The 916,032-nt window shown below is 68.4% G+C and carries 853 protein-coding genes, 4 tRNA genes, 1 other RNA gene, 10 pseudogenes and 1 riboswitch (2 of these 869 only partly in view); of the genes and pseudogenes, 452 read left to right on the forward strand and 416 right to left on the reverse strand.

Annotated features, from left to right (window positions below; genetic code table 11):
* Both K8O92_13845 and K8O92_13850 read right to left on the reverse strand, forming a co-directional pair.
* A protein-coding gene (locus K8O92_13845; GenBank protein UAK34815.1) for a YbdD/YjiX family protein crosses the window boundary here: on the reverse strand, window positions 1–242 show its 5' portion. It extends 19 nt beyond the left edge of the window; only the first 242 of its 261 coding nucleotides appear in the window; its start codon is at window positions 240–242; its stop codon lies off the left edge, out of view.
* Entirely contained in the window at window positions 239–2,497 is a 2,259-nt protein-coding gene (locus tag K8O92_13850; protein UAK34816.1) for a carbon starvation protein A, read from the reverse strand. Before K8O92_13850 ends, K8O92_13845 begins: the two co-directional genes overlap by 4 nt.
* A gap of 203 nt (window positions 2,498–2,700) precedes the next feature.
* On the opposite strand from K8O92_13850, the gene K8O92_13855 reads away from it, so the two are divergent.
* Genes K8O92_13855 through K8O92_13865 form a run of 3 tightly spaced genes read left to right on the forward strand, consistent with a single transcriptional unit; the run spans window position 2,701 to window position 5,851 of the window.
* Window positions 2,701–4,014: a sugar ABC transporter substrate-binding protein gene (locus K8O92_13855; protein ID UAK34817.1), complete on the forward strand. Its 1,314-nt coding sequence runs from the start codon at window positions 2,701–2,703 to the stop codon at window positions 4,012–4,014.
* The gene (locus K8O92_13860) at window positions 4,011–4,946 is read left to right on the forward strand and encodes a sugar ABC transporter permease (GenBank protein UAK34818.1); all 936 of its coding nucleotides are present in this window, start codon (window positions 4,011–4,013) and stop codon (window positions 4,944–4,946) included. The genes K8O92_13855 and K8O92_13860 overlap by 4 nt, the downstream gene beginning before the upstream one ends.
* A gap of 50 nt (window positions 4,947–4,996) precedes the next feature.
* Window positions 4,997–5,851 (forward strand): carbohydrate ABC transporter permease, encoded by an 855-nt coding sequence (locus K8O92_13865; GenBank protein ID UAK35685.1) that lies wholly within the window; start codon window positions 4,997–4,999, stop codon window positions 5,849–5,851.
* A 61-nt stretch (window positions 5,852–5,912) separates the two neighbouring features.
* On the opposite strand, the gene K8O92_13870 is transcribed toward K8O92_13865, so the two are convergent.
* Together K8O92_13870 and K8O92_13875 are read right to left on the reverse strand one after the other, a co-directional pair.
* Window positions 5,913–6,329, reverse strand: coding sequence for a glyoxalase (locus K8O92_13870; GenBank protein UAK34819.1), 417 nt, complete (start codon window positions 6,327–6,329; stop codon window positions 5,913–5,915).
* A gap of 10 nt (window positions 6,330–6,339) precedes the next feature.
* Window positions 6,340–7,176: a helix-turn-helix domain-containing protein gene (locus K8O92_13875; protein ID UAK34820.1), complete on the reverse strand. Its 837-nt coding sequence runs from the start codon at window positions 7,174–7,176 to the stop codon at window positions 6,340–6,342.
* A gap of 171 nt (window positions 7,177–7,347) precedes the next feature.
* On the opposite strand from K8O92_13875, the gene K8O92_13880 reads away from it, so the two are divergent.
* Both K8O92_13880 and ychF read left to right on the forward strand, forming a co-directional pair.
* Window positions 7,348–8,271 (forward strand): zinc-binding dehydrogenase, encoded by a 924-nt coding sequence (locus K8O92_13880; protein UAK34821.1) that lies wholly within the window; start codon window positions 7,348–7,350, stop codon window positions 8,269–8,271.
* A gap of 252 nt (window positions 8,272–8,523) precedes the next feature.
* Window positions 8,524–9,624, forward strand: coding sequence for a redox-regulated ATPase YchF (gene ychF / locus K8O92_13885; protein ID UAK34822.1), 1,101 nt, complete (start codon window positions 8,524–8,526; stop codon window positions 9,622–9,624).
* Window positions 9,625–9,685: 61 nt separating this feature from the next.
* On the opposite strand, the gene K8O92_13890 is transcribed toward ychF, so the two are convergent.
* From K8O92_13890 to K8O92_13900, 3 genes and pseudogenes are all read right to left on the reverse strand, one after another.
* Complete coding sequence (locus tag K8O92_13890) at window positions 9,686–11,221, reverse strand: hypothetical protein (protein ID UAK34823.1); 1,536 nt, start codon at window positions 11,219–11,221, stop codon at window positions 9,686–9,688.
* 494 nt (window positions 11,222–11,715) lie between these two features.
* Window positions 11,716–12,663 (reverse strand): hypothetical protein, encoded by a 948-nt coding sequence (locus K8O92_13895; protein ID UAK34824.1) that lies wholly within the window; start codon window positions 12,661–12,663, stop codon window positions 11,716–11,718.
* 117 nt (window positions 12,664–12,780) lie between these two features.
* Window positions 12,781–14,100, reverse strand: a pseudogene (locus K8O92_13900) (IS256 family transposase).
* Between the two features lie 749 nt (window positions 14,101–14,849).
* Between K8O92_13900 and K8O92_13905 the strand changes: the two are divergent.
* The 6 genes from K8O92_13905 (at window position 14,850) to K8O92_13930 (ending at window position 22,990) form a co-directional block, all read left to right on the forward strand.
* On the forward strand, window positions 14,850–16,220 hold the full coding sequence (locus K8O92_13905; GenBank protein ID UAK34825.1) for a tetratricopeptide repeat protein: 1,371 nt from the start codon (window positions 14,850–14,852) through the stop codon (window positions 16,218–16,220).
* 321 nt (window positions 16,221–16,541) lie between these two features.
* Window positions 16,542–17,141, forward strand: a complete 600-nt coding sequence (locus tag K8O92_13910) for a DUF6508 domain-containing protein (protein UAK34826.1) — start codon at window positions 16,542–16,544, stop codon at window positions 17,139–17,141.
* A 230-nt stretch (window positions 17,142–17,371) separates the two neighbouring features.
* Window positions 17,372–18,931, forward strand: coding sequence for an FAD-dependent monooxygenase (locus tag K8O92_13915; protein ID UAK34827.1), 1,560 nt, complete (start codon window positions 17,372–17,374; stop codon window positions 18,929–18,931).
* Between the two features lie 434 nt (window positions 18,932–19,365).
* Window positions 19,366–19,725: a hypothetical protein gene (locus tag K8O92_13920; protein ID UAK34828.1), complete on the forward strand. Its 360-nt coding sequence runs from the start codon at window positions 19,366–19,368 to the stop codon at window positions 19,723–19,725.
* A gap of 955 nt (window positions 19,726–20,680) precedes the next feature.
* On the forward strand, window positions 20,681–21,130 hold the full coding sequence (locus K8O92_13925) for a transglycosylase SLT domain-containing protein (GenBank protein ID UAK35686.1): 450 nt from the start codon (window positions 20,681–20,683) through the stop codon (window positions 21,128–21,130).
* 210 nt (window positions 21,131–21,340) lie between these two features.
* Window positions 21,341–22,990 (forward strand): hypothetical protein, encoded by a 1,650-nt coding sequence (locus tag K8O92_13930; protein ID UAK34829.1) that lies wholly within the window; start codon window positions 21,341–21,343, stop codon window positions 22,988–22,990.
* A gap of 163 nt (window positions 22,991–23,153) precedes the next feature.
* Here K8O92_13930 and K8O92_13935 read toward each other — a convergent pair whose 3' ends face one another.
* Window positions 23,154–23,492 (reverse strand): VOC family protein, encoded by a 339-nt coding sequence (locus K8O92_13935; protein ID UAK34830.1) that lies wholly within the window; start codon window positions 23,490–23,492, stop codon window positions 23,154–23,156.
* Between the two features lie 13 nt (window positions 23,493–23,505).
* The gene (locus K8O92_13940; protein ID UAK34831.1) at window positions 23,506–23,667 is read right to left on the reverse strand and encodes a ribbon-helix-helix protein, CopG family; all 162 of its coding nucleotides are present in this window, start codon (window positions 23,665–23,667) and stop codon (window positions 23,506–23,508) included.
* Window positions 23,668–23,752: 85 nt separating this feature from the next.
* Here K8O92_13940 and K8O92_13945 point away from each other — a divergent pair, with 85 nt between their 5' ends.
* The 8 genes from K8O92_13945 (at window position 23,753) to K8O92_13980 (ending at window position 30,726) form a co-directional block, all read left to right on the forward strand.
* Window positions 23,753–25,147 carry an ATP-binding protein gene (locus K8O92_13945; GenBank protein UAK34832.1) on the forward strand — a complete coding sequence of 465 codons (1,395 nt, stop codon included), beginning with the start codon at window positions 23,753–23,755 and terminating at the stop codon, window positions 25,145–25,147.
* A 25-nt stretch (window positions 25,148–25,172) separates the two neighbouring features.
* Window positions 25,173–27,122: a VWA domain-containing protein gene (locus tag K8O92_13950; GenBank protein ID UAK34833.1), complete on the forward strand. Its 1,950-nt coding sequence runs from the start codon at window positions 25,173–25,175 to the stop codon at window positions 27,120–27,122.
* 110 nt (window positions 27,123–27,232) lie between these two features.
* The gene (locus tag K8O92_13955) at window positions 27,233–27,544 is read left to right on the forward strand and encodes a hypothetical protein (protein ID UAK35687.1); all 312 of its coding nucleotides are present in this window, start codon (window positions 27,233–27,235) and stop codon (window positions 27,542–27,544) included.
* Window positions 27,545–27,986: 442 nt separating this feature from the next.
* Entirely contained in the window at window positions 27,987–28,379 is a 393-nt protein-coding gene (locus K8O92_13960; GenBank protein UAK34834.1) for a hypothetical protein, read from the forward strand.
* A complete protein-coding gene (locus tag K8O92_13965; protein UAK34835.1) occupies window positions 28,369–29,202 on the forward strand; it encodes a hypothetical protein in 834 nt (277 codons plus the stop codon). Before K8O92_13960 ends, K8O92_13965 begins: the two co-directional genes overlap by 11 nt.
* A gap of 29 nt (window positions 29,203–29,231) precedes the next feature.
* Window positions 29,232–29,675: a roadblock/LC7 domain-containing protein gene (locus tag K8O92_13970; GenBank protein UAK35688.1), complete on the forward strand. Its 444-nt coding sequence runs from the start codon at window positions 29,232–29,234 to the stop codon at window positions 29,673–29,675.
* A gap of 11 nt (window positions 29,676–29,686) precedes the next feature.
* Window positions 29,687–30,058: a hypothetical protein gene (locus tag K8O92_13975; protein UAK34836.1), complete on the forward strand. Its 372-nt coding sequence runs from the start codon at window positions 29,687–29,689 to the stop codon at window positions 30,056–30,058.
* A gap of 83 nt (window positions 30,059–30,141) precedes the next feature.
* Entirely contained in the window at window positions 30,142–30,726 is a 585-nt protein-coding gene (locus K8O92_13980) for an NAD(P)H-dependent oxidoreductase (GenBank protein UAK34837.1), read from the forward strand.
* Between the two features lie 34 nt (window positions 30,727–30,760).
* Here K8O92_13980 and K8O92_13985 read toward each other — a convergent pair whose 3' ends face one another.
* Window positions 30,761–32,050: a methyltransferase domain-containing protein gene (locus tag K8O92_13985; GenBank protein UAK35689.1), complete on the reverse strand. Its 1,290-nt coding sequence runs from the start codon at window positions 32,048–32,050 to the stop codon at window positions 30,761–30,763.
* On the opposite strand from K8O92_13985, the gene K8O92_13990 reads away from it, so the two are divergent.
* Window positions 32,007–32,225, forward strand: coding sequence for a hypothetical protein (locus tag K8O92_13990; GenBank protein UAK36118.1), 219 nt, complete (start codon window positions 32,007–32,009; stop codon window positions 32,223–32,225). The genes K8O92_13985 and K8O92_13990 overlap by 44 nt on opposite strands.
* Before the next feature lie 4 nt (window positions 32,226–32,229).
* On the opposite strand, the gene K8O92_13995 is transcribed toward K8O92_13990, so the two are convergent.
* The gene (locus tag K8O92_13995) at window positions 32,230–32,535 is read right to left on the reverse strand and encodes a hypothetical protein (GenBank protein ID UAK34838.1); all 306 of its coding nucleotides are present in this window, start codon (window positions 32,533–32,535) and stop codon (window positions 32,230–32,232) included.
* Window positions 32,536–32,663: 128 nt separating this feature from the next.
* Window positions 32,664–33,146: a MarR family transcriptional regulator gene (locus K8O92_14000; protein UAK34839.1), complete on the reverse strand. Its 483-nt coding sequence runs from the start codon at window positions 33,144–33,146 to the stop codon at window positions 32,664–32,666.
* 57 nt (window positions 33,147–33,203) lie between these two features.
* Between K8O92_14000 and K8O92_14005 the strand changes: the two genes are divergently transcribed.
* Entirely contained in the window at window positions 33,204–34,676 is a 1,473-nt protein-coding gene (locus K8O92_14005; protein UAK34840.1) for an MFS transporter, read from the forward strand.
* A 211-nt stretch (window positions 34,677–34,887) separates the two neighbouring features.
* Here the strand turns inward: K8O92_14005 and K8O92_14010 are convergent, their stop codons facing one another.
* The gene (locus K8O92_14010) at window positions 34,888–35,874 is read right to left on the reverse strand and encodes a WYL domain-containing protein (protein UAK34841.1); all 987 of its coding nucleotides are present in this window, start codon (window positions 35,872–35,874) and stop codon (window positions 34,888–34,890) included.
* An 85-nt stretch (window positions 35,875–35,959) separates the two neighbouring features.
* On the opposite strand from K8O92_14010, the gene K8O92_14015 reads away from it, so the two are divergent.
* Entirely contained in the window at window positions 35,960–36,604 is a 645-nt protein-coding gene (locus K8O92_14015; protein UAK34842.1) for a TIGR03086 family protein, read from the forward strand.
* Between the two features lie 195 nt (window positions 36,605–36,799).
* Here the strand turns inward: K8O92_14015 and K8O92_14020 are convergent, their stop codons facing one another.
* From K8O92_14020 to K8O92_14035, 4 genes are read right to left on the reverse strand one after another with little or no spacing between them, the layout of a single operon-like run.
* Window positions 36,800–37,774: a glycine betaine ABC transporter substrate-binding protein gene (locus K8O92_14020; GenBank protein UAK34843.1), complete on the reverse strand. Its 975-nt coding sequence runs from the start codon at window positions 37,772–37,774 to the stop codon at window positions 36,800–36,802.
* The gene (locus tag K8O92_14025; GenBank protein UAK34844.1) at window positions 37,771–38,535 is read right to left on the reverse strand and encodes an ABC transporter permease; all 765 of its coding nucleotides are present in this window, start codon (window positions 38,533–38,535) and stop codon (window positions 37,771–37,773) included. Before K8O92_14025 ends, K8O92_14020 begins: the two co-directional genes overlap by 4 nt.
* Complete coding sequence (locus K8O92_14030) at window positions 38,532–39,731, reverse strand: ATP-binding cassette domain-containing protein (GenBank protein UAK34845.1); 1,200 nt, start codon at window positions 39,729–39,731, stop codon at window positions 38,532–38,534. The genes K8O92_14025 and K8O92_14030 overlap by 4 nt, the downstream gene beginning before the upstream one ends.
* A complete protein-coding gene (locus K8O92_14035) occupies window positions 39,728–40,375 on the reverse strand; it encodes an ABC transporter permease (protein UAK35690.1) in 648 nt (215 codons plus the stop codon). Before K8O92_14035 ends, K8O92_14030 begins: the two co-directional genes overlap by 4 nt.
* A 196-nt stretch (window positions 40,376–40,571) precedes the next feature.
* Between K8O92_14035 and K8O92_14040 the strand changes: the two genes are divergently transcribed.
* The 3 genes from K8O92_14040 (at window position 40,572) to K8O92_14050 (ending at window position 43,407) form a co-directional block, all read left to right on the forward strand.
* On the forward strand, window positions 40,572–41,165 hold the full coding sequence (locus K8O92_14040) for a CHAP domain-containing protein (GenBank protein UAK34846.1): 594 nt from the start codon (window positions 40,572–40,574) through the stop codon (window positions 41,163–41,165).
* Between the two features lie 228 nt (window positions 41,166–41,393).
* A complete protein-coding gene (locus K8O92_14045) occupies window positions 41,394–42,515 on the forward strand; it encodes a hypothetical protein (GenBank protein UAK34847.1) in 1,122 nt (373 codons plus the stop codon).
* A 178-nt stretch (window positions 42,516–42,693) separates the two neighbouring features.
* A complete protein-coding gene (locus K8O92_14050; GenBank protein ID UAK34848.1) occupies window positions 42,694–43,407 on the forward strand; it encodes a DUF1906 domain-containing protein in 714 nt (237 codons plus the stop codon).
* 81 nt (window positions 43,408–43,488) lie between these two features.
* Here the strand turns inward: K8O92_14050 and K8O92_14055 are convergent, their stop codons facing one another.
* Both K8O92_14055 and K8O92_14060 read right to left on the reverse strand, forming a co-directional pair.
* Complete coding sequence (locus tag K8O92_14055) at window positions 43,489–43,848, reverse strand: hypothetical protein (GenBank protein ID UAK34849.1); 360 nt, start codon at window positions 43,846–43,848, stop codon at window positions 43,489–43,491.
* A gap of 129 nt (window positions 43,849–43,977) precedes the next feature.
* Window positions 43,978–44,778 carry a hypothetical protein gene (locus K8O92_14060; GenBank protein UAK34850.1) on the reverse strand — a complete coding sequence of 267 codons (801 nt, stop codon included), beginning with the start codon at window positions 44,776–44,778 and terminating at the stop codon, window positions 43,978–43,980.
* A 253-nt stretch (window positions 44,779–45,031) separates the two neighbouring features.
* Between K8O92_14060 and K8O92_14065 the strand changes: the two genes are divergently transcribed.
* Window positions 45,032–46,330: a mannosyltransferase gene (locus tag K8O92_14065; protein ID UAK35691.1), complete on the forward strand. Its 1,299-nt coding sequence runs from the start codon at window positions 45,032–45,034 to the stop codon at window positions 46,328–46,330.
* 34 nt (window positions 46,331–46,364) lie between these two features.
* Here the strand turns inward: K8O92_14065 and K8O92_14070 are convergent, their stop codons facing one another.
* On the reverse strand, window positions 46,365–46,664 hold the full coding sequence (locus K8O92_14070) for a 4a-hydroxytetrahydrobiopterin dehydratase (GenBank protein UAK34851.1): 300 nt from the start codon (window positions 46,662–46,664) through the stop codon (window positions 46,365–46,367).
* A 50-nt stretch (window positions 46,665–46,714) separates the two neighbouring features.
* Window positions 46,715–46,891: a hypothetical protein gene (locus K8O92_14075; GenBank protein ID UAK34852.1), complete on the reverse strand. Its 177-nt coding sequence runs from the start codon at window positions 46,889–46,891 to the stop codon at window positions 46,715–46,717.
* 231 nt (window positions 46,892–47,122) lie between these two features.
* On the opposite strand from K8O92_14075, the gene typA reads away from it, so the two are divergent.
* The 5 genes from typA to K8O92_14100 all read left to right on the forward strand — a co-directional run bounded on the left by typA (window position 47,123) and on the right by K8O92_14100 (window position 53,299).
* Complete coding sequence (gene typA, locus K8O92_14080; protein UAK34853.1) at window positions 47,123–49,021, forward strand: translational GTPase TypA; 1,899 nt, start codon at window positions 47,123–47,125, stop codon at window positions 49,019–49,021.
* Between the two features lie 657 nt (window positions 49,022–49,678).
* A complete protein-coding gene (locus K8O92_14085; GenBank protein UAK34854.1) occupies window positions 49,679–51,655 on the forward strand; it encodes an ABC transporter family substrate-binding protein in 1,977 nt (658 codons plus the stop codon).
* On the forward strand, window positions 51,652–52,539 hold the full coding sequence (mshB, locus tag K8O92_14090; protein UAK34855.1) for an N-acetyl-1-D-myo-inositol-2-amino-2-deoxy-alpha-D-glucopyranoside deacetylase: 888 nt from the start codon (window positions 51,652–51,654) through the stop codon (window positions 52,537–52,539). The genes K8O92_14085 and mshB overlap by 4 nt, the downstream gene beginning before the upstream one ends.
* A 167-nt stretch (window positions 52,540–52,706) precedes the next feature.
* On the forward strand, window positions 52,707–52,865 hold the full coding sequence (locus K8O92_14095) for a hypothetical protein (GenBank protein ID UAK34856.1): 159 nt from the start codon (window positions 52,707–52,709) through the stop codon (window positions 52,863–52,865).
* Window positions 52,862–53,299 (forward strand): hypothetical protein, encoded by a 438-nt coding sequence (locus K8O92_14100; GenBank protein UAK34857.1) that lies wholly within the window; start codon window positions 52,862–52,864, stop codon window positions 53,297–53,299. Before K8O92_14095 ends, K8O92_14100 begins: the two co-directional genes overlap by 4 nt.
* Window positions 53,300–53,343: 44 nt before the next feature.
* Here the strand turns inward: K8O92_14100 and K8O92_14105 are convergent, their stop codons facing one another.
* Entirely contained in the window at window positions 53,344–54,870 is a 1,527-nt protein-coding gene (locus tag K8O92_14105) for a PH domain-containing protein (protein ID UAK35692.1), read from the reverse strand.
* 83 nt (window positions 54,871–54,953) lie between these two features.
* Complete coding sequence (locus K8O92_14110) at window positions 54,954–55,451, reverse strand: PH domain-containing protein (protein ID UAK34858.1); 498 nt, start codon at window positions 55,449–55,451, stop codon at window positions 54,954–54,956.
* Window positions 55,452–55,907: 456 nt separating this feature from the next.
* On the opposite strand from K8O92_14110, the gene K8O92_14115 reads away from it, so the two are divergent.
* From K8O92_14115 to pruA, 4 genes are all read left to right on the forward strand, one after another.
* Window positions 55,908–58,523 (forward strand): bifunctional FO biosynthesis protein CofGH, encoded by a 2,616-nt coding sequence (locus tag K8O92_14115; protein UAK34859.1) that lies wholly within the window; start codon window positions 55,908–55,910, stop codon window positions 58,521–58,523.
* 348 nt (window positions 58,524–58,871) lie between these two features.
* On the forward strand, window positions 58,872–59,195 hold the full coding sequence (locus K8O92_14120) for a ferredoxin family protein (protein UAK34860.1): 324 nt from the start codon (window positions 58,872–58,874) through the stop codon (window positions 59,193–59,195).
* An 8-nt stretch (window positions 59,196–59,203) separates the two neighbouring features.
* Window positions 59,204–60,313 carry a succinyldiaminopimelate transaminase gene (gene dapC / locus K8O92_14125; GenBank protein UAK35693.1) on the forward strand — a complete coding sequence of 370 codons (1,110 nt, stop codon included), beginning with the start codon at window positions 59,204–59,206 and terminating at the stop codon, window positions 60,311–60,313.
* A 137-nt stretch (window positions 60,314–60,450) separates the two neighbouring features.
* Entirely contained in the window at window positions 60,451–62,088 is a 1,638-nt protein-coding gene (gene pruA / locus K8O92_14130) for an L-glutamate gamma-semialdehyde dehydrogenase (protein ID UAK34861.1), read from the forward strand.
* An 11-nt stretch (window positions 62,089–62,099) separates the two neighbouring features.
* On the opposite strand, the gene K8O92_14135 is transcribed toward pruA, so the two are convergent.
* Window positions 62,100–62,963 carry an oxygenase MpaB family protein gene (locus tag K8O92_14135; protein UAK35694.1) on the reverse strand — a complete coding sequence of 288 codons (864 nt, stop codon included), beginning with the start codon at window positions 62,961–62,963 and terminating at the stop codon, window positions 62,100–62,102.
* A gap of 167 nt (window positions 62,964–63,130) precedes the next feature.
* Between K8O92_14135 and K8O92_14140 the strand changes: the two genes are divergently transcribed.
* A complete protein-coding gene (locus K8O92_14140) occupies window positions 63,131–63,763 on the forward strand; it encodes a TetR/AcrR family transcriptional regulator (GenBank protein UAK34862.1) in 633 nt (210 codons plus the stop codon).
* Window positions 63,764–63,768: 5 nt separating this feature from the next.
* Here the strand turns inward: K8O92_14140 and K8O92_14145 are convergent, their stop codons facing one another.
* Together K8O92_14145 and K8O92_14150 are read right to left on the reverse strand one after the other, a co-directional pair.
* On the reverse strand, window positions 63,769–64,485 hold the full coding sequence (locus K8O92_14145; protein ID UAK34863.1) for a class A beta-lactamase-related serine hydrolase: 717 nt from the start codon (window positions 64,483–64,485) through the stop codon (window positions 63,769–63,771).
* A gap of 183 nt (window positions 64,486–64,668) precedes the next feature.
* A complete protein-coding gene (locus tag K8O92_14150; GenBank protein UAK35695.1) occupies window positions 64,669–65,520 on the reverse strand; it encodes an oxygenase MpaB family protein in 852 nt (283 codons plus the stop codon).
* A gap of 136 nt (window positions 65,521–65,656) precedes the next feature.
* Between K8O92_14150 and K8O92_14155 the strand changes: the two genes are divergently transcribed.
* From K8O92_14155 to K8O92_14170, 4 genes are all read left to right on the forward strand, one after another.
* Window positions 65,657–67,075 (forward strand): acyl-CoA synthetase, encoded by a 1,419-nt coding sequence (locus tag K8O92_14155; GenBank protein UAK34864.1) that lies wholly within the window; start codon window positions 65,657–65,659, stop codon window positions 67,073–67,075.
* Between the two features lie 33 nt (window positions 67,076–67,108).
* The gene (locus K8O92_14160) at window positions 67,109–67,498 is read left to right on the forward strand and encodes a PPOX class F420-dependent oxidoreductase (GenBank protein UAK34865.1); all 390 of its coding nucleotides are present in this window, start codon (window positions 67,109–67,111) and stop codon (window positions 67,496–67,498) included.
* A 150-nt stretch (window positions 67,499–67,648) separates the two neighbouring features.
* Window positions 67,649–67,963: an antibiotic biosynthesis monooxygenase gene (locus K8O92_14165; protein UAK34866.1), complete on the forward strand. Its 315-nt coding sequence runs from the start codon at window positions 67,649–67,651 to the stop codon at window positions 67,961–67,963.
* Window positions 67,964–68,380: 417 nt separating this feature from the next.
* Window positions 68,381–69,097 (forward strand): helix-turn-helix transcriptional regulator, encoded by a 717-nt coding sequence (locus K8O92_14170; GenBank protein ID UAK34867.1) that lies wholly within the window; start codon window positions 68,381–68,383, stop codon window positions 69,095–69,097.
* Between the two features lie 298 nt (window positions 69,098–69,395).
* Here the strand turns inward: K8O92_14170 and K8O92_14175 are convergent, their stop codons facing one another.
* Window positions 69,396–69,794, reverse strand: a complete 399-nt coding sequence (locus tag K8O92_14175) for a GNAT family N-acetyltransferase (GenBank protein UAK34868.1) — start codon at window positions 69,792–69,794, stop codon at window positions 69,396–69,398.
* Between the two features lie 53 nt (window positions 69,795–69,847).
* Entirely contained in the window at window positions 69,848–71,044 is a 1,197-nt protein-coding gene (locus K8O92_14180; GenBank protein UAK34869.1) for an IS110 family transposase, read from the reverse strand.
* A gap of 776 nt (window positions 71,045–71,820) precedes the next feature.
* On the opposite strand from K8O92_14180, the gene K8O92_14185 reads away from it, so the two are divergent.
* Window positions 71,821–72,351 carry a CYTH domain-containing protein gene (locus tag K8O92_14185; protein UAK34870.1) on the forward strand — a complete coding sequence of 177 codons (531 nt, stop codon included), beginning with the start codon at window positions 71,821–71,823 and terminating at the stop codon, window positions 72,349–72,351.
* 233 nt (window positions 72,352–72,584) lie between these two features.
* On the opposite strand, the gene dapD is transcribed toward K8O92_14185, so the two are convergent.
* Window positions 72,585–73,532 (reverse strand): 2,3,4,5-tetrahydropyridine-2,6-dicarboxylate N-succinyltransferase, encoded by a 948-nt coding sequence (gene dapD, locus K8O92_14190; GenBank protein ID UAK34871.1) that lies wholly within the window; start codon window positions 73,530–73,532, stop codon window positions 72,585–72,587.
* 95 nt (window positions 73,533–73,627) lie between these two features.
* Here dapD and dapE point away from each other — a divergent pair, with 95 nt between their 5' ends.
* The 6 genes from dapE (at window position 73,628) to K8O92_14220 (ending at window position 80,070) form a co-directional block, all read left to right on the forward strand.
* Window positions 73,628–74,731 (forward strand): succinyl-diaminopimelate desuccinylase, encoded by a 1,104-nt coding sequence (gene dapE / locus K8O92_14195; protein ID UAK34872.1) that lies wholly within the window; start codon window positions 73,628–73,630, stop codon window positions 74,729–74,731.
* A 126-nt stretch (window positions 74,732–74,857) separates the two neighbouring features.
* Window positions 74,858–75,667, forward strand: coding sequence for a TIGR00730 family Rossman fold protein (locus K8O92_14200; GenBank protein UAK34873.1), 810 nt, complete (start codon window positions 74,858–74,860; stop codon window positions 75,665–75,667).
* Window positions 75,661–76,233, forward strand: coding sequence for a TIGR00730 family Rossman fold protein (locus tag K8O92_14205; protein ID UAK34874.1), 573 nt, complete (start codon window positions 75,661–75,663; stop codon window positions 76,231–76,233). The genes K8O92_14200 and K8O92_14205 overlap by 7 nt, the downstream gene beginning before the upstream one ends.
* 1 nt (window position 76,234) lies before the next feature.
* Window positions 76,235–78,004, forward strand: a complete 1,770-nt coding sequence (locus tag K8O92_14210; protein UAK34875.1) for a long-chain-acyl-CoA synthetase — start codon at window positions 76,235–76,237, stop codon at window positions 78,002–78,004.
* Between the two features lie 246 nt (window positions 78,005–78,250).
* Window positions 78,251–79,135, forward strand: coding sequence for a dihydropteroate synthase (folP, locus tag K8O92_14215; protein UAK34876.1), 885 nt, complete (start codon window positions 78,251–78,253; stop codon window positions 79,133–79,135).
* Window positions 79,132–80,070 carry a glucosyl-3-phosphoglycerate synthase gene (locus K8O92_14220; protein UAK34877.1) on the forward strand — a complete coding sequence of 313 codons (939 nt, stop codon included), beginning with the start codon at window positions 79,132–79,134 and terminating at the stop codon, window positions 80,068–80,070. Before folP ends, K8O92_14220 begins: the two co-directional genes overlap by 4 nt.
* Window positions 80,071–80,093: 23 nt before the next feature.
* On the opposite strand, the gene K8O92_14225 is transcribed toward K8O92_14220, so the two are convergent.
* The 9 genes from K8O92_14225 to sigE form a co-directional block, all read right to left on the reverse strand.
* Window positions 80,094–80,429 (reverse strand): hypothetical protein, encoded by a 336-nt coding sequence (locus K8O92_14225; GenBank protein ID UAK34878.1) that lies wholly within the window; start codon window positions 80,427–80,429, stop codon window positions 80,094–80,096.
* A 217-nt stretch (window positions 80,430–80,646) separates the two neighbouring features.
* Entirely contained in the window at window positions 80,647–81,723 is a 1,077-nt protein-coding gene (locus K8O92_14230) for an XdhC family protein (GenBank protein ID UAK34879.1), read from the reverse strand.
* Window positions 81,724–81,821: 98 nt separating this feature from the next.
* Entirely contained in the window at window positions 81,822–82,175 is a 354-nt protein-coding gene (locus K8O92_14235; protein UAK34880.1) for a hypothetical protein, read from the reverse strand.
* Window positions 82,176–82,198: 23 nt separating this feature from the next.
* On the reverse strand, window positions 82,199–82,726 hold the full coding sequence (locus tag K8O92_14240; GenBank protein UAK34881.1) for a hypothetical protein: 528 nt from the start codon (window positions 82,724–82,726) through the stop codon (window positions 82,199–82,201).
* Between the two features lie 524 nt (window positions 82,727–83,250).
* A complete protein-coding gene (locus tag K8O92_14245; protein UAK34882.1) occupies window positions 83,251–84,108 on the reverse strand; it encodes a hypothetical protein in 858 nt (285 codons plus the stop codon).
* Between the two features lie 52 nt (window positions 84,109–84,160).
* Entirely contained in the window at window positions 84,161–84,577 is a 417-nt protein-coding gene (tatB, locus tag K8O92_14250; protein UAK34883.1) for a Sec-independent protein translocase protein TatB, read from the reverse strand.
* 33 nt (window positions 84,578–84,610) lie between these two features.
* A complete protein-coding gene (locus K8O92_14255) occupies window positions 84,611–86,143 on the reverse strand; it encodes a trypsin-like peptidase domain-containing protein (protein UAK34884.1) in 1,533 nt (510 codons plus the stop codon).
* Between the two features lie 10 nt (window positions 86,144–86,153).
* Window positions 86,154–86,543: a hypothetical protein gene (locus K8O92_14260; protein UAK34885.1), complete on the reverse strand. Its 390-nt coding sequence runs from the start codon at window positions 86,541–86,543 to the stop codon at window positions 86,154–86,156.
* Between the two features lie 61 nt (window positions 86,544–86,604).
* Window positions 86,605–87,222, reverse strand: a complete 618-nt coding sequence (gene sigE / locus K8O92_14265) for an RNA polymerase sigma factor SigE (GenBank protein UAK35696.1) — start codon at window positions 87,220–87,222, stop codon at window positions 86,605–86,607.
* A gap of 323 nt (window positions 87,223–87,545) precedes the next feature.
* Here sigE and K8O92_14270 point away from each other — a divergent pair, with 323 nt between their 5' ends.
* From K8O92_14270 to K8O92_14280, 3 genes are all read left to right on the forward strand, one after another.
* Window positions 87,546–88,184: an O-methyltransferase gene (locus K8O92_14270; protein UAK35697.1), complete on the forward strand. Its 639-nt coding sequence runs from the start codon at window positions 87,546–87,548 to the stop codon at window positions 88,182–88,184.
* 88 nt (window positions 88,185–88,272) lie between these two features.
* Window positions 88,273–88,506 (forward strand): hypothetical protein, encoded by a 234-nt coding sequence (locus tag K8O92_14275; protein ID UAK34886.1) that lies wholly within the window; start codon window positions 88,273–88,275, stop codon window positions 88,504–88,506.
* 239 nt (window positions 88,507–88,745) lie between these two features.
* Window positions 88,746–88,976: a hypothetical protein gene (locus tag K8O92_14280; protein ID UAK34887.1), complete on the forward strand. Its 231-nt coding sequence runs from the start codon at window positions 88,746–88,748 to the stop codon at window positions 88,974–88,976.
* 59 nt (window positions 88,977–89,035) lie between these two features.
* Here the strand turns inward: K8O92_14280 and glgC are convergent, their stop codons facing one another.
* Complete coding sequence (glgC, locus tag K8O92_14285) at window positions 89,036–90,292, reverse strand: glucose-1-phosphate adenylyltransferase (protein UAK34888.1); 1,257 nt, start codon at window positions 90,290–90,292, stop codon at window positions 89,036–89,038.
* Window positions 90,293–90,417: 125 nt separating this feature from the next.
* Between glgC and glgA the strand changes: the two genes are divergently transcribed.
* Window positions 90,418–91,584 (forward strand): glycogen synthase, encoded by a 1,167-nt coding sequence (glgA, locus tag K8O92_14290; GenBank protein ID UAK35698.1) that lies wholly within the window; start codon window positions 90,418–90,420, stop codon window positions 91,582–91,584.
* A gap of 9 nt (window positions 91,585–91,593) precedes the next feature.
* On the opposite strand, the gene K8O92_14295 is transcribed toward glgA, so the two are convergent.
* The 9 genes from K8O92_14295 to K8O92_14335 form a co-directional block, all read right to left on the reverse strand.
* Entirely contained in the window at window positions 91,594–92,406 is an 813-nt protein-coding gene (locus tag K8O92_14295) for a methyltransferase type 11 (protein ID UAK35699.1), read from the reverse strand.
* Window positions 92,407–92,469: 63 nt separating this feature from the next.
* Window positions 92,470–92,637: a DUF3117 domain-containing protein gene (locus tag K8O92_14300; protein UAK34889.1), complete on the reverse strand. Its 168-nt coding sequence runs from the start codon at window positions 92,635–92,637 to the stop codon at window positions 92,470–92,472.
* 141 nt (window positions 92,638–92,778) lie between these two features.
* The gene (locus tag K8O92_14305; protein ID UAK34890.1) at window positions 92,779–93,372 is read right to left on the reverse strand and encodes a DNA-3-methyladenine glycosylase I; all 594 of its coding nucleotides are present in this window, start codon (window positions 93,370–93,372) and stop codon (window positions 92,779–92,781) included.
* The gene (locus K8O92_14310) at window positions 93,369–93,689 is read right to left on the reverse strand and encodes a DivIVA domain-containing protein (GenBank protein UAK34891.1); all 321 of its coding nucleotides are present in this window, start codon (window positions 93,687–93,689) and stop codon (window positions 93,369–93,371) included. The genes K8O92_14305 and K8O92_14310 overlap by 4 nt, the downstream gene beginning before the upstream one ends.
* A 123-nt stretch (window positions 93,690–93,812) precedes the next feature.
* A complete protein-coding gene (locus K8O92_14315) occupies window positions 93,813–94,952 on the reverse strand; it encodes an Mrp/NBP35 family ATP-binding protein (GenBank protein ID UAK34892.1) in 1,140 nt (379 codons plus the stop codon).
* 19 nt (window positions 94,953–94,971) lie between these two features.
* Complete coding sequence (locus K8O92_14320; GenBank protein ID UAK34893.1) at window positions 94,972–95,838, reverse strand: lytic murein transglycosylase; 867 nt, start codon at window positions 95,836–95,838, stop codon at window positions 94,972–94,974.
* 112 nt (window positions 95,839–95,950) lie between these two features.
* On the reverse strand, window positions 95,951–97,405 hold the full coding sequence (locus K8O92_14325) for a lytic transglycosylase (protein ID UAK34894.1): 1,455 nt from the start codon (window positions 97,403–97,405) through the stop codon (window positions 95,951–95,953).
* An 85-nt stretch (window positions 97,406–97,490) separates the two neighbouring features.
* A complete protein-coding gene (locus K8O92_14330) occupies window positions 97,491–98,135 on the reverse strand; it encodes a DUF1003 domain-containing protein (protein UAK34895.1) in 645 nt (214 codons plus the stop codon).
* 85 nt (window positions 98,136–98,220) lie between these two features.
* A complete protein-coding gene (locus K8O92_14335) occupies window positions 98,221–99,501 on the reverse strand; it encodes a CBS domain-containing protein (protein ID UAK34896.1) in 1,281 nt (426 codons plus the stop codon).
* 62 nt (window positions 99,502–99,563) lie between these two features.
* Between K8O92_14335 and K8O92_14340 the strand changes: the two genes are divergently transcribed.
* From K8O92_14340 to K8O92_14350, 3 genes are read left to right on the forward strand one after another with little or no spacing between them, the layout of a single operon-like run.
* Complete coding sequence (locus K8O92_14340) at window positions 99,564–100,520, forward strand: CoA ester lyase (GenBank protein ID UAK34897.1); 957 nt, start codon at window positions 99,564–99,566, stop codon at window positions 100,518–100,520.
* Between the two features lie 12 nt (window positions 100,521–100,532).
* Window positions 100,533–101,024 carry a magnesium transporter gene (locus K8O92_14345; GenBank protein UAK34898.1) on the forward strand — a complete coding sequence of 164 codons (492 nt, stop codon included), beginning with the start codon at window positions 100,533–100,535 and terminating at the stop codon, window positions 101,022–101,024.
* 4 nt (window positions 101,025–101,028) lie between these two features.
* Entirely contained in the window at window positions 101,029–101,610 is a 582-nt protein-coding gene (locus tag K8O92_14350; protein ID UAK34899.1) for a suppressor of fused domain protein, read from the forward strand.
* Between the two features lie 12 nt (window positions 101,611–101,622).
* Here K8O92_14350 and K8O92_14355 read toward each other — a convergent pair whose 3' ends face one another.
* On the reverse strand, window positions 101,623–102,699 hold the full coding sequence (locus tag K8O92_14355; protein UAK35700.1) for a magnesium and cobalt transport protein CorA: 1,077 nt from the start codon (window positions 102,697–102,699) through the stop codon (window positions 101,623–101,625).
* A gap of 75 nt (window positions 102,700–102,774) precedes the next feature.
* Between K8O92_14355 and K8O92_14360 the strand changes: the two genes are divergently transcribed.
* The 4 genes from K8O92_14360 to K8O92_14375 all read left to right on the forward strand — a co-directional run bounded on the left by K8O92_14360 (window position 102,775) and on the right by K8O92_14375 (window position 107,188).
* Window positions 102,775–103,629, forward strand: coding sequence for a PHP domain-containing protein (locus tag K8O92_14360; GenBank protein ID UAK34900.1), 855 nt, complete (start codon window positions 102,775–102,777; stop codon window positions 103,627–103,629).
* Window positions 103,626–103,892, forward strand: a complete 267-nt coding sequence (locus K8O92_14365) for a hypothetical protein (GenBank protein ID UAK34901.1) — start codon at window positions 103,626–103,628, stop codon at window positions 103,890–103,892. Before K8O92_14360 ends, K8O92_14365 begins: the two co-directional genes overlap by 4 nt.
* Before the next feature lie 24 nt (window positions 103,893–103,916).
* The gene (locus K8O92_14370) at window positions 103,917–105,485 is read left to right on the forward strand and encodes an FAD-binding protein (GenBank protein ID UAK34902.1); all 1,569 of its coding nucleotides are present in this window, start codon (window positions 103,917–103,919) and stop codon (window positions 105,483–105,485) included.
* A gap of 515 nt (window positions 105,486–106,000) precedes the next feature.
* Window positions 106,001–107,188 (forward strand): NADP-dependent malic enzyme, encoded by a 1,188-nt coding sequence (locus K8O92_14375; GenBank protein ID UAK34903.1) that lies wholly within the window; start codon window positions 106,001–106,003, stop codon window positions 107,186–107,188.
* A gap of 16 nt (window positions 107,189–107,204) precedes the next feature.
* On the opposite strand, the gene K8O92_14380 is transcribed toward K8O92_14375, so the two are convergent.
* From K8O92_14380 to K8O92_14395, 4 genes are read right to left on the reverse strand one after another with little or no spacing between them, the layout of a single operon-like run.
* A complete protein-coding gene (locus K8O92_14380; GenBank protein ID UAK34904.1) occupies window positions 107,205–107,921 on the reverse strand; it encodes an ABC transporter permease in 717 nt (238 codons plus the stop codon).
* A complete protein-coding gene (locus K8O92_14385; protein ID UAK34905.1) occupies window positions 107,918–108,583 on the reverse strand; it encodes an ABC transporter permease subunit in 666 nt (221 codons plus the stop codon). Before K8O92_14385 ends, K8O92_14380 begins: the two co-directional genes overlap by 4 nt.
* A 9-nt stretch (window positions 108,584–108,592) precedes the next feature.
* Complete coding sequence (locus K8O92_14390; protein ID UAK34906.1) at window positions 108,593–109,741, reverse strand: ABC transporter ATP-binding protein; 1,149 nt, start codon at window positions 109,739–109,741, stop codon at window positions 108,593–108,595.
* A gap of 11 nt (window positions 109,742–109,752) precedes the next feature.
* Window positions 109,753–110,802 carry an ABC transporter substrate-binding protein gene (locus tag K8O92_14395; protein ID UAK34907.1) on the reverse strand — a complete coding sequence of 350 codons (1,050 nt, stop codon included), beginning with the start codon at window positions 110,800–110,802 and terminating at the stop codon, window positions 109,753–109,755.
* A 75-nt stretch (window positions 110,803–110,877) separates the two neighbouring features.
* On the opposite strand from K8O92_14395, the gene K8O92_14400 reads away from it, so the two are divergent.
* The 3 genes from K8O92_14400 (at window position 110,878) to K8O92_14410 (ending at window position 114,418) form a co-directional block, all read left to right on the forward strand.
* Complete coding sequence (locus tag K8O92_14400) at window positions 110,878–111,771, forward strand: transporter (GenBank protein ID UAK34908.1); 894 nt, start codon at window positions 110,878–110,880, stop codon at window positions 111,769–111,771.
* A gap of 443 nt (window positions 111,772–112,214) precedes the next feature.
* The gene (locus K8O92_14405) at window positions 112,215–112,922 is read left to right on the forward strand and encodes a PadR family transcriptional regulator (GenBank protein ID UAK35701.1); all 708 of its coding nucleotides are present in this window, start codon (window positions 112,215–112,217) and stop codon (window positions 112,920–112,922) included.
* Between the two features lie 11 nt (window positions 112,923–112,933).
* Window positions 112,934–114,418 carry a DHA2 family efflux MFS transporter permease subunit gene (locus K8O92_14410; protein UAK34909.1) on the forward strand — a complete coding sequence of 495 codons (1,485 nt, stop codon included), beginning with the start codon at window positions 112,934–112,936 and terminating at the stop codon, window positions 114,416–114,418.
* Between the two features lie 42 nt (window positions 114,419–114,460).
* On the opposite strand, the gene K8O92_14415 is transcribed toward K8O92_14410, so the two are convergent.
* From K8O92_14415 to K8O92_14440, 6 genes are all read right to left on the reverse strand, one after another.
* Complete coding sequence (locus tag K8O92_14415) at window positions 114,461–115,087, reverse strand: Uma2 family endonuclease (protein ID UAK34910.1); 627 nt, start codon at window positions 115,085–115,087, stop codon at window positions 114,461–114,463.
* Between the two features lie 100 nt (window positions 115,088–115,187).
* A complete protein-coding gene (locus K8O92_14420) occupies window positions 115,188–116,801 on the reverse strand; it encodes a molybdopterin-dependent oxidoreductase (protein ID UAK34911.1) in 1,614 nt (537 codons plus the stop codon).
* 172 nt (window positions 116,802–116,973) lie between these two features.
* Window positions 116,974–118,767 (reverse strand): long-chain fatty acid--CoA ligase, encoded by a 1,794-nt coding sequence (locus K8O92_14425; GenBank protein ID UAK34912.1) that lies wholly within the window; start codon window positions 118,765–118,767, stop codon window positions 116,974–116,976.
* Window positions 118,768–118,885: 118 nt separating this feature from the next.
* Window positions 118,886–119,803, reverse strand: coding sequence for an alpha/beta hydrolase (locus tag K8O92_14430; GenBank protein ID UAK34913.1), 918 nt, complete (start codon window positions 119,801–119,803; stop codon window positions 118,886–118,888).
* 12 nt (window positions 119,804–119,815) lie between these two features.
* Window positions 119,816–120,664: an SDR family oxidoreductase gene (locus tag K8O92_14435; protein UAK34914.1), complete on the reverse strand. Its 849-nt coding sequence runs from the start codon at window positions 120,662–120,664 to the stop codon at window positions 119,816–119,818.
* The gene (locus tag K8O92_14440) at window positions 120,661–122,190 is read right to left on the reverse strand and encodes an NAD(P)/FAD-dependent oxidoreductase (GenBank protein UAK34915.1); all 1,530 of its coding nucleotides are present in this window, start codon (window positions 122,188–122,190) and stop codon (window positions 120,661–120,663) included. Before K8O92_14440 ends, K8O92_14435 begins: the two co-directional genes overlap by 4 nt.
* A gap of 157 nt (window positions 122,191–122,347) precedes the next feature.
* Between K8O92_14440 and K8O92_14445 the strand changes: the two genes are divergently transcribed.
* From K8O92_14445 to K8O92_14470, 6 genes are all read left to right on the forward strand, one after another.
* A complete protein-coding gene (locus K8O92_14445; protein UAK35702.1) occupies window positions 122,348–122,893 on the forward strand; it encodes a TetR/AcrR family transcriptional regulator in 546 nt (181 codons plus the stop codon).
* 207 nt (window positions 122,894–123,100) lie between these two features.
* The gene (locus tag K8O92_14450; protein ID UAK34916.1) at window positions 123,101–125,125 is read left to right on the forward strand and encodes an NERD domain-containing protein; all 2,025 of its coding nucleotides are present in this window, start codon (window positions 123,101–123,103) and stop codon (window positions 125,123–125,125) included.
* Window positions 125,126–125,343: 218 nt separating this feature from the next.
* Window positions 125,344–125,607: a hypothetical protein gene (locus K8O92_14455; protein ID UAK34917.1), complete on the forward strand. Its 264-nt coding sequence runs from the start codon at window positions 125,344–125,346 to the stop codon at window positions 125,605–125,607.
* Between the two features lie 764 nt (window positions 125,608–126,371).
* Entirely contained in the window at window positions 126,372–129,056 is a 2,685-nt protein-coding gene (locus tag K8O92_14460; protein ID UAK34918.1) for an ATP-binding cassette domain-containing protein, read from the forward strand.
* Window positions 129,053–129,829, forward strand: a complete 777-nt coding sequence (locus K8O92_14465; protein ID UAK34919.1) for an ABC transporter ATP-binding protein — start codon at window positions 129,053–129,055, stop codon at window positions 129,827–129,829. Before K8O92_14460 ends, K8O92_14465 begins: the two co-directional genes overlap by 4 nt.
* Before the next feature lie 59 nt (window positions 129,830–129,888).
* Complete coding sequence (locus K8O92_14470) at window positions 129,889–131,133, forward strand: ABC transporter substrate-binding protein (protein UAK34920.1); 1,245 nt, start codon at window positions 129,889–129,891, stop codon at window positions 131,131–131,133.
* Window positions 131,134–131,249: 116 nt separating this feature from the next.
* Here the strand turns inward: K8O92_14470 and K8O92_14475 are convergent, their stop codons facing one another.
* The 6 genes from K8O92_14475 to K8O92_14500 form a co-directional block, all read right to left on the reverse strand.
* Window positions 131,250–135,041: a multifunctional oxoglutarate decarboxylase/oxoglutarate dehydrogenase thiamine pyrophosphate-binding subunit/dihydrolipoyllysine-residue succinyltransferase subunit gene (locus K8O92_14475; protein ID UAK34921.1), complete on the reverse strand. Its 3,792-nt coding sequence runs from the start codon at window positions 135,039–135,041 to the stop codon at window positions 131,250–131,252.
* Window positions 135,042–135,165: 124 nt separating this feature from the next.
* Window positions 135,166–139,038: an ABC transporter ATP-binding protein/permease gene (locus K8O92_14480; GenBank protein UAK34922.1), complete on the reverse strand. Its 3,873-nt coding sequence runs from the start codon at window positions 139,036–139,038 to the stop codon at window positions 135,166–135,168.
* A 52-nt stretch (window positions 139,039–139,090) separates the two neighbouring features.
* On the reverse strand, window positions 139,091–139,873 hold the full coding sequence (locus tag K8O92_14485) for an ABC transporter permease (GenBank protein UAK34923.1): 783 nt from the start codon (window positions 139,871–139,873) through the stop codon (window positions 139,091–139,093).
* Window positions 139,870–140,859 carry an ATP-binding cassette domain-containing protein gene (locus K8O92_14490; GenBank protein UAK34924.1) on the reverse strand — a complete coding sequence of 330 codons (990 nt, stop codon included), beginning with the start codon at window positions 140,857–140,859 and terminating at the stop codon, window positions 139,870–139,872. The genes K8O92_14485 and K8O92_14490 overlap by 4 nt, the downstream gene beginning before the upstream one ends.
* Window positions 140,856–141,587, reverse strand: coding sequence for a hypothetical protein (locus K8O92_14495; protein UAK34925.1), 732 nt, complete (start codon window positions 141,585–141,587; stop codon window positions 140,856–140,858). The genes K8O92_14490 and K8O92_14495 overlap by 4 nt, the downstream gene beginning before the upstream one ends.
* Before the next feature lie 115 nt (window positions 141,588–141,702).
* The gene (locus K8O92_14500) at window positions 141,703–142,737 is read right to left on the reverse strand and encodes a glutathione S-transferase C-terminal domain-containing protein (protein ID UAK34926.1); all 1,035 of its coding nucleotides are present in this window, start codon (window positions 142,735–142,737) and stop codon (window positions 141,703–141,705) included.
* Between the two features lie 38 nt (window positions 142,738–142,775).
* Here K8O92_14500 and K8O92_14505 point away from each other — a divergent pair, with 38 nt between their 5' ends.
* Window positions 142,776–143,570 carry an enoyl-CoA hydratase/isomerase family protein gene (locus K8O92_14505; GenBank protein ID UAK34927.1) on the forward strand — a complete coding sequence of 265 codons (795 nt, stop codon included), beginning with the start codon at window positions 142,776–142,778 and terminating at the stop codon, window positions 143,568–143,570.
* Between the two features lie 92 nt (window positions 143,571–143,662).
* Complete coding sequence (locus tag K8O92_14510) at window positions 143,663–144,910, forward strand: long-chain fatty acid--CoA ligase (protein UAK34928.1); 1,248 nt, start codon at window positions 143,663–143,665, stop codon at window positions 144,908–144,910.
* A gap of 7 nt (window positions 144,911–144,917) precedes the next feature.
* Here the strand turns inward: K8O92_14510 and K8O92_14515 are convergent, their stop codons facing one another.
* Entirely contained in the window at window positions 144,918–145,664 is a 747-nt protein-coding gene (locus tag K8O92_14515) for a tyrosine-protein phosphatase (protein UAK34929.1), read from the reverse strand.
* 414 nt (window positions 145,665–146,078) lie between these two features.
* Here K8O92_14515 and K8O92_14520 point away from each other — a divergent pair, with 414 nt between their 5' ends.
* Window positions 146,079–146,561, forward strand: a complete 483-nt coding sequence (locus tag K8O92_14520; GenBank protein ID UAK34930.1) for a TetR family transcriptional regulator — start codon at window positions 146,079–146,081, stop codon at window positions 146,559–146,561.
* 46 nt (window positions 146,562–146,607) lie between these two features.
* Window positions 146,608–147,786: an amino acid deaminase/aldolase gene (locus K8O92_14525; GenBank protein ID UAK34931.1), complete on the forward strand. Its 1,179-nt coding sequence runs from the start codon at window positions 146,608–146,610 to the stop codon at window positions 147,784–147,786.
* Here K8O92_14525 and K8O92_14530 read toward each other — a convergent pair.
* Both K8O92_14530 and K8O92_14535 read right to left on the reverse strand, forming a co-directional pair.
* Window positions 147,756–151,136: a hypothetical protein gene (locus K8O92_14530; protein ID UAK34932.1), complete on the reverse strand. Its 3,381-nt coding sequence runs from the start codon at window positions 151,134–151,136 to the stop codon at window positions 147,756–147,758. The two genes, K8O92_14525 and K8O92_14530, sit on opposite strands and share 31 nt — an antisense overlap.
* Window positions 151,137–151,246: 110 nt before the next feature.
* The gene (locus tag K8O92_14535; protein ID UAK34933.1) at window positions 151,247–153,040 is read right to left on the reverse strand and encodes a DEAD/DEAH box helicase; all 1,794 of its coding nucleotides are present in this window, start codon (window positions 153,038–153,040) and stop codon (window positions 151,247–151,249) included.
* Window positions 153,041–153,102: 62 nt separating this feature from the next.
* On the opposite strand from K8O92_14535, the gene K8O92_14540 reads away from it, so the two are divergent.
* Together K8O92_14540 and K8O92_14545 are read left to right on the forward strand one after the other, a co-directional pair.
* Window positions 153,103–153,957 (forward strand): carbon-nitrogen hydrolase family protein, encoded by an 855-nt coding sequence (locus K8O92_14540; protein ID UAK34934.1) that lies wholly within the window; start codon window positions 153,103–153,105, stop codon window positions 153,955–153,957.
* A 12-nt stretch (window positions 153,958–153,969) separates the two neighbouring features.
* Entirely contained in the window at window positions 153,970–154,593 is a 624-nt protein-coding gene (locus K8O92_14545) for a phosphoribosyltransferase (GenBank protein UAK34935.1), read from the forward strand.
* Between the two features lie 6 nt (window positions 154,594–154,599).
* Here the strand turns inward: K8O92_14545 and K8O92_14550 are convergent, their stop codons facing one another.
* From K8O92_14550 to K8O92_14570, 5 genes are all read right to left on the reverse strand, one after another.
* Window positions 154,600–155,124: a gamma carbonic anhydrase family protein gene (locus tag K8O92_14550; protein UAK34936.1), complete on the reverse strand. Its 525-nt coding sequence runs from the start codon at window positions 155,122–155,124 to the stop codon at window positions 154,600–154,602.
* Between the two features lie 57 nt (window positions 155,125–155,181).
* Window positions 155,182–155,997 (reverse strand): ESX secretion-associated protein EspG, encoded by an 816-nt coding sequence (locus tag K8O92_14555; GenBank protein ID UAK34937.1) that lies wholly within the window; start codon window positions 155,995–155,997, stop codon window positions 155,182–155,184.
* A complete protein-coding gene (locus K8O92_14560; GenBank protein UAK34938.1) occupies window positions 155,994–157,280 on the reverse strand; it encodes a hypothetical protein in 1,287 nt (428 codons plus the stop codon). The genes K8O92_14555 and K8O92_14560 overlap by 4 nt, the downstream gene beginning before the upstream one ends.
* Window positions 157,273–157,641, reverse strand: coding sequence for a hypothetical protein (locus K8O92_14565; protein ID UAK35703.1), 369 nt, complete (start codon window positions 157,639–157,641; stop codon window positions 157,273–157,275). The genes K8O92_14560 and K8O92_14565 overlap by 8 nt, the downstream gene beginning before the upstream one ends.
* A 100-nt stretch (window positions 157,642–157,741) precedes the next feature.
* The gene (locus K8O92_14570; protein ID UAK34939.1) at window positions 157,742–158,458 is read right to left on the reverse strand and encodes an alpha/beta hydrolase; all 717 of its coding nucleotides are present in this window, start codon (window positions 158,456–158,458) and stop codon (window positions 157,742–157,744) included.
* 106 nt (window positions 158,459–158,564) lie between these two features.
* Between K8O92_14570 and K8O92_14575 the strand changes: the two genes are divergently transcribed.
* Window positions 158,565–159,476, forward strand: a complete 912-nt coding sequence (locus K8O92_14575) for a hypothetical protein (GenBank protein UAK34940.1) — start codon at window positions 158,565–158,567, stop codon at window positions 159,474–159,476.
* 102 nt (window positions 159,477–159,578) lie between these two features.
* Here K8O92_14575 and K8O92_14580 read toward each other — a convergent pair whose 3' ends face one another.
* The gene (locus K8O92_14580) at window positions 159,579–160,565 is read right to left on the reverse strand and encodes a YafY family transcriptional regulator (protein ID UAK34941.1); all 987 of its coding nucleotides are present in this window, start codon (window positions 160,563–160,565) and stop codon (window positions 159,579–159,581) included.
* 97 nt (window positions 160,566–160,662) lie between these two features.
* On the opposite strand from K8O92_14580, the gene K8O92_14585 reads away from it, so the two are divergent.
* Window positions 160,663–161,811, forward strand: a complete 1,149-nt coding sequence (locus K8O92_14585) for an epoxide hydrolase 1 (GenBank protein ID UAK34942.1) — start codon at window positions 160,663–160,665, stop codon at window positions 161,809–161,811.
* Window positions 161,812–161,990: 179 nt separating this feature from the next.
* On the opposite strand, the gene K8O92_14590 is transcribed toward K8O92_14585, so the two are convergent.
* Complete coding sequence (locus K8O92_14590; protein UAK34943.1) at window positions 161,991–162,686, reverse strand: hypothetical protein; 696 nt, start codon at window positions 162,684–162,686, stop codon at window positions 161,991–161,993.
* A 206-nt stretch (window positions 162,687–162,892) separates the two neighbouring features.
* Here K8O92_14590 and K8O92_14595 point away from each other — a divergent pair, with 206 nt between their 5' ends.
* Window positions 162,893–164,065, forward strand: coding sequence for an acyl-CoA dehydrogenase family protein (locus K8O92_14595; GenBank protein ID UAK34944.1), 1,173 nt, complete (start codon window positions 162,893–162,895; stop codon window positions 164,063–164,065).
* Window positions 164,066–164,074: 9 nt separating this feature from the next.
* Entirely contained in the window at window positions 164,075–165,199 is a 1,125-nt protein-coding gene (locus K8O92_14600; protein ID UAK34945.1) for an acyl-CoA dehydrogenase family protein, read from the forward strand.
* A gap of 40 nt (window positions 165,200–165,239) precedes the next feature.
* On the opposite strand, the gene K8O92_14605 is transcribed toward K8O92_14600, so the two are convergent.
* Window positions 165,240–165,674, reverse strand: coding sequence for a hypothetical protein (locus K8O92_14605; GenBank protein UAK34946.1), 435 nt, complete (start codon window positions 165,672–165,674; stop codon window positions 165,240–165,242).
* A gap of 289 nt (window positions 165,675–165,963) precedes the next feature.
* Here K8O92_14605 and K8O92_14610 point away from each other — a divergent pair, with 289 nt between their 5' ends.
* Window positions 165,964–166,248, forward strand: a complete 285-nt coding sequence (locus K8O92_14610; protein UAK36119.1) for a hypothetical protein — start codon at window positions 165,964–165,966, stop codon at window positions 166,246–166,248.
* An 88-nt stretch (window positions 166,249–166,336) separates the two neighbouring features.
* A complete protein-coding gene (locus K8O92_14615; protein ID UAK34947.1) occupies window positions 166,337–167,167 on the forward strand; it encodes a GNAT family N-acetyltransferase in 831 nt (276 codons plus the stop codon).
* Here K8O92_14615 and K8O92_14620 read toward each other — a convergent pair.
* The 3 genes and pseudogenes from K8O92_14620 to K8O92_14630 form a co-directional block, all read right to left on the reverse strand.
* Window positions 167,164–168,870 (reverse strand): serine/threonine protein kinase, encoded by a 1,707-nt coding sequence (locus tag K8O92_14620; protein ID UAK34948.1) that lies wholly within the window; start codon window positions 168,868–168,870, stop codon window positions 167,164–167,166. The two genes, K8O92_14615 and K8O92_14620, sit on opposite strands and share 4 nt — an antisense overlap.
* 3 nt (window positions 168,871–168,873) lie before the next feature.
* Window positions 168,874–170,667 (reverse strand): serine/threonine protein kinase, encoded by a 1,794-nt coding sequence (locus K8O92_14625; GenBank protein ID UAK34949.1) that lies wholly within the window; start codon window positions 170,665–170,667, stop codon window positions 168,874–168,876.
* 441 nt (window positions 170,668–171,108) lie between these two features.
* Window positions 171,109–171,933, reverse strand: a pseudogene (locus K8O92_14630) (serine/threonine protein kinase).
* A 123-nt stretch (window positions 171,934–172,056) separates the two neighbouring features.
* Between K8O92_14630 and K8O92_14635 the strand changes: the two are divergent.
* From K8O92_14635 to K8O92_14670, 8 genes are all read left to right on the forward strand, one after another.
* Window positions 172,057–172,827: a deoxyribonuclease IV gene (locus K8O92_14635; GenBank protein ID UAK34950.1), complete on the forward strand. Its 771-nt coding sequence runs from the start codon at window positions 172,057–172,059 to the stop codon at window positions 172,825–172,827.
* Between the two features lie 503 nt (window positions 172,828–173,330).
* Window positions 173,331–174,263, forward strand: a complete 933-nt coding sequence (locus tag K8O92_14640) for a TauD/TfdA family dioxygenase (protein ID UAK34951.1) — start codon at window positions 173,331–173,333, stop codon at window positions 174,261–174,263.
* Window positions 174,264–174,394: 131 nt separating this feature from the next.
* The gene (locus K8O92_14645; protein ID UAK34952.1) at window positions 174,395–175,615 is read left to right on the forward strand and encodes a CoA transferase; all 1,221 of its coding nucleotides are present in this window, start codon (window positions 174,395–174,397) and stop codon (window positions 175,613–175,615) included.
* A complete protein-coding gene (locus K8O92_14650) occupies window positions 175,612–175,779 on the forward strand; it encodes a hypothetical protein (GenBank protein UAK34953.1) in 168 nt (55 codons plus the stop codon). Before K8O92_14645 ends, K8O92_14650 begins: the two co-directional genes overlap by 4 nt.
* Entirely contained in the window at window positions 175,776–176,696 is a 921-nt protein-coding gene (locus K8O92_14655) for a hydroxymethylglutaryl-CoA lyase (GenBank protein ID UAK34954.1), read from the forward strand. Before K8O92_14650 ends, K8O92_14655 begins: the two co-directional genes overlap by 4 nt.
* 74 nt (window positions 176,697–176,770) lie before the next feature.
* Window positions 176,771–177,547 (forward strand): ABC transporter ATP-binding protein, encoded by a 777-nt coding sequence (locus tag K8O92_14660; GenBank protein UAK34955.1) that lies wholly within the window; start codon window positions 176,771–176,773, stop codon window positions 177,545–177,547.
* Window positions 177,548–177,581: 34 nt separating this feature from the next.
* The gene (locus K8O92_14665) at window positions 177,582–180,110 is read left to right on the forward strand and encodes an FtsX-like permease family protein (protein ID UAK34956.1); all 2,529 of its coding nucleotides are present in this window, start codon (window positions 177,582–177,584) and stop codon (window positions 180,108–180,110) included.
* A 178-nt stretch (window positions 180,111–180,288) separates the two neighbouring features.
* On the forward strand, window positions 180,289–180,765 hold the full coding sequence (locus K8O92_14670; protein UAK34957.1) for a DUF1801 domain-containing protein: 477 nt from the start codon (window positions 180,289–180,291) through the stop codon (window positions 180,763–180,765).
* A gap of 42 nt (window positions 180,766–180,807) precedes the next feature.
* Here K8O92_14670 and K8O92_14675 read toward each other — a convergent pair whose 3' ends face one another.
* Window positions 180,808–181,965: a VWA domain-containing protein gene (locus tag K8O92_14675; GenBank protein UAK34958.1), complete on the reverse strand. Its 1,158-nt coding sequence runs from the start codon at window positions 181,963–181,965 to the stop codon at window positions 180,808–180,810.
* A gap of 517 nt (window positions 181,966–182,482) precedes the next feature.
* Between K8O92_14675 and K8O92_14680 the strand changes: the two genes are divergently transcribed.
* Window positions 182,483–183,682, forward strand: a complete 1,200-nt coding sequence (locus tag K8O92_14680) for an IS110 family transposase (GenBank protein ID UAK34959.1) — start codon at window positions 182,483–182,485, stop codon at window positions 183,680–183,682.
* 17 nt (window positions 183,683–183,699) lie between these two features.
* On the opposite strand, the gene K8O92_14685 is transcribed toward K8O92_14680, so the two are convergent.
* From K8O92_14685 to K8O92_14695, 3 genes are read right to left on the reverse strand one after another with little or no spacing between them, the layout of a single operon-like run.
* Complete coding sequence (locus K8O92_14685) at window positions 183,700–186,027, reverse strand: DUF5682 family protein (protein UAK34960.1); 2,328 nt, start codon at window positions 186,025–186,027, stop codon at window positions 183,700–183,702.
* Entirely contained in the window at window positions 186,024–187,124 is a 1,101-nt protein-coding gene (locus K8O92_14690; GenBank protein UAK34961.1) for an AAA family ATPase, read from the reverse strand. Before K8O92_14690 ends, K8O92_14685 begins: the two co-directional genes overlap by 4 nt.
* A complete protein-coding gene (locus K8O92_14695; GenBank protein UAK34962.1) occupies window positions 187,121–189,991 on the reverse strand; it encodes an SWIM zinc finger family protein in 2,871 nt (956 codons plus the stop codon). The genes K8O92_14690 and K8O92_14695 overlap by 4 nt, the downstream gene beginning before the upstream one ends.
* Window positions 189,992–190,427: 436 nt before the next feature.
* On the opposite strand from K8O92_14695, the gene K8O92_14700 reads away from it, so the two are divergent.
* The 4 genes from K8O92_14700 (at window position 190,428) to K8O92_14715 (ending at window position 194,333) form a co-directional block, all read left to right on the forward strand.
* On the forward strand, window positions 190,428–192,872 hold the full coding sequence (locus K8O92_14700; protein UAK34963.1) for an AAA family ATPase: 2,445 nt from the start codon (window positions 190,428–190,430) through the stop codon (window positions 192,870–192,872).
* Window positions 192,873–193,002: 130 nt separating this feature from the next.
* On the forward strand, window positions 193,003–193,368 hold the full coding sequence (locus tag K8O92_14705; protein ID UAK35704.1) for a hypothetical protein: 366 nt from the start codon (window positions 193,003–193,005) through the stop codon (window positions 193,366–193,368).
* A 281-nt stretch (window positions 193,369–193,649) separates the two neighbouring features.
* Entirely contained in the window at window positions 193,650–194,039 is a 390-nt protein-coding gene (locus K8O92_14710; GenBank protein ID UAK34964.1) for a YchJ family protein, read from the forward strand.
* 18 nt (window positions 194,040–194,057) lie between these two features.
* Window positions 194,058–194,333, forward strand: a complete 276-nt coding sequence (locus K8O92_14715; protein ID UAK34965.1) for a SelT/SelW/SelH family protein — start codon at window positions 194,058–194,060, stop codon at window positions 194,331–194,333.
* Between the two features lie 21 nt (window positions 194,334–194,354).
* On the opposite strand, the gene K8O92_14720 is transcribed toward K8O92_14715, so the two are convergent.
* Window positions 194,355–194,579, reverse strand: a complete 225-nt coding sequence (locus K8O92_14720) for a zinc ribbon domain-containing protein (GenBank protein ID UAK34966.1) — start codon at window positions 194,577–194,579, stop codon at window positions 194,355–194,357.
* 418 nt (window positions 194,580–194,997) lie between these two features.
* Here K8O92_14720 and K8O92_14725 point away from each other — a divergent pair, with 418 nt between their 5' ends.
* On the forward strand, window positions 194,998–196,593 hold the full coding sequence (locus tag K8O92_14725) for a carboxylesterase/lipase family protein (protein ID UAK34967.1): 1,596 nt from the start codon (window positions 194,998–195,000) through the stop codon (window positions 196,591–196,593).
* Window positions 196,594–196,742: 149 nt separating this feature from the next.
* On the opposite strand, the gene K8O92_14730 is transcribed toward K8O92_14725, so the two are convergent.
* Genes K8O92_14730 through rfbD form a run of 3 tightly spaced genes read right to left on the reverse strand, consistent with a single transcriptional unit; the run spans window position 196,743 to window position 199,673 of the window.
* Window positions 196,743–197,822, reverse strand: a complete 1,080-nt coding sequence (locus K8O92_14730) for an NDP-sugar synthase (protein UAK34968.1) — start codon at window positions 197,820–197,822, stop codon at window positions 196,743–196,745.
* Between the two features lie 46 nt (window positions 197,823–197,868).
* Entirely contained in the window at window positions 197,869–198,765 is an 897-nt protein-coding gene (locus K8O92_14735; protein UAK34969.1) for a glycosyltransferase family 2 protein, read from the reverse strand.
* A gap of 11 nt (window positions 198,766–198,776) precedes the next feature.
* Window positions 198,777–199,673 carry a dTDP-4-dehydrorhamnose reductase gene (gene rfbD / locus K8O92_14740; GenBank protein UAK34970.1) on the reverse strand — a complete coding sequence of 299 codons (897 nt, stop codon included), beginning with the start codon at window positions 199,671–199,673 and terminating at the stop codon, window positions 198,777–198,779.
* A 148-nt stretch (window positions 199,674–199,821) separates the two neighbouring features.
* Between rfbD and K8O92_14745 the strand changes: the two genes are divergently transcribed.
* The 3 genes from K8O92_14745 to K8O92_14755 all read left to right on the forward strand — a co-directional run bounded on the left by K8O92_14745 (window position 199,822) and on the right by K8O92_14755 (window position 203,479).
* Window positions 199,822–201,315 carry an LCP family protein gene (locus K8O92_14745; protein UAK34971.1) on the forward strand — a complete coding sequence of 498 codons (1,494 nt, stop codon included), beginning with the start codon at window positions 199,822–199,824 and terminating at the stop codon, window positions 201,313–201,315.
* A 3-nt stretch (window positions 201,316–201,318) separates the two neighbouring features.
* Entirely contained in the window at window positions 201,319–202,041 is a 723-nt protein-coding gene (locus tag K8O92_14750) for a TIGR03089 family protein (GenBank protein UAK34972.1), read from the forward strand.
* A 136-nt stretch (window positions 202,042–202,177) separates the two neighbouring features.
* Window positions 202,178–203,479 carry a cytochrome P450 gene (locus K8O92_14755; GenBank protein UAK34973.1) on the forward strand — a complete coding sequence of 434 codons (1,302 nt, stop codon included), beginning with the start codon at window positions 202,178–202,180 and terminating at the stop codon, window positions 203,477–203,479.
* On the opposite strand, the gene K8O92_14760 is transcribed toward K8O92_14755, so the two are convergent.
* Window positions 203,480–204,181: a response regulator gene (locus K8O92_14760; GenBank protein UAK34974.1), complete on the reverse strand. Its 702-nt coding sequence runs from the start codon at window positions 204,179–204,181 to the stop codon at window positions 203,480–203,482. It abuts the gene before it with no gap.
* A complete protein-coding gene (locus tag K8O92_14765; GenBank protein UAK35705.1) occupies window positions 204,178–205,683 on the reverse strand; it encodes a GHKL domain-containing protein in 1,506 nt (501 codons plus the stop codon). The genes K8O92_14760 and K8O92_14765 overlap by 4 nt, the downstream gene beginning before the upstream one ends.
* 89 nt (window positions 205,684–205,772) lie before the next feature.
* On the opposite strand from K8O92_14765, the gene K8O92_14770 reads away from it, so the two are divergent.
* A complete protein-coding gene (locus K8O92_14770; GenBank protein UAK34975.1) occupies window positions 205,773–207,236 on the forward strand; it encodes a cation:dicarboxylase symporter family transporter in 1,464 nt (487 codons plus the stop codon).
* Between the two features lie 114 nt (window positions 207,237–207,350).
* Here the strand turns inward: K8O92_14770 and K8O92_14775 are convergent, their stop codons facing one another.
* The gene (locus K8O92_14775) at window positions 207,351–207,566 is read right to left on the reverse strand and encodes a DUF4287 domain-containing protein (protein ID UAK34976.1); all 216 of its coding nucleotides are present in this window, start codon (window positions 207,564–207,566) and stop codon (window positions 207,351–207,353) included.
* 192 nt (window positions 207,567–207,758) lie between these two features.
* On the opposite strand from K8O92_14775, the gene K8O92_14780 reads away from it, so the two are divergent.
* Window positions 207,759–209,228 (forward strand): NAD(P)/FAD-dependent oxidoreductase, encoded by a 1,470-nt coding sequence (locus K8O92_14780; GenBank protein ID UAK34977.1) that lies wholly within the window; start codon window positions 207,759–207,761, stop codon window positions 209,226–209,228.
* 47 nt (window positions 209,229–209,275) lie between these two features.
* Here the strand turns inward: K8O92_14780 and K8O92_14785 are convergent, their stop codons facing one another.
* The 7 genes from K8O92_14785 to K8O92_14815 all read right to left on the reverse strand — a co-directional run bounded on the left by K8O92_14785 (window position 209,276) and on the right by K8O92_14815 (window position 215,812).
* Window positions 209,276–210,202, reverse strand: a complete 927-nt coding sequence (locus tag K8O92_14785) for a cation diffusion facilitator family transporter (protein ID UAK34978.1) — start codon at window positions 210,200–210,202, stop codon at window positions 209,276–209,278.
* A 75-nt stretch (window positions 210,203–210,277) separates the two neighbouring features.
* Window positions 210,278–211,498, reverse strand: a complete 1,221-nt coding sequence (gene manA, locus K8O92_14790; protein ID UAK34979.1) for a mannose-6-phosphate isomerase, class I — start codon at window positions 211,496–211,498, stop codon at window positions 210,278–210,280.
* A complete protein-coding gene (locus tag K8O92_14795; protein ID UAK34980.1) occupies window positions 211,498–212,700 on the reverse strand; it encodes a tobH protein in 1,203 nt (400 codons plus the stop codon). Before K8O92_14795 ends, manA begins: the two co-directional genes overlap by 1 nt.
* A gap of 118 nt (window positions 212,701–212,818) precedes the next feature.
* Window positions 212,819–214,195, reverse strand: coding sequence for a phosphomannomutase/phosphoglucomutase (locus tag K8O92_14800; protein ID UAK34981.1), 1,377 nt, complete (start codon window positions 214,193–214,195; stop codon window positions 212,819–212,821).
* Between the two features lie 51 nt (window positions 214,196–214,246).
* Window positions 214,247–214,636, reverse strand: a complete 390-nt coding sequence (locus K8O92_14805; GenBank protein ID UAK34982.1) for a DUF3499 domain-containing protein — start codon at window positions 214,634–214,636, stop codon at window positions 214,247–214,249.
* 313 nt (window positions 214,637–214,949) lie between these two features.
* The gene (locus K8O92_14810) at window positions 214,950–215,429 is read right to left on the reverse strand and encodes a metallopeptidase family protein (protein UAK34983.1); all 480 of its coding nucleotides are present in this window, start codon (window positions 215,427–215,429) and stop codon (window positions 214,950–214,952) included.
* Window positions 215,430–215,578: 149 nt separating this feature from the next.
* Window positions 215,579–215,812: a WhiB family transcriptional regulator gene (locus K8O92_14815; protein ID UAK35706.1), complete on the reverse strand. Its 234-nt coding sequence runs from the start codon at window positions 215,810–215,812 to the stop codon at window positions 215,579–215,581.
* Between the two features lie 536 nt (window positions 215,813–216,348).
* Between K8O92_14815 and cofD the strand changes: the two genes are divergently transcribed.
* The 13 genes from cofD to lpqB all read left to right on the forward strand — a co-directional run bounded on the left by cofD (window position 216,349) and on the right by lpqB (window position 229,915).
* Window positions 216,349–217,302, forward strand: a complete 954-nt coding sequence (gene cofD, locus K8O92_14820; protein ID UAK35707.1) for a 2-phospho-L-lactate transferase — start codon at window positions 216,349–216,351, stop codon at window positions 217,300–217,302.
* Window positions 217,299–218,645 (forward strand): coenzyme F420-0:L-glutamate ligase, encoded by a 1,347-nt coding sequence (locus tag K8O92_14825; protein ID UAK34984.1) that lies wholly within the window; start codon window positions 217,299–217,301, stop codon window positions 218,643–218,645. Before cofD ends, K8O92_14825 begins: the two co-directional genes overlap by 4 nt.
* A 37-nt stretch (window positions 218,646–218,682) precedes the next feature.
* Window positions 218,683–219,201 carry an NUDIX domain-containing protein gene (locus tag K8O92_14830; GenBank protein UAK34985.1) on the forward strand — a complete coding sequence of 173 codons (519 nt, stop codon included), beginning with the start codon at window positions 218,683–218,685 and terminating at the stop codon, window positions 219,199–219,201.
* Window positions 219,202–219,396: 195 nt separating this feature from the next.
* Window positions 219,397–220,644, forward strand: a complete 1,248-nt coding sequence (locus K8O92_14835) for an alkane 1-monooxygenase (protein ID UAK35708.1) — start codon at window positions 219,397–219,399, stop codon at window positions 220,642–220,644.
* The gene (locus K8O92_14840) at window positions 220,641–220,814 is read left to right on the forward strand and encodes a rubredoxin (GenBank protein ID UAK34986.1); all 174 of its coding nucleotides are present in this window, start codon (window positions 220,641–220,643) and stop codon (window positions 220,812–220,814) included. The genes K8O92_14835 and K8O92_14840 overlap by 4 nt, the downstream gene beginning before the upstream one ends.
* Window positions 220,811–220,993, forward strand: a complete 183-nt coding sequence (locus K8O92_14845; protein UAK34987.1) for a rubredoxin — start codon at window positions 220,811–220,813, stop codon at window positions 220,991–220,993. Before K8O92_14840 ends, K8O92_14845 begins: the two co-directional genes overlap by 4 nt.
* 40 nt (window positions 220,994–221,033) lie before the next feature.
* A complete protein-coding gene (locus K8O92_14850; protein UAK34988.1) occupies window positions 221,034–221,654 on the forward strand; it encodes a TetR family transcriptional regulator in 621 nt (206 codons plus the stop codon).
* Window positions 221,655–221,809: 155 nt separating this feature from the next.
* A complete protein-coding gene (locus K8O92_14855; protein UAK35709.1) occupies window positions 221,810–222,982 on the forward strand; it encodes an alkane 1-monooxygenase in 1,173 nt (390 codons plus the stop codon).
* A 55-nt stretch (window positions 222,983–223,037) separates the two neighbouring features.
* Window positions 223,038–224,522, forward strand: coding sequence for an adenosylhomocysteinase (ahcY, locus tag K8O92_14860; GenBank protein ID UAK34989.1), 1,485 nt, complete (start codon window positions 223,038–223,040; stop codon window positions 224,520–224,522).
* A gap of 145 nt (window positions 224,523–224,667) precedes the next feature.
* Window positions 224,668–225,315 (forward strand): dTMP kinase, encoded by a 648-nt coding sequence (locus K8O92_14865; GenBank protein ID UAK34990.1) that lies wholly within the window; start codon window positions 224,668–224,670, stop codon window positions 225,313–225,315.
* Between the two features lie 69 nt (window positions 225,316–225,384).
* Window positions 225,385–226,071 carry a response regulator transcription factor gene (locus K8O92_14870; GenBank protein UAK35710.1) on the forward strand — a complete coding sequence of 229 codons (687 nt, stop codon included), beginning with the start codon at window positions 225,385–225,387 and terminating at the stop codon, window positions 226,069–226,071.
* A 44-nt stretch (window positions 226,072–226,115) separates the two neighbouring features.
* Entirely contained in the window at window positions 226,116–228,095 is a 1,980-nt protein-coding gene (locus K8O92_14875) for a HAMP domain-containing protein (GenBank protein UAK35711.1), read from the forward strand.
* On the forward strand, window positions 228,092–229,915 hold the full coding sequence (lpqB, locus tag K8O92_14880) for an MtrAB system accessory protein LpqB (protein ID UAK34991.1): 1,824 nt from the start codon (window positions 228,092–228,094) through the stop codon (window positions 229,913–229,915). Before K8O92_14875 ends, lpqB begins: the two co-directional genes overlap by 4 nt.
* 108 nt (window positions 229,916–230,023) lie before the next feature.
* Here lpqB and K8O92_14885 read toward each other — a convergent pair whose 3' ends face one another.
* Together K8O92_14885 and K8O92_14890 are read right to left on the reverse strand one after the other, a co-directional pair.
* Window positions 230,024–230,410: a VOC family protein gene (locus K8O92_14885; protein UAK35712.1), complete on the reverse strand. Its 387-nt coding sequence runs from the start codon at window positions 230,408–230,410 to the stop codon at window positions 230,024–230,026.
* The gene (locus tag K8O92_14890; GenBank protein UAK34992.1) at window positions 230,410–230,706 is read right to left on the reverse strand and encodes a metalloregulator ArsR/SmtB family transcription factor; all 297 of its coding nucleotides are present in this window, start codon (window positions 230,704–230,706) and stop codon (window positions 230,410–230,412) included. Before K8O92_14890 ends, K8O92_14885 begins: the two co-directional genes overlap by 1 nt.
* Before the next feature lie 163 nt (window positions 230,707–230,869).
* Between K8O92_14890 and K8O92_14895 the strand changes: the two genes are divergently transcribed.
* Window positions 230,870–231,514 (forward strand): ComF family protein, encoded by a 645-nt coding sequence (locus K8O92_14895; GenBank protein UAK34993.1) that lies wholly within the window; start codon window positions 230,870–230,872, stop codon window positions 231,512–231,514.
* A gap of 227 nt (window positions 231,515–231,741) precedes the next feature.
* Window positions 231,742–232,428 (forward strand): ribosome-associated translation inhibitor RaiA, encoded by a 687-nt coding sequence (raiA, locus tag K8O92_14900; protein UAK35713.1) that lies wholly within the window; start codon window positions 231,742–231,744, stop codon window positions 232,426–232,428.
* Between the two features lie 160 nt (window positions 232,429–232,588).
* On the opposite strand, the gene K8O92_14905 is transcribed toward raiA, so the two are convergent.
* From K8O92_14905 to K8O92_14915, 3 genes are read right to left on the reverse strand one after another with little or no spacing between them, the layout of a single operon-like run.
* A complete protein-coding gene (locus tag K8O92_14905) occupies window positions 232,589–233,113 on the reverse strand; it encodes a zinc-dependent metalloprotease (GenBank protein UAK34994.1) in 525 nt (174 codons plus the stop codon).
* A gap of 47 nt (window positions 233,114–233,160) precedes the next feature.
* Window positions 233,161–233,598, reverse strand: coding sequence for a hypothetical protein (locus tag K8O92_14910; protein ID UAK34995.1), 438 nt, complete (start codon window positions 233,596–233,598; stop codon window positions 233,161–233,163).
* Between the two features lie 10 nt (window positions 233,599–233,608).
* Window positions 233,609–234,310 (reverse strand): helix-turn-helix domain-containing protein, encoded by a 702-nt coding sequence (locus K8O92_14915; protein UAK34996.1) that lies wholly within the window; start codon window positions 234,308–234,310, stop codon window positions 233,609–233,611.
* 307 nt (window positions 234,311–234,617) lie between these two features.
* Here K8O92_14915 and K8O92_14920 point away from each other — a divergent pair, with 307 nt between their 5' ends.
* Window positions 234,618–235,910, forward strand: coding sequence for an acetyl-CoA C-acyltransferase (locus K8O92_14920; GenBank protein ID UAK34997.1), 1,293 nt, complete (start codon window positions 234,618–234,620; stop codon window positions 235,908–235,910).
* 64 nt (window positions 235,911–235,974) lie between these two features.
* On the opposite strand, the gene K8O92_14925 is transcribed toward K8O92_14920, so the two are convergent.
* The 7 genes from K8O92_14925 to K8O92_14955 all read right to left on the reverse strand — a co-directional run bounded on the left by K8O92_14925 (window position 235,975) and on the right by K8O92_14955 (window position 243,140).
* Window positions 235,975–236,145 carry a hypothetical protein gene (locus K8O92_14925; GenBank protein ID UAK34998.1) on the reverse strand — a complete coding sequence of 57 codons (171 nt, stop codon included), beginning with the start codon at window positions 236,143–236,145 and terminating at the stop codon, window positions 235,975–235,977.
* Between the two features lie 145 nt (window positions 236,146–236,290).
* Complete coding sequence (gene bluB, locus K8O92_14930; protein ID UAK35714.1) at window positions 236,291–236,911, reverse strand: 5,6-dimethylbenzimidazole synthase; 621 nt, start codon at window positions 236,909–236,911, stop codon at window positions 236,291–236,293.
* Between the two features lie 115 nt (window positions 236,912–237,026).
* Entirely contained in the window at window positions 237,027–238,283 is a 1,257-nt protein-coding gene (locus K8O92_14935) for a fatty acid desaturase (protein ID UAK34999.1), read from the reverse strand.
* A 133-nt stretch (window positions 238,284–238,416) separates the two neighbouring features.
* Complete coding sequence (locus K8O92_14940; GenBank protein UAK35000.1) at window positions 238,417–239,820, reverse strand: fatty acid desaturase; 1,404 nt, start codon at window positions 239,818–239,820, stop codon at window positions 238,417–238,419.
* Window positions 239,821–239,865: 45 nt separating this feature from the next.
* The gene (locus tag K8O92_14945; GenBank protein ID UAK35001.1) at window positions 239,866–241,023 is read right to left on the reverse strand and encodes a ferredoxin reductase; all 1,158 of its coding nucleotides are present in this window, start codon (window positions 241,021–241,023) and stop codon (window positions 239,866–239,868) included.
* Window positions 241,024–241,147: 124 nt separating this feature from the next.
* Window positions 241,148–241,711, reverse strand: coding sequence for a hypothetical protein (locus tag K8O92_14950; protein UAK35715.1), 564 nt, complete (start codon window positions 241,709–241,711; stop codon window positions 241,148–241,150).
* Window positions 241,712–241,721: 10 nt separating this feature from the next.
* On the reverse strand, window positions 241,722–243,140 hold the full coding sequence (locus K8O92_14955; GenBank protein UAK35002.1) for a wax ester/triacylglycerol synthase family O-acyltransferase: 1,419 nt from the start codon (window positions 243,138–243,140) through the stop codon (window positions 241,722–241,724).
* A gap of 953 nt (window positions 243,141–244,093) precedes the next feature.
* On the opposite strand from K8O92_14955, the gene secA reads away from it, so the two are divergent.
* Together secA and K8O92_14965 are read left to right on the forward strand one after the other, a co-directional pair.
* The gene (gene secA / locus K8O92_14960; protein ID UAK35003.1) at window positions 244,094–246,958 is read left to right on the forward strand and encodes a preprotein translocase subunit SecA; all 2,865 of its coding nucleotides are present in this window, start codon (window positions 244,094–244,096) and stop codon (window positions 246,956–246,958) included.
* Window positions 246,864–247,451, forward strand: coding sequence for a nuclear transport factor 2 family protein (locus K8O92_14965; GenBank protein ID UAK35004.1), 588 nt, complete (start codon window positions 246,864–246,866; stop codon window positions 247,449–247,451). Before secA ends, K8O92_14965 begins: the two co-directional genes overlap by 95 nt.
* Before the next feature lie 6 nt (window positions 247,452–247,457).
* Here K8O92_14965 and rsgA read toward each other — a convergent pair whose 3' ends face one another.
* The 3 genes from rsgA to K8O92_14980 form a co-directional block, all read right to left on the reverse strand.
* Window positions 247,458–248,339, reverse strand: a complete 882-nt coding sequence (rsgA, locus tag K8O92_14970; protein ID UAK35005.1) for a ribosome small subunit-dependent GTPase A — start codon at window positions 248,337–248,339, stop codon at window positions 247,458–247,460.
* A 116-nt stretch (window positions 248,340–248,455) separates the two neighbouring features.
* Window positions 248,456–249,748, reverse strand: a complete 1,293-nt coding sequence (gene aroA, locus K8O92_14975) for a 3-phosphoshikimate 1-carboxyvinyltransferase (protein UAK35006.1) — start codon at window positions 249,746–249,748, stop codon at window positions 248,456–248,458.
* Between the two features lie 218 nt (window positions 249,749–249,966).
* Window positions 249,967–251,475: an aldehyde dehydrogenase family protein gene (locus K8O92_14980; GenBank protein ID UAK35007.1), complete on the reverse strand. Its 1,509-nt coding sequence runs from the start codon at window positions 251,473–251,475 to the stop codon at window positions 249,967–249,969.
* Window positions 251,476–251,641: 166 nt separating this feature from the next.
* On the opposite strand from K8O92_14980, the gene K8O92_14985 reads away from it, so the two are divergent.
* Complete coding sequence (locus K8O92_14985; protein ID UAK35008.1) at window positions 251,642–252,430, forward strand: SOS response-associated peptidase; 789 nt, start codon at window positions 251,642–251,644, stop codon at window positions 252,428–252,430.
* Between the two features lie 171 nt (window positions 252,431–252,601).
* On the opposite strand, the gene K8O92_14990 is transcribed toward K8O92_14985, so the two are convergent.
* Window positions 252,602–252,916, reverse strand: coding sequence for a hypothetical protein (locus K8O92_14990; GenBank protein UAK35009.1), 315 nt, complete (start codon window positions 252,914–252,916; stop codon window positions 252,602–252,604).
* 73 nt (window positions 252,917–252,989) lie between these two features.
* Window positions 252,990–253,484: a Cys-tRNA(Pro) deacylase gene (gene ybaK, locus K8O92_14995; protein UAK35010.1), complete on the reverse strand. Its 495-nt coding sequence runs from the start codon at window positions 253,482–253,484 to the stop codon at window positions 252,990–252,992.
* A 296-nt stretch (window positions 253,485–253,780) separates the two neighbouring features.
* Between ybaK and K8O92_15000 the strand changes: the two genes are divergently transcribed.
* From K8O92_15000 to K8O92_15015, 4 genes are all read left to right on the forward strand, one after another.
* Entirely contained in the window at window positions 253,781–254,413 is a 633-nt protein-coding gene (locus K8O92_15000; GenBank protein ID UAK35716.1) for a sigma-70 family RNA polymerase sigma factor, read from the forward strand.
* A 20-nt stretch (window positions 254,414–254,433) separates the two neighbouring features.
* Complete coding sequence (gene rsrA, locus K8O92_15005) at window positions 254,434–254,700, forward strand: mycothiol system anti-sigma-R factor (GenBank protein UAK35717.1); 267 nt, start codon at window positions 254,434–254,436, stop codon at window positions 254,698–254,700.
* Window positions 254,701–254,942: 242 nt separating this feature from the next.
* Complete coding sequence (locus K8O92_15010; GenBank protein ID UAK35011.1) at window positions 254,943–255,158, forward strand: biotin/lipoyl-binding carrier protein; 216 nt, start codon at window positions 254,943–254,945, stop codon at window positions 255,156–255,158.
* A gap of 22 nt (window positions 255,159–255,180) precedes the next feature.
* The gene (locus tag K8O92_15015; protein UAK35012.1) at window positions 255,181–256,695 is read left to right on the forward strand and encodes a histidine kinase N-terminal domain-containing protein; all 1,515 of its coding nucleotides are present in this window, start codon (window positions 255,181–255,183) and stop codon (window positions 256,693–256,695) included.
* Between the two features lie 554 nt (window positions 256,696–257,249).
* Here the strand turns inward: K8O92_15015 and K8O92_15020 are convergent.
* Together K8O92_15020 and K8O92_15025 are read right to left on the reverse strand one after the other, a co-directional pair.
* Complete coding sequence (locus K8O92_15020; protein ID UAK35013.1) at window positions 257,250–257,504, reverse strand: WhiB family transcriptional regulator; 255 nt, start codon at window positions 257,502–257,504, stop codon at window positions 257,250–257,252.
* A 253-nt stretch (window positions 257,505–257,757) separates the two neighbouring features.
* Window positions 257,758–258,702: a diacylglycerol kinase family lipid kinase gene (locus K8O92_15025; GenBank protein ID UAK35014.1), complete on the reverse strand. Its 945-nt coding sequence runs from the start codon at window positions 258,700–258,702 to the stop codon at window positions 257,758–257,760.
* A 222-nt stretch (window positions 258,703–258,924) separates the two neighbouring features.
* Here K8O92_15025 and K8O92_15030 point away from each other — a divergent pair, with 222 nt between their 5' ends.
* Window positions 258,925–259,317 (forward strand): hypothetical protein, encoded by a 393-nt coding sequence (locus tag K8O92_15030; protein UAK35718.1) that lies wholly within the window; start codon window positions 258,925–258,927, stop codon window positions 259,315–259,317.
* On the opposite strand, the gene K8O92_15035 is transcribed toward K8O92_15030, so the two are convergent.
* From K8O92_15035 to K8O92_15060, 6 genes and pseudogenes are all read right to left on the reverse strand, one after another.
* Window positions 259,296–260,069: an endonuclease V gene (locus K8O92_15035; GenBank protein ID UAK35015.1), complete on the reverse strand. Its 774-nt coding sequence runs from the start codon at window positions 260,067–260,069 to the stop codon at window positions 259,296–259,298. The genes K8O92_15030 and K8O92_15035 overlap by 22 nt on opposite strands.
* Window positions 260,009–260,527 carry a GNAT family N-acetyltransferase gene (locus tag K8O92_15040; GenBank protein ID UAK35016.1) on the reverse strand — a complete coding sequence of 173 codons (519 nt, stop codon included), beginning with the start codon at window positions 260,525–260,527 and terminating at the stop codon, window positions 260,009–260,011. The genes K8O92_15035 and K8O92_15040 overlap by 61 nt, the downstream gene beginning before the upstream one ends.
* The gene (locus tag K8O92_15045) at window positions 260,524–261,129 is read right to left on the reverse strand and encodes an acid phosphatase (GenBank protein ID UAK35017.1); all 606 of its coding nucleotides are present in this window, start codon (window positions 261,127–261,129) and stop codon (window positions 260,524–260,526) included. Before K8O92_15045 ends, K8O92_15040 begins: the two co-directional genes overlap by 4 nt.
* Before the next feature lie 48 nt (window positions 261,130–261,177).
* Window positions 261,178–261,714, reverse strand: a complete 537-nt coding sequence (locus tag K8O92_15050; GenBank protein UAK35018.1) for a nitroreductase family deazaflavin-dependent oxidoreductase — start codon at window positions 261,712–261,714, stop codon at window positions 261,178–261,180.
* 40 nt (window positions 261,715–261,754) lie between these two features.
* Complete coding sequence (locus tag K8O92_15055; protein ID UAK35019.1) at window positions 261,755–262,984, reverse strand: PQQ-binding-like beta-propeller repeat protein; 1,230 nt, start codon at window positions 262,982–262,984, stop codon at window positions 261,755–261,757.
* A 264-nt stretch (window positions 262,985–263,248) separates the two neighbouring features.
* Window positions 263,249–264,838 (reverse strand): annotated as a pseudogene (locus K8O92_15060) (DEAD/DEAH box helicase).
* Between the two features lie 392 nt (window positions 264,839–265,230).
* On the opposite strand from K8O92_15060, the gene K8O92_15065 reads away from it, so the two are divergent.
* From K8O92_15065 to K8O92_15075, 3 genes are read left to right on the forward strand one after another with little or no spacing between them, the layout of a single operon-like run.
* The gene (locus K8O92_15065; protein UAK35020.1) at window positions 265,231–266,088 is read left to right on the forward strand and encodes a hypothetical protein; all 858 of its coding nucleotides are present in this window, start codon (window positions 265,231–265,233) and stop codon (window positions 266,086–266,088) included.
* A gap of 57 nt (window positions 266,089–266,145) precedes the next feature.
* Window positions 266,146–267,201 (forward strand): alpha/beta hydrolase, encoded by a 1,056-nt coding sequence (locus K8O92_15070; protein UAK35021.1) that lies wholly within the window; start codon window positions 266,146–266,148, stop codon window positions 267,199–267,201.
* Window positions 267,202–267,228: 27 nt separating this feature from the next.
* Entirely contained in the window at window positions 267,229–267,930 is a 702-nt protein-coding gene (locus K8O92_15075) for a ferritin-like domain-containing protein (GenBank protein UAK35022.1), read from the forward strand.
* Between the two features lie 6 nt (window positions 267,931–267,936).
* On the opposite strand, the gene K8O92_15080 is transcribed toward K8O92_15075, so the two are convergent.
* Complete coding sequence (locus tag K8O92_15080) at window positions 267,937–268,773, reverse strand: helix-turn-helix transcriptional regulator (protein ID UAK35023.1); 837 nt, start codon at window positions 268,771–268,773, stop codon at window positions 267,937–267,939.
* A 102-nt stretch (window positions 268,774–268,875) separates the two neighbouring features.
* Between K8O92_15080 and K8O92_15085 the strand changes: the two genes are divergently transcribed.
* Together K8O92_15085 and K8O92_15090 are read left to right on the forward strand one after the other, a co-directional pair.
* The gene (locus K8O92_15085; protein UAK35024.1) at window positions 268,876–269,415 is read left to right on the forward strand and encodes a YceI family protein; all 540 of its coding nucleotides are present in this window, start codon (window positions 268,876–268,878) and stop codon (window positions 269,413–269,415) included.
* Between the two features lie 275 nt (window positions 269,416–269,690).
* Entirely contained in the window at window positions 269,691–269,918 is a 228-nt protein-coding gene (locus K8O92_15090; protein UAK35025.1) for a DUF3107 domain-containing protein, read from the forward strand.
* A gap of 79 nt (window positions 269,919–269,997) precedes the next feature.
* Here the strand turns inward: K8O92_15090 and K8O92_15095 are convergent, their stop codons facing one another.
* Window positions 269,998–270,663, reverse strand: coding sequence for a TetR/AcrR family transcriptional regulator (locus tag K8O92_15095; protein ID UAK35026.1), 666 nt, complete (start codon window positions 270,661–270,663; stop codon window positions 269,998–270,000).
* 182 nt (window positions 270,664–270,845) lie between these two features.
* Here K8O92_15095 and K8O92_15100 point away from each other — a divergent pair, with 182 nt between their 5' ends.
* From K8O92_15100 to K8O92_15115, 4 genes are all read left to right on the forward strand, one after another.
* Window positions 270,846–272,117: a DUF3152 domain-containing protein gene (locus K8O92_15100; GenBank protein UAK35027.1), complete on the forward strand. Its 1,272-nt coding sequence runs from the start codon at window positions 270,846–270,848 to the stop codon at window positions 272,115–272,117.
* Between the two features lie 225 nt (window positions 272,118–272,342).
* Complete coding sequence (moeZ, locus tag K8O92_15105) at window positions 272,343–273,527, forward strand: adenylyltransferase/sulfurtransferase MoeZ (GenBank protein UAK35028.1); 1,185 nt, start codon at window positions 272,343–272,345, stop codon at window positions 273,525–273,527.
* Between the two features lie 91 nt (window positions 273,528–273,618).
* Window positions 273,619–274,470 (forward strand): TIGR02569 family protein, encoded by an 852-nt coding sequence (locus tag K8O92_15110; protein UAK35029.1) that lies wholly within the window; start codon window positions 273,619–273,621, stop codon window positions 274,468–274,470.
* A gap of 349 nt (window positions 274,471–274,819) precedes the next feature.
* Window positions 274,820–275,986 carry a CHAP domain-containing protein gene (locus K8O92_15115; GenBank protein UAK35030.1) on the forward strand — a complete coding sequence of 389 codons (1,167 nt, stop codon included), beginning with the start codon at window positions 274,820–274,822 and terminating at the stop codon, window positions 275,984–275,986.
* A gap of 290 nt (window positions 275,987–276,276) precedes the next feature.
* Here K8O92_15115 and K8O92_15120 read toward each other — a convergent pair whose 3' ends face one another.
* The 4 genes from K8O92_15120 to K8O92_15135 all read right to left on the reverse strand — a co-directional run bounded on the left by K8O92_15120 (window position 276,277) and on the right by K8O92_15135 (window position 279,191).
* Complete coding sequence (locus tag K8O92_15120; GenBank protein UAK35031.1) at window positions 276,277–277,482, reverse strand: MFS transporter; 1,206 nt, start codon at window positions 277,480–277,482, stop codon at window positions 276,277–276,279.
* 277 nt (window positions 277,483–277,759) lie between these two features.
* On the reverse strand, window positions 277,760–278,302 hold the full coding sequence (locus K8O92_15125; protein UAK35032.1) for a hypothetical protein: 543 nt from the start codon (window positions 278,300–278,302) through the stop codon (window positions 277,760–277,762).
* 152 nt (window positions 278,303–278,454) lie between these two features.
* Window positions 278,455–278,760: a hypothetical protein gene (locus K8O92_15130; GenBank protein ID UAK35033.1), complete on the reverse strand. Its 306-nt coding sequence runs from the start codon at window positions 278,758–278,760 to the stop codon at window positions 278,455–278,457.
* 29 nt (window positions 278,761–278,789) lie between these two features.
* Window positions 278,790–279,191 (reverse strand): hypothetical protein, encoded by a 402-nt coding sequence (locus K8O92_15135; protein UAK35034.1) that lies wholly within the window; start codon window positions 279,189–279,191, stop codon window positions 278,790–278,792.
* A gap of 163 nt (window positions 279,192–279,354) precedes the next feature.
* Between K8O92_15135 and K8O92_15140 the strand changes: the two genes are divergently transcribed.
* Window positions 279,355–280,230 carry a helix-turn-helix domain-containing protein gene (locus K8O92_15140; GenBank protein UAK35035.1) on the forward strand — a complete coding sequence of 292 codons (876 nt, stop codon included), beginning with the start codon at window positions 279,355–279,357 and terminating at the stop codon, window positions 280,228–280,230.
* Window positions 280,227–280,433 carry a DUF397 domain-containing protein gene (locus tag K8O92_15145; protein UAK35036.1) on the forward strand — a complete coding sequence of 69 codons (207 nt, stop codon included), beginning with the start codon at window positions 280,227–280,229 and terminating at the stop codon, window positions 280,431–280,433. Before K8O92_15140 ends, K8O92_15145 begins: the two co-directional genes overlap by 4 nt.
* A gap of 123 nt (window positions 280,434–280,556) precedes the next feature.
* Here the strand turns inward: K8O92_15145 and K8O92_15150 are convergent, their stop codons facing one another.
* Window positions 280,557–280,976: a hypothetical protein gene (locus tag K8O92_15150; GenBank protein ID UAK35037.1), complete on the reverse strand. Its 420-nt coding sequence runs from the start codon at window positions 280,974–280,976 to the stop codon at window positions 280,557–280,559.
* A 214-nt stretch (window positions 280,977–281,190) separates the two neighbouring features.
* On the opposite strand from K8O92_15150, the gene K8O92_15155 reads away from it, so the two are divergent.
* The 6 genes from K8O92_15155 (at window position 281,191) to K8O92_15180 (ending at window position 285,440) form a co-directional block, all read left to right on the forward strand.
* Window positions 281,191–281,721 (forward strand): DUF3558 domain-containing protein, encoded by a 531-nt coding sequence (locus K8O92_15155; protein UAK35719.1) that lies wholly within the window; start codon window positions 281,191–281,193, stop codon window positions 281,719–281,721.
* Window positions 281,722–281,736: 15 nt separating this feature from the next.
* Entirely contained in the window at window positions 281,737–282,120 is a 384-nt protein-coding gene (locus tag K8O92_15160) for a hypothetical protein (GenBank protein ID UAK35038.1), read from the forward strand.
* A 277-nt stretch (window positions 282,121–282,397) separates the two neighbouring features.
* On the forward strand, window positions 282,398–282,928 hold the full coding sequence (locus tag K8O92_15165) for a DUF3558 domain-containing protein (GenBank protein ID UAK35039.1): 531 nt from the start codon (window positions 282,398–282,400) through the stop codon (window positions 282,926–282,928).
* Window positions 282,929–282,943: 15 nt separating this feature from the next.
* Window positions 282,944–283,327, forward strand: coding sequence for a hypothetical protein (locus K8O92_15170; GenBank protein UAK35040.1), 384 nt, complete (start codon window positions 282,944–282,946; stop codon window positions 283,325–283,327).
* A complete protein-coding gene (locus K8O92_15175) occupies window positions 283,327–284,661 on the forward strand; it encodes a hypothetical protein (protein ID UAK35041.1) in 1,335 nt (444 codons plus the stop codon). Before K8O92_15170 ends, K8O92_15175 begins: the two co-directional genes overlap by 1 nt.
* A gap of 11 nt (window positions 284,662–284,672) precedes the next feature.
* Window positions 284,673–285,440, forward strand: coding sequence for an ESX secretion-associated protein EspG (locus K8O92_15180; protein UAK35042.1), 768 nt, complete (start codon window positions 284,673–284,675; stop codon window positions 285,438–285,440).
* Window positions 285,441–285,604: 164 nt separating this feature from the next.
* Here K8O92_15180 and K8O92_15185 read toward each other — a convergent pair whose 3' ends face one another.
* Both K8O92_15185 and K8O92_15190 read right to left on the reverse strand, forming a co-directional pair.
* A complete protein-coding gene (locus K8O92_15185; protein UAK35043.1) occupies window positions 285,605–287,086 on the reverse strand; it encodes an MFS transporter in 1,482 nt (493 codons plus the stop codon).
* A 179-nt stretch (window positions 287,087–287,265) separates the two neighbouring features.
* Complete coding sequence (locus K8O92_15190; GenBank protein ID UAK35044.1) at window positions 287,266–287,937, reverse strand: FCD domain-containing protein; 672 nt, start codon at window positions 287,935–287,937, stop codon at window positions 287,266–287,268.
* Window positions 287,938–288,110: 173 nt separating this feature from the next.
* Here K8O92_15190 and K8O92_15195 point away from each other — a divergent pair, with 173 nt between their 5' ends.
* The 6 genes from K8O92_15195 (at window position 288,111) to K8O92_15220 (ending at window position 296,063) form a co-directional block, all read left to right on the forward strand.
* Entirely contained in the window at window positions 288,111–289,256 is a 1,146-nt protein-coding gene (locus K8O92_15195; protein ID UAK35720.1) for an MFS transporter, read from the forward strand.
* Between the two features lie 353 nt (window positions 289,257–289,609).
* Window positions 289,610–291,073, forward strand: coding sequence for a NarK/NasA family nitrate transporter (locus K8O92_15200; protein UAK35721.1), 1,464 nt, complete (start codon window positions 289,610–289,612; stop codon window positions 291,071–291,073).
* 28 nt (window positions 291,074–291,101) lie between these two features.
* The gene (gene nirB, locus K8O92_15205; protein ID UAK35045.1) at window positions 291,102–293,627 is read left to right on the forward strand and encodes a nitrite reductase large subunit NirB; all 2,526 of its coding nucleotides are present in this window, start codon (window positions 291,102–291,104) and stop codon (window positions 293,625–293,627) included.
* A 64-nt stretch (window positions 293,628–293,691) separates the two neighbouring features.
* Window positions 293,692–294,093: a nitrite reductase small subunit NirD gene (gene nirD / locus K8O92_15210; GenBank protein ID UAK35046.1), complete on the forward strand. Its 402-nt coding sequence runs from the start codon at window positions 293,692–293,694 to the stop codon at window positions 294,091–294,093.
* Between the two features lie 6 nt (window positions 294,094–294,099).
* Window positions 294,100–295,341: a uroporphyrinogen-III synthase gene (locus tag K8O92_15215; protein ID UAK35047.1), complete on the forward strand. Its 1,242-nt coding sequence runs from the start codon at window positions 294,100–294,102 to the stop codon at window positions 295,339–295,341.
* Window positions 295,338–296,063 carry a sirohydrochlorin chelatase gene (locus K8O92_15220; GenBank protein UAK35048.1) on the forward strand — a complete coding sequence of 242 codons (726 nt, stop codon included), beginning with the start codon at window positions 295,338–295,340 and terminating at the stop codon, window positions 296,061–296,063. The genes K8O92_15215 and K8O92_15220 overlap by 4 nt, the downstream gene beginning before the upstream one ends.
* Window positions 296,064–296,244: 181 nt before the next feature.
* On the opposite strand, the gene K8O92_15225 is transcribed toward K8O92_15220, so the two are convergent.
* The gene (locus K8O92_15225) at window positions 296,245–297,009 is read right to left on the reverse strand and encodes an NAD(P)H-binding protein (GenBank protein UAK35049.1); all 765 of its coding nucleotides are present in this window, start codon (window positions 297,007–297,009) and stop codon (window positions 296,245–296,247) included.
* A gap of 468 nt (window positions 297,010–297,477) precedes the next feature.
* On the opposite strand from K8O92_15225, the gene K8O92_15230 reads away from it, so the two are divergent.
* Complete coding sequence (locus K8O92_15230) at window positions 297,478–300,333, forward strand: toll/interleukin-1 receptor domain-containing protein (GenBank protein UAK35050.1); 2,856 nt, start codon at window positions 297,478–297,480, stop codon at window positions 300,331–300,333.
* A gap of 39 nt (window positions 300,334–300,372) precedes the next feature.
* Here the strand turns inward: K8O92_15230 and K8O92_15235 are convergent, their stop codons facing one another.
* Entirely contained in the window at window positions 300,373–301,386 is a 1,014-nt protein-coding gene (locus K8O92_15235) for a helix-turn-helix domain-containing protein (GenBank protein ID UAK35051.1), read from the reverse strand.
* A 141-nt stretch (window positions 301,387–301,527) separates the two neighbouring features.
* On the opposite strand from K8O92_15235, the gene K8O92_15240 reads away from it, so the two are divergent.
* On the forward strand, window positions 301,528–302,439 hold the full coding sequence (locus K8O92_15240; GenBank protein UAK35052.1) for an NAD-dependent epimerase: 912 nt from the start codon (window positions 301,528–301,530) through the stop codon (window positions 302,437–302,439).
* A 22-nt stretch (window positions 302,440–302,461) separates the two neighbouring features.
* Here K8O92_15240 and K8O92_15245 read toward each other — a convergent pair whose 3' ends face one another.
* Entirely contained in the window at window positions 302,462–303,343 is an 882-nt protein-coding gene (locus K8O92_15245) for a sigma-70 family RNA polymerase sigma factor (protein ID UAK35053.1), read from the reverse strand.
* A 239-nt stretch (window positions 303,344–303,582) separates the two neighbouring features.
* On the opposite strand from K8O92_15245, the gene K8O92_15250 reads away from it, so the two are divergent.
* From K8O92_15250 to K8O92_15265, 4 genes are all read left to right on the forward strand, one after another.
* Window positions 303,583–304,755 carry a beta-lactamase family protein gene (locus K8O92_15250; protein ID UAK35054.1) on the forward strand — a complete coding sequence of 391 codons (1,173 nt, stop codon included), beginning with the start codon at window positions 303,583–303,585 and terminating at the stop codon, window positions 304,753–304,755.
* Window positions 304,756–304,789: 34 nt separating this feature from the next.
* A complete protein-coding gene (locus K8O92_15255) occupies window positions 304,790–305,236 on the forward strand; it encodes a DoxX family protein (protein UAK35055.1) in 447 nt (148 codons plus the stop codon).
* A gap of 49 nt (window positions 305,237–305,285) precedes the next feature.
* Window positions 305,286–305,795 carry a carboxymuconolactone decarboxylase family protein gene (locus tag K8O92_15260; GenBank protein UAK35056.1) on the forward strand — a complete coding sequence of 170 codons (510 nt, stop codon included), beginning with the start codon at window positions 305,286–305,288 and terminating at the stop codon, window positions 305,793–305,795.
* A 269-nt stretch (window positions 305,796–306,064) separates the two neighbouring features.
* On the forward strand, window positions 306,065–307,042 hold the full coding sequence (locus K8O92_15265; GenBank protein UAK35057.1) for an esterase family protein: 978 nt from the start codon (window positions 306,065–306,067) through the stop codon (window positions 307,040–307,042).
* Between the two features lie 18 nt (window positions 307,043–307,060).
* Here the strand turns inward: K8O92_15265 and K8O92_15270 are convergent, their stop codons facing one another.
* Window positions 307,061–309,241, reverse strand: a complete 2,181-nt coding sequence (locus K8O92_15270; protein UAK35058.1) for a hypothetical protein — start codon at window positions 309,239–309,241, stop codon at window positions 307,061–307,063.
* 508 nt (window positions 309,242–309,749) lie between these two features.
* Between K8O92_15270 and K8O92_15275 the strand changes: the two genes are divergently transcribed.
* Window positions 309,750–310,079, forward strand: a complete 330-nt coding sequence (locus tag K8O92_15275; protein ID UAK35059.1) for a TfoX/Sxy family protein — start codon at window positions 309,750–309,752, stop codon at window positions 310,077–310,079.
* Between the two features lie 6 nt (window positions 310,080–310,085).
* On the opposite strand, the gene K8O92_15280 is transcribed toward K8O92_15275, so the two are convergent.
* Together K8O92_15280 and K8O92_15285 are read right to left on the reverse strand one after the other, a co-directional pair.
* Window positions 310,086–311,789: a metallophosphoesterase gene (locus tag K8O92_15280; GenBank protein ID UAK35060.1), complete on the reverse strand. Its 1,704-nt coding sequence runs from the start codon at window positions 311,787–311,789 to the stop codon at window positions 310,086–310,088.
* A 188-nt stretch (window positions 311,790–311,977) separates the two neighbouring features.
* The gene (locus tag K8O92_15285; GenBank protein ID UAK35722.1) at window positions 311,978–312,628 is read right to left on the reverse strand and encodes a TetR family transcriptional regulator; all 651 of its coding nucleotides are present in this window, start codon (window positions 312,626–312,628) and stop codon (window positions 311,978–311,980) included.
* A gap of 242 nt (window positions 312,629–312,870) precedes the next feature.
* Here K8O92_15285 and K8O92_15290 point away from each other — a divergent pair, with 242 nt between their 5' ends.
* Window positions 312,871–313,329: a nuclear transport factor 2 family protein gene (locus K8O92_15290; protein UAK35061.1), complete on the forward strand. Its 459-nt coding sequence runs from the start codon at window positions 312,871–312,873 to the stop codon at window positions 313,327–313,329.
* Window positions 313,330–314,141: 812 nt separating this feature from the next.
* Window positions 314,142–314,573, forward strand: a complete 432-nt coding sequence (locus K8O92_15295) for a nitroreductase family deazaflavin-dependent oxidoreductase (protein ID UAK35062.1) — start codon at window positions 314,142–314,144, stop codon at window positions 314,571–314,573.
* A 21-nt stretch (window positions 314,574–314,594) separates the two neighbouring features.
* On the opposite strand, the gene K8O92_15300 is transcribed toward K8O92_15295, so the two are convergent.
* Entirely contained in the window at window positions 314,595–315,005 is a 411-nt protein-coding gene (locus K8O92_15300; protein ID UAK35063.1) for a hypothetical protein, read from the reverse strand.
* A 263-nt stretch (window positions 315,006–315,268) separates the two neighbouring features.
* Complete coding sequence (locus tag K8O92_15305) at window positions 315,269–315,922, reverse strand: TetR/AcrR family transcriptional regulator (protein UAK35064.1); 654 nt, start codon at window positions 315,920–315,922, stop codon at window positions 315,269–315,271.
* 74 nt (window positions 315,923–315,996) lie between these two features.
* Here K8O92_15305 and K8O92_15310 point away from each other — a divergent pair, with 74 nt between their 5' ends.
* The 4 genes from K8O92_15310 (at window position 315,997) to K8O92_15325 (ending at window position 320,335) form a co-directional block, all read left to right on the forward strand.
* Entirely contained in the window at window positions 315,997–316,590 is a 594-nt protein-coding gene (locus K8O92_15310; GenBank protein ID UAK35065.1) for an ester cyclase, read from the forward strand.
* 321 nt (window positions 316,591–316,911) lie between these two features.
* Complete coding sequence (locus tag K8O92_15315) at window positions 316,912–319,236, forward strand: LuxR C-terminal-related transcriptional regulator (GenBank protein ID UAK35066.1); 2,325 nt, start codon at window positions 316,912–316,914, stop codon at window positions 319,234–319,236.
* An 11-nt stretch (window positions 319,237–319,247) separates the two neighbouring features.
* A complete protein-coding gene (locus tag K8O92_15320; GenBank protein ID UAK35067.1) occupies window positions 319,248–319,457 on the forward strand; it encodes a transposase in 210 nt (69 codons plus the stop codon).
* A gap of 431 nt (window positions 319,458–319,888) precedes the next feature.
* The gene (locus K8O92_15325; GenBank protein UAK35068.1) at window positions 319,889–320,335 is read left to right on the forward strand and encodes a cupin domain-containing protein; all 447 of its coding nucleotides are present in this window, start codon (window positions 319,889–319,891) and stop codon (window positions 320,333–320,335) included.
* A gap of 89 nt (window positions 320,336–320,424) precedes the next feature.
* Here the strand turns inward: K8O92_15325 and K8O92_15330 are convergent, their stop codons facing one another.
* Complete coding sequence (locus K8O92_15330; protein ID UAK35069.1) at window positions 320,425–320,904, reverse strand: hypothetical protein; 480 nt, start codon at window positions 320,902–320,904, stop codon at window positions 320,425–320,427.
* Window positions 320,905–321,305: 401 nt separating this feature from the next.
* Between K8O92_15330 and K8O92_15335 the strand changes: the two genes are divergently transcribed.
* Window positions 321,306–322,025: a hypothetical protein gene (locus tag K8O92_15335; protein UAK35070.1), complete on the forward strand. Its 720-nt coding sequence runs from the start codon at window positions 321,306–321,308 to the stop codon at window positions 322,023–322,025.
* 304 nt (window positions 322,026–322,329) lie between these two features.
* On the opposite strand, the gene K8O92_15340 is transcribed toward K8O92_15335, so the two are convergent.
* Genes K8O92_15340 through K8O92_15385 form a run of 10 tightly spaced genes read right to left on the reverse strand, consistent with a single transcriptional unit; the run spans window position 322,330 to window position 327,723 of the window.
* Window positions 322,330–322,635, reverse strand: coding sequence for a gas vesicle protein K (locus tag K8O92_15340; GenBank protein UAK35071.1), 306 nt, complete (start codon window positions 322,633–322,635; stop codon window positions 322,330–322,332).
* Window positions 322,628–322,867, reverse strand: coding sequence for a gas vesicle protein (locus tag K8O92_15345; GenBank protein ID UAK35072.1), 240 nt, complete (start codon window positions 322,865–322,867; stop codon window positions 322,628–322,630). Before K8O92_15345 ends, K8O92_15340 begins: the two co-directional genes overlap by 8 nt.
* On the reverse strand, window positions 322,864–323,658 hold the full coding sequence (locus K8O92_15350) for a GvpL/GvpF family gas vesicle protein (protein UAK35073.1): 795 nt from the start codon (window positions 323,656–323,658) through the stop codon (window positions 322,864–322,866). Before K8O92_15350 ends, K8O92_15345 begins: the two co-directional genes overlap by 4 nt.
* Complete coding sequence (locus K8O92_15355) at window positions 323,655–324,089, reverse strand: gas vesicle protein (GenBank protein ID UAK35074.1); 435 nt, start codon at window positions 324,087–324,089, stop codon at window positions 323,655–323,657. The genes K8O92_15350 and K8O92_15355 overlap by 4 nt, the downstream gene beginning before the upstream one ends.
* On the reverse strand, window positions 324,086–324,418 hold the full coding sequence (locus tag K8O92_15360) for a gas vesicle protein (protein UAK35075.1): 333 nt from the start codon (window positions 324,416–324,418) through the stop codon (window positions 324,086–324,088). The genes K8O92_15355 and K8O92_15360 overlap by 4 nt, the downstream gene beginning before the upstream one ends.
* A 28-nt stretch (window positions 324,419–324,446) precedes the next feature.
* Window positions 324,447–324,677 (reverse strand): gas vesicle protein GvpG, encoded by a 231-nt coding sequence (locus K8O92_15365; protein UAK35076.1) that lies wholly within the window; start codon window positions 324,675–324,677, stop codon window positions 324,447–324,449.
* 4 nt (window positions 324,678–324,681) lie between these two features.
* Window positions 324,682–325,443, reverse strand: a complete 762-nt coding sequence (locus tag K8O92_15370; GenBank protein ID UAK35077.1) for a GvpL/GvpF family gas vesicle protein — start codon at window positions 325,441–325,443, stop codon at window positions 324,682–324,684.
* A complete protein-coding gene (gene gvpA, locus K8O92_15375; GenBank protein ID UAK35078.1) occupies window positions 325,443–325,853 on the reverse strand; it encodes a gas vesicle structural protein GvpA in 411 nt (136 codons plus the stop codon). The genes K8O92_15370 and gvpA overlap by 1 nt, the downstream gene beginning before the upstream one ends.
* Window positions 325,850–327,004, reverse strand: coding sequence for an SRPBCC family protein (locus tag K8O92_15380; protein UAK35079.1), 1,155 nt, complete (start codon window positions 327,002–327,004; stop codon window positions 325,850–325,852). The genes gvpA and K8O92_15380 overlap by 4 nt, the downstream gene beginning before the upstream one ends.
* 5 nt (window positions 327,005–327,009) lie before the next feature.
* On the reverse strand, window positions 327,010–327,723 hold the full coding sequence (locus tag K8O92_15385) for a hypothetical protein (protein ID UAK35080.1): 714 nt from the start codon (window positions 327,721–327,723) through the stop codon (window positions 327,010–327,012).
* Window positions 327,724–328,034: 311 nt separating this feature from the next.
* Between K8O92_15385 and K8O92_15390 the strand changes: the two genes are divergently transcribed.
* Window positions 328,035–328,490: a VOC family protein gene (locus K8O92_15390; protein ID UAK35081.1), complete on the forward strand. Its 456-nt coding sequence runs from the start codon at window positions 328,035–328,037 to the stop codon at window positions 328,488–328,490.
* A gap of 88 nt (window positions 328,491–328,578) precedes the next feature.
* On the opposite strand, the gene narI is transcribed toward K8O92_15390, so the two are convergent.
* From narI to K8O92_15455, 13 genes are all read right to left on the reverse strand, one after another.
* Entirely contained in the window at window positions 328,579–329,337 is a 759-nt protein-coding gene (narI, locus tag K8O92_15395; GenBank protein UAK35082.1) for a respiratory nitrate reductase subunit gamma, read from the reverse strand.
* Window positions 329,334–330,014, reverse strand: a complete 681-nt coding sequence (gene narJ / locus K8O92_15400) for a nitrate reductase molybdenum cofactor assembly chaperone (GenBank protein UAK35083.1) — start codon at window positions 330,012–330,014, stop codon at window positions 329,334–329,336. The genes narI and narJ overlap by 4 nt, the downstream gene beginning before the upstream one ends.
* Window positions 330,011–331,729 carry a nitrate reductase subunit beta gene (gene narH, locus K8O92_15405; GenBank protein UAK35084.1) on the reverse strand — a complete coding sequence of 573 codons (1,719 nt, stop codon included), beginning with the start codon at window positions 331,727–331,729 and terminating at the stop codon, window positions 330,011–330,013. The genes narJ and narH overlap by 4 nt, the downstream gene beginning before the upstream one ends.
* Window positions 331,730–331,971: 242 nt before the next feature.
* Window positions 331,972–335,655: a nitrate reductase subunit alpha gene (locus tag K8O92_15410; GenBank protein UAK35085.1), complete on the reverse strand. Its 3,684-nt coding sequence runs from the start codon at window positions 335,653–335,655 to the stop codon at window positions 331,972–331,974.
* A gap of 587 nt (window positions 335,656–336,242) precedes the next feature.
* Window positions 336,243–336,926, reverse strand: a complete 684-nt coding sequence (mtnC, locus tag K8O92_15415) for an acireductone synthase (GenBank protein ID UAK35086.1) — start codon at window positions 336,924–336,926, stop codon at window positions 336,243–336,245.
* Complete coding sequence (locus tag K8O92_15420) at window positions 336,923–337,498, reverse strand: cupin (protein UAK35087.1); 576 nt, start codon at window positions 337,496–337,498, stop codon at window positions 336,923–336,925. The genes mtnC and K8O92_15420 overlap by 4 nt, the downstream gene beginning before the upstream one ends.
* A complete protein-coding gene (mtnA, locus tag K8O92_15425) occupies window positions 337,495–339,141 on the reverse strand; it encodes an S-methyl-5-thioribose-1-phosphate isomerase (protein UAK35088.1) in 1,647 nt (548 codons plus the stop codon). The genes K8O92_15420 and mtnA overlap by 4 nt, the downstream gene beginning before the upstream one ends.
* Before the next feature lie 78 nt (window positions 339,142–339,219).
* Entirely contained in the window at window positions 339,220–339,561 is a 342-nt protein-coding gene (locus K8O92_15430; protein ID UAK35089.1) for a DUF1330 domain-containing protein, read from the reverse strand.
* Window positions 339,562–339,732: 171 nt separating this feature from the next.
* Window positions 339,733–339,903 carry a hypothetical protein gene (locus K8O92_15435; GenBank protein ID UAK35090.1) on the reverse strand — a complete coding sequence of 57 codons (171 nt, stop codon included), beginning with the start codon at window positions 339,901–339,903 and terminating at the stop codon, window positions 339,733–339,735.
* A gap of 611 nt (window positions 339,904–340,514) precedes the next feature.
* Window positions 340,515–342,257, reverse strand: a complete 1,743-nt coding sequence (locus K8O92_15440; GenBank protein UAK35091.1) for an NTP transferase domain-containing protein — start codon at window positions 342,255–342,257, stop codon at window positions 340,515–340,517.
* Window positions 342,258–342,339: 82 nt separating this feature from the next.
* Entirely contained in the window at window positions 342,340–343,095 is a 756-nt protein-coding gene (locus tag K8O92_15445; protein UAK35092.1) for a VOC family protein, read from the reverse strand.
* Window positions 343,096–343,149: 54 nt separating this feature from the next.
* On the reverse strand, window positions 343,150–343,461 hold the full coding sequence (locus K8O92_15450; protein UAK35093.1) for an MGMT family protein: 312 nt from the start codon (window positions 343,459–343,461) through the stop codon (window positions 343,150–343,152).
* Window positions 343,462–343,465: 4 nt separating this feature from the next.
* A complete protein-coding gene (locus K8O92_15455; protein UAK35094.1) occupies window positions 343,466–344,287 on the reverse strand; it encodes an alpha/beta hydrolase in 822 nt (273 codons plus the stop codon).
* On the opposite strand from K8O92_15455, the gene K8O92_15460 reads away from it, so the two are divergent.
* Together K8O92_15460 and K8O92_15465 are read left to right on the forward strand one after the other, a co-directional pair.
* On the forward strand, window positions 344,222–347,746 hold the full coding sequence (locus K8O92_15460) for an ATP-dependent helicase (GenBank protein UAK35095.1): 3,525 nt from the start codon (window positions 344,222–344,224) through the stop codon (window positions 347,744–347,746). The genes K8O92_15455 and K8O92_15460 overlap by 66 nt on opposite strands.
* Before the next feature lie 43 nt (window positions 347,747–347,789).
* A complete protein-coding gene (locus K8O92_15465; protein ID UAK35096.1) occupies window positions 347,790–351,713 on the forward strand; it encodes an ATP-dependent helicase in 3,924 nt (1,307 codons plus the stop codon).
* On the opposite strand, the gene K8O92_15470 is transcribed toward K8O92_15465, so the two are convergent.
* Entirely contained in the window at window positions 351,670–352,083 is a 414-nt protein-coding gene (locus K8O92_15470) for a hypothetical protein (GenBank protein UAK35097.1), read from the reverse strand. The two genes, K8O92_15465 and K8O92_15470, sit on opposite strands and share 44 nt — an antisense overlap.
* 621 nt (window positions 352,084–352,704) lie before the next feature.
* Between K8O92_15470 and K8O92_15475 the strand changes: the two genes are divergently transcribed.
* Both K8O92_15475 and nudC read left to right on the forward strand, forming a co-directional pair.
* Window positions 352,705–353,760 carry a potassium channel family protein gene (locus tag K8O92_15475; protein ID UAK35098.1) on the forward strand — a complete coding sequence of 352 codons (1,056 nt, stop codon included), beginning with the start codon at window positions 352,705–352,707 and terminating at the stop codon, window positions 353,758–353,760.
* 46 nt (window positions 353,761–353,806) lie between these two features.
* Window positions 353,807–354,712 (forward strand): NAD(+) diphosphatase, encoded by a 906-nt coding sequence (gene nudC / locus K8O92_15480; GenBank protein ID UAK35099.1) that lies wholly within the window; start codon window positions 353,807–353,809, stop codon window positions 354,710–354,712.
* A gap of 43 nt (window positions 354,713–354,755) precedes the next feature.
* Here the strand turns inward: nudC and K8O92_15485 are convergent, their stop codons facing one another.
* Entirely contained in the window at window positions 354,756–354,986 is a 231-nt protein-coding gene (locus K8O92_15485) for a mycoredoxin (protein ID UAK35723.1), read from the reverse strand.
* 218 nt (window positions 354,987–355,204) lie between these two features.
* Between K8O92_15485 and K8O92_15490 the strand changes: the two genes are divergently transcribed.
* The 3 genes from K8O92_15490 (at window position 355,205) to K8O92_15500 (ending at window position 358,265) form a co-directional block, all read left to right on the forward strand.
* Window positions 355,205–357,352 carry an ATP-dependent DNA helicase UvrD2 gene (locus K8O92_15490; protein UAK35724.1) on the forward strand — a complete coding sequence of 716 codons (2,148 nt, stop codon included), beginning with the start codon at window positions 355,205–355,207 and terminating at the stop codon, window positions 357,350–357,352.
* 112 nt (window positions 357,353–357,464) lie between these two features.
* A complete protein-coding gene (locus tag K8O92_15495; GenBank protein UAK35100.1) occupies window positions 357,465–357,803 on the forward strand; it encodes a hypothetical protein in 339 nt (112 codons plus the stop codon).
* A gap of 177 nt (window positions 357,804–357,980) precedes the next feature.
* Window positions 357,981–358,265: a WhiB family transcriptional regulator gene (locus K8O92_15500; protein ID UAK35725.1), complete on the forward strand. Its 285-nt coding sequence runs from the start codon at window positions 357,981–357,983 to the stop codon at window positions 358,263–358,265.
* Window positions 358,266–358,416: 151 nt separating this feature from the next.
* Here the strand turns inward: K8O92_15500 and K8O92_15505 are convergent, their stop codons facing one another.
* From K8O92_15505 to K8O92_15515, 3 genes are all read right to left on the reverse strand, one after another.
* A complete protein-coding gene (locus K8O92_15505) occupies window positions 358,417–359,760 on the reverse strand; it encodes an AarF/ABC1/UbiB kinase family protein (protein UAK35101.1) in 1,344 nt (447 codons plus the stop codon).
* 51 nt (window positions 359,761–359,811) lie between these two features.
* Window positions 359,812–360,684 (reverse strand): hypothetical protein, encoded by an 873-nt coding sequence (locus K8O92_15510; GenBank protein UAK35102.1) that lies wholly within the window; start codon window positions 360,682–360,684, stop codon window positions 359,812–359,814.
* A gap of 85 nt (window positions 360,685–360,769) precedes the next feature.
* Window positions 360,770–362,182 carry a zinc-dependent metalloprotease gene (locus K8O92_15515; GenBank protein ID UAK35103.1) on the reverse strand — a complete coding sequence of 471 codons (1,413 nt, stop codon included), beginning with the start codon at window positions 362,180–362,182 and terminating at the stop codon, window positions 360,770–360,772.
* Between the two features lie 127 nt (window positions 362,183–362,309).
* Here K8O92_15515 and K8O92_15520 point away from each other — a divergent pair, with 127 nt between their 5' ends.
* Complete coding sequence (locus K8O92_15520) at window positions 362,310–363,335, forward strand: PDZ domain-containing protein (protein UAK35104.1); 1,026 nt, start codon at window positions 362,310–362,312, stop codon at window positions 363,333–363,335.
* An 18-nt stretch (window positions 363,336–363,353) separates the two neighbouring features.
* On the opposite strand, the gene K8O92_15525 is transcribed toward K8O92_15520, so the two are convergent.
* Window positions 363,354–363,935: a hypothetical protein gene (locus K8O92_15525; protein ID UAK35105.1), complete on the reverse strand. Its 582-nt coding sequence runs from the start codon at window positions 363,933–363,935 to the stop codon at window positions 363,354–363,356.
* A gap of 210 nt (window positions 363,936–364,145) precedes the next feature.
* On the opposite strand from K8O92_15525, the gene K8O92_15530 reads away from it, so the two are divergent.
* Window positions 364,146–367,151 (forward strand): UPF0182 family protein, encoded by a 3,006-nt coding sequence (locus K8O92_15530; protein ID UAK35106.1) that lies wholly within the window; start codon window positions 364,146–364,148, stop codon window positions 367,149–367,151.
* A gap of 122 nt (window positions 367,152–367,273) precedes the next feature.
* Here K8O92_15530 and K8O92_15535 read toward each other — a convergent pair whose 3' ends face one another.
* Window positions 367,274–367,819, reverse strand: coding sequence for a transglycosylase family protein (locus tag K8O92_15535; protein UAK35107.1), 546 nt, complete (start codon window positions 367,817–367,819; stop codon window positions 367,274–367,276).
* Window positions 367,820–368,329: 510 nt separating this feature from the next.
* Here K8O92_15535 and K8O92_15540 point away from each other — a divergent pair.
* Window positions 368,330–368,403, forward strand: a tRNA-Met gene (locus K8O92_15540).
* Window positions 368,404–368,496: 93 nt separating this feature from the next.
* Here K8O92_15540 and K8O92_15545 read toward each other — a convergent pair.
* Genes K8O92_15545 through K8O92_15560 form a run of 4 tightly spaced genes read right to left on the reverse strand, consistent with a single transcriptional unit; the run spans window position 368,497 to window position 370,251 of the window.
* Window positions 368,497–368,826, reverse strand: coding sequence for a nitrile hydratase subunit beta (locus K8O92_15545; protein UAK35108.1), 330 nt, complete (start codon window positions 368,824–368,826; stop codon window positions 368,497–368,499).
* Entirely contained in the window at window positions 368,823–369,533 is a 711-nt protein-coding gene (gene scnC, locus K8O92_15550; GenBank protein UAK35109.1) for a thiocyanate hydrolase subunit gamma, read from the reverse strand. The genes K8O92_15545 and scnC overlap by 4 nt, the downstream gene beginning before the upstream one ends.
* Window positions 369,530–369,829 (reverse strand): nitrile hydratase subunit beta, encoded by a 300-nt coding sequence (locus K8O92_15555; protein ID UAK35110.1) that lies wholly within the window; start codon window positions 369,827–369,829, stop codon window positions 369,530–369,532. The genes scnC and K8O92_15555 overlap by 4 nt, the downstream gene beginning before the upstream one ends.
* Window positions 369,826–370,251 carry a nitrile hydratase subunit beta gene (locus tag K8O92_15560; protein UAK35111.1) on the reverse strand — a complete coding sequence of 142 codons (426 nt, stop codon included), beginning with the start codon at window positions 370,249–370,251 and terminating at the stop codon, window positions 369,826–369,828. The genes K8O92_15555 and K8O92_15560 overlap by 4 nt, the downstream gene beginning before the upstream one ends.
* A gap of 645 nt (window positions 370,252–370,896) precedes the next feature.
* Between K8O92_15560 and K8O92_15565 the strand changes: the two genes are divergently transcribed.
* Window positions 370,897–371,703 carry a VOC family protein gene (locus K8O92_15565; GenBank protein ID UAK35112.1) on the forward strand — a complete coding sequence of 269 codons (807 nt, stop codon included), beginning with the start codon at window positions 370,897–370,899 and terminating at the stop codon, window positions 371,701–371,703.
* A gap of 325 nt (window positions 371,704–372,028) precedes the next feature.
* On the opposite strand, the gene K8O92_15570 is transcribed toward K8O92_15565, so the two are convergent.
* Both K8O92_15570 and K8O92_15575 read right to left on the reverse strand, forming a co-directional pair.
* On the reverse strand, window positions 372,029–372,694 hold the full coding sequence (locus K8O92_15570) for a response regulator transcription factor (protein ID UAK35113.1): 666 nt from the start codon (window positions 372,692–372,694) through the stop codon (window positions 372,029–372,031).
* A gap of 1 nt (window position 372,695) precedes the next feature.
* Window positions 372,696–373,862, reverse strand: coding sequence for a histidine kinase (locus tag K8O92_15575; protein ID UAK35726.1), 1,167 nt, complete (start codon window positions 373,860–373,862; stop codon window positions 372,696–372,698).
* A gap of 215 nt (window positions 373,863–374,077) precedes the next feature.
* On the opposite strand from K8O92_15575, the gene K8O92_15580 reads away from it, so the two are divergent.
* Window positions 374,078–374,998 carry a sterol desaturase family protein gene (locus tag K8O92_15580; GenBank protein ID UAK35114.1) on the forward strand — a complete coding sequence of 307 codons (921 nt, stop codon included), beginning with the start codon at window positions 374,078–374,080 and terminating at the stop codon, window positions 374,996–374,998.
* 233 nt (window positions 374,999–375,231) lie between these two features.
* Here K8O92_15580 and K8O92_15585 read toward each other — a convergent pair whose 3' ends face one another.
* The gene (locus K8O92_15585; protein UAK35115.1) at window positions 375,232–376,038 is read right to left on the reverse strand and encodes a nuclear transport factor 2 family protein; all 807 of its coding nucleotides are present in this window, start codon (window positions 376,036–376,038) and stop codon (window positions 375,232–375,234) included.
* Between the two features lie 222 nt (window positions 376,039–376,260).
* Between K8O92_15585 and K8O92_15590 the strand changes: the two genes are divergently transcribed.
* Window positions 376,261–377,610 (forward strand): TIGR01777 family oxidoreductase, encoded by a 1,350-nt coding sequence (locus tag K8O92_15590; GenBank protein ID UAK35116.1) that lies wholly within the window; start codon window positions 376,261–376,263, stop codon window positions 377,608–377,610.
* A 432-nt stretch (window positions 377,611–378,042) separates the two neighbouring features.
* Here K8O92_15590 and K8O92_15595 read toward each other — a convergent pair whose 3' ends face one another.
* Both K8O92_15595 and K8O92_15600 read right to left on the reverse strand, forming a co-directional pair.
* A complete protein-coding gene (locus K8O92_15595) occupies window positions 378,043–378,888 on the reverse strand; it encodes a MerR family transcriptional regulator (GenBank protein UAK35117.1) in 846 nt (281 codons plus the stop codon).
* 88 nt (window positions 378,889–378,976) lie between these two features.
* Window positions 378,977–379,186: a hypothetical protein gene (locus K8O92_15600; protein UAK35118.1), complete on the reverse strand. Its 210-nt coding sequence runs from the start codon at window positions 379,184–379,186 to the stop codon at window positions 378,977–378,979.
* A 290-nt stretch (window positions 379,187–379,476) separates the two neighbouring features.
* On the opposite strand from K8O92_15600, the gene K8O92_15605 reads away from it, so the two are divergent.
* Together K8O92_15605 and K8O92_15610 are read left to right on the forward strand one after the other, a co-directional pair.
* Window positions 379,477–380,022 carry a lipocalin family protein gene (locus tag K8O92_15605; protein ID UAK35727.1) on the forward strand — a complete coding sequence of 182 codons (546 nt, stop codon included), beginning with the start codon at window positions 379,477–379,479 and terminating at the stop codon, window positions 380,020–380,022.
* A 155-nt stretch (window positions 380,023–380,177) separates the two neighbouring features.
* The gene (locus K8O92_15610; GenBank protein ID UAK35119.1) at window positions 380,178–381,500 is read left to right on the forward strand and encodes a DNA photolyase family protein; all 1,323 of its coding nucleotides are present in this window, start codon (window positions 380,178–380,180) and stop codon (window positions 381,498–381,500) included.
* A 13-nt stretch (window positions 381,501–381,513) separates the two neighbouring features.
* Here the strand turns inward: K8O92_15610 and K8O92_15615 are convergent, their stop codons facing one another.
* Window positions 381,514–382,113, reverse strand: a complete 600-nt coding sequence (locus K8O92_15615; protein ID UAK35120.1) for a hypothetical protein — start codon at window positions 382,111–382,113, stop codon at window positions 381,514–381,516.
* Between the two features lie 673 nt (window positions 382,114–382,786).
* Here K8O92_15615 and K8O92_15620 point away from each other — a divergent pair.
* The 3 genes from K8O92_15620 to K8O92_15630 all read left to right on the forward strand — a co-directional run bounded on the left by K8O92_15620 (window position 382,787) and on the right by K8O92_15630 (window position 385,124).
* The gene (locus K8O92_15620) at window positions 382,787–383,167 is read left to right on the forward strand and encodes a hypothetical protein (GenBank protein ID UAK35728.1); all 381 of its coding nucleotides are present in this window, start codon (window positions 382,787–382,789) and stop codon (window positions 383,165–383,167) included.
* 22 nt (window positions 383,168–383,189) lie between these two features.
* On the forward strand, window positions 383,190–383,990 hold the full coding sequence (locus tag K8O92_15625) for a PIG-L family deacetylase (protein UAK35121.1): 801 nt from the start codon (window positions 383,190–383,192) through the stop codon (window positions 383,988–383,990).
* A gap of 804 nt (window positions 383,991–384,794) precedes the next feature.
* Window positions 384,795–385,124 (forward strand): hypothetical protein, encoded by a 330-nt coding sequence (locus K8O92_15630; GenBank protein UAK36120.1) that lies wholly within the window; start codon window positions 384,795–384,797, stop codon window positions 385,122–385,124.
* A 656-nt stretch (window positions 385,125–385,780) separates the two neighbouring features.
* On the opposite strand, the gene K8O92_15635 is transcribed toward K8O92_15630, so the two are convergent.
* From K8O92_15635 to K8O92_15645, 3 genes and pseudogenes are all read right to left on the reverse strand, one after another.
* Complete coding sequence (locus K8O92_15635) at window positions 385,781–386,815, reverse strand: hypothetical protein (GenBank protein UAK35122.1); 1,035 nt, start codon at window positions 386,813–386,815, stop codon at window positions 385,781–385,783.
* Window positions 386,816–386,860: 45 nt separating this feature from the next.
* Window positions 386,861–387,237, reverse strand: a pseudogene (locus tag K8O92_15640) (transposase).
* 240 nt (window positions 387,238–387,477) lie between these two features.
* Complete coding sequence (locus K8O92_15645; GenBank protein ID UAK35123.1) at window positions 387,478–388,077, reverse strand: TetR/AcrR family transcriptional regulator; 600 nt, start codon at window positions 388,075–388,077, stop codon at window positions 387,478–387,480.
* Between the two features lie 63 nt (window positions 388,078–388,140).
* Here K8O92_15645 and K8O92_15650 point away from each other — a divergent pair, with 63 nt between their 5' ends.
* Entirely contained in the window at window positions 388,141–388,545 is a 405-nt protein-coding gene (locus K8O92_15650; GenBank protein UAK35124.1) for a hypothetical protein, read from the forward strand.
* Window positions 388,546–388,563: 18 nt separating this feature from the next.
* Here K8O92_15650 and K8O92_15655 read toward each other — a convergent pair whose 3' ends face one another.
* Window positions 388,564–388,974, reverse strand: coding sequence for a hypothetical protein (locus K8O92_15655; GenBank protein ID UAK35729.1), 411 nt, complete (start codon window positions 388,972–388,974; stop codon window positions 388,564–388,566).
* 467 nt (window positions 388,975–389,441) lie between these two features.
* Between K8O92_15655 and K8O92_15660 the strand changes: the two genes are divergently transcribed.
* Window positions 389,442–390,224, forward strand: coding sequence for an SDR family NAD(P)-dependent oxidoreductase (locus tag K8O92_15660; GenBank protein UAK35125.1), 783 nt, complete (start codon window positions 389,442–389,444; stop codon window positions 390,222–390,224).
* Between the two features lie 18 nt (window positions 390,225–390,242).
* Complete coding sequence (locus K8O92_15665; protein ID UAK35126.1) at window positions 390,243–390,725, forward strand: hypothetical protein; 483 nt, start codon at window positions 390,243–390,245, stop codon at window positions 390,723–390,725.
* Window positions 390,726–390,733: 8 nt separating this feature from the next.
* Here the strand turns inward: K8O92_15665 and K8O92_15670 are convergent, their stop codons facing one another.
* Together K8O92_15670 and K8O92_15675 are read right to left on the reverse strand one after the other, a co-directional pair.
* Window positions 390,734–391,123, reverse strand: coding sequence for a lipocalin-like domain-containing protein (locus K8O92_15670; protein ID UAK35127.1), 390 nt, complete (start codon window positions 391,121–391,123; stop codon window positions 390,734–390,736).
* 29 nt (window positions 391,124–391,152) lie between these two features.
* Window positions 391,153–391,644 (reverse strand): DUF5519 family protein, encoded by a 492-nt coding sequence (locus tag K8O92_15675; GenBank protein ID UAK35128.1) that lies wholly within the window; start codon window positions 391,642–391,644, stop codon window positions 391,153–391,155.
* Window positions 391,645–391,746: 102 nt separating this feature from the next.
* On the opposite strand from K8O92_15675, the gene K8O92_15680 reads away from it, so the two are divergent.
* A complete protein-coding gene (locus K8O92_15680; GenBank protein UAK35129.1) occupies window positions 391,747–392,121 on the forward strand; it encodes a helix-turn-helix transcriptional regulator in 375 nt (124 codons plus the stop codon).
* Window positions 392,122–392,247: 126 nt separating this feature from the next.
* On the opposite strand, the gene K8O92_15685 is transcribed toward K8O92_15680, so the two are convergent.
* From K8O92_15685 to K8O92_15715, 7 genes are read right to left on the reverse strand one after another with little or no spacing between them, the layout of a single operon-like run.
* Window positions 392,248–392,991, reverse strand: a complete 744-nt coding sequence (locus K8O92_15685; GenBank protein UAK35730.1) for an alpha/beta fold hydrolase — start codon at window positions 392,989–392,991, stop codon at window positions 392,248–392,250.
* Between the two features lie 20 nt (window positions 392,992–393,011).
* Window positions 393,012–394,274 carry an FAD-dependent oxidoreductase gene (locus K8O92_15690; GenBank protein UAK35130.1) on the reverse strand — a complete coding sequence of 421 codons (1,263 nt, stop codon included), beginning with the start codon at window positions 394,272–394,274 and terminating at the stop codon, window positions 393,012–393,014.
* Complete coding sequence (locus K8O92_15695; protein ID UAK35131.1) at window positions 394,262–395,242, reverse strand: MBL fold metallo-hydrolase; 981 nt, start codon at window positions 395,240–395,242, stop codon at window positions 394,262–394,264. The genes K8O92_15690 and K8O92_15695 overlap by 13 nt, the downstream gene beginning before the upstream one ends.
* Window positions 395,200–396,132 carry an aromatase/cyclase gene (locus tag K8O92_15700; protein UAK35132.1) on the reverse strand — a complete coding sequence of 311 codons (933 nt, stop codon included), beginning with the start codon at window positions 396,130–396,132 and terminating at the stop codon, window positions 395,200–395,202. Before K8O92_15700 ends, K8O92_15695 begins: the two co-directional genes overlap by 43 nt.
* The gene (locus tag K8O92_15705) at window positions 396,129–396,383 is read right to left on the reverse strand and encodes an acyl carrier protein (protein UAK35133.1); all 255 of its coding nucleotides are present in this window, start codon (window positions 396,381–396,383) and stop codon (window positions 396,129–396,131) included. The genes K8O92_15700 and K8O92_15705 overlap by 4 nt, the downstream gene beginning before the upstream one ends.
* Before the next feature lie 24 nt (window positions 396,384–396,407).
* The gene (locus tag K8O92_15710) at window positions 396,408–397,622 is read right to left on the reverse strand and encodes a ketosynthase chain-length factor (GenBank protein UAK35134.1); all 1,215 of its coding nucleotides are present in this window, start codon (window positions 397,620–397,622) and stop codon (window positions 396,408–396,410) included.
* Complete coding sequence (locus tag K8O92_15715; GenBank protein UAK35135.1) at window positions 397,619–398,887, reverse strand: beta-ketoacyl-[acyl-carrier-protein] synthase family protein; 1,269 nt, start codon at window positions 398,885–398,887, stop codon at window positions 397,619–397,621. Before K8O92_15715 ends, K8O92_15710 begins: the two co-directional genes overlap by 4 nt.
* Before the next feature lie 199 nt (window positions 398,888–399,086).
* On the opposite strand from K8O92_15715, the gene accD reads away from it, so the two are divergent.
* Together accD and K8O92_15725 are read left to right on the forward strand one after the other, a co-directional pair.
* The gene (gene accD, locus K8O92_15720) at window positions 399,087–400,772 is read left to right on the forward strand and encodes an acetyl-CoA carboxylase, carboxyltransferase subunit beta (protein ID UAK35731.1); all 1,686 of its coding nucleotides are present in this window, start codon (window positions 399,087–399,089) and stop codon (window positions 400,770–400,772) included.
* Window positions 400,773–400,782: 10 nt separating this feature from the next.
* The gene (locus K8O92_15725) at window positions 400,783–402,132 is read left to right on the forward strand and encodes an acetyl-CoA carboxylase biotin carboxylase subunit (protein UAK35136.1); all 1,350 of its coding nucleotides are present in this window, start codon (window positions 400,783–400,785) and stop codon (window positions 402,130–402,132) included.
* A gap of 59 nt (window positions 402,133–402,191) precedes the next feature.
* Here K8O92_15725 and K8O92_15730 read toward each other — a convergent pair whose 3' ends face one another.
* The 3 genes from K8O92_15730 to K8O92_15740 all read right to left on the reverse strand — a co-directional run bounded on the left by K8O92_15730 (window position 402,192) and on the right by K8O92_15740 (window position 404,239).
* Entirely contained in the window at window positions 402,192–403,022 is an 831-nt protein-coding gene (locus K8O92_15730; protein ID UAK35137.1) for an AfsR/SARP family transcriptional regulator, read from the reverse strand.
* A gap of 219 nt (window positions 403,023–403,241) precedes the next feature.
* The gene (locus tag K8O92_15735) at window positions 403,242–403,913 is read right to left on the reverse strand and encodes a class I SAM-dependent methyltransferase (protein ID UAK35138.1); all 672 of its coding nucleotides are present in this window, start codon (window positions 403,911–403,913) and stop codon (window positions 403,242–403,244) included.
* Window positions 403,914–404,035: 122 nt separating this feature from the next.
* Window positions 404,036–404,239, reverse strand: a complete 204-nt coding sequence (locus tag K8O92_15740; GenBank protein UAK35139.1) for a hypothetical protein — start codon at window positions 404,237–404,239, stop codon at window positions 404,036–404,038.
* A 464-nt stretch (window positions 404,240–404,703) separates the two neighbouring features.
* Between K8O92_15740 and K8O92_15745 the strand changes: the two genes are divergently transcribed.
* Window positions 404,704–405,534, forward strand: coding sequence for a mycofactocin-coupled SDR family oxidoreductase (locus K8O92_15745; GenBank protein UAK35140.1), 831 nt, complete (start codon window positions 404,704–404,706; stop codon window positions 405,532–405,534).
* A 137-nt stretch (window positions 405,535–405,671) separates the two neighbouring features.
* The gene (locus tag K8O92_15750) at window positions 405,672–406,052 is read left to right on the forward strand and encodes an STAS domain-containing protein (protein ID UAK35141.1); all 381 of its coding nucleotides are present in this window, start codon (window positions 405,672–405,674) and stop codon (window positions 406,050–406,052) included.
* 42 nt (window positions 406,053–406,094) lie between these two features.
* Here the strand turns inward: K8O92_15750 and K8O92_15755 are convergent, their stop codons facing one another.
* The 7 genes from K8O92_15755 to K8O92_15785 all read right to left on the reverse strand — a co-directional run bounded on the left by K8O92_15755 (window position 406,095) and on the right by K8O92_15785 (window position 415,604).
* Window positions 406,095–407,156 (reverse strand): DoxX family protein, encoded by a 1,062-nt coding sequence (locus tag K8O92_15755; protein UAK35142.1) that lies wholly within the window; start codon window positions 407,154–407,156, stop codon window positions 406,095–406,097.
* Between the two features lie 483 nt (window positions 407,157–407,639).
* Entirely contained in the window at window positions 407,640–408,494 is an 855-nt protein-coding gene (locus K8O92_15760) for an alpha/beta hydrolase (protein ID UAK35143.1), read from the reverse strand.
* An 85-nt stretch (window positions 408,495–408,579) separates the two neighbouring features.
* Window positions 408,580–410,331 carry an amidohydrolase family protein gene (locus K8O92_15765; GenBank protein ID UAK35144.1) on the reverse strand — a complete coding sequence of 584 codons (1,752 nt, stop codon included), beginning with the start codon at window positions 410,329–410,331 and terminating at the stop codon, window positions 408,580–408,582.
* 4 nt (window positions 410,332–410,335) lie between these two features.
* On the reverse strand, window positions 410,336–411,985 hold the full coding sequence (locus K8O92_15770) for an acyl--CoA ligase (GenBank protein UAK35145.1): 1,650 nt from the start codon (window positions 411,983–411,985) through the stop codon (window positions 410,336–410,338).
* Between the two features lie 16 nt (window positions 411,986–412,001).
* Window positions 412,002–413,072 carry an NAD(P)-dependent alcohol dehydrogenase gene (locus K8O92_15775; protein UAK35732.1) on the reverse strand — a complete coding sequence of 357 codons (1,071 nt, stop codon included), beginning with the start codon at window positions 413,070–413,072 and terminating at the stop codon, window positions 412,002–412,004.
* Window positions 413,072–414,229, reverse strand: a complete 1,158-nt coding sequence (locus tag K8O92_15780) for a beta-lactamase family protein (GenBank protein ID UAK35146.1) — start codon at window positions 414,227–414,229, stop codon at window positions 413,072–413,074. Before K8O92_15780 ends, K8O92_15775 begins: the two co-directional genes overlap by 1 nt.
* A 7-nt stretch (window positions 414,230–414,236) precedes the next feature.
* The gene (locus K8O92_15785) at window positions 414,237–415,604 is read right to left on the reverse strand and encodes an NAD(P)-binding domain-containing protein (protein UAK35147.1); all 1,368 of its coding nucleotides are present in this window, start codon (window positions 415,602–415,604) and stop codon (window positions 414,237–414,239) included.
* Window positions 415,605–415,814: 210 nt separating this feature from the next.
* Between K8O92_15785 and K8O92_15790 the strand changes: the two genes are divergently transcribed.
* Complete coding sequence (locus K8O92_15790) at window positions 415,815–416,435, forward strand: TetR/AcrR family transcriptional regulator (protein UAK35148.1); 621 nt, start codon at window positions 415,815–415,817, stop codon at window positions 416,433–416,435.
* Here K8O92_15790 and K8O92_15795 read toward each other — a convergent pair whose 3' ends face one another.
* A complete protein-coding gene (locus tag K8O92_15795) occupies window positions 416,436–417,341 on the reverse strand; it encodes a hypothetical protein (GenBank protein UAK35149.1) in 906 nt (301 codons plus the stop codon).
* A gap of 297 nt (window positions 417,342–417,638) precedes the next feature.
* Between K8O92_15795 and K8O92_15800 the strand changes: the two genes are divergently transcribed.
* Window positions 417,639–418,394 (forward strand): DUF6319 family protein, encoded by a 756-nt coding sequence (locus tag K8O92_15800; GenBank protein UAK35150.1) that lies wholly within the window; start codon window positions 417,639–417,641, stop codon window positions 418,392–418,394.
* 1 nt (window position 418,395) lies between these two features.
* Here K8O92_15800 and K8O92_15805 read toward each other — a convergent pair whose 3' ends face one another.
* Genes K8O92_15805 through K8O92_15815 form a run of 3 tightly spaced genes read right to left on the reverse strand, consistent with a single transcriptional unit; the run spans window position 418,396 to window position 420,970 of the window.
* The gene (locus K8O92_15805; GenBank protein UAK35151.1) at window positions 418,396–419,928 is read right to left on the reverse strand and encodes a GGDEF domain-containing protein; all 1,533 of its coding nucleotides are present in this window, start codon (window positions 419,926–419,928) and stop codon (window positions 418,396–418,398) included.
* The gene (locus K8O92_15810) at window positions 419,928–420,494 is read right to left on the reverse strand and encodes a hypothetical protein (GenBank protein UAK35152.1); all 567 of its coding nucleotides are present in this window, start codon (window positions 420,492–420,494) and stop codon (window positions 419,928–419,930) included. The genes K8O92_15805 and K8O92_15810 overlap by 1 nt, the downstream gene beginning before the upstream one ends.
* Window positions 420,491–420,970, reverse strand: a complete 480-nt coding sequence (locus tag K8O92_15815; GenBank protein UAK35733.1) for a pyruvoyl-dependent arginine decarboxylase — start codon at window positions 420,968–420,970, stop codon at window positions 420,491–420,493. The genes K8O92_15810 and K8O92_15815 overlap by 4 nt, the downstream gene beginning before the upstream one ends.
* 260 nt (window positions 420,971–421,230) lie before the next feature.
* Here K8O92_15815 and galK point away from each other — a divergent pair, with 260 nt between their 5' ends.
* The 3 genes from galK (at window position 421,231) to K8O92_15830 (ending at window position 424,579) form a co-directional block, all read left to right on the forward strand.
* A complete protein-coding gene (gene galK / locus K8O92_15820) occupies window positions 421,231–422,349 on the forward strand; it encodes a galactokinase (protein UAK35153.1) in 1,119 nt (372 codons plus the stop codon).
* Window positions 422,350–422,597: 248 nt separating this feature from the next.
* Window positions 422,598–424,310: a sodium:solute symporter family protein gene (locus K8O92_15825; GenBank protein ID UAK35734.1), complete on the forward strand. Its 1,713-nt coding sequence runs from the start codon at window positions 422,598–422,600 to the stop codon at window positions 424,308–424,310.
* 11 nt (window positions 424,311–424,321) lie between these two features.
* On the forward strand, window positions 424,322–424,579 hold the full coding sequence (locus tag K8O92_15830; GenBank protein ID UAK35154.1) for a hypothetical protein: 258 nt from the start codon (window positions 424,322–424,324) through the stop codon (window positions 424,577–424,579).
* Between the two features lie 235 nt (window positions 424,580–424,814).
* Here the strand turns inward: K8O92_15830 and K8O92_15835 are convergent.
* Together K8O92_15835 and K8O92_15840 are read right to left on the reverse strand one after the other, a co-directional pair.
* Window positions 424,815–425,270, reverse strand: a pseudogene (locus tag K8O92_15835) (SRPBCC family protein).
* A gap of 141 nt (window positions 425,271–425,411) precedes the next feature.
* Window positions 425,412–426,608: a helix-turn-helix domain-containing protein gene (locus K8O92_15840; GenBank protein UAK35155.1), complete on the reverse strand. Its 1,197-nt coding sequence runs from the start codon at window positions 426,606–426,608 to the stop codon at window positions 425,412–425,414.
* A gap of 234 nt (window positions 426,609–426,842) precedes the next feature.
* On the opposite strand from K8O92_15840, the gene K8O92_15845 reads away from it, so the two are divergent.
* The 4 genes from K8O92_15845 (at window position 426,843) to K8O92_15860 (ending at window position 429,877) form a co-directional block, all read left to right on the forward strand.
* Window positions 426,843–427,319: a DNA-directed RNA polymerase subunit beta gene (locus tag K8O92_15845; protein ID UAK35156.1), complete on the forward strand. Its 477-nt coding sequence runs from the start codon at window positions 426,843–426,845 to the stop codon at window positions 427,317–427,319.
* Window positions 427,312–427,650, forward strand: coding sequence for a hypothetical protein (locus K8O92_15850; GenBank protein ID UAK35157.1), 339 nt, complete (start codon window positions 427,312–427,314; stop codon window positions 427,648–427,650). The genes K8O92_15845 and K8O92_15850 overlap by 8 nt, the downstream gene beginning before the upstream one ends.
* A 151-nt stretch (window positions 427,651–427,801) precedes the next feature.
* On the forward strand, window positions 427,802–428,476 hold the full coding sequence (locus tag K8O92_15855; protein UAK35158.1) for a hypothetical protein: 675 nt from the start codon (window positions 427,802–427,804) through the stop codon (window positions 428,474–428,476).
* A 555-nt stretch (window positions 428,477–429,031) separates the two neighbouring features.
* Window positions 429,032–429,877: a hypothetical protein gene (locus K8O92_15860; protein ID UAK35159.1), complete on the forward strand. Its 846-nt coding sequence runs from the start codon at window positions 429,032–429,034 to the stop codon at window positions 429,875–429,877.
* A 343-nt stretch (window positions 429,878–430,220) separates the two neighbouring features.
* Here K8O92_15860 and K8O92_15865 read toward each other — a convergent pair whose 3' ends face one another.
* On the reverse strand, window positions 430,221–430,556 hold the full coding sequence (locus tag K8O92_15865) for a hypothetical protein (protein ID UAK35160.1): 336 nt from the start codon (window positions 430,554–430,556) through the stop codon (window positions 430,221–430,223).
* Between the two features lie 536 nt (window positions 430,557–431,092).
* On the opposite strand from K8O92_15865, the gene K8O92_15870 reads away from it, so the two are divergent.
* Entirely contained in the window at window positions 431,093–431,539 is a 447-nt protein-coding gene (locus tag K8O92_15870; protein ID UAK35161.1) for a DNA-directed RNA polymerase subunit beta, read from the forward strand.
* A gap of 305 nt (window positions 431,540–431,844) precedes the next feature.
* The gene (locus K8O92_15875; GenBank protein UAK35162.1) at window positions 431,845–432,159 is read left to right on the forward strand and encodes a hypothetical protein; all 315 of its coding nucleotides are present in this window, start codon (window positions 431,845–431,847) and stop codon (window positions 432,157–432,159) included.
* Between the two features lie 969 nt (window positions 432,160–433,128).
* Here the strand turns inward: K8O92_15875 and K8O92_15880 are convergent.
* The 5 genes from K8O92_15880 to K8O92_15900 form a co-directional block, all read right to left on the reverse strand.
* The gene (locus K8O92_15880; GenBank protein UAK35163.1) at window positions 433,129–433,926 is read right to left on the reverse strand and encodes a hypothetical protein; all 798 of its coding nucleotides are present in this window, start codon (window positions 433,924–433,926) and stop codon (window positions 433,129–433,131) included.
* Between the two features lie 97 nt (window positions 433,927–434,023).
* Window positions 434,024–435,613: a PepSY domain-containing protein gene (locus K8O92_15885; GenBank protein UAK35164.1), complete on the reverse strand. Its 1,590-nt coding sequence runs from the start codon at window positions 435,611–435,613 to the stop codon at window positions 434,024–434,026.
* 222 nt (window positions 435,614–435,835) lie between these two features.
* Window positions 435,836–436,426 (reverse strand): hypothetical protein, encoded by a 591-nt coding sequence (locus K8O92_15890; GenBank protein ID UAK35735.1) that lies wholly within the window; start codon window positions 436,424–436,426, stop codon window positions 435,836–435,838.
* A 115-nt stretch (window positions 436,427–436,541) separates the two neighbouring features.
* Complete coding sequence (locus K8O92_15895) at window positions 436,542–438,200, reverse strand: acyl-CoA synthetase (GenBank protein UAK35165.1); 1,659 nt, start codon at window positions 438,198–438,200, stop codon at window positions 436,542–436,544.
* A gap of 176 nt (window positions 438,201–438,376) precedes the next feature.
* Window positions 438,377–440,002 (reverse strand): acyl-CoA synthetase, encoded by a 1,626-nt coding sequence (locus tag K8O92_15900; protein UAK35166.1) that lies wholly within the window; start codon window positions 440,000–440,002, stop codon window positions 438,377–438,379.
* A 252-nt stretch (window positions 440,003–440,254) separates the two neighbouring features.
* On the opposite strand from K8O92_15900, the gene K8O92_15905 reads away from it, so the two are divergent.
* On the forward strand, window positions 440,255–440,857 hold the full coding sequence (locus K8O92_15905) for a carboxymuconolactone decarboxylase family protein (protein UAK35167.1): 603 nt from the start codon (window positions 440,255–440,257) through the stop codon (window positions 440,855–440,857).
* Here K8O92_15905 and K8O92_15910 read toward each other — a convergent pair.
* The gene (locus K8O92_15910) at window positions 440,825–441,328 is read right to left on the reverse strand and encodes a winged helix-turn-helix domain-containing protein (protein UAK35168.1); all 504 of its coding nucleotides are present in this window, start codon (window positions 441,326–441,328) and stop codon (window positions 440,825–440,827) included. The two genes, K8O92_15905 and K8O92_15910, sit on opposite strands and share 33 nt — an antisense overlap.
* Window positions 441,329–441,769: 441 nt before the next feature.
* Between K8O92_15910 and K8O92_15915 the strand changes: the two genes are divergently transcribed.
* The gene (locus K8O92_15915) at window positions 441,770–442,795 is read left to right on the forward strand and encodes a phosphatidylinositol mannoside acyltransferase (GenBank protein UAK35169.1); all 1,026 of its coding nucleotides are present in this window, start codon (window positions 441,770–441,772) and stop codon (window positions 442,793–442,795) included.
* Between the two features lie 393 nt (window positions 442,796–443,188).
* Here the strand turns inward: K8O92_15915 and K8O92_15920 are convergent, their stop codons facing one another.
* The 5 genes from K8O92_15920 to K8O92_15940 form a co-directional block, all read right to left on the reverse strand.
* Window positions 443,189–444,544 carry a cytochrome P450 gene (locus K8O92_15920; GenBank protein UAK35170.1) on the reverse strand — a complete coding sequence of 452 codons (1,356 nt, stop codon included), beginning with the start codon at window positions 444,542–444,544 and terminating at the stop codon, window positions 443,189–443,191.
* 65 nt (window positions 444,545–444,609) lie between these two features.
* Entirely contained in the window at window positions 444,610–446,562 is a 1,953-nt protein-coding gene (locus K8O92_15925; protein UAK35171.1) for a hypothetical protein, read from the reverse strand.
* Between the two features lie 619 nt (window positions 446,563–447,181).
* Window positions 447,182–448,396 carry an IS110 family transposase gene (locus K8O92_15930; GenBank protein UAK35172.1) on the reverse strand — a complete coding sequence of 405 codons (1,215 nt, stop codon included), beginning with the start codon at window positions 448,394–448,396 and terminating at the stop codon, window positions 447,182–447,184.
* Between the two features lie 395 nt (window positions 448,397–448,791).
* Window positions 448,792–450,021 (reverse strand): acyl-CoA dehydrogenase family protein, encoded by a 1,230-nt coding sequence (locus K8O92_15935; protein ID UAK35173.1) that lies wholly within the window; start codon window positions 450,019–450,021, stop codon window positions 448,792–448,794.
* A 33-nt stretch (window positions 450,022–450,054) separates the two neighbouring features.
* On the reverse strand, window positions 450,055–451,446 hold the full coding sequence (locus K8O92_15940) for an acyl-CoA dehydrogenase family protein (protein ID UAK35174.1): 1,392 nt from the start codon (window positions 451,444–451,446) through the stop codon (window positions 450,055–450,057).
* 308 nt (window positions 451,447–451,754) lie between these two features.
* Between K8O92_15940 and K8O92_15945 the strand changes: the two genes are divergently transcribed.
* A complete protein-coding gene (locus tag K8O92_15945) occupies window positions 451,755–452,378 on the forward strand; it encodes a Uma2 family endonuclease (protein UAK35175.1) in 624 nt (207 codons plus the stop codon).
* Window positions 452,379–452,531: 153 nt separating this feature from the next.
* Here K8O92_15945 and ftsX read toward each other — a convergent pair whose 3' ends face one another.
* From ftsX to K8O92_15970, 5 genes are all read right to left on the reverse strand, one after another.
* Window positions 452,532–453,437 carry a permease-like cell division protein FtsX gene (gene ftsX / locus K8O92_15950; protein ID UAK35176.1) on the reverse strand — a complete coding sequence of 302 codons (906 nt, stop codon included), beginning with the start codon at window positions 453,435–453,437 and terminating at the stop codon, window positions 452,532–452,534.
* A complete protein-coding gene (ftsE, locus tag K8O92_15955) occupies window positions 453,437–454,126 on the reverse strand; it encodes a cell division ATP-binding protein FtsE (GenBank protein UAK35177.1) in 690 nt (229 codons plus the stop codon). Before ftsE ends, ftsX begins: the two co-directional genes overlap by 1 nt.
* Before the next feature lie 226 nt (window positions 454,127–454,352).
* On the reverse strand, window positions 454,353–455,213 hold the full coding sequence (locus K8O92_15960) for a mechanosensitive ion channel family protein (protein UAK35178.1): 861 nt from the start codon (window positions 455,211–455,213) through the stop codon (window positions 454,353–454,355).
* On the reverse strand, window positions 455,214–456,329 hold the full coding sequence (prfB, locus tag K8O92_15965) for a peptide chain release factor 2 (GenBank protein UAK35179.1): 1,116 nt from the start codon (window positions 456,327–456,329) through the stop codon (window positions 455,214–455,216).
* 505 nt (window positions 456,330–456,834) lie between these two features.
* Window positions 456,835–457,695 carry a helix-turn-helix transcriptional regulator gene (locus K8O92_15970; GenBank protein ID UAK35180.1) on the reverse strand — a complete coding sequence of 287 codons (861 nt, stop codon included), beginning with the start codon at window positions 457,693–457,695 and terminating at the stop codon, window positions 456,835–456,837.
* Between the two features lie 143 nt (window positions 457,696–457,838).
* On the opposite strand from K8O92_15970, the gene K8O92_15975 reads away from it, so the two are divergent.
* Window positions 457,839–458,435, forward strand: coding sequence for an NAD(P)H-dependent oxidoreductase (locus K8O92_15975; GenBank protein UAK35181.1), 597 nt, complete (start codon window positions 457,839–457,841; stop codon window positions 458,433–458,435).
* 58 nt (window positions 458,436–458,493) lie between these two features.
* Window positions 458,494–459,279 (forward strand): histidinol-phosphatase, encoded by a 786-nt coding sequence (gene hisN / locus K8O92_15980; protein ID UAK35182.1) that lies wholly within the window; start codon window positions 458,494–458,496, stop codon window positions 459,277–459,279.
* A 357-nt stretch (window positions 459,280–459,636) separates the two neighbouring features.
* Here hisN and K8O92_15985 read toward each other — a convergent pair whose 3' ends face one another.
* The 3 genes from K8O92_15985 to K8O92_15995 form a co-directional block, all read right to left on the reverse strand.
* Window positions 459,637–460,521 (reverse strand): alpha/beta hydrolase, encoded by an 885-nt coding sequence (locus tag K8O92_15985; GenBank protein UAK35183.1) that lies wholly within the window; start codon window positions 460,519–460,521, stop codon window positions 459,637–459,639.
* A gap of 366 nt (window positions 460,522–460,887) precedes the next feature.
* Window positions 460,888–461,751, reverse strand: coding sequence for a hypothetical protein (locus K8O92_15990; GenBank protein UAK35184.1), 864 nt, complete (start codon window positions 461,749–461,751; stop codon window positions 460,888–460,890).
* A 541-nt stretch (window positions 461,752–462,292) separates the two neighbouring features.
* The gene (locus K8O92_15995) at window positions 462,293–463,270 is read right to left on the reverse strand and encodes a hypothetical protein (protein ID UAK35185.1); all 978 of its coding nucleotides are present in this window, start codon (window positions 463,268–463,270) and stop codon (window positions 462,293–462,295) included.
* 188 nt (window positions 463,271–463,458) lie between these two features.
* Between K8O92_15995 and recQ the strand changes: the two genes are divergently transcribed.
* From recQ to smpB, 4 genes are all read left to right on the forward strand, one after another.
* Window positions 463,459–465,342 carry a DNA helicase RecQ gene (recQ, locus tag K8O92_16000; GenBank protein UAK35186.1) on the forward strand — a complete coding sequence of 628 codons (1,884 nt, stop codon included), beginning with the start codon at window positions 463,459–463,461 and terminating at the stop codon, window positions 465,340–465,342.
* Between the two features lie 73 nt (window positions 465,343–465,415).
* Window positions 465,416–466,495 (forward strand): metallophosphoesterase, encoded by a 1,080-nt coding sequence (locus K8O92_16005; GenBank protein UAK35187.1) that lies wholly within the window; start codon window positions 465,416–465,418, stop codon window positions 466,493–466,495.
* A 67-nt stretch (window positions 466,496–466,562) separates the two neighbouring features.
* On the forward strand, window positions 466,563–466,805 hold the full coding sequence (locus K8O92_16010) for a hypothetical protein (protein UAK35188.1): 243 nt from the start codon (window positions 466,563–466,565) through the stop codon (window positions 466,803–466,805).
* A 56-nt stretch (window positions 466,806–466,861) separates the two neighbouring features.
* The gene (gene smpB / locus K8O92_16015; GenBank protein UAK35189.1) at window positions 466,862–467,335 is read left to right on the forward strand and encodes an SsrA-binding protein SmpB; all 474 of its coding nucleotides are present in this window, start codon (window positions 466,862–466,864) and stop codon (window positions 467,333–467,335) included.
* 230 nt (window positions 467,336–467,565) lie between these two features.
* Here the strand turns inward: smpB and K8O92_16020 are convergent, their stop codons facing one another.
* Window positions 467,566–468,864: an ABC transporter substrate-binding protein gene (locus K8O92_16020; GenBank protein UAK35190.1), complete on the reverse strand. Its 1,299-nt coding sequence runs from the start codon at window positions 468,862–468,864 to the stop codon at window positions 467,566–467,568.
* Between the two features lie 11 nt (window positions 468,865–468,875).
* On the reverse strand, window positions 468,876–470,189 hold the full coding sequence (locus tag K8O92_16025) for an ABC transporter substrate-binding protein (protein ID UAK35191.1): 1,314 nt from the start codon (window positions 470,187–470,189) through the stop codon (window positions 468,876–468,878).
* A 436-nt stretch (window positions 470,190–470,625) separates the two neighbouring features.
* On the opposite strand from K8O92_16025, the gene ssrA reads away from it, so the two are divergent.
* Window positions 470,626–470,996, forward strand: a transfer-messenger RNA (tmRNA) gene (ssrA, locus tag K8O92_16030).
* A 38-nt stretch (window positions 470,997–471,034) separates the two neighbouring features.
* Here ssrA and K8O92_16035 read toward each other — a convergent pair.
* Both K8O92_16035 and K8O92_16040 read right to left on the reverse strand, forming a co-directional pair.
* On the reverse strand, window positions 471,035–472,204 hold the full coding sequence (locus K8O92_16035; protein UAK35192.1) for a site-specific integrase: 1,170 nt from the start codon (window positions 472,202–472,204) through the stop codon (window positions 471,035–471,037).
* A 4-nt stretch (window positions 472,205–472,208) separates the two neighbouring features.
* Window positions 472,209–472,733, reverse strand: a complete 525-nt coding sequence (locus K8O92_16040) for a helix-turn-helix domain-containing protein (protein ID UAK35193.1) — start codon at window positions 472,731–472,733, stop codon at window positions 472,209–472,211.
* Window positions 472,734–472,884: 151 nt separating this feature from the next.
* On the opposite strand from K8O92_16040, the gene K8O92_16045 reads away from it, so the two are divergent.
* From K8O92_16045 to K8O92_16090, 10 genes are all read left to right on the forward strand, one after another.
* The gene (locus K8O92_16045) at window positions 472,885–473,106 is read left to right on the forward strand and encodes a DNA-binding protein (protein UAK35194.1); all 222 of its coding nucleotides are present in this window, start codon (window positions 472,885–472,887) and stop codon (window positions 473,104–473,106) included.
* Entirely contained in the window at window positions 473,106–473,621 is a 516-nt protein-coding gene (locus K8O92_16050) for a hypothetical protein (GenBank protein UAK35195.1), read from the forward strand. The genes K8O92_16045 and K8O92_16050 overlap by 1 nt, the downstream gene beginning before the upstream one ends.
* An 11-nt stretch (window positions 473,622–473,632) precedes the next feature.
* The gene (locus K8O92_16055) at window positions 473,633–473,920 is read left to right on the forward strand and encodes a hypothetical protein (protein UAK35196.1); all 288 of its coding nucleotides are present in this window, start codon (window positions 473,633–473,635) and stop codon (window positions 473,918–473,920) included.
* An 18-nt stretch (window positions 473,921–473,938) separates the two neighbouring features.
* Window positions 473,939–474,289, forward strand: a complete 351-nt coding sequence (locus tag K8O92_16060) for a hypothetical protein (GenBank protein ID UAK35197.1) — start codon at window positions 473,939–473,941, stop codon at window positions 474,287–474,289.
* Between the two features lie 17 nt (window positions 474,290–474,306).
* Complete coding sequence (locus K8O92_16065; protein UAK35198.1) at window positions 474,307–474,612, forward strand: hypothetical protein; 306 nt, start codon at window positions 474,307–474,309, stop codon at window positions 474,610–474,612.
* A gap of 170 nt (window positions 474,613–474,782) precedes the next feature.
* Complete coding sequence (locus tag K8O92_16070) at window positions 474,783–475,964, forward strand: AAA family ATPase (protein UAK35199.1); 1,182 nt, start codon at window positions 474,783–474,785, stop codon at window positions 475,962–475,964.
* Between the two features lie 206 nt (window positions 475,965–476,170).
* Window positions 476,171–476,377: a hypothetical protein gene (locus tag K8O92_16075; protein ID UAK35200.1), complete on the forward strand. Its 207-nt coding sequence runs from the start codon at window positions 476,171–476,173 to the stop codon at window positions 476,375–476,377.
* On the forward strand, window positions 476,374–476,874 hold the full coding sequence (locus tag K8O92_16080; protein UAK35201.1) for a hypothetical protein: 501 nt from the start codon (window positions 476,374–476,376) through the stop codon (window positions 476,872–476,874). Before K8O92_16075 ends, K8O92_16080 begins: the two co-directional genes overlap by 4 nt.
* 129 nt (window positions 476,875–477,003) lie before the next feature.
* The gene (locus K8O92_16085; protein ID UAK35202.1) at window positions 477,004–477,846 is read left to right on the forward strand and encodes a phage major capsid protein; all 843 of its coding nucleotides are present in this window, start codon (window positions 477,004–477,006) and stop codon (window positions 477,844–477,846) included.
* 46 nt (window positions 477,847–477,892) lie between these two features.
* Window positions 477,893–479,497, forward strand: a complete 1,605-nt coding sequence (locus K8O92_16090) for a phage tail protein (GenBank protein UAK35736.1) — start codon at window positions 477,893–477,895, stop codon at window positions 479,495–479,497.
* A gap of 109 nt (window positions 479,498–479,606) precedes the next feature.
* Here the strand turns inward: K8O92_16090 and K8O92_16095 are convergent, their stop codons facing one another.
* Together K8O92_16095 and K8O92_16100 are read right to left on the reverse strand one after the other, a co-directional pair.
* On the reverse strand, window positions 479,607–479,768 hold the full coding sequence (locus K8O92_16095; protein UAK35203.1) for a hypothetical protein: 162 nt from the start codon (window positions 479,766–479,768) through the stop codon (window positions 479,607–479,609).
* On the reverse strand, window positions 479,765–479,929 hold the full coding sequence (locus K8O92_16100; protein UAK35204.1) for a hypothetical protein: 165 nt from the start codon (window positions 479,927–479,929) through the stop codon (window positions 479,765–479,767). Before K8O92_16100 ends, K8O92_16095 begins: the two co-directional genes overlap by 4 nt.
* A gap of 183 nt (window positions 479,930–480,112) precedes the next feature.
* On the opposite strand from K8O92_16100, the gene K8O92_16105 reads away from it, so the two are divergent.
* From K8O92_16105 to K8O92_16130, 6 genes are all read left to right on the forward strand, one after another.
* Window positions 480,113–480,859 (forward strand): helix-turn-helix domain-containing protein, encoded by a 747-nt coding sequence (locus K8O92_16105; protein ID UAK35205.1) that lies wholly within the window; start codon window positions 480,113–480,115, stop codon window positions 480,857–480,859.
* 275 nt (window positions 480,860–481,134) lie between these two features.
* Entirely contained in the window at window positions 481,135–481,788 is a 654-nt protein-coding gene (locus K8O92_16110) for a type II toxin-antitoxin system RelE/ParE family toxin (GenBank protein ID UAK35206.1), read from the forward strand.
* A gap of 39 nt (window positions 481,789–481,827) precedes the next feature.
* A complete protein-coding gene (locus K8O92_16115; protein ID UAK35207.1) occupies window positions 481,828–483,015 on the forward strand; it encodes a helix-turn-helix domain-containing protein in 1,188 nt (395 codons plus the stop codon).
* A gap of 342 nt (window positions 483,016–483,357) precedes the next feature.
* Entirely contained in the window at window positions 483,358–484,251 is an 894-nt protein-coding gene (locus K8O92_16120) for an aminoglycoside phosphotransferase family protein (GenBank protein UAK35208.1), read from the forward strand.
* Between the two features lie 287 nt (window positions 484,252–484,538).
* Window positions 484,539–485,720: an MFS transporter gene (locus K8O92_16125; protein UAK35209.1), complete on the forward strand. Its 1,182-nt coding sequence runs from the start codon at window positions 484,539–484,541 to the stop codon at window positions 485,718–485,720.
* Window positions 485,721–485,826: 106 nt separating this feature from the next.
* Window positions 485,827–486,693, forward strand: a complete 867-nt coding sequence (locus tag K8O92_16130) for an alpha/beta hydrolase (protein UAK35210.1) — start codon at window positions 485,827–485,829, stop codon at window positions 486,691–486,693.
* A gap of 118 nt (window positions 486,694–486,811) precedes the next feature.
* Here the strand turns inward: K8O92_16130 and K8O92_16135 are convergent, their stop codons facing one another.
* Window positions 486,812–487,561 (reverse strand): SDR family oxidoreductase, encoded by a 750-nt coding sequence (locus K8O92_16135; GenBank protein UAK35211.1) that lies wholly within the window; start codon window positions 487,559–487,561, stop codon window positions 486,812–486,814.
* Window positions 487,562–487,662: 101 nt separating this feature from the next.
* On the opposite strand from K8O92_16135, the gene K8O92_16140 reads away from it, so the two are divergent.
* Window positions 487,663–488,550 (forward strand): helix-turn-helix transcriptional regulator, encoded by an 888-nt coding sequence (locus K8O92_16140; GenBank protein ID UAK35212.1) that lies wholly within the window; start codon window positions 487,663–487,665, stop codon window positions 488,548–488,550.
* Window positions 488,551–488,569: 19 nt separating this feature from the next.
* Here the strand turns inward: K8O92_16140 and K8O92_16145 are convergent, their stop codons facing one another.
* A complete protein-coding gene (locus K8O92_16145; GenBank protein UAK35213.1) occupies window positions 488,570–489,337 on the reverse strand; it encodes an EamA family transporter in 768 nt (255 codons plus the stop codon).
* Window positions 489,338–489,504: 167 nt separating this feature from the next.
* Between K8O92_16145 and K8O92_16150 the strand changes: the two genes are divergently transcribed.
* A complete protein-coding gene (locus tag K8O92_16150; GenBank protein UAK35214.1) occupies window positions 489,505–490,293 on the forward strand; it encodes a hypothetical protein in 789 nt (262 codons plus the stop codon).
* A gap of 118 nt (window positions 490,294–490,411) precedes the next feature.
* On the opposite strand, the gene K8O92_16155 is transcribed toward K8O92_16150, so the two are convergent.
* From K8O92_16155 to K8O92_16165, 3 genes are all read right to left on the reverse strand, one after another.
* Window positions 490,412–490,825 (reverse strand): DUF4158 domain-containing protein, encoded by a 414-nt coding sequence (locus tag K8O92_16155; GenBank protein ID UAK35215.1) that lies wholly within the window; start codon window positions 490,823–490,825, stop codon window positions 490,412–490,414.
* Window positions 490,826–491,062: 237 nt separating this feature from the next.
* Complete coding sequence (locus tag K8O92_16160) at window positions 491,063–491,248, reverse strand: hypothetical protein (protein UAK36121.1); 186 nt, start codon at window positions 491,246–491,248, stop codon at window positions 491,063–491,065.
* Window positions 491,249–491,269: 21 nt separating this feature from the next.
* Entirely contained in the window at window positions 491,270–491,437 is a 168-nt protein-coding gene (locus K8O92_16165; GenBank protein UAK35216.1) for a hypothetical protein, read from the reverse strand.
* A 281-nt stretch (window positions 491,438–491,718) separates the two neighbouring features.
* Here K8O92_16165 and K8O92_16170 point away from each other — a divergent pair, with 281 nt between their 5' ends.
* Together K8O92_16170 and K8O92_16175 are read left to right on the forward strand one after the other, a co-directional pair.
* Complete coding sequence (locus tag K8O92_16170) at window positions 491,719–492,114, forward strand: hypothetical protein (protein ID UAK35217.1); 396 nt, start codon at window positions 491,719–491,721, stop codon at window positions 492,112–492,114.
* A gap of 84 nt (window positions 492,115–492,198) precedes the next feature.
* A complete protein-coding gene (locus tag K8O92_16175) occupies window positions 492,199–493,104 on the forward strand; it encodes a universal stress protein (GenBank protein ID UAK35218.1) in 906 nt (301 codons plus the stop codon).
* A gap of 3 nt (window positions 493,105–493,107) precedes the next feature.
* Here the strand turns inward: K8O92_16175 and K8O92_16180 are convergent, their stop codons facing one another.
* Window positions 493,108–493,563 carry a hypothetical protein gene (locus K8O92_16180; GenBank protein UAK35219.1) on the reverse strand — a complete coding sequence of 152 codons (456 nt, stop codon included), beginning with the start codon at window positions 493,561–493,563 and terminating at the stop codon, window positions 493,108–493,110.
* Window positions 493,564–493,717: 154 nt separating this feature from the next.
* On the opposite strand from K8O92_16180, the gene K8O92_16185 reads away from it, so the two are divergent.
* Complete coding sequence (locus tag K8O92_16185) at window positions 493,718–494,680, forward strand: helix-turn-helix domain-containing protein (GenBank protein ID UAK35220.1); 963 nt, start codon at window positions 493,718–493,720, stop codon at window positions 494,678–494,680.
* An 81-nt stretch (window positions 494,681–494,761) separates the two neighbouring features.
* Complete coding sequence (locus K8O92_16190) at window positions 494,762–495,376, forward strand: dihydrofolate reductase family protein (GenBank protein UAK35221.1); 615 nt, start codon at window positions 494,762–494,764, stop codon at window positions 495,374–495,376.
* Between the two features lie 20 nt (window positions 495,377–495,396).
* Here K8O92_16190 and K8O92_16195 read toward each other — a convergent pair whose 3' ends face one another.
* Complete coding sequence (locus tag K8O92_16195; protein ID UAK35222.1) at window positions 495,397–495,837, reverse strand: MarR family transcriptional regulator; 441 nt, start codon at window positions 495,835–495,837, stop codon at window positions 495,397–495,399.
* 83 nt (window positions 495,838–495,920) lie between these two features.
* Between K8O92_16195 and K8O92_16200 the strand changes: the two genes are divergently transcribed.
* Window positions 495,921–497,093 (forward strand): MFS transporter, encoded by a 1,173-nt coding sequence (locus tag K8O92_16200; GenBank protein ID UAK35223.1) that lies wholly within the window; start codon window positions 495,921–495,923, stop codon window positions 497,091–497,093.
* Here the strand turns inward: K8O92_16200 and K8O92_16205 are convergent.
* Together K8O92_16205 and K8O92_16210 are read right to left on the reverse strand one after the other, a co-directional pair.
* Complete coding sequence (locus K8O92_16205; GenBank protein ID UAK35224.1) at window positions 497,090–498,010, reverse strand: hypothetical protein; 921 nt, start codon at window positions 498,008–498,010, stop codon at window positions 497,090–497,092. The two genes, K8O92_16200 and K8O92_16205, sit on opposite strands and share 4 nt — an antisense overlap.
* A gap of 71 nt (window positions 498,011–498,081) precedes the next feature.
* Window positions 498,082–498,597, reverse strand: coding sequence for an ester cyclase (locus tag K8O92_16210; protein ID UAK35225.1), 516 nt, complete (start codon window positions 498,595–498,597; stop codon window positions 498,082–498,084).
* A 128-nt stretch (window positions 498,598–498,725) separates the two neighbouring features.
* Here K8O92_16210 and K8O92_16215 point away from each other — a divergent pair, with 128 nt between their 5' ends.
* Entirely contained in the window at window positions 498,726–499,517 is a 792-nt protein-coding gene (locus K8O92_16215) for a DJ-1/PfpI family protein (protein UAK35226.1), read from the forward strand.
* Here K8O92_16215 and K8O92_16220 read toward each other — a convergent pair.
* Together K8O92_16220 and K8O92_16225 are read right to left on the reverse strand one after the other, a co-directional pair.
* Window positions 499,498–500,046: a thioredoxin family protein gene (locus tag K8O92_16220; GenBank protein ID UAK35227.1), complete on the reverse strand. Its 549-nt coding sequence runs from the start codon at window positions 500,044–500,046 to the stop codon at window positions 499,498–499,500. The two genes, K8O92_16215 and K8O92_16220, sit on opposite strands and share 20 nt — an antisense overlap.
* A 105-nt stretch (window positions 500,047–500,151) precedes the next feature.
* Window positions 500,152–501,090, reverse strand: coding sequence for a serine/threonine dehydratase (locus K8O92_16225; protein ID UAK35228.1), 939 nt, complete (start codon window positions 501,088–501,090; stop codon window positions 500,152–500,154).
* A gap of 561 nt (window positions 501,091–501,651) precedes the next feature.
* Here K8O92_16225 and K8O92_16230 point away from each other — a divergent pair.
* Both K8O92_16230 and K8O92_16235 read left to right on the forward strand, forming a co-directional pair.
* Window positions 501,652–502,146 (forward strand): hypothetical protein, encoded by a 495-nt coding sequence (locus tag K8O92_16230; GenBank protein UAK35229.1) that lies wholly within the window; start codon window positions 501,652–501,654, stop codon window positions 502,144–502,146.
* A gap of 90 nt (window positions 502,147–502,236) precedes the next feature.
* Window positions 502,237–503,037: a helix-turn-helix domain-containing protein gene (locus K8O92_16235; GenBank protein ID UAK35230.1), complete on the forward strand. Its 801-nt coding sequence runs from the start codon at window positions 502,237–502,239 to the stop codon at window positions 503,035–503,037.
* On the opposite strand, the gene K8O92_16240 is transcribed toward K8O92_16235, so the two are convergent.
* The 3 genes from K8O92_16240 to K8O92_16250 form a co-directional block, all read right to left on the reverse strand.
* Window positions 502,965–503,369, reverse strand: a complete 405-nt coding sequence (locus tag K8O92_16240) for a VOC family protein (protein UAK35231.1) — start codon at window positions 503,367–503,369, stop codon at window positions 502,965–502,967. The genes K8O92_16235 and K8O92_16240 overlap by 73 nt on opposite strands.
* A 54-nt stretch (window positions 503,370–503,423) precedes the next feature.
* Window positions 503,424–503,837 (reverse strand): arsenate reductase ArsC, encoded by a 414-nt coding sequence (locus K8O92_16245; protein ID UAK35232.1) that lies wholly within the window; start codon window positions 503,835–503,837, stop codon window positions 503,424–503,426.
* Between the two features lie 413 nt (window positions 503,838–504,250).
* Entirely contained in the window at window positions 504,251–505,162 is a 912-nt protein-coding gene (locus K8O92_16250; protein UAK35233.1) for a DUF2236 domain-containing protein, read from the reverse strand.
* Window positions 505,163–505,273: 111 nt separating this feature from the next.
* On the opposite strand from K8O92_16250, the gene K8O92_16255 reads away from it, so the two are divergent.
* The gene (locus K8O92_16255; GenBank protein UAK35234.1) at window positions 505,274–506,020 is read left to right on the forward strand and encodes a Sir2 family NAD-dependent protein deacetylase; all 747 of its coding nucleotides are present in this window, start codon (window positions 505,274–505,276) and stop codon (window positions 506,018–506,020) included.
* A 27-nt stretch (window positions 506,021–506,047) separates the two neighbouring features.
* Here K8O92_16255 and K8O92_16260 read toward each other — a convergent pair whose 3' ends face one another.
* Complete coding sequence (locus K8O92_16260; protein UAK35235.1) at window positions 506,048–507,346, reverse strand: FAD-binding protein; 1,299 nt, start codon at window positions 507,344–507,346, stop codon at window positions 506,048–506,050.
* Between the two features lie 54 nt (window positions 507,347–507,400).
* Window positions 507,401–508,081: a TetR/AcrR family transcriptional regulator gene (locus tag K8O92_16265; protein UAK35236.1), complete on the reverse strand. Its 681-nt coding sequence runs from the start codon at window positions 508,079–508,081 to the stop codon at window positions 507,401–507,403.
* A 117-nt stretch (window positions 508,082–508,198) separates the two neighbouring features.
* On the opposite strand from K8O92_16265, the gene K8O92_16270 reads away from it, so the two are divergent.
* From K8O92_16270 to K8O92_16300, 7 genes are all read left to right on the forward strand, one after another.
* A complete protein-coding gene (locus K8O92_16270; GenBank protein ID UAK35237.1) occupies window positions 508,199–509,698 on the forward strand; it encodes an MFS transporter in 1,500 nt (499 codons plus the stop codon).
* Window positions 509,699–510,443: 745 nt separating this feature from the next.
* Window positions 510,444–510,806, forward strand: coding sequence for a DUF190 domain-containing protein (locus K8O92_16275; GenBank protein ID UAK35238.1), 363 nt, complete (start codon window positions 510,444–510,446; stop codon window positions 510,804–510,806).
* Window positions 510,803–511,099 (forward strand): fluoride efflux transporter CrcB, encoded by a 297-nt coding sequence (locus tag K8O92_16280; GenBank protein ID UAK35239.1) that lies wholly within the window; start codon window positions 510,803–510,805, stop codon window positions 511,097–511,099. The genes K8O92_16275 and K8O92_16280 overlap by 4 nt, the downstream gene beginning before the upstream one ends.
* 47 nt (window positions 511,100–511,146) lie before the next feature.
* On the forward strand, window positions 511,147–512,790 hold the full coding sequence (pgm, locus tag K8O92_16285; GenBank protein ID UAK35240.1) for a phosphoglucomutase (alpha-D-glucose-1,6-bisphosphate-dependent): 1,644 nt from the start codon (window positions 511,147–511,149) through the stop codon (window positions 512,788–512,790).
* Complete coding sequence (locus K8O92_16290) at window positions 512,780–514,393, forward strand: MFS transporter (protein ID UAK35241.1); 1,614 nt, start codon at window positions 512,780–512,782, stop codon at window positions 514,391–514,393. Before pgm ends, K8O92_16290 begins: the two co-directional genes overlap by 11 nt.
* 356 nt (window positions 514,394–514,749) lie before the next feature.
* On the forward strand, window positions 514,750–515,451 hold the full coding sequence (locus tag K8O92_16295; protein ID UAK35242.1) for a thioredoxin domain-containing protein: 702 nt from the start codon (window positions 514,750–514,752) through the stop codon (window positions 515,449–515,451).
* A gap of 515 nt (window positions 515,452–515,966) precedes the next feature.
* A tRNA-Ala gene (locus tag K8O92_16300) sits at window positions 515,967–516,039 on the forward strand.
* Between the two features lie 221 nt (window positions 516,040–516,260).
* On the opposite strand, the gene K8O92_16305 is transcribed toward K8O92_16300, so the two are convergent.
* The gene (locus tag K8O92_16305; GenBank protein ID UAK35243.1) at window positions 516,261–517,163 is read right to left on the reverse strand and encodes a YbaB/EbfC family nucleoid-associated protein; all 903 of its coding nucleotides are present in this window, start codon (window positions 517,161–517,163) and stop codon (window positions 516,261–516,263) included.
* A 142-nt stretch (window positions 517,164–517,305) separates the two neighbouring features.
* Between K8O92_16305 and K8O92_16310 the strand changes: the two genes are divergently transcribed.
* From K8O92_16310 to K8O92_16320, 3 genes are all read left to right on the forward strand, one after another.
* Window positions 517,306–517,611 carry a hypothetical protein gene (locus K8O92_16310; GenBank protein UAK35244.1) on the forward strand — a complete coding sequence of 102 codons (306 nt, stop codon included), beginning with the start codon at window positions 517,306–517,308 and terminating at the stop codon, window positions 517,609–517,611.
* Between the two features lie 62 nt (window positions 517,612–517,673).
* Window positions 517,674–518,672 carry a hypothetical protein gene (locus tag K8O92_16315; protein ID UAK35245.1) on the forward strand — a complete coding sequence of 333 codons (999 nt, stop codon included), beginning with the start codon at window positions 517,674–517,676 and terminating at the stop codon, window positions 518,670–518,672.
* A gap of 1 nt (window position 518,673) precedes the next feature.
* Window positions 518,674–518,934: a hypothetical protein gene (locus K8O92_16320; protein ID UAK35246.1), complete on the forward strand. Its 261-nt coding sequence runs from the start codon at window positions 518,674–518,676 to the stop codon at window positions 518,932–518,934.
* Window positions 518,935–519,778: 844 nt separating this feature from the next.
* On the opposite strand, the gene K8O92_16325 is transcribed toward K8O92_16320, so the two are convergent.
* Both K8O92_16325 and K8O92_16330 read right to left on the reverse strand, forming a co-directional pair.
* Window positions 519,779–520,120, reverse strand: coding sequence for a helix-turn-helix domain-containing protein (locus K8O92_16325; protein UAK35247.1), 342 nt, complete (start codon window positions 520,118–520,120; stop codon window positions 519,779–519,781).
* Window positions 520,120–520,530, reverse strand: a complete 411-nt coding sequence (locus K8O92_16330; GenBank protein ID UAK35248.1) for a type II toxin-antitoxin system RelE/ParE family toxin — start codon at window positions 520,528–520,530, stop codon at window positions 520,120–520,122. Before K8O92_16330 ends, K8O92_16325 begins: the two co-directional genes overlap by 1 nt.
* A 646-nt stretch (window positions 520,531–521,176) precedes the next feature.
* Between K8O92_16330 and K8O92_16335 the strand changes: the two genes are divergently transcribed.
* Entirely contained in the window at window positions 521,177–521,821 is a 645-nt protein-coding gene (locus K8O92_16335) for a dihydrofolate reductase family protein (protein UAK35249.1), read from the forward strand.
* Between the two features lie 136 nt (window positions 521,822–521,957).
* Entirely contained in the window at window positions 521,958–522,773 is an 816-nt protein-coding gene (locus K8O92_16340; GenBank protein UAK35250.1) for a DUF1206 domain-containing protein, read from the forward strand.
* 45 nt (window positions 522,774–522,818) lie between these two features.
* On the opposite strand, the gene K8O92_16345 is transcribed toward K8O92_16340, so the two are convergent.
* Window positions 522,819–524,183: an FAD-dependent oxidoreductase gene (locus K8O92_16345; protein UAK35251.1), complete on the reverse strand. Its 1,365-nt coding sequence runs from the start codon at window positions 524,181–524,183 to the stop codon at window positions 522,819–522,821.
* A 231-nt stretch (window positions 524,184–524,414) separates the two neighbouring features.
* Here K8O92_16345 and K8O92_16350 point away from each other — a divergent pair, with 231 nt between their 5' ends.
* From K8O92_16350 to K8O92_16370, 5 genes are all read left to right on the forward strand, one after another.
* Window positions 524,415–525,662 carry a cytochrome P450 gene (locus K8O92_16350; protein UAK35252.1) on the forward strand — a complete coding sequence of 416 codons (1,248 nt, stop codon included), beginning with the start codon at window positions 524,415–524,417 and terminating at the stop codon, window positions 525,660–525,662.
* A 149-nt stretch (window positions 525,663–525,811) separates the two neighbouring features.
* Window positions 525,812–526,708 carry a metal ABC transporter substrate-binding protein gene (locus K8O92_16355; GenBank protein UAK35737.1) on the forward strand — a complete coding sequence of 299 codons (897 nt, stop codon included), beginning with the start codon at window positions 525,812–525,814 and terminating at the stop codon, window positions 526,706–526,708.
* Window positions 526,705–527,439 carry a metal ABC transporter ATP-binding protein gene (locus tag K8O92_16360; GenBank protein UAK35253.1) on the forward strand — a complete coding sequence of 245 codons (735 nt, stop codon included), beginning with the start codon at window positions 526,705–526,707 and terminating at the stop codon, window positions 527,437–527,439. The genes K8O92_16355 and K8O92_16360 overlap by 4 nt, the downstream gene beginning before the upstream one ends.
* 27 nt (window positions 527,440–527,466) lie before the next feature.
* Window positions 527,467–528,351 carry a metal ABC transporter permease gene (locus K8O92_16365; GenBank protein ID UAK35254.1) on the forward strand — a complete coding sequence of 295 codons (885 nt, stop codon included), beginning with the start codon at window positions 527,467–527,469 and terminating at the stop codon, window positions 528,349–528,351.
* A gap of 88 nt (window positions 528,352–528,439) precedes the next feature.
* Window positions 528,440–529,519, forward strand: coding sequence for an ADP-ribosylglycohydrolase family protein (locus K8O92_16370; GenBank protein UAK35255.1), 1,080 nt, complete (start codon window positions 528,440–528,442; stop codon window positions 529,517–529,519).
* Between the two features lie 299 nt (window positions 529,520–529,818).
* On the opposite strand, the gene K8O92_16375 is transcribed toward K8O92_16370, so the two are convergent.
* Window positions 529,819–530,439 carry a TetR/AcrR family transcriptional regulator gene (locus K8O92_16375; GenBank protein UAK35256.1) on the reverse strand — a complete coding sequence of 207 codons (621 nt, stop codon included), beginning with the start codon at window positions 530,437–530,439 and terminating at the stop codon, window positions 529,819–529,821.
* Between the two features lie 78 nt (window positions 530,440–530,517).
* Between K8O92_16375 and K8O92_16380 the strand changes: the two genes are divergently transcribed.
* Window positions 530,518–531,948, forward strand: coding sequence for an MFS transporter (locus tag K8O92_16380; protein UAK35257.1), 1,431 nt, complete (start codon window positions 530,518–530,520; stop codon window positions 531,946–531,948).
* 232 nt (window positions 531,949–532,180) lie between these two features.
* Here K8O92_16380 and K8O92_16385 read toward each other — a convergent pair whose 3' ends face one another.
* The 6 genes from K8O92_16385 to K8O92_16410 form a co-directional block, all read right to left on the reverse strand.
* Window positions 532,181–533,095: an esterase family protein gene (locus tag K8O92_16385; protein ID UAK35738.1), complete on the reverse strand. Its 915-nt coding sequence runs from the start codon at window positions 533,093–533,095 to the stop codon at window positions 532,181–532,183.
* A 147-nt stretch (window positions 533,096–533,242) separates the two neighbouring features.
* The gene (locus K8O92_16390) at window positions 533,243–533,635 is read right to left on the reverse strand and encodes a DUF6463 family protein (protein ID UAK35258.1); all 393 of its coding nucleotides are present in this window, start codon (window positions 533,633–533,635) and stop codon (window positions 533,243–533,245) included.
* Entirely contained in the window at window positions 533,635–534,180 is a 546-nt protein-coding gene (locus tag K8O92_16395) for a TetR/AcrR family transcriptional regulator (GenBank protein UAK35259.1), read from the reverse strand. Before K8O92_16395 ends, K8O92_16390 begins: the two co-directional genes overlap by 1 nt.
* Before the next feature lie 60 nt (window positions 534,181–534,240).
* Window positions 534,241–534,783 carry a hypothetical protein gene (locus K8O92_16400; protein ID UAK35260.1) on the reverse strand — a complete coding sequence of 181 codons (543 nt, stop codon included), beginning with the start codon at window positions 534,781–534,783 and terminating at the stop codon, window positions 534,241–534,243.
* Window positions 534,780–535,226: a DUF4281 domain-containing protein gene (locus tag K8O92_16405; protein ID UAK35261.1), complete on the reverse strand. Its 447-nt coding sequence runs from the start codon at window positions 535,224–535,226 to the stop codon at window positions 534,780–534,782. Before K8O92_16405 ends, K8O92_16400 begins: the two co-directional genes overlap by 4 nt.
* A complete protein-coding gene (locus tag K8O92_16410) occupies window positions 535,223–536,134 on the reverse strand; it encodes a hypothetical protein (GenBank protein ID UAK35739.1) in 912 nt (303 codons plus the stop codon). Before K8O92_16410 ends, K8O92_16405 begins: the two co-directional genes overlap by 4 nt.
* Window positions 536,135–536,292: 158 nt before the next feature.
* Between K8O92_16410 and K8O92_16415 the strand changes: the two genes are divergently transcribed.
* Both K8O92_16415 and K8O92_16420 read left to right on the forward strand, forming a co-directional pair.
* Window positions 536,293–536,946, forward strand: coding sequence for a MerR family transcriptional regulator (locus K8O92_16415; protein ID UAK35262.1), 654 nt, complete (start codon window positions 536,293–536,295; stop codon window positions 536,944–536,946).
* A gap of 58 nt (window positions 536,947–537,004) precedes the next feature.
* On the forward strand, window positions 537,005–537,571 hold the full coding sequence (locus K8O92_16420; GenBank protein UAK35263.1) for a type 1 glutamine amidotransferase: 567 nt from the start codon (window positions 537,005–537,007) through the stop codon (window positions 537,569–537,571).
* Between the two features lie 9 nt (window positions 537,572–537,580).
* Here K8O92_16420 and K8O92_16425 read toward each other — a convergent pair whose 3' ends face one another.
* Window positions 537,581–538,252: a TetR/AcrR family transcriptional regulator gene (locus K8O92_16425; protein UAK35264.1), complete on the reverse strand. Its 672-nt coding sequence runs from the start codon at window positions 538,250–538,252 to the stop codon at window positions 537,581–537,583.
* A gap of 111 nt (window positions 538,253–538,363) precedes the next feature.
* Here K8O92_16425 and K8O92_16430 point away from each other — a divergent pair, with 111 nt between their 5' ends.
* The 3 genes from K8O92_16430 to K8O92_16440 all read left to right on the forward strand — a co-directional run bounded on the left by K8O92_16430 (window position 538,364) and on the right by K8O92_16440 (window position 540,977).
* Window positions 538,364–539,509, forward strand: coding sequence for an acyl-CoA dehydrogenase family protein (locus tag K8O92_16430; protein ID UAK35265.1), 1,146 nt, complete (start codon window positions 538,364–538,366; stop codon window positions 539,507–539,509).
* A gap of 146 nt (window positions 539,510–539,655) precedes the next feature.
* The gene (locus K8O92_16435) at window positions 539,656–540,120 is read left to right on the forward strand and encodes a DUF4442 domain-containing protein (GenBank protein ID UAK35266.1); all 465 of its coding nucleotides are present in this window, start codon (window positions 539,656–539,658) and stop codon (window positions 540,118–540,120) included.
* A gap of 527 nt (window positions 540,121–540,647) precedes the next feature.
* Window positions 540,648–540,977: a transglycosylase family protein gene (locus K8O92_16440; protein ID UAK35267.1), complete on the forward strand. Its 330-nt coding sequence runs from the start codon at window positions 540,648–540,650 to the stop codon at window positions 540,975–540,977.
* A 207-nt stretch (window positions 540,978–541,184) separates the two neighbouring features.
* Here the strand turns inward: K8O92_16440 and K8O92_16445 are convergent, their stop codons facing one another.
* The 8 genes from K8O92_16445 to K8O92_16480 all read right to left on the reverse strand — a co-directional run bounded on the left by K8O92_16445 (window position 541,185) and on the right by K8O92_16480 (window position 548,321).
* Complete coding sequence (locus K8O92_16445; protein ID UAK35268.1) at window positions 541,185–541,925, reverse strand: SDR family NAD(P)-dependent oxidoreductase; 741 nt, start codon at window positions 541,923–541,925, stop codon at window positions 541,185–541,187.
* On the reverse strand, window positions 541,922–543,118 hold the full coding sequence (locus K8O92_16450; protein UAK35269.1) for a thiolase family protein: 1,197 nt from the start codon (window positions 543,116–543,118) through the stop codon (window positions 541,922–541,924). Before K8O92_16450 ends, K8O92_16445 begins: the two co-directional genes overlap by 4 nt.
* Before the next feature lie 84 nt (window positions 543,119–543,202).
* Window positions 543,203–544,252, reverse strand: a complete 1,050-nt coding sequence (locus K8O92_16455; GenBank protein ID UAK35270.1) for an ABC transporter ATP-binding protein — start codon at window positions 544,250–544,252, stop codon at window positions 543,203–543,205.
* Window positions 544,249–545,061, reverse strand: a complete 813-nt coding sequence (gene modB, locus K8O92_16460; GenBank protein ID UAK35271.1) for a molybdate ABC transporter permease subunit — start codon at window positions 545,059–545,061, stop codon at window positions 544,249–544,251. The genes K8O92_16455 and modB overlap by 4 nt, the downstream gene beginning before the upstream one ends.
* Window positions 545,058–545,834: a molybdate ABC transporter substrate-binding protein gene (gene modA / locus K8O92_16465; protein ID UAK35272.1), complete on the reverse strand. Its 777-nt coding sequence runs from the start codon at window positions 545,832–545,834 to the stop codon at window positions 545,058–545,060. The genes modB and modA overlap by 4 nt, the downstream gene beginning before the upstream one ends.
* A 6-nt stretch (window positions 545,835–545,840) precedes the next feature.
* On the reverse strand, window positions 545,841–546,239 hold the full coding sequence (locus K8O92_16470; GenBank protein UAK35273.1) for a helix-turn-helix transcriptional regulator: 399 nt from the start codon (window positions 546,237–546,239) through the stop codon (window positions 545,841–545,843).
* 87 nt (window positions 546,240–546,326) lie between these two features.
* The gene (locus K8O92_16475; GenBank protein ID UAK35274.1) at window positions 546,327–547,025 is read right to left on the reverse strand and encodes a hypothetical protein; all 699 of its coding nucleotides are present in this window, start codon (window positions 547,023–547,025) and stop codon (window positions 546,327–546,329) included.
* Between the two features lie 48 nt (window positions 547,026–547,073).
* Complete coding sequence (locus K8O92_16480) at window positions 547,074–548,321, reverse strand: helix-turn-helix domain-containing protein (protein UAK35275.1); 1,248 nt, start codon at window positions 548,319–548,321, stop codon at window positions 547,074–547,076.
* A 272-nt stretch (window positions 548,322–548,593) separates the two neighbouring features.
* Here K8O92_16480 and K8O92_16485 point away from each other — a divergent pair, with 272 nt between their 5' ends.
* From K8O92_16485 to K8O92_16515, 7 genes are all read left to right on the forward strand, one after another.
* Window positions 548,594–549,730 (forward strand): alpha/beta fold hydrolase, encoded by a 1,137-nt coding sequence (locus tag K8O92_16485; protein UAK35276.1) that lies wholly within the window; start codon window positions 548,594–548,596, stop codon window positions 549,728–549,730.
* 167 nt (window positions 549,731–549,897) lie between these two features.
* Window positions 549,898–551,286 carry a lipase family protein gene (locus tag K8O92_16490; GenBank protein ID UAK35277.1) on the forward strand — a complete coding sequence of 463 codons (1,389 nt, stop codon included), beginning with the start codon at window positions 549,898–549,900 and terminating at the stop codon, window positions 551,284–551,286.
* A 140-nt stretch (window positions 551,287–551,426) separates the two neighbouring features.
* A complete protein-coding gene (locus K8O92_16495; protein ID UAK35278.1) occupies window positions 551,427–552,791 on the forward strand; it encodes a glutamine synthetase family protein in 1,365 nt (454 codons plus the stop codon).
* On the forward strand, window positions 552,772–553,518 hold the full coding sequence (locus K8O92_16500; protein UAK35279.1) for a gamma-glutamyl-gamma-aminobutyrate hydrolase family protein: 747 nt from the start codon (window positions 552,772–552,774) through the stop codon (window positions 553,516–553,518). The genes K8O92_16495 and K8O92_16500 overlap by 20 nt, the downstream gene beginning before the upstream one ends.
* The gene (locus K8O92_16505; GenBank protein ID UAK35280.1) at window positions 553,515–554,876 is read left to right on the forward strand and encodes an aldehyde dehydrogenase family protein; all 1,362 of its coding nucleotides are present in this window, start codon (window positions 553,515–553,517) and stop codon (window positions 554,874–554,876) included. Before K8O92_16500 ends, K8O92_16505 begins: the two co-directional genes overlap by 4 nt.
* Before the next feature lie 20 nt (window positions 554,877–554,896).
* Entirely contained in the window at window positions 554,897–555,661 is a 765-nt protein-coding gene (locus K8O92_16510) for a 3-oxoacyl-ACP reductase (protein UAK35281.1), read from the forward strand.
* Window positions 555,662–555,972: 311 nt separating this feature from the next.
* The gene (locus K8O92_16515; GenBank protein UAK35740.1) at window positions 555,973–557,256 is read left to right on the forward strand and encodes an MFS transporter; all 1,284 of its coding nucleotides are present in this window, start codon (window positions 555,973–555,975) and stop codon (window positions 557,254–557,256) included.
* Between the two features lie 154 nt (window positions 557,257–557,410).
* Here K8O92_16515 and K8O92_16520 read toward each other — a convergent pair whose 3' ends face one another.
* Together K8O92_16520 and K8O92_16525 are read right to left on the reverse strand one after the other, a co-directional pair.
* Window positions 557,411–557,788, reverse strand: a complete 378-nt coding sequence (locus tag K8O92_16520) for a hypothetical protein (protein ID UAK35282.1) — start codon at window positions 557,786–557,788, stop codon at window positions 557,411–557,413.
* An 84-nt stretch (window positions 557,789–557,872) separates the two neighbouring features.
* Window positions 557,873–558,442 (reverse strand): TetR/AcrR family transcriptional regulator, encoded by a 570-nt coding sequence (locus K8O92_16525; GenBank protein UAK35283.1) that lies wholly within the window; start codon window positions 558,440–558,442, stop codon window positions 557,873–557,875.
* Between the two features lie 97 nt (window positions 558,443–558,539).
* On the opposite strand from K8O92_16525, the gene K8O92_16530 reads away from it, so the two are divergent.
* Window positions 558,540–558,977 (forward strand): hypothetical protein, encoded by a 438-nt coding sequence (locus K8O92_16530; protein UAK35284.1) that lies wholly within the window; start codon window positions 558,540–558,542, stop codon window positions 558,975–558,977.
* 77 nt (window positions 558,978–559,054) lie between these two features.
* On the opposite strand, the gene K8O92_16535 is transcribed toward K8O92_16530, so the two are convergent.
* The 7 genes from K8O92_16535 to K8O92_16565 are packed head-to-tail and all read right to left on the reverse strand — an operon-like array spanning window position 559,055 to window position 572,311.
* The gene (locus K8O92_16535; protein UAK35285.1) at window positions 559,055–559,858 is read right to left on the reverse strand and encodes an SDR family oxidoreductase; all 804 of its coding nucleotides are present in this window, start codon (window positions 559,856–559,858) and stop codon (window positions 559,055–559,057) included.
* Window positions 559,859–559,868: 10 nt separating this feature from the next.
* Window positions 559,869–560,831 (reverse strand): DUF1702 family protein, encoded by a 963-nt coding sequence (locus K8O92_16540; GenBank protein ID UAK35286.1) that lies wholly within the window; start codon window positions 560,829–560,831, stop codon window positions 559,869–559,871.
* Between the two features lie 33 nt (window positions 560,832–560,864).
* Complete coding sequence (locus tag K8O92_16545) at window positions 560,865–561,359, reverse strand: flavin reductase family protein (protein UAK35287.1); 495 nt, start codon at window positions 561,357–561,359, stop codon at window positions 560,865–560,867.
* The gene (locus tag K8O92_16550; GenBank protein UAK35288.1) at window positions 561,356–562,552 is read right to left on the reverse strand and encodes an RnfABCDGE type electron transport complex subunit D; all 1,197 of its coding nucleotides are present in this window, start codon (window positions 562,550–562,552) and stop codon (window positions 561,356–561,358) included. The genes K8O92_16545 and K8O92_16550 overlap by 4 nt, the downstream gene beginning before the upstream one ends.
* Entirely contained in the window at window positions 562,549–564,561 is a 2,013-nt protein-coding gene (locus tag K8O92_16555; protein UAK35289.1) for a CRTAC1 family protein, read from the reverse strand. Before K8O92_16555 ends, K8O92_16550 begins: the two co-directional genes overlap by 4 nt.
* Window positions 564,558–565,988: an aminotransferase class I/II-fold pyridoxal phosphate-dependent enzyme gene (locus tag K8O92_16560; GenBank protein UAK35290.1), complete on the reverse strand. Its 1,431-nt coding sequence runs from the start codon at window positions 565,986–565,988 to the stop codon at window positions 564,558–564,560. The genes K8O92_16555 and K8O92_16560 overlap by 4 nt, the downstream gene beginning before the upstream one ends.
* Window positions 565,985–572,311, reverse strand: coding sequence for an SDR family NAD(P)-dependent oxidoreductase (locus tag K8O92_16565; GenBank protein ID UAK35291.1), 6,327 nt, complete (start codon window positions 572,309–572,311; stop codon window positions 565,985–565,987). Before K8O92_16565 ends, K8O92_16560 begins: the two co-directional genes overlap by 4 nt.
* 443 nt (window positions 572,312–572,754) lie before the next feature.
* Here K8O92_16565 and K8O92_16570 point away from each other — a divergent pair, with 443 nt between their 5' ends.
* Window positions 572,755–573,309, forward strand: coding sequence for an ester cyclase (locus K8O92_16570; GenBank protein ID UAK35292.1), 555 nt, complete (start codon window positions 572,755–572,757; stop codon window positions 573,307–573,309).
* Window positions 573,310–573,333: 24 nt separating this feature from the next.
* On the opposite strand, the gene K8O92_16575 is transcribed toward K8O92_16570, so the two are convergent.
* Window positions 573,334–574,062, reverse strand: a complete 729-nt coding sequence (locus K8O92_16575; GenBank protein ID UAK35293.1) for a TetR/AcrR family transcriptional regulator — start codon at window positions 574,060–574,062, stop codon at window positions 573,334–573,336.
* Between the two features lie 1,123 nt (window positions 574,063–575,185).
* On the opposite strand from K8O92_16575, the gene K8O92_16580 reads away from it, so the two are divergent.
* From K8O92_16580 to K8O92_16590, 3 genes are read left to right on the forward strand one after another with little or no spacing between them, the layout of a single operon-like run.
* Window positions 575,186–575,383, forward strand: a complete 198-nt coding sequence (locus K8O92_16580; protein UAK35294.1) for a hypothetical protein — start codon at window positions 575,186–575,188, stop codon at window positions 575,381–575,383.
* Complete coding sequence (locus K8O92_16585; protein ID UAK35295.1) at window positions 575,380–575,556, forward strand: hypothetical protein; 177 nt, start codon at window positions 575,380–575,382, stop codon at window positions 575,554–575,556. Before K8O92_16580 ends, K8O92_16585 begins: the two co-directional genes overlap by 4 nt.
* Before the next feature lie 17 nt (window positions 575,557–575,573).
* A complete protein-coding gene (locus tag K8O92_16590) occupies window positions 575,574–575,753 on the forward strand; it encodes a hypothetical protein (protein ID UAK35296.1) in 180 nt (59 codons plus the stop codon).
* Here K8O92_16590 and K8O92_16595 read toward each other — a convergent pair.
* From K8O92_16595 to K8O92_16610, 4 genes are all read right to left on the reverse strand, one after another.
* Window positions 575,750–576,151 carry a PaaI family thioesterase gene (locus K8O92_16595; GenBank protein ID UAK35297.1) on the reverse strand — a complete coding sequence of 134 codons (402 nt, stop codon included), beginning with the start codon at window positions 576,149–576,151 and terminating at the stop codon, window positions 575,750–575,752. The two genes, K8O92_16590 and K8O92_16595, sit on opposite strands and share 4 nt — an antisense overlap.
* Before the next feature lie 54 nt (window positions 576,152–576,205).
* Window positions 576,206–577,405 (reverse strand): MFS transporter, encoded by a 1,200-nt coding sequence (locus K8O92_16600; protein ID UAK35298.1) that lies wholly within the window; start codon window positions 577,403–577,405, stop codon window positions 576,206–576,208.
* Between the two features lie 100 nt (window positions 577,406–577,505).
* On the reverse strand, window positions 577,506–578,255 hold the full coding sequence (locus K8O92_16605) for an SDR family oxidoreductase (protein UAK35299.1): 750 nt from the start codon (window positions 578,253–578,255) through the stop codon (window positions 577,506–577,508).
* A gap of 64 nt (window positions 578,256–578,319) precedes the next feature.
* Complete coding sequence (locus K8O92_16610) at window positions 578,320–578,691, reverse strand: hypothetical protein (protein UAK35300.1); 372 nt, start codon at window positions 578,689–578,691, stop codon at window positions 578,320–578,322.
* A 572-nt stretch (window positions 578,692–579,263) separates the two neighbouring features.
* On the opposite strand from K8O92_16610, the gene K8O92_16615 reads away from it, so the two are divergent.
* From K8O92_16615 to K8O92_16625, 3 genes are all read left to right on the forward strand, one after another.
* On the forward strand, window positions 579,264–580,622 hold the full coding sequence (locus tag K8O92_16615; GenBank protein ID UAK35301.1) for an N-acetylmuramoyl-L-alanine amidase: 1,359 nt from the start codon (window positions 579,264–579,266) through the stop codon (window positions 580,620–580,622).
* 95 nt (window positions 580,623–580,717) lie between these two features.
* Entirely contained in the window at window positions 580,718–581,752 is a 1,035-nt protein-coding gene (locus K8O92_16620; protein ID UAK35302.1) for a GTP-binding protein, read from the forward strand.
* Between the two features lie 184 nt (window positions 581,753–581,936).
* Window positions 581,937–582,128, forward strand: a complete 192-nt coding sequence (locus K8O92_16625; protein ID UAK35303.1) for a hypothetical protein — start codon at window positions 581,937–581,939, stop codon at window positions 582,126–582,128.
* Here the strand turns inward: K8O92_16625 and K8O92_16630 are convergent.
* The 4 genes from K8O92_16630 to K8O92_16645 form a co-directional block, all read right to left on the reverse strand.
* Window positions 582,118–583,140, reverse strand: a complete 1,023-nt coding sequence (locus K8O92_16630; protein UAK35304.1) for an AraC family transcriptional regulator — start codon at window positions 583,138–583,140, stop codon at window positions 582,118–582,120. The two genes, K8O92_16625 and K8O92_16630, sit on opposite strands and share 11 nt — an antisense overlap.
* 140 nt (window positions 583,141–583,280) lie before the next feature.
* Window positions 583,281–583,715, reverse strand: a complete 435-nt coding sequence (locus K8O92_16635; protein ID UAK35305.1) for a molybdenum cofactor biosynthesis protein MoaE — start codon at window positions 583,713–583,715, stop codon at window positions 583,281–583,283.
* On the reverse strand, window positions 583,702–584,796 hold the full coding sequence (moaCB, locus tag K8O92_16640; protein ID UAK35306.1) for a bifunctional molybdenum cofactor biosynthesis protein MoaC/MoaB: 1,095 nt from the start codon (window positions 584,794–584,796) through the stop codon (window positions 583,702–583,704). The genes K8O92_16635 and moaCB overlap by 14 nt, the downstream gene beginning before the upstream one ends.
* On the reverse strand, window positions 584,793–586,028 hold the full coding sequence (locus K8O92_16645) for a molybdopterin molybdotransferase MoeA (protein UAK35307.1): 1,236 nt from the start codon (window positions 586,026–586,028) through the stop codon (window positions 584,793–584,795). Before K8O92_16645 ends, moaCB begins: the two co-directional genes overlap by 4 nt.
* Before the next feature lie 174 nt (window positions 586,029–586,202).
* Between K8O92_16645 and moaA the strand changes: the two genes are divergently transcribed.
* The 4 genes from moaA (at window position 586,203) to K8O92_16665 (ending at window position 589,705) form a co-directional block, all read left to right on the forward strand.
* Window positions 586,203–587,261 (forward strand): GTP 3',8-cyclase MoaA, encoded by a 1,059-nt coding sequence (gene moaA, locus K8O92_16650; protein ID UAK35308.1) that lies wholly within the window; start codon window positions 586,203–586,205, stop codon window positions 587,259–587,261.
* Entirely contained in the window at window positions 587,254–587,496 is a 243-nt protein-coding gene (locus K8O92_16655) for a MoaD/ThiS family protein (protein UAK35309.1), read from the forward strand. The genes moaA and K8O92_16655 overlap by 8 nt, the downstream gene beginning before the upstream one ends.
* A gap of 258 nt (window positions 587,497–587,754) precedes the next feature.
* Window positions 587,755–588,468 (forward strand): YciI family protein, encoded by a 714-nt coding sequence (locus K8O92_16660; GenBank protein UAK35310.1) that lies wholly within the window; start codon window positions 587,755–587,757, stop codon window positions 588,466–588,468.
* A 1-nt stretch (window position 588,469) separates the two neighbouring features.
* Entirely contained in the window at window positions 588,470–589,705 is a 1,236-nt protein-coding gene (locus K8O92_16665) for a sigma-70 family RNA polymerase sigma factor (GenBank protein UAK35311.1), read from the forward strand.
* Between the two features lie 4 nt (window positions 589,706–589,709).
* Here K8O92_16665 and nadE read toward each other — a convergent pair whose 3' ends face one another.
* Window positions 589,710–590,534, reverse strand: a complete 825-nt coding sequence (gene nadE, locus K8O92_16670; GenBank protein UAK35312.1) for an ammonia-dependent NAD(+) synthetase — start codon at window positions 590,532–590,534, stop codon at window positions 589,710–589,712.
* Between the two features lie 22 nt (window positions 590,535–590,556).
* Entirely contained in the window at window positions 590,557–591,162 is a 606-nt protein-coding gene (locus tag K8O92_16675) for a TetR/AcrR family transcriptional regulator (protein ID UAK35741.1), read from the reverse strand.
* A gap of 144 nt (window positions 591,163–591,306) precedes the next feature.
* Between K8O92_16675 and K8O92_16680 the strand changes: the two genes are divergently transcribed.
* The 5 genes from K8O92_16680 (at window position 591,307) to K8O92_16700 (ending at window position 597,377) form a co-directional block, all read left to right on the forward strand.
* Window positions 591,307–591,876, forward strand: a complete 570-nt coding sequence (locus tag K8O92_16680) for an NAD(P)H-dependent oxidoreductase (protein ID UAK35313.1) — start codon at window positions 591,307–591,309, stop codon at window positions 591,874–591,876.
* A gap of 391 nt (window positions 591,877–592,267) precedes the next feature.
* Window positions 592,268–592,501 (forward strand): redoxin NrdH, encoded by a 234-nt coding sequence (locus K8O92_16685; protein UAK35314.1) that lies wholly within the window; start codon window positions 592,268–592,270, stop codon window positions 592,499–592,501.
* Window positions 592,502–592,584: 83 nt separating this feature from the next.
* The gene (nrdI, locus tag K8O92_16690) at window positions 592,585–593,046 is read left to right on the forward strand and encodes a class Ib ribonucleoside-diphosphate reductase assembly flavoprotein NrdI (GenBank protein UAK35315.1); all 462 of its coding nucleotides are present in this window, start codon (window positions 592,585–592,587) and stop codon (window positions 593,044–593,046) included.
* Entirely contained in the window at window positions 593,001–596,414 is a 3,414-nt protein-coding gene (gene nrdE / locus K8O92_16695) for a class 1b ribonucleoside-diphosphate reductase subunit alpha (GenBank protein UAK35316.1), read from the forward strand. The genes nrdI and nrdE overlap by 46 nt, the downstream gene beginning before the upstream one ends.
* Window positions 596,415–596,555: 141 nt before the next feature.
* Complete coding sequence (locus tag K8O92_16700; GenBank protein ID UAK35317.1) at window positions 596,556–597,377, forward strand: SAM-dependent methyltransferase; 822 nt, start codon at window positions 596,556–596,558, stop codon at window positions 597,375–597,377.
* Window positions 597,378–597,482: 105 nt separating this feature from the next.
* On the opposite strand, the gene K8O92_16705 is transcribed toward K8O92_16700, so the two are convergent.
* Window positions 597,483–598,475: an LLM class F420-dependent oxidoreductase gene (locus K8O92_16705; GenBank protein ID UAK35318.1), complete on the reverse strand. Its 993-nt coding sequence runs from the start codon at window positions 598,473–598,475 to the stop codon at window positions 597,483–597,485.
* A 280-nt stretch (window positions 598,476–598,755) separates the two neighbouring features.
* Between K8O92_16705 and K8O92_16710 the strand changes: the two genes are divergently transcribed.
* Window positions 598,756–599,220: a hypothetical protein gene (locus K8O92_16710; GenBank protein ID UAK35742.1), complete on the forward strand. Its 465-nt coding sequence runs from the start codon at window positions 598,756–598,758 to the stop codon at window positions 599,218–599,220.
* 213 nt (window positions 599,221–599,433) lie between these two features.
* Here the strand turns inward: K8O92_16710 and K8O92_16715 are convergent, their stop codons facing one another.
* From K8O92_16715 to K8O92_16730, 4 genes are all read right to left on the reverse strand, one after another.
* Window positions 599,434–600,381: a TauD/TfdA family dioxygenase gene (locus K8O92_16715; protein UAK35319.1), complete on the reverse strand. Its 948-nt coding sequence runs from the start codon at window positions 600,379–600,381 to the stop codon at window positions 599,434–599,436.
* A 176-nt stretch (window positions 600,382–600,557) separates the two neighbouring features.
* On the reverse strand, window positions 600,558–601,448 hold the full coding sequence (locus K8O92_16720; protein ID UAK35320.1) for an ABC transporter permease: 891 nt from the start codon (window positions 601,446–601,448) through the stop codon (window positions 600,558–600,560).
* On the reverse strand, window positions 601,441–602,298 hold the full coding sequence (locus tag K8O92_16725; protein ID UAK35321.1) for an ABC transporter ATP-binding protein: 858 nt from the start codon (window positions 602,296–602,298) through the stop codon (window positions 601,441–601,443). The genes K8O92_16720 and K8O92_16725 overlap by 8 nt, the downstream gene beginning before the upstream one ends.
* Window positions 602,295–603,377: an ABC transporter substrate-binding protein gene (locus K8O92_16730; protein ID UAK35322.1), complete on the reverse strand. Its 1,083-nt coding sequence runs from the start codon at window positions 603,375–603,377 to the stop codon at window positions 602,295–602,297. The genes K8O92_16725 and K8O92_16730 overlap by 4 nt, the downstream gene beginning before the upstream one ends.
* Window positions 603,378–604,040: 663 nt before the next feature.
* Between K8O92_16730 and mgtE the strand changes: the two genes are divergently transcribed.
* Window positions 604,041–605,405 (forward strand): magnesium transporter, encoded by a 1,365-nt coding sequence (gene mgtE / locus K8O92_16735; protein UAK35323.1) that lies wholly within the window; start codon window positions 604,041–604,043, stop codon window positions 605,403–605,405.
* A 156-nt stretch (window positions 605,406–605,561) separates the two neighbouring features.
* Here mgtE and nrdF read toward each other — a convergent pair whose 3' ends face one another.
* Window positions 605,562–606,524: a class 1b ribonucleoside-diphosphate reductase subunit beta gene (nrdF, locus tag K8O92_16740; protein UAK35324.1), complete on the reverse strand. Its 963-nt coding sequence runs from the start codon at window positions 606,522–606,524 to the stop codon at window positions 605,562–605,564.
* 517 nt (window positions 606,525–607,041) lie between these two features.
* Between nrdF and K8O92_16745 the strand changes: the two genes are divergently transcribed.
* Entirely contained in the window at window positions 607,042–607,434 is a 393-nt protein-coding gene (locus K8O92_16745; GenBank protein UAK35325.1) for a hypothetical protein, read from the forward strand.
* Window positions 607,435–607,449: 15 nt separating this feature from the next.
* On the opposite strand, the gene K8O92_16750 is transcribed toward K8O92_16745, so the two are convergent.
* From K8O92_16750 to K8O92_16785, 8 genes are all read right to left on the reverse strand, one after another.
* Window positions 607,450–608,412, reverse strand: coding sequence for a dioxygenase (locus tag K8O92_16750; GenBank protein ID UAK35326.1), 963 nt, complete (start codon window positions 608,410–608,412; stop codon window positions 607,450–607,452).
* 80 nt (window positions 608,413–608,492) lie between these two features.
* A complete protein-coding gene (locus K8O92_16755) occupies window positions 608,493–609,311 on the reverse strand; it encodes an ABC transporter permease (protein ID UAK35327.1) in 819 nt (272 codons plus the stop codon).
* Complete coding sequence (locus K8O92_16760; GenBank protein ID UAK35328.1) at window positions 609,311–610,129, reverse strand: antibiotic transporter; 819 nt, start codon at window positions 610,127–610,129, stop codon at window positions 609,311–609,313. Before K8O92_16760 ends, K8O92_16755 begins: the two co-directional genes overlap by 1 nt.
* On the reverse strand, window positions 610,126–611,112 hold the full coding sequence (locus K8O92_16765) for an ATP-binding cassette domain-containing protein (GenBank protein ID UAK35329.1): 987 nt from the start codon (window positions 611,110–611,112) through the stop codon (window positions 610,126–610,128). Before K8O92_16765 ends, K8O92_16760 begins: the two co-directional genes overlap by 4 nt.
* A complete protein-coding gene (locus K8O92_16770) occupies window positions 611,109–624,413 on the reverse strand; it encodes an amino acid adenylation domain-containing protein (protein UAK35330.1) in 13,305 nt (4,434 codons plus the stop codon). The genes K8O92_16765 and K8O92_16770 overlap by 4 nt, the downstream gene beginning before the upstream one ends.
* Before the next feature lie 198 nt (window positions 624,414–624,611).
* Window positions 624,612–625,073 carry an AMP-binding protein gene (locus tag K8O92_16775; GenBank protein ID UAK35331.1) on the reverse strand — a complete coding sequence of 154 codons (462 nt, stop codon included), beginning with the start codon at window positions 625,071–625,073 and terminating at the stop codon, window positions 624,612–624,614.
* 138 nt (window positions 625,074–625,211) lie between these two features.
* Complete coding sequence (locus tag K8O92_16780) at window positions 625,212–626,300, reverse strand: ABC transporter substrate-binding protein (GenBank protein UAK35332.1); 1,089 nt, start codon at window positions 626,298–626,300, stop codon at window positions 625,212–625,214.
* Between the two features lie 49 nt (window positions 626,301–626,349).
* Entirely contained in the window at window positions 626,350–627,156 is an 807-nt protein-coding gene (locus K8O92_16785; protein ID UAK35333.1) for a VOC family protein, read from the reverse strand.
* Window positions 627,157–627,461: 305 nt separating this feature from the next.
* Between K8O92_16785 and ctaD the strand changes: the two genes are divergently transcribed.
* From ctaD to K8O92_16830, 9 genes are all read left to right on the forward strand, one after another.
* Window positions 627,462–629,204, forward strand: coding sequence for a cytochrome c oxidase subunit I (gene ctaD, locus K8O92_16790; protein UAK35334.1), 1,743 nt, complete (start codon window positions 627,462–627,464; stop codon window positions 629,202–629,204).
* Between the two features lie 139 nt (window positions 629,205–629,343).
* A complete protein-coding gene (gene serB, locus K8O92_16795) occupies window positions 629,344–630,561 on the forward strand; it encodes a phosphoserine phosphatase SerB (protein ID UAK35335.1) in 1,218 nt (405 codons plus the stop codon).
* A gap of 95 nt (window positions 630,562–630,656) precedes the next feature.
* A complete protein-coding gene (locus K8O92_16800) occupies window positions 630,657–631,079 on the forward strand; it encodes a protease inhibitor I42 family protein (GenBank protein ID UAK35336.1) in 423 nt (140 codons plus the stop codon).
* A complete protein-coding gene (locus tag K8O92_16805; protein ID UAK35337.1) occupies window positions 631,079–631,888 on the forward strand; it encodes a peptidyl-tRNA hydrolase in 810 nt (269 codons plus the stop codon). The genes K8O92_16800 and K8O92_16805 overlap by 1 nt, the downstream gene beginning before the upstream one ends.
* 136 nt (window positions 631,889–632,024) lie before the next feature.
* Window positions 632,025–632,858, forward strand: coding sequence for an ABC transporter ATP-binding protein (locus K8O92_16810; protein UAK35338.1), 834 nt, complete (start codon window positions 632,025–632,027; stop codon window positions 632,856–632,858).
* A gap of 49 nt (window positions 632,859–632,907) precedes the next feature.
* On the forward strand, window positions 632,908–633,744 hold the full coding sequence (locus K8O92_16815; protein ID UAK29689.1) for an NUDIX hydrolase: 837 nt from the start codon (window positions 632,908–632,910) through the stop codon (window positions 633,742–633,744).
* Between the two features lie 114 nt (window positions 633,745–633,858).
* Complete coding sequence (locus K8O92_16820) at window positions 633,859–634,635, forward strand: enoyl-CoA hydratase/isomerase family protein (protein ID UAK29690.1); 777 nt, start codon at window positions 633,859–633,861, stop codon at window positions 634,633–634,635.
* A 37-nt stretch (window positions 634,636–634,672) separates the two neighbouring features.
* Entirely contained in the window at window positions 634,673–635,650 is a 978-nt protein-coding gene (locus K8O92_16825; GenBank protein ID UAK29691.1) for a methyltransferase domain-containing protein, read from the forward strand.
* 151 nt (window positions 635,651–635,801) lie between these two features.
* Window positions 635,802–637,025, forward strand: coding sequence for a class I SAM-dependent methyltransferase (locus K8O92_16830; GenBank protein ID UAK29692.1), 1,224 nt, complete (start codon window positions 635,802–635,804; stop codon window positions 637,023–637,025).
* Window positions 637,026–637,051: 26 nt separating this feature from the next.
* On the opposite strand, the gene K8O92_16835 is transcribed toward K8O92_16830, so the two are convergent.
* Both K8O92_16835 and K8O92_16840 read right to left on the reverse strand, forming a co-directional pair.
* The gene (locus K8O92_16835; protein UAK29693.1) at window positions 637,052–637,408 is read right to left on the reverse strand and encodes a hypothetical protein; all 357 of its coding nucleotides are present in this window, start codon (window positions 637,406–637,408) and stop codon (window positions 637,052–637,054) included.
* A 150-nt stretch (window positions 637,409–637,558) separates the two neighbouring features.
* Window positions 637,559–638,866, reverse strand: coding sequence for a PQQ-binding-like beta-propeller repeat protein (locus tag K8O92_16840; protein ID UAK29694.1), 1,308 nt, complete (start codon window positions 638,864–638,866; stop codon window positions 637,559–637,561).
* 230 nt (window positions 638,867–639,096) lie between these two features.
* Between K8O92_16840 and K8O92_16845 the strand changes: the two genes are divergently transcribed.
* Both K8O92_16845 and K8O92_16850 read left to right on the forward strand, forming a co-directional pair.
* Window positions 639,097–639,846, forward strand: a complete 750-nt coding sequence (locus K8O92_16845) for an acyltransferase (protein UAK29695.1) — start codon at window positions 639,097–639,099, stop codon at window positions 639,844–639,846.
* Window positions 639,847–639,961: 115 nt separating this feature from the next.
* Window positions 639,962–640,507, forward strand: a complete 546-nt coding sequence (locus tag K8O92_16850; protein ID UAK29696.1) for a DUF1697 domain-containing protein — start codon at window positions 639,962–639,964, stop codon at window positions 640,505–640,507.
* A gap of 10 nt (window positions 640,508–640,517) precedes the next feature.
* Here the strand turns inward: K8O92_16850 and K8O92_16855 are convergent, their stop codons facing one another.
* The 3 genes and pseudogenes from K8O92_16855 to K8O92_16865 form a co-directional block, all read right to left on the reverse strand.
* Window positions 640,518–641,771, reverse strand: coding sequence for a glycosyltransferase family 4 protein (locus tag K8O92_16855; protein ID UAK29697.1), 1,254 nt, complete (start codon window positions 641,769–641,771; stop codon window positions 640,518–640,520).
* Window positions 641,772–641,896: 125 nt separating this feature from the next.
* Window positions 641,897–643,417 (reverse strand): annotated as a pseudogene (locus tag K8O92_16860) (glycoside hydrolase family 57 protein).
* A 14-nt stretch (window positions 643,418–643,431) separates the two neighbouring features.
* Entirely contained in the window at window positions 643,432–644,250 is an 819-nt protein-coding gene (locus tag K8O92_16865) for a class I SAM-dependent methyltransferase (protein ID UAK29698.1), read from the reverse strand.
* 267 nt (window positions 644,251–644,517) lie between these two features.
* On the opposite strand from K8O92_16865, the gene K8O92_16870 reads away from it, so the two are divergent.
* From K8O92_16870 to K8O92_16890, 5 genes are all read left to right on the forward strand, one after another.
* Window positions 644,518–645,303: an electron transfer flavoprotein subunit beta/FixA family protein gene (locus tag K8O92_16870; GenBank protein ID UAK29699.1), complete on the forward strand. Its 786-nt coding sequence runs from the start codon at window positions 644,518–644,520 to the stop codon at window positions 645,301–645,303.
* Between the two features lie 38 nt (window positions 645,304–645,341).
* On the forward strand, window positions 645,342–646,298 hold the full coding sequence (locus K8O92_16875; protein ID UAK29700.1) for an electron transfer flavoprotein subunit alpha/FixB family protein: 957 nt from the start codon (window positions 645,342–645,344) through the stop codon (window positions 646,296–646,298).
* Between the two features lie 156 nt (window positions 646,299–646,454).
* Entirely contained in the window at window positions 646,455–647,015 is a 561-nt protein-coding gene (locus K8O92_16880) for a DUF4365 domain-containing protein (GenBank protein UAK29701.1), read from the forward strand.
* Between the two features lie 170 nt (window positions 647,016–647,185).
* Window positions 647,186–648,166, forward strand: coding sequence for a hypothetical protein (locus K8O92_16885; protein ID UAK29702.1), 981 nt, complete (start codon window positions 647,186–647,188; stop codon window positions 648,164–648,166).
* Window positions 648,167–648,275: 109 nt separating this feature from the next.
* On the forward strand, window positions 648,276–648,641 hold the full coding sequence (locus tag K8O92_16890; GenBank protein ID UAK29703.1) for a hypothetical protein: 366 nt from the start codon (window positions 648,276–648,278) through the stop codon (window positions 648,639–648,641).
* An 88-nt stretch (window positions 648,642–648,729) separates the two neighbouring features.
* On the opposite strand, the gene K8O92_16895 is transcribed toward K8O92_16890, so the two are convergent.
* Complete coding sequence (locus tag K8O92_16895; GenBank protein ID UAK29704.1) at window positions 648,730–649,587, reverse strand: LysR family transcriptional regulator; 858 nt, start codon at window positions 649,585–649,587, stop codon at window positions 648,730–648,732.
* Window positions 649,588–649,699: 112 nt separating this feature from the next.
* Here K8O92_16895 and K8O92_16900 point away from each other — a divergent pair, with 112 nt between their 5' ends.
* From K8O92_16900 to K8O92_16910, 3 genes are all read left to right on the forward strand, one after another.
* A complete protein-coding gene (locus tag K8O92_16900; GenBank protein UAK29705.1) occupies window positions 649,700–650,992 on the forward strand; it encodes an NAD(P)/FAD-dependent oxidoreductase in 1,293 nt (430 codons plus the stop codon).
* Window positions 650,993–651,270: 278 nt separating this feature from the next.
* On the forward strand, window positions 651,271–652,098 hold the full coding sequence (locus tag K8O92_16905) for a GNAT family N-acetyltransferase (protein UAK29706.1): 828 nt from the start codon (window positions 651,271–651,273) through the stop codon (window positions 652,096–652,098).
* 50 nt (window positions 652,099–652,148) lie between these two features.
* Window positions 652,149–653,132, forward strand: coding sequence for a 1-acyl-sn-glycerol-3-phosphate acyltransferase (locus K8O92_16910; GenBank protein UAK35743.1), 984 nt, complete (start codon window positions 652,149–652,151; stop codon window positions 653,130–653,132).
* A 136-nt stretch (window positions 653,133–653,268) separates the two neighbouring features.
* Here the strand turns inward: K8O92_16910 and K8O92_16915 are convergent, their stop codons facing one another.
* Window positions 653,269–653,649 (reverse strand): hypothetical protein, encoded by a 381-nt coding sequence (locus tag K8O92_16915; protein UAK29707.1) that lies wholly within the window; start codon window positions 653,647–653,649, stop codon window positions 653,269–653,271.
* A gap of 262 nt (window positions 653,650–653,911) precedes the next feature.
* Between K8O92_16915 and K8O92_16920 the strand changes: the two genes are divergently transcribed.
* The 4 genes from K8O92_16920 (at window position 653,912) to ligA (ending at window position 659,711) form a co-directional block, all read left to right on the forward strand.
* Complete coding sequence (locus tag K8O92_16920; protein ID UAK29708.1) at window positions 653,912–655,141, forward strand: cysteine desulfurase; 1,230 nt, start codon at window positions 653,912–653,914, stop codon at window positions 655,139–655,141.
* Window positions 655,141–656,256: a tRNA 2-thiouridine(34) synthase MnmA gene (gene mnmA / locus K8O92_16925; GenBank protein UAK29709.1), complete on the forward strand. Its 1,116-nt coding sequence runs from the start codon at window positions 655,141–655,143 to the stop codon at window positions 656,254–656,256. Before K8O92_16920 ends, mnmA begins: the two co-directional genes overlap by 1 nt.
* A 114-nt stretch (window positions 656,257–656,370) precedes the next feature.
* The gene (locus K8O92_16930) at window positions 656,371–657,441 is read left to right on the forward strand and encodes a methionine synthase (protein ID UAK35744.1); all 1,071 of its coding nucleotides are present in this window, start codon (window positions 656,371–656,373) and stop codon (window positions 657,439–657,441) included.
* 155 nt (window positions 657,442–657,596) lie between these two features.
* On the forward strand, window positions 657,597–659,711 hold the full coding sequence (gene ligA / locus K8O92_16935; GenBank protein UAK29710.1) for an NAD-dependent DNA ligase LigA: 2,115 nt from the start codon (window positions 657,597–657,599) through the stop codon (window positions 659,709–659,711).
* Window positions 659,712–659,985: 274 nt separating this feature from the next.
* Here ligA and K8O92_16940 read toward each other — a convergent pair whose 3' ends face one another.
* Both K8O92_16940 and K8O92_16945 read right to left on the reverse strand, forming a co-directional pair.
* The gene (locus K8O92_16940; protein ID UAK29711.1) at window positions 659,986–660,339 is read right to left on the reverse strand and encodes a hypothetical protein; all 354 of its coding nucleotides are present in this window, start codon (window positions 660,337–660,339) and stop codon (window positions 659,986–659,988) included.
* A gap of 66 nt (window positions 660,340–660,405) precedes the next feature.
* Window positions 660,406–661,611 carry a Uma2 family endonuclease gene (locus K8O92_16945; protein UAK29712.1) on the reverse strand — a complete coding sequence of 402 codons (1,206 nt, stop codon included), beginning with the start codon at window positions 661,609–661,611 and terminating at the stop codon, window positions 660,406–660,408.
* 93 nt (window positions 661,612–661,704) lie between these two features.
* Here K8O92_16945 and K8O92_16950 point away from each other — a divergent pair, with 93 nt between their 5' ends.
* From K8O92_16950 to K8O92_16975, 6 genes are all read left to right on the forward strand, one after another.
* Window positions 661,705–662,583 (forward strand): hypothetical protein, encoded by an 879-nt coding sequence (locus K8O92_16950; GenBank protein ID UAK29713.1) that lies wholly within the window; start codon window positions 661,705–661,707, stop codon window positions 662,581–662,583.
* Complete coding sequence (locus tag K8O92_16955) at window positions 662,580–662,927, forward strand: DoxX family protein (GenBank protein ID UAK29714.1); 348 nt, start codon at window positions 662,580–662,582, stop codon at window positions 662,925–662,927. Before K8O92_16950 ends, K8O92_16955 begins: the two co-directional genes overlap by 4 nt.
* Window positions 662,928–663,050: 123 nt before the next feature.
* Window positions 663,051–663,845 carry a methyltransferase domain-containing protein gene (locus K8O92_16960; protein UAK29715.1) on the forward strand — a complete coding sequence of 265 codons (795 nt, stop codon included), beginning with the start codon at window positions 663,051–663,053 and terminating at the stop codon, window positions 663,843–663,845.
* A gap of 84 nt (window positions 663,846–663,929) precedes the next feature.
* Entirely contained in the window at window positions 663,930–665,174 is a 1,245-nt protein-coding gene (locus K8O92_16965; GenBank protein UAK29716.1) for an ATP-binding protein, read from the forward strand.
* A gap of 20 nt (window positions 665,175–665,194) precedes the next feature.
* Complete coding sequence (locus K8O92_16970; protein ID UAK29717.1) at window positions 665,195–665,518, forward strand: hypothetical protein; 324 nt, start codon at window positions 665,195–665,197, stop codon at window positions 665,516–665,518.
* A gap of 31 nt (window positions 665,519–665,549) precedes the next feature.
* Window positions 665,550–666,137 (forward strand): GNAT family N-acetyltransferase, encoded by a 588-nt coding sequence (locus tag K8O92_16975; protein UAK29718.1) that lies wholly within the window; start codon window positions 665,550–665,552, stop codon window positions 666,135–666,137.
* On the opposite strand, the gene K8O92_16980 is transcribed toward K8O92_16975, so the two are convergent.
* Window positions 666,101–666,751, reverse strand: a complete 651-nt coding sequence (locus tag K8O92_16980) for an amino acid-binding protein (protein UAK29719.1) — start codon at window positions 666,749–666,751, stop codon at window positions 666,101–666,103. The two genes, K8O92_16975 and K8O92_16980, sit on opposite strands and share 37 nt — an antisense overlap.
* A gap of 315 nt (window positions 666,752–667,066) precedes the next feature.
* Here K8O92_16980 and gatC point away from each other — a divergent pair, with 315 nt between their 5' ends.
* Together gatC and gatA are read left to right on the forward strand one after the other, a co-directional pair.
* The gene (gatC, locus tag K8O92_16985; protein UAK35745.1) at window positions 667,067–667,366 is read left to right on the forward strand and encodes an Asp-tRNA(Asn)/Glu-tRNA(Gln) amidotransferase subunit GatC; all 300 of its coding nucleotides are present in this window, start codon (window positions 667,067–667,069) and stop codon (window positions 667,364–667,366) included.
* Window positions 667,363–668,850, forward strand: a complete 1,488-nt coding sequence (gene gatA / locus K8O92_16990) for an Asp-tRNA(Asn)/Glu-tRNA(Gln) amidotransferase subunit GatA (GenBank protein UAK29720.1) — start codon at window positions 667,363–667,365, stop codon at window positions 668,848–668,850. The genes gatC and gatA overlap by 4 nt, the downstream gene beginning before the upstream one ends.
* 130 nt (window positions 668,851–668,980) lie before the next feature.
* Here the strand turns inward: gatA and K8O92_16995 are convergent, their stop codons facing one another.
* The 3 genes from K8O92_16995 to K8O92_17005 are packed head-to-tail and all read right to left on the reverse strand — an operon-like array spanning window position 668,981 to window position 671,662.
* Entirely contained in the window at window positions 668,981–669,427 is a 447-nt protein-coding gene (locus K8O92_16995; protein UAK29721.1) for an SRPBCC domain-containing protein, read from the reverse strand.
* A 55-nt stretch (window positions 669,428–669,482) separates the two neighbouring features.
* Window positions 669,483–670,850: an alpha/beta hydrolase gene (locus K8O92_17000; protein ID UAK35746.1), complete on the reverse strand. Its 1,368-nt coding sequence runs from the start codon at window positions 670,848–670,850 to the stop codon at window positions 669,483–669,485.
* 20 nt (window positions 670,851–670,870) lie between these two features.
* Window positions 670,871–671,662, reverse strand: coding sequence for a hypothetical protein (locus tag K8O92_17005; GenBank protein ID UAK29722.1), 792 nt, complete (start codon window positions 671,660–671,662; stop codon window positions 670,871–670,873).
* A 168-nt stretch (window positions 671,663–671,830) separates the two neighbouring features.
* Between K8O92_17005 and K8O92_17010 the strand changes: the two genes are divergently transcribed.
* Window positions 671,831–673,078: a sensor histidine kinase gene (locus tag K8O92_17010; protein UAK29723.1), complete on the forward strand. Its 1,248-nt coding sequence runs from the start codon at window positions 671,831–671,833 to the stop codon at window positions 673,076–673,078.
* 78 nt (window positions 673,079–673,156) lie between these two features.
* Entirely contained in the window at window positions 673,157–673,822 is a 666-nt protein-coding gene (locus K8O92_17015; GenBank protein UAK29724.1) for a response regulator transcription factor, read from the forward strand.
* Between the two features lie 6 nt (window positions 673,823–673,828).
* On the opposite strand, the gene K8O92_17020 is transcribed toward K8O92_17015, so the two are convergent.
* Window positions 673,829–674,734, reverse strand: coding sequence for a hypothetical protein (locus K8O92_17020; protein UAK29725.1), 906 nt, complete (start codon window positions 674,732–674,734; stop codon window positions 673,829–673,831).
* 266 nt (window positions 674,735–675,000) lie between these two features.
* Between K8O92_17020 and K8O92_17025 the strand changes: the two genes are divergently transcribed.
* Window positions 675,001–676,785 carry a protein kinase gene (locus tag K8O92_17025; GenBank protein UAK29726.1) on the forward strand — a complete coding sequence of 595 codons (1,785 nt, stop codon included), beginning with the start codon at window positions 675,001–675,003 and terminating at the stop codon, window positions 676,783–676,785.
* A gap of 10 nt (window positions 676,786–676,795) precedes the next feature.
* Here K8O92_17025 and K8O92_17030 read toward each other — a convergent pair whose 3' ends face one another.
* The 3 genes from K8O92_17030 to K8O92_17040 form a co-directional block, all read right to left on the reverse strand.
* Window positions 676,796–679,288 carry an ABC transporter permease gene (locus K8O92_17030; protein ID UAK29727.1) on the reverse strand — a complete coding sequence of 831 codons (2,493 nt, stop codon included), beginning with the start codon at window positions 679,286–679,288 and terminating at the stop codon, window positions 676,796–676,798.
* A gap of 199 nt (window positions 679,289–679,487) precedes the next feature.
* On the reverse strand, window positions 679,488–680,195 hold the full coding sequence (locus K8O92_17035; protein ID UAK29728.1) for an ABC transporter ATP-binding protein: 708 nt from the start codon (window positions 680,193–680,195) through the stop codon (window positions 679,488–679,490).
* Between the two features lie 53 nt (window positions 680,196–680,248).
* The gene (locus K8O92_17040; GenBank protein UAK29729.1) at window positions 680,249–680,557 is read right to left on the reverse strand and encodes a hypothetical protein; all 309 of its coding nucleotides are present in this window, start codon (window positions 680,555–680,557) and stop codon (window positions 680,249–680,251) included.
* Between the two features lie 158 nt (window positions 680,558–680,715).
* Between K8O92_17040 and K8O92_17045 the strand changes: the two genes are divergently transcribed.
* The 3 genes from K8O92_17045 (at window position 680,716) to K8O92_17055 (ending at window position 685,019) form a co-directional block, all read left to right on the forward strand.
* Window positions 680,716–682,026, forward strand: coding sequence for a histidine kinase (locus K8O92_17045; GenBank protein ID UAK29730.1), 1,311 nt, complete (start codon window positions 680,716–680,718; stop codon window positions 682,024–682,026).
* Between the two features lie 70 nt (window positions 682,027–682,096).
* A complete protein-coding gene (locus K8O92_17050; GenBank protein UAK35747.1) occupies window positions 682,097–682,786 on the forward strand; it encodes a response regulator transcription factor in 690 nt (229 codons plus the stop codon).
* 64 nt (window positions 682,787–682,850) lie between these two features.
* Window positions 682,851–685,019, forward strand: a complete 2,169-nt coding sequence (locus K8O92_17055; protein ID UAK29731.1) for a protein kinase — start codon at window positions 682,851–682,853, stop codon at window positions 685,017–685,019.
* Window positions 685,020–685,035: 16 nt separating this feature from the next.
* Here the strand turns inward: K8O92_17055 and K8O92_17060 are convergent, their stop codons facing one another.
* From K8O92_17060 to K8O92_17090, 7 genes are all read right to left on the reverse strand, one after another.
* Window positions 685,036–685,434, reverse strand: coding sequence for a rhodanese-like domain-containing protein (locus K8O92_17060; protein UAK29732.1), 399 nt, complete (start codon window positions 685,432–685,434; stop codon window positions 685,036–685,038).
* Window positions 685,431–685,979, reverse strand: a complete 549-nt coding sequence (locus K8O92_17065; GenBank protein ID UAK29733.1) for a cysteine dioxygenase family protein — start codon at window positions 685,977–685,979, stop codon at window positions 685,431–685,433. Before K8O92_17065 ends, K8O92_17060 begins: the two co-directional genes overlap by 4 nt.
* Before the next feature lie 179 nt (window positions 685,980–686,158).
* Entirely contained in the window at window positions 686,159–687,376 is a 1,218-nt protein-coding gene (locus tag K8O92_17070; protein ID UAK29734.1) for a cytochrome P450, read from the reverse strand.
* A gap of 411 nt (window positions 687,377–687,787) precedes the next feature.
* Window positions 687,788–688,747, reverse strand: coding sequence for an SRPBCC domain-containing protein (locus K8O92_17075; GenBank protein UAK29735.1), 960 nt, complete (start codon window positions 688,745–688,747; stop codon window positions 687,788–687,790).
* Complete coding sequence (locus K8O92_17080) at window positions 688,744–689,067, reverse strand: metalloregulator ArsR/SmtB family transcription factor (protein UAK29736.1); 324 nt, start codon at window positions 689,065–689,067, stop codon at window positions 688,744–688,746. The genes K8O92_17075 and K8O92_17080 overlap by 4 nt, the downstream gene beginning before the upstream one ends.
* A gap of 67 nt (window positions 689,068–689,134) precedes the next feature.
* Window positions 689,135–689,722, reverse strand: a complete 588-nt coding sequence (locus K8O92_17085) for a TetR/AcrR family transcriptional regulator (protein ID UAK29737.1) — start codon at window positions 689,720–689,722, stop codon at window positions 689,135–689,137.
* Between the two features lie 181 nt (window positions 689,723–689,903).
* Entirely contained in the window at window positions 689,904–691,034 is a 1,131-nt protein-coding gene (locus K8O92_17090) for a Gfo/Idh/MocA family oxidoreductase (protein UAK29738.1), read from the reverse strand.
* 120 nt (window positions 691,035–691,154) lie between these two features.
* Here K8O92_17090 and K8O92_17095 point away from each other — a divergent pair, with 120 nt between their 5' ends.
* The 3 genes from K8O92_17095 to K8O92_17105 all read left to right on the forward strand — a co-directional run bounded on the left by K8O92_17095 (window position 691,155) and on the right by K8O92_17105 (window position 693,311).
* On the forward strand, window positions 691,155–691,490 hold the full coding sequence (locus tag K8O92_17095; protein ID UAK29739.1) for a YciI family protein: 336 nt from the start codon (window positions 691,155–691,157) through the stop codon (window positions 691,488–691,490).
* The gene (locus K8O92_17100; protein UAK29740.1) at window positions 691,487–692,704 is read left to right on the forward strand and encodes a sigma-70 family RNA polymerase sigma factor; all 1,218 of its coding nucleotides are present in this window, start codon (window positions 691,487–691,489) and stop codon (window positions 692,702–692,704) included. The genes K8O92_17095 and K8O92_17100 overlap by 4 nt, the downstream gene beginning before the upstream one ends.
* Window positions 692,705–692,816: 112 nt before the next feature.
* A complete protein-coding gene (locus tag K8O92_17105; GenBank protein UAK29741.1) occupies window positions 692,817–693,311 on the forward strand; it encodes an SRPBCC domain-containing protein in 495 nt (164 codons plus the stop codon).
* Between the two features lie 73 nt (window positions 693,312–693,384).
* Here K8O92_17105 and K8O92_17110 read toward each other — a convergent pair whose 3' ends face one another.
* Complete coding sequence (locus tag K8O92_17110; GenBank protein ID UAK29742.1) at window positions 693,385–693,537, reverse strand: hypothetical protein; 153 nt, start codon at window positions 693,535–693,537, stop codon at window positions 693,385–693,387.
* Window positions 693,538–693,703: 166 nt separating this feature from the next.
* Here K8O92_17110 and K8O92_17115 point away from each other — a divergent pair, with 166 nt between their 5' ends.
* The 6 genes from K8O92_17115 (at window position 693,704) to gatB (ending at window position 699,464) form a co-directional block, all read left to right on the forward strand.
* Window positions 693,704–694,594 (forward strand): hypothetical protein, encoded by an 891-nt coding sequence (locus K8O92_17115; GenBank protein UAK29743.1) that lies wholly within the window; start codon window positions 693,704–693,706, stop codon window positions 694,592–694,594.
* Window positions 694,595–694,676: 82 nt separating this feature from the next.
* A complete protein-coding gene (locus K8O92_17120) occupies window positions 694,677–695,711 on the forward strand; it encodes a 6-phosphofructokinase (protein ID UAK29744.1) in 1,035 nt (344 codons plus the stop codon).
* A gap of 101 nt (window positions 695,712–695,812) precedes the next feature.
* Window positions 695,813–695,965 (forward strand): hypothetical protein, encoded by a 153-nt coding sequence (locus K8O92_17125; protein UAK29745.1) that lies wholly within the window; start codon window positions 695,813–695,815, stop codon window positions 695,963–695,965.
* Between the two features lie 73 nt (window positions 695,966–696,038).
* Complete coding sequence (locus K8O92_17130; protein UAK29746.1) at window positions 696,039–696,482, forward strand: hypothetical protein; 444 nt, start codon at window positions 696,039–696,041, stop codon at window positions 696,480–696,482.
* A gap of 36 nt (window positions 696,483–696,518) precedes the next feature.
* The gene (locus tag K8O92_17135; GenBank protein ID UAK29747.1) at window positions 696,519–697,895 is read left to right on the forward strand and encodes an alpha/beta fold hydrolase; all 1,377 of its coding nucleotides are present in this window, start codon (window positions 696,519–696,521) and stop codon (window positions 697,893–697,895) included.
* Window positions 697,896–697,952: 57 nt separating this feature from the next.
* Window positions 697,953–699,464, forward strand: a complete 1,512-nt coding sequence (gatB, locus tag K8O92_17140) for an Asp-tRNA(Asn)/Glu-tRNA(Gln) amidotransferase subunit GatB (protein ID UAK29748.1) — start codon at window positions 697,953–697,955, stop codon at window positions 699,462–699,464.
* On the opposite strand, the gene K8O92_17145 is transcribed toward gatB, so the two are convergent.
* From K8O92_17145 to K8O92_17155, 3 genes are all read right to left on the reverse strand, one after another.
* On the reverse strand, window positions 699,394–700,401 hold the full coding sequence (locus K8O92_17145) for an SMP-30/gluconolactonase/LRE family protein (protein ID UAK35748.1): 1,008 nt from the start codon (window positions 700,399–700,401) through the stop codon (window positions 699,394–699,396). The two genes, gatB and K8O92_17145, sit on opposite strands and share 71 nt — an antisense overlap.
* Before the next feature lie 101 nt (window positions 700,402–700,502).
* A complete protein-coding gene (locus K8O92_17150) occupies window positions 700,503–701,135 on the reverse strand; it encodes an NAD(P)H-binding protein (GenBank protein ID UAK29749.1) in 633 nt (210 codons plus the stop codon).
* Window positions 701,132–702,025, reverse strand: coding sequence for an EamA family transporter (locus K8O92_17155; protein UAK29750.1), 894 nt, complete (start codon window positions 702,023–702,025; stop codon window positions 701,132–701,134). Before K8O92_17155 ends, K8O92_17150 begins: the two co-directional genes overlap by 4 nt.
* Window positions 702,026–702,166: 141 nt before the next feature.
* Here K8O92_17155 and K8O92_17160 point away from each other — a divergent pair, with 141 nt between their 5' ends.
* On the forward strand, window positions 702,167–703,054 hold the full coding sequence (locus K8O92_17160) for a LysR family transcriptional regulator (GenBank protein ID UAK29751.1): 888 nt from the start codon (window positions 702,167–702,169) through the stop codon (window positions 703,052–703,054).
* A gap of 108 nt (window positions 703,055–703,162) precedes the next feature.
* Here the strand turns inward: K8O92_17160 and K8O92_17165 are convergent, their stop codons facing one another.
* The gene (locus tag K8O92_17165) at window positions 703,163–704,269 is read right to left on the reverse strand and encodes a PQQ-dependent sugar dehydrogenase (GenBank protein ID UAK29752.1); all 1,107 of its coding nucleotides are present in this window, start codon (window positions 704,267–704,269) and stop codon (window positions 703,163–703,165) included.
* Window positions 704,270–704,389: 120 nt separating this feature from the next.
* Between K8O92_17165 and K8O92_17170 the strand changes: the two genes are divergently transcribed.
* Window positions 704,390–705,265 carry a DoxX family protein gene (locus tag K8O92_17170; GenBank protein ID UAK29753.1) on the forward strand — a complete coding sequence of 292 codons (876 nt, stop codon included), beginning with the start codon at window positions 704,390–704,392 and terminating at the stop codon, window positions 705,263–705,265.
* Window positions 705,266–705,359: 94 nt separating this feature from the next.
* On the opposite strand, the gene ilvD is transcribed toward K8O92_17170, so the two are convergent.
* Both ilvD and K8O92_17180 read right to left on the reverse strand, forming a co-directional pair.
* On the reverse strand, window positions 705,360–707,201 hold the full coding sequence (ilvD, locus tag K8O92_17175) for a dihydroxy-acid dehydratase (protein UAK29754.1): 1,842 nt from the start codon (window positions 707,199–707,201) through the stop codon (window positions 705,360–705,362).
* A gap of 414 nt (window positions 707,202–707,615) precedes the next feature.
* Window positions 707,616–708,110, reverse strand: a complete 495-nt coding sequence (locus K8O92_17180) for a PH domain-containing protein (GenBank protein UAK29755.1) — start codon at window positions 708,108–708,110, stop codon at window positions 707,616–707,618.
* Between the two features lie 425 nt (window positions 708,111–708,535).
* Between K8O92_17180 and K8O92_17185 the strand changes: the two genes are divergently transcribed.
* The 3 genes from K8O92_17185 (at window position 708,536) to ilvC (ending at window position 712,199) form a co-directional block, all read left to right on the forward strand.
* A complete protein-coding gene (locus K8O92_17185; GenBank protein UAK29756.1) occupies window positions 708,536–710,470 on the forward strand; it encodes an acetolactate synthase large subunit in 1,935 nt (644 codons plus the stop codon).
* The gene (ilvN, locus tag K8O92_17190) at window positions 710,467–710,970 is read left to right on the forward strand and encodes an acetolactate synthase small subunit (GenBank protein ID UAK29757.1); all 504 of its coding nucleotides are present in this window, start codon (window positions 710,467–710,469) and stop codon (window positions 710,968–710,970) included. Before K8O92_17185 ends, ilvN begins: the two co-directional genes overlap by 4 nt.
* 227 nt (window positions 710,971–711,197) lie before the next feature.
* Window positions 711,198–712,199 (forward strand): ketol-acid reductoisomerase, encoded by a 1,002-nt coding sequence (ilvC, locus tag K8O92_17195; GenBank protein ID UAK35749.1) that lies wholly within the window; start codon window positions 711,198–711,200, stop codon window positions 712,197–712,199.
* Between the two features lie 69 nt (window positions 712,200–712,268).
* On the opposite strand, the gene K8O92_17200 is transcribed toward ilvC, so the two are convergent.
* Entirely contained in the window at window positions 712,269–712,556 is a 288-nt protein-coding gene (locus tag K8O92_17200) for a hypothetical protein (protein UAK29758.1), read from the reverse strand.
* A 459-nt stretch (window positions 712,557–713,015) separates the two neighbouring features.
* Here K8O92_17200 and K8O92_17205 point away from each other — a divergent pair.
* Together K8O92_17205 and K8O92_17210 are read left to right on the forward strand one after the other, a co-directional pair.
* Window positions 713,016–714,010: pseudogene (locus tag K8O92_17205) on the forward strand (acyl-CoA thioesterase).
* A gap of 133 nt (window positions 714,011–714,143) precedes the next feature.
* A complete protein-coding gene (locus tag K8O92_17210; GenBank protein UAK29759.1) occupies window positions 714,144–714,614 on the forward strand; it encodes a hypothetical protein in 471 nt (156 codons plus the stop codon).
* A gap of 85 nt (window positions 714,615–714,699) precedes the next feature.
* Here K8O92_17210 and K8O92_17215 read toward each other — a convergent pair whose 3' ends face one another.
* Window positions 714,700–715,302 carry a GNAT family N-acetyltransferase gene (locus K8O92_17215; protein ID UAK29760.1) on the reverse strand — a complete coding sequence of 201 codons (603 nt, stop codon included), beginning with the start codon at window positions 715,300–715,302 and terminating at the stop codon, window positions 714,700–714,702.
* A complete protein-coding gene (locus K8O92_17220) occupies window positions 715,299–716,639 on the reverse strand; it encodes a hypothetical protein (protein UAK29761.1) in 1,341 nt (446 codons plus the stop codon). The genes K8O92_17215 and K8O92_17220 overlap by 4 nt, the downstream gene beginning before the upstream one ends.
* A gap of 189 nt (window positions 716,640–716,828) precedes the next feature.
* On the opposite strand from K8O92_17220, the gene K8O92_17225 reads away from it, so the two are divergent.
* Both K8O92_17225 and K8O92_17230 read left to right on the forward strand, forming a co-directional pair.
* Entirely contained in the window at window positions 716,829–717,320 is a 492-nt protein-coding gene (locus tag K8O92_17225; GenBank protein UAK29762.1) for a DNA-directed RNA polymerase subunit beta, read from the forward strand.
* A 306-nt stretch (window positions 717,321–717,626) separates the two neighbouring features.
* Window positions 717,627–717,923 (forward strand): hypothetical protein, encoded by a 297-nt coding sequence (locus tag K8O92_17230; GenBank protein UAK29763.1) that lies wholly within the window; start codon window positions 717,627–717,629, stop codon window positions 717,921–717,923.
* 79 nt (window positions 717,924–718,002) lie between these two features.
* On the opposite strand, the gene K8O92_17235 is transcribed toward K8O92_17230, so the two are convergent.
* The gene (locus K8O92_17235) at window positions 718,003–718,728 is read right to left on the reverse strand and encodes a type II site-specific deoxyribonuclease (GenBank protein UAK35750.1); all 726 of its coding nucleotides are present in this window, start codon (window positions 718,726–718,728) and stop codon (window positions 718,003–718,005) included.
* A 611-nt stretch (window positions 718,729–719,339) separates the two neighbouring features.
* Here K8O92_17235 and K8O92_17240 point away from each other — a divergent pair.
* Complete coding sequence (locus tag K8O92_17240) at window positions 719,340–720,212, forward strand: restriction endonuclease (protein UAK29764.1); 873 nt, start codon at window positions 719,340–719,342, stop codon at window positions 720,210–720,212.
* Here K8O92_17240 and K8O92_17245 read toward each other — a convergent pair.
* A complete protein-coding gene (locus K8O92_17245; protein UAK29765.1) occupies window positions 720,206–721,396 on the reverse strand; it encodes a DNA cytosine methyltransferase in 1,191 nt (396 codons plus the stop codon). The two genes, K8O92_17240 and K8O92_17245, sit on opposite strands and share 7 nt — an antisense overlap.
* A 497-nt stretch (window positions 721,397–721,893) precedes the next feature.
* The gene (locus K8O92_17250) at window positions 721,894–723,258 is read right to left on the reverse strand and encodes a cytochrome P450 (GenBank protein UAK29766.1); all 1,365 of its coding nucleotides are present in this window, start codon (window positions 723,256–723,258) and stop codon (window positions 721,894–721,896) included.
* Window positions 723,259–723,385: 127 nt separating this feature from the next.
* Here K8O92_17250 and K8O92_17255 point away from each other — a divergent pair, with 127 nt between their 5' ends.
* Window positions 723,386–723,853 (forward strand): NUDIX domain-containing protein, encoded by a 468-nt coding sequence (locus tag K8O92_17255; GenBank protein UAK29767.1) that lies wholly within the window; start codon window positions 723,386–723,388, stop codon window positions 723,851–723,853.
* A 38-nt stretch (window positions 723,854–723,891) separates the two neighbouring features.
* Here the strand turns inward: K8O92_17255 and K8O92_17260 are convergent, their stop codons facing one another.
* Both K8O92_17260 and K8O92_17265 read right to left on the reverse strand, forming a co-directional pair.
* Complete coding sequence (locus tag K8O92_17260) at window positions 723,892–724,911, reverse strand: Gfo/Idh/MocA family oxidoreductase (protein UAK29768.1); 1,020 nt, start codon at window positions 724,909–724,911, stop codon at window positions 723,892–723,894.
* A gap of 10 nt (window positions 724,912–724,921) precedes the next feature.
* Window positions 724,922–725,956 carry a LacI family transcriptional regulator gene (locus K8O92_17265; GenBank protein UAK29769.1) on the reverse strand — a complete coding sequence of 345 codons (1,035 nt, stop codon included), beginning with the start codon at window positions 725,954–725,956 and terminating at the stop codon, window positions 724,922–724,924.
* Between the two features lie 243 nt (window positions 725,957–726,199).
* On the opposite strand from K8O92_17265, the gene K8O92_17270 reads away from it, so the two are divergent.
* From K8O92_17270 to K8O92_17315, 10 genes are all read left to right on the forward strand, one after another.
* Window positions 726,200–727,096: a sugar phosphate isomerase/epimerase gene (locus K8O92_17270; protein ID UAK29770.1), complete on the forward strand. Its 897-nt coding sequence runs from the start codon at window positions 726,200–726,202 to the stop codon at window positions 727,094–727,096.
* Between the two features lie 14 nt (window positions 727,097–727,110).
* Window positions 727,111–728,118, forward strand: a complete 1,008-nt coding sequence (locus tag K8O92_17275) for a sugar ABC transporter substrate-binding protein (protein UAK29771.1) — start codon at window positions 727,111–727,113, stop codon at window positions 728,116–728,118.
* A gap of 18 nt (window positions 728,119–728,136) precedes the next feature.
* On the forward strand, window positions 728,137–729,177 hold the full coding sequence (locus K8O92_17280) for an ABC transporter permease (GenBank protein ID UAK29772.1): 1,041 nt from the start codon (window positions 728,137–728,139) through the stop codon (window positions 729,175–729,177).
* Window positions 729,174–729,956, forward strand: a complete 783-nt coding sequence (locus K8O92_17285; protein UAK29773.1) for an ATP-binding cassette domain-containing protein — start codon at window positions 729,174–729,176, stop codon at window positions 729,954–729,956. Before K8O92_17280 ends, K8O92_17285 begins: the two co-directional genes overlap by 4 nt.
* Window positions 729,957–729,976: 20 nt before the next feature.
* Complete coding sequence (gene iolC / locus K8O92_17290; protein UAK29774.1) at window positions 729,977–730,915, forward strand: 5-dehydro-2-deoxygluconokinase; 939 nt, start codon at window positions 729,977–729,979, stop codon at window positions 730,913–730,915.
* 276 nt (window positions 730,916–731,191) lie between these two features.
* The gene (locus K8O92_17295) at window positions 731,192–732,079 is read left to right on the forward strand and encodes an aldolase (protein UAK35751.1); all 888 of its coding nucleotides are present in this window, start codon (window positions 731,192–731,194) and stop codon (window positions 732,077–732,079) included.
* Window positions 732,080–732,164: 85 nt separating this feature from the next.
* On the forward strand, window positions 732,165–733,055 hold the full coding sequence (gene iolB, locus K8O92_17300) for a 5-deoxy-glucuronate isomerase (protein ID UAK29775.1): 891 nt from the start codon (window positions 732,165–732,167) through the stop codon (window positions 733,053–733,055).
* A complete protein-coding gene (gene iolD / locus K8O92_17305; GenBank protein ID UAK29776.1) occupies window positions 733,052–734,893 on the forward strand; it encodes a 3D-(3,5/4)-trihydroxycyclohexane-1,2-dione acylhydrolase (decyclizing) in 1,842 nt (613 codons plus the stop codon). The genes iolB and iolD overlap by 4 nt, the downstream gene beginning before the upstream one ends.
* 511 nt (window positions 734,894–735,404) lie before the next feature.
* Window positions 735,405–735,608: a cold-shock protein gene (locus tag K8O92_17310; protein UAK29777.1), complete on the forward strand. Its 204-nt coding sequence runs from the start codon at window positions 735,405–735,407 to the stop codon at window positions 735,606–735,608.
* Between the two features lie 119 nt (window positions 735,609–735,727).
* Window positions 735,728–736,252, forward strand: a complete 525-nt coding sequence (locus K8O92_17315) for a helix-turn-helix transcriptional regulator (GenBank protein ID UAK29778.1) — start codon at window positions 735,728–735,730, stop codon at window positions 736,250–736,252.
* An 8-nt stretch (window positions 736,253–736,260) separates the two neighbouring features.
* Here K8O92_17315 and K8O92_17320 read toward each other — a convergent pair.
* Window positions 736,261–737,066: pseudogene (locus K8O92_17320) on the reverse strand (nucleotidyltransferase domain-containing protein).
* 51 nt (window positions 737,067–737,117) lie between these two features.
* Window positions 737,118–738,308, reverse strand: a complete 1,191-nt coding sequence (locus K8O92_17325; protein UAK29779.1) for an MFS transporter — start codon at window positions 738,306–738,308, stop codon at window positions 737,118–737,120.
* A 92-nt stretch (window positions 738,309–738,400) separates the two neighbouring features.
* Between K8O92_17325 and K8O92_17330 the strand changes: the two genes are divergently transcribed.
* Window positions 738,401–739,327: a LysR family transcriptional regulator gene (locus K8O92_17330; GenBank protein ID UAK35752.1), complete on the forward strand. Its 927-nt coding sequence runs from the start codon at window positions 738,401–738,403 to the stop codon at window positions 739,325–739,327.
* Between the two features lie 343 nt (window positions 739,328–739,670).
* Here K8O92_17330 and K8O92_17335 read toward each other — a convergent pair whose 3' ends face one another.
* A complete protein-coding gene (locus K8O92_17335; protein ID UAK29780.1) occupies window positions 739,671–741,380 on the reverse strand; it encodes an alpha/beta fold hydrolase in 1,710 nt (569 codons plus the stop codon).
* Between the two features lie 73 nt (window positions 741,381–741,453).
* Complete coding sequence (locus K8O92_17340) at window positions 741,454–742,008, reverse strand: TetR/AcrR family transcriptional regulator (protein UAK29781.1); 555 nt, start codon at window positions 742,006–742,008, stop codon at window positions 741,454–741,456.
* Between the two features lie 143 nt (window positions 742,009–742,151).
* On the opposite strand from K8O92_17340, the gene serA reads away from it, so the two are divergent.
* The gene (gene serA / locus K8O92_17345) at window positions 742,152–743,750 is read left to right on the forward strand and encodes a phosphoglycerate dehydrogenase (GenBank protein ID UAK29782.1); all 1,599 of its coding nucleotides are present in this window, start codon (window positions 742,152–742,154) and stop codon (window positions 743,748–743,750) included.
* Between the two features lie 253 nt (window positions 743,751–744,003).
* Window positions 744,004–745,011 carry a 3-isopropylmalate dehydrogenase gene (locus K8O92_17350; protein ID UAK29783.1) on the forward strand — a complete coding sequence of 336 codons (1,008 nt, stop codon included), beginning with the start codon at window positions 744,004–744,006 and terminating at the stop codon, window positions 745,009–745,011.
* A gap of 300 nt (window positions 745,012–745,311) precedes the next feature.
* On the opposite strand, the gene K8O92_17355 is transcribed toward K8O92_17350, so the two are convergent.
* Window positions 745,312–746,493: an MFS transporter gene (locus tag K8O92_17355; GenBank protein ID UAK29784.1), complete on the reverse strand. Its 1,182-nt coding sequence runs from the start codon at window positions 746,491–746,493 to the stop codon at window positions 745,312–745,314.
* Between the two features lie 202 nt (window positions 746,494–746,695).
* On the opposite strand from K8O92_17355, the gene K8O92_17360 reads away from it, so the two are divergent.
* The 4 genes from K8O92_17360 (at window position 746,696) to K8O92_17375 (ending at window position 749,379) form a co-directional block, all read left to right on the forward strand.
* Window positions 746,696–747,469, forward strand: a complete 774-nt coding sequence (locus K8O92_17360) for a fumarylacetoacetate hydrolase family protein (GenBank protein UAK29785.1) — start codon at window positions 746,696–746,698, stop codon at window positions 747,467–747,469.
* Window positions 747,470–747,482: 13 nt separating this feature from the next.
* Window positions 747,483–748,967, forward strand: a complete 1,485-nt coding sequence (gene gltX / locus K8O92_17365; protein ID UAK29786.1) for a glutamate--tRNA ligase — start codon at window positions 747,483–747,485, stop codon at window positions 748,965–748,967.
* 121 nt (window positions 748,968–749,088) lie between these two features.
* Window positions 749,089–749,160: transfer RNA gene (locus tag K8O92_17370), tRNA-Gln, on the forward strand.
* A 146-nt stretch (window positions 749,161–749,306) separates the two neighbouring features.
* Window positions 749,307–749,379, forward strand: a tRNA-Glu gene (locus tag K8O92_17375).
* Between the two features lie 1,060 nt (window positions 749,380–750,439).
* On the opposite strand, the gene K8O92_17380 is transcribed toward K8O92_17375, so the two are convergent.
* From K8O92_17380 to K8O92_17390, 3 genes are all read right to left on the reverse strand, one after another.
* The gene (locus K8O92_17380; protein ID UAK29787.1) at window positions 750,440–750,619 is read right to left on the reverse strand and encodes a DUF5302 domain-containing protein; all 180 of its coding nucleotides are present in this window, start codon (window positions 750,617–750,619) and stop codon (window positions 750,440–750,442) included.
* Window positions 750,620–750,759: 140 nt separating this feature from the next.
* Window positions 750,760–751,260, reverse strand: a complete 501-nt coding sequence (locus K8O92_17385; protein ID UAK29788.1) for a PPOX class F420-dependent oxidoreductase — start codon at window positions 751,258–751,260, stop codon at window positions 750,760–750,762.
* Window positions 751,261–751,293: 33 nt separating this feature from the next.
* Window positions 751,294–751,995 carry an IclR family transcriptional regulator gene (locus K8O92_17390; GenBank protein ID UAK29789.1) on the reverse strand — a complete coding sequence of 234 codons (702 nt, stop codon included), beginning with the start codon at window positions 751,993–751,995 and terminating at the stop codon, window positions 751,294–751,296.
* Window positions 751,996–752,165: 170 nt separating this feature from the next.
* Here K8O92_17390 and leuC point away from each other — a divergent pair, with 170 nt between their 5' ends.
* The 3 genes from leuC (at window position 752,166) to K8O92_17405 (ending at window position 755,039) form a co-directional block, all read left to right on the forward strand.
* The gene (gene leuC, locus K8O92_17395; protein ID UAK29790.1) at window positions 752,166–753,587 is read left to right on the forward strand and encodes a 3-isopropylmalate dehydratase large subunit; all 1,422 of its coding nucleotides are present in this window, start codon (window positions 752,166–752,168) and stop codon (window positions 753,585–753,587) included.
* Between the two features lie 39 nt (window positions 753,588–753,626).
* Window positions 753,627–754,235 (forward strand): 3-isopropylmalate dehydratase small subunit, encoded by a 609-nt coding sequence (leuD, locus tag K8O92_17400; GenBank protein UAK29791.1) that lies wholly within the window; start codon window positions 753,627–753,629, stop codon window positions 754,233–754,235.
* Window positions 754,236–754,391: 156 nt separating this feature from the next.
* On the forward strand, window positions 754,392–755,039 hold the full coding sequence (locus tag K8O92_17405) for an HU family DNA-binding protein (GenBank protein ID UAK29792.1): 648 nt from the start codon (window positions 754,392–754,394) through the stop codon (window positions 755,037–755,039).
* A gap of 203 nt (window positions 755,040–755,242) precedes the next feature.
* On the opposite strand, the gene K8O92_17410 is transcribed toward K8O92_17405, so the two are convergent.
* From K8O92_17410 to cofC, 3 genes are all read right to left on the reverse strand, one after another.
* Window positions 755,243–756,205 carry an NUDIX hydrolase gene (locus tag K8O92_17410; GenBank protein UAK29793.1) on the reverse strand — a complete coding sequence of 321 codons (963 nt, stop codon included), beginning with the start codon at window positions 756,203–756,205 and terminating at the stop codon, window positions 755,243–755,245.
* Window positions 756,202–758,373, reverse strand: coding sequence for an RNA degradosome polyphosphate kinase (locus K8O92_17415; protein UAK29794.1), 2,172 nt, complete (start codon window positions 758,371–758,373; stop codon window positions 756,202–756,204). Before K8O92_17415 ends, K8O92_17410 begins: the two co-directional genes overlap by 4 nt.
* 71 nt (window positions 758,374–758,444) lie before the next feature.
* A complete protein-coding gene (gene cofC / locus K8O92_17420; GenBank protein ID UAK29795.1) occupies window positions 758,445–759,128 on the reverse strand; it encodes a 2-phospho-L-lactate guanylyltransferase in 684 nt (227 codons plus the stop codon).
* Between the two features lie 31 nt (window positions 759,129–759,159).
* Here cofC and K8O92_17425 point away from each other — a divergent pair, with 31 nt between their 5' ends.
* Together K8O92_17425 and K8O92_17430 are read left to right on the forward strand one after the other, a co-directional pair.
* Window positions 759,160–760,155: an NAD(P)-dependent glycerol-3-phosphate dehydrogenase gene (locus K8O92_17425; GenBank protein UAK29796.1), complete on the forward strand. Its 996-nt coding sequence runs from the start codon at window positions 759,160–759,162 to the stop codon at window positions 760,153–760,155.
* A gap of 87 nt (window positions 760,156–760,242) precedes the next feature.
* The gene (locus tag K8O92_17430; protein ID UAK29797.1) at window positions 760,243–761,346 is read left to right on the forward strand and encodes a D-alanine--D-alanine ligase; all 1,104 of its coding nucleotides are present in this window, start codon (window positions 760,243–760,245) and stop codon (window positions 761,344–761,346) included.
* A gap of 321 nt (window positions 761,347–761,667) precedes the next feature.
* On the opposite strand, the gene K8O92_17435 is transcribed toward K8O92_17430, so the two are convergent.
* Window positions 761,668–762,183 carry a DUF3515 domain-containing protein gene (locus K8O92_17435; GenBank protein ID UAK35753.1) on the reverse strand — a complete coding sequence of 172 codons (516 nt, stop codon included), beginning with the start codon at window positions 762,181–762,183 and terminating at the stop codon, window positions 761,668–761,670.
* Window positions 762,184–762,481: 298 nt separating this feature from the next.
* On the opposite strand from K8O92_17435, the gene thiL reads away from it, so the two are divergent.
* Genes thiL through K8O92_17455 form a run of 4 tightly spaced genes read left to right on the forward strand, consistent with a single transcriptional unit; the run spans window position 762,482 to window position 765,652 of the window.
* Complete coding sequence (thiL, locus tag K8O92_17440) at window positions 762,482–763,756, forward strand: thiamine-phosphate kinase (GenBank protein UAK29798.1); 1,275 nt, start codon at window positions 762,482–762,484, stop codon at window positions 763,754–763,756.
* An 11-nt stretch (window positions 763,757–763,767) separates the two neighbouring features.
* Complete coding sequence (locus K8O92_17445; GenBank protein UAK29799.1) at window positions 763,768–764,451, forward strand: uracil-DNA glycosylase; 684 nt, start codon at window positions 763,768–763,770, stop codon at window positions 764,449–764,451.
* A 51-nt stretch (window positions 764,452–764,502) separates the two neighbouring features.
* The gene (locus tag K8O92_17450) at window positions 764,503–764,730 is read left to right on the forward strand and encodes a hypothetical protein (protein ID UAK29800.1); all 228 of its coding nucleotides are present in this window, start codon (window positions 764,503–764,505) and stop codon (window positions 764,728–764,730) included.
* Between the two features lie 58 nt (window positions 764,731–764,788).
* Window positions 764,789–765,652, forward strand: a complete 864-nt coding sequence (locus tag K8O92_17455) for an alpha/beta hydrolase (GenBank protein ID UAK29801.1) — start codon at window positions 764,789–764,791, stop codon at window positions 765,650–765,652.
* Window positions 765,653–765,659: 7 nt separating this feature from the next.
* Here K8O92_17455 and K8O92_17460 read toward each other — a convergent pair whose 3' ends face one another.
* From K8O92_17460 to rpmB, 3 genes are all read right to left on the reverse strand, one after another.
* The gene (locus tag K8O92_17460) at window positions 765,660–766,448 is read right to left on the reverse strand and encodes an enoyl-CoA hydratase/isomerase family protein (protein ID UAK29802.1); all 789 of its coding nucleotides are present in this window, start codon (window positions 766,446–766,448) and stop codon (window positions 765,660–765,662) included.
* 32 nt (window positions 766,449–766,480) lie between these two features.
* Window positions 766,481–767,011, reverse strand: a complete 531-nt coding sequence (locus K8O92_17465; protein ID UAK29803.1) for a GNAT family N-acetyltransferase — start codon at window positions 767,009–767,011, stop codon at window positions 766,481–766,483.
* 101 nt (window positions 767,012–767,112) lie between these two features.
* Window positions 767,113–767,304, reverse strand: coding sequence for a 50S ribosomal protein L28 (gene rpmB / locus K8O92_17470; GenBank protein UAK29804.1), 192 nt, complete (start codon window positions 767,302–767,304; stop codon window positions 767,113–767,115).
* 334 nt (window positions 767,305–767,638) lie between these two features.
* Here rpmB and K8O92_17475 point away from each other — a divergent pair, with 334 nt between their 5' ends.
* Window positions 767,639–769,423 carry a DAK2 domain-containing protein gene (locus tag K8O92_17475; GenBank protein ID UAK35754.1) on the forward strand — a complete coding sequence of 595 codons (1,785 nt, stop codon included), beginning with the start codon at window positions 767,639–767,641 and terminating at the stop codon, window positions 769,421–769,423.
* Window positions 769,424–769,426: 3 nt separating this feature from the next.
* The gene (gene recG, locus K8O92_17480; GenBank protein UAK29805.1) at window positions 769,427–771,709 is read left to right on the forward strand and encodes an ATP-dependent DNA helicase RecG; all 2,283 of its coding nucleotides are present in this window, start codon (window positions 769,427–769,429) and stop codon (window positions 771,707–771,709) included.
* Window positions 771,710–771,786: 77 nt separating this feature from the next.
* On the opposite strand, the gene K8O92_17485 is transcribed toward recG, so the two are convergent.
* Window positions 771,787–773,250, reverse strand: a complete 1,464-nt coding sequence (locus tag K8O92_17485; GenBank protein ID UAK29806.1) for an MFS transporter — start codon at window positions 773,248–773,250, stop codon at window positions 771,787–771,789.
* Between the two features lie 175 nt (window positions 773,251–773,425).
* Between K8O92_17485 and sigJ the strand changes: the two genes are divergently transcribed.
* Window positions 773,426–774,361 carry an RNA polymerase sigma factor SigJ gene (sigJ, locus tag K8O92_17490; GenBank protein ID UAK29807.1) on the forward strand — a complete coding sequence of 312 codons (936 nt, stop codon included), beginning with the start codon at window positions 773,426–773,428 and terminating at the stop codon, window positions 774,359–774,361.
* Here sigJ and K8O92_17495 read toward each other — a convergent pair.
* Together K8O92_17495 and K8O92_17500 are read right to left on the reverse strand one after the other, a co-directional pair.
* Window positions 774,340–775,761, reverse strand: coding sequence for a short-chain fatty acyl-CoA regulator family protein (locus K8O92_17495; GenBank protein ID UAK29808.1), 1,422 nt, complete (start codon window positions 775,759–775,761; stop codon window positions 774,340–774,342). The two genes, sigJ and K8O92_17495, sit on opposite strands and share 22 nt — an antisense overlap.
* A 216-nt stretch (window positions 775,762–775,977) precedes the next feature.
* Window positions 775,978–776,151 carry a DUF1737 domain-containing protein gene (locus tag K8O92_17500; GenBank protein UAK29809.1) on the reverse strand — a complete coding sequence of 58 codons (174 nt, stop codon included), beginning with the start codon at window positions 776,149–776,151 and terminating at the stop codon, window positions 775,978–775,980.
* Window positions 776,152–776,388: 237 nt separating this feature from the next.
* Between K8O92_17500 and K8O92_17505 the strand changes: the two genes are divergently transcribed.
* A complete protein-coding gene (locus K8O92_17505; protein UAK29810.1) occupies window positions 776,389–776,760 on the forward strand; it encodes a nuclear transport factor 2 family protein in 372 nt (123 codons plus the stop codon).
* 363 nt (window positions 776,761–777,123) lie between these two features.
* On the opposite strand, the gene metE is transcribed toward K8O92_17505, so the two are convergent.
* Window positions 777,124–779,424, reverse strand: a complete 2,301-nt coding sequence (gene metE, locus K8O92_17510) for a 5-methyltetrahydropteroyltriglutamate--homocysteine S-methyltransferase (protein UAK29811.1) — start codon at window positions 779,422–779,424, stop codon at window positions 777,124–777,126.
* A 134-nt stretch (window positions 779,425–779,558) separates the two neighbouring features.
* Window positions 779,559–779,747, reverse strand: a riboswitch (cobalamin riboswitch).
* Between the two features lie 380 nt (window positions 779,748–780,127).
* Here metE and K8O92_17515 point away from each other — a divergent pair.
* The 3 genes from K8O92_17515 to coaD are packed head-to-tail and all read left to right on the forward strand — an operon-like array spanning window position 780,128 to window position 784,630.
* Window positions 780,128–783,532 (forward strand): pyruvate carboxylase, encoded by a 3,405-nt coding sequence (locus K8O92_17515; protein UAK29812.1) that lies wholly within the window; start codon window positions 780,128–780,130, stop codon window positions 783,530–783,532.
* Window positions 783,529–784,092, forward strand: coding sequence for a 16S rRNA (guanine(966)-N(2))-methyltransferase RsmD (rsmD, locus tag K8O92_17520; GenBank protein UAK29813.1), 564 nt, complete (start codon window positions 783,529–783,531; stop codon window positions 784,090–784,092). The genes K8O92_17515 and rsmD overlap by 4 nt, the downstream gene beginning before the upstream one ends.
* A gap of 52 nt (window positions 784,093–784,144) precedes the next feature.
* The gene (gene coaD, locus K8O92_17525; protein UAK29814.1) at window positions 784,145–784,630 is read left to right on the forward strand and encodes a pantetheine-phosphate adenylyltransferase; all 486 of its coding nucleotides are present in this window, start codon (window positions 784,145–784,147) and stop codon (window positions 784,628–784,630) included.
* A 34-nt stretch (window positions 784,631–784,664) separates the two neighbouring features.
* Here coaD and K8O92_17530 read toward each other — a convergent pair whose 3' ends face one another.
* The gene (locus tag K8O92_17530) at window positions 784,665–785,183 is read right to left on the reverse strand and encodes a GtrA family protein (GenBank protein ID UAK29815.1); all 519 of its coding nucleotides are present in this window, start codon (window positions 785,181–785,183) and stop codon (window positions 784,665–784,667) included.
* 387 nt (window positions 785,184–785,570) lie between these two features.
* Here K8O92_17530 and K8O92_17535 point away from each other — a divergent pair, with 387 nt between their 5' ends.
* The 11 genes from K8O92_17535 (at window position 785,571) to K8O92_17585 (ending at window position 797,121) form a co-directional block, all read left to right on the forward strand.
* A complete protein-coding gene (locus K8O92_17535) occupies window positions 785,571–786,317 on the forward strand; it encodes a DivIVA domain-containing protein (GenBank protein UAK35755.1) in 747 nt (248 codons plus the stop codon).
* Between the two features lie 98 nt (window positions 786,318–786,415).
* A complete protein-coding gene (locus K8O92_17540; GenBank protein ID UAK35756.1) occupies window positions 786,416–787,045 on the forward strand; it encodes a DUF177 domain-containing protein in 630 nt (209 codons plus the stop codon).
* Window positions 787,046–787,097: 52 nt separating this feature from the next.
* Window positions 787,098–787,280, forward strand: a complete 183-nt coding sequence (gene rpmF / locus K8O92_17545; protein ID UAK29816.1) for a 50S ribosomal protein L32 — start codon at window positions 787,098–787,100, stop codon at window positions 787,278–787,280.
* 22 nt (window positions 787,281–787,302) lie between these two features.
* On the forward strand, window positions 787,303–788,016 hold the full coding sequence (rnc, locus tag K8O92_17550) for a ribonuclease III (protein ID UAK29817.1): 714 nt from the start codon (window positions 787,303–787,305) through the stop codon (window positions 788,014–788,016).
* Window position 788,017: 1 nt separating this feature from the next.
* Window positions 788,018–788,878, forward strand: coding sequence for a bifunctional DNA-formamidopyrimidine glycosylase/DNA-(apurinic or apyrimidinic site) lyase (gene mutM, locus K8O92_17555; GenBank protein UAK29818.1), 861 nt, complete (start codon window positions 788,018–788,020; stop codon window positions 788,876–788,878).
* A 64-nt stretch (window positions 788,879–788,942) separates the two neighbouring features.
* Window positions 788,943–789,524 (forward strand): dihydrofolate reductase family protein, encoded by a 582-nt coding sequence (locus tag K8O92_17560; GenBank protein UAK29819.1) that lies wholly within the window; start codon window positions 788,943–788,945, stop codon window positions 789,522–789,524.
* Window positions 789,525–789,551: 27 nt separating this feature from the next.
* Window positions 789,552–790,589, forward strand: coding sequence for a PHP domain-containing protein (locus tag K8O92_17565; protein ID UAK35757.1), 1,038 nt, complete (start codon window positions 789,552–789,554; stop codon window positions 790,587–790,589).
* A gap of 104 nt (window positions 790,590–790,693) precedes the next feature.
* Window positions 790,694–792,238: a substrate-binding domain-containing protein gene (locus tag K8O92_17570; GenBank protein ID UAK35758.1), complete on the forward strand. Its 1,545-nt coding sequence runs from the start codon at window positions 790,694–790,696 to the stop codon at window positions 792,236–792,238.
* Window positions 792,239–792,325: 87 nt separating this feature from the next.
* Window positions 792,326–793,435, forward strand: a complete 1,110-nt coding sequence (locus K8O92_17575; GenBank protein UAK29820.1) for a winged helix DNA-binding domain-containing protein — start codon at window positions 792,326–792,328, stop codon at window positions 793,433–793,435.
* A 363-nt stretch (window positions 793,436–793,798) separates the two neighbouring features.
* Window positions 793,799–794,995 (forward strand): glycosyltransferase family 4 protein, encoded by a 1,197-nt coding sequence (locus K8O92_17580; protein UAK35759.1) that lies wholly within the window; start codon window positions 793,799–793,801, stop codon window positions 794,993–794,995.
* Window positions 794,992–797,121, forward strand: a complete 2,130-nt coding sequence (locus tag K8O92_17585) for an amylo-alpha-1,6-glucosidase (protein UAK29821.1) — start codon at window positions 794,992–794,994, stop codon at window positions 797,119–797,121. Before K8O92_17580 ends, K8O92_17585 begins: the two co-directional genes overlap by 4 nt.
* A 369-nt stretch (window positions 797,122–797,490) precedes the next feature.
* Here K8O92_17585 and K8O92_17590 read toward each other — a convergent pair whose 3' ends face one another.
* From K8O92_17590 to K8O92_17620, 7 genes are all read right to left on the reverse strand, one after another.
* Window positions 797,491–797,946 (reverse strand): DUF350 domain-containing protein, encoded by a 456-nt coding sequence (locus K8O92_17590; GenBank protein ID UAK29822.1) that lies wholly within the window; start codon window positions 797,944–797,946, stop codon window positions 797,491–797,493.
* A gap of 64 nt (window positions 797,947–798,010) precedes the next feature.
* Complete coding sequence (locus K8O92_17595) at window positions 798,011–799,177, reverse strand: glutathionylspermidine synthase family protein (protein UAK29823.1); 1,167 nt, start codon at window positions 799,175–799,177, stop codon at window positions 798,011–798,013.
* Window positions 799,178–799,963 carry a hypothetical protein gene (locus K8O92_17600; GenBank protein ID UAK29824.1) on the reverse strand — a complete coding sequence of 262 codons (786 nt, stop codon included), beginning with the start codon at window positions 799,961–799,963 and terminating at the stop codon, window positions 799,178–799,180.
* Between the two features lie 31 nt (window positions 799,964–799,994).
* A complete protein-coding gene (locus K8O92_17605) occupies window positions 799,995–800,273 on the reverse strand; it encodes an acylphosphatase (GenBank protein UAK29825.1) in 279 nt (92 codons plus the stop codon).
* A complete protein-coding gene (locus K8O92_17610) occupies window positions 800,273–800,740 on the reverse strand; it encodes an OsmC family protein (protein UAK29826.1) in 468 nt (155 codons plus the stop codon). Before K8O92_17610 ends, K8O92_17605 begins: the two co-directional genes overlap by 1 nt.
* Window positions 800,741–800,842: 102 nt before the next feature.
* Complete coding sequence (locus K8O92_17615) at window positions 800,843–801,469, reverse strand: MBL fold metallo-hydrolase (protein UAK29827.1); 627 nt, start codon at window positions 801,467–801,469, stop codon at window positions 800,843–800,845.
* Window positions 801,466–802,551 carry an S-(hydroxymethyl)mycothiol dehydrogenase gene (locus tag K8O92_17620; GenBank protein ID UAK29828.1) on the reverse strand — a complete coding sequence of 362 codons (1,086 nt, stop codon included), beginning with the start codon at window positions 802,549–802,551 and terminating at the stop codon, window positions 801,466–801,468. Before K8O92_17620 ends, K8O92_17615 begins: the two co-directional genes overlap by 4 nt.
* A gap of 229 nt (window positions 802,552–802,780) precedes the next feature.
* On the opposite strand from K8O92_17620, the gene K8O92_17625 reads away from it, so the two are divergent.
* Window positions 802,781–803,206 carry a DUF1707 domain-containing protein gene (locus K8O92_17625; protein ID UAK29829.1) on the forward strand — a complete coding sequence of 142 codons (426 nt, stop codon included), beginning with the start codon at window positions 802,781–802,783 and terminating at the stop codon, window positions 803,204–803,206.
* Window positions 803,207–803,264: 58 nt separating this feature from the next.
* Here the strand turns inward: K8O92_17625 and K8O92_17630 are convergent, their stop codons facing one another.
* Window positions 803,265–804,941 (reverse strand): hypothetical protein, encoded by a 1,677-nt coding sequence (locus tag K8O92_17630; GenBank protein ID UAK29830.1) that lies wholly within the window; start codon window positions 804,939–804,941, stop codon window positions 803,265–803,267.
* Window positions 804,942–805,371: 430 nt separating this feature from the next.
* On the opposite strand from K8O92_17630, the gene smc reads away from it, so the two are divergent.
* Entirely contained in the window at window positions 805,372–808,992 is a 3,621-nt protein-coding gene (gene smc / locus K8O92_17635) for a chromosome segregation protein SMC (GenBank protein ID UAK29831.1), read from the forward strand.
* 198 nt (window positions 808,993–809,190) lie between these two features.
* On the opposite strand, the gene K8O92_17640 is transcribed toward smc, so the two are convergent.
* Entirely contained in the window at window positions 809,191–810,108 is a 918-nt protein-coding gene (locus tag K8O92_17640) for an NmrA family NAD(P)-binding protein (protein UAK29832.1), read from the reverse strand.
* A 106-nt stretch (window positions 810,109–810,214) separates the two neighbouring features.
* Between K8O92_17640 and K8O92_17645 the strand changes: the two genes are divergently transcribed.
* Complete coding sequence (locus K8O92_17645; protein UAK29833.1) at window positions 810,215–810,988, forward strand: TetR/AcrR family transcriptional regulator; 774 nt, start codon at window positions 810,215–810,217, stop codon at window positions 810,986–810,988.
* Between the two features lie 129 nt (window positions 810,989–811,117).
* On the opposite strand, the gene K8O92_17650 is transcribed toward K8O92_17645, so the two are convergent.
* The gene (locus K8O92_17650; GenBank protein ID UAK29834.1) at window positions 811,118–811,507 is read right to left on the reverse strand and encodes a DUF2237 domain-containing protein; all 390 of its coding nucleotides are present in this window, start codon (window positions 811,505–811,507) and stop codon (window positions 811,118–811,120) included.
* Window positions 811,508–811,709: 202 nt separating this feature from the next.
* Here K8O92_17650 and ftsY point away from each other — a divergent pair, with 202 nt between their 5' ends.
* From ftsY to trmD, 13 genes and pseudogenes are all read left to right on the forward strand, one after another.
* Window positions 811,710–813,209 (forward strand): signal recognition particle-docking protein FtsY, encoded by a 1,500-nt coding sequence (gene ftsY, locus K8O92_17655; GenBank protein ID UAK29835.1) that lies wholly within the window; start codon window positions 811,710–811,712, stop codon window positions 813,207–813,209.
* 396 nt (window positions 813,210–813,605) lie between these two features.
* Window positions 813,606–814,785, forward strand: a pseudogene (locus K8O92_17660) (ammonium transporter).
* A gap of 5 nt (window positions 814,786–814,790) precedes the next feature.
* Window positions 814,791–815,129 (forward strand): P-II family nitrogen regulator, encoded by a 339-nt coding sequence (locus tag K8O92_17665; protein ID UAK35760.1) that lies wholly within the window; start codon window positions 814,791–814,793, stop codon window positions 815,127–815,129.
* Window positions 815,130–815,214: 85 nt separating this feature from the next.
* Window positions 815,215–817,674, forward strand: coding sequence for a [protein-PII] uridylyltransferase (locus K8O92_17670; GenBank protein ID UAK29836.1), 2,460 nt, complete (start codon window positions 815,215–815,217; stop codon window positions 817,672–817,674).
* Window positions 817,675–817,841: 167 nt separating this feature from the next.
* A complete protein-coding gene (locus K8O92_17675; protein UAK35761.1) occupies window positions 817,842–818,126 on the forward strand; it encodes a hypothetical protein in 285 nt (94 codons plus the stop codon).
* A gap of 104 nt (window positions 818,127–818,230) precedes the next feature.
* Entirely contained in the window at window positions 818,231–819,790 is a 1,560-nt protein-coding gene (gene ffh, locus K8O92_17680; GenBank protein UAK29837.1) for a signal recognition particle protein, read from the forward strand.
* Between the two features lie 189 nt (window positions 819,791–819,979).
* Window positions 819,980–821,074 carry an amidohydrolase family protein gene (locus K8O92_17685; protein ID UAK29838.1) on the forward strand — a complete coding sequence of 365 codons (1,095 nt, stop codon included), beginning with the start codon at window positions 819,980–819,982 and terminating at the stop codon, window positions 821,072–821,074.
* 54 nt (window positions 821,075–821,128) lie between these two features.
* On the forward strand, window positions 821,129–822,112 hold the full coding sequence (locus tag K8O92_17690) for an LLM class F420-dependent oxidoreductase (protein UAK29839.1): 984 nt from the start codon (window positions 821,129–821,131) through the stop codon (window positions 822,110–822,112).
* 49 nt (window positions 822,113–822,161) lie between these two features.
* Window positions 822,162–822,899: a class I SAM-dependent methyltransferase gene (locus tag K8O92_17695; GenBank protein UAK29840.1), complete on the forward strand. Its 738-nt coding sequence runs from the start codon at window positions 822,162–822,164 to the stop codon at window positions 822,897–822,899.
* A gap of 397 nt (window positions 822,900–823,296) precedes the next feature.
* Window positions 823,297–823,725 carry a 30S ribosomal protein S16 gene (gene rpsP, locus K8O92_17700; protein UAK29841.1) on the forward strand — a complete coding sequence of 143 codons (429 nt, stop codon included), beginning with the start codon at window positions 823,297–823,299 and terminating at the stop codon, window positions 823,723–823,725.
* A gap of 94 nt (window positions 823,726–823,819) precedes the next feature.
* Window positions 823,820–824,062, forward strand: coding sequence for an RNA-binding protein (locus K8O92_17705; GenBank protein ID UAK29842.1), 243 nt, complete (start codon window positions 823,820–823,822; stop codon window positions 824,060–824,062).
* Window positions 824,063–824,587 carry a ribosome maturation factor RimM gene (rimM, locus tag K8O92_17710; protein UAK29843.1) on the forward strand — a complete coding sequence of 175 codons (525 nt, stop codon included), beginning with the start codon at window positions 824,063–824,065 and terminating at the stop codon, window positions 824,585–824,587.
* A gap of 70 nt (window positions 824,588–824,657) precedes the next feature.
* Complete coding sequence (gene trmD / locus K8O92_17715; GenBank protein ID UAK29844.1) at window positions 824,658–825,365, forward strand: tRNA (guanosine(37)-N1)-methyltransferase TrmD; 708 nt, start codon at window positions 824,658–824,660, stop codon at window positions 825,363–825,365.
* Between the two features lie 73 nt (window positions 825,366–825,438).
* Here trmD and K8O92_17720 read toward each other — a convergent pair whose 3' ends face one another.
* Complete coding sequence (locus K8O92_17720) at window positions 825,439–826,452, reverse strand: LuxR C-terminal-related transcriptional regulator (GenBank protein ID UAK29845.1); 1,014 nt, start codon at window positions 826,450–826,452, stop codon at window positions 825,439–825,441.
* Here K8O92_17720 and K8O92_17725 point away from each other — a divergent pair.
* The 12 genes and pseudogenes from K8O92_17725 (at window position 826,389) to K8O92_17780 (ending at window position 839,859) form a co-directional block, all read left to right on the forward strand.
* The gene (locus K8O92_17725; GenBank protein ID UAK29846.1) at window positions 826,389–828,023 is read left to right on the forward strand and encodes an AMP-binding protein; all 1,635 of its coding nucleotides are present in this window, start codon (window positions 826,389–826,391) and stop codon (window positions 828,021–828,023) included. The two genes, K8O92_17720 and K8O92_17725, sit on opposite strands and share 64 nt — an antisense overlap.
* 2 nt (window positions 828,024–828,025) lie before the next feature.
* A complete protein-coding gene (locus K8O92_17730; GenBank protein ID UAK35762.1) occupies window positions 828,026–829,648 on the forward strand; it encodes an AMP-binding protein in 1,623 nt (540 codons plus the stop codon).
* A gap of 105 nt (window positions 829,649–829,753) precedes the next feature.
* Window positions 829,754–832,126 carry an RNA-binding transcriptional accessory protein gene (locus tag K8O92_17735; GenBank protein ID UAK35763.1) on the forward strand — a complete coding sequence of 791 codons (2,373 nt, stop codon included), beginning with the start codon at window positions 829,754–829,756 and terminating at the stop codon, window positions 832,124–832,126.
* Between the two features lie 26 nt (window positions 832,127–832,152).
* Window positions 832,153–832,986, forward strand: a pseudogene (locus tag K8O92_17740) (hypothetical protein).
* A 321-nt stretch (window positions 832,987–833,307) separates the two neighbouring features.
* Window positions 833,308–833,649 (forward strand): 50S ribosomal protein L19, encoded by a 342-nt coding sequence (rplS, locus tag K8O92_17745; protein UAK29847.1) that lies wholly within the window; start codon window positions 833,308–833,310, stop codon window positions 833,647–833,649.
* A 98-nt stretch (window positions 833,650–833,747) separates the two neighbouring features.
* Window positions 833,748–834,509 (forward strand): signal peptidase I, encoded by a 762-nt coding sequence (gene lepB / locus K8O92_17750; GenBank protein ID UAK35764.1) that lies wholly within the window; start codon window positions 833,748–833,750, stop codon window positions 834,507–834,509.
* A gap of 48 nt (window positions 834,510–834,557) precedes the next feature.
* On the forward strand, window positions 834,558–835,343 hold the full coding sequence (locus K8O92_17755) for a ribonuclease HII (protein ID UAK35765.1): 786 nt from the start codon (window positions 834,558–834,560) through the stop codon (window positions 835,341–835,343).
* A gap of 46 nt (window positions 835,344–835,389) precedes the next feature.
* Window positions 835,390–835,695, forward strand: a complete 306-nt coding sequence (locus tag K8O92_17760; protein UAK29848.1) for a DUF2469 domain-containing protein — start codon at window positions 835,390–835,392, stop codon at window positions 835,693–835,695.
* A gap of 101 nt (window positions 835,696–835,796) precedes the next feature.
* Window positions 835,797–836,153 carry a YraN family protein gene (locus K8O92_17765; GenBank protein UAK29849.1) on the forward strand — a complete coding sequence of 119 codons (357 nt, stop codon included), beginning with the start codon at window positions 835,797–835,799 and terminating at the stop codon, window positions 836,151–836,153.
* On the forward strand, window positions 836,153–837,661 hold the full coding sequence (locus K8O92_17770) for a YifB family Mg chelatase-like AAA ATPase (protein UAK29850.1): 1,509 nt from the start codon (window positions 836,153–836,155) through the stop codon (window positions 837,659–837,661). Before K8O92_17765 ends, K8O92_17770 begins: the two co-directional genes overlap by 1 nt.
* A gap of 8 nt (window positions 837,662–837,669) precedes the next feature.
* Complete coding sequence (gene dprA / locus K8O92_17775; GenBank protein UAK35766.1) at window positions 837,670–838,881, forward strand: DNA-processing protein DprA; 1,212 nt, start codon at window positions 837,670–837,672, stop codon at window positions 838,879–838,881.
* A gap of 54 nt (window positions 838,882–838,935) precedes the next feature.
* Complete coding sequence (locus K8O92_17780) at window positions 838,936–839,859, forward strand: tyrosine recombinase XerC (GenBank protein ID UAK29851.1); 924 nt, start codon at window positions 838,936–838,938, stop codon at window positions 839,857–839,859.
* Window positions 839,860–840,009: 150 nt separating this feature from the next.
* Here K8O92_17780 and K8O92_17785 read toward each other — a convergent pair whose 3' ends face one another.
* The 3 genes from K8O92_17785 to K8O92_17795 all read right to left on the reverse strand — a co-directional run bounded on the left by K8O92_17785 (window position 840,010) and on the right by K8O92_17795 (window position 841,961).
* Window positions 840,010–840,924, reverse strand: coding sequence for an IS982 family transposase (locus tag K8O92_17785; GenBank protein UAK29852.1), 915 nt, complete (start codon window positions 840,922–840,924; stop codon window positions 840,010–840,012).
* A 176-nt stretch (window positions 840,925–841,100) separates the two neighbouring features.
* Complete coding sequence (locus K8O92_17790) at window positions 841,101–841,289, reverse strand: hypothetical protein (protein ID UAK29853.1); 189 nt, start codon at window positions 841,287–841,289, stop codon at window positions 841,101–841,103.
* 153 nt (window positions 841,290–841,442) lie between these two features.
* Entirely contained in the window at window positions 841,443–841,961 is a 519-nt protein-coding gene (locus tag K8O92_17795; protein ID UAK29854.1) for a GNAT family N-acetyltransferase, read from the reverse strand.
* 169 nt (window positions 841,962–842,130) lie between these two features.
* Between K8O92_17795 and K8O92_17800 the strand changes: the two genes are divergently transcribed.
* Window positions 842,131–842,817 carry an FHA domain-containing protein gene (locus K8O92_17800; protein ID UAK29855.1) on the forward strand — a complete coding sequence of 229 codons (687 nt, stop codon included), beginning with the start codon at window positions 842,131–842,133 and terminating at the stop codon, window positions 842,815–842,817.
* Window positions 842,818–842,864: 47 nt separating this feature from the next.
* Here the strand turns inward: K8O92_17800 and K8O92_17805 are convergent, their stop codons facing one another.
* The 3 genes from K8O92_17805 to K8O92_17815 form a co-directional block, all read right to left on the reverse strand.
* On the reverse strand, window positions 842,865–843,530 hold the full coding sequence (locus K8O92_17805; protein UAK29856.1) for a S1 family peptidase: 666 nt from the start codon (window positions 843,528–843,530) through the stop codon (window positions 842,865–842,867).
* 199 nt (window positions 843,531–843,729) lie between these two features.
* Window positions 843,730–843,981, reverse strand: a complete 252-nt coding sequence (locus K8O92_17810) for a hypothetical protein (GenBank protein ID UAK29857.1) — start codon at window positions 843,979–843,981, stop codon at window positions 843,730–843,732.
* Between the two features lie 249 nt (window positions 843,982–844,230).
* A complete protein-coding gene (locus K8O92_17815) occupies window positions 844,231–845,631 on the reverse strand; it encodes an MFS transporter (GenBank protein ID UAK35767.1) in 1,401 nt (466 codons plus the stop codon).
* A 117-nt stretch (window positions 845,632–845,748) separates the two neighbouring features.
* On the opposite strand from K8O92_17815, the gene K8O92_17820 reads away from it, so the two are divergent.
* The 5 genes from K8O92_17820 (at window position 845,749) to K8O92_17840 (ending at window position 850,525) form a co-directional block, all read left to right on the forward strand.
* Window positions 845,749–846,486, forward strand: coding sequence for a TetR/AcrR family transcriptional regulator C-terminal domain-containing protein (locus K8O92_17820; protein UAK29858.1), 738 nt, complete (start codon window positions 845,749–845,751; stop codon window positions 846,484–846,486).
* Window positions 846,487–846,629: 143 nt separating this feature from the next.
* Window positions 846,630–847,361 carry an acetoacetate decarboxylase family protein gene (locus tag K8O92_17825; protein UAK35768.1) on the forward strand — a complete coding sequence of 244 codons (732 nt, stop codon included), beginning with the start codon at window positions 846,630–846,632 and terminating at the stop codon, window positions 847,359–847,361.
* Between the two features lie 547 nt (window positions 847,362–847,908).
* Entirely contained in the window at window positions 847,909–848,274 is a 366-nt protein-coding gene (locus K8O92_17830; GenBank protein UAK29859.1) for a DUF202 domain-containing protein, read from the forward strand.
* Window positions 848,271–848,627 (forward strand): DUF202 domain-containing protein, encoded by a 357-nt coding sequence (locus K8O92_17835; GenBank protein ID UAK29860.1) that lies wholly within the window; start codon window positions 848,271–848,273, stop codon window positions 848,625–848,627. The genes K8O92_17830 and K8O92_17835 overlap by 4 nt, the downstream gene beginning before the upstream one ends.
* The gene (locus K8O92_17840; GenBank protein UAK29861.1) at window positions 848,624–850,525 is read left to right on the forward strand and encodes an MBL fold metallo-hydrolase; all 1,902 of its coding nucleotides are present in this window, start codon (window positions 848,624–848,626) and stop codon (window positions 850,523–850,525) included. Before K8O92_17835 ends, K8O92_17840 begins: the two co-directional genes overlap by 4 nt.
* Window positions 850,526–850,612: 87 nt before the next feature.
* Here the strand turns inward: K8O92_17840 and K8O92_17845 are convergent, their stop codons facing one another.
* The 4 genes from K8O92_17845 to K8O92_17860 form a co-directional block, all read right to left on the reverse strand.
* Window positions 850,613–851,098, reverse strand: coding sequence for a hypothetical protein (locus K8O92_17845; protein UAK29862.1), 486 nt, complete (start codon window positions 851,096–851,098; stop codon window positions 850,613–850,615).
* Window positions 851,099–851,274: 176 nt separating this feature from the next.
* Window positions 851,275–851,787: a DUF1990 domain-containing protein gene (locus tag K8O92_17850; protein UAK29863.1), complete on the reverse strand. Its 513-nt coding sequence runs from the start codon at window positions 851,785–851,787 to the stop codon at window positions 851,275–851,277.
* 180 nt (window positions 851,788–851,967) lie between these two features.
* Window positions 851,968–852,501, reverse strand: a complete 534-nt coding sequence (locus tag K8O92_17855) for a M23 family metallopeptidase (GenBank protein ID UAK29864.1) — start codon at window positions 852,499–852,501, stop codon at window positions 851,968–851,970.
* Window positions 852,498–852,779: a hypothetical protein gene (locus K8O92_17860; protein UAK29865.1), complete on the reverse strand. Its 282-nt coding sequence runs from the start codon at window positions 852,777–852,779 to the stop codon at window positions 852,498–852,500. Before K8O92_17860 ends, K8O92_17855 begins: the two co-directional genes overlap by 4 nt.
* A gap of 381 nt (window positions 852,780–853,160) precedes the next feature.
* On the opposite strand from K8O92_17860, the gene rpsB reads away from it, so the two are divergent.
* The 5 genes from rpsB (at window position 853,161) to K8O92_17885 (ending at window position 857,544) form a co-directional block, all read left to right on the forward strand.
* Window positions 853,161–853,973 carry a 30S ribosomal protein S2 gene (gene rpsB, locus K8O92_17865; GenBank protein ID UAK29866.1) on the forward strand — a complete coding sequence of 271 codons (813 nt, stop codon included), beginning with the start codon at window positions 853,161–853,163 and terminating at the stop codon, window positions 853,971–853,973.
* 96 nt (window positions 853,974–854,069) lie between these two features.
* Window positions 854,070–854,894, forward strand: a complete 825-nt coding sequence (tsf, locus tag K8O92_17870; protein UAK29867.1) for a translation elongation factor Ts — start codon at window positions 854,070–854,072, stop codon at window positions 854,892–854,894.
* A 194-nt stretch (window positions 854,895–855,088) separates the two neighbouring features.
* A complete protein-coding gene (gene pyrH, locus K8O92_17875; GenBank protein UAK29868.1) occupies window positions 855,089–855,817 on the forward strand; it encodes a UMP kinase in 729 nt (242 codons plus the stop codon).
* A gap of 50 nt (window positions 855,818–855,867) precedes the next feature.
* On the forward strand, window positions 855,868–856,425 hold the full coding sequence (frr, locus tag K8O92_17880) for a ribosome recycling factor (protein UAK29869.1): 558 nt from the start codon (window positions 855,868–855,870) through the stop codon (window positions 856,423–856,425).
* 192 nt (window positions 856,426–856,617) lie between these two features.
* Entirely contained in the window at window positions 856,618–857,544 is a 927-nt protein-coding gene (locus tag K8O92_17885; GenBank protein UAK35769.1) for a phosphatidate cytidylyltransferase, read from the forward strand.
* A gap of 9 nt (window positions 857,545–857,553) precedes the next feature.
* On the opposite strand, the gene K8O92_17890 is transcribed toward K8O92_17885, so the two are convergent.
* On the reverse strand, window positions 857,554–857,898 hold the full coding sequence (locus K8O92_17890) for a lipopolysaccharide assembly protein LapA domain-containing protein (protein ID UAK29870.1): 345 nt from the start codon (window positions 857,896–857,898) through the stop codon (window positions 857,554–857,556).
* A gap of 124 nt (window positions 857,899–858,022) precedes the next feature.
* Here K8O92_17890 and rlmN point away from each other — a divergent pair, with 124 nt between their 5' ends.
* Window positions 858,023–859,132 carry a 23S rRNA (adenine(2503)-C(2))-methyltransferase RlmN gene (gene rlmN, locus K8O92_17895; protein UAK29871.1) on the forward strand — a complete coding sequence of 370 codons (1,110 nt, stop codon included), beginning with the start codon at window positions 858,023–858,025 and terminating at the stop codon, window positions 859,130–859,132.
* 6 nt (window positions 859,133–859,138) lie between these two features.
* Here rlmN and K8O92_17900 read toward each other — a convergent pair whose 3' ends face one another.
* Window positions 859,139–859,525: a DUF5997 family protein gene (locus K8O92_17900; protein ID UAK35770.1), complete on the reverse strand. Its 387-nt coding sequence runs from the start codon at window positions 859,523–859,525 to the stop codon at window positions 859,139–859,141.
* Between the two features lie 153 nt (window positions 859,526–859,678).
* Here K8O92_17900 and K8O92_17905 point away from each other — a divergent pair, with 153 nt between their 5' ends.
* Entirely contained in the window at window positions 859,679–860,599 is a 921-nt protein-coding gene (locus K8O92_17905) for a LysR family transcriptional regulator (protein UAK29872.1), read from the forward strand.
* Between the two features lie 63 nt (window positions 860,600–860,662).
* Here K8O92_17905 and K8O92_17910 read toward each other — a convergent pair whose 3' ends face one another.
* Both K8O92_17910 and K8O92_17915 read right to left on the reverse strand, forming a co-directional pair.
* Entirely contained in the window at window positions 860,663–860,977 is a 315-nt protein-coding gene (locus tag K8O92_17910) for a hypothetical protein (protein ID UAK29873.1), read from the reverse strand.
* 102 nt (window positions 860,978–861,079) lie between these two features.
* A complete protein-coding gene (locus tag K8O92_17915; protein UAK29874.1) occupies window positions 861,080–861,349 on the reverse strand; it encodes a DUF2631 domain-containing protein in 270 nt (89 codons plus the stop codon).
* Window positions 861,350–861,495: 146 nt separating this feature from the next.
* Between K8O92_17915 and dxr the strand changes: the two genes are divergently transcribed.
* From dxr to K8O92_17940, 5 genes are all read left to right on the forward strand, one after another.
* Window positions 861,496–862,635 carry a 1-deoxy-D-xylulose-5-phosphate reductoisomerase gene (dxr, locus tag K8O92_17920; GenBank protein ID UAK29875.1) on the forward strand — a complete coding sequence of 380 codons (1,140 nt, stop codon included), beginning with the start codon at window positions 861,496–861,498 and terminating at the stop codon, window positions 862,633–862,635.
* A 166-nt stretch (window positions 862,636–862,801) separates the two neighbouring features.
* Window positions 862,802–864,001 (forward strand): site-2 protease family protein, encoded by a 1,200-nt coding sequence (locus tag K8O92_17925; protein UAK29876.1) that lies wholly within the window; start codon window positions 862,802–862,804, stop codon window positions 863,999–864,001.
* Between the two features lie 131 nt (window positions 864,002–864,132).
* Window positions 864,133–865,290, forward strand: a complete 1,158-nt coding sequence (gene ispG, locus K8O92_17930; protein ID UAK29877.1) for a flavodoxin-dependent (E)-4-hydroxy-3-methylbut-2-enyl-diphosphate synthase — start codon at window positions 864,133–864,135, stop codon at window positions 865,288–865,290.
* A 67-nt stretch (window positions 865,291–865,357) separates the two neighbouring features.
* The gene (locus K8O92_17935) at window positions 865,358–866,221 is read left to right on the forward strand and encodes a GNAT family N-acetyltransferase (GenBank protein UAK29878.1); all 864 of its coding nucleotides are present in this window, start codon (window positions 865,358–865,360) and stop codon (window positions 866,219–866,221) included.
* Between the two features lie 66 nt (window positions 866,222–866,287).
* Complete coding sequence (locus K8O92_17940) at window positions 866,288–868,075, forward strand: penicillin-binding transpeptidase domain-containing protein (protein UAK29879.1); 1,788 nt, start codon at window positions 866,288–866,290, stop codon at window positions 868,073–868,075.
* 209 nt (window positions 868,076–868,284) lie between these two features.
* On the opposite strand, the gene K8O92_17945 is transcribed toward K8O92_17940, so the two are convergent.
* The 16 genes from K8O92_17945 to K8O92_18020 form a co-directional block, all read right to left on the reverse strand.
* A complete protein-coding gene (locus K8O92_17945; GenBank protein ID UAK29880.1) occupies window positions 868,285–869,286 on the reverse strand; it encodes a hypothetical protein in 1,002 nt (333 codons plus the stop codon).
* 119 nt (window positions 869,287–869,405) lie between these two features.
* Window positions 869,406–873,338, reverse strand: coding sequence for an IPT/TIG domain-containing protein (locus K8O92_17950; GenBank protein UAK29881.1), 3,933 nt, complete (start codon window positions 873,336–873,338; stop codon window positions 869,406–869,408).
* A gap of 324 nt (window positions 873,339–873,662) precedes the next feature.
* Window positions 873,663–873,968 (reverse strand): hypothetical protein, encoded by a 306-nt coding sequence (locus K8O92_17955; GenBank protein UAK29882.1) that lies wholly within the window; start codon window positions 873,966–873,968, stop codon window positions 873,663–873,665.
* Window positions 873,965–874,402, reverse strand: a complete 438-nt coding sequence (locus K8O92_17960; protein UAK29883.1) for a hypothetical protein — start codon at window positions 874,400–874,402, stop codon at window positions 873,965–873,967. Before K8O92_17960 ends, K8O92_17955 begins: the two co-directional genes overlap by 4 nt.
* Complete coding sequence (locus K8O92_17965; GenBank protein ID UAK29884.1) at window positions 874,399–874,620, reverse strand: hypothetical protein; 222 nt, start codon at window positions 874,618–874,620, stop codon at window positions 874,399–874,401. Before K8O92_17965 ends, K8O92_17960 begins: the two co-directional genes overlap by 4 nt.
* Entirely contained in the window at window positions 874,617–875,705 is a 1,089-nt protein-coding gene (locus tag K8O92_17970) for an N-acetylmuramoyl-L-alanine amidase (protein ID UAK29885.1), read from the reverse strand. Before K8O92_17970 ends, K8O92_17965 begins: the two co-directional genes overlap by 4 nt.
* Window positions 875,706–876,580: 875 nt before the next feature.
* Window positions 876,581–877,180 (reverse strand): hypothetical protein, encoded by a 600-nt coding sequence (locus tag K8O92_17975; GenBank protein ID UAK29886.1) that lies wholly within the window; start codon window positions 877,178–877,180, stop codon window positions 876,581–876,583.
* Window positions 877,165–878,010, reverse strand: a complete 846-nt coding sequence (locus K8O92_17980) for a hypothetical protein (GenBank protein ID UAK29887.1) — start codon at window positions 878,008–878,010, stop codon at window positions 877,165–877,167. The genes K8O92_17975 and K8O92_17980 overlap by 16 nt, the downstream gene beginning before the upstream one ends.
* A complete protein-coding gene (locus K8O92_17985) occupies window positions 878,010–878,324 on the reverse strand; it encodes a hypothetical protein (GenBank protein UAK29888.1) in 315 nt (104 codons plus the stop codon). The genes K8O92_17980 and K8O92_17985 overlap by 1 nt, the downstream gene beginning before the upstream one ends.
* A complete protein-coding gene (locus tag K8O92_17990; GenBank protein ID UAK29889.1) occupies window positions 878,324–878,902 on the reverse strand; it encodes a hypothetical protein in 579 nt (192 codons plus the stop codon). The genes K8O92_17985 and K8O92_17990 overlap by 1 nt, the downstream gene beginning before the upstream one ends.
* Window positions 878,903–879,052: 150 nt before the next feature.
* On the reverse strand, window positions 879,053–879,829 hold the full coding sequence (locus K8O92_17995) for an ESX secretion-associated protein EspG (GenBank protein UAK29890.1): 777 nt from the start codon (window positions 879,827–879,829) through the stop codon (window positions 879,053–879,055).
* A 105-nt stretch (window positions 879,830–879,934) separates the two neighbouring features.
* Window positions 879,935–881,095, reverse strand: a complete 1,161-nt coding sequence (locus K8O92_18000) for a hypothetical protein (protein ID UAK29891.1) — start codon at window positions 881,093–881,095, stop codon at window positions 879,935–879,937.
* Window positions 881,092–881,538, reverse strand: coding sequence for a hypothetical protein (locus K8O92_18005; GenBank protein UAK35771.1), 447 nt, complete (start codon window positions 881,536–881,538; stop codon window positions 881,092–881,094). Before K8O92_18005 ends, K8O92_18000 begins: the two co-directional genes overlap by 4 nt.
* Before the next feature lie 75 nt (window positions 881,539–881,613).
* Window positions 881,614–882,183: a DUF3558 domain-containing protein gene (locus K8O92_18010; protein UAK29892.1), complete on the reverse strand. Its 570-nt coding sequence runs from the start codon at window positions 882,181–882,183 to the stop codon at window positions 881,614–881,616.
* Between the two features lie 206 nt (window positions 882,184–882,389).
* Window positions 882,390–882,602, reverse strand: a complete 213-nt coding sequence (locus K8O92_18015; GenBank protein ID UAK29893.1) for a DUF397 domain-containing protein — start codon at window positions 882,600–882,602, stop codon at window positions 882,390–882,392.
* Window positions 882,599–883,447 (reverse strand): helix-turn-helix domain-containing protein, encoded by an 849-nt coding sequence (locus K8O92_18020; GenBank protein UAK35772.1) that lies wholly within the window; start codon window positions 883,445–883,447, stop codon window positions 882,599–882,601. Before K8O92_18020 ends, K8O92_18015 begins: the two co-directional genes overlap by 4 nt.
* A gap of 285 nt (window positions 883,448–883,732) precedes the next feature.
* On the opposite strand from K8O92_18020, the gene K8O92_18025 reads away from it, so the two are divergent.
* Both K8O92_18025 and K8O92_18030 read left to right on the forward strand, forming a co-directional pair.
* Entirely contained in the window at window positions 883,733–884,194 is a 462-nt protein-coding gene (locus K8O92_18025; protein UAK29894.1) for a DNA-directed RNA polymerase subunit beta, read from the forward strand.
* Complete coding sequence (locus K8O92_18030; protein ID UAK29895.1) at window positions 884,191–884,619, forward strand: DUF4254 domain-containing protein; 429 nt, start codon at window positions 884,191–884,193, stop codon at window positions 884,617–884,619. Before K8O92_18025 ends, K8O92_18030 begins: the two co-directional genes overlap by 4 nt.
* A gap of 18 nt (window positions 884,620–884,637) precedes the next feature.
* Here the strand turns inward: K8O92_18030 and K8O92_18035 are convergent, their stop codons facing one another.
* Window positions 884,638–885,135: an FABP family protein gene (locus K8O92_18035; protein UAK29896.1), complete on the reverse strand. Its 498-nt coding sequence runs from the start codon at window positions 885,133–885,135 to the stop codon at window positions 884,638–884,640.
* 152 nt (window positions 885,136–885,287) lie between these two features.
* Between K8O92_18035 and K8O92_18040 the strand changes: the two genes are divergently transcribed.
* Window positions 885,288–886,607: a TIGR03118 family protein gene (locus K8O92_18040; GenBank protein ID UAK29897.1), complete on the forward strand. Its 1,320-nt coding sequence runs from the start codon at window positions 885,288–885,290 to the stop codon at window positions 886,605–886,607.
* Window positions 886,608–886,656: 49 nt separating this feature from the next.
* Here K8O92_18040 and K8O92_18045 read toward each other — a convergent pair whose 3' ends face one another.
* From K8O92_18045 to K8O92_18055, 3 genes are all read right to left on the reverse strand, one after another.
* Entirely contained in the window at window positions 886,657–887,157 is a 501-nt protein-coding gene (locus K8O92_18045; protein ID UAK29898.1) for a hypothetical protein, read from the reverse strand.
* A gap of 40 nt (window positions 887,158–887,197) precedes the next feature.
* A complete protein-coding gene (locus K8O92_18050) occupies window positions 887,198–888,256 on the reverse strand; it encodes a MerR family transcriptional regulator (protein UAK29899.1) in 1,059 nt (352 codons plus the stop codon).
* Window positions 888,257–888,361: 105 nt separating this feature from the next.
* Window positions 888,362–888,640 carry a helix-turn-helix transcriptional regulator gene (locus K8O92_18055; protein UAK35773.1) on the reverse strand — a complete coding sequence of 93 codons (279 nt, stop codon included), beginning with the start codon at window positions 888,638–888,640 and terminating at the stop codon, window positions 888,362–888,364.
* A gap of 143 nt (window positions 888,641–888,783) precedes the next feature.
* Between K8O92_18055 and K8O92_18060 the strand changes: the two genes are divergently transcribed.
* The 3 genes from K8O92_18060 to K8O92_18070 all read left to right on the forward strand — a co-directional run bounded on the left by K8O92_18060 (window position 888,784) and on the right by K8O92_18070 (window position 890,698).
* Entirely contained in the window at window positions 888,784–889,527 is a 744-nt protein-coding gene (locus K8O92_18060) for an SDR family oxidoreductase (protein UAK29900.1), read from the forward strand.
* 160 nt (window positions 889,528–889,687) lie between these two features.
* Window positions 889,688–889,984: a hypothetical protein gene (locus K8O92_18065; GenBank protein ID UAK29901.1), complete on the forward strand. Its 297-nt coding sequence runs from the start codon at window positions 889,688–889,690 to the stop codon at window positions 889,982–889,984.
* Window positions 889,985–890,155: 171 nt separating this feature from the next.
* On the forward strand, window positions 890,156–890,698 hold the full coding sequence (locus K8O92_18070; GenBank protein UAK35774.1) for a DUF4254 domain-containing protein: 543 nt from the start codon (window positions 890,156–890,158) through the stop codon (window positions 890,696–890,698).
* Here the strand turns inward: K8O92_18070 and K8O92_18075 are convergent, their stop codons facing one another.
* The 3 genes from K8O92_18075 to K8O92_18085 form a co-directional block, all read right to left on the reverse strand.
* On the reverse strand, window positions 890,699–891,196 hold the full coding sequence (locus tag K8O92_18075; GenBank protein UAK29902.1) for a hypothetical protein: 498 nt from the start codon (window positions 891,194–891,196) through the stop codon (window positions 890,699–890,701).
* Between the two features lie 91 nt (window positions 891,197–891,287).
* Window positions 891,288–892,676 carry an APC family permease gene (locus K8O92_18080; protein UAK29903.1) on the reverse strand — a complete coding sequence of 463 codons (1,389 nt, stop codon included), beginning with the start codon at window positions 892,674–892,676 and terminating at the stop codon, window positions 891,288–891,290.
* Window positions 892,677–892,852: 176 nt separating this feature from the next.
* Window positions 892,853–893,722: a helix-turn-helix domain-containing protein gene (locus K8O92_18085; GenBank protein UAK29904.1), complete on the reverse strand. Its 870-nt coding sequence runs from the start codon at window positions 893,720–893,722 to the stop codon at window positions 892,853–892,855.
* Window positions 893,723–894,311: 589 nt separating this feature from the next.
* Here K8O92_18085 and K8O92_18090 point away from each other — a divergent pair.
* From K8O92_18090 to K8O92_18100, 3 genes are all read left to right on the forward strand, one after another.
* Window positions 894,312–894,983 (forward strand): PAS and ANTAR domain-containing protein, encoded by a 672-nt coding sequence (locus K8O92_18090; protein ID UAK35775.1) that lies wholly within the window; start codon window positions 894,312–894,314, stop codon window positions 894,981–894,983.
* A 374-nt stretch (window positions 894,984–895,357) separates the two neighbouring features.
* Entirely contained in the window at window positions 895,358–896,425 is a 1,068-nt protein-coding gene (locus tag K8O92_18095) for a terpene synthase family protein (protein UAK35776.1), read from the forward strand.
* 143 nt (window positions 896,426–896,568) lie between these two features.
* Complete coding sequence (locus tag K8O92_18100; GenBank protein UAK35777.1) at window positions 896,569–897,831, forward strand: diguanylate cyclase; 1,263 nt, start codon at window positions 896,569–896,571, stop codon at window positions 897,829–897,831.
* A 90-nt stretch (window positions 897,832–897,921) separates the two neighbouring features.
* Here K8O92_18100 and K8O92_18105 read toward each other — a convergent pair whose 3' ends face one another.
* On the reverse strand, window positions 897,922–901,344 hold the full coding sequence (locus K8O92_18105; GenBank protein UAK29905.1) for a protein kinase: 3,423 nt from the start codon (window positions 901,342–901,344) through the stop codon (window positions 897,922–897,924).
* Between the two features lie 367 nt (window positions 901,345–901,711).
* Between K8O92_18105 and K8O92_18110 the strand changes: the two genes are divergently transcribed.
* Together K8O92_18110 and K8O92_18115 are read left to right on the forward strand one after the other, a co-directional pair.
* Window positions 901,712–902,092, forward strand: a complete 381-nt coding sequence (locus K8O92_18110; GenBank protein UAK29906.1) for a DUF1304 domain-containing protein — start codon at window positions 901,712–901,714, stop codon at window positions 902,090–902,092.
* Between the two features lie 416 nt (window positions 902,093–902,508).
* Entirely contained in the window at window positions 902,509–903,030 is a 522-nt protein-coding gene (locus K8O92_18115; protein ID UAK29907.1) for a DUF4254 domain-containing protein, read from the forward strand.
* A 195-nt stretch (window positions 903,031–903,225) separates the two neighbouring features.
* On the opposite strand, the gene K8O92_18120 is transcribed toward K8O92_18115, so the two are convergent.
* Window positions 903,226–903,834, reverse strand: a complete 609-nt coding sequence (locus tag K8O92_18120) for a DUF4126 domain-containing protein (GenBank protein ID UAK29908.1) — start codon at window positions 903,832–903,834, stop codon at window positions 903,226–903,228.
* A gap of 54 nt (window positions 903,835–903,888) precedes the next feature.
* Complete coding sequence (locus K8O92_18125; protein ID UAK29909.1) at window positions 903,889–904,899, reverse strand: LLM class flavin-dependent oxidoreductase; 1,011 nt, start codon at window positions 904,897–904,899, stop codon at window positions 903,889–903,891.
* A 118-nt stretch (window positions 904,900–905,017) separates the two neighbouring features.
* On the opposite strand from K8O92_18125, the gene map reads away from it, so the two are divergent.
* The 5 genes from map to K8O92_18150 all read left to right on the forward strand — a co-directional run bounded on the left by map (window position 905,018) and on the right by K8O92_18150 (window position 908,845).
* Window positions 905,018–905,881, forward strand: coding sequence for a type I methionyl aminopeptidase (gene map, locus K8O92_18130; protein ID UAK29910.1), 864 nt, complete (start codon window positions 905,018–905,020; stop codon window positions 905,879–905,881).
* 41 nt (window positions 905,882–905,922) lie between these two features.
* A complete protein-coding gene (locus K8O92_18135) occupies window positions 905,923–907,461 on the forward strand; it encodes a cobyric acid synthase (protein UAK35778.1) in 1,539 nt (512 codons plus the stop codon).
* Window positions 907,462–907,588: 127 nt separating this feature from the next.
* Window positions 907,589–907,837 (forward strand): AbrB/MazE/SpoVT family DNA-binding domain-containing protein, encoded by a 249-nt coding sequence (locus K8O92_18140; GenBank protein ID UAK35779.1) that lies wholly within the window; start codon window positions 907,589–907,591, stop codon window positions 907,835–907,837.
* Window positions 907,834–908,226 (forward strand): type II toxin-antitoxin system VapC family toxin, encoded by a 393-nt coding sequence (locus tag K8O92_18145; protein ID UAK29911.1) that lies wholly within the window; start codon window positions 907,834–907,836, stop codon window positions 908,224–908,226. Before K8O92_18140 ends, K8O92_18145 begins: the two co-directional genes overlap by 4 nt.
* 55 nt (window positions 908,227–908,281) lie before the next feature.
* Complete coding sequence (locus tag K8O92_18150; protein UAK29912.1) at window positions 908,282–908,845, forward strand: alpha/beta hydrolase; 564 nt, start codon at window positions 908,282–908,284, stop codon at window positions 908,843–908,845.
* Here the strand turns inward: K8O92_18150 and K8O92_18155 are convergent.
* Window positions 908,825–909,895, reverse strand: a complete 1,071-nt coding sequence (locus tag K8O92_18155) for an alpha/beta hydrolase (GenBank protein UAK29913.1) — start codon at window positions 909,893–909,895, stop codon at window positions 908,825–908,827. The genes K8O92_18150 and K8O92_18155 overlap by 21 nt on opposite strands.
* A gap of 298 nt (window positions 909,896–910,193) precedes the next feature.
* Between K8O92_18155 and mqo the strand changes: the two genes are divergently transcribed.
* The 5 genes from mqo to K8O92_18180 all read left to right on the forward strand — a co-directional run.
* Window positions 910,194–911,708, forward strand: a complete 1,515-nt coding sequence (gene mqo / locus K8O92_18160; protein UAK29914.1) for a malate dehydrogenase (quinone) — start codon at window positions 910,194–910,196, stop codon at window positions 911,706–911,708.
* A gap of 19 nt (window positions 911,709–911,727) precedes the next feature.
* Window positions 911,728–912,183, forward strand: coding sequence for a GNAT family N-acetyltransferase (locus K8O92_18165; protein ID UAK29915.1), 456 nt, complete (start codon window positions 911,728–911,730; stop codon window positions 912,181–912,183).
* A 135-nt stretch (window positions 912,184–912,318) separates the two neighbouring features.
* On the forward strand, window positions 912,319–914,343 hold the full coding sequence (locus tag K8O92_18170; GenBank protein UAK29916.1) for a magnesium chelatase subunit D family protein: 2,025 nt from the start codon (window positions 912,319–912,321) through the stop codon (window positions 914,341–914,343).
* Window positions 914,344–914,571: 228 nt separating this feature from the next.
* Complete coding sequence (cobO, locus tag K8O92_18175) at window positions 914,572–915,186, forward strand: cob(I)yrinic acid a,c-diamide adenosyltransferase (GenBank protein UAK29917.1); 615 nt, start codon at window positions 914,572–914,574, stop codon at window positions 915,184–915,186.
* 91 nt (window positions 915,187–915,277) lie between these two features.
* A protein-coding gene (locus tag K8O92_18180; protein UAK29918.1) for a cobyrinate a,c-diamide synthase crosses the window boundary here: on the forward strand, window positions 915,278–916,032 show its start. Its footprint extends 778 nt past the window's final position; the window shows 755 of its 1,533 coding nt (coding positions 1–755); its start codon is at window positions 915,278–915,280; the stop codon falls past the right edge of the window.

Here is a 916,032-nt window from a genome sequence, read left to right on the forward strand (position 1 = left end):
GGATTGCGATCCGCTTCCGCATGCCGCTGCCGCCAGTACTCCCGCTCGGTCGGGATCGCGCAGCCCGGATGCCTGCGCCGCAGGTGCGCGACGTAGCGCTGGTAGTCCTGCCCGCCGAGGATCGAGTTCCACCACCAGACGGCCGCTCGAACGCCGTGGCGGCAGGCGTGGGCCGCGGCGCGCAGCCGGGTGCCGACCGGTCGCACGGACCGGTCGGCACCCGAGGTCGCGGAGTCGCTCATTGCGCGTGGACGTGGGCCGCGCCGGGGGCGCGCACCTGTCCGGTCGCGATCAACTCGTCCCACTGCTTCTGGACTTCCTTCTCCGCCGCGGTGGCGACGAATCCGCTGGGCGCGAAGATCTTCGACGGCTCCTCCGGCGTCTCGGTGGTCGTCGTCTCGCCGGAGCGCCATGCGCGGTAGGCCACCACAGCTCCGACGATCGCCACGATCAACACCAGCACCGCGAACACGATCGACAACGTGCCCTGGATGAAGGTATTGCGCACGATCGCGTCCATATCGTCCTGGGTCTTCGCCGTCAGGCAGAGTTTGCCTGCCTCCTGGGCGGTCTCGCAGATGCTGTGCTGCTTCCAGTATCCGAGCTTCGGATCGTCGGAGAAGATCTTCTGCCACGACGCCGTCATGGTCACCACCAGATCCCAGGCCAGCGGAATGCCCGGAATCCAGGCCCATTTGGCGAGGCCCTTCTTCACCACGATCACCAGCACCACGGTCAACGCCATGGCAGCGAGCAACTGGTTGGCGATGCCGAACAGCGGGAACAGCGTATTGATGCCGCCCAGCGGGTCGGTGACGCCCATCAGAAGGATCGAACCCCACGCGCCGACCACGATCGCCGAGCACAGCCACGCGCCCACCCGCCAGGACGGGTCACGGAATTTCTTCGCGGGCCCGCCGAAGTTGCCCAGCGCGTCGGAGAGCATGAACCGCGCCACGCGGGTGCCCGCGTCGATCGTGGTGAGGATGAACAGCGCCTCGAACATGATCGCGAAGTGATACCAGAAGGACTTCATGCTCGCGCCGCCGAGGAACTGGTGGAACACCTCGGAGATGCCGACCGCCAGCGTCGGCGCGCCGCCGGTGCGGGAGATGATCGTCGATTCGCCGACGTCACTGGCCGCCTGGTTCAGTTCCTCCGGTGTCACCGGGGGACCGCTGAGCCCGAGACCGTTGGTGTAGGCCGCGGCCTTCTCCGCGGTTCCGCCGGTGAGGCCCAGCGGCGCGTTCATCGCGAAGTACAGGTGCTGGTCGATGATGGAGGCGGTGATGATGGCCATGACCGCGACGAACGACTCCATCAGCATGCCGCCGTAGCCGATCATCCGCGCGTGCGATTCCTTCTCCAGCAGCTTCGGCGTGGTGCCGGAGGAGACCAGCGCGTGGAAACCGCTCAGCGCGCCGCAGGCGATGGTGATGAACAGGAACGGGAACAGCGAGCCCGCGAAGGCCGGGCCGGTGCCGGTGGAGGCGAAACTCGACACCGCGGGCGCCTGCAGCACCGGCAGCGTGACCAGGATGCCGACCGCGAGCAGCACGATGGTGCCGACCTTCATGAACGTCGACAGGTAGTCGCGCGGCGCCAGCAGCAGCCACACCGGCAGCACCGAGGCGAAGAAGCCGTAGGCGATCAGCAGCCAGGAAATGGTCACCGGTGAGAGCGTGAACCAGTCCGCGCCCCAATCGGTTTCCGACACCCAGCCGCCGCTCACGATGGCCAGCAGCAGCAGGCCGAACCCGATCGCGGAGACCTCGCCGACCTTGCCGGGCCGCAGGAACCGCAGGTACACACCCATGAACAGCGCTATCGGAATGGTCATGCCGATCGAGAAGACGCCCCATGGGCTGTGCGCGAGCGCGTTGACGACCACCAGCGCGAGCACGGCCAGAAGGATCATCATGATCACCAGGACGCCGACGATGGCCGCCCAACCGCCGATCACGCCGAGTTCGTCCCGGGCCATCTGTCCGAGACTGCGACCGCGTCGCTTCATCGAGACCCACAGCACCAAGTAGTCCTGCACCGCACCGGCCAGCACCACGCCGACCACGATCCAGATGGTCCCGGGCAGGTAGCCCATCTGCGCGGCCAGCACCGGGCCGACCAGGGGACCAGCGCCCGCGATGGCGGCGAAATGGTGCCCGTAGAGCACCCGCCGGTCCATCGGCATGTAGTCCTTGCCGTTCTCCAGGATCTCGGCGGGCGTGGCCAGGTCGTCGCGCGGTTCGACGACCTTTCGTTCGATGAACCTGGCGTAGAACCGGTAGGCGATGACGTAGGTGGACACCGCTGCGATCACGATCCACACCGCGTTCACCGATTCGCCCCGCGATATGGCGAGCACCGCCCAGGCTATGGCGCCGAGTACGGCGATCCCGGCGAAGATCAATTTCTTGGCCGGGGTGATCGGGGACTTGTCGACCACGCCGACGGGCGGCAGATCGGGATCGGTCCGCAGATATTCGATTGTCGCCATCGGCCTACTCTCCTGTAAAACGCGCAGGATCTTGCTGAAACACGTGACAACGTATCCGATCGGTGCGCGCCGCCGTGCCGATTCCGGACGCCGGACGGGCACCGTGAAATATTGTTCATGTGTCGGCCGTCACCACGTGATTGCCGAACGTATGCTGCCATGCGGTTCGAGGAGTTCCACATCCGCCCCGGAGGAGGGCTGTGTTGCGTGCGAATCCCGTCGCCCGGGTCCGTCGCCGGACGGTGCTCGGGTCGGCGCTGGCCGCCGGGCTGCTGGCGAGTGGCGGTTGCGGTTCCGATGACGACGCGCTGACCTTCTTCTTCCAGGCCAGGCCGGAGGAGGCTCGGGTCCGGCTGAAGATCATCGACGAGTTCCGGAAACGGCACCCCGGCATCAGGATTCGCACCATCATGTCGGGACCGGACCCGCTGCAGCAGATGCTCACCTACTGCGCGGGCGGTAAGTGCCCGGACGTACTGATGGCCTGGGAACTGCTGTATTCCGGCCTGGCCCAGCGCGGCGTGCTGCTGGACCTGAACACGCTGCTCGACCGCGATCCGCGCTACGCCGCCCAGCTCCGCGCCGACAGCTACTCGGCGCTGTACGACACCTTCGCCTACGCCGGTGGGCAATACGCGCTGCCCGAGCAGTGGTCCGGGGTGTTCCTGTACTACAACCGGGAATTGTTCGAGCAGGCTGGGCTCACCGCGCCCGCGCGCTGGCGTGACGCCTGGTCGTTCGAGGAGTTCCTGGCCGCGGCCAAGGCGTTGACCGGGACGGATTCTTCCGGGCGGACCCGGTGGGGCTTCGTCGACGCCTGGGTGCCGTACTTCTCGGCGGCTTGCTTCGGCATGAACAACGGCGCCGAATGGTTCTCACCCCCGGTGAACCCCACCAGGACGAACCTCGGCGATCCACGCTTCGCCGAAGGATTCCAGTTCTACGCCGACCTCGCCGTACGCCACCGCGTGGCCCCGAAAGCCGCCGACACGCTCTCGGTTTCGGCCCCCGACCTGTTTCGTCGGGGACGGGCGGCGATGGCGCTGGGCGGGCACTGGCTGTATTCCGAATTCGCGGGGCACGACGATCTCGCCGTCGATGTCACGGTGCTGCCGGTCGGCCCGCACGGCGGACCCGGCGCGATCACCGACGTCGGCAGTACGGGCCTGGCCATCGCCGCGGACAGCCCGCGCATCGAACAAGCCTGGGAGTTCGTGAAATTCGCGACCGGGCCGGTCGGGCAGGCGATCATCGCCTCCTCCGGCCTGTTCGTCCCGGTCCTGGAATCTGCGATGCGCTCGCCGGGTTTCGCTGCCGCGCATCGGGAGATCCGCAATCTCGAAGTGTTCACCGACGGCCCGTCCAGCTCTCGTCCCCTGCCGGTGACTCCCGCCTGGGGCAAGGTCTCCGCCTTGCTCGAGCGCGGCTCCAATCGGGTGCTGCGCGGCGCCGCCACGGCCGCGTCCCTGGACGGACGCTTCGCCTCCGATGTCGACGCGCTGCTGGACACGCCATGAACCGGGCACGGCGGTCGCGAACCGCGAGCATAGACCTGCGCGGCGTCGCTTCGCGCTTGGCGCGACAGCGGGAACGAGCGGGTTGGGCATTCGTCGCGCCCAATGTGGCGGCGGTCGCGATTTTCCTGTTGTTCCCGTTGGTATTTTCGCTCTATCTGAGTTTCCATTCGTGGGACTTGTTCGGCCCCATGCGTTTTGTCGGTCCGGACAACTACCGGCGGCTGTTCGCATCCGACCCGTTGTTTCTCATCGCGCTGCGCAATACGGCCGTTTTCACGGTGCTGACCTCAGCGCCCACGATAGCGATCGGACTAGCCGTCGCCGCCGCGCTGAATCGAAAGCTGGCCGGCATCGGTATATTTCGCACCATCGCGTTTCTGCCGCTGGTCGCGTCGGCGGTCGCCATGGCGGTGGTGTGGCGGTTCCTGTTCACCGACGACGGATTGCTCAATGTCGCGCTCGGCTGGATCGGCATCGACGCGGTGCCCTGGCTCACTCACCCCGACTGGGCGCTGGTCTCGCTCAGCATCGTCACAGTGTGGAAGAGCGTGCCGTTCGCGACGGTCATCCTGCTCGCCGCCATGCAGGGGGTGCCCGAGACGCTCTACGAGGCGGCGAAGATCGACGGGGCGGGCGCGCTGCGGCGGTTCTCCGCGATCACCCTGCCGCTGATCCGGGGGCCGCTGTCGTTCGTCTTCATCATCACGATCATCAACTCGGTGCAGGCCTTCGACCAGGCCTACGCGCTGACCGGCGGCAACGGCGGACCGGAGACGGGGACCTACCTGCTGGGGATCATGCTGTTCCAGAACGCGTTCGGCTTCTACGAGGTCGGGTACGCCTCCGCGCTGGCCTGGGTGATCTTCGCGCTGCTGTTCCTGCTGACGCTCGTGCAACTGCGGATGGCCCGGCGGGCGGAGGTGCAGCAGTGAACACCTACGAGGTCGTGCTACGCGCGCTGCCGGTCCGGCGCGATCGCGTGATCGTCGCGGCCGGCCGGGCCGACCGGGCGATCGTGCGGCGGGTACTACGCGGGACCGCGGCGTATGCGGTGCTGGTCGGCATCGCGTGGTGTGCGCTCCTGCCGATCCTGTGGGCGGTGTCCGGCTCGCTGAAACGCGACGGCGAGATCGCCGACGCCGCCTTCCTTCCGCAACGGCCGCAGTGGTCGAACTACGGAAAGGTCTTCGACCTGCTGCCGATGGGGCGGATGCTGCTCAACACCACGATCTACGCGCTGTGTGTCACGGCGGGGCAGGTCTTCTTCTGCTCGCTGGCCGGGTACGCCTTCGCGCGCTTGCGGTTTCGTGGGCGCGACATGTTGTTCCTCGCCTACTTGGCGACGCTGATGGTGCCGTTGACCGTGACCGTGATCCCACAGTTCCTGTTGATGCGGGCGTTCGGCTGGGTCGACACCCCCTGGGCGATGATCGTGCCCGGCCTATTCGGCAGCGCGTTCGGCACCTATCTGATGCGGCAGTTCTTCCGCACGCTGCCCGAGGAACTGGAGGAGGCCGCCATCCTCGACGGCTGCTCTACGTGGCAGGTCTACTGGCGGGTCCTGCTGCCGCACACCCGCCCCGCCTTGATGGTGCTCGCCGTGCTCACCTGGATCACCGTGTGGAACGACTTCCTCTGGCCGCTGGTCATGATCCAGCGCGAGGATGTCGCCACCGCGACACTGGGTCTGGTCCGGCTGCAAGGCCAGTACCACACCCAGTGGCCCATTCTGATGGCCGCCGCGGTAGTCATCCTGCTTCCGCTGCTGGTGATCTACGCGATCGCCCAGCGCGCGTTCATCCGCGGCATCGCGATGTCGGGGCTCGGCGGGCGCTGAGGGGTGCCGCGGGGCTCGGGCCAGCCCAGCGGCAGGTGACGGACGGGCGTTGCCGGTCGCGTCAGGCGCCCCAGTAGGTGCCGAAGCTCCACAGGTTGCCCTCTGGGTCGCGGACCGTGAAGCCGCGCGAGCCGTAGTCCTCGTCGCGCAGGCCACGGACCACCTCGGCGCCCGCGGCGGTGGCCCGGGCGAACAGGACGTCCGGTTCCTCGCAGACCAGGTACACCGAGTCGGTGCCGGTCGGGCGGCTGCCGAACGGTCCATCGTCCTTGCCCGCCGAGCCGAACATGATGCCGCCGCCCAGCGGCCAGCGCAGTTCGGCGTGCTCGACGATCGACGGGTCGTCGTCGCGGGCGTAGAGCGCGGCTTCCCGGAAGCCGAACGCCTCGACGAGGAAGGTGGCCATGGCGCGGGCATCGCGGAAGGTCAGCGTGGGCCAGACGGCGGTGCGGGTGCTGGTTTCTGTCGGATTCGTCATGCGCCCATCGTCATCCGGCGAACTCGTCGGTGGCTTGTACGGATGGAACCTCCTCGGCCAGCCAGCTCGTCGGGCTCGTGCCCGCCAGGTCGGCGAAGTCACGATCCAGATGGGCCTGGTCGTAGTACCCGCAGGCGGCGGCCACCTGGGCGATGGTGATGTACGAGGGTGTATGCGCGAGAATCCGGCGCGCTCGTTCGAACCGGGTGATCCGCGCGGCGAGCTTCGGACTCAAGCCGAACTCGCGGTTGAACCGGCGCGTCAGGTGCTGCCTGCTCCATCCGATCTCCTCGGCCAGCGGACCGACCGCGACGCCTCCGCCAGAATCGACCACGGTGCGCCACGCCCAGGCCAGTTCGGGACCGACCGCGCGATCCGGGTCGGCGAGCGCCGAGAGCACCCGATCACAGGCGGAGAAACGTTCCGGCCAGGTCGGCGCGTATTGCAACCGCTCCCACAGCTCCAAGCCGACGGGACCGACCACGTCGGAGAATTCGACCGTCGTATCCCACAGCGCCGCCGCGGGCAGCCCGAACAGGGTGCGGCATCCCAGGGGCGTCAGCTCCACGGCCACACCTTCCTGGTGACCGTTGTGCGCGATCAGCGCCGTGCTCGCCTGCAAGCCGCTCAGCACACAGCGGTAGTCCTGCGGAGATTGTCGCGGATCGGTCTGCTCGACGACATCGATCGTCGGGCCGATCGCGACGATGAAAGTCATGTGCCGAGAGGGCAACCCGCGATGGATCGACGCGGCGAACCCGGACATGCGATACCCGATGTAGCGGTCGATGAACGCCGCGAGCACCGGTGCCGGACGCGCCGTCACCACCTCCGTGGTCGGCTCCATAGGGGTCACGCTACGCCGGGGGACCGACATCGCAAGGTGAGCAGGGCTGACACGACATCTCTCCACCGATACCGGGCAACGGTGAGATGTACCACTACAGCGCGTAGTGGACTGTGGTAACCCGCTGCGCGCCGGTTACCGTTGCGCCTCCTAACGATTTCTGGAGGTGCGATGCGGCGGGTGCAGTACGAGCGCAGCGGTGGTCCCGAGGTGCTCGAGCTCGTCTCGGTCGAGGTCCCGACGCCAGGGCCGGGTGAGCTGCTGGTCCGCGTCGAGGCGGTCGGGGTGACCCTGCCGGTGGTGCGGAAGGTGCGTGAGCGGCGCGAACCCGTCGCGCTGGGCGGTGAGATCGCCGGTGAGGTGGTCGCGGTAGGCGAGGGCGTCGACCGGTACACGCCCGGCTATCGAGTGACCGGCCTGGTGTTCGGGCACGGCTATGCCGACTACGCCCTGCTTTCGGCGGCCATGGCCTCGCCGATTCCCGACGGAGCGTCGGCGGTCGACGCGGTCGCGCTGGTGCGCAGCGGTCTGGTCGCCCTCGGCGCGCTGGACGCCGCGTCTCCGCGGGAGGGCGAGTCCGCCCTGCTCACCGCCGCCGCGAGCGGCGTCGGCCACCTCGCGGTCCAACTCGCCCGGGTGCGCGGCGCGGCGCGGGTGGTCGGCGCGGTGTCGGATCTGGCGAAGGCGGAGTTCGTGCAGAAACTCGGAGCCGACGACGTCGTCGAGTACCGCCAGGAGTCCTGGGGCGCTCCGGCCGACTATGTGCTCGACGCGGTCGGCGGCGACCTGCTCCCGCCCGCCCTCGCCGCCCTGGCCCCGGGTGGACGGTTGGTCGCCTACAGCTCCGGCGGCGGCACCGTCCAGGCATACGACCTGCTCACCGGCGCGAAATCGGTGATCGGCTTCCAAATGGCCCGGATCGCCCAGGGACAACCCGAGCTGTACGAGCACTGGCGGCAGGAACTGTGGCAGTACTTCGCCTCCGGCCAACTACGCCCCGCCGTGCACGCCGAGTTCCCCTTCGAGCAAGCCGCAGCCGCCCACACCGTCATCGAGCAACGCGCCAACCTCGGCAAAGTCGTCCTCATCCCCTGAGGCGCGACCGCGAGTGGCACGACCGCGGCGAGCTTCGCTGTGCTGTGCCACTCGCGCTATCGGGGCCGGTTGATCGCCGGTGGCGCGGGTCTGCTGGCCGGATCACCGTGTGTCGCGGGGTGCGTGATGAGGCGGTATCGGTTCGAGTATTGAGCGGTGTCCTATCCGCAAGACGTCCCTGCTGGTGACGATGCTTGCCTTCGGGCAGGCGCGGGGGAGCGGGGTCGGTGCGCCGCGTAGACTCTCTTCCTCGTGAGTCTCACCCTCGGAATCGTCGGCCTGCCCAACGTCGGAAAGTCGACGCTGTTCAACGCGTTGACCAAGAACGACGTGCTCGCCGCGAACTACCCGTTCGCGACCATCGAGCCCAACGTCGGCGTCGTCGCGCTGCCCGATCCGCGGCTGAACAAGCTGGCCGAGATCTTCTCCTCCGAGCGGATCGTGCCCGCCACGGTGTCGTTCGTCGACATCGCGGGCATCGTCAAGGGCGCCTCCGAGGGCGCGGGCCTGGGCAACAAGTTCCTCGCCAACATCCGCGAGGCCGACGCGATCTGCCAGGTGGTCCGCGTGTTCGCCGATGACGATGTGGTGCACGTCGACGGCCGCGTCGATCCCGGCGCCGACATCGAGGTGATCGAGACCGAACTCATCCTCGCCGACCTGCAGACCCTGGAGAAGGCGGTCGTGCGGCTGGAGAAGGAAGCCAAGGTCAAGAAGGAGCGCAAGCCGGTCGCCGACGCCGCCAAGGCCGCGCAGGAGATCCTCAACAGCGGCACCACCCTGTTCGCCGCGGCCGACAAGGTGGAGACCGAACTGCTGAAAGAACTTTCGCTGCTCACCACCAAGCCCTTCCTCTACGTCTTCAACGCCGACGAGTCGGTGCTCACCGACGAGGCGAAGGTCGCCCAACTGAAAGCCTCCGTCGCCCCCGCCGATGCGGTCTTCCTCGACGCCAAGGTGGAAGCCGAACTCCTCGAACTCGACGAGGAGTCCGCCACCGAACTCCTCGAATCCATCGGCCAAACAGAACCCGGCCTGCACGCCCTGGCCCGCGCCGGCTTCCACACCCTCGGCCTGCAGACCTACCTCACAGCAGGCCCGAAAGAAGCCCGCGCCTGGACCATCCACCAGGGCGACACCGCCCCGAAGGCAGCGGGCGTCATCCACACCGATTTCGAACGAGGCTTCATCAAGGCCGAAGTCGTCGCCTTCGACGACCTGGTCGAAGCGGGTTCCATGGCCGCAGCCAAAGCCGCGGGCAAGGTGCGCATGGAGGGCAAGGACTACGTCATGGCGGACGGCGACGTGGTCGAATTCCGAAGCGGAGTAGCCTCACCGTCCAAGAACAAGTAGCGCTCGCGGACTGGTGAGAGGCCCGCCTATCGGGAGCCGAACCCGTCCGCAATCGGTAGCGCTACGGTGACGACGCCTCATCGATGACCCGGATTCGGTGGTCATCGAGGGGGTATCCGTTCTCCCCCTCGATCCGAACCGCCTCGATCTTGGCCTTCATCTGTGGATCGACACCGTTCATGAAGTGCCACTGATGTTCTGGCGGCTTGCCGTCCACCCAGTACTCGCGATTCATGTGCGAGATGGCGAGCTGTCGACGCGCTTGTGTTTCGTAAGTCCGTTCCCGCAGGGGCTGAATCTCCAGCCCGGCAGTTTTGACCTCGTGCCACACCCGGCCTTCATCGGTGACGATGTCGACCTCGCTAGTCAGCCGTGCGCCCATCGGCGCCCGGACGTCGACCTCGGCACCGAGATCATGAATGTTGTCGAGCTTCGCGGCCATCTGGACCTCGCCCTCGATTCCTTGGACGCCGGTGTGGTTTCCCTGCAGGACGGAGCGAATAACCGACGTGTCGGCGTCTGCAGCGGCAGCCTCGTCCGCGAGTGCGGTGACGCGGTCACGGGTTGCCTCGAGTGCGGCCTGCCAGCGATCCGCGCCCTTGTCCAACAACTCCGGCGAGCGCTCCACCAGTGCGTTCAACCGGTCCTGCACCGTGTCCAGATAATCATGCGTACCCTGGATCAGCTCAGGAAGCGGCCGAACATCCCGACTGTAGATGTCGGCAATCCAATCGGGAGCATCGTCGCCCTTGATGGCCGACAGCGTTGCCTGCCGCATCCACTGGTCGGTGTTGTTCACCGCAACGCTGTCCAGGTTCTGCTGGGTCTTCGGCGAGTGCACGTAGGCGTCGGCTTCCCGTCTGGCGAGCCAGTCACCGACCTCGGGAGGATACCCGGCTCTTTTCAGTTCGGTCAGGGTTCGCCGCAGCATTGCCTGGTGAGTACGTTCCTCGGGCGCGCGCCGACACTCCTGGTACCGCTCGTACAGCTTCCTTTCCGCCTGTTCCAGCATCTGCGGCGAGACACCGCGACTCTCGATACGCGCGAGTGCCGGCCGGAGACCGTCGGGGAACGCGGCCGTGTCGGCCCGCGGCGGCACCGCGTCGGCCCGGCGAAACCGCTCGATGAGGCCCACCTTGTCAGCCCACCGGGCGGTCTCGGCCTCCGCGCTCGTCATCGCTCGCTGAGCACGCGCACTCAGCAGGTAGTCGTCCACCTGGCCGCGCGCTGTCGCGCGCGCTACGTCCGCCGGCATACCCTCCCGGGCCAGCTGCTCCGACCGGTCGGCGAGGAACTCGCGGCGTAACTGCGCTTCCCGTTCCGCGGACAGCCGTTCGTAGCGCGCCAGCACCGCCAGCTCCGCGTGCCGCGCAGTGTCAGCCCTCAATCCCGAATCGTGAACGCGGGCAAGCAGATCCCCGATCGCGTCCGGCCCGTCGCTGGTGCCGGTGGGCGCATCACGATCCGCGAATGTTCCGTGCCCGAACTTCGCATCCGCAAGCATCCGATCCTGGTGCGTTAACTCTTGCTCCACGTCCCGCACGACACCGGTCGTCTCGACGGACCGTCGCTTGGCCGCCCAGCCGGCCTCGAACATCCGCTCGGACAGCTGCGCGCTCAGTGCCCGATACGCGTCGGCGATGCGTTCGCCTTTCACACCCTCTACTCGAGCACACTGCGGCGCGGCCCATTCTTCGCCGCTGGGAAGCCGGTCCAGTTCGTCGACGGCGCTGGCCGGTCAGCGACCCACGGTCAGTCGTGAGGTCGCGCTTCGACGTAGTACTCGGCCGACAACACCCGCACCCCTGCTGCGGTGTCGAGACCAGCATTCCGGGAATGGCTGCGGGGAGGGCGATTCGTTCGGCACTTCGATGTTTTCCGAGGCCGGGGGACGGCGACCGCCTGTGCCGAAGCCTCTCCTGCGGTGCAGAGCAGGGCGCCCGAAAATCGGCATGGGCGCGCACTCGAGTTCGCTAGGTCAGCCGGGTGATGCGGCGGGAGTACGCCGTATCCTACGGAGCAGAGATTGTTTTGCTTCGGAACGGAGATATTGTCAAATCCGGTGGATGAGTCGTTCGATAGTAGCCGCTGTCAGCGGAACTTGGTCCAGATGAGAGGGTCCTGCCAGCCTGGTCGATCATCCATCCATCCGGTGAAGGCCGCCAGGACCGCGTCACGGGAATCTGTGGTGGTCTGGAAATGGTCGTCCGGGCTGCCGTTGCGGTATTCCAGGTCGAAAGTGTTGTCTTGGTGTCGGTAGGTTTGGATGTAGACCTGCTCGGCGTTGAGTCGCTCGAGGATCAGGAAGTTATTGTTCGGTGCGGCCAGCTCCGACAACAGGGTCGATAGCGTGTGCTTCGATGGGTCGTCTTTGCAGACGCCGTTTTCGCTCATTGCGCGCCATGATGCCCCGGCAGCAGGTGCTGAGCCGGGCGGGCCCAGCAAGAATCCACACAGCGGGATCTCCAACGCCTTCTCCTCGTCAGGATGAGCGCAGCCTTCCAGGGTGTATCCGAAGAATGCCCGCAACGCCTCTTCGCCCAGCGCCAGCGGGTGGAACGGCAGCGGGTAGTCCTCGACGGGATGATGTCCGTCCCAGTAAGGTTGCTCGAACGGTAGCGGCTTTCCGATGTCCTCCCGCACGCCGTCGTCAGGGGACAAACTCAGCGACCTGATCAGTGTGTGGTCCTCCCACGCCGCGAAGGCCAAAGAGTCGGTCATGCTGAACATCGAGTGTGCAAAGACCCGTCGCCCCGGTTTCGGGTCGAGCAGATGAAGCGGGAGGGTCGAGGGTCTATGGGTGGACACTTCGGCGCTGTAGACGATCCGCACACCGGGAAAACAACCGAGATAGACCAGACCCTCGGCTGGAAGCCCGAGTTCACCGAGCAAACCATCCTGGGCCGCTTCGATCGACCGGCCCGGGAACAATTGTGCAATCGCTTCACCGGCCGCGTCCCGGTCGAGTGCAGGCTCGGACCGCAGCACTGTGATCGGGTCCTGGTCGGCATGGACGAGCATCGCGGTCTTCGCCCCCATCGAGTCCTCCCGAGTTCGATGCGGAATTTCGCATCCCGGCCGAAACCGTTTTTCATGAGCGTTTGCGCCCAGAATCAGGTCGGGGAGGAGTGTTGTCAAATCCTCTGGATGACAGTTTCAGGCGACCTCTGTTGTGGTGGCGTAGGTGGCAGGGTCGGTGACTGTTGGCTCGGGTGTTACAGAGGTCGGCCGTTGCAGCAGTTTGCCCTTGTGGAACAGCGCGCCGTTGCGGACGAGGGCGACCGGGTGCGGGGCGTTGACTGCACGCCAGCGGGCTTGGGCAGCCTCGATCAGCTTGTAAGCCATAGCCATTCCGGCCGAGCGGGAGCCGGGTCCCTTGGTGACTTTGGTTCGTAGTCGCACGGTGGCGAAGGTCGACTCGATCGGGTTCGTGGTGCGCAGGTGGATCCAGTGCTCTGCCGGGTATTTGTAGAACTGGAGCAGCACGTCGAGATCGTCGACGATCTTGGCGACGGCTTTCGGATACTTCGCGCCGTAGTCGATGTCGAAGGCTTTCACCGCGATTTGCGCTTTGTCGATATCTTCGGCCATGTAGATGTCCGTCATAGACGCGATCGCGCCAGGATGCGCCGATTTCGGCAGGGCGGCAAGGACATTGGCCTGCTTGTGGAACCAGCAACGTTGCTCACGCGTTTGCGGGAACACATCCCGCAGCGCTTTCCAGATCCCCAGCGCCCCATCACCGACTGCGAGCACAGGTGCGGCCATGCCGCGACGACGGCAATCACGCAGCAGATCCGCCCAGGATCCGGTGGATTCACGGTAGCCGTCGGTGAGCGCAACCAGCTCTTGCGGCCGTCGGCACGCACCCCGATCATGACCAGCAGGCACAGTTTCTCCCGTTCGAGCCGCACCTTCGTGTGGATGCCGTCCACCCACAGGTACACGTAATCGGTGCCCGAAAGGTCCCGGGCGGCGAAGGCACGAGCCTCGTCTTGCCATTGCCTGGTCAGCCGGGTGATCGACGCCGCCGACAGGCCCGCACCGGAGCCGAGGAACTGCTCGAGCGCGGGACCGAAATCTTCGGTGGACAGCCCCATGCAGATACAGCAGCGGCAGCACCTCGCTCACCTGCGGCGACTTCCGCGCCCACGCGGGCAGGATCGCCGAGGAAAACCGTTTACGGCTACCAGTTTCCGGATCGACGCGCTTGTCATTGACCCGCGGCGCTTTCACAGTCACCGCCCCGGCGGCGGTCAGCACCTGACGTTCGTTGTGATAGCCGTTGCGCACCACCAGGCGGTGGCCGTTCTCGTCGAGCTCGTCGGCGAACCGCTCGATATGCGCGGCGACCTCCGCCTTCAACGCGGCCTCGAGCATCTTGCGAGCACCGTCACGGACAATCTCATCCAGCAACGACCGCCCGAAACCGTCGCCGTCGTTGGATCCTGCCCCGCCGTGAACTACCGTGAGCACGGGCGTACCTTCCTAACCAGCGTTGGCGCGCTGGCCTTGATCAACTACATGTTCCCAAGAAGATCATCCACCGGGAAGGTCCGCCCTCCACCGGGGTCATTTACAGGTCTTGATCATTGCTCTTCGGAACGCGACTCGGTGTATGGGCAGGGGGTTTGACGTGCCGATATGGGATGTCAATATGGTCGAGTTCCGCTTCAACGTTTAGTCGGGCCGACCCGCTGACGAGACCGTGGATGTCGGGGGAGCATAGACAACGAGGTCGCGCCTGCGAACCAGGCCGGTATGCGCACCGCCAATGCGCTGAGGGGTCCGTGGGGATGGATCTGCAGCAACAAGTAAGGGGAAGGAGTCCCACTGTGTGAGCGTTTGCCGCACTGCGTTGATCCGTTGGAGCACAGTCGCATACCAGTTGCGCCCAAGTAACTCGAGGGCTTCCTCGGGAGAGCGAACTCGATCCCGTACAGTCCGTGCCAAGACTGTCTCGGCGGGACCGGACACCTCCGGCATGAGCTCGCTGCCGCGCTGCGCATGATCGGCAACCAACCGGTGCGGCCCGAGCGGCCCGGGGGCAGACTAGAGTACGGTCATCCGCTGGCGTGTTCTGGCCTGGCGGCGCGACTCTCGGATGTGTGGTATTGATTGCATCAGCGGCCGGACACGTTTGTGTCCGCCGGGTTCGCGAGCTGATTTCATGACTGTATCGCAACATTGGTGGAGGTCGGATTGATGCGGTCGATAGAGGTTTGATGGACGGCGACCTCGACGAAAACGTTATTTTCGTGGCGATGCCCGGCACTATTCGCGGTGAAAACGCCAAATGGAAAAATGTCGGTCAAATCAAGAAACACTTGTACGAGCGGGTTGCCCGGAAGGTCAGCGAGGTGACCGAAGTCGAGTACAGGTTGCGAATCGAGGTGGATGAGGACCAACCGGGCAACATTCACCAGTCGATGTTCGGAGCCGCTTTGCGCGCACCGGTGTACATCGCCGACCTGACCGGGCTGAACGCGAACGTCTATCTCGAGCTGGGTGTCCGGTGGGCGGTCAGAGACAGCGTGACGATTTTGACCTGCCAGAGTCTCGAGGACGACCTCGCATTCAATGTCAGTCCGAGCAAGGCCGTGAAGTACAGCAACGATCCTGAAGAGTTGGAGACCGCCGCCAAGCGGATCGCGGACATGATCATCAAAGGGCTCCGCCAGCCGGAATACGTGGACAGTTTGGTGCGTCAAAACGCCGAGCTGATAACCATGGACCGCCGCGAAGTCGAAGAACTCCGCGCGGAGAACACACGATTGTCCCAACAACGCGGCGACGACCTCGTCGCTGCCGCCCGTAATGCAAGACACAACGAGCGGATCGAATTGCTGCGCCAAGCTGTCGCAGTCAACCCCGCCAACCTGCAGGCGTACTTCCTGATGGGCGAGTCGGCGTTCTCCGCGAGCGATTACGACGAGGCCATCCGCCACTTCACCGAAGTAACGCGACTCGATCCCTCCTTCGCCCCGGCGTGGCGGCAACTCGGTGTCGCGCAGAGCAGACAAGGGGCACTCGATCTCGCGATCGATTCGATACGTCAGGCGGTCGTCCTCGACCGCAACGACGCCGAAACATACTCGATCCTCGGGGGGATCTTCCGTCGGAAGGCGCGCAGGCACTACGAGACCACCCGACAGTACGACGCCGCTACGCTCCAGCAAGCGCGGGATGCGTACGCCAAGGCGGGCGGGGTCGATAAAAACAATACCTATCCTCTGATGAATGTCGCTCGACTCGATCTCCAACTCGCTGGGACCGACGAGAGCAAGCTGGAGGAAGCGCTCGCCCAATTCGACGGACTGGGCCACTTAGCACGATATAGCGCACAATCGGAAGGCGATAAGGACGCGTGGAAATGGTTCGACCTCGCGGACGCCATGGCGTTTACCGGACAGACCGAAGAAGCATTGGCAGCGGCGCGCAAAGGTTTCCAGAAGTTCGAACAACCGCACCGAGCATCGGTCGGAGCGGCTGCGGCGGACCCTCTCCAAGACATCTTGAACTCCACGCCACTACCCACGGCCATCGGGTCGGCTGTTCGTGCACTGATATCCGCGTACCGTGCAGCGACGCCGTAGTAATTCGCACTATAGCCCGGCTTGCCGTGGCGCCGTCGCGGGCAATCAGCTTCAGACCAAGTTTCGGAGACTGACCGGCATGGAGTATCCGCCGTTTTCACATCGGAATCGCAGCGCGTCCCGCCCGGAGTGGCTGGACCGTTGATGCCCAGGGTTGGCCGTCGGATGCCGCCTGCGCGTAGCGCGCCCGTCGGCCCGGGCTGCCTACTAGGCCGGAGCTTATCCGGCTGGCAGGGCTTCGACGGCGGCTGGCCAACGGACACAGAGCGTTCGTAATCCCTGTGGCAGAGTATCTTCCACGCGAACCGAAAGAAGAGAGCCGTGGCCGGATGGTGGAAAAGGTTGTTCGGCAGGAGCTCCGAGTACATTTCTCCCGGATACACCGAGGAGGAGATGGCCCGGATAAAAGCTCAGTTCGAGGAATTCAACCGCAAGGTGCGGCAGGCGGAGGACGAATTGCGCGCCAACCCTTACCAACCCGACCCGAGCGAGAATCCCGCTATCGAATCCGCCCTCCGCGCCGCACGGCCGGAAGCATGGCAGCGACTATGGTCCGCAGTCGACGAAGTTCTCAGGGAGGACCCGCAGTCACAGGCGAGTTGGCGGTTCGAGAATTCCGACGGCTCCCTGTCGATGCCCCACGTCGACTACAGCGACGCGATCCAACTTATGACCCAGGCTGTCTGTGAAGTCGACGCGATAGTCGGCTTCCCATGGATGAAATGGGACTTCAGGAGTGTCTACCCCGGTGGTCGGGGCCTGGATACCGCACCGGTCGCCGATGCCGCCCGCGTGCTCACCGCCGTGGTCCGTGGCGAGCGCTTCAGCGATGGCACAATCCTGGCGGCACTCGGCGACGGCACCCTGCCATCCGCTCTCCAACGGCTGCGGACGTGGTACGAGCAGCAAGAGAATCATTGATCCCCAATTGGCGGAGCGGAGACCGGTTGTCGCCATGGTCTCGTTCCGCGCGAATCAGGCGTCCACCGAGAAGTAGGGCAGAGGATGGAGCGCGTTATGCCGCTGTATCCGCGGGCCGGTGGAATCTTTCCGTTCTCAACATATAGCGCACCGGGGGGCTTGCTGCAAGGCCCGGGTCATGCCGCAGAATCATCGGCCGAAGCTAGAACCTGCAGAAATTGGAGTAGCGAGTGACGGATACCGATGTGATCATCGTGGGCGCCGGACCGACCGGTCTGATGCTGGCGGGTGAACTGTGCCTTGCCGGAGTGCGGCCGCTGGTGCTGGAGCGGCATCCGCAGCCCCGTGACACTCCGAAGGCCAGCGGTCTCGGTGGGCGGATCCTGCACTTGCTGCGCTACCGGGGCCTTCTGGACCGATTTGAGGCGGCCAGCAGCGACCCGCACCTGGCTCCCCGCTTTCCGTTCGGCAATATTTATCTGGACTTCACACATCTGGCAGATCCCCCGATGCGGGCGTTGCCGATCCCGCAGCTGGAAATCGAGCGACTGCTGGAAGAACGCGCACGCGAACTCGGCGCCGAGATCCGTCGCGGACACGAGGTGGTCGGGGTGCGCCAGGACGACGCCACGGTGACCGCGGACGTGCGCGGGCCGGACGGAACCCACCAGGTGACCGCCCGGTACCTGGTGGGCTGCGACGGCGGGCGCAGCCGGATCCGTGACATGGCGGGAATCGAGTTCCCCGGCGCCACATATCCAGAGGTCAACAGGCTGGCCCAGGTCGCCGTGCATGATTCGGTGACTGTGCTCGACAACGGCGATATCGACGTCCCCGGGCTGGGCACGATCCATGCGGGTTTCACGCGGACAGACCGCGGTGTGTTCGCGTTCGCGGTCAGCTCCGGGGTTCTGTTCCTCCAAACCACCGAAGACGAGTCCACCGAATACGACGACGACGAGCCGCTGACTCCGACCGAGCTCGGAGACAGCATTCGCCGCGTGCTCGGCGCGGATCTGCCCTTGGGAGAACCGACTCGGCTGACCCGCTACACCTTCAAGGATCGGCAGGCGCAGCGATACCGCGACGGGCGGATCCTGCTGGCCGGCGATGCGGCCCATCTGTTCCCCGCCACAGGCACGGCGCTCAATGTCGGCATGCTCGACACGGTCAACCTCGCTTGGAAGCTGGGCGCCGACATCCACGGCTGGGCGCCGGCCGGTCTGCTGGACACCTATCACGACGAACGCTACTTCGCCGGTGCACGGGCGCGGCTCCAGACCCGAGCTCAGGTGGCACTGCGGCGCGGACACGACCCGGCGGCCGAAGCGCTTCGGCAAGTCTTCCAGGAGTTGCTCGTCGACGAGCCGGCCTTGCGTCGTATGGGCGCCCTCGTCGGCCACACCGACATTCGATATCCGATGCCGGGTTCCCACCACCACGCCTTGGCCGGCACGTTCGCACCCGACCTCACGTTACACACCGACCAGGGCTTCACCAGTGTCGCGGAACTCATGCAGACCGCACGGCCCGTCCTGCTCGACCTCACCGACCGTCAAGACCTCCGCGAGATCGCCCGAGACTGGCGGCATCGGATAGACATCCACACCGCCAAAGCCGACAACAGAACAGCCGATGCCCTGCTGATCCGTCCCGACGGCCACGTCGCCTGGGCCGCCACCGTCGACGAACCCGCCGACACCGCCGCGCTCGCGCTGCGAGAAGCGCTCTCCTCCTGGTTCGGCGCACCCATGAATTCGACAGAGCCGATCATCGATCGGCCATCCTGAGCGGACAGCCGCCAAGAGAACACACCGCTCGACGCTGTCACTGACGAACAACCCGTGATGCCGACGGTGCGGGCCGGTAGTTTCGCCGCGCCCGCACCGTTCGGTCACGTGACTCGAGGTGTCGGCATCGGCGATGGCGAACCTGAGTTATGTGGGCTACTTCGGATCATGCACTCGTTCAGCGAGATCCGCGAGGGGATCCGCATCGCAGCCCGCGTGGCGTCGAGCCGGTCAGCCGGGCTGTGGAGGGGAACGTGTTCGGCGTCGGCGGGAAGGGATGCCTGTTCGGCCGGTGCGGAAGCGAGCAGTTCGAAGGGCCGTAAGCGAAGGCTCGCCCGGCGAACTCGCTTGCTGATTCGCTATGAGCGGTACACGGGGAAGAGTGCGTCGGCTCGGATTGACCTCAACTGGCCTTGATGTTCGAGGATCGAGGGATGAGCATTCTGTTTCACAACACCATGCGGATCACCGAAGGTCACCTCGAACAGTTCGAGGCGGCTGTGCAGCGGGCGGTGGCATTCGTCGAGGAACATGGCCCGCAGCTGATGGTGCAGGTCTTTCTCGACGAAGAACGCGGCGTGGCCCACAGCTTCCAGCTCTATCGCGACTCCGAAGCCGTGCTCGCGCACTGGAAGATGTCCGATCCCTACATCAAGGACGTCATGGCGCACTGCGAGGTGCAGTCGTTCGAGACCTACGGTGAGATGTCCGACGAGGTGCTCGCCGGCCTGCGTTCCGGCCCGGCCGGCGAGGCGACGGTACGGCCACTGCTCACGGGTTTCACCCGGTTCTGACCTTCGTCGTTCAGGTCGCGCAACGTTCGGCTACGAACCTCTATCTGTGCAGTAGCGCGTTGTGTTCGCCGAGCCAGGACTGCCACCGAACCCCGGGCAACCGTCGATGCACCGCATCGATGAAACACTTCGCCCCGGAATGTCGCGCGCCGCAGAGTGATGTCGAGGGGGATGAACCTCTCGCAGCGCAAGGCCGCTATCTACTCCCATGGGCGGGAAAAGTCCATCCCCTGCTGCGCGATACTCGTGAGTGTCCGAAGTGGCAGGCCGCGCGGGGCCTCATGAGGTTGATCAGGCGTGAGGTGATGATGCCGGTGTTCGCAGAGCCGACCGGGAGCGGCGTTCCCGAGGTCCAGGTGCCTCGATGAGCCCGGAACGCTGGGTGGTGAAGCTCGACCCACCCACTGGCGTGCGCCCCTGGTTCATCGAGTTCCTCGCGGCGGCGCGGGAGGCAATTCAGACTTCCGCGGATCTGCTGGCGACGGGTACGCCTTCGCAGGCCCCGGATATGCTGAAGTTGTTGCGCGATGAGAAGCTCATCATCGGTGACGAGGACAACTCGGCCTTGGCCAAGGGCTACGCCGAACGCGCACGCGAGTTCAGCGACCTCAAAGAGGAAATTCATAAGCAGGACGCCAACGTCGACCTGTCCGCCTACGGCGCATACGACATCTCGAGCGGCACTTTCGTGGCGGTCAAGCAACACGTCAAAGCTTTGCAGGATGCGCTCAGAGATATCACTGGCCCGAGTCCTGGCAAGGAGTTCATCGACCTCGACCTCGAGTTCAGGCTGGCGAACACCGTGCTGCGGACGATCGACAAGGTGCACGACGAGATCGAGAAGGCCAACGACCGCGTGCAGGCTCACGCGAACGACATCAAAGGTTCCGTGCCGACACACACCCCGGCCTACACTCCGGCGTCAGCGCCCCGTAACTACGTGCCGAGCAACTACATGCAGCGCAGTTATACGCCGGATTCGAGCTTCGTGCCCGCCGCGACGGCCGCCGACTACTCCCGCTACCAGGGCAACGTCTCGGTCGACGCCGCCATCGAGGGTGCGCTCGACGCGCTGGGTATCACCGATCCAGTGGCCCGCGAGTACTGGAAGCAGGGTTACCGGGTCCTGATCCAACGGGAATCGGGCAATGACCCCAACGCGGTCAACAACTGGGACAGCAACGCCGCAGCGGGAAGAGCGTCCAGGGGGCTTACGCAGACCATCCCCAGCACCTTCCAGGCCTACCACGTGGCCGGAACGTCCAACAACATCCACGATCCGGTGGCCAATGTGGCCGCCAGCATGAACTACGTCATGGAACGGTACGGCGTCTCCCGAGACGGTCACGACCTCCAAGAGAAGGTCCAGCAAACGAACCCGCGCGCTGCCGCGAAGGGCTACTGAGCCGAGTTCCGTCCCGGCGTCGACCGGCGCTGCCGGGCGGCCGACCCCGACCGCCGCGATTGCTCGTCGGGTCGAACGACTTTCGATAACGAGTTATCTTGTCGGTCTCCGGTCCAGGCGATCGACCGGTTTCTCGGAAGAGGTCGACGGCCGAGGAAGCTCTGGCGCGCTGCGTCTGGAACACTCGATCGTCGGAAAGGTTCTTTGCTGATGTTCCGTCGTTTCACGACCCAGGCGTCCCCCGGGGCGCCGCCGGTGGATGACCTGGTGGCAGGCGCGCTGCCGGACCGGGTGCAGATCGCGCACGAACGGTTGGCCCACCAGGACGACCCGGCACTACTGGAAGCACTGTCGGAGCGTGAGCTCGCCGCCTCCCGCGAGTTGGCCGAGCTCGTGCGTGACTACGAACGCCACGAGAAGCGGGCGCGTATCCAGGCGGCCGCCGATGCCGCGGAGCGGGTGCGGCGCACGGCCGCCGAGTTGGCCGAGCGCGAGGCTGCCGACCTGTTACGGGCCGCGCAGGCGATCGGTGAGCAGCGGCACAGCAGCAGTCCGCACGCGAAAGTGGCTCGCCTGCACCAGCGCAAGCCGCGGGTGCTGGGGCTGCTGGCCGGGGTGGTCGCGTTCTCGATGCTGTTCTCCGCGGTCACGGTGCAGCAGAACATCGCGCCGACCGGCGGCGCGAGCAATCCCATGTTCTGGCTGTCCTATGGCTTGGAAGCGCTGATCAGCGCGGTACTCGTCGCGTTGATGCTGTCCACCGGGGATACCGCCGAGTGGGGGGTGATCGATCGGTTGTGGCAGGTCTACACCGTCGAGGGCGTCTTGCTGACGGCGAGCATCGCGCTGAACACGTTCCCCTACTTCAGGACAGGCGACCTGGCCGGGATCGGTATCCACGCGATCGCACCGATCATGATCGGCGTCGCGCTCGTCACCCACCGGCTCGTCGCCGAGCGATACGGGCGGGCGATCGAGCAAGCGACCGCCGCCGTGCCCGACCATGAAGATCTCCAGGAACGACTTGCGGCGCTCACTCAGGTCGGAGGGGCCGGGAACCAGATCCTGCCGAGCATCCTCATGGAGCCGCCTGCGACCGCTCGCCGGGCCGGGGAGCCTTCCAGCGCCGAACAAGCTCCGGAGGCCGCGGCTGTGGCCGGGCAGCACCCCGGCGCAGATCCGCAACAGGACCGGACCACCGCGGTCGAAGCGGGACAGCCATCCGCCGATGAAGCCCGAGCAGCTGCGACCACCGCTGTGCCCGCGCCCGAACTCACCGAGCTGTGGCTGGCCACCACACCGTTTCCGGCGGTCGAGCGGTCTGCCGCCGGTTCCGGGTCCGGTGCGCACCCGCCCGCCGAGTCCAGCCCGGACGAGGCGGTTCTCGACGCGCGGTTGGCGGCGGCGGTGCGCCAGACGCTCGACCGCATCCGCTTCAGCAGGCAGCCGGAGCCGGCCGAGCGGCCGGTGGAGCATCCGACCGCTGCAGCGACCGAGCCGAGTGCCTCTGAAATCGCGGAGACGGCCGACGAGCACGGTGCACGACATGAGTCTTCCGAAGCCCACTCCGAGTCGATTGCCCGTGACGTGGCGCAGGAGGTCACCGTGCCCGGCGCCGACTCCGAGCATGTCGTGCGCTCGGAGACCGTTGCGCCGAACGGCCGTGCGCTGGAGCCGATCGGCGCGGGCGTGGCTCAGCACTACGCCCCCAGCGGGGACGACAACGGTCGTCCGGCGCGGATGGAGCAGGTAACGCCGGTCGTGGCCGTGGACAAGGCGCCGATTGTGGAGGAAGCTGCCGCAACAGCGGCCGCCACAGCACCGCGCGTGGTCAACGAACGGCAGCTCACCACCCGTTAGCCCGCACGCCGCAGCGATACCCGTCTGACTTTCGAAGGCGGTCGGCGACAGCGCTGCTCCGCGGGTTGGCGCTGCATGGTCGGGGTGGTTCTGCATGCGAGACGACTACCCATGCGGAGGCTTGTCCGCTGTGGTGGTCTCTCGTGACCGGCGCCGAGCGATCTCAGCCCTGAGCCTGCAAACTCCACTCGCGCCCGTCGGGATCCCGCACCGTCATTTCCTTTGTCCCGTAATGGGTTGCCTCGAACGGTGCGACCACTTCGATGTCGCTGTTCGGCTGGAACGTGTCGGCGTCGGTGACGGTGAGTACGAGTTGTGTCCGGGGGCTCTGATAATTCGGCACTTCGGCGATGAAAACGTAAGGTCCGTCCCCGTTGCGGAACAGGCCGGAGTTGTGGTCGGTGGTGAACTCCGGCTCGTAGCCGAGGGCTTGGAAGAATCTCGCCGTCTTGCCCCAGTTGTGCGTCTCCACGTGCACGCCTTCGATGCCCGTCGTCGTCATCAACGCCTCTCCTTCAGTCCTGATCGTTGTCTTGGGCGTCGTCCAGGTAGGCGCGCAACGCGTCCGCGACCAGTGCCGACAGGGACGTGCCCGACTCGATGGCGCGGAACTTCACCTGCTTGATCAGCCCGACCGGCAAGTACACGTTGAACTGCTTCACTTCCTCGTCGCCCACTCGTCGATGCTAGCATGCTAGTAAGCTAGCGTGCGCGGCACTTTTGCGGTCGACCCGGCGGCGGAATGGCCGTAGCGTCGAATTCGTGAAAGTTCCCGCACACCTGCCCACGACCGCGGGCGAGCTTCGTTCGGCCGGGCACCTGCCGCGTGGCGTGAAAACCGAGATCCGCGAGAACCTGCTGGCGCTGCTGAGTTCCGGCGGCGACCCGTGGCCCGGCATCGTCGGGTTCGACCGGACGGTCGTGCCGCAGCTGGAGCGCGCGCTGCTGGCGGGGCACGATGTCGTGCTGCTCGGTGAGCGCGGCCAGGGCAAGACCCGTCTGCTGCGTTCGCTGGTCGGTCTGCTCGACGAGTGGACGCCCGTGATCGCGGGCGCCGAACTGGGCGAACATCCGCTCGACCCGATCAGCCCGGCCGGTCGTCGGCTGGCCGCCGAACTGGGCGACGACCTGCCCGTCGCGTGGCGCCATCGCTCGGAGCGGTACGCGGAGAAGCTGGCCACGCCCGACACCTCCGTCGGTGACCTGATCGGTGACGTCGACCCGGTCAAGGTGGCCGAGGGCCGCAGCCTCGGCGACCCGGAGACCATCCACTTCGGGCTCGTCCCTCGCGCGCACCGCGGCATCGTGGCGATCAACGAACTGCCCGATCTCGCCGAACGCATCCAGGTCGCGCTGCTGAACGTGATGGAGGAACGCGATATCCAGGTCCGCGGCTACACCCTGCGGCTGCCGCTGGACGTATTGCTCGTCGCCACCGCGAATCCGGAGGATTACACCAACCGCGGCCGGATCATCACCCCGCTGAAGGACCGGTTCGGCGCGGAGATCCGCACGCATTACCCGCTCAGCGTGGCGGCCGAGGTGGCTCTGGTCCGCCAGGAGGCCGGGCTGGTTGCCGAGGTGGGCGATCCGCTGATCGAGGTGCTCGCTCGCTTCGTGCGGCAATTGCGCGAGTCGTCCGCGATCGACCAGCGGTCGGGGGTGTCGGCGCGGTTCGCCGTCGCCGCGGCCGAAACCGTGGCGGCGGCGGCGTTGCGCAGATCCGCGGTGACCGGCGAGAGTCCCGCCGTGGCCCGTCCCGTCGACCTCGAATCCGTCCCGGCGGTGTTGCGTGGCAAGCTGGAGTTCGAGTCCGGCGAGGAGGGCCGGGAGCAGGAACATCTCACCCACCTGCTGCGCCGCTCGTTCTCCGAGACCGCGGGGGCGTTACTCGGTGGTCTGAACCTGCGTCCGCTGGCCGAGGCGGTCGGTGACGGCCATCTGGTGACCACCGGCGAACGCGTGCCGGGCGAGCAGGTGCTGTCGGCGCTGCCCGAACTGCCCGTCCTGCACGAAGTCGCCGCACGGCTCGGTGTCGACGCCGCCGATCCGCCGTCCCGGATCGCTTCGGCCGTCGAGTTCGCTTTGGAGGCGCTCTACCTGGCGCGTCAGATCGCGAAAGACTCCGACGACGGTGTGGCGGTGTACGGCCGATGACCGCGGTGGCTTCCGGCGGGGCGTCGTGACCGCTTCCGATCGCTACTCCTACGGGCCCTATCACGACGGACCCGATCCTTTGGCGCCCCCGCTGGACCTGCGAGAGGCGCTGGACCGGATCGGTCGCGACGTGATGGAGGGAAGTTCGCCGCGCAATGCTCTGCAAGAGTTGCTGCGGCGCGGCACCCGCACCATGCCGGGGCTGGAGGAGCTGACGCGCCGGCTGTGGCAGCGCCGTGCGGAGATCTCCCGGAGTCACCGGCTGGATGGTACTTTGCAACAGGTCCGGGAACTGCTGGAAGAGGCGCTGGACGCCGAGCGCCGCGTCCTGTTCCCCGACCCCTCCGACGACGCCAGGTTCGCCGAGGCGCAGTTGGACGCACTGCCGTCGAGCACGGCCGCCGCCGTCACCGAACTCGCCGAGTACGACTGGCGATCCGCGACCGGCCGCGAGAACTACCAGAAGATCCGCGACCTGCTCGGCCGAGAGCTGCTCGAATCGCGCTTCGAGGGCATGAAACAGGCCTTGCAGAACACGACGCCCCAGGACGTCGAGCGGGTCAGGCGGATGATGTCCGACCTGAACGACCTGCTCGCCGCCCACGCGCGGGGCGAGGACACCCAGAAGCGATTCGCCGAGTTCATGGCCGAGCACGGCGAATTCTTCCCGGAGAACCCACGCGACACCGAGGAATTGATCGACGCGCTCGCGGCCCGCGCCGCCGCCGCGCAACGGATGATGAACTCGATGTCCGAGCAGCAGCGCGCGGAATTGTCCGAGCTGATCGGCCAGGCGTTCGGCGACCCGGGCATCGCCCAGCAGGTCGCCGCGTTGGACGCGCATCTGCGGGCGCTGCGCCCGGGCGAGGACTGGACTTCCGGGCGGCGTTTCCGCGGCGAGGACCCGCTCGGTCTCGGCGCGGGCGCGCAAGCCCTACAGGACCTCGCCGAACTCGACGCGCTCGCCGAGCAACTCGGCCAGTCCTACGCCGGTGCCCGGCTGGAGGACATCGACTTGGACGCGCTGGCTCGCCACCTCGGGGCGGATGCGAGCGTGGACGCGGCCCGGCTGGCCGAGCTGGAACGCGAATTGCGCGAGCAAGGCATCTTCGAGCGGGCGCAGGACGGCTCACTGCGATTGACGCCCAAGGCTTTGCGGCGGCTCGGTGAGGTGGCGTTGCGTGATGTCGTCGGGCAGTTGCGGTCTCGGCGCGGTGAGCGCGACACGGCCCTGGCCGGTGCGGCAGGTGAGCCGACCGGTGGCTCCCGGGCTTGGCGCTTCGGTGACACCGAGCCGTGGGACGTGTCGCGGACCGTGCGCAATGCCGTGCTGCGGTCGGCGTCCACGGGCAGCCGCCGGGTAACGCTGGATGTTTCCGATGTCGAGATCATGGAGACCGAGCGGCGGTCCAGGGCCGCCGTGGCGCTGTGCGTCGACACGTCCTGGTCGATGGTGCAGGACGGCAGATGGGTGCCGATGAAGCGCACCGCCCTCGCGCTGCACCACTTGATCGGCACCCGCTTCCGTTCCGACGCGCTGAGCGTGATCACCTTCGGCAGGCACGCCACGACCGTCGACATCGGCGAACTCACCGCGCTGGAAGGCGTCTGGGAGCAGGGCACCAATCTGCACCACGCGCTGCTGCTGGCCGCGGCGCACCTGCGCAGGCACCCGGACGCGGTGCCCGTCGTGCTGGTCGTCACCGACGGCGAACCGACCGCCCATCTGGAACCGGACGGTGAGGCGTACTTCAACTGGCCCCCGGAGCCGCGCACGCTGGCCGTGACGATGGCCCAGGTCGACGCATTGGCCAAACTCGGCGCGTCGGTGACGGTATTCATGCTCGGCGACGATCCGCGACTGGGCGCGTTCGTCGACTTGGTGGCCCGCCGCAGCGGCGGACGCGTGGTGGCTCCGGACCTCGACGGTCTCGGCGCCGCCGTGGTGAGCGACTATCTGCGGGGCCGGCGCTGACGGTTCGGCTGATCCTCGAGGGGAATGGCCTGTGCGGGAAAGGCTCCGGACAGCGAGGTCGTTGGCTCTACACTGAGCGCGTGGCTTTTCGTCGGGTCGTCGCAGTGTCCATGTTCGCCTTGCTGGCTTCGCTCGGCGCTGCCGCCTGCACGGCGGAAGGCCCCGGTACGAAGACCGATTGCACCGTCACGGGATGCACGGTGACGTTCGACCGGGGTGTGGACGCGAAAGCCAGCATCCTCGGCATCGAAACGAGACTCGTTGCTGTGAACGGGAATCTGGTCACTCTCTCGGTGGGTGGCCAGGAGGTCACGGTCCCGGCCGGGGAAACCCAATCCGCCGACGGGCGCACCATCACCGTGCAGGAAGTGACCGGCGACAAGGTCGTGGTCAAGATCGCCACGGGCCTCACCGCGAACTGACCTTTCGTCCTACGGCGCCGCGGCCGAGTCGGCGTCGACCCGGACCGGGCGGGTCTTCTGATTGCTGCGTGGTGACTGTCGGGCGGACCGTCCGGCCTTGCCCAGCGAGCAGCGCACCGCGCGAGAACTTGTACTCGGTGCGGCGCATGTTCGTGCGTGAACCTGCGCAGTCGTGTCGCGAAAGTGGCACCGGAGCATTCGAGCGGCCGTAGCGAGGACTTATTGTGGTCGGCTCCGGTGCGTCGACGTGGAAAAACCGAAAGGTATTGAATACCAACAGGTATTGAATACCAACAGGTATTGAATACCAAAAGGTCTAATTCGACCCTTTCCAGGGCAAATGGTTTTTACCGGAAATTTCTCCCCCGATTTGCTGTACACGCCCACTGCCCGTGTGTAGCGTCTGGAAACCGTAAACCCCTCACATGACAAGTGGTGGCGCGTGATCGGTATCGACGGCTGTCTCAAACGCATCATGGATATTCCCGGTGCGCGCAGTGTGACGCTCGTGGACGGCGCGAGCGGTCTGGCGATCGCCGCGGACGGCAGGCACGATCTGGTGGACGAGCACGAAGATGCCGCGGCCACAACGGATGTGGTGCGGGCGGTGCTCGCCTGCCCGGCATTGTCGACCGGCGGCGACGGTGACGACGTCACCGAGATCATCGTGTGCGGAACTCGCGGATATCACCTGCTGAACCTGGTGAACGGCGACTTCGACGGGCGGCTTTTCGTGCACGTGCTGTTCGACGACGACACCGGGAATCTGGCGATGGCGCGATTCCAGCTCCGTGGAATTCTCGACGAATTGGCCGAGGACGCTCATGAGCCCTGAACTCGCGGTGGAATTACGGCGACTGGAGAAGGAAGGGAGTACGGGCGTGCTGCACGCGGGCGACGGCGCGTTCCATCTCGCCGGAGGCGCGATCGTTTCCGCCGACTGCCGTCGCACCACGGGGCTGGACCGGCTGGTGGTCGAGGCGGGCGTGGCGACCGCCGAGGACTGGCGGCGCGCGAGAGCGGGAGATCCCGGCCGTGTGCTGGGAAGGCCGCGGCTGGAAACCCTGGCGATGCTGTCGGTCTTCGACGCCGCCTACTTTCTGCTGGCCTCACCCGCCGTCCCCGAGTTCCGGCCCGCGCCGCCGCACTGGCTCGCCCCCGTATGCCACATCACGCCCCGGGTTCTCGTGCAGGAGTGCGCGCGACGCGGCGACCCGGAATCCGGGCCGTGGCCCGCGGAGCTGGTCGACCGCGTCCCCGTGGTGCCGGTCCGCAGGGTGCGGCGGCGGCGTGTCGTACTCACCGGGGGCCAAGCGGAGGTGCTGGCCGCCGCCGATGGCCGGCGCAGCGTCGCGGGCATCGGGCGTGAACTCGGCCGGACGACCTATGGATGCCTCGTCGCGGTGCGCGACCTGACGGCAGCGGGGCTGATCGAGCCGCCCGTACCGGCGTCCGCGCCGACGGCGGCCGAGCCGGTCGTGCCCGGGCCGGTGGCCACGGAACCCGAAGCGGCCGCACCCGTGATCGCCCCGCCGGGTCGGCTTCCCCGGCGCCGTGGGCGGCACGCGGCCGCGCCGATCCCCGCCGCCGATCGCCCGGAGCCGCCGGACCGCGACTTGCTGGTCCGCCTGCAAGCGGCTTTGGAGGAACTCGCGTGACCACGCGAAAGAAATTGCTCGGCGATTGGATGGGAAGGTTGACCAAGGTGGCGATGTCCGGACCCGAACCGAACGCGGCGGTGCTCACGGAGCTGAAGGCACTGCGCGATCGTGTCCCTCGGCTGACCGGCGCGCTGGTGGCATCCAACGACGGCTTGCTCGTCGCACACGATCTACCCCCGCAGATCGAGCCCAACGGTATGGCCGCCATGGCCGCCTCCCAGCTGTCGCTGTCGCACCGGCTGGCCAGCACCGCGCACGGCGGCGGGTTCAACGAGGTCGTGGTGCACGGCACCGGCGGGCACGTGGTGATCTACGCGGCCGGCTGGACCTCGCTCACCGTCCTGGCCGCCCCCGAGGTGAACATCGGCCGATTGCATCTGGAATCCCGTCCGGCGGCCCGCGCGATCGCCGACTTGCTGACGCCGGTGGCGACCGACGCACGAAGCGAACAAGCCACGAAAACCAACTGAAAGGAACAACTATGTCCAATATGGATCTGGCGCTCAAAGACATGATGGTGATCGACGGTGCGATCGGCGCCGCCGTGGTCGACTACAACAGCGGCATGGCGCTGGGCATGCTCGGCAGTTCCAAGTCCCTGGATCTCCAGGTGGCAGGCGCGGGCAACACCGAGGTGGTGCGGGCCAAGCTGCGGACCATGGACCAGCTGGGGCTCAAGGAGGAGATCGAGGACATCCTCATCACGCTGTCCGGCCAGTACCACATCATCCGGCCGATGACCGGGCGCAAGTCCAAGGGCCTGTTCCTCTACCTGGCCCTGGACCGGGGCCGGGCGAATCTCGCGTTGGCCCGGCACCGCCTGAAGGGGATCGAGGAGGATCTGGAGGTCTGATCGGCGAGAGAGCCGATTTGACATGAACCTTGGTTCAGGTTCGACGCTGTTCTCGGTATCGCACGCGTCGAAGGGAACCGATCATGTCCGACCATCCGCTCCAACTCGCCGTGATCATCGGCAGCACCCGTGCGGGCCGCTTCGGCCCGACCGTCGCGAAGTGGTTCGCCGAGCATGCCGACCGGCGCGACGACGTCACCGTCGACGTGATCGATCTGGCCGAAACCCCGTTGCCGGAACGGCTTTCCAGCAGTCCCGAGCCGCAGGCGGCGCGGGCGCTGGCAGCGGTGGGCCCCCGACTGGCCGCGGCGGACGCCTTTGTCGTGGTGACACCCGAGTACAACCACAGCTATCCGGCGTCGGTCAAGAACGCCATCGACTGGCATTACATCGAATGGCGGGCCAAGCCCGTCGGGTTCGTCTCCTACGGCGGCATCTCCGGCGGCTTGCGCGCCGTGGAGCATCTCAGGCACGTGTTCGCCGAACTGCACGCGGTCACCGTGCGCGACACGGTGAGCTTCCACGACGCGGGCACGCGGTTCGATTCGGCAGGGAAACCGACGGATCCGCAAATGCCGGTCGCCGCGGCCGATCAACTGCTCGAACAGCTGGTCTGGTGGGGGCGGGCGCTCCGGTCCGCGCGGGCAGAACGTCCCTATATCGCGTGACTTCGCGGTTCGGGATGTGCCGACCGGAGCGCGCTCACGGGATCATGCGGTAGAAGCGCCAGAAGCCGAAATCCTCGATCGGCAGCACCTCGATATCGGCGAAGCCCGCTGAGCGTGCGTAACGGCGCAGGGTGTCGTGGCGCATGACGGTGCCGGTGGCAGCCGAGCCGGGATGCGCGCGGCCGTCGGGCAGGCAGATCAGCAGGCTGAATCCGTACATCAGCCGATCGACGTCATCCGCGGGCGCCCGGAACTCCGGCGCCACTGCTTCGTCCATGACGACCACCGCGCCGCCGGGACGCAGCGCACGACGCATCGCGGCCAGCACCGGCACGGGGTGGGGCAGATCGTGCAGGCATTCGAAGGCGAAGATCGCGTCGTAGGCCTGCTCGCCCAAGGCGGTCGCGGCGTCGGCGCGGTGGAACCGCACCCGATCCGAGAGCCCGGCCGCGGCGGCGTTGCGGTTGGCCATGTCCACCGACGGCTCGTCGATGTCGTAGCCGTCGACGGTCAGGTCCGGGTAGGCCCTGGCCAGCGCGATGGTGGACCAGCCGCCGCCGAAGCCCACGTCGGCGGCCCGTGCTCCCGGCCGGGACAGCGTTTCGGCGAGATCCGGTACGCCGGTCAGCGCGGCGGCGAGCCGTCGCTCGAACCAGGGCCGGTTCATATCCGACTGGGCTTCGCGCATGTCCGTGCCGAACTCCGACCATCCAACGCCGCCGCCGTCCCGATAGGCCCGGATCAGCGCCGGTGACTGCACCGCCGCGGCGGCCAGCATGCGCGCCAGCGGCGCCAGATAGTTCAAGCTGGTGGGATCCGTGAGCACCTCCGCGGCGCCGGCGGGCAGTTCGAACCGGCGGTCGGGCGTGACGGTCAGAATCCCGGCGGCGGCCTGTTGTTCCAGCCATTCGCGGGCGTAACGCTCGTCGCCGCCCGCGCGTGCGATCAGCTCTGCGGCATCGGCGGGACCGTGGTCGGCCAGCGCTCGATACCAGCCCATCCGGTCACCCAGATGGATCGCCAGCAGGTCGATGGCGCCCAGGGCCGACGCCACCAGACGGTCGGCGAATCGCTCGGCGGTGGCCGCGTCATCGCTCACGTCAACGTCATCGCTCACGTCAACCTTCTTTCTCGTCGATACCACCTGTCGGTCGGGAATCGCCGAGTCGTCCGCGGGTATTAACGGCACGGCGTCCTGGTCCGCTCGGACGCAGGCGCCGCATTCGCCGGTCCGGCCGCGGGATCCGGCGTACGCTGTGCGGCGACGAAAGGACTCCACGATGCGAAAAATGCTCGCGGCGTTGGTGATCGCCGGATCGTTCATGGCAGGGGGCGCGACGATCGCGCACGCGAATCCGCCGTCGCAGCCTCCGACGCCACTGTGCCTGGTAGTCGGCGGAGCCATCTGGGTGGTGCGCAACAGCATCGACCCCTATGGTCTGTCGCAGGATCCGCTCGCTGTCGCATTGCGTAACGCGCACCAGCAGGTCTGCGGCTAGGCGTCTACCTCAGACCGTGCCACCGGTTCTTCCCCCACTCGCGCAACTCAGGACTGACGGTCAGCACCGGCAGGAGCAGAATCAGTCCGATCAGGGTCAGGTAGACCACGAGTTCGCCCACGATCTGCACGACGGTGGGGAGGGCGAAGGGAACGGCCAGCACTCCCAGGGCTATCGCCAATGGGTAGGCGTCGGCTTGGGCTGCGGTGACGGCGGCGAAGGCCAGCCCGCCCGCGAGAAAGAAACCGACCAGTGCGACAAGGTAGTTGTCCCACCACGCGGTTCCCTTCGGCTGAGGTGCTTTTCGCATGCGGGGAGCCTAACGCCGAGCTCGCGGCGACAAGGGCAAATTGTGAGCATCCGGTTCGGCCGGGGACGAAGTGGCCGCACTCGCCGTGTCGTCGAGCCATGCTTCGGCGAACATCAGTCGATCGTGCGTCACTCCATGTGCGGCGGGCGCGGCCAGGGATTGTTCTCCCGGTCCTCGACCGACTGGTTGAATCGCGCGATCAGCTCGCCGAATTGATCGACATCGGCGTCGGTCCAGTCGGCCACCACCGCGCCGATACCTTGACGGCTCTGCTTGCGGTCGGAGGCCAGCAGTTCCAGCCCTTTCGCGCTGGCACGAATCTTGCGAGCGATGCCTCCCTCGGGGTCGGGCACCCGATCGACCAGGCCCTGTTTGAGCATGGCTCCGACTTGACGATTGATCGTGGAGATGTCCAGTTGGAAGGCTTCGGACAGCTCGCGCAGACTCAGCGGTTGGTCCAGTTCCAGTCGCGTCAGGATCAGATACGCGGAGCGGTCGAGTCGGAAACCGGGACGGCGTAGCAGTGCGGCGGGGAAGTGCCTGGACAGCAGGGAGAGTTCGAAGGCCAGGCGGCTCAGCGCCGCGTTGCCGCCGGAACCGGAATCGGACATGACCTCACTATGTCGCGTGCGTCACGCCGATTCCAAATTGTGCACCATACACATGATATGTACCGTGCATATGTGAGTGTAGCTGCCGACGCGACTTCGACCGTCTCAGGTCCGGGGGATCGGCGCCGTCCCGCGCCCGCCCTGCTCATCGCGACGCTGGGCATGGTCGGTGTCGTGGTCTCGCTCATGCAGACCCTCGTCATTCCGATCATTCCGTCGTTGCCCGCCCTGCTGAATACGTCGGCGTCCAACGCGTCCTGGGTAGTGACCGCGGCGCTGCTGGCGGGCGCGGTGGCGACCCCGATCAGCGGCCGCCTCGGCGACATGTTCGGCAAGCGCCGCATCTTGTTCGCGAATCTGCTTCTGATGGTCGCCGGTTCAGTGGTCTGCGCGGTGTTCTCCACGCTGCTGCCCGAGATCGTCGGGCGCTCGCTGCAAGGTGCGGCGGTCGGGGCCATTCCACTCGGCATCAGCATCATGCGGGACGAACTGCCCGCCGAGCGGGTCGGTTCCGCGATGGCGATCATGAGCGCCACGCTCGGCGTCGGCGGCGCGGTCGGCCTGCCGGTCGCGGCGGCCATCGCACAGCACGCGAATTGGCACATGTTGTTCTGGACCTCCGCCGTCCTCGGTGTCGTCTGCGCCGCATCGGTTTTCGCGTTCGTCCCGGAGTCGCCGGTGCGCACGCCCGCCCGGTTCGACTTCGGCGGTGCGATCGGGCTGTCGGTGGCGCTGCTCGCGCTGCTCGTCGCGATCACGAAAGGCGCGGATCGGGGTTGGGCCAGCGCGCCGATCCTGATGCTGTTCGCGGTGTCGGTGGTGGTGTTCCTCGGTTGGGGCGCTTTCGAACTGCGGCAGCGTTCGCCGCTGGTGGACCTGCGGGTGTCGGCGCGCCCGAGGGTGCTGTTCACCAACGCCGCGTCGATCGCCATCGGATTCGCGCTCTACGGCATGTCGCTGACCTTCCCGCAGCTGCTGATGGCGCCGGAACAGACCGGATACGGCTTCGGGTTGTCCATGGTCGGCGCCGGGTCGGCGCTCGCGCCCACCGGTTTCGTGATGATGCTGCTCTCGCCGGTGTCGGCGCGGCTGTCGGCGAAACGAGGCCCGAAGGTCACCCTCGCGCTCGGCTCGGCGGTGATCGCCGTCGGCTATCTGTGCGCGGTGGTGTTGATGAACAGCGTCTGGGAGATCGTGCTCGCCTCGGTGATCGTCGCGGGCGGCGTCGGCCTGGCCTATGCGGCGATGCCCGCGCTGATCATGGGCGCGGTGCCGATCACCGAGACGGCGGCGGCCAACGGCTTGAACTCGCTGATGCGCTCGATCGGCACCTCGACCTCGGCCGCGGTGATGAGTGTGGTGCTGGCGCACATGACCATCCAGTACGGTCCGCATCTGCTGCCCTCACGCGACGGGTTCCACACCACCTTCCTCATCGCGATGGCGGCGGCGCTGGTCGCGATCGGCCTGACCGCGTTGATTCCGATGCGGAAGACGGCCGACGCGGCCACCACTATCGGGCATTCCTGATCCGGGACGGGCACCGATCCAGATCTGCCTGTATCGGCTGCCACATACGCGCCCGCTGATCTGTGAGCGGAGCCCGGCTCCTTTTCGCGCGAGCGGTGACTCCAGCAACAGCCGATGGCCTCCGCGCATGCTGCCGCTCTCCCCCGGCGCTAGGCCGAAGGCCTCGCAGCGAGGCGACGCCGTATGCCCCGCAGCGTGCCCTGGGCCGTGTTCATCGCTCCGGCGAGTCAGGGGCGGCGACGGCATCGGTATACCGGCGACCGAGGGTGCGAATGTGGGCGACGAGTTCCGGCGGTCCGTCGACGCGGAAGTCCATCATCAGCATGGACAGGTAGATGGCGATCGTCTCCAGCGCGTCCGCGCCGGTGTAGAGCACGCAGGTGTCCGCGTCCACGGCCTCGACCACGCCCACGGCGGGATTGATCCGGGCGATGACGGTCTCGGCGGGCGCGAGCACGGTGACCCGGGCCCGCACCTTCCAGCCGGTGGTGGCGATATGGCGCATGACGAAGGCGACCAGATCGTCGTCGGGCAGCGAGCGCGCGGCGAAACGGCGAGAACTCGCATCGGCGCGCAGGATCCCGGCCACCGCGATCGCGCGCCAGGAGTGGTCTGCCAGGCTGTAGGCGACCAGATACCAGCGGCGCTGCCAGTTGATCAGCCGATACGGTTCGATCTCGACGGAGGATTCGGTCGCGGCTTCGGTGATCCGGACCGTAGCGCCGTCGCGGATGGCGCCGGCCAGCGTGGTGAGCACGGCGGCGGGAACGGGCGCGTCCGGCTCTCGCGATCCGGTCGTGGCCGGACCGATCGCCGTCGCGTTCAGCAGCGCGGATACCTTGCGCTGCAGGCGTTTGGGAAGGATCTGGTCCAGCTTGCCCAGTGCTTTCGTGACGTGCTCGGCGATGTCCGCGATGCCGGTGGAGCCGTCCTCGGCGAGCCCTACCGCGACCGCGACGGCCACCGCTTCGTCGTCGTCGAGCAGCAGCGGCGGCATGGTCGTGCCCCGGCCGAGCCGGTAGCCGCCGATCGCGCCGCGTTCGGCGTGCACCGGGTAGCCGAGCTCGCGCAGGCGCTGAATGTCATGGCGCAGTGTGCGATCGGTGACGCCGAGACGCTCGGCCAGCTCGCGGCCGGTGTGCGCGCGGTCCTGGAGCAGCGTGAGCAACCGCAGCAGGCGCGTAGAGGTCGACGTCACTTTTTCTCCTCAGAAATTAGGAACGAAAATAGCCTAATGCGCGCATAGGCTGATGTCACAGCGAAAAAAACCGAAAGGCTACGACATGAACGCCACCAGCACCGCCGCCATCACTTTGCGCCCCGTTTGGCGGGACGTGCTCGCCGAGTCCTATCGAGCACTGGAGAACGTGGTCGCGGGGGTGCGGGCGGATCAGTGGCACCTGCCCACCCCCTGCTCGGAATGGGATGTGACGCAGGTGGTCCAGCACGCCGCGGGAGACCAACTGGCCTTCGCGGAACTGCTCGGTATCGGCGACGGTCCGGCCTACAACCCGTTCGAACCCTCCGGTGTCATCGACGGCGCCCCGTCGGAGCTGGTGCGCGCGGCGATCGAGCAGACTTCGACCGCCTGGGCAACGGTCCGCGACGCCGACGAAAGCGTGGCGACCCCACTGCCGCACGGCCCGCTCGCCACCCCCGTCGCCGCCGTGATGTGCGCGCTGGACGCCGCGGTGCACGCGTGGGACATCGCGATCGCGACCGGTCAGCCGTCGCCGCTGACCGACGAGCTCGCCGCGCACTTGCTCACCGCGGCGCGGGCCATCCACCCGGCGCCCGGCAGTGGCGAGGCGGCCGAAATCGTCGAGCCGTTGCGTCAGTGGGGCGCGTACGCCGCCATCGTGGACGGCCCCGCCGACAGCGCCGCCGTCGCGAGTCTGCTGCGTTACCTGGGTCGCGACCCGCGCTGAGCGCCGGGGTCGACCGAGCCGGATGCGGGGCTCACCTGGGAGTCCCGCAGGGCGCGGACTGGGACGCGACCTCGGTGTGGTCGGCGAACCGGCGACGGTCGATTCGCCGGCAGGCGGTCGTCCGGCATCGAGCGCCTGTCCCGTGTCGTCCGGCTGAGCGGACGCGGGCCCGGCGCGCAGACCCGAGGACCCGGCTCAGCGCGCGGTGACGAACCCCTGGGCGATCATCCAGTCCCGCGCCACCTCGGCGGGTTCGCGTCCGTCCACGTCGACTTGGCGGTTGAGCTCGGTGATGGCCTCGTTGGTGAGGCGCTGCGAGATCGGCGTCATGACCGCGGCCACCTGCGGATGCTCGTCGGCGAAGCTTTTGCGCATCACCAGCGCCGCGTTGTACTTCGGGAAGAAGCCGCGATCATCCTGCAACAGCACCAGATTCAGCGCCGGGATGCGTCCGTCGGTGGCTGCGACGGAGCCGAAGCGGCACTGCTTGCCGTCGGCGGTCGCCTGGTAGACCACCGCGTCCTGCACGATCCGCTTGCTCACTTTGCCCGCGTCGATCTCGTATTTGCGGACCAGGCCCGGAAACCCGTCCTGGCGGACGTTGAACTCGGTGCCGACGCAGATGGACGCGGCGGCCGGATCGGCGGCGGCCAGTCCCGCGTAGTCCGACAGCGTGCGCACGCCGGTCTCCTGAGCGGTGCGCGCGCTCATGACCAGTGCGTAGGTGTTGTTCATCGGCGCCATCGCCGTCCACACCATGCCGTGCTCGGCGAGGTCGGCCTCGCGCACCGCCTCGAACTGGCCGATCTCGTCGGGCACCGGCGTCTCGTTGCCGAGGTAGTTGATCCAACCGGTGCCGGTGTACTCGTAGGCGAGGTCGATCTGCCCGTGCAGTTGGGCGTCGCGCACGCTGTTGGAGCCTTGGATGTTGGTCAGGTCGCGTACGTCGGCGCCCGCCGCGGTGAGGGCGAATTCGATGAGATACCCCAGGATGTTCTGCTCGGTGAAATCCTTCGAGCCCACGGTGATGCGCACGCCGTCCAGTTCGGGGATCGGGCCGATGCTGCCCGGCCCCACCCGCAGTGGCACCGCGCCGCCGGACTCGAGTCCGCAGGCGGCCACAAGCGCCAACCCGAGCCCGAGCGTGAATACCCGCCACACCCGGGTCATTCGAGCCCCCTCGGCCCGAGGAATTCCTCTGCGAGCGCGCCGAGCCAGTCCACCAGCAAGGCCAGTGCCACCGCGAGCACCGCGCCGACCACCAGGGTGACGTTGTCGCGCAGCTTGTAACCGGTGTCGATCAGGATGCCGAGTCCGCCCGCGCTCACCAGGAACGACAGCGTCGCGGTGCCGACCGCGAGTACCAGCGAAGTGCGCAGCCCGGCCAGGATGTAGGGGACCGCCAGCGGGAATTCGATGCGGCGCAGCACCGTCCCGGCCGACATCCCCTGTCCGCGACCGGCGTCGACGAGCGTCCGGTCCACCTGCTGGTAGCCGAGGATGGTGTTGCGCAGCACCGGAAGCAGCGAGTAGAACGCGATCGGCGCCACCCCGATCCAGAAGCCCGTGGTGCGGGTGGCCAGATAGAACAGCACGATCAGGCCGATAGCCGGTGCGGCCGCGCCGATGTTCGCGACGCCCACGAAAACCGGGGCCGAGCGGCGGAACCCCGGTCTGGTGAGCAGGGTTCCCAGCGGGACGCCGATCGCGACCACGATCAGCACCACGGTCGCGGTGATCAGTACGTGCTGCCAGGTGACCGTCGCGACGTTGCCCGCGTTCAGACTGGCTTGCTGCGTGACAGTCAGGTCGCGGGCGAAGGCCCACACCAGCACGCCCGCGGTGAGCGCGAGGACGAGCACGGGCTGCACGACCAACCGGATGCGCTCGCCTCTGCGCTGGGTGACGGGCGCCGCGGTAAGGGCGGTCATGGTGCGCCGTCCGTCGCGGCGGCGTCGGCTCCGTGCTCGGTCCGCAGCGCCGCCAGGTGGCCGACCAGGGTGTCGATGCTGATCAGCCCGGCGTATTCGCCGCGCGTGCCGGTCACCACCGCGGTCGCGCTCCGCTGGGTCAGCAGCGCCTCGAGCGCGTCTTGCAGGGTGGATTTCAGCGACAACGTCTGCGTCACGGGCGATCCGAGGTCGCCCAGCGAGTCGGCGTGCGCGAGCTGCGCGGCCGAGACCCAGCGGCGTGGACGGCGCTGACCGTCCAGCACCAGTGCCCACGGCCGGTCCCGGTCCGCCAGCGCGGCGCGCAGCGCCTCGGCCGGGTCCTGCTCGGTGGCGGTGGGGCAGTCGCCTAGTTCGACGTCCTGGACCCGGGTCAGCGTGAGCTGTTTGAGCGAGGCGTCCGCGCCGACGAAACCGGCGACCGCCTCGTCGGCAGGGTCGGCCAGTATCGCGGCGGGCGTGTCGTACTGCAGGATCCGGGATCGGTCACCGAGCACGGCGATGCGATCACCGAGTTTGACCGCCTCGGTGAAATCGTGGGTGACGAAGACGATCGTCTTGCCGAGTTCGCCTTGCAGGCGCAGCAACTCCTCCTGCAGCAGTCCCCGGGTGATCGGATCCACCGCGCCGAACGGTTCGTCCATCAGCAGCACGGGCGGGTCGGCCGCCAGCGCTCTGGCCACTCCGACGCGCTGCTGCTGGCCGCCGGAGAGCTGGCGCGGATAGCGGTCGCGGAAGGTGTCCGGGTCCAGACCCACCAGCTCCAGCATCTCCTCGACCCGCGCCGAGATACGCCGCCGGTCCCAGCCGATCAGGCCCGGCACCGTCGCGACGTTCTTCGCCACCGTCAGATGCGGGAACAGGCCCGCCTGCTGGATCGAATAGCCGATGCCGCGCCGTAGCCGATCGGGATGGATCGTGGCCGCGTCGCGGCCGTCGATCGTGATGGTGCCCGCGGTCGGCTCGATCAGCCGGTTGATCATCCGCATGGTGGTGGTCTTGCCGCAGCCGGACCGACCGACCAGGACCACGATCTCACCGGCCGGGATGGTCAGCGAGACGCTGTCCACGGCCGGATCACGCTGGCCCGGATAGTGTTTGGTCACCGAGTCGAGCACGATCTCCACACCGGAGACGACGGATCCGGCGAGCTGGCCACGGTTTTCGGTCTCGGTCACGCCAGTCCCCTCGAAGTGGTGAGTCGTCCGATCAGGACGTAGATCCCGTCGAGTACGAGGGCGAGCACGACGACGAGGATCGTGCCGACCAGCGCCTGCGGCAACGCGTTCGGACTGCCGAGGCGGGCGAGCCCGGAGAAGATCAGATTGCCGAGCCCGGGACCTTTGGCGTACGCGGCGAGGGCGAGAATTCCCATGATCAGCTGGGTGCTCACCCGCATTCCGGCCAGGATCGCGGGCCAGGCCAGCGGCAATTCGATCCGGGCGAGGACCCGCAGCCGGTTCATCCCGACTCCCCGAGCCGCGTCGGTCACGGCCGGATCCACCGAAGCGAGTCCGATGATGGTGTTGCGCATGATCGGTAGTAGCGCGTACACCACGAGCGCGGTGATCGTCGGCGCGACACCCAGGCCGAGGACCGGGATCAGGAGACCGAGCAGCGCGAACGACGGAACGGTGAGCACCGCGCCCGCCAGCGCGGAGGCGATCGCGGAGCCGAACGGGCTGCGGTAGACCAGCACTGCGACCAGCACCGAGACGACCGTGGCCAGCAGCACCGATTGCACCACGGCCGAGACGTGCAGATAGGAGTCGACCAGCAACTGATGTCGCCGGTGCACGAGGAATGTCCACAGCGTGTCCAGGGCGGTACCTCCCCATCGGCCGGCCTATCCGGAGACTAGCGCGGTTTCCCGGCGCCGTAGGCGATTTCGGCTCGCGCGGGCTGCCCTCGCCTCGGTTCGCGCAACCTTACGGGGTGTCGCCGGGAACCGTTCGGGGCGCTCGGACGTCGAACATATGAGGTCGGGAACGACATCGCACTGAGGAATCGGGGGAACGATGACACGACAGCTCGGCTCGGCGCGGTGGATCGGGCTCGCGTTGGTGGTGCTCGGTGTGGCCGCCGCCGTCGCGGGCGGCCTCTGGTGGCAGGACCGGGCGGACCGCGCGGCCGCCGTGGGGGAGCGCCTCACCGAGTTCCCCGATGTGGACCGTTCGGCTCTGGATGCGGCTCAGGCCGGGATCGTCGCGGTCGCCGAGCGCGAGTTCGCCGATCCGGGCGCGGGCACGAAATACGCGGAGGGAGTCGAGGAGGCGTGGTGTGCCGATTTCGTCAGCTGGGTGCTGCGCGAGGCGGGTGTGCCGCTGGCCAACCCGAATTCGGGCTCTTGGCGGATTCCTGGTGTGTACACGTTGCAGGAGTACTACGAGAGCGTCGGCCGGTTCGTCCCGATCGGGTCGGATTACCGACCGCGTACCGGTGACGTGCTGCTGTACGGGGAATCCAGCCCGTTCGGCCAGCACGTGAACATCGTCCTGCAGGCCGAGGGCGGCCGGGTGACCACGATCGGCGGCAACGAGTACGACGAGATCCGGCTTTCCCGCTTCGCGCTGGAGGACGTGCCCGGTGTGGTCGGTTTCGGACGATTGTGAAGCTCGCCCCACCTAGCGGAATCTGTCCGATATGCGCGTGAAACCGCGCGCCCGATGGTCCTACGATGGAGGCGGCGGCGCCCGGCAGCGCCGTCGCCGGTCCCCGCCCTGCTTCCCCCTCATCGGCAGGACGGGGATCCCGGGCCGAAGGAGCGCGCTCCCGGGTGGGACAAGATCGGTCGCGTAGCGTGTCGGGTGTCCATCGAGAGGTGAGGGTTCCGGGAACTGATGCATCCGACCGACGAAGCGGCTGGCGCGCCTGTCTGGATCGACTACGCGGAGTTCGGCGAGCGTTTCGTCACGCACGCCGTGAACGCGGCTCGCATAGAGTCCGCAGTCTCCGGCATGACGGGTCGCGGCATGACCATCGGCCCGGTCTCGATCGGCCCGGCCGGACTCGCCGGTTTCGTCGCCGAGGGCAAGGTCGGCGCCCCACGCGTCCTCGACCGCGGTCCACGGGTGACCTTCGAGGTCACGATCCCGGTGTCGCTCACGCTGAAGGTGCTGCTCGGCGGCCGGAAGCTGCGACTGGAGGCCAGGGTCGAGATCGATCTGACGCTGCACGCTCGCACCGCCGAACCCGTGCTCATCGTCATCGACATCCCGCCGATCACCCAGCGCGACATCAGCTTCGTCCTGCGCGCCCAAGCGGTGGAGTCGGCGTGGGAGTGGCTGCTCGACCCGATCGCGGGGGTGGTGCAGCGCGAGGTCGCCTCCCGGGTGAACGCCATGCTGGCCGATCCGCACACCCGCCGCAACCTGGTCTTCGACATCGAGGCCATGGTCGCGGGCAGACGATCGGGGCATCGGCACAAGACCGTGTTCGACTGGATCGGCTACGGCGAGTTCGGTCATCGGTTCTTCTCCCGCATCGTGACGCGCGAACGGGTCTGCGACGTGGTGGAACGGTTGGCGGGCCGGCCGATCGAGGTCGGCCCGCTGCGGACCGGCCCCGGAGCCGTCGTGACCGTCCGGGGAGCGGTGCGGATGCCGCGCCTGGCGGACCGGTCGGCCGACCCGGTCGCATTCGACCTGACTCTGCCGGTGAGCCTGGACATCACGGTGGACGTCCTGAAAGCCAATCGCTACAGCGCAGACCTCGAAGTGCCGTTGGTGCTCACCGCACGAGCCGCCGACACACTGCGCGTGGTGATCGATGTGCCGCCTCCGGACCCGGCCGACATTCGCATGGAGTTCACCGCCCACGGCGCGCGTGCGGCCGCCCTCGGTGCCCTCGCCCGGATGAAGAAGCAGGTAGTGGCGCAGGTGGCGGCGGTGATCCACAAAGAGTTGGCCGATCCGGACATGCGCACCATCGACGTCGCCGCGCGCATCGACAGCGTCGCCTGACCGCATCTCCGTGCGCACTGTGTGGCAAATGTGAAACCTGTTTCTCCTGGGTCTAGCGGTTCCAATGTGAATGTGGTGAAATGAGTTCACGTTCGAGGCTCCCGGCGCGCGCTGAGGTTTGGGGAAGGCGCGCCGGGCACGCTGCCATCCAGGTCGGGGGTGCGCGAAGGAGTCCACGATGCGTTCCATCTCGGTATCCCGGCGTGATCTGTTCGTCTACGCGGCCGCCGCGGCCTTCGTCGGCGCGGCCGCCGCGGCGGCTCCCGCGTCCGCGCGGCCCTCGCTCGGCACCCTGATCGATTACGCCGGCGGCGTTCCGTCGGCCACGGCGATCCGCGACGCGGGGCATATCGGCGTGATCCGCTACGTGTCCGATCGCAGGCCCGGCGCCGAGTGGATGGCCGGAAAACCGCTGCGCTCGGCCGAAGTCGATGACCTCAAAGCGGCGGGTCTGCACATCGTTTCGTGCTACCAGTTCGGCAAAGGGCCGACCGCGGATTGGCGCGGCGGGCTGGAGGCGGGCAAGCGGCACGCCGAGCGCGGGCTCGCATTGCACCGCGCCGCCGGCGGCCCCGACAACGTGCCCATCTACGCGTCCATCGACGACAATCCTTCTCCCGTCGATTTCGCCACCATGATCGCGCCGTACCTGCTGGGCTGGCAGGCCGTGCTCGGCAAGGAGAACACCGGCGTCTACGCCAACACCCCGACCATCGAGCTGGCTCGCACCGCGGGATTGTGCTCCTGGTATTGGCAGCACAATTGGGGCACGCCGAAGGGGTTCGTGCACCCCGCCGCGCACCTGCACCAGTTCGAGATCGACAAGCGATCCATCGACGGGGTGGGGATCGATGTGAACAATGTGCTCACACCCGAGTACGGACAGTGGTGAAGTACGGACAGTGGTGAAGAAGGAACTCGCAGTCTTATAGACGGACTCCGCGACGGTCCGCCACCGTCTTCATCGGCTCACCTACGTCTGGCAGTGGCTCATCGGTGCGACGCGCAAGTCGGGCTCGTCGTCGGGGACGACCCGCAGGGTCGGGCGGCTGTCCGGCGCTTCGTGGTCGCCCAGCCAGGAGAACAGCGACCACCGGGACAGGCCGGAGAACGCGGAACCGAGGCTGGCGAACGAGAACGACGAGATCGCCGACCCGAACGATCCCACGGAACCGATCGACAGCACCGAGCCCACGCTGCCGATGGACAGGATCGAATAGGCCGACCCGATCGACAGGATCGACCCTTCCGAGCGGATCGACAGGATCGAGCGGTGCGAGCGTCGGCTTCGGATCGAATGACCGGTTCGTTTCGAACGATCGATGGTCGCCATAGTTAGCGGTCTACCACAGTCCGGACAGCTCGTGTGGCAGCGCGGCGGATCCGTTCGAGATCGTAGGGCGAAGTCCCGGAACGACCGAGGGCGGCGACCCCGATGGAGTCGCCGCCCTCGCCCGAGGACTCAGCCTACGGTGAAGAACCCGAGCGTCGGCAGGAACGAGCAGGTCCGTGCCTCGGCATCGCCGGACTTGGTGGTCAGCGAGCCGGAGACGACCGCGACGACGCGGCCGAAGCCCGTGTCGGCGATCGCGGACAGCGTGGCGGGCCCGTCCGGGTTGATCTTGGCCTCGTCGGTCAGCGGCAGGACGCCGGACTGGCGGGTGTCCAGGTTGAGCCACTGCACCGTCATCGGCGGGTTCTGCACCGGCGTCGGCGCCTTGGTGCCGAGGGCGGTGAAGACGAAACCGGTCTGACCCGCCTGCGGGCCGGGCGGCGGCAGCGTGGCCGGGCCGGGCACGGCCAGTGCGGTGCCCACGGAGTCGGCGGTCGGGCTGATGCAGCCCTTGCCGATGGTCGGGTAGAGGAATTGCGCGATCACCGGGCCGTCCTGCGGCACCTCGGGGCCACCGCCACCGCTGCCGTCCAGGAAGGTGATGATCCGTTCCAGCGTGGATTTGATCTGCGGCGGCAGGTTCAACGTGGCCAGCAGTCTGCGCGCCTGGTCCAGGATGGCCGACTGGGGGCCCGCGATGCCGGCCGGGCCCGCGATGTCCGCGGGGCCGGCGATGGCGCCGACGATGGCTGGGGCCAGGGCGGCCAGGGCGTCTACCGGCACGCCTTCGGGGACCATGGGGACGCTGTAGGTGGTCGCCTCGGGGGCGGGCGCGGGGGCCGCGATTGCTGTCGTCGGCGCGGCGAGCGAGGCACTCGCCGCGATGGCGAGTGCGGTCAATGCGATCCGCGATCCTCGGGTGCGAAGCACTGGTCTGGCCGTCCTTACCTCGGGTACATCTGGTTTCGATTGCTAAAAGCCATCGTTTCGGGGGTCACTCTAGGGACATTGCGGCTATGTGTACAGCCGCGCGTCCCGAAAGGGCGCTGTGGACGATCAGTGTGAGCAGAACATACCGCGCCTTGGTGTTACTGGTGTGAAAGTTGATGCAAATGTTATCGGTGGTTCGAGGGTGGAACCGACCGGATTCGCGCTGCGGTTAATCTAATCCGTGCCGTCCGCGTTGTCGCCAGAACACCCAAGTCCGGGCGCGCCGAACCGACGCACCGCACTCGAGCCGAAAGCCAGCGATTTGAATCGTCACCTCCGATGGGCTGTGTCGGCGCTGGGCCTGTCCGTGCTGGCCAGGTTGCTGTGGATGTTGCTGTCTCCGAACGGGATGAACCTCGTCGACCTGCACGTCTACGTCGGTGGTTCGGCCGCTCTGTTGACCGATCACCTCTACGACTTCACTTACGCGGAGAAGACGCCGGACTTCCCGTTGCCGTTCACCTATCCGCCGTTCGCGGCGCTGGTGTTCTTCCCGCTGCACTATCTTCCGTTCACCGTGGTCGCGGTGGCCTGGCTGCTGGCCATCGCCGCGGCGCTGTACGCGGTTGTGCACATCAGCTTCGAGCTGCTGTTCGGGGCCGAGCGGCTGCGTACGCCGCAGTGGCGGGCCGCTACCGTCGGCTGGACCGCCTTGGGGTTATGGCTCGAGCCGGTGCGGACCACCATGGACTACGGCCAGGTCAACGTGTTCCTGGTGCTCGGCGGGATGCTCGCGGTGCGCAGTTCGCGATGGTGGGTCTCGGGCGGACTGGTCGGGATCGTCGCGGGGATCAAACTGACACCCGCGATCACCGGCCTCTATTTCGTGGCGCGCGGGCGGTGGGGGACCGTCGCCTGGTCGGCGGTGGTCTTCGGGGCGACGGTGGGCCTGAGCTTCTTGATCGCGCCGGTCGAGGCGCGTCGGTACTTCGGCACGCTGCTCGGGGACGCGGACCGGATCGGCCCGGTGGGCTCGGTGTGGAACCAGTCGCTGCGCGGCGCGCTGAGCCGAATCCTCGGGTACGACGTGGAGTCCGGCCCGTGGTGGATCGCGGCCGTCGTGGTGGTCGCGGCGCTGGCGTTCCTGGCGTGGCGCGCGCTCGGCGCGGACGACCGGCTCGGCACGCTGATCGTGGTGCAACTGTTCGGCCTGATGATCTCGCCGATCTCGTGGTCGCACCACTGGGTGTGGCTGCTGCCGACGGTGCTCTGGCTGGTCTACGGGCCGCTGCGCCGGGCCCCCGGCGCGCGGATCATGGCCGGGTATTGGCTGGTGACCATGCTCGTCGGCGCGCCGTGGGTGCTGTCGTTCTTCCAGGATTCGATCTGGACGATCTCCCGTCCGGGCGTGCTGGCCTGGCTCGGGGCCGTCGACGTCCTCGGCGTGGTGGCGTTCTACCTCTGGGTGATCCGCTTCGGACCCCGGCACGCGCGGTCGGGCCAGGACGAGGGCGCGCGCCTGACCGCGGAGGGCCCGGCGCGCGCCGCATAGGCACAGCCGCGCGTTCGGCTGGGAACTCGAAGGATCAGATACCGCGGTCGACGAGGTGATCTATTTCGTGAGCCAGGGCCACGTCCAGCGCGGTGAGCCCGCCCGCGGAGTGGGTGGACAGGCTGAAGGTGACGTTGCGCCAGCGGATGTCGATGTCCGGGTGGTGGTCGGCTTCTTCCGCGGCCTCGGCCACTCGGCGCACGAGTTCGATGCCCGCCGGGAAGGTGGGCGCCTTGACGGTGCGGACCAGGTTGTCCCCTGATCTGGTCCACTCGGGGAGTTCGGTGAGAGCCTCGGCGATCTCGGTATCGGAGAGCAGTGTCTGTTGGGCCATAACGCTCCTTGCTACTCGCCTCGGGGCCGCCCCGGACGGGGCGGCGGGGGTCACGCTGCGCGCGCCTGCTTGAGTGCCTTCTTCAGATCCTTGCCGGTGATCCCGGCGGCTTCGCACTTCTTCATCCGCATGATGACCACGGGGCACTTCAAGCAGCGCGTCTTCTTCCGACAGCACTTCTTCTTCGGTTTCAGGCTGGAAACCTTCTTGGCTTTGACCTTGCCCACGGCGGTTAGCTTACCCTAAGTACAAAGCCTGAAACGCGGTGCGAACCGGACTGCCGGTAGGGTATAGCTGGCCGCGATGCCCGGTGAGTTTCGATTCTCCACCTGTTTGCGGGGAGCCCGGCGTGAGCGTCAGGATCCGGAGGCGGCAGCCCGCGTAACCACGCAGGGTTCCGCTCCCGTCGAACACCGAGCACCGTCAGCACCACCACCGAACAGCAGGAGGATTCAGGCGTGTCGTCTGCACGCGATTTTCGCAACGTCGCCATCGTGGCCCACGTCGACCACGGCAAGACGACGCTGGTCGACGCCATGCTGCGCCAGTCGGGCGCTTTCGCCGAACGGGCCGAGCCCGTCGATCGCGTCATGGACTCCGGCGACCTGGAGCGCGAGAAGGGCATCACCATTCTCGCCAAGAACACAGCGGTGCACCGGCACCACCCCGACGGTTCGGTCACCGTGATCAACGTCATCGATACCCCCGGCCACGCCGACTTCGGTGGCGAGGTCGAGCGCGGCCTGTCCATGGTGGACGGCGTCGTGCTGTTGGTCGACGCGTCCGAGGGACCGCTTCCGCAGACCCGGTTCGTGCTGCGCAAGGCACTGGCCGCTTCGCTGCCGGTGATCCTGGTCGTGAACAAGACCGACCGTCCCGACGCGCGCATCGAAGAGGTCGTCGAGGAAAGTCACGACCTGTTGCTGGATCTGGCTTCCGATCTGGACGACGCCGCCGCCGAGGCCGCCGAACTCGCGCTCGACCTGCCGGTGCTCTACGCCTCCGGGCGAGAGGGCAAGGCGTCCAAACAGCGCCCGGAGAACGGCAACGCGCCGGACGCGGAGAACTTGGACGCGTTGTTCGACGTGTTGCTGGAGCACATCCCCGCGCCGAAGGGCGACCCGTCCGCGCCGCTGCAGGCGCACGTCACCAACCTGGACGCCTCGGCGTTCCTCGGTCGTCTCGCGCTGGTCCGCATCCACAACGGCGAGCTGCGCAAGGGGCAGAACGTCGCGTGGATGCACGCCGACGGCGTCAAGCATGTGAAGATCACCGAACTGCTGCAGACGATCGGCGTGGAGCGCCAGCCCGGCGAGGTCGCGGTGGCGGGCGATATCGTCGCCATCGCGGGCATTCCGGAGATCATGATCGGCGACACCCTCGCCGACATCGACAATCCGGTCGCGCTGCCGCGCATCACCGTCGACGAGCCCGCCATCTCGGTCACCATCGGCACCAACACCTCGCCGCTGGTCGGCCGGGTGCAGGGGCACAAGCTCACCGCCCGCATGGTGAAGGCGCGCCTGGACCAGGAACTGGTCGGCAACGTGTCGCTGCGGGTGCTCGACATCGGCCGCCCGGACGCGTGGGAGGTGCAGGGGCGCGGTGAGCTGGCGCTGGCCATCCTGGTGGAGACCATGCGCCGCGAGGGCTTCGAGCTGACCGTCGGCAAGCCGCAGGTGGTCACTAAGCAGGTCGACGGCAAGGTGCACGAGCCGTACGAAGAGCTGACCATCGACTGCCCGGACGAGTACCTCGGCGCGATCACCCAGCTGCTGGCCGCGCGCAAGGGCAAGATGGTGCAGATGAGCAACCATGCCGCGGGCTGGGTGCGGATGGAGTTCATCGTCCCCTCCCGTGGCCTGATCGGCTTCCGCACCGACTTCCTCACCGAGACCCGCGGCACCGGCATCGCCAATGCCGTGTCGCACGGCTACGCGCCGTGGGCGGGCGAGATCCGGGCCCGGCACACCGGCTCGCTGGTCTCCGACCGGTCTGGCACGGTGACGCCGTTCGCCATGATCCAGCTGGCCGACCGCGGCCAGTTCTTCGTGGAGCCCGGCGCGGACACGTACGAGGGACATGTCGTCGGTGTCAACCCGCGCGCGGAAGATCTCGACATCAACGTCACGCGCGAGAAGAAGCTGACCAACATGCGCAGCTCGACCGCCGACGTAATCGAGACCCTGGCCAAGCCACTGCAATTGGATCTGGAAGGCGCGATGGAGTTCTGCGCCGTCGACGAGTGCGTGGAGGTCACCCCGGAAGTGGTCCGGGTGCGCAAGGTGATCCTCGGGCAGAACGAGCGTGCGCGGGAACTGTCCCGCCGCAAGGCGCGCGACCGCGCGGCACTGTAAACGCTTCCGTGCACGGAATCCGGTGTGGCTGCGGCTACGCCGGATTCCGTGGCTGGTCGCCGCGTGCATCCGTCGGGTCCGCATGATCGCGGTCCGGGAGCCGTGGATCGACGCGAGCAACCGGATGCCTCGGCAATTCGCTCCGATCAGTCGCTGATTTCGGTGTGCATCGATTCGGGAATTCGACTTCTTCGCGTCGGAGTCGTTTTGAAGTCGTAATTGAAGTATTCGATCCTCGGTCGATGCAATAGGAATATTTTCAACTCTTTCATGGCCTGTCACGCACAATAGTAATCTGGGAACGATCGGTTCGAGGTGACGAATCGCTCCGCGGGTGGACGTGGTGGCTCGAGAAACCGGCGAGGCTTCGCAACGGTATTTCATCTGAGAAAATCGCGGCCCGGCGTCGGATTCCCGTCGCCTCCTGCTCGATGTCGTCCACGCATGAGAGAGTTGTCGGTCCCACAAGCCTGTACAGGAGACGAAAACAGCTGGAAGCGCTGGTCTTACGAGAAGCTGTCCGGTACCTCGACGAAGACGAGTTTCTTTCCCCGGGCCTGTCGGATGCGATTGTCACTTCATGGTCGCTCGCTGCTGCCTCCGGTTTGCTCAGAGGCTATAGCGGCAGGTTCGGATTGTCCGTCACGCTGTTCGCCGATGTGTGGTCGGATATTGCGACGGTGTCGGGTGCGCCCGGATAGTTGCCCGGACTCGTTCCGTTCTGTACGAGCGCTCGCACGGGCTCCGCGGAGCACTCGGTGTTTTCTCTGTCGATATCCGCTGGTCTGCGGCGTATTCCCCACTCGACTGCATGAATCTGCGAGCGGACTCGACCTTACGGTAGAGTTCCCGAGCGTGAAAGTGGGCGCAGGAAAACGCGCAGCGTGGCGCACGTTGTTGCCGGCCGTGGCGTTGCTGACGGTGATCAGCAGCTGTGCGGCGAACCCGCCGCCGCCCATCGAGAGCACCGACAGCCCGAAGACCACACCGGTCAAGCCCGCGGAGACCACCGTGGTCGTCGCCTTGGACACCATCGGTACCGCCTTCAACCCGCATCTGCGCTCGGATCAGTCCGCGGCCACTTCGGCGATCGCCTCACTGGTGCTGCCGAGCCCGTTCCGGCCGGTGCCGAATCCGGCGACGCCTGGCGCGACGGCCTGGGTGCCGGATTCGTCGTTGCTGGTCTCCGCCGAGGTGACCGCGCAGGAACCGTTCACGATCACCTACAAGCTGCGCAACGAAGCGTCCTGGTCGGACGGGGCGCCGATCGCGGCCGAGGACTTCCGCTACCTGTGGCAGGAGATGATCTCCGAACCCGGCGTCGTCGATCCGGCCGGATACCGGTTGATCTCGGATGTGAACTCCTCGGCGGGCGGCAAGACCGTCACCGTCGTGATGTCGCAGCCCTACCCCGGCTGGCGTGAGTTGTTCACCGATCTGCTGCCGTCGCATCTGCTCAAGGACGCGCCCGGCGGGTTCGCCCGGGGCATGAACGGTCAGGTCAACGGCGTCCGGGTATCCGGCGGGCCGTTCGGGATCCGCTCGGCGGACCCAGGTCGCGACGAGATGCTGCTGGAACGCAACGACCGCTTCTGGGGCACACCGGCGATGCCGGGTCAGATCCTGCTCCGCCGCGGCGGCACCACCGCCCAGCTGGCGGGCTCGCTGCGCACCGGTGACGTCCAGATGGCGCTGGTCCACGGGGGCGTGGCCACCCAGGCGCAACTGGCGGCGATTCCCTCGGTGCGCACCTCGATCATGCCGCAGTCGCGGGTGCTGCAACTGGCGCTCAACGGACGCAAAGGCGATCTGAGCGATCCGCGGGTCCGCTCGGGTGTGCTGGCGCTGCTGGATCCCGCCCTGTTGGCGACGGTGGGCGCGCAGACCGGCAATTGGGTGGAGCCGGCGCGAGCGCAGGTGCTCGCGCCGTCCGACCCCGGTTACACCCCGACCGCTCCGCCGCGACCGTCCGCGGAGGAGGCGTTCGCGCTGCTGGCCGCCGCGGGATACGGCCGGGCGCCGGAGCCGCCGCCCGCGACCTCCCCGACCTCGCCCGCGCCGCAGCCGCGCACCGTCGGGAAGGACGGCAAGCCGCTGGTCGTGCGCATCGGCGCCGTCGACCGGGACGCCACCGCCTTGGCCGTGGCCAATACCGCCGCCGACCAGTTGCGCAGCGCGGGCATCGACGCCACGGTGCGCAGTGCCGCCGCCGACGAGTTGTACGGCAAGGAACTGATCGAGGGCACGGTCGACGCGATCGTCGGCTGGGAGGTGGCCGGTTCCGATCCGGCGACCGTGCTGGCATCCCGATACGGCTGCCCACCGCCCGCGCTGCCGGGAGTCACCGGCCCGGCGCAGGCCATCGCCGAGGCCGCGCAACGTGCTCCGAGCAACCTGTCCGGTGTGTGTGATCCGGCCCTGCAACCCGCGATCGATGAAGCCCTGCGGGGCGGTGACGTGGGACGTGTGCTCGCCGAAGCGGAACCCAAACTGTGGGCTATGGCCACGGTACTGCCGATCGTGCAGGACAACGCGGTCGCCGCGTCCGGTCCCCGAGTGGACGGCGCCTCGCTCAGCGGCGCGATCCAGGTCGGCATCTTCGGTGACGCGTCCATGTGGCGCAGGATTCCGTGACCACGCCGACCGGTGGGCTATTGCTGGTACACGCCCACCCGGACGACGAATCGATCACCACCGGAGGCACGATCGCGCACTACCGGCGTCGTGGCGTGCCGGTCACCGTGGTCACCTGCACCCTCGGTGAGGAGGGCGAGGTGATCGGCGAGGAGTGGGCGCTGCTCGCCGCCGAGCACGCCGACCAGCTCGGTGGTTACCGCGTTCTCGAGCTGACCCGTGCGTTGGAAGCGCTCGGTGCGGGACCGCCGCGTTTCCTCGGCGGCGCCGGACGCTGGCGCGACTCCGGAATGGCGGGCACCGCCGCCGCGAACAAGCCGCGGGTGTTCGTGCGTTCCGGGGACGAAGCGGTGCGGGCTCTCACAGACGTGGTGCTCCGATTGCGGCCGCGTGTGGTGGTCGGCTACGACCCGAACGGCGGCTACGGTCACCCCGACCACATCCGGGCGCACGAGATCACCACGGCCGCGGTGCAGGCCGCCGCGGGCCAGGGCTGGGATACCCCGAAGTTCTATTGGACCGTCACCGACGCCGACATGCTGCGCCTGCACACCGCCGCGCTGGCCCGGCGCACGGCCGCCGGCCTGCCCGGCGCGCTGCCGCCCGGGTGGCGGCTGCCTGCCGAGGGCGAGCTCGCGAGCGTGCCCAGCCACGCGGTCACCACCACGATCGATGTCTCCGATGTGCTGACTGCCAAACGCGCCGCGCTGCGGGCGCACGCCACACAGGTCACCGTCGCGCCGTCCGGCCGGGAATTCGCGCTGTCGAACAATGTTGCCCAGCCGGTGCTGCCCGAAGAGCACTTCATCCTGGTGCGCGGGCGACGCGGCCCGCTCGGCCCGGACGGGCGGGAGCACGATCTGTTCGCCGAAACGGATCGATGAGACCGCGCCGACCGTGATCGAGGTCGCCCGGTCCGCATCCGAGCGAGCGGGTGTGCCGGTCATCGCCGTGCGCGTGGCAGTCCCGGTGAATGCCGGGCGTTCGCTGAGCTCACGGTCGACCGGAGAACCGATCGTGCGGCTGGGAGCGCCGGAATAGACTCGGCAGTATGTACAACTGGGAGCTCCAGAACGCGATCGCGGCGTTCGTCGACAGCATGAAGCCGCACGCGCAGCAGCAGCACGACCTGTATATGACGGTGCTGTACGCGTTCGCGGATATGCAGAGTCACCTGTTGACCCTCCTCGGTTACCCGCCCGTGCCGTGACGACGAAGGTCGACGACCAGGCAGGCGATCGCGCTCCCGCGGCATCCGCGGCTCGCTTCCCGTTCGGTGCCTTTCTGGGCTCGGTGATCATCGTGTTGCTCATCCTGGATGCCCTGATCACCTTGGCGCTCGAGGTCTTGTATCTGCCGACTTACCTGGGTTCTCTCGCTTTTCCGGTCTCCGTCGTCGTGGCCGGGGTGGTGAACGTGCTGCTCGTCGCGGGTGTGGGATCGGTGAGCTCGCGCCCGGCGGTCCTGGGGCTCCCGCTCGTCGCGTGGGTGTTCGGCTTCCTGGTCTGCGCGAGCACCGGGCCGGGCGGTGACATCCTGCTCGGCAGTGACTGGCGGACGGCGCTGCTGCTGTTCAGCGGGCTGCTCCCGGCGCTGGCGTATATCTACATCTCGGCGAACGCGCGCGTCGCCGTTCGTCGCTGAGCGTGAATCGGACCGCCAGGGTCGTGACCACGGCGTCGAGGGCGTCAGCGCGCGCCGAGCACCCCGGGGGTGACGGCTTCGACGAGATCCCATGCCGCGTCGGCGGGGAGATCGACCACCGCGTAGCGCTTCTTGCCCGCCGCGGTCGCCGCGACCACCGTGGCGACTCCGGCGCGGCGCTGGAAGACGGTCTGGCGCACCGTCCAGCCGATGACGCCGGGCGCCTCCAGACAGTCGCGGTCCCGGTCGAGTGATCCGGCCTGGGTGATCAGCCGAGTCGGGCTGGTAGCCGTGCGGGGGAGCACCGCGTGACCGAGGCCGCGGTAGCGGTCTTCGGCGAGCGCGAGCGCGATCGGCAGCGCCAGACCCGGCACCAGCCACCACCACGGCGAAAAACGCTCGCCCGCGAGCAGCACGTAAGCCATCACCGCGGCGACGAGGACGACCGGCGCGAGCGCGCGGGTATGCCTGCGCCGCCGCGCGGACGGACCATGGGTGAGCAATGGCGTGCTGCCGGGTGCGAGGACAGCGTCCGCGCCGGTGGGCACCGCGCCTGACCGGACGGCGATGTCGTCGTCGCTCACCTCGCCGGGGGCGAGCAGATGGCCGAGAGTGTGCTCGACAGCGCGCCGCGGGGCTTGCGGGAGGATCTTCTGCCTCGGTTTCTCCCCGGTCATGATCGCTTCTAGTTCGGCGCCGCCCGCCAGGCGTAGCAGCAGCGGTTCCTTGACCGTCGCTCCGCGCAGCCGCGCCCGATCGAGGGTGATCTGGCGGGTGGTGAACAGGCCGTGGCGCAGGTGGAGGGTCTTGCCGTCGTCGCGGACGCGCAGCCCGAAATAGGTGGTCAGATAGTGTGCGCACGCGGCGGCGCTGACCACCAGCACGATGGCGCACAGCAGCGCGGCCCCGGCGAGCACGAGGACGAGCGCGCCGCCGTCCTCCACGTCGTGCACCGCGTCCGACCGGAATACGACCTCGCCGAGCCCGTATTGCAATGCGAGACCGACGATCGGAGCGATGATCGCGAACCCGGTCAGCGACAGCGGAGCGTAGCGCACCCACGCGGGACTCCAGTGCCCGATCTCGCGCGCCCGGGTTCGCGTTGTAGCGAATCCACCGGACGTGTTCTGCTGCAACGTCTTTTGAAGCTCGGGCACATCCGCGCGGTCCGCCGTATGGGCGAGCAGCGCGGCGCGCAACGGCGGTACGACCCGGGCGTTCAAGGCGTCGAGCTTGAACCGTTCACCCGAATCCGCTTGCTGGCCGGTCCCGATCGCCAGCACCGCCAGCCCGAGAACCCGGTGCAGCAGGTCCGCTTCGATGTCCACCGAGCGGATCCGCGATCGCGGCACCGAGAGTCTCTTGCGTTCCAGCAGCCCGGTACGCAACTCGACGTGCGTGGGCCCGACCCGGTACGTCGTGGTGAACCAGCGGGTCAGCGCGAACCCGACGATCAGTACGACCGGGATGACGCTCCACACATGGTTGCCGCTGCTGGTGCCGAGGATCACCGAACCGACGAGCACCGGGATGAACTTCACCACCTCGGTGATCGGATGGACCAGCAGCATCCGCTTGTCGAGCCGCTGCCACGGCTGCTCGGCCTGCGCGGCGCCCGGCTCGCGCGTGCCATCGCCCGCCGCCGGCTCGCCGCTCACGTCGCGTCTCCGCGATGCTGGGCGGCGATCCGGGTCAACCGCGTCACGGTTTCCTCGGCGACCGGCAGATCGAGCGCGCCGATCTGGACCGCGCCCGCGGAGGACGCGGTGGTCACGGTGACGGTCGCCAGGCCGAGCAGGCGCTCGAGCGGTCCGCGCTCGGTGTCGACGGTCTGCACCCGCGAGATCGGCGCGACCCGGCTCTCCTGGGTGAGCCAGCCGACCCGGGTGTAGACCGCCTCGTCGGTGACCTCCCAGCGGTGCACAGCGTAGCGCCACCAGGGCGCCACGCCGATGTTCACCGCCGCAGGCACGAGCGCGACCAGGAAGAACCCGAGCTGCCAACCGCGGTGCCCGGAGTCGAGCGCCACCCAGACCAGCAGCGCCGCGAACGGGATCGCCCAGGCCAGCGCGGCCTGCGCAGTCCACAGGAGCCGGGCCTTCGGACTGGGACGCCAGGCCGGATCGGCCATGATCGTGCGCGGCTGCGACATGCAGCCATGTTTGCACGACGACGTGGCCGCTGTCGCAGGTAATCGTCAGCGGCTCACGTGGATCTCCCGCGACTCCGACGGCGGGTACGAGGCGCCCGACCAGCCATGGGCAGGAATGCAATTCGCCTTGGTCGCAATGGTTTCGGGCTGGTCGAGACTCCCTGGCGCATGCGACGGCACGATCACAGGAGGTATCACACCCCACGGGATCGCAGAACGCACGTCCACCCGAACGAGGACGGTCGACTCGGCGGTGCTCACCGAGGCCGGTGCCGATGGCCGAGCGCGGGCACCGCGCCGTGCCCTGGAATAGGCCCGGGCATCCCGCAGTTGTCAACGCTCAACGGCGCCCGTGTCCATCGCGAGCGCCGTGTGAGCGGAGTGTTCGCCCGCGCGGCTGGTCCGCTTCGCCTCACTGTGGAGCACTGGAGGGAGACAGTTCCGGATGTGTAGCGCATGATCGAGGGCGTGACCGACCTACCGAACCCGAGCGTTCCGTCCGCGCCGCCCAGTCCATCGGCCATGCGCCGGGCGCTGCGCAGGGCCCGCGACGGTGTCACGTTGAACGTGGACGAGGCCGCGGTGCTGCTGCACGCGACGGGTGACGATCTCGCCGACCTCTGTCGCAGCGCCGCCCGGGTGCGCGACGCCGGCCTGGCGTCCGCGGGCCGTCCGAAGACGATCAGTTATTCCCGCAACGTCTTCATCCCGCTGACGCGGCTGTGCCGGGACAAATGCCACTACTGCACCTTCGTCACGGTGCCGGGCAAACTGCGCGCCGAGGGCAAGGGAATGTTCCTCGAACCCGACGAGGTGCTCGACATCGCGCGGCGCGGCGCGGCGCTCGGCTGCAAGGAGGCGCTGTTCACGCTGGGTGACCGGCCCGAGGATCGCTGGCCGGAGGCCGCGCAGTGGCTGGACGAGCGCGGCTACGACTCCACGCTGGACTACCTGCGCGCCGTATCGATCATGGTGCTGGAGGAGACCGGTCTGCTGCCGCACCTGAACCCGGGCGTGATGTCGTGGGAGGAGATCGCGCGGCTCAAGCCGGTGGCGCAGTCCATGGGCATGATGCTGGAGACCACCGCGACCCGGTTGTTCACCGAGAAGGGCAACTGCCACTACGGCAGCCCGGACAAGGACCCCGCGGTGCGGCTGCGCGCCATCACCGACGCGGGCAGGCTCTCGGTGCCCTACACCACCGGCATCCTGGTCGGCATCGGTGAGACGATGGCGGAGCGGGCCGAGTCGATTATGGCGATTCGCAAGCAGCACAAGGCTTTCGGACACATCCAGGAAGTCATCATCCAGAACTTCCGCGCCAAGGACGACACCGCCATGCGGGACGTGCCGGACGCGGGCCTGGAGGAATTCCTCGCCACCATCGCCGTCACCCGCGTCCTGCTCGGACCGGACGTGCCGGTGCAGGCGCCGCCGAACCTGGTCTCGCACGCCGAGTGCCGCGCGCTGATCGAGGCGGGCATCGACGACTGGGGCGGCGTCTCCCCGGTGACGCCCGATCACGTGAACCCGGAACGGCCGTGGCCGAATCTGGACACGCTGCGGGAGATCACCGAGGCGGCGGGCTATCAGCTGGTCGAGCGGACCTCCGCGCACCCGAAGTACGTGCGCGCGGGCAACCCGTGGGTCGATCCGCGGATCGGCGCGCACGTCGCGGCGCTCACCGACCCGGCCACCGGGCTGGCGAAGTCGGGCGCTGTGCCGGTCGGCCTGCCCTGGCAGGAACCGGACGAGTCCTGGGAGTCGGCCGGGCGCGTGGACCTCAACACCGCCATCGACACCGAGGGCCGCAACACAGAGCACCGCAGTGACGCGGCGCTCGGGCAGGAGGTCGTCGGCGCCTTCGGCGACTGGGACACCATCCGCGAACAGGCCCGCGATCTCGCCGTCACGACGCCGCAGCGGCTGGACGGCGACGTGCTGGCCGCGTTGCGCTCCGCCGAACGCGATCCGGCCGGGCTCAGCGACGCCGAGTACCTCGCGCTGGCCACCGCCGACGGCGTCGAGCTGGACGCGGTCGCCGCGCTGGCCGATCAGTTGCGCCGCGACACCGTCGGCGACGATGTCACCTACGTGGTCAACCGGAACATCAACTTCACCAACATCTGCTACACCGGGTGCCGGTTCTGCGCGTTCGCCCAGCGCAAGGGCGACGCGGACGCGTTCACGCTCAGCACCGACGAGGTCGCCGACCGAGCCTGGGAGGCGCACGTCGACGGCGCGACCGAGGTGTGCATGCAGGGCGGCATCGACCCCGACCTGCCGGTTACCGGCTACGCGGACCTGGTGCGGGCGGTCAAACAGCGGGTGCCCTCGATGCACGTGCACGCGTTCAGCCCGATGGAGATCGTCAACGGCGCCTCACGCGGCGGCCAGAGCGTCCGGGACTGGCTGGTCGCGCTGAAGGAGGCCGGCCTGGACACCATTCCCGGCACCGCCGCGGAGATCCTGGACGACGAGGTGCGCTGGGTGCTCACCAAGGGCAAACTGCCCACCTCGGCGTGGATCGACGTGATCACCACCGCGCATCAGGTGGGCCTCCGCTCCAGCTCGACGATGATGTACGGCCACGTGGACAACCCCGAGCACTGGGTCGGGCATCTGCGGGTGCTGCGCGGAATCCAGGACGAGACCGGCGGCTTCACCGAATTCGTGCTGTTGCCGTTCGTGCACCAGAGCGCGCCGCTGTACCTGGCGGGCGCGGCTCGGCCGGGGCCGACCAACCGGGACAACCGCGCCGCGCACGCGCTGGCCAGGATCATGCTGCACGGCCGCATCCACAACATCCAGACCAGCTGGGTCAAGCTCGGCACCACCGGCACCCGGGTGATGCTCAACAGCGGCGCCAACGATCTCGGCGGTACGCTGATGGAGGAGACCATCTCCCGGATGGCCGGCTCGCAGCACGGCTCGGCTAAGACCGTCGCCGAACTGGTCGAGATCGCCGCCGGTATCGGGCGACCGGCGCGGGAGCGGACGACGACCTACGGCGTCCCGCAGCACAAGAGCCCGTCCGCCTCTCCGGGTCTCCAGGCAGTCCTGGTCAGGTGACGTTCAGGTCTGGGTGCCGCCCGAGTCACCGATATGTCGGCGGGCCACCCCAGGACCGGTACCGGCGACGACGATAGTTTCCGGCCCGCGGTGCGATCGGGTTTCCGGTCCTCCGCGGGCATCGGGTGACCGGCGCAATGACGGGCCGGCTCTCGCCACGCTCCGGGACGACCTCGTACAACGTGGCGACCACCGCGTACGCCAGGTGGCGGAGTGGAAATCGGCCGTCGCGGCGGCGTGCGCGATACCGGAAGTTAGGGCAGGCTGACCAGTAGTAACGTGGGGTGCCGGGATAGGGTTTCGCCGGGCGGACTATCCCGCAGGCGAGGACAGACTAGGAGAGCGGCAGTGCCGTACATCATCGCTGAACCGTGCGTTGACGTGAAGGACAAGGCATGCATCGAGGAATGCCCCGTGGACTGCATCTACGAGGGTGGTCGCATGCTGTACATCCATCCCGACGAATGCGTGGACTGTGGTGCATGTGAGCCGGTGTGCCCGGTGGAGGCGATCTTCTACGAAGACGACACCCCGGACCAGTGGGGCGGATACGTGAACGCCAACGTCGACTTCTTCGACGAGCTGGGCTCGCCCGGCGGCGCCACCAAGGTCGGCAAGGTCGACTACGACCCGCCGTTCATCAAGGAACTGCCCCCGATGGCGAGTGAGTGAGCCCTGACGTGTCACCGCGTGGCCGGGTCAGCAGTCTGCTGCCCGATTTTCCCTGGGACACCATCGCCTCGGTGAAGGCGCGAGCGGCCGCTCACCCCGGCGGAATAGTCGACCTGTCCGTCGGCACTCCGGTCGACCCGGTCGACCCGCTGATCCGGACGGCGCTGAACTCCGTCGCCGCGGTCCCCGGATACCCGACCACGCATGGCACCCCCGAGCTCCGCGCGGCCGCGGTCGACGCGCTGAAGCGGCGCTACGGGATCACCGGACTCGAACCCGCGGCCGTGCTGCCCGCGATCGGCACCAAGGAGCTGATCGCGGGCTTGCCGCGGCTGCTCGGCCTCGGCTCGGGCGACCTGGTCGTCATCCCCGAGGTCGCCTATCCCACTTACGAGGTCGGCGCACTTCTGGCGGGCGCGCAGGTGCTGCGCGCCGACGGATTGACCCGCCTCGGCCCGCAGAATCCCGCGCTGATCTACGTGAACTCGCCCTCCAACCCGACCGGCCGGGTACTCGGCGTCGATCATCTGCGCAAGGTGGTCGCCTTCGCACGGGAGCGCGGCGCGATCGTCGCCTCCGACGAGTGCTACCTGGGATTGACGTGGGAGGGTCGCGCTGTCTCCTTGCTCGACCCGGAGGTGTGCGAAGGCGACCACACCAACCTGCTGGCCGTGCATTCGCTGTCCAAGACCTCCAACCTGGCCAGCTACCGTGCCGGTTTCGTGGCGGGTGACCCGGAGCTGATCGCCGAGCTGCTCGAGGTGCGCAAGCACGCGGGCATGATGGTGCCGTTCCCGATCCAGGCCGCGATGACGGCCGCCCTCAGCGACGACGCGCACGAGGCGCGCCAGCGTGAGCGGTACCGGGCCCGGCGCGAAGTGTTGCGAAACGCGCTGGAGCGAGCCGGTTTCCGGATCGATCACTCCGAGGCGGGCCTGTATCTGTGGTCGACGCGCGGCGAGCCGTGCCGGACCACTTTGGACTGGCTGGCCGACCGCGGCGTCCTCGCCGCTCCCGGCGACTTCTACGGTCCCGGCGCGAGCGAGCACGTACGGATCGCGCTGACCGCGACGGACGAGCGGATCGCTGCGGCGGCCGAGCGGCTGGCCGCGGGCTGACCCCCGGGAACGTTTCGCACGAGCGCGGCACCTCGAATAGGGCGGGCCGACGGCACCGGCGACGGGCTGCTCGATTCCACGGCCATCCGGGTGTGTCGGCGTCCGCGCGCGCCCGGCCCGGAGGGCTAGCCTGAGGTATGGACGCTGTCACGGTTGTCCCCACGCCCCGCAACGAACCGGTGCGCACCTACGCGCCCGGAAGTCCCGAACGGGAGCTACTGCTCGGCAGACTTGCCGAGCTGTCCGCCGAGCCCGTCGACGTGCCGCTGGTGATCGGCGGCAAACATCGTCCCGGCATCGGTGCGCGGCACGACATCGTCGCACCGCATCGGCATCGCCAGGTGCTGGGGACCTACACCGACATCACACATTCGGAAGCGCACGGCGCCATCGACGCCGCGATCGCGGCCGCACCGGGTTGGCGGGCCATGCCGTTCGAGGAACGCGCCGCGGTGCTGTTGCGCGCCGCCGACCTGCTGGCCGGTCCGTGGCGGGAGACGGTCGCGGCGGCCACCATGCTCGGGCAGTCGAAGTCGGTCCAGCAGGCGGAGATCGACGCGCCGTGCGAACTGGTCGACTTCTGGCGGTTCAACGTCGCCTTCGCCCGGGAGATCCTGGAGCAACAGCCCCAGTCCAGCGCGGGGGTGTGGAACCGGATGGACTACCGGCCGCTGGAAGGGTTCGTCTACGCCATCACGCCGTTCAACTTCACCGCGATCGCCGGGAATCTGCCGACCGCGCCCGCGCTGATGGGCAACACGGTGGTGTGGAAGCCGTCGCCGACGCAGACGTTGTCGGCGTTCCACACCATGCGGCTGCTCGAGGCGGCGGGCTTGCCGCCCGGCGTGATCAATCTGGTCACCGGCGATGGAGTGCAGCTGTCGGAGGTGGCGCTGGCCGATCCGCGGCTGGCCGGTATCCATTTCACCGGTTCCACCAAGACCTTCCAGTACCTGTGGCAGCAGGTCGGCGCGAATATCGCGCGTTATCACGGCTATCCGCGCCTGGTCGGTGAAACGGGCGGCAAGGACTTCATCGTCGCGCACTCCTCGGCCGATCCGGACGCGCTGCGCACCGCCCTGATTCGCGGGGCCTACGAGTATCAGGGCCAGAAGTGTTCGGCGGCTTCGCGCGCCTACATCGCGCGGTCGGTCTGGCGCGCGATGGGAGATGAGTTCCTGCACGAGACCGGGGAGCTCAGCTACGGCGACGTCGCGGATCTGTCGAATTTCGGTGGCGCGCTCATCGATCGGCGCGCGTTCGACAAGAACGTGGCGGCTATCCGGCGCGCGGTGGACGCGGGCGTCACCATCCCGGTCGGTGGCGCCTACGACGACAGCGAAGGCTGGTTTGTGCGGCCGACCGTGTTGCTGGTGGACAACCCGCACGACGAATCGTTCGCCACCGAATACTTCGGGCCGATCCTGTCGGTGTACGTCTACGACGACGCCGAGCCCGGCGCCTACAGCGCGATTCTCGCCGAAGTCGAGTCGGCGGCGCCCTATGCGCTGACCGGCGCGGTGTTCGCGCAGGACCGGTACGCGGTCGAACAAGCCGACGCCGCACTGCGGTTCGCGGCCGGCAACTTCTACGTCAACGACAAGCCCACCGGCGCGGTGGTCGGTCAGCAGCCCTTCGGCGGGGCGCGCGCCTCCGGCACCGACGACAAGGCCGGTTCACCGTTGAACCTGCTGCGCTGGGTCGCGCCGCGGACGATCAAGGAGACCTTCGTACCGCCCGTGGACCACCGCTACCCGCACATGCGGGGTGAGTAGGGTAGGTAGCTCTACACCAGCGGCTTTCCCCGCCGCAACCGCCTGCGCAGATCGAACAGGTAGGCGTTGAGCGGGAACATCCGTGCCGATCGGGGCAGTCGCCGATGCACCGCCCCGATCGTCCGCAGCAGCCGGTCTACGCGGCGCTGGTCGCGGTCGGTCCAGGTCATGCCCATCTCCTCGCGCAGGTGCTGCGGGAGCAGGCCGGTGACGATGAACCGCTGCAGCCCGGCGAAGGCGACCCGCACAGGTCGCGGCATCATCTTCAGGTCGATCAGACCGTTGAAGTAGTCCCGCAACTCCGGCTCGATGCCGCGCTGCTTCAAGTTCTCGTTCCAGTACCGCTGGAATTCCGCGCGATTCGCCGGCCACATCTCCGGCCGCATCTGCAAGGTGGTGCCCAGCCGCGCGGCGTAGCTGTAGAAGGCGTCCGCGGTGGCGGCGTCCATCGGGCCGTGCATCCGGGTGTAGAGATCATCGATGCCCCAGTAGAGGCAGGCGGCGACCCACAGCTGCAGGTTCGGGTCGAAGGCGTTGTACTTCACCGGGCTCGCCGGGGTGGAGCGCACCGAACGGTGCGATCCGTTGACCGCCTCGCGGTATGCGTCGCGTTCGGCATCCGATCCGAGCAGCGCGACGGCGATATAGGTCAGCGTGGTGCGTAACCGTTTGATCGGGTGCAGGGTGACCTTGCCGCTGTCGACGGTGCTTTCCAGGACACCGCGCCCGACCGGGCGCAGGCTCAGCTGCATGATGACGTTGGCGGCGCCGCCGAGGAATGCGGCGATGCCGTCGACGTACTCGCCGACCGTCTCCGGTGTGAGAGGCCGGCTCGGGTCCGGCTCGTGCTCGGCGGTGCGCAGCGGGGCGGTCATCATCGACCTCGTCTTTCGTTTCCGCCCGATCCAGAGAATCAAGCGATGAGAAGATTATTCATCAACTTTCTCATCGACTCGAAGAGCTGTCAATCAGCGTGAGGGTCTGTGACGATATGCAATGCTGAAAGCGTCATCGTTTCGCTGTCGCGGATAGGGGTTGAAGCATGGCCAGGCTGACCAGACTGCTGCCGCTCGTGCGCAGCGCCGCCCCGGAGGATCGCAACCAGACGCGGGTCCTGGACGCGGCGCTGCTGGCGTTCCTGGACTTCGGTATCAAGCGCACCAGCATGGTCGAGGTCGCGCGGCGCGGCGGATTGTCCCTGGCCACCCTCTATCGCCGCTTCGCGAGCAAGACCGATCTGATCAAGGCCGTCGGGCTGCGGCAGACCCGCGAGTTCATCGAGGAGGTCGACGCCGCGCTCCAGCGCCAGGTCGACCGGGACGCGAGCGCCGAGGAGCAGATCATCGAACTGTTCGCGGCGTTCATCAACGGACTGCGCGGCAATCAGCTGATCCACCGGCTGCTGGCCACCGAACCCGAGCTCGTGCTGCCCTATCTCACCACGCAGGGTGCCCCGGTTATCGAGCTCGGCCGTGATTACCTCGCCGAGTTCATCACCCGCTTGCAGCGCGAAGGCAAGCTGCCGCAATACGATCCGGAGCCCTTGGCCGAGATGATCGCCCGCACCGCGCTCTCACTGGCGCTGACCCCGCAGACCGTCATCCCGCTCGGCGACGACGCGTCGATCCGGCAGTTCGCGCGCGACCACGTGGTGGTGTCGTTCCGGGTGCCTTAGCGGGCTCAGCGCTGCCGCGGGGCTCCGGTGATCATCGCCGTGAGGGCGGCCATCACGTCGGCGGTCTGCTCGGCCGCGGTGCCACGGGTGTGCGCGGTCACCGCGAAACCGGGACCGTAGGACGCCGAGGCGACTTCCGGCTCGCCGAAGTCCGACCAACCCCATTTGGTGCCGAGTACGAACGGCAAGCGGGCGGTGCCCCAATCCTGCTCGGTGCCGTCGAGCGCGGTCGAACCCGCGGCGGCCATCCATTCGAAGATCGGCGATCCGGGGTCGGTGCGCAGTTTGGCGGCGAGGAAGTCGGAGACGTCAGCGACGCTGGTCGCCCCCGCGCCCCAGTTGGGGCCGGGGACCGTCGCGGTGAGGCCGTATTCGGCGGCGATGGCGGCGACGGCCTGGGGGTACTTGGCCTCCATCGTGGTCGCCGCGCCGTCATCGGAATAGCGGATCATTTGCTCGGCTAGGACGCGGTCCTCGGGCGAGCCGTCGCCGTGGCGCAGGGCGTAGTCGGCCATGAAAAGCTTGGCCAGTGACAGGCTCGAGCGTGACTCGTGTTCGTTCGCCGTGCCCCAGCCGGGGCCGAGCACCGTCCGAATGGAGATCGCGGTGCGGGGCGGCACTGCGGCCACTTCGCTTTCGCCGTTCTCGGCACAGGCGACCGGCGCGGAGAGTGCGAGGAACGCTCCGGCGAGCAGCGCGGTCGCCATCATTCGAAAGCCCATCTTCTCCTCCTGGCTCGCTGCGGCACGGCATCGGACCGTCGATCGGGACAGCGCCGCGTACGCACGATGGGGCGTACGTGATTCGGTTGCCCTGCGATTGCTCGAATGAAACGGGTCCGTTGCGCTCGTTCCCGTCCGCCGCGGCCGCTCGAGTCGGATTCGACAACGCGCGGAGTCGGCCTCTCACACGAGACGCAGGCCGAGACGACGCCGGACGCGCATATCCAGCAGGTAGGCGTTCAGCGGGAACGCGCGGATCGGTCGCGGGAGGCGGGACTGCGTGGCCCCGACGGCGCGCAGGATGTGGCCGAGCACGCGCTCGTCGAGGTCGGTCCAGGTCATGCCCATCTCGTCGCGCAGGTGCTGCGGCAGCAGGCCGGTCACGAAGAAGCGATGCAGCCGCCCGAACGCCAACTGTGCCGGTCGCGGCAGCATGCGCAGCTCGATGAGGTCGTCGAAATAGGCGCGGACCGCCGGGTCGATGCTGGTCTTGGCGAGATTCGCGGCCCAGTACGCGTCGAAGGCGCGCCGGTCGACGGGCCACATCGCTTCGGGCATCTGGAGGGTGGTGCCCAGCCGGGCGCCCAGGCGGTAGAAGGCGTCGGCGGTCGCCTCGTCCATCGGGCCGTGCATGCGCTCGTACAGATCCAGGGCTCCCCAGTGCAGGCAGGCCGCGACCCACAGTTGCAGCGTGGGATCGAAGGCGTTGTAGTGCATCGGGCTGGAGGCCGTCGAGTGGACTTGGCGATGCGCTACGTTGACCGCCTCGCGGTAGGCCGCGCGTTCCTCGTCGGTGCCGAGCATCGCCACGGACAGGTAGGTCAGCGTGGTGCGCAGCCGTTTGATCGGATGCAACATCACATTCCCGCTGTCGACCCTGCTCTCCAGGACGCCATAGCCGACCGGTGGAGTACTCAACTGCATGATGACGTTCGCGACGCCGCCGAAGAGGCCGGCTATGCCGTCGAGATATTGCCCGACGTCGAAGGAGTCCGGCGAGTCGTGGCGATGCGGTGCGCGAAGTGGCTTGGTCATCATCGACCTCGCAGTACTGAGAAGGCTGTGCAACAACTTTCTCACCGCGTCAGCAGGAGTGTCAACCATCACATCGACGGCTCGTCGGCGCGGGACACCGCGAGGCCGCCCGAGCCCGGCGAAGTAGCGTGGTCGAATGCCGTTCGGTCCGCCGCTGCTGCTCAGTTCCCTCAACCCGCTCGCCGTCGCAGGCGGAGCGGACATCCCCGACGCCGTCAGCATCGACGGCACCACCCTGTCTCGCAGCGACCTGCTGGGCGCGGCCACTTCGGTGGCCGAACGCGTCGCGCGCGCGGAGCGGGTGGCGGTGCTGGCCGAGCCGACCGTCCAGACCGTGCTCGCGGTGGTGGGCTGCCTCATCGCGGGCGTCACGGTGGTGCCGGTGCCCCCGGACTCCGGGACCGCGGAACGGGCGCACATCCTGGCCGACTCGGGCGCGCAGGCATGGCTGGGTACGGCGCCGGAGGACGCCGACCTGCCCGTGGTGCCGGTGCGGCGGCACGCGAGGTCATGGCACACCTACCCCGAACCGGACCCGGCCACGACGGCTTTCGTGCTCTACACCTCCGGAACTACCGGCCTGCCCAAGGGCGTGGTGCTCAGTCGGGGCGCGATCGCCGCAGGCCTGGACGCCCTCGCCGAGGCATGGGCATGGACCGCCGGGGACACTCTGGTGCACGGGCTTCCACTGTTCCACGTGCACGGACTGATCCTCGGCGTGCTCGGCCCGCTGCGCGTGGGCAGTCCGCTCGTCCACACCGGCAAGCCGACGCCGCAGGCCTACGCGGCCGCGAAGGGTTCGCTGTACTTCGGCGTGCCGACCGTGTGGTCGCGAGTGGTCGACGACCCCGACTCGGCGAGGCAATTGGCCGACGCGCGGCTTCTGGTCTCCGGCAGCGCGCCGCTGCCCGTACCGGTGTTCGAACGACTGCGCGAGCTGACCGGGCACGCGCCGGTCGAGCGCTACGGCATGAGCGAAACCATGATCACGCTGTCCACCCGGGCCGACGGCGAGCGCAGGCCCGGCTGGGTCGGCACGCCGGTACGCGGCGTGCGCACCCGGATCCGGGACGAGTCCGGCGCCCCCGTCCCGCACGACGGCGAGAGCATCGGCGGCCTCGAGGTCAGCGGGCCCATGCTCTTCGACGGCTACCTGAACCGCCCGGAGGCGACCGCGCAGAGCTGGACCGAGGACGGCTGGTTCCGGACCGGTGACGTCGCCGCCATCGCCGCCGACGGCTTCCACCGCATCGTCGGCCGGGAATCGGTGGACCTGATCAAGTCCGGTGGCTACCGGGTCGGGGCGGGGGAGGTCGAGACGGTGCTGCTCGGTCACCCCGCCGTCGCGGAGGTCGCCGTGGTCGGCCTGCCCGACGACGACCTGGGCCAGCGCATCACCGCCTTCGTCGTGCTGCGCGGCAACGCGTCCGAACGCGAACTGATCGACCACGTGGCCGGAGAACTCTCGGTGCACAAGCGCCCGCGCGAGATCCGGATGGTCGACGCACTGCCGCGCAATGCCATGGGCAAGGTGCAGAAGAAGAAGCTGGGTTGACCTCGAGTCAGGTAGAGGTTTTACGGTCGGCGCATGACCGCGACCTTGACACCCGAACAGATCGACTACCTGCACACCCAGCGGCTGGGCCGTCTGGCCACCGTCCGGCCCGACGGCACCCCCCAGAACAACCCGGTCGGCTTTCGCTACAACCCCGAGCTGGGCACCATCGACATCGCGGGCTGGAACATGGGCGCCTCATGGAAATTCCGTAACCTCGCCACCAACGACCGCGTCGCCTTCGTGGTCGACGACGTCGCCTCGGTCCAACCCTGGCGCGTCCGCTGCTTGGAGATCCGCGGCTCCGCCGAAGCGCTCACCGACGTCGAGCCCTACATCTCCGGCGTCTCCCGCGAAATGATCCGCATCCATCCCCAACGGGTCATCGCCTTCGGTTTGACCGACCAGACCGATACGCCTTGATCGTCCTCAGCGATTCGCGGCCGCCTGCACCTGTTCGCCGTCGAATTGCTCGGTTGTACCAGCGGGCGGCGAGCCGACGCGACGCCGGTGTTGGAGCGTGCGGCTGCCACCGCCCTGTACGGTGACCGTATACCGGTGCCGAGGAGGGCTATGTTCGCGCTCGTGGTGAGGTTCGACCTGCAGGATGGCGAGAAGGCTGCCGAGTTCGACCAGTTGGTAGCCGAGACCGTTGGGGCGGTCACTCAATTCGAACCTAGAACGCTGGTGTATGCCACGCATTCCGTCGAGGGAGAGCCCTTGGCGCGGGTGTTCTACGAGGTGTACCGCGACCGCGAGGCATTCCGGGAGCACGAGCGGCAGCCACACACCCGGCACTTCCTGAGCCAGCGGGAGAAGTACGTCGCCTCCTCTCGCGTGGAGTTCCTGTCGCCCGTCGGCGCGAAGGGCTTGCCCGCCCCGAGATGACCGGCTGTCCCGTCATCCCCTGGCCGCGCCGTCGGGCCACACCACATCCACCGGCACACCTGCATCGAGGGCCAGTTCCACCACGGACCCCGTCCCGCTTCGCTCCCTGAAGTCGGCTCCGGTCCTCCCAAGAGGACCAGAGTCTTTTCCTCTTCGAAGGTCCTAGCGCCGTTCAGTACTCACGTGCGGTGTCCGGTCTCATGCGGCCCGCCTCGATCAGTGTTTGCCGTGCTGCTGCCTTGCGCGGGCAGTCCTGTATGCGGCACCCCCTGTGGCGCTGCATGATGGCGTGGGCTTCGGCCACGCTCAGGCGGTGGTCGGGAGCTTCGTGCGGCCAACCTCGTGGCCAGAGCCCGGTCCCGAACCCCTGCTTCCTGATCGCGCTTCAGTGGTGAGCACCCGCTGCCGGGGATACCGATGGAGGTCGGATCAACCCGGCGGCGGGGCTACCAGAAGCGTCCTGCGACTACGGGATTCGCGCTGGCGTTGCACTGTGGCCAAGGTGTTGCCGAATGGTTCGGCAGCGTCGCAACGCTGCTCAGGGGCGTGATGAGAGGGGGCTGGATGCAGAATTGGGAAGCGTTCGGAGCCGAACTGCGGCGGCGGCGATCGCAGGCGGGTCTGTCGGTCAGAGAGCTGGCGCGCAGCCTCAGTTACGACCCTGGTGCGTTGTCGCGTCTGGAAAATGGCCGCCGCAAACCTCCGCTGGATATTGTTCGGAAGCTTGATCGGGTTCTCGAATCCGACGGAGCGCTCGCGATCATCTATGAAAGTCTGATCGCCCCGGTAGACGCCGATGAGCAGTCAACCCTGTTGCATTCGCGTGAGTCGTCTGCCATGGCGGAACGGCGCTACATCGATCGCGGGCTGGCTGCGGAACTTGGAAGGCTGCTGTCGGAAACCACGGTTGGAGGATCGGATCGGGTCCGAACTCGTTCTGCCGCTGGCAGTACGTCGAACACGGGTCGCGTCAGCGCTCGCCGCCGAGGCCCGGAAGTCGGACCGTGCCGCCATGGTCGACGTAGCCGCTGGATGGCAGCAATTCACAGGTTGGCTCCATGCGAATCTCGGACATCATGCTGCCGCGGTCCAGCATTATCGCGTCGCGCTCGAACTGGCCACCGAGAGCGGTAACCGAGACATGATCGCCACTGCGCTGTCCATGCGAGGTCATGTCGCATGGACGGCAGGTGAGGTCGGTCCGATGATCGGCCTATCTCGAGCCGCGCAGCGTGATGGCGATGCACTGAGTTCTACTGTCCTTGCGCTGGCACTCCAGCAGGAGGGCCGTGGACACGCGATCGAAGGTGATCTCAGTGCGATGGAAGCCAAACTGGATGAGGCGGCGGAGTTGATAGTGCGGGGGGGTGTCCCTATGGTGTTGGTCAAGCTGGATCGGTCGTGGTTGGTTGCGCCGTCGTGGCGTTCGGTGTCAGTTCAGTCGTAGTAGGCCGGCGTCGGTGGTTCGGAACCCGCAGGTGTCGCGATAGAAGCTGTTGAGGTGTGGTTCGTAGTCGACGTGGAGCCACTCGATACCGAGTTCGCGAAGGTCGCTGAGAAGAGCCGCGACCAGGCTGGTTCCGATGCGCTGATACTGGAAGTCGGGGGCGACCATCGTGTCGAGGAGGAACGCATGCCGACCCCCGTCCCAGACTGCGTGCACGAACCCGACAAGCTGATCGCCGACGAACGCACCGACCCACGATCTGCTGTGCCGTTCCAGGCGTGCCTTCCAAGGGCTCGGCACGTGGTCACCGCCGAATGCGTCGGTGTGCAGCCGCGAGAGCACCTCATCGTCGACAGCGAAACGGATGCGGAGATCCGCGATCATGCGGCGTCCTCTCAGCACGGGTCGTCATGACGTGATGTCACGTGATCGTGGCATCACGTCGATGCTGGGACCAGCGGATTTCGGTAGGGCTGTTTTGTTTTGAGCATGGCGTAGAGGACATCGCAGCGGCGTCGGGCCAGGCAGATGAGGGCGGCGTTGTGTTTCTTGCCCTCGCCGCGCTTCCGGTCGTAGTAGGTGCGGCTTGCCGGGTCGTGCAGGGCGGCGAAGGCGGACAGGAACAGGGCGCGTTTGAGTTTGTGGTTGCCTGATCGAGCTGGTGATTCGCCGCGGATGGAGCTGCCGGATCGGTGAGTGACGGGGGCGATTCCTGCGTAGGAGGCGAGGTGGCCGGCCGAAGCGAAGGCCGAGCCGTCGCCAACCTCGAGCAGGATGCGGGCGCCGGTCCTGACTCCGACGCCCGGCATCGAGGTCAGGACCTTGGAAAGAGGGTGGTCATCGAGCATCCTCTCGATGTCAGCGGCGATGCTTTGTCGTTGCAGCAGGACCGTTTTGAGCGAGTCGGCGAGTTTCGGCAGCACGACCTCGGCGGCCTTCGCGCCGGGAACGGTGACGGTCTGTGCGGGCAGGGCGGCCAGGACCTCCTCGACCAGGCGTGCACCCATGCGCGGGGCGTACTTGGTGGCGATCGTGGTGAGTTTGCGTTTGCCCGCAGCTCGGATCCCTGCCGGGCCGCCGCACCGAGACAAGATCTCCAGAACCGCAGGATGTGAGATTCGAGGCCCCAACACGCGTTCGAGCCCGGGGTGGATGCTGGTCAGCAGGCCACGGATGCGGTTGCTGGTGCGAGTGGCTTCTTCCGCCAGGTCGTCGTCGAAGCCGACCAGGACGCCGAGTTCGGTGAGTGTTTCGTCGCCGGTGTCGACCCGGCGCAGCGTGTGCGGCATGGTGCGGGCGGCGTCGGCGATGATGTGCGCGTCACGGGCATCGGTCTTCGCCTGGCCCGGATAGAGGTCGGCGATGCGGCGCATCGACAGGCCGGGCAGGTAGGCCACGTCGTGGCCGCAGGCGCGGGCGACGGTGACCGGTAGTGCGCCGATGGTGTTGGGCTGGTCGACCACGATCAGCAGCGGGCCGTGGGCGGCGAGCTGGTCGAATAACGCTCGTAGCCGTGACTCGTCGTTCGGCAACGCCTTGTCGAACAACCGCTTGCCAGTCACATCGAGACCGACAGCGTGGTGTTCGCCTTTTCCCACATCAACGCCGCAGAACACGGCATATGCCTGTGCCACTTCGTGAGTTCCTCGTCGCGTCGAAACCGGAACGGTCGCCCGATCTGGCGTCAACGCCCGGCACCCACGTTACGAAGAGACCTGCTCTCGGCCCTGTCCCCATCAGCGGTCCGTCGACGCCACCAGCACCCGGCGACACCACCCCCCGGATCATGAGAAAGACAGGGGGAAGAAGTCATACCGGGACTGGCGACCGTGGGCCCGATCTCGGGACCCACGAAAAAGGTAACGGGGGGACCCGAGTCGACCGGATTCTCAGTACTTCTACTCCGACTCGTTCATCGAAATGCAGCGTGGCTTGGCCTATCGCCTGGCTCGGCAGTGGGACAAGGCCGTCGTGTCGCTCGATCGTGGATCGGCGGGCTTCGATCCCGAGATCCTGGGATCCGAATGGGCTACTTGGTACGTCACAGAATCGGCCTGCGCATTGGCGGGTATCGGTGAACCCGAAGCCGCATGCCAGCGAGCATCGGAGGCATTGCGGGTCGCGGTAGCGACGCCAGGATCCAGATCGACCGGATTCATTCGCTGCCTCCATCGCGAGATGACTACGAAATGGATGACGAACGAAGCTGTTGGCGCCCTGGGCCAGGAACTGCGTTCGACCCGTGCTGTATAGAGCCAGAATGTCGATGTCGTGGCTACGAGGGCGATAGGTGGTCGTCGGCGGGCGCTCACAGACAGGCTTCCGTCGCGTCCCGGGCTGTACACCAGCCGTTGGCGAAAACCGAAACCCGATGCCAGGCGAGTTCGTCACAACTTGAAAGGAGCAAGTAGTGCCAATCGAGCACGAAGCCAAGATCCTCGATATCAACCCCGGCACCATCGAACAGCACATCGTGGACAAGGGCGGGCGACGGCTCGGTGAGCGGTTCATGCGCCGCTACGTCTATGACATCACGCCGGGTGATGCGTCGAAATGGATCAGGCTGCGTGACAATGGAAATGGGACCACGCTCGCCGTCAAGCAGATCACCAGCGACGCCATCGACGGCACTCACGAAGTGGAAGTGAGCGTCGACGACTTCACCGCCACCAACGCGCTGCTCGAGATGCTGGGGTTCACCGCGAAGTCCTACCAGGAGAACAAGCGGATCAGCTTCGCGCTCGACGGCGCACAGCTCGAGGTCGACACCTGGCCAGGGATTCCGCCGTACCTGGAGATCGAAGCCGCGACCAAGGACGAAGTGATCCGGATCGCCGAACTGCTCGGCTACGCCGAAGCCGACCTCACCGGCGAGAACACGATCAAGATCTACGCACGGCACGGCATCGACCTCGACGCCGTCCGCGAACTACGGTTCTGAGCGTGTGCGATCTTGTCGCCAGTGGCGGCAGACGCACGTAGAGGATGGGCGCTGGGTCGCGCCGAGCATGATCATCGGTTCACTCGTCCGAGTGCCACGCGCGGAGCGTGCAACGGATCGCCCCCGATCCCCGCCCAGCGATCTCCGGACTGGCCGGGCGGCCTAGGGCAGCGAGGCCGGTTTCACGCCGGTCTCGAGCCCTTGCCGATATCGGTCCTTGTGCCAGTGGAGAATCAGTCGTTGGCGTGCAGGTCGGCGTTGAGTTCGATGCCGGTGCCTTTACGCGGGACGACCTCGACCGCGCCGGTGGCGGAGTTGCGGCGGAACAGGAGGTTGTCGCGACCGGCCAGCTCGGCGGCCTTGACCAGGGTGCCGTCCGGGGTGGTGACCTTGGTGCCCGCGGTCAGGTAGAGGCCCGCCTCGACCACGCAGTCGTTGCCGAGCGGGATGCCAAGGCCGGAGTTCGCGCCGAGCAGGGATCGCTCGCCGATGGAGATAACCGTGGTGCCGCCGCCGGACAGCGTGCCCATGGTGGACGCGCCGCCGCCGATGTCGGAGCCGTCGCCGACCACGACGCCCGCGGAGATACGGCCCTCGATCATGGACGCGCCGAGCGTGCCCGCGTTGAAGTTCACGAACCCCTCGTGCATGACGGTGGTGCCGGAGGCCAGGTGCGCGCCGAGACGGACCCGGTCGGCGTCGCCGATGCGGACGCCGGAGGGCAGCACGTAGTCGACCATGCGCGGGAACTTGTCCACGCTGTACACGGTGACCGGGCCGCGGGCGCGCAGCTTGGCGCGGGTGGCCTCGAAGCCCTCCACCGCGGCGGGGCCGTGGTTGGTCCACACCACGTTGGTGAGCAGGCCGAACTGGCCGTCCAGGCTCACTTCGTGCGGCTTGACCAGGCGGTGCGAGAGCAGGTGCAGCCGCAGGTAGACCTCGTGCGCGTCGACCGGGGCGGCGGAGAGGTCGGCGATCGTGGTGTGCACCGCGATCACGTCGACCCCGCGCGCGTCGTCGAAGCCGAGCAGCGCCGCGTACTCGGCGGGCGCCTCGTCCAGGCGCTTGGTGCCGGTCTCGGCGAACTCACCCAGCTGCGGGTTCGGGTACCACGTGTCCAGCACGGTCCCGTCCGCGGTGACATTGGCGATACCGATTGCTGCTGCTCCCTGGATGCTCACGGCCTAGAGGTTACCGACCCGCACGAGGCGGTGGTTCGCCTGCTACTTCCCACGCCACAGCCGCACGGCCGCTCGGCGGCCGTAGGGTGAAGCGCGTGACCATCGACCTGCATGCCGACCCGATCACACTGACCGCCGCGCTCGTCGACATTCCGAGCGTTTCGCGGAACGAGGCCGCCATCACCGACGTGGTGGAGCGGGCGCTGCGGGAGCAGACGACGGGATGGGAGATCCTCCGGCACGGGAACGTGGTGCTGGCGCGCACCCACCGCGGGTTGCCGACCCGGGTGATCCTGGCCGGGCATCTGGACACCGTGCCGATCGCCGACAACGTGCCCGGCCGGTTCGACGTGAACCCGGCGGGTGAGCCGGTCCTCTACGGCTGCGGCTCGGTGGACATGAAATCCGGCGACGCGGTCTTCCTGCACCTGGCCGCGACCGTCGCCGACCCCGTGCACGACCTGACCTTGATCTTCTACGACGGTGAGGAGATCGCCGCCGAGTTCAACGGGCTCGGCCACATCGAGCGCGATCTGCCCGACTGGCTCAGCGGCGACCTCGCCGTGCTCGGCGAACCGTCCGGCGGCTGGATAGAGGCCGGTTGCCAGGGCACCCTGCGCGTTCGGCTGAGCACCTCGGGTGTGCGCGCGCACTCGGCGCGAGCATGGCTGGGTGACAACGCGATCCACCGGTTGGCTCCGATACTGCAGCGGCTCGCCGACTATCGCGCACGGGATGTGGACATCGACGGATGCGTGTATCGCGAAGGCTTGTCCGCGGTCCGGGTTACGGGCGGCGTGGCGGGCAACGTCGTGCCCGACGCCGCCGAGGTGGACGTCAACTTCCGCTTCGCGCCCGATCGCACCGTCGACCAAGCCGTCGAGCACGTACGCGAGGTCTTCGCGGGACTCGAGCTCTCCTTCGAGGTGACCGACTCGGCTCCGGGCGCACTGCCGGGCCTGACCGCCCCTGCGGCGAAGGACCTCATCGCCTCGGTGCAGCGCCACGGTGGCGGCGGTGTGCGCGCGAAGTATGGCTGGACGGATGTTTCGCGCTTCGCGGCCCGCGGCATTCCGGCCGTCAACTTCGGACCCGGCGACCCCAACCTCGCGCACAAGCGCGACGAGCACGTTCCCGTCGCTCAGATCACCGCCGTCACCGCCATGCTGAGGGGCTATCTGACCGGCACGCCGGCCTGAACGAGACTCCGGCGCCGGACTCCGAGATTGCGACCGCGTCTCGCCCTCCCTGCCCCCGGCTGAACGTCGGACGTCTTCTCCCGTCCAGCCCGTGAGCGGCCCTTGCCGGGCGGTAGCGTGGAACGCATGTCCACCGACGCCGCGGACCGTGAGGTCGCCAACAAACCGAAGTCGACCCCGAAGTTCCGCGGACCGATCATGTTCCGCCGCGATCGTGCCGACGAGATGGGCAACTCCGACCGGAATCTGCTGGACAAGCGCGGCGATACGGACTGGGTGCACACCGACCCCTGGCGCGTGCTGCGCATCCAAGCCGAGTTCGTGGAAGGGTTCGGCGCTCTCGCCGAGGTGCCGCGGGCGGTGACGGTCTTCGGTTCGGCGCGTACGTCCGCCGACCATCCGGAGTACCAGGCGGGCATGGCGATCGGCGCCGCGCTGGCAAGGGCGGGCTTCGCCGTGATCACCGGCGGCGGGCCGGGCGCGATGGAAGCGGCCAACCGGGGCGCCTGCGAGGCGGGCGGTTACTCCATCGGCCTCGGCATCGAGCTGCCGTTCGAGCAGAGCCTCAACGAGTGGGTCGATCTGGGTATCAACTTCCGGTACTTCTTCGTCCGCAAGACGATGTTCGTGAAGTACTCCCAGGCGTTCATCTGCCTGCCAGGGGGTTTCGGCACCCTCGACGAGTTGTTCGAGGCGCTGACGCTGGTGCAGACCCGCAAGATCACCCGGTTCCCGATCATCCTCTTCGGCACCAGGTACTGGGCCGGGCTGGTCGATTGGTTGCGCGATTCGCTGGGCGGTTCCGGCAAGATCTCCCCGGGTGACCTCGACCTGTTGCACGTGACCGACAGCGTCGAGGAACTCGTGCACATCATCCAGGCCGCCGCGGAAGCAGGCGGCGCCGAGGACGCGATCGGGACGGAGGATCAATGGTGAGCGAGCGGCCTTTCGCCGTCTGTGTCTACTGCTCGGCGAGCACGACCGACCAGGACTACCTTTCGCTGGCCGCCCGGGTGGGCACCGAGATAGCCCGCCGCGGTTGGCAATTGGTGTCCGGCGGCGGGCACGTCTCGATGATGGGCGCGGTCGCCACCGCTGCGCGCGCCGGCGGTGCGAACACCATCGGCGTGATCCCGAAGCACCTGGTGCACCGCGAGGTCGCCGATGTCGACGCCGACGAACTGGTGGTCACCGACACCATGCGCCAGCGCAAGCAGGTGATGGAGGACCGCGCCGACGCCTTCCTCACCCTGCCCGGCGGCATCGGCACGCTGGAAGAGTTCTTCGAAACCTGGACCGGCGGCTATCTGGGACAGCATGAGAAGCCGGTTGTTGTGCTGGATCCCAATGGTTTCTTTCGCGGGTTGTTCTCCTGGCTGGATGAGTTGTACGAGCGGAAGTTCGTGCCCCAGACAGCCTTGTCCCGGATTACCGTGGTGACCGATCTTCCGTCCGCCTTCGCGGCACTGGAAGCGCCGAGTACCCGTGCTGAGGAGAGCTGAAGTGAGCAACGACGCCCGCTCGACGGTGAGTCTGGTCGATCTCGCCCGGAATCTTCCCGCGATGGCCCTGGACACGCCCGGCATGCTGCGCAACGCGCTGGGCATGCTGACGACGCCGGATTCCAAGGCCTCGGTGGGGCTGTACTTCCAGCGCAACGCCCACCGTCATCCGGATCGGCTGTTCCTGCGGTTCGAGGGCGCGAGCTACACCTACGGCGAGGCCAACGCGCAGGTGAATCGGTATGCGAGCGTGCTGGCGGCGCGGGGGGTGCGGCGCGGCGACGTGGTCGGCGTGCTGATGACCAACCGGCCGGAGACGCTGTTCGTCGTGCTGGCCACGGTCAAACTCGGGGCCACCGTGGGTCTGCTCAACCATCACCAGCGCGATCGAGTGCTGGCGCACAGCTTCGGACTGCTCGACAGCGTGCTGAACGTGGTGGGCGCGGAGTGCGCCGAGGCGATCGACTCGTTGTCCGAGCCACCCGCCGACATCCTCGCGGCCGACGATCTCGAGCAGGAGGCCCGCGCCGCCGCCGACATCGACCCGCCGAGCTGCGCCGAGGTCACCGCGCGGGAGCGGGCGTTCCTCATCTTCACCTCCGGCACCACCGGACTGCCGAAGGCCAGCGTGATGACCCACCTGCGCTGGACCAAGAGCATGGCCGGACTGGGCGGCCTCGGAATCCGCCTGCGCGGCGACGACACGCTGTACTGCTGCCTGCCGCTCTACCACAACAACGCGCTCACCGTCGCGTTGTCCGCGGTGCTGGCCTCCCGCGGCACGTTGGCCCTCGGCCGGGGTTTCTCCGCGTCCCGGTTCTGGGACGAGGTCATTCGCGAACAGGCGACGGCGTTCATCTACATCGGCGAGCTGTGCCGCTACCTGGTCAACCAGCCGCCCAAGCCGACCGACCGGCAGCACCTGGTCCGGCTCGCGGTCGGCAACGGGCTGCGCCCCGAACTGTGGGACGAGTTCAAGTCCCGGTTCGGCGTCAAGCGGATCGTGGAGTTCTACGGCGCGAGCGAGGCGAACATCGCGTTCGTCAACGCGTTCGGGGTGGACCGCACGGCCGGTTTCGGTCCGCTGCCCTATGCCGTCGTGGAGTACGAGGACGAGACCGGAAAGGCGAAGCGCGACACGAACGGACGGTTGCGCAAGGTCCGTACCGGAGAGGTCGGGCTGCTGCTGGCCAAGGTGACCGATCGCTCCCCGTTCGACGGTTACACCGACAAGGACGCCACCGAGGCCAAACTGGTGCGTGACGCCTTCCAACCCGGCGACGTCTGGTTCGACACCGGCGACCTGGTCCGCGATCAGGGCTGGCATCACATCGCGTTCGTGGACCGGCTCGGTGACACCTTCCGCTGGAAGGGCGAGAACGTGGCGACCACCGAGGTGGAGGGCGGGCTGAGCAAGGCGGAGCCGATCGCCCAAGCGGTGGTCTACGGCGTGGACATCCCCGGCGCCGACGGCAAGGCGGGCATGGCCGCGGTGACACTGCATCCCGGCGCGGAATTCGACGGGGCGGCGGTGGCGAAGCTGGCTTACGAGCAGTTGCCCGGGTACGCCGTGCCGCTGTTCGTCCGCATCGTCCACGAGCTGGAGCAGACCTCCACGTTCAAAAGCCGCAAGGTCGAATTGCGCAAGCAGGGTTATGCCCCGGATTCGGACAGCACGCTGTACGTACTCGCCGGTCGCACCGAGGGCTACGTCCCGGCTTACGACGACTACGCCGCTGAGGTCGCAGCAGGTCGCGCACCCAAGGGCTGACCGTCATCCGCCGACGTGCCTGGTGGTGGTCGCTGTCCACCGCCGCAAGACTGCGCGCCGGTCCGGCGGCGCTCGACTGGTACGGTTCGAGAATCCGGAGATGCGGAGGGACCGACTGGTTTCGCAAGCACATGGGTAACTCGTCGGGTACGCCCGAAACCGTAGCGGCACCCGGCGCACGACCTGAACGCGAATCCCGTCTCCTGACTTGTACGGCCTGAATTCGCGGAGAGGCGGGAGAGCGACATGTACCCCTCGCCCGCCGCGCCGCTTCCCACGCTGTGCGGCCGGCCGGTGGCGACGGATCGAGCGCTGGTGATGGCGATCGTGAATCGCACGCCGGACTCGTTCTACGACCGAGGCGCCACGTTCACCGATGCGGCGGCTATGGACGCCGTGGCGCGCGCCGTGGACGAGGGCGCCGACCTCGTCGACATCGGCGGGGTGAAAGCCGGGCCCGGTGATGTGGTGGACGCGGCCGAGGAAGCGCGTCGCGTGATCCCGTTCGTGGCGGCCATTCGAGGCAAGTACCCGGAGCTACTGATCAGCGTCGACACCTGGCGCGCCGAGGTGGCGCTGGCCGCGGTGGGCGAGGGGGCGGATCTGATCAACGACACGTGGGCGGGCGCCGACCCCGATCTCGTTCCGGTGGCCGCCGCGCACGGCGCGGGTGTGGTGTGCAGCCACACCGGTGGCGCGGTGCCGCGTACCAGACCGCATCGGGTCCGTTACGCCGACGTGGTGGGCGAAGTCACCGAAACCGTGGTGCGATCCGCCGAGAACGCGCTCGCGGCCGGAGTCCGCCGGGATTCGATCCTGATCGATCCGACCCACGATTTCGGCAAGAACACTTATCACGGTCTCGAACTGTTGCGAGGAGTCGACGTTCTTGTAAAAACCGGATGGCCAGTCTTGATGGCGCTGAGCAACAAGGATTTCATCGGAGAGACTTTAGGTGTCGGTCTTTCCGAACGGCTGGAGGGCACATTGGCGGCAACAGCATGGTCGGCAGCGGCCGGCGCCCGAGTCTTCCGTGTCCACGAAGTCGCCGCGACCCGGCGGGTCGTGGACATGATCGCCGCGATCCAGGGCATCCGGCCCCCCGCACGAACCTTGCGAGGTCTGGCATGACATTTCAACACCGTGAGCCCGCCTGGGCGACGACCCATACCTGGGACACTCCGAACTGGCGGGTGGACGATCTCGTCTCCGCGAAAGCCGGGCGCACCGTGTCGGTGGTGCTGCCCGCACTGAACGAAGAACGGACCGTGGCCGATGTCGTGGCCAGCATCCGGCCGTTGCTCGGCACGCTGGTCGACGAGCTGATCGTGCTGGATTCCGGTTCGACCGACGCCACCGCGGAGCGGGCGCGCGCGGCGGGCGCCGAGGTGATCACTCGCGAGCAGGCGGTGCCGGAACTGGATCCGGTCCCCGGCAAGGGGGAGGTTCTGTGGCGTTCCCTGGCGGTGACCAGCGGCGACCTGATCGCTTTCGTAGATTCCGACCTGATCGACCCGGATCCGGCGTTCGTGCCGAAGCTGCTGGGTCCGCTGCTCACGGTCGATGACATGCATCTGGCCAAGGCCTACTACCGCAGGCCGCTGCGACAGGGCGGCGCGGTGGACGCGCACGGCGGCGGCCGCGTCACCGAGCTGGTCGCCCGTCCTCTGCTGGCGGCGCTGCGACCCGAACTCTCGCAGGTGTTGCAGCCGCTCGGCGGCGAATACGCAGGCACCCGCGAACTGCTCACCTCGGTGCCGTTCGCGCCGGGCTACGGCGTGGAGATCGGGTTGCTGCTGGACACCTACGACCGGCTCGGCATGTCCGCGATCGGCCAGGTCAACCTGGGAGTGCGTACTCATCGCAACCGTCCGCTGGCCGACCTCGGGGTGATGAGCCGCCAGATTCTGGGCACCGTGCTCGGTCGCAGCGGCGTCCAGGACTCCGGCGCGGCGCTGACCCAGTTCCCGTTGATCGGCGACGAGTTCACCGCGCACCGCACCGAGGTGCGGCTGGTGGACCGCCCGCCGATGAACACCCTGCGGCCCGCGTGGGCGGCGGCCTGAACCGCGTTGCCGCTCCGATTCGGTCAGGCCCCTTCCGCATGCGGGTCCCGCATGTACCCCGCCTCGATCAGCGTGCGGAAGGCCGCGAGCTTGTAGACGCATTCGGAGGGCTCACAGATCCGGTGGCGCTGCATGAGTTCATGCGCCTCCGCTACGGTCAACGGCTCGGTGAGCAGCTGCTGCGGCCTGCCGATCGGACAGGTCGGTAGCGCGGGGGCGGGGACCTGCTCGGCGATGCCGTGCTGGGCGATGCCGACCCGGCGCCGCCGGGACGCCGGTCCGTGCAGCAATCCGATGGTGGCGACCAGACTGGCGGCGCCGGCTAGCGAGCAGAGGACGGCGAACTGGGTGGCGGTCACGGCGCTTTCTCCTCTCGGTGGGGCGGGCCGGGTTGAGCGTGGCGGGGCCGAAGCGCACGCACCGTCACCTACTCGTAGTTAACTTTCAGCAAACTTCAGTGTGGGCCGAAAGGGCGCGCTGTGCAAGATGGGAATGAGATGCGCGCCACCGACCGGTATGGGTGGCTCTGCGGCTGGGTATGCCCGGCGATTCGGAGTCCAATCCGTTTTGCGCGGATCAGCGGTGAATGGGACCCTCGGTGCGGTCGAGCGGAAGCGCGGAGGCGCCGCCGCGCTCGGCGAGGATCTGGGCGGCGATGGAGATGGCCGTCTCGTCCGGCGTGCGCGCGTCGAGATCCAGCCCCACCGGACTTCTCAGTCGGCCGAGCTGGTCGTCGGTGACGCCCACGGCCCGCAGGCGCTCGACGCGCTCGGCGTGGGTCCGGCGGGATCCGAGAGCGCCGACGAAGCCGATGCGCGGGCACGACAACGCCGTGGCCAGCATCGGCACGTCGAATTTGGCGTCGTGGGTGAGTACGCAGACCACGGTGCGCCGGTCGATGCGCCCCGCCTCCTGTTCGCCGCGCAGATACCGATGCGGCCAGTCCACGACGACCTCGTGGGCAGCGGGGAACCGGGCGGCGGTGGTGAAAGTCTCGCGGGCGTCCACGACCGTCACCCGGTAGCCGAGCTGGCGGCCGGTGCGGCTGAGCGCGCGCACGAAATCGTTGGCGCCCGCCAGGATCATGCGCGCCGGAGCCGCGAAGACCTGCACGAACGTCCGGGGTCGCGGTGAGCCGCCTGCCGCGCACTCGTCGGTGCCCACCACGCCGCAGCGCCCCGCGGCCAGCAGCGCCCGGGCGTCGTGATCCACGCCGTGCCACGGTTGCGTCTGCTCGGGTGTCAGCAGCTTCCATTCCGGTGTTGCGTCCATGGTGGTCGCCACGGCGACGGGACGGCCGTGGTCGATCCGCTGCCGCAACGCCGAGAGCAGCGGCAGCCGCGCGGGGGTGACCCGCTCGACGAACACTTCGATTTCCCCGCCGCAGGTCAAGCCCACTGCGGGCCCGTCGGCGTCGGCATAGCCGAACCTGTCGGTCACCGCGTGGCCGCTTGCCAGCACCTCTCGCGCCGAGGCGACGACGGCGGCCTCGACGCATCCGCCCGACAGTGAGCCGTGCACGTCACCGGAGCCGGTGACGAGCATCGCGGCGCCCGGTTCGCGCGGCCCGGGGCCGGTCGTGTCCACCACGCGTGCCAGCGCGACCGGCCCGTGCGACAGCAGGCCGATCAATTCCTCGAGTATCGCGCGCACAGCAACCGGTCCTTTCCCGAGTGGGTCCGGCCGCGGCGCATCGGGCCCGGAAACGAACGGCGAATCTCCGCCGTACCGCCAGCCTAGTTAGTGGGAGGCTATTGGGCGCGGCGGCGATGATCCGGTAGCAGCACGTGCTCGGCCCGCGCTTCGGTTCCGTCCCGGCCGGTGGGCGCGGCCTCGTCACGGGTGCCGGTATCCGTGGGGGGTTGCTCGCGCTCCCGGCGGGCGGGATCGACCGTGTCGGCGGTGTGCGGCTGGTCGGCTGCCGTTTCGTCGTCCTGCGAGCCCTCCGGCCCGGGTGTGGCCGACTGCTCGTCCGCGAGCCGGGCCTGGAGGTCGGCGACGGTCAGGTGGGCTTTCGACCCCTTCGGCCGCAGCAGCATGCTGAGGATCAGGCCGAGCAGGCCCACCGCCACGACGGCGCCGCCGATGAGCAATAGCGGGTTCACGATTTTCCTCCTTGCCGGACGCCTCACGCGTCCGTTGAGCGGAGCTGGAGATGGGACGGGACGGCGTCGGTCTCGAAGTACGCCGTGAAGATCTCGGCCGCCTGCTCGGCGGTGAAGAGCTCGTCCGGATACACGCGGGGAGCGGGCACGCCGACGGGGACCGGCACGTCGACATCCGGTGGACCGATCCGCTCGCCGGACAGGCCCAAGGCGAAGCGTTGCGGCGTGCCGCCGACCGCGGTGCGCATCTCGAGGGTCAGCGCGTCCGCCGAGCCGGTGCACTGGAGGTACTCCTGGCCGGGCGCGGAGCTGATCGCCGGGTCGATGTCGGCGGGGCGCATCGGCTCGGCGAGCCGGGTCATGTTCACCGAGTAGCGGTGGAAGCCGTCCAGCCTGCGCAGCGGGCGCAGAAAGCTGTCGATGGTCTCGCCGGGGCCGACGAAGACTTTCAACCGGTCGCTGTAGGTGACTCGGTGGGTGGTCACCGTGGGATCGCCGGTCCGGGCCGGAGTCGCGAGGCCGTGCGGCCGCAGCACGGAGAGAAGGGTCACGGAACTCGCAGATATCGACTTTCGATCACGCATCAGCGTTCACCTATCACATGCGGTTATCGTCTAGCTATTCAATCATCCGTGAATGAACTCGCTCGCGGCAGGTCTGGTGACCTGTACCACACGGCAGGATGGGCGGTTCGGATGACGCCACAGAGTGCTCTCGAACAGCTGAGCAGCGGGTACTTCGTTGCCCGTCCGAAGCTGTCTCGAACGTCCACCGTTTTGCTGCAACCACGAAGCGCCGATGACCTGTAGTGGCCAACTATTTGCTGAATCTTGTTGTGTGAGTGCACCCTCGGCTTCGAACTCGCGGGAACGCTCGAATCCCGCTCGCTGCTAACGGGCGTGGGGTCGCCCAAGTCGAGGTGAACGAGCGACGGGTGGGGCGGCCTGAGTGATTACATACACGGACTCGTGTGGCTACCGGGGCCCAAGGGGATTCGGCGGCGCCATGGGACAGCGCACGCGGAGGACTCGTGCAGCCGAGCGCGGGCCGGCCGCGTCTTCGGGTGCATGGTGGTTCAGCGGCGCAGACCCGTTGCGGGCGATCGGTTCTCCGGGTCGTGGCGGTAGACCGGCGTGAGCAGTTCGGCCTCCAAGGGCTCGCCGGTGGCGCGGTCGAAGCGACAGGCGATCAGCACCGAGAACAGGTGATTGCTCGCCCGCTCGTGCAGGGTGGCCAGCCGGGTGGCGAGCAGCCGGATGGCGCCGAGTGAGCCGGGCGGATGCATACCGTCGATCATCAGCACGCTGCCGCGCCCGTCTGGCCTGGGAAGCCTGCCGAGATAGGCGATGTCGTGCGGTTCGGGTCCGCCCGGCCGATACACCCGGCGGGCCGCCCGGTCCTCGATACCCCGGCGCGCGTCACCCATTCTGGCCACCGCGCGACGCAATCGCGGATCGGCGGCGACCAATTGACGCAGACTCGGGGACAGTTCCGGGCCGCCCAACACGATCAGGCCGTCGCGGCGCAGATCGATCGGGCGGCCCGGTAGGAAATGCTCGACCGCCACGCTGAAGCCGAGTTCGCGTAGGAGCTCGGCCAATCGCTGCGGCGCGGCTGGATCCGGCGCGCCGATCACGCGCCCGGCGCGCACCTCCGGAACGAGCACGGTGAGCGAACCGTGCCCGAAGAACAATCCTTCCGGCGCGGGTCCCTGCGTACTCACCTGGTGGATGCGGGCGCGGGAAAGGCCCGCGGCGGCACCGATTCTGGCGAACGTCCAGCCCTCGGCATGGAGTTCCCGGATCACGGCACGCCGAATCCTGGTCAGTTCGTTGATGGTCTGCTGCGCCGCCGCCACCCCGTCGGTGGCCGCCTTCAGTCGCTCGACCTTGTCCTCGATCGCGAACACGCGCGCCACGTCATCGGCCGACATGTGCGAAGTCTAGACAGCTGAACAGCGCATTGCGTCTAGTCTTCTTGACGGTTCAGGTGGCGTCGGTGTCGATCGGGGGACGTTCGTTGCGCTCCAACGGCTTATCCAACTTGGGCATCGGATAGTCCGGCATCCCGCTGTTCGTGCTGTACAGGTCCTTCGGATCGGGCAATGCGCTGCCGAAATCCTTCAACAGCGAATCGTCGCCGTTGAGAAGGTGTTTGGTCACCATCGCCCGCGGTGTCATACCGCGCAGTTCGTTCAGGTCGGCCAGCGGCTTGCGCAGATCCTCGAACTCCGGCCCGAGTTCCTGCTTCAGCTGAGAGGTTGCGCCACTCGCGTAGTCGCGGACCTGACGCAGGCTGCGCGTGGTCCAGCGCACGGCGCCGGGCAAACGCTCCGGGCCGAGGATCACGAGGGCGGCGACGAGCAGGATGACCATCTCGCTCCAGCCGATGTTGCTGAACACGTAACCAGGCTACCCGGCGATCCGACCAGCGGATCAGTCGGATTCCAGCGTCACGGGCACGTCCACCTGCCTGCCATCGCGGATCAACTGCACGTTCACCGTTTCGCCGATCTCGCGGGACTGCACCGCGACGACCAACTCGTCCGGATTCGTGACCTCGCGGTCGCCGACCTTCACGATCACGTCACCCTCCACGATCCCGGCCTTCGCCGCAGGACCGCCGGGAACGACGTCCGCCACCGCCGCGCCGCTCATGACCTCGTTGGCCACCTGTTTGGTGCGCGCGCTCAGGCCGATCGTCGCGTGGTGCACGACGCCGTCGCGGATCAAGGTCTGTGCGACCTCGGTCATCTTGTCCACCGGGATGGCGAAGCCCAGACCGACCGAGCCGCCGGTCTCGCTGCGGATGGCGGTGTTGATGCCGACGACCCGGCCGTCCATGTCCACCAGCGCGCCGCCGGAGTTACCCGGGTTGATCGAGGCGTCGGTCTGCACGGCGTCGATCACGGCCTTCGTGTCGCTGCCCTCGCCCTCCAGCTTCACCGGACGGTGCAGGGCGCTGACGATGCCGGAGGTGACCGTCTTGCTCAGGCCCAGCGGCGAACCGATGGCCAGCACGTCGTCACCGACCTGGACGTTGCCGGACTTGCCCAGCTGAGCGACGGTGAGATTCTTCACGTCGACCTTCAGGACGGCCAGGTCGGTCTTCGGGTCGCGGCCGACGATCTGGGCGGGAACGCGGGTGCCGTCGGAGAACTGCACCTGGATCGCGGCGCGATTGCTCTTGTCCTGCGCCGCCATGGAGATGACGTGGTTGTTGGTGACGATGTAGCCGCCGCCGTCGATCACCACGCCCGAACCGGTGGCGCCGTTGTCGCCGACGGTCACCCGGATGGAGACGACCGAGGGCAGCACGGCGTTGGCGACCTCGGCGATCACACCGTGGGGGCGGGCGCCGTCGCCGGTCTGCTCCAGGGTCACCTTGCGGGAGGTGAGCGTCGAGGCGGTTTCCGCGGTCAGCCGCCCGACCAGCCCGCCGAGCAGGCCGATGACGAGCGCGACGAGCGCGAGCAGGGCCAGCGCCTTGGGCGCGACCCGGGAGCCGAACAGCACTTCGCGGGCACTGAGCTTCTCGGCCTGCGGCAGCGGCTGCGGCTTGGGTGTTGGCACGGCGGGGGAGCCCAGGCGCGCGACCGCCTCGGGGTCACGCCACGGATCGGCCGGTTCGGTGACGGAGGCGGGGCCGCCGGTCGCGTCGGGGTCGCGTTGCAGGACCTCGGTGGAGCCCTCGGGGCGGCCGAACGCCTCGGCCAGCACCGCGTCGGGCGGGCGGTTCTGCAGTTCGGGGCCGGATTGCGGCGCGGAGCCCGCCTTGCGCAGCGGCACGGCGAACGAACCGGATAGGCCGGCAGGCCTGCGGAAGGCGCGCGCGGTATGCGTGTCGACATGGGGCCGATAGACCGGGCGCGGGCCGAGCACGGGTGCGTCCGGCGGACGGAGATTCCCGCGGTTGGCCGCCGAATCCGAGGTGTCGGCCGATCCGGAATTCGTCGATTCGGTGGTCACTCGGAAAACTCTACTTGCGCCACCAGGTTGTCCACCGGGTCGCGGTGAACGAATCGGTCAGAAAGCCGAAAACGGCCTCGTTCCGTGGGGGCCTGCCGGACGGGGAAGATGTTGTGCTGGACGCGCCACCCGGCAATTCGGCCAGCGGAATCCTGGTCAGGCTGTCGTGCAGGCCGGTCGGAATCGCGACCTGCCCGGCGTGCCGCAACGCGATGCGCGCCTGCTGCTGGGCATCGACCTCCGCCGCGCATTCGGGGCACAGCGACAGATGTTGGGCGGCGCGCAGATATGCGTTCATCCGCAGCTCGCCGTCCACGTAGGCCGCGATCGCCTCACTCGCCAGATGTTCCGTGGGGCGAAAACGCGGCGGACGACCGGACGTACTGAAGTCGCCACTCATTCGGTGCTCACCCTTCCAACCGACATCGACCGATGTTCGGGCGATGCCGGTTTCCGACGAATCACCCTATGTTCGCGTCAACGGCGAACCGCTGCTCACTTCCATTATGCGCAAGGTAGTCGCGCAGGGCCTGACGTCCACGGTGGATCCGACTGCGCACAGTGCCCAGTTTCACGCCGAGCGTAGCGCCGATCTCCTCGTAGGACAGTCCCTCGATGTCACAGAGCACCACGGCCGCGCGGAACTCCGGGGCGAGGGAATCCAGGGCGGTTTGCAGGTCGGGATCCAGCCGGGCGTCGTGGTAGGCCTGCTCCGGCCCGGGGCCATCGGCGGGCACCCGGTCGTAGTCCTCGGGCAGCGCTTCCATCCTGATCCGGTTACGGCGGCGCACCATGTCCAGGAACAGGTTGGTGGTGATGCGGTGCAACCACCCCTCGAACGTGCCGGGTTGGTAATTCGACAGCGAACGGAACACCCGGATGAACGTCTCCTGGGTGAGATCTTCGGCGTCCTGTGCGTCGCCGGAGAGGCGGTAGGCCAAGCGGTAAACCCGGTCGGCGTGCTCGCGGACCAGTTCGTCCCACGTCGGCATCGCCGACCGATCACCGGTGGCATCGAAGGCAGCAGTGCCGGACAGCTCGACCGCGTCCTCGACGGGGTCGGCTTCGACCGGCAGGATCTGCTCGGGCAGGGTGGCGTATTCGCGCGCCGCATCGACCATGTGGATGGGGCTACCTCCTACTAGGGACCGTAAACGTCGGAACTCGCTCGGGGCCGGGTCTACGGACCGTCACGTACGGATACAACAGACAACCGGTATGTCGTTGTTCCCGCGTCCCGTGTCGAAACACGGTCGGTGGTCTTGCGTTGCCCATACTCTTTCTGGTCCTGATATGGCCGGGTTATGGAGATCCTGAGGGTCGCCTGAGAAAACCGGCGGCGGAAATGGCGGGCGGCGCGTGTTGTCCGGAACGCCGAGATCACCCGCCCGGCGTTAGCCTCATACCCGTGGCATCGAATCTGGAGCGGAATCTCGCCTACGTGGAGGAATCCGTCGTGGAAGACGAAATCCTCGTCAGCGCGCGGGAACGGGCCACCGAACTCGGCGCGGTTCCCGTGCCGCCGTCGGTGGGCGCGCTGCTGAGCATGTACGCGCAGTTGCTCGGAGCGCGCGCGGTGGTCGAGGTCGGCACCGGCGCGGGCATCAGCGGGCTGTGGCTGCTCGACGGCATGCGCGAGGACGGCACGCTGACCACCATCGATTCGGAGCCGGAACACCAGCGCGCGGCCAAGGAGGCGTTCCGCGCCGCCGACATCCCGCCCGCGCGCACCCGGCTGATCAACGGACGGGCGCTGGACGTGCTGCCCCGGCTGGCCGACGGCGCCTACGATCTCGTCTTCATCGACGCCGCACCGCTGGAGCATCCGGAGTACGTGGCCCAGGCGGTGCGTCTGTTGCGCCAGGGCGGCGCCATCCTGCTGCACAACGCGCTGCTGGGCGGGCGGGTACCCGATCCGGCGCAACGCGATCCGGCCACCCAGGCGGTGCGCGCCGCGACCCGCGCCATCGCGGAGAACCCGGAACTCACCTGTGTGCTGATTCCGGTGGGCGACGGATTGCTCTGCGCCTCGCGCGGTTGACGATTCGCGCTACGGATACGTGGCGGCCTGATTCCATCGCCGAATTCGGGGTATGCGCTGAGTAACTACTCAGTGAGGAAATTCGGTTATGCGTGAACTAACTCCCATCGAGATGGCCGCCATGGGGGACGTCGTGACGGAACGACGATCGAGTTGGTTGCGGCCCACGATGTTGGCCCTGCTGCTCGTACTCCTGGGGGCTGTGCTGGTGATGGTGGTGGTGAGCAACACCGATTTCGATACCGGGCCCGAAAAGACCACCCCCACACCTGGACCCTGCGAGCCGTTCTGCACCCAGAACGTCGCCCCGCCTGGACAGTGATCTCCGGGGTAGAGCCGCTGTGGGCGACCTGGCTTGCCCGAATATGTCTGGTGTCGAGTAACTTTCCGCCGGACGCGCGCTCGTAGCGCTTCCTGACTCGGCTGTGTCCCTTTCGGATGAACAGTGGAGTTCGCGAAACAACCACCATCGACGCACAGTTCGGCGCATGCTGCAACGGAACGCCGATGCTCGGATACTGGTGAGGTCATGCTCCGAGCGGTCCGGAAGAGGGGTGCGGTGTGGTGATGATGATGTTCCTCTGGGACGAGGACGAGCGCAGGCCCCGGCCGCTCCACTGGGGGCGGACCATGATGGCTTTCGCCGCCGTCATGCTGTTCGCTCTGATGGCGGTCTATCTGGTGAGCACGGCAGATTTCGGCGAGGCTGCCGAATCGAAGGTGCCGCGTACACCAGGCCCCTGTGCGCCATTCTGCATCGGGCCGTCCGCGCCTGAGCCGGGCGGGCCGTAATCCAGCTCGCCGATCGCGATTTCAGGGAAATGGGTACGTCCTCGAAACGCGCTGCTCGACTAGTACAGCCTGGATACCCGCAGCGGCGGATCGGCCTCGCCTTGGACCCAGACGCCCTTGCCTACCGTGACGACACCGCCGTTGCTCACCGCGAAGCGGCTGCGGTCTCGCGCCAGATCCACCCCGATGATCTCGCCTTCGCCGACGACCACGTTCTTGTCGAGAATGGCGTGCCGCACTACCGCGCCGCGCCCGATCCGCACGCCGGGCATGAGCACGCAGCCTTCGACGGTGGCGCCGTCGTCGACCATGACGTTGGCGCTGAGCACCGAATTGCGGACGGTGGCGGCGGACAGGATGCTGCCCGCGCCCACGATGCACTCCTGCGCCAGCCCGCCCTGGGCGAACTTGGCCGGCGGCAGGTTCTCGGCCGCGCCGCGGATCGGCCAGTGCCGGTTGTAGAGGTTGAACACCGGGTGCACCGAGACCAGATCCATGTGGGCGTCGTAGAACGCGTCGATGGTTCCGACATCGCGCCAGTAGCCGCGGTCGCGGTCGGTGGCGCCGGGCACGTCGTTGTCGGCGAAGTCGTAGACGCTCGCCTGCCCCGCCGCGACGAGCGAGGGAATGATGTCGCCGCCCATGTCGTGGTCGGAGTCGGCGTTGTCCGCATCCGCCCGGATCGAGTCCACCAGCACCTTGGTCGTGAAGACGTAGTTGCCCATGGACGCGAACGTGACGTTCGGATCGTCCGGGGTGCCGGGCGGATGCGGGGGCTTCTCCAAGAACTGCGTGATGCGACCGGAGTCGTCGCTGTCGATGCAGCCGAACGCGCTCGCCTCGCTGCGCGGCACCCGGATACCGGCCACGGTCACGCCGGCGCCGGAGTCGATGTGGTGGCGCACCATCTGCTCCGGGTCCATGCGGTAGACGTGGTCGGCGCCGAAAACCACGATGTAATCCGGATCCTCGTCGTAGATCAGGTTCAGCGATTGCATGATCGCGTCCGCGCTGCCGGTGTACCACCGCGGACCGAGCCGCTGCTGCGCGGGCACCGGGGTGATGTACTCGCCCGCGAAACCGGACAGCCGCCAGGTCTGCGAGATGTGCCGGTCCAGCGAGTGCGACTTGTACTGCGTGAGTACGCACAGCCGCAGGAAACCCGCGTTGACCAGATTGCTGAGCACGAAGTCGATGAGGCGGTAGGCGCCGCCGAACGGGACGGCGGGCTTGGCGCGGTCGGCCGTGAGTGGAAAGAGTCGCTTGCCCTCGCCACCGGCGAGCACGATCCCGAGTACGTGCGGCTGGCTCCTCACACCTGCCAAACTACCGGGTCCAGCGCCCGGGAGTGGCCGCCGCGGACTCGAACGTCTACTTTGAACCGGTGAGTTTCGGCACGGATGGCGGGCGTTCGGCGGTGGATTCCGGCGAGCGGAGTCGGCTGAGCGTCGCGATGCTGACCCGCGAATACCCGCCGGAAGTGTACGGCGGGGCGGGGGTGCACGTCACGCAACTGACGGCGCATTTGCGTCATCTGTGCGAGGTGACCGTGCACTGCATGGGCGTGGATCGCGCGGACGCCGTGGTGCATCAACCGGACCCGTCGCTCTACGGCGCCAACGCCGCGCTGCAGATGATGTCCGCCCAGCTTCGGATGGCCGACGCCGTCGGCGAAGTGGACGTGGTGCACTCGCACACCTGGTACAGCGGTTTGGCCGGGCATCTGGCCGCGGCCCTCTCCGGCGTCCCGCATGTGCTGACCGCGCACTCGCTGGAGCCGCGCAGGCCGTGGAAAGCCGAGCAGCTCGGCGGCGGCTACCGGCTCTCCTCGTGGTCGGAACGCAACGCCGTCGAGCACGCCGACGCGGTCATCGCCGTGAGCGAAGGCATGCGCCGCGACGTGCTCGACGCCTATCCGGCGGTCGATCCGGACCGGGTCCACGTGGTTCACAACGGCATCGACGGGTCGATCTGGCATCCGGGTCCGGTAGCCGCCGGCGAGCCGTCGGTGCTCGCCGAGCTCGGCGTGCGGACCGACCTTCCGATCGCCGCCTTCGTCGGTCGCATCACGCGCCAGAAGGGGGTCGGTCACCTGCTGGCCGCCGCCCGCGGTTTCGACCCCGACATCCAGCTCGTGTTGTGCGCAGGCGCGCCGGACACGCCCGAATTGGCGCAGGAGGTCACCGCGGCGGTCCAGGAACTGCGGCAGCGGCGCGGCAACGTGTTCTGGATACGGGAGATGCTGCCGACCGAGCGGATCCGGCAGATCCTCGCCGCCGCGTCGGTGTTCGTGTGCCCGTCGGTGTACGAGCCGCTGGGCATCGTGAACCTGGAGGCGATGGCCTGCGCGACCGCGGTCGTCGCCTCCGACGTGGGCGGCATCCCCGAGGTGGTCGACAGCCGCAACGGACGCCTGGTGCACTACGACGCGGGCGCCGCCGAGGACTACGAGCGGGCGCTGGCGGCCGCCGTGAACGAGGTGGCCGGCGACCGGGCACTGGCCGCGCGATTGGGCGCGGCGGGCCGGGAACGAGCCATCTCCGAATTCGACTGGTCCCGGATAGCGGCCCGCACGGTCGCGGTCTACGACGCGGTCAGGAAAGGCTGAGCCGGGCCGTCAGGCCACCCGGCGGTAGGTGCCGACGACGACCGACGCGGTGACCTCGACGGACTCCGGCAACCGCGCCAGACGCGCCTCCCCGGCGGCGGCGTGGTGTGCGGACGGCCCCATGCCCACCACGTGCGCGACGTCGGTCCTGGCGAGCGTCATCGGATACTCGATAAGCGTCTGTTCGACCGGCTCGAAATGCCCCGCCATCGCGGCGTCGAGCCTGCGGTCCTTGTCGGGGTCCACTCGGACCATGTCCAGCGGTCCGATCAGCTCGCCGAGATGGCGTTCGGTGGGTGTGGCGACGACGAAGCGGCCCTCGTCGGCGAGCACCCTGGCGATCTCGCCGGGATTACGCGGTGCGAAAACCGAGAGCACGCCGGTGAGCGCGCCGTCGCGGATCGGCAACCCACGCCAGGCGTCGGCCAGTATCGCCGCGGCGCGCGGGTGGGCGCGCGCGCACCGCCGGACGGCCGGCTTGGCCACGTCCAGCCCGATGCCGAGGGCAGGGGGAGACGCGTCGAGCGCCTTGGCCAGGTAGTAACCGGTGCCCGCGCCGACTTCGAGCACCGCGCCGCCGCTCCGGCGCGTCGTGACGGCTCGTGTGACCGCGTCGGCGATCGGCGCGAAGTGTCCCTCGCTTTGGAAGGCGGCACGCGCGTCGAGCATGGCGGCGGTGTCCCCGGTCATCTTGGTCGAAGCACCGGTCAGCAGGCTGACGTAGCCCTGCCTGGCGATGTCGAAGCTGTGCCCGCGACCGCAGCGCAGCGCCTTGTCGGTGGGCTCGAGCGCGAGCGACGCGGCGTCCTGGTGCGCCCGTATACATTCGGGGCATGCCAGGACGCCGGCCGCGACGGCGAGAGTCTTATGCTCAGCCGGGACCACTCAGCTCGTGACGCTCTTCAGTTCGTCACCGAGCGCCGCTGCCTCGTCCGGCGTGAGCTCGACGACCAGACGCCCGCCACCCTCGAGTGGAACCCGCATAACGATTCCACGCCCTTCTTTGGTTGCCTCGAGGGGACCATCCCCGGTGCGGGGCTTCATGGCCGCCATCCTCTGCTCCCTCCAGATCTGCGCGGTCTGCTGCGCACTTTCTTGGAACTCCAGTTGTCACCAACCAGTGAGCTCGCCGGCGTTTGGCGAGCTACACCCGTCCCATTCTTCCCTATCGCGGATGTGGACGGATAGCTGAGTTCAAAAAGTGACCGGTCGGCCTGTGCCGGACCGGTCGCTGCCCACCCAGCAATCGGCCACGTGGTCATCGACCATTCCGGTCGCCTGCATCAAGGCATACGCGGTGGTGGGTCCGACGAATCGGAATCCGCGCCGTTTCAATTCTTTTGCCAGGGCTGTGGATTCGGGTGTGGTCGCGGGCACATCGGCGCCGGAGCGCGGGCGCGGGCGCGGCGGCGGGGCGAACGACCAGAGCAGCTCGTCCAGGCTCACCTCGAGATCCCTGGCAACCCGGGCGTTGGCGATGGCCGCGTCGATCTTGAGACGGTTGCGGACTATGCCGGCGTCGGCCATCAGCCTGGCGACGTCGTCGTCACCGAACTCCGCGACGCGCTCGATCGAGAAATCGGCGAACGCGGCGCGGAAGGCCGGGCGTTTCCGCAGGATGGTCAGCCAGGACAGACCGGATTGGAACGCCTCCAAGCAGAGCCGCTCGAACAAGGCGTCGTCACCGTGCAGCGGCTTGCCCCATTCGTAGTCGTGGTAGTCCCGATAGAGCGGAGATTCCAGCGGCCAAGCGCAGCGAATCAGCCCGTCGTCGGCGAGGGCGGTCATTTCGTCTCCGGCGCGATCGGCGTCTGCCACCGCGCGGCCTGCGCCTCGGCCAGCTGATGCTGGAGCTCATCGATCCGCGCGGCCAGCCTGGCCAGCGCCCAATCCACCTCCGCGGCCTTGTAGCCGCGCACCACCTGCTGGAAGCGCAACGCGCGCACGTCCGCCCCGGTGATCCCTTCCACCGGCAACACCGTGGCCGTCGTCTCCTCCGGCAGCGGGCCCAGCTCCTCGGACCGCCCGAACACCGCACTGGCGAGCAGGAACAGCACCGCCGCGACCAAGCCGACGATCAGCACGTACAACAGCATGGTGAGCATGAGATGAGTTTATTTGCAGCGCGTGGCCCGACCGAACAGCCACCGACAGATTCCCCCGTCGGGTGCGAGGCCTACGAGCGCCGCTCGCGGCCCGCGAACACGCCGCACCGCGGGCGCGGCGAATCAACCACCGTGTCGGGTGGTGTCGATGCCCAGGGACATCCCCGCGAGACCGCGGCGACGGACAGCGAGTTTGTCGGCGACCTCCAGCAGAGCCTTGGCGGCCGGGTTCTCCGGATCACGCAGCACGATGGGGGTGCCTTCGTCGCCTGACTCGCGCAGTGCCTGTTCGATGGGAATCTGACCGAGCAGCGGCACCGTCGCGCCCACGGCGCGGGTGAGCCGATCGGCGACGGCCTGCCCGCCACCGGAGCCGTACAGGTCCATCCGGGTTCCGTCGGGCAGGTCGAGCCAGGACATGTTCTCCACCACGCCCGCGATGCGCTGCCTGGTCTGCAACGCGATCGCGCCGGCCCGCTCGGCCACCTCCGCGGCGGCCGGCTGCGGGGTGGTGACGACCAGGATCTCCGCCCCCGGAATCAGCTGGGCGATGGAGATGGCGACGTCGCCGGTGCCCGGGGGCAGATCGAGCAGCAGGATGTCGAGGTCGCCCCAGAAGACGTCGGCGAGGAACTGTTGCAGCGCCCGGTGCAGCATCGGACCGCGCCACACCACCGGCGTGTTGCCCTGGGTGAATTGCGCGATCGAGATCATCTTCACGTCGTGCGCGATCGGCGGCATGATCATCCGCTCGACCTGGGTGGGGCGGGCGTCGGTGCCGAGCATGCGCGGGATGGAATGCCCGTAGATGTCCGCGTCCAGCACGCCGACCGAGAGGCCGCGCGAGGCCATGGCGGCGGCCAGGTTCACCGTGACGCTGGACTTGCCGACGCCGCCCTTTCCGGAGGCGACCGCGTAGACGCGGGTCAGCGAGCCGGGCTGGGCGAACGGGATGACCGGATCGGCCGCGTCACCGCGCAACTGCTTGCGCAGTGCGGTGCGCTGCTCGTCGTTCATCACGTCGAGGTCGACGCTGATCGCGCCCACGCCCGGGACATCCGCGACGGCCTTGCTGACCCGCTGCGTGATCTCGGTGCGCAGAGGGCAACCCGCCGTCGTCAAGTAGATCTCCACGTGGACATCGCTGGCGGCGCCGATCACAACGCTCTTCACCATGCCCAGCTCGGTGATCGGCTTGCGGATCTCCGGGTCGTCGACCTTCGCGAGGGCTCCCCGCACATCCGATTCCGTAACCACTGGCATGGCAGAAATTTTAGGCGTGTCAAATTTTGGGCAGGTCACGGGGCCGGGGTGCGACCCCCGTGTTGTAGGAAGTTTCCCACGCCATGACGTTCGCGACGTACGCCATGGAGTGGTTGTAGCGCAGGATCGCCTTGGTCTGCTGGGCCATGTCACGCATGTTCAAGCCGCCGTCGCACAGGTACTTCCCGGCGGTCAGGGCGGCGTCGAAGAGGTTCTGCGGGTCGGCGATGCCGTCGCCGCTGCCGTCGGCCGCGTAGCGCTTCCAGGTTTCGGGCAGGAACTGCATGGGGCCGATGGCGCGGTCGTATCCGTCCAGGCCGTCCAACGCGCCGTCGTCGGTGTCGCGGATGACGTGGTTGCCGTAGAGCGAACCATCCAGCACCGGGCCGTAGACGGGGCTCAGCGGGTTGCCCTCGGCGTCGGCCTTGCCGCCGAACGCGTGGGTGGACTCGACCCGGCCGATACCGGCCAGCAGCGACCACGGCATGCCGCACACCGGATTCTCGGCCGCCAGGACCCGTTCCGCGTTCTGATAGGCCGCGACGGCCACACCGGGGACGCCCAGCGGCCCGGTCGCCATCGCGGCGGGTTGCCGACCGCCCGGCAGCGCAACGGTTTTCACCACGGGCGTGGCGGTAGGCGCGGCCTTCGCCATGGCGTGAGCGGCGAATTCAGCCCCGGCCATCAAGTCCGCGGCCGCCTGCGGGCCGGCGCTCAGAGTATCCGGTTCGCTTTCGGGTGTATGCACCGCCGCCGCGACGGGTGCGGCGTCGCCGACCTCGGAGGCGGCCGTGACGGATACGAGCCCGGCGGGAACCAAGCCGGTCAGTGCGATGACGGAACTCCGTCTGACGGTGGCAGGCGATTGTTTGCGATGACGCCCCACGGTGCGGTGACCCTCCCATGGCTCGCTGTGAGCCCTTTGTGATGAACCAAGGGGAGATTACCGCATCCGAGATCTGTTTGTTACTACTTCGTGATCTGATGCCTGGTTTGAATCACTGCTGGGGTGCAGCGGGTGGTACGGGAAGGGGGATGACGATTCCGAAGGGGAGAGTGATCCCCGGTGGCGGCGGGGGAACAGGGGCGGCCTCGGGCGCCGGTTCCGGTTCGGGTTCCGCAGCGGGCGGCGTGGTGACGGCAGGTTCGGGATCGCCGCGGTGTGCGTCGTCCGGAGCGGGCAGGCCTCCGGGTGCGGGCGTGGGTTCGGCGGTGGCCAGCGTGGTCTCGGGCTGTGCGCATCCGGCGGCCTGCTGGTCCGGGGCGCCCGGCTGGCCGGGGATCCCGGCATCGGCGGGCCTGCCCATCCCGGCCGGATCGCCGGGGTCGCGGGGAGCGGCCGGTACGCCGCCGTAGGGTTGCCCCGGTGCGAGCGGGACGCGGGCGGTGCCCGGTAGGTCCGGGAACGGCATGGGTGCGGGTATCGGTTGCGCCGCGCACGGATTCACCGGCGGCGCGGGCGGGCAGAAGATCCCACACGGAATCGGCGGCAAACCCGGAATCGTGATCATCACCTGCATCGGCACCGGCGGCCGCGGAACCGGAACCACCGCCCGCGGCGACTCACCCACCCGCGGCGCCGTCGTCGTCACCGCCGCCATCTCCGACCCCGGCCCCACCGAAGGCAACGTCCCCGGCGCCACCACATCCGGCGAAATCCGCACCTGCTGCGGCGAACCCCCCGTCCGATACGCCGCCGACCAACTCAACACATTCGCCGCGTACGCCATCGAGTTGTTGTACCGCAACACCGCCCGCAACTCCTGCGACCCATCCCGCAGATCCATACCCCCCGAACACAAATACTTCCCCGCCGCCAACGCCGCATCGAACACATTATGCGGATCCGACACCCCGTCCCCATTCCCATCCGCCCCATACAACCCCCACGTCCCCGGCAAGAACTGCATCGGACCCACCGCCCGCACAAACCCACCGTCCCCAGCCCGGATCACCTCGTTCCCCGGCAAACTCCCATCCAACGCCGGACCGAAAATCGGCGACACCGTCGTACCCGCCGCATCCGTACGCCCACCCCGCGCATGCCCCGACTCGATCCGCCCGATCCCCGCCAGCAAACTCCACGACAACCCACACCCCGGCGCCGAAGACGCCAACGCCAACTCCGCATTCCGATACGCCGCCAACACCACCTCCGGAATCCCCAACGCACCCCCCACCCTCGGCAACGAAAGCTCCTGCAACGGCACCACACCCGCGAACGGCGCCACCCCCGGCGTCACCGCCCGCAACCGCCGCGGCCCCTCCACCGACACCGGCAACCACCCCACCACCCCCGACGACCCACCCGCCACACCCCCACCCGACGCCGCCGCCAACACCTCCGGCGCCCGCGGCGCCGACACCCCCACCGGCGACTGCACCCCCGAACCACTCACCACCACACCAGCAACAACCAAAGCCGACACCGTTATCGGAGCAGATACACGCATTCGGCCACACCCAATCCCTCGACGTCGTGGGAGCGGCCGTCCGGGACATCCCCTGTCCGGGCCGCTCTGGACAACGTTGTCCAGGTTACCCACCAGTCAGGTCGTTGTTCGGTATTTCCGGTTGATCACTGGTTACCGAAGGGGGAATAGGTGCTGGAGCGGGCTTTCTGCCGGAGCTTTTTTTGCGGCCGCCCTTTCCGGAGCTTTCGATCTCGTGAGCCGGGGATTCGGCGGACTCGATCCGGTCCAGAATCCCTTTCAGCTCTTCCAATTCCCGGCGCAGGTAATCTCGGGTGGCCACTTCACCGACCGCGATGCGTAATGCCGCCAGTTCGCGGGCCAGAAACTCGGTGTCCGCCTTGGTTTGAGCGGCCCGCATCCGGTCCTCCTCCAGGGCGACCCGGTCCCGGTTGTCCTGCCGGTTCTGCGCGAGCAGGATCAGTGGCGCCGCGTAGGCGGCCTGGGTGGAAAAGGCCAGGTTCAGCAGGATGAACGGGTACGGGTCCCAGCGCAGCGCGACCACGAAGACGTTCAACAGGATCCAGACCAGCACCAGGATCGTCTGGACCGCCAGGTACCGCCCGGTGCCCAGGAATCGCGCCACCCGCTCACTGCTGCGGGCCAATGCCTCGGCGTCCCACTCGAACCGGAACCGGCCTTCCACCGGCGTCTCCAGACGCTGGCGCGCCCTGCTGGGACCGAGCCGCCCGCCCGGGTCGTTCTCGGTCATGCTCCGTCCTTCCGGGCGCGAGCGCTCCTGTGGGCCCGGCCGCTCACACTGTGCCGTCCGGGGGCGTGCGCGGGGTCCCGCGTGGTCATGCCGAGCCCCTCTCGTCGGTCTCTGCCTGGTCGCGCCAGTCCTCGGGCAGCAGGTGGTCGAGGACGTCGTCGACGCTGACCGCGCCGAGCAGGTGGTTCTCCTCGTCCACCACCGGTCCGCAGACCAGGTTGTAGGTCGCGAAGTACCGGGTCACCGCGGCCAGCGGAAGTCCGGGGCGCAGCGGCGACAGGTCGGTGTCGAGGATGCCGCCCACCAGGTGGGCCGGTGGTTCGCGCAGTAATTGCTGGATGTGCACCGAACCCAGATAGCGCCCGGTGGGCGTCGCGGTGGGCGGACGGACCACGAACACCATGGAGGCCAGCGCGGGGGTCAGGTCCGGGTTGCGCACCCGCGCCAGCGCCTCGGCCACCGTGGTGGACGGTGTCAAGATCACCGGCTTCGGGGTCATCAGGCCGCCCGCACTGTAAGGAGAGTGCTCGAGCAACCTGCGCACCGGTTCGGACTCCTGCGGGTCCATCAAGGCGAGCAGCGATTCGGCCTCGCCCTCGGGCAACTCGCCCAGCAGGTCGGCGGCGTCGTCGGGGTCCATCGCCTCCAACACGTCGGCGGCCCTGCGCACCTCCAAGTGGCTGAGCAGTTCGACCTGCTCGTCGTCGGGGAGTTCCTGCACCACGTCGGCCAGGCGCTCGTCGTCCAGCGCGACGGCCACCTCGATCCGCCGCTTCTCCGGCAGCTCGCGCAGTTGTTGCGCCACGTCGGCCGCGCGCATGCCCTCGAACTGTTCCAGCAGCTGGGTGACGTCCTGCCCCGGCCGGTCGATCTCGTTGGGCGTCAGGCCGGACACGACGGTCCAGTCCACGACGTGCACCGTGCGCCTGCGGCCGAGCCTGCGGTGCCCGCGCACCGCGACCCGGGTGACCAGCCAATCCCGGGACCGGGTCTGTTCGATGCCCAGATCGGTCACATGGACGTCCACGCCCGCCAGATCCGGCAGGTCGGGGTCCTCGACCCGCACCATCGAGTCGACGATCTGCGCCAGAGCGAGCATCTCGCCCGGTCGCTGGGTGAAACGTCGCAGGCTGACCGTCCCGGTGTTCAGCGTGACCACCCCGGGTTCGATCGCCGTGACCCGCAGGATCGGCACGAAAATACGCCGCCGGGTGAGCAATTCGACGACCAGGCCGTGCACGCGGGGCTGCCGGCGATCGGAGCGGACGGCCACGACGACGTCACGTATCCGGCCGATAGACTCGCCGTCCGGTCCCAGCACCGCCAACCCGGCCAGCCTGGCGACGTACACCCTGGTAGCTGCCATGCTGCCAGGCTAGAGGTTCGCGGGCGGGTGTTCGCACCCCGCCACGATCGACGGGAGTGATCATGAAGCTGCGCCGTTCGGTGCTCGCCTGTCCGGGCAGCAACCCGAAGATGATCGAGAAGACCAAGACGTTGCCCGTCGACGAGGTGTTTCTCGATCTGGAGGACGCGGTCGCGCCGGTCGCGAAGGCGCAGGCGCGGGCGAACATCGTCGCGGCGCTCAACGACTCCGGGTGGGGAGCGCAGCTGCGCGTGGTCCGGGTGAACGACTGGACCACCGAATGGACCTACGCCGACGTCATTTCCGTGGTCGAGGGCGCGGGCGCGGCGCTGGACGCGATCCTGCTGCCCAAGGTGACCGACGCGGGTCAGGTGCGCGCGCTGGACCTGCTGCTGACCCAGCTGGAGAAGGCCTGCGGCCTGGAGGTCGGCCGGATCGGTATCGAGCCGCAGATCGAGAACGCGCTGGGGCTGCGCAACATCGACGCGATCGCCACCGCCGCCTCCCGGGTGCAGACCCTGGTCTTCGGCCCGGCCGACTTCATGGCCAGCATCAACATGCGCACCCTCGTGGTCGGCGAGCAACCGGAGGGCTACGACACCGGCGACGCCTATCACCACATCCTGATGACCATCCTGCTCGCCGCCCGTGCCCACGGCCTGCAGGCGATCGACGGCCCGTACCTCCAGATCCGGGACGTGGAAGGCTTCCGGCGGGCCGCCGCGCGCACGGCCGCGCTCGGGTTCGACGGCAAGTGGGTGCTGCACCCCGGGCAGATCGAGGCGGCGAACGAGATCTTCAGCCCGCGCCAATCGGACTACGACCGGGCCGAGGAGATCCTGGACGCCTACGCCTTCCACACCTCCGCGGCGGGTGGCGCGCGCGGCGCGGTGATGCTCGGCGACGAGATGATCGATGAGGCCAGTGCCAAGATGGCCCAGGTGATCGCGGAGAAGGGTCGCGCCGCCGGAATGACGCGCACCACGCGTTTCACACCACCGCGGGTTGCGTCGGAATAGCAGAATGGAACCATGACGAATCCCTTGGGGAACTCGAGCCGTGCGCGGCAGGGCCTCCCGACGCCCCCTTCGGGCTGGCCGGTCGGCTCCTACCCGACCTATGGCGAGGCGCAGAAGGCGGTCGACTATCTGGCCGACAACCAGTTCCCGGTGCAGGATGTGACCATCGTCGGCGTCGACTTGATGCAGGTCGAGCGGGTGCTGTATCGGCTGACCTGGGGCAAGGTGATCGGCGGCGGCGTGGTGTCGGGCGCCTGGCTCGGCCTGTTCCTGGGTCTGCTGCTGAGCCTGTTCACCACCAGTGGCGCGTTCGGCCCACTGCTCGTCGGCCTGGTCGGCGGCATCATCTTCGGCGTCATCTCGACCTCGATCCCGTACGCGGCGACCAAGGGTCAGCGCGATTTCGCGTCCACCATGCAGTTGGTGGCCGGCCGCTACGACGTGCTGTGCGATCCGAAGTCGGCCGAACAGGCGCGGGATATGCTCGCGCGGCTGGCGATCTGACGCAATGGAAGTGCTGGAGAAGGTCCGCACCGAGGTGCTGGGCCATTTCGGCGTGGACGCCGCGAGTGTCGACGCCGCGGCGGTCACTTTCCTGGGCTTGGAGCCGATCGAGATCTTGCGCATCGTCGACGGCGACCTGGTGCATTACGTGACGCTGGGCGGCAGTAGGCATCCGATGGGCGATCCCACCGCCGTGCACGCCGATCCGGTGCGCGGCCCGCGCGCGGAACTGATCCTGACGCTGCGGTCGGGCGTCGGCGCCAGTTCTGGCCTGGCCAAGTCGCTCGGCGTGCTCGCCGCCGCGCCGGTCGTGGAAGGTGTTGTGCTGCAAGCGGACGCGTTGATGGACCTGGGCGAGCCGATGTGGCGCGACGCGCCGTTCACCGCGGTTCTGCTCGGCGACAGCGACATCCCGGCCGTGGCGCTGCCCGAACCGGCCGAGCCGGTGCGGTATTTCGCGGTGACGCCGGTGACCGCGACGGAGGCGGCATGGGTACGGGTCCGCGGCGCGCAGGCGTTGCGGGAGGCCTGGCAGGAGGCGGGAATCGACGTGCGCGACCCGAGACGCGGCGCCGCCAGCCTGTGATCCGTCGCCCGGCTACAGCCACTTGTTGCGGCGGAAGGTGAAGAACAGGCCCGTGCAAATGGCGAGGATGATCAGCCACACCGCGGGATAACCCCACACCTGATGCAATTCGGGCATGTGGTCGAAGTTCATCCCGTAGATGCCCGCGATCATCGTCGGCACCGCCGCGATCGCGACCCACGCCGAGATCCTGCGCATGTCGGTGTTCTGTTGCACGCTGATCCGGGCCAGAGCGGCGCTGATCAGCGCGCTCAGCGCCTCGTCGAAGTCGTTGATCCGTTCCGCCACGGCGGCATGCTGCTCGGCGACGTCCCGTAGATAGCGCCGGACCTCCTCGGGCACCGGCAGATCGAGTTTGTGACCGAGCTGTTCCAGCGGCACGGCGAGCGGATTCACCGCGCGCCGCAACTCCACGACCTCGCGCTTGAGCTGGTAGATGGATTCCACGGTGACACTGCCGCGCGGGGTGAAGATCTCCTCTTCCATCTCGTCGATGTCGTCCCCGACCGACTGGGCCACCTCGATGTAGGAGTCCACCACCCGGTCGGCGATCGCGTGCAGCACCGCACTGGGGCCGAGCCCTAGTTGCGCCGGGCTGGCCTCCAACGCCTTGCGCACCTCGGCGAGCCCGGAATGCTCACCGTGCCGGACTGCGACCACGAACTCGGGCCCGGTGAACACGATGATCTCGCCGGTCTCCACGATCTCGCTGACGCTGTCCCGTTCGTGCTCGACATAGCTGACCGTGCGCAGCACCAGCAGCAGCGAGTCGTCGTAACGTTCCAGTTTCGGCCGCTGGTGCTGCTCCAAGGCGTGTTCGGTGGCCAGTTGGTGCAACCCGAACGCGTCGGCGATATCGGCCATCTGCGTGCGGTCCGGGTCGTGCAGCCCGATCCAGACGAATCCGTTCTCCTCCCGGGCCCTGGCGAGGGCCGCCTTGTGGGTGAACCTCCCCGGCAGGCGCTCGCCGTCCACGTACACCGCGCAGTCGACGATCGCCTGCGCCGTCGGAACCGGGATGAACCGCTGCTCCGGCCGCGATGGCGTCCGGCCGGACCCGCGAAGCGAAAAGGACGGCACGCTGACGATGCTACGTCGCAGCAGGATGCGGGATCATCGCCTGCGCGTGCGGGAGTACCTCGCCGCACTGTAAGACTTGAAGGCGTGCGCATCGACCTGCATACCCATTCGACCGCGTCCGACGGCACCGACACTCCGGCCGAACTCGTGCGGAACGCGGCCGCCGCGGGCCTGGACGTCGTCGCGATCACCGATCACGACACCACGGCCGGATGGGCGGAAGCGGTCGAGGCGCTCCCGAAGGGGATGACGCTGGTCCGCGGCATGGAGATGTCCTGTGTCGGCCTGGGCGAGGACGGCTGGCCGGTGCCCGTGCATTTGCTGGCCTACCTGTTCGATCCGACCCACCGCGGCTTCGCCGAGGAACGCGAGCGGCTGCGCGCCGAACGAGTGGAGCGGCTGCGCGCCATGGCCGAGCGCATGGCGGCCGACGGACTGCCGATCGATCCCGATGCCGTGCTGGCCTCGGCCGGACCCTCCGCGGGCCGCCCGCATCTGGCCCGTGCGCTGGTCGCCGCCGGTGTGGTGCCGAGCGTGGACGCGGCGTTCGACGAATTGCTCGCTCCGCACGGCCGCTACTACGCCGAGAAGGCCGACACACCGTTGCGTCGTGCGGTGCGGATGATCGCCGGCGCGGGCGGGGTCAGCGTTCTGGCGCACACCAGGGCGCGCAAGCGGGGCAGGCTGCTGGCGCTCGACGACATTCGCGAGCTGGCCGCGCTCGGACTCGGCGGCCTGGAGATCGCGCATCCGGACCACTCCGCGGCCGACCGCGAGCTGCTCACCGATCTCGCCGCCGAACTCGGCCTGCTCACCACCGGTTCGTCGGACTACCACGGCGCGAACAAGACCATCCGGCTCGGTGAGTTCACCACCGAGCAGGCGCAGTTCGAGAAGCTGGTCGGCAAGGCATCGGGCGTGCCGGTGATCGCCTCGTGAGACTGGTGCGCGGACTCAGCGGCATCGTCGCCGGGGGCACAGTGGTGGGCACGCTGGTGGTGGTCGGCGCCGCCGTCGTCGCGGACCGGCGCGGGTTCCCGGGCCCGGGCGGCGAATCGGTCGCCTGGCATGTGGCCGCCGCGGTGGTCGCCCTCGCGGCGCAGATCTATTCGGATCGGCATCGGGGTTCGGCCGCTTTTATCGGATCCATGGTTGTTTTTCTGGCTGCTGGACTTTTGCTGTGGACGCAATGGTGGAGCTGACAATCCCGCTTTGGTTGCGGACGGATGAATTGTGGCCGAACATTTTTCTTTGTGACTGAAGTCGAGACGGACGTACTGGTTATCGGCGGTGGTCCCGCCGGTATCCAGGCGGCCGTCTCGGCCGCTTCGACGGGTGCCACCGTCGTGCTGGTCGACAAGGCGCGATGCGGGTCGAGCGGACCGACCGCGTACAACACGATCTCGTTGTGGCACATCCCGCCCGGCCCCGCCCGGGAGGAGGCGGTGCGGCGCGGGCACGCGCACGGCGGCGGGCTGGGCGACCCGGACATGATGCACCGCGTGCTCGAGGAGACCCACCAGCGCGTTGAGCAATGGGCGCGGTGGGGTTATCGGATCGCCGGTGATCCCGAGCTCCCGGCGGCGCGGCGAATCTGTCTGGACGGCCCCGCTCACCTGCGTCGCATGCGCCGCAGGGTGCGCGAAGCAGGGGTGCGTGTGCTCGATCATCATCCCGCCTTGCGGTTGCTCGTCGACCGCGACGGTGTGGTGGCGGGCGCCGCCGGGCTGAGCAGTCAGGACGGGTTCCGGCGCTGGACCGTGCGTGCCGGCGCGGTCGTGGTCGCCACCGGGGGCTGCGCGTTCCTGTCCGGCGGCGCCGGCACCGACGTGGACACCGGCGACGGTCTGTTGTTCGCCGCGGAAGCGGGCGCCGAACTGTCGGGGATGGAGTTCTCCTGTGCCTACAGCTTGATCGCGCCGGGGAAGTCCGAGGCGACCGCATTGCGGAGTCTCGCGCTGCGCTTCGCCACTCTCTACGACGAATCCGGCGCCGAGCTGCCGGGACATCGCTCGGCGGCGCTCGCGGCCGTCGCCGAAGGTCGCCGGGTATTCGCCGCACTGGACGACGTGCCGACCGCCGTTCGCTCCCGGCTGGCGCGTCACGGACTCGCCGACCGCGCCGAGCGGGTGCCGCTGCGTGCGGTGCTGGACGGCACCGTGCGCGGCACCGGGGGACTGCGCGTCAACGGACCGGAGTGCGCGACGACCGTCGCGGGCCTGTTCGCCGCGGGGGACGTCGCCAGCCGCGAGTCGGTCACCGGCGCGGTCAGCGCCTACGGCGGGCTGGGCGCGGCGTGGGCGATCGCCTCCGGCGTCTGGGCCGGTACGAGCGCCGCGAAGTTCGCCCGCGCCGCAGATCAGCGCGCCCCGGCCCGCGAGGTGCCGGGAGCCGGGCTCGACGCCGTGGCCCGGATCGATCCGCGGGCGGTGATCGGTCTCGTGCAGGAGCACACCCTGCCGCTGCGACGCAGCTATTGGCGCAGCGCGGGCAGCCTGCGCGACAGCATCGGCGAACTCGACGGGATGTGGCCCGGCGCGGAATTCGACCTCGGCGGCAGCGGTGCCGACCTGCTGTATGCCCGGCAGGCCGCCGCCCTGCTCGCGGTGGCGCGATGGACGAAATACAGCGCGTTGATGCGCACGGAGAGCCGCGGCATGCACCGCAGGACCGATCATCCCGGCGCGACCGACCGCTGGCGGGTGCGACTGGTATCGGGCGGCGTGCGCAACGTGTGGGTGCGCCCGGATGTACCGTGGACGACGCTGGAGCAGTCCCGCGATATCGTCGCGTGAGGACGGGCCTACGCAGCGTAGCCGCGACCAGGTCTCACACCCTCGATGTCACAGGCCGTGCGACTGCTCACCGTGTCGCGCCCGTGAGCGGCGAGTTTCCCCTTACGTGAAGGTAATTCCGGCCCCCTAACGTTGGATGATGGAGCGCGACACGGCCCAGCGGGTAACCGGTTTGGCAACTCGCCCACCGGGCTGGCAGAATGTGTCGGATTCCTTACCTCCGCCACCGCCGGGTGAGGGAATCACGGAGGTCTCCGACTCGCCGACGTACCGTCGCGACCCACGAGATCACACCGCTTGTTCTATCCGGGCCCACCCGTCCGGTTCTGCTCCGCGGATCAGTGCCGCGCCCCGCCGTCGAGATATCGGCAAGCCGTGTTCGCTCGCTCGCAGCCGCCTCGAAACACACCGGTCAGCGCACTCGATGAGCGTAGTGAAACGACTTATACCCATTACCCGGTGGTAACCGTCCCCCGGTTTAGCCCGACCCGAGCAGGAGTGAAATCGTGTCACCTGTGACTGACGCACCGAATTCCACCGCAAGCCTGTCCGAAATCACAAACGACGAAATCTTCGCGGGACATCTCGGCGGCAAGCTCTCGGTCGAACTCAGTGCGCCCTTGGAGACCCAGCGCGACCTCTCGATCGCCTACACCCCGGGGGTCGCACAGGTCAGCCGCGCGATCGCGGAGGACGAGGCGCTGGCCAAGCGCTACACCTGGACCGATCGGCTCGTGGTCGTGGTCAGTGACGGCACCGCCGTGCTCGGCCTCGGTGACATCGGCCCGCGCGCCTCGCTGCCGGTGATGGAGGGCAAGGCGGCGCTGTTCAAGAAGTTCGCCGGGCTGGATTCGATCCCGATCGTGTTGGACACCAAGGACGTCGATGAGATCGTCGAGACGCTGATCCGCCTGCGCCCGAGTTTCGGCGCGGTGAATCTGGAGGACATCTCCGCGCCGCGCTGCTTCGAGATCGAGAAGCGCGTCATCGAGGCGCTCGACTGCCCGGTGATGCACGACGACCAGCACGGCACCGCCATCGTGGTGCTCGCGGCCCTCAACGGCGCCGCCAAGGTGCAGGGCCGCGGCATCGAGGGGCTGAAGGTCGTGGTGTCCGGCGCGGGCGCCGCCGGTGTCGCGTGCACGAACATCCTGCTCGCCGCGGGCGTCCGGGATGTCACCGTGCTCGATTCGAAGGGCATCGTCAACTCCGAGCGCGGCGACCTCAACGAGGTGAAGGCGGAGCTGGCCACCCGCACCAACCCGCGCGGTCTCGCCGGTGGCGCGGCCGAGGCGCTGGCGGGCGCCGATGTGTTCCTCGGCCTGTCCGCCGGTCTCATCGCCGAGGAGCTCATCGCCTCGATGGCGCCGGAGTCGATCGTGTTCGCGATGTCCAACCCGGACCCGGAGATCCACCCCGAGGTGGCGCGCAAGTACGCCGCGATCGTCGCCACCGGCCGCAGCGACTTCCCGAACCAGATCAACAACGTGCTGGCGTTCCCCGGCGTCTTCAAGGGCGCGCTGGACGCGGGCGCCCGGCGGATCACCGAAGGCATGAAGATCGCCGCCGCCGACGCCATCCTGAGCGTCGTCGCCGACGAACTCGGTCCGGACAAGATCGTCCCCAGCCCGCTGGACCCGCGGGTCGCCCCGGCCGTCGCCGAGGCGGTCGCGGCCGCCGCCCGTGCCGAGGGCGTCGCGTAAGGTCACCGCACAACGATCAGCTGAAAGGCGCCCGCTCTGCCTCGAGCGGGCGCCTTTTCGGTTCGATGAGCCGCAACCGACCGGTTCCCGGTGCGCAGGCCCACACGGCGAACGCCAGCAGGCCGTCCAGCACCATCGCCAGCAGCGCAACCAGCAGCGCACCCAGCAGCACCCGGTCGTACCGGTAGAGGCTGATGCCGTCGAAGATGTACCGGCCCAGACCGCCGAGGTTGACGTAGGCGGCGATCGTCGCGGTGGCCACCACCTGGAGGGTGGCACCGCGCAGGCCGGTGAGCAGGATGGGCAGCGCGTTGGGCACCTCCACCCGGAACAGGATCTGTCGCTCGGTCATGCCCATGGCGCGTGAGGCGTCCACGACATCGGCGGGCACGTTCGCGATTCCGGCGTACGCGCCCGCCAGCAGTGGGGGAATGCCCACCGTGACCAGGGCCAGCAGTGGCGGGATCAGGCCGAGGCCCAGCAGCAGCACCAGGAACGTCAGCAGACCGAGGGTCGGCAGCGCGCGCATGGCGTTGGCGAAGCCGACCAGCACCGCCGCTCCGCGCCGGGTGTGCCCGATGACCAGGCCGAGGGGGACCGCGATCACCGCCGAGACGGCGATGACCAGGAAGCTGTACCACAGGTGCTGGGCGATGCGGGTCCCGATTCCGGACGGACCGCTCCAGTTGGCGCCGTCGGTGAAGTAGTGCCAGGCGTCGAGGAAAAGATTCATGCGGCGCCTTTCGCCTTCGCGCTCTCGGCACCCGCGCGCACCCACGGCGTCGACCAGCGGCCCACGGTGTACACCGCGCGGTCGGCGACCAGCGCGAGTGCGAGCGTCACGATGATGCCCGCGATGATCTCGTCCGGGTAGTCACGCTGGTAGCCCTGGGTGAACAACTTGCCGAGTCCGCCGACGCCGATCAGCGCGCCGACCGACACCATCGCGATATTGGTCACCACCACCACGCGCAGGCTGGACACGAAGACCGGCACGGCCAGCGGCATGTCCACGGTGAGGGTGCGCCGCAGCGGCCCGTAGCCGACCGCGTCGGCGGCGTCGAGCACCGCGGCGGGCACCGCGTCCAAGGCGGCCGGGACCGCGATCACCAGCAGCGCCGTCGAATAGATGGTGAGCGCGATGATCACGTTCAGCGGATCGATGGCCGAGATTCCCACCAGCGGAGGAATGATCACGAACAGCGCCAGCGACGGAACGGTGTAGGCCAGGCTCGCGGCGGTCACCGTGACCCGCCGCAGCCACGACACCCGCCGTACCAGCGCGCCGACCGGGATCGCGATCACCAGAGCCAGGAGCAGCGGCGCCAGCGCGAGATAGAGATGGGTCGCGGTGAATCCCATGATCTCCGGGAAATTCTCGACGAGATATCGCATCGCACTCGCTCACGTCACTTGTTCTTCGAAGAAGTGCCGGTTGCGTTCGGCGTCTTCGCGCGCGCGTTGCCCGGCCAGCTGCGCGAGCACCTCGGTGGCCAGCACGCCGCCACGGACCGCGCCCTCGTCGTCCACGGCTACGCCGATCCCCGAGGGGGAGGAGATCGCGGCGTCCAGGGCCTGGCGCAGGTCACCGGTCGGGGTGAACAGTGAGCCGCCTGCCGACATGCTGTCGGCCAGCGCGCGACCCGCGCGCAACCCCTCGACCCCGGTGACGTCCATCCACCCGACCGGCTTGTTCCGCGCGTCCACCACCAGCACCCACTCGCCCGCGTCCAGCCGCAGCCCGCGCACTTCGTCGGCGAGGGCCGCCCGGATCTCATGCAACGGAACATCGTTCGCGGTTCGGAAGGACAACCCGCGGTAACCGCGGTCACGGCCGACGAAGTCGGCGACGAAATCGGTGGCAGGCTGCGCCAGCAGGCGTTGCGGCGGATCGTATTGCTGCAGCACACCGCCGCGACCGAACACCGCCACGCGATCGCCGAGCGTGATCGCCTCATCGATGTCATGGGTGACGAACACGATGGTCTTGTGCAATTCGGCTTGCAGCCTTTGCATTTCGACCTGCAATTCGGCCCGCACCACCGGGTCGACGGCACTGAACGGTTCGTCCATCAGCAGGACCGGCGGGTCCGCGGCAAGCGCGCGGGCCACGCCGACGCGCTGCTGCTGACCGCCCGACAGCTGTGCCGGGTATCGCCCGGCCAGCGAGCGGTCCAGACCTACCCGGTCGAGTACCTCGAGCGCCGCGGCGCGGGCCGCTCGGCGGGAGTCCCCACGCAGCACAGGCACGGTCGCGACATTGTCCACGACCGTCCGGTGTGGCAGCAGGCCGCCGCTCTGGATGACGTAGCCGATCCCGAGGCGCAGCCGGACCGGGTCGACGGTCGAAGTGTCTCGTCCCGCGATGGTGATCGTTCCCGAGGTCGGGACGATCATGCGGTTGATCATCCGCATCGAGGTCGTCTTCCCGCAGCCGGAGGGGCCGACGAACACGGTGAACGATCCCGATTCGATGCGCAGATCGAGGTCGGTGACGGCGTGGGTGCCGTCCGGATAGATCTTGCTGATACCGGAGAACTCGATATCGGACAACGAATTTCCTCCTAGGCCACCGGCTTGTTCAGCCCTTTGGCGGCGACCCAGGCCGCGGCGGCGGCCTTCGGCTCGGTCTTGCGCGCGCCGGAGACCGCCTCGTTCAGCTCGATCAGCTCGGCGGTGGTGAGCTGGGCCGATACCGCGTTCAGCGCCGCGAGCAGCTTGTCCGACTTCTTGCTCGCGTTGAACAGCGGAACGACGTTCTGCGCGGGGAAGTTGTGCTTCGGGTCTTCCAGCACCACGAGGTCGTTCTGCGCGATGGCGGGGGAGGTGGTGAAGATGTTGGCCGCGGTCACCTGGCCCTCGACCAGCGCGCGCACCGTGGCGGGACCGCCGCCGTCGGCGATCGGCACGAAATTGTTCGCGGCGATGGCGAGGTCGTAGTTCTTCTTCAGCCCGGGCAGTCCCCCTGCCCGCTCCTGGAATTCGGCGGGCGCGCCGAACTGCACTTCTGCCGAGTGCGGGGCCAGATCCGCGATCGTGCGCAGGTTCCAGCGCTGGGCGGTGGCGCGGGTGACCACCACGGCGTCCGAATCCTGCCCGGGCGCGGGTGTACCGATGGCGAGATCGGAACCGAGCGCCTTGCCGAGCGCGCTGTCCACGTCGGCCGCGCTGGTCGCGGTGGCGTTCTTGTCCAGGTACTGCAGCAAGTTGCCGGTGTACTCGGGGATCACCGAAATGGCGCACTTCCGCAATGCCGGTATGTAGGCTTCGCGGCTGCCGATGTCGAGCTTGGTGTCGACGGTGAATCCATTGGCGCGCAACACCTCCGCGTACACGTTGGCCACGGTCTCGGACTCCGGGAAGTTCGCCGAACCGACGATCAATCCGTCCCCCGAACAGCTGCCGCCGGTGGCGAGCGGATCGGAAGTGCCACAGGCCGAGAGGACCATCGCGACGGCGAGTGCCGAGGAGGCGGCGAACACTCGGGCGGCGCGCAGCGTCACGCGCAGAGCGGGGCGCCGGGGCGCGGCGGCGGCGGTGCGGGTGGATTTCACGGCAGTCCTTCCGACATGACGGCGGTGCGCGATCTCGGCTCCGCACGGCCGCCGGTACATTCTGGGTGTCCATACTGCCCGCTTGTGGGTCTTTGTGTCGGCCGTGTCGATTCGTCGGAGAGGTGGTGGCGCCGGATGGTGTCGGCCCCGTCACAGCGGGTTCTGGCTCGCTTGCTGGTCGTCGCTTCCGTCGCGCTGGTGGTGTCCTGCGGGAACGACGAATCGCCCGCGCCGTCGATCACCGTCGGCGCGGGCGATTCGGTGGAGTCCTCGGTGCTCGCCGAGATCTATGCGGGCGCGCTGGCGCGTACCGGCGCGCGCACCGCGGTCGCTCCCCGTCTCGGCGGCCGGGCGGACTACCTCGCCGCGCTCGACGCCGACCGGGTCCAGGTGGTCGGTGAGCACGCCGGGGCGTTGCTGGCCCACTTCGACGAACACGCGTCGGTTCGCCTGCCGAAGGAGGTGGCGAGCGCGGTGAGCGCCGCACTGCCCGAGGGGCTGGTGGTCTCCGACCTCGCCGACGGCGCCGATCTGCGGCCGCGGGTGCTGCTCACCGCGCAGGCGGCGGCGCACGACAAGGTGCGTTCGGTGGGCGATCTCGCGCCACACTGTGGTGCGCTGACCGTCGGTGTGGCAGCCCCGCCGGGCCTGCTGCCGTCTGCGGGCAAGGATCGCGTCACCGGATGCGACTTCGCTGCCACCGTAGCGTTCCCCGACCCGGCTGCGCTGCGAAAAGCGCTGCTGGACGGTGAGGTCCAGGCCGGTTTGCTGAGCGGTCCACTCGAACTGGCGCCCGGCGCGGCGGACGGTCTGACCGTGCTGTCCGACGATGGTTATGCCGTGCGGGCCGAGAACGTCCTGCCGCTGTTCCGCAAAGGTCTGCTGGACCAGCGACAGATCAAGAAGCTGAACTATGTGGCGGGCGAGCTGACGACGGACGAACTGGCAGCCATGATCCGTCGTGTCCGGGACGAGGGCGCCGCGCCGGGGGACGTCGCGCGCGCCTGGTTGGATGACCACGCGTTGTAGATGTTCGTCACCCGGCCGACTCGCCCTCGATGGGGGCCGGGTATTTACACCGGCCGCCGAGGCGAGTGCTGTCGGAAATCGAGCGATAGATGTCGCATGCGACACTGCCGCTGACCTGAGGCTGGGCATAGTGTTCTCACTGGGTTCGTAGACGGCCCGGTGACATCCTCACCCCGCTCCCGCACCGGCAATGGCGCCGATACGGGTCGCCGACGTTGTCGACCTTGCGACGGGGCGGATCGAGAGGCCATCGAGAGATCACACCTCGATGGCCTCTCGTCGTTTGTGTGTGCACTATCACCGGTCGCACAGCCTTGTCCGGCGGTTGTTCCGCACCGTATATTCCGCGTGGAATATTTCGCACGGAGCATGTCGGCGTCGCCCGCTGATGTCCGGGCAGCGAGCAGGCTCGGCGCTTGTCGAGACCGAGAGGTGATCAGGTGATGGGGCACGGGCAGGAGCATTCGACGGTGACGCCGTTGGGTATCGCCGTGCTCGCGCTGCTCGAGGAGCGGCCCATGCATCCGTACGAGATGTTCCAGACGCTGATCGCGCGGCGGGAGGACAAGCTGGTCAAGGTACGGCCCGGTTCGCTGTATCACACCGTGTCCCGGCTGGCCGATCAGGAACTGGTCCGCGCCGAGGGCGTCGAACGAGCCGGAAACCGGCCCGAACGCACCACCTACCGGATCACCGGGCGCGGCAAGGACGCGCTGCGTAACCGGATCGCCGAGATCGTGCGACGACCCGTGCCGGAGTACCCGATCTTCCCGGTGGCGCTGGGTGAATTGCACAACCTGCCCAAGCCGGAGGCGATGGCGCTGCTGCGGGAACGAATCGGCGTACTGGAAATCGAACTGGCCGACACCGACATGCTGAGCGCGTGGGCCGAAGAGCACGCCGTTCCCCGCCGCTACTGGATCGCGCTGCCCTATCTGCGGGCGATGCTCGCCGCCGAACTCGCCTGGGTCGTCCAGTTCACCGGCGAGTTGGACAGCGGCGCACTCGAATGGGAGGACTTCGCCCCGGCGACCGGCGCCCGCTCCGACGACGGCGACACCGGGTCGGTGGCCGGATCCACCGCATCGCGGGCGGTGCCGGGCGGCGCCGAGGCGAACTCCGTGCAGAGCTTTTCGAATAATCCGAGTTAGGAACGAACTACATGTCCACCCAACGCAATCCGTGGCCGGCGCTGCTGGCGCTCGTCGTCGGCTTCTTCATGATCCTGCTGGACATGACGATCGTCGCCGTCGCCAATCCCGCGATCATGACGAGCCTGCACGCCGACATCTCGCAGGTGATCTGGGTGACCAGCGCCTACCTGCTCACCTACGCGGTGCCGCTGCTGGTCACCGGGAGGCTGGGTGACCGATTCGGGCCCAAGAACATCTATCTGATCGGCTTGGCGGTGTTCACCGCCGCGTCGCTGTGGTGCGGATTGTCCGGCAGCGTCGGCATGCTGATCGCCGCGCGCGCGGCACAGGGCATCGGCGCCGCGCTGATGACACCCCAGACCATGGCCGTGATCACCAGGACTTTCCCGCCGGACCGGCGCGGCGCCGCCATGGGTCTGTGGGGCGGCGTCGCGGGGCTGGCGACACTGGTCGGCCCGATCCTCGGCGGTGTGCTGGTGGACGGTCTCGGCTGGGAGTGGATCTTCATCGTCAACGTTCCGGTCGGCATCGTCGCCTTCGCGTTGGCGGTCTGGCTGGTGCCCACGCTGCCGACCCATGAGCACAAGTTCGACATCCCCGGCGTACTGCTCAGCGGCATCGGGATGTTCCTGCTGGTGTTCGGTATCCAGGAGGGCAACAGCTACGACTGGTCGTTGCGTATCCGGTTGCTGATCGGCGCGGGCCTGGTCGTGCTCGCGGTATTCGTGGTCAACCAGGCCAGGAACAAGGGGGAGCCGCTGTTGCCGCTGAGCCTGTTCCGCGACCGCAACTTCGCGCTGTCGAATGCCGCGATCGCCGCGATGGGCGCGGCGGTGACCTCCCTGATGGTGCCGACCTACTTCTACCTGCAGGCCGTGCGAGAGATGTCACCGACCGAGTCCGCGCTGGTCTTCGCGCCGATGGCGATTGTGACCGGCGTCGCTGCCCCACTGGTCGGCAAGTTCGCCGACCGGCTGCACCCGAGGACCGTGCCCACCATCGGCTTCGGTCTGTTCGCGCTGTCGGTGTTCTGGTTCGCGGCGTTGATGCGACCGGATTCGTCGCTGGCGTGGTTCTTGGTGGCCGCAGGGCTGGCCGGCTTCGCCAACGCCTGCATCTGGGCTCCGCTGGCGACCACCGCCACCCACAACCTCCCGGTCCAGCAGGCCGGCGCCGGCGCCGGCATCTACAACACCACTCGTCAGGTGGGCTCGGTGCTCGGCAGCGCGGCGATCGGCGCGCTGGTGGCGGCCCGTATGACGGCGAACGGGCTGGGCGGCGGACCGGTCGCCGAGGGCGGCGCGGGCCAGGGCCCGATCCCGGAGGTCGTCGAGGATTCCTTCAGCACCGCGCTGAGCCAGTCGACCCTGCTTCCCGCGGCAATCCTGCTCCTCGGCGTCGCCGCCTCGGCTCTGTTCATCCGCCACGGCGCGTCCGCTCGCGCCGGTGCACCGGGCTCGGTGGAACCGGTCGAGGCCGATCTCAGCAGTTGAGCCGTCGGTGATGCCCGTCCGGAGGATGTCGCCGGGCGGCCATCAGCGTGCCAGCACTCCGAGTCTGCCCCAATCGATTGTTATCTCGATCGGTACATCGATGACAGTCGGTGTATCGGTCGGCTCCAGCTTCATATGCGGTCGATACTGACCGAGCACATGGTCGAGCACGTAGACCTCGATCGAATCGACGCGATTGTTCGACACCCAGGCGATCCAGTACCACGGGATCCCGGCCAGCGCATACTCCGCGAACTTGTCGGCCGTGTCCACACGCTCGGTGCCTGGGGAAACAACTTCGATCACCAGCTTGACCAGCGAAGCGGGCAACGGCCGAAGTTCGGGCGGGGCACACTCGAGCAGTGCGATGTCCGGCCGTCGAATCGTCACCCTCGGCAGCTCCCACAGCAGCACATCGAAATCCATATCGACGTCCAAGCAGCCATCACGGTATCGGTTGATGTGAGCTTCGGCAGCGGTCTCGACGAAGTCGGCTATCCGGCGAGCGGACTTCTGATGCGGCCGCGTAGGCTCGTCCGCCCGCACGGCTTCCCCGTTCACCACCTCTACCAAACGGCAGAAATTCTCGGGAAGCTTCTTCCAGATCTCCAACGTGATCGGCGCCGGCTGTAGGTTCTCTTCTCGCGCCCAATCCAGAATCTCGGACAATGCCCCCTCCTCGAACGGCCGACGACTACCGGACCCGCTCGATCCTATCGGGTCCATGAGCGTTCACGGCCTGTCACTACGGACCATCCCGCGATCCGAGTCAGCCCACGCTGACCGTGACCGAGGGGTGGCCGGTGGCGCCGTCAGGAATCACGTCGCGGCGTTCGGCGGTCTGGGTTTCGCCGGTCGCGTCGGTGGCGCGGGCGCGGATGGTGTGCGGGCCGGAGGTGGCCTCCCAGTCGAAGACCCACTGGCGCCAGGTGTCGATGGATTGTTCCGCGGAGAGACGAGCCTGCTGCCAGGGGCCGTTGTCGATCTGAACTTCGACCGCGCGGATGCCGCGATGCTGTGCCCACGCGACACCGGCGACCGGAACGCGGCCGGGCTGGAGGCGACCGCGGGCGCGGGGGGTGTCGATGCGGGTGCCGGTCTTGATCGGGCCGAGCGCCGACCAGCCGCGACGGGTCCAGTACGCGGTGGCGCGGTCGAAGCGGGTGACTTCCAGTTCGGTCACCCATTTGGTGGCCGAGACGTACCCGTAGAGACCGGGCACGACCAACCGGGCCGGGTAGCCGTGCTGCACCGGCAGGGGTTCGCCGTTCATGCCGATCGCGAGCAGAGCATCGCGTCCGTCGGTGAGCGCCGCCAGCGGAGTGCCCGCGGTCCACCCGTCGGCGCTGCGCGAGAGCACCATGTCGGCGTCGGGGTGCGGCCGGGCCTCGGCGAGCAGTTGATCCACGCGGTAGCCGAGCCAGCGCGCGTTGCCGATCAGGTCGCCGCCGATCGGATTCGACACGCACGCCAGCGTGACCATGCGCTCCTCGATCGGGCGGCTCGCCAGATCCGCCCAGCTCAACCGGATTTCGCGGTCGACCATGCCGTGGATGCGCAGCTCCCAGTCGTCCTTGGACACCTGCGGAACGATCAGCGCGGTATCGATCCGGTAGAAGTCGTCGTTCGCGGTGAGATACGGCGTCAGTCCTGGGAGACGAAGATCCACGCCGGGCGCGAGAGGCTCGGTGGGGGCGGTCGGCTCCGGCAAGCGCACGGCGGCGCGCTCACCGGAAACGTCGCCGCGCCGCGCGCCGAGCATTCGTCCGCCGACCCCGGTGACCACAGCCAACCCGCCGGTCACCAGCAAACCCTGCAGGACCTGCCTTCGTTCCGGCGACCGACGCTGCGATGTGCCGATGACCGACGAGGCGTGGTCCCGGCCCGGTCCTGCCGGCGCGGCTTCGTCCACGGCGAGTTCGCCTCCGTCCGAGCGGGTCTCGGCAGATGACTCTTCGATCGCCACGTCGATGCGACGGGTCAGCGCCCGCAGCGCATAGATGCCCACGGCGACGCCGACGACAGTCGGCAGCGCGGCGGACAGACCGCCGCGCGCGACGGCCGCCCACACCGCGACCACCCCGAAGACGGCGAACAACCACGACCCGGCGGCGCGGGTTGTCCGTTCGATCGCTCCTGCCACTGCGGCGACCAGCACCGCGATAGCACCCATGACCAGGTACAGCACGGCCTTGTCGTTCGTGCCGAACGTGGTGATGGCCCACTCGCGCAACCCGTCGGGCGTGTGGTCGACCACCGCCGAGCCGAGCGCGTTGAGCGGAGCGCGGTCAGGGCCGGAGAAAGCCGCGAACAATTCGGCCACGCCCAGCGCCAGTCCCGCCGAGACGACCCCGGCCACCACGCGCAATCGCAGATCGGCCATGGAATCGAGACTACTGCCGGTCGGACCCCGCGGCCGATGCCCGAAGGACGATCACCACGTCGGTTACCGTCTTGTTCCGGCGCCCGATCTGTCTTCGGATGCGCTGTGGCACCTCCGCACACGCGAAAGGCGCTGTCCGCGAACAGTTCGCGGACAGCGCCTTCGGCGTTGCTCAGTGGTAGATGCTCGCCACGTCGTCGGCGTGCTGCTTCATCACGACCGCGCGCTTGAGCGACATCTTCGGGGTGAGCTCGCCGGTCTCCTGGGTCCAGTCGATGGTCAGCAGACGCGTCTTCTTGATCTGCTCGGCGTGCGAGACCTTCTTGTTGGTCTCGGCCACCGCCGCGTTCACCTCGGCGAGCAGATCCGGGTTTTCGATCAGCTTCTCGATCGGGGTATCGGCGGGCAGGTTGTGGCGTTCCTTCCAGCCCGGCAGCGACTCCGGATCCAGCGTGATCAGCGCGCCGATGAACGGCTGGCCGTCGCCGACCACCATCACCTGGCTGATCAGCGGATGCGCGCGCAGCGAGTCCTCCAGCAGCGCGGGGGAGACGTTCTTGCCACCGGCGGTGACGATGATCTCCTTCTTGCGGCCGGTGATGGTGATGAAGCCGTCGCCATCGATCGCGCCGAGGTCACCGGTCTTGAACCAGCCGTTCTCGAACGCGTCCTCGGTGGCCTCCGCGTTGCCCCAGTAGCCGCTGAACACGACCGAACCGCGCAGCAGCAGCTCGCCGTCCTCGGCGATCTTGGCGGCGTGGCCCTCGATCGGCCGCCCGACCGAGCCGACCCGGATGTGTTCCGGGGTGTTGACCGCGATGGCCGCGGTGGTCTCGGTGAGACCGTAGCCCTCATAGATGGTCACGCCGACGCCGCGGAAGAAATGGCCGAGCCGCGCACCGAGCGGACCGCCGCCGGAGACGGCCGCCTCGCACTGGCCGCCGAGCGCCGCGCGCAGCTTGCTGTAGACCAGCTTGTCGAACAGGGCGTGCTTGAGCTTGAGGCCGACGCCGGGGCCGCCGTTGTCGAGCGACTCGCTCCACGCGATCGCGGTAGCGGCGGCTGCGTCGAAGATCTTGCCCTTGCCGCCGTCGTGCGCCTTCTGCTTGGCGCTGTTGAACACCTTCTCGAACACCCGGGGCACCGAGAGGATGAAGTGCGGGCGGTAGCTGCCGAACTGCTCGACCAGGGTGGACCAGTCGGCGGTATGCGCGACGATCACCTTCGCGTCGAACGCGGCCAGCGCGACGGCGCGGGCGAAGACATGCGCCAGCGGCAGGAACATGAGGGTCTTCTTGCCCTCGGTGACGTACTTGTGCAGCGCGATCCGGTCGGATTTGGACTCCGCGTACAGGTTCGCGTGGGTCAGCATGACGCCCTTCGGGCGGCCCGTGGTGCCCGAGGTGTAGATCAGGGTGGCCGGCGACTGCGCGCCGACCTGAGCGCGACGGTCGTGCACGGCCTGGTCGTCGGTGTCGGCGCCGCGGCCGATCAGTTCGTCCAGCGCGCCCTTGTCGATCTGCAGGATCTCCCGCAGGTCCGGCAGCGACCCGGATTCGATCTCGTCGATCACCTTGCGGTGCTTGTCGCTGTCGAGGATCAGCAGCTTGGTGGCCGAGTCCTGCAGGATCCACTTGGCCTGCTCGGCGGCGGAACTGTCGTAGATCGCGACGGTGCAGCCGCCCGCGGCCCAGATGGCGAAATCGAGGACGGCCCACTCGTAGCGCGTGGGGGCCATGATGGCGACGCGATCACCGAGTTCCAGACCCGAAGCGATCAGGCCTTTCGCCACGCCGGTAACGGTTGCCGCGAACTCGGCGGCGGTGACATCCCGCCAGCCGCCACTGCCGTTCGGCACGTTGAACAGCACCGTGTTCGGCGACTGCTCGGCATGGCGGAAGACGTTGTCGGAATTGTTCGCGTCATCCGGAATGGTGTAAGAAGCCGGGACTTCGAACTCTCGCATCAGTGCCCTTCCACGTGGGTTTACTCGCCAGTAATCTACGACACCTGCGCCGGGGCCGTGAGGTCGACCACCGAAATCGCCTCCGTACATCACCGCAGGGTAGGGACCCGCACGGGTCTCATCCTAGTTCGCGCAGGTCCGCCGGTTGAATCGCTTCGCGAAGGAACCCGGCGAGTTCGCCCAGCGCGGCCGCGGCGGGCGCCGCCAGGGCGGCCTGCAGCTGTGCGACGTGCCACAATCCCTTGCTCTCGGTGAAGCGGACGTGCACACCCGCCGCGCGCAGTGCGGCGACCAGTGCGACGCACTGGTTGTGCAGCAGTTCGCTGACGTCCACCTGCACGTAGGTCGGGGGCAGGCCACGCAGCTCGCCGGTCAGCGGGGCGTAAGCCGGATCGGCGGAGTCGCCCTCGCCCAGGTAGGCGGCAGCACAAGCGCGTGACCACGGCTTGTTGATCACCAGGTCGCGTTCTCGCTCCGGGATCTCGTTGGGGTCGGCCCACGGTGCGATCAAGCCGAGCGCTGCCGGGGTCTGCCCGTGCCGGGCGATCAGGCGTTGCGCCAGCGCGAGCGACAGGCCGCCGCCCGCGGAATCGCCGGAGACGGCGATCCGGCCCGGCTGCAAGCCCGCGCTCGCCACCAGTTCCAGGAATGCCGCCTCGGCGTCGTCCAGGGCCGCGGGAAACGGGTGCTCCGGCGCGAGGCGGTAGTCCAGCACGTAGACCGCGTAGCCGGTGTCTCGCGCCAACCGGGCGGCCAGCGAGCGGTGCGTCGCCAGTGAGCCGACCGCGTAGCCGCCCCCGTGGAGATAGAGGACCGCGCCGTCGTCGGACGTGTCCGCGAAACCGATCCGCTCGGCGGGCCTACCGCCCAGCCGCAGCGGCCGCACGACGGCGCCCGCGGGCAGCAACTGCGCCCGCGAACTCACGTCGAGTAGCCTGCGCTGCATCGGAAACGGCAACCGCTTGTTCAGCGTGACCCGGAAGATCGGATTCAACACCGCCCGCGCGAGGGGCAGCGGAAGGTTCATGTCTCGCATCGCCGTTCCTCGTCAGGGCAGGAAGCGGCGTTCGACGTTGGCCGCGATCCGCTGGTAGCCCGACGCGGTCACCCGCACGAACAGATCCAGCAGCTTGGCCTCCCAGCCGATCAGCACGCGGCCGTGCCCCTTGCGCACGCCCTCGGTAATGGTCTGCGCCGCCATCTCGGCGGTGTGGATGGCCAGTTTCTTGTCGAACATCGAGGCGGCCGACTTGCTGTCGATGCCCTCGGCGTAGGTGGCGTTGCGCGCGACCGCGGTCTTGATGCCGCCGGGGTGCACACAGGTGACCCGCACCGGATGCCGCGCGACCAGCATCTCCTGGCGCAGCGACTCGGTGAAGCCGCGCACCGCGAACTTCGCCGCGTTGTAGGCGCTCTGGCCGGGGATCGCGATCAGGCCGAACAGGCTCGACACGTTGACGATGTGGCCGTCGCCGGACTCGATGACCATCGGCAGGAACGCCTTGGTGCCGTTGACGACACCCCAGAAATCGACGTCCATCACGCGCTCGAAGTCCTTGTACTCCGAACGGATGACCTCGCCGTGGTGGGCGATGCCCGCGTTGTTGTAGACCTGGTGCACCGTGCCGAAGTGCGCTTTCACCGCGTCGGCGTAGAGGATGACCGCTTCGCGTTCGACCACGTTCACGCGGTCGGACTTCACCTGCGCGCCGAGCTGCTCGCAGCGGCGCGTGGTCTCGGCCAGGCCCTCGACGTCGATATCCGACAACGCCAGCTTGGCGCCGCGCCGGGCCAGATTCACCGCCAGCGCGCGGCCGATCCCGGAGCCCGCTCCGGTGATCACACAGACCTTGTTCTTGAAGTAAGCGTCGTTCTTGAAGTAAGCGTCACTGCTCACGATGCCACTGCTTTCAAATCGGCTCGGGAAATGGAGATGTCATACGCCGCCACGTCGAAAGTCCTGGTGAGCCTGCGGAATTCGAAGGTCCAGTCCGGCCACAGCGTGGTGTTGTTGCCGTGCTTGTCCAGGTACCAGCTCGAGCACCCGCCGGTCAGCCAGACGCTTCCGGCCAGCTTCGCCTGCAGTTCGGAGTTGTAGGCATCCTGCACGTCGCGGCGCACTTCCACGGTACGCAGGTCCAGGCGGTCGATGGTGGCCAGTGCGTCGGCGATGTAGTTGATCTGCGATTCGATCATGTACACCATCGAGGTGTGCCCGAGGCCGACGTTCGGACCGAGCAGGAAGAACAGATTGGGGAAGTTGGCGATCGAGGCGCCCTTGTAGCCCTGCTGGCCGATCTCGTCGAACACCTCCGACAGCGTGCGGCCGTCGCGGCCTGCGATCGTGTCGTAGGTCGGCGAATCGGTGACGTGGAAGCCGGTCGCCACGATCAGCGCGTCGATCTCGCGCTCGGTGCCGTCCTCGGTGACGATCGAGTTCTTGCGCACTTCGGCGATGCGATCGGTGACCACGTCGACATCGGGTCGTGTCAGCGCGGGGTAGTAGTCGTTGGAGATCAGCATTCGCTTGCAGCCGATCCGGAAGTTCGGCGTGACCTTGGCGCGCAGTTGCGGATCGCGGATCTCGTAACGCAGCTTGGCCTTCGCGATCGCCTCGAACAACTGCATGAACGCGGGGAACTTGGCCAGGCCGACCACTTGGGTCTCCCGTGCGGCATAGATCGCCGCGCGAGATAGTCGCTGCAGACCCGGCACGTGCTTGAAGGCCAGTCGCTCGGCCTTCGTGTACGGGCGGTCCAAACGCGGCAGCAGCCACGGCGCGGTGCGCTGGTAGACGTCCAGATGGCCGACCTTCGGGGCGATGGCGGGCACGATCTGGATGGCCGACGCGCCGGTGCCGATGATGGCGACCCGCTTGCCGGTGAGGTCGGCGTCGTGGTTCCAGCGGGCGGAGTGGAAGATCTCGCCTTCGAACTCTCCGATGCCCTTGATGTCCGGCAGCGCGGGCTCGCACAGCGCGCCGACCGCCGAGACCACCGTGTTCGCGGTGAAACTGCCCTTGCTCGACTCGATCTCCCAGAGCGCGGTCTCGTTGTTCCAGCGGGCGCTGGTCACGTCACAGTCGAAGATGTGCTTGTCGCGCACGTCGTAGCGCTTCGACACGTCCTGGATGTACTGCTGGATCTCACCTTGGCGGGAGAACGACCGCGACCAGTCCGGGTTCAGCGCGAACGAGTACGAGTACAGGTGCGAGGGAACGTCGCAGGCCGCGCCGGGGTAGGTGTTGTCGCGCCAGGTGCCGCCGACATCGCTGCCGCGTTCCAGCACGAGGAAATCGTTGCGACCCTGCTGGGTCAGCCGGATGGCCAGACCCAGACCCGCGAACCCACTGCCGATGATGATCGTCCTGGCGTGGCGCGTGGGCCGACTGGCGACAGCTTTGTCTGTGACCTTGCGACTCATATACAGCAGCCTACGGCGCTATTGAGCACCAGTCAACAGTGTATTGACTTCCGTTCAGTAGGATGGGCCGGTGACCACAACCCAGCCAGACGCCCCCAAGCGCACGCGGCTCAGCCCCGAGGAGCGCCGGGAGCAGCTGATCACTCTGGGTGCCAAGATGCTCGGTGAGCGCGCCATCGAGGACATCTCGGTCAGTGAGATCGCGGCCCAGGCCGGCATCTCCCGCGGGCTGCTGTTCCACTACTTCCCGACCAAGCAGGATTTCCAGCTGGCGATCGTGCACCACGCCAACGCCGAGCTCCTCGAACGCGTCGCCCCCGACCCGAGCCTCGGTCTGTTCGAGATGCTGCGCGACTCCATCGAGCGCTACATCGAGTACGTCACCGAGAACCGCACCTCGTATCTCGCGCTCCTGCGTGGCCCCACCAGCGTCAGCCCCGAGCTGGCTCCGTTGGTCGACCAGACGCGCGACGCCATCATCGGCATCATCCTCGCCGAAACGCCGGTGCCCGTCTCCGAGTCCGACCACCCCCGCCTCATGCTCGCCATGCGCGGCTGGATCGCGTTCGTCGAGGAGTCCACCCTCACGTGGTTGCGCACCGAGCCGATTCCGCGTGAACAGCTCATCGATCTCTTGGTCGAATCCTTGATCGCCATAGCGTTTTCGGTCGACCCCGCTTTGGCGGCCGCATTGCGCAGCTGACCGCGGGCCTTCGGCCCCGGCTTACGGCGAAGCGAGCCGTGGTGGGCCGAGGGTGAGCCCCGTCACCACCCTCTGTCGCCACGCTGTCCGCAGCATGCCCTTTTGTCGCCAATGCCCTGCTCTTACAGTGCCTTTCGATTTTGTACCGCGTGCACGGGCGCATACCTTTGGGTGGTCGATGGTGTGGGACGGCGATGGAGGCCGCCGATGTTGGTCATCAATGAGCGAACGACGGCGCCGCGCTCCGAGCAGCGTGTGCTCCACTGGATGCGGAACTGGACCGGACAGTACGTCATTGTGGGCCTGGCGATCTCCGGGTGCTACTTACCCGACCGCGACCGCAAGGGCGAGACGCAGGAAGCCGATCTGGTGGTGATCACACCGCGGGCCGCGGTGGTGATCGAGGTGCGCGACACCGTGCCGGAAGCCACCACCGGCGTCCTCTCGGTGCAGGCCAACGGACGGTGGCGACTGTCCGGCTTCGCGGGCGACCCGATGCAGGTGCGCGACAACGACAGCAGCCCGTTCGATCAGGTGACCAGCAACGTCGTCAACCTGCAGGCGCTGGTCCGCAAACACCACGCCGAAGCTTCCGTCGACGGGTTGATCGTCGTGGTTCCGCCCGACGAATCGTCCCTCACGCTGAACATCGAATCGCGTCGCCGCGGTTGCGGAGTAGTGCTCGGAGCCGGCGCCGTCGACCTCCGTGCCTGGTTCCACCGCACCGCCGGACGCAAACTCGTCTGGACCGCCGAACGCACGCACACCCTGCTCGCCGATTTGAACCTGGGCGATCAGGTGACCGTCGATGATCTGGTGGCGGACGGTTTCCCGCCGGAACAGAAGTTGCGGGCCGGGACGCTGGCGGCGCTGGACAGCGTCACGCGCAGGACGCGTGCGGTCGACGGCAGCCATTCTATCGGGATCTCGGAAAAGGCTGAGGGACCGGAAGGTTCGGACGCGCCGTCAACAGAAAGCGTTCTCGAGTCGTCGGCCGTGGCACCCCTTGCTGCGCAACCGACAGCATCCGAGCACTCGGAGCGCGATGTCGAGCCGGACGAAGTCGATCGAATAGCATCGGGGGCAGAACGATCGACGCCTCCGTTGTCTGCGATGCCCGCGCGGCCGCGAACCGACGCTTCGGAGCCCGACGCCTCGGAACCTGATATCAAGGAACCCGAAGTCTTGGAGCCCCTGCCGCCGACGCAAGGCAGTGCGCAAAGCGGACAGCACGTGAACGGATCCTTGTCGACGGCTCAGCAGTCGGTCGAATACGTGGACGTGCCCGACGACACCGCCGAGGTGACCACGGCACATCCCGCCCAAACGCCGCCCGATGCGCGGACACGACCGGCCGAACCGGACCCTTTCGCACCGGAATTCCTCGCGCCGGAACCCGCAACGTCGGAGCCCGCGTTGCCGAGTACGACCGTCCATCCCGATCTGGACGATCGCGAAGAAACGCACCACTCGTCGTCCTCTCCGGAGCATGCGCAGCCGCGCGGATCCGTGGAGGTGCCAGAAGATGACCACGCGCAATGGACGGCGAAGCCGCCTCGCTTCGAAGGCAGGCTCGCGGTGCGACCCGCGCGAGAGGAACCTGTCGAGCCCGAATCCTATGCACCGGAACGCTCCGCAACAGGATTCGTAGCGTCGATACGGCCCGTCGCGGCCGAGCCCCACGCACCGGAACCAACAGAATCCTCGCCCTCCGGCGAGGCACTCGATCCGGCTGCACAATCAGCGCCCGAACCGTCGTCGTTCACGGATAGCTGGTCGTCGTGGATCGAACCCGCTCCCGATCGACCACTTCCCCCGCGCCCCACACCGGCACCTCCGCCGAACCGCCCCCCATCGTGGTCCACGCCCAGTCCCCAACCTGAGCCATTGCGCCGCCCCTCGCCAACCACTGTCCTCGAGCGCCGCCCCCGAATCGCGGACCTCCGGCGCATAACCACCCTGCCCGCACGTACCCCCGGCCGCCCATCCGAGAAATCGCAGCCACGCGGCCACCGCTCCCAACAAATCGCCGCGGTGGCACTGATCGTGCTCGTCATCGGCACCATCTGGGTACTGGCCGCCTCCTGCTCGACCCCGACAGGCGGCGCTGTGCGACCGTCACAAGCCCCCGTACCCATCACAGAGGAAGTTCCTCCACCGCCGACCGCCACGGAAACCCCGGGCCGCATGAACCTACTGCCTTTGTGTACCCCGCTCACGCCCAAGTGCTGACTTCTGTTGCCGGGCACGCGGGGCCCATGCTTCTCCATCACGATCTTGGCCTGCTCGCTCGCGCCATCGGCGTCACCGAGCGCGGTGGCGATCGGTGAATCCCGCAAAGACTCGAGGCAGTCCGCGACCTCCAGACGTGGCGTCTTCACTGGATCCTTGACGTGATCCGATACGCGGCCCACGCGCGGCGGTACCAGGCGAAGCCGGAGGCTGATGAGGTGACCGCGCTGCTCCGCGCCTTCTCGGACTCGTCGGTTCCCGTGCCGCGCGCGACTGAGTTCCAGTATTGGTCGGTCAGTACCGGGACCTGCGGCGGCAAAGCGCCGTTTTGTGTGAGTGTCGGTGCGATGGAGGTATTCGTCGTCTCCGACGACCTGTCGGGCTTTCTCAATGTCCGCCGCAGCCTGCTGATTCCCACTGCGGAGGCGCAGCGTGAATTCCTGCGGCGGCATACTCCGCCACGAAAAGCGCTGGCACCGTAGCCTAGCCGCCTGGGTTTCAGTACGGCACCGAACCTTTGGATGATGCGGGCGTCGGTTACGCTGCGCGAAGGCGCCCTCGTAGCGTCGCCGCGCTCGGAACTGTGCACAGAGGTCGGCTTCACATCGGAAAGCCGTGCGAGGAAACGGCCATAGACGACGCACTTCTCCGCCGTGACAGTTCGGCCCAGTCAGGCGTGAACGGTCGTTGCTCCGGAAACGTGAAGCCGGGCCGAACCACTCCGCCGGAGGGAGTGATCTGGCCCGGCTTTCGGATCAGGGACTACCAGTTGGCTCGAACGCTTCGGCGATGATCTCCACCTGTTCCACCGTGGACCTTGCTGGCCCCCGGGGAGCGGGGCGACATGGGCGCGGCGGGAGATACGGCACGCAGTTGGCCGTTCGGCAGATAGCTGAACTCGGCGGCTGAACCATCGACCTCGCCTTCCGACTTACGTTTTGGTCCTGTCGAATTCTGTTGCGAGGCAGAAGCCAGGGGATTGCCTGGCGTGGCGCGGGACAACGATCAACACTGACTGGCACGCGTTGACCCCAGTGCGTGTCATCTGTTCATCGAACACCGGAGACGGCATGAACAAGTCGATCGTCCAGTTGCTCCTCGATAGAGCCATTTATACCAAAGAGCGCTGACACCCCTTTCGTGTGGGGTGGTCACGCGATAAGCAGCCGACCCGGTCGGGCCGGACTGCGCCGACGCCTCCGCACGGTCTCGCCGTGTCGATGATCAGCGAAAATTGGAGTACATCATGGCAGATCTCTTGCCGTTCGTGATCGCGGGAATCGTATCCGGCTCGGTCTATGGACTGGCCGCGGTGGGTTTGGTGCTCACTTACAAGACGTCGGGAGTCTTCAACTTCGCCCACGGTGCCATGGCTACGGTGTCGGCGTACGCGTTCTACACATTGCACGTTGTCAATGGCGTCGCCTGGCAGCTGGCCGCCGCGATCTGTGTTCTCGGCGTCGGTCCGGCCTTGGGGTTGGCGCTGGAGTTGCTGGCCCGTGTCGTCGACCGGGCGACAGTGGAATTGCGAATCGCCGCGACGGTCGGCATTCTGCTGGTTGTCGAGGCGGGGGTGACGCTGTTCTACGGGCGGACGACGACACGCATCGTTCCGATCTTTCTGCCGCAGGGGGGATTCGCCGCCTTCGGTGTGCGGGTGCAGTGGTCGGATGTCACCACGTTCGGGGTCGCGGTAGTCGCGACCGCCGCGTTGTCGGCCGCGCTGCGGTTCACGCGACGCGGCATCGCCATGCGTGCGGTCGTGGGGAATGCGGCCTTGCTGGACCTGGCCGGAACCAGCCCGGCCGGCACGCGACGATGGGCCTGGTGTGTCGGCACGGGGTTGGCGTCGCTTTCCGGCGTGCTGTTCGCGCCGTTGATTCCGCTCGATCCCATGCAGTTGACGTTGCTGGTCGTCCAGGCGTTCGGAGCGGCGGCCATCGGCCGATTCACCAGTTTGCCATGGACTTTCGGCGGAGGACTGCTCATCGGGGTGCTGGCCGCGCTGGCCACTCGCTACTTCACCACCGGGCTCGCTGCGGGAGTTCCCGCCGCATTGCCGTTCTTGGCGCTGTTCCTCGTATTGCTGGTGATGCCGCGTCGGTACCTGGTGGACCGGGACCGGGCAGTCCGGCGGATCCGATCCGGCTGGACTGCTCCGCCACTGTTGCAATCCGTTGGCGGGGCCATGGTGTTCGTGGTGCTCGCGCTGGTTCCCTCATTCGCGGGCATCCACCTGACGGATTGGACCGTGGCCCTGGCGATGACGCTCGTCCTTCTGTCGCTCGGCCTGCTGGTCCGGACGTCTGGCCAGGTCTCGCTGTGCCACGTGGCGTTCACCGCGATCGGCGCCTGCGCGTTCTCGCACTTCGCTGTCGATTGGGGGTTGCCCTGGCCGCTCGCGCTCATCGGTTGCGGACTCGTCGTCGTGCCGATCGGTGCGGTGTTGTCGATTCCAGCCATTCGCCTCAGTGGCCTGTATCTGGCGTTGGCGACCTTCGGATTCGGCGTCGTGCTGCAAGTGATGTTCTACTCCCGGCCCTATATGTTCGGCACCAGTGGTCTCGGCCTGAAGATGCCGCGCCCCAGCGTATTCGGGCTCGACTCCGACCCGGCGTTCTACCGGCTCGTGCTGGTGCTGGCCACGGTGGGCACCCTGCTGATAGTGGCGCTGGACAAGAGCAGGCTGGGACGATTGCTCCGGGGTCTGGCCGAATCGCCGACCGCCTTGCGGACCAACGGTGTCACGATCGAAGTCACGCGCGTTCTCGTCTTCTGCGTTTCGGCATTCCTGGCGGCGTTGGGAGGCGCACTCGCCGGAATGGCCCGCACCACCGCCTCGGCGATCGATTACCCGCCGCTGCTGTCGGTCACCTATTTCGCGGTCATCGTCATCGTGGTGGGCCGGGAGCCGTGGTATTCGCTGCTGGCCGCGGCGGCGCTGGTCCTGGTGCCGTCCTATGTCGCGGTCGCCGGGATGTCGCAGTGGCTCCAGGTCGTGTTCGGCATCCTGGTGGTGCTTCGTGCCGCCACCGCGAGCCGCCTGGAGGTACCCGGACCGATCCGGTCCTGGCTGGACAGCGCGTTTCGCCGCGATCGGTCATCGGCGGTCGTCGCGGCGGAAACATCCACCGCGCAGCCCGCAACGGAGCTGGCGGTTCGCGATCTTTCGGTCCGCTTCGGTGGTGTGGTAGCCGTCGACGGCTTCTCGTTCGCGGCACGCACCGGGCGGATCATCGGGCTCATCGGCCCTAACGGGGCGGGCAAGACCACCACGTTCGATGCCTGCACCGGACTCGTCCAGGCCAGCGGCGAGGTGCGACTGCAGAACCGGGTGATCAGCCGAGCGTCGACCGCACACCGGGCGCGGCTCGGCATCGGGCGAACCTTTCAGCGGACAGAGCTGTTCGATTCCCTTACCGTCGCCGAGAACGTCGCGATAGGAGCCGAAGGCCCACTTGCCGGGGCGAACCCGCTGACCCAATCGGTCGCGGCCCCTGGGCACTACCACAAGACGCGCACCGCCGCGGCCTCCGCCATGGCGTTGTGCGGTATCGAATGCCTCGCGCATTCTCGTGTCGGCGCACTGTCCACCGGGCAGCGAAGACTGGTGGAACTCGCCCGATGTCTTGCCGGGCCGTATCGGATCCTGTTGCTCGACGAGCCGAGTGCGGGCCTCGATCGTTCGGAGACCGCGCTCTTCGGGCAGATCCTGCGGCATGTCGTCGCCGCACGCGGCGTCGGAATCGTCCTGGTCGAGCACGACATGTCGCTGGTGCTCGAGATCTGCGACGAGATCTTCGTACTCGACTTCGGTCACCTGATATTCCGGGGCTCGCCCGCGCAGGTCCGGGCTTCGGAGGTGGTGCAGCACGCCTACCTCGGCGAGCCGGTCACCGTCGAGCGCAGGCTGAAGGAACCCGTAGCATGAGCGGCACCGATTTCGCACTCGAATTGCGTTCGATCACAGCCGGATACGGCTCCACGATCGTCCTCAATGACGTCGACCTGGCCGTTGCGCCTCGGTCGGTCGCGGCGTTGCTCGGGCCGAACGGCGCCGGAAAGTCGACGCTGCTGCGGGTGGCCTCGGGGCTACTCCGAGCTCGATCGGGGACTGTGGCGATCGGCGGGACCGACCTGACCCGCGCTCGCCCTGCGCGCCGTGCCCGCGCGGGCCTGTGCTTGATCCCCGAGGACCGAGGGATATTCGCGGACTTGACGGTCCGGGAGAACCTTCGCCTGCTGACACCTCCGTGGCGCCGAGGTGGCGCCGACGAGGCTCTCGATGTCTTCCCGGCGCTGCGGAGGACGCTTGATCAGCGGGGAGGCTCGTTGTCGGGCGGGCAGCAGCAGATGCTGGCACTGGCTCGCGCCTGGCTGGCCGATCCGGCGGTCGTCCTGCTCGACGAGGTGTCCATGGGCCTGGCTCCGCTGGTCGTGGACGAGATCTTCACGGCGCTGCGCGAACTGCGTACCACCGGCGCGGCGATCGTGTTGGTCGAGCAGTACGTCGACCACGCCCTGACGATGGCCGACCACGTGGTTCTGCTCAGCCGCGGCACGGTCGCGTTCGCCGGACCCACCGCGGACATCGACCGAGATGCCGTGCTGCAGAGCTATCTCGGCATGGACGGCGAACGCACAGACTTGCCGGCATCGCCGGCGGGACACCCACCCGGAACTGTTGCCGGGCCACGGGCGTAGCGAACATCCGGTATCCACAGAGGAGTGGAGCAATGAAGAAGAGAAGGTTTCTGTGGTGCGTGGCGCCGGTGCTGGCGGCAGCGCTCGCGCTCACGTCGTGTTCCGCCGACTCGACGAACGACGGGTCCACATCCATCGGCCCGGTGAAGGTGTCCGACGGCGGGCTCACGGGCGACCCGATTCTGATCGGGTCGATTTGCAGCTGCACCGGCCCGGCCGCCGGATCAGTGGGACGCGCCGGCGACGTGCTGCAGTCGTGGGCGTCGTGGGTCAACGATCGTGGTGGAATCAATGGGCACCCGGTCAAAGTCATCTCCTACGACGACGAGCAGAATCCGGCCACGGCGCTGGCCGTCGCGAAGAAACTGGTCGAACAGGACAAGGTTGTCGCCATCGTCGGCCAAACCAGCCTGGTCAGTTCGAGCTGGCAAAGCTACGTCGCAGGCAAGGGCATTCCGGTGATCGGCGGACAGCCGGTCGATGCCCCGTTCATCACCGATCCGAACTTCTTCGCCTCCGGCACCACGCTGCCGGTGCTGATGCTGGGCGAGGTGGCCCAGGCCAAGAAGGCGGGCGCGAAGACCCTCGGCGTCTTCTATTGCGCCGAGATCCCGGTCTGCGAGCAACTGCCGCAGATGCTCGAGCCGATGGCCGAACAGGCTGGTCTGGGATTCGCAGCGGAGAAAGTCGCGATCGCCGCGCCGAACTACATCGCTCCCTGCCTGACATTCAAAGACAAGGGTGTCGACGCCTTGTTCTCCGCTGTCTCGGTCGAGGCGATCTCGCGTATCGCGGCATCGTGTGCGCAGCAAGGTTATAAACCGGTGCAGGCTCCTCTCGGCACGGCCCTCCAGAAAGGGTGGGCGAAGGACGCGAATTTCGAGGGCAGCATCTTCGCGAGCTCCAACGCGCTGTACACCGACGAATCCATCGCGGCTGTCAAGGACTTCAATGACGCCCTCGACAAATACATTCCGGGGCTTCGGGATAGCGCGGACTTCAGCTCACCGCTGCTGTGGCCGTGGGCAGGCGGGCAGTTGTTCCTGGCTGCGGCAAAAACCGCCAACCTCTCCCCGTCTTCGACGAGCGCGGATGTGATCAAGGGGCTGCGCGCACTGCGCGACGAGACTCTCGACGGTCTCGCTCCGCCACTGACCTTCCCGGAAGGCAGACCGGCGTTCCCGTTGTGCTATTTCACCGGAAACACCAAAGGCGGTGCATTCCATTCCGACAACGGTGGTAAGCCGACGTGCATCGACGAGGCTACTGCCGCTGCGCTGATGAAAGCGCTCGCGCCGTCCTGATCGTCGGAACTGGCCAGGCCCCGGCTTTTCAGGCCGGGGCGTGGACTCCTTGGAAACGCGAAATCGGGCCGAATCGCTCTGTGGAGAGTGATTCGGCCCGATTTCAGGGTCAAGGACTACGCCGTCGGCTCGAACGCTTCCGCGATGATCTCCGCCTGCTCCACCGCGTGGACCTTGCTGGACCCCGAGGACGGGGCCGACATGGCGCGGCGGGAGATGCGGCGGAGTTTGCCGAGGCGGTCGGGGAGGACTTCCGGGAGGTTGAGGCCGAAGAACGGCCAAGCGCCCTGGTTGGCCGGTTCCTCCTGGACCCAGGCGATGTCGGTGGCGTTGGGGTAGCCGCCGAGTGCCTCGTTCAGGCGGTAGGTGGGCAGGGGGTAGAGCTGTTCGACGCGCACGATGGCCACGTCTTCGCGCTTCTGCTTGGCCTTTTCGGCGGCGAGCTCATAGTAGAGCTTGCCGCTGGTCATCAGGATGCGCTTGACCTTGGCCCGGTCGCCGATGCCCTGCTCGTAGGCCGGCTCGTCGAAGACGGAGCGGAACTTGCTCTCGGTGAAGTCCTTCAGATCCGAGACCACGGCCTTGTTGCGCAGCATCGACTTCGGGGTGAAGACGATCAGCGGGCGGCGGATGCCGTCCAATGCGTGGCGGCGCAGCAGGTGGAAGTAGTTCGCCGGGGTGGACGGCACCGCGACGGTCATCGAGCCTTCCGCGCACAACTGCAGGAAGCGCTCGATGCGGCCGGAGGTGTGGTCCGGACCCTGCCCCTCGTGGCCGTGCGGCAGCAGCAGCACGACGTCGGAGAGCTGGCCCCACTTGGCCTCACCGGAGGAGATGAACTCGTCGATGATCGACTGCGCGCCGTTGACGAAGTCACCGAACTGCGCTTCCCACAACACCAGGGCGTTGGGGTTGCCCAGCGAGTAGCCGTATTCGAAGCCGACGGCGGCGAATTCGCTCAGCGCCGAGTCGTGCACGGCGAACCAGCCCGGGTTCTCGCTGCCGATGTTGTGCAGCGGGGTGTACTCCTCGGCGGTCTTGCGGTCGATGATCACCGCGTGCCGCTGGGTGAACGTGCCGCGGCGAGAGTCCTGACCGGTCAGGCGCACCGCGCGACCCTCGTCGATCAGGGTGCCGAACGCGAGCAGCTCGGCGAAGGCCCAGTCGACCTTGCCCTCGTAGGCCATCTCGCGGCGCTTCTCCAGCACCGGCTTGACGCGCGGGTGCACGTTGAAGCCCTCGGGCACGTGCAGGAACGCGTCGCCGATGCGCTGCAGGATGTGCTTGTCGACGGCGGTCACCACGGACGCGGGCACCGGCTGGTCGCCTTCGACCGATTCGCTCGGTCCCGGTGAGTATTTCTCCAGCTCACGAACCTCGTTGAACACCCGCTCCAGCTGGCCCTGGTAGTCGCGCAGCGCGTCCTCGGCCTCTTTCAGCGAGATGTCGCCACGGCCGATCAGGCTCTCGGTGTAGGCCTTGCGGACCGAGCGCTTGGTGTCGATGACGTCGTACATGTACGGCTGGGTCATCGACGGGTCGTCGCCCTCGTTGTGTCCGCGGCGGCGGTAGCAGATCATGTCGATGACGACGTCCTTGCGGAACTTCTGCCGGAAGTCGACCGCCAGGCGCGCCACCCAGTCGCACGCCTCGGGGTCGTCGCCGTTGACGTGGAAGATCGGCGCGCCGATGAACTTCGCGATGTCGGTGGAGTACTCGGTGGAGCGGCTGTTCTCCGGCGCGGTGGTGAAGCCGATCTGGTTGTTCACCACGATGTGGATCGTGCCGCCGACCCGGTAGCCGCGCAGGCCACCGAGGTTCAGGGTCTCGGCGACGACGCCCTGACCGGCGAACGCGGCGTCACCGTGCAGCATCAGCGGCACGACCGAGTAGCCCTCCGGCCCGTCGCCCTTGTCCAGCAGATCCTGCTTGGCGCGGACCAGGCCCTCCAGGACCGGGTCGACCGCCTCCAGGTGCGAGGGGTTGGCGGTGAGCGAGACCTCGATCTCGTTGTCACCGAACATCTGCAGGTAGGTGCCTTGCGCGCCGAGGTGGTACTTCACGTCGCCGGAGCCGTGGGTGGCGGCCGGGTTCATGTTGCCCTCGAACTCGGTGAAGATCTTCGAGTACGGCTTGCCGACGATGTTGGCCAGCACGTTGAGCCGGCCGCGGTGCGGCATGCCGATGATGACCTCGTCGAGGCTGTGCTCGGCGCACTGGTCGATCACCGCGTCCATCATCGGGATGACGGCCTCGGCGCCCTCGAGCGAGAAACGCTTCTGCCCGACGTACTTGGTCTGCAGGAAGGTCTCGAAGGCCTCCGCGGCGTTCAGCCGGTTCAGGATGTACTTCTGCTGCGCGACGGTGGGCTTGGCGTGCTTCTGCTCGACCCGCTCCTGGATCCACTGCAGCTGCTCGGGATCGAGGATGTGGGTGTACTCGACGCCGACGTGGCGGCAGTACGCGTCGCGCAGAATCGACAGCACGTCGCGCAGTTTCATCTGCTCCTGGCCGTGGAAGCCCGCCACGTTGAACGTGCGGTCGAGGTCCCACAGGGTCAGGCCGTGCTGGGTGACGTCCAGGTCCGGGTGGCTGCGGAACTTGTCCTTGACCAGCCGCAGCGGATCGGTGTCGGCCATCAGGTGGCCGCGGTTGCGGTAGGCCGCGATCATCTCCAGCACGCGCGCGCTCTTGTCGACGCCGCGTTCGCGGATGTCCTTGCGCCAGCGGACCGGCTCGTAGGGCACGCCGAGACCGTGGAAGATCTCATCGAAGAAATCGTCGGAGATCAGCAGCTGGTGGATGGTGCGCAAGAAGTCGCCGGACTCCGCGCCCTGAATGATGCGGTGGTCGTAGGTGGAGGTGAGCGTCATCAGCTTGCCGACGCCCAGTTCGGCGATGCGCTCGTCGCTCATGCCCTGGAACTCGGCGGGGTACTCCATCGCGCCCGCGCCGATGATCGCGCCCTGACCGTTCATCAGGCGGGGCACCGAGTGCACGGTGCCGATGGTGCCCGGGTTGGTCAGCGAGATGGTGACACCGGAGAAGTCCTCGGCGGTGAGCTTGCCGTCGCGGGCGCGGCGGACGATGTCCTCGTAGGCGGTGTGGAACTGGCCGAAGGTCATCGCTTCGCAGCCCTTGATGGCCGCGACGACCAGCGACCGGTTGCCGTCCTTGCCGGGCAGGTCGATGGCGAGGCCGAGGTTGGTGTGCGCGGGGGTGACCGCGTGCGGCTTGCCGTCGACCTCGGCGTAGTGCCGGTTCATGTTCGGGAAGGCCTTGACCGCCTGCACGATGGCGTAGCCGAGCAGGTGGGTGAAGGAGATCTTGCCGCCCCTGGTGCGGGCGAGATGGTTGTTGATGACCAAGCGGTTGTCGATCATCAGCTTGGCCGGGATGGCGCGCACGCTGGTCGCGGTGGGAATGCTCAGCGAAGCGGCCATGTTCTTGGCCACCGCGGCGGCGGCGCCACGCAGCACCTTGGATTCGTCGGCAGCGGTGTCGGCCTGCTTCGGGCCGGAGGTCGGCGCGGCGTTCGACGTCGGCGCCGGGGTGGTCTGCGGGGTGCGCGCGGTCACCGCGGCCGGTTTGGCGGCGGCGGCGGGGGCGGGCTTGGCGGCAGCCGGGGCGGGCGCTTTCGGGGCCGCGGGTGGGGCGGGCTTGGCGTCGGCGGGCTTGGCGTCGTTGCGCGTGGCGGCGGGCTTGGTGGCCGTTGGAGCCGGTGCGGGAGCGGCAGCCTGCGCGGGCGCGGGCTGGCTGTTGCCGGAGTCGCCACTCGCGTCAGGCGTGTAGTCGGCCAGGAACTCGTGCCAGCTTTCGTCGACCGAGGATGGGTCTTGCTTGAACTTCTGATACATCTCGTCGACTAGCCACTGGTTCTGTCCGAACTGGGAAGTTGAGCTGCTCACAGCAGGTGTTCGCCTCTTTTCGTTCTTCGCGCTGCGACGTTTGTGACGTGCCCGGCACGGGGATCAGCGGATTGCGCGCCGATGCGCCCTATCTGAGGATAGGCCCAGCAGCAAATCGGCGGATTCACTGACCACCCGACACCCCCGACCCTATTGGTGATGACCCGGCGTCACCCGAGAATATTCCCTCCGACGACTGCGCCGCTGCCCAGAGCCGGGCATACGGTCCACCCGCCTCGAGCAACTCCGCGTGGCAGCCGAATTCCACGATCCGCCCGTGGTCGACCACGGCGATCCGGTCGGCCCGCGCGGCCGTGCCGAGCCGGTGCGCGACGATCACCGTGGTCCGGTCCCGGCTCAGCGATCGGCTCGCTGCCAGCACCGATGCCTCGGTGTCCGGGTCGAGCGTCGCGGTGGCCTCGTCGAGCAGCAGCAAGTCCGGAGCGACCAGTTCCGCGCGGGCCAGCGCGATCAGCTGCCGCTGCCCCGCCGACAGGCCGCGGCCTCGCTCGCCGACTGGCTGGTTCAGCCCGAGCGGGAGGGCGGCGATCATCTCCGTCGCACCCACCGCGGCGGCCGCGGCGGTGATCTCCTCGGGGGTCGCGGATGGTTTCCCGAATGCAATGTTGCTCGCCACGTCCCCGGTGAACAGGTGAGCTTCTTGCGGGACGATGCCCAGCCGGGAGCGGTAGTCGGCGAGGCGGTAGTCGCGGACGTCGGCGCCGTCCACGCGGATCGCGCCGTGGTCACTCGCGATCACCGAGGCTCTGTTTTTCGCCATCGCGGGACCCAGCGGGTCCGGTACGGCGAGATCGCCCGGCTTCCCGGGATGCCCGCCGGGCTCCCGTGGCAGGTCGTAGAGCCGCGCCAGCAACTTGACGACGGTCGACTTGCCCGCGCCGGTCGGCCCGACCAGGGCCAGGGTGGAACCGGCCGGGATGTGCAGCGAGACTCCGTCCAGCGCCGGGACGCTACTACCCGCGTAGTGGAAACGGACATCGTCGAAGCCCACGTCACCGCGCAGTCCCGCGGCGATCGGCACCGGGTGGGCCGGATCGGCGGCGATCGAGGACGGCGTGCGCAGCAGGTCCCCGATCCGGCGCAGGCCGACCCTGGCCTGCTGGTAACTGTCGAAGACCTGGGACAGCTGCAGGATCGGCACGAACAGCAGCTGTAGATACAGCACGAACGCGACGAGGGTGCCCGCGCTGGTCGCGCCGGTGGCGACCTCGCGCGCGCCGAAGAACACCACCACCGCCAATGCCACGTCCGCCCATCCGACGACGAACGCGAAGTACGACGCGATCGCCCGTTGGGCACGCAGCCGGCTGTTGCGATACCGCTGTGAATACTCGGCGAAGCGACGGGCGGCGCGCGGCTCGTGCCGATTGGCCTGCACCGCGCGCAAACCCGTCACGTTCTCCTGGAAGTCGGCGTTGACCGCCGACACATGCTCCCGCGAGACGGTGTACGCGGTGGATGACACCCGCCGGAACAGCACGGTCGCGACCACGAGGGCGGGCACCGTCGCCAGCACGGCGATGGCCAGCGAGACATCGATCACCAGCAACGCGACCGTGATGCCGACCAGCGTCAGCAGGCCCACCAGGCTGGTGGCGACGCCGGTCTGCAGGAAGGTCGACAGCGCGTCGACGTCGGTGGTCATCCGGGTCATGATCCGTCCGGACAGCTCGCGTTCGTAGTAGTCCAGACCGAGCCGTTGCAGGTGTGCGAAGCTGCGGACCCGCAGGGCGAACAGCACCCGCTCCCCGGTGCGCGCGGTGAGCAAGGTGGTGGCCGCTGCGACCGCCCAGCCCGCGGTGACCAGTACCGCGCCGAGCAGCGTCGCGCGGACCAGCGCGGCGGCGTCGTCGTCCAGCACGCCGCCGTCGATCGCGTAACGCACCAGCGGCGGGAAGGCGATCGCGATCGCCGCGTCCGCGGCCAGCAGTGCCATCACCGTGAGCACCAGCCTGCGGACGGGACGCAGCAGGCGGGTCAGCCGGAAACGCGGATCCGGCTCGCGCAAGCGCCGCGCGTCCTGGGCCGGTTGCTCGGTGGCGGGTGGCAGCGCCTCGATGATCCGGCGCAGTTCGGGCGTCTCGTTGATGTCGGCCGCCGCGGCGCCGAAGCGACGACCGGCGGGACCATCGCCGGCTCGGCCGTTCGAGACTGCGATCGCCTCCGGCTCGGGAGTGGGGTGCGCGGCGGGAGCGGATAACCGGATAACCCGGTCGGCGTGGGCGAGCGTCGACTCCCGATGCGCGAGGATCACCGTGGTCCGTCGGCCGTCGCCGGGCAGCGCTTCGAAGATCGCGGCCTCGGTGACCGCGTCCACCGCCGAGGTGGCGTCGTCGAGCACCAGGATGCGCGGACGCGCCAGCAATGTCCTGGCCAGCGCGATGCGCTGGCGTTGGCCGCCGGAGAGCGTGAGACCGCGTTCGCCCACCACCGTGTCGTAGCCGTCCGGCAATTCGGCGATGAATTCGTCGGCCGCCGCCTGGACGGCCGCCTGCCTGATCTCCTCGTCGGTCGCGTCCGGTCGCCCGAGCGCGATATTGGCCGCGATCGTGTCGGAGAACAGGAAAGGATCGTCGAAGACGACGCCGATGGCGGCGCGCAGGTCGGCGGCGCGCAGGTCGGCGATGTCGACGCCGACGGTCTCGGCGGTGCGGGTTGTGGCGCGCGAACTCTCGTGGGCGCCGGTGAACGCGTCGGCGGTGTCGGCTCGCGAGGCCGCGTACGCGGGGACGTCGTCGGTGAACAGGCGGATGCTGCCCGAGTCGGGCGCGTAGAACCGGGGGAGCAGCAGGGCGAGCGTGGACTTGCCCGAGCCCGCCGGGCCGATGACCGCTACCGTCTCGCCGGGCCGCACCCGCAGGTCCAGTTCGCGCAGAACGGGCCGGTCGGGATCGAAACCGAAGCTCACCGCGTCGATCTCGATGCCGAGCGGTCCGTCCGGCAGCTCGACCGGGCGATCGGGGTCGGCGATGACCGGCGCGGTGTCGATCACTTGGAACACCCGCTCGGCCGCTGCCCTGGTGAGCTGAGCCATGACGATCACCGAGGAGAGGATGCGCGCGGTGCCGGTCATCACTGCGACGTAGGCGGCGAACGCGACGAAGGTGCCGATGCCGATGCTGTCGTGCAGCGCGAGCAACCCGCCGATCGCGATGACCGCGACCATCCCGATCTGGGGAATCGTCGCGACGGTCGGTGCGAATCGGGTGTCGATCCGCGCGGCGCGCATTCGCTCCGCGAACAGCTCGCGGCCGTGCCGCTCCAGCTGGTCGACCATCCGCGCTTCCTGGCCGAAGCCTTTGACCACCCGCACCCCGGTGACCGTCTCCTCGACGTGCTGGGCGAGATCGGCGGCGCGTTGCTGTGCGGACCAGGTGGCCGCGTGCAGGCGCGGTCGCATGCGATAGACCACCAGGCCGATGGCGGGCACCACCAGCAGCGCGACCGCGGCGAGCGGAGGGGACAGCCAGATCATCACCGCGGCGGCGAGACCGAATTCCAGCAACGCCATACCCGACAGCGGCACCATCGCCATCAGGCCTTGGACCAATTGGAGATCGGTGATGGATCGTGACACCACCTGGCCGGTGCGCAGGGTGTCCTGCTTGACGCCGTCCAGCCGCTGCAGGGAGCCCAGCAGGTTCACCCGCAGCGCGTGCTGCACGTCCAGGGAGAGCCGCCCGGCCAGCCAGCGCCGCCCGAATCCGGCCGCGGACCGGCTCACGGCCAGTATCAGGAGCAGGCCCGCGACGGCGCTGATGGCCCCCGTGTCACCGATCCCCGCCGCGTCGATGGCGCGTTTGGTCAGCAACGGTCCCGCGGTCTCGATGACCGCTCCGCCGAGCACCGCCGCCCCGAGGCCGGCCAGCACCGCGCGGTGCGGCAGGCATTCGGCCCACAGCCTGCGGATCCATCCCGGTCTGCGTCCCCCGTCCACGTCGCCTGTTCGCCCCCTCTGTCGTACCGCGTTCGTCATCGACGGTACCGACACCGACCGACAGCCCGTTGTTCCCGGCCGGGCTCTCGGGTCACAGGTCGCGGGTGCGCAGGCTCCACCAGCTCGCGGCGCCCAGCCCGATGGTCCACAGGAGCAGGACCACGACGGCGGCAGGGGTGGGCGCGAGGAAATCACTGTCGGGATAGGAGCCGACGGCCACGGTGCCGACGGTGGCGGAGACGGGCAGCACGGTGACCACGCCCGGGATGCCGAGACCGCGCGCGATCAGCCAGATCAAGGGTTCCGCGAGCAGGATCCAGCCGAGCAGTGAGGCCACCGCCCGAGTCGAGGAGCGCAGCAGGATGCCCGCGCTCGCGCCGATCAGCGACCAGCAGACCGCGGCGAGCAGTCCACCGCCGAGCACCGCGAACAACTCCCCGGTGACGGCGACCTTGCCCCGTCCGACGCCGAACAGCGCGCCGAGGGAGACCAATTCCACCGCCACCGCGGCCGCCAGCGCACAGCATCCGATGACCAGGAATTTCGCTGCGGCGAGCCGGTCGCGGTCGGCGGTGAACAGCGCGGTCACCGCCATGCTGTGGTACCGGTACTCCGACCCGGCGGCCACCGCGCCGAAGACCGTGGCCGCCAGCACGACCATGGCGAGGCCGATGTACAGCCCGATGGTCGCCGCGCCGGTGGCCGGCTCACCGCGCGGATTCGGCGGTCCGGCCAGGGCCGCCGAGGCGATACTCGCCAGCAGCGCCACCGCGACCAGCGCCCCGGCCAGGATCGGGCCGCGCGGCATCGTGACGAGCTTGCGGACCTCGGAATTGACGTTCGGCACCAGGTCCGCGGGCAGGATGGTGATCATCGTGGAATCCCGTAAGGCATCGGCGAGGGTTGCTGGAATCCGGGCGTCGCGAGACCCGGATATTGCGGAGCGGGCGCGGCCGTGGCTCTGGTCAAGGACGCGAGTACGCGATCGGGATGAATCGGGTCGGGAACGATGCTGTCGATCCGCACCTGCGCCGAGAGCGCCGCCGCCCGGATCTGCGCTTCGCTCGCCTCGGCGACGGCGAGGCGACCGTCCGGCCGGATCACCGCGTCGGTGAATCCCTGCGCCGCGAGCATGGTGGCCAGCGCGATGGGAGTGGAGGCCGCGACGACCAGTCGGTCCGGATGCCCGCGCCGCAACCGCGCCGGGGTGCCCTGGTAGACCACCGCACCCTGGCTCAGCACGATCAGCTGGTCCGCGCCCGGCAGAACGGCGCCGAGGCTCTCGCTGGTGAGCAGGACACTGCCGCCGCGGCGGGCGTGCTTGCGCAGGAAATCGTGCAGCCAGCCGCGTTCGGCGGTGTCGAGCCCCTCCATCGGCTCGTCGAGCGCCAGCAGCGGTGGGTCGCCGAGCAGCGCCGTGGCCAGGGCCAGCCTGGTCTGCTGCCCGATCGACAGAGCGCCGATCTTCGTCGCCGCGTGCTCGTCCAAGCCCACAAGCTCCAGGACGTCCGTCACGCGGCTGTCGAGGACGCCCGCCGCGGCGGCGTAGATCCATAGGTGGTCTCGTGCGGTACGGACCGGATGCAACCCACGTGGGGCGAGGACGCCGCCGATCACACTCGCCGAGCCCGCGGCGTCCCGCCGGGAGCCGGGGCCGCCGACGGACGCCGATCCGGCGGTGGGGACGAGCAGCCCGAGCAGCGCCCGCACGATCGTGGTCTTACCCGCGCCGCGCGGACCCACCAGCGCGGCGACGGCGCCGGCGGGCACGGTGAAGCTGACGTCCGTCACGGCGGTTGCCAAGTCGTACTGCTTGGTCAATCCCCTGACCGCGAACGCGATCGGCCGCGCCCCGCTCATCGTGGCGTGGCCGGGGGTCGCGGCTTCGCCGGGTCGATCGCGGTGAGCGGATCGGCGTCGATGACCATGTGCCGGTCGGCGGGCCAGGTGGTCGGCGCCGTCCCGAATGCCTTGCGCGCGTTGTTGATCGTGGCCTTGCCGAGCGCGCGGTTGCCCGCACCACCGATCACGGCGCCGATGCCCGCGGGCAGCACTTTGCCCGCCATCAGCGCGGCGCGCTTGGTGATGAACCGGACGATGAACCGCTTCAGCAGCGAATCGTTCATGCTCGACAGGCCGGGAATCCGGTGTGCGAAGGCCGTGCCCCAGTTCTTCGCCGAGGTGCCGACGCTCTTCTGCACGATCTGCATGCCGCTCTCGCCGAGCACGACGGCCAGCACGAGTGCCCTGCGCTGTTCCTGATCTTCCGGCGATATGCCGTGCACCGAGGCCACCGCCAGGGTGAAGACCGCCGAAGCCTCCATGAAGAAGGTGGTCTCGGCGCTGACCGCGGCGATGGCCGCGACGGTGCCGACGCCGGGGAACGCCGCGGTCGCGCCGACGGCGCTGCCGCTGCCGGTCACCGCGAGCAGGTACTGCTTCTCCAACCGCTCGATGATCTGCGCGGGACTCTCCTCGGGGTGGGAGCGGCGGATTCGGTCCACGTACTTGGCGACCGCGGGGGCCTGCAGGCGGGACCCGGTGTCGAGCAGTTCGACCACCGTCTTCTCGAACGCGCCTTTGAGCATCGGCGGCATCCTCCTCTTCCGGTCTGCTGGGTAGAACTGTATGGCACCGGTTGCCGTCAGCTCGTCATGACAACGAAGTACCCAGCCGGATCGGTTCCACCGGCGGCTGCCCGAGTTATGACCGGTTACGCGGGGTGTGGACCGCGGGCACGCGTTCGGCCGACGGCGGAGGGGGCGGCGGGGTTCCGTCGCCGAAGGGCCTGCCGCCGAGTGTTTCCCGGCCGTGCGGGGTCTGCCAGTTCTCCAGGTCCGGGCCCTTGGGAACGATGCCGGTCGGGTTGATGTCGCGGTGCACCACGTAGTAGTGCGTCTTGATCTGCCCGAAGTCGATCGTGTCGCCGAAACCGGGAGTCTGGTACAGATCGCGCGCGTACGCCCACAGCACCGGCATCTCGGCCAGCTTGGACCGATTGCACTTGAAGTGCCCGTGGTACACCGCGTCGAAGCGGACCAGCGTGGTGAACAGCCGCACATCGGCCTCGGTGATCGTGTCGCCGACCAGATAGCGTTGTGTGGCAAGGCGTTCCGACAGCCAGTCCAGGCGGCGGAAGAGCCGGTCGTAGGCGGCGTCGTAGGCGTCCTGCGCGCCGGCGAACCCGCAGCGGTAGACGCCGTTGTTGACATCGCGAAACACCGCGAGGTTGACCTCGTCGATCTCCGCGCGCAGCGGTTCGGGGTACAGCCGGGGTGCGCCGGGCCGGTGGTGATCGGTCCACTCGGTGGAGAAGTCGAGCGTGATCTGCGCGTAGTCGTTCGTGACGACCTGCCCCGTCGGCACGTCGACGATGGCGGGCACCGTGATGCCCCGGGGGTAGTCCGGGAAGCGCGCCAGGTAGGCGTCGCGCAGCCGGGGTATGCCGAGTACCGGGTCGACGCCACCGGGGTCCAAGTCGAAGGTCCAACTGAGCTTGTCGTGCGTCGGACCGCACAGGCCCAGCGAGAGCACCGGTTCGAGCCCGAGCAGACGCCGCACGATCAGCGTGCGGTTGGCCCACGGGCAGGCGCGCGCCGCGACGAGCCGGTAGCGTCCCGGCTCGACCGGGTAGCCGTCGCGGCCGTAGGCCGTGATGCGGGTGGTGATGTAGTTCGTGTCCCTCTTGAACTCGCCGGGCTCGACGTAGGAACCGCTTGCGCTGGCCGACTTGGTCACAAGGACAGTCTTCCAGATCGACCTCGTACGCTGACCGGATGAGTGACACGAAGGCCACGCGCCTGGAGCGCGAGTTCACCGACGGCGGCGCGGAGGTGGCGACCCTCACCCTCGCCCATCCGCCGCTCAACCTCTTCGATCGGCCGATGCTGGACGCGCTGACCTCGGATATCGCCGAGCTGTCGGCGCGGCCGCCGCGCGCGGTGCTGCTGCGCGCCGAGGGCAAGGTGGTCTCCGGCGGCGTCGACGTGCACGTCTTCGACGGTCTGACACCGGAGCAGGGCGCCGATTTGTGGCGCACCCTGTTCGCGCGGATCATCCATCCGCTGGAGGCGCTGCCGTGCCCGGTGGTGTTCGCCGCGCACGGGCTGACCCTGACCGCCGCCTTCGAGATCGCGCTCGCCTGCGACATCCTGCTCGCGGCGCCGAAGGCGAAGTTCGGGTTGGTGGAGATCGTGGTCGGGCTGACCCCGTCGATGGGTGGCCCGCAGCGCCTGGCCGAACGAGCGGGCTCGGGTCGGGCTCGCGAGTTCGTGATGACCGGCGACCTCTACGACGCGGCGACCATGGCCGAGTGGGGGGTGGTGAACGCCGTGCACGACGACCTCGACACCGCGGCGCGAGCGCTGACCCACCGGCTGGCCGAGGGCCCGACGAAGGCTCACGGGGCGACCAAGAAGATCATCGAGGCGTGGCGTTCGGGCGGTGTGGCACATGCGGATTCGGTGACGCCCGAAGTGTCCGGCGCGCTGTTCGACACCGAGGACCTGAAGGGCGGTGTGCGCAGCTTCCTCGAGGCCGGTCCGGGGAAGGCGCGCTACGCGGGGCGGTGACAGCTGGGACACGTTCATCGCCTATTCCAGCGAAGTTGTGACATGCGTCATATAGTCGCAGTGCCTGATACCTCGAGGCATGCGGAGGACGAATGTCGCAGTTGCTCGTCGAATATCCCCTCACCAGCCCGCACGCCTGGGACAACCCGCTAGCCCGGGGCGCCGACGGGGTGCTGCGCTACGGAAACCTCACACCCGCGCTGACCGAACTGCTCGATCTACAGGTGCACGCCTTCGGCACTCGCGAAGCCGTGGTGGAGGTCGGCGGCCCGCGCCTGACCTACCGTGAGCTGTGGCACTCCGCCTCCCGCATCGCGGGCGGCCTGCAGGAGCACGGCATCGGGTACGGCGACCGGGTGGTCATCCGCATGCCCTCGGGCGCTCGCTGGGTGCAGGCGTTTCTCGGCGCCTTGCTCAGTGGCGCGGTGCCGGTGCTGGTGCACGACAGGCTGCCCGACGCGGTGGCCGAGCGCGTGATCGCCGACAGCCGTGCGGATTTCGTGCTCGGCCCCACAAGCGTCGAGACCGAGTTGCCCGACGGGGCCGCCTACATCGATGACGGTGCGGCGCTGGGCGACCTGGCGCTGCTGTGCTACACCAGCGGAACCTGCGCGCCCAAGGGCGTGGAGTTGACCAACGAGAATCTGCTCTCCGCCGTGCGCTCGGTGGTCGCGGCGCTGGATCTGCCGACCGACGGCTTGCGCAACCTGGTGCTGTTGCCGTTGGCGCACGCCAGTGGCTGCGTCGACCAGCTGTTGCCGACCTTCGCGGTGGGCGGCACCGTGGTGCTCACCAGGGACGCCCGCGGCTTGGCCGAAGCCATCACCGCCGAGCGGATCGACATGGTCTGCGCGACGCCGCGGACTTTCGCGGACCTGTTGCCCGAACTGGTGGAACTGCGCGCCGAGGGATTGTGCACCGAGGGCATTGCGCGGATCAGCAAGGCAGGCCATCGCTCCGCGTCCCCGGTCGCGCCGGTCGACCTCACGGCCGGCCTGCGTGGGGTGTTCCCCGCGGCTCGGCAATGGTCGGTGTGGGGCGCGACCGAGACCAGCGGCATCGGTCTGGCAGTGGACGACGCCGAGCGGGCGGTGGATCCGTCCGAGGCTGCCGCGGTGCTCGGTTTCCCCTTCGGCGGAACGGAATTGGCGCTGTGGGGCCCGAAGGCGACGACAGGTCACGGTGAACTGCTGTGCCGCGGGCCGAATGTCACCCCGCGCTACTGGAACGACCCCACCACGACCGCGGCGCGCTTCACCGGAACCTGGTTCCACACCGGCGACCAGGTGACCATCGGCGCCGACGGATTGGTGCGCAAGGAAGCGGCGCCGGTCGAGTGATCCGCTCTCACTCGAGCATTCGTTCGCGCAGCCGCGCGAGCAGCGCGGGCGTCAGCCCGACGGTCGCGAGATAACCGTGCAGGTCGCCGTGCGCCTCGCGCATCGACGCGGTGGCGATGTCCAGGTACTCCTCGCGCACGCCGAGCAGGTCGACCGAGATCTCCTCACCGCCGAGCAGTTTGGTCGTCATGATGGCGCGCAGCGCGGGGATCGCCCCGTTGCTGAGCATGTAGTCGGCCTGTATGTCCGCCTCGGTGACACCGACCGCGCGCAGCAGCGTCGCGACGGCCCAGCCGGTGCGGTCCTTGCCCGCCGCGCAGTGCACCAGCACGGCGCCTTCGCCGCGCACGATGGACTCCGCGAGCGAGGCGATGGCGGCGTGCGCCTCGGGCAGTGCCGGGAACATCCGGTAGACCTCGAGCATGTGCGTATAGGCCGTCTGCGCGGTCGCCTCGTGCGGCGGCGCCTCGGCCATACGCGAGTCGAACGGGGTGACGGTCAGCCGGACGTCCGTGGGCAGCAGGTCTGCGCCCATGTGGTCGATCTCGCGCTGTCCGCGCAGGTCGTGCACGTCGCTGACGCCCAGTTCACGCAGCGCGGCGTGGCCTGCCTCGTCGAGTCCGCTCAGCTGGGCCGAGCGCAGTAGGACGCCGGGACGAACCTTGGCGCCGTCGTCGGTGCGCAGCCCGCCGGTGTCGCGGAAGTTGAACGTGCCGGAGAGAAAGTACTGATCGGCGGGGGGCGAGAGAGTCACCGATCCAGGCTATCGGTCTCGCGGAACGAAAAGATGTCGATAGCGGATCGAACCCCCCACGGTAAGCGTGCCCGATTCGCCTGATTACGATGTGGCATTCGCCACAGAATTTGGGCAGCACGCAGCTCGAACCGTACCGTAGTCCACGGTCTGCCGAGCGTCGGGTGGCGCCGAGATCCACCGTCATAGCGGGATTTTAGGGTGATACGGCCTGATCGCAGCCCGATCCCGGTTGGGTAACAAAACATTCTTTCAGTCCAGAAATACCCATCGAAGCCGTTCTCAAACCCCGGAAACGCTCTACCATTGGTGATCGTTGGACCGGGCAGCCCAGGTGTTTCCCGATGTTGCCCGCCCTGTTCAGCGAGTCGCGCCATCGGAGGTGCGCGAGTTCTTTCGCCGAGGGAGTCGTCGTTGAGCGCACGAGGAGAAGTAATAACAGAAATCCGGCTACGGCCGGCTGTCACCGAGGCTGTCGAGGCCGCGGCGGCCACGCTCGATTACCGGGGTCTGCGCGCGCTGCGGGTGCTGCTGCATGCCGGGGTCAGTGCCTACTGGCCGCTGGTGAAGGCCACTCCGGACAAGCAGATCAAGTCCTACGAGATGACGCTGCAGGCGTTGCGCGCGCGGTGGGGTGGCAGGAGCGACTGCTTTCCGGACCCGATCGCGACGGAGTTCTACCGCGACAAGGACGCGGAGGTCACCGCGTTCCTGCGGTTGTGCGCCGAGCGTTCGGGAACGCAGTGGCTGGAACCGGTGGAGGCGATCGCGTGCAACGTCGTCTCGATCGTCCAGGGCACAGTCTTGCGCTGGCTGGCCGATTGCAATGACGAGACCATGCTGGTGGTGCTCGATGAGATGGTGAGCGGACTGGCCGCCAAGGCCACGGAGCTTTGAGCTGAAATACTGGACGTTTGACCAGTTTGGTGGTTGAGTTGTCCTGGTGACCGAGACGTCGCCGATCGCGGGGCTGCACGCGGCCACCGCGGAACTGGACCCGCCGCTGGCCGCCCTCGACCTGTCCACCCTGCGTGCGAACGCCGCCGACCTGGTGCGTCGAGCTGCGGGCACTCCGGTGCGCGTGGCCAGCAAATCCGTGCGCTGCCGCGCCGTCCTCGCCGAAGTCCTCGGCGCCGACCTCACCGCCGCGGGCGGCTTCGCGGGCATCATGTCCTACTCCCTGCGTGAGGCCCTGTGGCTGGTGCGCCACGGTGCGCGCGATGTCCTGCTCGGCTACCCGAGCGTGGACCGTGCGGCACTGGCGGAACTGGCGGCCGACGACATCCTGCTGCGCTCGATCACGCTGATGATCGACGACGCCGCGCAACTCGATCTGATCCGTTCGGCCGTCGGCACCGACCGGGTGCGGCCCCGGGTATGCCTGGACGTGGACGCTTCCCTGCGCATCGGCCCGCTGCATCTGGGCGTGCGCCGTTCCCCGGTCCGCACTCCGCTACAGGCGGCGAGCCTCGCGAGCGAGGCACTGCGGCGTGGCTTCGACGTGGTAGGCGTGATGACCTACGAGGCGCAGATCGCCGGGCTGCCGGACTCGAATGTCGCGGTGCGTTTGGTGAAGCGAGCTTCCGCGGGGGAGATCCGCAAGCGCCGGGCCGAAGTGCTCGACGCGGTCCGCTCGGTGACCGGCCTGCTCCAGATCGTCAACAGCGGGGGCAGCGGGTCGATCGAGGTCAGCGTCGCGGATCCGGACGTCACCGAGGTGACCGCGGGATCCGGGCTGTACGTGCCGACGCTGTTCGACCACTACCGGTCGTTCACCCCCAGGCCCGCGCTGTATTTCGCCACGCCCGTGCTGCGACGGCCCGCTCCCGGTATCGCCACCGTCTTCGCGGGCGGCTACATCGCTTCCGGCCCCGCCGGGCAGTCGCGGGTGCCCAAACCGGTGTGGCCGCGCACGGTGAAGCTGCTCGGCACCGAGGGCGCGGGCGAAGTACAGACCCCGCTGTCGGGCGCCGCGGAACTCCGGATCGGCGACCGGGTGTGGTTCCGGCACGCGAAGGCCGGTGAACTGTGCGAGCGGTTCGACACGGTGCACCTGGTCGAGGGGGACGGCTCCCGAGTCGCGGTGCCGACCTATCGGGGCGAGGGCGTCTGCTTCGGCTGACCCGCGTCGGCCAGCCGTAGGAACGCCGCGAGATCGGTGAGCTCGTCCGGGGTGCCGGGCAGGTACTCGGTGAGCAGCGGGGAGCGGATGACGATCGCCTTCCACATGGCGCGGCACAGCACGTGGCTCGAGCTGCGCGACAACAGCGACGGCATGCCGTAGGGAGCATCGGCGGGACTGGAGGTGGCCATCGACAGCAGCACCACCGCCGCCTCCCGGCCGCGGAACCGATCCGGCGTGCCCACCAGGACGTCCTCGATTTTCGCGCGGGCCAGCAGGGTGCGGATGCGCCCGACCTGAGCGGCGTACGGCGCGACCACGAAGATGTCGTGCGGGTGCAGCCTGCGGGTGGTCGCTCCGATCGTCCAGGACATGCCGAGCAGCGCGCGGACGCGGCGCACCACTTCGCGTGCCTCCGCCGGTGACTCGGTGGCGTTGCCGTAATGCTCCACCAGGACGGTCTGGACGCCGGGCTCCTCGCCGTCCAGACGCCGGGCCAGCGTGACGGTCTCGTTGGCGCGCAGGCGGCCGTCGTAATACAGGCGGGAGACGGGGTCGCACACCGCGGGATGCATCCGCCAGGTGCGGTCGAGGAAATAGCCGCGCTCGGCGGGCAAGGTTTGGCGTCCCTCGGCGAGCCAGCCGAGCACGGAGTCACCGACCGGGGCCGGGTGGACGCCGCGAGCGGCCGACGGCGCCGGGTCGCCGAGCAGCAACAGGTTGCGCGCGCACGCCGCGACGGACACGGTCTCGGCCAGCGGGAAGCGGCCCGCGTCGGCGACTACGAGCAGGTCGAGGGAGATGTGGGGCACCAAATCCTCGTTCGCGAAATCGGCCGGGTCGCCGCCGAGGACGCAACCGCTGATCGCGTTGTCCAGGAATCGCGGATAGCGGGCGGCGTCGATCACGACCCACTCCGGGGCGAGGGTCGCCGCGTCCTTCTTGGCGACCAGTTCCGGCAGCACGCCCGCCCGCACGATCGCGTCGAGCAGGTTCTCCACGATCGATGGTTCTCGCGCGACGATGCCGATCCGCCATTTGTTGCGAGAGATCAGCCGCTCCAGCACCCGGGCGGCGGTCGCGGTCTTCCCGGTGCCCGACGGGCCCTGCACCGCGACGTAGGAGTGGTCGAGGGCGCACAGCGCGGCGGTGATCGCCGCGGCGTAGTCCCCGTGCACCTCGGGCAAGCGGGCGTCGCCGAGAAGCCGGGGCGGGCGGCGCGCGAGGATGTCGAAGACGGCCGCGCGGGGCGTCTCCGGCAAGGTCATCAGCAACTGCTGCGCCGCGAGTTCGATGGCCGCTTCGGCATTCTCGTCCCAGGCCGGGAGGCCGGGCGCGATCGCGGAGGGCAGTTCGTCGTAGGGCTCGCAGCCCGCGGGCAGCAATTCCTCCAGCCGGACGGTGTCGTCGAATTCGGTGTCCACCGAGCAGCCGAGCACCGTCGCCTTCGCGGTGGCCCGCCGACCCGCGCCGGTGGCCATGCCTGCCGCTGTCGGCCGGTCGTAGAAGGTGTAGACGGTGGTGCCCGGTGTCAGGGCGCTCGGGCCGGGGGCGCCGCTGGGCCCGGTTCCGATCCGGCCGGTCAGGGTCAGATAGCGCCGCATCGTCGGGCGGTCGGGGCGGCGATGCCACTTGGTGTCGACCGTGCCCCAGTCGGCGACCAGAACCCCCGGCGCGTCAGCCCATTCCTCCACCGGATGGCTGAGCCGGTCGGCGTGCGCCCACCACAGCGGCTGCCGCTCACGGCGGTGATAGCCGAGCGCTGCGGCCATCAGCGCGGCGGGATGCAGCGGATCACCTTGCGCGGCAGCGTATTCCGCGAGGGCAGCCTCCAGCGACGACGGCCGGGACGAGGGGACCGGTTCGGCCTCGCCGGGGACCGCCGCGGTGCACCACGTGTCCGTCCGGCCCGGCGGACGGATGGCGATGCGCTGCTCGGCCGCGCGGTCGAGCAGCCAATCGCGCAGCCGCAGCACGGTGTGACAGTCGTGTTCGGCGGCGGCCGAACCCGTCGCGGCGGGAATCAGCCGTCGCAGCCCGCTCAGACGGTAGGACGACTCGCCGACGAGCAGCGCGCCGCGGACGATCGGATACAGATCGACGAGCACGCCTCCGCACAGCAGCTCGTCCACGAGTTCCTCGTTGACGCCGTGCCGTCCGGTGCAGCGCAGCAGCGCCGTCCGCACGGTTGCGGAGTAGTGGTAGACGTGCAGGTCCGGGTAGATCCGGCGGCGCTGCGTCAGATAGTCCAGCACCTGCTCGAGCACGCGGCGTTCGCCGGCGGCCCGCCCGGATCCGCTCGAGCCGACCGGCCCGCGCAACGACAGATGCACGGTGTCCGGCCCACCGACCTCGATGGTGAGCGGAGTGCCGCCGCCTCCCTCGACGGTGAGCGAGAGATCGCCGGGGGAGGGCGTGGGCAGCGCCGCGAGCGCGTCCGCGTCGAGCAGTGCGTACGTGGGCTCACCCGAAACTTCCCGGCGCAGTTGGATTTCCGCTTGCCTGCGCAGCGCGGACACGGTGCGCGGCGACACACCGGGCGCCGTGACCTCGGTGGTGGACAGCCGATCGATGGTGTTCACACCCGCTTCGCGCAGCCGGGCCCGAGCCGCGGGCGGCATGCCGGCCACGAGCAGCAGGTCGCGCGCGGCCGACAGCGCGGGGACGCAGGCACGGCAGCGGCCGCAGGCCAGATAGCGGGGATCACCCCACTGCACCGGCAGCAGTTCGCCGAGCTTCTCGTCCACGATGCGCTCCACCCGGCGCCTGCGCGCCCGATACAGCGGAAGCAGGTCGCTCAGCGCCCGTGCGCTGCTCTCCTCGCCCAGATGCAAACGGACCAGCGGCGCGGTGAGCGCGCCGGAGCGGTCCAGAGCGTCGGCGCAGGCGGCGAGTTCGAGCGCGGCGCCTACCCGGTCGGCGGTCGTGGACGCGACGCCGTGCACCGTGTAGCGGACCCGATGTTCCGCCCGCACCAGGAAGTCGCCGGAGCAATGGAAGCGGCCGTCGAAGAAGGTCGCGTTGCGCACCACGTGCGCGCCGGAGCGCAGAGCGGCGACCGTGCCGGTGTGCGCGGCCGTCAGTGCCGCGACTTGCCGTCCCGGATCGCCCGGTTCGTCCGGCGGCCGGTCGATCTCGGCCACCGCGCCGCCGAACCGCGTGCGGTAGTCGTCGAGAAGGCGTTGCCGTAGGTCATCGGTCCCCGGCTCGGGGGCCTGGTCGAAGTTTCCGGGTTCGGCCGGGATGGTGCCCAATTCGGCGTCGAGAGCGCGCAGCAACGCGAACTCGCAGTGCGCCGCGCGTACGAGATCGACGGTGCTGCAGACGACACGATCACCGAACACGAACAAACGCGGCCCTCCTGTGTCTTCGCGGGACACCCGCTACCGGCGTGCGCCGAATTACACACGGACGGCAACACTGTAGCTAGCGCGCCTGACCTCGGTGTGCCCTCCCCGGATCAGGAACGCGGCTTACGGCGCTCCAGTCGCTTGACGCCTTCGCGTTCACGGCGCGGACCGCGGCTGAACGGGCGCTGCTGCGGCGGCCCCTGATCCAGTTGCAGCTGGATGAGCACACCACTGATCCTCGTGCGCCGCAACGCCTCCAGCGTTTCCTCCGGCAGCTGCGCGGGCAGCTCCACCAAGCTGTGGTCGGGACGGATGCTGATGTGCCCGAAGTCGCTGCGGCGCAGGCCGCCTTCGTTGGCGATGGCGCCGACGATCGCGCCCGGCACCACGCGATGCCGCTTACCGACGCTGATCCGGTAGGTCGCCAGCTCGGTTCCGGTCGCCCGGTGGTGCGTGCCGCCGGCCTGGCGCTCCTCCTCGAACCGCCGTGGGGGACGTTCGCGCGGCGCGCGGTCGCGCTGCGGGCGCTCGACCGGCTCCGGCTCGGGTTCCATGAAGAAGTTGTCGCCGTCGTAGGAGCCGATGGCCAGCGCCGCGGCGATGTCGGCCAGCGGGATGTTGTGCTCGCGCTCGTAGTCCTCGATCAGCTTGCGGAACAGCGCGAGATTGGACGAGGCGAGGTTCTCGGTGATGGTGTCGCCGAACTTGGTGACGCGCTGGGCGTTGACGTCCTCCACGCTGGGCAGCTGCATCTCGGTCAGCGGGTGCCGGGTGGCCCGCTCGATCGACTTGAGCAGGTGTCGCTCGCGCGGCGCGACGAACAACAGCGCCTCGCCGCTGCGCCCGGCCCGGCCGGTGCGGCCGATCCGGTGCACGTAGGACTCGGTGTCGTGCGGGATGTCGTAGTTGACCACGTGCGAGATGCGGTCCACGTCCAGCCCGCGTGCGGCGACGTCGGTGGCTACCAGGATATCGAGCGCACCGGACTTCAGCTGCCCGATGGTGCGCTCGCGCTGGTTCTGCGCGATATCGCCGTTGATCGCGGCGGCGGAGAATCCCCTGGCGCGCAGCTTCTCGGCGAGCTCCTCGGTGGCCTGCTTGGTACGGACGAAGATGATCATCGCCTCGAACGACTCCACCTCGAGCACCCGGGTGAGCGCGTCCAGCTTGCGCTGGTGGGAGACCTGCACCCAGCGCTGGGTGATGTTGGTGGCCGTCGAGGTCTTCGCCTTGACCGTGATCTCGACCGGATCGTGCAGGTACTGCTTGGAAATCTTGCGGATCGCGGCGGGCATGGTCGCGGAGAACAGCGCCACCTGCTTGTCGGTGGGCGTATCGGCGAGGATGCGCTCGACGTCTTCCTGGAAGCCCATCTTCAGCATCTCGTCGGCTTCGTCGAGCACCAGGTACTGCAGCTGCGACAGGTCGAGCGTGCCCTTCTCCAGGTGGTCGATCACCCGGCCCGGCGTGCCGACCACGACGTGCGCGCCGCGGCGCAAGCCCGACAACTGCACGCCGTAGCTCTGCCCGCCGTAGATGGGCAGTACGTGCAGGCCGGGGATGTGCGCGGCGTAGCGGCCGAACGCCTCGGCGACCTGGATCGCGAGTTCCCGAGTCGGCGCGAGCACGAGGGCGCGCGGGCTGCGGCCCGTGGGCTGCAACCCCATAAGGATCGGGATGGCGAACGCGGCGGTCTTGCCGGTCCCGGTCTGCGCGAGACCGACGACGTCGGCGCCGGAGAGCAACGGCGGAATCGTCGCGGCCTGGATCGGCGAGGGCGATTCGTATCCGACATCGGCGATGGCCGCCAGGATGCGGTCATCGATCCCCAGATCGGCGAAAGACGGGCCGTCAATGTCCCTGTCGTTGTCGCCAGGAACGCTGTCGACCTGATTGGTGCTCATTGACCAGGAGTTTACTGCCTCGTGCTGGCCGTCCCGGTCACCGCCCCAATACGGTGAGACCTATGCAACTGGACAACGCGCCCGCGCATCGAGACGCGACGCCGAATCGGCTGGACGTGGCGGTCGTCCAGTTCGCCCCCTCCACCGACCCATCGGCCAACGTCGCCGCGGTCGCGCGACACGTGCGCACGGCCCGCGAGCGCGGCGCGCGCGTGGTCGTCGCGCCGGAATACTCGATGTTCGCCGTGACCCGCCTCGACGAGCGGGTCGTCGCCGTCGCCGAACCGTTGACCGGCCCATTCGTCACCGGTCTCGCCGATATCGCGCGCGAGTCCGAGGTGTTCCTGGTCGCCGGAATGGTGGAGCAGGTCGCGCCGGGCAGCGACCGCATCCGCAACACGCTGGTAGTGCTCGGCCCCGACGGCTCCCTCGTCACCCGCTATCGGAAGGTGCACCTCTACGACGCGTTCGGCCACCTCGAATCCGACGTGGTCGAGCCGGGCGCGATCGAGGCTCCGGCCACCTTCACGGTCGCCGATGTGACATTCGGCATGCAGACCTGCTTCGATCTGCGCTTCCCGGAAGGCGCGCGCCGGGTCGCCGCGGCGGGCGCGCAGGTGCTGCTGTTGCCCGCCCAGTGGATTCCGGGACCGGCCAAGGTCGATCAGTGGACCACGCTGCTGCGGGCGCGCGCCATCGAGAACACCGTGTACGTCGCGGCCGCCGATCAGGCCGCGCCGCGGGGCGCGGGAGCGTCGATGATCGTGGATCCGACCGGCTCGGTGCTCGCCGAACTCGGCGACGAGCCGGGCGTGCTGACCGCCGGAATCGACCTGGCGTACCTGAACGAGGTGCGCACGAACAACCCGAGCCTCGCGTTGCGTCGATTCGCGATCACCGAGCGCGGACCGGAGTAGCGTTCGGAATCGATGGTCTACACCGATCGGACCTCGGCCGGTCACGCGCTGGGTGCGCATCTGGAACACCTACGCGCGTCGAACCCGCTGGTGCTCGGTCTACCGCGCGGCGGAGTGCCGGTGGCCGCTGCGGTGCGCGAGGTGATCGGCGGCGACCTCGACATCCTGCTGGTCCGCAAGCTGGGTGTGCCGTGGCAGCCGGAGCTGGCGATGGGCGCCGTCGGGGAGGACGGGGTGCGGGTCCTGAATCCGGACGTGTTGGCGCACACCGGGTTGTCGCCGAAGCGGGTGGACTCGATCGAGGCGCGGGAGCGCACCGAGCTGGAGCGGCGCAGGCAGGTGCTGCGCGGCGCGGTGCGCCCGATCCCGCTGGCGGGGCGCACGGTGGTGATCGTCGACGACGGCATGGCGACCGGCGCCACCGTCGTGGTCGCCTGCCGGGTCGCGCGGCTGCACGAGCCTGCACTTGTCGTGGCCGCGGTCCCGGTCTCCTCCACGGAGGCGATGCGCCGGGTCGCCGACGAGGCCGACGAGGTGGTCTGCCCGTGGGTGCCGCGCTCGCTGGGCGGCGTCGGCGGCGCCTACCGTGATTTCCACCAGTTGGAGGACGCCGAGGTCACCGCGCTGCTGTGCTGACGGCGGTCAGATCTCGGTGATGCCCTTGCGGTGGCGCTGTGCCAGTTCGGCGTAGAAGCCCGGGTTGAGCCGCACCCACATCTGCGCCTGGGTGCCCTCGATCGGGCGTTTCACCTCGGCGGGGGCTCCGGCCGCGAGCACGCCGTCGGGGATCTCGGCGCCCGGCGGGACCAGCGAGTGGGCGGCGATCATGCTGCCCGCCCCGATCTTGGCCAGGTCCAGCACCGTGGTCCCGTTGCCGACGATGGCCTCCGCGCCCACCGCGGCCCCGTGGAACACCACGCTGTGCGCGATCGTCGCGCCGGGACCGATCTCCATCGGCACGTCCGGCGGCACGTGCAGCACCGCGTTGTCCTGGATGTTGGCGCGTTCCCGGATGACGATCGGCGCCAGGTCCGCGCGCAGCACCGCGCCGTACCAGATCGAGGCACCCGCCTCGACCCGGACGTCACCTATCAGGGTCGCCGTCGGTGCGACGAACGCCGTCGGATCGACCTGCGGCCGTTTGCCTTCGAATTCGTAGAGTGGCATTCGTACACCGTATCGGTGGTGCGCAGGCCTCACACCCGCGGTGACCCGCCGTGCCGTTCAATGCCCGGCGTAGGCCGTCGACGTGCGGGCGGCCGCGGTGACGAGCGGGCGCAGGTGGGCGGCGAGGCTTTCCGCGGTCACCGCGACGACGTCGACGTCGGTGCCGGTTCGTATCGCGTAGCGGCCATCGGCGATGACGTCGATCCAGCACAGCACGCCGAACGGACGCAGCTCGCCCTCGCCGCGGCGGGCGGAGACCACCATCTGGCCGATGCCTTCACGCGGTTGCTTGAGCAGTTTGCGAATCCGGGCCGGAGTGGACGGCCCGGCGACCGGAACGGTGACCAGGTTGCGGCTGTCCTCGCCGACCTGGGCCAGGGGAGCGGTCAGCCGCGGGAGAGCGCCCGGGCTGTTCTCCGGAAGCATCGAGACGATCCGTGCGCAAAGGCTTTTGGAGCTGCCTGCGAACAATCGCACGTCGCCGCCGCGGTCGATCGTCGCGCCGGAGCGTTGCGCCGCGACCACCGCGATGTTCCCGGCGGCGGCTCCGAGGATGCGGATCGGGCGTGCCACCTCGCTCTGCGCCGCAGGGAGGACGAGCGGCCGGCCGTTCCCGCGCGGTGCCGGGTCGGGCGCCGCGTCGCGCTGACCGAACACCTCGATCCGCAGGTCCGGCTGCGCGAGAACGCGTAGCGCCGCTTCCAGGTCCGCGTCCAGTACCTGATCGCACCAGCGATCGAGCGCCGGAAGTTGCGCGGCGCGTTCGCCGGTGTCGCGCGCCGACAGGCGCACGGCGAGTGGATATGGGATGCGATCACCGTCGGTGCGTGACCAGGCCAGCGCGAACTGGTCCGGGGTCAGCGTCCAGTTCACTCGTACTCGGTCCACTCACCGAGCACGGGTGGCGTGGTCGGATCGAGTGACCCGATGAGTTCGCCGCCGTCGTCGGAGGGCTCGAGGAAGGTGAGATCGTCGAGGTCGTATTCGTCGTCCTCGTCATCGATCGGCGCCGTGCGTGCGGTCGCCGCGCCCGCGGCCACGCTCGAACCGGCGCGCGGGGTGTCGACGGCGGCCAGCGCACCGCCCATCAGACCGCCCATCGCGCCGGCGCCGAGACCGGTGACCGCCGCGTCGCCGCTGTCGTCGTTCTTGCGCCGCTCGTCGCGCTTGCGCTGTTCCTCGGGCGGAACCTGGCCGCCCACGCCGGGCACCGTCGGCACGATCGTCGGCTGGCCGGCCGACGCGGACGTGGTGGTCGGCCCCGACGCGCTCGCGGACGGCGCGGTGCGCAGAACGGAGGCGGCCGCCACCGTCGGAAGCGGGGCCGCGGCGGGTGCGACCCCGGGCGCGGTGGACGCCGGTATTTCGCCCGGGACCGTGGCGCCCGCGGGTGTGACAGCGGCGGCGGAGGTCTCGGGGCTGTCCGTGGTGGGTGTCTGATCGGCGGGCGCAGCGCTGACGTGCTGCTCCGCCGCCCCGCTCGGCTCCTGCGGGTGCGTGCCGAGCGGCATCGGCGGTGCGTCCGGAGTGGTTCCGGTGATCTTGCTCGTGGGTGTGGCGGTGGGCGCTGTGGCTGCCTGCTGGTCCGTCTCGTCGGGGAACGCGGGCACGTCGGTGCCGGTCTGGACGAACACGCCCGCGTAGATGTCGTTCATCGCGCGCACGACGTCCTGGCGTGCGTGCTCGCTGGCCTTCTGCCCCTCGACATTGCTCGTCGCGCGGGACGGATCCAGCAGCGCTCCCGCCAGATCCGGTGCGTCCGCCGAAGGCTCGGACACTGCGGCCCGCAGCGCTTCCGCCGCGTCGCTCGCCTGCCCGAGGCGCTGGGAGACCACCGCGAACACGTCGGCGAGGTCTTGACCGCTCTGCTCGAACACGCGCACCACCGCGTCCGCGTTCTTCGCCGCGGAGCCGCGCCAGCCGTCGGCGATGGCCGCGCGAATGCCGGTGTGCGCTTGGAATATGGCGTCGGCGAGGTGCGCCGCGGCATCGCTCCAGGCCTGCTTGCCGCCCGCGAGCACCGCCGGATCCAGCAGCTGTACCTTGGCGTGGATCTCCGTGTGTGTGAGGTTGTCGAACATCTCGACGTTCGGCGCGTAAGCGGGGTCGGTGCGCCGGTGGGTGGCCCGCTCGCCGGCGCGCGGCATCTCACGCATGCGCGGCTCCCGTCACGTCGATCCGTTCGACCGCCAGCGCGAGCGCCTGGTCGGCCTGCTGGTAGGCGGCGGCCGCGGCGCGGAAGGTCTGGGCGAGTTCCCGTGCCGCGGTGGCGTATTCGCTCAGCCGCGCGATCGCGCCGTCGGCCTTGCGTTCGAAACCGGCGCGCAGTGCGTCGCCGGAGGCGAATCCGCCGAAGCCGGGCAGCGAGGTGGCGGCGCTCAGGACGCGGATCTGCTCCTCGACCCGATCGGCGAGCAGCTCGTACTGGCGGGCGCATCGTTCGTGCGCGCCGTCGGCGACCAGCAGGCCGTCGATCCACAGTGAGCCGTCGTCGACCGCTCGGTTCAGCGCGGCGATATCGACATCGGGTGCGGTGACCTCCGCGGGTGGCTCTCCGCCGAACCCGTTCTCCTGCGATGGCATATGCGCCGTCCCCCTTCCTCGTCCGAAGAGCGGTTCACGGATGTCGTGCCAACCCCACGACGACACCCTGCATCCAATCCGCGATGTCGGCAGTGACCCGCGCGTGCACCGGCTCGTGCAGCAGGTCGTGCCCTGCGTCGGTGTACTGCCGTAAATCTACCGATTCGTGGCGGCTAGTCCAGACCCTGATCGCATCGATCGGCGCGCGCCGGTCGTCTACGCCGTGCACGGCCAGCACCGGAAGTTCGCGCGGCAGCGGCGTTCCCGGCGCGCCGGGCGCACCGCCGCCCAGCGCGCGCGGCGGGACGCCCGACAGCACCAGGCCCGCCAGCGTGTGCACGGGCAAGGCGGGCCGCAGCGGGTAGTCGCGCTCCAGAACCATCGAATCCGAGGTGGCAACGGACGAATCCGGCACCGCAGCGCCGAGTATGCCCAGCGCGGTGACCGCGCCGAGTGAGTGGCCCATCAGGATCAGCGGTAGGCCGGTACCGGCCAACTCGACCAGCCGCACCGCGTCCGCCACCAGCTCGGCCAGGGTGCCGGGCCGGTGCGGATCGCCCTCGCTCAACCCGTGCCCGGAGGTGTCCAAGGCCCACACCTCCGCCCCCGCGGGTTTCAACGCGCGGGCGAACCGGTGGTAGTGGCTGCTGTGCTGACCGGTTCCGGGCAGCAGAACCACGGTGTACAGGGGACTTTCGATCGGCCACCGCCGATAGTGCATCCGGCCGCGCCTGCCGTCGAAAAATGGCATGCACCGATAGTGCCAAAGATCGCCTCCCGAATGGGACCGCACGATTTCGTGTCGAGAACAGTTAAGATGCGCGGCGACCACCCAGACCGAGCCCGAGGTGCCCGCGTTGCGAAGACTCCGCCGTCGAGGCGCCTTTCTCTTGTCCGCCGCGGCGCTGGCCCTCACCGGCGCACTCGCGCCGGTCGCAGCCGCCACGCCGCCGATCGCCGCCTGCGACCCCGCCTCGGCGGTCACGGCGGTTCCGGCGCAGGCGCCCGTGCTCGACTGGTCGGAGAACCTCGGGTACGACGCCCAGGGCAACCTGTGGGTCTCCCGGCTCTACCGCAACGAGGTCCAGCGCTACGACGCCTCGGGCGCGCTGACCGCCACCGTCGCGGTGGAGTTCCCCGGCGCGGTCCGGCTCGGTCCCGACGGACTGCTGTACGTCGTCTACGGCGACGCGCCGGTCAGTGTCGTCCGTCCCGGCGGCGTGATCCGGTTCGATCCGGCGGCGGCCGTGCCGAAGCCGGAGGTCTTCGTCTCCGGCTTCACGATGCCCAACGGCGCGGCGTTCGACCCGAGCGGCAACCTGCACGTCGCGACCTTGTCCGGCGTGGTGAAGGTCCGTCCCGACGCGTCCATCGATGCCGCGTGGGGAGCGCCGCTGGCCGGACTGGCCGCCAACGGCGCGGCGGTGCACGACGGCACGCTCTTCGTCACCGCCAACGGTGGCCCGCTCGGCCGCATCGTGCGCATCCCGCTCACCGCGCCCGCGTCCCGCAGCACCGTCGCCGACCTGTCCTCGCGGCTGCCCGGTCTGCCGGATTTCGCCGACGACCTCCTGATCGACCCGGCCGGAATCCTCTACGTCACCACCCTTACCGGCCAATTGGTCCGCGTGGACCCCACCACCGGCGCCGCTTGCTCGGTCCTGAGCACTCAACCCCTGACCGCCGTCGCCGCCGTCCCCGGCCATTCGGACCAACTGATCGCCACGACCGAATCCGGCGCTCTCCTGCGAATCGACCTTTCCCGCTGACCTGTCCCGTACCCACTGCGCGGTGGTGCTCCCGCATAAGTGGTCAGGTGGGAGCTCCCCAGGTCAGGTGACTGCCCGAAATATTCTGAGCGCGGCTTCGACTCAGGTGCCGGTGTTGTCGCCGGGGTCCGTGGGGATCGCACGCTCGGCGCGGCGGGCGATGGCGCGCACGTGGTCGATCAGTTCCGGCGGCTCGTGAACCCGGAATTCCGCTCCCAGCCCGAGGAGCCGGTGCGCCAGCCATTCCGGCGCGTCGTCCCGTAGGACATCGATCCGGCACGTGCTCGCATCGATCGCGACGACCTCGTCCGGGCCGTCACCGAGGCGTCCCGCGACCCGGTCGGCCGGAGCGTGGATGGTCACGCGAAGCCGGAGGGCCGGTGTGCCCCAGTCGGTGCGGCGGCCGGTCACGTAGGCGGCGGCGTCTGCGGCGGGCAGGGGGCGCGGGGTGAATCTGGCGGCGGTGGGCTGCGGGCTGTCGATCCGGTCGACGCGGTAGACGCGCCAGCCGGCGCGGTCGAGGTCGTAGCCGACCAGATACCAGCGCCGCCGGGCGGGAACCAGGCCCACCGGCTCGGTATTGCGCCTCGTCTCCGTGCCGGCCTCGTCGCGGTAGACGAATCGCACACGCTCGCGGTTGGTGACGGTCGCCGCGAGCGTGGCGAGCATTTCGGGGTCGACGGCGGGTCCGTCGCCGGTGAGCGGGGTGAGCGCGGCGCCGAGTACCCGTACCCGGCGCCGCAATTTCGCGGGCAGCACCTGCTCCACCTTGGACAGCGCCCGGACCGAAGCCTCTTCGATCCCGGCCACCGCCGAGCCGGCGGCGGCGCGCAACCCGACCGCGATGGCGACGGCCTCGTCGTCCTCCACCAGCAGCGGCGGCATCGCCGCGCCCGCCACCAAGCGGTACCCGCCCGTCGCCCCGAGCGTCGCGGTCACCGGATAGCCGAGTGCGCGTAACCGGTCGATGTCGCGGCGCACCGTGCGGTCGGTGACGCCGAGGCGTTCGGCCAATTCGCTGCCCGGCCATTCCCTTGGGGTCTGCAGCAGCGACAGCAGACGAAGCAGTCGCGCGGGAGTGTCGTTCACGCTGTCCAGAGTCGCAGACATCTAGGACCTAGTCCGTCCTAGATGACTCTTACCGTCGTTGTCGTACCGCAGGACCGACCGGCAAGGAGCCGAAGCCATGACCGACAGCTCGACCGAAATCCGCCCGTTCCGCATCGAGATCCCGCAGGCCGATCTGGCCGATCTGCACGACCGGCTCGCCCGCGCCCGCTGGTCTGCCCAGCTGCCCGGCGCGGGCTGGGATCGCGGCGTGCCGGTCGACTACCTGCGCGAGCTGGCCGAGTACTGGCGGACCGGATTCGACTGGCGTGCCCAGGAAGCGAAGCTCAACGCGTTCCCGCAGTTCAAGACGCGTATCGACGGCCTCGACGTGCACTTCCTGCATGTGCGTTCGCCGGAGCCGGACGCGACGCCGCTGCTGCTCACCCACGGCTGGCCGAACTCGTTCGTCGAATTCACCGAGACCATCGGCCCGCTGGCCGACCCCCGCGCGCACGGACTCGATCCGGCGCAGGCCTTCCACGTGGTTGTGCCCTCGATTCCGGGGTTCGCGTTCTCCGAAGGGCCGCGTGAGCCCGGCATGACGCCGGGAAAGGTGGCCCGGATGTGGCTGACGCTGATGGACCGGCTCGGCTATCACCGCTTCGGCGCGCAGGGCGGCGACCTCGGCGCCTATGTGGCGCCCGAACTCGCCATCGCCGCGCCGGACCGGGTGATCGGGGTGCACCTCGACGGCGGGATCGGGCTGCCGAGCGAGGCGGATGTGCCCACCATGACGCCGGACGAACGCGCCGAGTGGGACCTCATGCAGCAGTGGATGAGCGGCGGGGTGGACCACCACGTCCTGCTGCGCGACGCCCCGCAGACCTTCGCCCACGCCTGGACCGACTCACCCGTGGGTCTGCTCGCCTGGATGATGCAGAAGTTCACCGAGTTCGCTCCGCTCGCCGACCGCGTCGAGGACGTGATCAGCCGCGACCATCTGCTGACCAACATCAGCCTGTACTGGTTCACCGACACCGTGGCCGAGTCGTCCTGGCCGATGTACAACGGCCTCGGTGACGGTGGATTCGCCTGGCCGAAGGGGCAGAAACTGGTGCCGACCGGCACCTACGGCGGCGGCTCCGCGCTGATGCGGCGCCTGGCCGAACGGGACAACACCATCGTGCACTGGCCGGAGGGCAACACCGGCAACCACTTCGTCGCCATGGAATGCCCGGAGGCGCACGTCGCGGACATCCGCGCGTTCTTCGCCGGGCTGCGGTAAGGGGCGCGCTCCTGCGGCTCGGCGCGCCCGTCGCACGCAGTCACGGCGTTGCGGGAAGGCCTGTGCAGGGACCGGTATCCGGGCGTGGTCTCCGCGGCACACCAGCCGCTACCCACTGTCCGGACCGGCTCGAACTGCTCGAGGCCGGTCGGGCGCCGCGCAAGTGTGCGCGGCGACTCTCAAGGGGTCGGTTCCCCGCCGGAGCCACTCGGGGCCGGCGCCGGTGCAGGCGCGGCGGGCGGCGGGACCGGGTGGTCCGGGACGGTGAACAGGCCGACGGTGGGAGTCATCACACAGTGTGCGAACGGGTAGTCGATGATGCCCCACATGGAGGCGAGCACCGTGCCGGGTCCGCTCGCGACCGTCTTGGACAGCGACGGCAGGCGGTACTCGGTGACATCGTCGAGCGGGTCGATGCCGCTGGCTCCGGTGTTGACGTTCACCCACGCGACGACGAGCCCGGAGGCCAGCGGCGCACCGGAGTGCGAGGGGGTCGCGCTGAACCGCAGCTCACCGGGCCCGACGTTCAAGTCGCGGCCGTTGCCCGTCCCGTCGGTGGTCGCGGCCGCGATGATCGTGGTGATCGGCCCGTTGCTGCCGCAGCCGAAGGTGGGCGCGGCGTAGGAGAACGGGGTGAACACGCTGGAGACCTCACGCAGGTGCGCGGCGTCGATCAAGCCGGCGTATCGCGTGAGCGCGGCCACGCCCTCCTGTGCGGTCGGGTCGGCGCCGGCGATTTCGGTCAGATGAGCCAGGCCGGAGTCCACCGGCGCTTGGGCCTGCTCGGCGGTGGCCGGTGCGGAGAAGGTCAGGGCCGCGCCGATGCCGAGGGATGCCGCGGCGGCCGCGGCGCGTGCGATGGTCCTGCCGTTCACTCGTTCTCCTCGATACCGAACCTGGTGGGGCCCCGACCCACGTGCAGCAACGTACCAGCTCGCCGCTACCGCCGTCCCGGGGAGCGGCGCCCTTTTCGGCGTCGCGAACGGCATCGGCCGCCTGTCCGTTGTGATCCAGTCGACAATGGAGGATTACCGAGGGGTAGGTTTGACTCGGAAGTTACGAGACACGCAGGGAGATGCGTATGAAACTATCCTTGTCCCCCGACGACGTCGCCTTCCGCGACGAACTGCGCACGTTCTATCGGACCGAGATCCCGGCCGACATCCGTGAGCGGGTCCGGGACGGCCGTGAGCTGTCCCGCGACGACATCGTCACCGCGCACAAGATCCTCAACGACCACGGTCTCGCGGTGCCGAACTGGCCCGTGGCGTGGGGCGGCAAGGACTGGACGCCGATGCAGCGCCACATATGGCAGGACGAGATGCAGCTCGCGTCGGTGCCCGAGCCGCTGACGTTCAACGCGCAGATGGTCGGCCCGGTGATCGCCCACTTCGGCTCGCAGGAGCTCAAGGAGCGTTTCCTGCCGCCCACCGCGGCGCTGGACATCTGGTGGTGCCAGGGCTTCTCCGAGCCGGACGCGGGCTCCGACCTGGCCTCGCTGCGCACCACCGCTGTTCGCGACGGTGATTCCTACATCGTCAACGGCCAGAAGATCTGGACCACGCTGGCCCAGTACGCGGACTGGATCTTCTGCCTGGTGCGCACCGACCCCAGCGCGCCGAAGAAGCAGGCGGGCATCTCGTTCCTGCTGTTCGACGTCAAGTCGCCCGGTGTCACCATCCGCCCGATCAAGCTGATCGATGGCGGGTACGAGGTGAACGAGGTCTTCTTCGAGAACGTCCGGGTTCCCGCCGATCAGCTGGTCGGCGAGGAGAACATGGGCTGGACCTACGCGAAGTTCCTGCTCGGCAACGAGCGCACCGGCATCACCGGCGTCGGCCGCACCAAGGTCAAGATCGGCGTGGCGAAGCAGTACGCGGCGCAGATCAAGTCGGGCGACGGCACTCTGCTGGAGGACCCGGTGTTCGCGGCGCGGGTCGCGGAACTGGAGAACGAGCTGCTCGCGCTGGAGCTCACTCAGCTGCGGGTGGTCTCCAACTCCGCGGACGGCAAACCGAATCCGGCCTCCTCGGTGCTGAAACTGCGCGGTTCCGAGCTCCAGCAGGCAGCCACCGAGCTGCTGCTGGACATCGCGGGGCCGGATGCCATCCCGGTGGGCTCCGGCGACATCGCCTCGCCCGGCTGGGCGCAGCGAAGCGGCCCCGCCTACCTGAACTACCGCAAGACAACCATCTACGGAGGCTCCAGCGAGGTGCAGCGCACCATCATCGCCTCCACGATCCTCGGATTGTGAGGCGCCACCATGGATTTCGATCTCACCGATGAACAGGTCATGCTCCGCGACACGGTCCGTGACCTGCTCACCCGCAACTACGACGCCGAATCGCGGCTGAAGGTCGTCGACTCCGAACTGGGTTGGAGTCGCGACGTATGGCGTCAGCTCGCCGACCTGGGCGTGCTCGGCCTGAGTTTCGCCGAGGAGGACGGCGGGGTCGGCGCCGGTCCGGTGGAGACCATGGTCGTGCTCGAGGAGGTGGGCCGCAGGCTCGCGCCGGAACCGGTCCTGGACGCGGTGCTGGTGCCCGGCGGGCTGGTCGCCGCGGCGGGCAGCGCCGAACAGCGGCAGCGGATCCTTCCCGAGGTCGCCTCGGGCACGAAGCTGCTCGCCTTCGCCCATGCCGAGCCGGGAGTGCGCTGGCCGTCGACCGAGCAGGCCACCACCGCTTCGGTGCAGGGTGATTCGTACACGCTGACCGGTGTGAAGAACCCTGTCCCGCACGGCGACAGCGCCGAGGAGTTGGTGGTCAGCGCCGCGCTGCCGGACGGCGGTGTGGGGCTGTTCCTGGTCGCGCCGGACGCGCCGGGTGTGGTGCGCAAGCCCTACCGCACGGTGGACGGTCAGCGCGGCGCGCAGCTGGAACTGACCGACGCGCCCGCCGAGCGGCTCGGCGAGGCCGAAGCCTCCGAGACGATCGCGTCGGTGCTCACGTACGCGCAGGCGAGCCTGTGCGCGGAGTCGATCGGCGCGATGGAAGAGGCGTTGCGGCTGACCGCCGATTACCTCAAGCAGCGCAAGCAGTTCGGCGTCACCCTGTCGAAGTTCCAGACGCTCACGCAGCGGGCGGCCGACATGTACGTCTCGCTGGAGCTGGCGCGCAGCATGAGCTTGTACGCCACGGCGTCGCTGGCGGACGGGGCCGACAACCCGGTGATCGCCTCACGCGCACGGCTGCAAGTGGGCCGCGCGGCTCGGCACATCGGGCAGGAGGCCATCCAGATGCACGGTGGCATCGGCGTCACCGCGGAGTACCCGGTCGGCCACTATGTTGCCCGGCTGACCGCGATCGAGCGCACCCTCGGTAGCGGACTCGAGCACCTGCGGGTGCTCAGCTCCCGGGTCGGCGAATACGAGCTGCCCGAACTGTAAGGGGTGCGGCGGTGGTGCGCGCGTTGCGCACCACCGCCTGTCACTCGTCTTCCTCGTCGGGGTTCGTCCGCAATTGCGGGGGCGCCTCTTCCGACGAATCGTTCGTGGGCGTCCGCGCGGCGGACGGTGGCCTCGGTTCCTCGGGCGGAGCGGCCTGCGAAGTGTCCTCGTGTGGGTTTCGCGGGGAGGGCTCGGCGGAGGTGCTGCTCATGAAACCCGCGAACGGGGTCGGCCGCTGCTGATTGGCGGGGGCTACCCGCCAGGTGGGCGAGGGCGGGATGACGACCTTGGGTGTCGTCGGGCCGGTAGTGCTTTCGCGGACCACGGGTTCGGCGTACTCGCCCGCCTTCAGCGGCGGTGGCGGCACGTAGGTGTCCTGTCTGCCGACGCCGCAGGCGCCGATCAGAATCAGCCCGATGGAAACCGCTCCGGCGGCGATTACCGGACCGGCGATCTTGGTCCTGCTGCTCTCCATCGGTGACGCTCCTCGTGTGTCTCGAGTGGACTCACCTTACTCGAGGCAGCTCGGCCGAGCGAGGCGAGTGGTCGCTGGGTATACGCCGGGACGGCGCATATAAAACGGTCCTCATTCAGATATCGAATTGGTCTCTTCGGCGTGTCGCGGGCACGTGTCGCTATCTTCCGGCGTCCCGGAGTCGTAGCGTGTGTGAGCAAAGTTACGCGTGAGACGCCGGTTTCAGGATGAGAGACACGTTGTGTGAGAACGTGATAGTGGTTCTCTGACCGGCGTCATCGAGGAGTAGATGATGGGAGCTTACTCGACAGCGGCGCAGCGTGGTTCATCCCACGCCGCAGAGGATGTGGTGTCGGCAACGGCGCAGCATCCCGCGTCGAACCAGCAGGCACGCACGCTGTCCACGATTCTGTCGCGGACGCTCGCCTGGTTGATCTTCATCGGCGGACTCGTCGGGGCGGTGCTCGGCATCGCCGGGCTGCACGTCGAAATCACTGTCGCCGGGCTCATTCTGGCGTGCACCGCGGGACTGGTCCTGCTCAAACTCCGCGCCGGAGGCAGCGAAGCGGACTGAGAAACCGGCCGGTCGCACTGGTGGCCGGTACGGTGCCTGGCGCGAGAAACGCGGACGCGCAACACTTCAGGCGCCTACCGTGATCCGCATGAGGATCGAGATCACCACCGACGCCGCCGAGTTCCGCTCGGTCGCGGGGTCGTTTCTGCTCCGCGATCCGCTGCGGCACACCGTGATCACCACGAGTGTCGCCAACCACGTCACGGGCATCGACGCCCCCTCCGAGGCATCGCGCTTCGTCTCGGTCCACGGCGAGGATGGCTCGGTCGTCGGCGCCGCCATGCGCGTGGCCGGCCGTGACGTGTATCTCGGCGCGCTACCGCCCGACGGAATTCCCGCGGTGGCTCGTGCGCTGGCCGACGTGGTGCCCCAGAGCGCGGGCGTCGAGGGCATCATCGAGGACGCGACCGCTTTCGCCCAGCACTGGTCCGGACTGCGGGGTAAAGGCTTCCACCGGTCGTACGTCACCCGGCTGCACCGGCTCGGCGCGCTGCGGATCCCGGACGTGGCCGGAGCGCCCCGCCGAGCCGGGGATTCCGATGTCGCGCTGTGCCGAGACTGGTCGATGGCCATGAACCAGGAGTCCGGGACGCAGTCCGGGCTGGACGAAGCCGCTATCCGGCGCCGCGTGGAAACGGGCCGCTGGTGGTTGTGGGAACGAGATGGGGAACCGGTGAGCCTTGCCGCCCATCAGATTCCGATCCAGGGTTGGTCACGGATCGGGCCCGTCTACACCCCGCCGGACGCGCGCGGGCACGGTTACGCCAGTGCGGTCACCGCGCACGTCGCCAAGCTGCTGCGAGCCCAGAGCCTGGATGTCTGTCTGTTCGCCGACATCGCCAACGCCACGGCCAACCGGATCTACCGGTCGATGGGCTTTCATCCCACCCATGAGTTCGCCCACTACGTCTTCGACTAGCCCTCGGCCCGGACGGCCCCGCGGGGCCGCGGTGAACCGCGCGAACACCGGCGCGAGGCTCGGCGGGCGGGAACTCGATTCAGCGGCGCGGATTTCCACCAGTCCATGAACTCGGCGTGGGTGGCGATGAATCCGGTGCTGTACATCAGCATGGCCGCGCGGCCCGGGTCCGAGGAGAACGCGGTCACCATCCGCGGCCGGAGATTTCGGCTGTCGCGCAAGGTGTAGTTCGTATAGCTGTGGCCGCTGTCGTTGGTAGCGGTCGCGCGATCGTTGGCAGGCAAGGCATCGAGAACCGCCTGAGCGTCGGCGGGGGAGCCGTAGAGGTAGAAGTCGAAGGACGCCTTGTTCTGCCCGCCGAAGCAGCTCCACATCGCCACCCACGCGCCGAAGCCGGGGTCCTCGTGGTCGCTCGTCGCCGGGGAATCCGGTGCGTGGGCGAAACAGCCCGCTTTGTGGTATCCGGTTCCGGAGTGCACCAGGCGCTGGGCGGAGGTCTCCGGCAGCATGTCCGGGAACGCGGCGCTCAGCTCGGCCGCGCGGGCGCCTATCGTGGCTCGATCCGTGGTGGCGGAGACGGTCGTCGGCGGATGCCTGGTAACCGATGGCGCGGTGGCGGCGGTGTGCTGCGGGCGCTCGGTCGTCGTCGGTCCGGCGGAGCTGGGGGAGCTGACGCTGCTGAAGACGACCGCGACGATGACGACGGTCAGGCCGAGCACGAACAGCAAACCGAGCCAGCCGCCCACCGAAGCGTGCCAGCGGGAACGCCGTGCCGGGCCGAGATAGGCGCGTGCGGGACGTTGCGGGATCTCCGCGTCGGTCCGCGGCGGCGGCCGGTTCGGCAGGGGCGGCGGCGGCGGCCACGGCGCCGCGGTTGCGGTCAGGGCCTGCCACGCGGCGACGGCGAACTCGGTGCAGGAGTCGAAGCGACCTGCCGCGTGTTTGGCCATCGCTTTGGCCAGCACGGCGTCCAGCGCCGGCGGCAACCCGTGCCGCGACCTGCTGACCGGTGGCGGCGGTGCGCTGAGGTGGCCTTGGATCACCGCCACCGGATTGGTGGCGTCGAACGGCACGGTGCCGGTCAGTAACCGGAACAGCGTGCAGGCCAGCGAATACTGGTCGGCGCGGTGATCCAGCGGCGCGCCGGACAGCTGCTCCGGCGCGGCGTAGGCCAGTGTGGCGGTGAAAGTCCCGGTCTGGGTGAGCCGTCCGGTGTCGTCCCGGAATCGGGCGATGCCGAAGTCGCCGAGAAAGACGCGCTCCTCACCGCCCTCGCCGCGCTCGAGCAGAATGTTCGCCGGTTTCACGTCGCGGTGCAGCACGCCGCGGCTGTGCGCGAAGTCCAGCGCCTTGGCGGTTTCCGCGATGATCTGTACCGCCCGCAGCGGCGACAGCGTCCATGCGTCCAGCGCCGCGGCGTCGGTGCCGTCGATGTAGCGCATGGAGATCCACAGCCGATCGCCTTCGACGCCTCGGTCGAACACCGGGACGATGTTCGGGTGGTCCAGCCGCGCGACGAGATCGGCTTCCCGCTCGAAGCGGGTACGGATCTCCGTGTCGTCGAACAGCTCCGGGTTCAACAGCTTCATCGCTGTCAACCGGGGCAACCGCGGATGCCGCGCCAGGTACACCGATCCCATCCCGCCGCGGCCGAGCAGGCGTTCGATGGTGTATCCCGCGAAGACCTCACCGGTACGCAGCACGGGTCAGTTCAGCGGAGCCGAGCGCCACCAGCGCAGCAGCTCGTCGATGGTGGTGTGGCTGAAGCCGTCGGTGTACATCAGGTATTGGGTCCGATCCGGATCACCGGTGAACGCGGTGACCATCTTGGCGCCGTCGTCCACGTACTTGTAGTTGGTGTAGGACTTTCCGCCGTTGGTGTCCGTCGACTTGGTGGCCGAGGAGGGCAGGCCCTTCAGCACCGCCTGCACGTCGGCCGGGGTCTTGTAGGCGTAGATGCGGTAGTACGGATCCTCGTTGTTGCCACCCTTGAAGCAGCGCCACTGCGCGGCCCAGTCGCCGAAATCCGGCTCGCCCTTGGACGGCGACGGTGGCGAACTCGATGAGGCCAGCCAGCATTCGGCGCCGTTGTACCCGACATCCTCGGTCTTGGAGGCGGGCACCATCCGCGGGAACTCCGCGCTGACCGACTCCGGGGTCGCCTCGACCAGGTTCGGCTTCACCGCCGAGGTGGTCGTGGCGCCCGCGTTGTTCGACCCCGAATCCGAGGTCGCGCCGATGATGCCGAGCACAACCAGGATCAGCACGACGACGCCCACCGCCGAACCGACGATCAGGCCGGTGTTCTTCTTGGGCGGTGATCCGGCCGAGGGATAGGTGTGCGCACCGTGCGGCGGCGCCGGCGGGGCGCCGAAGGCGGAGAACCCGGATTGCTGGTGGGTGTAGGGGTTGGTGGCCGTCGGGTGCGGCCCGGAGTTCACCACCGGAGTGGGCGGTGCGGGCGCGGCCGACGCGGCGAGCGAGGTGGGCCCGCTGGTATGCGGAGCGTGCGTCTGGTGCCCCGGGCCGCTGACGTAGTGGCCCACCGGATACGGCGACCCGGTAGTCGGGATCTGCGGCCCTGTGGTCGGGCGCGGCCCGGTGGTCGGGTGCGGTGGACCGGTGACCGGGCGGGGACCGCCCACCACCGGCATCGATGGCGCGCTCGACCCGGTCAGCGCCTGCTTGGCTGCCGCGGCGAACTCCGCGCAACTGCCGTACCGGTCGTCGGGCCGCTTGGCCATCGCCTTGGCCAGGACGCCGTCCAGGGCGAACGGCAGTCCCGGCCGGACACTGCTCAGCGCGGGCGGCGCTCCTTGCAGATGTCCTTGGATGACCGCGGCGGGGTTCGTCGCGGAGAAAGGGCCCGTGCCGGTGAACAACCAGAACAGCGAGCAGGCCAGCGAGTACTGGTCGGAGCGGTGATCGAGTGAGACGCCGGTGAGCTGTTCGGGCGAGGCGTAGGCCAACGTCGCGGTGAAGGTGCCGGTCTGCGTGAGGTGACCGGTGTCGTCGCGCAGCCGGGCGATGCCGAAGTCGGTGAGGTAGACCCGCTCACCACGACCCGCGCTGGAGCGGGCCAGCAGGATGTTGGCGGGTTTCACGTCACGGTGCAGCACCCCGCTGCCGTGCGCGTAGTCCAGCGCGTCGGCGGTCTCCTTGATGATCTGCACCGCGCGTTCGGGCGGCAGCGATCTCGGTTCCACCGAGGCGGCGTCGATGCCGTCGATGTACTGCATCGAAATCCACAGCTGCTCGTCCTCGAGGCCGCGGTCGTAAACCGTGACGATGTTGGGGTGATCGAGCTGGGCGACCAGATCCGCCTCCCGTTCGAACCGCGCCCGCACCTCCTTGTCGAAGAACATCTCCCGATTCAGCAGCTTCAGCGCGGTCATCCGCGGCAGCCGCGGATGTTTCGCCAGATATACCGAACCCATGCCACCGCGCCCGAGTTGCCGCTCGATGACATAGCCGGCGAAAACGTCACCGCTGGCCAGCATGACTGCTCCACTTCCCGCCGCGCGCCGGGACCCACCGGCGAACAGGCGTACAGCATAAGAACGCGCGGTCCGGGATGGGCCCGACCACGGAAAACATCGAAACCATAGCAGTAGTCGCGCCCCCGCCTATCGGTCGTCGAGTGTGGTGACGCGCGGGCGATCGACGGAAACCGGCCCGCCCGGCGGGGGCCGGGGGTCCGGCGGTTGCTGGTGTGGCCGCACCGCCGATCCCGGGCGTATGGGCAGATTCGGCAACTCGATGAGGCCGGGATGAACGGGGCGGCGCGGCGGCGGAAAGCTCGGGCGCGGGGTAGGCGGCGGAGGTGGTTGGGGCCTCGCACGGGGCTGCGCGGGCGGCGTCCGGTGCATCGGCGCGGGCGGGTGCCCTTCGGGGTGGATGCCGTGCAGCGGTGTCGCCCGGTGCCCGCCGGGATATCCGTGAAGGGCATGCTTGGCCGCGGCGGCGAACTCGGCGCAACTGGTGAAGCGATCCGCGGGCCGCTTGGCCATGGCACGTGCCAGCACCGGATCCAGCGCGGGCGGCAGGCCCGGACGCATCCGGCTCAGCATCGGGATCGGCGCGTGCAGATGGTTGTCGACCACGGCCGCCGGATTGGTGCCCGGATACGGCGGCGCGCCGGTGAGCAACCAGAACAGCGTGCACGCCAGCGAGTACTGATCGGCGCGGTCGTCCAGCGGCTGACCGATCAGTTGCTCCGGCGCGCCGAAGGCGAGGGTCGCGGTGATCGTGCCCGCCGAGCTGATCGTGGTCTCCGCGCCGCGGATACCGGCGATACCGAAATCGGTGAGCAGCACCCGCTCCGGCTGCCCGATCGGCGCCTTGGCCAGCAGGATGTTGGCCGGTTTCACGTCGCGGTGCAGCACCTGGTTGGCGTGCGCGTGATCGAGCGCCGCGGCGGTGTCGGCCACGATCTGCACCGCGCGTCCGGGAGCGAGCACGTCGACGTCCGCGCAGGAGGCGTCCGAGCCGGGCACGTACTGCATGGAGATCCACAGCTGCCGGTCCTCCGCGCCGCGATCGAACACCGTGACGATGTTCGGGTGGTCGAGCCGCGCGACCAGATCGGCCTCGCGCTCGAATCGGCGGCGGCTGCCGGCGTCGGCGTACAGATCCCGTTGGAGCAGCTTCAGCGCCGTCATGCGGGGCAGCCGAGGATGCCGGGCCAGGTACACGGTGCCCATACCGCCATGGCCGAGGACGCGTTTGATGACGTAGCCCGCGAACACATCGCCGGTCTGCAACACCGTTACACCCCCTTGTCGAGTGAATCGCGCGGACACTATCCATGTATCTCGCCGAACCGTCGGGATGCAACAGTCGCGGCGCAACCTCGATGGTTGTCGGTAGCAGCCAGTACTGTGGCGCGCATGCGCATTGGAGCACATGTCCGGCTCGACAGCGACCCGATCGGTTTCGGGGAGAAGCTCGGCGCCGACGTCATCCAGATGTTCGTGGTCGATCCGCAGAGCTGGGACAAACCCACCTCGCATCCGCGGACCGAGGAGATCCTCGCGAGCCCGATCGAGGTCGTGGTGCATTCCTCCTATCAGATCAACGTCGCTAGCCTGAACAACCGGCTGCGCATGCCCTCTCGCAACGCGGTCGCGCAGCAGGCGAAGGCAGCCGCCGAACTCGGCGCCTTCGGCCTGGTGGTGCATGGAGGGCACGTGCGTTCCGACGCCGAACTGGACACCGGAATCGACAACTGGCGCAAGTTGTTCGAGCGGCAGCAGGACAAGGGCGGTTTCGCGGTGCCGATCCTGATCGAGAACACCGCGGGCGGCAATCACGCCATGGCCAGGCATTTCGACTCCATCGCCCGGCTGTGGGACGCGGTCGGCGACTACGGCGCCGGTTTCTGCCTGGACACCTGCCACGCCTGGGCGGGTGGTGAGGAACTGGTCGGCGTCGTCGACCGGATCAAGGCGATCACCGGACGGATCGACCTGGTGCACCTGAACTCCTCCCGCGACGAGTTCGACTCCGGCGCCGACCGGCACGCCAACTTCGCCGATGGCACCATCGACCCGCAACTGCTCGCCGAGGTGTGCCGGACGGCGGGCGCCCCCGTGGTCCTGGAAACCCCGGCCGACGGACTCGCGGAGGATCTGGCGTATCTGCGCGAGTGCTGTGTTTGATGTGCAGCGCCTGCGGCGCTGCGTGTTCGCGGCCCCGGGAAGTCTCGCGTCCCAGCGACCGAGACTCGCGCCTGCGGCGCATGCGCTTCGGTCGCTGGGACGCGAGACGGGCCGCGAACAGCGCTCGTAAGACTCGCACCCGACGGGGCTGGGTCTGCTTCGGTTGTATCGAGTCTGTGGGCCGGTGCGGCGGGGAGCGGTCTTGCGGTGCTGTGCGCGGTGTCGCGGGTGGGATGAACGGTGCTGGTACGGCTTGTACTGGACGGGGCTGGGTCTGCTTCGGTCGTCTCGAATCTATGGATCGGTGCGGCGAAGACCGATCTCCCGGCGCTGTGTCCGATGTGCGGTGGGTGAACGGTGCTCACGGGACTCGCGCTGGACGGGTCCGGGCTGCTCCGCTCGTCCCGTGTTGTGATCAGTGCGACGAAAACCCTGGTCGGCGGGGTGGTTTCGGTGATGTGCTCCAACGAGCAGTAACCGATCTCGACAGCGAAGGTGATCTTATGACGGTCGCACCCGCCACCCCATCCACAGCCTCGGTGACCAGGCTCGGCGCCCGTATCGGCGCGCGAATCGACAACGTCCGGCTCGGCGGCGATCTGGACCCGGTCACGGTCGAGGTGATCCATCGCGCGCTGCTGGAGCACAAGGTCATCTTCTTCCGCGGGCAGGATCACCTCACCGAGGACGGGCAATACGAGTTCGCCCAACTGCTCGGCTCACCCACCACCCCGCACCCGACGGTCACCTCGCACGGTGTGAAGAGCCTGGCGATCGATTCCGAGCACGGCCGCGCCAACAGCTGGCACACCGACGTCACCTTCGTCGACCGCATTCCGAAGGCGTCCGTCCTGCGCGCGGTTCAGCTGCCGCCCTATGGCGGCGCCACCACCTGGGCTTCCACCGTCGCGGCCTACGAGTCGCTACCGGAGCCGCTCGAGCGCCTCGCCGAGTCTCTGCGAGCCGTACACACCAACGTGTACGACTACGCCGCGCGCACCGGGGAGCAGCCGCAGCCCAACGCCGCCGCCTACCGCGCGGAGTTCGAGTCGACCTACTACGAAACCGAGCACCCTGTGGTGCGCGTGCACCCCGAGACCGGCGAGCGGGCGTTGCTGCTCGGCCACTTCGTCAAGCATTTCGTCGGGCTCTCCAGCGCGGAGTCGCACGCCCTGTTCCGGCTGTTCCAGGACCGGGTGACCCGTCTGGAGAACACCACCCGCTGGAACTGGGCGCCCGGCGACGTCGCCATCTGGGACAACCGCGCCACCCAGCACTACGCCATCGACGACTACGACGACCAGCCGCGCAAGTTGACCCGCATCACCCTGGCCGGCGACGTCCCGGTCGGCGTCGACGGCTCGCCGAGCACCGTTATCGCGGGCGACGCCGAGCACTACTCGATCATCGAGGACACACGGCTGGTCGCGTCCTGAGCGGGGCCCCGCATGGTTGCCGGGCGCGAGCCCGGCTATTGAGGGGCCATGCGGTGTCCTGGATCCAGCCGCGAACACGCAGCGCCGCGGGCGCTGCAAAAACCAGCACAGCATGGTCCACACTTGTTGCCATGAGTATTCGGCCGCTGGACGGGGTGCGCGTCCTGGAACTCGGCAACTACATCGCCGCGCCGACCGCCGGGCGCATCCTCGGCGACTTCGGCGCCGAGGTGATCAAGGTGGAACGCCCGAAAGCCGGGGACGAGCTGCGCAACTGGCGGCTCTACGGCGGTGACACCTCGATGCTCTTCCGGACGATCAACCGCAACAAGAAATCGATCACGCTGGACCTGCGTACCGAGGCGGGACGTGGCATCGTGCTCGACCTGATCCGGCGTTGCGACGTGCTGCTGGAGAACTTCCGGCCCGGGATGCTGGAGAAGTGGGGCCTGGGTCCGGAGGTGCTGAACGAGGCGAACCCGGATCTGGTGATCACGAGGATCTCCGCCTACGGGCAGACCGGCCCGCTGTCGGATCGTCCCGGTTTCGCGGCGGTGGCCGAGGCCGTCGGCGGCCTGCGCGAACTGGTCGGCGACCCGGACCGTCCGCCCGTGCGGACCGGTGTCTCGATCGGGGATTCCATCGCGGGCATCTACGCCGCGTTCGGCACCGTGATGGCCCTGTTCCAGCGCGAACGCCGCGCCGAGGGGGACGCGCCGGTCCCGCTGCCCGAACGGCTGATCGACGTGGCGCTCAACGAGGCGATCCTGTCGGTGATGGAATCGCTGGTGCCGGACTATCTGGCCTACGGGATCCAGCGCGAACGCGTCGGCGGACGGATGGAGGGCATCGCCCCGAGCAACGCCTACCCGTGTTCGGACGGGACCAGCATCATCATCGGCGGCAACGGCGACGCCATCTTCCAGCGCTACATGGCGGTCATCGACCGGCCCGATCTGGCAGCCGACCCCGAACTCCAGGACAACGCGGGTCGCTGGCGCCACCGCGAACGCCTGGACGCGGCCATCGGCGAGTGGACGGTGCGCCATACCCGAGCCGAAGCGTTGAAGCTGCTGGAGGCCGCCGGGATCCCGTGCGGCCCGATCTACACGGCGGCCGACATCGTGGCCGACGAGCAGTATCGAGCGCGCAACATGATCCAGCCGTTCGCTGTGGACGTCGGCGCACCGGAGCCGAAGGTCGTCGGCTTTCCCGGCATCGTCCCGGTGATCGGCGAGCAGTCCCTGCCCATCCGCTCCGTCGGCCCCGACCTGGGGGAGCACACCCGGGAGGTGCTGACCGGGTTGCTCGGCATGAGCGAGGCCGAGATCGATGCGTTGGAGGCGCGATGAGCACGCAGCCGCACGACCGCAGGCGACCGGAGGGCCGTAGTGTCCGGGAACCGCGCACGCCGGGCAGCAGCAGGCCCGCCGTGCAACCCAATCCGACCGGGGCCGGGGAGAAGCCGTGGGGCGGCGTGATGTGCGGCCACCACCGAGCGCGGGAGCAGCGATGACCGCGCCGGTGCTGCGCGACGTCACATTGCGCGACGGCCTGCAGCTGACCGGCAAGATGCTGCCGGTGCAGCGCAAGGTGGACATCGCGCGCCGCCTGCTCGCGCTGGGTGTGCCCGCACTGGAGATCGGCTCGATGGCGCGCCCGGACCTGGTCGCGCCGATGGCGAACACCATGGAACTGGTCGCCGCGCTGACCCCGGAGGAACTGCGCCACTGCTGGGTGTGGGTGGCGACGCCGCGCCACGTCGAGAAGGCAGCCGCGGCGGGGGTGCGCAACTTCCAGTACTGCTTCTCGGTCTCCGACGCGCACAATCGGGCGAACATCGGACGCGACACCGAGGACAGCGTCGCCGCCATGCCGGACGCGGTGCGACTGGCCCGGGAGGTGCACGGGTCCATCCAGCTGTGCTTGGCAACGGCTTTCACCTGCCCCTTCGACGGTCCGGTCGACCCGGAGCGAGTACTGGCCATCGCGTGCGACCCACGCACCGAGGGCGCCGACGACATCGTCCTGGCCGACACCCTCGGACAAGCTCATCCCGGCCAGGTCGCGGCGCTGGTCGCCGCGGTGCGGGACCGGACGCCCCCGCGCCGCGTCGTCTTCCACGGTCACGACACCTGGGGAATGGGCGTGGCCAACACCCTCGCCGCGGTCGCGGCGGGCGCGGACATGGTCGACGGCGCGCTCGGCGGGCTCGGCGGCTGCCCCTTCGCACCGGGAGCGAGCGGCAACACCGCCTCCGAGGACATCCTGTTCGCCACCAGGCCGGAATGGTTCACCCCCGCGACGCTGGCCGCACTGGTGAACATTTCCGAGGAGTTGCTGGCCGAACTCGGCGAACCCAACCGTTCGCGCGCACTCGAAGGCGCCCGCTCGAAAGCCTCGGCCTTCGAGTGGGTCGTGGGTGCGGCCTGATCAACCCAGCTCCGAATCCAACACAGGGTTTTCCCTGATGGCATGTGGACGCGAAGCCGGTAAGACTGGACGGCATGACTTCGCAAGCCTTGGGCGCAGATACCGCGGACATCGCGGCACCGACCGATGTCGCGGCCCACGCTATCGACCTGACCAAGGTCTACGGATCGGGTGACACGCAGGTCAGGGCATTGGACGGAGTGTCGGCCGAGTTCGCCAAGGGCGAGTTCACCGCGATCATGGGCCCGTCCGGGTCGGGCAAGTCGACCCTGATGCATTGCCTGGCCGGGCTCGACAGCGCCAGCTCCGGCACCGTCCGCATCGGCGACACCGACCTGACCACCCTGTCCGACAAGCAGATGACGCGCCTGCGGCGGGACCGGATCGGGTTCGTCTTCCAGGCGTTCAACCTGGTGCCGACGCTCACGGCGCTGGAGAACATCACGTTGCCGCTGGACATCGCCGGGCGCGAGCCCGACCAGGAGTGGCTGGACACGGTGTTGAAGCGGCTCGGGCTGATCGATCGTCTCACCCATCGTCCCAGCGAGCTGTCCGGCGGACAGCAGCAGCGGGTGGCCTGCGCCCGTGCCCTCGCGGGCAAGCCCGAGATCATCTTCGGTGACGAGCCGACCGGCAATCTGGACTCCCGGTCCTCGGAAGAGGTGCTGTCGATCCTGCGGGCCGCGGTGGACGAGTTCGGGCAGACGGTGGTGATCGTCACGCATGAACCGCACGCGGCCGGGTTCGCCGACCGGGTGGTGTTCCTGGCGGACGGGCGCATCGTCGACGAGATGCGTGATCCGACCGCCGACACCGTGCTCGACCGGATGAAATCGTTGGAGCAGGCGTGACCAGGGGTTCGCGGAAGTTTCGGGGGCAGGCGTGATGGCCGGGAGCCCGATGCGCAAAGTCGCGCTGCGCAATCTCGCCGCGCACAAAGTGCGGCTCGCGCTGACCTTGTTGTCGGTGGTGCTCGGCACCGCGTTCATCGCGGGCTCGTTCGTGTTCACCGACACGCTGCAGCGCACCTTCGACGGCATCTTCGCCAACGAGGCCAAAGGCGTCGATGTCCGGGTGAGCCCGAAAGAGCGCCAGGCCCAAGGCATTCCGAACAATGTGGTGGAGGAGCTGGCGAAGTATCCGGGCGTCCGCACCGCCGCCCCCAGCGTGAACGGACCGGTGGTCCTGCTCGATCCGGCGGGCAAGAAATCCGTCCAGACCGGTGGTGCGCCCACCCTCGGCACGTCGTATCTGCCTCCGGAGAAGGCTGTCGCGGAACCGGAGAAGTTCGTGCAGGGCGCGCCGCCCGCCCGGCCGGGCGAGGTCGCGCTGAACACAAGCGGGGCCGAGCGGGCCGGGCTGAAGATCGGCGACCGGACCAAAATCCTCATTCCTTCCCAGCCCGATCCCATCGACGTGACCCTCACCGGGATCTACGAAGGATCGTCCGACGCGGGCGGTTTCATCGGAGTGCTGTTCGAGGACACACAGGCGCGCAAGCTGTTCACCGACGGCCTGCACGTCGCGTACGTCGACCTCGCGGCCACCGGCATCCCCGGTGACGAACTGCGCGACAACCTGGCCACGCAGCTGCCGGGCTACAAGGTGCAGAACGGTGATCAGGTGCGCGCGGACCTGAAGAAGGAAGTCTCCAACGCGCTCAACTTCATCAACTACTTCCTGCTCGCCTTCGGCGCGATCGCGCTGATCGTCGGCACGTTCATCATCTACAACACCTTCACGATGATCGTCGCGCAGCGTTTGCGGGAACTGGCGCTGCTGCGCGCGGTCGGCGCGAGCAGGCAACAGGTCGGCCGGTCGGTGGTGGCCGAGGCATTCGTCATCGGCGCGATCGGCAGTGTGATCGGACTCGCGGGCGGCGTCGGACTGGCGTTCGGGCTGTCGGCGGCGCTGAACGCGTTCGACCTCGGGTTGCCGACCGGATCGATGGCGGTGCGGCCGCGCACCATCGTGGTCGGACTGCTGGTCGGTCTCGCGGTGACCGTGGTGAGCGCCTACGCGCCCGCGCGGCGCGCCTCGCGGATTCCGCCTGTGCAGGCCATGCGCGAGGAGTTCGCGTCCGCCGGGGAGTCGCTGCGCGTGCGCACGATTTCCGGTGTGGTGCTCGGCGTGCTCGGCGTGGGGCTCGTGGTGCTGGGTGCGCAGCGCACCGGCGGGACGGCGGCCGCCACGGTCGGGGTCGGCGCGCTCGGCTTGATCTTCGCGGTGCTGCTCGCCGCGCCCGCGTTGTCGCGGCCGGTGGTCGGTGGACTCGGGGCGCTGGTGCGCCCGTTCGGGCCGATCGGCCGGATGGCCCGCAACAACGCGGCGCGCAATCCCCGCCGCACCGCCGCCACCGCCTTCGCCCTGACGCTCGGGTTGATGCTGGTCTCGGCGATCGGCATGCTCGGCGCCTCGGCGAAAGCCAGCGTCGGCGTGCTCGTGGACAAGGGCGTGCGAGCCGATTACGTGCTGGCGGGTCCACAGCTGCTCGGCGTGCCGTTCGGCGCCGCCGACGCCGCGCGTACCGAGGCGCCCGGCGTGGAGCAAGCGGTGGGTATGCGGGGCGCCCCCTTCAAGATCGGCGACGAGCAGGTGTTCGCCACATCGGCCGACGGTCCGCTGGGCGGCGTGCTGAACTATGAGATCGTGCGCGGCACCGACACGCCCGGCGCCCGCGACGTGCTCGTGTCGGAGGACGAGGCCGGTGAGCGCGGGTGGAAGGTCGGCGACCAGGTGACTCCGACCAGCGTCGACGGCAAGAAGGTCCCGCTCACGGTGACCGGTCTGTACAAGAAGAATCCGCTGCTGGGTCCGATGGTGGTGTCGCAGACGGTCTACGACGAGGTCGTCCCGCTCAACTTCCGGACCAACTTCCTGGTACTGATCAAGGCGCGACCTGGCGCTGACCTCACGCAGATGCGCGGCGACCTGGAGAAGGCGACGGAGCAATTCGTCGTGGTGCAGGTGCAGGACCGCGAGGAGTTCAAGGGCGCGCAGGGCAAGCAGATCAACACTTTGCTGGCCATCCTCTACGGCCTGCTCGCCTTGGCGGTGGTGATCGCGATCCTGGGCATCGTGAACACGCTCGCGCTGTCGGTGGTGGAGCGACGCAGGGAGATCGGCATGCTGCGCGCGGTGGGGATGCAGCGTGCCCAGGTGCGCCGGACGATCTATCTGGAGTCGATGCTGATCGCGGTGTTCGGCGCGATCGTCGGCATGGTGCTCGGGCTGGGGTTGGGCATCGGGTTCCTGCGGACGCTGCGCGACCTCGGGCTCGACCAGATCGCCATCCCGTGGAACCAGCTGGTGCTCGTCCTGGTCAGTTCGGCGGTCGTCGGAGTGCTGGCCGCCCTGTGGCCCGCCGTGCGGGCGGCACGCACGCCGCCGCTCGCGGCGATCGCCGACCTCTGAAACAGGTGCGCCGCGATACAGCCGACCCGATCCCTGTGACAGCTCGGCCGAGTGGGGCTCGCCGTACGCGTTTGCTGTGGTATCACCTTCGCGACGATTGATCAGTTTTGAAGAAGCCTTCGCCGCGGCAGCTTCATAGCATGAGAGACGTCCTCATCGAGACCGGCAGGAAGAACCCATGAAGAACGCGCAGAAGTCCGCCGACGAAGCCATCGCGAAGAACAAGTCCTCTGTCGGATTCACCGACGAGGAACGAGCCGCGATGAAAGAACACGCCCAGGAGTTGAAGACGGCCGCACGCCGCGGCTCGCGCGCGAACAAGGCGGACGGGGAGAAAGACGTGCTCGCGAAGATCGCCGAGATGTCGGAATCGGATCGCGCCATGGCCGAACGGCTCCATGCCGTCGTCAAAGCCAGCGCACCGGACCTTACGCCGAAACTCTGGTACGGCATGCCCGCCTACGCGAAGGACGGCAAGGTCGTCTGCTTCTTCCAAAGTGCCGCGAAGTTCAAGGCGCGGTACGCGACGTTCGGCTTCAACGACATCGCGAACCTCGACGAAGGCACCATGTGGCCGACCGCTTTCGCGATGACCGAGTTGACCGCCGCCGACGAGGCGAAGATCGGTGAGTTGGTGAAGAAGGCGGTGAGGTGAGGCAGGGGCAGTGACCTGGGAACGCGGCATGGGGCAACGCCACTAGTGGTGTGCGGCGTTGGCGTTTGCCCAGGATTGGACGTCGCCGCGATCGAGTGCCACGGCCAACAGGGTGGGGAACTTGTCGGGGGTGCAGGCGAAAGCCGGTATGCCCAGCGCGGCGAGGGCCGCGGCGTTTTCGTGGTCGAAGGCGGGGGCGCCGTCGTCGGACAGGGCGAGCAGCACGACGACCTGCACACCGGACTCCTGCATCGAGCGGACGCGGCGCAGCATCTCGTCGCGGATGCCGCCCTCGTAGAGGTCGGAGATCAGGACGAACAGCGTGTCGGCCGGGCGGGTGACCAGGGACTGACAGTAGGCGAGGGCGCGGTTGATGTCGGTGCCGCCGCCGAGCTGCGTGCCGAACAGCACGTCCACCGGGTCGTCGAGTTTGTCGGTCAGGTCGACGATCTCGGTGTCGAACACCACCAGCGAGGTGCGCAGCGACCGCATCGAGGCCAGCACCGCGCCGAACACCGACGCGTACACCACGCTGGCGGCCATCGAACCCGACTGGTCGATGGCCAGCACCACGTCGCGCCGCACCGCCTGGGCCTTGCGGCCGTAGCCGACCAGGCGTTCCGGTACCACCGTGCGATGCTCGGGCAGGTAGTTGGCGAGATTCTTGCGAATAGTGCGGTCCCAGTCGATATCGCGCGATCTCGGCCGCGTGACGCGCGCGGCGCGGTTCAGCGCACCGGAGACCGCGGCGACGGTTTGCGCCGCGATGCGCTGCTCGATCTCCCGCACCACCTTCTCCACCACCATCCGCGCGGTCGCCTTGGTCGTCTCGGGCATCACCCGGTTCAGGCTCAGCAAGGTGCCGACCAGGTGGACGTCCGGCTCCACCGCTTCGAGCAGTTCCGGCTCCAGCAGCAACTGGGTGAGATCGAGGCGCTCCACGGCATCGCGCTGCATGACCTCGACGACGGTGGCGGGGAAGTAGCCGCGAATATCGCCGAGCCAGCGGGCCACGCGCGGCGCCGAACCTTGCAAACCGCCGGTGCGCTTGCCCGGCGACGTCTCGTCACCGGTGTTGTACAGCGCCGACAGCGCCCGGTCCATGGCCGCGTCCGAGCCGGAGCCCAGCGCGCCGAGCCCGTCCTCCGCGGCCGCGCCGAGCACCAGTCGCCAACGCCGGGACTGTGCTTCGTCGGTCATGCCGTGTCCTCCCCGGAACGAGCGAGAGTTTCGCCCGTGGCCTGATCGCTCTTGCTGTGTTCGATTTCGGTATGAGCGGGGCCCTGCGTGGTCACGCTGCGTTGCCGCCTCCGGGCCTGATCGCTCGTGCTGTGTTTGATTTCGGTATGAGCGGGGCCCTGCGTGGTCACGCTGCGTTGCCGCCTCCGGGCCTGATCGCTCGTGCTGTGTTTGATTTCGGTATGAGCGGGGCCCTGCGTGGTCACGCTGCGTTGCCTCCTCCGGGCTTGACCGCTCACTAGGGCACCATCCTTTCTGCAACCCGAACAGGTAGGGTTGTGACCTCTCGGTCCCGGTGGGTGCATGGCCTAGATCGCGTGCCATTCGATGGCCAGTATGAGTTCCGCCAGCCCTGCCGGGCCGAGGGCCGCAGACCGGCGTCAGGAACATGCCCCGTGTGTGAGGGCCGATTAATGAGCTTCCGGCAGCGGCCCTCGAGACCGGCGAGGTGCGGATTCGACCTCGAAGGAGACAGCCGTTGTTCGTCGGCTGGGACTGGGGAAACGCTGCCCACGACGTGACCGTGATCAACGACGCCGGGGGCCGGGTCGACCGGCTGAGGATCCCTCATACCGAGGACGGCATCACCCGGGCGCTGGCCGAACTGGCTCGTCACGGCGACCGTACCGATCTGCCGGTGGCGATCGAGACCACCCGCGGCTTGGTCGTGGACCGCCTGCTCGCCGCCGGTCACCCGGTGATCGCGATACACCCCAACGCATTCCATGCCGCCCGGCCACGCTGGGGCGCAGCGCGGGCGAAGAACGATCCCGGCGACGCGTTCAAGCTGGCGGACTTCGCGCGCACCGACATCCACCGCCTGCCGCGGCTGGTGCCGACACTGCCGGAAACTCTCGAGCTGCAGGCACTGACCCGCCAGCGCGGCGACCAGCTGGGTCTGCGTATCGCGGCTGCCAACCAGCTCGCCGCCCTGCTCGATGCGCACTGGCCCGGGGGCAAAACCGTTTTCGCGCAACTGCATTCGCCGATCGCGCTGGAGTTCCTCGACCGCTACCCGACCCCGCAGAGCGCCGCCGGGCTCACCCCGGCCCGCCTCGAGCAGTTCTGCAAACGCCGAGGCTACAGTGGCCGCCGCAGCGGAAGCGAGCTGCTGGCCCGACTGCGTGAGGCGCCGGTGGCCGCCACCCGCCTCGGGCAGGCCGTGGTGGCGCAGTTGGTCCGCGCCCAGGTCGCGGTCGTGCGGGCACTGCAGGCCGGCATCGACACCCTCGAAACGATCATCACCGAGGCCGTCACCGCACACCCCTACGCCCGGTTGCTCGGCGATCTGCCACGCGTGGGCACCCTGAACCTGGCCCAGATCATCGGTGAGGTCGGCCCGATCCTCGAGCGCACCACCAGCTTCGATCAACTGGCCGCGGAGACCGGTGTCGCCCCGGTCACCCGCGCCTCTGGCAAGACCCATACCGTCGCGTTCCGGCACGCCACCAACCGACACGCCCGCCAAGCCCTGCACGTCTGGTTCGACAACAGCCGCCGCGCCCACGCCTGGGCCGCGCAGCGCTACGCCGCGGCCCGTGCACGCGGGCAACGCCACCCACACGCCCCGCGCACCCTCGGCCGCGCTTGGCTGCGCGTCATCTGGGCCTGCTGGCGCACCAAAACCGCCTACAACCCCACCCGCCACCAACCGGAAAAACAACCGACCGCCGCATAGGGGTTGACTCAGGAAACTCATACCGTGACCCCCAGGATCTCGGCCGCGGTGCGCACGGCGGTCGTCGCTCGGTCCGCGTCGATGCCCGCGATCGCTGATGTGGCGGAGACGGACCCGCCGTCGCGGACCGCCTGCCCGATCGCGCGGCGCTCACCCGATTCGAACGCGCCGAAGGTCCGGCGCAGCAGCGGCAGCGTCTCGATGAACGTGTCGTCGCCGAGCCCGCGCAACCAATCGTCGATGAGCCGCAACAACTCTCGATCGTGGACCAGCAGCAGGCCGCGGCCGCCGAGGAACCCGTCGATCCACGCCGCCTTGGCCGCGGCGGTGGCGCCCACCGACAGGGCCGCGGACAGTCTGCGCGCGGATTCGGTGTCGTCGATGCGGCCCGCGTCGGCGAGCAGGCGGACAGCTCGCCCCACCAGCGCGCCGTGCACGTCGTCGCGGTCGGCGACGCGGCGCAGGGCGGCCAGCCACTCGCCGGTCGCCCAGCCGTCGTCCCTGGTGTGGATGGCGGTGTGCGCCGCGTCCAGCAGACCGCGCAGCTCGGTGGCGGCGTCGGTGTCCAAGCCGGTGACCGCCGCGGGCAGGCCCGCGCAGATGCGCACCAGCAAGCCGTCGGCGACGTGGGCCAGCGCTTTGGTGTCGGTGCCGCGCACGTCGCCGTAGCGCAGCGTCCGGATCAGGCCGGGCAGCGCGGCGAGCAGGTGGGTGACGTCGTGGTCGAGGGCGGCGGTGGATTCCAGCCGGGCGATCAATCCATCGGTGGCGCCACCGAGATCGGCGAGCAGGGCGACCTCCAGCGCGGCGGTCAATTCGCCGACGGTGCGGTCGGTGCGGTTGGCGGTGTCGAGGATCTTCGCCTCCGCCGCGGTGCGGATGGTGGTGCCCCAGCGCGAGGCCTCGATGATCGAGATGGCGTACTCGGGATGCCACCGCAGCGTCCACGTTTCCCGGAAGGTGCCGGTGCTGCGGACGTCGCTGGTGGTGAGCGTGCCCCAGTCGACCCCGAGCACCCGCAGCCGGTGCAGCAGGCGCGAGCGCTCGACCTCGCGCTCCTTGCGCAGATCCAGGTCGACGGTGCGGGCCGAGGGCTCCTGCTTCATCCGCAGCGATCGGATGGTGGCGCGCAGGTCGGCGTCCAGCGGCACGGTCGGCGTCTGCTCCGGAACGGCGCCGAGCGCCTCACCGACGACGAGTTCGCCGATCACCAATTGCAGCATCGTCTCGTCTCCGCCGCACAGGACCGACCGCGTGGCCTCGGTGACCTCCGACAAACCGGCGAGCGGTCGGCCGCGCAGCGCGGCGAGTGCGTCGGCGAGCCGAACGGCTTCGATGACGTGCGCGCTGGAAACGGGTAGGTCGTGGGCGCGCAGCACACCGGCCACCTTGGTCAGCCAGCGCGCGATCGGTCGCTCGGTCGCGGTGAACAGATGGTGATACCAACCGGGTGAGGTGACGCCCGCGCCGTAGCCGGAGGACGTGGACAGCCGCGAATGCGTCCACGGAACCCAGGTGAGCCGGGCCTTGGTCTTCGGCAGCCCCTTGAGCAACCGGGCGTCCGGAGCGGCAGGCCCGAGCGCGCCGGTGAGCGCGGGTGCATGCCAAGCACCACACACCACCGCGAGCCGTGTCGCTCCGTCCTTCAGCGCTTTGCGCATGGTCTGACGCATATAGGCTTCGCGCCGCAGGGTGTGGGCATCGATCACGAGTGGCTCGGGTGGTGATTCGCGCACGGGAGTTTCATCGACCGCCTCCGCGACCGAATCGACCTCCGGCGCCGGGTCGTCCGCAGATGGGTCGATGGCCGGCGTCGTGTGGCCTCGCCGCGCGGTGTGCTCGGCTGATTCCCGCAGCGCGCCCATCGCCTCGGTGATCGGGTCGAACGCGTCGGCGTCGGGCACGGATTCGACGACGGCGTCCCACCAGCGTTCGGCGTCGTCGTATCCGCCCGCCTCGGCCAGCGCGGCGAGAGGATCGAATCGGTCGCCGGGTTCGTCCTCCGTCGCCAGCGCGATCGTGGCGGGCAGATCGCAGAACCGCACGGGCACGTCGTTGTCCACGGCGTAGCGCAGCGCCTGCCATTCGGGGGAGAACACCGCGTAGGGCCAGAACGCGGCCTTGGCGGGCGCGTCGGGAACGTACGCCAGCAGCGCGACCGGCGGAGTCATCCCCTCGGCCGCGACGAGACCCACCAGCGGGTCGGCGTCCGCGGGCCCCTCGATGAGGATCATGTCGGGCCGGAACGCCGCCAGGGCCAGCCACAGCGAGCGCGCCGAACCGGGACCATGGTGGCGGATGCCGAAAACCTTGGTCGTGGGCGTCGTTCCGGCGCCGGAGGTCACCCGGTGACCTCGCGGCAGGCGCGGTAGAAATCCGCCCAGTCGGGCCGCTCGCGGACCACGGCCTCCAGGTACTCCGTCCACACCACCGCATCGGCCACCGGATCCTTGATCACCGAGCCGAGCACCGCGCCGGCGATGTCGGATGCGCGCAGCACGCCGTCTCCGAAGTGTGCCGAGAGCGCGATTCCGTTGGTGATCACCGAGATCGCCTCGGCGGTGGACAGCGTTCCGGACGGCGACTTGAGCTTGGTGCGGCCGTCGGCGGTGCTACCGGAGCGCAGCTCGCGGAAGACCCGCACCACCCGCCGCACCTCCTCGGCCGCCGCGGGCACGGTGGGCAGTTCCAGTGCGGAGCCGAGCTGCTCGACCCGCCTGGTGACGATGGCGACCTCCTCGTCCTCGCTGGCGGGCAGCGGCAGCACGACCGTGTTGAACCGGCGGCGCAAGGCGGAGGACAGCTCGTTCACGCCGCGGTCGCGGTCGTTGGCGGTGGCGATGACGTTGAAGCCCTTGGCCGCTTGCACCTCGGTGCCCAGTTCGGGTACCGGCAACGTCTTCTCGGACAGGATGGTGATCAGCGCGTCCTGCACGTCGGAGGGGATGCGGGTGAGCTCTTCGATCCGGGCGATGGAGCCGGCTCGCATGGCGGTGAGCACCGGTGACGGCACCAGCGCCGCGTCGCTCGGTCCTTCCGCGAGCAACCGCGCGTAGTTCCAGCCATAGCGGATCGCCTCCTCGGCCGTGCCCGAGGTGCCCTGCACCAGAAGGGTCGACGCACCGCTGATGGCGGCGGAAAGATGTTCCGACACCCAGGTTTTCGCGGTGCCGGGCACACCGAGCAGCAGCAGCGCCCGGTCGGTGGCAAGCGTCGCGACCGCCACTTCCACGAGCCTGCGCGGGCCGACGTACTTCGGGGTGATCACGGTGCCGTCCGGGAGGGCGCCGCCGAGCAGGTAGGTGACCACCGCCCAGGGCGACAACCGCCAGGACGGCGGGCGGGGCCGGTCGTCGGCGGCGGCGAGGGCGCGCAACTCGTCGGCGTATGCCTGTTCGGCGTGCGGGCGCAGCAGAGCCGGTGTCGGGTCGGTGGTGGTCACTGCAACTCCTCGAGCATCATCGAGCGGTGGTTGAGGTCGTGGGCGAGCTGGTCGAAGGCACGCTCCCAGGCGGGATCGTCGCATCGGCGGGCCACCGCGGACAGCGTGCCCGCGGCGGTGACGGGGAGGTGGACGGCCGCCGCGGCCAGCAGTGACCGGTGCGCGTTCGGCGACGCGCCGTGCGCCTCCGGGCGCCGCGCCGCGGCCCGCGCCCGCTCGACCAGCAGCCCGACCACGTGCTTGGCCAGCGCTTCCGGCCACGGATGTCCCATCGCGGGCAGCAGGGCCTCGATCTCCGAGAGCCACGAGCCGTCCAGCCGCACCAGGTGCGCGGTCCGATCCGGCAGCGGTAGCAGCGCGAACAGCTCGCGCCTGCGCAACATCGCCAAGTCGGTGGGCACACCCGCTTCGAAAAGCGCTCGCGCCCAGGCCGAATCACGTTGAGCCAGAGCGGCGTCCACCCAACCGTCGAAGACCGGCTGCCGGAACCGGTCCTCGATCGTGGCGCGCACCGCCTGCTGCGGTGTGCCGAGCACACCGGCCCAATGGGTCAGCGGCGTCGCGGCGACCACTTGCCGGAGCCGGGCGGCGTGCACGTCGGGCGCGCCGTTCCAGCGGTAGGCGAATTCGACGGTGCGGTCGGTGATCCCGTCGCGCTGTGCGGCAGCGTCGAGCGTATCCGGAAGTGTGAGAACCACGTTCGTGTGCAGCATCCGTTGCTCGGCGCGGATCCACGCGCGGGCCCGGTCGCGCATCCGCCGCGTGAACGCCGATTCCGGCAGCAGCGCGAGCAGTCCTGCGGCGGTGCGGCGCACGTCCGCGCGCCGGTCGTCCAGCGCCGTCTCCAGCAGGGGCTCGTCTTCGGGGCCGAGGCCCTCGGCGAGCAGGGCCAGCAGTTCTGCCTTCAGCGGCCCGGATTCCTTCGGCCATGCCGCGGTGAGCGCCGCCCTGGCCGCATCGGCGTCGCTGCGCCGGAGTTCGGCGAGCCAGTCGCGCCGCTCGGTCGGTCGGCCGAACAACCAGGTGTCCGTGGAGCGTTCGGATGGGCCGGACGGCTGCCGTACCAGGTCGTGCCAATCCGGATGCCGGGCCGCCAGCCAGCTGCCCCGGGCGCCCGCCAGGCGCAACAGCGGCTCACGCAAGGCGGCATTGATCTTCGCGTGCTCGAGCAGTTGCTCGCAGAGCGCATCCGGCGCCCGGTAGTCGTGCGGCTGCGCCGCGTCGATCCATTCGGGCAGGAAGGCCGAGCGCTCCCGCAGCATGCGCGCCAGGCGTGCCGCCGCGGGGCGCGGCAGCGACAGGCGGGGATCGTCCGCTGCGGGCTCGGGCGCCTCGGCGGTGGCGGGTACGACACCGCCGCGCGTGAAAAGGTCTTGTAGCGCGGCCGATTCGAGCAGCCGCGTCGCTGGTTCGCTCGGCAGCCGGTCGGCGGCACGCGCGATGGGGGGCGCCAGCACGGCGAGATCCGGCGCGCGGCGGGCGGTGCCCAGCAGTGCGACCGACGTGAGGTCCGCGCCGGCTACCGCCCCGGTGGACGGACGAGGCGCGTCCCGGGCGAAGGTTTCCGTGCGCACCAGATCGATCACCTCGCCCGCGGTGAACACCGAGATCGGCGTCAGCCCGTCGGCGCTCCACTCGCCGACCACCGTCACCGGATGACCACCGGAAACGGCCAGCAGCGTCCACGGTTGCTCACCCGGCCGGATCGGCAGCGCCGTGCCGTCGGATTCGGTGACATACCAGCCTTGTTCGGTGCGGGAGGCCACCACGTCGACCAGCAGCATCGGCCACGAACGCAACCACGGATCGGCGCCGAGCGCGCAGGCGTGCGCAGCCAGCGCCGCGGTGATAGTGGCGGGCCTGCCTGCGTCCTCGGGTAGCGTGGTGAAGGGTTCGGAGGCGCTGTGCTGTTCGCCCCAGAGCGCGCGCAGCGGCGCCGCGCCCGGATAGAAATGCAACTGTGCGTCGGCCAGTCGCCCGAGCGCGGGAACGTCGGCGGGGAAGCCGGGGGAACCGAAGGAATGGTCGACCACCAGCGCCCAGCGCCCGGTTTCCCGTCCGTACAGCCAGGTTCGCCGGGTGTAGAGGCGCTCCTCCTCGGTGATCTGCGAACCGAACACCATCCAGCGATCCCGGACCGGAGGTTCGGCGCGCACCGTCTCGGCCGGGGTGGGGTAGCCGACATGGGTCCGGATGCTGGCGCCCAGCGCGTGCGGCACCGCGTCGAGCTGCCGGTGCGCGGCGACCAGCAGGTGCATCCGCGCGTACTCGCGCAGCACCACGTCGGGCCAGTCGGTCCGCGTGGCCACGGCGGCCGGGAGCCGGCGCAGGGTAGCGGCGATGCCGGGGGCCTGCGCGTCGACCATGCGCGCGGCCACGGCCTCGAACGCGCGATACGAGCGATCGGCCTGCGCGAGCCCGGTGCGTACCTGGTCGCGCAGCCAGACGTCGAGTTCTTCCAGCCCCGCGGTCACCCGCAGCCGCCGCTGCTCGGCGGTGGCCGGGTTCGCGGTGCGGGCCCGGTCCGTGCTCGCGGCGGCGCGGGCCGCACGGCCGCCGATCCACGAGGCCGCGTAGTCCGCGGTCTCCGCGACGGCGGCGACCTCGCCCGCCGCCCAGCGCAGCAGCAGTGACAGTGCGTGTTTGCAGGGGAATTTGCGGCTCGGGCAGGAGCACCGGTACGCCGGACCGGACAGGTCGACGATCGTCTGGTACGGCGTGGCGCCGCTGCCCTGGCACCGCCCCCACAATGCCGTGCCGTGGTGCCCGCACTCATGCCAGCGGCCCATCAGCTTGCGCGCCGCGGACAGCGAATTCGCGTCCGGCGCCAACGCCGTGACCTGGTCTTCGGTCCACGGCGTCGTCATCGGGCGGCTCCAGCTCGGTGCTGCCTCATCGCCTTCCTTCGTTCCTCGGTTGAGGACGATTTCTACCCCAGCGCACCGACAGGTGCCGCCACCGGTGCCACCCCGCATACGGAACCGCTTGTCCCGGTGCCGTATTCGCCATCCGGCAAATGTTGCGCCGCTCGGGGTGCTCTGGCATTCTGTCCTGTTCGGCTCGACCGAGCCACCCGAAACGGGTGTTGACACCATCGAGCTGCCCGCCGGGGTTGGCACGAGGGGTGGACATCGAGACGCGGCGCAGGCTTTTCGATGACCATATCCATCCCCGCGGGCAGATTCGCATGGGAGCGGTGGGCGATTCCGGCGCCATCGGGTAGCGTTTCGCACAGCTTCGACAAGGCGCCGCGCACGGGGTCGGAGGACGTGTGGCGGCTCGATGGTGGAGGGGATTTTTCGCATGCGCCTGGATCCCGACGCTGTCCAGGCCGCCGGTTCCACGGACGCCGCGCCCCGGCTCTCGGAGGTGGTGACGAGGCGCCTCGCCGAGGACCCAGCGGTAACGCCCTCGGTCACGCGGACCGTGTTGCGCGCTCTCGGCGCCGCCGAATCGGACGACGCCGCAACGGCATTCGATCACTCCGGGATCTTCCTGAGCGTCATCCGGGTGCGCGGTTTCCGAGGCATCGGCCCGGAGACGACGCTCCAGCTGCCGCCCGGCCCCGGTCTCACGCTCGTGGTCGGGCGGAACGGTAGCGGTAAATCCAGTTTCGCCGAAGCCGCCGAAATGGCCCTGACCGGCGGGAACCGCCGGTGGGACGGTCGATCGGCGGCGTGGCGGGAAGGCTGGCGCAACCTGCACGACGGCACGGCCGCCCGTATCGAGTTGGAGTTGCTCACCGCGGGTGACGCCCCCCGGCTCACCATCACCAAGGAGTGGGCGGCTGAGGCGGACCTGCCCGACGCGCACTGGACCCAGCGGTATCCGCCCGCGCCGCCGACGGAGTTCGACATGGACCGGTGGGCGGCCCAGCTCGAGCTCTACCGTCCCTTCCTGTCCTACAGCGAACTCGGCGCGCTGGTGGACGGCAAGCCCAGCGACCTGTTCGACGCGCTGCACCAGCTGCTGGGGCTCGACGAACTCACCCTGGCGCAGGAGCGGATCCGCATGCGCCGCCTGGAGCTGGAACGCGCTGTGCGGGATTCGCGTCAGGAGCGGCTGGAACTACTGGACCTGCTCGCGTCGGTGGCCGACGACCGCGCGGTCCGGGTCGCCGGGTTGCTGCGGCCCGCTCAGCCGGATCTCGCCGCCGTTGGCCGTGAAGTGCTGGGCGTGGTGGACGACCCGGCGGGACCGGACGGCTTGCGCGCGATCGTGCGGCTCGCGCTGCCCGATGACACCGAAGTGGAAGCCGTGGCCGGCCGCCTCGAATCGTGGGGCGCGGCCCTCGCGGAGGGCGCTACCGCCGACGCCGAAGCCGATCTGCGCGTGCTCGAGCTACTGCGCAAGGCGCGCGAGCATCAGGCGGCGAGCGGGAGTTGCCCGTGTCCGGTGTGCGGCCGCGGCGCCTTGGACGAGGACTGGTTGCGCGAGACCGACGCCGCCATCGAGCGGCTGTCCGCCCGGGTGAACGCGCTCACCACCGCCCGCAGGGAGTTCGGCAACGCCGTGCGGGCCGCGCGGGCGCTTCCCGACCTCGTCCCCGCCGAACTGGATTTCGATCCGCGCAACCCCCCGTCGGTCGACACCACGGCGGTGCGCGAGGCATGGGCCGACTGGGCGGCGCTGACCACCACCGAATACACCCCGGACCTGCCCGACCGGCTGCGCAGCGCGCACGCGCGACTGGTCGACGAACTGGACCTGTTGCAGAAGGGCACCCGCAAGGAGCTCGACCGCTTGGACGAGGTGTGGACGCCCCTGGTGCCGCGCATCGTGGCCTGGCTGGACGGCGCGCGCGAGGTGGCCGCGCACGCGGCGGAACTGCGGACGGTGAAGAAGGCCGAGGACTGGTTGAAGTCGGCCACCGCGGGCCTGCGCGGCGAGCGGATGACGCCGCTGGAGACGACGGCTCGCTGGGTGTGGCGCACGCTGCGGCAGCAGAGCAACGTCGAGCTCGGCGCGATCCGTTTGCAGGGCAACGCCGGCACCGCGCGCCGCGTGCTGCTCGACGTGACCGTCGACGAGGTCGACGGGGCCGCACTGGGCGTGATGAGCCAAGGGGAGTTGCACGCGCTCGGTCTCTCGCTGTTCCTGCCGCGAGCCACGGTGGAGGACAGTCCCTTCCGGTTCGTCATGATCGATGACCCGGTACAGGCGATGGACCCGGCCAAAGTGGACGGCCTGGCCCAAGTGCTCGCCACGGTCGCCTGGACCCGTCAGGTGGTGGTCTTCACCCATGACGAGCGCCTCGCCGAAGCGGTGCGGCGGATGCAGCTCGACGCGACCGTGCTCGAGGTCCAGCGCCGCGACCGCTCGGTGGTCGAGGTGCGAGTGTCCAGCGACCCGATCCGCCGCTACCTCGACGACGCCCGCGCTCTGGTGCGCACCCCGCAGTTGCCCGCGGCGATCGCCGATGAACTGGTGGCCACCTGCTGCCGTTCCGCAGTGGAGGCGGCCAGTCTCGCCAGAGCGCGCCGTACCCTGCTCGCCGCGGGCATGAACCACCGCGAGGTGGAACGCCACATCGATGCCGCGCACTCCACCAGGGCGAAGGTGGCGCTGGCGGTGTTCGGCGTCGGCAGCAAGGTCGACGACCTGAACAAGAACCTCATCGCGTTGGAAGGACGGTGGGTGGTGGACGCACTGCGCGACGCGACGGCGGGCGCGCACGTGCCGATCGGGCGCGACATGCGCGAGCTGATCGGTGAGACCGAGAGATTCGTCGCGTGGCTGGCCCGGTGAAGCGCCGATGAGCGGGCGGCGCCGGCCGGTCGGCGCACGCCGTGGGCCTCAGGGCGGCGAGGGCGCGCCCCGGCACGGGCAACGCGGGCGCAAGAACGGCGCGCACCGCTCGCGACCGAATCGGCCGTCGATCGCCGAACGGCTGGAAACCGTCGACCTGCTGCTCGCCGGCTCGGTGACCGACGCGGGCGGGTTGTGGTCCAGGGCCACCGCCTGGATTCTGCGGATCGCCCTGGAACAGGCCGTGGACGAGTTGTGGCTGCGACTGGCGCCCGCGCTGGCCCGCTGTCCGATGCGGGCGCAGCTGATCGCGCTGCGCGCGTTCGCGGGACCGGAGGAGGCGGCTCGGGTGGCCGTGCTCTGGGCGGCGCTGTCGCGCGCCGCTCACCACCACGACTACGAACTCGCACCGAGCGTCACCGATCTGCGGCGCTGGCGGGAGCAGACCGTCGCCCTGGTCGCGGACTTGGCGGCGGTGGCCGCGCACCGGGAATGACGCCAAGCGATCGGCGGCACTTGCCCCTCGATCTACCTGATGACGGGAGGGCCCGGCATGAGCGACCAGGATCGAATTCTGCGGTGCGGCGTGACCACGGCGGGCTGCGCTCCGGGCCGGAGCCGGGACGGCGTGAGTTCTCGAGTTTGCCGGAGGCACTGCGCCACGGCGATCATGAGGGACCCCCGAGCACGGACGGGAGATGGCATGACCCGCTCCCACCGAGGTGGTCGCACCGGCACGACCACGACGGGTCGCGCTCGTACCGGAGAGGAGACAGCATGAGCGGAGCACAACGGTGCCCGTGCGGGCGCGGTGACACATACGACGAGTGCTGTGGTCCGGTGCTGCGCGGTGAGCGCCCGGCGGCGACCGCCGAAGCGCTGATGCGGTCGCGCTACACCGCCTTCGCAGTGGGTGACGCCGACTATCTGCTGCGTTCCTGGCATTCGCGCACCCGCCCGCGCGAGGTGACCCTCGATCCGGCGCAGCGCTGGCTGTTCCTGGAGATCTCCCGCACCGAGCGCGGTGGACCGTTCGACGACACCGGCACGGTGGCGTTCGTCGCGCACTACCGGGACGCGGATGGGCGCGGCGCGCTGCACGAGATCAGCAGGTTCGCCCGGTCCGACGGCGCGTGGGTCTACCTGGACGGCGCGCACGACGCCTGACCGGTAGCGTCAGCGGGCATGGCACGCGTCGCGATCGAGTACTGCACCCAATGTCGCTGGCTGCTGCGGGCGGGCTGGATGGCGCAGGAATTGCTCAGCACGTTCGCCACCGATCTGGACGAAGTCGCGCTCATCCCGGGTTCGGGCGGGGTCTTCCGAATCACCGTCGACGGCGAACAGATCTGGGAGCGCAAGGCCGACGGCGGCTTCCCCGACATCGCGGTGCTGAAGCAGCGCGTGCGCGACCGGGTCGCACCGGAGCGCGACCTCGGTCACGTCGACCGGCGCGACTGAACCGCACCGGCCGGACCGAAGTCATCCGCAGCAGCCGCCACCGCAGCAGCCGCCCGCCGGGGGCGCGGCGGGGCTCGGCGCGGGAGCGTTCCCGCCGCCCCGGGAGACGGTGGCGAAGGTGGTCAGCAGTTTGACCGTGTCGTCGTGGCCGATCGGGCAGGTCGCCGGCGCCGACGACTCCGCCATCGGACGGGAAACCTCGAACGTGTCGCCGCAGCTGCGGCACCGGTAACTGTAACTCGGCATCCGCTCAGTTTAGGTCCTCCGCCGCCGAAGTGTCCGCATCGGACTTCGGCGAGATGTCGTGGCCCGTCAGGTTGGCGCGGCGATGAAGAGCAACGGGCACGCACGCCGGTGCTCGCCCAGGATCGGTCGTACTCCGAGTCGTGGGCCGCGTAGCTCGGCGGGGACCGGCTCCGGTCGCGGAGCGGTATCGGGGTCGCGACCTGGCGAACGGCCCTTGTCCGGGCCGCGGCGGCACTCTTTCGGCAATCGGGGCAGCAAAGGGGTGGTCGCGGCCACCGTGACCGATTCGACACCGCACCCGTGGGCACGGGCCTGAACAGCGGATGAATAGCGTCCGACGCAGCAATGTCTCGGCATCGAAACGTTGCCGTACTGATCTTCGACGTACTCTCGAAAAAGAAGTATGAGGAGGTCTGCGATGCGCGCTCAGTTCTCCGAGGCGGTGCCCGGTCCCGACGGTTTCGCCGAGCCCATCGCGCGGACGGCCCACGGCGACGTGCGGGGCGTGCGCGAGGGTTCGATTTCCGTCTGGCGCAGCATTCCCTACGCGGCCGCCCCCGCAGGCCCGGCCCGATTCGCCCCGCCGGAGCCCCCGCAGCCTTGGGAGGGAGTGCGCGACTGCACCTCTTTCGGGCAGATCGCGCCGCAGACGATGGGCACCATGGTCCCCATCGACTCCGGCCTGACCATGGGCGAGGACTGTCTTTGGCTCAACGTGTGGTCACCTCGGCCCGAGCGCGCCGATGCCGCCCGCGCCTCGGGAACCGAACCCCGCCCGGTGCTGGTCTGGCTGCACGGCGGCGCGTACTGCCTCGGCACCGCCGCGCAGCAGATCTACGACGGGCGCAGGCTGGCCGCGGCCGGTGACGTCGTGGTCGTCGGGGTCAATTATCGGCTCGGCGCACTGGGCTTTCTCGACCTCTCCTCGCTCGGCGACGACTTCGCGCCGAACCTCGGCCTGCACGATCAGATCGCCGCGCTGGAATGGGTGCGCGACAACATCGCCGCGTTCGGCGGCGATCCCGGCAACGTCACGCTGTTCGGCGAGTCCTCCGGCGCGGGTTGCGTCACCGCGCTGCTCACCGCACCGCGCGCCGCGGGCCTGTTTCACAAGGCGATCGCGCAGAGCCCGCCCGCGACCACGGTGTTCGGACCGGAACGGGCGGCCACGGTGGCGCAGCGGTTCCTCGAGCTGATCGAACTGCCCGCGACCCGGGCGAAAGAACTGCTGGAATGTCCCATCGAGCGGATCGTCGCGGCGGCGGGCGTCCTGCTCGACGAGATCCCGCTGAAGGAGCCGGGCAGGCTGGCGGCCGCGCCGGTGGTCGACGGGGACCTGCTGCCGACCTACCCGATCGACCGGTTCCAGCGCGGGGGATCGCACCGGGTGCCGTTGATCATCGGCACCAACAAGGACGAGGCGTCGCTGTTCCGGCTGCTGCGCTCGCCGATCATGCCGGTGACGCCGGACGCGGTGAACGCGATGCTGCGCGACGTCGCGGCCGGCCACCCGGAGATGTCGGCGGAGCGGATCGCCGAGATCACCTCGGCCTACCCGGATCTGAACAAGGCCCGCGGTGCGTTGGCGATGTCCACCGACGCGGCGTTCCGGATGCCGGCGCACTGGGTGGCCGACGGTCACGCCCAGCACTCGCCGACCTGGATGTACCGCTTCGACTACGCCACCCCGATGCTGCGGGCGGCCAGGGTCGGCGCGGGGCACGCCACCGAACTGCCCTATGTCTTCGGCAATTTCGGCACGCTCAACCTCGACCCCACCTTCTGGCTCGGCGGTCGCAAAGCGGCCATGGAGGTCTCCGGCCGCATGATGCGCCGCTGGCTGGCCTTCGCCGCCCACGGCGTTCCCGCCGCACTCGACGGCTCCAAACACTGGCCGCCGTATCGCCTCGGGGCCCGCGCCACGCTGCTCATCGACAGCGTCGATCGAGTGGTCGACGACCCGGACCGGGACCTGCACACCGCCTGGGGCCAGCAAGCCGTCGGCTTCTCCTAGGGGCGCAGTTCGACCCGCCGGTGCCGCCACCGACTTGAACACTGGTGACGGCGCGGTCGGTGGCGCCGGAACCAAGTTCCCCCACGCCGACCCTGCGGATTTGTCGATGACCTCCGGATCTTCGTGCGCGGGGGCGAGCGGAACGCTCCTCAGACGTCGGTCGAGAAGCGAATGCCGCCGTCGGGGATCTCCACGCCCGGCCACACCCGCGCCCCGCGCAGGAGTTCGCAGCGGGCGCCGATGTGCGCGCCGTCGCCGATGACGCCGTCGCGGACGAGTGCGCGCGGGCCGATGCGCGCGCCGAAGCCGATGATGGTGCGCTCGACCGTGGCGCCTGCCTCGATCACCGCGCCGTCGAAGACGACCGCGCCGTCCAGCCGCGCGCCCGCGCCGATCTCGGCGCCGCGCCCGACGACCGTACCGCCGATGAGCACCGCTCCCGGGGCGACGCCCGCGCCGGGGTGCACCAGCGATTCACCGCGCTGACCGGGCAGTGCGGGGGAGGGGGCGATACCGCGGACCAGGTCGGCGGAGCCGCGGACGAAGTCCTCGGGAGTGCCCATGTCGCGCCAGTAGGAAGCGTCGACGTGCCCCTGGAGGCGGGCGCCCTCGGTCAGCAGCGCGGGGAACACCTCGCGCTCCACCGAGACCGGCCGACCGGCCGGAATCTTCTCGATGTACTCGCGGCGGAAGACGTAGCATCCGGCGTTGATCTGGTCGGTCGGCGGGTCCTGGGTCTTCTCCAGGAACGCCGTGACCCGGCCGTCCTCGTCGGTGGGCACACAACCGAACGCGCGCGGGTCGCTGACCCGGACCAGATGCAGCGTCACGTCGGCGCGGGTCGACTCGTGGGTGTCGAGCACCGCGCCGAGGTCGGTGCCGCCGAGCACGTCGCCGTTGAACACCATCACGTTGTCCGCGCGCAGCTTGGGCAGCACGTTGCGGATGGCGCCGCCGGTGCCCAGCGGCTCGGTCTCGGTGACGTACTCGATCTCCAGGCCGAGGTCGGAGCCGTCGCCGAAGTGCTCCTCGAACACTTCGGCCTTGAACGACGTGCCCAGCACCACATGGGTGATCCCGGCCTCCGCGATGCGGGCGAGCAGGTGGGTCAGGAACGGCAGTCCGGCCGTCGGCAGCATCGGCTTGGGCGCCGAAAGGGTCAGCGGACGCAACCGCGTGCCCTGTCCGCCGACCAGGATCACCGCGTCGGTGCCTGCATTTCCTGCCATCAAGCTCCCCTGTTCACAAGGTTCGTTTCTCGCCTTGCGCCGCCGGCTACCCGGCGTCGCGCGCCTGTCGGCGCAGGGCAGATCGAACCGCAATCCGCGAGCGGACCGCAAGTCCGGCCCGCAACGCCAGCCGCAGCGGAGCCTGCCACCAGTGCGGATGCCGGTCGGCCTGGAACCGGTAGGCGCTGGCGTGATGGGCGGGCAGCATCACTTCGGGGTGGCGGCCTGCCGCGTGTCCCTTGGCATGGGTCACCTCGGCGTCGCGGACGAACACGTTGTGCCAGCCCGCCTTGCCCATCCGGTCGCCGAAGTCGACGTCCTCCATGTACATGAAGTACCGCGAGTCGAAACCGTCGATCGAGTCGAACGCCGCGCGCCGCACCAGCAGGCACGACCCCGACAGCCAGCCGACGGCCCGCTCGGAGATCTCCTCGTTCTCCTGCCGGTACCGGCGGGTCCACGGGTTGGACTTCCACACCGTGCCCAGGACCGCGTGCCCGGCGCCGTCGAGGAGGCCGGGGACCCGGCGGGCCGACGGGTACACGCTGCCGTCCGGTTCGAGCACCAGCGGCCCGAGCGCACCGGCGCGCGGCCAGCGCTTGGCCGCGGCGAGCAGTTTGTCGATGGAATCGGTGCCCCAGCGGATGTCCGGGTTGGCGATCACGACGAACTCGATGCCCGGATCGAGCTCCGCGACCGCCCGGTTGATCGCGCCGCCGTAGCCGATGTTGCCGCCGGTGCGTAGCAGCCGCACGTGCGAATTGGCCTCGGCGACCAGCTCGGGCACACCGTCCACCGACCCGTTGTCGGCGAGGATCACCTGCGGTTTCTCCGCGGTGGCCCCGGCGAGGGTGGAGATGAAGTGCTCGAGGTGCTCACCCGGCGAGTAGGTCACCGTGACGACGGCCAGGCCCGCGGGCGCGGCGGAATCGGAATCACTCACGGCAGTCAACCCTAGTCGGACCGCCGAGCCAGCGCGTCCCCCAGTGCGGTCCGCCAATCCCGCAGCGGTCTCAGCCCGGCGTCGTTCCAGGCCCGCGGCGACAACACCGAATATCCCGGTCGCCGTGCGGGTCTGGGAAACGCCGACGAGTCACACGGCCGGACGCGCCCGGGATCCGCCCCGACACCCGCGAACACCGCGCGCGCGAGCTCGAACCGACTGGCCCGGCCCGCATTGGTGACGTGCAGCAGCCGCGGCGCGTCCGGCCGTCCCGCGAGTTCCAGCAACGCGGCGGCCAGATCGGCGGCGTAGGTGGGCGAGCCGACCTCGTCCTCGACCACGTCCACGGTGTCGCGTTCCCGCTCCAGCCGCAGCATCGTCGCGACGAAATCGCCACCGCGCCCGGTATATACCCATGCGGTGCGCACCACGTGCGCGTCCGGGCAGCGGCTGAGCACCGCCTGCTCGCCCGCGAGCTTGGACTCGCCGTAGACGGACGTCGGCCCGGTCACATCGGTGGTGTCGTACGGCCGATCCTGGGTACCTGGAAAGACGTAATCGGTGGACAGATGGATCAGCCGGGCACCGATGTCAGCGCAGACTTCGGCGAGCACGGCCGGTCCCGTGGCGTTGCCCGCGTATGCCGCCTCGGTCTCGGCTTCGGCCTGGTCCACGGCGGTATAGGCGGCGCAGTTGAGCACCACGTCGCCGGGCGCGAGTACCGCGCGCACGGCGAGGGGGTCGGTGATGTCGAGTTCGGCGCGCCCGTAGCCGCTGGCGGCCGGAGCGAGACGCCGCAGTTCCCGGCCCACCTGTCCGTGCGCCCCGGTGACGACGAGGCGGGCGGGCGCGGTGGGTTCGGGCGCGGTGGGGTCGGTCACGGGCGCAAGTCTGGCACGCCGCCACATCCACGGTTGCGGCCGTTCGCAATAACCGTTCGTTAGCCTTGAGTCATCGGGGGATCCCGAAACCGGGCGGGGCGAGCAGGAACCGTGGTGGCGGATCGGTTGCGCACGTGTCGCCAGGAGAGGCGAGTTTCGGCGAGAGGATGCACACTTGTCGCGTTGGAGGGGCACATCGGCGTCGCCGCGTCCGGCCGGGTCCGGCGACCGGTCGTTCGGGCCGCTGCGTTCGCTGGCCGCGGCCGCCGCCGTGATCGTGCTGGCGCTTACCGGTTTCGCCTGGCACAGCGTCGACTCGCTGGTCGCCGACATCGAGCGCATCGGCGATCTCGGTCTCGGCGGCAGCCGGGACGGCGCGGTGGACATCCTGCTGGTCGGTGTGGACAGCCGCACCGACGCGCACGGCAATCCCCTGTCGAACGCCGAGCGAGCCATGTTGCACGCCGGCGACGAGATCGGCACCAACACCGACACCATCGTGCTGCTGCGCGTGCCCAACGACGGACGCTCCGCGACCGCGATCTCGATCCCGCGCGACTCCTACGTCAGCATTCCCGGCCTGGGCATGGGCAAGATCAACTCGGCCTACGGCGCGACGAAGGCCAACCAGTTCCAGAAACTCGTCGACCAAGGCGTCGCGCACGCCGACGCGGAGCGGCAGTCCACCCAAGCGGGCAGGCAGGCGCTGATCAAGACGGTCGCCAACCTCACCGGCCTCACCGTCGACCACTACGCCGAGGTGAGCCTGCTCGGCTTCGCGCTGCTCACCGATGCCGTCGGCGGGGTCGAGGTGTGCCTGAAGAACCCGGTCGACGAGTGGATGTCCGGCGCCCGGTTTCCCGCGGGCCGCCAACGCCTGGACGGGCCGCGCGCGCTGAGTTTCGTCCGCCAGCGCCATGATCTGCCCCGCGGCGACCTCGACCGCATCGTGCGCCAGCAGGTGTTCATGGCGCAACTGGTGCAGCAGCTGCTCAGCGCGAAGACGCTGGCCAATCCGGCCAAGTTGCAACAGCTCAGCGAGGCGGTCGGGCGGACGGTCGTGCTCGACGAGGACTGGGACGCGCTGGCGTTCCTGCAACGGCTGAAGGACCTGTCCGGTGGCCAGGTGAAGTTCGAGACCATTCCGGTCGCCGACCTCAACGGTGAGACCAGCAGCGGGGAATCCGTGGTCGAGGTCGAGCCGAAGGCCGTCAAGTCCTATATCGCCTCGCTGGTGGGCGACGCGACGGTCACGCGGAACGCCGAGCCGGGCTTCGATCCGGCGACGGTCACCGTCAGCGTCTACAACGCAGGCGGCATCGGCGGACTCGCGGCCGAGGTGGCGCAGACGCTGAGCGCCAAGGGATTCCGGCAGGGCGTGGTGACCAACTACACCGGCAACCGCGTCACCAGCAGTCGCGTGCTCGCCGCGGACACCTCGAGCCCGAAGGCGCAGGCGGTGGCCAAGGCGCTGGGCGGGCTGTCGGTACTCGCGGATCCGGCGCTGTCCCCGGATTCGGTGAGCGTCGTGCTGGCGAGCGACTATTCTGGTCCGGGCTCGTCGGCGAGCCGGGTGTTCGACCTGTCCGGAACGTCGACTTCCGCCACACCAGTCCCACCCGCTCCACCGATCGACGCAGGCCAGAACGGACCGAAATGCGTGAACTGAACCATGCGTGACATCGACCAGGTACACACTCTCACCGAAGCGGTACTCGATCCCATCCTCGCCCGCGAACCCGCGGGTCCGCGCGTCACCTATTACGACGACGCCACCGGGGCGCGGATCGAACTGTCCGGCGCGACGCTGGCGAACTGGGCGGCCAAGACCGCCAATTTGATTCGCGACGAGTTCGGTCTGAGTCCCGGCGCCCGTGTCGCCGTCCTGCTCCCGGCGCACTGGCAGACCGCCGCTGTGCTGCTGGGCTGCTGGTGGGCGGGCACCGAGGTGGTGCTGCACCCGGACGAGGACGCCGATCTGGCGCTGGTGACCCCGGATCGCCTGGACGACGCCGACGGCGGGGGTGAGATCGCCGCGCTGTCGCTGGACGCCATGGGCGCCCCGGTGCGCGACCTGCCGGTGGGCGTCACCGATTTCGCCACCTCGGTGCGCGTGCACGGCGACCAGTTCCTGCCCCGCGGCGCCGGTGTCGCGCTGGATGGCATGCCGGTCGCCGAAGTGCTCGCCGAGGCGCGGAAATCGGCTATGCGCCAGGGCTTCGCCGAGGGTGACCGGGTGCTGTCCAGCACGCCGTGGGACACGCCTGCCGAACTGATCGACGGATATCTCGCGGTGCTCGCCGCGGGCGCCTCGCTGGTGCAGGTGGTCAACCCCGATCCGGCGCTGCGCGACCGGCGCATCGCGTCGGAACGGGTGACCGCGCAGCGCGGATGAGGGATGTCCGAAAGCCGCGGCCACCATTCGGAGGCGGCTCCTACCACGGTATAAGCGCCGCATCCGACCTGAGGACGTTCCAGAAGCCCGCGGCGTTCCGTACGGTGGTGTCATCGCACGACGACGGGGTTGCACTATGAAGCCGCACTATTGGTTCCGCTGGTTGTCGGTGCAGGGCGCGCCTCGTCTCGCCCTGCGTCTGCAGGCACGCCGCGGTGACCCGTTCGCCGAATTGATGGGCGGTCCCGCAGGCTTCGACGATCCCTACCCGCTGATCGAGCGGTTGCGCGGGCAGGGCAGGCTGCTGCGCACCTCGATCGCGTGGGCGACCTTCGATCACGAGCTGTGCCGTTCCATCCTGCGCGACAGCCGTTTCGGTGTGCGCACCACCGAGAGCTTCAACATCCCCAAGCCGCTGCAGAAGCTGGCCGAGCGGTTTCCGTTGCCGCCGAATCCGGTCGAGCCGCCGTCGATGCTGGTGATCGATCCGCCCGAACACACGCGGATGCGCAAACCGGTCGCCTCGGCGTTCACCCCGCGCGCGATCCGCAGACTGCGCGACCGCGTCGAGTCGGTCACCGAGGAACTGCTGGTCGCCCTGCCCGCCCACGGTTCGGCGGATCTGATCGAGCAGTTCGCCGCCCAGGTGCCGATCGCGATCATCTCCGAGATGCTCGGCTTCCCCGACGAGGACAAGGCGATGTTCCTCGACTGGGGCGATCAGATGACACCGCTGCTCGACGTCGGCATCCCTTGGCGCGCACACCGTAGGGCACTGCTCGCGATGGAGCTGATGAACGACTATCTCGGGCGGCACATCGAGCGGTTGCGCCGCGAACCGGGCGAGGACATTCTCAGCAGCCTGGTCACCGCGGGCGAACTGGACACCGACGCGCTCAAGGCCACCGCGAGCCTGCTCATGGGGGCGGGCTTCGAGACGACCGTCAACCTGATCGGCAACGGCGTCGCGCAACTACTGGCCCATCCGGATCAGCTGGAGCGGCTGCGCGAGGAGCCGCAGCTGTGGCCAAACGCCGTCGAGGAGATCCTGCGCTTCGACTCCCCGGTGCAGACCACCGCGCGGACCGCGCTCACCGATGTGGAGATCGACGGCATCCGGTTGCGCCAGGGCAGCACGGTGGTGCTGTCGCTGGCAGGCGCGAACCGCGACCCCGCCGTGTTCGCCGATCCACAACGGTTCGACATCGGCCGCGACAACGCCAAGGACCATCTGTCCTTCAGCAGCGGCGTGCACGTCTGCCTCGGAGCCAGCCTGGCCAGGATGGAAGGCGTCTACGCGCTGCAGGCCCTGTTCGAGCGGTTCCCCGGTCTGCGGCTGGACGGTACGCCGAAGCGGCGCGCGCTGTTCACCCTGCACGGCTACGAGCGGATGCCGGTGCGCCTCGGTCAGCGCGCGCCCGCGCCGGAGCCGGTCTGATCAGCTCGTGGACTTCCACACATAGCGAGTCTTCGGCCGCCCCGCCCTGCCGTAGTCCGAGCGCCGCACGACCAAACCGTCGTCGGCCAGTTTCTCCAGATAGCGCCAGGCGGTGATGCGCGAGACGCCGATCGAAGTCGCGGTGTCCGCGGCCGTCACGCCCTCGGCCTCGGCGGCGCGCACGGCGCGGGAGATCTCGTCGAGGGTTTGCGGCGCGACGCCCTTGGGTGTCGCGGCGCGCTGGTCGGGAGTGCGCAGCGCGCTCAACGCACGGTCGATGTCGTGCTGGGAGATGGCGCTTTCGCCGGCGGGAAGCGCGGTGCGGAACTCGCGGTACCGGTCCAGCTTGTCGCGGAACGCCGCGAAGGTGAACGGCTTCAGCAGATACAACACCACGCCGTGCGACACGGCGGTGCGCACCATGGCCAGATCCCGCGCGGAGGTGATGGCGATGACGTCCGGGCGCGGCGCCAACCCGGTCAGCGCGGCGGCGACGTCGAGGCCGCTCGCGTCGGGCAGGCCGATGTCCATCAGCACCAGGTCGATCGGCGTGCCCTCCGCCGCGGCGTCGGCCGCCGCGCGCATCGCCTCACGTCCGGTATGGGCGACACCGACGGGCGTGAATCCGGCGATGCGCTCCACGTAGGCGCGGTGCGCCTCGGCGATCAGCGGCTCGTCCTCGACGATAAGCACACGGATCATCGTGCTTCCTTTCGTGGAATCGTCACGGTCACCGCGCTTTCGGGATCCCGTTGCGTGCGGATGCTTCCCCCGTGGCGGGCCACCAGACGGTGGACCAGTGCGAGACCCAGCCCGTGGTGGTCGGCTTTGGTCGAATAGCCGCGCTGGGACGCGCGCGCGAACATCTCCGCCGACATGCCCGGGCCGCTGTCGGCGATCCGGATGTAGAGCACCGACTCCTCCCGGGCGTCCACCCGCTGGTGGCGCAGGGTGACTTCCACCCAGCCGGACGCGCTGCCCGCCGCGGCATCGATCGCGTTGTCGACGAGATTGCCGACGAGCGTGACCGTTTCGTGCGGAGACAGCGGGTCCACCGAGTCCAGCGCGGTGTCGTCGGTGATCGTCAGCTCGATGCCGCGTTCGGCCGCCTGGTTCACCTTCCCCAGCAGCAAGGCGGCCAGGGCGGGCGCGCCCACCGCGGCGAACAGCCGATCGATCAGCGCCTGCGACAGCTCGAGCTCCGCCGTGGCGAACTCGACGGCCTCCTGGTGGCGGCCCAGTTCGACCATGGTGACCACGGTGTGCAGCCGGTTGGCGGACTCGTGCGCGTGTGCCTGCAACGACTCGGCGAAGCCGCGCACGGAATCGAGTTCGCCCATCACCGACTGCAATTCGGTGTGATCGCGGATGGTCATCACCGTGCCGATCGGCCTGCCCTCCCACTCCACGGTGTCCTGGTTGACCAGCAGGATCCGGTCGGTGGTCACGTGCATCTCGTCGCGCACGGTGCCCCAGCTCATCCGCTGCAGCGACAGCGGGAGGTCGCTGCGGCGCACCTCGCCGGGGGGCAGGTCGAGCAGGCGGCGCGCTTCGTCGTTGACCACCTCGGCATCCTCGCCGGAGGCCCCGAACACGACCAGTCCCTCGCGCACCGAGTGCAGCACGGCGTCGTGATGTTCGTACATCGCGCGCAGCTCGTCGGGCGCCAAGCCGTGGGTCTGCCGTCGCAGTCTGCGGCTGAGCAGGAACGATCCTCCGGCGGCAAGCAGGAGACCGGCTCCCGCGACGCCGAAGATCACCGAGAGCTGGGTGGCCACCTGATCGCTGATCTTCGCGCGGGTCACGCCCGCGGAGACCAGAGCCACGATCCGTCCGTTGTCGTGGACGGGGGTGACCGCCCGGATGGAGGGGCCGAGGGTGCCGGTGAAGGTCTCGGTGAAGGTCTCACCGGCCAGCGCGCGATCGATGGTGCCGCTGAACGGCCGCCCGATCATCGCCGGATTGGGGTGGGTGTAGCGCGTCCGGTCCGGCGCCATCACCACGATGAAATCCATGCCGGTCTCGAGCCGGATCTCCTCGGTCACCGGCTGCAACAGCGCCGTCGGGTCCGCGCTGCGGACCGCCTCGATGGTGGAGGGCGCGTCGGCCACGCTCACCGCGACGTCGGTGACCTCCCTGGTGGTGGTGACGTCGCTGTCGTGCCTGGCGTCCAGCACCGCGAGCACCACGCCGATCGCGATCATCACCGCGAGTACGACCAACTGGAAGACGAATGCCTGACCGGCGAGGGAGAGCCGACCGCGTCTCACAAGCTCTTCCTCCGCTGAACGTAATGCACCAAACAGTGACCGGCATCACCCGGCCGACCATCATTCTGCCTGGGGTGCGTGAGCCACCTCACTTCGGTACCTCTCGAAGGGAAATCCTCGCAATGAGCGACTCGACTCGAACGCGGCGCGACCGCACCCATTGGCTGTATCTGGCCGTCATCGTGGCGGTGGTCGCGGGCGTCCTCGTCGGCTGGCTGGCGCCCGGCGTCGCGCAGTCGTTCGCCCCATTGGGGACCATCTTCGTCAACCTCATCAAGATGATGATCGCTCCCGTCATCTTCTGCACCATCGTGCTCGGGATCGGCTCGGTGCGCGCGGCGGCCACCGTCGGCAAGGTCGGCGGGCTGGCCATCGGCTACTTTCTGGTCATGTCGACGATCGCGCTCGGGATCGGCCTCGTCGTCGGCAATCTGCTGCAACCGGGCACGGGACTGAACATCGCCAAGTCGACCAAAGCCGGTCACGACCTGGCCGACACCGCGCACAGCGCGGGCGGCACCTGGGAATTCCTCCAGAACATCGTCCCGTCGACGCTGCTGTCCTCGCTCACCACCGGCAATGTGCTGCAGGCGCTGTTCGTCGCGCTTCTGGTCGGTTTCGCGGTCCAGGCCATGGGCACGGCGGGTGAGCCGATCGTGCGCGGCGTGGCGCTGCTGCAGAAACTGGTGTTCCGGATCCTGGTGATGATCCTGTGGCTGGCGCCGATCGGCGCGTTCGGCGCGATCGCGAACGTGGTCGGCAAGACCGGCCTGGACGCGGTGGTGAAGCTGGGCACGCTGATGCTCGCGTTCTACCTCACCTGCCTGGTGTTCGTCTTCGGCGTGCTCGGCGTGCTGCTGTGGAGCGTCTCACGCGTGTCGATCTTCAAGCTGGTCCGCTACCTGGCGCGGGAGTACCTGCTGATTGTCGCGACCTCGTCGTCGGAATCGGCGCTGCCACGGCTGATCGCCAAGATGGACCATCTGGGCGTGGAGCGCACCACCGTGGGCGTCGTCGTGCCGACCGGATACTCGTTCAACCTCGACGGCACCGCCATCTACCTGACCATGGCGTCGTTGTTCATCGCCGAGGCCATGGGCAAGCCGCTGTCCATCGGCGAACAGCTGGGACTGCTGCTGTTCATGATCGTCGCGTCCAAGGGCGCGGCGGGCGTCACCGGCGCGGGCCTGGCCACCCTGGCGGGCGGGTTGCAGAGCCATCGCCCCGAACTCCTCGACGGCGTCGGCTTGATCGTCGGCATCGACCGCTTCATGTCCGAGGCGCGGGCGCTGACCAATTTCTCCGGCAACGCGGTCGCCACGGTGCTGATCGGCACCTGGACCAAAACGGTCGACGTGGACCGGGTGCGCGAGGTGCTCGATCGCGAGTTGCCCTTCGACGAGCGGACCATGGTCGACGACGACCATGGGACGCAGGGCGTACCGCTGACGCAGGAGGCCGAGACCATAGACCTGGTCAAGGCATAAAGCGCAGCCGGACGAAGCCCGTCCGCGCCGGGCGGAACTCCGCCTGGGGCAGCGGGCCGGACGGTGAACGACGAAGGGCCCGCAAGATCTGCGGGCCCTTCGTGGCGCCCGGGCTCAGGCTGCCCACTTCTCCGGGTGGAGGTGGTGCTGGGTGAGGGCGGTCGCGTGGCCGTGCCCGAAGCCGTGCTCGGTCTTCAGCCACTCGACGAGTTCTTTGTGCGAGGTCAGTCCGCTGTCGCGCATGGCGGTTTTCCACTCCTCGATTGCGCGGCCGTACTTGGCCTCGATGGAGGGGAAGTAGGACGTGGGGCCGTGCGGCTTGGTCGCCATGGTCGATCTCCTTGCTGGTCGTGCGTTCCATGGAGATGACGAAGCGAACCTCCGAAACTCGTCGGCGGTCCCGCCCATGGGTTCCGGATCACCGATCGGCCGGGTTCCGGGACGGCTCCGCTCGGCGTGTCGGCGGCGCGGTGGTGGTGTCGGCGAGCAAGTCGGAGGTCGGTCGGGCGGTAGCGTGGGGATATGGCTGATGTGGTGGTGGTCGGCTCCGGACCGAACGGGCTCGCCGCAGCGGTGATCCTGGCCAGGGCAGGGCTCGCGGTGGAGGTCTACGAGGCCGAGGCGACGGCTGGGGGTGGGTCCCGCACGGCCGAGCTGACCTTGCCCGGCTACCGGCACGACGTGTGCGCTGGCGCGCATCCGATGGCGGTGGCCTCACCGTTGTTCCGGGCGTTCGACCTGTCCGCGCACGGCGTGGAACTGCTCGCGCCGGAGGTCTCCTACGCACATCCGCTCGACGGGGGTGTGGCCGGACTGGCCTGGCGGGACCTGGAACGGACGGTCGAATCCCTCGGTCCCGACGGCCGGGCGTGGCGCAAGTTGTTCGCGCCGCTGGTGCGGCACTGGGCGGACGTGGTCGACGTCGCGATGTCGGATCTGCGGCGCATCCCCTCCGGGCTCGCGACCGCGATCCGTTTCGGCATGCGCACCTTGGAGCAGGGCTCGCCGCTGTGGGATATCAGGTTTCGCGAACAGGTCGCGCCGGCCCTGCTGACCGGCATCGCCACCCATGCGATCATCCCGCCGCGCGCCATCACGGCCGCGGGCGCTGCGTTGATGCTCGGCACGCTGGCCCATGTCGACGGCTGGGTGATTCCGCGCGGCGGCAGTCAGGCGATTCCCGACGCGCTCATCGCCGAACTCGAACGTCTCGGCGGCCGGGTGCACACCGGGCGCCGGATCGACTCGCTCGAGGAGTTCGCAGGCGCTCGCTCCGTTCTGCTCGACCTCGCCCCTGCCGAACTGCTGCGTATCGCCGAGCACCGGTTGCCCGCGCGATACGCGAAGCGGCTGCGCCGTTTCCGTTACGGCGGCGCGGCCTGCAAGATCGACTTCGCGCTCTCCGGACCGGTGCCGTGGCAGGCCCAGGGCTGCGCGCTGGCCGGGACGGTGCACGTCATCGGCACCCGCGCCGAGGCCATGGCGGCCGAGCACGCCGTGGCCATGGGGCGGCACGCCGAACGGCCCTACGTGTTGTCCATCCAGCCCGGCGTGGTCGACCCCACCCGCGCGCCCGCGGGCGGCCACACCTTCTACACCTACGCCCACGTGCCCAACGGCTCCACCCGCGACGTCAGCGCGGAAGTGATCGCTCAGGTGGAGCGATTCGCACCGGGCTTCCGGGATCTGATCGTCGCCGAGAACGTGATCCCCGCCGCCGAAATGCCCGCGCACAACGCCAACTACATCGGCGGCGACATCTCCGCGGGCGCGATGACGCTGCGCCAGTTCGCCTTCCGTCCCGCACCGCGCTGGAATCCCTACGCCACACCGATTCCCGGTGTCTATCTGTGCTCGTCGGCCACCCCGCCCGGCCCCGGTGTGCACGGCATGAGCGGGCTGCACGCGGCCCGCCACGTCTTGCGCGACCGCTTCGACATCCGCACCGATCCCCTCGACCTCCTACGCACCCCCGCTGTCCAGCGCCGCTGAGTACGTGCGCCTCGCACGGCTCGCGAGCCGTGCGAGGCAACGCCGGACTAGCCCTTGGCGGGTTCGGTGCGGTAGAGGTCGGGTTCGAGGTAGATGACGCGCGCCGCCGGGACCGCCGCGCGGACGCGGGACTCGGCGTCATCGATGGCGCCCGCGATCGCCGCGAGGTCCAGACCGGGAACTACGCCGATCTTCGCCGCCACGAGCAGTTCCTCCGGGCCTAGGTACTGGGTCTTCAGATGGATCACTCGGTCGATGCGGGTGTCGTCGACCAGGTTGGCGCGGATCTTCCGGTTCTCCTCCGGAGTGGCACCCTCACCGATCAAAAGGCTTTGCATCTCGATGATCAACACGACGGCGATGACGCCGAGCAGCCCACCGATGGCCAGCGTGCCGACGCCGTCCCAGATCGGGTCGTGGGTGATCATGGTCAGGCCGACGCCCGAGAGCGCCAGGATCAGGCCGACCAGCGCGCCGGTGTCCTCCAGCAGCACCACCGGAAGTTCCGGGCTGCGCGAATTGCGGATGAACTGCCACCAGCTTGCGTCACCTTTCAGCGGCGTGGACTCGCGCACCGCCGTGGTGAAGCTGTAGACCTCCAAGGCGATCGCGATCACCAGGATGACGACCGCCACGATCGGCGAGGTCAGCTCCTCCGGGTGCTGGATCTTGTGGATGCCCTCGTAGATGGCGTAACCGGAGCCGAGGGTGAACAGCACCAGCGCCACGATGAACGAGTAGAAGTAGCGGTTGCGCGCGTACCCGAACGGGTGCAGCTCGGTCGCTTCCTTCGCGGCGCGGCGCTGCCCCAGCAGCAGCAGTCCCTGGTTGCCCGTGTCGGCCACGGAGTGCACGGCCTCGGCGAGCATCGACCCCGAGCCGGTGATCGCCGCACCGACGAACTTCGCCGCGGCGATCCCCGCATTCGCGGTCAACGCCGCGATGATCGCCTTCTTGCCACCGCCAGCAGACATGGAAGCATGTCCTCTCTGTTTTCAGTGATACTCGCGAACAGCCTAGGGCACCTACGGCCGGGTGTTCCGGATCGGTCAGCAGCCGGCGCCCACGCACGCGCAGAACAGCTGGACCTGCCCGTCCACCGCCTGCGCGCGGATATCGGTGTCGGAGGCGGAAATCCACGCCGCGCCACCCCGGCCGAGTTCCAGCGACGAGCCGTTCTGGAACAGGCGCACCGTACCCGCCGTGCACAGCACGATGCCGGGCCCCGCCGCGGTCAGCGGCACTCGCGCGGAACCGGCGACCAAGTCGAATCGGCGCAGCGCGAACTCGGGGGCGGGCGTGCGATAGCGCACCGATCCGTCGCCGCCGGGTTCCGGCAGCACGACGGGCAGGTCGATCGGCTCGAAATCCAGTACGCGCAACAGTTCCGGCACGTCGACGTGTTTGGGGGTGAGACCGCCGCGCAGCACGTTGTCGGAGTTGGCCATGATCTCCACGCCCAGCCCGCGCAGGTAGGCGTGCAGATTCCCGGCCGCGAGGAACAACCCCTGACCCGGCTCCAAGGTCACCCGGTTCAGCAGCAGCGCCGCCAGCACGCCCGCGTCGCCGGGGTATGCCTCGGCCAGTTCGAGGGTGGTGCGCGCCTCGTTCGTGAACTCGCGTGTGCCTTTGCCGGACAGGTACCGCACGCAGCCGTCGAGCACCGCGGGCAGCAACGTGTGCAGCACGTGCTGCGGCAGCGTGATCCAGGTGGTGAACAAGGTGCGCAGGCCCGCCGAATCCGGCTGGGCGGCGAGGAGTTCGCAGTAGGAGCGCAACTCCTCCACCGCGAGCGCGCGCAGCAACGCGACCGTGCGGTGCGGCTCGCGGAAGCCGGCCAGCGCCTCGAACCGCTCCAGCGCGACGACCAGCTCGGGCTTGTGGCTCTCGTCGCGGTAGTTGCGCAGCGGGGAGTCCAAGGGCACCTTCGCCCGGTTCTCCCGGTCGAAGCCCGCGCGCGCCTGCTCCGTACTCGGGTGCGCCTGCAGCGACAGCGGCTCCTCGGCGGCGAGGATCTTGAGCAGGAACGGCAGCCGTCCGTCGAAATCCGCGGCGGCGGAGCCCAGTTCCCGGTCCGGGTCGGCGGCGACCAGCTCCAGCAGCGAGGTGCTGCGGTCACCGATCTTCACGTACGCCGGGTCGGCGGGGTGGGCGCCGAACCACAATTCGGCCTCCGGATGCGCCGAGGGGACCGGTCTTCCGCACAGCTGAGCCAGCGCGGTGCGCGAGCCCCAGGCATACGAGCGCAGCGCACCAACGAGTTCGTGCACTAGAAGCTTCCCCCGTACTGCCCCTGGCTGTCGGAAGCGGTGGTGCGCGAACCGATCAGCCGCAGGTAGGCGGCGGCCATCTCCAGTCGCAGCGCGAGCACCGCGAGCTGTTCGAGTTCGGTGCTGTCGGCCTGCGCGGATTCTTCGGCCCTCGACTGCGCGGGCGCGGCGGGATCGGTCATGCCGGTGTGCAGCAGGTCGACGTCGGCGTTCACCAGATCGGCGTCCACCAGGTTCGATCCCTCGGCGCCGAAGACCGCGATGCGGCGGCGCGCTGCCGCTCGATCGCGATCGGCGCTGAGCACGAACACCCGGATGCGTTCCACCGGCGCGGGGCCGTCGAGTTCCTCGTCGTGGAACAGTGGATCGAAGTCTGGCGCGGATTCGCCTGCCGCCTCGGCCATCCGGGTCCGCGCGGCGACGGCCTCGGCCAGATCCACCGCGGTGGCCACCTTGCCCGCGGATTGCAGCAGCACTTCGGCGCCGTGCTCGGCCAGCTCGGCGGCGGCCGGTGAATCGCCCGCGAGCACGATGCCCCGCTGCTGCATGCGCGCGGCCAGCGTCTTGGCGGGGTTGTGGAAGACCTCGTTGTGCGGGCCGTCGCGCAGCGCCTCCGCGTCCAGCACGTCGGCAAGGTGGGTGAGCTCGGGTACGGCGGCGCCGGTGCGCTGGGGGTCGACCGCGCGCAGCACCGCGATTCCGGCGGCCAGGAAGCGCAGCAGGCGGTTGTGCCCGAGGACTTGGACCCTGGGCTCCAGCACGGCGGCGCGTCCGGCGGCGGCGGCGCGCAGCGGCCCTTCGTGCGGCGCGGCGACGACCACCTCGGCGCCGCGGCGCAGGGCTCGATCGACGGCGTCGATGAGGCGCGGATCACCCGCGTCGTCGCCGGAGACCAGGACGACGTCCAGCGGACCCACCCACGGGGGAAGGGCGGCGGCAGGCACGACGGGTAGGCCCGCACGGTCGCCGAGCGCGGCCACGAGCAGTCCGGCGGCCCGTGCGGCACGTCCGGCGCCGGCTACCAGCACCACGCTGCGTGGTCGCAGATCGGCTAGTCGAGCGAGCGCCTCCTCACCGACGGCCGCCGCGGTAGCGCGCACCTGGGCGCCGCCGGAAGCGGCCGAGCGAAGGGCGCCGCCTGCGTCGGCGGCCTCGAGTGAAGCGGCATCGTCGAGGTCGAGCACCGGTGTTCCAGCGATCATCGGGCGTCCCACCTCCCCTCATCGCGCTGTGTCTTTTCCGCCCCCGCGCCCATTCGGTCCAGCTGCCACACCGAGACCGAGTCGGGCGAATCCAAGGCCTGTGATTCCACTATTCCAGTCAGGAGCGCACGATGCTCAGGATCTCGGTCACGAGTGCGTCTACTTCCTCCGCCGACCGGGCCTCCACGTTCAGCCGGAGCAATGGCTCGGTATTCGACGCGCGCAGGTTGAACCAGGCGTTGTCGGCCAGCTGCACGGTCACCCCGTCCAGCCGGTCCACCGAGTGCGCCCGGCCCGCGAAGGCCTCTACCACGGCCATCGTGCGCTCCTTCGCGTCGGCGACGGTGGAATTGATCTCGCCGGAGGCCGCGTAACTGGCGTACGAGGCCATCAGATCCGACATCGGCCGGTCTTTCTCGCCGAGCGCGGCCAGCACGTGCAGCGCCGCGAGCATCCCGGAGTCGGCGCCCCAGAAGTCGCGGAAGTAGTAGTGCGCGGAGTGCTCGCCGCCGAATACCGCTCCGGTGGCGGCCATCTCCTGCTTGATGAACGAGTGACCGACCCGGGTGCGCACCGGCGTTCCGCCCAGCTCGTGCACCAGTTCCGGCACCGCGCGGGAGGTGATCAGGTTGTGGATGATCACCGCGCCCGGCTCTTTGGCCAGCTCGCGCTCGGCGACCAGGGCGGTGATCGCCGACGGCGACACCGGGTCGCCGTGCTCATCGACCACGAAGCAGCGGTCGGCGTCGCCGTCGAAGGCCAGGCCGATGTCCGCGCCGGATTCGCGGACCAGCTTCTGCAGGTCCACCAGGTTCGCGGGGTCGAGCGGGTTGGCCTCGTGGTTCGGGAAGCTGCCGTCCAGCTCGAAATACAGCGGCACGACCGTCACCTGGGGCAGGGTGCCCAGCACCGCGGGCACCGTGTGCCCGCCCATGCCGTTGCCCGCGTCCACCGCGATCGTGAGCGGGCGCATGCCACCGAGATCGACCAACCCGCGCAAGAAGTCCGCGTACTCGGCGAGCAGGTCCAGTTCGGTCGCCGCTCCGCGCGAGCCTCCGTACACGGGCACGCCCTCGATCAGCTCGCTCTTGATGGTGGCCAGACCGGTGTCCTGCCCGACCGGAAGGGCTTTGGCGCGGCACAGCTTGATGCCGTTGTAGCGGGCCGGGTTGTGGCTGGCGGTGAACATGGCGCCCGGGCAGTCCAGGTGGCCGGAGGCGAAGTACAGCTGGTCGGTCGAGGCCAAGCCGATGTGCACCACGTCGAGGCCCTGGCCGAGCGCGCCGTCGGCGAAGGCGGCCGACAGCTCGGGCGAGGAGTCCCGCATGTCGTGTCCGATGACGATCCGGCTCGCGCCCTCGGCGCGCATCAGCCGGGCGAAGGACGCGCCGACATCCCTGACGAATTCCGCGTCGATCTGATCACCGACCACGCCGCGAACGTCGTAAGCCTTGATCACCGCGTTCACGAATTCGGCAGAGCGGGCGACTGTCATGCCCAACACCCTAGTGGTTGTGCCGGACGGGTCCGACATCGTCCCGGTCGATCAGGACGGTGGGTCGGGCAGGACGCGCAGATGGCCCCGGCGGCCCGTTCGCGTGGTTCGCGGCGGCGGGGGAGCGTAGTCGTGGTAGCCGCGCTGCTCGCGCTCCGGGGGGCGGCGGCGCAGCCCGGCTTCCCGCACCGCCTCGGCGAGCGCGGTCAGATCATCGTCGTCCGGTGTGCTGGAGGAGAATCCACCTTCGTGGCGAACCAGCTCCCAGCCCTTCGGAGCGGTGATTCGTGAGCCGTGCGTTTCGCAGAGATCCCAGGAGTGCGGTTCGGCGACCGTCGCGAGTGGCCCGACCACCGCCGTGGAGTCCGAGTACACATAGGTGAGCGTCGCGACGGCCGGATTCTTGCAGCCTGGTCGGCAGCAACGACGCATGGGAATCACGCCGATGAGAGTAACCCCCCTGGCGCGCCGATGGGGACAGACACGCTTGAAGAATCTCGGTCCGTGCGTCGCGAAACGAGGGCAGCACGCGATGCCGCCGGGTGCGCGGAGCCTCCGGCGGTGTTCTGGACGACCTACCCGGACGCACGGACAACGGTCTCCCACGGGCAGGCCCGGGGAACGTGTGCGGCGCGAACGGTTCGTCGCGAAGTGGGAGTAGCGGGATACCCAGCCGGGAGCGACCTACACGTGCTCTCCGGCGTCCTGCCCCGCAACGGCATTCGAGGACGGCCGCCGCGTGGATGGGTGCGACTTACTCGGCTTCCGGATCGATCACGTCCGGGTCGACGCCGAGATAGGTCGCGACCTGTTGGACCAGCACTTCGCGTAGGAGATCCACCAGATCGTCGGGATCGCTGGCGCGCAGCTCGAGCGGCTTGCGGAACAGCACCACCCGCGCCCGGGTCGCCGCGCCGTGCCGGTCCACGCCCGCCGGGATGAGCCTGGAGAGGGGAACCGGGCCGTCGGCGACCACCTCGTCCGGCCAGGTGACCGAATCCGGGTGCAGCGGACGGATCTTCGGGACGTCGTCGACCGCGATGTCGAGTTTGGTGAGCCGGTCGTGCCAGCGGGTGTCCAGTGGTGCGAACGCCTCCAGCACCAGCCGGTCGAACTTCTGACCTCGGGTCCGCCAGGCGGGCACGGTGGGCGGCAGCATCGGCCCGCGCACCCCGCGGCCGCGGCGTATCACCGACCGTGCGGTCGGCGGTCGACGCTTACGGGAACGTGCCATGACACAAAATCTAGGCCAGCCGGCTCCGGCGGTCCGCATCGAGGCGGTGGAGAACTGTCCGGTCGTGTCGCGCGTGCCCGGAGCGCCCTGGTGGCGGGCCGCTCCGGGCACGGCTGGGTCTATCAGGTCTATCAGGTCTATCGGGTCTGTCAGCCGATGCCGCGCTTGAGGCGGCGGCGCTCCCGCTCGGAGAGGCCGCCCCAGATGCCGAAGCGCTCATCGTGCGCGAGCGCGTAATCCAAGCACTCGTCGCGTACCTCGCAGCCCATGCAGATCCGTTTGGCCTCACGGGTGGAGCCGCCCTTCTCGGGGAAGAACGCCTCCGGATCGGTTTGCGCGCACAGTGCGCGCTCCTGCCACTGCTCCTCGATGGACTCGAACATCTCGTCGAAGCCGGTCACGACCAGGTTGAGCCGGGGCGCCGTGACTCCGTCACCCCCCTCTTGGTCGTTCCAGCCGCCGTTGTCTGCGCAGACGCCACGTGCTGCGCCTGCTGTGGAATCGGTCGGCGAGACCATCTCGTTGGCCACGCTCCGCCTCCTCACTGTGTGTTAGCGCAGAATGATTCTTTCCGTCGGACCAACACTCGCACCGACGGCCATACCCCGCGACGTTGTCCCGCGGACGTCCCCGAGCTTGTCATACCGATGCGAACATCTGTTCGAAAAACGGTTCGCGCGTGGAACTCTCGCGCGAACCCGGAATGACATGTCTGTGATTAGACACGCCGGACGCGGCGATGGTCAAGCCGCCGTCGCTATTCCGTTACTATCCGCAGCCCCATTCCGAGCTGATCTTGTGATGTGCAATAGCAAATAAACAGCAAATTTGCCGCGAACGGGAGCCGCCACGCCAGCGCATAGGCTGTGCGGATGTGACTGGACAACAAGCGGACGCCACGCCCGCCAACGGGCCCCGCATCGCCGTGCTGGTCGGCGGGGTCGGTGGCGCGCGTTTCCTACAGGGCGTCCGGGAACTGCTGCCCGAGGCGGACGTTTCCGCGATCGTGAACGTCGGTGACGACGTGTGGATGCACGGCCTCCGGATCTGCCCCGACCTCGATACCTGCATGTATACCCTCGGCGGCGGAATCGATACCGAGCGGGGGTGGGGCCGGGTCGGCGAAACCTGGCACGCCAAGGAGGAGCTCGCGAAATATCACGCACAGCCGGACTGGTTCGGCTTGGGTGACCGGGATATCGCCACGCATCTGATCCGCACCGAAATGTTGCGTGCCGGGTACCGGCTCTCGGCGGTCACCGAGGCGCTGTGCAACCGGTGGCAGCCGGGCGTGAAACTGATCCCGGCAACCGACGATCGCTGTGAAACGCATGTCGTTGTGACCGATCCGGACAACCCTGGCGAACGGCGCGCGATCCATTTTCAAGAGTGGTGGGTTCGCTACCGGGCGAACATCGACACCCACGGATTCGCCACAATTGGCGCCGATGAAGCCAAACCGGCGCCAAATGTGATCGATCTCATAGAATCCGCCGATGTGGTTCTCCTCGCGCCGTCGAACCCCGTTGTGAGCATCGGCGCCATCCTGGCCGTGCCCGGAATCCGCGGCGCGCTGCGCACCTCCGCGGCCAAGGTGATCGGCGTGTCCGGCGTGATCGACGGCAAGCCGCTGCGCGGTATGGCCGACGAGTGCCTGTCGGTGATCGGAGTGGAGACCACGGCCGAGGCGATCGGCCGGTACTACGGCGCCCGCTCGGCCACCGGCATCCTGGATGGCTGGCTGATCCACACCACCGACACCGCCGACGTGCCCGGGGTGGAAGTGCGTAGCGTGCCCTTGCTGATGACCGATCCGCCGACCACCGCCGAAATGGTGCGTCAGGCGCTGGATCTCGCCGGAGTCGCCCTGTGACCACACCGACCGATCACGCGGCCGACGAGCTGCGCATCCTGCCCGTCACCGGGCTGCCCGAATTCCGCCCGGGCGACGACCTCGCCGAGCACATCGCGCGGTGCGCGCCGTGGCTGGCCGACGGTGACGTGCTCGTGGTCACCAGCAAGATCGTCGCCAAGGTCGAGGGGCGCATCGTGGAAGCGCCGCTGGACCCCGAGGAGCGCGACGCCGCCCGGCGCAGGCTCATCGATCAGGAGGCGGTGCGGGTGCTCGCCCGTAAAGGCCGCACCTTGATCACCGAGAACAAACTCGGGATCGTGCAGGCTGCCTCCGGTGTCGACGGCTCGAACGTCGAGCGAGGCGAGCTCGTCCTGCTGCCCACCGACCCGGATGCCAGCGCCAAGGCGCTGCGCGCCGCGCTCGCCGAACGCCTGGGCGTGACGGTCGCGGTGGTCGTCACCGACACGATGGGCCGGGCTTGGCGCAACGGGCAGATCGACGCGGCGATCGGCGCCGCGGGCTTGCGGGTGCTGCACGACTACGCGGGTGCGGTCGACGGCCAGGGCAACGAGTTGTTCGTCACCCAGGTGGCCGTGGCCGACGAGCTGGCCGCCGCCGCGGACCTGGTCAAGGGCAAGCTCGGCGGCGTCCCGGTCGCCGTCGTGCGCGGGCTGCCGATCGCCGACGACGGCTCCGGGGCCGCCGATCTGCTCCGCGGCGGCACCGATGACCTGTTCTGGCTGGGCACCGCGGAGGCGATCGAGCGCGGCCGCAAGGAGGCGATCCTCCTGCGTCGTTCGATCCGCCAGTTCTCCGACGCGCCGGTCGACCCGGAACGCATCCGCTCGGCGGTCTCGGTCGCGCTGACCGCGCCCGCTCCACACCACACGCGCCCCGTGCGGTTCGTGTGGCTGCGCAAACGGGATCTGCGCGCTCGGCTGCTGGAAGCGATGGCGCAGAAGTGGCGCGCGGATCTGACCGCCGACGGCCTCCCGCCGGAACGGATCGAGCGCCGGATCGCGCGCGGGCGCATCCTGTTCGACGCGCCCGAGGTGATCATTCCGTTCTGCGTGCCGGACGGTGCGCACGACTATCCGGACGAGCGCAGGCGAGCCCACGAGCGGACGATGTTCACCGTCGCGGCGGGCGCCGCCGTACAGGGTCTGCTGGTCGCCCTGGCCACCGAGGGCATCGGCAGCTGCTGGATCGGGTCGACGATCTTCGCCCCTGAGGTCACCCGCGACGTGCTCGGCCTGGCCGAGGACTGGAGCCCGCTGGGCGCCGTCGCCATCGGCCATCCGCTCGAGGAGCTGACCCCGCGGCAGCAGGCAGGCGCGGGCTCCGGGCTGGTCGAGCTGTGAGCGGACCGAGCGCCGCCGCCGTCCGGGCGGGTCGCCGGTGAGCGCGGAGTCGTTGCGCGCTTCGGCCACCGAGTTGCTCGAAACGTGGTGTCCGGCCACCGATCCCGAGCGATCGCTGCGCGAGGCGATGCTCGCCTTCCTCGGTTCGGCCCCGCGTGGCTGTCTGCGCGAGCACGCGCCGGGGCACATCACCGCCTCCGCGGTCGTCTTCTCCCATGACGGCCGCGAGGTGCTGCTCACCTTGCATCCGCGCGTCGGCCGCTGGATCCAGCTCGGCGGCCATTGCGAAGAGCGGGACGACACGGTCGCGGGCGCCGCGTTGCGCGAAGCGATCGAGGAGTCCGGCATCGCGGACCTGCGGCTGCTACCGGGGCTCTACGGCGCGCAGGCGCATCCCATCACCTGTTCGCTCGGCGTGCCCACCAGGCACCTGGACCTCCTGTTCCGCATCACCGCTCCTGTGGGCGCGATCCCGGTGCGCAGTCACGAATCCACCGACCTGCGCTGGTGGCCGGTGGACGATCTGCCCGCGGACGCCGACGTTCTGCTGCGTTGAGTCAACCGGTTCGCTGACCCTTGCCGAGGCCGAGCCCCGGCCGGATGCCACATCCGGCCGGGGCTTTCCTCGTTCGATTCCGGGGATCTTTACAAATTGGGCTATTTGTATAGACAAGCGACAAAGAGCGCTATATCGTCCACCATTGAGGTAATGCGCGTCACACCTGGCGTGCCGTTCGGAATGGAGACGACGATGTCGACGTACGCCGACATGCCCGCGCAGCCGGTCGAGGTGCCGGCTTGGCGGGACCGCAAGCGTTATATGTGGCTGTGGGGGCTGTTCGCCCCGACCGGTCTGTTCACCATCGGGTTGCCGCTGATCTGGGCGTTGAACGAACTCGGCCTTCACGGCCTCGCGCAGGTGCCGTTCTGGCTCGGGCCGATCCTGGTCTACGTGCTGATCCCGATCGCGGACGTCTTCTTCGGCCCGGACGGCGACAACCCGCCCGACGAGGTGATGGAGTACCTGGAGAACGACAAGTACTACCGCTACCTCACCTACCTGTACCTGCCGTTCCAGTACGCCACCCTGGTGATCGCGGCCTATCTCATCACCGCCGACGAGGTGAGCTGGCTCGGCTTCGACGGCGGGCTGCACGTGGTGGACAAGATCGGGCTGGCGATCACCGTCGGCATGATCGGCGGCATCGGCATCAACACCGCGCACGAGCTCGGCCACAAGAAAGTCGACCTGGAGCGCTGGCTGTCGCGCATCGCGCTGGCCCAGTCCTTCTACGGGCACTTCTACATCGAGCACAACCGCGGCCACCACGTGCGCGTCGCGACGCCCGAGGATCCGGCCAGTTCTCGTGTGGGGGAGACGTTCTGGGCCTTCTGGCCACGCACGGTGTGGGGCAGCCTGAAGTCGTCCTGGAAGCTGGAGAAGGCTCGGCTGGACCGGCTCGGCAAGAAACCGTGGAACCTGCGCAACGAAGTGCTCAGCGCGTGGCTGATGTCAGCGGTGCTGTTCGCGGGATTGGTCGCGGTGTTCGGCGTCGAGCTGCTGCCGTACCTGGTTCTGCAGGCCGTGGTCGGCTTCAGCTTGCTCGAGGCGGTCAACTACCTGGAGCACTACGGCCTGGTGCGGCAGCGCACCGCGAGCGGGCGGTACGAGCGGCCCGCGCCGGTGCACAGCTGGAACAGCGACCACATCGTCACCAACATCTTCCTGTACCACCTGCAGCGGCACAGTGATCACCACGCCTACCCGACCCGGCGTTACCAGACGTTGCGCAGCTGGGACGGCGCGCCGAACCTGCCCAGTGGCTACGCCAGCATGATCCTGCTCGCGTATTTCCCCCCGCTGTGGCGCCGCGTCATGGACAAACGGGTGCTCGCGCACTACGACGGCGACATCACCCGCGCGAACATCGATCCGGCGAAGCGAGAGAAGGTGCTGGCGCGCTACGGCTCCGCTCAGGCCGCGAAGGGCACAGCGTGAGCGCGTATCGCTGCCCCGTCTGCGACTACGTCTTCGACGAGGCGAAAGGGGCGCCGCACGAGGGTTTCCCGCCGGGCACGTCGTGGGAGACGGTGCCGGACGACTGGTGCTGCCCGGACTGCGGCGTACGGGAAAAGATCGACTTCGAGCCGATGGGAGCTGGAAAATGACGGAGTACAAGCTGTATCAATGCATCCAGTGCGGCTTCGAATACGACGAGGCCGAGGGCTGGCCGGAGGACGGCATCGCGCCGGGGACCCGCTGGGACGACATCCCCGACGACTGGACCTGCCCGGACTGTGGCGCCGCCAAGGCGGACTTCTACATGGTCGAAATCGAACGGTCGTGAGATTTTGACTGCGGCAGGCGCCCGTGACAGTGTCGCGGGTATGCCGCGCAACGGAACCAGGATTCCCTACCAGGAGGCCGCGCGGGAACTGCTGCGGACGTCGGTCCTGGACGCGATGCGCGAACTGCTCACCGAGCGTGACTGGTCCAAGATCACGCTCGGTGACGTCGCGGCCAGGGCCGGCGTGAGCAGGCAGACGCTGTACAACGAATTCGGCTCGCGCAGCGGACTCACCCAGGCCTACGCCCTGCGCCTGGCCGACTTCCTGGTCGACCACGTCGACGCCGCGATCAACGGCAACGTCGGCGACGTCCGCGCGGCCTTCCGCGACGGGGTGGCCAACTTCTTCTTCGACGCCGCGTCCGACCCGCTGGTGCAGTCGCTGGTCGCGGGCGAGGTGAAGCTGGATCTGCTGCGCCTGATCACCCTCGACGCCGGGCCGTTGCTCGAGCACGCGACCGAGCGGCTGTCGCGCGCCTTCCAGCACAGCTGGGTGGCGGCGTCGCCCGCGGAATCGGACGTGATCGCGCACGCGCTGGTGCGAATCGCGCTCAGCTACATCCCCACTCCGCCCGGCCCCGGCCGAGACGCGCCCGCGGAGTTGAGCGCCCTGCTGAGTCCCTACGTCGAAGCGATCCTCGCCCAACGAGTGCAGAGCTGAGCTCGTGCGGGCAACCGATTCGCGACCCGGCGTATCTGTAGCACATTGAAAACAGACTGCCCGGCTTCTGATAGCGATCACATCTCAACCGACCGCAGGGGTGTAACGGACACCAAGTCGCCAAGTATTCTCATGCGACGGTGTTCGGGTCTTCTTTGAGTGGGGCAAAAGTGCAAACGGTTGGCAAACCGGTGGGATCACCTGATCCCAAACGCCATCTGTGGGTTCTCGGCTTGCTCGCGCCTTCGTCCGCCTTGCTGCCGTCGCAGCTGGTGCTGCACACCGGCGCCGAGGTCTTCTGGTGGATCGGGCCGATCATCGTGCTGATCGTCATCCCGGTGCTGGACTGGGCGATCGGCGTGGACGGCACCAATCCGAGGGACGAGGATTACGAGCTGCTGTCCAACGACCGGTACTACCGGTGGTGCACCTACCTGATGCTCCCGGTCCTGCTGATCGGCCTGGTGATCGCGAGCCGCATGTGGGCCGGGGACGAACTGAGCGTGGTCGACAAGCTCGGTTTGGCCGCCACTCTCGGATTCGTCAGCGGTATCGGCATCAATGCCGCCCACGAACTCGGGCACCGGGTCGAACGTTCGGAGCGCTGGCTGGCGAAGATCGCGCTCGCCCAGTCCGGCTACGGGCACTTCTTCGTCGAGCACAATCGCGGCCACCATGTGCGGGTGGCGACCCCGGAGGATCCGGCCAGTGGCCGACTAGGCGAGTCGCTGTGGGAATTCCTCCCCCGCAGCGTTTCCGGGAGTTTCCGTTCGGCGCTCGTCCTCGAGCGCGAGCGGCTCGCGCGCAAGGGCAAGGGCTGGTGGAGTGTGCACAACCACATCCTGCAAGCCTGGTCGATGACGCTCGTCCTGTTCGGCGCCCTGGTCGCGGCGTTCGGTTACCAGGTGCTGCCCTGGCTGCTGCTGCAAGCCGTCATCGGCATCGGCCTGCTGGAGACGGTGAACTACGTCGAGCACTACGGACTGCTGCGGGCGCGCCGCCCGAACGGCACGTACGCCCGCTGCTCGCCGCGCGACAGCTGGAACAGCGACCACCTGGTCACCAACATCTTCCTGTTCCACCTGCAGCGCCATAGCGATCACCACGCCAACCCGGGCCGCCGCTACCAGACGCTGCGCAGCTCGGATCAGGCTCCGCAACTGCCCGCGGGCTACGCCGCCATGATCGTGATCGCGGCCATCCCGCCGTTGTGGCGCCGGGTGATGGACGGGCGCGTGCTCGCCCACTACGGCGGCGACCTCACACTGGCGAACATCCAACCGCGCAAGCGGCGGCGCATCCTGGCGGCCCGCGGGGTGACCGCCTGAAAGCGTTCGGGAGCGACTAGCCTTGCCTCGGTACTTGCCGAACCAGGAGAGGCCGATGACCACCTCAGAACTTCCCGCACGCACGTCGTTGACCGCCGATGTCCGCAACGGCATCGACTACAAGGTGGCGGATCTGTCGCTGGCCGATTTCGGCCGCAAGGAGATCCGTCTGGCCGAACACGAGATGCCCGGTCTGATGGCGCTGCGCCGCGAGTACGCCGAGGTGCGGCCGCTGCAGGGCGCGCGCATCTCCGGCTCGCTGCACATGACCGTGCAGACCGCGGTGCTGATCGAGACCCTGACCAGCCTCGGCGCCGAGGTCCGCTGGGCCTCGTGCAACATCTTCTCCACCCAGGACCATGCGGCCGCCGCCGTGGTCGTCGGCCCGCACGGCACCGTCGACGAGCCCCAGGGCACCCCGGTGTTCGCCTGGAAGGGCGAGACCCTGGAGGAGTACTGGTGGGCCGCCGAGCAGATGCTCACCTGGCCGGGCGAGCCGGCCAACATGATCCTCGACGACGGCGGGGACGCCACCATGCTCGTGCTGCGCGGCGCGCAGTTCGAGAAGGCGGGCGTGGTGCCGCCGGAGGACGAGGACCACTCGGCCGAGTACAAGGTGTTCCTGAACCTGCTGCGTGAGCGGTTCGAGACCGACCGGGGCAAGTGGAGCAGGATCGCAGAATCGGTCCGCGGTGTCACCGAGGAGACCACCACCGGCGTGTTGCGGCTCTACCAGTTCGCCGCGGCGGGCGAGCTGGTGTTCCCCGCGATCAACGTCAACGACTCGGTCACCAAGAGCAAGTTCGACAACAAGTACGGCACCCGGCACTCGCTGATCGACGGCATCAACCGCGGCACCGACGTGCTGATCGGCGGCAAGAAGATATTGATCTGCGGCTACGGCGATGTCGGCAAGGGCTGCGCGGAATCGCTTGCCGGACAGGGCGCCCGGGTGCAGGTCACCGAGATCGACCCGATCAACGCGCTGCAGGCGCTGATGGACGGCTACGACGTGGTGACCGTGGAGAAGGCGATCGGCGATGCCGACATCGTCATCACCGCGACCGGCAACAAGGACATCATCACCCTCGATCACATGAAGGCGATGAAGGACCAGGCCATCCTCGGCAACATCGGTCATTTCGACAACGAGATCGACATGGCCGCGCTGGAGCGTTCCGGTGCAACGAAATTGAACATCAAGCCGCAGGTCGACCTGTGGACGTTCAAGGAGAGCGGCCGCTCGATCCTGGTGCTGTCGGAGGGGCGGCTGCTCAACCTCGGCAACGCGACCGGCCATCCGTCCTTCGTGATGTCGAACAGCTTCTCCAACCAGGTGATCGCGCAGATCGAGCTGTGGACCAAGCCGGAGGAATACGACAACGAGGTCTACCGGCTGCCGAAGCACCTGGACGAGAAGGTGGCCCGCATCCACGTCGAAGCGCTCGGCGGCGAGCTGACCAAGCTCACCAAGGACCAGGCCGAGTACATCGGCGTCGACGTCGAGGGCCCGTTCAAGCCCGACCACTACCGCTACTGAGCGCACCGCCGCGTGTCCCGCCGCCGTTCGCGGGCGGGACCGCGGCCCTTCGGGCACGTCGTCCGCGCACCCGGCGGTAGGCGCGGTATCCGCGCTGGTCAGCCGGTGTGAGCTCGGGGCAGGAGGCGGAGTATTCTCCCTGGTCATGGGAGTGCTGATAGCGGTCGAGGGCCTCGACGGCGCGGGCAAGCGGACGCTGATCGAGCGAGTCGTCGCCGATCTGCGTGACCGTGGGCTGCGCGTCGCGACGACGGCTTTCCCGCGCTACCGCGTCTCGGTGCACGCCGACCTGGCCGCCGAGGCGCTGCGCGGCGCGCACGGCGACCTCGCCGAGTCGGTCAACGGCATGGCGCTGTTGTTCGCGCTGGACCGCGCGGGCGCCGCCGACGAGCTGTCGAAGCTGTTGGCCGACAACGACGTCCTGCTTCTGGACCGCTACGTCGCCTCCAACGCCGCCTACTCGGCCGCCCGGCTCGGGCAGTCGGCCGACGGCGAAATCGTGGACTGGGTGGGCGAATTGGAATTCGGCAGATTCGCCCTGCCGACGCCCGCGCTGCAAGTGTTGCTGGACGTGCCCACCGAGCTCGCGGCCGAGCGTGCCCGCAGGCGTGGCGAACTCGACGCCGAACGCGCGCTCGACGCCTACGAGCGTGACGGCGGCCTGCAACACCGCACCGGAGCGGTGTACCGTGAGCTGGCCGAACGCGACTGGCGCGGGCCCTGGTGGACACACCGATCCGACGACGGCCCGGCTACGCCGGCCGCGCGGATCGCCGAAATCGTTGGTCGATAAGGTTGGCTGTGCCGTGGGTTCGCACCAGTGTTGGCGTGGCGGCCCGATCCTGGCCTGGGAGATGACAACATAGTAGTTATGAAGCCGAAGATTCTGGTCGTCGACGACGATATGGCACTCGCTGAGATGCTCACGATCGTCTTGCGCGGGGAAGGGTTCGACCCGCATGTGGTCGGCGACGGCACGCAGGCCCTGGCGGCGGTGCGCGAACTCCGCCCCGACTTGGTGCTGCTGGACCTGATGCTGCCCGGCATGAACGGCATCGATGTGTGCCGTGTGCTGCGGGCCGATTCCGGGGTCCCGATCGTGATGCTCACGGCGAAGACCGACACGGTCGACGTCGTGCTGGGTCTGGAATCGGGCGCCGACGATTACATCGTCAAGCCCTTCAAACCGAAGGAGCTCGTGGCTCGCGTGCGGGCCCGGCTGCGCCGCACCGAGGAGGAGCCCGCCGAGCTGCTGTCGATCGCCGATATCGTGATCGATGTGCCCGCGCACAAGGTCAGCCGCGGTGGCGCGCAGATTTCCCTGACGCCCCTGGAGTTCGACCTGCTCGTCGCCCTGGCCCGCAAGCCGCGCCAGGTGTTCACCCGTGAGGTCCTGCTCGAGCAGGTCTGGGGCTACCGGCACGCCGCCGACACCCGCCTGGTGAACGTGCACGTGCAGCGGTTGCGGGCGAAGGTGGAGAAGGATCCCGAGAACCCGGAGATCGTGCTGACCGTCCGCGGTGTCGGTTACAAGGCCGGACCGCCGTGATCCATGGCGTCTTCGCGCGTCTGGAACGATCGCTGGCTCCGGTGGTGGCCTGGTTCCAAGCGGTCGGCATTGCCTTAGGTCACCTCTGGCGCCGCTCGCTGCAATTGCGCGTCATCGTGTCGACGCTGACGCTGTCGCTGATCGTCATCACGATCCTCGGCGTGGTGCTGACCAGCCAGATCACCGACCGGCTGTTGGACGCCAAGATCAACGCCGCGGTCGAGGAGATGGAGCGGGCGCGCAACACGGTGGAGAGCCAGCTGGCCGGTGTGCACGACATCGGCGCCCAGCCGCAGCGACTGGAAGAGGCGCGCAACGCGCTGTCCAACCGCGGCGGCACCGGCCGGTCCACCGGCGCGGCAGGAAGTTTCGATTCGGCGCTGAGCGTCATCGGCGGGATGCCGCCGCAGCAGATCGCCTCCGGCCCGATCCAGGAGGTGCCCGACGAACTGCGGCGGTTCGTGCAGCGCAACCAGGTCAGCTACCAGTTCGCCACGGTCGGCGACGCGGATGGATACCGCGGTCGCGCGCTGATCATCGGCAGTCCGAGCGCGGAGATCCCCACCCTGGAGACCTACCTGATCTTCCCGCTGGCCAACGAGGAGCGCAGCCTGTCGCTGATGCGCGGCACCATGCTGGTCGGCGGCATCGTGCTGCTGGTGTTGCTGGCCGCGATCACCGCGCTGGTCACCAGGCAGGTGGTCCTGCCGATTCGCTCCGCGGCCCGGATCGCGGGCCGGTTCGCCGACGGCAGGCTCAAGGAACGCATGCTGGTGCGCGGTGAGGACGACATGGCCCGGCTGGCCCAGGCGTTCAACGAGATGGCCGAGAGCCTGTCCAACCAGATCACCCAGTTGGAGGAATTCGGCAATCTGCAGCGCCGGTTCACCTCCGATGTCAGCCACGAGTTGCGTACCCCGCTCACCACCGTGCGCATGGCCGCCGACCTCATCCACGGCAGCAGCGACGACCTCGATCCCGCCCTGGCCCGCAGCGCCGAATTGCTGGTCAACGAGCTGGACCGGTTCGAAGGCCTGCTCAACGACCTGCTGGAGATCAGCAGGCACGACGCGGGCGTCGCCGAACTGCAAGTCGAATCGCTGGACGTGCGGATGTGCGCGCGGGCCGCGATCTCGACCGTGCGGCACCTGGCCAAGGACGCCGGTGTCGAGGTGATCAGCGACATGCCCGACGAGCCGCTGGTCGCCGAGGTCGATCCGCGCCGCGTGGAGCGCGTGCTGAGTAATCTGCTCGCCAACGCGATCGACCACAGCGAGGGCAAGCCGGTGCTGATCCGGATGCGCGGCGACGTCGAGGCCAACGCCGTCGCCGTCGTCGTGCGGGACCAGGGCATCGGCCTGCGGCCCGGCGAGGAGAAGCTGGTCTTCAACCGGTTCTGGCGCTCGGATCCGTCCCGTATGCGCCGCTCCGGCGGCACCGGCCTCGGTCTGTCGATCAGCGTGGAGGACGCGAACCTGCACGAAGGCAGGCTCGAAGCCTGGGGTGAGGTCGGGATCGGCGCCAGCTTCCGCCTGACGCTGCCGCTGGTGCGCGGCAAGAAGCTCGGGCCGAGCCCGCTGCCGCTGGAACCGGGGCGCAAATCGTTGCGCGTGGTCGAGCCGGAGCTGCCCGCCGAGTCCGGACCGGATATGGCCGCCGCGGAGGGGCGCGAAGTGCTGGAGCGGGCGGCCGGACAAGACGGCTTCGAACCGGGCGGCGACAGGGCGGAAGCCGTGGACGCGGAAGGCATCGGTACGACACCGGTGCGAGACGAGGTCAGGGCGTCCGAAGCCACGCCGGCGCACAAGGACGCCGCCGAGCCCGCCCACGAATCCGAGGCGACATCAGCGCCGGGCTCGGAGCCGAGCGGCGATGATTCGCACGAAGTGGCCGATGGCACGACGCCGACGGACGGCGGCTCGACAGAGGAAGCGCATGCGTCGGGAGCGAACGGATCGCGAGCGTCCGAGTCGGCGCAGACCGGGGGCGGCGAGTCGCGCGAATCGGGGGACGTACAGTCATGAGAATGCGTGTCGGGTCCGGGCGAATGCCGCGACTGACCGTGCTGTCGGCGGCGGTCCTCGCGGTCGTGGTGCCGCTCACCGCGTGCGCCAGCCTGCCCGAATCCTCCGCGCCGGAGGCGCTGGGCACCATCAACCGGGAGCCGACCACCGAGGGGCCGCCGCCACCGGTCGCCAACCGCGATCCCGATCTGCTGCTGCGCGACTTCCTCCAGGCCACCGCCGATCCGGCGAACCGGCATCTCGCCGCCCGGCAGTACATGACCCCCGCGGCCTCCACCCAGTGGGACGACGCGGCGGGCACCGTCATCCTCGAGAAGCCGGACACCCTGCGGGAATCGCGCTCGGGTGACAAAGCCAACTACTTGATCCGCGCGCGCAAGGTAGGCGAGCTGTCCGCCGATGGCGGGTATCGGCCCAGCGACGATATCCCCATCGTCGAGAACAAGATCGAGCTGACCAAGGTCGACGGCGAGTGGCGCATCGACGAATTGCCCGACGGCGTGGTCATGGACTCCACCGCGTTCTTCAAGTCCTACCGCCGCTACGCGCTGTACTTCATCGATCCCGGCGGCAATACCGCCGTGCCGGATCTGCGCTGGTTCTCGGTGCCGAAGGCGCAGCTGACCCAGCGGCTGCTCAGCTCGCTGATCGAAGGGCCGCAGCCCGCGCTGGCATCGGTCCTGCGCAATGAGCTGACGCCGCCGATCGCGCTGCGCGGGACGATCACCAAGGCCAACGGCGACCCCGACGGCGTCGGCATCGGGCTCGGTGGCGTCAGGATCGACTTCGCGGGAGCGTCTGTGCTGAATCCGCGCGAGCGCGAACTACTGGCCGCACAGGTGGTGCTCACCTTGTCCAGCGCCGACATCCTCGGGCCCTACCAACTGCTCGCCGACGGCAAGCCGTTGGACGAGCGGTTCGCCGCGGACGGATGGAACTTGGCCGACGTACAGCAGTTCAATCCGGCTGCCGCCGCGCGCAACCAGGCCGGACTGCACGCGTTGCGCGGCGGCGGGCTGGTGCAGATCGCGGGCAACGGCGGCATCACCCCCGCACCCGGCTACTTCGGCGGGGTGAGCAACCTCCAGTCGGCGACGCTGTCGCCGGACGGTCAGCTCGTCGCCGCCGTGGCGCAGGCGGGACGTCCCTCGGGAGAGCCATCGAACACCTTGATGGTCGGGACTTACGGGGGCAACGCTTTTCCGGTGGCCGAGGGCGTCACCGTCACCCGGCCTTCGTGGACTTCCGACGGCAGCGCCGCATGGGCGGTGGTCGACGGGGCGCGGGTCATCCGCGCGGTCACCGATCGGGGCACCGGCAACGTGTCGGTGCAGAACGTCGACATCTCGGCGTTGACGGCCGCCTCCTCGGCCACCGCGCCCCGGCTGCCGATCACCGAACTCCGGATCTCCCGGTCCGGGGTACGGGCCGCGATGATCGCCAACGGCAAGGTGTACGTCGCGGTGGTGGTACCGCAGCCGGACGGGAAGCTGACCCTGACTTCGGCGCTGCCCGTGGCCGTCGACCTCAGCACGGCCGCGGTGTCGGTGGACTGGCTGGACGCCGACACGATCATCATCGCCCGCGAGGGCAATGTCGACCCGGTGAGCACCGTGTCGGTCGACGGCTCCGAACCCACCCCGCTGACCTCGCAGAATCTGACGGCGCCGGTGCGCTCGGTGAGCGCAAGCGCCGATCATCAGTACGTCGCCGACTCGCGCGCGGTGCTCGAGCTGACCACAGCTCCGGGGCAGGGCCAGCCCTACTGGCGTGAGGTCCCCGGTCTGGGCGCGAACGCGATACCCGTTCTTCCCGGCTGAGATCGGCCTTCCGCCCGCGCCCCGGTGTCGGGTGCGGGATGGGCTCGGCTGGAGTCGCTCACCGGCACGCGCAGGCGGCGTCGAACCAACTGGTCCGATGGCGACCGACTACTTCATGGCGGCGATCTGGATCAGGTTGCCGCAGGTGTCGTCGAAGACGGCTGTGACCACCGGTCCCAAATCCGTCGCGTCCTGCGTGAATTCGACGCCCACCCCTTTGAGCCGCTCGACCTCGGCGTACACGTCCTCGACGGCGAACTGCGTGAACGGGATGCCGTCGGTGACCAGTGCCTTCTTGAACGGGCCTGCCGCGGGATGGCCGTCCGGCTCCAGCAGCAGCTCCACGCCGTCCGGGTCGGCGGGGGAGACCACGGTGAGCCAGCGGGCCTCGCCCGCGGGCACGTCGGTCTTCTTGATGAACCCCAGCTTCTCGGTGTAGAAGGCAAGCGCCTTGGCTTGGTCGTCGACGAACACGCTGGTGATGTTGATGCGGATCACGGGTTTGGTTCCTCTCGGTCGATGGGCCACCGCTCGACGATCGAGCGCAGCGGGCTCGTGTCGATGTGGTGGAACTTGTACCGGCCCTGCCGCCGGGTGTGCACCAGGCCGGCCTGTTCGAGCACCGCGAGGTGCTGCGAGATGGCTTGGCGCGAGGAGGCCAGGCCGTGCTTCATGGTCAGCCGACCGCAGATCTCGAACAGCGTCTGACCGTCCTTGTCGGTCAGCTCGTCCAGGATGATGCGTCGCGTCGCGTCGCCGATGGCCTTGAACAGGTCGGGGTCTGCCTCCACGGACCTAGTTATATGCAAGTCACCACTTGCCTGTCAAGAGTGGGAGACCGCGGCCGCACCGCCGGAGTGGCGCAAACAGTTCCGCGGCAACGAAACCGGCGTTCTGCCGCGATCGCCGTAGCGGTCGAGCGAACTTGTCGGCCGGTGGACGCACACTCGGTTGATGCGAACCCTGCTCGATCTGGTGCTGCCCGCCGCCTGTGCGGGTTGCGGACGTCCTGGAGCCGGTTGGTGCGCCGAATGCGCACTCGCTCTGGCCGGTCCGCCGGTGCGGGTGTGGCCGCGCACCGACCCGGGCGTCCCGTGCTGGGCGCTCGGGCCGTACGCGGGCCCAGCGCGCCGCGCGGTGCTCGCCGTCAAGGAGCGAGGACGGCGGGATCTGGCGGAACCACTCGGAGTGGGGCTCGCGGGAGCGCTCGCCGAGCTGCGCTCGCCACGTCTTCCGCTGGTCCTGGTGCCCGCGCCGAGCAGGGGGGTGGCGGCGCGGCGCAGAGGCGGCGATCCGGTGCTGCGTGCGGCCTCGGTAGCTGTGCGATGGCTGCCGAACAGCCGGATGTTGCCCTTGTTGCGAGTGCGGCGCGGAGTGCGTGATTCGGTGGGCTTGACACCCGCACAGCGGACTCGCAACCTGGCTGGGCGGGTGACCACGATTCCCGGTCGCGCCGCCGACTGGGGAGTACCGGCCGATGCCGAGGTAGTGCTGGTCGACGACGTGCTGACCACCGGTGCGACGGCCCGCGAGTCGGTGCTCGCGCTCGAGCGGGCAGGGTTGCCGACACATGGCGTTCTCGTTACGTGTGCTGCTTGACTCCGGGAAATTTGCGTGAACACTGGCGATCAGCCCGTTGGCGGACTAGCGTCGCGGACACACACCCGAACCGCAAGTTTGGAGGTGGCGCCTCGGACAACTCGTGCCGGGTAATTGTCGCTCGGCACTGCTCATCCCGCCGCACTGGAATCGGTCGGTGCGGCCAGATCCGGGAGGTACGCGTGACGACTTCTTCACGACCTTCAGTGAAAGATCCCGCTACTTCGGTGCTGGATTCCGGCACCCAGGAAGCACCAGAGCAACCCGCAGCGGAACGACCACGGGCGCCACGCGGCGACATCGTGGTGAAAGGCCGCAACGTCGAGGTGCCCGACCACTTTCGTGTTTACGTCGCGGAAAAACTCTCCCGATTAGAACGCTTCGATCCGTCGATCTTCCTGTTCGACGTGGAGCTGTTCCACGAGCGCAACCGTCGGCAGCGCAAGAACTGCCAGCGCGTCGAAATCACCGCGCGCGGAAAGGGTCCCGTCGTGCGGGCCGAGGCCTGCGCGGACAGTTTCTATGCCGCCTTCGAGTCGGTGACCGCGAAGATGGAGAGCCGGTTGCGCCGCACCAAGGATCGGCGCAAGGTGCATTACGGCGACAAGACGCCGGTCTCCGTCGCCCAGGCTACAGCCGCCCTGGTGGACGACTCCCTGTTCGAGCGGCTCGGGGAGTCCGGCGCCGCGCACGCGCACCCGGAGGAAGCCCCGGAGCCGGACTACGAAGCGGGTCCAGGTCATATCGTGCGCACGAAGGTGCACGCGGCGACTCCGATGTCCGTCGACGACGCCCTCTATCAGATGGAGCTCGTCGGCCACGACTTCTTCCTGTTCCACGACAAGGAGACCGACCGGCCCTCGGTGGTCTACCGCCGTCACGCCTTCGACTACGGTCTGATCCGTCTGGCCTGACGTAAACGAACCGCACTGCTCGTCTCCACTTCTCCGGGCATTCAGCTCACCGGCTGGATGCCCGGAGATCTGCGTCGAACGGCCCCCTGGCCATCGGCGTGCCGGCGCGACCAGCAGCCGATCCGAGCCGAAATCCCGACGGCGCCGGGAATCGGCGACGTCACCGCCGCCGGTCGCGGAAGAACGTGCGGTGCAGCAGTGAGTCGCGGCGCGGCGGACGCATGGCGTGCAGCATCACCATGTCGGCGAAGGTCTCCGCGTCGCGCTCGCGGATGGTGCCGTAGTCGGTGCGGCCGAGCACGTGGGCGATCGACTCGGGCGAGATCGAGGGCAGCAGGTCGGCCACGGCTGCCACGGTCGGTGTGCTCGAGGACGGGTCACCGGGTTCGGACTGTTCCGGGCCGTGTCCGAGCAGCATGTGGCCGAGTTCGTGCGCGATGATGTGCTCGGCGTGCCATTCGGTGGTGTCGGCGCCGTAGACGATGACGTCGCTGTCCTGTTTCGCGATCCACAGGCCGCTGCCCGTGCCGCATCCGGTGCCCGCGAGCAGCGCGGTATCGATCGGCAACAGGCTGATGCTGCGGCCACGGTAGGCCGCGATGTCGTCGAGGTAGGTCTGCAAATCCCATGGGTGGGGTATCGGGAGGTCCCGGGTCAAGCTCCGGAACCGGGCCTGGATGGCCATGCGATCGGTCTCCTACAAAAGCTCGGTGGCCCATGTAGGGAAGCATGCTACCGACTCGGAGGCATCGACCCTTCCGTGCTCCGGATGATCTCGGCCAGTATCGACCGATCGATGTCGGACCCGCGCAGCGCGATGCTGGCGACGTTCGCATCCCGCATGGTGGCGAGCAATTCGAGTTCCCGGTCGATCGCGTTCGCGGCGGGTCCACTGGTCAGCAGGTAATCGGCGGCCACGCCGAAGCCGTGCGCCACCGCGGCCAGGATCTCGACATCGACTGACGCCGCGGCGTTCTCGTCGTCGAACGCGCCGTCGCGCAGACGGGTCAGGTAGTCGGCGGGCACCGTGCGGCCGAGGAATTCGCTGACCTGCGCGGCGACGGATTCGGTGCTGCGCTCCGGCGCGGATCGCGGATGCACCACGGCGAACAGCCGATTGATCTTGTGACTCAATGCCGGGGCCGTGCCGTGCGGTCCGTCGTCGATCATTCCTGCCCCTTCACTCACCGCTTCGTGGCGCTGTCGTCGCCACGTTGGCCGCCAGCCAGCGTGCGCGGAATCGGGCTTCGGTCGCTGCATCGATATCCTCCGATCGACCGGCCAGCCAGCGGCGGTACCGGCGTTCCTGTAGCTCGCCGGAATCGCTCACCTCCGCGGGAACCGCGAGCAGATGCGCGAAGGCCATTTCCACCAGCGGGTGCAATTGCCTGCCAGGTCCGCCGTTGCGTTCGAGCATGGCGGTCGCGTACCGCGCGGACAGTTTGGAGACCACCCGGTTGAGTTCCGCGATCGCGGAGACCACCTGCGGGTCGGCGGTGCGACCGTTCTCGACGGCATCGGTGAGCCGCCCCGATGCCGCGAGAAGGCCGGTGAGGTCGGAGATCTCGAACCGGATCGCGTCCGGCCCGGCCACCACCGAGTCACCCGCGCCGCGTTCGCCGTTCGCGGGTTCGTCGGCGGCGGGGACGCCTCCCGCATAGGTGCGTGCGGCGCTGCCCGGAAGCCATCGCAGCGGGGCGTCGAGTTTGTTCAGCGTCTGCATGCTGATCGTCGCCTCGCCGTCTTCGATCTTCCGGATGGTCGGCGCCGAAGGTCCCCCGAGGTCGCCGATCTGTAGCTGGGTGAGGCCGAGCTCGTCCCGGCGTTCTTTGATGATTCGCCCGAATCTCTTCTGCCGCGACAGCTCCGAAGGGCTATGCATAGTGGGTTCATGGTAAGTCGCTGATAGCTCGGAGGCAAATGAATAGAAACTATTTGAAAACTGCGTCGAAAGTTTGTTACCGTTCTTTGCGTCGGATGGCAGCGGAGTCATGCGGTGGTTCCGGAGCGCGCAGGGGCGTCCGCCGGGACGGGCGTCTCCGGTCTGCCGCGCAACGGCGCGTGGCAGACCGGATCAGCGGCGGTGGAGGGGATCGTCGCTGGTCGGGTTCACCGTCGGCGAAGGGGGTCGACGGTGAACCTTACTTTGCAGTAAGTTTGGTGGTCCGAAGCTTTCGAAAGGAAATCGCATGGCCACCAGAGCTGCTCGCCGTGCTGTGATCGTGTCCGGTGCCCGAACGCCGTTCCTGCGAGCGTTCACCGGATACACCACCATGGACTCCATCGCGCTGGCCGACGCCGCGGTGCGCGGCTTGCTGGAGCGTACGGGGCTGCCCGGCGCGCAAGTGGAGGCGATCGTGTGGGGCGGCGTCATCCTGCCGAGCGCGGCGCCCAACATCGCGCGGGAGATCGCGCTGGACCTGCGGTTGGACCCGGGCTGTGAGGGCTACACGGTGACCAGGGCCTGCGCCTCGGGTCTGCAGGCTGTCACCTCGGCCGCGGCCGCCATCGAGCGGGGCGAATACGACGTCATGATCGCGGGCGGCAGCGATTCCACTTCGAACGCCGAGGTGAAGCTGCCACAGAAGGTCGTGCACGCGGCAGCGCCGCTGGCACTGGGCAAGCCGAAGCCGAAGGACTACCTGTCCGCGGTCGCGCGCCTCGCGCCGTTCACCGACCTGCTGCCGAGCCGTCCCAGGATTGCCGAGCGCACCACCGGCGAGGTGATGGGGGAGTCGGCCGAGAAGATGGCGCGCATCCACGGCGTGAGCCGCGCCGATCAGGACGAGTTCGCCGCCCGCTCGCACCACCGCGCGGCGGCTGCCATCGAGTCGGGCCGATTCGACGACGAGGTGCTGCGAGTCCGCACGCCCGAAGAGGAGGACATCGCGCGCGACGGTCTGGTGCGCGCCGACACCAGCGTCGCGAAACTAGCGGCTCTGAAACCGGTTTTCGCCGCCGACGGCAGCGTGACCGCAGGCAACGCCAGCCCGCTCACCGACGGGGCCGCCGCGGTGCTGCTGATGAGCGAGGAGAAAGCGCATGCTCTCGGCTACCGGCCCCTGGCGGCGTTCCGGTCGTGGAGCTACGTGAGCGTCGATCCGGCCGATCAAGTGCTGATCGGCCCCGCCATCTCGATGCCGCGCGCGCTGGAGAAGGCCGGAATGTCGCTGGGCGACGCCGATCTCGTCGATATCCACGAGGCCTTCGCAGCCCAGACCTTGGCAGTGCTGACCGCGCTCGCCAGCGACGAGTGGGCCAAGACCCGGCTCGATCGCGACACCGCCGTCGGCGAAGTGGACGTCGACAAACTGAACGTGCACGGAGGCTCGATCTCGCTCGGTCACCCGTTCGGCGCCACCGGTGCGCGCATGGTGACCAGCATGGCCAACGAGCTGGCGCGCACGGGCAAGAGCACGGCGTTGCTGGGGATCTGCGCCGCGGGCGGCATCGGCGCGTCGGCGGTGCTCGAACGCGTCTGACGCGGTGCCCCGCCGACCGGCTCCGAGTTCCGCGTCGGTCGGCGGGTCGCTACCGGCGGCGGCCTCAGGCCTTGCCCGTGGCGCCCCGCCGCTTGCGTCCCTCGTCGGCGATCAGCCGAAGACAGGTCTGGTGCTTGGTCTCGCCGGGGATGCCCTCCCGACGCAGGCGCAACATCGCCTGTGCCAGATCGATGCCCAGCTCGCTCGACAGCCGAACAGCATCGACATTGGCCATTGCACAAACCTCCTGGAACCGACGAACTAACGATCAAGCCCACTGCGTGCGAAGCAGTTTCGCCCTTGTCGTACCCGATCGGCATTCGATTGAACCATGAACGATCCACACATTTGGGTAACGATGCGCGGCCGGGCGAAGGAATTCAGCCGCGATAGGTTTCGCGGTGCACCGCGTCGGTCAACGGTCTCCCGGCGCGCCAGCCGAAGCGCTCGAGGTCTGGGACGCGCTGGAATTCGTGCACCGGCCCGACGCACAGCCAAGCGACCGGGCGGACGCCCTCCGGGAGGTCGATCAGGTCGGCCAGGAACCCGGGATCGTAGAACGACACCCAGCCGACGCCGATGCCTTCGGCGGTGGCGGCCAGCCACAGGTTCTGGATGGCGAGAACCGCGGAATAGACGCCGGTTTCGGGCACCGTGGCCCGGCCCAGTACCTGCGGCCCGCCGCGATCGTGGTCGTAGCAGACCACGATTCCGGTGCCGCTCTCGAGAATGCCCTCGATCTTGATCGGCTCGAAGGTCGCGGCACGCTCGGCTGGCAGCGCGTCCCGGAACTCGACGCGTTTGCCTGCCACGTGGTCGGCGAACTTGCGCAGTGTCACCGGTTCGCGGACCACCACGAAATCCCACGGCTGCGAATTCCCTACGCTGGGCGCCTGATGCGCGGCCGCCAGCAGCCGCCACAGTGTCGCATCGTCCACGAGTTCACCGGTGAACTCCGCGCGGACGTCGCGGCGGCGCCGGATGGCCTCGTAGACGCTCAGAACCTCAGCATGCACCGCCCGAGTCAATCAAACCCGGCGAGTCCACCGCGCACGGCGTCGGCGTCCGCGTTCCGATGTCCGTCGGCCCGGATCGCGAGATCCGAGCCGACGAGACTCAGCGGGCGGCGGAGGCGCTGCGCCGGGCGAGCCGCCGGCGTCCCTGGGCGAGCGCGGTGCGCAGACCGCGGCGCCGACCGGTCACCGGATCGATCGTGGCGGCGGTGCGGCCGCCGAACCTGCGTTCCGACGCGGTTTCGGGAGCATCGTCGGGGGTGGCCCGCAGGTACTTGTTCGGCAGCGCCAGCTTGAGGATGGTGCGCCACGCCTTGAAGTACTGCACCGGCAGCGAACCGGTGGTGTAGGGCAGGTCGTACTTGTCGGCCAGCTCGCGCACTCGCACCGCGATATCGGCGTACCGGTTGCTGGGCAGATCGGGGAACAGATGATGTTCGATCTGGTGGCTCAGGTTGCCGGTCATGAAGTGCATGACCGGGCCGCCGGAGATGTTGGCGCTGCCCAGCATCTGGCGCAGGTACCACTGGCCCTTGGTCTCGCCGTCGATATCGTCCTTGGTGAATTTCTCCGCGCCGTCCGGGAAATGCCCGCAGAAGATCACCGCGTTGGACCAGACGTTGCGGACCGCGTTGGCGGCCAGGTTGGCCGTCAGCGTGGAGAAGAACGCGGGGCCGGTGAGCGCGGGGAAGACCACGTAGTCCTTCAGGACCTGCTTGCCCATCTTGGTGAGCGCCTCGCTGCGCTTGCGCTCGAACTCGGCCCGCTCAGGGGAGCCCGGCTTGTACCGGCCCGCCGCCAATTTGCCCAGCTCCAAGTGCTGGATGGCAACGCCGTACTCGAAGAACAGCTGCAACACCAGGTTGTAGACCGGGTTGCCCAGGTTGAACGGCTTCCAGCGCTGGTCGCGCGTCACCCGCAGCAGGCCGTAGCCGATGTCGTCGTCCATGCCGAGCACGTTGGTGTACTTGTGGTGCAGGTAGTTGTGGGTGTGCTTCCAGTGCTTGGCCGCGCCGGTGTTGTCCCATTCCCATGAGCTGGAGTGGATTTCCGGATCGTTCATCCAGTCCCACTGCCCGTGCATGACGTTGTGCCCGATCTCCATGTTCTCGATGATCTTGGCCGTACCGAGCAGGGCGACGCCTGCCAGCCACGCGGCGCGCACCGGGCTGGCGAACAGCACCGCACGGCCGCTGATCTCGAGGACTCGCTGCAAGCGGATGACATTGCGGATGTACTTCGCGTCGCGCTCGCCGCGCGAGGCCTCGATTTCTCGCCGGATCGCATCGAATTCCGCGCCGAGCGCTTCCACGTCGGCCTCGGTGAGGTGGGCGTATTCCTTGACATCCGAGATCGCCATATGGGTTACCTTACCGTAAGTTACGAGAGCGTAGGTTACGAAGTTCACCGCGTGGCTGTGTCAAATACCCTATTGCGACTGGAGATGGGGGCTGGTAGTTTACCGTGCCTTTCGGCGGAAGCTGAAACGCCTGTCACGCATCGCCTTTCTCGCGCAGCGCCGCTTGTTCGTGCCGGGCTCGCTCCTGAAGCGCGACCTTGGCGCCCCGCAGCACCTCTCGCTCGTGTTCGGCCTTCTCCTTCAGCGCCGCCTTGGCCTCACGCAGCATCTCCTTCTCCTGTCGCGCCTTGTCCTGCAGCACGACCTTCGCCTCGTGCAGCGCCGAACGCAGGCCCCGCCGCTTGCCGGTCTCCGGATCGACGCGCAGCCAATGCGTGGACTCCGTGCCGAGCGTCGGCAGCGTGATACCGGCGAACTTGCGTTCCGACGAGGTCTCCGGCGCGTTGTCGGCGGTCGCCTTGAGGAACCGGTCCGGCAGTGCCAGCTTGTGGATGGTGCGGAAGGCGAGCAGATACTGCTTGGCCAGCGACCCGGTGGTGTAGGGCAGGTCGTACTTGTCGCACAGCTCGCGCACCCGCACCGCGATCTCCGGGTACCGGTTGCTCGGCAGATCGGGGAACAGATGATGCTCGATCTGGTAGCAGAGATTGCCGCTCATGAACGCCATGGCGGGCCCCGCCTTGAAGTTCGCGCTGCCGAGCATCTGGCGCAGGTACCACTCGCCACTGGTCTCGTTCTCGAGCTGCTCGACGGTGAACTTCTCCGCGCCGTCGGGGAAATGACCGCAGAAGATCACCGCGTACGCCCACAGATTGCGGACCAGATTCGCCGTCGCGTTCGCCTTCAAGGTCTGCTTGAACGCCGGACCGGTGAGCGCGGGATAGAACAGGAAGTCCTTGGCCACCTGACGGCGGATCTTGCGGCCGAACGCCACATTCGGCTCCGACATCAGCTGCCAGGGCGGGGTGCCCGCCAGCTCCTTCTCGATGCTCCAGTCGTGCAGGGCGATGCCCCACTCGAAGGTCGCGGCGAGCAGCAGGTTCGCCAGCGGTTGCACCAAATGGATCGGCCGCCACGGCTCGTCGCGGGTCATACGGAGGATGCCGAAGCCGAGATCCTCGTCCTTGCCCAGGACATTGGTGTAGGTGTGGTGGGAATAGTTGTGCGCGCGGCGCCACTGCGCGGAAGGGCCGGTCATGTCCCACTCCCACGATGTGGAGTGGATCTCCGGGTCGTTCATCCAGTCCCATTGCCCGTGGCTGACATTGTGCCCGAGCTCCATGTTCTCGATGATCTTGGCGACCGAGAGCAGCGCGGTGCCGGTCAACCAGGCCCAGCGGTTACGGCTGCCGAACAGCACGGCGCGGCCCGCTACTTCGAGGCCGCGTTGCGCCGCGATCGCGCGCCGGATGTACTTGGCATCACGCTCGCCACGGGACAGCTCCACCGAACGCCGGATGGAATCGAGTTCCTGCCCCAGCGTCTCGATATCGGTCGTGGTGAGGTGGGCAAACGCCTTGATGTCGGTGATGGCCACCGGGGTCCTTTCCCTACTCGATTCACATCGAGGGTACCTGCCGGACTACACGTCCAGGGTGCAGTCGCCCGCCGCTACCGAGATGCAGGTCTGCACTTTGTCGCCTTCCCGGTGCTCCTCGCCGTTGCGCAGATCGCGCACGTGGCCGGAACTCAAGGTGACGACGCAGGTCTGGCAGATGCCCATCCGGCAGCCGAACGGCATCTGCACCCCGGCGGACTCGCCGGCTTCGAGCAGGCTGGTCGCACCGTCCGCCTCGACGGTGCGGCCGGTCTTGCCGAAGGTGACCGTGCCGCCCTCGCCGACCGCCGAGCGCTCGATCTCGAAACGTTCCACGTGCAGCCGGTCCGACAGGCCCGCCTCGCGCCAGTGGTTCTCGATCTCGTCGAGCATCGCGGCCGGTCCGCACGCCCAGGTGTCGCGTTCGCGCCAATCCGGGAACTCGGTGTCGAGATCGGCGAGAACGAACTTGCCCTGCTCGGCGGTGAGACGCAGGCGGGTGTCGAAGCCCGGGTTGCGCTCGTGCAGTTCGTGCAGCTCCGCACCGAACATCACGTCGTCGGCGGTGCGCGCCGAGTGCAGGTGCGCCACGTCCGTGAACGACTCGCGGCGGTCCATCGCGCGCAGCATGGACATCACGGGTGTGATGCCGCTGCCCGCGGTGAGGAACAGCACCTTCTCCGGCGGCGGGTACGGCAACACGAACCCGCCCTGTGGCGCGGCGAGCCGGACGACGGTGCCGACCGGCACGCCGCCGACCAGGTGGCTGGACAGGAAGCCTTCGGGCATGGCCTTCACGGCGATGGAGATCAGCCGCTTCCCGCCGTGGCCGGGCACGGACCAATCCGGCGGACAGGTCAGCGAGTACGAGCGCCAGTGCCAGCGTCCGTCGACCAGGAGGCCGATGCCGATGTACTGGCCGGGCAGGTATTTGAAGTCGAAACCCCACCCCGGCTGGATCACCAGCGTCGCGGCGTCGGCGGTCTCCTTGCGTACCTCCACGATGCGTCCGCGCAGCTCGCGGGCCGACCACAACGGGTTGGCCAGATGCAAGTAGTCGTCCGGCAGCAACGGCGTGGTCACTCGCGCCACGGCGCCGCGCAACACGTTCAACTTGCCGCCGCGCTCGGCGACGCTCGCGGCGGGCGCCTCCAGCCACGCACGGACGCCTCGCACGGAGAAGCTCCCTATTTTCGAACCCATCGCTGCCGTTGGTCTCCCTGTCGTCGGATGCGCAAGGCCGCCGTCTCCCCGATCGGATGCCTCGCCGCAAGGTTACGGCATCGTAGGTTATGGCGGGGGAGGAGTCCGCGCACGGCGGCGCGGGTCAGAGCAGTTCGAGCAGGAACGGCAATTCCTGTGCGGCGTACCAGGCCAGTTGATGATCTTCGGCGTCCCCGAGCACGAACTCGGCGTCGGTGTCGCCGAGATCGGCCGCGTCGACCACATCGACGGCCTTGGCCACCTGCGGTTCGGCGTCGGCCAGATCGACGTGCACAGAGGCGATCTGCTGGTAGCCGATCGGACCCGTCAGCCGGACCACCGCGTCGTCGAGGTCGGGTCGCAATTTCGCGCCGGTCACGTCGGCGGCGATCACCGCGCGGCGGTACACCGGCCCGCCGCCGGTGACCGGCGCGGCCTCGTCGGAGTCGGGGTCGGGGTCGGAGTCCTCCGACGACCCGATCGCCTCGCGTTCGGCGGCGAGCAGTCGCAGCGAGGCGCGGGCGGCCTCGTTCATGGCGACCTCGCCGAGCTCTTCCTCGTCACCGGAGGCGTAGGCCTCGCGCAGCGCGGGCGTCACCGCGAAGGCGGTCCCGCTGACCGGCGTCAGTTCCCTGCGCTCGACCAGCTCGCGCAGCATCGGCACCGTAGCCGGGATGTAGACCCGCAGCTTCCTCTGATCAGACGCAGGCACCGAGCATCTCCTCCATGGAATCGCGCACCGCCGTGGCGAGCACGCCGATGTCGGCCATCGCGTCGCGGTCGGCGTTGAGTCCGTAGAACACGCGCCCGTCGTAGGACGTGATCCCGATACTCGACGCTTGATTGCGCAGCAGTGGCGACACCGGGTACATCTCCAGCATCCGCGCGCCGCCGATGTACATCGGCGCTTGCGGACCCGGCGCGTTGGTGATCACCAGATTGAACGTGTGTTCTGCGAAGGTACTCGCCGCGCGCACACTCATCGCGTGCAGGCTGGCCGGAGCGAATCCGGCCAGGTGCACGAGGGTACGCGCGCGGACGCCGCGCCGCTGCCGCCCGTTGGATTCGGTGGCGTGCGCGATGTGCGACAGCCGCATCACCGGATTCGGCTCGCCGACCGGCAGATCGATCAGGAACGAGGACACCTCGCTCGCCGATTGCGCCTGGCCGTCGGTCCCCTCGACATACACCGACATCGGCACCACCGCCCGCAGCGTGGTCGACTCGCTGAGCGCTTCGCCGCGCGACAGCAGCCAGTTGCGCAGGGCGCCGGTGACCACCGCGAGGATCGCGTCGTTGATCGAACAGCCGAAACGCTTGCGGATCGTGCGGTAGTCGGCCAAGTCGGTGCGCACCACGGCGAAGCGCCGATTGCGCGAAGTGCGGGTGTTCAGCGGGCTGTCGGGCGCGCCGGTCGCGGCGGTGCGCACGGCGGCGACCACCGACTCCACCGCCTTGCCCGCCGTTCCGAGCACCGCGAACGCGTTGGCGCTCGCGTCGCGGGCCACTTCCAGCGCCCGGCGCGGCTGCGCGGCGAGCTGGCCCAGCGCGCTCACCAGCAGTTCCACTTCGCCGGGTTCGCGTGGCGCGATCCAGTCGTCGCCCGCGAACTCGCGTGGCGCCGGCCCGGCGTCGAGGATCACGTGACCGATCTCGAGTGCGGTGTCCCCGTCCACCAGCGCGGAATGGGTCTTTGTGAAGATCGCGCAGCGGCCCTCGGACAGCCGTTCGATCAGGTACATCTCCCACAGCGGCCGGGCCGGGTCCAAGGGGTGGGAGGCGAGCCGGGCGACCAGGTCGTGTAGTTGTTCGTCGGTGCCCGGACCGGGCAGCGCCGAGCGCCGGATGTGATAGGTGATGTCGAACCGGCTGTCCTCGACCCAGACCGGCCGCCCCAGCGACAGCGGGATCTCCCGCACTTTGCGCCGGTACCTCGGCACCAGCGCGAGCCTGCTCTCGACCAGGTCGATCAGCCGGTCGTAGTCCAGGATCGGCAGGCCGGAGCCGTCGCCCGATTCGGTGTTCCGCACGATCGCGAGAGAGCCGATGTGGATCGGATTGCTGCTCGACTCGAGCCGGTAGAACGCCGTGTCCTGCGGCGTCAGTCTCGTGATCACGCTGCCCGGTACTCCTTTTCCCGATGCCGCCCCCGCTTATTGTGCTGCCGCACCAACCGTTACCCCGGCCTTTGCGGCATTTTCCGACGAATTCGACGCACCACCCGAACCCCGAGGCCGCGACACACCGCCCCTACGAGCTCGGCAACCTCGATTCGATCACAGCGCGAACCGCGATGCACGGCCGCAGCATCCGGCCGCCCACGTGTCGAAGCATCACCGCGCCACGCTGCCGGACCCGGGTGGTAGTCGAGCATGTGACGAAGTCGCCGGCGGCTCCGCCGGCGACCCTCCCTGCGCGACGAGTCGAGCGCCGAGTAGCGCGGTGACCACATACGGCCCGTTTCGACCCGGCCGCCGGTTCAGCGTGAGGTGAAGCATTACCGTTGTGCTCGGTCCGCGTCCGGGCCGCGTGTCGTGCATGTGCCGAGGTCACTACGGGCCCCGTTGGACCTGCCACTTACGTGTTCAGCATCTTCAGGTGGTGCCGTACCCACTGCGAGACCACGGAGGCCCGCCACCGGTTCGGCGTGAGATGATGCATCAAGTTGGGCTGGCCCGTGCGCGTGGCGATAGTCCCACATGTGACCAAGTCGCTACTGCTCCCGCTGGAGCTGCCACCTGGCGTGTCGAGCATTTTCAGGTGGTGCCGTGCCCACTGTGCGTGACCACACAGGCCCGACCACCGGTTTCGAGCGAAGCGAGACCGAGCATTGTCCGTTCGCGGCCCGGCTCGCGTCCGAGTGGCCGCCGCGTCCGCGACGAAGTCGCCAGCGGCGGTCGCTCGGACGCGAGCCACCAGGGGGCCGCGAACACGCAGCGCCGCGGGCGCTGCAAATCAGACAGAGCATTACCATGAAGCATGCAGCGGATTCCGCGCAACCGCGTGGGCCCGCACCGGCCCGGGGGCCGACGACAGATTTGACACACCGACCAGAGGACTGACGAGACCCGTGCCTGCGCTGACACTGACGAGGTTGCTTCGGATTGGTGAGGGTCGCATAGTCAAGCGGCTCTCGAATTTCGCCGACCAGGTCCTCGCCCTCGAGCCGGATTACGAGGACCTCAGCGACGCCGAGTTGCGGGCCAAGACCGACGAGTTCCGCGAGCGTTACGCCGAGATGGTCGAAGAGGGCGAGAGCGATCCGCTCGGCCAGCTGATGGCCGAGGCGTTCGCGGTCGCGCGGGAGGCGTCCTGGCGGGTGCTCAGCCAGAAGCACTACAAGGTGCAGGTCATGGGTGGCGCGGCGCTGCACACCGGCAATATCGCCGAGATGAAGACCGGTGAGGGCAAGACCCTCACCTGTGTGCTGCCCGCCTACCTGAACGCGATCAGCGGTGACGGTGTGCACGTCGTCACCGTGAACGACTACCTGGCCAAGCGTGACGCCGAGTGGATGGGCCGCGTGCACCGCTTCCTCGGTCTCGAGGTCGGCGTGATCCTGTCCGGCATGAGTCCCGCGCAGCGGCGGGTGGCCTACAACGCCGACATCACCTACGGCACGAACAACGAGTTCGGCTTCGACTATCTGCGCGACAACATGACCCACTCGCTGGACGACCTGGTGCAGCGCGGGCACAACTTCGCCATCGTCGACGAGGTCGACTCCATCCTGATCGACGAGGCCCGCACCCCGCTGATCATCTCCGGCCCGGCGGATGCCTCGTCGAAGTGGTACGCCGAGTTCGCGCGCATCGCGCCGCTGCTGAAGAAGGATCTCCACTACGAGGTCGACATCAAGAAGCGCACCATCGGCGTGCACGAGGCGGGCGTGGAGTTCGTCGAGGATCAGCTCGGCATCGACAATCTCTACGAGGCCGCGAACTCGCCGCTGGTGAGCTACCTGAACAACGCCATCAAGGCCAAGGAGCTCTACACCCGCGACAAGGACTACATCGTCCGCGACGGCGAGGTGATCATCGTCGACGAGTTCACCGGCCGCATCCTGGTCGGCCGCCGCTACAACGAGGGCATGCACCAGGCGATCGAAGCCAAGGAGGGGGTGGAGATCCAGCCGGAGAACCAGACCCTGGCCACGATCACGCTGCAGAACTACTTCCGCCTCTACGACAAGCTGTCGGGCATGACCGGCACCGCCGAGACCGAGGCCGCCGAACTGCACCAGATCTACAACCTCGGCGTGGTCCCGATCCCGACGAACAAGCCGATGATCCGGGCCGACCAGTCCGACTTGATCTACAAGACCGAGGAGGCCAAGTTCTCCGCAGTGGTCGACGACGTCACCGAGCGGCACGAGCGGGGGCAGCCGGTGCTGATCGGCACGACCAGCGTCGAGCGTTCGGAGTACCTGTCCAAGCAGTTCACCAAGCGCGGTATTCCGCACAACGTCCTGAACGCGAAGTTCCACGAGAAGGAAGCCGAGATCATCGCCGAGGCCGGCCGGCCGGGCGCGGTGACCGTCGCGACGAACATGGCGGGCCGCGGTACCGACATCGTGCTCGGCGGCAACCCCGACATCATCGCCGATATCCTGCTGCGCAAGCAGGGTTTCGACCCGGTGGAGACGCCGGAGGAGTACGAGCGCGCCTGGCTGCCCACGCTCGATCAGGTCAAGGCCCAGACCGCCGAGGACGCCGACGCGGTGCGTGACGCGGGCGGCCTCTACGTGCTCGGCACCGAGCGGCATGAGTCGCGGCGCATCGACAACCAGCTGCGCGGCCGCTCCGGTCGTCAGGGTGACCCGGGCGAGTCCCGCTTCTACCTGTCGCTGGGCGACGAGCTGATGCGGCGGTTCAACGGCGCCGCGCTGGAAGCGATCATGACGCGGCTGAACCTGCCCGACGACGTGCCGATCGAGGCGAAGATGGTGTCCAAGGCCATCAAGAGCGCGCAGACGCAGGTCGAGCAGCAGAACTTCGAGATCCGCAAGAACGTCCTCAAGTACGACGAGGTGATGAACCAGCAGCGCACCGTCATCTACGGCGAGCGCAACCGGATCCTGCGCGGTGAGGACATGGAGGGCCAGGTCCAGGAGATGATCACCGACGTGATCACCGCCTACGTGGACGGCGCCACCGCCGAGGGCTACGTCGAGGACTGGGATCTGGACAAGCTGTGGTCGGCGCTGAAGACGCTGTACCCGGTGAGCCTGGACTACCGGGACCTGACCGGCGAGACCGAGGTCGGCGAGGCGGGCGAGCTGACGCGCGAGGAGCTGCTCGAAGCGCTGCTGGACGACGCGCACGACGCCTACGCGCGGCGCGAGTCCGAGATCGATGGCCTCGCGGGCGAGGGCAGCATGCGCAATCTGGAGCGGCAGGTGCTGCTGTCGGTGCTCGACCGCAAGTGGCGCGAGCATCTCTACGAGATGGACTATCTCAAGGAGGGCATCGGCCTGCGCGCGATGGCGCAGCGCGACCCGCTGGTGGAGTACCAGCGCGAGGGCTTCGACATGTTCACCGCGATGCTCGACGGCCTCAAGGAGGAGTCGGTCGGCTTCCTGTTCAACCTGCAGGTCGAGGTGCAGCAGCCGCAGCCGGAAGGCGTCGCCGTCAGCCCCGGTCTGCGTTCCCCGGTCGGTACGGGGGCCGCGCCGCGTCCCCTTCCCACCGAGGAGGCTCCCGTGGCGAACGGGCACGGTGCGCCCGCGGCTCTGCGCGCGCGGGGCATCGATGACACCGCCCCGCGTGGTTTCAGCTACTCCGGCCCCGACGAGGGCGGCCGGGCCGCGGTGCACAGCGACGCCGAGGAGTACGGCGCCGATGGTGGTCCGCAGCCCACCCGCCGTGAGCGCCGCGAGACGGCCCGGGCGGAGGCGAAGGGCCGGCGCGGCCCGAAGTCCCGCCGCCGCCACTGATCCGCTGAACCGCGAAGGCGCTCAGGGTTTTCCTGGGCGCCTTCGTCGTGTTCGGACAGCCGGCAGCCGCGCCGAACTCGCACATCAGCCGGGTGAACCGGAGTATCTTCCTGGCGTGGACCGCGCAGCTGTCGAAGCATGGGTCGCCGGATACGAGCGAGCCTGGCGGTCGGCGGGCACGCGGCAGCTCGCCGACTTGTTCACCGCGGACGCCGGGTACCTCGTCTCGCCGTGGGCCCAGCCACTGACCGGTCTCGGCGCGCTCGCGGACTTCTGGGAAGCCGGCCGGGACGGGCCCGGCGAGCCGTTCACCATGCGATCGACGATCGTCGCGGTGGAGGGGGACACCGCGGTGGTCCGGGTGGAGGTGGAATACGCGCGAGACACGCCGGCACGGTGGCGAGACCTGTGGATCCTGCGCTTCGACGATGCGGGCCGCTGCGAGTGGTTCGAAGAATGGCCGTTCGCGCCCGGACAGCCGGACGGGCACTGATCCGGGCTACCAGGAATCGTTGGAGTTCAGGGCGACGAGCAGGCGGCGAATGGCGGCCACCCGGTGTTCCTTGCCGGTGATCTGGTCCAACGCGCACTCGGGGTCGGCGGGCGGACCGAGATGGGTACAGCCGCGCGGACAGTCCTCGATGGCTTCGGCGAGATCGGTGAAAGCGGCGATGACGTCGTCCGGGGTGATGTGGGCCAAGCCGAACGAGCGCACGCCGGGTGTGTCGACGACCCAGCCGCCGCCCGGCAGCGGCAGCGCGACCGACTGGGTGGAGGTGTGCTTGCCCTTGCCCACCCCGGAGACCTCGCCCACCGCCCGCTCCGCATCCGGCACGAGACGATTGACCAGCGTGGATTTACCGACGCCGGAGTGGCCGATCAACGCGGTGAGGTGATCGGTGAGCAGATCCAGCACCGGATCGAGCGGGTCATCGATGCCGCCGTAGACGATGGTGAGGTCGAGATCCTCGAAGGCGGCGGCGAATTCGGATTCGGCGGCCAGATCGTGCTTGGTCAGGCACAGAACCGGTTGCAGCCCACCGGCATACGCGGCGACCATGGCGCGCTCCACGAAGCCGGTGCGCGGGGGCGGATCGGCGAGCGCGACCACGATGAAGAGTCGTTCCGCGTTGCCGACGACGATTCGCTCGAACGGATCGGTGTCGTCGGCGGTGCGGCGCAACACCGTTCGGCGGTCGGTGACCCGAACGATGCGGGCCAGGCTGTCCGGTCGCCCGGACAGGTCGCCGACCACATCCACCCGGTCGCCGACCACGATCGGGGTGCGGCCCAGCTCCCGCGCCCGCATCGCGACGATCCGGCGTTCCGGATCGCCGCCGAGGACACACCCCCAGCGGCCCCGGTCGACCGCGACCACCATGGCCGACTCGGCGTCGCTGTGCTGCGGCCGGGTCTTGGTGCGGGGACGGGAACTACGCCCCGGACGAACCCGGACGTCGGATTCGTCGTAGCTGGCCGTGGATCGTCGCCCTTTCGTCAGCGCGCCGCTCCTTCGTCGGATAGCGCGGGTTCGAGCATCCGCTCCCACAGGGCGACGAAGTTCGGCAGGGTCTTGGCCGTGGTCCCGATGTCCTCGATCTCGATGCCGGGTACCCGGAGGCCGAGAATGGCTCCGGCCGTGGCCATCCGGTGGTCGGCGTAGGAATGCCACTTTCCACCGTGCAGTTCGGTGGGCACGATCTCCAGTCCGTCCTCCGTCTCGGTCACCTTGCCGCCGAGACGGTTGATCTCGGTGGACAGCGCGGCCAGCCGGTCGGTCTCGTGCCCGCGCAGGTGGGAGATGCCCCGCAGCACGGAGGGGGAGTCGGCCAGCGCGGCCAGCGCGGCGACGGTGGGGGTCAGCTCGCCCACGTCGTGCAGGTCGATGTCGATGCCCGCCAAGCGGTCGGGGCCGTGCACGGTGAGTACGCCGTCGAAGATGCGCGCTTCCGCGCCCATCCGCACCAGGATCTCGCGGATCACGTCACCAGGCTGGGTGGTCAGCCGCGGCCAGTGCGGGATGCTGACCTCGCCGCCCGTGATCGCGGCCGCGGCCAGGAACGGGGTGGCGTTGGACAGGTCCGGCTCGATCTCCCAGTCCACCGCGCGAATCGGGCCGGGCTCGACGGTCCAGGTCTGCGCTGTGAAGCTGTCCGCGGGCGCCTGCACCCGCACGTCGGCACGGCGCAGCATCTCCACGGTCATCTCGATGTGCGGCATCGAGGGCAGCGCCTTGCCGTCGTGGCGCACCACCAGGCCCTCGTCGAAGCGCGCGGCCGACAGCAGCAGGCCGGAGACGAACTGCGAGGAGCCGGAGGCGTCGATCGTCACGCTGCCGCCGCGCAGCGCGCCCGTGCCGTGCACGGTGAACGGCAGCGCGTCGCCGTCGATATCGGCGCCGAGCGCGCGAAGTGCGTCCAGGATGGTGCGCAGCGGGCGGATCCTGGCCTGTTCGTCCCCGTCGAAGGCGACCTCGCCTGCCGCGAGCGCGGCGACCGGCGGCAGGAAGCGCATCACCGTGCCCGCGAGCCCGCAGTCGACCGTGCCGCCGCCCAGCGGCGCCGGGGTGACGGTCAACGTGTCGCCTTCGCCCTCGATGTTCGCGCCGAGCGCGCACAGCGCCGCGATCATCAGGTCGGTGTCCCGGCTGCGCAGCGCGCCGGTGATCGTGGAAGGGCCGTCGGCCAGGGCAGCCAGGATGAGTGCCCGGTTGGTGATCGATTTCGACCCGGGCAGGGTCACGGTCGCGTGTACGGGGACTTCGACATGGGGCGCTGGCCAGAAGTTCACTCGTCCATCATCACACGCGGGGAAGTAACCGCCGGATCGGATGCCGCGGCGCGGCCGCGTGATTGTGCGCCCGAGTCCTGTTTGCGCGGTTCGGGCGCGGACCATGTCCTCGCGATCAGCGTCGCGGAGTCCGTTCGCCGGGGCCGGATCGCTCTACTACCACCTGATATGGGGCCGGGTAGTCGACCGAGTCGAGTGTCCGGCCCCACGCGGGTTCCTTACTTGTTCCGCCCGTGCAGGAACGGAACGAGCTTGCGCAGCAGCTTCATCGTGGCGTCGGTGCGGCTGTAGCTCAGCAGCGCCATGCCGGGAACGGTGAAGCGCTGCACCGCGATCGAGTGCGGGCGGGCGAACTCGCGCAGACCCGGTTCGCCGTGGATGCGACCGATGCCGGAATCGCCGACGCCGCCGAAGGGCAGGCCGGGGATGGCGGCGAAGGCCAGCACGGAGTTCACCGAAGTCGCGCCGACGCGCAGCCTGCGTGCGATGTCCAGGCCGTTCTTCTTCGAGTAGACCGCCGAGGACAGCCCGTACTTGGAGTTGTTGGCCAGCTTCACCGCCTCGTCCACGCCGTCGACGGTGCGGATGGTGATGGTCGGGCCGAAGGTCTCCTCGGCCACCGCCTCGGAATTCTCGTCGGTGTCGACCAGCACGACCGGTTCGATGAACGGCGCCTTGACCGATTCGGGCCCGCCGAGCACCGCGGTGCCGCCGTTCTTCAGCGCGTCGTCGATGTGGCGGCGCACGATGTCCACCTGGCTCGGCATGGTCATCGGGCCGTAGGCGGCCTTGTCGTCGGAACCGGGCTTGATGTCGCTGAGGATGCGCTTGACCTCGGCGACGAACTCCTCGCGCACCGAGCGGTCCACATAGACCCGTTCGACGCCCGCGCAGGTCTGGCCGCTGTTGGCGGTGGCGCCCCAGGCGACCGCGTCGGCCGCGGCTTTGACGTCGGCGTCGGCGGCGACGATCACCGCGTCCTTGCCGCCGCATTCCAGCAGCACGGGGGTGAGCCGCTCCGCGGCGGCCGCCATGATCCGCTTGCCGGTGGCGGTGGAGCCGGTGAACGCGATCTTGTCGACCTCCGAACGCACCAGCGCCGCGCCGGTGGCGCCGTAGCCGTTGATCGTGATGAAGACGCCCTCGGGCAGTTCTGGATTGGCCTCGGCGAAGGCATCGGCGAGGAAGTTGCCGATGCCGGTGGAGAATTCGCTCGGCTTGAACACCACGGTGTTACCCGCGGCCAACGCGTAGGCGATGGAGCCGTTGGGCGTGTAGACCGGGTAGTTCCACGGTCCGATCACGCCGACGACGCCGAGCGGGCGCTGCTCGAGCCGGGCGCTGAAGTTCGACATGAGCGCGCCGGGGGAGACGCGCTTGGGGCCGAGCACCTTCTTGGCGTTCTTGGCCGCCCAGGAGATGTGCTCGAGCGCGAGCATCAGTTCCAGGAAGGCGTCGTCGCGGGGTTTGCCGTTCTCGGCGTGGATCAGCTCGCAGAACTCTTCCGATTTCTGCACCAGCTTGCTCGACCAGCGCAGCAGGTGCGTGCGCCGCTCGTCGAAACTCAGCGCGCCCCAGGTGGCGGCCGCGGCGCGGGCCTTGGCGACCGCGGCGGCCACCGCGGCCTCGTCGGCGATGACGTGCGTGCCGATCACCTCGCCTGTCGCCGGATTGACCGACGTCAGTGCCGTGTCGTGGTCGGCCGGTTTGGTGTCGGTTGATGTCACAGTGGGTCTCCTCTTGCCGTCTGCGGTGGACGGTCGATGCGGCGCGTCTGGGTGGACGGGCGACCGCCCTTCCGATGAGAGAATGCTATGCCACAACTCTCAACAGGTCATCAGCTATGCGTCAATTGTCTCCGACACTGTCGGTGGCGGGTGGGACTATCGGGATATGTGCGGACGATATGCGACCACGACCAACCCTGGCAGGCTGGCGGTCGAGTTGGATGCGATCGACGAGACCGAGACCGCTGAGGAGAGCTCTTTCGCCAACTACAACGTCGCTCCGACCACCCAGGTCCTCACCGTCGTCGAGCGGCACGACCAGGGCCACACCGACGACGACCCGAAGCGGCGTATCAGGCGCATGCGCTGGGGATTGATCCCGGTGTGGACCAAGGCCGCCGAGCCCGGCGTCCCGGTCAAGGGCAAACCGCTGTTCAACGCGCGCGCCGACAAGGCCGCCACCACGCCGTCCTTCCGCGACGCGGTGAAGTACCGGCGCTGCCTGGTGCCGATGGACGGCTGGTACGAGTGGATCGTCGAGCCGAACGCCGAGAAGGGCGGCAAAGGCAAGGTAGCCAAGCATCCGTACTACATGGCCAACGCGGATGGTTCCCGTCTCTACATGGCCGGACTGTGGTCGGTCTGGCGCGACCGGTCCCAGCCCGAGAGCGAGCCGCTGCTGTCGTGCACCATCCTGACCACCGACGCGGTCGGCGACCTGACCCGCATCCACGACCGGATGCCGCTACCCATGCCGCGGGAGCACTGGGACGCGTGGCTGGACCCGGACCATCCCGCGCCGGCGAGCCTGCTGGAGACCCCGTCCGAGGACGTGGTCGCCGCAATCGTGCCCAGGCCGGTACCACCGCTGGTCAACAGCGTGCGCAACAACGGGCCGGAACTGCTTGCCCGAGTGGACGAGCGAGAACAAGCCGAGCAGATCAGTCTTCTGTGACCGTCCGCGCGCATCGCCCATCTCGAGCGAGACCGGTGCGCGGCCCGGCTCGCGTCCGAACGGCCGCCCGTCGGCGACCGAGCAAAGTGGCGACCGCCCGGACGCGAGATCGTTGTGAACAACCAGCGCCGCATGCGCTGGAGAATCAATACAGCGGCGAATTCGACTCGCCTACAGTGAGCACTTCACGCTCGGCGAGGCGATATTCAGCCCGCACTTGATGATTCCGGCGACGAGGTCGATCAGTTTGGTGGTGACGTTGCCGCTGAGTTTCTCGGTTTTCTCGGCCCTGTCGTCGTCGTCATCGTCGTCGCTTCCGCCGTTGCCGTCGAAGTCGAAGACGCTGTCGTCGTCGACGTGGGTCACCGGCGGGGTGCCCGGTGCGGCGGCGGCGACGGGGGCTAGCAGGGTTACCGAACCGAGAGCCAAGACGAGAGCTCCGAACAACGCGACGATCATGGTGCGCATACGCTGGTGCGCGGACATTCGCATCACATCCTCGAGTCCGATGGATCTGGCACGTTCAAGTTACGCACAGATCGCGGTGGCAGTGGCTGAATTACGCGGATGTCACGGGCGCGGTCACCGCAGCGGTCAGCCGGATCAGGTCGGCGGGCGCCAACTCGATCTCCAGGCCGCGCCGCCCCGCGCTGCACAGCATCCGGTCCCAGGTCAACGCGGAGTCGTCGATCACGGTGGGCAGCGGTTTGCGCTGCCCGAGCGGGGAGATGCCGCCGAGCACGTACCCGGTCGTCTTCTCCGCCCGCGTCCTGTCCGCCATGCTCGCCTTCGACGCGCCGAGCGCCGCGGCGGCGGCCTTGAGCGACAACGTGTTCGGCACCGGGAGCACGGCCACCGCGAGCGAACCGGTGGCCAGCTCGATGACCAGCGTCTTGAAGATCTGCTCGGCCGCGACGCCGAGTTCGGCGCCCAGCGCGTCGACCGCCTCGGTGCCGTAGGAGTCGGCGCGCGGATCGTGCTTGTAGGTGTGCACGCGATGGGGCACTTTCGCTTGGGTCAACGCGCGGATCGCCGGTGTCGCACCTGCTGCCATGGGCCGAACTCTAACGGCGGCCGCGGCGCGATCCGCAAGTGATTTCCCCGTGGACTCGCCGCGAGCCCCAGGAGGCGGGAACACCGGGAGGGCCGGGCATGTTGTAGCCGGTACACAGCGCTCGGATTGATTTCCACCGCGTGAGCAGGCCCTATGAAGACGTGAAGGAGATGCCTGTGCCCGTGCTGCTCGACGACCGTCCGGTAGGGACCGAGGTGTCCCCGACCGAAGGCGGATTCTTCTTCGATATGCCGAAGCCGGTAGATTTGGCAGGTACGGCGATCGAAGGGACAGGTGTGACGAGCGACGATGACGTGGCGGCCGACGATGTCGGCACCGTCGACGATGCCGAGCTGGCACAGCGGTTCGAACGGGACGCGCTCCCGTTGCTCGACCAGCTCTACGGCGCCGCGCTGCGCATGACCAGGAATCCGGCGGACGCCGAGGACTTGGTCCAGGAGACCTATGTCAAGGCCTATCAGGGATTCAAGTCGTTCCGGGAGGGCACCAACCTGCGTGCCTGGTTGTACCGGATCCTGACGAACACCTACATCAACTCCTACCGCAAGAAGCAGCGTCAGCCCGCGCAGTACCCGACCGACGAGATCACCGACTGGCAGCTGGCCGCGACCGCCGAGCACACCTCGCAAGGACTGCGTTCGGCCGAGGTCGAGGCGCTGGACGCGTTACCGGACGACGACATCAAGGCCGCGCTGCAGGAACTCCCCGAAGAGTTCCGTATGGCGGTGTACTACGCCGACGTCGAGGGCTTCCCGTACAAGGAGATCGCCGACATCATGGGCACCCCCATCGGTACGGTGATGTCCCGGCTGCACCGCGGCCGGAAACAACTGAAGGGTCTGCTCGCCGATGTCGCGCGCGAGCGTGGTTTCAACCGTTCGGGGGAACGCCAGGAGGTCAAGCAGTGAGTACCGAACGGGACCCCGACATGGAGCTCGACTGCACGGCGGTGCTCGCCGACGTGTGGTTGATGCTGGACGGGGAATGCGACGAGGCGACCAGGGCCCGGTTGCAGCACCACATGGAGCATTGCAGTCCTTGTATCGAGGCCTACGGCATCGAGGAGAAGGTCAAGAGCCTGCTCAGCCGCAAGTGCGGCGGCGACCGCGCGCCCGCGTCGCTGCGGGAGCGGCTGACCATCGAAATCCGCCGGGCGGTCGTCACCAAGGAGACCTCGGTCGAGACCTCGGAGTGACCGGTTCGTGAAACGCGAGCGGCACGCCTTCCTACGGGAAGTGCGTGCCGTTTCGTGCTTGCGGGCCGAGCGTCGCCTCAGGCGTTGGGCCGCTTGCCGTGGTTGGCCGCATTGCCCTTGCGGCTACGCTTCTTACGTCCGCGCTTACCCATGAGTAGTCTCCCTTCTGGTTGAAGGCCATTCTTTCACGTGTGGTTGGCTGTACCGTCAGCGGATACAGGGCAACGAGTGAATGGGGTGCCATGGCTGAGGAAGTGCTCGCCGAGTTGGTGTCGGTCGTCTACCAGGTGGTCGTGCAAGAGGGCGACGCGGTGCGGGAAGGCGACACCTTGGTGATCCTCGAGTCGATGAAGATGGAGATCCCGGTGCTCGCGGAGTCCAGTGGCACGGTGACTTCGATCGGTGTCAAGGAAGGCGACGCGATCAAGGCGGGCCACCTGATCGCCGTCATCTCCTGATCGATTACGGCGGTAGATCTGCATGGCGACCCTGAGCGAGCTGCTGGCCGAGCACACCGACCTACCCGGCGTCGCCGTGGATCATCTGCAGCGGGTGGTCGGGGATTGGCAGCTGCTGGCCGATCTGTCCTTCGCCGATCTGCTGTTGTGGGTCGGTGCGGGCCCGGTGACGGAAGGCGCGGACATCGTGTGTGTCGCGCAGTGCCGTCCCACCACCGCGCCCACCGTGCACCAGGAGGACATGGTCGGCACCCTCGCTCTCCGGGCCGACCATCCGCAGGTGTTCGAGGCCCTGATGTCCGGCGACATCGTGCGAGCCGACAGCGACGTCGAGACATCCGGCGTCTACCACCCGCGCCCGGTGCACGCGATTCGCGAGGCCGTCCCGGTGCGCTGCGGCGACGACGTGATCGCGGTGCTGAGCCGGGACACCGAAGGGCAACGTTCCCGGGTACGCAGCCAGTTGGAGAGCGCCTACGTGGCGTGCGCGGACGATCTGTGCCAGATGATCGCCGACGGCACCTTTCCGACCACCGAGGATCGCGCGGCCACCCATTCCAGCCCACGCGCGGGAGACGGCTTCATCCGGCTCGACACCGAGGGCATAGTCGTCTACGCCAGTCCGAACGCGCTGTCGGCCTACCATCGGATGGGCTTGCAGGCCGACTTGGCCGGGCAGGATCTCGCGGTCACCACCCGCTCCCTGATCACAGACCCGTTCGACGCCCAGGAAGTGGTCGGCGACATTCAAGCCGCGCTGGCCGGGCGGACCGGGCGGCGGATGGAGGTCGAGGCGCGCGGCGCCACCGTGCTGCTGCGCACCCTCGTGCTGCGCCCGCACGGGGAACTGGCCGGCGCCGCCGTGCTCGTCCGCGACGTCACCGAGGTCAAGCGCCGCGATCGCGCGCTGCTGAGCAAGGACGCCACCATCCGGGAGATCCACCACCGGGTCAAGAACAACCTGCAGACCGTCGCCGCGCTGCTGCGCCTGCAAGCCCGCCGCACCGAGAACGAGGAGGCGCAGGTGGCGCTCACCGAGTCGGTGCGCAGGGTCACCTCCATCGCGTCGGTGCACGAGATGCTGTCCATGTCGGTGGACGAAGAGGTCGATCTGGACGAGGTGGTCGACCGGCTGCTGCCGATCATGGCCGACGTGGCTACGGTGCACACCGCGCGGATCAAGGTCCGCCGGGCGGGCTCGCTCGGCGTCTTCTCCGCCGAACGCGCCACCCCGCTGGTGATGGTGCTCACCGAACTGGTGCAGAACGCCATCGAGCACGCCTTCGATTCGGGCGAAAACGGCACGGTGACAATACGTTCCGAGCGTTCGGCCCGCTGGCTGGACGTGATCATCAGCGACGACGGCCGCGGTCTGCCGCCCGGTTTCAGCCTGGAATCCTCTGATCGGCTCGGCCTCCAGATCGTCCGCACCCTGGTCACCGCCGAACTCGGGGGCTCCATCGGGCTGCATCCCGGCGCCGATATCGGCACCGACGCCGTCCTGCGCGTCCCGCTGGGCCGTCGTTCAGGTCGCTGACCGTTCTCGGACCCGGTCGGCATCGTCGGAGGATCGGCGCGCACTGCCTCCGCCCCGGGCTCGGGAGCAGGTCGGCTCCGGCGGCGGTTTCGTTCCACTTCGCGCTATCGACAGTGGTGTCGCATCCACCGGTTCGATCGCGCGGGACCTCCGACGACCTGTTGCTGGGATGTCACCAGCGGCTGCGACGGGACGCGGTTTCCGGCTTGTGGCGGAATGGCCGCCGGAATGTCCGAATCGAGCGGAATGCGAGGTGTCAACCGGATTTGCGGCCGTCTCGACCTGCTCGGCAACCAATCTTTTTCCCATGCCTCGCGATCATCCGCAAGTCGAGACCGCATCGCGGGGACAGCCTGATGCGCGCTGCCGTTATTGCCGTCCCACGCAAGCCCATTGGCCTCGTTCCCGTTTCCCGGCGAAGCGAGACCGGCCATTTCCAGTTCGCGTCGGGGGTGCGAGAACTACGAAAACAACACAGCCCGGCACCTTTGGGTGCCGGGCTGAAATGCGTTACCGGGCCGGGCTGAATGGCCCGGTAAAGCCGGTCGTCTCGATCAGACGACGGTGCGGGTGCGGGTGCGCGCGTTACGACGCTTGAGCGCCCGGCGCTCGTCCTCGCTCATACCTCCCCACACGCCGGCGTCTTGTCCGGACTTCAGGGCCCAGGACAGGCAGTCGGCGGTTACGGGGCAGCGAGCGCAGACCAGCTTGGCATCGGCAATCTGTGCGAGCGCCGGACCACTGTTACCCACCGGGAAAAACAGCTCGGGGTCCTCATCGCGACAGATGGCCTTGTGGCGCCAGTCCATTCCTCTGCTCCTTTGCTGGGCGCCGCGCAGTGGCGCCTTTGGTTTGTGGATCGTTCACTTGTGCGACTCGAATGTTTCCGCACGGTTGCTTGTGAATGCTTTCACGAACACCGTAGATGTCAATAGGCACGCGGTGCACCGTGGGGAAGCTCACGCTCTGAAGGCCCCCGCATGGGGAGCCTGCCCGGTCCTTTGTACTCGCTCCACCTGCTTTTCGCAGCACAACCGCGATGTTTTCCGCGGCGTTTCGCCCTCAGAGCGGCCGTGGCGCCACGACCGCGAGGACGTCGGGCACCGCCGTGAAATCCACCACGTTGCGCTTGCCGATGAAGTCGCCATCGATTTGCAGACCGATGGGTTCTTTGGACTCGATTCGTACGGTGGGAACGTCGTCTGCTCGAAATAAATTGCGCGACTTGGGGTTTCCGTTGGACGCCAGAAGTTGCCGCGCGAGTAGGAGTGTCGGGAGCACGGCCATCGAGCGCACCGCGAACACCCCGAGGCCCGTTTCGAACCGGGTGCCGGGGTTGGTGTGCACCGGCGTGGCGTTCAGATAGGTCCAAGGTGTGGTGTTCGTAACGAACGCGTAGTGCACCCCGTCCACGGGCTTGCGGCCCGGGATCTCCACCTGAACGCGGGGTTCCTTGCGCTTGGCCCGGAAGAATTGTCGCACGGTTGTTCGAACGTAGCGTGCCGGGGTCGCGGTGCGGCCGCGCGCGCGACTGGCATCGATCGCCTCGCACACGTCGGCGTCCAGTCCGACGCCCGCGCTGAAGCAGAACCAGCGGTCGTCGGCGAGCCCGAGGCCGATGCGGCGGTCGGAGTCCCGCGTGAGCAGGTCGATGAGCTGGTTGGTGGCGGTCACCGGGTCGGAGGAGATCCCCAGCGCCCTGGCGAAGACGTTCGCCGAGCCGCCCGGGATCACGCCCAGGCGCGGCAGCCAGGCCTGGCCGTCGTCCAGGACCGGCAGCGGCAGGAACCCGTTGATGGTCTCGTTGACCGTCCCGTCGCCGCCGTGCACGACGATCAGGTCCATCTCGTTGGTCGCGGCCCACTGGGCCAGTTCCGCGGCGTGACCGCGGTGCTGGGTGTGCGCAACGGTCAGCTGGGTGCGGCTCTCCAGAGCGTGCGCGAGTAGGTCCCGGGTCGCCGGCGTTGTGGAGGTGGCATTCGGGTTCACGATCAGCAGCGTCCGCACGAGGGCAGCCTAGTTGGCGGCCGGCCCGCGCCGGAAAAGCGGCGAGCGTGGCCCGTGCGTCGTTCTCCCGGCACAAGCCAGGGCGATGGCGCGGTCGGGTGAGTCGTAGGCTTGCCGCGTGAACGAGCGTCATCGAGGGAAGCGGGGACACCGTGCGCTGGCGCGCACGACGGAGCCGAGTGCGGGCGAGGCGCGGTCGTGAGCGACAAGGGTGCGACGGGAATGGCGCCGACGACGGTGCGGGTGGCCGGCGCTCTGGTGACGCTCGAAGGCGTCGTCGCCGTGGGTGTCGCGATCGTGCTGGTGGTGCGCGGGCTGCTGGGTCACGACCAGTCCGCGGCGAGCGGTTACGGCACGGCCGCCTGGTTCGGCATCCTCGGCGGCGCGGTGCTGGCCGCGGGCGTCGGGCTGCTGCTGGGGAAACGCTGGGGGCGCGCCATCGCCGTCATCGCTCAGCTGCTGCTGCTCCCGGTCACCTGGTCGCTGCTCACCGACTCGCATCAGCCGGTCTACGGCGCTGCGCTCGGAGTGGTCGCGGTCGCGGCGCTCGTGCTGTTGTTCGCGCCGCCGTCGACGCGCTGGATGGCGCACGACTACGGGGTCGAGCCGGAATAGTCCCCGGTCGCCGTGCGCAGCGCCGACCGGCACAGGTGGTCGGCGTGCCGGGTGGTTTCCGGTAGCCGGTAGTTCGGGGTCAGGGCGAGCACCTGGGCGCAGGCGGTGTCGAGGTCGATGCGGTGCCCCACGGAGACGAAGACCGGTTTGACGCCGGTTCTGGTGCGCAGCGCACGCCCGACCACCGCTGCGTCGATGGTGATGGCGGTGGCCGCGCCGCGTTGCGGACCCGGCTCGGTGTAGTCGCCCCACACTGTCTTCGCGACGCCGATTGTCGGCACCCCGGTGAGCAGCCCGAGGTGGCAGGCGAGGCCGAAGCGCCGTGGATGGGCGAGTCCTTGCCCGTCGCAGACCAGCAGATCCGGTGCCGCGTCGAGCTTTTCGAGCGCGGCGAGGGTTGCCGGGATCTCACGGAAAGCGAGCAGTCCGGGCACGTAGGGGAAGGCGGCGGTCGCGTGCGCGACGGCCGAAGCGACCGGGCGGAGGGTGTCTGCCGCCAGGACGACTACCGCGGCGGCTACGGCGCTGTTGTCGCCATAGGCGGAGTCGAGTCCGGCGACGGTGCGGAACCGGGTGCCCGGTGGGGTGACCGGGGAAACCAGCGGCCGCAATTCGTCCTGCATCGCCATGGCCGATTCGGCGGTGGTGGGCCAGGACTCGCGATCGAGCGGCGGGAACCAGGGCACGCGCGCTACCGTGTTTCGGCGGCCAGCTTGCCGAGCGCGTCGCCTGCCAGCCGATAGACCGCCCATTCGTCCTGGGCTACGGCGCCGATCGACTCGTAGAAGTCGATCGAAGGCTGGTTCCAGGTCAGCACCGACCAGGCCACGCGGCTGTAGCCGTGGTCGACCGCCTCCTTCGCCAGGGCCGTGAGCAGCGCCTTGCCGTAGCCCTTGCCCCTGGTTTCCGGTTTGACGTACAGATCTTCCAGGTAGATGCCGTGCACGCCGTCCCAGGTGGAGAAGTTGAGGAACCAGATGGCGCAGCCGAGCAGCCCCGACTCGTCCGCGACCACGTGCGCGAACAACTTGGGCTCCGGCCCGAACAGCGCGGAGTGCAGCTGTGCGGTGGTGACCGTGCACTCCTGCCGCGCCTTCTCGTACTCGGCCAGGTCGTAGATCAGGTCGACCAAGGCGGGCACGTCCGATGCGACGGCGCGGCGCAGGACGGCGTCGCCGAGGTCGACGACGGGGGAGTCGGTTCGGGTCACAGTGACGCTCCGTTGGGTACCAGATTGTGCGCGCGGATCGCGCGCACGTCGTGTTCGTAGCCGAGGACGGTCAGCGCGCCGGTCGCCATGGCGAATCGGCGGCCCTCCCGGATGTCGAATTCGGCCCAGCGGGCGATCAGCGCGCGGGAGAAGTGGCCGTGCCCCACCAGCACGATATCCCGCTCCGGCAGCACCGGCGCCACGGCGGCCAGTACCCGGTCGGCGCGTTCGCGCACCTGCCGCGCGGTCTCGCCGTCCGGGACCGGGCCGGTCCAGACGGTCCAGCCGGGCACGGACTCGCGGATCTGCGGGGTGGTCAGGCCCTCGTAGGCGCCGTAATCCCATTCGGCGAGGTCGTCGTCGACCACGGCGTCGGTGAGTTCGGCCAGCTCCGCCGTGCGCATCGCGCGTAGCCGAGGGCTGGTGCGCACCAAAGGGTTTCGCAGTCCCAGCGTGGCGAGCAAGACGCCCGCGGCCCTGGCCTGCTGCTCGCCGCGCTCGGTGAGCGGGAGGTCGGTGCGGCCGGTGTGCCGCCGCTGTGTGGACCAGCTGGTCTCGCCGTGGCGAAGCAGCACAACGCGGGCGTCGTCGAGTGCGGACATGTCTCCATGATGGTGCACCGATGATCATGGTGCGCCACGCGTCGTGGATCAGGCGTTCGACGCCGTACCCGCGACCGGGCCGAGCGGTTCACCGATCTCGAGCACCACCAGCGGCAGCGGTCGCGAAACCTTGGCCTGGTAGTCCGCGAGCAGCGGATTGTTCGCTGCCACCCAGCTCGCGAATTCGTCGTACTCGGCGCCCTCGAGTGCCCGCGCCCTGCCTCGGTACACCGTTTGCCCGAACTCGATGGTGACGTTCGGATCGGCTTTCACGTTGTGGTACCAAGCCGGATATCTGTCCTCGATGAACGAACTCACATACAGGGTTTCGCCGCGGCGCAACACGCCCAGTGGTACGAGGTGGCGCTTGCCGCTCTTGGCGCCGGTGGTGGTGAGCAGCACCAGTTCACCGCCTTCATAGGCGCCGCCGACCTTGCCCGCGTTGTCGCGGAACTCCTGGATCACGCCGTCGTTCCACCTGGCGATCTCTTCTTCGGAGTACTCCCGGTTCCACGGCGCGTCCGGATCGTCGTAGGACGTGGTCGCGGGCTTCGATCCGTCCGCGGTGGCTTCGATTTCGCTCATTCCCTCAGTCTGCCTCGAGGCACCGACAGATTCGGCGGCGTCACCCCAACGCGTGCAGTTGTGCGTCGCGAAGTTCGAGCACGGTGTTCCCGACCACGGTGAGGGAGATCGGACTGCCGGTGTAGCCGGGCCGCTCCACCGGGATGCGCCCTGCTTCGGCTCCGGTGGCCGGGTCGAGGACAGTGAACGCGCCCGCGGTGGGCAGCAGCAGTTTTCCTGCCATGAGCGCCGGTGATCCGAGGGCTCGGCCCGCGGTCCACAGCGGGTCGAACGTGCTGCCGTTCAACGCGATCACGCTGTTCCCGGTGAAGACCAGATAAGCGGACCCGATGCGGGTGGTGGTCGCCGCGCTGCTCAGCGGCGCCGAAAGCTGATGCGTCACAATCGGATTGCCGTTGCCGTCGTAGACGGCCAGGCGCGGCGGAAGCGGTTCGGCGCCTGCCGCGATACCGGGGAAGTAGAGCACGATCCGGCTGTCGGACACCGCGACCACCCTGGCCTCGGCGGAATCCGCTCCGGGACCGGTCAATACGTGCGAGCCGTGCTCCTCGGGCACCGTGTTGTCCTTGGGCGCCGGGTTGAGCACGGTGAGCCGGGCGGCCGGGTCGGCGGGGCAGCGCTCCAGCACGGCGAGCCGAGACGGGCTGGAGCCGGACGACAGCAGTGTGCAGCCTTTGCGTGGCTGGGTCTTGACGTTCACCGGTGCGTCGACGAAGCCGTACTCCACGGTGCGCACCAGGTCCGAGCGCCACATCTCCAGCCGCTGCGCTCCCTGCGCGAGGAGGTAGGTGCCGTCGACCGACAGCCGCACGTCCTGGTCCATGTAGCTGCTACGAGCTGTGCGACGGGCGCCGCTGTCGCCGGCCAGCATCGTGGCCTGGCTGCAGCCGCGCTCGTCGCGGTAGACCGCGATCACCATGCCGTATTGGCCTTCGACGCCGCACAGCGGCAGGTCGCGCCGATATTTCCAGAGCTGGTCGCCGGTGCGCGGATCGCGGCCGGTGACCGTGTGCTCGTCGCCGGTCACCGCGACGCCGCCGGACACGAGCGCTCGCGCGCTCGCGCCGTCCGGCGCGCGCCACAGTTCACGCAGCGAGGTCGGCAGCTGATCGGCCGCCGCTGGCGTCGGCACCGTGGACGACGCGGTCACCGATTCGGTGCCGTGCGCGTCCCCGCGCACCCAGACCACGAGCCCCGCGATCACGACGAGAACCGCGATCGCGACTGCGGAGATGATGTCGGCGCGCGTCCGCCGCTCGGGTGCGAGCACGAGTGCGAGACTAGCCGATCCGGGCGATCAGGCCGATGCGGCCGTCGCGGGCTCGGCCGCGCTCCCGGTGTCCTCGGCCGCCGCTTCGCCTTCGCCGGAGCGACGGCGCCTGCGCCGACGGCGAGCGGGCCGGTCGGCCGATCCGGTCTCGTCCGCGTCGTTGTGGTCCTCGTTGTTGCCGTCGGCGTTGTTGCCGCTGGCGTTGTTGCCGCTGGAGTCGTTCCTGTCGGCGTCGCTGTCGCCCGAGGCGTCGGTGCTCGACTCGTCGGCGGCGGTGTTGTCCGTCGCGTCGGTCGTCTTGCGCCGCCTGCGCCTGCGGCGGGCGGGCTTGTCGGCCTCGTCGGCTGTCTGCTCCGGGCCCGTCGCCTCGTCACCGGCGGGAGTCTCGGTGTCGGCCGTGTCGGTGGCGTTCACCGCGCCGTCGATCGGCTGACCACCACGGGTGCGCCTGCGATTGCGCTTGCGCGGAGTGCGGGCGGGGCGTTCGACGACGACCGCCTCCGGGTCGCGTTCCGGCTTCGCCGTGCGCACGACACCGGTCACGCCCTCGGGAATACCGAGATCCGAGTACAGGTGCGGCGAGCGCGAGTACGTCTCGACCGGCTCGGGGATGCCGAGTCCGAGCGCGCTGTTGATCGCCGACCAGCGGTTGAGCTCGTCCCAGTCGATCAAGGTCACCGCGACGCCGGTGCGTCCGGCCCGGCCGGTCCGCCCGATCCGGTGCACGTAGGTCTTCTCGTCCTCCGGGCACTGGTAATTGACGACGTGCGTGACGTCATCGATGTCGATGCCGCGCGCCGCGACGTCGGTCGCGACCAGCACGTCGATGGCGCCCTTGCGGAACTTGGTCAGCGCCTTCTCCCGGGCGATCTGCCCGAGGTCGCCGTGCACCGCGCCGACCGCGAACCCGCGCTCGGCGAGATCGTCGGCCACTTTCTGCGCGGTGCGCTTGGTGCGCGTGAAGATCATCGTGGCGCCGCGGCTCTCGGCCTGAAGTATCCGGGCGATCAGCTCGCTCTTGTCCAGGGCGTGTGCGCGATAGACGAACTGCGCGGTGCGGTCGTGCACCGCCGAATCGTGCGGCTCCTCGGCCCGGATATGCGTCGGGCGGGACAGGAAGGTGCGCGCCAAGGTGATGATCGGACCCGGCATGGTCGCCGAGAAGAGCATGGTCTGGCGCTTGTCCGGGACCATGCCGAGGATGCGTTCGATATCCGGGAGGAAGCCCAGGTCGAGCATCTCGTCGGCCTCGTCCAGCACGAGCACGCCGACCTTGCCGAGGATCAGGTGCTGCTGATCGGCCAGATCCAGGAGGCGGCCGGGCGTGCCGACCACCACGTCGACACCGGAGCGCAGCGCCGCGATCTGCGCCTCGTAGGGGCGGCCGCCGTAGATGGAGGCGACGCGCAGCGGTCCCTGGTGGTTGGTCAGGTACTTGCTCGCGTTCTCCAGATCCTTGGTGACCTGGATGCACAGCTCGCGCGTCGGCACGATGATCAGCGCTCGCGGCGTGCCGTCCAGCGGTGTGGTGCCGGTATCCGCGGTCGCGATCCGGTGCAGCAGCGGCACGCCGAATCCGAAGGTCTTACCCATGCCGGTGCGGGCCTGACCGATGAGATCCTCCCCCGCGAGCGCCAGCGGGAGGGTCAGTTCTTGAATGGCGAAAGTACGTTCGATTCCCATCTCGCCGAGTGCGCGGACGATTTCCGCGCGCACGCCCAATTCGGCGAAAGTCGGGGCGGTATGCGTTGCGTCCAGTTCGGCCGTCAACAGGGTCTCCGCCAGTCCCGGTTCCTGATCGACTGTGATCTTGCTCAGGTTCGTGCCTTCCTCGTAATCACGTCCCGCGCGCACGAGGTGGGGCGGACCGGGCGGTCCACGACGACCACGACTCCGCAGGCGATACTCCACCCGGCCACGCTCCGGATGCCGGGCGCCTGCCCCGAAAAGCGGCGGCTACCTCGCAAAACATCGGCGCGGCGCACTGGTGACGCGGATCTGGTGCGCGCACATTTTCCTGTCCAACGAAAACTTCGCACTCGAAACCGGTCGGCGGTCGTAGCGGCGTCCCCGCGGTGTGCGTGAGCGCGACGTCCGGCAACTCCGTCGAGCGAAACTTTCGTTGTCCGAGGTGATTGTAGCGTGATATTGTTCCTCGCTCGAATTGCCACTGCGGCGCGCTGTGGAAAATCGTGATTCCCGCACCTCGCTTTCGCCGCGCCGGGCGCCGACGTACGCTGCGCGACATGGCAATTCATCCGGCGCGTCAAATCTGGGCGACGCTCGAACCGTTACACGATGTCGTCTATTTCGGAACCGGCGTCAAGGAGGCGGGCCTCGGCATCGGCTTGCGCGGCTACTGGCAGACCTACTTCGCGTTCCGCGCCGCGCCGCTGGGAGCGGTGACGCCCGCGACGGTGCGGGCGGCTTTCGCCGGATTCCACCCCGACATGGTGCATCGCGCGCTGCCGGAGGCGTGGCAGCGGGCGACGCCGCAGCAGTGTCTGGACGCCCGGCTCGAGCTGGCCACCGGGTTGCTGCGTGGCGTCGGTGCGGGTGACGCGGTGTGCGCTCGGGCGGTCGAGCTGCTCGCGCCGGCGCAGCGTGCCGCCGATCCCACCGGGCGGGTGCTGTTCGCCGCGAACGCGGACCTGCCGCTGCCCGCCGATCCGGTGGCCGCGCTGTGGCAGCTGGCCACCTCGCTGCGCGAACATCGCGGTGACGGTCATGTCGCGGCTCTGGTCACCCACGGCCTGACCGGGCGTCAAGCGCTGGTCGCGCAGGTGGCCGCGGGCAAGGCGCCGGAATCGGTGATGCGGCCCGCGCGCGGGGTGTCGGAGGCGGAGTGGGCGGATGCTTTCGACGAGTTGCGCGCTCGGGGCGCGGTCGGCGGAGAGCCGGTCACCCCGACTCTCACCAGCAGCGGGGCCGCATTGCTGGCCCAAGTGGAGGCTGAGACCGACGAAGCGGCGTGGACCGGCGCGCTCGCGACGCTGTCGGCCGACGCGATCACGGAGCTGACCACATCGCTCGAGCCCCTGGTGCGCAGGGTGCAGGAGGCGGTGGTGCCGCCGCTCAACCCGGTCGGCATGGGGCCGCGGTAGCGCGATCGGCGGAGTTGCCTGTTACCGGCGGTACCGGTATGTGAGACTCTCTTCGGTGTGAGCCTTGCCGACACTGTCACCCTCGCCGCACGCAACGCGTGGGCACTGACCTTCGGCTCCGGCATCGAGGCGCCGGACCCGACTCCCACGACGGTGCTGTGGGACCGGCCGCACCGGCAACTGCGACGGTTCGAGCGAGCGGACGCGCACGCACCGCACGACGATTCGGCCGTCCTGCTGGTTCCGCCGCTCGCCGCGCCCGCCACCTGTTTCGATCTGCGGCCCGATCAAAGCCTGGCACGTTTCCTGCTGGAGATCGGCCGCCGCCCGTACGTGGTCGACTACGGCGAGATCACCTTCGCCGACCGGCGCATGGGCTTCGAGGACTGGACCGACGACATCCTGCCGGAGGCGGTGCTGCGCACCAGCGCCGATCGCGACGGAGGTCCGGTCGATCTGGTCGGCTGGTCGCTCGGCGGCACGCTGTCCCTGCTGACCGCGGCGGCCCACCCGGAGCTGCCGATCCGATCCATCACGGCCGTCGGCTCGCCGCTGGACTACGACCGGATGACCGGCGTTCCGCAGTTGCGCGCGGTCGCGAAGCTCACGGGCGGCCGGGTCACCTCGACTGTCGTCCGCGCGGCCGGTGGCGTTCCTGCGACACTGACTCGAATCGGCTACAAAGTCACCGCCTGGGATCGCGAACTGACCCGGCCGTGGTTCGTCGCGAGCAATATCGCGCGCACCGAGGCGCTGGCGAAGATGGAGACGATCGACCGGTTCATGGCCGCGATGCCCGGGTATCCCGGCCGTTTCTACGGGCAGTTGTGGGGACGGTTCATCCTCGCCAACGACATCGGGCGTGGGGTCGTCCAACTGGGCGGACGCCGGATCGAGCTGGCGAAAGTGACCGCGCCGGTCCTGCTGGTCGGCGGACCCTCCGACGTGATCACCCCGGCTCCGGCCGTCGAAGCGGGCGCCGGTGTGCTCACCGGAGCGGCGGCCGTTCGCTACGAGACCGCGCCCGGCAGCCACCTGGGCATCCTGGCCGGACCGACCGCGCGTGACACGACATGGAGTTATTTGGAGAAGTTCCTGGCCGAGCCCGCCTGAGCCACGGTGAGTATTACGCTGGGGCCCATGGGAGCACAGTCACCTGCCGCGTTAGGTGTTTCGTCGACCGACCCAGCAAGCCTCTCCATCCCCGCGAGCCATCCCGGTGTGACCGATCTGTTCGCTGTGCTCGCGTACGGCGAGATCTCCGCGTTCTATCGGCTGGCGGAGGAGGCCAAGCTGTCGCCGACCCTGCGGGGCAAAGTGGCGGTCGCGACCATGGCCGCGGCCGAGATGGAGCATTTCAAGACGCTGGAGTCCGCGCTCGCCGCGCGCGGCGCCGATGTCTTCGACGCCATGGCGCCGTTCGTGCGGGCGCTGGACGACTACCACGTCTCCACCGACCCCTCCACGTGGCTCGAGTCGATGGTGAAGTTCTACGTCGGTGACGGCATCGCCGCGGACTTCTACACCGAGATCGCGGGCGCGCTGACGCCCGACGTCGCGGCGGTGGTGCGCGACGTGCTCGCCGAGACCAGCCACTCGGAGTTCGTCGTCGAGGAGGTCCGCCGAGCGGTCACCGAGAGCCGCTCCGAACGCGACCGGCTCACCCTCTGGGGAAGGCGGCTGCTGGGCGAGGCGATCACGCAAGCCCAGTTCGTGATGGCGCAGCGCGACGAACTCACCGATCTGGTCCTCACCGCCACCGGTGATCTCAACGGGATCGCGGCGCTGTTCGAGCGGATGCAGGACAGTCACGCCGAGCGCATGGCGGTACTCGGCATCTGAGCGCGGCTACGCGTTCGCGGCGCGATCGGTGACCAGCCGCAGGCCGGGCGCGTGCATGTTCGCCTTGTCGGCCAGCCAGACGATGATGCTCTGATCCCGGTCGGCTTCCAGGGTCTCGAACGGCACCTCGACCATGCCGTGCGCGGGATGGTCGAGGTGCAGCGTGCCCGAACCGGGAGCGCCGACCCGGTGCGGTTTCCAGCGGTCCGCGAAATCCGGGAGGCCGCGCAGCGCCTCGATCGTGGCCCGTAGCGAATCGTCGCCCGGCCAGTGCAGCTTGGCGCGGCAGAGCGCGGCCGTGAAAGTATCGGCGGCCTGCTCCCAGTTGCGCACGACCCGCCGGGCGGCCGGGTGCGTGAACGTGTACCAGGCGAGGTTGGGCTGATCGGGTCCGTCCAGTAGTCCCAGCGGAGCGACGAAATCGGCCCAAGCCCGGTTCCAGCCCAGCACGTTCAGCCGTCGGCCGACCACGAAGGCCGGCGTGGGCTGCAAGGCGTGCAGGATGGTCTCGATCGTCGGGGCGAGCCGCTCCTCGGCGGATTCGTTACCGGGACAGCGGGATTCGTTGCCGGAGGCCAAGGCGAGCATGCTGAAGTACTGCCGATCGTCGCCGCGCAACAGCAGCGCGTCGGCCAAAGCCTCGATCACCGCGACCGACGGGTTGGTGTCGCGCCCCTGCTCCAGCCGGGCCAGGTAGTCGGCGCTCACTCCGGCGCGGACGGCCACCTCTTCACGGCGCAGGCCCGGTGTGCGGCGGCGTCCGCCCTCGGGCATGCCGACGTCCGACGGCCGCAACTCGGCGCGCCGGGCGATGAGGAACTCCGCGAATCCGTTACGAGCCATGCTTCCCATCGTGCCCGGTCCGGGCACGATTATCCGCGCCCTGTCAGGTCCAGGATAACGGCGGTCTGGCTACCGGACCGAGGTCCGGTCATTGTCGGAGGTATGACATCCACCTCGGAATCCACCACGCTGAAAACCGGTTCGTGGGCGCTCGACGCCGCGCACTCCTCGGTCTCGTTCTCCATTCGTCATCTCGGCATCTCCAAGGTGCGCGGCGGATTCACCCGGTTCGAGACCGAATTCGTGGTCGACGAATCGGGCGCCGCCGCCATCGGCGCGACGATCTACCTCGACTCCTTCGACACCGGCAACCCGGACCGGGACGCGCACATCCGTACCGCCGATTTCCTCGACGTCGCCAATCGCCCCACGCTGACCTTCCGCGCCACCGAACCGGTGGTCGTCGCGGAGTCCTTCGAGGTGCAGGGCGAGGCCACGCTCGGCGCGATCACCAAGCCCGTCACGCTGGAGGTCGAGTGGGGCGGCGTGCAGGACTTCGGTCCGACGGGCGATCGGCACGCGGGCTTCTCCGCCACGGGCACCATCAAGCGCACCGACTTCGGCGTCGGCGGCGCACTGCCCGGCATGCTCAGCGACACGGTGAAGATCGAACTGGAAATCCAGCTCATCGAACCCAAGTAAGCGGCGCCAGACGGTGTTCGCGGAAGGCGAACATCGTCCCCGCCGCACGCTTCTACAGCGAACGCACCGACTGATATCGCAAGTACATGGGTAACTCCTCGGGTACGCCCAGACCAGGAGAGGTGCGAGAACGCAGGACCTGAACGAATCCCGCGCGTCACCTGACTGGTATGGCCTGAAGATGCGGAGAGGCGGGGGAGCCTGAAAACTCGGAGAGGCGGGGGAGCACTAGCCTGGACTCGACAGCACAGGACTCTCAGGTTCGGAGGTTGGCCGTGGAGGTCAAGATCGGTATTTCGGATAGCCCGCGCGAGCTGGTGATCAACAGCGCGCAGACCCAGGACGAGGTCGAGACGCTGGTGTCCGGTGCGCTCGGCAGCGACGGTGGCGTCTTGGCGCTCTCCGACGAGAAAGGCCGCAAGTTCCTGATCCAGGCGTCGAAGGTCGCATATGTCGAGATCGGCTCGACCACCGGCGGCCGCGTCGGTTTCGCCGCGGTCTGATCCGGCTCCGGCCACCTACGCATCGAGCCCCCGCCCCCGATCACTCGGGGGCAGGGGCTCGTTTCGCGTTGTGCCGCGTTCAGTCGATCGGGTGCAGCGGGACGTGCTTCAGGCCGCCCCACGCGAGCGAGACGGTGGTGTCGACCGCCTCCTCCTTCGGGATCGGCCGATCGGCCTCCAGCCAGTAGCGCGCGGTGAACTGGCTCGCGCCGACCAAGCCGACGGCCAGGATGCGGGCGCGGTACGGGTCCAGGCCCGAATCGTGCGCGACCAGGTCGAAGACCGCGTCCACGCAGGCCTCGGTGGCTTGCTCGACCCGGCGCTGCACCTGCGGCTCACTGGTGAGGTCGGACTCGAAGACCAGCCGGAAGCCCTGCATCTCGTTGTCCACGAAATCGAAGTACGCCTGCACCGCCGCGCGCACGCGCTGCTTGTTGTCGGTGGTGGAGCGCAGCGCCTGGCGCACGCTGGACACCAGCATGTCCACGTAGTTCTGCAGCACCGCGAGGTAGAGCTCCAGCTTGCTGCTGAAGTGCTGGTACAGCACCGGCTTGCTCACTCCGGCGCACTGCGAGATCTCGTCCATGCCCGCGGCGTGATAGCCGCGCTGCACGAAGACCTCGCTTGCCGCCGCGAGTAGCTGAAGACGTCGCTCGTCGCGTGGAAGCCGCGTACCGCGTTTGGCGGGCGCCACGGCCTCGGACGACGATCGACGGGACGTCATCCGGTCCACGAGGTCAGTCATTTTCGGCTCTCCCAGTCGATTCCCCGGCGAAGGGGTGTGCACCGGGTCATCTCATGAACGATACCCGGTTGTCGCCCGCCCGCGGATCGCGGCCGGACAACTGGTGCCACCCGCGCAGAATTGTCGCACTTCCGGGACCGCGCATGTGCCCGTGAGTGGGGAATCGCGGCTGTGAGACGCTGGTGAACGTGACCGACCGACCGGAAAGACCACCCGGTGGGCGGCGTGGTGCGCGCTACCCGGCTGGCTCCGGCGCGCCCGGTTCCGTAGGGTCGGACGACGTGGCGAGAACCTGGCCAGTGGCGCAATCCGGTGGTGCGGCTCGGACCGGCGCAGCCAAGCGGTCCGGGGCAGGCGGCGGGTCACCCGGTCGCGGGCGGAAGAAGCGCAAGAACGCCGAAGCGTCCGAAGCCCCTGCGCGACAACCCGATTCCGACCAGCAGCATGACCGGGACGGTGTCGAGATATACGACCCGCTCGGGCTCTACTCCCACAAGGCCGACCGGTCCCACCAACCGCTGCGGGCTCGCTGGGATCCCACCGCCCCCGACGAGGGCAGGGCCAGGGCCCGCCCGGAGCGGGACGCCAAGAAGCAGAGCGCGCTCGGCAGATTCGTTTCGACCTATGGCTGGCGGGCGTATGCCTTGCCGGTCTTGGCCGTGATCACCGTTCTGGTCGTCGTCGACGCGATCCGCGCCACCCGCACCGGCGATATCGTGGGCCTCGATCCGGCGCTGGGGCGACTCAGTACGGCCACCGCGACCGCGGGCATCATCGGCGCTCCGCCGGGCGACGGGCACTTCCCCACCGATCTACCCACCGGGGCACTGCCGGAGGGCGGCGCGTTCGCCGAGACCGGCGGTGGCGCGTGGCACGTGGTACCCGGCACGACGGCTCAGGTCGGCGCCGGAACCGGCACCGTCTTCCGCTACACCGTGGAGATCGAGAACGGCGTGGACACCTCCGGCTTGGGCGGTGACGAGGCCGTCGCCAAGATGATCGACTCCACCCTCGCCAACCCCAAGAGCTGGGCACACGACCCCAAGTTCGGGTTCCGCCGGGTCGACCAGGGCGACGCCGACTTCCGCATCTCGCTCACCGCACGCGGAACCAGCCGCAAGGAATGCGGTTTCGACATCCCGATCGATACGTCCTGCTACAACGCCGACAGTCGCCGCGTGGTGCTGTCGGAAGTCCGCTGGGTGCGCGGAGCGCTGGCCTTCGACGGCGACATCGGGTCCTACCGGCAGTATCTGATCAACCACGAGGTCGGCCACGCCATCGGCTACCACCAGCATCAGGCTTGCGAGAACGACGGCGGGCTGGCGCCGGTGATGATGCAGCAGACCTTCGGAACCAAGAACGACGACATCGCCGCCCTCGATCCGCACGGCGTGGTGCCGATGGACGGCAAGCGCTGCCGGTTCAATCCCTGGCCCTACCCGCGCGGCTGAAGGGTCGTATTCGTGGCGGGTGGCGCTCGATCCGGGCGTTGCCGGTGCGGTCGTCTGGGAGGGGCAGCGGTCGCCGGACGGCAGGGCGGTTGTCGCGGTGGGGCGGTGATACGGAACGATGGGCCGGGAAGAACGGTCCGATCGTCGGTGTTGCACAGGTGAGCAGCCCGCGAAGGGCGCCATACCGCCGCAGCGATCGGCCCAGCGATTCGAGGAGTCCCGGACGTGTCATCACCCAAGTCCCTGCCGCCACTTGTCGAGCCGGCCGCGGAGCTGACCAGGGATGAGGTAGCCCGCTACAGCCGACACCTGATCATTCCCGATCTCGGCGTGGACGGGCAGAAACGTCTGAAGAACGCCAAAGTGCTGGTGATCGGCGCCGGTGGTCTCGGCTCGCCCGCGCTGCTGTACCTGGCCGCCGCGGGTGTCGGCACGCTCGGCATCGTCGAGTTCGACGAGGTCGACGCCTCGAACCTGCAGCGTCAGATCATCCACGGCGAATCCGACATCGGCCGCCCGAAGGCCGACAGCGCCCGTGACTCGATCCTGGACATCAACTCCGGCATCGACGTCCGGCTGCACAAGATCCGGTTGGAACCGGAGAACGCCGTCGAACTGTTCGGCGAGTACGACCTGATCGTCGACGGCACCGACAACTTCGCCACCCGCTACCTGGTCAACGACGCCGCGGTGCTCGCGGGCAAGCCGTACGTGTGGGGTTCGATCTACCGCTTCGAGGGCCAGGTCTCGGTGTTCTGGGAGGACGCTCCCGACGGGCGCGGCATCAACTACCGCGACCTGTACCCGGAGGCCCCGCCGCCCGGCATGGTCCCGTCCTGCGCCGAGGGCGGCGTGCTCGGCGTGCTGTGCGCGTCCATCGGCTCGGTGATGGTGACCGAGGCCATCAAACTGATCACCGGCATCGGCGAGCCGCTGCTGGGCCGGCTCATGGTGTACGACGCACTGGACATGAACTACCGGACCATCAAGCTGCGCCGGGATCCGGAGCGTCAGCCGATCACCGAGCTGATCGACTACGAGGCGTTCTGCGGCGTGGTGTCCGACGAGGGCCAGGCCGCCGCGGCCGGGTCCACCATCACCGCGCGTGAACTCGAGGAACTGCTGGCATCGGGCAAGGAGATCGAACTGATCGACGTGCGCGAGCCGGTGGAGTGGGACATCGTGCACATCGAGGGCGCCAAGCTGATTCCCAAGGACCGCATCCTGTCCGGCGAAGCACTGGCCGAGCTCCCGCAGAACCGCCCCATCGTGCTGCACTGCAAGACCGGGGTGCGCTCCGCCGAGGCCCTGGCCGCCCTCAAACGCGCCGGTTTCGCCGACGCCACTCACCTGCAAGGCGGCGTGATCGCCTGGGCCAACCAGGTGGATCAGTCGCTGCCGGTGTACTGATCCGGTCGACTGATCGTATTTTCCGTCCGAGAGGGCTGCGAACACGGCGCGCCGAAGGCGCGCCAAAACAGACACGACGTACCGTACGGCCGTGACTTCTGTGGAACCTCCCGAGCATGTGCGTGCCACGTTCGGTCTGCGCGAAGTGACCCCGGTTCCGCTCGGTGACTGGGAAGGCGGCTGGCGCTTCGGCGACGTGGTGCTCAGTCCGGTCGCCGATCACGCGCGCGCGGCGTGGTCGGCGAAGATCCGTGAGACGTTGAAGGTGGACGGACTGCGGCTGGCCCGCCCGGTGCGGGCGACCGATGGCCGTTATGTGGTGTCGGGCTGGCGTGCGGACACCTATTTGGAGGGTGCTCCCGAACCTCGGCACGACGAGGTGGTCTCGGTGTCCTTGCGCCTGCATCAGGCGACGGCCGACGTGGAGCGGCCGCGCTTCCTCTCACAGCCGCCGGTCGTGCCATGGGTGGACGTGGACGTGTTCGTCGCCGCCGATCGCGCCGCGTGGGAGCCGGTGCCGCTGCGCAGTCTCCGTGCCGGCGGAGCGTCGCTGTCGACCTCGCCGGACGGGCAGCGCAGCATCGAGCTGATCGGTCAGCTTGCCACGCTGCGCAAACCGGTACAGACGCCTCCGCAGCTGGTGCACGGTGATCTGTTCGGCACCGTGTTGTTCGCGGGTGCGCAGATCCCCGGCCTCACCGACATCACCCCTTACTGGCGGCCCGCTCCCTGGGCGGCCGGGGTGATCGTGGTGGATGCGCTGGCCTGGGGTGGCGCGGACGACGGGTTGCTCGAACGCTGGGCGGACCTGCCGGAGTGGCCGCAGATGTTGTTGCGCGCGGTCATGTTCCGCCTCGCGGTGCACGCTCTGCATCCGCGCTCGACGCCCCAGGCGTTTCCCGGTCTGGCGCGCACGGCGGACATGGTGCGCCTGACTCTCTGAATTCTCGAGCGGCTGTGGTGCAGTGTGATTCGGCGCGACGAATTCGGCTCGGTGGGTCAGGGGTTGCTCGCCCCCGCATTCGGGAGGGACTCACCGGCAATTGCCAATGCCGGGAATGCCCGATACTCAGCCGTAGAGATGGGTGTACCGCCGTACGTCCGGCGGTCTCTGCCGAGTGAGGTTACAGATGGTGCTCGTTACGCCTGCCGGCATGCGTGCCCGGGTCGGAGGAGGGTGCGCACATGGTGATCACTCGTGACGAGGTGATCGGGTTGGTCGACGACCTGTCCATGCTGTGTACCGGCCTGCGAGGACAGGTTGTGTGGACCGTGCCGGGTGGAGGGCACGCATGACCACGACCTTCGAAGACATCGAGATCAAGCCTTTCAAGCATCCCGATCATGCCAGTCCCGGCCTCAAAGCGGTCATCGACGCGGCGCACGCGTATATGCAGAGTTCGATCGTGCTGTTCGCGTCAGGTTCCGACGCCGGCCAGCCGGACATGATCCGCCGGCTGGCGGATAAGAAGTTGCTCAGCCAGCAAGGGCTGGAGCTCGACAAACCCGGTGCCCAGAAGCTCGACCCCGCCTCGTCGGTGATGACCGGCAACTACGGGGACAGGCTCGGTGAGTTCGTGGACATCGAATCCGACATGCGAATGAAGACCGAGAATGTGGAAGAACGCGCCTTTGCGAGCTTCGACACCTCGAACAATGCGTTCCAGGACGTCAAGAAAATCGCGGAGGGGCTGAGGGACGAGCTGAGTGGCCCGCATGAGGTGATTCGGCTGCCCGACAACAGTCTGCACCTGAGCCCGGCCGCGGAGAACCGGTTGCTGGTGCTGATCCTCGAGGCCGTGGACCGGGTGCACGACACGATCGAGGATTCCGACAGTGGTATGCGCAGGAACGCGGGCAACATCTACGAGATGATGCCGAACCTTCCCCGCAACCCGTACGGCAACGCGCCGGATGTCGGGTCTCGCAGTCCGTGGACGCCGACCGCGAGCAGCGCTACGTGGACCCGTGGGACCGGAACTCCGGATGACATCGTCACGAAGGCGCGGGAGCAGCTGGGACTCGGCGTTTCCGAGAGCGGTGGAAATAATGTCCCGATGTTCCGCGGCGCGGATGGCAAGCTCTACAAGGCCCCGTACAACATCAACGACGCATGGTGCGCGGCGTTCTCTACCTGGGCGTGGGATCAGGCCGGTTACAACGTCGACTGGACCAACAAGAATTATGTACCCGCCATCTGGAACGACGCCAAGCACATGGGATTGGCGGCGAATATCTCGAGTGCCCAAAAAGGTGACATGATCATCTTCGACTGGGAGGGTGACGGAACCCCGGACCATGTGGGCATCGTGGAATCCGTGGATCCCAGAACCGGCCGGATCAACACCATCGAAGGCAATTCCAGCGATCGCTTGCAAACACAAAGCTATGCAATGAACGCTGGATCGCTCGTCGGTGTCGTCAAACCGCCACCCTCCGACAGCTCGACGAGAGTCTGAGGGTGCCGCTCACGGTATCGGCCGATCATCGGTCCGGACCGGAGTGGTGAGCTGGGGCAGAGCTCGCTCGATGCCGACGGTGGGCCTTGCATCGTCCAACGCAGGCGACGCCGTGCCCGAAGTGGTTGCCTGTCAACTATTCGGCGTGCGCCGCAACCACCCGAACCCGCGAAAGCGGATGCGGTGTGGCGGCTTCCCGTTGGGCAACGGCGGTGAAGGTCGCCCGGCGAGAAGCCGCCGACTCGGCAGGCAGAACGCGCAACCCGCTGCGTTTTTCTGTTGCGCGAGGATTACCTGATCGGATCCTGTGCCATGGATTCTTCGGCCGACGTCTGGGATACGACCGAATTCCTGGATGTCCACACGACAGCCACCGCGGCGATGGTGAAGACCGCGCTGCACCACAACGCTTTCGCCGGCTGCCCGGTGTGATCGACCACCACAGCGGCGGCGACAGGACCGAGAACAGCGCCGATATTGAACGCGGTGGTCGCCAACGCGCCCGCGATACGTGGTGCGGCGGTCGCAGCGGTCTGCACGATCGTGGCGATCAGTGTCGAACCGACGCCGAACGCGACCGCGCCGGTCACCGCCGCCATGATCGACACACCGGCCGATGTGTGTGCGGTCAGAGCGGCCAGCAACCACACCGCGACGAGTCCGGTCGTTCCGATTCTGACGATTCGCTCCCGATGACGGTCGCTGTAGCGGCCCGTGAACGTCACGCCGAGGAACGAGCCGATGCCGAAGAAGGCCAGCACGACCGGAACCCAACCGCTACCCGCACCGGCGACAGCGGCGGTGATCGAGCCGAGGAAAGTGAAGCCCGCGAACGTCGCGGCGTTGACCAGGACCGCCACCACGACGGCGGTGCGGACCGGCCGCCTGCCGAGCACCCTCCATTCGCTCGACAGCGACAGCTCCTGTGCGCCGGGCCGATCACCGGCACGCACATCCCGAGGGACCATCGTCCACAGCGGGATAAGTACTGCCCCGCTGACTATCGCGACGGCCCAGAACGCCGCACGCCAACCCCAGACCTGTCCCAGCAGAGTCCCGGCGGGTACACCGGCGATGCAGGCCACTGTCACCCCGGATATCACCACCGAGGTGGCGCGCCCCACCACGGCCGGGCCGACCAATCGTGGCAGAGCGGCCAGCACGACAGCGAGGAATCCGGCGTTGGCGACCGCCGCGACGACCCGAGTCGCCAGCAACACCGGGAAATCGATGGTCACCGCACCGACGACGTGAGCCGCGCAGAACACCGCCAAGAACGCCGCCGCCGAATGCCTGACCGGCAATCGGCCCGCCGCCACCGCCATCGCGGGCGCGCCGAGCACCATGCCCGCCGCGAACAGCGAGGTCAGCAGACCGGCGGAACCCAGCGAGGCTCCGACGTCGACGGCGATCCGCTCCAGCAACCCCGACACCATGAATTCGGATGTGCCCTGCGCGAAAACCGCGACAGCCAGCACGAACACCACAATGGGCATAGAAGGACAACTCCCCGGATACAGGGCGCCAGGTTCACGACGCCCGAGATGGTCGCGGAATCGGGCGAACCATCGCCCGACCGCAGGGAAAACCAACATCGTCCGGCGTTGCGAAGAACCCGCCAGCCACTCGATGACCAGCGGTTCAGTCAGCTCACAACGCCGCCCAGCACAAATGCCGGGCGGCTACCGTCTGGACGACTCCGGAGAACTCACGCCCACACCGTAACAACGGACGCGGGCTCGGCCAACGCAATTACACCCGCGCCGAAGGGCTTCAGTGCGACCGCAACCGAGCTATGGCGACGTGGTTGGCGTGCGGATCCAGCGTTATCGCCGCCGCCCACACATGCGCCGCGACGGCACGTTGGTCGAAAAGGGTGACCCAGGTGTCGATGGATTCGCGGGTGTCCTTCACCCAGGTGGGCGTCGCTCCGAGTTCAGGCAGGTGGGTGTACGTCAGTGCCGTGTAGGCCTGGCCTCGGGCATCGAAGACAGTCGCCGCGCACATCGTGTCGGCGGTGGAGCGTTCGCTCATCCGGCCCGCCGCCGCGGCCTGTAGCGCGTCCCGTGGGACACCCTCGGCTGCGGTGAACACCTCGCCCACCGTCAGGTAGGCGAGCCCGAAACCCCAGATGCGGCCCGCGAAGCGGCGGATCAGCCATTCGGCCGAATCCAGTACGGGGGAGCGTTCGGCGTGGGGATCGAGGGCTATCGGGATGTGGGCGGCGTCCTGTGCGGTGGGGTTTTCGGTGCGGGCGAATCCCCAGAAGTGAATGGTGCCGGCGTCGGCGGCGTCTGCGCGGCGTTCGGACATCATCGCCGTGAGTATCGCGTCGATCGTGGCAGGGGGCGGGTATCGGACGGTGGAATTCGTCGGCTTCCGCGACTGGTGCCGCGGTCGAGTGCGTCGCTTGGACATTTCCCTTTTCGGTTGCTGCCTGTACGGGTCGTGGATGCGGCCGGGAGTATTCACGGGCGCGGTGATCGCGGCGGGACGGGAAGATCGGTGGTGCGTGCCCCGCCTGCGGGCAGCAACACCTCCCAGAACTGGGCGCGCACCGCGTCCCACAACCGGAAATGGCGTGGGAACCATTCGCGAACCTGCGCCAAATCGGGAAGTGCGCGTTCGTCGAACGCGACAAACCCGTTCTGTCCCAATGGAATCGGCACAGTATCGCCGTTGTTGCGCAGCCGGTAGGCGGGTGTGGGATCGGAGTCGTCACGCAAGAACACGATCTCGATGCGACTTCCCACTACCTGCCATCCGGCCTGCACGGCTCCGATTGTGGTTCGATGCAACCGTTTCACCCCCGCATCGGTTCCGGTGGCGCGGCCAAAGCCGACAGCCGTTCCAGTACTTCCTGAAGTGTGCGCACGTCGGGGCCGTGCCCGGCGCTACCGGGCTCGTCAGGTGACGGTAAGCGCATGCCACGCGCGGCGGCGCGTTCGCGGTGGCTCACCGCTTGCGGCGTCAGCCGACCCGAGGACACCAGCGTGCGGTAGGCCGCCGCCTTCCACGCGCACCGCGCGATGCGGCAGGTCAGGTGCACCCGCATCTGCTCGTGAGCCAGTCGCACGTCGGCGTGCCCGCAGACGTCGGGCAGCACGAGCAGGGCATGTGTCGCGCTGTGACGCCCGCGCGTATCTCCCTGCACCGCCGCATAGTTCGTTACGGATTCGGGTTCTGTTCCGTGTTCTTCGGCCATGTGCATATGCTGCGCAGCGTGCCCACGATGGGACGCGCGAAACGTCCGGTGCCGAGCAACCGGTGCGTCTGCGCTGAGCGTCTCCCGAGTCGGGCGCACATTGATTCTCGCCGTGGGAAAAACCAGACCACACCGTGGGAAAGTAAGGGGAGGACACAGCGGAATGGTGGGTACCAAGTCGGACCCCAGCCGGACGACGCTCCCGCGTCGCCAGCTGGGCCGCGCGCTGCGCGACGCGCGCCAGGCCAACGGCTACACGCTCGAGCAGGTAGCCGAGGTCCTGGAGATCAGCCGATCTTCGCTCGGACGGCTGGAACTGGGGCAGAACGAGAAGGTGAAGGTTCGGGATATCGAGTTCGTCTGCCAGTACTACGGGTTACCGGAGGAGCGGACCGAGTACCTGAAGTCGCTTGCCGAGCGGGCTCAGGCGAAACCGTGGTGGGAAGATTTTCGAGACCTGGTTCGACCGGGGTTCAATACATACCTTCAACTGGAAGCCGTGGCTACCGGATTCCGCTTCTTCCAATCACTGGTGATGCCAGGGCTTCTACAAACTGCGGACTACGCACGGGTGGCGGTGTCGTCTCCTCCGCGCATGACACCGGAAGAGGTCGAGCGACGCGTCGCATTGCGGATGCAGAGGCAGAAGATCCTGACGCGTCAACACAAGCCGTTGCCCGCCGAGTTTCTACTGCACGAGACGGTGTTGCGTACTGCTGTCGTATCCGAACGTGACATGTCTTCTCAGCTTCGCCATGTGGCCGACATGGGGACACGGGACAATGTGTCGATCCGAATCGTCCCATTCACTGCTGGGCTACCGGCCGGTATTGCTCTGCCGCCCTACATCATCCTCGACATGCCTCATGACGAGCCATCTGTCGTGTACTGCGAAGGCGCGATAGGGACAATGATTTTCGAGGATCGTATGGATGTGGAGCGGTATCAAGCCTTCTACGAGGATGTGCGGCACAGCGCACTAGGGGAACAGGCATCGCGAGACTTGCTGAGGACTATGGCACGGAGGTACGAACAGTGACCATCGGGACTTTCGGCGTCCACTGGTTCAAATCGCAACACAGTCAGGAGGAAGCATGTGTGGAAGTTGCGTGGCTCGACGCAGGTAGGGTCGGTGTCCGTGATTCAAAAAACTCGACCGGTCCGGCGTTGGTCTTCACGCCGGGCGGATGGGATGCCTTCACCGCGTGTGTCAGAGATGGTGTGTTCACACTGTTGCCCTGATCGCTAGAACAGCGGATTGGCGGACGAGGCCCGGACTCCGGCACCCCAGCCGGAGCCCGGACCGGAGCCTTTTAGACATCACCGGGCGTCACGCCGGATCGTGCAACGCCGGGCGGGTCCGGTTCACCGGCGGCTGAGCCAGACCGCTGCCAGCGGGTACGGAACGATGATCGGTGTCCCAGCGATGTTCACCGTTCCGGTCCAGAGTCCCTGGCGTGGGTCGATGTCACGCAGATCCAGGCCGAAGGGCACGTAGTCGAACGTCACGTAGGTCTCGTCCGGCCCGACCGGCGTCTGATGCCCGCCCCGGCTCGAGGTCCCACAGACCAGGGCCACAGACCGGCCATCCGGGAAGACTTGCAGATCGCAGTTCTCGATAGGCGACCCGACGACATTGGAAGGCCCCCGCCCGATGTGATAGGTCCCAGCCGGGATGACACCGTTGCGCGGAAACTCGGGATCATCAGCAGAAGCAACAGCGGGAGCAACACTGACTGCGGCGGCGGCCAACGCCGCACCGACCGCGATCTTGCCGAACTTCATGATTCCAGCTCCTTCGCTCATCAATCGAACTCAGTCGTATGTCCTAGCTTTCGTCCAGCTCGTTACTGCACCGCCACCCTAGTTGCGACCCCAAACCCGCGACGACACAACGCAAGAGCCCAGCCTTTCGCCCGGCCGTCCTTGCATGGATACCGGCAGGTCTTCTGCTAGTGTGGGCGAACCTGAGTCGTCGTCACAGGTCGAGAGGGTGGGGATGAGCCGTCGAATCATGTTGACGCTGCTCGTTGGCGCGTTGACGACCGGAGTCGTCGGGTGCGGGGACACAACGAACGGATCGCCTACGACGGGTTCCAGCAGTACTGCCGAACAGGCTCTTTTCGACCCTTGTACGGGCATCCCTGATGAGGCATTGCGCACAGCGGGGGTTGATCCAGCGACTGAAGAGGCCGGTATTGCCGGAGTGCACCAGTCCGGCTGGGAAATATGTAATTGGGACGGACCCAAATATTTTATTTCAGTGTTCTCCACCCGTCGCACGGTCGCAGAATTCGAGCGTAAGCCCGGTAACGTCGAGTTCCAGGATGTCTCGGTCGGAGGACGCCCCGGTAGGCAATTCAGGGTCGAGGGCGCGTCGAAGTATCTCGATTGCGATGTTCTATTTCCTGCGACTCAGGGAGTCCTGCAATTGAAGGTCCTGAACCGGGCAGGTGCGAACGGTCTCGAGGACCCATGCGCAGTCCTGTATCGGGTCGGCACGTCGATTGTGCCTGCACTACCGCGTTGATCAGGGAGGGGTCCTATGAGTGAGGACAGTGCGGCGTTGTGGAGCGGGCTGGCAGGTCGAGCTCGGGCTGGAGAACTGTACCTCGATGACGAGAACGCTGCGTACAACTGCGCGAAGGCATGTGACCAACGACTGGCCGATTTACAAGAGATGCGTAGGTTCATCGCTGTTGCCCAAAATGTCTCCGGCTTCGGTGATTTCGTCATGGCGGATCAGCTTGTCGGCAAGTTTCTGAAGCAAGCTACTGGCGATCCCAATTCGATCGATCAGATCATCCTGGAACACATCGAGACTGTAAAGAACATGCGTGAGGTCATGGCGATCTCGTTCAAACGCATCACCGGCACAGACATCGAGAACGCGGCCCCGATCGCTAACGCGACCGAGCAGATGCGCTGACTCTCAGCCGGGTTCATCGTGTGGGGCGGCGGGGCTGCGTCGGTGTCGTGAGCGGGTCGCTGGGTCGGGAAGAGTCGAACTCGTGGGCCTGTCCCGCTGAGTCTGCGTCTCGTCTTTCGGAACATCAACCGTGCGGCGCACCATCGCGTCTGGCGGAATCGGCGCTCGGTTTTCGGCTGGTTGGGTGGAGCATGGCCGGCGATATGAGCAAGTGAGATCGAGCTGCTCGTCTGCTAGGGTGGGCGAACCTGAGTCATCACAGGTCGAGAGGGTGGGGATGAGTCGTCGAATCATGTTGCCGCTGCTCGTTGGTGCGTTGGCGGCCGGAGTCGTCGGGTGTGGGGACACTACGAACGGATCGCCCACGACGGGAGCTAGCACGACTGCGACACAGACTCTGTTCAACCCGTGCACGGGGGTTCCCGATGATGCGCTTCGGGCTGCCGGAGTCGATCCGAAGACCGAAGAGTCCGGCATCGGTGGAGTGCATCAATCCGGTTGGGAAATCTGCCGGTGGGACGGACCCAAGTACTTCGTCACGGTCTTTTCGACCAGTCGTACAGTGTCCGAGTTCGAGCGGAAGCCGGGGAATGTGGAGTTCCAGGACGTCACGATCGCGGGCCGTCATGGCCGGCAGTTCAGAGTCGAAGGTGCGTCCAAGAATCTTGATTGTGACGTATTGTTCCCTGCTGCCCATGGGGTCGTGCAATTGAGGGTTCAGGGCCGGGCGGGTCGGGACGATCTCGAGAATCCATGCACGGTCCTGAATCGTGTCGGCGAGTCGATTGTTCCTGCACTACCGCGTTGATCTGGGAGGGAACGCATGAGTGAAGACATTGCGTCGGTCTGGAGTCGGCTTGCTGGCCAGGCTAAGACTGGTGAACTGTACCTAGACGATCAGAATGCCGCATTTCTCTGCGCGAAAGCGTGTGATTCGAGAATCGCCGAACTAGAATCGTTGCGAAGCTTGGCAGGGAATACTCAAAACGTATCCGGCTTTGGTGATTTCGAGATGGCCGCCGACCTGGTCAAAAAGTTTTTGAAACAGGCTGTGGGTGATCCGAATTCAATCGACCAGATCATCCTGGAACACATCGAAACCGTGAAGAACATGCGTGAGGTCATGGCGATTTCCTTCAAACGCATCACCGGCACAGACATCGAGAACGCGGCCCCGATCGCGAACGCTACCGAGCAGGTGCGCTGATGGTTAACCCGTTCTACAATATGAGCCTGGGGTTTCCCGACTATCCCCAGCTCGGTTCGACTATCCTGCGCAATTTCACCAACTGGATGTCTGGTGAAGAGTTGCAGCCCGATATCGATCCGGCCGCGGTGCAGGACAAGTACAACCAGCAGCGCGACGGTGTGCGCAGCCGGGCTGCCGGTGTCGGTTTCCAGGGCGAGTTCCGGCCGAGGGAAGTTCTCGACGCGGATGAGTTCGAGCGGCACGGCGTCGCGACGCTGCGGGAAAAGGTCGATCAGATCGATCTGAAGGCGGTCGGAGACTTGGTGTTCGCGTGGAACACGATCGCCGATCGGCACCAGACTTCGTTGGACAACTTCACGAAGGCGATGGCTCTGGCCACCGACGAGGGGGTGTGGCGGGGCGAGGCGCGCAACGCCGCCGCGACCGCGGTGGGCGACTACGCCGCCCAGGGGGCGCAGGTCTCGAACGCCGCTCGACTGACCAGCAGCAAGCTGTCCGAATTGTTGACGGGGTTGGAGCCGACCAAGCAACTCGTCCCGCATGCGCCGGAACATCGCAGCGGAATCGGCAACGCGCTCGCGTGGGCGGCGGGGCGCGGATGGCGCAATGACGACGTCGCCGAGTACAACGCGAAGACAGAGGCGTTGCGGGTACTGCGAACCGTCTACGCCCCGGTGGTGATGGAGTCCGACACAAACGTGCCCGTGATTCCTCGTCCGAACCCTGCTGCGAATCCGAATGGCGTCGACAACGGAAGCAATCCGCAGGGGACGAACAGCGGGAACCCTTCGGGCACCCCGTCGTCGCCCAACTCGAATCCCACCGGTACGAATCCCACCGACGATTCGACCACCCCGTCCACCACCCAGCCCTCGGACACCACCTCTGGAACACCGGAGTCGACCAGTACCGATCCGTCGTCCACTACGCAGGATTCGACCACACCGGCGTCGACCACGCCCGCCTCGACGACGCCTGCTCCGAGCACAGCGCCGAATACTCCTGGAAGTCCGGGAAGCCCACATCTCGGCACTCCCGGCAGTCCCAACGGGCCAGGTGCGCCGGGCGTATCGGTGTCGCCGCGAGCCACGTCGAACAACCCCAACGCGTCCCCGGCCGCTGCCGCGCGAACCGGCGCATCTCCCGGTCGCGCCGGTATGAGCGGGATGCCGGGCGGAATGGCCCCTGGTGCGCGTGGCGGCAAATCCGATGACGAGACGGCCAAGGGCATTCCGGACTACCTGATCACTCAGGAACACGGCAACGAGGTCACCGGGCTCGACGACCTGCCGGGGACGGTGCCGCCGGTCATCGGTGACAACCCGCGATAAGGACCGCACACATGTCTGAAGCGCAGAGCTGGCGGTTCACCGCGCTCGAATTCCGGACCTTATGGGAGTCCACCGGCCGGGACGTACTGCCTTATCCCTTGCGGCACCAGTTCACAACGGAGTTCCGGTCGGAGAGCTTGCGGTTGCGGCAAGCGGCGGCGCAGACGCTGCGCCCGCGCATCGGTGAAGATCTATTGCGTGCGGTAGAAGTACTGCTCGCTCCGGAAGCACGGGTCGAAGTGGCCGGAGTGGCCGGCCGGACCCGCAAGCTGCGGGCGCACGCGGGGGTGCACTACCAGCACGGCGCGGTCGCGGTGCAGGAGCCGGGACCCGACCCGGAGCAAGGCGGCGATGTGGTGCTGACGTTGCTGCCCGCCGGTGAGGTGGCGCGAGCCGTGGTCGACGTGTTCCCCGCCTGCGGCCCTGGGCAGGGCAAGCAATTGCAGGCTTCGGCGGAGGAGCTGGCGCGGCCGAGACCGCCGGTCCGGGACGCCTGGCGGCCGACACCGCGAGAGGAATTCGAGCGGTTCTTCACTCGAGCGATGACTTTGATCGGTCACGTCGGTGTCTACGCGATGGGCAGCGTGGACAATCGGCATATCAACGGTCGTAAGGACTTCCAGCTCAACGATGTGGAAAACGACGGCCGTTACGTCACCTTCGGCACCGACGTGGTGACGATCAAACCCACCACTGCCGACCGAATCGCAGGTACGTTGCAACAGATGATGGCCCGCACCGTCACGGAAGTGCGCGAGGGCGTCCACCTACCGTACTGAACGGCCGAACGTCCGCCCATCGTCCCGGTGCAGGCCGGGACCCTTTGCCGGGCCTCGGTTCTCACCCAGGCGAGGGGCGGACGTTCGGTGGGCGGCTCCGCCGGAGGGGGACGGCGGCCGTCGCGCCCGTGTCCCGCGGGGTCCGGACCGCGGGACGTCGAGGGTCAGACGTTCGCGTACGCCAGCGACGGAACGCGCTGGATGGCGAACGAGGATCGCAGGTAGAACCACCAGGTGACGGTGGCCATCACCAGGAAGGTCGCGGCGTAGGCCCAGAACGCGGGAGCCATGCTGTGCAGGTGGGTGTTGGACAACCGCAGCGCCTGCTGCAACAGCCAGCCGCCGGAGGCGCCCACCGCGCCGATGACGCCGATCGCCGCGCCCGCCTGGCGCTTGGCCGAGGCGACGGCCTCTGTCATGTCGAGGCCGTGCTCGGCGGCGTACTTCTTGGACTCCGCGCTGAAGATGGTCGGGATCATTCGGTAGGTCGAGCCGTTGCCGATGCCGGTCAGCACGAACAGCAGCAGGAACGCCAGGAGGTAGAGCGGGAAGCTCTTCATCTCGAGTCCGACCATGATGAGCGCGACCGCGATCGCCATGCCGCCGAACACGTACAGGGTGATCTTCGCGCCGCCGACCTTGTCGGAGATCCAGCCGCCGAAGGGCCGGCTGAACGACCCGACCAGTGCCCCGAGGAACGCGAGGTTACCGAGCGTGGTGATCCAGCCGATCTTCGTCAGCTCCGGGAAGTTGGCCTTGATCAGCGTCGGGAAGGCGAAGGAGAAGCCGATGAACGAGCCGAAGGTACCGATGTAGAGGACGGCCATCACCCAGGTGTGGCGGTTGGTGAGGGCGCGGCGGTAGGACTTCCCGTCGGACTTGGCGGTGCTGATGCTGTCCATGTAACGCAGCGCGCCGAACGCGGCGGCCAGGATGAACGGCACCCAGACCAGGACCGACAGCGTGATGCCGAAGCGGTAACCGGCCGGGTCCTTCGCCATGAGGTGCGTGCCGAAGGTGATCAGCAACGGGAGCACCAACTGCGTCTGGGCGACGCCGAGGTTGCCACCCGCGGCGTTGATGCCCAGCGCCGCGCCCTTCTTGCCCTCGGGGAAGAAGAAGTTGATGTTGGCCATGGAGGAGGAGAAATTGCCGCCGCCGACTCCGGCCAGCGCCGCCAGCAGCAGGAACACCCACATCGGCGTGCCGGGCTGGTTGACGAAGTAGGCCAGGCCGAGGGTCGGGATCAGCAGCATGGCCGCGCTGAAGGCGGTGAAGGCCCGCCCCCCGAACCGGGGGATGGCGAAGGTGTAGGGGATGCGCAGTGCGGCGCCGACCAGGGTGGGGGTCGAGGTCAGCAGCAGCGCGTTGCTCACCGCGGTCGGATTTCCTTGGCCGAGACCGGCGAGGAAGCCGAATCCGGCGGCGCCCATGCTGGTCACCACCGTGCCCCAGATGACCCAGACGCTGAAGCCGAGATTCTCGGCGAACACGGAGAAAAGCAAGTTCTTGCGCGCGGTTTTCGCACCGCCGGATTCCCAGAATTGCGCGTTGTCCGGATCCCAGTGGTCGAGCCAGCGTCCACGTTTCCGGTGTTCGAAAGTCGTTGTCGGCGACTGCTGGCCGGTGGCTGCTACGGCGGTCATCGGCTTCCTCTCGATTCGGCTCGACCGGCCCTCATCGCGGCGGTGTCGAGTGCCAAGCTACGGTCGAGACAAAGGTATGAGCCGCTTGTTGCGTCCCCGTGGCCCTCGGTGACGTTCCCGGCAATTCCGACTCACATCGCGTAAGCGCGGATGGTGACCACTCGGTTACCTCGCGGATTTCAGCGCGCGTCGGGATATTCCGCGATAAGAGAATTGAGGAAGCATCGCGTGGCCGAGGCGGCCCGTTCGGGATCGCCGTCGATCACCGCGTGCACCAAGGCGGCATGCTCCTCGGCATAGGACTCGTCGGACTTCGATGTCCGTGCGTGAATGACCTGCTCGATGATGGGCAGTAGCGAATCGTAGAACTCGAGATACACCGCGTTGTGACTCGCGACGACGATCGCGCGGTGCAGTTGGACATCCGCCTCGATCGCGGCGGCCCGGTCCTCGTCCCATCCCTTGTCGCGTTCGTCGAGCAAGCGCAGCAGGGTCGCGATGTCGGTGTCGTCGCGGCGGCGGGCGGCCAGGGCGGCGGCGGTGGTGTCCAGCGCGAGGCGCAGTTCCAAGACGTCGCGTTGCTCGGCGTCGGCGAAGTACTTGCCGAGGGTGCCGCCGAGATCGGATGCCGCGATGACATAGGTTCCGGAGCCTTGGCGACGTTCCAGCATGCCCGCGTGCACGAGAGCCTGGACGGCTTCGCGCACGGTGTTGCGGCCGGTGCCGGTGAGTTCTGTGAGCTCCGGCTCGGTGGGGATGCGGGAGCCGATGGACCAACGGCCGGAACGGATTTCGGCACGCAGCTGCTCGGTGACCTGGGCGATGAGGCTGGTTCGCCGGACGGGTTGCACCTCGACAGAGTACCGCCCATCACAAATCGTTGCCGCGCATCATCCGGTCATCCTATGATTTCTCGGTGACTGCGACTATTCCGGAAACAGCGCCCGGCCGGGAATCCGTCCTGGTCGAGCGCCGTCGACGTGCGTTGACCGAGGGCCGTCTGCTGGTTCTCACCGCCATCGTGATGTCGGCGCTCACCCTGCGGGTCGCGGTCACCGCGTACAGTCCGCTGGCCGAGCGGATCGGCGCCGAGATCGGTTACGGCGCTGCGGTCGTCGGCGTCTTCGGCATGATCCCCACCGCGATGTTCGCGTTGTCGGGACTGCTCACGCCGATCTTGGCGGTCCGGCTCGGGCTGGAGCGCACGGCGCTGACGGCCATGCTGATGGCCGGGGCGGGCATGCTGATCCGGGTGCTGATGTCGGGCACCGCCGAACTGCTCGTCTTCTCGGCCCTCGCGCTGGCGGGCATGGGCATCGGCAACGTGGTGATCCCGCCTCTGGTCAAGCGGTACTTCCCGGATCGACTCGCGGTGATCAGCTCGCTGTACATCGTGATGGTGCAACTCGGCACGGTCGTGCCCGCCTTCGCCGCGGTCCCGCTCGCGGATGCGCACGGCTGGCGCGTCTCGCTCGGTGTGTGGGGCCTGCTCGGCTTCGCCGCCGCGGTGCCTTGGCTGGCGGTGCTGCGCGGCAGACGCGGACATGACGGCGCGGACATGACCGCGCTGCCGGGACAAGCGCCGGATACCGGGCGCGTGTGGCGCTCACCGATCGCCTGGGGGATGGCGGGCATGTTCGGCATGACCTCGCTCACGACCTATGCGATGTTCACCTGGTTGCCGAAGATCCTGACCGAGGCGGGCGCGAGCGCCGCGTACGGCGGAGCCATGGTGGGGCTGTTCGCCGTGGTCGGCTTGGTCGCCGCCCTCACCGCGCCGACCCTTGTCGCCCGGTTCGGTAATCCGTTCCCGGTGGTGGTCGTGTGCGCCGTGCTGTTCTTCGTGGCGTTCGCCGGGCTGCTCACCGCGCCGATGACCGCCCCCATCCTGTGGGTTGTCGTTCTCGGCCTCGGCCCGAGCACCTTCCCGATTGCGCTGACCCTGATCAACTTGCGCACCCGTACGCCCGCCGGGTCGGCGGCGCTGTCCGGCTTCACTCAGGGCGTCGGCTACGCGGTGGCCTGTGTGGGGCCGCTGCTGTTCGGGGTGCTGCGCACGGCCACCGGCGGGTGGCTCATCCCGTTCGGGATGCTCGGCGTCGCGGTGCTGGTGTTGCTCGCGGGCGCCTGGCAGGCGTGCAAGCCGCGCCTGCTCGAAGACACGTGGTGACATCCCGGCGCGATCGCGATGCGCGGGAATCTCACAACTCGGGTTGCGGGACTGTGCGAACCGGGTGAGGATGTGCGCATGAATTCGCGCCGCCAGTAGCGCGCGTCACACCTCACCGATCGCATTATTCGATATCGGCCTTTTTGTGACGGACGGAAACCGTTGTGTCACATGCCTGAAACATTCGATAGAAACTCACCCCGGTGCGGCGGTAATCGTGAGCAACCGTTGATTTCACGGTCATTTCACGCAGCATTTCGGCAATACCCATTTCCTACCGTGGGGCCAACCGACTTTGGGAGGCCCCGTTGAGCACGCTGACGCGTAACCGTCTGGAAGCGCTGGGACGGACTATGTTCCGCAGGCCGCGCATCGAGCACTGGGACGCCGAGGATGTCGCCGCCTGGGAAGCAGGCGGCAAGGACATCGCCAGGCGCAACCTGATCTGGTCGGTCTTCGCCGAGCACGTCGGGTTCTCGGTGTGGTCGATCTGGTCGGTGATGGTGCTGTTCATGCCCACCGACAAGTTCGGCATCGATCCGGCGGGCAAGTTCTTCCTGGTCGCGATGCCGACGCTGGTCGGCGCGTTCCTGCGGATTCCCTACACCGTGGCGACCGCGCGCTTCGGCGGGCGCAACTGGACGGTCTTCAGCGCGCTGATGCTGCTGATCCCGACCCTGCTCACGCTGTATTTCGTCAACCAGCCCGGCACCTCGTACACGACGTTCCTCGTGGTCGCGGCCTTCGCCGGCTTCGGTGGCGGCAACTTCGCCTCCTCGATGACCAACATCAACGCGTTCTACCCTCAGCGGCTCAAGGGCTGGGCGCTGGGCCTGAACGCGGGCGGCGGCAACATCGGCGTCCCGGTGATCCAGCTGATCGGCCTGTTCGTCATCGCGACCCTCGGCAACGAGTACGCCTCGTTGATCTGCGCGATCTACCTGGTGTTCATCGCGATCGCCGGCGTGGGCGCCGCGCTGTACATGGACAACCTGCCCAACCAGAAGGCCGACCTGTCCTACATGATCACGGCTTTGAAGGTGCCGCAGTCCTGGGCGATCGCGTTCCTCTACATCGGCACCTTCGGCTCGTTCATCGGCTACAGCTTCGCCTTCGGGCAGATCCTGCAGATCAGCTTCCGGGCGGGCGGCGACAGCGTCGCGCAGGCCACGCTGCACGCCGCGCAGATCGCCTTCCTCGGCCCGCTGCTCGGTTCGCTGGCCAGGCCGTATGGCGGCAAGTGGGCAGACCGCATCGGCGGCAGCCGGGTAACCCTGTACGTCTTCGGCGCCATGATGGCGGCGGCCGTGCTGGTCACCGGGGCCAGCATGATGGCCGACAACAACAACGGCGTGGCCAGCGGTGCGGTGATGACCGCCCTCGTGGTCGGCTTCATCGCCCTGTTCGTGCTCTCCGGCATCGGCAACGGGTCGGTCACCAAGATCATCCCGTCGGTGTTCGAGGCCAAGTCCAGGAGCCTGGACGCCACCCCGGACGCGCGGGCGGCCTGGTCGCAGAACACCTCCGGCGCGCTGATCGGATTCGTCGGCGCCATCGGCGCGCTCGGCGGCGTGGCCATCAACTTGGTGCTGCGTTCCTCATACGCCTCGACCCAGTCGGCCACCACCGCGTTCTGGGTGTTCATGGCCTTCTACGTGGTCTGCGCCCTCGTGGTCTGGGCGGTCTTCCTGCGCCGTCCCGGCGTGCGCGGCGTCGCCACCGAGTCCGATGTCGTCACCGAAGCCGAGACGTTCGTCCTCGAAGCCGAAGCAGGCCGCTCCCAGTCCCCGTCCGCCGGCTCGTCGGCCCGCGCCTGACCCCCGATCCAGTCCAGGAGGACCCCAGATGAACCCCACAGTCGCTCGCAAGACCGCGGTGGTCGTCGGCCATGGCATGGTCGGGCACCGGTTCGTGGAGGCGCTGCGCTCGCGCGACACCGAAGGCCACTGGCAGGTGATCGTGCTCAGCGAGGAGCAGCTGCCCGCCTACGACCGCGTCGGCCTCTCGTCCTACGTCGGCGCCTGGGACGCGAGCGCGCTCGCGCTGCCCGGCAACGAGTACGCCGGTGACGAGCTGGTCGAGCTGCGACTGGGCCAGCGCGCCGAGTCGATCGACCGGGCGGCGCGCAAGGTGACCACGTCGGCAGGCGACATCCTCGCCTACGACGCGCTCGTGCTGGCCACCGGCTCCTACCCGTTCGTGCCTCCGGTGCCCGGTCACGACCGACCGGAGTGCTTCGTCTACCGCACCCTCGAGGACCTGGACGGCATCCGCGCCGCCGCCGAGGCCGCCGGACCCGGCGCGGCCGGCGTGGTGGTCGGTGGCGGACTGCTCGGCCTGGAGGCCGCGAACGCGCTGCGTCTGCTCGGGCTGACCCCGCACGTGGTCGAGTACAACACCCGGCTGATGCCCGCGCAGGTCGACGAGGGCGGCGGCGCCATCCTGGAGCGGCTGGTCACCGACCTCGGCCTGCACGTGCACACCGGCGTCGGCACCTCCTCGATCGAGGGGGCGGGCACGGGCGTGAAGGTCACCCTCTCCGACGAGACGGTGATCGAGGCCGGGCTGGTGGTGTTCTCCGCCGGTGTCCGCCCGCGCGACCAGATCGCCCGCGACGCGGGGCTGGAAGTCGGCCCGCGCGGCGGCATCATCACCGACCTCGGCTTGCAGACCTCCGACCCGAACATCTGGGCCATCGGTGAATGCGCCGCCGTTGAGGGCGTGTGCTACGGCTTGGTCGCGCCGGGCTACAGCACCGCCGAGATCGTGGCCGACCGCCTCCTGGGCGGCGCGGGCGAGTTCCCTGGTGCGGACATGTCGACCAAGCTCAAGCTGCTGGGTGTCGACGTGGCCAGCTTCGGCGACGCGCACGGCGTCACCGAGGGCGCGCTGTCGGTCGTGCTGCACGACGCGGCGAAGGGCACCTACGCCAAGCTGGTCGTCTCCGATGACGCGAAGATCCTGCTCGGCGGCATCCTGGTCGGCGACGCCACCGCCTATTCGGCGCTGCGCCCGCTGGTCGGCCGTCCGCTGCCCGCCGAACCGGCCGCGCTGATCTCGCCCGCCGGCGCGGAACTGGGCGCCGACGCGCTGCCCGACGACGCGCAGATCTGCTCGTGCAACAACGTCTCGAAGGGCGCGATCTGCGGGGCGATCGCGGACGGCGCCTGCGACGTCCCGGCGATCAAGAGCTGCACCTCCGCCGGAACCTCCTGCGGCGGCTGCGTTCCCATGCTCAAGAAGCTGCTCGAGCAGTCCGGCGTGGAGATGTCGAAGGCGCTGTGCGAGCACTTCGAGCAGTCGCGCGCCGAGCTGTTCCAGATCGTCCAGGTCACCGGCATCCGCACCTTCTCCGGCCTGCTCGCCAAGTACGGCAAGGGCGCGGGTTGCGACATCTGCAAGCCGACCGTCGCCTCCATCCTCGCCTCCACCTCGAGCGATCACATCCTCGACGGCGAGCAGGCCGCGCTGCAGGACACCAACGACCACTTCCTGGCCAACCTGCAGAAGAACGGCACCTACTCGGTGGTGCCCAGGATGCCCGGCGGCGAGGTGACCGCCGAGCAGCTGATCACCATCGGTGAGGTGGCCAAGGAATTCGGCCTGTATGTGAAGGTCACCGGTGGCCAGCGCATCGACCTGTTCGGCGCGCGCGTCGAGCAGTTGCCGCTGATCTGGAAGCGGCTGGTCGAGGCGGGCATGGAATCCGGGCACGCGTACGGCAAGTCGCTGCGCACCGTGAAGAGCTGCGTCGGCTCCACGTGGTGCCGCTACGGTCAGCAGGACTCGGTCGGCATGGCCGTGCTGCTGGAGAAGCGCTACCGCGGCCTGCGGTCGCCGCACAAGCTCAAGCTGGCGGTCTCCGGCTGCGCCCGCGAATGCGCCGAGGCGCGCGGCAAGGACGTCGGTGTGATCGCCACCGAGAACGGCTGGAACCTCTACGTCGGCGGCAACGGCGGCCTCACCCCGAAGCACGCGGTGCTGCTGGCCGGTGAGCTCGACGACGAGACGCTGATCAAGTACATCGATCGGTACCTGATGTTCTACATCCGCACCGCCGACCGTTTGCAGCGCACCGCCCCGTGGCAGGAGGCGCTGGAAGGCGGCATGGATTACCTCAAGCAGGTGATCTGTGAGGACAGCCTCGGCATCGCCGAGGATCTGGAGACGGCGATGGCCCAGCATGTCGCCGGCTACCGCGACGAGTGGGCCGCGGTGCTGGAAGACGAAGAGAAGCTGTCTCGCTTCGTGTCGTTCGTCAACGCCCCGGAGGAAGCCGATCCGACGATTTCCTTCGACGAAACCGGGGAGCGGAAGGTTCCCGTCCTGCTCGGACTGCCGGAAGTCCCGGTCGCCACGCAGGGGAAATGACCGCTTAACCGCCTGGAAACAGAACGTCGGTACCAATGAGTAAGGCGTTTGGAGGATGACACCGATGACCGTGATCGATACCCCCGGCATCGCCGCAGCTACCACCACAGGGTGGACGCAGGCATGCCGTCTCGACTACCTGATTCCCGGCCGCGGCGTTGCGGTGTTGCTGAAAGGCGGCCGTCAGGCCGCCCTGTTCCTGCTGGAGAACGGCATGCTGTATGCCGTCGGCAATATCGATCCGATCGGCCGGGCGGCGGTTATGTCGCGCGGGATCGTCGGCGATCGCGGCGGGGTGCCCGTCGTGGCCTCGCCGCTGCTGAAGCAAGCTTTCTCCCTGGTCGACGGGCGTTGCCTGGACGACGAATCGGCGATGCTGCCGGTGTACGCGGTGCGCGTGGACGACGGCATCGTTTCGATTTCCAACGAGCCGGTGTCCACCGCGCTCGCGTCCTCGGATGGATGAACGCCAATGACAACAGTTGACGCGGGCGAAAGCCTGGCCGGATTCACGGTGGGTATCACGGCGGCCAGACGGGCGGAGGAGTTCGCCACGCTGCTGGAACGGCGCGGCGCGACCATCGTCTCGGCGCCGGCCATCCGGATCATCCCCCTGTCCGACGACAACGAGCTGGAGCGGGTGACCAGGCAGCTGGTCGCCGATCCGCCGCAGATCACCGTGGCCACCACGGGAATCGGCTTCCGCGGGTGGATGGAGGCTGCCGAAGGCTGGGGCCTGGCCGAGGACTTGCGCGCGACGCTCGGGACCACCCGGATGCTCGCCCGCGGCCCGAAGGCCAAGGGCGCCATCCGCGCCGCGGAACTGCGCGAGGAATGGTCGCCCGCCTCCGAGTCCTCCGCCGAGGTGCTCGATCACCTGCTCGGTGAGGGCGTGGAGGGCGTCCGGATCGCGGTGCAGCTGCACGGCGCCACCACCGAGTGGGAGCCGGTGCCCGACTTCTGCGAGGTCCTGCGCTGCGCGGGCGCCGACGTCGTGCCGGTGCCGGTGTACCGCTGGGTGCCGCCGGAGGACCAGGGGCCGATGGACAACCTCATCGAGGCCATCGTCACCTCCGGCATGGACTGCGTCACCTTCACCAGCGCGCCCGCCGTGGCGTCGATGCTGATGCGCGCCAAGGAAACCGGGCTGCTGGAAGGGTTGCTGTACGCGCTGCGCGGCCGGGTGTTGCCCGCCTGCGTCGGCCCGATCACGGCGGCGCCGCTCGAGGAGCTCGGGGTGCCCACCTCGATGCCGGGCCGGGCCCGGCTGGGTGCGCTGGCCCGCCACGTCGCCGAGGAACTGCCCCGGCGCGCCAACCGGATTCACGCCGCGGGACACATCATCAGCGTGCGTGGCGCGTGCGTGGTGGTGGACGGTCAGGTGCGTCAGCTGGCGCCCGCCCCGATGGCCCTGATGCGCTCGCTGGCCCGCCAGCCCGGCCGGGTCGTCTCGCGTGAGGACTTGCTCGCCGCGCTGCCCGGCGGCGGGGATGACACGCACGCGGTGGAGACCGCCATCGCCCGTCTGCGCGCCGGACTCGGCACGCCGAAAGCGATTCAGACCGTGGTCAAACGTGGGTACCGGCTCGCGCTGGACCCGGCGGAATGTACCGACAACAACCCCAGGCCCACCGCGACAGGAGGACCGCAGGTGCCCGGCGTCGGAATTCCGACCCGGGCACCTCGGTACATCCAGGCTGCGGGGAGCTGGTGACCGCTCCCGCCCTGGTGCTGGTGGCCCACGGGACCCGCAGCACCAAGGGCGTGCAGATGATCGCGGCGCTCGCCGAAGCCGTGACGAAGGAACTCGGGGAGAGCCCGTGGGTGCGCACGGCATTCGTCGACGTGCTCGGTCCTTCGCCGTCGGAAGTGCTGCGCGATCTGGTGACGCCGACCGGGGAAACCGTTCCCGCCGTGGTGGTTCCGGCGTTCCTGGCCTCGGGTTATCACGTCTACCAGGATGTGCCGCGCGAGGTGGCCGACAGCGCCCATCCCGCCGTGGCGGTCACGCCCGCCATGGGGCCGGATCCGGCGCTGGCGCGGATCATGGCGATGCGGCTGCGCGCGGCGGGCTGGACGCCCGGTGACGCGGTGGTCTTCGCCGCCGCGGGCTCTTCGGACGCTCGTGCCCGCCAGGATGTCCGGCGCGCGGCCGCACTGCTGGCCGAGCGCCTCGGTTCCGCGGTACGCATCGGCTACGTCGCGACCGGTGCGCCGCGCGTGCCGGACGTGGTCGCCGAACTGCGCGCGGCGGGGGAGCGCCGGGTCTTCGTCGCCTCCTACCTGCTCGCACACGGCTTGTTCCAGCAGCGCCTGCGCGAGGCGGGCGCCGACGGCGTCGCCGAGCCCATCGGCGTGCACCCGGCGGTGGTCCGGTTGATCGCCGACCGCTACCGGGTCGCCGCGGGCGAGATGGTCCGGGCGCGGGCGCACTGAGCAGTACGCGTATGGGGCAAACGTGCCTCAGCGGAGGGTTGCAGGTGCGCGGGATCGTGGAGAGCGCCTGGCACTGCGGGCTGGACCGTCGCACCCTGGTGTGATTCGACCGTGGATGTCGCGATCGGCCTGGTTGTTCTCGTCGCGTCGGCATCCGGTGTGATGCGCCACGCCGATGCTCCTACTCGGCGGTGTAGGCGTTCGTGGGATTCGAAGCGACGAATTCCGCCCAGGGCTGCTCGCCATCGGGATGATCCGGACAGGTGTTCACCCCCGCCCGGAAAGCGCGCCCGACCCGTCCGGGCACCGGCAGCGCGACGATCCGGCGCGGACGCCGCCGGGCGTCCCGCCACACCTGCGCCAACTGCGCCATCGTCAGCACCTCCGGACCCCCGAAGTCGGGAGCACGACCGAGCGGACCGCTCTCGGCCAACTCGGCGATCCGCCCCGCCACGTCAGCGGCAGCGACCGGTTGGAAACGGAAGCTCGATGGCAACGGCGCCACGGGCCACCCTTCGACGGTCTGCAAGACGGCCCCGAGCAACTCGTGGAACTGGGTCGCCCGCAGGATCGTGTGCGGCACACCGCTGTCGATAATCGCTCGTTCGCAGGCCACCTTGTTGCGGTAATACCGGAACGGAATATCGTCGATCCCGACGATCGACACGTAGAGCAGGTGCCGGACCCCGCGTGCGGCCCGGAGCAGATTCTCGGTCTGCGCTATATCCGGTCGGCCCATGCGACGGGAATCGGAGGCCGCGTGCACGACCACCTCGGTTCCGGCCACAGCCTCCGCCACGCCCGCGCCGCTGCGCAGATCCCCGATGTGTGTGCCCGCGCCCGAGCGACGTGAAAGCACCCGCACCTCGTGGTCCGCTTCACGCAACCGAGCGACCACGAGCCTGCCGAGCGCACCGGTTCCGCCGGTGACGAGAATTTCGGCCATGAACCATCATTACCGGTGACGCCCGGCGGCATGCGGGAGGTCGCTGTCACTGGTGAGTCGCTCGGAGCGTGATAGCCCAGCCACCGAGGCGCTGTCTCGGTCGCTACCCTGCCAATTCGTGGTCGCGTGCCCCCAATCAATTGGGGGATAGGCCCGAGACTCCCATTGCTGGTACCAAGTTGGGTGCGACAGTTGGATAGTCGCCACGGCGCCGCGGGAATCTCGACAATCGGGAGGGGGCCTTATGCCCGTGCAAGGACCGATTCCGCGTCGGGGGTCGGCTGAGACATCCGCAACGTGGGTGCTGGAGGCTGCCGTGGGCATGGTAGCCGGAATATGCTCCGTCGCGCGGGCGCAAGGAAGTGCAGCGCCTACGTCGATGGATGCGACCGACCGCATTCCCGGTGAGCCGCGCCCAGGCGCGGTAGAGCGCGAGGCGAGTTCGTGAGCGTGCTGCGTCGAAGGCGAATGACGCGTTCGGACACCGGGTACGGGGCCTTCCTGTCCTACAGCGGTGACCGAGACCGGGCCTTGCTTCCCTCGGTACAGAACGCGATCGAGAAGCTGCCGCGACCGTGGTACCGCTTTCCGCGGATGCGTGTGTTCCTCGACTACAGCGGCGTCTCGATCGGTCCCGAACTGTGGGGCAAGATCGTCGCCGGTCTGTCGCGTTCGGAGTGGCTCGTCGTGATCGCGTCCCCCGAGGCTGCCCGGTCGGCGTGGGTCGACCGGGAGATCGAGTGGTGGCTGGCGAATCGATCTCCCGAGACGATCCTGCTGGTTCTCAGCGCCGGTTCTCTGGAGTGGGACGAGCAAGCAGGCGACTGGGACCGCGCCCGCTCGACCGCGCTGCCGCCGCGTCTGTTCGGGGCCTACGCCGCAGAGCCGGTATACAAGACGATCAAGTGGCGCGAGGGCGCGGACGGAGTCCCGTACCCGGACATCGACGCCATCGCGGTGAGCATTGCCTCGGTGGTCCGCGGCGTCTCCGAGGCGGACGTCAAGTCCGAGGGCTACCAGCAGACCAAGCACAACTTGCGCTGGGCGCAGGCCGCCATCGTCACGTTGGCCATGATGCTGGTCTCGGCGCTGGTCGCAGGGTTCGTTGCCTGGGTGCAGAGCAATCGCGCCGAGGAGCAGGCAGGGATCGCCACGGCCCGGCTCATGGCTTCTGTCGCCGACACCGGACTGACCACCGATGTTCGCGCGGCCCTGCTGCTGGCCGTCGCGGCATACCGTCTCGACCCGAGCCCGCGCCACCATGCCGCGCTGCTGCGGGCGAATCTGGCCAGTCCAGGCGTCGCCCGGTACGTTGCCGCGCCCGCGGACGTCGCTGTCCTGCGCAGCAGCGCCGACGGCCGAACCGTGGTCGCCGGACTCGCCGACGGGCAGGTGGTGACGTGGGCGCCCGGTGATCCGGCGACGACTCCCGTCGCGGGCTTGCCCGGCCGGATTCGGTCGGTGGCCGTCGCCGCGGACGGCCGGACCGTCATCGCCACCGATGGTGTGTCGACCACGTTGTGGCGCGGGGATTTCGGCCGACGCGATTTCGGCGCGCCGAATCAGCGCAGCGCCGATGTCGTCGCGATCTCCGAGTCCGGGAAGTTCGGCGCGGTCCACCGGAGCCATACCGACGCGGCCGGGAGCTTCGAAGGTGCGGTCGATGTCATCGACGCGCTGTCCGGAGAGGTTGTCTCCTCGCATCCGACCGGCCGAGAGATGCGGAGCATGGTATTTCCCGACGACACGACGTTGCGTCTGCTCGACACCGGCGGCCACGTGCGAGAGATCTCCCTGCGAGACGGGGCTGTCGCGGACATCTCACCCCTGGATGCGGACTACGTTTGCGGTGTCGGACAGAAGGTCGGAGAACTGTCGGCCGACGGGTCCTCGTTCACGTGTGGAGTCATGCCCGGCCTTCCGGTCCCGGTGTTCCGGCTGCGCGCGACCCCGGATGCTCCTCGCCCGGAGGACGGGTACGCCGGTGTCGCCATGCCCAGCCGCTGGTCGCCCGCCGTGCTCAGCCGCACGGGACGCACGGCAGCGGTGCCCAGCGACGGCCGTGGCTTCTATGTAGCCGACGTGACGGCCGGCATCAAACCTCCGGAGCCGCCGCCGCTGATCACCGGCGCCGCCGTAGATTTCGACCGAGCGCTACTGCGGTTCCTCGGAACTTCCGAAACGCGGCTGGTGTCGGCCTCCGGGCCGCTGATCACCCTGTGGGACCTCGAGCAGCGTGACCGCCTGGCGAAATCCATCGCCGTGCCGATCGTCAAAGGATGCAACTCTTGTGAGCCCAGCTTGTCCCTCTCGCCGGACGGGCGCACCGCTGTGATCGAGGGTCAGCACAAGAATCCGGATACAGCCGTGCTGAACAGCGACGTGGTGATCATTCAACAACTCGGACCGGACTCGTCCCAGCAGCACCTCATACCAGGACTGTCCGCCACTCCCGCGTGGCGACCGGACGGCACCGTGCTGGCTCTCGCCGCGAATCCCGTCTCCGGCGCGGAACGTCGCGTACCCGCGCGCAAGCCAGAGGTGTCAACGCCGTTCGAGGTGGCGGTCCTGTCCTCTCCGCCCCCGTATCTACGCGTCCGCGCGGCCGGAGTATCGCCCTCTTCGCCCACCGCGGTGTCGATGGACAGCAGCGGCAGGGTGTACGTGCACAATTTGGCGACCGGCGGTATCGAGACGGAATCCCTGCTGGCAGGCGGCGCGGTCGACTCCGACGAGGCTCAGGAAGCGGTGATCGACGCGACCGGTGAGTGGCTGGCTGTGCGCGATGCCGACCACATCTCGGTCTACGACTCGTCCGAACGGCAGAGTGCGCACGATCTCGAGGGCAAGGACGTGCAAGCGATGCTGTTCGCCGGACCGCATTTGCTGATCCGCAGACAGGACAGTATCGAAATCTGGGATCGGACCGGCTCCATCCGTGAGCGGACGATTCCCTTCCGCGGCACTCGGGGCGCGACCTCGCAGCTTTCCGCCGCGGCGGACGCGGCCGTGGTCGTCGCGACAGACCAGGCAGGCTACTCGATGCTTTTCGCGGCCGACGGCACGAATCTGGGGGAGATAGAGCCCGATTCCGTCTGGCACGTCCAATCCGCTGTCGCCTTGTCCCCTGATGGACGGCGTCTCGTGACGGTAAGCCCCGGTCCCGAATTCTCCGGGGGCGCCGATGGCACGCTGATCGAACGCGACATCTCGCCGGAGGGCTTGATTCGGACCGCTTGCGCGCATGCCGCCACCGATCTCACCGACGCCGAGTGGGACGCCCTGATAGGGATCGCGCGTCCTGCCGAAGCCCGCTGTCCCTGAGGTGCACAGCCGTAGGTCTGAAGGGTGAAGCGACCCCGATCAGCTGCTAGGGGTTGCTCGTGGGAGGTCGGACTCAGCGGACCATTTTTCTTTCGTGTTCTGGTGCGCCGGTGAGCGGGTGAAGGACGCGCGATAGCTGCTCGGCGGCACTCCGACATGTCGAATCATGTGCTGGCGCAACGACTCCGCCGAGCCGATGCCGCTGTGCCTGGCCACCTGGTCCATCGGCAGCGTGGTGGATTCGAGCAGTTCCCTGGCGCGTTGCAGGCGCTGGAGCAGCAACCATCTCTGCGGGCTCATACCGGTCTCCTCGTGGAAGCGGCGAGTCAGCGTTCGGACGCTGGTGCGCGCGTGTCCGGCCAGGTCGTCCAGCGACAACGGGGTGTCGAGTCGTCGCAGCGCCCATGCGCGGGTGTTGGCCAGGGTCACGCCCTTCTCCGCGGGTATGGGCGCGTCCACGAACTGAGCTTGCCCGCCGGGGCGCACCGGGGTGACGACGGCGGCTCGGGCGGCGGCGTTCGCCACCGTCGCGCCGTAGTCGGCGCGGATCAGGTGCAGGCACAGGTCGATCCCGGCCGCCGCGCCCGCGGCGGTGGTGATCGGGCCGTCCTCGACGAACAGCATGTCGCTGCGGACCGACACATCCGGATGGTTCGCCGCCAGTTCGTCGGCCAAGGCCCAATGCGTGGTGGCGGTGCGGCCGGACAGCAGGCCGGCTTGCGCCAGGACGAAGGCGCCGCTGCAGATCGAGGTGACGCGTTTGCCCGCGGCCACTGCGCGACGCAGGGCGGTGAGCGTGGCGACGTCGGCATCGGCGCGGCTGCCGGTGCTCGGCACGACGACGGTGTCCGCTTCCTCGATCGCTTCCAGGCCGCGGGAGACCACCACGTCGAATCCGCCCAGGCCCGCGGGCAGTACGCCGGGCACGGCCGTGCACACCACGATGCGGTAGCCGGGTCGGCCGTCCACCATGGCCGCGCCGAGCACCGTTTCCGGCATGGCGAGGTCGAAAGCCTTGACCGGGGGAACCGCGACGACGGCGACAGTCTGCATGGCCTGATCCTTGGGATAGTTGGCAATCCGGCCAGTAGCCTACCCGACCGCGCGGCGGCAGGCTGAGTAGCACGCGATCAGCGAACGGTATGCGCTCCGGCGCTGGTCGTGTGAATGCTGTTGTCGTAGAGAGGAATTCGCATGCGTTCGCATGTCATCGTCGGTCGCGGAGCTACCGCTTCGGCCACCGCGAAGCTACTCGCCGAGTCAGGCGACCGGGTACGCATGGTCAGTCGCAGTGGCGCGGGCCCCGAGAACCCGAGCATCGAGCGCGTGGCGCTGGACGCGGTCGACACGGCCGCGCTGGCCGCACTCGCCGAGCAAGCCGACACCGTGTTCAACATGGCCATGCCCGCGTATCACACTTGGCCGCAGACCGTTCCGCCGCTGTTCGGGTCCATTCGCGCCGCCGCGGAACAGGTCGGCGCGACTTACGTGATGTTGGGCAACCTGTACGGCTACGGTCCCGCCGACGGCCCGCTCACCGAGCAGTCGCCGCTGGCGGCCACGGGACCGAAAGGCCGAGTGCGTGCCCGGATGTGGCAGGAGGCCGAACGGGCCCACCGCGCGGGTCGCGTGCGCGCCGTCGAAGTGCGGGCCGGGCAATTCGTGGGCGCCGGCGCGGCCTCGCTGTTCTCGATACTGGCCGAGCCGAATATCCGCGGCGGCCGGTTGGCGTTGCTTCCCCAAGCCCTCGACCTGCCCCATGCCTACACCGCGATCGGCGACGCCGCGGCGGCCGCCGTCGCGGTCGCGCGCGACGAACGCGCCTGGGGGCGCGCCTGGCACGCGCCCACCATCACCGCGACCGTGCGCGAGCTGGCCGGACGATTCGCCGCGGCGGCCGGTGCGCCCGAGCCGCAGCTGGCGGTCATGAGCGATCGCGAGCTGGCGCTGCTGGCGATCACCGACCCGTTCTGGGGCGAGCTGTTCGAGACCTACCACATGTCGCACGCGACCTTCACCGTCGACGACTCGGCCATCCGCGACACGTTCGGCTTGAAGGCGTCCGACCCGGACGAGGTGTTCGCGGAGGTCGTGCGCGCCGCTTGACCGATCGAACAGCCGATTCGCCTTATCCGAGGACTGCGGTCAGGTCCAGGTGCGCGAGTCGGTCGTGGTCGGCGAGGATGTCGATGGCGGTGATACGGCCGCCGACGACAGTGAAGCTCATGATCGAGAACGGGGCGCCGTCGAGGGTGTTGACCAGTCCGGCGACGCCGTTGACGACCGCCGGGTTGACGGTGCACAGGGTGGCCATGCGCTGGAAGGTTTCGGCTTGCCCGGCGACGGCTGTCGCGCCCCGGATCACGCGCATCGCCTCGCCGGCGTCGGCGCGCAACACCACGTCGGGGTCGAGCATTCGCAGTAGTTCGTCGAAATCTCCACCGCGTGCGGCGGCGAGGAAGGCATCGACGACGCGGCGTTGCCGGGACAGGTCCGGGTCGGGGCCCGGTGTCGCGCCTCGGACCCGGCGCCGCGCCTGGCTGGCCAGCTTCTTGGCGGTTTGCGGCGTGCGATCCACGATGGGCGCGATCTGTTCGTACGGCATGGCGAACATGTCGTGCAGGACGAAGGCGAGTCGCTCGGCCGGGCTCAGCGATTCCAGCACTATGAGCAGCGCCAGTCCCACCGAATCGGCGAGCAGCGCTTGTTGTTCCGGGCCGGGCGTGGTCTCGCTGGTGATCACCGGGTCGGGTAGGTGGTGGGCCTCTAACGGTTCCTCGTGGCGGCTCTTGCGTGCCCGCAGCATGTCCAGGCAGACCCGTCCGACGACCGTGGTCAGCCAACCGCCCAGGTTGCCGACGCCGGCGGCGTCGGTGCGGGCCAGGCGCAGCCATGCCTCCTGAACCGCGTCGTCGGCTTCGGTGAGCGAGCCGAGCATCCGGTAGGCGACCGACCGCAGGTGTGTGCGGTGCTCTTCGAACCGGTCGGCCAGGAACTGCTCATCGTGCACGGGATCCTCCTCGATTTCTTCCCGAACCGATGACGAACCGGCGACGGAAAACGTGACCCTATCCCTTCGCCGGTCCGTCGTGCGGCCTGGCCGACCCGTCGGCGAGATGCGCGGCCGAAGGGCTCGCCAGCGCTTCGACCAGGAGTTCTCCGTGCTGCGGTCACAGTCTGTTCCCGCTGTACGTCAGTGCAGCGGAACACGATCCGCAAAGCCGGGCAACTGTCGAAGGGAACAACACTGTGAACGCGATCGAAGTACACGGCACCGTCGCCGAGGGCTACGAACAGGTGCGTGCCGAGTTCGCCACCGTGGTCGCCGAGGAGAACGGGGAATCGGGCGCGCAACTGGCCGCGTTCGTCCGCGGCCGCCAGGTGGTGGACCTGTGGGCGGGCGCGGAGGTCACCGCGACCACACTCACCGGCCTGCACTCATCTACCAAAGGGGCCGCGGGCCTGGTGATGGCGCTGCTGATCCAGGACGGGGCTCTCGACGTCGACAAGCCGGTCGCCCACTATTGGCCGCGGTTCGCAGCCGCGGGCAAGGAGCGCATCACGGTGCGAGACGTGCTCGTGCACCGAGCCGGGATCATCGGGGTCGACGGTGGTTGCACCGTCGCGGAACTGGCTGACGAGCAGATCATCGCCGAGCGGCTGGTGGAGCAGCGGGCCTACTTCGCGCCGCGCACCGTGCACGGCTACGGCGGGTTCGTCATGTACGCGATCCTGGGTCAGGTGGTGCGCGCGGTCACCGGAAGCACCATTCAGAAACTGTTCGAGCAGCGCGTCCGCGCCCCCTATGGGCTGGACGTATACCTGGGTCTGCCCGAGGAACTGGACCACCGGTACCTGCCGATCCTGCCGTGGCGGGCGACGCCGGAGATGGAAGCGGCCTTCGCCGCGAACTCACCGAACCCGCACAGTATGGCCGGGATCTCCTACAACCTCAACGCGCGCGGCTTCACCGCCGCCGACGTCATGGCGCTGCCCAACGACACGAAAGTGCGCCGCCTCGGGCAGGGTTCGGCCGGCGGCGTCGGCAGTGCGCGCGGCCTGGCGCGGATGTACGCGGCGGCCACCACCGGCGTCGACGGACGGCCACCGCTGTTGTCCCTGGAAACCATCGCCACCATTTCCGCAGTCCATTCCAGCGGCGCGGACTTGGTGCGCGGGAACCGCGCACCCTACACGTTGGGATTCGAGGCCAAGAGCCTGCTGCATCCGTTCCTCGGCGTACACGCCTTCGGGCACACCGGCTCCGCGGGCTCGGACGGATTCGCCGATCCGCACAGCGGTCTCACCTACGGCTACACCCGCCACCGCGCGGCGTTCGCGTTCAACGCACCCGAGAACGGACGGCTGGCCGCCGTCCTGCACCGCGCCGTGACCGACACCGACGTCGCGTCGGCCGCCTGACTCCCCTCCATCGACCATCAGGAGCGACACGAACATGTCCACTCACACCACCTCGAAAATCCGCACCCGCGGCGTGAAACTCGCGCGCTGGGTCCCCGTGGCCGCCGTGCTGGCCGAGACCGCGGTCGGCGCGTACTGGGACCTCGCGCGGATCTCCTATGTCCGTGAGTCGTTCGACCACCTCGGCTACCCCATGTACTTCGCGACCATCCTCGGCGTCGCCAAGACCGCAGCGCTCGCGGCGATCCTCACGCCCGGCCATCCCCGCACCAAGGAATGGGCCTACGCCGGACTGGTCTTCGTCTACGGCGGCGCCGCCGCGTCCCACGTAGCCGCCGGTGACGGCCCGGACAAGTGGGCGATGCCGCTGTTCTTCGCCGTCGCCACCTTCGCCGCGCGCGCCTGGCTGCCGCAGGGCGGCTCCACCACAGCCGCCCTGCGCGCACTCGGCGGCTCCCGACGCCGGCCCCAGTACGCCTGACCGATCACACCAACCACAGATTCACCCCGAGAGATAAGGAAACCGGACCATGAACGCGAACACCACCACCCAGCAGCGCAGCGGCTCCCGTCTGCCCAACCCACAGCAGCTCGTCCCGGCACTGGGAGAGGTCGGCGCGGCGCTGTTCAAGGCCACCGGCACCGGAGCGATCCCGCCGGCCACGGTCAGCCTGGTCCAACTGCGCGCCGGCCAGATCGTCGGCAGCACCTACCTGGCCATCCTGCACGCGGGCAACCTGCGCACCGCCGGTGAATCCGAGGAACGCATCGCCGCGGTGGCGACTTGGCGTGACGCCCCGTATTTCACCGAGCCAGAACGCGCCGCGCTCGCCTTGGTCGAGGCCGTTCTGCAACCCGCACCGCTCGGCGAGCGAGTGCCCGACGAGCTCTACGCCCGCGCGGCCGAGTACTACGACGACAAAGCCCTGGCCACGCTCGCGATGGCCATCGGCCAGGTGAACTTCTTCGTCCCGCTGGCCCTCATCGGCAAGCCGCTGCCCGGTCGGCCGCAGGCCGAGCAGTGGACCCCCGTCTTCTGACGGTTCGACACCACCGGCCGCGGGGCCGGGTCACCCGCCCCGGCTCCGCAGCAGTGCCGTCCTCGCCAGGTCACCGACCGCGAACGGCCGAGGACGTGCCGACGGCCGTACCGGGGCCACATCAACTGTCGTTGCTGAACAATAGCTAGATTTGAGAAAATCGCCGAGTCTCCGCTGTTTATCCCACTTCAAATGCGAATTCGTGAGCATTCGGTAACATGCTGGATGGATGCCTCGAGGGCTTGGGCGGGCGTGATAGGAACTCATTCATGTACCGGCTCCTGCGATGCCTGGTTCCACTTCTCGCGGTATGCGCCGCCTTCGTCCCGCCCACGACAGCCGCCGCCGCTCCCGGCGCTCGCATCATCGATGTGCGCTCGCTGGGCGGGCGGGAATTCGAAGTCGTAGTCCATTCGGGAGCGATGGATCGCCCCATCACGCTGTGGGTCTCGCATCCGGGTTCCGGCGCACCCGCGCTGTACCTGCTCAACGCCGTGGACGGGGGTGAGGAGGGCGGGCCGTGGCCCCGGCGCACCGACGTCGCGGCGTTCTTCGCGGACAAGCCGGTCAACGTGATCGTGCCCATGGGCGGGCGCGCCAGCTACTACAGCGATTGGTCGCGCGACGACCCGGTGCTCGGCCGGAACAAATGGACGACGTTCCTGACCAGGGAACTGCCGCCGCTACTCGCGGCCAGGTTCGGGATGAACGGCCGCAACGCCGTCGCGGGACTGTCCATGTCGGCGACCTCCGCGTTGAACCTCGCGATCGGCGCGCCCGGCCTGTACCGGGCGGTGGGCGCGTACAGCGGGTGCCCACGCGTCAGCGATCCGATGGGCCAGGCGATCGTCGCGGCGCAGCTGGCGGTGTTCGGCGCGGCCCCGGCCAATATGTGGGGTCCGCCTGGTGACCCGGCCTGGTCCGAACACGACCCGATGGTGCAGACAGAGCGGCTGCGCGGTGTGGCGCTCTACATCTCGGCGGGCACCGGCGTGCCGGGACCCCACGAGACGCTCAGCGATCCGGGCATCGACGGCAACCCCGGCCGGCTGGTCGACCGGCTGCTGGTCGGCGGGGCCATGGAAACGGTGATCAACGGCTGCACCCGGGCGTTCCTGGACCGCTTGAATGCCCTCGGCATCCCGTTCACGGCGAATCTGCGCCCCGTGGGCACGCATGCCTGGACGTACTGGCAGGACGACGTGCACGAGTCGTGGCCGATGTTCGCCAGTGCGCTGGGTGTCTGACCGGGCAGCCTGTCTCCGCTACGGATTCCAGGGGTCGAGCCCCCCTTCGGGATCGAGGTGGTCGAGGTTGGCCACCCGCCTGGCCGAGCGCATCAGGGCTTCGCGGTTGATGTCGGTCGGGTTCTCGTAGTAGGCCCGAGCCGCCTCCTGATGCATGGTCGCGACCCGGTGGCCGATCGCCCAGCGGGTGTCACGGCCCGCGCCGTCCCACTCGTCCGGGGTGATCGCCGCGCGCAATGCCCGGTCCGAATGCCAGTTCTGCTCGACCCGCTGAACGAACGCCTGGTCGATCGCGGCGCCGGGGGCCGGTGCGTTGCTGTGCCGGACGAAGCTGTCCGCCGAGATGACCGCCTGGGCGGCGAAGGCGTCGTGTGCCTCGTGGCCGACGTGATTGTCCACCGCCCATGCCGCCGCGATCGCCTTCTGCAACGGTGCGAAGCTGTACGGATTCTGCGATGCGGTCGATTCCTGGACGGAGTACGCCGTCAGCGCGTGCGTGACCCGCTCGTTGGTGGCGCCGGAGGAGAGCAGGACGGAATGGATACGCGAATCGGGAACCTTGTTGTCGCGTAGCACTTTCAGAGCGCGAGAGACGCCCAGCTGGGTGTGCATGCCCCCGGCCTCCGTGGCCGCGGCGACCGCGACACCTCGCCAGTTGGTGCGGGCGAGCTGATGCTCGATGTATCCCTCTTCGCGGCTGGTCAAGATCCTGTTGGTGGAGCGTTCGATCCTGCGTCGTGCGCCGGCCAGCGGATTCAGCGGGTTGACCCTTCCGCCGGCGAGCCAAGCCGTCACCGGCGAGGTGTTGATGGCGCTGAGCGTGGTGAGCGTGTTCATCAGCCCCATGCCGGGCGAGGTCTTCCCAGTGCCGCCACCACCCATGCCGAGGGCTGTGCCGCTGCTGCCGGCCGCCTTGCTCGAACTGCCCTGGATCGCGAGACCGAATCGGTTGGCGATCCAGTCGTTGCCGCGGGTCAGGCCGTTGCTGAGGCGTCTGAGCTGGAATATGGCGACGATCTCGACGGTGCCCGCGATGACGATCACCGCCATGACCTGGCCGCGAGCCTGCGCGAACAGGTTTCCCATGAAAAGAATGTAGACACCGAGAAATATGGTGTACGCCGTCATTCGCGCCGCGGCGACGAAGCTGTCCACGACATTGCGGACCAGAAATGTCTGCGTGGGGCCGTACACGAACCCGCCCGCGGCGAAGCCGAATATCGACATGATTCCGTGGTAGATCGTGTCCAGCGCGGCCTTGATGACCTTGAGGCCCAGGTACATCGCGAAGATCAGCAAGATGCCGCCGCAGGTCAACAGCATGAATCCGGTGGCGACCTGCCCCATGGACGGATTCTGGGCCTTCGCTTGCGCGGCGGCGTCTCCGCATGCCTTCATGCCGCTGATCACCCGGGCGTCGTCACCGGCCGACACCCCGGCCGACCATGCCGACCGGCAGGCGGGCCGCTGGTCGACCGTATGCCCGAAATTCCACACTTGCAGCGGCTGCCGGGCGAAGTTGTCGGCCAGATCGCTCTGCATCGTCGCCACCAGTTGGGTCGGATTCGGGTCGGAGTTCCCGTTCAAGCCCGCCGCCACCGAGATGCCCAGATCACGGCCCTGGGCAAGCAAACCGTCCGAGGACAGCACATCCGCCAGTGGCTCGGCGAGGAACAGCGGCCCCAGCAACGCCACGCCCACCATCGTCACCACCTGCATGGTGGCCTTCGCGTGATAGCCGCGCACGATGAACCACCCGACGAAGAACGCACCGATGCTCGCCGCGGTGACCAGCATGAGCGGCGTCGCGATCTGACCGGCCAGAGCATCGGCCACGCCACGCAACGCCGCGCTGAACATGTCCAGCCACCGGAAGCTCAACGCGTAGCCGATCAGCCAGATCGCCGTCGTCACGATGGCTATGTAGCCGATGAACTCCAAGCCCAGCACGGCCCACAGGATGGTGGCGCGCGGCTTGAACAGGCTTTCGTCACCGGTCGCGAAGCGATAATCCGACAGCGCGATCCCCGACGAGTCGCGAACGTTCATCCAGCTGAGTCCGTCGATCTCGGATGTCTCCGCCGTGGCGCCCGCCGCGTCCTGGGCGACGGCAAGCGCGCCGATGAAACCGGGGAACACGAATAGCGCGAATGTGGTCAGGCCGAACCAGATCGCCCTTCGCCGCCAAGGACTCGCCATGACGAGTGACCGCAGGCCGGGCCCGCCGCCGTGGATATGCCGGATTACGCGGAACTCGCGGGGGACTCGGACCGGAAGCCGTTCGGACGAGCTACGGCTGACAGTGCGGGATCGCACCGCTGGGGAGCAGATGTGCACGGAAGAGTCCTTCGTCCCGTCTTCGGGGGCGCGGTCGACTGCGAATGCTGAAACCGGTTGCACGCGAGCGGTAACGACAGTTCCCACCCGCGTCTCATGCCCTGTATTACAGACAGGTACGGAAACATCCGCTTGAATGGTCAATGACATCCAGACGGCTCGGGGGTGTACGTACGTACCTGGAGGAGCACGTGGGAGACAGTGCGAAATGCACTGGCACACAACTGTTTTCGGCAACCGATGGCTACTCGTTCGGCGGGCGGGAGCCTGTGCAGACCGTCTCGACCTCGCAGAAGTGCGACAGAGGACACGTGAACGGCCGGGATCGCGAAATCACCGCGTTGTCGTACTCCGGGCGGACAATGCCGCTATGGCATACGACGAAGAGTTGGCCGAGCGAATCCGGGAGCTGATCGCGCCCGGCCCCGAACTCACCGAGCGCAAGATGTTCGGCGGCCTGAGCTTCCTGATCAGCGGAAATATGGCGGTGGCGGCCAGCGGGCAGGGTGGGTTGCTGGTGCGGGTCGGTCCCGGCGAAGGTGAGCGGCTACTCGGTGACGCCGCGCGGCCCATGGTCATGGGCGGGCGCGAGATGGTCGGCTGGCTGCTGGTTACCGATGTCGACGACGACGAAGTCCTGCGGGAATGGGTCGAGCGCGGCGTCGCCTACGCTCGCGCGCTCCCGCCCAAGAAGAAGTAGGCCGGCTCAGGGCCGCACCTGCCGCCGGAAGAGCACGCGGTCGAATTCGCGGCCGTACTCGTCCACCGCGACCACGTCCATCTCGCTGGCGAAGACGCCCGGCCGGACGTCGACGCGCAGGAACGAGTAGTTCCGGAAGCGGACCCGCGACCACGGCGCGGCTTCGTCCTGCTTGCCGCCGCCCGGCGTCCAGACGTAGCTGTTCGGCACCGTCGTGTCCGATAACTCGTTGCCCCGGAACGATTCTCGTGAGTCGGGCTGGAATTCGTAGCGCGGGCGTCCGCCACCGCCCACGGTGTAGTAGACGGTCCCGTCGGTCTCCGGATAGACGATCGAGTTGTCGCCCGCGACCTTCGTCGCTTGCCCGCCGCGGATCGGATCGGTGCGTTCGTAGACGTGATTGTGGCCTTGCAGCACCAGATCCACGTGGTAGCGGTCGAACAGCCCGACCCACGCGTCCCGCACGCCGCCGTCGCTGGCGTGCGCTTCGGTGGTCGAATACGCGCAGTGGTGGAAGAAGCAGACGATGAAGTCGATGCCGGGGTCGGCGCGGCAGGCGGCCAGCGTGCGCTCCACCCAACTCGTCTGCGCTCCACCGGAATAGCCGGTGTTCGCGCGGATCTCGTAGGAGACGTCGTTGGCGTCCAGTGAAAGCACCGCAACGTTGCCATAGGTGAACGAGTACGCCGCCGGGCAGCCCGCCGGACCGTTGCCGGGGAAGTCCAGGCGCGCGAGATGGCCGCCGTAGCCGTGTTCGCCGTACGTCGCCTCCATGTCGTGATTGCCGGTGGCGAACATCCACGGCGTCTGCGCGGCGCTGGGCTCGATGGCGTGGAAGTAGGCGTCCCAGACGTAGGGGTTGTACTTGTCGAACCCGCTCGCCGGCCGCGCTCCGTGCCGGACGAACTGTCCGGGTTTGCCCGCGCCGGAGGGGTCGGCGTAGGCGATGTCGCCGGCGAGGATGTGGAAATCGGGCCGGGCCGCGGCGATCTGGCGCAGCACATTGCTCGCGTGCGGCGCGGCCGGATCGTTGTCGGCCTTGTAGTACTTGTCGTCGTAGTCACCGGGCGCGATGCCCTCCGGCAGCGCCGGAGTCTCGTCGGTGCCCTGGTCGCCCATCATGGTGAAGCGGAACGGAAGGATCGCGGCGCGTCCGGTGGGCATCGCGGGCGCGGCGGCACGGATGTCGCCGACGAATCCCTCGGAGGTCCGCCATCGGTAGAAGTGCGGCACGCGACCGGGCAGCCCGTCCACCGGGGCGTGGACGTAGAACTGTTCGGCAGCGAGCACTCCGCCGTCGGCTGTGGGTACCTGGGTGAGCAGGTTGCGCACTTCGGCCTCGACCGTCCCGCCCAGCGCCGGCGTAGGTCCGTGGTCGAGGTACACCGTCGCGCCCGCCGGGCGTCGCGACAACTGCGCCGCGAAACGCAACTGGCTCGCCGCATCCGCACCGAAGGCCACCCGCCGTCCACCCACCGCCAGCTGCGACTCCTCGGCGTAGGCGCGCCCGCCGAACGGCGCGGCGCCGACCGCGGCGACGGCTGCGGCCGCTGCCGCGCCCCGCAGGACATTGCGCCGCGACACCGGATGACGGCGCAGGTAGGCGCGATGCCAGTCGTGCTGCTCGGCCATGGTCATGTCGGCAGCGAGATGGCCGGGAATCCCGGTGTCCGGAACGTCGCCTGCTGGATTCAGCGGTGTGGACGGCATACCGCAGATGCTGTACCGGCCGGGCGTACCTGATCAATTCGGACACCGCACCGCGGCCGGGAATACCGTCGCGACAGCCGGACTCGCCGTCGTGATCGGCGCACGGTGCGGGGCTGAACCGCCTCGGCCTTCGTCTGGGGCGGCACCGGCGCGTGTGATCGATCCCTCCCGCAGGTATGCGTGACCTTCTACGTCGGCGGCTGATCCGGGGTGTCCGGTGGCTGTGCTGGGTCGGCGGGAGGACCGGGGGAGAACGGGGAGACGATCGAAGGATCCCAGGGGAAAGTCCCAGCACCGTCGGTCCGCCGCGCGGTGGGCGCGGCCAGCGGCTCGTTGTTACCGGTCAGCCTGCGGACAGTCCGCTCGAGTGCGGGCAGGATCTCGGTGATGTCGAGATCGGCGTGCGCGAATCGGCCGATCAGCGCGTACGTCATGTGGGTGAGCACGAGCGCGATGTCCGCGGTGTACTCGGGATCGATATCGGCGAAGAGGGCGCCCACCGCGGGCAGCACGGCGTCGAAACCCTGTGCGTCCAGTCGACGGCCCGCCGGGCTGGATCGCACGCGATAGTAGGCCTCCAGCATCCGAGGATTGCGCTCCCACGGTTCGAAGACGTACCGCAGCAGACGAAGCAGACCATCGGTCAGCGACTCGCCCTCGAGCGTCGGAGCGGGCGCCGCATAGGTGTTCGTGGCCATCCACCGCTCGACCGCGGCGAGCATCAAATCGTCCCGGGTGGGGAACTGCTTGTAGACCGTGGCGAGGGAGACGTGCGCACTTCGGGCGACTGCCCGCAGTTGGACCGCGTCGTAACCGTCCGACTCCAGCATCGACACCACGGCGTCGATGATCTTTGCCGCCGAATCCCTTTCGTCTGACCTGGCCACGTACGTACCGTAATCCAGTCGCCGGATTCCGGACACTCACGCCGCGTACCGCCACGACCGTGGCGTCGCCGGGTCGCGGAGAGCGCGGCGGCACAGTTGTGGACGGCTGTGGACGCTCCGGTCGGCGCACTGACGCAAATGATCTTGTCTGTTTTCCGCTAGTCTGCCGCGTGGGACATTTGTACTGTGGGTCCATGACCACCGACAACCGGGCTATCGTTCAGGCCGCGTGGCGGGCGTTCGCCAGTCACGACGCCGAGCGGATCGCACCGTTTTTCACCGAGGACGCCGAATGGCTCGCCCCGGCGGACAACGCCACCGCGGTCGCGCTCGACATCCCCAGTCACATGATCGGCCGGCAGGCGATCACCGACTTCCTCGCCCACGAGTACACGAAATTGTTCGTCAGTGACGTCACTGTGGACTTTCGCGGCTTCTACCTGGACGGAGACCGGGTGATCGTGGAGGAAACGATGAGTGCCACGTTGGCGAACGGAAACGCCTACAGCAATGACTACTGCTTCGTCTTCGAGTTACGGGACGGCCTGATCCACCGGGTTCGCGAGTACATGGACACTGCGCGCGGGCACCGCGACGTCTTCGGAGATGCTGCCGTAGCTGGTAGCGCCGAAACCGAGGCCGCGCACTCATAGATCAGGTGAGTGGGTGGCCGCGGCGGTGGCATTGTGCGGCGTCGTCGCCAGCGTGATCAGGCCAGAATGATAAGCACCAGTGGTGGCGAACCGACCGAACACAGGACACCGTTGCCGCTCTTGGCCGGTTCTCGCGCCGATCGTGGTCAGCCGGAGCAGATCCGCGTGTGGAGCCGCAGCCGCGCCGGCCAGATCGTGGCCGACGCGCCCCCGCAGGCGTGGAAGCGCCGTAGCTGCGGAAACGGCGCGAAAGGCCCTCGGGTGTTCGACTGGGCCGTCGCCACGGTGCCGACCGTGAGCGAGGCCGGACCCGGCTGGGGACGCTGGCTGCTGGCTCGTCGGTCGCTGACGCCAAAGGCGAACTCGAAACGGCCTACTACATGGCACCCACATACCTTGCTGTGACAGCCGCCATCTCCCCAAAAGCATTGGCAGCGACCTCATTCCACTCACGGTCGGTGAGATCAGACGTCTCCCGGCATACCTGACCACACCGACACCGAACCTCACCACTGCGTTGCACTGGTCGACCTGGCGCAGACGCCACCAGCACCAGGCAAAACAGGCCCACTACCAGCGACGACGCCGATTACATCACGAAGTGATGCTGGAGTACTAATGGGTTGAACAAACAATCAGCCCTGTCGCGAGCCAGCTTGGTCTACCCAGCGATCCGGCGAGATGAACTGATGAACGCTCGCTTGTTGGTTCAGGGTCTCCTTCGAAGCCGCCGAATATGCCACGGGCTGGGAAGCCGGTGGGACGGTCGGGTGATTAGGCTGAGTGTCCTGTGACAGCATGAAAGGTGATCCATGCCTGGTGTTTTCGCGCATGTCCTAAAGGTGCATCAGTGGGTCTACGAGCACAGTGGTGGATTTGTCGGGCATCGGACGCTGCTCGGGAAGCCGACGCTGCTGCTACGGACGGTTGGACGCAAAACGGGGCATTTGCGGACCTCAGCGTTGGTTTACGGACGGGACGGCGAGGACTATCTGATCGCTGCGTCCAATGGCGGTTCGCCGCGACCGCCGGGGTGGCTGGCTAATCTGAAGTCGCAGCCGGCGTGCGAAATTCAGATCGTACGGCGGCGGATACGGGTGGTGGCACGTGCGTTGTATCCAGGCGACCCGCACTACACGCGCATGTTCCAGATCATGGACAAGGTTCTCGACGGACAATATACGGCCTACCAAAAACAGACGACGCGACCGACCGCCGTGGTAGTGCTGTCACCTCTCGACTGACGCCGACAGATTCGAAAGAGCTCAATACGGCAGGGCACAGTCGGGCGCTGTCCCATTTATGTCCTGCCGGATTCGTCTCGGTTTGTCACGGCTCGCCCCAGGAAGTCCTACTCGATCAGTCGATGACAGGCTCCAGCTCGTCGTCTGCGACGGCACAATTTCTGCGAGCCGAACGGCAACGGAACCCAGAAGTTTGTCCAGTTCTATGTCCAGGTCGGTGACCAACCGATCGATTTCGCCGAACTTTTTCGCAAGCTCGAAGAATACCGGTTCTCGAAGGGCAGCGTCTGCCTGCTCACGCATGTGTGGATCATTGCGATCGGCGATGACGTTACCTGGGTAGAAAACAAGCGGATCGGTGTTCTTTGCGATCACCCGGCGAATGAGCGACTCTTCTGCGTTCGCCAGCCATATACCCAGAGGGGGAGTCACCGACTATGACTGTGAGCATGCTGGAGCCGATTGCACACCTTCCGTGGGGCTCAGTCGCCCGACAATCCAGCGGTCTGACTGCCATCCACCGGGACGGCGACGGCCGGACAGGCAGCGCCGACCCCGACGCGAAGGCGCAGCCTCCGGGGACCACTCCATTGATCGGGGACCGCCGCTGGTCCCTGGGCATGCTGCGCAAACGCATACATCACGGATCCCATATCCGCATAGATAGCGATCCAGCGCGTGCGTGGAACCGCTTCCTACGACCGCCGCGCCGACTCCCTACACTGCTGGATGAGGGTTGCTGCGAGCCATTCTTCGTAGCGGTCGGATGTCCAGCCTGCTTTGCGGACCAGGAGGTCGTACACCTCGGGGCCGGATAGGGCGTACACGACGGTGACGTATGAGTCGAGGTCGGCGATGGGGGCTGCGGCTCTGGCCGCTGCTGCTTCGCCGATCATGCGGAGCCCGGCTTGCCGCTGCTGGTGCGATTCGGCGTGCAGGTCGCGCAGCGTCGGCTCGACGTCGCCCGCCGCGGCGAGCACCAGCTCCAGACCCGCCTCACGGTCACAGATCATCCGCATGTTGCGCGCGTGGAGTCGCAGGACCTGTTCGGTGCTTTCGGCGTCCAGGGCCTCGCGGAACCAGGGGCGTTCCAGCATCGGAATCGGCTCGTCGTCACCAACAAGTCGCATGTCCCGCAACGCCTTCAGGATCTCCACCTTCGATCCGCACGCGGTGAACACGGTCGCGCGGGCGACGTTCGCTTCCTCGGCGATGGCATCGACCGAGGTCGCCGCGTAGCCGCGGGCCAGAAACAGGGTTTCGGCCGCGTTCAGGATGTCGATCCGTGTCGCGGCTGCCTGCAGCTGACGGCGGGTGGAGCGATGTCGGGCTTTGACTTCGCCGGTCATGGGTTCACATTATCCGTGATACTCGCTAGCATACCAGTCTACTAATCATACTGATGGTCCGCAGGGAGCTGCTCATGGATGCGCGAGAGATCGTCGAGAACGAGTTCCGGATGCTTGCCACGGGTGATGTCGAACTCGCTCACCGTGTGATCAGCCCGGATCACGTCAACCACATGGCGCTCGACGAACCGCCCGCCTGCCGCGAGCCCGGCGTGCCCGGCATGCTGGCCACCGGCGTCTGGCTGCGTACCGCGTTCTCGGACCTGCGCTGGGACATCCTCGACTTCATCGAGTCCGGCGATCGCGCCTGCGCCTTCACCGAAATGTGCGCCGTCCACACCGGGCCGTTCATCGTCTACCCGCCCGGCGCGAAGCCCAAGGTATTCCCGGCGACCGGGCGCCCCATCCGGGTACGGCAAGCCCACATCGACACGTTCAAAGACGGAAAGACCAACAGCCACATAGCCGTTCGGGACGACCTGGCGATGATGACCCAGCTCGGCTATCTACCACCCAACCCGCGGGCGATGTTCCGGCTCGCCACGCACGAACTTCTCGGCCGCAACCGGCGGGCGGTTCGCGAGGTCACCCGCGCCGCTGCCGACGCCGCCGACGCCGCCAGCACGACCAACCACAACAGCCATTCGGCTCGTCGATCACTCGACTGAACACAGAGAGGACCTGCGGTGCACTGGATCGGTAGCAGGCATGAGGGTACTGGCGCACTCGCGACAGTTCCTCGGCCACATTCGGCCGACCAGTTATCGGCAATCGAGAACGCCTCGAGAAGTTCTGATTTCGTCGGTCGAGAGCGCGAACTCTCGACTATCGCAACGCTGCTGCTCGGCTCCACTCGGCTGATCACCTTGGTCGGCGCGGGCGGCATCGGCAAGACTTTCCTGGCGCACGAAGCGATCCGCAGATATCAGAAAGCACGACGGATTCCCGTCTTTTGGGTGCGACTGTCGAGGTTGTCCAAGGATTGCGGGGTGACCGCCGTCGAGGAGGAATTCGCCAGAGCCGTTGTCGACGCGGACTTCTCGGGACGATCCGCCTGGGACACACTGGTCGAGACGCTGACCGACCGAACGGGCGGAGGGCGGGCCGGGCAGTCGATCGTGGTGGTGGACAACTGCGAGCATGTGCTGCTCGCAGCGGGCCACGTGATCACGAATCTACTGGAGGCGGCACCAGATGTGACGATCCTGGCGACCAGCCGAAAGCCGATCGACTGGACCGACGAGCGACTGCTCCCTGTTCCGCCGCTCACGGAGGGACAAGCCCTCGCATTGTTTCGCGCTCGTGCCGAGCTGGCCGGGCATCCGATCGTCCACCGCGAACAGGTTCAGCAGGCGGTGTCGATCTGCACGCGAGTGCACAACAATCCGCTCTATATTCGGCTTGCGGCGGCTCGGCTGCACCGGCAGCCGCTGGCGATGCTGCTGCGCGACTTGACCGGAGAATCTGGTGATCGCCGCCTGCGTTGGTCGGGCGGACCCCGGTTCGGCGTCGAGGAACGGCATCGCCGCATCGCCGACGTCATCGCCTGGTCCTACGACCTCTGCGACGCCAAGGAGCGGCTGCTGTTCGAGCGGCTCGCGATCTTCGCCGCCGGGTACGACACCGCGTCCGAAGACGACGCGGGCTTCGCCGACCGGGACGGGGGCGCCGATCTGGAGGCGATCGAAGCAGTATGTGCCGATGAGCATTTCGACGGCACCGCTGCGGTCATCACGCGAGCGGAGATAGCCGATCTGCTCGATCGCTTGGCCGACCACTCGCTGGTTTCACTGCACCTGACACCGACAGCGGTGCGCTATTCGCTGGTGGAGAGCCTGCGGATCTTCGCCGCCGAGCGGCTGCACGAGCGCTCGTCCACCGAGTGGCAGCGGTTGGCCGCGAAACACCGAAACTACTACTGCGGCAAAATCGTTCGAGCGCAGGCCGAATGGTTCGGCCCGGCCGAGCAGGAACTGCTGCACTGGGCTCGGCTGGTCTGGCCCAACCTGGTGCGCGCCATCGACGAGAGTCTGCACTCGCCCGAAACCGCCGTCGAGGGCCTGCGGATCGCCGTCGGCGTCGTCACTATTCGCCTGCCGATCCTCAATGGCTCATTGCGCGAGGCATATTCACTCATCGAACGGACCGTGACGCTCGCGGAGCATTCGGCGCAGTTGCCGATGGCGTTGCGGATCGAAGCGAAAGCGCTGATGACCTGGCTCAGTCTGATGCGCGGCGCGAACGCGGATGCCGCACGCGCACTTGACGAATGTGTCGCACTATGCCTGCCGGACCAGGCGGATCGAGCCCGTTGGCGTACGAACCCCGAACACGATCACGGATTGCCCGCATGGGTCGACCTCGCACACGGCGTCGAGCTACTGCTGGCGCGCGGAGACGTGCGAGCCGTCGCGGTGCTGCAGCGGGCACGGGAAAAGTTCACCGCGGCAGGAGATCTCGGCGCCTCGGCCACCAGCGAGCTGACCGGGGCATTGGCGGCGGCCCTGCTCGGCACCGCCGCGCAAGCACTCGACAGCGCACGCGACTACCTCGACCGAGCCACCCGCGCCGGGGCCCAGTGGGCGACGTCGTGGGCGCAGTTCGTGCTTGCGCTCGCGCTCACCATCCACGACGATCCGCGCGAGGCAATGCCGCTGGGTCGCCTGGCGCTGCGAGCGCACCTCGACATGAACGACCGCTGGGGCGTACTACTCGGCACCCACCTGCGCGCCTGGACCCTCGCCAAGTCGATCGTCATCGCACGCACCGAGAGCCGTCCAGTCCGCCGGGAACAGCTCGTCGAATGGGCAACCGAGATCGCGCACCTACTCGGCGGCAGCAGCGAACTCCGCAAACGCATCCCCGCCGAACACACCAACCTAGGCCCTTTCGTGGCCGCGACCGACGCGGCCACCGAGGCCGCTCGCTCCGTGCTCGGCACACGCTTCGCCGCAGCGTACCGTTCGGGCGCGACGCTGCGAGCCGAACATCACGAAGCGGCACGGCTGGCACTCGGCGACATGCCACTCGGCCAGTCATCGATCCACCTCCCCGCTCGCAACCAGCCCTATACGCACTGGCAAGAACTTTCCGCCGCCGAACAACAGGTCGCCGTCCTCGCGGCCGCAGGCTGGACCAACACCGCGATCGCGGCCCGACGCGGCACATCGACCAAAACCGTTGACGCGCAGATGGCCTCGATCTTCAACAAGCTGCTGATCAACTCCCGCACCCGCATCGCCGCCCTGATACCGCCCGAGGTGCGCCCCCAGGTCACAGAGGAGGCAACCAAGCTCCCCCGGCGCGCCTGGTAGGACTTTGTCAGGTGGGTTGGGATGCTCACCAGCAGCTCCAGCAGTTCGTGACCACCTCGACCTGGGACCACACCGAGGTGAGGGCCCGGTTGACCGGGTGGGCGGCGCGGTTGATCGATCCGGACGCCCTCGTGGTCGATGACACCGGTATCCCGAAGGACGGGACGAACTCTCCTGGTGTGGCGCGGATGTATTGCGGGGCGCTGGGGGCTCGTCCGTAAATCACTGTCGGAGTTGATTTTTGGAGCGGGCGGTGGATGCGACGTTGGAAGGCCGCCTCTGCCAGGGCGTCCCAATACGGTTCCGAGACCGCGACCAGCTGCGCGAAGTCCGTTCGAGACATGCCGGTCAGAGCCGGATCGGTGAGCATTTCGGTCACGGCGGGATCGAGCGTGCGGTGGGTCGGGGCTTGCTCGGGCGGGTGTAGTGCGCAGGGGGCCACGGTGTAGTTCCAGTCGCCGTGGAAGGCGTCGGGTGTGATCGGCAGGGCGTGGAACTCGGTGGGGGGTGACGGTGCCGCCGCGTGGGTAGCTGCTGGTGTCCAGGTCGGCGCCGATGGTCCGCTACCAACGGACCCGATTACCAAAGTGACGAACTACAACTGTCGTGCTAGCGGAGGTACGAGGCGACCCGGTGGGATTAAGCTGCCAAGATGACGCTCTCACTCCGCGTCGCCGTAGCGCCCGTCGTGCTCGCCGGTGCGCTGGCGGGTGCCGCCCCCGCCCATGCGACGCCCGGTAGCGACATCACCGCGGTCACCCTCGGCCAAGCGCAGATCCCCGCCGGACTGCTTCCGTTCGTCGCGGGCACCGACCTCGTCGTCCGCGAGATCACGATCGGCCCCGGCGGCTCCACCGGCTGGCACTACCACGACGGCCCCGTCTTCGGCTTCGTCCGATCGGGCACGCTCACCCACCCCGGTCCGGACTGTGCCGCTCCCGTCTACCGCACCGGCGAGTTCATCTACGAGCCCGCGGGCGAATGGAACGTCCATATCGGCCTGAACCTCGGCGCCGAACCGCTCGTCCTCGACGTGGTCTACGCCCCACCCACCGGTCAGCCGCTGTTCGTCGACGCACCCGCCCCACCCTGCGCTTAGAAGCTACCGGCGGCTGGAACGATCCGCGCGGCGCTTGCGCCCCGCAGCAGGCCGCCGCTGACGTCCGCGAACTCTCACTGCCCGATCGACTACGTGCAGGAATTCGGGTGGAGGCCCGCGGCCAAGGTGACCCCATACCCGAAAACCATGATGAGAACACCGAGGCTGCTCAGGACGAGCCGGAACCTGCCGGTCCGGGAGCGATTCGTCACCAGAAGCACCAGTAGGAGAACACCGACCGCCAGCATGATCCCAGCACCAGCGACCCAAAAGATCTTGGCGGCAAAGTAATCCGCATTCCCTTCGCGTGCCTGCGAACCTGCTGCTGGTACTTCCCGTGGTGCGGTGGTATCGATCTGCGGCAAACCGCCGCTCGGGTGGTCTGGTATCACCAGCGCGGAACCACCGCAGCGATCACTGCTCTGGACGAGCCCGTAGCCAGTAAGGTAGATGGCCGGTCCGATCAGAATCGAACTCACGATGTAGACGAGGGCGACTACAGCCGGGCGACCAAGGAGCTTCACCGCGCTCACCTTAGCGGTCTCGCTCGAAAGTTCGTCGGGCGTCATACCACGCTTGAAGGATGTCGGTTGCTCCCGGAGGGAGGCCGCTCCTCCGATCCGGCAAGCGCAGATCGAGCGACAGATCCGCCCCGAGCCATCGTTGCCGACCGCTGATAGGGTCGGGTGTCGACGGTGGTCGGCGCGTTCGGCGTGACATTGGTGGGGACAACGGCTTCAGAGCTCGGCGGCCTGCCTGCCGAACTACGACCGCTTCCCGTTCGGCTGTTTGTTGCAGAGCCTGGCAGGGGTACGGGAGTGGGGGAGATCCAGTGAGCAGGGGCGGTCCGGCACGCGGCAAGATGGTGCGGTTTCGGGCCTTCCGCGAGTACGAGCACCACAAGGCCGAGGCCAACAACGCGATGATGGCACTACTCGCGGGTGCCCAGTTGTCAGCGCACCTGTTGAGGTTGACCGAGGGGTCGGATCGGCTGCTGCCCGAGGTGTTCCCGGCGGTTGATCACATTCAGCGGTTCAACTTGAAGTCCGACGACGCCCGTACGATCCTTCTCGGCGCCGACGCACATCTCGGCAAAATGGCTGTACCGTACGTACTTTCCTTGCACGAGGACTACATGAGGACCTGCGTCGAGATGCTGGCGCAGAACAAACTCTGCTCGAGCGCCCTCGCTAAGAGAAATCTCATCGACTTGCACCCGGGTTTCGAGCGTACGACCGGCCATATGTACGACACCGACATGATGTCCTACATGACGGTGCTGCGCCTGATGCGCAACGCCGTGATCCACAACGGCAGCACGATGACGCAGGCTCTCCACGATGAGCTGGCGAAGTGGACAGCTCCGCAGGAGAAAGGTTGGTTCGACCTCGCCAAGCGCAACCCGCGAACTCTTCGAGTCGGTGATCGGATCGACTTCGGGCAAGGCGAGATGATCGCCGCGCTCGCTATCACCAAACGCCTCGATCGCGAGACCAACGTCGGTTTGCAGGCTGCCCTTCCCCGAACCTGCTGGGCTGGGCTGGTGGTCGACGAGATCGTCGCCGACCAGCCCAGGGTGCTGCACGACACCAAGCTCGCTCTGCGGAAAGCGCAAGGCATCGCGCGGCATCACTACGGCGTAATCGGACTGACGGATGTCGAGCTCAGCTCAGAAATAGCGACCAGATAGCACGATGGGCGGCCGATACCGGCCGCCCATCGAGATTACAAAGCGGGGCTCTACTTTTGAGCTATCGGCTCAGCCGACCGGGGCGTTAATCCCGAATCTCCGCGCTTCTGTGGAAACCCCGGTCATGAACCGGCAGGGCCGTTAACCCCAGCTTCCTGCACCTTCCGTGGTGCGCTCCCACTTTATCAGATGGCCGCCATGCACGCATCTAACGATGCCTTCGCCCGTCGGTTCCAAGATCAACGGCACGTGGCTGCGGCATTCGCCGAGGACGGCCTCCACCATGTGGCGCTGATCTCGGGCGTCAGCCAGGCGGTGGGTCGCGGGGGAGGAGGGTGCCGAGGGGGCCGAGGTCGATGTTGAGGTCTTCGGGGGTGAGGCCGAAGTGGTCGCGGAGTTCTTCCATGCGTTGTTCGAGCAGCATCAGCGTGGTGCCGATGCGTTCGATCTGGGTGTCGGTGAGGTCACCCGCGTCGACTCGGCGTAGTGCTTGGCGCTCCATGAGTTGGCGCAGGAGCTCCACCAGGGTGAGGACGAGGCTGACCAGCCCGCGTTCCACGGATTCGGGGTCGGTGTCGATACGCGGTGGTATGCCGCCGAATTCAGTCATCGCGTGGCGTCTCCAGCGCGCGGTGGTCGGTGGGTCCGAGTGGCACGGACAGGGTTGACAGGGTGCTGATGGAGGAGATGAGCGCCCGCAACGAGATCTGGACCAGGTCGACGTCCGCGATGGCGAGTTTGATGTCGCCGGTGATCACCACGCCTCCGGCGAGCACCCGGTCCAGCAGGTCGACCAGCGCGACGCGCCGTTCCCCCTCGACGTTCTGCGCGACCCGGCTCATGCCGATTCTCGTTCCACGCCCGCGAACGAATACGGCGGCCACGGGCCGGTGAGTTCGAGCCGGATACCGGGGAATTCCTCGCCCAGCGCGGTGACGGCGGCCGCGAAGTCGTCGGCGCGGTCGTCGTCGACGAGATATGTTCCGTTGAGCACCAACCAGTCCCTGCGGCCACTGAGTGCCGGATCGGTCAGCGCCTGCCGTCGTCCGGCCGCGGCGTGGTGCACCAGGCGGGTGTGGATCTGCTCGGCACGCTCGGCCGCGTCGCGTTCCACGGTTTCCTGGGCGGACAGTTGCGCGCGCCGCCGGGCCAGGTAAGCCGCGCCGGCGCCTTTGGCGTTACCTTCGCTCGCGGCGCGCGCCTCGGCCACGGCGGCGGTCAGGGCGGCGCGATCGCCGTAGGCTTTCACTCCCCACTCGGTGCGGCCGCTCACCAGCGCCAACGCCGCCGCGAAGTCGGCCCGCCGCTCGTCGAGCAACTCGCGTACCCGGTCGTCGTCGAGGAAGACGGTGGCCAGCCGGAGCGGAACGGTGGGACCTCGGCGCACCAGGGCCGAAACTACGGCGTCGTGCGCGCGGGCCGTGCCCTCCAGCCAGTCGAGGTCCTCCAGATGCCTCCGTAGCGGCTGCTCTCCGAACACCTCCAGCGGCACCGAGCCGACGGTCGCGGCCAAATCGTGCGAGACCACCGAGCGCACCGGCTCGCCCGCGACTCCGGTCAGCTCGCTCAATCCCTGCGCGCTGTTTCGGCTGGACGTCACCGCGTACAGCCAGACCCCGAGCCCATCGGTCACGAGCGATCTTCCCTCGGCTCGCGGCGGCGTTCTTCTCTCGGCTCGAGCCGGGGTTGTTCTCTCGGCTCGCGGCCGCGTTCGATGGAGGGACGGCGTTGGCCGCCCGCCTCCAGTTCGGCGATGCGGTCGCGGAGTTGCTGATTCTCGAGCTCGAGATCCCGGTCCTGCCGCTCCAGGGTGTGGGCCTTGCTGTTGAGCCAGGGGTCGGTCTCCCACCAGTCGATGCCCACCGCTTTGGCCGTCTCCAAGGACGCGATCACCAGGCGCAGCTTGATCGTGAGCAGTTCGATGTCGAGCAGGTTCACCTGGATGTCGCCCGCGATCACCAAGCCCTTGTCGAGGACCCGCTCGAGGATGTCGGCGAGGTTCGTCGAATGATGCTCGCCGCCGAAGGGCTGCGGTGCGGACGATCCGCCGCCGACCACCGTCATGTTCGAGCCCTTCCGATGTCGGTGCTGCCGCGGGCGTAGCGTCTGGTCCGGCGGTAGGCCAGCAGATTGCCGTCGACATCGATCTCGACTTCGTAGAGTGCGAGCATGTCCGCCGAGGACGGGATCCGGCGGTCCTCGAGTACCTCGATCTCCACCAGCCAGCCGTCCTCCGTCGGTTCCATCGACGTGACGCCCTCCACCTGCTTGGAGGTCAGCTCCACGAGATGCCCGGCCGCCGTCGCGGCGGCTCGGGCGGGTGTGGGGGAAGACGATTCGTCCGATGCGGAGTGCACATCCTCCGAGTCGCCGGAAGTGGTCTTGCGTGCCACGCGAGTCACTCCTTCCGATCGATCGCGATCACGCCTGCCGACCGGTCATGCGATCCAGGACCGCTTGCTGCGCTTGTTTGCGCTCCTCTTCGGACAGCTGACCGGCCGCCGCGGCCGCATCGATCTCCTCGAGTTCCCGCCGCATGGTGGCGGGATCGTGCATCTGCTGCTCGACCTGGTCCTGGATCAATTCGCCCAGCCAGATCACGCCACGCACCGGAGCGACGGGCAACGACAAGATCGATGACAGCAGACCCATGCCCTCACCCCTCCGCTGTGTGCTTGGTCACGAAGTCGTAGGCCGCCATCGGACCGAGCAGGCTCAGCTCCACGCGGCCTTCCCAGTCCTCCCCGAGCCTGCGCAGCGTTTCCTCCAGGTCTTTCTGCCGGGCCAGCTCGACCAGCACCGCGATGTGGACGGCTTCCTCCTCGTGGCTGGGGTCCCGATGGTTGACGAGCGCGTCGAACTGCTCGAGCTCGGAAACGACCCGGTGGGTGTCCTCGGCTCGCTTGGCCTCGATGGCCTGATTGATCAGCTCGCCCAATGCGATCCGGGCATTGCGGGTCGCGTCCTCGGGTTTGTCGCGGATCTCGTCTCGCAGCCGCGCGGCCTCGTCGTTCTCCTCGAGCAGTTCCCGCAAGATCGTGTCCTCGACGTAACGGCCCCGGATCACGAACTGCGCACGACCCTCCAACTGCTCCAACGCGGCGCGGAACTCGTCCTCGTTCGCCCCGAGCAATTCGTTCTCCACCGCTTCGGTGTCGGTCATGACCGCACCGAACCGCAGCGGCAGCACCGGAGCGACCGCGGCCGAGCCGTCCAGCAGTTCGGCGTGCGCGGTCAAGTCATCGGGCGTACCCAGCGGCCGATCGGATTCGAGCGTGCTGATCAGTGCGGCGATCTCGCCGTGTCGCACCACCGCGACCTCGCCCGGAGGGTCGCCGACACCGGTGGCGTGCGGCTCGGGCTCCACGTCGGCGGGCACGATGCCGTAGACGTACACGGCGGCTTGATCGGTAGTCATCAACCCTCCCTGCGTTTGGGCCTGCTCGTCGTCTGGCGCTTGTCCTGCACGTCGCCGAGAAAGTCCATGACCTTCTCGCCCGCCGCCTCCAGCGCACCCTGTGTCTTGTGCTTCGCCGCGCCTTGGGTGACGTCGCCGACGATGTCGGTCAGTCCCTTCGGTTCGCTGGTGGAGATCTCCAGCCGGTTGACGGCTTCGGCGAAACGCAGATAGGTGTCTACGCTGGCCACCACGACGCGGGCGTCGATGGTCACCAGTTCGATGCCGACCAGCGACACGCGTGCGAACGCGTCGATGACCAGGCCTTTGTCGAGAATCGTGTCGATAACGTCGGCCAGGCTGGAGGAGTTCGGGCGCGCCATCGTGCCCGCTCCGCCGCCGCCTCCGCCTCCCGCGGGTTCGATGGTCATGCGTCTGCTCCTCGCCTCTCGCGCGACCGGCGGGTCACTGTGGTGCGGCGGCGGCGGGCAGCCGGTCGACGGCGGGGCGGCTCTTGTTCGTCCTCCTCGTCTTCCTCCGGCTCGTCCGCGTCCTGCTCGTCGGCCTCGTCTTCTTCGTCTTCGTCCAGCTCTTCCTCGTCGGACGTTTCGTCGTCCGCGTGATCGGCTTGCTCGTTCTCCTCTTCCTCGCGTCGTGCGGTCTCGTCGTCCTTGACGACCTTGCTGTCGCGGATCTCGCCGTGCCAGCCGACGATGTCGTCGGGGTGCAATACGGCCTCGGTCATGACGTGCCGCTGGAAGTGCTTGAGTTCCAGACGGCACCGGCGACCAGCCGCGCGCCACATGTTGGCGGTCTTCTCGAAAAGCCCCTTGGGGTGGTACTCCAGCACCACGAGGATGCGGGTGAGGCCCGGCGTGATCTCGTGGAAGGTGACCGCGCCGTCGATGTGGCCCTTGTGGCCCTTGGAGCGCCAGACGATCCGCTCGAACGGCACCTGTTCGAGAATCGTGGACTCCCAGGTCCGCCTGGACCAGAACACTTTGCCGGTCCAGCTGAGTTTCTCGTCGGACACCTGCTCGACCTGCTCGAGCTTCTTGGTGAACTTCGGGAAGTCGGCGAACTGGGTCCATTGGTCGTAGGCCAGGTCGACCGGAACGCCGACGTCGATGTACTCGACGATATTGGTCAGCTTGATCTTCTTGCTGCCACCCTTGCCCTTGCCGCCGGTCAGCGATTCCTTCGCCGATTCGAATCCTTCGCGCAGGGTGTGGCCGAGCTTGCTCTTGCCCATGCTCATGGCCGCCTGCAGCGGCGAGGCGCCTCCGGCCAGCTTCTCCACGCCGGTCACCGCCGACAGCAGATTTCCTCCACCGCCTTCGGCGTACTCGGTCAACCGGCCCGCGGTCTTCGACACCTGATTCGTGAGGCCGGACACCGCGCGTTCGGCCAGCGTTCCGGCGAGGGTCTGCATCGATTGCTGAAGCACACCGGTCGGGGTGGCCGGAGGAGCCTTCTCTTTGGCGGTCGAGCCGGCCCGGCCCGCGGCTTTGGTGGCCCGGCCGACCGTGTCGGTGGCCGCCTTACCGACTCCGGCCGTAGCGTCGCGCAGAGTTTTCGTCATCGCGCTCACCTCCTCGTGCGTCGGACGGGCGCTTCACCGGCATCGGCGCGACTGCGGCGTCCACGGACGCCGGACGGCTTTCGTTCCGCGGAGCCACGGTCCTCGCTGCGGGAGCTCGCCGCGCGTCTGGCGGCGGTGCTCGACCGGCGCGTGCGCGGTCGTGCGGCGGGTCGCTCGGTGTCGTCCTCGTCATCGGGCCGCTCGGTGTCGTCCTCGGCCTCGGGCTGGTCGGTGTCTTCCTCGTCTTCCTCGTACTCGTCCTCTAGGTCGTCGTCGGCGGACGCCGCTTGCTCGTCGTCCTGGTCGGACCCTGCTTGCTCGGCTTCCTCGGCGGACCCTGCTTGCTCGTCGTCCTCGGCCGGTTCGTCGTATGCGTCCTCGTCGGAATCCGTCTTCCGAGAGCGGCGGCGGTCCGCGTCCTCCAGAAGCGTCGAACCCTCCTGTAAACGGGAGTTCAGCGCATCGATGCGGTTACTCGCCGCGGCGACCGCGGCCGACCGCGCGGCGCCCAGCAACTCGCCGCGGACGGTGTCGGTGATCTTGGTCAACTCCGGCGATTTGAGCAGCGACGTCCCGCGCTCGAGCAGGTCCCCGGGCGTCCCCGCGGATCGCTTGGCCATCGCGGCGCCCGCCAGCGACAACGCGAAGCGCATCTTGCGCGTGCGGCCCAGCACGTACCCGATGCCCACCCCTAACGCAATTCTCGATCCACCTTTCATTGCTCACTCCTTGCTCGCCTCGACGGCCACCGCTCCGGTGGAGCCGGGCATGACGTTCCCGAAAGTGGGGTAGACCACATTGCGGTGGCCAAACCTCAGCGTATGCCTGGTTACCCATCGGGTCGATGGGTTCTGCCTGCGAAGAGTGCGGGATGCGGGGACTGTCGAAGTGCTGCCAGCGATCACCTGGCCGAGAGCGGCCGCCACTCCCGGAAAAATATTTCGGGAAACTTCGCGAACTATGTCGAACAGCCGCGGGCGACTCCGACCGGTAGGTGACAGCAGGTCACACCACAGCACAGGAGCACATCATGTCCGTCAACACCTTCTTCTGGTTCGACAACGCCGCCGAGGAAGCCGCGGCCTTCTACGCCTCGGTGCTTCCGAACTCGCGGGTGGTCGAGGTCTCCCGCAACTCCGATGGTTCGGCGTTCATCGTCTCGCTGGATCTCGACGGTCACGCGGTCACGCTGATGAACGGCGGGCCGGACCACCCGCTCACCGATGCCGCGTCGCTGCAAGTGGTGGTGGACACCCAGGACGAGGTCGATCGCCTGTGGGAGGCGCTCACCGCGCGCGGCGGCGAGCCGGGACCGTGCGGCTGGCTCACCGACCGCTACGGCCTGTCCTGGCAAGTGGTGCCCGCAGCGCTGCCGCAGCTGATGAGCGGTGACGATCCCGCCAAGACCATCGCCGTCGGCACCGCCCTGCGCTCGATGTCCAAACTCGACGTCAAGGTCCTCCGGGACGCCTACGACAACGCCTGATCGGGACTCCGCAGACGATGGGGACGCCCCACAATGTCGAAGACCCCGCCCGGACGCCATTGTCCGGGCGGGGTCTCCCGCGACGGCGTCAACGCCAGCGTTCGGGAGTGACGGGCGCCTCCCACGCCCGGGCGTAACGGCGCTTGTCAGGAGCGTCGTATTCCTTGCTGCGGTAGACCACATACGGCCGCACCAGGTAGCCGACCGGCGCGCTGAACATGTGCACCAGCCGGGTGTAAGGCCACAATCCGATCAGCGCGAGCACGACCAGCCCGTGCAGCTGGAAGGTCCACGGGGTGTCCACCATGAGTTCGGGCTGCGGGCCGAGGGTGAACAGGCTGCGGAACCACGGCGACACCGTCTCGCGGTAGTTGTAGGTCCCCCACAGCAGGTTGCTGCCCCAGGTGTTGAGCAGACCGGTGATCAGCGCGGCGGCCAGCAGCGCGTACATCAGCTTGTCGTTGCCGGTCGTCGCCTTGCGGACGGCCGGAACCGTGAAACGCCGGTAGAGCAGGATGGCCACCCCGGCCAGCACGGCGAGCCCGGCCACCGACCCCGCCGAGACGGCGATCAGGTGGTAGGCGTGCTCGGAGATCCCCACCGCGGCGGTCCACGATTCCGGGATCAGCACGCCGAGTACGTGACCGCCGAACACCCCGAGCATGCCGAAGTGGAACAGCGGGCTGCCCAGGCGCAGCAGGCGGCTCTCGTAGACCTGCGAGGAGCGGGTGGTCCAGCCGAACTGATCGTTGCGGTAGCGCCACAGGTGACCGAGCACGAACGAGGTGAACGCGACGTACGGCAGGATCAGCCACAGCGCGGTCGGCAGGTTCGGCGTTGCGTTCATCGTCGGCCTTCCGATCCGTCGAACAGGGAGGGGTCCATCGCGAAGGGTTCCAGCCCGACTTCCTCCTCGGGCGGACCCTGCGCGGCGAGTTCGGCGATGCGCCTCCGGTCCGCGGTGGTCGGCGGCGGCAATGTCGCCCCGATCGCCGCGAGCACTCCGGCATAGGGAGACCCGTTGTCCGACAGGGACAGTCGCAGCAGCTCCAGCACCGGAACATGCTCGCCGAGCAACCGTTCGCCGCCGATCGGATCGACGGTGGCGGCGAACTCCAGCAGCACTGGCAGGTGGTCGGGCAGTTCCTCGTCGCCGAGTTCGACACCGGCGTGCCGGTAGGCGTGCTTGAAGCGCAGCAACGCCATTCCGCGCTTGCGGGTGTCGCCGTAGGCGTAGAAGGTCAGGTGCAGGCTGGCGCGGCGGCGCATGTCGAAGGTCGCGACATAGTCCGCCGCGAGTTCCAGCGGCGGTGTCGTGCGCAGGTACTCGAGGCATTCGCTCAGGCGGGCGCGCACCTCGTCCGGCAATACGGTCGCGGCGTCGGTGAGTTGACCGATCATGGCCAGCGTCTGCTCACTCGGGTAGTCCAGCAGCAGCGCGGCGATCCGCCACACCAATTGACGGTCGCGCTGGGCCAGTTCGACCACCGGTTCCGGGCGGCGGCGCAGTTTCAGCAGGCTCATCGACCTGCTCCGGTCGGAGTGGAGTCAGGCTCACCGGCGACGGTGCCGCTCGAGCCGTTGGTGTGCCCGTTGCCGACGCCGTTCGCGTGCCCGTTGCCCGCGCCGTCGGCATGCCCGTTGCCGTTGGTCGGCAGCAAACCGTCGGTGCTCTTGCCGTCCCAGTTCAACAGGTTGATCCGGGACGACTTCTCCTGCGGCGCGGCATCATTGGAGTCGGTGAGGTGGAACTTCTCCACCATCTGGTCGAACGCCGTCATACCCGGCCCGCCGTCGGTGTCCAGGCTGCATCCGGTGGCGAGCGAATCCAGTTCGTGCGCGCGGGCTCCCGCGCCGGTCGGGATGACGTAGCGGTGCTCGTACTTGGCGATGGCCAGCAGCCGGTACATCGCCTCGATCTCCTCCGGCTCCAGCCGCACCGACGGCGCGATCGAGGGGTCCGGCTCCTCGCCGAGATTCACCGACCGCATGAACGAGCGCATCGCCGCCAAGCGTTGCAGGGCGGCGCGCACCGGCCCCACCTCGCCCGCGGTGAACAGCTCCGCGAGGTACTCCACCGGAATGCGCAGCGCGTCGATGGCGCCGAACAGGTTCGACGCGTTCTCGCCGTCGTGGCCGGTCTCGGTGAGCACGTCCACCACCGGCGACAGCGGCGGCACGTACCAGACCATGGGCATGGTGCGGTATTCCGGATGCAGCGGCAGCGCGATCTGGTAGTCCACGATCAGCTTGTAGACCGGCGAATCCTGGGCCGCCTGGATCCACTCCGGCGAGATCCCGGCCCGCTCCGCTTCGGCGACCACTCGCGGGTCATGGGGATTGAGGAACACCCCCAGTTGAGACGGGTAGAGATCCTTGTCGTCGGTGACCGACGCGGCCTCCAGCACGGCGTCGGCGTCGTAGAGCATGACGCCGATGTAGCGCAGCCGCCCGACGCAGGTCTCCGAGCACACCGTCGGCATGCCCACCTCCACGCGCGGGTAGCAGAAGGTGCACTTCTCCGCCTTGCCCGTCTTGTGGTTGAAGTAGATCTTCTTGTACGGGCAACCCGACACGCACTGCCGCCAGCCGCGGCACTTGTCCTGGTCCACCAGCACGATGCCGTCCTCGGCGCGCTTGTAGATCGCGCCGGAAGGACACGAAGCCGCGCACGAGGGATTCAGGCAGTGCTCGCAGATCCGCGGCAGGTAGAACATGAAGGTCTCTTCGAACTCCAGTTTCACCTGATCGGACAGCTTCGCCAGCAGCGGGTCCTTGCCGACCTGCTCGGGGCCGGAGCCGAGATCGTCATCCCAGTTCGCGCCCCAGGTGACCTGCGTATCCTCGCCGGTGATCAGCGATTTCGGTCGCGCGACCGGCGTGGTGTCGGTGGGCGGTGAGGACAGCAGGTTGTCGTAGTCGTAGCTCCACGGCTCGTAGTAGTCCTCGACCGTGGGCAGATCCGGGTTGGCGAAGATGTTCAGCAGCCGCTCGAGCCGGGACCCGGACTTCAGGGTGAGCTTGCCGCGCTTGTTCAGCGTCCAGCCGCCCTTCCACTTCTCCTGATCCTGGTACTGGCGCGGATAGCCCTGTCCAGGGCGGGTTTCCACGTTGTTGAACCAGACGTACTCGGTGCCGCCGCGGTTGGTCCAGGCCTGCTTGCAGGTGACCGAGCAGGTGTGGCAGCCGATGCACTTGTCCAGGTTCATCACCATGGCCAGCTGTGCCATGACGCGCATGTCAGTACCGCTTTCTCGCGTCGGGAAGTGCCTCGTGCGTCCTTGTGCCGCGCTCGTGCATGTCAGTACTCCACTTCCTGCGAGCGCTCATGGACGCAGCGTGGTGACCTCGTCGGGCCATGTCAGTACTCCACTTCCTGCGAGCGCTCATGGACGCAGCGTGGTGACCTCGTCGGGCCATGTCAGTACTCCACTTCCTGCGAGCGCTCATGGACGCAGCGTGGTGACCTCGTCGGGCCATGTCAGTACTCCACTTCCTGCGAGCGCTTCCGGATCGTGGTGACCTCGTCACGCTGATTTCCCGTGGGGCCGTGGTAGTTCAGCGCGAAGGACTGCTGCGCGTAGCCGCCGATGAGATGGGAGGGCTTGATCATGATGCGGGTGAGCGCGTTGTGGATGCCGCCGCGCTTGCCCCGTCCCTTGGTGTCCTCGCCGAGTCCTTCGATGCGCGGCACGTCCACCGCGCGGTCCTGGGCGTGGTACATGAACACCGTGCCCTCCGGCATCCGGTGACTGACGATGGCGCGGGCCACCACGATGCCGTTGCGGTTGATCGCCTCGATCCAGTCGTTGTCGGCCACACCGATCTTCGCCGCGTCGCGATCGGACATCCAGATCGTCTGCCCGCCGCGCGAGAGCGTCAGCATGTGCAGGTTGTCCTGGTAGGCGGAGTGGATCGACCACTTCGAGTGCGGCGTCAGATAGCGCACGGTGACGCCCTTGTCACCGACGTCGCCGATCGAGGGCTCGCGGAACAGCGCGGTCATGTCCAGCGGCGGGCGGAAGATCGGCAGCTGCTCGCCGAGCTCGATCATCCAGTCGTGGTCGAGGTAGAAGTGTTGCCGCCCGGTGAGCGTGTGCCAGGGCTTGAGCCGCTCGGTGTTGATGGTGAACGGCGAGTACCGGCGTCCGCCGGTCTCGCTGCCCGACCACTCCGGCGAGGTGATCACCGGCACCGGACGGGCCTGGGTGTCGGCGAAGGTGATCCGCTTGCCCTCGTGCTCGGCGGCCAGGTCGGCCAGCTGGGTTCCGGTGCGGCGTTCCAGCGCGTGGAAGCCCTCCACGGCCAGACGACCATTCGTGGTGCCCGACAGCGCGAGGATCGCCTCGGCCGCGTGCGTGTCCTTGGCCAGCGACGGGCGGCCTTGCGCCACGCCGGACACCACCGTGCCGTTCACCCCGGCGAGGTACTCGACCTCCTGGTCGGGGTAGGTGGTGACGCCCTTGGTGGTGACGCCGAGCGTGTCGATCAGCGGCCCGAGCGCGGCCATCTTCTCCGCCAGCTTCGGGTAATCGCGTTCGACGACGACCAGTTTCGGCATGGTCTTGCCCGGAATCGGTTCGCACTCACCGGCTTTCCAGTCCAGTACGCGCCCGCCCGCCTGGGCCGTCGCGTCCGGCGAGTCGTGCTGCAGCGGCACGGCGACGATGTCCTTGCGCTTGCCCAGGTGCTTCTCGGCCATCCAGGAGAACCCGCGCGCGATCCGGTGGAAGGCGTCGAAGTCGGTCTTGGCCTCCCACGGCGGCGAGATGGCGGGCGAGAAGGCGTGCACGAACGGGTGCATGTCGGTGGAGGACAGGTCGTGCTTCTCGTACCAGGTGGCCGCGGGCAGCACGATGTCGGAGAACAGCGTGGTGCTGGTCATCCGGAAGTCCAGCGACAGCAGCAGATCCAGCTTGCCGGTGGCCGCGGTCTCCCGCCAGGTCAGCTCCTGCGGCCGCACGCCGGTGGCGTCGGTGGTCTGCAGGTTGGAGTCGGCGCCGAGCAGGTGGCGCTGGAAGTACTCGTTGCCCTTGCCCGAGGAGCCGAGCAGGTTCGCCCGCCACACGGTCAGGCAGCGCGGGAAGTTCTCCGGCGCGTCCGGGTCCTCGCAGGCGAAGCGCAGGTCTCCGGATTTCAGCCCGTCCACCACGTGCTCGGGCGCGGTCTTGCCCGCCGCCTCGGCCTCGTCCGCCAGGTCCAGCGGGTTGCGGTCGAAGGTCGGGTAGCTCGGCATCCAGCCCAGCCGGGTGGCCAGCGCGATGTTGTCGGCGGCCGTGCGGCCTGCGAACTTTCCGGTGCCGAGCGGCGAGGCGAACGACTCGGCGGTGAAGGGGTCATAGCGCCACTGGTTGTTGGTCAGGTACCAGAACACCGTGCCCTGCATCTGGCGCGGCGGGCGCTGCCAGTCCAGTCCGAAGGCGAGAGTCGACCACCCGGTGACGGGGCGGCACTTCTCCTGCCCGACGTAATGCGCCCAGCCGCCGCCGTTCACGCCCTGGCAACCGGTCAGCAGGGTCAAGGTGAAGAACGCGCGGTAGATCTGGTCGGAGTGGAACCAGTGATTGGTGCCCGCGCCCATGAGGATCATCGAGCGACCGCCGGAACGGTCGGCGTTGTCGGCGAACTCCCGTGCGATGCGCTGCGCCTGGACGGCGGGCACGCCGGTGATCGTCTCCTGCCAGGCCGGGGTGTAGGGCTCGGCCGCGTCGTCGTAGCCGCTCGGCCAGGTGCCGGGCAGTCCGTCGCGGCCGACGCCGTACTGCGCGAGCAGCAGGTCGAAGACCGTGGTGACGCGCTTGCCCGCGACGGTCGTGGTCGGTACCCCGCGGGTGAGCACGCCGGGGGTGTCGCTGTCGAAGCGGGGAATCTGTACGGCCGCAGCATCGTCGGTGCGGCCATACAGACTCAGGAGGGGATCGACGTCCCCGAGATCGAGGTTCCAGCGCCCGGCGCCTTCTTCGCCGAACCGGTGGCCCAGCGACCCGTTCGGCACCACCGGCTGCGCCCGCTCGTCCAGCAACACGGTCTGGAACTGCACGCCTTCGCCGGTGCGGCCCAGGTCGGCGGCGGTGAGGAACTTGCCGGGCACATACGCCCCGTCGCGCTCGTCCAGCGTGATCAGGTACGGCAGATCGGTGAAGCGCTTGATGTAGTCGAGGAAGCGCGGCGTCGACTTCTCGACGAAGAACTCCTTGAGCACCACGTGGCCCATCGCCATGGCCAAGGCCGCGTCGGTGCCGGGACGCGCGGCCACCCACTCGTCGGCGAACTTGGTGTTGTCGGCGTAGTCGGGGGAGACCACCACCACCTTCTGGCCGCGGTAGCGGGCCTCGGTCATGTAGTGCGCGTCCGGGGTCCGGGTCACCGGCACGTTCGAGCCCCACATGATGAGGTAGCCGGCGTCGAACCAGTCCGCGGACTCCGGCACGTCGGTCTGGTCGCCGAACACCTGCGGGGAAGCCACCGGCAGATCGGCGTACCAGTCGTAGAACGACAGCATGGAGCCGCCGAGCAGCGAGATGAACCGGGCGCCGACGGCGTGGCTGACCATGGACATGGCCGGAATCGGCGAGAACCCGGCCACCCGGTCCGGGCCGTACTGCTTGATCGTGTACACGTGTGCGGCGGCGGCGATCTCGGCCGCCTCCCACCACTCGGCGCGCACGAAACCACCCTTGCCGCGGGCGGCCTTGTAGCTGCGGGACTTCTCGGGATCCTCGACGATCTCACCCCAGGCCAGCACCGGGTCCTTGAGCCGGGACTTGGCTTCCCGGTACAGCTCGAGCAAGGTGCCGCGCACGTAGGGGTAGCGCACCCGGGCCGGCGAGTAGGTGTACCAGGAGAACGACGCGCCGCGAGGGCAACCGCGCGGCTCGTACTCCGGCTTGTCGGCGCCCACCGACGGGTAGTCGGTCTGCTGCGACTCCCAGGTGATCACACCGTCTTTCACGTAGATCTTCCACGAGCACGAACCCGTGCAGTTCACGCCGTGCGTGGAGCGCACCACCTTGTCGTGCGACCAGCGATCCCGGTAGAACTCGTCGGCGCTGCGCCCGCCGACCTTGTGCAGCGTCCGGTGGTCGGCCGACACCTCGCCCCGGTGGAAGTATTTCCCCAGCCGCAGGAGGGCGTCCCCGGCGTCGACCGCCGGAGCGGAGGGCACGCGACCCTGGCTACGCGAATTAACCACGACGTCCCCTTCGAGCTGTGCAAATCGGGTTGATGTTCCGACTGTAAAGAGGCGCGCACAGCTGGCCAAACGTCTCTCTCACACCCCATTCGGGTCTGTGGTGAGTTGTGAGATCGCCGCAACGTGACGGTCACGGCCGGACAGGCCCGCCGGGATGCGCGCTGCGGGGCGACCAGGGAAGATGGACGATGACCTGGCCGGAAGCCGGTCGCGGAGATCAATTCCAGGCAGTGCCGGTGATGCTTTGGAAACGACCGGTTCTCTCGCGCTTTACATTTGTTAACACAATCGAGCGGGCTTCGGCGGCGTACCTTTTACCGATTTCCGTCCGGGTGCACTCCGGTTTCCCGCATGCGCACAGTTGCTTGGGTCACAATTCGCCGTGCGTTTGCCGATGGTCGGAAATTGTTGACGCCGAGGGCAGGATACGCCGAGATCCGGCCTCGAGGGGCCGACTTCGTCGAAGCGGCGAGATGCCCGCTCATTCGGTCCTGCGGGGGCGGCGCGAGCCCCTAGCTCGGGTCGCCGACAGCGCCAGCGCGGGATCGACGCCCACCGGGTCAGGCCGACGGATCGATATCCGCGAACGTGCTGACCCAATAGTGAGGCGGCCGTGGAGGATTGGGCTCGCCGGGCCGGGCGAGCCCGACCACCCGCCAGCCCGCGGTGACGGCGGCATCGAGTTCGTCGGGGTGGTCGGACAGGAACAGGATGCGCTCCGCGGGCGCGCCGATGGCGCTCGCGATCTTGTCGTAGGAGGACGACTCGCGCTTGCCGCCCGCCGTCGACAGATCGAAGTATCCGCTGATCAGCTCCGCGAGGCTGCCACCGCGCGCGAAGGCGAACCAATCCCGCTGATTGCGCACCGATCCCGAGGAGTAGACGTACAACGCCAGACCCGCCGCGTGCCACGCCGCGAGCGCGGGCGGCACATCCGGGAAGAACTCGCCGTGCAGCGCGCCGCCGCGGAAGCCTTCGGCGCAGATCAAGCCCTGCGCGGTCTTGAGCGGCTCGGCCTTCACATCGGTGTCGAGCCACTCGCGCAGGATCGCGGCGACTTCGTCCGGGCCCGCGTCCGGGCGACCGGCCAGCTGCCTGGTCGCCGCGAGGACGGTGGACGACGCCGGGCTGTCCTCGGCCAGCCAGCCCGGAAGCCGCTGCCGGGTGTAGCCGTACAGGTCTTCGCGGACGGCGGCGGTGGGGCTTGTGGTGCCCTCGATGTCGACGACTACGGCGACGGTCACGGCGCGGTCAGCAGCTGGTCGAGGGTGGGGAAGCCCGCGCTGATCTTGTCGCCGGTGAAGTCGCCGACCCAGCCGTCCTCTTCCTCGAAGAAGCGGATGGCGATGAAATCGGGGCGCTCGCCCATGTCGAACCAGTGCAGCGTGCCCGCGGGCACCGACAGCAGATCGCCGCCTTCGCACACCACCGCGCAGACCTCTTCGCCCAAGTGCAGGTAGAAGCAGCCGCGTCCGGCGGCGAAGAAGCGCACCTCGTCCTCGGCGTGCCGGTGCTCGTCGAGGAACTTCCCGCGCGCGCCCTTGGCGATCTCCGGCCACTGCGGGTCGGAGTCGTCGGGGTGGATGCGGGCGATGTCGATGTGCTTGAAGCGCCCCGACTCGTTCAGTTCGGCGACGTTCGCTTGGTAGTGGGCGAGCAATTCCTCGGAGGACACCGACTCGGCGTTCTCGACCACCGGCCAGCGGCCGAAGGTGATGCCGTGCTTCGCCAGTTCGGTGCCGATCAGCTCGTCATCGGTGGTGCGCACACGCACGTCGGCCGCGTCGCCGGCGGCCATCACTTGCAGCAGGGTCATGTCAGTCCAATCTCGAGAACGTCGTCGCGCGGGCCGAACGCCGCCGCACTACCGGTGCGAATCACCAGTTCACACAATGCTTCCAGGCATTCGGCGCGGTCGCGTGCCTGAGCGAGATCATCACCCCACGCGGTGATCCCGTGTCCCGCGATGACCAGTACCGGGAGAGCGCCGGGATGGTCGAGGAGATAACGCTCGATGTCCTCGCCGATGCGGGGGACCTCGGGCCGGTTGGGGAAGACCGGGATGTCCGCCACGTCCGGATCGCCGCCGCCGAGCCCCTTGATCAGTTCGTAGCCGGTGATCCGGAGCGTGCCGAGCGCGCCGGGAACCGCGGACCGGGTGGCCAGCGCCGTCGCGAACGGCGGATGGATGTGCACCACCGCGTGGGCCGGGCGGGTCCGGTAGACAGCGGTGTGGATCGTGGTCTCCGCCGAGGGCCTTCGTCCGTGATCGGCAACGGGCGCCGAATCCGCCACGCGCACGGTGACCATGTCGTTTTCGGTGAGTTCGCCTTTGGACAGCCCGCTTCCGGTGACGAGCGCGGTGGCGCCGGTGCGCACCGAGATATTGCCCGCCGTGCCCGGCATCCACCCGCGCCGGTACAGCTCGCGGGCGATGTCGGCGATGGCCGTGCCGTGCGACCGATCGGATCGGTGCACCACGCCGCGCTCGGTGACCACCGCGGTCACCAGGTCGCCCGGCGTCACGTCGAAGGCCGGGTTGAAGACCTCGGTGTGCGCGGGAGCCGTTGCGACACCGCCGAATCCGGTCACCTCGGCCGCCGCGCGTTGTTCCACGACGATCTCCCGGCCGGTGGCCATCGCGAGATCGCGGGTCGATTCCGGGGCGACCACGACGAACGGTATGCCGTGATGACGGGCGGCCAGCGCGAGGCCGTAGGTGCCGATCTTGTTGGCGACGTCGCCGTTGGCGGTGACCCGGTCGGCGCCGACGAGCACGCAGTCGACCTGCCCGGTCGCCATCGCCCAGGCGGCGGCGGAATCGATGGTCAGCCGGTGCGGGATACCCGCTTCGGCGAGTTCCCAGGTGGTCAGCCGCGCGCCCTGTAGCAGCGGGCGGGTCTCGTCGACCAGGACGCGCTCGATCGCGCCGCGATCGGACAGCACCCGCAGCGTGCCGATGGCGGTGCCGAACGCGCTGGTGGCCAGCCTGCCGGTGTTGCAGTGGGTGAGCACGCGCAGCGGACGGTCGGGACACAAGCTCTGCACCAGGTCGGCGGCGTGCGTGGCGGCGGCCCGGTTGACCCGGCCGTCCTCGGCCAGCATGTCCAGCGTCTCGGCGAGGACGGCGTCGGCGCCCCGGCCCACGTGGGCCCGCACCCGTCGCACCGCCCAGGCCAGGTTGACCGCCGTCGGCCGCGCCGCGGCGATCCGGTCCGCCTCGGCTCGCACCGCGGCCTCGTCGACCACGCCGTCAACGGTGTGCGCGGCGGTGGCGATGACGACGCCGAACGCGCCCGCGATGCCGATGGCGGGCGCGCCGCGGATGGCCAGCGTCTCGATCGCCTCGATGATCTCCTCGACCGTGCTCAGCCGCAGCTTACGTACCTCGTGCGGCAGTCCGCGCTGGTCGATGGTGACGAGCGCGCCGTCGTCCCAGACCAGAGAGCTGTCGTCCATCGGGCACATCCTTATCGCGTCGAGCCGTGTCGTGCCTGGTCAACGGTATCGGACGGCGGACGGCGGGCCGAAATCGCGTCAGACCGCCTCGGCGCGCAGCTCGGCGGCGCGTTTGCGCGGGTCGTAATCCGGGCCGACCCCCTCGATCAGCAGCAGGTCGCCGTCGATGTGATCGGCGCGCAGCGGCAGGATCTCCTGGTAGGCGGGCGAGTGGTACCACTCCCGCGCCTCGGTCATCCCGGGGAACTCGATCAGCACCATGCTGCCGGGCCAGCTGCCTTCCACCACCTCGGCCGGAGGTCCGTGGATGACGAAGCGGCCCCCGAAGGGGTCGAGAGTGGCCTGGATGCGCTCCAGGTATTCCAGGATGTCGGCATGGGGCCTGCGACTGCGGAGATGGGCGAAGCCATAGGCGGACATGGCGTGGGCGTTCCTCCGTTCGATGACACCGGAGATGGCGTCCGACCGACCGTAGGTCCGCTTCGCGCGGGGCGGCAATTACCTCGGAGGTAGTACCGCGGGGCCGGACACGACCGAGCCGCCGGTCCCGGGAGGAGTGGAGGGACCGGCGGCGCGGGTGGCGCAGATCAGCTACTGGCGGCGGTCCTGCTCGCCGCGCCGGTCGGGCATCTCGGACCTGGTGCCCCGACGGCCTTCCATATCCGAGCCCTCGCGCATGTCCTGCTCCTGGCGCTGTTGCTGCTGCTGCCTCGGCATCTGCTTCGGCATTTTTTTAGGCGTTTTCTTCGACTTTTCAGCCATCTCCACACGGTCCTTTCCGGGGGATTGATATTCGCCTAACGATCCAACGATAGCGAGCGTGTGTGACTTCCGGAAGAGGAAATGAAAAATATGGTCCGTAGCGGCCATTCGTGGCATTTCCCCAGGTAGGCGGGATGAACAGGCGGCGTTATAGTAACGAATCAGGTCATGCGGGCTTCGTCCGCGCATTTATGTTGGACAATCTGCCGGGCTGAGTCGCTCGGGGGGCGGCGCAATATATCTTGCGAATGCAAGCGGTTATCGGTATCGCGGTAAGCCGCGCATCCGAGGTAATGGCTTGTTCAATTCTGCTTTCGCTGCGCAGCGTGCGCCGTCATCCGGGAGTCGAGCGGGTGACTCGTCGAAACCATTGCGGTGGTGTGCAATTCGCATCCAGCCTCTGCCGAGATGATGACCTCCGCGACTCCTGTCTACGTCTCGCACGCCGAATGACAAGTGTCCCAGTTTATTTCGCGCGTATGCACGAGGATGTCCGAAGCGTGGGGGTGATGCTGCCCCAACCATCAGCCGCTGGTGGTCGCCGAACAGTCGGCGTGCTCGAATCGCTCTATCCGGTGCACATCGACATGGGCTCGGACCGCTGGCGTTCCTCAGCGGCGCAGCGGCAGGAATTCGACGATCGCGCCGTCGACGGCGTCGGGCGGGACGACGACCAGACCGTCGCGGTCCACGAGGCCGCCGAGATGGGCGGTGCGGACGGTCGGGTCACCGACCCACCCGCCTTCATCGACGGCGCGAGCGGGAACGATGCGGGGCGCCTGACCGGCGATCTCGGCCGCGTTGTGCAGCGGCCCGCGCAGTGGGCGGGCCGCGGACGCCCCGGTGCGGCCCTCCACGATCGCGGGCGCGAGCGCCATGAGCGTGGCGACGGCGGCGAACGGGTTGCCGGGCAGGCCGAGCACCGTGGTGCCGGAGGCCAGTTCGGCGACGACGGTGGAACCTCCCGGACGCAGCCGCAGACGCGGCACCACGATCTCGGCTCCGGCGCGGGTCAGCGCTGCACGGAGCTGGTCGGCGGCCCCGCCGCCGGTCGCGCCGACGATCACCAGCAGGTCGTGATCCGGCGTGACGGTCAGGACCTCGTCGAAACCGTGCGGAGTGTCGCGCAGGTGTACCCGATCGGCGGTGCGAATGCCGTACCAGGACAGCAGATCCGGCAGGATCGGCCCGATCGAATCGCGGGTCTGGCCCGTCCGCAGCGGGCCCTCGCTGCGGATCTCGTCACCGGTCATGACGATGCGGGCGCGCACGGGGCCGCGCACCGGCGCCGCGGTGACTTCGACGCTGGCGGCCGCGGAGATCAACGCCGCGGTGACCGGCGTGCCTTCCGGCGCGACCGGATCACCGACTTCCCGGTCCTCGCCGCGGCGGCGGATGTCGTCGCGCGGTGGCGTGTCCGGCAAGCGATACAGCGTTTCGTCGGCGATGTGCGTGAACTCGTCGCGCAGCACGCCCGTGGTGCCGTCCGGGACGTGCGCGCCCGTGGCGATCCGCACCGCCTCGCCCGGCAGCAGCCCCACCGGCCGCCGCCCGCCCGCGAAGCCGATGTCCCGGCGCAAGCGCCACGGCCCGTCACCCGCCACCGCGTAGCCGTCCATCGCGGAGACGTCGAAGCGGGGCAGCGGCCCGGCGGCCGTCAGCGGGCCCGCGAGCGCGGCTCCGACCACCGAACGCAAGTCGGCGTCGTACGTCGTGAGACGAGATAGTCTGGCGCGCAGTATGCTTCGCGCATCGTCCAAAGCCAGCGGTGGGTGCTGCCGTGGCGCGCCGACCGTGGCCCTGGCCTCCCGGACCTGCTCCTCGGTGTCGCAGTCGCCGACCCCGGACAACGGGATGATCGCGGCGGAGGCGGGCACCAGCGCCTTCATCGGCTGGTTGATCAGCGTCCCGAGCCCGTCCAGCGCGGAGGCCAGCGCGGAGCGCCGCCACACTCCGATCAGGTACTGCGGGCGTCCGGACTCGTCGGCCGCGAACACCGCGTCCGCGCCGGATTCGGTGGCGTGCCGGATGAGCTCGGCGATCGCCCAGGAGGACAGGAACGGCAGGTCGGCGGCCAGCACCACCACCAGCGGCGCGGCGGAGCCCAGGGCGCGCAGCCCCGTGTCGATCGCCGCCACCGGACCCGACCCGGGTGGCACCTCGCGAACCTGGATGATCTGCGGCGGGAGTTCGGGCCGGTACGGTCCGACGACCACCGTGTGCGCGCAGGAGGCCGCGGCGCCCAGCGACACCTCGAGCATGGAACGGCCGCCGATGACGATGGCGGGTTTGTCCACGCCGCCCATCCGGCTGGCCCGGCCGCCCGCGAGCACGATCGCGTCGGCGGCGATCACACGCCACGACCTCGAGCTAGGTACACCATGGCGGCCATGCTAATTCGTCACCGCCGGGAAGCCGGGGAGCCGACGGCGCCGATCAGGCGTTCGACCAGAACCGCGCCGGTGGCAGCAGCCGGAACTCGTTGAGCTCCGGATCGGCGAGCACGAGGTCGGTGTCCCGATCGGGAGCCGGGGCGGCGCGGTCGATCGTCGTGGCGCCCGCCGCGTGCAGCCTGGCCACCTCGGCGGCCCGGTCGTCGGCCGGAAATGAGGTGAGATCCAGGCGCAGCCTGGTCCGGCCTGTCCCCGCGTCGGGAGTGCGCACGAACTCCAGCCAGGAACCGAGGCCGGTCGGTGAACGCAGCCCGGCCAGCCGCTCGCCGCACCGCGCGGCGGGCCAGCCGGTGGCGGTCGACCAGAACTGACCGAGGAGCACCGGGTCGCGCGTGTCGACCACGATCGCCGCGATCGCGCCGGTGTCCACGTACTCCTCCCTGGGCTCGAGCACGCAGAACTCGTTGCCCTCCGGGTCGGCGAGCACGGCCCACGGCACCGCGCCCTGGCCGATGTTGACCGCTCGCGCGCCCAGCGCCAGCGCCCGGTCCACTTGGGTGCGCTGATGCTCCAGCGAGCGGGTGGCCAGATCCAGGTGCAAGCGGTTCTTGCCGACCTTCGCCCGCATCGCGGGCAGGAAGGTGAGTGCGAGTTCGCCACCGTCGGCGTCGGGGGCCGCGACGTCCACCTGGTCGGGCCGGTCGAGGGTCACGCTCCAGCCGAGCAGTTCGGCCCAGAAATCCGCGACCGAACGCGGCCGGTCGGCATCGAACACGACACATGCCAGGCGGGTGGGCATGAATCAACGGTACTGGCCGCCGATCCGGCCCGGAGGCATTTCCGGAAGCGGCGCTCAGCGGGCCGGAGGATCGGGTAACGGGAAGCGCGCGGCCCGCAGGTCGACACGGCCGTCCCGGGTCGGCACGCCTTCCTCTGCGAGCAGGCGCAGCTGGCGATGGGCCAGGTGCGCGGCCGGCCTGCCGCTCGCGCCGAGCACTCGATGCCAGGGCAGGTCGGCCGCGTCGGTGCGCATGATCCAGCCCACCGTGCGTGGCGTGGACAGTCCGACGGCCGCGGCGATGTCGCCGTAGGTGACGACCCGGCCCGGCGGGATCGACGCGACCAGGGCGCGCACTTGCTCGATCTGGGCGTCGGTGGTCGGCATCGGCTCAGAGCACCGAGCGCACGAGCTCACCGGTCGCGGCCGGATACGCCTGGGCGACCATGTGATCGCAGTTCCATTCGAGCACGGTCAGGTTGGCGCCCATGTGCTCGGTGAGCGCCGCCCGGAACTCCGGCGTCACGAACGGCGGGTGCACCTTCATCGCCTGCACCAGCACGGTGGGCAGCTCGGTGGGCGGCAGCACCCAGTGGCGGGCCAGCTGGCCCCAGTAGGAGTTGACGGCGGGCAGGCTCATCCGCCAGCCGAAGCGCCCGTTCGCGGTGGGCATCAGATGTTCGTCGAGTTCCGCTTGCAGTAGCCGCGGCTCGACGTCTCCCCAGCCGGTGTCGAGTTTGTCCTGGCGCGCGTGCTCGACGCTGTCGTAGTCGGCCGAGACCAGAGTGGACAGCGCGATCTCGTTGAGCCATTCCGGCTCCAGCGCGATGGCCGGATCGAGCAGTACGAGCTTGCGCACCAGGTCGGGATGACGATGCGCCAGGTGCAGCGCGCACGCACCGCCGAAGGAGTGCGCGACCACCACCACCGGCCCGTCCGCCTCCGTGGTGATCAGCTCGACCAGGTCCTCGACGACGGTCTCGAAATTCCACGGCGGCAGCGAGGTCGAGCGACCGTGCCCGCGCAGGTCGGGCGCGAGCACGCGGACGTCGGGCAGATGCCGGGTGGCCAGGTCCTCCCAGCGTTTGCCGTGACCGGTCACGCCGTGCAGGGCGAGCACCACCGGCCCCGTCGTCGGACCGAACCGATGGACATTCAAGACAGACACCGGTCCATTCTGACCTGCGCCCCGAGCGGCCGCAGCGCCGGTCATGCGGAGGCGTGTACCGGCGTGTCGGTCGTGTCTGTTGCAATAGCCCGCGTGGTGCGATCGGATGGCGCGGTGCGACTGGTTCGCCGGAATGTGGTGGCGCCCCGGCCGCGAGACTGGGGCGCCGACGTCCGCGCGCTGCTGGACGCCGCGGCCGAGGCCGGTCCCGCGCGCCCCGGGTGGCGGCCCTGGCAGGTACTCGGCGGCCCGGGCACCGGCAAGACCGCCCTGCTGGTGGATGTCGCCGCCGGGCGCATCGCGGCCGGAGCCGATCCGGAATCGGTGCTGGTGCTGACCCATTCGAAACAGGCGGCAGGCGCCGTGCGTGACGCCATCACCACGCGCCTGAGCGGACCGGAACCGGGCGCGGAGGGCGGTGTGCCCGGCGCCACACGAGAACCGCTGGTGCGCACGCTGCACTCGTACGCTTTCTCCGTGTTGCGCAGACACGCGATGGCGCACGGCAACCCGCCGCCGCGTCTGCTGACCGGCGCCGAACAGGACGCGGTGCTGCGCGAAATGCTGCGCGGCGACCTGGTGGACATGGCCGAGGGTGCGCGGAGTCTGTGGCCGGAGCGATTGCGGCCCGCGCTCGCGCTCGGCGGGTTCGCCGAGCAGTTACGCGATCTGATGCTGCGCGCCACCGAACGCGGCATCGGGCCGGAGGATCTGGTGCGCCTCGGCCGCGAGCACGCCAAGCCGGAGTGGGTGGCGGCGGGCAGGTTCGCCATCCGCTACGAGCAGACGATGCTGTTGCGCTGGTCGGTCGGCGTCGAGGCGCCGGAGGCGACCGCGCCCGCCCTGGACGCCGCCGAACTGGTCGGCGCGGCGCTGGACGCGCTGGCCGCCGACCCGAATCTGCTTGCCACCGAACGCGCTCGAATCAGATACCTGCTGGTCGATGACGCACAGCACCTGGACCCCCAGGCGGCGATGCTGGTCGAGGTGATCGGGCACAGCGCGCGCACCACGGTGATCGCGGGCGATCCCGATCAGGCGGTCTTCGCCTTCCGCGGCGCGGACGCGCGGTTCGTCGCCGAACTCGACGTGCCCGGCGAGCGGCGCGTCGTGCTGCGGGACAATCATCGCTTCAGCGGTCAGGTGGAGCTGGCGGTCGCGCGGATCGCCGCGCGTCTGCCGGGCAGTGCGCCGCAGCGCATCCCCGTGCCGGAACGCGCCGAACCCGGGGCGGACGGCACCGAGGTGCGGGTCCGCGTGCTGGCCACACCCGCGAAGGAAGCCGCGCTCATCGCCGACCATTTGCGCCGCGCGCATCTCACCGGCGGGGTGCCGTGGTCGCGGATGGCGGTGATCGTCCGTTCGGTGCCGCTGTCGCTGGCGCCGCTGCGCCGTGCCCTGCTCGCCGCGGGCGTCCCGGTGCAGCAGCCCGCGCTGGACACGCCGCTGGCGCGCAGGCGCGGCGCGGCCTGGATGCTGTTGTCGCTGCGCGCGGTGCTGGCGGGCGAGGCGGCGCAGCGGGACGCCGAACCCGCGTTCGAGCCGGAGGACGCCCTGGATCTGCTGTCCGGGCCGCTCGGCGGCGCCGACCAGATCTCCTTGCGCCGGTTGCGGCGCGGTATCCGGCGCGCGGTGCTGGAGTCCGTGCGCGCCGGGGCGAAGGCTCCGGACCCGGCCGGGGACTCGCCGCCGGATCGCGGCGCGGACCTCGACCGCCCCTCCGCGCAGATACTGCGCGACCTGCTGATCGGGACCGGCGATCCGGCGCTCCTGGATCGCCTCACCGACGTCGAGGCCGCGCCGCTGCGCCGGGTACTGGACACGTTGCGCCGGGCGCGCAAGGCGCGCGGGCGTGGCGCGGGCCTCGAGGACGTCCTGTGGGCGTTGTGGACCGGTTCCCGGCTGGAGCGACGCTGGGTGGCCCAGTCGGAGCGCGGCGGCGCGGTCGGCATGCAGGCCGACCGCGACCTCGACGCGGCCGTCGGATTGTTCGACGCGGCCGCGGCCTACGTCGACCGGTTGCCCCGCGCGAGCATCGAGGGATTCGTCGAATACCTGTCGCACCAGGAGATTCCGCAGGACGCGGCGCCGCGCACCGCGCCGCGCGAGGCCGTGGCGCTGCTGAGTGCGCACGCCGCCGCCGGTCGGGAATGGGACGTGGTCGCGGTCGCCGCCGTCCAGGAGGGGATCTGGCCGAATCCGCGCTCCCGTGGCACGCTGCTGCACACCGAGGAGCTGGTCGATCTCACCGCCGGGGTGTCCGACGCGGGGGAGCGGGTGAGCCGTGCGGCGCCGATCCTCGCCGAGGAACGCAGGCTGCTGCTCGTCGCGTGCAGCCGGGCCCGGCGGTCGCTGCTGGTCACCGCCGTGGAGTCGGTGTCGGGCGAACGTGACCTGGTGCCGTCGCGCTTCCTCGCCGAGCTGCTCGGGCACGACGACGACAGCGAGCCCGGTGCGCTGCCGGTGGTCGATCCCGGTCGCGCCCTGGTGATGCACTCCCTGGTGGCCGAATTGCGCGGCGTCGTCTGCGATCCCGAGGCCGACCCGCAGCGCAGGCGTCGCGCGGCACACCAGCTCGCCCGGCTGGCGGACGCGGGCGTGCGCGGCACCCATCCCGACGATTGGTACGGCACCGCCGAGCTCAGCTCGCGGCGTCCGCTGTGGAGCGAGGACGACGCGGCGGTGGCCCTGTCGCCCTCCACCGTCGAAATGCTGCGCACCTGCCCGCTGCGCTGGGCGCTGGAACGCAACGGCGGCACCGACGGCGACAACCCGCACGCCGTCAAGGGCAACCTCGTGCACACGCTGGTGCAGGCGCTGGCGGGCAAGGTGCCCGAGGGCGAAGTGCGCGCGGCGCTGGAGCGCGCCTGGCAGGCGGTCGACCCCGGGAGCGGTTGGCATTCCCGGCAGGAGCTGCGCCGCACCGAGGCGATGCTGGCGACCTTCTCGTCCTGGGTGCGCAACACTCGCGGCGAACTCACCCAGGCCGGTGTCGAGGTGCCGGTCGACTGCGTGTTGCCCGCGCGCACGGAAGACGAACGCGCCGTGCGGATCCGGGGCCGCGTCGACCGGCTCGAGCGAGACGCGCAGGGGCGTTTCGTGATCGTCGACGTGAAGACCGGCAAGTCGCCGGTCACCAAGCAGGCCGCCGTCGATCACGCACAGTTGGCGACCTATCAGGTGGCGGCGGCCATGGGCGCCCTCGACACTCCGGCGGAATCCGGCCCCGACGACGCGGCCACCGCGACCGGCCCGTCCGGCGAGCCCGGTGGGGCGCGGTTGGTGTACGTCGCCAAGCCGAGCAAGGCCGAAGGCGCGACCCAGCGCATGCAGCCACCGTTGGACGCCGAGGCGCTCGACCAGTGGCGCGACACGATTCACCAGGCCGCGGCGTCCACTCAGGGCCCCAGCTACCTCGCCATGCGTAACGACGGATGCCGCCACTGCGCGGTGGCGGGCAGCTGCCCCGTGCAGGACCGCGGGAGGCAGGTGACCGACGAGTGAGCGCCTCGTCGGTCTCGCCGCGGTCGATCGCCGGGGCGGCGCGGTGACGGGCCGGGTGACGCCGCATCAGCTCGCGCAAGCGCTGGGCCTGCCGCCGCCGACCGACGAACAGGCCGCCGTGATCGCGGCCCCGCCGGGCCCGACCCTCGTCGTCGCGGGCGCGGGCGCGGGCAAGACCGAGACGATGGCCGCCCGCGTGGTGTGGATGGTCGCGAACCGGCTCGTGCTGCCCGACGAAGTGCTCGGGCTGACGTTCACGCGTAAAGCCGCACAGCAGTTGACCGCCCGCATCCGGACCAGGTTGGCCCGGCTCGCTGGCGCGCCGCTGCTGCGCGAACTCGACCCGACCGGTCGGCTGCGCGCCCAGCTGACCGGCGCGGAACCGGAGATCAGCACCTACCACTCGTACGCGGGCAGGTTGCTCACCGAACACGGCCTGCTGCTCCCGGTAGAGCCCTCGGCGACGCTGCTGACCGAGACACAGCTCTGGCAGCTCGCCCATCAGGTGGTCCGCGCCTGGGACGGAGACCTGGAGACCGACCGCACCCCGGTGTCGGTCACCGAGGCGGTGCTCGCGTTGTCCGGGCAGCTGGCCGAGCATCTGGTCGAGCCCGAGGAACTGGCCGAGGCGCACACCGAGCTGGCGAAGCTGGTGCACACACTGCCCGCGGGTCCGCGACAGCGCGGCGGGCCCAGTCAGACCCTGCTGAACATCGTGCAGGTGCAGCGGGAACGGGTGGCACTGCTGCCGCTGGTGCAGCAGCTCGCCGAGGCTCTGCGCAGGCGCGGCGCACTGGATTTCGGCGCGCAGATGTCGCTGGCCGCGCGCCTGGCCGCCGAGCATCCCGAGGTCGCCGCCGCCGAACGCGCCCGCTTCCGCCTGGTCCTGCTCGATGAATACCAGGACACCGGCCACGCCCAGCGAGTCCTGCTCGCCGCCTTGTTCGGTGGCGCGGAGGACGGCACTCAGAGAACCGATGACGATTCCTCGGTGGAAGACCAGCTTCCGCCGGAGACAGCGTCCCCACTCGGTGACGGTCCGCAGGACGCCCACTTCGCGCCGACCTCCCAGCGCGCCGATGCCGGGGACATGACGCAAGAGGGCCGACCGCGGTTCGCCGGTGCGCACGACCCTCGCGCCGAGACCAGGAGGCACGACCAGCGGACCCCGCCGCGAGACCCGCGAGCGCAGCGGCTCGCCGTGACCGCCGTCGGGGACCCGATGCAGTCGATTTACGGCTGGCGTGGCGCTTCGGCGGCGAATCTGCCCCGGTTCGCCACCGATTTCCCCACCGCACCGGGCGTGCCCGCCCCCACGCTGGCGTTGCTGACCAGCTGGCGCAATCCGCCGGAGGCGCTGGCACTGGCGAATCTGGTGGCGGAACCGTTGCGGCGCAAGGCGATCGAAGGCGGCGGCGTGACCGTCGACGCCTTGCGCGCCAAGCCCGATGCCGGAGCGGGAGTGGTGGCGCTGGCGCTGACCGCGACCGTGGCCGACGAACGCGAGTGGGTGGCCGAGCGGATCGCCGCGCAGTGGGCCGCCCGGCGCGCGGCGCAGCAGCCGCCGCCCACGTCGGCGGTGCTGGTGCGCCGCAACGCCGATGCCGCGCCGCTCGCCGAAGCCCTTCGCGCGCAGGGGCTCCCGGTGGAGATCGTCGGGCTCGGCGGATTGCTGGCCACCCCGGAGGTCGCCGACATCGTCGCCACCCTGCGGTTGATCGCCGAACCGGGCTCCGGCAGCGCCGCCATGCGTGTGCTGACCGGCGCGCGCTGGCGCCTGGGAGTGGCCGACATCGCCGCGCTCGCCCGCCGGGCCAGGGACCTGTCCATCCGGCCTCCGGGGTCGCAGGGCCCGGCCGAGATCGCCGACGGCGCGGCGCTGGACGAGGCGCTGCGGGAAGTGGCGCCGGAACCGGCCGAGCAGGCCGGGCTGGCCGACGCGATCGCCGATCCCGGTCCGCGGCAGCAGTATTCGCAGGCCGGGTTCGCCCGTATCGAGGCGCTGGGACGGGAGCTGGCCGCGTTGCGCGAACGCAGCGGGCAGCCGCTGGCGGAGTTGGTCGCCGACGTCGAGCGCACCATCGGCGTCGGCGTGGAGACCCAGACGCGACGAGCCATGGCGGGCACCGGGGCCGGACGCGAGCATCTGGACGCGTTCGCCGAAGTGGTGGCGGGCTACGCCGCGGACACCGGCGCCTCGCTCGGCGGACTGCTCGCGTTCCTCGCCGCCGCGGAGGAGGTCGAGAACGGCCTGGAGCCGGGCGAGGTCGAGGTCGCCAAGGACCGGGTCCAAGTGCTGACCGTGCACGCGGCGAAGGGCTTGGAATGGGAGATCGTCGCCGTGCCGCACGTGGTGGAGGGCGTCTTCCCGTCCAAAGTCGGTTCCGGCACGTGGCTGGGCGCGCTCGCCGAGCTGCCGACGTCGTTGCGGGGCGACCGGAAGCAGGACGACGCGGCCGAAGGCGTGCCGGTGCTCGATCTCACCGACCTCTACGACCGCGCCGACCTCGACCGCGCGATCAAGGCGCACAAGGAGGCGCTGGAGCGCCGCCGGATCGATGAGGAACGCCGCCTGTTCTATGTCGCGCTCACCAGAACCGAACGCGTGCTGCTCGTCTCGGCCCACCACTGGGCGGAGACCGGTAGCTCCCCGAAAGGGCCCTCGGATTTCCTGCTGGAGCTGAAGCACGCGCACCAGGACCCCGACAGCCCGGCATACGACGTCTTGACGATCGACCGCTGGGACGACCCGCCCGCGGCCGACGCCGTCAACCCGTTCACCGACAACCCCGCCACCGCCGAGTGGCCGCGCGACCCGCTCAGCACCCGCCGCGACCCCGTCGAACAGGGCGCGGCATTGGTCCGCGCCGCTCTGGCCGATCTGCGCTCCCGCGCTGCCGACGCCGGTCCTGCGCCACACGACACCGCCCAGGGCCGCGGCCTCCTCGAAGGGCAGTTGCCGCCGCTGGACGACGCGGCGGCATACCCGGACGAACCGGCCTACTATCCGCCCGACGACGAGGTCCCACCGGACGAGTTCGCGGACGACTTCGAGGTCCTCGCGACCGAATACGCCGACCCTTACGCGGACATCGAGCCCTATTTCGGCTCGGCGCCTGACCCGGTGGAGGAGTACCTGTCCGCTGACGAGCCGTTCGCCGCGACCGGCTTCGCTCCGCCCCCGCCGGAGGACCCGTACCGGCCGGAGCACACCCATCCGGTGCCGGATCCGGACGATCCGGATGGCTGGGCCGCCGACGTGGACGCCTTGCTGGCCGAACACCAGGCCGCCGCTGCCGCGGCCGAGGAGGTCGAGCTACCCGGTCAGATCGCGGCGACCGCACTGGTCGAGCTGCGCGCCGACCCGGCGAAACTCGCCGCCCGCCTGCGTCGTCCGCTGCCCTACCCGCCCAACCCGCTGGCCCGCCGCGGTACCGCGTTCCACGCCTGGGTGCAGCGCTGGTTCGGCTCCACCCGCCTGCTCGGTCTGGACGAACTGCCGGGCGCGGCCGACAGCGGCGCGGCCGACGCGGGCCTGGACGCCGAACTCACCGCGATGCAGGAGGCGTTCCTGAACTCGCCGTGGGCCGACCGCAGCCCCATCGAAGTCGAGATCCCGTTCGAGACCTCGATCGCGGGCACCGTGATCCGCGGCAGGATGGACGCGGTGTTCGCCGAACCCGGCGGCGGCTGGATCGTGGTGGACTGGAAGACCGGCGCCGAGCCCAGCGCCGCCGAAGAGCCCGCGGTGGCCATGCAGCTGGCCGTGTACCGCTTGGCGTGGGCACGGTTGATGGCCGCGCGCGAGGGACGGTCCGAGCAGGAGATGTTGCCCCGGATCGGCGCGGCGTTCCACTACGTGCGCACCGGGCGCACCATCGCGCCGAGGAACCTGGCCGGTCCGGACGAACTGGCCGAGCTGGTCAGGAACGCCGCGCCCGCCGGCTCACCGCCAGCGACGAAGTGATCAGCGGGATCTGCAGCGGAAGCCGCAGCGTCGCGCCGATCTTGACCAGCCGCGGGGCCTTCTCACTGGCCAGCACGTCCGCGGCGAACTGCACGTTGGCCGGGAACACCGCGATGAACAGCAGTGCCGCGAGACGTCCGCCGAACCCGCGGGTACGCGGGATCGCGAGCGCGATGGCGACGCCGAGTTCGGCCACGCCGGAGGCGTAGGTGTAGTCGCGGGCCCGGCCCGGCAGCAAGCGCGGCACGATCGAATCGAAGGGCTTCGGCCAGACGAAGTGCAGCACCCCACTGCCGAACAGCAGGGTGGCCAGGGCCAGGGCGGGCCGCCGCCCGGCAGCGGCCACGGGTGTCAGCGTGTTTTCTGCCATGAGGCACCCTTGCATTCACCCGGCGGCCGCGTCGACTCGACCCGACCTGATGCGGGCTCGGCGTTTCGCCCCCTCACCGCCCAATCCGACATGTCTCACCCCGGTGAGACCGAGCAAGCGCCGTTCGTGTGGACGCGACCTGCGGGCTCGAGCATGTACCGTTCGCGGCCCGGCTCGCGTCCGAGTGGCCGCTGCGTAAGCGACGAAGGAGCGAGCGCTCTTCGCGTGGACGCGACCTGAGGGCTTCAGCATGTGCCGTTGACGACCTGGCGCGCATCCGAGTAGCCGTGGCGGGTGCCGTCGACTCGACGGTGAGCCGTTGCGGGCATACATCTACGTCTGGTGCTCGAATGCCGACGTGCCCGGCTCGGCTCGACTCCCGGTTTCGAGCGAAGCGAGACCGAGCATTGTCCGTTCGCGGCCCGGCTCGCGTCCGAGCGGCCGCCGCGTCCGCGACGAAGTCGCCAGCGGCGGTCGGTCGGACGCGAGCCACAAGGGGGCCGCGAACACCCAGCGCCGCAGGCGCTGGAGAATCAAACACAGTAGGCTGCCCTCCTGTGCCGGAGGGACAAGGAATACCGGAGATGACCGACACGAGCGACGAGCCGGCGGGTGTGTCCGGTGTTCGGTGATCGAGCGCGTGCTCTGGGGTTGGCCAATCGCCCCGATTTCGCCCTGGTCGGCGTGCTGCGCATCCCGGAAGTGCAGGCCAGCCCGTGGATTTCGCTGACCAGGCGGGTGCTGTTCGCGACGGCGCTGCTCTTCCTGGCCGCGCTGGTCGTGTACATCGGGCGCGACGGTTACCACGACAACTCGGGAAACGAGCTGTCGTTCCTGGACGCGTTCTACTACGCCACGGTTTCGCTGTCGACCACCGGATACGGCGACATCCACCCGGTGACGCCCGATGCGCGGTTGGCGAATATCGTCATCATCACCCCGCTGCGCATCCTTTTCCTGATCGTCCTGGTCGGAACTACCCTCAGCGTGCTGACCGAACGTTCCCGGCAGGCTTTCAAGATTCAGCGATGGAGGCACACCGTGCGCAATCACACCGTGGTCGTCGGATACGGCACGAAGGGGCGGACCGCGATCGACGCGATGCTCGGCGACGGCGTGCAGCCCGCCGACATCGTCGTGGTGGACACCGACATGGTCGCTTTGGAGGCGGCGGCGAACGCCGGGCTGGTCACGGTGCACGGCTCGGCCACCCAATCCGACGTGCTGCGACTGGCCGGTGTGCAGAACTCCGAGTCGGTGGTGGTCGCCACCAACCGCGACGACACCGCCGTGCTGGTCACGCTGACCGCCCGGGAGTTGAACAAGACCGCCAAGATCGTGGTGGCGATCCGGGAGGCGGAGAACACCCACCTGGTGCGGCAGTCCGGCGCGAACTCGGTGGTGGTGTCCTCGGAGACCGCGGGCCGCTTGCTCGGCATCGCGACGACCACGCCGACGGTCGTGGAGATGATGGAAGATCTGCTGACGCCCGAGGAGGGCTTCGCCGTCGCCGAACGTGAGGTGGAGCCGTCCGAGATCGGCGGCTCGCCACGGCATCTCGGCGATATCGTCCTGGGCGTGGTGCGCAACGGCGTGCTGCACCGGGTGGGCGAGCCGGAGGTCGACGCGATCGAGGCGCGCGACAAACTGCTCTACATCCGTCGATCGGCGAAGTGATCACGGCGCGGGCCGGGTGGTAGCCAGGGCGCGATAGTCTCGAACCGTGTCCGCTTTTCAGCTCAATAGTGTTCCGTTGCTGTCCCGTGCCGTCGTGGACCGGGCCGAGCAGATCCGGGGTGATGCCCAGGCTCTGAAGGAGGGCTGGGGCAGCGCGAGACTCTTGCGAGTCAACCGGCGCGGGCAGGCGCGGTTCGAGGAGGGCGTCCTGGTCCTGGAATCGGCACTCGAGTTGTCCGCCGAGCCGAGCCCGGCCGCGGTGTTCCTCGGCGTCGAGGACGACATCCACCTCTGGGCGGTGCGGGACCCGGAGCTGGAGGGCACGCTGACCGATTTGCGCGCGCTGGCAGGCGGCACCGTCGACGACCGCACCGCCGGGCTGCTCTCCACCGCGATCGCATTGCTGAACTGGCACGACAAGGCCGGATTCCACGGTGCCGACGGCACGGTGACGACCGCGGCCAAGGCGGGGTGGTCGCGCGTCACCGAGAGCGGTTACGAGGAGTTTCCCCGGATCGATCCGGCGGTGATCTGCCTGATCCACGACGGTGGTGACCGGGTGCTGCTCGCGCGTCAGCACAGCTGGCCGAAGTCGCTGTTCTCGCTGTTGGCCGGGTTCGTCGAGGCGGGCGAGTCGCTGGAACGCTGCGTGGAGCGCGAGATGCGCGAGGAAGTCGGCCTCGACGTGCGCGAGATCAGCTACCTGGGCAGCCAGCCGTGGCCGTTCCCGCGCTCGCTGATGCTCGGCTTCGCCGCGGTCGCCGATCCCGAGCAGCCGCTGGTCTTCTCCGACGGGGAGATCGCCGAAGCCAACTGGTTCACCCGCGCGCAGGTGCGCGAAGCGCTGGCGGTGGGCGACTGGTCGAAGCAGGGCGAGGGCGCCGAGCTGCTGCTGCCCGGCTCGATCTCCATCGCGCGCACCATCGTCGAATCCTGGGCCGCGATCGACTGAGCACATGCTCGCGCGCGGGTCGGGACGACCCGCGCGCGCCTGATCAGGACAGACCGGCGAGGACCTGTTTGACGGCCGCCAGCGACGGGTTGGTCGCTGTGGAGCCGTCGGCGAACTTGACGGTCGGCACGACGTGATTGCCGCCGTTGACACTGCCGACGAACTCGGCCGACGCCGGATCTTGCTCGATGTCGATCTCGACGTAGGTGATGCCCGCCTCGTCCAGCTGCTTCTTGAGCCTGCGGCAGTAGCCGCACCAGGTGGTCGAGTACATCGTCAGGGTGGGGTTCGCGTCAGTCACGGAGACTGCAACGCCGGAGACCCGCGCACTGTTCCAACTCGAACCTTTTTCCAACCGGCGCCGGCTTCTCACCGTCCACAGCGGTGGGGACCTGCGGCAAGGAAGGAAAGGCTCCGTCCGCGTGGGCCGCCGACGCGGGCGTGACACCGCTGCACGCGACGGCGCTACGGTGCGTGTCGGTGGCCGCTGACATGATGGACCGCGTGCCCGCTCTCGACCTCGCCGACCTCGATCCCGAGCAGGCCGCCGCCGTCCGCGCGCCGCGCGGCCCGGTGTGCGTGCTCGCGGGCGCGGGCACCGGCAAGACCAGGACCATCACCTATCGCATCGCGCACCTGATCGCGCAGGGGCACGTCAAGGCTGATCAGGTGCTCGCGGTGACGTTCACCGCGCGGGCGGCGGGGGAGCTGCGCACCCGGCTGCGCGCGCTCGGCCTCGGCGGCGACGCGACCCAGGTGCAGGCGCGAACATTCCACGCGGCGGCGTTGCGGCAGCTCAAGTACTTCTGGCCGCAGATCGTCGGTGACGTACCGTGGCGGCTGATCGATGCGAAGTTCCCCATCGTCGCGCAGGCGGCGCACCAGGCGGGACTGTCCACGGCCACCGACAGCGTCCGCGACCTGCTCAGCGAGATCGAGTGGGCGAAAGCCTCGCTCATCGCGCCGGAGGACTACGCGGCGGCGGTGGCCGAGCAGCGGCGCGAGACCCCCTATGAGGCGCTGCGCGTCGCCGACGTCTACGCCGGTTACGAGAAGCTCAAGGCGACGCCGGACGGGCTGTTGCTGGATTTCGACGACCTGCTGCTGCATACGGCGGCCGCGCTGGAGGACTATCCGGCGGTGGCCGACGAATTTCGCGGCCGGTACCGCAGTTTCGTCGTCGATGAGTACCAAGACGTCACGCCGCTGCAACAGCGCGTGCTCGACGCCTGGCTCGGCGAGCGGGACGACCTCACCGTCGTCGGCGACGCCAACCAGACGATCTACTCGTTCACCGGCGCCACGCCGAGCTACCTGCTGGACTTCTCCCGTCGTTATCCCGATGCCACCGTGGTCCGTCTGGAACGTGACTATCGCTCTACTCCGCAGGTGGTGTCGCTGGCCAACCGGGTGATCGGGTCGGCGCGCGGGCGCATCGCGGGCACCAGGCTGCAATTGATCGGCCAGCGCGCCGACGGGCCCGAACCGGTGTTCGCCGAATACGACGACGCGCCCGCGGAGGCCGCGGCGGTGGCCAAGGCGATCGGCCGGCTCATCGAGGCGGGCACACCGGCCGCCGAGATCGCCGTCCTGTATCGGATCAATGCCCAGTCGGAGAGCTACGAGCAGGCGCTCACCGAGCGCGGCATCCCGTACCAGGTGCGCGGCGGTGAGGGTTTCTTCGCCCGAGCGGAGGTGAGGCAGGCCGTGCAGGCGCTGCGGCAGGTCGCGACCCGCGAGGACTTGCCCGATCAGGCACGCAGCGGCAAAGCGCTGGTCTCACTGGTCCGCGCGGCCCTCGCCCCGCTCGGCCTCACCGCCACCGAGCCCGCAGGCGCCCAGGCGCGCGAACGCTGGTCCTCGCTGGTCGCCCTGGTGCGCTTGACCGAGGAACTGGTCGGCAACGGCGAGCGGCTCGACCTGACCGGGCTGCTGCGCGAACTCGCGGCGCGCGCCGAGGCCAGGCATCCACCCACGGTGCAAGGGGTCACGCTGGCCTCGCTGCACGCCGCCAAGGGCTTGGAGTGGGACGCGGTGTTCCTCGTCGGCCTGTCCGACGGGACCATGCCGATCGCGCACGTTCTCGCCGACGACGGCTCGGTCGCCGACCAGGCGGCGCTCGAGGAGGAGCGGCGGTTGCTCTACGTCGGGGTCACCAGGGCGCGCGAACATTTGCGACTGTCCTGGGCGCTGGCCAGAAACGAAGGGGGCAGGCGCACGCGGCGGCGTTCGCGATTCCTCAACGGCCTCGTCCCCGACGATTCGCCCGCGTCGCGGATCGCGGCCGCGCCGCAGGCCCCGAACGGCGTCCGCCCGACCTGCCGGGTCTGCGCGAAGCCGTTGATCGGCACCTATGCGACGATGCTCGGCCGCTGCCGCCGTTGCCCGGCCGAACTGGACGCCGAATTGCTTGCGGCACTGCGGGACTGGCGTTCGGAGAAGGCGCAGGCACTGCGGGTGCGCGAATTCGTCGTGTTCACCGACACCACGCTCACCGCGATCGCCGAACAACTGCCCGCCGACGACGCCGCGCTGGCCGCGATCGCGGGCATCGGCGCGAAGAAGATCGACCAGTTCGGCGCCGACGTGCTCGCGATCGTCGCGTCCCGGCTTCGATCAAGGTCACAAAACCGCAGGTAGAAAATAGGTTGTGGCGCTGGAAGATCTTGCCTATGGTGGATTTCACGCACCGGGAGGGCATCTCGGCGCGCACAGTTACCGACAAACACGAGTACAGGAGGGAGGCAGAGCAATGGGCAACACCACGAACTTCAGCGCCAATGGCGTTGCGGTCTATGCGCCTATGGCGGCCTCCCGGGGGATCCTCGCCTTGCAGGGGATCGGTCTGTCCGAAATCGGTGGGTTCGGCACGTTCGGCACGCAAGTGAATTGCGCTGCCATGCACGCCTCGATCCGTACCGAAATCCAGGGCAAGCCCAGCGCGGGCTGGCACCCGACGGCTGCCGAGGCAGCACTCGGTGTCTTCGCGGATGAAGTCGGCTTCGAGCCGGCGGATCCGCGGGCAGCACGCCTCCGCACCGCACACCCAGCGACCGTGAACAGGACTCGACACAGATGTCGACCTAGGTAGGGAACTCTTCCCCGACCTCCTGGCCACGGATCGCGCGACAGCGAAACCGTGGCCAGTATTCTCCGGCCCTTCAGCCGACCGGCACCGGTTTCGCCGCTCAACGAAACGAACCGCTGCAACAAGCTGAAGGAGAACGACGTGTTCACCGCACAGGGTTGGCCGCAGGCCACTACTGACGTGACATGCCGAACCGTGGCGTCGACTACTCCGTCCCAGGAGATCACCAAGGTCCTGCCCTGCCGTGCTGGAGATCCGGACCTCTGGTTCGCCGAGAGCCCGGTCCAGTTGGAGCAGGCCAAGGCGCTGTGCGCGACCTGCCCCATCCGCAAGGGCTGCCTGAGCGCCGCCATGGATCGCCGTGAGCCGTGGGGTGTTTGGGGCGGTGAGATCTTCGACCAGGGTGTCGTGATCGCCCGCAAGCGTCCCCGCGGTCGTCCGCGCAAGGTCGCGGTCCCGGCGTGAGCTGGGGAGTGACTTCCCTCCCTCCGGTCGATGTGCTCGATTCGGTCGGTCCCGGCACGGGCCGAGCCAACGAACGAGAAAGCAGACCAGCCGCCCACCGGTCGTCGGTGGGCGGCTGCTCTGCGTGGTGTCCGATCTGCGGCGCTGAGAGTCAGGAAGCAGTACGTTCTTCGGTGAAACCGGGCATCCAGGTGCGGACGAGTTGCATGAACGGCAACTCGGCGTCGAGTTGCGCCAAGATGCCGACGGAACCGCCGAGTACGCGGAAGATCATCACGTATTCCGCCGGAAGTTGCAGTGCCCGCGCGGTTTTCATCTCCGGGCTGGACAACTCCGAGGCTTTACCCGCCACGCGCTGCATCCACCTGCGGGTGAAGTGGAACGAGTCGGTCTGGATCGGGTCGGTGAACGGGCGCAAATAGTCGGCGATCTCCTGGTGGGTGACCACCCGGCCGGGAATGACCCAGCCGTGGTCGTACAGCAGTTCGGTGAGTTCGGCGAAACGCTCCTCGACCGCGAGGGCCAGCATCCGGCCCAGCACCGGGGGAAAGCCGTCGGGCATCGGTGCGCAGGCGCCGAAATCGATGACCGCGAGCCTGTTGTCGGGCAGCATCATGAAGTTCCCCGGGTGCGGGTCGGCGTGCAGTAGTCCGACGACCTCCGGGGAGGAGAAGTGGAACCGGCCCATCAGCCCCGCGACACGATTGCGCAGCGCGAGAGTGCCCGCAGGGTCCGCGGCGCCCTGCTTGATGATCGTGGAGACGGCGATGCCGTCCAGCCATTCGGTGACGATCACTTTCGGCGCGCTGGCCACCACTTTCGGCACCACGATCTCGCCGTGCCCGTCGAAGCCCTTGGCGAAGGCGCGCTGGTTGGCCGCCTCGTTGCGGTAGTCCAGCTCTTCTTCGGTGCGTTCGGTGATCTCGGCGAGGATCGGCTTGACGTCCGCACCCGGGATCACGGAGGCGACCAGACCGGACATACGTGACAGTGTCTTCAGATCCGCGCGCAGGGCCTCGTCGGCGCCGGGGTACTGCACCTTGACTGCGACGGTCCGCCCGTCCGACCACACCGCCCGGTGCACCTGCCCGATACTGGCCGAAGCGGCCGGTGCGTCGTCGAAGTCACGGAAACGGGTGCGCCACTGGGTGCCGAGTTGCTGATCGAGCACCCGGTGGACGGTTGCGGCGGGCATGGGCGGCGCGGCGGCCTGCAGCTTGGTGAGCGCTTCGCGATAGTGCTCGCCGAACTCCTCCGGTACCGCGGCCTCCATCACGCTGAGCGCTTGTCCGAATTTCATCGCGCCGCCCTTGAGCTCACCCAGCACGGTGAACAACTGTTCGGCGGCCTTCTGGTTGAGCTGCGCGTTGATCTCGGACTTGTCGCCTCCGGCGAGCTTCTTGCCGAACCCGACGGCTGCCCGCCCGGCGATGCCGAGCGGGATCTTGGCCAATTTGGCGTTGCGGGACGAGCGACGGCGCACAATCTCAGACACGTACCCATCATGGCGGACGGACCAGCCGATCGGCCACGGCAATCTTGATCACTACCGAGTTCCGACGCCGAGTTCTGTGGAAACCCGTGCACAAGCGCACGCGGGATGGCGGCCCCACGCCCGCCGATCCAGGACGTGTGCATCCAGGTCGAGCTCCAGAGTAGCGTTCAACGTGGCCGGGCTGCGCCGCGGTGAGCAGGCGATGATCGCCTCCAGTTCGCCGAGGGCGACCGCCGTGGTCGCCGTGATCCCGGCGGGGGAGGCATGTCCGACGCGGCCCAGTAGCTGGGCGGCGAGGTGTGGCCAATCGGCGTCGTTCTGCGAGCGGATCAGGTCCGCGCAGCGCAGGCAGCTGGTGACGCCGGGCAGCACCAGCGGCCCGACGACGCCCTTGTTGTCTCGGATACGTAGTTGCAGATGAGGGATGCGATGCAGCAGCAGGTCGCTCACCAGCCTCGGGTCGGGCATCAGCGCGTCGGCGAGCACCACGAGGTCCGACTCCCACGACCGCACTACCGACGTACCGGACGGGTAGTCCCGGGAACGGCTCGGCCGCACTCCCAGCGCGCGCAGCCCGGCCGACACGGCGTCGGAGAGCGGACCGAGCCCGTGCACTCGCACCGCTCGCACCTGTCCGGCCCGGTCCTCCGGGTGGTCCAGCAGTCCGGCTTCGTCGACGAGGGTGAGCAATGCCGCGGCGCGCTCGGCGTCGATTCCGCATTCCCCGGCTCGCCAGATGATCTGCGGTTTGGTGCGCAGCCCGTCGAGCAGGCGGAGGAAGGCGAGAACGGTCTCGGCGTCCATGCCTTCCGGACCGAGCACCACCGCCGTTTCCGGATCGCACCCCAGCTGCACGACGCCGGTCGGGCGGACCAGGACGGTTACCCTGGGGCGCAACCGGGGACCGCGACACATCGTTGTCATGTCATCAGTATGCGGACCACGCGGTGTACGACTCGTCCCGAAACCCCCACTTATCCACAGGGTTTCGTGCCATCCACAGGATGGATCAGGAGGCTGCGCCGCCCTCTTTGCCCAGGTCGGGCCCGGTGTCGTCGTCCTCGCGCGCACGCGTGGCTTGCTCACGCGCCTCGGTCTCGGCCAGTTGCGCGAGCGGATCGTCGAACGCGGTGGCGCCGCCGCCGATCACCGAGTCGATGAAGCCCGCAGGGGAGTCCAGGTCGTGAGAGTTCGGCAGCAGGTCGGGGTGCGCCCACACCCCGTCGCGCGCGGTCATGCCCGCGTCGCTGGTCAGCCTGCGCCACAGTGCGGCCGCCTCGCGCAGCTTGCGCGGCCGCAGCTCCAGGCCGACCAGGGTCGCGAAGGTCTGCTCGGCGGGCCCGCCGGTGGCGCGCCGCCTGCGCAGTGTCTCGGCCAGCGCGCCCGCGCCGGGCAACCGGTCGCCGACGGCGTCGCTGACCACCACCTGAACCCAGCCCTCGATGAGCGCGAGCAGCGTTTCCAGCCGTTCGAGCGCCTGCTTCTGCTCCGGCGTGGTCTGCGGCTCGAAGGTTCCCTGGGCCAGGATCTCCTCGAGCTTCGCGGGATCGGTCAGCGACATCGGGTCGATGCCCTGCGCGGCCTGCTCCAGCGCGGAGAAGTCCATGCGGATACCGCGCGCGTAGTCCTCGACCGCGCCGAGCACCTGCTGGCGCAGCCACGGCACGTGGGCGAACAGCCGCTGATGCGCGGCTTCCCGGGCGGCCAGGAAGACCAGGATCTCGCTCTCGGGCTGCTCCAGCCCCGAGCTGAACTCCGAGATCGCCGCGGGCAGCAGCGCGGCGGTGCCGGTGGGTCCGAGCGGGAGGCCGATGTCGGTGGAGGTCAGCACCTCCTTGGCGAGCTGGCCGAGCGCCTGCCCGAGCTGCGAACCGAAGGCCAAGCCGCCCATCTGGCCGAGCATGCCGACCATCGGAGCGGCGAACTGCCTGGCCTCCTCGGGCAGCGCCGCGGTCCACACCCCCGAGATCTGCTCGGCCACCGGGTCGCACAGGCGCTGCCAGGTGGGCAGGGTCTGCTCGATCCAGTCGTCGGCGGTCCACGCGACCGTCCTGGTGGCGCCCGCGGGCAGGGTGGTCGCGCTGTCGAGCCAGAGTTCGGCCAGGTGCGCGGCATCGGCCACCGCGCTCGCCGCGCCCGACGTCACCGGTGCGACGGTCGACCCGAGTTGCTGGCGGGCCAGCCGCTTGGCGACGTCGTAGTTCACCGGCCCGGCCTGTGCCGAGCCGGGCTGCCCCATCCCGCTGAGCATCTGGCCGAGCGAGGTCAGCATCTGCCCGAGTTGCGACGGGTCGAATCCGCCCGCGCCGGCCCCACCGATACCGAAACCGAACGGGTCGTTCGGACCGGGGCCGCTCGGCTCGTCGCCGCGCTTGCGATCGTCGTCGTCGCGGTCCGAGAATCCGAAGGGGAGGTCACTCATACCCCACAGGTTACGCGTGTACCACAGCGTCTCGATGTTCGCGCGGCGCGAAACCGGTGGCGGCGCGCCCGGGCGAAACGACTGCCTCCGGCGCCCGGCGAGGCGGGCTGTCATTATCGTGGTCCGGGTGAATCGTCGGATCCTCACCTTGGTGGCCGCCCTGATCCCGGTGCTCGTGCTCGGCGTCGTCGGCAGCGTGCTGACCGTGCCGTTCGTCGCCCTCGGGCCCGGTCCCACCTTCAACACTCTCGGCACGGTCGACGGCAAGGAAGTCGTCGACGTGCGGGGCACCCAGGTCGATCCGACCACGGGCAATCTCAATATGACCACCGTCTCGGTGCGTGACGGGCTGAGCCTGTTCGAGGCGTTCGGCTTCTGGGCCAGCGGCAAGCACGGCCTGGTGCCGCGCTCGGAGGTCTACCCGCCCGGTGTGTCGCGTGAGGAGATCGACAAGTCCAACCAGCAGGACTTCAAGGACTCCGAGGGCAACGCCGAGGTCGCCGCACTGCACTACCTGAACCTGCCCACGGTCGTGCTGCTGCGCAAGGTCGCCGACGACGGGCCGGCCCACGACGTACTGCGTGCCGGCGACGAGCTGGTCAGCGTCAACGGCACGCCCATGACCTCGCCTCAGGAGGTCGTCACCGCGGTCTCGTCCCAGGCGCCCGGCAGCCCGCTGACAGTGGTGTACCGGCGCGACGGCGCCGAGCAGACCGCGACGATCGTTCTCGGTACCCGCCCCGGCGACCCCGCCAAGGGCTACCTCGGCGTGACGCCAGGGGAGGGCGCACGCCCGCCGATGCAGGTCACCTTCAACCTCGCCGACATCGGCGGGCCGTCGGCGGGCCTGATGTTCAGCCTGGCCTTGATCGACAAGCTCAGCCCCGGCGAGCTGGACGGCGGCAAGTTCGTGGCCGGCACCGGGACCATCGATCAGGAAGGCAAGGTCGGCCCGATCGGCGGCATCCAGTACAAGATGATGGCCGCGCGCGAGGCGGGCGCGGAGACCTTCCTGGTCCCCGCCGCCAACTGCAACGAGGCCAAGCAGCGGATCCCGGACGGGCTGCGGCTGGTGCGGGTCGAGAACCTCACCGGCGCGGTGCAGTCGCTGAACGAGATCAACACCGGCAAGGAGCCGGTGAGCTGTGGGTGAGATCGCCCTGGCCCGGCTTCACTCCAGGGTGTGGTGCAGCGCCTCGACCAGATTCGGCGCGAGGTTGGGATAGGTGCGCAGGTCCAGCTCGCCGAAATCGTCGGCGTCATCTTCGGGCCGCAGTTGCAGCAGGCACAGTGACGCGCCCTCACGCAGCACCGCGGCGAACAACCGCGCCTCCCGGCGCTGCGGATGCGCTTCGGCGGCGGCGCGCGCGGCCGCGTCGGCGGCCTCGTGGTCGGCCAGCAGCGGGGCGAGCGCGTCGTCGAGTGTCGACTCCGCGTCCGGTGGCAGCACCACGATCTCCTGCACCAGCACGCAACCGCGGACGGCAGGCGGCCAGCTGGTGGTGGCCAGGAATTCGTCCAAGGCGATCGAGCCGCCGGTGATGTCGTCGGGGAAGGCCTCCTGGGCGACCGGCGTCAGCTCGCCGCCCTCATCGAGCTGATCCTCCAGCTCCGGCTGCGCGGCGACCAGGTCGGCGGTCGGCACCAGGGCGAACATCTGTGGGGGACGACCCCACCCCTCGGCATCGACGAATTCCGCCACCTCCCGGACGGAGCGGGCAAGGACGAGTTCGGCGTGCAGGTCTGGAGTCACGCGAACATCCAATCAAACCGCCGAGCGGGCCAGCCGGAAACCCGGACGATCGGTTCTCCGGCGCGGCAAGCGCAACCCTGCCAGCTGCATGGTGTCCGATTTCCGTAGAGTGGGCCGGGACGGTCCGGAAGGACCACCCGCAACATCGGACTGCGGCGCATCGGCCGGGCGTATCGGTGCGAGCGTCGCCGGACCTTGGAGAGTGGCATCGTGGGCATGCGGCCCCCCACTGGCTTACCTTCGCTGTCCCGACGCAGCCGTGTGCTGCTGGTGGCGGCTGTCGTGCTCGCGGCATTGCTGCTGCTCGGGCCGCGGCTGACGGACACCTACACCAATTGGCTGTGGTTCGGTGAGGTCGATTTCCGCAACGTGTATCTCACGGTGCTGCGGACCCGGGTCTTGCTGTTCATCGCCGTCGCGGCCTTCGTCGGCTTGGTGGTCTGGCTGGCGCTGCTGCTGGCCTACCGGTCCCGGCCGGTGTTCATCCCGGTGGTGGGGCCGAACGATCCGATCGCGCGCTACCGCACCACTGTGATGAGCAGGCTGCGGCTGTTCGGCGTCGGCATACCGGTGCTGCTGGGCCTGCTGTCCGGCTTGGTGGCGCAGTCGAACTGGGTGACGGTGCAGCTGTTCCTCAACGGTGGATCCTTCGGTGAGAAGGACCCGGAGTTCGGTCTCGACGTGGGGTTCTACGCCTTCGACCTGCCCTTCTACCGGATGGTGCTGAACTGGTTGTTCGTCGCGGTGGTCATCGCGTTCTTCGCCAGCCTGGTCACCCACTACGTCTTCGGCGGACTGCGGTTGACCGGCCGCGAGGGCACGCTGACCCGCGCCGCCCGCGTCCAGCTCGCGGTGCTGGCCGGACTGTTCGTCCTGCTCAAGGCGATCGCGTACTGGTTCGACCGGTACGAATTGCTCTCCAGCAGCCGCAAGGAGCCCACCTTCACCGGCGGTTCGTTCACCGACATCAACGCGGTGCTGCCCGCCAAGCTCATCCTGCTGTCCATCGCGGTGATCTGCGCGCTGGCCTTCTTCGCCGGGATCGTGCTGCGTGATCTGCGGGTGCCCGCGATGGCCGCGGCGCTGCTGGTGCTGTCCTCGATCCTGGTCGGCGCGGTGTGGCCGCTGGTGGTCGAACAGTTCTCCGTGCGTCCCAACGCCGCGGACAAGGAAAGCGAGTACATCGAACGCAACATCGCCGCGACCAGGCAGGCGTTCGGCATCACCAACGACAGGATCGAATACAAGGACTACAAGGGCGAGAGCAACAAGAGCCCGCTCGATGTCCCGGTCGACGCCGCGACCATCGGCAATGCCAGGCTGCTCGACCCGAACATCCTCTCGCCCACCTTCACCCAGCTGCGCCAGCTGAAGAACTTCTACGGTTTCCCGGAGTCGCTGGACATCGACCGCTATAACCTCGACGGTGACGTACAGGACTACGTCGTCGCCGCCCGGGAGCTCTCGCCCGCGGCGCTGAGCGGCAACCAGACCGACTGGATCAACCGGCACACCGTGTACACCCACGGAAACGGCTTCGTCGCCGCTCCCGCCAACCGGGTGAACAAGCCGCCGTCGGAGGATCCCAACGCGGTAGGCGGCAGCGGAGACGGCGGCTATCCGATCTTCATGGTGAGCGACCTGTTCACCCCGTCGGACAGGCAGCGGATCAGGGTCGACCAGCCTCGGGTGTACTTCGGCGAGCTGATCTCGCAGTCGAATCCGGATTACGCGATCGTCGGCGCGATGGACGGCCAGCGTCCGCGGGAATACGACTCCGATACCGCGCAGTACACCTACACCGGCAAGGGCGGCGTGCCGATCGGCAACTGGATCAACCGCCTCGCGTTCGCGGCCAAGTACGCCGAGCGCAACATCTTGTTCTCCTCGGCCATCGACGACGATTCCAAGATCATCTTCAACCGCAGCCCGCGCGACCGGGTACAGAAGGTCGCGCCGTGGCTGACCACCGACGGAAACGCCTACCCGGCGGTGGTCGGCGGACGGATCGTCTGGATCGTGGACGCGTACACCACGCTGGACAACTACCCGTACGCGCAGAGCACCTCGCTGGAGGGTGCGGTCGAGGACAGCATCGACAAGAAGACCGGGCGTCTGCTGCCGCGCAAGTCGGTCAGCTACATCCGCAACTCGGTCAAGGCGACGGTCGACGCGTACGACGGCACCGTCACCCTCTACGAGGTGGACTCCGCGGATCCGGTGCTGAAGGCGTGGCGCGGGGTGTTCCCGGGCGCGGTGAAGCCGGAGAGCGAGATCTCGCCGGAATTGCGGGCGCACTTCCGTTATCCGGAGGATCTGTTCAAGGTCCAGCGTGAGATGTTGTCGAAGTACCACGTGGACGATCCGCGAGAGTTCTTCACCAACAACGCTTTCTGGTCGGTTCCGGCCGATCCGACCACCGAGGGCGGCACTACCGCCGACCAGCCGCCGTATTACGTATTGCTGGGTGATTCGAAAACGAACAGGCCCACGTTCAATTTGACCAGCGCGATGACCGGTTACAACCGGCCGTATCTGGCGGCCTATATCTCGGTGCGCTCGGACCCGGACGGGTACGGACAATTCACGATCCGGCGATTGCCCACGGACACACAGACATTGGGTCCGCAGCAGACGCAGAACCGGATGACGACGGCGCCGGAGGTATCGCGCGAGAAAACGCTGCTGTCGAATTCGAACAAGATCAAATATGGCAACCTGCTGACCTTGCCGGTCGCCGACGGCGGCATCCTCTATGTGGAGCCGTTCTACAACGAACGCAACACCGGGCCGAACACCGCCACCTTCCCGCAGCTGCTGCGGGTGCTGGTGAGCTACCGGGATGAAGCGGGCAACGTCAAGGTAGGTTATGCCTCGACACTGGCGGATGCGCTGAACCAGGTCATCCCGGGTGCGGGCGCGCTGGCGACGCCGTTCGGCGGTGACTCCGGCACCAGGCCGAAGCCCGGCACCGTCGCGCCGCCCGCGGACCAGGGCGGCAACAACGGGCCCGGCAACGCCGCGACCCCGCCGCCCGCGTCGGGTCCGCCGCCCGCGTCGGGATCGGCTTCCGGCAAGGACGCCGCGGCCGCCGAACTCAACCGGAAGATCGAGAATGTGCGAAATGCCATGCGCAGCGGAAACTTCCAGGACTTCGGCCGGGCGCTCGACGAGTTGGAAGCCGCCGTCAAGGCATATCAGGACGCGGGTCGCTGAATGACGCGGGACGCTGAATGACGCGGAACGCTGAATGAAGCCGTCGTTCGAATAGGCGCGAAATACCGAAGGGCCGCCATCGTCGCGATGGCGGCCCTTCGGTATCTGCGGTGCAGGACGCGTCAGCGACCGAACGAGTCGATCAGTGCGCTGTTCTGGCTCAGGATCTGCTGGAACTGCCCTTCGACGCCGTACTGCTCGGCCAGCTCGACCGCGGTGGACTTGGCCTGGTCGACCGCGGACTGCGCGGCGCTCACGGCGGGCTGGGCGGGCTCGGGAACGGCGGGGAGTTCCTCGGCCCGCACGAGCGGCTCGGGCTCGGAGGTGCCCGGGCGCAGGAACTTGCCACACGACGGCCACGCGCCGGCGCCCTGGGTGGCGAGCACGTTCTCCGCCACGCGGATCTGCTCTTCCTTGCTCGCGGTGTGGGCGTAGCCCTTGCCACCGTTGGCGGCCCAGGTGCTCTGCGAGAACTGCAGGCCGCCGTAGTAGCCGTTTCCGGTGTTGATTCCCCAGTTGCCACCGCTTTCGCACTGTGCGACGCCGTCCCAGTCGTGGGTCGCCGCGGAGGCCGAAGCGGTGGAGAATGCGAACGGGACGGCAACAAGAGCGCCGGTGATGGCGGCGAGGCCGAGGGCGCGGGTGCTGATCTTCCGGTTCTCAGTCATGGTCGTTTCCCTCCCTGCGCCCGCCGGCACGGCGATGGAGCTGCGCCGTGTCCCTGTCCCCAGGTCGTCGGGGATCCTCGAACCGCGGGACAGGGTTGCCGGTGTTCGGCGGTTCGAGTTCGAGCCCGTCTCGGTTGATCCGGGCCGTGGCCTGACGGTAACGAAGAAATCTCAGCAGATCACATCTGGATAACGCTGGAATTGTGTGAAACGAATAACCCGAATATCAGCGTTTTACCAGGTGGATAACGGCATCAACACGCGGATTCTGCGCTAAGTTATCCCATCGTTATGTGAGCGATATCACCACGATATAGTGAAATACATCACGTTTGAAGGCCTGCGCCGCGGCAATACTGATGTGCGCGGTGTGACACGGATATCGCTCGATTCGGGTGTCCGCCGCCCGTTCGCCTTGTCGGCTCCGCTGGCTGTTCAACTGCTGGAAACCGCTGATGAGCTGGCGATTTGCAGTGTGAGCGAACCCGTGTGTAATGTTGTGTTCACCGACGCGGGGTGGAGCAGCTCGGTAGCTCGCTGGGCTCATAACCCAGAGGTCGCAGGTTCAAATCCTGTCCCCGCTACAAGGGAAACGGCCCGGAACCAAGAGGTTCCGGGCCGTTTTCGTCTGTATGCGGCTTCCGGCTCGACAGCGGCCGGGCGGTGTCGGTGGACTTCTACTGTCGGTGGAACCGCTCACGAACGGCGTCCATGCGAGCGCGCAGTTCCTCCGAGGTGATCACGCCGCGATCCAGCAACGTGTGCGCCGTGACGACGACCGGGCGGGTGCGGACCGGAAAGTCCTGATAGATCGTCTCGCCGAGCGCGTCCTCGGCATGGCGGCGTTCCAGGTTGTCCAGAGCGCCGCGCCAGGACAGGCATTCGCACGTGGCCTGCATGCTGGATTCCCAGGGGTCGGGTCTGCGGTCGAGTTCGGGCAGCGTGCTCTCCCGCCGCACCCGCGGATCCAGCGTTTTCAGCAGGACTTCGTACGGGCCACTCGTCACCGGTGTCCCTCCTTCCTCGCGGCGGACTCGACTCTGCTCGGTGCGTGCTGCGCGGTCCAGTCGACCTGGGGCAGCGCCACGCCGATCATCGTGTCCCGGGTGACGATGGCGGCCAGTTGCTCCTCGGTCCAGCCCTCGGTGCCCTCGGGGCGCATCGGCAGCACCATGAACCGGGACTTCTGATTCGAATCGTGCACCCGGATCTCGACGTCGGGCGGGAAGTGCAAGCCGAACTCGGCGAGCACCTCGCGGGGCCACCGGACCAGGCGACGACGGTAATTGGGGGTGCGGTACCAGTCCGGGGACATCCCGAGAACCGGTCGCGGGTAGCACGAGCACAGCGTGCACACGATGACGTTGTGCACCTGCGGCGTGTTCTCCAGCACGTAGAAGTAGGTGTAGTCGCTCGGGGTCCCGGATCCGGTCGGGTCACGCCAGTCGATGCCGACCTCTTTGCACGTCTCGGTGCCGTCGGCGAGCAGGCGCGCCTTGAAGTCGGGGTCCGTCCACGCCTTCGCGACCAGTCTCGATCCACCGTGCGGACCCACCGATTCGGCCCACTCGGTGAACCTGCGGTGGTCTTCGGCGGAGAAGAGCCCCTTCTCGATGGCGAGTTCACGCACCGCCGTCTCGAGCACTTCGAATTCGCTGATCTCCTCGCTCGCCTGGATCGGCGCGTGCGCGTCGTGATCGTGGGTCCGGCTCACCGGTCATCCTCCTCTGCGGGCTCGAGCCAGCGCTCGGAGACTTCCGTCTCCAGGGTGTCGACGTCGAAGCCGGTGTATTTGGGCCACAACTCCTGCTGACGGAACCGCACCACGTAGAACGGCTCCACGCGCCCGTCCTCGCGCCCCCATGCTTCGTCCTCCGGGATGATCCACTCCGGCCGGTACTCGACGACGACGCCGGTGTGCCCGCGGGTGTAGGCCTGCGTGCGGGTGTGGAACATCGACGTGGCCGAACGGACCCGGACGCGGTCGCCGATCCGGTACTTCCTGGTCATGCGCGCGCCTCCATCCGTGCGCGTACTTCGTCCAGCTTGGCCGACAATTCGTCGGGGGTGATCAATCCCTTGACGACCAAGGTCTTCGCCGCGACTGTCACCCAGCGCGCGTAGTAGGGCAGACCGTAATACAGCGTCGCACCGAGGTCGTTCTCCGCGCGCCGGCGTTCCTCGGAGTTCCAGACGCCACGCCAGCCGAGGCATTCACACGTGACGTAGGTGCTCATCTCCCAGGGCTGTTCCTCCTTCTCGCGATACTCGACCGGGATATCGGGCTGGCCGCCCACGTCGTGCAGCACGTGCCTGAGTGCGGCGAACAACTCGTTGGAGATCTCGTATGGTGAGTCGAGCGGGTCGCGCAACACCGGTGCGAGGTCCGCGACGCGATGCTGCAACTCGTCGAATCGATTCGGTGTGCTCATGATGTCTCCGTAGTGACGGATCCGGTGTCCACGGCAGCGCGGTTGCGGAGGGTGTGCGCGCGTGCGCCCTCGCCAGGCCGAGTGCGAGAGCCAACGAGCGCCATGGGGACTCCAACGGGACGGCAGGCCCGGTGATCGGGCAGGCGAGTGTAGTCGGACGACGGGGTGTGACCCCAGTCACTATCACATGGTCAGGCTGCCAAGGTTACACGCCAAGATCGATTTGCTGAAGGATGCCTGGGGCGCGGTGAGCGCGCCGGAATCCGCTCCGGACTCAGCGGTGCGGAGCTATTGACTCGAGCGAAAAGTGGAGGAGACTAGGTATTACACCGGAACACCGGATCGGTGAGCGCGCTGTCAGCCGAGACGTCGGTAGGCAGTGAAGACACCGATCCAAGAACCGGCTAGGCCCCCGGCAAGCCAGTCGAAACACCGGAGTCGTCAGCGACGACTGACGCTCACGGTTTCGACGAAGACTACCGGGGACTGATCTGTATAGGGGGTCTTTCGCCTGGATCCCGGGCTCGCCGACTCGATCGGCGCGGTCGGTCGAATCGGCTCACAAGACGGAATGCTGGTGGTTGACTAGCCGTGTGTCGGCTGTCCCGGCCGCACCTCGGCAACCCGTGTCAGGAGGCACCCGCAATGCCCACTCATGACGGAAGCTGGCCGCAGGGAACACCGTGCTGGGTCGACTGCCAGGTCGACGACCCGGCGCGCGCCCGCGAGTTCTATAGCGCACTCTTCGGCTGGGAGATCGAGGACAGTTCGCCCGAGGCGGGCGGATATCTGATGGCGATGCGCGCGGGCCGCGCGGCCGCGGGCATCGGACCCAAGCCGGAAGGCATGCCGATGCCGTCGGTGTGGACCACCTATATCGCGGCCGACAGCGCCGACGCCGTCGCGCAGAAGATCAACAGCGCGGGCGGTTCGCTGATGATGGAACCGTTCGACGTGCTCGACGTCGGCCGCATGTTCGTCGCTGCCGACCCCACCGGCGCGGTCTTCGGGATCTGGGAGGCCAAAGCGCATGCCGGGGCGGGCATCTACAACGAGCACGGCGCCTACTGCTGGAACGAACTGCACACCAGCGACTACAAGCAGGCACAGGAGTTCTACGCCGACGTGTTCGGCTGGCACTACACCGAGATCGGTGACGGGGAGCACTTCATCTACTCCACCTTCAGCCGCACCCAGGACGGCGACGCCGTCGGCGGCGTCAACGACTCGACGAAGATGCCGGGCGACAACCCGTCGTATTGGCTGGCCTGGTTCCAGGTCGACGACGCCGACAACGCGCTCGCGAAAGCGCGCGATCTCGGCGCAGCCGTCCTGTCCGGGCCCGACGACAGCCCCTTCGGCCGCATGGGCATCGTCCAAGCCCCGCAGGGTGAGGTCTTCGGCATCATCGACCCCACGACCACCGTCGGCGAACCGCCGACCGGTTCCTGAGTCGAACCGCCGACCGGTTCCTGAGTCGAACCGCCGACCGGTTCCTGAGTCGAACCGCCGACCGGTTCCTGAGTCGACCTGCTCACCGGTCCTGAGCCGATCCGGCGGAGCGGTGTGGTGAGCCGCTCCGCCGGGTTGTCCTGCCCCGAGCGCGATCGGTCACGTCACCGCCATCGCCGGCGCGGTGCCGCGCCCGGCGGAACACGTGCTCGGTCGACCATGCCGGGAACAAGGACGCCGCAGCCCGTCGAACGGGCACCGGCGCGATTCGCGGCACAGGTCGCGGCCCACGGCACATGGCCCGTGGTGCCCGCGCCTCGGCGGTTCAGTCCGAGCGGGCCGATCCGGGCGTGACCAGGCCGTGCTGGTGGGCGTAGACGACGGCGTGGATTCGGTCCCGGACGCCGAGTTTGGCGAGGATGCGGGAGACGTGCGTCTTCACCGTCTCCTCGCCGACGCCGAGCCGCGCGGCGATCTCGGCATTGCTGCGCGCGTCGGCCAGCAGTAACAACACCTCCAGCTCGCGGGCGGTGAGTTGCCGGACTTCCGGTGGCGTGTGGGGCGGGGTCAGCGTGCTCGCGAAGCGGGAGACCAGACGGCGGGTCATGGATGGGTCGATCAACGCGTCACCGCGCGCCGCGATCCGGATGGCGGCGACCAGTTCTTCCGGCGGCAGGTTCTTCAGCAGGAACCCGCTCGCGCCTGCTTGTAACGCGCGGTACAGGTTGGCGTCGCTGTCGTAGGTGGTGAGCACCAGGACGTGCGTTCCGCCCGCCGCCACGATCGCGGCGGTGGCGGCCAGCCCGTCCAGCTTCGGCATCCGGACGTCGAGAATCGCGACATCCGGTCGTAGCCGTGCGGTCTCGGCGATCGCGGCGCGACCGTCGCTCACCTCGGCGACGCAGTCCAGATCGACCTGGCTGTCCACGACGGCGCGCAGACCGGAGCGGAACATGCTGTGATCGTCGGCGATCAGGACGCGGATGGGCAATTCACGATCCTCCGATCGGCACCGACACCGTGGTGTGCCAATGGGTGGCGGAGCGGCCGTAGTCCAGTTCGCCGTCGAACAGCTCGGCGCGGCGGCGAATGCCGTCGAGTCCGCGCCGGACCGAGGTGTCGGCGGTGGCCGGTTCGCGGGCGAGGGGATTGGTCGCGCGCAGTACCACTCGCTTCGGCAGGTACTCCACGTCCAGTCGCGCGTGCGCGCCGTCCCCGTGCCGCAGCGCGTTGGTCAGCATCTCCTGCACGATGCGGTACAGGGTGATGTTCAGCGAGTCCGGCAGTTCCACCGCCACTCCGCGCGCGTTCACCTCGACCTCGAGTCCGGCCGCTCGGACGTGCTCGATCAGTCCGTCGATGTCGGCGAGTCCCGGCTGGCGCTGTCCGTCGTCCTCGCGCCCGTGCAACAGATCGAGCTGGCGGCGCAGATCGACCATCGCCGCCCGGCTACTGGACTCCACGGCCGAAAGCGATCGGGCGGCGGCCGCGTTCGCCGTGCCGCCCAGGGCCAGCCGCGCCGCACCGGCGTGGATGCCGATCGCGCTGACGTGATGGGAGATCACGTCGTGCAGGTCCCGCGCGATCGCCTCCCGCTCCTCGGTCACCGCGCGTTCCAGTGCGGCCCGATGCTCCTGCCTGCGCAGCCGGGCCCGTTGCTCGAGGTCGGCGATGTAGGCGCCGCGCGCGGCCGTATAGCGGCCGACGAGCCACGGCACGCAGCCGGCGGCCACCGTGGAGGCGACCAGCAGCCGCCAATCCTGCGCGGCGTTGCTGCCGGTGAGCAGGTGGCCAGTGGCGATACCGCCACACAGCAGCAGCATCGTCAGCACGGATTTCGGTCCGGTCAGCCACGCCCCCGCGCGGTATCCGGCCACGAGGAAGCCCACGTCGGCGATCCGCACCGGGAACCCGTGCCGATGCAGCAGGAATACGGCCGGCAGCCGCACCAGGACCTGCGCCACCGCCACCACCCCGGCAGTCCGGGGCGGCGCGGCCAAGGCCAGGTCGGCGGCCACGATCGCGATGATCGCGGCGGTCGTCCGCCACGGGTCGACGGCGAACACGCCGCCCAGCCCGAGCACGACCGCGTCGATGAGAGCCGCCGCCACGGCCACCACCACCGATTGCCGGGCAAGCGACCTGCTCACATCCAACAGTTCGCCACCGCCTCCGTCCGGTCCAGCGTCGAGTTCCGTGGGCGATCCTAGCGAGCGCGTCCGGCCACGCCGTGGATGTCGACAGCTCACTGTGCCCGCGAATCGAGCCGTGCGCGTCCCCCGCGCGGGGGACGCGCGATCCCTCGTCGGCGCGATGTGCCGGCGCCCGCGCGGCCGTAGCGTCGAAGGCCGACGGCAGACGTGGAGGAGGACTCATGGGCCGTGTGGAGTTGCTGAGCTACGCCATTCCCGCGTTCGCGGTGCTGATGCTGGTGGAGTGGATCGCCTACCGGCGCGATCCCGACCGGCCGGAGCACAGTGGATCGGCCCGTGACACCGCCTCCAACGTGGTGACGTTCACGGTGGGCAGGCTGACGAAGCCGCTGCTGCAGTACCTGGTGCCGTTCTCGGCGGTGGTGGGCGCGGCGGCGATCACGCCACTGCACTTGTCGCCACGGTCGTGGTGGGTCTGGGTGCTCGGCCTGGTCGTCACGGACCTGTGCTACTACTGGGCGCATCGCGCCGACCACCGCGTCCGGCTGATGTGGACCGCGCACAACGTGCATCACTCCAGCGAGTACTTCAACCTCTCCACGGCGATCCGTCTGTCCTGGCTGCATCCGATCCCCAGCGTCCTGCGCGGACTGGCATGGGTGCCCGCGGCGCTGCTGGGATTCCCGGCGTGGATGATCTTCCTGTTGCAGGGCATCGGCTTGCTCTACCAGTTCCCGATCCACACCCAGCGTGTGAAGGCGCTACCGCGCCCGATCGAGTTCCTGTTCAACACACCGTCGCACCACCGGGTCCACCACGGCTCGAACCAGCCCTACATCGACAAGAACTACGGCGGGATCCTCATCATCTGGGATCGCATGTTCGGCAGTTTCGCCGCCGAATCCGAACCGGTCCGCTACGGCCTCACCAAGAACATCGGCACCGACAACCCGTTGAAGGTCAACTATCACGAACTGGCCGCGCTGATCCGCGACGTGCGCGGCGCGAGTAGTTGGCGCGGGCGGCTCGGGTACGTCTTCGGCCCGCCCGGCTGGACGGAGCATGCCACGCCGGTCTCCGAGCGCGTCCAAGATCCGGTCCCCGGCCGCGCCGTGGAACGCGCCGGTCAGCTCGCGTCCTGATCGTGCCGACTGTTTCCGGGTTCCACGGTGACCGGTAGCCGGACGCCTCGACGCCCCTCGGCTACCGGCCGGTCCGGGCTTGGGCACGGATCGGCCCGGGGCGTCGCGTGCTCGGAAAGCCGTGCGGTGGCCTTCCCAGGGCGGGTTCAGCCCGGTCACCGGCGGTGAGTCCGGAACGAAGAGGTTCCCGATCACGGCGCCGGTGCGGCGCACGGCAGGAATGATCCGCCGCGTCAGTCGGCGTCGAGATAGAACCGCAGCGCCGCGATGCTGTCGCCGCCGGTGGCGAGCTCCACGACCGCGACCCCGTGTACCGCGCCGAGCCGGACACTCGCCGTGACGGTGCGACCCGCGGCGATCACCTTGCTCCAGCGCATGTTCCGCGCTCGATTCGTGAATTCCTCCACCGATACCGCCGTGCCCGCGGGCAATTCGATGTCGGCCCGGTGGCCGAGCAACTCGCGCACGCGGCTCAGATCGGTGCCCGCCGCGGCCGCGAGAAGCTCTGTGGTGGTGCGTTTTCCACCGCGCCCCACGCCGCCGAGCGCCTGCAACATGCCGAGCATCCCGCCGACGCCCTGGTTGGCGATCAGTTGCGGTCCGAGCTTCAGCGCCGCGGCGAACCCGGGCACGCCGGTGCGCAGCAGTTGCCAGATCATGCTCGCCAACTCCCAATGCGCGGCCAGATGGGCGATCTTCCAAGCCCCGTCCTCCTCGACCAGCCGATAGCGCAGATGCATCGGGACGAGCACGGTGGCGCCGGTCGACATGGTGGTGACGATGGTCAGGTCGCGCAGCACCGTCGGCGGGTGGACCAGGTCGCGGTCGACCCGGAAGGCGATGGTGTTCGGCCCGATGAAGGTGTCGTAGAAGCGTTCGATGGCGGCGCGGCCGACGTGCGGGCGGGAGCCCACCGGGTCGTTGACCTCGGCACCGTCGGCGAACAAGCCGACCCACGCCGACTTGTTGTGCGCCGCGACCGCGCGCGGTGAGGCCTCGACGACCGCGAGCAACGCTGCGGCCGAGGGATCCAGCGGCATGGCAGAACCTCCGTTGACGCGAGCCGGACTCGACACATGGTAGAACAAGTTCTAATTCGGCCGTCGCGCCTCCTCGTCCGCGTGTCGAGTGCGGCGCAGTTCGAGCCAAAACGCTGCATCGGATGAAATGGTCATTGGGCAGTTCCTGGTACTTCGAAGTTTGTGTACCAATCAATGATGCGGAAACGGTGCAATGGGTTCATTTCGGGCTACAGTCGGGTGATGGGCATCGACTATGCGAGCGTCATCGATCTACCCCGTTCCGAGGTGTTCGCCTGGCACGCTCGCCCCGGCGCGCTGACCCGCCTGGCGCCGCCCTGGCAACCGGTGTCGCCGCGCGCGGAGTCGGACTCGCTCTCCGATGGGCAGGCGGTGCTCGGACTGCCCGGTGGTCTGCGGTGGGTGGCCCGGCACGATCCCCGGGAATACGACCCGCCGCGCCGGTTCGTCGACGCGGTCACCATCGATGGAGTCGGCTCGCTGCCCGCCGGACTGCTGCCGTGGCGGCACACCCACGATTTCGAGGTCGTCGACGAGACCCGCACGCGGGTGGTGGACCGGGTGGACGCGCCGGTCCCCGCCACGGTGCTGCGCCCCATGTTCGCCTACCGCCACCGGCAGCTCGCCGACGATCTCGCGGCTCACGCGCGTGCGGCGCGGGAAGGTTTCCTGAGCAGGACGGTCGCGGTGAGCGGAGCGTCCGGGCTGGTCGGCTCGGCGCTGGCCGCGTTCCTGACCACCGGAGGGCATCGCGTGGTGCGGCTGGTCCGGCACGCACCGCGGGCCGCGGACGAAAGACAATGGGACACCGCTGATCCCGCGCCGGATCTGCTGGACGGCGTCGACGCGGTGGTGCATCTGGCCGGAGCGTCCATCGCGGGCCGCTTCACCGAGGGACACAAGCGCGCCGTCGCCGACAGCCGGATCGGGCCGACCCGGAAACTCGCCGAGGTGGCGGTGCGGGCGGCGGTACCGGTCTTCGTGAGCGCTTCCGCGATCGGCTACTACGGCTCCGATCGCGGCGACGAGACGTTGACCGAGCAGTCGACGCGCGGTGACGGCTTCCTCGCCGATGTGGTCGACGGGTGGGAGGCGGCCACGGTCCCCGCCGCCGAATCGGGTGTGCGGGTGGTGCGCGTGCGCACCGGGATCGTGCAGTCCCCGCGCGGCGGCACGCTGCGGCTGTTGCGCCCGCTGTTCGCGGCCGCGCTGGGCGGACGCATCGGCGACGGCCGCCAGTGGCTGTCGTGGATCGGCATCGACGACCTGATCGATGTCTATCACCGGGCGCTGTGGGACACCGCGATGTCCGGAGCGATCAATGCCGTTGCCCCGCAACCGGTTCGCAATACCGAGTACACCGAGGTCCTCGCCGGAGTGCTGCACCGGCCCGCACTGTTGCGGGTACCCGGGTTCGGTCCCGCGCTGCTGCTCGGCAGTGAAGGCAACCGGGAACTGGCCTCCGCGAGTCAGCGCGTCGTTCCCGCGCGGCTGGCAGCGGCCGGTCACCGATTCCGTACGCCGACCCTGGAACCGGCGCTGCGGCATCTGCTCGGCAAGTCGGCGACCTGACCTTTCCGGTCGAGGAGCGGTATCCGGCTGACGTCGAATTCCGGCGTAGGCCCGCGTCGAAGCGCTTTTCGTCATCGGCGCCACCCGACAGTGCGAAACGTCGTCATCGCACGCTGCGAGTCGCAAGACGAGGCAGTGTCGCTCCAGGCGAGCGCCTGGGCTTACATCTGTCGTTCATTATGGGTGTGCTCGACAATTGCGCACTCACGCGGCGCAGCTGCGCCAGCGGCGAGACTCGAATCGGTGTGAGTCGAAGGTGCATCAATATAAGAGTGCTTTCGGTGGTGGTCAGGACGAGTGCGGCGCGGAGCCCGTAGCGCGAGCAGGTCGGGGAGCGCTGTTCGATCAGCTGGGCCACGCGGGTGAGCACCGGGGCGCGCTCCTCGGCGCTGGAACTGCCGACGGCGGTCTCCGCCGCAGCGGGGGTGCGTGTCAGGCGAGCCGGTCGGCGGCGTCGCGCAGGCTGTCGACTCGCTCCACGCCGTCGGGGAGGAAGACCGCCTCCCATCCCGGGCCGCCGACCAGCACCCGGGCGCCCGCGCCGAGACAGGCGCGCACCGCGGAGGTCAACGCGGTGGACTCCTGCTGCGACCACAGCAGCACGGCGGCGGGGCGGTCGAACCGGGCGAGGGTGTCGGCGAGTGCGGCGGCGGGCACGTCGGCGCCGAGCATCCGCGCTCCGGCGCCGCGTTCGGCGAGAGCCGCCCGCAGCACCTCCAACGGCAGCGAATGCGTCTCTCCGCTGGTGCAGGCGAGCACCACCGGTGTCGTACCGCCGAGCACGGGCGGCGGGTTCGTCCGGTGCAGCACCGAGATGACGCACCAGGACAGCAAGTGCTCGACATCGATGCAGCCCTCGCCGCCGAGCTGCCGATCGACGATGTCGGCGAAAGCGGGACGGCACAGCAGGTCCCACGTGTCCACCACCCCGAACGCGCGGACGTGCGCTTCGAGCTGGCTCGACACCGAGGTGGTGTCCAGCGCGAAGGCCGCGGCCAGCAGCGATTCGCGCCTGCCGAGCGTCGGCGCCGGCCCGCGTACCGCCGCGGCCGCCCCCGCAGGGCTCGCTCCCGCGCGGATGAGGGTCAGCATCCGCTCGAGCGTGGCGATGTCGGCTTCGGTGTACAGGCGGTGCTTACCCGGGCGATGTTGCGGGGGGCCGATGTCGTAGCGGCGATTCCAGCTGCGCAGCGTCGCGGTCGGGATGCCGAGGCGTTCGGCGACCGCGCGCACCGTGTATCCGGCCGCGTCGGACACGGGGACGGAACCGGCGGGCATCGCCCTATTCTGCCCGCCGCCCCGTGGGGGATCCGTCCCGCCCGGGTGGTTGCGTTCTACGGCGAGGCCGCGCGGTCGTGGCACGGCGTCATCCCGGCCGCGCGTGGGCGGGGGTCGCGGCGGTCGAGTCGACCCCGACCGCGATGTCCTTGGCGCGCTGCGGTTGTCCGGCGAAGGCGTGCTCGAGCGTCACGGTGCCACCGAGATCCGAGCCGAGGCGGGCTGCGACCGACAGCCGGAAAGCATCGGGTGCGGAGGCGGATGCAGGCGTCGGAGCGTGCTCGTGCCATCCGGCCATGAGTGCCGTAGCGCGGGCGGTTGTGTCGTCCGTCCCGCCGCCCAACCCGAGCCGGACGAGGGCAGGCGGAAGCCCCGTCCGGCGGTCGCGATGCCGACGAGACGGGGCACCGTCGTCCGCGTCATGAGCTCTCCTGACAAATGGCCGTTGCATCAATTATGCATCGTTATTATGCTAAGGTTGTTCGCATCGCCGATTTTCGAGGAGTTAGCGTGCACCGTCGCAATCTGCTGCGTACGTCGTCCCGCCTGCTCGCCGGGGCGGTGTCGGCGCTGTCGGCGACGGCTCTGATGGCCGGAGGCGCCACCGCGGCGCCAGGTCCGGCCGCCGGACCCGCGCCGGTACCGCGCCTCGAGCTGGACCGGTATCTGGGCACGTGGCGTCAGCTCGCCGCCGTCCCGCAGTACTTCAACCTGGCCTGCGCGCGCGACACCCAGGCGAACTACTCCCTCGATCCGCAAGGCAACATCGCGGTACGCAACACCTGCACGACGTGGGCGAACACCCGCAACGAGATCAACGGCACCGCGGTGGTCAACGATCGGGAGACCGGGGCACAGTTGCACGTCAGCTTCCCCAGCGTGCCGACCCAGGAGGGCTTGGAGGGCCCGACCAACTACATCGTCACCGCGCTCGGTCCGGACTACTCGTGGGCAGTGGTCACCGACCCGAGCCGGGTATCGGGATTCGTCCTGGCGCGCGCCGCCTCCCTGGACGCGGGTACCTGGCAGCAGGTGCGCGCGGCGATCACGGCGGCGGGCCAGAACCCGTGCCTGTACCTGACCTCGCCGACCACCGGCGGTGACTCGCGCATCGTGCCGCTCTGCACGGGGTGAGCAAGGTTGCTCGGCGCTCGCGAGGATCGCGTCGTCGGCGGTATGGCTGAGCCGCCCGATGCCGCTCCGGCGCGGCCCTCACGACCGCCGAGCACGACCGCCGTACCGGGAGGCTCGACGATGAACATCCATGCCGCCCGGCGGGAGCGTGTCCGATGACCGTCACGATCGCTCTGTTCACTCGTGACCTCCGGGTGCGGGACAATCCGGTGCTGACCGCGGCCCACCGAGAAGGCGCGGTGGTGCCGCTGTTCGTGCTCGACGACGCCATCCTCTCCGGCGGATTCGCCGCGCCCAACCGTGCCCGGTTCCTGTGCGCGGCCCTCGCCGAGTTGGACGACGAATTGCGCGCCGCCGGCGGCGGTTTGATCCTGCGCCGGGGTGAGGTGGCCGCGGAGGTGGACCGCGTCGTCGCCCAGGTGCACGCCGAAAGCGTGCACGTAGCCGCCGACGTCAGCGGCTACAGCCGTCATCGGGCGCGCGCGCTGCGCGAACGTCTGTCACGCCGAGGCTGTCTGCTGCATTTGCATGCCGCCACCATCACCGCCGCCGATCCGGAGACACTACGGCCCGCCACCGGCCGCGACCACTTCGCGATATTCAGCCCGTATTTCCGGCGCTGGTCCGACGCATCGCAGCGCCGTCCGCTCGGCAAGCCGCGCGACCTCACGGTGCCGCAGGTGTCGAGCCTGCCGCTGCCGGACCCGGGCGAACTGTGCGCGGGCCCGACCTCGCCGCGGCTGGCCGTCGGCGGGGAGACCACGGGCCGCCGGATCATGCGCGACTGGCTTGCCGGACCGATCGAGCACTACGACCGCGACAACGACGACCTCGCCGCCGACGCCACCTCCCGGCTGTCGCCGTATCTGCATTTCGGCTGCGTGTCCCCGGTGGAGCTGGTGCAGCGGGTGGACACGGCCACCGCGGGCGGGCACGCCTTCGCCCGGCAGCTGGCCTGGCGCGACTTCCACCACCAGCTGCTGGCCGCCCGCCCGTCCGCGGCCTGGAGGGACTACCGCGACCGCTCGATCCGCTGGCGGGAGGACCACCAGGCGGTCGAGGCGTGGCGGGAGGGACGCACGGGCCACCCGATCGTGGACGCCGGGATGCGGCAGCTGCGCGCGGAGGGTTGGATGCACAACCGGGCGCGACTGATCACGGCCAGCTTCCTGACCAAGTCGCTGCGCGTGGACTGGCGGGTGGGTGCGGAGCACTTCCTGCGCTGGCTGGTGGACGGCGACTTGGCGAACAACCAGCTCAACTGGCAGTGGGTCGCGGGCACGGGGACCGACACCAGGCCGAACCGGGTGCTCAATCCGTTGCGTCAAGCCGAGCGCTACGACCCCGACGGCGCGTACGTGCGGCGCTGGGTGCCCGAGCTGGCGCACCTGCCCGGTGCGCGCATCCACCGACCGTGGCGCGCGCAGGTCGACCCGGCGGACTATCCGGCGCCGATCATCGATGTGGTGGGAATGTAGCGTCCACCGACCGTCACCGGGGTAGCTCGCCGCGCGGCTGCGCGGCCATCGCCGTCACAGCGTCGGCGACCGACTCGAATGCTCGCACCACGTTCTCCAATTCGTCGCCCACCTCCCGCATCCCGGCCACCGTCGCGAGGTCGTCGGTGTCGAAGTACCACCGTGCGAACAGGCGGCGGAAAGCGTCGTCGGCGTCGTCGGCCAGTCGCGAGATCTCGGCGCGATAGCGCGCGGGCCAGGTGGCATCGGTCGTTGTCGCGAACGATCGAGCCGTGCCCCGCCCGCACTCCTCGACGATGCCGATGACTTCGACGATTTCGTCCGCGAGCGTCGTCACGCCGTGCCGGTGCGCACGCTCGGCCACCGTCCGGAGGTGGACGACGACGCTGTGCAGGGCACTGCCGAGGCGACACCGGTCGGTCGCCGCAGGGCTGTCCAGCGGTGCGCACACGGTGCTGTCTGCCAGTATCGCGAGCCGCGCGTGCACCGCCGCGTGATCGGCGGGGACTCGACCGAGCCTGCCCAGCATCGCCGCGGCCAGCCCCACCGCGCCCGCCGAATGCTGGAAACGGTCGTGCGATTCACTCCAGGCCAACGGTTGCGACGACGACACATGTGCTCCTGACAGCTGCTCGAAACGTGGGCGTGATGCGATGATCCACTCCCGCGGCCCCGACCGGCGTCGCGACACGAATGATTCGAAGAGACAGGTGTCGTGGATCAACCCTTCCCGAGTGCCGTCCTACCGCTGCGCCTCGAGCGCATGAACCATTCGAGCTCCGGCGTTCGCTTCCGAATCCCTCTCGCACGCGCTTGAATTGAGGTGTCGAGGATTTGCCATGTCCCAGGAAAGGGGCCTGTCATGGGCACCGTCGAAATCGCGATCACCATCGGCCGCATCATGGACACCTTGCAGAAGGCGCTGATTCTGCTCATTCTCTGATCACACCGCTGCCGGGCGAGCGGCCGAGGTCGCTCGGCAACCGGGACAAGCGCATCGTTCTGCTGGTCGATCAGTCGCCGTACACCGACCGGTGGAAGTCCCATGCATCGGTGACGAGGTCGCCGGAAGCATCGCCCTGGCGGCGGTCGGCAACGGCGCGGGTGTCGCGAGCGCGGCGCCGGGCCATGACGACCGGGGGCGCAACCCTGTGCCCGAGCAGCGCCACAACGATCCGCAGCCCAGCCCGCATGGATTCTGGTTCTTCAACCAGTGGTCGATTACCTCGCAGGTAATCGACCCGGCGGGTGTCATCGGTCAGGCTCGACACATGGTGACCGACAGCATGCGGCAAACCCGATCTCCACTGGCCGGTGCGTTGCGCGGACTGGCGCTCGGCCGAGTCGTGCTGGGGGCGGCCGCCCTCGTGGGCCCGGCGAGGCTGGCCGAGGCGCTGGGCGTGCGCCCCACACCCGAACTCGATTACATGAGCCGGATATTCGGCGCGCGGGCGATCGCGCTGGGGCTCGGATACCTGACCGCGCCGCCCGAAGAGCTGCCGCGCTGGCAGCGTCTCGCGCTGATGGTGGACTTCCTCGACACCGCGCATGGCGGGATTCGCCTGCTGCGCAGTGACGTCCCGCGTCCGACCGCGGCCGCCCTGGTCGCGTTGACCGGCGGCTACCTGCTCGTCGGCGCTACCCGGCTGGCCGAGGACCTGCTGTGAGCGCATTTGGCAGACTGGGGCGATGGCGACCGTTGTAGCATTCCACGCGCACCCGGACGACGAGACGCTGCTGACCGGCGGCACGCTGGCCAAACTGTCGGCCGCCGGGCACCGGACCGTGATCGTCGTGGCCACCGACGGTCACATGGCCGATCTGGACGGCCGGAAACCGTTGCGGCTCAGCGAGTTGGAGTCCAGCGCCGCCGCTCTCGGCGTGCACCGGGTGGTGCACCTGGGCTACGCCGACAGCGGGCACGGCGCTGTGTTGTACGCGGACCCGCCGGACCGGAGGCGATTCGTCCGCGCCGATCCCGAGGAGGCGGCGCAACGGTTGGCGGCCATCCTCCGCGCGGAGAACGCCGAAATCCTGCTCAGCTACGACAGCAACGGCGGGTACGGCCACCGCGACCATGTTCGCGTGCACGAGGTCGGCAAGCGCGCGGCCGAACTCGCCGGTGTTTCGCGTGTCCTCGACGCCACCCTGCCGCGCGAAAGTTACGCGCGCCTGATCCATGTGCTGCGGTTGTCGCGAATTCCCCTGCCCGACGACCCATCCGCCCTCGTTTCGCGGTACAGTCCGCGCTCGGCGATCACCCACCGCATCGACGTCGCCGCCCATGCCGCCCAGCGCAAGACCGCTCTGGCCGCCCACCGCTCGATCATCGAGGGCTCCAGCCGCTTCGCCACCATCGCGAAGACGCTCTCGGGCCTACCCACACCGGTCCTCGCCCGAGTGCTGCGCTGGGAATGGTTCGCCGAAGAGGGAGCTGCCTCCACCTCCGCCACGCCTCTCGACGACATATTCCGGCCCGCGCCTCGCTGATCGGCAGGGGCTATCGCACGGGAGTCGGCTACCGGAGTTCTTCATCCCCTCCGGCGGGCCGGCCGACTGCACCGGATTCTCTTCTCCGCCGGAGGGGACGGTAGTTCTTGCTTTCCGGGCAGTTCACCTACCCGGCCAACCAGACTCTTCATCTCCAACGACAGCGACTATATACCGGCCTTCACAGGATGTCTACATTCTGGAGTGTAGTTTTCGGCTATCGGACGCTGAGGTCACGGTCTGTGGGGGCTCTGCGATTGATCGCCGAACCGATCGAGATCGCCGCCGACGAGGAAGGTATCTACACCGACGCCGACCGGAAGGTGGGGAGTGGGTACACGACCACCCCTCCGAGATCCTCACCCTCCGCCAGGAGATCACCGCACAGATACTCGACGTCGACATGGTGCGCGAACGTGTGACTCTGCCGCTCGAGGCGCTGCGAGAAGATCCGCCAGGTCGGGTCGGTACTCGATGACCCTGCCGCAAACTACGGGCGCGAAAGTCACTACTGTGTAACGAATTTTGGACATCCGACCGATAGCCGACTCGGGTGCGGTGAGCGCGCTCATCTCGAGTTGGAGGTCAACTATGTCGCAGTGGAGGAGAAGTCCGCGCACCGTTCGGCAGTCGGTCCTGCTGGCCGCAGTCGCCGGGACGGTGGCGCTTGCTCCGGCCGCGCTTGTCATACCGGCATTCGCAACCCCTGATCGAACCCCGGTTACTACCGCACCCGTCACCACCGCGCCCGTGACGACGCTGCCGCCGGTGACGACCGCGCCACCGGTCACAACAGTGCCCTCCGTGACCACCGCTCCTCCGGTGACGACCACACCGCCGGTCACCACTGTTCCGCCGGTAACGACCGAACCGCCCGTAACGACCCCCTCATTTCCGAAACCTGCTGAGCCGGAAGACCCTTACGGCCCCGACGGCTTCGACTTCTGGGGCTACGACCGGTGGGGTTATGACCGGTGGGGTTATGACCGGTGGGGTTATGACCGGTGGGGCTACGACGCACAAGGCTACACCTCGCAGGGCTGCGCCCGCTCCGCCGAGGACCGACCCGACGCCGACCGGCTGGCCTGCGAACTGCGCAGGGCTCGACCGTCCACCGGCAGCGCGGGCCACTGAACCCCGCACACTCCTGCTGAACACCTCCCACATCGACTCGTAGCGCGCAAACCGCGCCGCAGGTCGATGTGCGTGGCCGGACACCGGTGCACAGGGCGGGGTCGGCGACGTCGTTCATGGTGTCCCGGTGCATGAAAGTGGCGCTCGAGTCGGAGAATTGACAAAGCCAGTTAGGGAGCCACGCACCGCGCCGCGTCAGGCGCACGGCCGAATCGATTGCGGGCTGCGGATCCACGCGGCCGGCAGTAACCAACCCTCACCAACGCGCGCACGCCGCTTCTCGAGCACAGAGGTCGGTTGGCCGACAGAGAGACCGACCGGCCCGACCCCCTGCGACCAGTCTCGATATCCCCGGCGGTTTGGACTCGGCGCCTGGTAGGACTTTGTTAGGTGGGTTGGGATGTGTTGTGGTTGACCGGTGTCGGGTGTGGAGATGGACGTGGTGCGTCCGGTGATCGAGGAGTTCGCGGCGGAGATGTTCGCTGGTTTCGCGCGTCGGGATCAGCGGGCCAAGGGGCAGTTGTAGCTACGGGGCTGTCCAGTCGCCCTGCTGCCGACGCCCTCATCCGCGTGGTCGACGCGCAAGGCAGGGTTGCTGGTCGTCGGCTTCGCCCGAACCCAATGTCGAAGTCGGCGACATTTCGACTCAGTGGGTGTTATTTCTTGACGGACAGCACCGCCAATTGCCGAGTGTCCGGATGCAGCCGGTGCGAATGCAGATCGAGATCAGCGTGGAAATGGATTACTTCCTTGTCGAGCACGGTCAGACCGGCCGCACCGAGCCAATCGAGCGCTGCGGCCTCCTCGGTCCACGAGATGTGGTGCCCCGGTATGGGGTCGGCCACCTCAATGGGCAGCGAGAAGAGGAAATAGGTGCCCGACCAAGCGCTGTCGACATATCGGTGCAGTGTCTCGGTCGGCTGCAGAGCGTGTTCGATCGAATCCTGGAACAGGTACGCCGGGTAACCGGCGGGCAGTTCATCGCGGTTCATGTCGTGCTCGATCAGCTTGATCGTACTACTCCAGTCCGGGCGCCAGTGCTCAAGCACCAACTCCGCGAACTCCAAACTTGTCGACTCGAATTCGCACAGCGCCATCTCGACCCGCCGGGTGGACAGATAGTGCCGGACGTAGCGCTGTGGCGTGCCGAAACCGATGTCGCACACCGCCTCCGGCGCGATGGTCTCCAGATATCCGAGCACGATCTCCTGCCGTCGATCATGCCAATTGCCGGCGAGCTGATTGTGGAGATGCATCGCCATACGCAACGAAGTGGAAGAGTACGACTCGTTCGAGTAGTTCATGATGGAGAGGTCGTAGAACATCCATGCATCGATGATCTCCTGCGGTGGGATGGATAGTCTGCGCTGCAGATACTCCAGCTCGGCACGACAGGCCGGTACCGCGAGCAGCGAATCGATCAACTTCGCCACCTGTTCTCTATATTCCATACTGCTATTGCTCTCGTTCGATCGGAGTCGACGCGGCGAAAACCGATCGCCCCGACCAGTCTTTTTCGGCACGCCTGGCCCGCACGGCTCCACCGCACTCAGCCGCCCTGCGCCTTGAGACGGCTTGTGATCGCCCTCACGATCGCCAGCTTCCCATGATGTGTCAACTACATAATTCCCAGGTGTGAAAAATCCGTGATCCAGCGCGTGCGGGCAGGTTGCCGGATAGATTACCGACACCGTCAATGCGATTCGACGACCACGAAAGCGCCTAGTAGGACTTTGTTAGGTGTGTAATCGTGTTGGGGTGGGGATGGGTTGGTGGCGGGTGTGGCAGTGGCCGGTCCAGGATCGGCCTTCGAAGTGGTCCAGGCCGAGTCCGTCTTTGAGTTCGCGGTAGTCGTGTTCGATGCGCCAGCGATCTTGGCCAGCCGCACCAGGTCCCGTAGCGGAATCGTGGGTGGGAGGGTGGCCAGCCGGTAGTCGGTGGGTTCGGGCGCACCGGTCGGCCATTCGGCCGGCAGCCAGCATTCGGGCAGGCTGCCGTCGGGTGCTCGGGTGATGTTGCGGTTGGCCGGACGCACTCGCAGCGCGAGGAACCGGGATCGCATCACCGCCCCGGGATTGGATGCGGTCTTGCGGCTGCCGCGGCGCTAGGTCACGAACCGTCCGCCCGAGCGGCCGGTGGTGGTGATCTTTGTCTTGGCGGTGACGGGTTTGTCGGGGTTCCTTCGGGAAACCGGTGTCATCGACCACGAGGGCGTCCGGATCGATCAACCGCGCCGCCTACCCGGCCAACCGGGCCCTCACCTCGGTGTGATCCCAGGTCGAGGTGGTCACGAACTGCTGGAGCTGGTGGGTGGATTGCGCAGAACGGACACCCACTCGCACAAGTGGGTGGCTCAGCTGGAGGGCTCGGACAGCAGTACGGTCGCCGTCGCTTCGGCGACCGTGCGAGTGAGATCCGGCAACCCGGCGCGGTCGCCGTCCAGGATCAGTAGCCAGGCGAAGACAGGGCCGAGCAGAAGTGCGTGCACGGTCGTGAGATCGGGCTGTGCCGCCAATTCGCCGCGGGCGACCGCGCGGCCGAGCACCTCGGTCACCGCCTGGCGTTCGCGTTCGAGAAAGGTCTCGGCGAAGCGGGCGCTGAGTGCGGGGTCGGCGTAGATGTCGGCGAGCAGGCCCGCGAGCACGTCGTTCGGCGCCCGGCCGAGCTGTGCGGCGATGGTCTCGGTCAGCGCGGCCAGGTCCGTGCGGAGGGTTCCGGTATCGGGAGGTGCCTGTTCCCGCATGTCGTGCACCGTGGCGGCGAAGATCATCTCTTGCTTCGTGGCGTAGCGGCGGTAGATCGCGGCCTTGCCGATCCCCGCTTTCATCGCCACGGCGTCGACGGTGAGTCCGGCGTAGCCGCGCTCGGCCAGTAGGTCGCGTGTGGCGCGCACGATGGCGAGATCGACGTCACTGTCGCGCGGACGCCCGACGCCTTGTTTCGGTTTCGGCACGCGCCTACTATACGGAACTGTCAGTATCGGAACTGTCGGTTCCGTAATCGAAGGGTGGATTTCATGATCAAGTGGGCCGGTCGCCTCCTCGTGTTCCTCGGAGTCGGGCACACGCTCGGCAGCTTGCTGCTGGTGGCTCCCGATCACGCGGACTCGTGGTTCAGCGCGAAGCTGTGGCGGCCCGAGGAAGGAATCAGCGAGATGAGCCCCGTGATGGCGTCGTTCTGGCTGACCACCGGCAGCTTCGGCGTGCCGTTGATCGTGGTCGGGCTGATCGTGCTGTGGCTGGATCGGCGGGGCATGGTGCCGCCGCCCTTCGTCGCGTGGACGCTCGGCATCTGGGCCGTGGTCGCCGCCGTCATCCTGGAACCGGCTCCCTGGGTGCTCGCCTGGATCGCGGTGGGGCTGCTGGCGTTGGGCGCTCGGCGTGCGCCTGCGCCGGAGTTCAGCGGTACGGGTGCACGGTGACGGCACCGGGGTCGCTCGTCATCGTTGAGACGGGACTGGCTCACCTGTGGTCGGCGTATCCGCGGGCTCGCGGGGCAGCACCACTGTGAAGATCGACCCGCGTCCCGGTTCGCTGTCCACCGATGCCCGGCCGTCGTGGGCGGTGACCAGGGTCTGGACGATGGACAGGCCGAGTCCGGCCCCGCCGCTGGCGCGGGTGCGCGGGGCGTCGGTGCGGTAGAAGCGTTCGAACACGCGGGCGGTGTCCGAGGGTGACAGGCCGGGACCGGCGTCGATCACCTCGACTGAGATCGGTGTTCGGATCAGTCGTGGACGACGCGCCGTGACCTGGTGAGCAATGCGCCGTCGACGCGGACGAGCACGTCGTGCACGACGCAGCTCGGCGCGATCTCCGGCTTGCTGTTCGGGCGGATCTTGACCACCAGGCAGTAGGCGGTGGACACGATGGCCCCGTCCTGGCGTGGTTGCAGGTTGATCATGTTGAACCAATGCCTGCGCTGCATCGGGTCGGATTCGAAGCGCTTGTGGAACTCGACCAGGTCGGTGATGATGCCCGCCCTGGTGCGGGCGGGAGGGATGCCCGGCGTGTGCTCGAATTCCGCGTCTTCGGTGAAGGTCGCGGCGTAGCCGGGGATGTCGCGGTTGTCCAGCCGCTGCATCTGCTCGGCGTAGAACTGCTGGACCTCGGCGTACAACTCGGTGCGGCTTGCGACGGTGGTCATGGTTGCTCCTGTCGTTGCGGCGGGCCTGGGCCGCACGCCAGGGTGGTCCACGCCGCTAGAGCCTCGGTCGAGTCGCGGTCGGCGTCCTGCGGTTGACCGGATCTATAGGACGCGGGTCGACCCTGGTGGTCGAACAGCCCGGAGAGTTCGGAAAAGTCGACCGATGGAGGAGTCATGGCGGAAAATCGGCGCGTCGCGCTGGTCACCGGAGCGACCAGCGGCATGGGCCTGGAGATCACCAAAAACCTGGCGGCCCAGGGCATCGCGGTGTTCCTCTGCGCTCGCGACCAGCAGCGGGTGACGGACACGGTGAAGAGCCTGCAAGACGAGGGGCACGAGGTGGACGGCACCGTCTGCGACGTCGCCGACGCCGCGCAGGTCCGCGAGTACGTCGACGCGGGTGTGCGGCGCTACGGGCCGATCGACATCCTGGTCAACAACGCCGGCCGCAGCGGCGGCGGCGTCACCGCGCAGGTGCCCGACGAACTGTGGTTCGACGTGATCAACACCAACCTCAACAGCGTGTTCCTGATGACGAAGGCGGTGCTCAACGCGGGCGGCATGCTCGAGCGCGGCAGCGGCCGGATCGTCAACATCGCCTCCACCGGCGGCAAGCAGGGCGTGGTGCACGGCGCTCCGTACTCCGCGTCCAAGCACGGAGTGGTCGGTTTCACCAAGGCGCTCGGCCTCGAGCTGGCCAAGACGGGGATCACCGTGAACGCGGTGTGTCCCGGATTCGTGGAGACGCCGATGGCCGAGCGAGTACGGGAGGTGTATTCCGGGCTGTGGGGTGTGGACACCGACGAGGTGCACGCCAGGGTCAGCGCGCGGGTGCCGATCGGCCGCTATGTGCAACCGTTCGAGGTGGCGGCGATGGTCGACTACCTGATCGGTCCCGGCGCGGGCGCCGTCACCGCGCAGGCGTTGAACGTCTGTGGCGGCCTGGGCAACTACTGAGCGCGAGGAGTGACGGCAATGACCGCAGTAGAAGAAAACGCCGCCGCCGGGCATGAGGACTACCTCCGGGTGCTGGAGGCGATCCAGACCGGCGCGTTGCAGCTGCTCGCGGGTTTCCCGCAGCAGCCGAGCGCACTGCGCTTCCAGGTGGGGGAGGTGACCGTCGAGGCCGAGTGGCAGGCGTCCGCTGCCCCGGCGGCCGCCCCGATCGCGGCGGCGGCGGCGGTGCAAGCCGTCGCCGCTGCGGAGACTCCGGCGCTGGGTGCGGTCGTGCGCGCACCGAGCGTCGGCGTGTTCTACCGGTGCCCCGAACCTGGCGCCGACCCGTTCGTGGAAGTCGGCGACCGGGTGAGCGCCGGGCAGCAGATCGCCATCGTGGAGGCGATGAAGTTGATGATCCCGGTGACGGCCCAGGCCGGCGGCGTGATCACCGGGATACTCAAGGAAGACAACGAGCCGGTCCAATTCGACGAGCCGTTGTTCTCCTATTCGCCGGAGTGACAGGGTGTTCAGGCGGGCGGGTGGCTGCGACGCCAGGTGAGTATCCGGCGTTGTTCCCGCCCGCCGACCTGTGCGGCACCGATCAGCGTCAGCACGTCCGCGTTCAGCGACATCTGCCGCACCTGCTCGGTCTGCGCCCACGCCGGGTTGGAGCACACGCTGATCGCGTGCACCACCTCTGTGCCGGATCGCCGCCAGGTGCCCGCGTAGCCCATGAACGGCGTGGCTCCCGCGGCTGCGTCCGTGCGCATCATGCTCACCGACATGTAACCGTGTGCGCCGTAGATCAGCAGGCCGCGCGGCGCGGCGCCGAGCGGCCCCTCGCTGGTGACGCCGTGTTCGTCGATGTCGTAGTAGGACAGCAGTTCCCAGGTGCCCACAAGATCGGTCGCGTTCATGGCACCGACGATGACGGCTGCCGCTCTAATCACGCTGTAGCCGGTCGGCCGGCGAAGCGGTGACTGATCCGCACCAGCTGCCAGACGATCTCCAGCTCCTCTTGATCGCGCGGCCCGTAGACCATCACCAGCGTCTCGGGCAGGTACCCCTGCCGAGCCATCGGATGCGGCTCCGCCCAGCCCTGCCGGACCGCCTGCGCCACCACATCTTTCGGCAGCGACATGTGCAGGCTGCCGTCGCCGTGCCCGTGCAGATGGGCGAATTCGGTGCCCGCGAGGTAGGCCTCGTCGGGGCCCTGGGCGATCGTCGGCCGCAGGTGCACCGCGCGGGTATCGGGCAGGGACACTCCGCTGCGGCCGAGCAGGACGCCGTCGAGCGTGGTCATCCGCGACCAGAGTCGCTCTTGCAGTTCCGGTGGGGCGATCTGGTCGAGTTGCTGGTGCGGATTGTGCGCCCGGGTGCGCGGCCGCTCGCCGGAGCGGCGCGGCAGATCCAGGCGCTCGTCCACTGTTGTCGTCATGGCTGTGTCCCTTCGGATTTCGCGTGCTCGCGACACCTGGATACACAGTACTTTCCAAAGTATAGTAGTAACCAAGGGGAAAGTGACTTACCGGAGGGACGTATGACAACCGCGCCGGAAACGCCCGTCGACCCCTGTCCGATCACGCCGGTCATCGACCTGGTGTTCGGCCGCTGGTCCACCCAGGTGCTGTGGGTCCTCACCCACGACGGCAGGCTGCGCTTCACCGAACTGCAACACCGGATCCCCGGCCTGACCCCCAAGGTCCTCACCCAGCGCCTGCGGCAGCTCGAACGCGACGGCCTGGTCGCGCGCACCTACCATCCCGAGGTCCCACCGCGCGTCGAGTACGAGGCGACCCCGCTGGCGAAGACGCTGACCCCGGTGTTCGGCAGCATCGTGGCCTGGTCCTCCGAACACCTCGGCGAGGTCCTCGCGGCACGCGCCGCCTATGACGCGGGTGCGACCGCGGGCTGATCCCGGACCAGCGCGGGCGAACACGAGGCTGAGGCAGGCGCCGCGTCCGCGGACGTGAGGGGACGCCGAGCGCAGGTGCGCTCGGCGTCCCTCGTGAGCCGCGCCCCTCGCGCGGCAACCGACGAGCTACGGTGCTGCCGCTGGGCGAGCGGAAAGCGCGAGCAGGCACTGCGCCAATTCGCGCGGCATCGTGATCATGCAGTCGTGCCCGGTGGGGAGCACGTGCAGGCGCTCGGCGGGCAGATCGGCGGGCGGCAGGGTCCGCGGCATGGCCGCGCGCATCGCTTTGAAGTCCTCGCCGCCTTCGTCGCAGTGCACGTGCGTTACCGGAATAGCCGCCAGCGCTCGCGGATTCGTCAACCTCATCGGTTGCTGGAAGGTCTTCAGCGATTGTGGTGTCTGCATGGACGCCAGCCAGCTGAGGTCGGGTTCCTCCGTGACGCCGTACAGTCCGCCGTCGCCGCTCGGTTCGGTTTGCGGCGGCACCCGCCAGCCGTCGCCGGTGGCGGCCGCCGCGGCGGCGAAGGCGTCGACCATGCCCGGCATGATGTCGGCCACCGCTTCGCCGTCGCGGGGCACGAAGGTATCGAGGTAGACCAGTTCGGCGATGCGGTCGGGCACGGCGTCGGCCACGGCGGTGACGACGATGCCCGCGTAGCTGTGACCCACCAGGACGATGTCGGTGAGGTCCTCGGCGGTGATCAGGTCGATCAGGTCCTGGACGTGGGTGTCGAGGCCGACGTCCGCGGTGAGCAGGTGGGCGCGGTCGCCGAGACCGACCAGCGAGGGGGTCAGGACGCGGTGGCGCGCGTCTTCCAGCAGCGGCATCACCCGCTGCCAGACCCATCCGCCGTGGAAGGCGCCGTGGATGAGCAGGTAGGTCGACACGATCAGTTCTCCCTGAGTTTCGTCAGTGCCGTGATGTTCTCGGTCGAGTCGGGCACCGGCGGCACCGGCTCGGGACGGATGCCGAGGCCGATCACCCGGGCGATCAGCCGGGGCAGGCGCGGGAAACGGCGGAGCAGCCGGACCAGCAGCGGTCTGTCGGTCCCGGGTCGCCCGACGCTGGGGTAGAGGTCGGCCAGCAGGTGCAGTTGCGCGAATTGCACCACGCGCATGGGGAATTCGCGGCGGCGCTGGATGGTGCGCAGCTGCGCCGTGGTCGGGATCACGCCTGCGGTGAGGATCGGCGCCAGGAGCCGGGCGGTCGCGATGGCATCCTGCACCGCCAGATTGATCCCGACCCCGCCCGCCGGGGACATCGCGTGCGCCGCGTCCCCGATCGCCACCAGCCCCGGCCGGTACCAGCGGCGCAGCCGGTCCACTCGGACATCGAGCGGCTTCACGTCGTCCCAGTCCAGGATCTCCGCCTCCAGATGCGGTGCGAGCGCGGGATAGATGGCGGCCAGATCCGCGCGGAAGCGGGCCGGCCCCGCCTCGCGGATCGTCGCGAAGCCCCCCTTCGGGATCATGTACGCGACCTGGAGATAGTCTCCGCGGTCGATACAGACGATGAAGAATCCGTGCCCGCTGCGCACGGTGGGCAGCCGTTCGCCTTCCGGCTTGCCTACCCGGAACCAGAGCACGTCCATCGGCGCCGCGCTGGCGGCGACCTCGAGCAGCCCCGATCGGCGCACGATCGAATGCCGTCCGTCGGCGGCGATCACCAGGTCGGCGCTGATCTCCAGCGGGCCATCGGCCGTCTCGGCGCGTGCGCCGACCACCGTGCCGCCGCGCTGGACCAGCTCGGTGACCTCCGCTCGCTGCACCAGCCGGAAGCCGGGGTAGCGGCGGCCCGCCTCGGCGAGGAAGTTGAGCACGTCCCACTGCGGCATGAACGCCACGAACGGAAAGGGCCCGGGCAGAGCGCTGAAGTCGGCGAACACCACCGGGCCGGTCGCGGTCGCCATCGGCAGCTGGGGCAATTCCACGTGCGGCAGCGCGAGGAACTCCTCGGCCAGGCCGAGTTCGTTCATGGCGAGCAGCGTCGAGGTGTGCACGGTGTCGCCCCGGAAATCCCGCAGGAAGTCCGGATGCTTCTCCAGCACGAGCACTTCCACGCCGGAGCGTGCCAGCAGCAGGCCCGTCATCAGTCCGGCCGGGCCGCCGCCGATCACGCAGACCTGTACCGATTCGGTTCTCACGCCAGGCATACCGGCACCTGCCCGCCGTTGTAGACCACCATCTCCTCGAAGATCGCCGGCACGTCCAGCGCCTCGCCGAGCAGGCCGCCGGTGAGTTCCGCGTCCGCGCGATAGAGGTTGCCGACCAACCGTTCCTGATCCAGCAGATCGGCGAACTCGCCGTGGTCGGCCTCCAGCGCGATCGCCAGCGGTGTCAGTCCGAGCGCGCGTCCCTCCGCGGCGAGGTCCTGCACCCAGCGCAGATACCGCAGCGTCTGGTCGAAGATCTCCGGCCCGGTGACCGGGCCGTGCCCGGCGACGACCGTCTCGGCGCCCAGCGCGGCCAGCCGCCGGACCGTGGTGATCGAACCGCTGATCGATCCCATCAGGCAGAACGGCGCCGCGCCCGCCATCACCAGGTCACCGGCGAACAGCACGCGCTCCTCGGGCAGCCACGCCACCACGTCGTTGGTGGTGTGCGCGGCCGTCCCGAAGTGGAGGAGCTCCACCCGGCGCAGGCCCTGGTGCAGCGTCAGGTGGTAGCTGAACGTGATGCTCGGCGGAGTGACCCGCACGTCTCCCCACTCGACCTGCGGCCACAGCTCGGTCAGCGCCAGCCCGGTCTCGATCATCTCGGGCCGGATCCGGTCGTGGCCGACGACGACGGCCGTCGGCCCGAACAGGTGGTTGCCGAAGTTGTGGTCGCCGTGGTGATGGGTGTTCACGATGGTGCGGGCCGGGCCGGTACCGAGCCCGTCGACGAACTCGACGAGGGCGCGGCCGCGTCCCTCGGTCGCCAGCGTGTCGATCACCACCGCGCCGTCCGGCCCGGTGAGCACACCGGCGTTGCTGACACACCAGCCGCCGCGGGTGTGGGTGTAGGCGTAGACACCGTCGGCGATCTCGTGCACGTGCGGTGTCACGGCGGCCTCGGCGGCGGTCATGTCGGCGGCGGTCATGTCGAGGACTTCGTCGTCGCGGCGTAGCGCTGTGCGCACCGCAGCGTGTTGCGGCTGTTGCTCGACAGCGCCTCGGTCAGGTAGGCGCGGGCGTCGGCCAGATCGGTGTCCGAGCCGAGTACCTCGCGCGCGGCCACGGGGTCGATCGCGACTGTGTGCCGCGCGGTCACCACCGCGCCGTCCGGCCCGTCGGCGAACTCCCACGCGCCGCTGTGGCCGAACAGTATCGTGGGCGGCACCAGCTGCTTGTAGTCGATCCGCTCACCGGGGAAACACACCCGGATCGACTCGGTGGTGTGCGCGATCCCGCCCGCGGTCACCGTGTCCATCGCCATCAGCTGCACGCCCTCGGAGTCCTCGGTGAGGTCGACGCGGCCCACGTGCGGCACGTGCTCGGGCCAGCGTTCGCTGTGGTAGACGAAGTCGTAGACCTCGGAGGCCGAGCAGTCCAGCGTCACCGTGTCGGCGAAGGTGTGGATCACCTCTTCGACGGGGTGGCCGAGCTCGGCGATGCGGGCCAGCGCCGCCAGTTCGACCTCGCTGTTGCGGTCCACCGACGCGGCGACCCGCTCCGGATCGGCGCCTTCCATCACCGTGAAGTGGTGATCCAGCGTCACTTTCGTCGTGCCGGGACCGATCTCGCGGAACGACCAGCCGCCGCCCATCGACGCGATCGGCGCCTGGCTGCGCTCCTGCTCGAAGACGATGCGGCGCTGTCCGGCGTCCAGTACCCGCCGCGACGTCCAGTTCTTCACCACCCCGCCGACGGTCGCCCACAGGCGGAAGCGCTCCTCGTCCGGCCCGCGGTGCAGGTGGCGCACCAGCACGCTCGGCTCGAAGATCACCGGCCACCTGGTCACGTCGGCGATCAGGTCGTAGACGACCTCGGGCGCGGCTTGCACCACCTTGGTGTGGCTCATCACGCTCATGCCGCGCCCCGCAATTCGGTGTTGACGATGTCGACCAGCTCTTGCGGCGTCTTGACCTCGATGAGCTGTTCTTCCGGGATGGTCACGCCGAAGTCGCGCTGGATGCGCGCCGCGGTCTCGATGAGCGCGAGCGAGTCGTAGCCCAGTTCCTCGAACTCCACGGCGGCGATGTCGCCGGCGAGTTCGGCGAGGTCCTCGCCGCCCGCGCAGTCCACGAGAATCCGGCGCAATTCGGTGATGGTCATGGTCATGATCGGCTCCTGGGGAAGTGGTACTCAATCGGATACGGCGCGCACGACGACCGCGGAGTTGAACCCCCAGCGCCCACGAGCCAGGACGAGCGCGCCGCCGACGGTGGCGGTGCGCGCGGCGCCGAGGACCAGGTCGATCCGGTAGTCCTCGGCGAGGGTGGTGGTGCCCGCGGTCGGCGGGATCACCGAGTCGCGCATCGCCAGCAGCGCGGTCACGATGTCGAGCGGACCCGCGCCGGAGAACAGGCGTCCGGTCAGCGGTTTCGACGCGGTGACCGGAACGCCGCCCGGCCCGAACACCGCCTCGATGGCGGCGGCCTCGTCGCGGTCGCGGTCGGGGATGCCGGAGGCGTCGGCGAACACCACATCGATGTCATCGGGCGTCATCCCCGCGTCGGCCAGCGCGAGTTCGGCGGCGCGGCGCAGGCCCGACGGGCGACCCGAATCGGGCGGTGGATCGAATGTCGAGGCATACCCGGCGATTTCGCCGTGCACCTTGGGCACGCCACGGGCCCGCGCGGCGGCGGCGTCCTCGACGACCAGCATCGCGCCGCCCTCACCGGGCACGTATCCGGCGGCGGCGGCGTCGAACGGCAGATAGGCGCGCTCGGGGTCGGTCGCGGCGCTCACCGCGCCGCTGGACAGATGCGCCGCCCAGCCCCACGGGTCCAGCGCCGAGTCGACGCCGCCGGTGACCACCAGCGGCGTTCCGCGCCGCACGGTGCGCCGCGCGTGGCCGACCGCGTCCAGCCCGCCGGCCTGCTCGGCGACCAAAGCGCTGCTCGGCCCGCGCATGCCGTGCCGGATGGAGATCTGGCCGGTGTTGACCGCGTAGAACCACGCGAAGGACTCGTACACGCTGACGTGCTCGGAGCCCAGAGACCACAGCTTCTTGAACTCCCGGTGGGTGAATTCGAAACCACCGGAGGCGTTTCCGGTCACCACGCCCATCTCGTAGTCGGTCATCGTGGTGGTGTCGACCTTCGCGTCGTCCAGCGCCCACTGCGCGGCGACCAGCGCCATCCGGGTCGAGATGTCCGTCTGCGGCAGCAGCCGGCTCGGCAGGTGCTCACCGGCGTCGAAATCGGCCAACTGGCCGGCCAGACGCGCCGCCGAGCGACTGGTGTCGAACCGGGTGAGCGGCGCGATTCCGCCGCGCCCGGCCAGCACGGCATCCCAGAAACGCTCCACGCCCATACCGTTCGGCGCGAGCACTCCCATTCCGGTCACCAGGATCATGCCGCCACCGCCTCCGCCTTGCGCAGCACCATCGCGCTCTGGAAGCCGCCGAACCCGCTGCCCACGGTGAGCACGGTGTCCATCCGCTGCTCGCGGGCGACCAGCGGCACGTAGTCCAGATCGCATTCGGGGTCGGGTTCGTGCAGGTTCGCCGTCGGCGGCACCACCTGGTGCTCCAGCGCCAGCAGCGAGGCGGCGATCTCGACCGAGCCGATCGCGCCGAGCGAGTGCCCGACCATCGACTTGATCGAGCTCATCGGCGTGGCGTAGGCGTGCGTGCCGAGACTGCGCTTCACCGCGGCGGTTTCGTGCCGGTCGTTCTGCCTGGTGCCGGAGCCGTGGGCGTTGATGTAGTCCACGGCGGTCGGGTCGATCCTGGATTCGTCGAGCGCGACCCGGATGGCCTCGGCCATCTCGCGGCCGTCCGCCTTGAGTCCGGTCATGTGGTAGGCGTTGCACCGGGTGGCGTACCCGGTGATCTCGGCGTAGATGTGCGCACCCCGCTTGCGTGCGCTCTCGTACTCCTCGAGCACGAACATCGCGGCGCCCTCGGCGAGGACGAACCCGTTGCGGGAGTTGTCGAACGGCCGCGAGGCCACCTCCGCCTCGTCGTTACGTGGTGTGGTCGCCTTGATCGCGTCGAAGCAGGCCACGACGATCGGTGTGATCGGTGTGTCCGACGCGCCGGACACCATGACGTCGGCCGAGCCCTCCCGAATCAGCTGCACCGCGTGCCCGACCGAGTCCAGCCCCGAGGTACACCCGTTGGAGACCATCGCCACGGGCCCCTCCGCACCCACGCTCCAGGCCACTTCGGCGGGCATCACGCTGGGGATCATGTAGTCGAACATGTGCGGGGAGAGGTAGCTCTCGTCGACCAGCCAGTTCTTGCCGGAGTCCGACAGCACCAGGTATTCGCGCTCGAGACTGGTGGCCGCGGCGACCGCGCTACCGAGGCTCACGCCGAGCCGGTGCGGATCGACCGCCGCGAGGTCGAGCCCGCTGTCGGCCACCGCCTCCCGCGCGCAGACCACGGCGAACTGCACCGCCCGGTCCATTCGCCGAATCTCCCTGGGCGACAAACCTTCCCGCGCCGGGTCGAAGTCGGCCTCGCCGGCCACCTGGGACCGGTACGGGGAGGCGTCGAAGAACGAGATACGGCGCGTCGCGGTACGGCCTTCCGAAAGCAGCTTCCAGAACTCGTCCTTGCCCGACCCGCCGGGCGCGCGGACCCCGAGCCCGGTGACGACGACGCGGCGGCTCATCGCGCACCACCGGATGCGTTCAGATTCATGGCGATTCTCCCTTCGATGGTGCGATCGAGCATCGAGGACGGCCCTCGAACATCGCTCGAGCGAACGAGTCGAGTTGTTCTCGAGCGGCGGGGCGCAGGCTGTCGCTGTGATCGCCCGGCCGGCGCCGCCCGGACCGACCACCCGTTCCCGAGCACAGGAGACACGCGTGATGAAGTCAGCACACGACCAGGAGGTCGCGGACTGGGTGCTCTGCCCTGCATGCCTGATCCCGCTGTACGGCAAGCGGTTCGCCCGCGACCTCGGCGTCTGCGGCGAATGCGGCAGGCATACTCCGATCACCGCGCGGCAGCGCATCGGACAGCTCGCCGACGAAGGGCGTTTCGAGCCGCTGCCGGTCGTCGTCACCGACGACGACCCGCTGACCTTCACCGACACGAAGTCCTACCCGGACCGGCTGGCCGCCGCTCGCGCCCGCACGGGCCTGCACGACGCGGTGCTGTGCGCGCAGGCCGCGATCGAGGGCAGGCCGGTGGTGATCGCCGCCATGGACTTCCGCTTCCTGGGCGGCAGCCTCGGCACCGCGGTCGGCGAGATGATCACCGCCGCCGCGGAGACGGCGCTGGCGCGGCGTATTCCGTTGATCATCGTCACCGCATCGGGTGGCGCCCGGATGCAGGAAGGCCCGCTGTCGCTGATGCAGATGGCCAAGACCAGCGCGGCGCTGGAGCAGCTGGACCGGGCGGGCGTGCTCACCGTCACCGTGATCACCGACCCCACCTACGGCGGTGTAGCGGCCTCCTTCGCCACTCTCTCCGACGTGCTGATCGCCGAGCCGGGGGCGCGCCTGGGCTTCGCCGGGCGCCGGGTGATCGAGCAGACCATCCGGCAGGAATTGCCCCCGAGGTTCCAGACGGCCGAATTCTTGCTGGAACGCGGGCTCATCGACATGATCGTGCCGCGGGCGGGTCTGCGCCAGGCGCTCGGCGCGCTGGTGCGAACCGCGGCCCAGGTCGACCCGGCGGAGACGTTCGTCCCCGCCGACGCCGGAGCGATCACCGATCCGGCCCGCATTCCCACGACCGATCCCTGGACGCAGGTGCGCCGGGCGCGGGCCCCGCAGCGGCCGACCGCACTCGACTACTTCGCCCTGGCCTTCGAGGAGTTCCGAGAGTTGCGCGGCGACCGGATCTCCGGCGACTGCGCCGCCGTGGTGGGCGGAACGGCATGGCTCGCCGGGCGGCCGGTGATGCTGATCGGCCACCAGAAGGGACACGACCCGAAGGAGCTGATGGAGCGCAACTTCGGCATGCCGACCCCCGCCGGTTATCGCAAGGCGGCGCGGTTGATGCGGCTGGCCGAGAAGCTCGGCCTGCCCGTCATCACCTTGATCGACACACCCGGCGCATACCCGGGCGCCACCGCCGAAGAGCAGGGGCAGGCGATCGTCATCGCGGAGAACATCCGGTTGATGTCCGCGCTGCGGGTGCCGGTGATCAGTGTGGTGATCGGTGAGGGCGGCAGCGGCGGAGCTCTGGCGCTCGGCGTCGCCAACCGCGTGCTGATGTTCGCCAACGGCACGTATTCGGTGATCAGCCCGGAAGGCTGCGCGGCGATCGTATGGAACGATCCGGCCGCCGCGCCCGCGGCCGCGGCCGCGCTGGCGCTCACCGCGCGGGACCTGCTGGGTCTCGGCGTGGTCGACGCGGTGCTGCCCGAGCCGGGTGACGACGTGGGGTCGGCTCCCGTGGCCGCGGCCGAACAGCTGCGCCGCGCCCTCGCCGCGACCCTCGGCGAACTCGCCGGACGCAGCGGGACGGAGCTGGCCGACGAGCGCCGTGCCCGCTTCCGGCGCTTCGGCGCGCGGCGGCAGATCCTGGTCCGGTCGGTCGCGTGAGGGTGTGGCCATGTTCGAGAAGATCCTGATCGCCAACCGCGGCGAGATCGCGCTGCGCGTCGCGCGCACCTGCCGTGAACTCGGCGTGCGCACCGTGGCGGTGCACTCGGTCGCCGACGCCGATTCGGCGGTGGTGCGTTTCGCCGACGAAGCGGTGCAGATCGGCCCCTCCGCGGCCAAACGCAGTTATCTGAACGCCGCGGCGATCCTGGCCGCCGCCGAGCTCACCGGCGCCGAGGCGATCCATCCCGGATACGGATTCCTCTCGGAGTCACCGGATTTCGCCGACGCCTGCCGGGCGGCGGGCGTCACGCTGATCGGGCCGCCCGCCGAGGTGATGGCTCAGCTCGGCGACAAGCAGTCGGCGCGCACCCTGATGGCGAAAGCGGGCCTGCCGTTACTGCCGGGCAGCCTCGACCCGCTCGAGCTCGACGAGGCCCACGCACTCGCGGATTCGATCGGCTTCCCGGTGATCATCAAGGCGGCCGCGGGCGGCGGTGGACGCGGCATGCAGGTGGTGCACGAGAGCGCGGCGTTCCCGCGCGCCTATCAGGAGACCAGGGCGACGGCGCGAATGCTGTTCGGCGACAGCCGCGTGTACCTGGAGAAGTACCTCGCCGCGGCCAGGCACGTGGAGATCCAGGTGCTGTGCGACGGTCACGGCAACGGCGTGCATCTGGGTGAACGCGACTGCTCGGTACAGCGCAGGCATCAGAAATTGATCGAGGAATCACCGGCTCCGCTGCTGCCGGAAGGGCTTGCCGAGACAATGGGCAGGTCTGCCGTCGGCGGTGTGGTCGAAGCGGGCTATGTCGGAGCGGGAACCGTGGAATTCCTGGTCGACCGGGACGGAAATTACTATTTCATGGAGGTGAACTGCCGAATTCAGGTGGAACATCCGGTCACCGAGATGGTGACCGGCATCGATTTGATCGCCGAACAGATCCGGGTCGCGGCGGGGCAACCGCTCGGCTTCGCGCAGGATGACATCGTCCTGCGCGGTGCGGCGATCGAATGCCGGATCAATGCCGAAGACCCTGCCGCCGAATTCGCGCCCGCTCCGGGGGTCCTGGCGGAATTCACGCCACCCGGAGGGCCTTTCGTACGCGTCGACACGCATGCGCACGCCGGTTATTCGATACCTCCGCACTACGATTCGCTGCTGGCCAAACTGGTGGTGTGGGCGCCGGACCGCGACCGGGCGCTCGCCCGGATGCGGCGAGCGCTGGAGGATTTCCGGATCTCCGGCGCCCGCGTCGCCACCACTCGGGATTTCCTGCGCGAGGTGCTCGACCACCCTGCCATGCGCGCCGCGACGCATACCACCGGGTTGGTGGACGAGATCCTCGGGCGGGAGTGAGCGCGACCGGACTTCGCCCGGCGCGACGCGCGTCGCGCCGGACGAACGCCGCGGCGGCGTCAGGCGGGCTCGGCGGCGGCGCGCAACTCGGGGGAGGACCACCCGATCAGATAACCGGCGTGCCGGCTGTTGAGCATCGCGCTCACCGAGACGTCGGATGCGGCCAGGATGTCCTGGTGCAGCTTCTGGAGCTTCTGGCAGGGGTCCAGCCCCAGTTCGTCCTGCATGCACCTGCTGAACTGCTGATAGGAGGCCAGAGCGCGGGCACGCTGCCCAGAGCGGGACAAGGCGAACATGTAGTACGCCTGCAGCCGCTCGTGCAACGGATGTTGCATGGTCAGCCGCGCGAGGTCAGGACATACCTCGCGGTGCCTGCCGAGGCGCAATTCCGCCTCCACGCGCAGTTCGACGTTGGTCAGCCGCAGGTGGTCCAGATGCGAGATCTCCGCGGCGAGCGGATGGCCGCCCTCCACGTCGACCAGCGCCGGCCCGCTCCACAGCGCTTCGGCCGCGCTGAACAGATCCACCGCGCGCTGGTCGTCTCCGGTCTTGGCCGCGCACCGGGCCGCCGCGGACATGGACTGGTAGTCGCGCAGATCGAACACGCAATCCTTGACGTCGAAGGAGTAGCCCTTGCTGCGGGTGCGCAGAAAGCGTTCGGCCACCTCGGCCTGCCCCATCCCGAGCTGCTCGGCCATCTTCTTGCGAATTCCGAGAATATATGTCTGCACGACGGTCACCGCGCTGCGCGGGGGATCGTCGTTCCATAGTTCTTCGATCAGTGTCGTCACCGGAACGACCGTGTCGTGCCGGACCAAGAGTAATGCGAGCAACTGCCGCTGCTTCTGTGCAGTCGGCGTCGCGTTGTGGTTGTTGAGAGCAAGCGTCAATGGGCCTAGAACGCGAGCGCATACCGAATACTTCACTGGGAGCTCTCCTACGGGCGACTATCCCCCCGACCGACGTGAGATTCTCGATTCCCACCGCTCTGTAGGCACCGTCCACAGTAGCTAGAAAACGGTATCTACGCCGTGAATCCTGAGTAATATCAGAGTTAACAGTACGCGGTAGACTTTCGAATTCGGTTTCAGCGCAAGGATATTCGCCCGTTATTTGCGCAGTGATCGGGTGCGGCGAATTCGTAGGATGTTGTCTTTTCGGGTGCCCGGCTGTCCCTCGGGGCCCGCGTGCTCGCGTTCGGCGAGCTCGTCGACTTCGACCTGCCATTCGGCCGGGTCCGGCGCAAGGCCGGCGAGCACCTCGGCGGTGGTCGGAAAGTGCACGTGGGCGGGCGGTTCCGTGACCCAGGAGGGCCATTCCGCGTGCCCGACGATCAGCAGCAGACCCCCGGGCGCCACCGCCTCGGCGGCGCGGCGCAGGATCCGCATCCGCTCACCGTCCTCGGCGGGCGGTGAGTGCAGATACTGCGCGGTGACGAGATCGAACCGTCCGGGCGGGAAGGTGTGGGCGAGATCGTGCCGCTGCCAATCGATTTCGCTGGTAAGTCCCTGTCGTGCCGCCTGCGCCCTGGCGCGGCCGAGCGCGGTCTCCGACACGTCCACCGCGGTGACCCGCCAGCCGCGCTCGGCCAGCCAGATCGCGTCGGCGCCTTCGGCGCAGCCCAGATCCAGTGCCGTACCGGGGGTGACCCCTTCGATCTCCCGTACCAGCAGGAAGTTCGGCTGTCCCGACCAGACCCGCTCGCGTTCGCCGTAGAAGGTCTCCCAGTACTCGACCGTCGTCGGTGTCGTCCGGTCGGCGTGGTGGTGTGTCGCACTCATGCGTTCCACGATCCGACGAATCGACCGATTCGGCAAATATCGTTGCCGGTTCGGCAACCTGCACGGCGACCGCTCGTGCCGCGGCGAGGCGGACGGCGCGGTCGCGCCCGCCCGCACGCGGGTCAGCAGTCGTCGAGCGGGTCGCGCAGGATCATGCCCTCAGCGGCACGCAGGCGCGTGGTCATGGTCGTCAGAAGATCGACGGAATCCTCGGACAGGCCGATGACCGTGTGTAGCAGCCTGCGCAGCCGCGGGCTGGTGATCCGTTCGGCCACGCTGCTGTCGTGGTCGGTGGGTTCGGCGTCGAGCTGTCGGTCGAGATCCACGGGAAAATACTCACAATCGGTCATCGGGCCCCCAGGAACCATTGTGGATGCGCCGGACCGTGCCAGGAACGATGCGTCGGCACGGGCGGGGTCGTTCTGGGCGCAGCGTACATCGCGCACAGTTGGTCGCTGGACCGGGTCGGAATGGATGCATGTGGTCTCCCTGCCGCAGTCGGGTCGGCTCGTCCGTGCCGTGGCCGTGCCCGCCTCGGTGCCGAGACCGCAACCATTGTTCCACTGCCCCTGCGGAATTCGGCAATCCGCTACTGTCGGTGCAGGTCGCGGACGTGCGGCGTCGCGTGCGGATGGTCAAGTCGGGGTACGATCACCCGGTCGTCGGTCCCCAATTTTGGGAAATCGACCCCTGTGCGGCACGCCCGCCCCGAAATCGGGAGTTCACGCCGCGCGCCCGTGACACGATGAGTGGCGGCCGAAGCAGGTACCGAACCGATGAAGGACCCGCCATGGGGAATCTCGACGACAGGGTAGCGGTGATCACCGGTGGCGCCCGCGGACAAGGCCGCGCGCACGCCGTGGCGCTGGCGAAGGCGGGGGCGGACATCGTGGTGTGCGATATCGCCGCACCGTTGCCCGGCCTTCCCTACGCTCTGAGCACCCTCGACGACTTGGCCGAGACCGCCGCGCTGGTCGAGCGGACCGGCCGCCGCTGCATCGCCGTGCAAGCCGACGTGCGCAGCCTGGAACAGATGCGGACGGTCGCCGAGCGCGCGCTCGAGGAATTCGACCGCATCGACATCCTGATCGCCAACGCGGGTATCGCGTCCAACTCACCCGTCGCCGAGATGGACGAGCAGTTGTGGCAGGACATGATCGACACCAACCTGACCGGAGTGTTCCACAGCTTCCGCGCGATCGTCCCGCACATGATCGAGCGCCGCTGGGGTCGGGTAGTGGCCACCTCGTCCATCGTGGCGAAGATGGGCGTGCGCAACGCGGCGCACTACGCGGCGAGCAAGTGGGGCGTGCTCGGCCTGGTGAAGTCACTGTCGCTGGAGGTGGCGCAGTACGGCATCACGGTGAACGCCCTGCTGCCCTCCGGCGTGGACACCGACATGATCCAGAACCCCGCGACCTGGCGGCTCATGGTGCCGGACAAGGAGAATCCCACCAAGGAGGACTGGATGGCGATCATCGAATCCGGCCCGCCCAACGGCGATTTGATCCAGCCCGCCGAGGTGGCCGAAGCGGTGCTGTTGCTGGTCTCCGAGCACGGCCGGCACTTCAACGGGGAGGCTGTCACCATTTCCTGCGGCGGCAGCGCGAATACCTCCTAGCGGCGCTCCCGTCCGCTGGAAAGGTCTGGCCGCGAACGCAGTTCGCGTCGTCGCGCTGCTGTACAGACCGAGCGCACCCATGCTTCACTGGAGGCACAAGGTCTGTGCACTGCCAGCTTCCGGCCAGGAGTCAGCGCATGTTCCGCGATACCGAACGGACCGGCCCGCTTCGGTTTTCGGTGTGCCGACCGCGCCCTGACGTCACCATGCTGATGGTGGCGGGCGAGATCGATGTCGCCACCGCACCCCGGCTTCGCGCGCAGCTGGCGAGCGGCCCGGCCCGCCGTGCGGCCGTCCTCGTGCTCGACCTCTCGCCGGTCACGTTCCTCGCGGCGGCCGGGCTGAGCGTCTTGGTCGAGGCGCAGGCCGAGGTGACGCGGACGCGCCGCCGGATGGCGCTGATCACCCGGGTGCGGCCGGTGGACCGAGTCATCGAGGTCACCGGACTGGCCGACCGGTTCCATCGGGTGCGGTCGCTGGAGGCCGCCCTCGCACCCGGCTACGACGAAACCGCTTGACGGGCGCCGGCCGACCGAAGTCCGCCGCCGCCCGTCCGCCGCTCAGCGGCGACGCTCGACCGCCTCACGGGCGGCGTGCGCTGTCTTCGCTCCCCGCCGGCGGGCCAGTCGCGCGGTAAGCGCGCCCCGCTCCTTGGCGACCTCGGCGATCTCGGGTCCGCGGTGCTTTGCGCGCTCGGCCAGCTCAGCGCTGCGTTCCTTGGCGATCTCCGCCAGTTCCGCCCCGCGCTGCTTGGCCACCTCCGCGAGATGAGCACTCCGATCCTTGGCGACCTCCGCCCAGTCGGCGCCGCGCTCCTTGGCCACCTCCGCCCAGTCGGCGCCCCGCTCTTTGGCGATCTCGGCCCATTCGGAGCCCCGCTCCTTGGCGACTTCCGCCAGATCTGTGCCGCGCTCTTTGGCGATCTCGGCCCATTCCGAGCCGTGCACCTTCGCGGTCTCGGCCAGGTCGCTGCCGTGTTCCTTGGCCGCCTCCGCCCAATCCGGCCCACGACGCTGGGCCGTTTCGGCCAGTTCCGTGCCTTTGCTCGCGGCGACCGATCCGAGCGCACGCGCCCGTTCCGCGGCCTCGTGCGCGTAGTTGCGCAGCGCAGCGCCGGTCGCGCCCTCCGAGGTCGCGCCGAACGGCAGTGCGGCGGTGACCGCGGCGGCGGCGTCGCGCGCGGCCCGGCGGCCGCGCCAGCCCAGCGACGGCTTGCCCTCGGTGTCGGCCGCGGCGATCATCAGTCCGCCGAGCAGGCCGAGGTCCTTGAGGAACGCGGTGCGCTTCGCCGACTTGCGCGCCGGATCCTGCTCGTTCCAGAAGTCCTGCTCGGTGACGGCCGAGGGCACCACGGTCGCCGCGAGCACCAAGGCGGCCAAGCGCGGCGCCTTACCCAGCGCCAGCAGAACGCCGCCGCTCACCTGGGCGAGGGCGTTGATCTGGACGACGGTGTGCGGGTTCGATGGCAACTTGGCGGCAACCTCGTCGGGAAGCTGTCGCTGTCCCCGCTGCAGCAGTTCGCTCGCGGCCTTGGCCCGCTCGTCCGGGCGCCGCAGCGTATCGACCCCATCTACGACGAACGCGGTGGCCAGTAGCGGCCGGGCGAGTCGGCGCAACAACATGACAAAACCCCTTCCCTTGATGTAGTCACAAATCGGATTCCCGCGCGCTCGATGACCAAACAAGCCGGTCCGCCGCCGTGTGAAGGCCGCCTCATCCGGTAACGGCTGCCGGAAGGAGATCGATCCAGGAGTAACGGCGCCGCGGCTGCGTCCGGCCTGCGGTCCCGCTCTCCCCGCCGAAAGGTATCTGCTGTGAATACTTATACGGCGACAACGGCTTTCGAAGCCATCGTCGCCGCGCTACCCGCCGCACCGAGGTGCACGTTCCGCTTCGATTCCGTGCCCTGCCGGCACCGCGCGGAATGGTTCATCCGTAAACGGTCCTGTTGCCACCCGGCGGGGGTGGACTTCCTCTGCGAGACATGCCATACCCGCATTCAGTGGATGCTCGATATGGGCATGACGTTCGAATGCGCCGGATGCGGAGTGCGCTCCGCCAGTTTCCCGGAACTCTGCCCTACCGCCGCTGCGCTCTGACGCCGGTCAGCGGCCGTCGGGCCGCTCCCGCGCGGGCACGGCGGTCGCGGCGAGAAAGCCGGTGATGATCGAACTCACCTGGTCCGGGGCCTCCACCATCGGAAGATGACCGCAGTCCGGTAGTTCCACCGCGGTGTGCGGGCGCAGCTTGCGGTTGAGCCGCCCGCCCGCCCTCGCCGACAGGACGCGGTTGCGCCGCCCCCAGATCGTGCAGATCGGCGGGAAGCCGGCGGGCGGGTCGAACCCGTCGAGCGCGCGGTAGGACGGGAAGTCCTGCACCAAGCCGTGCAGGGCTTGCAGCCTGCCCCGGTCGGTCCAATGCGCCCGCACGCGTGGCTCGTACTGGCTTCCCCTGCCGCGACCGCGCGGGCCGAGCTGATTGCCGACGATCAGCGAGACCACCGGGCCCGGCAGGCTGATGCGGCGGGCCAGCGGCGCCAGCGGCAGCCGCGCGTCGAGCCAGGCCAGGCCCGCCGACTGTCCCGAGCTGACGGTGTCCCAGGTGAGCGGATTGATCAACACGAGCGCGCGCACCCGGTCCGGACGGTCCATGGCGTAGCGCAGAGAGGTCGCGCTGCCGAGGCAGTTGCCGACCAGCACCACGTCGGTGCGGTCGTGGGCGTCGAGGAACGCGGTGAGCATGTCGACGTAGTCGGTGAGCCGGTAGCCCGTGGCGGGCTGGTCGGACCGGCCGTATCCGGGGAGATCGAGCGCGAAGATCTCGTGCTCGTCGCGCAGCGCCGCGACCTGGTCGTCCCAGATACGGCGTTGCGCGCCCGCGTTGTGCAGGAACACCACCGGCGACCCGGCGCCTGCGCGGTCGAAGACGACGGACCGGCCCCGATGCTGGAAAACGTCCACGTCGACTCCCTACGGACGGCCGGCGAACGAGCCGCCGTGTCCTTGGGATTCTACGTGGCCGACCGGGCCGATCAGCGCGATCGGATCACCGTGCGGAGGTCGACGCGCGCAGGAACCGGCCGGTGCGGCTGGTGCCGAGTACCGCGGCCGGAGCGCCGTCACCGAAGACCGGCACGCCGCCGACGAACACCGCGGTGACCGTGTCGTCGTCGCGGTTGACCATGCGCGACAGGTTGTCGAACGGGGCGATCGGCGATTCGTGGTAGTCGTCGAGCGAATCGTCCAGGCGCGCCGGATCGAGGACGACCACATCGGCTCGGTCGCCCACCCTCAGGTGCCCGGCGTCCAGGCCGTACCAGTCCGCGAGTTCGCCGGTGAGCCGGTGCACCGCCTGTTCCTCGGACAGGAACGGGCGACCCGCTCGCGCGGCGTCGCGCACCCGGCGCAGGAAGCGGAGCCCGAAGTTGTAGAACGCCATGTTGCGCAGATGCGCCCCCGCGTCGGAGAAGCCCAGCTGCACGCCGGGGTCGGCGGCGAGCCGATCGAGCACTTCGGGTCGATGGTTGGAGATCGTCGTACGCCAACGGACCTTGCCGCCGTGCTCCACCACGAGGTCCAGGAACGCGTCCACCGGATGTGTGCCACCGCGTTCCGCGCCCACCTGGCCGAAGGTCTTGCCGATCACCGTGGAGTCGGGGCATTCGACGATCCGCGCATCGAAGAAGTCGCGGTGCCACACCCTCGGGCCGAATCTCTTGTCGTAATCCGCGCGGAATCGGCGACGATAGGCCTCGTCGCGCAGTAGTTCCCGCCGTTGGTCCACCTGGTCGGCCAGGTGCAACGCTTCGGCGCCGGAACCGAATTCCTCGAACACCACCAGGTCGATGCCGTCGGCGTAGACCTCGAAGGGTACCGGCAGGTGCTGCCAGCGGAAGTCGGCCCCGAGCGCGTTCAGTACCCGAGCGATCAGCGGAAACAGGTGCACGACGCCGGGAATCGCCTTGATGTCGGCAGCCGAGAGCATACTGACCTTCAGCGGCTTTCGGAACAGGCCGAGACTGGCGGCGGCCATCGTGATCAGGCTGTGCGGCCGTGACACGTCGGGCCCGCCTTGCAGCGCCCGGCCGCGCCGTCGCAGTACGGCGTTGAGCCTGCGCCGTTCCCGGCTGGTCGAGTAGGTGGAGGGCAGGGTGCGCGATCGGCACACCTCGCCGTCGAGTTTGTCGAACATCAACTGCTGGGAGGACATCCCGACGAAACCCGCGTCCAGCGCCTCGGTCAGCTTCGCCTCCATTCCGGCCAGTTCGGCGGCATCGGGCCGCACGTCCTCGCGGGTCGCGCGATCCAGCCCCATCTCGGCCGCCCGGATATCCGAATGCCCGATGAACGCGGCGACGTTCGGGCCCAACGGCAGTTCTTCCAGCGCGGCCGCGTACTCGTGCGCCGAGCGCCAGGTCTTGTGCGCGTCGACCGCCGCGACGACGTGCTTGCGCGGGATCGCCTCGACCCGCGCGAACAGGTCGCCCGCGTCGGAGGCGCCGACGTGGACGGTCGACAACGAACACGAGCCCAGCAGCACCGTGGTGATGCCGTGCCGGACCGACTCGGTCAGCGCCGGATGCTGGAGCACTTCCACGTCGTAGTGGGTGTGGATGTCGATCATGCCGGGGATCACCCACTTGCCGGTGGCGTCCACGACGTTCGGACAGGCCGGGTCGTCGATCGGGTCGGCGGAGACGGCCGCGATCCGCCCGTCCCGGATGCCGAGGTGCCGGACCGCGGTGGGCGCGCCGGTGCCGTCGAACCAGCGGCCGTTGGCGATGACGGTGTCGTACATGGATTCACACCTCGAGATCGGTGCGCACGACCTTGCCGGTCGCGTTGCGCGGGAGTGGGGTCGTAGTGAGCCGCCAGCGGGCAGGCACTTTGTAGTAGGCGAGCCGCTCGGCGGTGAACGCGCGCAGCTCGTCTTCAGTGGTCGGTGTGGCGCTGTCGACCACGACCAAGGCGGCGACCTGCTGTCCGAGGTCGGCGTCGGGCACGCCGAGGACCGCGCATTCGCGCACCGCGGGATGCTCCTCGAGGCACTGCTCGATCTCCGTCGGATAGACGTTCTCCCCGCCGCGCAGGATCAGGTCCGAACGGCGTCCGGACAAGCGCAGCCTGCCGTCTTCCAGCACCCCGATGTCGCCGGTGCGCAGCCAGCGGTCCGCGGTGATGGCCGCGGTGGTCGCCGCCTCGTCCTGCCAGTACCCCAGCATCACATAGGGGCTGCGCACGCAGATCTCGCCTTCGGTGCCCTCGGGTACCGCGTTGCCCGCGCTGTCGCGGATCTCCAGCGTGACCCCGACGACCGGTCGCCCCACGGTGTCCGGGAACGCCGCCAGCTCCGCCGGGCTCGCCAGCGTCGCGGCGGTGCTGCATTCGGTCAGCCCATAGCTGGTCACCAGCGCGTTGCGCGCGACGGGCAGCTGATCGCGCAGCTTCTGTTGCAGTGCGGCCGAGGACGGCGCCGAGTTCAACGAGAACGCGGCCAGCGAGGACAGGTCGTAGCCGGACAGGTCGAGTTCGAGCATCCTGGTGGCCATGGTCGGCATGGCGCCCCAGTTGGTGATCCGCTCGGTCTCGATCAGGCGCAGCACCCGGTCGGCGTCGAACGACCCTTGGTGGATCACCGCCGCGTCGCCGGTGACCAGCCGGGGAACCACGAGGTTGTGCAGACTGGCGATGTGGAACAGCGGTGAGGTGACCAGGAAGCGCCGCCCGCTGGGCAGTTCGCCCGCCCCGGTGAGCGCGGCGGCCAGGGCATCGTTGAAGACGTGGTAGTCGGCTACCGCGACCAGGTTCCGGTGCGAATGCACCGCGCCTTTGGGCCGTCCGCTGGTGCCGCTGGTGTACAGGATCACCGCGGGTTCGTCTTCGTCGATCTCGGTGTAGGGCAGCTCGTCGGTCCGGTATCCGGCGATGAGCGCGGGTACGTCGTGCTCCATGGTGAGCACCGGAATCCGGATGTCGAGTTCCGCTACCAGCGCGGCACGTTTCGCGTCCACGACGAGGACGCCGGGGCTGGTGTGCTCGACGCCGTAGGCGACCTCGCGCGGCGCCCACCACGCGTTGTAGCCCACCGCTATCGCGCCGAGCGCTTGCGCCGCCCAGAACGTGAGCACCCACTCGGGCGTGTTCGCCGCGAGGATGCCGATGCGGTCGCCCTTTCCGACGCCGTATCGATCCCGCAGGGCCGTGGCCAGTGGCGCGACCGCGGCGGCGTGCTCGGTGAAAGACATCCTGCGGTCCGCGGTGACCAGGTAGTCCCGATCGCCGTGCGCGACCGCGTCGGCGAGCACTTCGCGCAGCGAGGACTTGCGGTGGCGCAGGACCGGCATCGGCGCGCCGAGCACGTCCTCGATCACCATCTCGAATCGACCGCCGGGGCCGGTGAGCCGGGCGGCGGCTTGCGCCACGAACGCCTGCGGGTCGAAGGGCTTTGTCATATCGGGTACTTCCTCGTCACTGCACAGGAGTTGGGGTTGGGCACTGCTCGGGGACCAGAACCGCTCGGCCCGTGACCAGGCCGCGTTCCAGCCGGTCGAGGGCGTCGCGGCCGTCGGCCAGCGGGTAGCGCTCCACCTCGACGCGTAGCTTGCCCGACATAGCCAGAGCTACGGAGTCGATCAGGTCGGATTTGGTGCCGCCGTAGGATTTTCGGACCGACGCGCCCCACGGCCAGCCCGGCCCGCCCGCGGGGGCCGCCGTGATCTCCGGCGCGCCGCCGCCGAGGCCGATCATCCGGTAGGCCCCGTTCGGCGCCACCGATTCCACCGCGAGCCGTGCGGTCGCGTCGACGCCGACGAAGTCGAACACCGCGTCCGCGCCGCGGCCTTCGGTGCGGTCGAGGATCTCGCGTGCGGTGTCGTCGCCCGCCGTGAGTCCCTCCGCCGCGCCGCACCGCGCGGCGAGTTCGAGCTTGTCGGCGCTCACGTCGACGGCCAGCACCCGCGCCGCCGTGGTTGTGGCGAGAATCTGCACGGCGACGTGACCGAGCCCGCCGATCCCGATGACCACCGCCACCGACCCGGGCCCGAGTTGCTCGCGCGCGCCGCGGATGGCGTGATAGCTCGACAGCGCGGCGTCGGCCAGCGGCGCGGCCTGGGCGAAGTCGAGGTTGCCGATCGGCACGAACGAACTCGCGGGCACCCGGACGTAGTCCGCCATCCCGCCATCCGGCCCCAGACCGGGGCAGGGCGGCATGGCGGTGCGGCCAGCGGCGCGGCAGACGTTCTCGTTGCCCCCGGCGCACTCCCGGCAGACCCCGCACGACCAGCACAGGTACACGACGCCGCGCTCACCTGCCCTGCGGCCGCCGACCCCGTCGCCGACGGCCTCGACGGTGCCCGCGATCTCGTGGCCGAGAGTCAACGGCTCCTCGCGCATCCGGAAGGGGATGTGCAGCACGTGCAGGTCCGAATGGCAGATGCCTGCCGCGCCTACGCGCAGCAGCAGGTCGGTGGGACCGATCTGCGGGATCGGCACCTCGCGCAGTTCCAGCACACCCGGCCCGGTGAGCTGTAGCGCCCGCATCATCCGCGCACCGCCGCGAACGTCGCGCGCAGGTAGGCGTCGGCACGCTCGGAGCCGATCAACCCCGGGGCCATCCGGTTCATGGTGTAGGCGAACGTGGTGCGATGCTCGAGGTCGTTGACCACCATCGCACCGCCGTACCCGGCCCACCAGCAGACTCGGCCCTCGGGCACCTCAGGGGCGGTCTGCCGCTGCGGCAGACCGTAGCCGATGCCGAAACGCAGTGGCAGCAGCAGCGCGAGATCCACACCGTCGGACTGCTGCTGGAAGATCAGCTCGATCGTCCGCTCCGACAGCAGCCGCCGTCCGTCGAGTTCGCCGCCGCAGGACACCAGTGATTGCACCCGCGCCACCGAGCGCGCGTTGCCGTGGCCGTTCACCGCTCCGATCTCGGCCTGCCGCCATCCCGCGCTCGCGGTTTCGGCGATGTCGAGCAGCGGACTGGTGAGGGTCTTGACCAGCACGCTGTCCTGGTCGAGCGTCGCCATGTCGAATTCGGGCACGGTGGGCGGGATCAAGGTGGCGATCCGCCCGTGGTGTTCGGCCGCCGTGCCGATGTGGAAGTCCGCGCCCAGTGGCCCGGCGAGTTCGTCGGCGAAGAACTCGCCCAGCGAGCGTCCGGTGACGCGGCGGATGACCGCCCCGATCAGGTGGCCGTAGGCGAGCGCGTGATACCCGGACGCGGTGCCCGGCTGCCACCACGGCGGTTGGCTCGCGAGGCGGGCGGCGGACGCTTCGGCGTCGTAGATATCGGTCAGCTCGATCGGCGGCTCCCACCCCGAGACACCGGAGGTGTGCGCGAGCAGATGCCGGATCTCGATGTCGCTCTTGCCGTTGGCCGCGAACTCCGGCCAATACCTGGCCACCTTCGCGTGCACGTCCAGTTCGCCGCGCTCGACCAGCAGCAGCGCGCACAGCGCGGTCATGGTCTTGGTGAGGGAGAAGACGTTGACCAAGGTGTCCTCGGTCCACGGCGCGGTGCGCTCGGGGTCGCGGTATCCGCCCCAGAGGTCGACGACCGGTTCGCCGTCGACCGTGACGCAGATCGACGCGCCCAGCTCGTCGCCGGAGGCGAGCCGGGTCTCCAGTTCCCTTCGCACCCGCGCGAATCGCTCGGCGCAGAACCCCGACGTGGCGGTTCCCGTGGTAGTGGTCATCGCCGCCTCACACGTGTTCCAGAGCCCGGGCCGGAACCGGCAGCGCGTATCCCGCGGCGGCCGCGCGTTTCGCCCCGCGCGCCAATTCCCGCCGCATGTCTCGCACGTACGGCTCGAATTCGATCTGAATGGTGTGCCGGGGCGAGTCGTAGTAGCGGCCCGTCCTGGCCGTTTCCGCGGATCGGATGGCCGCGTGCATCTCCTGTTCCGAGGGCGGGTGGTAACGGCCGGTCAGGTAGGCGGCGACCAGCTTGCTCTGCTGCTCGGCGAAGTTCACCAGCGTGGGTAGCGGCTGGGCCAGACCGAGGAAGAACATATTGTCGATGCCGGGCTTCATCATCTGTTTGAACAGCGGGAATCGATTGTCGCTGTCGGGCAACAGCTCGGGATCGGAGAAGAACGGGAAGGAGATGCGGTATCCGGTGGCGCAGACGATCACGTCGACCTCTTCGACGCTGCCGTCGGCGAAGCGCACCCGCGAGCCCTCCAGCGCGGTGATCGCGGGCTTGAACGTGATGTCGCCGCAGCCCGCGCGGTGCAGGAACTCCTCGCTTGCCGACGGATGCGCCTCGAACGGCAGGTGGTCGGGTTCGGGCAGCCCGTAGTCCTCCATCTTGCCGCGATACTTGCGGACGAAACGCTGCTTGAGCCGCAGGCCCAGCTTCGGCGGCATCCATCGGGGCATCGAGCGCTTGTCACCGACCTTGCCGTTGACGTACTTCGGCAGCACCCAGACCCCGCGGCGAGCGGAAACGTAGAGCTTCGCGGCGAGAAACCGCTGCGACAGCTCCGAGGCGATGTCCAAGCCGGAATTGCCCATGCCGACCACCACGACGCGTTTGCCGCGCATGTCGACGGGATCGAACGGGTCGTTGTAGGCGTGACTGTGCAGTAGCGTGCCGTCGAATTCACCCGGGTAGTCCGGGATCCGGGGATCCCAATGATGCCCGTTGCAGACGATGAGCGCGTCGTAGTCCGTGGTGCGGCCCTCGCTGGTGGTGATCAGCCAGCGGCCGTCCGCGCCGCGCTCGGCCGCGGTCACCTTCGTGTTGAACACGATCCGTTCGCGGATGCCGAAATGGTCCACGTAGTCGCGGAAGTACTGGAACAGCTGCGAATGGTGGGGGAAGTCCGGCCATTCGTCGGGCGCCGGATAGTCCTCGAACGCCAACCGGAACTTGGAGGTGTCGATGTGCAGGCTCTGGTAGCAGGCCGACATGCCGTTGGGATTCTTGAAGTACCAGTTGCCGCCCACGTCGTCGGACGCCTCGAAGCAGTCGAAGGGGATGCCGTGGTCGTGCAGTCGTTTGGCGGCGGTGATGCCGGAAGGGCCCGCGCCGATCACACAGACCCGGGGGAGTGCGGTTGACGTCATTCACTGACCTCGCATGGGAAGAGCCGCCGACGACGGCCGAACCGTCCGGCGCGGGTCGAGCGCCGGAGTGACGTAGGCAACAAAATAACACTCGGTAGACTTGACGTCTAGTGAGTGACACAATGTCTATTCATGCGGCTCGCGCGTAGACTCGCTCGGCGGAAGCCGCACGTAAGCACGCTTTTCACGGATACGAGGTAGCTGTTCACCATGCGCACGAACGCGAACACGAACCTGCGGGAGGAGCAGAAACAGCAGACCAGGGCCCGCTTGATGGCGGCGGCCAAGGAGCTGTTCGCCGCCCGGGGTTACGCGTCCGTGCGGGTGGACGACATCGCCGCCGCGGTCGGCTGTAGTCGCGCCACGTTCTACCTGCACTTCGCGGGCAAGTTGGAGATCCTGCGTGCGATCGCCGAGCAGGGCACCGCGCCCACCGCGCTGCACTTCTATCAGGACCTCGACCGGGTGCTCGAGACCGGTTCGCGCGCCGAGTTCGCCGACTGGATGACCCGCGCGATCGAGTGGTTCCACGAGTACAAGGACCTGTTGCCCGCCTGGGACGAGGCGACCGCGCTGGAACCGGAGTTTCGCGAGATCGCCCGCGCCGGCATCCTCGCCCTGCCCAACGCGATGACCGCCTACCTCGCCGGTTGGCCGGCCGAGCGGCGGGACGAAGCGCGGTTGCGGGTGGAACTTCTCGTCGCGCAACTGGAACGGTTCTTCACCCGATGGGCGATGCAGGGCACCATCGACGTCTCGGCGGAGCAGGCTGTCGAGGTGCTCACCGACATCTGGTTCCCAGCGCTGCGTGCGCCCGCCGCGGCGAGCTGACTACTCGTCGGGCCGGTCGGAGCCGCGCAGGCACAGCGTGATTCCCCGCTGCGCCCACCCGACCGCGCTGGCGCCTTCCGCGTCGCGTGGGCAAGCGGCGGCGTCCGGGGTGTAGGGCAGGACGGCGTTCACCCGGACGATCTTCTTGCCGACCCGGGCGCAGTCCACCTTGCTCGGCACGTGCCAGTCGGTGACGTCGTAGCAGGTACCGGCCTGCCAGTCGGGAGCAAGGCACAAGCGGAACCGCTCGTATCCGGCGGCATCGGCGCCCCGGTGCTCGCGCTCCACTCGCGGGTCGGTGCAGGTGCCGGTCTGTAGCACGCGGAAGTTGGCAGGCAATGTCTCGCAGGGGACGGGGGCCAGGTCGACCGTGTCGTGCCCGGACGCCCGCGAAGCGGATATCGCCACGCACTCGCCCGGACGGGCTTCGGCCAGCGGATCGGATGCGGCCGCCCGGGTGGCGTCCTCCGCCGCCACCGGAACGATGAGAACCAGGCAGGAGATGCCACCGAGTACCGCAACGACACCTGCCGCGGCGCCGACGAGGAACGGTACGTCGCGCTGGTTCGCCCGTGGGGAGGGTGGAGGCGACGACCTCGTCGGCGCGGTGTTCGCCGTTTCCCCCTCAGGCGCCGACCGCTCGATGAACGATGGTTCCCGCCGGGGTGGACTCGTCGCCGAGGAGTGTGGCGGCTCCTCGAGCGGCGGCCGAGCTTCCCGTGCGGGGCGCACCGGCTCGCCGTAGCGGTTCCGGGCGTCGAAATGCGATCCCGGCCCGCGGGTTCCGGCGATCATCGCGATCACGATCACACCGGCGGCGAGCACGGTGACCGCGACCGCGCCGAAGAGCAGATCGGTGTGTAGTGGTGCGGCGGCGAGCACCGCCGAATGCCGCGCATGGGTCATCTGGCCCCCCTGGTCGCCCCGTTCCAGATACCGGTTCGGGGCGGACCGCTGCGGGTCGGCGCCGGAACACCGGTGCTGGCAAACCGATTCGCCGGAATCAGATCATGTGACACGCGCGAGTGTCAAAGCGAGCGGGAGGGGCGCCGCTCGCGGGTGGGCGGCGAGTGTTGCCAAATATTCGCTGATAGCCCGGGCCGCGCCGTCCGCCGACCCGATTCGACGGTGGCCGCAGAATCTGTCGGCGGCGTGGGGCATCATCTGTGCACGCAGCCAACCACGAAATCGCTCGGAGTCACCATGCCCTCCCCACGAACCAAGCCGCAGCCCTTGTCGGACAGCGAGATTCAACAGATCGCCGCGGACCTCGCCGGTGGCCGACCGCCCATGGTGTGGTTCACCGCCGCCGCGGTCGGCGTTCCGGAGGGGCGCTCGGGCAAGGTGATCGCGCTCGGCGACCCGGCCGACGGTGACTTCTTGCAGGTCCGCCCGACCGGATCGAAGGATGTGCTGTCCTTCTCTCCCACCGAGGTCACCTTGACCAAGCCGCCCCGAGGGGCCGCGGGCCCCACCACCGGGCCGAAGTCGACAACAAGGAAGGAATCCCCTGTGACCCAGTCGCCGTCCACGACGAGCACCGCGACCCAGCCCGTCGAGGCGAGCGCCCCCGCACCGCAGGCAACGCCGAAGCCGGTGGAGGCCCCGGCGAGCCGCGCCGACAGTGCGGGGAAGCCGGCCCCCGCGGCTGCCGCGGCCAAACCCGCCAAGGCGGCCGCCGCGCGCAAGGCCAAAGCGCCCGAGGTCACCGTGACGCTGACCGGCACCGCCGACGGCGAGTGGTCCATCGACGTGGTCAGCGGTAAGAAGCGCACCCTGCGCAGCCTTCCGGTCGCCGGTTCCGCGGTCGCGCAGGCGGCGAAGATCCTGCATCCGGAGGTCGCCGAGGTGGTCGCGGGGGTCTTGGAGGCCTTGCGCGGGGTGCAGGAGGCCAAGGTGCAGCAGTTACAGGCCGAGCTCGAGGAGGCCAAGCGCCTGCTCGACGAGCTCAGCGACTGAGTCACACCGCCGGACTGGTGGATCGAGTGGCCGTGCGCCAGATGCGGCGCTCGGTGTCGGTGGGCGCGCGCCGCACGTCGTCGTGGAACGCGTAGCCCATCGAGTACTGCTTCGCGTGGTACATGGCCGCGTCCGCATCCCGGAGCAGGCTGTGGACGTCGGTGTGCGCGCCGCGCGGACCGACGCACGCGACGCCGACGCTCGCGGTGATCGGGATCTCGCCCGCGCTCAGCCCGAACGGCCGCACGAACGCGCCGAGCAGACGCTCGGCGAGCACGGCTGCCTCCGGACGGGCGAGCGGGGAGAGCACGACGAATTCGTCGCCGCCGTAGCGAGTCACCACGTCGTCGCGGCGCACCACCCGCCGGATCCTGGCCGCCGCCGTGGCGATCAGTTCGTCGCCGACGGCGTGCCCGTAGCTGTCGTTGACCCGCTTGAATCCGTCGAGGTCGATGAACAGCAGGCAGATCGGTTGCTCGGCCCACTGTTCCCCGTGCTGCCGCAGGGCGCGCAGCAGCGCGGCGCGGTTCAGCAGTCCGGTGAGCATGTCGTGGTCGGCCTGGTATTGCGCGCGCCGCTCGCTGCGGGCGCTGCGCACGATCGCGCGTTCACTGCGCACCAGCATGCCGATCAGCAGCAGCGCGAACAGCGACGACACCACCACGCGATCGAGCGGGTGGAGACTGGACCCCACGACCGGCACCAGCGAGGCCACGATCAGCGCGATCGCGATGAGGCTGGCGCGTTGTCTGGAGTGGTGCGGGTGGATGCGCCGCGGCGTGCCGAGGGTGGCCATGGTGGGGTGCAGCGCCGCGACGCCCACGGTGGCGTAGGCGGCGAGCAGGGGAGCCAGCAGCATCTCGCGCCCGAGCGCGGTCGCGCCCGCGGTCTCCAGGCTGTAGCCCAGGTCGCCGAGCAGCAGTGCGACCAGTCCGGCGTGCAGCAGCCAGAGCGAGGTCTCCGCGCGCGTCGAGGTGGCCATCGAGTGCGCGACCAAGGTCAGCAGCGCCGCGTCGAGCACCGGGTAGGTCGCCGCGACCAGTACGTCCAAGCCGGTCTGGGTCGACTGCAGGATCGGTGAGATGAGGAAGGTCCAGGAGGCCAGCAGCGCGCCGAGGCCGATGAGGGCCGAGTCCAGCAGCAGGTCGTAGTCGCCGTGCACTTGGCGCGGCCACAACCAGATCAGCGCCGCGATCCCGACGCCGAGATAACCGAGCAGGGTGAACGCGTCGTCGAGCGGATGGACCGCGTGGTCGCCGACGTCACGCAGCGTGGTGCCGGAGGCGAACAGCACCGCCGAACCGGACAGCAGATACCACGGCAGCGGATGAGCCGGCTGGTGCGTGCGCACTCCGACGGCGATCATGGCGAGCGTCTCGCCGACGATGATCGCCATCGTCACGAGCGCCGCCACCTGTGAGTCGAGCGACAGATGGACCGCGATCGCGGCCCCGCTTCCCCCCAGAAGCACCGCGTACCAGCCGAACCCGAGACTGCGCCGACAGCTGGCCTGTGGCTGTTCACTGGGTGTCATCAGCCCCCCTTGGTCGCTCCGTCCCCGGTGAACCGGGCCGCGTAGTAGATCTGTGAATCTTCCACCGCGACTTCGACGTTCGCCTGTTCGTCCAGCACCGCCCGAATGCTGTCGGCGAACGAGAACCGAGTGTTGTTGTACGAGCAGATGTCCCAACCGACCGCCGCACGCTCGCCAACCAAAACCTGGACAACTGATTTGATCATGGCATGGAAGGCCGCCCCTTGGCGGGCACTTGGCGCAACAAGGGTGAAACCCGCGTAGTAGATCGCGTCGCGTGCCGCGTGTTCGGGGTAACGGGCCGCGAAATAGTCCGGACTGATCCACGGCACGGTGTCCAGGTGCCTGGTCAGCGTGGTCACGCCGATCGGCTCCCCATCCGCGTGCGCCACGTACTTCTGCACGCGGGGGTCCACCATCTCCTCCCGGAACTCCTCGGGACGCAGCACCTGCCGTGCGATGGCCTTCGCGCGCAACGGGCCGAACGCCTCCTCGTAGAGGCGGTGGAAGATCTCGATCCGTTCCTCCGGAATCGTCGTCTCGACGGTCACGGAGATCTCGCTCATCGCGGACCCCACGGAATAGTGTGGTAGGCGGCCAGGACCAGCGCGCAGACCGGGTCGCCGTCGGAGGCGGCATCCACGGTGCACAGCTGGACCGGGCCGAAGCCACCGCCGCGGCGGCGCGTCATGTCCGCCATGCTGGCCCGGATCAGCGCGGTCACCTCTGCGCTGGTCTCGGCCTCGTGCTCCACGAAAAGCCCGGCGCCGGAGCCGTCGTCGCGCAGCGCCCAGCCGATGCCCGCCGCGGCGGTCGAGCCGCGCCCGTACGCGTGCCGCACGGCGTAAACGCAGTAGAGGCGATCACCCCACGGGATCGGCTTGCGCACCCGGCCGATGCGTTCGACGGTGGCGCGCGGCGGAATGACCGACGACAACCGGATGAGGTTGGCCTCACCCACGCCGAGATCGCGCAGCGCCGCGTCGAACGCCGCCATGGCGGTCGGTCCGACGCCGGTCGCCGCGCCGAGCTCGATCGTCAGCGGTGCCGGGTGCGCCCGGTCCAGCGGCGGCCGCAGCCGATCCGGGCGAGGCCGCGCGCGAAGGTCGCCGCGTGAGGTGTCGTGAACCATGCTGCCCTCCCGATTCGACGCGGCCACAGGATTTGCAGGCCGAACTTTGCGTCGAATTCGACTGTGCGTCACGAAGGCCGATCGCGCACCCGAGCGCGCCGAAAACACAGCTCGGGCGGCGTGTCTCGTAACCTGACACGACCGAGGAAGAACAGCGAGGGGAACCGAGTTTGCGGACATGGGTGGCGCCGGGGCGGGTCAACATCATCGGTGAGCACACCGACTACAACGAGGGCTACGTGCTGCCGATCGCACTACCGCTGGTGGTGCGGTGCACGGCGGCGGCGCGCACCGACGGGCGGGTGTGGGTCGGCTCGCGGCAGCGGGACGAGCCGGTGCTCGCGGCGGTGCCCGACCTGGCGGGTCAGCGGGAGCTGGTGGCCGGATGGGCGCGCTATCCGCTCGGGGTGGTCGCCGAGTTCACCCGGCGCGGGCACCGGATCCCCGGCGTGGATCTCGACCTCGACGGTGCGGTGCCGATCGGGGCGGGGCTGTCGTCCTCGGCAGCCCTGTCCTGCGCGGTGGCCGTCGCGCTGCGTGACCTGTTCGCACCCGAGCTCTCGGACCGGGCATTGATCGACATCGCCCGCGCCGCCGAGAACGATTACGTCGGCGCCCCCACCGGCTTACTCGACCAGTCGGCCGCGATGCTGTGCACGGCCGGGCACGCGCTGTTGCTGGACGTGCGAGCATTCGCCGCCGACACCACCGCGCCGCGCGGGCACGAGCAGATCCCGTTCGACCTGGGCGGCTTCGGACTCGAACTGCTGGTGATCGATACCGGGCAGCCGCACGAACTGGTCGACGGCGGCTACGCCGAGCGTCGCGCACAGTGCGCGGCGGCGGCCGCGGCGCTCGGCGTCACCACCTTGCGCGACGTGGCGTCCGCGGCGGACGCCGACCGGATCGCCGACTACGTGCTGCGCCGACGGGCTCGGCACGTCGTGACCGAGAACGCCAGGGTGCTCACGGTTGCCGAGAAATTGCGGAAGGGAGTAGACCCCCGGGGCATCGGCCCGATACTGACCGCGGGGCACGCCTCGCTGCGCGACGACTTCGAGGTGTCCACTCCGGCCCTGGACGCGGCGGTCGACGCGGCGCTGGCGGCGGGGGCGCACGGCGCGCGCATGGTCGGCGGCGGCTTCGGCGGAAGCGCCATCGCGCTGGTCGATCACGACCGCGCCGCGGCGGTGGCGCGGGCGGTGGCACGGCGTTTCGCCGCATCGGATCTTCCCGCTCCGCGCACGTTCGTGGTGGTTCCCGCCGCGGGAGCCCACCGAATCGGCTGAGCGACCGTCCAGAATTTGTGCGCGAATGTGCCACGCCGGTCGGGCATGATCACGCACAGTAGGTGTCAGCCGACACCATTCGGCGGGGCGACGAGAGGTCGCGCGCACCGGGCAGGACCGGCACGACGCACGACCTTCCCGCGACGAACGATCTCGCTCGACGCCCCGGTTTCACCGCCAGGAGGAACGCTGTGCCGCTCGCCGATCCACCCGTTCTCGCTGCCGCGCCGATCGCGTCCGACCTGCACCTGGTCGCCTCGCCCCCGCACCTGCAGGCCGCCGAGACGCTACGCCTGGACGCGCAGCCGGTCGACTACGCGCTGGTGGCACTGTATTTCGTGTTCGTGCTCGGCATCGGCCTGCTGGCCAGGCAGCGAGTGTCCTCCAGCATCGACTTCTTCCTGTCCGGGCGCTCGCTTCCCGCTTGGGTGACCGGTCTGGCGTTCATTTCGGCCAACCTCGGCGCCGTCGAGATCATGGGCATGTCCGCCAACGGCGCGGAGTACGGGTTCCCGACCTTCCACTACTTCTGGATCGGCGCGATACCGGCCATGCTGTTCCTCGGCGTGGTGATGATGCCGTTCTACTACGGCTCCAAAGTGCGCAGCGTGCCGGAGTTCATGCGCAGGCGTTTCGGCACAGGCGCCCACCTGGTGAACGCGCTGAGTTTCGCCGTAGCTCAGATCCTCATCGCCGGGGTCAACCTGTATCTGCTCGGGTCCATCCTGAACGTGCTGCTGGGCTGGCCGCTGTGGGTGTCGGTGATCGTGGCCGCCGTGATCGTGCTCTCCTACATCACCCTCGGCGGTCTGTCGGCCGCGATCTACAACGAGGTGCTCCAATTCTTCGTCATCGTGGCCGCGCTGCTGCCGCTCACCCTGGTCGGCCTGCACAAGGTCGGCGGCTGGGAGGGGCTGCAGGACAAGGTCGGCGCGTCACCGGGCGGCGCGGAACAATTGGAGTCCTGGGCGGGCAACGCGCTCAGCGGGTTCGCCAACGACTTCCTCTCGATCCTCGGCATCGTGTTCGGACTGGGTTTCGTGCTCTCGTTCGGGTACTGGACCACGAACTTCGTCGAAGTGCAGCGCGCGATGGCGACGCACTCCATCTCGGCGGCGCGGCGCACGCCGATCATCGGCGCCTACCCGAAGATGTTCATCCCGCTGATCGTGGTGATCCCGGGCATGATCAGCGCCGTCCTGGTGCCGCAGATGGCGGAGTACAAGGCGGCGGTCACCGCGAATCCCGACGTGGACAGCGACACCACCTACAACCAGGCGCTGCTGTACCTGATGAAGGACGTGCTGCCCAACGGCCTGCTCGGCGTGGGGCTCGCCGGCCTGCTCGCGGCGTTCATGGCGGGCATGGCGGCCAACATCTCCGCGTTCAACACGGTGTTCAGCTACGACCTGTGGCAGCAGTACGTGCGCCGCGACCGCCCGGACGGCTACTACCTCGGCGTGGGCAGGCTGGCCACCGTCGGGGCGACCGTAGCCGCGATCTTCACCGCGTTCATCGCCTCCGGGTTCAGCAACATGATGGACTACCTGCAAACGCTGTTCAGCTTCTTCAACGCGCCGCTGTTCGCCACCTTCATCCTCGGCATGTTCTGGAAACGGATGACACCGACAGCGGGCTGGATGGGCCTGGTCTGCGGAACCGCTTCGGCGATCGCGGTCTTCATCCTGCACGAGATGAAGGTGTTCGAGTTGTCCGGCCAAGGCGCGAGTTTCGTGGCCGCCGGTGTCGCGTTCGTGGTCGACATCGTGGTCAGCGTCGCCGTCACCCAGGTGACGCAGCCGAAACCCGCGTCGGAACTGGTCGGGCTGGTGTACTCGGAGACCCCGAAGGAGATCCGCACCGACCCAGAGGCCGGTTCGCTGCCTTGGTACCAGCGCCCGGTCCTGCTCGCGGGCATCGCGCTCGTGCTCGTGATCGCGCTCAACATTCTCGTCGGATAGGGAGCCCCGCAATGCTTTTCGATATCCGTACCATCGTCGGCGCGTTGCTCGGCTGCTACGCGATCGTTCTCGTCGTCACGAGCCTGGTGGACGACACCGCGGCCCAGCAGGCCAAGACCGGCGGCGTCGAGGTGAATCTGTGGGCCGGGCTCGGTATGGGCGCCGTCGCCGCGGCCTTCGTGGCCTGGGCGCTGCTGCGCCCGGTCCAGGTGCCGCCCGAACCGCACACCCCCGCGGACGAGAGCGCCGCTGGCGAGGACTCGGCCTGAGCGACGACGGAGCCCCCGGGCAAGCCGGGGGCTCCGTGGCTGGTCGGACGGATCAGATTCCCGGGCGGTTGGTTTCACCGGGCCATGTGCCGGCTGCGCCGGTACCGGGACGCGGAGTTCCGCCGGGCATGCCGGTTCCGCCCGCGCCTGGGCGAGGAGTCTCACCGGGCAAACTGCCGGTTCCGCCCGCGCCCGGGCGAGGAGTCTCACCCGGCATCGTGCCGGTTCCACCCGCGTCCGGACGCGGGATGTCCCCGCGCCAAGCGCCGGTTTCGTGGCCCTGGCCTTCGATGAAGTGCTTGAAGCGCTGCAAGTCACCGTTCACGCGGTGCTTCAGCACGCCGAGCTTGTCGGCGACGTTCTCCACGAACCCTTCGGGGTCGACGTCCATCTGCGCGGTCACCCTGGTATGGGTGTCATCGAGCCGATGGAAGGTGACGACGCCCGCGTGCTTCGGCCCGCTGTCGGACTTCCAGGCGACGCGTTCGTCCGGATGCTGCTCGGTGATGGTGGCGTCGAACTCCCGCGTCGACGGGCCGACATGGACACGCCAGTGCATATGCCGGTCATCGAGCTGTTGCACCGCTTCCACACCTTCCATGAACTGCGGAAACGACTCGAACTGCGTCCACTGGTTGTAGGCGGTGCGAACCGGGACCTCGACGTCCACCGTGGCGGCCATTGTGCTCACTTGCTACCCCTTTCCTCGCCCACCCGCACGATCGCACGGACGGGCGTTCTTCGGTTGACAAGCGCTCCCTTGGGGGCGACTCGGGACATTTGATCGCTTACCCGGGCATCGGGAGCACAAACAGGCCCAGCGCCGCGAGGGCTACACCAAGACGGTCGCCGCGTAGGTGTCCAGCTCACGGACCGGTCGCGCCGAAGCCCACGGTTCGAACGTCGCACGGGTCTGCGCGTACGCCTGTCGCAGCCGCGGCGAGGTGTTCTGCGCGGCCAGGCGCAGGGCCCGCTTGGCGGCTTCACACGCGCGGTCGAGATCACGCGAACCCGTCAGCTGCGCGAGGCTGAGATTCCACAACGCCCGGTCACGGGTGGCATGGGCGGGAATGAGCCCGAGCACCGCTTCGATCGTGTCGGCCGCCACACCCAGCTCGCCACCGGTTTCCAGGCAGCGGGCGGTCATGGCGCCGGTCGTCCACGCACTCTGGTAGTAGCAGTACGACTCGTCCGGTGTCGTCTGCTCGACGAACTCGTCGCTGACTGCGATCAGCAGGCGCCACGCGTCGGACTTTCGTCCGTCGGACGCGAACGCCTGTGCCGCGCACAGCTTCCGGAAGTCCTCGACGCGCCTGTCCTGGACGTGCGGGCGCAGCATGGCGTCCGCGATGGCGGCGGCGGTCCGGTATCGGCGCATCTGAACCGCCAACTGCGTGCGGTGGCAGAGGACGCCGGTCGCGATGTCGGTGTCACCGGATTCGTCCGCATGCTGGTAGGCGAGCCGAAACAGCCTGTCGGCCTTGCCCAGGTCGCCCTGATCCCACGCGGACCAAGCGTTGCTGGCCGTGGCCTCTCCGGTCAACGATTGCAGGGCCGGGCGCAGATTCGCGGGGCAGTCGCGCAGCAGCGACAGGCACGTCTGCGCTTGCGCTTCGATGATCGGCCGAGCCGCGTCGGAGCCCAGCTGATCGTCCAGTAGTTGCGCGGCGTGCACGCTGTTGCGCAGATGACCGATCGCGTCCGGGGTGACGGTTGGGGAACCTCCGCTGCCGCTCATTGACGCCGCGCCGATGACCGCACCGGTGGCGGCGATGAAGTCTCGCCGGTTCACGTCTAGGTCTCCAATCAACGCCCGGAAACGCTTTTGTGCCCCATGGTCCGCATCTTCGAGAACCCTGTCCAGCCGCGCTTGGTGGCCGATACCGACCTGACGGTTCGGTCGGCTCTCCCAGAAGCTCACCGTGCGCTGACCACAACGCAGCAGCTCCGCGAGGTCGCTCTGGGTCAATCTGCACGCGTCCCGGAGCGTCTTCACATCCGCGCCGGTCCACATCGTCACCTCTGCCACGGCGCCCCCTTGCCCGCTGGACGGTCATTGCTGCCGATTGCTCGAGCCTGCGTGTGCATTGCCTTCCACCAGGCATAGTGCACCGGCACGCTGGTATCTGTACCCGAAACCGAGAAACGCTGTCGGGCAAACGAACCGCTGTGTGACGGGACGTCGGAAGCGTGCACACGCATTGAGCCGCCTGATGTTCCCGGTCCGGTTCCGGGTCGACCGACGACCGCGAGGGGACCATCAGTGCAGAACATCCCGTACGGGGACACGCCGTCATCCCGCTGCGCCTATTACCGGCAGGTGTGCGATCTGCCCGCGGAGGTGTATCCGCCGCATCCGGGGCGGATCGTGATGCGGACCGGGGCCGTGTGGGCGCTGACGATGCCCGCGTCATCGGGCCGGGACGCGCACGCGTGGATGCGCAGCCACGGTCACCGGGCGGGGCCGATCCTGACCCATCCACGGTCGCGCCGGTGGACCTTCCTGATCCGTCCGGATCTGTCCCAGGAGATGGGGCTGTTCGCCGAGATGTTCCGGGTGAACGTGTCCATCGTGGGGGCCGGAGGCGTCGTGGCGCTGCCCGGTCCGGGGCAGCGGCCCGGCCGGTTCCGGGAATGGTTGTCCCCGCCTCGCGATTCGTTCAGGCCTTCCGGGTGGACCGTCGTCGCGGCCATCCGGGACCTTGTGGGCGGGCTGCGGCTGGTGCGGACCCATGCCTGATGCGCCTGCCACGTCCCACGGTCCTTACGACGAACGCGCCGAAGCCGAGATAGCCGTCCTCACCGACACCATCGCCGCCGTCGACGCGGCACTCACCGACGCCATCCGCCACGGTCGGCGCCCTCGTTGCCGACGGGCCCACGTGATAGCGGTCGTGCTCTACGAGCTGATCGCCAGCGCCCGGACCGCGGCCGGGCCCGAGACCGGTCGTCTCTACGCCGCCCCCATCCTCGATTCTTTCGTCGAGAACCAGCCCACCGTCAACGAATTGTCCCCCCTCGATCTGCTGATCCCGTTCCTCGTCACCCGCCACACCACCTCGGCCTCCTGACGTCGTCGCCCGGACAACCCTTCGCACGCCGCGAGGACCACCCGAAACGTGCGAGGACATCCGAGAACGCGCACCGCCATTCTTGCTGCTGCGGCTATGACGCTTTCGTTGTGGCCAATGCCCGAGAACAGCGAGCAGAGGAGGGTCCGAAATGAAGAAGGTCGAGATCTTCGAGATGCCCACCCGAAAGGAAATGCAGAACCCCGAGGCGCTGAGAAGTCGCCTACCGGCCACCAACGGAGGCCGGGGTGACGCGTACGGCGCGTACCAGCTCGCCTGCTTGATGGCCGCCACCCAGGCGGAAGAGAACGGCAACGACGACGAGGACTGTCTGAGCCGGTTCGAGGAGGCGCTACCGAGCTGGTTGAGCAACCTCGGCCTGCGACTGGACGTCCACGCCTACGGCGTCTGCCACATGACGGATGTCGACAGTATCGATCGTGGCGACGCGTCTTCGATCTATTGGACGCTGTCGGGCTTCACAGACCGGTCTCGCATCTACGAGGCCATCGCGTTCCCCTCCGGCACACCGGCGCCTGCCGGCTCGCTGATGGAGCAATACGACGACTGGTCGCAGAACGCCGCCGCGGTAGCGGAGCAGGAATCCACCGACGCCGCGCGCTTCGCCGCGTTCGTGGACACGATGTCGGAATACCTGAACACGTCGGACAAGAAGTTCAGCGGAAGCTCCTTCGGCTACTTCAACAGCACCGGCAGCGAAATCTACACACCGAGCTTGGAAGCAACCGGAATGCTGTGGAGCGTCGCGCCCATGTCCTCCTTCGACGGCCATATGTACGAATGCATCACCGCCCTGCCGAAATAAGCGTTCTTCGCGAGATCGCGTGCCTCGCACACGCCGTGACGTGTGCGAGGAACACGAAAGGATGCGGCACGTTGGCCCGCTGCGGCAGATCCGGACGCTGCCCGATCCGTACCTGGCGACCCCATACCGAGACTGCCTCGACACCATCACCGACACCGATTCAGAGGGCGCGGATCGGCGCCACCCCGGTCATTCCCGACGTGGTTGCGCCACCGGCAGACCGGACGGACAAGCGGACCGTGCGGACCGACGCACGTTACGCTACGGTCCACGCACTCCTCGCCGACGGCGTGAGTGTGCGGTCGATCGGCGCTCGGCTCGGTATTGCCCGAAGAACCGTTCGATGCTTCGCACGGGCCGCCACCGTCGATCCTCCTGATGCGGTTGACATGCCCTATGCAGGCCCGCTGCTCCAGGGCAGGGTCAGACCGACTCGATCGGTGAGGTCGAATGGATCCTCGGCGTGGAGTTGTCCGCATAGGAGGCGATACTGGAAGTCAAGCCCAAGTCTGACCGCGATTACCACTGACGTTCCACGACGAGTAGGGAGTCTGTTTGCTGCGTTACGACTACGGCGGTGTTATGGCGCAGGTCCGCAATCGAATCGATGACTCTCTTCAAGGCGCCGGCCGCACCGCTGCTCGGTTCATCAGCGAAACTGCCGGAGTGATGAAGTCAACCGTGGTCGCCGACATCCGCGTCGACGAGCAGTCTCGGCTGAATCAACTGGATACGCCGGTTGAACCCGTCGCCATCGCGTCTGCGCAGTCGGTTCCCCCGGGTCGCACGACCGCAGCCAACGGCGAGGCCATCGCCGATGAATTCGACCGCATGCGAGCCGCGGGTGTTCGCGCGCGGTGGGCGGTCTTCCACCCCGCAGACCGGCCGAAACGTGAGTTCGAGGCTTGGTACCGAGATGAATCGGACAGACCGATCCCCGAGTTACATGCAGAATCAGCACTGTGCTGCTGGGAGCTATCCCATTGGGTGGCTGCCCGGCTCGGCATCATGTCGAAGCAGCAACTACGCTTTTTCACCGACAAAGTGCCTGGTAGGGATTTTGTCTCCAAGCTATTTCCTCGGGAGCGGCACGAGTACCTCCCCGGGAACCTGGCCGTACCCCAGCCCGTTCGTGGCGACCTAGTGGTGTGGGGCCGAGGCGAGCACGTCGCGATGGCGACCGGCGACTACTCAGGAGAAGGACCGCGACGTTGCCCGTTGGTGTATTCGTTCTGGCCTCCGCCTGACGACCCCCACGAGCCCGACCCTGTCACTGGTTCATGGGGCCGCGAAATATATGCAGTCAAAGTCTGCCGCCTCGACGACCTCACCGACTTCATAGCTCAGCAAGCACCGAACGATCCCCCTCCACCGATTCTATTCGGGCCAGGACCCTGGTGAACGGCATGCCTCAAACCAGCGAATCCGCCCGAGCAATCACCGGCCAAGCATGTCGACCGCATCAAGATGATCAACGCCAGATGTACGGGCCCGCAAAACAGGCCTCCTTCGGAAGCGATCCTGTTGCGCGACTGATGAATCCGTACCGACCGAATCACGAAATCCGTGCCAGATCCACGATTCGACCGACGTTGACACAAGTGCTTGGTGGAGGGCCTGGCGCGGCCTGCGCCGGAGGGGACGCGGTGGGTGTTGGTGAGGCGTTCGTCGTCGCACGCGACGCGGCACCGAGTCTGTTGTCCCAGTTGTGCCCATCGATGCTGTGCGCCTGAAAGCGCAGCCTCTACAACACGTCAGCCGCTATCGAATCCAATCGGCGCACCGCACTCGATCGTGCCCATGGTGCGAGCGTGGCACGTGTGTTGAGGTAAACCTCCCGCAGGCGTGGCGATGTGTTGATCTTCGACAGTCCAACAGCACGTTCCGCTGCCCGGCATGCCCGATCAAGGTCCTCCCGGACAGTCAGTTTTGTCAGGTGGAGCAAAGCGAGCGCACGGTCTCGCACGTCAGTCTCGGGGATGTGATCGATCGATGCTTCGATTGTCTCGACCGCCGCGCGCGTCTCGCCTGCCATTTCCAGACTCTTGCTCGTCAGGAGACCGGTGAGCCAATCACTCATGTAGTACGCGTACGAGACGTCAGGCGTTGTCGGGTTGGCGTGCTTCCCCGAGATTCGATCCAGAAGTGGCCACGCCTCGAGATGTACTCCCGAGAGCTACTCGCCCCCGAGTGGGCGGCCAGTTCGTCCGCCAACCTGCCTTGCGACCATCCCCGCGCCTTCCGAAGTTCACGGATCAACTCGCCCACACCCATAGGCCGATCATCTCCCGATTCAGCAGCGCGCGGAAGGATCAACCGCAGCCACAACCCCAAGTGCCACTACCAATGCCACTATTGGCAGCCCTCGTAGTGCAGGCATCGAGTGATCCATCGCGCGATGCCACCCCTCTGTGCCACTGCACAATCCGATCTCCGTGTGTGACGCTCGATTCAGCCCCGACGCCGGGTGCTGCTGGTTCCTCATCCCGGCCCTGCTGGTCGTCCCAGAATGGGCGGCTGGCGGTTGGGCCTCGGCGTCGGGTGCACACCAGTGCATCGAGCAGGAGAGCCGATTGTGGATTCATCGAAACATGCTGGGCGTACACCGTTGTCGTTGTGCCACTTCTACCGGCAGTGTGTGACCTGCCCGCCGAAGTCCACCCACCGCATCTAGGCCGGATCACGCTACGCGCGGGGCGGGTGTGTGGGTTGATGATGCCCGCGTTCATCGGCTCGGAAGTCAAAGCGTGGATGCACCGCACGGGCCAGCTGTCCGGACCGGTGCTGACGCATCCGCGTGCGCAGCGCTGGACGTTCCTCACCGGGGCGGACCTGCCGGAGGACATTCGATTGTTCGCGGAGATGTCGCGGCTGGGTGTCTCTATCCTCCGTGCCGGAGAGATCGCGTTACCCGGTCCCGGACAGCGCCCCGGCTTGTTCCGGGCGTGGGTGCAGCCTCCCCACGATTCCTATCGGCCGCCAGGGTGGGTTGTGGTCGAGGCGATCCGGGAGTGCGCCGCCCAGCACACCCGGCAGCGACGGGGGGTGATGGTCTATGCCTGAACACGCCAACCCTGTGGTGCCGTACGGGTGCGGTCCGGCGTGTGGGCCGTGGATCACCGTCGAACAATGCGGCTTGTTCACCTTCCACCAGGAGACCGGCGAGGTGTTGTCGGTGAAGTGCCCTTCCACTCATTGTTTCGGACAGATGGTGAAGATCGTCCACGGCCGCATGGCCCACCACGACTCCCCGATGGCCATGGCCCCCAGAGGCCGGAAATGCCATGGATCGGTATCCGCGTCGTGTTCGACCACGTCCGCGATCTCGACCTCGCTGCCCAGCCTGTCCCACCACCGCAGGCCGCTCGATGATCGGTGACCGGGACGCCGAGCGATCCGCAGCTGAACTCGACGTCCTCACCGACGTGATCGGCACGCTTGTGACCGCCACTGCGGAAGCCGTGCGGGACGGGATGAGCGACACCATCCGTGTTCGTGTGATCGCGATGGTGGTCTTCGAACTGATCAGCAGTGCCCGCACCGCCGCCGGGCCGCACACCGGACGGCTGTATGCCGCCCCGGTACTCGATCCGATCCTCGACAACATCTCGGCCGCCGATGACATCACCCTTCTGGACCTGTTGATTCCCGAGATCATCGGCCAGCACCTCAACAGCACCTGAACCACCCAGACCGCCCCGCACCAATTGCCGTCCTCTGGTCCCCCTTTGCGCCGCAGGGGACGTAGGCACGTGCCCGAGCACACGGGGGGAAGGCTGCGCGGACGGGACTCCACATCGGTGTGCCGAACCGAGCCCGCCCGCCAGCCTTCCCCCGAACCGTCGAATTCTCTGCACCACAGCGGCATTCACGCCAGGGTGAACCCTTCATGGAAGGCCCTCATGCAACCCGACACAGCGGAGCCTCACCACTGCTTGCACGGCATGACCTCACCCCTGCCGCACGAGCCAGACGTGCACCTGATCGTGCGAATACGGGGCCGCAACCTGCATTACGCGGCGTGCCTGACTGCGGCCCTGGTGTTCGTGCAAGACGAAAGCATCCACCGTTGCACCGACGGCGTAGCCGTCGCCGGCGGCGCAACTGATCAGCTGCCCCGGTTGCCCTGTGAGTGGCTGTATATAGAGCGATGAGGCGACACCCGGCCTCCGCCCGCCGCTTGCCCGGCGACACATACCGGCATGACAGTGGCACACGCGGCAGCCGAGAAAGAACGTGAGGCTGCCATCAAGGCCCAAGATCACGCGCGAAACGCGGCATTGAAAGAGCTCGACGAAAAGAGGCGTCTGTCGGAGGTGGAAAGACTCGTGTGGTTGGGGCAAGCAACGCACCCACAAGCGGCGGTGAGACAGCCGCCAGGTCACGCGCCGAGCGTTGAGCGTGGCGGCACTGGGCAAGGACCCGACCGCTCGCGCGGAGTAGCTCGCGAACAGTAACCGTTCGCGCTCGATCGGCTCACAGTTGGACCGTTGGGTGCGTCGGCGCCTGGCGGTCCTTCGCCAACTCCCTATCGGTGCGAGTGCGGCTCCGGTGCAGGTTGGAATCCCCTGAACCGGAGCCGCCGTGACCAGCTCACTCTATCTGCAAAGTTCCTGGTCGACAGTAAGCTTCAGGACTGTCTGCGCAGCAGTTCATTGCCCTTTGAACGGTGCGTTGATCGTGCTGAAGTACATGATCGCCGCGCCGATGGCGACGGGGGCCGTCACCAGTATCTGGCCCGCGACCGTGCCGAGGGCGCCGACCGCGACGATGCCGCCGAGGCAGCCGACGGCGGCGGCCGGGATGAACGGGCCGAACATGCCGACGATGGTGGCCGCGGCGATGGTCGCTCCCGCGATGCCGCCCAGGATGCAACCGACCGAGGCGCCGCCGATGCCGCCGACCAGGGTGCCGATGCTGGCGCCCATGCCGATCGTGCTGGTCATCCGGGTCCAGGCCGCCTGTTCACGGTCGTATTCGGTCTTCCACGGCGCTTTGTCCTCGAAGGGCAGGGCTACCGGCTTGTAGGTCGCGTGTGCCAAGTCGAACTGTGGGGTCAACGTCGCGGTGCGTTCGGAAATCTCGGCGGCGATGGGGAATTCGAAGTCGTCGACGCGGAAGGTCAAGGGCGCTCCCGCGATGACGGCGCCGTCGGCGGCTTTGATCTTCAACGCACCGTCCTCGACGACCAGCGAGCCGGAATCGGTGGTGATGATGCTCGAGGTCTCGGTGGCGTACGCGGTGAAGCCGACCGACTCCGTATCGACCGACTCCGTGTCGCCGGGCGAGGTTTCGGCGGGCGCAGGGTCGGCAGCTGCGGGGTCGGCGGGAGCGGTCTCGACGGAGGTGGCGTCGGCGGGCGCTGCGGGGGTGGCGGAACTCGTGCCCGCGGCGATGCTCAGCGCCGCGGTGGTGACTGCGGCGGCCAGGGCGAGTTTCGTGATCTGCATGGAAATCCTTGGTCTTCGAGGCATGGCTGTACGACGGCCATACCGGTGACATTCGATAGGTCGTTGAGTGACGGGCTTTAGCCCCGGGGTATGGGAATTACGAGGTGGCGCGCACCCGTCCGGCGACGCCGATCAGCACGTCGATCACGAGGAAGGCGAGCAGGCTCAACCCGACCAGCGGGACGAACCAGCCGATCACCAACGCGGCGGCCAGCAGTGGCGCGATCACCCCCAGCGGGGTCGTGCGCAACGCGCCCCGCCGCGGAGCCCGGCCGATGGCGAATCGTCCGGCGTCGCGAGTCGGGCGCCTGCGCCACCACATCAGGTAGCCGCGCACGATCACCGTGATCAGGCCGATCATCGCCGCGAGCAGCAGCAACTGATTGAGCAGCCCGAACATCAGGCCCATGTGGAACTGGATGCCCCAATTGGTGAGCTTGGCCATCAGCGGCCAATCGGCATAGGCCAGACGGTCGGTGACCGCGCCGCTCGCACCGTCGACGGCCACCGAGTCGACGGTGTAGGTGCCGGGCATCCGTCGTTCCTTCACCGCGAATGCCTTGTCCGGCGCGGCGGGCACGGCGATCTCGGCTGCCTGGGTGATGCCTTCGGAGCGCGCGGTCGCGTACACCCGATCCAGTCGGGTGATCTGTTCGGTGGGGTCGGACGGCGTGTGCGCCGCGTGGCCGCCGCCGTGGTGGTCGGAGCCGGGATCATGCTCTTGCGCAGCGGCTCCGGGGAGTGCGGTGCTGACCGCGGGCGTGGTCCAGCTGAGCTGCTCACGCAGTTCGGTGATGTTCTCGCCCGCATAGGTCGACCAGGTCATACCGGTCGCGGACAGCAGCAATGCCAAAGGCAGCACCCATATGCCGACCGCACCGTGCCAGTTCAGGGTGCGCCCCCTCGCGCGCTGCGTACGGTCGGCCGCCAGCAGCCAGCCCCAGCCGTTGCGGGCGCGTCGGGCCCGCACTCGGCGTACCCAGAGGACCAGACCGGCCAACCCGACGATCCACAGCCAGGACGCGGCGAGCTCGCTGTAGAGCCGGCCGGTGTCGCCCAGGTGCAGATCCCTATGCAACTGATCGATCCAGGTGCGCAGCGGCAGCGCCCCCGAACTGCCGTATACGACGGCATCGCCCACCGGCTGAGCGGTATACGGGTTGACGAATACCGCCCGCCGCTCGGATTCGCCCAGCGTCGGGTCATCGAACAGCACGCGCGTGGTGCCTTCGGCGTCCGCGGCCGGGGCTACGGCGACGAGTGGCAGGTTCGGTCGGGTGGCGACGGCCGCGCCGACCTGCTCCGACAGCGGTTTCGGCGTTCCCGTCTGCGTGACGGTCAGCAGGTCGCGCGACACGATCGATTCGATCGTCGGCGATATCGCGTAGAGCGCGCCGGTGACGGCCGCGATGAGAATGAACGGCCCGACGAACACCCCCGCGTAGAAGTGCAGCCGTCCGGCCAGCGCGGTCAGGCTGTTGCGCGCGGTGGACCGGCGTGGGCCGGGGGAGTCCGACGGCTCCGGTAAGTCGGCGTCGGCAGTGATTGTTTCTGTTGTATTCACGGTCGTTTCGTTTCTGACGGCGGGAACCCGGACGCCGGTCGCAGGCGGTTCTCCCGGTTGACGTCGGCTCGAAGCCGTTTCGGCAAGAGCGCATGCCTCGTGGCCCGATCGTCGTTCAACCATGTGCGACGACTGGCCTGGTCGACGGCGAACGGGCGCACTCGGGAAAGCGCGATCTCGCCGCGGTGCGCGGAAGAATGGCTTGCGACCGGGCGACGGCGTCGCGTGTCGGCACGCTCAGGCGTGGGCACGAGAGTGCGAGGCTACGCCGTGCTGCACGGTGCGACCATGGCCGTGAGCGACACTCACGCCACAGTTGCTCCATGCCCCGGGTGTGGGAAAGGTTCAGACGACGACCGTGAGCGGCGGGGCGCGAGTACGCAGCCCGTCGGTGGTGAACAGCCGCAGGACGACCCGATCGCGATGGGTGGTCCGCAGTGGAGCTCGAACCACGACGACGGGCGGGACGTGGCGCACCGGAAGAACGCGGTGCAACACCGCGGTGCCGATCCGGTAGGCGGCCTCCGCGCCGCGGATCACGATGGCGGCGGCGCATGCCGCGAACACATGCGCGGTGATCATGGCCGGGGTCAGCTGCGCGTCACCGTGGTGCAGATGTCCCGAGCCGATGCCCATGGTGAAGTGCCCCAGTAGCTGACCGGCTACCAGCGCCGCGACCAGCCCGGCCGAGGTGTCGCGCAGCGGAGCCGCGCCCGCCACCAGCGCGCCGATCACGGCGGACGCGGCGGCAAGCAGCGCCAATGCGGTGGTGTCGGGCAGCATGCCGCCGGAGGCCCAGCCGTGCGCCGCGACGGAAATCGCTCCTGAGATCGCACCGGCCGAACCACCGCGCACCCGCGCGACGGCGCCGCGACGTCCCGCGGCAGACCGGTCGAACTCGTAACTCACCCGCTGATGATAGCCGACCGATTGCACCCGACGGACCGAGTCGGCTCGGCCGAAACTCGCGGCGACGTGCACATTCGAGGTGGAGTTACTTCGGTCTTCCGGGCGGGCGAGAACCACGCCGCCCGGAAGCCGTGGACGCGGATCAGCCCGCGTCCACCTCCATCTCGATCAGCGGCTTGCGCAGCAGCTTGCCGGTCGCGTTGCGGGGCAGCTCGTCGAGGAAGATCACCTCGCGCGGGACCTTGTAGCGGGCGAGGTTGGCCTTGACGTAGTCCTTGATCTCCTGCGGGTCGCGCTTGCTGTCCGGTCCGGGGACGACGAAGGCGCGCAGCCGTTTGCCGAACTCGCGATCGTCCACGCCGACGACGGCGGCCTCGAAGATGTCCTCGCGGCCCGCGATGAGGTTCTCGACCTCCAGGGGGAAGACGTTCTCGCCGCCGGAGACGATCATGTCGTCGTCGCGCCCGTCGATGTAGAGCAGACCGTCGGCGTCGAAGTGGCCGACGTCGCCGCTGTTCATCATGCCGTCGACGACCTCTTTGGTGCGGCCGTCGGTGTAGCCGGTGAAGGCGAAACCGTTGTCCACGAAGATCGTTCCGGTGACGTTCGGCTCGGTGATCGGCTTGCGGTTCTCGTCCAGCAGCACGATCCGGATGCCGACCGGAGCCTTACCGGCGGTGGTGGGCGCCTTCCGCAGATCCTCGGGCGTCGCGACCGTCATGACGGCGCACTCGGTGGAGCCGTAGAGGTTGTAGAGGCTGTCGTTGAAGTGGTCCAGTGCGCGGGTCACTACGTCCGGTGCGATGGCCGAGCCCGCCGCGAAGATCACCTTGATGCTGCTGACGTCGTACTCGGCGAGCACGTTCTCGTCCAGGTCCAGCATGCGTTGCAGCATGGTCGGGACCACGACCAGCGAATCCGCCCGGTACTTCGCGATATTCGCCAGAGTCTGCTCGGGGTTGAAGCGGCGCTGCTGGAAGACCACCCGGTTGCCGAGCGCGAGCCCGAGGGTGAACTGCGACAGGCCGGTGCCGTGGAAGATCGGCGCCGCCATGATCATGGTGCCGTTGTCGGGCAGCGGCACCCGGTCGACGAATTGAGCCGAGGCGAACGGACTCACGCGATCGCGCGGCGCGCCCTTGGGGGTGCCGGTGGTGCCACTGGTCAGGATGACTATGCCGCCCGGCTTCGCGGGTGCGGGAAGCGGAGCGCCGGATTGTCCTTCGATCATCGAGTCGATGGTCGGGATCGCGGGATCGGCGTCGTCCTTCTCGTCCACCCAGGTGAGGATGCGCGGAATCGCGGCGGGAATGGCGCTCATCAGGTCGAAGAACTCGCTGTCGTGCAGCACCGCCTTGACCTGCTCACGCTCGGCGACGTCGGCGAACTGCGGCTTGGCGAACCCGGTGTTCATCAGCACCCCGCGCACGCCGAGTTTGCCGGTGGCCAGCAGGCTCAGCACCATGCCGCGGTGGTCGCGCGCCAGGATCGCCACCACGTCACCGGGATTGATGCCTTTGCTCTGCAACCCGCGAGCGAGGGCGTTGGACTGTTCGTTGAGCTGGCCGAAGGTCAGCTCGCCGCGCTCGTCGACGATGGCCGCGGCGTGCGGCCTGGTCTGCGCGGCGTGCATGACGACGCCCGCGAACGGACCGAACTTCAGAACGTTGAACGCCGACCGGGCGGCGTGGTCGGGGCGCAGCGGATTGAACAGCCGCCGCTTGACCATCACGTTCACGCCAAGGGCCAGATCGCCCGCCTTACGGGCGCTACCGGCCAACGCGGGGAGGGAAAGAGACATCGACGACAACCTTCCGGCGGTGCCACCCGGTGGTCCTCCGGGTGGTGCGAACCGCGATTTCGGTACCCAGTGCTGGCGCTAACAGTAGCAAGCTCGTGTAACCGGATGTGTCATGTATCTCAGCGGTCGCTACCGGTCGGTAGCGGGCCGGGCGTGGTCGCCCGGCCCGCTGCGGATCAGGCCTGGACCTCGTAGTCCACCAACACGCGGCGCAGCAGTTTGCCGGTTGCGTTGCGCGGCAGGTCGTCGAGGAAGACCACCTCGCGCGGCACCTTGTAGCGCGCCAGGTTGTTCTTGACGTACGCCTTGATCTCCTCGCCGTCCGGCGCCTGGCCCGGTTCCGGGACGACGAAGGCGCGCAGCCGCTTTCCGAACTCCGGGTCGTCCACGCCGACCACGGCCACGTCGAAGACGTCGGGCCGCTCCAGCAGCAGGTTCTCCACCTCCTGCGGGAAAACGTTCTCGCCGCCGGAGACGATCATGTCGTCGTCGCGGCCGTCCACCATCAGCAGCCCGTTCTCGTCGAAGTGGCCGACGTCGCCGCTGGACATGAAGCCGTCGATGACCTGCTTGGTGCGGCCGTCGGTGTAACCCTCGAAGGGAGCTCCGCTGCGGATGAAGATGCGGCCGGTGGTGTTGATCGCGGTGACCTGCTGGTCGTTGTCGTCGTAGAGCCGCACCTCGCAGGTGATCGGCGGACGTCCGACGGTGCCGGGCGCCAGGGCGAGGTCCTCGGGGTTCGCCACGGTCGCGACGGCGCACTCGGTGGAGCCGTAGAGGTTGTAGAGCACCGGCCCGAACGCCTCGGTGGCCTTGATGGTGAGCTCGGGCGACAGCGCGGAGCCGGCCAGCATGATCACCTTCAGCGACGAGAGGTCGTACTTCGCCCGGATCGCCGGATCGAGCTCCACCATCCGGTGCAGCATCGTCGGCACCGCCACCAGCATGTCGGCCTGGTGGTCGGCGATCATCTGCAGCGTCGCCTCGGCGTCGAAGCGGCGGCGCACCACCACTTTGTTGGCCAAAGCCGCGCCGACCAGCCAGGTGGCCAGACCGGTGCTGTGGAAGATCGGCGACACGATCACCTGGGTGCCGCGCTGCGGGAAGGGAATGCGGTCGACGAACTGGGCGGTGGACAGCGGGGTGACCTTGGTGCGCGGCGCACCCTTCGGCAAGCCGGTGGTGCCGCTGGTCAGGATGATGAAGCCGCCCGGTTTGCTGGGAGCCGGCAACGGTTCGGTCGAGTTGGCCGCGATGAGGTCGTCGAGCGTCTGCGCGCCCGCGGGCAGTGCGGTGCCCTCGTCGACCCAGGTCAGATAGCGGGGCAGATCAGCGGGAAGGGCGTCGAGCAGGCCGAGGAACTCGCTGTCGTGCAGCACCGCCTTGACCTTCTCGCGGGCGCACACCTCGGCGAACTGCGGCTTGGCGAACCCGGTGTTCATCAGCGCCACGCGCACGCCGAGCTTGCCCGCGGCGGCCATGGACAGGATCAGCCCGCGGTGGTCACGCGCCAGCACGCCGATCACCGTGCCCTCGCTGATGCCCGCCGCCTGCAGGCCGCGCGCGATCGCGGTCGACTGCTCGTCCAGCTCGCGATAGGTCAGGGTGCCCGCCTCGTCGGCGAGACCGGGCGCGTCCGGCGCCACCCGCGCGGAGTGCCGGATCAGGGTGGCCTGCGGGCCGAGGATCTTGGACTCCTTCATCGTCCGCAGCGTTTCCAGCGGTTTTTTGGGGTCACTGACGCCCGCGCTCCGCAGCACCCCTAGCGCCTTCACAAATTCCAGCGTGTGGGCCAGCTTCATGTCGAACAAACCTCCACAAAAACCCTCGCGTCGGTACTCGACCTAGCGAACCAATACGGCGTGTTGACCGCCACCGTAGCAGTGGGGAGTGTGGCAGGTCACAACAAAAGCGGACAAACCAGTCTCGGTTGGGTTGCGTCGCCGCAGGTGAGGCCGGTCCGTGACCCGATTACGCCTTTTTCACACGCGGCTACCGGCCGGTAGCGCTACCCTCGCAACGTCTCGAAACCGCTCGAAGGGAGATGCGGTCATATGCCCGATCCGAAAGACCGCGCGCCGTTCATCGACGTCCCCGGCGATCTGCCCGGCATCCGGGGTCTGTTCGCATTCAAACCGGCGACCGGCACGGCGCTGAGCGAGTTCGCCCAGACGCTGTTGCGCGGGCCCTCGCCGCTGACCCCGGGCGAGCGCGAAACCATTGCCGCGTACGTCTCTTCGCGCAACGAGACCTACTTCTGCACGCAGTCGCATGCCGCGACCGCGGCGGCGCTGGTGGACGGCGGGCGCGAGCTGATCGACGCGGTGATCGAGGACGTGGACTCCGCCGCGATCGGTGCGAAACTTCGTGCGCTGCTCCGGATCGCGGACAAGGTGCGCCGGTCGGGGCTCGACGTGACCGGGGAGGACATCGAGCACGCACGTGCCGCGGGCGCGAAGGACGAGGACATCCACGACGCGGTCCTCATCGCCGCGGCGTTCTGCATGTTCAACCGCTACGTGGACGGCCTGGCGACGATCGCGCCCCGCGAGCGGGCGACCTACGAGCAGATCGGCGGACTGCTCGCCACCGCCGGGTATGTCGCGGCCGCAGCGGCGCCGGACTCAGCGCCGGGCGCTGGCCAGGGCGACCAGTAGGGGTACCACCCGGGCGGCGGGGACCTCGAATCGCCCGCGGCCCGCGGTGTGCAGCCAGCCGACCGCCGCCAGTTGACGCAGGTGGTGATAGATCTGGCCGGAGGTGCCGACCCCTTCCACTCCGGCCAGCTCGGCGGCCGTTCTGCGCCCGCCCATGATCTCGCGCAGCAGGCGCAGCCGCACCGGACTGCCCAGCGCGGCAAGGCATTCCGCGGTCTCGGCCCAGTCGTCCTCGATGAGGTCGCCGGTGGTGAACCGGGCCTGCCACTCACGCTGCTGGTCGTTGGGCAGGCGGACCGTGCCCGCGAAGACGACACCGCCGTTGGGCTCGTCGGCTGCCGCGAACTCCTCCCGCAGGCGCGTCACCGCCCAATGATGATCGGTCTCCGGCGGGAGGTTCTCCGGCCATACCGCTTCTTCCAGTGCGCTGAGCCGCCATTCCAATTCGGCGACTCGGTCTTCCAGACTCACGAATCCACAAGCTACGGAAGTACCTGACCTCCGACAAACCGAAAGCTCCGGCTCCCGGGACGACGGAAGCCGGTGCTGGTGCAGCTCGAGTGCATACGTCCACTGATTCGTCGATCCAGCGACAGGGCGTCAGGCTGCCCGCTCGATGCGCGCCTGTCCAGGGGGTAAGCGCCGAATGGCGTGATCATGTCGTTGACTCGTCGACGCAGCGGCGTGCTTGTCAAGGGGGCATTTCTCCGATACGACCGTTCCGTATGGTCCGATCGAGGGTAGTGTGGGACTTTCGAGGCGGCCGCCGAATCTGCGGCGGCGGCTAGACCGGTCCATACGGCAAGCCATCCAATCGGGCGTCATCGATCGCGAGTGAGCGGAGAATCCGAGAAATGCATCGAAGTAACCAGCCCGCACCTGACTTGTTCAGCCATCCCAGTGAGCCGGTCGATGTCGGCGCGCCGCACCCCGAGGCGGTTCGTCTGCCTGTATTCAGTGACGCCGTCACCACAACGCCTTCGGTGGCGACCGACGAAGACGCCGGTCGAAGCCGGTAGGCAAGCGGTGCATCCGGCCGCCCGGGCATGGGATCTCGGTTACGCCGCCGGCTGGCGGCTGGTGCGCGCTCTGCCGGAACCACTGGCTGTCCGCCTCTTCGAAGCGGGAGCCGACCGCGCGGCCCGGAATGGTGGACCGAACCAGTTGCGCCGCAACCTGTCCAGGGTACTCGGTGTTCCACCGGCGGAGGTCCCGCACACATTGATCCGTGCCAGCCTGCGGTCCTACGCCCGTTACTGGCGCGAAGCCTTTCGGCTGCCGTCGATGGACCCGGTGCGACTCGCCGACGTCATCGAATCCTCGGCCACCGGGCTGGAACACATCCACCGGGCGGTCGAACGCGGCACCGGTGCGGTGCTCGCCCTGCCGCACAGCGGCAATTGGGACCTCGCGGGAGTGTGGCTGGTGCAGCGCGTGGGCTCGCCGACGGTCGTGGCGGAGCGACTCGCCCCGGAATCGTTGTTCCAGCGCTTCGTCCGCTTTCGCGAAGGCCTGGGATTCGAGATCATCCCGCTCACCGGCGGCGCGGAGCCACCGTTCCCGCAATTGGTCGCCCGAATCCGGCAGGGAAGGATAGTCGGGCTGCTGGGTGAACGCGACTTGTCCGGCGCCGGTGTACCGGTCACCTTCTTCGGTGAACCCGCTCGGCTGCCGGCCGGCCCGGCGCGGCTGGCCATCGACACCGGCGCGCCGCTGCTTCCCGTGCATTGCTGGTACACCCCTGACGGCTGGGGATTCCACGTGGATTCCCCCATCGACACCAGCGGTGGCGTGCACTCGACCACGCAGGCGCTGGCCGACCGATTCGCCGCGGGTATCGCCGCGCACCCAGCCGACTGGCATATGCTCCAGCCCCTGTGGACGGCCGATCTCACCGCTCGCCGGCTCGCTCGCCGAGACATGACCCCGCAGGACTGATCACTCGGAGGGTTCGCGACGGCACCTCAATCCTTGGGCAGCCCCCACGCGAATCCGGCGGCGATCACGAAACAACTGACGATCGAGATAGGCACGATGCTCCACATGGGTGCGAAGGCTACGGGCCATCCGGTCCCAGGTCCATACCTGTGCTGGCGTCGAAAAATGTTGCTGGCAACGTCTATCAACTGCCCATGTGGAGTTCTCGTCGCGGCGCAACCAGGGTGCGTTGGGAGGAGCGGGGCCGCGCCGAGTGTGGCGGGGACGCACGACGTCCTCCCCGTCGAAAACACGAAACCGGTGTCGGCCCGAAGATCGAACCAATGAATCGCGCGGTGGCCGACATCGGGTGTTCGGGACCCGCAACAGCTCGATGAGTGTGTGCGGCTGAGGTCAGCGAGATCGTCCTCGAACACGGGTGGCGACCTGCATGTGCAGACCCTTGGGCGCAAGAGCTGCTGAGATTGCCGGACGAACGTTTGCGCCGGTGCGATGGCGTAGCCGCCAGCGAGCGATGATGGTAGCCAAAGCCAGCGTTGCTTGCGTCAGCGCGAAAGATTCGCCTACACACCCGCGAGGTCCTCTGCCGAAGGGGAGAAATGCGCCACTGACGCCAATTCTGCCTGGAGTGTCCCAACGGTCGGGATCAAACTTTTCCGGGTCGGCGTACAGATCTTCACGGTGGTGGATGAGATAGGGGCTGACGACCAATGCAGTACCGCGGGGCAGTGCGTAACCACCGAGTTGGGTGTCCGTCGTAATCGTACGAGTGAGTAGCCAGCCCGGCGTGTACAGGCGCAGCGCTTCTGTCACTACATGTCGGGTGAGTTGGAGGGCTGGCAAATGCCCGAACTGCGCCGCGTCCCCTTGCAGAACTCGGTCCACCTCGGTGTGCAGCCGTTGCTCGATATCCGGATGCAGGGCAACGAGGTGCAGAGACCACGCCAAGGCGCTCGCGGTGGTCTCGGTCCCCGCCACGAAGAAGATGGTGAGTTGGTCGCAGATCTCGGCGTCGGTCAGCGGTTCGTCTTCGCCCGCCGCTGCCCGCAACGTGGACAACAGGTCACCGCGGTCGACATCATCAGCGCGGCGCTGCGCCAGGACGGTATTCATGGTCGCACGAAAACCCGCGCGGGCCCGCTGATATCGCCGATTCGCTGGTGTCGGCAGCCTGCGCAGCGGCCCCGGTGTCAGCAATTGCCGATATATATCCCCGATGAGGATGGTCATATCGGCCAGCGTGCGATCCAGCACCATGGGTGGCAATGCACCGGAGTACATAGTCGCCAAAAACGTGCGCGCGGTGATTCGCAGTGATTCGGACAGTATATCGACGTAAGCGCCGTCCTGCCATTGCGTGGTGACGGCACTGATCTCCCGGCTCATAACGTCCGCATAATTGGGCAATCGCCCGTGGTGGAAACTCGGCTGGATCAACCGGCGATACCGGCGGTGCGAATCATGCTGCACGGTGAGTACGTTGTCTCTGAACATCGTGCGGGCAACATCGAATAACGGCCCGCCTTTGTCGAATACTCGATCCTGGCGCAGCACTTGATTGGTCAGTTCGAGGTCGCAGACAACGACGACGGTGACAGGTCCGAATTGGACACGGACCAGACCACTGTCGAGTTTCGGTAAGGAGGCCAGAAAGGTCCATGGATCACGGAGCAGCGGACGTAAGTGGCCGATCAGCGGGATCCTGCCCGGCGCGCGCGGGATCGCACGGTGCTCCTTAGCTCCAGCCATATTGGCAGAATCAGGCGAGGCTGTGCCGGATGCGCCCACTGTCGGCCTCCTAAGCATAAAGCGGGCTACGGTGCGAGCACCGTAGCCAACGATCTGTGGGTCATTTGCCCTACGTACTCGAATAACCAGCCCAAAATACCGCTGTACATTGCCACCACCCGGTCTCCAGTGCGCCTCTCCTCGGTGGCGGCGATCTTCATAAGCGTCATCTCGGATTTTCCACCGGCTATGATCGTTTGTTGATCCAGCTCGAGACAGGTTGTGCAGCCAGCTCCTCGGCATTCCCGCAGGCCTGTGCGGACGAGGCCGTACACGTACCCCACGGTGTCGGCCAGTTCATGCAGGAGTGCGTCGATTTCGGGGTGAGCCGTGGAACCCGGATCCTGTACACGCAGGAACAATTCATAGGCGTCCACGCATTCCGGAAGCTTTTCCCGCTGATATTCGATTCCTGCGTAGGCGCGCTCGAGTGCTGCGACGACACTCCTTCTGACCCCTTCGTCGGTGTCCTGGCCAGGCCCATAGGGCCAGATCCTCCTGGTCCCCGAAGCTACGAGATAGCTGATGCTGTACCCTCTCTCGGGGACCGTCACGTAGTCCGAGAACGCGTTGTTCGCCCGATGCGCGTTGAGGGTGGCGCAGTATCGGGGGTCCAGCCAGCAGAATGCGGCCGAGCCTGCGGTGAGGAAAACCGCGTCATTCCAGTCGACGTCCTTCTCACACGGGCACGAGGTCACCGTGTCCCAGCAGTGGGCGAGTTCACGGGCGAAGGTGATCGTCTCTCCCCTTGGCCGCACGATCCGTCTGAACACGAGTTCATTCAGCTCGCTGGGTGGTGTAAGCAGATCCACATAGCAGCCGCTCAGATCGTTCTGCCAGTACGACAGCGCGTCCAGAACGGCGACACACCGAGCACAGGTTCCGGCCGCGGTGGGGTCGACGCTGCTTTCCGGCAGATTGTCATCGGTCCGATGGGGCACTGTTCGCCAGTGGTACGGCATGGAAAAGGTCAGGCGGCGAACGCTACTGAAGGCTTCGAGTTCACGGTTGTACGGTCGGGGCCTTTCCTTCGCGGAGGAGAGCGACCCAGTGTTCGCATTCCTGACTACAGCGGCCCAGATCGCAGCCCTGACGATCCAGCAAACGAGCATGAGTTTCGTCGGAGCCGTCGTGGCGTCCAGAGTCTCTGCGGCACGGTGTTCATGGAACGGGATGTCCGCTTCGGACACTTCGACGCCGTCGTGTGCAGTTGCCGCAGTCATCAAACGCGCACCGGCCAGTGCACCTTCCCGCCCGTATCTGACACCGCCGTTCAGCAGGTAGTAATGACGGGTCGTCGCGGCTGAATCGTCTCCCGGAAAACCATTGGCCGCCAGATATTTTCGATACTCATCGTACCTCTCGCGGTAGGCCGCCGGCTCCCCTTTTCCGGTCAAGAAAGGGAGGGACTTCGAGTCTATGCGGCCGTCGCCCGCAGCGAAATCGGCGAGTCGGGAAACACGGGCGATTCCGCGCGCTGTGCCGGGGCGCTCGGCCCGTGTGAGTGCTCGGGCCGTGAGTTGAGCATCCTCGAACCATGCGGTGTCGGCGATGAGAGCCCGGACAACAGACAGCAGAGCAGGTTCGGCACCACACCCGAGGCACGACACTCGGTCCGTGGCGTCAGTCGCTTCCACCGAGCCTGTGGCCCTTGATTCCGCTATTTGTTCTTTCGCCTTACCTAGCGCGACAAAAAAGGACAGCAGTGTTTTGCCGCTGCCGCAGATACGACAGCTGGACATACGCCTGAAGACTGCGTCCTCGATGGCAGGGTCGTTCAAGGTGTACAGGCTCATCCTGGTCGTAGTCCGGGCTGAATCCGGGCTGAAGGCAGCGTATTCGTCCGCTTCCATCTCCCGCGGGGGGTCGATCCGGGCCGAGCCCCGCCGTACCAGTTCTCCAGCCAGGCACTCCGCGATCGGCCTGAACAGGCTACTGCCGTTGAGGACAGTTACGTGGCCGAGTGACTGAGTGGTCATGAGCGATTACTCCTCCACACACATCATTGTGTGTCTCCGAAACGTACTGCAGTTGATGGATCTGTCAAGCCCTCGTTGGCGGGGATCGAGCGCACCGACCACCTGATACCTCATTTGCGGCAGCTCAGCGGACTCTTCCCAGACAGGCCCCAGGCGATCGTGCGGCCGGGTTCGACGAGGCGGTGGTCGGCGTGTGTGCCAGGGGAGTCACGACCGGGGAGATTCACGCGTGGCCAGGTTCATCGGAACGACCTTCACCGGCGACGCCTGGCTTCCCGACGCGAGCTTCTCTGGCGAGACTCGGTTCGGTCACGCTGCCGTGGGGCTCGGCCGATGGTGATCCGGTCACGGTCCGGCTGCTGCTCGTCAGCGAGCGAGGCAGCGCGATGAACGGGAATCTGTTCAGGCGAGATCGTGTGGAAGCCAGCGTTCGGCAAAGCGGGATTGGACTACCAGAACCGAGCCGACGGGATTCACTCCGGGCTCCGGTACCTGTACGCGTCCAAGCTGCTGTCGCGGGGCCTGTCGGTCGAAGAGTTGGCTGACTACCTCGGACACGAGGTCCCTGGCTTCACTCTCCGCGTCTATACGCACCTGCTTCCGACTCTCAATGATCTTGTCAAGCCGCAGCAGCGACGGGATTCGGTGAATCGAGCACGAATTCTCGTCCGTCGCGTAGCAATGCCCACAGCACGTCGACCAGGCGGCGGGCCAGCGCCATCAGTGCTTGGGGGTGGATCCGTCGTTCGGCGCGCTTTCGGTCGTAGAACTGCCGTGACGGGCCGTTTTCCACGCGCAGGCTTGATAACGCTGCGAGGTAGAACACGCGGCGCATGCGGCGGTTGTAACGCGTCGGGCGCCGCAGATTCCCGCTGACGCGACCGGAGTCACGCGGTACCGGGACCAGACCGGCATAACTGGCCAAACGCCCGGCGGAGCCGAATGTTGCCAGGCTGCCGCCGGTTTCGACGAGGAAATCGGCACCGAGGCCGGCACCCATTCCGGGCAGGGACTCGATGATCCGCGCCCACGGGTGAGCGCGAAACCGCTTCGCGATCAGCTTGTCGGTGTCCTTGATCTCCCGATCCAGATCGAGCAGCTTACCGGCGATGCGCTTGACCAGCACGGCCGCGTCTGCCTCGCCCGGCACTGCGATATCCTGCACGTTCGCGACGGCCACGGCAGTCGAAGCCAGCTTGGAAACCCTCGAGGGCCGCACGCCATTCTGACTCAAATGAGTTGTGACACCGTCAATTCCGGCGGCCATGATCTCGGACGGGGTGCACAACGCCGACACCAGAATCAGCGGGCCGCGGTTGGAATAGTCGAACGCAGCCTCAAGCACCGGAAAGATCGATCCCAACACCGCACGCAGACGGTTGACCCCTGCGACCCAGTCCGACATCAGATCTGCCCGATATCGCGTCAGCTGGGTCAGCCCGGCCACAAGCTCTTCGGGCATCGCGACCTCGGCCAAATCCCTACGCATGCGGGCGGTCTCGGCGATCACCCGTGCATCCCTGGCATCGGTCTTTCCCTCGCCGCGGAACCCGCGACTCATGGCGTTCACGACGCTACCCGGCACATAAACAACTGCCTGACCAGCGTTCAGCAACACGGTGAGCAGCATCAATGACAACGGGCCGGTCAAGTCGACCGCCCACCGCACGCTTCGTGCGGCGCTGCCCGAACGGGCAACCAACTGTTCGATCGCGCGTTGGTCGTTGCCGAATCTCTGACTGAACACCACCTCACCAGCGGCGTCGACCGCACACGCATGATGCGATCGCTTGCCGACATCGATCCCGACCCAGATCTCCGGGCGCTCGGCCACTCATCCACTCCCGTCGTCGCAATCCACGCCCATGGACACCCCGCCGGCAGGTCCCTAAACAGCGACGATCCGCAACAGCTCTCAATCAGCGGCCGGAGAGTCCAGGGCGGCAGGGCGGCAAGTCGCAAGAAGCCACAACGACAACATCCAGCACATCAGCCACACCCCACCGGCCCAGGCATCCGAAGACCGGCTCCGGACCCCTATCAACTTAGGGTCCAGCCATGAGCGTGCTCGTCAGGCCGTGGATCAGGCGGCACGAATCTGGGAGCTTCCCGGCGATGACGGCCTACAGGCGGCCTGAGCGAACTGTAGACCGATGAGCCGAACCCGGACACGAAAAACCGGTGCGAGTAGATGAGTGGACTCGCACCGATTTTCCGTTGTCTATCAGCCTATTTCAGCTCTGCGCTGGTCTTGCCCAGAACGCGGCGCGCCACGATGAGTTGCTGGATCTGCTGGGTGCCTTCGAAGATATCCAGGATCTTGGAGTCACGGCCCCACTTCTCCAGCAGCGTGCGCTGCGAGTAGCCGATGGCGCCGGCCAGTTCGACGGCCTTCAGGGTGACGTCGGTGCCGGTGCGGCCCGCCTTCGCCTTGGACATGGAGGCCTCGAGCGAGTTGGGCTTCTTGTTGTCGGCCATCCACGCCGCGCGCAGGGCGAGCAGGTAGGCAGCCTCGTAATCGGCTTCCATCCGCAGGAATTCGGCGGCGGCGGCGTGCTGGTTGTTGGCCGGGACGTCGTAGGAGATCTCCACGCCCGCGGCCGTCAGGATCGAGCGAAGCTCTTCCAGCGCGGCGCGTGCGACGCCGATCGCCATCGCGGCGACGAGCGGACGGGTGTTGTCGAAGGTCTGCATGACCCCGGCAAAACCCTTCTCCACGTTGACTTCCGGGCTGCCGAGGATGTTGTCCTTCGGAATGCGGCAGTCCTGCAACAGCAGTACCGCGGTGTCGGAGGCCTTGATGCCGAGCTTGTGCTCGAGCCGCGCCACCGAGAGCCCGGGAGCGTCGCGCGGCACGACGAACGACTTGATCGCCGCGCGGCCGAGGCTCTTGTCGACCGTCGCCCACACCACGATGTGGGTCGAGCGCTGGCCCGCGGTGACGAAGATCTTCTCGCCATTGAGCACCCACTCGTCGCCGTCGAGTACGGCGGTGGTGGACACGGCGGCGGAGTCGGAACCGAAGGACGGCTCGGTGATCGCCATCGAGGCCCACACCTTGCCGAAGCGCTCGAGCTGCTCGTCGGTGGCGACGGCGGCGATGGCCGCGTTGCCGAGACCCTGGTACGGGATCGACAGCATGAGGCCGACATCGCCCCAGGAGGTCTCCAGCGCGTTCAGCAGCGCGGACATGTTGCCGCCGTTGGTGTTGCCGAGCAGTTCGGTGGCATGGCTGTCGGTCTTGCTGTCGTCGGACCGGCCACCGGCGGCGCCGCCGATCTTCTGGGTGCCGGAGTCGGCCAGGCCTTCGACCATGGCGGCCATGGTGTCCAGCTCGACCGGGTACTCGTGCTCGGCGAGGTCGTACTTGCGCGAGATGGGGCGGAAGATCTCCTGCGCGACCTGGTGCGCCTGGTTCGCGCTTGCCCGCAGCTTCTTGGGGAGTTCGAGGTTGATCATGGGGAAGTTCTCCTGGAAAACGGAACGAGCCGGTTAGATGAGCACGACACCTTCGGCGATGCCGATGGCCCGCAGGTCGCGGTACCAGCGCTCGACCGGGTGTTCCTTCGTGAAGCCGTGACCGCCGAGCAGCTGCACGCCGTCGAGGCCGATCTGCATGCCCTTGTCGGTGGCGAGCTTGCGGGCCAGCGCCGCCTCCCGGCCGAAGGACAGGCCCTGCTCCGCGCGGGAAGCGCCGCGCAGGGTCACCAGCCGCAGGCCGTCGAGTTCGATCGCGATGTTGGCGACCATGAAGGCCACCGCCTGACGATGCGAGATCGGCTCGCCGAACGCTTCCCGCTCGTTCACGTACGGGATCACGTAGTCCAGCACGGCCCGGCCGGTGCCCGCGGCGAGCGAAGCCCAGCCGAGGCGAGCCAGGCGCACCGCGTCGGCGTACTCCTCGGCGCGGGTCGTGGCGTCACCGTCGCCCAGGATGGCGTCGGCGCCGACAGCGACGTTGTCCAGGATCAGCCGGCCCAGGCCGGCGGCGCGCAGACCCATGCTCGGGTCGGCCTCCACCACCAGGCCGGGCGCGTCCGACTCGATGATGAACAGCGCGGGGCGGCCGTCGAGCTCGGCGGCGACCAAGAACAGCTCGGCGTCGGCCGCGGCGGGCACCAGGCTCTTCACACCCGAGATGCGGTAGCCGCTCGGCGAGCGCACCGCCTTGGTCTCCAGCGCGAACGGGTCGAACAGGGCGCGCGGCTCGCTGATCACGACCGAGGCCTGCGGCACGTTCTCACCGGTGAACGACGGCAGGTAGGTCTTCTGCTGCGCGTCGCTGCCCCACTGCGCGAGCGCGACCGCGACGCCGCTGGGCGCCAGGATGGGCAGGGCCAGACCCATGTCACCGTGCGCGAGTGCCTCGGCGACCAGGGAGTTGGTCACCGCGCCGCGCTCCGAGGCCGCACCCTCGAGTTCCTCGGGAACGTTGATCAGGGTGATGCCCAGCTCGGCGGCGCGCTCGAGCAGATCGCGGGGGGCCTCGGCGGCGTTGTCGGCCGCGTAGGCGGCCGGGCGCAGGATCTCGGCGGCGAACTCCTTCACCGTCTCGACGATCATCTGCTGTTCGTCAGAGGGTGTCAGGTCGAAGAAATCCTTGTTCTTCGCTTCGTTGGCGGCCAGGCGCTTCGGCGCGCCGGTGCCCGCGACCCTGGCGAACGCGCGGGTCGCGGCGCCCAGTGTGCGGAAACCGGTCTTGGTGCCCTCGTAGGTGACGCGCTCGATCGGCTTGCGCAGGTTGTATTTCTCGGCGAGTTCCGACCCGGTGAGGGTCGTCATAACCCGCATCGCCGCGCCCATCCAATCCCGCTTGGGTTGGTTCAGGCCGACCGCGGACGTGTCCGGACGTCGCTTCGTCGCGCTGTCTCGAGTGCTCATCATCACCTGTTTTCTCGGATGGGTTCGGTGCGGTCCGTCCCAGCTACCTTACTCGGGAGTAAGGCTATCTTACTCCCGAGTAAGAAGGGCGTCGAGGGGCAGCATACGCGGGGAATCCGCACTTTGCTGGACGAGTGCCCAATGCTGGGCAGTCGACGGCCCGCCGTCGTCCGCCACACACCGGGCTACCGGTCTCGCCACGATGGCCGCACCATCCGCGATCCGGGGAAGAAGGCTGGGGAGGCATCGGGGACTGGGGCAGCGGCTCGGCTCCAGCGACTGAAGGCGTAGTCGTGACTACAATCCGACGCATGTCAGCGATCTTCGACTGGGCCCGGCCGGACAACGTCCAGCCCGAGCCGATCACAGTCGACATCTGGCGCGAACTTCCCGACGAGTTCTGCCGTTTGGTGGAAGTGGTGAACGGAGACGCGGTCCGCTGTGAATCGCCGACACGGGCGCACCAGAAAGCCGTCCACCGGCTATTGGCGATGTTGGAGGTGGCGGCTCGGGAATACATGGCCGAAGACCCTTCGGCTTGCTTGGACGCCAATCACGATTTCGATGTAGTGCTCTGGGAAGTGCCCCGCGCGACGATCCGACGTCCTGACATCGCGCTGTTCGAATGCGTACCGGCCGATGTCCGGCCGATGCCCGCACGGCACCTGAAGATCGCCGTCGAAGTGATCTCGCCCAGTCATGTGAAAACGGACCGGCTCGAGAAGATGGGTGAATACGCCGCCGCCGGGATTCCCTGGTACTGGCTGGTCAGCGTGTCGGATACCGACGTGACCTCCATCGAGACCTACGGCCTCGACCACAGCGTCGGCCATTACCGCCTCGCCCGCGTGCTGAAGCCGCAGACCGGCTTCGCCGTGGACCTGCCGATCCGAATCCGACTCGACTGGGATCGACTGACCGATCTGGTGCTGTGAGCTCGGGACGATCGCAGTACCCGAGGGTCGGCTCGTCGCCGTCGAAAGGTCGCGTTGCTGGTCGAGCTGGGACCGGCGTTCTCGAGGTCGAGGCGGGTTGAGCAGCCTGCGGCCGGGTCGAGCCGGTGGCTCGGCGGCCACCGGCTCGGACGATCACTCGCGCACGTAGTACCGCAGCGTTGCGTACGCCGTGATGGCCGCGAAGACAATGCCGACCGGTGCGATGACCAGCGCGGTCATGGCGATGTCGTCGCCGGTGATGCGCGGGAAGACCTTGCTGGCGAACAGGTCGCCGAGGGCGCGGTCGATCACCAGCGGGCGGGCGATGAGCAGACCGAGCATGGCCAGTACCGAGCCGGCCAGCGCGGCGACCACGGCCTCGAGCAGGAACGGCAACTGGGTGTACCAGCGGGTCGCGCCGACCAGCCGCATGATGCCGACCTCGGTGCGCCGGGTGAACGCGGCGATCTGCACCATGTTCGCGATCAGCATCACCGCGGCCAGTGCCTGAAGCACGGCCAGGCCGAACGCCGCGTTGCGCAACCCGTCGAACAGGCTGACCAACCGGTCCACGATGTCCTTGTCGTTGCGCACCATGCCCACGCCGGGGCGGTCGTAGAACTTCTCGTAGATCGTGGGGTAGAGCTCCGCGTTCTCCATCTTCACGCGCAGCGACGCGGGCAGCGGCGTCTCGCTGACGTATTTGGCCAGTTCGGGCTGGTCCTTGAAGGTCTTCTCCTTGGCCTCGCGGACCGCTTCCTCGCGGTTGAGGAATTGGACCGCCTCCACGCCCCTGGTCGCCTTCAGATCCGCCATGAGTGGCCGGCACGGGTCCTGCGAGCAGTCCGGATCGTTGGCCGAGACGTCCTCGGTGAGGTACAGCCGCACCTCCAGCCGGTCCAGGAAGTACTGCTCGGTCTTGTCCGCGATGCGCACCGCGAGCAGGCCGCCGCCGAGCATGGTGAGCGAGACCGCGGTGGTCAGGATCATCGCGATGGTCATCGTGACATTGCGGCGTAGACCCGCGAAGACCTCGCCGAACAGGAAGCTCGCGCGCATTACCGGCCCACCCCGTACACGCCCGTCGCCTCGTCGCGCACCAACCGCCCGTGATCGAGCTCCACCACCCGCCTGCGCATCGCGTCGACGATGTGGTTGTCGTGTGTGGCCATCACCACCGTGGTGCCGACCCGGTTGATCCGCTCCAGCAGCATCATGATGTCGCCGCTGGTGTCGGGATCGAGGTTGCCCGTCGGTTCGTCGGCCAGCAGGACCAGCGGCCGGTTCACGAAAGCCCGCGCGATCGCCACCCGCTGCTGCTCACCACCGGAAAGCTCGGTCGGCAGCCGGTCGGCCTTGCCGCCGAGGCCGACCATGTCGAGCACCTCGGGGACGGTGCGGTCGATGAACTGGCGTCGCTTGCCGATCACCTCCAGCGCGAACGCGACGTTCTGGTACACCGTCTTCTGCTGCAGCAGCCGGAAGTCCTGGAAGACGCACCCGATGCGCTGGCGCAGCTTGGGCACCTTGCGGCCGGGTAACCGGTCGACCCGGAAGTCGGCGACTCTGATCTCGCCCGCCGTCGGGGCCTCCTCCTTCAGCAGCAAACGCATGAAGGTCGACTTGCCCGAGCCGGACGGTCCGATGATGAAGACGAACTCGCCCTTGCCCACATCGACGGTGATGTCGTCCAGCGCGGGTCGCGTCGAGGTCTTGTACGACTTGGTCACGTTCCGCATGGTGATCACGGGGAGCCAGTGTAACCAGCAACCGGGCGCGGACTGCGTCGTCAACCATGGGTGACAGCGCGGCGGCGGCCCGTCACGCTCGGCTCAGCGACCCGGCGGTTCCGTGATCACCGCTGCCGGAACAGCGTTGACCAGGGTGGCCGGAGCGGTGGTCGTTTCGTCGGGTTTGACGAATACGTACAGCGCGAAGGTGGCGACCCAGGTTGCCATCAGGATCGCCGTGGATCTACGTGGTCTCACTGATTCCCTCCCGGCGCAGCGCCGCGGCGACACGTACCCGCAGCTCGCGTCCGACTTCGAATTGTTTACCCGGCAATGTTCGGGCAACCATTCGGATGTTCATCTGGTCGACGGTGAGGTCTTCCACACCCATGACGGTGGGCTCGTCGAGCAGCAGCGGCTTCAAGCGAGCGTCTTCGTACGCCTTTGTACCGACCTCGTGCAGGATCTCGTTGACCCTGGTGATGTCAGCGCTCGCGGCCACCGGCACGTCGATCGCGGCGCGCGCCCAGTCCTTCGACAGGTTCGTGACCTTCACGATCTGCCCGTTGGGGACCGTGATCACCTCACCGTCCGCGTTGCGCAGCGTGGTGATCCGCAGCGTGACGTCCTCGACCGTACCCTCCGCCTGGTCCGCGGCTCCAGTCACCGCGATGCGGACCACATCACCGAATCCGTACTGCCGCTCCGTGATCAGGAAGAACCCGGCGAGGATGTCCTGCACGATGCGCTGCGCGCCGAAGCCGAGCGCGGCGCCGAGCACCGCGGCGGGCGCGACCAACCCGGTGACGGCGAAGCCGAGCCGCCGCAGCACCTCCATGGTGATCAGCACGTAGACGATGGTCAGTACCACCCACGTGATCACCTGGGCCAGCGCGTGACGATGCTTGGCCGCCTCGGTGCGCACCAATGCGTCGCTGCTGTGGAACCCGGCGTCGATTCTGCGAGTGACCCGGTCCCTGATGTAGGTGGCGAACCGGCTGAACAGGATGGCGCCGAGAACGAGCAGCACGATCTCCAGGCCCGAGCCGCGTAGCCACGTGGTGAAACCGGTGGAAGCGATCGCCTGGATGCCCGCGACATTCATCTAGCTTGCCTGCTCTCGCATTCGCCAGCGGATACCCGACTCGATGAACCCGTCGATGTCACCGTCGAGCACCGCCGACGGGTTGTTGACCTCGTAGTTCGTCCGCAGGTCCTTGACCATCTGGTACGGGTGCAGCACGTAGGACCGCATCTGGTTGCCCCATGAGGCGCCCTCGTTGGTCTTCAGCGCGTCCATCTCGGCGCGCTCTTCCTGCCGCTTGCGCTCCAAGAGTTTGGCCTGCAACACCCGCATGGCCGAGATCTTGTTCTGCAGCTGGGATTTCTCGTTCTGGCAGGTGACCACGATGCCGGTGGGCAGGTGGGTGATGCGGACCGCGGAGTCGGTGGTGTTGACGCTCTGGCCACCCGGGCCCGAGGAGCGGTACACGTCGACCCGGATCTCCGTCTCGGGCACCTCGATGTGGTCGGTGGTCTCGACCACGGGTAGCACCTCGACCTCGGCGAAGGAGGTCTGGCGGCGGCCCTGGTTGTCGAACGGGCTGATCCGCACCAGCCGGTGCGTGCCCATCTCGACCGACAGCGTGCCGTAGGCATAGGGCGTCTTCACCGCGAAGGTGGCGCTCTTGATGCCCGCTTCCTCGGCGTAGGACGTGTCGTAGACCTCGACCCCGTACTTGTGCCGGTCGGCCCAGCGGATGTACATGCGCATCAGCATCTCGGCCCAGTCGGCGGCGTCCACGCCACCGGCGCCGGAGCGGATGTTCACCAGTGCGTCACGCTTGTCGTACTCGCCCGACAGCAGCGTGCGGACCTCCATCGCCTCCACGTCGGCGTGCAGCGCGGTGCGCTCGGCATCGGCTTCGGCGAGCGCGATGGTCCTGGCCTCGCCCTCTTCCTCCTCGGCCAGTTCGTAGAGCACCGGCAGGTCGTCGAGCCGTTGACGCAGCTCCTCGACCCGGCGCAATTCACCCTGGGCGTGGGACAGCTCGCTGGTGACCTGCTGGGCGTGGTCCTGGTCGTTCCACAGGTCGGGGTCCGCGGCCTGATGCTCGAGCTCGTCGATACGACGACGCAGCTCGTCGATGTCGAGGACCGATTCGACCGTCTTCAAAGTGGCGTCGAGTTCGGCGAGATCAGCGGAAACGTCAGGATGCACGATGGTCAAGCCTAGCTGCCCCTCCGTGACCGCAGCACACGAGTGCGCGCGGGGTGACCGGGGACGGTCCCGGCGCGGGTGGGCAGCGCCGTATATGGGCGGAGCGAGTGCGTCACCGGGACGCCGCGCGCTCGCTTTCCACCCCACGCCGGGTGGGTGCGCTGTGACGGACGCCTCATGGGTTCATACCCTAAACGGCGACCGCGCTTGGCGCAGTTGGTGATTGGAATTGGTCGCTCTGCGGACGGCCGGAGGCCTGTCGTCCTGTTCAGGTGTCCGCCGGAGTAAAAGCTGGGCTCGGCGAAACGCGGCTGTTCTCGGGTCTCGCTCCTCGTGGCCCGCGTGGTCGCGCTGCCAGAGCCGATGTCGTGGAGGTGGGCGTGGGATATGCCGGTGGCGAATTCACCGGGTGCACCCGACAGCACCTGGCGGGAACGGCTGGCGAGGGGGGCGTGGACGAATATCCGGCGGGAAGGCTGCTCGGCTCTGCCCTGGAGGGCGCCGGTCAGTTCGGTACCGCGCGCAGTCCCCCCGGGCGGCGTCCGGTGAGGGTGGCGAGGGCGGCGGCGGTGGCGTCGTCGGCCGGTAGGTAGACGATCACTCGCTGGTCGTCGTCGGCGGAGAGTTCCAGGAACTCGTAGGCCAGGCGCAGGGCACCGGCCTCGGGGTGGGCGAGGCGGGTGATACCGCTGGTGGCGGCCAGGCTCGGCACGGTGTTCACCCGCTCGGTGAACGCCGGGCCCACGGTGACGGTGAGTTCGTCGGCGAGGCCGGCGATGTGCGGATCGGCGCGAAAAGGCCCCTGCTTCAACGTGGCGACCGTCTCGTCGGCGACGTGCTCCCAATCCGGGTAGCAAGCCCTGGCGGCAGGCACGCGGAAGACGAAGCGCGCCAGATTCGGCGGGGCATCGGGTCCGTCGAAGAGGCCGGTGGGCGCCATCAGCCGGTGGTAGCCGTCGGTGTAGGCCAGAACCTCGGTGAGGCGGTTGACCACCACGGCGGGCGCGGGTTCGAGCCGGTCCATGATCGCGCGCACCGTCGGCCGCACCTCGCGGAGCGGTTGCGCGTCGCCCATGCAGGTGAACCCGCTGTCCACCGACTTGGTCAACCTGTGTAGGTGGATGCGCTCGGCGGGGCTCAAACGCAACGCGTCCGCGAGCGCGGAAAGCACCGGGGGCGAGGGACGCCGGTCGCGACCCTGCTCGAGACGAGTGACGTACTCCACGCTCACACCGGCCAAGGTGGCCAGCTCGGCGCGGCGCAAACCTGGCGTACGCCGCCGCGGACCGGTGGGCAGGCCGACCTGAGCGGGCGTCACCGCTTCGCGGCGGGTGCGCAGGAACAGCCCGAGTTCGTTGTCGCTCACCTTTCGAACCTAACAAGGCGAAACGCCTGAAGGGGGTCCCTGTCACTACCACTCTCACGGCGGTCTCCCTGCTTCGCGCGCCGGACAGCAGATTGGGTTGACGCGGCTCGTCCGGGCCGCTTTGTGATCCGAGGAGGAACAGCATGTCCAGCACCCCCCTGAAGCTCGCGGTGATCATCGGCAGCGTCCGGGAGGGACGTTTCGGGCCCATCGTCGCGACCTGGTTCACCGATCAGGCGCGGCGGCACGGTGTGTTCGAGGTGGACGTCATCGACTTGGCCGAGGCGCACATCCCCCTGGAGTTGCCCGCGGTGCCCCCAGCGCTCGACCCGGATCCGCAGCGCCCCGAGGGAATGACCGACCTCAGCCGCCGACTCGCGGCAGCTGATGCCTTCGTCATCGTGACGCCCGATTACAACCGGAGCATCCCGGCCTCGCTCAAGGCCGTCATCGACTGGCATTTCACGCAGTGGGACGCGAAGGCGATCGGTTTCGTCGGCTACAGCGGAGCCTCCGGTGGCTTGCTGGCCATCGAGCACCTGCGGCAGATCTTCAACGAACTCAACGCGCACACCGTCCGCAACTATGTGTCGTTCCCGCGCTACTACCTGCTCTTCGACGCAGAGGGACGGTTGCTGGAACCCGAAGAGCCCGCCGCCGCCGCGACGGCGCTGCTCGACCAGCTGCACTGGTGGGCGAGCGCGTTGGCCGCGGCGCGGTCGCTGGAAACCGTGGGATGAGTGCCGGGTCGGCGCCGCTGCCCATCGGCGCGACCGGGCGGCCGATAAGGTGCGGAGTGTGGCTGTGTACTCCTCCGATCTGGAACTCGCCCTGCGGCTGGCCGATGCCGCCGACGCGATCACCCGGGACCGTTTCGGTGCGCTGGACCTGAAAGTCGACGCGAAGCCGGACCTGACGCCGGTGTCCGACGCCGACCTGGCCGTGGAGCAGGCGATTCGGCAGGTGCTGTCCGAAGCCCGGCCCGGCGACGCGGTGCTGGGTGAGGAATTCGGCGGGGCCGCCGAGTTCAGCGGACGCCAGTGGGTGGTCGACCCCATCGACGGCACCAAGAACTTCGTGCGCGGGGTGCCCATCTGGGCGACGCTGATCGCGCTGCTGGAAGACGGGGAGCCGGTCGTCGGTGTGGTGAGCGCCCCCGCCTTGGTCCGACGCTGGTGGGCCGCCGCGGGATCGGGGGCGTGGTCGAGCTTCCAGGGGCAGGTGGCCGAGCCGATTTCGGTCTCCGCCGTCGGCGAGCTGGGTTCGGCCAGCCTGGCGTTCTCCAGTCTTTCCGGCTGGCGCGAGCGCGGACTGCGCGAGCATTTCCTCGCCCTGACCGACGACGTGTGGCGCGTGCGCGGCTACGGCGACTTCCTCAGTTACTGCCTGCTCGCCGAAGGCGCCGTCGACATCGCCACCGAACCGGAGGTCTCCCTGTGGGACCTGGCCGCGCTGGACATCCTCGTCCGCGAAGCGGGCGGGCGCTTCTCTGCGCTGGACGGCGCACCCGGTCCGCATGGTGGCGACGCCATCGCCACCAACGGTTTGCTCCACGAGAACGTCCTCGACCGCCTGCGGGGCTGACGCCGCTTGCTGCTGGTTTCGGTGCCCGTGCATCGGGCGGCGTACTCGCGCTTCGTCGGTGTTGTCCACCACCTGGCTTGGCATCGCGGTCTGCTCGGCGTCCAAGTTCGAGCACATCCGCAGTGATCTTGTTCTCCAAGAAGCGCTGTCGACAAACGCCGACCCTCTGCACCTGTCGATCACGTTCGGCCCTTAGTGACGAAACTGCGGTCGGCTACGCCATGCTCGCCCGCCAGCTCATGGGGCACCCGGTGGAAGCACCTGATCGTCGGGGTGGCAACTGAGCTGGGCCCAGCTTCTTTTCGGTTCGCAATCTGGGAAAGGTCGTGAGTAGTAGGCCGCCTGTCAACGAAAGTCTCAGTCGATAAGTTCGCGCACCGCTTCGATGACGGCTTCGGGCCGCTCTTCGGGCAGGAAGTGGCCGCAATTCACTGTCGCGGTGCGTAGATCTGTTGTCCATGAGCACCAGATGGCCTCGGGGTCGAAGGGGAGGGCGAGTTCGCCGGGGTCTTGCCAGAGGGCAGTGACCGGCATGGTCAGGCGGTAACCGGCAAGGCGATCGGCCTCGTCATGGAGGTTGTCGGCGTAAGCGCTCGCGCGATAGTCGGCGCAGACCGCGGTGATCGCGTCGTCGTGGCGGGCGGCGTCCAGGTATTCGGAACGGATATCGGCGGGGATCGCGTCGTGGTTGTGCGCCCAGGTGTCGAGGAAGTGCCCGAAGAACGCCTCGGGATCAGCTCGAATCATTCGCTCGGCGAAATCGCCGGGTTGGGCGAGCAGGTAGAGGTGAAAGGCGAAGATCCCTGCGGTCCCGTGCAGGGTGGCCCACATGTCGGCTGCCGGTAGGACGTCGAGGATTGCCAAGTGGCTGATTGTCTCCGGGTGATCCAGCCCTGCGCGGAAGGCGACGAGCCCACCTCGGTCGTGGCCGACCAGGGCGAATCGGGGGTGGCCCAACGACCGCATGAGTTCAACGATGTCGGTGGCCATCGTTCGTTTGGTGTAGGTGTCCTCGCCGGGTATATCGGCAGGCTTGTCGCTTTCACCGTAGCCACGCAGATCCGGACAGATCACCCGGTGATCTCGCGCCAGGTCGGCGGCGACATGACGCCAAGCCAGATGTGTCTGCGGGAATCCATGCAAGAGCACGACCGGTGTACCGGAGCCGGCCATGGCGACGTTCAGCGCGATGTCGCCGACCTGAATACGGTCGTAAGTGAACTCGGCAATTCTGCTGCGCATGCTCGCACAGTAGCCACCGGCACCGACATTCTCGCGAGTGAACACTCGGCTTCGTTTCGGTCCGCAGTTCGCCGGGGCCGGGCGCCGTTCGCACTGCCAGAGCACGAACCCAGGTCGGTTCCCGCCGACGAAGCCTCACCCACACCGAATACGCACGCTTCGGCTTGGGCGCCCCCGCCACACCGCGGGTGGTGGTGGAGCCGATCAACCCCCGCACCCTCGGTCCGCCGAGCAGCGTGCCCTGCTGCGGGCCGCGGCGGCGCGCGTTCGCGATGATCGTCTTCGGCCTGGATGCCGGGCCGCGAAAGCCCGAGAGCCCTGGATCAGCAAACACCGCCGCTGCGTCCGCGACTACGAACCCGCCACTCAGGGTTGATCGGGCTCGTCGCGGTGGATACGGACTGCATACTGTATCGGCTTGTGGACGGGCACCTCGAGGAGGTCGGCTGCTGTCGCGGATGTGGGCTGAGGTGCCACGGCGTGGTCGTCGACTTGCCGGTCGAGTTCTTCGACGACCCAGTCGATCGACTGTTCATAGGCGGCCAGGCCAGCCGAAATGACCGGGTCGTCCCGATAGTCGCGTTTGGCCCGGTCGAGGAATTCCTTGATTTCGTCGCCGTGTTGGTAGCCGTAACCGTCCGGGTACCGCTGCGACGGCTCAGGTGCGGGAGCCCAGCGCAGCCCGTGGGCTTCGACGAAGTCGTTGACCGCGGCCAGCTGGCCGAGAGAGGTCGCCAGTTCTGGAAGCCGACCTTCATAGATCTCGGCGGCTGTCGATGCCGGGCCGAAGACCCGCTCGGCCTGACGCTCCGGTGACCGGTCCGGTACAGGGGCTCTGTCGACGATGGCATCCCAGACAGGTTGCGCGATCAATGCGAAGACGACCATGTCGCCGTCCAGCACGGTCGACGCGGGGATGTTGTCGTATTCGATTGCCAGGTGGGTGCGTTCGATGAGCTGCAGCAGCTCCTCGATGTGGCTGTCGGAGGTGAGTGCGTCACCGTCGAAGGTGCTGGTCTGATCTTTTGCAAAGAATCTGCCGTCGCGATACCGGTCGAGGAAGTAGCGCACAACGAGTTCGGTATCGAGGTCCTCGCGGACGCCGTCGATCCCGCCGAGTCGGTCGTAGGTGCCCGCGATGCCCAGCGTGATCGGCAGGTAGTTTCCGCCGACGCGTTGAAGCACGACCAGGGTGGCGTCAACAGGCATCAGACTGACACCGGTGATCATGCAACTACAGTCGTAGAAACCCATCGCGCCACCAACCGTTCTTCAAGGCCCGGTCGGTCCAGCCGAGCCGACCCTCACCGCAACCCGGCCTCCTGCCCACAGTAGGCACTTCCCACCACTGATACGTTGCGCTCACCCTGCCACTCAACCGGTCGCCCACAGACGGGGTAGTCCGCGCGCGGACCCAGTGGTTGCGTACGGATTCCGCCGTTCCGGCCGCCTTGTCGGCCCATTAGGCCGATGTCGCGAGGTTTCCCACGAGAGGCATTGTCGCCGACGGGCCGACAGCCGTCGGCGGATCAGGCGGCAAGTGACCACTGTCCGTTGCTGACTCAGCGGTCGAGCCCTTCACCGGTGATCGCCTCGACGAGCGCGGAGATGAGAATTTCCGCCACTGACGGGGTGACGGCGTTGCCGTACCGGCGCACCTTCACCTTGTCGGCGTTGCGCAGCTGGAGTCCGCGGCGCTCGTGGGCGTCGTTCGCGGATCGCGCGGCGGTTCATGTCGGAGATGCTGCGCGTTCCTGGAATGCCTTTCGGTCTATCCCGCCCGCGCCGGAGTCGCTGGAGTCAGATCGATGCCCGCTGGTGGGCGCAGGCGGCGCAGAGAGCCGTCCATGCTGGTGACGAACAGCGCCCAGGAATTCCCGTCGCGGTCGATGCGGACCGAAGTCGCGCCGTCCGGCGGGTCGCGCAGCGGGCCGGGTTTGATCAAGCCGGTGATGATCGCGCACGTGGCCCCGGTGTTCGTATCCACCTGGTAGACGGCGCCGAGGACGTGATCGGCGACGAAGAGCGCGCCCGCTCGGGTGGCCTCCATATCGTCGGGCAGGGCGACCAGGTCCGGGATGCCGGAGACGACCGTGGGACGCGACGGATCATCGAGTCGGACGCGGAGTATCTGCAGCGTCATGGTGTCGACGTAGACCGATTCGCCGTCCGCGGCCAGCGCGAGGCCGTTGGAAGGCGGGAGGATCGCCCAATCCCGCTCGTACTCGCTCGTCTGGGGCCAGTAGCGGGAGATCCCGCTCGGACCGCCCAGCCCGATCGTGGTGAACAGCAGGCTGCCGTCCGGCAGCAACAGCAGACCATTGGGCCCGTTCAGCCCGGTCAGCAGGACGCGCACCGCCCCGGTCTCGGTGTCGTAGCGCTGGAGTGTGCCGGGCGGTTCGCTGAGCCCGTCTCCGGTGAGGAAGTAGACGTAGCGTCCCGCGACGCGCACGCCCGCGGGCCGGTGCACGTCCGTGACCAGCTTCTCCATCCGTCCGGCACGGTCGACGTGGGCCAGGTAGCCCTCCATCAGCCCGGTGACGTAGAAACCGCCCTGCCCGTCGGAATCCAGATTCTCCAGATTGCCGACGCCTTCGACGACTGTCGTGGTCTCCCAGCCGTCCGAGCACATCGTGGGAAATGTCTCCGCTCGCGCTGTCGGCATCGCCCCGGTGACCACGGCGACTCCGGCGACCACGGTGGCGGTGAGCATCGCCGCACGCGCCCGGATCCCTCTCCCTGTTGCCATGAGCGACAACATAACAGCGCTTGATGGAGCGGGAAGGCCTGATATTTCCGCACGAGCGGAGAAAATTCGAGGTCAGCGAGCCGTGATCCACCACACCCTTTCTCGGTTGTCCACATGTGGAGAACTCGGCGGTTCAGCAGGGCGAACGCCGAACCGGACCCCTACCGCCCTGGCCGAGCGCTCGTAGGATGGGCCGGGTGACTCCCCCCGATGATTTCGCGACTGTGGCGATCGAAGACGCTTCCGGTTCGGACTCCGGATCCGTTGCGGCGCAAGATGTTCTACGCCGGGTCTTCGGTTACGACAGCTTCCGCGGCGACCAGCGCGCGATCGTGCAGCACGTGATCGACGGCGGAGACGCGCTGGTGCTCATGCCGACCGGCGGCGGCAAGTCGCTCTGCTACCAGGTGCCCGCTCTGGTGCGCCCCGGTGTCGGTGTGGTGGTCTCACCGCTCATCGCTCTCATGCAGGACCAGGTGGACGCGCTCAGCGCTCTGGGCGTGCGCGCGGGATTCCTCAACTCCACCCAGTACCCCGATGAGCGGCGGACCGTCGAAGCGCAGTTCGTCGCGGGCGAGCTCGATCTGCTGTATCTGGCGCCGGAGCGGCTGCGCCTGGATTCGACCGCGCAACTGCTGGATCGTGGCAAGGTCGCGCTGTTCGCCATCGACGAAGCGCACTGCGTGTCCCAGTGGGGTCACGACTTCAGGCCGGATTACCTGGGCCTTTCCATGCTGCACGAGCGATGGCCGGAGGTGCCGCGGATCGCGCTGACCGCGACCGCTACCGAGAAGACGCGCGACGAGATCATCCAACGTCTCGATCTCGGCGGCGCCCGCCGCTTCGTGTCCAGCTTCGACCGGCCCAATATCCAGTACCGGATCGAGCCGAAGAACCGTCCCGACCGTCAGCTGCTGGAATTCATCAGCACCGAGCACGCGGGAGACGCGGGCATCGTCTACTGCCTCTCGCGCAACTCGGTGGAGAAGACCGCGGCGTTCCTCACCGAGAACGGCATCTCCGCGGTGCCGTACCACGCCGGCTTGGACAATCGCACCCGTGCGGCGAACCAGTCGCGCTTCCTGCGCGAAGACGGGCTGGTCGTTGTGGCGACCATCGCCTTCGGCATGGGCATCGACAAGCCCGATGTGCGCTTCGTCGCCCATCTCGACCTGCCGAAATCGGTGGAGGGCTACTACCAGGAGACCGGCCGCGCCGGCCGCGACGGGCTGCCCTCGACGGCGTGGATGGTCTACGGCCTCAACGACGTGGTGCAGCAGCGCAAGATGATCGACGCCTCCGAGGGCGACGCCGCCCACCGGCGCCAGCTGCAGCTGCACTTGGACGCGATGCTCGCGCTCTGCGAGACGGTCGGTTGCCGGCGCACCCAACTGCTCGCCTACTTCGGCGAGCCCGGCCTACCCTGCGGCAACTGCGACACCTGCCTGTCCCCGCCGCAATCCTGGGACGGCACCGTGGCCGCGCAGAAATTGCTGTCCGCGGTGCTGCGGCTGAAGCGGGAACGCGGCCAGAGCTTCGGCGCGGGCCACATCGTGGACATCCTGCTCGGCAAGAAGAATCCCAAGGTTCTGCAGCACGACCACCATGAGCTGAAAGTCTTCGGCGTCGGCACCGACCTGCGCGACACGGAATGGCGCGGGGTGGTGCGGCAACTGCTGGCCCATGGGCTGCTGGCCGTCCACGGCGACTACGGGGTGTTGACGCTCACCGAGGCCAGCAGTGAAGTGCTGTTCGACGGTCGCCGAGTGCTCCTGCGCCGCGAGCCCGAACGCGCGATCAAGCCCGCGCGGGCGGCGAAGGCCGCCAAGGCGGCCGCCGCCGACCTCACACAGACCGATCTGCCGCTGTTCGAGAAGCTGCGCGAATGGCGCGCGGCGACCGCGAAGGAACAGGGCGTTCCCGCCTACGTCGTCTTCCATGACGCCACCCTGCGCGAGATCGCGGCACGCAAGCCGGCCAGCCTGGCCGAGCTCGGCGGTGTCAGCGGTGTCGGCGAGAACAAACTCGCGAAATACGGGGAACAGGTGCTCGAAGTGCTCACAGCGGCATGAGCCCTCCGCCGCGCGGATTGCCGATGGGCGAGGATGGTCGCCGGGCAGGACCGCCGAATACCCTGGAGGACATGTGAGTGCGAGCGAGACGATCGGGCGCCGGGAGTTCCTGGCCGGCGCCGCCACCCTCGCAGCCGGGGCCACGCTGGTCGGCCGTACGCCCGCGCATGCGGTACCGGTCGCCGAGGGAGTCAGCAAGTTCCCCTTCCCGACCGAGCGCCGAGTGCGGGTACTGCTGACCGGCGACGCGGGCACCGGCGCCCGCGCCCAGTGGGCGGTGGCCGACGCCATGCGCGCGTGTCACGGCCGTGAGCCGGTCTCGCTGGCCCTGGGCCTCGGCGACAACATCTACGAGCACGGTCCCGTCGACGCGGCCGATGTCCAGTTCGCCGACAAATTCGAAAACCCCAACGCCGGACTGGATTTCCCGTGGCTGATGGTGCTGGGCAACCACGACAACAGCTCCGTGCTCGGTGGTGACGGCGGGTGGCTGCTGCGCGGCAACGCGGAGGTGGAGTACCACGCCGTCTCGCGGCGCTGGTGGATGCCGAGCCGCTACTACTCGGTGCGGATCCCGGAGCCCGACCCCGTCGTCGAGTTCTTCGTTCTCGACGTCAATCCGCTGGCCGCCTACGTGCCGCCGGTGTTCTCGCCCTATTGGGCGGTCGACGGCCAGTTCATGAACGAGCAACGCGACTGGCTCGACCGCGCCATCGCCGAGTCGCCCGCCACGTGGAAGATCGCCTGCACCCACCAGCCCTACCTGAGCAACGGCCCGCATGGCGACGCAGGCCGCTACGAGGGCTTGTCGCTGGAGCCGATCAACGGCGTGCACGTGCAACGCTTCATCGAAGACCATGTGGTCGGCCGGTGCCACTTCATTCTGTCCGGCCACGACCACTCGCTGCAGGTTCTCGAACCCACGGCGGCGTCGAAGGGAACCAGGCAGATCGTGTCCGGTGCCGCCGCGAAGACCGTCGGCCCCGAACCGCGACTTGCCGCGAGCGCCGGTCACAGCGCGTTGTACGAGACCTATCACGAGTTGGGATTCATGATCCTCGAGCTCACCGAAGGCCGGGCCGAGTTGGGCGTGCACACGGTCGACCTGGCGACCGGTGGGTCCACCGAGGTTTTCCGGCGGCGCTTGAGCTGAGTTCCAACTCCATTGCGCCGAGCGGTAATTGCGGCGTGTCGCCGTCGTGGCGGTTACCGTGCAGGCTATGGCACCGGGTGAGGGTTCCAGCGATGCGGACGACGAAGTTTCAACCGGCTCTATCGGGGGTGAGGCCCCGGACGCGCCACCGTACGTGCGCGGCAGGACCGATCCGTCGGTAGAGAGCGTGTGGCTGCGCCGCCGCCCGGCGCCGCACCGGTCCGGCGTCCCGCGGATGTCGACGGTGGCGCTGCTCGTCGCGTTCCTCGCCGTCCTCGTTCTCTACATAGTGCTGCGCCAAGGCGGGTAGCGCGTCGGCGACCTGCGGGAATAATCCGGTTGCCGGGTCACTTAAAGTGGACCGTTATGAAGGAACAGGGGCGCAAGGTCATCGCGACCAACCGCCGGGCGCGGCACAACTACACGATCCTGGACATCTACGAGGCCGGGATCGCGTTGGTCGGCACCGAGGTGAAGAGCCTGCGTGAGGGCAAGGCCTCGCTGGTCGACGCCTTCGCGACGGTGGACAACGGCGAGGTGTGGCTGCGTGGGCTGCACATCCCCGAGTTCAGCCACGGCACCTGGACGAACCACGCGCCCCGCCGGGTGCGCAAGTTGCTGCTGCACAAGCGCGAGATCGAGCGGTTGGTCGGCAAGTCCCGGGAGGGCAACCAGACGCTGGTACCGCTGTCGATGTATTTCTCCGACGGCAAGGTGAAGGTCGAGTTGGCGCTGGCCAAGGGCAAGCAGGACTACGACAAGCGCCAAGACTTGGCCCGGCGCACCGCCGAGCGAGAGGTCACCCGCGAGCTGGGACGGCGGGTCAAAGGCATGCGATAACCGGCGAGCGACCCGGCCTGCTCGCTATCGCGGGTTTCGCGCCGGTCGAAGCGCTACCGGTGAGCCCGGAGTCGCCGGACGACGTGACGCGAAGATCACCACGTAACTCCGGACTACGGCCGCTGCTCATGCAGCGCCTCGCAGCCGGAGTCGTCCGGCTCACCGTGACGGCCGCCAGGGAGCCCGGGCGGCCGCGCGGCGAACCGCGACGACCGCCCTGCGATAGCAGATCATCGTGTGCATGGCTCGCGCATCGCGATGCGCATCAGTGTGGGGCTGCGGTAGTCGGCGACCACCGTGCGCGAACCCAGCGAAGTGGACGGATCGGGCACGTTGACCACCGCGCGCTGCGCCGCGACGTCGGGTTCTTCCCGCCCATAGACCTGGGGCGCGGCCATTCCCTCGGAATCGACGGTGAGCCCGGCGAGGGCCTTGCGCAGCGTCGCGCGGTCCAATTCGCCCGTCTCGGCTGCCTTGGTCAGTAGCGCCTTCATCGGATAGGAGATCGCCCAACCCAGGTTGTAACCGAAATTCGTCGGTTCGCGCGGCGCGGCGTTCCTGGCGCGCTGCGCTCCGGTGCTCGTGCCGTCCCAGCCGTCGAACGGCGAAGTGTAGTTGTAGAGCGCCGTGAGCGCGGGCGCGGCAGGCGTCTCGAGCAACGCGTTGTTCCAGGTGGGGGTGGACCCCAGGAAACGGCCCGAGTAGCCGGATTTCGCCAGCTTGCCGACGATCTCGGCGGCTTCGCCCGGTCCGGTGGCCAGAAGGACCACGTCGGGCGGGTCGGCCATGATCTCGGCGACCGGGTAGTCCTGATTGCCCACTTCGGTATTGGGCCCGGTGTCGATCCGCGCGTTGATTGTCGCGCCATTGTCCAACGCCCACTTGAGCGCCCCGCTGGCGTAGTCACCGCCATAGTTGCCGCGATAGGCGACCACGCCGAGCGTGCGCGGCTGATAGTGGTTCTGTGCGAACCAGTCCAGCCCGAGCACAGCTTCGGTGCAGTAGGAGAAACCGTCGTCCAGCACCAGATCGCGGTCCGTGGAGCGATACTGCCAGCCCGACCAGAGCGTGCCCGCGCCGGTCACCAGGTTCGCCTCGTCCATCTCGGGCAGAACGCCGAGTGTCTGCGCGGTCCCGAAACTCATAGCGAGAGCCAGCACATGGGGCGCCACGTTCTCGAATTCCTTGGCGTGCTTGCGCGGGTCGTAGGCGGTGTCGCGGCTGTAGGTCGCGATGTCGATCTCGTACCCGCCGATGCCGCCCTGCTTGTTCACCTCGTTCCAGAACGCCAGTTGCCCTTCTTGCAGGGACCTTCCGAGCGGAGCGAAGGGACCGTTGTTCAGATCCGACAGGACGCCCAAGTAGATGCAGCCCTTGTCGCGGTGTATCGCGTGGGGACAGGGTTCGCGGGTGACGCCCGGTGCGGCGGTGGGTGTCGAGGTCGAACATCCGCCGGTCAGCGCCAGACCGAGTGCCAGGGGAACGGCCGCGAGACGAAGCAGCCGACGGAAATTACGGTGTGAAAGCATGTGTCGCTCGCTTACGGCTGCACGCAGGGCTCGGTGAGGGTGATGCGGTCCTGAGTCGGGCCGTGGTATTCGGCCGCCAGGGTCTTCGCGCCCAGCGGCGCGGTCTGATCCGGCACTTCGATGACCGCTCGCTGCCGAGTGAGGTCGGGTTTGGCCGCGCCGTAGATGTATTCGGGAATCGCGCCCTCGTAGTCGACGCGCAGGCCGTGCACCGCCTCGCGTACGCCCGCACGGTTGAGCTTGTCTTCGTTGACCGCCCGGGTGAGCAGCGCCTTCATCGGGTAGGAGAACATCCAGCCCGCGCTGTAACCCCAGGTGGATGGCTCCCTGGTCGCCGAGGCCCTGGCCTTCTTCGCGCCCGCGCTGGTACCGTCCCAGCCGTCCAGCGGCGAGGTCATATTGTAGCGTGCCGTGATCGCTGTCGCTGCCGGGCTTTTCAGCAGGCCACCGTTCCACGTCGGGCCCGAGCCGAGGAACCTGCCCGGGAAACCGGCCAGTGCCGCCTTGCCCATGATCTCGCCCGCCTCCGCGGGCCCCGTGGCCAGCAGCACGAGATCGGCTCTGGCGTTCAGGATCTTGGCGACCGCGGCGTCCTGATTGCCTATCTGAGTGTTGGGCTCGGTGTCGATCTGCGCCACCATGTCGACGCGGTTGGCGGAGGCCCATTTCTTCGCGCCGGTGGAGTAGTCGCCGCCGTAATCGCCCTGATAGCTGACCGTCGCGATGGAATTCGGCTTCGCCACGTGCTCGGCGAGCCAGTCCAGGGCGATGATGGCCTCGGAACAATAGGAGTATCCGGACTCCAGCAGCAGGCCCTTGTCGCTGTTCTCGAATTGCCAACCCGACCAGAGGGTTCCGGCGATGGCGACCATGTTCGCCGCATCCATCTCGGGAAGCACCTTCTGCGTCTGCACGGTGCCGAAGCTCATCGCGAGCGCGAGGACGTGCGGCTCGATCCGCCGGTAGGCCTCGGCGTGCTTCTGCAGATCGTAGTTCGTGTCCTCGGTGTGGGTGGCGATGTCCACCTCGTATTTGCCGCCGATCCCGCCCCCTTCGTTCACCGCCTTCCAGAACGCCAGCTGGCCGTGCTGGATGTCCTTGCCCAGCGCGGCGAACGGCCCGCTCGTCAGATCGGACAGCACACCCAGGTAGATACAGCCCTTGCGGGAGTCGATCGCGTTGGGACACGGGTCGGCGGTAACACCCGGGTGGGAGGTCCGGTTCGATTCGCCTCGCACGGTGGAGCACCCGGCCAGGACGAGTCCGGCGATGACGGTGAGGGCGGACAGGCGCAGCAACCTGTTCCGAATGGTGCGAACTGCCAAAGTGTTTCCTTAGTCTGAATTCGAGATCCGCTGCTCAGAGCCGATCGTACGGCTCGTGCAGTGTAAGTCGGCTTTGTCGTCGCGCCCGGAGAATCGGCTACCAGCATCCGGGAAGGGGCGGGTACCGCGCGTGCGCGGTGATCGTCAACGGTGCTTGCGGCGGGCTTCGGCTCGCGGTGCGGGAGGTCGTCGGCGGGTACGCCCGCTCAGCCCCCGGGAGTGCCGATGGTCCATTGGCCCGCGGAGGATGTTCCTCGGTTCTCCACGACAGGTCAGGTTCGACGCCGCGACGTACATGCGCCGACCTGGGCCTTCTCGGCGACGAGATGTGTCCACCGGAAGCAGCGGATGTGGCGACCGCCACCACCGAAAATCGGGATGATCCGAGCTTCCGGCGGTGTTAACATGGACAGCCCGGCAAGGTGCCGGGGCGTACGGGGCTGAACGGTTTCGACTGCGTACGTAGATTCAGGGGAAGCGTGTCGGTGCAGGCAAGAGACCACCGTAAGCGTCGTTGCAACCAATTAAGCGCCGATTCTCATCAGCGCGAGTACGCTCTCGCTGCCTAACCAGCAGAGCGTCTCTGTCGGCCCGGGGCATGCCCTCGGCTCCGGTGCCGGCATCAGCTAGAGGGCTCACCGTCCTACTCGGTCGCGGAGTAGGACGGGACATCGAACAGCGACTGGGATCGTCATCCGGGCTTGTTCGCGGGACCCGGAGATCCGAGTAGAGGCACAGCGGACTGCACACGGAGAAGCCCTGAAGACGCGGCGGAGGACCCGGGTTCGATTCCCGGCAGCTCCACGACGAGGCCCCTCACTTGCATTGCAGGTGAGGGGCTTTTTTCATGCCGCTACGTTGCTCTCTTCTGGGGCCGTGCCCACATTTTGCCCACACTTCTGGGCGGCAGCCCGGAGACCTTCGCTCATCCGTTCGGCCACGTCGTCGAGATCGTCCTCGAACAAGTGGCCGTAATTGTCGAGCGTCATCGTGGCTGTCTTGTGCCCGAGCTGCCGTTGCACTGTCTTCACGTGCGCACCGCTGGCGATCATCAGCGACGCGGCTGTGTGCCGGAGTTGGTGCGCAGTCACGCGCGGGAAGGTCGCCGGGCCGGTCGGGTCGCCATCGTCGTCGAGCGGTATCGACGCCTTGATGCAGCGACGGACCGCACCCCCGAACCAATGGGTCGTCGTCGGCGGCCTAAGCGGTTCTCCATCCGGCCGCGACCACAACAGGGCCTCGGGGTCCGACTGCGCGGCCACGACCGTGCGCAGCATCTCGGCCACCTCGCCCGGTACCGCGACCGTCCGAATCTCCCACGTCTTCGGCGAGCCGATCACGCTCCGCGAATTGACCTTGGACGCAGACCGCCCGACGCGGATCCGGCGCCGGTCCAAGTCGACATCTCGCGGCCGTAGTGCTGCCATCTCGCCCCACCGCAGGCCGCTGTAGGCGAGCAGCATCACAATCTCTGGGTGCTTCGCTTCCGCGGCGAGTGCGGCCACCTGGTCGTGCGTGAGGTAGTTGTGTTCGACGAGTTGGCGACGGGGGAGGGGCAAGCCTGCGGCCACGTTCGCCGGTACGCGCTTCTCCTCCACCGCCTCATCGAGGATCATCGAGAACACCGCGTGAATGTCCGCGACGGTCGACGGTGCCCGCTTGATGCTGGCGATCCAGTCCCGCACCTCGGACCGCTCGATGGACGCGAGCTGACGCGCGCCCCACTGGGGTTCGATGTGCACGCGCCAGATGGAATCGACACGCTCTGCCCACGACGGTTTGATGTGCACTTGCCGGGCGATCCACTTCGGCCCCATCTCGCCAACCGTCATGCGCCCCATCGACGGCGCGATGTACTCGCCCCGGATCTTGGAGACCTCGACCGTTGCGGCGAACCGCTCGGCGTCGAGCTTGCGGCGAAACCCGCGCTTGTCGGTCTGCTTGCCGTCAGGCTTGCGGTACCTCACGCGGTAGCGCTTTCCGGACTTGGTCTCGTACGGCTCAATCGTCGCCACGGGATCACTCTCCGCTGTCCTGTGGAACGACAACGATGTTCGGCTGGTCCGTCCAGTTCTGCACCGCCGGGTTGCTGTTGTTCTCGAAATCGGCCTGCGCGTAGGTGTGGCGGTTCTCGGTGGGGACGGTGGCAGGAATCTCAGAGAGGGATCGCGGAAGCGGCCGCTTTCCCTGCGCCCACGCCCAGGCATCTGCGGCGGTTTGATCGCGCGATCCCGTTAGCTCGACAAGGTGCGTAGGGCTGTTAGTAGGAGGCAGGAGCAGGGCGTTCGTGTTGGTGCCCAACGCGACAGCCAGCGCCACGAGGTCGTCGGCATCTACCCGGCGTTTCATGGCTTCGATATGCCGAAGGCCAAGTGTTGGAATTGGCCGGCCGATCGCTTCAAGGCGCGCCGCTAGCTCCGTGTACTGGAGGCCGCGCTTTTTTCTGAGTCGTTCGACGTTCTTCGCCACAGTCTCGCCCGTGATGCCAAGTGGGTTCTTCGGCGTCTTCGTCGCGACCTTGTCGGGTTCCTTGGTGGGGGACATGGCGGCAGCATACCCGCCAACCGATGATTTCCATCGCTGAAGCTGGGAAGTCTGCGTTCGCCGATGAAAGCTAGCCAAGTGATCGCTAGTTGTGTATCGTGATGCATCAACGATGGAAATCATCGTTCAAAGATGAAAATTAGGAGAGACGGTGAAGAGTGGCACTCCAGCTCTCGGCGCCCTGGCGACGCCGAAGGAAGCAGCCGAATATCTGCGCACTACGACTGCGGCCCTTGCGCAGAGGCGATACCTGGGTCGTGGCCCGGAGTACACGCGGCTTGACGGGCGAATCCTCTACTCGTGGGAATCGCTGCGTGCCTACGTAGCTGCCAACACGGTGCGTCCCGCTGGTGAACAGCCCGGCGCGGCCTGATGTCGACCACGCCCATAGACGAGAACGGCCCGGAAGCGGCGGTGGGCGCCGCTTTCCAGGCCATCGAGAACACCCACACCAAAGGAATGCTCATGTCCAAGACTATCAACAACGTCGAGTGGATCGACCTCGCGTGCTCCATCTGCAAGACGGTCATCGCCACCGTCAGCGCACCCCTGCCGGACGTCCCGGTCAAGTGCCAGCAGTGCCGCCGCGATCCCGGCTGCGCGAGCTGGTGCCCCCGCGGTGACGGCCACCCCGACGAGCTGTTCGACGCCGACAGGATCTGCTACGGCGACGGCCCGTCTATCCCGATGACGATCGAACCGTCCCCGGGCCTTGGCGTGATCGCCAGCATCGAGGTTTCTCCGCTGCGTCGGCCCGGAGGGCGCGACAGCGTGTACCTCAACGCGACGCAGCGCCATGGCGACACCGACATGGACCTCACGGCCGGTGAGGCCCGGCAGCTCGCGGCCGTATTGCTCCAGATTGCCGACATCGTCGACGCGGACTGAGGGGCGCAGTGATGACACACCCTCACTTGTCCCCGACGCTCGGTCGGCCGATCTGTTCGCCCGCCGACGCGCGAGAGCTGTGGCGCAAGCACTTCGGCGACCGCCCTGTCCCGACCGACAACCCGCGCGCACCGCGGACCAACGAGCAGGCATGGCGAGAGCAGGTCCGCCGCGCCCAGCTCGAAGCCGCCCGCGCGCGCCTCTCCTCGGCGAATGAACTGCCCTGGCCAGACGCCGAGTCTGCATGGCTTGACGCCTTCCGCCTGGCCCGCGCCGTGTTCGTCGACGAGACGCCCTAGACCCGAGAGGAACCCATGATGGAAGACAACCCGAACCGCTACATGGTGATGGGTGCGGACGGTTTGCCGCGCGCTGTGGTCGACCTGGCGCAAGTGCAGTCGCACGCGACCCGGTTGATGTACCAGATGGCCGCGGCTGCAGATGACGACGACCGGCTCGACCGAATCGGCATCGAATGGGCGGATGCACTCGACCCCGATTTCTTCGGATACGTCGCCGCGGGCGCCTTGTCGCTGACGGCGCGCAATGTCCTGCGCCCCTTGCTGGAAGTGCTCGACACGCTAGCTCCCGAACTGGGGGTAAGCCTGCGGGACAAACTGCGGGAGAGCCGCGATTTCGCCGAGCAGACCCTTGGCGGTGGCCGATGAGCCGAGACCTCGCCAGCGTGTTCCTGGTCCAGTACCGCGACGGGGAAACCTGCGGCATCGTCGACGCGGACAAGGTGATCGACCAGGCTAAGGCGTTGCTCCGCAAATTGGCCGACGCCGGGCACGATCCGGCGGAGGTCAACCGCATCATCAGCGAAGTCCGCCAGTCCGTCGACGAAGACACCGCAGCCGCATGGATCGTCGGTGTTGCGTTGCGGCTGAACGCAGTTGACACGCGGCTGACGGCCGCAGAGGACGCCCTGCGCGCTCGGTTCCACGAGTTCCGTAGCGCGGCTCTCGCAAAGCGCGGCGGTGGCCGTTGACCGACAACAATCACGAACCCCGAGGCGCGGCCGATCCGGTCGCGCCTTCGGGCGTGGGAATTCCTGAGCCCACCCCGCACTGCGAGCACCACGGGCATTACATGAGCTGGTGTGTGGACTGCGTGCGTCAGTACAGATCCCGGTATGGCGGCGACCCGACACCGAACGCGATGCCGCGGCACAGGACCCGCCACCGCAACGACGAACGCCAGTCCGAAGGCCACCCCGGGACGCGTCCCGGTATAGGTACCCGGACGCGTCCCGAATCAGAAAAGGCCAGGTCAACGGTAGTGACACCGATTCGCGCGTCCCGACCGCGTCCCGCGTCCGAGTCCAGTGATTCGGACACGTCCGGGACACGTCCGGGACACGTCCCGATACCGCAGTACTTCGACGTGTCGGCCCTCCTGGCTGGCACTCTTCCCGAGCCGCCCAGACCGACCGTGTGCCCGCGGACGGATGGGGTAGGGCTGTTCTACACAGAGCAGTACAACGTCGTGTTCGGCGACCCGGAGAGCGGTAAGACGCTGCTCACCGACCACGCCACCGTGGTCGAACTCGGGGACGGCGGCAGGGTGCTGCGCATCGACCTGGACCACAACGGGCCACAGTCGACCATCGGCCGCCTGCTCGCGATGGGTGCCCAGCCCGACGTCCTCTCCGACCCCGAGACGTTCCTGTACATCGAGCCGGAGGACGCGCGGGAGGTCCGCGAAGTCTGCGCCCACATGGCCCAATGGCAACCGACGCTCGTCATCCTCGACAGTCTCGGCGAACTGCTGCCCATGTTCGGCAGCAACAGCAACAGCGCCGACGAGTTCACCACCTGTCACCGCGCGGTCATCAAGCCGTTGGTGAAGACCGGCGCGTGCGTCATCGGCATCGACCACCTGTCCAAGGGCGCGGACTCCCGCGCGTACGGCATGGGTGGAACGATCGCCAAGAAGCGGGCCATCGGCGGCAGTTCGATCCGGGTGACCGTCGACCGCGCGTTCACACCAGGAAAGGGCGGCAGCGCATACCTGGCGATCAACAAGGACCGGCACGGCGGGTTACGTGCGCACAGTCCATCGACGGGCGACAAGGAAGAACTCGCCGGGAAGTTCGTCCTCTGGCCCGAGCCGGACGGGCACATCCGAGCCGAAGTCAAGGCGCCCGAGGCTGGCGAGCGCAACCCGGGTGAACTTCCCTCGGATGCCGATATCGCTGCCATTGCTGCACTAGACCCACCGCCGACCTCAGGCAACGAAGCAGCAGAGCGGTTGCCGTGGCGAGCGACCCGAGCACGTGCAGCGTTCAAGGCATGGAAGAACCAGCAAGGCCAGCGCACCGAAGAAAGCGCGACCGCATGAGCGCCCTGGGGGGTGACCCCCGGGGCGGCTCGCCCGCACCCCTTGGCATAGGCGCTCACCCCCCATTCCGTTTTTCCAAACGACAGTCCCCACCCGGGGAACCTGCGGAAAAAAATGCGATGAGTGGAAGACCGCCTATGCCAAGGGATGCGGGGGCAGCGAATGGGGGGGCGGCCCCCCAGGTCCATACGAGAGGAGACACACCAATGAGTGCTGAGCAGGACATCAACGACGGACTACCCGAGTACCACCGTGCCCCTCCCGACGTCGTACCGCGTCGCACGCTGCCTGCCGAGGACATCCCGATTGGCATGGCCGAAGTCGTGCACTACGAGATGACCGCGGACGGCATCGAGCGCGTCACCGAACACATCCACGTCACCGCTCCCTACACCGGAAAGGACACCCCATGACCGACACCACCCCCGACCCGACCGTCGAGCCGACCGAGCAGCAGCCCACCGATACCGCGCCCGAACCGTCTACCGACACAAATGTGTCAGTAGACGAGGCGGATGCGGGGGAGCAGCAGAACGGCAACCGGGAAGCGGCGAAGTACCGGCGCCAGCTCCGCGAGACCGAGACCGAACGCGATGCCCTGCGCGAGCGCGTCACCGCGTACGAACGTACGGAGGTCGAACGCCTTGCCGCCGACCGCCTGGCCGACCCTTCCGACCTCTGGACGGGCGGAACCGACCTCGAGACGTTGCGCGGCAAGGACGGCGCGATTGATCCGGCGAAGGTCGGCAAGGCGATCGAGGGCGTGCTGGAGTCGCATCCGCATTGGCAGCGCGCCACGCGTCCTCGGCCCGCGGTCGGGTCGCTGCGGTCCGGCGCTTCCGGTTCGAGCGTCGACGGACTCGCGACTGGCTGGGCGCAGGCGTTCGCCGACGCCAAGCGCGAGCAGTAATATGTCACGTGACGCGAGTCGTTACCGGCCAGGAGTCGGGGACTCGCGTCACGCTCGCCCCAGCGGGGCAACCGGACTGGCTTGCGGCCAGCCGGAGACCATTCCCCGCTACCGCAAAGGCGAGCAATCATGGCTCTCTACACGACGTCGTCGGGCGTCGGTGGTCTCCTCCCCGAGCAGATTCACCAGCTGATCGTCCAGCCCGTACAACGCGATTCGGTCGCGTTCCAGGTGACCACCCTCCTGTCGACCGACTCGACCTCTTCCAAGTTCCCGATCGTCACCGCGGACCCGGCCGCACAGTGGGTGCCCGAAGGCGCCGAGATCACCCCGGACGATTCCGAACACGATGAACTCGAGATCACTCACCGCAAGGTCGCCGGTCTGACGATCGTGTCTCGCGAGCTGGCCGAGGACTCGAATCCGCAAGCGCTCGACATCGTGGGCGCCGGTCTGGTCCGCAGCATCGTGGCGAAGGTGGATACGGCGTTCTTCGCCGCGACCACGACCAACGGTCCGGACGGAATTGGCTCGACCACACACCAACTCGTCGACGTGGGTTCCGGCATCGCCAACACCGATCCGTTCGCCGAGGCCATATCCAAGGCGGAGAACGTCGGCGCCCAGATCACCAGCTTCGTCGCGCACCCGGATACCGCGCTGGAGTTGGCGAAGCTGAAGGAGATCACCGGCAGCAACCGGCCGCTGCTCGGCCCGGACCCGTCGCGGCCCGGCGCACGAACCGTCCTCGGTGTGCCCCTGCTCGTCTCGCCGTACGTCACCAACGGAGACATCTGGGGTATCCCGCGCGCCTTCGCGTTCACCACGTTGCGCCGGAATACAACGCTCACCATCTCCGAACACGCCTACTTCTCGAGCGATCGAGTGGGCGTGAAGGCGACGATGCGCGTTGCGTTCGGGTTCCCGCACCCGCAGGCCATCGTGCGTATCGGCGAACCTGACGCGAGCTGACGCCATGACGGCGCCCCCGTGGGATGGGCACGTTGAAACCCGCCGGATGGATGCCCTGCGCAAGCAGGAGCAAGACGCCTGGCGGGATCAACGCGCCGTAGTCCGCTACTACGACAAATGGATGAACGAGGTCGGCGAAGAAGGCCGCTACCTCAGTCTCACGTTCTCCCAAGTGAAGAACGGCGCCGGCGGGCTGAAGATGACGCTTCCGCCGGACACCGTCCACTACGACCACCTGTTCCGCAACCCCGATGGCGAGGACGCCACGATCCCTTTGACCGCGGAGACGCCGGGGCAACGCTGGGACGGGTTCGTCACCCGCGCCGCCGAGGTGGTCGACGAGCGCGGCAACAAGACGATCGAAGTCGAAGCCATCCACTGTTGGCAGCACATCGCCACCACCGTCTGTTACGCCTCACCGTTCGCGCCGTTGTTCGCGCAGTGGCCGCGGCATTGGTTCATGTTCGGCGGCGTCCGCACCATCATCCACCTGACCCTGATCGCGAACTACCTGCGCAGGCAGGCGTTCTGGAGCGCGGACCAGTGGAACGGCGCCCCCGATTGGGCTGAAGTCGGAAGCATCGCGTGGCCGATCGCGGTCGGCGGGATCAACGTGTTGACCGACACCAGCCCGTTCGGTGCGATCTCGGTCCGGTTCGAGCACGCCGACCAGGTGTTCACACCGCTGTTGAAGGACAACGGCGTGTGCCTCACCGCGCAGTTCTTCCTACCGGACATGGACGATGAGCAGCCGGACCCGGAATGGTTCTACCTGGACCGGCCCACCGTCTACGTCACGACGGTCGACAAGTCCAACGTCGTCGGCGCGACCGGAACGTTGCTCGATGGCATCACGCGGTTCTTCGAGGGCTTCTTCGACGACGGCGTGACCCCCATCCGGTACCCGGACTACTCCGTGAGCGGGGACTACGAGCAGGCCTACGCCAACACCCCGCTCGGCAACCGCCGGTACTTCCCGTGGATCTGGTACATGGAAGGCGAGTATTCCGGGCTCGGCGCGTCGGAGATCGCCATCCACAAGCCGCTGGCTACTCATGTGATCGTCGGCGGAAAGTCGCCGGGCTGGGTCAATGCGTCGATTGAGTTCGCGCTCAAGAACGCCCTTGCCTGGTTGGGTCTGCTGATCGGCCTACCCGGCCTGGATGCCCTGTACTCCGGCCAGCTCGACGACGTGTTCCTTGCCTTCGCGGAATACGCCGACCAGGGCCGCATTCAGCGCGCGGGCCCGTTCGCCTTCCAAGAGCACTGCGTCACTAACTCCGCGAAGGCATACACGCTCGACGGGTTGATGACCGGCCGCCACGGCCTGCACGACACCCGCGGCTACACCTCCCACAAGGTCACGGTCCAGGACAACGCCCCCTACATTCTCGGTCCGAACGCGGACTTCTGGATCGGGGATCAGATCGGTTTCAAGGTCGGTGACGCGATCTTCGTGGACTACGTGACGGAAGCGACGTATGTCGACGACCGGAGCACGCCAGGCCATTGGGAGATCACCGTGGGCGATGGCGCGGATGAGGAAGACTCGCTCGTCAAGGCGTGGTCACGGATGGGGCAACTCGCCGCGGCCATCAAAGAAGTGTTCACCGATGTCGGGGCCGATTTGGATCTTCTCGGCATCCTGTAGACACGAGAGAACCGGGGCACTCATGATCGAGTACCCCGGTTCTTCCGCTCCCTGCGGCCCCGGTTGTCGTCACGTGACGTAACGTAACCGGTTGCTCAGACTACTCCGACTACTCCGTGGCTTCCATGGTCTCGTCGACTGGCACCGCGCGGCCATCGACCACCTTGAACGGCTTGCTCAGGATTCCGCGATCGTCGACCATGTGCCATGTTCCATCGGGGCGCTCAAGCCACGCGGCAGGACCCTCCTGCTCGTCGTCTGGTCCGGTCACTGCTGTTCGTCCTCCAGTCGCGCGAAAATCTCACTCGCCGGGACCGACTCGTCGGGATCGCCACCGAGCTCGAGTAGCCACGGCAGCACCCAGAACAAGAGGATGAGCAAGCCGCCTACAGCGGCCATCACGACCAGCGTGACAGCGAGGTCCGTTGGCATTCCGGGTACCCCTTCGTTGTGGTGTGGTTGGCAGGCACCCGACGCCGGGGATTCGGGGGTTCACCCGACGTCGGGGCCACCTTCAGAGTCGGCCGACGGACCGTGTCCGCGCGATGACGGAACCGGCGTCAATGCACCTCTATTCGGGGCGACATTTAGGCGTCCAAGAGTTACCGTGGCGACATGGCTTCGGCACCGAACACTGCTCTCCGCGCGGCCCGGAACGCGCGCCTGATGAGCCAGGACGACCTAGCAAGGGCACTCCGGGAAGCGGGATGCGCCAGTGCCACCAAACGCCTTGTGCAGCGCTGGGAATCCGGCCTCACCGCCAACCCGCGACCGTCGCACGCGCGGGCGCTCGAGAAGGTGATGCGGCTGCCGATCGAGTCTCTTGGCTTCGGCGCTGTGATGGCCGGCCGCAGCCTGTCCGGCGGCGAGGATGGAACCGTGGTCGACTCGGCTATCGGCGAGGTCGCGCCGGAGCAGTTCGCCGCCGCGCGGCGGCCCCGGACGCCTGGCAACTGCTCCGGTATCTGGCTATCGCGGTACGAGTACTACTCGTCCGGCCGCGACGCTACGTTCACCGCGGTGCACCACGTCGTGGTGCTGCAGCACGACAACCGCCTGACCGTGCGCAGCCTGCCGAACTCCGCGCAGTCGTCTCTCGAGATGGACCTTACGGTGGATGGGCACGTCGCCACGGGCACATGGTCCGAGCACACCGCCCAGGATGGCTACTACCGCGGCGCCTACTACCACGGTGCGATTCAACTGCTGATTGAGCTGACCGGCGCCCGGATGGCAGGGAAGTGGGTCGGGTTCGGCAAGAGCTTCGAGATCAACTCCGGTCCGTGGGAACTGGTGTTGCAGGACTCGTCGACATCCAAGGCGGCTATCGACGCCTACGACCGCCCGCCTGAACTGGCCTAGTCCGTGCCCACAATCTGCCCACAGTCACCCATGATTGAGCGTGATTTACCGTGACCTGCCGTGATGTGTTTTCGCAGGTAAACCGCAATTCGACGTCCTGAACAGGACGTCGGAACGGGTTCGATTCCCGGCAGCTCCACGAGTGCGAGGCCCATGCCCATGGAGGGCATGGGCCTCGCTCGTTCCGCTGAGTGTTTTATGGGGGTGCGACCCCCACGCCCCGCCCGGCGGGCTCCGCCCCCGGACCCCCGTATCCGTGGTCGCGCTGGGCGGTCATGGTTCCAGTAAGTTCCCGCGAGCTCCACTACGGAAGGCTCGGTCTGCCAGGACGGGCCTTCCGTAGTGGCACACCAGCCGCCCGCGGGCTGTGCGGCAGACTTCCGGCTGAGCGTGGACCGGAGCTGGGTCGGCCGTTGGTCGATCGGATACAGTCCAGCGCTCTGCACAACCTCAAAGAGCTTCGCCCTCGAAACCCGGCGGGTTCCGAGATCAGGATGCTGTTCGTTTTCGACCCATTCCTTGCTCTCCTCGACCGGGACTGCGCGGCCATCGACCGCCTTGAACGGCTTGCTCAGGATTCCGCGCTCGTCGACCATGTGCCATATTCCGTCGGGGCGCTCGAGCCACCCGTACGGCCCCTCCTCCTGATCGTCCGGCCCGGTCATCGCTGCTCGTCCTCCAGTCGCTCGAAGATCTCGCGCGCGGGTACCGACTCATCCGGATCGTCGCCCAGCTCGAGTAGCCACGGCAGTACCCAGAACACCAGGATGAGCAGTCCCGCCGAGGGCGGCGATGACGATGAGGATGGTTGTGAGCTCTGTGGTCATTCGGTGACCCTTCGGCGCGTGGAAGTGTGGTCGGTGGGGCATCCGACGCTGGGGATCAGGGGTGAACCGACGTCGGGGCCTGTGGATACATGGCCCGGGTGAACCCATGCGAAGCGGCACATCGTGTGTCACCGTGGAGGCATGGACGATGCCGGGGTGGGGGAACGTACGGCCAGGGCGCGCAAGCTCGCTCGGCTCACCCAGTTACAGCTCGCGCAGAAGGCGAATGTGTCGGTATCGCTGCTGCGTAAGGTCGAGCGAAGCGCCCGCCCCGCCTCGCCCGCGTTCATCGCGGCCGTAGCCGGCGCCCTCGGGGTGAACATCGAAGATCTGACCGGGCAGCCATACACTCCGACGCGGGAGGATGCTGGGGCACACGCCACCATTCGCGAGATGCGCCGAAAGATTTTGGCGTTCAACGACGAACCCCTGAGCGCGCCGACCACCCTGGAAAAGCTGACCGCGGCACTGCATCGGGTTCAGGAGAGCAGGCGTCGGGGGCGGTACGGCGACCACATCGCCGAACTTCCGGACGTGATCCACGGTCTGCACATGCTTGCGAGCGACGAGCCTTCCGGGCAGCGTCTGGAGACGATCTATTCGACGCTCGCCTACGCCTACAACAGTGCGTCGTCGGTCGCCTACCGGTACGGCTACCTCGACCTCGCGGGGCTGGCCGCCGAGCGCTGCGTGTGGGCCGCTGAACGCGGTGGTGACCCGGCGTGGCCGATCGCGGCCGAATACCACCGCGCGCTGATCCTGCTGTATTCCGGCGCATACACCGGTGGGATGCGGATCATCGAGCGCGCACACGCCGCCAGCGAGCGACTGCCCACCACGCCGGAAGTCCTCGCGGTGCGCGGTGCGCTGCACCTGCGGGGGGCGATTCTCTCGGCTCGCGCGCTCGACGCCGACACCGCCGACGCGCACCTTCGGGAAGCGCGCCGGATCGGGGAGGCGATCCGCTCCGCCTCGTACCAGGAGTACGGAACGGGGTTCCATCTGCCGAACGTCGCGATCCACTCGGTCGCGGTGCCCGTCGAGTTGTCCGATGGCACGACCGCGGTGGCGCGCGCCGAGGGGATTCGGCTACCGGCGTCGGTCTCGCCGTCGCGCGCCGGGCATCACTGGATCGACGTGTCTCGCGCGTGGTTGCTACACGGGGACAGGCATCGTGCCCTGACCAGTCTCGATCAGGCGCGCCGGATCGCGCCGGGGCTCACGCGCAACCACCCGCAGGTGCACGAGACCGTCCGTGTGCTCGCCCACGCCCGCCGCGGAACCGACACCCTGGTCCGGTTCGCGAAGTGGGCCAACGTCAAGATTTGAGCTGATTCGGGCACCGGCCGTGCGCCCGGTGTCACTGCGTAAGCGTGTGGAGGCGGCTCCGCGCCTCGGCTCGACGACCCCGCCTCGGGCGACCCCGTTGTCGCCTGAGTAGTCCACATGGGTCTGTTCCCGCTCGGTCCGCCTGCGGCGACAAAGCGGGTAATTCGGGCGAATCGGATGTTTTCTGTTTGATTGCTGACTGGGGTGGAATGTCGGGGGTAATGTCGATTTACCAGGGAAAATGGGGTGTTAGCCCCCCGGTATCTGGATGGCTGCCATGAAGCTCGAGGCCGAGATGGGTTACTGCTCCCAAAGTGGGAGTGGGGGGCTTGGGAGGCTGACATGACCGCGGGGATTGCGGGCAATGGGATGCGGTCGATTCTGCGCGCCGCCTGTGTGAGCGTCGGCATCGATGCCAGCGATGCCGAGTCGCTGGGAATGCAGGGCGCCTACCGGCTGCGCGACGGGATCGTCGTGCGGATCGGCGGGCGCGGACAAAAGCACGCGACCGGGCGGGAAGTCGCCGTGGCTCGCTGGCTGGACACTTGCGGGGTGTCGGCCCTGCGCGTCGTCTCCGATATCCCGCAGCCGGTGGTCGTCGAGGGCTGCCCGGTGACCTTCTGGCATGACCTGCCGCCGCATCGCCCCGGTACGCCCGCGGAAGTGGCCAGGGCGCTGGGGCGGCTGCACCGGCTGCCGCTGCCGGGGTTCGAGCTACGCCGGATGTCACCCTTGGCGCGGGTCGAGGAGCAGATCGCCGCCGCGCGGACCGTGTCCGAGGACGATCGGCGCTGGCTGACCAAACACTTGGAGGAATTGCGCGGCCGGTGGAAGGCGCTGCCCAAGGGTATGCCGTGGTCGGTGGTGCAGGGTGGTGACTGGGTCGACAGCGTGGCAGTAGTCGCCCACGACGGGGATGTGATCCTGACGGGTGCGGGCCGGGCGATGATCGGCCCGCCGGAATGGGATCTGGTGCCCGCGGCGATCGAGTGCTGGACGGCAGCCGAGATCACCGTTTCGCAGTACGCGGACTTCTGCGCCGGGTATGGCCGCGACGTGATGCGCTGGGATGGGTTCTACCTGTTGCGCGACATCCAGGAGTTCCAGATGGCGCTGCGGTCGATGCATGCTGCCACCGCCGACCCGGCTTACCAGCGCCAGGCGCTGCGCCGTCTCGCATACATCCGCGGCGACGAGGGCATGCGGCCTTGGCCTGGCTGGGCGGATCTCGACTAGGTGGCATCTCCAAGTCATCGCCGCGCCGAGTTCGTTCGGCGGGGCGGCGGCTCGGTCTCCGCGGTCGGTGTGATGGCGGCGGTCATCGGTCGTTGATCGACGCCGTTGGAAGGGCGCTCACCTCGTCCGGGTGAGGTTCGTCGGATATGCCGGTCGCGGGCGGGATGTTGCCGTGCGGGCTGAGCACGTTCCTCATGACTAACCGTCTATATAACCTTGACAGGTTAGTGACACGCATGCATTCTTAACCACTGAAAGTCATTTAGACGGTTTAGGTGGTGTGGTGCATGCGGCGCGAACAGGTTGGCTGGGCAGGCCTGGCCGCTATGACGGTGTCGTTCGGACTGAACTTCTCCATGGGAGTGTTCTTCGCGCCCACCGCCGCCTCGTACGGGGTGAGTGCCACGGCGCTGGCCATCGCCGCCGCTCTCGGCACCACGGTGACAGGGCTGGCCCAGCCGTTCGTCGGTGGCCTGTTGGATCGGGTCGGAGCGAAGCGGGTGCTGATCGGCGGTCTGATGCTGATCTCGGCCAGCTATCTTGTGCTGGCGGTGGTGCGTACGACGTGGGAATTCGTCACGGCTTACGTGTTCCTCGGCGGGATCGGGTTCGCTTCGTCGTCCACGCTCGCGGTCACCACCATGATCGGACGCGTGCTGGGGGATCAGGTCGGGCCCGCGCTCGCCAGGGCGGCGGTGGGGATCAACTTGGGGCAGTTGATCGGTCCGTGGATTGCCACGGCGTTGTTCCAGCCCGTCGGTGTCCGGGCTACCTACGCACTTCTCGGCGGCGTTGGGCTGTTGGTCACCGCTGTGCTGTGGTGGGTGCTGCCCGCCGACAATATCCGCGGCCTCGCACTGCGGGCCGAGTCGTTGGCCGGTCGGGGGCGTGTGCTGATCTCTTTCGGCCTGCATTCGGCGACCCTCTACGTGGTTGTCCTGATGCTGCCCGAACATGCGGTCCAGACCGACTGGTCGATCGCCGGTGCCGGTCGCCTGGTGGCTGTCGCGGCATTGGCGGCGGGCCTGACTTCGGCGGCGATGGCGCGATTGCAGCGTTGGTATCGACCAGAGGTCCTGCTGCGGATCCTGTACGGGATGCGGGTGATCGCGCTCGCGCTCGCCGTCTTCGTGCCCGGTTCGAGCGTGCTCATCGCAGTCGCGGTTGTCTTCGGCGCGGCCTCATTTCCGGTCATCCCGTTGACCATGGCGATCATCACCCGCGGTCTCGACCCCGCCCGGATGGGCCGAACCTTGGCTCCAGCGTGGGTGATCCATCAGCTCGCCGCGGCCGCCGGTCTGGCGGTTGCCAGTGGAATCCATGCTCAGACCGGCGACTACCGAGGATATTTCGCACTGGGTGTGGTCTTCAGTGTCGCCGCGGCGCTACTGGTCGTCCCGGGGCGCGAACCCGAAACCCAACTCCTCACCAGCGCGGCCCGACCGTCCACGATCCGTGCCCGGCGCTGAGCCCGATCGGTGCTCGGACCGCTGCTACGCCGACCTCGCCGAGGTTCTTGTTGCCTGCGACCGACCCCAACTGTCCGTTCGATCAAGTACAACCAGGAGAAACACAGTGAACACAGTGCGCCACAACACCGTCGAGATCCAGGGTCTGCCGGTCTTCTACCGCGAGGCGGGAGATCCCGGCAAGCCGACCGTCGTACTGCTGCACGGCTTTCCGACGAGTTCGGCGATGTTCCGCAATCTGTTGCCGGAGCTGGCCGCGGACTATCATCTGATCGCGCCGGACCATATCGGATTCGGGCAATCGGCCATGCCGTCCGTGCTCGCCTTCGACTACAGCTTCGAAAAGCTCACCGAGATCACCTCGGAACTGTTGAACACTCTGGGTGTTCAGCGGTTCTCCCTCTACATCCAGGATTACGGCGCACCGATCGGACTGCGCATCGCCTCCCGCAACCCGGATCGCGTCACCGCGATCATCACCCAGAGCGGCAACGCCTACCTGGAGGGCTTCACCCCGTTCTGGGAGGTGCTGTTCGCACACGCCAACGACCGTGCCGCACACGAGCCCGAGGTGCGTAAGCTGCTCGAAATCGACGCCACGAGATGGCAGTACACGCACGGTGTGCCGGCCGATCGGCTGGCGTGGATCAGCCCCGACACCTGGACTTTGGATCAGCACTATCTGGATCGGCCGGGCAATAAGGAGATTCAACTCCAGCTCTTCGCCGACTACAAGCTGAACCTGGATCTCTACCCGGAGTTCCAGAAGTACTTCGCTGAGCACCGGCCTCCGGTCCTGATCACCTGGGGCGAGCACGACGAGATCTTCGGAGCCGACGGCGCCCGCTCCTACCTGCGCGATCTGCCGGACGCCGAACTGCACCTGCTGAACACGGGCCACTTCGCCCTGGAAACGCACGGCACCGAGATAGCCGCACTGATCCGCGACTTCCTCACCCGCAAGCTCGGCTGACCGGCGGGAGATCGAGCCGGGCCGACGTTTTCGCTCGAGCGAAACCGAGCGCCGCGCGGAATTCAGACGGGGCATGCCCAGGTATGGGCATGCCCCGTTCCAACGGACAGGTCGGTGATCAGCCCTGCTGGGTCGGGACGACGACCAGTTCGGCGATGTTGACGTGCCGGGGCGCGCCCACGGTGTAGGCGATCGCGTCGGCGATGTCGGCGGATTCCAGGATCTTTATCGCCGTGCGCCACTCCTCCAGCCCGGCGCGTTGTTGCTCGTCCTGCATCCCCGCGCCGAGTTCGGTGCCGACGAAGCCGGGTTCGATGTTCTTGACCCGGACGCCGCGCGGCCCGAACTCGGCCCGCAGGTTGCGGGTCAGGTGCGCGACCGCGGCCTTGGTGGCGGTGTACACGGCGTAGTTGGGGAAGACGGTGTGCCCGCCGATCGAGCCGACCAGCACCAGATCCGCCGGCTTGTCCTCGGTCGCGGCGGCGAGCAAGTCGTCGATGAACGCTCTCGCGGTGTAGAGCAAGCCGGTGATGTTGGTGCCGACCATCTGGTCCCACTCGTCGGTCAACGCGGATTCGAACGGCGCGGCGAGCATGACGCCCGCATTCGCGACGACCAGGTCGACGGGCCCGAACGCCGCCCGCACGGTGGCGGCGGCGTCTCGCAGGGACTGTTGATCACCGACGTCGGCGACCACCGCGACCGCGTTCGCGCCGATCTCGGCGGCGAGTTCTTCGATGCGATCCTTGCGCCTGCCCAACAGCGCTACCTCGGCGCCTTGCTGCGCGAGCTGCCGCGCGGTCGCGGCGCCGATTCCGCTCGATGCTCCGGTGACGACCGCGACGCGGCCGGAAAGGTTGTTCGTCATGTCCACTACCTTCCGGCCTTTCCCGCTCGCCTGACAGGCTGCGGACTTCCTGGTAGTCGCGGGGCCACCCAGGCCCGGTGCGGCTGACCTACCCTCGAACCATGGATTCCGACAATCGACTGGGCGCCTTCCTGCGCGCGCGCCGTGAGCTGGTCCGACCGGAAGATTTCGGGATGTCCAGCGGTGGCCAGCGACGGGTCGCCGGGCTGCGCCGCGAGGAGATCGCGCTGCTCGCGGGGGTGAGCGCCGACTATTACGTGCGCCTGGAACAGGGGCGCGACAGGCACCCCTCCGAACAGGTCATCGCCGCGCTGGCGCGGGTGTTCGCGCTCGACGAGGAGGGCACGGCGCACCTGCGGGAACTGGCGCGCCCCACCGGGCGTCGGCCGAAGGCCCCTCGGCAGCCCGAGCGCGTCGCACCGGGTTTGGTCCGCCTGATGAACGCCTGGCCGAACACCCCCGCGCTGGTGCTCGGCAGATATCTGGACGTCTTGGCGGCGAATCCGCTGGCCGCGGCGGTCAATTCGTGCTCTGTTCCCGGCGTCAACCAGGTGCGCATGGTCTTCCTCGATCCCGAGGCGCGCGACATCTACGGTGATTGGCCGACCATCGCGGCCGACACCGTCGCGAGCCTGCGGGCGACCGCGGGCGCCGACCTGGACGATCCGCGCTTGACCGCACTGGTGGGGGAGCTGTCGCTGAAGAGCGAGGAATTCCGGCAGCTGTGGGCGCGCCACGACGTCCGCGCGAAGACCGCGGGCGTCAAGCATTTCCGTAACCCCGTGGTCGGGGACCTGACCCTGTCCTACGAGACGTTCAGCGTCAACGGCGCGCCGGGTCAGCTACTGATCGCCTACCACGCGGAGCCCGGATCGCCCTCCGAGCGCTCTCTTGCCCTGCTCGGCAGCTTGATCGCCGACAACTTCGATACCGCGCGCGACGAGCACCGTGACGCCGGGCAATCCGGTTCCTCCCGGCAGAGGAGCTGAGCCGCGCCCGACCGCCGATTCAATCCTTCGCTCCGGTCCGTGTCGCACCTGCCGACGCGGCGACCACACACGCGACGCCCGCCCACTGCCCGAGAGTCATGACCTGACCGAGGACGGCCAGGCCCGCGATCGCCGCCACTGCGGGCTCGAGGCTCATCAGCACGCCGAAGACGCGAGGCGGCATCCGCCGCCGCGCTTCCAGCTCGACCGAATACGGCAGCACCGACGACAGTATCGCCACCGCGAATCCGGCGGCCAGCACGCCGGGCCGCAACAGCGCGGCGCCCGCGTCGATGACGCCGACCGGCAGCATCACCAGCCCGCCGAATGCCATGGCGAGCGCCAGCCCGCCGCCGCCGCTGGTCTGCTCGCCGAGGGCGGCGCTCAGCAAGATGTAACCCGCCCAGCAGGCCGCCGCGGCCAGCGCGAACATCACCCCGACCCAGTCCACGTCTCCGTCCGCCCTGGTCAGCAGCAGCACTCCGGCCCCGGCAAGCACCGCCCACAGCGGATCGCTCCAGCGCCGCGAGCCCGCCAGTGCGACCGTGAGCGGGTGATGAAGCTCGCGGCCGGGTGGCGGGGCTGCTGGAGCAGTTCGCGCGCAATCCCGTGCACGGATGTGACGCTGGGGTGGTACCCCAAATTCACACCCCTGACGGGAAGGCTGTGGCGCGGCAGAAGGTGACGTGCTTCCCACTGGCAGGTGGCACCGAGATCGAGGGTGCGGGCGACAGTGGGATCCTTGGCCAGGGATCGCCGAAGGGAGTGGTTTTGAGGAGCAATCCACTCGCCGATTTCGCGCGGAGTATCCGGGATACTGTTCGCCGTTGCACCGACTCGATCGGTGTGGGATCCTCCGCTTTCATTCACTCGTCCGGCCGGGAACTGCACGGTTCAGCCACACAGTACGGCCAAGTCGACCAAGACATTCACAGCAGGCTCAAGGAGATGGGCGTGGATGTCGAGGCGATCAAAGGGCGGGCGAGAAACGCGCCGCCTGTCTCTCGGCTCGTTCTGGATCACCACTCGCCACAGAGCTTCGGCGAGATACGTTCGTGGGTGGAGAAGAACGCGATGGACCGCGACGTGATCCCGTCTTCCCCGGGAGGTCGGATTCTCGTGGACGAGCGGGCGTGGGGCGAAGGTATGCGGATGATGAGTGACAGCCTGCGCCAGCGTGGCGTGAACGGCAAAGCCTACGACGTGGCCATGGGTGACTGGGCCGATCAGTTGTTCCTGCAGGCCCGCGCAGGCGGGTACCGCGTGCCCTACGATCCGGAGGATCGAGAACATCTGTTCGCGTGGCCGCCACTCTATCGAGGTGACAATCGGCTCGAAGACACGATCTTCGAGCAGGGTTTCGAACCGAAAGGCGACAACACCGATCTGCGAGATCATCAACTGTCTGATGATGTCGACGACTCGAACTATGTAGCGACGTCGAGGTCAGCAGAGTACGCCGCTCTCCACACCGGAGGAGCGCACGGAGCAGAAGAGGGTGGAGCGGTCTACCTCATCACCGATGCCCGGGGCGGCACCGATGTGGAAGTCTGGAACCAACAGCACGGGGAGGGGGCAAATATCGCATTCGAGGACGAAATCGCGTTCAAGCCGAACATCCCACCAGACAAGATCGAGGGTCGGCTGCTGGATCCCAACGACCCGCACGGAGGGATCCTCCCGAACCCGAACTTCACTCCCAACTACTCCCCGAAACAAGGGATCCGCGACGACGGCCCATAAACCCCACCGCCACAGCCCAGGGCACGGCATCGACGCATGCGATGCGGGGACCTCCCTGCTCGAGGCCCGCGTGGTCATCGGTGACTTCAAAACCGAGCACAACCTGCGGCACCGGGATTCAGCCCTGGGCTACCGGACACCGGCCGAGTACGCTGCGGCCTGCACCCACACCCACCATCCGGTGGGCTGTGGCCTTCAGCTCCATCGCCCCCGCCGGCCGCCACCGGAGATACTGCGCGACCAACCGCACATGCTCGGTGCGCGTCTGCGCCCGCTTGCCATACGAACGAATCATCGACGCATCAACATCCAACTGCTCCGCCAACCGAGCCACCGCCACAGGCGGCGCGTCGGCCACCCGATCCGGCACAAACCCCAACCGCCGCGCGGCCGCGGCGAGCAGCTCGGCGCGCTCACGCACCGCGCACGTCGGCCCGATGCCCTGTGCGACCGAAGGCGGCGACAGCAGCCAGCCGCCGCAGCGGCGGCAGTGCGCGGCAACTCGGAGCGTGGGCTGAGCGTCGTCGGCCATGTCTTTCCCCTCCGGCCGCAAGTGGCAGGTACGGCCGCAGCCGATCCTCCCTGTCCGTTCCGCGTGTACCTTTCGGGCCGCATCCGGCTGACCTGCGACCCGAAACATTGGTCGAACAGTCCAGCCGGGCAGGTGTTCGGATCTAGCTTGCGGATTCGATGGAGGCGGCAGCGGCTCGCTTGGGTTGATCAGCCCCCGGCGAGGTTGAGCTATCGCGGGTCACCCACCTGTGGATGATCACTCCATCTGATCGAGCATGTCGGAGAACGCTGCCTCGAGCCGCAGCGCCTTTTTGATCTCCTCGCCGGTGACGTAGGGGTACTCGCCGTACTCGAGGAAGCGCGGAACGTGGTGGTCCCGGACGAACCGGACGAACGCCTCGGGGTTTTCCTTCCAGTCCTCGGGGAATCCTTCGTCGAACAACAGCCACCGCAGGTGTCGCCCCTACGTCCTCAGGATCCGCAACCTTCCACTCGGCATGGCGGTGACCATGATGCCCGCCAGCACCAGTATCGTCGGCGGCACGCCACCGAGCCCCTGAGCGGCGATCGAACGCCGGACCGAAACCGGCCTGGCCCCGCGCACCGTCCGCTCGAAGTCGATCGCGACCACTCCGCACCTCCGTCGCCTGTCGGAAACCTTCGGACACACAACCACGCCGGGACGACACGACCGAACACACGGCACTCGGGCGGAGGTCGTCGTAGCCACGCCGGTCCCCTGCCGTACGGCGGCGGCGTGGAAAGCCGCCCGATTCGTGTCCCGGCGTGGTCGAGATTCGGCGGTTCGCACCCCGCCGAGACCGAACGGGAGTGAGGATCTAGACATCGCGCCGGCGACCGTTGCCCGCGCCCGTTCGAAGAAGAGCGACTCACGACGATAGGACCACCGGAATGCGGATACGAGTTGGTGCGGTAGCGGCGATCGTAGCCACCGCGGCGGTCATGCTGGGTGGCCACCCCTCGGCTTGGGCCACGGTTACCCAGGTGGAGATGTATCCCGATATCAACTTCGGGTTGGTGACGAACTACGGGACGGGCTGCACCTATACCGCGCGAGCCACCCTGACCGATAGCATCACGCCGGTCGTCTTCTACGACAACGGTATTCCGTTCGGCGTGGTCCGCCCCTCCGGAGGTGTCGCCTTGATCGACTGGGTGCCCGCCACGCCCGGACCGCACACCATCAGTGCCGTGCAGCAGCCGGAGACGCCGTACGTGGCGAGTATCGACCTCAGGGTCGGCCAAGGCGTCCACCTGGGCTACGCGTGCGCCGTTCTCGGCGGTTGACGGCGACCCTTCCGGTCCGCCGCGCCGGTAGGGTCGAGCGCGGTGGTGCGGGGCTCGATCTTTTCGGCGTGAAAGGACGTGAGCATGCGAAGCAACGGGCCGATCGTGGTCGGTGTGGACGGGTCCGCCGGATCGGCGGCGGCGGTCGCGTGGGGAGCGCAGGCGGCCGCGCAGCACCGGGCGCCGCTGCACCTCGTGCACGCGCTCGACCCGGTCGCCGACTACGGACCTGGCATCACCGAACCGCTCACCAGCACCGACTATGCCCGGCTGGAGGGCCACGGGCGCTGGGTGCTCGACACGGCGGCAGAGGAGGCGCGAATCGCCGTCCGCGCTCTGCGCGACGTCGAGGTAAGCACCGAGCTGGTGCACGAGCCGGCCGGGCCGGCGCTGCTGGACCGCACCGGCCGGGCGAGGCTGACGGTGGTCGGCACCAGGGAGCGCGGCACCGTGCGACGTGCCTTGCTCGGATCGGTCAGCGCGGCGCTGGCGCGGCGGGCGCACTGCCCGGTGGTCGTGGTCCGAGAGGGTGCGCCGCTCACCGAGGAAGCCAGGAAGCGGCCGGTCGTCGTCGGGGTGGACGGCACCGAGATCAGCGAACCCGCCATCGAAGCGGCGCTACGGGAGGCTTCGGCGCGGGGTGTGCCCCTGCTGGCGCTGCATGTGTGGATCGGCATCGAAATGCCGACGGTGAGCGCCGAACTCGCGGTAGACACCGAGAAGCAGATCGTGCTCGCGGAAAGCCTCGCCGGATGGCAGGAGCGTTTCCCCGAGGTGCTGATCAGGCGCGAGATCGTGACCGACCGGCCCGAGCGCTCTCTGCTCGAACGCTCCGAGCAGGCCCAGCTGCTGGTGGTCGGCAGCCGGGGCCGCGGCGGGTTCGCCGGCATGCTGTTCGGCTCGACCAGCCAGGCCCTGCTGCTGTCGGTGGCGTGCCCGATCATGATCGTGCGCGATGTCACGATGGCGGTCCGCTACCTGCCCGACTGAGCGTCACGCTCCGGTCGTCGAGCCCGGCCGCACGATCATCAGGACGGTGACCACCGCCCACAGCACGTTGAACACCCCGGTGTCCATGGCGAGACGGCGGATGAGCGCCGGAGTGGTGCCGGTGAGGTCGGCCAGGATCTTCTGCTGCCCGGGCAGCACGAGCAGTGCGAGCACGCCCGCCGCGGCCGCGGTCAACCCGATCGACACCACCAGCCAGGCGTCGTCGAGCACGCCGAGGCTGAGCGCGGTGAGCACACCGAAGGTCGGGACGAGCACGCCGAACAGGGCATAGACCCGGCAGATGCGATGCAGCGTGCCGAGGACGGCGGGATCGTGGCCGGTCGCGGTGGCGGCGAGGGCGCGGCGGGTGGTGGCCGGGAACATGCTGGCCGCGACCGTTACCGGGCCGACGGCGATGATCACGGCGAGCACGTGGACCGAGAGCAGGAACTTCGTCACGGCGGTCGACACTAGTCAGCGTGGCGGGGGAGCGAAATTGGCGAAAGTGCCATATAGCGGTCGTTTCTCGCCAAGTGCTGTGAGCTGCGGAGATCGAACGGAACGCCAGACAGGCGGTATTGGCTGGAAGTGACCGGATGAATACGCTTTCGCCATGCATACCGTGGCCGTACTCGCCCTGGACAAGGTGATCGCGTTCGATCTTGCCACGCCCCTGGAGGTGTTCGGACGGACGAGGCTCCCCGACGGCAGGCCCGGTTATCGCGTACTGGTCTGCGCGGCCACATCGACAGTCGACGCCGGGGTGTTCGCGCTGCGGGCGCTGCACGGGCTCGAGGCGCTGACCGAGGCCGACACGATCGTCGTACCCGGCTGCGCCGACCTGGACTCGCCGGTGCCGGAGGAGGTGATCGACGCGCTGCGCCGGGCGGCGGCCGCGGGCACGCGCATCGCGTCGATCTGTTCGGGCGCCTTCATCCTGGCCGCGACCGGACTGCTCGACGGCCACCGCGCGACCACCCACTGGCTCGCCGCCGCGGAACTCGCGACCCGCCACCCGGACATCGAGGTGGACGCCGAGGTGCTGTACGTGGACAACGGATCGCTGCTCACCTCGGCGGGCGCGGCCGCCGGAATAGACCTGTGCCTGCACATGATTCGCCGGGACTACGGCTCGGCGACGGCGGCCGACGCGGCCAGGGCGGCGGTCGTCCCGCTGGAGCGCGAAGGCGGACAGGCGCAATTCATCGTGCACGACCAGCCGCCGACGCCGCGCGGCTCGGCGTTGGAACCGGTGCTGCGGTGGATTCAGGACAACTCGGCGCGGGATCTCTCCCTGGACGACATCGCCGCACACGCCGGAATGAGCACTCGCACGCTCAATCGCCGCTTTCGCGAGCACACCGGCACCACACCGTTGCAGTGGCTGCTGCGCGCCCGTATCCGGCAGGCCCAGTATCTGCTGGAAGCCACCAGCCACCCGGTCGACCGGATCGCGGGCCAAGTCGGTTTCGGATCGCCGACCGCGTTCCGCGACCGCTTCAAGCGGGTGGTGGGGACGAGTCCGCACAGCTATCGGGCCGCCTTCCACGGCTCCGATACGAGACCAACCGGATAGCGCGCCCACCGATGAGTTCGCGCGCGTCGTCCCGTCGGATCAAGCGACAACACCCGCAGCATTGATCCAGGAGAAACGCGAATGAGGAAAATCACCGCAGGTCTGTTCGTCGCCCTCGACGGTGTCGTGGAGGACCCGCAGGACTGGCACTTCCCCTACTTCGACGACGCCATGGGCGCGGCGGTCGACGCCCAGCTCGGCGCCGCCGACACGCTGCTGCTCGGCCGCAGGACCTATGACAGCTTCGCGGGTGCTTGGCCGGAGCGCGAACAGGCAGGTGGCCCGGACGCGGTGTTCGCCAAGAAATTGGGCGACGCGCGCAAGATCGTGGTGACCCGGCAGGATCTCGACTTCACCTGGCGCAATTCCGAAGTGATCGACGGCGACCTGATCGAGGCGGCGACGGCGTTGAAGAACGCGCCGGGCGGCGACATCGGCATCAGCGGCTCCGTCTCGGTCGTCCGTCAGCTACTGGCCGTGGGCCTGCTGGACGAGCTGCACCTGCTCGTGCACCCGATCGCGGTCGGCAAAGGCGAGCGTCTGTTCGAGGACGGCGCCCCAACGATTCCGCTGCGGCTGCTGTCGTCGCAGACCTTCGAGACCGGTGTGCTGCACCTGGTCTACACCCGCGACGAGGCGGCGCCCGCAGGGGGTTACGAGGACGCGAAAGCGCATCTCTCGCAGAGTGTTCGGTAGCCAGGCGGGGCGGGCCTCGATCAGCCCTCGGTATCGGTGGCCATGGTGAGCAAGAGGTCGCGCAGGGCCTCTTGCTGAGCTTCGGTCAGTGCCGTCAGGGGTGAGTTGGCGCCGAGTAATTCGAGCGCGTCGTCGCGCCGCCGCTGACCGGCCGGTGTCAGCACGATTTGTTTCGCGCGCCGGTCCGTGGGATGCGGCTCGCGGCGGACCAAACCCTGCTGCTCGAGCCGGTCCAGCACGAAGGTCGCGTTGGACGGCTCGCACGACATTCGCGCCGCCAGCTCCCTGGCGGTGATCGCCTCGGACAGTTCCCGCAGGGCGATCACTTGCGAAGGGGTGAGGTCGAGCTGCTCGGCGACGCGGCGGACGTGCACGTCCAGCCGGTGGGTGAACCGGTGCACCAGCTTGCACACGTCGCGGTCGAGTTCGGTGTCCACCACGGGGTCCGGCTGCCGCGTCATTGCTCCGAGTCTAGCGTCTTCGATTCGAACTGTGATAGTTCTAGTTCAAATCATTAAAGTTAGAACTATCTGGAAGGCGTGTGATGCGGCCCGCGGTGTTCTCTCTCATGCTCGTCGTGTTCACCCTGACCACCGGCGAATTCGTGATCGCGGGCATCCTGCCCGACGTCGCGGACGGCTTGGCCGTCTCGGTGGCCGCGGCGGGCGCGCTGGTGACGGCGTATGCGGTCGGCATGGTCGTCGGCGGTCCGGTGGTCACCGTGCTGACCGCGCGGGTGGCGCGCAAGCCGTTGGTCATCGGGTTGGTGCTGGTGTCGATACTGGCGAACACGGGTTCGGCGCTTGCGCCGAATTACGTGGTGCTGCTCGTGATGCGCGGTGCGGCGGGCTCCGTCGTCGCCACCTTCTTCGCGGTCGCGATCGCCACGGCCGTGTCGACCGCTCGGCCGGGATCCGAAGCCGCGGCGGTGGCGCGGGTGGCGCTCGGGATGAATCTGGGCATCGTGCTCGGTACGCCACTGGGCGCGGCGATCGGCCAGAGTCTGGGCTGGCGAGCGACTTTCGCGTCCGTGGCGCTGTGCGCAGCGCTGGCGCTTCCCTTGGTGCTGCGCTTCATGCCGGACTCGCCGGGGTCGGCCGCCGGTTCTATCGGGCGCGAACTGCGTGTGTTCACCGATCGCGACGTGCTCTGGGCCTTGGCGCTCACCGCCGTCGGAAACATCGGCGTGGTCATGGTCTTCACCTACATCGCGCCGCTGCTCACCGAGGTCGGCGGCTTTCCCGCCGGGGCAGTGCCGATCCTGCTGCTGGTCTACGGCTGCGGCGCGGTGGTCGGCAACCAGCTCGGCGGCAAGCTCGCCGACCGGGCGCTGCTGCCCTCGGTGACCGCGCTGCTCGTGGCGCTGGCCATCGTGCTGGTCCTGCTCTGGACGGCAGGTGGGACAAGGATCCTCGTCGCGCCGCTGATCTTCGCGCTCGGTGCGCTGGCCTTCGCGATCATCCCGGGTATGCAGACCCGGGTGGTCGCCGCGGCCACGGCCGCGCCGACCCTGGCCGTCGCGGTGAACGCGTCGGGATTCCAGCTCGCCGCGGCGGGCGCGGGCCGGATCGGCGGCTGGGTCCTCGCCGACGGGCCGGGTCTGCGGTCGCTCTACCTGGTCGGCGCGGCACTCACCGGCCTGGGCGTCGTACTCGCGGTGTACCTGCTCCGGCGCGACCGCCGGGTCGCTTCGAGCAGTGAATTCGAGAGCCGCTAGTGGCCCAGCGCTTTCGCGACGATGCCGCCGGTGACCGGTTTGATCAGATAGCTGGTCGAGTCGTGCGGCGACGCGCCGTTGTCGAAGGATTGCTCGGTGACCGGGACGACGGCGCCGCCGGGATACGGCGGGAAGAACGGAGTGAGGTCGAGATGCGCCGCAACGAGGTCGTCCTCGTCGACCAAGTTGTGCCAGTGCGTCACCGCTTTCGGCACGGTGCTCGGCTGCGGGCGCAGCCGGTCGTACACGACCGTGCGCAGACCGAGCGGCGAGCCCATGGTCAGCAGGGTCACCGGCTGGTCGGTGCGGTGCAGCGCCTCGTAGGCCACCACGCTGCCGAGCGAGTGCGCGATGACCAGGCGGGTGTCGGGACCGACCTGGTCGAGCACCTGCCGCTGGGCGTACTCCCGCACCTCGTCGTCGGTGAAGTACCGGGCGACCTGGGACAGCGCGCGGATGACGAACTTCTGCGCCAATCCGAAGCCGAACGGTGCGAACCAGCGCAACCGCATCAGCGCGTTGAGCGCAGGCCGCAGTCGAGCCTGCGCTCCCTGCGCCACCGCACCCGGCGGCGGGGGAGTGCCCAGGCGGCGGGCGGTCGCCCGATCACGCTCGTCGCCCGCGTGTGCGGCGGCCGTCGCGAGCCATTCGGCGGCGAGCTGCTCCATCAAGTCCAATTGCGCGTCGTCGAGTTCGGCGCCCGTGCCCTGGGCGCCTTCGACCAGGAACCGATTGCCGTAGAAGGCCATGCGGGTCGACAGGTCCCCGGGGGAATTGTCGCGCCACAACCGGTCCGCGAGCTCGGGGGCGCCGTGATTTCGCACTCCGCCCGCCAGTCCGGGCAGCCAGCGCGCCTCCAACGTGTCAGCCGATTCCTGTTCCTGCGCGATGCCGTGTACAAGGACGATCGTCGCCAACGTCCCCACCCCTTTCGATCCCCGGTGTCGGCACCAGTGTCTCTCATCGCGGCCCGCTCGGCAGCGGTGGGCTACTTCCCGGGACGGTTCCGGGCGCGGATCGCTTTGCCCAGTGGGGCAATCGAATTGGCGAGACCGAACAGCACTCGCTCGGCGATCGAGTGCGGCGGAGGCAGGACGGCGAGCTGGCGGGCGAGGTCGAGTCCGTTGACGATCGCGGTGTTCGACTCGATCAACCCGCCCCGCACGACGAACACGTCGGTGCCGAGGATGTCGAGCTGTCGTCCGTTCGGCGCCAACCCGATCAGCGGCACGGTGCCGTCGAACCGGCCCCGCATGCGCCAGTGCACCACCGCGCGCTCGTCCTGCGCGGTGACCGAGAGGATGTCCACGGTGAGGTCGGGAACCGCGGCATGGACATCGCGGAAGTAGGCCACGATCTCGTCCGGAGCGCGCAGGTCGGCGATGCCGACGAACACGTCGAGCGCGCCCGGCCGCCAGCAGTCCGCGACGGTCTCCCAGTCCTGCTCGCCGATCGCCTCGACGTAACGACGCGCGACCGAGCCCGGGTCCTCTGGATTCGTCATCGATGATCCTTTCCGGAAGCGGGTCGGCGCCAAGCATGGCTCATGCGGCGGAGATCGACACCGGTTCGGCACAATGAGACTCCAGGCATCTCTTCTTCGCGGAGATGCCCGATGAACAGGGGGCGAGGATGACCGGATTCGAGCAGGGCGTACCGGGCAAGCCGGTGCGGATCGCGATCGTGACCTATCCGGGGATGACCGCGCTCGACGCGATCGGCCCGTACGAGGTGCTGCGCTTCGCGCCGGGGGCGCAGGTCCGCTTCGTCTGGCACGAGCCGGGACCGATCGCCACCGACAGCGGGGTGCTGCTGCTGGGCGCCACGCATTCGTTCGATGAGACGCCCGCGCCCGATATCGTGCTCCTTCCCGGTGGTCCGGGTTCGGCGGCAGCCGCGGTCGACGACGCGCTGCTGGACTGGCTGCGGCGAGCGCACGAGGGCACGCTCTGGACGACCTCGGTCTGCACGGGTGCGCTGGTACTGGCCGCAGCCGGACTGTTGCCCGGACGGCCGGCAACGACGCACTGGCTGGCGCAGTCCGCGTTGCGTGCGCTCGGAGCGGACGCTCGACCGGACGAACGGATCGTGCGCGACGGAAAGACGATCACGGCCGCGGGGGTGTCCGCGGGCATCGATCTGGCGCTGTGGCTGGTCGGGGAAACCTTCGGCGCGCGGCAGGCGCAAACGGCTCAGTTGATCATCGAGTACGACCCGCAACCGCCCTACGACGCCGGTCATGTCAGCAAGGCATCGCGCGAGGTTCGGCGAGCCGCCATTGCCGCGCAGGTTCGTACCGTGGCGGAGCCGGGTGGCTTCGGGGAGTTCGCCAGGTTGTCGGCCGCCGTGCCGAGGCTGGCGTGGCGCACCGCGATTCGACGCGTGCGCGAACGAGGAAAAAGCTTCAGGCGTCCCGCCACTTGATCGAGCAACCCATGCTCGGCCGGTGCGGTTCGGGGGCGGGCTCGCCTGCCAGCACGGCTTCGACTGCCCTGCGCAAGTCGTCCCCGGTCAGCGGTTTCCCGTTCCCGGGTGTCGATTCGTCGAAGGCGCCGCGATAGGCGAGTTCGAGCTTCGCGTCGTAGAGGAAAAAGTCCGGCGTGCAGGCGGCGCGGAAGGCTCGCCCCACGTGCTGGGCCTCGTCGACGAGATACGGGAAGGTCCAGCCCGCGCGGATCGCTTGGTCGCGCAGCCGCAGCGGCGCGTCGTCCGGATAGGTGGCCGCGTCGTTGGTGCAGATGGCTACGGTCGGCATGGACGGCAGGGAATCGACCAGTTCGCCGAGCGCCGCCTCGATGTGTTTGACGTAGGGGCAGTGGTTGCACGCGAAGACGACCAGCAGACCGGGCCCGCCCGCGAAGTCGTCCCGGGAATAGACGCGCTGGTCGAGATCGGGAAGGGAGAAGTCGGGTAGCGGCGTGCCGATGGGAACCATGTGGGAGGTATGTGCCATGGTGTGCCTTCCGTCGGGATCGCAGAGGACAGCGGGAGCCTAACGCCGTGTCGTCCGATTCGTCGGAAATACGCTGATGGGCCGTCGATCGGCGTGGCGGCTGCCCTAGGGGGCCAGATCCGAGGGATCGGTGTTCGCCCCGCACAGCACCACGCATACCCGTTCACCCGGCGCGGGCCGGAAGGCGGGTTCGTCGCCGAGTATCGCCGCCAGCGCGGTGGCCGCGCCGTGCTCGACGGCGAGCCGGCGCTCTTCCCACAGCTCGCGGCGTGCCGCGACGATCGCGGCGTCCTCGACCAGCACCGAGTCCACCTCGTAGCGCCGCGCGGCCGTCAGCGCCATCTCCGAGGCCCGGCGCGCGCCGAGCGAGTCGGCGGCGACCGAGTCGACCGCCACGTCGACGACCTTTCCGGCCGCGATGGCGGCATGCAGCGCGTGGCAGCGGGCGGGTTCCACGGCGACGGTCCGGACACCGTGGTGATCGGCGGCGGTGGCCACGCCCGAGAACAACCCGCCTCCGCCCACCGCGACCACCACGGCGCCGAGGTCCGGAATCCGGTCGTGGATCTCCGTCATGAGCGTGCCCGCGCCCGCGGCGATGAGCGGGTTGTCGTAAGCGTGGGAGAGCAGGGCGCCGGTGGAATCGGCGAATTCGTGGCTGGCCGCGAGCGCGTCGGCGTATTGCGTTCCCACCAGACGGACATCAGCGCCGTAGGAGGCGAGCCGGTCCACCTTGACGCGTGGTGCGGTGGTGGGCAGGAACACCGTGGCGGAAATGCCCAGACTGCGGGCCGCCCACGCACAGGCGAGGCCGGCGTTTCCGCCCGAGGCGATCGTCACGCCCACTCCGGGGAGCGTGCGGTTCTCACGATGGGCCAGCAAGAAGTTCAGCGCACCGCGCGCTTTGAAACTTCCGGTGTGCTGGAGGAACTCCAGCGCGAACCACAGCCGGCCCGTGTTGTCCGCCTGTGCCACGGAGACCGGTCTGACCAGCCCGGTCACCCGTCCGGCCGCGGCCTTCACGTCGCTGTGGGTCAGTTCCATAAAGCTCCTCGGGACACGGGCGTGCGGCCCGCTTCGGTACTCATGCCGGTGCGGCGGTCCAGGGTGGGCAGGATTGCTATGGGGCCGCCGTCGAGCGTTGCTCTCGCCATTCGCGGATGATCGCCTACCGACACACTATGCGGACCCGGTGATCGCGGGAGCAAGCCTTCCGACTCTCCGGCCGCAGGGGTCGGCGCCGCTCCAGGTGAACATCGGATGATTCGGTTGCTCCGTCGTCGTGGAGAGCGATCGAGCAGGGCGCCCCATCCGCCCATGCAGTGGTCGGCCGGAAGTGCTGCGGGCCGCGCGCAGCGATATGAGAACCCCTCGGCCGCAAACAGATTCCCCGCACGGATACAGGCGCGGTCGAGCGGGTCGATAATTCAACCTTATTTCCCTCTGTTCGGGGAGGTTTCGGGCGATTGCGGTCCAATTGCCAGTTTATCGGCGTGTATCCGAGATTTTCCTCTTCTCCGTTGTCATGCTCAGTGCCTGGCTGGTCCGAACCAATCGCCTGGTGAGCGGGCGCGACGAGAGGTCTGAGGTGTGAAACTGAGCTGGATGGCGATTTCCGCGCTGGTCGCCGCCACTGTGGCCGGGTGTTCCGACGACACGTCGGTGAGTGGGGAACCGGCCTCGTCGAGCGCCGCTACCGCTTCCGGCGCTCCGGCGACGACCACCGCGGTGCACGAGCACGAGCAGGCGGACGGCGGTATCAGGATTTTGCTGGGAGATGTCAAGAAAGTCCCGGTACCCGCCGATGTGGTGCTCGATATCCGGGCTCCAGCCGCATGGGGGCAGTCCGCCAACGGCATTCGCTGCACGGTGACCGACAGTTCTGGCCGGAATGAAGACCTGCGTTCGTCGGACGCGAAGAAGACCGAGACGTTCGGCGGGACGGAATGGGTGACGGTGTGGACGTTCTCCTCCGCGCCGAACAGCGACGTCACCGTTGGTTGCAAAGACCCGGAATCGAAGATCGCGGCGGCTCATCCTGATCCGTACCTCCGAGTGGTGCCGCGGCAGATCGTCCCGATCGCTCCACCGCAGCGCTGATCCTGCCTGCGCCGATCCGCCGGGCGGTCGCGGGGTCATGGGCGCTCGGGCGGCCGCGGTTCGTCGGTGGTCTGGCGTAGCGTCGCCGACATGGACGATGTCGCCTACCGGGAGCGGCCATCCCGGTACGAGGGCGCCGTGCTGTGGACCAAGACCGTCGATGGTCGCGGTCCGGCGCTGCCAGTGCTGCCGGTGCTGCCAGACGGGTGCATGGATCTGATCTGGATGAACGGTCGGCTGATCGTCGCCGGGCCGGACACCCGCGCTCACCACCCCGGGACCTCGCCGGGCGGTGCGTACGTCGGCATCCGATTCTTCCCGGGTACCGCGCCCGCTTTGCTCGGCGTTCCAGCGCGCGAGGTGCGGGATGAGCGGATCGATCTGGCCCAGCTCTGGCCATCCGCCGTGGTCCGGTCGCTGGTCGGTCGGCTCGAGGCGGCCGACCGCCCGGCGGCGGCGCTCGAAGGGTTCGTGCTGCGGCGAGCGGCGGACGCCGAGCCTGCCGATCCGCTCATGCGGTGGGTGGTCGGCGCGCTGAACGCCGGCCGGCCTGTCGCCGGGATCGCCGACGCGGTGGGGCTCGGTGAGCGCACCCTGCACCGCCGCTCGCTGGACGCGTTCGGCTACGGCCCCAAGACCCTGGCCAGGGTGTTGCGCATGCAACGCGCGCTGGCCTCGGCGCGCAGCGGCGTGCCGCTCGCCGAAACCGCCGCCCTGACCGGGTTCGCCGACCAAGCGCACCTGTCGCGTGAGGTGCGCGCGCTGGCGGGCATTCCGATGCGGGAGTTGCTCGCCCGATCCCGGCGTGCTCGCCCTGGCTATCCGGAAGCGGCCGGGAGTGCGGCGTACAAGTCGACGCCGTTGCCGTCCGGGTCGAGCACCACCGCGTAGCGCTGGCCCCAGAAGGCGTCCCACGGCTTCAGCTCGCCCTGGTAGCCGGCGTCCACCAGGTCGGCGTACACGGCGTCGACCTCCGCGGGATCGGCGCAGCGGAAAGCGATGCCGATCCGGCCCGCGGAAGTCGGCCGCGTCCACTCGGTGTGGAAGGACTTGATGACGGCTTCGGTGTCCAGAGCGAGCCGCAGACCGTTGGCCAGCGCCGCCTCGGCATGCCCTTCCTGTTCGGAGCCCTCCGGGAAGTCGAGCCCGAGACGGCGATAGAAGGCCACCGAAGCGGACATGTCACTGACCACGATGCCGATGACGTCGAGTTGAGGTGTCATACCGGCAGCGTAGGCAGCGGCGTCCGGTGGCGTCTTGAACGAATCGGACAGGACTCAGCGTGCCGGCGCGGGGACCAGCTCGGCGATCAGGTTCTCCACCAGGATGCGGATGCGGTCACGAATGGTGCGCACCACGTCGATGGTCTGATCGGCGGGGTCCGGCAGCATCCAGTCGCGGTAGCTGATGCCGGGGAAGAACGGGCAGGCGTCGCCGACGCCCATGGTGACCACCACGTCGGAGATGCCGATCGCGTCCATCGTGAGCGGCTTGGGGTTGCGACCGGAGATGTCGATGCCGATTTCGGCCATGGCGTCCACCACCGTGGCGTTGAGGGTCTCGGCCGGAGCGCTGCCCGCCGACCGCACGTCGAACCGGTCGCCCGCGAGAGCGGTGAGGAACCCGGCGGCCATTTGCGAGCGGCCCGCGTTGTGCACGCAGACGAACAGCACACTGGGCTTGTGGGACATGTGAACGCCTTTCGATGTGCAAGGTGGAGCATGAGTGTGCTGGCCGCCGGACCGGCCGTCCGGCATGGGGGAGCCGAAACGCTGTCGTAGCGTATGAGATACGTATACCAGCGCGGCGCCAATCGTTACGTCGCGCCGTGCTTCCGCATGCGCGCCCGTACGGTGGCCGCAGGTCAGAGGCTCGAATCCTTTGTCGCCCAGTGCTTGCGGCACCTTTGCCGTCGAGCGGGGACAGGATCCGACGGTAGTGCGGGAGTGTGAGCCCGCGATGAAGCTCCTTCCGCACGTCCTGCCCGCAACCGGCGAAACCCCGGTCGACGCGGGTCGACCGGGGTTCGGCGAGTCAGCGGCCTCGCGGGTTGTCTGCCCCGGCCGGCTGTCCCCGCGCTGCCGGGGAACGGACGGGGGGCGTATCAGATCGGACGCAGGTCGATCATCTTGCGCAGCCGCTGTCGGTCGCGCTCGAGGCGGCGTGCTTCGTAGGCGATCGGGAAGTAACGCAACCGCTCCGGCAGCAGCGGGACGATGCGGGCGATCAGCCAGCCGAGCACGCGAAGCTTGCGTTCGTCGGCCGCGGTCCAGGTCAGCCCGAGCTTCTGCCGCGCGACCTCGGGTGTGGTGCCGACCGTGACGAAGTGCTGGAGCCGGCCGATCGGCGCCACCGCCGCTTTCCACGCGGGATGCAGCGCGCGCGGCAGCTGCTCGGGCGCAGCTACGGAGCGGATCACCCGCAGGTAGTCGCGTGCGGTGTCGGTCGCGACCAGACGGTTCGCGACGGTGTCTTCGAAGAACTTCTCGAATTCGGTGTAGTCGGCCGGGATCTCCTTGGGCGCCACCGAGAAATTGCGCATCAGCTGCAACGTCTCCTGGAAATACGCCTCCTTCTCCGCCGCGGTGAGCGGGCGGCGGGCGAAGTACTTGGCGCTCTCGGTGAACGCGAACGTCCCGGTGTGCAGCACCCAGGCCCACGGGCCGCTGGCGAGGGCGGTGTGGCGGACGCCGTCGGCGTCGGTGGTGTTCAGCGAGGCGTGCAGCTCACGCAGCCGGTCGGCCTCGGCCAGCGCCTCCTCGCCGCCATAGACCCACATCATCACCGACGCCAGGCTGCGCAGGGCACGGCCCATCGGATCGGTACGGAAGGTGGAGTACTCGTCCACCACCGCGGAGATGGTCGGCTCCATGGTCTGCAGCAGGAAGGCCGAGCCCGCGGTGAGGGAGAAGGTGACCAGTCCGGTCTGGTCCCACATCTGGGTACCCGGTTCGATCGGGCGGCGGGGCGGCAGCGGTCGCGCGCCGGTGGATTCGCGTACGACGGACGCGGTCATCGTGATCTCCCTTGATCGGCCGAACTCAATACAATGAGATGATAACGCTAACAATCTCTCATCGTCTATCCATGAGCGCCGGTTCTCTCGCTGCCCCTAGGCTGTGCGGATATGACGACCGATTGGCGCAGTCGCACCGGCCGGATCGGGGTGCTCACGGGCGCGGGCATCTCGACCGATTCCGGCATTCCCGATTTCCGCGGCCCGCGCGGGGTCTGGACGAAAGACCCGATCGCCGAATTGCTGTCTACCTATCAGAGTTATGTGGCCGACGCCGGTCTACGGGAACGCGCGTGGCTCGCGCGCCGGGACAATCCGGCTTGGCGAGCCGTGCCGAACGCCGCGCACAACGCCCTCGCCGACTTGGAACGGGCCGGGCGGCCGGTGACCATCATCACGCAGAACATCGACCGTCTCCATCAGCGAGCGGGCTCCTCGCCGGAGCGGGTGATCGAGATCCACGGCAACATGTTCGAAGTGGTGTGCATCGAATGCGACTACCAGACCTCCATGGCCGCGACCTTGGAGCGGGTGGCCGCGGGTGAGCCCGACCCGCCGTGTCCGGATTGCGGTGGCATTCTCAAGTCCGCCACCGTGATGTTCGGTCAGCAGATGGACCGCCGCACCATGGTCGAGGCCTCGCTCGCCGCCGAGACGAGCGACATCTTCCTGGCCATCGGGACGTCGTTGCAAGTCGAGCCCGCCGCCTCGATGTGCTCGATCGCGGTCCAGAACGGCGCCGACTTGGTCATCGTGAACGCCGAGCCGACGCCATACGACGCCACGGCCACCGAGATCATTCGCGAACCCATCGGCACCGCCGTGCCCCGCCTGGTCGCGGAAATCCTCGCGGAGTGACCGGACCGCGATGAGGTCCCCGCGGGCTCAGCCCACCGGGCCGAGCACCCGATCGAGGTAGGGGTTGGCGAAACGTCCTTTCGGGTCGAAACGTCGCCGCACCTCGGCGAACCGATCCCAGTCGGGGTAGCGCTCGCGCAGGGTCGCCGCGGTCTGGAAGTGGCGTTTGCCCCAGTGCGGGCGTCCCTGGTAGCGGTCGAAAACCGCTTCGCACGCCCGGAAGTACGGCTCGAAATCCATGCCGCGGTATTGGTGCACCGCGATGTAGCAGGTGTCGCGCCCGCCCGCCGGGGAGAGGAACGCGTCGTCGGGCGCGACCCACCGCACCTCGATGGGCATCGGGGTGTCGAAGCGGGTCGCCACTTCCTTGATCTCGCGGATCGCGTCGGCGGAATGCGCGCGCGGGACGGCGTATTCCATCTCGGTGAAGCGGATCAGCCGCGGCGAGGCGAACACCCGGTAGGAACGGTCCACCTGACGCCGGTAACTGCCCGCGTAGGCGGCGCTGCGCTGGATCAAGGGGGCAAGGCGCGGCCTGCTGCGGCTCACCTTGCAGAGCAGGTCGAACAGATAGTTGGACATCAGGATGTCGGCGAACCAGTCCACCGCCTTGGGGCGCGGCTGCTCGGGCAGCGGCACGCGGTTGTTGCGCTTGGTCATGGCCAGCGGGCTGTGCGCGAACATGTAGAACTCGAAGTGCTCGTTGCCGTCGAGGAACGAATCCAGGTCGGCGAGCACGTCCTCCACCGGGATCGGTCGTTCGATGCCCTCCAGCACGAACGACGGCACCATCCGCAGCGTTACGGCGGTGACGACGCCCAGCGCGCCGATGCTGACCCGCGCCGCCCGCCAGCCCTCGGGGTCGGTCTGCTCGTTCAACTCGACCCGGCTTCCGTCGGCGGCCATCAGCTCCACGGAATGCACTGCGGCCGACAGGTTTTGCAAGCCCGCGCCGGTGCCGTGGGTCGCGGTGGCGATGGCGCCGGCGACGGTCTGCACATCGATGTCGCCCAGATTCGGAAAGGCGAGGCCGTGCTCGTGCAGGGCGGTGCTCGCGGCGTTGAGGCTGATGCCTGCCTCCACCCGCACCAGGCCGGCGGCCCGGTCGACGTCGAGCACGCGGTTCAGCTTCGCCAGGTTCAGCAGCGTGCCGTCGGTCAGGACGGCGTCGGTGAAGGAATGGCCCGCGCCCGCGACGCGTACGGTGCGGCCGTCGGTTTCGGCGGCGGCGAGTATTCCCGCCACTTCGTCGATCGAGCGCGGTGTGGCGATGATCGCGGGCGCGCACTGTTGATCGCCTGCCCAGTTCACCCACGAGTTGGTCACGTGACCAACTCTACGGGAGCGGACGTGACGCGCGCTACTTACGGTTCGATTTCGCTACCGCTTGCGCCAGCCGCAGGTCAGGTGCTGCTTGGCGTGCTCGACCTCTTCGTCGGTCAGCGGGGGAACGTCGAGATGCCGACGCGGCGTGCTGTCGCCGCGCAAACCGTTCAGCATGATGGCCATATACCGCTGCCACACATCGGGATTGACCGGCCTGGCGAACTCGGCGAGGCCGTCGACCATGTGCACGAGCGCGAAGAAGTCCGAGGGCTCGATGCCATCGGCGAGCACGCCCGCGTCGCGGGCGCGTGCGCAGATGGCGGTCACGGTTGGCTTGATACGATCGCGTACGACCACGAAGCGGTCGGTCTCGTCGTCCTCGAGTTCGAGCATCACCTCGCTGAACCCGCGATTGCTGGCCATGTGCCGACATGCGTACTCGAAGAATTCGACGAGTCCGAACCAGGGGTCCGGGTGCCGGTAGGCGGCGTCCGCCGCGTCGGCGAAATCGTTGAGGTTCTGATCGAAGACCTCGACGATCAGTTCCTTCTTGTTCGCGAAGCGGCGGTAGACCGTGCCGACGCCGACGCCGGCGCGCTCGGCCACGTCGTCGAGGGTTATCTCGAGTCCGTGGTCGGCGAACAGTTCGCGCGCCGCGGCGATGATCCGCTGCTGGTTACGTGCGGCATCGGCCCGCAGGCGCCGAGGTGGAGAGGCGACCGTGGCGTGATTCACATCCTCATTCTATCAACACCCGGGATTAACCGGAGGCAGTGTCTCCGTTCTCATGGTAGCTTGTACGTGCAAGTGGAGGAACACCCTCCGGATCAATGCTCGACACAAAGGGGACACATGACTACCGCGATCGACCGTGGGGCACCCGCCCCCGAGCACACCGGAAGTGGCCGGCGCGGCTCGCACGCGCTGCGGTGGTGGGTGCTCGCCGTCCTCGGTGTCGCACAGCTCATGGTCGTGCTCGACGCGACCGTGGTGAATATCGCGCTGCCCGCCGCGCAGCAAGACCTCGGCTTCGACGACGGTGACCGCTCCTGGGTGGTCACCGGCTACGCGCTGGCGTTCGGCAGCCTGCTGCTGCTCGGTGGACGCCTCAGCGACCTGTTCGGCAGGCGCAACACCTTCATCGTCGGCCTGGTCGGCTTCGCGGTCGCCTCCGCGATCGGCGGCGCGGCCACCAGTTTCGAGATGCTCGTCGCCTCCCGTGTCGGGCAGGGCGTCTTCGGCGCGCTGCTCGCCCCCGCCGCACTCGCCCTGCTCACGGTGACCTTCACCGAACCGTCCGAGCGAGCGAAGGCGTTCGGCATCTTCGGTGCGGTCGCGGGCACCGGCGGCGCGATCGGCCTGCTGCTCGGCGGCGCGCTCACCGAATGGGCGTCGTGGCGCTGGGTGATGTTCGTGAACCTGGCCTTCGCGGCCGTCGCCCTGGTGGGCGCGGTGCTGCTGCTGGCCAAGCACGCGAGCACCGAGCGGCCCAAGCTCGACATCCCCGGCACGGTCGTGGTCACCGCGGGCTTGTTCGGCATCGTCTACGGGTTCTCGCACGCGGAATCGGATGGGTGGACCAACGGCGTCACCCTCGCCTTCCTGTTCGGTGGCGCGGCGCTGATCGCGGTGTTCGCGTGGCTCGAGACCAGGGTCGCGCACCCGCTGCTTCCGGTGCGGATCGTGCTCGACCGGATGCGCGGCACCTCCTACCTGACGGTGTTCGTCATGGGCATCGGGATGTTCGCGATCTTCCTGTTCCTCACCTACTACATGCAGCTGACGCTGGGTTACTCGCCGATCATGACCGGCGTGGCCTTCCTGCCGATGGTTGCCGCCATGGTGGTCTCCTCGACCACCGCCCCGTCCCTGGTGTTGCCGAAGGTCGGGCCGAAAATCCTGGTCAGCGGTGGTTTTCTGGTCGCGGCGGCGGGCATGGCCTGGCTGACCCGGATCGGCTTGGACACCGGCTACGCCACCCACATTCTGCCCGCCCTGATCCTGCTGGGCCTCGGCCTCGGCGGCGCGATGGCCACCGCCTTCCAGGGCGCCACCTCCGGCGTGCAGCACGAGGACGCGGGCGTGGCCTCGGCCATGATCAACACCAGCCAGCAGGTCGGCGGATCGATCGGTACGGCGCTGCTGAGCACCATCGCCGCCTCCGCGGCCACCGACTACCTGTCCACCCCCAAGCCGGACCCGCTCACCATCGCGCAGTCCGCGATCGAGAGCTACACCACCAGCTTCTGGTGGGCCACCGCGATCTTCGTGGCGGGCGGCATCCTCACCGCGGTGCTCATGCCGAGCACGGCGCCCGCGCCCGCCGAAGGGGAGCCGGTGCTCGCCCACTGACCCGGCTGCGGCACAGCCGATCCGGTCCCCGATAGAGCCGCCGCCGCTCCCGCGACCTCGTCGCAGGAGCGGCGGCCGCCGTCTTCGATGGTGAGCCGCCGGGTTCCGCCGGCACGCGAGCGAGAAAGCCTCCTCGGAACGCCGGTCCAGCTCCGTGGCTGTCCGATTGCCAATCAGCGGCTACGCGCGGCTTGCCCCATTGTCAGACGACCGTCTTTCCGCGTGCGCGGTGGCGTTGATCGCGGCTGTGTGCCATGCCGCTCATATCGGGCACGACACGCGGCGCCGGTCCGCCGTCCACGGCAAAGCGCCCCCGAATCCCCATTCTTTGTGCAAAATACGAGGTAAGTGGACGCGCCGAGCTCTGCTGAACGCCATCGGCATTGCGCTCGGCTCGGTCTCGCGCAGAGGTGAACGGTCTCTTATCCGACCTACGCGGAAAATGTCATGGGATGCTTTGCAATCGGAATCCCGATGATTCCGACCGCTGTGGTGTGGGTAGCCAAGAGACTGCTGAGCACCCTTCTCGGCCTCGGCGTACCCGGCGGTCGCACCACCCTCACCATCGCACCCGCGAGGTTCGTAGACTCCTCGGACCGGGCGCGGTGCCCCCCGCGCTCGTCCGCCACGGGGGGTGGCGGTGGCGTAGCCGGGACGTTCGAGCCCGGCGCGGGCATGGCACGGTGTGGGTACCTGGTTCGGCTCGGTGATCGACGGGAACGGCACGACGGAAGGGGGTCAGGCAATGGGTGGTTCGCAATCGGATGCTGCCATGGTGGGACGATGGCGTCCCGCCGCACAGCTCACCGTGCTGCTCGACGAGGACGACAAGTGGCGGCACACGCCCGCCTATCACGAGATCGTGCGCCGGGCCAGGGATGCCGGTCTGGCGGGCGCGAGCGTGTGGCGCGGTATCGAGGGATACGGCGCGTCCGCGCATGTCCACACCAGCCGGATGCTGGATATCGCCGATCACCTTCCACTCATGCTGGTGCTGGTCGACGAGCCGGAACGCCTGCGCGCCTTCGTCGAACGCAATGCCGAACTGTTCACCTCGGTCAACGTCACCTTGGCGCCGGTGGACCAGTGGCAGGAAGGTGAGCGATGAGAAGACCGCGGGGCAAGCCGGGTGCTCGCGCCGGGTCCGCCGTAGACCATGCTGTACCAGCCTGTTTCGCCTCGCCTGTGCCGCCGCGCACGACGGCCGTTACCATTGTCGGTTCGGCGTGGCTCGGGGATCTGAGCGGCGCGTCGGCGGGCGATCGGCCGCTCGCCGCCGCGGGAGCAGGCTTCCGCACCGTGCCGACCACGTTCAGCATGTACGGCTACGAGATGTTCCGGCTGGTGGCCGAGGTGAACGTGGCCGTGGGGTCGGCGGTGACCGGGCGGTCGTGGACATGATCCTGATGACGAGCCGGGCACAGCCGATACGGAAGGGAGACCCGAGCATGGCCCACGATCGAGCCGGGCGTCCCGCGCGTCCCACCGATCTGGAAGACATCGCACACCTGGTGACGGCGTACTACAGCCGTACCCCGGATGCGCGGGATCCGGCCCAGCGGGTGGCGTTCGGAACGTCGGGACATCGCGGCTCCAGCCTGGACGGCGCCTTCAACGAGGCGCACATCCTCGCGATCACCCAGTCGATCGTGGAGTACCGCGCCACCCGGGGCATCACCGGGCCGGTCTACCTGGCCAGGGACACCCACGCGCTGTCCGAGCCTGCCTGGACCACCGCGCTCGAGGTGCTCGCGGGCAACGACGTGACCGCGGTGATCGACGCCCGCGACCGCTACACCCCCACGCCCGCGCTCAGTCACGCGGTGCTGCGTCACAATCGAGGCGGCGCCAAGCACCAGGCCGACGGCATCGTCGTCACCCCGTCGCACAATCCGCCCCGCGACGGCGGCTTCAAATACAACCCGCCGCACGGCGGCCCGGCCGACAACACGGCCACCGACGCCATCGCCGCCCGCGCGAACGAGCTGCTGCGCGACGGCCTCGCCCAGGTCAAGCGCACCACGCTGGAGCGAGCGCTGGCCACCGGCGTGGAACGCTACGACTATCTCGACCACTACATCGACGACCTGCCCAACGTGCTGAATCTGGACGCGATCCGCGGCGCGGGCATCCGCATCGGCGCCGACCCGATGGGCGGCGCCAGCGTCGACTACTGGGAGGAGATCGGCCAGCGTTACGACCTCGAACTCGAGGTGGTCAACCCGTTCGTGGATCCCACCTGGCGGTTCATGACGCTCGACAGCGACGGCAAGATCCGGATGGACCCGTCCTCGCGCTTCGCGATGGCTTCGCTGATCGCGATCAAGGACGACTACGACATCTCCACCGGCAACGACGCCGACGCCGACCGGCACGGCATCGTCACGCCCGACGGCGGGCTGATGAATCCCAACCACTTCCTGGCGGTGGCCATCGAGTACCTGGTAGCCAACCGGATGGGGTGGGATGCGCTGACCAAGATCGGCAAGACCGCGGTCACGTCGTCGATGATCGACCGGGTGGTCTCCGTGCTCGGCCGCGACGTGCACGAGGTGCCCGTCGGGTTCAAATTCTTCGTCCCGGGGTTGTTCAGCGGCAGCCTGGCATTCGGCGGCGAGGAGAGCGCGGGCGCGTCGTTCCTGCGGATGGACGGCACCGTCTGGACCACCGACAAGGACGGCATCCTGCTCGCCCTGCTGGCCGGTGAGATCGCCGCGGTCACCGGGCAGAGCCCCTCGGCGCGCTACGTCGAACTCGAACGCCGCTACGGCAGCCCCGCCTACGCGCGGATCGACGCCCCCGCCACCGTGGAACAGAAAGAGCTGCTCGCGAAGTTGACTCCGGACATGATCACTACGAAGGAGATCGCCGGGGAGCCGGTCACCGCGGTACTGACCAGGGCGCGGGGCAACGGCGCGCCGCTGGGCGGCCTCAAAGTGACTACCGAGAACGCCTGGTTCGCCGCTCGCCCCTCCGGCACCGAGGACAAATACAAGATCTACGCGGAGTCGTTCCACGGCCCCGAGCACCTCGCCGAGGTGCAGACAGCCGCGGAGGAATTGGTGGGACAGGCGCTGTCCGGTGACCGATAGATCCAAGCCCCTGCCCACCGAGATCTGGGTGCTGGTCGGGGGCGCGTTCGTCATCGCCATCGGGTTCGGCCTGGTGGCCCCGGTGCTGCCGCAGTTCGCGCGCGGATTCGGCGTCGGCGTAGCGGCCGCCTCGGCGATCGTCTCCGCGTTCGCTCTGATGCGGTTGCTGTTCGCGCCGGTGAGCGGGCGGCTGGTGCAGCGGCTGGGGGAGCGCTCGGTCTACCTCGGCGGGCTGCTGATCGTGGCGTTGTCCACCGGCGCCAGCGCGCTGGCCCAGAGCTACTGGCAGCTCATGGTGTTGCGGTCGCTCGGCGGTATCGGATCGACCATGTTCACCGTGTCGTCGCTGGCGCTGGTCATCCGGATGTCGCCGCCCGAACAGCGCGGCCGGGTCTCCGGGTTGTGGTCGACCAGCTTCCTGGTCGGCTCGGTGAGCGGGCCGCTCGTGGGCGGCGGGTTGTCCGGGCTCGGCTTGCGGTGGCCGTTCGTGATCTACGCGGTCGCGTTGTCGCTCGTCAGCGTCGTGGTCTACCTGAGTCTGCGCAATTCGGAACTGGCCGCGCCGGAGCCGGTCGGCGGGGTGCGCATGATGTCCTTCCGGGAGGGCTGGGCGCGGCCGGAGTACCGGGCTGTGCTGCTGTCGAATTTCGCCAACGGGGCGGCCGTGTTCGGTGTCCGGATGGCGTTGGTGCCGTTGCTCGTCGTCGAGGTGCTGCACCAGGCCCCGGGAATGGCCGGTGTCGCGTTGACGGTGTTCGCCGCGGGCAACGTCGCGGTGCTGTTCGCCTCGGGGCGACTGTCCGACCGGTGGGGACGAAAACCGTTCGTGATCGTCGGCTCGCTGGTGTGCGCGGCGGGTACGGCGGGGCTCGGCCTGGCGACCGACGTGCCCTGGCTGCTGGCCACCTCCTTCGTGGCGGGGCTGGGTTCGGGCATGTTCACGCCCACTCAGCAGGCGGCTGTCGCCGACATCATCGGGCCCAATGCGCGCGGCGGGCCGGTGCTGGCCGGTTTCCAGATGGCCGCCGACCTCGGCACCGTCATCGGGCCGGTCGCCGTGGGAGCCCTCGCCCAGCAGGTGTCCTACGGGCTCGCGCTCGGCGTGACCGGCGCCCTCCTCGCGGTCGCCGCACTCGTGTGGGCCGCGGTCCCCGAGCCGCTGCGGCGTCGCGGTTCCGTCCATGCGGAGATCCCGTCCGAACGGTCCCGGGGCGCCGACGATGCCGAACGCCGACCGGCTGGGATCGATCGAGCAGTGAACGAGGTGTCGGGCGCGCCGGTAGCCGACAGTCCGGCGCCGGTCGTGGCGGAGGCAGGTGCACCGGGTGATCGCCGGGAAAACGTGAAACAAGATCGCACGGTGGCTGATCGTCCCGAACCGGTTACGGGTGAAGCGGTAGGGGAGGCAAAGGATCCAGCGGGTTGTTCCGCTGCCGTGACAGATGATCGCCGCGGTACCTCAGCCGTCGTCAGGCCGATGGTAGCCGCGCCCGGCATCGCGGTCGCCGACTCGAATGGCCAGGGATCTCCGACCCCCGAAGGGCGGCCGATGTCTCGCCGCACACGTCGGCGGGTGCAGCGACGTACCCGCCGAACACGCTGAATCCGAGGCGACGGACGTGGGCGAACCGCGGCCGCGATAGTCCGTCTGTCGAGGCATAGGAGCACGGGAAATGGGCTTTCAGGTGTCACAGACCTGGAGTTGACGTCGGCAGCGAACCAGGCGTTGGCGCTGGGGATGCACCTGCCCGCGAAGATTGAGCCGCCCGCGTAGCCGCTGCCAGTACGGCGACCGGGCTTCGCTCGTCCGATAGAGCTCGACTCGGTGGGCTGTGCGGTGTCGTCTCGTGTGCGCAGACGGCGTCGGATCGGGATGCGTGGCCCGGCGGCGGATGGGACGAGGGGTTGCGGCAAAGTGTCATTGTGAGCGAATCGCGTTCGAGTTACACGCCACGGCCGATGTCCAGTGCGACCACCTATGCGCTCGGCGCGGTCGCTCTCGCGCTGATCGTATTGATCGTCATCGCGGCGATGCGATGGGGGCGGGACGAAGCGGCCGTTCGCAACGACGGTTACGGTTCGGTACGGGAACCGGCGGTGCACTCGATGCTCGAGCAGAACGGTTCGATCCTGCTCGGCCGCCCGGACGCGAAGAAGACCATCGAGGTCTTCGAGGACCCGCTGTGCCCAGGCTGCGGCAGTTTGGAGCACATCTACGGTCAAGAGCTCGCGCAGCGGATCGATGAGGGCGCGCTCGCGGTGCGCTACCGCTTGGTGAATTTCCTCGACGCGCGGTCCCGGAGCAAGGACTACTCGACCCGTGCTGTCGCCGCGAACCAATGTGTCGCCGAGGCGGGTTCGGGCCCGGTCTACTCCAAGTTCCACACCGACCTGTTCACCACGAAGCGTCCCAGCGAAGGGGGCGCCGACCTGAGCAACGACGAACTCGCCGCGATCGCCCGCGACGCCGGAGCCTCCGAACCGGTGCGGCAATGCATCACGACCGGCGCCAAGATCGACTTCGCGCGCACCACCGCCATGGCGCAGACGGCGGCGCTCGGCGAGGCGCTGGGCGGCTCCGCGGCCACGCCTTCGGTCTTCGACGGCACGAGCAAGGTCGACACCGGCGACGAGAACTGGGTGGTCGGGCTCACCGATTGATCGGCGGTCGTCTACGCCGCCCGTCTGCGGCCCAGTCGGCCAGACATCGAACGGAAGGGCCGGAACGCCGACTCCACCAAATCGACGTTCCGGCCCACTCGACGGCGCGACCCGACATCCCCAGCCCCCGGGATCGCCGGCCACCGAGTTCTTCCGTTGGCCTAGGGCCGGGCAACGGCTCCACCTGCCGCCGCCCGGCCCCCGCACTCGACGGCGCGATCCGGCCCCCTGTCCCTAGACCGCACCTCGAGATGTCACACCGCTGCCGCGAGACCTGCCGGCTCGCCGGACCCTCGGAATGGACAAACCAGCAACCCCATCTGCTCTACCCATTCCGAGCGCCCAACCGGTCACCGTCCCGTTAGCACACGATTCAACCTGCTTCGAACACATGTTCGATTATAGGCTCATTCACCCCCGCCTGTCACCCCCGAATCGAGCCGATTTGGTCGCCGACACACCGTTGGTGTAACTTCATTCAGGCGCGGCGGGGAAGTCCGAAGCGCAACCAATCAGGGGCTATGGCGCAGCTGGTAGCGCACCACACTGGCAGTGTGGGGGTCAGGGGTTCGAGTCCCCTTAGCTCCACTCGAGCAGAAGACCAGGTCCGGCGATTTTCCGGGCCTGGTCTTTGTCGTTCCGGCACCTCTCGAATCCCGGGTTGACGACACGACTGACAAGCCTTGGTTCGCACCCGATCGGCTCAGGCGCTGAGCTACTTGCAGCAGGCTTGGCTTTACAGCACCTCTACTGTTGTGGCGTCGAACTGTCCGATTCGCTTTGCTGTCGTCGCTGATCGGCGGTTCTGGTCATATTCCGTCGGTCGAGTGCGGTCCCCACCACCACTCGTCTGACATGAGCGGGTAGTCGTCGGGTGGCCAGCTCGCGCCGGTGATGTGGGAGTCGTCGGAGGGATCGTGCCAGGCGATGACCGACTCGGTGATGTCAACGGGGCAGGATGCGGCGGCCCGGGGCAGTGATGGTGTCGAGCCCTCGGTGCTGTGCAGGGGTTGCGACGTGCCGCCACCGGTGTTTTCGGCGGCCGGGGGTTCGGTGGCGGTGCGCGGCTGAGGTGATGTGTCAGTGGGTCGATCAGGTGTCGACTGGCGGCGGGTGCGGGTGACCGGAGCGTACGTGACGGGATCGAACTCGGAGATTCGTGCTGGTGCGGGGTGGTGTCGCGGAGATTTCGCGGGACGCGTTGCCGGTGTCGCAGCCCTCGTCGGTGCGGTGCGAATGGGCGCACGTGGTGCGGCCCGAGATGGGATCGGGGTCTGGGTCACGCTCGGTGCTGTGTTCGGTTCGCTGGGTGAACCTTCGCGTGCTCGTGCGGAAACGTGCTGCTGGTCTGCCGTCGGCGAAGACACCCCGGTGTGGATGGGTTCGTTGCTGGGTCGCGGCTGCGTGAGCTTGTCGACGACATGCTGGCGACCCTCCTGCAGGCGTGGATCGCTGCTCAGCGCCGCCACGGTCTCACGCATGACCGCTGCCGCGTCGGCCACCGCTGCGCGATGCAGGTCGATGATCATCTCGACCAGCCGACGCGGGTCCAGATAGGCGCCGCCCTCGCCTAACTCGATACTGTGCAGCGTGCCGTTCGCGCCGACTTCCACGCGCAGCGACCCATCCGCACTGGCTGCCTTACCCCTGGCATCGGTGAGCGCACGCTGGAGTCGTTCGATGTGGCCGGAGACCGGATCGATATCCCCCATACTGCGAACCTTCTCTACTCGAATCGTCAAGTGGACCATACGACTGCTCGAAGGGCGACGAACTGCTGGTTCGAGTTGTTGCGTGGGTGAGTCGTGGTCGCTAATGTAGCCGCCGACGGGCTACAGGGACATGGGGGAAATCATGGCTGCCGCAGCGGATCTCGATTCGTCACGGACGCAAGAACTCGCGACGACGCTGGGCAAAGCGGAGACGCAGATCGCGGGGATGTTCACCGGTGAGACCGGGGATGCTGGTCTGACGTTGCCGGGAACGAAGATTTCGGATGTGTCGACGACTGCGATCGCCAAGGTCGCGAAAGCGGCACAGACGTTGATCGCCGACTATGACGCGCTGTCGGAGGCGACCTCGACCGCGGTGAGGGAGTTTCAGAACAAGGATACCGAGAACGCGGGCGATATCGCTGCTGCGCAGGGGGCGCTGGCATGAGGACCTCGGGTTCCGAGCAACAGGATTCCGTTGCCGGGGCGGCGCCCCTCACCGTCGCGCAGGTGCTGGCTTGGGAGCCTGCGACGTTGCGGACGCGAGGTGATGGCTGGTCCCTCCAGGCCTCGAATCTGACAAGCTTCGATGACACCCAGTACCGCGCCGTCGATGCCGGTCGTGACTTCTGGACGGGTAATGCTGCGGAGGCGATGCGGTCCAAGCACGAGGAAATTCGCACAACCACAAGGCGTCTCATCACGGCCCTGCAGGACGGTGCGACCGCGGCGCAGTCCGGTGCGAGCACTTTGGACTCAGCGAAGACCGCCGTGGTCAATGCGGTGAGGGCGGCGGAATCGAAGGGCTACGAGGTCGGTGACGACGGAGCCGTCACCATCTCGACCAGCACCCATCAAACCCTGCTGTCGCAGTTGCCGGACGCCTCGTCGTATTCGGTGGCGGCGGGAACGCTGCAGGTCGATGCGGATGCCTCGGCCACCGCGGTGAAGCAGGCACTCGAGAATGCTCGCACCGCCGCCGGCTCCGTGCAGTCCGCGATCGAAACCGCGTTCAGCCGACTCCCGGAGGGGGATTCGGTGATTTCTTACGGGCTCCCGCAGAACACCGGTGGGTACGGCAGCTACACGAAGGAGTACCCCTTCACCGCACCGTCCGGCTATTCTCCCGCCCAGATCCATGACGAGATCGCGAAGAACTTCGACAAGTACTTCCCGTTCAGCGGCTGCGGTCCCACCATCGAGACCGGCAAGGAATGTCGTCTGGATTCGCCGGTCGGTGGGCAGCCGGTCCGGATCGAATACGTCGGCCCAGAGGGGATCGTCATCAAGTCGCTCGACGGCCACATCGAAGGCGCCGATCGCACGATCACTTTCCAAGCGCTACCGACGAGCGGAAACCTGTGGGAGCTGAAGGTGGACGCCTGGGGCCCAGTCGGCGGGGCTTCAGCGATTCCGGGCGGCGGCGAGGCGAGTGGCACCGTCTGGCAACGCTTTGCCAGCAACCTCACCGACCGCCTCCCCGCGGCCCCTGGCCCGGGGACGGCCTGAGATGGTGATCGTCAAAGACGTCCTGCTGTTCCTGTCCGGCGCCATCAGCGCCTGGGTCGTCTCACTGCTGCTTCTCTATATCTTCTATATTTCCGCCGCAGACAGAGTCGCCTTTCCATTCATCGGCGCCCTAGTCGCGGTGGCAATCCTCACCGCATCAGCCCTCGGCGCGAACAGGTTCTCCCGTCGCGCCCGCCTCGGATTCGGCATGGGCGCACTTGCCTACGGGATCGCTATTCTGTTGTCCGCGATTCTGGGCTGAGCCGCCCGGCTGCGGTCGCGGCGATGACCGTTGCGCGCGGCTTGCCGCACCAAGTTCTGGTGGAGCCTGCCTTCGCTGCCGAGGGGTTCGAGTCCCCTTAGCTTCACTTCGTAGGAACCCGCAGGTCAACGGCCTGCGGGTTCCTACTGTTTTCGGGCCGAGGCCTATCATGACCGGGGAATCGGCGTTTGAACTGCGGATTTGGATGGATCTCGGTTCGATTCGCATCAAGTCTCTTGCTCTGCGTCGTCTTGGCCACGTGATGCTCTACCTTCAGTTGAGACATGCGCGCTGATAGGTTGGGCAGGTCCGTCAACCCGATGCGGCAGTGGTCGGACCTCAACAAGGAGTACATGTACACAAGGAGGCGACCGGCGTGGGCTTCCACGATGAGCGTGAGCGGAGCCGTCGAATTCGTCCTTCTGAAGGTCGGGTTTCCATCAGTACGTTGTGACTTGGATCAAGGATCGGCCGCATGCTACTGACGAGGATTGTGCAGCGGCGGCACGGGAGCACTTTGACGGAGTAACTGCAGACAAGATCGCGGAGATACGCCGAAACAGACGGCCCCCTCCGCAGCGAGTTGATGCAGGTAATCGGATGGGTTACAAGCCATACGTGCAGGAACCCGTGGGGGATGTGAGCTCGCCCAGACCAGATTTGCCGCCGCGGGAGCCCTGCCCGTCGTGTGACATCCTGCCTGATATCGCTGGGAACTGTTTGCGTGGCTGACCGGCTGGTATGCGGAGCGAGACTGCCCCGGTGCCGGTGCAACCTTGATCGACGGCCGCTCATGGTCGAGTGCGCCGGCGATGTCAAGTCTCATCGGAGCGACTACTTGTGCTCAGGCAGCGTCGGTGTGGTGGCTGGTGAAGTTGACTCGGGTGTCGTCGGCGTCCAAGGCGATGTTGAGGGTGGCGTCGAGGGCATCGGCGAGTTTGGCGAGTAGGGGAAGGGTTGGCACGGTGTCGGAGCCTTCGATGCGCGAGATTTTGGCTTGGGTCAGGCCAGCACGTTCGGCGAGGTCCGCCTGAGTAAGGCCGAGTTCGGTCCGGCGGTCGTAGACGGCTTTGGCCAGTGCCATGGAGAGCCGGATTTCGCGGCGGGCCTCGGTGACGCCATCCGGTTCGGTGTAGCCCTCGGCAAGTTTGCGTTCCCGGAGGGTCTTCCAGCGTGCGTGGCTCATCAGTCCAGTTCTCCCTTCTCGAGGGTGCGGATGAATTCTTGATGGGCGGGCTCGTGTTCGGCTTGGCAGGTCTGTTGTGCGAGTTTCGCACGTTTGACCTCGGCATCTTCTCGCATACGAGTCTTGCGGAACACCGTCAGCAGGATGGCTCGTCGTCCAGGAGCGAGCCAGTAGGTGATGCGGATGGCTGCGCCATCCAGTGTTGGGCGTAGCTCGCGGACCCCGTCGCCAAGATATCGGGCGTAGGGTTCGCCCAGCGACTCTGCTTCTGCGGCGAGGAGGCCGACGTATTCGTCGATCTTGAGGAAGTGTCTGGCTGGCAGCGCTTCCAGCCAGTCCCGCACCTCGGGCTCGATCTCGATGGTGAACAGTTCGCTCACGGCACCAACAGTATATGTCGTCGACAACATATAGCAAGGTGACGGCCAGGGCGGTGTTCAACGCCAGTTATCCATTTGCCGGATCGTGATTACAGAAATGCACACCCTCAGCGGTACTGCCCGCCCTCGACCGAATCGTCACTCCTGCCGTCCCGCAGCACCTTGGCCACCTTCACCTGGCCATGTGGTGCTCCACCTTCAGCTGGGCCATGGACGCGCCAGTTTCGTGCCTGGTCACGATCGCCGCGGTCCTTCTGGGGCCAGCTGATTTTTCCGACCGCCAGACGTGTCCCTGCGGGATAGTGATGACCTGCGCGGTCCGCTTCCCTAGATCCGTTGCCACAACTCAGCGAAGTCCTCCAGCAGGTCGGTCCGGTTCGAGTAAGTTCCCGCCATGTCCACTTCAACAAAGATCGGGTCCGGCGAGTTCGCGGACTTGGCATTCGTCCTTGGCGGGCATCTCGAGGTATGCACGACCAGATTGCGGCTTCGTCTGCTCACACTCCGCTCGGGGACGTCGCTCCTACGGCCCGATCCGGCAGGTCGCATAGCCGTTGCCGTGGAATTCAGCTCCTCGGCGCTTGACGGCTGCCTGCTATCGGACCACTGATTGCAATGTGGGATCAGTCTGGGTACATTGCGAACCGATTGCAAACTGCAATCAGAAAGGGTTTCGATGAAACAGTTGGTCCGCGTTCAGAACTTCAGCGTCTCCGGTGATGGCTACGGTTCAGGGGAGGGGCAGAGCCTCGAGCGCCCGTTCGGCCATGCCGATCCCGGTCCGCTGTTCTCTTGGGCGGGCGCCACCGCTCACTGGCCCACCCGGACCGAGCCCGGCGGAACCTACGGCCTCGACGACTACTGCGCTCGCGATTTCCGCAACAACATCGGGGCCGAGATCATGGGGCGCAACAAGTTCGGTCCGCAGCGGGGGCCATGGGAGAACTACGACTGGCAGGGCTGGTGGGGGGACGAACCCCCGTTCCACACTCCGGTATTCGTCCTCACCCACCACGTGCGGCCCTCGTTCACGCTGGGGGACACCACGTTCCACTTCCTCGATGCGTCTCCGAAAGATGCGCTCGCTCGGGCATTCGATGCCGCGGAGGGTAAGGACGTGCGCATCGGTGGCGGTGTCGCGACGGTCCGGGAGTTTCTCGACGCGGATCTCATCGACACGATGCACGTCGCCGTCGCGCCGGTCGAGCTCGGTCGCGGTGAAAGACTGTGGACGAGTCCCGACGAACTCGTCGACCGTTTTCATCTGGAGCGGATCCCGAGCCCGAGCGGGGTGGTGCATCACTTCTTCTGGCGAAGGTGACCGACGGGCAGTAGCCGCCCCATAGCGGAGGTCGGAACTCACCTCAGAAACGCAGGGGTGCTTTTACGGCAGACGTGGGTATCCGGTCCGTGTTCTGCGAGCGGCTCGCGCCGCGGAACTTGGACGGAGAAGCAGTATGGCTAACACAAACCTTTCCGGCACCGCCGGACGGATCGCCCAGAACGGCGTCTTCGAGCGATTCGCCCGCGCGGGCTATGTCATGTCCGGCTTGGTCCACCTGCTCGTCGGCTACATCGCCATCCGGCTCGCGCTCGGCGGGGGAGGCGGCACCGCCGACCAATCCGGCGCCATGGCCGAACTGGCCGCCAAACCGGGCGGCGTGCTCACACTCGGGGTGGGCGTGGTCGCGTTCCTGCTGATGGCGCTCTGGCGGCTGGTGGAGGCCGTATTCGGCAGCGCGTCCAAACCCGGCGCCGACAGCAGGAAACACGAAGCGTTCGATCGCGCCAAAGCTTTCTCGCTGTTCGTGGTCTACATCGCGTTCGCCGTCTCCGCGTTCCGTTTCGCCCGAGGCAGCGGCAAGTCGAGCAGCAGTGAGAGCGTCGGGCTCACCGCCCGCCTGATGCAGAACACGGCGGGGACGATCGCCCTCGTCGTGGGCGGGCTGATCATCATCGCGGTCGGTGGCTACCACGTGTACAAAGGGGCGCGTCAGAGCTTCCTCGACGACCTCCACGGGACACCCAGCGCCTTCGTGCGGCGGCTCGGCACCGTGGGATACATCGCGAAGGGACTGGCCATCGGCGCGGTCGGGTTGCTGGTGATCTTCGCCACGCTCGGGTCGGATCCGAACAAGTCCGCCGGACTCGACGGCGCCTTGAAGACGCTGGGCGCTCAACCCTTCGGCGTGGCTCTGCTGCTCGTGGCGGGGCTGGGCATCATCACCTACGGGCTCTATAGCTTCGTGATGGCCCGGCGCGCCAAGATGTAGCGGAGCCGGTCCCGCCCGGAACCGACGGCGGCGGCGATCCCCTCGTCAGCCCACCGCGGCGGTCTCGTGCTCCAGTACTTCGCTGGCCGCGCGTTCACCCGAGCGGATGGCTCCGTCGATCCAGCCGCACATGACCGCGGAACTCTCGGTGCCCGCCCAATGGATGCGACCGCACGGCTCGCGCAGGGCGTGGCCGAACTGGGTGAGCACGCCGGTCGGGGCATGGCTGAGCATGCCGCCGCCGGAGTAACGCTCGACGCTCCAGTTCTGCTCGACGAAGTCGACGGGTGAGCCGGCTTTCCGGCCGAACCGTTCGACGAGTGCGCCGAGGATCGCGCTCTTGCGTTCCGCGTCATCGAGCCGGCCCAACTGCCGTGCGATGGGCCCTTCGACGATGACGCACAGGACACCGGGCCGCCCGGTGTCGGTGCACGCATCGATGGTGATCGTCGCAGGCGAACCCGGCGCGGCCGACTGCCCCGACAGCCCGTCGGCTCGCCAGAACGGTTCCTCGTACACGACGGAGATCTTGATGATCGAGCCGCTCGGCATACGTTGATGGAGGAACCAGCGATCGACGGGCAACATCGGTTTGTACGCGATCTGGTCGGCGATTGCCAAGGGGACGGCCACGATCGCGCGCCGGGCGCGCATGGTCACCTGGGCTGCGCGGACCGTCACCCCCTCGGCATCCTGATGGATGCATCGGACCGGTTGCGAGAGATGGATCGAATCGCCGAGTTCGGCGGCCATCGGCCCGTAGACGGCGCCCATGCCCCCGACCGGCCGCGCGTCCTGCGCTCCGTCCTTCACGCCCAGAACGAAGTCGGGTCCGCCCCCCGAAGCCATCTGGTACAGCACGAAAAGCAACGACACCTCCGAAGCCGCCGAGGTGTAGCAGCCCGCTATGGCGGTCTCGAGCAAATCGTGGGCGGGCTTGGACAGGACATTGTTCTCCAGCCAATGCGCCAGGCTGACCTGATCCCACTTGTCGGCCTTCTTCGCCGCCCACGGCGCTTCCAGCGGAACCGACTTGCACATATGTCCGAGCTCGAGGAATACCGCGCCGAGGTTCATCGCCGCCCACGGGCTCATGGTCCACGGGATCGTGCCCGTATAGCGGTGCTGCTTGCCGTCGACCACCATCAGGGCCGAGCCGTCGGTGTACTGCTTGTAACTCGCTACCCCGAACTCGGTCATCAGAGCCTGGACCCGGTCCTGACCCGGCCCGATCCAGGCGCCGCCGCGATCGATCCACGAACCGTCGTCGCGCACTTCGGTGAAGGTGCGTCCGCCCAGCCGGTCCCGTGCTTCCAGCAGCGCGACCGATCGGCCCGCTTGTTTCAGCCGCAGCGCGGCCGTCAATCCCGCGAAACCGCCGCCGATTACGCAAAAGTCGACGTCTGTCATGGCGTGCCGTCCTCGTGTCGAAGTTCCGCACGGCCGCCGTGGTACCCGCGCTCGATCGGCGCACTCGGCACAGCGGGTGCGATTCGCCTTCGATCAGGTCTACGCGTCGAATCTTGGGCAATTCTATAGCAAATTGCCGCGCTCGGTCATCTCGAGGCATTTCCGGTGCGGACGCCCGGCAAGCTGCCTAGGCTCACGGATCTTGTTGTCCGACCGCCTGGAGTTCCTCCGATGACGATGTCTCCGTCCTCTGCGCACAGCCGCGCGACGCATGGTTCGCCGATCGATACCGACGGCCCGCGGATTCCGCTTTTCGCAACGGAATTCGCTGCGGACCCGCACAGCGCCTATCGCGAGATGCGTGCGAGATACGGATCGTTGGCGCCGGTGGAACTGGCGCCGGGCGTACCGGCCACCTTGGTGATCGGTTATCACGCCGCGGTGCGGATCATGAACGACCCGGACCACTTCCCGGCCGACCCGCGCGCTTGGCAGCAGAACATCGCCGCGGACTGCCCGGTGTTGCCGATGATGCAGTGGCGGCCGAACGCTTTGCGGAATGCCGGAGCCGAGCATGCCCGCTATCGGCAGGCCAACGTCGCGGGGCTGGAGAAGGTCGACCTGTACGGCCTGCGCGACACCGTCGCGCAGCTGGCCATTCCGCTGATCAACTCGTTCTGTGCGGACGGGGCCGCGGATGTGGTGCGCCAGTACGCCTTTCCACTCGCCTTCGCGGTGCTGAACGCCTTGCTGGGGTGTCCGGCCGAGATCGCGCAGCGCGCCGCGACCGGTATGGCCGCGATCTTCGAGGGTGTCGAGGCGGAGCGCGGGAACAAGATGCTCATCGATTCGCTGGGGGAGTTGACGCTGCTGAAACGGGCCGAACCCGGCAACGACATCACGACGCGCATGCTGCGGCACTCGGCGGGGTTGAGCGACACCGAGATGGTGCACCAGCTGGGGACCCTGTACGGCGCGGGTATCGAGCCTCAGCAGAATTTGATCGTCAACACCTTGCTGCTGATCCTCACCGACGAGCGCTTCGGCGGCAGTGTGCTGGGCGGGAGCCTGTCGACCCGGGACGCTCTGGACGAGGTGCTGTTCAACGATCCGCCGATGGCGAACTTCTGCTTCAGCTTCCCGAAGCAGCCGGTGCTGATCGATGACGTCTGGCTGCCCGCCCACCAGCCGGTGGTGATCAGCATGGCCGCCTGCAACACCGACCCGGCGATCAGAACCGACCAGTACGCGGGCAATCGGGCGCATTTGGCGTTCGGCGGCGGGCCGCACGTGTGTCCGGCGAGTTCACTGGCCTACCTGATCGCCCAGGACGCCATCGACCAACTGCTCGACGCCCTGCCGGAGATGCGGCTCGCCGTCCCGGTGAACGAGCTGATCTGGCGTCCGGGTCCGTTCCATCGAGCGCTGACCGCCCTCCCGGTCGTTTTCCCGGAGTCGGCGCCCCTGCCGGTGCTGTAGTTCGCGGGACGGCTGTTCCGGCGGTCCGAAGCGACGAGCGACTCTTCGTTTCAGCGACTCTAACTTGAAAGTTAGGGTAAGCGAACTTATCATCTCCTTGTATGAAGGTTCGGCTCCACCCGCTGCTCGCCCTGTCTCCACGCCGATGGATGGCGGCGATAGCCGTGGGCGCGCTGGCATTCACGCTCACCGCCTGCGCCGAGAGCGGCGCCGGACCCAACGATCGGCCGGTGGTGCTCACGACGTTCACGGTGCTCGCGGATATCGCCAGGAACGTGGCGGGCGAGCACCTGACCGTGGAGTCGATCACCAAGGCGGGTGCGGAGATCCACGGCTACGAGCCGACGCCGGGTGACATCAAGAAGGCGGCCAAGGCGGACCTCATCCTGGACAACGGCTTGAACCTGGAGGCGTGGTTCGCCCAGTTCGTCTCCGACTTGCGGGTGCCGCATGTCGTGGTCAGCGAGGGTGTCGCCCCGTTGCCGATCCGCGAGGACGCCTACCAGGGCAAACCGAACCCGCACGCGTGGATGTCACCGCAGAACGCGCAGATCTACGTCGACAACATGGTGCGGGCGTTCAGCGATCTCTCTCCCGGCCATGCCGCCGATTTCCGTTCCAACGGGGAGCGGTACAAGTCCGAGCTGCGCAAGGTGCACGACGAACTCACCGGTACCTTGAACGCGCTGCCGCCGAACGAGCGGGCCTTGGTGACTTGCGAGGGCGCGTTCTCCTATCTGGCCCGCGATGCCGGCCTCACCGAGAAGTACATCTGGGCGGTCAATGCCGAGCAGCAGGCCACGCCCCAGCAGATCGCGTCGGCCATCGACTTCGTCCGGCAGCAGCGGGTGCCCGCGGTGTTCTGCGAGTCCACGGTGTCGGACGCGCCGATGCGCCGCGTGGTCGAGGCCACCGGCGCGGCGTTCGGCGGGGTGCTGTACGTCGATTCGCTGTCGGAAGCCGACGGCCCGGTCCCGACCTACCTGGCGTTGATCCGCCACGACGCGCAGACGATCGGCTCCGCACTGACGGGTCGCCGTCCATGAGCGGGCCGGTGATCGAGGTGCGTGGCGTCAGCGTCCACTACGGCGAGGTGCCCGCGCTCGAGGACGTCGATCTGACCGTGAACGCGGGGCGGGTCTGCGGTCTCATCGGGATGAACGGTTCCGGCAAGTCGACGTTGTTCAAGACGATCATGGGCCTGGCTCACCCCGACCGGGGAACGGTTCGGATCAACGGCGGCGCGCCCGTCGCGGCGCGGCGCGCGGGCATCCTCGGCTATGTCCCGCAGAGCGAGGACGTCGACTGGAGCTTCCCGCTTTCGGTCCGAGACGTGGTGATGACCGGCCGCTACGGCCGACTCGGTTTCACCAGGCGTCCGCGTGAGGCGGATCGGGAAGCGGTCGCGCACGCACTGGAACGCGTGGAACTGACCGACCTCGCCGACCGGCAGATCGGGCAGTTGTCCGGCGGACAGAAGAAGCGCGCCTTCGTCGCGCGCGGGCTGGCCCAAGGCGCGACCGTCCTGCTGCTCGACGAACCGTTCGCGGGCGTCGACAAGCGTTCGGAGGCCACAATCACCGCACTGCTGCGGCAGCTCGCCGGCGACGGCGCCACGATCCTGGTGTCGACGCACGACCTGCACGCCTTGCCCGGCCTCGCAGACGAGGCGGTGCTGCTGATGCGCACCGTGCTCGCCCAGGGCGATCTCGACGCGGTCCTGCGGCCGGAGAACCTGGCCAGGGCGTTCGGCCTGGACGTGATGAACCGGGTGTGAGCCCCGGCCGAGTGTGGGGACAGATATATGAGCTTGACCGAAATTTTCATCGATCCCCTGCGCTACGAGTTCATGGTGCGCGCACTGGCCACCACCGTGACCGCGGCGCTGGTGTGCGCGGTGCTGTCGTGCTGGCTGGTGCTGATCGGGTGGTCGTTGATGGGAGACGCCGTCTCGCACGCGGTGCTGCCCGGTGTGGTGCTGGCCTACATCGTCGGGCTGCCGTTCGCGGTGGGCGCGATCGTGTTCGGATTCCTGGCGGTGGCGCTGATCGGCGTGGTCCGGGACACCAGCCGGATCAAGGAGGACGCCGCCATCGGCATCGTCTTCACCACACTGTTCGCCTTCGGCTTGGTGCTGGTCTCGGTGACGCCCAGTCAGACCGATCTCAACCACATCGTGTTCGGCAACCTGCTCGGCGTCAGCCGCGGTGAACTGGTGCAGGTGGTGATCCTCGCCGCGATCACCCTCGGCGCGCTGATTCTCAAACGTCGCGACTTCACTCTCTACGCCTTCGACCCCACGCACGCGCACGCCATCGGCCTCAGTCCGCGGTTGCTCGGCACGGCACTGCTCGGATTGCTGGCCCTCACCGCCGTTGTCGCCCTGCAAGCGGTCGGCGTCGTCCTCGTGGTCGCCATGCTCATCATCCCGGGCGCGACGGCCTACCTGCTCACCGACCGCTTCGGCCGGATGTTGCTCATCGCCCCCGCCATCTCGGTGACCTGTGCGGTGGCGGGCCTGTACCTGAGTTACCACCTCGACACGGCTCCCGGCGGCATGGTTGTCGTCGTCCAAGGGATGGTCTTCACGGCCGTGTATCTGTTCGCGCCGCGTCAAGGCGTGATCGGTCGGCGGATCTTCGCGGCACGTCGGCTGAAGAACGCGGATTCGGTGAGCGTTCGAGAGTGAACGCAGCAGAGTGGCCGGGGGGCTGAGTGGGGGCACCGGTACCGCCACTGTGGTGGACCGCGGGCCGGATGCGTGATGATGTTGTCTCGTGGTGGATTACACGATGGTCTTCGATCGGGTCCGGGGGTCTCTGCTGGGTGGGGCGGTGGGTGACGCGCTGGGGTGGCCCATCGAATTCCTGCGGCTGGAGCAGATTCGGCAGCGGTATGGCGATCACGGCGTGACGGGCTTTCTGCCGCAGCATGTCCAGGACGCGGCGCAGCAGATCACCGACGACACGCAGATGACGTTGTTCACCGCTGAGGGGCTGTTGCGGTCCGCGCCCGGCGCTGATCCGCTGCCGGCGTTGCGCCGAGCATATCTGCGCTGGTGGCAGACGCAGCGGCAAGAGGCGCCCGCGCCCCACGTCGACGGGTGGCTGGCGAGCCTTCCCTTTCTGTACGCGGCGCGCGCGCCCGGGAACGCGTGCATGTCCGGGCTCGGGCAGCAGTCACGGGGGTTCGTCGCACCGAACCCATTCGGGGAGAGCGGGCCGGTGAACCCGCATTCGAAAGGCTGCGGCACCGTGATGCGGTCCGCGCCGATCGGTCTGGCCGGTATGGGGTCCGACCTTGCTTTCACCACGGCCGCGCGGGCCGCTCAATTGACCCACGGGCATCCGACGGGATACCTCGCGGCGGGGGCGTTCGCCGCACTGATCGATCGTGTGGTGAGCGGTGTCGAGCTGTCGATCGCCGTACGGGAGACGATCGCTCAGCTCACGACTTTCCCCGCGAGCGCCGAGACGGTGGCGGCCCTGACGCGAGCTGTGGAATTGTCCGAGGAGGGGGTCTCCGCCGAACAGGTCGAGCGGGTCGGCGAAGGGTGGGTCGCGGAGGAATGCCTGGCCATCGCGGTGTATTGCGCACTGCACGCGGCCAGGACCGGTGATGTGCGCGCGGCGTTGCTGCTGTCGGTGAACCATTCCGGCGATTCCGATTCCACGGGTGCGGTGGCAGGCAATCTGATCGGCGCCGTCCACGGGGTCTCCGGATTGCCGAGGGAATGGGCGTCCGCGGTCGAGGGGCGCGACGTGCTGGTTCAGGTCGCCGACGATCTCGTCATGAACTTCGGGCTCGGCGACCGGTCCGGGCTCGCCGCCCGCTATCCCGCCGACGAGGGTTTGTGACGGTCGCTCCGGTGGTCGAGGCGGGGTCACGCCTCACCGCTGACATCCGCACCGGTCTCGCTCGGGTCTCGTGGTTCGGTAGGTAACCGGCACCTCCAGCGCGCGGTCGCGTAGCCACCGGTGAGCCGGGTCCGCCTCGAGCCGGACGTGCCACAGCGACGACCGTCACACGGTGCGGGGCCGCGGTCGTCGTCGCCGCCGGGCGCTGCGCCGTCATCGGCGGCACCATCGCTCGCGGTGATGCCCACGAGCGCGGGGATCATCGGATACGTTGTGCCGCTGATGGTCACGACACCTGGTCAGGGCAGTAGCTGACGAATCAGGGCGTCGGCGGCCCAGTCCTGCCACTCCTGGCTGGTCCAGCCCCGTTCGTGGACGAGGAGGTGGTAGGTCTCGGGCGCGAGGACCACCAAAGCGATGTCGGCGGCGCGGTCGGGGTCGATCCCTTCGCGCAGCGGGGTTTTGGCGGCCAGCGCCGCACCGAGGCGGTGCTGCACGAGGTGGCGTTGGGCGATGTTGGTCTGCCACAGTTCGGCCAGTTCCGGATCGGTCGCGGCGGCCGAGCGAACGGCCTCCAGCAAGGGGGTGACCCGGGCCAGGATCGCGCCCGCGGCCGCCACTTGGAGCCGGATCTGCTCGAGCGGTGGCGCGGCGACCGCCTCGGCGAACCACGGCCGGTCGAGCGTGGCGACCGGCTCGGTGTCGCCCGCGATCTCGACGTCGAGCAACTCCGCGAGGATCGCGCGCTTGGTGGCGAAGGTGAAGTACAGGGTCTGCACGGCCATCCCAGCTTCTTCGGCGATGGCCTTCATGGTGGTCGCCGTGTAACCGCGGGTGGTGAACAACTCCCCCGCCGCGCCCAGCATGCGCGCCCGATTGGCCGAGGTCTTGGCCGCGCGCACTCCGGTGTTCTTCGACATGGAGGACATCCTACTTGACTGGAGTTCAGCTCTAGTGAACTATTTCGCTAGATCGATGCTCTAGTGAAAGGATGCGTGATGGGCGGGTTGGGACGATGGCGGCTGCTGGTGATTACGGTTGTCGAGTTGGTGATCTTCCTCGATACGACGGTGCTGAACGTGGCGCTTCCGGAGATCGGGAGGCACTTCGGCCTGGGTGAAGCCGGTTTGGGCTGGGTGACCAACGCCTATCTGCTCGCGTTCGGCGGGTTCATGCTGCTGGGGGGCCGCGTGGCGGACCTGTACGGACCGCGCCGCATGTTCGGGGCCGGGCTGGCGGTCTTTACCGTCGCGTCCGCGCTGGCCGGATTCGCGGGCACGGCGTGGTTGCTGATCGCCGCGCGTGCCCTGCAGGGCATCGCTGCGGCCGTCGTGATCCCGGCGCAACTGGCGCTGCTGGCCACGGCGTTCACCGATCCAGCGGCGCGGCGCCGGGCCTTCGGAGTCTGGAGCGCGATGGGCGCCGCGGGCGCGGCGATCGGCACCGCGGTGGGCGGTCCGCTGACCGACGTCTTCGGTTGGCCGTCGATCTTCCTGATCAACCTGCCGATCGGACTGCTCGCGCTGGCGTTGTTGCGCAAGCTGCCCGCGGACCCCGCCAGCACGGCCGAGGCGGGACGACTCGATGTGCCGGGCGCGCTCACCGGAACGGGCGCGCTGCTGATCATCGGATACTCGATCGGCGCGTGGGGCGATCCGGGCCTCCGGCTGCTCGCTTCCGCGCTGCTCGGAGTGGGTGCCGCCCTTTTCGTCGGCTTCCTGGTCATCGAGCTGCGCAGCTCGCACCCGCTGATGCCGCTGCGGCTGTTCGCGATTCGTCAAGTGAGCGGTTCGGCAGCGGTGAACGCTCTCGTCGGCGCGGCGCACGTGCCCGCGTTCGCCCTGCTCGCGCTGTATCTGCAGAACACCCAGGGCTACAGTCCGACGGCGTCGGGGCTGGCGGTGTTACCGGTCGCGGTGGTCAACATCGTCGTCTCCCGCACCCTCATCCCGTTCGCGCTGGCGAAGCTCGGCCCCCAGGGTGTGCTGGCCGCCGGAATGGCGTTGCAGGCCGCGGCGCTGGCTTGGTTCGCGCGGGTGCCCGAACACGCCTCTTACCTCGTCGATGTGCTGCCCGGGGCCATCGTGTTCGGCGTCGGTTTGCCTGCCGCGTTCGTCGGCGTCACCGTCCCGGCCGTCACGGCGGTGGACGAGACGGATCGGGGCATCGCCGCCGGTGTCGTCAACACCGCGCAGCGGGTCGGAGCCGGGATCGGCGTCACGGCCGTGCTCCTGCTCGCGCAGACGGTGACCGAAAAAGCGAACGGCTCCTCCGTCGATGGCGTCCGCGCGGGCTTCGCAGCCGCGGCCTTACTGGCGCTGGTCGGTTGCCTGCTCACGGTTCTGGTGCTGCGGGTCCCGGTTTCCGAGGCCGATGCGGCCGCCGATGTCCTGAACGACGAGACGAATGAGTCCCACCCCCGTCGGTGAGCTCCGACACCACGCCGGGAGGGCCACCGCGCGGTCGGGCGACAGTGCGCGCGGAACCCGAGCCCGCCATCAGCGCACGGATGCGCTGGTCCGGTTCGCTGGGGGACAGGACATCGTGCCCGATCCACGCATGCGCTGGTGACCTGCGCTCGTCGCCACGGCCGGGCCCGCGCGGCGGCTGCGAGCCCGGCCGTGCGTCGTGCAGGATGAGCGCGCGGTCGGGAGCCGCTGCTCACGCCCCGAGGGCGCGGGCCAGGTGGGGCCAGGAATCGTGCAGGTCCGCCTCGAACTGCCCCCAGGTGTGCGAGCCCTCCGGGCGGTTGACATGGATCGCCGGTAGCCCGAGCTCGGTGAGACGGTCGGCGAAGGCCGCCGTGCACGAACTCGCGATCGCCTCGATCGGCGGGAAGGGCAGCCCTCCTCGATCTATCGCCCCCGGAGTGCCGGAGGCGGCGGACAAGTAGATGGTTTTCCCGGCCAGAGCGCCCGCGTTGGCGAAAGCGTCGTGCGCCCGCCAGACCGCGTCGCCCGGCGATCCCCACATGTTCGCCGGGTTGCCCCCGCCGCGGATGACCTGCGCGCTGACCATCGCGGCGCCTGCGGCGTCAGCGGCCCAAGGGCACCCGCTGTAGGCCGCCACGGCCTCGTACACCTCGGGCGCCTGAATCGCGAGGTCGACGGCCGAAGCGGCGCTCATCGACACCCCGGCGATCGCGTTTCGTCCGTTCGTATCCAGTTCGGAGTCGAGGGTTCCGGGAAGCTCCCGGGTGAGGTAGGTCTGCCATCGGTTTCGCCCCACCGCCGGATCGTCGGCGAGCCAGTCGGTGTACATGCTGTAGGCCCCGCCGACCGGCATCACCACATTGACGCGCTTGTCGGCGAAGAACGTACGAACGTCCGTGTCGTCCCACCACGAGATCCCGTCGACCCCACCGCCGATGCCGGTGAGCAGATACAGCGTGGGCGCGGGGCCGCCACCCGCGGCGCGGATCACCCGATTGGGGACCACCCGATCCATCGACGGCGAGTAGACATCGATCTGCGAAACCGAGCCTCCGAGCGGAATTTCCCCGACGACGCGGGCCCGCCCGGGCTCGGCTTCGGCAGGTTGAACGGAAAAGAGGGACACCGCTACCGCGGTCGCCAGCACGCTGACGAGCGCGCCCAAACACCTAGAAGCACTCACGATTTCGGTGTACCCACCCCGGTCCGCCGTACTCCATAAGCCGGTACGGATCTCACCGCAGACTACGCGAAAACGTCACGGAACCAGTCTGTTTCGGTGGAAGGCGTCTCACAGTTCCGGCTGGTCCACGCGGTAGGCGGCGGCAAGGGCTACCGCGGCGACGGCCAGTATCAGCCAGCCGCCGGTGACGGGAAAATAGATGACGGTCAGCGGGATTCCGATCGCGACCAAGTACCAGCCGACGTGGCCCGGTACGCGGCCGGTAGCGCTGAGCGCGTTGCGGGTGAGCGCGCCGATGGCCAACAGCGCGATTCCGCACATCATGAACCACACGCTGGCATCGCGCGCGAAATAGGCGGGATCGCCGGTGTCGGAGGCCGCCGCCAGGAATCCTTCGGACGCGATGCCGGACCAGTCGTTGGGCTGGATGAACGCGTACACGAAGTGGATCGCCGCCGTCGCGAAGAGCAGTCGGTGCACCCAGGGGCCGAGGGCGGGCATCAGTTCTCCTTCCGGATCGCCAGTCGCAGCACCAAGGCATAGATATCGGCGATCTCTTTCGCGGGAAGTGGTGGAATCACCTGCTGGGCCCCGACGAGTGCGAGGTAGAGCAGGCGCGCCAACGGTTCGATCTCCTCGTTGTTCTCGTGGAGATCGCGCAACAGTGACTCGAGGTATTCGACCCGCCTCCGGTCCACGCGCTGCTGGAGCCGGTACACCTCCGGGTCCTGCATCGCCCAGGAGCGCATGGCGATCTCCACTGCGTTGTCCGCGTCCTGATCTGCGAGTACGAGGTCCGTCAGCCGGGCGAGCTTGTCGCGTGCGGGGGCGTCGCCTGCCTCGGTTTCGGTGATATACCGGCCGGTGTACACGGATTCGAAGTGTTCGAGCAGGTCGGTCTTGTACCCGGACATGCCCCGGAAATGGTGGTAGAACGACCCTTTCGTGAGGCCGAGGTCGGCGCACAAACGCTTCACGGTGAGCGCCCGCGCCCCGTCCTCGGCCAGCACCGCCAACCCGGCGTCGAGCCAATCCCGCTTGCTCATCCGACCTCCTCGACCCTCGAGGCCGAACATACCATACCGTATGGGATGGATGCGAATGCCTCAGGCTGTCGTGCGGTCGCCGGCCCTATTCGCCTGGAAGTCGAGGCCTCGGCCTCCTCGGCGGGGGAGTTTCAGCACCCCGGCCGCCCACAGGGCAACGCCGATGTACAGCACCTGCTCCGGGATACGCGCCCACAGTGGCGTCGCGGGCGCGCCGTTGAACGGGACGTCGCTGACGGCTACGTAGATGTTGGCGGGCAGCATCACGACGAACAAGGCAGCCAGTCCCACCCCTGCGGGCCGGCGCGTGCGTGTGAGGAACAGGCCCACGGCACCGAGCAGTTCCAAAACGCCGGTCAGGTAGATCATCGCGCCGGGGAACGGTACGAACGGCGGCACCATCGGGAGGAGATCGGCATGGGTCGGGGCGGGGGAGTCCGCGAACGACTCCGGCAGGAAATGCGTTGTGCCGGTCATGATCAGCATCACGCCGAGGGCGTAGGCGCCGCAGGTGGGCCACGCGGCGAATCGGCGTGCGCCGAGGGCGCCTGCCGCACGCAGGACGAGCAGGCTGGTCAGCAGAACGAGGAGTGTTTCCATCATGCCTCCGTGGGGACGGTCCGGCCGGGCGCCGGTGTGGTGGTGAGTCGGATGAGCAGGTAGATCAGGACGCCGATCGGCGCGAACAGGATGGTGAGCACGAGCAGCGGGCTGATCAGCAGCGGTGTGCGTCCGCGGGCGCGGCTGTCCAGGAAGATCCAGCGTCCGAGGAACAAATCGAAGGCCACGAAGTGCGCCCATGCCGCCGCGGCCCCGGAGCTTTCACCGAGAACGGTTTGCAGCCCAGGCAGATTCGGGTTGATCAACGTCTCGGCGAACGAGCCGAACTCGGGCACGATCAGTGCCGCGTAGACGATCAGGGGCGGGAGGCAGATGAGCGGTGACGCGACGATCGCACCGGTCCGCCGCCACGTCGGCGCCAGGACCATCAGTGCCCAGAACGGCGCCGCCAACCAGAAGGTGATGTCGAAGAGCGATTCCGTCATCGGCTCGCTCCTGCGGGAAGTGTGTTCACCACAACGGCTTTCGAGCGCACCGCCATGGCTGTGGACACGATTGCGGCGAGAGTGATGACGGCGAAGGCGAGAAGAGTCGCCGCGTCGGGATGGACCACCGACTGTCCGCGCAACGCTTGCCAGGTCAGCACCGCGAGCAGCGCGGCGTAGGTCGCCGCCGCGACCGTGACGAGCCTTCGCCTGGTATCCGCCGATCGCAGAACCGGAATGCGGCGTGAGCCGTACTCGACGGCGAGCAGAACCAGCGGAATGACCTGCAACGCATGCATCCCGAGGAAATGGGGGATGCGCAGGTCGCCTCCGGCGGTACTCCAGCCGAGTATGGGCAACCCCGGCCCGCCGTCGGGAAGCCCGACGGTATGGGCGCCGCTGATCGAGCTGCCCGCGGCTCGTTGCTCGGGTGTCGGTCCGACCATCAACATCCCTAGTGCGGCGCCCGCGAGCGACAGGACGGCGCCGTAGCGGATCGCCGCGTTGCGGGCGGGGTCGCTCGCCGGGTCGACGAACACCGCCGCGGACGCGATCAGTGTGGCCACCCAGACGACCACGATCGAGGAGCCCATGATCTCCCACAGCGCCGCGTTCAACGGCGTCGTGAAATTGAAGTGGCTGGTCGTGCCCCGCACGATCTGGGTGGTGATGACCAGCAACTCCACCGCCAGGCCGAGCGCCGCGACCGTCCCGGCCCACCAGGCGACGCGGCGCCAGCGAGTGAGCTGGGCGATCAACCACGCCCACGTCACGGCGTAGATCAACACCGAGAGGGCGAATTTCGCGGATTTGGCCCAAATCGGCAGCCCGGTCAGGGTGCGGTCATCGACGACGATGCCCGCGATCGACCACACGACCAGGAGTGCCATCGCGACGGCGAGCAGCATCAGCGGGCGGTGCCAGGAGAGGGCGGGGAAGCGCCGGAAGAGGGTAGTCACGCACAGGGCCTTTCGGGAACTAGCACTATCGATAGTGAAACTATCAGTAAGATTATGGATAGCGGTACTATCCACTGTCAAGATGTCGACCGAGCCCGAGGAGTCCGATGCGGATCGCCGAACTCAGCCGCGCCAGCGGTGTTTCTCCCGCGACGATCAAGTACTACGTGCGGGAAGGCCTGCTGCCGTCCGGCGTGCGAACCCACCGCAACCAGGCCGAATACAGCGAGGCGCACGTGAGTCGGCTGCGGCTGATCCGGGCACTGGTGGATATCGGCGGCGTGTCCATCGAAGCGGCGAGGGAACTGCTCGCGGCGCTCGACAGCGGCAACCTGTCCGCGCGCGATTCCCTCGGTCATGTGCAGTACGCGCTGGGTGGGCGGCGCTCTCCGGTCGCCGACGAGCAGCGGGCGGCCGCCGCCGAGGACGTCGCGGCACTGCTGGACGGGCGCGGCTGGCGAATCCACGACGAGAGCCCGGCCCTCGGCACCCTCATCGATGTCTGCGCCGCGCTGCGCCAGCTCGGCCACGGTGACGTGGTCGGCGCGCTGGACGACTACGCGGGCGCCAGCGAGGCCATCGCCGCCACCGACCTCGCCCTGGTCCGCAACGAACCCGCCGTCGAGCGGATGACCGAAACCGCGATCGTCGGAACGATCTTGGGTGACACCCTGCTCGCCGCACTGCGCCGGCTGGCGCAAGAGCATCTCTCCCGCACGCTGTTGCCGCCGGACGACGCTTCCGGCCGCACCGAGGTTTAGCGCAGCCCTCGCGCGGCATGACGGGAACAGGATCATTCGACCGAAAGGAGAGGCGCTCATGGCCGATCAGCTGGATGGGACGCGGGTCCTGATCATCACCTCGAACGCGGGAGTGGAGCGGGACGAACTGCTGGTGCCGCGCGACGAACTGCGTCAGCGCGGCGCGCGGGTCACCCATGCCGCGCCGAAGCGCGAGCAGGTGCAGACTTTCCGCCACGACACGGAGAAAGACGCTGCTGTACAACCGGATTCGTCGTTGCACGAGGTTTCCGTGGACGACTTCGACGTGCTCGTGGTGCCCGGCGGCACGGTGAACGCGGACAAGCTGCGGGTCACCGACCGGGCGATCGAGCTGGCCAAGGAGTTCGCGGGCGCGGGCAAGCCGATCGCCGCGATCTGCCACGGCCCCTGGCTGCTCGTGAACGCGGAGCTGGTGTCCGGCAAGACGCTGACCTCGTACTTCTCGCTCCGGGCCGACATCGTCAACGCGGGCGGCGCGTGGGTCGACGAACCGGCGGTCCGCTCCGCCGAGGGCGGGTGGACGCTGCTCACCTCCCGCAACCCGGGTGATCTCCCCGATTTCGTCCATGCCATTACGCGGGAAGTGGTACCTGCCTCCCGGTGATGCACTGGTTCACTTGTCCGGCAATGGTTCTCGCGGGTCGATCGCGATGCCCAGATCGCGGAGCCGGTTGTCGATGAGCAGCCAGCATTCGGTGGTCAGGCGGTCGACGAGGGCGGACTCGGTGGTGTCGTGGTGTTCCAGCCACCAGCGCACCGAGGCGTCGACCAGACCCAGCAGGGCGACCACCAGCCGGTCCGCGGCCATCGGGTCGGCCCCGAACTCCGGCAGGTAGCGCGCCGCCGCCGCGGAGATCTCGGCGGCGAAAGCGCTTCCGCCGACGCGCGGCTCGTTGCGGCCCCGCCGGTAATCGCGTCCGACCAGGAAGCGATACAGATTGGGGTGCTCGGCGGCCCACCGTACGTGCTGGGCCAATGGCTCGCGGATGACGTCCAGTGGCGTGCCGTGCACCGCCAATCGCGCCCGGATCCGCTCGGTCAGATCGTGGTGCGCGTACCGGGCGACCGCCAAGTCCAGCTCTTCCTTGCTGGCGAAGTGTCGATAGACATGTGTTCGGGCCAGTCCGGCCCGGTCGGCGATCCGGCCGGTCAGCGCGTGCGGACCGTCCTCCTCGATCGCCGCTATCGCGGCTTGCACGATGGCGCGGCGGCGCTCGTCGCGGCCGGGCCGATTGCTGGTGGAACGCCGAGCGTCGGCGGTGTCCACCCAGGGTTGTCGTGCCACAGGGTGAGCGTATCCGCCGGGCAATCCGGTGGTACACCTTGTACCCGGTCAGCTATTGGTACACACTGTACCCGTAACTATCGGTATCAGACTTTCGCAAGGACACCCCCGATGACGACCTGCCGGTCCGCCTGGCTCGACGACGACCTGGACGCCCTGCGCGAGCTCGCCCGCTCGTTCTTCGCGAAGGAGTTGACGCCGAACATCGACAAGTTCATCGAGCAGCACCACGTCGACCGCGACTTCTGGACCAAGGCGGGCGCGCTCGGCCTGCTGTGCGCGTCGATCCCGGAGGAGTACGGCGGTGGCGGCGGCACCTTCGCGCACGAGGCCGTGCTCATCGAGGAGCAGGCCAAGGCGTTCGACACCTCCTGGGGCGCCACCTTGCACAGCGGGATCGTCGCGCACTACCTGCTGCACTACGGCACCGAAGAGCAGAAACGGCAGTGGCTGCCCAAGATGGCCACCGGCGAGGTCGTCGGCGCGATCGCCATGACCGAGCCGGGTACGGGATCGGATCTGCAGAACGTCAAGACCAAGGCGATCCGCGAGGGCGACGAGTACGTCGTGAACGGCTCGAAGACCTTCATCACCAACGGCAGCCAAGCCGATCTCGTCATCGTGGTCGCCAAGACCGACACCAGCGCGGGCGCCGCGGGGATCTCGCTGATCCTGGTGGAGGCCGACCGGCCGGGCTTCCGGCGCGGACGGGTGCTGGACAAGGTGGGCCAGAAAGGTCAGGACACCTCGGAGCTGTTCTTCGAGGACGTCCGCGTCCCGGTGTCCAACCTGCTCGGCACTCGGGAAGGGCAGGGCTTCGTCCAGCTGATGCAGCAGCTTCCGCAGGAACGGCTGATCATCGCCGTCGGATCGGTGGCGGGCATGGAGGCCGCGCTGGAGGCGACGTTGCGCTACACCAAGGAGCGGCACGCCTTCGGCAAGCCGGTGTTCGCGTTCCAGAACACCAAGTTCAAGCTCGCCGAGGTGGCCACAGAAACCCGGGTGGCCCGGGTCTTCCTGGACGATTGCATCGCGCGGCACCTCCGTGGGGAGCTGGACATCCCGACCGTCGCCATGGCCAAGTGGTGGACCACCGACCGCGCCATGTCGGTGGCCGACGAATGCCTACAGCTGCACGGCGGCTACGGCTACATGACCGAATACCCGATCTCGCGGATGTGGACCGACAGCCGCGTGCAGAAGATCTACGGCGGCACCAACGAGATCATGAAGGAGATCATCGCCCGCAGCCTGTGACCCTCCCGCGGCCGACGGTGTTGGCAAACTGTCAACACTCTGTCGGCGCGCGCGTTCGAGGGCCTACGCTTCGGTGACGTCCACCACGGTGGCCGTGGCAGAGGCAACGAGGTGCCGGTCACCTCCGGCGTGAAGGGACGGTTGCGATGAGCGACGTCGGGACTCCTCCGTTCGAGGACATCGTCAACGGGGCACTGGAATACACCATCCCGATCGCGCACAAGATGGGTGTCCGGGCGGTGGAGGTGCGGCGGGGTTTCGCGGCGACCTCGGTGCCCGCCGAGGGCAACGGCAACCACTTCGGCGTGATGTACGCCGGTGTGCTGTTCACCGTCGCCGAGATCCTCGGCGGCGCGATCGCGGTGGCGACCTTCGACAACTCCGCGTTCTATCCGCTGGTGAAGGACCTGCGCGTGTTCTTCCGCAAGCCGGCCAGGACCGACGTGCGGGCGGAGGCGACGCTGTCGGAGGCGGAGATCGCACGCGTCACCGCGGAGGCGGCGGAGAACGGCAAATCCGAGTTCACTTTGCGGGCGGTGGTCACCGACGCCGACGGCGTGGTCGTCGCCGAAACCGAGGGGCTCTACCAGTTGCGGGCGCACGGGAAGTAGTCGGCGCCTGAGCCGGAGGCGCGTCCGACGCGCCTCCTGGCCGGTCCGGTCCTGCGCCGGGATCGCGAATCGGCCGCGTCGCCATCTGCGGTCACGGTCATATCTTTGGCTCATCCGGAAGGTAACGAACCGGTCGCTGGGCTCCCCTTCGCGCCGGTATCCGGCACAGGCATGCCTACTACCGCAAGTCGTGGACCTGGGAAAATGCGACTCGTTTCACGATTTCCGAGTGATCTCGAACACATAACGCCCCCATAACAGCGGATCGGCGCAGCCCCGTTTCCCGCGAGCGACCTGGGGTGATGGCGCGAACTCTCGACCAGGGGTTAAACCTGGTCCCACGTTATTCGAACGTGATCTGCCGCGACATCTCCGCTAACGTCGGTCACGGCTCGGGGCAACACCGAGATCGAGCTCGAATCGCAGAACGCCGGAAACCCTGTCCCGCGGTTCGAGTGTCCACAACCTTCCTGGGGACAGGGGCGCGGCGAACTTCGCCGAGCCGGTGGGCGCAGGCGGGAAATCTCATGTCGCATAACCGTAAATTCACCACTCGTGTTCTCGGCTTCACCGCGGCTCTCGGCGCTCTCGTCGCCGTGCCGTTCGGCCTGTCCACCGCCACCGCTTCGGCCCACAACTGGGATGCCGTCGCGCAGTGCGAGAGCAGTGGCAACTGGTCCACCAACACCGGAAACGGCTTCTCGGGCGGCCTGCAGTTCACCCAGAGCACCTGGGAGGCCAACGGCGGCACCGGCAGCCCGTCCAACGCCAGCCGCGAGGAGCAGATCCGCGTCGCCGAGAACGTGCTCGCGACCCAGGGTCCGGGCGCCTGGCCTGTGTGCGGCGCTTACCTCTGATGCGTCACCGGCGCCTACCGCGAATCCGCGGTAGGCGCCGAGCTATTTCATGGCGATAATACTGATTGCCATATATAGGTGCTCTCGAAAATCGCATCCGCAATTCGGAATCCGATTATTCACAGCGAATCGTTATTCGCCGTGCCCGAATTCGGCGTTATATTCTGATGCCTGAGCTCGGGTCTGGTCGCTGCCGGGTAACGGTGCTCAGGCACGCCACAGCCGGTCACCGGCGCGGGACAGCACGATGTTCGGCACCACCGCGTTGCGGGACAACCGGGTGATCGCCAGGACCATCTCGGCGACGTCGCCGGTGGTGAGCATCGTGGACCGGTCGAGAACATCACGCTTCCACGCGGTCATGTCGGTGTCGACGTAGCCGGGGGACACCGCGGTGGCGCTGACGCCGTTCCCGGACTCCTCCAGCGACACGGTTTCGCACAGCGAGATCAGCGCCGCTTTGGTGGCTCCGTAGGCGGCCAGGCCCGCCTCTGCGGCGACACCGGTGATCGACGCGAGCGCGACGATCTTCGCGCCGCGCTCCCGATCGGTGTCCGCGCTCTTGCGCAGCAGCGGAAGCGCCGCCTGGATCAGCGTGAGCGGTGCGCGAAAATTCACCTCCAGCATGCGCTCGCAGCTTTTCGGCGGTAGGTCGGCCACGGTGCCGGCGGTGCCGGTGCCCGCGCCGAGCACCAGCACGTTCATGCCACCGAAGCGTTCCTCGTGTGCTCGCACCAGGTCGCGCAGCTGATCGAGGTCGTTCATCTGCGCGACCACCGGATGCACGTCGGCGCCCGTCTCGTCGCGCAGACGGGCCGCGGTCTGCTCGAGGGTGTCGCGGGTGCGCGCGACGAGAGTCACGTGATAGCCCTCGCCGGCCAGGCGGCGCGCCACCTCGGCGCCGATGCCGCGCGACCCACCGGTGACCAGCGCGGTACGGACGCTCATCCGAGACGTTCGATGATCGTGGCGTTGGCCAACCCGCCCGCCTCGCACATCGTCTGCAGACCGTAACGGCTGCCGGTCTGCTCCAGGTGGTTGACCAGCGTCGCCAGGATGCGGGTGCCCGAGGCGCCCAGTGGATGGCCGAGGGCGATCGCGCCGCCGCGGGGGTTCAGCCGCTGCGGGTCGGCGTTCAACTCGTGCTGCCAGACCAGCGGCACCGGCGCGAACGCCTCGTTCACCTCGTAGGCGTCGATGTCGTCGATGCCCAGTCCGGCGCGCTCGAGTACTTTGCGAGTGGCCGGGATGACGGCTGTGAGCATCAGCAGCGGGTCGTCGCCCACCACGGCGAACGAGTGGAATCGGGCGCGCGGGCGCAAGCCCAGCTTCGCCGCCGCTTCCTCGCTCATGATCAGTGCGGCCGAGGCGCCGTCGGTCAGTGGGGAGGAGTTCCCCGGGGTGATCGACCACTCGATCTCGGGGAAGCGCGTCGTGTACTGATCGTCGGCGAAGGCGGGCCGCAGTTTCGCGAGGCTTTCACCGGTGGTGCTGGGCCGGATGGTCTCGTCGGCCGTCAGCGCGCCCGCGGGCACCAGTTCGTTGTCGAATCCGCCTGCCGCCGCGGCTCGAGCGGCGAGCTGATGCGAGCGGGCGGCGAATTCGTCGAGCGCGGTGCGATCGAACTTCCACCGGGCGCTGATCACCTCGGCCGCGATGCCCTGCTGGATCAGGCCGTCCGGGTAGCGGTGGGCGAGTGGGCCGCGGTTGGCGTCCTTGCCCTGGCCGTTGGAGAACATCGGCGCGCGGCTCATCGATTCGACGCCGCACGCGATCGCGATGTCGTAGGCGCCCGCGATGACACCCTGGGCCGCGAAATGCGCGGCCTGCTGGCTGGACCCGCACTGCCGGTCGACCGTGGTGGCGGGCACCGACTCCGGGAACCCCGCGGCCAGCGCGGCGGTCCTGCTGATGTTGAACGCCTGCTCGCCGCTCTGTGTGACGCATCCGCCGACCACGTCGTCCACCATCGCGGGATCGAGGTCGTTACGGGCGACGAGTTCGGCGAGCACGCCCGCCAGCAAGGTGGCCGGATGCACGTCCGACAGGCCGCCGCCTGCCTTGCCCTTACCGGACGGTGTGCGGACGACATCGACGATGACGGCGGACCTCGCGGACCTCGCGGACCTCGCGAATCTCATAGCCCTCTCCGATCAGCTAAGTTAATTGCTATTCTCGCCTAAGTTAACATGAATTCGCGTCTGCGAACCATGTTGATGGCACTCTCACGCCGGGTAGGTGTGGGTTTCGGTGGCCTTGACCGCTGCCCACAGTCGCAGGCCGGGCCGAAGTCGCAGCTCGGCCACGGTGGCCGGGGTGACGTCGGCGAGCACGGGTGGGGCGCCGTCGAGCCGGACTCGGACGGTGTGGGCGTGCTGTTCGATCGCGGCGACGGTGACCGGCCAGGTGTTGCGCGGGCTGCCCGCGGGAGGCGCCGGGTGCAGGCCGACCGCGGTCGGTGCGAAGGCGACGTGCACCGGTCCGCTGCCCGGCTCGGCCACGGTGAACGAACCCCCGTCCGCGAGGTGGACGGTGGTGTCCCGGGCGGTCCCGCGATAGAGGTTGAGACCGACCAGGTTGGCGACGTAGTCGGAGCGCGGCCGCCGTGCGACCTCGGCGGGCGGACCGTGCTGCACCACCGCGCCGTCCTCGACGATCACCAGGCGGTCGGCCAGGACCATCGCGTCGAGCGGATCGTGCGTGACGAGCACGGTGTGCCCGGGATAGTCGGCCAAATGGTGGGCGAGGTCCGACCGGACCCGTAGCCGCGTGCTCGCATCCAGCGCGGCCAGTGGTTCGTCGAGCAGCAGCAGCGCCGGGTCGGTGGCCAGTGCCCGGGCCAGCGCCACTCGCTGCGCCTGGCCTCCGGACAGGGCGCGCGGTTCGGCGGCGGCCTGCGGCGCCAGCCCGACGCGCTCGAGCCAGTGCGCGGCGCGTGCGCGGGCCGCGGCGCGACCGTGCCCGCGAGCGCGCAGCCCGAACGCGACATTCTCCAGAGCGCTGAGGTGGGAGAACAGCAAGTAGTCCTGGAAGACGACGCCGATCCGTCGCCGCTCGGCGGGGACGAACACCTTCGGCGGCGCGTCCCAGGTTTCGTCGTCGAGCCGGATCGCGCCCTCGGTGAGCGGCGTCAGCCCGGCCAGCGCGCGCAACGCGGTGGTCTTGCCCGCGCCGTTGGGGCCGAGCAGGGCGACCACCTCACCCGGCGCGACGGTCACGCAGATGTCGAGCCGGAACGACTCCCGGGTGATCCGCAGGTGCGCGTCCAGCGTCACATCACACCTCGGATCCACCGCTCCCGCAGCGCGACCAGCACCGCCACCGAGACGCCGAGCAGGACCAGGCTCAGCACGATCGCGTCGGCCGGATCGGTCTCCAGCGCCAGGTAGACCGCCAACGGCATCGTGGTGGTCCGCCCGGGGAAGTTACCCGCGAACGTGATGGTGGCGCCGAATTCACCCAGCGCCCGCGCCCAGCACAACACCGCGCCCGCGACGATGCCGGGCAGCACCGACGGCACCGTGACCCGCCGGAAGGTCAGCCAGCGCGACGCGCCGAGGGTCGCGGCCGCCTCTTCGAAGCGCGGATCGGCCGCCCGCAGCGCGCCCTCCACCGAGATCACCAGGAACGGCATCGCCACGAACGCCTCCGCGACCACCACGCCCGCGGTCGTGAACGGCAACGACACGCCGAGCCATTCGTGCAGGTAGCGGCCGACCAATCCGCGCCTGCCGAGCACCAGCAGCAAGGCGACGCCGCCGACGACCGGGGGCAACACCAGCGGAACGGTGACCAGTGCCCGGATCAGCCCGCTTCCCGGTACCTCGCCGCGCGCGAGCAGCCAGGCCAGCGGGATGCCGAATACCAGGCAGATCACCGTCGCCAGGCTCGCGCACACCAGCGAAAGGCGCAGCGCCTGGCCGACTTCCGCGGTCAGCAGCCGGTCGGGCAGCGTCCGCCACGGCGCGCGCAACAGCAATCCCAGCAGCGGTACGACCAGGAACGCCAGCGCACCCACCGCGGGCAGCACCAGGACGAGGGGGCGTCGTCCCGCGGGTGTCCGTCGCCGTGCCGCGCGGATCACGGTGTCTCGAATCCCGCCTCCGCGAACACCGCGCGCGCCTGGTCGGAACGTATGAATTCGACGAACGCGGCCGCCGCCGCGGCATTGGGCGCGTGCGCCAGCGGTGCCACCGGATAGTCGTTGATCGCCTTGCCTGCTTCCGGGACGGCGATGCCCTCCACCTGAGCGCCGCCCGCTCGCACGTCGGTGCGATAGACCAGGGCGGCGTCGACCTCGCCGAGTTTCACCTTGGTCAGCGCCGCTTTGACGTCGGTCTCGCGCGTGTCCGGCCGGGGGTCGACGCCCGCCGCCTGGAAGACCGTCGTCGCGGCCGCGCCGCACGGCACCTGCTCGGCGCACAGCGCTATCTCGAGCTCGGTCCTGCCGAAATCGGCCAGTGCGGTGACCCCACCGGGATTGCCCTTCGGCACCGCGATCTCCAGCCTGTTGCGCGCGAAGGTGGCCGGTGCGGCGGTGACCTCGCCCGCGTCCACGACCTGCTGCATGTTCTTCGGCGCGGCCGCGGCGAAGACGTCGGCGGGTGCGCCCTGGATGATCTGTTCGGCGAGTGCGGAGCTGGCGCCGAAGCTGTAGACCACCCGCACCCCCGGGTGCGCGGCCTCGAACCGGTCGCCGAGTTCGGTGAACGTCTCGGTCAGCGAGGCCGCGGCGAACACCGTCACGGTGCCGCCGATCCGGTCCGCATCTGCGGAGCCCGCGTCGTCGGAGCCGCAACCGGTCAACGCCATCGCGGCGACTCCGGCAGCGGCCACCACGCTCAGCGATCGAATCATCCCTGGTCAACTCTCCGGTATCTCGACGACGACGTGTGTCGATTTGACCGACGCCACCGCGACGCTGCCGACTTCGAGCCCGAGTTCCTCGACCGACTCCCGGCTCAGCAGCGACACCAGGCGGAACGGCCCGGCCTGCATTTCGACCTGGGCCATGACGGTGTCCTTGACCACCCGCGTGACGATGCCGCGCATGCGATTGCGCGCCGACGCGGCCACGGTGACCCCCGGCTGGGGAGCCTCCGCGTTGGCCCGGAGGAACTCGGCGAGTTCCCGCCCGCTGACGCCCTTGCGCCCGTTGCCGAGCTGGAGCGCGGTCAGTTTGCCCTGATCGATCCAGCGCCGCACGGTGTCGTCGCTGACCCCGAGCAGCGAGGCAGCCTCGCTGATCCGCAAATTCGACATGAAGTGCAGTTTATTTCCGTATCTGCGGAAATCAAGCCGGGTGGAGAACGTGATGTGACGTCGGCCGCCGCGTGCGATCGGTCCGTCTCAGGCCGCGGTCAACCGCAGCATCGAACGCGCACCGGGCTGGAATTCGAAATCGACGTCGACGATGTCCGACCGGATGCGGTCGGCGCGCAATGCGTTACGGAGGCGGTCGAGCAGGTCGTCCAGCCGCCTGCCCGCATGGCCGACGAGCGGGAACACCCGGACCTCGCCACGGCTCGTGCGCGCCAGCTCCCGCAGGGCGGCCAGGTGGAAGCCGAAATCCAGCCGGTCGGCGTAGGTGAACAGCAGATGCGAACTCAGCACCAGATCGAAGGCGCGATCGGGGAAGTCGAGGGCGGGCAGCACGCCGAAGTGGTAGCGCCCCGGGTTGGCGTGCAGGTCCTCGGTGAAGCGACGGGCCGCGGCCTGCCGCAGCCGCCGATGGCCCTCGGGGTCGCCGTAGAAGTCCCATACGAAGCGGTCGGCGGCGGCTGTGGTGTAGGACGCGTTGCGGTCCAGTTCCGCGGACGCCAGGGCGGTCAGTTCCGCGGCGGGCATGCGATAGACCGGATCGACCGCGACCACCCGCGCGCCGAGTGCGGCCGCCTCCGCCGCGAAGCCGGCAGCGCCACCTGGGCAGTCGAGGATGTCGCCGCGCAGGTCGTCGTCCGTGAGTGCGAACATGGCCCGGTACTCGCTCAGCGATCGACCGGTCAGCAGATAGCGGCCATCGCCCAGCGGATCCTGCTCGTCTCCCATGCGTCGGACGGTAGCCACGCGCCGGGGACGGTGCGAGGGAATTTCGCCCTAGGTCTGGTCGGGGCCGGTTGCCCGGCTCGGGTAGAGGCGCTGGATCGTCAGCGCGGCCGCGAGCAGCCGCGAGTCGTGCGGATCGGTGGGATCGACGCCGGTGAGTTCGGCGATGCGGCGCAGGCGGTAGCTGAAGGTGTTGGGGTGCACGTGGATCTCGGCGGCCGCGGCCTTGCGGTCGGAACCGTGCCGCAGGTGGGCGTCGAGCGCGTCGAGCAGGTGCGGGCTGTCCAGGATCGGGGCGATGCGTTCGGCCAGCCGCGTGCGCGCGGTACCCGGTCTGGTGAGCTGGTACTCCAGCAACAGGTCGTCGAGCTGGTAGACGCCCGGGGGCCTGCCGAGCAGGCGCGCGAGTTCGGCGAGGTCGGTCGCTTCTTTCGCGGTCTGCGGGATGGCGTCCCTGGGCACGGACGGATATTCGGCGAGGAATACCGCGACGCCGAAGCGCTCGGTCAGTTCCGCGGCCAGCCGGGTATGGCGGGTCTCGTCCAGCTCGGCTTCGGAAGCGCTGGGCAGCAACGCGATTCCGGTCCAGCCGTCGAAGGTGGCCAGCGTCGTGGTGCCCGCCAGGGCGTCCAACGTGCGGTGCAGGATGCGGATGCGGCGCCGCCCGACCAGCGTCGCGACGGGACTCGGCTGGTCGTCGTGCCGGATGTGGATCGCCAGCACCGTGTAGTGCTCGGCCAAGGCGGTGTCGGCCCGCGCCGCCAGCTCCGCGGCGGGCAATCCGTGCAGCAGCGCCGAGCACAGCGCGCGGCGCGCCTCCCGTTCCGCGTTGTAGATGGACTGCTCGACCTCGGCGTAGGTCTCCACGACCGTGATGTTGATCCGCATGAGCAGATCGAGCAGGCGGCTGCCGACCAGGACGAGATCGTCGAGCTCCTCGGGGGAGGCCAGCGCGGCCGCCTCCTGGAGCACCGACTGCGCGGAACCGTGCATGGCCTCGATCAGCACGGGGAGCGGAAACCGGTCCTCGGCGTGCCGCTCGGCCACCGGAGCGACGAAGGTCGCGACCTCGGCCTGAGTGAAGCTGCGCTGTTCGCCGATCGCTTGGAGCGCCGCCCGGCCGCAGGCGTAGATCGCCGGAAGCACCTCGGCCGTGAAATGCCCCTCCGGCAGGTCGGCGGCCGGCGGGGTGGTGCCGAGGCCCGCGGCGAGCATGCGCTCGGCGATCTGCGGCCAGCGAGTGAGCAACCGGCTGACGAGCGGGGCGTCCCCGGCCACCGGGGACAACGCGACGGGCATGGGCCGATTGTTTCCGACCACCGAACGCGCGGCAAGGTCGTGCGCGCTGTCGCGCGAATTTTGGTTCGCACACCAATTTCCGGATGAAATGTTCTCTTCGGCGTGCAGTGACATCCCTGCGGGTCGCGCCATACATTCGGGAGGCGGCTCGCAACTATGGTCTCGGTCACATCGACATCCGAAAGTGGCGTGGGAGACATTCTGTGGCGGTGCTCGATTACCCGCCGGGCCGCGCTTTTTCGGCGCGAATGGAAGTGAACTGGATGTTGGCAATGATGCACAACGCTCGGCGGGCGATTCTCGGTGCCGCGGTGATCGCCGGCGTGACAATGGCCGCCGCACTGGGCGGCGGGGCGGCGCACGCGCAGGAGGAGATCGAACCGACACAGCAGGCGCTCGCGGACTACATCAGCGCGGGACTGACACCCGCCCCGGACGGCAGCCTGCCCCGCGCGATCGTGGACACCGGCAGCTCGGGCTGGGCCACCAGCGTCGCTTCCGACGCCTCCGGCGAAGGCCCGGAGATGTCGGCGTACCTGGCCGCGTTCGCCTACGGACTGACCCATCCCGACTCGGCTCCCGCAGGCGCCAACCGCTGGAACTGCGCGCCGACCGCCGAACACCCGCGGCCGGTGGTGCTGTTGCACGGCACCTGGTTGAACGCCTACGACACCTTCTCCTACCTGTCGCCGCGCCTGGCGCGCGCCGGGCACTGCGTGTTCGCCTTCAACTACGGACGCTCCGGCCTGCTGCAAGGCGGCGGGCTCGGACCGGTCCTGCCCGGGCGCTACGGTGTCGGCCGGATGGAGGACTCGGCGTCGCAGTTGCGCGACTTCATCGATCGGGTACTGGCCGCGACCGGTGCGCAGGCCGTCGACATCGTCGGGCATTCCCAAGGCGGCACGATCGCCAACCACTACCTGAAATTCGAAGGCGGCCAGGGCAAAGTGGGCAAGCTGGTTAGCCTGGGCGCCACCCATCACGGCACCTCGCTGATGGGCATCGCGACACTGGGCCGGATCATCAACAACTTGGGCGTCGACATTCTCGGGTTCTACGAGCCGCTGGTGGGATTCGCCAATATCCAGCAGGCAGTGGGCTCGCCGTTCTACGCCAGGTTGAACGCACAGGGCGACACGGTTCCCGGCGTCGCCTACACGGCGGTCGGTTCCCGGCACGACGAGGTCACCAACCCCTACCACTGGACATTCCTGCAAGCGGGTCCCGACGCGACGGTGGACAACATCACGCTGCAAGAAGGGTGCGACCAGGATCTGTCGGACCACCTGACGATGATGTATTCCCCGCGGACGGCATCGATCGTTTTGCGCGCGCTCGATCCGGTCGCGCATCCGGCGCTGGAATGCACCTTCAATCCGTGGTTGATCGGCGGTAACGGCAGCCTTTGAGCGGCGCTGTCACTGCATCGTCACGAGAAATCACGACCGGCTGATTGGCTCCGGGGACAATTCTTTTCCGGTCGCGACCTTGGTTGGCTGGAACACGGGCATCCGGCCGCGTCACCGGCGCGGGGGTGCCCGTGCTCACGGCCGTGCCGTCGGAAAGGAACAACGGGATGAGTGTGGAACCCGAGTGGGACGGCGGCCCGGCGCCGCACGATCCGGCGGCGTTCTCGCGGCGGCCGATGCTGCCCGAAGAGGATCCGTTCTACGTCCCTCCGCCCGCGCTCGGGCGTCTGCGTCCCGGCGCGATCGTCCGCTCGCGCCGGGTGGAGATAGGATTCTTCGGGCTTGTGCCCCAGCGCATTTCGGCCTGGCAATTGCTCTATCGCACCGGTGATCTGCACGGTGAGCCGGAGGTGGCGGTGACCACCGTGCTGCTGCCATGGGGAGCGGATCCGGCACAGCCGCGTCCGCTGGTCTCGTTCCAGTGCGCGATCGACGCGGTGGCCTCGAAATGCCTTCCCTCCTACTCGCTGCGGCGTGGTGCGCGGGCGGCGGGGGCGATCCCGCAACTCGAGCTACCGCTGATCACCAGTGCCCTGGCGCGGGGCTGGGCGGTGTCGGTGCCGGATCACGGTGGAACCGCGGGCCGGTTCGGTGTGGCAAGGGAGCCGGGATACCGCGCGCTGGACGCGGTCCGCGCCGGCCTCGCCTTCGGCCCGCTGGGGCTGGATTCCAGCACACCCGTCGCGTTGTGGGGATATTCGGGCGGGGGACTGGCCACCGCGTGGGCCGCGGAGGTGGCCGCCGAGTACGCCCCGGAACTGAACGTCGTCGGCGCGGTCGCCGGGTCGCCGGTGGGCGATCCGGCCGCAGCTTTCGTCCGGCTCAACGGCACACTGTTCGCCGGATTCGCGGCCGTCTTCACCGCCGGACTGCGTCGCGGGTACCCGGAACTGGACCGCATGCTGCGCGCTCACTTGGACGCGCGGTATCTGGGGTGGCTGGCCGAGACCGAGACCACCGCGACGTTCCCGCTGCTGTACCGCTTCGCCCGGCGCGACATCGACAAGCACAGCAGAGCGGGACTCGCCGCCATGATCGCGCAGGACGGATTGCGGCGGATTCTCGACGACATCCATCCCGGCCGCGCGGCGCCCGCCATGCCCGTGCTCGTGCTCCAAGGCATGCACGACGAGGTGATCGCGGTCGCGGACGTGGACGGCCACGTCGCGCGCTACGTCGCCGCGGGCGCCCACGTGCGCTACCTGCGCGATCGGCTCAGCACCCATCTGCTGCTGCAATTCCTGGCGCTGCCGGTCATGGTCGACTGGCTCGCCGGTCGATTCACCGACCGCGAGCTGCCCGCGGCCGGTACGCGGACGCACTGGTCGCTCGCTTTCGCCGGTCCGGCGCTGAGCGGCCACCTGCGTTTCGCGGCCCTGCTCGTCCGTATGTGGCTGGGACGACCGATTAGCGCACAGCGCCGGCCGGTGATGTCCCGTCCGCGCCCACGCCGTCCGTCCGTCCGTTCCGCCGCCGTGCGCAATCCCTCGGCCTGACCCGGCACGCACCACGAAGGCGTCGCTGAGCTGGGCTGATTCCACCCCACCGTGCGGCGAGGCCGAGATTCACGCGTCGCCTCACAAACGTGCCGGTTTTGCTCTAGCGTGAGCACGGTTGGTGCCGAGAGGGGTCGTGGATGCGTAGCGGGATGCTGAGTGTGGCGCAGTTGCGGGACCGGGTCGACACGGGTGAGATCGACACGGTGCTGGTCGCCATGACCGACATGCAAGGGCGGTTGCAGGGGAAGCGTTGCGCGGCGCGATATTTCCTGGACGAAGTGGTCGAGCACGCCACCGAAGCATGTGGCTACCTGCTCGCGGTGGACGTGGACATGGCCACCGTCGACGGATACGCCTTGTCGTCCTGGGAGACCGGATACGGGGACGTCGTACTGCGGCCGGATCTGCACACGCTGCGGACGGCGCCGTGGTGGCCGGGCACGGCGCTCGTGCTGTGCGACGTCGAGCAGGTGGTGCCGCAGGGGCGAGCCGTAGCGGCTTCGCCGCGCCAGGTGCTGCGCAAGCAGCTTGACCGGCTGAGCGAGCGTGGTCTGCGGGCTTTCGTCGGGACCGAACTCGAGTTCCTGGTGTTCGACGACAGCTACGAAGCGGCGTGGAACGCCGGGTATCGCGGCCTGACGCCGGCCAACCAATACAACGTCGACTACTCGATGCTCGGCACCGGCCGGGTCGAACCGTTGTTGCGCCGCATCCGCAAGGAGATGGATGGCGCCGGAATGTATGTCGAGTCGGCCAAAGGCGAGTGCAACCCCGGCCAGCACGAGATCGCGTTCCGCTACGACGAAGCCCTGGTCACCTGCGACAACCACAGCATCTACAAGACCGGCGCGAAGGAGATCGCGGCGCAAGCGGGGCGCAGTCTCACCTTCATGGCGAAATACAATGAGCGCGAGGGTAACTCATGCCATATCCACCTGAGTCTGCGCAGTGACTCGGGCGAGCCCGTCTTCGCGGGTGACGGGCCGGACGGCATGTCGCCGCTCATGCGCCACTTCATTGCGGGCCAGCTGGACTGCCTGCGCGAGTTCACCTACCTGCTGGCGCCGAACATCAACTCCTACAAGCGATTCGTCGCGGGCAGCTTCGCGCCCACCGCGATCGCGTGGGGCCGGGACAACCGGACCTGCGCCATCCGCGTCGTCGGCGAGGACCATTCGCTGCGCTTCGAGAACCGGGTGCCCGGCGGCGACGTGAACCCGTATCTGGCCGTGGCCGCCCTGATCGCGGCGGGACTGCACGGCGTCGAGCGGAGGCTGCCGCTGGAGCCGGAGTTCCACGGCAACGCCTACCACTCGAAGCGGCCCCGAGTGCCGCGTACGCTGCGCGAAGCGGCCGAGCTGTTCGCGGGCAGCACGGTGGCCCGTACGGCCTTCGGTGATGATGTAGTGGAGCACTACCGCAACGCCGCGCGCGTCGAGCTGGACGCCTACGACGCCGCGGTCACCGACTGGGAGCGTATCCGTGGTTTCGAACGACTCTGAGGTCGCGGGAGCCCGTCCCGTGATCGGCCTGCCCACCTATGTGGAGCGGACCCGCTTCAACGCGTGGGATCTGCCGAGCGCTGTCCTGCCGCACGCCTATGTCGACATGGTGGTGGCCGCGGGTGGCATCCCGGTGTTGCTGCCGCCCGCGGGCGTCCCGCGCCCCGAGCTGGTGCGCAGGCTCGACGGGTTGGTGCTGACCGGCGGCGCGGACGTCGATCCCGCGCGTTACGGCGGTCCTTCGACCGGGATACCCGGCTACACCAGACCGGACCGGGACGAATCCGAATTCGGCCTGTTCGAGCTGGCCAGGGCCGCGGGCATGCCCATTCTCGCGGTCTGCCGCGGTCTGCAGCTGGCGAACGTGGCGCTCGGCGGCACGTTGATTCCGCATCTGCCCGACGTCGTCGGACACGAGGAGCACTCCGGTGTCGAGGGCGGATTCACCGCCACGCGGGTGCTGACGATCGCGGGTAGCCGGGTCGCGCGGTCGGCCGGTCCGGAAGTGAAGGTCCACTGCCACCATCATCAGGCCATCGATCGGCTCGGCGAAGGCCTGGCCGCGACCGCGTACGCCGCCGACGGCACGATAGAGGCCGCGGAGGCCACCGACGGTTCGTTCCTGGTCGGTGTGCAGTGGCATCCGGAGGCCGACGCCACCGACCGCAGGCTGACCCGGGCACTGGTCGAGGCGGCGGACACCTATGGCAGGGAGCGGCAGTCGTGACGACAGCGCAGGTGATCAATCCCGCGACCGAACAGGTGGTCACCACCGTCGAACTCGTCGGGGAAGCCGAGACCGACGCGGCCATCGCTCGAGCCCAGCTTGCCTCGGGCGCGTGGCGGGAGGTGGCGCCGGGTGATCGGGCGAGGTTGCTGCGCCGGTTCGCCGAGGCGGTCGAGTCGGATCTGGAGCACCTGGCGCGGCTCGAGGTGGTCAACGCCGGGCACACCATCGGCAACGCGCGGTGGGAGGCGGGCAACGTCCGCGACGTCCTGCACTACGCCGCCGGGATGCCGGAACGGCTGCTGGGCAGCCAGATTCCGGTCGCGGGCGGGGTCGACATCACCTTCCACGAACCGCTCGGCGTGGTCGGAGTCATCGTGCCGTGGAATTTCCCGATGCCGATCGCGGCCTGGGGCTTCGCGCCCGCGCTCGCCGCGGGCAACACGGTGGTGCTCAAGCCCGCCGAGATCACGCCGCTGACCGCCCTGCGGCTGGGTGAACTCGCGCTCGAGGCGGGTCTGCCCGAGGGCGTATTCCAGGTGCTGCCCGGCAAGGGCTCGGTGGTGGGGCAGCGCTTCGTCACCCATCCCGCCGTCCGCAAGGTGGTGTTCACCGGTTCCACCGAGGTCGGCACGCAGATCATGGCGGGCTGCGCGCGGCAGGTGAAGCGGGTGACGCTGGAATTGGGCGGCAAGAGCGCGAACATCGTGTTCGCCGACGCGGACCTGGAACAGGCGGCGGCGACCGCGCCCTACGGCGTCTTCGACAACGCCGGGCAGGACTGCTGTGCCCGATCGCGGACCCTGGTGCAGCGCAGCGTGTTCGATCGATTCCTAGAACTGCTGGAACCCGCGGTGCGGGGGGTTCGGGTCGGTGACCCGTCCGATGAATCCACCGAGATGGGCCCGCTCATCTCGGCCGCGCACCGGGAGCGCGTCGCGGAGTTCGTGCAGCCCTCGACGAAGCTCGCGTTCACCGGAAGCATGCCCGACGGTCCTGGGTTCTGGTATCCGCCGACGGTTGTGCTGCCCGGCGCACCCACCGACCGGGTGCTCACCGAGGAAGTGTTCGGCCCGGTGGTGGCGGTGCTTCCGTTCGAGGACGAAGCCGACGCGCTGCGGATCGCCAACGACACGAATTACGGTCTGTCCGGCTCGATCTGGACCCGGGATGTCGGCCGTGCGCTGCGCGTGGCCCGCGGTGTGGAGGCGGGCAATCTGTCGGTGAATTCGCATTCTTCGGTCCGGTATTGGACCCCGTTCGGCGGTTTCAAGCAGTCCGGGCTGGGACGGGAACTCGGGCCGGACGCCGCGTTGGCGTTCACCGAGACCAAGAACGTCTTCCTCGCCACTCAGTGACACATCCGACAGGAGATACGTTGCAGCGCTTACAGGATCGAGTCGCCGTCGTCACCGGCGGCGGGAGCGGTATCGGTCTGGCCACGGTCCGTCGTTTCGCGGCGGAAGGGGCGAAGGTGGTGGTCGCCGACATCGACGCGCAGACCGGCAAGGCGGCCGCCGAGGAGGTCGGCGGGCGGTACGTGCAGGTGGACGTCACCGACGAGGCCCAGGTGCAAGCTCTGTTCCAATCGGCCGTCGACACCTACGGCGGGCTGGATGTCGCGTTCAACAACGCGGGCATCTCCCCGCCGGACGATGATTCGATCCTGACCACCGGCCTGGAGGCCTGGCGGCGGGTGCAGGAGGTCAATCTGACCTCCGTGTACCTGTGCAGCAAATACGCCATCGGGCACATGCTCGAGCGCGGCAAGGGCTCGGTGATCAACACCGCCTCGTTCGTCGCGGTGATGGGCGCGGCGACCTCGCAGATCTCCTATACCGCTTCCAAGGGCGGCGTGCTGGCGATGAGCCGCGAACTGGGAGTGCAGTTCGCCCGCAACGGCATCCGGGTCAACGCCTTGTGCCCCGGGCCGGTGAACACGCCGCTGCTGCGGGAACTGTTCGCCAAGGACCCGGAGCGCGCCGCGCGGCGACTGGTGCACGTTCCGCTCGGCCGGTTCGCCGAGCCGGAGGAGATCGCCGCCGCCGTCGCCTTCCTCGCCAGCGACGATTCCTCGTTCATCACCGCCTCCCAGTTCCTCGTGGACGGTGGCATCGCGGGCGCGTACGTGACGCCGCTGTAGGACCGGGGCTTTCTTTTCGGCGCTGCCGCTCGTGAGCCACAGCCCGACACGCACCACATCCGACTTCATGTGACCGGAGTCACATACCATCTCGAATGCGCTGGTCGGAGGCGCGATGTCCGGGCGTTTCGCGGCTCGTGCTGGTTTACCGCCCGCTAATCCTGGGTATCGGTCTGTTTCGTGCCACACCTACGGTCTGTCGGACCGAGGTGAAACGAACCGAGGTCCGTGGACGGGCTGGAGAGGACGTGCACGTGACCGACCGGACATCGGAGAGTTTCCCGCTGCGGCGTTCCGTGGCGGCCTCCGCCATGGGCAACGCCACCGAATGGTTCGACTATGGTGTCTACGCCGCGACCGCGACGTATCTCACCCACGCCTTCTTCCCCGGGGAACTGGGCACGCTCGGCACCATGCTCGGCTTCGCCATCTCGTTCGTGCTCCGGCCGCTCGGCGGCATGGTGTGGGGGCCCCTCGGTGATCGGATCGGTCGCAAAGCCGTGCTGGCCACCACGATTCTGCTGATGGCCGCCGCCACCGGCGCCATCGGCCTGCTGCCCACCCACGCGTCCGCCGGCGTGCTTGCCCCGGTTCTGCTCATCGCGCTGCGCGTGGTGCAGGGCTTCTCGACCGGTGGTGAATACGGCGGCGCGGCCACGTATCTGGCCGAGTGCGCGACGGACCGCAAACGCGGTTTCCTCGGCAGTTTCCTGGAATTCGGCACGCTCGCCGGTTTCGTGGGCGGCTCGGCCACCGTACTGGCCTGCCAGCTCGCCCTCGGTTCGGACGCCATGCACGAGTGGGGCTGGCGCATACCGTTCCTGATCGCCATCCCGCTCGGGCTCACCGGCTGGTACCTGCGCGCCAAGCTGGAGGAGAGCCCGGTGTTCACCGAGGTCGCCGACCACAAGCGTCCGCCCGGTGGCCTGCGCGAGGTGTTGACCACCTATCGGCGCGAGACTCTCACATTGGCCGGACTGGTGGTCGCGCTCAACGTGGTCAACTACACGCTGCTGACCTACCAGCCCACCTACTTGCAGAACACCATCGGCATGGGCGAGTCGGCCACCACCGCGATGATGCTGGTCGGGCAGCTGGTGATGATGCTGGTGCTGCCGTTCTTCGGCAGGCTGTCCGACAGCGTCGGCCGCCGCCCGTTGTGGTTGTTCTCGCTGCTGGGTCTGGCCGTGTTCGCGGTGCCGATGTACTGGCTGATGGGCCAGGGAACCGCGTGGGCGATCTTCGGCTTCATCGTGCTCGGCCTGCTGTACGTGCCGCAGCTGGCCACCATCAGCTCCACCTTCCCCGCCATCTTCCCGACCCATGTCCGCTACGCGGGCTTCGCGCTGGCCTACAACGTCTCCACCGCGGCCTTCGGCGGCACTGCCCCGCTGGTCAACGAGGCAGTCATCGATGCCACCGGCTGGGCGCTGTTCCCCGCCGTCTACACGGTCGGCGCGTCCCTGGTCGGTCTGGTGGCTTGGAATTACCTGCGCGAAACCGCCGGAACCTCACTGCGCGGCACCGAGGTCCCCGACGCGGGCGAACCCACTCCGGACCCCGACCCAGACCTACCCGCCCAACCCGCGTACTGAACCGCTCCGCACGCGCACATGGCCGCCCATGCGTGGTCTGCGCGGCGATGCGGCGGGTCTGGCTGAGGCGTTGAACGACCGACCCGGAAATGGGTTGGACAGGCGGTGGCGTGCGGGTGGCCGTCGGGTGGCCGCATCCGGTCCGGCTGTCGGCTCACGCGGAAGGCGGTTCGGTGTCGTCGAAGTCCTCGGGCCAGCTGTCCTCGATGATCAGGCGCCCATCTTCCAGCGCGGTCGTGTACTGGCCTGCGACCACGTCGGCCGGATAGGTCGGCCAGTAGGAGACCGCGCCGGTGGGCTTGTCGATGACGCAGACGGAACCGCCGACGAACACCGGCGGGCTGCTCGGGTCGGCGTGCGGTGGGCGGGGGAAGGTGGCGACGGCGACGAAGCAGGCGTCGAATTCCGTTAGGTGATAGGTGATTCCGCGATCGGTGTAGTCGCCGTTGGTGAGATGGCGGTCGGCGATCAGGTGCGCCTCGCTGAGGTCCACCGGTGTGGTCGCCTCGGTCGGGTAGGCATGGATGTCCATGAGTAGATGGCGGCTGGGGAGGGGCCGCCGCTCCTTCCGGGTCTCTGGATAACACGGTGGCGGCTCGCCGCGAGCCGTTTCCGGTCAGTCGAACCGGATGGTGGACAGCATCCTGCGGGCGAGGGCCTCCGGATCGGGATCGTCGGCCAGTGACGAATTATGCAGTGCCCCTTCGCGCCACAGCGAAGCGAAGCCGTGCACCAGTGACCATGCGGCCAGTTGCGTCGCTTGCTGATGGGTACGGTCGTGCTCCGCTTGGATCGCGGAGACGCCGGAGCGCAGCGCCAGCGCGGAACGCTCGCGCGCCGCGCGCAATTGCGGGTCCTGCGCGTGCAACAGGTTGTGGCGGAACATCACGTCGAAGTGGCCGGGATGCTCGCGTGCGAAGCGGATATACGCCACCGCGACCTCGCGGAAATCGTCGGCCGCCCGCATGAGCTGTGTGGCCAGCAGGTCGAAACCCTCGGTGGCCAACGCGGTGAGCAGACCTGCCCGATCACCGAAGTGGTGGGCCGGTGCGGCGTGCGAGACGCCCGCGTGCCGCGCCAGGTTGCGCAGGGAGAGAGCGTCGACGCCTTCGGCGGCGATTCGCTCGGCGGCCGCCGTCAGTAGCGTCGCGCGGAGATCGCCGTGGTGATAGCTGTCCTTCGCCATCCCTCGATGGTGGCCGATCATCTAGACATTGACAAGTTGGTGACCGCAGTTCTAATCTTTCCACTGTCAAGTTTGTTCGAACGCACAGGAGATCCCGATGGCACCGCTGGTTGTCCTCGCCGCCGTCACCGCAATCGCCCGGCTCGTCGGCTGGCTGAGCGGCAACGACTGGCTCGATTCGTGGGCGCACGCGACCGCACTCGGGCTGGCCTCGATGCTCGTGCTCACCTCGAGCGCGCACTTCCTCCAGCCGCGCCGCGATGCCCTGATCGCCATGGTGCCGCCGCGACTGCCGAACGCGCCCGCATTGGTGACGCTGACCGGCATCCTGGAACTGGCGGGTGCGGCCGGCGTGCTGATCCCCGCGACCGCTGACGTGGCCGCGGCCTGCCTGATCGCGCTGCTGGTGGCGCTGTTCCCGGCGAATGTCCGCGCCGCCCGCGCCGGACTGGGCATCAAGACCATGCCCCTGCCCCTGCGGGCACTGGTTCAGGTCCTCTTCATCGGGGCCTGCGTGGTCGTCATGGTCGGCTGAGTACGGCCGAGTACGGCTGAAGGCCCGCTCACCCACCGAGAAGATGGTGGATGAGCGGGCCTTCGAGCTGAGGACGCTCAGCCGGAGCGTAGCGCCTTCGCGATGGTGCGCCGCATGAACGGCCGTGCCAGATCCTCGGGCAGGTTCGCCCAGGCCAGGAAGAACCGCGTCAGCGGGTCGAGTGCGATGTGGTGACGGCCGCGTTCCAAGCCCTGCACGGCGGCCTCGGCGACCCGCTGGGCCGTCATCGGTTCGATCGACCCGGTGATCGCCTTGGTCTCCACCGGCTTGCGCTGGTTCTCCATGGCCAGCCCTGGCGTGTCGGTGTCGGCGGGATAGATCACCGTGACGTCCACGCCCTTCGGCTCGACTTCATAGCGCAGGCACAGCGCCAGCTGCCGGATGGCCGCCTTGGTGGGCCCGTAGGCGGTGTAGCCGGTGATCCCGAGAAACGCCGAAGTCGAGCTGACCAGCAGGATCTTTCCGCCGCCCCGCTCCACCATGCCAGGCAGCACCCGGCGCACCGCGTGCACCGCGCCGAGATAGTTGGCCGACATCTGCACCTCGAACTCGGCGGCGTCCACTTCGAGGAATCGGCCGGGCAGCGCGAGACCGGCGCAGCAGGCGATGACCTCGCACGGCCCGTTGCGCTGCTCCAATTCCGTGATGGCCGAGGCCAGTTGGTCCGGATGCGTCACGTCTGCGGCGGCCCGGTCCGCGCCCAATCGTTTCGCGGCGTCGCGCAGCGGGAGCTTCCGGCGCGCGATGATCGACACCCGCGCGCCACGCCGCGCGAAGGCCTCCGCCACCGCGGCGCCGATCCCTTCCGATCCGCCGGTGACGATGACGTGCTTGCCTGCCCAGTCCTCGACCCGTGCCATCGCGCGGTCCTCAGGCTCGACTGGCGGTGACGATGTCGGCGATCCGGTCCCGCCACAGCAGGTAGGTGCCGGAGGTGCCGTCGTCGGGCAGGCCGTCGAGCGAACTCTCGATCAGCGCATCGGTTTTCGCCACGGTGGTGCCGCAGAAGACCCGCGCCGCCGCCTCGCTGTGCTCGTTGACGCTGTTGGTCTGCTGCCGGATGCGCGCGACCATGGCCGAACCCAGCGACAGCTGCGGCCGGAATTCACCGGCCATATCCCAGAGCTCCTCCATCGCGGCCGGTTCCACGCCGCCCGCGAAGGTGACCGCGATGCCGACGCCGCTCCACAGATCGGTGTGGCGCTTCGGGTCGAACTCGTCGATCAGCCGCACGACACCGGCCGGGTTGCCGCCGCCGATGAACCACAGCGCGCGGCCCATGCCCTGATCGGCGATGCGCTTCAGGTTGTCCCGGTCGCCGAGCCAGCCGGGGTAGCGGGTCTCGACGTGCTTGTCCCGCACGTAGCGCTGCATCTGGAAGAACGCTTTGTAGAAGCCGTAGCCGTCGATGGCGAGCCAGCGGAACAGCGGGTGCCGCGGGAACAGCTTCTTCCACCGGAACTTCGGGATCTTCGCCATGGCCAGGCCCACTCCCACGTACATGGTCAGGGCGTAGTCGCAGGCCGGCCCGTCGATCAAGTCGGCGGCGCGACGGCCGGGCGAGAGCGAGTCGATGGCGGTGAGCCCGACCGCGGCGCCCTCGTAGGCGAAGCCGCGGTACTTCGGCGGCACCTGCAGCAGCGCGGCGATCAGCTCCTCGTTGTCCGAGCTGCGGACCGCGGAGTCGATGCCGCCGACCAGGTGCAAGGTCACCTGCTCGAGTTCCAGCGCGGTGTGCTGGTCGGGCTGCTCGAATCCGCTGAGCACCATGCGGACACTGGCCGGACTGGGGACGAGCAGGGCCGCGCGCAGCGGACCCAACGGTGAGGGCATGGGATCTCCAATCGTCGGGGGAGTATGGGGTCGTCAGAGGAGCAAACGACGGAAGCCGCCGTCGAAGAACGTCAGCGCTCCGGTGGCGGCCGGTTCGGCAGAGCGTTCGGCGTGCACGACCTCACCGATCACGATGCTGTGGTCGCCGCTGTCGAAGACCGTGTCGAGCTTGCATTCCAGGCCCGCGGCCGCGTCCGCCAGCATCGGCGCCGCGGTGTGCGGGCCGGGGAACCACCCGACCCGGTCGAATTGCGCGCTGCCGTCGGGGCGGGTGGAGTCGGCGAAATATCGCGCCACGGCCTCCTGCCGCGCGGAGAGCGCGGAGACGGCGAACGCGCCCGCCTCGTGGATCGCCCGGTGCAGACGTGCCGTGTGGGCCACGCACACCAGGATCAGCGGGGGATCCAGGGAGACGGACGTGAACGCGTTGGCGGTCATACCGTGTGGCCGTGGCCACCCGGTGGTGACCACGGTGACACCGGTGGTGAAAGCGCCGAGCCCGCGGCGCAGCTCGGCGCTGTCGGTCATGAGCGGGCAGCCTCCGTCACCAGCTCGGCGGGCTCGTCCTCGTCGGGAGCGACGGGACCGGACTGCGCCGGCGCGCTCGGCGCCGCGCCGCGTTGCCGCCACCACTCGGCGATGCCGCGTGCCCACCAGTAGACGCCGCGAGCGCCGCAGACGACGACCAGCGCGATGAACAACCCGTAGGAGATGTGCAGCGCGGTGACCACGCCGTACATGATGCCGACCGAGGCGCCGAACATGATCTGCTGCTTCTTGCCCGACGGGGTGGTGCCCGGATCGGTGACCATGTAATTGGTGAACAGCACGAATGCCAGGCCGGTCATCATGCTCAGGCCGGCCAGGATCGAGATGTTCGGCTCGATGATCCCGCGCACGATGGCCTGGAGTGCGAACGCGCCCACCCACGCCATGATCAGCGGCATCTTCAGCGTCAGCTTGGCGTTCAACAGGGTGCCGGTCATCAACAGGCCGAGCACGATGAGCGCGTCCGCCGGGCCGGAGATGTACTCGGTGAAGTGGTAGGGCGGCGCGACCGAGATCATCGGGAACACCAGGAAGCACACCACCACGCCGAAGTTCGACGGGTTCATGAAGTGGCGCACCTTGCCGTTGATCTTGGCGCGCAGCACCCACTTCGTGCCGACAGCGACCACGATGCCGAAGATCACCGGCCACAGCTTGTCGTGGGCGAAGGTCAGGAAGTTGAACGCCAGACCCGTGATGTGCGCGGGGAGCAGGAACTCGAACAGCCCGCGCGGCCCCCGGCCCAGGAAGGCGGGCGACCGCTTGTACGCCCAGGCCGCCAGGACTTCCAGCCCGATCTCGGTGGAGTACGCGGTGGCCAGCGCGATGAACGGCCACAGGAACGGTTGCTCGAAGCCGAGCAGCGGGAATCCGATCAGATTGAAGATCGTGATCGAGATGGCGAAGTTGCGCAGCGCCAGGTAGCGCGTGTCCTTGGTCGGCGCGGGGGTTTCCACCCACTCCTTGGCGAATTCGGTCCCCGAACGCTGAACGGCCGAGATGCGTTCGGCGGCCGTCGTTTTGCTCTCCGGGGCAGCGCCGTTGCCTGCCGCGCCGTTGGCGGCCGCGCCGTTGGCAGAGGCGCTGCCGTTGCCTTCGATCGCCGCGGTTTCGTGCTGCCCGTTCGACGCGGCTGCCGCGTCGCCCGGATCCTTCTTGTCGTTGTCGCTCATCGCTGCTTGACCTCCTGCGCGTTCGAGGCGAGGTTCACGGTGTGCCAGCCCGGCGCGAGCTGGAGGGTTTGTTCGTGCGGGGTGCCGTTGGTCTCCCGCCAGCGCAGCACGACGTTCAACGGAGCGGCCGGATCGACCTCGCCGAGGCCGATGTGTACCTCGGTGGCGCGCTTGCCGGTGTGCCCGCTACCGCCGTCGAGGTGGCTGGTGAGCAGGCGACCGTCCGCCGTGCGCACCTCGACCTGGGCGTCCACCGCCGGAACGCCCTGGACCGGAAGGCCGGCCGCCGTCATCGTGGTCGTGGTGCCCTCCCAGACCGGCTTGAACAGTTTCAGGCCGAGGAACTGGCCGTTGTCCGCCTTGTTGTTGTGGTAGAAGGTCGGATCGCCCCACTGGCGGGCGACGGCGAAGCTGAGCGCGCCGTTGCCGGAGGTGTCGCCGACGGCTATGCCGCGCGAGGGGATCGGGGTGTCCATGCCGAGCGCGTGGGTGAGGTTGGCGAACTTGCCGTCGTCACCGCGGCTGAAGAAGCCGACCGGATCGCTGCCCGCCAAGTCGGCGTCCTCGCCGATGATCGGCCAGGACCACGGGTACTTGGTCAGGTCGTCGTTCATGGTGCCGAGTTCCTGGATCTGCGGCCACCGGTTGACCTCGCCCTTGATCATGCCGGTGGACTGGACCACCTCGTTGCGACCGTCGTTGTCGAAGTCGTTGATCTTCGCGTCCCAGCCCCAGGTCTCCCAGGCCAATCCGACGTCCGTCGCGCGATTCTCGAACGGCGCGACGCCCTCGGCCAATTGCCGCGCCGCGTCGGCGGTGTCCTCGGCCGTGTTGTAGAACGCGAAGTGCCCTTCCATCAGAGCGAAGCGCACCGCGATGTTGCTGACGAACAGGTCCGGCATGCCGTCGCCGTTCATATCGCCGAAGTCGGCCGCCATGCCCTTGTCCGAATCATGGCCCAGCACATACGACTTCGGGTCGGTGAGCCCGCGCTCGCCCTCGGCGAATCCGAAGCGGATCCGGCCCGGCGTGGACTCGTTGACGAACAAGCGGTCGCGTCCGAAGTCGTTGGCCACGTACAACTCGGGCAGTTGGTCGCCGTTGAGGTCGGCCGCGGCCGCCGCCAGCGCCCATCCGGTGTCCATGCCGATCGGGAAGGGGTTGGCCACCTCGCGGTAGTCGGCGGTCGGTTCCTCGCCCGCCTTGGCGGAGGCCAGGGTGAAGATCCGGTCCTTGCCGCCGTTGCGGGCGTTGGACAGCGAGTCGGTCATCCACAGCGCGAGCTGGCCCTCCTCGGAGAGCACGTCCATGTCGTTGAAGTACTGGCCCAGGTAGATGTCCGGCTTGCCGTCGCCGTCGAAGTCGGAGACCGAGACCGCCGCGGTGATCCAGCGCTCGCCCTCGTAGTGCCCGTCGGGGGTGTTCGGCGAAGCGACGATGTCGATCGGGCGGAAGGCCTTGGCGTCCAGGCGGGTGGCGTTGGCGCGCTGCAGGTACAGGATCGGCGTGCGGCCGTAGTACGACACCAGCGCGTCCATCCGGCCGTCACCGTTGAAGTCGCCGGGAACGCAGCCCGAGGGCACCGTGGACGAATCCGCGGGCAGCGGCTCGGGGTCGAGCACGAAAGGCTCGTACCGGCTGGTGTTGCTGTCCGGGGTCGGCGTGATGAAGGCCGTGTCCGAGCGGGGATCGACTACGCACAGGTCGTCCGCCAGCCGGTTGCCGTCGAGGTCGTTCATCGCGATGGCCGCGCCGACCGAGGAGATCCAGGCCGACAGGTGCTTGTACGGTTCGCGCAGCTCACGGATCTTGCGGTCGGTCGGCAATCCCTTGGGCAGCGCGATCGGCATCGCGGTGAAGTCGAACTTGCTCGCGATCGGCCCGCCCGCCACGTCGTGCGTCGGCAGCAGCGCCGAACGCGCGGGAATGAACAGCGAGCCCATCAGCAGCAGGGATACCGCGGGGACCACCGCTTTTCGGAGGACGGATCGGTTGATGGGAATTTTCACGAGTGCTGCTCCTCATGGGCGAGAGTGAATTGCTGTCCCGCGGTGTCCGCGAGTCCGTCGAGCACCTCGCGCAGCGTGGCCAGCGCTTGGTCCATTTGCTGCTCGGTGTGCCTGCAGTTGATGAAGAACCGCAACCTGGCCTCCCCGGCCGGGACGACCGGGTGGGTGATGGCGTTCACGCTGAAATCGCGCTGCAGCATGGCCAGTGCCGCGAGCACGGCGGGTTCGTCGGCGCCGGTCATGACCGGGATGATCGGCGAATCCGACGACATGCCGATGTCGAAGCCGTATTCCTCGGCGCGGCGGTGGAAGTACTCGCTGTTGCGCCGCAACTGGGTCACGCGTTCGGGCTCGTCGCGCAGCACCTCGAGTCCGGCCAGTGCCGCGCCGATGGCCGACGGGGCGGGGGCGGCGGTGTACATGCTCAATCCACCCGCGACGTACTTGAATCCGTCGACCAGTTCCCGGTTGCCCGCGAGATAACCGCCGACGCTGCCGAGGGCTTTGGACAGCGTGCCCATCCAGACGTCCACCGCGTCGCCGGGCAGGTCGAACAGCTCACGCACGCCGTGCCCGGTGGCGCCGAGCGTGCCGAACGAATGCGCCTCGTCGATCATGATCGAGCAGTCGTAGCGCCGGGCCACCTCGATGATCTCGGGCAGCCGGACCACGTCGCCGTCCATGCTGTAGAGGCCCTCGATGATCACCATGGCCCGGTCGAAGCTGCGGCGCGACATCTTGAGGATGGTCTCGAGCGACTCCGGATCGTTGTGCCGGAAGGAAACCCGCTTGCAGCGCGACCACTCGGTGCCCGAGACCACGCTGTGGTGGATCAGCGCGTCGCACACCGCGAGATCGCGTTTGCCGAGCAGGAAGCCGACCGCGGCGGCGTTGGTGAGGTAGCCGCTCGCGGTCACCAGGGCCGCCTCGGTGTCGTAGACGCGGGCGATCTCGGCTTCCAGCTCGCGATAGATCGGCAGCTCGCCCGCCACGATGCGGACGGCGGCGGCGGAGGTGCCGTACCGATCGATCGCGTCCTTGGCGGCTCGGCGCACCCGCGGGTCGGCGGCCAGGTCCAGATAGCCGAAGCTGCTGAAGTTGACCACGTCCCGGTCGGCCATCCGCGTCACCGCGCCGCTGATGCCCTCGTGCGGCAGGTAGTACGGGTTGATCAGGCCCACCTGCCGCACCCAGGCGTCGAATCGCCCGAACCGCTGCCCGGCCTCGAGCACGCCGGGGTGATCACGGAAGGAGGTGTGCGCGGCCCCGCGCGGCGCGGTGCCGCCGTTGGCGGGGGCCGGGGTGGGGGTGGCGGAGCCGTTCGTAGCTCGTGCGCCGTTGGTCGTCGCCGGGGCGGCGCTGGTCTCACCGCCCGCGTGCCTGGCCAGCAGTGCGCGGGCCAGCTCCCGGGGGTTGTTGTCGGTCATTCGTCCTCGCTCCTCGCCGCGCGCTCTTCTTCCTGGGCAATCTGCTCGGCAATTCGCGCGCCGAGCCCGCGCAACGTCAGTCCGATCACGGCGAGCACCGATAGCTGGGTGCCGAGCACCTGCACCACGCGGGCCCCGAACTCCATGCCCATCAGCGAGTCCATGCCGAGTTCGGGCAGCGGGGTGTTCAGGTCCACCGTCTCGGCGTCGACGCCGAGCACCGCGGCGAGCTGTTCGGCGAGCAGGTAGGCCACCACCTCCCCGCGCTGTTCGACACCCAATCGCAGGATCTCCGCCCGCAGCGCACCCGCGCCCGACGCTCCGCCGCCCGCGGCCGCCACCTGCTCGGCGAAACGCGGCGTGCGGGTGGACGGGCGGTGCGCCAGCGCCCACTGGCTCCAGTCCACGTCGAACAGCACGATCTGCGGCAGGTCCAGCCGCAGGCACTCGCCGAGCAGATCGGTGGCCACGTCCATGTCCACTGAGCGGTAACCGGTCATCTCCGCGTACCGGCTGACCGCCTCGTAGTCGGCCATGCCGCCGCCACCGCTCATGAAGCCCCAGTTCACCGTCAGTGCGGCCGCGCCACGGGCGCGGCGGGCGGCGGCGATCATGTCGAGCACCGAATTGGCCGCCGCGTAACCGAATTGGGGCGAGATGCCGACAATGCTGCTCGCCGAGGAGAACAGCACGAACATGTCCAGATCGATGCCGGCGGCGGTCACCGCGGTGTCCAGGTTGACCGCGCCCGCGACCTTGGGCCCGAAGATCTCCGCCAGCGACTCGACGGTGATCTGCGGGACCTCGAGGTTGTTCACCACACCGGCGGCGTGGAAGATGCCGCGCAACGGACGGCCGCAGGCCTGGATGCGCTCGATGAGCGCGGCGACGGCGTCGTAGTCGGCCATGTCGATGCGTTCCTCGACGACTTCCACGCCGGCGGCGGCGAATTCGGCGACCGCGGCGCGGGCCGCGTCCCCCGTGGCGCCGCTGCGCCCGGCAAGCACCAGGCGACGCGCGCCGATCCGCACCAGCCAGCGCGCGGTCGCCAGCCCGAACGCGCCGAAGCCGCCGGTGACCAAGTAGCTGGCCGCAGGGTCGATCGGCAGGCTCGGCCGCTTCGCCAGCACCGTCGGTTCCGGTTCGCGCAGGTCGAGCACGACCCGGCCGATCTGCTTGGACCGCACCACCGTTTCGAACGCCTCGGCGGTCGAATCCAGCGTGAACGCGGTGTAGGGCAGGTAGTCGTAGGTGCCTTCGTTCAAGGCGTCCATCGCCCGGCGCGCCGCGCGCCGGACCAGTTCGGGACGCACCGCAAGGGCGCGGTCCATGTCGACGGCGAAGAACGACAGATTCCGGTCGAACGGGCGCAGGTCGATCGCCCCGCCGCCGTAGATGTCGGCTTTGCCGATCTCGACGACCCGGCCGAATTCGGCGGCCACCCGCAGGTTCTGCTGGAGGATTTCACCGGGGGAGGAGTTGTAGACCACGTCGACGCCGCGCCCGCCGGTCAGCGTGAGCACGTCGTCGACGAAGCTGATCGAGCGTGAGTTGACCACCTCGTGCGCGCCCGCCGCCGTGGCCACCGCGCGGCGCTCGTCCGAGCCCGCCGTCGCGATCACCCGCGCGCCGAGGCGCACCGCCACCTGGACCGCGGCCATGCCCATGCCGCCCGCCGCGCCGTGTATCAGCACCGTCTCACCCGGTTGCAGGTGCGCCAGTTCGCCGAAGGCGAATTCGGCGGTGAGGAAGGGCAGCACCGAGCTGGAATGGCAGGGGTCGAGCACGGAGTCGGGGTAATTGAGGGGCATCGTGGCTCCCTCGTCGGGCCGGAGTGTGACGTGGCGGCGCAACAGATCCCTGGCGCACACCGACATCTGGTCGCCGACGGCGACATCGGTCACCCCTGGACCGACCCGCTCGATCACGCCGAATCCGTCCATGCCCAGCTCGGTGCCGAAATACGTTCCGGCCAGCTCCTTTTCGGTGAGCACGCCGAGCGCCTTGAGCGCGTCCTTGTAGTTGAGGCCCACCGCGTCCATCCGGATCTCGACCTCACCGGGGCCGGGCGCGACCCGATCCACCGCGCGCCACGTCAGGTCCGACAACAGCCGTGAGCGCCCGATCTCCAAGCGGAACGAGGTTTCCGGGCCGGTCAGCGGTGCGGCCTCGTCCCAGACCGCCAGATGGTCGCGCAGGGACTTGCGCAGGTGCAGCGCCCAGCACGCGCCCGCCCGCAACGCGACCTCGTCGGCGCGTCCGTCGCCGAGCACCTGCTCGATGATGTCGGCGGCGCGTGTGGCCGGTTCGGTGTCGACCAGTCGCCAGTGCACCGCGGGTTGCTCGTTGCGCAGGGTGCGCCGGGCGCCGGTGAGCGCCGCCTGCGCCGGATGCGCGAAGGCGTCGATCGGCAGGCAGAACGCCTGCTCGGTGACCACCACGGCGCGTACCTCGGCCGCCGGGGCGTCATCTTCGTCTTCGCCGACCACCAGCTCGCCGAGCGCCTTGGCGACCAGCGCGAGCCCGTAGGCATTGGGCACCGCGTCCAGCTCGGCGCCGGACACCACGACCACGCGGCTGCGTGTCACGCCGGGCCGCTCGTGGGCGGCCCGCAGGGTCGCGAGGACGCGCCGCGCGGCGGCCTCCTCCGGTTCCAAGGTGAGGATCTCCGACGCGGCTCGGGCGCTGGCGATTTCCTTCGCGCGCTGGGAGACGGTGCTGCCCAGGCTGATCACGAGCAGGAACTCCTCCGCGCCCACGGGTTCGTCGACGGCCGTGGTGTCGTCGACGATGGACCACACCGGCTCGTAGAACAGGCCGTCGAGCTGGTCGTGCAGATCCGGCTCGGCCGCGAGACTGGCGAACCGCACGCCCGAAAGCGTCAATGCGACACCGCCTTCCGGTGAAGCGACGGTGATGTCGGCGCACAGCGGGTCGCCGTCCACCCGGCGCACCAGCACGACCGCCCGCTCCGGCAGCGGCCCGGTCCAGCGGACCCCGGCGACCGAGGACGGCACCACGACGCTCGCGCCGCGCGCGGTCTGGGCGTACAGGGCGGCGAAGCATTGCAGCGCGGCGTCCACCGCCGCCGGGTGGGCCAGATGCGGCAGGCTCGGCGCGCGACCGGCCAGTGGCGTGAGATCGAGCCGGGCCAAGACGGAGTCGGCCCCGACTTGCGCCGCGGTGATCAACCGGAAACTCGGGCCGTAGGCCAGGCCGTGCGCGGCGAGGCCGTCGTACAGCGTCGCCGCCGCCACGTCCACCGCGTCCGCCGCCGGGGTCAGGTCGATCGTGCGCGCGTCGACGTCGGCCTCGATCAGCCTGCCGTGCGCGTTGACCGTCCAGGTGGTCGCCGTCGCGGCGCGCGAGCGCAGCGTGAACCGGTGGGTGGTCTCCTCGACGGTGAGGCGCAGTACCGGCACGTCGTGCTGCCCGATCACCAGCGGCGCGACGAACTGCACCGACTCCAGCCCGAACGTGGTGCGGCCGGTGCGCACCGCGACGGCGCTGAGCGCGGCGTCCAGGTAGGCCGCGCCCGGCAGCACGACCGACCCGTCCACGACGTGATCCGGCAGCCACGGCAAGGCGGCCACGGACAGCTCGACCTCCCACTCCGGCGCGGACGCCGCCGTGCGCTGACCGAGCATGACGTACCCGTCGACGGCGCCGACGCGGTCCGCCTCGATCGCGGGGTCCTCGGTCCACAGCGTGCGGCGCTGCCACGGGTAACGCGGCAGATCCACGTGCGCGACAGGCGTTCGGGGGGCGCCGGGCGCGCGTGTGGTGTCCAGCCCGCCCACCTGGTACAGCTCGCCCACCGCGCGCAGCAGGTTGTCGCGATCGTCGGCGTCGCGCGACAGCGTGCTGATCGCCGCGCCGTCGAGGCCGCGGCGCACGAACGCCTCCTTGATGTTGCCGCTGAGCACCGGGTGTGGTCCCACCTCCAGGAACACCCGGTGGCCCGCGTCGAGCAGGCTGTCAACGGCCGCGCCGAAGCGCACCGGCTCGCGCACGTTTCGGCACCAGTACTCGGCGTCCCAGTCCGGGCCGGACAGTTCGCCGCCGGTGACGGTGGACCAGATCGGCACGCGCGCGGGCTGCGGCGTGAGGCCGGCCAGCGCCGTGGTGAGGTCGCCGAGGATCGGGTCCATCAGGTGACTGTGGTAGGGCACCTCGACACGCAACGCCTTGGCGAAGACGCCTTCGTCGGTGAGTTCGGCCCTGATGCGGTCCAACTCGGTCGAATCACCCGACAGCGTCGCCGCGGAGTGGCTGTTGACCGCCGCGACGCAGACGCCCTCGACGCCCGCGAGACGCTCGTTCAGCTGCTCCTCCGAGAGCCCGACGGCGAGCATGCCGCCGGTGCCCGCGGTGGTGGCCTGCAACCGGGCGCGGTGACAACTGACCAGCAGGGCGTCGCGCAGTGACAGCGAGCCGGAGGCGTAGGCCGAGGCCACTTCCCCGACGCTGTGGCCGACCACCGCGGCGGGGTGGATGCCGGCTTCGGCGAGTTCGGCCAGGAGCGCGGCCTGGACCAGGAAGTTCGCCGGCTGCGCGTACTCGGTCCTGGTGATCCGCGACTCCTGCTCCGGGCGCAGCAGTTCCTCGACGATCGACCATCCCGCGATCTCGCGGAAGATCTCGTCGATCGACCGCGCGGCGGCGGCGAAGTGCCCGTCGGCCTCGAGCAGGCCGCGGGCCATGCCCCACCACTGCGGGCCCATGCCGCTGAACACGAATACCGGCCGGGTCGACCCGTCGGTGAGCGCGCGGACGGGTGTCTTGCCCGCTCCCACGGCGAAATCGGCCAGCTGCGCACGCAGGTCACCGGTATCCCGGTAGGCGAACGCGGCGCGGATCGGATGATGCGCGCGCTGGACCCACGCGGCCTCGGTCACCACGTCCACGGGGGCGGTCTCGGTGAGGTCGTGCAGATGTGTGGCCATCGTGCGCAGCGCGGTCTCGTTGCGGGCCGACAGCGGCAGCACGGTGATCGGTGTGCGCGCGGCCTGCGCGGGCGTCGCGGGGACCTCGGGCGCGCGGGTGAGGATCGCATGGGCGTTGGTGCCGCCGTAGCCGAAGCTGTTGACCGCCACCGCGGCCCGGCCGTCGCCGTTCGGCAGCGGTTCGGTCTCCAGCGGAATGCGTACGCGCAGTTCGTCGAACCGGATCTCCGGGTTCGGGTTGTCCAGCCGCAGTTGCGGGGCGATGACGCCGTGGTGCAGGGTCAGCGCGGCCTTGATGACGCCCGCGACGCCCGCGGCGGCCTCGGTGTGCCCGATGTTGTTCTTCACCGAGCCGACCGGCAGTGGCTCGTCGCGGCCCTCGACCGCGCCGTACACCGCGCCCAGGGCGGCCAATTCGAGCGGGTCGCCGACCGGCGTGCCGGTGCCGTGCGCCTCCACGAAGCGGATGTCGCGGGCGTCGACGCCCGCCAGCCGGTGCACCCGCCGGGCCAGGGCCTCCTGCGCGACCGGGTTGGGCACCGGGATGGCCAGCGTGCGGCCGTCCTGGTTGACGCCGCTGCCGCGCACCACCGCGTAGATCCGGTCGCGGTCGCGCACCGCCGCGTCCAGCGTCTTCAGCACCACGGCGCCCGCGCCCTCGCCGCGCCCGTAGCCGTCGGCGGCCGCGTCGAAGGACTTGCACCGGCCGTCCACCGCGAGGAAGCGCCCTTTGCACATGGAGATGAACGCCTCGGGCCGCAACATCGCGTTGGCGCCCCCGACGATCGCCGTCTCGCACTCGCCCGCTTCCAGCGCGAGCATCGCTTGGTGCAGGGCGACCAGGGAGGACGAGCAGGCGGTGTCGATGGTCATCGTGGGCCCGAGCAGGTCCAGCAGGAACGCGATGCGGGCCGACAGCAGCGTGTGCGAGGAGCTGGTCGGGCTGTGACTGTTGATGGAGGCCCGGGAGATCGAGCCGCTGCGCACCAGCGCGTTGTCGTTCATGAAGCCGCCGACGAACACGCCGACCTCACGACCGCTGACCCGGCCCGCCATCCCCGCGTCGTCCAGCGCCTCCCAGGCGACCTCGAGCAGCAGCCGCTGCTGGGGGTCCATGATCGACGCCTCGCGCTGGGAGATGCCGAAGAACTCGGCGTCGAACTCCCACAGCGACTGGGTCAGGAAGCCTCCGTGCCTGGTGTACATCCGGCCCGGCGCGTCGGGGTCGGGGTCGTAGAACTTCGCGAGATTCCAGCGGTCCGCCGGTACTTCCACGATCCCGTCGCCCTTGTGCACGACGAGATCCCAGAAAGAGTCCGGCCCGTCGATGCCGCCCGGAAAACGGCAGCCGATACCGACAATTGCTACATTGGGCATGCAAAAACCCCTGATGCTCGGGCATTCGAAAGCGCCGCCGGTCGGGCGTCGGCGTCGACGAATCAGCGTGGAGACGACCGGATTCGCGACGCCGGGTAAACCTGTTCGGCCATGAGCGTCGCCCGGAGGTGAAGTGGTTCCGCGGTAGGAGGTCAGTGTCCACCCATGGTAGGAGGCCCGATTCGCGAAGGTCAATACGGAATCGAGCCGTCGGTAATCGAAAAGCATTGTCCGACAGGTAAAGAGAACTCCATCATCAATGCAGGTAGAAGCGGGTATGACAGTATTATTCCGCTGTTATTACACGGTTATTGGCCAATTAAATAGGATGGATTACATTGTTATTCCGTCGTTTTCGAGAACATTCAGCGCCCGAAGCTGTTGAGTAGCGGCTCGATTCGTGCCTACGATGACGCGTCGAATGCGCACCGAGGTGAAAGGTGATGGGCGTGAATCCGTACAACACCGGGCAGTTCCGTATCGAAGCGGAGGCCGAGCCCATCGAAAGCCTCGCCTGGCTGATCGAGTTCACCGAGCAATACATCGCGGGGTGGAACAGTGGGGACGGCGCGGCGGTCGCGAAATGCGTCACCGAGGACACGATCTGGCACGACCCATCGCTGGACGCGCCCGCGTACGGGCGGGCGGGCGTGGAGAAGTTCGTCGCCGACACGGTGCGCTCGTTCCCGGACGTGGCCTACACCAACCCGTTTCCGCCGGTGCTGGCCGCCGACGACCGGATCGCGCTGGTGCCGTGGCGGATGACCGGCACCCATCTGGGCCCGATCGACCCGCCAGGCTTCGGCCCGACCGGCAAGCGCATCGACCTGCTGGTCATCGACGTCTGGCAGTTCCGCTCCGGGCTGATCTGGCGCAGCCAGGCCACCTGGGACCTGACGGAGATGCTGCTGCAGTTGGTTCTGATGCCGCCGCGCGGAAGCGCCGCGGAGCGCGCGATGGCACGCGCCCAGCGGCTGAGGTCCCGGCTGCCGTTCTGACCGGCATTCGCCCCGTGCCGGCGTTCAGTCGCCGGACTGGGCGGCGAAGCGCTCCACCGCGAGCAGAACCGACGCGCCGACGGTTTCCAGCTCGGCGCCCATGCCGACGAGAAGATTCACGATCGCAGGCACCAGAACCTCGAGCAGGCCGTCGTCGCCCAGGTGCCCGGCCATCTCCAACTGGACGAAGCCGAACAGGCCCATCCACAGTTGCGCCGCGGCGGAGCGGACGTCCGCGGTGTTGATCAACCCGGCGTCCTGAGCGCGCTGCACCGCGCCGACCACGTGGTCGAAGGTCTCCGTGTAGTGCTCGAACTCCGAATCGTGCCCGGCCACGAGCACATTGCCGCGGTTGATCTTCATATCGATACGCGTCCCGGTGCCGAACATCAGCCCGAACAGCTCCGGCCTGCGCTGGGCCTCGTCCCGGAATACGAGGCCGAGTACGAGCAGATCGGTGATCGGCTCCTCGCTCACCCCCGCCGCGGTCATGCGCGCGGCCAACCGCGCGAAGCCGGCGGAACCGGCCGCGCGGATCAGGCCGGGCATCCCGCCGAAGTTGGAGTACACCGCCATCGTGGAGACCCCGCACATTCGCGACACGCGGCGGACGGTGAGCGCGTGCAGACCCTCGGTCGACACCACCTCGACTGTCGCGTCGATCAGGCGATCGCGCAGGGCGGTGTTCATCGCGTCCGTTCCGGCGGCTGGGCGCACGGCTAGTTCAGTTGTTCCGGCAGTCTGCTTGCTCATCGTTTCCGTTTCCCCAAATACGGTCAAGCCGTGACGCGTAGGTCTGCTGGTGCGCTGTCCTCGGGAAGGCGGTACCGCGGCTCGGCCGAGGACGCCTTGGTCGTGGTCACCGCGAAGACGGCCGGTAGCGGCGCGGACGCTCGTGGCCGGATCGCTCGGCCCGGCCTTCGCGGTACCGGGGAAAGGGCGTGGGTTTCGATCGATGCACCGTCGATTCGCTCGGACAGGGAAGCTGATCGTGGTTCATCGCGCACAGATTTCTCCGTTCTTGCCGCACGAACGGGCGGACAGAGCATGAGGTGGGACCGCGTTCGCGGGCTACGAAGAGCAGGTGCACCCGCCGAGAGGTGCGTGTCGGAGGTGAGTGTCGTCACTGAAACTCTATGTGATAGAGGGTAACACCCACGCTGGATCAGCCGAATGTTTTGCGGCATTCCGGAATTCGCCGGGACACGCGCTATTGTGCTGATCGACGAGCGAAGCCGCTTAGTTCTGGATTCGGTGACAATTGGTCTGCGAATCCGTCCTGTGATCGGCATATGTTGTCGCAAATGGGACAAGTGGGACCTGCGCTCGGTGCAGTAAAGAGTGGATCGCGTATTTGTCAAGATCGACCTCGAACGTGCTGATGCGGGACAAGTGACTCGCCGATCCGGAGCAGGGCCGGGACGGGCGAAGCCGCCGAGGGGATGCCGCGTCGCGGTCATCAGCTGCCGCCGGGTCTGGAGAGCGCGGTCACAAACATCCGGCAACGGTATCGTCAAGCGGGACAGATAGTGGGCGGGAGGTCGGTCGATGTCGTCATCGATTCCGGGAGTCGTCGCCTGGCCTGCGATCTGCCTCGTCGCCGCGGTCGTCGCGTTCCGGCTGATGCTCCTGCGCGACACGGTCGTCGACCAATTGGTGAATCGCCTGTTCGTCTGGGGTCTGCTGAGCCTGCTGCTGTACCGGTGCGCCATGACGCCCGCAAGCGCGAGTCCGGCGCACCAACTCGCCCTCGACTGCACCGTGATGTCCTCGATGTGCCTGCAAAGAGTCGTCCGCGTCTGGGCCGCGGACGTGGAGCCGGCGGCGGTCTGGCGCAGGCACCGCGTTTGCTGCGATCGCCGCCGCGTCCACCGCCGTGATCCTGCTGGCGGGCGCATCGGCTCGGCGCGAGGGGAGGCTCGTCGACCTGACGCCGGACGTGGAAGGCCTGGTGGTGTGGACCGCGTTCGGACTCCCACTGCTGATGAACATCTGGCTGTCGGCCCGTATGTGCCTACCGGAGTTGCGGTCCGACGGCATCGGCCCGGCGGGAAAGCTGGTGTGCGGGCGATGATCTGGGCCGCGGCGGGATCTCACCGCCGCGGTCACCGAGATCGTGCTGCCGCCCGCCCCGACGAGCGGGTCGACGCGAGTACCCGGCTGATGCGGATGACGGTGGAAATCCAGGACGCGCTGTCGCAACTCGGTCGCTACGCCCCGGCGACCGCGGGCTGGGATGTCCGCTGACCGACTACGCACACCGAGTGGCGTGCGCGGTAATCGCACGGAAGGCGGGATCGGCGCCGCTCGCGTCGACCTCGGTCCAGCCGCCGGTCCCCGCGGCGGATTTCGACGCCGGGCTGCGGCGACTGCTCGATCTCGCCCGGGTGTGGCCGACCGCCCGCGCTGCGGCCGGGGCGGCGCCGGCCCTGGTGGCGGGCTAGAGCACCGCTTGGGTCTGGGTGACCTTCGCGACCAGCTTGTCCGCGTCGTCCCGGATCACCGTCTCGACCACGATGAACGAGCGTCCGGCGTGCAGCGGCGCCGCGGACGCGATGGCATGGCCGGCGCGGACCGCGCGCAGGAAATTCGTCTTCGACTCCACCGTGGTGGTGCCCTGCTTTCCTTCGGGCAGATTCAGGAACGCGCACACCGCGCCGGTGGCGTCGGCCAGCGACATCAGTACCCCGCCGTGCAGCACGCCGCCGAGCGTGCACAGTGATTGGTCCCAAGCCAGGCGGCTACGGACCAGTTCGGGTCCGTGGGCGAGCACCTCGACGCCGAGGCGCTCGGTGAACGGCATGGTCTGGTGGAACAGCGCGGTGCCCGTCTCATCGATCATGGCCGCGATCCTGCCCGCCACCGGTCGCCGAGTCGATTACCTTGCGGGTAATCGTCAGTGCGCCAACTGTCTCCGGTCTCGGCGGCGGTGGGCCCACACGACCGCGACGACCGACAACGCGGTCGATCCGCCGCAGGCCATGACGAGTCCGGGCGAAGAACGGTCCACGAGCACGCCACCCGCGAGCGCGCCGAGCGAGATCGTCGCTTGGAAGGAGGCGGTGAACAGCACCGAGGCCGCTTCCGGTGCGTCCGTGGCCGCTTTCGCGAACCATGCTTGCGAAGACACCGGCACCGCGCCGTACCCGACGCCCCACACGACGAGCAGAACCGCCGCGCCGAACGACCATTGGCCCAGCCAGGGAAGCAGCAGTGTGGCGGCCGCGATCAGCGCCGTGGCTGCGGCGAGGGTGGCGCGGGGTCTGCGCGCGATCGAGGCCCCGCCGAGGAAGTTGCCGCACATACCGGCCGCGCCGTAGACGAGCAGGAGCAAGGTGATCGTGCCGGGGCCGACCCGGGTGACCTGCTCGAGGAATGGCGTCACGTAGGTGTATGCGCCGAAATGGGCCGAGACGACGAGGAATGTCACCAGCAGGGCGAAGTGGATACCCGGGCGGCGCAGCAGGGTACCGAGAACCGCGGCCCGGGTGACCTGTTCGGCGCGCAGCGCGGGCAGGAATGCGATCAACATGGCCAGCACGACGGCCGCGAAGGCGCCCACCACGAGGAAAGTCGTTCGCCAACCGGCGATCTCACCCAGCAAGGTACCCGCGGGGACGCCGAACACGGAGCCGAGCGGCACCGACGAGAAGATCACGGCGTTGGCCTTGGCGACCGAGTCCGCGGGTACGAGCCGTTCGGCCAGTCCGGCCGCGATGGACCAGAAGCCGCCGATGGTGATGCCGACGAGGATCCGTGAAACCAGCAGCACCCGATAATCCGGTGCGGCCGCGGCCAGCGTGTCGGCGAGCACCAGCAGCAGCATGAACAGGCACAACATCCGCCGTCGATCGATGCCTGCGGTGGCGACGGTGACGACCGGCGCCGCCACGGCGGCCACCAGCCCCGGCATGGTCATCATCAGGCCGGCCATGCCATCGGAGACGGTGAAGTCGGCGCCGATCGAGGTGAGCAGCCCGATCGGCAGGATCTCGGTGGTGACGATCGAGAAGATCCCGAGCATCACCGCGACAACCGCGGGCCAACCGGTGGGTGCGCTGCGGGCGGTGCGTTCAGTGGTGCGGAGTGTGGACACGGCGTCGAGTCCAGCAGCTCCGCGGCATCCGAGCTGGCGAGTTCCCGACAGCACCGTCGGCGCCCGGCCGCGCCGGTGCGCTCGCGCCCCGCTACCTTGTTCAGCTCATCCGCGCCAGCAGCGCGTCGGGGAGGTGGGGGAGCGCGAAATCGAGCAGCCGCCACGGCCACCCGGGGACGCAGGCCCGGCGCCGCTCCTGCTCGATGGCGGCCACCATCGCCGCGACGCCCTTGTCCAGCGGCGCGACCATTCGCGCGTCGCCCGCCTTGGCCGCCATGTCGGTGGCGATGAAACCCGGTAACAGCGTGGTGACGGCGATCGGCGAACGGGCCAATTCGGTGGCCAATGCCGCACCGAGTGCGGCGACGCCCGCCTTGCTCGCCGAGTAGGCCGCCTTCTTGCCGGGCAGCCCGCGCACCGCGCTCATCGATGAGACGAGAACCAGGTGCCCGGCATCCTGCGCGCGGAAGATCTCCAGCGCCGCTTCCGCCTGCGCCAGCGCGCTGACGAAGTTGGTGGTCGCCGTGGCCAGATTCGCATCCGCCCTTCCGCTGCCGACCGGCGCTCCCTTGCCGATCCCGGCGTTGACGATCACGCGGTCGAGGCCACCCAACTCGTCACGCAGTTCGCCGAAGACGCGCGGAACCGCCGTGTGGTCGTCCACGTCGAGTGCGCGCACCGCGACGGTGACCTCCGGATGAGTGGCCCGCAGCTCGTCGCGCAGCGTCGTGAGCGCGTCCAGCCTGCGGGCGCACAGCGCGAGGTCGCGGCCCTTTGCCGCGAAGTCCCGCGCCATGGCGGCCCCGAGACCCGCGCTCGCGCCGGTGATCAGAATCCTGCTCCTCGTCATGCGGCTGACCCTAGCGTTCGCCGAACGCGCGGCGATACGCCGCCGACGGGACGTGCGCCGTTGCTCAGCCGCCGAACGATCCGGTCGGCGGCGGGGTCGGCGACAACCGCCACGGACCGCAGTTCTCGGTCTTGAAGCCGACATCGGTCGGCTCGATCTCCACCCGGACGGGGCTGAGCCGGGTGTAGTTGTTGGCGATGATGTACTGCATGTTCGTGTTGTCGCCCTCGACCTTCCACAGCCTGCGCCAGTCGCACGCGTAGGCCGGATCGGAGGCGCCGGGCGCCTCCCAGACGCCGGGGGCGATATCGACGCCGACCAGGTAGACGCCGTCGTGCGGCATGGTGTTCGCGGGTTCGGCCGCCGCCGTCGCCGTGGCGAGCAGGGTCGCCGCGCAGGTCATGGCTCCCGCGAGTAGGAGGGCGCTTGCACGCATACCGTTCTCCTTGACTTGTACTACCGCCGCGTCCACGTACTTCCGCCGCCACGGCCGACTCGGGAGATCCCCGCATCTCCGCGGCCAGGAATACCAGAACGGACCGGGTGGTGTGGCCCGAATTCGCGATTTCGCGCGGGTGGACGCGGGCTCGGCTGCCCGGCGATCGGTCGGTGTGGCCGGGCGATGCCGACCCGAACTCGTCGAGTCCCGCCTCACGCAACCACGAGTTCGCCGACAGGCTTGGCAAGGGGTCTTCTGGTGTACCAGCTACTGGCTTTGTTCCGTGCCGCGGCGCGTGGTTGTCGCGAAGGTAGTCCGGCTTGCCCGTATCCAGCAGCAACTTCGACGTCTTCTGCGTGCCGATCGGCACGGTGTGGCTCCGAATGCATTACGCTCTGCTATCTCTGCGCAAACTGTCTTGGCGCGTTCGCCGACCGGGCGCTGCGCATGCCGTAACACTTCGATTACGTAACTTGCTTCGCTGATACACGTGTTGTCAGAGTAACCAGTGGGTTTGGTGTTACAAGTGGGAAGGGAGGGGCGCCCCATCCCGGGGCGCCGACCGCACTATGAAGCCAAGCATCGTCAAGGCCGGTATCTGTACCGCCGTCACGGCCGCGGTAACGGTGACGTTGTCCGGATTGCTGCCGGTCACCGCGCACGCGGCGCCGTCGGCGCTGGACATGTCGAAGAAACTCGCGGGCAAGACCGTGTTCCTCGACCCCGGACATCAGGGGCCGAACCATTCCCAGGACCTGGCAAGACAGGTCAGCGATGGTCGCGGCGGCACCAAGGACTGCCAGACCACCGGCATGACCACCATGAACGGCGTTCCCGAGCACACCATCAACTGGAACGTCGCGCAGGTCGTCAAGACGTCGCTGGAGACACTCGGCGCGCGCGTCGTGCTGAGCCGCCAGGACGACACGAACTGGGGCGGCTGCGTCGACGACCGCGCCCGCGCGGCGAGCCAGTCCGGCGCCGACGTGGCGGTGAGCATCCATGCCGACAGCGCGCCCGCGCAGTATCGCGGGTTCCACCTGATCGTCCCGGAGCTGCCCATCCCGAATCTGATCGTCGACCAGGCGCAGTCCGGTGCGGGACGCGCCGCGTCGACGTCGGTGCGCGACGCGTATCGCCAGGCGGGATTCCCGCCCGCGAACTATGGCGGCGTGGTGGACGGGCTGCAGACCCGCAAGGACGTGGCAGGGCCCGCCCTGACCACCGTTCCGGTGGTGTTCCTCGAGATGGGCAACGGCGCCAATCCCGAGGACGCGGCGCTGCTGGAGACCCCGGACGGGCAGCTCAAGCACGCGATCGCGCTGACCACCGGCCTGGTCGGCTACCTGCTCGGCGGACCGCAAGCCGGCGCTTCGCCGGATCAGCAGGCAGCGCAGCCCATCCCGCCGGGTACGTCGTTCGATCGCCCCGCCTCGGACCCGGGCACGCCGCAGGGCCAGGCGAATCAGGGTACTCCGCAAGCGCAGACGAACACCGGTACTCCGCAAGCCCAGACGAACACCGGTACTCCGCAAGCCCAGACGACCCCCGGTACTCCACAGGCCCAGAACCCGGCGATCCCGCAGGCGCAAACGATCCCGGCGGTGCCCCAGAGCCCCGCTGCCCCCGCGGTGCCGCAGGCGCAGTCCGCTCCGGGCGCCTCGACGCCGAAGTCGGCGCCGGGCGCGGCGACACCGCAGTCGCCGGGCACTTCGGCGACACCGGATGCGCCGGGCGCGTCCGGAGCCCAGTCGCCGGACACGCCGTACGCCCAGCAGTCCCCGGGGACCGCGGGCGGCAACGCCTCGATCATGGAGTTGCTGATGCCGTTGGCGAAGATGCTGGGCTTGGACGACAACGCCATCACCACGGAATTGATCAACCTCGGCTACAGCCTGGCGGCCATGCTGCTGGGCCCCTCGAAATAGTCCGCACACCGAACCCACCGGACGCCATCCTCACCACCATGAGGGTGGCGTCCGGCATTTTTCGCGGGTCGGGCGGGCGCACTAGGGTGAGCGGAATGGCAGACCGGATTCCTGTTGTGCTCGTCGCGGGGTTTCTCGGTTCGGGGAAGACCACGCTGCTCAATCACTTGTTGCGAGACAACCGGGGGACGCGGATCGGCGTCGTTGTCAACGACTTCGGAGCGATCAACATCGATTCGATGCTGGTCGCCGGGCAAGTCGACGCCATGGTCTCGCTCGGCAACGGCTGCGTGTGCTGCGCGGTCGACGTCACCGAGCTGGACGAGCTGTTCACCCGGCTCACGCAGCCGCGCGCCGGAATCGACGTCCTCGTGGTGGAAGCCAGCGGCTTGGCCGAGCCGCGCAATCTCATCCGGATGGTGCTCGGCAGCGACAACCCGCGCCTGCGCTACGGAGGACTGGTCGAAGTGGTCGACGCCGAACAGTTCCCGGACAGCAGCGCCCGTCATCCGGAACTGCGCACCCATCTGCGCCTGGCCGATCTGGTGGTGGTGAACAAGGCCGATCGGGTGGCGCCCGAGCAACTCGCGCGGCTGCGTGCGGACATCGCGGCACTCGTCGGCCCGGTGCCCGTGTACGCGACCACCTACGGCCGGATCGATCCCGGGCTGTTGTTCGACGAACCGCTGCGCGAACGGCCGCTGGTGGCCGAGCAACTGAGCTTCGACGAACTACTCTTCGACCACGACCACGACCACGATGCCGGGCACCGCCACCTGCACGACGACTACACCAGCGTCTCGTTCACCACCGCACGAGCGCTCGACCCGCGCAAGCTGATCGGTTTCCTGGAGGACCCGCCACCGGGATTGTTCCGGGCCAAAGGCTTCGCCGCCTTCGGGGTTGCGGACGAGCGCAGGAAATTCGTCATGCACATGGTCGGTCGCCACATCGTCTTCGAGTCGGGCAGCTGGTCGCGCGGCGAATCGCGGGGCGCGCAGCTGGTGCTCATCGGGGCGGGCCTGCACACCGACACGGCATTGGCCCGGCTGCACGACACCGTGCACGACGCCGCAGATCCGCTCGACCCGCAGAGCATGCTCGGCGTGTGGCGCTATACGCCGCACTGAACGCGCCAGATTGGCGCGTTCGGTCGCGACATGGCGCGTTCGGTGCTGGTGACCGAGTGGTCTTTTCGTGAGACTGAAGGCGTGTCCGCCGGTCCGGGGGCACGGGGAGCGTACTGCCGCGCGCGGCGCCGCCCGGCAGCCGATCCGTCACCGACCGAATCGTCCTGCGACCGATGGGAGTTCCGTGTCAGATTCCATGGAGAGCGCCACCGCGTACGTCATCCAGGCGCTCGAGGCCAAGGGCACCGCCACCCGCGATGACTTCGATGTTCCCGCGATCGTCGCCGAGACCCATGCCATCGCCAAGAGCTGGGATTTCCGTGCGATCGAGGACGCGACGTTCTGGTCGATCGCGGCGCGTTTCCTCAGGACGTGAACGTCCGATCCGCCCGCTCGGTGCGATGCGCGGTGATGGCCAGCGACCACCGCCGAGCCGCTCGCCGCATCGATGCCGGATCGGAGTAGCCGAGAATCTCCGCCTGGCGCGACGCGCTCAGCGGCCCGGCGGCGGTCGCGGCGACCAGCCGTGCGCCACGCGCCCGATCCAGTTCCGCGCGCCACGTGGTGCCCGCCTCCCGCAACCGGCGCTGGAGGGTGCGCGGGCTGGTGGCCAGCCTGCGCGCCACGCGCTCCAGGGAGGCGTCGCCTTCGTCCAGGCAGTCCGCCAGGGCCGTCGCGACCCGTTCCGGCCATGCCGTGGCCAGCGGTGGCGGCGGCGGAAGAGCCGCGGCCAGCGGCTGCAGTATGCCGGCCAGCACCGGATCGCTGGTGGTCAACGGCAGATCCATGTCCGAGGCGCGAAAGGTCATGGCGTCCACCGGCGCGTCGAACTCGATCGCGGTGGTGCCGAACACCTCGACGAAGGTCTCGATTCGTGCGGGGGCGTGCTGGCGCAGCGAGACCCGCAGCGGGGCCAGCGGTTCACGCACCACGCGCCGCGCCCGGCTGAGCACCGCGCTCAGGCCCCACAGCTGGGTCAGGTCACGGCCACGGCCCGCACCATCGATCATGTCGAGGTAGAGCGTGACCTCCTCGTCGTTCTCCGCGACCAGGTCGAATCGGTGATTGGTGGTCACCGCGGTGACGTACGGCCCGCAGGTCGCCAGTCCGGCCCCCAGCGTCGGGGCCGAGGAGAACAGATAGTCGTAGAGGCCGAGGCAGGTCAGCTCGTAGCGGCTCGCCACGTTCAACGCGACGTCGGGGTCACCCAATTCGTGTTCGGCGATCTCCCACAGCCGAGAGAACGTCTGGCTGGGCAGGTGCAGATCCTCGCCCGCCATGGTCCACTCCGGTAAACCGGATTCCCGCAGCAGCCGGTCGCGGTCCACGCCTACCGCGGTGAGTTGCGAGATGACGAATCGGTGGAGCAAAACCTGGTCGGTTCCCATCGCGTGCTCCTTCCCAACGCAACCGATCGGCCCACCTCGGCTTACGAGCGAAGCGAGACGGAAGCGCATTCCGATCGCAGCCCGGCGCACACGCTATACCGGCCGTGTTGATTCGTCATGAGATTCATGTCACGGACAGATCACCCGCAGGCGTTCACCCATTCGGACAGGCCGTCGGCGAACAATTGGCGCTTCCAGATCGGCACCTCGTGTTTGATCCGGTCCACCAGTTCCGCACACGCGGCGAACGCTTCGCCGCGATGCGCCGCCGCCACCGCGACGACGATCGCGCGGTCGCCGATGCCGAGCGACCCGATGCGGTGCACGGCGGCGACCGGCAAGCCGTGCGTGGTGGCGATTTCGGCGCAGACGGTGTGCAGGAAACGCTCCGCTTGCGGGTGCGCGGAGTATTCCAGGGACGAAACGCTCTGTCCGCCATCGTGATCGCGGACCTTGCCGGTGAACACCACGACCGCGCCGTAATGCGGTCCGGTGACCGCCGCTTCGACCTCCGCCGGGTCGAGCGGCTGGTCGCTGATCCGGGCGAGCCGGACCGTGGCCTCAGCCGTTGTCATGACTTCCACCTCCGGCAACTTGTGCGAGCAGATGATCCAACAGCGGCTCCAGCACCGCCATGCCGTCTTCGACGCCGCCGAGCGATCCCGGCAGATTCACGATCACCGAGCGGCCGGCGAGCCCGGCCACACCGCGGCTGAGGGCCGCGAGCGGGAATTTCGCGGTACCGCGCTGCCGGATCGCCTCCGCCACACCGGGAAGTTCGCGATCGAGCACGGCGAGGGTGGCTTCCGGGGTGCCGTCGGTCGGCGAGGCGCCGGTTCCGCCGGTGCTGATGACGAGGGAGGGTTCGAACCGCAACGCGTCGGACAACCCGATCTCGATCTCGGCGTCGGCGTAGACCAGCGGACCGCGCACCGAGAAGCCCAGACCGGCCAGCCAGTCCACGAGCGCCGGGCCGGTGGTGTCGATGCGGGTGCCCGCCGCGACGCCGGTCGACGCGACCAGCACCACCGCCGAGCGTTCCTCCCCGTCGAATTCCGGCTCGGCGTACTCCGGGGTGTCATCCGCGTCATCCGCATCATCCGCGTCATCCGCGTCATCCGCGTCATCGGAGGACAGCTCGTCATCAGCGGAAGGCAGGATCTCGCTCTCCTCGGAGGCCGCTTCGGCCGGGCGCTCCCAATGCCCGCGCTTGCCGCCTTCTTTGGTGAGCAGCCGCACGTCGGTGAGCGTAGCGGCGGGGTCGACCGCTTTCACCATGTCGTGCAGGGTGAGCCCGGCGACCGCGACCGCGGTGAGCGCCTCCATCTCGACCCCGGTGGGGCCTTTGGTCTTCGCGGTGGCCTCGATCGTGATGGCGGTGTCGGTGAAACCGAACTCGACCCGCACCGACGACAGCGCCAGCTGATGGCACAGCGGGATCAGCTCGGCGGTCTTCTTCGCTCCCGCGATGCCCGCGATGCGGGCAGTGGCCAGCACGTCCGCCTTCGGCATGTCGTCGGCTCGCACCAGCGCGACCACCTCGGCCGTGGTACGCAACTCGCCCGCGGCGACGGCGATCCGGGTGGTCTCGCTCTTGGCGCTCACATCGACCATGCGGGCGCGACCTTCGTGATCGACATGGGACAACTCGCTCATAAGGACCACACTCGCACAAACGCTCCGGCGGGCAGCGCGGTGACCTCGGCGGGCACGTCGATCAGCACGTCGGCCCACGCCATGGCCGCCACGAGGTGTGAGCCGGGCCCGGACACCACCTCGACCGCCTCCGGATGCCCGTGCGCCTCGCGCGGAGCGCCGACCAGCTTGCCGCGCAGGAATTGACGCTTCCCCTCCGGCGAGCGCGCCACGGCGTTGCGCAGCGGAAGCTCGTAGGTGTCCACCTCGGGCAGCCCGGCGAGGTGGCGCAGCATCGGGCGGGCGAACACCTCGAACGACACCATCGTGCTGACCGGGTTGCCGGGGAAGCTGAGCACCGGCACACCCTCGACGACGGTCAGCCCCTGCGGGCCGCCCGGTTGCATCGCGACCGAACCGAACTGCCCGCCCATGGGCTCGAGCACGTCCTTGACCACCTCGAAGTCGCCCTTGGACACCCCGCCGGAGGTGAACACCACATCGGCGGCCTCCGTCGCAGCCGAGAGCAGCGCGCGGAAACGCGCCGGATCGTCGGTGCTGTGCGCGACCGAGACCACCTCGACGCCGTTCGCCGCGAGCGCCGCGGCGAGGGCGACGCCGTTGGAGTTGTAGATCTGCCCGGGACGCAGCCTCTTTCCGGCCTCGACCAGCTCGTCGCCGGTGGTGATCACCGCGCCGCGCACCGGGCGGAAGACCGTCACCGCGGGCAGGCCGACCGCGGCGAGGGCGGCGACATGCCGGGGCGCGAGCCTGGTCCCGGTACGCACGAGCAGGTCGCCGCTGCGTACGTCGGTGCCCGGCTCACGCACGAAGTCGCCTGCGCCGCGGCCACGCTCGATGGTCACGGTGCCGTCGCCCGCTCGGGTGTCCTCCACCGGCACGACGCAGTCCGCGCCGGGCGGGATCGGCGCGCCGGTCATCACCTTCATCGCCGCGCCCGGCGGCAGGGGCGTGCGGCCCGCGGCACCTGCCGCGACCACGCCGGTCAAAGGCAGTGTGACCGGGGCGACCAGCACCGATTCCGCGCGCACCGCGTATCCGTCCATCGCGGAGTTGCGGAACACCGGCAGGTCGATCGGCGAACGGACATCCTCGGCGAGTTGCCTGCCCAGCGCCCGCGGCACCTCGACGGACTCGACCGCGCGCGCGGCCAGCGGCCGCAGCAGCTGTTCGACGCCGGCGCGGTAGTCGTCGACGGGCCTGGCCGAGACGTCGGCGGGCCGAGGGTTCATGCGAGTCAGCCTAACGCCCGATCCGGGCGATTCTCCGCCTCCGTGGCCGTGCGCCGTCCGTGCGCAGGTCACCCCACCCGGACACGGGCCTCACCGCGGGACCGTCCCCGTGGTGAGCAGCCGGCGCGCCATTCCGCCCGCAGACGAATCGGGACAGGCGGTCATAATGGACGTGTGACTCTGGTCGAGATCGGGATTCCCGCCGTGCGTTCCGGGCGTCCCTCGCTCGCCGGCCGGCCCGATACCCCCTACTTGCTGGATCGTTTCGGACGCGTCGCCCGCGACCTACGCGTATCCATCACCGAGAAGTGCTCGCTGCGCTGTACCTACTGCATGCCCGAGGAGGGGCTGCCGGAGATTCCGCGGCACGAACTGCTCACGGTGGAGGAGATCGTTCGGCTGGTGCGCCTCGCGGTGCGGGATCTGGGGGTGCATGAGGTCCGCTTCACCGGGGGTGAGCCGCTGATGCGCCGCGACCTGGAACAGATCATCTCCGGGTGCCATGCCGAGGTGCCGCACATCCCGTTGGCGATGACGACCAACGGTATCGGGCTCGAACACCGCGCGCGCGGCCTCGCCGCCGCGGGCCTGCGCCGGGTGAACGTGTCGCTGGACACGGTGGACCGGGCCGGTTTCGCGCGGCTGACGCGCCGCGACCGCCTCGAATCGGTGTTCGCGGGCATCCGTGCCGCCCGGGCCGCTGGGCTGGCCCCGATCAAGGTCAACGCCGTCCTGATGCGCCAAACCCTCGCCGGAGCACCGGATCTGCTGCGCTGGTGCCTGGACGAGGGCTGTGAGCTGCGTTTCATCGAGGAGATGCCGCTCGACGCCGACCACGAGTGGGCCCGCGCCAACATGGTCACCGCCGCCGAACTGCTCGACGTACTGGGCGCCCGGTTCGAACTCACCGAGGTCGGCCGCGCCGACCCGTCGGCTCCCGCGGAGAAGTGGCTGGTCGACGGCGGGCCCGGCACCGTGGGCATCATCGCGACCGTGACCCGCAAGTTCTGCGACACCTGCGACCGCACCCGGCTCACCGCCGACGGCATGCTGCGCTCCTGTCTGTTCAGCGACCAGGAATTCGACCTGCGCCAGGCGCTGCGCTCCGGCGCGGGCGACGAGGAGGTCGCGACCCTCTGGCGCGGCGCGATGTGGGACAAGTGGGCAGGTCACGGGATCGACGCCGAAGGCTTCGTTCCTCCGGAGCGGACGATGGGAGCCATCGGTGGTTGAGATCCGCTACTTCGCCGCGATCGCCGACGCCGTCGGCAAGGACAGCGAAACCCTCGATCTCCCGGCCGGAGCCACGGTGTCCGACCTGCGGGCCGCCCTGTCGGCGACCTACGGCACGGACCTGGAGAAGATGCTGTCGGTGTGCGCCTACCTGATCGGCGACGAACTCACCCGCGACCCCACGGCCGCGCTCAGCCCGAGTGTCGACGTCCTGCCACCCTTCGCGGGCGGATAGGCACTGGGGCGGGATAAGGGCCTTCGCCGACCGCTCGGCAGGACACGACATGGGCAGAGGGTGCCTGCGTTTCCGCGCCGGAGCGGATCTATGTCGAGTTGATCCGCGATCTGCTGCGCGACCGCCGAGGCGAACGGCGGGCGAGTCCGCTGAGGCCGCGCGGGATTTCTCCGGGCGAAGTGTAGAGATCGGCCCGCGCGTTTCGTCGTCCGAGTAGAAGGGGTATCCGAGCCCCTCGCTGCGAGGAAGGATGACGTTATGCACTACCTGGCGACACTGGTAGGACGTGAAGACGGCCCCGGGGTGCGGCCCGGCACCCCGGAGTTCGACGCGGAGGTGGCGAAGTACGCGGCGTTCGAGGAACGCGAGGCCGCGGCGGTCGCGGGCGGCGTGGCGCTGTACCCCTCCGCCGACGCGCTGCACATCCGGCGGGCCGACGGTCGGACGCTCGTCACCGACGGCCCGTTCGCGGAGCAGGCCGAGGTCGTCGGCGGGTTCTACGTCTTCGAGGCCGCCGACCTGGACGAGGCCATCCGGCTGGCGCGTCAGGTGCCCGCCGCCGAGGACGGAGCGGTCGAGGTGCGCCCCATGGTGATGTGGTCGCCCCACGACACCCCGCGCGCGGATTGGTGGTTGGCGCTGCTGTGGGAAGTGCCGGACGCGGTGATCGCGCCGGGCAGCCCGGAGTGGGACGACGCGGTCGCCGACCATGAGCGGTTCGGTGAGAAGCACGCGGCTGCCCTCCGCGGTGGCGGGGCGCTGCAACCGCCGTCCTCGGCGACCACGGTGCGGGTGCGCGACGGGAAGCTGCTGCTCACCGATGGTCCGTACGCGGAGTCGGCCGAGGTGGTCGACGGGCTGTACCTGTTCGCCGCGCCGGACCGGGAGCAGGCGGTGCGGATCGCGGCGGCCATCCCGCTCGGCGAGCGCGGGCGCACCGAGCTGCGCCGGGTCGTGGACTTGGGCGACTGACGTGCGGACGGGGCAGGCCGCGACGATCGACGCCGTCTACCGCGCCGAGTTCGGCCGGGCTCTGGCGACGGTGGCCAGGACCGTCGGGGACATCGGACTGGCCGAGGACGCCGTGCAGGAGGCATTCGCCGACGCCGTGCGCACCTGGCCGGAGCGCGGGCTGCCGTCGAACCCGGGGGCGTGGATCACCACGGCCGCCCGCAATCGAGCGCTGGACCGGCTGCGGCGCGAGTCGGCGCGGGCGGCCAAGGAATACGACGCGGTCCTGACCCGGACGCCGAGCGAGGAGAACGAGGTGTCACCGGTGCCGGACGACCAGCTGCGGATGATCTTCGCCTGTTGCCATCCGGCACTGGCGCGACCCTCGCAGGTGGCCCTGACGCTGCGCCTGGTGTGCGGGTTACGGACGGCCGAGATCGCGCGTGCCTTCCTGCAACCGGAACACACGGTGGCGCAACGGCTCACGCGTGCGAAGGCCAAGATCCGGCAGGCGGGCATCCCGCTGCGGGTGCCGCCCGCGCACCTGATGCCGGAGCGGGTGCCGGGTGTGCTGGCGTGCGTGTATCTGGTGTTCACCGAAGGGTATTCCGCCACTTCGGGTCCCACCGCGGTGCGCGACGAGCTGTGCGACGAGGCGATCCGGCTCGGCAGGCTGCTGTGCGAGTTGCTTCCAGGGGAACCCGAGGCGCGGGCGCTGCTGGCGCTGATGCTGTTGCAGGACAGCCGCCGGGAGCAGCGTCGGCGCGACGACGGGGAATCGGTGCCACTGGAGGAACAGGATCGGTCGCGGTGGGACCACGCGATGGTGCGGGCGGGGCTGGCGTGCCTGCGGTCCGCCGAAGCCGAGGGCAGCGGCCCGTACCTGGTGCAGGCGCGCATCGCCGCCGCGCATGCGACAGCGCCGAGTTGGGCGCGGACCGACTGGCACTCGATCGCCGCGGAATACGACGAACTGCTGCGGCTGGCCCCGTCACCGGCGGTGTCGGTGAACCGCGCCGTGGCCGTGGGATTCTCCCGCGGATTCGACGCGGGCTTGGCCGCCCTCGACGAGGTCGCCGCCGATCCGCGGCTGGCCGGATCGCACTTGGTCCCCGCGACCCGCGCCGACCTGCTGCGACGCAGCGGCCGGTGGCGGGAGGCCGCGGCGAACTACCGCGTGGCGTTGACACTGGCGCGCAACGATCAAGCGCGGCGGTTCCTGGCTCGCCGTCTCGCCGAAAGCGAGGCGGCTCGCTAGGCCTCTAACGCCACCAGGTGTCCAGCGGAGTCACCGGGACAGTGCGCTTGTGCCGGGTGCCGCGGAAGATGCTCTCCAGCCGCTCGGCGACCTCCGGAGTGACCTCTTTGCCCTCCAGGTAGTCGTCGATCTCGCTGTAGCGCAGGCCGAGCGCCTCCTCGTCGGGCAGGGCGGGGCGGTCGTCCTCCAGATCGGCGGTGGGCACCTTGGACCAGATGCTGGCCGGTGCGCCGAGTTCTTGGAGCAGCGCGGCGCCCTGACGCTTGGTGAGGCCGGTGAGCGGAGTGAGGTCGACGCCACCGTCACCGTACTTGGTGAAGAATCCGGTGACCGCCTCGGCCGCGTGGTCGGTGCCGACCACGAGCAGGTTCTCCTGTCCGGCCAGCGCGTACTGGATCACCATGCGTTCGCGCGCTTTGATGTTGCCGCGCACGAAGTCCCGAAGTTCGTGGACCTGCAACGCGGTCGCCGTCTCGGCGGCCGCGGCGTTCGCGCTGGGCCGGATGTTCACCACGACTTCGCGGTCGGGCTGGATGAACCGCACCGCGATTCGCGCGTCCGCCTCGTCGGCCTGCACGCCGTAGGGCAGCCGGACGGCGAGGAAGGTGGCGTCCACGCCGTCGGCGCGCAGTTCCTCGACCGCGAGCTGGCACAGCCGGCCTGCCAGCGCGCTGTCCTGCCCACCGCTGATGCCCAGAACGAAACCTCGTGCGGGGGTGGCGTTCAGATAGTCCTTGAGGAAATCGACGCGGCGTCGTACCTCGTCCTTCGGTTCGATCGTCGGCCGGACGCCCAATTCACTGATGATCTGTTCGCGCAGGTTCCCCATGGCGCCCGAGTCTATAGGCGTTTCACCGGGCGACGACGCGCCGAACGACGCTCTCCCAGTTGTCGCCGATCTGCTCGCGGGTATAGCCGAGAACCTGCATCTGGTGTATTACCAGCGCCGCGCCCATCATCGCCAGCAGTCCGTCGGCGAGCAGCGGGACGTCTCCAGTCACGTCGGCCTGCCGCAGCAGCATCGCGACATGCGCGCGCAGCAATCCGTACGGCCCGCCGGAATAGCGGTCACCGGCCTCGCCGATCTCGGCGGCGCGATGCAGTTCGCCTTCCACTTCGATGTCCAGCAGCCGGGCTCGACCGAAGGCGACCAGTCGTTCCACCGGGTGTGCGCCCGGGCCGAGCGGCGGCGGCCCGAAGATGAACGCCTCCTGGAACTTCTGCTCGGAGTGGTCCAGCAGCGCGAGCATCAGGCCGGACCGGTTGCCGAACCGGCGGAATACCGTGCCCTTGCCGACCCCGGCGCGTTTGGCCAGCGCGTCCATGGTGAGGCTGTCGACGCCCTGTTCACGCACCAGCTGCTGCGCCGCGTCCAGCAGCAGGCGGCGGTTGCGCGCCGCGTCGGCGCGTTCGGCGGGCCCCGACGTGCCGGGCAGCGGCGCACCGACGTCGAGCAGCCCACGTACGCCGGATGGCGACGCGTCGGGTGTGGGGTAGTTCACAGCGCTCACGCAGACTCCGCGGGAAGTAATCGGACCATGGTCCGGTTAGTGTGTGATGAACGTACGGACACCACCTCATTCAGTACACCAGGAGTCGTCATGAGTCAGACCCGCATTCTTGCACTCGTCGGTAGCCTGCGTGCCGCCTCGGTCAACCGGCGGCTGGCCGAGGCCGCCGCACATACCGCGCCGGAGGGTGTCGAGGTCACCCTCTACGACGGACTCGCCGACATCCCGTTCTACAACGAGGACATCGACGTGCCCGGTTCGGTTCCCGCGGCCGCTCAGGCGCTGCGCGACGCGGTCGCCGAGGCGGACGGCCTGCTGGTGGTGACCCCGGAGTACAACGGCACGCTGTCGGCGGTGTTGAAGAACGCGATCGACTGGGCCTCTCGCCCCTACGGCGCGGGCGCCATCAAGGGCAAGCCCACCGCCGTGGTGAGCGCGTCGATCAGCCCGAACGCGGCGCAGTGGGCGCACGGCGACGCGGTCAAGGCGCTCGGCGTAGCGGGTGCTCGGGTGGTCGAGTCCGCGCATCTGCACTTCGGCGTCATCGGCGAGCGGTTCGGCGCCGCGCATCCGCGCGACGATGCCGAGGCGCTGACCCAGCTGGCCGGCACCGTGCGCGAACTGGTCGAGGCCACGCGCGGCGAACTGGCGTCGGTGTAAGCTCCATCTCCGGTTTCGAACGAGGGTCACCGTGGCCTGCGCGGCGGTGGCCCTCTTCGCACGCCTGGGGGGTTGCTGAAAGTAAGCTGAAGCGCCGAACAGTGATCTGCGCCACTGTTTGATGCGGGGGTGAATCGAGCGTCCTGGTACTTCTCTCGATGGAATTTCACCGATGTGACTCGCTACATGTCGTGTTGTAGGAATCTGTCGGCCACTAGGTGTAGTGTCTTCGCTACTGGAAGACGGTGAGAGGCCCCGCTCATCAGAGGTCGGCCACGCGTGGCTGATCAGGGGATTCGGGTCCGGCTCCAGGAGTTTGCGCAGCATACGTCGATCGTGCATGCATACGGATCTCAGGCTGTGGATCAGGCACAAGGAGAGAGGGACATCAATGACCGTCACCGTGTACACCAAGCCCGCTTGCGTCCAGTGCAACGCCACCTACAAGGCCCTCGACAAGGCCGGGGTGGACTACGAGGTCATCGACATCTCGGAGAACGACGAGGCGCGTGACTACGTCATGGCCCTCGGGTACTTGCAGGCGCCGGTCGTGGTGGCGGGGGACGATCACTGGTCGGGCTTCCGGCCCGACCGCATCAAGTCGCTCGCGACCGTGGCGGCCTGAAGCCTGCGCAGCTTCCTGTTCATCCGAAGGGCGAGCGCCGGGTGGTCCGCCGCGCGGCACTCCCGAGAAGAAGGAAGGCGACCATGTCGGAGACGACGGCGCTGGTCTACTTCTCCAGCGCTTCGGAGAACACGCATCGCTTCGTCGAGAAGCTGGGACTCCCGGCGACTCGCATACCACTGCACACCGCCGACTCGCTGCGCGTAGAGGAACCGTACGTGCTGATCGTCCCCACCTATGGGGGCGGTCGGCACGTGCTGGGGGGCGACCGATCCGATAAGGATTTCCTACCGCGGCAGGTCGCCAAGTTCCTCAACGATCCGCACAACCGCGCCCTGCTGCGCGGTGTCATCGCGGCGGGCAACACGAACTTCGGCGACACCTTCTGCTACGCGGGCGAGCTGATCGCACGCAAGTGCGGGGTGCCGTACCTGTATCGCTTCGAACTCATGGGAACCGCTGAGGACGTCGAACGCGTCCGAGAGGGATTGGGATTGTTTTGGCAACAGCAACGACAGCACCGGCCGGAAAAACAGCTCGCTTAGAGCAGCCCCCGGTCCGCGGCGCCGAAGCGGACGAGGTCCTCGACTACCACGCCCTCAACGCCATGCTGAACCTGTACGGTCCGGACGGCGAGATCCAGTTCGACAAAGACCGTGAGGCCGCCAACCAGTACTTCCTGCAGCACGTCAACCAGAACACCGTCTTCTTCCACAATCTGGACGAGAAGCTGGACTACCTGGTCGAGGAGAACTACTACGAGGCAGAGGTACTCGACCAGTACAGCCGCGAGTTCATCAAGAAACTGTTCAAGCAGGCCTACGCCAAGAAGTTCCGGTTCCCGACCTTCCTCGGCGCCTTCAAGTACTACACCTCCTACACGCTGAAGACCTTCGACGGCAAGCGCTACCTGGAGCGGTTCGAGGACCGGGTGTGCATGGTGGCGCTCACCCTCGCCGCCGGTGACGAGGCGCTGGCGGGCAAACTGGTCGACGAGATCATCGAGGGCCGCTTCCAGCCGGCCACCCCGACCTTCCTGAACTCGGGCAAGAAGCAGCGCGGCGAGCCGGTGTCGTGCTTCCCCGCCGGTACCCCGGTGGACACCAGCGAGGGCCCCCGCCCGATCGAGAGCCTGCGCCCGGGCGACCGTGTGCTGTCGCACGACGGCTCGTACGCGGTAGTCGAGAAGCTCATCGAGAACCCGAACGATCAGGCGCTGGTCTCGATTTCGCACTTCGGGCACAAGGAGCCGATCCGGTGCACCCCGGAGCATCCGATCCTGGTCTGGACCACCCGTGACGTCGAAACCCTGATCGATGGCGACGGTGCCGACCCGTTCAACGGTTTCGTATGGTTGGCGGCTCAGGATGTGCACCCGTCCGATTTCATCGTGACGACCGCTCCGCTCGACACGCGTGACCGCCGCGTTTTCGATCTGATGGACGTCGTCGGGGCGGGCCGCTACGAGGAGGTCGACGGGCTGATTCGTAAAGTGAATGTGGACGCCAAGCATCGGAACAAGCAGCGGTACAACCAGAATTTCGTAGCGGTCAACCGGTATGTCGAGGAGTCCTACGAGTTCGGCCTGATCCTCGGTTGGTACCTTGCCGAAGGACATGTGTCCAAGCGCTCGGGTGTGGACGGGGTCGCGCCGAACGGCGTTCACTTCACTCTCGGCGCGCACGAAGCCGAGTACCACGTCGAGTTGGGCATGGCCTTCAAGCAGGTGTTCGGGGCCGAGTTGACCCTGCACACCAACCATTCCGACCACTCCACCCGAATGGTATGCAACAGCAAGGTCGTCGCATCGTTGATGCTGTCGCTGGCCACGGGCTACGCGACCAAGCGGCTGTCACACGAAGTGATGACCGCCGACGAAGATTTCCTGCGTGGCCTGGTAGCCGGCCTCTTCCGTGGCGACGGATGCAGCACCAGCGGTGGAATGGTGCTCGATCTGGTCAATCCCGAGCTGATCGATCAGGTACAGCTGATTCTGCGGCGCCTGGGCATCGTGTCGGTGGTCCGCAGCTACCTCAATCAGGCCGGGAACCCAACCGGGCAGATATTCGTGCCCGGCCTGCCCGGCACCAATGAAGAGTTCATCTTCGACATCGGCAAGAACCTGCACAACTACACCGGGCGAAAAGGCACGAAGCGCACAACGTACCAGGTCGTTCACGGCCGCCACGTGTACGGTGTCCGAGCGATCGAGCGCACCGAGTACGCTCCCGATAAGGTGTACAACCTCCACGTGGAGCGCACGCACACCTACACGATTCGCGGCGCCGTCGTCCACAATTGCTTTCTCCTTCGCATCGAGGACAACATGGAGTCCATCGGGCGCTCGATCAACTCCGCGCTGCAGCTGTCCAAGCGTGGCGGCGGTGTCGCTCTGCTGCTGAGCAACATTCGCGAGCACGGTGCGCCGATCAAGAAGATCGAGAACCAGAGCTCGGGCGTCATCCCGATCATGAAACTGCTCGAGGACTCGTTCTCCTACGCCAACCAGCTCGGCGCGCGTCAGGGCGCGGGCGCGGTATACCTGCACGCGCACCACCCGGACATCTACCGGTTCCTGGACACCAAGCGGGAGAACGCGGACGAGAAGATCCGCATCAAGACGCTCTCGCTGGGCGTGGTCATCCCGGACATCACCTTCGAGCTGGCCAAGAAGAACGAGGACATGTACCTGTTCTCGCCCTATGACGTGGAGCGCATCTACGGCAAGCCGTTCGCCGACATCGACGTCACCGAGAAGTACTACGAGATGGTCGATGACAAGCGCATCCGCAAGTCGAAGATCAAGGCGCGCGAGTTCTTCCAGACCATCGCCGAGTTGCAGTTCGAGTCCGGTTACCCGTACATCATGTTCGAGGACACGGTGAACCGGGCCAACCCGATCGCGGGCAAGATCACCCACTCCAACCTGTGCTCGGAGATCTTGCAGGTCTCCACGCCCTCGGAGTTCAACGACGACCTGTCCTACGCCAAGGTGGGCAAGGACATCTCCTGCAACCTCGGGTCGCTGAACATCGCCAAGACGATGGACTCACCGGACTTCGCACAGACCATCGAGGTGGCCATCCGGGCGTTGACCGCGGTGTCGGACCAGACCCACATCTACTCGGTGCCGTCCATCGAACAGGGCAACAACTCCTCGCACGCCATCGGTCTCGGACAGATGAACCTGCACGGCTACCTGGCGCGGGAACGGATCCACTACGGGTCCGAAGAGGGCATCGACTTCACCGACATCTACTTCTACACCGTGGTCTACCACGCGATCCGGGCGTCGAACCGGATCGCGATCGAGCGCGGTACCTACTTCGGCGGATTCCCCGAATCGAAGTACGCCAGCGGCGAGTATTTCGACAAGTACACCGATCGGGCGTGGGAGCCGAAGACCGATCGCGTCCGCCAGTTGTTCGCCGACGCGGGCGTGCACATCCCGACCCAGGACGACTGGCGTGAGTTGAAGGCCTCGGTCATGGAGCACGGCATCTACAACCAGAACCTGCAAGCGGTCCCGCCGACCGGGTCGATCTCCTATATCAACCACTCCACCAGCTCCATCCACCCGGTGGCGTCGAAGATCGAGATCCGCAAGGAGGGCAAGATCGGGCGCGTCTACTACCCGGCGCCCTACATGACCAACGACAACCTCGAGTACTACGAGGACGCCTACGAGATCGGCTACGAGAAGATCATCGACACCTATGCCGCGGCCACCCAGCACGTGGACCAGGGCCTGTCGCTGACGCTGTTCTTCAAGGACTCCGCTACCACCCGCGATCTCAACCGCGCCCAGATCTACGCCTGGCGCAAGGGCATCAAGACCCTCTACTACATCCGGCTGCGCCAGATGGCCCTGGAGGGAACCGAAGTCGAGGGTTGCGTCTCCTGCATGCTGTGATCGGCGTAGCGAACAGGGTGGCCTCCCGCCGGGGGCCACCCTGCGGCCTATTCCCATGCCGGGCCTCCGTTGTGGTGCGGTGTCCGGTCCGCATCTGGAATATGCTGGCGCAGAGGCGATCCGGTAGTGATGGGAACGACGATGACCGATCTCGGCGGCAACGGTGAGCCGCTCAGGGCAATCCATGACTCGAGCGTGCCGAGCAGCGCCCGAATATACGACTACGTCCTGGGCGGGAAAGACCACTACCAAGTGGATCGGGACGCGGCCGAGAAGGTGATCGCGGCGTTTCCCACCGCTCGTGTCGCGGCTCGGCAGAACCGGCTTTTCATGCACCGCGCGGTGAACGCTCTCACCGCGATGGGTGTGGTGCAGTTCCTCGACATCGGTACCGGCATCCCCACCGAACCGAATCTGCACCAGGTGGCCCAGGCGCCGAGCCCCGAAGCGCGGGTGGTCTACGTGGACAACGACCCGATCGTGCTGAGCCACGCCCGCGCGCTGCTCACCGGTACGCCGGAGGGACGCACGGCTTACATCGACGCCGACCTGAAGGACCCGGGAGCGATCCTGTCCGCGCCCGAACTCGCCGACACCCTGGACCTGAAGAGCCCGGTGGCGTTGAGCCTGGTCGCGGTGCTGCATTTCCTGTCCGCCGAGCAGGACCCCTACGGCATCGTCGAGACGTTGCTGGATGCCCTCGCGCCCGGCTCGTTCCTCGTGGTCTCGCATATCACCGCCGACCTCGAACCCGAGATCATGGACAATGCGCTCGACGTGTATCGGCAGAGCGGGGTCTATGCGCAGACGCGCACGCGGGACGAATTCGCTCGGTTCTTCACCGGATTGGAACTTCTGGACCCGGGAATCGTCGTCGCCAACCAGTGGCGCCCGGCCACCGCGTCACCGGCATGGCTCGACTCGCAAGTCAACTGCTGGAGCGCGGTCGCCCGTAAACGGTGAACTGTGCTGTTCGCCGCGCCCGCGCGGAGCGTCGGCGGCCTCCGGTCTCGCGGCCGAGCGTGGATTTCGCGGGCTCGGCCGCTCGGAAGACCTGTTCGTGGACGATCAACTCAACGCGGGAATCACTTCGCGTTCGAAGAGTTCGATGCCGGAGGTGTCGTAGGCGGCTTCGGGAAAGTTGAGGATGGCGTAGCCGAGGCCGAGGTCGCGAACTCGGCGTAGGTTCTCGATGATCTGCTCGGGAGTGCCGATCGTGGCGCCGCTGCTGTGCAGCATGTCGAGGTAGGTCTCGGCCGAGTCGGCGCCGATGACGGGAGTCAGGCGTGCGGTCAGCGCCGCGAGGCGATCCTCGACTTCGGCCTGGGTCGAGCCGATGGCGACGTTGAAGTTCGAACTGCGGACGATAGCGTCGAAGTCGCTGCCGACGTCGGCGCAGTGCGCGCGCAGCACCTCGGACTTGTGCGCGAATTCGTCGGGATCACCGCTGAAGTTGGTGTATTTGGCGTATTTCGCGGCGATGCGCAGCGTCTTCTTCTCCCCGCCGCCCGCGATCCACAACGGAATACCGTCCTCCTGCAGCGGAAGCGGACGGACGATAGCGCCGTCGACCTGGTAGTACTTGCCGTCGAGAGTGGCCGAACCGGTGGTCCAGGCCTGGCGGAAGATCTGTACACCCTCGTCGAGGCGGCCCAGTCGTTCGCCCGCGGACGGGAAGCCGTAGCCGTAGGCGCGCCACTCGTGTTCGTACCAGCCACCGCCGATACCCATCTCGACACGGCCGCCCGAGATGAGGTCGACCGTCGCGGCCACCTTGGCGAGGTAGGCGGGGTTGCGGTAGCTGATCGCGGTACACATCTGGCCCAGGCGGATGCGCGAGGTGGTGGCGGCGAACGCCGACATCAGCGTCCATGCTTCGTGCGTGGCCTCTTCGGTGGGGACCGGAACGGTGTGGAAGTGGTCGTACACCCACAGCGATTCCCACGTCGAGTTCGCATCGGCGCGCTGGGCGAGGTCTCGCATCACCCCCCACTGGTGGGCTGGGTCGATGCCGACCAGATCGAGCCGCCACCCCTGCGGAATGAAGATGCCGAAGCGCACGAATATCTCCTTCATATGTACCCGAACCGCCGCGGCGAGCGCCGCGGCTTTCCTTCCCACTGTCGCGAGTGCGCCGCTCGCCGGCAACCGTTCGGCGCTCGACGCACCCAATTCCGCGCACGGCGGACCAGGCCGCGCCGCCGGTCGCCTGTGGTGAAATCCGCTGGCGGGAGACGGGGCGCATGCCGCACGCTGGAACTGTATGAACGAAAGACTTCACAACGATGGAAGGCAGCCCCGGCTCGGCGTCGATTTCGGCCGGGTCATCCAAGGGGCGGCCATGGCGCCCGGGGACGAGGACACGGTGTTTCTTTCCGGCGGTCTCGAGCAGGCGCTGCGCACCCCGCCCAGCCCGGGCGCTTTCGAGGTGTTGACGCGCTTGGTGCAGCGCTTCGAGGGACGCGCGTGGGTCATCTCCAAATGCGGCCCCGAGATCGAGCAGCGCACCCGGCAGTGGCTCGACCACCACGACTTCTACGACCGGACCGGGATCGCCCGCGACAATGTGCGCTTCTGCCGTGCCCGGGGGGACAAGGCGGTGCACTGCGCCGAACTCGGCATCACGCACATGATCGACGACCGCCTCGACGTGCACCGCGTGCTGCGTGATCTGGTGCCGTACCGGTTGCTGTTCGGCGTGCAGCCGGAGCCGATTCCCGAGTGGGTGCTCCACGTCCCGACCTGGGACGAGGTGGAGCGAGCCGTGCTGGCGACGACAGATCCGACGCCGCCGGTGCACCCGTAGCCCAGTGGGCGGCCTGGTGCCTGTCGATGAGCCCGGTCGAGCAGGCCTTCGGCAGTTCGAGAAGCTCGCCGTGACGGCCGAGTACCGCATGATTCCCCTGGCAGCGGTTCCCGCGCCGGCCGGCCGTAGTTCTGGTCGGCTCGCACATGTCGTGACGGCGCGAATCGGCCGGGCGTCCTGCGCGGCACCCGGCCGATTCCGCCTGTCCGGTTCCTACGCGCCGGTGAACTTCGCTCCGGCGATGGACTTCGACGGCTCACCGTCCACGCCGACCGGGATGTCGCCCTCGAGTGTGGTGCGGTACAGCACCCGGGTGACGTCGAGGTGGTCGAGATCGCTCGGCGCGAGGTGCGCGGTGACGCGGTTGTCCCAGAACGCGATGCTGCCCTTCTGCCAGCGGAACCGCACCGTGTAGGCCGGGTTGGTCACTTCGTCGAACAGCAGTTTCAGCACGGCGTCGCTCTGATGCGGGGCGAGTCCGACGATCCTGGTGGTGAAGCCGGGGTTGACGAACAGGGCCCGTTCGCCGGTCACCGGGTGCACCCGGACGACCGGATGCTCGGTGACCAGCGGCGCGGCCGCGACCTTCTTCGCGTAGTCGCTGTTGGCATCCCAGACCGGCCTGCTGCCGCCGAACCGGTGTTCGGCGCGCAGCCCTTCGACGAAACGCTGGAGCGACTCCGGCAGGTTCTCGTAGGCGGCGACGAGATTCGTCCAGCTGGTGTCGCCGCCGCGTTCCGGGGCGATCTCGGCGCGCAGGATCGAGGCCGCGGGCGGGTTGATCAGCGCGGAGACATCGGTGTGCCAGTGGTTGGTGTAGCTGAATTTCCGCACACCGAAGCGCTTCTCGTACAGCCGGCTGTCGACCGCGAGGATCTCGGGGTGTTCGGTGGGCGCGTCGTCATCGTACGGGTGCGACGGCGTGACCGCGCCGAACCGGCGGGAGAAGGCTATCTGCTGAGCGTGGTCGATGTGCTGATCACGGAAGAACAGCACCTTGTAGGTGTGCAGCGCGTCGGTGATGGCCGCGACCTGCTGGTCGGTCAGCGGCTCGCGCAGATCGACGCCGGAGACGTCGGCGCCGAGGTAACCGGCGACGGGAGCGACGTGCACCGCGTTATCGGTGGCGATCGAGAGAGGGGTTTCGTGTACGGCGGTCATCGGGAGAACTCACTTCGGAATAGAGGATCGGGCCGGTGTAGACCGGAGAAGCGGGGTGTCCGGCAAGGTGACAAGCGCTGCCGCACACCCGCATGAAGTCGACGACGCGCCGTTTGGTCAGCGCCCGCACGGCGACCCCTTCCGGATGCGGCGATCCTGGAACCGGGCGGTCATGGTCAGCCGTTCGCCGGGGCGCGCCACCGCGAGAGGCGTCGTTCGAGGGCGACCAGCAGGCCGTTGAACCCGAGACCGAGCAGCGAGATGGCGAGGATGCCCGCGTACATGTTCGGTATCGCGAAGTTCTGCTGCGCGGCGGTGATCAGATAGCCGAGCCCGGCTCTGGCCCCGAACATCTCCGCGGCGAGCAGAACCAGGATCGAACTGGCGGCGGCCATCCGCAGACCGGTGAAGATGGACGGCAGCGCCGCGGGCAGGATCACCTTCTGGAACAGGCGCAGCGGCGAAAATCCCAGGGAAGCGGCGGATTTGACGAGCAACGGGTCCACGGTGCGCACGCCGGTGATGGTGTTCAGCAGAATCGGGAAGAAACTCGCGTAGACGACGATGGCGACCTTCGAGGTCTCACCGATGCCGAGGATCAGCAGGAACACCGGGAGCAACGCCAGCGCCGCGGTGTTGCGGAACAGTTCGAGGATCGGGTTCAGGAAGTCCGCCACCGGCTTGTACCAGGCGATCGAGATGCCCACCGGAATGCCCGCGGCCAACGCGAGCGAATACCCGACCAGCGAACGATTCAGGCTCGCGGAGATGTGTGTCCACATCTCCCCGCTCACCACCAAATCGGCGAACGCCTGGGCGACCACCGAGAACGGCGGCAGGAACACCTCGTCCACCAGCCCGAGGGCCGGGGCGATCTGCCACAGCAGCAAGAACAGCGCGATCACGAACGTCGGTTTGAACACCCGCCAGGCGAAGCGGCTCGCGATCCGGACGGCTCGGGTCAGCGGGGCGGACGCCGCCTTCACCCGGGGCGTCGAGGCGGGCCGGGTGGGCGCGGCCGGCTTCTCCCGCACCGGCCGCTCGCTCAGCTGTATGGCACTAGACATGGGCCGTCCTCTCGGTGGTGGATTCGATGTCGGCGGTGCGGTCCGACAGGGACTCCCGTTCCAGGCTCGCGGCCCGCTGGACCTCGCTGTGCAGCAGCGTCCAGATCTCGTGGCGGTAGTCGCGGAAGCGTTCGGAGGAGCGGATGTCGTCGGCGGCGTTCCGATCGATCTCGACCTCGACCACGGCCTTGACGCGGCCGGGTCGCGAGGTCAGCACGGCCACCCGCTGGCCGAGGTATACCGCCTCGTCGATGCCGTGGGTGATGAAAAGGACGGTCTTGCCGGTGGCCCGCCAGATGCGCAACAGCTCGTCCTGCAACGACTCCCTGGTCTGCGCGTCGAGCGCGGCGAACGGCTCGTCCATCAGCAGCACCTCGGGATCGAACGCGAGACTGCGCGCGATCGCGACGCGTTGCTTCATGCCGCCCGACAGTTCGTGCGGGTAGCGGTCGCCGAAACCGGAGAGGCCGACCAGCTCCAGGTAGTGCTCGGCGAGCTCGCGGCGCGCCTTGCGGCGCAACCCTTTTGCTTCCAAGCCGAATTCGATGTTGGCGCGGGCGGTCCGCCAGGGCAGCAGCGCGTACTGCTGGAAGACGATCCCGCGATCCAGGCCTGGTCCGGTGATCGGCTTGCCGTCCAGCAGGATCTCACCGGAGGTCGGCTTGCTCAGCCCGCCGAGCAGGTCCAGCAAGGTGGACTTGCCCGACCCGCTCGGGCCGACCAGCACCAGGAACTCGCCCTCGCGCAGCTCCAGCGAGATGTCCTCGATCGCGGTGAACCGCTCGTGCGAGCCGCGCAGCGCGAACTGCTTGCCCACCGCGGTCAGCGATAGTTTTGTCGCCGTGGTCATTTCGCGGCCACCGCCTCTCCGGTCGGCCCGGCCTCCGGTTGATATCTGCCGTTGGCGTACGGGTTGAACTCGTTGGTGTACAGATCCGCGGCCTTCAACTTGCCGTCCGGCAGTTCGCCGTTGCGCACCAGCCAGTCGATCCAGATCTGCAGTTCCTTCTCCGCGACCACCGCGCCCGGCGCCGGAATGCCGGAGCTGAGCCAGTACGGCACCAAGCTGGTGTTCTCGTTGCGGCCGCGCTTGCCGATGATCTGGACGAACCGCTCGCGCACCTGGTCACGGGGCGTCACCTGCAACCAGCGGATTGCGCGCGCGGTGCCTTGCACGAAGTCCTCCACCGCTTCGGAATTCTTGGCGATGTAGTCGTCACGGAAGACATACGTGCCGTAGCCGAAGGTGCCGAAGATGGCCTTGTCGGTGTACAGCGGATGGATGCCGCCGCGTTGCAGGGCGGTGTCCCGGAAGACGCTGCCCAAGGCGCCGACGTCGACCTGCCCCTTGCGCACCGCGTCCTCGGTGTTGGCCGGTGGCACGACGACCAGTTCCACCTGCTTGATCTCGTCGTCGGACAGGCCCTGCCGATGCAGCCACTCCCTGGTGATGAACTCATGGTGTGCGCCGAGAGTGTTGACGGCGACCTTCTTGCCGATCAGATCGCGTGCCGAGGTGATGCCGGAGTCGTCACGCACGTAATAGCCGGTGAACGACTCCTCGTCCGCGCCATAGGAACTGAGCACGGAGGTGACTTTCGCCCCTCCCGCGATCAGCTTCACCACCGCGCCGTTGAACGCACTGCCGACCTCGACCTGATTCGTGGCCGCGGCCTGGATGCTGGCCGGGCCACTGGTGGTGTCGCCCTCCCACCGCAAGCTGATCTTCGTGAAGTAACCGAGGTCGTCGGCCAGTTCGAAGGGGTTCACCTGCCCGGTGCTTCCTTGGTAGCGGAGCACGGTCTTGCCGTCGGCGGTTCTGGCGGGAGCGGACTCACCGCATCCGGTGAGCACGGACAGGCCGGTGAGCACCGTTGCGGCGGCGGAGAGAGCGCGGGCGACGCGCCGGGAGGGTAGGGGGAGAGGCATTGTTCGTACTTTCGAAGACGAGAAGACACCGTGCGGGGGGATGCTCGGCATGCGGCGACACCGCGGCGGAAGCAGCGGCGGTTGATGACCACGCGGATCCGGTCGGGACCGGTGGCCGCGCTACGTCAGCGGCAACAGATTCCGTGCGGAACGCGCATGAAGTCGACCGCCCGACGGCGGATCAGTGCTGTTGCTGTCGACACTTCGAGACTTCCGTGAGCTGTGCTGAGGCGTGGGCCTGCTCCGGTGACCTTGCCGGGTCCGGGGCCTGCTCGGCTCATACTGTCCCGGTTCCCAAGCGTGGGAGCAACAGTTCTACGCCGGGTGCGTCCAAACTTGCGCTCCCGATGGTCCGCGTGAGCGGTGCGCGAAAGCCGGTTCGGTCACAACGCCCGCTCGAAGGCGATCATTGTCTGCGAAGCGATGTAAGCTGCACGAGGACGTTTCGCGTCCGCGAGATGTTGATCCGAATGGTGCGGATATCCGAGATCCGCGGCGACGACGAGAGGGAGGTGGGGTAGCGATGCGCAGCGAACCTCCCAGTCGAAGGCCGCGCGGCGCCGCCCCTTCGCATTCCTGATCAGGTCGCGACGGCAGGGGCCGGCGCCCGCGGTGTGAATTTTCGCGTTCTCTGTTCACTCACGCATGTGCTGAGGTCCTCCCATGTCGCAGACCGACATCATCGAAGTACGTCCGACGCTGTCCGAATCCCTCCAGGACATCGTCGAAACCCGACGCGTGGACGCCGCGTTGGACTGGCTCGGCAACCATCCGCCGCACGTCATCGCCGATCAGCTCGCCCGCATGGACGCGGTGCGGGCCGGGATGGCGTTCCGCCTGCTCGACAAAGACCTGGCGCTGGCCGTCTTCGAGGAACTCGAGCCGGTGGACCAGCAGCAGATCCTGCAGGGGCTGCGTGATCAGAGCTTCCGCGACCTGGTCGAGGGCATGGCGCCCGACGACCGCGCCCGCATGCTGCGCGAAGCGCCTGCCAAGGTCGCCAAGAAGGCGCTGGCCGGGCTGAGCCCGCGCGAGCGGCGGATGACCGCGAGCCTGCTCGGCTACCCGGAGGGCTCCGCCGGTCAATACATGACGCCGGAGGTGGTTGCGCTGCCGCGCGACCTCACCGTGGCCGCGGCGCTCGCCATGGTGCGAGCCAAAGGCGCCAACGCCGAGACGGTGTACACGCTGCCCGTCGTCGACGGGGGCAGGCGGCTGACCGGCATCGTCGAACTGCGCGAGCTGGTGCTCAGCAAGCCCGAGACGATGGTGTCGGAGCTGGTCGTCACCGAGCCCGCCTTCGCTCGCGCCACCGATTCCGCGGAGAAGGCCGCCCGGTTGATGCGCGAGACCAACGACATCAACCTGCCGGTGGTGGACAGCGAGGACCGGCTGGTCGGGCTGCTGACCATCGATGACGCGGTCGAGGTGATCGAGGCCGCCGACAGCGAGGACGTCGCGCTGCAGGCGGGTTCCGCGCCGTGGGAGGGCCACTACATGGCCGCCGGGGTGTTCCAGCTGGCCCGCTATCGCGCGCTGTGGCTGTTGCTGTTGCTGTTCGCGGCGACCCTGACGGTGAGCGTGACCGACTTCTTCGAGGGCACCTTGCAGCAGGCCGCGCACCTCGCGCTGTTCATCCCGCTGCTCATCGGCGCGGGCGGCAATGCGGGCGCGCAGGCCGCCACCGCCTGTGTGCGCGCGGTCGCGGTCGGCGAGGTCCGGGCGTCGGACCTGCTGAAGGTGATCTGGCGGGAATGCCGGGTCGGCCTGGTGCTCGGTTCGCTGCTGGCCTCGGTGGGCCTGGCGATCGGCGCCCTGTTCGTCGGCCCGCGCATCGCTCTGGTCGTCGGGATCACCCTGATCCTGATCTGCGGCTGGGCCGCAACCATCGGCGGCACCATGCCGCTGCTGGCCAAGAAGCTTCGCATCGACCCGGCAGTCGTGTCCGCGCCGATGGTCACCACCCTGGTCGACGCCACCGGCCTGATCATCTACTTCACCACGGCGAAACTGGTGCTGGGAATCTGAAGGTCCGAATGCGCGGACCCCGAAGGGATTCCGCGCCGGGAGCCGGCTTCGTATCGGGATCGATGCCGACCGTTTCGTGAAAGGGTCAGCCCGGGGTGTGCCGAACGGGTCGCGGCGGCGGACCGGTCCGCCGCCGCGTCGAATCGTGGCGGTCGTTCAGAACTCCCAGTCCTCGTCCTCGGTGTTCACGGCCTTGCCGATGACGTAGCTCGAGCCGGAGCCGGAGAAGAAGTCGTGGTTCTCGTCGGCGTTCGGGGACAGCGCCGAGAGGATGGCGGGGTTGACCTCGGTTTCGTCCTTGGGGAACAGGCCCTCGTAGCCGAGGTTCATCAGCGCCTTGTTGGCGTTGTAGCGCAGGAACTTCTTGACGTCCTCGGTGAGGCCGACCTCGTCGTAGAGGTCCTGGGTGTATTCGACCTCGTTGTCGTAGAGCTCGAACAGCAGCTCGAAGGTGTAGTCCTTGAGCTCGGCGCGCTCGGCTGGAGAGGCCAGCTCCAAGCCCTTCTGGTACTTGTAGCCGATGTAGTAACCGTGGACGGCTTCGTCGCGGATGATCAGCCGGATCATGTCGGCGGTGTTGGTGAGCTTGGCCCGCGACGACCAGTGCATCGGCAGGTAGAAGCCGGAGTAGAACAGGAAACTCTCCAGCAGTGTGGAGGCGACCTTGCGCTTGAGCGGATCGTCTCCGTTGTAGTACCCCAGCACGATCTCGGCCTTGCGCTGGAGGTTGCGGTTCTCCTCCGACCAGCGGAACGCCTCATCGATCTCGCGGGTGGAGCACAGCGTGGAGAAGATCGAGCTGTAGCTCTTGGCATGCACCGACTCCATGAACGCGATGTTGGTCAGCACCGCCTCTTCGTGCGGGGTCAGCGCGTCCGGGATCAGGCTCACCGCGCCGACCGTGCCCTGGATGGTGTCCAGCAGGGTGAGGCCGGTGAAGACCCGCATGGTCAGCTGCTTCTCGTCGGCGGTGAGGGTGTTCCACGACGGAATGTCGTTGGAGACCGGCACCTTCTCCGGCAGCCAGAAGTTGCCGGTCAGCCGGTCCCAGACCTCGGCGTCCTTTTCGTCGGGCACCCGATTCCAGTTGATGGCCGACACCCGATCGATCAGTTTCATCCTGCCTCCACGCCTTTCCCGAGCACGCTGCCGTCACGGAATTCCTACCCCCGGGACACTACTCCTTGGGGGTGACATCTCCGCTCAGCACAACACCTTGTGTCGCCGCGACCGGTGTCCCACCTGGGAAAGAACGCGGGGACGCGCCGCGCGCGGCCACCCATTGTGCGGCACGCACCCCCGGGCGGCCACATCGGCACCGGCGCACGAATCGATCGCCGAATGTTTGCCATACGGTGTCCGGGGAGCTGGTATCGGTGGACCGCCGACGCGACTCACAGGGGCGGATGCTCGTTGCCCCGCGGCCGCGAAAGCGTTGCCGGATCCGTCCATTCGTCATGCCACCGGCGTGCCGAGGCGTCGATCGTGCCGGAAGTCACGACCGCCGCGGGACGATCCGGGGATCGCACCGCTACCGCGCGGCCACGGACCCACCCGTCCGCCTGCGCCGATCCGGCCGGGCGAGCGGCTACGTTGGGCGCAGGATGTCCCCTGTGTTCGGAAGGAGTGAGTTGCCATGACCAGTCCGATCACCACCCGTCCGGTGCTCAGCGACATGACGATCTTCGCGGGCGTGCTCATCCTCGTCGCCGGTGTCCTGCATCTGTTGACGGCCATGGCGGCGATCGGGGGACGCGACGTCTTCTTGGTGACCGAGGATCAGGTATTTCTGGTCGATGTCGCCACCTGGGGATGGATCCATGTGACGATCGGGGTGCTGGCGGTGTGCGCGGCACTCGGCGTCGTGTCGGGCAGGACCTGGGGTTTTCTCGCCGGTATCGGGCTGGCGGCGATCAGCATCCTGGACAACTTCCTGTTCGTGTCGATCTACCCGTTCTGGGCGCTGGTGCTGATCGCCATCGACGTCCTCGTGATCTGGGCGCTGGCCAGGCAACTCGCCACCGCGTGATCGCGGGCCGCCCGGCTACCGCGGTGGGCGGCCGCCGGGCCCTCCGCTGCCGCCGGGCGGGCGTCCACCGGGCTGGGCACCGGAACCGTTGTCCGACCGGGTGTTCTGTGATCGCTCGGCGACGCCAACGGTGAGCGAGGCCCGCATCCCGGAGGACGGCTCGCCCGACACCGTGGCCAGTTCCGCGTCCCAGCCGTCGCCGAAGACGTTGTCGGAGGCGAGCGTGACTTGCGAAAGGTTCGCCACGCTGCGCGCGTAACCGGAGTCGTGGGCGAATACCGCCTCGCAGGTGTTCTGCGGCAGTGCGATCTGCGAGGTCAGTCGCGCGTTCTGGCCGGCGACCGCGGTCTCGAGCGAGTCGTAGACCTCGAAATGGATGTGCGGCCACCGTCCCGAGTAGCAAGCCGGGAAGATCGACGTGAACGACACCTTGCCGTCGGCGTCGGCCACCTGGACGCCGCGCAGGTAGTTCTGCTCGGTGACACCGCTACTGTAGAGCGAGTAGTTGCCGTCCCGGTCGCAGTGCCACACGTACACCGCCATGCCCGCTCCGGCCGCCCCGCTGTTCGCCAGATCGCGCAGCGTCAACTCGAGCGTCATCGCAACACCCTGCGCGACACCGGAATACGAACCGAACGAGGTGGTGATGTCGCTGCGCACCACACCCGACTCGATGAGGACGTTGGGTCCGTTGGACCCATCGCCCGGATACGGTCCCGCGGTCTCCTGTGGCGCGGCGGCGATGTCGCCGGATCGCGCGGTGGTCGCTGATCCGGTGCCGGAGGTCGTGGCCGCCGTCTCGTCCGATCCCGTCGCGCAGCCGCCCACGACCGCCGCCGCGGCGCCCGCCGTCGCCCCGAGGAAGAACAGGGCGCGGCGCCGGGACACCAGAACCTTCATATCGTGTGCGAGGCCGAGATCGTGCTCGTGCCTCTCACCGCGTCGTACGCCCACAGTCTGCCTTTCGTCGGTCGACATCGTCCCCGTGACGTTAGGAACGTGCGCTCGTGATCGGCTGGGATCGCGCTGGGAGTTCGCTGTGAACCGGCGGCCGGGATCTAGCGTCGGCTGGCCCTGCGGTAGCCGATCGTCGCGGGCACTGCGAACAGGATGATCGCGCCGAGCGACCACACCACGGTGAGGGTGAGCGAGCGGGCGAGGGGCCCACCGGAAGCGAGCGCGCGCATGGTGTCGACCGCTACCGACATGGGTTGGTTGCGGACCACCGGCTGGATCCACTTCGGGAAGGCGGCCAGCGGGACGAAGCCGGTGCTGAAGAACATCATCAGTGAGGTGAGGATCGTGATGCCCTCCACCAGCGTCGACTTCGCGGTGAAGACGGCCACGGAGGTGACGATGGTGGCGAAGGCCAAGCCGAACAAAACCGGAATGAACAGGAAGACGATCGTCGCCGCGACGCTCTGGTGGAAGCGGAATCCCATCACGGAGCCGACCAGGACGACGGCGAGGGTGCACAGGAAGATACGGCAGCCCTCCGCGAGGATTCGGGAGGCCAGACCCGATGCCCGGTGCACCGGCAGCACCCAGAACCGTGCGAGCAGGCCCGCGTCGCGTTCGCGGCCGAGCAGGACACCTCCCGCCACCGCGCCGGACAGCGCGCCCACCAGGGCGACCATGGGCACCGACCCGTACAGCGCGCTCTCGCCGGTGAACTTCCGGATCTGTCCGCCGATCACCGTGTTCAGCATGACCAACAGCAGGCACGGGATGATCAGCGTCTCCAGCAGCGTGACCGGATTGCGCGCCCAGCGCAGCAGCAGTCGTTGGGTCTGGATCAGGGTGTGGCGCAGCAGCGCCGACACCGACACCTCCGAAGCGGTGCGCGCTTCGTCCTTGCGATCCGCCAGCAGTACCATCACGCCCTCCTCGAGCTCAGCCGGATCGACAGCGGAACGCAGACGATGAGGATGCCGAGCGCCCATGCCAGCGGCGGTCCCAGCAGCGACCAGCTCACCTGCCCGGCGTTCGGCCCGATGTCACCGGCGAACGCCCGCAACGCGATGGCCCATTGCGAGACCGGCTGGTTGCGCACGAACGGTTGCACCCAGGCCGGAAACTGGTCGGCCGGAGCGATCCCGGTGGACAGCATGCCGAAGATCAGAGGCGGCAACACCAGCGCCTGTGCGGTCGCCTCGGGGTTGCGCGAGACGGTGCCGATCACGTCCCCGCCCCAGATCAGCGCGAGACCGATGAGTAAGGAGAACAGCACGAAACCGATCGTGTGCGCGGTGCTGAGGTAGAAACGGAACCCGATGACGTAGCCGCAGATCAGCGCGGTGATCAGTCCGATGCTCAGGCGGAAGACACTGCCGGACAGGCGCGCTGCGACCGGGACCAGCGGGCCGATCGGCATCGAGCCGAAGCGCCGGTTGAGCCCGGCGACCGAATCGGTGGCGGCGCGGAAGGCCGCCGAGACGGCCGTGAACGCGGCGGCCTGGAGGATCACCAGCGGCATCATGTACTGCGCGTAGCTGCTGAACCCGGTGCCGATGACGGTCATGATCGTCTTCAGCGGGATGTAGAAGCTGGCGGTGAAGGCCGCGGGGGCCAGCACCGAGGTGAGCACCTCGCCGGTCTGCACCGAGGGCACGATCAGCCGGGTGGTCAGCACCCACCATTGCTGCGGTCGCAGCGGCGCGGCGCGGGTCTGGCTGAGCCAGGTCGCCGCCGTCACGCCACGACCTCCGGCTGCGCGGTCTGCTCCACCGTCGCCAGATGCCCGGTGAGCTGCAGGAAGACGTCGTCGAGCGAGGGGCGGCGCAGTGCGATGTCCACCAGTTCGACGCCCGCGCTGTCCAGGCGGCGCAGCGCTTCGGCGAGCGTCCGCGCGCCGTCCGGGGCGGGCACGGCGATCCGGTCGGACTCAGGGGTCAGCGCGGCCCGGGTCTCCTGCGGCAGCAGCGAACCCAGGGCCGCGGCGATGGCGGGCAGATCCTTCAGATCCAGCGGTACGACCTCGCAGTAGCTGCCGCCGGTCCGCGACTTCAGCTCGTCGGCGGTGCCGTGGGCGATCACCACGCCGTGATCGATGACGATGATGCGGTCGCTGAGCGCGTCGGCCTCTTCCAGGTACTGGGTGGTGAGCAAGGTGGTGATGCCCGCCTTCTTGAAGCCGGAGACCAGATCCCACACGCCCTGTCTGCTGCGCGGGTCCAGCCCGGTGGTGGGTTCGTCCAGGAACACCACGTCGGGCCGGACGACCAGACCGCAGGCGATGTCGATGCGCCTGCGCATACCGCCGGAGTAGGTGCCGACCCGGCGGCCGGCCGCGCGCTCGAGATCGAACTCGGCCAGCAGCTCGTCCGCGCGGGCGCGGGCGGCCCGCTTGCGCAGGCCCATCAGCCTGCCGAACATCACGAGGTTCTCGTAGCCGCTGAGCATGTCGTCCAGCGCGGCGTACTGCCCGGTCAGCATGATGCTGCGCCGCACTGCCGCCGGGTCGGCCACCACGTCGTACCCGGCGACCACGGCGCGCCCGCGGTCCGGCCGGATCAGCGTCGACAGGATGTTCACCGTGGTGGTCTTGCCCGCGCCGTTCGGTCCGAGAATGCCGAGCACCTCGCCCGGCTCGGCCGCGAAATCGACTCCGCGCAATGCCTTGACCGCGCCGAAGGATTTCTCGATCCCCTCGACGACGACTCCTTGGTCGGAATTCATCCTCGGCCTCCCAGATGTGCATCGAGTGCGCGCGCGATGATCGGCAGCGCCTGCGGCGCCGTCATCTCGTCGTGGGTGACGTCGATGTCGTGGTTGATGATTTCGCCGGTCACATACGGCCGCCAGCCGTCGGGACCGAAGATGTCGGAGGTGCCGACGGTCGCGCTGAAGTACACGATGTCGCCGTCGAACACCGGGCGGCGGTAACCGGTTCTGGTGCGCGCGGCAGCGTTGTACGACCCGGCCATCCGCTCCAGCGTGGGGGCGTCGATCAGCGAGACGCCGCCGAGTCGTTCCCGGATCAGGTCCGCCGCCTGCTGCGCGGTCGCGTCCGCGGGTACGTCGTGGATGCCGAACACCGCGCCGAACGAGTGGACGAACGACCCGGCGGTGAGCCGTTCGATGCTGTGGCCGTCGATATCGGAGGTGTCGGCGTCCAGCAGCGCGACCACGCCCACCTCGGCGCCCTCGGCCTTCAGTTTCACCGCGGCCGCGTGGGCGATCAGGCCGCCGAACGACCAGCCGAGCAGGTGGTAGGGCCCTTCGGGTTGCAGGGTCCGGATCTCGCGCACGTAGCGTTCGGCGAACTCCTCGATCGAGCGCGCGGGTGGTTCGTTGCCGCTCAGATCGGGCGCTTGCAGGCCGTAGATCGGGCGGCCGGGCGCGAGCGCGTCCGCGAACCCCAGGTAGGTCCACGACATCCCGGATGACGGGTGGATGCAGAACAGCGCCGGTTGCGAGCCTCCGAGCCGGATCGGCAGCACCACGTCGAGCCCGAGTCCGCCCGCCGCCGGAACGGCCGGACGCGCCGTGGCCGCCGCTTCTTCCTCGGCGGCGATCCGCGCCGCCGCGGACTGCGCGAAACGGGCCGCCGCGTGCAGCGTGTCGATCCACAGATCGGCCAGCTCGGCGACCTCGTCCCGGCCGAGCAGAGACGACGGGAAGCCGAAGCTCGCCCGCAGCCGGTCCCCGATCACCACGGCGTTCACGTCGATCGCCGCCTGCAAGGGCACGCCGGGATCCTCGGTGACGTGCACGTCACCCAGATCTTCGGCCGGTAGCCAGCCCAGGCCCTCGAGCCCGGCCGGGATGTCGCCGGTGGAGTACCGGCCGAGGTAGTTGAACCCGACCCGTCCCGGCAGCCGTCGCGGCAACTGCCGCGCGGTCTCGGGGTTGAGGTAGCGCAGCAAGCCGAAGCCGATGCCTTTGTCCGGGACCGCGAGCAGTTGATGCTTCACCGCGCGGATCGCCCTGCCCAGCGCGGGCCCGCCGGCGAGCGCGTCCTCGATGTCGATCCCCGCCAAGTCGAGGTGAACCGGGTACATGCTGGTGAACCAGCCGATGGTGCGCGAGAGATCGGCGCCGGGCACCACTTCTTCCTGACGGCCGTGACCTTCCAGGCGCAGCAACGCCGACGGGTCGGACTGTCGCCAGCGCACCAGCGCCAGCGCCAAAGTGGCCAGCAGCGCGTCGTTGACACTGCCCTGGAACAAGCCGGGCAGGGTGGTGAGCAGCGCGGCGGTGACCTCCTCGGACGCCTCCCGCTCGACCATGCGCAGCGTGCCGGTCCGGTCGAGCTCGGGATCCAGCTCCCGCCCGCCGATCAACGGATCGGGTCCGTCGAGCACGTCATGCCAGTACGCCAGCTCGGCGCCCCGATGTTCCGAGCGTGCCTCCTCGGCCAGCGCGTGCGCCCACCGCCGCATCGAGGTCCCGGTCTCGGCGAGCACCGGGCTGTTGCCGACCGACACCTGAGCCCAGGCGGCCACCAGATCCGGCACCAGGATGCGCCAGGACACGCCGTCGATGACGAGGTGGTGCGCCAGCACGATCAGCCGTCCCGCGCCGGTGCGCGTGCCCGCGGCGCCCACCGGGTCCAGCCAGATGAACTGCAGCACGGTGCCGTTCGCCGGATCGAGCCGGTCGGCCGCGGCGTCCAGTTCGGTCATGGCGAACTCGTGCAGCTCGATCGGCTCGATCGCGTCGAATTCGATGCGGTGCACGAGCGCGTCCACGTCGACCGAGCCGGGCGCGCCGACCACGATGCGCGGGCCGTCTTCGGCGTCGGCGAGCAGCCGGGCGCGCAGGATGTCGTGCCGGTCCACCGCGGCGGTGAGCACCGCGACGATCTGCGAGCGCTCGATGCCCACCGGCAGTTCCAAAACCGCGGTCTGGGCGAAGCGGTCGTAGTTCCCGCCCCGCTCGAGCATGTAGTGCACGATCGGCGGGGCAGGCAGCTCGCCGACGCCGCCGCCGGGCAGTTCCTCCAGCGTCACCGTCGTGCCCGCGGCGTCGACCGCCGCGGCCAGCGCCGCCACCGTGCGGTGCTCGAACACCTGCAAAGGCGTGCAGTTGATGCCTTGCTGCTTGGCCCGCGACACCAGCTGGATGGCCAGGATGCTGTCTCCGCCGAGGGAGAAGAACGAATCGTCGGCGCCGACCTCCGCCACGCCGAGCAGTTCACCGAAGATTCCGGCCAGCTGCTGTTCGGTCGGCGTGGACGGTGCGCGGTATTCGGTGCGGTCGGTGGTGAATTCCGGTTCGGGCAGCGCCTTGCGGTCCAGTTTGCCGACCGCGTTGCGCGGGATCTCGTCCAGCACCACGAACGCCGAGGGCACCATGTAGCCGGGCAGGATGTCGGCGGCGAACGCGCGCACTTTCGCCACGTCGAGTTCGACCCCGGGCGCGTGGACCAGGTACGCGGCCAGCGCGGTGGCCCCGGTGGGGCCGGGCACGCCGAGCGTCAGCGCGAAATCCACGCCCTCGGCGCGGCCGAGCACCGCATCGATCTCGCCGAGCTCGATGCGCTGGCCGCGCACCTTCACCTGGAAATCGGTGCGGCCCAGATATTCCAGTTCCAGTCCCGCCTCGCCGCGGATCCAGCGCACCAAGTCGCCGGTCCGGTACATCCGTTCGCCCGCCGCGCCGAACGGGTTCGCGTGGAAGCGGGCGGCGGTGAGACTCGGCCGCGCGTGGTAGCCGCGAGCCAGCGCGGGGCCTGCGAGGTACAGCTCGCCCGCCACGCCCACCGGGACCGGGCGCAGCCGGTCGTCGAGCACCAGCGCGGCCGCGCCGTGGACCGGTGTCCCGATGGAAACGGGCAGGCCGAGCTCCATCGGCGTCGAACCCGTTGCCCAGATGGTGAATTCGGTGGGGCCGTACAGGTTGACCATGGTGCGTCCGGTGGCCCAGCGTTCGACCAGCTCGGCGCTGACCGCTTCACCGACCGACGCGAGTACCCGCACGCCGGCCAGTTCGGCGGGATCGAGGGTGGCCAGCGCGGACGGTGTGATCACCAGGTGCGTGACCTGCTCGGCGGCGATCAGCTCGGCGAGCTCGCTGCCGCCGAACACCTCCGGCGGCGCGACCACCGACGCGCCACCGGAGCCGAACGCCATGAGCGCTTCGAACAGCGACGCGTCGAAACTCGGCGACGCCACTTGCAGTACCCGGGAGTGCTCGTCCAATTCGAGTAACTTCTGTTGCGCGGCGACGAAATCGGCGATGCCGCGGTGGGAGACCGTGACACCCTTCGGCGTGCCGGTGGAGCCGGAGGTGTAGATCATCCAGGCCGCGTTGTCCAGCCGGATCGGGCTGGGCAGTTTACGCTCGTCCAGTGGGCGGCTGCTCGCGGCGCTCCAGCGTTCCACGAGGGCCAGGTCGTCGAGCACCAGCCAATTCGTGCTGTCGGGCAGCATCGGGCGGAAGGCGGCGAGGGTGAGGCCCAGCGTCGCGCCGGAATCGGTGAGCATGTGGTCGATGCGGTCCACCGGGTGCTTCGGGTCGACCGGCAGGAACGCCGCGCCGGCCTTGGCAGCGGCCCACACGCCGGTCAACAGTTCCGCCGAACGCGGAAGCCCGAGTGCCACCACGGTTTCCGGGCCCGCGCCTTCCTCACGCAACACCCGCGCCAGGCGATTGGCGTGCGCGTCGATCTCCCGATAGGTGGTGGTGTATCCGCCGACGACCAGGGCGGGCCGCTGCGGGTATCGGTGTGCGGTCTCGGCCAGCAGCCTCGCGAGCGTTGTCGTCCCGGTGGATTCGGGACCGCGCACCGGCACCAGCGTCGCGCGTTCGCCGTCGTCGAGGAGGTCGATATCGGCGATACGAACCTCGGGCCGCGCCAGGACCGCCGCGAGCACTCGCCGCCACCGGTTGGCGAACGCGGCCATCGTGGCCGAGTCGAACAGATCCGTCGCGTAGGTCAGCACGGCGTCGATGCCGGCCGGACCACTGTCGGCGAAGCGCTCGCGCAGGTCGAGGGTCAGGTCGAACTGGGAGGCGTTGCGGTCGAAATCCTCCACCTCGAAGCGCAGGCCGGGCAGCTCCAGGACCGGTTCGACGAAGTTCTGCAGCGACAGCGAGACCTGGAACAGCGGATGGTGCGCGGTCGATCGCGGCGGGTCCAGCACTTGGACCAGCCGCTCGAACGGCACGTCCGCGTTGGCGAAGGCGTCCAGGTCCGCGGACCGGACGGCGTCCAGGAACGCCACGAAGCCTGCTGCGGTATCGACCGGAGTGCGCAACGCCAGAGTGTTGACGAACATGCCCACGAGCTGGTCGAGCGCTTCTTCGCCACGTCCGGCGACCGGGGTGCCGATCACCACGTCGTCGGTGCCGCCGAGCCGGGCAAGCAGCACCGCGAGCGCGGCGTGCACGACCATGAACGGGCTGACGTTGTGCGCGGCGGCGAAGTCCACCAGCGCTCGGTGCGTCTCGGTGTCGACGGTGAAGCCGTGATCGGCGCTGTGCATGGTCTGCACCGCGGGGCGCGGCCGGTCGGAGGGCAGTTCCAGCACCTCGGGCGCGCCCGCCAGCGTCTCGCGCCAGAACCGGATCTGATCGGCCGCCAGTGATTGCGGGTCCGCCTCGTCGCCGAGCACCTCGCGATGCCAGAGCGCGAAGTCGGCGTACTGCACCGGCAGCGGGACGCGGATGGCGTGCCCGCCGCCCGCCCGCTCGGAGTAGGCGGCGACCAGGTCGGCGGCCAGCGGCGCCATCGACGCGCCGTCCGCGCTGATGTGGTGCACGACCAGCACGACGACGTGCACCGCCGACGTGGCGGCCGCGATCTCGCCGGGGCTCGCCGTATGGCCTGACGCGACCGGTGCGGTGCCCGCGGAGGGGCCGGAGGAGACCGGCGCCGCACCGGTGGAATGACCCGACGACACCGGCGCGGCACTCACGGAAGGCTCCGGGCCACCGTGGAGCCGGAACAGGCTCACCCGCAGCGGCGGTTGGGTGGCGAGATCGAATCCGGTGCCCGCCAGTTCGGTGATCCGGGCGCGCAGCGCCGCGCCGTCCCCGGTGCCGACCACCGGCATGTCGGGCACGGCGACGTCGGCGCCGACCACCACCTGACGCGGTCCCTCCGCGTCCGCCGGATAGAGCGTGCGCAGGCTCTCGTGCCGGTCGACCACATCGACGAGCGCGGCCCGCAGCGCGTCGACGTCGAGTTCGCCGGTGAGCCGCAGCGCCACCGCGATGTTGTAGGCGGCCGAGGCGGGATCCATCCGGTTGAGCACCCACATGCGCTGCTGCGCGGGGGACAGCGGAACGCGATCGGGCCGGATCCGCGGCGCCAGGGCGAATCGGCCCGGCGCATCGCCGGTGGCCGGGATCACCCGGGCGGACAGCTGAGCCACGGTCGGCGCGTCGAACACCTCGCGCAGCGCGATCCGCGAGCCGAGCGCCGCGTTCACCCGCGCCACCACTTTCGTCGCGCTGAGCGAATTGCCGCCGAGTTCGAAGAACGACTGGTCGACGCCGACTCGCTCGCGCTCGAGCACCTCGCCGAACACCGCGGCCACCGCCTCCTCGACCGGTGTGCGCGGCGCGAGGTAGGGGCGGTGGCTCTCGGAGAAGTCCGGCACCGGAAGGGCTTTGCGATCCAGTTTGCCGACCGGGGTGAGCGGAATCGTGTCGAGCACCACCAGGTAGCCGGGCACCATGTAGCCGGGCAACTCGGCGGCCACCTGGGCGCGCAGCCGCTCGACGTCCAACCGAACGCCCTCGACGGGCAGCACATAGGAGACCAGCACGGTGGTCCCGGCAGGGCCGGTGCGCCCGATGGTCACCGCGTACTCGACCTCGTCGTCACGGGAGAGCACCGCGTCGATCTCGCCCAGCTCGATGCGCAGGCCGCGGATCTTGACCTGGAAGTCGCTGCGGCCCAGATACTCCAGCTCGTAACCGTTGCCGTTGTCGACCCAGCGCACCATATCGCCGGTGCGGTACATCCGGCCGCCGGGTTCGCCGAACGGGTCGGCGACGAACCGGCTCGCGGTCATCTCGAAGCGGTTGAAGTAGCCGCGGGCGAGCGCGGGGCCCGCCAGATACAGCTCACCGGGCACTCCGACGGGCACCGGACGCAGCCAGGTGTCCAGCACCACCGTGGCCGATCCGCGGATCGGTCCGCCGATCGTGATCGGCTCACCCGAGACGAGTTCGCCAGGGCCGGTCGCCCAGATGCTGAACTCGGTGGGGCCGTACAGGTTCACCATGCGCCTGCCCGGCGCCCATCGCTCGATCAGCTCCGGCGTCGCCGCCTCGCCCGCGACCGCCAGCACGCGCAGATGTTCCAGGCCGGCGGGTTCCATGGTGGCCAGCGCCGACGGCGTGATCACCGCGTGGGTGACGCGCTGGGTGCGCAGCAGGGTTTCCAATTCCGTTCCGCCGTAGACGTCCGGCGGCGACACCACCAGCCTGCCGCCCGCGCCGTGCGCGGTGAGCAGCTCGAACACCGAGGCGTCGAAGCTGGGGGAGGCCACCTGGAGCGCGCTGGCGGTGTGATCCAACCCGAGCGTCTCCCGTTGCGCGGCGACAAGGTTCGCGATTCCGCGGTGGCTGAGCAGCACGGCCTTCGGTTTGCCGGTGGAGCCGGAGGTGTAGATCAGGTAGGCCGTCTGGTCCAGGTCGATCGGCCCGCCGCGCTCCTCGTCGGTGATCGGCGCTTCGGAGACCGTCATCACCCGCCGGATGGTGTTGAGGTCGTCGAGCAGCAGCCAGTCGATCGTGCCTGGCAGCGTCTCGCCGGTCGCGGTGACCGTCACGCCGATCGGGGCCTTGGAGTCGGTGAGCATGTGCTCGATGCGCTCCACGGGGTAGTTCGGGTCCAGTGGGGCGAACGCCGCGCCGGTCTTGGCCAGCGCCCACACCGCGACCACCGATTCCAGTGAGCGGGTGAGTGCCAGCACGACGAACACCTCGCGCCCGACACCCCGGCGCAGCAGCATCCGGGCGAAGCGATTGGACCAGGCGTCGAGTTCGCCGTAGGACATGGTGAGTTCACCGGCGGTGATCGCGATCGCGTCCGGATCGATCCGCGCGCCCGCGGTGAGCAGCTCGGGCATGGTGGCCTGCGGCACCGACTCCGGGCCGCGCACCGGCACGAGCGCGGCGCGTTCGGCCTCGTCGCAGTACTGCAGTTGCGAGACCAGCGCGTGGGGGCTGTCCGCCAGCTGGGTGAGCAACCGGACGAACCGATCCAGCAGCGGCAGGGCCGCTTCCCGCGGAAGTTGGTCGGCCATGTACTTCAGCGTGATCCGCAGCGTGTCCTGACCGTTGTCGCCGCGCAGCGGGATCACCATGAGATTCAACGGGTACGGCGTCGCGTCGGTGCCTTCCACGTCGAGCACCCGCATGCCCGCGATGTCCAGCGCCTGCGACAGCGCCTCGCGATCGATCGGATAGGACTCGAAAACGGTCAGCGTGTCGAACAGTTCGGCCAGCCCCACCGCTTGGTGGATGGCGGCCAGTCCCACGTGCTGGTGGTCCAGCAGCCGCACCTGCTCGGACTGCAGGCGCGCGAGGAGGTCGGTGACCTTCTCCGACGGATCCAGCCGCACCCGCACCGGCAGCGTGTTGATGAACAGGCCGACCATCTCCTCGACTCCGGCCAGTTCCGGCGGCCGTCCCGAGACGGTGCCGCCGAACACCACGTCGGTGCGACCGGTGAGCATGGCCAGCAGCATCGCCCACGCGGCCTGCACCAAGGTGTTCACCGTGGCGCCCGCTTCCCGGCCCGTGGTCTCCAGCCCGGCGACGGTGGCGCGGGACAGGTCGACGGAGATCATCCCGGTCTCGGTCGATTCGATTCCGGCGAGGGTGGGCACCGCGCGGGTCGGCGTGTCGATGCCGGCCAGCGAATCGGTCCATGCCGCGAGGGATTCGCTGTCGTCCCTGCTCGCCAGCCAGGTCAGGAACTCGCGATAGGAATGCGCCTGCGGCAGGGCCGTGGTGTCGCCGTCGGTGACGTAGAGGGTGAGCAGTTCGCGCACGAGCAGCGGCGTCGACCAGCCGTCCAGCACCAAGTGGTGATTGGTCAGCACGAAGCGGTAGGTGTCGGGTGCGATCCGGATGAGCGTGCAGCGCAGCAGCGGGGGATGGGTGAGCTCGAACCGGGTGCGCGCGTCCAGCGCGATCAGCCGGTCCAGCTCCCTGGCGCGCTCGTCCTCGTCGGCCATGCCGGTGAGATCCGCTTCCCGCCACTCGATCTCGGCGTCGGCCAGAACCAGCTGGCGCGGGCCGTCCTCGGTCTCGACGAAGGCGACGCGCAGGTTCTCGTGGCGGGTCACCAAAGCCTGTGCGGCGCGACGCAACCGGGCCGCGTCGACGGTGCCCGCCAGGGTGAGCAGCGACTGCACCGTGTAACCGTCCGCGGTGTCGGAGTCGTAGAGCGCGTGGAAGAGCAGACCGTATTGCAGCGGCGAAAGCGGCCACACGTCGGCGAGGTTCGGGTAGTCGCGCTCCCAGGCATCGATCTGCGCCTGGGTGACGGTGACCAGGTCGAAGTCCGACGGTGTGCGTCCGCCCGCGCTCGCGGACCCGGCGTGCCCGGCGAGCGCGGCCAGCGCCTGCCCCCACAGCGCGGCGAGCTCGCCGAGGTCGGCCTCGTCGAACAGCCGTGCGGCGTAGGCCCAGGTCACTTCCAGGCCCGCGTCGGTGAGCACGGCGTTGATGTCCACCGCGGCGGCCAGCGGCGCGCGGTCGTCCTGGGTCGCGGCGAACCGGCGCGGCAGCCACGGCTGCGCGTCGCCGCCGGTGGACGCGCGACCGAGGTAGTTGAAGCTGATCTGGGGGGTGGGCGCGTCCGCGAGCGCCGCCGCGGTCTCCGGGACCAGGTAGCGCAGCATGCCGAACCCGATGCCCTTGTCCGGCAGGGCGCGCAGCTGTTCCTTGGTCGCCTTGATCGCCGCGCCCGCCGCGGGGCCGCCCGCGAACGCCTCCGCCACGTCGATGCCGGTCAGATCGATCGCGACCGGGTAGACGCTGGTGAACCAGCCCACCGTGCGCGCCACGTCGGCGCCGGGCAGGATGGTCTCCTCGCGGCCGTGGCCCTCCAGCGTGAACAGCGCCGAGGTGCGCCCTCGCCAACGGGCCAGCGCCAGCACGAGCCCTGCCAGCAGCACGTCGTCGGCGCCGCAGTGGAAACGGTCCGGCGCGGTGGTGAGCACGGTCCGCGCGATGTCCGGCGCAACGAGGGTCGTCAGATTCGCCATCGAGCCCACCACATCGCGGGCGGGGTCCATCGGCGCCGAGCCGAGCGCGGGGTCGGGCGTGGCCAGAACGCGTTGCCACATCGGCAATTCCGCGGTGCGCGTGGCCGCGTGCTCGCGCTGTCCGTGGGCCCAGCGCCGGAACGAGGTACCGACCGGCGCGAGCTCGGCGCCCAGCGCGGCGGTGGCCAGATCCGGCAGCAGGATGCGCCAGGAGATGCCGTCGGTGACGAGATGGTGCAGCACCAGCCACAGCAGCGGCGCGGCGCCGGCGCGCTCGATCCACACGAAGCGCGCGACCACGCCCGCCTCCGGGTCGAGCAGGTCGGCGGCGCGCTGCAACGCACCCTCGCAGGTCGCCTCGAGATCCGTCTCCGCGGTCACGACGTCGAGCAGGGGGCCCGCGTGCACCGCACCGCGTTCGGCGACCACCCAGTTCCAGCCGTCGCTCGTGCGGCGCAGCGTCGAGCGCAGCACGTCGTGCCGGTCCAGCAGCGCCTGGAGCGCGGCGACCAGACTCGCGCGCTCGATGCCGGTGGGCAGATCGATCAGCACGGCCTGGGCGAACCGCTGCCACGTGTCGCCGTGCTCGAGCATCGCGTGCACGATCGGCGTCGGCTCCACCTCGCCCACCCCGCCGCCGGGCAGCTCGTGCACCACCCCGGTCGGTACTTCGGCGGCCACCGCGGCGAGCGCGGCGACGGTCTTGCGCTCGAAGACATCGCGCGCGCTGAGCCCGAGCCCTGCCGCCTTCGCCCGCGACACCAGCTGGATCGAGACGATGCTGTCGCCGCCGAGTGCGAAGAAGCTCTCGTCGACACCTACCGATTCCAGCCCGAGCACCTCCGCGAACAACGCGGCGAGGAGCTCCTCGCGTGGCGTGGACGGCGGCCTGGTCGTGCTCGTGCGCGCACCGAACTCCGGTGCGGGCAGCGCCTTGCGGTCCACCTTGCCAAGCGGTGTGAGCGGGAGGCTGTCGAGCACCATGACCACCGAGGGCACCATGTAGGCCGGGAGTGTTTCGCCCGCAGCGGCTTTCAGGGCCTCCGGATGCAACTCCGCGCCCGGCTTCGGCAGCACGTACGACACGAGCGCGGTCGCGCCCGAACCGGTTTCGACGCCGAGGGTGAGCGCGAAGTCGACGTCGGGATGCCGCTGCAGGGCGGCGTCGATCTCGCCGAGCTCGATGCGGAAGCCGCGCACCTTGACCTGGAAATCGCTGCGCCCCTGGTACTCCAGTTCGGCACGACCGTCGTGCTCGACCCAGCGCACCAGGTCTCCGGTGCGATACATGCGCTCGCCGGTCGCGTAGGGGTTGGCGACGAATCGGTCGGCGGTGAGCCCGTTGCGCCGGTGATAGCCGCGGGCCACACCGGGACCGGCGAGGTAGAGTTCGCCGGTCGTACCCGGCGGCAGCGGCCGCAGCCACGGGTCGAGGACGACGGCCGACACCTCGCGGGCCAGACCGCCGATGGTGATCGGGCTGTCGGGTGTCAGCGGGGCGCTGAGGGTCACGGTGACGGTGGTCTCGGTGGGGCCGTAGCCGTTCAGCAAGGTCCGGCCCGACCATTTCGCGACCAGCTCGGGCGGGCAGGCGTCGCCGCCGACGATCACGGTGCGCAGGTCGGGCAGCGTGGCCGGGTCGAGCGATCCGACGACGGCCGGGGTCACGTTGAGATGGGTCACGCGGTGGGCGCGCAGCACCTGAGCCAGCTCCGCGCCCGCGTACGCCGACGGCGGCACAACGGCCAGCGTCGCGCCCGCCGCGAGCGTGACCAGAATCTCCTCGACGGAGATGTCGAAACTCGGTGATACAGCATGGGCGACAACCGAATTCGCGTCGATGCCGAAACCGGCGCCGGAACTCGCCACCAGGTTGGCCAGGCCGCGATGCGGGACGAGCACGCCTTTGGGGAGTCCGGTGGAGCCGGAGGTATAGATGACGTACGCGACCTGGTCGGGGCGCAGCGCGGCGGTGCGCTCGGCGTCGGTCAGCGGTGCGGCGTCCTGCTCGCCCAACGCCCGCTCGGTGCCCTCGTCATCGAGGATCAGCCAGGACACCCGATCCGACAACGACTTTCGCGCCGACGCCGTCGTCACCCCGGCGACGACTCCGCTGTCGCCGACCATGTGCTCGATCCGGTCGGCCGGATAGGTCGGGTCGATCGGCACGAACGCCGCGCCGGTCTTGGCCACCGCGATCGTCGCCAGGACCGACTGGATCGACCGCGGAATCGAGATCGCCACGGTGTGTTCGGGGCCGGCGCCCGCGGCGATCAGCACCCGCGCCAGCCGGTTGGTGTAGTCGTCCAGCCCGCGGTAGGTCAGCGCGGTCTCGCCTTCGACGAGCGCGGTCGCCAGCGGATCCCGGGCCGCGCCCTCGGCGAGGATGTCCGGCAGCGTCCGCGCCGCGACGCCCACGGGGCCGCGCGCGGGGGCGAAGTCCGCGCGCTCGTCGGCCGACAGCACCGGGACGGTCGCCAACGGCGCGTCCGGTCCCGCGGCGAGGAAGCGGTGCAGGAAGGACAGGAACCGGCGGTGCTGCCCGGTCAGCTCGGCGTCGGTGTAGAGGTTGCCGTTGGCCTGGAAGTCGACATGCGTGCTCTCGCCGCCGACGCCCGGATACAGGTTGACGAACAGGTCATCGATCAAACCGGAGGTCAGCACGTGCAGCCGGCCGGTGACCTGGCCGAGCTGAATCCTGGTGTCGACCATCATCAGGTTCACCGAGGGGCCGAAAGACGCGGCCTCGTCCATCGGCCAGCCGAGGTCGCGGAAGATGTCTTCCTGCCGGTAGCGCTGGCGCCGCAGCGCACCCGTCAACTCGCCCTGGGCGGCGCGGATGACGTCGCCCACCGTCGTGGAGGGCGTCAGGCGCAGCCGCAGCGGAACGACGTTGGCGATCATGCCGCCGGAACGCCGCAGCGTGGCGGTGGTGCGCGCGGACACGGGAAGGCTGAGCACGACCTCGGGTGCGCCGGTCATCGCCGACAGGTACGCGCCGAACGCGGCGACCACGGTCGGCGCGACGCCGGAGGACACCTGCTCGGCGACGTCAGCCAGCAGTCGGGCGGTGTCGGCGGGCAGCGCGCCCGCGACCCGCCTCGGATGCCCGTCCACGCCCGCGGTGCGACCGGCCAGGTTCACCGGATCGGCCATGCCGTCCAGATGTGCCAGCCAGTGCTCGCGGTCGGCGACGAACCGCTCCGAACTGCGGTAGGCCAGGTCCGCGTCGACAATCTTGCGCAGGTCCTCCGCCTTCGCCGGCGGCGCTGCACGGCCCTCCACGGCGGCGTTGTAGAGCTCTCCGGTGCGCTGCACCATGGTCAGCGCGCCCATACCGTCCAGCACGATGTGGTGGATCCGGGAATACCAGAACCAGCGTTCCGCTCCGACGCGCAGCATGGCGATGCGCACCAGGCGGTCGCGGGTCAGTTCCAACGGCGCCTCGTACTCGGCGCGCATCCAGGTGTGCGCGGCCGCCTCGGGGTCGGGTTCGGAGCGGAAGTCGAACGTTTCCAGGCTGTCGTCGAGGGTGGGGTCGACGAATTGGAACGGGTGCCCCTCCACTTCGACGAGACGGAGGTAGCCGGTGCCGAACTCGCGCCCGGCCTGCTGCGCCGAACGCGCGAGCAGGTCGAGGTCGATCGGTCCGTTCAGTTCGACGTACTGGGCGATGGAGATCGGAGTGTCACCGGCGACGTGCTGGGCGAACCAGATGCCGCGCTGTGCCGCCGACAAGGCGAAGGCCCCGTCGGGAAGAACCGTGTCCGTATTTTTCGCCGAAAGGGAAGGCTGTTGCATGACGTGTCCTACGTTCAGACCGCGGTCGGACTACCCGGCGATGACCGCCCGTAGCCGCCGCGGTTGCGGTAGTACCTGCCGCCGCACAGCTCGCGGCAAGTCAATTCTGAACCGGCGCGGTCGGCGCTGCGGGGGTATTGCGCACACTGCGCGACCCGAACATCGCTGTTCGGGTCGCGTGGGGAGGGATATGCCCGGTCAGGCGGATGCGGGAAGAAGGTCCAGGTCGGCGGTGCCCAGCGGGGCGGAAGAACTGGTGAGGTAGCGCTGGAGGGTGGAGCGCTCGTCCAGCACCAGCCAGGTGATCGCGCCGGCCTGGTCGGGCCGCTGATCCTTGGTGGTGACGCCCACCGGGGTGCCGAGCGCGAAGGAGCCGTCTTCGGTCACGGGGATGGTCACTGCGCCGATCTTGGTGGCGGCCCGCTCGGCCACGACGGACTCGATGGGCTGGTCGATCGCCACCGCGATGCGGGTGCCGGGGCCCGCGCCGATGCCGAGCAGCAGGCGGGCGAGGCGGTTGGACCAGCGATCCAGTTCGGCGTAGGTGAGGTCGCAATCGGCGGTGGACACCACGACCGCCTGCGGATCGACCTCGGCGACGGGCTCGGCCAGCGGCAGGACGTAGAGGTTGTCGGCGAGCGAATCGGTCAGCGTGTGCATTTCGTGTCCTCGAGTGTCGATTGGGAGGTTGTTCTGCGTACCTCTTAATCTCGTCCTCGAGCGGCCCTTCCGACAGCAACCCCAGCGCTGGTCCGGGCACTCCCAGGGTGGGCGAAATCCCACCCAAGGGTGTGGCGCTCAGTCGGTCACGTAGCCGTTGAGCGTGTTGCGCAGATCGGTGAGCAGGGCGCGGGCGGCGGTGAGGCCCTCGCCGTGCCAGACGCTGTCCTCCACGGCGAACACCCGGCGGTCGGTGGCGGCGCCGAGTTCCTTCCATTCGTCGGTGCGCAGCACCGCTTCACCGTGCTCCTTGCCCTCCCGGCCCGCGAGGATCACGTAGATCACGTCGCCTTCCACCTTCGTGGCGAACTCGCCCCCGCGCACGTCGAACGAGGCGCCGCGCTGGGCGGCGGGCCGCTGCACGCCCGCGTCGCCGAGCACCTGGCCCGCGAAGCTGTCGCCGCCCTGCACCTGGTCGGTGTCGGCGGTGAACCGGATGACCGATGCCTGCGTCTGGCCCGCCGCCAGCGCGACACCGGTGTCGCGCGCCTCGGTGCGGTAGTTCTGCAGGGCGGTCTCCGCCGCGCCCAGACGTCCCGAACCCGCGGCGAAAGCCGCGAATTCGGCCTGCCAGCTGTTGTTCGAGCCGACCAGCACGGTCGGGGCGATGGCCTGGAGCGCGGCGAAACTCGCCGCGCCGGTGGGGATCTCGCCGAGGATCAGGTCGGGGCGCAGATCGGCGATCCGGGCCGGGTCGGGTTGCGCGGCGGTGCCGACGCCGGGAATCTTCAGCACGCCGGTCCCCAGATAGGCCGGTTGCGGGCTCGGCCCGTCGAGGGTCACCGTGCCGACGACCCGCTCCCACAGGCCGAGCGCGCAGACCGCGTCCAGCGCGGAGGTGGTGAGCACGACGATGCGCTGTGGATCGGCGGGCACCTCGGAGACCCCCGCCGCATGCGTGACGCTCCGGGTCTGCGCATCCGCCGGGTCCGGCGCGCTCGGCAACGCGCACGCCCGGGTGGTGTCACGCTCCAGACCCACCACGCCCGCACCCGCGATATTCGTGGTGGTGCGCACGATCGAGACGTCGTCGTCGCTCTTGCCGCCACAGCCCGCCGCCAGAACAGTCGCGCACACGGCGGCGACCACGATCACCCGGCGACCCGCGGCGGCGGGTGTGGGAGAAGCTGTGCGGTTTCGGAAGCGAACGAAGGCGCTCAGCGGCATGCGGCTGAGGGTACCGTGTCTGATTCGCAGCGCCGGACGGCGCCGTGAATCACGCTTTCTCGCCGCCGATGCTGAAGCGGGCGCCGGTGGCGTCGGTGACCGCGGCCATGCGGCCGTAGGGGGTGTTCTCCGGGGGCGAGAGCACCGAGCCGCCCAGTTCGGCGAGCCGGTCGACGGTCTTGTCCACGTCGTCGGCGCCGAAGTAGACGGTCCAGCCGGCGGGTGCGCCTTCGGGCAGGAACGCCGAGGCGTCCATGACGCCGCCGAGCATCGGACTCTCCGCGTGGATGGTGGAGTAGCGGAATTCCGGGACGTCGGAGATCGTGAAGACGTCCGACCAGCCGAACACGTCGCGGTAGAACGTCAGCGAGGCGTCGTAGGCGCGGGTGTGCAACTCGAACCACGACGGTGCGCCCGCGTGGTCGCGCCACTGCCCGCCGGAGACCAGGCCCATGGTCTCGAAGCCGGGGAACGTCCCGGCCTGCCAGATGCCGACGCCCGCGCCCCCGACGTCGCCGAGCACGGCCATCGTGCCCAGCTCGCCGACCGCCATCGGCGGCACGACCAGCGACGCCCCCGCCGCGGTCGCCGCGTCGGCGGTGGCCTGGGCATCGGGACTGGCCAGATACACCGTCCACTGTTCCGGGCTGTCGGTGTCGCCGGGCATCCTGGCCATCGCGCCCGCCACCACGCGCCCGCCCTTGCGGAAGGTGATATAGCCGCCGAACTCCTCGCCCGCGCTCTCGGCGGTCCACCCGAACAGGTCGCGATAGAACGCGATGCTCCGGTCGGGATCGGAGGTGTACAGCTCTACCCAACAGGGATCGCCCGGCTTGGTGTCGTTCGGTTTCGTCATCACTGGCCTCCTGGCTGCGAGGTGAACTGATGTCACCGGTACAGACGGACCCGGCCCGCCGAACTGATCGGTGCCGACCGCAGTAGGACCAGAATCGCAACCCGAGCCCCGAGGGGACCGCGAACACGCCGTGCCGCAGGTGCGGCCGAACAAATACGACAGAGAGTAGGACCCGTTCGGCTCGCTCCATCGCCACGGTTTACGATTCGAAGAGCGCAAGCGAACTGTCGTCTGTCCCGACATAGCGGATGGATGCGATCAGCGGAGCCTGCGGAGCGACCTAAAGGCACCTTTCAGGAGGATCAGTGACTGCCGTAGAGCCCCAGCCAGTCCCTCAGTTGGAAGCGACTCGGCCTTATCCGGCTCGGACCGGGCCGAAGGGCTCGTTCATCTACAAGATGGTCACCACCACGGACCCCAAGGTCCTGGGTGTCATGTACCTGACCACGTCGATGGGCTTCTTCCTCATCGGTGGCCTGATGGCGCTGCTGATGCGCGGTGAGCTCGCGCGCCCCGGCCTGCAGTTCCTGTCGACCGAGCAGTTCAACCAGCTGTTCACCATGCACGGCACGATCATGCTGCTGTTCTACGCGACCGCGATCGTGTTCGGCTTCGCCAACATCATCCTGCCGCTGCAGATCGGCGCCCCCGACGTCGCCTTCCCCCGCCTGAATGCCTTCAGCTACTGGCTGTACGCGTTCGGCGCCAGCATGGCGACCGCGGGCTTCATCACCCCGGGCGGCGCCGCGGACTTCGGCTGGACGGCGTACGTGCCGCTGACCGACATCCTGCACTCGCCCGGCGTCGGAACCGACCTGTGGATCCTGGGCCTCGCGGTGTCCGGTCTGGGCACCATCCTCGGTGGCGTGAACATGCTGACCACCGTGGTCTGCCTGCGTGCTCCCGGTATGACCATGTTCCGGATGCCGATCTTCACCTGGAACATCGCCGTCACCAGCGTCCTGGTGCTGCTGGCCTTCCCGCTGCTGACCGCCGCGCTGTTCGGCCTGGCCTACGACCGCCACCTGGGTGGCCACATCTACGACCCCGCGACCGGCGGCATCCTGCTCTACCAGCACCTGTTCTGGTTCTTCGGCCACCCCGAGGTGTACATCATCGCGCTGCCGTTCTTCGGCATCGTCTCGGAGATCTTCCCGGTCTTCTCGCGTAAGCCGATCTTCGGTTACACCACGCTGGTCTACGCCACCCTGGGTATCGCCGCGTTGTCCATCGCGGTGTGGGCGCACCACATGTACGCCACCGGCGCGGTCCTGCTGCCGTACTTCTCGTTCATGACCTTCCTCATCGCGGTCCCGACCGGTGTGAAGTTCTTCAACTGGATCGGCACGATGTGGCGCGGTCAGCTGACCTTCGAGTCGCCGATGCTGTTCTCCATCGGGTTCATCGTCACCTTCCTCTTCGGTGGCCTGTCCGGCGTCATCCTGGCCAGCCCGCCGCTGGACTTCCACGTCACCGACTCGTACTTCGTCGTGGCGCACTTCCACTACGTGCTCTTCGGCACCATCGTGTTCGCCACCTACGCGGGCATCTACTTCTGGTTCCCGAAGATGACCGGACGCATGCTGGACGAGCGCCTGGCCAAGTGGCACTTCTGGACGACGTTCATCGGCTTCCACACCACCTTCCTCGTCCAGCACTGGCTGGGCGCCGAGGGCATGCCGCGCCGCTACGCCGACTACCTGCCCAGCGACGGCTTCACCACGCTGAACACGATCTCCACGATCGGCGCCTTCGTGCTCGGCGCGTCGATGCTGCCGTTCCTGTGGAACGTCTTCAAGAGCTACCGCTACGGCGAGGTGGTCACCGTGGACGACCCGTGGGGCTACGGCAACTCGCTGGAGTGGGCCACCACCTGCCCGCCGCCGCGGCACAACTTCTACGAGCTGCCGCGCATCCGCTCCGAGCGTCCCGCCTTCGAGCTGCACTACCCGCACATGATCGAGCGCATGCGCGCCGAGGCCCACGTGGGCTGGGGTGCGGGCAAGCACGCCACCGAGGTCCACGAGACGGCCGCGTTGACGAAGTAGGCGAAAGATACCGCCATGAGTGTGCACCTGCTGGTGACAGCGGGTGCACACTCTTTTGTGAGAGCAGTACGCACCGTTGGCGTCACGACAACGATGTCCACCGACAGCGACGGCGAACACCGAGTTTGGAGCGCATCAGTTGGCCGACACCACCGTTCTCGTCACCGTCACCGGGCCGGACCGCCCCGGTGTGACGTCCGTGCTGCTCGCGGCGATGTCCCGGCACCGGGTGAGTCTGCTGGACGTGGAGCAGGTCGTGATCCGGGGGAGGCTGACCCTGGGTGTCCTGGTCATCTGCCCGACCGACGCCGAGGCGTTGCAGGACGAGCTCGAAGAGGCCATGAACACCGTCGGCATGCACGTCGACGTGGAAGTGGACGCGGCGATCGGCAGGCAGCCGATGTCCACCCACGCGGTGGTCATCCTCGGTAGCCCGGTGACCGCGCGCGCGTTCAGCGCGGTGTCGCGGCAACTGGCCGCCCTCGGCGCCAATATCGACTCCATTCGCGGCATCGCCGATTACCCGGTGACCGGCATGGAGCTGATGGTCACCGCCATCGACTCCGGCCCGGACACCGATTCGCGGCTGCGCACGGCACTGGCCGAGGTCGCGGTGGCCGAGCAGGTGGACGTCGCGGTGGAGCGGGCCGGTCTGGCCCGCCGCGGCAAGCGGCTGATCGTGTTCGACGTCGACTCGACCCTGATCCAGGGCGAGGTCATCGAGATGCTCGCCGCACACGCGGGTGTGGAGGACGAGGTCCGCAAGGTGACCGAGGCCGCCATGCGCGGAGAGATCGACTTCGCCGAATCGCTGCGGCAGCGGGTCGCGACGCTGGCCGGATTGGACGAGTCGGTGATCGAGGAGGTGGCCGACCGGATCGCGTTGACCCCCGGCGCGCGCACCACCATCCGCACGCTGCGCCGGATCGGTTTCCGCTGCGGCGTGGTGTCCGGCGGTTTCCGTCAGGTGATCGAACCGCTGGCGCACGAGCTGGAGTTGGACTTCGTGCAGGCGAACACGCTGGAGGTCGTGGACGGCAAGCTGACGGGCCGGGTCGTCGGCGAGATCGTCGACCGCGCGGCCAAGGCGACCGCGCTGCGCAAGTTCGCGGCCGAGGCCGGGGTGCCGATGGAACAGACCGTCGCGGTGGGCGACGGCGCCAACGACATCGACATGCTCAACGCCGCCGGGCTGGGCGTCGCCTTCAACGCCAAACCCGCGCTGCGCGAGGTCGCCGACGCCGCGCTCTCGCACCCGTACCTGGACGCCGTCCTGTTCATTCTCGGAGTCACCCGGCACGAAGTGGAAGCCGCCGACGCCAGGGACGGTTTGCTGCGTCGCGTCCCGCTGGGGTGAGCGGTCCGGACCCACACCCCGGACAGCGCGCCGGTGCGCGCAGCCGCCGATCGGTAGGCTCACTGCGGGTTGATCATTCGGCGATCGGAGGAAGGGTGCGGAAGTCCCTGCTTGTGCTGCTGATCGGATCGGCGGTGGCGGGGTGCGGCAACGGCTCGTCGGAGACGACCACCGCCGAGGTCGCGAATGCCGTTGTGCGCGTAGGTGAGGCCGACAACGCGCAGCAGCGGCGGCTGTCGGCCGGACAGCGGCTCGTGGTCGCCCTGCCTGCCAACCCGTCGACCGGATACTCCTGGAGCGTCGCGGCACTCGACTCGTCGGTGGTGAAACCGGACGGCGAGGCCGATTTCGAACCGGATGCGGCCGCGCCGGTCGCGCCGGGCGCCGGCGGCACGGCCGTGCGGAGCTTCGTAGGCGTCGGGACGGGTGCGACCACATTGAAGATGGAGTACACGCGTCCGTGGGACCAGGGTTTGGAGCCGGCCCGGACGTTCTCGTTGACGATCGAGGTGCGGTGATGACGAGCATGCCGGACTGCGGCGCCGAGCCATCCGTGGCGGCAGCCACATCGGACGTCACCACAACGACATCGGATATCGCGGCATTCGACGCCCGGCATGCGGAACTGGCCCGCGGCTATTACGGGGCGGCCGACCCGGACGACCCCGCCATGGTGCAGGCGATGCAGATGGTCCTGCACTTGCCCAAAGCCGATCCGCCTCCGCGCAGCGCCCTGCTGGCCGCGGCGGCGGCCGCCGCGGTGGCGCTGTGCCTGGACGAGCGGGTCGGGCCGGGTGGCGAATGGGAAGAGCCGTATCTGGCGTGGAAGCGATCCCGCATCCGCAAGGTGGCTCGTCGCGCGCGGGGCGCCCAGTGGCAGGCGACCTGCGCGGTGGACGGCGTCACCGTCGAGATCGACGGTGCGCGGGCGCGGGCGCTGGTCCCGGGGCCGGTGGGCCGGGTCGATCCACGGATCAAGCGTCTGCAGATCGGCGGCACCGATCTCGAGCACGACGAGCCCGGGCCGCCCGATCCGAGCCTGCCCGTCCTGTGGGTGAACACCGGGCTCGGGATGACACTGGGCAAGGCGGCCGCCCAGGTGGGCCACGCGAGCATGCTGCTGGCGGGCGCGCTGCCGATCGAGCACGCGCGGCGCTGGGCCGAACTCGGCTTCCGCTGCGCGGTGCGCGAGGCCGACGCGGGACGCTGGGCCGCGCTGGTCGAGCAGGTGGCCGAGGGCGGCGCGGTCGCCGTGCGCGACGCGGGCTACACCGAGGTTGCGCCGGGCTCCATGACGGTGATCGCCGTACCCGCCCGATCCTGGTGAACATCGCGCGGTGACGTCGCGGGCGTGTCGGACGCTCGGGCGATACGGCCCTGATGGCTGCGATCGGGCATGGATTCCAGCCACGGCTCGGCTTTCCCCTCCCCGCGTTGGCAAGTGCCCCCTCAGGTGGGCCAAGATGGAGCCCGTGCCGCAACCGGATCCCGATCTGCTCATCGATTTCACCGACGTGACCGTCCGCCGCTCGGGGCATACCCTCGTCGGTCCGGTCACCTGGCAGGTCGAGCTCGACGAACGCTGGGTGGTCCTCGGCCCCAACGGCGCGGGCAAGACCTCGCTGCTGCGAATGGCCGCCGCCGAGATGCACCCGACCGCGGGCGTCGCCCATCTGCTCGGCGAGCGGATCGGGAAAGTGGACGTCAGCGAGTTGCGTCCGCGCATCGGCCTGTCCTCGGCCGCGGTGGCCAGCCGGGTCCCGATCGATGAGAAGGTCAGCGATCTGGTGGTGTCCGCCGGTTACGCGGTGCTCGGCCGCTGGCGCGAGCGCTACGACGACATGGACACCGATCGCGCCATCGACATGCTGGAAAGTCTCGGCGCCGAGCACCTGTCGGACCGCACCTACGGAACACTGTCGGAGGGCGAGCGCAAACGGGTGCTCATCGCCCGCGCCCTGATGACCGATCCCGAGCTGTTGTTGCTCGACGAACCGGCCGCGGGCCTGGATCTGGGCGGCCGGGAGGAACTGGTCGAGCGGCTCGGCGATCTGGCCGCGGACCCGGACTCGCCCGCGATTGTGCTGGTCACCCATCACGTCGAGGAGATCCCGCCCGGATTCACCCACGGCCTGCTGCTCAACGAAGGCTCAGTGGTCGCGCAGGGCTTGCTCTCCGACGTGCTCACCGCGGAGAACCTCAGCGACGCCTTCCGGCAATCGATCGCGCTGGATCGAGTCGACGGCCGCTACTTCGCGCGGCGTGCGCGGCGCGCGGGCAGGCACCGCACCCGCTGACCGGCAACGGCCGTGTCGTCGCCCACCAAGCGCGCGTTAGGGTGCAGACGTGAGTGAGACAGAAGCGCAGGCAGACTCTCAGCAACAGGCGCCGCCGCTGAAGGACGCGTCGACGGTGATGCTCGTGCGCGACGGCGTCGACGGGCCCGAGATCTTCCTGCAGCGCCGGGTCGGCGCCATGGCGTTCGCCGCGGGCATGACCGTGTTCCCTGGTGGCGGCGTCGACTCGTCCGACGCGACCGCGGACATCGCCTGGGCCGGACCGGAGCCCGCCTGGTGGGCCGAGCGATTCGCCACCACCGAGCCGAGAGCCAAGGCGCTGGTCTGCGCGGCGGTGCGGGAGACGTTCGAGGAGTGCGGTGTGCTGCTGGCCGGCCCGACCGCCGACAGCGTCGTCTCCGACACCGCCGGGTACCGGGACGCGCGCGGCAGGCTCGAGCGCAGGGAACTGTCGCTGGCGTCGTTCCTCGCCGAGGAGAGGCTCGTGCTGCGCGCCGACCTGCTGCGGCCGTGGGCGAATTGGATCACCCCGGTCATCGAGCCGCGCCGCTACGACACCCGGTTCTTCGTCGCGGTGCTGCCGCAAGGACAGCGGGCCGACGGCGCCACGTCCGAGGCGGCGGAGGTGCGCTGGAGCACCCCGGCGGCGGCGCTGGACCGATGGCGTTCGGGCGCCGACGTGCTGCTGCCGCCGACCTGGTCGCAGCTGGTCGCGCTGGGTGCGTTCCGCTCCACCGCCGACATCCTGGCCGCGCAGCGGGCCATCGATCCGATCCTGCCCGTACTGGCCGATCTGGACGGCAAGCGGATGCTGTCGTTCCCGGACAACCAGCGCTACTTCGCCGATCTTCCGGATGCTCGACGGCTGAAGGGGTCCGCGCGCTGACCGCCCACGCTGTGTCTGTTGGTCGGCGTGGGCGGGGTCCTGCGTGGTTACGCTGCGCTACCTCCTCCGGTCCTGACCGCCCACGCCGGTGAGCACGCGGTAGCGTGACCTCTCATGGCCGAATTCGTGACCCTGGATCTGCCCGAGGGTGATGCCGCGCGCCGCGTGGCCGTCCTCCGGATCGATCGCCCGCCGCTGAATCTGCTGAATCTGCAGCTGGTGCGCGAGCTGGCCGAGGCGGCCGACGCCGTCGCCGCGGACCCGGGCGTCGCCGCGGTGGTCGTGTACGGCGACGAACGAGTGTTCTCGGCGGGTGACGACGTGGCCGAACTGAGCGGGCTGAGCAGTGACGAGGCCACCGCCATGGCGGCCGATCTCCAGCGGGCCCTGGGCTGCCTGGCCAGGATCCCGCAGCCCACTGTCGCGGCGATCAGCGGTTACTGCCTCGGCGGCGGGCTGGAACTGGCGCTGGGCGCGGATCGCCGCGTCATCGGTGACAACGTGAAGCTGGGTCTGCCGCAGATCAAAACCGGCCTGATCCCGCTCGCGGGCATCCGGCGCCTGGCGCTGCTGATCGGGCCGGGCCCGGCCAAGGACCTCGTCTACACCGGCCGTTTCGTCGAGCCGGAGGAGGCGAAGGCTCTCGGCCTGGTGGACGAGGTCGTCGCGCCGGACGACGTGTACACCGCCGCGATGGGTTGGGCGCGCCAGTTCGCCGATGGTCCCGCCCGCGCGCTGGCCGCCGCCAAAGCGGTCTTCGAAGCCGGTCCGCACGGTCTGGATCGCGCCCGTGACGAGTGGTCGGTCCTGTTCACCACGGAAGATCGCCTGATAGGAACAGGTTCCTATTTGGCCGACGGTCCGGGGTCGGCGCAATTCGTGGGGCGATAGCAGGCGTCAACTGGGGATTTGGGTAGGCTTGCCGACCATGACGGTACGTCCCGACGACCCCGCGCCGAACCCGCACGCCACCGAGGCAGAGGTCGAAGCAGCGCTCAAGGATACGAAGCTGGCCCAGGTTCTCTACCACGACTGGGAAGCCGAGACCTATGACGACAAATGGTCCATTTCCTATGACGAGCGCTGTATCGAATACGCGCGCGGCCGGTTCGACGCGGCCGTCGGTCCCGCCCCGCTGCCCTACGACAAGGCGCTCGAACTGGGTTGCGGTACCGGCTTCTTCCTGCTGAACCTGATGCAGGCGGGCGTGGCGAAGTCCGGCTCGGTCACCGACCTGTCGCCGGGCATGGTGAAGGTCGCGCTGCGCAACGCGCAGAACCTCGGGTTGGACGTGGACGGCCGGGTCGCCGACGCCGAGACCATCCCTTACGAGGACGACACCTTCGATCTGGTGGTCGGTCACGCGGTGCTGCACCACATCCCGGACGTCGAACTGGCGCTCAAGGAGTGCCTGCGCGTGCTGAAGCCGGGCGGGCGCTTCGTGTTCGCCGGTGAGCCGACCACGGTCGGCAACTTCTACGCGCGCTGGTTGGGCCGGATCACCTGGAAGGCCACCACCACGGTCACCAAGCTGCCGATGCTCAGCGACTGGCGGCGCCCGCAGGAGGAGCTGGACGAGTCCTCGCGCGCCGCGGCCCTGGAAGCGGTCGTCGACCTGCACACCTTCGACCCGCGCGCCCTGGAGGCGATGGCCCGCTCGGCGGGCGCTGTCGAGGTGGCCGCCAAGACCGAGGAATTCGCGGCTGCGCTGTGGGGCTGGCCGGTGCGCACCTTCGAGGCGGCCGTGCCCGCCGAGAAGCTCACCTGGCGCTACCGGATGGCGATGTACCGCGCCTGGCTGGGGCTGAGCTGGGTGGACGAGAACGTCATGCGCCGCGTGGTTCCGCGTCAGTTCTTCTACAACGCCATGATCACCGGCGTGAAGCCGAGCTCCGCCGGAAAGTAGTGGGCCGCGTCACCCTTCGCGACCATGTCGCTCCCCACGATGGCACGGTCGGTGCAGTCGAGGGGTGCGAGCCCCTGGTCGCATTCCCGCGCCGGGCTCCCGAGGCGGCACGCCGCGACAGCGGTGGGACGGACGTCCTGGGGGATCGGTAGTGGGCTATCGCTTCTCCCACGAGGATGTCCGGTACCTGGGTAGCGCGGCAGGCAATGCCGCGCTGACCGAGGTGGCCCTGCTGGAGCTGACCCCGGCGACGCACTTGCGCGATCTCGAACAGGTGCGCCGCACGCACGGCGACCGAACGGCGGCCCTGATCGAGACCGTGCGCTTGCGGCGCAGGGCAGGCGCGAAGCTCCTCGATGCCGCGCAGTGGCTCTTCACCGACGACGCGCTGCAACAGGCCACCCCGACGCTCGTCGCGCGGCAGCGTGCCGCCCGGCTCGCCGGACGGACGGTGCACGACGTCACCTGCTCGATCGGAGCCGAACTCGTCGAGCTGGCCCGGGTGTGCCCGGCGGTGCTCGGCAGCGATCTGGACGCAGTGCGGCTGGCTTTCGCCGCGCACAATCTGGGGCCGCACTGGCACGAGGCGGCGGAGCCGGGTCCGCTCGCGTCCGCCGGGGGACCTGCGGAGCGAACCCGAAACGTGATGCTGGTCCGCGCGGATGCGCTGCGTCCGAGCAGTCGCGACACCGTGATCATCGCCGACCCCGCCCGGCGCGCCGACGGCAGGCGCACCCACGACCCGGCCGCGCTGAGCCCGCCGCTGCCGGACCTGCTCGCTGCCTACGCGGGTCGCGATCTGGCCGTGAAGTGCGCGCCCGGTCTCGATTTCGACCGGCTCGGCTGGTCGGGTGAGGTGGAGGTGGTCTCGCTCGACGGCTCGGTGCGTGAGGCATGCCTGTGGTCCGCGGGACTCACCGAGTCCGGCGTCACCCGTCGCGCGACGGTGCTCTCCTCCAAGGGAGCCGCGTGGACCATCACCGACGCCGAGCCCGACGACATCGATGAGCGCGCGCCGGGGCAGTGGATCATCGATCCGGACGGTGCGATCGTGCGCGCCGGGCTCGTCCGTCATTACGCCTCGAAATACGCCCTGTGGCAACTGGATCCACGCATCGCCTATCTCACCGGCGACACCGTTCCCGAGGGTGTACGTGGTTTCCGCATCCTCGATCGCATGGATTTTCGCGAGAAAATCCTGCGCGCCGAACTGCATCGCCGCGATTGCGGGCCTCTCGAAATCCTCGTCCGGGGCGTCGATGTGGATCCTGACGCGTTGCGTTCGCGACTCAAACTCCGCGGCACCCGGCCGCATACGCTGGTGATCACTCGCATCGGCCGCGCCGCGACGGTCTTCCTCTGTTCCACCCCGTGATCATCGGATGTCTGCTCGAATCGCTTCTACGCGGGAAGGGCGGCGACGACGAGTCTCGCAGCGGCCGCCCATCGCTGGTCGGTCGGATTCGTCAGCCGCGCTATGGTCGCCTCGGTCACCGAACTCTGTTGTGGCCGCGCCACTTCGATGGATGCGCTGAAGGACAGTACTCCACCGGCTGTGAGGTGGTAGGTGCAGCTTCGACCATAGGAACCGTCGTGGCGTTCGGTGCTGGTGTCTCGCCCGTCGCCGAGGCTCACATCCGCGAGGGCGCTGATTTCCCCACCGCTGAGCACGCATTCGTCGTCGACGGCGTGTTCGGCGAACGGCTCGCCGGTCACCTTCGCCGGTGTGGTCGCGGCCGGGCTTCGCGGCACTGCCACCGGCTGCCCGTCGACCGTGTCAGCGCACGCGGCGGTAGACGTGAGTAGAGCGATCGCGACTATCGTCGCCTTACCGAGCCGCGGGAGAATTCCGGCCCCTGGCCATAGTTCCCCCCGCTCGAACCGGAACACGACAAGTTCGAGGTGACTCTACTCCGGTTCGAACGCGAAGATCTCGCCGATCCGGGTGGCGACCACGACCTCGCCCTTCGCGCCCACCGACGTGCCCGTGACGGTCCCCTTCGCGCCCGGCAGGACGTCGGAGTCGATGGTGGCTCCGGTCTGCGTGTCGAAGGTGACGAGATTCAGGCCGTCTCCGATCGCCGCGGCGGCGTATCCGGTGTCGCCCGCTGTCTGCGCCGCAGGCCCGCGCAGCGCGAGATCTTTTCGCTCCCAAACAGTTTCAACCGCGTCGCCGTTGTCCCGCAGCCCGAGCAGGTAGCCGTCGTCGCCGGACGGGATGATCAGGCCGTCGCCGGATACCGAGATGCCGCCGCGCGGCGCCCACTCCAACTGGTGGACCCACTTGGTCCGCCCGTCGGCGGTATCGAGGGCGATCAGCCGATTGCTGTTGTCGCCGACGTAGAGGGTGCCGCCGTCGGCGGACAGGGCCGGGCTGGTCGCGCTGCCGCGCTGCAGCAGTTCGGCGCTCCACTCCCGCTCGACCTTGCCATCGGCATAGCGCAGCGCGACCACCGCCCCGGACGGCCGACCCGGCTGCCACAACGTCACATAGAAACGGCCGCTCGCGGTGTCGATCGGGGAGATGTTCGCGACGGGGCACTGCGGCCCTCCGGCGGCGCAGTCGTCCAGTCCCTGACCTGCGGCAGGCCAGCCGAGGTTGGCGTGGGCGAGGAAGTCCGGCTCGCCGAGCAGTTGCACGGTCGGCACCATTCGATCGCCGGTCTGCCGCGACAGCACGTCGACCTGGCCGGATTGCGTGACCGTCAGCAGCTTTCCGTCACCGGTGAACTGCACCGAGACCGGCGTTCCGGCAACGGGCGTGGCCCATCGCGGCTGCCCCAGGTAGTTGAACGAGATCATCCTGCTGTCGTCGCCGACGTAGACGTTGGTCATCCCGTCGACCGCGGACGGCGCCGAGATCGCGCTCGAGCCCAAGGCATTGCAGAACCGCTTGCGACCGGTGGCCATCTGGAAGGAGAAGATCGAACAGTTCGGCAGTTGCGTGGTGACGAACAGCTGACTGTCGGGCCCCAGCGTGATCGGCTGGGCGATCGGCCCGCCGACCGGCCGCGACCAGCTCAGCTCGATCTTTTGCGATCCGGTGACCGGACTGGTGCCGCTGTTGCGGCCGTCGTGGTAGGCGGCGGTCCAGCCCTTGCCGGAGCCGACGGTGATGTCGTCGTAATCGGTGCCGCAACCGGTCGATGCCAGCGCACCGACCGTAACCAGCACGGCCAGCACGACCGGGGCACGTTTCCGGGACGGTCGCCACATGGAAGTAGCCAGTACGCCGCCGCTTCGCACCTGCCGCACTCCTGTCGTCGTTGGCGTTCGCCGTCGCCGTCTCCGGCGCACGAGTCACTGTACGGGAGGCCCGTGCGCGGGTGAACGCGTCCCGGCGTTGTCGTCGCGGGTGCTCGTCACGGTGCTCGTCGTGGGCGATAGGCTCTATCCGTCGCCGCGAGGCGGGCGACGGCCGTAGGACCACGACAGGAGAACCGTTCGTGACGAGCATGTGGGGCGCACCGTTGCGCTCGCGCTGGCGGGGATCGCGCCGCCGGGATCCGCAGCAGGCGCGTTTTCTGACGCTGGCGTCGCTGCGCTGGGTGCTCGCGAATCGGGCGTACACGCCCTGGTATCTGGTGCGCTACTACCGGCTGCTCAAATTCCGCCTGGCCAACCCGCACATCGTGCTGCGCGGCATGGTGTTCCTCGGCCGCCGCGTGGAGATCCATGCGACGCCGGAGCTGAGCCGTATGGAGATCGGCCGCTGGGTGCACATCGGCGACGGCAACGCGATCCGCTGCCACGAGGGTTCGCTGCGCATCGGCGACAAGGTGGTGTTCGGCAAGGACAACGTCGTCAACACCTACCTCGACATCGAGATCGGGGACTCGACCCTGGTGGCCGACTGGTGCTACATCTGCGACTTCGACCACAAGATGGACGACATCACCGTGCCGATCAAGGACCAGGGCATCGTGAAGAGCCCGGTCCGCATCGGTCCCGACACCTGGATCGCCGCCAAGGTGACCGTGCTGCGCGAGACCCGCGTCGGTCGCGGCTGCGTGCTCGGCGCGCACGCCGTGGTCAAAGGCGAGATCCCGGACTACAGCATCGCCGTCGGCGCACCGGCCAAGGTGGTCAAGAACCGCAAGGCGGCCTGGGAGGCGGGCGCTGAAGAGCGCGCCAAGTACTTCGCCGCGCTGGAGGACATCGCGCGCAAGAAGAACGGCGCCACACAGACCGCCTGACGGCGAAACAGCCGGACGAGTCGCGCAGCGAGGTGACTCACCCCGGCATCCGAGCCGGTGGGACCTGCTCTGTGAAGCCCTGGATTCGTCGGTGCGGACGAGTAGGTTCGGCGCTATGACTGCCTATGCCGCCCTGCTGCGGGGGATCACGCCGAGCAACCCGAACATGAGCAACGCGAAGTTGCGGGCGGTATTCGAGGCGCTCGGATTCGAGGGAGTCGGTTCGGTGCTGGCCAGCGGCAACATCGTGTTCCGCAGCGCGGAGACCGACGTGCCCGCGTTGGAGGAGCGTATCCAGCAGGCGCTGACCGCCGAACTCGGGATCGGCGGCGGCACGATCATCCGCAGCCACGACGAACTGCGCGCGCTGCTGGACAGCGACCCGTTCCCCGGCCTGACCCACGGGCGCGGCACCTATCTGATCGCCACATTCCTCAAGGACACGGCCGAGCATCCGGCGACACTGCCCGAGCAACCCGATCCGCTCACCAGGATCGTCGCCTACGACAAGGCAGCGCGCGCCTTCCTCGCGGTCATCGACAACAGCGAGCCGGGCAAGACGCCGGACTTCATGGCCTGGCTGGACAAGACGTACGGCAAGGACATCACCACCCGCACCTGGCTCACCGTCGAGCGCATCGTCAAGAAGCTCGCGGCCTGACCGGGCGGCCCTACTTCGGATCGCGTTCCGGCAGCGGACGTTCCACGATGGTCGGCCGGCCCAGCGGATTGCGCACCCGCCGCTTGGCCGAGTGGTACACCTGGGCGGTTTCCGCGGCAACCACGTCCCACGCGAAATCGGCGGTGAGCCGTTCGCGGGCGGCGTAGGCCCGCTGCTGCGCGGCGGCCGGGTCGTCGAGGGTGGCGCGGACCGCCTCGACCAATCCGTCGACGTCCGCGGGCGCGAACGAGGCGCCGGTGACGCCGTCGATCACGGCCTCGCCCAGGCCGCCCGCCGTCGAGGTGATCAGCGGGGTGCCCGCCGCGGCCGCCTCGAGCGCGACGATGCCGAAGGGTTCGTACCGGCTGGGCAGCACGATCGCGTCGGCGCCGTGCAGCCAGCCGAGCAGTTCGGCGTGGTCGAGCTGACCGGCGAAGGTCACCGCGCGGGCGACGCGGTGCACGCGGGCGCGCTCCCGCAACCACTCGAACTGGGTGCCGACGCCCGCGACGGTCAGGGTGGTGCCGGGGTGGGCGCGGCGGATGCGCGGCAGCGCGGCGATCGCGTCCTGTACGCCCTTCTCGTACTCGAGCCTGCCCACGTACAGCAGCCGGGGCGGACCGCTGCGCGGCGAGCGCGGACGAAACGTCCACGCGCTCACGTCGATTCCGTTGCGGATCACCGTCATCGGGATCCGCTCCGGACCGTAGAGCCGCTCGACCTCGTCCTGCATGGACGCCGAGCAGGTGATCAGCGCGTCGGATTCGTTGGCGAGCCACCACTCCACCGAGTGCACCTGCTTGTTGACCTTGCCCGCGACCCAACCGCTGTGCCGCCCCGCCTCGGTGGCATGGATGGTCGACACCAGCGGCACGTCGTAGTACTCGGCCAGGGCGATGCCGGGGTGGGCGACCAGCCAGTCGTGCGCGTGCACGACGTCGGGCGTCCAGCCGTCGCCGATGCCCGGCTTGCCGAGCGCGACGCCCGCGCGCACCATGGCGTGGCCCATGGCCAGCGTCCAGGCGAGCATGTCCTCGCCGAAGTCGAACACCGGCGGGTCCTCCGCGACCGCCACCACCAGCACGCCGTCGGCGATGTAGGAGTGCGTGGGATGGGTCGCGGCGTCGGTGCCGGAGGGACGCCGCGACAGGACGACCACCTCGTGGCCCGCCGCGGCCAGCTCGACGGCGAGGTGATGCACGTGCCTGCCGAGCCCACCCACCACGACCGGCGGGTACTCCCACGACACCATCAAAATCTTCATGCAAGTCCTTCTGCGGCCGAGCCCGGGTCCGCCGGGTCCGGTCCGTGGTCCGCGGTGGCGGGGCCCGAACCTGGCGCGGCGGCGGATACTGCCCCGGTGACGCTGGGTACGGACCCCGCGGAGATGAGTCGTCGCGCGTCCACGCCGGGGAAGAGTCCGTCAGCTGCCCCCCATCCTGCCGCCAACTGCCGTGCTTTCGCGAGTTGGCCCGCCCCGACGGCCGTGGCGATTTCCCGGACCGCGTGGGCGTGGCGGTGTGCGCGGTCGCGCGCGTAACCCGCCGCGGAGTCCTTGCTGACCATGAACGCCCAGTCGCTGGAGACGGTCAGGATCGCCTCGCGCAGCAGCTGGTCGGCCACGTGGTCGCGCAGCCCGGGCGCGCCGCCCTGCGCGGCGCGCATCTTGTCGAGGGTGTCCAGGGTCAACCGGACGATGTCGTCGTTGAGCTCGACCAGGTCGCTCACCTGCTCGCCCGCCCACACCCGCCAGTCCTTGCCCGAGCCCCAGGAGGAGTCGGCCAGCGGCACCGGTTCGCCCAGGTAGCCGCGTGTCCGCGCGTCGGCGAGGGTGCCCACGGTGACGCCCGCCTCCGGCAGCGCGCGCAGCACCTGTGCCAGCCATTGCGGGCCTTCGTGCCACCAGTGGCCGAACAGTTCGGTGTCGAACGCCGCGACGACCAAGGCGGGCCGCCCGATCCGCTCGGACTCGGAGACCAACCGCTCCCGCACGGTGCGCACGAAGTCCTCCACGTCCCGGGCGACGGCCGCCGCGGCCAGTTCCGGATCGTAGGGAGCTTTGTCGGGACCTGCGACGGTCTTGCCGGTGACCCGGGCGGGTTTGAGACCCGTCGCGTGGTCGTAGTGATGAAAGTCACGGTAGGCGCCGTGGCCCGGATAGCCGGATTTCGGTGACCAGACCCGGTAACTCACCTGCAGATCCCGGCCGAACGCGACCACATCGGAATCCCGCACCGGGCGGCCGAGCGTCGTGTCACCGCGCAGGGCTGGTCCGTCGACCATGAAATGCGTCACACCCGCGGCGGCGTAGCCGGCCTCCATGCCGGGGGTGTATCCGCACTCCGGCGCCCAGATGCCGGTCGGCGTGCGACCCCAGCGGTGCCGCGCGTCGGCCAGGCCCTCGGTGAGCTGGAATTGCCGCAGTCGCGGATCCAGTAGCGGCTGGAACGGATGGGCCAGCGGCCCGCCGAGCAGTTCGATGGTCTCCGCGTCGATGAGCGCCCGCCATACCGGCGCGGCGCCGTGCCGCCAGTGCCGCTCGAATTCGGCCAAGGCTGCTGCGGCGAGCCGGTGTTCGTGCCTGCCCAGCGCGACATTGCCCGCCATGGCCGCTTCGTCGGCGCGCAGCTGCCAGTTCCCCAGCCAGTGGTGCATACCCGCCAGGCAGTGCGGGTCGTCCAGCTGAGCCGCGAGCACCGGAGTGATGCCGAGACTGAGCAGATGCGAACGCCCTTCGGCGGCAAGGGTTCGCAAGACCTCGACGACGGGCAGGTAGGACGCGGCCCAGGACTGGTAGAGCCATTCCTCGCCGACCGGCCAGCGGCCGTGATGGGCCAGCCAGGGCAGGTGGGAGTGCAGGACCAAGGTGAACTGGCCCGGCACAGGGCTTGCCGCGTGCCCGCCGGGCACGGTACCGCGATCGGTCAACGCTTCACCGCGATGGCGACCAGATCCAAGCTCGCGTCGATGTCCGCGGCGACCAGCGCGAAGTCGTCGATCGTGATGGCGGCGACGTCCGCGGTCAGTTCGGCGGGCCAGGGTTCTCCGGCCAGCGCTCGTTCGATCTGCGCGTCGATGAACGATCCACCGTGCTTGGCGTCCAACGCTTTCAAGCCGGGCCCGTGGTGCACGCCGACCATCTGCGCGATTTCGAAACCGGCGTCGACCAGCAGTTCGGTCAGCTCGGCCGCGTTCAGTTCCCTGGTGTGGAAGGGGTTGAGCGGTGTGTCGCGACCGGGGGAGAAGGTGATCCGGTTGGGTGTGCTGATCAGCAGTTCGCCGCCGGGCCGCAGCACGCGAAGGCACTCCCGCAGGAACTGCGACTGGTCCCACAGGTGCTCGATCACCTGGAAGTTCACCACGACGTCGACCGAGGCGTCCTCCAGTGGCAGCTCGGCGAGGTTGCCCTGGATCATCTCCACGCGCGGGTAGCGCGCGCGCACGTGCTCGACGGCGCTGGTGTCGTAGTCGACACCGATCACCTTGGTGGCCACGCCCGCGATCATGTCGGCGCCGTAGCCCTCTCCGGAGCCGGCCTCCAGCACGGTCTTTCCGGCGCAGCGGTCCAGCAGGCGGGCGTAGGCGATCTCGTGCCTGCGGAACCAGTAGTTCTCCTCGGCGATGCCGGGAACGGTGCGCTCGCCGGTCAGCGGCAGCGGTTCCGCGGTGCCCACGGTCGTCTCGGGATCCGCGGTGATGCCGGTCGGGTCGCCCACTGCGGCAGGGATCACAGCCTCGCTCATCACTCCGACGTTACTGGCACCGCCTCCGCACGGAACACCCCACCCGGTCGGCCCCGATGTGCGGCTTCGCGGGGCCGGGACGGGCCCGCCGAATCGGCGGACTGTAACGCGTGGTACCCAGTTGGTGAGAGAGAAGCCACTAAGTTACCCACGAGTAACTTAACGTAGGGTAATCTCACGGCCTGAGCCACAAAACACCCGGACGTACGGCACCGCTCGTGCGACCACCACATACGTGTACCCAGAACAGGAGGTCGACGAAGACCGATGCCGAACATCGTCGTACTCATCAAGCAGGTTCCCGACACCTGGTCCGAGCGCAAGCTCACCGATGGTGACTACACCCTCGATCGCGAGGCCGCCGACGCCGTTCTCGACGAGATCAACGAGCGCGCCGTCGAAGAGGCGCTGCTGATCAAGGAGGCCCAGGGCGGCGAGGTCACCGTGCTGGCCGCCGGTCCGGACCGCGCCACCGAGGCCATCCGCAAGGCGCTGTCCATGGGCGCCGACAAGGCCATCCACATCAACGACCCGGCCATCCACGGTTCCGACGCCGTGCAGACGGCGTGGGTGCTGGCCAGCGCGCTCGGCCAGGTCGAAGGTGTCGAGTTGGTCATCGCGGGCAACGAGGCCACCGACGGTCGCGCGGGCGCCGTGCCCGCGATCATCGCCGAGTACCTGGGCCTGCCGCAGCTGACGCACCTGCGCAAGCTGACCGTCGACGGTGACAAGATCACCGGCGAGCGCGAGACCGACGATGGCGTGTTCAAGCTGGAGGCCAGCCTGCCTGCCATCGTCAGCGTCACCGAGAAGATCAACGAGCCGCGCTTCCCGTCGTTCAAGGGCATCATGGCCGCGAAGAAGAAGGAAGTGCAGACCTTCACGCTGGCCGATCTGGGCGTCGACCCGTCGACCGTGGGTGTCGCGAACGCGGGCACCACCGTCACCGCGGCCACGCCGAAGCCCCCGCGCACCGCGGGCGAGAAGATCGCGGACGAAGGCGACGGCGGCTCCAAGATCGCCCAGTACCTGATCGGCCAGAAGATCATCTGATCTCGGCAGCGCTGCAGACTTCCTAGGAGAGAACACAAATGGCAGAAGTACTTGTGCTCGTGGAGCACGCCGACGGTGCGATCAAGAAGGTCAGCACCGAACTGCTCACCGCCGCTCGCGCCCTCGGCGAGCCCGCCGCCGTCGTGCTCGGCACCGCGGGCACCGGTGAGAAGCTGGCCGACGCGCTGGCCGCCGCGGGCGCCGAGAAGATCTACATCGCCGAGTCCGACGATGTGGACAACTACCTGGTGACCCCGAAGGTCGACGTGCTGGCCGGGCTGACCGAGTCGGCCTCGCCCGCCGCGGTCATCGTCGCCGCCACCGCCGAAGGCAAAGAGGTGTCGGGCCGTCTCGCCGCCCGCATCGGGTCCGGCCTGCTGGTCGACGTCGTCGAGGTCAAGTCCGACGGCACCGCGGTGCACTCCATCTTCGGTGGCGCCTTCACCGTCGACGCCAAGGCCACCGGCGACGTGCCGGTGATCTCGGTCCGTCCCGGCGCCGTCGAGGCCTCGGCGCAGGCCGGTGCGGGCGAGAAGGTGACCGTCGAGGTGCCCGCGCAGGAAGAAGGCGTGGTCAAGGTGACCTCGCGCGAGCCGGTCGTGGCCGGTGACCGTCCGGAACTCACCGAGGCGAACATCGTGGTCTCCGGTGGCCGCGGCGTCGGTTCCGCCGACAACTTCGCGGTCGTCGAGGCGCTGGCCGACTCGCTCGGCGCGGCCGTCGGCGCCTCGCGCGCCGCGGTCGACTCGGGTTACTACCCGGGCCAGTTCCAGGTCGGCCAGACCGGTAAGACGGTCTCACCGCAGCTGTACATCGCCCTCGGCATCTCCGGCGCGATCCAGCACCGCGCAGGCATGCAGACCTCGAAGACCATCGTCGCGGTCAACAAGGACGAAGAGGCGCCGATCTTCGAGATCGCCGACTACGGCATCGTGGGCGACCTGTTCAACGTCGCCCCGCAGCTGACCGAAGCGGTCAAGTCGCACAAGGGCTGATCCGCCGCTTGCGCCATCGAAGGTGGCCCTGACCGTCAGGTCAGGGCCACCTTTTTGCTAGAGGCACTCCAAATGAGTGAGCTGGCAGCCACATTGAGCTACTGTTGGCGAGCGCGACTACGTAGCCAAATGTGGGGGCAAGGGGAGCCGGGGGCGATGAGCGTCGTCGAAGACAATGGCAGCTTTCGAGCGGTGGCGACCGTCGATGGCGGTCTCCCGATCTCCGCGCGGCAGGAACAGTTCAGCCTCGCCTTCGTCCGCATGGTCGCCGCTGCGGCAGGCTGCTCCATCAAGAGCCATGAGACCGACTACGACGGAGTCGACGTTACGATCGTGGCGTCTGCGGAATACGCGAAGTTCTACTGCCCCGAATTCGAGATTCAAATCAAGTGCACGACGCAGCAACGTCTACTCCGAAGCCACGATTTGACATGGCAGCTCGAGCGTGAGCGGTTCTTGAAGTTGGTCAGTCCTAAACGGTTCGTTCCCGCGCTGCTCGGCGTGTTGCTCATACCGGACGATCCTGACCAGTTGATCGACCTCTCGGAAGACGGGCTGAGGAGTTCCAGCCGCATGTACTGGGAACATGCGGCGAACCTCGGTGGCATCGAGGACGAAAAAGCCAGCAAGACGGTCCACCTACCCCGAAGTAACCTGTTCGATGTAGGCGGGTTGAAGGGCATTATGCAGTCGATCGGCGAAGGAGGTCAGTGGTGACGAATACTCCGCTCGGAGGCCTCCGGGAGGTTGCGTCCGTTCTATCGCCACCCGCCGTATCCCAGTACCTGGCGACCCATGATTGGCAACTCGAAGTCCGTGAGCAAGACGTCAGGGAAATCTGGCGACTTCCGGGCGAAGACGGACTCCTTGGCCGGATCATGCTGCCCTTGGCTACCGACTATGTCGACTTCTCCCGGCGCTTCCGTGACACACTTCAAGCCCTCGCCACCATCTATGACTGGGACGCGGCGCAATTGGTCGAACGCATCGCGGCCGCACGGGCTGACCTGTTTTTCGTGCGCCTCGACCAGGAGATGAGTGACGGCACCATCCCGTTCCGGCAGGCCGAAACCACCTTGGAAGCGTTGTTCACGATGATGAGGGCCGCCGCAACCACCGCCGACGATCCGACCCACTCGCACCGGGGTCGCCGATCGGCCGTGGTCACGAACTTCCTCGAAGACGACATTCGTCTCGGACACACCAAGCGCGGCAGTTTCGTGTTCACCGTTGTCACCCGCCTCGGCGAGATTCCGTCATCACAAGGTGCCGGGATGCCGGCGGTGCCCTTTCCTCGCAAAGTGATGACAACGCTGGCAACAGGTCTGCGGTCGGCGCGGCAACTCGCCCTCAATTGGGACGAGCGCGCCCTCGACCACGCGGGGCAGTTGGGTCTGAGTGGCAGTTTGGTCGAGTCGCTGCTGGACCTGACGCAGCCCGAAGCTTTACGCGCACTCGATCTGTCCTTCGACTGGGCGGCCGGCGAGGGGCCACCCGAAGTCGAGACCTCCCGGATTGTGATCGACCGCAACGCGATGGCGGGATTGCCCCGTGTCCGAGAGCGATTGGTTCGGCGTGAGGAGCCGCCGCGTCATCTGACTCTGATCGGTATGGTGCGCACACTCAACCGGGACGACCTCGGTGACGAGGATCAAGAAGCCACGAGCATCGTCCTGTCGACACATGTGGACGGACATCTGCGAAAAGTGCACGTACCACTCGCCGGCGACGATTACCAGTGGGCAATCCGCTCCCACCAGAGCAAGCAGCCGATTGTTGTGTCAGGCGACCTGGTTTTCGAACGCCGTGCTTGGCGCTTGACCGGAACGATCAGCGTGGACCCGAGTTATCTACACCGCGAACGCTGACGTCGAGGTATGAACTACTCCGTCCAGTGCTGGTCGATTCGAGCGTCGCGGTCAACAAGGCCGAAGAGGCGCCACTTGCCCGGGCGGTGACCAGGACTCCACGCACAGCTTGGACTATGTCCAATTCCTGCCGAAGTTGCTGCAACTGGGGGTGAGCGCGTTCTACCTCCAGTTCGCCAGCGAGCCCGATCCGGAGAAGGTGCTCGCCGTGGCCGCCGAGCATCTGCCGGCCGAGGCGTGGGTGTTCATCGGTGTCACCGACCCGATCGACCCGCAGGTCGAGACACCCGAACAGGTGCGTGATCGGGTGCTGCTCGCCGCTCGCTACCTGCCCGTCGAACGGTTGGGCACCTGTGACGACTGCGGTTTCGCACCGTTCGCCGACGACACCTCCACCTCACGGGAGACCGCGTTCGCCAAGATTCGTGTCCGCATCGAGGGCACGGCGCTGGCGGCGACACAACTGCGCCTCTGATCGGTGTGACGCGCTCGTCTCCACCGCTCGGGCATCGATGCCTGCGGTTCTGGTTCGGAGCAGCCCGACGCGACCCCGCCCCATCCGGTCAGCAGCGGTGCAACGCCGTGAGCAGGGTGTCCAGGATCGGTGAGCGCCGGGCGTCGGCGCGCAGCACCGCCGACACCGGGATGCGCAACTTCGGCTCGGCCAAGCGCAAAGCGACCAAGCCCTCGATGGCGCTCTCGGCGTAGAGCACGGTCCACGCGTCGGGCCGGTTGATCAGCTCCATCGTCGCGGTGTGGTCCGGGGGGATGGGTGGCCCGAACGTGGGCCCGGTGGGCAGTTCGGCGAACGTCTTGCGAATCACGGTGTGCAACAACACCTGTTCCTGCTCCGGTGGCAGCAGCAGGGGATACGAACTCAGATCCGCCAGCGTCACCATGTCCTTCGTCGCCAGCGGATGCGCGCTGGAGGTCGCGATCACCAGATCCTCGACCCACAGTTGCTCCACCACGAGCCCGGGTTGGTCGACGCTGCCGCGGATCAACGCGAGGTCGCAGTCGCCGTCGGCCACCGCGGTGATGCGCTGACGGAAGGGTTTGATCACGAACTCGATCTCCGCCTCCGGGTGCGCTGCGCGCGCCCCCGCGATCGCCGACAGCGAGCGGGTGGCGAAGGACATGTTCGCGGCCAGCCGGATGCGCGGACCAACGGTCCGCACGGCCGCGCGGATCGCTGATTCCAGGCTCAGCATTTGTTTCGCGAGGGGAAGTAGCCGGGCGGTGGCGTCGGTCGGCACCACCGAGCGGGTCGAGCGCTCGAACAGTTGCACGCCGAGGTCGCGCTCCAGCCGGGAGATCTGATGGCTGATCGCCGACTGCGAGATGAAGCAGCGCGCGGCGGCGCCGCTGAAGCTGAGCTCTTCGCACACCGCGACGAAGTAGGTGAGCTGCCGAAGTTCCACAGCGGCCTCCTATTAATTACGAATCAAGATAAGAGTCATCTGAATTATGCGCCCAGACACCTGAAATATCCGCCCTCCGGATCGCGGTTCGTAATGAGAGAAGGAGGCTGTCATGCAGTACGTGGATGCGGGAATCGAAACCGCGGGTGTCGTCATTGTCGGATCGGGGTTCGGCGGGCTCGCCGCCGCCAAACAGCTGGCCAAGTCGGGGGTGGACTATGTGCTGATCTCCAGCACGCCCGAGCATCTGTTCCAACCGCTGTTGTACCAGGTAGCGACGGGTGTGCTCACATCGGAGGAGATCGCGCCGCCGATCGCGGGCATCCTGCGCCGCCATCGCGAGGCGGACGTGCGCCTGGGCACGGTGGTCGACATCGATCCCGACCGGGCCATCGTCACCTACGAGCACGAGGGCATGCGCCACCGCATCCGCTACGGCTCGCTGATCGCGGCCACCGGCGCCAGCCAGTCCTACTTCGGCCGGGACGATTTCGCCGAGAAGACCTTCTCGCTCAAGACCATCGATGACGCGCGGCGGCTGCGCGCCCAGATCGAGCGCGTCTTCGCCGAAGCCGCGGGCGCCGACGAGCAGACCAGGCGCAGGCTGTTGAGCTTCGTCGTGGTCGGCGCGGGCGCGACCGGCGTCGAGGTGGCGGGTCAGCTGAAGGAACTGGCGAAACGGCATTTCCACCAGGAGATCTCGGTCACGCTCGTTGAGGGCGCGGGTGAGGTGCTCCCGCCCTTCGGCGGCGGGCTGTCGGAGTACGCGAAGAAGTCGCTGATCCGCAGCGGCGTGGACGTGCTGCTCGGCACGTTCGTCACCGACATCGAGCACGGCAAGGTCACCGTCAAGGACACCGACGGCGTCGAGCACGGCATCGCGGCGGAGACCGTGGTCTGGTCGGCCGGCGTGCAGGCGGGCGGATTCGCGAAGATCCTGGCCGAGGCCACCGGCGTGGCGACCGACCGGGCCGGCCGGCTGCTGGTCAACCCGGACCTGACCGTCGGCGGGTACGCCGACATCTACGCCATCGGCGACATGACCTCGCTCAACGGCTACCCGGGCCAGTCGCCGGTGGCCATGCAGGAGGGTAGGCACGCCGCCGACATCATCCGCCGCAAGAAGCAGCCCGGCACCCCCTTCACCTACTGGGACAAGGGCAGCATGGCGGTGATCAGCCGGTTCAGCGCGGTAACGAAGCTCAACGAGCGCATCACCTTCCGTGGCGTCATCGCCTGGTTCATGTGGCTCGCGGTGCACCTGTTCTACCTGGTCGGCTTCCGCAACCGCTTCGCCGCGGTCGCCTCGTGGCTGGTCGCGTTCATCGGCACCGGACGTCCCGGTTTCGCCGAAGAGCGCACCACCCCGACGAAGGTACGCACCTCGGAGAGCCGCGCCGCGTAACGGCTTCCCGCACCTGAGGAATCGCGCCGCTCCCAGCCGGGAGCGGCGCGATTCACTGCGTCCGGCTTCCGCGCGCACCTTCGGTCCCGGTGCTGGGCCGAGCGCAGTGACTTGTGCGACAAACCGCATGGACGGAAGCGCTGGAGGTGCCGATGAGCGAACGCGGTGGAACCGTTCGGTGAACGCTCGGTGTGACAGTCGTCTCGTTCACCCAACCGGCATCGTCGCGACACTTCGAGGTTGCTGCGGCGCATTCTCGGACTGGCTTCATCGTGGATATGACTATTTCGTCCGTGCTGACAGCCTCGGCTCGACCGACGGAGTCCGGCGAGGAACGGTCGCGCTACTCGCTGGTGGTCTCCTCCGATCTCGACCACCGTGTCGCCGCGCAGCGCCTGCGCTACAACGTGTTCGCCAACGAGCCGGGCTTCCGGATCCCGGACGACGGCACCGGTTTGGACGCCGACCGTTTCGATGAGCACTGCGATCACCTGCTGGTGCGCGACGACGCCAGCGGGGAGTTCGTAGGCTGCTACCGGATGCTGCCGCCGGACAAGGTCGCCGCCGCGGGCGGGTACTACACGGCCACGGAATTCGATCTCGCGCAACTGGATCCGGAGGGCATGCGGATCGTGGAGATGGGCCGCGCCTGCGTGGTCCCCGACCACCGCAACGGCTCGGTGCTCACTCTCATGTGGGCGGGCATCCTGCACTACATCCAGCTCACCGGTTACGAATGGGTGATGGGCTGCGTGTCGGTGCCGATGCAGGACACCCCGGCCGATCCGCCCGGAGTGAACGTGCGCGGCGTGCGCGACATGCTGCTCGGCCGCCACGCCACCGATCCGGAACGCCGGGTGCACCCGTACAACCCGGTTGTCGTCGACGGCAAGCCGCTGGACGAACTGACGCCGCCGCCGCGGCCGAAGCTGCCGCCGCTGGTGCGGGGCTACCTGCGGCTGGGCGCGGAGATCTGCGGCGAGCCCGCGCATGATCCCGCCTTCGCGGTCGCGGACTTCGTCGTACTGCTCGGGCTGGACACCATCAACACCCGGTACCTCGACCGACTACGCGATGCCGCCGCGACCCTCGACGGGGGACGGTGAGGACCGTGGTCTTCGACGCGCCGCCCGCCATGTCCTCCGCGCACGCATGGATGCCGTCGAGCCCCTGTGGGCCCGGCTGTCTGGATTCGATCGACGAAGTCGGCCTGGCACGTGTGGCCGCCCGGCTGGCCGGGGTCGCCGGATTGCTGCTGAGCTTCCCGGTCGCGAACGCGGTGACGCCTCGCGGCAAGCGTGTGCCACTGCAGCGCGGTTACGCGCGCCTATTGCTCGGTTGCCTGGGCATGCGGCTGCGCGTAGTCGACAACCGGGTGGCCGCGGACGAGCGCGGTGTCGTCGATGGGGGCGACGCCGCGCTCCCTCCCGCCGGATTCGGAGCAGCGGACGGCGGCGTATTGGTCGTGAGCGGACACATCGGCTGGACCGATATCGTCGCGCTGGCCTCGGTGCAGCCGCTCGGGTTCGTGGCGCGCGCGGACATGGTGGACTGGCCGCTGATCGGCAACCTCGCCAAGCGGATGCGGGTGATCCCGATCGAGCGCGAGAGTCTGCGTCAGCTGCCCGATGTGGTGGCCGAGGTGGGGGCGCGGCTGGCCGCGGGCGAGCGGGTCGGCGTCTTCCCCGAAGGCACCACCTGGTGTGGCCGCGCCTACGGCACGATGCGTCCCGCGTTGTTCCAAGCTGCCGTGGACACCGGAACTCCGGTGCAGCCGGTTCGGTTGCGGTACCTGGACCGGCACGGCGTGCCCTGCACGGTGCCCGGGTTCGTCGGCGCCGACACCTTCGGCTCGTCCGCGCGACGGGTGCTGCGGTCGCGCGGGATGATCGCCGAAGTAGTGCTGGAGCCGGTACAGCAGCCCGGCACGGACCGGCGCGAGCTGGCCCGCCGCTGCGAGGCCGCCGTCCGCGACAGCGTCGTGTCGCGCCACGGTGCGCTGGAAGCCATGGAGTGGATCGAGGCGGGGCACACCCGGGTGCAGGACCCGTCGGTTGCGGCCGATGCGCCGGAAGTGGTTCGCAGGCCGCGCCGCCGCCCGGTCTTGCTGGGCCGCCGGGGTGCGGCCGCCGCGCGTTAGGAAGGGCGCAGCGCGTGGGTCCGGAGTCGCTGCCGCCGGAGTCCCGTGCTCATCCGCGAATCAGAACCGCGCGCCGCCCGTCCACACGAATCCGGAGCGAACCGCAGGCGGCTCGCTCCGGGAAACGTGAATCGACTCAGAAACCGCTGCCCGTGGGTGGCCGGAACCCGTGGTGCCAACCGTGCCTGCCGTGATCCCAGTCGTCGTGGCGGTTGCGGCCCCGGAACCAGTCGTCGTGGCGTCCCCGATCCCAGTCGTTGTGCCGCCCGTGGTTCCACCTGTCGTGGCGGTGCCAGTTGCTGTGGTCGTGCCGGTTGCGGTGGTCGTGGCCGTGGCCGTGGCCGTGGCGGTGGCCGGGACGGCCGTGGGCCGGCTCGATCTGCTCGGCCGGCTCGAGCACGATCGGACTGGCCAGCGCCGGCACCGCGACGGCGGTGATCGGCATCAGGGCGAGTACGGACGCGGCCGCGGCGCGTGCCAGCACACGTCGAGTACGTCCATGGGGGCGTGGTTCCATCGGAACTTCCTCACATATCGATTCGTCCGGTAGTCGACCGCTCGGCGCACCGGCCCTGGATCCGCTCCGTGATCGGGCCGGGCAGCGATCAACACGTCATTCAACGTACCGCTATATAGCGGTACATTCAATAGGGGAATACCCTGAGATTCGCGCCCCGACGGGGGTATTCGACGGCGCGGCGGCCCGGGAACGCATCCCTCACCGGCGCGCGAGCAGGGGGGAATAACCGGCTGACGGTGACGGCTATCCTTAACTGGTCATGAAGTCGGCTTTTTCGGGTCCGGTCAACGGTGCTGCGCCCCACACGGTCTACCTCGATCACGCGGCCACCACACCGATGCTGCCCGCGGCCATCGAGGCGATGACGGCTGCCCTGCGCACCACGGGCAACGCGTCGTCGCTGCACGGCTCCGGCCGCGCCGCCCGGCGGCTGCTGGAGGAGGCCCGCGAGTCGATCGCCGCCGACCTGGGCGCCCGGCCCTCGGAGGTCATCTTCACCTCCGGTGGCACCGAGAGCGACAACCTGGCGGTGAAGGGCATCTTCTGGGCGCGCCGCGACGAAGATCCGCGCCGGCACCGGATCATCGCCAGTTCGGTCGAGCACCACGCGGTGATCGACGCGGTGGAGTGGCTGGAGCGGCACGAGGGCGCTGAGGTCACCTGGCTTCCGGTGGACGCCGAGGGCGTGGTCGCGCCCGCCACGCTGCGGGCCGCGCTCGCCGCGCATCCCGACGAGGTCGCGCTGATCACCGTCATGTGGGCGAACAACGAGGTCGGCGCCGTCCAGCCGATCGGCGAACTCGCCGCGCTGGCTGAGGAATTCGGCGTGCCGATGCACAGCGACGCGGTGCAGGCGGCGGCCCAGTTGCCCATGGATTTCGCGAAGACTGGTCTTTCCGCGGCGAGCTTCGCCGGGCACAAGGTCGGCGGCCCGCACGGTGTCGGGGTGCTGCTGCTCGGCAGGCAGGTGCCGTGTGTGCCGCTGCTGCACGGCGGTGGGCACGAGCGCGACCTGCGATCGGGAACCTCCGACACGGCGGCGGCCATCGGGCTGGCGGCGGCACTGCGCCAGACCGCGGCCGAACTGCCCGCGCGGACCGCCGAGCTGGTCGCGTTGCGGGAAGCGCTGATCGACGGCATCCGCGCGACGGCGCCCGAGGCGGTGCTCAACGGACCGGTCGGCGAGCGGCGCCTGCCCGGTAACGTGCACGTCACCTTCCCCGGTTGCGAAGGGGATTCGCTGCTTATGCTGCTGGACGCGGCGGGGATCGAGTGCTCGACCGGTTCGGCGTGCACCGCCGGCGTGGCCACGCCCAGTCACGTGCTGATCGCCATGGGCGTCGAGCCGTGGCAGGCGCGTGGATCGCTGCGGTTCTCGCTGGGACACACCTCGACGCGCGCCGATGTCGAGGCGTTGCTGGAAGTATTGCCGCAGGTGGTGGAGCGGGCCAAGGCCGCGGGTCTGGCCGGTGCGAAAGGAGGTGTCTGATGCGGGTACTCGCCGCGATGAGCGGTGGTGTGGATTCGGCCGTGGCGGCGGCGCGTGCTGTCGATGCCGGTCACGAGGTGGTCGGCGTCCATCTGGCGCTGTCGGCGACGCCGGGCACGCTGCGCACCGGGTCGCGCGGCTGCTGCTCGAAGGAGGACGCCGGTGACGCCCGGCGCGCCGCCGACGTGCTCGGCATCCCGTTCTACGTCTGGGATTTCGCCGACCGGTTCAAGGAAGACGTCATCGATGATTTCGTCGCGGCCTACGCGGCGGGCGAAACGCCGAATCCGTGCCTGCGCTGCAACGAGAAGATCAAGTTCTCCGCGCTGGCCGACCGAGCGGTGGCGCTCGGCTTCGACGCGGTGGTCACCGGCCACTACGCGCGGCTCGAGGACGGCGTGCTGCGCCGTGCCGTCGACGCCGACAAAGACCAGTCCTACGTGCTCGCGGTGCTGACCGCGCAGCAGCTTTCGCGCGCGATGTTCCCGGTGGGCGACACGCCGAAGCCGCGGATCCGCGCCGAGGCCGCCGAGCGCGGCCTCGCCGTGGCGAACAAGCCCGACAGCCACGACATCTGTTTCATCCCCTCCGGTGACACCCGCGCCTTCCTCGGCGCGAAGATCGGCATCCGGCCCGGCGCGGTCGTCGACGCCGAGGGCCAGGTGCTCGCGCGGCACGAAGGTGTGCACGGATTCACCATCGGGCAGCGCAAGGGACTCGGGTTGCCGGGCCCCGCCGCCGACGGCAAGCCGCGCTACGTCACCGGCATCGACCCCGATTCCGGCACCGTCCACGTCGGTTCGGCCGACGACCTGCAGGTTCGAACCGTCGAGGCGGAGCGTGCGATCTGGACCTCGGGCTCCGCACCCGCCGGCCCGATCGAATGCGTTGCGCAGGTCCGCGCGCACGGCGGCACCGCGCCCGCGGTCGCCGAAGCGGTGGGCGACGGACTGATCGTGCGGCTGCGTGAGCCGCTGACCGGCGTCGCACGCGGCCAGGCCGTGGTGCTCTACCGGCCGGATCCCGAGGGTGACGAGGTGATCGGCAGCGGCACCATCTCCGGCACCGCACGGGATCAGGTGGCGAGTGAAGCGGAGGCCGAGACGGCCCGGTGATCCGGACCGCCCCGCCTGGTGTGGCCTGCGACGCTGTCCGGTGTAGCCGCTGAGGACGGCGGAGTCCTGTAATGGCGGAATCGAACGGACGGAGCACGGGTGTACGAGACCGGCATGGATGACGTGGCGCAGGAGACTGGGACGGATGTGGCAACCGAGCCGGTTCGCGTTCCGGGCGGCATCGCCACCGGAGTCGGCTCCTGGCCAGGAGCCGATCCCCGCGAGGCCGCCGCGACTGTCGTCGGGGAACTGGGCGAGCTGCCACATCTGGTGGAGCTGCCCGGGCGCGGCGCGGGCGCGGATTCGATCGGCCGTGCGTCCGCGCTGCTGGTCGACCTGCGCTTCGACACCACGCCGAGGGGTTACCGGCTCGCGCCACGCCCGGGTTCGGTGTCCCGGCGGGCCCATGACCTACTGCGCGCCGATCTGGACGCGCTCGAGGAAGCATGGGAGAACGCCGGTTCGTCCGGCAGCGGACAGACGGTGAAGGTGCAATCGGCGGGCCCGCTGACCTTGGCCGCGCAAGTCGAACTACCCGGTGGACATCGCGTGCTCACCGATCCCGGTGCGGTGCGCGACCTGTCGGAATCCCTCGCCGAGGGACTGGCGCAGCACGTCGCCGAGGTGCGCAAGCGGCTCGGCGCGCAAGTCGTCCTGCAACTGGACGAACCGTCGCTGACCGCAGTCCTGAACGGCTCGCTGGGCGGCGTGAGCGTGCTGAACACCGTGCGCGCCTTGCCCGAGCCCGAAGCGCTGGCCGTGCTGGACACGGTGATCGCCGCCCAGTCCGCGCCAGTCCTGGTGCACAGCTGCGCCGAGCCGCCCGCGCTCGGCCTGCTGCGCCGCAGTGCCACCGCGGGAATCGGCTTCGATCTGAGCACCATCGGCACCGGGCAACTCGATGAGGTGGGCGAGGCCCTGGAGGCGGGCAAACAACTGGTGCTCGGTCTCGTCCCGACCGAGGTACCGGCCGCAGCGGTCACCTGGCGAACGTTCGCCGAGCCGGGAGTGCGGCTGATCGATCGGCTCGGCTTCAGCCGCCGGACGCTGGCGCGACGGGTGGCGGTCAGTCCGGCATGCGGTCTGGGGGGTGTCTCGCTGGAGTGGAGTCGACGGGCATTGCGCTTGGCCACGGAGATCGCGCGCGCGTATGCCGAGGAGCCGGAAGAGCTTTCGTTCTCCTGACGTTCGCCGATGGGAATCGCATCGTGGCGGTGCCGGGCTCGGGTCCACCTTGCCTCAACCAGAGAAACAGACCGGTCGGAATCCGTACGATCGGGTGCGGCGACGTGCGCCAACATCCCGATGCGCTGTCAGTGGCCTCCGCTAATGTGCGATGCGTGAGTGACAGCGACAGCGCGGCGGCCCCGGCGACGGCAGAGCAGCGGGTTGAGTGGCAGCGACTCGCGGACGAGGTGCGTGAGCATCAGTTCCGCTACTACGTCCGGGATGCGCCGATCATCTCCGACGGCGAGTTCGACACGCTGTTGCGACGGTTGCAGGCCATGGAGGACGAACAACCGGACCTGCGCACGCCGGATTCGCCGACCCAACTCGTCGGCGGCGGTTTCGCGACCGATTTCACCGCGGTCGACCACCTCGAGCGGATGCTGTCGCTGGACAATGTGTTCGACGTCGACGAGCTACGCGCCTGGGCCGCCCGGGTGGAGGCGGAGACCTGGCCGGACCTGCATTACCTGTGTGAGGTGAAGATCGACGGCGTCGCCCTGAACCTGGTCTACCAGAACGGGCGGTTGGTCCGTGGCGCCACCCGCGGTGACGGACGCACCGGCGAGGACGTGACGCTCAACGCGCGCACCATCGACGACATCCCCGGCGAGCTGACCCCCAGCGACGAGTTCCCCATCCCCGCCCTGCTGGAGGTCCGCGGCGAGGTGTACTTCCGGCTGGAGGACTTCGAGACGCTCAACACCGCCATCGTGGCCGAGGGCAAGCCGCCCTACGCCAACCCGCGCAACACCGCGGCTGGTTCGCTGCGTCAGAAGGACCCGTCGGTCACCGCGCGGCGCAGGCTGCGCATGATCTGCCACGGCTTCGGTCGCATGGAGGGCTACACACCGACCTCGCAGTACGAGGCGTACCGCGCACTCGCCGCGTGGGGCCTGCCGGTGTCCGAGCACAGCAGGCGGGTGCAGGGCATCGACGCGGTGATCGAACGGGTGACCTACTGGGGCGAGCACCGGCACGACATAGAGCACGAGATCGACGGCCAAGTGATCAAGGTGGACGAGACCGCGCTGCAGCGCCGCCTCGGATCCACCTCGCGCGCTCCCCGGTGGGCGATCGCCTACAAGTATCCGCCCGAGGAAGCGACAACCAAGCTGCTGAACATCCAGGTGAACGTCGGCCGCACCGGCCGCGTGACGCCGTTCGCGGTGATGGAGCCGGTGTCCGTCGCGGGATCCACGGTCGCGATGGCCACTCTGCACAACGCCTCCGAGGTCAAGCGCAAGGGCGTGCTGATCGGCGACACGGTCACCATCCGCAAGGCCGGCGACGTCATCCCCGAGGTGCTGGGCCCGGTGGTGGACGCCCGCCCCGAGGACGCGCGCGAATTCGTCATGCCGACGCACTGCCCCGAGTGCGGCACCGAATTACGTCCGGAGAAGGAAGGCGATGCGGATATCCGCTGCCCGAATCAGCAGTTCTGCCCGGCGCAGTTGCGTGAGCGCGTCTACCACGTGGCCGGCCGCGGCGCCTTCGACATCGAGGCCCTCGGGTACGAAGGCGCGATCGATCTGCTGAAGTCCGGCGTCATCACCGACGAGGGTGATCTGTTCGACCTGGACGAGGCGGCGCTGCTCACCACCTCGTTGTACGCCAACAAGAACGGCAGCCTGTCCGCCAACGGCAAGCGGCTGCTGGAGAATCTGGCCGCCGTCAAGGACCGTCCGCTGTGGCGGGTGCTCGTCGGCTTGTCCATCCGGCACGTCGGCCCCACCGCGGCTCGGGCGCTGGCCGCCGAATTCGGCAGCCTGGACCGCATCGAGCAGGCGTCGGTGGAGGAACTGGCCGCCGCCGACGGCGTGGGCCCGACCATCGCCGCCGCGGTGGCGGAGTGGTTCACCGTCGACTGGCATCGGGCCGTGGTGGCGAAGTGGCGGGCCGCCGGTGTGCGGATGGAGGACGAACGCGACGAATCCATCGAGCGCAACCTCGAGGGCCTGTCCATCGTGGTGACCGGTTCGCTGCAAACCTTCACCCGCGACGGCGCCAAGGAGGCGATCCTGGCGCGTGGCGGCAAGGCCGCGAGTTCGGTCTCGAAGAAGACCGCGTTCGTGGTGGTCGGGGACGCGCCGGGATCCAAGGCCGCCAAAGCCGACGAACTCGGGGTACCGATTCTCGACGAGGAGGGATTCCGGCGGCTGCTGGCCAGCGGGCCCGAAGCAGTCGCGCCGGAGACGGTCGCGGAGGACGCCGAAGCCGAGGAGTGACCGGCGCGTCAGACCGATGCGGCTCCGCGCTCGCTCGGGCGCCGATAGGACCGGGATGCGAATGGTCGGCACAGCGCGTCGTGCTGATCGGTTGAAACGGGCGGCCGCCATCGCGCCCCGGCGCTCCCTCGCGTCGCTCTGATCGCAGCGCGGAATGCTCAGCGGGGCAGAACCGTTCGCCGAGCGTCTGGTGCTGGGCCCATACAGCAGCCGTGGAGACCGGCTATCGGTGGCACGAGTCCGGCGACAGCGCTCCGGTGTTCGGGCCGCCGACTCAGTTGACCGTAACCGTGGCGCCCAGTTGACCCGCGATGTCGAACCGCCCGCAACGCCCGGAATTCAATTCGAGTTTCTGCGTCGTCAGCTTGCCGCGGCGGTTCTTGAACGTCGCCTCGGCGGACACGTCCGCGCTCGGCGTCGAGCACACCTTCGACACCACGCCGGGCGGGTCGTAACTGACCGTCCCTGCGCCCTGGCAGGTGTTCGTGCTGTCGGCCAGGAACACGCGTGCGGTGCCCTCCGGACACGGCGCGTCCGCCACCGCTTCCGGCGCCACGACCAGCGTGCCCAGCGCCAGCGCGGCGACGACCGAGCTGCCAACCACAAGACGACGAATCGTCGGCCCCATCGATACCCTCATCCCATCGAACATTCCGGCAGTACGCCGTGGAAACGACCGCGGCGTGCAGGCATGCTAACCCGCTATCACCGGAGTTGTCCCGACGACCGACCTCGACCAGTGCGGGTACAGCAAGTCGTCCACGGCGAGTTCGGCGTCCGCGTAGCCCACGGGAATGTGGTCGCCGGACCGGTACCTGGTCCGGGTGCGATAGCCCTGGGCAGTCGGCTCGGTGTGTTCGTAAATCACGTCTTCGGTGACGACCCAATAGACCGGATATCCAGCGCGGCTGTAGAGATCTGCTTTGCGATTGAGATCCTGTGGCACCGTTTCGTCGGAGACTTCGACGACGAGCAGTACGTCGGAAGCTGCCCAGACCGACAACTTCGTGCCGATCATGTCGACCGGTTCGGCGTCCGACCGAAGTGCCCAGCAGTCGGGATCGGGCAGGGAGTCACCGGTGGGCAGCGTCGCCGTGGCCACTTCCACGCCGGCATGCGAGAGCCGACCGACGATCCGGCCCGCTGTGAACCCGTGCCAGTCCCCGATCACCACCGGCCATACCTCCCCCTCGACGAGTTCGACGCGATGGTCGAACGCGCCCGCCTCCCACGCGCGCAGGAACTCGCTGCGCGTCCAGCGGTAGGCGATCGCGACTGCCGCCGCCGACGTGCACAGAGCGCGCTCCGCGGTGGTGGTGAGGCGTTCCACGGCGTCCTCGACGTCGAGTCCGCGTCCGGTGATCAGCAGGTCGAGGCTTTCGAAGCTGGTCAGCGCCCACAGGATGTCGGTGGCCCATTCGACCGAGACGTCCTCGCGGAGGACGCCCGCCGCGGCGAGGCGGTTGGCCAGATGGGCGACGCCGCCTCGTCGGTCTTCTTCCATGCGGCGCACCGCCTCCGCGGCCGAGGCCGGATCCAGCCGGTCCATCGCGTGCAGGACTCGATAGATCTCGAGATCGCGCGCCTTCATGCGGCCGGCCGCGGCGATGGCCGCGCGCAGATGAGTGCGGGGATCGTCGGAACCGACGGCGGCGGTCAGCTCCCGGATGCCCGTCCGCTCGGACAGGTCGGAGACGAATGCGTCGAAAAGTCCTGCGCGAGAGCCGAAATCGACATAGATCGTCGAGCGGGACACACCTGCGATCCTCGCCACCTTGTCGAGGCTCAGTTGCTCTGTCGGGGCCTCGCGCAACCGCTGCGCCACGGCGTCGAGGATGTTTCGCCGGGTCTGTTCGGCGCCCTCGGCCCGCGCGACTTGGTCGTACTTGCGCTTGCTCATGCGTTTCATCCTTCCATATTTCAGTTGACAGTCTGTCCGACTAAAGCTCACTATTCGACAAGACATACTGTTCGATGAAATGGAGACAAAGGGATGGACCCGTCCGTACGAAGAGCCGGCTACGGTCTGCTCGCCCTCTGGCCGACGGGGCTCGTCCTCGTCATGGCCCACTCCGAGCACTTGGTGACCACACCGGTGTTCGTGCTCTCGGACGCGATCTATGTGCTGGGCGCGGTGGTGCTCGTGCGGCGCCTCGCACCGGCCGCGGAGTGTGCCGCGACGACGTTCGTGCTGGCAGGGATCGGCTTGTTCGCTGTCTGCGGGTTCACCGGCGGTCCCACGGCCCGCCACACCTCGTCGATGATGGTGAACACCGCCGCGCTGCTCGTCATGTCCGTGGCGCTGCTGACCGGCGCTGCCGGACTGCTGCTGCGGCATCGGCGCTCTGCTTCGATACACACGGCGGTGCCCGCGGTGGTGCTACTGGCGATCGGCACCTGCGGGTTCTGCATGAACCTCCTGGCTCGATTCGCGATCGTGCTCACGGGCGCCGGCCAGCAGCAACTCGCGGTCGAGGAAACACACTGGATGGCCGCCCGATACCTGCGCGGCCTGGAAGGCCCCGCGGACTTCGTCGGTTACACGCTGGTCTGGCTGGATCTGGTGCAGATCGCATACATCCTCACCGCGTACCTGGCGGCAGCGGCTCTGGCACGGGTGGTGGCAACGGAATCATCGGTGATTCGGCACGCGGGACTGGTCCTCACTCGCATCGGCTACGGGCTGGCGGCCACCTTGTCGGCCGGTGCCGTGCTCGCCGTCGTCATGCCGCGGTCGGTCGACGAGGTTCCCGCGACCGTCGCGTTCGTCACCAGCATCCCGTTCATGGCGACGCTGGTTCCCTTTGCTCTCGGCGTGGCGGTGCTGGCCGCCGCCGGTAGCCGTGCTCGACAGACTCAGGAGCTGAAATGAACGTGGTGACAGCGCTTGTCGCGGGTGTGCCGGGGTGCGCCGTGGCCGGTTCCGGGGTGGCGACCCTCGCGCGTCAGCCGAAGCTCGTCGGCATCGTCGCCGCGGTCGGCTTTCCGGTGCGGCGGATGTGGATGCTGGGGGTGGTCGAGCTCGCCGCGGCCTTCGGGTTGGCCTTCGGGCTCTGGTGGCGGCCACTGGCGGTAGCCGCCGCCATCGGGCTGGTCGTCTACTTCTGTGCGGCGATCGGGATGCATCTGCGCATGCGGCAGCGCGATATCGCCGCGCCGGTCGTATTCCTTCTGTTCTCGGTCGTGGTCCTGGCGCTCTCGGCGGTCGGCTTTTGAACCTTGCGTGCGCATCCGCGCGGTACGTTGCCACCTCGGCAGGCACCGCGACTCGCCGCTGCCGGACTGTCGAGCCGAGTGTCGACCACGCCGGAACGGCCTCAACCACTAAGGACATCAAACGTGCTCAACGACAATTTCCCGCGCTCGAACGCCTATCACCCGGACTGGGTGCGGTCGGGCGTCAGCGGTGGAGCCAACCCCCTGTGGCTCACCGAATGGCTGACAGAAGCCCTCGACCTCCGGCCCGGCATGCGGGTGCTGGATCTTGGATGCGGGCGAGGCGCGTCATCGGTGTTTCTGCACCGGGAGTTCGGCGTTCAAGTGTGGGCGGCGGATCTGTGGTTCGGCCCCGACGAACGCGCGGCCCGCTTCCGCGACGCGGGCGTATCGGACGACGTGTTCGCGATCCGCGCCGACGCGCGTGCCTTACCGTTCGCCGGGGAGTTCTTCGACGCCATAGTGAGCATCGATTCGTTCGTCTACTACGGCACCGACGACCTCTATGCCAATTATCTGGCCGCCTACGTCCGGCCCGGCGGGGCGATCGCGATCGCGGGCGCGGGTCTGACGCGTGAGATCGACGGACCGCTTCCCGATCATCTGCGGCCCTGGTGGGAGCCGAGCATGGCTTGCCTGCATTCGGCGTCCTGGTGGCAGCGGCACTGGCGGCGCAGCGGCGTCCTCGACGTCGACACCGCCGACACCATGTCCGAAGGCTGGCTGCGCTGGCTGGACTGGCAGTACGCGGTCGCGCCGGAGAACACGGTCGAGATCCGCGCGCTCGAACAGGACGAGGGCAGGTATCTCGGTTATGTGCGCGCCGTCGCGCATCGCACCGACGCCGCCCTCGACCCGCCGATCACCTCCGTGACCACCACTTATCAGCGGCATCCACTGCTGCGGGCGAGCCGGTAGGAAACGGCGTGCGCGCTCGGCGCGGATCGCGGGTGTCACCGGGCTGATGTCGCCCCACCGCGGCGCAGACGGAAGTATGGCGGCATGCTGCGCAGTTTTCAGGTGACCAACCACAGATCGCTGGCCGACGAGCAGGAGTTGCGGCTCACCAAGGGAAGCGGGCCGGTGGCCGTGCCGGTGACCGCCGTTCACGGCGGCGCCGCGGCGGGCAAGACGAACCTGATCGATGCGCTCGGGCACATGCGCGACGCGGTGCTGCATTCGGTGACCGGGTGGGACCCGTACGCGGGTCCGGTGCGGGCGCCGCATCTCGGATTTCCGGAGCGCCCTTCGGAATTCGTGGCGGCGTTCGTCGCCGAGGGCGTGCCCTACACCTACGGGTTCCGGTTGGACAACGCCGACGTGACCGCCGAATGGCTGCACACCCACCCGCGCTCGCGCAAGCGAATCGTGTTCGAGCGCAGCGGGGAACAGATCAAGGTCGGCCCGATGTTCGAGGCAGCGCGCTACGGGATCACCGCGCTGGCTCCGCTGGTGCGTCCGAACGCCCTGCTGCTCAGCCTCGCGGGCCAGATGTACTCCGACGCGCTCGTGCCCGCGTATCGATGGTTCGAGTCCATGCTCGAGGTGCAGCGCGGTCCGGTCGAACCCGACGCCATCGCCCACCGGGTGGGCAGCCACATCTCCCGGTCACCGGACAACGCGGCCCGGCTGCTGATGTTGTTGCGCACGGCCGAGCTGGGCATCACCGACCTGCTGCTCGCCGAGCACGACCCGATGTACGCCGACTACCTGCGCGAACTGGACGCCGACATCGCCGGCCTCGGCAAGCAGATCGACCTGTGCGCCACCTCGCCGGGCTACGGCGACCAGTTGCTGCGCGAGAGCGGCCTCACCGTCGTGCTGCTCGAGCGGGAGCTGACCAACATGAAGGCGGCGCGTGACGCCCTGTACGCGCGGATGGTGGCCCGGCGCGGCGTGGGCCTGCGCTTGGTGCACGACGGCATCGACAACCCGTTCGAGATCGGCGACGAGTCCAGCGCCACCCTCTCGTTGCTGCGGGTCCTGCCCGCCATGCTCGACGCGCTGGACGCGGGCCGCGTCCTCGCGGTCGACGACATCGGCGCGCGCCTGCCCGCCGAGGAGACCGACCGGTTGATCCAGCTGTTCCAGAATCCGGAGACGAATGCCCGTGGCGCGCAATTGATTTTCACCACCGACAACCGGATGCTGATCGATCGGGGCAACGGACGTTCGCAACGCACCCGCTCCTCGGTCTGGCAGGTGCGGCGCACCGATCAGGGCACCAGCGAGCTCGCGCCCGTATGAGGCGCACCTAGCATGGGGGCATGCTGGAGTTCGCCTCGCTGCTGATCCTGACCGCGGTGCTGGTCTCGCTGATCGTCTTCGTGATCCGCGGCAGGCGGGGCTATCAGCCGGCGAACCCGGAGGAGGGGACGCTGTACATCACCGGCGTGAGCCCGCCGCCGGACGCTCCCGGTGAGCAGTACGTGACCATCACGGGGAAGCTGACCGGTCCTTCGGTCCCCGGCAAGGTCGTGTACGGCCGCTTCGTCTGGGACACGAAGTCCTGGCCGGCGACCGGCGATCTGCTCACCGTCGTCTATCCGGCGGGCAAGCCCGACCGCTGGCAGATCTCCCGGCCCGGCTGAGGACGCCACGGCCGATGGCATCATGCCGGATATGGATGTATATGACACCGAGGTCGTCGTCCGCACGGCGCGGCCGCAGGATTACGAGGCGGTAGGCGAGCTGACCGTGGAGGTCTACGTCGGCGAAGGGTACGTGCGGCCGGACAGCCCGTACGTGCACGAACTGGCCGATACCGCCCGGCGCGCGACCTCCGCCCGGGTCCTCGTCGCCGTCCATGCCGATCGAGTCGTCGGCTCGCTCACCGTCGCGCGTCCCGGCACGCCTTATGCGGAGACCGCGCTGCCGGACGAGTTGGAGTTCAGGATGCTCGCGGTCGCGCGATCGGCGCGCGGCCTCGGGGCCGGAACCGCGTTGGTGCGCAGTGTGATCGATACGGCCCGAGCGGAAGGCTTCGCCGCCGTCGCGTTGACGACCATGCCCGCCATGGCCCACGCCCGTCGGATCTACGACCGCTTCGGCTTCCGCCCTGTCCCGAGCCGGGACTGGCACACCACTGTGGGTGACCCGCTGCACGTCCTACGGCTGCCGGTGGACTCGGCGGGAGCGATTCAGGCCGATCGAGTGCGGCCGCGAGGCTGGGATCAGCCGAGAACGGTGGCGACGATTCCCGAGAGATAACCGAGCCGGGCCACCTCGGAGGGCCGGAAGTCGGGGCCGCCCGGGCGGCCGAGCAGCAGCACCTTCCCGGAGTTGCCGAGCGGAGCGGCGGCCAGTTTGGTATCCATGTCGCGCCAGATCTCCGGCACCCAGTCGGCTTCGGGATCGAGCACGGTGGGTTTCTCCAGCGGCATCCACGGCGCCGAACCCGCCTGTGTCTGTGGCGCGCTCGGGCTGCCGACCACCCGGTAGGCTCCCTGCGGCCCGACGTCGATGATCGTGCTCCAGCCGACCCGCAGTACTCGCGGCACGCCGTCCACCAGCACCTGCATCCGGTCGTCGCGGGCGCTGGCCACCTGATCGATGAGCTCGAGTTCGCGGTGGGTGTCGAGCACGCCGGAATACGGGCGGATCGAGTCCACGTGCACGTCGCCGATCGATTCGGCGGCGGTGATGAGAGTATCGGGGAGTGCGCCGGAGGGGACCTCGACGACCAGGTCGTCGACGGCGTACCCCGCGCCGCGCTCGACCACATCCAGCGAGAGGATGTCGGCTCCGACGGAGCCGAGTGCGAGGGCGAGAGCACCCAGGCTTCCCGGTCGATCCGGAAGTTGCACGCGGAGCAGATACGACACGTGCGTTTCCTTTCTTAGAGCGGCCGAGGCTCTGAACGGATACCCGGGTGACGCAATACTTACACCCCTTACGGCCGGTTATCGAGTCGAAGCCCGTCCAGTGACGTACGCCACTCGGCAAATTCGCGCCGCGGCGGCGTGTCGTGCTATCCGGCGACGTCGTGTCGCGGCTGAGCGGGGGTTGCCGGAGACACGCTGGGCGACGGTCGCGCCGCCGTGCCGACGAAGCACGGGTGCCGGGTGGTGACGTGGTCGCCGGTGGCTAGGCTGTGTGCGTTGAGCACAGTTGATAACGAAGCCGAAAGGGGTCCCGCGGTGCCCGCCATCTCCCGTGACGAGGTCGCACACCTCGCCCGGCTGTCCCGGCTCGCGCTGTCCGACGCGGAACTGGATCAGTTCGCCGGACAGCTGGATTCGATCCTGAGCCACGTGCGGACCATCTCCGAGGTCGCCGCCGCCGACGTCCCGGCCACGGCCTCGCCGAATCCGGCGACCAATGTGACCCGGCCCGACGAGGTGGTGCCGGGCCTGACCCCGCGTGAGGCGCTGGCCGCGGCCCCCGCGGTGGACGAACAGCGGTTCATGGTCCCGCAGATCCTGGGAGAAGCCGAATGAGCGCGACGGCCGGGCCGGACCTGACCACGCTGTCGGCGGCCGAGCTGGCCGACAAGATCCACGGCCGCGAACTGTCCTCGGTGGAGGTCACCCAGGCGCACCTGGATCGCATCGCCGAGGTCGACGGCGAGTACCACGCCTTCCTGCACGTCGCGGGAGAGCGGGCGCTCGAGGCCGCGGCCGCGGTGGACGCCGCGATCGGCTCGGGCGCCGAGCCCGCCTCGCCGCTGGCCGGAGTTCCGTTGGCGCTCAAAGACGTTTTCACCACCACGGACATGCCGACCACCTGCGCGTCGAAGATCCTCGAAGGCTGGGTGTCGCCCTACGACGCGACGGTCACCAGGCGGCTGCGCGAAGCGGGCATCCCGATCCTCGGCAAGACCAACATGGACGAGTTCGCCATGGGCTCCTCCACCGAGAACTCCGCCTACGGCCCGACCCGCAACCCGTGGGACGTCACCCGCATCCCGGGCGGCTCGGGCGGCGGTTCGGCGGCCGCGCTGGCTTCGAACCAGGCGCCGCTGGCCATCGGCACCGACACCGGCGGCTCGATCCGCCAGCCCGCGGCCGTCACCGCCACCGTCGGCACCAAGCCCACCTACGGCACGGTGTCGCGCTTCGGCCTGGTCGCCTGCGCGTCGTCGCTGGATCAGGGCGGTCCGTGCGGCCGCACGGTGCTGGACACCGCACTGCTGCACGAGGTGATCGCCGGCTACGACCCGCGCGATTCCACCTCACGGGACGTGCCGGTGCCACCGGTTGTGGCGGCCGCGCGAGCGGGGGCGCAAGGCGATCTGCGCGGGGTCAGAATCGGCGTGGTGAAGGAACTGCACTCCGACAGCTACCAGCCCGGCGTGCTCGCCTCCTTCGACGCCGCCGTGGCGGTGCTGAAGGATCTCGGCGCCGAGGTGGTCGAAGTGTCCTGCCCGCACTTCGAATACGCGCTGTCGTCCTACTACCTGGTGATGCCGTCGGAGGTGTCGTCCAACCTGGCGCGCTTCGATGCCATGCGCTACGGCCTGCGCGTCGCCGACGACGGGCAGCACAGCGCCGAGCAGGTCATGGCGGCCACCCGTGCGGCCGGGTTCGGCCCCGAGGTCAAGCGCCGCATCATGATCGGCACCTACGCGCTGTCGGCGGGCTACTACGACGCCTACTACGGTCAGGCCCTCAAGGTGCGCACGCTCATCGCCCGCGATTTCGACAACGCCTACGAGCAGGTCGACGTACTCGTCTCGCCGACGAGCCCGTTCACTCCGTGGAAGCTGGGCGAGAAGGTCGACGATCCGCTGGCCATGTACCTGTCGGACCTGTGCACCCTGCCGACCAATCTGGCCGGCCACCCCGCCATGTCGGTCCCGTCCGGTCTGAGCGAGGACGACGGCATGCCCGTCGGTCTCCAGATCATGGCTCCCGCCCTCGCCGACGACCGCCTCTACCGGGTGGGCGCGGCCTACGAGGCAGCCCGCGGACCCATCGCCTGATGTTGCTCTCGGAGCCGCTCGGTTCCTCGCACCGGTGACACGGACTGCGCGGAATCGAGCGGTTGCACTGGACGCCGCACCGGCCTACTTCGCGCCTGACCGGGCGGGCTGCCGTCGCTGCCCGGTTCGCTCACGAGGCTCGCAGCGACTCCGCCTGCTTCTGGATGCCGTCGGTCATGCCTTGGAAGCCGCGCCGCAAATTCTTGCCGAGCAGGGCCACGACCACGGGATGCAGCCATCCGCCGAGTTCGAAATGCGACTCGTAGCGGGTGCGGTCGTCCCCGAGCGGCGTCACGGTGTGCGAGCGCAGGCTGCGCAGGGCGCCAGGGGGGACCGGCTTCATCGAGTAGCTGAGTTCGCGGCCGGGTGTGTGCGAGCGAATCCATTCGCGCTGCTTGCGCGGGCGCGAACCGGAGAGGCGCACGAGCATGTCGATCGGCTCGCCGGGCACCAGCGAACTGCTGCACTCCGTGACGAACGGATTCCACTCGCCGTAGCGCGGGAAGTCGGTGATCACCTGCCACACCAGTTCGGCGGGAGCGTCGATGTCGGCGGTGAGGTCGATGACGAAGGCCATGCGGAAATTAGAACATGTTCTATGACGGCTCCGCGCGGGCGCCGCGCCGAACGGTTCAGCAGGAACCCATGGCGGTGCCCTGGTCCGTGCCGTAACGGTGGCCGTGGCCCGGCGGAGCGTTCAATGCGGCGAGCAGGTCGGCGGTGGTCTGCGCGAAGCTGACCACCGGAAGCCATTGGGGGACCGGAGCGTCGACGCGGGTCCCGGCCAGGTCGGGCGCGCGCCACAGCTGGGAGAGCGACCAGTGGATCACCGGGTCGGAGCTGTTGGCCAGCACCGTCGCGCCGCCGCGGTGGACCTGGTTGGCGGGCGGACCGGCCCAGAGGGCCGCGCAGGTCCGGCGGTCCTGCTCGGCGTCGTCGGAAAAGACGGCATTGCCGCCGAGAGCGCCCAGGCTCTGCCCGTACAGGTACAGCTTCGGCTTGTGCGGCAGCCCTCGAACGTGGTCTTCCACGGCGGTGAACAGCGTGCGTGCGGCCGTCACCGCCGCGTCGCGACCGAACACGAACGTCGCCCAGCTCGGGGCATAGGAGTACTGCAGCCCGACCAGCGCCACGTCACCGTCGAAGCGCTGATCGAAACCCGCTACGGCGTTCGCGTCGATCCAGCCCGAGCCGGTGGGCACCGTGACCACCAGGTGGGAGCGCGTGAAGCCGCCCGACCGTTCCAGTTCCCGAATCGCCAGCGCGACGCGGCTGTTCAAGTCCGGCGCCGAGGCCACCCCGACGTAGACGCGCACGGCCCGCACCGATGCGCCGCTGACGAACTTCCGTCCCTCGGCGCCCAGCGACGCCCAGCTCACCGCGGATTCCGAGCTACCGGACCCCGTGTGCGAAACCGGGCGCACCAGAGCGGGATCGAGTTCGGCATTGGCCTTCGCGTACACCGATTCCCGCCATCCGACCATCGCGGGCACGCCGACGACATACAGCAGGACCCCCACGACGGCGGCCAGCGAGATTCCCCGCGCCCAGCCCAGCTTGCCCCATGCCCAAGCGACCGAGCGGGTGGCGCAGGCGAATAACCCGATGATCAACGCCGCCCCGAGCGCCCATCGCACCCAGTAGTCCGTTCCGATCGGCGGTATGCCCATCGCCGCACGCAGCCGGTTCTGCCAGTGCCCCGCGTTCGCCGCGGCGCCCACCACCGATACCGACGTCGCGATCAGCAGCGGCCACCGCACCCACGCCTGCCGTTGGTCGATGTCGAAATCCCAGCGGCGCAGGAGGATGCGCAGCACGCCGGCCGCGCCGAGCGCGAGCGCCGCGAGGAGCCCGGTCAGCACGGCTTGTGCGCTGGGCGTACGCGGCAGCAGTCCCGGGGCCGAGGACGCCAGTGCGCCTGCCCCGACGCCGAGCGTCGTACCGATCCGTGGCGGCGTCACTCGCCACAGGATGACGGCAACCCGGGGACGGCGGTTCATGAAGGCCGTCACGCTCGATGTCATCGTGGCACCGCTGTCGCGTAGGCGTCGTTCGGCAAGCGGTCCGCCAGTGCGGGCTCGCGCCGCCGATTGCGCAGGACGAGAACCGCGGTGAGCCCCGCGATTCCGGCGCCGAGCACGCCGAGCAGCTTCCAGGTCGCCGCCGAATCGGCATGCGCGGTGCCGAGCAGGGGTTCGACCACCGGCGCGCCGTAGTCCTGCCGCCGCGAGTTCAGGTCGACGGCGGTCTTCGCGACCGATGCCATCGCATCGCAGCGGGCGCGGGAGAACGCCTCGACGCGGTTGGCACAGGCTCGGTGCATCTCCCGGTCCAAGGTCGCGTCGAGGGCCTGCCGCGCCCACGGTCCCAGCGGTTCGCCGCGCCGGTCGGCGTAGCGCAGCAGGTCGTAGCCGAGGTCATGGGCCTTGCACGCGGTATCGAACTCGGCGGGCAGCGTCACCGGGGACGAGCAGTCGCCGCGCGGATTGACCACGAGGCCGTCCATCGTGCTCGGCCGGTAGCCGAACGACGCGACGAAGTCCGCCGGGATGGCGCCGAGCACGCCCGCGCCGCCCGCGGCCAGTTCGGCGACGGCGGCGCCGACCTGTGCGCTCTCGATCGGGGCCGCCGCGGCGGCGTGCGGGGTGGGTGCGAGGAATACCGTCGCCGCCACGGTGGTCAACGCCGCCGCGGTGAGCGCCGCGTAGCGTCTCGGGTGTTCTGTGACGGAAAGGGTTGGGGCGGAATGGGTTCGGGCTCCTGCGGCCGAAGCGTACCGGGTCTCGGGCCCGGCGCTGGTCGGTGTCCTCATGGCGACGACGTTAGGGACCTGTCTCCCGCGACCGCCTCACGCCCGGGGAGGTTTCCCGTGCCGTGCCGCCGGGGGAGCCGTCGCGCGGGTCTGGCACCGGGGTATCGGGCCGGAAATCACCCGTGGGTATGAGGCCCCCGCGAGCCGCGAGTTCCTAGTGTCATAGGCATGAACCGAGAAGATCGCGCCTGGACGCGACGGCTGGACGCGCGGACCTGGTTCGACCTCGGCACGGTGCTGCTCGCGCTGATCTGGTACACGGTGGCTTGGCCCACCCTGCATCTGACCCACGCGGTGCCCGCCGCGGCACAGCCGTTCATCGCGGCGCTGGCCGCGTTCCCGGTGCTGCTGGTGCGGATCAACCCGGCGTTGGGCTGGGCCATCTCGGCGGGTTCCGGGCTGGTGATCGCGCTGGCTATCCCACATCAACCGAACAACGACCTGCCGTTCCAGGTCGTGCACGTGCTGAGCCTGCTGGTGCTGCTGTTCGCGGTGGCGCTGCGCGCGCCGGGACAGATCGTGGCGGTGGCCTGGGGTGCGACGGCGCTGCTGTTCGCGGCCACCATGCCCGGTGAAGGAGAGGCGTTGGCGAGCGCCGCGTGGGGCTGGCCGGTCGCGCTGGCGGCGCTGGTGCTGTTCGGGCTGCTCGTGCGCTGGCTGGCGCTGTCGCGTCGACAGCTGGTGCGCCAGGAAGAGGAGAACGAACTCGAGCGGGCCCGCCGGGCCATCCTGGAGGAGAAGGCGCGCATCGCTCGCGACCTGCACGACGTGGTCGCCCATCACATGTCCCTGGTGGTAGTGCAGGCGCAGACCGCGCCGTACCGCGTCGAGGGGGTCACCCCGGCCGCTCGCGCCGAGTTCGAGTCCATCGGCGCCACGGCGCGCGAAGCGCTCAACGAGATCCGCGGCATGCTGGGCGTCCTGCGTAGCGACGGCCAGTTGCCCGAGCACGCGCCCCAGCCGAAGGCGGCCGATGTCATCGGCCTGTTCGAGGGCGCGCGGCGGGCCGGTGTCCGCATCGAGTGGACCGTCGACGGCTCGCTGGACACGATCCCGGAGACCACCGGCCTCGCCCTCTACCGCATCGCCCAGGAATCGCTGTCCAACGCGTCCCGGCACGCACCCGGCTCCCCTGTCGAAGTGCGCATCGCGCGCGGTGCGGATCTGCTGCTCAGCGTCGAGAACGAGCCGGGAGCCACCCCTGCCCGGCCGGTCGGCAACGGCGGACACGGCATCGCGGGTATGCAGGCCCGAGCGCTCGCCGTCGGCGGCGAGGTCACGGCGGGCCCGCGCGACGACGGTGGCTTCCACGTCCACGCGCGCTTCCCGCTCACCGCGCCCGACAGCGTCGCGGAACTCGTCGGGGCGGCCGCATCCGTGCCCGCCGAACCGGCACCTCGAGTCCCGAACCCCTGACGGCGCAGGTTCCGCACACGGCGGCCGCGGGAGATACGGGCGCAGCGCGAGCACGCGCTGGGCAATTATGGTGAGCGGGTGTCAATTACCGTGTTGATCGCCGACGACCAGGCGATGGTCCGTCAGGGTTTCGGGGCGCTGCTCGCGGCCCAGCCGGATATCAGCGTTGTGGGCGACGCGGCGGACGGAAAAGTCGCGGTGGCAGAGGCGAAGCGGCTGCGCCCGGATGTCGTGCTGATGGATGTGCGCATGCCGGAGATGAACGGGCTGGACGCGGCCCGCGCCATCCTGGCCGCCGGGTTCGACCCGCCGGTCCGCGTGCTGATGCTCACCACCTTCGACATCGACGACTACGTCTACGAGGCGCTGAGCCTCGGCGCCAGCGGTTTCCTGCTCAAGGACGCGCCCGCCGAGGAATTGGTGCGCGCGGTGCGGGTGGTCGCAGACGGTCAGGCGCTGCTCGCGCCGACGGTCACGCGCAGGCTCATCGCCGACGTCACCCGCCGCCGCAGCGCCGCCCGCGCCAAGCCGGCGCCGCAGCTGTCCGCGCTGACTCCCCGCGAGCGGGAAGTGCTCGAACTGATCGCGAAAGGCATGTCGAACAGCGAGATCGCCGAAAGCCTCTTCGTGGCCGAACAGACCGTGAAAACCCATGTCTCCAAGGTCTTCTCCAAGCTCAATCTGCGCGATCGAGCCCAGGCGGTGGTCTTGGCCTACGAGACCGGCCTGGTCACGCCGGGCTGATCCGGCTCACAGTGGCGCGCAGGAGCCGCCGCGCAGTTCGTCCAGATGACGCCCGAGCAGCTGCGCCATCCGGCTCAGGATGGCGGTGGAGTCCTCGAAGGTACCGGAATCGGCCTGCGCCGCGAGCGCCACGGCGATCATGCCGGACCGGACCGGCACCAGCCCGAACTGGCGGACGGTGTAGACGCCGGTCTCGTCGTCCGGGCCCCAGCCGCCCTTGAAAGCGGTGCCCTCGAGCACGCCCAGACCCCACGCCTGTTCGGGTGTGATCTCCGTCATCAGCTCGGTGACGTGGAACGATTCGGGCAGGCACGGCAGCTGGGAGGCGAAGCGGACCTGATTGGCCAGTGTCCATTCGGTGCCGCCGAAGGAGGTGTAGTCCAGTGTGGTGCGCGGGCCCGCCACACCGGTCGTGGCGTCGCCCGCCTCATCGATCACGTCCTGGACCGCCTTGGCCGCTTCCAGCCCGTCGCCGAGCGACTGCCACAGCGCCTCGGCGGCGTCGTTGTCCGACCAGGTGATGGCGGCCTCCACCTCGTGGCGGATCTCCTCCTGGGAATCGTGACGCAGCGCCGCGATCGCGAGCGGCACCTTCATGGTGGACCACGCGATGCCGCTGACCCAGTCGCCGAAGACGGTCATCCGGCCACCGCCCACGGGCATGATGGCCATGCCGACCTGTCCGCCCAGCCGCGGTTGCAACTGGGTGAAGTCCGCGGCCAGCGAGTCGGGAACGGACACCGTGAGGTTCGGCCGCCAGGCTCCCACGGTGTCGACGACCACCGGCGGCGCTTCGGTGGCGGTGCGCTCGCCGGGAAACAGCGCGCACGAGGTCAGTGTGAGCAGCACCACCATCGCCACGGCGCGTAGCCCCGAACGACGCGTCGAAGCGGATCTCGTCGACCTCACCACCGAGTCCTCCCCACCACCAGTGGCGCGTCGCGCTGTTCTTCGGCGGTGCAAAATAGCTCATCGGGCTCGTCCGGTCGGTGACCGGACGAGAGACATCGCCGCGGCACGCGACGGTGTCGCCGGCACGATATCTCGGACATAGTTTTGCGGATCTTCCCGGAGAATTCGAAACCCCGTGGCCACGGGGTCACCCGGTAGGCTCCGTGATCGATAGGAAAGCGCCCGGACGTGATGTCCGGTCGCCGCGGTCACCTGAAGGGGGCGTGTTGCTCGACAGCGGTGCGGTGTTCGCCGGGTTCACCATAGAGAAGCTGCTCGGCCAGGGCGGCATGGGGTCGGTGTATCTCGCCCGTCACCCCAGACTGCCGCGGCAGACCGCGCTCAAGCTGCTCAACCGGGAGCTGTTCACCGACGTGGAGGTCCGCGCCCGGTTCGAGCGGGAGGCGGACCTGGCGGCCCAGTTGGACCATCCGAACATCGTCGCGGTGTACGACCGCGGCGCCGAGGACGAACAACTGTGGATCTCCATGCAGTACGTCGACGGCATCGACGCGGCGACGGTGAATCCGCAGAGCCTGCCGCCGGATCGCGCCGTGCAGATCATCGAGGGCGTCGCGGCCGCACTGGATTACGCGCACGGGATGGGAGTGCTGCACCGGGACGTCAAGCCCGCGAACATCATGCTGGCCCGCGCGATGGGCGGCCATGGCGAGCGGGTCTTCCTCACCGATTTCGGCATCGCCCGCCTGCGCGAGGATTCCACCCATCTGACCCAGACCGGCATGTTCACCGCGACGCTGGCCTACGCCTCGCCGGAGCAGATGACCGGTGCGCACCTCGATCACCGCTCCGACCAGTACTCGCTGGCCTGCGCGCTGTACTGGTTGCTCACCGGCATCGCCCCATTCGACGCCCCGGCTCCGGCCGACATCATTCGCGGGCATCTCCAGTTGCCGCCGCCCTCCGTCGCGGCCCGCCGCGCCGGTTTGTCACCCGCGCTCGACGCGGTGATCGCCAGGGCCATGGCGAAGCGACCGGACGACCGTTTCGCCTCCTGCGCCGAATTCGCCGCGGCGGCCCGTCGGGCGCTCACCGAGCCCGCCCCGACCGTGGTGGCCGCCCAGTACCAGCCGCAGCCCGCGCCAACCGTCCTCGCGCAACCGGCTCATCCGGCGCCGGAGGCGAGTCCGCCGATCTACGTTCCCGCGGGGGCCGCCCCGAGCTACACGGCGCCGCCGCAGTACAACCCGAACCCGACCGGCGGACAGCACTTTCCCTCGTCCGACAATTACGCCGCGCCCGCTTCCCAGCCGAATTACACGGCGCCGCCCCCGTATTCCGCACCCCCCGGACCAATGGGTTATCCGTCCCAGCCGCCGGGCTATCCGTCGCAAGGTCGCTCCAATACGGGGCTGATCGTGACGATCGTCCTGGTGATCGTGGCACTGCTCGTCGGAGGCGGCATCGTCGTCGCGAAGGTCGGATTCTCGGACTCCGCGTCGCCGCTCGACCTCGGCACCAAGACGCCCGCGGGGCCGTCCGACGCGGACAAGCTCGCCAAGGCGTTCCCGGAATTGCTGCCGCAGGGGGTCGACACGAAATACGGTGTCGGCTCCGGGCCGGGTTATCGCGGCAAGACCTGCTTCCTCGGTACGGCCAAGCCGGGCAGCAAGGTCTCCAGCGGCAACGGGGTACCCGACTTCCCGAACTGGGCGACGGCCTGGAACTGCTGGGGCACGCCGATCGACGAACCCGACTACGTCCTCATCGGCTTCAAGTCGCCGCAGGACGCCCGAGCCGCGGTACAAGACCTGCCGTCGAACACGGCGGCCACCGAACGCAACGGTGGCACAGCGTATTCGACCTACCGGTGGCAGGAGAAGTCCGGCGGATTGCCGGACGGTTTCCTGGTCGTCGATTTCGACGACGACCCGGCCCGGTCGAGCTACCTGCTGTTCGCCACGGTGACGCTCACCGACAGCATGCCGAGCTCCGGATTCGGCATCACCGCCGCGAAATTCAAGACCTGGTTCGCCGAACTGCCGTTGTGAGCTGGTCGGTTCAGTCGACCGCGAGCGCCTCCACGATGGGCAGCCGGGCCGCCCGCAGCGCGGGCGGGATCGACCCGAGCAGCGCCAGCGCCAGTGCGATCAAGCCGTAGACCAGCAACATCGGGCTCGGCTGGTAGACGACGTCGATGGTCAAGGCATGTCCGATGGCCACCGTGGCCAGGTACTGCACCGCCGCGCCGAGAGCCAAACCCAGTACCGCGCCGACGAGCCCGATGCCCGCGGCTTCGGCCAGCACCGAACGCATCAGGAATCTGCGCCCGCTGCCCATGGCACGCAGCACGCCGAGTTCCCTGCGTCGCTCCAGCACCGAGAGCATCAACGTGTTGAGCAACGCCACCGTGGCGACCAGCACCACGATCCAGAGAATGGCATTGCTCATCGCCATCCCCTGCCGGATGCTCGACGACGCGGCCACCACCGTGTCGGCGCCGGTGTCCACGTTCAACTCCGGCGGCACCACCTGCCGGATCGCCGCGAGGACCGCCGCGCGATCGGCGCCGGGTTCGAAGTCGACGGCGATGACCGTCTCGCCGGGCCGCTCGTACCAGTCGCGCATCAGATTCAAGTCCATCATCACCACGCCCGCGATGGCGGAGAAGTACGGGATCACCTGCAGCACCCGCACGGTGCGCGGGCCGGTCGGCGTCGGCAAGGTCAATTCCGCGCCCGCGCCGACGCCGAGTGAGCGAGCCACGTCGCGGGAGATCGCCACGCCCTCCCCGGCCGACAGCCGGGCGACCGAATCGTCGGTGAGCATGCGCATGCGGGTTTCGCGGGCATCCGGCGGAAACCCCTGCAGCATTACGCGACTGCCGCCGAGCGTGGCGAAGGCCATCTGCGCCGGGCTCAGATGCGCGACGCCGGGCACCGCCGCGAGCTTGCCCGCCAGATCCGCGGGCAGCAGCGGCCCGGTGGGGAATTGCGCCATCGACGCCGGACTGATGTAGGCGTCGTTGCGCGCGAGATCGGTGAAAGTCACGGTGGCCGAGTCGATCATGTTGCTCGACGCGCCGCTCATGCCGACGGTGGCCCCGACGCCGATCATCACCGTCATCGCCGTGGCCCACACGCGACGCGGCGAGCGTTGCAGAGTGGTCGCGCCCAATGCGCCGGGAGCGCGGAACCAGCGTGCGATTCCGGCCGCGGCCCACACGATCGGACCGGTGGCGGCGAAACACAGCAGGATCGCGGCGATGAAAGAGATCGAGATGGCGGTCAGCGAGTAACGGCCGAGATCGCTGCTCGCGATCAGCACCGCGGCCCCGGCCAGCCCGCCGCCGACCGCGACGGCCAGCCAGCGCAGCAGCGGGCTTCCCGCATCGGACCGGCCCGCACCGACCGGAACGAGCGCCTCGATGGGCCGCACCTTGTACACCTGGCGGGCGGCCAGCGCCGCCGCGAGCACACTGGTGAACACGCACGCCACGACGGCGAACGGAATCACGTACCAGGGCACCGAGTATTCGGTGCGCGCCTCCACCGACTGCACGATCGCGGTGGGCAGGGTGCCGATCGCGACACTGCCCATGAAAACCCCCAGCGCCGCGCCCACCGCACCGCCCAGCACCCCGAGCAGCGCGGCCTCGGCCAAGAGGTCACGCACCATCGGGCCGCGTTTGCCGCCGATCGCGCGTAACAGCGACAGCATCGGCCTGCGCTGGGCGATCGCCATGCTCATCGCGTTGTAGATGAGGAACGCCGAGACGATCAGCGCGGCGGCGGAAGCCATGGTGGTGGAGTAACGCACGATCTGCACCGCGCCGCCCGCCTGCGCGGTGCGCAGACTGGGCTCGGCCACCACCGCGCGCCCGTCCACCGCTTCGGTGAGCGCCGCGCGCACCTGCGCCGCGTCGGCGCCCTCGGCCGGAACGATCTGGACGGAATCCAGCCGCCCCACCCGATGGGTAATCTTCTGCGCGAGCCCGAGGGGGGCGGCGATGAGATGCCCGTCGTTGAGTTTCCGGGAAGTCTCCTCGTCGAGGACGCCCGCGACCGTGACGGTCGTACCGCCCAGCGTGAACTGCTCGCCCTCGGCGCGGCCGAGCCCGGTGCCCACCAGTACCCCGTTGGGCACCGAGAGAAGCTTCCCCGTGAACGCGCCCATCGGGGCGGTCAATTCACTGCCCAGCGCCCCGATATTCGCGTCGGCGCCGATCAGCAGCGCGCGGTCGGCGCCGGTGCCGATCTGCGCCCGCAGCATCGGCACCGCCACCGCGACGCCCGGTGTGGTCGCGATCCGCCGCAGCAATTGCTGGTCGAAGCCGGCGTCGGTGATCCCACTGACCTCCAACTGCGCCTTGCCGCCCAAGCCGCGGGTCAGCTTGTCCACCGAGCCGGTGACCGAGCCGGAGATACTGAGCACCGCCACCAGGAGCGACGCCGAGACACCCATCACCACCAGCGACATCAGGGTGCGGCCGCGGTGGGCGAGCAACTCGCCGATATTGAACAGTCGCAGCCGATCCCACGCGGCGCCGATCATGCGGTGGTCTCCATGCTCACGCTTCGCTGCCGCCTGCGGGCCTGACCGCTCACGTGGTGTTGGTTGTTCGCGTGAGCGGGGCCCTGCGGGGTTACGCTTCGCTGCCGCCTGCGGGCCTGACCGCTCACGTGGTGTTGGTTGTTCGCGTGAGCGGGGCCCTGCGGGGTTACGCTTCGCTGCCGCCTGCGGGCCTGACCGCTCACGCGTTGACCGTCCGCTCGACCTTGTCGTTGGACCCGATCCGCCCGTCGCGCAAGGTGATCACGCGGTCGCAGTAGGTCACCGCGCCCATGTCGTGGGTCACCATCACCACCGAACTGCCCGATCCGGCGATCTCCCCGAGCAATTCGAGGATGGCGGCGCCGGTCTTGGAGTCGAGGTTGCCGGTGGGTTCGTCGGCCAGGATCAACGGCGGGTCCATGATCAGCGCCCGCGCAACCGCCACCCGCTGCATCTGCCCACCGGACAGTTCGGCGGGGCGGTGTTCGGCCCGCTGCCCGAGCCCGACCCGGTCGAGCAATTCCAGCGCGCGCGGTCTGGCCCTGCGCAAACCCGTGCCGTCCAGCAGCTTCGGGATCGCCACGTTCTCCCATGCCGACAGCGTGGGCAGCAGGTTGAAGAACTGGAACACGAAACCCACCTGATGGCGACGGAACGCCGACTGCTGTTCCTCGTCCAGCGCGCCGATCTCCTCGCCCCGGAACCGGATCGAGCCCGCGTCGGGACTGTCCAAGGCGCCGAGCAAGTGCAGCAGAGTACTCTTGCCGGATCCCGAGGGCCCGATGATCGAAGTGAATTCGCCCGGCTCGATACGCAATCCGACGTCATCGAGCGCGCGGACGGCCTGGCCGCCGACCCGATACTCCTTCGTCACGCCCGACAGTTCCAGCATTGCCGGCTCCGCCATCGATGTCCCCCGCTCCGTACCGTCGATCAAAGTTGTTCGTCCCTCGTGGCGCGTTACCGCGCCATGGCCTCCGACGCGAGTTTGCGGCGACGATACTGTGCATCGAGCACCGCGCGCAGCACCGGCTGCTCGGCCGCCAGCTCGAGATAGGCCTCCATCGCCGTCGATCCCTGGTCGAGTTTCGCGGCGTAATGAAGGTTCCATCGGTAGCGCAGCGTGAGCAATAGTCCGTCCACGCCCCCGAACAGTCGATCCAGGTCGGGGAGCCCCTCGAACAGGTCGGGATCGGCCGGGTCGAGCGCCGCGCGGGTGAGCACGGTGTGCACGATGTCGGTTCGAGCGTGCTGATCGGTCCAGGACATGGCCATCGCCTTCCTCTGTGAACTACCGCCAACGCTACGGACGCGACTGTCTTGTTGTCGTCGTGCCAGGGACCCGAATGCGTCTCCGCCCACGGTAGGAGTGGCGGCCCGCTTCGGGGACGATGTACCGGCCCCCGGACGGCGGCTAGCCTTGGAGAATGGGTTCGACCGGCGTATCCGCAGCACCGCCCGGTACGCCTCGGGCAGGCCGCGTGCGGGCCTCGATGCAGCGCATCCGCCTGCGGTGCGCCGAGTTCGGCCGCGATCCGGTCGCGGCGTTCCGGCGCAGCGTCGAGGAGTTGCCCTACGACTACCCGCCTTCGATCATCATCAGCGTCGACGTCGCGGTGCTCGTCGTGGCGGTCGCGGCGGCCGTGCAGCGGCACAGTTACTTCCCGACCGTGCTTCCGATCATCGCCGTGCTGCTGACGTGTGCCTTCGGTCCGCTGCACGCGTTGCTCGGCGTGCTCCCGCGCCCGCTGCTGCTCGGCGTGCTCGCCATGGCGGCCGAGGCGCTGTTCCTCGCCCAACCGGTCGCGGCCGACTTCGCGCCCTTCGTCCTGGTGGCCGCCGCGGGTGAGATCGCGGCGATCGCGCCGAAGCGGGTGAGTATCCCGGTGACGGTCGCGATGATGCTCCAGCTGGTCGCCTTCGACGCGATCGGTCACGTGCCCGAAGGGCTGCCCACATACCTGGTCGGCATCGCGTTCGGCTGGATGGCCGGACTGATGCTGCAATATCAGCGCCGTTTCCTCTACCAGGAACGCGGGTACCAGGACATCCGCGCGGCGCAGGCTGCCGACGAAGAGCGCCACCGGATCGCCCGTGAAGTGCACGACGTGATCGCGCACTCGCTGAGCATCACCCTGTTGCATCTCACCGCCGCCCGGCACGCGCTCCAAACCGATCGCGACGTGGACGAAGCCGTGGAAGCGCTGACCGACGCCGAGCGGCTCGGCAGGCAGGCCATGGCCGACATCCGCCGCACGGTGGGCCTGCTCGACGCGCGCCCCTGGAAACAGGTACCGGAACCCGGCGTGGAGGACATCGAGGACTTGGTCGGCGATTTCGTGCGGGCCGGTCTGGACGTGCGCTACGACCGCCACGGCGACCTCGGGGCGGTGTCCCCCGCGGTCGGGCTCGCGCTGTACCGGATCGGCCAGGAGTCGCTGGCGAACGTCGTCAAGCACGCCCACGGCGCGTCCGCGCGGGTCCGGCTCGCGGTGGACGCGACGATGGTGACCCTCACGGTGGACAACACGCTGCCCGCCGGGCCGCCCGGGCAGCGCGGCGCGGGCATGGGCCTTTCCGGCATGCGGCAGCGCGCCGAACTGCTCGGTGGCCGGATGACGGCGGGCCCGTCCGATCGAGGTTGGTCGGTGCGCGCGGGCATTCCGCTCGCGCCCGGCCGCGGCGGATTCTCTTGTTCGGTGCTCGGCACCGCGGCGACCGGAAGGGAAGGGACGTGAGGGAGCCCCAGCGAGTGAGTCGAGGCAGCGGCACGACGGCGCCGAGCGTCGGCGAGGAGCGGTCGTGAGCGTGCCGTCGCCCGCGAGTGGCGAAGATGCCGTGACCGTACTGGTGGTCGACGACCAGGAACTCGTGCGCGGCGGTCTGCGGCGCATCCTGCGCAGGCGGGACGGCTTCGTGGTCGCCGAGTGCGCCGACGGCGACGAAGTGCCCGCCGCCGTCGCGCAGTCGCGCCCCGATGTGGTGCTGATGGACCTGCGGATGAAACGGGTCGGGGGGATCGACGCGACCAGGATGCTGCGGGCGCGCGAGGGCGCCCCGCCGGTGCTGGTGCTCACCACCTTCGACGACGACCAGTTGCTGTCCGGAGCGCTGCGCGCGGGCGCGGCCGGATTCATCCTCAAGGACTCGCCCGCCGAGGACCTCATCCGCGCGGTGCGGATGATCGCGGGCGGCGGAGCGTGGCTGGATCCCTCGGTGACCGGTCGTGTGCTGTCGGCCTACCGCACGGTACGTCCGGTCCGCACCACCAGCGATGCCCGGCTGTCCGAGCTGACCGCGCGGGAGTACGAGGTGCTCGAACTGATCGGGCGCGGTCGGGTCAACGCGGAAATCGCACGCGAGCTCGGCATCTCGGAAGTGACCGTGAAAAGCCATGTGGGACATATCTTCGGCAAGCTCGATCTACGGGATCGAGCCGCGGCGATCGTGTTCGCGTTTGACCACGGGGTGGTGACACCCGGAGAATCCAATCTTTGACGGGCAGGCTCCGGTCGCGTACCGCGTGATCGTGGTGTGCTGCCCGGGATGCGGAGGATGACGGGTGCAGGAACCTGGGCCGAGAACCGGAACGCGGTTCGGGCCGTACGAACTGCGGTCGTTGCTGGGCAAGGGGGGAATGGGGGAGGTCTACGAGGCATACGACACGGTCAAGGGCCGTGAGGTCGCGGTCAAGCTGCTGTCGGAAGAGCTCGCCGCGGACCCGACCTACCAGGTGCGGTTCCGCCGGGAATCGCAGGCCGCCGCGCGGCTGGCCGAACCGCACGTCATCCCGATCCACGACTGGGGCGTGATCGACGGTGTGCTGTTCATCGACATGCGGCTGGTCCGGGGCGTCGACCTGCGCACCCTGTTGCGCGGCCGGGGGCCGCTGAGTCCGGCTCGCGCCGTCGGCATCATCGAGCAGATCGCCTCGGCCCTGGACGCCGCGCACGCGAGCAATCTGGTGCACCGTGACGTCAAACCGGCGAACATCCTGGTCACGGACCAGGATTTCGCGTATCTCGCCGATTTCGGGATCGCGCACACCGAAGGCGACAGCGCGGTGACGCTGGTCGGCATGGCCGTCGGCTCCTACATCTACATGGCCCCGGAACGCTTCGACGTCGGACCGGTCACCGGCCGCGCCGACGTGTACTCACTGGCCTGCGTGCTGCACGAATGCCTGACCGGAGCGACGCCGTTCCCTTCGGGCAGCATGAACGTCTTGATCAAGTCGCATCTGTCCGATCCGCCGCCGCGGCCGAGCACTCAGGCACCTGGCGTTCCGGCCGCGTTGGACGAGGTGATCCGGCGCGGCATGGCCAAGGACCCGGCCGACCGCTTCCCGGCCGCGAGCGCACTGGCCGCAGCCGCACGCGCCGCCCTCGCCTCGGCGACGGCCACCGGACCGACGCTGGTCGTGCGCGCGCCCGACCGGACGCCACGCGCGGGCGAGCAAGCCGGTGCGGCGGTCGCACCGGAATCGACGGGCGAGTTGTCCTTGCCCGCGGTGATCCGTCCGAGCGCGCCGACGGTGGTCCGTCCGACGGAGCTCCAGTTCACGCCGCTCCCGTCGGTGGACCCGCCGCCGCAGGGTCCGCGAGCGCCGTACCCGCCCGAGGTGGAGCTGCCCCCGATGCGCCCGTTCCCGGACGCGCATCTGTACCCGGAGACCCAGGCGTACTTCGAGGCCGCGGGTCACCAAGACGCGCAGCACTACCCGGCCCCGCCCACGCAGGTGTACCCGCAAGGCATCCAACAGTCCTACCCGTCGCCGGACCTCGTCGGTTCCGCGCAGCCGTACGCCGAACAGCTGGACGACTCCGCGCCGGGTGCTCCCGACTCCACCCGGGCGTACCCGGAACCGGCCGCGGGATGGGCATACGCCGACCTGCCGCCGCAGGCGTACTCCCAGGCACCCGAGCAGGCCGAGGCGCAACGACATCCCGGAGTCGGGAACTACTCGGAGGACACCAGGCGGTATCCGGAGCACCGACAGCCACCCGGCTCGGCCGCCCCGCCGGACGCGTCCGACCATCTCCCCGCCCCCGAGGCTGCCCCGACCGAATATCTCGCGCCGGTGGGGCAGGACGGCCTCGCGACCCGCACGGACTATCCGCCCCGGGGCGACTACCCCGCGCGCACCGGCTACCCGCTGGGCCGCGACGAGCCGGAGTACGGCTACGACGACTACGACGAGTCCGCTTACTCTTCGTCGCGTCCCGGTCGCTCCATAGCGCTGCCCATCATGGCGGCCGTTCTCGCCGTCGTCGCGGTCGCCGTCGTCGGCGCGGTAGCCTGGCAGTCGTTCGGTTCCGGCGCAGTCGAGACGACCTCCGCCGCCGCGCACTCCGAGACGTCCGCGCCGGCCGTGCGTCCCAGCACTCGGGCGCCGAGCAGCACATCGGCCGCACGCGCGACGTCCACCTCGGTCAAGCCGACTCCGGTCAGCCTGCCCGCTGGTGCGCAGCCGTGCGGCGAGGGACGGGCGGCCTCCGGGTCGTTCACCCAGTCGGCGACGGGCACCGCCGTGACGAGTTGCGCCTTCGCCGAAGAGGTGCGCAGAGCCTATGCCGAACTCGGCACGGCGCAGAACGCGGCACGCGACGCGCCGCGCACGGTCGTCGCGACCAGCCCCGTCACCGGACGGACCTACACGATGAGTTGCCAACCCGAAGGTCAGATCATCACGTGCAGTGGCGGTGAGAATGCGGTCGTTTACGTCTACTGACGTGCACGACGGCGGGCTACGGCACGGCCGGCGTTCCGCCCGGGACCACTGCCAAGCCCGCCGCTTTCCATGCCCGGAAACCGCCGACGAGGTCGGTCACCCGGCGCAGGCCGAGACCGAGCCCGTCGGCGGCGGCCAGACTCGACGCGTAGCCCTCGTTGCACACGATCACCACCGGGGTGTCCGCGGTGAGGCCGGGTAGCCGGTGTTCGCCGTTCGGATCGAGGCGCCACTCCAGGACGATCCGTTCGACCACGACCGCACCGGGTATCTCGCCCTCGGCGAGCCGATTCGCGTGCGGCCTGATGTCCACGATCAATCCGCCGTCGGACTGCAACGCGGCCGCCTGCTCCGGCGCGACCCGCTGTAGTCGCGCCCTGGCTCGCGCCACCATTTCCCCGGCGCCTGTGCTCATCGTTCACCTACTCCGCTCGCTGATGTCCCCGTGAAATCCGTGAGCGTACGGTACTCGCGAACCGGGCGCAGCGGCGGCGAGTACGCGTGCACCGACGCGGCGGGCCACGGCTTGTCGTTGCGGAGCTGGTGCGCTCGATCGGGCCCGAACGCGACCGTGTCACCGGCTCGCCGTTGCGCCTTCCGTACCTGGCCGCCGAGGTGCAGGTATTCCTCGCGGAGTTCGCCGACGGTCATGGTGAACGCACCGGAAGCGCCGCCGTGGTCGTGCGGTTCGGTGCCTTGACCCGGCGCCCAGGACAGCAGCCACAATTCGACGCCCATGGTCAAGGCGAGGCGGGTCCACCAGCGCTGCTGGGGATCGAAGCGCGCGATGTCCAGCAGCGGCGTCGCCAACTCCGCGGCCACTTCGCTGGTCAGTCTCTGTAGTTGCGCCGGCGACCACAGTGCCCGGTCCGGATGGAGGGCGTCTCGCACCACCGGCAGGTCTATGCCGGGATGGATGTCGCGAGCGTGCTTGAGATTCACCGGAAGAGATGTGGTCACATGTGCTCCTGACGTGTCGGTCGGATGAGCGCTCCGCGGCTGCGCCGCGTGGATTCTGCTGCATCCCGGCACGTTTGCCACCAATCACGATCAGCGCGAACAAAATTCAACCGCCCGCCGCCCGGCCGCGCGATCCCGGCTACCGCCAGGCCCGAGAAGGCCGCCTGCACGCGGCCGTTCTACCCGAACGCGGGCAAGGGCGGGGATTTCGGGAAGACGACGGGCAGCGACACGAGGGCACGGTGGAATGGACCCGGCCGCCAGCCCAGTTCCTCCGGCGCGACCGCGAGCCGTAGCTCGGGCAGGGCATCGAGTAGTTGATCGATGGCGTCCTGCGCGATCAGGTAGGCCATGGATCTGGCGGGGCACGCGTGCGGTCCAGCACCCCACGCGAGATGCGCTCGGTTGTCGGTGTACTCGCCGGTGTGGATGGCCGGGTCGTTGTTGCACGCCGCCATGCTGATCACGACCGGCTGGTGCGCGGGCAACCACACGTCGTCGACCAGGATCGGCTGTTTCGGGTAGCTGAAGCAGTAGTTGGCTCCCGGCGGATCGGTGAACAGCACCTCGTCGAGGGCCTCGCGGGTGGAGAGGCTGCCGCCGAAGATCCCGCTCGCGAACCGGCGGTCGGTGAGCATCAACCGCAGGGTATTGGCGATCAGGTTCTGCTGTGGTTCGATGCCCGCTCCGTACAGGGTGACCAGTTGGTGGATCATCTCCATGTCGTCGAGGCCGGTGGGGTGGCGCAGCAGCCGCGAGGTGATGTCGTCGCCCGGATTCCTTCGCTTCATCTGCACCAGGTCGAACAGCGCGTCGGCGAGCATCGCGTTGCCCTTTTCCGCGTTGACGCCCTCGAAGATGGCGGCCATGCCCATCGCGACTTGCTGCCCGATCTCCGGCGGGCAGCCGAGCATCGAGTTGAGCACCGCGAACGTGAGGGGGAACGCGTACTGGCTGATCAGGTCTGCCGCGCCGTCCCGGCAGAAGGCATTGATCAGCGGGCCCGCGACCCGTTCGGTGGTCGTATGCAATGCGTGCAGATCGACCTCGACGAGGCTGGCGACATTCACTTGGCGGTAGCGCTGATGCTCGAACCCGGTATTGCGCAACGCGTTCGGCCGCCACTCCATCATCGGCAGGATGGGGCAGTCACCCGGAACGCCCTGCTGCCACGTCCGTGGATCGGCGGGAAAGTGCGTCGGGTCGTTGAGAATTCGCAGCGCCGCGTAGTAGCCGATCACCAATGTAGCGGGCACGTTCGGCGCCAGTTCGACCGGCACGAGCGCACCGTACCGGCGGCGCATCTCACGGTAGGCGTGATGCGGGTCGGCGGCGAATGCTTCCGTGTACAACGCGATCCGGGGTTCGTCGGTATCGAGCGGTGAACCGTGCTGCACGGGGCAGCCTTTCGCGCTCTCCGAGGCGGATTGCGGGGATTGTGGCGTGGACAAAGGGCTCGACTCCAGAGGGCAGACTCTTCGATGACGCGGTCGATGCGTGCGGCACGCGGTCGGCTACGCGCCGGTCAGGTGCGTGTTCACGATGTGCCACGGGATCGTAAGCAGTCCGAACCCGGCCGTGGGGTCGTTTGCGCCGCTTGATCAGTGAATGCGGAGCTATCCGCTCCGAGGTCGCGTCGGCTGTGGACCTGCCGCGTACGGGAGTAGTCGCTCGTTCGCCGTGCCTTCCGACGCTGTTGAGCGCGGCGACGGCGGACGAAGCGGCGCGGGCAGCTCGAATCGCCGAGCCTGCCGCCGCTTCGTCCGCGCGGCGCAGTCGGGCATCCTCGTGCGGGGGCGGGGATTCGCTTACTCGCCGAGGTCCGCCGCATACCGTTCGGCCAGCACGGCGACGCGCTCGGCAGGCCAGGGGCAGCGGATGTCGCCTTGGGTGGCGGCGAAGAAGAGTTCCAGGTGTACGTGCCAGGCGGCCAGTAAGGTCGGCCGCAGCCGAGCCAGTCGCGCCGGTACGGTCTGGGTGAGTTCCACCCACACGCCGAAGTCGGGATCGGCTTCGAAGGACCAGCGCACCGTGCCGACGACGGTGCCCTCGTGCCGCCACCGGTATTCCATCGATCGGGGCGGATCGACGCCGAGGAGTGCGCCCGCCTCGACATGCTGGTTCGTCGCGCGGGCGGGTGGGGGAGCGCCCACGGCGGGAATCTCGTCCTCGACGAGCAGTGACCAGAGCGTTTCCGGCGGCTGCCACACCAGATCGCGGGCGAACCGCAGCACGTAGCCGTCGGGGACCTCGTCACACATGCCGGTGTCGAGCCCGAAATCCGCGACGTAGCTTTCGATGTCCGTCAGCCAGCTCCCGTCCGGCTCGGTGTGGGCGCCGTCGAGGTCGGCGGCGAGCGCGGACAGGCAGCGGTCCCAACCGACCGCCGACCTGGCGGCGCCGAGCCGTGCTCGCGGTCCTCCGCCGAGGACGTGGGTGAAGATCAGCAATGTCCCGTCGCCGTCGGCCACGAGCTCGAATCGCAGCACGTCCTGGCTCCAGCGGAACATGTAGACCTTGGGCGGGTCGACTTCGAGTACCTCTCCCGCGGAGACGCTGTCGGTGGTCTCGGGTGCGTCGGCGAAGGTGAAGCGCATCGCGGCGCCCGGTCGCAGCTCGGTCGTGACAGCCGCCGGGAACCAGGCGGCCATCTCGGCCGGGTCGCTGATCGCGCGCCACACCTTCTCCGGCGGATGTGCCAGCCTGCGTTCGAAACGCAGGGTCGGGGCGCCGTCGATCGTGTGCAGCCGTGCTCGGGAATCGGTCATGGTCGTCCTTTCTCGTCGGGCATAGCGTCGAGATGGCGTTCCAGGGCGTCGAGGCTGGATTCCCACATCCGACGGTAAGGCGCGAGCCATGCCTCGATCTCGGCCAGCGGTTCCGGTCGCAACCGGTACCAGCGCCGCTGCGCGTCGTGGCGGACCTCCACCAAACCCGCGCCCCGCAGAACCTTCAGGTGCTTGGACACGGTGGGCTGGGCCAACCGCAACTCCGCCACCAACTCGCCGACCAGTCGCTCCCGCGCGCGCAGCAAGTCGAGAATCTCCCGGCGGCGAGGCTCGGCCAGCGCCTCGAACGTTGATGCCATATTGGCAATATAGCCGAAATGGAATATACGTGCCAGTGTTCTGCCGGAAGGACTCACAGAACGAGGGTCAGAGGCAGGGCCAGGACCGTAGTGCGATGTCCACGGTGCGGCGCAAGTGGGGCGATCTCGCGCCCGCGGCCGCCTGGACCGCGATCCCGTCGGAGATCGTCATGAGGTAGCGGGCCAGGTCGGCGGGTTTGCTGTCGCGCGGTAGGTCGCCGTCGGCGCGCGCCTGCTCCAGGCGCCGCCGCAGCGCGGCCTCACCGGCCAGGCGGAGCGCCACCGCGCTCTTGCGGCTGTGCTCGGCCTCCGGCCCGCAGGCCTGCGCGCTGCGCACCGAGAGGCAGCCGGGGCTGTCGTGCCCGGTGGTCAGCTGGATCGCCCCCTCGAGGAACGCGGCAGCGACCGCTCGGGCGGTCGGGAGTTCGAGCGCTTCGGCGACGTAACCGCCCGGACCCTCGGCATAGCGGGCGAGCACCCGATCGAACAGTTCGGCCTTGCTGCCGAAGGCGGCGTACAAGCTGGGACGGTTGATGCCCATCGCCGCGGTGAGATCCGACAACGCGGCGCCCTCGTAGCCGTACCGCCAGAACACCTCCAGTGCTCGATCCAGCGCACTGTCGATGTCGAAACTGCGGGGCCGACCTCCCGGCATGGACACCTCCCGGTTTCTTACCTTTCGGTACCTTACTCGGCGATCTCGAGGCGAGCCGTCCGGTTCACCGCCTCCACGAGCCGACCGTCACACACTTCAGTCGGGTTTCCCAGCCGATCGCCCGGTCGGGGGGCGTCACACGCGCGTTGTCGTCGCGGCCCGGCCGTCCTCGCGAGGAGCCTCATAACTCGGTGACATCCTGTCGCACGCCGGTTTCCGCTGCTTCGGTGACGGCGTCGAGGAGGCGGCGCTGGCGCAAGCCGACGGTGAAGTCGGGGCGGGCGGCCCTGCCCTCGGTGATGGCGGCGGCGGTCTCGCGGTAGACGCCCGCCACGTGGGCAGTCGGGCCTGTGGGCAGCGTGGGCGGCACCGAGCGATAGTGGTCCGGGACATGGAGCTCCTCGACCGATCCGCCGTTGGAGCGCAAGTGGATTCGCCAGTCGGCCCAGTGCATATACATCCCGGACTGGAGCGGGCCGATGGACAGGGTTCCCTCTGACCCGCGAATGTGGAGCGCGAATCCGTCCGGGGCGTCGGCATTTCCTCCGTGCACGGTCACCGCGACCGCCGCGCCACTGGCCAGGCGGCCGACCAGTGCCAGTTGCCCGGGCTGCCGGTTCGGGATGCTCCGGCCGGTTCCGAGCACGGTGAGTTCGTCGTGCAGCGTGGCGAGGACGGCGGCTACTTCGGTGAGTTCGCCCGCCAGGTGCTCGAGGACGCCGAGCACGTGCCCGGCCATGATCGTCAGCAGCCCGCTGCCCTTGGCGGGATCGGCGCTCCAGGCCAGTTCGGGCCGAATCGATCCGCCGCCGAACGGATCTCCGGCCGCGACGATGGTGACCGCGGAAACGGCGCCGATGCGGCCCGTGGCGAGCAGGTCCTTGACGTAGTTCACCGATGGCGAGTGGTAGCCCTGCAGGACAACGGTGTGCACGACATCCGCCGCCATCGCCGCGGCGGTGAGCTCGGCGGACTCGGCCGCGCTCGTGCCCATCGGCCATTCGCAGACGACGTGCTTCCCCGCCGCGAGCGCCGCGCGCACCACCGCCGCGTGCCCGGTGGACTTGATCGCCGCCACAACCAGATCCACCTCCGGATGCGCCGCCAGCTCCGCCGCGTCGGTGAACGCGTGCCGCGCCCGGGCGGCTTCGGCCGCGGCCGTGGCCGACGCGCGATTCGTCGTCGCCACGGCCGTGATGCGGAACTCCGGCAATGCCGCCAGCGCGGGCAGGTGGGTCGCGGCGGCCCAGCTTCCAGCGGGATTCGCGCCGACGATGCCGACACCGATGGGTGCGGTGGTGTGACCGGTCATAAGGGCTCCTAGTTATGTACCGTTTGGTAGTAAACTAGGCGCTGCGCCGTCGACCGGCAACCGGTAAGGCCACTCGTCGACGGAGGCGTGGGGTTCGAGTGGGTCGGGCATAGTGGGGCTATGAAGTACGTGTTGCTGATCTGTGACGACGAGAAGGTGTCCCCGTCCATGGAGGAGATCGCGGCGGATCCGGCACATCGGGCGTATGCGGCGGAGGTGGATCGACGGGGAGCCGCGCGCGGTGGCGCGCGGCTGCGTCCGGTGGCGGACGCGACCACGGTCCGGGTGCGTGACGGGGAGACCCTGGTGTCGGATGGCCCGTTCGCGGAGACGAAGGACTTCATCGGCGGTATCGACATCCTGGAGTGCGCTGATCTGGACGAGGCGATCGCGCTCGCGGCGCTGCATCCCTACGCGAGTCGGGGCTGTGTCGAGGTCCGCCCCGTGTGGGAATGACGTCGCCGGAGGCGGTTCGTTCCGCGGTCGACGCGGCGTATCGGCAGGAGTGGGGCCAGGTGGTCGCCACGCTGATCGGGCTGACCGGCGACTGGGACCTGGCGGAGGACTGCGCGCAGGACGCGTTCGCCGCGGCGCTGGCGACGTGGGGGCGCGATGGAGTTCCGGCTCGTCCTGGTGCGTGGCTCACCACCACGGCCCGTCACCGGGCGACCGATCGGCTGCGGCGTGACACGACGGGAGCGGCGAAAGTGCGGCAGCTCGCCGTGCTGGCCCGAGATCCGATCTCGCGGCCTGCCGAGGAGATTCCGGACGAGCGATTACGACTGATTTTCACGTGCTGCCATCCCGCACTGCCGTTCCCCGCCAGGGTCGCCCTCACGTTACGCACGTTGGCAGGGCTGAGCACGGGCGAGATCGCCAAGGCGCTCCTGACCTCGGAGCCGACGATGGCGCAACGCTTGGTGCGCGCCAAGCGCAAGATCGTCGAGGCCGGGATCCCGTACCGGGTCCCACCGGCGGAGTCGCTGCCCCAGCGGCTGGCCGCTGTCCTCGCGGTCCTGTACCTGATCTTCAACGAGGGCTACGACGAACAAGACGGGCGCAGGGCACTGGCCGCTGAGGGAATCCACCTCGCCAGGGTGCTGGTTGGTCTGATGCCGAACGAACCCGAGGCGCACGGTCTGCTGGCCTTGATGTTGCTGCTCGAGGCCCGCCGCGCGAGTCGCACCGAGGGCGGCGTGCTGGTCACGTTGGAGGATCAGGACCGGTCCCGATGGAATCGCGCGATGATCGCCGAAGGTGTCGCGGTGCTCGACGAAGCGCTGGCGATGCGGCGTTGCGGGCCGTATCAGGTGCAGGCCGCGATCGCCGCATGTCACGCCACCGCACCCGACGCCGCTGCTACCGATTGGCCGCAGATCGCCGCCCTCTACTCCGAGCTCGCGCGGCTGGCGCCGTCTCCCGTGGTGGACCTCAACCGCGCCGTGGCGATCGCGATGGCCGACGGCATCGCCGCCGGACTCGCCCTCGTCGACGAGCTCGCCGAGTCCGGCGAACTGGATGGCTACTACCTGCTGCCCGCGACGCGGGCGGATCTTCTGCGCCGGGCCGGCCGCGTCGCCGAGGCCGCCGATTTCTACGCACAGGCGTTGGAACGGGCGCCGACCGACGCCGAACGCCGCTACTTGACGGCTCGTCTGCGAAGCCTTTGAACAGCGCTACCGCGCGTGCATCGGATTTCTGGAAATTCTTCCGCGTCGGTGTCGATCCCGGGCGGCCTCCTTCGTCGGTGGTGCGAAACCACCGAACAGAGAGGCAGCAACCATGTCGAACACCGAGTACCTGACCGCCGCCACGACCGTCGACCGGACGCCGGAGGAGGTCTTCTCCGCCATTACCAACGTGCGCGGGTGGTGGAGCGAGAACATCATCGGCGACACCGCCGCCGTGCGCGACGAGTTCGTCTTCACCGATGACAGCACCCACGCCGGGGAGGCCGCCCAAGGCAAGAAAGGCATCCGTTTCGCCCGGTTCCAGCTCACCGAGGTCGTGCCGAACCGACGGGTGGTCTGGCACGTCGTGGACTCCTACCTCGACTTCATCGACGACCACGACGAGTGGACCGGCACCGATGTCATCTTCGACCTCACCGCCGCCGCGCGGGGCACGACGCTGCGCTTCAGGCACGAAGGGCTCACCGCGAAGAAATCCGCCTGCTTCGAAGCGTGCTCGCGTGGCTGGACCTTCTACATCACCGAGAGCTTGCCGCAGCTGATCACCACCGGCGCCGGCCGCCCCATTCCGAGCTACAACCGCTGACACCTGCGGTGATACTCCAATGCTATTGACTGAGGCCGGTATGCGGCGATCTGTTCCGCAATGGCTCTCGCGGTCAGCTGATTTCGGCGAACTGGGGCGTAACCAATTCATCTAGTACGTTCTCCGGGATAACGAGAAGCAGTTCTCGGGTGAGGCCGGCGCTCAGCAGCGCCGGTTCCGATCCCGGCCGCTCGGCGACATCGGGCGGGTAGGTGGAGGTGGCCATGCTTGTTGACCGCGCCGTCGTCATGTGGCGGGGAGACAAGAATCAGCCGACTCGTGGCCGCGCCCCTGCCGTCGCGGCCGGCGGTCGGCGTGCCGGACCAGGACGGTGCCCGGACGCCGCTCCGGCATCGCAGCCCGGCGGAGTTCGCGGAAAGAGTGTGTCGAGAATGTCCACTGGTCGATTTCGCAGAGCTCGAAACGTTCTGGGCTGTGCGGCCCTCGTCGTATCGCTGGTAGCCGGGTGCGGCGCCGACCGCCCCGAGGATCCGGCGACGAGCGAACCCACCATCACCGAGGCCGCGGCGCGCACCGACCAGAAAGGCTTGTCGCTCATCGTGCCGGGCACCCTGGCCGCGAGCTACGCCGAACTGGCCGCGAGCGTGCGCGGCAAGCTCGGCATGGCCATCATGCCGGTCGGCGGCGAGCAGGTGGTCACCTTCGGTGAATGGACCAGCGGCCCGGCCTGGTCGACGATGAAGGTCCCGCTGACCGTCGCCGCGCTGCGGCGCAGTCCCGGCGCCACGAGCTACGCCGCGTCGGCGGCGATCACGCAATCCGACAACGCCGCCGCCGACGTGCTCTGGCAGTCGCTGGGCAGCGCGCAGGAGGCGGCGCAGGCCGTGCAGGCGGTGCTGCGCGAAGGCGGGGACAGCAAGACCGTCGTGCCCGCCACGCGCACCCGCTCGGAGCATTCGGCCTTCGGGCAGGCGGACTGGTCGCTGACCGATCAGGTGCGGTTCGCCTCGCGGTTGCCCTGCCTGCCCCAGGGCGACCGCGTGACCGCGTTGATGGAGCAGGTCGTCGCGAGTCAGCGCTGGGGTCTCGGCGAGTTCAGCGGCGCCGAATTCAAGGGCGGCTGGGGCCCGGACGCCTCGGGCGCCTACCTGGTGCGGCAGTTCGGGATCATCAGCATCCCCTCGGGGCAGATCGCGATCGCGGTCGCGGTGCAGCCGGATTCCGGGGCGTTCAGCGACGGCATGAACGTTCTGGACAGGCTCGCCACGGTCGTCTCCCAGCATCTCGACGAGCTGGCCGGGGGGCGCTGCCAGGCCGCATGAGGTCATCTGTCCAGGTCAGTGTTACGCGCCGTTCACGGGGGTGGGGCTGCCGAGATCGGACAAGAGGGGCAAGATAGCGGCCATGCGCATCGGAGTTCTGACCGGAGGCGGAGACTGCCCAGGACTGAACGCGGTCATCCGCGCCGTCGTTCGCACCGCGAACGGCCGCTACGGAGACGCGATCGTCGGCTTCGAGGACGGGTGGCGCGGCCTATTGGAGGACCGAAAGATCCAGATCCGCAACGATGACCGCACCGACCGGATCCTGACCAAAGGCGGCACCATCCTCGGCACCGCCCGCACCAACCCCGACGTGCTGCGCGCCGGATTGGGCCGGATCAAACAGACCCTCGACGACAACGGCATCGAAGCGCTCATCCCGATCGGCGGCGAGGGCACCCTCACGGCCGCGAGCTGGTTGTCCGACGAAGGCGTCCCGGTGGTCGGCGTCCCGAAGACCATCGACAACGACATCGACTGCACCGACGTCACTTTCGGTCACGACACCGCGCTGAGCATCGCCACCGAGGCGATCGACCGGCTGCACACCACCGCCGAGTCGCACCAGCGCGTCATGCTCATCGAGGTCATGGGCCGGCACGCGGGCTGGATCGCGATCAGCGCGGGCATGGCGGCGGGCGCGCACCTGACTCTGGTGCCGGAGGTCCCGTTCGAGGTGGACGAGGTGTGCGCCATGATCAAACGGCGTTTCCAGCGCGGCGACAAGCACTTCATCTGCGTCGTCGCCGAGGGGTCGCACCCGGCGCCGGATTCCGGATTCACCTTGCGCGAGGGTGGTATCGACGAGTTCGGCCACGAGCGTTTCACCGGTGTCGCCCAGCAGCTCGGTGTGGAGATCGAGCGGCGCATCGGCAAAGAGGTACGCACCACCGTGCTCGGTCATGTGCAGCGCGGCGGCAGCCCCACGCCCTACGACCGGGTGCTGGCCACCCGCTTCGGCCTGCACGCCGCGGAGGCGGTGCACGCGGGCAAGTTCGGTCAGATGGTCGCGCTGCACGGCACCTCCATCGACCTGGTTCCCCTGTCGGAAGCCACCAAGCAGCTCAAGCGGGTGCCTACGGAGCGCTACCGCGAAGCGGAGGCGTTCTTCGGCTGAGTGCGGTGCCGGAGCGCGACAGTCTGGACAAGCACGTCGCCTCGGATGGCATCATGGCGTCGTGATCAGGACTGTCAGCCATCGTTGGCAGAGGTCGTCCCATGGATGAGCCGCGCCCGTTGCTCCCGACGCCGCAGATCAGCGCCGCCGAGCTGAAGCGACGGCTGGCTCGCTGGGCTCATGCCTGCACCGCTGCCGAGGAACGCGCACAGGTGGATGCGATTTTCGGTGAAGACCGGATCGATGACCAGTGAACGCAGGCGCACCAGCGACTGAAACCGCTTCTGTGTCTGCGGTCCGCGCCGTTGCCCCGCTACGCTTGCCCGCATGGCCGAGTTCCACCTGAACGATCTGCCCGATGCCGCCGTCGCCGTATTGCGCCGCCGGGCGCGTTCGGCCGAGCTACCGCTGCCGGACTACATCGGGCGCGAACTGGTCGCGCTTGCGCGGCGGCGCACCGCCGATGACACGATCGTCGAATTCCTGGAAGCGGAAGGACGCGACCTGGCACCGGAGATCGGCGAAGACGCCGTGGCGCTCGTCCGGAGTTACGACCTGCCCATCGAGGCGCTCGGCGTTCTCGGCCGCCGAGCTCGCTCCGCCGGAGTCCCGCTGGGGGAGTACGTGCGTCGGGAACTGGTCCGGCTCGCTCGGCAGACGACCGTCGAGGACGCGCTGCTGGAGTTCGGCGAGGTGCAGGAACGGGAGCCGGGCCTGCGGCTGGACATGGCGGAGATCGCCGCGGCGGTGCGGTACGCGCGCGGCGAATAGCTCAGGTCGAGCCGGACTGTCGGTACTGTGAATCGCATGCGCAGTGGGCGACTGATCGCGTTGGCTCTGTTCATGATCGCGGCATTGATGGCCGGGTGCTCGGAGTCGAATCCGCCCGAGCCGACCACCGGTGATTGGCACGGCGACATCGAGGTCCCCGGACAGCCGCTACAGGTCGGGGTCAGTTTCCGCGACGACGGCACGGCCACCATCGACATCCCGCTGCAAGGTGTGACGGACGCCCAGCTGAAGGACGTCAGCTCCGATCGCAACGGTGTGACCTTCGCGATCCCCGACATCCCGGGCGACCCGGTGTTCCGCGGCAAGTACGAATCCGGAACCGACCGGATCACCGGCGATTTCACGCAGGCGGGCCAGAGCTTCCGGCTGGCGCTGAGCCGAGGCGAAGTCGAACCGCCCGCGCGCCCGCAGGAACCGAAGCCGCCGTTCCCGTACAAGACCGAGGACGTCACCTACCGCAACGGCGACATCACCATCGCGGGCACATTGACCGAACCACGGGATTCCGGCCCGTTCCCCGCCATCTTGATGATCAGCGGAAGCGGTCCGCAGGACCGCAACGAGGAACTCATGGGCCACAAGCCGTTCCTGCTGCTGGCCGACACCTTCACCCGCGCGGGCTACGCCGTGCTGCGCACCGACGATCGCGGCGTCGGCGGCACGAGCGGCAAGCTGGACGAGGCGAACTACACCGACCTGGCCGCAGACGCGGCCGCGGGCGTCGGCTTCCTGCGTGCCCGCACCGAGATCGACCCGGCCCGGGTCGGGCTCTTCGGCCACAGCGAAGGCGGCTATCTCGCTCCGCTGGTCGCCACGCGTCCGGACAGCGGCGTCGCGTTCGCCGTCCTGATGGCCGGGCCCGGCGTCCCGGGTTCGGACGTGCTCATCGAGCAGACCCGCCTGATCGCCACCGCGAACGGCACCCCGCCCGACCAGGTGGACGCCCGGGTGCGCGACACCACCGAGCTGGCCGCGCTGTTGAAAGCAGGGGACCTCGACGGCGCCAGGCAGCTGGCCATCCGGCAGAACCAAGCCCTGCCCGCCGACCAGCGCGTGCCGGACGACCAAGCGGCCGCGCAGATCACGCCGTATCTGGCCGCCCTGGTCGCCTACGATCCCGCGCCCGCCCTTTCCGCCCTGCGCGTCCCGGTGCTCGCCTTCTTCGGCGACAAAGACCTCCAGGTCCCCGCCGCGCAGAGCGCGCAGCCGATGCGCGAGCACCTCGCCGCCGACCCCGATGCGACCGTCCACGTCTTCCCGGGTCTCAATCACCTGATGCAGCCCACCGAGACCGGCCGTCCCAGCGAATACAGCACCATCGAAACGACCGTCGCTCCCGAGGTGCTCGACTACGTCACCGGCTGGCTGCGGCAGCGGGTCCCGCCGAAATAGCGCGTCGGCCACGACGCGAGAGCCGCTGCGCTGCGGCGGGAGCGCTTACCTAAACTGATGGCCATGAGCGCACCCACGGTCGACCTGATGGATTACTCGGATGTCATCGCCCGGTTCGAGCCGGTGCTCGGCATGGAGGTCCACGTCGAGCTGTCCACCGCGACGAAGATGTTCTGCGGTTGCCCGACCGAGTTCGGCGCCGAGCCGAACACCCAGGTCTGCCCGGTGTGCCTCGGTCTGCCCGGTTCGCTTCCGGTGGTCAACCAGAAGGCCGTCGAGTCCGCGATCCGGATCGGGCTGGCGCTCAACTGCTCGATCACACCGTGGGGCCGCTTCGCGCGCAAGAACTACTTCTACCCCGATCAGCCGAAGAACTACCAGATCAGCCAGTACGACGAGCCGATAGCCACGAACGGGCACCTGGACGTGGTGCTCGACGACGGCAGCATCTTCCGAGTGGACATCGAGCGCGCGCACATGGAGGAGGACACCGGCAAGTCGGTGCATGTCGGCGGCGCGACCGGTCGCATCCACGGCGCGAGCCACTCCCTGCTGGACTACAACCGCGCCGGCGTGCCGCTGATCGAGATCGTCACCAAGCCGATCACCGGCGCGGGTGAGCGGGCCCCGGAAGTCGCGCGGGCCTACGTCACGGCGCTGCGGGATCTGCTGAAGTCGCTCGGGGTCTCCGACGTGAAGATGGAGCAGGGTTCGCTGCGCTGTGACGCGAACGTCTCCTTGATGCCTGTCGGCGCGACAGAATTCGGCACCCGCACGGAGACCAAGAACGTCAACTCGCTGCGCAGCGTCGAGGTCGCGGTGCGCTACGAGATGCGCAGGCAGGGCGCGGTGCTCGCGAGCGGCGGCACGGTCGTGCAGGAGACCAGGCACTTCCACGAGGCCGACGGCAGCACCTCGCCGGGACGCCGCAAGGAGACCGCCGAGGACTACCGCTACTTCCCCGAGCCCGACCTCGAGCCCGTCGCCCCCGACGCGGAATGGGTCGAGCAGTTGCGCGGCACCATCCCCGAGTACCCCTGGCTGCGCCGCGCGCGCATCCAGACCGACTGGGGCCTGTCCGACGAGGTGATGCGCGACCTGGTCAACGCGGGCGCGCTGGATCTGATCATCGCCACCGTCGACGCGGGCGCCCCGGCCAACGAGGCGCGCTCCTGGTGGGTCGCCTACCTCACCGAGAAGGCCAAGGAGCGCGAGGTCCCGCTGGACGAGCTGCCGATCACCCCCGCCCAGGTCGCCGAGGTGATCAAGCTGGTCGACGCGAAGACGATCAACAACAAGGTGGCCAAGCAGGTCGTCGACCACGTGCTGGCGGGCGAGGGCGATCCGGCGCAGATCGTCGAGGCCAAGGGCCTGGGCATGGTCAGCGACGACAGCGCTTTGCAGTCCGAGGTGGAGAAGGCGCTGGCCGCCAACCCCGACATCGCCGACAAGATCCGCTCCGGCAAGGTCCAGGCCGCGGGCAAGATCGTCGGCGACGTCATGAAGGCCACTCGCGGCCAGGCCGACGCGGCCCGGGTCCGCGAACTCGTGCTCGCCGCCTGTAGCTAGCGGCCGAACCGGCTGTTCGAGGTCGGTCGATCGCGACGGCGCTGTAGGGCGTGGTGGGCGTCGGCGGCGTGGTGAAGCGGGCGTTCGGCAGGTACAGGCGCTCGCCGAACGCCGCGACGGTCGTCGGTATGTCGAAACGCGGGTCGGTGACGCGCCGTACGACCGTGCCTGTCGCGCCGGTGGGATCGAGTGCGATCACGGCGATCGCGTTGGACCGGTTCTGGACGACCAGCAGCGTGCTGCCGCGTAAGAGCAGGCCGTCACCGTTGGGCAGCTGCTCGGCGCCGAGGTCGACCTGCCGCGTCACGCCCGTCGCCGGGTCGACGTGGAACAGCCTGCCGGTTGCCGACTGCATGACGATCAGCCCCGTGCCGTCGGGCGTGCGCACGATCCCATTGGCGTTGATCGCTCCGCGCTCGTAACGGATAGCGCCGGTCAGCTCTCGTCGCATCACCGCCGCGACCGGCGGAAGCGCGGCGTCGTGGCCGAGGGGGAGGTGGTAGAGCACCGGCGTGCGCGAGTCGGTGAACCACGCACCCGCGGGCGTGAGAACCACGTCGTTGACGAACGTGTCCGGCGGCGTCGCGAGCCGGTAGCTGGCCAGCACCTCGCCCGTGCGGGTGTCCACGACGCGAGCGTCACCGCCGGTGCCGCCCGCGACGAACAGCCGACCGCGATGGTCGATCTGGAGCCCGAGCGCCGGTGTACCCGGCCCGGGGCTCAGGATGGCGCCCTGCCCGGTCACCAGGCTGGCGCGGTAGATGGAGCCGTCCGCCCGCGAGCCGAAGTAGGCCACCGGCAGCGACCCGATCGCGATACCCTCCGGCTGGAACCCTGCGGGGAGGTCGATCGCGGCGTGGAGCACCGGACGGTGCGCAGCCGGTCGATCCGCGGGTATCAGCGCCGCGACGCCGACGCAGGCGAGCGCGATCGAGATACCGAGGACTCACTTCATCCGTTCCTCCGTTATGGCAATCGGGTCCGTCGGTATGGTCTTGCGATCGACACACCAAGTGAGTCGGTCCCGATCGTGCGTGCTCAGTAGCCGACGGTGAAATGTCTGCTCGCGCTGGGATTCTCGAGCTCGTCGAGAACGGCCACGGCGAGATCTTCGACCGAGATCCTGGACGTGCCGTCGGCGCGGGTGACGAGGGTGGTGGCACCGCGCCGGTAGCCACCGGTGCGCGCTCCGGGTTCGAGGAGGGCGGGAGGGCTGAGATAGATCCAGTCGGCCGGGTGTGCTCGGCAGGTCTCCCACTGCGCGAGGCTGGCGGCGGCGATCGGGCGGACGGCTTCCGGCACGTACTCCGGGCTGTCGAGAACGAGCCGGTCGGGATGCCCTGGGGCCCGAAGCGGGGCCGCTCCGCCGGCGACGAGAATGCGCGTCCGGGTAGCCGTGGCCGCGTCCAGCAGCGCCTTGGTCGTCGCCGTGACGGTGTCTTCGTGCCCGGGAGCCGGACGGGTAGCGGCCACGATCGCGTCGGCGCCGTCGAGCAGTTCGCTCATCCGGACGGGGTCGTTCGCGTCGCCTTCGACGGCCCTCACTCCGGAAGGCAGGCCGGTCGGCCGCTGTCTGCGGAATACGGCGATGAGTTCATGACCTCGGCTCGCGGCTTCGGTGACGACGCGTGAGCCGACCATGCCGGTGGCTCCGACGACGGCGATCTTCATCGAGGTGTCCTTTCAGGTGTGTGGGTCGTGGTGGAGGTGGAAGAGCGCGTGGGCGCGGGAAGCTGTCCCGCGACGATCGCGGCGAGGGCGAGCCCGAATCCCACGAGTTGGATCGGACCGAGTATCTGGCCGAGCAGGATGGCGCCGAGGACGGCGGCGACCAGCGGCGAGAGCAGGACGAGCACCGCGACCGAGGTGACGGGCAAGGCGCCGATGCCGCGGAACCAGAGGACATAGGCGATCAGTCCGCCGACCAGACCCAACCAGAGGTAGCCCAGAGCAGCGGGCGGGTCGATCGGGGGAGGCGGCCCCTCGACCAGGAACGTGAGGGGTAGCAGAAACAGGCCCCCAGCGGTGAGTTGCCAGCCCGCGAAAGCGGTGGGACCGGCCTCGGCCGGCCGTCCCCACCGTTTGGTGAGCGTCAGGCCGAGTGCCATCGAGGCCGCGGCGGCGAGGCCCGCCACGACACCGAGGGGGTCGAGCGCCGCGTCCGGCCCGATCACCACCAAGCCGACGCCGACCACGCCTATCGCGCCCCAGCCGATCCGCCACGCCGAGGGGTTCTCGTGCAGGACTGCCAAGACCAGGACGGCTACGACGAGCGGCTGCGCCGCCGCCAGGGTCGCGGCCACGCCGCCCGGTAGGCGTTCGGCGGCGAGGAACAGCAGCGGGAACAGCAGCCCGATGTTGAGCACGCCCAGCACCGCGGCCTTCCACCACCAAGTCCCGTGCGGCAATCTCCGTGTGAGCGCCAGTGCGATCAGACCGGCAGGCAACGCGCGCAGAAGTCCTGCGAACAGCGGGTGCCCCGGTGGCAGGAGTTCGGTGGTGACGACATATGTCGTGCCCCACGACACGGGAGCGAGGGCCGTCAGGACGGCGCGAGACATATGTCCCAGCGGCGCGTCACCGTTTCGGCCACCGGAAACAATCTGTGCAGCTGGGCTTTTCACACATGCAGTCTCGCCGGGAGGCATCAATGAGTCCAACACATGTTTGTCACTTCATCAATCGCGATTCACGATTGAACGATGGAACTCCAGCAGATGCGCTACGTCGTCGCCGTCGCCGAGACCAACAGCTTCACCCGGGCGGCCGAACGATGTCTGGTCGTCCAGTCCGCCCTCAGTCACCAGATCGCGCGCTTGGAACGGGAACTGGGCGCGAGACTGTTCGAGCGCACCAGCCGCCGGGTGCGCCTGACACCGGCCGGCGCCGCGTTCCTCCCGGCCGCCCGCCAGTGCCTGGACGCCGCCGAGCGCGCGGCCGCCGAGGTCGCCGCGGCGGTGGGAGAGGTTCGCGGACGGCTCGCCGTGGGCCTCATCCCCACCGTCGCCGCTGTCGATGTCCCGGATGCGTTGCGCGAGTTCCGCCTGCGGCACCCGCACGTGCGCATCAGCCTGCGGGTGGGCGCGAGCGAGGAACTGGTCGAGAAGGTCGAGCAAGGAGCCCTCGACGTGGCCTTCCTCGGCCTGCCGACCACCGCGCGACCCCGAGGTGTCGCCGCCCAGGAACTCGCCCGCGACCGGCTGGTCGCCGTGGTCGCGCCGGACCATCCCCTCGCCGGCGAGCCGACGATCGATCTTCGCAGGTTGTCCACCGAGGTCTTCGTGGACCTGCCGGCCGGGACAGCCGGACGCCTCCAATCCGACCAAGCCTTCTCGGCCGCCGGTCTCGACCGGGACGTCGCCTTCGAAGTGACCAGCGCGGACTACATCGCTCGCCTCGTCAGACCCGGCCTGGCCGTGGCCATGCTCCCCTCCGCCTTCGCGCCACAGCTGGAGGGCGTAGTCACCATCGAAGTAGCCGACGCACCGGCTCGCGTCGAATACGTCATCTGGAACCGCACCCGCACACCCGCGGCAACTGCCTTCCTCGCCATTCTCGGCATCCCCGCACAAGATCGACCCGACTCCTGAGACGCCCCGCTGGATCTGCCACATGGCCAGCTGGTCCGGAGCTCGTGCAGCCAGGGGACCGCAAGCGACCGCGAATACGCCGCGCGAAGGCGCGGAATCGAATACCGCTCAGTCCGTTCCGCCGCCTCCGGCCTGGGGCGGCGGGATGCGTACGACGCGGTCGTCGAAGGGTCCCGGCTGGCCGTCGGTCTTGTTCACCGTGGTCACCCAGACGGTTCCGTCGGCGCCGACCGCCGCGCCACCGAGCTGGCCGTATCTGTCCTGCGCCAACAGGGTCGGGGCCGCGGTGACCGCGTGGGTGTTCGGGTCGGCGGCGGCGATGGCGAGGGCTTTCGCGCGGGTCAGCGAGATGGCGACGCCGTCGGGGGCCGCCGCGCAGCCCGCGACGCCGGGCCGGTCCGGCCAGGTCCACATGGTGGTGACCACGCCGTCGCCGCCGAGCCGCTGCAACCGGTCCTCGGCGGCGGTGCGGTCGGTGATCCAGATGCTGTCTTTGCTGTCGCGGCACACGTCGCCGGCGGTGCCTATGCCCGAGACGGCGATCTCCGGCGCGGGCGTACGGCCGGGCACCGGCGAGTTCACGCGCAGCAACTTGCCCGCGAGCGAGCTCGCCGACGCGGCCGCGCCGGGGTTGCCCGCGTCGCCGGTCAGCACGAGCATCTGGTCGGGTGAGACGAAGTCGATCGCGCCCCGGTTCCCGCTGTCGCCTTTCGGGATCCCGGTGAGCACGTCCTTCGGGGAGCCGCCCTCGCCGATGCGGACCACCCGGTTGTCGCTCGCTGTGGTGATGTAGGCGTACATCAGGCCGTCTTCGCGGTAGGTGGGCGACAGCGCGATATCGCTGAGGCCGCCGTCGCCGGAGCCGTCCACGTCCAGTCGCGCGATCTCGACCGGCGGCTGCTCCGGGACCACCTTCATGATGCGGCCGGTCCTGCGCTCGGCGACCAGCGCGCCGTCGGCCAGGGTGACCAGGCCGCCGGTGGTGTCCAGGCACGTGGCCACGACCGCCGGGTCCGGGTCGATGCACGGGCCGCTGGGGCGGGTGGTGGAGGTGGGTGACTGGTTCGGTTTCTTCGGGTCGATGTCGGCTCCGCGCAGGGTCGGTTCCGGGGTGAACGGGCTGGACGCCGAATCGTCGAACCGGGCGCACCCGACCAGCAGGGCGGAACCGAGCGCCAAGCTCGCCGCGACGCGGCCCACGACAACCAAACTCATAGTTCAGACGTTACGGAAATACCGTCGCCCGCGCCCCCTCCGGGTGGGGTGTCGCGCGCACACTGACACGCCACGCCGTTACTCGCCCGCTATAGCGCGGTGCCGCATAGGGTATTGGCCGTGACCGACAAGCCGAAAGACACGCCCGAATCCAAGGCCGGGAACGCCACGCCCTCCACGGCAGAGCAGTCGGCGGTGTCGTCCACCGGTCGAGGGGTGACCAGCCCGTACGATTCGCCGACCGAGCAGTTCGAGCGGGTGGACACGGCCCAGCGGCCGGGATTGCGCAAGGACGTCCCGCGCACCGAGGAGGAGCTCGGACTCGACCCGGAGGTCCCGAGCACCGCCGAGAGCAAGGCCGCCGGGGGCGCGGCGCCCACCTACGATTACGCCAGCATCCCGCCCGCCCCGGCACCGCCGAACGAGACCGGGCGTCTGCGCCGCCGCACCGGCGAGAACCGCCGGGGAACGCTCGATCTCGGTTTGCTGCTGTTGCGTCTGGTCGTCGGCGCCACCTTCCTCTACCACGGTCTGCAGAAGCTCACCGGCTGGTTCCACGGCCCCGGTCTGGACGGCACGCGCGACATGATGGAGCGCGGCGGCTGGGATCATCCGACGGTGTCCACCATCCTGCTCACCGCGGGCGAGGTCGGCGGCGGTGTCCTGCTGATCCTCGGGCTCGCCACCCCGTTGGCGGCGGGCGCGGTGCTGGCGGTGATCCTGGACGCCTGGGCCTGGAAGCAGGGCATGGCCCCCGGATTCCAGTACAAAGCCGGACCCGGAGCGGTGGAAATGGAGAGCATCCTCGCGGGTGTCGCCACCGTCATCATCCTGACCGGCCCGGGTCGCTTGTCCTTCGACCGCAACCGAGGCTGGGCGATCCGCCCCGCCGCGGGCTCCTTCGTCGTGCTGCTCCTCGCCATCGCGGCCGCGGTCGGGGCCTACTGGTACCTGCACGGCGGCAACCCGCTGACGGGCATCGGTCCCTTCGCCTGAGTTGCCGGACGAAGCGAAAGGCCCCTTCATCCGATCGAGGATGAAGGGGCCGTCGTGTTCGTAACGGAGCTGCTGCCCCGTGAAGACGCGGACCTTACGGCACGTGCCGGACCGCGCCCTTGTCTGCGGAAGTGGCCAGCGCGGCGTAGGCGCGCAGAGCGGTCGTCACCGGACGGTCGCGGTTGACCGGCTGCCAGGGCCGCTCGGAGGCTTCCATCTTCGCGCGGCGCTCGGCCAGGACGGCGTCGTCGACGAGCACCTCGAGGGTGCGGGTGGAAACGTCGATGCGGATCTGATCACCGTTCTCGATCAAGCCGATGACGCCGCCGCTGGCCGCCTCGGGAGAGATGTGCCCGATCGACAGGCCGGAAGTGCCGCCGGAGAACCGGCCGTCGGTGATCAGGGCGCACTGCTTGCCGAGCCCGGAACCCTTCAGGAAGGCGGTCGGGTGCAGCATCTCCTGCATGCCGGGGCCGCCCGCGGGGCCCTCGTAGCGGACCACGATCACGTCGCCGGGCTTGATCTTCTTGCCGAGGATGACCGACACGGCTTCTTCCTGCGACTCCACCACGACCGCCGGGCCCTGGAAGGAGAACAGCTCTTCGTCGATACCTGCGGTCTTGAGCACCGCCCCGTCGGGCGCGATGTTGCCGCGCAGCACGACCAGCCCGCCTTCCTTGGTGTAGGCGTGCTCGAGGTCGCGGATGCAACCGCCTTCGGCGTCGGTATCCAGCGACGACCAACGGTTGTCGGTGGAGAACGGCTCGGTGGTGCGCACCCCGCCCGGCGCGGCGTGGAACAGTTCGATGGCTTCCCGGGAGGCCTTGCCGGAGCGGATGTCCCAGGTGTCGAGCCACTCGTCGAAGCTCGCGGTGTGCACCGTGGTGACATCGGTCTCCAGCAGCCCGGCGCGGCGCAGCTCGCCCAGGATGGCGGGGATGCCACCGGCGCGGTGCACGTCCTCCATGTGGTAGTCCGAGTTGGGCGACACCTTCGACAGGGTGGGCACCCGGCGGCTGATCTCCTCGATGGAGTGCAGATCGAAGTCGATCTCACCTTCCTGCGCTGCGGCCAGCGTGTGCAGCACGGTGTTGGTCGAGCCGCCCATCGCGACGTCCAACGCCATCGCGTTGCGGAAGGCTTTGACGTCGGCCACGTTCCGCGGCAGCACGGACGCGTCGTCCTCGCGGTACCAGCGGTTGGCGATGTCCACCACCACGGTGCCCGCCCGCTCGAACAGCGCCCGGCGCGCGGCGTGCGTCGCGAGGGTGGAGCCGTTGCCGGGCAGCGAGAGACCGAGCGCTTCGGTGAGGCAGTTCATCGAGTTCGCGGTGAACATGCCCGAGCACGAGCCGCAGGTCGGGCACGCCGACCGCTCGACCTCGGACAGGCCCTCATCCGAGACGGCCTGATTCGCGCTCGCGGAGATCGCGGTGACCAAGTCGGTGGGCGCTTGCGCGACGCCGCCGACGACCACCGCCTTGCCCGCCTCCATCGGCCCGCCGGAGACGAACACCGTCGGAATGTTCAGCCGCATAGCGGCATTCAGCATGCCGGGGGTGATCTTGTCGCAGTTGGAGATGCAGACCAGCGCGTCCGCGGTGTGCGCGTTCACCATGTATTCGACGGAGTCGGCGATGATCTCGCGCGAAGGCAGCGAGTAGAGCATGCCGCCGTGGCCCATGGCGATGCCGTCGTCGACGGCGATGGTGTGGAATTCGCGCGGCACGCCACCGGCGGCGCGCACCGACTCGGCCACGATCTCGCCGACGTTCTTCAGGTGCACGTGGCCGGGCACGAACTGGGTGTAGGAGTTCGCGATGGCGACGATCGGCTTGCCGAAGTCGGTGTCGGTCATGCCGGTGGCGCGCCAGAGTGCGCGTGCGCCTGCGGCATTGCGGCCGATGGTGGTGGTTCGTGAACGAAGCGGTGGCATTTCGATGGTCCTCGGGTCGCGGGGGCTGACGTGCGACGGCGCAGAGCCTGCTCGGCGGAGCACCACGTTACTCCCGGTAGGCGTGTCCGCCCGCCGGGGTGCGGCCGCGGCGTCCATGGCTGTCAGCCGGGTTCGGTTTGCCGCCCCTGTGTGGTGTCGCGGGCGGCGACGGTGACGCCGGAGGTGCCGGGCCGTCGAGGGTGGGGATGCGAAGGAGGATCACTGCTCCGGTGAAATCATCCCATCACCCGACCGCAACAGCTTACGTGGAGGGAATGTTCCACCTCGACGCGATCGCTGAGTTCACTGCGTACCAGCGGGGCATCCACGCGGCCCAGCGGGGCGGCGGGTTCGTCGTCGCCGGTCAGGTGCGGTCGGCCCCGCTCGGGATCCGGAGCCCTGTGCGAGTAATCGCTACGGCGTGTCCTCGCCGGTGGAGTCCTCGGCGGACTTCGCCGTCCCGTTGGTTCGCAGTCCGCCGTCGCCACTCGCGTTCGTGTCCGGTTCCGCGGATCCTGCGGGGGACTCGTCCTCCAGGGACGTGTCCGGCCGCGCGAACGGGTCCGGGATCCGTCCGCCGGAGGCCGCCGCCAGATCGCGCAGCCGGTCGTAGCTCACCGCGGGCAACTTCACCTCGGTGCCGTCGGTCAGGTCGGCGCGCACGTAGCCGCGCTTGGGGATGCGGACCCCTTTCACCTGTGACCAGTCGAGGTGACGCGAACCGAACAGCGTCCGCAGGTCCAGTCCCGCGCCGGAGACCGTGGTCTGGGTCCGCAGCACCCACACCAGCACCACGACGGGGAGCAGCAGCAGCCACCACAGTCCGGCCGGCCAGCCGACGAACGGGAAGAACACGCACATCAGCAGGATGAACACGCCCAGGAAGGCCAGCCGTGGGATGCGGATCACACGGGCGTCCGAGACGCCACCCGTATCCGTTGTCGCGGCAGGAGTGTGGGACGATTCAAAAGGTGGCACGGACTGATGCGGTGATGACACACCACCATCCTCGCATCCTGGTGAAGGGCACAAGCATCCGCACTGTCCCACATAATGGGACACAAGGGGTCATCTGTTTGACTCTTCGGTTCACACCCGCTTAACGTCGTGCGCGTGAATCGAAACGAGTTGCTCGTAATCGGCCGGCGCGTCCAGCGTTGAGCCTGACACACTGAGTCGAATACGTCAGCTCGCGTTGCGACGCGCCACCCTCGATCAGCCCTGTGCTGTCGGGGGCTTTTTTATGTTCGGACTAATGTCCAGCATGGCGAAGCGCAAGACACCGCTGGCACAAATTCCGGGGTCAGAACCACAACCAGTAAGGAACGAAGACGGTGAGCGCACCTACCGCACGGCCCGGGCCCTCGGCCCGAAGGCCAGCGCCTTCGGCGAACCAGCAGGCCACGCCCGCTGCCAACCCGACCTCCGCGGCCAACCGCCGCCCGGTCCCGCCCGAGCGGGTCACCGGCGCGCAGTCGGTCGTCCGGTCGCTCGAGGAGCTCGGCGTCGACACCGTATTCGGCATCCCGGGCGGTGCGATCCTTCCCGTGTACGACCCGCTGTTCGATTCCACCAAGGTGCGCCACGTCCTGGTCCGGCACGAGCAGGGCGCCGGTCACGCGGCCACCGGCTATGCCCAGGCCACCGGCAAGGTCGGTGTGTGCATGGCCACATCCGGTCCCGGCGCGACCAACCTTGTCACCCCGATCGCCGACGCGCAGATGGACTCGGTCCCGATCGTGGCCATCACCGGCCAGGTCGGTCGCAGCCTGATCGGCACCGATGCGTTCCAGGAAGCCGACATCTCCGGCATCACCATGCCGATCACCAAGCACAACTTCCTGATCACCGACGGCATCGACATCCCGCGCATCATCGCGGAGGCGTTCTACCTCGCCTCGTCCGGCCGCCCCGGCGCCGTGCTCGTCGACATCCCCAAGGACGTGCTGCAGGCGCAGACCACCTTCAGCTGGCCGCCGGAGATGCGGCTGCCCGGCTACCGTCCGGTCACCAAGCCGCACGGCAAGCAGGTGCGCGAAGCCGCGCGGATGATCATGGAAGCCAAGGCTCCCGTGCTCTACGTCGGCGGCGGCGTGATCAAAGCGGACGCCTCCGCCGAGCTGCTGCGGCTGGCCGAGCTGACCGGCATCCCCGTGGTCACCACGCTGATGGCGCGCGGCGCGTTCCCCGACAGCCACCGCCTGAACATGGGCATGCCCGGCATGCACGGCACCGTGGGCGCCGTCGCCGCGTTGCAGCGGTCGGACCTGCTGATCACGCTCGGCGCCCGCTTCGACGACCGCGTCACCGGCCAGCTGGACTCCTTCGCGCCCGGCGCCAAGGTGATCCACGCCGACATCGACCCGGCAGAGATCGGCAAGAACCGGCACGCCGACGTCCCGATCGTCGGCGACTGCCGCGAGGTGATCGTCGAGCTCATCGAGACGCTGAAGGCCGATCCCGCCGCGGGCAATTCGCTGCCGCTGCCGTTGACCGACTGGTGGACCTACCTCGACGGCGTGCGCGACGCCTACCCGCTGGGCTGGACCCCGCCCGCGGACGGCTCGCTGTCGCCGGAGTTCGTCATCGAGGCGCTGGGTCGGCTGGCCGGACCCGACGCGATCTACTGCGCGGGCGTCGGTCAGCACCAGATGTGGGCCGCGCAGTTCATCAAGTACGAGAAGCCGCGCACCTGGCTCAACTCCGGCGGCCTCGGCACCATGGGCTACGCCGTCCCGGCGGCCATGGGCGCGAAGATGGGCGCGCCGGACAAAGAGGTGTGGGCGGTCGACGGTGACGGCTGCTTCCAGATGACCAACCAGGAGCTGGCCACCTGCGCCGTCGAGGGCGTCCCGATCAAGGTCGCGCTGATCAACAACGGCAACCTCGGCATGGTGCGCCAGTGGCAGACGCTGTTCTACCAGGAGCGTTACTCCAACACCGACCTGGGCACGCACACCCTGCGCATCCCCGACTTCGTGAAGCTCGCCGAAGCCCTCGGCTGCCACGGCATCCGGGTGGAGCGCGAGGAGGACGTCGAGGCCGCCATCCGCGAGGCGCAGTCCATCAACGACCGTCCCGTGGTGATCGACTTCATCGTCGGCAAGGACGCCCAGGTGTGGCCCATGGTGGCGGCGGGCACCAGCAACGACGAGATCATGGCCGCTCGCGGCATCCGCCCGCTGTTCGACGAGGACGAGCAGGCCGCCGAGCCCTCGGTCATCCACGCGGCGATGTCGCACGAACAGAACAAGGTGAACAACGGATGAGCACCACGCATACCCTCAGCGTTCTCGTCGAGGACAAACCGGGCGTGCTGGCACGAGTCGCGGCGCTGTTCTCCCGCCGCGGCTTCAATATCGAATCGCTGGCGGTCGGCGGCACCGAGCTGCCGGAGATCTCGCGCATGACCATCGTCGTCACCGTCGAGGATCTGCCGCTGGAGCAGGTCACCAAGCAGCTCAACAAGCTGGTGAACGTCATCAAGATCGTGGAGCAGGACTCCGACAGCTCGGTGGCCCGCGAACTGATCCTGGTGAAGGTGCGCGCCGACGCCAGCGTGCGGACCCAGGTGATCGAAGCCGTCGGGCTGTTCCGCGCGAAGGTCATCGACGTGTCGCCGGACGCGCTCACCGTCGAGGCGACCGGAACCCGGTCCAAGCTCGACGCGCTGCTGCGGATGCTCGAGCCGTACGGCATCAGGGAGATCGTGCAGTCCGGTGTCGTCGCGGTGGGCCGTGGGCCGAAGTCCATCACCGCCACTCGGTGAGATAGCGAGCGGCACACCGATGGGGCCGACCGTCCGGCGGCGGCCACACGCTAGTCTTTCTGCGATCGACGGTTGGCGTGCCGCCTCCCCGCGTACGCGGGAATGATCCCCTCCCGCTACCGCGGAGGTGATCCGATCCAGAACAACGTAAATCCGCACCGGCGAAAGCACGGTGTGCCCCGCCTCGCGCGGGGATGATCCCGGAAGGAACCACAGTGGCAGTCGAGATGTTCTACGACGACGATGCCGACCTGTCGATCATCCAGGGCCGCAAGGTCGCTGTCATCGGCTACGGCAGCCAGGGGCACGCGCACTCGCTGAGCCTGCGCGACTCGGGCGTCGAGGTCCGCGTCGGCCTGGCCGAGGGTTCGAAGTCGCGTCCGAAGGCCGAGGAGGCGGGCCTGACCGTCGGCACTCCGGCGGAGGTCTCGGCGTGGGCGGACCTCATCATGGTGCTCGCGCCCGACACCGCGCAGGCGTCGATCTTCACCAATGACATCGAGCCGAACCTGAACGACGGCGACGCGCTGTTCTTCGGCCACGGCCTCAACATCCACTTCGGCCTGATCAAGCCGCCGGCCAACGTCACCATCGGCATGGTGGCCCCGAAGGGTCCGGGCCACCTGGTGCGTCGTCAGTTCGTCGACGGCAAGGGCGTCCCGGCGCTGATCGCGATCGATCAGGATCCCAAGGGTGAGGGCCAGGCGCTGGCGCTGTCCTACGCCAAGGGCATCGGCGGCACCCGCGCGGGCGTCATCAAGACCACCTTCAAGGAAGAGACCGAGACCGACCTGTTCGGTGAGCAGGCCGTGCTCTGCGGTGGCACCGAGGAACTGGTCAAGACCGGTTTCGAGGTCATGGTCGAGGCCGGTTACGCGCCGGAGATGGCCTACTTCGAGGTGCTGCACGAGCTGAAGCTGATCGTCGACCTGATGTACGAGGGCGGCATCGCGCGGATGAACTACTCGGTGTCCGACACCGCCGAGTTCGGCGGCTACCTGTCGGGTCCGCGGGTGATCGACGCCGACACCAAGAAGCGCATGCAGGACATCCTCAAGGACATCCAGGACGGCAGCTTCGTCAAGCGCCTGGTCGCCAACGTCGAGGGCGGCAACAAGGAGCTCGAGGCGCTGCGCAAGCAGAACGCCGAGCACCCGATCGAGGTCACCGGCGCCAAGCTGCGCGGCCTGATGAGCTGGGTGGATCGTCCTATCACCGAGACCGCCTGACCTCTCGGCTGATTCGCACGGGTGGCCCGCTCCGGACTCGGAGCGGGCCACCGGCGTCTTCACGGACTTCTAGCTGCTGCCGAACATGCCTGGCGCTTGCTGCCCGAAACCCTGACCGAAGGGGCCGCCGTACTGGTTGTCGCCCCAGCCCAACAGCGGGTTGTTGTTGCAACTCCAATTCTGGAACGGACCGAAGGCGCACCGGTCGTAATACGGGTCGTACCAGGCGTGAGTGACCCCGGGTGTGCCCGGGGTGGCCGAGGCAGGCATCGCCGACACGGTCAACGGGATTGCGGTGATCGCACCGGCGACGGCCACGCGGGCCAGGGTGCGGCGTGCGCTGATTGTGGAGAACAACGTAAATCCTTTCGTTCTACGGTGAGTGTTTCGCTCACCATCCCCCCGTTGCGGGTCTGCCCACGGCCTTACCCCCGCAGACAGGTCTGGATCTACGGTCGCTGCTTCGCGGTCGCGCGCAACGACGGGCAGCGGCTGCTGTTTCACTCTTGCGCACTTGCCGCGAAAGGTCACGGGTGTTCGCGCCTTTGCGGGTGAAATCGAACCGCCGTATTAGGGGCAACCCCTATACGCGTTGCTCGCCGATCGCAGAAGCTTGTGTCTTCCCCTCGACGAGGTGATTGGCGGCGGCGCACTGCGCGGGCCCAGGCTGGTTACTCGCTCGTACCGACGGCAGCGCCTAGGGTTCTCCCGGACAACGGGGTCGAATAGCCGAGAATTCTCTGCCCGAACGGAGGGTGACCCTTGCCCGACTCGCCACACCCGCGCCCTGTCGCGACCGCCCCGAATCCGGCCTCGATCGGTCGGCGTCCCGAGGCGATCCACCGCTTCCTCGTCCAACCCGCCGACGCGGGCATCCTCGGATCGGTCGACGGCGGCAAACTCCTCGAATGGATCGACAAAGTCGCCTATGCGGCGGCGGCCCAGTGGAGCGGCCGCTACTGCGTCACCGCCTATGTCGGAAACATCCATCTCGACCGTCCGATCGCGGTCGGCGAACTGGTCGAATTGCACGCCAACCTCGTCCACACCGGGCGCACCAGCATGCACATCCTCGTGACGGTCTATTCCACCGATCCCACCCGGGTGAAGCAGGTGCAGTCGGCGCAATGCCTGACGATCTTCGTCGCGGTGGACGAGGAGAGGCGCAATGTGGAAGTCCCGCAATGGAATCCGACGACCTTGCTGGAAATGCAGCGGCATCGGCAGGCGCGGGCCAGGATTTCGGTGCGCAAGCAGATCGAGGAGGCGATGGCCGCGCAGCGGTACACCTCCGCGGGCACCGCGCCGAGCGCCACGCTGCGCTTCCTGGCAGCCCCTTCGGACATCAACTGGGGCGGCAAAGTTCACGGTGGCCGGACGATGCGGTGGATCGACGAGGCGGCGTACGTGTGCGGCGCCGACTGGGCCGGGCAGCGCGTCCTCACCTCCTACTTCGGTGGCATCCGCTTCTACCGTCCGATCGTGATCGGCCACGTCGTCGAGGTCACCGCGCGATTGATCCACACCGGCCGCGCAGCATGCATGTCAGCGTGCACGTGACCTCCACCGAGGCCCACTCCGACGAACCCGCGCTGGCGGCGCACGGTCTCGCGGTGGTCGTCGCGGTGGACGACGACGGAAAAGCGCGTGCCGTGCGCCAGTGGGAGCCGGTCTCCGAGGAGGATCGCGCCCTCGAGGCGCACGCCCGGCACTTGGTCGAACTGCGCGCGCTGGTGGAACCGTTCACCATGGCGAGCGCCGTACCCTCCGATGCCGAACCGAGCCATTTCCGAGTGCCGAGGCCGAGCTGATGCCGAGCTTGCCTCGCTAGGCTGGTTCCCTATTCCGTTGGCGGGAACGCGACCGCGTGAGGGGGCGACCATCGAGCAGCGAGGGGCAACGCAGCATCGATCGAGAAGAGCAGCGAGGATACTGGGTGCGACGGTGGCATCAGCGATCCTGGTGAGCTGCCAGCCGGGCGACGACGCGATCCCGGAGACCTTTTCCACCCCGATCCTGAATTGCGACGGCACGATGCCGATCGGCCCGCAAATGATCTCCGATCCGAGCTTCTCGAAATTCGTCGCCGGACTGGGTCTGCGATCAGACGTGCAGGTGGCCACTGGTGGAGCGAAGGTCTCGACTACTCATCCCGATGCGGTAGACCTCTCGCTCGATCTGTGCTTGCCGGGCTCGGATGGGCTGCACGAGCTGCTCACAGTGGCGACCGAGATCGCATACGCGCTCAAACAACACCCGCTCGGGTCTCGCGCAGCCACTTTATCGATCGCCCGCGTCGGCCCTGATGCCGTGAGGCGGAGGGAGGTTCGCGATCCGCACTTCCGAAGCCGCCCATGGGACAGGACGACCTCGCGGGAGGCCGAGTCGCGAACGTGGGAAGTGGTCGACGGGTAGACCGCGATGCGAAGAAGCGGATGGGTTCGAGGTCGGGTTTCCGACCGTAGACAACCTCTGGATCGTCAGGTGAAGCCGCACCTGGCTAGTCCGCATCAGCCTGCTGAAGCTCGCGAATCAGAACGTCGAACTGCGGGGCGCCAAGCCAGCTCGGGCGCAGAGTGCCGACCCGGTACCACCCCCACCGGCGATACTTGTCATACGCCCGGTGATTATCCGGGCGAACCAGCAATGTCGCGCGCCGCTCGGGCCGGAACGCGAGCAGTTCGTCATGCAGGGCGCGCGCGATACCCTTCCCGGTGAACTGTGCGCGCACCATGATCTCGCTGAACGCGAATGTGCGAGAGCCGTTCTCGGCAGTGAAGGCCGCCCGGTCGCCTTCGTCGAGCCTCAGCCCGTCCCACCACGCGGTGTGGGCGTTGAGCGGCCAACCCCACGCCTGGCCGCAGAACTCACCGTCCAAGCGGGCGATTACCAACTCGAACCCACCGGCGCGGGCAGGGTCGGTGTAGGCATCGAATCGGTGCATAAACGACTCGGGGGATTCGAACTCTCCGCCGGACTCGATCGTATCGACGTAGGAGTCGCGGAAGATGCGTTCTACTTCATCGCGGAGTTCGCGGGCCTGTGCGGCGGTGTAGTGCTGGAAGTCGATGCCGTCTGCCGCCGGGGACTGCTCGGGCTTCACGCAGGAACAACCTTCCCCGCCAGTTCGTCGAAACGGGTTGTGAACTCATCGAAACGGCCTTCTGCCGCGACGCGCACCGAATCCAGCCGGCGCAGGGTGCGAATGGAAGACACGGAACCTTCAAGGTCGGCCAGAACGGAGATCCCTTGCTCGACGGCAGCGTCGATTTCGCCGATCTCTGCTAGCGCCGTCGCCGAGCCTGCCCGGTAGCACGCCGAGTTTCGAGCTCCAGCCTGTTCCAGAACAAGGCCGGCGTGCAGGTCGGCGGACTTCGCGTAGTCGCCGAAATGTCCATATGCGCAGGCTTCGTGGTACCTGATTTCGCTGTTGTTGACGAATCGCACCCATGACGGGCATTCGTCGTGCGCCTCGTAGTCGAGCGCAAAATCGAGTTCCCGCCATGCTGTAGCGATGGATTTACCGAACGCGGCCCGGTCGCCGAGAATCCCGTACGCTTGCGCCTCGCGTGTGGCGATGAGGGCATGGATAAGGCCGGGTGCGTCGCCACGGGTGAGTTCCCGGGCGCGGTCGGAGAGGTTGAGCGCGTGATGGGGGTTCGCCTCTCCGCTGCGCTCACGGGATACCGCCAGCAGTGCGGCGTTCAAACACACGTGTACGGTGAGCGCGTCGTTGCCTGCCTGGTTCGCCAAACCGAATGCGTCGGCGTAGCAGCGACGGGCGAGTGGGTACAGTTCGGAGTCGTACGCCAGCCATCCGGCGATGGTCGCGAGTTCTCCTGTGGCGCTCATGAATGCGCGGCCGGCGTTTTCGGAGAAAGCGCACGTGTCGAGCAGGCGCTTCGCAGCTTCGAGCGCTTGGACGGCATCTTGCACCAGCGCCGCGCCGCCGATTTCCTGTTCGCGGTGGCACAGGTAGGCGGCGAAATCATCGAGTCGCCGCGCGTCGGCGACGCCGATGCGAGCCGGAGCCGCATCACCATCGGCGCTTGCCGCTAGCATTGCGGCTCCCATCAGCATTCCGAATTCGCGTCGCTTCACATCAACCTCGGTTTCCGCCGTGCTGTGTTGGCCGCCCACAACCAGGTTATCGCCCGCCGCCTCGGTGGGGCGTTGGCGAGCGAGCGGTATCGCGGCGTCGCGCAGGTCGTGGACCTCGGCTCGAAAGCGGGCACGCTGTTCGTCTGTGAGCCGAGCGAGTTCGGTGTCCAATGCGCTTGCGGAGTCATTGCGTACTGGCTTGTCCGCGGTGGCGCGCTCCCACTTGCGGATCGTCGCAACCTGAAAGCCTGTTCGTTCCGCGAACTGCTCCTGCGTCAGCCGAAGGGCCGCCGAGCGCAGCGCCTTGACTTCGACCTTCGTCCATTTGTTGACGATCATCCTCACCCCCTGATTCCCCTGCAATGCATGGTGGCGCAAGCGTATTACGTCTATGCGGCTTCTATGGCTGGGATCACATGCCGAACATGGCGAAGCTGAAGGCAGCCCCACCGCCGGGTCGAATCGGACCTACACGGACTCCCCGGCGGTGGGTGCCTACCACGTTGAACCAGGCGGAGGGACACCCGAATGAGTTCGCCGAACGACATCCAGGACACGCCGTTGTCGGTGTGCCATTTCTACCGAAAGGTGTGTGATCTGCCCGCTGAAGTAGACCCGCCGCATACGGGGCGGATCGTGATCCGAACCGGCGTTGTGTGCGGGCTGATGATGCCAGCCTTCATCGGCTCTGAAGTGAAGATGCGGATGCAGTGCCACGGCCAGCAGGTCGGCCCGATTCTGACGCATCCGCGTTCGCAAAGCTGGACATTCCTGGCGTGTGCGGACCTCCCGGACGCGATCGGGTTGTTCGCAGAGATGTCGCGGTTGCAGGTCTCCATCATCTGTGGCGGAGGGATCATTGCCCTACCTGGCCCGGGCCAGCGCCCGGGTTTTTTCCGTGCGTGGGTGCAGCCGCCGCGCGACCCGTTCCGCCCGTCCGGGACTGCCGTGATCGATGCGATTCGGGGATGTGTTGTGCAGCGTGCGAGCAAGCGGCGGGGCCTGGTGAACCATGTCTGATGGCGCGCACGGATGCGGTCCGGAATGCGAACCATGGATCACCGCAACGCATTGTGGCGTGACGAAGTTCGATCACGCGACAGGTGAACTTCTGGCAGTGCGCTGCCCGTCGAAGACCTGCTGTGACCTCGTTGTGCCGCTCACTGCAGGCCGGATCGCACCGCATGCCGCTCCGGTCGGTGTGACTCGCAGCCGGTGCCCGTGGATCGGCATGCGTGTGGTTGATGACCGCAACCCGTTCCAGACCGGAGTCGCCGAGCTACACCCGACCGATCTGTGTACTCCTGGGGAAGGGCGGTCCGAGTCGTGAACTACGACGCCCGATATGAGGCGGAAATCGACGTGCTCATGGACGTGCTGACAGCGCTCGCCAACACCGCCGAGCGACCCGCCGACTGCAATCTGAGCGAGGCCGACCGTGTGCGCCTGTTCGCCGTGGTGCTGTACGAGCTGATCGTCAGTGCGCGTAGCGTGGCCGGCCCCGACGCCGGACGGTTGTACGCCGCGCCGATCCTGGACCCGATAATCGAAGGTGTCGTCGAGGAGGTGACGCCGTTGGATCTGCTGATATCAGCGCTCCTCGTCCACCAGACCCCGACATAGAGGTGTCGAATTGCCGTGGATCGCAAAGATCGCGCCTCGATCGATCTGCGAAGATGCCTTAGTCACTCGGTCTATCGAGTCAAGAATTTTCTTCGCTCCCCGCGATCGCTGACTGATAGATAGGTAGGCGCCTAATCTCGTCAACTAGGTCTTGATACGGACGAACGCGCCGCTGTGCGACCATCCGCTCGAGGTTGACTCTAGGCAGCCAGATTCCGCCGCGCTGTGCTTCGATGGCTTGAGCGGCGATGCGAAGCTCAGGCAACGCCAGATGATATACGCAGTCGACAGCACCCGATCCGTACGCGATGAGTTTCAGCATCGCAGGACGCGGCTCCATCGTCAGAACTGCATAGTGAGGCATGTGCCCTCGGCGTAGATTGACCAGTTTCGCGCCCTGGGAGACGCAATCCTGGGCTCGGTCGGTGCGAAGGGTCCACTTAGAGGACAAGCCGACAAGCAACCGAGCCGGCGTGTTCGGCGCACTGACGGTGATGTCAATCTTGAGCATCGATTCCTCGGGCATTGTGCCCACGAGCTGAGACACAAGGCCGTGGTTCTCTTGGACGCCTTCTCTCACGGCTTGAAGGCGAACCGTGAGGTCGGTGATCGCGGGAGATGGGGGTAGCTGCTGTAGGTCTCGGAGGACGAGTTCCAGCTCGTCGGTCGGTTGGCGATATGACTTCTGGAACTGGCGAAACACGCCGAGGTGGCGGTACTGCTCGAAATCCATCGCTGGCCTGGACTGTCGAATAGCCAGGTCCGGTCGCACTGATTTCAGGTGCTCCGCAGCGGCGTTCTCCATCATCCTGCCGACATTGGGAATCTCATGTCTCCCCGGCTCTACGCCAAGAGTCTGGAACATTGCGTGACCCCATTCGATCGACCCGGCATCGTTGTTGTCAGACGTCGACGGGTTGCCGTTGCGACGGTAGCCGCAAAGTGCGGCTGCGAATGGTGCGGTCACGGTACAACCATGCCAGCTGCGAACCGGATTAGCGGCACCACCCCTCGGTCGTGGTGGTTGACGTCGACATCGGTGCGCTCACGGTGTCCTCCGTCAGCATGGAAAGCTCGGCATCAGTCCCGTGGAGGCGTGATGGCACCGTCTGTACTGAGACCGTTGCCGGTCCCTGGGTGGTGGCGGCAGTGGCACCCCGCAGGCGTACGCGTACCCGCAACGTGGCGTACTGGTCGCAGCCCACGGGGTCCATCAAGATCGACGGGATCCGAGATGCTCCCGCTCGATGAGGTTGTGCCTGTGGGGGATACAAAAGCCTCGGGAAGTCGGAAACGTCAGGAGGGCGCTATGCCTTGAGTTACGTTCCTACGGTGAGTGACCCAAGTGCGTTGTTTGAAGTTCAGACTCCATCCCAGCCTCGATCAGTCTCGAAGCCTGCTGGCGAGGATGCAGGCTTGGATGAGGTCGTAGCGTGGTTTCGAGGTCAAAAGAACCTAGAGGCGCGTTTCGCTGCGGTTTTCCGACAAGCTCTCGACGAAGTTCTCGACGGACAGCGAACCGGTCGGTTTGATATTAATCAGCTTGCGAAGACCGAAAAGACCTATCTCGGCACCAAGGTTGAGATCGTTGTACGCGCTGCCTTCGAGCTTTCTCCCGGTGACCGCATGGACTACAAAGTTGCAGGCCATGACATCGATGCCAAGTTCTCCTTGTCCGGCGGGTGGGCGATACCGACTGAAGCCATGGGGCATCTCTGCCTGCTCATGGCAGCAAATGATCACAAGGGCGTGTTCGACGTGGGCATCATGCGAATACGAGCGGACGTGCTGAACAAGGGCTTCAATAAGGATGGCAAGACAACGATCACCAAGAATGCTAGGGAGTCCATCGTCTGGTTGGCTCGAAACTCCTCCCTACCGCGCAACTTGCTGCTCTCGCTTCCGGAGAACGACGTCAAGCAAATCATGGGTGCCAGGTCAGGGCAGCAGCGGATCAATGAGTTGCTGCGTCGCGTGCAAGGAGTGATTATCGATCGCAACACGGCCGTGACGGTGGCTCAGCAGCATGACGGATTGAAGCGGTGCCGCGACGCACGTCCGGTACTGCGTCGGGAGGGTATTGCAGTCCTGGGTCATCAAAAAGACAGCCCGAGGATTGCTCGAGGGTTAGAACTGCCGGTACCGGCGAAGGGTAATTTTATCGCCGTTCGGCTTGTTCGTGTCGCCGACGGTGCTGTTGGTCGACCAGCAGTACTGATAGGTGGGCACCGCTATGTCGCAGCGCATCCCGAGGAGCCACTTGAGTACCTTCCGGACATCCTTTATTGATGCCCGTCGCACAACCGGCACGACGGCCGCCTTGACTTCTTTTTGCCCTGCTCTCCGGCCGTGCCACGCAGGTACGGCTTGAGGTGGTGAGCGATGGCCTCCGCGAGTATGGGCGGAACGGCGTTGCCGATCTGCTTTGCGACCTCGATCTTGCTGCCGCACCAACCGAACGAGTCGGGGAAGCTTTGCAGACGTGCTGCCTCATAGTGGGTGATCGGGCGATCCACGCTTCGGTCTGGATCGTGCCGGTCCCATTGAGGATGCAGGTACTGACCCTTCTCTGGCTTGTAAAACTCGGTCCGAATCGTGAGAGATGGCATATCCCACCGCATACGGCCCATGACGTCGGTCGTGCCGGTCTTCTTCTCCCTCCAGCACCGCGACAACAAGTGGTCCGGCAGATCGAATCGGCCACCGCCGGGCGGGATATGGCGATAGCGCTGCAGAGACAGGGCCGTCGGATTGCGTCCAATGTGTAGTTCCGGAGTCTTGAACACCCCTCGTACTCTCTCGCCGAAGACCTGAATCCAGGAGTCGGGCAGTTCCCGAGTCGGAGGGACCTCGGGGAGACCTGCCAACACATCACTAGTCGTATGCCAGGCTGGCTCGTCTCCCATAGAGCCAGGTCGGCGATGCGTCGGGTTCGGCAGGGGGATCGAACCGATACGTGATCCGATGACAATCGTCCGCTTGCGCCGCTGTGGAACGCCGAAGTCGGCAGCCAGCAGTAACCCGGACTCTAGGTGATACTCCTCCAACAACCCTCCAGGCCGCGCTTCGGCTTGGAGGAGGGCGAACTCGCTGGAGGAGAAAAACCGATCGACGTTCTCGATGACAAAGACCTTCGGGTGGGCGTGGCGGACGAAGCGGATGTACTCCTTCCACAGCTTGTTTCGTGGGTCGTCCACGTTCTTTGAGCCGAGGTTGGAGAAGCCCTGGCATGGGGGCCCGCCGATGACGATGTCGGCTTGCGGGATCTCGTCATCGCCTATATCGGCGATGTCGGCGTAGTGGGTGTGGCCCTCACCGAAGTTCAGTGCATAGGTTGCTGCCGCCTCCAGGTTGAACTCCACCGCCATGACGGGCTTATAGCCCTTAGCGGCCGCAAAGCCTGAGGTCATTCCGCCGCAGCCTGCGAACAAGTCGATCATCGTTAAGGATCGTGAACCCACGGTTCGAGACATTAGCCGACCCCTCCGACAATCCGCCGGATTGCCTGTACAAGTTCGCTCCAGTGATTTGCTTGCATGTCATCTCCCCAAGTCAGAGGTGGATATCCACCTCTGACTGTATCGCATGCTTCGATGGATATCCACCTGTAGGATGGTGGAACCATGCCCAGCCAACACCGCTTCCCTGCCGCGATCTACCGGGCCGACCCCCAGCTGCAACGAAGAGTGAAGATGGCTGTCAGTCAGTTGGATTCGGACGTCAACAGCCACATCGTGGCTTTCCTTCGCTGGCTGGTGCACGACACCGAAGAACTACCACCTCGACCAGCCAGGCCGGTACCGCGGATTGACGAGACAAAATGAGGGCGGGGTCCGAGATAGTGCCGCGATTCTGATTCGAACTGGTAGCTGGTCCTGAGTACTGCACCAGTGTGCGGCTGCGTCCGCTTCGCCTGTCGACGTCGCGCTCCTTGGCAACGCGAGGACCTCCGCAACACAGTTGAGGACGTTCAGGCCGACGGCGTGGTCAGCGCTGCGTTACGCAACCGCACCGTCACCGGGAGGTGGTTCACTTCCAGGGTCGCGCGCGCAACTTCGTGCACAGCAGCGCCCGGCACCAACTCCAGCCGCGCCCGCGCAACGACCGTAGCCAAAATGGCGACCGCTTCGTACCACGCGAACGGTTCGCCGATGCAGTTTCGGTTGCCGAGGCCGAAGGGCTGGTATATCCCGGATCGGGTGACGGTCGTGCGGTATTCCGGCGTCCATCGGTCCGGGTCGAACCGGGCCGGATCGTCGAAGTGCTTCGGGTTGTTGTGCAGCGTGTACGGCGAGTAGAAGAGCGTGGTGCCCGCGGGGAGTGGGACTCCGCCGAGGTCGAGTTTCTCGATCGTCTCGCGTGTGCCGAGCCAGGTGGGAGCGTATCGGCGCAGTGTCTCTGCCATCACTCGTTCGGTGTATTGGAGACGCTGGATGTTGTCAGCGGTTACCGGGCCGCCGCGCAGCACCTCGGCGACTTCCTCTTCGACTCGCTCTCGCACGTCCGCGCGCCGCGCCAACTCGTAGAAGGCGAAAGCCATGGTGTTGGCTGTGGTTGCGAAACCCGCGGCGTAGAGCGTCATCACCTCGTCGTGGAGTTCTCGATCGGTGAGTCCGGTGCCGTCGTCGAAACGGGCTGTGAGCAGCATCGACACCAAGTCGCCGTAATCGGTTTCGCCTGCTCGGTATTCGGCGATGATGCGGTCGATCGCATCGGAGAGCCTGCGCACTGCGGCGTCGAAAGTGCGGTTGCGCAGTGGGATGTGCGCCAGCCACGGCAGCATGGTGCGTTTCGGTAGCTCGTCGACGATCACCGGAAACGAACGCAGCGACTCCGCGACCACCGCTTCGCCGAGTTCGCTGGCGAACAAAGCCTTCGCGACGATCCGCATAGCCAGCACCCGCAACCGGTCATCGAGCTCCAATCGCGCGCCGTCACTCCAGCCGTCCACCATGGCATCGGCTTCCTGCTGCATGATCCGCACATAGTCGGCGATCTTCTCGTGGTGAAAGGCCGGTGCCATCAGGCGGCGATGCCGCAGGTGCTTGGGCTCGGCCGACACCGACAGACCATCGCCCAGCAGTGCGCGCATGGCCTCGAAGAACGCCCCCTTCTCGACGCTGTGCGCCTCCTTGCCGCGCAGCAACGAAACGATCAGCTCCGGCGCGGTCACCAGGTAGGCGTCTCTGCTGCCCAACCGGATGCGCGCCAACGGCTCCGGCGCCCGGTGCAGCTCGGCGAAGAATTCCAATGGCCTGCGTCGTAGGGTCAGGCCGTGACCGACGACCGGCCATGCTCGCTGGACCGGGCGGCCGACAGCCGTACGCGTACTCATGAAGGCCCCTCGTGAGAGTTCCTTCGCCATTTTCGCTTACCTGTTCGCGTTTGTCGCGGCCGTCGACAGTGAGTGCCGGGATGTCGCGCGGAGGACGTTGGGATAGGGTTCGGCGGGAGGTTCGGGGATGAGTTTCAGGCTGGCGGCATACGCCGTCTGCATCGAGGATGGACGGGTGCTGCTCGTCCGTTACGTACCACCGAGGGGCGAGACCAACTGGACTCTTCCGGGCGGTGGGGTCGAGCACGCGGAGGACCCGTTCGACGCGGTGACCCGAGAGCTCGCTGAAGAAACCGGCTGCCACGGGGTGGTCGAACGTCTACTCGGCGTGGACTCGAGGGTAATTCCCGCGGCAGCCGCGCATGCCGGATCCGAGCACCAGAATATCGGCATCTTCTACCGGGTCCGCGTTACCGGCGGGCGACTGCGGCATGAGCCCAATGGTGAGACCGCCGAGCCGATCTGGACCCCGATTCCCGATGTCGCCTGGCTGCGCCGGTCATCACTGGTCGACATCGGTCTGGCGCTGGCTCGGACCGCTCCGGCAACCGGCCATGTCGCTCCCGTCCCGGTCGGCGGCTTGATCCAGCATTGAAGCGCTGCCAGCCTCTCTCGGGTCTTCCCGGCGACCTCTCAACGCCGGACTTCAGCTATCTCGACAGCCCGGCCGTCCCGCCGAGACAGATCGCAGGCTTCGGCAACGTAGAACGCCTCCAATGCGTCGGCCGGAGGGCAGGGATTCTCGAGTTGACCGGTCGCGACTTCGATGAACGCCGCCAATTCGTCGGCATAGGCCAAACGGAACCGCTCCATGAAACCCCCATAGGGGGGATAGAGGGAGGGGCTGTGGTCGGGTTCGACGGAAGTCAGCGGCGCGCGGTCGTCCAGTCCGACAATGGCGTTCCCCTCGGAGCCCAACGCCTCGAGCCGGACGTCGTATCCCGCCCCGTTGTAGCGGGTCAGCGACACGGTCGCGAGGGTTCCGTCGTCCAGGCGCAACAGCACGGCGGCGGTGTCCACGTCGTCTGCTTCGGCGAAGAACGGCGCACCCCGGTTCGCCCCGAGCGCGAACACCTCGGTGACCTCCCGCCCCGTCACCCACCGGATGATGTCGAAATCGTGCACCCCGCAGTCGCGGAAGATGCCGCCTGAGCGCGGGATGTAGTCGGCGGGCGGCGGAGAAGGGTCGAGGGTGGTCGCGCGCAACGTATGCAGCCAGCCGAGTTCGCCCGACCGGACGGCGTCGCGGGCGGCTCGGTAGCCGGCGTCGAAGCGGCGTTGGAAGCCGATCTGGACGGGAACGCGGGAGTCGCGGATGTGGTCGACCACGGCGAGGGTGCCGGTGATGTCGGCGGCCACGGGCTTCTCACAGAAGACGGGGATGCCCGCGTCGACGGCGCGGATGATCAGGTCGGGGTGGGAGTCGGTGGCGGTGGCGATGATCAGGCCGTCGAGGTCGGCGGCGAAGAGGGCGTCGAGGTCGGGGGCGAATTCGATGCCGAGGTCGGTGGCGGCGGCGCGGGCGCGGTCGGGGACGGCGTCGGCGACCAGGACGGTGGCCACGTTCGGGAGTTTCCTCAGGGTAGCGGCGTGCGAGGTCCCGATGCGGCCGGTTCCGGCGAGGCCCAGCGTGACGGCTCGGTGGGAGGACATCGGCTCTCCTTCAGGGGGAATCGCGACGGGCATCAGGGACGGTTCGGCGTGGGGCGGTCGTGGTGGCGCGAACGATGAGCGAGGGTTCCACTCGGCGGCGGACCGGTGTGGTGCGGCCGTCGCGGAGGCGTTCGGCGAGGGCGTCGATCGCGAGGCGGCCCATCCGGATGCGCGGTTGGTCGATGGTGGTCAGCGCGACGTGCCGCAGGGCGGCCAGCGAGGTGTTGTCGTAGCCGACCACCGAGACGTCCTCCGGCACCCGCAATCCCGCTTCCTCCAGCGCGGACATCGCCCCCACGGCGTTGAAGTCGTTGCCGCACACCAGCGCCGTGGGAAAGTTGTCGTGGGAGAACAGGTTCAGCAGTTTGCGCACCGCGGCCATGCCCGCGGAGTCGGTGTGCTCGCTGGGCACGACCATCGGTTCCAGGCCGTGGCGTTGCATGGCGGCGCGGTAGCCCTTGCGGCGCGGCGCGGAGGTGAAAGCGCCGCCGCCGTCCATGTGGACGATGCGCCGATGCCCGAGCGAGACCAGGTGATCGACGGCGAGGGCGGCGCCTGCCTCGCCGTCGTCGGTGACAGTGTCGACAGCGGCGACGGTGGAGGAGCGGGAGACCAGCACCAAGGGAGCTTGGTGCGCCGCTGCGCGAATGGCGGCGGCGGGCAGGATGGGGGACAGCAGGATGACGCCGCCGGGCCGGAAGGAGAGCAGGCTCTCCAACGCGGTGCGTTCGCGCGCTGCGCTGCGCCGGCCGGTGTTGAGGATCAGTTCGAGGCCGGATTCCCGCGCGGCGGCGTCCATGCCCTCGACGACATCGGCGAAGAAGGCGTTGCGCAGGTCGGAGACCATGACGCCGACGATGTTCGAGGTACGGCTGGCCAGCGACCGGGCCATGAAGTGCGGTTGATAGCCGAGGTCTTTCGCCGCGTCCAGCACGGCGCGGCGGCGGTGCTCGCTGACCTTGGGGGAGTTGCGCATGACGAGTGAGACCAGAGCGCGGGAGACGCCCGCGCGGGCGGCGACGTCCTCCATGGTCGGGCGTGCCATGTCGCCTCCGTTCCCGTCCTCCGAGCCCTGCCGGGTCGGACGATACAAGGTGGGTGGGAGCGAGGCAATAGAGCGCTCTAATCGGACTCCCCGGACACCGCTACTCAGTCAAATCCGAAATATCCGCAGGTAGTGACGCTTTGGGTAATGAATAGGCGGCTCTTGACACGATATGACCTGCGTTACATAGTTGGAGCGCTCCAACAGAGCGCAGTCAACTCGACGTCGAAGGTCGGAGTGCCGATGACCGAATCCCTCTCCCCACTGCGCATCGCGGCCGCGCCGATCTCGTGGGGAGTCTGCGAGGTCCCCGGCTGGGGCCACGTGCTCGACGCACGCACCGTCCTGTCGGAGATGGCCGCGCTCGGCCTGACTGCCACCGAGCTCGGACCACCCGGCTACCTGCCGGGCGACCCGGGTGAACTGCGTCGGCTGCTCGAGAACTTCGGAATCGCTCCGGTCGGCGGGTTCCTCGCCGTCGTGCTGCACCGCGATCGGCAGTCGGCCCTCGCGCACGCCGAGCGCACGGCGGCGTTGCTGGCCGCCACGGGTGCGGAAGTCCTCGTGCTCGCCGCCGCGACGGGTCTCGGCGGATACGACGAGCGCCCGCGCCTCGACGACGCAGAATGGCGGGCCTTGGTCGACGCCTCCCGCGCCATCCGCGATGCCGCCGCCGCGCACGGCCTGCGCACGGTACTGCACCCGCATGTCGGCACGCACGTGGCGAGCGAGGCCGAGGTCGAGCGGTTCCTCGCCGATTCCGACCTCGACATCTGCCTGGACACCGGGCATCTGCTCATCGGCGGCGCCGATCCGGTCCGGCTCGCGCGGCGACATGCCGAGCGGATCGGGCACATCCATCTCAAGGACGTCCGTGGCGCGCTGGCCGAGGAGGTCCGCGCCGGAACGCTGGAGTACAGCGCGGCCGTGCGCCGTGGGCTGTATGTCCCACTGGGTGAGGGTGACGTCGATATCGCGGCACTCGTGCGCACCGTGCAGGCCACGGGCTATCGGGGCTGGTACGTGCTGGAGCAGGACACCGCGCTGTGGCCGGGCGACTCGGCGCGGCAGGCGAGCATCGACACCGGGCGCAGCTTGCGCCGTCTCGCGGACATCGCGCTGGCCGCGGCCGGGATCTAGAGGAAGCGACGAGGATGTTTTCGAGACCGCAACGCGGCGCGAGCGCGGGACGGCGGCGTTCGAGCCGCCTGTTGCCGTGGATCGCCACGGCCGCTCTTTTGGCCGCGTGCAGCGGTCCCGGCGCCGACGCGCCCGCCCCTACCCAGCCGCCTGTCGCCGCCGGGACGGTGAGATCGGTAGCGGTGGTGACCCACGGCAGCCCCGGCGACGCGTTCTGGAATGTCGTCAAGAACGGCGCGGAGGCCGCGGGCGAGGATCTCGGTATCCGGGTGGAGTACAACGCCTCCGGTGATCCGGGGCAGCAGGCGAAGCTGATCGACAACGCGGTGGCCCAAGGCGTCGACGGCCTCGTCGTCTCCATGGCCAATCCCGAAGCGCTTCGCCGATCCGTGGAAAAGGCGCTGGCCGTGGGTATTCCGGTGGTGACGATCAATTCGGGCGAATCCGAGAGCGCGAAGTTCGGCGCGTTCGTCCATGTGGGGCAAAGCGAGTCGCTGGCCGGGCAGGCCGCGGGCAAACGGCTCGCCGAGGCCCGGCGCACGAAGATGCTGTGCGTCATCCACGAAGCGGGCAATATCGGCGCGAACGAGCGCTGCGCGGGCGCGACGAAAGCGTTCGGCACCGCGGTCACGCTCCAGGTGGACATCAACAATCCGACCGACGCGCAGTCGAGGATCAAGGGCGCGCTCGAGGCCGACCGGTCCATCGACGCGGTCCTGACGTTGAACTCACAGGTCGCGGCGCGGGCCGTGGACGCCGTCCGGGAGGCCGGTTCGCCTGCCGCCGTAGCCACGTTCGACCTCAATTCCGAAGTGGTGGAGGGGATTCGGGCCGGAAGGCTGCTGTTCGCGGTCGATCAGCAGCAGTACGAGCAGGGCTACCTGCCGATCGTGCTGCTGCGGCTGTACCGGACGAACCTGAACACCGTCGGAGGCGGCGCGCCGGTGCAGACCGGGCCGGGCTTCGTCGACAAGAGCAATGTGGAAGCCGTCGCCGCGCTCGTCGCGCAGGGCACGCGCTGAGGTCGGGAGCCGAGGAAAATGACAGCCACCACAGAGACGTCCGAGAAGGCGCACGAGGGACTTTCACCGCTCCAACGTCTGGCCGTGCGGCCGGAGATCGGCGCGGCGCTGGGCGCACTGCTGGTATTCGTGTTCTTCTCCCTCGTCACCGACCGGTTCCTCAGCCCGCTCGGCGTCGCGACCTGGCTGGACGACGCCTCCACGCTGGGCATCATGGCGGTGGCCGTGGCGCTGCTGATGATCGGCGGCGAGTTCGACCTGTCCGCGGGCGTGATGACCGCCTCCACGGCGCTGGTCACCGCGTTGCTCGCGGTGCACGCCGGATGGAACGTCTGGTTCGCCCTACTCGCTTCGCTGGCGTTCGCCTTGGCCGTCGGCGCGTTCAACGGCTGGGTGGTGATGCGCACCGGCCTGCCCAGTTTCATCGTCACGCTGGGCACCTTCCTCGCCCTGCAGGGCCTGAACCTCGGCGTGACTCGGCTGGTCACCGACACGGTGCAGGTGTCGGGAATGCGCAGCGCGGACGGCTACCAGTCGGCGGGTTGGGTGTTCGCCTCGACGCTCGACATCGGGGACGCGCACATCCAGGCCTCGGTGGTCTGGTGGATCGTGCTCACCGCGATCGCCGCGCTCGTCCTGGTCCGCACCAGGTTCGGCAACTGGATCTTCGCCGTCGGCGGTGCGCTGCCCAGTGCGCGCGCGGTCGGCGTGCCCGCCGATCGCACCAAGATCCTGCTGTTTATGGGCACCGCGTTCGCGGGCTGGGTGGTCGGCTCCTGCAACATCCTGCGGTTCGCGAGCGTGCAGGCCAACCAGGGCGTCGGGCTCGAACTGCACTACATCATCGCCGCGGTGGTCGGGGGGTGCCTGCTCACCGGCGGCTTCGGCTCGGCGGTCGGCGCCGCGATCGGCGCGCTGATCTTCGGCATGGCGCGCCAGGGCATCGTGTTCGCCCGCTGGGACAGTGACTGGTTCATGCTGTTCCTCGGTGTGCTGCTGCTGGCGGCGGTGCTGGTCAACAACAGATTCCAGAAACGAGCCGAAAGGGTGCGCCGATGACTCCCCTCATCGAGGCTGTGGACCTCGGCAAGAGTTACGGCGGTGTCGTCGCTCTGCGCGAGGTGTCCACGGTGGTGAAAGCGGGCGAGGTGACCTGCGTGCTCGGCGACAACGGCGCGGGCAAGTCGACGCTGATCAAGATCCTGGCCGGGGTGCATCGGCACGACCGCGGCGAACTGCGCGTCGAAGGAGTACCGGTCCGGTTCGCATCACCACGCGAGGCCTTGGATCGCGGTATCGCCACGGTCTATCAGGATCTCGCGGTGGTGCCGTTGATGAGCGTGTGGCGCAACTTCGTGCTCGGCTCCGAGCCCACCTTCGGCTACGGCCCCTTCCGGTTGCTGGACCGCAAGAAGGGCTGCGAGATCGCGCGAACCGCATTGGCGGACATGGGTATCGAGATTCGCGATCTGGAACAGCCGGTCGGCACGTTGTCCGGTGGCCAGCGGCAATGCGTAGCCATCGCACGGGCCGTTCATTACGGCGCGAAGGTGTTGATCCTCGACGAGCCGACCGCCGCGCTGGGCGTGAAACAGGCCGGGGTGGTGCTGAAGTACGTCGTGCAGGCGCGTGAACGCGGACTCGGTGTCGTGCTGATCACGCACAACCCACACCACGCCTACCCGGTCGGTGACCGGTTCCTGCTGCTGAAGCGGGGCGCGGTGCTCGGTTCGTACGAGAAATCGGAGATCGAACTGCCGGAACTGACCCGACAGATGGCGGGCGGGGCGGAACTGGAGGCGTTGCAGCACGAATTGCGGCGCGTGGTGACGCCGTGAATACGCCAGGAGGCGAGTTCGTGACCGAACTGGAGGCGTTGACCGTCGGCCGGGTCGGGGTGGACTTGTATCCCGAACAGAGCGGCGTCGCTTTGGCGCAGGTGCGTAGTTTCGCGAAATCGCTGGGCGGCACCGCCACCAACGTCGCCGTGGCGGCTGCCCGGCTCGGCCGTCGTTCGGCGGTGCTGACGAAGGTGGGCCCCGACGGCTTCGGCGACTTCGTGCGCACGGCGCTCGAGGACTTCGGCGTGTCGTCCCATTACGTGACGACCGCGCCGGACCTGCAGACGCCCGTGGTCTTCTGCGAGCTGATGCCGCCGTCGGATCCGCCACTGCTGTTCTACCGTGCGCCGGTCGCGCCGGATCTCACCATCACCGCGGATGACGTGCCCTGGGAAGTCGTGGACGCCGCGCCGCTGCTGTGGGTCACGGGCACCGGAGTGAGCGCGGAACCGGCGCGCGGCACGCAGCGGGAGATGCTGCTGCGGCGCGCTCGACGCGGGCACACGGTGCTCGACCTGGACTACCGGCCGATGTTCTGGCCCGACGTCGACACCGCTCGGGCCGAGATCGGGTGGATGGTCGACCACGTGAACGTGGTGGTCGGTAACCGCACGGAGGCCGAGGTGGCAGTGGGCACCGCCGACCCGGACGCGGCGGCCGATCGGCTGCTCGACCGTGGGGTGCGCCTGGCGGTGATCAAGCAGGGCGGCGACGGCGTGCTGGTGGCCACCGCCGAAGAACGCTGGACGGTGCCGCCGTGCCGGGTGGACGTGGTGTGCGGGCTGGGTGCGGGCGACGGTTTCGGCGGCGCGCTGATCCACGGCCTGCTCTCGGATTGGGACCCACAGCGCGTCGCCACCTACGCCAACGCGGCGGGCGCGCTGGTCGCCGCGCGTCTGGCCTGCGCGGATGCGATGCCCACGGCGGCGGAGATCGAGGAATTGCTGTGCGGCTGAACCGGCGTGGAAATCGAGGAACCACTGTGCGGCTGCGCCAGGACGGGAGTGGGGACACTGTTGTACGGCTGAGCGGGGCGCAGAGTGGAGACACCGTTGTGCCGCTGGGCGGAGTGGAGAGCCTGCTGTGCCGCTGAGCAGGGCGCGGGCAGGAGGAGCAGTTGTGCGGCCGAGTCGTACGCGGCATGGCGGAACTACTGCTGTGCCGCTGAGCGGGGCAGCCCAGATCAGAAGAGCGGCTGAGTATCGAGCGCGGAAGGAGGCGCCGCCGTGCATGTGACCGACGAACGTTGGCGTGAGTTACTGCACGTACGTGCCACAGACCCGGCAGCGGTCGAACGGGCCTACGCGAAACGGGTGCGCCGCGCCGACCTGCTGGCGGGCAAACAGACCTTGTTCCTGGTCGCCGCCGATCACCCCGCTCGCGGCGCGCTCGGTGTCGGCGCGGACCGCACGGCCATGGCCGATCGGCGCACCCTGCTGGAACGGCTGTTGATCGCATTGGCGAACCCGGACGTCGACGGTGTGCTCGGCTCCCCGGACGTGGTGGAGGAGCTTCTGCTGCTGGACGCGCTGGACGACAAGGTCGTGATCGGGTCGATGAACCGCGGCGGGCTGGCGGGCGCGGAATGGGAGATCGATGACCGCTTCACCGGATACGACGCGGACTCCCTGGCTCGGTTCCGGCTCGACGGCGGCAAGATGCTGCTGCGCTTGGTCGATTCCGACGCGGGGACCGTGCCGACGCTGCAAGCCTGCGCGCGGGCGGTCTCGGCGTTGGCGGCGCACGAGTTGATGGCGATGGTCGAGCCGTTGCCGTACCACCGGGACGCCACCGGTGCGCTGGTGATGAGCAAGGACGCGGTGTCGCTGTCGAGGGCGATCACGGTGGCTTCCGGTCTCGGCGTCACCTCGGCCTACACCTGGTTGAAGATTCCCGCGCCGCAGGACATCTCGGTACTGGACGCGACCACCTTGCCGGTGGTGGTGCTCGGCGGCGCACCCTCCGGCGACCAAGCGGTGGATCGCGCGTTGTGGGGTGGAGCGCTCGGCCACGACGTGGTACGAGGACTCGTCGTCGGGCGCACCTTGCTGTACCCGCCGGACGGCGACGTCGCGCGGGCGGTGGACTCCGCCGCTCGTTTGCTGAAGGAAACCCGATGAAGCGGGGAAGTGTCGCCGGACATAACTGGGCACCGACCTCGCCGCCGTTCGCCGGTGTCCCCGAACCTTGTACGGAGGAGGCACGATGACACTTCATCGGCCCGACGGCTCGCTGTGCCGTGACGGCGATCCGATCCTGTTGACCCCCGAGGACGCCGGATGGACTTACGCGGGGCTGCGCGTCCTGCGGATCGGCGCAGGCGAGTCACGGACCGTGCGGACGGGGGAGTTCGAGGCGTTCGTCCTGCCACTGGCCGGAGCGTGCACCGTGCGTGTCGATGACGCGACCTTCACGCTGGTAGGCCGGGAATCGGTGTTCACCCGGGTGACGGATTTCGTCTACGTCCCGAGAGACGCCGAGGTGGAGTTGGTGGCCGAGGGCAGCGACTTCGAGGTGGCGCTTCCGATGGCTCGCTGCGCGAAACGGCTGGAGCCGCGATACGGACCGGCCGAGCGGGTCCCGGTCGAAGTCCGCGGTGCGGGCAGCGCGACGCGCCAGGTCACCAACTTCGGGATACCCGGCGTGTGGGAGCACGCGGACAAGCTCAACGCCTGCGAGCTGATCACCCCGGACGGCAACTGGTCGTCCTACCCGCCGCACAAGCACGACGAAGTGAGCGAGTGCGAGGTCGTCAACGAGGAGATCTACTACTTCCGCATCGCCGGACCGGATGGGGTCACGCCGTCCCGCGAAGGATTCGGTATGCACCGGACCTACACGGCCGACGGCACGGTGAACGAGAACGTCGCGGTCGGTGACGGTGACGTCTTCCTGATCCCACGCGGCTATCACGGGCCGTGCGTCGCGGCGCCCGGCTACCCCATGTACTACCTGAACGTGCTGGCCGGTCCGGCGCCCGAACGATCGATGGCGTTCTGCGACGATCCGGCGCACAGTTGGGTGCGGGCGCGCTGGGACGACGAGCCCCTCGATCCGCGCTGTCCGGTCACCTCGCACGAAGGACGGGTGCGATGAAACTGACCACGGCGCAGGCGCTGGTGGCCTGGATGATCGCCCAGCGTTCCGAGACACTCGACGGCAACGAAGTGCCGCTGTTCCCCGCCGTCTTCGGCATCTTCGGTCACGGCAACGTGCTCGGCCTCGGCACCGCGCTGCACGAGCGGCGCGCCGAACTCCCGCTCTGGCGCGGGCACACCGAGGAGGGGATGGCGCTCGCGGCCGTCGGCTATACCAAGGCCACCCACCGGCGTCAGGTCGGTGTCGCGACATCGTCGATCGGCCCCGGCGCGCTCAACATGGTGACGGCGGCGGGCGTCGCGCACGCGAACCGTCTTCCGCTGCTGCTGCTCCCGGGTGACACCTTCGCCGGTCGGGCGCCCGACCCCGTTCTGCAGCAGGTCGAGCACTTCGGCGACCCGACCCTCACGGTGAACGACGCGTTCCGGGCGGTGAGCAGGTATTTCGACCGCATCACCCGCCCGGAACAGCTGATCGCCACCCTGCCGCAGGCGGTCGGGGTGCTCACGGATCCGGCCGATGCCGGTCCGGTCGTCCTGGCGCTGCCGCAGGACGTTCAGGCCGAGACCTACGACTTCCCCGACGCGCTGTTCGATCCGGTGGCGCACCGGCTCACCCGGCCACGCCCCGATCAGCGGGCACTCGCCGCCGCCGGCGCCGCACTGCGCGTCGCGCGCCGCCCGCTGCTTGTCCTCGGCGGCGGTGTCCGCTATTCGGGTGCGGGACGCACCGTGCTGGAGTTCGCCGAGCGCCATGGCATTCCGGTCGTGGAGACCACCGCGGGCCGCACCCTCGCGCCGCACGATCACCCGCTGTTCGCGGGACCGCTCGGCATCACCGGCTCGGCGTCGGCGAACGCGATGGCGGCCGGAGCCGATCTCGTCCTCGCGGTGGGGACCCGGTTGCAGGACTTCACCACCGCGTCCTGGACGGTCTTCGCGCCGGACGTCCGGCTGGTGACGATCAACGTGGCACGTTTCGACGCCGTCAAGCACGGCGCTCTCGCGGTGGTCGGTGATGCCGAGGTCACCGTGCGTGAGCTGGCCGGGCAGCTGGGGCAGTGGCGCGTCGACCCCGGGTGGACCGCGCGCGCCGCCGCACTGCGCAGCACCTGGGACGCGCACATCGACGGTCTGCGCGCACCGACCCCGGGCACGCCCAGCTATGCCCAGGTCGTGGGCGCGGTGAACGACCTGAGTGAGCCGACCGATTACGTGATGACGGCATCCGGCGGGCTGCCCGGCGAACTCGTCGGCGGCTGGCGGGCCGGCGGCGGCGCGCCGACCATGGACGTGGAGTACGGCTTCTCCTGCATGGGCTACGAGCTGGCCGGCGCGTGGGGCGCGGCCATGGCGCACATCGGCGGCGTGGTGACGACCCTGCTCGGGGACGGCTCGTATCTGATGCTGAACTCGGAATTGTTCTCCGCGGCGTTCGCCGGGCACGCGTTCGTCGCGGTGGTGTGCGACAACGACGGCTACGCCGTGATCGCCCGGCTGCAAGAGGGCCAGGGCGGCGAGCCGTTCAACAACTTCTACGCCGACTGCCGCACCACGCACGAGCATCCGCCGCGCGTCGACTTCGCCACCCATGCCGCAGCGCTCGGCTGTTCCGTTTTCACCGCCCGCGACCTGACCGAATTCCGGGACGCCTACGCGCGGGCGCGGGCGGCGGCAACGGCCGAGCGCCGTCCGGCCGTGCTCGTCGTGCGCACGCAGCCCTCGGCGTGGACCGACGCGGGCGCTTGGTGGGAGGTCGGCGTGCCGGAGCATCTGCCGGGCCGCGAGAGCTACGAGGCGACGAAACCGCGTCAGGTGCGCTACCTCCGGTCGTGAACAGAATTTAACGAACAGTGCGCGCGGTGGCTCCGCGGACGTAGGCTGAAATGTCGACGCCTGCGTGGGTGAACTGGAATTCGTTGCGGCACAAGCGAATCGGTAGCACATGCGTATCGAGGCCGAGCCGCGTCGAAGAAGGAGTTCCATGATGTCGGGCGCGGTGGCCCCTCCGAATGGGTTGTGTTCGTCGAGGGAGGACGGCGGGTGTTATCCCGGGCGGAGTGTGGGTACCCGCGTGACGGGTCCGGTGGTGTTGCCCGGATCGGACCCGGACCGAACGTGGGAGGTGACAGGCGCAGTCCGCTCGTGAACGAGCGTCGGCAAGTGAACCAAGAACAGCGCGCGCGAGAGCGCAGACGAAGCTGTGCGCCCGCCGAGGCGACGTCGTGAGCGTTAGCTCACAGTTGATGGTCCGATACGTGAGGAATTCATCGGATCATGGCATCGTTGATCTACGAGGCCAGGGAATCTCATAACACCTCTCTGGCTCGTCTACAGAAAGTATGAAATGGCTCAAGGCATTGTGAAGTGGTTCAACAGCGAGAAGGGCTTCGGCTTCATCGCACAAGACGGCGGGGGGCCCGACGTCTTCGTGCATTACTCGGCTGTGAGCGGCTCGGGTTTCCGGTCCCTCGATGAGGGGCAGCGCGTGGAGTTCGAGATCGGCCAGGGACAGAAGGGTCCGCAGGCCCAGGACGTCCGCGTTCTCTGATCGCGACCTAGCTTCCGAAAGGCCCCGCACCGGGACGGTGCGGGGCCTTTCGCCTGTTCGGAGGCATGACTTCTGATTGTATATTGCAAGCAGTAGCCGCCGCTCGAGAGGAGTGCCGGATGAGGCAGGACGGACGGTCGGGGTGCCCGATCAACGCGACCATCGAAGTGATCGGCGATCGGTGGACGCTGCTGGTGCTGCGTGACGTGATGTTCGGCAACCGGCGCCACTTCCGCGAGCTGCTGGCCGGCTCGGAGGAGGGCATCGCCTCCAACATCCTCTCCGATCGGCTCAAGCGGCTGGTGGCGGCCGGACTGCTCAGCCGGGCGGACACCCGGCCCGGCCAGAAGGCCGAATACCGGCTCACCGAACCCGCTATCCAGCTGGTGCCCGTCATGGCCCAGCTCGGTGCGTGGGGATTGCGGCACCGCCCGACCACCGAGCATCTTCGGGTGCGGGCCGAATTGCTCGAGGCGGGCGGTCCGCCACTCTGGGGTGAATTCATGGACGAACTCCGTGAGAGCCACCTCGGAATCCCGCGCCCGGACCCGGATCGTCCGTCGGCGACGCACCGACTCGCGCAGGCTTACACGGACGCGGTGGCCGCGTCGGGCGACCCGGACGAGCCGAAAGCCGCGTCGTAGGCGCTCGGTCAGCCCGCCAGCGCCTCGGCGCGGAAGAACTCCGCGGTGATCGCCCGGGCATGCGTGAGATCGCGGGGCCCGGACTTGACGAACACCTCGGCGGCGCAGGCAAGTTCGCTGGTGATGAACGCGGTGACCGGCGCGGGAACCGACCCGCTGCCCATCTCGCGGGTCCGCGACTTCAGATCGGTCAACTCTGTCACCGCCGCCGACAACTCGGTGGGCAGATCGCACTGCCGCAGCAGCGTCGGCAGATGCATCGGCGCCACCGCCGCCGCGGGATGCTCGCGCAGCCACCGCAGCGCCATCGCCGGACGCAGCGCGTAGAACACCTTCTTCAGCGACCCGGTGCGCTCGAACAATGCCCACTGCTTGGCGCCCAAGTGCAGATAGTGCCGAGCGACCTTGTCGCGGTCGGCGACCTCGTCGGCCACCGCGCGCAGTCGGTCGCGGAACCGGCGTCGCCCCGGTAGACGATCGGTGACATCAGCCACTCGATGAGCACGGCGTTGCCCTGCACCAGCAGCCGCAGCGCCTTGCCGAGATCCCAGCCGTTCACGTCGAGCAAGCCCGCCAGCGGCGTCTCCACCACGTCGCGGGTGCGCCACGGGGACAGATAGGTCTCCAGCGCCGCGACGTACACGAACCGGCAGTCGTAGTCGGAGTCGGGTGACGGGAATCCCCAGGCACGGCTGCCGCTCTCGATCGCCAGCCGAATCGACACCCGATGTTCCCGCTCGACCCGGTCCAGCTCCCCATCGATGGACCCGACCACCGCCGGGTCCATCGAAGCCGGAATCGCGCGCAGAGACATGGACGAATGGTAGGTGCCCGAACGCGACTGTCGCAGCCGCTTTTTCGTCGGTCAGGGTCGGCGCGCGCCGCTGCCGGACGCGGCCACGAGCACGGCGACCACGGCGAGCGCACCGCCCAGCCACATGGCGGCGGCGACGGTGATCCCGTCCGCGGCCAGTCCGCCGGCCGATGCCCCCAGTGCGATGGCGGCGTTGAAGACCCCGGCGAACAGTGCCGAAGCGCCCTCCTCGGCTCCGGGCGACGCGGCGAAGACCCAGCTCTGGGTACTCACCGAGACGCCACCGTAGGAGACGCCCCATACGAACATCAGCACGAATGTCTGCGGGAGCGAGGCCCCGAGCAGGGGCAGGGCGATCGCGGCCGCGGCCAGGACCGAGCCGATAGCGATCAAGGTCTTCCTCGGTGCCCGCGCCGCCGCAGCGCCCGCGGCGAAATTCCCTGCTACCCCGGCGACTCCGTAGATCAGCAGCAGTGTGCCGATCGTCTCCGCGCCGACACCGGTAACCTCCTCCAGCACCGGCCGCACGTAGGTGTAGGCGGCGAAGTGACCGGTGACCAGGAACGCGACCGCGAGCAGGGCGACGCGCAAGCCCGGCTGCCTGGTCAGCCGTAACACGCCGCTCAACGCCACGGCATCGGTGGCGGGAAGACGCGGCAGCGATGCCGCCATCGCCACGAGGACCAGCAGCGCGAGACCGGCGGCGGCGACGAACGCCGCCCGCCACCCGGCGAGCGCGCCCACAAAGGTTCCGGCGGGGATACCGAGCACCGAGGCGACCGCGACGCCGGAGAAGACCAGCGAAGTCGCGGCGGTGACCGACCGCGCGGGCACCAGCCGCGCCGCCAGGCTCGCCGCGATCGCCCACACCCCGCCCATGCCGACGCCGACCAGCACCCGCGCCCCCATCAGCACACCGAAGGTGGGCGCCCAGGCCGAACCGAGATTGCCCAGCGCGAGCACCGCCATCAACCCGCACAGCACCGCTCTGCGCTCGACCCGGCCCAGCGCCGCGGTGACCAACGGCGCCGACAGGGCGGCGACCAACCCCGTCACCGTCAATGCGAGACCGGCGCGGCCCTCGCTCACCCGCAGCGCGGAGCCGATCGGGGTGAGCAGGCCGACCGGCAACATCTCGGAAGTGACCACCGTGAACGTCCCCGCTGTCACGGCGCTCACGCCGAGCCAACCGCGCAGCACCGAGACCGGCTGCGGCGCAACGACTTCCTGAACATGTGTCATGTCTTCCAGACAAGAGCCCGGGAACGGAGGAAACAACGGCGAAGGTCTCATAGTTCTATGAGCTGGACTCATCGACCGTGGAAGGGAAGCTGATGGGTGGGCTGGAGGTCCGTGAGCTGGAGGCGTTTCTCGCGCTCGCCGAGGAATTGCATTTCGGGCGGGCCGGTGAGCGGCTGTATGTGTCGCAGAGCCGGGTCAGCCAGCTGCTGCGCTCGCTGGAGCGGCGCATCGGCGGGCGGTTGGTGGAACGGACCAGCCGCAGCGTCCGGTTGACCCCGCTCGGCGCGGACTTCCTCGCCGAACTGCGGCCCGCCTACGCGGCTTTGCGCGCGACGGTCGACAGCGCCCGCGCGGCCGCCAGAGGCACGGACGGGATCTTGCGCATCGGGTTTCAAGGTGCCGGCAGCGACCACCTGATGGCCGCGGTCGAGCTGTTCGGGCGGCGTCACCCGGAATGCTCGGCCGAGCTGGTCGAGATTCCGCTGGCCGATCCGTTCGGCCCGCTGCGGCGCGACGAGGTCGACGCCGCCGTCGTGTTGCTGCCGATGGGGGAGCCCGATCTGGTGCTCGGATCGGTGTTCGCGGGGCAGTCGCAGACGCTCGCGGTGGCCAGCTCGCATCCGCTCGCGGGGCGTGCGGCGCTGTCGGTGGAGGAGATCGCCGAGGTGCCGTTGATCGGAGTGCGGTCTCCGGCGCCGGAATACTGGCGCAGGGCGCAGGCGCTGGACGTGACGCCCGGGGGACGGATGGTGCGCAGCGGTCCGGAGGTCGGCACGCTGGAGGAGGGCCTCGCCGCGGTGGCGGCAGGCAGGGGGGCGATGCTGCTGTGCCATCCGACCGCGGAATCACACCGCAGGCGGCCGGTGACCTTCGTGCCGGTGACCGGGATCGCCGAGTCCCGCCTCGGGCTGGTGTGGCGTCGCCACGGCGAGACCGCACGGGTGCGTGCGTTCTCCCGTGCCGTGGCCGCCACGCAGGGAGCGGGCGATGTGCGGTTGGTCACCGCGGAGGCGTCCTGAGCGTCCGGTATGCGGAGCCGCTCCAGCCGCCGGTTATCGGTGCCGGATGGCGTCGATAGGCGGGCGGGTATCCGACACCGGTAGCGCTTGCCCTGAACGGTCTTTTCAATACGCTCGGCGCTGCTCTGCACGGCCTTGTCGACACCCTGTGGACGGGTTCCTTCGGCGGCCGCTGACCGACGTGACGGTCGAGCTGATCGGCCGGGTTCCACGCCGACCCACGGCGTGACCGAGCGGGCCCTCGCACCGAGATGGTGCGGGGGCCCGCCGCTGTACGGCCTGGTCGCGGGGCAGCGGAAGGTGATCGAGTCCGACGCCGCAACGGCAGGGTCGCGAGACGCGATCAGCCGCGTGCCCCGACGGTGGACATTCGGGCGAGTTCCGCCGCGACGCGCGCGGGATGGGTCAACTGCGGATAGTGGCCCGCGCCTTCGATCGCGACCGAGTGCCGCGGCGTCGTGACGGTGAGCGGATCGGCGGAACCGGTGATGATTCGCACCGGCACTTCGATCCGTTCGAGCAGTTCGCGCAACTCCGCGCGTCGCGCGGTGGCGCTCGCGCGGCGCAGCGCGGCGACGGTGCGTGCGGCGACACCCGGCCTGCGGAGGTTCGCGGCGGCGCTCGCGATCGCGGCGCCGTCGGGCACGCCGAGCCGTTTCGCCAAGGCGGCGGCCGGCATCCGGCGCATCGCCGCCGTCATGAGTGGTGAGCGCAGCAGCAGGCCCGATCGAGGCTGCAAGAACGCGGGGGCCACCAGCACCACGCCGGAGACGCGTTCCGGATGCTCCGCCGCGTATCGCAGCACCGGACCGCAGCCGAGCGAGTGGCCGACCAGCACGGGGCGGGTGCGGACCGAGGAGAGCGATTTCGGCAGCACGGCATCCTGGTCGCCGGGCGCCGAGCGTCCGAGGCCGGGCAGGTCGACGGCCAGGCTCGGCCCGTCCAACTCCGCGCGTACCGCGCCCCACGATTCACCGTCGAGCGGAAGCCCGTGCACAAGAACGTAGGCCGGGCGTTGCCGTTCGCCGCTCACCCAGACGCCATCGGCGAATCCGGCGGTCGGATCGTCGGCGACCGCGCCGAACCGGCTGGCCACCAGGTGGTCGGCCCAGGCAAACAGGGTGGCCTCGGTCGGAGGCATGGTGAGTCCGGCGCGGCGGGCCACGTCCTGCGCCGCCGAGGTGTCGTAGCGGTCGTCGGCGATGAAGGGCAGCGACTCGGGATCGGCGCCGGTCAACGCCCGCGGAAGTTTCTCGATGACACCGACCGGAATCGAGAACCGCGGCGCGGGGACACCCATGTGCCCGGCCAGCAGCCGCATCAGCTTCGGCAGCACCGGAGTTCGATCGTCGAGAACCGTGTAGGACCGGCCCGCGGTGTCCGGCAGGGCGGGCAGACTGATCAGGAAGTCGGTGAAGTAGTCCAGATCGACGATCGGCACGAACGTATCCGCCCCGCCGGGGGTGGCCGGGAGTCTTCCGTTCCACAGTTGCTCGACCACACCGGCGAGCCCGACGTATTGACCGGGGCCGATCACACTGCTCGGGTTCGCGATGGTCAGCGCGACGCCCAGCTCGGCGGCCCGCAGTCGCAGCAGCGGATCCGATTCGAACTTGGACGCGCCGTAAGCGCCCTTCTCCCAATACTGTTCCTCGGACTGCTCGACGGTGATCCGGTAGCCCGTGATGTGGACGAGCCGTCGCAGGCCGGGCAGGGCGGCGGCCCACTCCAGGACGTGCAGCGCGCCGGTGACGTTGACCGCGTACGCGTCCTGTGGCGTGAGTCCGAAGGCGAAGCGGGCCGCGCAGTTGTACACGTCGCGGATGCCGGACGGGTCGAATCCGGCGGGCAGACCCAGGTCCTCGGCGGTGACGTCACACGCGACGATTTCCAGCGCGCCCGAGTCGACGCCGCGTCCGCGCAGCCAACTGGTGAGCCGCTCCTCGCTGCCCGCACGCAAGGCGGCGGTGACGGAATGCCCCTGCTCGAGAAGCCGGGCGACCGCTGCGCGGCCGAGGAATCCAGCGGCTCCGAACACGATGCTGTCGGACATGACATGCTCCTTACTAGACCGGTCTACATATTTTGATGCCATGAAAAACGAAGCGGGTCGGGTGGAACCCGACTCAGAGCAGGGCGTGCAGAGTGCGTTCGACGCGTTCCAAAGGTTCGCGACTGCGTTGCGCGCGCGCCAGCAACAGCGCCCCCTCGACCATGGCGAGCACCGTGGCGGCCAGGTCGTCGGCGTTCTCGCGGCCATCGGCCCGCAACCGCAGCCGCAGCGCCTGTTGCCAGGCGGCGTACGCGGCGGCGCACTCGGCTTGGACCGCGTCGTTCGCCGCCGCCACGTCCAAGGCTACGGTGGCGACCGGGCAACCCTGTTGCCAGTCGGACGCTTCCAGCCGATCGCCGAACACGCGAAGCAGCCTGCTCGCGGCCGCTGCGGCGTCACCGGGTTCGATCGTGTCGATCAGCGCCGCGATCTCCTTGCCCGCTTGGGCGATCGCCGCCGCGACCAATTCGTCCTTGCCGCCGGGGAAGTGGAAGTACAGCGAACCGCGTGGCGCGCCGCTGGCCGCCAGGATCTGATTGAGCCCAGCGCCGTAGTAACCGTGCCGTTCCACCAGCGTGCGCGCCGCGTCGACGAGTTTGCCGCGAGTCTCGGTGCCTTTGACGCCCATACCCTGACTGTAGACCGGTCTTCATATTTTTTCCACCGGAAAGACTGAGGACGCCCGCCTACCAGGTGGTAGCCGAGGCGGAAATCGCGCGCACTAAGCTGGTCGGCGGTAAATGCCGACCCCATTCCCCAGGAGTACTCCACGTGAGCCAAGCAGGCCGTCCTGTAGTTCTGATCGCCGACAAGCTCGCCCAGTCGACCGTCGACGCGCTCGGTGACGGTGTCGAGGTTCGGTGGGTAGACGGACCCGACCGCCCGGCCCTGCTGGCCGCCGTGCCCGAGGCCGACGCGCTGCTCGTGCGATCGGCGACCACGGTCGACGCCGAGGTCCTGGAAGCCGGGAAGAACCTGAAGATCGTCGCCCGCGCCGGCGTCGGCCTGGACAACGTCGACGTGCCCGCCGCCACCGAGCGCGGCGTCATGGTCGTCAACGCGCCCACCTCGAACATCCACACCGCCGCCGAGCACGCGGTCACCCTGATGCTGGCCGCCGCCCGCCAGGTTCCCGCCGCCGACGCCACCCTGCGCGAGCACACCTGGCAGCGCAGCAAGTTCAACGGCGTGGAGATCTTCGGCAAGACCGTCGGCGTCGTCGGCCTCGGCCGCATCGGCCAGCTGTTCGCCGCCCGCCTGGCCGCGTTCGAGACCAAGATCGTCGCCTACGACCCCTACGTGTCGCCCGCGCGCGCCGCCCAGCTCGGCATCGAGCTGCTGAGCCTCGACGAGCTGCTCGAGCGTGCCGACCTGATCTCGATACACCTGCCGAAGACCCCGGAGACCAAGGGCCTCATCGGCAAGGAGGCCATCGCCAAGACCAAGCCGGGCGTGATCATCGTCAACGCCGCCCGCGGTGGCCTGGTCGACGAGGCCGCGCTGGCCGATGCCATCAAGTCCGGCCATGTGCGGGCCGCCGGTCTGGACGTGTTCGAGACCGAACCGTGCACCGACAGCCCGCTGTTCGACCTGCCGCAGGTCGTGGTGACCCCGCACCTGGGCGCCTCCACCTCCGAGGCCCAGGACCGCGCGGGCACCGACGTCGCGAAGTCGGTCCTGCTGGCCCTGGCCGGTGAGTTCGTGCCCGGCGCGGTGAACGTCACCGGTGGCACGGTCGGCGAAGAGGTCGCCCCCTGGCTGGACATCGTGCGCAAGCAGGGCGCGCTGCTGGGCGCGCTGTCCAACGAGCTGCCGGTCAGCGTCGAGATCCAGGTGCGCGGCGAGCTGGCCGCGCAGGAGGTCGGGGTGCTGGAGCTGTCCGCGCTGCGCGGCATCTTCTCCGCGCTGGTCGAGGACCAGGTCACCTTCGTCAACGCCCCCGCCCTGGCCAAGGACCGCGGGATCACCGCCCAGGTCACCACGGCGTCGGAGAGCCCCAGCCACCGCAGCGTGGTCGACCTGCGCGCCGTGTTCGGCGACGGCAGCACCCTGAACGTCGCGGGCACGCTGACCGAGCCGCAGCTGGTGGAGAAGATCGTCAACATCAACGGCCGCAACTACGACATGCGCGCCGAGGGCCTCAACCTGGCCATCCTGAACTACGAGGACCGGCCGGGCGCACTGGGCAGGATCGGCACCAAGCTCGGCGAGGCCGAGGTCGACATCCTGGCCGCGCAGCTGACCCAGGACGTCGACAAGGAAGGCGCCACCGTGGTGCTGCGCGTGGCCCGCGAGGTGCCCGCCGACGTGCAGAACGCGATCGCCGAGTCGGTCGGCGCGGCCAAGGTCGTCCAGGTCGACCTGTCCTGACCGGACGGGGCCGCAGCGTCCCGGCACCCGCGGAATCGGCGCCGCGCACGAACCACTCGTGCGCGGCGCCGGTCGCTCGGTCGGCGCGCGGACCCGCCGCGTCATCGCGCCCGGTGCTCGGCGCTCCGGCCGCGCCGAGTACCGTGACGATGCTGCGGTCACCCCGGCCGGACTGTCGTGCGCACCCCGGCGGTCATCTCCGGGCCGCACGTCGTGTCGGCCGTTACCGGCAACATCGAACGGAGCATTTGTCATGAAGCTTGCTGTCATCCCGGGCGACGGGATCGGGCCCGAGGTCATCGCCGAGGCGCTCAAGGTGCTCGACGTGGTCGTGCCCGGTGTCGAGAAGACCGAGTACGACCTCGGCGCGCGTCGCTACCACGCGACCGGCGAGATCCTGCCGGATTCGGTGCTGCCGGAGTTGAAGCAGCACGACGCGATCCTGCTCGGCGCGATCGGCGACCCGTCGGTGCCCAGCGGCGTGCTCGAACGCGGCCTGTTGCTGCGCACCCGGTTCGCGCTGGACCACCACGTCAACCTGCGTCCGTCCAGACTGTTCCCCGGCGTGACCAGCCCGCTGGCGGGCGATCCCGACATCGACTTCGTCGTTGTGCGTGAGGGCACCGAGGGCCCCTACACCGGCACCGGCGGCGCGATTCGCGTCGACACCCCGCACGAGGTGGCGACCGAGGTCAGCACCAACACCCGCTTCGGCATCGAGCGCGTCGTGCGCTACGCCTTCGCCAAGGCGCAGGCGCGGCGCAAGCACCTGACGCTGGTGCACAAGAACAACGTGCTCACCTTCGCCGGCTCGCTCTGGCAGCGCACCGTGGACGAGGTCGCAGCCGAGTTCCCCGAGGTCACAACGGCTTACCAGCACATCGATGCCGCCACCATCCACATGGTCAACGACCCGGGCCGGTTCGACGTGATCGTCACCGACAACCTCTTCGGCGACATCATCACCGACCTCGCCGCCGCTGTCAGCGGCGGCATCGGGCTGGCCGCCAGCGGCAACATCGACGCCTCCGGGACGAATCCCAGCATGTTCGAGCCGGTACACGGCAGCGCCCCCGACATCGCCGGTCAGTCCAAGGCCGACCCCACCGCGGCGATCCTCTCGGTCTCTCTCCTGCTCAACCACCTCGGCGACACCGAGGCGGCCACGCGCATCGAGTCGGCCGTCGCCAAGGACCTCGAGTCCCGCTCGGGCACCGCGTCGACCGTGGAGATCGGCGACCGGATCGCCGCCACCCTTTGATCCCCGCCACCCGAAGGTCCCGTTTCCTCCTTGGGAAACGGGGCCTTCGCGCATCCCCGGCGAAAGGATCGCGACCACTCCGTTCCACGTGTCCGAGAGTGAGACGGCGTGCCGCTGGCAACTTCTTCATCGCCTCGCCTGGGAGACAAGCCTCCGCGCGGCACCGACCGTGCGACGCCGTCACCGTGATCCGATGCGGAGACATGGATCCACGTCCGCGAGAGCGTGCTGCTTGCCGCGGTTGCCCTGTATCAGGGTCGGGTCGGTGCGTATCCGGCTGCGCGGATCCGGATTCTCTCCTCAGTCCGGGTCGCGGGGGACCAGCGGGACTGCCGCGACGGCCGTGACAGCGGCCAGAAGGAAGGCGGCGGGGAAGCCGCTCGCGGTGATCAGAGCGCCGAACACGGGCGGTACGGCGGCCATGGCCAGGTTCTGCCCGGTGTTCTGGACGCCGAGGCCCCGGCCGCTCCAGTAGGGGCCGGCGATCTCGGCGACCGCGGTGAAGGCCAAGCCGTTGTCGGAGACGCTGATCACGGACGCGGCGATCAGCAGCGGGATGGCGGCCCACCACCACTGGGTCCACGCGGTCAGCGCCAGCGCGGCCATGGCGAGCACGGCGGCGACCGCGATCGTGCGCAGGGGGCCCATCCGGCTGCCGGCGCGATCCGACCAGGCGCCCGCGCCGATGCGGCCGAGCGCGCCGAGGATCTGGGTGATCGTCACCAGCGCACCCGCGGCGGCGAGCGACCAGCCGATGTCGCGGTGCAGCCACAGCAGCGCGAACGTCCACACGGTGCCCTGCGGGACGACGAGCAGCACCGAGACCAGGTGGATGCGCCACAGCGTGGCCGAGTCGCGATAAGGGTTGGTTCGCAACGCCGGATCGGCGGCCGAAGCGGCGGGACGTGGCGGGTCGACGATGCCGGCAAGGCAGGCAAGGGCCGCCACGCCCGCCATCAGCGCGGGAACGAGAACGGCCGCGGGCACACCGTAGGCGGCGGCGACGGCCGGAATCGCCAACGCGCCGACGCCCACTCCCAGGGGCTGGGCGGTCTGCCGGATACCCATCGCGAGCCCCCGCCGATGCGGCGGGAACCAGCCGACGATCACCCGGCCGCTGGCGCCGTTGGTGCTGGCCGCCCCGACGCCGCCGAGGAACAGCAACGCGCCCAGCGTGATGTCGTCGGTCGTGGCCGCGGCGACGCACCCGGCCGCCAGCATCAGCAGCGGACCGGCGACCAGCACCTTGCGCTCGCCGATCCGGTCGACCACGTAACCCCACGCGATCAGCGTGCACACCAGGCCGACGGTGGGCATGGCCACCAGCAGGCCCGCCGTCGCCAGCGGCATGCCGCGGCCGGTCAGCGCGGGCAGCAGAAACGGGACGCCGTGGATGAAGACCGCGCTGGAGGCCTGGGCGAACACACCCAGCCCGAGCATCGACCAGCGACGTACCCCGTCGATCTGCGTAACGGTCGCCATCGACCTCACCTCAGAATCTCATTATTCGGGATTGTATTCCCACTTTGTGAACCGCGATGCTCACCGTACACCCCTCGGGCCATGCGATTCGACGCCCGGGGCTGTCGGACTGCTCACATGCGCCGTGGCCCCGCCCCGGCTGGTTCCGACCACTCGGTCGGGCGCGTTCGAGCAGGTGGCGGCGGGTCGATAGACTCCCGGCATGCGTCTAGGTCGAGTTGCCAGTCCCGATGGGGTCGCCTTCGTGAGCATCGAGGGCGACGGAAGCGACAGCGTGGCCAAGGAGATCGCCGAACACCCGTTCGGCACACCGACGTTCACCGGACGGAGCTGGCCGCTGGCCGACGTGCGGCTGCTCGCGCCGATCCTGGCCAGCAAGGTGGTCTGCGTCGGCAAGAACTACGCCGCCCATGCCGCCGAGATGGGAGGTCCAGCCCCCGCGGATCCGGTGATCTTCCTGAAGCCGAACACCGCGATCGTGGGGCCGAACGCCCCGATCATCCTGCCGCCCAGTTCGTCTCAGGTCGACTACGAAGGGGAGCTGGCCATCGTCATCGGCCGGCCCTGCAAGGACGTGCCCGCCGCCCGCGCGCTGGACGTGGTGCTCGGTTACACCGCGGCCAACGACGTCACCGCCCGCGACCAGCAACGCCACGACGGCCAATGGACCAGGGGCAAGGGGTACGACACCTTCTGCCCGCTGGGGCCGTGGATCGAAACGTCCTTGGACCCCTCGGATCTGGAGATCGTCACCGAGCTCGACGGCGAGGTGCGCCAGCGCAGCCGCACTTCGCTTCTGCTCCACGACATTCCGAAGCTCATCGAGTGGGTCACCACCGTGATGACGCTGCTGCCCGGTGACGTCATCCTCACCGGCACCCCCGAGGGCGTCGGCCCGATGCGGGAGGGACAGCAGGTGTCGGTGACCGTCGAGGGCATCGGAACCCTCACCAATCCCGTTGCCGCCAAACGCTGATCGAAAGAGAGCCATGACTGAAGTACGGGTCCGATTCTGCCCGTCACCGACCGGGACACCGCACGTCGGCCTGATCCGGACGGCGCTGTTCAACTGGGCCTACGCCCGCCATCACGGTGGCACATTCGTCTTTCGAATCGAAGACACCGATGCCGCACGCGATTCCGAGGAGTCCTACCGGGCGATAATCGACGCGCTGCGCTGGCTCGGCCTCACTTGGGACGAGGGGCCGGAGGTCGGCGGGCCTTACGAGCCATATCGCCAGTCGCTGCGAAAAGATTTGCATCTGGACGTGGTTCGGCGTTTGCTGGAGGCCGGTGAAGCCTATGAGTCATTCTCCACACCGGAGGAAGTCGAAGCTCGCCATCGTGCCGCGGGACGCGATCCGAAACTCGGTTACGACAACTACGATCGTGATCTGACGCCCGAGCGGATCGAGGCGTACCGGGCCGAGGGGCGCGCCGCCGTGATCCGGCTGCGGATGCCCGACGAGGACCTGTCCTGGAACGACCTGGTGCGCGGCGAGACGACCTTCAAAGCGGGCAGCGTCCCGGACTTCGCGCTCACCCGAGGCAACGGCAACCCGCTGTACACCCTGGTCAATCCGGTCGACGACGCTTTGATGCGGATCACCCACGTGCTGCGCGGGGAGGACGTGCTCTCCTCGACCCCCCGGCAGCTGGCGCTGTACGCAGCGCTGCGCCGGATCGGGGTCGCCGAATTCACTCCCCAGTTCGGTCACCTGCCGTTCGTGATGGGGCAGGGCAACAAGAAGCTGTCCAAGCGGGATCCGGAATCGAATCTATTCGCCCATCGCGATCGCGGCTTCATTCCCGAGGGTTTGCTGAATTATCTCGCGCTACTCGGCTGGGGGCTGTCGGAGGACCGCGACGTGTTCTCCATGGCGGAGATGGTCGAAGCATTCGACATTTCGAAAGTAAATTCGAATCCGGCCCGTTTCGACCAGAAGAAGGCGGACGCGCTCAATGCCGAGCACATCCGATTGCTGGCGCCGGGTGATTTCGCGCACCGGCTGCGGGAGTATCTCACCGAGCACGGTCGTATCGGCGCGGAGATCGATGAGAAGGTGTTCGCCGCCGCGGCCGAACTCGTGCAGACCAGGATCGTGGTGCTGGCCGACGCGTGGGAACTGCTGCGTTTCTTGTTCGCACCCGCGGAGGAGTTCGCGATAGACCCCGCCGCGGGCGCCAAAAATCTGGGTTCCGACGCCGAAGAAGTATTGCAAGCCGCTATTGCCGCATTGCAGTCGCTGTCCGGGTGGACCGCCGAGTCGATCGAAGAGGTGCTGAAAAAGGCGCTGATCGATGATCTCGGGCTCAAACCGCGCAAAGCCTTCGCGCCGGTGCGGGTCGCGGTCACCGGGTCGCATATCAGCCCGCCGCTGTACGAATCGCTGGAACTGCTCGGTCGCGGCCCCACGATGGAGCGGCTGCGCGCGGCGCTGACCTGGCAAGCAGCGGGCCAAACGCCGTCCTGACGGCAAAAATATGGCTTTGACCAGGCGATTTGTAGTTAACCGGTAGCCGTTTGGTACTCTTCTTCTCGGCCCGGAACACGGTCTCGAGTCACCCAGACGCGAGGCTGAACAACCTGGTCATTGGGGTATGGTGTAATTGGCAACACAGCTGATTCTGGTTCAGCCATTCTAGGTTCGAGTCCTGGTACCCCAGCGGAGAGTGTTGTTCGACTTCGGTTCGCGGCCGGAATCAATCAGCATCCTGGCGATTTGGTCGCCGGGCCTCGGCCGGTTAAGCTAGCCGAGCCTCCTGATCGAAAGATCAACACGGCGCTCCTCGCGACAGTGAGAAGCAGTCCTGGCCCCGTCGTCTAGCGGCCTAGGACGCCGCCCTCTCAAGGCGGTAGCGCGGGTTCGAATCCCGTCGGGGCTACACGAGTGGAAGGCCCATGCTCATGGAGCATGGGCCTTTCTCGTTTCGCTATGTCTTGTGGGGGTGCAACCCCCACACCCCGCCCGGAGGGCTTCGCCCCCGGACCCCCGGCGGGGGCTTCGCCTCGCCTGGATGGTTGGGGTCCGGTGTTCCTGTGATCTGCGGACTGAGGCTTCGCCCCGCTTGGGTTGTGGTTCGGGGTGGCTGTGAGCTGCGGGTTGGGGCTTCGTCCTGAGCTGGGTGGCGGTGTGGCTGTGTTCTGCGGACTTGGACTTCGTCTCCCCGTGGTCGGTGTGTCCGTCCGGCGTGGTGGCTGGTGGCTCAGATGGTCGGTCGTGATACAGGTGGTCGTTGGCGACACGGGGGATCGTTGGCGACACAGGGGCTCGTTGGTTGGTCGCTGGTGACTCGCGTGGTCGCTGGTGACTCGCGTGGTCGCTGGTGACTCGGGTGGTCGCTGGTGACTCGGATTGACGGTCTTGACCCGCTCGATCGAAGTGTCGTCTTGGGGGGCTTGGTTCTCGAAGGGTGTTCGCAGCAGACGCTCGTCGTGGTGCCGACGAGGTTCGGGCTGGCGAGGAGAAGCCCCGAGTGACGAAGTTCATAAACCGACTGCACGGCAGTGCCGGCGGTAGTGAACGATTTCGGACGGGCGCGCCGCCTGCTTCGAGTCGGTAGGGGGTGCGGGCGTCAGCGTCGGATCGGTTCGTTCGGCGAGTTCGCGGGCGATCGCAGGGAATCCGCGACGTGGACCCGGCGAGCCGGTAGGCGGATCTTCCTCGTCGCCGAACATCCAGCAGGCCGCATGCGTACGGTGCGAGCAGATGATCCGGATCGTGCCTGCCGAGGTGCCATGGAGCCGTGTTGTCGGCTGCGCGACTGTTCGACCAGCTCCGGCGAGTTCGGTCCTGCTCGCCGCACCCACAATCAGAGCTCGTAAGTCTCGCCGGAAGGAGTTACCGGGCCGAATGGCCCGACTGCCTGCGGCGGGCCGCACGCGCGGGCGCAAAGATAAGGCCCTCCAGCGGTCTTGCCGGAGGGCCTTCGCCGTCTGCGCGGACTAGCCGCTCTTACGCCGGAATTCCCGCTTGTGGCCGACCGCGGTGTGAGCACCGGAGGCCTTGGACCGTCCGTCGAGGTGGTCGACCGCGCGGGCGTTCTGCTGGTTCTTGCGCTCCAGTGCTTCCCGGAACTTGCGCTTCACCTCGTCGGCGCCATTGGACTTACCCGAATCCGCCATCGCTGCTCCTCGTCGTCGCGGCCGCGCAGCGCGGGCTGCGATGCCCGGCCGATTCTTGTCGAACCCCCTGACGCTAGCCCGTGGGAGGTGGTTGTGTCAGTTCGATTTCGTGCGCGTCGCGCGGGCCGAGCGCGCTCCGGTCAGTCCAGCGACTGCGCGGTGGTGCCGCCGAGCGGCATGGCGGGCAGGCCGAGCTTGCGGTGATCCCAGCTGCGCGTGCGCTCGGGCACCACACGGACGGCGACCCGTTTGTGCAGCATGGCCTCCACCATCGGCCGCACCTCCTCGTTGTAGGGGCCGGTGTAGCGCTCCCAGACGCTCACGCCGACCGCGAAGAGTTTCTCGGCGTCCTCGACGATCTCGCCGCGGCCCTCGATCGATACGCCCCTGAGCTGGTCGTAGGTCTGGCCCGCCTCCACCATGCAGGTGATCCGAGGATCGCGGCGCAGATTCACCGCCTTCTGCGATTTGGCCTTGGTCTCGAACCAGATCTCGCCGTCGATGAGCGCGTACCACATCGCGGTCAGGTGCGGCGTGCCCTTCGGGCCGATGGTCGCCAGCGTCGCGATCCGGCTGCGCTGCAAGAACTCGGTGATCTCGGTGTCGGACATCACGATCTGTGCCCGTTGGTTGACTCCCATGGGCCAACTGTAGAGAGTCCGAATTGAAACGCGTTACAGGCGCTTGTGCAGGGCCTCGGCGGCCGCGACCAGATCCGCCGCCCACCGGGCGCCCGGCCTGCGGCCCATTCGGTCGATCGGTCCCGACACCGAAACGGCCGCGACCACGGTGCCTCCGGCGTCGCGCACCGGAGCGGAAACGCTGGCCACGCCCGCCGCGCGCTCCGCCGCGCTCTGCGCCCACCCGCGCTTGCGCACCTCCGCCAGCGCGCGCTCGCCGAACACCGCGTCGGCCAGGATGGTGCGCTGCAGCTCCGGGTCGGCCCACGCCACCAGTACTTTGGCCGCCGAGCCCGCGGTGAGCGGCAGCCGCGCCCCGATCGGCACGGTGTCCCGCAGCCCGACGGGGGGTTCAAGCGCCGCGACGCAGACGCGCGCGTTCCCGTCGCGGCAGTAGAGCTGCACGCTTTCGCCGGTGATCTCGCGCAACCGGGGGAGGATGGCCGAGGCGGCCTCGAGCAGCGGGTCATCGGCGCTGGTCGCGAGCTCGGCGAGGGCCGGACCCGGCCGCCACGTGCCGTTGCCGTCGCGAGCGAGCAGGCGATGCACTTCCAGGCCGACGGCGAGTCGGTGCGCGGTGGCGCGGGGCAGCCCGGTGCGGGCGCACAGCTCGTTGAGACCCGACGGATGCTCGGCTACGGCGTAGAGGACCGCCACTGCTTTGTCGAGGACGCCGATGCCGCTATGCTGTCTCATAGAACGATACTAGCGTCTCGAATGCTGAGAATCGAGTGCTTAGAATCCCACCTTCGCGGATTCTCGCCGTCAGTGTTCGGACCAGGCACAGCCAGCCCAACTCGTGCAACCGTCGCCGCATCGCCAGTCCGGATCGCGGAACGGCTGCTTCGTCCGAAAGGTGATCGACAATGGCCCAACCGCGCACGCTGGCCGAGAAGGTATGGGATCAGCATGTGGTCGCTCGCGGGGAGGGCGAGGGCGCCTCGCGCGAACCTGACCTGATCTATATCGACCTGCACCTCGTCCACGAGGTGACCAGTCCGCAGGCCTTCGACGGGCTGCGCGCCGCGGGCAGGCCGGTGCGACGGCCGGATCTCACGATCGCGACCGAGGACCACAATGTCCCGACGATCGATATCGACAAGCCGATCGCCGACCCGATTTCGCGCACCCAAGTCGACACGCTGCGGCGCAATTGCGCGGAATTCGGTGTGCGGCTGCACCCGATGGGGGACCTGGATCAGGGCATCGTGCACGTGGTCGGGCCGCAGCTGGGCCTGACCCAGCCGGGCATGACCGTGGTGTGCGGCGACAGCCACACCTCGACCCACGGCGCGTTCGGCGCGCTGGCGATGGGCATCGGCACCTCCGAGGTCGAGCATGTGCTTGCCACCCAGACGCTCTCGCTGCGCCCGTTCAAGACGATGGCGATCACGGTGGACGGCGCCTTGCCCGACGGCGTGACCAGTAAGGACCTGATCCTGGCCGTCATCGCGAAGATCGGCACCGGCGGCGGCCAGGGTTACGTCCTGGAGTACCGGGGGGAGGCCATCCGGGCCATGTCGATGGAGGCCCGAATGACGATCTGCAACATGTCCATCGAGGCGGGCGCACGGGCCGGCATGATCGCGCCGGACGAAACGACCTACGAATTCCTCAAAGGACGGCCGCACGCGCCGCAGGGAGCCGACTGGGACGCCGCGGTGGCCGCCTGGGAGGCGCTGAAGACCGACGAGGGCGCCGCTTTCGACGCCGAGGTGCACATCGACGCCGCCGAGCTGACCCCGTTCGTCACCTGGGGCACCAACCCCGGCCAGGGCGCCCCGCTGGGCGAGGCCGTGCCCGACCCCGCCGCCATCGCCGACGAGGCGGCCCGCGAGTCCGCGGAGAAAGCTCTGCGTTACATGGACTTGGAGCCGGGTACTCCGCTTCGGCAAGTACCGATCGACACCGTATTCGTCGGTTCGTGCACCAACGGACGCATTGAGGATTTGCGTGCGGTGGCCGGGATTTTGAAGGGACGTCATGTCGCCGACGGCGTGCGAATGTTGGTTGTACCGGGGTCGATGCGGGTTCGCGCACAGGCGGAAAAAGAAGGACTGGGCGAGATTTTCACCGCGGCGGGCGCCGAATGGCGGCAGGCGGGCTGCTCAATGTGCCTGGGAATGAATCCGGACCAGCTCGAGCCGGGCCAGCGTTGCGCGTCGACCTCGAACCGTAACTTCGAGGGCAGGCAGGGCAAAGGCGGCCGTACGCACCTCGTTTCTCCCCTCGTAGCGGCCGCGACGGCGGTCCGCGGAAGACTGTCGTCGCCTGCGGATCTGGACTGACCGCCCCCGATTCACTCATTCAAACCCAGGAGATTCGTAATGGAAGCCTTCACCGTGCACAAGGGCATCGGGGTGCCGCTGCGCCGCTCCAATGTCGATACCGATCAGATCATCCCGGCCGTCTACCTCAAGCGGGTGACTCGTACCGGATTCGAAGACGGGTTGTTCGCCGCATGGCGGGCCGATCCGGACTTCATTCTGAACACGTCACCATACAACAGGGGTAGTGTTCTGGTGGCGGGACCGGATTTCGGTACCGGGTCCTCTCGTGAACACGCTGTTTGGGCGCTGTCGGACTACGGCTTTCGGGTGGTCATCTCATCCCGGTTCGCCGACATCTTCCGCGGCAATGCAGGCAAGGGCGGGCTGGTGGCCGCTCAGATGTCACAGAACGATGTCGAAATGCTCTGGAAGTTGCTCGAGGAACAGCCCGGCTTGGAATTGGTTGTGGACCTCGAGGCGCGCACGGTGACGGCCGGAACCGTCGTGTTGCCGTTCGATATTGATGACTACACCAGGTGGCGTCTGCTGGAGGGATTGGATGACATCGGGCTGACCCTGCGCCGGGAGGACGCGATCTCCCGGTTCGAAAAGGCAAGGCCAACATGGAAACCCACTACCCTTCCAGCACATATTTCGCAGACGTAATCACCCTCGTCAGTTAGCTGGACAGCCGGAGTTGTGGTAGCTGGACGTGTGCTAAACCACATGAATTTTGGCGTGGCACATAGACTCTTGCCCAAAGTGGGTTTACCGTGGTACCTAGTCGGTCCGACGACGGGCCATTAGTCTGCGGAGGATTCAATGAACAAGGCGGAACTGATCGACGTTCTGACCGAAAAGTTGGGTACGGACAGGCGCACGGCCACCGCGGCAGTCGAGCATGTGGTCGACACCATCGTGCGCGCGGTGCACAAGGGTCAGAGCGTCACAATCACCGGTTTCGGTGTGTTCGAACAGCGTAAGCGGGCGGCTCGCGTCGCGAGGAACCCGCGTACCGGCGAAACGGTGAAGGTCAAGCCCACTTCGGTGCCCGCGTTCCGCCCCGGCGCTCAGTTCAAGGCGGTGATCGCGGGCAAGCAGAAACTGGCCGCGACCGGGCCCGCCGTCAAGCGCGGGGTGAATGCGCCGGTGGCCGCCAAGAAGGCGGCGGCGAAGAAGACGGCGGCGAAGAAGACCGCCGCCAAGAAATCGACGCCGACCAAGGCGCCTGCCAAGACGACAGCCCGCAAGGCCGCCGCCAAGGCCCCGGCCAAGACCACCGCGCGCAAGACGACCGCTACCAAGACCGCTGCGAAGAAGACGCCCGCGAAGAAGACCGCGGTCGAGAAGAAGGCTCCGGCCAAGAAGGCGGCCACCAAGGCCACGGCGGCCAAGAAGACCACCGCCGCCAAGAAAGCACCTGCGAAGAAGACCGCGGCCAAGAAGGCCCCGGCTCGTCGAGCCCGCTGATCTCGAGCCACCGCCGGATCGGCGCTGAATGCGCGGCCCCACGACCGGGCCCCTTCGCCTCAACGTCGAGACGGCCCCGGGAGACACCCGGGGCCGTTTTCGGCTGTCCACCCACCGAGACCTCACGGTCGCGGCTCACCCGGGTCATCCTCGAGCGCGCGGCGACCGTCGACGCGCGCGGTGACGGGCGAGCTTCGCGCGTATCAGGACTGCGCCACGTAGGCTGACAGCGTTCGATCCAGATGGTCGGCGGCCACCAAGCGCTGGCCGACGAACGACAGTACCCACACACTGCCCTTGCGATTGCGCGCCGACGGCAGCGCGATTCCGTCGCGTTCGGCCAGCCATCCCAGCAGATCCGGGATCACCTTGCCCTGACTGCAGACGACGCGAACGGCATTGTCCGTTACCAGGGCTCGAAGACGTTCCCGGGCCTCGTCCGGGTGCTCGGCGTACCCGGTCTCGGAAAACAATGGCTCCATGCCGATTTCGCGGCCGAGCTTCTCCGCCAGCGGCGCCATGGTCTGCACGCAGCGCAGCGGAGGGGCCGAGTACACCTCGGATGCGCCGAACGCCAAGAGATTCGGCGCCAGCGCACGTGCCTGCGTCTCGCCTTCGCGGTCGAGCGGACGCTGCTCGTCGGGACCGTTGAAGCGGTCCCTGCGGCCGGCTCGGGCATGCCGGACCAGCAGAAGGGTGTCGGTGCGTGCGGGCAGCCGGGTGAAGGCGCGCACCACTTGCCGGTCCATCGGATACGACAGTTGCTCCATCACCCGGTCCAGCGGGTGCCAGCTGAGCACGTCCACCTCGGAATTGGCGGTGAACTCCCCGCCCGCCACTTCGGCGGCCCAGTAGTCGACCCGCTTCAGCTTGCGATGGCCTGGAATCGGGTAGGTCACGTAGCCGAGATAGCGGCCCAGTCTGCACTCCAGGCCGGTCTCTTCGCGGACCTCGCGGACCGCGGCCAGCACCGGTGTCTCACCCGGGTCGAGCTTGCCCTTGGGCAGGGACCAATCCTGGTACTTGGGGCGGTGGACGAGCGCGATCTCGATCGCACCCGCAGCCGACTCCCGCCACAGCAACGCACCCGCCGCGTGGATGTTGGCGGTGACGCGGGGATCCCAGAACGGGCTCCCCCCCTGTTCGAACCCCGTTGTGGCGTTCACTGCTGCTCGGGCCTGCGCAGCCGCATCAAGAACTCCTGATGATCTCTGATCTTGTCCCCGTCCCCGGAGGAGCCCGGTGACGCCTGCCAGGTGCCGTCGGGTTGCAGCACCCAGCAGCGCGTGGCCGGCGACAGCGCGGAGTCGAACACCTCACCGAGTTGCTCGGTCAATCGCGGATCCTTCACCTGCGCCATCACCTCCACCCGGCGATCCAGGTTGCGGTGCATCATGTCGGCGCTGCCGATCCAGTACTCGTCCTGCGCCTGGAAGTGCATGACACGGGAGTGCTCCAGGAACCGGCCGAGGATGGAGCGGACTTGAATGTTCTCGCTCATCTCGGGCACACCGGGACGCAGCCCGCAGATGCCGCGCACCACGATCTGCACCGGTACGCCCGCCTGCGAGGCCCGGTACAGCGCGTCGATGATCTCCTCGTCGACGATCGCATTGGCCTTCAGCCGGATTCGGGCGTCCGCACCCTGCGCCGCGAGCTCGGTCTCGCGCTGGATGCGCTCGATGATGCCGGAGCGCACGCCGTGCGGGGCGACGAGCAGATTGCGGTAGTTCTCTTTCCGCGAGTAACCGGTCAGCGAATTGAACAGGTCGGTCAGGTCGGCGCCGATTTCGGGTGCGGCGGTGAGCAATCCGACGTCCTCGTAGAGCCGTGCGGTCTTCGGGTTGTAGTTGCCGGTCCCGATGTGGCAGTAGCGGCGGATGGTCGCGCCCTCGCGCCGCACCACCAGGCAGGTCTTGCAGTGGGTCTTCAGTCCGATGAGGCCGTACACCACGTGCACACCGGCCTGTTCCAGCGCGCGGGCCCATTTGATGTTGGCCTGCTCGTCGAACCGCGCCTTGATCTCGACCAGGGCGACCACCTGCTTGCCCGCCTCTGCGGCGTCGATGAGCGCGTTGACGATCGGGGAGTCGCCGGAGGTGCGGTAGAGCGTCTGCTTGATGGCGAGCACCTGCGGGTCGGCGGCGGCCTGTTCGATGAACCGCTGCACGCTGGTGGAGAACGAGTCGTACGGGTGGTGCACGAGCACGTCGCCCTCGCGCAGGGCGGCGAAGACGTTGCGTGGCGTCTCGCGCTCGCCGAACGCGGGCGGCGTGGCGGGGACGTACGGAGTGTCCTTCAGATTCGGCCGGTCCACGCCGTATACCTGCCAGAGGCAGGACAGGTCGAGCAGGCCGGGCACCTGGATCACGTCGCCGGGGTCGACATCCAGCTCCCGCAGGAGCAGATCGAGCATGTGCTCGGTCATGTCGTCGGACACCTCCAGGCGCACCGGCGAACCGAACCGGCGTCGGGCCAGCTCGCGCTCCAGCGCCTGCAGCAGATCCTCGTCGCGATCTTCGTCGACCTCGAAGTCCGCGTTGCGGGTGATCCGGAACGAGTGGTGCTCGACCACGTCCATACCGGGGAACAGCAGATCCAGGTGCGCGGCGATGAGCGCTTCCATCGGCAGGAAAGCGGCGATGGGTGAGCCGGAGTCGGTGCGGCGCACGCGGACGAACCGGTCGACGTTGTCGGGCACCTTGACGCGGGCGAAGTGCTCGCCGCCCGTGGCGGGTTCCTTCACCGTCACCGCGAGGTTGAGGCTCAGCCCGCTGATGTAGGGGAATGGGTGCGCCGGGTCCACCGCGAGCGGGGTGAGGACCGGGAACACCTGATCCTGGAAGTAACCGGAAAGACGCCTGCGTTCGTCGTCGTCCAGATCGCTCCAGTCGATGATCGCGATGCCCTCGGCGGTCAGCGCGGGCAGCACGCTGTCGAGGAAGACGCGGGCATGACGCACCGCTATCTCCTGTGCGCGCGCGGCGATCAGCTCCAGTTGCTCGCCGGGGGAGCGGCCGTCGGCCGAGCGCACCAGCAGACCGGTCTCGGCGCGGCGCTTCAATCCCGCGACCCGCACCATGTAGAACTCGTCGAGATTCGACGCGAAGATCGCCAGGAACTTCGCCCGCTCCAGCAACGGAAGCGACGCGTCCTCGGCGAGCGCGAGTACGCGGGCGTTGAAGTCCAGCCAGCTCAATTCACGATTGAGGTAGCGATCACGTGGCAACCGTGGCCCCACCGAGTCGGCGGACAAGGGTGTCGCCGCCGGGGGTGGCGTGGGAAGCAACGGCTGCTGCTTGACGATTTCCGTATCGCTCACGCCAACGATCATCCCTTACCGGACAGCTCATGTGCATCCCGTGAGCGTGATCGGTCTGTGTCTCACGCCACCATGGCGATCGTCTAGCACACGTGTGGAACGTGTTCGTGAACGCCGCCCGGCCAGCCGATGTCGTGCAGGACAGCACGAGTCGCGTTGCCGGCCCCCAGGGCCACCGCGCGGTCCAGATCGTCGGCGGTGTCGACGTCCAGGCGCAGTCCCGGCCAGTCCCCGGTGAGATCCACCGCGCCTGCCCCGATGTGGCTGCGGGCGGACCCGGGGCCGAAGCGGGGGTCGAGTGCGGCGAGGGGATCGCGCACCACCAGCGCAGCGGTGCCGCTGCCCTCGTGGTCGACCACGATCGAGCGCAGGCCTCGGGGAGCGGCGGCGAGCATGTCCGACAGTTCTTCCGGCCGCAACGCGGGCAGGTCGGCCTGCAGTGCGAGCAGATCGATCGGCCCGTGCGCATCGCGCAACGCGGCGGCGGTGGCGGCCAGCGCGGTGTTCAGCCCGCCCGAGTGCGGCCCGCGTGGTTCCGGATGGACGTCGGCGCCGAGCGTGCGAGCCAGATCGGCGACCGCGGGGTCGGGCGTGACCACGGTCACGGATACGACATCGCCTACCGCCGCGGTGGCGGTCACGGTGTCGGCGAGCATGGCCAGCACCAGCCGCGCCCGGGGCTCCGGGCGCAGCCGGTCGGCCAGTCGGCTCTTGGCCCGATCGAGGCTCTTGACCGCGATCACGGCATGCACGGCGTGCGGGCGCATGCGAGCAATCCTTCCATGGCATATTGGGCTGATGACGAGGGCGGCAGTGCTGGGCGCAGGATCGTGGGGCACCGCGTTCGCGAAGGTGTTGGCGGACGCGGGAACCGAGGTCACGATCTGGGCCCGGCGGCCCGAGGTCGCCGCGACGCTGGCCTCCGAACATCGCAATCCCGATTACCTGTCGGATATTCCGCTGCCGCCGATCGCGGCGACCCACGACCCCGCGGTGGCGCTGGCGGGAGCCGACATCGTCGTGCTGGCGGTGCCGTCGCAGTCGCTGCGCACCAACCTCGCGGAGTGGAAGGGGATGATCCCGGCCGATGCCACGCTGCTGAGCCTGGCGAAGGGGATCGAGACCGGGACGCTGCTGCGCATGAGTCAGGTCATCGAGGAGGTCACCGGGGCCGACCAGAGCCGGGTCGCGGTGCTGTCCGGGCCGAACCTGGCGCGGGAGATCGCGGTGGAACAGCCCGCCGCGACCGTGATCGCCTGCTCGGACAACGACCGGGCGGTCGCGGTGCAGCACGCCAGCGCGACCGGATACTTCCGGCCCTACACCAATACCGATGTGGTCGGCTGCGAGATCGGCGGGGCGTGCAAGAACGTCATCGCGCTCGCCTGCGGCATCGCCTCGGGCATGGGCCTGGGTGATAATTCGATCGCCAGCCTGATCACCCGCGGTCTGGCCGAGATCATCCGGCTCGGGGTGGCCCTCGGTGCGGAGCCGGTCACGCTGGCCGGGCTCGCGGGAGTCGGGGATCTGGTCGCCACCTGCACCTCGCCGCTGTCGCGCAACCGGTCCTTCGGCCATGTGCTCGGCGCGGGCGGATCCATGGAAGCCGCCCAATCGGCCACTCATGGACAGGTCGCCGAGGGTGTGAAGTCCTGCACATCGGTGCGCGCGCTGGCCGAGCGGCACGGCGTCGAGATGCCGCTGACCACCTCGGTGCACCAGGTCTGCCACGAAGGACTTTCCGTGCGCGAAGCCGTCGGCAACCTGCTCGGACGGCGGATGAAGCCGGAGTGATCCGGCTGCGCACGCCCTGAGCGGAGACCGCGGTGTCCCGGACGGTCAGCGGTGGGTGCGCGGGTCGAAACGGGTACGGTTCGGGTCATGACGAACCGGATCAGGGTAGCTGTGGTCTTCGGCGGGCGCAGTAACGAGCACGCCGTGTCCTGCGTATCGGCCGGTAGTGTGCTGCGCCACCTGGATCCGGAGAAGTACGAGGTCGTGCCGATCGGCATCACCGCGGAGGGCCGCTGGGTGCTCGGCGGTGCGGACGTGGCCGCGCTCGGCATCCACGATCGCGCGCTGCCGTCGGTGGATGCCACCGGCACGGCGCTGACCCTGGTCGCCGACCCGAGCCGCTCGGGGGCGCTGATCGCGCTCGACGATCCGAGCGCCGCTCTCGGCTCGGTCGACGTGGTCTTCCCGATCCTGCACGGACCGTTCGGTGAGGACGGCACCTTGCAAGGAATGCTGGAGCTGGCCGGGATCCCGTATGTCGGACCGGGGGTGCTGGCCAGCGCGGCGGGCATGGACAAGGAATTCACCAAGAAACTGCTCGCGGCGGAGGGACTGCCGATCGGCACCCAGGTGGTGCTGCGGCCCGGCACGGCGACGGTCGCCGAGGAGGACCGGCTGCGCCTTGGCCTGCCGGTGTTCGTCAAGCCGGCCCGCGGCGGATCATCGATCGGCATCACCAGGGTGACCGACTGGAACGAGCTGGACGCGGCCATCGCCGCGGCGCGCGCGCACGACCCGAAGGTGATCGTGGAAGCGAGCATCGTCGGACGCGAAGTGGAATGCGGGGTGCTCGAGCATCCGGACGGGCGGGTCGCGGCGAGCGTGGTCGCCGAGATCCGGATGCCGGAGACCGGCGTCACCGCCGAACCTCCCGCGTTCTACGACTTCGATACCAAGTACCTCGACGACGTCTGCGAGTTCGACGTTCCCGCCAAGCTGGACGACGAGGTGTCCGAGCAGATCCGGGAACTGGCCGTGCGTGCCTTCCGAGCTCTCGACTGCCAGGGCCTGGCGCGGGTCGATTTCTTCGTCACCGACCAGGGCCCGGTGATCAACGAGATCAACACGATGCCGGGCTTCACCGCCATCTCCATGTACCCGCGCATGTGGGAGGCCACTGGTGTCGACTTCGCCGCACTGATCTCCACACTCATCGAAACCGCGCTCGCCCGCGGCACCGGCCTGCGCTGAGCGGTACCGCGCAATCGGCGCGGGTTGTGTTTGCTGAATAATTGCTGTGCACCGATCCGTAGGCCGCCGAGCCGGGTGACCCTGATGGATCGCACGTCGAAATTGATGCCCGGGCCACCGGGTTACCTTCGTCCGCGTCCTGGATAGTTCGGCACCACACGATCGCCTACGTGACCGACCGTGCCGGTCTGCGGCACAGATCGTGCAGCAGTGGTTCACCGCGTCGCGAATCCGGTCCGGGGGCACGGAGTGAAGCGATCGGCTGTCTGGCAGGCGTCCGCCGGGCTGCGATGACGACAACGCCGATCACCGAGCCGCGCGTCAGTTGGGCAGCGGTCCCGGATCGATCGGCTGGGCCGGGATGGTGGCGGTGACCATGTCGGAGACTTCTTGCAGCGGCGTCGGACCGGAGCCGTCGGGGACGGTGAGGGCGATGTAGGTCCCGCGGTCGACGGCGAACCAGGTGCTCACCTCGGCGGTCTGGTCGCGGACCTCGAACCACTGCACGCCGTTCACGACCTGCAACGGTGAGGCGCGGTTGAATTCCAGCGGTCGATCCAAACCGCAGCGCAGGACGATGGGGTCCCCGCCTTCGGCGCGCTGCCACGCGCGGGTGGCGGGCGGAGCGGGCTCGACCAGGGTCGATTTGGTGAACTCACCCAGGTCCGCGGGCAGCGCGGGCAGCAGGGCGGCGCAGGCCGGACCCTCCGCCGCAGGGGCAGGGACAGGGCCGAGCACCAGTGGTTCCCGCTCGACCGGCGCGCGGCTCGCGAGCACGGCGGCCACGAGCACCGCGACGACCAGCACGACGGGAAGCGCGACGGCGGTGGCGATGATCGCGGGCGAATATTGATGTGCGGGCGCGTTGTCCGGCTCGTCGGCTTCAGCGGCCGAATCCGCCGTCTGCTCCGCTGCTTCGGAGGCGGCGGCCTGCGCGTTCGAGTCCGCGGCGTCGGCGCTGCCTGCCGGACCGCCCGGTGCGGCGGGCTTCCGAGCGTCCGCACCGGCTTGCGTGCCGTCCGAATGCTCGCGTTCCGCGGAATCGCGGTCCGGTGAATCCGCCGCCATACAACACTCACCGATCCTTTCTCGTTCGCGCGTCGGCGCCGGTCGGTGGCCGCGCGATGGTGGCGCGATGGACCGGCCCGGTAGTACTCGAGGTGCCTCCGAAAGGGTACCGTCGGGCTCATTCCAGCAAGCAGCGCGCCGGAAAGGATCGGTCATCAGCGCCAGTAGGGGCCCGAGGACAGTGCGTGAACTGGGGGAGTTCGCGCTGATCGACCGCATCAACGCGGGCCGGGTGCAAGCGCCGGGTGTGCTGCTCGGCCCTGGCGACGACGCGGCGATGGTCGCCGCGCCCGACGGCCGGTTCGTGGTGACCACCGACATGCTCGTGCAGGATCGGCACTTCCGGTTGGACTGGTCCAGCCCCGAGGACATCGGCCGCAAGGCGATCGCGCAGAACGCCGCCGACGTGGTCGCCATGGGCGCGACGCCGACCGCGTTCGTCGTCGCGCTCGGCTGCCCGGCCGACACTCCGCTCGAAGTCGTCGACGGGCTTGCGGACGGCATGTGGGCCGAGGCGGCCAGAGCGGGCGCCTCGATCGCGGGCGGCGACCTGGTCCGCAGCCGCGAGCTGATCATCTCCGTCACCGCGTTCGGCGATCCAGGGGAAGGCGCGCCGATCACCCGAGCGGGTGCGCGCGCGGGGGACGTCGTCGCGGTGGCCGGCCGTCTAGGCTGGTCGGCCGCGGGACTCGCCGCCTTCACCGCTGGGGTGACCGGACCCGAGGTCGCGGAAGCGCTTGCCGCTCATCGTGTCCCGCAGCCGCCGTATGCCGCCGTCCTGGACGCGCTGGGCCGCGGAACGCTCGACGGGTCGAATTCGACTGTGGCGCAGAAGTTTTCCGCGCGGTCGCGTCCCCGATCGATCGACCCGGCGGCGGACATGTCCGGTACCACGACAGGCGAGGAGCTTTCGCGGCGGCAGCCGCCGAACGGCGACCACGAAGCGCGAGTGGGAAGGTCGCGGGCCCGGACCGGCTCGACCGACGTGGGGTTGCGCGCGTTGACCGACGTGTCCGACGGGTTGCTAGCGGATCTGGGGCACATCGCCTCGGCATCAGGTGTCGCCATCGATCTGGATTCGGCGGCGCTGCGCGACCCGGCGTTGGAACACGTCGCCGCTCGGCTGGAAGCCGATGCGGCGCAATGGATCCTGACCGGCGGCGAGGACCACGCCTTCGCGGGAACATGGGCGCCGGACCGCGCGCTGCCGTCCGGATGGGTCGCGATCGGGCAGGTTGTGGCCGGTCGCGGGCTTACCGTCGACGGCGTGACCCAGACCGGCGACGGCGGGTGGGAATCCTTCCGTGGGGCGGACTCGGCCCTCGACGGCGACCCACGCTAAGTTGTGCGGTCATGGGCACGAAACCATTGACGGAAATCATGGATCCGGGCTGGGCGAAGGCACTCGAGCCGGTGGCGGACCGGATCGCCGCCATGGGCGAATTCCTTCGTGCCGAGAACGCCGCGGGCCGCGGCTACCTGCCGTCCGGTGAGAACGTCCTGCGCGCCTTCCAGCGTCCGTTCGACGCGGTGCGCGTGCTCGTCGTCGGTCAGGACCCCTATCCGACGCCCGGCCATCCCATGGGGCTGAGTTTCTCCGTCGCGCCGGACGTTTCGCCGATCCCGCGCAGCCTGGCCAACATCTTCGCCGAATACAGCAAGGATCTCGGCCACCCCACGCCCTCCTGCGGCGATCTGAGCCCGTGGTCGGACCAGGGTGTGCTGATGCTCAACCGAGTGCTCACCGTTTCTCCCGGCAAGCCCGCCTCGCACCGGGGCAAGGGCTGGGAGGCGGTCACCGAACAGGCGATCCGCGCCTTGGTCGCCAGGGACGAGCCGTTGGTGGCGATCCTGTGGGGCAGGGACGCGGCGACGCTCAAGCCGTTGCTGGCAGAATCCGAGATTCCCTATATCGAGTCCGCGCATCCGTCGCCGCTGTCGGCGTCGCGCGGGTTCTTCGGTTCCCGCCCCTTCTCGCGAGTGAACGAACTACTCGACGAACTGGGGGCCGAACCGGTTGACTGGCGCCTGCCCTGAATCGGGCGTCTGTGTGTGATCGACCGAGAGAAACGAGTGAGGAGCTCTTCCATGCACAACACCACCCTCCGCGGCGCTACCGCGACCCTGGCCTTCTGCGCCGCGCTCACCAGCGGCGCCGCTGTCGCAGGTGCGGCCCCCCTGCGGCTCGAGCCCGCCGCGGAGACCACGACGGCTCCGGTCGCCGAGGAGTACACCTCCAGCGGCTCCTCCACCATCTCCGCGTCGGTGAATGCCAAGATCGCGTGCCTGTTCTTCGTGGGCAATCTCGGCTGCTGAACCCTCGATTCGCCGGGTTCACGCCGGTGCGGAGGGGCGTTGTGCGATCCTACAGATCGTGAGTAATGCGAACAATCTTCTCGAACCGTCCCGGCTCCGGCTGCGCGGTTCGGGCGGAATCGAGCTGGCCGCCGATCAGTTCGGCCCGGTCGACGGCCCGCTCGTCGTCTTCCTGCATGGTGGCGGGCAGACCCGGCACTCGTGGAAGCAGACCGGCGCGCGGCTCGGCGCGTCGGGAATGCGGGTCGTCACCGTCGACGCCCGCGGTCACGGCGACAGCCAGTGGGCGCCGGATCGCGACTACCGACGGCAGACCATGGCCGAGGACCTGCTGCGGGTGCTGGAACAGCTGGGCGCGCCCGCGGTGGTCGTCGGGGCCAGCATGGGCGGGATCACCGGACTGCTCGCCACCGCACGGCCCGGCGGGGAGGCGATCAGCGCTCTCGTCCTCGTCGACATCGTGACCAGGCCCGAGCCGGAGGGAATCGCCCGGGTAATCGACTTCCTCGGCAAGCATCGCGACGGCTTCGACACCATCGAGCAGGCGGCCGACGCGGTCGCGGAGTACCTGCCGCACCGCCCGCGCCCGAAGAGTACCGACGGCCTGCTCCGCAATCTGCGCGAGCGCGACGGCCGCTGGTACTGGCACTGGGACCCGGACATGCTCGGCGACCGGGTCGAGGACCCGTCGGCGATGACCGAGCCGATGGAGGACGCGGCGCGGGCGCTGCGCATTCCGGTGCTGCTGGTCCGCGGCATGCGTTCGGATGTGGTGAGCGCCGAGGGAGCCGAGGCGTTCCAGCGGCTGGTGCCGCACGCCCAGCTCGTGGAGATCGGCGGCGCCGCGCACACCGCCGCAGGCGACGACAACGACTCGTTCACCGACGCGGTGGCGAAATTCGTACTCGGCACCTGGGAATGAAGCCGGATCAGGCGAGTCCGGCGTAGTCGGGCTCACGCTTCGCCACGAACGCGTCCACGCCCTCGCGTCCGGTGGCGGAGCCGGCGGCCGCAGCGATGCCGTCGCGCTCGCTGTCGAGCTGATCGCTCAGCGTCGCGCTCTCGGACTGCCGCAGCAGCGATTTGATGCTCGCGTGGGTGGACCGCGGTCCCGCGGCGAGGGTGCGCGCCAGTCGCTGCGCCTCCTCGGCGATCTCGTCGTCGGCGACCAGCCTGCCCAGTACGCCGAGGCGCACCGCCTCGTCGGCGTCGAGGACGGCATCGGTGAGCAGGATCTCGCGGGCCCGCGCCCGACCGACGATGCGCGGCAGCGTCCAGGACATGCCGCCGTCGGGGCTCAGGCCGATTCCCGGATAAGCGGGGCGCAGCTTGGTGCCCGGACCGCCCAGGGCGATGTCGGCCACGCAGACCAGGCTCATGCCCGCACCCGCCGCCCAACCCTGGACCGCGGCCACCACCGGGAGCGGTACAGCGTCCAGCGCCCGGACGAATTCGTGCAGGTCTGTGGCCAGACCGTGAATGTGCGCCGAGCGGTCCTGCGCCGCGGCGAAGCCGCGCACGTCGCCGCCCGCACAGAAGTTGCGACCGGTGCCTCGCAGCAGCACCGCGCCCGCTTCGGAGCCGAGTGCGTTCAGCGCGGCGGTGCCCGCGTTGATGCCCGCGAAATCCATGGACGTGCCGTTGGCGGAGGTGGCGATGGTGATCTGGAGGACGCCGTCGACGGTTGTCACGTACCCGGCTTGCTCGCTGGAGGTCATGATCTGCACCTTAAGCGAATGCGCGGATACGCCTAGCGAGTGCCGTCCGGTGCGGGGTCCGCGCGCATCGTCGGCTTGCGCACCATGCGCACCTCCATCGCGGCGGTGAACGACTCGACCTTGCGGGTGCCGTCGAGCACGAAACCATGCCGCCGGTAGAACGCCTGAGCGCGCGCGTTCCGCTCGAACACCCAGAGCGAGCACGCAGCGTCCGGGTCGAGTGCGGCGCGGATCAGATTGTCGGCCACACCGCTGCCGTGCCAGCGGGATCGAACGTAGAGTGCGTGCAGTTCGAGTGGAGTCACCGCGTCCGCGTCATCGGGCGGGCCCGCGCTGGAGAATCCGATCACTTCGTCATCGATGATCGCGACGTGGGTGCGGCCCGGATAGCGCACCCGATCGCGTTCCCACTGCTCGGCCCGCCGCCCGACATCGAAGGCGTCGAGCACGTGCGCGGGCGCCAGTCCCCGAAACGCCTCGCGCCAGCAGGCGATGTGACATTCGGCGAGGCTGTGGGTGTACCCCGCGACCAAGGGCTGGACTCGCCACGGATGTTCGCTCACAGTGGCCGCACTCGCTGACCCCCACAGTCATGACGACGCCCCGGACCACCCGATACGGGTGCCGGGGCGTGTGCCGGGGTGCTGGTCAGCCGGAGGGCGGATCAGCCGCGGACGACCTTGCCCGCCTTCAGGCACGAGGTGCACACGTTCATGCGGCGGGTGTTGCCCGGGGCGACCTGCGCGCGCACGGTCTGGATGTTCGGGTTCCAACGACGGTTGGTGCGCCGGTGCGAGTGCGAGACCGACTTCCCGAAGCCGGGGCCCTTGGCGCAGACGTCGCAGACGGCAGCCATAGTCGCGAACTCCTTCATGTCAATGGTGGGGACCGCCGCTTTCGCGGTGCGGCGCGTCCTCGTGCAATGTCGAGTGTGTGCCTTGTCGGCGGGGAGCCGACCAGCGCAGACCGGCGACGGCCGCGCGAGGCAACCCTGCAAGGGTAGCTGTGCCGACACCGATCCACCAAACCGGTCCCGGTGCCACGAGTGCCGGAGCGGTTGCTGGGCATCCCCAGTCTAACGGCGCGGTCTTGCCGGTCGCCTGTCGGGACCGCCCGCTAACCTGGCGGGCGGTGGTGGTGCGCAGGTGGCGGAAGGGAGTGAGGGGACGGTGTCCGGAGCGCGAGATGGGATGGACGGCACGGCATTGCTGCGCTGGGGCCGCACCTGTCTCGCCGGCCTGGAACACCGGCGCGCGGAGATCAACGCGCTCAATGTCTTTCCCGTCCCGGACGCGGACACCGGCACCAATCTGCTGGCCACCATGCGCGCCGCCGTCGAGGCGGGGGAAGCGGCCGCGGCGCAGCGGGCGAACTCGGGCGGGAGCGTGGCCCATGCCGTCGCCGTCGCGATGGCCCACGGCGCGACCGTCGGCGCCCGCGGCAACTCGGGCATCATCCTGTCTCAGGTGCTGCGTGGCGTCGCGGATGCGGTGGACGGTGGTCCGTTCACGGCCGACAGTCTCCGGGCTGCGCTGACCAGGGCATCCGAACTGGTCCGCGAGGCGCTGAGCGTGCCGATCGAGGGAACCATTCTCACCGTGCTGGACTGTGCGGCCGCGGCGGCCGCCGGGTGCCCGGATCAGGCGCTCGGGGACGTGGCGCTCGCGGCGGCCGACGGTGCGGCCAAAGCGCTCGGCGACACGACCTTTCAATTGGGTGTGCTGCGGCAGGCCGGTGTCGTCGACGCGGGAGCTCGCGGGCTGGTCGTACTGCTGGACAGCTTGGTCACCGTCACACGAGGTGCGGCGCCCGCTCGGCCGGAGTACCCACGCCCCCCGACGGCGGCGCGAATCGCGCCCCCCCGCGAGGCCGAACCGCAGTACGAGGTGATGTACCTGCTGGCCGATTCCGACGAGCCGAAAGTGGCCGCGCTGCGCGCCCGTCTCGGCGAACTCGGCGACTCGGTCGTGGTCGTCGGCGACGGTGTCGGAGCCTGGTCGGCGCATGTGCACTGTGCCGACGCGGGTGCGGCGGTGGAGGCGGGCATCGCGGCGGGCAAGCTCAGCCGCATCCGCGTCGAGAACGTCGCCCTCGGGTCGCGCCCGGACGTGCTCGCCGGGTCCGGCGACCTCGTCGCGGCCGATCGCGGCGGGAGAGCACGAACAGAGGACAGGACCAACCCCGGCGACCGCGCCTGCGACTCTCGTGTCCCGCCGATGCGGACCGAAGACGTCACGGGATCGGCTCCGCCCGCCGATTCGACCCAGGTGGTGGCGGGTTCGCTCGGCCCGGCTACGGCGGCGGCTCCCGGGACTCCGGCCGATCGCGGAATCCTGGCGGTGGTCGACGGCGCGGGCGCCGCGACGCTGTTCGAGGACGCGGGCGCCGTGGTGCTGGCGGGCGACGAGCCGGTCGCCGCCACGACGCTGCTGGCCGCGATCCGGCGGATGCCCAACCGCGAGGTGCTGGTGCTGCCCAACGGCGCGCTGCCCGCGCACGAGTTGGTCGCCGTGGGCGTCGCCGCGCGCGACGCCCACCGGGACGTGCTGTTGCTGCCGAGCGCGTCGATGGTGCAGGGGTTGGCGGCAATGGCCGTGCACGACCGCGGACGGATCGCGGTGGACGACGCCTTCGCCATGTCGGAGGCGGCCGCCACGACACGCTGGGGGTCGCTGCGCGTGGCGACCGAGCGCGCGCTCACCATGGTCGGCACCTGCGCGCCGGGCGACGGGCTCGGTCTGACCGGTCACGATGTCGTCGTGATCGAGCGCGACGTGCGCACGGCCGGGCGGACCCTGTTGGATCGGCTGCTCGCCTTCGGCGGCGAGCTGGTCACGCTGCTGATGGGAGCGGCGGCTCCGGACGACCTCGGCGACGAACTCGCCGCCCATATCGCGCAGAACTTCCCCGGTGTCGAGGTGATCGTGTATTCCGGTGGGCAGCAGGGTGATTCGGTGCAGATCGGAGTGGAGTAGGGCATGGCGACACTGAGCGATCGGCTCGACCACATTCTCGGGGCCAAGGCGGCGGCTTCCCTGGCGGACGCGTTCGACATGCAGACCGTCGAGGATCTGCTGCGGCACTACCCCCTGCGGTACGCGACGCAGGGCCAGCCGCTCACCGAGGAGGCGCCGGAGGACGGTTCGCACATCACCGTCATCGGACGGATCACCAAGGCCGAGCTGCGTCCGATGCGCAACCGCCGCGGTTCTCTGCTGAAGGTGGTGCTCGACACCGGCTCCGGTCGCGGCGTCGACGTCACCTTCTTCAATGGCGACAAGGTGAAATACGTTGTTCGCGAAGGCCTGCGCGCGATGATGTCGGGCACGGTGAACTACTGGCGCCCCGGGCAGTGGAATCTCAGCCACCCCGGCTACCTGATCCTGCCGGAAGCCGAGGACGACGCCTCGGCGGTCGGCGCGCTGACGAAGGTGCGCGGCGGCGGTGACCTGCGCGGTCTCGCGGAGAGCGCGAAAGGCGCGGGGGGCGTGGACACCTCTTTCATGGAACGCGAGTTCATCCCGGTCTACCCGGCGACGGCCAAGGTGCAGAGCTGGGACGTGCTCGCGTGCGTGCGTCAGGTGCTCGATCAGCTCGATCCCATCGAAGATCCGCTGCCGGAGGACGTGCGGGCCGAACGGGCCCTGCCGAATCTGTCCGACGCGCTGCGCCTGATCCATCTGCCCGAACACAAGTCCGACATCGATCAGGCCAAGGACCGGCTGCGCTTCGACGAGGCGCTGGCTCTGCAACTGGTGCTGGCCGAGCGCAGGCACGAGGTCTCCGGACGCCGCGCTCGCGCCTGCGCGCCGCGCGCCGACGGCATCGCCGCCGCGTTCGACCAGCGGTTGCCTTTCGACCTGACCGCCGGGCAGAAGCAGGTCGTGGCGGAGATCTCCGCCGATCTGGCCCGCGAGCAGCCGATGCACCGGTTGCTGCAAGGTGAGGTGGGCTCCGGGAAGACGATCGTCGCCCTGCACGCCATGCTGCAGGTGGTCGACGCCGGCCTCCAGTGCGCACTGCTCGCCCCGACGGAGGTACTGGCCGCGCAGCACTACCAGTCGCTGCGCGGCATGCTCGGCGAACTGGGCGCCGCCGGCGAATTGGGCGCGGTCGACAACGCCACCCGCGTGGTGCTGGTGACCGGGTCGATGTCGGCCGCGGCCAAGAAGGCGGCGCTGCTGGAGGCGGTGACCGGCGAGGCGGGCATCGTGATCGGCACGCATGCGCTGATCCAGGACAACGTCGAGTTCTTCGACCTCGGCATGGTCGTGGTCGACGAGCAGCATCGTTTCGGTGTGGAGCAGCGAGATGCTCTGCGCGCCAAGGCGAAAGCGGGTGCGAGCCCGCATCTGCTGGTGATGACCGCCACCCCGATCCCACGCACGATCGCCATGACCACCCTCGGCGATCTGGAGACCTCCACGCTGACCGAACTGCCGAGAGGCCGCTCGCCGATCGTCTCCAAGGTGGTGCCGCGCAGGCAGCACCCGAACTGGGTGGATCGTGCCTGGGAGCGGATCGTGGAGGAGGTCGCCGCGGGACGTCAGGCGTACGTGGTGTGTTCGCGCATCGGCGAGGACGAAGAGACGGCGGGCAAGTCCCGCAATGGACGCTCGAAGTCCGGCGACGGCGAGAAGGAGGCCCCGAACACCCAGGCGGTGCTGGACGTGTTCGAGATGCTGCGCGGCGGGCCGCTGTCGGGCGTGCGGGTGGGCCTGCTGCACGGCCGACTGCCCGCCGACGAGAAAGACCAGGTGATGCGCGCGTTCAACGACGGATCGGTGGACGTGCTGGTGTGCACCACGGTGGTCGAGGTCGGTGTGGACGTGCCCAACGCGACGGTGATGGTGATCGTCGACGCGGACCGGTTCGGCGTCAGCCAGTTGCACCAGCTGCGTGGCCGGATCGGCCGGGGCAAGCACCCTGGATTGTGCTTGCTGGTCACGGATGCCGCGCCGGGCGGGTCCGCGATGGCGCGCTTGGACGCGGTGGCCGCCACCACCGACGGCTTCGAACTCGCGGTGCTCGACCTGCGTACCCGCCGCGAGGGCGACGTGCTCGGCGCCGCGCAGTCCGGTACGGCCCGTTCGCTGCGGCTGCTGTCGCTGCTGGACGATCTGGAGGTCATCACCGCCGCTCAGGAATTCGCCCGGGCCGTGGTGGCATCCGATCCCGGGCTGCGCAGGCATCCCGGTCTCGCGGGGATGATGCACGCCGCCGTCGATTCCGAGCGCTTGGAGTACTTGGCCAAGTCCTGACACCGGCTGTGCCGGTTTATCGGTCGAGCTGTTCGTGCGTGTGATGGCCGGGAGCCGCTCGGCTCCCGGCTTCCTCATCAGACCGCGGCGGTTTCCGCGGCGGACGTAGTGGGTTCGGCGTCCCCGCGCGCGTTGACGGTCCGCAGCCCCACGATCGCGGCGGCCACCGCGATGACGCCGCCGACGAACAGCGCCCGGCCGAAGCCGGCGTTCAGGGCCTCGATCGGCGCGTGACCGGCCGCGAGTCGCGTGTCGGTGTGCGAAGTCGCGATGGCGGTGAGCACCGCGAGACCCAGCGCCCCGCCCACTTGCTGCCCGGTGTTGAGCAGGGCGGCGGCCAGACCGGCCTGCTCGGGTGGCACGCCCGCGTTCGCCGCCGTGGTGTTCGCGACGAAGACCGCGCCCGCCCCCACCGACAGCACCAGCATGCCCGGCAGCAGATCGGTGAGGTAGGAGCCGTCGACGGACATGCGCGACAGAAGCAGCACCCCCAGCCCGCACAGCAGTGACCCGAGCACCGTGAAGATCCGGGTTCCGGTCTTGGCGAAGTATTTCGTCGCCAGCCCTGCGGCGATGCCGATCGTGCAACTCACCGGAAGATACGCGACCCCTGCCTGGAATTCCCCGTAGCCGAGCACCGTCTGCATGTACAACGTGACGAAGAAGAACATCGACAGCATGCCCGCGGCGATCACCAGATGCGTCAGATTGGCCGCGGCCAATCCACGCACACCGAAGATCGACAGCGGAACCAGCGGGTCCGCCGCGGCGCGCTCGTTGGCGACGAACGCGACGAGCAGCGCTGCCGCGATACCCAGCACACCGATCGTGCGCGCGTCGCCCCACCCGTATTCGGGCGCCTTCACCAGTCCGAACACGAGCGTCATCAGGCCTGCGGTCGCCAGGACCGTCCCCAGCACGTCGAACCCGCGCCGGATGTCGTTGCGCTGATCGTCCGGGATCAGCAGGGGGATGGTCACCAGAACCAGTAGGCAGACCGGCGTGTTCACGTAGAAGACCCAACGCCAGCCCGGCCCTTCGGTGATCACCCCGCCGACGAACACGCCAGCCGCCGACGCCAGTCCGGCCGCGCCGCCCCAGACTCCGACGGCGGTGTGGCGATCGGGGCCCTCCCGGAAACTGGTGGTGAGAATCGACAGTGCGGCAGGCAGCATCAGCGCGGCGCCGATCCCCTGGGCGAATCGAGCCCCGATCAGCGGGCCGCTACTGTCGGCCAGTCCGCCGAGCGCGGAGGACAGACCGATGATCACGGTGCCCGCGATCAGGACGCGGCGGCGTCCGAGCAGATCGGCCAGCCTGCCGCCGAGCAGCAGCAATCCGCCGTAGGTGAGCAGGTATCCGCTGGTGAGCCACTGCAGCGTGGGCACCGACATGCCGAGTTCGCGCTGAATGGTCGGCAGCGCGACGTTGACGATGGAACCGTCCACGAAATCCAGGAAGGCCACCGTGCACAGCAGTGCCAGCAAGAGTTTGCCGCGGCGGGTCGCCAAGGACGACGGTGTTTCGGTGGGTGCGCGCACTCCTATTTTCCTCTCTCGAGACGGACGAACCTTGTCCTCCGTTGCGAACCGAGAGCGACGGCATCCGGTGGATGTGACACGGCGACGCGCAGGCGAGAGGCAGATCACAATTCGGGCACGCACGTCACAGAACGCGGCGCTGCCGCGCTCCTATCCGTGAGACCGGAGGAGACCGATGACCGAGACCGCGGACGAAGCCGCCACACGTGTGTTCGCCGACCACAGGGAGTTGCTCTTCTCGATGGTCTACTCCATGCTCGGCAGTGTCGCCGACACCGAGGACGTGTTGCAGGAGACCTGGCTGTCCTGGGCCGCGCGCCTACGCGACGGCGGTGCCGAAATCCGGCATTCCCGGGCGTATCTGGTGCGCGTCGCGGTCAACCACGCGCTGGCCCGGCGGGCGGCGATCAATCGGCGGAGGGAGACCTACGTCGGCCCGTGGCTGCCCGAACCGCTGGTCACCGACGGGGCGAGCGGACATCTCGTCGAAGACGCGGCGCAGGGCGCGCTGCGCGCCGAGTCGGTGTCCATGGCCGTGCTCGTCGTGCTGGAGACGCTGACCCCGCTGGAGCGCGCGGTGTTCGTGCTGCACGAGGTGTTCGGCTATCCGCACGCCGACATCGCCGAGATCCTCGGCCGCGCGCCCGCCTCGATTCGCCAGCTCGCGCATCGCGCAAGGGAGCATGTGCACGCTCGGCGGCCACGGTGGCGGGCCGATCCGCACACGCAGCGGCGGGTGACCGAGAAGCTCCTCGCCGCACAGCTCGACGGTGATCTTGCCGGACTGCTGGAACTGCTCGCGCCGGACGTAGCGTTCTGGTCCGACGGCGGCGGAAAGCGGCAGGCCGCGCTGCGGCCGATCTACGGCAGGGACAAGGTCGCTCGCCTGATCGTCAGCCCGGCCGTGCGCCGTCACGTGCCCGATCTCGGTGTCGCATACCGCTTCGTCAACGGCGACGCGGCCGTGCTGATCTTCTCCGCGGGCGCGCCGTTCGCGGTGGTCGTGCTCGACATCGCCGTACCCACCGAGCGGATCGGGGCGATCTACGCCGTGACCAACCCGGACAAGCTCACCAGGATCGGTACCGGTCAGCGCCCGAGCCGTGGATAGGGCAGGTCGGTGCTGGTGTGCTCGGCTACCGCCAACGGGCTGCCGATGTGCGGGAAGGCGCGCTGCGGGCACGCGGGACGCTCGCACACCTTGCAGCCCGCGCCGATCGGGACCGCGGCGGCCGGGTCGTCCAGCGGCAACCCGGCCGAATACACCAGGCGGTCGCCGTATTCGATGTCGCAGCCGAGTCCGATCGCGAAATTCTTCGCCGCCGCGCCGAACCCGTGCGGCGCGACCGCCGCGGTACGGGCGACCCAGAGATAGCGGCGGCCGTCCGGCATCTCCGCCACCTGGGTGAGGATGCGGCCGGGATGCGAGAAGGCTTCGTGCACCACCCACAGCGGGCAACTGCCGCCGACCCGGGAGAAATGGAACGCGGTGGCGGACTGACGTTTGGAGATGTTGCCCGCGCGATCGGTGCGGACGAAGAAGAACGGGACCCCGCGCTGCCCCTGCCGCTGCAAGGTGCTGAGCCGATGGCAGATGGTTTCGAAGCCGACCTCGAAACGCAGGCCGAGCAGGTCGATGTCGTAGCGCAGCTCCTCCGCCGAGCGCAGGAATCGCCCGTACGGCAGCACCAGCGCGCCCGCGAAGTAATTGGCGAGTCCGATGCGCGCGAGCGTGCGGGATTCGCCACTGAGCGAAGGGGTCTCGGCCAGTACGGCATCCAGCTCGGCCCCGTAGAGCAGCAAACCGAGCGTGGTGGCGATCTGGAAGGCGCGCTGGCCGGGCCGCAACCGCCGGGCCAGCGTGAGCGTCCGGCTCGCCGGGTCGTAGTGCCGTTTCGGGACGCTCGGGTCGGCGCCGTCGCCGCGCACCAGAACGGTGACTCCGGCGCGTTCCTCGGCGATCCGGGCGAGCTGGCGATCGAGCGAGCCGATGGTCAGCCCGTGGTTCTCGAACAGCTGCTCGGCGGCGATGTCGAGCTGCGGTATGTGGTTGTGGTGGTCATAGAAGAAGTCGCGCACGTCCTCGTAGGGCATGGGCACCCCGGGCGCGCCCGCGGGTGCGGACACTCGCGCCGACAACAGGTCGAGCTGATCGGTCGCGGCGCGTAGTCGGCGATGCATCGCGACGACGATCCTGGCGACCTCCGGCTGCCGGGTCGCCAGCTCCTCCACCTCGGTCAGCGGCGCGGTGTGCCCGCCCGCGGCGTCCACCAGCACTTCGTGCAGGTCGGACACGAGGCGCGCGTCCGAATCGGCGGCGAAGAACTGGACGTCGAGGTCGAAGGTGGAATTGAGTTTCAGCAGTACGGGAATGGTGAGGGGGCGCTGGTCGCGCTCGAGCTGGTTGAGGTAGCTCGGCGACAGATCCAGCGATTTCGCCAGAGCCGCCTGAGTCATTCTCCGCTCTTCACGCAATCGCCGAAGCCGGGCGCCCGCATACATCTTGCGCACCTGCACGATGGTAGCTGCGATTATTCGCAATCATCGCAAGAACGCGCGCTATTACCCGCCAATATACGATTTTTCGAGGTGTTCAGCATCGTGTCCGATCTGCGTAGCGTGCGAAGAGAGGGGCGTTCGCTCCGCACGTCCGCCGCGAAACCCTCGATCACCCGGTGCCTGGAACGGGCGCCGCGGACTGCGAAAGGGATCGTCTGTTGGGGGGCCTCAGTTCTCGTCCAGGATCACCGCCTGCGCAGCGATCACATTCTTGCCGTCGAAGGTGATCGCGGGCGAGCCGTGCAGTCGGTAGCCCTGCGCGAGCAGCTTGCTGACGCGGGCACAGAAGCGCGCGTCGTCTACGCCGGTGATCAGTCGGTAGCGCAAAGTTTCGTCGGCCATAGCCTCAGCGTAGGACTGTGGGCGCGCTGAGCAGCCTGCTGTCGTCGGCGACGAGCCCGCAGCGGAGGCGAGCGGCCTCGTGCGCGAGCCCGGTCATGGAACGCGTCCAGCGACTGCCGGGCACGTCCCCGTAGGCGCGGGCGGCTGTCGATCGCCCCTTCCCTACCGAACGATTGCTTGGTTGAATCGAGGGCTGCGGCACTCCGCCCTTCGGTAGCAGGAAAGCGAGTCAAGCGAATGCCCGATCCCGACGAACTCGTGCGCGCGATGTGCCGAAGCTGGTCCGACCCCGATCCGGATCGAATCAGCGCGTACTTCGCCGAGGACGCCGTGTACCACAACATCCCGATGGAACCCATCGTCGGCCGCACCGCCATCCGCGATTTCATCGCGGGCTTCCTGACCACCTTCGACTCCATCGACTTCGACATCCACCACCAGATCGCGGCAGGGGGCGTGGTGATGAACGAGCGCACCGACACCCTGCACTCGGCCGGACGCGCGACCCCGCTCCCGGTCATGGGTTTCTTCGAAGTCGCCGACGGCGCCATCACCACCTGGCGCGACTATTTCGACATGGCCGCCATCAATCGGGCCTTCGGACTGTGAGGCTCGGCCGCCACCGATGTCCGTGGCGAAACACGGCGCGGGTGCGGGAACCGATTGGAGGATGGGCGCGTCGAAGTAGGTAAGCCGGAAGACGGTGTCGTGGTCGACATGTGAGGAGGGGTAGCCGGTGGAGCGTTGTTCGGGGTGTCATACGGCGTGGCGGCGGGGGATGCGGGCGCGGGCGCGGGAGTTACCGGTGACGCGGCGGGAAGAGCCGTGTGATCGGTACACCTCGCGGCGGCGGCAGCCGCCACGGCCGGAGCCGGAATCCGACTGAGGCCGTCGATATTCGGTGCCCCCTTCGTCAGGCTCCTCGCCCGGAATCCTGGAAGGGGGCACCGATCTTCGATCAGGCGGGCAGGGTCACCGCACGGCCGCCGCCGCGGCGACCATGTTGCGCAGCGCGGCTTCCACCTCCACGCGGCCCCTGGTCTTCAACCCGCAGTCCGGATTCACCCAGAGCCGTTCGGCAGGAACCGCCTTCAGTGCCGCGCGCAGCGCCGTGGTGAGTTCGTCCACACTCGGCACCCGCGGTGAGTGGATGTCGTACACGCCGGGGCCTACGCCGAGGTCGAACCCCGCCGCGTTGAGGTCGTCGAGTACCTCCATGTGGGAGCGCGCCGCCTCGATCGATGTGACATCGGCGTCCAGCCCGGCGATCGCATCGATCACCTCGCCGAATTCCGAGTAGCACAGGTGGGTGTGGATCTGCGTCGCGTCGGACACCCCGGAGGTCGCCAGCCGGAACGACCGCACCGACCACTCCAGGTACGCGGCCTGATCGGCCGCGCGCAGCGGAAGCAGCTCACGCAGCGCCGGTTCGTCGACCTGGATGATCCGGATGCCCGCCTGTTCCAGATCCACGGTCTCGTCCCGGATCGCCAGCGCCACCTGCCTGGCGGACTCGCCGAGCGGCTGGTCGTCGCGTACGAACGACCACGCCAGAATCGTCACCGGGCCGGTCAGCATGCCTTTCACCGGCTTGTCGGTGCGCGACTGCGCGTAACCGATCCACTCGACGGTCATCGGCTCGCGCCGCGCGACGTCTCCGAACAGGATCGGCGGCCGCACGCAGCGCGTCCCATAGGACTGCACCCACCCGTGTTCGGTCGCCGCGAACCCGTCGAGTTGCTCGGCGAAGTACTGCACCATGTCGTTGCGCTCCGGCTCGCCGTGCACCAGCACGTCGAGCCCCAGGTCCTCTTGTAGCGCGATGACGTCGGCGATCTCGGCGCGCATCCGGCGCACGTACTCGGCCTGGTCGATCTCGCCCTTCCGTAGCGCGGCTCGTGCCTGTCGGATAGCCGAGGTCTGCGGGTAGGAACCGATCGTCGTGGTCGGCAGCGCGGGCAGCCGCAAACGGTCCCGTTGCAGTTCCCGGCGTTGTTCGGCCGGAGCGCGGCGGGTGGCGTCCGGCCCGAGCGCGGCCAGCCTGGCGCGCACCCGCGGATCGTGCAGCCGTGAATCCGACCTCCGCGAGGCCAGCGCCGCACGCGCCGCGGCCAAGTCGGCCGCGATCGCCTCCGTGCCTTCGTTCAGTCCCGTCGCGAGCAGGCGCACTTCGGTCACCTTCTCCGCCCCGAACGCCAGCCAGGACCGCAGCCGCTCGTCCAAGCGTGTCTCCGCCGCCAGGGTGTAGGGCACGTGCAACAACGAACACGAGCTCGAGACCGCTACGTGCGCGGCCGAGCCCAGCAACGTACCGAGGGTGGCCAGGGCGCGGTCGAGATCGGTGCGCCACACATTGCGACCGTCCACGACCCCCGCGACGACCAGCTTGCCCGCCAGCGCGGGCACGGACGCCACCGCGGAGACGTCGGTCCCGGCGGTGAAGTCGAGGGCTACTCCTTCTATACCGGTGCCCGCCAGCGCGGTGAGCGCGGCATCCGGCTGCCCGAAATAGGTCGCCACCAGGATCGCCGGACGATCGGTGGCATCGGCGAGTTCGTCGTAGGTGATCTGCACCAGGCCGATCTCCTCCGCCGTGAGGTCGGTGACCAGCACCGGCTCGTCGATCTGCACCCACTCAGCACCGGCGACGGCCAGTCTGCGCAGCAGTTCCCGATACAGCGGCAGCAGCTCGATGAGCCGCGCGAGGGCCGGCCCGCCGGTCGCTTTGGCCAGCTTCAGGAAGGTGATCGGGCCGATCACCACCGGCCGCGCGGGCACGCCCAGCTCGAGCGCTTCCCGCACTTCCGCCAGCAGCTTGTCCGGGTGCAGCGAGAACGCGGTCTGCGGACCGATCTCCGGAACCAAGTAGTGATAGTTGGTGTCGAACCACTTGGTCATCTCCAGCGGCTCGACAGTGTCGGTGCCGCGCGCGGCGGCGAAGTAGCGTTCCAGCGGGTCCGCGATCCCGGCGACCCGTGCGGGCAGCGCGCCGAGCAGGACGGCGGTGTCGAGCATCTGGTCGTAGTAGGAAAACGTGCCGACCGGGATCGAGTCCAGTCCCGCGGATCGCAATCCGGTGAGCTGGGCCTGCCGCAGGTCGCGCGCTACGGCGTGCAACTGTCCGGCGTCGATCCCACCTGCCCAATAGGCTTCGGTGGCTCGCTTGAGCTCACGCCGGGGCCCCACTCGCGGTAGCCCGAGAACCGTTGCGGTGAACGGCTTTTGCTGTGCAACAGTCACGATGTTTCTCCATTGCCGAGGACGAGAAGCCATCGCCGTACGGGCAGGCGGAGACCTGCGACATGCCGGTGATATCCCGGCGAGGAGCCCGACACGTCAGCTGGTGATCCGCACGCCCAATCCACGAGGCGGTGGCCGCCGGGTACGGCGTACCCGGCACGGCTGGCAGGTCTTCGGACTCGCGGGCACCGGCCGGGGGACCGGCATACGCCGGGGTGCTCCCCGATGGCCGACCTACTGGCCGTCGCTTCCCGAGTCGCGAAGCCTTCCGGCTCCGCTGAACTCAGTGCCTGGTGACGGCGGTCGTTCCTGCATACCGCTGCGGGACAGTCCCGGATTCCCACCGGGTTCCCTCTCACCCGCCGGGACGTCGCCGCCCGGGCGGGCTCGACTCCGTCGCGCGACGTCGGGGCTCCATCTCGTCGCACTGCGGTGAACCAGCTGCCCCCTCAGCATAGGACGCGGCGGGCCCGAGCGGGGCGACCGGCCCGCGACAGAGCGCCGATGGCCGCGACATCAGCGGCTCGGGCACGAGGTGGACGCTGCGACCCCGAGCCTTCACCACCGCCCCCCGAGCCGGAAGTCGGGGTTCGGACAGCACACCGGTTGCCGGCGCGCCGCCCATGTGTCGGCGCGATGAACGCAACTTCGCAACGGTGTTAGTCGGCGTTGTGAAGAGGTTTACGAAGGGGGATTGCGTGCCGGTGCGGTTCACGCAGCCGGGTACCTTAGTTCAATGTTCTCGAAAGTCTTGGTTGCCAACCGTGGCGAGATCGCCATTCGAGCCTTCCGCGCGGCTTACGAACTCGGCATCGGGACGGTCGCCGTGTTCCCCCACGAGGACCGCAATTCGGTCCACCGGTTGAAGGCGGCGGAGTCGTACCAGATCGGGGAGCCCGGCCATCCGGTGCGGGCTTACCTGTCGATCGAGGCGATCATCGCGGCGGCCAAGTCGGCGGGGGCGGACGCGATCTATCCGGGCTACGGGTTCCTGTCGGAGAACCCGGACCTGGCGGCGGCCTGCGCCCGCGAGGGCATCACCTTCATCGGCCCGTCGGCCGAGGTGCTGGAGCTGGCGGGGAACAAGGCGCGCGCCATCGAGGCCGCCAAGGCCGCAGGCCTGCCGGTGCTGCGCTCGAGCGCGCCCTCGTCGGACGTGGAGGAGTTGCTGGCCGCGTCGCGGGAGCTGGAGTATCCGATCTTCGTCAAGGCGGTCGCGGGCGGCGGCGGGCGCGGCATGCGCCGGGTCGCCGCTCGCGAGCAGCTGCGCGAGTCGATCGAGGCGGCGTCGCGGGAGGCGGAGTCGGCGTTCGGTGACCCGACGGTATTCCTGGAGCAGGCGGTGGTGAACCCACGCCATATCGAGGTGCAGATCCTCGCCGACCAGCACGGCAACGTCATGCACCTGTTCGAGCGGGACTGTTCGGTGCAGCGCAGGCATCAGAAGGTGATCGAGCTCGCGCCTGCCCCGAATCTGGATCCCGCGCTGCGGGAACGGATCTGCGACGACGCGGTCGCCTTCGCCCGGCAGATCGGTTACTCGTGCGCGGGCACTGTGGAATTCCTGCTGGACGAGCGCGGCAACCACGTCTTCATCGAGATGAACCCGCGCATCCAGGTGGAACACACGGTCACCGAGGAGATCACCGATGTGGACCTGGTGCAGTCGCAGCTGCGCATCGCCGCGGGGGAGACGCTCGAGCAATTGGGTCTGAGTCAGGACGCGGTGACGATCCGGGGCGCGGCATTGCAGTGCCGGATCACCACCGAGGACCCGGCCAACGGCTTCCGTCCCGACACCGGGCGCATCACCGCCTATCGCACGCCGGGTGGCGCGGGTATCCGCCTCGACGGCGGCGCGAACCTGGGTGCGGAGATCGGAGCCTACTTCGACTCCATGCTGGTCAAGCTCACCTGCCGTGGCCGCGACTTCGGTGCGGCGGTGGCGCGGGCGAGCCGGGCACTGGCGGAATTCCGCATCCGCGGTGTGGCGACCAACATTCCCTTCCTGCTCGCGGTACTGGACGATCCCGACTTCAAGGCGGGCCGGGTCACCACCTCGTTCATCGACGAGCGCCCGCAGCTGCTGACGCTGCGCCGGTCCGCCGACCGCGGCACCAAGATCCTCGACTACCTGGCGGATGTCACCGTGAACAAGCCGCACGGTGAGCGGCCGACCACGATGTATCCGCACGAAAAGCTGCCCGGGATCGATCTGAGCGTGCCGCCGCCGGACGGCTCCCGGCAGCGGCTGCTGCGGCTGGGACCGGAGGGTTTCGCTCGGGCCTTGCGTGAGCAGAAGGCGGTCGGCGTCACCGACACCACGTTCCGGGACGCGCACCAGTCGCTGCTGGCCACTCGCGTGCGCACCAACGGCCTGCTGGGTGTGGCGGGGCATGTGGCGCGGCTGACCCCGGAGTTGTTGTCGGTGGAGTGCTGGGGTGGGGCGACCTACGACGTGGGGTTGCGGTTCTTGTACGAGGATCCGTGGGAGCGGTTGGCGGCGTTGCGGGAGGCGATCCCCAACATCTGCCTGCAGATGCTGCTGCGTGGCCGTAACACCGTCGGTTACACCCCGTACCCGGAGGCGGTGACCCGAGCGTTCGTGTCCGAGGCGACCGCGACGGGTATCGATATCTTCCGCATCTTCGACGCCCTCAACAACGTCGACCAGATGCGCCCGGCCATCGACGCGGTGCGCGAAACGGGCACCGCCGTCGCCGAAGTGGCGATCAGCTACACCGGGGACCTGTCGAATCCGGACGAATCGCTCTACACCCTGGACTACTACCTGAAACTGGCCGAGCAGATCGTCGACGCGGGCGCGCACGTGCTGGCGATCAAGGACATGGCCGGACTGTTGCGCGCTCCCGCCGCGACCACACTGGTCACCGCGTTGCGCCGCAATTTCGATCTGCCGGTGCACGTGCACACCCACGACACCCCGGGCGGGCAGCTGGCCACCTACCTGGCCGCCTGGCAGGCCGGCGCCGACGCGGTCGACGGCGCGAGCGCCGCGATGGCGGGCACCACCAGTCAGCCCGCGCTCTCGGCGATCGTCGCCGCGGCAGCGCACAGCGAGTACGACACCGGGTTGAACCTGCAGAACGTCTGCGATCTGGAACCGTACTGGGAAGCGCTGCGGAAGGTGTACGCGCCGTTCGAGTCCGGGCTGCCCGCGCCTACCGGCCGGGTCTACACCCACGAGATCCCCGGCGGGCAGTTGTCCAACCTGCGTCAGCAGGCCATCGCGCTCGGCTTGGGTGACCGGTTCGAGGAGGTCGAGGCGAAATACGCCGCAGCCGACCGGCTGCTGGGCCGCTTGGTGAAGGTCACCCCGTCCTCGAAGGTCGTCGGCGACCTGGCGTTGGCGCTGGTCGGCACCGGTGTTTCGGTCGAGGACTTCGCCGCCGACCCCGGCCGCTTCGACATCCCGGACTCGGTGATCGGGTTCCTGCGCGGTGAACTAGGCACTCCTGCCGGTGGCTGGCCCGAGCCGTTCCGCAGCAAGGCGCTCGCCGGGCGCGGCGCGGCCAAACCCGAAACCCCGTTGACCCCGGCGGACGAGAAGGGGTTGGCCGGTAGCTCCGAAGAGCGGCGCGCGACGTTGAACCGGCTGCTGTTCCCCGGCCCCACCGCCGAATTCCTCGCCCACCGCGAGAAGTACGGCGACACCTCCGGCTTGTCGGCCAACCAGTTCTTCTACGGCCTGCGCCGCGGCGAGGAACACCGGGTGCAACTGGAGAAGGGCGTCACCCTGCTCATCGGCCTGGAAGCCATCTCCGAACCCGACGAGCGCGGCATGCGCACGGTGATGTGCATCCTCAACGGGCAGCTGCGTCCGGTCTCGGTGCGCGACCGGTCCATCGCCAGCGAGATCCCGGCCGCCGAGAAAGCCGACAAGACCAACCCGGGCCACATCGCCGCGCCGTTCGCCGGTGTCGTGACACTCGCTGTGTCCGAAGGCGATTCGGTCGCGGCGGGCGACACCATCGGCACCATCGAAGCCATGAAGATGGAAGCCGCGATCACCGCGCCCCGCGCGGGCACCGTCGGCCGGGTCGCCATCGGCGCCGTGCAACAGGTCGAAGGCGGCGACCTGCTCATCGAGCTGGCAGTACGGGAGTCGTCCGCCGGATGACGCGGATCGTCGCGGGTACGGCGGGCGGGCGGCGCCTTCGAGTGCCGCCGTCCGGCACCCGACCGACCTCCGACCGAGTACGGGAGGCGCTGTTCAGCGCGTTGGACGCCCGGCTGGACTTCGCGGGCGCGCGCGTCCTGGACCTGTACGCGGGGTCCGGCGCGCTCGGGCTGGAGGCGCTCTCGCGTGGCGCCGAGCACGCGTTGCTCGTCGAGTCCGACCGCAAGGCGGCCGCCGTGGTGCGCGGCAACATCGCCGACCTGGGGCTGCCCGGCGCCGAACTGCGGGTCGCGACGGTGGCCAGTGTGCTGCGGCTGGGCGGGGCGGGCGGCTTCGACGTCGTGTTCTCCGACCCGCCCTACGCGGTGGACGACGCTGCCGTGCTGGCCGACCTGCACGCACTGACCGAGCACGGTTGGCTGCGTCCGGGGGCGTTGGTCGTGCTGGAGCGTTCGTCGCGCTCGCCCGAAACGGCTTGGCCCGCAGGCTTCCTCCCGGCCAAGTCGCGCCGGTACGGCGAAACCCGGATCGATCTCGCGGAGTTCGATCCGGACGGGTAGGCGCGGTCCGGCCCTGCGTGCCGCGCGGGGCTCGCCCTGCTAGCGTCGGCTCATGGCAGGAGCACTGTGCCCCGGATCGTTCGACCCCGTGACCTACGGACACCTCGACGTCTTCACCCGGGCAGCGGCCCAGTTCGACGAGGTCGTCATCACCGTCATGATCAACCCGAAGAAGCAGGGCATGTTCACCGTCGAGGAGCGCATGGAGATGCTGCGCGAGTCGACCGCGCACCTCGGCAACGTCCGGGTGGAGTCGTGGCAGGGGTTGACGGTCGACTTCGCGCGGGAACAGGGCATCACCGCGATCGTGAAGGGCCTGCGCGACGCGGGCGATTTCGGCTACGAACTGCAGATGGCGCAGATGAACAAGAAGCTCTCCGGCGTGGACACCTTCTTCATCGCCACCAATCCGTCTTTCAGCTTCCTGTCCAGCTCTCTGGTCAAGGAGGTCGCCGCGTACGGGGGCGACGTCAGCGACATGCTGCCCCCGTCGGTGCACAAGCGCCTGGTCGACCGGCTGGCCGAGCGTAAGAGCTGATACCCGGCGCGAAGGCGAGAGCCCGCGCCGGACCCTAGAACACCAGGCCGCGCAGGGCGAGGAAGCGCATGCCACCCACGGCCGCGGTGATCGCCAGGACGGCGGCGGCCTGGGCGGCGTCCCCGAGGCCGGGCGCCCACACGCCGAGCGAGGCCAGCGCCGCGGTGGTGATGCCAAGACCGACCAGCGCGAGTCCGCCGCCTTCCCACTGTGCGGTGAACCAGCCGACGCGGCCCGCGGCGTGGAAGGTGAGCTGGCGGTGCAGTTCGTTGGCGATCACGGTGCTGACCACGGAGCCCACCACGTTGGCGACCAGCGGCCCGACGCCGTGCATGGCGAAGAACAGCAGGACGTAGGCGACGTTGCTGGAGCCGCCGACCAGCGCGAACCGGATCAGCTGGGCGAAGGCGCGGTCGCCGCGCAGGTAGTGGGCGAGCTGTCCGAACCTGGTCGCGACCGATGTCCTCGGCAGCACCGGGTAGAGATTGGCCCACGGCACGAAGAAGCTGGTGGCGCTCACTGCCGCCGGTCGCGGTAGTTCCAGAACAGTCATCGTCTTTCCGATCCGAACATCAGCCTTCGGCGGGGACAACAGCGATGGTGGTCGCTTGCTTCCACCGTCGACTCTCGGCGGGTTCCGTTCGTGGCGCGCGTTCGGCGTTCGCTGACTGTCGGAGCCTGTCGACACTCGACGGCGGGTTGTCCACACCTCCGGCTTCCTCGTCCGCGGTCGGGCATGGCCGCGGTTGGTGCTGAAGATCTTGATCCGACCTTCCAGAAAAATGTAACACGAAGCGGAGAGGCGGTCTCCACTTGACTTGTGTGGCGTGCGAGACACTGGCACGACACACCGGAAAGTGACTCGGCACGAGCCGTGACGAGGGGCACACTGGGCTGCGGGCGGAGAGTTTCGCCGTGAGTCCGCAGGAGGGTAGTGAGCATGTATCGCGTATTCGAAGCGCTCGACGAACTGGTCGCCATCGTCGAAGAGGCGCGCGGCATCCCCCCGACCCGCAGCTGCATCGTGCCGCGCGGCGACGTGCTCGAACTACTCGACGACGTCCGGGACGCGCTGCCCGGCGAACTGGACGACGCCCAGGACGTGCTCGACCATCGCGACAAGATCGTCTCCGATGCCAGGACCGCGGCCGAGGCCACCGTGACCGGCGCGAACGACCAGGCCGAGCGCACGATCAGCTCGGCGCGCGAGGAAGCCGATCGCATCCTGGCCGACGCCAAGGCCCACGCCGACCGGATGGTGGCCGAGGCGAGCGCACACGCCGATCACCTGGTCGCCTCCGCCCAGGAGGCGGCCGATCGCGTGGTGGCCGACGGCAACGCGGAATACGAGGCGGTGACCGGCCGGGCGCGGATCGAGTCGGAGCGGATGATCGAGGCGGGCAAGGCCGCCTACGATCGCTCCGTCGCCGAAGGTCTCGCCGAGCAGGAGCGGCTGGTCGCCCAGACCGAGGTGGTCCGCGCCGCGCACGCCGAATCGGCCAGGGTGATCGATGCCGCCCACGCCGAAGCGGATCGCCTGCGCGAGGAATGCGACCACTACGTCGACTCCCGGCTGGCTGATTTCGAGGAGACGCTGGCCAGCACGCTGCGCACGGTCGGGCGCGGGCGTCACCAGCTGCGCACCGGGGCGGGAGTGCCCGACTACGCCGACGAATTCCGCAGGTAGCGCTACGCGGCGATGATCAGCCGCGTTTGGGTGGGCGCCACCCGGTCGCGTATTGTTGGGTGGTTGCCCATATCCCCTCGATCGTGAGTGAGTTCGTGATGTCCGCCGGTTCCGGTTCCGCGTCGCGTCCCCGATCGGCCAAGCGCCGGTCGCCGGACGCGGCTTTCGTGCTGGACGCCCGCAGCCTCGGCCGCAGGGCCGGGACCATGCGCGAGCTGCGCCGCACCGTCACCACGCAGGAGCGGATCGGTCTGGATCTGATCGCCGTTCCCGTGGGCGCGCAGGTGGAGCTCGACCTGCAGTTGCAGGCGGTGTCCGAGGGTGTGCTGGTCACCGGGACGGTGGCCGCTCCGATCGAGGGGGAGTGCTCGCGCTGCCTCGAGCCGTTCACCGGCGAGGTCGCCGTGCGGCTGACCGAGCTGTTCGCCTATCCGGACAGCACCACCGAGCAGACCACCGAGGACGACGAGGTCCACCGCCTGGTCGACGACCTCATCGACCTCGAGCCCGTCGTGATCGACGCCGTCGGGCTGGAACTGCCGCTGCAGCCGTTGTGCACGCCCGATTGCGCGGGACTGTGCCCGGAATGCGGCGTCCGGATGGCGATTGCGGGATCCGAGCACCGGCATGAGATACTTGACCCTCGCTGGGCCGGGCTGGCTAACTTCGCCTCCGGATCGCCCGGCACCGGCAGCCCCGACGACGGTGCGGCCGACCGAGACCACTGAGCAAGACCGATCAGCCGAACCGGCAGAGCAATCAGACAGAGGAGAAGTAGTCGTGGCCGTTCCCAAGCGCCGGATGTCCCGTTCCAACACCAGGTCGCGGCGCAGCCAGTGGAAGGCCACCGCGCCGACCCTGATCACCTGCCCGAACCGCGCTTGCGGCGAGAAGACGCTGCCGCACATCGCCTGCCCGTCCTGCGGCACCTACAAGGGCCGCCAGGTCACCGCAGCGGTCTGATCGTTCGACCTGTCGTAGCGACGTGACCGACGAACCCGACTCGTCCGGTGAACACGCGAGCCTGCTCGCAGCGCTAGGCGTCGACCTACATCCGGATCTGCTGCGTCTCGCGCTGACCCACCGGTCGTACGCGTACGAGAACGGCGGTCTGCCGACGAACGAGCGTCTCGAGTTCCTCGGCGACTCCGTGCTCGGCCTGAGCATCACCGAACGGCTGTATCACGAGCATCCCTCGAAAAGCGAGGGCGAGCTGGCCAAGCTGCGCGCGAGCGTGGTGAACATGCGCGCGCTCGCCGAAGTCGCCCGCGGCCTCGGCGAGGGCGGCCTCGGTGCGCACCTGTTGCTCGGTAAAGGTGAGGAACTCACCGGTGGCCGGGACAAGGAGAGCATCCTCGCCGACGGCATGGAGTCGTTGCTCGGCGCCGTGCATCTCGAGCACGGTATCGAGGTGGCGCGTGCCGTGGTGTTGCGGCTGTTCGCCGAGCTGCTCGAGCGCGGCCCACGGATGGGCGCAGGCCTGGACTGGAAGACCAGCTTGCAGGAACTCACCGCCGAGCGTGGTCTCGGTGTGCCCAGTTACGAGATCACCTCGACCGGGCCGGACCACGACAAGGAATTCACCGCCACCACGGTGATCGGCGGACGGGCATACGGGCAAGGCGTCGGCCGGTCCAAGAAGGAAGCCGAGCAGAAGGCCGCGGGGGCAGCCTACGAGGCGCTGACCGCCGAAAGCTGACGTGCCCGAGCTTCCCGAGGTCGAGGTCGTACGCCGCGGGCTGGCCGAGCATGTGGTCGGCCGGGTCGTCGAATCGGTGGCGATCACCCATCCCCGCTCGGTGCGCCGCCATCTCGAAGGCGCCGCCGATCTCGCCGCGCGGCTGACCGGCCTGACGGTCGAGTCGGCCGAGCGGCGCGGCAAGTTCCTCTGGCTGACTTTCGACGACCCGGAAGCCGCTTTGGTCGTGCATCTGGGCATGAGCGGTCAGATGCTGGTCCAGCCCGCCGACGCGCCGCTGGAGAAGCACGCGCACATCCGCGCCACCTTCGGCGATGGCACCCAGTTGCGGTTCGTCGACCAGCGGACCTTCGGCGGCTGGGCGCTCGCGCCCCTGGTCGAGGTGGACGGCACCCTGGTGCCGGAGCCGGTCGCGCACATCGCCCGCGATCCGCTGGATCCGCGTTTCGACATCGAAACCGTGGTCGCCGTCATCCGGGGCAAGCAGAGTGAGATCAAGCGTGTCCTGCTCGATCAAGGCGTCGTCTCCGGGATCGGGAACATCTACGCCGACGAGGCGCTGTGGCGCGCCGGAATCCACGGTGGCAGGCCTGCCTCGGGGCTGTCGCGGCCCGCGGTGCGCCGGTTGCTCGCCGAAGTGAGCGCGGTGATGGGCGAAGCGCTCGCGGCGGGCGGCACGTCGTTCGACGCACTTTATGTGAACGTCAACGGCCAGTCGGGCTACTTCGAACGGTCCCTGGCCGTATACGGTCGGGAGAACGAGCCGTGTCGCCGGTGTGGTGCGCCGATCATCCGGGAGCGGTTCATGAACCGCTCGTCCTACTCCTGCCCGCGCTGCCAGCCGAAGCCTCGCCGTCGCTAGCTCGCGCGAGCTACCGTTTCCTCAGGGCGGTTCGGAATGTCACCCCGACCGTGAGGAAGGAAGCATGCGCAAGCTCACCTATTACGTCGCGTCGACCATCGATGGATTCATCGCCACCGAAGAGGGCTCGGTCGACTTCTTCCCGGTCGGCGGTGATCACGGTCCGTCGATCAACGCGCAGTACCCCGAAACCCTGCCGACCAAGGTGCGCGAGGCGATCGGGGTGGAGGAGCGCAACTGCTACTTCGACACGGTACTGATGGGACGCAAGACGCACGACTTCGGCGTCCGCACCGGCACCTCCAGCCCCTACTCGCATCTGCGGCAGTTCATCGTCTCGACCACGCTGCCGGAGAGTCCCGATCCGGCCGTCGAGCTGATCTCCCGGGATCCGGTCGAGAAGGTCCGTGAACTCAAGCGGGAGAGCGGGCTGGGCATCTGGCTGTGCGGCGGCGGCGAACTGGCGCAGGTGCTGCTGCCGGAAATCGACCAGATCTTCCTCAAGCTCTATCCGATCGTGCTCGGCCGGGGCCGGGCACTGTTCGGCACCGGGGCGCGGCTGCCGGAACCGGCCAAGTTCCGGGTGATCACCAGCACGGTGTTCGAGGACGGGGTGGCCTTCGTGAAATACAGCCGGGTGCGATAGCACGTGCCTGACCCGGATCCCAGTGGCATACCGGACCGCGCCACGGCGCCCGGTCCGGAGGCGGCGCTGCGGGAGATCGGTTTCTGGTTGGAGCGCTCCCGGGCGGAAACCCACCGGGTCAAGGCCTACCGGCGCGCCGCCGACGTCGTCGCGGGATTGTCCGCCGACGAGCGCGAGGCGCGCCGGGCGGCGGGCAACTGGACCGAGCTCACGGGCATCGGTCCCAAGACCGCGGCCGTGATCGAGCAGGTCTACGCGGGTGTGGTGCCGCGCTACCTGGCCGAATTGCGCGCTGCCGCGCAGCCGATCGGGGCGCCGGGCAAGCCGTTGCGGGAGCGTCTGCGCGGTGATCTGCACACGCACTCGAACTGGTCCGACGGCGGCAGTCCGATCGAGGAGATGATGCGGGTCGCGTCCGCGCTGGGGCACGAATACTGTGCCCTGACCGACCATTCGCCGCGCTTGACCGTGGCCAACGGTCTGTCCGCCGACCGGCTGCGCAAGCAACTGGACGTGGTCGCCGAACTCAACGACCGGATGGCGCCGTTCCGGGTCCTCACCGGCATCGAGGTGGACATCCTCGACGACGGCGCCCTCGACCAGCGGGCGGATCTGCTCGCGCGGCTGGATATCGTCGTGGCCAGCGTCCATTCGCGTCTGCGCGACGACAGCGCGACCATGACCAAGCGCATGGTGCACGCGGTCGCCGACCCGAATGTCGACGTGCTCGGCCACTGCACCGGCCGCCTGGTCGCGGGTGGACGCGGCACCCGGCCGGAATCGACGTTCGACGCCGAGGTGGTGTTCGAGGCGTGTCGCACCTACGGCACCGCCGTGGAGATCAACAGCAGGCCCGAACGACTCGATCCCCCTTCGCGATTGCTGCGTCTGGCCGCCGAGATGGGTTGTCACTTCTCGATCGACACCGACGCGCACGCGCCGGGACAACTCGACTGGCAGGGGTACGGGTGTGAGCGCGCCCTCGCGAACGGCGTTGCGGCGGAACGGGTGATCAACACCTGGCCCTTGGCGGATCTGCTGGCCTGGACTCGCGAGAGCGTATGACCGAGGGGTTAACTGTTGCCGAACAGTTCGACTCTCGGTGTGCCGGAAGGTGATCGGCGCCGAGAATGAGGGCATACGGATTTCTCGGGGAGTGGGATCATCTGGTGGGCGACTGGCCGCTCGACACCGTTCTGGAACTCATAGGTACCGCGGCGGCGGTGGTAGCCCTCCTCGTAGCGGTCGCCGCCTTCCTGCGTGAGTTCGTCTTCGCCGGGCGTAAACGGCTCGGCTACCGGGTACAGATGGATACGCCGGTCACCGGCGAGATCGAGTCCCGATTTCCCGGTGTGCTCACGCAACTGCGTCCCGCCGCCGACGGAGCGACCCCGGACCTGAAGGACGTCTCGGTCGTCCTGGTGCGCATCGAGAACGCGGGCATCACCCGGATCGACACCGAGGACTACACGGCGCCGACCGCTCAGATCGGTCTGCACCTGCACTTCGCACAGCGGCGGGTGATCGGCATGGCGGTCAACGAGCTGAGCGACCCTTCGTCGCTGGCCGACCACCTCGGCCGCAACTCCGGCATCGACGTGCGCGAGGAGAACGCCGGCGGCCCCACCGGCGTGATCGATCTGCCGAAGGTGCCGCTCGGCAAGAGCGATCACTACAAGATCCTGGCCATCCTGGAACGCTCCGGCGGCACGGGGAACTATCCGGATCCGGTGCTGCGCGGCGGCATCAAAGGCGGCAGGATCATCGAGACCCGGGCGGGCACTTCCCGACGGCTGGTCGTGTTCACGGTGGCATTGGTGCTGGTCATCGGGTTCCTGCTCGTGGTGGTCTGGCGGGAGCCGTCACCGACGCCGATGGAATGCGAGTCGGGCAAGCTGACCGTGATCGGATCCTCGGCGTTCGGCCCGGTGCTCCGGGAGGCGGCCGAGCAGTACCGAAAGCGTTGCACCCGGGCGGATTTCGCCTTCGAATTCGAAGGGACCGAACGCGGTCTGGACCGGTTGGCCGAGCAAGGCACGGGGAACTCCGGGCTGCTGGCCATCAGCGACGGTCCGAAAGGCGCCGGTTATCCGGCACTGGTGTACCGTCCGCTCGCCTTGTCGCTGTTCACCATGATCGTCCATCCCGACGTCGGGGTCCGGGGCCTGACCGTCGCGCAGATCCAGGATCTCTACCGGGGCAAGATCGGCAACTGGCGTGAGGTGGGCGGCCCGGATCTGCCGGTAGTGCTGGTCAACCGCATACCGGGTTCCGGTTCGCGAAACACGTTCGAGCGCAGGTTGCTCGACGGCACGCAGCCGGATCGCTCGCACGTCAGCTGCACGGCGCTGAAGGGCACGGTCACCGCCGCGCTCACGTACTGCGAAGTGCAGGTGACGGCCGACATGAGCAAAGCGGTGGCCGACATCCCGGGTGCCATCGGCTATTCGGAGTTCTCCGAGGCTGTCGAGGCGAAGCTGCCGACCCTGGCCATCGACGGTGTGAGTGCAGGCCGGGACGCGGCTGTCCACCGCACCTACCCCTTCTGGGGCGTCGAGTACGCCTACAGCAACGGCGAGTTGCCCGGAGACTCGCTGGCAGCGAGCTTTCTGCACTTCCTGACCGATCAGATGGGCAAAGAAGTGCTGCGCGCGCACGGCAACGCCCCGTGCGCCGACCTGCCCGATCCCGGCCGGTGCCTGCCGGATCAATAGCCGGCGGCCCGTACCCCCGCCCCCGCAGCACGGCGGAGTCGCGTCGCCTGGCACCGAGATGTCGGTGGGCTGGGCGAGGATGGACGCATGACGGAACTAACGCTGCGCGAGCTGAATCGGACGCTACTGGTCCGGCAGAAGCTGGTGGAGCGGGTGGCGCTGCCCCCGCTCGAACTCGTCCGGCATCTGGTCGCTGTGCAAGGCCAGGAGCCGAACTGGCCCTATGTGGGGTTGTGGTCGCGTCTGGCAGGGTTCCGGCACGACGATCTGGCGGCGCTGCTGCGTGATCGGCGATTGGTGCGCTCCACCATGATCCGCCGGACCGTGCACCTCGCCGACGCCGCGGACTTCCGCTGGTTGCGGCCCACGGTGCAGCCGGTGGTCGACGCCGCGCTGAAGGCGTCGTACTACCGAGACGAGATCGACGGTGTCGACCTGGACGAACTCGCCGCCGCCGGACGCGAACTGCTGGCCGGACAGCGGCTGCGCCGCCGGGAACTGGGTGAAGCGCTGGCCGAGCGCTTCCCGGACCGGCACACGCGCAGACTCGCCGAGACCGTCGAGTTGCTGGTCCCGTTGACGCACGGCCCGGAGACCGGTGCGTGGGGACGGTGGCGCAATCGGTACGTCACGGTCGGGTTGGCCGAGGAGTGGACGGGCGCGCCGATGGCCACGGCGCCGCGGTTACAGACGCTGGTGCTGCGCTACCTGGCCGCGTTCGGTCCGGCCACGGTGGCCGACATGCAGGCGTGGGCGGGTATCACCCGGCTCGCGGAGGTCGTCGACGACCTGCGCGAGCGGCTGCGGGTGTTCACCGACGACCGTCACCGCGTGTTGTTCGACCTGCCGGACGCGCCGCTGGCCGAGCCGGATCTGCCTGTGCCCGTGCGCTTTCTGCCCGCTTTCGACAACGCGGTGCTCGGCCACAAGGACCGCCGCAGGATCATCAGCGAGGAGGACCGCAAGCGCACCGCCGCGGAGGCGTCCGCGGGCGTACCCGTGTACCTGGTCGACGGTTTCGTCCACGGCCGCTGGTCGCTCGACGGCGCCACGCTGCGCGTCGTGCCCTGGCACCCGTTGTCGGCGGCCGACGAGGCGGCGGTGCGCGCCGAGGCGGAAGATCTGCTGGCGTTCATCGTGGCGGGCGGCGATGCCATCACGCCGGACCGCGACCCGCGGGTTGTCATCGAGGCATGACACGCCGGATCCGATCGGTCGTCCAGTGTCCGGCCGAAAGGAGGGACACCGGACTACCCATCGGTTGCTGAACGAACGCTGGGTGGCGCGATTTTTCCCGAACTGTTTGGTTTGAAGGATCCCGCCTGAGGTACCTCCCACTCGGCCCCCCTGTTCATGCCGGAGGCGTGACCAGGCCAACCAAGCCCCATGGACGGCGGTGCAGCTAGGTCTTCACCCCCGCCGCGGCGGCCACTTAGTTCAGTTCGGCGCCCGGTACTCCGAGTGCTGGGTGAATGCGAGTGCTACTTGGTTGTCCCTGGAAGGAGGGTCATGAGCGCGCTTTCCGTGCCTATTTCCGCGCAGGCGTCGTCCGATTCGGAGATGCCGTCGTCCGACTACCTGTCGACAGATCGTTCCAGCGGCCCGTTTCGTATCGCGATGGTGGTGCCGCCGTACTTCGACGTCCCGCCCAAGGCATATGGCGGTGTCGAGGCCGTGGTCGCCGATCTGGTCGACGCATTGGTGGCCCGTGGCCACGACGTCACCCTGTTGGGCGCGGGGGAGCCGGGGACGAAGGCCAAGTTCGTGCCGGTGTGGGACCGCGCGCTGCCAGAGCGCCTGGGGGAGCCGTTCCCCGAAGTCGTGCACGCCTTGCGGGTGCGCCGCGCCATCGAGGAACTCGCTGCGACATCGGGTATCGACCTGGTGCACGACCACACTTTCGCCGGACCGCTCAACGCGTCGGTCTTCCAGAGCATGGGCCTGCCGACGGTGCTGACCGTGCACGGGCCGGTGGAGGACGACATCTATCGCTATTACCAGGATTTGGGCGACGAGGTGGCGCTGGTGGCGATCAGCGACCGCCAGCGTGAACTCGCGCCGGGGCTCAATTGGACCGGACGCGTGCACAATGCGCTGCACGTCGACGACTGGCCGTTCCGCGTCGAGAAGGACGACTACGCGCTGTTCCTCGGCCGGTTCAACGAGTGCAAGGCCCCGCACCTGGCGCTGGAGGCCGCGCACGACGCGGGCATCCCGCTGGTACTCGCGGGTAAGTGCAGTGAACGTCCCGAGCAGGCATACTTCGAGGCGAAGGTGCGCCCGCTGTTGACGGAAAACGATCACGTGTTCGGTCTCGCCGACGCGGCGGCCAAGCGTAAGCTGCTCGCGAATGCGCGTTGCCTGTTGTTCCCGATTCGCTGGGAGGAACCGTTCGGCATGGTGATGATCGAATCCATGGTCTGTGGCACGCCGGTGGTCGCGCTGCGCGGCGGGGCGGTGTCCGAGGTGATCGTCGACGGCGTGACCGGCCGCATCTGCGAGGACCCCGCCGAATTGCCTACGGCCATCGAAGAGGTCCGGGCGATGGATCCGTACGCCTGCCGCGCCCACGTGCAGGCCAAATTCGGCTCCGACACGCTGGGCTTCGGTTACGAACAGGTGTATCGCCGGCTACTGCGCTCCAAGAAGCGATTCGGCGCCGCGCCGCTGGACATCGCGGTGCCCGCCGCCGCGCCGCTCGACGCCACGACGCCGGGGCCCGCCCCGGTCAGGATCGCGGCGAGCGGACTGGCGTGACCGGTGCCGCGCCGTTGGGCCCCGCCCCCCTGAACTCCGGTGAGCCGACCGGGTTCGGGGGGTGCGGCTCGGTCACCCTCGTCGAAGGCGGCACGTTCTGCCTGTCCAATCGGCTCGGCGACGTCGAGACGGGCAAGCCGCACGGGTTGTTCTTCCGGGACGCGCGGGTGCTGTCGCGCTGGGAGTTGCTGGTGAACGGCAGACCCGCCGAGCCGCTTTCGGTGTTGAGTCCGGAGGCGTTCGCCGCCAGGTTCGTGTTGCGCAGGCCGCCGCAGGCGGGCCTGGCCGACAGCACGCTGCTGGTGGTGCGCGAACGGATCGTGGCCGACGGCATGCACGAGCTGATCACGCTGGAGAACATGGGTCGCGAACCCACGGCCGTGCTACTGGAACTGCACGTGGACGCGGACTTCGTCGACCTGTTCGCGGTGAAGGAAGGCCGTGCCGGGCATTCGCGGGCCGACGTGACGGTCGCCGACGGTGAGCTGGTGCTGCACGATCACGCGGACCGCAGCCGGGGGATCTCGATCTCGGCGACCGTGGAACCCGAGGTCATGCCGGGTTCGCTGGTGTGGCGGGTGATCGTGCCCGTCGGCGAATCCTGGCAAACCGAGATCATCGCCCAGCCGACGGTGGGCAACCAGCGATTTCAGGCCATCTCACCGGGTGAGCACTACGGGGTCAGCGCGCCGGGCCGCAAGATCGAGGCCTGGCGGGACACCGCCACCGACATCGCCGCGTCCGACCCGGCGCTCACCCGGGTGCTGCGGCGCACCGAAAGCGATCTGGGCGCGTTGCAGATGCACGACGAATCCGGCGACGCCCGGCCGTTCGTCGCCGCGGGCGCGCCGTGGTTCATGACCCTGTTCGGCCGTGACAGCCTGCTCACCGCGTGGATGGCGCTGCCGCTGGAAGTCGACCTGGCGCTCGGCACGCTCCAGCAGCTCGCGGAACTGCAGGGGCAGGAGGTCAATCCGCTCACCGAGGAGGAACCGGGGCGCATCATGCACGAGATGCGCCGTGGACCGGCGGGCGGCCAGGTGTTCGGTGGCAACATCTACTACGGGACCGCCGATGCCACACCGCTGTTCGTGATGCTGCTGGCCGAATGCCATCGCTGGGGCGGCGATTCGGAGGTGATTCGGCACTTGCTGCCCGCTGCCGACGCGGCGCTGCGCTGGATCACCGATTACGGCGACCGGGACGGCGACGGCTTCGTCGAGTACCGCCGCGCCACCGACCGCGGCCTGATCAACCAGGGGTGGAAGGACAGCTTCGACGGAATCAACGACGCCACCGGCCATATCGCCGAGGCGCCCATCGCGCTGTGCGAGGTGCAGGGGTACGTGCACGCCGCGATGCTCGCCAGGGCCGAACTCGCCGAGGCCTTCGACGACCTGCGGCTGGCGGGTCAGCTGCGGGAACGCGCCGCGGAGTTGCGCGTCAAGTTCGCCGAGCAGTTCTGGCTGCCCGACCGCGGCTGGTACGCCGTGGCGCTGGACGGCGGCAAGCGTCAGGTCGACGCGCTGACCAGCAACGCCGCACACTGCCTCTGGTCGGGCATCGCCACCGACGAGCACGCGGCCGAACTGGTCTCGCGGATGGCGGGTCCGGAGATGGATTCCGGCTTCGGGCTGCGCACTCTGGCGTCGAACATGGGCGCCTACAACCCGATGAGCTACCACTGCGGCTCGGTGTGGCCGCACGATACGGCGATCGCGGTGGCGGGTCTGTTGCGCTACCGGCACGTTCCCGGTGCGGTCGAGCTGGCGACTCGGCTGGCCACCGGTCTGCTGGACGCGGCGGCGGTGTTCGACGGCCGCCTGCCGGAGTTGTTCTGCGGCTTTCCCCGATCGCGGTTCGCCACGCCCGTGCCGTATCCGACGTCCTGCTCGCCGCAGGCGTGGGCGAGCGCGGCGCCGCTGTTGCTGGTGCGCTCGTTCCTCGGCCTCGATCCCGACGCTCCGAACCGGACGCTCACTGTTCGACCGCAGCTGCCGGCGCGGTGGGGCAAGATTTCCTTGCGCGCGTTGCGGCTCGGTGCGACCACTGTCGACCTGGAGGCCGAGGGAGCGCAGATCACCGCGGCGCGCCTACCCGACGACTGGCGAATGGTAACCCGGTGACGCGCATCGGTTGCCGAGAGCCGCGAGCGGGTATGCCTCCGGCGTAGAGACATTGGCAAGCCTTCTCGCACTGATATGCAGGCAACGGGAGGTGCACGATGCAGACATCGCTGGATACACAGGACTTGTGGCGGTCCCAGCACCGGGACTGTTCCGCGGAGCCCTCGACGGATCTCGATCTGGATCGCGCGCTGTTCATCCGCAGCGTGCATGCCGGTCACGGTCCGGAGTGTCGCCAATACCTTGCCGCGGCGGCGTATTGCCTCGACCACGCGGACGAGCCCTGATCCAGCGGTTTCGCGGCAGGACGCGGCCATCGGACGGGGGATGATCATCCCGCCCGATGAGGTTCGCGGACCGCGGTGACGCCTACAGAATCGCGAAGGCGACGACGAGCCCGAGCGCGAAATGCGCTGCCGCCACCACGAGTACCTCGGTGGTGTAGGTGTCGGCGTGCAGTGCGTTGCCGATGTCGATGCCGATGGCCCGTTCGATGACGCGCACCGAGATGACCTGGGCGACTATGCCGACCAAGCCGAACACCAGCGCGGCGATCAAGCCCTCGGAGAGTTTGCCGCCGCCGCCCACGGCGAAGATGGCGAGCACGACGATGAACGCCATGCTGATCATGCCCGCGGCGGTGACGATGATGGCGTTCGGCTTGCCCGCCATCACCAGCTTCCGCAGCTTGCCCGGCGTGGTCAGGTCGATGGCGTAGAAGCCGACGAGCATGAGCACCAAGCCGATGAGGGCGTAGAGGACGATCGCTCCCACACCCTCGCCCAGCGAGCTCCAGTACCCCGATTCCAGGGCGACTGCGGTCATCTTGATCCTTCCGAGACGGGTTGGCGTGCGGCCGAGTTGGATGGGTGATTATCGGTGACGATGCTCAGTCGGTGACGATGCGGTGCGGGACGAATGCCGAGCCGTCGTCGGTGATCAGCCCCGCGGTCTCGCGGATGCCGAGACCCGCCGCGGCGTCGCCGACGATCCACGCGCCGAGCACCGGGCGCATGTCGTCGAACTCCGGCAACGGGTCCAGCAACTGGTAGACGTAACCTTCCTCGCCGTAGACGCCGCCGGTCGCGGTCTCCAGACCGGCGCCGACGATGGTCATGTTGGCGCCCTCTCGTCCCAGCTTCGGTTTACGGATGTACTCGGTGAGCTCGTTGGGCTGGTCGAGGTAGGCGGGCAACAGATTCGGGTGGCCCGGATACATCTCCCACAGCACCGCCAGGATCGCCTTGTTGCTCAGCAGGGTTTTCCACAGCGGTTCGATCCACATGGTCTGTGGCAGGCTGTCGACGACGCGCTTGCCGAAATCGTCGTCGAGCACCCACTCCCACGGGTAGAGCTTGAAGACGGCCTCGATCGGAACCTCCGCCAGATCGACGAAACGCTCCAGTTCCGAGTCGAATCCGACTTCCTCGATCGGCAGCGCGACGGTGTCGAATCCGGCCTCGGCCGCGGTCTCCTGCATGTAGGCGGTGGTGACGTTGTCCTCGCCGGTGGCGTCCGCCCCGGACCAGGTGAAGTGCAGCTGCGCGGTGGGCAGCACGTCGCGCAGCTCACCCCACCGCTCGACCAGCTTCTCGTGCAACGAGTTCCACTGGTCGCCGCCGGGGTAGCGATCGGTCAGCCAGTGCCACTGCACGATCGCGGCCTCCAGCAGCGAGGTCGGCGTGTCCGCGTTGTACTCCAGCAGTTTCGCCGGACGCCGCGCGTCGTAGCGCAGGTCGAAGCGCCCGTACACGTGCGGGTCGGAGCGTCGCCAGGATTCGGCGATCGGGCCCCAGCTCCACTCGGGCAGGCCGAAATCGGCGAACCGTTCGGTGAGCACGATGTGCTCCACCGCGTTCAGGCACATCGAGTGCAGCAGTTCGACGTCGGCCTCCAACGCGAGGATCTCCGACATCTCGAACTCGTAGTGCACCGACTCGTCCCAGTAGGGCCGTGGCTGACCACTCGCGTCCCGCCCAGGGGAGCCGTAGACCAGGCCCTGGCTTTCGGTGATCTGCTGCCAGCCCGGCCGGGGCGTATCCCGCACGCGCCGCATCTACGACCCTCCGCCGGTGCTCTTGCTGCCCAAGCCGCCGCGCTGGATCGTGGTGCCGCTCTTGGTCTTGATCTCGGCGCTCTTGGGCTTGATCGTGGTGCCGCCGGTCGGGGGTCTGCCGACGGTGCCGGTGCCGCCGTAGTAGTAGCGGTATTGCGGCCCGCCGCCGAGGATGATCAGACCCGGGCTGACTCCCGGGCTGGTGTCGCCGACGAAGCCGGGACGGCCGTCGCCGCAATAGGAATCCTCGACCACGATCTCTTGACCGTTCTCGGTCTTCACGCAGTGGGCCGTGACGCGGTCGGGCGCGGTGAGTGCGCGATAAGCCAGGTAGCCGCCGCCGACCAGGGCGGCTACGCCGACGATGGCGACACCGCCGATCATGACGCGCTTGCGATTGCGCTTCTTGGCTTCTTCGGCCCAAGCGGCCGCGCGCTGTGCTTCCTCGGCGCGCCTGCGTGCCTTCTCTCTCGCCCGTGCCTCGGCAACCGTGGGCGGGCGGGGCTGCGTGATGCCCGGTTCCTGGCGCTGGATCCGGCCGGGGCGCGGCGGTTGCTCGGCGTCCGGACTCGTGTCGCCGGGCGGCACCGAAGTCGGGGTCGACCAGTCGATCTCGGGCTGCTCGGCGGCGCCACCCGGTGCGGAGACGGGCGTCGACCAATCCTGCTCTTCGCCCGGCACGGGCGTGGCGGGGGTGGGCGACGGCTTGTCCTCGGCCGGGTGTTCCGGCCCGGAACGCTCGGGTTCGTCCCGGCGCTCGTCGTCACCGGGATTCCGCGTGCTCACCGCTGTGCCCCCCTCATCACCCGAATCACCACTACCGCTCCTCGAAACCGGTCAATTCACCCCGCGCGGGCTCCCAGCTTTCCACAACCAACCTCACCTGACCAGGTGTATCACCGGAACGCAAGCGTGCGAGCAACTCCTCGCAGGCCGGTCGCGGTCCCTCGGCGACCACGTGCACCCGGCCGTCGGTGGCATTGGTCGCGTGCCCGACCAGTCCCAGTTCCAGCGCCCGCGACCGGGTCCACCAGCGGAAACCCACGCCCTGCACCATGCCGTGTACCCAGGCGCTCAAACGGACCGGGTCGTCCATCAGGCCTCGACGTCGAACGACAGTGACACCCTCGATCCCGCCTTCAGCGTCCGTCCCACCGTGCAGACCTTGTCGATCGCACGCTGCACGGTGACCAGCAACCGTTCCCTGGCCTCGTTGTCGAGGTCGCTGAGATCGAGCTCGAACACCTCCTCCAGGTGCGGGTAGACCTCGTTCTCCCGGTCGGCGTCGCCGGAGACCCGGATCGTCGCGTCGAAGTTGTCGCCGAGCCTGCGCGACAGCGGGAAGTCCGCGCTCAGGCCCGAGCAGGCGGCCAGCGCGATCTTCAGCAGCTCGCCGGGTGTGAACACACCGGGCACGCCCTGCGAACCGATCAAGACCTCGGCGCCGCGGGAGCTGCGGCCGGTGTAAGCCCTGGTGCCGGTGCGCTCGACCCACAGCGTGGTCGGCTCCGGCGTGATCGGCGCCGCGGTGGCGGTGGCGGGTGTAGCGGTCTGTTCAGCCATGAGTCTGATCCTGCCATTGTCGTCGCAATGAGTTCGCGCGCCTGGCAACGCCGCGCCCGGTCGCGCCATTCCACGCGGGCCGGCCACCGTGGCGGGGATAACTCAGTGGCCGCGGGCGATCCATTCGGCGAGGAACGGCTTCTCCGTGCCGATGGTGGTGGAGTCGCCGTGTCCGGTGTGCACCGCGGTGTCCTCCGGGAGCGTCAGCAGGCGTTCGCGGATCGACTCGATGATCGTGCCGAAATCGGAGAACGAGCGACCGGTCGCGCCGGGCCCACCGGCGAACAGCGTGTCTCCCGTGAACACCGCCGTCGCGGCGGGTAGATGCAGCGAGACCGATCCAGGTGAGTGGCCAGGGGTGTGCAGGACCCGCATCGAGGTGTTCGCCACCGGGATTTGCTCGCCGTCCGCGAGGGGACGGTAGCCGGCCTCCGGGTGGGTCATGCGCCACAGCGGTTCGTCGTCGGGATGCAGCAAGATCGGCGCGTCCAAGCGCTCGGCGAGTTCGGGAGCGACCGTCACGTGATCGTTGTGCCCGTGGGTGCACACGATCGCGCGGACGACGCGGCCCGCGACCGCCGCGACGATCGGGTCGGCGTCGTGCGCCGCATCGATGACGACCACCTCCTCGTCGTCACCGACCAGCCAGATGTTGTTGTCCACTGCCCAGGTGCCGCCGTCCAGACAGAAAGCGCCGGAGGTGACGACGCGGTCGACGCGGGCGCTCACCGGACCACCACCGACCGCAGTACCTCGCCGGCGTGCATCTTGGCGAATGCCTGCTCCACCTCATCGAGTCCGATGCGTTCGGTGACGAACCGGTCCAGCGGCAACCTGCCCTGGCGGTGGAGGTCGATCAGGGTGGGGAAGTCGCGTTCCGGCAAACAGTCGCCGTACCAGGAGGATTTCAACGCGCCGCCACGGGAGAACAGGTCGAGCAGCGGCATCTCGAGGGTCATCTCCGGGGTCGGCACGCCGACGAGGACCACCGTGCCCGCCAGATCACGGCCGTAGAACGCCTGCTTCCAGGTCTCCGGCCTGCCGACCGCGTCGATCACCACGTCGGCGCCCCAGCCGTCGGTGAATTCCTGGATCTTCTCCACCACGTCCTCGCTGGACGCATCGATGGTGTGGGTGGCGCCGAAGTCCTTGGCCCAGTGCAGTTTCCGGGAGTCCCGGTCCACCGCGATGATGGTCGCCGCCCCAGCCAGCTGGGCTCCGGCGATCGCGGCATCCCCGACGCCGCCGCAACCGATGACCGCGACGGTGTCGCCGATCGAGACGTTGCCCGTGTGCAGCGCCGAGCCGAGGCCTGCCATCACCCCGCAGCCGAGCAGGCCCGCCACCGCGGGGTCGGCCTCCGGATCCACCTTCGTGCACTGGCCCTCGTGCACCAGCGTCTTGTCGACGAATGCCCCGATGCCCAGCGCGGGGGTGAGCTCGGTCCCGTCGGCAAGCGTCATCTTCTCGCTCGCGTTGCGACTGTCGAAGCAGTACCAGGGGCGGCCTCGCTTGCACGCCCGGCACTCGCCGCAGACCGCGCGCCAGTTGAGGATGACGTAGTCGCCCTCCGCCACATGGGTGACCGCGGCGCCGACGGTCTCCACCACACCGGCGGCCTCGTGGCCGAGCAGGAACGGGAAGCTGTCGGTGATACCGCCCTCGCGGTAGTGCAGGTCGGTGTGGCAGACGCCGCACGCCCGCACCCGGACCACCACGTCGTGCGGGCCTGGATCCGGGATCACCACGTCGACGATCTCGACCGGTGCGCCTTTGCTGCGGGCCACGACCCCGCGGACGATTTCGGACACCTGTGCCTCCTGAGCGGATTCGCTGGTGACGCGGATCCGGCCGCTCCGTGGATCCGCGCGCTGAACACCTGTCCATACAGCCGTTCCCGATCTTCGAACCCTACCGCCGGAACGAGGGCGGTCGTGAGGTTTCGGGAGGGCGATCGCGGAAGGGTTGACATTCCACATAGGAGGGTTATGCTGAGCAACATTCCACTATGGAAGATGAATTTCGTCGATAGGACCAAGCATGGACATCTCCACCGGCATCCGCGCCTCGAACGCCGAACGCGACGCCGTGGTACGCCTGCTCGGCAGGCACATGGCGGACGGCCGCATCGATCTGCCCGAGTACGACCAGCGCGTCGCGCAGGTGTATGCCACTACCGACCGTGACGATCTGCGCTCGGTGCTGTCCGATCTGCCCGAGCTCGGCAAGGATGCCGCCGCACCGGCGTCCGCGCCCCCGCGTATCCCGATCTGGCAGCGCATCGAGGGCGGCACCTGGCTCGCCGTGAGCGTGCTCGTGCTCGTCATCTGGGGCGCGATCTCGCTGGGAGTCGGCGCTTTCACCTACTTCTGGCCGATGTGGGTGATCGGTCCTTGGGGCGCCGTCCTCGCGTTCCGTATGGTGGCAGGCTTCGAGAACGGCCGCTTCGGGCAACGCGCGAGCTGAGGTTCGTCTTCGCGGCGCTGCCATCCGGATCACCGGGTGGCAGCGCCGTATTCGTGTTCTACCGTCCGTGCCGCGAAGTGCGCTCCTGCGAGGTGGCGCGGGTATCGGGCCGTGGCCGTGGTTCGCCGCGATGGCGGCGACTCGGCGGGGGTGGGTCGTAGGCCGGTTCCGGCGGTGTCGACCGGTTGCGGTATCCGGGATCGACCCGATCCGGTCGCGCGGGTCCGGGCTCGAAATCCGTGGGCGCTCGCCGATTCGTTGGGGTTCGGCGGCCCTCGGCGTCGCCCGGGTAGCGATCCGGCTGCCGGGCGGTGCGGTGTGCGTCGTGCAGGTCGTCGTCGGCGAGTTCGCGGCGTCGGCGTCTCGGTAGTTCGGGACGGCCGGGCGCGGGGCGCACGGGCAGGTCGGGATCATTCGCATCGGTCGGCGGGAACCGATCGCTGGGCCGAGCCGGTTCGGGCTCGTCGCGGTGGCGGCGTGCCGGGCGCGAGCGGGCGGGGGAATCGTAGTCGTCGGACCAGCGATTTCGCTGTGTGGCGGGCTCGGCCGCGTCGCCGCGATGCCACCGATCGGCATCCGCGTCCGGGGATGACTGCCGTGGATCAGCGGCTCTCCGGTGTGTAGAGCGGCCATCGCGGCGTATCGGCGGGCTTTCGAGAGATCGGGTGTCGGTCGGCGGACGTGTGCGGCTGGCCGGGTACCGAGCGTGATCGTCCACTTCGGCGGACCCGCGTGCGGTCCCGAATGAGTCGTTCGGCGACGACCGGCGAGGCATTCCCGCCCGGGGCCGTTGCGGCGGACGCCCGGGCCGGAGGACCGGAAGTTCGCGGGTGACCTGCGTGGCGCTGACGCCTTTCTCCCGGTAGGTCGCGGGAATGTCGTGGGCGCGCAGCCATGCGCCGGGGTCCTGGCGCGCGTCGGCGTCCAGCCACGGAATGGTGTCCTCGAGCAGATCGAGAAGGTCGCCGGGTCCCTCGCCGAGCGCGGCGCGGATGGCCTGGAAGGCGTCGGGCTGGAATGTCCATTTCCATTCCGACCGTCCGGCGTGCGACCGGCCGTGCAAGACGAGATCGCCGGAGCGCGAGATCTTGGCTCGCACCGTTCGCCCGCTGGACTCCACGACGAGTTCCCCGGTCTCGGTGCGAGTGATCTGCTCGATCTCGTCGTGGTCGTCGATTTCGTCGGGCTCGGTGTCGTCGTCGCGGTCGATACGGCGCATCCACTTGGTCACCGCGCTCAATGCGAGCGGCAGCGGCCGTTCGTCCTCGGTGCCGGGGCGGGCGATCCGCAATGTCCGCGCAATCCCGGCGACGATGTCGGCGGGCCCGGCGGATCGCGTGAGTTCGGGCTGGTCGTCGTCCTCGTGGTGCGCCACGGGCTCCGGTCGGGCGGCGGGGCGGGTGCGCCCGGCCGGCTCGCTGTGGCCGTGGGCCCGGTCCGCGGACCGTCCGGATCGACCGGGAAAATTCCCACGCCTGGGGGTTTGGTCCGGCTCGTGCTCCTCCCACGGCGGGTACTCGTCCTGCTCCTGCGCCCGCACCTTGATCTCGAACCACGCCGCGGCCAACGCGGCGGCGCCGAGCGCGGCCGCGATCGCCACCTCCACCCGCACATCGCTGAGCAGTGCGCTCTTGCTGCGCTCACAGGCGTGCAGGAACACCAGGCTGCCGAGTACCAGGCCCGTGATCCGGGCAAGGCGGAACCGGGTGCTTGTCCCTGGTGAGGGGGCAGACATCGTGGTGCGCTCCCGAACGTTCCGCTGGCGAATCAGAGGGATCGTATGTGGCCGGAGGGCGCGGCGTCAGTGCCAGTTCGAGACCGCCTGAATCGGCGGAGACCGAGGTCGGTGGAGACCTCTGGTCGGTCCGACGTGCGTTTCGCCGGTCGCGGCGCGCGGACCGGAGGAGCCGCCCTGCTCGGGCCGCGTCCATCGACCGGGCGTGACGGGTAGCGCGGGGGGCGTCCCGCAAACCTCGGGCACATTGATGCGCCCCAACGGGAGGCGACTCGATAACCTACCGATATCGCCGCACCGCTACTCGGTCGCGTGCGCCGCCGGGCCCCCGCAGCTCCCGGCACGCGACCGATACCATGACTGGTCGCCGGATACGCTGCCTATACCACGCGGAACGCCGACCGGGCAGAACACGGAAAGGCCGTCGAACTTGCACCTGAAGAGCCTGACGTTGAAGGGGTTCAAATCCTTCGCGTCCGCGACGACGCTGCGGTTGGAGCCGGGCATCACGTGCGTTGTCGGTCCGAACGGATCGGGCAAATCGAACGTCGTCGACGCGCTCACCTGGGTCATGGGCGAGCAGGGTGCGAAGGCGCTGCGAGGCGGCAAGATGCAGGATGTGATCTTCGCGGGCACCGCCGGGCGCGCACCGCTCGGCCGCGCCGAGGTCACGCTCACCATCGACAATTCCGACGGTGCCCTGCCGATCGACTACGCCGAGGTGTCCATCACCCGGCGCATGTTCCGCGACGGCGCGGGCGAATACGAGATCAACGGCAACTCCTGCCGCCTGATGGACGTGCAGGAACTGCTCAGCGACTCCGGCATCGGACGCGAGATGCACGTCATCGTGGGGCAGGGTCAGCTCTCGGCCATCCTGGAGTCGCGCCCGGAGGACCGCCGCGCCTTCGTCGAAGAGGCCGCCGGTGTGCTCAAGCACCGCAAACGCAAGGAAAAGGCGGTACGCAAGCTCGAGGCCATGCAAGCCAACCTGGCTCGTCTGACCGACCTCACCACCGAACTGCGCAGGCAGCTCAAACCGCTGGGCAGGCAGGCCGAGGTGGCGCGCAGGGCGCAGACGGTGCAGGCCGACCTGCGCGACGCCCGGCTGCGCCTGGCCGCCGACGACCTGGTCACGCGCCGCGAGGAGCTGGCCGGTCAGCAGAGCAAAGAGGCTTACGCGCGCGAGCAGCAGATCACGGTGCAATCCGAGCTGGACGCGGCCAACGCGGCGCTGGCACAGCAGGAATTCCAGCTGTCCCGGCTGACGCCGAGCGCCGAGGCCGCCGCCCAGATCTGGTTCCAGCTCTCCGCGCTGGCCGAGCGCGTCAACGCGACGATCCGCATCGCGGGTGACCGGGCGCGGCACCTGGACGCCGCGGCTCCGGTCGGCACCGGCCGCGACCCCGAGCAGTTGGAGGCCGAGGCCGACCGCGTCGAAGCCGAGGAAGCCGAACTGCGCGAGGCGGTCGAGATGGCCGCCGAGGTCTTGGAAGCGGCACGGGATCAGCTCGCCGAACGCGAGCACGCCGCCAAGGCCGCCGAACAGGCGCATCTGGCGGCCGTGCGGGCGATCGCCGACCGGCGCGAGGGTGTGGCCCGGCTGTCCGGCAAGGTGGACACCTTGCGGGCCAGGGCGCAATCGATGGACACCGAGATCGCACGACTCTCGGTCGCCATCGCCGACGCCCGCCACCGCGGCGAGACCGCCCAGGCGGAATTCGACACGGTGCAGGCCGAACTCGCGGAACTCGATGCGGGGGAGGAGGGCTTGGACGCCCAGCACGAGCATGCGGTGCAGGCACTGGAACTGGCCGATCAGCGTGTCACCGAATTGCGCGAACAGGACCGTGACGCGAGCAAGCGGGTCGCGTCGCTGGGCGCGCGTATCGAGGCGCTCGGGATGAACCTGGCACGCCGGGACGGTGTGGCCTGGCTGGTGGAGCATCGCGAGCAGGGGTTGCTCGGTCCGCTCTCGGCCCTGCTCCGCGTGCACGGTGGCTATGAGGCGGCGGTGGCCGCCGCGCTCGGCCCACTGGCCGACGCCGTCGCCGCCGACACCGGCGAGTCCGCGCACGCCGCGATCCAGGCGCTCAAGGAGGCCGACGGCGGCCGCGCCGCCGTCGTCTTCGGCGCCGAGAGCGCCGATCGGGCACAGCTGGGCGCGTTGCCCGACGGCGTCCGCTGGCTGATCGACGTGGTGGAGTGCCCCGGCACCGTGCAGGGAGCGATCGCGGCGCTGACCGCGGGCATCGCCGTGGCCGACGACCTGCCCGCCGCCCGCGCGCTGGTCGCGGCGCGACCCGACCTGCGCGTGGTGACTCGCGACGGTGACCTCGCCGGAAACGGCTGGCTGCTGGGCGGTTCGGATCGCGCGCCCAGCCAATTGGAGATCCAGGCCGACATCGATGCCGCCGAGGCCGAGTTGGTGGCGGCGCAGCGGCGCGCCGAGGAACTCGAGGCCGCGCTGTCCGGCGCGCTCGAGGAGCAGGCCGACCGCAAGGACGCCGTCGACCAGGCGCTGCTCGCCCTGCACGAATCCGACCAGGCGCTGGTGGCGATCTACGAGCGGCTAGGCCGTCTCGGCCAGACCGCCCGCACCGCGCAGACCGAAAGCGAGCGGCTGCTGCGCCAGCGCGACGAGGCCGAGGCCGGCCGCGAGGAGGCGCTCGCGTCGCTGGCCGAACTGGAGGATCGCCTGCGGCACGCGGAACTCGAACAGTCCGAGGTCGACGCCGACGGCGCGGGCGCGGCCGGCACCGAATCCGCCGGTCGCGCACGGGAAGAGGCAGCGGCCGCCCTGGCCGAGGCGCGCGCGATGGAGGTCGAAGCCCGGCTGGCCGTGCGCACCGCCGAGGAACGAGCGGAATCGGTTCGGGGCAAAGCGGATTCGCTGCGGCGCGCCGCACGTGCCGAGCGGGAGACCCGCGCCCGCGCCGAACGCGCCCAGGCCGCGCGTAAGCAGGCCGCCGAGCTGGCCGCCGCCGTCGCCGAGTCCGGTGCGAAGATCGCCGCAGAGCTCGAGCAGGTGGTCGCCGAGGCGGGCGCTCGCCGCGACGAGCTGGTGCGCAGGCGCACGGAGTGCGCCGCGCAAGTCGAGCAGATCAAGGAGCGGGTGCGGGCTCTCACCGCGCAGCTGTCCCAGCTCACCGACGCGGTGCACCGGGACGAGGTGGCCAAGGCGCAGGCCGCGCTGCGCATCGAGCAACTGGAGGCGACCATCGCCGAGCAGTTCGGCATCGCGCTGAACGATCTGATCGCCGAGTACGGCCCGGATGTGCCGTTGCCGCCCTCGGCGCTGGAACTACAGGAGTACGAGCAGGCCAGGGAACGTGGCGAGCAGGTCAGCGCGCCGGCCCCGATGCCTTACGACCGGCAGACCCAGGAGCGTCGCGCCAAGCGGGCGGAGAAGGACCTGGCCACTTTGGGCAAGGTGAATCCCCTCGCGCTGGAGGAGTTCGCGGCGCTGGAGGAACGCTACAACTTCCTGGCCACCCAGCTCGAGGACGTCAAGAGCGCGCGCAAGGATCTCCTCGACGTCGTCGCCGAGGTCGACGCCCGCATCCTGGAGGTGTTCACCGAGGCCTACGCCGACGTCGAGCGCGAGTTCGTCCAGGTATTCGCGAAACTGTTCCCCGGCGGCGAGGGCAGGTTGCTGCTCACCGATCCCTCGGACATGCTCACCACCGGCATCGAGGTGGAGGCCCGTCCGCCGGGCAAGAAGGTCAAGCGGTTGTCGCTGCTGTCCGGCGGGGAGAAGTCGCTGACCGCGGTGGCGTTGCTGGTTGCCATCTTCCGCGCCAGGCCCTCGCCGTTCTACGTGATGGACGAGGTGGAAGCCGCGCTGGACGACACCAATCTGCGCCGCCTGATCGGCTTGTTCGAACAGCTGCGGGAGAAGAGCCAGCTGATCGTCATCACCCACCAGAAGCCGACGATGGAGATCGCCGACGCGCTCTACGGCGTCAGCATGCGCGGGGACGGCATCACCCAGGTGATCTCCCAGCGGCTGCGCGGGGAGAATCTGGCCCCGGTCGGCGCGGTGGGCTGAGCGGCTCCACTTCCGCGCCCACCGGGTCGCGTCGAGAACGACCGGATCTCCTGCGCAGGCGTACCACCATGTCGACGGTACGCCCGGCAGCCGCGATACCTCCACGAGCAGCGCGAATGCGTCGCTCGTCATCCGTCACCGCGCTATTGCTTCCCCCGACGCGCACGCATCAGCCCGGCGCGGGTGCTCCGGATCGAATCACTCCGCGATACCAGCCTTTTCGCTTTCCAGTACGGCTTTGATCTGCGCCGCACCGGTTTCGGCCAGCCAGGTGTCGAAAGTCCGCAAGCCGGGATGGATCTCGCGGATCTCGTCGACGTCGGCCCGCCAGCCGCCGGTCCGGCGCAGCAGTCGCCAGGTGTTGCCGATCTGCACGCCGAGCGCGTCCGCGTCTGCTTCGCCGATCTCCTGATAGCGGACCGGATGGCCGGTGGCCGCGCTGATCGCCGCGGCGGCCGCGGGCGGGGTGAGCGCGTCGCCCGCGAGTTCGAGGACGCGACCGTGGAATCGGTCCGGATCGGCGAAGACGAGACCGGCGATGTCGCCGATATCGGCCAGGGCGATGACCTTCATCGGTCCTTCGGCCGGGAAGAGGTGCCGGTGGACGCCATCGTGGATGCCGTCGACCGGTGACGTGCGCAGCAGGTAGTTCTCCATGAAGCGCACCGGGCGCAGCAGGGTGTAGCGGGCGCCGCTGGCGATGACGGCGTCTTCGATGCGCTTCTTGCCGCTGGCGCCCCAGGAGACGTCGTCGTTCATCGAGGCGATGCCGGTGAACACGATCTGCCGGACACCGGCGTTGCGCGCCGCGGCGACCAGCGACTCTCCGCGCGCGGCTTCCACTTCGACATCCCAGCCCTGCGGGCTGTACGCGGCGGGCGGCACCAGGAACAATCCGGTGGCACCGTCCAGCGCCGCGGGGAACGTCTCGGGCGAGTCGAAGTCGCCGACGACGAGTTCGGCGCCCGCCGCGGCCAACTCCTGTGCGGCGGGCGCATGCGCGTCGCGGACCAGCGCGCGCACCGCCGTGCCGTCCGCCAACAGCCTGCGGGCGGTCACGCCGCCCTGCTTGCCGGTGGCTCCGGTGACCAGGATCAGGTTGTGCTGGGGGGACATGCTCCGCCTTCTCTGCTCGATAGAATCGGGTCGTGTGACCCGGATTCGGACGATACGGGTGGCTCGACCCGATCGACCAGGTCCCTTTTCGGAGAGGCGTAACGAAATGACCACATCGCTCGCCCCTGCCGGGACGTCGCGAGCCGATGCCCGGCGCAATCGCGCGCTCGTGCTGGCAGCCGCGCAGCGCGCCTTCGCCGAGCAGGGCGCCTCGGTCTCGCTCGCGGAGGTGGCCCGCCGGGCGGGCGTCGGCGCGGGCACCGTCTACCGGCACTTCCCGACGAAGGCCGACCTGCTCGAAGCCGTTATGCAGCAACGCATCGATCGGTTGGCGAAACTGGCCGCCGACCATCTCGGCGCACCGGACCCGGGTGCGGCCTTCTTCGATTTCTGCACTGCGGTGATCGCCACGACGCCCGGTAACCAGGCGCTTTGTGACATGGTCCAGTCCGACGACGGCTGGCCGCGCGCACTCCTGCACAGCGCGGGCGTGCGTTTCCACCGTTCGCTGGAAGCCCTGCTCGCCGCGGCCAAGCAGGCGGGTGCGGTCCGAGCCGACATCGAGCTCGACGACGTGCTGGCGATCTTCACCGGATGCGTCGCGATCCAACAGCTCCGCAAGACGCGGGGGAGTGTGGACCGCACCGCGGCGATCGTGCTCGACGCGCTGCGCGCTCGGCCGGATCAGCCGGGCGTGACGAAACCGGAGGTCCGGCCCGAGAACCGTAACGAATCATTGGACCGTAACGAAACTGGAAGCGGGCGCTGTCCGATGTGTCACGGGGAGGTGCCCCGGGCCGGGACGGGTCGGCGGGCCAGGTACTGCTCCGCGGCCTGTCGTCAGAAGGCTCATCGTCGGCGTGTCGCGTCGGCTCGCTAGCCGGATGGCGCATTTGTGTCATCCGGTGCTCTGATGCGCCACGGACCGATCGGGACCCGGTCCGCGATCGGCGCGAGCAGGTGGTTTCGCGGCGCCCGCCGCGGGCCGAAGAGGGGGTTTACGGGTTGCTCACAGCAGGTCGCTGACGTCGTCGGGCACGTCGACGGCGTACTTGCGCAGGATGTCCATCGAGATCACTTCCAGGGCGTTCTCGTGCGTGGCCGCCAGCACAACGGGCGCGGCGACGCCGTCCTCGTGTGCGTGCAGCCACCGTACGGCCACCACGCACCACCGGTCGCCCGGCTGCAGGCCGGGGAAGTTGTTCTCCGGTCGCGGCGTGCTCAGGTCGTTGCCGATGGAGGCTTGATGCTCCAGGAACTCTGCCGTGACGACGGTGCACACGGTGTGGCTGCCCAGATCCTCCGGCCCGGTACTGCAGCAGCCGTCCCGGTAGAAGCCGGTGAGAGGATCGGTGCCGCACTCTTCCAGCGGCCCCCCAAGCACGTTTCGATCGGTCACGTCGCCGATCCTATTGTCCCTTCGCGAGAAGTTCCGCAGGACAAGAAATCTGGAGGGCTGTGTCGGTGCCCGCGCGGGCGGGTCCGAGGCCCGGTACCAGCGGTGTTCGCCGAGTTCGCGGCGTCGGCGCGGTGGCGCGACTCGCGCGCCGGGTGCGGCTCGGGGCCGAACACGTGACGGTCGGTCTGCAAGGATGGTCCGCGTGAGTCCCGAAGTCTGGATCCTGATCGCCGCGGTCGCCGCGCTGCTGCTCGTCGTGCTCGTCGCCGGTTTCGTCCGGTACAAGCGCGGCCGCGTGTCGCTGACTCCGCCCACGCCGGACAAGGAGGTGACCGACCGTTCCGGTGGGTACACCGCCTCCGGCGGATTCAACTTCAGCCGGGGCGGGACGGCGACCGAACCACAACCGGTCGAGCGCACCGATACCGAAGGACAGCCGCACGTCGGCGACGACGCCGCGATCCCGCGCGACGCGCCCAAGCGCGGTATCACCAACGTCCCGTTGCCGGAGGCCGACGTCGCCGAGACGCCCGCCGCGTCGGGTGGCGCCGAACCCGCCACCGCACCCGGGGCGGACGCGTCGACGGCCGAGACAGTGCCGCCGACGGCCGATGAGGTCCAGTCGCCGGAGGGCTCGGTAGCCGACACCGCACCGGCCACGGCCGACGCCGAGCCCGCCACCGCCGAAACCGCTGCTACCGACGCGGTCGGCGCCGCTCCCGACGTGGTCGCTCCCGACACGCCCGCGGGCGTCGAGGCTCCCGCCGCGCTGGAGGAGATCGAGCCCACCGCCGGTCGCCTGGTCCGCCTGCGGGGGCGGTTGTCCCGGTCGCAGAACGCTGTCGGCAAGAGCCTGCTCGGCCTGCTCGGCGGCGGCGACCTCGATGACGACTCGTGGGAAGAGGTCGAGGACACCCTCGTTCTGGCCGACCTCGGCACCGCGAGCACCACGGCCGTCGTCTCCCGGCTGCGCGCCGAGATGGCGGCGCGCAGCGTGCGCAGCACCGATGAGGCGCGCGCCGTCCTGCGCGACGTGCTGATCGAGCAGTTGCGACCGGAACTGGACCGTTCGGTGCGCGCGCTGCCGCATCCGGATCACCCGTCGATCCTGCTGGTGGTCGGCGTGAACGGCACCGGCAAGACGACCACCACCGGCAAGCTCGCGCGCGTGCTCGTCGCCGACGGCCGCCGCGTGCTGCTGGGCGCGGCCGACACCTTCCGCGCCGCGGCCGCCGATCAGCTGCAGACCTGGGGCGAGCGGGTCGGCGCCGACACCGTCCGCGGCCGCGAGGGCGCCGACCCGGCCGCGGTCGCGTTCGACGCGGTGGCCGCGGGTGTCGAGCGCGGCGTCGACGTGGTGCTCATCGACACGGCGGGCCGGCTGCACACCAAGACGGGTCTGATGGACGAGCTGGGCAAGGTCAAGCGCGTCGTGGAGAAGAAGGCCGCCGTCGACGAGGTCCTGCTGGTGCTGGACGCGACCGTCGGGCAGAACGGACTGACCCAGGCCAGAGTGTTCGCCGAAGTGGTCGACATCACAGGCGTCGTGCTGACCAAGCTGGACGGGACCGCCAAGGGCGGCATCGTCTTCCAGGTCCAGCACGAACTGGGTGTTCCGGTGAAGCTGGTCGGGCTCGGTGAGGGCGCCGACGATCTGGCCCCGTTCGAGCCTGCCGCGTTCGTGGACGCGCTGCTGGGCTGAGCCTCCCGCTCGCCGAGCCCCTCGAAAAGGCTCGCGCCCGCGCTGTTTCGGGCAGTGGCGCGCACCCGGACGCCGAGCACTCGCTGGCGGCCGGGTGCGAGGTCCATCACACCCCGAATGTTTGCCGACTCCTCTTCCGTCGTAACGAATGTCCGATTCGGCGGACGCTGTACTCACAGCGTCGGAGAACCCTCGGTGTAGGTGACGAAACGTAGTGGCAACACAGCTGCGTCATCCGTTCACGTAGGTGAAACACGACAGCTCTACGGATGAAACACCGAGTGAGGACCCTTCTGTTCAGGTCCATTTGCCGGAATCGGCTGGGCCCGAGATGAGGAGGACATTAAGGTGGCTTTTCCACTTACCGGTGCACCGGATACCGGTGACACCGCCTGGATGCTGGTGAGTTCGGCGCTGGTGTTGCTGATGACCCCGGGCCTGGCTTTCTTCTACGGTGGCATGGTCCGCTCGAAGAACGTGCTCAACATGATCATGATGAGCGTCAGCGCCATGGGCGTGGTCGGCGTGCTGTGGTCGCTGTACGGATACTCGATGGCTTTCGGCGACAACATCTTCGGTGTGATCGGTGACCCAACGCAGTTCTTCGGGCTGAAGGGCTTGATCGGTGGCAACTCCGTCGCCGAGGCCAAGGACGCGGCGGGCGCCATCACCACCGAAGCGGTGAACATCCCGCTCGCGGGCACGATTCCGGCGACCGTCTTCGTCGCCTTCCAGCTGATGTTCGCCATTCTCACGGTCGCCCTCATCTCGGGCGCGGTCGCCGACCGCATGAAGTTCGGCGCGTGGCTGCTGTTCGCGGGCATCTGGGCCACGGTGGTCTACTTCCCGGTCGCGCACTGGGTGTTCGACTTCGACGTGAAGGACGCCGACGGCAACATCGTGCACGAGGGCGGCTGGATCGCCAACAAACTGCTCGCCGTCGACTTCGCCGGTGGCACGGCGGTGCACATCAACGCGGGCGCCGCCGGTCTGGCCCTGGTGCTGGTGCTGGGCAAACGCAAGGGCTGGCCGGGCACGCCGTTCCGCCCGCACAACCTGCCGTTCGTCATGCTCGGCGCCGGTCTGCTGTGGTTCGGCTGGTTCGGCTTCAACGCCGGTTCCGCGGTGACCTCCGGTGGCCTCGCCGGTTCGACCTTCATCATCACCGCCATCGCGACCTGCGCCGCCGTGCTGGCCTGGCTGCTGGTGGAGAAGATCCGTGACGGCAAGCCCACTTCGCTGGGCGCGGCGTCGGGCATCGTGGCCGGTCTGGTCGCCATCACCCCGGCGTGTTCCTCGGTGAACGTGCTCGGCGCGCTGGTCGTCGGCGCGGTCGCGGGCGCGCTGTGCGCACTGGCGGTCGGCCTGAAGTTCAAGTTCGGTTTCGACGACTCGCTCGACGTGGTCGGCGTGCACCTCGTCGGCGGCATCGTCGGCACCCTGCTGGTCGGTTTCGTCGCCGCGCCCGAGCGAGGAAGCAGAGTCGGTGGGCTTGGACGAATCCGAGCACGCGGAAACCGCCTACGACTTCGCCGCTCTGGGTAGCACGGCACGTTCGGCCGTCAAGGAGGCATGACGAACATGAAACTGATCACCGCAATCGTCAAACCGTTCACGCTCGAGGACGTGAAGTCCGGGCTCGAGCAGGCGGGTGTGTTGGGCATGACCGTCAGCGAGGTCCAAGGGTACGGCAGGCAGAAGGGGCACACCGAGGTGTACCGCGGCGCCGAGTACTCCGTCGATTTCGTGCCGAAGGTCCGCGTCGAGGTCGTCGTGGACGACGCGTCCGTCGACAAGGTCGTGGAGGTGATCGTGGAGGCTTCCCGCACCGGCAAGATCGGCGACGGCAAGGTCTGGGTGACTCCGGTGGAGTCGATCATCCGGGTGCGGACCGGCGAACGCGGCACCGACGCGCTGTAGCGGAATATCGAGTCGAGCGGCGGCCCCGCTCCCGCCGGAACTCCCGGTCGGGGCGGGGCCGCGCGCATGAGATGGGCGGTGGGTTGTGGGAAGTCGGCACGAACACGACGGTGGTCCGAAGGGCGCCGAAGAAGGCAACGGCAGGGTGTCCAACGGGGCGGCCGACCTGGTCCGCGCGCGAAGACAACTGCTCGACGGCGGCCTGCCCCGCAATCCCCGGCTGGATGCCGAGTCGCTGCGCCAGGCCTTGGTCGACCTCTACGAACTCTGGCTCACCAGTAAAGGCGCCGAACTGGGCATAGGGCCCGACAGCGGCTTGGCCGTGGTGGCCGTCGGCGGTCTCGGCCGCGGCGAAATGCTGCCGTTCTCCGATCTGGATCTGGTGCTGCTGCACGACGACGTGGATCCCGCCCGGGTGGCCGAGGTCGCAGACCAGCTCTGGTACCCGCTGTGGGACGCGCATATCAAACTCGACCACAGTGTGCGGACCGTGCCGCAGGCGTTGCGGGTGGCCGCCGACGATCTCATCGCCGCCCTCGGCATGCTCGAGGCCAGGCACATCGTCGGCGACCAGGAACTGAGCAATCTGCTGATCGGCGGGGTGCGCCGGGAATGGCGTACCGGTATCCGGTCCCGTTTCGATGATCTCATCGCCCAGGCGCAGGCCCGATGGGAGCGCAGCGGCGAGATCGCCCACCGCGCCGAGCCCGATCTGAAGAATGGGCGCGGCGGCCTGCGCGACATCCAGCTGCTCGACGCGCTGGCCATCGCCCAGCTGACCGACGCCATGCCCGGACTGGGGCCGGACGTGCCGGGCGGCGGATTGAAGCAGGCGCACCGGCGTCTGCTGGACGTGCGTACCGAACTGCATCGCGTGGCGGGCCGTTCCCGTGATCAGCTGCGGGCGCAGGACGCCGACGAGATCGGCGCGGCCCTGCGCATCGGCGATCGGTTCGATCTGGCCCGCACCCTCAGCGACTCGGCCCGGACGGTCAGCTACTCCGTGGACGTCGGGCTGCGCACCGCGGCCAACGCGCTGCCCCGAAGGGGATTGGCGCGCCTGCGCCGGATGCCGGTGCGCAGGCCGCTGGACGAAGGAGTCGTCGAGCATGCCGGTGAGGTGGTGCTGGCCAGGGACGCACGCCCCCAGCGCGACCCCGGCCTGATCCTGCGCGTCGCGGCGGCGTCGGCGCAGACCGGCCTGCCGATGTCCGCCACCACCTTGAACCGGCTCTCGGAGGACGCGCCCGAGCTACGCGAGCCGTGGCCCAAGGACGCCCTCAACGACCTGCTGGTCCTGTTGGGCGCGGGCCGCGGCACCATCGACGCGATCGAGGCGCTGGACCGGACCGGCCTGTGGGGCAGATTGCTCCCGGAATGGGGCGCGGTCCGTGACCTGCCCCCGCGCGACGCGCTGCACACCTGGACCGTCGATCGTCATCTCATGGAGACGGTGGCCTACGCGGGCGCGCTCAGCACCCGGGTGGCCCGTCCGGACCTGCTCGCCCTCGGCGCGCTGCTGCACGACATCGGCAAGGGCCGCGCGGGCGATCACAGCCTGGTGGGCGCGGAACTCGCCACCCACATCGGCCGCAGGCTCGGTCTGTGGCCGTCGGACGTGCGCACGCTCAGCGCGATCGTCCGGCATCACCTGCTGTTGCCGGAAACCGCCACCCGGCGCGACCTGTCCGATCCGGAGACGGTGCGCTCCGTCGTCGACGCGCTCGACGGCGATCCGCAGCTGCTGGAACTGCTGCACACCCTGGCCGAGGCCGACTCACTGGCCACCGGGCCGGGTGTCTGGGGGGACTGGAAGGCCTCGCTGATCGGCGAGCTGGTTCGGCGCTGCCGGATGGTGATGGCGGGCGACCAGCTGCCGACGCCCGAGCCGATCGCACCGGAACTGGTCGAGAAGGCCAGGGCGGGCGGGGTGCACGTCGACCTGAAGCCGGGGGAGAGCAAGCACACGTACACGGTGACCGTCATCGCGCCCGACAGCCCCGGGCTGCTCTCCGACGCCGCCGGCGTGCTGGCGCTACATTCGCTGCGGGTGCTGTCGGCCGCGCTCGGCGTGGAAGGCGCTTCGGCCGTGGACACGTTCGTCGTCGCCCCGAGATTCGGCGACCCACCGGACCCGGGGCTGCTCCGCCAGGAGTTGATCCGTGCCACGGCAGGCGAACTGGACGTGCCCGCGGCGCTGGCCAAACGCGAGCGTGAGGCGAGCACCGTCGGCCGGAGCCGGTACGCCCAGGCCCAGCCCCGGGTCATCTGGGCGGACACCGCGGTGCCCGGCCAAGCGATCCTGGAACTGCGCGCGGAGGACCGGATCGGCCTGCTCAGCCGCTTGGCCGCCGAACTCGCCGTCTGCGGAGCCGACGTCCGATGGGCCAAGGTGGTCACGATGGGGTCCGCTGTGATCGACAGCTTCTGCCTCGAGCTGGGAGCCGAGGCCGGTCCGGCGCGCCGGGAAGCGATCGAGAAAGCGATTCTCGCGGTGGTTCCCAGAACTGCGCCGAAGCCGCCTGTCGAGGGTGCGGAGAAATAGGAAAGCGGCGACCAGCTGTACTTCTACCCAGTGACCAATCTGTTGCGGGATATTTGCTACATCTGAGCTCCGCTCCGGTGACCGACCCATACGATCTAGTGCGTCCGGGCTATCGCGAGCACGAGGGGAGCAGGTCGGTGGCAATTGAAGTCGTTTCGGCGTCCACGATGACGAGTGACGAGACCACGCACATGGCGCGCTGCGTCGGCGGAGACCGGTGGGTGGTCTCCTGGCTTCCGGGTCGCACCTTGACCGGGCAACAGGCGGTGACCGCGATGACGATCGCCTCGACGGTCGCCACCTCCCTCATCCCCAGCACGGCGGAATGGGCCGTGCTCGACGACCTGGCCCACGAGCTGGGCCTGACCGCCAACGAGGCGGTCTTCATGGTGGCCGCGGAGAACCGCGACTACCGCAAATCGGTCAAACCGCGCCGTCGCGTGCTCGACTAGCAAGCCCCTGGCGCACGGAAGGACGCACCGCCTGCGCGAACACGCGGGTGAGCCCATTACCCTGGGAGAGAATGTGACGTCCCCCGAGATCAGGAGCGCGATCGGTGTTCGAATCCCTGTCCGACCGGCTTACCGGTGCCCTCAAGGATCTGCGCGGTAAGGGGCGTCTGTCACCGGCCGACATCGACGCCACCTGCCGCGAGATCCGCCTCGCACTGCTCGAGGCCGACGTCGCGCTGCCCGTGGTCCGCGGTTTCATCGGGCGGATCAAGGAGCGCGCCAAGGGCGCGGAGGTCTCCGCGGCGCTGAACCCGGCCCAGCAGGTCGTGAAGATCGTCAACGAGGAGCTCGTCGGCATCCTCGGTGGCGAGACCAGGCGGCTGAACCTGGCCAAGAACCCGCCGACGGTGGTCATGCTGGCCGGTCTGCAGGGTTCCGGTAAGACCACGCTCGCGGGCAAGCTGGCGCGATTGCTGAAATCGCAGGGCCATCAGCCGCTGCTGGTGGCGTGCGACCTGCAGCGTCCCGGCGCCGTCACCCAGCTGCAAGTCGTCGGTGAGCGCGCGGGCGTGCCCGTCTACGCTCCGCACCCCGGCACGTCCGTCGGCGGTGGCGAGAATCCGCTGGGCATCTCGGCCGCCGATCCGGTGAACGTGGCGCGCGGTGGTGTCGAGGAGGCGCGGCAGAGGCAGTACGACGTGGTCATCGTCGACACCGCGGGCCGCCTCGGTATCGATGAGGAGCTCATGCGGCAGGCCGCGGGCATCCGCGACGCCGTGCAACCGGACGAGACCCTGTTCGTGCTCGACGCGATGATCGGTCAGGACGCGGTCAACACCGCCGAGGCGTTCCGCGACGGCGTCGGCTTCACCGGCGTGGTGCTCACCAAGCTCGACGGCGACGCCCGCGGTGGCGCGGCGCTGAGTGTCCGCGAGGTCACCGGCGTCCCGATCCTGTACGCCTCGACCGGTGAGAAGCTCGAGGACTTCGACGTCTTCCATCCGGACCGCATGGCCAGCCGCATCCTCGGCATGGGTGACGTACTCACCCTGATCGAGCAGGCCGAGCAGGTCTACGACGCCAAGCAGGCCGAGGAGGCCGCACGCAAGATCGGCAGCGGCGAACTCACGCTCGAGGACTTCCTGGACCAGATGCTGGCCATCCGCAAGATGGGCCCGATCGGCAACCTGCTCGGCATGCTGCCCGGCGCCGGTCAGATGAAGGACGTGCTCGCGCAGGTCGACGACAAGCAGCTCGATCGGGTGCAGGCGATCATCCGCGGCATGACGCCGGCCGAACGGGAGAACCCGAAGATCATCAACGCTTCTCGCCGCCTGCGCATCGCCAACGGTTCCGGCGTCCAGGTCTCCGAGGTCAACCAGCTCGTGGACCGCTTCTTCGAGGCCAAGAAGATGATGGCGATGATGGGCCGCCAGATGGGGCTGCCCGGCTCCCGCCGCGGCAACGCGAAGAAGGGCAAGAAGGGCAAGAAGGGTCGCGGCCCGACCCCGCCGAAGGTACGCGGCGGTTTCCCGGGGATGGGCGGTATGCCCGGAATGCCCGCCGGAATGCCCGACCTGTCGAACATGCCCGCCGGCCTGGATCAGCTGCCGCCAGGCTTGGACGGCTTCGATTTGTCGAAGCTGAAGTTCCCGAAGAAGTAGGACAGCGCACCTCCGTTCCGCACGCCAGAGCTGCTCGTTGCATTCCCTGGTTCGGGCGCGCCCGCAAGCGGGCGCGGCGGAGCGGTCCGATCGGAGGACGTAACCGTCCCGTAGCCGCTTCGTGCGCGGATGACCGCCTTGGGCGTCGGCCAGTAGGTTGGAGGCAGCTACGAGGCCCAGGAGGTCGCTGTGCATCTGCGAGGTGTTGTTCTCCCCGAAGACGAGGTGCGCGACTTCTGGGTGCGCGACGGCCTGGTGTCCTTCGAGCCCATGCCCGGAGCCGAAACCCTGTGCGGCACAGGGTGGATCGTGCCGGGTCTGGTGGACGCGCACTGCCACGTCGGTATCCGCTACGGCGGCGGTCACGAGGACCGCGCCGGAGCCGTCGCGCAAGCCGAGACCGAACGCTCGGCCGGTGCGCTGCTGTTGCGTGACGCGGGCTCGCCGATCGACACCCGCTTCATCGACGACCACGAGGAGCTGCCGCGCATCATCCGCGCGGGCCGCCACATCGCCCGGCCGAAGCGCTACATCCGCGAGCTGGGCATCGAGCTCGACGACGAGCGCGACCTACCGGAGATCGTCGCCGAGCAGGCCCGCCTCGGCGACGGCTGGGTGAAGATCGTCGGCGACTGGATCGACCGCTCCGTGGGCGACCTGCGCCCCCTGTGGAGCGATGCGATCCTGAAGGAGGCCATCGACGCCGCGCATGTCAACGGCGCCCGCGTCACCGCTCACGTGTTCGGCGAGGACGCGCTGCCCGGCTTGATCAATGCCGGTATCGACTGCCTGGAGCACGGCACCGGCCTCACCGACGAGACCATCGAGATGATGGTCGAGCACGGCACCGCCTTGGTCCCCACCCTGGTCAACATCGACACCTTCCCCGATATCGCCGACAGCGCGGGCAAATTCCCCGTCTACGCCGCGCACATGCGCGATCTGCACCGGCGGGTGCGCGGCACGGTCGCCGCCGCGCACGAGGCGGGCGTGCCGATCTTCGCGGGCACCGACGCGGGCGGCTTCATCCGTCACGGGCGAATCGCCGACGAGATCGCCGCGCTGGCCGCCGCGGGCCTGTCCCGGCACGACGCGCTCGGCGCGGCCTCCTGGAACGCCCGCGACTGGCTCGCACGGCCCGGCATCGAACCCGGCGCACCGGCGGATTTCGTCGTCTACCAGGAGGATCCCCGCATCCACCCGGACACGCTCACCACGCCGTACGCCGTCGTCCTGCGCGGGCGCGTGTACGACCGGCGCGGTCCGGTCACCAGCCATCGCTGACTCGTCACCGCGGTTGTCTCGTGCGTTTCCCGATACGGCGTAAGGTCGGATTCTGTGACAATTCGCCTCGGATATCAGATGCCCAACTTCAGCTACGGCAAGTCGGTGCGCGAGCTGTTCCCCACGGTAGTCGCGCAGGCCCGAGAGGCCGAAGCCGCCGGTTTCGACACGGCCTTCGTCATGGACCACTTCTATCAGCTGCCCGGCATCGGCACGCCAGACGAGCCGATGCTCGAGGCGTACACCGCGCTCGGCGGCTTGGCCACGGCAACGGAACGAATCCAGTTGTCGGCGTTGGTGACCGGCAACACCTACCGCAACCCGGCCATGCTCGCCAAGACCGTCACGACGCTGGACGTGGTCAGCGGCGGCCGCGCGGTGCTGGGCATCGGCGCGGGCTGGTTCGAGCTCGAGCACCGTTCCTACGGATACGAGTTCGGCACGTTCACCGAACGCTTCCAGCGGCTCGAGGAGGCGTTGGGGATCATTCAGCCGATGCTGCGCGGTGAGCGCCCCACCTTCCACGGCGAGTGGTACCAGGCGGAGAACGCCATGAACGAACCGCGCGTGCGCGACGACCTCCCCATCCTGCTCGGCGGCAGCGGCGAGAAGAAGACCTTCGGCTTGGCCGCCCGCTTCGCCGACCACCTCAACATCATCTGCAACGCCTCCGAGCTGCCGCGCAAGATCGAAGCGCTGCATGCGCGCTGTGCCGAGGTCGGCCGGGATCCGCAGACCCTGGAGACCAGCTACCTGTGCTTCGTGATGATGGACTCCGACGGTGATCTGGTGCGCAAGCAGCAGCGGGACTACCTCGGCCGCATGGGAATCGATCTGTCGGCGATGTCGGACTCCGAGCGCGCGCAGAGCCCGGCCGATCGCCAGTTCGTCGGCACGCCGGACGAGGTTGCCGAACAGCTGCGGACCCGTGTTCTCGACCAGGGCGTCGACGGCCTCGTCATCAACATGGTGTTCAACGGGCACGAGCCGGGCGCTGTCGAACTCGCCGGGCGCACTCTTGCTCCGCTGGTGCGCTGACGAGCGCGAACCCGGCGCGAATGCCGTTGGCGCTGGATACAATCGGCCGATGATAGCCCCTCCGTGGCGAGCGTCGTACGGGATCGACGCGCCGTCGGTGCTGCTGTTGCTCGGAGTTCTCGCGGTCGGATATCTCGCCGCCGCTCTGGTGGTGGCACTGTTCCAGCAGGTCCGTCCGAGTCTGCTGCTCCTGCTGATCGGTGTGGTGCTGGCCGCGCAGTTCGGGTTGTTCCTGCACACGACCCGCCGGGGCAAGTTCCGGGTATGGGCCGGTCTGCTCGATGACCTCGCCCTGCGCGGCGACGAACGACTACTCGACATGGGGTGCGGCCGCGGCGCGGTGCTGCTCGCGGCCGCGCGCCGCCTGCCTGCCGGGCGCGCGGTGGGCCTGGATCTGTGGTGCTCGGCCGACCACTGCGGCAACACCCCGACCACCGCCGAGCAGAACGCCCTCGTCGAGAACGTCGCACACCGGGTCGAGTTGCGCACCGGCGACATGACCCGCATGCCGTTTCCGGACGGCGCGTTCGACGTCGTCGTCTCCAGCTTGGCGATTCACACCATCAGGACCGCCGAGGGCCGTGCGAAGGCGGTGCGGGAGGCGTGCCGTGTGCTGCGCCCCGGCGGCAAACTGGTCATCGTCGATATCGGCAGGACGCGCGAATACCGCGCCGTCCTGGTGGCCGACGGCGCGACGGCTGTCACGCTACGCGGCGTGGGGTGGCGGATGTGGTGGGGCGGCCCGTGGGTGCCCACTCGCGCGCTCACCGCCACCGCTGCGGCGTAATCGCACCGCTGCGGGTCGTCCGCCGACCCCAGTCGAGGGCGCGGACGAGGCCCGAGGCCATCAGGCGCAGCACGCGGAACACGCCGGCGCCACATACTCGACGGCGGCCTCCTGCCCGAGTTCACTCGCAGTGATGCGCGCGGGCCGCCCGCGGTTGCGTCGGACGAGCCTCATGCCTGGTAATGACGGGCGGACGCCGTTTCGTGAACACGGGACGCGATTTCCGGCGTGATCGCCGGGTCTGGCACAATGGACCACCGTCCTTCCGGACAAGTGTCAGCCCGTCTCCGGTTCCGTACCGCGCGGCGGTCACACACTCCAAAGCGCAAAACCGGGCTCGCAGACCATGCGGGTCGCCGAATTGCGTCGTGACCAACCAACGAAAGGCAGATCAGCAGTGGCTGTTCGCATCAAGCTCACCCGCCTGGGCAAGATCCGCAACCCGCAGTACCGCGTCGTCGTCGCGGACGCGCGCACCCGCCGGGACGGCCGGGCCATCGAGTCCATCGGCAAGTACCACCCGAAGGAAGAGCCCTCGCTCATCCAGATCGACTCCGAGCGGGTGCAGTACTGGCTCGGCGTCGGCGCGCAGCCGACCGAGCCGGTCCTCCAGCTGCTGAAGATCACCGGTGACTGGCAGAAGTTCAAGGGCATCGAGGGCGCCGAAGGCACCCTGAAGGTCAAGCCGGCCAAGCCGTCGAAGCTGGACCTGTTCAACGCCGCGCTGGCCGCCGCCGACAACGAGCCGGTCGCCGAGGCGGTCACCCCCAAGAAGAAGGCCAAGAAGGACGCCGAAGAGGCCGAGTCCGCCGAGGCCGCCGAGTAATGAGTCGACGTTACCCGTCCACGGGGTACCCGTCCGGAGCCGTACATCGGTCGGCCCCGACGACGGGTGAGTCGCGTCTCGAGGTGATGGATCAGTGAGCGCCGTCGTCGCCGATGCCGTCGAGCACTTGGTGCGCGGCATCGTCGCCAATCCGGAGGACGTCCGGGTCGAGCTGATCACCGGTCGCCGCGGACGCACCGTCGAGGTGCATGTACATCCCGATGACCTGGGCAAGGTGATCGGCCGCGGCGGACGCACCGCGACCGCGCTGCGCACCCTGGTCGCCGGCATCGGCGGCCGGGGGATCCGGGTCGACGTGGTCGACACCGACCAGTAGATGGAACTCGTCGTCGGACGGGTCGCCAAGTCGCACGGCGTGCGCGGCGAACTCGTCGTCGAAGTACGCACCGACGAGCCCGAGGCGCGCTTCGCGCCGGGCGTCACGTTGCGCGGCAGGCTGCCGCGAGCGGCGGAGCTTCGCGACTTCACCGTGGAGTCGGTCCGGGAACACTCGGGCCGGCTTCTGGTGTTCCTGGCCGGTGTGAGCGACCGCGCCGCGGCCGACGCGCTGCGCGGCATGCTCTTCGTGGTCGACAGCGCGGACCTTCCGCCTTCCGAGGACCCGGACGAGTTCTACGACCACGAGCTCGAGGGGCTGGAGGTCCGGCTCACGGACGGCACCGTGGTCGGGTCGGTGCGCGAAGTGTTGCATTCCGCGGCGGGGGAACTGCTCGAGGTGCGCGCCGCCGAGGACGGGCGAGAGATCCTGATCCCGTTCGTCACCGCCATCGTGCCCACGGTGTCGCTCGCCGACGGCGTGATCGTGATCGATCCGCCCGAGGGTCTGCTCGACCCGGAATGAGGCGGTCGAAGACTCGTGCGCGTGGCGCGCGCCCGGCCGGCGCGGTGCGGCCCGGCGACAGGAGACACGGATGAAACTCGACGTCGTCACGATCTTCCCGGAGTATCTGGAGCCGCTGCGCACGGCACTGCTCGGTAAGGCGATCGACCGGGGACTGATCTCTCTCACCGTGCACGACCTGCGTCGCTGGACCCACGACGTGCACAAGTCCGTCGACGACGCGCCCTACGGCGGGGGGCCGGGCATGGTCATGAAGCCGACCGTGTGGGGCGACGCGCTCGACGAGGTCTGCCCCGATGACGCGCTGCTCGTGGTCCCCACCCCGGCGGGCGTGCCGTTCACCCAGGCCACCGCGCACCGCTGGGCCGCGGAAGAACATCTCGTCTTCGCCTGCGGCCGCTACGAGGGCATCGATCAGCGCGTCTTCGACGACGCCGCCCGCCGAGTGCGGGTGGAGGAGGTCAGCATCGGCGACTACGTGTTGATCGGCGGCGAGGCGGCGGTGCTGGTGATGGCCGAGGCCGTGGTCCGGCTGCTGCCCGGCGTGCTCGGCAATCAGCAGTCCCATCAGGAGGATTCGTTCTCCGACGGTCTGCTGGAAGGTCCCAGCTACACCCGCCCGGTCTCCTGGCGCGGCCTGGACGTCCCGCCGATCCTGCTGTCCGGCGACCACGCCAAGGTGGCAGCCTGGCGGCGCGAGCAATCCCTCGCCCGGACCCGTGAACGCCGCCCCGACCTGCTCGCGGGGCAGGACGCAGCCGACGGCCCCGGGCGATAGGCGGGGACCGCTCCGCGCTCGAGGCCATGCCGGGTCAGCCCTGACGGTCACCCGGTCGGCGGCTACTTCGTCCTCACGGCAGCAGCCCGTGGCGGCGGGCCGCCACCACCGCTTCGTGCCGGGAGTGGGCGTCGAGCTTGACCATCGCGTTGCGGAGGTAGCTCTTCACGGTCTCCGCGCCGAGTGAGAGGCGTTGCGCCGCTTCTTGATTGGTACAGCCGAGGGCGACCTGGGAGAGGACGTCCAATTCGCGGCGGGACAATTTCGGGCTGTCGGGGTGCGGCTCGCCGACCAGGACCCGGGTCAGTCGTTCGCACACAGCATGCAGGCGTCCACGCAACCGGTCGTCTTCGGCGGAGCGCGCCATGCCTCGGAGTTCGGCGTGGATGTCGCGCAGTTCCTCGCTGACAGCCGGTGCGGTCTCGGTCGCCGGTGTGGCCAGTTCCAGCATGCGCAGGCGGCGGTCGACCTCGTCGCGAACGGCGATCTCGGTGGCCAGGCGGCGCCCGGCCTGGACGACGAGATCCGCTGTGCGATCACCCAGCGGGCTCGCGCCACGGGTCGCGGCGTAGAGGACGGCGCGGGAACGGCGGTCCACCACCACGGGGACGGCGAGCACGGAACGGATGCCCTCGCCGGAGACCGGCCCGTCGTAGTCATGGGTGATCGAGGAGGCGCGGCGATAGTCGGTGACCGCGGCGGGACGTCCGGAATCCATCACCCGGCCACCAAGTCCTGACGTCCGCACGACGGCCAGGCCGCGCAGGCCGTTGGTCAGCGTGCCGACGAATTCCGACAGCAGCAGCGCGTCGCCGTGCACTTCGCCACCGAACGCCACCGGCACGCCCGCTGTGCCGGCCACCCACCGGATCTCGGCACGCAGAGCGTCGCCGTCGCGCGGACGCAGCAGAGCGGTGTGGGTCACGAGACTCACCCCTTTTCGGGGGTAGTGGGCAGCGGGGTGTGACCCACATCCTATTGCACACCCGGGTTGCGCTGGATCACAGAACGAGGAGAACGAAGATGGGCACCGATCTGAATCGGCGGGTGCGCGAACTGCTGGACTGTTACGACAGCGGTGACGCATCGGCGGCGGACCTGCTGTGCGATCGGCACCCGGCCGACCGGGTCGCCTTCACCATTGTCGAGGCCGACTTGTCCTCGACCGACCTCACCTACGGCGAACTGCGCGAACGTTCCGCCCGCTTCGCCGCCGCGCTCGCCGGACTCGGCGTCGAACCCGGCCACCGGGTCGCCACGCTGATGGCGAAATCGGCGGACCTCGTGGTCGCGCTGCTCGGCATCTGGCGCCGCGGGGCGGTGCACGTTCCCCTCTTCACCGCGTTCGCGCCGCCCGCCATCGCCCTGCGGCTGGAGGCGAGCCGGGCTTCGGTCGTCATCGCCGACGCCGACCAGGCGCCGAAACTGGCGCCCGGCCCGGATCTGCCCGCGAACCCGTCCTGGCGATTGATCGTCGCCGGGGGTGCGGCTCCCGAGGGGACGCTGCGGATGGACGAATTGCTCGGCACCCACTCGGCCACCCACCCGCACGCTCGCCCGGTCGCGGTGGGCGGCGACGGACTGCTCGTCCAGTTGTTCACCAGCGGCACCACCGGCACGCCCAAGGGTGTCCCGATTCCGCTGCGCGCGCTTGCCTCCTTCCACGCGTACCAGGAATTCGCGCTGGACGTCCGGCCCGACGACGTCTTCTGGAACGCGGCCGATCCGGGCTGGGCCTACGGCCTCTACTACGCCATCCTTGCCCCGCTGGCCACCGGCATCCGCAGCATCCTGCTGCACGCGGGCTTCTCCGCCGCGCTGACCTGGCAGGTGCTGGAGACCTTCGGCGTCACGAACTTCGCCGCCGCACCGACGGTCTATCGCGCGCTGCGTGCCGATGGCGCCACGCCGCCGGTGCACTCCCGGTTGCGGCGCGCGTCGTCGGCGGGGGAGCCGCTGACACCCGAGGTCGTCGCTTGGTCCGTGGAGTACCTGGGTGTCGCCGTGCGCGACCACTACGGCCAGACCGAGCACGGCATGGTCATCTGCAACGCCTGGCACGAGGACCTCGCCACCGAGACTCCCGCGGGATCCATGGGCCGCGCGTTGCCGGGATGGAGTTGCGCCGTGCTCGCCGACGACGCCGACACCGTGGCTCCGGCAGGAGAACTGGGCCGGGTCGCGATCGACACCGAAGGCAGCCCGTTGCTGTGGTTCCTCGGCTACCTCGACGCGCCGGAACGCACCGCACAGCGTTACACCGCCGACGGCCGCTGGTACCTGACCGGCGACGCGGGCTCTCAGGACGCGGACGGCTGCTTCCGTTTCTCCGCCCGCGACGACGACGTGATCATCATGGCGGGCTACCGCATCGGCCCGTTCGAGGTGGAGAGCGTGCTGGTGCTGCACGAGCAGGTCGCGGAGGCGGCCGTGGTCGGCATGCCGGACGAGCTGCGCGGCGAAGTGCTCGAAGCGTTCGTCGTGCTGCGCGACGGTGCCACGGGCGGTCCCGCGTTGGAAGCCGAATTGCAGAGCCTGGTGAAGAAGAAGTTCGCCGCGCACGCCTACCCGCGCAAGGTTCATTTCGTGCCGAGCCTGCCGAAGACGCCCAGTGGCAAGGTGCAGCGGTTCGTGCTGCGGCAGGGCGGTGCCCGGTGACGATGCTCCTGCCCAGCTACGCCTCCGGCGTGTCCGATGTCCCGCTGCTCGGCGACACCATCGGCGGTAATCTCGATCGCGCGGTGGCGGCGTTCCCGGATCGGGAAGCGCTGGTGGACCGCCCGACCGGCCGGCGCTGGACCTATCGCGAACTCGGCGCCGCGGTCGACGCGCTGGCCTGTGGACTCGCAGGCCAGGGCATCGCCAAGGGAGACCGGGTCGGCATCTGGGCGCCGAACTGCGCGGAATGGCTGCTCGTGCAGTACGCCACGGCGAAGATCGGCGCGATCCTGGTCAACCTCAACCCCGCCTATCGCACCGGCGAACTGGAGTACGTGCTGCGCCGAGCGGGTGTGCGGATGCTGGTCGCCGCCGAGCGGTTCAAGTCTTCGGACTACGTCGCGATGATCGAGCAGGTCCGGCCCAACTGCCCGGCACTGGCGCAGGTGCTCGTGCTCGGCACACCCGGGTGGGAAGCGCTGACGCGCACCGAGATCGACGCCGACCGGCTCGCCACGCTGGGCGCGCAGTTGTCGGCCGACGACCCGATCAACATCCAATACACCTCCGGAACAACGGGATTCCCGAAGGGCGCCACGCTCAGCCACCACAATATCTTGAACAACGGCTACTTCGTCGGTGAGCTGTGCGGATACACCGAGCGAGACCGGATCTGCGTCCCCGTGCCGTTCTACCACTGCTTCGGCATGGTGATGGGGAACCTGGCGAGCACCAGCCACGGTGCGGCCATCGTGATCCCAGCGCCGTCGTTCGATCCGAAGGCCACGCTTGCGGCGGTCGAGGCCGAGCGCTGCACCTCCCTCTACGGCGTGCCGACGATGTTCATCGACATGCTCGCCGAACTCGACACGGCCGCCGCGGATCTGTCCACGCTGCGCACCGGGATCATGGCGGGCTCGCCGTGCCCGGTCGAGGTGATGAAGCGGGTGATCGACCGGATGGGCATGCGCGAGGTCTGCATCTGCTATGGCATGACGGAGACATCCCCGGTCAGCACCCAGACCCGTCGCGACGACGACCTCGACCGGCGCACCGCAACGGTCGGCCGGGTCGGGCCGCATCTGGAAGTCAAGATCATCGATCCCGCAACGGGTCTCACCGTGCCACGCGGCGTACCCGGCGAGCTGTGCACCCGTGGCTACTCGGTGATGCTCGGATACTGGGACGATCCGGACAAGACCGTCGAGGTCGTCGACGCCGCCCGCTGGATGCACACCGGCGACATCGGCGTGATGGACGACGCGGGGTACCTGGCCATCACCGGCCGGATCAAGGACATGGTCATCCGCGGCGGCGAGAACATCTACCCGCGCGAGATCGAGGAATTCCTCTACACCCATCCCGACATCCTGGACGCACAGGTGATCGGCGTGCCGGATGCGAAGTACGGCGAGGAGTTGATGGCCTGGGTCCGGATACGCGAGGGCGCAACGCCGTTGGACGCCGCGGCCGTGCGCGAGTTCGCCACCGGCAAGCTGGCGCACTTCAAGATTCCTCGTTACGTGCACGTGGTCGAGGAATTCCCGATGACGGTCACCGGCAAGATCCGCAAGGCCGAGATGCGGGAGCAGTCCCGGCGACTGCTGGGACCGGGCGAGGACTGATGCGGGGAGGTTCACCTGGGTGTGGATCGCCTGTCAGGCGGCGACGGTAGTGTCTCCGACGTGACGACAGCGCCCGAGACTGCCAGTGCAGAGTCCAACCCCGCCGTGCCGCGCTCCGACACCGCGGGCCCAGCCAGCGTGAACCGTCGCATCGCCGAGGAACTTGCGGTGCGCGAGACCCAGGTACGCGCCGCCGTCGAGCTGCTCGACGCGGGTTCGACGGTGCCGTTCATCGCCCGGTACCGCAAGGAGGTCACCGGCGGGCTGGACGACGCGCAGCTGCGCCTGCTCGACGAACGTCTGCACTACCTGCGGGAACTCGACGAGCGCCGCGCCGCGATCGTCGAATCGATCCGCGCCCAGGGCAAACTCGACGCCGCCCTGCACCAGCAGCTCCTGCTCGCCGAGACCAAGGCCCGCCTCGAGGACATCTACCTGCCGTACAAGCCGAAGCGGCGCACGAAGGCGCAGATCGCCCGCGAGGCAGGGCACGAGCCGGTGGCCGACGCCCTGATCCAGGACCCGAACACCGATCCGGCGCAGTACACCGCCGAGCAGCTCGACGGCGCTCGCGCCATCCTGGTCGAGCGTTTCGCCGAGGACGCCGACCTGGTCGGCGAGCTGCGCGAACTGATGTGGAACCGCGGGCAGGTCACCTCGACCGTGCGCCCGGGCAAGGAGGAGGCGGGCGCGAAGTTCGCCGACTACTTCGAGTTCAGCGAGCCGTTCGACAAGCTGCCCTCCCACCGCATCCTCGCTCTGCTGCGCGGGGAGAAGGAAGAGGTGCTCACCCTGCACCTCGAGCCGGACACCGAGGAGCCGCAGCCGGGCGAGCGCACGATCTACGAGGGCCGCATCGCCGCCCGCTTCGGCATCGCCGACCGGGGCCGCCGGGCCGATTCCTGGCTGCTGGACACCGTGCGCTGGGCTTGGCGGACCAAGCTGCAGGTCAGCCTCGGCATCGACACCAGGATGCGCCTGCGGCAGGCGGCGGAGAAGGACGCGGTAGACGTATTCGCCACGAATCTGCGCGATCTGCTGCTCGCCGCACCCGCGGGCACCCGCACGACCATGGGCCTGGACCCCGGCTACCGCACCGGCGTGAAGGTCGCGGTGGTCGACGCCACCGGCAAGGTGGTCGCCACCGAAGTGATCTACCCGCACAAACCGCAGGGCCAGACCGAGAAGTCGCTGGCGGTGCTCGGCGCGCTGGTCGCCCGGTTCGGCGTGGAACTCATCGCCATCGGCAACGGCACCGCCTCGCGCGAGACCGATGCCCTTGCCGCCGAGCTGATCTCGCGCATCCCGGAGAACAAGCCCACCAAGATCGTGGTGTCGGAAGCGGGCGCTTCGGTATACTCCGCCTCGGCCTACGCCTCGCAGGAACTTCCCGACCTGGACGTGTCGCTGCGCGGCGCGGTGTCGATCGCGCGGCGGCTGCAGGACCCGCTGGCCGAGCTGGTGAAGATCGACCCGAAGTCCATCGGCGTCGGCCAGTACCAGCACGACGTGTCCGAATCGCTGCTGGCCCGCTCGCTCGGCGCGGTGGTCGAGGACGCGGTGAACGCGGTCGGCGTCGACGTGAACACGGCTTCCGTGCCGCTGCTGTCCCGGGTCTCCGGCATCGCGGGCTCGGCGGCGGAGAGCATCGTGGCGCACCGGGACCAGAACGGGCCCTTCCGCAGCAGGACCGCGCTGCTGGACGTCCCGCGCCTGGGGCCGAAGGCGTTCGAGCAGTGCGCGGGCTTCCTGCGCATCCGCGGCGGCGACGATCCGCTGGACACCTCCGCGGTGCACCCGGAGGCGTATCCGGTGGTCCGGCGCATCCTCGAATCGACCGGCCGCCCCGTCGCGGAGGTCATCGGCAACACCACGGTGCTGCGCTCGCTGCGCGCCGGGGACTTCACCGACGAGCGCTTCGGTGTCCCGACCGTCACCGACATCATCGCCGAGCTCGAGAAGCCGGGCCGCGACCCACGGCCGGAGTTCAAGACCGCCGAGTTCGCCGCGGGCGTGGAGAAGGTCGCCGACCTGAAACCGGGCATGGTGCTCGAGGGCGTGGTGACGAACGTGGCGGCATTCGGCGCGTTCGTCGACGTGGGCGTGCATCAGGACGGCTTGGTGCACGTCTCGGCCATGTCGCACAATTTCGTCAAGGACCCGCGCGACGTGGTCAAGTCCGGCGACGTGGTCAAGGTGAAGGTGCTCGAGGTGGACGTGGCGCGCCAGCGCATCGGGCTGACCCTGCGCCTGGACGACGAGCCCGGCACGCCCGCGAAGGGCGGCGACAACCGGCAGCGCGGCCAGGGCGGCCGACCAGGCGGAGGCGAGCCGCGGCAGCGGCAGAGCGGTCAGAACAAGCAGCAGGGCCAGGGCCGTGGTCAAGCGCAGGGGCGCGGCGGCAACCAGCGCCGCAACGCCCCCGCACCGAGCGGCGCCATGGCGGACGCGTTGCGCAGGGCGGGCTTCGGTCAGTAGTCCGGTGCGCGGGAGGGAGTAGCGGCATGCGACGGTGGCTCCAAGAGGACGTGATCGCCCAAGGGCGGCTGCCGTTGCTGTGCTTCCTGCTCGGCTTCATCGTCGGATTCCTGTTCATCCGCCTCAGCGTCCGCATGATCCGCGCACGGGTGCGCTGGTGGCCGGGCAACCTGCGGGCCGGTGACACCCACATCCACCACATGGTGTTCGGCGTGATCCTCGTGCTCGCCTCGGGCATCGGCATGGTCACCGAATACCAGAGCGCCGACACGACCACGGCAAGCGTCCTCGCGGCCGTCTTCGGCGTGGGCGCCGCGCTGGTCCTGGACGAATTCGCGCTGATCTTCTACTTGCGCGACGTGTACTGGGAGGAACAGGGCCGCACGTCGGTGGACGCGGTGTTCGTCGCGCTCGCGGTGACGGGATTGCTGCTGCTCGGCTTCCATCCGCTGTGGATGCTGGACATCAACGACTTCCGGCGCGATCCGAGCATCGAGGTCCGCCTGTTCGTCGTCGTGTTCGCCGTGGTCAACCTCGGGCTCGCCGCGATCGTGATCGCCAAAGGAAAGATCTGGACCGGCCTGTTCGGCATGTTCTTCCTGCCGCTGCTGTTCGTCGGCGCGCTGCGGCTGAGTCGTCCCGGCGCGCCTTGGGCGCGCTGGCGTTACGCCGACCGCAGGCGCCTGATGTACCGCGCCATCGTCCGGGAACGGCGATATCGCCGCCCGGTGATCCGAGCCAAGATCTTCGTCCAGGATCTGGTCGCGGGGAAACCGGACGTCGAGCACGTCCGCACGGCGGCGGAAGCGGAACTCACCCGCACGGTGGTGCCCGCTCCGCCCGCTCCGCACCGGCACCATTCGCTCTGGCACCCCGATCACGGTCCGCTGCATACTCCTGGCCCCCCGCCCGCCCAGGACGCGATCTCCGGCGAACAGAACCACTGAGAAGGGCCGCCCGCGGTTCGCCGTGGCCGTGCACCGTGCCGGGCGTACCGTGAAGGGAGCACCGACGCGCCGCCGCTGCGGGCCGATTTCTTCCGCGGCGCGCCGATCTGGCACAATGCTCAGGTTGCCCTGGGTGGTTGTCGACCCGGCGCACCCCCTTAATCGGAGCATGAACCGGCCGAGCACGCACAGTGCCGCCAGGGTCCTCTGTTCGCGCGAACCAGAAGGATGAAAATGAACACCCTTGACTTCGTCGACGAAAAGTCGCTGCGCAGCGACGTCCCCGACTTCCGGCCGGGCGACACGCTGAACGTGCACGTGAAGGTCATCGAAGGCTCGAAGGAGCGCATCCAGGTCTTCAAGGGCGTCGTGATCCGCCGCCAGGGCGGTGGCATCCGCGAGACCTTCACGGTCCGCAAGGTGTCGTTCGGTGTCGGCGTGGAGCGCACCTTCCCGGTGCACAGCCCGAACATCGACCACATCGATGTCGTGACCCGCGGTGATGTCCGCCGCGCCAAGCTGTACTACCTGCGCGACCTGCGCGGCAAGGCCGCCAAGATCAAGGAAAAGCGCTGAGCTAGCTCTTCGGCTCAACAGATCTTCCTCAGCCCGGCATCGGACCTCGGTTTCGCTGCCGGGCTAATCTGTTCGGCGTGGCAGACGAAAGTGGGTCGGTGTCGGTGTCCGAATCGGGCGACGAGGGTAGGCGGTCGGGTCGCGCAAAGCGGCGGTCGCAGAAGAAGCAGCGGCCGTTCTGGCAGGAATTGCCGATCCTCATCGTGATCGCGGCGGTGATCGCCGCGCTGATGGTCACCTTCGTCGGACGGCCGTACGTGATTCCGTCGGAGTCGATGGAAACCACGTTGCACGGGTGCGCCGGATGCACCGGCGACCGCATCTACGTGCAGAAGCTGACCTACTACTGGGGTGATCCGCAACCGGGCGACGTGGTCGTGTTCGTCGGCCCGCCCTCGTGGAACACCCACTACAAGTCGATCCGCTCGGACAACCCCGCCATCCGCGGCGTGCAGAACTTCTTCTCGTTCTTCGGCCTGGTGCCGCCGGACGAGAACGACTTGGTGAAGCGAGTGATCGCGGTCGGCGGTCAGACCGTGGAGTGCTGCGATCCGCAGGGCCGGGTCATCGTGGACGGCAAGCCGCTGGACGAGCCCTACGCCCGCTACCTCGCCCCGTACGTGCCGGGCCAGCCGTATGGCGCCGGTGGCGGACGCGAGTTCAAGCCCGTGAAGGTGCCCGAGGGGCACTTGTGGGTGATGGGCGACAACCGCAACCAGTCCGCCGACTCCCGCGCCCATATCAACGACGAGCTGCAGGGCACCATCCCCGTGGACAACATCCGCGGCAAGGCGGTGTTCAAGATCTGGCCGCCCGGCCGGATCGGACCGGTGAGTTCGGAGAATCCCCAGAAGAACTGATCGGTCGGGGCGCAGGATAATCGGAGGGTGGGGCAAGGTCGAGTGCCGGTGGGTAACGGTTGGCCGCCGCGCGTGGTGATGCGCAGGGCCGCAGGGCTGCGCACGCTCGAGGCGGCATTGATCCGCAGTGGCTTGGGGCCGGTCGCCGGCGTCGACGAGGCGGGCCGCGGTCCCTGCGCGGGACCGCTCGTGGTCGCGGCGTGTCTGCTGGCCCCGAAGGCGTACGACAAGCTGGCAGGCCTCGACGACTCCAAGAAGCTCACCGAGGCCACTCGCGAAGAGCTGTATCCGGTGATCGTCCGTCTGGCGCTGGCCTATCAGGTCGTGATCATCCCGGCCTGGGAGATCGACTCGATCGGCATCCATGTCGCCAATATCGAAGGAATGCGCCGCGCCGTGGCCGGGCTCGGCCGGACGCCCGGCTACGTGCTGACCGACGGTTTCCGGGTGCCCGGCATCCCGGTGCCCTCGCTGCCGGTGATCGGCGGCGACGGTGCGGCGGCGTGCATCGCGGCGGCCAGCATCCTGGCTAAGGTCACCAGGGACCGGATCATGGTCGAGTTGGACCAGCGGTTCCCCGGCTACGGCTTCGCCGCCCACAAGGGCTACAACACGCCCGAGCACACCGCCGCGTTGCGACGTCTCGGTCCCAGCAGTGAGCACCGGCGCTCCTGGCGCAACGTGCGCGAAGCGGCGGGACTGCGGCCGGTCGCGGCGGTGGCCGACGACGCGGACGCGGTGCTCGCGGGCGGACTGGACGAAGCGCTGTCCGAGCAGTTTCCGAATGAGCGTACGGCTGGCCGAGTGGCTACCGACGCAGCGCATGCGCGATGATGTCATCACACGACGCGATGCGGCGAGAAGGAGGACGTCCCACCCGATGAGTGCCGAGGACCTCGAGAAGTACGAAACCGAGATGGAGCTCTCGCTGTATCGCGAGTACAAGGACATCGTCGGTCAGTTTTCGTACGTGGTGGAGACCGAGCGCCGCTTCTACCTGGCCAATTCCGTGGAGCTGCGGCCGCAGAACGCGGACGGCGAGGTGTATTTCGAGGTGCGGATGAGCGATGCGTGGGTGTGGGACATGTACCGCCCGGCTCGCTTCGTCAAGCACGTGCGGGTCATCACCTTCAAGGACGTCAACATCGAGGAGCTGGAGAAGCCGGATCTGCGGCTGCCGGAGTGAGTGGCCGCGGAGTTCTCCACAGCGACTCGGTTATCAACAGGTTTTCTGTTTTCCCAGGTCGGCGGCGCTGACCTGACGCGGTCCCGGCGCACGCTGGCCGAGTGACTGACAAACAGGCGCTCGGGGCGCGCGGGGAGGAACTGGCGGCGAAGTTTCTGTGCGCCGCGGGGATGGAGATCGTCGCCAGGAACTGGCGTTGCCGATACGGCGAGCTGGATCTGATCGTCCTGGACGGGGACGTGACCGCGTTCGTGGAGGTCAAGACGCGTTCCGGTCTCGGGTACGGCATGCCCGCCGAGTCGGTCACCTTCGCCAAGCAGCAGCGGATCCGGCGGCTGGCCCTGCTGTGGCTGGCCGAGCAGGACGGGCCGTGGCGCCGCATCCGGTTCGATGTGGTGTCGGTGCTGGTTGCGCACGGTCGCGCACCGGTCATCGATCATCTCGAGGCGGTGTTCTGATGGCTCTCGGGCGGGCGCATTCGGTCGCGGTCACCGGTGTCGACGGTCTGCTCGTCGAGATCGAGGCGGATATCGGGCAGGGCCTGCCCTCCGTTCACCTGGTCGGGCTACCCGATACCGCGTTGCAGGAATCGCGTGATCGGGTCCGCTCCGCGGTGGCGAACTCGGGGGAGAAGTGGCCCGACGGCCGGGTGGTTCTCGCGCTGTCGCCCGCGACCTTGCCGAAGCTGGGCAGCGTCTACGACCTGGCGCTGGCGGTCGCGGTGCTGGACGCGTCGGGCTCGGTCCCCTCCGAGCGGCTCGCGAAGACGGTACTGCTCGGTGAACTCGCGCTCGACGGGCGAGTGCGGCGGGTGCGTGGCGTCCTGCCCGCCGTGCTCGCGGCGCGCAACGCGGGCTGGTCGACCGTCGTGGTGCCCGCGGTGACCATGGCCGAGGCCGGGCTGGTCGAGGGGATCGAGGTCTTCGGGGCACGCAGCCTGCGCGGTGTCGTTGCCTGGCTGCGCGGCGAAGGCACGCTCGACGAGCCGGACGGCGATCTGCCGGACGCCGTGCGGCAGAGCGGCGATCTGAGCGAGGTGGTGGGGCAGGACGAAGCTCGCTGGGCATTGGAGGTGGCCGCGGCGGGCGGGCACCATCTGCTGCTCACCGGGCCGCCCGGCATCGGTAAGACGATGCTGGCGCAACGGCTTCCGAGTCTCCTGCCACCGCTCACGGAGATCGAGGCGCTGGAGGTGACCGCGATCCACTCCATGGCGGGCACGCTCGCCGGTGACCACCCGTTGATCACCGCGCCACCGTTCGTCGCCCCGCATCACTCGACCTCGGTGACCGCGATGATCGGCGGCGGTTCGGGGACCGCCCGGCCGGGCGCGGTCAGCCGGGCCCACCGCGGCGTGCTGTTTCTCGATGAATGCGCCGAACTCGGCACGAAGGTGCTGGAGGCGATGCGGACGCCGTTGGAGGAAGGGGAAGTGCGCATCGCCCGCCGCGACGGTGTCGCGCGCTACCCGGCCCGTTTTCAGCTCGTGCTGGCGGCGAACCCGTGCCCGTGCGCCCCGGCTCGCGATGTCGACTGCATCTGCGCGCCGCTGGCTCGCCGGCGCTACCTGGGCAAGCTGTCCGGGCCGCTGATGGATCGGATCGACATCTGGGTGCGGATGCACGGGCAGTCCGGTGCCGCATTCAGCACCGACGAGGCCGAGAGCAGCGAAGTCGTCCGCGGCCGGGTCGCCATCGCGCGGCGCGCCGCGGCCGAGCGCTGGCGCGAGTACGGGTGGCTCACCAATGCCGAAGTGCCCGGTCACATCTTGCGCCAGCGGTTCCGGTTACCACGCGAATCGCTCGCTCCGGTCGAGGCCGCTCTGCGTCTCGGTCGCATGTCCGCGCGCGGCGCGGACCGGGCCATCCGGGTCGCGTGGACCATCTGCGATCTGCGCGGCGGCGAACTGCCCGCAGCGCAGGACGTACTGGCCGCGTTGAATTTTCGTCAGCGGGGTGCGCAATGAGCACGACGATGCCGACCGAAGGCACGGCGGCGGAGGCGGCTGGGGTGGTCGACGCGCCGGCGTCGGATTCCGGGTCGCCGTCCGGCGAACTCGACGCCCGGCGGCTGGCGTGGGTCTACCTGTCGAGGGTGGTGCAGGGGCCGTGTGCGCCGCTGTCGGCCCTCATCGAGTCGGTCGGGGTGGTCGAAGCCGCGCGTGCCGTGCGGGAGTGCGCGCTGCCCGAAGCGCTGCGCGGGCCGACGGCGCAGCGGCGCCATAGTGATGTCGCGGAGCGGGATATCGAGACCATCGAGCGGATCGGCGGGCGCGTGGTGACACCGGACGACCCGGAATGGCCCGCCTGGCGCATGCTGGGCCTCGCGCAGCTCGAGCCGGGCCGGGACCGCGACGGCGCCGTACCGCTCGTGCTGTGGGTGCGCGGCCCACGCTCGCTGCTGGAGGCCAGCGAACGCGCGGTGGCGGTGGTCGGGGCGCGGTGCAGTACCGGGTACGGCAATCGAGTCACGGGGGAGATCGCGGGCGACCTGGCCGCGCAGGGGTGGACCATCGTGTCCGGGGCGGCGTTCGGGGTCGACGGCATGGCGCACCGGGCGGCGCTGGCGGTGCACGGCCTCACGATCGCCGTGCTGGCCTGCGGCATCGACCGGCCTTATCCGGTGCAGCACGAGCGCTTGCTGGTCGACATAGCCGAATCCGGCTTGGTGGTCAGCGAATATCCGCCTGGGGTGACCGCGCAGAAATACCGATTCCTCGCGCGGAATCGCTTGATCGCCGCCCTTGCCGACGGTGTGCTCGTCGTCGAGGCAGGGTTGCGCAGCGGCGCGCGTAACACCGTCAAATGGGCCCGCCGCATGGGCCGTCCCGCCCTGGCCGTGCCGGGCCCGGTGACCTCGGCCGCTTCGGTGGGCTGCCATCGCATGATCCGCGACGGCGAAGCTCTCCTGGTGACCCGGGCCGAGGAAGTCGTCGACGAGGCGGGGCCGTTACGGCTGTCGCTTCCCGCAGCGGCGGCGGCCGCCGATCCGGAAAGTCGGCTGACCGGCGACGAGGCGCTGATTTTCGCCGCGCTCCCACGGGTCGGTTCGCGGTTGCCGCTGGAGCTGTCCAGACAGTGCGCGTTGCCCCTTCCGGTGGTTTGTGCGGCGCTGTCTGCCCTCGAATTGGCGGATCTGGTGGTCGGCGACGAAAGCGGTTGGCGGCGAGGGGCTCACCGCGCATGAGCGCGTCCGGCGCGGGGGCTTGCCATCGGGGGCGCGGGTCGGGACGGTAGAAGGATGGAGGAGCTGCCCGAAGATCTGGAAGCGCTGCTGGTGGAGTACGGCAGGCATCTGCGCCTCGGGCGCAACCGCTCGGAGCACACTGTGCGCGCCTACTTGGGGGATGCGCGATCGCTGCTGGAGCATCTGTACTCGCGGTCGGCCGATTCGGCGATCCGCGAGCTGGACCTGTTGTTGCTGCGGTCGTGGCTGGCACGGCAAGCGGCGGTGGGCGCGGCGCGAACGACCCTGGCCCGGCGGGCGTCCTCGGCGCGCACGTTCACCGCCTGGCTTACCGCGACCGGCCGGTTGCCCGCCGATCCGGGACTGCGCTTGGGTTCGCCGAAGGCCCATCGCGTCCTTCCCGCCGTGCTCGGTCGCCAACAGGCGCTGGGCGCCATGGATGCGGCGGAATCCGGCGCTGCCCAGCGTGATCCGATGGCACTGCGCGATCGGACGATCGTGGAATTGCTGTACGCCACCGGCATCCGGGTCAGCGAGTTGTGCGGGCTGGATATCGAGGACGTGGACCGCGAACGGCGCGTGGTGCGTGTGCTCGGCAAGGGCAACAAGGAGCGCTCGGCGCCGTTCGGCGCGCCCGCCGACGAGGCGGTCGGCAACTGGCTGCGCTACGGGCGCCCGGCCTTCGCCACCGCGGAATCCGGTCGAGCGCTGCTGCTCGGTCGCCGCGGCAGACGCCTCGATCAGCGTCAGGCCAGAACCGTTGTGCACGAGGTGGTCTCAGCCATCCCCGGTGCACCGGACATGGGTCCGCACGGTTTGCGGCACACCGCCGCGACGCACCTCCTCGAGGGGGGAGCGGATCTGCGTGTGGTCCAGGAACTCCTCGGCCACGCCAGTATGGCCACCACCCAGCTCTACACACACGTCTCCATCGACCGCCTCAAGAAGGTGCACGACCAGGCCCACCCTCGCGCCTGACGCAGCCGGCCGACCGCATGGCACGCGCCGGGCGCCTCGTCCCATCCCAACGACGAGGCCGACGACGAGCCATACGCCTGGGCCAGAAGAAGCCGTCTAGATGAGTGATTCCAAGGGGGACCGGCTTTGCGGTTCCCCCTGTGGGAGAGGTCAGTGATCGTAGGTGGTCAGCGAGTGGTGGATCGGTGCGCCGGTGATGTCGTTGTGCCAGATCGCGGCGGTGAGCGCGAGGATGCGTTGCAGGATGCGGGCGATGACTCCAGCTGGGGTGCGCCCGCCATGGCGTTCCAGGTCCAGTTGGGCTTTGAGAGTTTGGTTGATCGACTCAACGGTTTGGCGCAGCGGCCTGAACAGGGCACTTCCTGGGCGTTCGGGTTCGCCTTTGCGCGCTGGACGCAACAGGTGCAGCCCGGCATCGGCAAGCTCGGACTCGAACCTGGCCCTGAAGTAGTTCTTGTCGCAGATCGGGGTTTGTCCCGGCCGCTGCACGAGCAGTGTGGGGTCGGCGTGCAAGATGCCCATCAGCGTCTCGCGTTCGTCGGCTTTGGCGCCGGTCAGGGCGAATCCGATCGGCAGCCCGCCGAGGGTGGCGACCAGGTGCAGGCGCAGGCCCCAGAAATAGCGCGAATGCGAGGCGCAGTACCCGTACTCGGCCCATACGGCCAGGTCGGATCGTTTGACGGTCTCGCGGGAGCGGCCGCATTCGACCGGTGTGGAATCGACCACCCATACGTCGTCGGACCACAGACTGGTGTCGGAGGCCAAGACTCGGATCACCGTGACGAGCATGGCGGTGGCGTTGCGTAGCCGCTTGTTGTAGCCGGGTTGTTTCGGCAGGTACGGAAACAGGTGCCGCAGACGCGTGCGGGCATACCGCAGCCAGCGGGCCTCGGAGGTGAACCCGAGCAGCGCCTGCATTACCGCCAACGTCACCAGTTCGGCGTCGGTCAACCGGGGCGCGAATCCGATCGCCGGACGCCGGGGAGCCAGATCCGAGCGAAGCTTCAACCAGTCGTCGGTAGTGACATAGAGTGCAGTGGCGAGGGTGTCGATGTCATTGCTCACAACCTTGACTTACGACGCCCTCGCCCAACTTCTCAAATCCACTACCTGACAATCACTTTCACAACAGCGATACCCGCGAGGCGACGACGGAACCCGATAGCTGCTCGGTGCGCTGCGCGACCGAACCGCGCAACGGCTCACGACGTCGGCGACCTACCAGCTCCGGCGAACAGCATTCAACGCTTGCGGGCCCGCGCCTGCCTGGTCAGTTCAGTGATCCGGTCGGGGCGGTGAGAATTGTTCAGCTCGGCCACCAGCTCATCAGGGCACAACTCATACACCTCACCCCACCAACGGCGAGCCCTGTTGTCCCATACGCGGTACCCGCCCGGCACACCGCGTGCCACGTACCGTCGTCGAGCCATGCCCGGATTCTAACGGCGCACCATGACACTGGGAATCACTCATCTAGGGCAACGGCGTACGAGCGCACCCTGCCTCCACCGACCGCGCGCGGATGCTCGCTCGAAGGCGCCGCACCGCCCGAGCAAGGCGGAGGACAGTGCGTCGGTCGCGGTTCACCATGACGATCCGTGCCTTGACGGGCTGACGTAGTAGTGCACCCGAGCCTCTTGCCGGTTCGCTGTGTACCAACCGCCGGATCCGCTGTGCACGCGCAGCCACCCACTCCGCTCGTACATCGCGATCGCCGCAGCGCTGCCGGACTCCACGGTGAGCACTGTCCGCTGCCCACGGCTCTCGGCTACGCCGACCGCCGCCGCCAGCAAGCGCACGCCCACTCCGGTCCGACGCGCACCCGGGACCACGAACAGCCGGATCACCGAGACGACAGCCGCCGTGCCGACCGCATCCCGCACCGCTTGCGGTGTTCGGCCGCTCACGCCGAGACCGATATGCCCGATGACCATCCCGTCGCGTTCGGCGACGACGGCCGCGAGGAGCTTGGGCGGCGACAGCCAACCCACCGGGTCCGTGGGCCAGAGTTCCGGATATCGGTCGACGTCGTGGACCTCGCGCAAGGCCGCGACGCAGGCGTCGAGGTCGGTGCCGGTCCGCGGTCGGATCATGACGCTCATCCGACCATCCTGATCCGCCTTTCGCTGCGGGCGCACAGTCGATGGCCGCACGTCCCGGTCAGGCATCGAAGTAGGCGAAACCGTATGTGATCACCGCCGAGGAGGCGCACCCTGAAGAGAGCGAATCGGTGCCCGCAGTTCACGACGTACTTCGATGGGAAAACGAACGATGTCTACGTTCAGCGGACCACAGGCCCTGCATCGCGGAACATACGCATTGGCAGGGCAGACCGCGTGGCGGCAGTCCGCCACCATTTCCACTACCTCCAAGCCCGTCGGCCCCGAAACGGCGCGCGAGATTTCTCTGGATGGGGGAGTGTCGAAAGTGACCATCGGGCGGTCCGCCGCCGCCGATATCGCCCTGACCGACGTGACCGTCTCCCGTCTGCACGCCATTATCGAGCGGGTGGGCGGTTGCTGGGTCATCGTCGACGACGGGCTATCGAAGAATGGGACATTCGTCAATGGTGAACGCGTCGGCGGGCGGCGGAAACTCGACTCCGGCGACACCATTCGGGTAGGGCGATCGGTATTCGTCTTCAAGGCCGCGTCATCCTCCGACGAGGAGATGACGCTTGCCAATTCACCACTGCCGAATCGCGATTCACTGACCCCGGCTCAGCATATGGTCCTCGAGGCGCTGTGCCGACCCTACGACGCGCGCAACGGGTATGCGTACCCCGCCTCCAACAGCCAGATCGCACACGATTTGTGCTTGAGTATCTCGACGGTCAAGACGCATATGCGAGCGCTGTTCCGGATATTCCGGGTCGAAGCCCTACCCCCGAACCAAAAGCGGCTGTTCCTGGTCGAACGCGCCATCGAATTCGGCGTTGTCACAGATCAGGAGAGGTAAAGGCTCCGGCCGGGCCGGATGCGGGATCGGGGCACCGGTGTGTCCGATCAAATCGGTTGGAAACCGGCCCCGGCCTCGCCGCGAGCGTTCGCGTCGGCGACGACCGCGCTGAAGTCGGTTCCGAGTTGCGGTCCGATGCACGGTACGACCAGGTAGCCGTTGACCATGCCGACCAGGGTGGTCCCAACCACTACTGGCCCGCCCGAATCGCCCTCGACGACACACGTCTGCGTCCAGGTCGCATTGCCGGCCGTGAAGACATTGCCATAGGCGGGCCCGCAGGTCCGCCCGGTTGTCCGGCCTTCCTTGCAGACGAAGTCCCCGGATTGGGCCGGACCGCCCAGATCGGTGATCGTCGTACCGCCCACCTGATTGACCGGCACGACCATTTCCGGATCGAACACGATCACGGCATAGTCCAAACCGCTGTCGGCATAGGCGACAGTGCCGACGGCGCCGGCGTCCCGGTTGGATTCGGCCACGACCGTGGAGTTCACTTCACCGCAATGCGCTGCGGTGAATCCGACCAACCGGCCACCGGAATCACGTCCGATAGTGGTGAGGCTGCAGATGTTCTGACCGCCGACGACGATGCCCGAGCCGCCGCCCAGAACGGACGGAGACTCGGCGTGTGCGGCCCCGGGCGCCCCGAACAGCGCCGTGCCTGCGGCGAGTGCCGCGGCAGCGCTCACGAGTTTCCTGAACTTGGCCATCCGGTAATTCAACCGCACTTATCCGAGCCGCATGATTGATTCGCAGAAGTTCCCTGACCGGGTGCGCCGGTGGACCGGCGGCCATATCGGCAGGCCCATCGACGGAGAGCCCGGTCAGGGTATGTGCGAGCCACTTGCGACACGATCCGAGACGAGTCGCATCGTGCCCTGGTCCTCAGCTCCCTTCTCGGAAGTCGGGTCAGGCGGCGCACACGAATACGGCCACCGCGTTGACGACCGGCGGAAGCAGCAGGAGAGGAGCACAGAAAATACCCAGCGGCCAAACCAGGCCCAGCGTCGCGGGTTCGACCTGCGCCGGGATCGGCGTCGAATTATCCGCCACTGGTCCCGGGGATACGTCCGGGGCAGCGGAAGCAAAACCTGAACCGAGTGCGATGATCGGTGCGAGCGCTACCGCCGCCGCCGTTGCGCGCATTTTGTTCGTGGTCATGATGTCTCCAGAGGATTGATTGCTTTCACTAGCCCTCGTTTGTTGAAGGCCGTCAGATGTGAACACCTTCAACTTTGCTCGGAGGACACGCGCAAGACCATCAACCCCCGGGTCGGAATCATTCATACCGGGGGATCCGGAAAGGCGTCGCCATCGCTACTCGACGCGAACCGGAGGCCCACCGCCCGGGGCGGCTGCGCCGTGACGGGCGGATGACGCGCACGCGCCCGTCACGGCTCACCGGCACAGTCAGGCGTTCGCGACCGGGACGGTCTCCGGCTGTTCGGCCGGCTTCGGTCGCCGTGCCCGCAGCAGGACCGCGCCGAGCAGGGCGGCCGCGATACTGAATCCGGCGCTGATCCACGCGCCGGTGGACATGGCGGCGGTGAATGCCTCCTTGGCGGGCTCGATGTAGCCGAGCTGGAAGGCGGCGCCGATGGATTCACGCGCCATGTCGGGCGCGTCGGCGGGCATGTGGGAGGTGAACACACCGGCCAGCACGCTACCGAGGACGGCGATGCTGATCGCCATGCCGACCTGCTGGATGGTGTCGTTCATCGCGGAGCCGACACCGGCGTGCTGCAGCGGGATCGCGCTCATGATCGCCGCGTAGGCGGCCGGACCCGCCAAACCGCCGCCCACGCCCATCACGAGCATGCTGACCAGAATCCAGAGATAGCCGGTCGCGAGGGCGAGGATGCCGAAGGCCACGCCCATGACGAGCAGACCGGACACGATGAGCGTCTTGTTGCTCAGCGTTTTGCCGAGAGTCGCGCCGAGGCCGTTGCAGACCGCCGCGGCCACGGCGTACGGCAGCAGCGCCAGACCCGCTTTCATCGGCCCGTAGCCGAGCACGAACTGCAGGTACTGCGTGAGCATCAGCATCACCGCGCCCATCCCGAACACCATCAGCAGCAGGGTGAAACAGGTGCCGGTGAAGTCGCGACTGCGGAACACCGCCAACGGCAGCATCGGATGGACGGACCGGCTCTCCCATACGACGAACGCGGCCGCCGCGACGGCGGCCAGCACGAGCACGGGAATGTTCCATTCCCGCTCGATGATCACGTAGACCGTCGCGGTCAGCGCCACGACCGAGAGCACGACGCCGACCAGGTCGACCGGCCGTTGCTCCCCGGTGGTCTCCGGCATCAGCACGACGGCCGCCACGATCGCGAGAACCGCCACCGGGATGTTGAGCAAGAAAACCGAACCCCACCAGTAGTGCTGGAGCAGGAATCCGCCCAGCGTCGGTCCGGCGACGATGCCGACCATGGAGACCGTCGACCACGCCGCCATGGCCGTACGCCGTTCGTCCTCGGCGAAGGTGGTCATCAAGATCGACAAGGTCGACGGCATCAGCAGCGACCCGCCGACGCCCATCGCGACGCGCGCGGCCACGACCTGCCACGGTTCGGTGGCCAGTACGGCGGCCAGCGACGCCACGCCGAACACGGCCAGCCCGCAGATCAGCGCTCGCCTCCGGCCGAAGCGGTCGGACAGGCTGCCCGCGGTGAGCAGGAGACCGGCGAAGACCAGCACGTAGGCGTCCAGAATCCACTGCACGTCCGACGGGGTGGCGCCTAGCTCCCGGATCAGCGACGGGATCGCGAGATTGAGCACGGTGCTGTCGAGCATCAGCACGAGCAAGGAAAGACAGAGGACCCCCAGGATCCACCACCGGCGGGGGTCTCGTACAACGTTCGATTCCACTCGCACAGCGTACGAGAAAGTCGAACGGTGTGCGAGCGAATATAGGATCGTGTCGTGACCAAGCAGCAGTTCTCGTCGGTATGGACCAAGCAGCCGCGCCAGCCCAGGGCGTCCGGGCTGCACCGGGAGCAGATCATCGCCGCGGCGGTCGAGATACTCGATGCCGAAGGGCTGGATTCGCTGAGCATGCGCAAGCTCGGCGCGAAGCTGGGTGCGGGAGCGACCAGTCTCTACTGGCACGTCTCCAACAAGGATGAGCTGCTGGAGCTGGTGCTCGACGAGTTCTGGGGCATGGTCCGGACCCCGGAGCCCGAGCGGGCGTCTTGGCGGGAACTGCTGACCACCTTCGCCTACAGCTTTCGCGCGACCATCAGGGAGCATCCGTGGGTGGCGTCCTTGGTCGGGCGATTGCCCAGTATCGGCCCGAATTCCTTGCGGCTGAGCGATCGGCTGCGCCGCGCGTTCGTCCAGGCGGGTTTTCAGGGTGTGGACATCTATCTGGCCAGCGGATCGGTGATGTGTTTCGTCCTCGGCCAGGTGATTCCCGAAATCGCTTGGGACGCGGCGTCCCGGGGAGCCGAGATGGACACCGACGGCATGCTGCGCGTGATGAACGAACTGGCCGGCGACTATCCCGAAATGCTCGCGGACTATGAGGCGGCCGTGCCGACCGACCCGGAGGTCGCGCGCGCGATGGCCTTCGACTTCGGCCTGCTGTGCGTCCTCGATGGCCTGGAAGCTCGCCTGCGTAACGCGCCGAAGTCGTCCGAGGTCCGTGTCGCGGAGGAGTGAGCCCATAAGATTGAAACGTGTTCCTTGCGACTGAAAGCGCATGGAAACGTGCATTGCGTCGATAAACTGATACGTGTTCCATATACATGACCAGTGGACACGCGATCCGGCGCGCCCGTGCCGATGCGCAGAAAGGCGTCGACGTGAGCACGCACACCGTTCTCGGTCGTGAGATACACATGCCGGTCCGTATCCGGCTCGCGCACGCCTTCATGGCCACCTACCTGGTGCCCGCCGGGTCGGCTCAACGCCTCATCGACTACTCCGGGCTGCGAATCCTCCGGCTGCCCGGCGGGCGGGCGATGTGCACGCTGGTCTTCGTCGACTACGTCGACGGCGATCTCGGCCCTTACAACGAGTTCGGTGTCTCGTTCATGGTGCGACACCACACCGCGGGAACGGCGGAGCGTTTCGGTGATTCGAAGGCGCTGGTGACCGGGCGTGCGGGCGTACTGATCCACCGGCTGCCGGTCGACGGGGATTTCACCTTGGCCGCCGGGCGCGGCATCTGGGGGTTTCCCAAGGAACTCGCCGAATTCGTCGTCGACCACGGTGCCCGCACGCGCAGTGGCGCGCTGCACCAGAACGGGCGGCTGATCGCGGATCTCCGGGTGCGGCCCGGGTTCGCGACCCCGAACGGACGCGCTGCCGCCTCCTCGTTCGACGCCTACTCGCACATCGACGGTGTCACCCGTTGTACGCGCTGGGAAATGCGGCCTTCCGGCATGCGGGCGCGGGTCGGCGGAGCGGAACTGAAACTCGGCGATCACGAGATCGCCGCGGAACTCCGGTCGCTCGGCCTGCCGCGGCGCGCGCTGATGTCCTCGTCCGTGGCGCGGCTGGCCATGACGTTCGAGAACGCGATCGTGATCTGACACCCCGCTCGAATCGCGCATAACCAGCCGGTCACGGGCGGGGCGGAGCGTGGACGGGTCCCGTGGCGCCGGTTACGCTGACGTAGCTGATTATTTGCCAACGCTACAGCTATGGAGTGGTGCCCGTGAGCGTCACCAATCGGACCTACCCGGCGGAGAAGCGCTGCGAACTGGTCCGATTGCGTGATATAGGCCAGCGAACACGAGACGCGCGCCGTTCCATGTGCTCCACTGTAGCCTTGACCCGGGGCGGTCCGGGACTGATCTGGCTTTCGATCAGCTACCCGCGTAACGCGGCGGCGAGCGAACCTTCTGTGGCGAGGTGTCCGGCGTGCGTCCCCACATCGATCGTGTTCCCGCGGTCGGCGACGGCGTCCCGCGAGTTGCCGCGATCCGCACTAGCGTGGTGTGCCGTGAGCACCGTGCAGTCCGGCGTGATCCCGTGCACCGGAACGTCGCCGCATCCCGGGCGCCGTGCGCTTCGGCGCGAGTGGGCCGGTCGCACGCGGTCGCGCACCCGGGTTCTTCCTATCCGAGCCGAGGCGGCGTGACGCTGCCGAATCCCGAAGCCGAATCGGAAGACGGTGAAGAGGAACTCGACTACCGCTTCACCCTCGCGAACGAGCGCACCTTCCTCGCGTGGATGCGGACCTCCTTGGGGTTGCTGGCCGGTGGTGTCGCGGTGCACACCCTGGTCCAGTCGTTCCGAATCGCGGGACTGCGTCGCGTGATCGCGCTGAGTTGCCTGGTCTTGGCGGCGGTCGTCGCGGTCGGCGCGTACGCGCACTGGCGGCGCGTCGGCGTGGCCATGCGGCGCGGTGAACCGCTGCCGGACACGGTGCTGGTGCCGATCCTGTCGGCGGGCATCGCGGTCGTCTCGGTGCTGGCGGCGGTGGCGGTGCTGCTGCGGTGAGCGCGCCCCATCTGTCCGCCGAACGCACCGCACTGGCGTGGCGGCGCACCGCCGTGGCGGCGATGGTCGTCGGCACGCTGTTCGTGCATCAGGCCCTCGGCAGCGGGTGGCGTGCCTCCGCGTTCGCGCCCGTCGCGGCCGCGCTCGCGATGGCGGCGCTGGCCGGGGCCTGCTACCTGCGTAACCACGGTCTTCGCCGGGGTCGCTACGCCCATGGCGGTCGCATTGTCGCCGCGACGGCCGCGGCGGTGGTCGTGGTCGCGGTGACCGCGGCGGCGGCCGGCTCCCTCGAACCGCTACCCGAGCAGGGGGGCGGCTCAGCAAGGTCCGAGACGACAGGAGGACGACAATGAGCACAGCGAGCGAGCCGAGCGATTTCATCGTCGCGGAGCACCAGCGTGCGGCCGCCGCACTGCCCTTCGCCGACACGACCGATCCGGCCGACGCCGAGCGCGGATTCATCGCCGCGCTGACACCCGGCGTGGTCGCCTCCGAAGACGGAACCGTCGTGTGGGACAACGACTCCTACGCGTTCCTGCGGGAACCCTGCCCCGCGTCGGTGCATCCGAGCCTCTGGCGGCAGTCCGGCCTGCTCGTGCGGCAGGGGTTGTTCGAGGTCACCGACGGCATCTACCAGATCCGCGGGCTCGACCTGTCCAACATGACGCTCGTCGAAGGCGCAACCGGCGTCGTCGTCATCGATCCGCTGATCTCGGCCGAGACCGCGGCGGCGGGTCTCGCGCTCTACCGCGCCCATCGTGGCGATCGCCCGGTGACCGGGTTGATCTACACGCATTCGCACGTCGACCACTTCGGCGGTGCGCACGGAGTCGTCACAGCGGAGGCGGTCGAGCAGGGGCGCTGTCCGGTGCTGGCGCCCGCCGGTTTCCTGGAGCACGCGGTCGCGGAGAACGTTTACGCGGGCACGGCGATGGCGCGCCGTGCGGGGTACATGTACGGCGCGGTGCTGCCGCGCGGTCCGCTCGGCGCGGTGGGCTCCGGGCTCGGCCAGACCACGTCGGTCGGCACCGTCACACTGATCCCCCCGACCGTCGACATCACCGCGACCGGTCAGGAGGAGACCATCGACGGGATACGAATGGTCTTCCAGCTCACGCCCGGCACCGAGGCACCCGCGGAAATGAACTTCTACTTTCCCGACCGCCGCGCGCTGTGTATGGCCGAGAACGCGACCCACACTCTGCACAATGTGCTCACACTGCGCGGTGCGGTGGTGCGCGACGCCCACGTCTGGGCGAAATACCTGACCGAGGCGATCAACCTGTTCGCCCGGGACTCCGACGTCGTCTTCGCCTCGCACCATTGGCCGACCTGGGGCACCGAGCGCCTGGTGGAGTTCCTCGCACTGCAACGGGACCTGTACGGGTACCTGCACGACCAGACCGTCCGTCTACTGAACCAGGGGTACGTGGGCGCGGAGATCGCCGAACTGATCACGCTTCCGCCCGCGGTCGCCGAGGCCTGGCATGCGCGCGGATACTACGGTTCGGTCAATCACAACGTGAAGGCCATCTATCAGCGCTACATGGGCTGGTTCGACGGCAACCCGGCGCACCTCTGGGAGCACCCGCCGGTCGAATCGGCCCGGCGGCACGTGGAATTCATGGGCGGTGCGGAGGAGGTGCTGCGCAAGGCCCGGGCTTCCTACGAGGCCGGGGACTATCGCTGGGTGGCGCAGGTGCTCGATTACGTCATCTTCGCCGACCCGGACAACGATGCAGCGAAAGCGTTGCAGGCCAGTACCTTCGAGCAACTCGCCTATGGTGCGGAGAACGCGACCTGGCGCAATTTCTATCTCAGCGGAGCCTACGAGCTGCGCTACGGTTCGTTCGGCACGCCGGCCAAGCCCGAATCGCCGACCATGGTCGCGGCGCTGAGTATCGACCAGATCTTCGACGCCCTGGCGCTGCGCGTCGACGGTCCCAAGGCGTGGGACCATCGGCTCGTCACGGATTGGATCCTCACCGACCAGGACCGCCCGCACCGGCTCGAACTGCGCAACGGTCGCCTCACCCACTTCGATGTCGCCCCGGGCATGCGGCTACCCGAACCGGACGCCACATTCACGCTGGCCAAAACCACCCTGATCCGGGTGTTGCTGGCCGGCGACGACTTCGGCGTCGCGGCTGCCGCCGGCGATATCGTCATCGAGGGAGATGTCACCAAGCTCGCCGAACTGGTGCACATCTTCGACGCCCCGGATCCCGATTTCGCGATCGTCACACCGTAGGCGTCCGGCCGGTCACGCCACAGGCGGCCGGTCCTCGGGCGGGCGCCGGTGTCGGCCCGGTCGCCGATACGAGAGCCTGCGAGCATCTCATCTCGACTCCCGCCCGAAGAAGTAGCCGACGACGATCCCGGCAAGGCCGGATACCGGCGCCAGATATTGCGTCAGCTCCTGCGCCGGTACACCTTTGACAATGCCGAACATGACTCCGGCGACCGTACCTGCCACGAGCGCCGTGGCCAGTCCAGCGCGGTAGCGCGATTCGAGGATCTTGTTCCTCGCTTCCGCCTCTTCCTTCGCCAGTTCGGTGCGCCTCGACTCCGCCTGCAACTCGTGGTCGCGCCGGGCGCGGTCGACGGCTTCGGTGTCCGAATACGCGGATGCCTGGTATTCGCGCTTGGCCGTGATGTAGGTCATCAACTGATCGAACGACATGGAATCGAGGCCCATCAGCCGTGAAGATTCGATGATCTCCTGGATCTCGACACGGGCGTCAAGCATCTCGTCGTAGACGGGCGACGCTGGATCTACCGGAAGATTCGAGGGCTCCCCGGCCATCTCGGGTTCGGCGGTCACCGGAAAAGTATCGCGCGCCTCTTGGTCGATCGATGGACAGTCGGAAGTTCTGATAGAAGCGATTTCAGACGCCGCGGCCACATGCCCAGCCGTGTGTGGCGAGGCCTTGCATGCCGAGGCTCGGGTCCTGACCGAACTGCTGTAGCTCTCCGCCGCGCCGGACGGAGACATCTCACTCAAACAGACTTCGGTAAGGCTGCCAGGTACCTGCTCGCGACGAAGCGCTGGATCAGCCGGACCGCGGGTCCGCCGAGGCGGGTGTACCAGGTGGCGGGGCGGGAGAACGCGACGATCAGTCCGTACACCGCGTCTTCGGCGGCGTCGTACTCGACGGCGAACAGTTCCTCGCCGGACGCGGGGTGTCCGGGCAAGGTCCCGTACGCGAAGCCTCGCCTGTCGGGTTCGTCGAGGACGTACACCACCCGGCACGGCGCGACGATCCCGAACGGACCGAATCCCAGGCGCACTGTGATGGTGGTGCCGGGCTCGGCGGTCGGGGTGTCGGCGGATCGAAAGATCCCGGTGCCCTTCTGCACCCGATAGGCGCGGATCTCCGCACCCGCGTGCTCGAACAGTGCTCGTCCGCGCCCGATGCGCCGCCGCAGCCGAAACCCGTGATATCCCTCCGGCAGCGGCCCTCGGGTCGCGCCGACCTCGGAATACGTGAACGCTGACAGCCCATCCTCCATGCCCTGATCTTCACCCCGCCCACCCGGTACCGCCAGCTCTCCCCACCGACACGCCGATTCGTGGAGTGGGCTTCCGCGACGCCATGGGCCCGTGTCCCCAGCCGCATCGCACCTGGCACCGCCGGCGGCGCGCCACCCGCCCCTGAGTGCGCGAAGAAGCAACGAATCCAGGCGCCGGGTTCAGGGACGCACAGGTTTGAGCCGCAGGGGAGCGAGGTACAGGAGTCCCAGGGGGTCCAGATACTCACGGCTGCGTCGGCTATCGCCCTCGGCGCGTGCGCCCCAGTGCAGGCACGGCGTCGCGCATCCGGGATGCCCGGCCTCCAGCGCGCCGATCGGGGTGCCCCGGCCGACGCGCCTGCCGACGGGAACCTCGGCGCGAACCGGCTCGTAGGTCGTGCGCAGCCCGCCGGGGTGGGCGATGGACACGACCGGCTTGTCGGCCACCGTCCCCGCGAACACGACGATCCCTTCCCCCGCGGCGAGCACGGCCTGCCCCTCGCTGCCGGCCAGATCGACCCCCCGATGCCCCGGCAGCCAGTTCTGCGCCGGCTTGTCGAAGCGCTGTAGCACCGCGGGGCGCGGTTGTAGCGGCCACCCGAACCGGCCGGGTGCGGCCGTCGCCATCGGCTCCGTGGCGGCGACCGCGGCGACGGCGATTCCGAGCAGCGGAGCAAGCCACCGGCCCAGCCGCCTGCCGTGCGGCGATGTCATTCCCGCCGTACCGGGAAGTCCGTCTCCGGTCGCGATGCCGGCTCGGCGGAAGTCGTCTCGAGTCGGTCGTGCCCACCGGCGTCGCGGCCGGATTGCCGGAACGGGCGAGGCGCGCGCCGCAGCAGATCGGAGAGCGACGGCGGGCAGACCGAACCCGCGCACGCCCCGAGCGCGGGTTCCGGCGCGGGCGCCTCGGCCCCGGCCGGCGGCGTGACGACGACGCCGAGCACGAACAACAGTGGAACCAGGAAGGTCGTCACGGTGGAAATCGGTTTCATGTCCTCCACCCTCCCGTGGTCGAACTGCGGCCGACGGCCGGATCCCCGGAATGGGGATAACTCGCTTGCCTGTGGAAAGCCTCCGTTCCGCCTGGTCAAAGGGTTCCGCTCGGATCGATTTAGGTCTGCGTGCGGCGAGGCCGTAAACTGATCGAGCGGTCTGTGCCTGCATGGACCGACTTCGCGCGCCACCCGTGCTTGTTCCTAGCGGCGCTGTCCGAATCGAGCCCGAGATTTCCGGGTTCGCGGCAGCGTGTTCGGAACAGTGAATCGCCGGCTGGTCCCCGCCTTCCCGGCCGGGTCCGACGATTCGGCGGCGCCAGGGCAGCGGATCGCCGATTCGCTGCGTCAACCGGCAAATGAAAGAGAGATACGGGAGCTATGGCTGTCGTAACCATGAAGCAGCTGCTCGACAGCGGCGCACACTTCGGACACCAGACCCGGCGCTGGAACCCGAAGATGAAGCGGTTCATCTTCACCGACCGCAACGGCATCTACATCATCGACCTGCAGCAGACCCTGACCTACATCGACAAGGCCTACGAGTTCGTCAAGGAGACCGTCGCCCACGGCGGCACCGTCCTCTTCGTCGGCACCAAGAAGCAGGCCCAGGAGTCGATCGCGGCCGAGGCGACTCGCGTCGGGATGCCGTACGTCAACCAGCGCTGGCTGGGCGGCATGCTCACCAACTTCTCCACCGTGCACAAGCGCCTGCAGCGCCTCAAGGAGCTCGAGGCCATGGAGCAGACCGGTGGTTTCGAGGGTCGCACCAAGAAGGAAATCCTCATGCTGACGCGTGAGATGAACAAGCTCGAGCGCACCCTCGGCGGTATCCGCGACATGCAGAAGGTGCCTTCGGCCATCTGGGTCGTCGACACCAACAAGGAGCACATCGCCGTCGGCGAGGCGCGCAAGCTGAACATCCCGGTCATCGCGATCCTGGACACCAACTGTGACCCCGACCTGGTCGACTACCCGATCCCGGGTAACGACGACGCGATCCGCTCCGCCGCCCTGCTGACCAAGGTGGTCGCCTCCGCGGTGGCCGAGGGCGTGCAGGCGCGCGCCGGCGCGTCCGCGGGCGACGAGAAGCCGGAGGCGGGCGCGGGTGAGCCGCTGGCCGAGTGGGAGCAGGAGCTGCTCGCGCAGGCCGCGCCCGGTGCCGAGGCCGCCGAGAGCTCGGCCGAGGCCTGAGACTCTTCATCCGCTGTTTCGGCGGCGATCACGAGCGAGTGCCATCGTGATCGCCGCTGCCAACACCCACACTTCTCCGAAGGAGGCTCGCCGAGAATGGCGAACTACACCGCTGCCGATGTGAAGCGGCTCCGGGAGCTGACCGGCTCCGGCATGATGGACTGCAAGAACGCGCTGGCCGAGACCGACGGTGACTTCGACAAGGCCGTCGAACTGCTGCGCATCAAGGGCGCGAAGGACGTCGGCAAGCGTGCCGAGCGGACCACCGCCGAAGGCCTGGTCGCCGCCAAGGACGGCGTCATGGTCGAGATCAACTCCGAGACCGACTTCGTCGCGAAGAACGCGGAGTTCCAGCAGCTGGCCGAGCAGGTCGTCGCCGCGGCGGCGGCCGCCAAGCCGGGCGACCTGGAGTCGCTGAAGGCGCTGGACCTCGGCGGCAGGACCGTCGACGAGGCCGTGCAGGCGCTCGCCGCGAAGATCGGCGAGAAGCTCGAACTGCGCCGCGTCATCTCGCTGAACGGCCCGGTCGCCACCTACCTGCACAAGCGTGCCTCGGACCTGCCGCCCGCCGTCGGCGTGCTGGTCGAGTACACCGGTGAGGGCGATGCCGCGGCCGAGGCCGCCCGCGCCGCCGCCATGCAGGTCGCCGCGCTCAAGGCCAAGTACGTGACCCGCGACGAGGTCCCGGCCGACATCGTGGAGAACGAGCGCCGCATCGCCGAGCAGACCGCTCGCGAGGAGGGCAAGCCCGAGGCCGCGCTGCCGAAGATCACCGAGGGCCGGGTCAACGGCTTCTTCAAGGACGTCGTGCTCCTGGAGCAGCCGTCGGTCACCGATTCGAAGAAGACCGTCAAGAAGCTGCTCGACGAGGCCGGTGTCACCGTCACCCGCTTCGCCCGCTTCGAGGTCGGCGCGAACTAAGTCCCGCCGCACCCCCAGCGAGCAGGCCCCCCGCCGACCGAACGAACGCCGGTTGACGGGGGGTCTTCTGCTGCCGCCGGAACCGAGTAAGGCAGGATGGATGCCGCTCTGCCTAGCTCCACGCCACGGGCTCCCGCCGTGCGCGCCGAATCGCCGCAAATCGACAATCCACCGCCGAAGGAGACTGGAGACCCATGACGGACCCGGGGACCGATCGCCCAGGATATCGCCGGGTGCTGCTGAAACTCGGTGGGGAGATGTTCGGCGGAGGCAAGGTCGGGCTGGACCCGGATGTGGTGCAGACGGTCGCCGAACAGATCGCCGAGGTGGTCGCCACCGGCGTCCAGGTGGCCGTGGTGATCGGCGGCGGAAACTTCTTCCGCGGCGCCGAGCTCGAGGAGCGCGGCATGGAACGCGCGCGCTCGGACTACATGGGCATGCTCGGCACCGTGATGAACAGCCTTGCCCTGCAAGATTTCCTGCAACAGCAGGGCGTGGACACCCGGGTGCAGACCGCGATCACCATGGGCCAGGTCGCCGAGCCCTACCTTCCGCTGCGCGCCAAGCGGCACCTGGAGAAGGGCCGCGTGGTCATCTTCGGAGCCGGCATGGGCATGCCGTACTTCTCCACCGACACCACGGCGGCGCAGCGCGCGCTGGAGATCGGCGCGGACGTGGTGTTGATGGCCAAGGCGGTCGACGGAGTGTTCACCGCCGACCCGCGCGTCGACGAGACCGCGACCATGTACTCCGAGATCACCCACAAAGAGGTCATCGAGCGCGACCTCAAGGTCGCCGACGCGACCGCATTCAGCTTGTGCATGGACAACCAGATGCCGATTTTGGTGTTCAATTTGTTGACCAAGGGCAATATCGCCCGCGCGGTCGCCGGTGAGAAGATCGGCACACTGGTTAGGTCCTGATACCCGCTGACCGCGGATCGTGACATGACGACGCTGTGGAGGAAACGGTCGTGATTGAAGAAGCGCTCTTCGACGCCGAGGAGAAGATGGAAAAGGCCGTCTCGGTGGCGAAGGACGATCTCGGAACCATTCGTACCGGTCGGGCGAATCCGGGCATGTTCTCCCGGGTCGTCGTCGACTACTACGGATCGCCGACCCCGATCACCCAGATGTCCAGCATCACGGTGCCGGAGCCGCGCATGGTCGTGATCAAGCCCTACGAGGCGGGCCAGCTCGGGGCGATCGAGACCGCGATCCGCAACTCGGATCTGGGCGTCAACCCCACCAACAACGGTGACATCATCCGGATCTCGGTGCCGCAGCTGACCGAGGAGCGCCGCCGCGAACTCGCCAAGCAGGCCAAGGGCAAGGGCGAGGACGCCAAGGTCGCCATCCGCAATGTCCGTCGCAAGGCGATGGACGAACTGTCGCGCATCCAGAAAGATGGCGAGGCGGGGGAGGACGAGGTCGGGCGCGCCGAGAAGGAGCTCGACAAGACCACCGCCAAGTATGTCGGCCAGGTCGACGAACTGGTCAAGCACAAGGAAGCCGAACTGCTCGAGGTCTGACGCGGATCGGTCGGCAGGAGTGACGGGCCCGGAGGAGGCCCGGTCACCGCGAGTGCCGCCGGAACCCAGCGGAGGCCCGCCCGGGCGGGGGACGAACGGAACGACGAGTTGAGCGACGGGACAATCGTGGCCGAGAACGCCGCCGCGGCCGGTGCGGCAGAGGAGCCGCCGGTGAACGGGACAGCCGATGCGATGCACGAGCAGTCGCACGATGCTGCTGCGTCCGGTCATGAACCGTTAGGCTCCGCCGCGGCGTCGGAGTCGGATGCCGCGGCCGCCCGCACCGCCGCGCCGTCGAGTGGTTCGCGCGCGGGTCGTAATCTGCCCGCCGCGCTGACCGTCGGCTTCGGTCTGGGTCTTTCGCTGATCGCCATCCTGCTGTTCGTGCCGAAACTGTTCATCGGCGTCGCGGCGGCCGGTGTGGGCGTGGCGACCTGGGAGGTCGCCAAGCGCCTGCGTGAAGCCGACGTGCTCGTCCCGCGGGTTCCGCTGATCGTCGGCGGCCAGGCGGTGTTCTGGCTCGGCTGGCCCTACGGCGCCAGCGGTGTCGCGGGCGCGTTCGCCGCCACCACCTTGATCTGCATGGTGTGGCGGCTGTTCGACCACGGTTTGCAGACCGCGCCGCGAAACTTCCTGCGTGACACCGCCATCACGGTGTTCACGCTGGCCTGGATTCCGCTGCTCGCCTCGTTCGCCACGCTGCTGCTGCTCGAGCCGGACGGCAACCTGCGGGTGCTGACGTTCATGATCCTGGTGGTCTGCTCGGATGTCGGCGGTTACGTGGCAGGCGTGCTGTTCGGCAAACATCCGATGGTGCCTTCGATCAGCCCGAAGAAGTCGTGGGAGGGTTTCTGCGGCTCCCTGGTGTTCAGCGTGATCGGTGGTCTGCTCACGGTGACGCTGCTGCTGGAGGCCAACTCGATGATCGGCGTCGTCCTCGGCGTCGGCCTGGTGCTGGTGGCCACCTGCGGGGATCTGATCGAGTCGCAGATCAAGCGCGAACTCGGCATCAAGGACATGGGCACGCTCTTGCCGGGCCACGGCGGCATCATGGACCGTCTCGACTCGATGCTGCCTTCGGCGTTCGTCTCCTGGCTGGTGCTGTCGACGCTGCTGTGATCCGGCGCGTCAGCCTTTCTTGGCGGCGCGGCGCAACTGCAGGATGCGGGCGCCGCCCACGGAGGCCATGACGAGCGCGCCGCCGATCATCGACAGCAGCACGGTGACGCCGAGCGGCAGCGAGAAGTCCCAGAAGAAGAAGCGCACTTGAATCTGCTCCAGGTTCTGCAGGATGAAGATCAGCAACAGAACCAGGATCAGGACGCCGGTGACGAGCCCGGTCCAGGTGTAACCGGTGCGCGAGGACAGCGACTTCGTCGGTGTCGGCGTTACCGGAGCGCTCGGTCGTGGAGCGCGCCCGCCACGCGACAGATCCGGATCCGGTTCGTGCGGGTATTCGGGGTGGGTGGACATGTCTCGATCATGGCCGACCGCTATCGCGGACGCGGGCATTTCCCGCATCGAACCCGGCATGTCGGGCTGCTCGGACGCGGTCGAGTGCGCGACCGGTTCGCGCGGATGGGAGAATGGAGCGATTATGACCGTCTCCCTGCCCCTGGTTTTCGACGCTCCGCGCCGCGGCATGCCGCCGCGCCATCTCGCCGACCTCGATGCCGAGGGCAGGCGCGCGGCCGTCGAGGAACTGGGCCTGCCGAAGTTCCGCGCCGATCAGATCGCCCGGCAGTACTACGCGCGGTTGCAGGCCGACCCGGCCCGGATGACCGATCTGCCCGCCGCGGTGCGGGAGAAGATCGGCGAGGCGCTGTTCCCTCCGCTGCTGAGCGTCGTCAAGCACGTCGCGTGTGACGACGGGGAGACCCGGAAGACATTGTGGCGCGCGGGCGACGGCACGCTGCTGGAAAGTGTCCTCATGCGCTACCCGGACCGCGCGACCCTGTGCATCTCCAGCCAAGCCGGATGCGGCATGGCGTGCCCGTTCTGCGCCACCGGCCAGGGCGGGCTGAACCGCAACCTGTCCACCGCCGAGATCGTCGACCAGGTGCGTGCCGCGGCCGCCGCGCTGCGGGACGGGGAAGTGGCGGGCGGTCCGGGCAGGTTGTCCAACATCGTCTTCATGGGCATGGGCGAGCCGCTGGCCAACTACAAGCGTGTGGTCGCCGCGGTCCGCAGGATCACCTCGCCCGCGCCGGACGGCTTGGGCATCTCGCAGCGCAATGTCGTCGTCTCCACCGTGGGGCTGGCTCCCGCCATCCGCAAGCTGGCCGACGAGGGCCTGTCGGTCACGCTCGCGGTCTCACTGCACACGCCCGACGACGAACTGCGCGACACCCTGGTCCCGGTCAACAATCGCTGGCCGGTGGCCGAGGTGCTCGACGCGGCCCGCTACTACGCCGACACGACCGGCCGTCGCGTCTCGGTCGAGTACGCGCTGATCCGCGACATCAACGATCACCCGTGGCGTGCGGACATGCTCGGCGAGAAACTGCACAGGGCGCTCGGCTCCCGCGTGCACGTCAACGTCATCCCGCTCAACCCCACCCCTGGCTCCAAGTGGGACGCCAGCCCCAAGCCGGTCGAGCAGGAGTTCGTCCGGCGCGTGAACGCGCAGGGGGTGCCGTGCACGGTCCGCGACACCCGCGGTCAGGAAATCGCGGCCGCCTGCGGACAACTGGCCGCGGAGAACTGAAACGCGCTAGCCGCGGTTCTTCGCCGGGCGGTTGGTGGCGGCGCGACGTTCGGCTTCCTTCGCCTTGATGCGCGCGTTCTCCGCGCGGACCGCGGCGTAATTCTCGCGCTCGCGCACGAGCCATTCCGGCGGGTCGGCGAGCAGGGCGTCGATCTCGTCGGCGGTGAGGTGATCGGAGACCTCGGCGCGGGTCAAGCCGGTGTTGGAGACGCCGAGCTTGCGGGCCACCACGTCGCGCGGGAACGGGCCGTTGCGCCGCAGTTCGGTGAGCCAGGCAGGGGGATCGTCGCGCAGCGCGTCGAGCTGGGCGCGCGAGATCGGTGCGGTGCGGAACTCCTCGGGCGCGGCCGGAAGGTAGATGCCGAGTTTGTTCGCCGCCGTCAGCGGCTTCATCGTCTGCGTTTTATTGTCCGGGCTCACCGATACAGCCTAACGGGCGCCGCCGGACGGATTCGTCCGCAGTCCGAGTCGCGCAACGCGGAGGCGGGCAGCCGCTACTCGGCGGCGCGGGCGGTTCCCATCGGCCATTGGCATACGCTTCCACGAATGAGCCGGTTGGAGTCGATAGATGTGGTGCGCCTGCGCTGGTTCGTCGCGGTCGCGCAAGAGTTGCACTTCGCGCGCGCGGCGAAGGCGCTGCACATCTCGCGGCAGAAGCTGAGCCATACCGTCATCGACCTGGAGAACGAACTCGGCACGAAGCTTTTCGTGCCCGGCGCGCAACCGACCCGGCTCACCGACGAGGGACGGGAGTTGCTGGAGCAGGCGGGTGAGATCATCGCGCGGGCCGAATCGGCGGTGCGGCAGCAGGCGGAGGCTCCGGTTGTCCTGCGTGTGGGTTTCGTGCCCGGGGTCACCGTTACCAAATGGACCCGGATCTGGGCTGAGCGGTATCCGGACACACCGCTCGAGGTGATCGCGCTGCCGCAAGCGGAGCAGGAGGCGGCCTTGCGCGAGGGACGCGTCGACCTCTGCTTCGTCCGGCTGCCGATCGACCGCGAAGGCATGAGCGCGATCCCGCTCTATCGCGAGGTCCCCGTCGTGGTGGTGCAGAAGGAACACCCGCTCTCGGTGTTCGACGACGTACGCATGGACGACCTGGCCGATGAGCATCTGCAGGACACGTCGGACGTCGACGCGGTGGCCGGCGCGTTGGAACTCGTCGCCGCGGCCGGTGGGGCGGCGATCGTGCCCCATTCGGTGGCTCGTCTGCACCATCGCCGCGACCTCGTCTACCGCACGATGCTCGGTGTCTCCGACACGGAAATCGCGCTGGCCTGGCCCGCCGATCACACCACCGAGGCGGTCGAGGATTTCATCGGCGTCGTGCGCGGCCGCTCCGAGCGCAGCTCACGCGCCCCGGCCCGGGCCGACACGAACGAGCCGCGGAAGAAGCCTTCGGCCAAGAAGACAGGCGGTCGTCCGGCTCCCGCCAAGAACAAGCCCGCCCGGCGGCGCGGGCGCTAGCCGGTTCGAGCCGCACAGGACTGGCGGCGGTGCGAACCCCGGCCGGTCCGCACCGCCCGGCGATCAGCCGTTGCAGACCCGGTTCAGTTCGTCGGTCGCCGGGTTCAGATTCGTGACCTCGTCGTCGGTGAGGGCGTGGGCGTAGGCGGCGATGGCGTCCTTCTCCGCACCTTCGGCCGGGATCGCCGACAGCTCGGCGGCCAGGGATTGCTGCACGGTCGAGTCCAGATTCCCGCCCGACTGGTCGATGGCGGCGTTGATCGCGTCGATGGCCGCGCCGCACGCCGCCGACTGGGCGTACGCGGGCGCCGCGGGCAGCAACAGCAGCGAGCCGAAGGCGCTCGCGACGAGCAGGGCGGCGGAACAGGTCTTGATCATTGCGTCCTAAAGGTTCGGGTGAATAGAAATCGAGGCCCGCGACCCGGTTGGGACGCGGACCTCGGACGCACACGGTACCGGGGCGCGGCTACGCGGTAGTGACTAGCGCGGCTTGCGCTGCAACAACGAGTCGCGGATCAGGATGCCCACGATCAGGGCGGCGAAGCCGACGAGGAAGAGGTTCTCGACCTGGCCGCTGTGGTTGCCGACCAGCATGGCCAGCAGGATCAGCGCGACGATCCAGCCGGCGACCCGGAAGGTGCGCCGCGACTCGCCGCTCCAACCCCAGGCCGCGGAGGGAACTTCGGCGGGGTCCACGCGAGTGACGATGCCGCGCTCGGTGTCGGCGTGTTCGAGTTCCGTGGCGGCCACGATCGCTCCTTAGCTGTTCCTTCGTACCGCGATTCCGGTACGCACTCGATGAGCTACTGCCGCATATCGTGGCATACGACGGTGCGTCGTTGTAAGTCGGCCCGCGCCCGTCGAACACGGTGCGGCGGGTAGGACACAATGAAGTCGTGTCCGACATCGTGAGAGTCCTGCTGCTGGGCAGCACCGGATCCATTGGCACCCAAGCGCTCGAGGTGATCGCCGCCAATCCCGACCGCTTCGAGGTGGTCGGACTCGCCGCGCGCGGCGGCAACACCGAGCTGCTCGCCGCCCAGATGGCCGCCACGGGCACCCGCAATGTCGCAGTCGCCGACCCGGCGGCGGCCCAGCGGTTGGATCTGCCGTTGGGTGGTCCTGGGGCGGTGACCGAGCTGGTGCGCCGCACCGAGGCGGACGTCGTGCTCAACGCGCTGGTCGGCTCGCTCGGGCTGGAGCCGACCCTGGCCACCCTCCAGTCGGGCACCCGCCTCGCCCTGGCCAACAAGGAATCGCTGGTCGCGGGTGGTTCTCTGGTGACAAGGGCCGCTGCTCCCGGGCAGATCGTCCCGGTCGACTCGGAGCATTCCGCGCTGGCGCAGTGCCTGCGCGGCGGTCGCGCCGACGAGGTCGACCGGCTCGTGCTGACCGCATCCGGCGGCCCGTTCCGCGGGTGGACCGCCGAAATGCTGGAGTCGGTCGAGCCCGCCGAGGCCAAGGCGCATCCCACGTGGTCGATGGGCTTGATGAACACCCTGAACTCGGCTTCGTTGGTGAACAAGGGACTGGAGCTGATCGAGACGCACCTGCTGTTCGGCGTGCCCTACGACCGCATCGACGTCACCGTGCACCCGCAATCGATCGTGCATTCGATGGTCACCTTCACCGACGGTTCCACGCTCGCCCAGGCCAGTCCGCCGGACATGAAGCTGCCGATCGCCTTGGCGCTCGGCTGGCCGGACCGGGTGCCCGGCGCCGCCGCGGCCTGCGATTTCGGCGCCGCGTCCACCTGGACGTTCGAACCGGTCGACAACGAGGTCTTCCCGGCGGTCGAGCTGGCCCGCGCGGCCGGGCAGGCCGGGGGCAGCGTCACCGCGGTCTACAACGCCGCGAACGAAGTCGCGGTGCAGGCCTTCCTCGACGGCGCCATCCGCTTCCCGCAGATCGTCGGCACGGTGGCCGCCGCGGTCGAGGCGGCCGACCGGTGGCGCGCCGAGCCGGATTCGCTCGAGGAGGTTCTTGCCGCGGACGCCTGGGCGCGGGAGTTCGCCGCCGCCCGGGTAGGCGGCTGAGACCGCTCGATGACGGATCGGACGCGCGCAACGACGGCGTCCTGGCACACTGAAGACACAGGGCAGGTCTCTGTCCGGTTAGGGTGATCAGAGTGCTCGCGGCCAGGAGCGGACGCGTGCGTGCGGGATATTCGAGCTGCGCAAACGCAGGAGGGCTGTAGAGCAAATGGTGTTCGCGTTGGGATTCGTGCTGTTCGCGCTGGGCATCACGGTGTCGATCGCGCTGCACGAATGTGGGCACATGTGGACTGCCCAGGCGACCGGCATGAAGGTGCGGCGGTATTTCATCGGATTCGGGCCGAAGATCTTCTCGTTCCGCCGCGGTGAGACCGAGTACGGCTTGAAGGCGCTTCCGCTCGGTGGTTTCTGTGACATCGCGGGCATGACGGCGCTGGACGAACTGCGCCCCGAAGAACTCGACCGTGCCATGTACCGCCAGGCCACCTGGAAGCGGCTGCTGGTCATGTCCGGCGGCATCGCGATGAACTTCGTCCTCGGCTTCATCCTGATCGTGGTGCTCGCGGTCGGCTGGGGGTTGCCGAACCTGAAAGAGCCGCCCGCCACCGCGCTCGGCACCATGAGCTGCGTCGCGCAGCAGAACGCCGACGGCTCCACCGAGCCGTGCACCGGCACGGGCCCGGCGCAGCGCGCCGGATTGCAGCGCGGTGACATTGTCAAACAGGTCAACGGCGTCGAGGTGGATACCTGGCGGGAGTTCCAGTCCGAAACCCAGAAGCAGACCGGCCCCTTCACCTACGTCGTCGAGCGGGACGGCCGCACCCTCAGCATTCCGGTCACCCCCGAGCGGGTCGTCCGCTACCCCGAGGGCGGTGGCGCGGGCCGCGAAGTGTCAGCCGTCGGCGTGGCGCCGGACCGCTACGAGCCGGTGCAGTACGACCTGCTGGCAGCCGTGCCCGCCGCGGGCGCCTTCACCGGTGACATGTTCGTGCGCACGGTCGACTCGCTGACCCAGATGCCCGCCAAAGTGTCCTCGCTGTGGGACGCGGTCACCGGCGGTGAGCGGGATCCGGAGACTCCCGTCAGCGTCTACGGCGCCAGCAAGATCGGTGGCGAGACCGCCGAACGCGGCCTGTGGAACTTGTTCATCCTCGTGCTGGCCAGCCTGAACTTTTTCCTCGGCGTCTTCAACCTGCTGCCGTTGCTGCCGCTGGACGGAGGGCACATCGCGGTGGTGCTCTACGAGAAGGTCCGCAACACCATCCGCGGCTGGAAGGGTCTCGCGCCCGGCGCTCCGGTGAACTACCTGAAATTGCTGCCCGCGACCTATGTGGTCGTGGTGATCGGCGGCGCCTACATGCTGTTGACACTGGCCGCCGACATCGTGAACCCGATCAAGTTGTTCTGACCGGGGCTGCCGAGCGGTCGGCGCGGTCGGCCGGGGGAGGCCTTGTCATTGCTGTCACAAGGTGGGCGTCATCCGCCACGGCTAGACTCGGCAGCGAACCGGCCGGACACGATGAAAGTAGGCAGCCGAAGGTGACCAGCACAATCGGATTGGGGATGCCGACCGCTCCCGCGGCGGTGCTCGCTCCCCGGCGTAAGACCCGCCAGCTGATGGTGGGCAATGTCGGGGTGGGCAGCGCTCACCCGATCTCGGTGCAGTCCATGACCACGACCAAGACGCACGACGTGAACGCCACCCTGCAGCAGATCGCGGAGCTGACCGCGTCGGGGTGCGACATCGTGCGGGTGGCCTGCCCGCGTCAGGAGGACGCGGACGCGCTGGCCACGATCGCGCGGAAATCGCAGATTCCGGTGATCGCCGACATCCACTTCCAGCCCCGCTACATCTTCGCGGCCATCGACGCGGGCTGCGCGGCGGTGCGGGTCAACCCCGGCAACATCAAAGAGTTCGACGGCCGGGTCGCGGAGGTCGCCAAGGCCGCGGGAGCGGCGGGCATCCCGATCCGCATCGGCGTGAACGCCGGTTCGCTGGACAAGCGGATGATGGAGAAGTACGGCAAGGCCACGCCGGAGGCGCTGGTGGAGTCGGCGCTGTGGGAGGCGAGCCTGTTCGAGGAACACGGGTTCGGCGACATCAAGATCTCGGTCAAGCACAACGACCCGGTGATCATGGTGGAGGCCTACCGCCAGCTGGCCGCGCAGTGCGACTACCCGCTGCACCTCGGCGTCACCGAGGCGGGCCCGGCCTTCCAGGGCACGATCAAATCGGCTGTCGCGTTCGGCGCGCTGCTGTCGGAGGGCATCGGCGACACGATTCGCGTTTCGCTGTCGGCGCCGCCCGCCGAGGAGGTCAAGGTCGGCGGGCAGATCCTGCAGTCGCTGAACCTGCGCCCGCGCAAGCTGGAGATCGTGTCCTGCCCCTCCTGCGGGCGTGCGCAGGTGGATGTGTACACCCTGGCCAACGAGGTGAGCGCCGGTCTGGAGGGCATGGCGGTGCCGCTGCGGGTGGCCGTCATGGGCTGCGTCGTGAACGGGCCCGGCGAGGCGCGCGAGGCCGACCTGGGTGTGGCCTCCGGCAACGGCAAGGGCCAGATCTTCGTCAAGGGCGAGGTCATCAAAACCGTTCCCGAAGCCCAGATCGTCGAGACGCTCATCGAAGAGGCGCTGCGCATCGCCGAGGAGATGGGTGCGGACGCCGGCGCGGGCGAACCCGTCGTCACTGTCAGCTGAGCAGCCGCTCACCAGCGCTTTCGGCATAGCCATACCGCATCGCGCCGGTTCGTGGCAGGCTGTCACCGTGCGGAGTCTGCTGGAGCCGGCGCGACGGGCCAAATATGCCCCTGCGCGGCAGCTCGCTAATCGAGACCTTGCTCAGGTGCTGCGTGTGCTGGATGCCGATCCGGTGGCTTCGTGCATGGTCGCCGCCCGGTTGCAGGAGTTCGGCCTGGACACCCGGTGTGGTCAGGGCGAGCTCTGGAGCCGGGGCGGCCCCGCGGAGTCACTGTGTTTCTCGGGTGCGAATCTGGTGCCGCTGCTCGGCGACCGAGACGCGCTGCGCGCGTTCGCAGACCGGGCGATCCGCTGGCCGCGGATCTGTTCCTCGGTGGTCGGGCGCAGAGAGCTGGCGTTGCCGCTGTGGGAGATGCTGGCCGGACATTGGGGCCCGGAACGTGAGCTGCGCGGGGAACAGCCGCTGCTGGCGCTGGCCCAGCCGCCGCTGGCCACGCCCGACCAAGAGGTTCGCCGCGTACGTCAGGACGAACTCGACCGGTACCTCTCGGCGGCGATCGCCATGTTCATCGAGGAGGTGGGCGTCGATCCGCGCGCGGGCGACGGCGGTCGCGGCTATCGCCGCCGCATCCAGAGCTTGATCGAATCCGGCCGCGCCTGGGCCCGTTTCGAGGACGGGGAAGTGGTCTTCAAGGCCGAGGTCGGTTCGCTGTCCAGGCGCACGGGCCAGATCCAGGGGGTCTGGGTGCATCCCGATCACCGTGGGAAGGGGCGTGGCACCGCGGGCACCGCGGCGGTCGCGAACGCCGTGGTGGCCTCCGGCCGCACCGCGAGCCTGTACGTGAACGACTTCAACGCGATCGCCCGCCGCGCCTACTGCCGGGTCGGGTTCCGGCAGATCGCGACCTTCGCCACCGTCCTGGTCGACTGAGCACGCCCGGCGAATTCCGGAGTGCCGCAGGTGTTTGCCCGTCAGTGACCATTACGATCGGTGCCGATGTCGACTCGGATGCTCTTCTCGCTCACCGTCGCGGCCCTCACGGTGGCCGCCGCCGCGTGCGCGAGCGAGCCGCAAGGACCCGTTCCCGCCGCGGACGCGTTCGTCAAAGCTTTTGCCGAGCACCGGGTCGGCGCCGCGGCGGACCTGACCAACCTGCCGGAGAAGGCCAGCGGCGCATTGCGTTCGGCCTGGGATCAGCTGCAGGCCGAACAGCTCACCGCGCGCACCGGCGCGGCGCGCGTAACCGGGGACACCGCGACCGTGGAGTACACCTACGAGTGGCGGCTGCCCAAGAACCGGATGTGGAAGTATTCGGGCCTGTTGCAGATGGGCCGGAGCAACGGACGCTGGATGGTCCGGTGGACCTCGTCCAACATCCACCCCAAACTCGGTGACACCCAGACCATGGCGTTGCGGTCCAATCCGCCGCCGCGGGCGCGGGTCAACGAGCAGTCCGGCAGCGACGTCATGGTGCCCGGCAGAGTGTCCCGGGTGGCGTTCGCCGCGGCCGACGCCCCCGATCCCGCGACCGTGGCCACCGCGCTGGCGGCCTCGTTGCACCGTTTCGACAAGTCGCTGACGCCCGAGTCCATCCTCGACGCGGCGAAGGCCGCCGCGGGCGCCTACACCGTCGCCCTGCTCAACGAACACGAATCCGGCCAGGTCACCACCGATCTCATCGGGCTGCCGGGGGTCACGCTGACCCAGCAGTGGGATCTGGTCGCCACCGACCGGGAATTCGCGCCCGACCTGCTCACCCAGGTGCGCAAGACGGTGATCGCGGAGGTGGACGGCAAGGCGGGGTGGAGCGTGGTCACCATGAACGCCAACGGCGCCGACACCGATGTGCTGATGGAGGTACCTTCGCAGCCCGCGCCGTCGTTCTCGCTCAGTGTCGACCGCCACGTGCAGAATGCCGCCCAGCGCGCCGTGCAGCCGCGTACCGAGCAGGCCATGATGGTGGTGCTGCGCCCGTCCACCGGCGCGATCCTGGCGGTCGCGCAGAACAAGGCGGCCGCTCGGGAGGGGCCCATCGCGACGATCGGCCAGTACCCGCCCGGCTCGGTGTTCAAGACGGTGACCGCGGCCGCGGCCATGTCGAACGGCCTCGCCACCCCGGACACGGTGCTGCCGTGCCCGAGCCGCATCGTCATCGGCGAGCGGACCATTCCCAACTACAACTTGTTCACCGTCGGCAACGTGCCGATGTCCACGGCCTACGAGCGCTCCTGCAACACCTCGTTCGCCAAGCTCGCCAGTGAGCTGCCCGGTCCCGCTCTGCACGAGGCCGCCGCGAAGCTCGGTGTCGGGCCCGCCTATTCGATAGTGGGGCTGCCGACGACCTCCGGCTCGGTGCCGTCGGCCGACGACCTGATCCAGCGCACCGAGGACGGCCTCGGCCAGGGCAAAGTGGTGGTCAGCCCGTTCGGCATGGCGCTCATGGCCGCGACCATCGCACACGGCTCGGCGCCCGTGCCCTACCTGATCGCGGGACGGCCCACCCGGATCGATGGCGACCGTCCGGCTCTCGCCCCCGACGTCGTCGCGGGGTTGCGCGCGATGATGCGCCAGGTGGTCGTCGGCGGCACGGCGGAACGGATCGCCGATCAGGGCGAGGTATACGGCAAGACCGGCGAGGCCGAAGTCGACGGCGGCTCGCACTCCTGGTTCGTGGGCTTCCGCGGCGACATCGCGTTCGCCACGCTGCTGGTCAAAGGCGGTAGCTCCGACAATGCCGTCGCGGTGACACGGGACATGCTGGCAGCCTTGCCCGCCGGGTACTGATGCGCCTTCGCTCCCACACGGGGACGACCCAGAACCGGAGTTCACGGTCTCGTGGCCGGGGAAGCCGGGCCACCCGAACAAGTGTCGACCGATAGTTCACGGAGTCCTCCTTCGTCAGGCCCGGCCCCGATACGTGCGCAGGCACGGGAGCCGAGGCATCCGCACCGGCCCGGACAGTGGTCATGGCGACTGTCCGGGCCGACGGCGGCCTACCGTCGATCCCGCTCGGACGACGCGATCAGCAGATGTTCCAAACTGGTCGTCCGGTCGGAGTACTCGTCGACGCCGATGACCGCAACGAACTCGCTGTCACCGACACGGTGCTGGAGGGGTAACCACGAGTTGGCGAGATACCAGCCCGCTCCTGCGGTGCCGCGCGGCCCCAAACCCCCGCAATAGATCCAGTACCGATCGGGATGCTGATCCGGGCACGGCCGCACTCGCGCGATGATGCCGAGGTTGCGGTCGTCGCCCGAGTCGTACCGGCTTCCGTCGCTGAGCTCCAGGTGCACCGAGTCGTCGCCGCTGTCCCGGATGGTGAACAGCGGGTGCTCGACGGTTGGCGGATACAACTGTGTGCAGTCGTTGCCGCTCAGCCCGAAACTGATGTACGGGCGATCGTGGTGGGTGACCATGTAGCGGTCGCTGCGAACCTCGGCGCGGATGTTGGTGTAGCGCTGCAGCAAGGAGAACACATACAGCAGCCCGCGAAAATCGTTCTCCGACAGCACGGAGGGAATGTCGACGGGACGCTCCGGGAAAGCACCCTCCTGCTTCCCGAAAACTCGCCGACGGGAGATCCCCGCCGCCCGCAGTACTTCCACGGACGACCTGGACAGCTCGAACGACGGATACACCAGAGTTGTGCCCCTGGTGCTGGTCTCCACCCCGAGGAATGCCTCGAGCCGGATGTCGGTGCCGGTAGGACCCGACCCGAGTGACCGCGTGCCTTCCGGTGTCGAGTTGGCCATTTGAAACAGTCCTTCAACAGTCCAGCCGGGAAACATCTTCTCGAGCACCCGGCAGTGATAGTCGCGAGGAAGCCCGACCATACGGCCCGACAGCCACTGGTAGTACTGCGCTTTCGCCGGCCCATGCCCTGGGGGAATGGGCGGGTCCAGCTGCGCCGCGCATCTGTCGTACGCGGCAAGGAAATCCGGATGACTTTTCAGATGCCGCTCCGCTAGCAGCATCTTCAGTACGGTCGCCAACGAAACCCCCTTACCCCTGCAGCCTCTGTCGACGATGACGGAGGCTCTCTTATATTGGCTCACCGCAACGAAACTGGGCCGTCGGCAAAAGCCTGCCGACGGCCCAGCCGCATCAGCCGTCAGATATAGATGAATGGAAGACCATTACTGGTTCCTGCGGACGTGGTTGCGGTGACTTGCACTGTTCCCGTTCCAGCGGGAGTGACGGCGGTGATCTGTGACGCGGAGTCGACGGTGAACGAGGTCGCCGGTGTGCCGCCGAAATCGACGGCGGTGGTGCCTGTCAGGTCGGTCCCGGTGAGGACGACTGTCGTTCCGCCGGCCGCCGGTCCTACATTCGGAAGCACGACCGCCAGTGTCGGTACCGCGATGTAGGTGTAGGCGAGGCCGTTGCTGGTTCCGCCGGAGGTGGTGGCGGTGACTTGCACCGTACCGGTCCCGGCGGGTGCCACGGCGGTGATCTGGGTCGGTGAGTCGATCGTGAACGAGGTCGCCGGTGTGGCGCCGAAGTTCACGGCTGTGGTCCCGGCCAGGTCGGCACCGGTGAGAACGACGACCGTTCCGCCCGTTTCCAAACCTACGTTCGGCAGCAAAGTCGCCAGGCTGGGCGCCGCCAGGTAGGTGAAGGCGACGCCGTTGGTTGTTCCGCCCGGGGTGGTGGCGGTGACCTGCACGATCCCGGTTCCCGCCGGTGCTACGGCGGTGATCTGTGTCGCGGAGTCGACGGTGAACGAGGTCGCCGGTGTGGCACCGAAGTTCACCGCGGTGGTTCCGGTCAGATCGGTTCCGGTGAGAACGACCGTCGTGCCGCCCGATGCCGGGCCTACGCTCGGAACCCCCACGGTGAGGGAGGGCACCGGAACATAGGTGTAGGCGACGCCGTTACTGGTCCCACCCGCAGTGGTGGCGGTAACCTGTACGGTCCCCGTCCCCGCCGGTGCTACGGCGGTGACCTGGGTGGCGGAGTCGACGGTGAACGAGGTCGCCGGTGTGCCGCCGAAGTCGATCGCCGTGACTCCGGTCAGTCCTGTGCCGGTGAGCACGACGGTGGTTCCGCCGGATGCCGAGCCCAGGTTCGGAACCGCCGCCGCCAGGGTGGGAACCGCGACGTAGGTGTAGAGAACGCCGTTGGTGGTTCCGCCCGGGGTGGTGGCGGTGACTTGCACGATCCCGGTTCCCGCCGGTGCTACGGCGGTGATCTGGGTGGGAGAGTCGACGGTGAACGAGGTCGCCGGTGTGGCGCCGAAGTTCACCGCTGTGGTGCCGGTCAGATTCGTTCCGGTGAGAACGACTGTCGTGCCGCCGGATACCGAGCCCAGGTTCGGAACCGTCGTGGTGAGGGTGGGAAGCCCGACGTAGCTGTAGGCCACGCCGTTGCTGGTGCCACCCGCGGTGGTCGCCGTGACTTGAACCGTCCCGGTGCCCGCCGGTGCCACGGCCGTGATCTGGGTGTCGGAACCGACGATGAACGAGGTCGCCGGTGTGGCGCCGAAGTTCACCGCTGAGGTGGTGGACAGCCCTGTCCCCGTGAGGACGACGATCGTCCCGCCCGCTACCGGGCCCACGTTCGGAACCGCCGTGGTGAGCGCGGGTACCGGCACATACGTGAAGGCCAAGCCGTTGCTGGTTCCACCGGGCGTGGTCGCCGTGACTTGCACGGTGCCGGTCCCGGCGGGTGCTACGGCGGTGATCTGCGTGGCGGAGTTGACGGTGAACGAGGTCGCCGGTGTGGCGCCGAAGTTCACCGCTGTGGTGCCGGTCAGATTCGTTCCGGTGAGAACGACTGTCGTGCCGCCCGATTCCGACCCCACATTCGGAACCGCTGCGGTCAGTGCGGGCACCGCGATGTAGGTGTAGGCGACACCGCTACTGGTTCCACCCGGTGTGGTGACCGTGAGTTGCACGGTTCCGGTTCCGGCGGGAACGATGGCCGTGATCTGGGTGTCGGAGTTGACGGTGAACGAGGTCGCCGGTGTGGCGCCGAAGTTGACCGCGGTCGCTCCGGTCAGCCCCGTGCCGGTGACGATCACCGTCGTGCCGCCGGTCGCCGGGCCGACATTCGGAACCACCGTGGTGACGGCGGGCACCGGGATGTAGGTGTAGGCGACGCCGCCGCTGGTTCCGCCGGGTGTGGTGACCGTGAGTTGCACGGTTCCGGTTCCGGCGGGTGCGATGGCGGTGATCTGGGTGTCGGAGTTGACGATGAACGAGGTCGCCGGTGTGGCGCCGAAGTTGACCGCGGTCGCTCCGGTCAACCCTGTGCCGGTGACGACCACTGTCGTCCCGCCCGCTTCCACACCTGCGTTCGGCACCGCCGCGGTGACAGTAGGCACTGCGACGTAGGTGTAGGCGACGCCGTTGCTGGTTCCGCCGGGGGTGGTGACGGTGAGTTGCACCGTTCCGGTTCCGGCGGGTGCGATGGCGGTGATCTGGGTGTCGGAGTTGACGATGAACGAGGTCGCCGGTGTGCCACCGAAGTTGACCGCGCTCGCTCCGCTCAGTCCCGTTCCGGTGATGACGACGGTCGTCCCTCCGGTCACCGGCCCCACGCTCGGTACCGCCGCGCTGATGGCGGGCACTGCGACGTAGGTGTAGGCGACGCCGTTGCTGGTTCCGCCCGGTGTGGTGACGGTGAGTTGCACCGTTCCGGTTCCGGCGGGCGCGATGGCGGTGATCTGGGTGTCGGAGTTGACGGTGAACGAGGCTGCCGGCGTCGCACCGAAGTTGACCGCGGTCGCTCCGGTCAGTCCCGTTCCGGTGATGACGACGGTCGTCCCTCCGGTCACCGGTCCGACATTCGGTACCGCCGCGGTGATGGCGGGCACCGGAATGTAGGTGTAGGGGAGGCCGTTGCTGGTTCCGCCCGGAGTGGTGACGGTGACCTGTACGGTCCCGCTGCCGGCCGGCGCGACCGCCGTGATCTGGGTAGCCGAATTGACCGTGAACGAGCTCGCCGGTGTGCCACCGAAGTTGACGGCCGTGGCTCCCGTCAGATTCGTGCCCGTGATGACGACTGTCGTCCCGCCCGTAACCGGACCGGCACTCGGCACCAGCGTCGTCAGGGTCGGCACCGCCACATAGGTGAAGGGGAGTCCATTGGTGGTCCCTCCAGGTGTCGTGACGGTGACCTGCACGGTCCCCGTTCCGGCGGGTGCTACGGCGGTGATCTGGGTGTCGGAGTTGACCGTGAACGAGGTCGCCGGAGTGCCGCCGAAGTTGACCGCGGTGGCGGTCGACAAGCCCGTTCCGGTGATGATGACCGTCGTCCCGCCGGTTGTCGGACCGGTGGTGGGCACGAGGCTGGTGAGTGCGGGGACACCGGCATAGGTGTAGGAGACGCCGTTGCTGGTTCCCCCGGAGCCGGTGACCGTCACCTGCACGGTGCCCGTTCCCGGGGGTGCGACGGCGGTGATCTGAGTGGGCGAGTTGACCGTGAAAATGGTTGCGGTATTGCCGAACCGGACGGTCAGGGGACCGGTGAATCCGGTGCCGGTGATCGTGACAGTGTTGCCGCCCGAGGCGGGACCGGCGGTCGGCACAATCGACGTGATGGTCGGAACGACCACGTAGATGAACGGCACCGCGCCGCTGGTACCACCCGGTCCGGTGACGGTGACGGGCACGATACCGGTTCCGGCGGGCGTGACAGCCGTGATCTGCGTGTCGGAGTTGACGGTGAACGAAGTCGCCGGTGTGCTACCGAAGTTCACCGCGGTGGCTCCCGTGAACCCCGAGCCGGTGAGGACGACCGTCGTCCCGCCTCCGGTGGAGCCCTGGTTCGGGTTGATGCTGTTCAACGCGGGGACCGGGACATAGGTGTAGGGGAGGCCGTTGCTGGTGCCCTCGGAACTGGTGACGGTGACCTGCACCGTACCGACCGATCCGGCGGGAGCTATGGCCGTGATCTGGGTGGGGGAGTTGATAGTGAACGTGGTCGCGGTACCCCCGAACCGCACGGTCATTGGACCGCTGAAACCGGTACCGGTGATCGTGACATTGGTCCCCCCCGTGGTTGGGCCTGAGGTCGGGGAGAGGGAAGTGATGGTAGGCATGGCTGCCTCCTATTTGCCGTGGTGATGATTCCTCTGCACCGGGGGGCGCCCGCCGCTGTTCAACGGCCCGGCTAATTCCATTAACACCTCTGGAGCGATGCCTGGCAACGTGTCTGGCGCTCCGTTTTGGTCCGTTTTCGAATCGCCATCGGTGCGGCAGGTTGCGGCACGAACGTCCTGGCAGACGGTGTGGCAGCAATGTTTTCGGCAGCGCTGTGCCGCCGTCTGCCGGAGGGCGGCTCCTTCTGAGCCGCGGTCCCGGCGAACGATTGGCGACCAAGCGGAACGTTCGTCAGCGTCCGGCCAGGAAGGAAACTTCCGGTCTCACAGAAACAGTTCGGGTGGGTCGTCGAACTCGATGCCCGCCTGCCGTGCCCTGGTCACCATCTTCCGGTCCCACTCCCGGTGCGCCCGCAGCGCCATCCGGAACGCGCCCATCTGCTCGGACATCTGCTGTGTCTGCGAAATGGCCAGGTCACTCAGCACTTTCGCGGCGTCGGCTTTCGTCTTCGTCATGGTGGCGTCGACGTCGCCGCGCTTGAACCACGCCGTCACGGCCGCGGACAGCACCGACGAGCTGGCGATGAGCACCAGCGCCGCGAAAATCGGAGACTGCTGGATCAGGTTCATGACGCCTCCCGAATCTTCACCGCGTGCAGCGTCCTGACGTCCTGCAGTACCTGTCTGCGCTTCCACAGGAAAGCGATCCCCAAGGCGATGGGCAGCGGACCCCCGAGAACCGTGGCCGGACCCAGGGTTCCATGCTGGACCTGCAACAGCAGCAGTTGCGCACCGAAGGCCACCAGTGACCAGCCCAGCGCCCCCAAACCGATTTGTTCGACCAGGTAACCCCAGACACGCCGGGCGAACACACCGGTCAGCGTCGCCACGCAGCCGATCAGCATGAGGATCAGCCACAGCGTGCGGAAATGCGAGGGCATGGCCGCGATCGCCGAACCCGATGGCGGGCCATAGACGCACTGCAACACCATCGAGACGCCGAAGACGGCGCACAGCACTACTTCGAAGGGGTCGTGTCGGGTCTTCTCCTTCGGGGTTTTCATGCTGGTTCACCGCTGTCGGGTGGCGCGGGGCTCACCCGGTGCCGTGCCGCCTCGACCGCGGGCAGGCCCAGCGCCGCCGCGACGACGGCGAGAACGAATCCGGAAAGATCGGACGAGACGACGCCCTTGGTGACGCCGTATCCGATCAGCGCTACCAGCAGCGGGTACAGCAAGGCGCGGACGGGCTCGCTGCGCAGGATGGTGATGACATTGTTCATCGGTTTTCCCTTTCTCCATTGTGTGGGTCGTGCAGGGGTTCATCGATGCCGTCGGCGGTCACCGTGGCCAGGGTCTGGCGCGGCGTCCAGTAGACGAGACCGTTCTCGAAGTTCTGGTAGGTACCGGTGTCCCAGGGAATCTCGTCGGAGGTCGGCCAGCCGAGGCGGCCGTTCTCGGAGCCGCTGCGGTTCCAGCGGTCGCGGATCGCACCGTGCATCCAGTAGGCCTTCGCGCCGTCACGCCGGTACAGCGCACCGCCTTGGAAGCCCTGTACCTCACCCCACGGCAGGCCGTCAGGTCCGTCCAACACGGTGCAGTCGGTGACCGGATATCCGAGCGGGCCTGCTTCCCAGCCCAACTCGCCGAACTTCTGCCACAACGTGTGCGGGATCGGATGCGCGCCGGTCGAGGGATGCCAGTAGATGAAGCCGTGCTCGAACTGGGCGTATCGGCCCACTCTGTCCGAAGTGACGGACTCGCCGCCGCTGATTCGGTCTCCGAGCCAGGGATTGACGGCGTAGATGTCATCGATCGCGTCCGGCGGCGCTGCGGCGGGTGCACCGGCGGCGTATTCCTGGACATAGCCTATGAAGCGGGTCCAAGGGAAGTTGAAGCCCACGTCGGTGTGTGTGCCGAGGCCGAGGCATTCGGTCACGTAATTGTGGTCGCTCACGCCCTCGCGCTGCTGGTAAGGCGGTGTGATGACGTCGATGGCGAAGCCGTATCTGCTCGCGTCCTGGACAGCCAGCCACGCGGCGATCCGAATGTCTCCGTCGATCTGTGCCCAGTCGTCCGGTCCCCACCCCGCGCGGCTGCCGGCGAAGCACAAGTTGATCGTGTACGGGTTCGCGTCCAGCACCGACCAACTCGCGAGGTCGGTGTCGAGGACATCGCACACGATGCGATCGCGCACGGTGTAGTGATAGCTGACCCCGTGGCCGGGATCGTTGAGATAACTGGCCAGGCTCTCGGCCGTGCCGTCGCCTTCCTGCGTGTGCAGCAGGAAATTGGTGATCCGCGCTCCGTGGCGCGAAGACCCCGATGCGCCCATACGATTGAGTTCTGTGTATTCCGGTGGCATCATTCCGTGCCTCCCGATGATCGGATTGCGGTGCGGCGACCATCGGTCGCCGAGGATGGGTCGAAGCAGGACGACGGGGGAGCCGGACTGCACCCGGTAGGGGAGTAGACCCGCGCGTCGGACTGCGTCGTGACGTCGATTCGCCGAAGGACCGGGGAATCTAGTTGAACCCGTATGCGCAGGAGGAGGGTTCGTGGTGTCGCGCTTCCGCGTGTACCGGGGTGCTGTCCGCCGAGACGCCGGTCGCGGTGACACGGGGACCCCACCATTGATGTCCCGAGGACGGGAAGAGGAAAGTAGGCATGTCGCTGCCTCTCTGTTTGCTGGTTCCTCTATACCGGGGGGTGCCCGACTCTGTGTGTGGCCCGGTTACTTCCATTAATGCCCCAGGAACAGCGCCTCTGCAACGCGTCCCGGCATCCGTTTTTGTCCGTTTTCCAGATCGTTGCCAGGCGTTGACCGGTGGGGGTGCTCCAGTGCGGATTTATCGTCCGGCCCTGCTGCGGTGCCGTTCTCGGGAACGTGAGCAACCGGAGTATGTCGCGGAGATTTCGGCCGCCACGCTAGGAGACGAAAATCAGTCGCACAGCGCCCGCGGCCGCCTGCGAATCCGTCTGCTGGGTGGTGGTTTACGAGAGCACAACCGAGCCTCCGAGGTGCGCCAACGACTGGGCCGTCGCCGGATTCCGGCGACGGCCCAGTCGTTGGCGCGATCAGACCTAGGTGTGGTGCGGGCATACCTGGTACCGCCCGATCCTGTGACGGTGACCTGCACAGCTCCGAACCGCCCAGAGCGACGGCCGTGATCTGTTCCGAGAGCATGAGGTGTGCTTGCCCTGCTATGTGCGCGTTGCCGCTCCACGTGCCGAGCGGAGCGATCAGCCCTTCAACGTGCGGATCATGTTCACCAGTGCGTGGGCGCCTTCTCGTGTCGGTTGGTCATCTGGCGTCGTTCGATCACGGGTGCCGTAGAAGTGAAGTGCGCCCTCCCAGCCGTCGATGCTGGCGGTGAGTTCGATCTCGAGCAGCGTAGTGGCGGGATTCGCCCCCTTGGGGAGTGGTTCGGTAACAACCTTGACAGTCACGCCGTTCACGGTGAGGAACTCGGCCGGGTAGTTCCCGGTCGTCGACGGGGGCTCGGACAGGGTGTTACCACTGACGATTATGCGGAACAGCGATACCAATCCGAGGTGACGCCATGCGGACCCGTCTGCCTTCTCATAGAAGCACCCGTTGCCGCCGCCGATTTCATCGGTCAGCGCCTTGCCGCCCGCACCAGGGCTGATCTTCAGGTTATCGGTACCAGCTCGGATGGTGAAGAACTGTTTTGTAGCGTCGCACAACTCTTGGATGGTGTGGTTGCTCGTCGGCACCTCATATGTTTCGGGATGAGTACGCGGCAACAGATCGCAACCCGAAAGTAGTATGGCCAGCGCCGAAGTCGCGACAACTTTTCGTATGTTCATGTCGCCTGCCATTCAGGGCTGGGAGAGTTGATGACGAAGTCGTCGGAGGCGCTGCGCGGCCAACGATCGTTGAGAAATCCTTTTGGTTCCGATGTGGCGGTAGTGATTTGTTTGATGATTTCTCTTTGAGTGAGCAAGCCCTTGGCGAGATGATCGGTATATTCAATGGCTTTGTTGATCATCTTTCCGAGGACGTCGATCGCATCCGATATTCCGACCGGAGCGGCGACAAAGGTGCCGATCTTGAGGAGAGCCGACCCCAGCGCGGTGATCAGATCCGCGACATCCTTGACGATCTTGGAGTAGAAATCCCAAGCTGTATCCGATACCTGGGCGAGCGCAGCGCTCAGCTTGTTGCAGATCGATTTGGCGGAGTCCATTGCGGTGTCCTGAAGTGTGCGAGCCGCTGTGTACTTGAGAGCGGCCGCACCTGCCCAGTAACCGATGACGTTGCCGTTGGCCACCTCGTTGTTCTGCGCCTCGCCGATCTTGGATTCCAGCTGCGACCATGCCTCGCTCGTCTGCAGGAAGGCGATGGGTGCCTTCAAACTGTCGACCGCGCCATGGAGTTTTTCCAAGAGCTCCTGAATCCTTTTCTTGATTACTTCCTTGTGGTCCTGCATGTAGCCGGTGAAGTCGTCCTCGGTCATCGCACCGTAGACGGCACCGGCCACCGCACCGGCCAATCCGAAGAAGGTCGCTGCCTCGGCCTCGGCAGCGGCGATCGCCGCCTTCCGGAACGCCTCATCCACCTTGGCCGGCTGCGTCCTGATCTCCGCGATCTGGTCCGAGAACTGATCGAGTACGGTGTTGATCTCGTCCAGTGATTTCGTGTCACCCATCAGTGATCCGCTTCCAGTTCGATCAGGACGTTCGCGAAGTTCTGGTCCTGCTCCTGATAGACCTTCGCGACATGGTCCAGAACCGCGGCGATGGCATTGGTTTCATCTCTACCCTCGACCAGTCTTTCGTACATGTACCGCGCGGCCGCCACTTGGGCTTCCCAGGTATCGCGGAACAGCCCCCAGGCGACGTCCTGGTGACTGAAATGGATACGCTGCGCCTGCGTCGCGGCGACGGTGAGGGTGTCCGACGCGTGATCCCAGGCTCGGGCAGCCTTCACCAACTGGTTCAGATCCGCTGCGAAACCGACCATTACGAGTTCCTCATCAGGTAGCGCTTGTATTCCGCGAGTTCGTGTTCGAGCTCATCGTCGGTGCGGTCGGCCCATGACCCGTCTTCGTGGAACCGTGGGCGCTGTTGCCGGATCTGGTTCGCGCAGTCGAGGATGTCGTGCGCGATGTAAGACGGGCTGGCCGTGGCAGCCCACCGCGGATCTACCTCGATGCTGCCGATGCGAGAGATGCTCGCGACCATCGTGATCGATGGCCCGCCGAAATCGGTCACTGGCCCTCGCCCGACGAATTCATCACTCAGCCGTAAGGAGCGTTCGACCATCTCGAATTCGGCGAGCGACCGGGTGTCGAGGAGCGTGATCAGTTCTGTGCGGCGAGACTGGGATACGGTCAATTCGGTCCATCTGCCCGATGCGATGACCGGCGCGTCATGCCGCCACAGCGCCAGGTAATAGCCGGTCATCGCCGCCGCGGAGAAGTCCGGTGGATCCAGGCGGTCGTGGATATTCCGGCTCACACCGACATCCACCGGAAGGCGTCCGTCGTCGAGATGCATCGTGAACAGTCCCACGCCGATCGAATGGGTGAACTCGCTCATCGAATTCCTTCGTCTCTCGATAACGACCCGCTGTGGGAACACCGTCTTCGGCACTGCGGCTCTCTTCCTCGGTCACTTCTGTCGGCTTGTGGTAGTTGCCTGCGTACAGAGTTGGACGCCGAGTGACCCGGTTCGGTTCCGCTGGCCTCGTTACCAACTTTCCGGGCGGGCGGCTGTCAAGCGTTGGAGGGCTTGGTCGATCCAGGTTGTGAAGTGGGTTGTCAGGTCGGTGGGGGTGGTGGGGCGGACGGTGATGTGGTCGGCGCGGTGTTCGGTGTAGCGGCCGTCGTCGGAGATGTCGTGCCACTGGAGGACTTTGGCGGGCTTCGTCCGGGTGTGCAGGGGAGCGGTGAGGAGGACGGCGGTGCCGCCGCCGTCGACCTGGCGGCCCAGGAGGCGCTGGTACTGCTCGCGGGGGGTGTTGCGCGCGTTGTCCTCGAGGTAGGTGTCCCGGCGGGGGATCAGGTCGTCGGGATGGAACGTGGCGGGCTTCTCGGCTCCGGGCGCGCAGGCCGGAACGGCCTTGACCAGGCGGGCGGGGAGTTGCTCGGCGGGGAACATGCGCACGCGGATCGGGCCGTGCTTGTGGTGGTTGCCCGCTTGGCTCAGAACGACAGCGCGGTAGCTGTCGCGGGCGCCGAGGATCCGGTACTCGCGGACGTCCTGGGTGCCGGTGCTGTTCTTGTGCTTGCACGTGCCGCCGAGGATCTCGATGCGGAACTCGGAGGCGCCCAGGATGTGCAGGGCCGCGTTGATCTCGTCGAGTTCGTCCGCGGAATAGTGCCCCCACACGGCCGCGCGGTGGGCGGCGAAGTCGTCGTGGAAGGCGAAACGACTGGTGTAGCGCAATGGGCCGGGGATCCGGTCGTGCGCGTCGCCATACCAGAGCGCGGCGAAATCGTCCGGTTCCCAAATCCATTCAGCCATGTGCGATCCCATCCGGCCGTGTCGAAGCGGCCACTGTCCACGCGCACACGCCCGCCGCCGAGCTGTGGTGCGGGCGTGTGCCGAGTCGAGAGTAAGTGGCCCCGATCAGGTCTGCGTGCCGCCGATGACGCCACCGGGCACGGTCTTCGGAACCTCGCCGAGCAGCTCGTCGGTGTTCTCCTGGGTGATCAGGTAGTCCGGCGTCTTGTGCTCGGATTCGTCGTCCTTGCCGCCGCCGCGAGCGCCGGGCGCCATCATGCCCGGCATACCGCTCATACCTCGCGCCGCCGTGGCAGCCGACGCGGCGGCATGGTTCATCGATGTGGTCGGCATCCCAGGTGCGCCCGCGACGCTGCGTCCCGGTTGCGGCTGGTTGGGTGTGCCAGGACTGCCAGGACTGCCCGGTGTGCCTGGACTGTGCGGCGACGGGGTGCCAGCCGGCGCTGTCTTGGTCGGGTCCGTGGTGGTGGCGGGGGTTGTAGAGGCGGGGTCCACGCCGGTGGGTGTGGTCGAAGTGTCGGAAGCTGTCGTGTCGGAGGATTGCTGGTCCTGCGCCGACTCGTCGGTGGACTGCTGTTCCTCGGTGCTCGTCTCGTCGGGCTCGCCGTCGCCGTCCTTGTCACCGGGAGTGCCCGAATCGGTGGCGGCAGGACTGGTGCCCGGGTCGTTCGAGCCCGGACCGTTGTTGTCGCCACTCTGGTACCCACCTGGCGGAGGCGCGGGAATGTCCACCGACGCGGTCGGACCGACCGGAGTGGGTAGCACCGGAATCTTGCCGTCCATCTCACTGAACGGCTGTACGTAGAACTCTTTCATCGCCGCCCGCGCGGCCTGCTCGGCCTCGGACCGCTCGTCCGACAGACTCCAGCGCTTCGGGTGGAAGACGCGCTCGACGAAGGAATAGTCGACGGCATCCGGGAGGGCCTTCTTCGTATTGGCGATGGCGGTAGCGGCGTCACGGACCCGGCAGTACAGCTCCTCCAAGGAGTTCGTGAGATTCTGCGCGTCGCTGGTGTACTTGGCGATCGCGTTCTTGGACTGCTCCGCGGCGGGGCCGGACCAGGCTTGGGCGATGGAGGTCTGGATGGAGCGGGCGAAGGTTTCCACGCCCTGCTCCCATTGGGTGCGAGCCTGCCAGTACTTGTTCGCCTGGTTGATCGCGTCGGTGATGTCGAGCGGGCTGAATGTCTCGTTGATCCGCGAGTGTTCCCAGCTATCGGGATGTTCGCCGCCGTTCGGGATACGGGTGCTCTCGTAGCCGTTCATCTGCCGGTCCCGTCCGGGAGTGAGACCGGTCCGAATGGCAGTTGTACGGGTGGGCGCTCGGGGAGGGTGGCGTTCAAATGGTTGAACTCAGCGGCGAAGTTGCTGTCCGCCTGCATGAGCCGATCGCGGGCTATCCGGTGGACCTCTTGGATGTCTTGAACGATACGAAAATGCTCTTCCATGATCTGGTAGACACTGTTGCCATCCTCCGCTCCGCGCGCCTTCTTCTTGAAGCGGTCCACCAATGTGGAGGCGGACACCATGTCACTGTTGGATTCACCCAGTCCCCAATGCGTCTGCTGTGAAACGATGTCCATGGCGCGCTGAATGTTGCGAATCGCATCCTTGAAGAACTCGCAATCTCGATCTATGTAGACGAAGTCCTCGGCTCTCATCTCGAGATTGGCTTGGCCGTCGCGAACGGCGCCGAGGACGTTCGCCATCGGTCGATCCCGTGGAGTCTTGTCGTCACCCATCTGTTCTTCCCTCCCGGTGAGTTGCTCCAGTATCAGTGTGGTCTACACATTGGCGGGCATCGTCGCGACAACTTTCTCTGCAAGAGTTCGTGCGAGTGAGCAAGTGTCCGTTTGGCCAGTCTTACGATTCGACGGCGGATTGCTCAGGAAGAATTCGAGGCTACCGCCCTTCATCTCCACGTTCACGGTGCAGACAGCCTCGGGATGTTCGTCCACCTGCCGCGTGGATATGGCGCGGCGTCCGCTTACCGCGTACTCACGGGTGTCAGTGAAGTTTTTGGCCCGCACCATGTCGACAGTGAGGTTCGTTGTTCGAATGGCAGGCGAGTACCCATCTGTTTGGACCCATGCGCAGCCGCGCCATTTGACGCCGCCGGAAGCGTTGGAGTCCTCGTTCTGCTTCCCCCGCAGATTCTCGGAATCGAGCACGCTCTGGGGGATGTCGTTGCACGGGTTGTAGCCGGTCGGGACATCCTGTGCGATGCTCTGGCTGGTTGGGGAACTCCCGGTCGGAGTCGCATCACCCTCGGTCGAGGAGTCGCAGCCTGTCAGAACGAGTGCGGTACCTACGGCGAGGGTGGCCAGACGCCCCGAACTCTGCCCTGACTTCATTGGTCCCCCTTGCGCACCGGTGTTTTCCCTGGCTCTTCGAGGCCGGACCGGCTTCTCCGCCCCCCGCAACGAAAGTTGACGCTACCGCCGGGGTTCATCGGGGGCAAGCGGTCTGACGAGCAGGTCGATGGTTCCGGGGGAGTTGTGAGCGAGCATCCCCCGGAACCTCTGGCGAAGGAGGTTCCGGAGTTGCCGTCGAGGCTGTCTCAGAACTGTGAGCGGTCGAGTTCACCTCTGGTTATGCGGGCAGTGAACGTGTCCCACTCACTCGCTGTGAACACAAGCGCCGGTGCGGCGGGATTCTTCGAGTCGCGCATACCCACGAGGTCGGGAGCAAGGAACGCGACCTCAACGCATTCTTTGTCCGAGCTGCTATGGCTGCTTTTGAACCACGAGGCAGTGGAGGGATCGACGTTCACTCGGCAAACTCCTTTGCGATCTTGCGGAGGAGGGATCGGCTGCGAACCTCGTCGAGTGCCGATCGTCGGATGTCGGCGAACGCCTGTCGGTATTCCCGTATCTCCTCGGACTTCTCAAGATACAGGTCGCCGGTGAAACCCTGCATGTATACGACTGGTGGCTCGGTGAGATGTGCCGTCGGGTGCCTAGGGAACTCGAGCATCACGAACGGGCCGACACGCAGGCCTGCGTATGCCGCCGCATCCAGCGGGACAATATACACCGAAATGTTGTTCTGCTCAGTTACTTCCGCAAGATATCGGATCTGGTCTGCCATGACCGACGTGCCGCCGATCGGCCTGCGCAACGCAGATTCGTCGAGCACCGCGTCGAGATGCAGCGGGTCGGAGGTACTGTCCAAGCGGGCCTTGCGTCGGGTGAACACCTCGATGCGTCGCTCGACCTCGGGGCCGGGCATCGTCGGGTAGTCGACCCAGATCAGTGCCCGTCGATACTCACTGGTCTGCAACAGTCCGGGCAGAAGAGTCGTTTGATACGAAGTGACGCGGTGGGCGGCTGCTTCCAGACCAACGTAGTGGCTGAATCCTTTGGGGATGGCGTCGTCGAGGGAGTGCCACCAGCCAGTGCGCTTGGTCTCCTCCGTCAAGTCGAGCAAGACGGCAGTTTGCTCCTCCGACGCCCCGTACACCTTGCACAACCGCTCGATGAACAGCGGATTCAGCCGGACCGGCTGCCCGGTCTCCATCCGCCACAGGGTTTGTTTCCCCACGCCGATCGCATCGCGGGCGTACTCCGCGCTGACGCCCGAGTTGACCCGCAGCTCGCGCAGCTGCCTGCCGAGCATGCGGCGGGGGAGGGTGGATCCGGTTGGAGTCACGACGAATTCCCTTTCGTAGCCTAAGTATTGGCCAGGTATCTAACTGGAACCGTTGTGGCGGGGGGCCTTGGAACCTGGGCGGTTTTCGCCCGGTTCCACCACTGAGAACGTTCCCGCCCAGCAATATCCGGTGCTCTACTGAACGCGACCGGCACGAATCGAAGAAGTGCTGAAACCTTAACCGCGACAACGGTTACAGGTCCAGCGGCCGGCATTCTCCGCTTACCGAACTATGTGAATCGAGGCTGGCGAATGAACTATGCGGCATTCGCGGACACTCCCGCGTCTCGCTGTGCGTTTTACCGCCGCACCTGTGGGCTGCCCGCCGGGATACACCCGGAGATCGGCCGGATCGCCGTGAAGGCCGGCGTGGTGGGCGGGATCACGATGCCCGACAGGCTGGGGCAGTGCGTGCGCGACGACATGCTTTTCCGTGGCATGCCGTTGGGGCCGGTGATCGCGCATATCCGTTCTCGGCGGTGGACTTTCCTGTGCCGACCCGATCTACCCGACGACATGCGGCTGTTCGCGGCCTTGTTCCGGCTCGACGTTTCGATCGTGCCTTTCGGCAGCGAAATCGCGCTGCCGTCGCCCGCCGACGCGAACGGCGTATTCCGCCGATGGGTGGTGGCGCCGCGCGACACGTTCCGACCGTCCGGAATGGTGATCGTGAATTGCCTGCTGGCCCGCGCGGGCGGGAAAGACGCGCCATGAGCGAGGGCTTGCCGACGCGAACCCAGCTGCTGCGGGCCTGCCGGGAGGGTGCGCCGCCGCCGGGGCATCCGGTGCTGTCGCGGGCGCGCGCCCTAGCGGAACTGCATGTTCGCCGGCTCCGCACGGAACGGGAATGTGCGTGCGCGATCGATGAGCACCGGGCCCGGCTGGTTCGTGACGTCGACCGCTGGGTCGAGTCCCGGTTGCCCGTGGCGCGTGGCGGAGCCTATCTGCACACCGAATCGCTCGGCTCGGTAGTCGACCGACTCGCCCAGCTGAGCGCGTGCGCGTACACGGCCATGGCCGAGGACCAGGAGTGGGACCTGTGGTTCGCGTGGGAGCGGCTGGCCGAACTGGCTGTCGGCTATGAGGATCTGGTCACCGAACTGACCAGCGGGCGCCGTCGATTGCCGAGCGCTTCCTAGACCGTGGCGTGCGCCGGTTCAATCGCGCCGCAAGGTGGCGGCGAGGTGGTGTTGCAGTGGCTCGCCGACCGCCGCCATCCGCAGGGAGTAGTCGATGGTGTCGCCGGACAGGCGCAGCGAACGGCCGAGGGCGGTCACGAGTTTGGCGGTGGTGCTGCGCCCGATGTTGGTGGAGTCCAATTCCATGCGCAGCGTGCCGTCCTCGACCGCGAGCGAACCCTCGCAGATTTCGGTGATACCGGTGGGATGCGCGAGGATCAATTCGACGCGGTCGGGGCGTGGGCAACGCAGATAGCCGGTTTCGGCGTGCAGCGGCCGACTGTCGTCGGTGGCGCGGGTCTTCTGCCGGTAGGTGAGGAACGGGCGGCCGAGATGGCCGAACCGGATTTCCTCGACATAGCCGAACGGAGGAATGGTCGGGTATTCACCCTGTCCGTTCCCGCGCCAAGTGCCGAGCAGTGGAGCGAGCGGAGCGATATCGGGATGCAGGGTAATAGCAGGCTGGGGTTCGACCACGGCGAACAGCCTAAACCCGTGCCCGTCCAACCGTTCGGGTACTCCCGAAATTGCCGCGCGCTAAGGTTAGCTTCGCCTTATCACCAATGTGGTGTGGTCGGAAAGGAAACAGGAAGTTGAACGGACGCTGGAAAGAGTCGCGCCGTGGCGGTATGCCTCGGTCGCGGACCCGAAGTGGTCTGCTGCGCGTGTCGGCGCTCGGCGCCGCGCTGATCGTGGCGGCGGGCTGCTCGGACTCGAAGCCGGACGAGGTGCCCGCGCTCGACGGCAACAAATACGTCCAAACCAATCTCGCGGCCAACAACGCGGAGTACAACGCGCAGTTCGTTTTCCCCGACCTGGTGAACGCCTGGGGGCTCGCCGACCGACCCAAGGGCGCCGGTGGGCACTTCTGGGTGGGCGCGGGCGGCAAGTCGTTCCAATTCGTCGGTGACGTGACCAAGTCGGCCGACGAGAAGGTGCAGAAGCTCTTCCAGGACCAGTTGAAGATCGTCACCATCCCCGGCGCCGACGCCGACACCTCGGACAAGAGCGCGGGCAAGACCACCGGCGTGGTGTTCAACCCGGCGCCGATCACCTCCGATCTGTTCGTCGTCCGCGACCAGCCGGTCGAGGCGGAAGGCGGGCCGCTGAACGGCTCGGCGCGCTTCATCTTCGCTACCGACTCCGGCAAGATCTCCGCCTGGACCGAGCAGGGCTTCGAGGGCCGGATCGTGCGCCACGACGGCCCGGCCAACCTGGTCTTCGACGGCGCGCCGCAGGGTATGCAGTTCTTCGGGATCGCGCTGGCGCCGTCCGGGGACACGCTGCTGGCCGCCGACTTCGGCGCCGACCCGCAAGTCCGGACGTTCGACAGGAACTGGCAGCCGATTCCGACCGTCGGCTTTGCCAACCCCTTCGCCACCGGCGACGCGATCGACCCGGCCGCGCCGGAGAAGGGTAAGAAGGCCAAACCCGGCGATCCCGCGCCGTTCAACGTCTCCACCATCGGCGACCGGGTGTTCGTCGCCTACGCCACGACGCAACCGGACGAACAGGACGCGACGAAGTTCGACGCCGGCGAGGAGGATTCGCTGGAGAAGGACCAAGAGCGGGAAGCGGGCGGCAAACCGGACAAGGGCAAGCTCGCCGAGTTCGACGCCACCGGCAAATTGGTGCGCATCATCGACGACGGCAAGCGCCTGAACGCACCCTGGGCGGTGACGATCGCACCGGAGGGCTTCGGTCCGCTCAGCGGGAAACTGCTGGTCGGCAACTTCGGCGGTGCCGGGCACGTGCTGGCCTACGACGACACCACCGGCAAGTTCGCCGACTACCTGCGCGATGCCGACGGCAAGCCGGTCGCGATCGAAGGGCTGTGGGCGCTGATGTTCGGTAACGGCGAGAGCCTCGGCGACGCCGACTCGCTGTACTTCACGGCGGGACCCGACGACGAGAAGGACGGCCTGTTCGGCAAGCTGCGGTTGAAGTAGATCCGGTTCGTGGCAGCCCGCGCCGACTCGGCGCGGGCTGCTCGTGCTTCTACCGGCCGCCGGTCGGTGCCGAGGCTCGGCGTTCGGTGCGTCGCTCCTGGATAGCCGACTCGACCTCGTCGACCGCCGTTCGTATCGTCGCCCGGTAGCCGTCCTCGGCGAGGGTGTGCACCCGTGCACGGGCGGCGTCGATCTGGCGCTGCGCGGCGTCGAACGAGCCGAGCCTGCGATAGTTGTCGGCGAGATTCAAATGCAGTGACGGGTAGAACGCGGCCACCCGCAGCGATCCGTCATAGGTTTGCGCCCGATCGTCCGAGAGGCTGTCGGCGGCGTCGAGCGCCCGGATGTCCCAAGTGAGCGCTTCGGCGGCGTCGTCGTACAAGTCGGCCAGATAGTGGGCGAGCGTGCACCGGTGCAACGGGTCGCCCTGCGGACCGAGCGAGGCCCACACGGCGAGCAGAGCGTCCCGCGCGTCGTCGGGACGCCCCTCGTGCCCGAGCGCGACCGCGCTGGTGATGGTGTTCATGGTGTCGTCCGAGGTGGTGTCCATCAGGTCTCCTAGGTGCTGGTAGCGCTGGTGGTAGGGACTGCTATTTCGAGGCCGAGTGGTCGATGGGTCGCACGGGCATCGCCAGGGTGGTGAGGTCTCCGTCGGTCGCGGAGCGCAGGACCACCGGCTGATCGGCGGCGATGATGTCGAGCATCAGATCGGGGCCGAGTGCGGTGCGGACGGCGGGCAGCAGTGTGGCGGGATCGAACGACAGTGTGATGACGGAGCCGGTGACCGTCGCGGGCAGGCGGTGCGCCGTGCCGGGTGCGGACGCCGCGATCTCGGTCGGCCGGATCGCGAATCGCACCACGGCGTCGGATTTTTCGAGAAGCTCCAGCACCGCCTGCCGGGCGACGATCACTCGGGTTCGGACCGGCCCCAGCCCCGACAGCAAGGCTCGGTGGTCCGGGAAGGTCGCATCGATGACGGCCGACCGGTATTCGACGCCGTCGCCGCTGAGGAGCAGTCCGTCGTCTGTCGAGGTGACGACGACCTCGTTCCTGCCGCACAACCACTCGATGAGCGACTCGAGGCCGTTCGGATCGAGCACCACGGACCACTCGCCGCCGTGCTGCCGGTTCGCCACCACGGTCCGGGTGGACAGGCGGTAACGGTCGGTGGCCGTGAGCGTCACCGCGTTACCACCCGATTCCAGCAGAATGCCCGCCAGCACGGGTATCTCGCGGGTCCGCGCCGCGGCCCCGCGGACCTGCTCGAGCGCCTCGGCCAGCACCGCGGCGTCGATCGCCACGTGAGCTACGAGCGACTGTTTGACCACCGCGGCGACGCGTGCGGCCTCGTGCGCCAGGCGAGTCAGTTCCGCCACGTGACGGTCGAGCAGGCGGGGTACGTCCGCGGGGTCGCCGGAGAGAACTTTCGCGATCGTTTCCAGGGGGAGGTCGATCGCGCGCAACTGGCGGATGAGGGCCGCTCGCTCACGCTGCGCCTCGGTGTAATAGCGGTATCCGGTCAGCGGGTCGACCCGAGCCGGAACGAGCAAGCCGCAGTCGTCATAGAACCGGAGTGCGCTCGCCGTGAGCCCGCTCTCCCGCGCGAGGACGCCGATCGTGATCAACCCTGCCGATTCCGAACTCGCCACCCGGCAATCATGGAGCCTCAACCAACTCGAAGGTCAAACCCGTGTCGGCCCCCGCCGACTGGGGAGTCCCAGGTACCTAGTGTCCGCACGGTCCGATGCGGCTGGTCAGTCGGCTTGGGAGTCGGTGGGGGTTACGCGCCAGCGGCGTGACCAGTCCCAGACCGAGCCGAGTGCCGCGCCCAGCTCGATGCCCGCCGTGGTCAGTTCGTAGGACTTGTCGGGACTCTTCGCGATCAGTCCCGCCGACTGCAGAGTTTGCAACCGCACCGACAGCATGCTGGAGGAGCAGTTGCCCATGCGGCGGCGTAACTCGAGGAAGCCGAGACGCTCGGGTTCCAGTTCCCACAGGATGCGCAGGATCCAGCGTTGGCCGAGGAGATCCATCGTGGCCAGCAGCGGCGTGTTCGACGGGTCGTCCCGGCCGCGCGGCGGCCTGGCTTCGTTTGCACTTCTCATTTAGAACCAGCATAGTGATTCTGAATTAGAAGCACCGGCCGGGGCGCCGGGCGGACCGAGAGGATGACGGCATGACCGGACGGCGAATCGTCCTGATCACGGGCGCGTCCCGCGGCATCGGCGCGGAGACCGCTCGGGTGCTCGCAGCGCGCGGCGACCATGTGGTGATCAACTACCGGGAGAAGGCCAAGCGAGCCGAGGCACTGGCGGAATCGATCCGGCAAGCGGGCGGTAGCGCGTCCACTGCGGGCGCTGATATCGCCGACGCGGATTCGGCCCGCGCGCTGGTCGCCGGGGTGGCGGAGGCGTTCGGCCGGCTGGATGTGCTGGTGCTCAACGCATCCGGCGGGCTCGAGCGCGATGCGCGGCCCGGTTACGCGATGGCCCTCAACCGTGACGCGCAGGAACGCCTGGTACGGCTTGCCTTGCCGCACATGCCGTCGGGCTCGCGGATCGTTTTCGTGACCAGTCATCAAGCGCACTTCCACGGCCGCAAGCCGGTGCCCGCCGACTACGAACCCATCGCCGCGAGCAAGCGCGCGGGCGAGGACGCGCTACGCGCCATGATCCCGGAACTCGGCGCCAGGGGCGTCGCCCTGCACGTCGTCTCCGGCGACATGATCGACGGCACGATCATCGTCCAATTGCTGGAGCGCCGGAATCCCGACGCTGTCGCCGCACGGCGCGATCAGGGCACCCTGCCCACCGTCACAGAGTTCGCCATCGCCGTCGCCCTGGCCACCACCGCCCCCGCCGATTCCGGCCACACCACCTACATCGGCGGGCAGGACTACTTCGCCGCGTCGGAGATCTAGCGGCCAGTGCGAGCTCGGGCATCGCGGGTAATTCGGTGGTGATCCGGGTCTGAAGAATTGGCCGAGTTGGAAGCCTCGTGGACGGCGGCATCGGCGGGAGATACGTTGCTGCACAACGACCTTCGGCCGGGACAACATGGTGCGGCGAACGGATGGTGCGGTGCTGGCGGTGGATTGGGCGTGGGCGTGCCGGGGTGCCGCGTGGATCGACCTCGTCGCGCTCGCTCCGACGATCGCGGCCGCTGGTGTCGACCTGGATCCGATCATCGCCACCCATCCGGTCACCCGCGACGTCGATCCCGCGGCGGTCGACGCCTTCGTCTGCGCACTCGCCGGCTATTGGGCAGCAGCCTGCCGGAAGCCGGAACTGCCGCGTTCGCCGCGTTTGCGCGACCATCAGTCGGTGTTTGCTCGTATCGCTAGACAGTGGCTGGCGTGTCGGCTCGAGTGGCAATAGCCGCAGTAAAGACGGCTCTATTGTCGAGAAATGCGAGGTCACTGAATGTTTGCCCTTGCTTGTGGCATCGGCTCGTGCCCCGCCGATCCGGTCGATGGGCGTGTCGCGCGAGTGGAAGTGGCCGAAACCGACGTGGGGGGCACGGCTCTCGGCCAAGCTGGTCTCATGTGGATGTTCGGGCAGTGCCGGGACACCGGCGGCGCAAGGCATCGAGGACGTGACCGAGACGCGTCCACCCTGATCGAATTGGGGGTGTGGAAAGTGGGTCAGGTGTCCGAGGCTCGGGTCATTCCCGGCAAAGAACTGCTGCTGGCCGCGTTCCGGGGTCTGCCGCACATGGATCATCCGATGCTGGAGGCGGCCGGAGAATTGGCTCAGCTGCACCAGACTCGCGAACGGACCCCGGCGAGCCGGTGCGACAAACTCGACCGGCGTCGCGCGCAGCTCCTACGCGGCATCGACCGCTGGGTCACCTTGGCCGCGCCGATCCCGCCGCCCGCCGCGCCCGAACACTTCGAGACGGTCGGTCGCATGGTGGACCGACTGGCGATGCTGGCTGCCCAGGCATTCGTGGCGCTGGCGCATGCGCCGGAATCGGTCTTCTACGACGCGTGGATCCAGATCGATGAATTGGCCGACGGCTACCAGGATCTCGTCGACGACCTGCGCACCGGGGCGAGACGACTACCAGAGGGGCGCTACGACCGCTGGTAGCTATCTGCCGCGCCCGAACAGCCGGAACGATCGCTGGCGCTTGCGTGGCAGAGTCGCGTACACCATGGTCATGTCGGCGAAGACTTCCGCTTCCCGCTCACGGTCGACGCCGAATTCGGCACGGCCGAGGACGTGTTCGATCGAGTGCGGCGAAATAGAGGGCAGGAGGACGGCCAGCGACGGCGGCAGCGGATCGCTGCGCTCGTGGTCTTTGTGATGACCCAGCAGCATGTGGCCGATCTCGTGCAGGATGACATGATCGGCGTTGCGGCCGGTCGCCGCGGCGTCGTACACGATGATGTCGTCGTGCTTGCGCGCCACCCACAGTCCGCCCCCGCCGCAGCCGGTGTCGGCCAACATCGCCTTGGGTACGGGGTGCAGACTGATCGAGCGTCCGCGATGGGCGGCCACCGCGGCCAGATAGGCGGTCAGATTCCACGGATTGGGGAGGGGCACGATCCGGGTGGCATCACCGAAACGGGCTTCCATGCTGGTCATCGGCGCCCACCTTACCTACCGGGCAGCGACTAGTCACCTGCGGGAATCGGACATACCGGCGGAGGCGGTCCTGCGCCGGTAGCGCGACCGGTCACTCCGCGGGCGGCTTGCTGTCGAGTGGTTGTGCCCGGATAGCGCGCAGGGCAAGGTAATTCAGGCCCCACAGCGCGACCCCGATGGCCAGTAGTACGCCTGCGATGGCGTATTGCGCCGGATTGCGGCCGGTGAACGGCGTGACGAGAAAGCCGCAGGTCAGCGCACCCAGCACGGGCAACGGCGTCGGTGTCTTGAAGTGATAGTGCGCCACCGGGTCTCGGCGCAGCACCAGCACCGCGATGTTGACCACGGTGAACACCGCGAGCAGCAGCAGGGCCGTGGTGCCGCCGAGTTCGGGCACTTCACCGACGAACAGGATCAGCCCGAGGGCGAGCAAGGTGGTGAAGATGATGGCGTTGTAGGGCGTCCGGCGGCGCTCGTGAACGCGGCCGAACGGCCGGGGCAGCACTTGCTGCCGGGCCATGCCGTAGATCAGGCGACTGGCCATCAGCATGTTGATCAGCGCGGAATTGGCGACGGCGAACATGGTGATGTAGGCGAAGACGTGGGTCGGGAAGTTCGGCGCACCGGCCTCGACCACCTTCAGCAAGGGCGTGTCCCCCTGGCCGAGCTGGTCGGCGGGAACGAGCGCGATCGCGCTGATGGACACCAGCACGTAGATGAGCCCGGTGATGAGCAGCCCGGCGAGCAGCACCTTCGGGAAGATCCGGCTCGGCTCCTTGCATTCCTCGGCCATGTTCACCGAGTCCTCGAATCCCACCATCGCGTAGAACGCGAGCGTGGTGGCCACGATGACGCCGCCGACCGCGTTGCGTTCGCCGGTCTCGAATTCGACGATGCGCGAGAAGTCGCCGTCGCCGACCCCCAACGCCCAGCAGCCGATCGCGATGACGATCAACAGACCGGTCAGCTCCACGCAGGTGAGCACCACGTTGAGCTTCACGCCCTCGCTCACGCCGCGCAGGTTGACCGCCGCCACCACCGCCATGAACACCAGCGCGATCACCGTCACCGCGACGCCGGTGCCGAGGTCCAGGTCGAACGCTTCGGCGAAGTTGGCCGCGAAGGCGCGCGAGGCCGTGGAAGCGGAGGTGATGCCGGAACTCATCACCGCGAACGCGACCATGAAGGTGAGGAAATGGATGCCGAACGCCTTGTGCGTGTAGAGCGCCGCGCCCGCGGCATGCGGGTACTTGGTGACCAGTTCGAGATAGCTGAAACCGGTGATGAGCGCGACCAGGAACGCCACCAGGAACGGCACCCACACCGCCCCGCCCACCTCGTTGGCCACCTTGCCGGTGAGCGCGTAGATGCCGGTACCGAGGATGTCGCCGACGATGAACAGCAAGAGCAGGCCCGGCCCCATCACCCGTTTCAGCTCGGGCCCGGATTCGGATATCGGATTCGCAGTGACTTCGGACATGCGTCCTCCCCTCGGCAGTAAGGGCGAGGGTACCCATTCGGGGGGCGGAGTAGTCGTCACCCGGGCCGTTTCCCGCTGAGATTGTGCGTGCCCAGCCGGGGCGGAAGCGTGGCTGTGTGGAGTGGGGGAGGGTCGGCTCCGGCCGTCAACGGCCTCCGCCGCCGGAAGATGCCCGGCTAATCCGCCTGGTCCATCCGGCGCGCGGCCTCCACGATCATGGCCGCGGAGTCGCGTGGACTCAGCGCCATGGCGCGCAGCTGGTCGAAGATCACCCCGAAGCGCCGGATCTCGGTGTGGCCCTCGATCAGCTCGTCACCGGCCATGCCCTCCACGTAGACCAGTTCGGGATCGGCGGGATCGGGGAAGTCCAGCAAGGTGAACGAGCCCGCCATGCCGGGGTGGGCGCCCGCGTCGAACGGCAGGATCTGCAAGATGACGTTCTTGCGCTTGATCTCTTGCAGCAGCCGGTCGAGCTGGCCGCGCATCACCGCGGGCCCGCCGACGGTCCGACGGATCGCGGCCTCGTCCATGACCACCCACAGTTCGAGCGGCTCCTCTTTGGTGAGGTTGACGGCGCGATCCATCCTGGCCTTGGCTCTGCTCTCCATGACCGACGCCTCCAGCTTCGGCATCGAGGTGTCGATCACGGCCGTGGCGTACTCGTAGGTCTGCAAAAGCCCAGGGACGAAGGATGTTTGGTAGTGCCGGGCCGACAACGCCTCGGACTCGAAGTTGATGTAGGCGGCGTACACCTCCGACACGCTGCCCTCGTAGGCGCGCGACATGCCGGGCTTCAGTGCGTCCGACAGCAGCTCCAGGGCGTCCTCGCGCTGTTCCTCGCCGATGCGGTACAGGTCGAGCATCGCCATGAGGGTGCGACGCTGGGGGCGGGCCTGCGCGGTCTCGATCCGGTACAGCGTGGTGACGTTGATCCCGGTCTTCGCACTGACCTCTTCCTTGCTGAGCTGGGCGTTCTCGCGCATTTCGTGCAACATCGCCGCCAGCCGGCGCAAGCGGACGGTCAGGACGGTGCGCTTGCCTGCCATCAGTACTACCCCTTCGGTCCGCGCACTCGCTGGAACGCGTTACGGCGTTCGCCCTCGAATGCGCCCTACGTGCAGCGGATCTGTGCCGATGTGGGCACAGCAACAGAGACTACCTCCAGTGATCCACGTTATGGTCACTGTTTTCCGTGGGCGTTCGCGATGAGGGGCAATACTGCGGGGCTAACCAGACCGGCTACTCGATTGCGACGTGGAGCGAAGACTCGCGGACCTGCTCGGCGTGCTCGCGCAGACGACGGGAACGCCGTGCTGTCGAAATGGGGACGCGGGTTGCCGGGGTTCGGTCGATCCCCGGCGGCGGGCAGGATGGGGTTCGCGTCGAGTTCTGCCGGGACGGGGTGGACGAGCTGCCTCCGCCGTCGGGTTCGCGGCCACCGTCGGCAACAGTTGCCAGACCAACGGCCTGCTATTGCCGATTGATTGCTCATTGAAGGATGTGACCACACATTTAAGGCTATTCCCAGTATATAGCATCCAAATGTGAGTGCTAGAAGTTTGCCACAATTTGGTTTCGTCTCGTGTTCCGTCCCGTCGCGTGTGGAAGCCGATGGATAATGACCGCGTGACGAGGATGGATCACCTCGCGCTGAGAAGCGCCTCCGCGATCGAGAGCGTCATCGCGGGCACGCCACAGAGCGTGGGTAGCTTCCGCTTCTGGTTCGAGGATCAGCGATGGGAATGGTCGGAGGAAGTGGCCGCGATCTACGGCTACCCCGCGGGAAGCACGCGACCCAGTACGGAGTTGCTGCTGGCGCACAGGCACCCCGACGACCGCGCGCTCGTCGACCGGTCCATCGTCACCGCCGTGCGAACCGGTGAACCGTTCTGTGGCCGCCACCGCGTGATCGACACCGCCGGGCGCACCCGTCACGTCATCGTCGTCGCCGACCGCATGCTCGACGACCGGAAGTCGGTGGTCGGCACCGCCGGCTATTTCATCGACGTGTCCGGCACCCTCGAGGAGAACCGGCAGGAAGTTCTCGACGACACTTTGCCCGAACTGGTCGAGTCCCGAGGGGTGATCGAGCAGGCCAAGGGCGTACTCATGGCCGTCTACGGCATCAACCCCGAACAGGCTTTCCGGGTGTTGCAGTGGCGCTCCCAGGAAACGAACATCAAGTTGCGGACGCTGGCGCGTCAGTTGGTCGGCGAGGTGCCCGCCATGGGCGGCGGTCCGGCATCGCAACGGGCCCGGTTCGACCATCTGCTGCTGACCATGCACGACGTGGCGGCGGCGAAGTGAGCCTCGGCCCGGCTCCTGTGCCGGGCCCCGTGGCCGCCCCCTTGTGAGACGGCCTTCAGTGGCGGTTGCCCGCGCGCGGCGACGTGGATCGGAGTGCCGGGCGCCTCACGTCCTCCACCGGCCGCTTGCCTCTTTGCGCCACGGCCACCCCGTGCCGCGGCCACGCCATTGGACGAACGCCCAGTTCGCTGCGGTGTCGCCACCGAATGCCCGGCGCGCGAACATCATCGAGCGCTCCGATGTTGCGTGATCTTCGCTCTCGGGCCGATCCCAGCCCCGATAAGTCGGAGACAATTCATTAGAAGTAACCATAGTGGGAGGGAGTCGTTGTGGTCAGTGAGTACACATCGGCGCTCGAGCGGGAAATATCGGACATGCGCGGACAACACGAGCAGTTGCTGCGCAGCGGGCGACAGTGGTCGTTGCGCGAGATGTTCGGTACGCCCGACTGGGACATCGTCGATTACTGCCGTGACTTCCGGCCCAACCGGTTCGGGGCGCAGGCCTGTGCGGAGGTCGAGCGCTTCTGCCGCGAGCACGGGATCTGGCTCGAGCCTGCAGGCCCCCACTACAACAGCATGACGCCCTATCTGCATCCCGGTGCGGTCAGCGCCGAGCGGATGACGATCATCGGTCTCTACAACGCGATCCTGTTCTGGCTCAACGACACCGTCGGCCGGGAGAAGTTCGGGCATCTCGGCGACGACGAGCAGCAGCGGGCGCGCGTCGCGGTCGACCGGCTCTGTGTGCTCCTGCGTACGCGCTCGGCGCCGCGGGACCCCACCCCGTTGGAGGCTTCGACGTCGGCGTTTCTCACCAGGCTGTCCGCCCTCGCGGACCCGGCCTGGCTCGACCGGTTCATCGAGTCCACCATCGAGCATCTGCGGCCCGCGATCCGAGACCAGAACGCCCGTGCGCGCGGCGGGTTGCTCAGCGTCGAGGAGTACATCGATCTGCGGGGTCAGGTCTCGGGCATGTATCCCGCGATCGCACTGTGTGAGTTCGGGCGGAACGACTATCTGCCCTGGGACCGGATCGGCCACACCGGGTTGGCTGCTGATCTGCGTCGGCTCCGGGTGCTGACCGTGGAGATCGGAGCGCTGATGAACGACGTCTTCTCCTTCGAGAAGGAGTGCATCGTCGATCTCGCGGACTTCAACTTGATCCCGGCGGTTCTGCTCAACCACCCCGGCTGGTCGCTGGAGGACGCCGTGGGGGGCGCCACCGAGATCGTGCGCGCAAGGCTCGTGGAATTCCGGAAGGTGGGCGCGACGCTCGCCGAACAATGCGACCGCTTGGGCATCGAAGACGCCGCTTCGGCTGCTACCGTCTCGACTCACATCGCCGATCTGATCGCCTGTGTACAGGCGACCTGGGTCTGGCAGATCAAGACCTTACGGTACAAAGGTGCGTCGATATTCAGGGAGAACGGGCTGAAATAGGCACACCGCCCTCACCGTGCTCGCCGAATACTTCCGAGCGGGAGTACTCGACGGTCTCGAACATGTGTGGATACGATGCGTCGGGGGCTATCTCCGGCCTGAATGGTGAGGGGGTTGCGGTGGAACAGATCGAACTCGCCTCGATGGCGAACGTTTGGTGGCGCGCTTTGCAGGCCGTCGCCGGTGGGTCCATGTCGCTACCGGACCCCGAGGCCGTACTGCTCGGCATGCTCGAGGAGTTGGTGGCCGGCCTGGAGGCCGAACCCTTCGACGCGAGCGTCGGTCTCCGCGTGGGCGCGGCGCTGGCCTCCGCCGGGCTGGTCGGCCCGGCCGTGCCCAGCACGTCCGCGCAAGTCCTGTACGGGTTGGCCGAACGCGGGGTCGCGGATACCGGGCGGCGGCTCGCGGCGCTGCTCGCGGCGGTCGGTCAGGGATACGAAGCGCAGTCGCGCTCGCACGAGGACGCGGCCGCCGAGGCGACCCGCGCCGCCGACGAGCGGTTCCGCGTCGTCTTCGACAACGCCGCCATCGCGATCGCCATAGGTGACACCGACGGGACACTGCTGGATGTCAACCGGGGCCTGGCCGAGATGATCGGAGTCCCGGTCGACGCCCTGCGCGGGGTGTCCGTCTACGACTTCGCCCACCCCAACGACCGGGAGGGCATCCGCACGCTGGTGTACGACAAGCTGGTCCCCGCCGGGGAAGGCACGGTGAAGCTGGAACAGCGGATCCGCCGCGCCGACGAAAGCTATGGGTGGGCGTCGTTCGCCATCACCTTCGTCAAGGGCGTGGACGGGCAGAGCGACTATCTGCTCGCGGTCGGGGAAGACGTCACCGAGCAGCACCGGATGCGCGAAGAGTTGCACCGCCAAGCCCGGCACGACCCGCTCACCGGTTTGCCGAACCGTCGGCATCTGATCGAGCGGATCGACGCGATGATCGCCGACGCCCGCAACGGGGACCGCGCGGGGTTGTGTTTCGTCGACATCGACCGCTTCAAACACGTCAACGACCGCTACGGCCACGGCACGGGTGACCAGATATTGACCGCGGTCGCCGGACGCCTGCAGGACAGCGTGCGCGGATCAGGATGTCTGGTCGCCCGGATCGGCGGCGACGAGTTCGTCGCGCTGATCCCGCCGCCTGCCAGCGACCACCGGGTGGCCACCGTGGCCAACAGCCTGCTCGAGGCCTTGGTCGATCCGATCACGGCGGGCGATCGGAGGCTGCGCATGTCGATCAGCATCGGCGCGGTCGTCACCGCGGTCGCGGGCGCGGACGCCGAATCGCTGCTCGACGCGGCCGACACCGGTCTGTACCGGGCGAAGGCCGACGGCAAGGGCCGGTGGGTGTTGCACATCCTCGACACCGACACCTCGCGCGGTCCGCAACCGGTGTTGTGAACGGAAACGATCGAATGCCAGGTGACGCGCACCTAGCGGTTCCGGGCCGATGATGTCCGGCGTTCGCCATGGCGCGGCGGGGCGACGCTTTCAGCGGGCCAGCAGCCGGTGCAGGAACGCCGGTGGGACCATCGGACGTTCTTCGTGCCAACGGCCTTCGCGCAGGTCGTAGCTCAGGCTGTGCAACAGCGACATGATCCACGGCCCCTCGTCGAGCAGCGGCCTGACGAGCCCGGCATCGGCGTACCGGATCACTACCGGCACCAATTCGTCCTTGGCCGCTTCGGGCTTTCCAGCGGCCGCGAGGCAGGAGGCGAGCAGCAAGGAGGCCTGTGCGGCAGCCCGTGGACGCCGGGCGGCATCGATGGAATTCCGCAGGTATTGCGCGCGCGCACCAGCGGCGGCGACCCTTTTTGCGGCTCCGGAACGCAGCAGCATCCGGATCGCGGAATCCTCGCGTAGTTCGGCGGCCATCGTGGCGATACCGCCTTCTCCGGCCGGGGGTTCGGTGACGTAGGTGGCGGTCAGGCCGAGCCGGACCTGCTCGTTGGCGATGCGGGTGGCCAGTCGCGGCAGCTTCAGGGCCCGCGCGACCTCGGCGCCGTCGTCCAGTCGCCGCGCCGCGGACGCCAGATCACCGCGCAAAGCCTTGATCCGGGCGCCGGTGGCGTAGTTGGCCATCAGGAAGTCGACGGGGCCGCCCTCGGTGCCGAGCCGGCCGGCCTCGTCCAGCAGGCGCTCGGCCGCCGGGAGCTGGTCGCGTTCGTAGAGCAGCTCGCCGAGCAAAGCGCCTGCCAGACGCGCGGCGTAGGACTGCGGGCCCGAAGAGGTGGTGGCGATCTCGAGCGCGGTCCGGAAACTGCGTTCCGCCGTCGCGATGTCGAGCTGTTCACGCGCCGCGACGCCGACCAGACTGTGGCTGTACATCAAGATGAACGTGCTGCGGTTCTGCCGGTAGAAGGGGGTGGCCCAGTCGTGCCATTCCCGCGCCCGCTCGTAGTCGAACCGGCTGATCGCGGAGAACGCGGCGAGGTTCGCGGCCGCGGCCAGCGCCCACGGACCCAGCGTGTCCGCCCGGCTCAGGCACTTGTCGACTACGGCGTCCACGCCTTCGGGGTGGTCGGCGAACGCGCGTTCCACGCATGCGATGAGGTCGGCTTCGAGCGCGAGATCGGGGTCGGCGGCCGGAGCCTTCTCCAGCGACGCCCGGACCAGCCGTAACGCGGCATGCAGTTCGGTGGGCCTGCGCAGCAGCGCGTTCGTCCAGGCGATGCCGACCTGGAGCCGGGGGCGGTCGGCGGCGGCCGCCGGAGGAAGTTTGGCGACCAGTCCCAGAAACGTCGCGAGCTGGGCTTCCTGCACCAGATCACGAGATTTCGCCTCGAGTATGCCGACGGCCTTCTCATCGTCGTCGGCGGCCAGCGCGTGTTCGATGGCCTCGCTGAGCATCCCGTGGTCGCCGAACCAGGCGGCTGCCGTCCGGTGCAGACCGGGCACTTGCTCGGGGCGGTCGCGTTCGAGTCGCCTGCGCAGGAACTCCGCGAACAGATGGTGGTAGCGGAACCATTCGCCGTCTTCGTCGACGCGGCGCAGGAACAGATTGCGGCGTTCGAGATTCTCCAGGAGGGACTGCCCGTGCGGTCCACCGGTCAGCGCCGCGGCGAGGCTACCGGAGATCCGTTCGGGCAGCGAGGTTTTCAGCAGGGCGTCGAGGAGCTCGGGCTCGACGGTGTCGAGCACGTTCTCGGCCAGGTACTCGGCGATGGCGTGATGGTGCCCGGACAGGTGGGCGATCAGCGAGGCCGGGTCGGGGTGCTCGCGCAGCGACAGCGAGGCCAGTTGCAAGGCCGCCGCCCAGCCCTCGGTGTAGTCGCGCAGCTCGGCGCTCTCGGCGTCGGCCAGGCTCAGGCCGGTCTGCTCGGCGAGGAACGCACGAGCCTCCTCGGCGTCGAAACGCAATGCGGCGGCATCGATCTCCACGAGCTGGTGGCGCACGCGCATGGTGCCCAACGGCAGACTTTCCAGCGATCGGCTGGTCAGGATGATCTGAAGGTGGTGGGGGCCCTGCTCGAGCAGGTAATGCAGCGCATCGACGGCGGCCGGGTCGGTGATCCGATCCCAATCGTCGATCACCAGGGCGAATCGCTCGTCGCGGGCGTGAATCGCGTCGATCAGCGTGGTGAGCACATAACGCGCGGCGGCGTCGTCGCCCTCTTCCAGGACCGCAGCCAGGTCGGGCGCCAGTGCGGGGGTGACGCGGTTGAACGCCTCGATCAGGTGCGTCAGCAACCAGACGACGTTGTTGTCGTCGCGGTCGACGTTCAACCAGGCCACGGCCACGTGCTCGGTCTCGGCGAGATGTTTCGCCCATTGGGCGGCCAGCGTGCTCTTGCCGAACCCGGCGGGGGCATGGATGACGGCCAGGCGCGGTCGCGGCTCGGCTTGCAACGCGTTGATCAGGCGGTCGCGTTGGACCAGCGGCCGAGTGGGCATCGCCGGGCGGAACTTGGTCTCGGGTGTCGGCGGTGTCCTGGGGTGGGGAGTGGGAAAGCGCGGGGTGGCGATCAACGGCCGCGTGCTGAGGTCTCCGGCGGCCGGATGATCGGCGGTGGGGAGGGTCATGTGCTCCACCAGCATGTCGTTGCCGCGCTGGATCTCGCGCAGCATCTCACCGAATGCGGCGGCCGAGGGCGGACGGTCGGCGGGATCGTGCGCCATGCCGGCTTCGACGGCGGCGGCTATGTCGTCGGGGATGCCGTCGAGCCGCAGATCGGGGACCGGGTCGGCGGCGATGCGGAGGAACTGTGCGACGACCTGCTCGCCGGACCGGCGCTCGTACGCCGCGTGACCGGTGATCATGGCGAACAGCGTCGCGCCGAGCCCGTAGACGTCCGAGGCGACCGACGGAACGCCGGAGCGCAGCACCTCCGGCGCGGTGAACGCGGGGGAGCCGGTCACCACGCCCGTGGTGGTCTCGAAACCGCCTTCGACACGGGCGATCCCGAAGTCGGTGAGCTGGGGCTCACCGTAATCGGTGAGCAGGACATTCCCCGGCTTGATGTCGCGATGCAGAATTCCGGCGCGGTGCGCGGTCTCCAGGGCGCCGGCCAATTTGACGGTGATCGCGAGCGCGTCGGGCAACGGCAGGAATCCTTCCCGGCGGATGCGGTTCTCCAACGAACCCTGCGAGTGATACGGCATCACCAGGTAGGGCCGTCCGCTGCGCGTGGTCCCCACTTGCAGGATCGGGACGATGTTCGGGTGCCCGGACAGCGCACCCATCGCCTGCTGCTCGCGCAGGAATCGTTCGACGTTCTCCGGTTCGACATCCGGCCGTGCGGTGAGCACCTTGACCGCGACGCTGCGATTCAGCGCCCGTTGCCGACAGCGGTAGACGACCCCGAACCCGCCCTTGCCGATCAGTTCGGGGTCGTCGAGACCCGCGCCCTCCAGTTCGCGCTCGATACCTGGAGGCCGATCGTGCTGTGTGGCGAACGGGTCCGAACCGGCCATGGCCCTGCTCTGTGTCGGATGTGGTAGTCCTGCGGTAGATACCCAGTTTATGCCTGGCGAACATCGGGTTGGTTATTACGGGTGATATAGAGAGGGAGGTTGGCGCGGGCAAGTGTCGCTGGAACGATGTCGGCGAGCGGTGCCGAGCTCGCGTCGGCAACAGGTATCGCTCGCGATGGTCCCGGGGCTGTGGGGCTCTCGCCGATCGGACCGGGTCGGGCGGCGGCGTGTCGGCGGTGTATTGCGCGACCTGCCATGGCTGTGGCCATAAGATGCCTCGGCACGCCGGAGCCGGCCCGGCCGTCGCGCGGGCCGCACGAGATCCGTTGTCGGCGTCCCCGGTCGGTGCGCTTCGTGAGGAGGTGGAATGCTCTGGGTTGTTCAAGTGCTCGCCGTCGCGGCCGCACTGCTCCATGTCGGCATCTTCATCATGGAGTCTGTTCGGTTCACCGATCCCAAGGTGTACCGGGGGGTCTTCCGGATCTCCGAGGCCGAACTGCCCGCGGCGCGGCCGTGGGCGTTCAATCAAGGCTTCTACAACCTGTTTCTCGCCGTGACGACACTGGTCGGCGTTGCGATCCTGCGGGAGGCGCCGGAGGCGGGATGGGCGCTGGTGGCGGCCGGGTGTGGGTCGATGCTCGCCGCGGCGGTGGTTCTGGTGGCGCATGACCGTCGGTTCGCCAGAGGCGCCATAGTGCAAGGAGTTCTGCCCGCGCTGACCCTACTCACCGCGCTGACCCAGCTCTGAACGCGGCCATGCGGTCGAAGATCGATCGCATCGCCGGTGCGACGCTTCGGGATCGGCACGGCGGCTCGACCGGTGATGCCGACCGCGAAGTATCGCCTCGCGAGGTTCGGCCGAACCGCCCGGATGCCGCCGGAAACCGAAGGTCCGTGGCGATAGGAAAATTCGTACCGACTTTGCGGTATGCGACGGGGGAAATGACCGGAAATCATGGCAAGAGCGGCGGTTGCCGGGCATGCTTTCGAGATAGCCGATCGGTGTGGCGAGGCTCGGCCGATAAGCCGAAAATTGTTGCGGCGAGTGTGCTCTGGGCGTGAAATCGCCGTCAGGAGCCCTTGACCGCAGAAATGCAGACGCAATCTTGCGTTCTTGCATCTGTACGTGCATGATCCAGCTAGCCTAGTTGTGACAACGATCCGATGACCGGGATAACGGAATCGAGAGCCAATTATGTTGGTACAAGAAGCGTTGGTGTCGGGAGAACTCGGAGTGCGGCGGTGAGCGCGCCGACAGTCGGCGTCTTACCGACCGCCCCGCAATTGCTGTGCGCTTTCCAAGGACGTCGTTTCCAAGACCGGGAACTACTACGGTCCGCGCACGCACTCGCCGAGTTGCACCAGCGTCGCGCGCAGGTGGTGGACGCCGCACTCGTCGCCGAAATCGACTGCAGGCGCCGCGAGCTCGTCGACGAGATCAACGACTGGGTCACGCAGGAGATCCCGCAGCATCGCAACGGGTCCTCGCTGCACACCGAAAGTCTCGGTTCCGTAGTGGATCGTATGGCGCGCAGCTGGGTGGACGCGAATCAGGTCATCCACACCGAGGGCGGGCGCAGCGACAATACCCATAAACACTGGTATCAACTCGCCGAACTGGTCGACGGATACACTGATCTGGTAACCGACGTGGCCGGTGGCCGCCGCCGTTTGCCCGAGCAATGAGCTCGAACAACCAGCTCGTCGCGACGGTGGTCTCGTCCGAGTGGTGACGTCCCGGTGCCGAGTCATCCGACCAGTGGCTCCATCCGGGCAACAGCGTCGCCGGCACAGTGACGGCGGGCGCAATGGGGCGCCCCGCCCGGCGTGCCGCGTGGTCGACTGGCGCGGCACGCCCGTAGCGATTCCGCTATGTGGCAATTATTCCGCAACTAGTGTGGGCTGACCTCTGCGTGCCGCCCGGCGGGCACGCCGTTGCTTGCGGAAGCGGCGAATCCGGCTCGCGAAGAAGTACACCAGCGTCACCCCGATGACGAGCAGGACCGCCGCGACCACCGCCGCGGCCACCGGGTGGAAGACGGCGAGGGTGATCACGCCCGCGACGGTCACGTCCTCGGCGGTGCTGACCACGATGTTGCTGGCGGGCTCGGGAGAGGTGTTGACGGCCATCCGCGTTCCCGCCTTCACCAGGTGGCTCACCAGCGCGGCCACACCCCCGACCGCGCCCGCTGCGAGTTCGGGGAGCGATCCGTCCTGCCCGGCCAGCAACGCCGCCACCACGGCCCCCGCGACCGGCCGCACCACCGTGTGCACCGCGTCCCAGAACGAGTCGAGATACGGGATCTTGTCCGCCACGGCCTCGAGCAGGAACAACACCGCGGCCGCGATCAGGACATCGGTGCGCTGCAACGCATCCGGCACCGAATCCGCGAATCCGAAACGGCCGAAGAGTCCGAGGAGCAGGACCACCGCATAGGCGTTCACGCCGCTGGCCCAGCCCGCGGTGAAGATGAGAGGTAGTGCGGACACGCGCCCATGGTAGGGCGATCCACCGACACAGGAGCTGTCGTCCGCGCGACCGGCTCAGCGCACCTGCGGGGCGACCTTCTCACCGAGCAGGTCGATGGTGCGCAGGACCTTTTCGTGCGGCAGAGTGCCGACGCTGGTGTGCAGCATGAAACGGTCCAGCCCCAGCGTGCGGCCGACGGCGGCGATCTTCTCGGCGACGTAGTCGGGTGAGCCGACGAACAGCGAGCCCTCCGGCGAGCGCAATCCGTCGAACTGCGTGCGCGTCATCGGACCCCAGCCGCGCTCGCGTCCGATGACGCTCATCGCCAGCGCGTACGGCTCGTAGAAGTCGGCGACGGCTTGCTCGTCGGTGTCGGCGACGTACCCGTGCGCGTGCACCGCCACCGGCTGCTCGGAATGGCCGCCCTGTTCCAGAGCGCGATGGTAGAGCTCGACCAGAGGCTTGAACCGGGCAGGCTGTCCGCCGATGATCGCGATGGCCAGTGGAAGCCCGAGCAGTCCGGCGCGGATCACCGACTCCGGGCTACCGCCCACCGCGATCCAGACCGGCAGCGGTCGGTGGTCGGTGCGCGGGTACACGACCGCGTCGCGCAGCGGCGGCCGGAACTTGCCGCTCCAGGTCACCGGCTCGTCCTGGCGCAGGCGCAGCAGCAGCGCCAGCTTCTCCTCGAACAGTTCGTCGTAGTCCGCCAGGTCGTAACCGAACAGCGGGAACGACTCGGTGAACGAACCGCGCCCGGCCATCAGCTCGGCGCGGCCGGCGGACAAGCCGTCCAGCGTCGCGAAATCCTGGTACACCCGGACCGGATCGTCGGAGCTCAGCACGCTGACCGCACTGGTCAGCCGGATGCGTTCGGTGCGCGCCGCGATGGCCGCGAGTACCACCGCGGGGGCGGAGGCGGCGAAGTCTCTGCGGTGATGCTCGCCGACGCCGTAGACGTCGAGACCCGCCCGCTCGGTGGTGACGGCTTCCGCGACGACCTGGCGCAGCCGCTCGGCCGCGGTCGGCGCGGGCCGGTCGCCGACGGGATAGAGCTCGGCGAAGGTCGTGAGTCCCAATTCCACGGCACGAGCCTCCTTCCTGACTGGTTTCAATGTCAACCATTTACGAAACGGACCGTGGTCCGAAACTATTCCGCCTGGCTCTCGGCATCGGCGCGGTCGTCCGATTACGCTGTTCGCTATGTCTGTCCGCACTCGCAAGCCGCTCGTTCCCGGCACGTTGTCGCCCACCCGCGAAGTCCCGCGCACCATCGAGCGCCCGGAATACGCGTGGAAGAAGACCGCCAACGAGGGACGCGAGCCGTGGGTGCAGACCGCGGAGACGATCGAGAAGATGCGGATCGCGGGCAAGATCGCCGCGCAGGCGCTGGAAGAGGCGGGTAAGGCGGTCGCCCCCGGCGTCACCACCGACGAGCTCGACCGCATCGCGCACGAGTACATGTGCGACCACGGGGCGTACCCGTCGACCCTGGGGTACAAGGGTTTCCCGAAATCGTGCTGCACCTCGCTGAACGAGGTCATCTGCCACGGCATCCCGGACTCGACCGTGATCGAGGACGGCGACATCGTCAACATCGACGTTACCGCCTACATCGACGGGGTGCACGGCGACACCAACAAGACCTTCCTCGCCGGTGATGTCGAGGAGGAGGTGCGCCTGCTGGTCGAGCGGACCGAAGAGGCCACCATGCGGGCCATCAAGGCGGTACGGCCGGGCCGGGCGCTGAATGTGATCGGCCGCGTCATCGAGTCCTACGCCAATCGTTTCGGCTACGGCGTGGTGCGTGACTTCACCGGCCACGGTGTCGGCCCGACGTTCCACAGCGGTCTGGTCGTGCTGCACTACGACCAGCCCGCGGTGGAGACCATCATCGAACCGGGCATGACGTTCACCATCGAGCCGATGATCAACCTCGGCGGCATCGACTACGAGATCTGGGACGACGGCTGGACCGTGGTCACCAAGGATCGCAAGTGGACCGCGCAGTTCGAGCACACGTTGGTCGTCACCGAGTCGGGGGCCGAGATACTGACCCTCCCGTGACGGACGGCCTGGCCGGTCGCACACCGGAGGATTCGGCCGTGATGAAGGGCGCCCTGCTGGTCGCGGGCACGACCTCGGATGCGGGTAAGAGCGTCGTCGTGGCCGGGATCTGCCGGATGCTGGCTCGGCGCGGCGTGCGCGTCGCGCCGTTCAAGGCGCAGAACATGTCCAACAACTCCGTGGTCACCCTCGACGGCGGGGAGATCGGGCGGGCGCAGGCGTTGCAGGCCCAGGCGTGCGGGTTGGAGCCGAGCGTGCGGTTCAATCCCGTCCTGCTCAAGCCGGGCAGCGACCGGCGGTCCCAACTGGTCGTGCGGGGGCGGGCGATCGGGACCGTCGGGGCTGAGGACTACTTCCGGCATCGCCAGGAGTTGCGCGGCGTAGTGGCCGCCGAACTCGCCGCGCTGCGCGCCGACTTCGACGTGGTCGTCTGTGAGGGCGCCGGATCGCCCGCCGAGATCAACCTGCGCGCGACCGACCTGGCGAACATGGGTCTCGCGCGGGCCGCGGGCCTGCCGGTGCTGCTCGTCGGGGACATCGACCGCGGAGGCGTGCTCGCCCACCTGTTCGGCACCGTCGCCATTCTGGAACCGGAAGACCAGCAATTGATTTCCGGTTTCATCGTCAACAAGTTCCGCGGCGCGGTGGAGCTGCTGCGGCCGGGGCTGGAGCGCCTCACCGAACTCACCGGCCGCCCCACTCTGGGTGTGCTCCCGTATGCCGAGGACCTCTGGATCGACGCGGAGGACTCGCTGGGCACCCTCGCCGACGCGCCGGTCGGCCGTCCCCGTCCGCCGGTGGGCGCGGAATGGCTGACCGTCGCCGCGATCCGGCTCCCGCGCATCTCCAACTCCACCGACGTCGAGGCGCTGGCCTGCGAGCCCGGCGTCGCGGTGCGCTGGGTGAGCGAGCCGTCCCGGCTGGCGGACGCCGATCTGGTGGTGCTGCCCGGCAGCAAGGCGACGGTGTCGGATCTGCGGTGGTTGCGGCGTACCGGCATCGCCGACGCTCTGCGGGCGCGCGCCACGGCGGGCGGACCGATCCTGGGCGTCTGCGGCGGATATCAGATGCTCGGTAGCCGCATTGTCGACCGCGTCGAGTCCGGCGCCGGCGTGGTCGACGGCCTCGGGTTGCTGGATCTGACTGTCGAATTCGCCGAGTCGAAGGTGTTGCGCCGCACCGAAGGGCACGCCGCGGGACTCGTGGTGCGCGGCTACGAAATCCATCACGGCCGTGTCACCCACCGCGGCGACCCGGCGTGGCTCACCGTCGACGGAGAGTCCGAGGGCAGTGTGCGTGGCACGGTGTGGGGCACGCACCTGCACGGACTGCTGGAGTCCGACGAGTTCCGCCGCGGCTGGCTCCGCGCGGTCGCCGCGTCGGCGGGCCGGTCGGGTTTCGTTGTGGCCGAAGATGTCTCGGTCGCGGGAGTGCGTGCCGCACAGCTGGATCTGCTGGCCGACCTGATGGAAGCCCACCTCGACCTCACCGCGCTCGAGCGCCTGCTGGCCGAGGGTGCGCCCGCCGGCCTGCCTGTCCTGGCCACTGAGGCGGTCCTCGCGCGCGACCGTATCGGTTGACGCGAGCCACCCAGCGCCTTACCTTGCAGTAAGGAATTCGGCGCCAGGTAAGATCTGGGCTGATCGAGCACGGTCGGGTGTGAGGACGATGGCGGCGGAGAAGAGGCCGGGCAGCCGAGGGGGCAATGTGGTGTCGGCGACGGTGACCAGTAAGGGGCAGATCACCATCCCGATCGACGTGCGCGTGGCGATGGGCTTGCGCACGGGCGTGCGGGTCGCGTTCGTGCCGACACCGGACGGCACCTACGAATTGGTGCCGGAAACCCGCACGATCAAGGCGCTCAAGGGCATCGTGGGCTGGTCCGGCTCGCCGATCGGCCTGGCCGAGATGAACGAGGCCATCGCGGGCAACGTCGTGGAAGGCAAGGCGCGATGATCGGCTTGGACGCGAATGTGCTGATTCGCTACCTCACCCAGGACGACCCGGAGCAGTCCGCCCGGGCCAATCAGGTGATCGACGGGCTCAGCGAGAGCAAACCCGGTTACGTCACGATGATCGTGCTCGCCGAGATCCACTGGGTGCTGCGCCGCGGGTACAAGCAGGACCCGGAGGCCGTCACCGATGTCCTGCTCGGACTGCTCGACTCCAGCGAAATCGTGGTCGAGCGCGCCGACACCGTGCGTCAGGCGCTGCGCCGGGCCGCCGACGGCGCTGACTTCGCCGACGCGCTGATCCAGCAACTCGGCCAGGAGGCCGGATGCGACCTGACGGTCACCTTCGATCACAACGCGGGTGAGCGGGCCGGGATGCGCCTGCTCGCCTGAACCCGGCCGCCCGACCCACCGCCGCGGTGGCGTGATCCGTGTAGCGTGATTCGGCATGGAATCTCGGCAGATCACGGTCGGTGACCGGGCGTGGACCGTGCGGATCGACGGACCGGAATCCAGGCACAGCGTGCTGCTGCTGCCCGACGCGGGTGACTCGGCGGACGTCTTCGATCAGGTGTGCGCGCGCCTGCACACCTCGGATCTGCGCACCTACGCCGTGGAGTCGATCCACGATCTCGATGCGGCGGGTGTGACCGCGATCCTGAACGAACTGGGGTTGCCGTGGGTCAACCTGGCCGGGCGCGGCGCGGGCGCGGTACTGGCCTGGCAGGCGTGCGCGCGCGGATTCGGCCGCTTCCAGAGTCTGGTAGTGGCCGATCACGGCCACCCGGCAGCACCGGGCGCCGACGGCGCGGTGCGGGACGCGACCATCGGCCCGGTCGAAGTGCCGACCACGCTGTTGGTCACCAAGAATCTCCCGCGCTCGGTGGCCGACAGGTCCGGGCGATTCGTCTACGGCGAGTTCCGGGTGGTCGAGGTCGACGTGACCAACGTGGCCACCGAAGCCGACCACGAGCTGGCCACCGAGATCGTGCTACGCACCAGCCTCTGGTGAGCTCGCGCCCGCCGGGGCCTGGTAGCCCGCGAGCCAATCGAGCCAGCTGTCGAGCTCGGCGAACGCCTGGGCCAGCGGTTCGGGGCCGGACAAGAACACGTCGTGCCTGGCGCCGTCGATCGGCACCATGTTGGTGCGGTCGCCCAGGCAGCCCGACCAGCGCTGGATCTGCTTGACGTCGAGCACGGCGTCGGCCACGTCCACGGCGGGACCGTACTGCCGGGCGAACTTCGTCATCCGAGAGCGCAGAATCAGCGAAGGCACCCCGATGTCGAGGCCCTGGTGCAGCTGGGCGTGGCCGTTGCGGATCGCTCGCAGCCAGCCGAGCCGAACCGGGAAACCCTCCAACGGCTTCCAGTCCAAGTTGTAGTTCCACTCGCCGGACACCGAGTGGTGCAGGCTGTCGCCGTAGGTGCTGATCTTCGCGCCCGGCAACCGGACCATCTTCCGGAACCGCCCGACCGCTTTGATGATCGGCGTGCCGATCGTCCGGTAGTACGCGGGACCCTGCAGGTCGAACCACGGGCTGTTGAGCACGACGCCGGTGATGCCCGCGGCCGCCGTGCCCCGGGCACGGTTGAGCCGATCCAGCCACAGCGACACGACCAGACCGCCGGTGGAGTGAGCGTTGAGCACTACGGGCGCGCCGGTCTCGGCCCGGATGATCCGCAGCGACTCCGCGAGCTCGCGGTCGTAGAAAGCGAGATCCGTCACATAGTGCGGGGTGTGTCCCTCGCGCAGCGAGCGACCACACTTACGCAGGTCGAGCGCGTAGAACTGGAAGCCTCGCGCGGTGAAGTGCTCGGCGAGATGCTCTTGGAAGAAGTAATCGGTGAAGCCATGGACGTAGAGCACCGCCCCAGCGGTCTGCTCGACGGCGCCATTGGGCACGTAACGCACCAGCGTGGCGACCACCTCGCCTTCGCCGTCGGGATCGGGCCCCAGGGGCAGCGTGCGCTGCTGGTAGTGCGGGCCTAGGACGTCGGGGCGCCAGCCCCCGCCATCCGGAGAGGTGCTGACCGGCTCGGCAAGCGACTGTTCGTTCGTCACGCGACCAATCTATTGGACGCTGTCAACCGCTCACAGGCCACGACCGTCTCCCCGCCGCCGAAGTGACGACGATCTCTGTCGCATTCGGCACATTCCTCGGGCTCGCTACCGGGCCGCAGCGTGGTGAGGTGCACAATTGGGCTTAGGTGAACGGCGGGTAACCTAATTCCCGCCATGCCGTTCGGGGCCGGTGGACGCCGGAACCGAGCCACAACCACACCGTGCCCAGGCTGGTCCACCCGCCGGTGGACCCGCGCAGAAGGACAAGGAAGTCGATCTACCCGTGCCGAACGCTGCCATGACTGAAAAGACCGATGTAGTACTCATCGGTGCCGGAATCATGAGTGCCACTCTCGGCGCGCTGCTGCGGCAGCTGCAGCCGGACTGGTCGATCTCCCTGTTCGAGCGGCTCGACGCCGCCGCCGCGGAGAGCAGCGATCCGTGGAACAACGCGGGCACCGGGCACTCCGCCCTCTGCGAACTGAACTACAGCCCGCAGCAGCCCGACGGCTCGGTGGACATCACCAAGGCCGTCGACATCAACGAGCGCTTCCAGGTCTCCCGCCAGTTCTGGTCCTACGGCGTGGAGAACGGCATCCTCGCCGATCCATCCGCCTTCATCAACCCGATCCCGCACGTCAGCTTCGTGCACGGCGCCGACAACGTGGACTACCTGCGCAAGCGGTACGAAGCGCTGGCCCCGCACCCGCTGTTCGAGGGCATGGAGTACATCGACAGCCCCGACGAGTTCACCCGGCGCCTGCCGCTGATGGCGCGTGGGCGCGACTTCTCCGACCCGATCGCGCTGAACTGGACCGACGGCGGCACCGACATCGATTTCGGCGCGCTCACCCAGGAACTGCTGGCCTATCTCGGCGCCTCCGGCGTGGACTTGGCCTTCGGGCACGAGGTGCGCGACCTGTCCAAGCAGTCCGACGGATCCTGGCTGATCACCGTGCGCAACGTCCGCACCCGCCAAACCCGCAGGCTGATCAGCAAATTCGTGTTCGTCGGCGCGGGCGGCGGCGCGCTGCCGCTGCTGCAGAAGGCGAACATCAAGGAGGCCAAGGGATTCGGCGGGTTCCCGGTCAGCGGTCAGTTCTTCCGCTGCGTCAACCCGGCGCTGATCCACCAGCACGAGGCCAAGGTGTACGGCAAGGCCGCGGTCGGCGCTCCGCCGATGTCGGTGCCGCACCTGGACACGCGCGTGATCAAGGGCAAGCCCGGCCTGCTGTTCGGCCCGTACGCCGGCTGGACGCCGAAATTTCTCAAGGACGGCAAGAACACCGACCTGTTCAAGTCGGTGCGGCCGAACAACATCTTCTCGCTGCTCGGCGTCGGCGTCACCGAGCTCGGTCTCACCAAGTACCTGATCAGCGAGCTGCTGAAGTCCGAGACCGGCAAGGTGACCACGCTGTCGGAGTTCATCCCGCGGGCCGCGGGCAAGGACTGGGAGCTGATCACCGCGGGCCAGCGCGTGCAGGTGATCCGCCGCAAGGGCGTGGGCGGCGTGCTCGAGTTCGGCACCGCCGTGATCGCCGCCCAGGACGGCACGATCGCCGGGCTGCTCGGCGCCTCCCCGGGCGCCTCCACCTGCGTCACCGCCATGCTGGACGTCTTGCAGCGCTGCTTCCCGCAGGAGTACGCCGAGTGGACGCCGAAGCTGAAGGAGATGGTGCCTTCGCTGGGCGTGAAGCTCTCCGACAACCCCGCTCTGTTCCACGAAGTGTGGGATTGGACCTCCAAAGCGCTCAACCTCGTCGACGGCGGTGACAACACGCCTCGGCACACAGGGGTCGCGGCGAACGCCTGAGTTGTGATAGCAAGGCGCGATGATGTCAACGGTTGCTCTGAAACGCTCCTGGGCGCAGGATCTCGATACCGCGACGCTCTACCAGCTGTTGAAACTTCGCGTCGAAGTCTTCGTCGTCGAACAGAAGTGCGCCTATCCCGAACTGGACGGCAAGGACCTGCTTCCCGAGACCAGGCACTTCTGGCTCGACGACGAGGGTGAGGTCATCGCCACGCTGCGGCTGTGTGAGGAGCACCGGGACGGGGTGAAGAGCTTCCGCATCGGCAGGCTCTGCACCGCGGCGCCCGCCCGTGGGCACGGATACACCACGCGACTGCTGCAGGCGGCGCTGGCCGAGGCCGGTTCGGCCACGGTCCGGCTGAGCGCCCAGAGCTACCTGATCGACCTGTACACCAAGCACGGCTTCAAGGTCGACGGGCCGGAATTCGAAGAGGACGGCATCCCCCATGTGCCCATGCGCAGGGGCGGGGAGTGATTGTCGTCCCACCGCCGTTCGCACCCGCTCCGGGCATCTCCGGGGCGGGTGCGGCGTTTTCGGCGGCCTGTCCGCATCGGTTCTGAATCGAAGGGCACTGGCGGACGGGTGAGGCGGCGCGCTTAGAGTTGGGGCGTGTCCGTGTCCCATGCCGAAACAGTGCCGACGTCCGACCAGCACAGCCGCACGCGTTCCGGAGCGGACGGTGAGGTGGGATTCCCCTTCTCGGCGGTGGTCGGGCAGGAACGGCTGCAACTGGCGTTGATCCTCTGCGCGGTGCATCCGGGGATCGGCGGCGTCCTCGTGCGCGGCGAGAAGGGCACCGCGAAGTCGACCGTGGTGCGCGCGCTGGCCCAGCTGCTGCCGCCGGTGGTGGACGAGACCGGGGCGCGGCCCGCCCGGCTGGTGGAGTTGCCGGTGGGCGCGACCGAGGATCGCGTGGTCGGCTCGCTGGACCTGGAACGGGTGCTGCGCGACGGGGAGCAGGCCTTCCGTCCCGGTCTGCTGGCCGCCGCCCATCACGGGGTGCTCTACGTGGACGAGGTCAACCTGCTGCACGACCATCTGGTGGACGTGCTGCTGGACGCCGCGGCGATGGGCCGGGTGCACATCGAACGCGACGGCGTCTCACACTCGCATCCGGCGCGTTTCGTGCTGGTCGGCACCATGAACCCGGAGGAAGGCGAACTGCGTCCGCAGCTGCTGGACCGGTTCGGGCTGACCGTCGACGTGGTCGCCTCGCGGGATGTGGACGTGCGCATGGCCGTGGTGCGCCGCAGGCTGGACTACGAGGCCGACCCGGCCGGTTTCGCGGCCCGGTACGCCGAGGCCGACCACGAGGTGGCCGAAAGAATCCTCGCCGCCCGCGACCGGGTGGGCGCAGTGACGCTCGACGACGTGGAACTGCGCCGGATCGCCGCGCTGTGCGCCGCGTTCGACGTCGACGGGATGCGCGCCGATCTGGTCGTCGCACGCGCCGCGACCGCGCATGCCGCCTGGCGCGGCGCCGACGCGGTGACCGAGGACGACGTACGGGTGGCCGCCGAACTGGCGTTGCCGCACCGGCGCAGGCGCGATCCGTTCGACGAGCCCGGCATCAGCGAGCAGCAGCTGGACGACGCCATGCGTGACGCCGCGGCGCAGGCGCAGCGCGCCGAGCAGACGGCCGAGCCGGACCGGACGCCCCAGGATGCCGGGGAGCCGGACGGCGCGACAGCCGACGACGCGGATTCGGGCGGCACTTCCGGCGACGACCCGGACGGTGGCCCCGAAGACCCGTCCCCGCCCGAGGGGCCGGGCGGAGGAGCGCGTGAAGGACGCAGCGGCGCACCGGTTTCCGCCGCCGCGCGGACACCACGGTGGGAGGTTCCCGGCGTCGGCGAAGGCGCTCCCGGGCGCCGCTCCCGCGCGGAATCGCGGCACGGGCGAGTGGTGCGCTCCAGAGCCGATACCTCTTCGGGCCTGCATCTGCTCGGCACTGTCTTCGCGGCCGCGCCGCATCAACGTTCCCGTGGCCGCGGCGACGGGCCGTTGCGGCTGGCCGCCGCCGATCTGCGTGGCGCGTATCGGGAAGGGCGAGAAGGCAACCTGGTCGTCTTCGTGGTCGACGCGTCCGGTTCCATGGCCGCCCGCGACCGGCTGTCGGCCGTCACCGGCGCGGTGGTCACCCTGCTGCGGGACGCCTACCAGCGCCGCGACAAGGTCGCCGTCGTCACCGTGCGCGGCGCGCAGGCCGAACTCGTGCTGCCGCCCACGTCGTCGGTCGACATCGCGGTGCGCCGGTTGTCCGGGATGCGCACGGGCGGGAAGACGCCGTTGGCCGCGGGCTTGGTCAAGGCACGCGAGGTCGTGCTGCGCGAGCGTGTGCGCGATCCGCGCCGCAGGCCGATGCTGGTGCTGCTCACCGACGGTCGCGCCACCGGCGGCGTCGATCCGGTTCCCCGCGCCCGAGCCGCCGCGGCATTGCTCGCCAGGGACGCGGTCACCTCGATCGTGGTCGACTGCGAACGCGGCATGATCCGCCTCGGCCTTGCCGCGGATCTGGCCCGTGACCTGCGGGGAAACTATCTGAAGCTGGCCGAGCTCACCGGCGATTCGGTCGCGGACCTCGTCCGGGCGAGTTCCTGGTCCCCGAGCGGTACCTCGGTGCGGGCGGCTTGAGCAACCGGGAGAGTCGCCGTCGAACGGCGCGCGCCGCTCGGCTTCTCGCCGGGGACTGCGCGATCCGCCCGGTCGGCGGCGCCGGCTCCGCGCGGATGTCTCGCGACGGCGTGCCCGGCAATGGCCCGACACCGGCGCCGGACGGGGAAACCCGTGCGCTCGCTGTCTGGACGCGGAGTCGAGTGCGGATCGGATCGTGGTGATCCGAGGACAAGCTAAGGAGATTCGATGCCCAAGGGTGTTCCGGAGACCGTTCCCGACGACGGGCTGACCACGCGGCAGCGGCGCAATCAGCCGGTGCTCGCGGTGCACACCGGGCCGGGTAAAGGCAAGTCGACCGCGGCGTTCGGGATGGCGTTGCGGGCCTGGAACCAAGGCTTCGACGTCGCGGTGTTCCAGTTCGTGAAAAGCGCCAAGTGGAAAGTGGGGGAGGAGGCGGCCTTCCGTGCCCTCGGCACGCTGCACGAGCAGACCGGAGCGGGCGGGCCGGTCGAGTGGCACAAGATGGGCGAGGGCTGGTCCTGGACCCGCAAGCAGGGCGACGAGTCCGACCATGCAGCGGCCGCCCTGGCCGGTTGGCAGGAGATCGCCCGCCGCCTGCGGGCTCAGCAGCACCGCTTCTACGTCCTCGACGAATTCACCTATCCCCTGAAATGGGGCTGGGTGGACGTCACCGAAGTCGTCGACACCCTCCGCGACCGCCCCGGCAACCAGCACGTCGTCATCACCGGCCGCGACGCCCCGCAACCACTGCTCGAAGCCGCCGACCTGGTAACGGAAATGACCAAACTCAAACACCCCATGGACGCGGGCCGCAAAGGCCAGCGAGGCATCGAATGGTAGCCGTCCCACCCTCCCCGCCGAGTGGCACATCGCCGGGGCGAGTCGCCGGATGCCGCCACGGTGGAGTGCCACTCGCGCAGCGGGGGCGGGGATGAGGGCCGTGGTGGTGGCGGCGCCGGCGTCGGGGAGCGGGAAGACGACCGTTGCGACCGGGTTGGTGGGGGCGCTGCGGCGGGTGGGGCATCGGGTGGCGCCGTTCAAAGTGGGGCCGGATTACATCGATCCGGGGTATCACGGGTTGGCGGCGGGGCGGCCGGGGAGAAACCTGGATCCGGTGTTGGTGGATGCGGATCGTGTCGCCCCGCTGTACCGGCACGGCGCGCGGGGATGCGATCTGGCGGTGGTCGAGGGCGTGATGGGGCTGTTCGACGGCCGGATCGATGAGCGGTACTCCGGCCCGGCGGCCGAGGGATCGACGGCGCAGGTCGCGGGCCTGCTCGGCGCCCCGGTGGTGCTGGTGGTGGACGCGCGCGGCCACAGCCAGAGCCTGGCGGCGCTGTTGCACGGATTCGCCACCTTCGACAGCGGCGTCCGGCTGGGTGGGGTGATCTTGAACCGGGTCGGCAGCGAGCGGCACGACCAGGTGCTGCGCGCGGCCTGCGATCGGGTCGGGCTGCCGGTGCTCGGGTCGCTGCCGCGCCTGGCCGAACTGGAGGTCCCCTCCCGGCATCTGGGCCTGATTCCGGCCGTGGAACACGGTTCGGCCGCGACGGCGGCGGTGGCGGCGATGACCGACCTGGTCGCCGCGCACGTGGACCTGTCCGCCATCGCGGCACTCGCTCGCTCGTCGGTCACCGGGCCCGCGTGGGATCCCGCCACCGCCGTGCGTGGTCCGGAAGGCAGCCA

Origin of the sequence: Nocardia asteroides (genome assembly GCA_019930625.1) — a bacterium.
Taxonomy (GTDB): Bacteria; Actinomycetota; Actinomycetes; order Mycobacteriales; family Mycobacteriaceae; genus Nocardia; species Nocardia sputi.

What these genes read in the sequence shown, in the direction of transcription:
- K8O92_13850 (UAK34816.1), bottom strand. Translation starts at nt 2,497, where the DNA reads ATGGCGACAATCGAATATCTGCGGACCGATCCCGATCTGCCGCCCGTC.
- K8O92_13860 (UAK34818.1), top strand. Translation starts at nt 4,011, where the DNA reads ATGAACCGGGCACGGCGGTCGCGAACCGCGAGCATAGACCTGCGCGGC.
- K8O92_13870 (UAK34819.1), bottom strand. Translation starts at nt 6,329, where the DNA reads ATGACGAATCCGACAGAAACCAGCACCCGCACCGCCGTCTGGCCCACG.
- K8O92_13875 (UAK34820.1), bottom strand. Translation starts at nt 7,176, where the DNA reads ATGGAGCCGACCACGGAGGTGGTGACGGCGCGTCCGGCACCGGTGCTC.
- K8O92_13880 (UAK34821.1), top strand. Translation starts at nt 7,348, where the DNA reads ATGCGGCGGGTGCAGTACGAGCGCAGCGGTGGTCCCGAGGTGCTCGAG.
- K8O92_13890 (UAK34823.1), bottom strand. Translation starts at nt 11,221, where the DNA reads ATGTTCGAGGCCGGCTGGGCGGCCAAGCGACGGTCCGTCGAGACGACC.
- K8O92_13895 (UAK34824.1), bottom strand. Translation starts at nt 12,663, where the DNA reads ATGGGGGCGAAGACCGCGATGCTCGTCCATGCCGACCAGGACCCGATC.
- K8O92_13905 (UAK34825.1), top strand. Translation starts at nt 14,850, where the DNA reads ATGGACGGCGACCTCGACGAAAACGTTATTTTCGTGGCGATGCCCGGC.
- K8O92_13920 (UAK34828.1), top strand. Translation starts at nt 19,366, where the DNA reads ATGAGCATTCTGTTTCACAACACCATGCGGATCACCGAAGGTCACCTC.
- K8O92_13925 (UAK35686.1), top strand. Translation starts at nt 20,681, where the DNA reads ATGCAGCGCAGTTATACGCCGGATTCGAGCTTCGTGCCCGCCGCGACG.
- K8O92_13930 (UAK34829.1), top strand. Translation starts at nt 21,341, where the DNA reads ATGTTCCGTCGTTTCACGACCCAGGCGTCCCCCGGGGCGCCGCCGGTG.
- K8O92_13935 (UAK34830.1), bottom strand. Translation starts at nt 23,492, where the DNA reads ATGACGACGACGGGCATCGAAGGCGTGCACGTGGAGACGCACAACTGG.
- K8O92_13955 (UAK35687.1), top strand. Translation starts at nt 27,233, where the DNA reads ATGTTCGCCTTGCTGGCTTCGCTCGGCGCTGCCGCCTGCACGGCGGAA.
- K8O92_13965 (UAK34835.1), top strand. Translation starts at nt 28,369, where the DNA reads ATGAGCCCTGAACTCGCGGTGGAATTACGGCGACTGGAGAAGGAAGGG.
- K8O92_13970 (UAK35688.1), top strand. Translation starts at nt 29,232, where the DNA reads ATGGGAAGGTTGACCAAGGTGGCGATGTCCGGACCCGAACCGAACGCG.
- K8O92_13975 (UAK34836.1), top strand. Translation starts at nt 29,687, where the DNA reads ATGTCCAATATGGATCTGGCGCTCAAAGACATGATGGTGATCGACGGT.
- K8O92_13980 (UAK34837.1), top strand. Translation starts at nt 30,142, where the DNA reads ATGTCCGACCATCCGCTCCAACTCGCCGTGATCATCGGCAGCACCCGT.
- K8O92_13990 (UAK36118.1), top strand. Translation starts at nt 32,007, where the DNA reads ATGCGAAAAATGCTCGCGGCGTTGGTGATCGCCGGATCGTTCATGGCA.
- K8O92_13985 (UAK35689.1), bottom strand. Translation starts at nt 32,050, where the DNA reads ATGAACGATCCGGCGATCACCAACGCCGCGAGCATTTTTCGCATCGTG.
- K8O92_13995 (UAK34838.1), bottom strand. Translation starts at nt 32,535, where the DNA reads ATGCGAAAAGCACCTCAGCCGAAGGGAACCGCGTGGTGGGACAACTAC.
- K8O92_14000 (UAK34839.1), bottom strand. Translation starts at nt 33,146, where the DNA reads ATGTCCGATTCCGGTTCCGGCGGCAACGCGGCGCTGAGCCGCCTGGCC.
- K8O92_14005 (UAK34840.1), top strand. Translation starts at nt 33,204, where the DNA reads ATGTACCGTGCATATGTGAGTGTAGCTGCCGACGCGACTTCGACCGTC.
- K8O92_14015 (UAK34842.1), top strand. Translation starts at nt 35,960, where the DNA reads ATGAACGCCACCAGCACCGCCGCCATCACTTTGCGCCCCGTTTGGCGG.
- K8O92_14020 (UAK34843.1), bottom strand. Translation starts at nt 37,774, where the DNA reads ATGACCCGGGTGTGGCGGGTATTCACGCTCGGGCTCGGGTTGGCGCTT.
- K8O92_14025 (UAK34844.1), bottom strand. Translation starts at nt 38,535, where the DNA reads ATGACCGCCCTTACCGCGGCGCCCGTCACCCAGCGCAGAGGCGAGCGC.
- K8O92_14040 (UAK34846.1), top strand. Translation starts at nt 40,572, where the DNA reads ATGACACGACAGCTCGGCTCGGCGCGGTGGATCGGGCTCGCGTTGGTG.
- K8O92_14045 (UAK34847.1), top strand. Translation starts at nt 41,394, where the DNA reads ATGCATCCGACCGACGAAGCGGCTGGCGCGCCTGTCTGGATCGACTAC.
- K8O92_14050 (UAK34848.1), top strand. Translation starts at nt 42,694, where the DNA reads ATGCGTTCCATCTCGGTATCCCGGCGTGATCTGTTCGTCTACGCGGCC.
- K8O92_14055 (UAK34849.1), bottom strand. Translation starts at nt 43,848, where the DNA reads ATGGCGACCATCGATCGTTCGAAACGAACCGGTCATTCGATCCGAAGC.
- K8O92_14070 (UAK34851.1), bottom strand. Translation starts at nt 46,664, where the DNA reads ATGGCCCAACAGACACTGCTCTCCGATACCGAGATCGCCGAGGCTCTC.
- K8O92_14085 (UAK34854.1), top strand. Translation starts at nt 49,679, where the DNA reads ATGTGTGGTCGGATATTGCGACGGTGTCGGGTGCGCCCGGATAGTTGC.
- K8O92_14095 (UAK34856.1), top strand. Translation starts at nt 52,707, where the DNA reads ATGTACAACTGGGAGCTCCAGAACGCGATCGCGGCGTTCGTCGACAGC.
- K8O92_14105 (UAK35692.1), bottom strand. Translation starts at nt 54,870, where the DNA reads ATGCTGCTGGTCCATCCGATCACCGAGGTGGTGAAGTTCATCCCGGTG.
- K8O92_14110 (UAK34858.1), bottom strand. Translation starts at nt 55,451, where the DNA reads ATGTCGCAGCCGCGCACGATCATGGCCGATCCGGCCTGGCGTCCCAGT.
- K8O92_14115 (UAK34859.1), top strand. Translation starts at nt 55,908, where the DNA reads ATGATCGAGGGCGTGACCGACCTACCGAACCCGAGCGTTCCGTCCGCG.
- pruA (UAK34861.1), top strand. Translation starts at nt 60,451, where the DNA reads ATGGACGCTGTCACGGTTGTCCCCACGCCCCGCAACGAACCGGTGCGC.
- K8O92_14135 (UAK35694.1), bottom strand. Translation starts at nt 62,963, where the DNA reads ATGACCGCCCCGCTGCGCACCGCCGAGCACGAGCCGGACCCGAGCCGG.
- K8O92_14140 (UAK34862.1), top strand. Translation starts at nt 63,131, where the DNA reads ATGGCCAGGCTGACCAGACTGCTGCCGCTCGTGCGCAGCGCCGCCCCG.
- K8O92_14145 (UAK34863.1), bottom strand. Translation starts at nt 64,485, where the DNA reads ATGGGCTTTCGAATGATGGCGACCGCGCTGCTCGCCGGAGCGTTCCTC.
- K8O92_14150 (UAK35695.1), bottom strand. Translation starts at nt 65,520, where the DNA reads ATGACCAAGCCACTTCGCGCACCGCATCGCCACGACTCGCCGGACTCC.
- K8O92_14155 (UAK34864.1), top strand. Translation starts at nt 65,657, where the DNA reads ATGCCGTTCGGTCCGCCGCTGCTGCTCAGTTCCCTCAACCCGCTCGCC.
- K8O92_14160 (UAK34865.1), top strand. Translation starts at nt 67,109, where the DNA reads ATGACCGCGACCTTGACACCCGAACAGATCGACTACCTGCACACCCAG.
- K8O92_14165 (UAK34866.1), top strand. Translation starts at nt 67,649, where the DNA reads ATGTTCGCGCTCGTGGTGAGGTTCGACCTGCAGGATGGCGAGAAGGCT.
- K8O92_14170 (UAK34867.1), top strand. Translation starts at nt 68,381, where the DNA reads ATGGAGGTCGGATCAACCCGGCGGCGGGGCTACCAGAAGCGTCCTGCG.
- K8O92_14175 (UAK34868.1), bottom strand. Translation starts at nt 69,794, where the DNA reads ATGATCGCGGATCTCCGCATCCGTTTCGCTGTCGACGATGAGGTGCTC.
- K8O92_14200 (UAK34873.1), top strand. Translation starts at nt 74,858, where the DNA reads ATGTCCACCGACGCCGCGGACCGTGAGGTCGCCAACAAACCGAAGTCG.
- K8O92_14205 (UAK34874.1), top strand. Translation starts at nt 75,661, where the DNA reads ATGGTGAGCGAGCGGCCTTTCGCCGTCTGTGTCTACTGCTCGGCGAGC.
- folP (UAK34876.1), top strand. Translation starts at nt 78,251, where the DNA reads ATGTACCCCTCGCCCGCCGCGCCGCTTCCCACGCTGTGCGGCCGGCCG.
- K8O92_14220 (UAK34877.1), top strand. Translation starts at nt 79,132, where the DNA reads ATGACATTTCAACACCGTGAGCCCGCCTGGGCGACGACCCATACCTGG.
- K8O92_14245 (UAK34882.1), bottom strand. Translation starts at nt 84,108, where the DNA reads ATGTCGGCCGATGACGTGGCGCGCGTGTTCGCGATCGAGGACAAGGTC.
- K8O92_14260 (UAK34885.1), bottom strand. Translation starts at nt 86,543, where the DNA reads ATGAGTGGCGACTTCAGTACGTCCGGTCGTCCGCCGCGTTTTCGCCCC.
- K8O92_14275 (UAK34886.1), top strand. Translation starts at nt 88,273, where the DNA reads ATGCGTGAACTAACTCCCATCGAGATGGCCGCCATGGGGGACGTCGTG.
- K8O92_14300 (UAK34889.1), bottom strand. Translation starts at nt 92,637, where the DNA reads ATGGCGGCCATGAAGCCCCGCACCGGGGATGGTCCCCTCGAGGCAACC.
- K8O92_14305 (UAK34890.1), bottom strand. Translation starts at nt 93,372, where the DNA reads ATGACCGCCCTCGCCGACGACGGGCTGATTCGCTGCGCTTGGCCGCTG.
- K8O92_14310 (UAK34891.1), bottom strand. Translation starts at nt 93,689, where the DNA reads ATGCTCACCATGCTGTTGTACGTGCTGATCGTCGGCTTGGTCGCGGCG.
- K8O92_14315 (UAK34892.1), bottom strand. Translation starts at nt 94,952, where the DNA reads ATGCCAGTGGTTACGGAATCGGATGTGCGGGGAGCCCTCGCGAAGGTC.
- K8O92_14325 (UAK34894.1), bottom strand. Translation starts at nt 97,405, where the DNA reads ATGCGTGTATCTGCTCCGATAACGGTGTCGGCTTTGGTTGTTGCTGGT.
- K8O92_14330 (UAK34895.1), bottom strand. Translation starts at nt 98,135, where the DNA reads ATGACCGAGAACGACCCGGGCGGGCGGCTCGGTCCCAGCAGGGCGCGC.
- K8O92_14335 (UAK34896.1), bottom strand. Translation starts at nt 99,501, where the DNA reads ATGGCAGCTACCAGGGTGTACGTCGCCAGGCTGGCCGGGTTGGCGGTG.
- K8O92_14340 (UAK34897.1), top strand. Translation starts at nt 99,564, where the DNA reads ATGAAGCTGCGCCGTTCGGTGCTCGCCTGTCCGGGCAGCAACCCGAAG.
- K8O92_14345 (UAK34898.1), top strand. Translation starts at nt 100,533, where the DNA reads ATGACGAATCCCTTGGGGAACTCGAGCCGTGCGCGGCAGGGCCTCCCG.
- K8O92_14350 (UAK34899.1), top strand. Translation starts at nt 101,029, where the DNA reads ATGGAAGTGCTGGAGAAGGTCCGCACCGAGGTGCTGGGCCATTTCGGC.
- K8O92_14370 (UAK34902.1), top strand. Translation starts at nt 103,917, where the DNA reads ATGAATTGTGGCCGAACATTTTTCTTTGTGACTGAAGTCGAGACGGAC.
- K8O92_14380 (UAK34904.1), bottom strand. Translation starts at nt 107,921, where the DNA reads ATGAATCTTTTCCTCGACGCCTGGCACTACTTCACCGACGGCGCCAAC.
- K8O92_14385 (UAK34905.1), bottom strand. Translation starts at nt 108,583, where the DNA reads ATGCGATATCTCGTCGAGAATTTCCCGGAGATCATGGGATTCACCGCG.
- K8O92_14395 (UAK34907.1), bottom strand. Translation starts at nt 110,802, where the DNA reads ATGTACCGGCGGCCGTGCGGAGCCGAGATCGCGCACCGCCGTCATGTC.
- K8O92_14400 (UAK34908.1), top strand. Translation starts at nt 110,878, where the DNA reads ATGGTGTCGGCCCCGTCACAGCGGGTTCTGGCTCGCTTGCTGGTCGTC.
- K8O92_14405 (UAK35701.1), top strand. Translation starts at nt 112,215, where the DNA reads ATGGGGCACGGGCAGGAGCATTCGACGGTGACGCCGTTGGGTATCGCC.
- K8O92_14410 (UAK34909.1), top strand. Translation starts at nt 112,934, where the DNA reads ATGTCCACCCAACGCAATCCGTGGCCGGCGCTGCTGGCGCTCGTCGTC.
- K8O92_14420 (UAK34911.1), bottom strand. Translation starts at nt 116,801, where the DNA reads ATGGCCGATCTGCGATTGCGCGTGGTGGCCGGGGTCGTCTCGGCGGGA.
- K8O92_14425 (UAK34912.1), bottom strand. Translation starts at nt 118,767, where the DNA reads ATGCGAGAGTTCGAAGTCCCGGCTTCTTACACCATTCCGGATGACGCG.
- K8O92_14430 (UAK34913.1), bottom strand. Translation starts at nt 119,803, where the DNA reads ATGCGAGACATGAACCTTCCGCTGCCCCTCGCGCGGGCGGTGTTGAAT.
- K8O92_14440 (UAK34915.1), bottom strand. Translation starts at nt 122,190, where the DNA reads ATGAGTCGCAAGGTCACAGACAAAGCTGTCGCCAGTCGGCCCACGCGC.
- K8O92_14445 (UAK35702.1), top strand. Translation starts at nt 122,348, where the DNA reads ATGCTCGGTGAGCGCGCCATCGAGGACATCTCGGTCAGTGAGATCGCG.
- K8O92_14450 (UAK34916.1), top strand. Translation starts at nt 123,101, where the DNA reads ATGTTGGTCATCAATGAGCGAACGACGGCGCCGCGCTCCGAGCAGCGT.
- K8O92_14460 (UAK34918.1), top strand. Translation starts at nt 126,372, where the DNA reads ATGGCAGATCTCTTGCCGTTCGTGATCGCGGGAATCGTATCCGGCTCG.
- K8O92_14465 (UAK34919.1), top strand. Translation starts at nt 129,053, where the DNA reads ATGAGCGGCACCGATTTCGCACTCGAATTGCGTTCGATCACAGCCGGA.
- K8O92_14480 (UAK34922.1), bottom strand. Translation starts at nt 139,038, where the DNA reads ATGACGAACGCGGTACGACAGAGGGGGCGAACAGGCGACGTGGACGGG.
- K8O92_14485 (UAK34923.1), bottom strand. Translation starts at nt 139,873, where the DNA reads ATGATCACCATCCTGCCCGCGGACCTGGTGCCGAACGTCAATTCCGAG.
- K8O92_14490 (UAK34924.1), bottom strand. Translation starts at nt 140,859, where the DNA reads ATGAGCGGGGCGCGGCCGATCGCGTTCGCGGTCAGGGGATTGACCAAG.
- K8O92_14495 (UAK34925.1), bottom strand. Translation starts at nt 141,587, where the DNA reads ATGCTCAAAGGCGCGTTCGAGAAGACGGTGGTCGAACTGCTCGACACC.
- K8O92_14505 (UAK34927.1), top strand. Translation starts at nt 142,776, where the DNA reads ATGAGTGACACGAAGGCCACGCGCCTGGAGCGCGAGTTCACCGACGGC.
- K8O92_14510 (UAK34928.1), top strand. Translation starts at nt 143,663, where the DNA reads ATGTCGCAGTTGCTCGTCGAATATCCCCTCACCAGCCCGCACGCCTGG.
- K8O92_14535 (UAK34933.1), bottom strand. Translation starts at nt 153,040, where the DNA reads ATGAGCACCAATCAGGTCGACAGCGTTCCTGGCGACAACGACAGGGAC.
- K8O92_14540 (UAK34934.1), top strand. Translation starts at nt 153,103, where the DNA reads ATGCAACTGGACAACGCGCCCGCGCATCGAGACGCGACGCCGAATCGG.
- K8O92_14545 (UAK34935.1), top strand. Translation starts at nt 153,970, where the DNA reads ATGGTCTACACCGATCGGACCTCGGCCGGTCACGCGCTGGGTGCGCAT.
- K8O92_14550 (UAK34936.1), bottom strand. Translation starts at nt 155,124, where the DNA reads ATGCCACTCTACGAATTCGAAGGCAAACGGCCGCAGGTCGATCCGACG.
- K8O92_14560 (UAK34938.1), bottom strand. Translation starts at nt 157,280, where the DNA reads ATGCGTGAGATGCCGCGCGCCGGCGAGCGGGCCACCCACCGGCGCACC.
- K8O92_14570 (UAK34939.1), bottom strand. Translation starts at nt 158,458, where the DNA reads ATGCCATTTTTCGACGGCAGGCGCGGCCGGATGCACTATCGGCGGTGG.
- K8O92_14585 (UAK34942.1), top strand. Translation starts at nt 160,663, where the DNA reads ATGACCGACAGCTCGACCGAAATCCGCCCGTTCCGCATCGAGATCCCG.
- K8O92_14595 (UAK34944.1), top strand. Translation starts at nt 162,893, where the DNA reads ATGAAACTATCCTTGTCCCCCGACGACGTCGCCTTCCGCGACGAACTG.
- K8O92_14600 (UAK34945.1), top strand. Translation starts at nt 164,075, where the DNA reads ATGGATTTCGATCTCACCGATGAACAGGTCATGCTCCGCGACACGGTC.
- K8O92_14605 (UAK34946.1), bottom strand. Translation starts at nt 165,674, where the DNA reads ATGGAGAGCAGCAGGACCAAGATCGCCGGTCCGGTAATCGCCGCCGGA.
- K8O92_14610 (UAK36119.1), top strand. Translation starts at nt 165,964, where the DNA reads ATGATGGGAGCTTACTCGACAGCGGCGCAGCGTGGTTCATCCCACGCC.
- K8O92_14615 (UAK34947.1), top strand. Translation starts at nt 166,337, where the DNA reads ATGAGGATCGAGATCACCACCGACGCCGCCGAGTTCCGCTCGGTCGCG.
- K8O92_14625 (UAK34949.1), bottom strand. Translation starts at nt 170,667, where the DNA reads ATGCTGGCCAGCGGTGACGTTTTCGCCGGCTATGTCATCGAGCGGCAA.
- K8O92_14635 (UAK34950.1), top strand. Translation starts at nt 172,057, where the DNA reads ATGCGCATTGGAGCACATGTCCGGCTCGACAGCGACCCGATCGGTTTC.
- K8O92_14640 (UAK34951.1), top strand. Translation starts at nt 173,331, where the DNA reads ATGACGGTCGCACCCGCCACCCCATCCACAGCCTCGGTGACCAGGCTC.
- K8O92_14645 (UAK34952.1), top strand. Translation starts at nt 174,395, where the DNA reads ATGAGTATTCGGCCGCTGGACGGGGTGCGCGTCCTGGAACTCGGCAAC.
- K8O92_14650 (UAK34953.1), top strand. Translation starts at nt 175,612, where the DNA reads ATGAGCACGCAGCCGCACGACCGCAGGCGACCGGAGGGCCGTAGTGTC.
- K8O92_14655 (UAK34954.1), top strand. Translation starts at nt 175,776, where the DNA reads ATGACCGCGCCGGTGCTGCGCGACGTCACATTGCGCGACGGCCTGCAG.
- K8O92_14660 (UAK34955.1), top strand. Translation starts at nt 176,771, where the DNA reads ATGACTTCGCAAGCCTTGGGCGCAGATACCGCGGACATCGCGGCACCG.
- K8O92_14665 (UAK34956.1), top strand. Translation starts at nt 177,582, where the DNA reads ATGGCCGGGAGCCCGATGCGCAAAGTCGCGCTGCGCAATCTCGCCGCG.
- K8O92_14670 (UAK34957.1), top strand. Translation starts at nt 180,289, where the DNA reads ATGAAGAACGCGCAGAAGTCCGCCGACGAAGCCATCGCGAAGAACAAG.
- K8O92_14675 (UAK34958.1), bottom strand. Translation starts at nt 181,965, where the DNA reads ATGACCGACGAAGCACAGTCCCGGCGTTGGCGACTGGTGCTCGGCGCG.
- K8O92_14695 (UAK34962.1), bottom strand. Translation starts at nt 189,991, where the DNA reads ATGACGACGCCGTGGACCGAAGACCAGGTCACGGCGTTGGCGCCGGAC.
- K8O92_14700 (UAK34963.1), top strand. Translation starts at nt 190,428, where the DNA reads ATGCGCCTGGATCCCGACGCTGTCCAGGCCGCCGGTTCCACGGACGCC.
- K8O92_14710 (UAK34964.1), top strand. Translation starts at nt 193,650, where the DNA reads ATGAGCGGAGCACAACGGTGCCCGTGCGGGCGCGGTGACACATACGAC.
- K8O92_14715 (UAK34965.1), top strand. Translation starts at nt 194,058, where the DNA reads ATGGCACGCGTCGCGATCGAGTACTGCACCCAATGTCGCTGGCTGCTG.
- K8O92_14720 (UAK34966.1), bottom strand. Translation starts at nt 194,579, where the DNA reads ATGCCGAGTTACAGTTACCGGTGCCGCAGCTGCGGCGACACGTTCGAG.
- K8O92_14725 (UAK34967.1), top strand. Translation starts at nt 194,998, where the DNA reads ATGCGCGCTCAGTTCTCCGAGGCGGTGCCCGGTCCCGACGGTTTCGCC.
- K8O92_14730 (UAK34968.1), bottom strand. Translation starts at nt 197,822, where the DNA reads ATGGCAGGAAATGCAGGCACCGACGCGGTGATCCTGGTCGGCGGACAG.
- rfbD (UAK34970.1), bottom strand. Translation starts at nt 199,673, where the DNA reads ATGTGGCGGCGTGCCAGACTTGCGCCCGTGACCGACCCCACCGCGCCC.
- K8O92_14750 (UAK34972.1), top strand. Translation starts at nt 201,319, where the DNA reads ATGCGTGACATCGACCAGGTACACACTCTCACCGAAGCGGTACTCGAT.
- K8O92_14755 (UAK34973.1), top strand. Translation starts at nt 202,178, where the DNA reads ATGAAGCCGCACTATTGGTTCCGCTGGTTGTCGGTGCAGGGCGCGCCT.
- K8O92_14760 (UAK34974.1), bottom strand. Translation starts at nt 204,181, where the DNA reads ATGATCCGTGTGCTTATCGTCGAGGACGAGCCGCTGATCGCCGAGGCG.
- K8O92_14765 (UAK35705.1), bottom strand. Translation starts at nt 205,683, where the DNA reads ATGATCGCGATCGGCGTGGTGCTCGCGGTGCTGGACGCCAGGCACGAC.
- K8O92_14770 (UAK34975.1), top strand. Translation starts at nt 205,773, where the DNA reads ATGCACCAAACAGTGACCGGCATCACCCGGCCGACCATCATTCTGCCT.
- K8O92_14775 (UAK34976.1), bottom strand. Translation starts at nt 207,566, where the DNA reads ATGGCGACCAAGCCGCACGGCCCCACGTCCTACTTCCCCTCCATCGAG.
- K8O92_14780 (UAK34977.1), top strand. Translation starts at nt 207,759, where the DNA reads ATGGCTGATGTGGTGGTGGTCGGCTCCGGACCGAACGGGCTCGCCGCA.
- K8O92_14785 (UAK34978.1), bottom strand. Translation starts at nt 210,202, where the DNA reads ATGTCTGCTGGCGGTGGCAAGAAGGCGATCATCGCGGCGTTGACCGCG.
- K8O92_14795 (UAK34980.1), bottom strand. Translation starts at nt 212,700, where the DNA reads ATGATCGCTGGAACACCGGTGCTCGACCTCGACGATGCCGCTTCACTC.
- K8O92_14800 (UAK34981.1), bottom strand. Translation starts at nt 214,195, where the DNA reads ATGACAGTCGCCCGCTCTGCCGAATTCGTGAACGCGGTGATCAAGGCT.
- K8O92_14810 (UAK34983.1), bottom strand. Translation starts at nt 215,429, where the DNA reads ATGGCACGTTCCCGTAAGCGTCGACCGCCGACCGCACGGTCGGTGATA.
- K8O92_14815 (UAK35706.1), bottom strand. Translation starts at nt 215,812, where the DNA reads ATGTTCGAGTCCATCGAGGAGCAGTGGCAGGAGCGCGCACTGTGCGCG.
- K8O92_14835 (UAK35708.1), top strand. Translation starts at nt 219,397, where the DNA reads ATGTCGACGTACGCCGACATGCCCGCGCAGCCGGTCGAGGTGCCGGCT.
- K8O92_14845 (UAK34987.1), top strand. Translation starts at nt 220,811, where the DNA reads ATGACGGAGTACAAGCTGTATCAATGCATCCAGTGCGGCTTCGAATAC.
- K8O92_14850 (UAK34988.1), top strand. Translation starts at nt 221,034, where the DNA reads ATGCCGCGCAACGGAACCAGGATTCCCTACCAGGAGGCCGCGCGGGAA.
- ahcY (UAK34989.1), top strand. Translation starts at nt 223,038, where the DNA reads ATGACCACCTCAGAACTTCCCGCACGCACGTCGTTGACCGCCGATGTC.
- K8O92_14865 (UAK34990.1), top strand. Translation starts at nt 224,668, where the DNA reads ATGGGAGTGCTGATAGCGGTCGAGGGCCTCGACGGCGCGGGCAAGCGG.
- lpqB (UAK34991.1), top strand. Translation starts at nt 228,092, where the DNA reads ATGAGAATGCGTGTCGGGTCCGGGCGAATGCCGCGACTGACCGTGCTG.
- K8O92_14895 (UAK34993.1), top strand. Translation starts at nt 230,870, where the DNA reads ATGCGAACCCTGCTCGATCTGGTGCTGCCCGCCGCCTGTGCGGGTTGC.
- K8O92_14905 (UAK34994.1), bottom strand. Translation starts at nt 233,113, where the DNA reads ATGGCCATCCAGGCCCGGTTCCGGAGCTTGACCCGGGACCTCCCGATA.
- K8O92_14910 (UAK34995.1), bottom strand. Translation starts at nt 233,598, where the DNA reads ATGATCGACGACGGACCGCACGGCACGGCCCCGGCATTGAGTCACAAG.
- K8O92_14915 (UAK34996.1), bottom strand. Translation starts at nt 234,310, where the DNA reads ATGCATAGCCCTTCGGAGCTGTCGCGGCAGAAGAGATTCGGGCGAATC.
- K8O92_14920 (UAK34997.1), top strand. Translation starts at nt 234,618, where the DNA reads ATGGCCACCAGAGCTGCTCGCCGTGCTGTGATCGTGTCCGGTGCCCGA.
- K8O92_14925 (UAK34998.1), bottom strand. Translation starts at nt 236,145, where the DNA reads ATGGCCAATGTCGATGCTGTTCGGCTGTCGAGCGAGCTGGGCATCGAT.
- K8O92_14935 (UAK34999.1), bottom strand. Translation starts at nt 238,283, where the DNA reads ATGGCGATCTCGGATGTCAAGGAATACGCCCACCTCACCGAGGCCGAC.
- K8O92_14945 (UAK35001.1), bottom strand. Translation starts at nt 241,023, where the DNA reads ATGGGTTCGAAAATAGGGAGCTTCTCCGTGCGAGGCGTCCGTGCGTGG.
- K8O92_14965 (UAK35004.1), top strand. Translation starts at nt 246,864, where the DNA reads ATGGTGGTCCGCAGCCCACCCGCCGTGAGCGCCGCGAGACGGCCCGGG.
- rsgA (UAK35005.1), bottom strand. Translation starts at nt 248,339, where the DNA reads ATGGTGGTCGCGGTCGACCGGGGCCGCTGGGGGTGTGTCCTCGGCGGC.
- K8O92_14985 (UAK35008.1), top strand. Translation starts at nt 251,642, where the DNA reads ATGTGCGGACGATATGCGACCACGACCAACCCTGGCAGGCTGGCGGTC.
- K8O92_14990 (UAK35009.1), bottom strand. Translation starts at nt 252,916, where the DNA reads ATGTCCGCGCACCAGCGTATGCGCACCATGATCGTCGCGTTGTTCGGA.
- ybaK (UAK35010.1), bottom strand. Translation starts at nt 253,484, where the DNA reads ATGGCAGCAGGTGCGACACCGGCGATCCGCGCGTTGACCCAAGCGAAA.
- rsrA (UAK35717.1), top strand. Translation starts at nt 254,434, where the DNA reads ATGGAGCTCGACTGCACGGCGGTGCTCGCCGACGTGTGGTTGATGCTG.
- K8O92_15010 (UAK35011.1), top strand. Translation starts at nt 254,943, where the DNA reads ATGGCTGAGGAAGTGCTCGCCGAGTTGGTGTCGGTCGTCTACCAGGTG.
- K8O92_15015 (UAK35012.1), top strand. Translation starts at nt 255,181, where the DNA reads ATGGCGACCCTGAGCGAGCTGCTGGCCGAGCACACCGACCTACCCGGC.
- K8O92_15020 (UAK35013.1), bottom strand. Translation starts at nt 257,504, where the DNA reads ATGGACTGGCGCCACAAGGCCATCTGTCGCGATGAGGACCCCGAGCTG.
- K8O92_15030 (UAK35718.1), top strand. Translation starts at nt 258,925, where the DNA reads ATGGCGCCGACGACGGTGCGGGTGGCCGGCGCTCTGGTGACGCTCGAA.
- K8O92_15035 (UAK35015.1), bottom strand. Translation starts at nt 260,069, where the DNA reads ATGGGCGGTCTATCGGCTGGCAGGCGACGCGCTCGGCAAGCTGGCCGC.
- K8O92_15045 (UAK35017.1), bottom strand. Translation starts at nt 261,129, where the DNA reads ATGTCCGCACTCGACGACGCCCGCGTTGTGCTGCTTCGCCACGGCGAG.
- K8O92_15050 (UAK35018.1), bottom strand. Translation starts at nt 261,714, where the DNA reads ATGAGCGAAATCGAAGCCACCGCGGACGGATCGAAGCCCGCGACCACG.
- K8O92_15065 (UAK35020.1), top strand. Translation starts at nt 265,231, where the DNA reads ATGGCAATTCATCCGGCGCGTCAAATCTGGGCGACGCTCGAACCGTTA.
- K8O92_15075 (UAK35022.1), top strand. Translation starts at nt 267,229, where the DNA reads ATGGGAGCACAGTCACCTGCCGCGTTAGGTGTTTCGTCGACCGACCCA.
- K8O92_15080 (UAK35023.1), bottom strand. Translation starts at nt 268,773, where the DNA reads ATGGCTCGTAACGGATTCGCGGAGTTCCTCATCGCCCGGCGCGCCGAG.
- K8O92_15085 (UAK35024.1), top strand. Translation starts at nt 268,876, where the DNA reads ATGACATCCACCTCGGAATCCACCACGCTGAAAACCGGTTCGTGGGCG.
- K8O92_15095 (UAK35026.1), bottom strand. Translation starts at nt 270,663, where the DNA reads ATGACTGACCTCGTGGACCGGATGACGTCCCGTCGATCGTCGTCCGAG.
- K8O92_15115 (UAK35030.1), top strand. Translation starts at nt 274,820, where the DNA reads ATGACCACGACCTTCGAAGACATCGAGATCAAGCCTTTCAAGCATCCC.
- K8O92_15120 (UAK35031.1), bottom strand. Translation starts at nt 277,482, where the DNA reads ATGCCCATTGTGGTGTTCGTGCTGGCTGTCGCGGTTTTCGCGCAGGGC.
- K8O92_15125 (UAK35032.1), bottom strand. Translation starts at nt 278,302, where the DNA reads ATGATGTCCGAACGCCGCGCAGACGCCGCCGACGCCGGCACCATTCAC.
- K8O92_15135 (UAK35034.1), bottom strand. Translation starts at nt 279,191, where the DNA reads ATGGCCGAAGAACACGGAACAGAACCCGAATCCGTAACGAACTATGCG.
- K8O92_15140 (UAK35035.1), top strand. Translation starts at nt 279,355, where the DNA reads ATGGTGGGTACCAAGTCGGACCCCAGCCGGACGACGCTCCCGCGTCGC.
- K8O92_15150 (UAK35037.1), bottom strand. Translation starts at nt 280,976, where the DNA reads ATGAAGTTCGGCAAGATCGCGGTCGGTGCGGCGTTGGCCGCCGCCGCA.
- K8O92_15155 (UAK35719.1), top strand. Translation starts at nt 281,191, where the DNA reads ATGAGCCGTCGAATCATGTTGACGCTGCTCGTTGGCGCGTTGACGACC.
- K8O92_15160 (UAK35038.1), top strand. Translation starts at nt 281,737, where the DNA reads ATGAGTGAGGACAGTGCGGCGTTGTGGAGCGGGCTGGCAGGTCGAGCT.
- K8O92_15165 (UAK35039.1), top strand. Translation starts at nt 282,398, where the DNA reads ATGAGTCGTCGAATCATGTTGCCGCTGCTCGTTGGTGCGTTGGCGGCC.
- K8O92_15170 (UAK35040.1), top strand. Translation starts at nt 282,944, where the DNA reads ATGAGTGAAGACATTGCGTCGGTCTGGAGTCGGCTTGCTGGCCAGGCT.
- K8O92_15175 (UAK35041.1), top strand. Translation starts at nt 283,327, where the DNA reads ATGGTTAACCCGTTCTACAATATGAGCCTGGGGTTTCCCGACTATCCC.
- K8O92_15180 (UAK35042.1), top strand. Translation starts at nt 284,673, where the DNA reads ATGTCTGAAGCGCAGAGCTGGCGGTTCACCGCGCTCGAATTCCGGACC.
- K8O92_15185 (UAK35043.1), bottom strand. Translation starts at nt 287,086, where the DNA reads ATGACCGCCGTAGCAGCCACCGGCCAGCAGTCGCCGACAACGACTTTC.
- K8O92_15195 (UAK35720.1), top strand. Translation starts at nt 288,111, where the DNA reads ATGTCGGCGCTCACCCTGCGGGTCGCGGTCACCGCGTACAGTCCGCTG.
- K8O92_15200 (UAK35721.1), top strand. Translation starts at nt 289,610, where the DNA reads ATGTTCCGCAGGCCGCGCATCGAGCACTGGGACGCCGAGGATGTCGCC.
- nirB (UAK35045.1), top strand. Translation starts at nt 291,102, where the DNA reads ATGAACCCCACAGTCGCTCGCAAGACCGCGGTGGTCGTCGGCCATGGC.
- nirD (UAK35046.1), top strand. Translation starts at nt 293,692, where the DNA reads ATGACCGTGATCGATACCCCCGGCATCGCCGCAGCTACCACCACAGGG.
- K8O92_15215 (UAK35047.1), top strand. Translation starts at nt 294,100, where the DNA reads ATGACAACAGTTGACGCGGGCGAAAGCCTGGCCGGATTCACGGTGGGT.
- K8O92_15225 (UAK35049.1), bottom strand. Translation starts at nt 297,009, where the DNA reads ATGGCCGAAATTCTCGTCACCGGCGGAACCGGTGCGCTCGGCAGGCTC.
- K8O92_15230 (UAK35050.1), top strand. Translation starts at nt 297,478, where the DNA reads ATGACGCGTTCGGACACCGGGTACGGGGCCTTCCTGTCCTACAGCGGT.
- K8O92_15235 (UAK35051.1), bottom strand. Translation starts at nt 301,386, where the DNA reads ATGCAGACTGTCGCCGTCGTCGCGGTTCCCCCGGTCAAGGCTTTCGAC.
- K8O92_15240 (UAK35052.1), top strand. Translation starts at nt 301,528, where the DNA reads ATGCGTTCGCATGTCATCGTCGGTCGCGGAGCTACCGCTTCGGCCACC.
- K8O92_15255 (UAK35055.1), top strand. Translation starts at nt 304,790, where the DNA reads ATGTCCACTCACACCACCTCGAAAATCCGCACCCGCGGCGTGAAACTC.
- K8O92_15260 (UAK35056.1), top strand. Translation starts at nt 305,286, where the DNA reads ATGAACGCGAACACCACCACCCAGCAGCGCAGCGGCTCCCGTCTGCCC.
- K8O92_15265 (UAK35057.1), top strand. Translation starts at nt 306,065, where the DNA reads ATGTACCGGCTCCTGCGATGCCTGGTTCCACTTCTCGCGGTATGCGCC.
- K8O92_15270 (UAK35058.1), bottom strand. Translation starts at nt 309,241, where the DNA reads ATGGCGAGTCCTTGGCGGCGAAGGGCGATCTGGTTCGGCCTGACCACA.
- K8O92_15275 (UAK35059.1), top strand. Translation starts at nt 309,750, where the DNA reads ATGGCATACGACGAAGAGTTGGCCGAGCGAATCCGGGAGCTGATCGCG.
- K8O92_15280 (UAK35060.1), bottom strand. Translation starts at nt 311,789, where the DNA reads ATGCCGTCCACACCGCTGAATCCAGCAGGCGACGTTCCGGACACCGGG.
- K8O92_15290 (UAK35061.1), top strand. Translation starts at nt 312,871, where the DNA reads ATGACCACCGACAACCGGGCTATCGTTCAGGCCGCGTGGCGGGCGTTC.
- K8O92_15295 (UAK35062.1), top strand. Translation starts at nt 314,142, where the DNA reads ATGCCTGGTGTTTTCGCGCATGTCCTAAAGGTGCATCAGTGGGTCTAC.
- K8O92_15305 (UAK35064.1), bottom strand. Translation starts at nt 315,922, where the DNA reads ATGACCGGCGAAGTCAAAGCCCGACATCGCTCCACCCGCCGTCAGCTG.
- K8O92_15310 (UAK35065.1), top strand. Translation starts at nt 315,997, where the DNA reads ATGGATGCGCGAGAGATCGTCGAGAACGAGTTCCGGATGCTTGCCACG.
- K8O92_15325 (UAK35068.1), top strand. Translation starts at nt 319,889, where the DNA reads ATGACGCTCTCACTCCGCGTCGCCGTAGCGCCCGTCGTGCTCGCCGGT.
- K8O92_15330 (UAK35069.1), bottom strand. Translation starts at nt 320,904, where the DNA reads ATGACGCCCGACGAACTTTCGAGCGAGACCGCTAAGGTGAGCGCGGTG.
- K8O92_15340 (UAK35071.1), bottom strand. Translation starts at nt 322,635, where the DNA reads ATGACTGAATTCGGCGGCATACCACCGCGTATCGACACCGACCCCGAA.
- K8O92_15345 (UAK35072.1), bottom strand. Translation starts at nt 322,867, where the DNA reads ATGAGCCGGGTCGCGCAGAACGTCGAGGGGGAACGGCGCGTCGCGCTG.
- K8O92_15355 (UAK35074.1), bottom strand. Translation starts at nt 324,089, where the DNA reads ATGACGGTGGTCGGCGGCGGATCGTCCGCACCGCAGCCCTTCGGCGGC.
- K8O92_15365 (UAK35076.1), bottom strand. Translation starts at nt 324,677, where the DNA reads ATGGGTCTGCTGTCATCGATCTTGTCGTTGCCCGTCGCTCCGGTGCGT.
- K8O92_15370 (UAK35077.1), bottom strand. Translation starts at nt 325,443, where the DNA reads ATGACTACCGATCAAGCCGCCGTGTACGTCTACGGCATCGTGCCCGCC.
- gvpA (UAK35078.1), bottom strand. Translation starts at nt 325,853, where the DNA reads ATGACCATCGAACCCGCGGGAGGCGGAGGCGGCGGCGGAGCGGGCACG.
- K8O92_15380 (UAK35079.1), bottom strand. Translation starts at nt 327,004, where the DNA reads ATGACGAAAACTCTGCGCGACGCTACGGCCGGAGTCGGTAAGGCGGCC.
- K8O92_15385 (UAK35080.1), bottom strand. Translation starts at nt 327,723, where the DNA reads ATGAAAGGTGGATCGAGAATTGCGTTAGGGGTGGGCATCGGGTACGTG.
- K8O92_15390 (UAK35081.1), top strand. Translation starts at nt 328,035, where the DNA reads ATGTCCGTCAACACCTTCTTCTGGTTCGACAACGCCGCCGAGGAAGCC.
- narI (UAK35082.1), bottom strand. Translation starts at nt 329,337, where the DNA reads ATGAACGCAACGCCGAACCTGCCGACCGCGCTGTGGCTGATCCTGCCG.
- narJ (UAK35083.1), bottom strand. Translation starts at nt 330,014, where the DNA reads ATGAGCCTGCTGAAACTGCGCCGCCGCCCGGAACCGGTGGTCGAACTG.
- narH (UAK35084.1), bottom strand. Translation starts at nt 331,729, where the DNA reads ATGCGCGTCATGGCACAGCTGGCCATGGTGATGAACCTGGACAAGTGC.
- K8O92_15420 (UAK35087.1), bottom strand. Translation starts at nt 337,498, where the DNA reads ATGACCCTGCTGCAAGTGATGGCCGCCGGCGACGCGGCCGACGTGCGT.
- mtnA (UAK35088.1), bottom strand. Translation starts at nt 339,141, where the DNA reads ATGGACGACAGCTCTCTGGTCTGGGACGACGGCGCGCTCGTCACCATC.
- K8O92_15430 (UAK35089.1), bottom strand. Translation starts at nt 339,561, where the DNA reads ATGTCCGCCTATGGCTTCGCCCATCTCCGCAGTCGCAGGCCCCATGCC.
- K8O92_15435 (UAK35090.1), bottom strand. Translation starts at nt 339,903, where the DNA reads ATGGCTGAAAAGTCGAAGAAAACGCCTAAAAAAATGCCGAAGCAGATG.
- K8O92_15445 (UAK35092.1), bottom strand. Translation starts at nt 343,095, where the DNA reads ATGCCCACCCGCCTGGCATGTGTCGTGTTCGATGCCGACCGGCCGCGT.
- K8O92_15450 (UAK35093.1), bottom strand. Translation starts at nt 343,461, where the DNA reads ATGCCGACCACCGACGCCCAGATCGAGCAAGTGCGCGCCCTGGTCGCG.
- K8O92_15460 (UAK35095.1), top strand. Translation starts at nt 344,222, where the DNA reads ATGGACATTCAAGACAGACACCGGTCCATTCTGACCTGCGCCCCGAGC.
- K8O92_15455 (UAK35094.1), bottom strand. Translation starts at nt 344,287, where the DNA reads ATGACCGGCGCTGCGGCCGCTCGGGGCGCAGGTCAGAATGGACCGGTG.
- K8O92_15470 (UAK35097.1), bottom strand. Translation starts at nt 352,083, where the DNA reads ATGGCAGAAAACACGCTGACACCCGTGGCCGCTGCCGGGCGGCGGCCC.
- K8O92_15485 (UAK35723.1), bottom strand. Translation starts at nt 354,986, where the DNA reads ATGTACTCGACCACCTGGTGCGGCTACTGCCGCAGGCTCAAGAAGCAG.
- K8O92_15490 (UAK35724.1), top strand. Translation starts at nt 355,205, where the DNA reads ATGATGGACCGCGTGCCCGCTCTCGACCTCGCCGACCTCGATCCCGAG.
- K8O92_15495 (UAK35100.1), top strand. Translation starts at nt 357,465, where the DNA reads ATGGGCAACACCACGAACTTCAGCGCCAATGGCGTTGCGGTCTATGCG.
- K8O92_15510 (UAK35102.1), bottom strand. Translation starts at nt 360,684, where the DNA reads ATGACAACGATGTGTCGCGGTCCCCGGTTGCGCCCCAGGGTAACCGTC.
- K8O92_15515 (UAK35103.1), bottom strand. Translation starts at nt 362,182, where the DNA reads ATGAGTGACCTCCCCTTCGGATTCTCGGACCGCGACGACGACGATCGC.
- K8O92_15535 (UAK35107.1), bottom strand. Translation starts at nt 367,819, where the DNA reads ATGACTGAGAACCGGAAGATCAGCACCCGCGCCCTCGGCCTCGCCGCC.
- K8O92_15555 (UAK35110.1), bottom strand. Translation starts at nt 369,829, where the DNA reads ATGACCAGGAAGTACCGGATCGGCGACCGCGTCCGGGTCCGTTCGGCC.
- K8O92_15560 (UAK35111.1), bottom strand. Translation starts at nt 370,251, where the DNA reads ATGAGCACACCGAATCGATTCGACGAGTTGCAGCATCGCGTCGCGGAC.
- K8O92_15565 (UAK35112.1), top strand. Translation starts at nt 370,897, where the DNA reads ATGCCCACTCATGACGGAAGCTGGCCGCAGGGAACACCGTGCTGGGTC.
- K8O92_15580 (UAK35114.1), top strand. Translation starts at nt 374,078, where the DNA reads ATGGGCCGTGTGGAGTTGCTGAGCTACGCCATTCCCGCGTTCGCGGTG.
- K8O92_15585 (UAK35115.1), bottom strand. Translation starts at nt 376,038, where the DNA reads ATGCCGCTGGATCCCTCGGCCGCAGCGTTGCTCGCGGTCGTCGAGGCC.
- K8O92_15590 (UAK35116.1), top strand. Translation starts at nt 376,261, where the DNA reads ATGGGCATCGACTATGCGAGCGTCATCGATCTACCCCGTTCCGAGGTG.
- K8O92_15595 (UAK35117.1), bottom strand. Translation starts at nt 378,888, where the DNA reads ATGCCCGCCGGTTCCGTCCCCGTGTCCGACGCGGCCGGATACACGGTG.
- K8O92_15600 (UAK35118.1), bottom strand. Translation starts at nt 379,186, where the DNA reads ATGGCCGGATGGCACGAGCACGCTCCGACGCCTGCATCCGCCTCCGCA.
- K8O92_15605 (UAK35727.1), top strand. Translation starts at nt 379,477, where the DNA reads ATGGCCGGAGGCGCCACCGCGGCGCCAGGTCCGGCCGCCGGACCCGCG.
- K8O92_15610 (UAK35119.1), top strand. Translation starts at nt 380,178, where the DNA reads ATGACCGTCACGATCGCTCTGTTCACTCGTGACCTCCGGGTGCGGGAC.
- K8O92_15620 (UAK35728.1), top strand. Translation starts at nt 382,787, where the DNA reads ATGCGGCAAACCCGATCTCCACTGGCCGGTGCGTTGCGCGGACTGGCG.
- K8O92_15625 (UAK35121.1), top strand. Translation starts at nt 383,190, where the DNA reads ATGGCGACCGTTGTAGCATTCCACGCGCACCCGGACGACGAGACGCTG.
- K8O92_15650 (UAK35124.1), top strand. Translation starts at nt 388,141, where the DNA reads ATGATCAAGTGGGCCGGTCGCCTCCTCGTGTTCCTCGGAGTCGGGCAC.
- K8O92_15660 (UAK35125.1), top strand. Translation starts at nt 389,442, where the DNA reads ATGGCGGAAAATCGGCGCGTCGCGCTGGTCACCGGAGCGACCAGCGGC.
- K8O92_15665 (UAK35126.1), top strand. Translation starts at nt 390,243, where the DNA reads ATGACCGCAGTAGAAGAAAACGCCGCCGCCGGGCATGAGGACTACCTC.
- K8O92_15670 (UAK35127.1), bottom strand. Translation starts at nt 391,123, where the DNA reads ATGAACGCGACCGATCTTGTGGGCACCTGGGAACTGCTGTCCTACTAC.
- K8O92_15675 (UAK35128.1), bottom strand. Translation starts at nt 391,644, where the DNA reads ATGACGACAACAGTGGACGAGCGCCTGGATCTGCCGCGCCGCTCCGGC.
- K8O92_15680 (UAK35129.1), top strand. Translation starts at nt 391,747, where the DNA reads ATGACAACCGCGCCGGAAACGCCCGTCGACCCCTGTCCGATCACGCCG.
- K8O92_15690 (UAK35130.1), bottom strand. Translation starts at nt 394,274, where the DNA reads ATGCCTGGCGTGAGAACCGAATCGGTACAGGTCTGCGTGATCGGCGGC.
- K8O92_15700 (UAK35132.1), bottom strand. Translation starts at nt 396,132, where the DNA reads ATGAGCGTGATGAGCCACACCAAGGTGGTGCAAGCCGCGCCCGAGGTC.
- K8O92_15705 (UAK35133.1), bottom strand. Translation starts at nt 396,383, where the DNA reads ATGACCATGACCATCACCGAATTGCGCCGGATTCTCGTGGACTGCGCG.
- K8O92_15710 (UAK35134.1), bottom strand. Translation starts at nt 397,622, where the DNA reads ATGATCCTGGTGACCGGAATGGGAGTGCTCGCGCCGAACGGTATGGGC.
- K8O92_15715 (UAK35135.1), bottom strand. Translation starts at nt 398,887, where the DNA reads ATGAGCCGCCGCGTCGTCGTCACCGGGCTCGGGGTCCGCGCGCCCGGC.
- accD (UAK35731.1), top strand. Translation starts at nt 399,087, where the DNA reads ATGAAGTCAGCACACGACCAGGAGGTCGCGGACTGGGTGCTCTGCCCT.
- K8O92_15725 (UAK35136.1), top strand. Translation starts at nt 400,783, where the DNA reads ATGTTCGAGAAGATCCTGATCGCCAACCGCGGCGAGATCGCGCTGCGC.
- K8O92_15735 (UAK35138.1), bottom strand. Translation starts at nt 403,913, where the DNA reads ATGAGTGCGACACACCACCACGCCGACCGGACGACACCGACGACGGTC.
- K8O92_15745 (UAK35140.1), top strand. Translation starts at nt 404,704, where the DNA reads ATGGGGAATCTCGACGACAGGGTAGCGGTGATCACCGGTGGCGCCCGC.
- K8O92_15750 (UAK35141.1), top strand. Translation starts at nt 405,672, where the DNA reads ATGTTCCGCGATACCGAACGGACCGGCCCGCTTCGGTTTTCGGTGTGC.
- K8O92_15755 (UAK35142.1), bottom strand. Translation starts at nt 407,156, where the DNA reads ATGTTGTTGCGCCGACTCGCCCGGCCGCTACTGGCCACCGCGTTCGTC.
- K8O92_15765 (UAK35144.1), bottom strand. Translation starts at nt 410,331, where the DNA reads ATGTACGACACCGTCATCGCCAACGGCCGCTGGTTCGACGGCACCGGC.
- K8O92_15770 (UAK35145.1), bottom strand. Translation starts at nt 411,985, where the DNA reads ATGACAAAGCCCTTCGACCCGCAGGCGTTCGTGGCGCAAGCCGCCGCC.
- K8O92_15775 (UAK35732.1), bottom strand. Translation starts at nt 413,072, where the DNA reads ATGCGGGCGCTACAGCTCACCGGGCCGGGTGTGCTGGAACTGCGCGAG.
- K8O92_15780 (UAK35146.1), bottom strand. Translation starts at nt 414,229, where the DNA reads ATGACCACTACCACGGGAACCGCCACGTCGGGGTTCTGCGCCGAGCGA.
- K8O92_15785 (UAK35147.1), bottom strand. Translation starts at nt 415,604, where the DNA reads ATGACGTCAACCGCACTCCCCCGGGTCTGTGTGATCGGCGCGGGCCCT.
- K8O92_15790 (UAK35148.1), top strand. Translation starts at nt 415,815, where the DNA reads ATGCGCACGAACGCGAACACGAACCTGCGGGAGGAGCAGAAACAGCAG.
- K8O92_15795 (UAK35149.1), bottom strand. Translation starts at nt 417,341, where the DNA reads ATGACCCATGCGCGGCATTCGGCGGTGCTCGCCGCCGCACCACTACAC.
- K8O92_15800 (UAK35150.1), top strand. Translation starts at nt 417,639, where the DNA reads ATGCCCTCCCCACGAACCAAGCCGCAGCCCTTGTCGGACAGCGAGATT.
- K8O92_15805 (UAK35151.1), bottom strand. Translation starts at nt 419,928, where the DNA reads ATGACACCCAGTGAACAGCCACAGGCCAGCTGTCGGCGCAGTCTCGGG.
- K8O92_15810 (UAK35152.1), bottom strand. Translation starts at nt 420,494, where the DNA reads ATGAGCGAGATCTCCGTGACCGTCGAGACGACGATTCCGGAGGAACGG.
- K8O92_15830 (UAK35154.1), top strand. Translation starts at nt 424,322, where the DNA reads ATGCTTTTCGATATCCGTACCATCGTCGGCGCGTTGCTCGGCTGCTAC.
- K8O92_15850 (UAK35157.1), top strand. Translation starts at nt 427,312, where the DNA reads ATGCCTGATGCGCCTGCCACGTCCCACGGTCCTTACGACGAACGCGCC.
- K8O92_15855 (UAK35158.1), top strand. Translation starts at nt 427,802, where the DNA reads ATGAAGAAGGTCGAGATCTTCGAGATGCCCACCCGAAAGGAAATGCAG.
- K8O92_15865 (UAK35160.1), bottom strand. Translation starts at nt 430,556, where the DNA reads ATGAGTGATTGGCTCACCGGTCTCCTGACGAGCAAGAGTCTGGAAATG.
- K8O92_15875 (UAK35162.1), top strand. Translation starts at nt 431,845, where the DNA reads ATGATCGGTGACCGGGACGCCGAGCGATCCGCAGCTGAACTCGACGTC.
- K8O92_15880 (UAK35163.1), bottom strand. Translation starts at nt 433,926, where the DNA reads ATGCAGATCACGAAACTCGCCCTGGCCGCCGCAGTCACCACCGCGGCG.
- K8O92_15885 (UAK35164.1), bottom strand. Translation starts at nt 435,613, where the DNA reads ATGGTTGAACGACGATCGGGCCACGAGGCATGCGCTCTTGCCGAAACG.
- K8O92_15895 (UAK35165.1), bottom strand. Translation starts at nt 438,200, where the DNA reads ATGTCTCTTTCCCTCCCCGCGTTGGCCGGTAGCGCCCGTAAGGCGGGC.
- K8O92_15900 (UAK35166.1), bottom strand. Translation starts at nt 440,002, where the DNA reads ATGAAGCTGGCCCACACGCTGGAATTTGTGAAGGCGCTAGGGGTGCTG.
- K8O92_15905 (UAK35167.1), top strand. Translation starts at nt 440,255, where the DNA reads ATGCCCGATCCGAAAGACCGCGCGCCGTTCATCGACGTCCCCGGCGAT.
- K8O92_15915 (UAK35169.1), top strand. Translation starts at nt 441,770, where the DNA reads ATGTCGGCGCGCCGCACCCCGAGGCGGTTCGTCTGCCTGTATTCAGTG.
- K8O92_15920 (UAK35170.1), bottom strand. Translation starts at nt 444,544, where the DNA reads ATGGCTGGAGCTAAGGAGCACCGTGCGATCCCGCGCGCGCCGGGCAGG.
- K8O92_15925 (UAK35171.1), bottom strand. Translation starts at nt 446,562, where the DNA reads ATGACCACTCAGTCACTCGGCCACGTAACTGTCCTCAACGGCAGTAGC.
- K8O92_15935 (UAK35173.1), bottom strand. Translation starts at nt 450,021, where the DNA reads ATGATCAACCTCGAACTCCCCAAGAAGCTGCGGGCAAGCGCGAACCAG.
- K8O92_15940 (UAK35174.1), bottom strand. Translation starts at nt 451,446, where the DNA reads ATGATGAGCACTCGAGACAGCGCGACGAAGCGACGTCCGGACACGTCC.
- K8O92_15945 (UAK35175.1), top strand. Translation starts at nt 451,755, where the DNA reads ATGTCAGCGATCTTCGACTGGGCCCGGCCGGACAACGTCCAGCCCGAG.
- ftsX (UAK35176.1), bottom strand. Translation starts at nt 453,437, where the DNA reads ATGCGCGCGAGCTTCCTGTTCGGCGAGGTCTTCGCGGGTCTACGCCGC.
- K8O92_15960 (UAK35178.1), bottom strand. Translation starts at nt 455,213, where the DNA reads ATGAATGTCGCGGGCATCCAGGCGATCGCTTCCACCGGTTTCACCACG.
- K8O92_15975 (UAK35181.1), top strand. Translation starts at nt 457,839, where the DNA reads ATGTCCAGCACCCCCCTGAAGCTCGCGGTGATCATCGGCAGCGTCCGG.
- K8O92_15985 (UAK35183.1), bottom strand. Translation starts at nt 460,521, where the DNA reads ATGCGCAGCAGAATTGCCGAGTTCACTTACGACCGTATTCAGGTCGGC.
- K8O92_15990 (UAK35184.1), bottom strand. Translation starts at nt 461,751, where the DNA reads ATGATCACCGGTGTCAGTCTGATGCCTGTTGACGCCACCCTGGTCGTG.
- K8O92_15995 (UAK35185.1), bottom strand. Translation starts at nt 463,270, where the DNA reads ATGGCAACAGGGAGAGGGATCCGGGCGCGTGCGGCGATGCTCACCGCC.
- recQ (UAK35186.1), top strand. Translation starts at nt 463,459, where the DNA reads ATGGGCCGGGTGACTCCCCCCGATGATTTCGCGACTGTGGCGATCGAA.
- K8O92_16010 (UAK35188.1), top strand. Translation starts at nt 466,563, where the DNA reads ATGGCACCGGGTGAGGGTTCCAGCGATGCGGACGACGAAGTTTCAACC.
- smpB (UAK35189.1), top strand. Translation starts at nt 466,862, where the DNA reads ATGAAGGAACAGGGGCGCAAGGTCATCGCGACCAACCGCCGGGCGCGG.
- K8O92_16020 (UAK35190.1), bottom strand. Translation starts at nt 468,864, where the DNA reads ATGCTTTCACACCGTAATTTCCGTCGGCTGCTTCGTCTCGCGGCCGTT.
- K8O92_16040 (UAK35193.1), bottom strand. Translation starts at nt 472,733, where the DNA reads ATGTCCCCCACCAAGGAACCCGACAAGGTCGCGACGAAGACGCCGAAG.
- K8O92_16050 (UAK35195.1), top strand. Translation starts at nt 473,106, where the DNA reads ATGTCGACCACGCCCATAGACGAGAACGGCCCGGAAGCGGCGGTGGGC.
- K8O92_16055 (UAK35196.1), top strand. Translation starts at nt 473,633, where the DNA reads ATGACACACCCTCACTTGTCCCCGACGCTCGGTCGGCCGATCTGTTCG.
- K8O92_16060 (UAK35197.1), top strand. Translation starts at nt 473,939, where the DNA reads ATGGAAGACAACCCGAACCGCTACATGGTGATGGGTGCGGACGGTTTG.
- K8O92_16070 (UAK35199.1), top strand. Translation starts at nt 474,783, where the DNA reads ATGCCGCGGCACAGGACCCGCCACCGCAACGACGAACGCCAGTCCGAA.
- K8O92_16075 (UAK35200.1), top strand. Translation starts at nt 476,171, where the DNA reads ATGAGTGCTGAGCAGGACATCAACGACGGACTACCCGAGTACCACCGT.
- K8O92_16080 (UAK35201.1), top strand. Translation starts at nt 476,374, where the DNA reads ATGACCGACACCACCCCCGACCCGACCGTCGAGCCGACCGAGCAGCAG.
- K8O92_16085 (UAK35202.1), top strand. Translation starts at nt 477,004, where the DNA reads ATGGCTCTCTACACGACGTCGTCGGGCGTCGGTGGTCTCCTCCCCGAG.
- K8O92_16090 (UAK35736.1), top strand. Translation starts at nt 477,893, where the DNA reads ATGGATGCCCTGCGCAAGCAGGAGCAAGACGCCTGGCGGGATCAACGC.
- K8O92_16100 (UAK35204.1), bottom strand. Translation starts at nt 479,929, where the DNA reads ATGCCAACGGACCTCGCTGTCACGCTGGTCGTGATGGCCGCTGTAGGC.
- K8O92_16105 (UAK35205.1), top strand. Translation starts at nt 480,113, where the DNA reads ATGGCTTCGGCACCGAACACTGCTCTCCGCGCGGCCCGGAACGCGCGC.
- K8O92_16110 (UAK35206.1), top strand. Translation starts at nt 481,135, where the DNA reads ATGGTTCCAGTAAGTTCCCGCGAGCTCCACTACGGAAGGCTCGGTCTG.
- K8O92_16115 (UAK35207.1), top strand. Translation starts at nt 481,828, where the DNA reads ATGGACGATGCCGGGGTGGGGGAACGTACGGCCAGGGCGCGCAAGCTC.
- K8O92_16120 (UAK35208.1), top strand. Translation starts at nt 483,358, where the DNA reads ATGACCGCGGGGATTGCGGGCAATGGGATGCGGTCGATTCTGCGCGCC.
- K8O92_16125 (UAK35209.1), top strand. Translation starts at nt 484,539, where the DNA reads ATGCGGCGCGAACAGGTTGGCTGGGCAGGCCTGGCCGCTATGACGGTG.
- K8O92_16135 (UAK35211.1), bottom strand. Translation starts at nt 487,561, where the DNA reads ATGACGAACAACCTTTCCGGCCGCGTCGCGGTCGTCACCGGAGCATCG.
- K8O92_16140 (UAK35212.1), top strand. Translation starts at nt 487,663, where the DNA reads ATGGATTCCGACAATCGACTGGGCGCCTTCCTGCGCGCGCGCCGTGAG.
- K8O92_16155 (UAK35215.1), bottom strand. Translation starts at nt 490,825, where the DNA reads ATGGCCGACGACGCTCAGCCCACGCTCCGAGTTGCCGCGCACTGCCGC.
- K8O92_16170 (UAK35217.1), top strand. Translation starts at nt 491,719, where the DNA reads ATGCGGATACGAGTTGGTGCGGTAGCGGCGATCGTAGCCACCGCGGCG.
- K8O92_16175 (UAK35218.1), top strand. Translation starts at nt 492,199, where the DNA reads ATGCGAAGCAACGGGCCGATCGTGGTCGGTGTGGACGGGTCCGCCGGA.
- K8O92_16185 (UAK35220.1), top strand. Translation starts at nt 493,718, where the DNA reads ATGCATACCGTGGCCGTACTCGCCCTGGACAAGGTGATCGCGTTCGAT.
- K8O92_16190 (UAK35221.1), top strand. Translation starts at nt 494,762, where the DNA reads ATGAGGAAAATCACCGCAGGTCTGTTCGTCGCCCTCGACGGTGTCGTG.
- K8O92_16195 (UAK35222.1), bottom strand. Translation starts at nt 495,837, where the DNA reads ATGACGCGGCAGCCGGACCCCGTGGTGGACACCGAACTCGACCGCGAC.
- K8O92_16200 (UAK35223.1), top strand. Translation starts at nt 495,921, where the DNA reads ATGCGGCCCGCGGTGTTCTCTCTCATGCTCGTCGTGTTCACCCTGACC.
- K8O92_16210 (UAK35225.1), bottom strand. Translation starts at nt 498,597, where the DNA reads ATGACGAATCCAGAGGACCCGGGCTCGGTCGCGCGTCGTTACGTCGAG.
- K8O92_16215 (UAK35226.1), top strand. Translation starts at nt 498,726, where the DNA reads ATGACCGGATTCGAGCAGGGCGTACCGGGCAAGCCGGTGCGGATCGCG.
- K8O92_16220 (UAK35227.1), bottom strand. Translation starts at nt 500,046, where the DNA reads ATGGCACATACCTCCCACATGGTTCCCATCGGCACGCCGCTACCCGAC.
- K8O92_16225 (UAK35228.1), bottom strand. Translation starts at nt 501,090, where the DNA reads ATGGAACTGACCCACAGCGACGTGAAGGCCGCGGCCGGACGGGTGACC.
- K8O92_16230 (UAK35229.1), top strand. Translation starts at nt 501,652, where the DNA reads ATGGCGATTTCCGCGCTGGTCGCCGCCACTGTGGCCGGGTGTTCCGAC.
- K8O92_16235 (UAK35230.1), top strand. Translation starts at nt 502,237, where the DNA reads ATGGACGATGTCGCCTACCGGGAGCGGCCATCCCGGTACGAGGGCGCC.
- K8O92_16240 (UAK35231.1), bottom strand. Translation starts at nt 503,369, where the DNA reads ATGACACCTCAACTCGACGTCATCGGCATCGTGGTCAGTGACATGTCC.
- K8O92_16245 (UAK35232.1), bottom strand. Translation starts at nt 503,837, where the DNA reads ATGTCCCACAAGCCCAGTGTGCTGTTCGTCTGCGTGCACAACGCGGGC.
- K8O92_16250 (UAK35233.1), bottom strand. Translation starts at nt 505,162, where the DNA reads ATGACCGCGTCCGTCGTACGCGAATCCACCGGCGCGCGACCGCTGCCG.
- K8O92_16255 (UAK35234.1), top strand. Translation starts at nt 505,274, where the DNA reads ATGACGACCGATTGGCGCAGTCGCACCGGCCGGATCGGGGTGCTCACG.
- K8O92_16270 (UAK35237.1), top strand. Translation starts at nt 508,199, where the DNA reads ATGACTACCGCGATCGACCGTGGGGCACCCGCCCCCGAGCACACCGGA.
- K8O92_16275 (UAK35238.1), top strand. Translation starts at nt 510,444, where the DNA reads ATGGGTGGTTCGCAATCGGATGCTGCCATGGTGGGACGATGGCGTCCC.
- K8O92_16280 (UAK35239.1), top strand. Translation starts at nt 510,803, where the DNA reads ATGAGAAGACCGCGGGGCAAGCCGGGTGCTCGCGCCGGGTCCGCCGTA.
- pgm (UAK35240.1), top strand. Translation starts at nt 511,147, where the DNA reads ATGGCCCACGATCGAGCCGGGCGTCCCGCGCGTCCCACCGATCTGGAA.
- K8O92_16295 (UAK35242.1), top strand. Translation starts at nt 514,750, where the DNA reads ATGTCCAGTGCGACCACCTATGCGCTCGGCGCGGTCGCTCTCGCGCTG.
- K8O92_16305 (UAK35243.1), bottom strand. Translation starts at nt 517,163, where the DNA reads ATGGGGGATATCGATCCGGTCTCCGGCCACATCGAACGACTCCAGCGT.
- K8O92_16310 (UAK35244.1), top strand. Translation starts at nt 517,306, where the DNA reads ATGGCTGCCGCAGCGGATCTCGATTCGTCACGGACGCAAGAACTCGCG.
- K8O92_16320 (UAK35246.1), top strand. Translation starts at nt 518,674, where the DNA reads ATGGTGATCGTCAAAGACGTCCTGCTGTTCCTGTCCGGCGCCATCAGC.
- K8O92_16325 (UAK35247.1), bottom strand. Translation starts at nt 520,120, where the DNA reads ATGAGCCACGCACGCTGGAAGACCCTCCGGGAACGCAAACTTGCCGAG.
- K8O92_16330 (UAK35248.1), bottom strand. Translation starts at nt 520,530, where the DNA reads ATGTTGTCGACGACATATACTGTTGGTGCCGTGAGCGAACTGTTCACC.
- K8O92_16335 (UAK35249.1), top strand. Translation starts at nt 521,177, where the DNA reads ATGAAACAGTTGGTCCGCGTTCAGAACTTCAGCGTCTCCGGTGATGGC.
- K8O92_16340 (UAK35250.1), top strand. Translation starts at nt 521,958, where the DNA reads ATGGCTAACACAAACCTTTCCGGCACCGCCGGACGGATCGCCCAGAAC.
- K8O92_16345 (UAK35251.1), bottom strand. Translation starts at nt 524,183, where the DNA reads ATGACAGACGTCGACTTTTGCGTAATCGGCGGCGGTTTCGCGGGATTG.
- K8O92_16350 (UAK35252.1), top strand. Translation starts at nt 524,415, where the DNA reads ATGACGATGTCTCCGTCCTCTGCGCACAGCCGCGCGACGCATGGTTCG.
- K8O92_16355 (UAK35737.1), top strand. Translation starts at nt 525,812, where the DNA reads ATGGCGGCGATAGCCGTGGGCGCGCTGGCATTCACGCTCACCGCCTGC.
- K8O92_16360 (UAK35253.1), top strand. Translation starts at nt 526,705, where the DNA reads ATGAGCGGGCCGGTGATCGAGGTGCGTGGCGTCAGCGTCCACTACGGC.
- K8O92_16365 (UAK35254.1), top strand. Translation starts at nt 527,467, where the DNA reads ATGAGCTTGACCGAAATTTTCATCGATCCCCTGCGCTACGAGTTCATG.
- K8O92_16375 (UAK35256.1), bottom strand. Translation starts at nt 530,439, where the DNA reads ATGTCGAAGAACACCGGAGTGCGCGCGGCCAAGACCTCGGCCAATCGG.
- K8O92_16380 (UAK35257.1), top strand. Translation starts at nt 530,518, where the DNA reads ATGGGCGGGTTGGGACGATGGCGGCTGCTGGTGATTACGGTTGTCGAG.
- K8O92_16390 (UAK35258.1), bottom strand. Translation starts at nt 533,635, where the DNA reads ATGCCCGCCCTCGGCCCCTGGGTGCACCGACTGCTCTTCGCGACGGCG.
- K8O92_16395 (UAK35259.1), bottom strand. Translation starts at nt 534,180, where the DNA reads ATGAGCAAGCGGGATTGGCTCGACGCCGGGTTGGCGGTGCTGGCCGAG.
- K8O92_16400 (UAK35260.1), bottom strand. Translation starts at nt 534,783, where the DNA reads ATGATGGAAACACTCCTCGTTCTGCTGACCAGCCTGCTCGTCCTGCGT.
- K8O92_16405 (UAK35261.1), bottom strand. Translation starts at nt 535,226, where the DNA reads ATGACGGAATCGCTCTTCGACATCACCTTCTGGTTGGCGGCGCCGTTC.
- K8O92_16410 (UAK35739.1), bottom strand. Translation starts at nt 536,134, where the DNA reads ATGCTGCTCGCCGTCGCGATGGCACTCCTGGTCGTGTGGTCGATCGCG.
- K8O92_16415 (UAK35262.1), top strand. Translation starts at nt 536,293, where the DNA reads ATGCGGATCGCCGAACTCAGCCGCGCCAGCGGTGTTTCTCCCGCGACG.
- K8O92_16420 (UAK35263.1), top strand. Translation starts at nt 537,005, where the DNA reads ATGGCCGATCAGCTGGATGGGACGCGGGTCCTGATCATCACCTCGAAC.
- K8O92_16430 (UAK35265.1), top strand. Translation starts at nt 538,364, where the DNA reads ATGACGACCTGCCGGTCCGCCTGGCTCGACGACGACCTGGACGCCCTG.
- K8O92_16435 (UAK35266.1), top strand. Translation starts at nt 539,656, where the DNA reads ATGAGCGACGTCGGGACTCCTCCGTTCGAGGACATCGTCAACGGGGCA.
- K8O92_16440 (UAK35267.1), top strand. Translation starts at nt 540,648, where the DNA reads ATGTCGCATAACCGTAAATTCACCACTCGTGTTCTCGGCTTCACCGCG.
- K8O92_16445 (UAK35268.1), bottom strand. Translation starts at nt 541,925, where the DNA reads ATGAGCGTCCGTACCGCGCTGGTCACCGGTGGGTCGCGCGGCATCGGC.
- K8O92_16450 (UAK35269.1), bottom strand. Translation starts at nt 543,118, where the DNA reads ATGAGATTCGCGAGGTCCGCGAGGTCCGCGAGGTCCGCCGTCATCGTC.
- modA (UAK35272.1), bottom strand. Translation starts at nt 545,834, where the DNA reads ATGATTCGATCGCTGAGCGTGGTGGCCGCTGCCGGAGTCGCCGCGATG.
- K8O92_16470 (UAK35273.1), bottom strand. Translation starts at nt 546,239, where the DNA reads ATGTCGAATTTGCGGATCAGCGAGGCTGCCTCGCTGCTCGGGGTCAGC.
- K8O92_16475 (UAK35274.1), bottom strand. Translation starts at nt 547,025, where the DNA reads ATGGGAGACGAGCAGGATCCGCTGGGCGATGGCCGCTATCTGCTGACC.
- K8O92_16480 (UAK35275.1), bottom strand. Translation starts at nt 548,321, where the DNA reads ATGCCCGTCGCGTTGTCCCCGGTGGCCGGGGACGCCCCGCTCGTCAGC.
- K8O92_16485 (UAK35276.1), top strand. Translation starts at nt 548,594, where the DNA reads ATGATGCACAACGCTCGGCGGGCGATTCTCGGTGCCGCGGTGATCGCC.
- K8O92_16490 (UAK35277.1), top strand. Translation starts at nt 549,898, where the DNA reads ATGAGTGTGGAACCCGAGTGGGACGGCGGCCCGGCGCCGCACGATCCG.
- K8O92_16495 (UAK35278.1), top strand. Translation starts at nt 551,427, where the DNA reads ATGCGTAGCGGGATGCTGAGTGTGGCGCAGTTGCGGGACCGGGTCGAC.
- K8O92_16515 (UAK35740.1), top strand. Translation starts at nt 555,973, where the DNA reads ATGGGCAACGCCACCGAATGGTTCGACTATGGTGTCTACGCCGCGACC.
- K8O92_16520 (UAK35282.1), bottom strand. Translation starts at nt 557,788, where the DNA reads ATGGACATCCATGCCTACCCGACCGAGGCGACCACACCGGTGGACCTC.
- K8O92_16525 (UAK35283.1), bottom strand. Translation starts at nt 558,442, where the DNA reads ATGGCGAAGGACAGCTATCACCACGGCGATCTCCGCGCGACGCTACTG.
- K8O92_16530 (UAK35284.1), top strand. Translation starts at nt 558,540, where the DNA reads ATGGCACCGCTGGTTGTCCTCGCCGCCGTCACCGCAATCGCCCGGCTC.
- K8O92_16535 (UAK35285.1), bottom strand. Translation starts at nt 559,858, where the DNA reads ATGGCACGGGTCGAGGACTGGGCAGGCAAGCACGTCATCGTCACCGGC.
- K8O92_16540 (UAK35286.1), bottom strand. Translation starts at nt 560,831, where the DNA reads ATGCCCTCACCGTTGGGTCCGCTGCGCGCGGCCCTGCTCGTCCCCAGT.
- K8O92_16545 (UAK35287.1), bottom strand. Translation starts at nt 561,359, where the DNA reads ATGACCGACAGCGCCGAGCTGCGCCGCGGGCTCGGCGCTTTCACCACC.
- K8O92_16550 (UAK35288.1), bottom strand. Translation starts at nt 562,552, where the DNA reads ATGAGCGACAACGACAAGAAGGATCCGGGCGACGCGGCAGCCGCGTCG.
- K8O92_16560 (UAK35290.1), bottom strand. Translation starts at nt 565,988, where the DNA reads ATGACCGACAACAACCCCCGGGAGCTGGCCCGCGCACTGCTGGCCAGG.
- K8O92_16565 (UAK35291.1), bottom strand. Translation starts at nt 572,311, where the DNA reads ATGCCCAATGTAGCAATTGTCGGTATCGGCTGCCGTTTTCCGGGCGGC.
- K8O92_16570 (UAK35292.1), top strand. Translation starts at nt 572,755, where the DNA reads ATGGGCGTGAATCCGTACAACACCGGGCAGTTCCGTATCGAAGCGGAG.
- K8O92_16575 (UAK35293.1), bottom strand. Translation starts at nt 574,062, where the DNA reads ATGAGCAAGCAGACTGCCGGAACAACTGAACTAGCCGTGCGCCCAGCC.
- K8O92_16585 (UAK35295.1), top strand. Translation starts at nt 575,380, where the DNA reads ATGATCTGGGCCGCGGCGGGATCTCACCGCCGCGGTCACCGAGATCGT.
- K8O92_16595 (UAK35297.1), bottom strand. Translation starts at nt 576,151, where the DNA reads ATGATCGATGAGACGGGCACCGCGCTGTTCCACCAGACCATGCCGTTC.
- K8O92_16605 (UAK35299.1), bottom strand. Translation starts at nt 578,255, where the DNA reads ATGACGAGGAGCAGGATTCTGATCACCGGCGCGAGCGCGGGTCTCGGG.
- K8O92_16610 (UAK35300.1), bottom strand. Translation starts at nt 578,691, where the DNA reads ATGCGTGCAAGCGCCCTCCTACTCGCGGGAGCCATGACCTGCGCGGCG.
- K8O92_16615 (UAK35301.1), top strand. Translation starts at nt 579,264, where the DNA reads ATGAAGCCAAGCATCGTCAAGGCCGGTATCTGTACCGCCGTCACGGCC.
- K8O92_16620 (UAK35302.1), top strand. Translation starts at nt 580,718, where the DNA reads ATGGCAGACCGGATTCCTGTTGTGCTCGTCGCGGGGTTTCTCGGTTCG.
- K8O92_16630 (UAK35304.1), bottom strand. Translation starts at nt 583,140, where the DNA reads ATGGGAACCGACCAGGTTTTGCTCCACCGATTCGTCATCTCGCAACTC.
- K8O92_16635 (UAK35305.1), bottom strand. Translation starts at nt 583,715, where the DNA reads ATGACAACGGCTGAGGCCACGGTCCGGCTCGCCCGGATCAGCGACCAG.
- moaCB (UAK35306.1), bottom strand. Translation starts at nt 584,796, where the DNA reads ATGAGCGAGTTGTCCCATGTCGATCACGAAGGTCGCGCCCGCATGGTC.
- K8O92_16645 (UAK35307.1), bottom strand. Translation starts at nt 586,028, where the DNA reads ATGAACCCTCGGCCCGCCGACGTCTCGGCCAGGCCCGTCGACGACTAC.
- K8O92_16660 (UAK35310.1), top strand. Translation starts at nt 587,755, where the DNA reads ATGCACTACCTGGCGACACTGGTAGGACGTGAAGACGGCCCCGGGGTG.
- nadE (UAK35312.1), bottom strand. Translation starts at nt 590,534, where the DNA reads ATGGGGAACCTGCGCGAACAGATCATCAGTGAATTGGGCGTCCGGCCG.
- K8O92_16680 (UAK35313.1), top strand. Translation starts at nt 591,307, where the DNA reads ATGAGTCAGACCCGCATTCTTGCACTCGTCGGTAGCCTGCGTGCCGCC.
- K8O92_16685 (UAK35314.1), top strand. Translation starts at nt 592,268, where the DNA reads ATGACCGTCACCGTGTACACCAAGCCCGCTTGCGTCCAGTGCAACGCC.
- nrdI (UAK35315.1), top strand. Translation starts at nt 592,585, where the DNA reads ATGTCGGAGACGACGGCGCTGGTCTACTTCTCCAGCGCTTCGGAGAAC.
- K8O92_16700 (UAK35317.1), top strand. Translation starts at nt 596,556, where the DNA reads ATGACCGATCTCGGCGGCAACGGTGAGCCGCTCAGGGCAATCCATGAC.
- K8O92_16710 (UAK35742.1), top strand. Translation starts at nt 598,756, where the DNA reads ATGGCGCCCGGGGACGAGGACACGGTGTTTCTTTCCGGCGGTCTCGAG.
- K8O92_16715 (UAK35319.1), bottom strand. Translation starts at nt 600,381, where the DNA reads ATGACCGCCGTACACGAAACCCCTCTCTCGATCGCCACCGATAACGCG.
- K8O92_16720 (UAK35320.1), bottom strand. Translation starts at nt 601,448, where the DNA reads ATGTCTAGTGCCATACAGCTGAGCGAGCGGCCGGTGCGGGAGAAGCCG.
- K8O92_16725 (UAK35321.1), bottom strand. Translation starts at nt 602,298, where the DNA reads ATGACCACGGCGACAAAACTATCGCTGACCGCGGTGGGCAAGCAGTTC.
- K8O92_16730 (UAK35322.1), bottom strand. Translation starts at nt 603,377, where the DNA reads ATGCCTCTCCCCCTACCCTCCCGGCGCGTCGCCCGCGCTCTCTCCGCC.
- mgtE (UAK35323.1), top strand. Translation starts at nt 604,041, where the DNA reads ATGTCGCAGACCGACATCATCGAAGTACGTCCGACGCTGTCCGAATCC.
- nrdF (UAK35324.1), bottom strand. Translation starts at nt 606,524, where the DNA reads ATGAAACTGATCGATCGGGTGTCGGCCATCAACTGGAATCGGGTGCCC.
- K8O92_16745 (UAK35325.1), top strand. Translation starts at nt 607,042, where the DNA reads ATGACCAGTCCGATCACCACCCGTCCGGTGCTCAGCGACATGACGATC.
- K8O92_16750 (UAK35326.1), bottom strand. Translation starts at nt 608,412, where the DNA reads ATGTCGACCGACGAAAGGCAGACTGTGGGCGTACGACGCGGTGAGAGG.
- K8O92_16755 (UAK35327.1), bottom strand. Translation starts at nt 609,311, where the DNA reads ATGGTACTGCTGGCGGATCGCAAGGACGAAGCGCGCACCGCTTCGGAG.
- K8O92_16765 (UAK35329.1), bottom strand. Translation starts at nt 611,112, where the DNA reads ATGAATTCCGACCAAGGAGTCGTCGTCGAGGGGATCGAGAAATCCTTC.
- K8O92_16770 (UAK35330.1), bottom strand. Translation starts at nt 624,413, where the DNA reads ATGCAACAGCCTTCCCTTTCGGCGAAAAATACGGACACGGTTCTTCCC.
- K8O92_16775 (UAK35331.1), bottom strand. Translation starts at nt 625,073, where the DNA reads ATGCACACGCTGACCGATTCGCTCGCCGACAACCTCTACGTCCTGCCG.
- K8O92_16780 (UAK35332.1), bottom strand. Translation starts at nt 626,300, where the DNA reads ATGCCGCTGAGCGCCTTCGTTCGCTTCCGAAACCGCACAGCTTCTCCC.
- K8O92_16785 (UAK35333.1), bottom strand. Translation starts at nt 627,156, where the DNA reads ATGACGAAACCGAACGACACCAAGCCGGGCGATCCCTGTTGGGTAGAG.
- K8O92_16805 (UAK35337.1), top strand. Translation starts at nt 631,079, where the DNA reads ATGACGAGCATGCCGGACTGCGGCGCCGAGCCATCCGTGGCGGCAGCC.
- K8O92_16810 (UAK35338.1), top strand. Translation starts at nt 632,025, where the DNA reads ATGGAGCCCGTGCCGCAACCGGATCCCGATCTGCTCATCGATTTCACC.
- K8O92_16820 (UAK29690.1), top strand. Translation starts at nt 633,859, where the DNA reads ATGGCCGAATTCGTGACCCTGGATCTGCCCGAGGGTGATGCCGCGCGC.
- K8O92_16825 (UAK29691.1), top strand. Translation starts at nt 634,673, where the DNA reads ATGACGGTACGTCCCGACGACCCCGCGCCGAACCCGCACGCCACCGAG.
- K8O92_16840 (UAK29694.1), bottom strand. Translation starts at nt 638,866, where the DNA reads ATGTGGCGACCGTCCCGGAAACGTGCCCCGGTCGTGCTGGCCGTGCTG.
- K8O92_16850 (UAK29696.1), top strand. Translation starts at nt 639,962, where the DNA reads ATGACTGCCTATGCCGCCCTGCTGCGGGGGATCACGCCGAGCAACCCG.
- K8O92_16855 (UAK29697.1), bottom strand. Translation starts at nt 641,771, where the DNA reads ATGAAGATTTTGATGGTGTCGTGGGAGTACCCGCCGGTCGTGGTGGGT.
- K8O92_16865 (UAK29698.1), bottom strand. Translation starts at nt 644,250, where the DNA reads ATGAGCGAGGCTGTGATCCCTGCCGCAGTGGGCGACCCGACCGGCATC.
- K8O92_16870 (UAK29699.1), top strand. Translation starts at nt 644,518, where the DNA reads ATGCCGAACATCGTCGTACTCATCAAGCAGGTTCCCGACACCTGGTCC.
- K8O92_16875 (UAK29700.1), top strand. Translation starts at nt 645,342, where the DNA reads ATGGCAGAAGTACTTGTGCTCGTGGAGCACGCCGACGGTGCGATCAAG.
- K8O92_16880 (UAK29701.1), top strand. Translation starts at nt 646,455, where the DNA reads ATGAGCGTCGTCGAAGACAATGGCAGCTTTCGAGCGGTGGCGACCGTC.
- K8O92_16900 (UAK29705.1), top strand. Translation starts at nt 649,700, where the DNA reads ATGCAGTACGTGGATGCGGGAATCGAAACCGCGGGTGTCGTCATTGTC.
- K8O92_16905 (UAK29706.1), top strand. Translation starts at nt 651,271, where the DNA reads ATGACTATTTCGTCCGTGCTGACAGCCTCGGCTCGACCGACGGAGTCC.
- K8O92_16910 (UAK35743.1), top strand. Translation starts at nt 652,149, where the DNA reads ATGCCGTCGAGCCCCTGTGGGCCCGGCTGTCTGGATTCGATCGACGAA.
- K8O92_16915 (UAK29707.1), bottom strand. Translation starts at nt 653,649, where the DNA reads ATGGAACCACGCCCCCATGGACGTACTCGACGTGTGCTGGCACGCGCC.
- K8O92_16920 (UAK29708.1), top strand. Translation starts at nt 653,912, where the DNA reads ATGAAGTCGGCTTTTTCGGGTCCGGTCAACGGTGCTGCGCCCCACACG.
- mnmA (UAK29709.1), top strand. Translation starts at nt 655,141, where the DNA reads ATGCGGGTACTCGCCGCGATGAGCGGTGGTGTGGATTCGGCCGTGGCG.
- K8O92_16930 (UAK35744.1), top strand. Translation starts at nt 656,371, where the DNA reads ATGGATGACGTGGCGCAGGAGACTGGGACGGATGTGGCAACCGAGCCG.
- K8O92_16940 (UAK29711.1), bottom strand. Translation starts at nt 660,339, where the DNA reads ATGGGGCCGACGATTCGTCGTCTTGTGGTTGGCAGCTCGGTCGTCGCC.
- K8O92_16945 (UAK29712.1), bottom strand. Translation starts at nt 661,611, where the DNA reads ATGAGCAAGCGCAAGTACGACCAAGTCGCGCGGGCCGAGGGCGCCGAA.
- K8O92_16950 (UAK29713.1), top strand. Translation starts at nt 661,705, where the DNA reads ATGGACCCGTCCGTACGAAGAGCCGGCTACGGTCTGCTCGCCCTCTGG.
- K8O92_16955 (UAK29714.1), top strand. Translation starts at nt 662,580, where the DNA reads ATGAACGTGGTGACAGCGCTTGTCGCGGGTGTGCCGGGGTGCGCCGTG.
- K8O92_16965 (UAK29716.1), top strand. Translation starts at nt 663,930, where the DNA reads ATGCTGCGCAGTTTTCAGGTGACCAACCACAGATCGCTGGCCGACGAG.
- K8O92_16970 (UAK29717.1), top strand. Translation starts at nt 665,195, where the DNA reads ATGCTGGAGTTCGCCTCGCTGCTGATCCTGACCGCGGTGCTGGTCTCG.
- K8O92_16975 (UAK29718.1), top strand. Translation starts at nt 665,550, where the DNA reads ATGGATGTATATGACACCGAGGTCGTCGTCCGCACGGCGCGGCCGCAG.
- gatA (UAK29720.1), top strand. Translation starts at nt 667,363, where the DNA reads ATGAGCGCGACGGCCGGGCCGGACCTGACCACGCTGTCGGCGGCCGAG.
- K8O92_16995 (UAK29721.1), bottom strand. Translation starts at nt 669,427, where the DNA reads ATGGCCTTCGTCATCGACCTCACCGCCGACATCGACGCTCCCGCCGAA.
- K8O92_17000 (UAK35746.1), bottom strand. Translation starts at nt 670,850, where the DNA reads ATGAACCGCCGTCCCCGGGTTGCCGTCATCCTGTGGCGAGTGACGCCG.
- K8O92_17005 (UAK29722.1), bottom strand. Translation starts at nt 671,662, where the DNA reads ATGAGGACACCGACCAGCGCCGGGCCCGAGACCCGGTACGCTTCGGCC.
- K8O92_17010 (UAK29723.1), top strand. Translation starts at nt 671,831, where the DNA reads ATGAACCGAGAAGATCGCGCCTGGACGCGACGGCTGGACGCGCGGACC.
- K8O92_17030 (UAK29727.1), bottom strand. Translation starts at nt 679,288, where the DNA reads ATGATCGGCGCCGCGTGGGATCGGCTGCGACTGTTCAATATCGGCGAG.
- K8O92_17035 (UAK29728.1), bottom strand. Translation starts at nt 680,195, where the DNA reads ATGGCGGAGCCGGCAATGCTGGAACTGTCGGGCGTGACGAAGGAGTAT.
- K8O92_17040 (UAK29729.1), bottom strand. Translation starts at nt 680,557, where the DNA reads ATGTCCTGGACCGATCAGCACGCTCGAACCGACATCGTGCACACCGTG.
- K8O92_17045 (UAK29730.1), top strand. Translation starts at nt 680,716, where the DNA reads ATGGGTTCGACCGGCGTATCCGCAGCACCGCCCGGTACGCCTCGGGCA.
- K8O92_17060 (UAK29732.1), bottom strand. Translation starts at nt 685,434, where the DNA reads ATGAGCACAGGCGCCGGGGAAATGGTGGCGCGAGCCAGGGCGCGACTA.
- K8O92_17075 (UAK29735.1), bottom strand. Translation starts at nt 688,747, where the DNA reads ATGACCGATTCCCGAGCACGGCTGCACACGATCGACGGCGCCCCGACC.
- K8O92_17080 (UAK29736.1), bottom strand. Translation starts at nt 689,067, where the DNA reads ATGGCATCAACGTTCGAGGCGCTGGCCGAGCCTCGCCGCCGGGAGATT.
- K8O92_17085 (UAK29737.1), bottom strand. Translation starts at nt 689,722, where the DNA reads ATGCCGGGAGGTCGGCCCCGCAGTTTCGACATCGACAGTGCGCTGGAT.
- K8O92_17090 (UAK29738.1), bottom strand. Translation starts at nt 691,034, where the DNA reads ATGACCGGTCACACCACCGCACCCATCGGTGTCGGCATCGTCGGCGCG.
- K8O92_17095 (UAK29739.1), top strand. Translation starts at nt 691,155, where the DNA reads ATGAAGTACGTGTTGCTGATCTGTGACGACGAGAAGGTGTCCCCGTCC.
- K8O92_17100 (UAK29740.1), top strand. Translation starts at nt 691,487, where the DNA reads ATGACGTCGCCGGAGGCGGTTCGTTCCGCGGTCGACGCGGCGTATCGG.
- K8O92_17105 (UAK29741.1), top strand. Translation starts at nt 692,817, where the DNA reads ATGTCGAACACCGAGTACCTGACCGCCGCCACGACCGTCGACCGGACG.
- K8O92_17110 (UAK29742.1), bottom strand. Translation starts at nt 693,537, where the DNA reads ATGGCCACCTCCACCTACCCGCCCGATGTCGCCGAGCGGCCGGGATCG.
- K8O92_17115 (UAK29743.1), top strand. Translation starts at nt 693,704, where the DNA reads ATGTCCACTGGTCGATTTCGCAGAGCTCGAAACGTTCTGGGCTGTGCG.
- K8O92_17120 (UAK29744.1), top strand. Translation starts at nt 694,677, where the DNA reads ATGCGCATCGGAGTTCTGACCGGAGGCGGAGACTGCCCAGGACTGAAC.
- K8O92_17125 (UAK29745.1), top strand. Translation starts at nt 695,813, where the DNA reads ATGGATGAGCCGCGCCCGTTGCTCCCGACGCCGCAGATCAGCGCCGCC.
- K8O92_17130 (UAK29746.1), top strand. Translation starts at nt 696,039, where the DNA reads ATGGCCGAGTTCCACCTGAACGATCTGCCCGATGCCGCCGTCGCCGTA.
- K8O92_17135 (UAK29747.1), top strand. Translation starts at nt 696,519, where the DNA reads ATGCGCAGTGGGCGACTGATCGCGTTGGCTCTGTTCATGATCGCGGCA.
- gatB (UAK29748.1), top strand. Translation starts at nt 697,953, where the DNA reads ATGGCCATGAGCGCACCCACGGTCGACCTGATGGATTACTCGGATGTC.
- K8O92_17150 (UAK29749.1), bottom strand. Translation starts at nt 701,135, where the DNA reads ATGAAGATCGCCGTCGTCGGAGCCACCGGCATGGTCGGCTCACGCGTC.
- K8O92_17155 (UAK29750.1), bottom strand. Translation starts at nt 702,025, where the DNA reads ATGTCTCGCGCCGTCCTGACGGCCCTCGCTCCCGTGTCGTGGGGCACG.
- K8O92_17160 (UAK29751.1), top strand. Translation starts at nt 702,167, where the DNA reads ATGGAACTCCAGCAGATGCGCTACGTCGTCGCCGTCGCCGAGACCAAC.
- K8O92_17165 (UAK29752.1), bottom strand. Translation starts at nt 704,269, where the DNA reads ATGAGTTTGGTTGTCGTGGGCCGCGTCGCGGCGAGCTTGGCGCTCGGT.
- ilvD (UAK29754.1), bottom strand. Translation starts at nt 707,201, where the DNA reads ATGCCACCGCTTCGTTCACGAACCACCACCATCGGCCGCAATGCCGCA.
- ilvN (UAK29757.1), top strand. Translation starts at nt 710,467, where the DNA reads ATGAGCACCACGCATACCCTCAGCGTTCTCGTCGAGGACAAACCGGGC.
- ilvC (UAK35749.1), top strand. Translation starts at nt 711,198, where the DNA reads ATGTTCTACGACGACGATGCCGACCTGTCGATCATCCAGGGCCGCAAG.
- K8O92_17220 (UAK29761.1), bottom strand. Translation starts at nt 716,639, where the DNA reads ATGATCGTCAACAAATGGACGAAGGTCGAAGTCAAGGCGCTGCGCTCG.
- K8O92_17225 (UAK29762.1), top strand. Translation starts at nt 716,829, where the DNA reads ATGAGTTCGCCGAACGACATCCAGGACACGCCGTTGTCGGTGTGCCAT.
- K8O92_17235 (UAK35750.1), bottom strand. Translation starts at nt 718,728, where the DNA reads ATGGAGAACGCCGCTGCGGAGCACCTGAAATCAGTGCGACCGGACCTG.
- K8O92_17245 (UAK29765.1), bottom strand. Translation starts at nt 721,396, where the DNA reads ATGTCTCGAACCGTGGGTTCACGATCCTTAACGATGATCGACTTGTTC.
- K8O92_17250 (UAK29766.1), bottom strand. Translation starts at nt 723,258, where the DNA reads ATGAGTACGCGTACGGCTGTCGGCCGCCCGGTCCAGCGAGCATGGCCG.
- K8O92_17255 (UAK29767.1), top strand. Translation starts at nt 723,386, where the DNA reads ATGAGTTTCAGGCTGGCGGCATACGCCGTCTGCATCGAGGATGGACGG.
- K8O92_17260 (UAK29768.1), bottom strand. Translation starts at nt 724,911, where the DNA reads ATGTCCTCCCACCGAGCCGTCACGCTGGGCCTCGCCGGAACCGGCCGC.
- K8O92_17265 (UAK29769.1), bottom strand. Translation starts at nt 725,956, where the DNA reads ATGGCACGCCCGACCATGGAGGACGTCGCCGCCCGCGCGGGCGTCTCC.
- K8O92_17270 (UAK29770.1), top strand. Translation starts at nt 726,200, where the DNA reads ATGACCGAATCCCTCTCCCCACTGCGCATCGCGGCCGCGCCGATCTCG.
- K8O92_17275 (UAK29771.1), top strand. Translation starts at nt 727,111, where the DNA reads ATGTTTTCGAGACCGCAACGCGGCGCGAGCGCGGGACGGCGGCGTTCG.
- K8O92_17280 (UAK29772.1), top strand. Translation starts at nt 728,137, where the DNA reads ATGACAGCCACCACAGAGACGTCCGAGAAGGCGCACGAGGGACTTTCA.
- K8O92_17285 (UAK29773.1), top strand. Translation starts at nt 729,174, where the DNA reads ATGACTCCCCTCATCGAGGCTGTGGACCTCGGCAAGAGTTACGGCGGT.
- iolB (UAK29775.1), top strand. Translation starts at nt 732,165, where the DNA reads ATGACACTTCATCGGCCCGACGGCTCGCTGTGCCGTGACGGCGATCCG.
- iolD (UAK29776.1), top strand. Translation starts at nt 733,052, where the DNA reads ATGAAACTGACCACGGCGCAGGCGCTGGTGGCCTGGATGATCGCCCAG.
- K8O92_17310 (UAK29777.1), top strand. Translation starts at nt 735,405, where the DNA reads ATGGCTCAAGGCATTGTGAAGTGGTTCAACAGCGAGAAGGGCTTCGGC.
- K8O92_17315 (UAK29778.1), top strand. Translation starts at nt 735,728, where the DNA reads ATGAGGCAGGACGGACGGTCGGGGTGCCCGATCAACGCGACCATCGAA.
- K8O92_17325 (UAK29779.1), bottom strand. Translation starts at nt 738,308, where the DNA reads ATGACACATGTTCAGGAAGTCGTTGCGCCGCAGCCGGTCTCGGTGCTG.
- K8O92_17330 (UAK35752.1), top strand. Translation starts at nt 738,401, where the DNA reads ATGGGTGGGCTGGAGGTCCGTGAGCTGGAGGCGTTTCTCGCGCTCGCC.
- K8O92_17335 (UAK29780.1), bottom strand. Translation starts at nt 741,380, where the DNA reads ATGTCCGACAGCATCGTGTTCGGAGCCGCTGGATTCCTCGGCCGCGCA.
- K8O92_17340 (UAK29781.1), bottom strand. Translation starts at nt 742,008, where the DNA reads ATGGGCGTCAAAGGCACCGAGACTCGCGGCAAACTCGTCGACGCGGCG.
- K8O92_17350 (UAK29783.1), top strand. Translation starts at nt 744,004, where the DNA reads ATGAAGCTTGCTGTCATCCCGGGCGACGGGATCGGGCCCGAGGTCATC.
- K8O92_17355 (UAK29784.1), bottom strand. Translation starts at nt 746,493, where the DNA reads ATGGCGACCGTTACGCAGATCGACGGGGTACGTCGCTGGTCGATGCTC.
- K8O92_17360 (UAK29785.1), top strand. Translation starts at nt 746,696, where the DNA reads ATGCGTCTAGGTCGAGTTGCCAGTCCCGATGGGGTCGCCTTCGTGAGC.
- gltX (UAK29786.1), top strand. Translation starts at nt 747,483, where the DNA reads ATGACTGAAGTACGGGTCCGATTCTGCCCGTCACCGACCGGGACACCG.
- K8O92_17380 (UAK29787.1), bottom strand. Translation starts at nt 750,619, where the DNA reads ATGGCGGATTCGGGTAAGTCCAATGGCGCCGACGAGGTGAAGCGCAAG.
- K8O92_17385 (UAK29788.1), bottom strand. Translation starts at nt 751,260, where the DNA reads ATGGGAGTCAACCAACGGGCACAGATCGTGATGTCCGACACCGAGATC.
- K8O92_17390 (UAK29789.1), bottom strand. Translation starts at nt 751,995, where the DNA reads ATGAGACAGCATAGCGGCATCGGCGTCCTCGACAAAGCAGTGGCGGTC.
- leuC (UAK29790.1), top strand. Translation starts at nt 752,166, where the DNA reads ATGGCCCAACCGCGCACGCTGGCCGAGAAGGTATGGGATCAGCATGTG.
- leuD (UAK29791.1), top strand. Translation starts at nt 753,627, where the DNA reads ATGGAAGCCTTCACCGTGCACAAGGGCATCGGGGTGCCGCTGCGCCGC.
- K8O92_17405 (UAK29792.1), top strand. Translation starts at nt 754,392, where the DNA reads ATGAACAAGGCGGAACTGATCGACGTTCTGACCGAAAAGTTGGGTACG.
- K8O92_17415 (UAK29794.1), bottom strand. Translation starts at nt 758,373, where the DNA reads ATGATCGTTGGCGTGAGCGATACGGAAATCGTCAAGCAGCAGCCGTTG.
- cofC (UAK29795.1), bottom strand. Translation starts at nt 759,128, where the DNA reads ATGCGCCCGCACGCCGTGCATGCCGTGATCGCGGTCAAGAGCCTCGAT.
- K8O92_17425 (UAK29796.1), top strand. Translation starts at nt 759,160, where the DNA reads ATGACGAGGGCGGCAGTGCTGGGCGCAGGATCGTGGGGCACCGCGTTC.
- K8O92_17430 (UAK29797.1), top strand. Translation starts at nt 760,243, where the DNA reads ATGACGAACCGGATCAGGGTAGCTGTGGTCTTCGGCGGGCGCAGTAAC.
- thiL (UAK29798.1), top strand. Translation starts at nt 762,482, where the DNA reads ATGGACCGGCCCGGTAGTACTCGAGGTGCCTCCGAAAGGGTACCGTCG.
- K8O92_17445 (UAK29799.1), top strand. Translation starts at nt 763,768, where the DNA reads ATGGGCACGAAACCATTGACGGAAATCATGGATCCGGGCTGGGCGAAG.
- K8O92_17450 (UAK29800.1), top strand. Translation starts at nt 764,503, where the DNA reads ATGCACAACACCACCCTCCGCGGCGCTACCGCGACCCTGGCCTTCTGC.
- K8O92_17460 (UAK29802.1), bottom strand. Translation starts at nt 766,448, where the DNA reads ATGACCTCCAGCGAGCAAGCCGGGTACGTGACAACCGTCGACGGCGTC.
- rpmB (UAK29804.1), bottom strand. Translation starts at nt 767,304, where the DNA reads ATGGCTGCCGTCTGCGACGTCTGCGCCAAGGGCCCCGGCTTCGGGAAG.
- K8O92_17475 (UAK35754.1), top strand. Translation starts at nt 767,639, where the DNA reads ATGGACGGCACGGCATTGCTGCGCTGGGGCCGCACCTGTCTCGCCGGC.
- recG (UAK29805.1), top strand. Translation starts at nt 769,427, where the DNA reads ATGGCGACACTGAGCGATCGGCTCGACCACATTCTCGGGGCCAAGGCG.
- sigJ (UAK29807.1), top strand. Translation starts at nt 773,426, where the DNA reads ATGACCGAGACCGCGGACGAAGCCGCCACACGTGTGTTCGCCGACCAC.
- K8O92_17500 (UAK29809.1), bottom strand. Translation starts at nt 776,151, where the DNA reads ATGGCCGACGAAACTTTGCGCTACCGACTGATCACCGGCGTAGACGAC.
- K8O92_17505 (UAK29810.1), top strand. Translation starts at nt 776,389, where the DNA reads ATGCCCGATCCCGACGAACTCGTGCGCGCGATGTGCCGAAGCTGGTCC.
- metE (UAK29811.1), bottom strand. Translation starts at nt 779,424, where the DNA reads ATGGCTTCTCGTCCTCGGCAATGGAGAAACATCGTGACTGTTGCACAG.
- K8O92_17515 (UAK29812.1), top strand. Translation starts at nt 780,128, where the DNA reads ATGTTCTCGAAAGTCTTGGTTGCCAACCGTGGCGAGATCGCCATTCGA.
- rsmD (UAK29813.1), top strand. Translation starts at nt 783,529, where the DNA reads ATGACGCGGATCGTCGCGGGTACGGCGGGCGGGCGGCGCCTTCGAGTG.
- coaD (UAK29814.1), top strand. Translation starts at nt 784,145, where the DNA reads ATGGCAGGAGCACTGTGCCCCGGATCGTTCGACCCCGTGACCTACGGA.
- K8O92_17530 (UAK29815.1), bottom strand. Translation starts at nt 785,183, where the DNA reads ATGACTGTTCTGGAACTACCGCGACCGGCGGCAGTGAGCGCCACCAGC.
- K8O92_17535 (UAK35755.1), top strand. Translation starts at nt 785,571, where the DNA reads ATGTATCGCGTATTCGAAGCGCTCGACGAACTGGTCGCCATCGTCGAA.
- K8O92_17540 (UAK35756.1), top strand. Translation starts at nt 786,416, where the DNA reads ATGTCCGCCGGTTCCGGTTCCGCGTCGCGTCCCCGATCGGCCAAGCGC.
- K8O92_17560 (UAK29819.1), top strand. Translation starts at nt 788,943, where the DNA reads ATGCGCAAGCTCACCTATTACGTCGCGTCGACCATCGATGGATTCATC.
- K8O92_17575 (UAK29820.1), top strand. Translation starts at nt 792,326, where the DNA reads ATGACGGAACTAACGCTGCGCGAGCTGAATCGGACGCTACTGGTCCGG.
- K8O92_17580 (UAK35759.1), top strand. Translation starts at nt 793,799, where the DNA reads ATGCCGTCGTCCGACTACCTGTCGACAGATCGTTCCAGCGGCCCGTTT.
- K8O92_17590 (UAK29822.1), bottom strand. Translation starts at nt 797,946, where the DNA reads ATGACCGCAGTCGCCCTGGAATCGGGGTACTGGAGCTCGCTGGGCGAG.
- K8O92_17595 (UAK29823.1), bottom strand. Translation starts at nt 799,177, where the DNA reads ATGCGGCGCGTGCGGGATACGCCCCGGCCGGGCTGGCAGCAGATCACC.
- K8O92_17605 (UAK29825.1), bottom strand. Translation starts at nt 800,273, where the DNA reads ATGGACGACCCGGTCCGTTTGAGCGCCTGGGTACACGGCATGGTGCAG.
- K8O92_17610 (UAK29826.1), bottom strand. Translation starts at nt 800,740, where the DNA reads ATGGCTGAACAGACCGCTACACCCGCCACCGCCACCGCGGCGCCGATC.
- K8O92_17625 (UAK29829.1), top strand. Translation starts at nt 802,781, where the DNA reads ATGGACATCTCCACCGGCATCCGCGCCTCGAACGCCGAACGCGACGCC.
- K8O92_17630 (UAK29830.1), bottom strand. Translation starts at nt 804,941, where the DNA reads ATGTCTGCCCCCTCACCAGGGACAAGCACCCGGTTCCGCCTTGCCCGG.
- K8O92_17640 (UAK29832.1), bottom strand. Translation starts at nt 810,108, where the DNA reads ATGTCCCCCCAGCACAACCTGATCCTGGTCACCGGAGCCACCGGCAAG.
- K8O92_17645 (UAK29833.1), top strand. Translation starts at nt 810,215, where the DNA reads ATGACCACATCGCTCGCCCCTGCCGGGACGTCGCGAGCCGATGCCCGG.
- K8O92_17665 (UAK35760.1), top strand. Translation starts at nt 814,791, where the DNA reads ATGAAACTGATCACCGCAATCGTCAAACCGTTCACGCTCGAGGACGTG.
- K8O92_17675 (UAK35761.1), top strand. Translation starts at nt 817,842, where the DNA reads ATGACGAGTGACGAGACCACGCACATGGCGCGCTGCGTCGGCGGAGAC.
- K8O92_17695 (UAK29840.1), top strand. Translation starts at nt 822,162, where the DNA reads ATGATAGCCCCTCCGTGGCGAGCGTCGTACGGGATCGACGCGCCGTCG.
- rimM (UAK29843.1), top strand. Translation starts at nt 824,063, where the DNA reads ATGGAACTCGTCGTCGGACGGGTCGCCAAGTCGCACGGCGTGCGCGGC.
- trmD (UAK29844.1), top strand. Translation starts at nt 824,658, where the DNA reads ATGAAACTCGACGTCGTCACGATCTTCCCGGAGTATCTGGAGCCGCTG.
- K8O92_17725 (UAK29846.1), top strand. Translation starts at nt 826,389, where the DNA reads ATGGGCACCGATCTGAATCGGCGGGTGCGCGAACTGCTGGACTGTTAC.
- K8O92_17720 (UAK29845.1), bottom strand. Translation starts at nt 826,452, where the DNA reads ATGCGTCACCGCTGTCGTAACAGTCCAGCAGTTCGCGCACCCGCCGAT.
- K8O92_17730 (UAK35762.1), top strand. Translation starts at nt 828,026, where the DNA reads ATGCTCCTGCCCAGCTACGCCTCCGGCGTGTCCGATGTCCCGCTGCTC.
- rplS (UAK29847.1), top strand. Translation starts at nt 833,308, where the DNA reads ATGAACACCCTTGACTTCGTCGACGAAAAGTCGCTGCGCAGCGACGTC.
- K8O92_17760 (UAK29848.1), top strand. Translation starts at nt 835,390, where the DNA reads ATGAGTGCCGAGGACCTCGAGAAGTACGAAACCGAGATGGAGCTCTCG.
- K8O92_17770 (UAK29850.1), top strand. Translation starts at nt 836,153, where the DNA reads ATGGCTCTCGGGCGGGCGCATTCGGTCGCGGTCACCGGTGTCGACGGT.
- dprA (UAK35766.1), top strand. Translation starts at nt 837,670, where the DNA reads ATGCCGACCGAAGGCACGGCGGCGGAGGCGGCTGGGGTGGTCGACGCG.
- K8O92_17780 (UAK29851.1), top strand. Translation starts at nt 838,936, where the DNA reads ATGGAGGAGCTGCCCGAAGATCTGGAAGCGCTGCTGGTGGAGTACGGC.
- K8O92_17790 (UAK29853.1), bottom strand. Translation starts at nt 841,289, where the DNA reads ATGGCTCGACGACGGTACGTGGCACGCGGTGTGCCGGGCGGGTACCGC.
- K8O92_17795 (UAK29854.1), bottom strand. Translation starts at nt 841,961, where the DNA reads ATGAGCGTCATGATCCGACCGCGGACCGGCACCGACCTCGACGCCTGC.
- K8O92_17800 (UAK29855.1), top strand. Translation starts at nt 842,131, where the DNA reads ATGTCTACGTTCAGCGGACCACAGGCCCTGCATCGCGGAACATACGCA.
- K8O92_17805 (UAK29856.1), bottom strand. Translation starts at nt 843,530, where the DNA reads ATGGCCAAGTTCAGGAAACTCGTGAGCGCTGCCGCGGCACTCGCCGCA.
- K8O92_17810 (UAK29857.1), bottom strand. Translation starts at nt 843,981, where the DNA reads ATGACCACGAACAAAATGCGCGCAACGGCGGCGGCGGTAGCGCTCGCA.
- K8O92_17840 (UAK29861.1), top strand. Translation starts at nt 848,624, where the DNA reads ATGAGCACAGCGAGCGAGCCGAGCGATTTCATCGTCGCGGAGCACCAG.
- K8O92_17850 (UAK29863.1), bottom strand. Translation starts at nt 851,787, where the DNA reads ATGGAGGATGGGCTGTCAGCGTTCACGTATTCCGAGGTCGGCGCGACC.
- K8O92_17855 (UAK29864.1), bottom strand. Translation starts at nt 852,501, where the DNA reads ATGACATCGCCGCACGGCAGGCGGCTGGGCCGGTGGCTTGCTCCGCTG.
- K8O92_17860 (UAK29865.1), bottom strand. Translation starts at nt 852,779, where the DNA reads ATGAAACCGATTTCCACCGTGACGACCTTCCTGGTTCCACTGTTGTTC.
- rpsB (UAK29866.1), top strand. Translation starts at nt 853,161, where the DNA reads ATGGCTGTCGTAACCATGAAGCAGCTGCTCGACAGCGGCGCACACTTC.
- tsf (UAK29867.1), top strand. Translation starts at nt 854,070, where the DNA reads ATGGCGAACTACACCGCTGCCGATGTGAAGCGGCTCCGGGAGCTGACC.
- pyrH (UAK29868.1), top strand. Translation starts at nt 855,089, where the DNA reads ATGACGGACCCGGGGACCGATCGCCCAGGATATCGCCGGGTGCTGCTG.
- K8O92_17885 (UAK35769.1), top strand. Translation starts at nt 856,618, where the DNA reads ATGCACGAGCAGTCGCACGATGCTGCTGCGTCCGGTCATGAACCGTTA.
- K8O92_17890 (UAK29870.1), bottom strand. Translation starts at nt 857,898, where the DNA reads ATGTCCACCCACCCCGAATACCCGCACGAACCGGATCCGGATCTGTCG.
- rlmN (UAK29871.1), top strand. Translation starts at nt 858,023, where the DNA reads ATGACCGTCTCCCTGCCCCTGGTTTTCGACGCTCCGCGCCGCGGCATG.
- K8O92_17900 (UAK35770.1), bottom strand. Translation starts at nt 859,525, where the DNA reads ATGAAGCCGCTGACGGCGGCGAACAAACTCGGCATCTACCTTCCGGCC.
- K8O92_17905 (UAK29872.1), top strand. Translation starts at nt 859,679, where the DNA reads ATGAGCCGGTTGGAGTCGATAGATGTGGTGCGCCTGCGCTGGTTCGTC.
- K8O92_17910 (UAK29873.1), bottom strand. Translation starts at nt 860,977, where the DNA reads ATGATCAAGACCTGTTCCGCCGCCCTGCTCGTCGCGAGCGCCTTCGGC.
- K8O92_17925 (UAK29876.1), top strand. Translation starts at nt 862,802, where the DNA reads ATGGTGTTCGCGTTGGGATTCGTGCTGTTCGCGCTGGGCATCACGGTG.
- K8O92_17940 (UAK29879.1), top strand. Translation starts at nt 866,288, where the DNA reads ATGTCGACTCGGATGCTCTTCTCGCTCACCGTCGCGGCCCTCACGGTG.
- K8O92_17950 (UAK29881.1), bottom strand. Translation starts at nt 873,338, where the DNA reads ATGCCTACCATCACTTCCCTCTCCCCGACCTCAGGCCCAACCACGGGG.
- K8O92_17955 (UAK29882.1), bottom strand. Translation starts at nt 873,968, where the DNA reads ATGAACCTGATCCAGCAGTCTCCGATTTTCGCGGCGCTGGTGCTCATC.
- K8O92_17960 (UAK29883.1), bottom strand. Translation starts at nt 874,402, where the DNA reads ATGAAAACCCCGAAGGAGAAGACCCGACACGACCCCTTCGAAGTAGTG.
- K8O92_17965 (UAK29884.1), bottom strand. Translation starts at nt 874,620, where the DNA reads ATGAACAATGTCATCACCATCCTGCGCAGCGAGCCCGTCCGCGCCTTG.
- K8O92_17970 (UAK29885.1), bottom strand. Translation starts at nt 875,705, where the DNA reads ATGATGCCACCGGAATACACAGAACTCAATCGTATGGGCGCATCGGGG.
- K8O92_17975 (UAK29886.1), bottom strand. Translation starts at nt 877,180, where the DNA reads ATGGCAGGCGACATGAACATACGAAAAGTTGTCGCGACTTCGGCGCTG.
- K8O92_17980 (UAK29887.1), bottom strand. Translation starts at nt 878,010, where the DNA reads ATGGGTGACACGAAATCACTGGACGAGATCAACACCGTACTCGATCAG.
- K8O92_17985 (UAK29888.1), bottom strand. Translation starts at nt 878,324, where the DNA reads ATGGTCGGTTTCGCAGCGGATCTGAACCAGTTGGTGAAGGCTGCCCGA.
- K8O92_17990 (UAK29889.1), bottom strand. Translation starts at nt 878,902, where the DNA reads ATGAGCGAGTTCACCCATTCGATCGGCGTGGGACTGTTCACGATGCAT.
- K8O92_17995 (UAK29890.1), bottom strand. Translation starts at nt 879,829, where the DNA reads ATGGCTGAATGGATTTGGGAACCGGACGATTTCGCCGCGCTCTGGTAT.
- K8O92_18000 (UAK29891.1), bottom strand. Translation starts at nt 881,095, where the DNA reads ATGAACGGCTACGAGAGCACCCGTATCCCGAACGGCGGCGAACATCCC.
- K8O92_18005 (UAK35771.1), bottom strand. Translation starts at nt 881,538, where the DNA reads ATGGCGAACGTCCTCGGCGCCGTTCGCGACGGCCAAGCCAATCTCGAG.
- K8O92_18010 (UAK29892.1), bottom strand. Translation starts at nt 882,183, where the DNA reads ATGAAGTCAGGGCAGAGTTCGGGGCGTCTGGCCACCCTCGCCGTAGGT.
- K8O92_18020 (UAK35772.1), bottom strand. Translation starts at nt 883,447, where the DNA reads ATGCTCGGCAGGCAGCTGCGCGAGCTGCGGGTCAACTCGGGCGTCAGC.
- K8O92_18025 (UAK29894.1), top strand. Translation starts at nt 883,733, where the DNA reads ATGAACTATGCGGCATTCGCGGACACTCCCGCGTCTCGCTGTGCGTTT.
- K8O92_18030 (UAK29895.1), top strand. Translation starts at nt 884,191, where the DNA reads ATGAGCGAGGGCTTGCCGACGCGAACCCAGCTGCTGCGGGCCTGCCGG.
- K8O92_18040 (UAK29897.1), top strand. Translation starts at nt 885,288, where the DNA reads ATGCCTCGGTCGCGGACCCGAAGTGGTCTGCTGCGCGTGTCGGCGCTC.
- K8O92_18045 (UAK29898.1), bottom strand. Translation starts at nt 887,157, where the DNA reads ATGGACACCACCTCGGACGACACCATGAACACCATCACCAGCGCGGTC.
- K8O92_18055 (UAK35773.1), bottom strand. Translation starts at nt 888,640, where the DNA reads ATGGATCTCCTCGGCCAACGCTGGATCCTGCGCATCCTGTGGGAACTG.
- K8O92_18060 (UAK29900.1), top strand. Translation starts at nt 888,784, where the DNA reads ATGACCGGACGGCGAATCGTCCTGATCACGGGCGCGTCCCGCGGCATC.
- K8O92_18070 (UAK35774.1), top strand. Translation starts at nt 890,156, where the DNA reads ATGTTCGGGCAGTGCCGGGACACCGGCGGCGCAAGGCATCGAGGACGT.
- K8O92_18075 (UAK29902.1), bottom strand. Translation starts at nt 891,196, where the DNA reads ATGACCAGCATGGAAGCCCGTTTCGGTGATGCCACCCGGATCGTGCCC.
- K8O92_18080 (UAK29903.1), bottom strand. Translation starts at nt 892,676, where the DNA reads ATGTCCGAAGTCACTGCGAATCCGATATCCGAATCCGGGCCCGAGCTG.
- K8O92_18085 (UAK29904.1), bottom strand. Translation starts at nt 893,722, where the DNA reads ATGGCAGGCAAGCGCACCGTCCTGACCGTCCGCTTGCGCCGGCTGGCG.
- K8O92_18090 (UAK35775.1), top strand. Translation starts at nt 894,312, where the DNA reads ATGGATCACCTCGCGCTGAGAAGCGCCTCCGCGATCGAGAGCGTCATC.
- K8O92_18095 (UAK35776.1), top strand. Translation starts at nt 895,358, where the DNA reads ATGCGCGGACAACACGAGCAGTTGCTGCGCAGCGGGCGACAGTGGTCG.
- K8O92_18100 (UAK35777.1), top strand. Translation starts at nt 896,569, where the DNA reads ATGGCGAACGTTTGGTGGCGCGCTTTGCAGGCCGTCGCCGGTGGGTCC.
- K8O92_18105 (UAK29905.1), bottom strand. Translation starts at nt 901,344, where the DNA reads ATGGCCGGTTCGGACCCGTTCGCCACACAGCACGATCGGCCTCCAGGT.
- K8O92_18110 (UAK29906.1), top strand. Translation starts at nt 901,712, where the DNA reads ATGCTCTGGGTTGTTCAAGTGCTCGCCGTCGCGGCCGCACTGCTCCAT.
- K8O92_18115 (UAK29907.1), top strand. Translation starts at nt 902,509, where the DNA reads ATGACCGGGATAACGGAATCGAGAGCCAATTATGTTGGTACAAGAAGC.
- map (UAK29910.1), top strand. Translation starts at nt 905,018, where the DNA reads ATGTCTGTCCGCACTCGCAAGCCGCTCGTTCCCGGCACGTTGTCGCCC.
- K8O92_18135 (UAK35778.1), top strand. Translation starts at nt 905,923, where the DNA reads ATGAAGGGCGCCCTGCTGGTCGCGGGCACGACCTCGGATGCGGGTAAG.
- K8O92_18145 (UAK29911.1), top strand. Translation starts at nt 907,834, where the DNA reads ATGATCGGCTTGGACGCGAATGTGCTGATTCGCTACCTCACCCAGGAC.
- K8O92_18150 (UAK29912.1), top strand. Translation starts at nt 908,282, where the DNA reads ATGGAATCTCGGCAGATCACGGTCGGTGACCGGGCGTGGACCGTGCGG.
- mqo (UAK29914.1), top strand. Translation starts at nt 910,194, where the DNA reads ATGACTGAAAAGACCGATGTAGTACTCATCGGTGCCGGAATCATGAGT.
- K8O92_18165 (UAK29915.1), top strand. Translation starts at nt 911,728, where the DNA reads ATGATGTCAACGGTTGCTCTGAAACGCTCCTGGGCGCAGGATCTCGAT.
- cobO (UAK29917.1), top strand. Translation starts at nt 914,572, where the DNA reads ATGCCCAAGGGTGTTCCGGAGACCGTTCCCGACGACGGGCTGACCACG.